Origin of the sequence: Sphingobacterium spiritivorum (assembly GCF_016724845.1) — a bacterium.
GTDB lineage: Bacteria > Bacteroidota > Bacteroidia > Sphingobacteriales > Sphingobacteriaceae > Sphingobacterium > Sphingobacterium spiritivorum_A.
This window is the reverse complement of the sequence record NZ_CP068082.1, coordinates 2,420,995-3,343,740: the sequence shown is the minus strand read 5'-3', so window position 1 is coordinate 3,343,740 and position 922,746 is coordinate 2,420,995. Positions and strand designations below refer to the sequence as shown.

The window sequence follows — 922,746 nt, the reverse complement described above, 5'->3', positions numbered from 1 at the left end:
AAAGAGATGTTCAAAACTGCAGGAGGTAAATATGTCGCTCCGCAGGTATTGGAAAACAAATTCATGGAATCTACGTTAATTGGACAGGTAATGGTGCTTGGAGAAAACCGTAAATTCCCGTCAGCACTGATTGTTCCGGCATTTGAAGAGCTGGAAAAATGGTGTAAACATAAAGGCATAGCCTACACCTCCAAAGATGAAATCATCAAAGATCCTAAAGTAATCGAAAAATATCAAAGTGAAATAGATCGGTTAAATGCGGGATTCGGACATTGGGAACAGGTTAAAAAATTCAAATTGCTCAATAAGGAATGGAGTATTGACAGCGGCGAACTCACACCAAAACTAAGTTTAAAACGTAAAATTATCCTTCAGAAATTCGAAGATACCATCAATGGTATTTATGAAGAAACAGGAAGTAAAAGCTAACAGTTTATGTCAAAAATTCCGTTTAAGGCCAGAGTAAAAGACTTTGGAGGACTCATGATGAATGTCATCAATGGTTTTCTGGATGACAAATGTATGAAAATGAGCGCCTCACTTGCCTATTACACTGTATTCTCCATAGGTCCGCTTATCATCATCATCATCTGGTGTATTGGATTTTTCTATGGTACACAGTTAGACGGCCCCACAGGTGCGCGTGATGAAGTGTTTAAGGAATTTTCAGAACTCTTTGGAAAAGATGTAGCTGTACAGGTACAGTCAACGATCCAAAAGATCAGCTTTGAAAACAGATCGAACATCGGAATTATTGTCGGAATCGTCACACTTATCATTACCTCAACGACCATTTTTGTAGATATACAGGATTCTATAAACACAATATGGAAGGTGAAGGCCAAAGCGAAAAAAGGATGGCTCAAACTGATTATCAACAGACTTATATCTTTTTCCATGGTATTGGGTCTTGGATTTCTACTGATTGCCTCACTGATGATCAACGGGATTATCGTGGCACTCACCAATTACTTTGGTCAGTATTTTGAAAATATAAGTCTGCCCATGCTGGACTGGATTAATACCGGAATTACATTTATGGTTATTACGGCTTTATTCGGCTTTATATTTTCCTTCCTTCCGGATGCCAAAGTCAGGTTCAGGGATATACTAGGAGGAGCTATATTTACCGCCTTATTATTTATGTTCGGAAGGTATGCTATCTCTTTGTACATCACCCAGTCGGCCACAGCAAGTGCATATGGGGCTGCAGGATCTATTATAGTCCTGTTAGGTTGGGTATATTACTCTTCAGCTATTCTCTACTTCGGAGCAGAGTTTACCAAAGAAATTGCTATACGTTACGGTAAAGGAATTCGGCCGACTTCATTTGCAGTTCTCGTTAAACAGACAGAATTGGAAATAGACGTAGAAACCGGACAACGCAAAATTTCAAAAAGTACTCCTGAAGTACCTATGAATGTATCTGAAATTGAAAAAGATTAAATCAGGTTCTTTCTTAAATCTATTTATTTACAGATTTAAGGGACTATAAAAAAACAAAGGCTTCCGATAGAGGAAGCCCTTGTTTTTTAGGATTGCGGTCTGCATTATTTGACTTGATATATCAATACTTTTCGACCTACATTACCTGTTTTATCCATTCCTTCGACAACGACTTTATAATTACCATTGCCATCTGCATTATAATATTCAAGTTCTATCTCACCCGTTTCGGTTACATTTACATTCGGATTCCAGTAGATTGTCGTACGCAGATCATTCGCAGCTTTACGTTGCGGTGTATCATACTTAGGCAGATAAAACTGTCTTTCTTTGATATATCCCAGCGGATACATATCAATAACATTTGTTTTTGGCAACATACTCTCAATCTGTGCAAGGGACATACGAGGTTGTTTCTTCTCTTTCTTAGTATAAATGGAGACAACACCATTATTTTGATACATTCTGCTCACTGTACCTAACTCATCCCGAAGGAAGATCTCGATCCCTTCAATATCGGGCACATTGATAGAATTAAGACTGGCTTCATCTATAGGCATACCATTTAAGAAGAATTGTACCGGAATACGTCCTCCTGCATTGTAGTCCCTGCTTACATAATATTTTAACGTCTGAGTATCAAATGTGATACCTGTCAAAACTGTTGTCAGACATTGAGTAAGAATATTACATCCGGAAAGTCTGGATGGATCTATTCTGTGTTCAGGCATCGATAATCCGGACAAAGATGGAAAATCTTTACTTGATACTACTTTTTTCACCACTCCGGTAACCGCGACTTCATCCAATAAGATAGATGTACGGTATTCCTTGCGGCTGTTATCCAGATAAGGTGCAATTGAACGATCTATATTGTCAATCCTGTTACTTTCGTAAGGATTGTTCTTATCAATACCCGGAAAATACGATTGATCCATATTGATAACCAGGCTTCTGTAATTATCATTACTTCTGGCATTTACCGTTACTTTTGAAGAATCCGGGAATACCACATTCTCAAATTTGAATTTACCGTTTACATCCGTGTACGCATCCTTGCTGACTCCTGCTGCCGGGATTTTCAAAAGCAGTCCTGCATTTTGAACAGTTCTACCCGTATTCATACGGAGTACTCCGGAAATAGTAATTCCTTGTTCCGGAAGGAAATTAATAGCTGGCAATTTATCAGTTATAATGTCTGTATAAGAAAACCTTCTGAACCCTTGCGTCATTAACAATGCGTCCAGAGCCTGTAATCTGTTTTCCACCTTTTCATCAAAGTAATAGTTTGGCTTCTCCACATAGCCTTTGATATCCGATGTTAGCAGGAAATTACTCACTATAGAAAGGTCTTCCTGATCATCATAAGGAACTTTCGTTTCGTCTACGACAGCGACCGAATAGCTACCCGGAAATTTTTGACCATTATTATCGATCGCCAGTTTCAGTTTGACCAGATCTTTTGGTTTGTAGGCTTGCTTATCAGCCGTTGCTTTTATGTCCAGCAATTTATCGGATTGAATATAGATCAATCGTTCACTGATGGGAGTTCCATCCGGCTTCATGAGTGTAATCTGAGCAATCCCGTTTGGAAAACGATTTTTTGGTATGGTCAGTAAAAATGATGGATTTTTCAGTGTAGCCTGTGCCGCATAACACAACTGTCCGTTGGATACGGCCAGAATATAGTAGGGTTGATTCTGAACTTTTTGAAAGTAGGTATCGCTGGTCACGATTCCCATTTGAATAGTGGTATCTGCTTCCTTATGGAATACCAGATTGACAGATTCGGTTTTTACATCCGGAAGTGTATAGGTGCGCTCCTGTCCATTTTCAAACTTGACGCTGGCTTTATACTTCTCCCCCGCAATAGGAAGCATAGAGAACATACCCATTCCTAACCCCAGATCTTTAAATTCTGTTATAGTGGCATTCTTTGAATCTACAATCCGGCCCGTCACTTTTTGTCCTTTTCCATCCGAACCCACGGCTTTAAACCCGACATTCTTTGCCAGTCCTGCAATGAGATCCCCACCTTCCGGAAAAAATTGAACATCTACATCCCATACGGCATTTTTTAGTAAAAAATTACCCACTAAAGGGGGTTGCCCTTTCTCTCCATCGACCTTGACCGTCAGCTCTCCGCTTTGCAGTATTTCACGATCCTTGGCAGAAATATTCATTGTGATACGTCCCATATCATCGGTTTCACCTTTTCCTTTACTGATGGTTTCCCATCCGGATATAGCTTCCCAATTGACTTTGGATCGACTTAATATCTTACCTGTCTTATCTTTAAACTGAACAATAGCCTGTGTTTTGGTACCGTTGTCATTTGGTTTGAATTCAATATTGGTAATGACCTTATTATTAATAGCATCTCCTATAGGTATAATCTTATTGAAGAAATATACTGGATCAAAATTGGCCATCCATTTGGTATAAGCTCTGAAACGGTAATTGTCTTTGACCATAAACTGAGGATCCAATACAAAATATCCGTTACCTACACCTTCTTTTAAAGGAATTTTGAAAGTCTGGATAAGAGAATCCCGGCTATTCAACACCTCAACATAGGTGATCTTCGAAGGATCGTATTCAAACAGATTGCGATTCAGATAAGTTTTAAACCAGAGTGTGTCTCCTACCGCATAATACGGTTTATCGAAGTGCACGTGAACCTTTTCGATCGGATAGACCTGAAAAAGCTTCTGTGCTTTTTCAACAACAGTATTAATCGGAATAGTGGGTTTATCTTGTGCCAGAGATTTGGCCTGAAAGGCAAATGTAGCAATCAGGAATACAATAAAAAAATTTAATGACTTCATGTATAGCGTCGTATTTTTCAGAATGCTAAATATATCCATTTTTAGCGAAACAAGCATAGGAAGCCCCGAAATTTAACATTCCTTAAAGCAATGGAGCCAGTAACCGGCAAAGCGAATCCACTCCTTTTTTCCATTTGGAACGATTTTTCCATATCTTCAATGTGAGCAAGTCCGAATTGGTTTTGTCCTTTTCAAATTGATTTTCCAGATTAACACATAGTTGCAGGTCACTAATAATAGCAGAAATCTCAAAATTGATGTAGAAACTGCGTATATCCAAATTAGTAGTCCCGATAAAGGCGACTTTGCCGTCAATACACAATGTCTTGGCATGGATAAATCCTTTAGTATACAGATACACTTTGACCCCTCTGTTTAAGAGAGACTTGAGAAATGAAAAACTGGCATGCTGCACAAAATAAGAATCCGATTGAGCCGGCATCATTAATTCAACTTCTACGCCTGAAGCGGCAGCGACCTGCAAAGCAGTAGATAACTCATCACTGGGAATATAATACGGTGTACATAGCTGTACTCTGTTCTTGGCCTCGCTGATAGCCAGTAAGATTGCTTCCATATTAAATGGTCCCACCGATCCCGGATCACTGGATGTGAAAGCCACTGCAGCCTGTTCGGGAAACTGAAAAGGTTTGCTGCACAGATACTCACGGGTAATCATAAATGGTTCGCCGTCAGTCTGATTCCAGGACATCCAAAAATTCACCTGCAACATATTTACAGCTTCACCCTCGATCATGACAGAGGTATCTCTCCAGAAAACGGCATTAGATTGTCCCGGATAATTGATATAGCGATCTGAAATATTAATTCCCCCAACAAAACCAATATGGCCATCTATCACTGCGATCTTACGGTGATTACGATAATTGGAATTGGCCAGAGAGGTAAAAGTCACAGGCAGAAAGGGTTGAAATTCTATTTTACTCTTTTTACTTGCAACCAGATATTTGACCAAGTCCGGCGATCCGAAACTATCTACTATCAAACGTACTTTGACCCCTTCGGCTGCCTTTTCTTCCAATGCATTTAACACTTCCAGTCCTATGTTATCCAGTTCAAAAATGTAATATTCTAAATGAATAGCATGTCTGGCTTCCCGGATTGCTTTTAGAAATGCAGGGAATTTTTCCTCACCGTTAGTAAGCAAAGTAACCCGGTTACGCAATGAAGGAGAAGATAGCCGTTCATTCTTGAGAAAGGTAAATACACGATGAGCTGAGCCTATCCATTCTTCTATCGTCTCCAGATCGCGTTCCATTTCGGGCTCCAGTTTATTCCATTCCCGCTCCAGCAGCTCAGCCTGTTGCTGGCTCATACGTTGAAATTTACGGATCTTCTGAAACTTCTGTCCAAACAGGTAATACAGAATAAGACCGATGACGGGAAGAAAAACGATTACCATTACCCATGATACAGTCTTGCTGGGATTTCGGTTTTCGATAAGAATAGTAGAAATAACCCCAATGTATAAGATAGAGAGTGGTATCCAGTACCATTGTACTAAAAACTCCCATACCATATTGACATGATGTGATTCGATAGCAAGCACTTCCATAGCATTTTCATTGGTCTGATTATAATAACAGCTGTTATATGCACAGCAATCAGAACAAAAATCTTTTATTTAAAGCAACCCCAAACAGGTTTGGAATAAATTTAGGCTATTTTCTTAGCATTAAGAAAAATAAAAGAAGAGAAGATACGGCTATGCACAATGTGCAGCTCCATTCATATGAATCAATGGACTAAGATAAGGAATATCAAGGTTAGCACCCCTCAGCATAAACCAAATGCCCATCAGAAGATAGAGTGCCGGCAGCCATTTGTTAAAATTGAACTTAAATATTTTATTTGGAAAGTGGCCTGCAAATGAAACTGCAAGTAGTAAAGGTAAAGTACCGGTACCAAAAAGTACCATAAACATAAAACTGCCTGAAACAGTAGCTGCATTCAAAGCAGCAGCCAGAGCCATATAAACCATACCGCAAGGTAGTAATCCATTTAATATACCAGCCACAAAACTTCCTCCCGGACGATACAGCCACCTTCCCATCAGTTTAGCGAAAGGCGTGATAAAGGTTGTCTGCCATTTGGCAAATTTGCTATTTTGTTTACCATAAAGATGGAAAAGACCAATTCCTATCAGAATAGATCCTGTCAACAAACTCATCCATTGCTGCCAGCCTTGTATAGAAGCCAAGTTACCAAACAGACCCAGGACAACACCCAAAAGCCCATATGTCAATATCCGGCCGGATTGATACAGGATTTTATTAAGCACTACAGTCCAGGACATCTGTTGACCTCCCTGAAAAGCCATCAGTAAAGGACCACACATCACTGCACAGTGCAGACTACCTAATAAACCCATAAAAAATGCCAGATAATGATAAGTCATATGCTACAGGAATATATGTTTTTCAAAAATATAAGGAACCGCATTACCCTCCCATTGTATTTCCAGACTCCAGCGTCCTTTCTGAAAAGACTGTATAGGCAAACGATATCCGGTCGAAGCCGTAGCAAACGGTAAGGAAATATCCAGATGACTGTCAGAAGGACGCTTGAATACCAGTTTACCTTTGTTTTGCGGATGCTGAAAATCAATATAAAGAGTATCATTCACTGCTTTTATAACGGGTTCCGCATGATCTCTGATCACGTTTGATTTTCTATTATAGGTATCATCGTAGTTTAATCCCTTTTCATAATAGTCCTCTTCCTCTAATGTATCCGCATTATGACTCACCATATATATTCCTGCACCTATAATACCTGACATAAATACGGCGAGACTGACTACTATTTTTTTACCCCAATTCATACTTCGTTGTTTTTTATACTACATTCCCGGAGGAGCAATAAATGTCGTTTTCAGGGTTTCTATCTTTTTCCCTTCGGACATAATATTTATTCTGACATTTGATTTATAATGCTCCACATCTTTATTATTGATAATCAGAAAAAAACTGAGTTTAGCACTGCCATCCTTATTCAGTTTATTAATTTTATTAACCAGTTGTAGTGTTAATTTGGGATCTTCGCTTTCCAGCGTAAAAGGCATTTCTTTACCACTCTTGTTGATCAGTTCCAGCGAATAAAGATTCGAAATGGTATGATCTTCTCTTAACTGATAAGTACTTCCTTTGGCTCTCAGCAGTGTAGCACCAACTTGTGTTCGGCTGAATATCATGTAACCAAATACTCCCATCAATACGGCTAATACAATGGAATACGCAATTGCTCTTACATTATTCTTTTTGAAATCATCCTTACGTTCAATTTCACCCATAGCGTAAAACCCGATAAGACGACTTGGTTTTCCTATTTTTTTCATGACACCGTCACAGGCATCTATACATGCGGTACAACTGACACATTCCATCTGTAATCCCTTACGGATATCTATACCTGTAGGACACACCTGTACACATAAATTGCAATCCACACAGTCTCCCTTTTCCTTATGATCATCCTTTCTTTGCTTACCCCGCGGTTCGCCTCTGAAATGATCATACGCTACGACTGTACTTTGATCATCCAGCAATACACTTTGCAGCCTTCCGTACGGACAAATCGCAATACAGACAATCTCGCGGATATAAGAAAATACAGCATAGAAAACCAAGGTAAAAACAGAAATGGAAATCAGCCCCGCAATGTGTGCATCAAAAGGATCCGTAATAATCTTAATGAGTGCATCAGTACCAATAATATAAGACAGAAAGATATTCGAAATAAAAAAAGATATAATCAGAAATATCGTATGCTTGAGTATCTTTTTCTTATTCTTCTCCAAAGAATTTTCTGCAGCATTTAATTTCTTCTGCTGTGTCCAGTCTCCTTCTATCCAGTATTCTATCTTGCGGAATATCAATTCCATAAAGATAGTTTGCGGACAGGCCCAACCGCACCAGACCCGTCCATAAACTACAGTAAACAACACAATACATACCATCGCGATCAGCATGCCGAACACGAAAATATGCAGATCTTGGGGATAAAATAAATTTCCGAAAATAGAGAATTTGCGCTCAATGATATTAAACATCAAAAAAGGTTCTCCTTTGATTTTAATAAACGGAGCTGCAAATAAAAACAGCAACAACGAATATCCAAACCACTGGCGATAGTTATAGAGCTTGCCGGAAGGTTTCTTGGCATAGATCCAATTTCTCTTTTTAGATTTCGGAGGATTGATATCCTGAATATTCGTTGTTACCTGCATAATTATATACCTATTGTACGGCTGTAGTATCTGTTTCGGCTTCGGCATCTTTCTCCGCAGATGCATACTCTACTTCTGCTCCCTGCGGTTCTTTAGGATTACCCGGTTTTGTATCCCGTATCGAAACGATGTAATTACTTACCTCTGCTATTTGTGCCGGAGACAATGTCTGTTCCCATGGCACCATACCTTTATCCGGCACACCATACTTTACTGTTTTAAAAACATCTTTAATCTCTCCGCCATGCAACCAGAACCGATCTGTAAGATTAGGTCCGATTCCCCCTTCTCCGGCCTGACCATGACATGCAGAACAGTTCGCTGCAAAGATGGCTTTACCTGCTGCAGCCATAGCCCCCGTCTCATCCACCGTAATAGATGTTTCATCGATAAGATCCGCTACCTGGGCGAGATACTCCTGTTTGGCCTTTTCAGCCTGAGCAACTTCCCTCACATATTCCTGATCCTGATTCAATCCCCATCCAAATACATGGTACACCAACAGGTAGATAATACCAAATGTAATAGTAGAATAGAATAAGGCATTAAACCAGATCGGAATCGGATTATCCAGCTCTTTTATACCATCATAACTGTGATCAATCACAATATCCTTTTCTTCTGAGATCGGTCTCAGTCCCATTATCTTTTTCCAGTTATTCGACCATTTGATTTTACGGGCCTGCTTTGCAGCAACTTTTGCCGCCTGTTCCTGCAAAAGCACTTCAGGCATAGTAATCTTCAAAATGGATTTTATCGCTTTACTAACGGAAAGCGCAGTAAAGAGCAGGACGATCAATACCACCACCAACAGAATGATAAGGATATCATTATATATATTGCCGGTACTCATGTTCCAACCTGAACTTACGGCAGTAGAATCTGCTACTAAAAATAATTTCATAATCTATTTTTATTCTGTTGTTTGACCATTTTGTTCGTCCTGACCATCGAGAGGCAATTCTTTCATATACTGAATATGATCTTTCTTCATCCAGAATAGCATCAATGCTACCGCAACGAAGAATACCAGGAATATCCACAGCGATGTGATCAGATAAATTTCATCGCCATTTAAGTTTGTTATTTGCTTGAACATCGTTTTACAGTTTAATTTTGACTATCCACATTACTTGCTGCCGCTGCTGCAGGTGCTGCTTTAATATCCGTTCCTAATCGTTGCAAATAAGCTATGATCGCTATAATCTCTCTGTCACTTCCAACCTTAACCTGATTTGCCGCCAGATCCTTGGCTATTGCTTCTGCCTGTTTAGCGATATCAGCATGTGCGTTTTCAATATCCTTATCTGAATAGGGTACACCTAATACACGCATTGCATTCATTTTCTCTTTAATGATACTATTATCCAGTTTCTGATCTATCAGCCATGGATAGGTCGGCATGATACTACCCGGCGAAGTAATGGTAGGATCAAGCAAATGATCAAAATGCCATTTGTTAGGATACTTCCCTCCTACGCGATGTAAATCAGGTCCGGTACGTTTGGATCCCCATAAGAATGGTCTGTCGTATACATATTCTCCGGATTTGCTGTACTCTCCGTATCTGGAAGTCTCCGAGCGGAATGGTCTTACCGTTTGAGTATGACAGTTTACACAACCTTCTTTAATATAGAGATCTCTTCCCTGTAACTCCAGTGCAGTATATGGCTTGACACTTGCTATAGTAGGAATATTAGATTGAATGGTGAAAGTAGGTACCATCTCCACAATTCCTCCTATCAGTATAGCGAGAAGGGCAAGCACCATGAATAACATAGGTTTACGCTCCAGACGGCGATGAGTCTCACGTTCATTCTTAGTCACAGGTTCAAGAGCAGGAGCTTCAGCCGGCTCATTAGCCATCAGTTTTCCTTTAGCCATTGTTTTGACCAGATTGAATGTCATCAGCAATGCTCCGGACAGGTACAATGCACCACCTACCGCACGCATCATATGCATGGGAAGAATTTCTAATGTAGTAGCCAGGAAATTCGGATATTTCAATACACCTTCAGGCGTAAATTCTTTCCACATTAACCCCTGTACAACAGCTGCCCAGTACATTGGAATAGCATAGAATAAAATACCTAATGTACCGATCCAGAAGTGCACATTGGCTAGCTTTTTAGAGTACAGCTCTGTTTTATAGATACGCGGTACCAACCAGCATAGTATCGCAAACGTCATAAAACCGTTCCATCCAAGTGCCCCGACGTGTACGTGAGCCACGATCCAATCGGTAAAATGGGCAATCGCATTTACCTGTTTTAAGGATAACATAGGGCCTTCAAATGTAGCCATACCGTAAGCCGTCAAAGCAACGACCATAAACTTCAAAGTAGGCTCTGTTCTAACCTTATCCCATGCGCCACGCAATGTCAACAGACCGTTGATCATCCCTCCCCAGCTAGGAGCAATCAACATGATGGAAAATACGACGCCCAATGATTGTACCCATGAAGGTAATGACGTATATAATAAATGGTGCGGTCCTGCCCAGATGTATATAAATATCAGTGACCAGAAATGCAGAATACTCAGTTTGTAAGAATATACAGGACGATTGGCCATCTTAGGCAAAAAGTAGTACATCATACCTAAGAAAGGAGTGGTAAGAAAGAAAGCAACAGCATTATGGCCATACCACCATTGGACTAATGCATCCTGTACTCCGGAATAGACATAGTAACTTTTCCAGAATGTGACAGGTAACTGGATAGAGTTGACGATATGAAGTACAGCTACTGTAACGAATGTTGCAATGTAAAACCATACAGCGACATACATATGCCTTTCTCTGCGTTTGATAATAGTACCGAACATATTTATACCGAATACCACCCAAATCAAAGTAATAGCCACGTCAATAGGCCATTCCATCTCCGCATATTCATGACTGGAAGTAAACCCCATCGGAAGCGTAATGGCGGATGCTATAATAATAAGTTGCCAACCCCAGAAATGGAGCTTACTTAGTACATCGCTGAACATCCTTGCTTTGAGGACCCGTTGCAGCGAATAATAAACGCCCATAAAAATAGCATTCCCTACGAATGCAAAAATGACGGCATTGGTGTGAACAGGACGAACACGACCAAAAGTCGTATACTGTATTCCGAAATTCATATCCGGCCATACCAGTTGCAATGCTACCAATAATCCCACGGACATTCCAACGATGCCCCATATAATGGTGGCTAACCCGAAATTTCTGACAATCTTATTGTCGTAATTAAACTGCTCTAACTGCATTACTTGTTGTGTTGATTTCTGTGGGTAAAATTATCTCTTAATTCATGACATTCTAATGATATATCACGGCTTAAAAAGTGATTTATGTTACTTTTCAGTCACAACAACAGTCTTTAGAGCCAAGCTATTAAACAAAAAAAACGGACTTAAATATTTAAGTCCGTTTCTACATTTTTTGATATGATGGATTACAGCATATTCTTTTCCCTTTCCTCATCAGCTACAGGTGCTTTCGCATATCTGGTATACCCATGTTTGGAAGGATTTTCAATAATCTCTTTGACAGAGACTAATTTATAAACATATGATGCTGTTTCATTATTGAGCTTCAGCTTATAATAATCGTCTTGTTTTTGACGACGAATGGCTCCTCTCAGGCTTCCTCCACCTACATTATAGGCAGCGGCGACCAATGTCCAATCTCCAAATTCACGATAGAGATATTTGAGGTAACGTGCAGCAGCATGTGTTGATTTTGTCAGATTAAGTCTTTCATCTACTTTACCGCTCACCTTCAATCCATAAAGACGTGCTGTTGCCGGCATAAACTGCCAATAGCCACCTGCACCTTTACTGGACACCACACGACTATCCATCCCGCTTTCAACAAGTGGTATGTATTTAAAATCTTCCGGAATACCATGTGATTTTAAGATTGCAGCAATCTGTGGTAGGTGTTTCTCTGCTTGCTTGTGTAAACTGTACGTCTGTTGCTTTCTAAAAGAAAAACGACTTAAGTACTGTGTGAGCTTCCTTTCGACCTGAGGCAGGTCCAGTGGAAGGCTTTCTTCTGCGAAGGTGATCGATATCAGATAATCATGTTCTCCTTCATTGTCCTTATCTCCATTATTGTCAGATAAAGCCGCTTTGTTTACTATTCTGTTTTTGATGTTCAGGGCCTTGGCATCGTCATATCTGACATTGGCTGCGACCGCATTTTCTTTAGTGCTTGAATACAATTTCGACAGTAACATCCCTGCCAAAATCAAGCCACAACATAATACTTTCTTTCTAATCATTCACTCCCTTACTGCTATCCTATCCACGATAATATCGATCAAAAAATAGCTTGGTACAAATTCAAGGTGGCAAAGATACGTACTATTATGCTAAAAAACAAATAGTTACAAATCCGACCAGATCTATAACGTTGAAATTCAGCTTTATTGTATACGATTTTCATAAAATATTTACATTATAATAGTTGTAGAATAAATATAATAGCTATCTTTGTAGTTCACATTTTTTTAAAGTAAAATATGCCATTCAGCAGAAATCGGAACAGTCGTGACGACAACTCCAAACGATCAAGAAGTAACTCAGAAAACTTCAAATCAAAAGGCAACAGCAGCCGATCAGAAAAGTCTTCTGGTTACAATGACAACAAATCTCCTAGAAAATCATTCTCAAAATCATCAGACTCTAATGATCGTCCTGATCGTTTCGAAAAAACTGAAGGTGGTAAAACCGGAGGCTATAAAAAGTCATTCGACGGAAAGAAATCATTCGGAGAAAAAAGATCCTTTGGAGAGAAGAAGGCATTTGGCGATAAAAAAGCGTACGGAGATAAAAAGCCTTTTGGAGAAAAAAGTGCTTTCGGAGAGAAGAAAGCCTTTGGAGACAGAAAACCATTTGGTGATAAAAAAGCATACGGAGATAGAAAACCAGGTTCCGATAAAAGATTTGGTGACCAAAAGTTCAGCAAAAGCGGACCTAGAGATAAAAACAGAGATTTCGGAGATAACCGTAAATTCGACAAACCATACAAAAAATCCTTCGAGAAAACCGAAGATGGTGAACAAAGAACATTTGCAAAACGCAGACCAAGCAGCAGAACGGTAAAACAAGCTACATCTGACTACGATGATAACGGAATGATTCGTCTTAACCGTTACATCTCTAATGCAGGTATATGCTCCCGTAGAAAAGCTGATGAGCTGATCACAGCAGGTGTTATATCTGTAAACGGAGAAGTAGTTACGGAATTAGGTAGTAAAGTAGATCCGGCTAAAGATGAAATAAAGTACAATGGAGAGCGTCTGAAAAGAGAGAAAATGGTATACGTACTTTTGAACAAACCAAAAGATTATATCACGACTACTGATGATCCTCAGGAACGCCGCACAGTAATGCAATTGGTCGCAAATGCTACTAAAGAACGCATCTATCCTGTAGGTCGCTTAGACAGAAACACAACTGGTCTGCTTCTGTTGACCAATGACGGTAATCTTGCAGAAAAATTATCACACCCCCGGAATAATATCAGCAAGATCTATAATGTGGAGTTGGATAAGAGTCTGAATCAAGGCGATTTCAACAAAATTGTTTTTGGACTTGAACTGGAAGATGGTTTTGTAAAACCTGACGATCTGAGCTATGTACAGGGCGGTAGTAAACGTGAAGTGGGAATTCAGATTCATAGCGGCAAAAATCGTATTGTAAGACGTATTTTCGAATCTTTAGGATACGATGTCGTAAAACTGGACCGTGTAGTATATGCTAATCTTACGAAAAAAGATCTGCCAAGAGGTCGTTGGAGATATCTGGAAGAAAAAGAGCTGATTCAATTGAAACATCTGATCTAGATCAACCCGATCATAAAATTTAAAGCAGCTTAACCGCTGCTTTTTATATTTTAGTGCAGTTATCTCTTCTTATTTTTTTAATTTTATCAAAAATATAAAATATCATGACAGATCCAAAAACACTGACTTCTGTAGCAGAATTTCATAAAACATTTCAACACCCTATACTAGATCAGCCTACTATTCCGGCTGAGAAAAGATGCGAACTACGCGTATCGCTTATTGCTGAGGAGTTAAAAGAATTGGAAGAAGCCATCCAAAACAAAGACCTGGTAGAAATAGCCGATGCACTTTGTGATATCCAATACGTATTATCCGGAGCAGTTCTGGAGTTTGGTTTAAAAGATAAATTCAATGCTCTTTTTGAAGAAGTGCAACGTTCTAATATGAGCAAAGCATGTAAATCCGTCAAAGAAGCGGAAGAAACGATGAAGTATTATAAAGAAGAAAAAGGTGTAGATAGTTATTTTAAGGAAGTTGACGGCCTGTTTCTGGTATTTAGAGAAGGAGACAACAAAACGTTGAAATCGATTTATTACTCCCCTGCAGATTTAAAATCTATTATTGAGCAATAAGTTCAATACACTGTAATAAACAGGGAGCAAATAATATTTGCTCCCTGTTTATTTTTATGCCAATATTTTATATCTGCTGCCTTGAATAGCATTTCGCTGCTCCAGGCCTTTATCAATATATGTTTGAATAGCTGATTTGCCAAGTCCCCAGTTAGGCGCTATTAACAACTCTTTATCAGCCAGACCGAACAATCGCTGAACGATAATATCAGGTCTTAATAAAGGAATAAATTCACACAAGAAGTCAGTGTATTCTTCTATTGAAAAGACATGAAAAGGCTCCCGTTTATATTGTACTCCCATAATAGAGCCTTCGACAATATGCAGGTGATGGAGTTTTATAAATTTAATCTGTGGATGCTTATTTATCTCATCAGCATAGCGCAACATCATCTCTCTTGTCTCCCATGGGAAACCAAAGATAGTATGCACACAAATTTCTAAAGGACTGTTTTGTACCAGAGCCAGTGCTTTTTGTAGTTCACCGTGTGAACATCCTCTGTTGATACGGGTAAGTGTTTCGTCATAGATAGATTCCATACCCATTTCCAGATCCACATCCAACCGGTCCGTATAACTCTCCAATAAGGCTATCTTTTCGAAATCAATACAATCCGGACGTGTACCTACCGAAAGTCCGACGGTATGTTCAGGACATACATTGATCGCCTCATCGTACATCATCTTCAATAGATGTGTAGGCGCATAAGTATTTGTATTAGGTTGAAAATAGATAATAAACTTCTCCGCATTATATCCGTTTCGCGCTCTTTCTATACCTGCTTCGACCTGCTCTTTAATAGTGGGCAGTTTACGTGCTGATTCAGGAGTGAAAGAATCCACATTACAATACGAACAACCACCGTAACCTTTACTACCATCCCGGTTAGGACAAGTAAAATTACCATCCACAATTACTTTAAACACACGCTGCCCGTCATACTTTTCTTTGAGATAAGAACCGTAATGATTATAAGGTTTCTGTCCAGTATCCAATAATGTACCCATAGCTGCAAAGATACAAAAGAGGATTCATAACCACCTGTATTTAACTATAAAAGGTAATAGAAGTATATCTTTGAAATAACCTCTCTCCCGATATACATCGGGATCTCTCCTTGAAAAGGTGAGAAGAACAGTTCGGTTAGCCGTTGTCATTTGTATGGAGCAATCTTTAGCGTAGCAATGCTTGTGCCTTATACTTTGTATAATGAAGTCTGGAATATCCGGATTTGGTTTAGCTTTAGCTTCAGGTTTCGGTTTGGTTCGGTTATCCCCTGGAATGAAAACAAAAAAGCCCTTATCTGTCTCCAGAAAGGGCTTTCGTTTAAAAAAAGGCACCGACCTACTCTCCCACCTGTTACGGCAATACCATCGGCTCTGGCGGGCTTGACTGCTCTGTTCGGAATGGGAAGAGGTAGACACCGCCGATATAGGCACCTGAATACTTTTTTGATATTATAAACTAACCAGTTGTATGTAGTCAGCACAACATCAATGACATTATATTGAAAGAAATAATTAAAGAGGAAGACAACAGTGTTATCTGCTTGAGAAAGCTTCGGGCTATTAGTATTGCTCGGCTATGGTATTTCTACCTTTACACCTACAACCTATCAACGTAGTCATCTTCTACGACCCTATAAGGAAGTCTCATCTCGTGGCTAGTTTCGCACTTAGATGCTTTCAGCGCTTATCTATTCCAGACGTAGCTACCCTGCCGTACACCTGGCGGCATAACAGGTTCACCAGCGGTCTGTCCAATCCGGTCCTCTCGTACTAAGATCAGATCCACTCAAACTTCCAACGCCCACAACAGATAGGGACCGAACTGTCTCGCGACGTTCTGAACCCAGCTCGCGTGCCACTTTAATGGGCGAACAGCCCAACCCTTGGGACCTTCTCCAGCCCCAGGATGTGACGAGCCGACATCGAGGTGCCAAACCTCCCCGTCGATATGAGCTCTTGGGGGAGATCAGCCTGTTATCCCCAGCGTACCTTTTATCCTTTGAGCGATGGCCCTTCCATACAGAACCACCGGATCACTATGTCCGTCTTTCGACCCTGTTCGACTTGTCGGTCTCACAGTCAAGCAAGCTTATGCCATTGCACTCCACGTACGGTTACCAAGCGTACTGAGCTTACCTTTGAAAGCCTCCGTTACCTTTTTGGAGGCGACCACCCCAGTCAAACTACCCACCAAACAATGTCCTCGACATAATCGAGTTAGAAACCGAATACAGAAAGGGCGGTATTTCAAGGTTGATTCCACGACTCCTGGCGAAGCCGCTTCAACATCTCCCGCCTATCCTACACATCCTGTACCCAATTCCAATGTTAAGCTATAGTGAAGGTGCATGGGGTCTTTCCGTCCCGTTGCGGGTAACCGGCGTCTTCACCGATACCACAATTTCACCGAGCTCATGGCTGAGACAGCGCCCAGATCGTTACACCATTCGTGCAGGTCGGAACTTACCCGACAAGGAATTTCGCTACCTTAGGACCGTTATAGTTACGGCCGCCGTTTACTGGGGCTTCGATTCAATGCTTCTCTTGCGATGACATCCCCTCTTAACCTTCCAGCACCGGGCAGGTGTCAGGCCTTATACCTCATCTTTCGATTTTGCAAAGCCATATGTTTTTGTTAAACAGTCGCCTGGGCCTTTTCACTGCGGCTTCTCACTCTCGTGAGGAAGCGCCCCTTCTCCCGAAGTTACAGGGCCATTTTGCCGAGTTCCTTAGCCATGATTCACTCGAGCACCTTAGGATTCTCTCCTCGACTACCTGTGTCGGTTTACGGTACGGGTTTTTATAACCTGAAGCTTAGCGGGTTTTCTTGGAAGTCTGCTTACCTGCTCTATCAGCGCCACCGAAGCTTTGCTGTACTATTGGGGTTCAGCTAGAAATGCGGATTTGCCTACATCTCTAATACCTACGCCTTTTAACGAACTATTCCGTCAGTTCGCGGCAGTGTCACTACTCCGTCACCACATCGCAGTTATAAAAAGTACTGGAATATTAACCAGTTGTCCATCGGTTGTCCCCGTTCGGGTGTACCTTAGGCCCCGACTAACCCTGATCCGATTAGCGTTGATCAGGAAACCTTAGTCTTTCGGTGGGCAGGTTTCCCACCTGCCTTATCGTTACTTATGCCTACATTTGCTTTTCTATAAAGTCCACGCCACATTACCATGACGATTCACCCCCTATAGAATGCTCCCCTACCAGTATATACTCATGTATATAATCCATAGCTTCGGTAATACACTTGATGCCCGTTTATTATCCACGCCCGGCCGCTCGACTAGTGAGCTGTTACGCACTCTTTAAATGAATGGCTGCTTCCAAGCCAACATCCTAGCTGTCTGGGCAACCGGACCTCGTTAGTTCAACTTAGTGTATATTTGGGGACCTTAGCTGATGGTCTGGGTTCTTTCCCTCTCGGCCTTGGACCTTAGCACCCAAAGCCTCACTGCAAGATATATTTGATAGCATTCGGAGTTCGTCTGGATTTGGTAGGATTTGACTCCCCCGCACCCAATCGGTAGCTCTACCTCTATCAAACTAAACTCTCACGCTGTTCCTAAAAACATTTCGGGGAGTACGAGCTATTTCCCAGTTTGATTAGCCTTTCACCCCTACCCTCAGGTCATCCGGAAACTTTTCAACGTTTATCGGTTCGGTCCTCCATTACATGTTACTGCAACTTCAACCTGCCCAAGGGTAGATCACAAGGTTTCGCGTCTACCTCATCTGACTATGCGCCCTATTAAGACTCGCTTTCGCTTCGGATACGTGGCTGAACCACTTAACCTTGCCAGACAAGAGTAACTCGTAGGCTCATTATGCAAAAGGCACGCTGTCACAGAATCTCTCTGCTCCAACCGCTTGTAAGCACACGGTTTCAGGTTCTTTTCACTCCCCTGTTCGGGGTTCTTTTCACCTTTCCCTCACGGTACTGGTTCACTATCGGTCTCTCAGGAGTATTTAGCCTTGGCGGATGGTGCCGCCGGATTCCCACAGGGCGTCTCCGACCCCGCGGTACTCAGGATACCACTATGCTGACCCTCTTTACGTATACGGGACTATCACCCTTATCGTGCAGCTTCCCATCTGCTTCTACTTCATACGGTCAATACAATCTCGTGGTCCTACAACCCCATAAATGCCGTAACATATATGGTTTGGGCTCTTTCCCGTTCGCTCGCCACTACTTGGGAAATCATTATTATTTTCTTCTCCTACGCCTACTTAGATGTTTCAGTTCAGCGCGTTCGCGTATTATACAACATACCTTCAGTATGTTAGGTTGCCCCATTCGGAAATCATCGGATCAATTCGCATTTGCCAATCCCCGATGCTTATCGCAGCTTATCACGTCCTTCTTCGCCTCTGAGAGCCTAGGCATCCCCCGTGTGCCCTTATTTACTTTCTTCTCAACCATAGCCCTTTTGCTACTATGGTGATGCTTGTATTGTGTCTTCCAAATTAATGGAAAACGTCTCTACTGTTGTCTTCTCTTGTAATTTTTTTCTTTCAATATGTCAAAGAACTCGTTAAGAAATTTATCGTGTTATCCTGCGATAACACTTTTCTATGGTGGAGAATAACGGAGTCGAACCGTTGACCCTCTGCGTGCAAGGCAGATGCTCTAGCCAGCTGAGCTAATTCCCCGGCTTGTGTGGTAGTCCCGAGCAGATTTGAACTGCTGACCCCTACATTATCAGTGTAGTGCTCTAACCAACTGAGCTACGGGACTAGCTTTTTCTTAATCTCTCTCGGTAACTCCATTCCTTTTATTGGGATGGGTACTTTCTTCTTAATGTCTTTTTTTAATCATGTGTATACGTAACGAGCACCAATTCAAGTACTCTAGAAAGGAGGTATTCCAGCCGCACCTTCCGGTACGGCTACCTTGTTACGACTTAGCCCCAATTATCGGTTTTGCCCTAACACGCTCCTTGCGGTTACATGCTTTAGGCACCCCCAACTTTCATGGCTTGACGGGCGGTGTGTACAAGGCCCGGGAACGTATTCACCGCGTCATTGCTGATACGCGATTACTAGCGAATCCAACTTCATGAGGTCGAGTTGCAGACCTCAATCCGAACTGTGATCGGCTTTCAGAGATTGGCATCACATTACTGTGTAGCTGCCCGCTGTACCGACCATTGTAGCACGTGTGTAGCCCCGGACGTAAGGGCCATGATGACTTGACGTCGTCCCCACCTTCCTCTCTGCTTGCGCAGGCAGTCTGTTTAGAGTCCCCATCATTACATGCTGGCAACTAAACATAGGGGTTGCGCTCGTTGCGGGACTTAACCCAACACCTCACGGCACGAGCTGACGACAGCCATGCAGCACCTAGTTTCGTGTCCCGAAGGACTGATCCGTCTCTGGATCATTCACTAACTTTCAAGCCCGGGTAAGGTTCCTCGCGTATCATCGAATTAAACCACATGCTCCTCCGCTTGTGCGGGCCCCCGTCAATTCCTTTGAGTTTCACCCTTGCGGGCGTACTCCCCAGGTGGATAACTTAACGCTTTCGCTGGGACGCTGACTGTCTATCGCCAACATCGAGTTATCATCGTTTAGGGCGTGGACTACCAGGGTATCTAATCCTGTTCGATCCCCACGCTTTCGTGCATCAGCGTCAATAACGGCTTGGAATGCTGCCTTCGCAATCGGGGTTCTGAGACATATCTATGCATTTCACCGCTACTTGTCTCATTCCGCATTCCTCAACCGCATTCAAGTTCTTCAGTATCAAAGGCACTGCGACAGTTAAGCTGCCGTCTTTCACCTCTGACTTAAAGAACCGCCTACGCACCCTTTAAACCCAATAAATCCGGATAACGCTTGGATCCTCCGTATTACCGCGGCTGCTGGCACGGAGTTAGCCGATCCTTATTCTTCGGGTACATTCAGCTACGTTCTCAAACGTAGGTTTATTCCCCGACAAAAGCAGTTTACAACCCATAGGGCAGTCATCCTGCACGCGGCATGGCTGGTTCAGAGTTCCCTCCATTGACCAATATTCCTTACTGCTGCCTCCCGTAGGAGTCTGGTCCGTGTCTCAGTACCAGTGTGGGGGATTCTCCTCTCAGAGCCCCTAGACATCGTTGCCTTGGTGAGCCGTTACCTCTCCAACTAGCTAATGTCACGCGAGCCCATCTCTGTCCTATAAATATTTGATTATAATGTGATGCCACATCAATAATGTCATGCGGTGTTAATCCGACTTTCGCCGGGCTATCCCCCTGACAGAGGTAGGTTGCTCACGCGTTACGCACCCGTGCGCCACTTTCATATCCAGCAAGCTGGATAATCTCGTTCGACTTGCATGTATTAGGCCTGCCGCTAGCGTTCATCCTGAGCCAGGATCAAACTCTCCATTGTAATAATGAATTGTTCGACACCTAACTATTTATCAATAAAAATAATTAGAATTGTCTTTGTTTATTTCTAACCTGAATTGACTTGGTTGATTGTTTGTTAACTTTCGTTGACTTATCAACTACTCGTTACGCTACATGATTATTTCTTTAAAGAACTTCGCGCTTCCACTCTCGTTTCAGCTTCTATTTCAACAAGGCATTGCGCCCCTTTTGATCTTGTTTTTTTCCTTCGTTTCTGAAGGGACTGCAAAGGTAGAAATCTTTTTTAAAACTCCAAAATATTTGTGAAAATATTTTCTGGCCTTTTTTTCTCTCCCTTTTTAACCTCCCCGATCCCCTTGCGGTATCGGACCCCAGTCTTCATCTTAAGCACTAAAGCTCTTTTTTCCGACCGGTAGGCTTGTCCCTCTGAAGGGACTGCAAAGGTAGAAATCTTTTTCGAAACACACAAATCTTTTTTGCAAAAAATCTGCGCTCCCGCATATTCTAAACCCCTTTTTTCAGTAGTCATCCCTTTCGAAACAACCGTCCCTCCCTTGCGGAGTGGTGCAAAGGTAGAACTTTATACTCATTACTTCCAAACCTTTTTTAACCTTATTTCTAAAACAAAACATAACTACCTGAAAATATACAAGATAAAATGAAACCGAAAAGTCTAAAACAGCCTGAACACGGCTTTTTACATGTTATAATAGAAATAAATAAGCAACAGTACTAACAACAGAACAATTACACCAATCAACAGGAAGTTCGGTTTACGGTGTCCTAGCACTTCTTCATTATAACTATGAAAGGGAGACGCTTTGATCACAGGCTCATCCTGAGCATAGAATTCTTCCATATCCATCAGCGTCTGATTGTCCGGCATCAGCCTCTTTACAGCCATCCATACCGGATGAGCAGGATTTACATTCTCATAGACTACGCCATCATTATCCTGATAGGTAACCTGAATCTTGCCATCCACATATTTTACAACAGCTTTCTCCCGGACAGTCTGCTCCACAACAGGAACTTTTACAGTCGCTACACCTTCCTCAATTTCCGTAACTACCATATGAGCATCTTTCAGGCTACATTGTGTACAATCTACTACATATTTAATGGCCGCCACCTTACCCTCTCCCAAAAGAACATTTCTGATGTCATCTCTTTCGACAGATACACCATTAATGCTTAAAAAATCGCTCATAAATTATTGTAATTAAGTAACTGAATTGAAACAGGAAAATGAATTTAGGAAATACATATTGTAAATACAACTTTAGCGACAATTTAATGCGATAGAAAGCCGCCAGAATATGCATAATCAACAAAAAACATTAAAATGGTGTATCGACAGGTCTTAAATATAGAAAAAGTCAGGCAAATTGCCTGACTCCTATACATATGGTATTTTCTTCAGAAATAATGATGACTTTAAAATCTACCTGCAAATGCTTTCGCAAAATCTTCTAATTTAACCTGTCCGGTTACAGGTGCCCCCACATTCTTAAAATCTGTCTGAATTTTCCCTGCACGAATCCCTGCTCCCATTTCTACATATAATCCGGCAATCTCTTCCGGTACACCTGCCTGCATCATGCCTTGAAAAGCTTCTTCATCTGTAAACTCTATCCAAGGCAATTCAGGTTGACCAATTTCATTCCCTAATACATCAGCTACATCACCGGCGGTACGAAAATCGCTGATAACATATTGCATATTCTTTCCTGTAAAAGGTTGTTCCAGTCTTTCCGCAGCAGCCATTGCAATATCAAACGGATGAACTAAAGGTATACTTGTGCTGGAAGGATAATTTGATCCTGTAATACCCGCCGTCTTTATTAAAGGGATATCATTATAAAAATTGGTAAAGAAATAACCTGCTCTCAGAAAAGTAACTGATACGCCTTCCAGTCCTGCATAAGCTTTTTCAATTTGATGCAAGGCTGCTATCGGTCCGTTTCCGTCCGGCAGATCAGCACCAATGCTGCTTAACATGACTACACGAGACACAGCGGACTCCTTTATAGCCTGTGCCATTGCTTTACCGGCCTCTACCGTATTGCTGATAATATGTGTACCTCCCATATTCGGTGGTGTCATTGCAAAAACAGCATCTGCATCTTTAAAAGCGTTTCGGAGAAAAACAACATCACTTATTGATCCTATAGCAGCGTCAGCACCCAGCCTTTCTATTTCTGGCTTACGGTCTTTACTATGGCTTACCACAGTTACATGATGTCCGGATTGAAGAAGTTTCTCCGTTAAAAATCTTCCTATGTTCCCCAAAGAACCTGTAATCGTAATTTTCATATATTTCGTTTTTTAAATTAAACAAAGTTATATTTGTACTTACTTATATACAAGTACTCACCCTTAAGTATGTATAAATGACAACAATTAAAGAAAGCTCAACTATACAAGAAAATAAGCGATATGCTTTATCTCAGTGTCCTGTAACCTATGTAATGGAAAAAATAGGCGGTTACTGGAAACCAATCATTATCTACCATTTACATACAGGAGACAAACGATACAGTGAACTTAAAAGAGCTATTCCTGCTATAACGGAAAAGGTACTGATTCAACATCTTAAACAACTGGAAGCGGATCAACTCATCATCAGAGAAGCGAAACCTGTAGTACCACCCTTTGTTACCTATAAATTGAGTGCTGCAGGCAAGGGGCTGTTTCCGGTAATTGATGCGATGGCAAACTGGGCTTTTCAGGATATGGAAAAAGTATTTGACAGGAAATAACATCCGGATCAATCCGTCCGGAAGAAAAAATAAGCTGTTGCTATATGCTGATGTTGTTACAATAGAAGTGATTTTCATATAGCATATCTGACGGATCACCTTCCGATCTGATGCAGGCGATCCAACAGTTGGAATACACCTGTTTATAAATTGTCTCCCTATTTAAGGTATTCACACCTTGTATTATATACATTCTGGATGAAAGAGACTTCTGTTTTGAGGTCTATCATTTGGGTATACACTATACAGGTTTGCCCCATGTTCATGAAAATTTGTTACTACTTAGTCCTTTTTTTATGTTATCATTGTAACTCGATCCGAAATACATAGTGATTGATATCAAACTAAAGCTAAATCTACAACACCATGTCATTTTTAGATCATGTACTACAACGTCCTTCTTATGGATGGAAAGACGATAATGGAAATCTTATCAAACCAACTAAAGGTCAGATTTTCAAAGAATTTTTCAGCAGACTCAATATTATAAAAGATAAGCATAACTGGCTACCTTTTTTCAGTTGGCTAAAAGTATTTTGTCTTATTCCGTTTTTCTTTATTTTTCTGACTAACTATTTAAGCTGGGGAACCCTTATCGCTGCCTTTGTATATAGCATGATCATAATGGGGACTCACGGTACAATATGGCACCACCGATATTGTACACATGGTGCTTACAAATTCAAGAATGGATTTTGGAGATTCTTTACTCAGAATCTTACCATAAATGTTATTCCGGAAGAAATCTATGTTATATCTCATCATGTTCATCATGCCAAGTCAGATCAGCCGGGTGATCCTTATAATGCACAGGCTGGATTTTTATACTGCTTCCTGGCAGATGTGAATCATCAGCCGATTGCTAAAGACCTAAGCGAATCGGACTATAACCGTGTTAAATTACTAATGAAACATACCGGCGTGCCAGCCAATAGTTACACTCAATACCAAAAATGGGGGTCGTATGTCAATCCCGGATATGCTGTTCTATCCTGGGTGCTGAACTGGTCATTCTGGTATCTTGCTTTTTACCTGATGGGAGGACATGCTCTGGCATGCAGCCTTTTTGGTGCTGCCGGTTTCTGGGCGGTCGGTGTACGTACATTTAATTATGAAGGACACGCTAAGGGAGAAGACAAACAACGTGAAGGAACGGACTTTAGTGAGCATGATAAATCTATCAATCAACTCTGGCCCGGAATAGTTGCCGGTGAATGGCACAATAACCACCACCTGTTTCCTAAAAGTGCAAGAAGCGGATTTCAACCGCATCAGGTGGATCTGGCCTGGTACTATATCAAATTATTACATCAGGTTGGGGCGGTAAGTTCATACCGGGATGATAAAAAAAGATTTTACGATCAGTATCACAATCCTTATCTGAAAATTAAGGCGGAACAAAAGGCGAATCTTTCCAGAATAAAGAAAGAACAACTTGTAGCAGCACCTGTCATCAAACTGGACTCAACAGTTAAACAAGATCTTACAAAATAAACGAACAATATTAAAAGGTTAATATTGAGCAGGCTCAGCTGAGAGGATATGGAAATTACAGTATTTTACAATTCCTGATCCTCCAGATAGCTCTGGTTTTCATATGATAATGCGGTTTCGATTTTAGGATACCATTGCAAGGCCTCCTGATAAAGCTGCCAGTCATAAAGAAATACTTTGACACGTTTATCCACGGCTGAGTAACGGTCTGAAGTCCTCCCTTCCTGACTGGAGGCATAGTATAATTCACAATATTGCGGATTCACAACTGCATCAGGACGAAAATAAAATGTGCGCAGATCAAATACCTCTCCTTTTATTTCCTGTGCCACATCTATACTGCCGACAAGTCCGCGAGCAGCATGCAGTCTCATAGTGAAGCAGTAATAATTATACCAGAAATAGCTCCTGTCTAAATCCCAGTAATCATTATATTTATGCTGTACAACAGGCAGATTCAAATATTGAAGCAGATTTTCAACCCTGACTGTTTCGCTGAATTTACTGTAAAAATATGCTCCACGCTCCGCTCTTACTAATAATTCTTTCCAAAGTAACTGTAGTTCTTCCGAATAGAACGAGTTCGTGGTCTGATCAAAAACATTCGAAAACGAATCATTGGAATCTTTACGATAAACAGCACTTAAAGAAATCTTATTTTCATTTTTACGGAATAATGTCTTTATTGACAAGGCAGGAGTTTCGTTCTCTTCGATACAGATAAAAAAGGTCAGACCCGAATCATGTGTAAACATGACATGTCCCTGCTCTTCGGAGGTATCACCATGTATTTGAACCTCATAACCCTTCCATTCATAATACTGATAATCATCTTCACTATGCATTTTGCTAATCTCCAGCAGTTTTTCAAAGTTCTGCAGTTGCGACCGGAATGATTCCTCATCATTAAAATGGCTTTCGCTGAATTTATGAGGAATCTCCTTTAAGATAAGTGCCTGTTTTTCCGCTTCAGAGACAATATGTATATCTTTTAACAGAATGGGTTGTTTCTTTTCCAGTAAACGAATAGCTGTGGAACGCGACATCCAGTCTTTCCAGGTGAAGAGATCATCTGTTTCCACATCATTTTCTGTATACAACATCGCTTTTTCAAAGATGGCGTAAGGTACAGAAGGATCAAATACATCATCTTCACGATCATGATCGCACAAAAAGAAGTCTGCCCTGATCCGAAGCTTATTATAATCATAATGATATTCTTCTGTAGCTACAAATACTCGTGCACAGGTATTACCGTTTACAAGGAGATCTCCGTGATTATAATGACCCCAAAAACAGTCTTTAATATTCAGGTTTCCCGACACATAAAATTCCTGTCCGCCGATCAGAATATTTTCTGCATCCACATTTCCCAGCACATACAATCCTGCAGAGCCGTCAGTCTCATAATTATAAATATTGCCGGCTCGCAGATTGCCATCCACCAGAATAGCAATACAGACTTCCTCATCTGACCCGGATTCGGACAAAAAGTTAAGAGAACGCAGCGGATCATCAAGATCCAGATTTTCGACTTCATAATCCCCTTCCAAAAATAACACCCCGTATTCGTCAAATTCGCCGTTGTTTTTTTCACCGCGACTATACATCCCACTGTCTTTGGGCATTCTATGTTTGACTTCCTTAAATTTTAAAAATTTCATTTTGGTATTCATTTCCGTAGAATATGTGCTATTGACCAGAGTTCCTATACTATTTTGGCAAAGTCTGCTATATGATCTTCTATGTATTTACGAAATCGACTGACCTCATCTTCCATCATCTCATAGAACAAATCATCAAAGGGTTCAAATTCTTTAAAATGCTTACAAAGAGCAGAAAATTCTCGCAGATCCCTCTCTTCCTCCAGATAATCTTTATGATTCAGATAGATCACATTCGCTTCTTTCAATAATTCGGCAGTGGCATTCAAACTCCATCTTTCCAGATCTTCAATAAACACCGGGTCAAAAACAAATGGTCCGTAACCATTATGTATCAGCTGCAGGAAACCACCATTTGTCACCTGTCCATACAGCGCATCATATATCAGCAAGGTATGCTGATCATCACATAATTGATTAAGAATTACATTTTCATCTTCGACTTCATCAATTGCATGCTGATAGGGATCGAGAATCGTATATATAAAATCCCAATCTTTATCTGACTGGCCTTTGAACTTTTCTTTCTCTATAATCGGTAAAAACTCCATTTTAAACGATCTTCTTATTTTATTCAAACTTAAGGTTCAAGATCCAGGCCATCAATCATCAGTGTACCACATTTGATACTCATATATGCAGAACTGTAATCATTTGTAAACTGGTCATTCAGGGCATCCAGAATGGCAGATGTAAACTCAATCTTACGGGATGGTAATTTCTTATAGGTATCTGTAAGTATTATATGTCCGTTAAGACCATTTTTATTTTTTACAAAAGCACTTAATAATTTAATGTTTTGTCTGTCAAGCGCTATCCCTATATCATAAAGTCTTAAATTTTCTTTGTTGGCTCCCTGTCTGGAAAGAGAATCTAAAACAAGACTCTCATTGAGACCCCTGTTAAAAGAAATTGTTGCAGAAGTCAGAGCCGCAATGATCTCTTCACTACCCTGCCTGACCGTCATTTCAATCTTCATACGTCTTTCGTCTATCTGTTGTGCCTGTGCTATACCGAGACATAAACAAAAAATTATCATCAGCCCGAATATTTTTTTTCTTTCCATAAGATCTAATATTAAATTAAGTATGTGGAACAAGATTAAAAATTGCTGAATTAATCAGCAAGCTCCAATTGGTAAATGGTGGCTTTTGATTTTTATTTGGCAGCTTATCTCCTGCATGCGAAAAACAGCTTCATTCAATACGCTTAAAAGGCTTACAACAAACCTCTTCTTTTATACAAAAACTTATTTCACATATTTTGCACGTCATTCTATAATTGGTACTTTAGTCATCCTTTTACTATGTTGATGAAGACTTATTTGAATATTTTTCAATCTTTTCAAAACTGGATTTATCCAGTTATTGCATCTTGTTTTACAGCAATTATACTCTTGCTTAGTCTGTCTGTGGAAGCACAAAAACTGTCTTCCGTCGAAAAAACAGCACGTGAAGGTTATGCTCTCCGCTTTACCGATTCACTATCCAGTCTGAATATCCAGATGAAAGCGCTGGAACTGGCAAAAAAAAATAATGATAAAGAAGATGAAGCGATATGTTATGCTTATCTGGCGTTGACGCACCGTCGTCTTTTACATCTCAGGGAATTTGCACACTATGCTGAACTTTCCTATGATGTCGCCGCCACAATCTCAGACAAAAGGGCTAAAGCGTATGCAGCGATGGCGATGGCAAGTCTCCGTTCCTATATTGATGACAAGTCTAATGCAATAGATTATTTTTTGCAGGCTTACGATCTCTTTATAAAAGTTCAGGATTATGACATGTCTGCACGTATCGGAGCAGATATATCTTACCTCTTTTCTTCGGGCTCTCAGATCAAAGTAAAAAAATATGCGGATGAAGCTCTGCGATATGCGATCAAATCCGGAAATCCCGAAAGCATATTACATGCACGTCTCGCTGTGGGCAGTTACCTTTCGGACGCTATAGTCTCCGGAAATTTGCCTCAATGGTCGGAAGTCGTTTCATTTTTCAATGAGACTATACTCCTGGCTGAGAAAGATGAAGAGAAGATTGTAAGTAAAAGTAATATAGGAATTGCTTATATCAATCTTGCTGTATTGTATATGAATGGTCCTCAGCCTGTAGATGAAGAAGCCTTTCTTTCTAATCTGGAAAAAGCCACATCTATAGCTAAGCAGTATGATCTTAAAAATATATACCGCAGCTCAATAGGTCTTAAGGGTCAATATTTTATGCAGAAGGGAGAATATCAATATGCCGAAAACCTGTTCAAAGAAGGTATTGATTACCAGCTGACACTTCCCTATAAAGACAATGATGTATTGGCGACATTCTACAGTTGTCTAAAAGATGTGTCTATATTACAAAATAATTATAAAGCCTATTATGAATATGATAAGCTCTTTGCAAGATATAATCGGCTGAAACACGATCATACAACACAACAGATGTTGCAAAATGCCGATGCCCGGTATGAATCTGAAAAGAAAATATCCCGTATACAACAATTGGAGCAGGAGAACAGATTACAGGAGAAAAACAAGTTGCTGGGCTATGCTATTGCCGCTGTATTACTCATCGGACTCATCTTTATGTATCGTTCCTATTACTACAGACAGCGCTATTACCAGAACCGGGAGGACAATCTGCAACAACAACAAGCTAATAATGAGCTCAAAGTGCAACTTATGGAAAAGGAAACACTGGAAAATCTTGCTGAGAAATTATCTTTAGAACGCAGATTGCTCCGCTCGCAGATGGATCCGCATTTCATCTTCAATGCATTAGGCAATATACAAAGTATGATCCTGCAGCATGATCCTACAATGGCCGTTAGCTATCTGGGTAAATTTGCGAAGTTAACCCGGCAGGTTTTGGAGCAGTCTCGTATGGAAACCATTACACTGGAAGATGAGATCCAGACATTACGCAATTATATGGAGTTGCAACAACTTAGGCTCAACAATAGCTTTGACTATGAGATCCATTGTAATGATGACTTAGACACCGATATTCTTTTACCTCCCCTATTGATCCAGCCGTTTATAGAGAATGCGGTAGAACATGGCCTGAAACCTTTACTTGATCGAAGAGGATTATTAACACTATCATTCTCTGTGAATGAAGAGGACAACATTCTTGTCTGTACAATTACGGATAACGGAATTGGCCTGAAAGAATCCCGAAAGCGGAGACCAAAAGATGCACATCGTTCGCTTTCTTCCCAAATCACAGACGAACGCCTCCGTCATATGCTTAAAGACAACCCCCATACTGAATTCCGTGTAGAGGAGTCGGATAAAACAGATAGCAGTCGGGGTTGTGTGGTAATTTTACATATCCCTATAAATTAATGCGAATGTACAGAACTATTATAATCGAAGATGAATACCATTTGAGAGAAGCTCTTTCCATCATGCTGGAGATTGCCGCTCCGGCAAAAGTGCAGGTTATAGGCTATGCCGAAAGTGCTGAGGAAGCGGTAAAGTTAATAGACAGACTCAGACCGGACCTGATCTTTATGGATATTATGTTAAAGAACGGAAGCGGATTTGATGTTCTCCAACAGGTAACATACCGGTCATTTCATCTTATTTTCACCACTGCTTATGAAGAACATGCCATCCGTGCTTTCAAATTCAGTGCAATAGATTACCTTCTAAAACCTATAGATCCGGAAGATCTGAAAACTGCTATAGAACGTATAGAACAGTTTAGGGGGAAATTTTTGGAAGAGAGCCAGGTGGCGGAGCTAACCCATAACCTCAGAAAGAATCCTGACAAAATTGTCCTGCCGACACAGGAAGCAATGCATGTTGTAAAAATAGATCAGATCATCCGTTGTGAGACATCAGGATCTTATACTACGTTCTTTCTAACCGGTTCCAAAAATATTATGGTTTCAAAATCCCTTAAGAATTATGAGGATATTCTCTTGCCGCCGCTGTTCTTCCGGGTACACCAGTCGCATTTGATCAACACCAATTATATCAAAAGTTTTTCCAGAGAAGGTCTGATTTATATGGATGATAAGACTATAGTACCTGTGTCCAGGGCCAGAAAGGAAGCTTTTTTCAGATTAATGAAGTCAGATTAATCATCTTCGCCATACACTTATATAGCCAAAGTGCACAAATACCAAGTCAAAGTGACCGAAGACAAATCGGACATAGGAGACCAGCCGAATGGTTTATACTTTTGGCTATATAAATAAAATAGTTATGGACAAAAAAACACTTTCTATCTTAAGTTACGTGACAATCATCGGATGGATTGTTGCTTATGTAAAAAACAAGGATTTACAACCAAAGAGTGATTTAGTAAACTATCATCTCAAACAGGGATTTGGATTTTTTATTTTATCAGTAATTATCAATGTAGCACTTTCTGTGATTGTGTTTATAGTACCGGCCTTAACCTTTTTGAGCTATATCGGTATTATCCTGTTTATCCTTTGGATATTCGGCCTGATCAATGCCGTGAATGAGCAAAAGAAACCTATTCCCGTTGTAGGAAAAATGTTTGAAGGCAAATTTGACTTTATTGATTAAACTACTATCTTTTCCGTTTTCAGGAGGTATCAAGAAAAATAATTCAGTGGTGCGTTTTAAATAGTGGATTTGCGTTTTCGATTTTTGCCGGATAAAATGTTGTACTTTTCTATCGTTGAAAAAGCGATACTTTATAAGACAGGTAAATCGCAGATACAGAGATGCCTCAGCAATTGCCGGGGCATCTTTGTTATACAACCATTTTAGTTTTTTTGATGAAGGTAAAGTCGAAGACGTTACTATAAGAACATCTTTTTACTTAGAAAGTTCCGTTTTCAGATATTTATACTGAGCGGTATTTCGGTTTGCTTGATAGACTTTTAAAGCTATTGTATGCTCATTAACCCAAGTCAATTCTTCAATTGACCATTTTCTGGAATAATATTTAAAAGCAGGTTTCACCCCTCTTATACCCATTCCATTAATTACATTGAAAACAAACATTTCCGCTCTATTTTCATAATAATCACTATAATCAGGACCATCATAAGAGGAGCATATAATCATTTGAGTACAGGAAGGGGAAAGTAAAATTGTCGATATTCCGGAATCAAAACCGGATGGTAGCCGCAACTTCCTGTCAGTATTTTTTTCACAAAGATATGTGTCACAGATTTCTTTACAGTCCTGTGCTATATACATGTTTGATCCTTGTATAAAATGGCTTGAATCTATAACACAGCTTGTGCTGTATTTATCTTTGTAAACGTGAAACTCTTCTTCCGATATTTCTGTAAAGTTTAGTTGCAGTTCAACATATAAAGAGTCGTGAAAAATTTCAACCGAATCCTCAATGCTTTGTTTTTTATCATTCCCGTTATTCTCTAGGTTCACATGAGTGCTCATAGATATCGAATCATACTTACAGAAAATAAGCAACAATAGTATTGTCAGTATGGGTATCAATATTTTCATGCAGGATTTAGAAATGTATCAAAACGACTATGGCTTGCATTCGGAATGACATTTTGAATGCACAACAATTTTATATTTCAATTTACTACTATCACATTTATTTATTATCGTTTCAGCTTTGTTGATCCGATCAATTTTATAATGTTCAAGAATTTCAATATAATTTACAATATCTTTTTCGCAAAAACTAATATTGACTTTAGCTATTTTATATCTGTAACTTCTTTACACCAGTCTCTTCATTTCAAATTGAGCGAGTTTAAAGGAAAGTCCAAGTTGTTTTATAAAGGACAAAGCTCCGTCTGAAGTATGATCTACATTATTAATAACGAGATCCTGCTGCCCAAGAGTCTTGGATATATAGTTCATGATATTCGTCGCAATTCCTTTCCTGCGATAATCCTGAGCTATTGCTATTTGCTGAATTCGTCGGGTTGCAGGATTAAACACCGCATAGCCTGCTAATATATCTCCATGGTATGCTCCAACAATACGACAATGATCTGCACTGTTTGCTAAAGTCTTCACGTCATTTTGCCAGGAAGGCTGTATATCCCAGAATGAAGTAAAAATCGGCCATTGAAATTCTTTAATTTCTCTTATCTCGATATCCGTATCCTTTCCTGCAGTCTCTACCTGACCACTAAAGCAGTCCAGTTTTCTATGAACTGTATAACCCAATTTTTCATATGCTCTTATAGCAGGCAGATTTCCTTCGATCACTTCTAAGATCATTTTCTTTACCCCAAGCTCATTTAATTTCGGCAACAATTTATCATACATCACACCAACGAGTTTTCTGCCTCTGTAATCCGGCACCACTCCTGTTGCAGCATTATAAGCGACAAGCTCATCCCCGATCTTATTAAGCCCATGCAACACAAAAGCAACTAACCGGCCTGACGAGTAAACGCCAAAAGATAAATCAAGACGTATTCCTTCTGTGAAAATCTTAAATTTAAGCTGATCCGGATCAAGATGAAAGGGTACAATATAATCCGAAAAGGCTACATTAATGACTTCCAGCAGTTCATCAAGATCTGTATTTTCTAAACTTTGTACATTCATTTTTTGATACACAATAAATAATTCACTTGTATAAAGCAATCTCCATAATTGAGACAACAGGATAAAACGACTTCCCTTATTGAGGCAGCCTAACAGTAAAGATCGAACCTTCACCTAATCTGCTTTTCACCGCAATATTCCCTTCATTCAAACGTACAAATTCCGCACATAACATCAAACCCAATCCATATCCTTTTTCACCTGCAGTTCCCTGAACGGAAGAATTTGAAGAAGTAAAAAGCCTGTTTATCCTGTTCTCATCCATACCTACACCTTCATCCTCAATGAATACTTCTATACTATTGTTTTTTTCTACAGCAACTATACGTATATGCCCTCCCCTGTGGCTAAACTTGCAGGCATTACTCAACAGATTTCTCATGACAACGGCAATCTGATCCCGATCCGCAGACAATATCAACTCTTTATCGATACACATCTCCACTTCAAGCTGCTTTTGTTTAATAATCAGATCAAAAAATTGAAATAATTCCTTTATAAGAGGATAAAGAAGAAACGATGTCTTGACTGTCTCCATGCCCTGCATACCTCTGGCACTCCAGTTCAGGAGATCATCCATTGTGGTGCCCAATTGTATAACCTGATCTTTCAGCAACTGAGTAGTTTTCATCTGTTCGGTACGCGTCAATAAGTTCTCATAAAATATCTGCAACAAGTTTTCGAGCGTTGCCATCGGACTTCGGATATCATGAGCAAGGATAGAGAACATACGTTGTTTGTCCCGGTTTAACTCAATTAGTGCCTGCCTCTGTTTTTCCACTTCCTGTTGATAACCATATTGAATACTTTTGAAAAAGGTTACTGTGCCAATAATCAATCCAATAGCCAACACCATATTTACAATAGCCTGCTCTTCCATAACAGGCACCCCCAGTAACGGAGGCTGAGGAAACAGAACCACACTTATACAGGCCAATATTATAAGCGAACACAGAAATGTTCTGATCCACCTGTTGTCAAAGATTATAATAGTGGTGATCAACAGCGTTAATAAAAAGTATTCTGCACCATTATGGAAATAAAGTCCGGAGATCGTATAGATTACAATCCTGCATCCAACCATTACCAGTCGGGCACTCAGATACATTCTCAACCTGTGCAATATCAATACAGCAGTCGCATCTACCATATTGAACATATTCAAAGCCGTCAGAAAATAACGTCCATTCGTTAAGTTCAGAATAGCATACCCCAGCATAAAACATAATCCTAGCCAGTTCAATACATTCAGCAGCTTGGTATATCGGGACTCTACATAAGGCATATCGGGATAAATCCCTACATGAATCAACTTATGTAAAAATTGCTTTAATGGCGTGAAAAAAGTATGGGTCATTAATTGGTAATTAGGCACAGTTATAAATACTCGGATGCTCTTTAACAGTATGCAATAATATAGCTCATCAAACCATAGTAAGCCTGGAAATCAAAATAAACTTTACGACAGATATTTTTAGAAATGATAAAGCGCTTTAGTGAGCATGACTTATCTGTAAATCTTCCTTCTGACACTTGTTTATCAAATTATTGAATGTGCCCCTTCATTGATCTGCATCACTCTTTGACGAGTAACTTCAAGTACATAAAAATCTTTCCGCTATGCTCCGCTTCGTGATAGTTAGCAGCTTGTAATGCTTCGATATGATTTTTCACATGAATTCCGATCGGTAAATCAAAGGGTTCATAGTTTATAAATAATCCGGATTCCAGATCCGACTCAAGGATATTAACTGTATCAATCAATAAGGGCTTCACCTCATTAGTATCGGGAGTAATTTGCCAGGAACCTGGAGACGATCCAATTTTGAAGGATTCCATAAATTCTTTAGAAATATGCATTGGTAATCCGCTACGCATATACATATGCCTCTGTTGAGAAGTAATACAATGACCAATTTGCCAAATTATATTATTGTTAAAACCTTCCGGAATTTTGAAGAGTATCTCGTAATCAACTGTTTCTATCAATTGCAATAACCTAGTCCTGCTAGCTCTTAAAATTTTACATTCGTAAAGTTCATTAATCATACAAGTTGATTTAATTCTTTAAAAATGGGAAATACTTTAAGACTCCACAAATTAACTTTTTCACACTAAAGCTCAAATGTTATATTTCATTCAGAAATCTAAGTGCAGGATTATACTAACTGAACTGATTTATTATATACTTAAAGAGTATCTCCCAAGAATTCCATATGATCCTCAGCCTTCTCATCCGGCCCGAAACAATAAAAGCCCTGACTTTCGTCAGAGCTTTTTTGTCGGGGTGGCAGGATTCGAACCGTTATCATATCTTACTTTTACTTTTCTTATTTTACTCTGATTATTAGGTATTTACAAATTTTATTACCTATCTTTACCTAACCTTACAAAGGTAAAATATGGTAATATTAAGCATTTCTGTCCGAAATATGTCCGAGAAATATGAAAGTGAATTTTTATTTAGATAAGCCCTATAATCCCGATATTTCGCCTGAAAAGGTCAAACAGGAATTGGCAAAGGTTGGAGGGAAAAAGAAGAACCTTGCACAAAAGTTCTGGAATCCATCGCCCACTGCACTGTATCTCTTCTTTTCACCGGATAAATCCTGTAGGATAAAATACAGGACAAACTATAAGATATTGCCCAAAAGTTGGGATTTTGAAAAGGAAAGGCTTAAACCAAGTGCCAGCGGAGCGTTGGAATTCAATGTTGAACTGAACAACCTTGCAAACTGCTGTACAAGGGAAGCAATGCGAAAAAAAGAAACAAACCAGTTTCTTTCCAAAGAGGATTATAAACAGATTGTACAGGACTGTATTGACAGGGACAATGCCGTCAATAGTGAAATATCCATTTCCCACCTGAAAACCCAGTTCCTTTCCTACAAATCCAATTTTGTCAAAGAGGGTACGTTAAAAGAATACCGGACAGTCTTTAAGGGATTGGAGGATTTTGAGAAGCATAAGGGAACAAAACTTATCCTTAGGGAAATGGACGGTAAATTTCTCGATCAGTTTGAGGTATTTCTAAGCAGGAAAAAGAACACGAACGATGGAGATAAAGAGGGCTTGCTGAATGACACCATCCACAAGTACATCTCCACGTTAAAGGTATTCCTAAAGTGGTGCAACGACAATGATTATTTGGTGCATCCCGATGTCTTCAAGACCCAGAAGACAAACTTTAAGAAGAAAGCCTACAATGAGATCATTGCCCTGTCAGAATCCGAAATACAGAAACTGATGAACCATGATCTTTCGGACAGACCCAGTCTGGAAAGGGTACGGGATCTGTTCTGTCTATTGTGCTACACAGGGCAAAGATTTGAGGATCTGATCAACTTTGACCCAAAGGACATAAAAAACAATGCTTGGGACTTCATTTCGGTAAAAGTCAAAAAAAGGGTGATCGTACCTTTTGAGGGGTATATTGCCCCAGCAAAGGATATCTTGGAGCGTATCGGTTACTCCGTGCCCAAGATATCCAACCAGAAGTTCAATGAATATATCAAAACTGTCGGCAAACTGGCAGGAATGGACGAAATCATAAAGATCACAAGGTATTCAGGTAAGCAAAAGCTGGTGATAGAAAAAAGGAAGTACGACTTCCTATCGAGCCATGTCGGCAGAAGATCAATGGTAACGAACCTATTGAGCAGGAACGTACCCATTACACTTGTGCAGAAACTGACCGCACATTCCGACATAAGGACTTTAATGAAATACGAATCGGCAAACACGGATTCGTTAATCGATGCACTGAACAAATTTTAAAATTATGAACAGTAAATATTTCAGAAGAAGAAAACCGTTTGACTTTGATCCGCATCCATTGGACGTGGGCGTCCCTTTTTCCAAGAACGATACGCATGCGGATGTACACTTTCTTATAAAAGTTCAGCGACTTCCAGAGAGTCAACTTGAAGATCTCTTTTTGCGCCACTTCAACTATTACAAAGCTGAATTCAACGATACTGACGGCAGAGAGTTTTTTAAAGAATTATGGCAGACTGTTAATTCCGAGCTAAAAAAGGAAAGAAGCAAATCACAGGAAAAGCTGTCGGCGACACAGAAAAGAAGAAACGACCTTAGAATACAGAAATTCCAGTATTTCATCGAGAATATCCTTCCCAAATATGACCGATGGAATTTCACGGTAAGTCTGTCAAAAAAATATGAGATAGTCAGCGAGCAACTATTGCAAGAAGTAAAGAGCAAAACTCAAATAGAATTCCAGCGGACACAGGAATTGATCGATTCGGCATTTACGAAACTTGCCAATTCATCCAATGCAAGTACAGAATCCAATATAAATACCATAAAAACTATTCTGGAGAACTATCTAGATTCGAACAAAGAGGAACAGGAAGAATTAAAAAAGCAATTCATCCAGAAACAAAATCTCGATCGTTTGCTAGCACAGTATAATACGACATTAAAAGAATTGGATGAATTTAAAGAACAGGTTAAAAAGCTCAAAAAAGAGAAATCCCGATTGAATTCCTTGGATCATCATAAAATCAATATACTGAACGGCGACAAACTTAATCTGATCGCGTTGTTTGATGAATTTATGAAAGCAAAGATAATAATCAACGGAAAAGCAGAAACATTCCTAGGGACTAACGCCCATATAACATGGGCAAAAATCATTTCCAATCATTTTTTGGAACATGATAAGCCAATTCCATTCGGAACAGTAGAGAACTATTTTTGTGACGGTAAACCCACCGACATTGACAATTCAGATCGCAAATTCAAAATTATTCCAATTGAATAGCCAGAAGATAAATCATACCACCCCCTTGCAGAGATGCCGTTCAAAATTCTGAACGGCATTTTTTGTGGTCTTGCTTGCCCAATTTTGTGTCAAGTTAATTAAACGAAGAAAGTGGCCATGACTTCGACATTCTTAAATTGATAAACATGAGCAAAGTATGATTACACTGGATCGAAATGCCCTTAGAGATTGTGTCAAGGATGCAGTTAGGGAAGAACTACAGGTTTTTATTTCAAAGGTTGGTAATATGGACGATCCTCCGCAAAAAAAGCAACCGACAAAACTAATGACCAAAAAGGAAATGGCAAACGAGCTTGATATTTCCCTTGTCAGCCTGACCGAATGGATGAAACAGGGGCGTATTCCCTATAAACGTATGGGAAAGCGCATTTACTTCAACAAAGAAGATGTTATGGCATCCATGACGAACTTCAACCATAACAAAGGAGGTAAATAATGATCTCGTTTAACCAGGACATAGCCACTGCATTGGATAGGGCTATAGTAAAAATAACAGATAAATTTTTAGAACCTCCGATCATGATAACAATCAGCAATTCCGATTCCGTTATCGGTACATTAGGAAATTTCAGCGCATCCACCGGAAAGGCCAAGAGTAGGAAAACATTCAATGTGATTTCATTGGTCGCTGCTGCATTGAGCGGAAAACAGATATTACAGTATAAGGTCAAAGTTCCCATAAACCGTCCATTGGTACTGTACTGCGATACGGAGCAGAGCAGATTCCATTGCCACAGGTTGATTTCAAGGGTTTACAAACTCATAAATTACCCGACAACGGAAGTCCATGAAAACCTAAAATTTATATCCCTGAGGGAATACCCCACTAAAGAGCGCATAAGTATCATCGAATATGCCCTGTCCAAATATGCGGGCAAAATATGTCTGGTCATCATAGACGGGATCAGGGATCTTGTTTACGACATCAATAATGCTACGGAAGCGACCGAAATTACCGGCAAGCTGATGAAATGGTCACAGGAGCTGAATATACACATCCATACCGTACTGCACCTAAACAAGGGTGATGACAACACCAGAGGGCATTTGGGGACAGAATTGAACAATAAGGCTGAATCCATATTACAGGTCACCAAAAGCGATCTGGATACAAACTACAGCACCGTGGCGCCAAAGTTCATCAGGGATATCGAGTTTGAGCCATTTACCTTTTTTATCGATGATGGTTTGCCCGTACTGGATGAGAACTTTGACCTGTCAGGTACAGTATCGAGAAAGGGATTCGACTATCAGGAGCTTTCCAAAGAGAACCATCGGGAAGTGTTACAGGAAATGTTCAACGGCAGTGAAATAACCTGCACATATGATGAATATGTTGGCAGATTACGGAATGCGTATCTGGCAAAGGGCTTCAATTTCGGCATCAATAAAGCCAAACAGCTGAAGACATTTCTGGAAAACAAACGGATGGTCATCAAAAACGATAAGACCTACCGGTTCAACCCTGAATTCTATTATTAAAAAACAGGTTTAGTTTAGTCCGCCCCTATATAGTAATAGACTAAACTAAACCTACTTTAAAATTAAGATTATGACATGTGATGAATTAAAGCGCATACCGCTCATATCCATATTAAATTATCTACAGATACCATGCGCAAGGATGAACAGCCGTGAAGCATGGTTTAAAAACCCATTCAATGGAGGAGACGAAAGAACGGCTTCGACAAAGTTGGATATCCATAGGAATATCTGGTACTCGCATTCGGAAGGATTCGGAGGAAATAACATTGACTTCCTGATGAAGTTTTTGGATACGGAAAACCTATCAACTGTTTTAGATTGGGCTGATGAAAGAAAAAATATCTTTTCTTTTCACCAGCAGACCGTATTGGATAAAGTACAGGTCATGCAACAAGAAAATGAACGCGCTTACACCATCCTTTCCGTTGAGCCTCTCGGAAACAAAGCTCTGACAGACTATCTGACCGACGTACGCAAAATAGATATTGAAATTGCCAGAGTATACTGTCAGGAAATCTATTACCGGACGGCAAAAGGACAGACGTACTTTGCCGCAAGTTTTAAGAATGATGCAGGTGGATACGAACTGCGCAACAGCTATGATAAACGCTCCCTATTGACAAAGGGGATCACCACGATCGATAACGGCAACAAAGATGTTGTTTTGTTTGAGGGCTTCACGGATCTGCTATCCTTTATGACGTTAAAAAAGAATGCAGGTAAGCCGTATCTAAATACGAACTTCTGTATCCTGAATACGACCGCCAATCTGCAAAAAGCATATCCATTCTTAGGGCGACATAACGGAATAACAAGCTATCTGGACACAGATAGCAGTGGTTTAAAATCGTACAACAGTTTGCGAAGCCATTTTGAAAAAACGCACACCGTAAAAAATGGAATGGAAGAATTGCAGAGGCAAGACAACAGGATCAAGGATGTCAATGACTATCTGATTTTCACATCATCCAAAGAACAGACCCAAAATATTCAATCGGGAAGAAAACTATCGAATAGGTAGGAAGCAAGGTTGTGTTTTGGTGACCCCAAAACCGATTGGCTCCCGATGGTCACAGCTAAAAAGAAACAAGATGAAAAATAACAAGAAAAAAGGCGGAAGACCCGCACTCGAAAATAAAAAACAGTTCAGGATCAATGTCCGTTTCGATGAAAGCGAACATAACAGAGTTTTGCATAATGCAAAAATTGCAGGTATGAGCAAATCGGAATGGGTACGCAAATCTGCGATCCTACGAAAAATTACACCTAGGTTTACCGAAGAACAATTGAAAGCTTTTAGGGCGATTACTGGGGCTTCGAACAATCTAAATCAGCTAACTAAAAAAGCACACCAGTCTGGACTGATTGAGGTGACACAGGAATGCAAAAATACGATCCATCACATTAACCATTGTATCAATAAACTACTGCACCATGATAGCGAAGATAATTGAGGGCCGATCTTTCGGCGGATGCGTTGGATACGCCCTGAAAAAAGATAGTGAGATTATCCATGTAAATGGATTACGGACGGATTCGGCAAAGACCATCACACAGGACTTTAATTTTCAGCGGATGCTGAATCCAAGATTGGGCAAGGCAGTCGGACACATTATTCTTTCGTGGAATACAGAAGATAAAAACAAGCTGAATAATGACATCATGCTATCCGCAGCTAAGCGTTATTTATCAAAATTAGATATTAGGGATACCCAATGCTTAATGGTGCGCCACCACGACCGCCAACATGATCATATCCATATTATTTTTAATCGGGTAAACGATCATGGCAAAACTATCTCCAATAGCAATCAGCGGTATAAGAGCTTTAAAGCTTGTAAAGAATTAAATGCATTATATGGCTTTAAGCAGTCCGAAGGAAAACGAAATGTCAACAGAGGTAGACTGAAAGGTAATGATCTAACGAAATACCAAATTTACGACACCGTCAAGGCAGGCATACGACACAGTAAAAACTGGAAGGAACTACAAAATTATATCCGTTACAGAGGTGTGGAAATGCAGTTTAAATATAGATTGGGGTCGGATGAGGTTCAAGGTATTTCGTTCATCAAAGATGAACAGACATTTCGGGGTTCTGCCATAGACCGCTCATTGAGCTTCGGACAGATCGACAAGGCTTTAAATAGCATAGATAATTCTATTGAACTAAATCAAATTACTGGAAGCTATGTTTCGAAGGATCATTCTATAGACAGAAATATCGGAGAAACACTTGGTCACATAACATCAGCTTTATTTTCGAACCCCGAAATTACACCAGAGCAAGATGATCCGTTGATCAAGAAAAGAAAAAAGAAAGAGAATTACGGACTAAAACGTTAATACCATGAACACAGAATTAGAAAATATACAGCAACAGGTAAGCGCATTGCAGGAAAACACAGACTTGATCACGCAGGATATTGTACGAATAATGCCTACAATTGTCTCCCTACTTTCTGAAAATGAAAAGAAAATGCAGGAATTTCATGAAATGCGAGCAAAGGATCAGGAACTACTACAACAGATCAAGCAATTTATTAAAAGAGAAAACGATGTACTATCTAAGATCATTAACGATTATGGGACACTTCAGGATGTAGCTAATGAAATCTCCACAATAACTAGACAGGAATTAGCTGTATTAACAATCAAAGAAAAAGACATTGTTTCAAAGATAGCTGAAATTCCTGATCAGGTCATTGTAAAACATCATTACGGCATTGATCTCAAATCAACACCTCTGATCATTGTTATGATAGCATTATCTACCATTATTTCGCTAGGTCTCGGTGTTCTATACGAGAAGAACAAACAATTAGACGATAGAAAATCGTATGAAATGCGTTACCGAATGATAGAATTGGAGCTACCGCATGTAACATCGCATATCGATTCTACTCATTCTCTTAACCCTAAGAAATTCCATAATTTGGTGATTAAAAGAGAGGAAGAAAATAAACTATTAAACAGTATAGACCAAAAACGTCAGGAGATCAAAAACTTAAACAGTCCTGAATAACGGCTCGGCGACTTGGCGAAGTAGCGAAGCTGTATCGAAGATACAAAAGCGGAGCTATTTAGCCAAGTCGCTTGTTGTAAGCAGTCCGCGAAGCGGCGGCTTACGGCAAGCGACGTAAGTCGCCGAGCCATTGTTAGCAAGGAGCGCAGCGGATTGCTAACAACGTTTTGCAGCTTGCCGCTGGGGCGGGAAAAGAAGCCAAAACTTCGATTTCAGAACCGACCCGAGCAAAAACCATTTTTAAGCTTTAAATTTAATCAAAAAGTTTAATAAATGGTTTTTGCGTACAAAGAAAACCGACCGTTGAATTTTAAACCATAACCGCCCTTGCGGCAAACTGTTTGTTAGCGGTTCGGGCTTTTATTTTGTTTAAACTTCAAATTCATAGACATTTAAAAATCGTCCTTTTATTTTACTCTCTTTTCTTTGGATTATTTTTCCACCCATTTTTCTATAAAAACCGTTAGAATTAGGTTCCGCATAAACTCTTATAATATTCGAGCTGCTTTCTTTAGCTGTTTCTTTGATGAAATCAAAAGTTTTTTTCCCATATTCCTTCCCAATATTTTCAGGTAAAAGCCAAAAGTGGTCTATTTCAATATGTTTTTCCTTATAGACAAGAGAGCAAAAACCTAAAAAATTTTTGCTATCGAATATTTTAAAAACTTTATTTCTTTTAATATAGGAATCTGTTATTGTCAATTCGTTTGTCCATAAATTCATCTGTTCATCTGAATAGTTCCAAATTTTCTTAGACTTAAATGCGGTTTCTGATAAAAGTTCTGAATCGTTTGGTTTGGCTCGTTTAAATTGTAATGTTTTCATTTTTCGGGGATGTTCTCTTGTTCTATATTATAAAGCTATTTTGGCCTGACCGCTAACGTGCCGCGTATTGGCGATGGGCGGGATTTTTAGCACTGAACTTTAATCGAAGAACAGAAGTTGAATTTTGCACTTCCGTTGATACGAAGCCGTTCAGCCCGCCTATTGCCAATACGATGTTGTACAACGTAGTTATGTTTTGGGTTTTAGTCCAGCTAAATATTTTCGTATGTCATTTTCTAATTTATCCGGGTATTTGTACTCTAATTTTTTTGACAATTCAGTTCCTATTTCTGAAACTAAATCAGTCATTGAAAATAGAGCAGTCCAATTTTCCTTTATATCGCTCCCTGAAAATGTTTGTTCTGTTTTAGCCCACATTTCCTGGTTAAGATACTTTTTGAAAAGCCGTCCATATTTATTGGTCGTTATGTTCCAATTGTGTTCACTTGCAATGTGCCATTCAATTAAAGGAATTAAATATTCTGTGCGAATAACGGTTTCCGACATAAATTTCGCATAGAATATTTCATCTCTCACAAGACACTTTGCCACGTAAGTTGTGTCCCACCAAAAATCGTTTATTAGATTTTGAAACTCTTTTTCAGACGGTTTTTTGATAATGGAAATTTGATAAGTTGGTTTCAGCATTTGCTTTGTAATACCATCTTTATCAATTAAAATTTTATAACCAATATCCCAATCTTCTGGTAATTCTTTCTCTTGCGTTTCCTTTATAAATTTTGATTTGCTGTAAAGTTTAAAATCTACTTTCACACCGTCTTCATAAAGTAGCATTTTCATTGCGTGTTTATGGTTAAAACAACTTTCGTCTTCTTCAATCATAGCAATTGGATTTCCGAATTTAAGCGTCCAGCTTTTGTCTGAAATGTAATTTGTATTATCCTCAAAAACAAATTCAATGTCTAAATCACTAAATTCGTCAACAAGTGCTAAAGGATTTACAAGTGAACTTGTCAGAAGAAGAACTCTTACATCTTCGTTTTTCTCCGACCATTCTATAATTGTTCTTAACTTTTCTTCTCTGACTTTCATTTTGTTTGGTTCGGTTTTACTATGTCGTACAATGGCTCGGCGACTTGGCGAAGTAGCGAAGCTGTATCGAAGATACAAAAGCGGAGCTATTTAGCCAAGTCGCTTGTTGTAAGCAGTCCGCGAAGCGGCGGCTTACGGCAAGCGACGTAAGTCGCCGAGCCATTGTTAGCAAGGAGCGCAGCGGATTGCTAACAACATCTGTTTTAACGAAACGAATATACGGAAAATTTCGCTTAACCAACCCTATACGTGTTTCGTTATTTGACTTTTCTTTCTACATAAGATATTGATATATTTGTATTTAAAAAATAAAACCGCACAAATAGCGAAACAAAATATTATAAAATACTATTTCCCTGATATGAATAGCGAAATCATACTTGAAACCTTCGAAAAGAGATTGCTGATGCAGAGATATGCTGGCAATACCATTAGATCGTACAAGGATTACGCTAGTATATTTCTTAAACATGTTAGCAAATATCCCTCCCTTGAAGAAATTCCACTGTCAGATATTGAGGCGTTTATAAACGAAAAAGTTCAAAATGGGAAAATTAGTGTTTCCTATCAAAAAGGATTAGTGGGCGCAATCAAGAAGATGTACGAACTGATATTGGACAAAAAAATCCAACTGGATTACTTATACCCGAAACGATCATTTTCTAAATTACCTAAATTCTTTTCAAAAGAAGAAGTAAGAAATATTCTCGATAACACTCAAAATCTAAAACACAAGGCTATTCTGATGACAATCTATAGTTGTGGACTACGTCTTAGCGAACTGTTGAATCTCAAAATCAAAGACATAAAATCTTCCGATGGAATTATCAGAATCCATCAAAGCAAAGGTAATAAAGATCGGATTGTATCATTACCAGACAAATTGCTGGCGACTTTGAGACATTATTATCAAGCATTCAAGCCAAAGGAGTACCTCTTCGAAGGTGAGAGGGGTGGCAAGTATAGCGAACGAAGTGTACAGTTGATTCTGAAAAAAGCATTGATCAAAGCAAATGTTCAGTCGGAAGGCTCTGTACATACATTGCGACATTCTTATGCCACACATTTAATCCAATCAGGTATCGATATCCGAATTGTAAAAGAGTTATTGGGTCATGAAAATATAAAAACGACTATGATCTACACTCATATCACTGACATAGACAAGCAAAAGACTCCTAGCCCTCTTGATTTTTTATAAGAATAAGATGAACTTTTCACGCTCTATAGAAACAAGCATTATGTTCCAATCATTCTTTAAGAAGGGTTATTCTTCTAGCTTAACTTAACTTTGCTTAGGTTATTGAATAATCAATATTCAGATATAATTTGTCCGAAATGTGTCCGAAAAAAGAAAAAGCCACTGATTATCAGTGGCTTTTGTCGGGGTGGCAGGATTCGAACCTACGACCTCCACATCCCAAATGTGGCGCGATACCGGGCTACGCTACACCCCGAAAAGGTATCACCTTTGTTTTGTGTGGCACAAATATACGGCGAAAAACCATTTTGTCAAATATTTTTTGACTTCTCTGCCAAATATATCTGTAACCCACTCATAACGAACTTTATTAAATATTATTTACATCTTATATAATACCCGCAAAATTGTGTACTTTTGCATCCGAAATACAAGAACTCAACTTTTTGAAAAAAGTATTTTTGAAATTGAAAAAAAAGCTGTAATATTGCATTCCGATTTTTACAGGACAAAATCGTTATTAATTACTCGAAATCATGGATTTAGTAAAATTTGTAGAAGAACAAGCGGTTACGAAAAACGAAATTCCCGCTTTCAAAGCAGGAGATACCATCAGCGTTCATTATAAAATTCGCGAAGGAAACAAAGAGCGTGTGCAAGTGTACCAAGGTGTGGTGATCCAATTAAACAGCGAAGGTACTAATGCAACTTTCACCGTACGTAAAATCTCTAACGGTATTGGTGTTGAGCGTATTTTCCCTGTAAATTCCCCTAACATTGACCAAATTGTAGTAAATAGCTACGGTAAAGTTCGTCGTGCGAAATTATTCTATTTACGCGATCGTACTGGTAAAGCTGCTCGTATCAAAACAAGACGAGTATAATTATTTACTCAACGAACATAAAAAAGGCTTTGAAAATACTTCAAAGCCTTTTTTATGTTTACTTTGCTACATCCGGATTAATATTCGGATACAAAAGGTCTGGTCTGCATAATATCGTCGATCTGCGTTAACACCTCCGGTGTCAGTAACGGCAATACCTCCAGTGCTTTCAGATTTTCCAGCAACTGACTCTCTTTGGTTGCACCTAAGATAGCTGTAGTTACATTCGGATTGCGTACACACCAGGCAATCGCCAGTGTAGGCAACGATACAGCCAGCTGCACCGCCAGTTTTCCCAGTTCCTCTACCCTGTTCAGTTTATCCTGCGCCAGTGCTCTGTCTTTAAGCCAGCCATATCCTTCCAGTGCCAGACGCGAATCTTCCGGTATACCGTTATTATACTTTCCGGTCAGCAGACCCGAAGCCAGCGGACTCCAGATCGTCGTACCCATACCCAGATTTTTAAAGATAGTCAGGTAATCCGCTTCCATCTTCTGGCGGTTAAACAAGTTATATTCCGGTTGTTCGACAGCAGGAGCCTCCAGTCCCAGTCTACCTGCTGCAGCATGCGCTTCCACTATCTCTGCTGCAGACCACTCACTCGTACCCCAATACAGAATCTTACCCTGCTGAATCAGCGTATTCATCGTACGCACCACCTCTTCAATCGGCACATTCTTATCCGGACGATGGCAATAATACAAATCCAGATACTCCACCTGCAGGCGTGTCAGCGCCTCATGGCAAGCCTCCGTAAGATGCTTGCGGCTCAAACCATGCTGATTAGGCTTTTTATCCGCACCCTTCCAGCCAAAAAAAGCCTTGCTGGATACCACATAAGAGGAGCGGTCCCAATCCTTCTGCTTCAGGATACGTCCCATCATCTCCTCCGACAAACCGTTGGAATAAACCTCTGCATTATCAAAAAAATTGATCCCCGCATCATAAGCCACAGACATAAGGCGATCGTTCTGCTGATCATCCGTCTGACGGGCAAAAGTCACCCAGGATCCGAAGGAAAGCACACTCAGCTGGAGCCCCGTCTTTCCCATTCTTCTATATTCCATAAAAACTATCTAATTTATATACGTACTAAAGGTATACTTTCAGACTGATATTTAAGAACAGGAATTCTAAAATTTCGTTGCAACATTTCTTTTACAGAATGGTCAGAATTTCGTTGCTAAAACAATTTACTTTAACTTCATCATTTATATTAGCCCTATACATGAAAAACATCCTGCTATCGACGATCTGTACACTGTTGCTGGTTTCCCCTTCCCCCGGTCAACAAAATATAGCCCAGTTCGAGGCCTTGCAAAGCATACCTCAGACCTACGCTGTAGTAAAGACCGGCAATCCGATAGAAATTGATGGGAAAGCCACTGAACAAGACTGGCAGAATACAGCCTGGACAAATCTCTTTGTCGATATACAGGGGAAGCAACTTCCCGATCCGGCATACAAGACACAGGTCAAGATGCTCTGGGATGACGAATACCTCTATGTATATGCACAGATGGAAGAGCCACATATATGGGGAAATCTGGAGAAGCATGACGACATTATTTACCACAATAATGACTTTGAGATTTTTATCAAACCGAATATACACCAAAGTGAATATTATGAGATAGAAGTAAATGTACTCAACACCATTTTTGACCTGTTGCTGTCCAAACCTTACCGTTTTGGCGGAAATGCACTCGTTCACTGGGATGTTAAAGGATTGCGTTCGGCTGTTCACAACGAAGGAACAGTCAATAATCCGGATGATACAGACAAGTACTGGGCTGTAGAAATGGCCATTCCGTTTGAATCTTTACGCGCTTACGGACCGGGAAATGCCCCTAAGCCAAAAGATTACTGGCAGATCAACTTCTCACGTGTACAGTGGCAGCATGAAATCCAGAATGGAAAATACAGCAGAAAATTAAAAAACAATAAACGCATAGAAGAAGACAACTGGGTATGGTCACCGATAGGAGTCATCAATATGCACTATCCGGAACGCTGGGGCTATATCCAGTTTGTCACCGAACAGCAGGATACCGTACCGGAACTACCTCCTTATTATACGATATCCAAACTGAGCTGGAACATCCATTATTTACAAAAACTGTATTTTGACAAGAATAAGGTCTATACAGCCAAACTAAGTCATCTGCCCTCCTATACGACACATATTCAGCCGTATCTGAAAGCCTATGACGCAGAACTGTTGACAAACTCGCAAAAAAACTATTATAGCCTGCTCCTGCGCAGCAAGTCCAATCCCAGACAGACTGCTATAGTAGACAGCAAGGGAAATTTTGATACTAATCCATAAACCTCATGAGTAACAGAAGAAATTTTTTAAAACTGGCTGCCGGAAGTGTTGCAGCGCTAAGTCTCAAACCTGCGGATGTGATAGCCGGAATATCTCCGCAGCATTCTTTCAGTTTTGACTACTGGTTTTGGGTGAGACCCAATGAAAAAGATAGCTCCGCAACGTTAAAAGAAAGATACAAATCGTGGAAAGATGCGGGAGTAGTCGGACTGCTTTTCGAGAATTATTCAGAAAAACATTTTGCAATAGCGAAAGAGCAGGGACTGCAGACCCATCGCTGGATGTGGACCATGAACAGAGGGGAGAAAGAATTACTGCAGGCTCATCCCGAGTGGTACGCAGTGTCCAGATCCGGAAAATCATGCGCTACCGATCCCGCCTATGTCAATTACTACCGCTTCCTCTGCCCCTCCCATCCGGATGTTCCCAAATATCTCGAAGACAAAGCCAGAGAGCAGCTGGAGAAAAAAGATGTAGACGGTCTGCACCTGGACTATATCCGCTATCCGGACGTGGTACTGCCGGTCAACCTCTGGCAAAACTACAAACTGGATCAAAGCAGCGAACTGCCGGACTATGACTTCTGTTACAGCAAATTCAGCAAAGATGCTTTCAGAAAAGAAACAGGAATCGACATCGATAAACTGGAATATCCGGCACAAAGCCTTTCCTGGCGCAGCTTTCGTTACCGACAGATCAATAATGTCGTAAACCGAATCGCTGAAGTCGCTAAGGAATACCATAAACCCCTGACTGCAGCCGTATTTCCTACGCCTGACCTGGCCAAACGCATCGTGCGTCAGGACTGGACCAACTGGAATCTGTCGGCCGTATTTCCGATGATCTATCACGGATTTTACCGGGAACCGGTATCCTGGATCGGGGAAGCCGTATCAGAAGGAGTGAATACACTGCATAAAAAGTTTCCGCTGTATGCAGGTCTCTATTTACCGGATTTCAAAGATGTACACGAACTGGAAACCGCTATTCAGCTGGCGAAAGAAAACGGTGCTGCAGGCGTATCCTTATTCGGTGAATCCGAAATTAATGCAGACGTTCTGAAAGCCATTAAAAAAATAAAATTCGGGTAATATATTCCCATCAAAGACCTGTAGGCTAATCTCATCGGTGGAAGGAGATATAGCCTACAGGTTTAATAGCCATTTTTCATTTTCCGGAGATTGCTGAAACATTTTACTTTTTCAGGCCGGAAAAAACACGACATCCAGAAAAAATTTCTATCTTTGTATCCCGTACATAAAGCTGATGAATGGGGACCAATCCCCCCATATTTTTTAGTTCGAAATCCAAAATTGCTATGACTAAATATATTTTTGTTACGGGCGGCGTTACTTCGTCGTTAGGGAAAGGCATTATTGCAGCTTCTCTTGCCAAGCTTCTCCAGGCACGTGGCTATAAGGTTACCATCCAGAAATTTGATCCTTACATTAACATCGATCCGGGAACATTGAATCCGTACGAACATGGTGAATGTTATGTTACCGAAGACGGTGCAGAAACAGATCTTGACCTCGGACACTACGAGCGTTTTCTGAATGTAGCAACTTCTCAGGCTAACAACGTCACGACTGGTAGAATATATCAGCATGTCATTCAAAAAGAACGTGAAGGCGCCTATCTGGGTAAAACTGTACAGGTAATCCCGCATATCACGGATGAGATCAAACGTCGTATGCAACTGCTGGGTGAAACCGGTGAATACGATATCGTGATCACAGAGCTGGGCGGAACAGTAGGTGATATCGAATCGCTGCCGTTTATTGAAGCTGTACGTCAGTTAAGATGGGAATTGGGCAATAATGATTCTCTGGTCATCCACCTGACACTGGTACCTTACCTTGCAGCAGCAGGTGAGCTCAAAACAAAACCAACACAACACTCGGTAAAAACATTGCTGGAATATGGGGTTCAACCCGACATTCTGGTATGCCGTACCGAACATACTCTTTCACAGGATATCCGTAAGAAACTGGCGCTGTTCTGTAATGTAAATATCAATGCCGTAGTCGAATCTATCGACGCATCTACAATCTATGATGTGCCGTTGTTGATGCTGAAAGAACAGCTGGACAAAACGGTATTGACGAAATTGAAACTTTCCACCAAAAATGAACCGGATTTGACGAACTGGAAAACATTCCTTGGTAAACTGAAAAATCCTACAAACGAAGTAAATATTGCACTGGTAGGTAAATATATCGAATTGCCGGACGCATACAAATCCATTTCGGAAGCCTTTATCCATGCCGGAGCAAGCAATGAATGTAAAGTAAAAGTACATTATATCGCTGCTGAAAGTGTTGCTCCTGAAAATGTGAAGGACAAACTAAAAGCTATGGATGGCGTATTAGTCGCTCCGGGATTCGGAGAACGCGGACTGGAAGGTAAGCTGACGACGATCCAGTATGTGAGAGAAAACAACATTCCTTTCTTCGGAATCTGTCTGGGTATGCAATGCTCAGTGATTGAATTCGGACGTAATGTATTGGGTCTGAAAGGAGCAAACAGCTTTGAAATGGACGAAAGCACGCCTTATCCGGTGATCAACCTGATGGAAGAACAGAAAAACATCAAAAACATGGGAGGAACCATGAGATTAGGTGCATATGACTGTGAAATCAAAAAAGGAACAAAAGCATTCGGTATCTACGGAAAAGCAAAAATATCTGAAAGACACCGTCACCGTTACGAATTCAATAATGCGTATCTGGAGCAATATGAAAAAGCCGGTATGATCGCTTCAGGCTTTAATCCGAAAACCGGTCTTGTAGAAATAGTCGAGCTGAAAAACCATCCTTTTTTCGTGGCCGGACAATTTCATCCAGAATTAAAGTCAACTGTTGCAAATCCTCACCCACTTTTTGTTAGCTTTGTAGCCGCTTCTCTGGCAGGCAAAAAAGCGAAAGCAACAAAATAAGAGGTTGCGGATAATATTGAATAGAAATTAATAATTAAAGATGGATAGAAATACCCTAATTGGTTTAATCCTGATCTTCGCCATCTTAGGTGGATCATTTTATTTAATGAAACCCTCAGAATCGGAGATTAAACAAGAACAAAGACTGCAAGACTCGCTGAAAAGAGTCAAAGAAGGCTTACCTCCGGTAGCTGACACAACAAAAACTCCGGCAAAAACTGCTGTTAATACCAATCAGGTAGATTCAGCCGAACTGAAAAAACCTTTCGGAGCTGCAAAATACGGTGAAGAAAAAATCATCACCCTGCAAAATGAAAAGATCATTGCAAAGATCACCTCTAAAGGTGGTCGTGTAAAATCTGTTGAGCTCAAAAACGAAAAGAACTTCGACGGATCTCCGTTAATCCTGTTTGACGGGAATAACAACAGATTTGGTCTGATGTTCAACGCTGCCGGTCAGAATATCTCTACCAACAATCTTAATTTCCAGACGACAGATGCAGATGTATCGATAAGCAAAGGAGATTCAAAGACAGTGAAGTTCAGACTGAGCTATAACGATGCGCAATATATCGAGTATACCTATACATTGAAAGGCGATGATTACAACCTGGGACTGGATATCAATGCCGTAGGTTTGCAGAACCTGATCCCTCAGGATCAAAAAACAATCCTTCTGGACTGGGGAGCTGTATTGTATCAGAAAGAGAAAAATGTAAAAGGAGAGCGTGATAAGTCCTCTATCTATTACAAAACTGCAGAAAATAATGTAGATCACTTAAAAGAATCCGGTGATGATGATGACCAGCTGGACAAACGATTAACATGGATCGCATTCAAGCAACATTATTTTTCAAGCATTCTGACCAGCAAGACAGGTTTTGCCTCTGCTGATCTGGATGTGAAAACCGCTGCTGAAGCAGATATCGTAAAATTATACAGTGCTAAAGCGAAACTTGATTTTTCAAACCAGAAAGACAACCAGTATTCTTTTAATTTCTTCTTTGGTCCGAACAAATACAATATCCTGAAAGCCCAGAATGACGGTTCAAACAGTATCATCAACATGGGCTGGGGCCCGATGCGCTGGATTAACCAGTGGATCACGGTTCCGGTGTTCAACTTTCTGGACGGATTCCACATGAGCTATGGTATTGTTATCCTGATTCTGACGATCCTGTTGAAAGGTGTCTTATTCCCGCTGACGTACAAGTCATACCAGTCTATGGCCAAAATGCGTGTATTGAAGCCTCAACTGGATGAAATAAAAGCCAAAGTAGGTGAAGATAATGCCGTATTGCTGCAACAGGAGCAGATGAAACTGTATAAACAGGCCGGTGTAAATCCATTGGGGGGATGTCTCCCGCTGGTACTGCAGATGCCATTTACCATTGCCTTTTTCTACTTCTTCCCGAATCTATTCGAATTAAGAGGAGAAAGCTTCCTGTGGGTAAAAGATTTGTCAACCTACGATTCGCCGATCACATTCCCGGCAATCTTCGGTATCGATCACGTCTCTTTAATGTGTGTGCTCATGACATTGACGACCCTACTGACTACCTGGTACAATAATGCAACATCCGGAGCGACCGGACAGATGAAATATATCGGATACTTTATGCCGCTGATCTTCTTCTTCGTCCTGAACAGCTTCCCGGCAGGTCTTAACTACTACTACTTCTTAGGTGCGGTATTTACATTCCTGACGCAATTATTGATTCGTTCATTCGTAGATGATGATAAAATTCTGGCGAAGATCGAAGAGAATAAAAAGAGACCGGAGTCTGAAAAGAAAAAATCATCTTTCCAATCTAAAATGGAAGAAATGATGAGACAACAACAGGCACAGAAAAATAAAAAATAGAACTTCGGTTCTCATCATAAAAAAAGTGGCGGCTTCTATATGGAAGCCGCCACTTTTTTTATAACAGATAATTCCTTTTATTCAGGCTTTTTGAATCCTTCTTTTTCCGCCTTTTTAGACATCGTCTCTACACGCTTAGGTGTATCCGGATGAGAAGACATCAGTTTCTGAGTAGCACTTTGTTTCTCACCACCTGACAGTTCATTCAGTTTTTCGAAAGCTTTAGCCATATACCACGGATTGGATTTCTGCTTTTTCAGAAACTCGTATCCATAGTCATCAGCAAGAGATTCCTGTTTACGGGAAAAGCTTGAGTTTGCGATCTGCTCACTTAAAGCTCCCAGTTGCGATTCAGAAAGCGCAGCTGCAGTCCCCCCCTGTGAAGATACACCATCCTTCAATGCCGAAGTCAGTAAAGCCGTACGGAAAGCATCTTTAGAATCTTCATTCTTCACGTGACCGATCTCATGACCAATTACACCCAATACTTCCTCATCGGTCATCACCTGCATCAATCCCGCGCATACCCTCACACTACCATCAGCACAGGCAAATGCATTCACATCACGTACCAGATATACTTTAAAATTAAGGTCAAGCCCATCGTAATTGTTCAATCCTGAAGTCAGTTTTTTCAAACGGATAGCCAGCTCATCATTATCCGGAGCCACCGGATTGTTCTCATCCATCCATTTGATATACTCTTTCGTATATTTTACAACATCTTCGTTGCTCAGGGTCACTGCTTTGACCGCTTTAGTCGCAGAACCTACTGTCTTCGAATTCAGCTTAAACTGTCCATAACTTACTGATGACAACAACGCCACAGCACAAGAGGTTAATAAAATCTTTTTGATCATAACTAATATAATAAAGTAACTATTCATTGAAATGCCGTAAAGCATTTCAGATTATCACTTTTTCGTTACAATTATCATGCTAAACAAATGCACTGAACCCCGTAATACTTCTTCCGACGATCAGAGAATTGATCTCTTTGGTACCTTCGTACGAATAAATAGCCTCAGCATCAGCCAGAAAACGGGCCACATTATATTCTAATAAAATACCATTTCCTCCCATTACTTCCCGGGCCTTGGAAACGATATCTCGTGTCCGGAGCGAACAGAAGACTTTTGCGAGAGAAGCATGTTCATCTTTTAGCTGTCCGGCATCCTGTAATTCAGACAACCGGAATACAAGTGTCTGCATCGCGGTAAGATTGGAAAGCATTTCCACCAGATGATTCTGAATAAGCTGAAATGCGGCAATAGGTTTACCAAACTGTTTGCGCTGACGCGTGTAGTCCAGCGCATTTTCATATGCACCACGCGCACAACCTACAGCCATCCAGGCCACACCGGCACGTGTCATCTGCAACACCTTAGCCGTATCTTTAAAAGAATTGGCATTCTGTAAACGGTCAGATTCTGCTACCACACAATTTGTCATCGTGATCAAGCCATTCTGTACAATACGCAACGCCATTTTCCCCTTTATCTTCTCTACTTCAAATCCGGGTGTATCCTTCCGTATAATAAACCCTTTGACTTCTCCGTCATCCAGATCACGGGCCCACACAATCGTAATATCCGAAAAGGTAGAATTACCGATCCACTTTTTCTGTCCGTTGAGTACCCAGCCCTGTTCTGTCTTCTGGCAGGTTGTAGTCAGACCGCCCGCAGCTCCCGACCCTACTTCCGGCTCCGTCAGGCCAAACGCACCAATCACTTCCATCTTCTGCATCTTCGGCAGCCATTCCTGTTTCTGTTCCTCTGAACCACAGATATAAATTGATCCCATAGCGAGACCACTCTGCACCCCGAAAAAAGTAGCAATAGAAGCATCTACGCGAGCGATCTCAGCAGCAACGACACCTTCCATAAGGGAAGTTCCTCCGGCACAGCCATATCCTTCATAGGTATATCCGGCGATATTCAGAGCGGCAAACTTGGGAATGATCTCAAAAGGAAATTCATCTCTTAACCAGTAATTGTTGACAATTGGCTTGATCTCTGTCTCCATAAAAGAACGCACTTTCAACTGAAGTGCACGATCCTCAGGACCTAATTTGGCATCAATATCATAGAAATCACCATTTATAGGCGGTAACTCCTTCTTCTTACCACCTCCGGTCAGCATTTTGGTTACAGCCTGCAATTGCTTATCATCCATTTTAGAGATCGCCTCCATAACCTGTTTCAGATCTATCTTCTTTGATATCTTTTCAATTTGTTCCAGATCGATAGACTTCATCAGGCCCATCATATTTTTTATTTTATCAAACATAACTGTATCGGTTTAAACCCCTTTAACAACAAAGGGCCTTATAATTTAGTTTTTATTATTGAAAAATAATAGGACTACTTTTCGCAGTCACCTGAGAAGTAGCTGCCATACAATAACAAGTACATCAGTTCACGTCCCTGCCAATTGTATAGCATAACTATCTTTTACTGACTAAGAAGAATAAGGTAAAGAGAAGAAGACGCGTCAATTGCTGTCCCCACCAATTCTTTTAAAACAAAGTAAATCAAGCAATTAAAAGGCGCATCAGTTCACGTCCCGGCCAACTTCATATCCTTTGATACAAAATATAAATTACTGATTATAAGTAAGTTAAAAAATATATCAAAAATAAACACATCAATTAGAATAAAAGTCTTGACAACGTCATATTAATATCCCATCTTTGCGCCATATTTAAACGATCATTTGTTTTTCAAGTCGCTTTAAAAATAAAAAATAACATTTTTTAAAATTTTAAAACACAGAAAAACAGCAGTTTAAATAAAAAATTAAAAAAAATAAAATATTCGGGGTTACCTTTTTAGGTTACGGGTATTAAAGGTAAATAAACAAATTTGTTTCAATTAAAATAGAAAATTAAAAATGAAAAACTTATTCAAATTCGGATTTTTAGGTTTAGCTTTAACTTTAGCTTTCGCTTCATGCGGTAACTCATCTACTAAAACTGCTGAAACTGCAGATTCATTAGGTGATTCAATCCAAGCTACTACTGACTCTATCGCTGATTCTTTGAACAACGTAGCTGATTCAGTAAAAGCTAAAGGTGATTCTATCGCTGATTCAGTTAAAGCTGCTCACTAATCTCCGATTGAGAGTATAAAAAACTCATTAAAGACCGGTACAAATTTGTACCGGTCTTTTTGTTTTTACCACTCTAAATTGGGAATACGTGCTCGTTTTGCTATTTTTGTCAAAATAAATGACAAACATGGCTTTATCTTCTCTAACAGCGGTGTCTCCTGTAGACGGCCGTTACTATAATGCGACCAACGAACTATCTGCATATTTTTCTGAATTTGCACTGATCAAATATCGTGTACTGGTAGAAATCGAATACTTTATTGCATTGACAGGATCCGGCATTCCACAGTTACAACACTTTGACGGATCATTAAATGAAAAATTAAGAGCGTTGTACCTAGACTTCACACCAGAAGATGCACAGTGGATCAAGGATAAAGAAAAAATCACCAACCATGATGTCAAAGCTGTAGAATACTTTATTAAAGACAAATTCGAGCAGTTCGGTCTGCATGATTCACTGGAATTTATACACTTTGGACTGACCTCTCAGGACATCAACAACACAGCCATTCCATATTCATGGAAAGAAGCAATCGAGAAAAGTTACACTCCTGCTATTCAGGAACTGGTAAATGAACTGACAGCCCTATCGAAAGAATGGACAGCTATTCCGATGCTGGCACGTACACACGGACAGCCGGCCTCTCCTACCAAACTGGGAAAAGAGATCAAAGTATTTGTAGAGCGTATAGAAAAACAACTTCAATTATTGAATGTGGTGCCGTATTCTGCTAAGTTCGGAGGAGCTACCGGTAATTTCAACGCACACCAGATCGCCTATCCTAACCAAAACTGGGTAGACTTCGGAAATAATTTTGTTAATAACATCTTAGGATTAGACCGTTCACAGACCACTACGCAGATCGAGCATTACGACAATTTTGCTGCAAGCTGCGATGCGCTGAAACGTATCAATAATATTATCATCGATCTGTGCAGAGATATCTGGACATATATTTCGATGGAATATTTCAAACAAAAGATTACCGCCGGACAGATTGGTTCTTCGGCTATGCCTCATAAAGTAAATCCTATTGACTTTGAAAATGCGGAAGGTAATCTGGGCATGGCTAATGCCATCTTTGAACATCTGGCAGCAAAACTCCCGATTTCACGTCTCCAACGCGATCTGACAGACTCAACGGTATTACGTAATATCGGAGTTCCGTTTGCACACACCCTTATCGCAATCAAATCTACATTGAGAGGTTTACGTAAACTGATCTTAAATGAGAAAGCGTTACAGGATGATCTCAACAACAACTGGGCTGTAGTAGCAGAAGCGATACAGACAGTACTTCGCCGCGAAGGATATCCGCAGCCGTACGAAGCACTGAAAGATCTCACACGTACAAATACACACGTAACACAAGACACCATTGCTGTATTTGTAGAGAACCTCAATGTCAGTGAAACTGTAAAAGCTGAGTTAAAAGCGATTTCGCCATCAAACTATACCGGAGTAGAACTGTAACCTTTGACGCTTCGATGACGGGCAGGCATAAGTAAAACACCTATATTTGTCATCATATAACTTAGAGAGAAAACTATGGCAACCATAAACGTATATACAGAAAGTACTCCTAACCCGGCAACCATGAAATTTCTGGTCAATAAATTATTGATCAACGGAAGTCTGGATTACCCGAATAAAGAGAAAGCTCAGGAATCACCATTTGCATTTGAACTCTTCAAGTTCAACTTTGTAACCGGTGTATTTTTCGCAAGTAACTTCGTGACCATCACCAAATCAGACGATGTGGAATGGAGTGATATTGAAGCTATCCTCAAAGATTTTGTAAAAGGAGCAGTAGAGTCCGAACTGGCTGTAAAAGAAGTTCATCACGATGAGGACACTAATTTTGAAGGAACAGAAGTAGAAGTCAAGATCCAGCAGGTATTGCACGACTATGTACGTCCTGCAGTTGAACAGGATGGCGGAGCTATTCACTACAAATCATTTGATAACGGCATCGTAACAGTAGAACTGCGCGGGTCCTGCAGTGGATGTCCGTCTTCTACCATTACGCTGAAATCAGGTATTGAAGGCCTTCTGAAAAGAATGGTACCTGAAGTAGAAGAAGTCGTTGCTGAAGCCATGTAATAAGACGTATATCGTAAACATATAAAACGGGAGTATAGATAACATACTCCCGTTTTTTTGTACTATCTTTAATTATAGCTTGACATTATGAAAAAACACCTGATCATTTTATTACTTCTGCTTACCGGATCATTACTACGGGCACAGGTGAGCCTTATCACGGTAAACAAAGACAATATCGACCGGAACAGAATCCCCTACAGCGGCACACGCATTATGATGGCAGACGCTGTAGAGACAAACGGACCTGCCCGCATGTATATCTTTTCAAAAAATGAAAAAGGAACGGATAAAGATTCCCTGTATGCAGAAGAATTCCTGAAAGAAAATGATAAATGGATCCTTCAAAGTAAAAAAGACTTTTGCTTTCCGGATGAAATTCTGATGACATGGTCCAACCGCAAAGCATTCTTTGACAGCGACAAGGATCATTATCCCGAAAGTCTGTTTATTTTCTCCAAAAATGCAGCCAGCAATATCGATCAGCAACATGCTGTCATTCTGTTACTGTTTCATAAAAAACAGTTCTATACAATAGAAGCAAAAGCTGCTGACAGCTATCAGAAGGATTATTTTTCAGCTAATTTTGAGCAGCTACCTGCACCGGTCAAAGATAAGGTACTGGCTTACTGGCAAAATCTGGATAAAGAAGACTGATTATACAGCTTATAACCTGACATCAAAGCCTATTCCCCGTACCGAGTTAATCTGTAATGCGGGATCATGGCTCAGATACTTGCGCAATCGGCTGATAAATACATCCATACTTCTCCCTGTAAAAAAATCGGTAGTTCCCCAGACCTGTTCCAGTATCTGCTCACGCGTCACCAATTGTCTGTTCTGACTCCATAGATACGAGAGCAGATTGACCTCGCGTTCGGTCAGCCGGAAAGTTTCCTGCGGATGGATCAACAGAAAATTAGACCGGTCAAATACATACGTTCCGATTTTGACTTCAGCTACAGGCAATACCGGCTGACTGCGACGGACAATATTCTGAATACGAAGAACGAGCTCTTCCGGATCACAAGGCTTTGTAATATAATCATCCGCTCCGATCTTGAGCCCCGTAAGCTTATCTATCTTCTGATCCTTAGCAGTCAGAAAGATAAATGGAAATCCCGGATACCGGGAAAGAATCTTTTGCGCCAGTGTAAAGCCACTCATATAGGGCATCATTACATCCAGAATAGCGAGGTGAAAGGTAAAATCCTGGTCCAGCAATGTCTCCACTTCCTGCGGATGGGCAATCAGCCTTACCTCCAGCCCCGAAAGTTCCAGATACTGCTTCAGCATAAAGCCAAAATCCTCATCGTCTTCGACTAATAAAATATTATACTTCATAAGGTAATGATATACGGAATGCCGCACCTTTGCTAAGTTCACTAAAAACAGTCACCTCTCCTTTATACTTACTCACAATCTGCTTGACAATATATAAGCCTAAGCCCAATCCTTTGGTATCATGAATATTGTCTTTCTGGATACGGTAAAACTTCTCAAAAATATAAGGCTGCTCTACTTTATCAATCCCAACTCCGTCATCTTTTACAATAATTTTGACCAGTCCTTCATTCAGCTCAAAAGATAAGGATACAGACTTCGCTCCATATTTTATACTGTTATTCAAAAGATTGGTCAGAATAGTTTCGATATCATATTTATCGAGTTGCAGATCCTGATCAAACAGCTGCTCCACCTGTAAATTGATCATCGGATGAGCCATCTGAAAATCACTCACAAAAGCCTTCACATCAGCAGTGGTCCAGTATGTCTGTTCTTCCCTTCTCTCCTGTTGCATAATCGGCTGCAACATATTTTCAAGACGATCGACCTGACGTCCGATGACCTGCACAACTTCCGGGTCGGTATTGTGCTCCAGTGTTTTTGATGCGATCTTGAGGGTGGCAATAGGTGTTTTGAGTTCATGTGAAATATTGTCCATCATATCATGAAGCACATCAATCTGCTTTCGCTGACGCAATAGATTTTTGTACGTCAGATAGAATAAAATCAATACCGCTGTCAGAATCAACAGCGATGTAATAATCAAAAACAACAAGTCTTTAAAAACCACCCATTTCAGATTATTGATCTCAAAATACGTCTTACGTAACAGATGATAGCTGTATTTTCTTTGGGAAGATACCTTAGCCTTTTTATTGTCCGTAGTCGTAGTCGAGTTATAACTGGTCTCCCATTTACCGGATGTCAGCAGATATTTCTTAGAAACCGGTGTACTGGTCTTGTATATCAGGAGAGGCTGTTGAATAAGAGGCTGATTAGTACTGCGTGAAATCACATTCACGAATTCTTTCATCACCCCGACCTTATATCCCTTCTCTGCAAAAGTACTATCCACATACCGCGTAAGCTTCGCTTCCACAGATTTAGCCTTGCGGGCATACAAGCTACGCAAATCATTTTCAGTCCATTGTTTTTTCTCCACTTTCCATACAGCCTCCTGTGCTTCATCATCCTTCAGCAGACTCTTGTCAAAGATATCCACATCATCCTCCAGAGAGGACAAACTCTGCTTCACGTCCTCAATAATCTCTCTGCGCTTGAGCTGATACGTATTGGAGATAAAATAGACCTGTATCCCGATCAGCACAATAAAAAGTGTTGAAAATGTAAGAATTAACCGTGAAAGCTTTCCATTCATAAAACAAATATAATCAGTAGATCCGATCTTAAACAGACCTTAACCCATCATTAACGCTTCATTAACCGAGTCTGTAAAACCTAATAAACACTTTTGCCCTATCAGATACGATCAGCAAACATGAAACACATTCTACTCCTCTTTCTTTTCCCCTCTCTTTTATGGGCACAGCAAAAACAGATGCAAGGTAAAGTAATCAATGATAAAAACGAAACACTGGCAAATGTAACAGTAGTCCTCATGGACAGCTTGTATCAGGCACTCCATGAAACACGGACAGACGCATCCGGAAAATTTACGCTCTCCCTGGACAACAACACCAATTATTATATCAGCGCCAGGGATCTTAATTATCAGAGCTACGAAGAATTTATTCAACCGGACACCCTACAAGGCCAGCTCCTGATCCGTCTTTTAGCCAAGTCAAATCAATTGGAAGAGGTACTCATAGAAGGCAAACGACCCCGGGTAACCCGAAAAGTAGATCGTCTTGAATTCAATGTACAAAACAGTAATATCTCTGCATTGAGCAGCTGGGAAATACTGAAACGTACACCACTGGTCAAAGTACTTGGCTCAGACATCAGTATCAAGGGAAGTCGCAATATACTGGTAATGATTAATGACAAACCGGTCACACTTACAGGAGAAGAATTGAAAAACCTGTTGGAGAACAGTTCGGGAACTGATGTACAGGCAGTGGAAGTCATCACCAATCCTCCGGCCAGATATGAGGCTTCCGGAACGGCTATTATTAATATCAAGATGAAACAGAATCAACTGTATGGTTACAGAGGGGTACTTCTGGCTAAGGCTGAACAAAGTAACTACGGCAAACAAATATTCGGACTTACCAACTATTTCAAAACAGAAAAATTCAATTTCAAAGGAATCTATAATTTCGGCAGAGGAACTTATGCACGCTACGGCACAGACTATGTACAGTACGCAAGTGATAATACGACCTGGATCAGCAAAATGGACCGTATAGATGACAATAAAAATCAACAAACCTATGTATTTACAGCAGACTATAATCCGGATAGTACACTGACGTTATCCTTTGGATGGAATGGTTTTTACAGCCCCAATTCCGAAGGAATATACCGTGTACCTACGCTTATCTATAATCAGCAGCAGCAGGTAGAGTCCAGCTATCTGACAACAAATGATCATTACAGAAGCACAAAAAACAATAATCTGTTTCTGCAACTGGTCAAAAAACTCTCTAAAACAAATACCTTAGACTGGGCCACTTATTACACCACCAATAACAGGGTTAATTATCAGGACATACTTACGGAGCTCAATTTTAAAGATCAGGATCCGTCCACCTCACATTTCACCAGTGACAATGACAATAAGACCAGACTATTCTCCTCACAGGTAGATTTCAGCCACAAAGGAAAGCGGCTGGAACTGGAATTTGGAGGAAAATACAGCTACGTAAGCACATTCAGTAAACTGATATTTGCAGACAATGAAAATGGTGAATTAGCTTTCAGACCAGAAAAAAGCAGTGATTTTGATTATCAGGAACATAATGTCGCCGGATACGGATCAGCATCCTATCAATGGAAAAAGTGGAGTCTGAAAGCCGGCCTGCGTGCTGAATACACAAACTTAACAGGAACCGTATCGCAACCGTCCGATATCAACAAGACCGATTACCTGACACTCTTCCCTACTTTCTATGCACAATATGAGACGAATGACAAGTCACAGATCGGATTTTCCTATGGTAAACGTATCAGCAGACCGTCTTACTCCTGGCTCAATCCGACCAAATCCTATTACAACCTCTTCTCCTATTTTCAGGGGGATGCCCGCCTGCGTGCAACTATAGTCCATAATCTGAACCTGACTTATACCCGAAATAACTGGAATATTGACTTATTCTACCGCTATGAGAAATGGCCTTCTATGGAAATCTCCTATCAGGATGATGCCACGCACAACCTGATCTATCACTACACCAATATAGAAAAGGGACAAGGCGCAGGAATAGATATAAGTAAGAATCTGGATATCAAACCCTGGTGGTCTGTAAATGGAATGCTTTCGGCCATGTACAATGAGAACTATTTTGAAGGAGTAGACAAACTGATTCATAAAAATGATGTGTACCAGCTTAATACCACACTAAGTACCAGTTTTATCCTTAACAAAAAAACTGACTGGAACATAGAAGTGGGCAATTCCTATTACTCCCCATCTATACAGGGACCGTTCAGAATTTCAGGATTTTCATCCACCTATTTAGTTATGAATCGCAAGTTCATACATAAAAAATTAGAACTGAGTCTCTATTTTCTGGATATTTTCAAATCAGAGAAAGTCAAAGTTGCAACCAATTATGCGAATCAGAACAATTATTTCCTGGATTATCAGGACACCCGTAAAATAAGTGCCAAATTACGCTTTAACTTTGGAAATCAGACCATCAGAAACAATAAAACTATAAGGAAAACAGATGAACAGAATCGTTTGTAAACATCTTATCAGTCAATAATTTAATTCAGACATTAAAATAACTTTTTATCTGCTACTCTATTAAAAATAACTAACTTTGCGGGAGTTGTGAAAACCAAATATTAAAATGAGTGCAGATATAAACAAACTAGAACAAATCGCATCGCAAGTAAGACGTGACATCGTACGTATGGTACATGCCTGTCAGTCAGGACACCCTGGAGGATCATTAGGTTGTACCGATTATTTTGTGGCGCTTTATTTCAACGCTATGAAACGCAATCCGTCATTCAACATGGACGGAATCGGAGAAGATCTTTTCTTCTTGTCAAATGGCCACATTTCTCCTGTTTTCTACAGTACACTGGCAAGAGCGGGTTATTTTGAAGTAAGCGAGTTAGCTACTTTCAGAAAAATCAATTCGCGTCTGCAGGGACACCCGACTACACACGAAGGTCTTCCGGGAATCCGTGTAGCTTCAGGATCTCTGGGTCAGGGATTATCAGTAGCGATCGGTGCTGCACAAGCAAAAAAACTAAACAAAGACAATAATCTGGTGTACGTCCTGATGGGTGACGGTGAGCTTCAGGAAGGACAAGTGTGGGAAGCAGCGATGTATGCACCTCATAACAAAATAGACAATCTGATCGCAACTGTTGACTACAACAAAGCGCAGATTGACGGTTCTACAGATCAGGTATTATCACTGGGAGATCTTCGCGCCAAATGGGAAGCTTTCGGATGGGATGTACTTGAAATTGCAAAAGGTAATGACATGACTGCTGTCGTGGCAGGTCTTGAAGAAGCAAAATCACGTACCGGAAAAGGAAAACCGGTGGTGATCCTGATGCATACCGAAATGGGTAATGGTGTTGACTTTATGATGGGATCTCACAAATGGCATGGTGTAGCACCGAATGATGACCAATTAACATCTGCATTAGGTCAGTTACAACAAACTTTAGGAGATTATTAATCAGATATTAGATTCTAGTACTTTGTATTTAGACAGCAAAAGAAAAATCTGAAGGCTAAATACCAACTACTCCATACTAAAAGAATGAAAAAATATACATACACAGAATCAAAAGATACACGTTCGGGTTTCGGAGCCGGATTACTGGAAGCTGGTAAGCAGGACGAAAATGTCGTGGCCTTATGTGCTGACTTGATCGGTTCATTGAAAATGAACGATTTCATAAAAGAATTTCCGGAGCGTTTTTTCCAGATTGGTATTGCTGAAGCAAACATGATGGGTATCGCAGCGGGTCTGACAATAGGCGGTAAAGTTCCCTTCACAGGTACATTTGCCAATTTCTCTACAGGTCGTGTTTATGACCAGATACGTCAGTCTATCGCCTATTCGGACAAAAATGTAAAGATTGCTGCTTCACATGCGGGTCTTACATTGGGAGAAGACGGTGCTACGCACCAGATCCTGGAAGATATCGGCCTGATGAAAATGTTACCAGGAATGACCGTGATCAACCCTTGTGATTTTAACCAGACCAAAGCAGCTACTATTGCTGTTGCCAAACATCATGGCCCTGTATACTTACGTTTCGGACGTCCTGTAGTACCTAACTTTACACCTGCGGATCAGGAATTTGTAATCGGTAAAGCTATCCTGTTGAATGAAGGTACTGATGTAACGATCATCGCTACAGGTCACCTGGTGTGGGAAGCTATTCAAGCGGGAGAAAAACTGGCAGAACTGGGTATCAGTGCAGAAGTCATCAATATCCACACGATTAAACCACTGGACGAAGAAGCTGTATTAAAATCTGTTGGTAAAACAAAATGTGTGGTAACTGCTGAAGAACACAACCGCCTTGGTGGTCTTGGCGACAGTGTTGCACAGGTTTTGGCGCAACATTTGCCTACTCCACAAGAGTATGTCGCTGTAAACGATAGTTTCGGCGAATCCGGAACTCCGGCTCAATTGATGGAGAAATACGGTTTGAATGCAGAAGCAATTGTTGCTGCAGCTCAGAAAGTAATCAAAAGAAAATAATAAGACCACAACGTCAATATATGGAAGATGCTTTAATAATTTCGAAATTTGCGGACGAAGCCACGCGCGAGGAAGCATTCGGATTATTGTTGAAGAAATATCAGCAAAAAATTTATTGGCATGTGAGAAGGATGGTAATCGATCATGACGATGCCGATGATGTGGTACAGGATATCTTTATTAAGGTATGGCGCAATCTGGGTAACTTCCGCGAGGACTCCCAATTGTACACCTGGCTATATCGTATCGCTACGAATGAATGTATTACCTTTCTGAATAAGAAAAAACAGAAGCAGAATGTGTCGTTAGATGACGACACCTCTGCCTATCTGGCCGACTCCCTGTCGGATGGCAGCTATTTTAACGGAGACAAAGCTCAGTTGAAATTGCAGCAGGCACTGTTGACACTACCGGAAAAGCAAAAACTGGTATTCAACATGAAATACTTCGATGATATGAAGTATGAAGAGATATCAGATGTATTGGGAACCAGTGTAGGGGCATTAAAAGCCTCTTATCATCTGGCTGTAAAAAAAATTGAGCACTTTTTTCACACGCACGATTAAACCTTTTATGCTTAGTGTATTCTATACTACTTACTATGAAGGAAAATAACACATATCATGATCATACCGAAGGTAATAATCTTCCGGAATCATTGCGTGTAAACCCTTTTGCCGTACCTAAAGATTATTTTGAAAATCTCGAATCCGGTCTTTGCTCACAGATCAGACTTTTGAATGCCGCTCCCTCCGAAAAAGATTCCTTTAGTATTCCAGAAAATTATTTCGACGATCTTCAATCCCGTATGATGACTGCGGTAAAGATGGATCAGCTGAAAACAGATACAGAGGAAAACGGATTTACAGTTCCTTCTAACTATTTTGATCAGCTCCAGCAACAGATCACCGCAAATATCACTGCAGACCGCTGGAAAGATCAGCTAAAAGACGAAGGTTTTGCCGTACCGGCAGACTACTTCAATACGTTAGAAGATTCCATTTTTGCAGGTATTGCTACAGATCGATTGAAAGCAGAAGTAAAAGAAGACGGATATACCGTTCCTTCCAATTACTTTGATCAGTTATCTGCAGATATACAGGCTAAAGCATTTGAAAAAGAACAACCAAAAATTGTCCCTATCGGAGGTCTGAAACGTCGCAACTGGATGCGTTATGCAGCTGCGGCCTCGGTTACACTGATACTGGGATTGGGTGCATATTTCGGTATTCAACAAGAAGAAACAGCTACAACTGATCTACATTCAGAACTGGCAAATGTATCTGATGCTGAAATTATAAACTATCTTGCTGCCACGAACAGTGGTGATAATATGGTGTATTTCACACAATATATTTATGAACCTGAGGAATCAACCGGCGTAGGAAGTCAGATTGATAACGAAGATATTGAAGAGTACTTAAAATATTCATTATAAGTGATGTTACAGTTGAAAAAGATATTAGCAGCATGTTGTTTTGTATTTCTATTGACTTTGTCTGCTCATGCACAGCGTGATAATGAGCGTTTCAAAGCTATAGAGAACGAGAAAATTGCCTATATTACCAAAGAGCTCAACCTGAGCAGTTCAGAGGCACAACAGTTCTTCCCGCTCTACAATGAGTATTCACAGGAAATGTGGGCTATACGGAACGAAAAAATTGGTCCCAAACAGAGTGCGCCAAGTAGAAGTAACGGCTTCAGACAAGGCGGATCACGGGATGTAATCGCATATGATGCCAAAGAACTGGAAATCAAGAAAGAATACCGCGCAAAATTCGCCCGTATCATAGGCAATTCACGGGCTTCACAATTTTTTGAGATCGAGCAGAATTTCATAGAACTTCTCTATAAAGAATGGCAAAGCCGAAAAAACGGTTCAGGCCGAAGATAATACAGGAAGAAGTCCAAAAGACTTCTTCTTTTTATTTAAATCAAAATCAACATGTTAAGTAATCGTGAATTATTCCTGATGAATACAGCCCAGACATCAAACTCTCCCCGTCTGGTAGAAGTAGAAAAAGCAGAAGGAATTTATTTATATGGTCCGCAGGGACAACAATATATGGATCTGGTATCCGGTTTTAATGTGAGCAATATAGGTCACAGACATCCTAAGGTACTGGAGGCAATACGGCAGCAACTGGATAAGTATCTCCATGTAACTGTATATGGTGAGTTTGTACAGGCGCCACAGGTACAGTTTGCAACAGATCTGCTGGCGGTCCTGCCCCCCTCTTTTGAATCAGTATACCTGACAAACAGCGGAGCAGAAGCTGTAGAAGGATCCATGAAAATCGCAAAACGTTTCACAGGAAGAAGACAGATCATAGCTGCAAAAAAAGCATACCACGGAAGCACGCAGGGTGCCTTGAGTCTCATCGGTAATGAAGAGTATCAAACAGCCTACGCACCCTTATTACCGGAGATAGACTTTATCACCTTTAACGATCTTTCGGATCTGTCTGCGATCACGGATAAGACCGCAGCCGTCATACTGGAAGCTATTCAGGGTGAAGCCGGCGTACGTGTTCCGGATGTGGCTTATATGCAGGCTGTGCGCAAACGCTGCGATGAAACCGGAACACTGTTAATCTTTGATGAAATACAAACCGGATTCGGACGTACCGGAAAACTCTTTGCTTTCGAACACTTTGGCATTGTCCCCGACATTCTTATGCTCGCAAAAGGTATAGGTGGAGGAATGCCTCTGGGCGCATTTGTTGCACCTAAACAGATTATGGATGTAATCAAAGACAATCCTATGCTGGGCCATATTACCACATTCGGCGGACATCCTGTAAGTTGTGCCGCAGCAAGAGCATCCTTACAAGTCATAAAAGATGAAAAACTGATTGAACAGGTAGAGGAGAAAGCATTGCTTTTCCGTCAGTTGCTCCAGCATCCTAAAATTAAAGAGATACGTGGATTAGGACTGATGATGTGTCTGCAACTGGAAAATTTTGATCAGGTCTACCAGGTTAGTAAGTATTGTGCTGAACACGGTGTGATGATAGACTGGTACCTGCACTGCGAGACAGCACTTAGGGTAGCACCTCCGCTGAACATCAGTACAGATCAGATCAGAGAAGCCTGTACTATTATTCTGGCAGGAGTAGAAAAATATACTTAGTATATACAAATAAGGGAACATATCAGATGTTCCCTTATTTATTTCATATTTTCTGACGGATATTTATTCGTAAAAATCCAGCTCTGCAATAGCTAATGACTACAGTTACAGACAATCTCTGCAAACCTTCCACTGAGAGTACACAAAAAAAGGACAAAAAAATGCAACCCTTTATTGTGATCTTATTACCAAATAAATCTCATTTTAAAACTATAATTATAATAATCAATGCTTATATTAGATAAGCATAAACCTCTATCATGAATACAAACAGAAGATCTTTTATCAGCAAAAGTCTGCTTACCGTAGGTGCAGCCGTGGCCGGCACCTCATTACTACAAGGTCGTGAAAACAATTTGTCCTTACCTGCAAAAGGTAATCAGATCAGCATTAGGAAAAATGATATCATACTTTTTCAGGGAGACTCCATTACAGATGCCGGTCGTCAGAAGGACAATCCTAATCCCAATGAAACTTCCGCATTCGGAAGCGGCTATGCCCTGTTAGCAGCAGGCAGTCTGTTGTCCGAACATGCATCCAAAAACATTAAGATCTTCAATAAAGGTATCAGCGGTAACCGGGTACCGGATCTGCAAAAACGCTGGCAAAGGGATACTTTTGATATCAAACCTACTATCCTGAGCATCCTGATCGGTGTTAACGACTTTTGGAGGACAATGGATAGCGGCGCCAGCAATACAGCACAACAGTATAAAGAGCAGTATCAGAAACTGCTGGACGACACCTTGAAACAGTTACCTAACGTACAGCTTATTATCGGTGAACCCTTTGGACTGAAAGGGGTAAAACATGTAACTGATGCATGGTATCCGGCTTTTGAAGGCTATCAACAGGCGGCACGTGATGTTGCGAAAGAATTTAAAGCGATCCTGATCCCTTATCAGACTATTTTTGACAAGGCACTCGCTGAGGCTCCGGGTAATTACTGGACTACAGATGGCGTACATACCAGTCTTGCAGGAGCAACATTAATGGCAGAATCCTGGTTAAATACCATTAAATAATCCTGTATACCGGAAATTTATACGTATCCGCCTTACCCATACTAAAAAGACCTCGTTAACAATAGCAGCTAACGAGGTCTTTTTACTTTTAAACCGGTTTATACATTACAGGAGATCAGAATTCGACTTCTCTGTATGTCGTTTTTTGCAGATCAGGAAGATAATAGGCCACAATACCGATCAATGGTAAGTACGAACAGATATGATAGATAAAGGTGATAGAAGTATGGTCTGCGTACCAGCCTAACAATGCAGATCCCAAGCCTCCCATACCAAAAGCAAACCCATAAAACAATCCTGACACCATTCCTAACTTACGGGGAAGCAGCTCCTGCGCATATACAATAATGGAAGGAAATGCAGAAGACAGGATCAATCCGATAATCACGATAAGAATACCAGTCGTCGTAAAGTCAACGTACGGAAGAGCTAATGAAAACGGTGCTACACCCAGTACAGAAAACCAGATCACATATTTACGGCCAAAACGGTCACCGAATATACCTCCCAACAACGTCCCTACTGCCACTGCTATCAGAAAGTAAAATAAGAATACCTGTGCCTGTACTTCAGAGATACCAAATTTCTCCATCGTGAAGAACTGAAAATAGTTGGTAATACTGGCAATATAAAAATATTTAGAAATGATCAGCAGCAGCAAGACTACGACGGACAAAGTGATTTTCTTGTTAGAAAGATCCGGTACGCTGATCGTCTTATTCTTGACGGTGGTACGGTGCTCTAATTTACGGCTGTACCATTTACCGATATACAGTGCAACTACCTTACCTAAAATAGGGACAATCGCAAACCAGACAATGGCTTGCTGCCCTTTGGGAAGAATAAAAAATGCAACCAGAATAGGTGCCAGCGCTGTTCCGGCATTACCACCGATCTGGAAGATAGACTGAGCAAGACTTCTTTTTCCTCCGGAAGCCATGTAGGCTACCCTGGACGACTCTGGATGAAAAATAGAAGATCCGACACCTACAAGAAACACAGCTATCAGAATAATCTCATAACTATGTGCATACGAAAACAGGATAAGTCCTACTAATGAAAATGCCATCCCGATAATCTGAGAATACGGCTGAGGTCGCTTATCTGTGAAAGACCCTACTACGGGTTGAAAGATAGATGCGGCCATCTGATACACAAAGGTGATCATCCCGATCTGGGAGAAGGTAAGATGATGCTCGTCCTTCAGTAAAGGATACACAGAAGGAATAATGCCCTGAACAAAGTCATTGAGCAGGTGAATAAAACTTACGGCAAAAAGAATTGAAAAAACAGGTTTGTTATCTTTAAAATTAGCAACCATAATAAAATATAAATTAAAAACAAAAAGGCTGTTCCTCTACAGCCTTCCAAAATATTGTTAAAGTATTCGTACCAATAAACCTTTGAGGTACTCCCCTTCGGGGAAGGAAGCCCGGACGGGATGATCTTCAGGTTGATGAAATTGTCTTATAAACTGAATTTCCTTACCTGCATCGAGTGCAGCCCAGGCAATGACCTGTTTGAATGTACTGATATCCATGGCTCCTGAACAGGAGAAAGTAGCAAGCAATCCGCCGCTTTCCAATAGCATCATGCCTCTTCTGTTAAGATCTTTATAGGCTCTGGATGCTTTTTCCAATGAAGATCTTGAAGGTGCGTATTTGGGCGGATCCAGGATCACGACATCAAATTTCGCTTCCTCTTCAATAAAAGTACGCAACTGCTTATTCACATCCGATAAGATAAACCGATGAGCGGAAGTCTCAAATCCGTTGACAACCATATTGCGTTCCAATGTTTCGATCGCCAGAGCCGAACTGTCCACAGCAGTAACCGCAGCCGCACCTTGCTGAATGCTATTCAAAGTAAAACCTCCTGAATAACAAAAGCAGTCCAGTACTCTTTTGTCTTTCACATATTGTGCAGTCAGATATCTGTTTTCACGCTGATCGCAATAGAAACCGGATTTTTGTCCATCTATAATATTCACCTTATAACGGATACCATTCTCTACGACATCGACAAACTCCGGAGGTAATTCTCCGGACAGGAGACCGTTAGTATTTGGAAGACCTTCGTACTCACGGGACTTCAGATCACTGCGTTCATATATTCCTTTGGGTTGAAGTAACCGGGTAAGTTCATCTATTATCACCGCTTTTACATTTTCCGTACCTGCAGCATGCACCTGAATAGAAATGTAATCGGCGTATTTGTCTGCAATAAGTCCGGGGATAAAATCTGCTTCTGCAAAAATCAGACGAACAGTATTGGTCTCAGTTGTCAAAAGATGCTGACGGGCTTCCACAGCCTTACGGATGCGATTGCGCCACCAATTTTCATCAATAGCCGCATCCGGATGCCATTCCAGCAAACGAACAGCAACACGCGATTGGTTATGGTAAATACCATAAGCAATAAATTCACGATCGCTGTTGAATACAGATACGACTTCTCCGTTTTCTACATTGCCGGAGACATTGTTTACTGCTCCGGAAAATACCCAGGGGTGCAGTTGCCAGGCAGCTTTATCCTTGCCCTTATTCAGAATGACTGATTTCATCGTCGCAAAGGTAAGCAAATATTAAAAAAAGGAGACAGCACTTCGTAACAAGTATATGATTTTCGTAAAACATTAAATGGCTTCTGAAAGAAGCCATTTAATGTTTATTTATTTTCTAACAAATAGGCTTTGAACAAGTCGTAATCAACCGGTAATTCTTTTGCCAGTTTTTCCTTTCCGGACAGCAACTCCGCTCCTTCCGGAAGTTTAACCTTTTCGAATACATCTGCATCGATAGCATCCGGAAATTTGCAGGGATGCGCAGTAGAAAGAAATACGGAAGCATACTGTCCCGGATGTTCGCCAAGATAAGCTTGTGAAGCTAACCAGGCAATAGCGGTATGCGGACAAGCGACATATTGATATTCCAGATAAAGCTGTTTCATAGCAGCCTTAGTCGCATCATCATCGTAAGTATAGGATGTAACAACCTTTTTCAAGGCTTCCGGATCCTGATCAAACAGATCCAGAATACGCACCCAATTACTCGGATCACCGACATCCATAGCATTGGCAAGTGTCTGTACAGAAGGCTTAGGCTGGTATTGTCCGGAAGACAAGAAACGCGGAACTGTATCATTGACATTGGTTGCGGCCACAAATTTTTCAACAGGAAGCCCCATCTTATAGGCCAGCAATCCGGCACCTATATTTCCAAAATTGCCGCTTGGCACACTGAAGACAACCTGATTGATTCCCTGTGCCTTCAATTGCGCATAGGCATAGAAATAATAAAAGGTTTGCGGAATAAGACGTGCAATATTAATAGAATTGGCGGATGTCAATCTTAATTCCCTATTCAATTCAGCATCATTAAATGCCTTCTTCACCAGCGCCTGGCAATCATCAAACGTACCGTCTACTTCCAGTGCCCGGATATTCTGCCCGTTGGTGGTAAGCTGCTGTTCCTGTACTTCGGAAACTTTTCCTTTTGGATACAGAATCGTTACTCTTGTCCCTTCTACACCTAAAAAGCCTAATGCTACAGCTCCTCCGGTATCACCTGATGTAGCCACCAGTACATCTAACAACTTATCATCAGATTGAGAGAAATAGCCCATAACACGGCTCATAAAGCGAGCTCCGAAATCTTTAAAAGCATAAGACGGACCGTGGAACAATTCCAATACCGCTGTATCTTTGCTCAGAAAGCGGACAGGAGCATCAAAATTAATGGCATCCTTAATGATCTTTTTAAGATCATCAGCCGGGATATCCTGCCCGATCAAAGCATGGGCAACCGTAAATGCAATCTCTTCTAAAGAGTATTGCTGAATGTTACGGATAAACATGGGATCCAGCTGAGGGATCACCTCGGGCATATAAAGTCCCTTGTCTGCAGGCAGTGAATTGAATACGGCATCTTTGAAGGATACACGCAGATCTTTATTCTGAGTACTGTATAATTTCATTTTCTGTTAGTTTAAAACTTTAGGTCCTTCTACATTGACGGATGATACATATCCGAAACTTTCTATTTCGGATTCATTCAGGTGATGCTGTATACGTGCTTTGATATTTTCAGCTATGGTTCTATCTCTTGTCACGGCTACTACAGACGGCCCTGAGCCCGATATACCAAAGCTCAATGCGCCTTCGTCCAGCGCTATTTGCTTCATTTCATAAAATTGCGGAATCAGAATAGCGCGTGTAGGTTCGATCAATACATCATGCATACTTCTTGCTATAAGGTCATAATCTTCCTTGAACAGGCCGGCTACGAGTCCCGCAATATTTCCCCATTGTGTGACAGCGTCTTTCAGTAATACTTTTTCTTTGATGAGTTGACGCGCATCTCTTGTCGGGACATCTACCTGCGGAAACACGACCGCTGCATATAACTCTTTCGGAGTCGGCAGGGATATAACATCCAGAGGTTCTGTGCTGCGAATCAGTGTAATGCCTCCAAAAAGAGCAGGAGCTACATTGTCTGCGTGACCTGTACCGCAGGCCAGTCGTTCTCCCTCTACGCAGTAAGGAAGAAGCTCTTCCTTAGAAAGCGGGCTTCCTAACAGCGCATTGATGGCAAAGAGACCTGCAACAGTGCTGGCAGCACTGGAACCTAGTCCGGAACCAATAGGCATATGTTTGTGTAATTTGATTTCGACACCTACTTCATGCTGCAATCCCAGATTATGCAGCAGAAATTGCACACATGCCGATACTGTATTTTTTTCAGGATCTAAAGGCAAACGGCCGTCGTCACCTGTTATCTCGGTAATCACTACCCCGGGTGTTGAGACCCTTTTCATGATGACTTCATCGCCCGGTTCGTCCAGTGCGAAACCCAGAATATCAAATCCGCAGATCATATTGGCAACCGTTGCCGGCGCAAAAACCCTTATTTCATCCAACATCTTTTCCAGATTGATATCTTTTTTCAGTTGCGATAGTTCCATTGTGTATGTATAGTAATTAATATTCAGTAATTGTATTTCAGTCATCAGGATTAAGCACCGACATTCACCAGATCCGCAAATACACCTGCAGCTGTTACCTCAGCACCTGCTCCCGGTCCTTTGACAACGAGAGGACGTTCCTTATAGCGTTCGGTTGTAAAGGAGATAATATTGTCGCTTCCCGAAAGTGAATAGAAAGGGTGCGTCTCATCCACTAATTGTACTGAAATAGCCACTTTCCCATTTTCAAGTTTACCGATATAACGGATTACTTTATTCTCAGCCTTAGCTTTTGCTTTTAATGCCTCGAAATACGCATCCTCTTTTTTCAGTTCTTCATAAAAAGAAGCCACACTATCTGCTTTCAGACAGGCTTCAGGCAGAATGGCGCCCAGATCTACATCTTCAGATTCAATGGCATGACCTGCATCACGCGCCAGAATCAGCATCTTACGCATGAAATCCACTCCTCCGAGGTCATCACGCGGATCAGGCTCTGTATACCCCAGTTCCTGTGCTTTCATAACCACGTCATAGAACGAAGCATTTTCTTTAAAGTTATTGAAAATATAGGATATTGTTCCGGACAGGATCGCTTCTATCTTGATAATACGGTCTCCGCTCATCATCAGATCTTTAAGAACCCGTACAATGGGCAGTCCTGCACCGACATTTGTTTCATAAAAGAAATCTACACCATATTTACGCGCAGTGTCATGCAGAGACTTATACTGCTCATATTTGCCCGAATTTGCAATCTTATTGCAGGTTACAATGGATATATTGGATCTGAAGATATCTTCATAATAGGAAGACGGGATTTTACTTGCTGTATTATCTATAAAAACACAGTTAGGCAGATTCATTGCTTTCATCTTCTCTACAAACAGTGGCAAGTCAGCATCTATACCATTTTCGTTCAGATCCTCTTCCCAGTTACCCAGATTGATCCCTGATTCACTGAAAACCATCTTCCGGCTATTCGATATCCCCACTACCTTGATATCAATATCATTTTTATCAGAAAGGAAATCATGCTGATTCTCCAATTGTTTGAACAATGTCGAACCAATATTCCCTGTCCCCAGATTAAAGACATGCAGCGTTTTCTTGAGTTCAGCAAAGAAAGCATCATGAACCGCATTCAGTGCCTTTGCAAGATCGATCTTGGAGATGATCACCGAGATATTAAATTCAGAAGATCCCTGGGCAATTGCACGTACATTGATACCGTTTCTTCCCAGTGCGGCGAATAGTTTGCCCGACATTCCCGGGGTTTTCTTCATATTCTCACCGACAATGGCAAGTACGGAAAGATCATTTTCAATTTCAGGCCGTACCAGTTTATTTGCTTCCAGTTCCAGCTCAAACTCTGCTTCTATAAGCTGAACAGCCTTGCGCGCATCATCCGGGTGCACGGCAAATGTAATACTGTGCTCGGAAGAAGACTGCGTAATCAATACGACATTGATCTGTTCGCGTGCAAGTAAGGTGAACAGACGACCGCTGAAACCGGATTTGCCGATCATACCTGAACCGCTCAGATTGATCACAGAGATATCGCTGATAGAAGAAATACCTTTTATCGGATAACTGGTCTTTCCGCTGTCAAACTGAATAACTGTTCCCTCAAATTCCGGCTGGAATGTATTACGGATAATAATCGGAATTTTCTTCAGGAATGCAGGAATCATGGTCGGCGGATAAATCACCTTCGCACCAAAATAGGAAAGCTCCATTGCTTCTGTATAAGAGAGAACTGGCAAAGAGAATGCTTTCTTCACGATACGCGGATCTGCAGTCAGCATACCGTTTACATCTGTCCATATCTCTATAGCCGAAGCATTCAGTACAGACCCGAATATAGCAGCTGTATAGTCTGATCCTCCCCGACCTAAAGTCGTAATACGTCCATTTTCGTTAGAACCGATAAATCCGGTTACAAACATCAGTTTGTCAGCATTAGTATTGGCCAGTGCACGGATCAGTTGATCGGTGATCTCATCATTGACACTGGCATGTCCAAAATTTGAATTTGTCTTGATATAATGTGAAGCGTCTACAAACAAGGATTCCTCCAGATGCTGTTCGGCTATTTTTGACACCAGAAAGGTAGAGCAGCGCTCCCCATAACTCACCACCAGATCCCGGCTTTGATTGCTCAGCTCTTTCAGTGCATAGATTCCCTGAAGCAGATCTTCTATTTCATTGAAGAACAACTTCAATTTGGTAAAAACAGGATTCTGGAATTTTACAGCGATCAGTTTCCGGACCACTTCAAAGTGTTTTTCTTCCAGAACTTTTATCCCGGACTCAAATGGTTTTCCTTCAGCAGCATCTTCCGCCATCTGCGTTAGCAGATTGGTAATGCCTGACATAGCGGATAATACGACTAAGGGTTTCTCTCCTGCCTGATAAGCGGCTGTTACAATGGCGAGCACTGAGCGGATGCTGTCTGCCGAGCCTACTGATGTACCACCGAATTTTAGAACTTTCATATTTAATTATACTGTTTAGTTGACTGATTAAAACAAAAAACGCCTTCCTCTTTGCGGAGGAAGGCGTTTTCATCAATATTATGTACACTTTTTAATACATAGAAACTACTTCCTCCGCGTATATGCCCCCGGTGGTAATAATAATCGATGTAGTAATGGTGTTAAAATTCATTTCTGTTTTTTGCTTGTGCTAAAGGTAGGATATTAATTTCGAAATATTCAAAAATATTTTATCTTTTTTATCAAATTCGCCTTTAAAGCTATATTTCGTTAACTTTTTAATGAAATACTGTCTTATACAGCTCAGAAAGCTTCGGTTTTGAATTGTTAAAAAAGGTTAAAGAATTGTTAAATCTGCGTCAAAAAGTTTGGATTGCTAGACAGAATGACTTAGTTTTGCGACAGTGCTGTAGAATAAAATATACAGTGCGCATGTAAAAGTTTAAAGTTGTATTAATAAAGCGATTGAATGAAAACAAAGAAAATAGTAGCTTTAGTGCTATTTATAGGCTTATGTCTAGTGTCGCAGGCACAATCAACCAAAACCCAATCCAAATCAGAATCAGCCGATCCTGATAACTTAGCAAAAGATTATTTCTCGCAAATCATGGGTGTAGCTGTTTCAGCAACTACAAATACCAAACTTTATCAATTTGTATACGACTGGATCGGTACTCCTTACCGTCTCGGAGGCGACTCCAAAAGAGGTATTGACTGCTCGAAGTTTGCATACGAACTATACGACAAAGTTTTTAACACTTCTATCGGTTACAATAGCCGTAATATCTACACACAGGTAGATCCTATCGGCAAAAGTGAACTAAAAGCGGGAGATCTGGTTTTCTTTAAAATCAGAAGCAAAAGCATCACACACATAGGGGTATACCTTGGAGATGACAAATTTGCACACGCTTCATCCAGTAAAGGTGTTATGATCAGTAATCTGAATGAGGCTTACTGGAAGCGCTACTACTACAACGGCGGACGTATGCCGATTGAGAATTCAGAAGAAATTGGAAGAGTATTGACTGCAGATCTTCTTAAAGAAAGAAAAGCAACTGTCAATTAATCAATAAAACAGTATTCAAAAGTCCGATTGTTCATGCAATCGGACTTTTTTGTTTAAAAGATTTCTTATTTTTACCTCAGTAAAATTTGAGCCGTATGTCTTCAAAAAAAACCCTTATTCTAAATAAAGAGCAAATCAAACAAAAGTCAATTCGTATTGCCTATCAGATACTTGAAGATAATTTTGAGGAAAAGGCAATCGTCATTGTAGGCATTGCAGACAGAGGCTATATCTTCGCTCAGCGTCTTCAGAAAATTCTTGTTACGTTAGCGCCCGAAAAAACAATCGAGCTGATCAAAGTAACGATCAACAAGACCAGCCGGAGCCTGGTGGGTTCTACAGACGTAGCAGCATCTACAGCGAAAGATAAAGTGGTGATCCTTGTCGATGATGTACTGAACAGCGGAAGAGCTTTAGCGTATGGCTTAGGAATCTTTCTGGACGTTCCGTTGAAAAAGATGAGAACAGCTGTACTGATTGACAGAAGTCATCACAAATTTCCTATTTTCAGCGATTATTATGGCCTGAAGCTTTCGACTATCCTGAAGGAACATGTGGAAGTGACTTTGGAAGAATACGATAAAACAGAAGATGCGGCCTGGTTAGTATAACCGGACCGCATCCTGTACATTCATATGAAAAACATTCGTTTTTCTATTTCTTGATTTTCAATTTCATTCCGGGTTTGAGTTTACTGCTGCTCAGTCCGTTGTCTGCCTTAATATTACTTACGGTAGCACCTTTATATTTGTTGGCGATATCCGACAACGTATCCCCTCTCTTTACTGTATAGCTCAGATAAGTGCTCGTAGATTTTTTGCTGGTGGTAGCAGCCTTACTCTTACTTACACGGCTCGCTAAGCGTTCATTGACTCCCGGACTGGATACGATCAGGGTACGACCTACCGGAGCACGACTTGAAGAGATATCATTCCATGCTTTCAGGTTTTGTACACTCACCCCGAATTTCCTGGAAATACTCTGCAATGTCTCTCCCTTTCTGACACGGTGTCTGGTCATCGCATTAGGAGATACGCGCAGATCATCATTAACGGCTTCAACAACTGCGCCCATAGTCTCTACAGGCGAATTAAGAGCAGTATAGAGCTTCTCTTCGTCCATGCCTGTCAGTTTAGGTATAACAAGCCTGCGTGGCATCTCTGCCGTTCCGTTAACTATTCCTTTCTTGTATCCCGGATTGAGCATTTTTAAAGCCTCTTCTGAGAGATTAAGCGCCTGAGCAATACTATTCAGATTAAGAGATTTGTCAACCATCATCATATCCGTAGCCAAATGATAATCTGTTGTTGCAGCTTCAATATTATTTTCAGCTGCATATCCCATCATATAAGTCATAGCAATAAAAGCCGGTACGTAATTGCGGGTTTCTTTCGGAAGATATGCAGATATCTCCCAGAAGTTGGGATTGGTTTTTCCTGATTTGGCTATTGCACGTTTGATGTTTCCTTTTCCGCAGTTATATGATGCAATAGCAACCAGCCAGTCGCCGAATTCCTGATAAGAATCCTGCATGTATCTGGCTGCAGCATAGCATGATGCATAAGGATCTTTCCGCTCATCCAGATAATTATCCATGATGAGGTTGTACGATTTGGCTGTTCCGTACATAAATTGCCATGGTCCCGTAGCGCCTACACGTGATACACTGTGCGGGTTGAGTGCTGATTCGACAATGGACAGGTATTTGATCTCATCCGGAACATTCATTTCTTTGAAGATCTTTTCATAGATCGGGAAGTAGTACTGACCCAGTCCAAGCATTTTACTCATATGTGGTTTATAATTCTTAGAACTGTATAGTTCTATATAATTACGTACCTGAGCATTGTAATTTAACGGCACTTCCCGCTGGAGGGAGAGTAATTTGCGTACTATTCCCACATCCTGAATATCAAAAACGACATTATCGACGTTTTTTTCTCCGGCGTTGACAAATTTAATACTGTCAAGTTCCTTTAAGATCTGTGTGTTTTCATCTGCCAGATTTTGCAGAAGTGTAGTTTGTAGATCATCTTTAAAAGATGAAGAGGATTGACCTTGAACATTAGCCTGTGCGATACACAAAAAGCCAAATAAAGACAGGGTCGTCACTTTCATTTTAACCATAAGATCAATTTAATGCATAAAATAAGGTTGAATCCCTATTCTATAATAGCCTTTGTTTATTCAAACATCAGCTGTACTTCCATGCATGTTTATAATTTCGGTCTTTTCAACTGCTGAATATCCCTTGTCAGCTTTTGAAAACGGTTGAAAAAACAAAAGATTCCTTTGAGATCTGATCACATTGGAATCTTTTGTTCTGGACGTCCATTAGTGGGCGTTATTTGAATTTTCTTTGTTATTCGTATTGTTGTTGCCGGACTCAGTAGGTTCTTCCCGCTGCCCATCCTTAAACTCTTTCACTCCACGTCCCAATCCACGCATTAATTCAGGAATCTTTTTACCCCCAAATAATAACAGAACCAAGATAACAATGATAATGATCTCTTGCGTTCCTATAAATAATAGCCCTGATGTTAACATAATCTATTTTTGTGTTTATTTTTTATGCCCTATTGCTTTAACTCACCCCCGGTGAAATCTTCCAAAGGTAAACATTTAATTTTTTATTTCTATTATCTTGCCAGCCAAGATTCCGGATTTAACTCCGTCATTCCTTGGAAGATAGAGAATTTAACAAGGGAAATACCTTCCTCTGTATCCTCTCCTGCTGTACCTATAGCCTGTCCTGCAGAGACTTTCTGACCTTTGGACACGGATAATCCTTTCATATCACTATATACGGTAAAATACTCTCCATGGTTTATAATAACATTACCAGAACCTGCAGATGTAAAGGCCTGCACAACTGTACCCGGGAATACCGCTTTTATCGTTGCATTCTCACCGGTACGGATAACGATATCCGGATTGTACACCGTTACATTTCTTCCGTAAGAGCCCATACCGAATTTACGGATGATATTACCCTGTCCCACCGGCCAAGGGAGTCTGCCCCTGTTGGATTTGAAATCTGCAGATAAACGGGCTGCCTCAGGCGTAGATTTCAACACATCTCCGTCTGATTTGCGTTTGGTATTTTTCTCTACTTCTGCTACTGTTTTACCTGTTTTACGGGCTTCAGCTTCGGCAAGACGCTTACGCTCAGCTTCTGCTCTTCTTCTTTCTTCAGCGATCTCACGTGCGATGGCTGCTTTAATCTGTGCTGCCAGTTTACGTTCCTGCTGTTGCTTTTTACTCAACTGCGATTTTACGTTACGCTCCTGAGAGGCCAGTTCATTTAATACTTTCGAATGCTCGGCTTTATCTTTAGCGATTACAGAACGTTCATTTTGCTGATCCTTCAGCAGGACATTCTTTTTATTCTTATCGGCCTGCAGTTGCGCAATTTTTTGTTTGATCTTGTTTTGAGTGGCCTCTATTTCGTCCGCTTTTATTTTTCGGGAATCATTAAACTGCTGAAGGTATTTTACACGACGGTAAGCCTGATTAAAATCTTTTGATGCAAAGATAAACATCATCTTACTGTACGCATTCTTATTACGAAAAGCAAACATGATCATTTTCTCATAATCCTTTCGTAGCTTTTCGAGCTCAGCCTTCAGTGCATCTACGGCCTTGTTATTACTGGAGATCTGATTATCGATCAATCGTACTTCGGCATTGATAGTAGATATCTTCTCCTCACGAAGATTCAATTGCTTACTCAGCGCATTGACCTCCTGTTGGGAAAGTTTTCTCTCCTTAGTGGTATTTTGTAATACTTTTTGCAGTTCGGCAATCTCTTTGGTCAATTGCTCTCTTTGCTTCTGTAATAAAGCACTACTCTGTGCCTTACTTGCAGTCACTACAAAAAACAGTGCTAATATGCTTAATAATACTTTTTTAAAACCCATGAACTGATTTTCATTACTCCCTCTACCTTCACGTGAAACACATAAAGATAAAGAACTACAGTTTGCGAAAGTAATAAAACTAACGCATTATATATTAATATTCACTAATTTATTACCTTATATTTTGAAGGTACATTAAATGGTAATTCCAGAATTTCATTAAAATTGACCTTATTAAAGACCAGATCTGCAGTCACCTTGGTATTCTCTCCTATCAGATTCAAACGTAATTTTTGCGGAAAATTGTATCCAGACACAACAGAATGTTGACCATAAATGGCTTCAAGCTTTTGATTACGTCCGTCTTCTGATAAGCGGAAGGTAACCGGACGGTTATCCGTATTGATAATATAATGAAATCTCATACCATCTTTAATACCGACCATCTGTGTATCCTGTGAACTGCTGGCCATCTGCAGATTGTCGGTATTGAGTAATTTGGAAGATACATTTCCTATCAGGATATCCTGAAGATTAGAAAATGTAACAGCCCGGTTGGTATACTGGTATATATAACTGAAAGGTTTGGAGATATACTCTCCCTGCAGTTTATTCAGGATCTTGACACTATCAGGTGTGATAAGGATGCGCGCGACTTCAATCGAAAGAAAAGAGGTAACCGATATCCATATCGCCTTATTCCGCTCTATCCGTACATTAGCAGTAGCATCATAGGACTTATCCCCCAGCGTAATTGTACTTTTTGCTTTTCCGGAGAAAGTATGAAAGTCCAGATTACTCAACTCAAATGTCTTGATTGCATCGGCAGTTGAATTTATAGGAGATACGACTTTCGGTTGTTCCTTAGTCGTTATACTCTTTTTACTCTTACAGGAATACAATGTCAGTGCCATCACCATCAATCCTATGCTCCATTTACTCCACATATTTTCTGTTTTTTATTTTAATCGCCAGTTTTTCTTTATCTATATCTTCAGAATCAGCCAGAACCAATGCTTTCTCCCATTGCTTTACAGCATCTTTCTCTCTTCCGACATGAAACAGAATGTCTCCGTAGTGATCCAGTAGTGTTGCGGAAGCCTGTGCCGAGTTCTTGATGGAACGTTCGATCCATACCAATGCTTCGCTATATTTTTCCTGTTGAAATAAGACCCATGCATACGTGTCCTGAAATGTTGCCGAGGCAGGATCCAGTTCATTTGACAGTTTAGAATAGGTAGCTGCCTTTTCCAGATCCTTTTTTCGCAGAGATAGATAGTAGGCCAGATTATTCATTGCCGTGACATTGGTACTGTCCAGCTTGATCGCCTCTTCGTAAGCGACATCAGATGCGGACTCCATTTTCAGCTGATGATAGACATCGCCTAATGCTGCATAAATATTAGACTGTACAAATTTGTTCTCATTCTCACTGTTATTCAGCGCCTGTTCTAATAGTTCGCGTGCATTATCCTTATCGTCTTTCATAAGATATGCCAGTCCGGTAAAATACAGCAATGTAGGATTGTTCGGATTGGCCCTCAACCCTTCCATACCATGTACAATAGCTACATCTACTTCCTGAAGTGCCATATCTGTATTAACAAGCATACGCCAGCCATCAATATTGGCCGGATTAATCCCGACTGCGACCAGAAATAAGGAACGGGCGCCCTGCGGATCTTTACGTCTCCACATCACATCTCCTTTGGCCATATGGCTTTCTGCCATACGGGGATGTTTCAAGACCAGCACATTAGTCAGATCCTGCAACTGATCCAGCGTAAAACCATTCTCCCTTATCAATAGCGCGTGTACAACACGGTTTTTTTCCTGAAAATCGATTTTGTCCGATTCGAATGCTTTTTTGAGATAAACATATGCCTGTTTCTGGTTTTTTGCTGCAGAATAGGCATCCGCCATATCCAGATACAGCAGATCATCATGCGTAATATTGATTCCCTTCTCGACAGTTGCTACCGCTTGTTTGGCATCCTTATCCCGTATATACAGATAGGATAAGGTACTGTAGACCTGACGAAGCGGACTATTTTTCTGTTCCCATGATTTGAGAATCTGTTTCGCTTCCTCATTTTTATTCTGACTCATCAAAATCTCGGCTTTCAGCAAATCCAGTGTATCAGATATCCCGAATTTTTTCTTTGTACTTTCATAGAAAGTCAATGCTTCGTCCGATCTTTTACGCATATGGAGCAACATAATCTTTTCCCGGTATGCCTGCGGAACATCCGGTTTTTCGGTGATCACCTGATCCAGCACACTTAGGGCATTATCATAATCCTGTCTGGACTTGTACAGATCGATCAGAAAATTATAATAACGAAGGTCTTTATTGAGTGCTATGGCTTGCTGAATATTTGACACTGCCGCATCGTAATTACGAAACTGGCCGTACAACAATGCTTTGCCATAATATACTTCATCAGCCTGGGGGTATTTAGCGGTGATCTCATCCATGATCCGGAATGCTTCCTGAAACTCGCCGTTTCTGAGTTTGGCCTCAATAAGTACCAATTGATCCTGATAAGGTTTTTTATCATTCTGTTGTGCTTCCGCAATGGAATAAAGTCCCGACTGAAGAAGTAGCATCACCACAACAAATAAGTATCGGCAAGCACGATTTGTTTTTATCACCATGTATTATAATGTTATTTTAAAGAATTACAGCTTTCATATGAATAATATACTAAAGTACTCAATAGCTAGTAAAAAGATGACAAATGAACACAAAAGTTTAATAGGGCAAGCGTTAATAAATGTGAAAGTTTGAGTTACAGCAAAATAAACAAGAAATAGCTTTTATATTAAAAAGATTTGACGTACCTTTGCAGACCTTTGTGATAAAGGAAAAGAAGATAATAACAATTTATTAATTAATTAATCAAAAGCAAGTGAATACGTTAAGTTACAAAACTGTCTCTGCCAACAAGAACACTGTCAACAAAGAGTGGATTGTTGTTGATGCTGAAGGCGAGATTTTGGGGCGCTTGGCAAGCGAGATTGCGAAAGTGATCCGTGGAAAACACAAGCCAACATTTACCCCTCACGTAGACTGTGGAGATAACGTTATTGTTATCAATGCAGACAAAATTAGATTGACAGGCGATAAATTAGGTGACAAAGTTTACGTTCGCTACACTGGATACCCAGGTGGTCAGCGTTTCATTACTCCTAAGGAATTATTGGCTAAACACCCGGAACGCATCATTGAGAAAGCTGTTCGTGGTATGCTTCCTAAAAACCGTTTAGGACGTCAATTGTTTAAAAACCTTTATGTTTATGCTGGTACTGAGCACAAACATGATGCGCAAAATCCAAAACCAGTTAAATTTTAAGGAGAATCGACATGTCAACAACTAACACTTCAGGAAGAAGAAAAACTGCTGTTGCCCGCATTTACTTAACTGCTGGTAGCGGAAACATTACCGTAAATGGTAAAGATTATAAAACATATTTCCCAACATTGCCATTGCAATACATCGTTACTCAGTCTACTGAAGTAGCGGGTGCTGCCGGAAATTATGATGTCAATGTTAACGTGAATGGTGGTGGTGTGAAAGGTCAGGCTGAGGCTGTGCGTCTTGCGATTGCAAAAGCACTTATTGAGCTTGATGCTACAGTAAAACCTGCATTACGTGCAAAAGGTTTAGTAACGCGTGATGACCGTATGGTTGAGCGTAAAAAACCAGGACGCCGTAAAGCACGTAGAAGATTCCAATTCAGTAAACGTTAATCAAAGGAGGATCAAAAAATGGCAAGAACAACTTATCAAGACTTATTGGATGCAGGTGTGCACTTTGGTCACCTTACACGTAAATGGGATCCGAAAATGGCTAAGTACATTTTCATGGAACGCAACGGTATCCACATCATTGACTTGAACAAAACTCTTACGAAATTAGAAGAAGCTGCTTCAGCTATCAAACAAATCGTAAAATCAGGTCGTAAAGTTTTATTCGTAGCTACGAAAAAACAAGCAAAAGAAATCATCGCACAACAAGCGAAAGAAGTAAATATGCCTTTCGTAACTGAAAGATGGTTAGGTGGTATGCTTACAAACTTCGCAACAGTACGTAAGTCCATCAAAAAAATGTCGAACATCGACAAAATGCAAAAAGATGGTACGTATGATGTATTGTCTAAAAAAGAGAAATTGATGATTCAACGTGAACGTATCAAGTTAGAAAGCCTTTTGGGCGGTATCGCTGACTTAAACCGTTTACCGGCTGCTTTATTCATCATCGATGTGAAAAAAGAACACATCGCTGTTTCTGAAGCAATCAAGTTGAACATCCCTACTTTTGCAATGGTCGATACAAACTCTGACCCTACTAACATCGACTTCCCTATCCCTGCAAATGATGATGCGACTAAATCCATCAGCCTTATCGCAGGTATTATCAGCAAGGCGATCCAGGAAGGATTAGACGAGCGTAAACGCGACAAAGAAGACGAAGCTGAAAAAGAAGCTGCAGCTGCTAAAGCGCAAGTGGACAACGGTGGTGAAGCTCAAGAAGCTAACGCTGGTGCTAAACGCCCTCGCAAAGCGAAAGACGGAGAATAATATTTTCTATATTAAACCGGATAGACCTGTGTTAGTTTGTGGAGATCATGATTTCCTAAGACGGCGCATATCTGTCCGGTTTTCTTGTTAAAACCCGGGAGTAAGGTTTAACAATTCACAATTGCTTAACACAAAAAAAGAAGTTGTGATCTTTTCAAAATGTAATTTTATAAAAAATAAAAAATAACATGTCAGTACAAATTTCTGCATCAGATGTAAACAAACTGCGTCAACAAACAGGCGCTGGTATGATGGACTGTAAAAAAGCATTAGTAGAAGCAAATGGTGATTTCGAAGCTGCTATCGATTACCTGCGTAAAAAAGGAGCTAAAGTAGCTGCCAGCCGTCAGGATCGTGAGTCTAACGAAGGAGTAATCATTGCAAAAGCTTCTGCCGATAAGAAAAGCGGTATTGTAGTTGAAGTAAACTGTGAAACTGACTTCGTAGCTAAAAATGCTGATTTCATAGCATTTGCTGAGTCAATCGCTGACGTTGCTATCGCTAACCAACCAGCTTCTCTGGAAGCACTTAAAGCTTTAGAAATTGACGGTCGCCCGATAGCTGAACTTTTGATTGAGCAAACTGGTAAAATCGGTGAGAAAATCGAAGTTTCTAAATACGAAGCTGTTCAGGCTGAAGAAGTGATCGCTTATATCCACGGTAACTACCGTCTGGGTGTATTAGTAGGTCTTTCTGCTGCTGGTGAAGGTGTAGAAGAAGCTGGTAAAGACGTAGCAATGCAAATCGCTGCGATGAACCCGGTTGCTATCGATAAAGATGGTGTGGATACTAAAACTATCGAACGCGAATTAGAAATCGCTAAAGAGCAAATCCGTGCAGAAGGAAAACCAGAAGAAATGGTAGAAAAAATTGCACAAGGTAAATTGAATAAATTCTACAAAGAGTCTACTTTATTGAACCAGGAGTTCGTAAAAGATTCTTCAAAAAATATCGCTCAATTCTTAGACTCAGTAGCTAAAGGATTGACTGTTTCCGCTTTCAAACGTGTTCAGTTAGGCGCATAATTTTTGACTGCTCAGCAGGAAATCATCCTCCTGCTATTCAAACAGTATACCCGTCAAGCCTGCCCTTTCTAAAAAGCAGGCTTGACTTTTATTCAAAATTTTAGTTGCATAAACAACATTAAATAGTTTAAATATTGTTATTTTGAGTGAATTATTAACTTAATGGCAATCTACTGAAATTTAATTTGAGCAAACCTTTTACTCGCTTGATTGTACTTTTAATTAGCGTATTTTGACGATGATAAAAATAACTACAACCACATTATTCTTAGTCTTTGCCCTTTCAGCTGCACATGCACAACATATCGTGGATGAGCAATTAAAAGAACCTATCCGCAGTGCCATCCGCACAAACAGAGAGCTGGCAGGAAAAGATATGGAAAATCAGAAGACCAGAATTGAAGGTGATATGGTGGGCAACAAACGGCTTCCCAGTGTCTCCGCAGCAGGTTTTTATTCCTACTTTAATTCAGGAGGTAAACTTGACCTGCCTGCTGTCCCCATTGGCAATACCCCTATCAGTCTCTTTGAAGGTGCGCAGGACTTTCGTTTGCAAGGTCAGGTAGGATTGGTAGGTGTGACCGCTACTCAGGTGATCTTTAGTGGTCTGCAGATCAGTAACGGACAAAAGGCTTTAAGAGAAAAGCTTCAGGCTCAGAATTATTTGCTGGAGGCTGATAAAGAGACGATTGCGAAAGAAATTATAAGCACATTTGATCAGTTGATGTTGCTGAAAGAAGTGGAAAAACTGATTATTGATTCTGAAAAACGCTTAAATAAAGAGCACCTGAAAGTAGTCAAGGCTATAGAAAACGGTATGGCTATCCCTTACGACCGGGATAAGATTAAACTGGCCATGCTCGAACTGGAGGCTAAAAAGGTAGAACTGGAAGGTTCAAAAGAATTACTTCTGCAGAAACTTGAGCAGGATACGCACCTGCCGGCAGATCAGTTACAGCATATTAATTACGAACTAAAAGGAATCGTGATTAATAAGGAGGAAAACAGCATAGAAAACCGCTATGAGCTCAAAGCACTGGATGCTTCACAACGTGCATATGAGTATGTATATAAAAAAGAAAAAGGATCCGGTCTTCCGCAGGTATTTGCGTTCGGATCTGCATCATACAGTAATGTATTTAAATCCAAGCTGACGATTCAGGATGTCAGCCTGCTGGGAGATATACATCTGCGCTCCGATCAATTGCAGCTCTTCCCTACTTTTATTGTGGGAGTAGGCGCCAAATGGGAAATTTTTAAAGGCGGAGAGCACAAAAACAAACTGAAACAGGCTAAGCTGGATCTGGATATCAACCAGAATAAAAAGGATGATATTTCAGAAAAACTGGGACTTCTACTTAAGAAAAACAAGGTAGAATACAATACGGCCAATCAAAAACTAAAGGTCAACGATCAGCAGGTACAAGTCGCTAAGAATAATCTTAATCTTTCATCCAAGCAATATCAGGAAGGATTAATAGATGTGACCGAACTGCTGGCTTCCGAAAATGATTATTACAAATCGAGCCTGGGCTACTATTCGCAGATTTTACAGCAACGTAAATCTGCTCTTGAAGTTTTACATACCACTGGTGATTTACTTAACAGCATATTAAAATAACATGAAAAGATATATTAGTTTTTTACCTTCCTTAGTATTGGTACTTGCTTTTGGAGCTTGTAAAAATGAAAACAAAAATTCGGATCATATCATTGAAGGCAAAATAGAACGCGATCAACTGAGTGTAGTGACGAAAGTGCCCGGCAAGATCGAAAAAATATTGGTAAGTGAGGGACAACACGTCCGGAAAGGTGACACACTGATTATGCTGGAAATACCGGAGGTCACTGCCAAAGAGGAACAAGCTAAAGGTGCACTGGATGCAGCTGAAGCGCAGTATGAGATGGCCAGAAAAGGAGCTACTGACGGACAGCTTAAACAATTGAATGCTAAGGTGGCGGGACTTAAGGAACAGCTGGACTTTGCCGAAAAATCATTGAACAGACTTTCTAATCTTTTACGGGACAGTCTGGTTCCTCAGCAAAAATATGATGAGGTCTACGCCAAATATCAGGGGGCAAAAAATCAATATATTGCTGCTGAAGCCGAACTTAGCGACGTTCGCAATGGTGCACGTGTAGAGCAGCAGCGCATGGCTTTAGGGCAGAAAGAACGTGCATTAGGTGCTGTCAATGAAGTAAACGTAGCTGCTAAGGAACGTTTTCTGATTGCTCCGCAGGATATGACGGTAGAAAGTATTAACCTGAAAGTAGGAGAGCTTGCGCTGGCCGGATACGCTATTGTAAACGGATATCTTGATGAGACTACTTATTTCCGTTTTACACTGACGGAAAAAAAGATGGCGGCATTACGCCAGGGTACAGAAGTAAATGTCCGTATTCCTTATAAAGACAATCAGGTAATCAAAGGATCTGTTTCGTATATCAAAGCATTAAATTCATATGCTAATATTGCTACTGCCTATCCGGATTTTGACCAACAGGAATCTCTGTTTGAAATCAAGGTAGTGCCGGCAGATAAGAATGCAACTCGTGAACTGCTGACCAAGAGCAATGCGACATTAGACATCAGCAGTGTAGCGACTAAGTAAAGGAGACGGGCATGAAAATGATATGGGAATTAATCAAGCGTGAGTTCAGGTTATTTAATAACAACAAAGTCCTACGCATTCTGTTTATCGGTGCTCCGATTCTCTACGGAGTGCTTATTGGCAATGTGTATAAGAAAGGGAAAGTAACCAACCTGCCTATCATTGTAGTAGATGAGGATCGTTCGCCTATGAGCAGCAAACTGATCGATATGTTCAATGAGAGTGAGGTTATCTATGTATCCGATATACTGAACGACAGTTTCAACTCCCGCCAACTCGCATTGGAACGTGAAGCGACTGTAGTTGTACAGATTCCGAAAGGGTTCATGGCTTCTGTCAGCCAGAACAGACAGACGGAGATCGCCGTATTTGTCGATGCGTCCAATACGCTGACGTCTAACTATGCTATGCTCGCAGTTAATGTATGTGCCGCCACAATGAAGGCGGGGATACAGATCGAAACCCAAAAGAAAAAAGGGGTGCCGGGTTATGTCGCCAGTCAGCAGTATGAACCGTTTAAGACTACGATCATCAAACAGAATATCAGAAGCGGTAACTACTTATATTTTATGCTTCCGGGGGTATTGATGACGGTATTCCAGCAGATATTGCTGTTAGGACTAGCCTTGTCTTTTGCTTCAGAATTTGAAAACAATACTTTTTCGCAATTGCTTTCCAAAACTTCAAATCCGTTTACATTAATATTTGTCAAGGTATTCCCCTACTTCCTGATGTCTATCGGAGTAATGGCTCTCTACTACGGATTCTCTGTTTTCTATAAAATGCCTATCCAGGTAGAGATCTGGCCATTTCTCTTATCCACAACGTTATTTATATTAGCGGCCAGCTTTATTGGCATTCTGGTCAGCATCGCTGTCCCCAATCAATTAAAAGCGACAGAGATCCTGATGGTGATTGCTACACCCAGCTTTATCCTCAGTGGTTTTACATGGCCGCTAAGTCAGATGCCGCATTGGGTACAGGTATTATCCGATGTCATTCCCCTGACCCATTACCTGCAGATTTTCAGGTTATTGTTTATAGAACAGGCTCCGGCTTATCTTATTCACAAACCTATGATCGCGTTAACCATCATTATGCTTATCTGTTTCTTATTATCTGTATTGCTCTTATATTTGAAAATAAGAAAGGTAAAAAAAGAAAAGCCTTCTCCTGCAACAGTCTGACAGGAGCATAAAACGAACGTCAACAAAAACGCTTACAGCATATATGAAAGTCATAGAAAATACTATCCCGGTTGATATATACAGACAGCTCAGAGTGGCTGCGGGATTATCACCGAAAACGCAGGAAGCCGCCAAAACAGGGCTTAGAAATTCTATACATTCGGTCATGATCCAACATGAGAATCAGATTATCGGAATGGGCAGAATCATTGGTGATGCAGGTTGTTTTTGTCAGGTGGTAGATATTGCAGTTCTTCCGGAATATCAGGGGCAGGGTGTCGGAAAAATGATCATCCGGAATCTGATGGATTTTATCAATACTAATCTTCCCTCCTCCTGTTATGTCAGTCTGATCGCTGACGGAGATGCCTCTTTTCTCTACGAAAAATTTGGTTTTAAAGACACACTACCCGCCTCCAGAGGGATGACTTATAAGGTTCAGTAAACAAATACAGCCTGCTCAGGAATCTAAGCAGGCTGCTTCATAATTTGAGGTTACATTTTGTTTATACTTCTGCTTTCTGAACAGCAACCTGAGGACCTCCTTTTAAAATATCTTCAGATACGCCGTATTTATTCATATTGCTTATGAACAGAGCCGCTAGTTTGGCTGCCTGAAGATCATAAGCTTCATCATTTTTCCAAAGTCTCTTCGCATTAAGGATATCATCCGGTATTCCATAGCAACTTACCGGGTAGCGTAAGCCAAATATCTCATGCTTATTGAAATCTGTATCCTGCAATTCGCCACTCATAGCCGCCCGGATCAGACTTCGGGTATAACTGAGTTTGATTCGGTGTCCTACCCCGTATGGTCCTTTTATCCAGCCGGTATTGACCAGCCATACCCGGATAGACGGATCGGATAGTAACTTATCTTTCAGAAGCGCTGCATATTGCTCGGGATGTAAGGGGAGAAAGGCCTGCCCGAAACAAGCAGAGAACGTAGCTGTAGGTTCTATAACTCCGACTTCTGTACCGGCTACTTTCGCTGTATATCCTGAAATAAAATGATACATCGCCTGCTCATTATTGAGCAGAGAGATCGGAGGAAGTACGCCGAATGCATCTGCTGTGAGGAAGAAAATATGTTTTGGTGTATTGCCTTTTCCGGACAGATCAGCTCCTTCCATATACGAAATAGGGTAAGAAACGCGGATATTTTCCGTAATTGAGATATTTTCATAATCAGGCGTGCGAGTGCCTGGCTCATAGACCACATTCTCCAGTAAAGCCCCGAATCGGATAGCATTAAAGATTTCCGGTTCTTTATCAGCCGTAAGACCTATACATTTGGCATAACAGCCTCCTTCAAAATTAAAGACTCCGTCTGCAGACCAGCCATGCTCATCATCCCCGATCAGGAGCCGATTTCTATCTGCAGATAATGTTGTTTTTCCAGTGCCGGACAAACCAAAGAACAGCGATGTCTCTCCTTCTTTGCTTTTGTTGGCCGAACAATGCATAGATAATACAGCATGTTCCAGAGGAAGAATAAAATTCAATATAGAAAAAATACTCTTCTTGATTTCTCCGGTATATCCTGTACCAGCGATCAGTACCATCTTACGGGTGAAATCAATAATGACAAAATTCTTGTTGCGGATCTCATATCCTTCAATGGACTCCATATCCAGAGAAGGCGCTGCAAGAATAGTCCATTGGGGAGCTACCGAAGCATCTGCCACTTCAGGACGGATAAACAGGTTGTTGGCAAAGATACTTTGATAAGCTGTTTCTGTAATCACACGTAGCGAAATAGCATATGCAGGATCTGCTCCGGCAATAGCATCACGGACATAGATTCGCCGTGCAGCACTCAAATGTTCAGCAACTTTGATGCGTAACTTTTCGAAGGCTTCTTCCGAAATAGACTGATTAACGTCACCCCACCAAACATGATTTGCTGTTTTCTGATCTTTCACGATATACCGGTCTTTGGGCGACCGGCCGGTGAATTTTCCTGTCCTTGCATTCAGCGCACCTGTATCAGACAAGGTACCTTCTGAATTTTTGATTGCATGTTCCACTAAAGTAGAGACATCCAGTTGATAATTTACCTCATTACTGTTGTCAATATCAAGGTATGCTAAATCAAGTTTGACTAATTTTTCTGTAGCCATAAAAGTTTTAAATTTGAGCGTAAAATTAGAACTTTATTACGCTAAAATGCAAACGATTGTACTTTTAACACATATCTAACACACTCATAATCAACGTAAAAAAATTTATTTTTTTTAGCATTACTTTGTGCAAAATATACGTTATTGAATAAATTAGCACTGCAACCAACTTTTAGGACACAAAAAAGGCCCTGATAAATCAGAGCCTCCTTCATACTTTATTATTTTACAGACCTTCTGTGACACTGCTGTTTTCCGTTTCCGGAGCCTTGTCAATCAACTCCATAAACTGATCCAGTTTAGGTGTGATAATGATCTGTGTTCTTCTGTTTTTCATTTTACCTGCAGCGGTACTGTTATCTGCGATAGGATTATACTGTCCGCGTCCGCCTGCAGTCAGACGTTTAGGATCTACTCCATAGGTATTTTGAAGTGCCTGTACAACTGAAGAAGCACGTAGTGTACTCAGATCCCAATTGTTGCGGATATTCGTTTTAGAAATAGGATCCGTATCCGTATTACCTTCGATCAACACTTCATAGTCTTTGTAATCCTGGATAATCTTCGCAATCTTACTCAATGTCTCGCCTGCCTTGTCTGAAATTTCATAGCTTCCTGATTTGTAAAGCATATTATCTGATAAAGATATATAGACTACCCCTTTCAATACCTGAACATCGACATCTTTCATTTCTTCTCTGCTCAGCGAACGGGTCAGATTATTGGTCAATACCATATTAAGTGAATCACTTTTGTTTTTTGTATTCACCAGATGCTGTATATACTTATTGGAAGCATTGATCTCATCCACCAGTTTGGAAATATTAACATTTCCCTGCGAATTCTGATTAATACTGTTATCCAATGTCTTCTGCAGATTAGCATATGCCTCTTTCAATTGAGCATTGTTTGCCTTTTCGTATGCTAACTGCTCCTCCAGACTTTTGATACGTGTACGACCTTCCGTCAGGTCAAGCTGGCCCTGCTGATACTTCTGTGCTAGATCGCGATGCTCTGTTTGCAGCTTATCGTAATCTGTCTGTAGGCTTTTGAACTTTCCACTGCTCACACAACTTGTTAAAAACAAACCTGACAGCAGTATTGATATGGGTAAAACCGATTGTTTCATCATTATCGATAGATTTAAGGTATTTCAATAAATATCTAATATAGGGATTATAACAAAAGAAATGCCTAAGTTTTATGGAGTTTAGAAATTCTATGACAATTTAATCGTATTGACAGGGCCGTTAAAAAGCAGGTATCAAACCATACATATCACTATAAAAAACGTTGTAACATGCTTTTGACAATAAAAATTTACAGATTCTTATCGATATATTTGATTTGGAATCAGAATATTGAAGACTACCGGAACACATAATGATTTAACATTTTTTAAGTAAAGATTACCTCAAACCCCTATAATCAATTCACTCACATAACACTGATCTAAAGTCAATATGAAAAAAAAGACGCTCATCTACCTTATACTGATTGTGGGTATCTGCTTGATCGCATATGCATTGTTTTTCAGAAAAGATAAGACCAATGCCAATTCTGCAAACGGAAATAAGCCTAAATCCACACTTCTTACTGCGGAGGGCCTAATCGTCAGTCCTACCGAATTTGACAATGTATTATCCTTATCGGGAACAATCGATGCCGATGAAAAACTGGAAGTCAGAAGTGAAGTCAGTGGCCGGGTAGATAAAATCTTTTTCAATGAAGGGCAACGTATAGCTCAGGGACAGGTTTTAGTTAAAATTGATGATATTGAACTGCAGGCACAACTCAAACAGACGCAGACAAACAATCAGTTAACTGCTGAAAATGAAAGAAGAGCAAAATTACTTTTGGCAAAAGGTGCTATCAGTCAGGAGGAATATGATATCGCGAGCGCGGCCTATAAAACTTCTCTCGCTCAGATTCAACTGATCCAGGCTCAGATTTCCAAAACAACAATACGGGCACCGTTCAGCGGTACTATTGGTTTGCGTAATATCTCTCCCGGAACTATTATTTCGCCGACGACACTGATCACGAATCTGGTAAAAGATAATCGGGTAAAGATCACCTTCTCGGTACCTGAAAAATATGCCAGTCAACTCAAGACAAATTCCAAAATAGAATTTACAGTATCTAATAATGCGCGTACATTTCAGGGTAATATCTATGCTATAGAGCCTGAAGTGGCACTGAACACCAGGACAATGACCGTGCGTGCTATGGCGCAGAATCCGGAAAGTAAACTGATAGTTGGGTCTTATGCGAATGTGCTGTTGCCGCTCAATGACAGCGTGACGGCTATCTCGATCCCTTCACAGGCGATTGTACCGGTACAGGATGGTAAGAAAGTATTTATCATGGAAAATGGAAAAGCAAAACAGGTGGAAGTACAGACAGGTAGCCGGACGGATAAGGATATCGTTGTATTATCCGGACTTAAAGCCGGAGATACTGTACTCACCACAGGTGTATTGACCTTGAAGGATGGTGCAGAAGTGAAAGTCACATTAAAGAAATAGAACAGATGAATCTTTCCGCGATATTTATTAAAAGACCGGTACTGACAATCGTAGTTAACGTGACGATCATCCTGTTTGGCTATATCGGGTATAGTTTTCTGGGTGTACGGGAATATCCCTCTATCGATCCCGCTATCGTATCTGTCCGTACAAATTATGCCGGGGCCAATCCCGATATTATCGAATCTCAGATCACCGAACCTTTAGAAAAATCCATCAACTCTATCGATGGTATTCGTAACATTACATCTTCCAGTAGCCAGGGTTCAAGTAATATTACTGTAGAATTTGAATTGGAAAAGAACCTGGAGGAAGCAGCGAACGATACACGGGATAAAGTGTCTCAGGCGCTGCGAAGTCTTCCACAGGATATAGACGCTCCTCCTGTAGTTTCCAAGGCCGATGCGGATTCTGAACCTATCATTACGCTGACCATGCAAAGTGATACCCGGGACAAATTGGAACTCAGTGATTATGCTGAGAATGTAATCGGTGAGCGTCTGCAAACAATACCCGGAGTAAGTAGTGTACAGATATGGGGACAGCAGCGTTATGCGATGAGGCTATGGTTTGATCCGGCTAAACTGGCAGCTTACAGCGTAACAGTAGATGATGTAAGGGCAGCTCTAAGTGCACAGAATGTCGAACTGCCGTCCGGAAAAATCGTGGGTGCCAATACCGAACTTACCGTCAAAACTGTCGGCAACCTATCGACTGAAAAAGAATTTGAAGATATTATCATTAAGTCAGATAGTGACAGGATTGTAAAGTTCAGTGATGTGGGCTATGCTAAATTACAGGCTGAAAATCTGGAAACAAAAATGGTAAGTAATGGGAAGCAACTGGTAGGGGTAGCGATTATTCCTCAACCGGGTACCAACTACATCGACATTGCCAATGATTTTTACAAATTACTCGACCAGCTGAAAGAGGATATCCCTGAAGATATTACCCTCAATGTTGCCGCTGATAATACCACATTTATCAAACAGTCTGTTATCGAAGTGGCGGAGACTTTACTGATTTCTATTGCTTTGGTAACGTTGATCATTTACTTTTTCTTCAGAGACTGGGGAATCGCACTCCGACCTTTACTTGATATTCCGGTATCGCTGATTGCGACTTTCTTTATCATGTATATCTTCGGCTTTTCCATCAATGTACTGACACTTCTGGCGATTGTCCTTGCCACTGGTCTGGTCGTGGATGACGGTATTGTCGTCACCGAAAATATATTTAAGAAAGTAGAGGCCGGTATGTCTCCTATTGAGGCTGCATTGAAGGGATCAAAAGAAATCTTCTTTGCTGTTATTTCGATATCGGTGACGTTAGCAGCTGTATTTCTTCCCGTAATCTTTCTGCAGGGATTTGTAGGCCGGCTCTTCAGGGAATTTGGGGTCGTCATAGCTTCTGCGGTGCTGGTATCGGCCTTCGTATCGCTGACATTGACCCCTATGCTGAATGCCTATCTCATCAAAGGAACTGGTCACGAAAAATCTAAATTCTATATCTGGACAGAACCGTTTTTTGAAAAAATGAATAGCGGATATGCGAAGATACTTGAGCATTTTATGAAAATAAAATGGATCAGTTTTCCGATTCTGATTCTTTGTTTTGTAGTGATCGGTATCATCTTCGGATCCATCAAGAAAGAAACAGCTCCATATGATGACCGCAGCAATGTGAATATCAACGTAACAGGCCCCGAAGGAGCGACTTTTGAATATATGGACAGGTATATGCAGGAATTTGATAAGTTGATTGCGGACTCTGTTCCTGAAAACAAAATCAGTCTTGTGATGACCTCTCCTACTTTTGGAACAGGGTCTGTCAATAACGGCCGGGTAAGGATGACACTTGTAGATCCCGGAGATCGCTCCCGTTCACAGGATCAGGTAGCTTCGGAATTGACGAAATGGACCAAGCAATACGACGGTGTACGAACCAATGTTTCGCAACGCCCGACCATATCTGTCAATCGCCGCGGAGGTCTGCCGGTTCAGTATATTATACAAGCTCAGAATTTTGATAAGTTGCGGGAAAAGATTCCGGTATTTATGGAAGAAATCAATAATGATCCCACCTTCTCCACTACAGATATCAATCTCAAATTTAATAAACCGGAGCTTCATGTATCTATTGACCGGGCCAAAGCCCAGACGATGGGAATTTCGGTATTGGATATTTCACAAACGCTGCAAATGTCCCTGAGTGGCCAGCGGTTTGGTTATTTTATGAAGGATGGCAAGCAGTATCAGGTGATAGGTCAGATTGAAGATGACAAAAGAGCAACGCCTCTGGATCTGAGTGCAATCTTTGTTAAGAATAATCTGGGGCAACTTGTACAACTGGATAATCTGGTACAGCTAAAAGAAGAAAGCAGTCCTCCCCAATTGTACCACAATAACCGGTATATGTCTGCTACAGTATCTGCAGGATTGGCTCCGGGTATGAGTATGAATGACGGTATTGCTGCGATGGATCGGGCAAAAGCTAAAGTACTGGATGAAACCTTCACGACAGATCTGAGCGGTGAATCCCGCGATTTCGTGGAGAGTAGTTCGAATACGATGTTTGCATTTGGTCTGGCTCTGCTATTGATTTACCTTATTCTGGCGGCTCAGTTTGAAAGTTTTCTGGATCCGTTTATTATTATCCTGACCGTGCCTATGGCCGTAGCAGGTGCATTGATCAGTCTCTGGTTGTTCGGACAGACATGGAATATCTTCAGTCAGATCGGAACGATTATGCTTATAGGACTGGTCACAAAGAATGGTATTCTGATTGTAGAATTTGCCAATCAGCTGAGGGAAGAAGGGATGCCAAAATTTGAAGCGATTATGCACTCTGCCGAATCCAGACTTCGTCCCATCCTGATGACCAGTCTGGCTATCGCTCTGGGTGCTTTGCCGATTGCGCTGTCTCTGGGTGCTGCCGCTACCAGTAGAATCGGGATGGGTGTCGTTATCGTAGGCGGTACTATATTCTCCCTCATACTGACACTGTTTGTGATTCCTGCTATTTATTACATGTGGTCCAGAGCAAAAAAACACAGACCTGAATTTGATAATATTGAAGTTTAAAAATAGACGATGAGACATACATTGACACTGCTTACTTTGCTTTGTAGCATCAGCTTCAGCACCTACGCACAGGAGCTGCTGACGATGGAAGATGCGCTGACAATTACGCTGGAAAACAACTTTGATATCAAAATAGCAAAAAACAATACACGTATTGATCAGCAAAATTTCAGCTTGGGAAATGCCGGGATCCTGCCACGGGTGACAGGCAATTTCACCCGAACCAATTCTATTCAGAATTCCAGACAGGTAAGGGCTGACGGACAGGTGCAGGAACTGAATAATGCCAAAAATGATAATATGAACTACGGTGTAACCTTGAACTGGACTGTTTTTGACGGATTCAGGATGTTTGCCAGATATGACCAGCTGCGTGAGATTCAGAAACAGGGTGAGACGGAAGTGAAATATGAAATACTAACGCAGGTAAGTGAAGTCATTGCGACGTATTACGATCTGGTGCAGCAACAGAAAATGTTAAAAGCGCTGGATACGGCTATAGATCTGTCAGAATATCGTCTGACTATGGCAAAAAACAGATTTGAGATCGGAAAAGCTGCAAAACTGGAAGTATTGAATGCTCAGGTGGATCTCAATACGGATAAAACAGCCTTATTGCAGCAAAAGGAATTGTATGCTAACACCAAGACTTATCTCAATCAGCTGATGACCCGTGATCTGAATACTCCTTTTAGGGTGATGGACAGCATTGCGATCAATGATCAGCTTAAACTGGGTGAACTGTTGCAGACCGCTGAAAATCAGAACCCGCAAATCCAGCTGGCACTCATTAATAAACGCATATCAGAATATAACCTTAAACAGATAAAAGGCGAACGCTATCCTGTCATTGCGCTCAACAGCGGTTATAATTTCAATGAATCGCACTCGTCTCTGGGATTCGCCACGGAAAACAAAGGCAAGGGATTCAACTATGGTGTAACGGCTTCTGTGAATATTTTCAATGGTTTTATCCAAAACAGAAATGAGAAAATTGCGAAGATCGAAATTGAGAATTCAGAACTGCAGATCGGACAACAGAAACAGACGATCAATGCACAGGTCACTACTCTTTTCCAGACTTATATAACTAATATCGGCCTGGTTGATCTGGAGAAGAAAAATGAAGAACTCGCTAAAGAGAATATGGATATTACGCTGGAGAAATTTAAAATAGGGACCATTACAACTCTGGAAGTGCGAACTGCGCAATTGAATTATATCAATGCGATGGCCAGAAGCTACACCGCTCAGTATCAGGCAAAATTATCGGAGATCAGATTAAAGGAACTTTCGGGCAATTCATTTTAGACGGAATGGCATAAAATGAACAGGCTGCTATTCTTCAAATTCTACCCACTTCCTTTCCAGATATACCGGAGCAAGTAAGATATCATCCCGGTAGAGGTTTGCTTTTACAAATGCTCCCGCATCAGCCAGATATTTAATGCTGATATCCGACATACTTGCAGAATCATAATACGATCCATACAAACACTTGTTGGGGTTATCTTTTACATCGTTGGTAAATACAGATATCAGAAACATCTTTTGGGAAGTTGTATCCGGTTTACTGTATCCAAAAACACGGTAATCTGCTCTTATATTGTTGTAGACATGGATCGTACTGTCTGTCTTGGATATCTCTGCTCTTTGCATGGATTCTTCATCTATTGGCTCGGGATACACTTCTCTTACCCGTTTTTCTTTTACTGTAGTATGCGCCGGTCTGCTATTCTGAATGCTGTCCGTCTCTTGATCTGTGTTGAGGTCATTAGCAGATGAGTTATTTTTATCGGGATTTCCACAACTCCATAAGGACAGCATCACTGTCATTATCAGAAATGTTTTCATGTTTTCGCGCGGAAAGATATATAATGCCATTTGAAACCAGGTTTTTATTTAGGAATAATCTTACAAAGATCATTCCTGATCCATTAGCTTCGAAAAAAATCCTGATATTTGAAAGTATCGTTTTAACAGGATTTTCTGATTCAATCACTTGAAAATCAAACTCAATATATAAACCAACTTTTATAATGAAAAAACTTGTCTGTCTGACTCCCGGAGAGTTTGTATATACAGAAGAATCTATTCCGGCTTTGCCTGCTGACTATACCCTGCTTCGGATGAAAAGACTGGGAATATGCGGAACGGATTACCATGCTTTTGAAGGAACACAGCCATTTTTCAGTTATCCGAGAATATTAGGACACGAAATTGCTGCAGAAGTAGTAGAGACACAGGAAAACAAAGACTTTAAAACAGGCGATCTGGTGACAATAAGTCCATATTTCTATTGCGGTAAATGTATAGCCTGCCGCAGAGGAAAGACAAACTGCTGTGTGAACATCAAGGTTTTCGGAGTCCATATTGATGGTGCTATGCAGGAATATATTGTAGTTCCTACTTCTTCTTTGCTCACAGGAAAAGGATTGACAGCAGAGGAACTGGCGACAGTAGAACCTCTTGCTATAGGTGCACACGGTGTACGTCTGGCACACATTGAACCGGGAGATAATGTTTTGATTTTAGGAGCGGGTCCTATCGGATTGGGGACTATTGCTTTTGCCAAAATTGCTGGAGGAAATGTAATGGTACTGGATGTAAATAACAACCGACTAAACTTTTGCAGGGAAAAACTGGACGTAGAGCATACTATCAACCCACTAAAGGTGGATGCATCAGAGCAGATAAAAACTATTACAAATGGTGATATGGCAACCGTAATTATAGATTGTACCGGTAATCTGAATGCGATCAATAATGGCTTTGAATACCTGGCTCATGGCGGAAAATTTATAATGATAGGACTACAAAAGGGTACGATAGAAGTTGTTCACCCCGAGTTTCACAAAAGAGAAGCGGTACTGATGAGTAGCCGAAATGCTCTTCCGTTGGATTTTGATTTTGTTATAAGCTGTATTCGTAATGGGCAGATTAAGCCGTTGGACTTTATTACGCACCGCGTCGCTTTCAATGAGGTCAAAGATAAATTCAGAACTTTATCTGACAAAGATGCAGATGTCATTAAAGCTCTGATTGTATTTGACTAAGAACAGTTCTGAATGCTAAGGCTGAAAAAGTTACTATTCCTGCTCATTCTGTAATGAGCAGGAATAGCATATTATTCAAATGATAAACTCATTTTACTAAATCCCAGACCTGTCAACAGTGGTTTGAATACCGTGACAGCATTTGTACGTGTCTGTTGCAGAATATCCGATTTACGCACTTCAGCAGCAACTTCCTGCTCGGCACTTTTGTACGCTTCGTCTACCAGATCGGCTTCTCTGAAAAAGGCCATCTTTGTATCGTATACACGGGAAGCTTTGTGGTCGATCTTGATATAGCATATCTCCGGTTGCGGAAGTTTTATAGATACCGAATCTCCTGTGACTGTGATATCTTCTGCCTTTAGTTTAGTAAGATCGATACAACCGACGGCATCAGCCTTAATAATCAACAACACACTGGCATCCGGCAAAAACGTGGATACATTCTTATGTTCTACTACATCGCTGAAACGGTATTTTACCAATTCCAGTTTACCCATTGCCTCTATGCGTTCTATCAATATCTGGTGTTTACTTTCTACCGTGGTCTTGGGACTAAATTTGTCAGCAACAAGCCAGCCTAAGAGCCCGACTACTGCAACTATCATTAAAATCTTTAATAATCTAATCATAATCAGATATAATCAATTTACAGACCAGTTTTTTATGCGCTTAATGGTTTACCTTCCGGAAGTCACAACAGCACAATCAAAATAAACACAAGTAATTGATTAACAAAACTTTAAATCAAATTAATTGTATTAAAAAAGATACAAATCAACTGTCCGGACCATGACAATATGTAAGCAAAAATGATGAAATGACGATGAAAATTGTTAAGCTAATTGAACCTGCCGGAATAGGATTTTATCCTGCCTGATGAATATCTCCTCACCGACCGCCACTCCCATGGCGCCACGGCATCGGGATCTTTCCAGAGGCCTGCCCTGTTCTTTCGGGCTTCTCTTTCGAGTCGGGCATACAATGGATCTTTGGAGTATCTTTTAAAGTGCCAGGCCATACCTTGTATGATCATTTGCTGATTGACGATCTGTTTATTGGTATTCACAACAAGAGCTATAGCCCTGCCGTAGCGGTCGTATTTTTCTATCTGCACTGTGACGTACTGCCCATAACACAAATCGGATAGGGCTTTTTTTGCGGCTTTACCATAGGGTTGTGATTTCTTCAACTCCGGACTGTCAATATGTGACAGCCGTATTTTGAGCGGTTGACCTTCATACAGCACTTCCATGCTGTCTCCGTCTATAATGCGGATCACTTTGGCGCTGAAGGTCTGCCCTTTCAGGTTTTTCTGCAACGGTTGCCGGATCTGCTTCTGTCCGTGTACCGGACAGAAGCAGGTCAGCAATGTGATCAGCAGGATCAGTCTTCCCAGCCACATAATGTCTTGCCGTTATTTTTTGCTTTTTCAATCGTAGTCTTGACGATCTTTGAGCCGCAGTTGCTCAAACCTCTGCAGTTTTCTTTGAAATGGTATCTTTTGGCGGTCTTACTACTGCAGATATAGACTTTATCTGAAGCTGATCCGGCACTCGTACCGGATGTACTTTTAGTATCTGCAAAGGCATTAACCGGAACATCTTTACTATTTTCAGTTCGTGGATTGGTACAGGTGATACTGTTAATGATCAGGAGGAATATGAGGTAGGTTTTCATGATTGATATTTTAGAAATATTACAAAAAAGTAGTTGTATGCTAATTAAATAAAGGGATTTCTATGGAAGGAACACAAAGATTTAATATCATAGTCAACAAGTCAGAAACAGATACAATTATCCCTAATAGTGCTATTCCTTTAATTAAAAAATAACTGTAATTGTTAGATGCCATCTGTGCTTCATCATTAGTTTCTCTAATTACGATCTTAATTAAAAAATGACTGATGAAGTACCAGAAAAAGAACCACAGAATTGCCAAACCTATCAATAACCCTGTTGCTTTACCAATATCCAAATAAACATCCGCCGTGTTTAATCTTAATAGAATATCGACCGATTCTGTAGTTTTAAAAAAGGTTTTCTCAAGAATTAATGTACAAGCAATAAAAAGTGTAGAGAACCAAATCCCAAAAGAAAGATTGATATTCCCTTCTTCATCATACTTTGCTTTAAACTTTCTCAATATTACATTTAACATCGTGAGAAAAAGCATAATTCCAATCAATATGATTAACGAGGCAATGATAAATTTTAAATTGTTCATTTTATTTTAGATTTTAGAGATATTTTCCAATAATTAAGATTTGATATTTTATTAGGAATTACACCCGCTTCTGCTTTGTATGTCGTTGTTTCCCAAAGACTATAGTTTGATTTTTTATATGGAAATCTAATTCCAGCATAAGGCAGATTTATACCGATTAAAGAATGTTTATAATGTGAACTACTCAACAGAATTACATCATATTTATAGTGGCTGAGCATGGTATAAAGTAATAGAGTACGCGTATCGCAATCACCTTTAAGATTTGATATAAATTCTACCGGGCTATTTATTCCGAACCTTTGGTTTCCTTCACAATAAGCATCAACTGAAGTCAAATATTTTGTCGTGAATTCATCCTGATAAAGAGAGGGATTACAATCCTTTGGCAATATAAGTGTATAAGGAATACTCTGAACAAATGAAACTATACTTTCAGCAAAAGCCTTTTGATCAAGCTTTTTTTCTGTTTTTATGGAATCAAACATACTATAAAGTCCTCCCATTTTATTTTGATCAAACTCTTTTAATGTATGAATAATACGGTTATAGTTTTGCTGATTGGTGGCTTCTATTGGAATATTAAGCTTGTTAAATGCGGAAGATCTCAAGTCAGCTGATTTTACGGTATATGTTCCTTCATATGTATTTTCTGAATAATCTTCCCATTTTACATGATTCACAATCATAGAATCTTTTACTATAATTTGTTGTTGCTTTGGTCGTATTTGTCTCTTTTGAACTAATGAATTCTGCGAATGACGCTGACTTTTAGTCTTTGCTTTATTTATCTCCGTAAAAAGACTAACAAATCCTAACAAATAAAGACAACCAAGGGCCATCCAGAAAAATCTTAAAATCCACTTTAAAATACTTGGTGGTAACAGTGCTAAAAGGAATAATATGGCAGGAAATAGTAGAAAAAAGATTAAAGCTGGAAAAATGAAAATAAATATAACAGTGATTATAAGCATGGTTAACCACCCCAAACTACCTCCCAAACACCCTGAAGGGTTTGTTGCTTTATATTGAGAATTATAATTCCATTTACCCCAATAAACATCTTTATAGTCACTCTTAAAATATTGATTTCGGTAATAATTACCTTTATTTTCTACTACTCCGGTTGGAACATAGGTCTCACGTGTCTCAATCCTAACCCATTCACCCCAATAAGTCGTACAATCCGCTGAGAAATACTCTTTTCTGTAATATTTGTGACCATCTTCTTCAAGTGTCTCTGTTCTACCAGTCTCCCCAAAACATTCAGTAACAATCTCCTCTTCTATTGTAGTTTTAAAAGACGAAATATAACCGTAGAAGATTCCGCTTAAAACACCATAACTTTCATTATCATATTTGGTAACCTTTTCTATTCGAGGCACAGGAATAGTAACTCTTTGTATATTGAGAGCATAATTAACAGACTTTTCACCATCAAATATTACGCTTTTTACAGGTAATTTAAGATCTAATTCTAATGGTTGAAATTTTTCAAAGACGGATTTAAATTCTCCTTCAACTTCATCGGTAATAGATATATCAGAAGATTGAATTTCTGCGTTCACTTCTAAGATTTCCATTCTATAAAATACTTCACTTAGAAAATTGACAGAACCTTCTTCTATATAGACTCCTTTATATTTAATCTGAAGTTTTCCTTTTATATAAATACGCGTTTCCTGAGTTATAGTCTTTTCTCTTACATACTGTCTTTTATTAGACTTGAGCGGATCAGTTTTACTATCCTTTTCTTTTATTTCTTTGTGTCTTTTCCTATAGTCATCGTAAATTGCCTTATCTTCCTCATTGCTGATAACTTCATAAGCTTCATTAATTTGACGTATTTTAACCTCATACTCCTCATTTCCAGGATGGAGATCGGGATGATACTTTTTAACCAATCGACGATATGAGCGTTTTACTTCTTCAATCGTCGCTCCTTCTTGAAGTTCAAGAATGGTATAATAATTTTTCTCAAAATCAATCATTGGGAAATTGTTTTAAAAAATCATCTTGAGAACGATAGTAGGGATTTTGCTTACGTATGGTATTAAATGGGGGGTCGATATATGGCTCATAAAAACTAACACCGAATAATCCATATTTCAAAACAAAAGTATTGGTGTAGTTTTCTTTAAAATTTTCATATTCACGGATAACTAGTTCTCTATCTTTTTCCTTTTTTAACTGATAATATCCGCGATTTCCTGAAATAGAATATATAAGTAATAGAGGCGCACAGAAAATTATTAATATCAATACATTAATCAACACACCTAAACGGTACCTACCAGCAATTTCTATTCTTTTAATAAAAAAATCGGAACGATTTATTTTCTCAAAAGCAGCAGTATTAGCTTGATCTATTCGATTGTTTATATCATTCAATTGCTCCTCAATTTTAGTAAGTTGATTTAGCATTGAAGTATTTTCTCCAAAAAGCATATAATGCTTCTTTTTAAGATTTAATTTATTAATTTCAGATATATACAGATTTTTATTTGTCAAACAGAAATTCTGATATAACTCCATTTTGTGTTTTCGTATATCTATTTTTAATTGATCTCTCAAAAAGAATATTTTGATTGGCTGTGCAATTAGAAAACCGATTAACAGCACAAACCCTACTCTTGAAATATTGGATAGATTGAAAAACTTTAATTTTGGACCAGGGAATACTTCTTTTGAAAATGTCTGGATGAGAAAAACATAGATATTACAAAACATTAAAGAGAAAAACAGGGAAAACAAGAGCTCTGCATACCACATCTTAAACATTAATTCAAATCCATAGAAAACGGAGAAAAAACTAATGAACAGAATCAAAATAATTAGAATTCCTGAAATGTAGAACTTGATTAAATTATGTTTGGATTTTTTTAAAAGGTAATAATCAATACCTATTAACGACACGATGGACTTCTCTTTTATTACATTAGGGTAATGTAGCTTTCCCATATCAATTTTCTTTCATATAGTCAGAAGGGTTTTCTTCTATATCATTAAGCTTTTGAATTTTCCAGGTGGCTATTGCTTTAGCACTCAGTTCGCTTTGCGCTTCCAGTAAACTAATTTTTTCTTTCAGTAATTTGATAACTTGATGATTCGTTATACTATCACGTTCATGTCCTTCTCTCCCGTCTTCTGCAGGAAAAAAATTGTACTGCACTTCAATACCTTTGTCTGCCTTTATGAGTTCTTTTATATTCTCTTCCATGTAATCATAAGGACTTTTTATCAACATGAGCTTAAAAAAAATAGGAGTCAACTCAATAGTCATGAAAAGTAACGTAACAAATAGAGAGATTACCCAGCCAGCTTGTTCATGTGCCAATTTGATCCTCTCCAATAATCCATCCAGACCCGCTGATACCTTATCTGACTCTTTAAGTTTTGTTGCCCGATCAATTTCTAACTGATCTAATTCTTTTTTGACCTTAATGTATTCGGGATCGCCTTTAATAGAAGTAATTTCAGCCTCATTGGCAGCTAGCTGGCTTTTAAACTCCATACACTTACTCTTACAATCACCATTAGAAGTTTCAAAAGCTATATCAGCTTTACGCTGTGTACTGATTTGTTCCAATTGAGCAATTTTTTCCAGTGTGGTTTTTATAGTTTGTTCCTTTTTTTCTATTTCAGAATTAAACACCTTATCAATATTAGCTTTATATGCTTGCTGCTGTTGTATCTGCTTATCATGCAGAGCTACATCTATTTCAGTTTTGAACATTCTAATCTCAACTGGTTTTGATATGGTTAGTGCTATAATAGCCCCCATAATAATTCTTGGTAGAGCACCTAATAATTCTTTTTTGGTGATAGCCTCAGTGCCATCTCCCTTACCAGTTGAGGTTACTATAAACCTATCAATATTAAAAATTATAGCCCCCCATATCATCCCAAACACGATAGACATTAATGCTGTCGGAATATGTGTTGGATCATAGTCACCAGCAACATTTCCAACCATTTTAAACGAATCTATAGCATTACCTTTAGGTGCAAATATGGTATAGAAAGCGTATCCTCCTGCGATAGCTGCCATTACACCAGTTGCTATAATAATACCTCCGAGACAAACATATTTGATCTGATCAGCGTAAGTACTACGTTCCAAAATAAAACGATCTGCACCAGCGGCTTTCCAAAAAAGGCGCATAAAACTACTAGATTTAGGGGATTGATAAAGTTCCTTGTCCATAAGATGTTAATTGGGATATGAAAGATTAATAACTTTTTGGATATACTTCTTATCCATAAGTTTGGCTTTAAATGAATTAATAGTGAATCTTGAAATTTTTGGTTGCGTTGTCATCAGATTGATCTCAGCAGAAAAAGAAGATCTCACATTTAAAATAAAATCCAGTGATGTATCTAAAGTAATGTGTTTAAGGGTTACTAGATACTTTCGGCTCCTCCAAGAACTGGATATAATCACTTCTAAATTTTCTACCTTTTCCAGAAGAGTTATGTATGTGGATCCAGCTACCAAAAAAGATTTAAAATTTGCAGACTTGATCTTTAAGCGGAAAGCATTTTCCATTTTCCAGGTAAAGACAAAATGATTTTTCTCTTCAGCAATGTAATCTACATAATCAAAAAGAACAAAAGATGGTTCGTCAAGATTGAAAGAATTTTTAATCCAAATCCAAATAAATCGAAAGTATCTCATTGTAATAAAGGCTAATAATTATCCACTGTGAGGTGTAACTCAGCCCTGTGATTATAGATTTCATCCAGATCGGTCAGCATTATCTTTTCTCCGGCATCTTTTCCGTTATGGAATAGCTCTAAGTATTTGTTAGAGGTGTTAAAATGAAATCTACAGATTGGCTTACGGTTATTGTTATCCAACAAGACTCCGAAATAAGACTGCGTATCTCGGTGTGCAATTCTTTCGGAAGATATTTTTTCACGAAGAATAGCTTTTACAATCTGGAAGGCTTCCATTTCTTCGTCAGTAGTAATGACCTTTTCAATGTCTTTATTTTCATCTATAGAAATCGGCTTACTGCTATCCTGTTTCTCGATTTTCTCATTGATATGCAAGGCAGACTTTAACCGGTCGCTGATGGATTCGTTGATTGAAACTGTCAAGGCTTTTTTAGTATACTCCTTAAATACCGTCATACGGCTTGCCGTTAACGATTTATCAAAAAAACGGTTCACTAACAGTTTGACCATTTCGTCCGAAGGATTCTCAATTTCTTTTTCAAATTCCTTTCGGATGGCTTTGATATATTTTAAGGCTTCTGCCGAATCGAGAATATTTTCCAGGTTATACTGATTCTTAGCAAAGCTTTCCAGAATTTTAATGGAGCTGTCTTTCAGATCTTCAATATCAATGGTTAGAAATGGTTTTTCATCCATTATATTCGGCTTCTCCAGATCGGTATAGAAATTGTATTTCAACCCATTGGTCAATACTCCAAACCGGGATTTGGAGACATGGTAATAGCGATGCAACTGTGAGTTGTGGGCATCAGCATTTTCTTTCCAGTGTTTGCACTCAATGATCAGAATGGGTTCATCATTATTTCTGATCACATAATCTACTTTTTCTCCTTTTTTGGTACCGATATCACAGATAAACTCGGGTATTACTTCTGTGGGATTAAAGATATCATACCCCAATAGCTGAATAAAGGGCAACACAAAAGCATTCTTTGTGGCTTCTTCGGTATTGATCTGATCTTTCAGACCATTTACACGTTGGTGTAATTGCTCCAGTTTAAGTTTAAGTTCCATATCCATCAGCTTAGATCGTTTCATCTATTATTTCAGCATCGGGTGCATTTGCTTTTACGGAAGCGATCCCATTATCCCGACCTGCACCGCTGGCATACATCTGACTGGTGCCAATAATCTCTCCGTTTCCGGCTTTGAGATTGAAGTAGTACGCACCGTTTCTGGCTTGTTTGCTATCGAAGCGATGATCCATAGGAGCATTAGTCTTTACTGATGCTATGCCGATATGACAGGATGCCTTTGTCTTATATCCTTCACTGGTGAGAATAACCTGTCCATTGGCCGCTTCGAGGTTAAACTGGTATTCACCGTTTGTTCTTTTTGTCAGTATAAATTTTCCCATTTTGATTTTTTTAATTGTTTAACTCCTCAAAAGTAGAAAGGCGGTGAGGGCTTTATTTACGGGAACCCGTAAAGCATAGAAGTATTTTTAAAATTTATGACGGAGAATTTTGTAAACTATAAAAAGGGGGCTATCCTTAAAAGGGAAGGGAATAGAAACTATTCCCTTATATCCACAAAACATCACAAAAAAAACAGTAGAAGACTGATCATAGAAACTTTACAGCCTATCAAAGAAGTTCAGTTAAAGCACCAGAAATCCTGCTATTCCTTTTATCCGGAACAGATCTGTACTTGAAAAATATAGTTATGATTTAGATCAGGAACTTATATAATCCCGATGTCTTTACAGAAAGCAATGAGTTGCTCATTCTTTGTAAAGTCGAGAGATTCTTTCATATGATTAAGACGTTTCTCTACGCTGCTTAGTCCGGAAGGTTTAATATTCCGCTGCTGCAGATGGAAGGGTATATCTTTTTGCAGAACTCCCTGAGAGAGCAGGGAAATAATTGTGATATCAAAATCAGCAAATTCGTAAGAATTTCGTTCTTTAACAATTGGCTTTAGATTAGGAGAACGGTATTTCCGATTCTGGTAGATGGTATTAATAGCTTCTTTCAGATACTGGGCATCATTACGCGCCTTCCTGACATAGGCATCGATACTCAACTCTTCAAAGAGCGTATCAATTACCTGTGACTTATCTTCTGCGGAAAATACAACGATTTTTATTGTTGGTTGTTCCAGTTTGACTGCTTTGATAAGATCATCGCCATTAGGAAGTCGCTGCCGATATTGATCTTCCTCAAAAGAAAGATCAGTTATGAGCAAATCATAAGGCTGATCTGCTTTCAAAGCTTTTTCTATACGTGTAAGAGCGTCATCACAGTAATACACATAGTCTGTATGTTGTATTCCGAGATCAGCCAGTGTTTTCCGTACTGAAATATTGGCACTCTCCTGGTCTTCTGCAATTAATACTTTTCTAAACATCCTTTGTCAATTTAAGATACAGGAAAGGAAAACTGTATTTTCAATCCTCTTTCCGTTTGAGTTTCAAAGGTAATTGCTCCCTGAATATTCTCAATACGGGTTCCCGTATTTTTCAAACCATTGTTAAATTGAAGGTTATCTTTGATGCCTATTCCATTATCCGAATAAGAGATCCGGATCCGATTATCATTCCTTTCGAATTTCACAGCAACATTACTGGCACCACTGTGTTTTTTCATATTCACCATGAATTCCTGGAGAATATGTTCTACCTCATACTTAACTTTTGCATCCACTTTCTTCCACAGTTCCCCGGTATTTCCGATCAATACAACCTTGACCTGGTCTGTCGCAAAAGATCTTAACAGAGCCGCTATTTTTTCATGGAAATTCTGGTGTTCAAATTCAATTTTTTCATAGGAGATATCTCTGGATTTTTCATACATATCTTCCAGTTTGTCCAGCACATTATCCCGGTTTAATTCCTCCTGATTCTCAATTTCGGTCATCACCCGATACAATCCGTTCGCAACTACATCATGTACCTTTTTTGAAGTTCGCAACTGATTCTCCCGGATAGCAGTTTCCGTTTTCAATTCCAGACGTTGCCGTCGTTTTCTATACAAGATTATGACTATAACTGAGCCCGATAAAACCAGAAACAGCAAACTGACAAGCATGAATCCTTTCTTTGTATTATCCTGTTGAAGTTTAAGGTTCTCTGCTTTATGTTTTTCTGTCTCATACCGTATCAACGCAAACTGATTTTTTGCTGCATTACGGGCTGTCTGTACACTATCATCAAGTGCCTGATAAATTTCAAAATAATGCTTTGATAAAGCCGCAGGACTAAGCTTAATCAGTTTTTGTAAGCCCTCCAATTGGTCATCCGCACTTTTTATCTCTTTAGCTACAGCATACATACGGTTTGCAAAGTATAATGCAGAATCGGGAATGCTTTTATGATAATAATCTGAAAGATGCGCATAGCTAGAATTCTGTCCCCAAAGATCTTTTTCTTGTGTTCGGATTGCTAATGCTTTAAAAAGCTCTGGACGAGCATCGTAATTGGGATTCTGAAGCCATTTTGTATAAGCGATATTAGTTAATGCACGTGCATATTCAACTTTATTCTTACTTGTTCCAACAAGAATATGCTGAAACAATTTTAATGACTCCGTGTAGTTTCCAATTTCCTGATAAATTTTTGCCATGTTATTTAGATAAACACGGGTATTCAAAGAGTCTTCTGAAAATTTAACAGCCAATTCATAAAACCTTAAAGAGTTATCATAGTCTCTTAGATTATATGTTGCAACTCCAAGATTATTATAATTGGAGCCTAGATAATAGTGGTGCTTTTTTATGTTTTCATTTAAATATTTGATCGCCTCTAAGGATGTTTCCTGCCCTCCAAAAAAGTCGCCTTGTTCTGTTAGCGTGATTGCATTATTTATTAAACATTTACCAGCTCCTAAACTATCATTTACTGACAGGAATAATTCTTTTGCCTTATCAAAATAGATAAAAGCACTGTCCAATTTATTTATTTCAACAAATTCGAATGCTTTATCAAAGTAAGGGTTAACAACCACTTTTTCCTGATGATCAGCTTCTTTGCTACAGGATAAAAAAGATATAAACAACAAGTATAAAAAAAGAGGTCTCAAGACAAGTATAATTTCCTCTAAATTACAAAAAAATAAACCAAAGAGTATATCCCTTTGGTTTATTTGTGTTGCATAAAGTATTCTTTTATAGCACACTCTTGTATTCAAAGTAATATCAGGAATTCTGATATTCTAAATCTAATTAAGAAAATATTCTAAAAGAAGTAGGGCGGTTAACCCTGCCCTACTTTTTTATTCTTATTTAGGACGAACCTGCCCTGTGTCTCCACCTGTATCTCCGTCATCTGGTGTATCCGGATCATTAGTATTGTTATAGGTTGTCGCTGTACCGTTATTGTTATGAGTTGTCGGTGTGCCTGAAGGAGATATAAGTCCTAATAATAAAGCAATAAAAAATGATAACATAAGTCAAAAATTTTAAAAGTGAAATACTCTGTAGTTCACCGCGAAACAGATCGCGGCGATTGCTACACGTTGTAAATCAGAAGGCCTTCTGAAATTTTTGGGAAGTGTGTGAGATTCAAACACGGAAGCGGGTAACTGCTTCCCAAACCGGCTACTAACCTCCGTGTTATCTTCTCTTTTTTGAAATCAGTTTTGTATCTTTATTCAGCTATTGAATCAAAGCTTGACCTGATTGCTGAAACAAAATTAATACGCATAACCAACTAATTACCAAACAATTCCGATGATTCCATCAATTCCGATGGAATTCCGGAAAACCGTAAAAGATTCCGGAAATTCCGGTGTATTTTTAATTCTAAATTTTTGAAATGATGTTTGATGATTATAAAAAGGAAGTACTAAATTCTTATCTAAATAAGAAAGAAAAGCATGAACTTTCTCAGAATTTGGAATGTCCTACTCCAGCTAAACTAAGAAGAGAATGCTTGACGGTACTTGAAAGAAGGTTTCTAAAAACAGACAGAGATATTATCAGGGAATTCTTCGAAATAGGAAATGATGTGACAGATTATGCTCAAAGTATTAGGAAATTTAAGGATGTTGATAAGTTCAAACCTCTTATAAATTATCTCAAACGTGAAACTAGAGATACAGAAGATAAAAACATAAAACTTCTAGCATGGCTTGTAGACTTTACCCCGAGACCATTTGAAGAATGGAGACTAGCAAATAAACCAGTTGAGCCTGAAATCACTTCCGATCCTCCTAAAGACTTACCACCAGGAGAAGAAGAAACAGAGCCAGGAGAAACTGTTTCCCCAGGCCCTAAAAAACCATGGTTCAAACGAAATATTAAGCAAACAGCTTTGAGTCTGATGGCAGCAACAACATTATGCGGAGGGACATATATGTTCGCATACAATGGAAGTCAGGGCTGCATGTACTGGACGGGTGACCGCTACAAATCTGTCCCCTGTCAGGAAAAGGTAGAAGGTGCAACAGTATTGGCATTAGACTCTGCAAAACTGTTCAACTTCAGAAAAATAAATGTTCCGGAGACCTTGACAATAAGTTCCATAAATAACCTCTGGTATACTAAAATAACCGTGGATAGTGCAGAATTCTATACTGGCAGCGGATTTCATCCGCTTTTCCCGGAGAAAAGACTGAAACCAGTAACTCCATATATTCTAAATAAATATGTGCTGAATAAGTAAACAGATACTGGTAAGAACAAAAAAAGGGAGCTATTAAAATAAGTTTTAATAGCTCCCTTTTTATCTTATTATAGCAACAGTTGCTTATTCTATACCAGTTGCAGTTTCATCATAATATCGGTTTGTTCTTCGTCACCCAATCTAAAAATATGTTTATCAAATTCCACAAAACCATTTTTCTTATAGAACCGGATGGCCCGCGGATTTTCTTCCCATACTCCTAACCATACATAAGAGGCGCCTTTTTCCTGTGCTACTTGTATTGCTTTATCATATAGCAACTGGCCGACTTGCTGACCATGGAATTCTTTCAACACATAGATACGCTCAATTTCGAGTGCTTTATCATCTTTAAGTTCTGTTTGAGATTGTCCCTGGTTCAGTTTCAGATAACCGATCACTTCACTGTTGAGCACAGCAAAATAGAATTCAGAATCCGGATGCTGAAGTTCGGCGGTCAGCTTATCTAATGCGAATCCTTCATCCAGATATTTAAGCATATTTTCTGCCGAATTCTCTGTGGAAAAAGTTTCCGAGAACGTCCGCTTACCAATCTGTTGCAATTGATCTACATCACTAAGCGTAACTTTATTTATGATGATATTTCCCATACTGTTTTGAGCTTTTACCGTACAAAGATACCGTATTATAAATTCTTCAGAGGATATCTGAATACCAATTAGTGTTTTAGTAATAAATCGACCATCGTACCGATAATCAGGATGGCTACAGAAAAAGAAACTGTACCCAACACATAGGCAAAGAAGGCCTTCAGGTAATTAACCGTTTTTTTGCCAAAGAAATTACCAATTCCCCATGTTGTATATATTAATACGATCACTGAAGCAACCGGTGCCAAAGGCAGATGGGTCACTCCTTCCAATAGTGCAAATAGCGCGCAAAACAACATTTCGATACCCATTACAAAAAATAAAAGGATGATTATTTCATAAAAATTGACATCATACTTTCTGAAGAATAATCTTACCCAGGCTGCTATGAAGATTCCCATTATTAAATTCGCATATCCATAGTGACCTTGTACCCATTGATTAAGATAGTTAACGGCAGATGCTTTCTTTGCATACGCAATATTTATATACCCTTCTTCAATATGAAAAAAATGTGCCGTCAACGAATAAATGAGTGAAGTGATAACAATAAAGATGATCGGCTTGACAAGTCTGTTTCTGTTTTCGGAAATAAATTCGCGAACACTTGCTCCCGGATGAAGCAGTAATGCCTTTATCGTATAAAGAATTCCCTTTTCAAAATGTAAGACATGTTCAATTTCATGTTTAATATAATGACCGTTTATCCTATCCAATTTCACTTTTTGCCCACAATCTGAACAATAATTACCGGTAATAAGTGCATTGCAGTTACGACAATTTTCAGCCATTTAGTTTTATATTTAGCATTAATAATGATTTCAATTCTTTTCAGCGCAAAGTTAATTATTGTGCTAATAAAAATATGAAATTCAAAAAGAAAATTGTCTAATGCTTCTAAAACCTTTAATGTTTTGGACCATTATGGTATTCTGCATCAGTTACCGGCTTTAGCCATACCGTTTCCCCTTTTTCACGGCCGGTTATGGCTACCTGTACAAATGCTGTATCCGCACTGGCTCCATGCCAATGCGGAACGTCCACCGGACATTTTACCACTTCACCTTTTCTTATGACCACTTTTTCCTTTCCCTCTTCCTGATAATAACCTACACCATCGAGTGCCAGAATAATCTGTCCGGCCGGATGGGAATGCCATTTTGTTCTTGCTCCGGGCTCAAAGGTTACACTTCCTACAGCATTCTGATTGATACTATCTGCTGTGACCAGATTATTCAGCCAGGCTGTTCCGGTAAAATTATCATTGGCTATTTTTTCGCCCTTTTCAAAGATCTGGTTATTCATTTCCGAGGTTTTATTTTCAACAGATTGAGTATTGCCTTCACATGCAACCAGCATGGAAGCGATTATCAAAGGAGAAATTACTTTTATGTATGTCATTGTGAATGGATATTAAGTATTAAAATGTGTAAGATGAACTTTATAGAATTTTTGAAGATGCTAACCGGCTAACCTTTGTTGCGATTACAGATAGTACAATATACGCATTACTAATCCCGGTATTGGGAAAGGTCATTTACGTCGTTATTTATTTCAGATATTCTTTAAAAAAACTATCCAGTTTATGAACTGCCTGCTTTACATATTCAGGCTTCCAATAGGTCTCAATATGACTGGCTCCGTCAATCAAAAATAACTCCTTGTTGCGTGCATTGATTGCTTTGGGGAATGCCTCATCAGTCATATACTTTGTATCGGCTTTGCTTCCGGCCATCATTAACAAAGGCTGATCTATCAATTCAATCTGATTAGTAGCATCCCAGGTCATTAAGTCAAGTAAACTACTAGTGGTATACAGGAAAGTTGAATTGGGATGTGCATGAGTCCTGTAATAATAAACAAATCCATCCTGATACAAGCCTGCCGGAGTTTTGGCTATTTCGTCGTCTGTTACACTTGCTACGCCTGAATAAAGGATCTCCCTACCTTCGGCTTCCTGTCTACGCGCATCCGATGCTTTTTGAAGACGCTCCTGGATCGTGTTTATCTGAGAGTTCTGGAAACCATTGCGTCTTACCTCTCCTGAATTAAACATACTTAGCGTAGCAATTGCTTTAAGTCTTTTGTCAGATTGAGCAGCTTTAAGGGTGTAACCACCCCCGCCACAGATACCTAAAGCACCTACACGACTCTCATCTACCCCTGCATACTGACTGATAAAATCAGCCATACCGTGAATATCTTCTGTACGGAATGCAGGATTGTCTGTATGACGAGGCTCTCCGCCACTTGCGCCCTGATAAGCTGCATCCGCAGCAAGGGTTATATAACCTGCTTCAGCCAGACGCTGGGCATACAGCCCGGCTGTCTGTTCCTTTATACCGCCATTAGGATGTGCGACCACGATGGCCGGGTATTTCTTTGCAGCATCGTAATCAGCAGGTGTATACACATTGGCAGCGATATCAATCCCATTTAATTTATATGTGACAGGATGGATATTTACTTTTCCTTTTTCATTTTTAATAATAGCTCCGTCATATACCAGAGTGTAAGGATTTTTATCCTGTTCTTTTTGTTTAGTTTGTGCATTCACATTAGCTGTTTCCGCTATTGACATCGCAAATGCGACTATTAATGATAATTTTTTCATCTTTTGAATATTGTTAGATTCTACTTCTTACTGTTCAATACCTCGTTCAGAACATGCTGTACTGCTTTTGCTTCTTTGCTGCCGACAGTGGATTTGATAACACCTACAAACTGCTGCAACTGATCAGGTGTTAATCCCACATTCAGACACAGATTAAAATGAGAACGTAACATGGGCTCGACTCCACCGATACCGCTAAGTACGGACACGGTTATCAGTTCCCGTTCTTTATACGTCAGCACATCCCGTTCAAAAATATCGGCAAAGAGATGTTCTTTCAGAAAGATCTCTATAGGAGGGGCAAATGCAGCATATCCGGTTTTTGGCCCGCTTTCAGTGATACCGCTCAGCTCTTCCAGTATAGCTTTTCCTCTATCGTACTTAGGCTGCTGATCTGCTATAGGTGATGCCTCAGTCCCTGATATATCTTCAATCCCTTTTGCCTTACGCTCATCCACCACCGCCATAAAGGTTTGTAAACCTCTGAGACTCCGGGGAAATCCGGCATAAGCATAGACGTGTATAAGTACTTCCCTGATCTGATTGACAGTCAATCCGGCATCAAGTCCTTTGTTTAACTGTGTTTTTAACTTTGAAAGCTCGCCTTTTCCTGCTAATGCTGCAATGCCAATATACGCCTGCTGCTGTGCATTCAGGTTTTGACTTTCTGACATTTGAGCATTCGCATCAGTTGTAAAAATTACGGTCACGACAAACAGTATTGATTTTATTTTCTTCAGCATAATTTTTGTATTTTTCAGCATATATTAAATCTGTATTTCTCTCTAAAAATCCTGACCCTACAAAGATCCTCATCAGATTATAGTTTTTGCGGATACGTATTACGGTTTTCCCTACCCATATTACTTATTCATCCTTTTCAGCATTCCGCTGATTGCTGTATATCAGTTCTTAGCAGGAGTAAGTAACTTCGTAAATGACAGCGAACCCAGTTTCCAGACTCCATCCTTTCTGATATATACTTCCGTTACCATAAATGGATTTATTACTTCATTTCCACCGACAATGGCCAGGAGATCGATTCTGTTTAATAATATGGCAGTTTCTTCAATTATTTTTACAGACACTTCATGTATATCTGCTTTTTTATACCAGATATTTCCGTTTTTGATTACATCGAGCTCTTGCTGCTTGCCCCATGATCCGCCCATATGCACAAACATTGATTTCCCGTCAAAGAGTTCGTCCAGCTTTTCCACATTTTTATCCGACATCCACTTCCATTTTTCTTTGGAAAGTGCAATGATTTCCTTATCCACATCAGACTGTTGTGCGGACAGGTATACTGTACCAAAAACGGTTAAAAATAACGTGAGGGTGAATGTTTTCATAGCAAAGAGTTTTTATTGATTTATAAATGAAGATTAATCGAAAGTCTGGCTATTCAGTCAGCCCTATTTTCCGTAGCCAGTTGTCCACTTCCACCTGTACCTGCTTTTCCTTGTCTCCTTCTATGGCCAGCAGTATCCCGTCTTTTTCCACGCCGCCCCTCGTAGAAAATCCTTCCAGAACTTTACTATCCGGACAGAATTGTTTGACCGTTTCAAAGGTACTTCCAATGCCGTAACCTCCGTTGGTGTTAAAAGGAATCACCGTCTTCCCCTGCAGTTTATAGGTATTCAAAAAGCTCTTCATTGGCGGAGGCAATTGCATACCCCAGGTTGGAAACCCGACAAAAATCACATCGTAATCAGCGATGTTTTCAAAGGTTGTTTTTAACGGAGGCAGGTAACCACGTGCATTTTCATCTGCTACCTGATTCACAGTTGTCTGATAATGCTCCGGATACGGCGTAACCAATTCCAAAGATACCAGATCACCGCCTGTTTTCTGATGGATCAATTCGGCAACAGCTTTCGTGTTTCTTGTTCGCGACAGATAGACAATTAATATCTTCGGATTTCCTGAGTTCTCACCTTTTTCAGTTTGTAGTTTTTCTTTTCCGGACTGCTCGGCAGAGCAGGATACTCCCGTAAATAAAACGATGCTGAATAACATCCAATACCTCATCAACTTTTTCATTGCCCTTCTCTTTATTTTAATCCAGTTTTTTCTCCTTTAACCATTTCGATAACTCGTCAGCTACCTGAATATTATTGAGATCTGAAAATGGAAAATGGGTGTTACCTTTGATCCCGACTTCAGGCAGATGGATCACTGTTGCATCCCCGCCATGCTTATTGACAGTCTCTGCCCATCGTCTTGCCATTTCTAAGCCGGAGCGCCAATGATCTTTATTCCAGATCGCACTGGGTTCTTTGGCTATATTATCGCCATAGTAAATGACAATCGGTATTTTGGTGAGCTTATTAAAATCCGACAATGCTATTTCCACGCCACTCAATGCACCGAAAAGTCCTGTCGAGTTTATCGGCTGAGGCAATTCACCTTTCGGAAACAGAAATGAACTGTACGGCTCATAGGCTACAACGGCTTTTACCTTATCATTCCTGATGGCTGTCATCCAACCCGGACCTCCTCCCTGTGAATGAGTAACCAGAATGCCTTCACCAGTCTTCTCAAATAATGCAGATACAGCATCTGAAATAACATTTGCATCAAAGGCTCCTGTATTTGGCGTCATCTGTCTGAAGAACTGCTCAAGAGAAGCCTTGTCTTTCGGAAACTGTACGTTGGGAAAATAGTCGGGATAATTTCCTATCCTGAATTGTGTAAACCAAAACTGTTCGTCCGCTGCTGGAGTTATTGTGGTCTCGACCATGCTCTTCCCCGCATCCCCACGCCTCGGCTGATCAAGCAGATAAACCGAAAATTGTCTGCGAAGGAAAATGTTCTGGAAACCTTCTCTCCCGTCTGCTGTCGTTTCCCAAGTTTTCTTAGACTGACCTGCACCATGCAGAAAAATCAGGGGATATTTACGAGCGTGAAGCGGTTTTTGATAGAATGCATAGGCATGATCGCCGTGATAAGTCTGTCCCTGAGGTTTCAATGCATTGTTCACATCAAAAGAACCCGGTTCAGTCCGTTTGGTGCCGCCAACAGCAAAACTACCCTGTTCTTCTATGGTCAGTACATTTTTCGCTGCTCCTCCTTTATAGGTGCTGCAACTTACTGAAAGACCTGCCAATACTAATATTATGTTGAATTTATTCATTGTTTTAACTTTAATATGTTTAGAGAACCATTTCATATCCGTCATACAGAACTCCTGATAGTACAAAGGTCTGATTTGATCTGCAATGAAATTGTATACAGATTACGGATTGTGGTACCAATATTACCTGTAAGAGTTTGTCAATTGGTATTCTTATTTTATAAAGTATACTTTTGTATAGATAAAAACGAAGGCCATGGGAGATATCATTAATTTTCGTAACATTCATGAATACAACGTATTCAATAACAATGAGACTTTACACCCGTTGGTAAGTATTGTTGATCTTGATAAAGCTGAACCGCGTCAGCTCAGAAGATTGCAGTATGATTTCTATACTGTATTCTTTAAAAAAATACATTGCGGGGATCTTCGTTATGGTCTGAATAATTATGATTACGAAGAAGGTACTTTGATCTTTCTGGCACCCGGTCAGGTTATAGGTGAAAACGGAGATACGTATTATCAACCTCAGGGCACGGCTCTGGTTTTTCACCCGGACTTACTATTAGGTACCTCTCTTGGAAAGAAGATACGGGACTATACCTTTTTTTCCTATGCAGTAAATGAGGCTTTGCATCTGTCCGAACAGGAAAGAAAGATTATACTGGATTGTTTTGACAAGATCCGATACGAACTGAAACATAGTATAGATAAGCATACCAAGCAGTTGATCGTCTCTAATATCGAACTGTTTTTGAATTACTGTGAAAGGTTCTATGACAGACAATTTATCACCAGAGATAATGTAAATAAAGGTGTATTAGAGAAATTTGAAGAATCACTGAACAGTTATTTCGCTTCTGAAAAACCTTACAGTGTAGGTTTACCTTCTGTAGCTTATTTTGCGGATGAACTGAATCTCTCCTCTAATTATTTTGGAGACCTTATAAAAAAAGAGACCGGTAAATCTGCTCAGGAATACATCCAGAATAAAATTATTGATATTGCGAAGGACAAGATCTTCGATAGTAATAAGACGATCAGTGAAATCGCATATGAATTAGGCTTCAGATATCCTCAACACTTTAGCAGATTGTTTAAGCAAAGGGTTGGCTATACGCCGAATGAATACAGAAGTCTAAATTAGGCAGATCATAAATAATTGTCTATTGTTATACCGTCACCGTAAGCATCTATTATAACAGCAAAATTAGAAGTTGAAACAGCCCGTAACCGGCCGTTGGAATACTCTAATTTGCAGAAAGGATTTGATGTGGTACTGTACAGAGACCATACTATTTTTCCGTCTATATCCAGTTTGGCTATAAAACCTTCATTTCCCATTTCCCCCTCTCCGCAAACAAAATTATATAGGTTGTCTATCGTAATCTGATCATTGATCTGGCAAACGGACCAGATGTCATTGTCATACTTTTCAATGATTTCGTTTAAGGAAGTCGTTCCTGAAATACTAAAATGGTATTCCTTTCCGAAAGTATTCTTTATTTCCTGATTTTCATTCGCGGAGATATCAATTAACTTCATACTCCCATCTGAAAAAACTATAGCATCTATTCCTACCAATTCGGACTGATGCCAATGTTCCTGCATTGTATTATACATTACCTTATCCTTCATAACTATTAAAATTAAAATATTCAGATGAAATTTGGCTCTTAAGATTCCGATTACATTAAAATGATTACGGGTAATCCATTGCAAAAGAGTCAAAACTGGTATATGCAAAACTTTGCAGATGAAAGAAAGTCTTATAATACCCCTGTCTCACAATACTCCTCCTCATAAACCAGACACTGTTAATGACTTCCTGAAAAGTAACAGGATGCGAAAGATTGCGGAAACGAATATTTCTCAGAAATCTGCAAAAATATACCAGTACCAGTCGAATATGTATCGCCCCAAAAGACCTTTCACTTAATAACTAATTTTAAAATGTGCAAACGTTGTGCACATCATTTACTAATCTTTAAAATTTTTTAAAAAATGAAAAAATTAAATGGAATGAAGAGCTTCTCTTCTTTAGAAAACAAAAAACTAGAAAGTGAAAACCTGGAAGGTGTAGCAGGAGGTCGTGCTCAGGAACGTTACTCCGAAGTCACTTCTAATTTCTTAAATGCTGACGGTGCGCGCGATTATGACATGTACGTTGGGGGCAGATTTGTAGGCCGCGGATGGGATACATCAGACTGTCCAATTACTCATTATTAATTAATCTTAACATGTACACACGGGCTGTACATTATTTACTAATCTCTAAATTTTAAAAAAAATGAAAAATTTAAATGGAATGAAGAGTTTCTCTTCATTAGAAAACAAAAAACTGGATTTGAACAGTTCTACAGCAGTATTAGGTAGTTTGGAAGGTGGTCCTAAGTACATCGCATCTAATTTTCTGGATGAAAACGGATGCAGAGATGTTGACTACTACCACGGTGGTAAATGGCGCGCAAGATTTTACGATTGTTCAGGTTGTTAATCTTCAAGTTTTAAAGAAATGAAAAAGTTAACAGGAATGAAGGACTTTTCTGCTTTGGAAAAGAAGAAAGTCGATTTGAATGTCATCGGTGGATTAGCGATGTCGATGAACCAGGGATTCTATGAAATCCAATCAAACTTCGTAGATGCACATGGTTGCCGCGATGTAGATGTGTATGATGGAAATGGCGGTGCATACTTATCAAGAGTATGGATCAAAGACGGACGATTCCCACACTTTGATTAAACCCCATCTCATTTTTCACACATTTTTAAAGCGTAGGCTGCTTGCAAAAGCAGCTTACGTTAAAAAAGTATAATCCTTAATATACCAAACTATTTAAAAGTATGATTTTAATCATCTCCAAAAACAATGAAATCACGACTACGACGGTCATAAAATGGCTTCGTGCATTGCATAAGCCCTTTATCCGCATTCATGAAGATGAAGTTTTTGAAATACATACTTCTAAAAAAAGAATCGTTTTAAAAAGTCAGCGGAATCAGTTTTTTCTGAATGAGATAAGCGCTGTATGGTATAGACGGGGAGGGATAGCATTTAATGAACTTAGATATCATAATCAAGCTATAGATCGCTATATGTTTGAGGTACAACATTGGTTAACGGATTATGTAATCCAGACTCTGGAAGGGAAAAAACATATTAACAAGCAAAGTAACAGCCATGTAAACAAACTGTTGGTTCTGGAAAAAGCAAAAGAAGCAGGATTGGATGTACCGGACTATTTTTTGGCTGAGGATATGGAAGATGTTATCGCCAATCAGACTATTGTAAAACCAATATCCGGAACACCGATAATAGATGATATTCAGGAAAACCAGAGCGGAATAATGTATACATCGCTGATTGAGCAAAAAAAAGAATCGGACTTCTTTATTTCTTTCTTTCAGGAAAAGATCGAAAAAGATTTTGAAGTAAGAAGCTTCTTTTTAAACGGGAAAATTTACTCAACAGCTATTATCTCTCAAAACGATGAAAAGACCCGAATAGATCACAGAAGATACAATACCCAAACTCCAAATAGAAATGTACGATATAAACTTCCGGCAGAAGTGGAACATAAAATTGATGTATTGATGCAATCCTTAGACTTAAACAGCGGCTCTCTGGATTTTATTAAGTCCGGTGATACGTTTTACTTTCTGGAAATCAACGCCATTGGCCAGTTCTTAGGCATGTCAAACACCTGCAACTATGGCTTGGAAAAAGAAATAGCAGCATACTTATAATATGGAAGACAAAGTAAAAGACCTGATACTACAGGAAAAGAACAAATTGCCACTGACCTTTGAATACATGGAGTTTTTTGGCAATAAACGTTCGGATAATCCGGATTCAACTTCATCGGATTACCTGAAATGTTCGACGTATCAGACAGATTATTTATTACGCACAAAACCATTCAAACCATTGACCAGACTACTATGAGATTCTTCAATTTGTACAGTGATATCTATATAACTAAAGGATATAATCGTATACTGATTTCGGATTTAGGAAGAAGTATTTCCAAATTATATCCCTTAGAATTATATGAACTTATAGAAGAATTAAAATCGGCTTCTATTGAATCCGTACTGGAAAATTATGATCCCGGATCCAAAATTATTATACAGGAATACATCGGTTATCTATTGGAAAGGGAATATGGTTTTATAACAGAAGGTGACTGGGATAAAAATTTTCTCCCCTTATCTTATGAGTACCACGATTATCAACAAATCTCTAATCTGTTTATAGAAGTTGAAAAATTAGAAATACCTGAATCGTTAGTACAATCCATAGCCAACCTGAGGATCAGACATCTGGTTGTCTTTTGCAGAAGCACAATTTCTTCGCAGGAACTAATAGATTTTGACAAAGTTTTTGACAATACAGCACTGGAAGGTCTGGAACTATATTCAGCTTATTCAACGGAGTTAAACGCAGATTTTTTTCAGAATATTCACGATTACACTCAGCGTATTTATCACCTTGTATTTTATCAATGTGAGGAGACTCCTCTAAGCCCGGATACGAATTACAGATTTACACTGGATTTCAAAAAAGATCCGCTATCGATCCATTCCTGTGGAAAAGTAAACGTTGATTATTTCAATACGAATATGCCTAAAGTTTTGGAAGCCATTAACCATAATTCCTGCCTTCACAAAAAGCTGGGAATTGATAGAAATGGCAATATTAAGAATTGCCCGGCAATGCCTCAATCTTTTGGCAACATAAACAAAATGACTTTAGAAGAAGTGCTGCAGCAAGGTGCTGTTCAGCAATACTGGAACATGACAAAAGACGAAATTACAGTTTGTAAAGATTGTGAATTTAGAAATGTGTGTACCGATTGCAGGGCTTTTACAGAACGCTCAGATTACAATGAATCAGGACTGGATGTCTCTAAACCCTTGAAATGCGGATATGACCCCTACAGTAATGAATGGTCAGAATGGTCATTAAATCCTTTAAAGGAACTGGCGATGACATATTATGGTTTTGAAAAATTAGCTCAAGAAAAATAGACATGGCCAAATTTCCGTTTTATAAACAACCCGACTCCAAAGATTGCGGACCTACCTGTCTCCGTATTATCAGTAAATATTACGGGAAAATATTATCGCTGCAGATGCTTCGCGATCTGTCCGAGACGACCCGCGAAGGCTCCAGTCTTTTGGGGCTGAGTAAAGCTGCCGAATCCATAGGATTTAAGACCCTTTCCGTAAAAATAGATTTTAAGACTCTTGTGGAGGAAGCACCTCTACCCTGTGTTGTATTCTGGATGAAACAACATTTTGTTGTTGTCTATAAGATCGAAAAAAATCGTCAGGGCTATCGCATACATATTTCGGATCCAAGCTACGGGTTGATCAGTTATTCAGAAGAGGAGTTTTTGCAACACTGGATCGGCAGAGGTGCGACTGATACAACAGAAGAAGGTATTGTACTCCTGCTGGAAACTACAGCACGTTTTGATCAACAACAGGATGTTACAGATAAATCTTTCTCTATTACAAACTATCTGAAACACTATTTTTTAAAATATAAATCCTTTATCATTCAATTGGCTCTGGGACTGATCGGAGGAAGTTTGCTCTCTCTGGTATTTCCATTTCTGACACAGAGTATAGTTGATATTGGGATTCAGAATCAGGACCTGAATTTTATATATCTGGTGCTGTTTGCACAGATTATGCTGTATATCGGACAAATGGGAATAGAAGTGATCAGAGGATGGATTCTGCTACATCTTTCTTCCCGGATCAATATTTCTATTGTATCTGATTTCTTCATTAAACTGATGCGCCTGCCTATCAGTTTTTTCGATTCACGGGTGACAGCAGATATTATGCAACGCATAGCTGATCACGGTCGGGTCGAACAATTACTGACCAATAACTCCTTACAGACGATATTTTCATTGATCAACTTTTTGATTTTTGGTGTTGTCCTTCTTCTATACAGCTATAAACTTTTTCTGATTTATCTGGTCGGCGCCATTCTTTACTTCTTCTGGATTGCATTCTTTTTGAAAAAACGAAGAGAGTTGGATTATAAACAATTCTCTCAGTTAGCCGAAGAGCAAGGTCAGGTCATGGAACTGATCAACGGCATGCAGGAAATCAAAATGAACAATGCCGAAACCAATAAACGCTGGCAATGGGAAGGCATTCAGATAAAGGTTTTCCGTATTAAAATCAAGGCGCTTAAGCTTGAACAGGTACAGACAATCGGCGGAAATATTATCAATCAACTCAAAGATGTATTCATCAGTTTTGTAGCAGCAAGCTTAGTCGTAGATGGCTCGTTGACTTTAGGTATGATGCTTTCTGTCCAATACATCATCGGACAACTGAATAGTCCGTTAGCCCAATTTATGAACTTTATCAGACAGTCTCAGGATGCCAAAATTGCATTGGAACGACTGAATGAAATTCATGGCAAGGAAGATGAAGAATCGATGGATAACAGTTATGTATCTGAGATTCCGGAGCAGCATATTTCCGTATCCAATCTGACATTTCGGTATAAAGGATCAACTACTGCTGTATTCGAACAGTTAAATCTGGTGATTCCGTATGAAAAAACTACTGCTATTGTGGGAGCAAGCGGATCCGGAAAAACGACACTGATGAAGCTTTTAACTAAATTTTACGATGCAGACGAAGGTGAAATCAAGATAGGTCATACCGATATACGTCATATAGCACCAAGCATGTGGCGTGCTTCCTGTGGGGTCGTGATGCAGGACGGTTATATTTTCAATGAAAGTATTGCGAATAATATTGCTATAGGAAATATTACTGTGGATAAGCAAAAACTAAAGCATGCTGTAGAAATCGCACATATTAAAGATTTCATTGAATCCCTGCCTCTGAGTTACAATACAAAAATAGGATACGAAGGATTAGGTGTGAGCGGAGGACAGCGTCAGCGAATGTTAATAGCGAGGGCGGTGTATAAATCACCTCAGTATGTATTTTTTGATGAAGCAACATCTGCATTGGATGCAAATACTGAAAAGGTAATCACAGATAATCTGAATCAGTTCCTGAAAGGGCGTACAGCTATTATTATAGCGCATCGGTTATCTACAGTAAAAAATGCAGATAAAATAATCGTACTAGATAAAGGTAAGGTAGTAGAGGAAGGTAATCATGAAGAACTTGTATCCTTAAAAGGAGAATATTATCGGTTAGTAAAAAATCAATTGGAACTTGGAAACTAAAGGCAACATATTAGAAAATATCAATCTGCGTTCAGAGCAGGTTCAGGAGGTATTGGAAACACCACCAAACTGGCTTATTCGTTGGGGAAGTCTGGTTATTCTGGGCATAATTCTCTTATTTTTTTCACTGGCCTGTGTCATTAAATATCCTGAATTTATCACGTCACCCATTATTATCTCCTCTCAGAATCCGCCGGAGAAAATCGAGATCAGGATAGATTCCAGGATTGAAAAGCTGATAGCAAAGGATCAGCAAACAGTGAAGAAAGGAGACTTGCTCATGGTATTAGAGTCATCAGCAGATGATAAAGATATACATCAATTGAAAGGAATTCTTGATTCCATTTCTACAAAGCACCTTTCCAGATTCCCGTTACATCTTGTATCAGGTTTCAGATTAGGAGAAGTCCAGGAAGATTACAATGCCTTTGCGAAGGCACTGGAAGAAGAAATATTGTTCAACAGCCTGCAACCTTATGCTGCAGAAGAAGTCACCGCAACAAAAGGTATCACAGATTATAAAGAACGTATCGCCAATCTGAAACAACAGCATATACTGGAATCAAGTAAATACCAGTTGACCGAAAAAAATTATAAGCGTTCTGAATCATTACATCGCGAAGGCGTAATATCTGCTCTGGAACTTGAAAATGAAAAATTAAAATTATTAGAAGCTCAGAAAAATTTCAAGAATACGGAAATCGCCATTGCTCAGCTGGAAGAAACCATTTTAAATTTCAGAAAACTGAAATCCGGTGCAGATGTGAATATTGTTAAAGAGAAAACATCCTATTCCTCTGCGTCTGTCCTGTTGCTTGAAAAACTAAAGAAATCTCTGCGTCAATGGGAAAGAAATTACCTGGTCTATGCTTCTATAGACGGAACATTAAGCTATCTGCAGTTTTTAGGAGAGAAACAGTTTGTAAAAGCCGGAACGACATTGCTAAGTGTACTCCCGAATAACAGACAGATAACAATAGGACAAATGCATATCGGCGCACAGAATCAGGGAAAGATAAAATCAGATCAGAAAGTATTGATCAAGCTTGATAACTACAAATATCAGGAATACGGAATAATAAAAGGGAAAATCAAATCTATCGCTATGGTTCAGGATAAAGACAGCAAATACTACGTCGAGGTAAGTTTGCCTGAAGGATTACAAACCTCTTATCATAAAACTCTCGCATTTGACAAAGAGCTGAGCGGAACGGCTGATATCGTCACAGAAGAGCTAACCCTGGCAGAAAGGATATTGAGTCAATTGAGAAGTTTACTTAGATACCAGGATAACTAATGTTTACATTTTTTCGATATATACTGCTGACCCTCACAGTCACATTGGTTTCTCACAAGATTTTGCCGGCACAGCAGACTTTTGACTTAAATCAATGTATTGCTATTGCTCTTGAAAAAAACATCGCTGTAGATAAAGCGATGTTGGCTCTGGACAACAAAACCCTGGACATAAAAAATTACAAAAATGAAAGGCTGCCCAATTTAAACGGATTTACAAATATGTTCAGCAATTTTGGACAATCACAGGATATTTTCGGGAATAATGCGAGAAATGATAATTTTAACAGCACACTTGGTCTGTCTTCATCCTATTCGATCCTGAATAATGGTAAACTGAAAAATTCCATTAAAAGATCAGAGAAAGAAATGGAAGCCAGCGGACAGGATCTGGCGTTATTGAAAAGAGAAATAACCCTGAAAACTATCGAGGGTTACCTGAATGTCTTGCTGCAAAAAGAAATCTGCAAAGCTGTCGATACAGCTTTGACATTTGCTGAGCAACAGTTCCAGAAAGTACAAAAGTCTACAGACCTTGGCGCCACTTCACTGACGATATTATATGAAGCAAAGGCGAATTATGAACGTGAAAACGAAAAGAAAAGACGGGCACACTATGCTGTAGATAAAGCAATACTGGAACTCAAACAGATCATGGCTGTGGAACAGAATCAAAATTTTGAGATTAATACAGAGCTTCAGGCTTTATCATCCCTACAGGAATCGAGTTATGACAGCGCAGCCTTATATGCCTCCTTTTTGCAGCAACATCCGGCTTTGAAAAAATATGCCTTATTGAATGAAGCACTGAAATTTGATCAAAAAGCTATAAAAGCGCAACTGTATCCCACCATAGATGCAAGTCTGACACTGGGAAGTTTCTATTTCAGTAATCTGTCCACCGGTTTTGGTAAACTTCCCTTATTCAATCAGCTTCAGAATAATTTTTCTCAGCAGATAGGTTTAACAATCAATATACCTGTATTCAATAAGAATGCAGTAAAAATAGCGGTTCAGAAAAATAAGATACAACAGGCTGAAAATGCGAAGCAACTGGAATTAGAGCAACTTACAATCAAACAGGACCTGGAAAAACAGTTACTGGATCTGGATAATTACCAAAGACAATATAAATTGGCAGCAAATGTTCTGGAAGTAACCAGAAAAGCATTTGAATTAAGCCTGAAAAGTTATGAAGCAGGAAGAATCAGTATATACGATCTGAGCACCTCAAGGTCAAATCTGCTCACATTGGAAAGTGAGCTTATCCAGACAAAATACAATGCTCTATTTACACAAATCATGGTTCGGTATCTGAGTACAGGCGAAATAAAACCTTAAACAAAAAGTAGTGCCACAGCTATATGGCACTACTGAAATAAATAAACCCCTTCCAAAACCGCCTAAAACAACAAAAGCAGACACTTTCGTATCTGCTTTCTAGTAGCGGGGAGCAGGATCGAACTGCCGACCTCAGGGTTATGAATCCTGCGCTCTAACCATCTGAGCTACCCCGCCGTTTTTGAGTATGCAAATATAGCAATATCAACTTACATTCAAAGTAATTTTAGCTATAATTTCTCCTTTTTTTCATCCTCACGCCTATCCATCCGCACAAATCCCTAAAAATGAAAAAAATACACAGAAAAAAGATTTTAAAAATTTATTTTAATAAAACTCTTATTCTATTTTTTTAAACAAAATAAATCTGTATACTTACAAAAAGAGAGTGATCTGCTGCTTTTAAAAGCACAATTACAGGCCTTCTTAACAAACAAGAATGGCACGGTTTTTAACAGTAGAGAGGCAAAAGTAAAACAACTAAACAAGTGCAAAATATCGTATGGAAGAAAAAGTAAAATTTCAACGCGAATATATCATCAACTCGTCTCCACGTATTCTTTTCCCATTTTTGGAAGAGGCAAATGCGTTGGCGCAATGGTTTGCTGACGAAGTTCACTTCCGTGACAACACCTATGAATTTATATGGGATAATGAAAGCCACAAGGCCAAACTTATCGCTTCCAAAGAAAACAAAAGTGTAAAGTTCAAATGGTTGGACGATGAACCCTATTTTTTCGAAATGGAAATCAATCAGGATGAGCTGACAAATGATGTTGCTTTATCCATCGTTGATTTTGCCAAAGAGGATAATCTGGAAGATCGAAAAAAAATCTGGGACAATCAGATAGAATATCTCCAAAGTGTTATTGGAGCATAAAAAATCTTTATCTTTGTAGCATAATAATATATTATGCTACAACTTATTCTAAATTAATAGTGATGGGTTGTACAGTGAGCTGACGAATGAAAAAAATTCACTTATTAATTCTTCAATCTTTCATAAAGCCGTTTATCGTCACATTTTGTATCGTGATGTTTGTGCTATTGATGCTTTTCCTTTTCAAATATATAGATGATTTGATTGGAAAAGGGTTTGAATGGTACGTCATCCTGCAGCTTATCGGCTATCAATGTGCCGTACAAATGCAGATGGCTCTCCCCCTCTCCATGTTGTTATCTTCGATCATGACATTTGGTAACCTGGGCGAAAGTTATGAACTGGTAGCCATTAAAGCTGCCGGAGTATCTCTTCGCAAAGCCATGACCCCCCTGTTTATTCTCGTCGCCCTATTCAGTGCAGGTTCTTTTTTGTTCTCCGATTATATATTACCGGTCGTAAATCTGAAGATGGGTTCCCTGCTCTATGATGTACGGAATAAGAAAGCAGATTTTCTGATCAAACCCGGAATATTTAACAATACCATTCCCGGATATGCTATCCGCGCAAAAAGTAAAAGTAAAGATGGTACTGTATTAAATGAATTGATGATCTACGATCATACATCTGGCAGCTCATCCAACAATGTACTCTTAGCCAAAGAAGGCTTTGTTCAAAACTCTCCGGACAACAACTATATGGTTTTGAGACTAAAAGACGGCATCCGGTACGAAGAGTCAAAAGGGAAAGACAGCAAGTCCTACGATCCCCGGAAGCAGTTTGTACGTTTTCAGTTTAAGGAGACTGAACAAAAATTTGATATGGGTGATTTTCAGATGAAACGTACAGACGAAAATCTGTTTAAATCACATCATGCCATGTTGAATCTTCGTCAGCTCAAGATGTATACGGACTCTAATCATCGTCAGATGGACAGCGTAGGGCGTATGGCTGAACATGATATCCGAAATTATTATAATTATTATTCCAACTACTTCCGTTCTCCGGGTATGAAAATTGTTCCGGCCAAAGTAAAACCGTTCAAGAATCTATTGGAAGATGTGGTTCCTGCCACAGAACGCAGACAGATCGTCGGATCAGCCATGACACAATCCCGTTATATCACAGAGACCTTAGGCAATAAAACACTGGAATACAAGGCGTTCAGAGATAAAGATATCCGCTACCGCTTAGAATTCCATCGCAAATTCACATTGGCAGTCTCCTGTTTACTCCTTTTTGGTATCGGGGCACCGCTTGGTGCAATCATCCGTAAAGGAGGATTAGGACTTCCGGTAGTAATGGCGATTATTTTCTTTCTGATCTATCACATCATATCCACGGTATCTGAAAAAGCAGCAAAAGATGCAAGCTTAGCCCCGATGACAGGGATGTGGATGGCTATAATAATACTTACACCACTGGCTATATTTTTGACCTATAAATCTACTACAGACTCTTCCCTATTCGATGTTGAGCAATATAAACTCAAGGCACAATCGATCTGGAAATGGATCAGAAGCCGGTTCACTAAGGATAAAAATATTCCCCAGCAGGGCACTTCAGTATAATTATGACAGGTTCATTATAAATACTTGTGTAAACAACTCTAACTTTGTAAAAACATATTTTCTTAAATTAAAATGGAAATAAAGCTTAATTCGATTGAAGAAGCAATCGCCGATATACAAGCCGGTAAAGTAATTATTGTAGTAGATGATGAAGATCGTGAAAATGAAGGCGATTTTGTTACCGCAGCGCGCAATGCGACTCCGGAAATCATCAATTTTATGGCTACTCATGGCCGTGGATTAGTATGTGCTCCTTTAACAAAAGAACGTTGTGATGAACTGGGTCTTGACCTTATGGTAGGACAGAACACAGCTGTGTATGAGACCAATTTTACCGTATCAGTAGACTTACAGGGATACGGATGCACAACTGGTATTTCCGCTTCAGATCGTTCAAAGACTATCAAAGCCTTAATAGATCCGAATATCCGTCCTGAAGAACTGGGACGTCCGGGACATATCTTCCCGCTCATTGCAAAAGATGGTGGTGTACTTCGCCGTACAGGCCACACGGAGGCAACTGTAGATCTGGCTCGTCTTGCCGGATTTGAACCTGCTGGTGTACTGGTCGAAATATTGAAGGAAGACGGAGAAATGGCACGTCTGCCGGAATTGATTGAAGTAGCGAAACGTTTTGACCTTAAGATTATCAGCATTGAAGATCTGATCGAATACCGTTTGAAACATGATTCATTGATTAATGAAGAAGTAACGGTGAATATGCCTACGGAATATGGTGATTTTCAATTGAAAGCCTATACACAAAAAGATACAGGCGCACAGCATTTAGCCCTGTACAAAGGAGAATGGAAAGAAGATGAGCCTATTTTAGTACGTGTACACAGCTCATGTATGACAGGAGACATCTTCGGATCATGCCGTTGCGACTGCGGGCCTCAGCTTCACAAAGCAATGGAAATGATTCAGCAAGAAGGTAAAGGAGTCATTGTATATATGAATCAGGAAGGCAGAGGAATCGGTCTTATCAACAAACTGCACGCTTATAAACTGCAGGAAGGTGGGGTTGACACAGTGGATGCCAATCTGCAGCTTGGCTTCAAAGCCGACTTAAGAGACTACGGTGTAGGTGCACAGATCCTCCGTAATCTTGGAGTCACTAAAATGCGCCTGATGTCTAACAATCCGACAAAACGTGCCGGACTGGTAGGATATGGTCTGGAAATTATTGAGAATGTACCTATCGAGATTCAGGCAAATCAATACAACGAAGAGTATCTGAAAACAAAACGTGACCGTATGGGGCATACGATCATGAAAAACTTGTAAGATCAATATAAAAAAGTGAGGGCTCATCAATGATGAGCCCTCACTTTTTTATGCGTATTCCTTTTTATAGGCCTGATAAAAGACTACAGGTAAGACAGCGAAAGATAGAATCAGACAGATAATCAATCCCCCGACAATCATAATAGCCAAAGGCTTCTGGATCTCAGAGCCCATGCCGCTGGAAAGTGCAGCAGGCAGCAATCCCATTGAACCCATCAATGCGATCATGACCACCGGACGGATCCGGCTTTTGACACCTTCATAGATTGCATCTTTCAGCTTCATTTTGTGTTTCAGATTTTCCTTCATCACACCTATAAGTACAATACCATCAATAGTGGCCACTCCGAAGAGAATGATAAACCCGATTCCGGCAGAAATACCAAAGATAGTCCCGGTGATCCAAAGCGACAGGAATCCGCCGATAAAGGCAAATGGCAACGTAATAGCAGATATCACAGTATCTTTGACATTTCCAAAGTTGGCATACAGCAGAATCAGGATCAGCACCAACGAAACCGGAACCACCATCATCAACTGTTTTGATGCACGTTCTTTACTTTCAAACTCCCCGGCCCAGACCATTTTATTCTCTTTCGGAAGTTTTACATCCTGTTTCACTTTCGCCTTAGCCTCCTGAATAGTGCTTCCCAGATCACGGCCTTCAATATTAAAGCCGACCCCTATGTATCTGGAATTTCCCTCCCGGTAAATAAATGCAGGACCTGTGTGGTAGTCAATCGTTGCAATCTCCCGAAGCGGAACTTTCTGGTCATTCATAGTAGGAATCAGGATATTACCGATCTTTTCGGGATTATCCCGGTAATCCTTTTGAAAACGTACCATTACATCAAACATACGTTCGTTCTCATAGAAAGTCGTTGCAGACTGCCCGCCTATAGTCATCTCGATAACAGATTGCACATCATTAGTAGACACGCCATATTTAGCCATTTTAGAATCGTGAAGCTGTATCCTCAATTCCGGCAATCCGATATTTTTAAATACATTAATATCTGTAATACCGTGTACCGATTTGATAGCATTAGCGACTTCAAAGGCTTTCTTTTCCAGCTCATATAGATCATCACCAAAAATCTTAATAACCAACGGACTCTTTACCCCGGCCACATATTCTTCCACATTATCCTGTATGGGCTGGCTGAATCCAAATGTAATTCCGGGATATTGCTGAAGCTTTTCCCGCATCTGGGCGATGAGCTCATCCTTGGAGATCTTTTGCTTCCATTTTTCTTTGGGCTTCAGTTCAATATTAAATTCAATATTAAAAAATCCTGTAGGGTCTGTTCCGTCATTTGGTCTTCCTGTCTGCGTCATAATGAAGTCTATCTCATCAAAGTCTGTTCTAAGCATCTCCTTCATTTCTTTCGTCAGTTTGACAGATTCATCGAGATTCACACTATTCGGCAGTGTAGCCCGTACATAAATAGCACCTTCATTCAGTTTGGGCAAAAATTCCGAACCATAAAAATGAAAGCGAACGGCACATCCGATTAAAATAAATAAAAAAACTCCGATTGTCCATTTCTTATGTTTAAAGGTGAACCTGAAAAAGTTAAACACATATTTCCTGAAAAACCTGGAAATAGCATTTTCCTTTTCGCTGATATTTTTATTGAGCAGATATTTACACATTGCCGGCACATAGGTCAGACTCAGGATCAGAGACCCCAGCAAAGCATATCCAAGTGTAAATGCCAACGGAGAAAACATCTTACCTTCCACTTTCTGGAAAGAAAAGATCGGCAATAAAGCTACGATCAGAATCAATAAAGCAAAGAAGATATAACTGGCTACTGAACCTGCACTTTTCTTAATAATACCCAGTTTTGAAATCTTGTTGAATCGTGCAGCTCCGAGGTGATGTGCCTCCCGCTCCAGCGCAACAAAGACGGTTTCAACAATAACCAGTGTTCCCTCCAGCAACAGACCAAAATCCAGAGAGCCCATAGAGATCAGATTAGCAGGAAGCCCCTGTATCCGCAGCATAATGATAGCAAAAAGAAAGGCCAGCGGAATAACTGAGGCTACGATAAAAGTAGTTTTCCAATTGTATAAAAAGATAAATACAATAAAAGATACCAACAATATACCTTCCACCAGATTTTTGGAAACCGTGTGTACGGTATTATCAACCAGTTTTGTCCGGTCTACAATGGGAACGATCTGCACATTCCTGGGCAATATGCGGGTATTCAGATCTTCAATCTTGGCTTTCAGCCGTACGATAACATCTGAAGGATTCTCTCCCCGCAACATCACCACGATCCCTTCCACGAGATCGTCCTCCTCATTATAGCCGACCTGTCCTAATCTTGGTTTGGCAGAGATAGATACTTCTGCCACATGTCTGATCAGAATAGGTGTAGACCCATTCACTTTGATCAGAATATTCTTAATATCATCTACTTTGTCCAGTAAGCCGACACCCCTGACGACATAGGCCTGATTACCCTGCTGGATCACATCCCCTCCCACATTAATATTTGATCGGGATACCGCTTCATATACATCCAGAGGTGACAAATTATAATTAGCCAGTTCAGTAGGATTGATCTTTATCTCATAGATCTTTTCTTCTCCACCAAAGCTCACGACATCAGCAACCCCCGGAACAGAGACTAATTCACGTTCTATGGTCCAATCCTGAATCGCTGAAACTTCTTTGATAGGCAGATCACTCTTGATGACATAGCGGAATATCTCTCCCGTAGCTCCATAGGGTGGTTCGATTTCACTCTTTGCACCCGATGGAAGTTCGACCCCGTTCATTCTGTTAGCCACATACTGTTGTGCATAGAAATCATCTACTTCGTCATCAAACTGTACGGTCACAACGGAAAGACCAAAAAGAGAAATGGAACGTACTTCCGACTTCTTGGGAATAGTATTCATCTCCTTTGAGATCGGCAGTGTTACAAATTTTTCTATTTCTTCCGCGCTCCGCCCGGACCACTGCGTAATAATACGTGCCCTGGTATTGGTCACATCCGGAAAGGCTTCAATAGGTGTATGGAGATAAGCATATACCCCGGAACACAACAGGACAACTGTTGCAAAAATAACAATAAGGGAATGCCTTAATGAGAAGGCTACTATATGTTGAACAAATTTCTTCATCTTATTTCATCAACTCTTCAAATACTATCAATTCGTTCTTAGTGATTACCTGGTCACCTTCTTTGTACCCTTCGCGTACATAGGTATATTCATTATTTTCGGCAACGGCCTTAATCGGCATGACCAACAGATCACAATCACCATTATACACGACAGCATATTTCTGATTATTGTTAAAGATGATCGCATGATTGGGAATAGCGATCAGGGACTCTCCTACCAAAGATGATTTATCTATAATCACATCCGCACTCATGCCGGGCTTCAGTCTCAAATCTGCATTATCCAGGAGTACTCTGGCTTTCAGGACACGTTCATCCTGATCAAACACATTAGAGATCTGCTGAATCTTACCTGTGAAAATTTCATCCGGATAGGCCAATGTCTTGACAGCAACTGTAGCTCCGTTTTTGACATACTGCAGGTTATTTGCGTAGATATTGACCATTACCCATATCTGTCTGAGATTGCTGAGCGCAAAGAGCTGATCCTCGTTATTAATATTAGCTCCCGGATTAAGGTTTTTTTCTACAATATAGCCATCTTTAGGAGCCTTGATCTCAAAAACACCTCTGTGAGAGGTCGCATTATACAGATTCATATTGGCATCGAGGCTCTGCAGAGCCGACTGCAGAGTGGCCAGTTCCATACGTACTTCTTCTACCTGACGGGCAGAAGCCAGACCATCCTGAAACATACTCTGCGTAGAGGAGACTTTCTGTCTGGCCAGTGCAATCTGATTTGTCAGACTTTGCCTTTCATTAGACATATCGTTCACCGACGTACTGCGTACAGTAGCCAGCACCTGCCCTCTCTTAACAAATTGTCCCAGATTGAACTGTACATTCTCGACTACACCTTCCAGCATACTCTTAAATTTGACCACATCATCCTCATTATAGCTGATACTTCCCGTCAGCGAGATTTGTTCTTTTACAGGCCGGTAAGCTAAAGGTTCGAGTGCTATTTTCTTTTTGAATTCTTCATTCAGACAAAATTTATCCTGTTTGTCTTCTTCGCCTTCTTTTGTTTGATCAGTCCCTTGTCCACAGGAAACAAAAGACAGCAGCAGCGCCATTAATACGGGAGTATAATATATCTTTTTCATCTTAAATATCTTTTCCGATAACATATTGCAGTTCTTCGATAGTTTTTAAATATTGTTCTTTACGGTCGATAAGGTTTTTCTTATTTTCAAGATAAGAGGACACGAAATCCACAAATTCCATTACGGAAATATTACGATTCTGAAAATTCCGGGTATATTTCTCAAGGGAAAGATCCAGTTGCTTGTCAAAAGCACCGCTCAGCTTTTCCAGAATCCGCTGCAACTGAACTAACCGTTGTACCGTTGCATCGATTTCATTTACGATCATCAGTTTATTTTGGGTAAGCTCTGTAGTACTTTTTTCGATTTCCAGTTGAGCAATACGGATATTCCCCTGATTACGGTTAAAAACAGGGAGTTCAATGCTCGCACCAAGACCGATGAAGTCCGGCATCACATTTCCTCCGCGATCGTATCCCAGACTCAATTGCACATTAGGCTTTCGCTCTGCTTTTTCTATTAACAATTGTTGTCTGCTGATGTCCAGCTGATTGCTCGCCATCCTGAAATCCGCTCTGTTCTCCAATGCAGTCTCTTTCCATCTCAATAAATCCGGAATAATGTACGTATTGATCTGCAAGGCATTGGCCAGCAAGATAGACTCCGGTCCTTTTACATTGGAATAGGTCTTTATCTTTTTGATCAGGTCAATCTTACTGGCTCTGATTTCCGCCAGTTCATTTTCAAAGGACAGCATTTCCGAATGGATACGTACATATTCCATTTCACTTACATTCCCCTGTTTCCATTGTTTCTCAAAAGCCTCAGACAGATTACGGAACAGTTCAAACTGGGATTGATACAGTGATTCCTGACCCTGCAACTTCTGTAATTCAATGACCGACTCCCGCAGGTCGAACTTCAGATTACGCAATGTTTCCTCAAATTCCAGTTCCTGATTCTTAAGGTTCAGTTGCTCCAGTCTTACTCTCTTCTTACGTTTCCCCGCCGTTTCGATAAGTTGTTCCAGTTCTAAGGCTACCTGTTGATTTCTTCCCCAGCTCCCTATCAATGGAGACATTGTCTCCACAGGATTATTTTTCCAGAGATTGACTTCCGAAATTGAAAATGTAGGATTGGGCCACAGTTTGGCCTGCAGGATGGCTGCTTTTGACTGTTCAATCTTATACTTGCCTGCCAGCAGTTCCAGATTGGAAGAAAGGAACTGTTGTTCGATCTGCTCTTTGGAACGAACCACAACGCTGTCCTGCTGCGCAAAACTCTGAAAAGAAACAGTAATGAATACGCTTATAGCTGCTAAATATTTCACACGATTTAATTTTGCAACAAAACTAATCGTGGCAGATTACACCCGGATTTGAGGAAGATTAGAATTTGGTTAGAACGGGTTAGAATTTGATTAGAGTATACTCGGAAACAGGAGCTGCACAGTTGTTCCCTGCGAATTTGATTCGATATGAAAATCAACTTTGTGTTGCTTGAAAATCACAGAAGCCAGTGAAAGTCCGATACCGCTGCCTTTGGTCGCTCCGATATTCTTCCCTCTGTAAAATGTCTGTATAATCAAAGGCAGATCATGAGCAGAGATACCTATCCCCTGATCGATAACAGAAAGGTTTAATCGCTCATTCACCTGCTCAAGCCGGATCAATACCGGTTTATTACCGGAATATTTAATGGCATTTTCTACAATATTCAGAATAGACAACTGGATCAGCACTTCATTGCCTTTCACATTCAGTACATCGGGATTTCTTACTTGCAGATCTACATCTATCTGTGCCAGATATTCCTCCTGACACTGACTCACAATGTCCCAAACCACTTCATCCAGACGAAATTGCTGAAAAAAATCTGTCGAATTTCGTGCTTCCGTCAGGATCAGCATATTATTGAGAATATCTTCCAAAGCATCTACATTTTCAAGTGCAATACGGGTAGCCCGCTGATATTCCTCCGGACTTCGTTCCTTCTGGGAAAAAACTTCCAGTGTTCCGGATATAGCGGTCAGTGGTGTTCTGAATTCGTGCGAAACATAACTGACAAAATTTTTCTGGATTGCAAAGGTCTCGGAAACTCTACTCAACAACGCATTGTAGGTGTCTACCAATTCCTGAAGCTCATCTCCCGAATCTATAGAAGAAATCGGCTGATGAATAGTAGCTATCTCTTTATTACGCACTTCTTCCACCACCCTTTTTATCGGCCTGTAAGCAATCTTACTCAGCACCTTAGCCAGTACGACTATACTTGTCCAGGCTGCCAGCAGTACCACTACCAAAATAGCCAGGAGTCTGTTGATCTGATTTTCAAACTCCGAATTCTGTTCTTTCACAAAGACATAAAAATCACCCTGATTGTCCGGATAATACATGCCATAGTAGAAATGATTAGTGGATTGGAAAGAAATCTTTTTGCTTTTTTTCAATTGATTCAGCCTGTCTGCTGATATGTTTTGATCATGCATAAGGTCTCCGAACCGGACTTTACCTGTAGCGTCATAAATGGCTACACGGGAGCGATGGATCAGGTTTTCAAACTGAATTTTAAACTCATTATGCTTTTCTCCTGACTGTTCATCTTTTTCCAGATAATAGATACCCGTGATAAGACAGGTTTTCTCCAGTTCCTTGAAGACGGAACGTTCAGATGATTTATAAAATGTCCAGTAAATAAGAATTGCAGCCACAGAGAAGATCACACCGAATATCAGTGAAGTAATAAATGCTAATCTGTTTCTTAAATTCATATTATCCCTGAAACATATATCCTGTACCTTTTACAGTCAGAATGAATTGATGTTTACTTTCATCTATTTTGTTGCGCAGATATGATATATATACATCTACCACATTGGTATTATTATCAAAATTGATTCCCCATACCGCATTTAAGACCATTGTGCGTGAAACTACTTTATCAGTATTCTCTGCCAGGTATAATAATAATTTGAACTCTTTTGGAGAAAGCTCAATTTTCTCACCATCCTGATATACCGCATATTTATCCCGATCGATCTTTAAATTCTGGATGACAAGACTGTTACTCAATACTTCCTGTTTTTGGTATTTCGTTCTTCGTGTCAATGCATTGATACGGGAAATAAGTTCTTTGAAATGAAAGGGTTTCACCAGAAAATCATCGGCTCCACTATCCAGAGCAGCAATCTTGTCTTCGGCTTCATTCAATGCACTCAACATCAGTATAGGCGTCAGATTCTTTTTATAACGGATCATTTTCGTAAGCTGGATACCATCAATACCGGGCAGCATTACATCCATAATAATAACATCAAAGCTATGTTCGAAAACGACTTCACGTGCCTCTTCAGCAGATACACACAGTTGTACATTAAATCCGTTCTCTTCCAGTCCTTTGACAATAAAATCACTGATCCGGGCATCATCTTCTACAAGTAATATCTGCATAATCTGTCTAATAGTCCAATACTTCAAATCTAGCCAAAAAAGATGTATTTCGGAGAGAAGAAGAGTTTATGTTTTGCAATTATAAGATTAGAAATAAGGATTACATGTTCTCTTTTTGACTTCAAAATGGCCTTATTAGATGTGATTATACGTACTTTTATAGGGTTAATAAAACAGTAATTTTGATGCTACATACTAAAAATATCGTTTTATTCGATGGCATCTGTAATGTCTGCAATGGCACGGTGAATTTTATTATGAAGCACGACAAGCAGCATAAATTTTATTTTTCATCGCTGCAATCCCCTCTTGGTCAGCAAGTGCAGCAACAAACCGGACATCAGCTGGACTCCATCCTCTACATCAGACAAAACAAAATTTGGAATAAAAGTAATGCTGTGCTTTATATCGCTAAGGATCTGGGATTTCCCTGGTCTCTTTGCTTTATTTTCAAGCCACTGCCAACTTCTTTACGCGATCGTTGTTATGACTTTATAGCACGCAACAGATACAAATGGTTCGGCAAAAGAGAACAGTGCAGGATTCCGACTGCTGAGGAACGTCAGCATTTTATCTGATAGCGTTGTTTTATTCAAACAGATATAAAATCCTGATGCATACATCTGCCTAAAATCAGTTGTAGCATCGCCCTTAATACAAATTATATACAGATGAAAAACTCATTATTGATTAACAAAGCATATATCAACGGTAAATTCGTTTCCGGTACAAAAACATTTGATGTCATTAATCCTGCAACCGGAAAGATTATCGACACGCTGCCTGATCTTTCGGTCAAAGAATGTACGAAAGCAATCGTTGCAGCAGAAAAAGCCTGGTTATCCTGGCGTGATGTACCTGCGGGAGAACGTTCTGCCCTGATCCGGAAGTGGTATGAGCTGATCCTCGAAAATAAAAAAGCTCTTGCTGAGATTATGACACTGGAGAGCGGAAAACCTTTACAGGAGTCTCTTACGGAAGTAGATTATGGCAACTCATTCGTCGAGTGGTTTGCTGAAGAAGCCAAACGCGCTTACGGAGAAACCATCCCCTCTTCAAAAAAAGGAATGCACCTGATGACCATCAAACAGGGAATAGGAGTTGTGGCTGCTATTACTCCATGGAATTTCCCTTTAGCAATGGTGACCCGTAAAGTAGCGCCCGCACTGGCTGCAGGTTGCACGGTCATATTAAAACCGGCATCTCAAACTCCTTTTACAGCAATCGCTATTGCAAAGCTGGCGGAAGAAGCGGGACTGCCTAAAGGCGTTATCAATGTCATCACCGGTAAGGATAGTGCAGGTATCGGTAAAGAACTGGCAACTCATAAAAGTATCCGGAAATTATCTTTCACGGGCTCTACCGAAGTCGGAAAAACGCTAATGGAACAATCCGCTTCGAATATCAAAAAACTTTCTATGGAATTAGGTGGTAACGCACCTTTCATAGTGTTTGATGATGCAGATATAGACGCTGCTGTACAGGGAGCGATCGCAGCAAAATTCAGAAATTCAGGTCAGACCTGTGTGTCTGTTAACAGGTTTTATATTCAGGATAGTGTGTATGATACTTTTTCAAAAAAACTCACGCAAGCTGTAAAGGGACTAAAAGTAGGAAACGGTTTGGACAAAGGGGTTCAGGTCGGTCCGCTAATCAATGCAAAAGGACTTGAAAAGGTAGAGCTACATGTAGCTGATGCAACAAAACGGGGAGCTAAAATTGCTGCCGGAGGAAAGCATATAGACGGATTATTCTTTGAACCTACAGTACTGACTCATGTCCCGACAGATGCACTGATCGCACATGAAGAAACATTTGGACCGGTATGTGCTCTTTTCAGATTTACGACAGAAGAAGAAGTTATCACATTGGCTAACGATACAGAATTCGGACTGGCTTCTTATTTTTACAGTCAGCAGTTGAATCGCTGTTTACGTGTCGCAGAAAGATTGGAGGCAGGTATGGTGGGTATTAATGTAGGATTGATATCCAATGCAGCAGCTCCTTTTGGCGGAGTCAAAGAATCCGGGGTAGGTCGCGAAGGTTCCAGATACGGATTGGATGAGTATATGGAAATCAAATATTTATGTTTTGGCGTGTAATGCACGTCAAAACATAAATACTCAGCTTATTTGGAAGAATTGATAAACGACATTAGCTTTTCTTTGCTATCTGAAAAGACAAGTTTGTCCAGTAATGTATGATAATTTCTACGGTCATAACAAGTAGCATAAGCTGCCCGGGCAAATGTCAGTTTACCATCATCAAACGAAAATAAATCCAGTACCTGACCGATCTGCTTTACGGTCATACTGTTTTTCTGTGCGATCATAGAGGCTACCTTGGCTTTGTCACTATCAAAGCCCTGCCGATTGACAACACGTATTGCATCCTTTAACTCGTCGGCTGTCATGACTCTTTGGCTATATTCTCCTTCTCCGGGATCAACAAAAACAGGATCATTAGGATAACCAAAATCATAGGTATCAAAACTACGCTGATCCGGCATTCTGAATTCTACAGGAAACATCGCAAACAACCTTAACTCCGGTCTTCCGACTCTGGAATAACGCACGAGGTACATTTTATCCATAAAATAACCGTCTTCATCTGTAGGTCTGAAATTGTAGGAGACGATACTCGCCAGTCTTCTGTTTTTGAATTCCAGACGTACATCGTAGGATCTCTTTTCTAATCGTTCAATACGTACTGCAGTGCTATACTGATCGTTGTAACGAACATTATTAAGATATAAAATAAAAGGCTCCCGCTCCGAAAAAACGCTGAATACACCATTCGTAGAATTAGGGGTCTGAGCGAAAGCACTTGTCAGGCAAAGAAATGCAATAAGGCTAAAAAAGAGTTTACGAATAATCATATAATAGGGTATTAATTTAATTCTATGACTACTATGTAAGGGAAAGGATTAAGAGGCTTTAAGATTTTCTATACTTCTTATACAGTTTGACAGCCATCATCAGTACAACAGACAATCCGACCAGTCCCACTACTCCAAAGATCCAGTTGATAGCAGACTTGAGTACAATCGTAAACACAATGGCAAAAAGAAAAAGAGTAGCCAGTTCATTCCATAAACGCAGATTGGTGGAAGACCATGTACAGGTTTCGGCAGCTAACTGACGCATAATCCTCTGACATATAAAATGGTAAACGACGAGCCCTGCTACAAACAGCAGTTTGACATGCATCCAGCCCATTTGCAGCCACGACGGACTGAGATAGAGCATGAGCGCACCAGCGGCGATAGTCAGGTACATGGCTGGTGTCGTGATGATCCACCACAACTTCGATTCCATAATAACAAACTGCTTGTGCAGTATCGTATATTCCTCGGCAGATTTACGCTTGGCTTCTATATGATAGATAAACAACCGGACGATATAAAACAATCCGGCCATCCAGCATACGACAAAAATAATATGAATCGCTTTAGCGTATAAATAAACCATGTAATAAATATTCTATTTTCAACAAAGATATAAAGAAGCTGTCTGAACAGATGCCTTTATGCCGCTTGCGAAACAAATGCAGTTCCACAAATCCAACCAAACTTATCCAGACAGCATCTTACAGATACTGCAATTATGTGGTATTAGTATCTGAATTCTTTAATTACATCCACAGCGTATTTGACATGATCAAAAGACATATCCGGCATAATACCATGTCCCAGATTGAACAAAAAGCCATCCTGTCCTCTCATACGTTCGAACAGTTCATGTATTTTTTTCCTGATTACAGGTTTATCTGCATACAGAATAATCGGATCAAAATTTCCCTGAACTGCAATTCCTTTTGGCAGATTATTTTTTACATTCAGAATATCCGCATTCCAGTCTAATGATATAACATCCGGTTTTGCTTCACTCATAATAGGATAGAAAACGGAACTACCGCGTGCGAATGAGATAACAGGAATACCTTCTCTGTTGATACGGGAAATAATCTGCTGTGTATAAGCATGACCAAATTCTATATAATCATTCCAGGTCAATGCCATAGCCCAGCTATCAAACAACTGAACGGCATTCACACCCGCAGCGATCTGCATATTAAGATAATCAACAGTAAGATCGGTGATCTTTTGTAAGATATAATGAGCCAGTTTAGGATCATTATTCAACAGTGTTTTAGTGAGCTTAAAATCTCTTGACGATTTACCTTCTACCAGATAACTCAGGATCGTAAAAGGAGCCCCGGCAAAACCTATCAACGGAATACTTCCATTCAACCGCTCCTGGATTACTTTGATCGCATCTGCTACATACTGCAATCTGTCTACACTTTGGGCATTCAGTTTTTCTGCATCTTCCCAACTTCTGACCGGATTGGAAAAACGAGGTCCTACCCCCTGCTCAAAAGATAAATCTCCACCCATCGCTTCCGGAGTCACCAGAATATCCGAAAATAAAATAGCAGCATCAATATCCAGCAGGTCTACCGGCAACATAGTTACATCTGCAGCTATTTCGGGAGTTTTGCACATCTCAAGAAAAGTATATTTATTCTTGATTTCCCAATACTCAGGCATGTAACGTCCTGCCTGACGCATCATCCAGACTGGCGGACGCTCGGTTTGATGTCCAAAAGCAGCTCTGATAAATAAATCGTTTTGTAAAGTTTTATTCACTATAAATGTTTTGATAATTCGTTTTCTATTTTTTCAACAATTGATTTCTGACGTTCTGTCAACTTCAATTTATTTGCCACATCCAGATAAGCTTTCACTCTGTCATATGCTTGCTTTCTGAGGTTGATATTGGCAAGATTGATCAGCACCATTCCCTTTTCATGTTCCCGTTTCCAGGGCAAGCGTGATGCAAGCTGAAAATGATATTCTGCTTCGTCGATACGATCTTCCTTGAGGGCAATATTTCCCATCATGAATTCATAAAAGTTACGTCTCCCTTTTCGCAAGGCATCAGGATTCGTCACTTCTGAAAGCAAAGTTTTGGTTTTTTCATAATCCTGTTTATGAAAAGCCTGCGTTGCTATAAATACAGATCCTTCTCTATACTGGCTCCACACTAAATAGCCTATACCACCTACGATATAGACACATGCGTAATAGTGCCTGGCATAGATGGCATAGAGAAGAAAGCATACAGCAATGGCAATGACTATATATCTAGTCTTTTTTGTCATTGGATATTATGGATTGTCTGTAAATTTATATCCAACACCTCGGATGGAATGAAAATAAATAGGGTGTTTCTGATCCGGCTCAAAATATTTACGGAATGTCAGAATAAAATTGTCGATAGTACGTGTCGATGGATACACATCATAATTCCATACCGTTTCCAGAATCTGTTCACGCGATACAGCCTCATTTCTACGCTCTATCAGTAATTTCAACAGCATAGTTTCTTTCTTCGTCAATGAGGTAATTGTACCATCTGCATGGTGCAGCTCATAGGAATTAAAATAAATGGTTTTATCGCCGATTGTATACGAATTCAGTTCTTTCAGGTCATCCCCCTTCATTCCTCTGCGAACCAGATTTCCTACACGCAGGATAAGTTCTTCCAGATTGAAAGGTTTGACAAGATAATCATCCGCTCCCTTTTTAAGTCCTGTGATACGGTCTTCACTGCTGTTTTTGGCCGTCAGGAACATAATAGGAACTTCACTGTTTTGCAGACGAATAGTTTCAGCCACCTGAAAGCCATCGATCTCAGGGATCATGACATCCAGAATAATCAGGTTGAACCTCTCTTCTTTAAAAACTTTTAGTGCTTTTTTACCGTCTGTAGCGGTAGTTACACGATATCCCTCTAGCTCGAGGTTTAATTTGATTGCTTCCAGCAGATGTTCTTCATCTTCTACTAAAAGTATGCGTTGTTTAGCCTGCATAGTTGTCAAATGTTACTTCAAAAATACTCCCTGAAGGAGTGTTATCTTTTACTTTAATACTGGCATTGTGTTTTTGCAAAACCGTTTTCACTATATATAACCCCAAACCCGTGCCTTTGGTTTTTCGTGTAGATTCATTCCCTACACGATAAAATTTATTAAATATATTCTTTTTTTCTTCATCCGGAATACCGATACCATGATCTGTTACCGAAAATATCATTTTGCCTGACTCTCTTTTCAATCGTACAGATACACTCGCACATGGCGGAGAATATTTGATCGCATTTTCAATCAGATTGGTCACGACATTTGTAATCGCAAATTTATCGGCCACCAAACGCACATCTGCATCAAGATCAGGTTTGATAATCTGCGATCTGCAGGAATTCTTCTGCAAACGGTCTACGATAGATTCGACCATCTCTGTCAGATTAAACTCCTCTTTTGGCAGATTATAACTGCGGTTCTCAAGTTTAGTTGTCAGTAATACATTCTCTACAAGATCATCAAGACGCTCAATATCCTTTAGCGAATTTTGTAAAAACATCTGCTGCTGCTCCTTATCCAGATCTCTTTTCAGAATAGTCTGAATATACAGTTTCACAGATGCCAGCGGAGATTTTAACTCATGCGTAATCGCCAACAAAAAATTTTGTTGTTGCTGATGTATTTTATGTTCTCTTTTGAAATTGTTCTTCAACCGTAATACCCCCCATAGAAATATCAGCAGAAAAAACATGCCCTCACCGATAATCATAGACTTGCGCTGAGGTTCGTATTTCACTAACATAATACCCCACCAGATTAGCTGGGAGATGGCATAAAACACTAAAAAATAAAACAGAAAAAGTGTCTTTCTCATACAGAAACTGAACAATGAAGGACAAAAATAGGTAATAGATCAGGTATTATAAAGTATCTACTGCATTATGACAATAATAGGAAAAACATTTATCACCTTTGCTACAGCCTGTGTTTACGGGAGTTTATTACACTCTCTTTCAGAGCATAAAATAATACGGACCTTCGTTCCCTGTAATAGATATACATTTTGGTTTTTAATTTCTAATTTTGACTTTACATATGTTCCATCATAAAAAAGATATATTTTTTGACCTCGATCACACGATCTGGGATTTTGATAAGAATGCTGAAGAAACCTTAGACGAACTGTTTTTTAAATATGACTTTGATAAACTGTTCAATCATAGCAGTGCGGATCTGTTCATCTCTACGTACACCTCGAACAATCATCGTTTATGGAATCTGTATCATCATGGAAAAATCGATAAACCTACCCTGAGAAAAGCACGGTTTGAAAGTACATTTACGGATCTGGGCGTAGATCCATCTTTGTTTCCAAAGGATTTTGAAGAAGAATATCTTTTTATCTGTCCGCAGAAAACGAATTTATTCCCAAATGCACATGAAACCTTAGCCTATCTGAAAGAGCGTTATAATCTTCATCTGATATCAAACGGATTTAAAGAAGCCTGTGAAGTAAAACTGGGGAAAAGCGATCTGAAGCAATATTTTCAGCATATTTTTATTTCTGAACTGGTGGGTGTGAACAAACCGGATCCACTTATTTTTCACCATGCGATGCAAACTTCAGGTACATCTGCCGCACATGCTGTAATGATCGGAGACAATCTGGATGCGGATGTCAGAGGCGCTCAGAACGTGGGAATGGATGCCATTTATTTCAATCCCAATCATATGAAATTACCAAAGGATGTATCATATTCGATTACTGATCTCAGTGAATTGAAACATATGTTTTAGTCTATCTGCAAAAAACCTGTCTACAATAGCCCCTGATTTAACTCAGATTATGCGACATTGCAAACTGAAATAAGCCGTTCTTTTTATCCACTTTAAGTTTATAGATCATATTCTTACGATGCGTATCGACAGTAAACATACTGATAAAGAGTTTTTCGGCGATCTGCTGTGAGGTAAAGTTTTGACCGATTAGCCTTAGTATCTCCAGTTCTCTGGAAGTAAGTTTGTATTTCTTTAAAAAGACATCACTGCTCAAAAATTTATTCTCTTCATTATTATTGGATACAGACCCGAAACAAGGTTTACCGTTACAGATCTCCCGGATAGTATCAAACAGCAGTTTTGTACTGGTATCCTTCGGAAGATAGCCATGAACTCCGATTTCTTTTAATTTTCGCCGAAGAGCAGGGCTACTGTACATCGACAGTACCAGAATTTTAATGCAGGGATATTGTTCATGAACTTTGACAGCTATGGTTTCGCCATCCATACCCGGCATATTGAGATCCAGTATCAAAAGATCAGGTTGCTGCTTATTCAAGACATGTAAGGTACCTTTGCCGTTTGTAGCCTTTGCAATAACGCTGAAATCCGGCTGACTGCGTAAGAGACCGCATAACCCTTCCATGAACAGCAGATGATCATCAGCGATCATAATAGTGATACTATGTTCCTGAACCTTATTCATAATGAGGTATAAATATACTAATGCTTGTCCCCTTTTCATTACTTTCCAGGTTAAGCGTCCCGTTAAGGTGATTTATTCTTAACCTTATATTACTGAGACCAATACCTGCAGGAGTAGATCCGGTATCGAATCCTGTACCATTATCCTCACACATCACGATGATATGTTCATCTGTAGAAATAATCTGCAGAGATGCTTTTGTTGCGGCAGAATGTCTGACCACATTATTTATCAGCTCTTTCATAATGCGATATAGCGTTAGTTCCGTCTCCGGCAATATGGCTCTTCCGATTTCATGTACAAACTCAAAAGTAATATGACCAGACTGATTAAGCTCAGTAAGCTGTTCTGACAGCGTATGTGTAAGGCCTTTCTCATCCAGTGTTTTGGGCATCAGGTTATGGGATATTTCTCTTAAACTCTCACATGCTGTTTCAATCATACGAATCGTCTGCTGATAAAATGCATGAATCTCATCCGGTGATTTTACAATATTAGCCTTGAAGGCCGTAACATTTAGTTTAATAGCTGATAATGTACCCCCAAGATCATCATGCAGATCTCTTGCCAGGCGGATACGCTCTTTCTCCTGAACGGCAAAAACATCATCGACAAGAGCAATCTCCAGTTTTGCCTTTTCCTGCTGCAGGATCCTGGTCTCCTTTTTCAGAAAATTATAGCGCTGAGTCAAAGCAAATGATAGAAAAACAATCTCCACAGTAAGACCTATTACCAGGCCCGTAGTATTGAACAAATAGAAGCTTGTAATCCCCAGAATATTGAACACATAATTTAAGATACCCAGTAACAGTATCAACATGGAAGCCAGATAATACCAGGCCAGTCTGTATCCGCTGATAATGCGTTCAATCGTATTCACAATCAGAATGAGTACAGTCAGCAGCGCAACAATATTGGCTGTATAAAAATTGAGCTTTTCCATCCACAGGCTGCTGTCAAAAAAAAGATAAGCCGGCAAAAGCATCAAAAGGGCACAAAACCACTTATAGCCATTGAGGATGGGGTACCACCTGCTGTTGTCTCTGGTCTGATGAATAAAAAGTAACATGATATGAACCAGCAAAGCCGAACTGGCATAAGCAATAAAACTACGCAGATAATCCTGCAAATAAGGCAGGTTACGATATAACCACTGAAATCCCAGACCTTCATCCTCCAGATTGAAGATCAGTACGCAAATGACATAAAGCGCATAATAGATATGAATACTGTCTCTGAGAGAAATATAGAGAAAAAGATTAAAGACGATTGCAAACAGGTAGATACCGACAAAGATCCCGAATGCAGTGTAAAAAGGAATTTCTTCCCTCATCAAACTTACATCCTTAGCCAGACCGAGAGGCATGGTCATATTCTGACCTCTTTTATCTGCCCACAGAAAAAATGTTGCCTTTTCATTAGCTTTTAGTTTTACGGGGAATAAATAATTGTGGTATTCTACCTGCCTGCTGCTAAATTTGAAATGATCTCCTGTCAAACCTGTTGCACTTACTCTTCCGGTACTGTCCACCTTGAATAGCTGAAGACGATTGATACTGTTACTCCGCTCATTAAAAAAAAGATGAACTGTTTCATTAAGAATATTATGAACATCAAATACAATCCACCAGTAACTTTCACTAAACCCTTTATTAAAGGTCTTATGAGGTGTAAGCGGATCCAGCCTGTGTTGATTCTTAAGGCGTATCAGGGTATCAATGGTCGCTGTAAGCATTCTGTCTTCATAAAAAAAACCGTGATTGCTGATATTAAAACGTTCTGCACTGTCGATCAATATAGGCCCTCTGCCTTGAGCAAGTCCAGACCATCCGCAAAGGATACATATCCAGAACAACAGAAAACTCTTCATGGCTGTTTATAAAAAAGGCTAATTAATATTGGTGTTATAAATATAGTACTAATATTAGATATATAAATATACCTACTACTCGGTATATAAAATTTCCTTACACAGCAGGTAAATTTGTTAAGTAGCTGAATATAAGGACAGCAACCTGATTATATCATAAACATATACTGTACTTTTTCATAACTACAAACGAGTACACCGAAAATCGGATATTGAACAGAGTAGGTCAGATAAATACTATACCACGATGAAAAAAAACATGATGATGCTATTGGCTTTAACATTAATCACGACTGTCCTAATGGGGTTCGTGGTACGTTCAGGCAAGAAGTATGGCGGAACAGCCAGCGCTAGCGGAAAAGTAACCTATGTAACAACCTATGAAAGCACACAAGGAAGAAAGGTTGGTGATATAGAAACTATTAATGTAGCCATAGACTGTATGTATGATGATAATGCAGAGGCAAAAAAGGCATTAAAAACAGAAATAGAAAATACGGCTATCGTAAAAAAAATAACATTGACAGGTGCGATCAATTATGATGTAACGACATGCAATAATTGATCTTAGGCATGCCGAATAGCTTGTTTCCGGTGAACCTGTCTCACAAACCAGGTTGCCGGAAAATTTCTATCCTCTGTAAGCCAGGTTTCTGCAACGGAACGCAATATGTCCGGCTAATAAGCAGGCATTATTAGCTTTCGTTGCGGATCAATAAACAAGTATAATTTTCGTTTTTCTCCAATTATAATCCGATTATTATGAAACGTATATTACTTATGTTTTTTTTGACTATGTCCGCATTAAGCTCACAGGCGCAGATAGTCGAATACTTTATTAATAAAGACTGTTCAAATTCATGGGACAATAGTATGAATGCCTGGAGCGGGTGGAGCGCCTGGACAGACAAAAATTCAGGTAACAACTGGTCATCAAGCACTTACAATATAAAAGTTTCAGCAAGTGCGATTCAGTATATTTATGATTATTACCGATGGTCCGAACAACAGCAAAAATCATATACAAGCAACATTATTACTACATTTACTTTTGTCAATGATATCACTGATAGCACTTATCCTTTTAATAAAAGTGTACGGATCACGCAGACTATCCGACAATCCGACAAAGATGATTACGACAAAATTATTACCAACACCTATAATGGTACAGGAAGTGTGTACAGTAAATTACCGTTGAACCAATTATTAGCAGGCAATGCGATCGGAGAAATCTATATGTACAGCGAGTATAGTCCAAGTGAAAAAGGCTACTATGCGGCCAGTATAAATAGAAAATCCACAGCAGTACTGGCACAGGAGAAGGAAGAGAGAGAACAGGCCGAACAGGACAGACAAGACGAAATTGAGGAAGCACAGGCTGAACAACAAAGAAAAAAACAGGCCATGTATGAGAATCTTGGAAAAGCAATCGGCACCCTATTGATTAAGAAAAAGTAGATAAGATACGCCTTCCCTCCAGCCAGGCAACTATCAAAGACAAAAATTGCATTACAATTTTTTTTCGCGGAGATTGGTGCGGATCATAACCATGCTAATGTTTTGATACAAAGTGAGCCTGTGTTGCTGGTTAAATGTATTGTTCAAGCGGTTAAAAGCATTGCAGCCAAAAAGTTTTTTCGTCTTCATCCTGAAGTTAAGCAACAGTTTCGGGGAGGAAATTTCTAGGCCGCTATCTAAATTATGCGATACGCAGCAAACATGCTTAATGATCTTTTATTTTAACCTGAAATTTATTTTAGTATAATTTATTAAAAATAAATGCATTTTTTCGTAAAAAAATAATTATTTTTAATAAAAAACAATGAAAGCAAAAAACAACAAAATATTATTACTCATGTTAATTCTTACAACTTGTTTAAGTTGTAAAAAAACGAAATAATAGTATCAGACATCGGAACAGATAAAATATTGAGTAGCGAAATTATTAAAAAATATAATTTGAAGTTAGCCTCCTCCTCACCTAATATAAAAGCTGATATCACAAAGGAATTCAACACTTCTTCAGAACTAATTTCTTATTTGGACCGCACAGACCAATTGTTGTCATCAGAAAATGCCCGCTTTGCATCAGTAGACTATTTTGATAAAAGTTATACAATAAAAATTATTGATGGTCGATATGACTTGAGCGGAAACAGAGGGGTCACCTATAATTACACAATAAGATCTAATTATTACAAAGAGCGTGGTTTTCCTAGTTTAGCTTTTATCGTTGTTTCATTTGATAGTGAGTATTCACAATCTCCAACCAGAAATGTCACTTCTTATCTTGAATATGAGGGAATTCAAGCTGGTGATATAAGGTATACTCAACTATCAGGAACAGCCAGTGGGAATGCTGATCCAGATTTCTCAATTAAAGGTTTTTATACACAGTCTATAAGCCTCAGCAGTGCGGCTAACTATTTTAGATCCTACAATGTGTCAATAAAAGGAAACAGTCGTGGAGCAACTATTTCGTATACAAATGTTAGATAAAGTATCATGAAACATATACTCATTAAACTTGTTTTGACATTTATCATAATAGACATAATATTGTTTATACTGCTGATGATTAATGGATTTTTCCATATTAACCTATACAAGGGCATTGTTGATTATCTTTTCACAATTGCTGGAGGAATTACTGTATTATTACTTTTAATCCTTGCTTTTAATATACTATTTTATAACAAGAAGAACGTTTAGGTAATCTTGTCGCAACTTCATACCAAAGCAAAAAAGCAACGTATCACCTACGTTGCTTTTTGCTTTATATAATATCTCTGGATTTACAGCACTTTTACCGTTACATTCTTAAGCCATACATCATTGCCGTGGTCCTGGAAACCAATCACACCGGATTTGGTCTTGCCACCGACCTTACTAAGTAATTCAAATGCAAGTGGCCATTTTTCACTGCTGAACTTACTTGCCTCTAGCAGTGCTATCCATTCAGGTGTCCACAGTGTGTATTCCACTACTTTTTCACCGTTCTGATAATGCGTTACTTTACCATTATTAACTACAATCTTTGCCAAATTCCACTGGCCGGCAGGTTTACCGTTTTGTGGTTTTGCAGGAATCATATCATAAAGTGATCCTGATTTACGATTTCCATCAACACCCATTTTTGCGTCAGGATGGTTTTCATTGTCCAGCAACTGATACTCCGGACTGGAAATATAGATAGGCTGGCCTTCTATTTCTTTGGCCAGAAAAAATGTTCCTGAATTTCCGGCTTCTGAAATTTTCCATTCAAATTCCAGTTCAAAGTTTTTGAAATCATGAGCAAAGATCAAATCACCACCTTCACCGGCAGTACTGCCTACAGGTTTGGCTGTAAATTTGATTGTACCATCTTCAATACCCCATTTTGTTGGCACATGATCCTTATTATATCCTCTCCATCCCTCTAAAGATTTACCGTCAAAAATGATGTAAGCACCCTTACTGTTTTTCGGGAATTTCTTAATATCTACTTTTGGAAGATCTAACAGCTTATAAGAAGTTGCCGCTGCTTTTTTTGTTTGTGCCTGAACGTGTTGAAATGCTCCGGAGCCTAACAAGAAAGTTAGCGCAGCCATTCCTGCATACAGGTAATTAAATGTTGATTTCATGGTATTGTTTTTTATAATCGATTCAAACTGATGATTAAATTTAATAAAAAAAATCGAATACTACGACATTGCTAATTCCTTTTATCATCTGTATTAGAATTGTTCGCCACCCTCCATATCGATAGAATTCTCAGGACGCTTTTTCTTTCCGAAATCCTGCGCTCCGAACCTGTAAGAGAATGACAACATAAACATACGCTTCATCCATCGGCGTTCAAATGATGAATTTACCTGAGCCGTATTGACATATCCTCCGAATTTACGGGTGTTGAATAAGTCCCTTACATTAAACATAATACTTCCCTTTTTGTTTAAGACTTCCTGCTTCAGACCAACATCTATTCCTGTCATAGCCTTTGTTTTACCTTGTGCAAGCAATCTTGGAGCATTATAATCCGCCCGAACCTGTCCGGACAAGGTAGAGAGTATCTTCACATTAGAGGTCAGGTTAGCATTCCAGTTGATTCCGTCACTCTCTTTGATTCCAAAGTCCGCATTACCATCTATACGGTTATAGAACATATTTCCGTTAATCGTGAAGTCCAGCCAATTCGTTGCATTTACTTTAGAGATAAGCTCCAGACCTGCTACACTGGAATTCGTCAGATTTTCCCAACGGCTTCTGGTCACACTGGAGAGTGTATCCACTTCATAAATGTAAGGTTGCATCACATCTTTCATACGACGGTAATATCCTGTAGCCAGAATATTCCATTTATCATAGAATTTAGCATAGCTCATTTCAAATGAATGGATATCCTCCGGCAATAAATTAGGGTTTCCCTGACGACGGTTCATATCGTCGGACACATCCTCAAAGGGATTTACCTGCCAGCCGCGTGGACGTTGTACACGACGTGAATAACTGAATTGAATTTTATCTCCCTTCTCTCCTATAGCGTAAGTAAGAAAAGCAGTAGGATACAGTCTGAAATAATCCTGTTTGGCAACTGTCTCTATCTCGTCTGCCGGTAGTGAAGGATCCTTCTTAAAGTACGTAGAAGTCAGATATGTCTGCTCTCCACGCAATCCGATCTGATACGAAATCTTATCCGTCAGCTTATTCTGATAATTTACGTACAGTGCATGCACAGAATTAGTCAGGTCAAAATCATTACTGATACCGTAATCAGGGAAATAATTACCGGATACGTTGTCCAGCGTATCGGAAAACTGGGTATCAAATGATTTTCGAATAATAGATTTATATCCTGTTTCTAATTTGCTGTCCTTTGAAAACGGAAGTACATAATCCACCTGAATATTCATGTTTTTTCCGTCTTCAGAAGTCTTATTCAATCTGCTGGTCGGAGGAAGTCCGGAAGAGAAAGTCTGATCAAAATCATTGGTTCCGTCTTCGGTATCTCTGCCGTACATAAAATTAGCCGTCAATTCCTCTCCTTCCCTGGCAAGTTTTCTGCTAAAATCCAGATTCAGATCATACCCAAGATCATCTTCTTTCTGACGTGATCCTCTAAAGCTTGTACCGGACAACTCCGGATGATTGAAATACATATAATTCAGATCATTACGACGATCATTATCCCGGATACTCAGATTCCCCGAAATTCCAATGGTCGTCTTTTCATTTGGTGAATACTCTACCCCTAGTTTCACCATATTATTGATTCCCTTTCTTTCGGAATCTTCCGTATTATTAATCTGGCTGTTATTATTAAGATAGGTATTATTGGTAAGGCCCCCGCCTACCATATTACGGCGATTGAAGTTATAACTTCCGCTATAATTGAATTTTTCATCTTTATAGTTGAGACTTGCTCCGGCCATATAGTTATTATAGGAACCTGCAGAAGCATTTACAGTACCGTTGAGTCCGGTTCTTACATTTTTTTTCAAAACAATATTGATGATTCCGGATTGACCTTCGGCATCGTATTTTGAAGATGGATTTGTGATGACCTCTACTTTTTCAATTGCATTTGCGGGCAGAGATTGCAACAGACTTGTAATATCGCTTCCTGCCATTGCAGATTCCTTCCCGTCGATCAGAATACGTACACTGCTGGATCCGCGTAAACTCACTGTCCCATCCATATCTACCTGCAGGGTCGGCACATTAGCCAGCAGATCTGTAGCTGTACCGCCAACGCTGACGAGACTTTGACCGACATTAAAGACCTTACGGTCTATCCCGATTTCCATAGCAGGTACTTTTCCTTCTACCAGTACTTCACCCAGCATCTTGCCGTCTTCCAGCATTGACAAAGTGCCGAGATCTACATTTTTATTTGCCTGTACTACGATATTTTCATGGATCAGGTTGGTATATCCCATATAGGAAATACGCAGTGTATACACACCTGCATCTACATCCTGGAAAAGAAGCTGACCTTTAATATCAGACTGCTGTCCTTTGACATATGCCTGAGAAGAATGTTTCAGAAGCGCAGCACTGGCACCTAGAATAGGCTCGTTAGACTTTTCATCAACAACGATAGCTTTGATCTGAACATTTTGTCCAAATGATAAAATGGGTAGTAGCGTAAATACAAAATAAAGTAAGATTTTCGGTGACATGCTGTATATGATTACAAATGGAAAAGCAAAAATGCTTCTTTTTACTTGTAATCGCTTATTCGTAACCGCATTATTACGAAGAATTCATAGTCACCTGAACAGACAAATTTATTCCACAGAAACGGTAAGTCCTTCAGATTTGAGTATCTTTCTGTACACTTCCATTTCTGTAAACGATCCTTCCAGAATAGCACATTTCCCTTCAGTATGTACTTTCCAGGCGATCTGTTCAGCTTGTTTTTCGGTATATTGAAGATGCTTCATCAAACATTCAATAACATGGTCAAAAGTATTGGTCTCATCATTCCACAGAATAAGTCTGTTAGAGCTTTTAGCTGCTGCCAAAATCTCCTCTAATGAATAGGTTTCCTCTTGTGTCTGTACACTCATAATACAAAAGTAAGTAATTTTCAAAAATTGTGTAATTTTGAAGTTCTTAAAATTGTAAGATAAAGAAATATGTTTCAATCCAAAATTGCCGGGATAGGCTATTACGTCCCAAAAAATGTGTATACCAATAATGATCTCACCCGTTTTATGGACACCAGTGACGAGTGGATCCAGGAACGTACCGGAATCAAGGAACGTCGTTATGCCGACCGGTTGGGGGAAACTACGACCACGATGGCTATCGAAGCTTCTAAAATCGCTATTGAACGCGCAAATACGACTGCCGGGGAAATTGATTTTGTGATCTTTGCGACACTGTCTCCGGATTATTACTTTCCGGGCTGTGGTGTACTGCTGCAACGCGAAATGGGAATGAAAGAAATAGGTGCACTTGATATTCGCAACCAATGTTCGGGTTTTATCTATGCTATATCGGTGGCTGACCAGTTTATCAAAACCGGCATGTACAAAAACATTCTCGTTGTCGGCTCCGAGAAGCAATCCTTTGCTATGGATTTTGCAACGAGAAGCCGTTCGGTATCTGTTATCTTCGGAGACGGAGCGGGAGCTGTGGTCTTACAACCCACAGAGGAAGCCGGCAAAGGCATCCTAAGCACTCATCTTCATTCTGACGGGGCCGATGCAGAGAAACTGGCGATGTATTATCCGGGAGCTTCTGCAGGTAAGTGGCTGGAGAATCCTCCGCAATGGCCGGATCAGGAACTCGGCGGACTCTACATGACTAAAGAAATGCTCGAAGATGGTTCGACTTCGGCATATATGGACGGACAGGCTGTATTCAAAAAAGCAGTGGTCAAATTTCCGGAAGTAATTGGAGAAGCACTCGCTAAAAATAACCTCACTGCCGCTGACATCGATATGCTCATCCCCCATCAGGCGAATCTGAGAATTTCTCAATATGTGCAAAAAACACTTGGACTAAGAGATGATCAGGTATTTAATAATATCCAGAAATATGGTAATACGACTGCCGCTTCAGTACCTATTGCCTTGTGTGAAGCCTGGGAAGAGGGAAAGATCAAAGAAGGAGATCTGGTTTGCCTTGCTGCATTCGGCGCGGGCTTTACCTGGGGATCAGCATTGATCAGATGGTAAGACGAAATCAGCATCTTTAATACAACAAAAAGGGGAAATCTATCGATTTCCCCTTTTTCCTTATATAAAAATTACGTTTATCCGTTAGATAGTGCAGCAGCACCTGAAACGATCTCAGTAAGTTCTGTTGTAATAGCAGCCTGACGTGCCTGGTTGTAAGACAATTTCAATGCTTTCAAAAGATCTCCTGCATTTTCTGTTGCTTTATCCATTGCCGTCATACGTGCACCGTGTTCAGAAGCATGAGAATCCAGGATCGCTTTATAGAGTTGTGTCTTGATTGCTTTAGGAATCAGTTCCTCAATAATCTTTTCTTTAGAAGGCTCGATAATATAATCGACTTCTTTAGGTTGCTTATCTTTTGGTTTACTGTCTTCGCTTGGTAATAAAGGCAGAATCTGTTCTGCAGTAAGTACTTGTACTGCAGCATTACGAAACTGATTGTATATAACTTCTACACGATCAAAGTTTCCTAATTTGAATTGCTCCATTACAAACTCAGTGATCTTTGACGTATTTTCAAAGTTTAAGTCAGTGAACAGATCACTGTGATTAGCGATCACATGATAAGCGTCGCGCTTAGCGTAAAAGTCATTTCCCTTTTTACCTATGGCGATAATACTTACATTACCTTTTCTTAGCTGTTCAGCATATTTTGAAGCAACGAGATTATTAGTTGCTTTAATCACATTCGCATTGAAAGCACCTGCAAGTCCTCTGTTAGATGATACGACAATCAAAAGCACTTTATTCGGCTCACGATCTTTTGTAAAAGGAGAATCATTTCCTTCTACACTCGCAGATACATCTGCCAGGATATCTCTTAGTTTGGTAGCATACGGACGTAGTTGCACAATAGCATTGGTAGCACGCTTTAATTTAGCGGCTGATACCATTTTCATGGCCTTTGTGATCTGCTGCGTCGATGATACCGATGTAATACGGTTTCTTACTTCTTTTAAATTTGCCATACTATAATTGAGATTTGAGCACTGAGTATTGCGTATTGAGTATAAGGCTCTATACTCAATACTCGTTACTCATATCTTATTAATATTGTGATGCTAATTCTTTAGCAACTTTTTCTAACACATCAGTCAATTCATCTGAGAATTTACCAGCTTTCAAAGCGGCTAATACTTCCGGATGACGTTGTTCCAATTGAGTCAAATAGTCTTCTTCAAAAGCACGAACCTTATTTACAGGTACGCTACGGAAAAGACCTTTTGTACCGGCATAGATAATCGCTACTTGTTTTTCAACAGGTACTGGAGAGAATTGACCTTGTTTCAAAATTTCAACGTTACGTACACCTTTATCAATTACTGCTTTAGTAGCTGCATCTAAATCTGAACCGAATTTAGCAAAAGCCTCTAACTCACGGTATTGAGCCTGATCTAATTTCAGGGTACCTGAAACTTTTTTCATCGATTTGATCTGTGCGTTACCACCTACACGTGATACAGAGATACCTACGTTGATGGCCGGGCGGATACCAGCGTTGAATAAGTTAGACTCCAGGAAGATCTGTCCGTCAGTGATCGAGATTACGTTTGTAGGGATGTATGCGGATACGTCACCAGCCTGAGTCTCGATAATAGGAAGAGCTGTAAGTGAACCACCACCTTTTACCAAATGCTTGATAGAAGCCGGAAGGTCATTCATATTACGTGCGATCTCATCTGAAGAGTTGATTTTTGCTGCACGCTCTAATAAACGGGAGTGAAGATAGAAAACGTCTCCAGGGTAAGCCTCACGGCCCGGTGGACGACGAAGTAATAAAGATACTTCACGGTAAGCTACCGCTTGTTTAGACAAATCATCATATACGATCAATGCAGGACGACCTGTATCACGGAAAAACTCTCCGATCGCAGCACCGGCCATTGGTGCGTAGAACTGCATTGGAGCAGGATCTGCAGCAGAAGCATTGACAATAACAGTATAAGCCATAGCGCCTCTTTCTTCCAGTACACGAACGATGTTCGCTACAGTAGAATTTTTCTGACCTACAGCAACATAGATACAAAATACAGGCTGACCTGCATCGTAAAATTCTTTTTGGTTAAGGATGGTATCGATACACACCGCAGTTTTACCTGTCTGACGGTCACCGATTACCAACTCACGCTGACCACGACCGATAGGAATCATTGCATCAATAGCTTTGATACCTGTCTGCAATGGCTCCGTTACAGGCTGACGGTAGATTACACCGGGAGCTTTACGCTCGATCGGCATTTCGTATGTCTCACCTACAACAGGTCCCTTACCATCAATAGGCTGACCTAACGTATTTACAACACGACCCAAAAGTCCTTCACCCACCTGAATGGATGCAATACGATCGGTACGTTTTACAGTATCTCCTTCTTTCACATCTTCCGAAGAGCCCAAAAGTACAACACCTACGTTGTCTTCTTCCAGGTTCATCACGATACCTTGTAATCCGTTATCAAACTCTACCAACTCTCCTGACTGTACTTTAGTTAAGCCGTAGATTCGAGCGATACCGTCACCTATTGTAAGGACTGTACCCACTTCTTCGAGTTCGGCTTCTGATTTAAAGCCTGACAATTGTTCTCTCAAGATTGCCGAAACTTCATCTGGTCTTACCTCTATCATTGTAATTTTTATAAGGGGTTTTTATTTTTGTTTTATTATCAAGTTCAATCGTTATACCGACTGAGCAGTTAAATATCTTTCTAAATCATCCAGTTTACGTGCGATGCTGGTATCGATCTGCTTATCACCTACTTTTACGATGAAACCTCCGATAAGGGAAGCATCGACTTTATTTGTCAGCAATACCTGCGCATGGAGCTCTTCTGTGATTACTTTTTTCAATGCATCCAGATTCTCTGCAGAAAGAGGTGCTGCCGAAATAACAGTAGCTTCTACAATACCTTTGATCACATTGTATTCACGTAAAAATTCCTGTGCTGTATTATAAAGGATCTCACCACGACCTTTGAAGATCATGATTCTGAAAAACGCCAGTACGGAAGCACCGAATTTATCCTTAAATATTTGTTCAAGGATGGCATATTTCTTTTCCCAGGTAATAATCGGATTTGCTAAGACAGCACGCAAGCTAGAATTTTCTTTCAACACAGATACAAATTGATCTATATTGGATTTCACTTCCTCCAGTTGACCCTGTTCCTGCGACAAGTCGATCAACGACTTTGCATATCTAGATGCTACTTTAAATACTGACATAGTTATAAATTATAATTTGAAAACCTGAATGAATGATTAGTTCAATTTAACATCCTTAAGCAAATCAGCAACTAATGCCTGCTGTTTACCCTGGTCTTCAAATTCTTTGCTTAACACTTTGCGAGCGATCTCAATAGACAGTTCAGAAACCTGTGCTTTCACTTCAGCCAAAGCTTTAGTCTTTTGCGTATCGATTTCCTGTTTAGCTTGAGCGATTAATCTCTTTCCTTCAGCATGCGCCTGGTCTCTGGCTTCAATAACGATCTTTTCTTTAAGCTCTTTTGCTTCCTTCAGGATCAGATCACGCTCAGCACGTGCTTCTTTTAATAACTGTTCGTTTTCATTTGTCAAACGAGTCATTTCCAGTTTTGCCTTCTCAGCTGCTGCTAATGCGTTAGAAATACCTGTCTCACGCTCATCCAGCGCATTAACAATAGGTTTCCAAGCAAATTTACCTAAGATAAAGATTACTATTAATAATATGATCAGTTGCCAAAAAAACAGACCATACGAAAACTGATTAATTAATGCTTCCATTGTATATATTATAAAATATTATTTCTTTTTAATTTTTCTTTTCTTTACCTGAAGAAGCACCGTTTGCAACCAACCGTTGCAAATGGTGCTTGTACTGTAACATTGGATTATCTACCTAAGATTAAAGCACCGAATGCTAAACCTTCTACTAGGGCACCAATGATGATCATTGCAGTTTGAATTTTTGATGCTGCTTCTGGCTGGCGAGCGATAGCTTCCATTGCGGAACCACCGATTTTACCTAGTCCTAGACCTGCACCGATAACGATTAAACCTGCACCTACTAAATTTGGAATCATAACAATTTAATTATATAAAAATTTAAAAAAAATTCTGATTAATGATGGTCATGGTGTTCCTCTACTGCCATACCTATGAACAGTGAAGACAACATGGTAAAAATAAACGCCTGAAGGAATGCAACTAATAACTCCAGAAGCATGAGTATAAGTGTCAGTAACATAGAGACACCAATACTACCTCCTACAGTCAGTTGGGTTTGAAACAAATAAACAATTGCAATCAATCCCATTATAACAGAGTGACCTGCAGTAATATTTGCAAATAAACGCAGCATCAGTGAGAATGGCTTGGTAAACATACCCAGTAACTCTATTGGTGCCAAAACTATTTTAAACGGAACAGGTACACCCGGCATCCAGAAAATATGTTTCCAGTAGTTTTTATTTGCTTTGAAAAGAATGATAAAAAAGGTAAACAGGGCCAGACACAACGTTATCGTGATGTTACCTGTCACATTGAAACCTAATGGTGTCAATCCTAATAAGTTCAACAAGAAAATCAGGAAGAAAACCGATAACAGGTAAGGCATAAACTCTTTATAACGTGAACCGATATTTGGCATCGCCATTTCATCACGCACATACAATACAAGCGGCTCTAACACACGACCTACTCCTTTTGGAAGTGTATTTGCTCCTTTTTTGTATGTTTTAGCAAGGCTCAAAAATCCCCAGAACAACAAGAGTGTAGCTAACAACAGACCCACAACATTTTTAGTAATCGAAAAATCCAAAGGCTTGGCATTGGTCGGATGATGTTTGTCATCCATAGTCAATGTCCCTGCAGCATCTGTTTTATAGATCTTGTTGTGGAAAAGTTTATAATACTGACCATCTTTTTCAACTACTGCATGACCGTGATCAAATGCAGCGGAAGAGAAAACTTTTAATCCGTTATCAATCAAGATAACAGGAAGTGGAAAACCATACACCTTATCTGCTTCTTTATCTGCGAATAAAGAAAAATAGTAATCATCCTGTAAATGGTGTTCACTGTATTCTTTGATCTCCTCAGATTGCGACTTTGGCTCATCTACTCCTTCACTAGCTCCCGCCAGGAAAGGGTTGAATGTGAATAATACTGCTGTAAAAATAAGAAGCGTTCTCCTTAGACTCTCCATGTTTTCTCGTTAATTTTTGCGCAAAAATACGATTTTATTTATCATCTTTTGCGATTAAATGAAACTTTTTTTAATTTATATAAATTACTGTTTATTCTCTTGATTCATAACTTTATACGCCATGAATACGTCATATACGATAAAAAGAAAAAAGACAGCCAAAAAATTATATTCAATAAAGTTTTCGGGCTGCTGATTTAAGCCTTTGTTCACGTACAGAAATGAAACAATCATCTTAAGGGTAAGTAACCCCAAAAACACAAACCCGACACTATTGGGCATCATATTATGGATGATAATAACCACTATCAGCATAACCAAAGACGAAATTCCACCGACAAGATAAAATCCCCATAGCTTATAATCATTCTGCTGCCATACATCCTGCAAGTCCAGTCCCTTCAATATAGCATAATGTACTCCATACAATACTAGCCCAATTACCAGTAACAGTATAAAATAGCGGATATTCTTAGTCATTCTTACTCAATCGATTTGCTTGTTTTATAAAATAATACATGGATACAATTACCCCTATAAATGTAGATACCTTCATGGCTACCTCATTCTCCCAGCCGTACTTTTTGTCCAGCCAGGTACCCAACATATAAAATAAGTAAACAGTGATCCCCATCTGAGAAGGCATAGCGATAAACATCATCCATTTATTGGGACCACTTTTCTTTTCCATAATTACGTGTTAGATCAGGAATATGCCTCAGATTCCGTCATATTACCCGGCAAATATAAGTGATAATTTTTGTTTAATCTACACTTAACACTTTTTGTCCGATACGGATATCCGGATAATCTACTGAAGGACCTAAAATACTCTTCAATTCGGAAGCCGAAGCGTCCGGATGTTTACGGATCACTTCAATGATTCTATCCAGTTTGTCCTGCTCGATAAGTTCATGTGCCTCCACTCCCTCACCAATAAAATGAATCAGATGACCATATATTGTTCCGGCAACCATGCCTCTTTTCTGGGCTATTTCCGCTATAGAATTACCATCCTGGTACATTTCCAGCGTGATCTGTTTGGTATCCAATTTGGTCAGGTCTTTTGTTTCTGTATCATCTGTAGCCGTCTTCACCTGATCATCTTTGGATTTTTCAAATTTCTCCATCTGCGTGACGGCTTCACCGATATTTCCGTCGCTCATGAGGGTCTCGGCAATCGTCAGACAGTGCAACAGCTGATCCAGTTTACGTTTATAATCCAGATGCAGGCCATTCAGCTCATCAATATACTTCTTTGTCCTTTTCTTGATCTTCCAGACGTTGATATGTTCAAACGTAGGTTTAATTAATTCATCTTCAATCTTAGACTGAAACCATTGCACAGCAGATTTTGTCCGCTCGCATATACGTGTATAATCCAGACTGGACTTGTCACTAAGTAACGTATAGAGCTGATTGATAAATGAATGCGCGACTTTCTCTTGTTTTCGAAGATCTGCTACAAGCTGAATAAAATACTGCTCTGCTCCGGCTTTATCATCTATATTCCGGTCAGCCAGAGACGTTTGTAATGCTACAGTCTCGTCAATCAGCGAAGTCCAGCGAAAGCTGTTAAGCAAGATCTGACCCAGGTAGTTTTTCTGGCACTGTTCCAGCACAGCCGGCAGTTCGGCCTCAGGAAGCATACGTTGCATAAACGATACCACCTGAAAATCTGTACGAATGGAATGTCCGGGGATGGGAGATTTCAGGATCAAACCCTCCAGACCGGTCAGCCTGCTGAGCGCAACATACACCTGCCCCGCAGCAAATGAAGTCCCTGCATCGATGATCGCTCTCTCAAATGTCAGTCCCTGACTCTTGTGAATCGTAATTGCCCATGCCAGACGTAAAGGGTATTGAGAAAATGTACCCAACACTTCGGAATTGATCTCATCCTGTCCTTTATCGTAATTATATCGTATATTTTCCCAGGTTTCTCTTTTGACCATGACGTCATCAGATCCATCCGGAAAGGAGACCAGCACGTATTGCTTATCCAGATTGATTTCTTTGACTGTCCCGATTTTTCCGTTAAAATATTTACGGTCATCACCTGTATCGTTCTTAATAAACATAACCTGTGCACCTACTTTCAGGGTCAGCGTCTCGTCTGTAGGATACGATCCCTGCTGAAATTCGTCCTTGATGACTGCTTTTATATTGAGCATCTTACCGGGTAAGCGCACCAGTTCTTCCTGATTGATCGTGTCAGCTAGTCGGTTGTGAGAAGTCAGCGTAATATATTGATCCGAAGAAACTGGCTCAAAATCGGCTTTATAATGTGCATTCAATTGTTCCAGATCATCTTTAGAGACCTGATTGTTTCGGATATTATTAAGCAGATTAATAAACGAATCATCCTTTTGTCTGTAGATATGATTGAGCTCCAGCATGACAGGTGGGTATTCCCGCATTACTTTGGCATCGAAAAAGAACGGACTGGAGTAAGTACCTCTCAGAACAGACCATTCAAAATCCCGGACCACCGGAGGCAACTGGTATAAATCGCCTATAAACAATACCTGAACTCCACCAAAAGGACGCTGATCACGTCTCACAGATTTCAATATGACATCTATCGCATCCAGGGTGTCACTACGTACCATCGACACTTCATCGATAACCAACAGTTCCAGCTCCTGCAGAATTGCTCTTCGCTGTTTGGTAAGCTTTATTGTACTGAACAGACGGCTTTTGTTATAGATATTATTATCCTCTGCGCTCCAGTTCATCTCATAATCCTCCAGAAAGACGCCAAACGGCAACCAGAATAGCGCATGCAGCGTAGTACCTCCGGCATTCATCGCAGCAACCCCCGTAGGAGCAGTGATAGCCATCTTCTTATACGAATGCTTATTGATATACCGTAGAAATGTCGTCTTTCCCGTACCAGCCTTCCCTGTCAGAAAAAGGTTTTGGTTCGTTTGGTTGACAAAAGCTACGGCCTGCATAAAGGCTGTATTTTGTTTATCTAAAGGCAATTCACTCATGAGAAAAAATAATCGGAATAATCATAAAAAATAAAAGATACCATATGACAGGGTATCTTTTACAAAAATAACAAATAAAAACTGTCTATCTCAGATCTGAGAGACCAATGGTAATAAACGGTCTTTAAGCAGTTCCTGAAGCGTTTGCAATTTTACCTTCGCCACCAGTACCGCATCTCTGTCATTGGACAGCGCCATACTGTAGGATTCGGGTAATGCATTTATTGCCTTTTTGGAGTCTTCTATAGACTTACGCAAAGTTTCATCCAATACTTTATCCTGGCGGTCTACCACAGCCGCTATTCCTGCTCCTTTGTGCAGATCCAACCTGCCTGTGTACAGATTTTCGATAGCAATAATATTATTCAGGATATCAGATTTTGTATTATCACTATAGGGCTCTTCTATCTGAACAGCGGATATAGGAGCATCAGGTTCTGTAATCTTAGTCTCCAAAATTTGTTGCGTCACTCCTATCATGCCGCCTACATAGTCTTTCATACGCTGCTGACAGATTTGAGAACGTTGTTCTTCATTTTTAGCTTTTAACTTTGCCTTTGTCCATGCTGTTTCTTTTGTAAACGCCAGCAATTGAGTCGTCTGCACAACCATACTATCTGAAATCGTCATTAAAGAAGCCAGATCAGTTTCTGTCAGATCAGCAGCCATACGCATACCATCAGAACCCCATAATATGTATTCAATCTGCTGAAATTCACCTTTATTGATCCGGTCAGGCTGCTGTTGGGATAAAGCATAGGTGCCTTCATCCATTCGCTGACGGATGCTGACGATCTTACTCTCTTCTATCGCATATCCTTCTGCCTGTTCCCACAATTCACGTGTCTCTAGCCAGGCGTCTCTTGCCTGCAAAAGGGAAATATCATTACCGATTTCTATACGTTGGATCGCTCCCTGCAAATCAATAACACGTTCACAAAGAAGCTGATGTGTGGGAATAATGATATGGGATTCAATATTGTCAATAATCTTAATCTGTGTGTTAATTTTATCCTGACCTGCGGAACAACTCACCAGGACCGGCAGTATCACCAAGCCCAAAAACCTGTTTTTCATAAATTGAGTTACTAAAAACGTCCGCAAAGGTAGATATTAATTTGTGAATTGAAAGTAACAATAGTTGATACATATTTTTAAAAAAAATCCTAACTTCACCCTTTTAAGTAAATCAATAAAAATGGAATACGTAGATAAAGCCGAATTATTCAGTGAAATAGAAAAAATCCTTACAGACAAAGGATTTGGCATCGAAAAACAAGATCAAACCCGTCCCTGGGGAGGTTTTTTTGTCATAAATGAAGATCAGGCACAGCAGTTTGCAGATGAATATTTTGAAGGTCTGAATGTACAGGATCTTAAGATTTCAGGCAAATTAAGTCCTAAAATTCTGATCGTTGCTCCTGAAAAACGTCTTTCATGGCAGTATCACCACCGCCGTGCAGAAATCTGGAGAGTAATCAAAGGTACTGTAGGTGTAGTGACAAGTGATACAGATGATGAGCAGGAACTTAAAAAACTTACAACAGGTGAAAGCATTAAACTCCGTCAGGGCGAACGTCACCGTCTGGTAGGATTATCCGAATATGGTGTATTGGCAGAAATCTGGCAACATACGGATATTGACAATCCTTCTGATGAGGATGATATTATCCGTGTACAGGATGACTTTGGAAGATAAAAGAAAAGAGGGGAATTTTTCCCCTCTTTCTCGTTAAGCCTCGCGCCAACATAAACATATAAAACAATTTCTTTTTTGTGTATTACAACTAGAATAATCTGATTATTTAGTTGGATTTTAACGCTCTGGCTTCTGCAGCTTTTCTAGCTTTTTCCGCTGTCTTTCTACCTTGTTCCTCCGCTTTACGTTCGATCTTTTCAATCTTTGCTTTGAACTCAGGGGAATTAATCCTCGCCTCTTCTGCCTTACGGGCACTTTCCTCCGCCTCACGTTCTATTTTGGCAATCTTTGCTTTAAACTCAGGCGAATTAATCCTTGCATCTTCAGCCTTACGGGCTCTTTCCTCCGCTTCGCGTTCTATTTTTTCAATCTTTGCTTTGAATTCAGGGGAATTATAATAAGCCTCGATTTTGGCTGCATTATCCTCTATTTTCTTGATATGTGCCTTAAATTCAGGAGAATTATATTTTGCCTCGATTTTAGCTGCATCATCCTCTATTTTCTTAATATTTGATTTAAACTTACGGGAATTATAATAAGCCTCGGTTTTAGCAGCGTCCTTTTCTATTTTCTTAATATGTGCTTTGAATTCAGGAGAATCGTAATATTCAGAGTCCTTTATTGCTTTATCTGTTAACTTCTGCAGATTAGCAGTAAACTCCTTTGATCCTACAGTCTCGCTGATCATTTTACTTAAACCTTCAACATCTACAATACCGTTTATAAACTCAGGGGAAGATAAATAAGCCAGATCTTTTGAAAGACCCAATGAGTCAAAGTTAAGATTCAGATTTACCGGCGTCTGTACATTTAACGGCGCAACAGGTTTTATCGCCAGTGGATCCAAAGCCTGCAGAGAATCCGCAATAGTATCTCTTTGTACAGCATTCTGAATGATAGTATCTGTACACACTTCATGGGATACTCCCGACATAAGATCAGTATTCGAAGAAGTATTATCTGCACCAGCAGGATTTTCTGCTTTTGCATATGTGCGTTCACTGAATATAGCAATTGTTGCCAGTAATATCAGTACGCTTAACAATTGAAATGCATGTGATCTCAAATGTGATGGTTTACGGGTAATCATAAGTAATCTCTTTTTAATTAATGAATGGTTAAACGGACTCACTAATGTGGTGATATGCTTCTGAGAAACAGTATTAATAAGTAATGACAAGTAGTTAAAATGGTTGCCTGTAGACACGACAGCTTCATCTGCTAAAAATTCATGATTTGTCTGAATAGCTTTTCTGTAAAAATACAAGGCCGGATTGAACCAGAAGAAAACCAGTAATGTCTCTATAAATATGACATCCCAGGTATGATTCTGCCTGATATGAGCCATTTCATGACGAAGAATATCTTTTTCCAGACCACTACGGTATTCATCTCTGTTTACAAAAAGAAATCTGAAAAAACTGAACGGAGATATAGGCTCATCTAACAGAACTATCGTTACCTCATCTTCTCTGATCTGCTCAGCATTAACAATCTTACGGTATAATCTCCTCAGATTTTTATTGAATCGAATGGCCATGACCACCGCCCCGACAAAATAAAGAACCATTACACCTATAATAATATCATAGATAACAGGTCTCGAATTCTCAACGGGAGGTACAGCCTGTACTTCAACTTGTTGAGCAGTCTCAACAAAATCATGTTGTGGCGCCAGCGGTGTCTCATCCTGTACTGCAGGTATCTCTTCTATCAAAGGTATCGCCATCGCAGGTTTCTCCACTTCAAATACAAAGAAAGGGATCATTAAAGCCAAAATCAGAGAAGATAATAAGTACCATCTGTTGATTTTAAAAGATTTTACATACTGCAGCAGTACAAAATACAACACAATAAATATTGTGGAGGTTGCCAGGAATTTCAGAACAAAATCAATCATCTTTTCTTTTTTTAAGTTCTTGGTCTACTATTTTTCTTAAGCCTTCCAGCTCTTTATCACTTAGGTTGGATGAAGTCGTAAAAAAAGAGGCAAACTGAAGTGCTGAATCATTGAAAAACTGCTTAATCATTCCGCTCATCTGATTTGAAAAATATGCGTCTTTTTTAATTAACGGAAAATATCTTCTCGAATTGCCAAACGTCTCATAATCAATCACCCCCTTATCCTGTAATCGCTTCAACAATGTCGCAATTGTTGTGGTAGCGGGTTTGGGATCAGGATAACATTCGATGATATCTTTCAGAAATGGTTTGCCCGATTGCCAGATATAATCCATCAACTCTTCTTCCTTTTTGGATAAACTCGTCTCTATGTTATTAGAATTCATTCTACAAATGTAGAGCATATTTTTAATTACACAATAGCTGAGGTAAAATAAAATCACAAAATACTGATTATGAATAAATTAAATTTAAAACTTAATCTACCATTATCTTTAAAAAGATATTACTGTAGCAAAAATCAAGTCGCCTGCGTTTAGATTATTGAAAAATGATTTGCCGGCAATCATCTAATTAATTTTAAACTTTTAACAAAAAAGAAATGAAAAAGATGAATTTCAAATCAGGTATTTTAGCAGCTCTTACAGTATTATTAAGTATTTCTTTATTGTATTCTTGTGATAAAGACGACAATAATGTATCGACATATCCCAAAAATGTGAAAATTGCTTACAGCATAACTTCCAAATCCAAGGATATTAAAATGGGTAAGTTGACTTTTACAGACAGTACAGGAAAAGACTCTGTACAAACAAATGGACAAGTTCCTTTCAATAAATCTGTTCCAAGATTAATCTCAAAACAAGGGGAGAAAGCAAAATTAGCTTTCGCTTCTGCCGGAAACGGAGAAATCACCTTAGAAATCAAAGTAGATGAAAAGGTCGTAAAAACAGAATCCTTCAAATCTGCAGCAGACAGTTTAAAAGGATCAATTGAATATATTTTCTAGCCATTTTCTATTTTTAATATATTTTAAAGAGCCAGTTCCAAAAGTGGAATTGGCTCTTTCACTATAGACAGTTGATAATATTTAAAAACGGATCTGTCAGTTGCAAGATATTTATTAATCTTTCTTAACACATCTGCATCTTGTAGCTCTGCTATTAATTTCTGATATTAGAAGTTGGCTATCCCAGGTAAAAAATGAAACTTTATGATTATAAAATGTGAACAAAAGGACCTTAATGAAATTTATGAAATCATTAACGATGCATCAATTGCATATAAAGGGGTAATTCCTGATGATAGATGGCATGAACCATATATGACCGAACTTGAATTAAAAAACCAAATTGCTGATGGTGTTGAATTCTGGGGGTACAAAGAAGGTAAAACACTTATTGGTGTAATGGGAATTCAATACAAAAGTGAAGTCACACTTATTCGTCATGCCTATGTTCGCACAAAGGAAAGAAGTAAAGGTATAGGAAGACAATTATTAGCGCATCTAAATTCAATGGCGACAACACCTGTACTTATTGGCACATGGACAGATGCAAAGTGGGCAATCAGTTTCTACCTTAAAAATGGATTCAGACTTTTAGAAAGATCAGAAATAAATATTTTATTACCCAGATACTGGACAATTCCCATCCGACAAATAGAAACATCTGTAGTGCTGGCAAGTTCAAATTGGACAAGTTCAATATAGAAAATAATAAAGAACGGGCTACTCTTAATTTGCATGCAGATTGACACCTAAATATCTGGACAAGAATATTTAAAACATTACAGCTATTAAAATGAGAACTATAATTACGCTTATTGCTTTAAACCTCTTGGCAGTTCAGTTGTACGCACAATCAACCTCAATTAAACCAGTTGAAAGCATGCTTAAGCAACTGGAAAAAATTGAAAGTATATCCTATAATCAGATAAGCTATGATAAAAATCCCTTTGGAAATGACACCGCTACAATCTACAGGGAGGTAACTGTTTTCTTTGACCCCAACTATAAATTACCATATGCAGACGTCAGTACGACAATAAAGGATAAAAATTATGCATCCAGAACGGTCTATGCTGATAAAAAAATATATGATTTTGAAAAAGATGGTACGTATACGACGAAAGATTATAAAGCCCTTAGGATAGGGAATGCGGATATATTCTCCGATGGAGAACTACAAAAAACGGTAAGTAAAATACAGCAAACTGCTCCTGATAAAATAAAACAACTCAATGATACCACAATTGACACACAGAACTATTTCTACTTTTTTGTCAATGCTTTCGATTCGGTTATTAACGAACAAAGAGCATTTATTGATATGTATTTTGCCGTGGATAAAACTACATTTCTACCCAAAAGCTATACTATTATTTCAAAATCAAACTATGCAGCAGACAATAACACGATTGAACTTTCGATGCACTCCAGATCTGTATTTTCGGATTTTAATATAAATTCCCGGAAAAATTATCTGTTAAACTTTCAGATTCCTCCGGGTTATAAACCTTATGAGAAAAAAGAGCTGTTAAAAAAAGGTACTCCAGCGCCGGAATGGACAGGTAAAGATATGTTAGAGAGCACGTATTCCTCAAAGTCTTTTGCAGGTAAGACACTACTATTATTCATGACGGACATCAGTTGTCTTGGTAATCAACTGTCAATAGGAATGATGAATAATCTGACAGATAAATATCAAAACAAAGAAGTAGTGGTTTTGAGCCTGTTTGGCAGCTCAAAAAAAGAACTTATGCAGTATACAGCAACTAATCAAATCAATTTTCCTGTCATTTATGATGCACAGCAGATTAAAGAGAAATATAACGCACCCGGAGCCCCGTTTTTCTATATTATTGACAAAAACGGGTATATATCTTATAGCGTATACGGATATACCGAGGAGCGTGAAACGACTTTAGGAGAAGAACTGGATAAGGCTTTGTCTGATAAACAATAAAAACAGGCGGGCAGAAATGTCTGCTTCTGCCCTTCCTGATTCCGGGATAATAAAGTATAGATTATACCGGTTTTTTAATTTATTAAAATAGAAAATTGTTAGATTTTTGGGGATATGGAATTCATCTAATGATGGGCTCCATGACTATTGTGGTCTCCGCCTTGCATCTCACCCTCAGAGGTCAGAACAGTAAAATCAGCTGTATGTACCTTTCCGTCTGTTTTGAACTGTACCCACATTCTGTATAAGCCGGATTTCCTGATATAGGTATGTGCATATATAGGAAAACGATGATCTGACATTGGATGAATGTGAAGAAAATCCTTATCTGCCTGGCTGATCATTACAATATGAGCATTTGCTCCAAGGTACTGCTCCATGTCTTTTTCATCCAGGTTTTTACCATTCTTTTCTATCGAAAATTGCAGGCTCTGTCCTGTATTTGTCTTTAGATCATTGCCATTAAGTAAAGTAACGGTATAACCATCAACAACTGAAACCAATTTTATATCCTGTTCTGGTATCTGACGAAGGCGTCGCCCCTGTACTCCAACAAGTTTCATACTTACATTTGCTGGAAGACCTACCGGCTTATAGTCAATAAAGAATAAATACTTTCCTGCTGATGGAAAAGTTTCCGAGACATAATAAGTCCCGTCTGCTTGCTTCTCGGGGTGAATATGATCAAACCATGTCAATTCTTCATTGACCACCAGAAGATGCATTTTCATAGTATGGACGACTTCCAAAGGAACATTCTTACCATCCTCCGTAACTGAAATAACAAAATAAGCTGGTTTATTTGCTTCTATTATCTGCGGCTCGAAAATCACTTTTACTTTCGGCGGGTCTGTATGCTCATGTGTATTCATATTTAATAATTTATATTTCTTAACATACAAAGCTCCATTATTAAGAATTTCTATTGTTACGATATTCCTGAATAGAGTTATAATATTTACGAATTATTACCACTCTTGATAACCCGTATGACCAGCACAGATGTAAGGATAAGTAATGGCAGTAATACCAGATTTAATCCTATCCACCCCCATAGATTAAACAAACTACCTGCAAAAAAACTTGAAATACTGATAATGGCAAAGACGGTAAAATCGTGGAAGGCCTGAGTTTTCTCTTTTTCTTCAGGTCTGTAAACTTTTGTAAGTGCTGAAGACCCTCCTATAAACAAGAAATTCCAACCTAGTCCAACAATAAATAATCCTATTATAAAATTGATAAAGTGGATCCCTGAAAGCGCAACAATTAAGTATGTAAACAGAATTAATACTCCTGTGAGAATGATGCGATGTACACCAAATCTCTGAATAAGAGCACCTGTAAAAAAAGATGGCAAAAACATACCCAATACATGCCATTGGATAACCATTGCCGTATCACTGGAGGAATGTCCGAAATCATGCATGGCTATAGGTGTAGCAGTCATAGACATCCCCATTACAGCAAAAGCAGTAGAAGAAGAAAACAAGGCCAGAACAGTATTTTTGTCTTTAATGATTTCCTTTAGTGAGCGACCGGATGATGTGGATTTACCCGTCTTCAAAACAACATTCTTATCAAGCCTCAGAAAGGCTACCACCCCCAAAGCAGCAATACTCAGCAGAATAGTTGAAAGATAAGAATACGCATAGGGTACAGCGCCTAAATCTTGTGTAAATCTCGCGAGATTAGGTCCCGCAAAAGCAGCAACAATACCACCACCTATTACCCAGGAGATAGCTTTACTCTTTGCATACTCCGGAACAGAATCTGCCGCTGCAAAACGATAGTATTGTGTAAAACCCTGATAGATACCCAACAACATATTTCCAATCGAAAATATCCAAAAGGACTGGTGGATAATACCATACCACGATACGACTCCGGATAAAGCACCAATGACTGTACCTATCATAAAAGCTTTCCTTTGGCCTGTTTTCTTCATAATCAAAGAAGCAGGTATCATCATGATTGCTGCGCCTATAGTAGTCATGGCCACAGGTAGTGTTGCCAGATTCTTATCAGGTGCCATTTGCATACCGATGATCCCTGACAATGTGATCACAAGTATGGAAACCGTCTGATAAAGCGCTTGTGAAACAAACAGGATATATACATTACTCCACCTAACATTTGCATTCATAATTCTCGTCTGTTTTAGAGCGCTAAAATGCAAAGTTATATTTATCAGAGTGTTACGTTATTTATTATTTATATTATAAAGTTTATAGGTTATACTCCTGAAACCTGGGCACAGAACCGAATTTTAGAAGAAAAACACAACAAAATTCAAACAACTTTAGAAAAATCTCTCAAAGAAATAATTTACATACTAAAGGATTTAAATATGATATGACAAAAATTGAAGGATATATATTGATTTGAAGGATCTCATAGAAATATAATATTACTTGTTCACCACCCTGTTATGCAACAAGTTAGAATTAGCCAACAGGCTCCGGTATCCCCAAAACAAAAAAGATAACAAGCTTAACTGTATACTAAAATATTTTGAGTAGATTCATAGTATTTATAATCACATTGGCTGTAAGGCTAAACTAACAGTAAAACACATACCAAGAACTAACAAAAATGAGTTTTCTAAAAAACATTTTCGGCAACAAGAAAGAAACAGTTAAAACCTATCAGGATTTTTGGGCATGGTTTCAAGCTAACGAACAAACATTTCATAACATCATCAAAAACGGCAAAAATCCCGAAAAAGACTTTTTTGACAAATTATCTCAAAAGCTGGGCGAAATTAAAGATGGCTTTTACTTTTTAGTGGGGATGCTCAACGATAATACCGCAGAGTTAGTCTTCACTCCAGACGGAATTATTCAGAACATCGTATTTGTTGAAGAACTTGTGAATGCCGCACCAACGCTACCTCATTGGAAATTTACAGCACTAAAACCTTCCGTTGATATTGAAAACCTGGGGATAAAAATGGGTAATTACGAATTTAACAGCAACAATCTTTCGTTTTATGCCATTGACCATGCAGGTTATCCTGATGAGGTTGACATTGTAATCATGCACAGCAATTATAATGAAGAGGACAAATCAACAATTATCAATGGAACATTCATTTTCCTTGACAATTATCTCGGAGAACTAAATGCGGTCACCACAATAGACAACGCCATAGTAATTTCCAGAGAGCAAGCAGAGAAAGAACCAATTCCTATTATCAAACTTAAAGACTACCTGATTTGGAGAGAAAAAGAATTTGTTGAAAAATATAGCGGAATTCGTTACAATACCGAAAACGACAGTTATGCCAGTCTGGAAGCTGAACTTAATAACGGCCTACCTTTGATAGCGATTGTCAATTCGACATTACGGCAGTGGAACAGCAAGGCATCACATCCATGGATTTTAACAATTGAAATCAATTACAAGGACAGCAACAATAACGGCATGCCTGATAAAAACACATATGAACTGCTCAACGAATTAGAAGACCAAGTAATGCTTAAACTAAAAGACATTGACGGCTATCTGAATATCGGCAGGCAAACGGCAGACAATTCAAGAGAAATTTACTTTGCCTGTCACGACTTCAGAAAACCGTCCAAAGTATTACACGAACTGTCAAAAAAATATTCAAATAAGTTAGACATAAAATATAACATATATAAAGACAAATACTGGCAATCCTTTGAACGATTTAGACCGCATTAGTAAAAATTTCTTTGCAAAAGTCTTCAACGCCTATTGTAAAATGGCATTGGTATAAAAAATGAATTTTTCAAGGACTTTTATTTCCAATATTAAAAAATCATATTTATCAGTAACAGCAATTCGCATAACTATAAAAACAATACTCAAAACAGCCTTTTGAATTATGAAAACATGGAAAGCAATCACCTCATATACAACATCATACAAAAACCCTATTCAATTATCTAAAGGAGAAATTGTAAAACTGGGTAATCTTGCCCCGGAAGAGAATTGGAAAGACTGGATCTGGGCTGAAAATGACAACCAGCTCGGAGGATGGATTCCTGTTCAGATCATTGAAAATTTAGAAGACGGAAAACAAGGACTCATCTTAGAAAACTATAGTGCCAAAGAATTAGACATAACCAAAGACGAATTGGTGATAAAGATAAAGTCTCTGAATGGCTGGAGCTGGGCACGAAAAATAAGCAATAACGATGAAGGCTGGCTTCCGGATGAAGTCTTAGAAATTGATATAAACATTTAGTGCCTGCTTCTTACCCTCATTTGCAAAAAACGGAAGCATCAATACTAATTTTTTATCAAACAATAGTTTTGTGATTTTTCAGAAATCAAAAATTTATATTTAATCAGCTTTTTCAGCAAATCCAAGAATATAACCATTCAGGTCTTTTACGTAAAATTCCTGCATGCCATACCATGTGGCTTGCAATTCGGTCATTATAAGATTTTCACCTTTCAGATTTTCATAAAACTCTTTTATGCCTTCTATTTCCATATAAAAAGAAACGGTTGCACCTATATTTTGTCCTTTTGAAAAAACAATATCATCCTTGAATGTATCTGAGCGTTGAAACATAAATTCTACACCGTCCCTTTGCACCATTGCATACACATATTCCTTGTTTTCTGCAAAAGCGGGGTCTATTCCGTCCTGCGTCTGGGGAACTGCCATAATGAGGTTGAAACCAAAATTTTCGGTATAAAAAGCAACCGTTTTTCTTACGTCAGTTACTTCAAAGTTTGGGGAGAGTTTGCTTATTTTCATTTTTTCCGGGTTTAAAATTATATCCCAAACTTACGTTTCCACTTCCTTTGATAATTGTAAAAATCGGTCGTTTTCGTTTTTGTTCAGTTCTTTTGGGGTTACACCCGTATGTCTCTTAATTTCTTTTATGAAATGGGGCTGGTCAAAATAATCGGAATTGGGATTTAGATTGCCATTTGAAATTTCGGGATAGGCAGCGTTGCAACGGACTATGTTTAAAAATTCTTTTAAAGAAATACCATACTTCGATTGGAAATACCTGTTTATCTGTCGGCTGCTCCATATAATTTCATCCGAAATTTCAGAAACCGTTTTCGTTTTTTGCTGATAAATAATCTCAAATAATTTCAGTTTCCGGCTGTCAATCCGGTGCACATGTTTAAGCGAAGTTTCTAAATGTCGGATAATGCCGGAAACAAAACCTTCAAATTCATCGTACTGATATTTATGGATGTTCCAGAACGAAAAAGGTAAATCTGCCTTTGTATCCAAAATAGATTTCAATTCTTTGCTGAAGAGATACTCTATTGCCGGAAGTTTGAATCTGATGGCGAAGAATGTTGTATTTCTGCAAATTCTTATGTCTTTCGGTTTTGTCCATATGCCTGTAAGTTTTACGGTGGTCAATTTTTCGTTTTCAAACTCTGCAATCAGGTCAAAATATCCATCCGGCAAAATGGTGTGCAGGACTTCCTTGCCGGCAGTTTCATAATACCAAAAACACTTTACAAAGTCGCTTAAAAATCCGTTTGGTTCAATTTCTCTATATTTCATTACAGTGTGGCTCTAAAAGATTGAAGACGTTATTCTACTTTTAATGGCAATATAAAAAGTGTATTGCAAGATATGCGCAGCAGGCATTTTAAAACGGAATTCTTATTGTTATTGGTTCGCTATTTAATCTTACGGTTTAAAATAAGTAAGGTTTTATTTTTAGTAGTTCTATCCACCATTGGATAAAATACGACAGCATAACTATTATCATCAGTTTTATTTAAACCTGAAATGACTAAATTTTCATGATCCATCTGTAAAACTTCGTTCGTCAATAAATTTTTATATCCTTTTTCACCCTTACTGTAAAATATTTCTAAAAGCTGGTCATTTCTGGTGGTGAACCATCCGTTGCCAAACTCGCCGTTAAATTTTGTAACAAAAGTGTTTTCTGATACTTTTACAGGTTGCCAGGTATTGAAGAACGGGTCTGTTATATCCATAAGCTCCACAGTGTTGCCCGCTCCGTTTTGATCAATCACCTCAACAATTATTTTCCCTTTTGTCTGGGTTAGCAAATAGGAGTTTCTGTCGAATGATAAGCTTAAAATCTCTCTGAAATACCTTTGTTTTGTTTCGATTCTTCGCTGCCTGATAACATTCCCTTTTTCATCAATCTGTCGGTGCAGCCATCTATCTCCATCTTTTGCCAACAAGTGGATTTCATTGTTTTCAATACATATTTTGTTATTTCTTGGCAAAGGCACTTTGATGTTGTGCTTCTTTTTTATCGCATTGTCTTTAAATTCGACGGCAAGCATTTTATCCGGTTTTGTATCTGACCAGATATCTACATCATAAAAAATCGAAAACTGAGCCGATACACCTATAAAATCTCCCTTAAAAGGCCTGTTTCCTTTTGGAAGTGCTGTATTTTCACGATTGAAAACAGGAATACTGATTTCCAATTCCTTATCCGGGTCGTAGGGTACTATGGAAACATAATTGTCCTCTTTCGGACTCAGAAACAGGGTTGGCAGTATTCCGTCGTCCTCTGCAAAACTTTCGGTAACTCCGTCTGTATTGATAATGGTATATATCAAATTGTAGGTTCCGTTTTCATTGTAAACATAATTTGTCATCAGTGTTTTTGCTCCAAACAGGATACTGTCTTTGGCCGAAACTTCTACATCTGCGACCAATCTGGTTATGACGCCGAAATCTGTTTCTTGAATAGTGGTTTTAAAGGCATTTATAGTATCAATATTCTTCATATAAATATTTATATCTGTTTTACAGAATAGCTTGACAGGTATACGAAATAGCAAGTGCAAATCGGTAACCCGATTGGTTTGTAGTGAAACAATATACAAAAATTATTTCTTGTAATTGGATTGAAATGCACTTCTTCTTTCACAAAGAAAACACAAATAACAAACAGACTTACAGAATTATAGAGGATTTAAAAATGATATCCAACTTCCAAAATTGCAGAAGTCTTTATAATAACAGATTAATATTATTGCTCCTTCATAATCTACAAATGCATACCTCCTGAAACTTCAATTCGCTGTCCATTTATCCAACGAGCTTCTTCGGTGCAAAGAAAGGCAATCACTCCACCAATATCGTCAGGAACTCCGGGTCTGCCTAAAGCTGTTAAATCCGAAACCATTTTATTTACCTTTTCATTGTCACGAACTGTCCCTCCATTGAAATCTGTCTGAATAGCTCCCGATGCAAGAGTATTTACCCTGATTTTTCTTGTTCCTAATTCTACTGCCAAAATTCTGCTCACTACTTCAATTGCACCTTTTACACTAGCATACATTGATGTATTTGGATGAGAAAACCTCGCTAATCCAGATGAAATATTGATAATGCTTCCCCTATTATTTAAGTATGGCAACAACTTTTGTGTAAGAAAATAAACACCTTTGAAATGAATATTCACCATTGAATCAAATTCTTCTTCAGTAGCGTCTGTAAATAAAGTATGTCTCCTGTTCCTGCATTGTTAATTAAAAAATCAAAATTAGGGTTCTGATATTCTTTGCTTAAGTAAACAGTTAGTTTTTCAATAAAAGCTGGAAATTCTTTCACATTGCTCGTGTCCAATTGAATTGCGACTGCTCTTCTCCCTATTTCGGTAATTTCAGCTACTACTTCCTCTGCTTTTCCTTGTTGTTGTGATAAGTAATCACAAGATGGATTCCATTTTTAGCAATTTTAAGAGCAGCGTTTCTTCCCAAACCACGACTTCCTCCTGTTACAATAGCAATTTTTGATGTATTCATTTCTGTAAATTTTAGTATAATTAGAATACAAAATTGCAATCAATTTTATATTGTTGATATGATTGTTTAAGAAATCCTTTAAAATGGCCTGTATTTTTAAAACGACGTCCGGTGGTGATGTAAAGTATTTTCTCTGGTACAAGCGGTAGTTTATTAACAAGGGTTAGTTCCAGATTTTTATGTTATATATTGCAGGTAATATTTTTTTATAACCGAATTCATAATGAATTTATTATATGAATATATCTGTGGATTAGATCCAGCTTTTACCTCTGTCGATTTTGAACTTCTGACAAAAGATTTCCGGACGAAGCATTTCAAAAAAGGTGACCACATCGTGCATGAAGGCGAGACACAACGCAATATATACTTTGTTGAGAAAGGCATCCAGATGTATAACTTTGATACGCTGGGTAAAAACAATATTCTGGGGTTTGCGTATCCTCCAAACCTGTGTGTTGTAATGGAATCGTTTATTTTTCAGAAACCATCAGCATACAACGTTACCTGCATTACAGACAGTACACTAAACTACCTGAATTATTCTACCTTACAGGAAATCTTTGATCAATCCCGGCAAGTAGAGCGGTTATTCAGAAAATTATCCGAAAATTTGTCCATAGGTCTTATCAACAGGCAGATAGAACTCCGCTCTACTACTATTGAAGAACGCTTTAAGATATTTTGCCAAAGAAGTCCGCACCTGTTACAGCAAGTGCCCCAAAAATATATAGCCGCTTATCTGGCAATAGACCCGACCAACTTTAGCAAACTGATGAATAGCGTGCGCTTCTGATGTTGGTGCAGACCAATATTTTTACCGGAAAAATAACTGTTCTTTGAAGCATTCATAAAACGGTAAAAATATAAGCTTATGACTTTTCAACATCTATTTTATATACCCACAATTTTTTTGCTGGGTCTTATTTTTGGAATACTTCTCGGCAATAACTCAAATACTGTATCCGCAGATGGAAAAGTAAGTGCAAAAAAGCTGGGGCTTGTCTTTCTGATTTTTATTATAGTATTTATCATTACACATTCATTTAATATTCCCGCAGGTTCCAAACAAGTAAGTATGTTATTAGGAGGACTGGAAATATTCGATAAAAAACCAATATTCGGGAGCGATGCAGTATATCACTACATACAATCATTTCCGGAGATAGGAATACAGGTGTATAAACGTTTTACCTACACTATTGATGTTATTTTTCCTTTATCTATGCTCTTATTTCTGCATACTTTTTCCAAATTCACACTGCAACGGGTAGCACTCACAAAATATTTCTTCAAAACAGTAGAGACACTCCCGTGGATATGGTTTGGATTTGATATGCTTGAGAATGCAACTGTATTTTATCTCCTTACGGAATTTCCTCAGCAACATCTGTTGGTAGCCGGTTCATTGGCATGGATTACCGTAGCAAAATTTTCTCTACTCTTCCTTTCACTTTTAGTACCTGTATCATTACTCTTATTTACAAGAAAGCTGAAGTATCGGTATTAACCTTCTATCAAATGGCAGTTTTTTTCTTAATTTGAAAACTCTTTAGTCAGATCGGCCAAATAATACAAAAGGAATAGAAATTTGATTGCTAACCAAAGCGAATTGTCTTATTTTAGCATTTCACAGTAATCCTAAAAATTAAAAATATGACACCTCTGCAAAAACGTTCTTTCATCCTTGTACTCGGTATAGGATTTCTCATCTGGCTACTTGCTACTATTGCTTTCAGAGTGGCAGGGCAATATTTTTTTATTACCGATTCACCTGTTGTACTCAGCATTTTGTACATCGTAGTGGTACCCGTATTGGGATTGGTGACTGTACTTACATGCAGAAAATTCAGATTAACAGGACTTGAAAATGTAGTTGCGGGTGTACTTTTAGTATTGCCGGGAATGTTGATAGATACTTTTGTTATTCAGTTTTTTGGTGCTCTATTCCCTAATATGCCGGCAAGCAATGCTGCTACGTTTGGCTCCTGGCTTATGTGGGCATACACGATTGTCTTAGTCACTTCAATAATTATAGGATTGGGCCGGGCTGCCAAACATAGTTGTTGATCTCCATTTCTTAGCAATCGGAATGTATGTTATAACTAAAACGCCTAAATTTCATATGTGAAAATGCCCTGTTTTTACTGTTCTTAAAAAATATTTAAAAAAATGTCCAAAACGGGAATGGTAAAATGTCTTTATTAAAATTCTAAAACAAATTGACCATGAAACAATTCTTATTACTACTTCACGAAGATGTTCAAAAGATCAGTGAATTATCATCAAAAGAAATGCAAGAATTAGCCCAGGCCCATATGAACTGGGCGACTAAACTGGCAGAAGCCGGACATTTAATTTCGGGTGACGGACTACATGAAAAAGGCATTCTTATCACCGGAAAGGATTGTGTAATCAAAGACGGACCTTATCTGGAATCTAAAGAAATTATTGGCGGTTATTACCTTTTACAGGCAACCGATTTGCAAACAATTGTAACATTGGCCAAAGAATGTCCGACACACCTGTATGGAGGCACTACCGAAATACGCCCTATCATGGAAATGGAAGATTATGAGCAATAAGGTGCTTCCAGAACAAGAAACGAATTACAGATCACTGCAAGGAAAGCTGTTCTCGGGATTATTATATCAATTTGGTACGGATTACGTTACGGAGATTGAAGATGCTATTCAAAATTCATTTTTAAAATCGTTGAAAACGTGGAAACACAACATTATTCCCGATAATAAAGAGAACTGGCTTTTCATTGTGGCCCGCAATGATGTATTGAACCAGATTAAAGAAAAACAGAAAAGAAAAAGTACTATTCCTGTAGCAAATAGTGATGAAGAGGCTATAACCGACAAAGATTTGCGACTTCAGACTATGCTTTTCATTGCTTCTCTGGAAAGTGTATCCAATCAGGCCAAAATACTTTTTATACTTAAAAATATTTTTGGTTTAAATGTCACTGAAATTAGAGACAGTACATTAATCAATGAGGAAGCTATTTACAAAAGTATTAACAGGACTAAAAACTCGCTACGTCTGGAGTTTCATAACAGGACTATTGACATAAACTCTGTTACGCCAGACCAACAGACTATTTCTATTATAGAAGAAATCCTTTATGCCGTTTTCAATATTGGTTTTGATTCTTTCAATGAAAAAACGGGCAATATTATCAATGAAGACCTGTGTATAGAAGCATTTTCATTACTCAAATTGTTGCTTAATCAGTATCAATACGATTCAACCAGCAACTTATTAGCCTTATTTTGCTTTCATATCGCACGAATCCCTGCCCGGATTGATAAAGGAAAACTCATTTCTTTTTTCAACCAGAACCGGGATAAATGGAACAAACAATTAATTGATGCAGGTTTTCATTACCTCAGAGAACCTAATGCTATTCACCGGTTTTATCTTGAAGCTATCATTATCAGCAAGTATATGTCGATACAACCGTTAACCATATCGGACTGGGAGGCTATTGTAAAACTATACGAAATAATGCTTGAGGTCTCGCAGTCACCTATAGTAAAACTAAATTATTGCTTTTGTCTGAGCCGTATCGGGAAAACGAAAGAAGCGCTGACACTCCTTAATGAAATTGAACAACAGTTACCCAGAGAACATATCTATTTTTCTTTAGTGAAAGTTAAACTACTGAAGGAAGCAGAGCCAAAGGCCTCCCACGATTTATTGATTTCGGTTATCCATAAAATAAACCAGAAAATCCGAAGAGAATACCTGCTAGAAAACAAACTCATTCCGTTATAAAATATGAAAACACCACTTAAATTGATCGTAATGATACTCTCTGCTTTTGTTTTTACAATGTGCAGCAACAAACAAAATGGAAGTTCAAAGACAGATAACTTTGACTGGCTTTTAGGAAATTGGCAGCGGACAAATGAAGAAAAGGGCAAAATGACTTTTGAGACATGGCAAAAAGTCGATGATTTCGCATACAAAGGTGTCGGATTTACCATGCAAAACAAAGACACCGTCAGTCAGGAACAGATGAAAATTGTTAAGACCTATGGAAAATGGAATTTATTAGTTAAAACCCGAGAAGAAAAAGACTTTATCAAGTTTGATGTATCGGATATGGAGAACGGGTCATTTACCTGCAAAAACGATTCACTGAACTTTCCAAAGACTATAAAATACTGGAAAAATGGAGATAAGCTAAATGCAAAAGTTACAGGTGATGACATAGAAATAGCATATGAATTTAAACAATTGAAATAAAAAAGCTCATTGCATTAGTATTCTTTCATCTTTAAATATAATTAAGCATGACAGAACCAGAGCTTAGCATAAAATCGTATTTAGGAGTTGTAAATACTAAAGAATTATCATCTATTGTCCCATTATTTCAACCAGAGCAGCAGCCTGTCTATGATTGCAGAAGAACGCTACTATTTTTTCTTTGCTAACAATAAAGAGCTATTTAATCAGGTACTACTGTAGTACATAGCGTCCATGCCTGCAATGAGAGCCGGATTAGAAAAAAGTAACTTTCTTAAATTCTTGATTTTTATCAAGCAGAACCTATTACACAAACCCGAACTTTGTGAAGTACAGTTAAATAACATTCACAATGAAACGTATATTTTTAGTATCGGCAATCCTCTTGATGAGTTTGACTCTTATGGCAAAAGAAATTAAAACAAAAATTGTTATTCAGGCAGCACCTGAAAAAATATGGAAAATACTTACCGATTTTGAAAACTATCCGCATTGGAACTCTTTTATAACTTCTATTACAGGCGAAGTTGAAAAAGGAAATAAAATTATAGTCAGCATCAAGCCTCCCAAAGGAAAAGGAATGACTTTTAAACCTACTATTTTGACCAAAACAGACAATAAAGAACTAAGCTGGCGGGGAAAACTCCTGTTTAAAGGACTATTTGATGGCACACACTTATTTGAGTTGATAGACAACGGTGACGGAACAACAACCTTTATACAAAGCGAGAAATTCAGCGGCATTTTTGTGTGGCTGTTTAACCTGCAAAAAACCAGAAATGGTTTTAACGAAATGAATAAGAAACTGAAGGAGCTTGCCGAAAGTGAATAAAGTTTTTAATTGGACAGGCATTAAAAAACCCCGCTGATACAGCGGGGTCAACAACTGATAATTAAACAGTAACTAAAAATCAGTCTATATAGAGGGCAAGTATTATTTCATGGTTCGTATGGAGACCGCAGCAATTACCGTTGCGACAATACAAATTATTCCGGCAGAGAAAAAGGCAGTCTGAAAACCTGAATTAAGAGCAGTGGCTTCGACTTCACCTGCCATTTTAAGTGTATTGGTTTTGGCTGCCGAAATCGCAACAATAATGGCCAGCCCCAAAGCTGATCCGACCTGGTAACTTGTATTCACCAATCCGGATGCAAGTCCCGTTTCTTCTGGTTTTGCACCCGACATAGAAGCCACAGTCCCGGGGATGTACGTAAGCGACATACCGACTGCTCCCAACAAAGAAGCAGGCAATACATTAGCTACAAATGTCCCGTCAGAAGGCACTAAGCTGAACAATATAAGTGATCCAGCAAGTGCTAGCAACCCTACAATCATATTGGACTTAAAACCAAACTTAGCGACCAGTTTCCCGGTAACGCCCACCATCAGAAACATAATAGCCAGTGTCATAGGCAATAGTGCAAGTCCACTATTGAAAGCCGAATAATGAAGTGTTTGTTGTAAATACAGATTAAGGAAAAACCATAATGGTATCCATGCGGCTGCCAGTAATGCCATTACGATATTACCCGCTGAAAGATTCGGCACTTTAAAAATAGACATAGGAACTAACGGTTCTCTTTTCTGTTTTTGAAGAATATAAAAGGCGATCAACAATGCGATTGATAGTATCAGGAGACCAATAGTATGTACCGAACCCCACCCTTCACTTTCGGATGAAACAATAGCATACACCATCAATATAAGAGAGGCTGTGGCCAGAATAGCACCTGCCATATCTACTTTTCCCTTTCTGGTTTCGCCGGTAAACAGAAGACTCTGACTACGAAGCAATACTATGATGCCAACAGGAATATTAATGAGGAATATCCAGTGCCAGGAAAGCCATTCGGTAATGGCTCCACCAAGAAAAACGCCGGCTGATCCTCCAGCAGCAGCAGATGCCCCCCAAAAACCGAGTGCTTTGTTAAGTTCTTTCGGATCTGTAAATTTGGATAAAACCAGTGTAAGGGCTGCCGGAGCAATAAATGCAGATCCTAAGCCTTGCAAAGCTCTTCCCATATTGAGCGCTGACTCAGACCATGCAACACCTGCAAGTAAAGAGGCTAATGTTAGAATTACAAAGCCCCACATAAATATTTTTCGTGCTCCAAACAGGTCTGACAACCGCCCTCCCAGTAATAAAAAACCTCCAAACAGAATAACATATGCATTGAAAATCCACTGTAATCCGGTTTGCGTATATCCTAAATCAGCTTTTATAGCGGGCAATGCAACCCCAATAATAGAAGTATCCATTATGACCAAAAACTCAGCAGTACATAATAAGAAGAGTGCCGCCCATCGTTTACTGTACGGTTTTGATTGTTCAGGTGGAGAAGTATTTTTCATATTTATTCTTTAGTAAGTATTTAGATTTGAATATTAATTTTTTCTCCTGCTCACATAATATGCGCAGAAAACAAATAATTTGATTGTCCCAACAAATATATAGACGACTGTATGTAAACACTTTACATAATTAAGGCTATATAGTGTAAAATTTATTTAAAGTGTACGCATGATAAAATGATATTAAAATAGAGTCAGGAATTCTGATTATCTTTCTCATTTAGATTGTCATTTCCTAAGTAGTAACTTTTGCTTCTCTGCAGACCCTACCTTTCATCCTCATCATTATTAATGAACAAAAGCCTTACCTGATATTCTGGTAAGGCTTGCATCAGACACATTGTAATCCTTATGCGATAGACTATCGTGTCTAATTAAATAATGACAAGATTGGAGCAGCTCATCAGAGTCAGATATTCCTCTGTTGGCAATTATCTTGTTTATACCTATACGGCAATATCTTTCTTCTATACCAAACAACAACTAATGCATTCGAATGATTCTTCTGATAAAGAATAACATATTCACCTCAGGTAGGGTTCGGCTTATAAGCATGCTCCATAGACCTTGTCATAATATTATTTATCTACTTTTGTAAAACAGGATCTTATTACAATTCCAGCAATCCCAAAGCATGTTGAAGCTCTGTATGCAGTATACGTAGATTGTACATAGCCTGCAGATAATTTATTTTAGCCTGTGTAAGGGCCAGTTCAGCATCCGTCAATTCCAGTCTGGAACCCAATCCGTTTTTGAACCGGTCTTCGGTCATCTGGTGATTTAGTTCTGCAGATTGTACGGTGGTTTCCTGTATTTTCAATTGAGAGGCAGCTTCTTTCCATTTGCTGATAATGCTAGCCAGTGTTGTTTTTATTTCATCTTTGAGATCTTTCATCTTTACCTGCTCCTGTTGTGCAATGATCCTTGCCTGGCTAATTCTGGATTTACTTTGTCCTCCGTTGAATATCGGTACGCTCACCTGCAACCCCAGGAAAGATGTTCTTGGCCATACATAATTATTAAACTTCAGGTTATCTGCCTGCGCTTGTACCTGATATTGACCAATTACAGCAATCTTAGGTAATAGTTCCGCTCTGGTAGCATATATCTTCTGTTCCCGCATAGCAATGACCAGTTCCTGTACATTCAGATCTTTTCGGTTGGATTCGGCAATTTCCAATGCTTCACTAACATTCAGAAAATCAGCCTTATACACCTTTACATCAGACTCTAACTCGTCTGTGAGCTCCAGTTCCTGCGCATCTTCAAGTCCTATCAGTCTTTTGAGTTCCATACCGGAAACTTCAATATTATTATTGAGATAAGAAACAGAAGATCTTAAATTTTCTACAGCAATAAAACTTCTTAGCGTATCCGACTTCAGTCCTCTTCCTTGTGCCAGCAAGGCGCGTGAATCTTTCAAAGCACGGACGTTGCGTTCGTGACTCTGTAACAAGAGGTTGAGTTGTCGCTTCATCATCAGTATACTGAGGTAGCGGGTAGAAACTCCAAGCGCTATGCGACTTTTCAAATCCTCAGTCTTTTCCGTTTGGATTTTTTCATTGATTCTGGAAGCCTTTGTGAGCCTGTGTGCACCTAAATCCATAACCGGCTGGTAAAGAGATATAAATCCGTTAAAAATATTTCGACCGCCTACAGCAATTTCCTGTACCGCCTTATTCGTTCCTGCAAAGGATCCGGGAAGGAAGATATTCTGCCGGTCAAAGTAATACGAATAGCCTACTCCTGCCGACAGATCGGGTAATAATTTACCTTTACTTTCCCGTGTCTGTTCTGTAGCATTCTTTTCTTCCAGTGTCTGCACCTGCAGGATTTTATTTCCCTGTCTTGCCATAATCAGAGCTTCCTGTAGTGAAAGCTCCTTTTTTTGGGCAAGTAATGGCCTGCTGCCCACAAGCAACAGAATCATTATGAGTATATATGATGCTTTTTTCATCGTAAAATATTTATAATCAAGATTAGCCGATTTTTTTGATTTTGTTTTCACGCCTATCCTCCTTCTCAGTTGGAGAAGTATCAACTGCGGGGAGATAGCCGGACTTATTTTATATCTGTCATTATTCATGGCTAGTTTCTATTTCACTATCTTCCATTTCTACGACTTCTTTTCTGCGCTTGCTACTGGACAGATAAGAGTACACGGCCGGTATGATAAACAGTGTGAGTATGCCTGAGAACACTAATCCTCCGGCGATAACTATACCCAGCGACTGACGGCTGTTGGCTGTCAGTGCAATAGGCAGTGCACCGAATATCATGGCTAGTGAGGTCATCAGAATAGGACGGAACCGCTGTTCTGCAGCCTGTATCGCAGCCTCGAATTTGGAGAGTCCGGTGTCTTTGAGATGATTGGCAAACTCTACGATCAGGATACCATTTTTCGTAATGAGCCCTACCAGTGTGATGATACCAATCTGGCTGAATACATTAAGGCTTTGACCGAACCAATGGAGGCTGAGGATAGCTCCTGTGACCGCCATCGGTACGGTAAGCATAATAGTCAGCGGGTCACGCAGACTCTCAAATTGTGCGGCCAGAATCATGTAGATAATCACCAGAGCGAGAATTAGTGTGAAAGCTATATTTCCCTGGCTTTCTCTGTAGTCACGAGACTGGCCGGCTAATGACGTTTTGAAATTCTCTCCCAGAACTTCAGTTTTAATGCGTTCTATTTCTTCAATTCCTTCTGCCAGGCTCACACCTGGTGCCGGTGCTGCTGATACGGTAGCAGAGGTGAACTGATCGTAACGGTATATGGCTGCAGGACTTACAGCCTCTTCTGTAGTAATCAGGTTGTTTAGTGGGATCAGTTGTCCGTTATTAGAGCGTACATATATAGAATTGAGATCGGTAATATCATTCCGCAGTTCGCGCTTCATCTGTCCGATGACTTCATATTGCCTGTCGTTACGCAGGAAATAAGCGTAGCGCAGTCCGGAGAGTGACAGTTGAAGTGTACGGGCAACTTCTTCTATGGAGACTCCCATAAGGGCGGCCTTTTGTCGATCAATATTTATTTTGATCTCAGGTTTATTGATTTTAAGATCAGCATCCGCAAACATCAGTTTTTTACTTTGGCGTACTGCATTCAGAAATTTTGGAAGTGCTGCAGTGAGAGTATCCAGATCCTGAGCCTGCAATACAAATTGTACGGGCATACCCCCTCCATAACGGGAACCAATGGTAGGTGGCAGGTAAGGGAATAAGAGAAATCCTCTGAAACTGGCCGAAGCCGCTCCATACTGATTATACAAATCCTGTATGCTGGCTTTTCTTTCTTTCGGATCTTTCAGATAGATACTTTGTACAGCAACATTAACAGGAGCCGGAGCCGGAATGAAGGATATAGCAACCATGGAATAGGTCTGATACAGTCCGTCTGTAGAATCATTGACATATTTACCGACATCTATCATATGTTTTTTCATATAATCGAAAGACACTCCTTCTGGTGCAATAGCAATAAGGCTCATATTGGATCTGTCTTCTATCGGCGCAAGCTCAGAAGGTAGTTTTTTACCCACAAAATAGATAAGTCCCGTAGTGACAATCAGGAAGATCCATGCCAGCCATCTGGCACGCATAAAGGCCTTGAGCAAATGAGCATACCCATTATTCATACGAACAAAAAATGGTTCAGTTACCCGGTAAAACCATCCCGGACCTTCTTTCTTTTTAAGGAAATAGGCACTGAGCATAGGGGTCAGCGTAAGAGCAACAAATGCGGATACTAATACGGATCCGGAGACCACTATAGCAAATTCTTTGAATAACTGGCCGCTGATACCACCCATAAACACAATGGGTAAGAATACAGCTGCCAATGTTATAGTCGTAGAGATAACGGCAAAATATATTTCTTTGGAACCTTTAAAGGCTGCCTGTATCGGCGGCATACCTTCTTCTATTTTTTTATAAATATTTTCGAGTACCACGATTGCATCATCCACCACCAGTCCTATCGCGAGTACCAGTCCAAGCAAAGTCAATACATTGATAGAGAAGCCTGAAATATACATAATGAAAAATGCCGACAAGATAGATACCGGAATAGCGATAACAGGGATAATGGTAGAACGCCAGTCTCTCAGAAACAGAAAGATAATAATAACGACCAGACCGAAGGCGATGAAGAGCGTCTCTTCTACTTCCTTGATGGATTCGCGTACGGATTGTGTAAAGTCGAAACCTACAATCAGACGGTATTCGGACGGAATGTCTTTGCGCAACTGATCAAGACGTTTGTAAAATTCATCTACTACCTGAATCGCATTGGCACCTCGCTGTATCTGTATGGCGACACCAATACCTACACGATTGAGGTTGCCGGTTTCATTGATGATAGCGGTACGTTCATTCATTTCTCCCAACTCTGCCGAGCCGACATCTTTGAGGCGGATAACTGAGTTTTCGGTCTGTTTGACGATCATTTCATTAAAATCGTTTTCCGTAGTCAGCCTGCCCAGTGTGCGTATACTAAGCTCGCTGTTGTTTCCTTCTACACGTCCGGACGGAACATCTATATTCTCCCGCAGCAAGGCCTGACGTATGTCTTCAGGAGTCAGTCTGTAGGCCGCAAGTTTTATCGGGTCAAAGCGCAGGCGCATCGCGTATTTATGCTCGCCTACGATAGCGACATTGTTGATACCGGGAATGGATTGCACACGATCTTTGATAACAGTAGAGGCGATATGGCTTACTTCTTTTATATCTTTGGTATCACTTTCTACTTCGAGAAAGGCGACCAGGTTATCGGGCGAAGAGGCTTTCTGTACAATGGGTGGATCTACGTCTGCCGGAAGCTGTTTACGTGCTTTAGAGACTTTATCTCTGACATCGTTCAGGGCATCTTCGATGTCCATTTCGCGGTTGAATTCTATCGAAATAACACTCACCTGCTCTCTTGATTCGGAGGAGATGGTACGTATTCCGTTTGCCTCGGCAATGGATTCTTCCATTGGCCGTGTAATCTTGGATGCGATTACATCGGGGCTTGCTCCCGGGTAAAAGGTAACGACGGAGATAACGGGCGGCTCGGTGAGCGGGAATTCCCGAATCCCCAGTTGTTTCCATCCAACCACGCCCAAGATGACTATAAGGAGGGAAAATACACCGGCTAAAACCGGCTTTTTTATGCTTAAAGATGATATACTCATAATGTTGCAAATTGAGGTGGATTATTTTTTGACAACAGCTTGTACCGGAGTACCATCCCCAACGCGCATCATGTTGGAAACAACAATGCTGTCTCCGGAAGTGATTCCGGAAGTGATAATGGCTTCTGTCTCCGTTCTGTTGCTTATCGTTACGGGTACGGGTTTGGCTATACCGCCTTTTATGATAAATGCATTATAGCCTTGCCCGCCGGGCATTAATGCTTCGGTAGGTACCATCACACCTGTAGTTCCTTTCTGTTCGGTACTGAAATATACTTTGACGGACTGTCCGGCACGAAATTTCCCACTACTGTTGTTAGTTACAGCCTGTACTTCCAGACTTCGACCCTTTGCATCAAGCCCCGGTTCGGTAGCGGTAATGCTGGCATTGTATTGCTCTTCTGAAGACCCGGTACTGAATTGAATCGGGGTACCGTTTTTTATTAAGGGCAGGTACCTTTCCGGTAACGTAAAATTAATTTTGATACTGCTTTGATCCTGCAGGTTTACCAAAGCTGTCCCAGGTGACACATAGGCTCCCAGATGGACTTTGGTAATCCCTACCCTACCTGAAAATGGTGCACGGATTACAGTCTTGGCGAGCTCTGTCTGCAGATAATCCTGCTGTGCCTCAAGGGAGCTGACACGTGTAAGTGCTTCATCATACTCCTGCTGTTGTACAGTTTCAGTCTTCAGGAGATTGGTCATCCGGTCTTTATTCAGCCGGGCCAGTTTCAACTCAGCCTGTACCTGTCTGAGCCGTGATCTGATGTCAGAGTCATTGAGCGTATATAATACAGCTCCCTGACTAACGTGGCTACCATCTGTGAAAGCCACTTTGGTTATCTTTTGTGCGGTTTCACTTACCACTGAGATTTCGCGAAGAGGTAACAGCGTACCGACAAAGATTTCCTGCTGATCGAGCTCCTGCTCCTGTGCAACAATTACGTCTACAGGTAATTTACCTGCAGCTGCCGGAGCAGCCGCTTCTTCTTTTTTAGGTTTGCTTTCACATGCTGTGAACAGGATGCTTAACAATGGAATCAGTATTCCTAATTTGTGTGTACGATATTTGTAAAACATTATCTTGTTTTTAAGTTATGAAACAAACAATTGATTCTATCACAAATGTATATCGCTTTACATTCTGTTTTTTTACACAATTACAGATATGTGTTCTAAAATTTATTTAAGAGAAAATCATTTCTATAAAAAAGTTAAGGGGGTATATGTGGGATAAAAAGGATCATTAGTTGAATAGAAAAAGTTTGAGACTACTGACATAGTGTTGTCAATACAACAGGCTACATTTGTGCAGTCATCAAAACAACAGGACAATGAAAAACCGCTACAGCATACTGATTTTAGTATTTATAATACTATCAGGCTCCGCTCAATCTCAAATTCAAACAAATATTTCTAAAACTATGGACGATCAAATTATTCAGCAATTTTACGTAATCGGTATTTCGACAAGAACGACGAATGCAAACGGACAGGCTGCTAAAGATATCGAAGCGTTGTGGGGCAGATTTTGGAACGAAGAGATCCAAAAACAGATTCCAAACAAAGTGGGCGACGAGTTTTATGCTGTTTACACAGATTACGAAACGGACTTTACCGGTCCTTACACCACAATTATAGGGTTACCGGTTAGCTCTTTGGAGTCCATTCCGGAGGGTTTCGTAGGCCTGACCATTGAAACAGCATCTTATAAAAAATTTGTATCAAAAGGTAAAATGCCTGAAGCGGTCTTCAATACCTGGCTGGAAATCTGGGGAGATCAAACACTTCATTCAAAACGGGCTTATAAAGCAGACTTCACGATCCACGGCAAAAAATACTTCGATGGTGATAATGCAGAGGTAGAGACTTTTATTTCCGTTAAGGAATGATTAATTGAAAGACTTTTATCCAGATGTTAAGATAGACTAAACTGATGTTAGTTAACCATTAGACGTGGCAACTCGTCTTCTCTGTTTTATTTATAGCTATACTGCCCTATATTCGATTTATTTTTTTATATTTTTGCTTTCAACATTTTCAAGACCTTATGACTACATATAACGAAGACAGCATACGATCCCTGGACTGGAAGGAACACATCCGTCTACGTCCCGGAATGTATATTGGTAAATTGGGAGATGGATCAGCGTATGATGATGGTATCTATGTACTACTCAAAGAGGTAGTGGACAATTCCATCGATGAATTTGTAATGGGAGCTGGTAAGATCATTGACATATCGGTCAATGAAAACAAGGTATCTGTGAGAGATTATGGTCGTGGTATTCCTATCGGATCAGTAGTAGACGTTGTATCAAAGATCAATACCGGAGGTAAATACGACAGTAAAGCTTTTCAGAAATCCGTAGGACTTAACGGAGTTGGTACTAAAGCCGTAAATGCACTATCAACACAATTTACAGTACAATCTTACCGCCAGGGTGAAACCCGGATAGCTCAATTCAGCAAAGGCGAGCTGGTCACTGATGAAAAGAAAGAGACTACTCAACGAAACGGTACGGCGGTCTCCTTCTATCCGGATGACAGTATTTTCAGAAACTACAAATACCGTATGGAATTTGTAGAAAATATGATCTGGAATTATGTATTCCTGAACTCAGGACTGGTTATCAATTTTAACGGTCAGAAATTTATCTCTGAAAATGGACTTAAGGATCTTTTAGAACGCAATATAGATACTGAATCTATGCGTTATCCTATTATACATCTAAAGGGAGAAGATATAGAAATAGCGCTGACCCATGGTCAGCAATATGGTGAGGAATATTATTCCTTTGTCAATGGTCAGCATACTACACAGGGAGGTACTCATCAGGCCGCATTCAGAGAAGCTTTGGTTAAAACCATCCGTGAATTTTACAAAAAAGATTTCGATGCAGCCGATGTTCGTTCCTCCATTATCGGAGCGATTGCGATAAAAGTTCAGGAGCCTGTTTTCGAATCACAGACAAAGACAAAATTAGGCTCTCAAAGCATAGGTCCTGATGGCCCCACAGTACGTACATTTATCAATGACTTCCTCAAAAAAGCGTTGGATGATTACTTACATCGCAATTCGGATACCGCAGATGCTTTATTAAAAAGAATCCTGCAATCCGAACGGGAGCGTAAAGATATTGCCGGAATCAAGAAGCTGGCAAATGAACGTGCAAAGAAAGCTTCCTTACACAACCGCAAACTCAGAGACTGTAAAGTACATTTTTCGGACAAAAACGAACGTAACCAGGAGACTACCCTTTTTATCACAGAGGGAGATTCGGCCAGCGGATCGATAACCAAATCACGCGATGTACAGACCCAGGCTGTATTCAGTCTGAAAGGTAAACCTTTAAATTCTTACGGCATGTCTAAAAAGATTGTCTATGAAAATGAAGAATTCAACCTCTTACAGCACGCACTCAATATCGAAGATGGTCTGGACGGCCTTCGTTACAACAACATTGTAATCGCAACAGATGCCGATGTCGATGGTATGCACATCCGTCTGCTCTTGCTGACCTTCTTTCTTCAGTTTTTCCCTGATCTTGTCAAAGCAGGGCATGTAGCTATTTTACAGACTCCTCTCTTCCGTGTACGGAATAAAAAAGAAACTATATATTGTTATTCGGATGAAGAGCGTCAACGGGCTATTGCAAAATTAGGTGCAAAACCTGAAATCACACGTTTCAAAGGGTTGGGAGAAATTTCACCGTCCGAATTTGGTTTATTTATAGGTAAGGATATCCGTCTGGATCCTGTTATTCTGACCAAAGACAATAAAATTCAGCAATTACTGGAATATTACATGGGAAAAAATACTCCGGACAGACAGAAACATATTGTCAACAATCTGCGTGTAGAAGTCGATCTGGAAGCAGAACTGACAAAACAAGCGGTATAGTTGAGTACTAATCGAACCTAACCTTAATGACTAAACCCATATTGATTCTAATCCAATGTCAGGACGACGTTGGATTAGTTGCAAAAATAGCTAATGCACTGGCACAGTACCGGCTGAATATCGTCACCATGCGTGAATTTGTAGATGAGGAAGCCGGTAAGTTTTTCGTTCGCGTAGTATGTACGGGAATACTCGAAAACACGGAAGAATTATTTTCTGCTTTAAAACAAAATCTTCCGGAAAATGCCAGCATAAAAATCAATCCGTCAGAGCGAAAAAAATTAATCATACTGGTCACCAAAGAGCATCACTGTCTGGCAGATATTCTAATTCGCCATCATTTCGAAACCTGGGATACGGATATTCAGGCTGTAATAGGTAATTATAGCGATCTGGAAGGATTCACCCGAAAATTTGACATCCCCTATCACTATGTTTCACATGAAAACCTTAGTAAGGACGAGTTTGAAGGCCTGTTGACAGCACAAATTGACCAATATGAGTTTGATTATATTATCCTGGCCAAATTTATGCGAATCCTTTCTCCGACATTTGTGCAGCAGTACCAGGGCCGGATTATCAATATCCATCACTCCTTTCTTCCCGCTTTCATAGGAGCTAATCCCTATCGGCAGGCACATACCCGCGGAGTGAAGATCATAGGTGCAACAGCACATTATGTAACAGACGATCTGGATGAAGGACCTATTATCGTACAGGATACCCGAAGAGTCAACCACACCTATACTGTACAGGATATGATGACTGCCGGTAAAGAAATCGAAAAAGCAGTACTTGCCAGAGCAATCCGTCTGTTACTGGAAGACAGAGTGATGCTGGACCGCAATAAAACAGTTGTTTTTGAATAGTGTTGAGTGAAATATGATCAACATCACTATTTACTAGTCTACCCAGTTACTTTTTACATGCATAATTATCGCTTATTTCGTATCGAAATAAGAACTGAATAATGACGCACTCCTTTCACATTCCTGTACTGGGATTGGCCTTTTCTATAGATTCCCCTCTCAAAGTTGCCAGGTACGGTATTTCATCTGTAATTTCTATTGTGGATGACGAACTTATAGAACGTATCCGGGCATACTACAGCAAACTAAATAATATAGACTTTCTTCCTATTACTAAAAAAGATCAGGATTTTAGAGCAAAACGTATTACGGCATACCTTAATCTGGTAAAGCAACTTGTCAAAGAACAAACAGCCGGCATGCGCGCCCAGCTTATGGAGGCAAACGCTGAAGCTGCACGTTACTTTAACCTTCTCCCGGATAATAATCCAATCAAGGCGCAATACGATCAGATGCTGAAAGAAACAGATGATAAGACCAGAAATCAACTGTCTCTACACTTGCATTCCTGTATTCAGCCTGGAGATATCGACGTCAATATCATGTCTAAAGTGGATAAAATTAATTATGCCGCCGATGGTGAGGCTTTAGACGAAAAATATGCCGATGCACTGGCTGCATTACGTGGTTTTGCCAATTCAGATCTGCATTCTTCCGTTGTATTATCAGCCGGTATGAACCCTCGGCTGTATAGCTACCTGTCTGAACTGGAAGTCTTCCAGCCAAAGGAAGATCAGGAATTTGAGAAAAAGATCACGCTCAAAGTAAGTGACTTTCGCTCTGCTATGATACAAGCCAGATTCTTGGCAAAAAAAGGATTGTGGGTATCTGAGTTCAGAGTAGAATCCGGATTAAACTGCGGAGGACATGCTTTTGCAACAGACGGTTATCTCATTGGTCCGATACTGGCTGAATTTAAAGACAAAAAGCAACAATTAAAAGAAGAGTTATTTGATACGTACCGCAAATACTGGGAAGCAAAGAATATCATTTGTAAACAAGCACCACACATCAGGTATACAGTACAGGGAGGCGTCGGCACTGCGGCCGAACATCAGTTTCTATTAAGTCATTACGATTTTGATGCTGTTGGCTGGGGATCGCCATTTCTATTGGTTCCTGACGCTACTACAGTAGATAATGATACATTACAGGCGTTGGTTGAATCCAAAGCGGATGATTTTTATATCAGCGGATCCTCACCCCTCGGTGTTCCGTTCAACAATTTCAGAAAAAGCTCTGCAGAGAAACTTAGGATTCAGCGGATTGAAAAAGGTCGTCCGGGCAGTCCATGTAAAAAGAAATATCTAGTCTCCAGTACAGCATACACAGCACAACCGATCTGTACAGCTTCCCGTGAATATCAACACATGAAATTAAAGGAGCTTGACCAGCAAGAATTGACAACCGAAGCATACGAACGGGCCTTCCGGGACATTACAGCAAAAACATGCCTGTGTGAAGGTCTGGCAACCCCGGCATATTTAAAGTATGATATCCTTAAGCCGAAAGAGTCTGCCGCTGTAGCTATCTGTCCCGGACCTAATACTTTTTGGTTCAAAGGTATATTTTCATTGGATCAGATGGTCAATCATATTTATGGACGTGACAATCTTATTCCGTCTGCCGAACGCCCTATTCTGTTTATCAATGAGCTTAGACTCTATGTGGAGCATATCCGCAAATACATAGACGTAAATAAGCTAGAGGTGGACGATAAAAAGATTAAGTATCTGGATAAATTCAAGACTCAGTTAAAGGAGGGTATTAACTATTACAGGACTTTAATAAAAGACTTGACAGGCTTCCAGGCTTCGGTATTGGCTACATTTCCTCAACAGCTTGATGAGATCGAAGAGGAGCTGGAAACCCTGTACCTGAGATAAAAATCGGCTTTGACTTTCAAAAATCAGGTATGGTATGCAGCGATTCATTACACTATCGCTGCATACCATAATAAATATTTAGTCTTTAGCAATCTTTCTGAATTTACCAAACACGCCTAATGGTAATTTAGGTCCTGCTGTAGCTTGCAGATAGAGCTCTCCGATTTCCAGATTTTCCACTTTCGGAAAAGCAGTTCTGATCAGATTTTCAACAATAACGGAAGAGAAGCCTAAAGAATAGGTATTCAAAATAAGGAAATGTTCTTTCGGATCCAGTAGCTGCACGACATCCTTCATCATTTCCATGATATGGTCTTCCAGTTTCCACTTCTCCCCTTTCGGACCGTGTCCGTAAGCTGGCGGATCCAGAATAATTCCATTATATGTATTTCCGCGTTTAAGTTCCCGCTTTACAAATTTAAGAGCATCTTCTACTACCCAACGGATATTATCTAGACCTGAAATTTCCTGATTCTCATTTGCCCAGGTCACAACCTGCTTGATAGAATCTACGTGCGTAGTGTCTGCACCCGCAGCTTTTGCGATCAATGAGGCTCCACCAGTATATGCGAACAGATTGAGGACTTTAGGTTTGTCCGTCTTAAAAGAGCGTACAGAGTCCGAGATATAATCCCAGTTAACAGCTTGTTCCGGAAAAATACCCACATGTTTGAAAGAAGTAAGTCCCAGTCTGAATTTAATTGCAGCATCTTTATTTTTATATTCGATATGCCAGCGATCCTGCGCTTTAGGATTTTTTTTCACCCAATCCCCCGAAGTTGCAGAACGACCTTTAAATCGAATATCATATCTTTTTGTCCACTCGGCATCAGAAAGTGTTTTAGGCCATACAGCCTGCGGTTCCGGACGAATCAGTACCAAATGACCAAAACGCTCCAGTTTTTCAAAATCACCACAATCGATGAGTTCATAATCCTTCCAATGCTGAGGAGTCAGTAATTGTATTTCAGTATTTTTCAAAATCAAAAATTTGCAGCAAAGATACAGTTAATCATTCAAACCTCATGAATCTACCTATACTTCGTAATAAGTATACTGATAAAATATACTTTTCATCAAACAAGAAGTTTTAATTATTTCAATTTATAATTTGTGAGTGAGTGATACTGGTAATATCTGGAAACAAAACAGAAAGCTGTTTATTAAATGGCTGACTAGTCGTAAAAATAGGTGTACTTATTTGATTTTATTCTTTTTCTTTATTTCAACAATATCAATAAGATCCTGCGGTCTTCCGCTAGCCTCCTTATTTTTTATAAAATCAAAGACACCTATATAAAAGATTTTTAAGTCTTCAACCTCAATGACCTGTCGATTTTCTTTAGCTTCAGAGAAGGTAATACCATCGATATCATTCAGGATGTCTATACGCAAGGGCGGATTTCCTATTTGAGTAATATATCCTGGTCTAAGAAAGTCCTCTTCCACCAATCCCAATGACCCCATCCCGAAATCATGGATAACATTAACCATTAATGCTGCATTATGTTCAGATACATCAATCCAAATATCAAGATCCCCGGTATATCTGGGTTGACCATGCATATCCACCGACAATCATGTAATCTACATGGTAGTCATTCAGTAAAGAAACGAAATCCTTAAAATCGTCAAAAAAATCCATTCTTCACCTTTTCCTTTTATTGACAATACTTTTATCCATCTTCTCCTGCTTTTTCAAGGATTGAGAGACCAAAAAGGTCACAGCCCTTAATCTAAATATCACTGGCTGTTTTAGCCAGTATTCCAGATCCTCAGCACTTTGATCTTGCAACCTTAGCGGAGCCTTGACTACAATTGGCGTTATATTTCTTTGTTTAATAACCACTGGTTTCATATACAACGATCATAAAAACTTAATACTATATACAGCTATTAACTGTCATGCTTCATCGTTTTGCGGGCAGCCTGCATCAGCGGACTTGCAAATACGAAATCATTCAACTCCTTGACGTCCGACTGAAGGATATCCTGATTGGTGCCTTCCCAGAATTTTTCACCTTTATATAAATACAGAATATATTCTCCGATACCCATTACCGAATTCATATCATGTGTCACCACTACGGTAGTACATTGGTACTCCTGAGTCAGATCCTGAATTAATTCATCAATCAGAATCGACGTTTCAGGATCAAGCCCTGAATTGGGTTCATCGCAGAAAAGATATTTAGGCCCCATGCTGATTGCTCGGGCAATCCCAACCCTTTTTTTCATACCTCCTGAGAGCTCGGCCGGAAACAGTTTATTGGTTCCCTTCAGATTGACTCTCTCCAGACAGAAATTTGCACGATCTATTTTTTCGCTTTTTGACATCTCTGTAAACATATCCAATGAAAACATCAGATTCTGTTCTACAGTCATCGAGTCAAAGAGAGCTGAATTCTGAAAAAGCATACCTATCTCCTTTCGGATAGGCACACGCTCTTCAAAACTCATCTTCGTAAATTCCTGTTTATCAAAAAACACACGTCCCTGTTCCGGATTATGTAATCCCACTATACACTTGAGTAAAGTACTTTTTCCGGAACCGGAACCACCAATAATCAAACTTACCTTTCCCGGTTCGAAAATAGCATCTATTCCTTTTAATACTTCTTTCTCACCAAATGCTTTATGAATATTCTGAATTTCAATCATCTTCCTTACAACATTAAAGCTGTGATCAAATAATCACTAGCCAGTATAGTAATACACCCAATCACTACGGCCTGCGTACCTGCCTCTCCTACTTCCAAAGCACCTCCGCTCACATAGAAACCTTTATAAGCAGGCACTGAGGTAATAATAAATCCAAAAACTACAGCCTTGACCATCGCAACGGATACTGTAAAGCCATTAAAACTACCCTGAATACCCTGTATATAATCGGCCGTACTAACTGCACCGGATAATGCACCTCCTAAAAGTCCGCCCAATATCGCACAGAAAATCGCCACAATAACTAAAGCCGGAATCATGGTAATACCAGCCAGTATCTTAGGCAGAATCAGATAACCTGGGGCATTGATCCCCATAATTTCCAATGCATCGATCTGCTCTGTGACACGCATAGAACCAATCTGTGAAGAAATAGACGAACCTACTTTACCCATTAAGACCAACGCTGAGATTGTAGGTCCCAATTCCAGAATATTGGAATCTCGGTTGATCTGTCCGATAATCGAATTCGGAATCAGATCGGACACCAGCTGAAAGGCGATCTGCATGGTCATTACCGCCCCGATAAAGGTCGAGATGATCACGATCAGACCCAACGAACCAAGTCCGATATCGGTCATCGCAAACATGGTTTCTTTCCAATAGATCTTTCCCTTTTCGGGTTTTTTAAAAACTGATTTTAAAAGTAAAATGTATTTTCCGATATGATAAATTAACATATATTTCCTTTAGTATATTATTTGCTATAAAACGCCTTCTTCTGAGGGATTCGTATGACCCATTCCCCTGCTATATCAAAATATAAACGAATATAGGTATAATCCCACAAAAACCTGTTACCTCGCAAGGGCATTGCTGCCATAGAACGGAATATTAATTTTTCACCGACAGATTTAATACATTTACCGAATAAATGCAGTAAATAACCTAATTGCATTGTTTTTTTTATCATCTTCACTTTAATTTTGATTCAGTTAAACAATTAGAATCGACAACATAACTATAAAACATAATGAACAATAAAAGAATTACCTCAGGACTTATCTTTCTTTTTGTGGGGATTATATTGCTTCTTGATGTCCTGGACATCATTGAGTTCAACTGGCTTGAAATTATTCGTTACTGGCCATTATTGATTATTCTGGGCGGTATTAATATGCTTATGCCTAATGGACAATCCGGACAGATCGCCAAATTAGGCTTTACCTGCCTGCTGTTAGGGTTTCTGGTATTTGTCGGCTTTACAACTCCGAATGAAAGCCTAATTTCCAGATTCTTCAAGGGATCTAATATTCATATAAGCACAGATGAAGTGGATGATTCAATTCCTTCCTCTTCAAGTAAGAGCCTTGCGATACAGCTCCCTAAAAATCTATCAGTAGCTAAAGCGAATTTCGATATCGGTACCACAAATCTCAAACTGTCCAGCCAACCGAGTAGCGTATTATTTGAGGCGGGAAATTCTTCAGACTCTTATTTTCTTAAACTCACATCAGACTCTGCCGAAGACGGTACAGCAACTATTGATTTAACGGGTAAAAAGAGAAAAAAAGGACGCAGCAAAAACAACACGACATTATTCAAACTGAATAAAGATGTAGTGTGGGATCTCAACTTTGACATCGGCGCTTCAGATGTACAGATGGACCTTTCTCCTTTTAAAATAAGAAACATTAACTTTGATACCGGAGCAAGCTCTGTAAATATGAAGCTTGGAAGACCTGTAGAAACATCTACGATCAATATAGATGCCGGAGCTTCTTCTGTCGAGATCCGAATCCCTAAAGATGTACCCTGCCAGGTAACTTCAGACAGCGGACTCTCATCTATAGAATTAGGCAGCGGTTTTGTGAGAAAAGGTGACGGCGTCAGTGAAACAGCGAATTATGCACAGGCTACTTCAAAATACAACATTGTTATTGACGCAGGGGTCACTTCTTTCAAGATCATTCAATATTAAATCTTACGAAATTATTACTTCAGAATCCATAACTTTGTGGTAGATATGGATACAAGTAATTTATTGAGCTTACCCGGAGGATATTGTAATTCTAAAACAGATTACAGCCGTTGGGTAACCAGGGAAGTGAATATCGGAGATATACCTATGGGAGGAAATAATCCCATACGTATCCAAAGTATGACCACTATAGATACCATGGATACTATGGGCTCTGTAGAGCAGACTATCCGCATGGTAGATGCTGGTTGTGAATATGTCCGTATCACTGCACCAAGTATAAAAGAAGCCGAAAATCTTGCAAATATTAAAAAAGAACTCCGTAACAGAGGCTATAATGTACCTCTTGTTGCGGATATTCATTTTACTCCGAATGCAGCTGAAGTTGCAGCAAGAATAGTAGAAAAAGTACGGATCAACCCCGGAAATTATGCGGACAAAAAAAAGTTCGATCAGCTTTCTTATTCTGCAAACGAATATCAGGCGGAATTAGACCGTATCTATAAAAAATTTGCTCCATTAGTCAGTATCTGTAAAGAATATGGCACTGCTATGCGCATAGGCACGAATCATGGTTCGCTGTCTGATCGTATCATGAGCCACTACGGGGATACACCGGAGGGAATGGTCGAATCAGCACTTGAATTTATACGCATTTGTGAAGATCTTAATTTTTACAACCTGACCATTTCGATGAAATCCAGTAATCCCCAGGTAATGGTACAGGCTTATCGTATGCTGGTCGAGAAGATGGTCATCGAAAATATGAACTATCCGCTCCACCTGGGTGTCACAGAGGCAGGAGATGGAGAAGACGGACGTATCAAATCGGCTGTTGGTATCGGCACATTGTTAGAAGATGGTCTGGGAGATACAGTACGTGTATCCCTAACAGAAGAACCGGAAAAAGAAGCACCTGTAGCCATAGCTCTCGTAAACCGCTACAGCAAACGTGCTAAAATGCTGCAGGAAGCAGCTATACAAAGCCGGGAAATAATACAGCTTAATCCTTCTTCCGAAACAGTAGCTTACGAATCCAAAGAAGTCAATACTTTTATTGGCGGTTCCCTCGTTCCCCGCGTCATTGTTGATATCTCGGCATCTAATCTGAAAGATCCGAATATCCTGACAGCAACAGGATATCGCTATGATATCCTCAATGACAAGTATCATATGGGAGAACAATCGGTAGATTTTGTATTTCTGGGAGATCAGCTACCTTCTTTCACCATGCCAGGCAATCTGAAGCAGCTTTATAATTACAATACCTGGTTAACGATTGCGAATCCAACCAATATACACCCTGTCTTTGATCTGGAACAGTTTAATGCAGCATCCCGCAAAGACCCTGTACTCAATCTGATATATATAAAAAATAATGATCTGGAATCCGAAATTTTCGGTAATTCAGCTATTGATAATACTGTTGTATTTGTATTGGAAACGGATCATATTCACGGGATGGCAGATCAGCGTCAGTTTTTCGCCAATCTTCAGGAAATAGGGCTCGACAATCCTGTTATTATAAAGAGATCCTATCCGTCAGAAGAATTTTCAGGTCCCGTGGGAGATATTATGAATCCGGAAGAACCGATTTCCAAGATTCAGCTGTATGCAGCAACAGACCTGGGCGCCTTACTGATTGACAAACTGGGCTCTGGCATATGGGTGGATTCACCTGCTACACCTATCGACAAACTGGTATCCTTATCTTTTGGAATCCTGCAGGCTACCCGATCGCGTATATCCAAAACAGAATATATCTCTTGTCCAAGCTGTGGACGGACTTTATTTGATTTACAAGATACCACCCAGATGATCCGTGCACGGACGAATCACCTTAAAGGGTTGAAGATCGCTATCATGGGTTGTATCGTCAACGGACCGGGTGAAATGGCAGATGCGGACTATGGCTATGTTGGTGCAGGGCCGGACAAAATAACGCTCTACCGAGGTAAAGAAGTGGTCAAGAAAAATGTAAGCTCAGCAAATGCTCTTGATGAACTTATCGATATCATCAAAGGCGACGGGCTTTGGATTGAAGAACAAGAAACTGCAGTATAAAAAAAGCGAGACTTCAAAATGAAGTCCCGCTTTTTTTATATCTTGATATAATTATCTTATCTGTAAAACCGACCGTTATCTGACGGATATACGTTTAATGACTGTTTCTGTTCCTGCTACAACTCTCACAAAGTAAAAGCCTGAAGACAACTTGCCATTTGTTTCAAACGCAAGATTCTGATTACCAGCATCAAGCGTATTATTCATAAGCCCTAAAACTTCATTACCCAACGCATCCATGACCTTTATGGAAACGGCATTCTGTTTACCCAATTTGAAGGATACAGTTACCTGTTCAGCAATAGGATTGTAGAATACTTTTACATTATTGATCAGTTTGTCTGATTCTGCTGCAGAAAAAATTTTAGCAGCTGACATACCAAAGTCGTATGAAGATTCGTTATTGAAATATTTAGCAGCCTTTGAGGCATTGGATGCCATATACATATGGCCCATTTTTTTTGATGAACTATCACTCGCCAATACCATATTGGAACCCCAAGCAAAGCTCAGACTTGCCATAAGCACAAGTGCGTTCGTAAGGGTTTTAATAATGTGTATCTTAGTAAAAAATTTCATCATATGTCTGAGACAGTTGTATTGTTAATTGGTTTAATCAAATATAAACCTTTTTCTCAATTATCTTCATACAAAAATAGATTTTTTTTTATCTGATCGTTAATTAATCGGACGATTTTTAATGGCTTTAACAATTTTTAACAACTCTTGACGTTGTCACAAAAAAAACCAAACTTTGGCAGTTCAATTCTGTTATCAAGAATACTGATTAACAGGCGAAAAATTGAAGATTTAGTCATTAAATTTATTTAGAATGTCAACAAAAAACGCGAGCGACGTTCAAAAGTTGAGCCTCGGCGGCTTACTGATTAGCTTAGGAATTATCTTTGGAGATATCGGAACTTCCCCTCTCTATGTATTCAAAGCTATTATTAACAAAGGAACTATCGAACCAGACCTCGTCCTCGGGGGATTATCCTGTGTCGTATGGACTATCACCCTTCAAACTACCGTTAAGTATGTATTGATTGCCCTGAACGCAGACAACAATGGTGAAGGAGGTATACTTTCCCTCTACTCACTGGTCAAGAGGCAGGCCAAGTGGCTTATTATCCCGGCCATCATCGGAGCTTCCACACTGTTGGCTGACGGTATGCTGACTCCGGCTATCACCATCTCTTCAGCAATAGAAGGTTTAGCAATCAACAATCCTACCATCCAGACAGTACCTATTGTAATTATTATTATCTCAGGATTGTTTCTGATCCAGCGCTTTGGGACTTCCATCGTAGGAAAAGTCTTCGGACCGCTTATGCTCACCTGGTTTTTGACCATAGGGATTCTGGGGGTAAGCTACATTGATGAAGCTCCTCAGGTATTAAAAGCAATCAACCCTTATTATGCTTTCAAACTAATCGTAAGCACGCCAAATGCGTTGTTTATTATTGGTGGTGTATTTCTATGTACGACAGGTGCAGAAGCACTCTACTCCGACATGGGACACTGTGGAAAAGCCAATATCAGAATAAGCTGGATACTTGTAAAAATATGCTTATTGCTTAATTACTTTGGACAGGGAGCCTGGTTACTGGCGCATTCTGGAACCCAGATCGGAGAGAAAAATCCGTTTTATGCCATTATGCCGGAATGGTTTCTGGGATATGGAGTTGTCATCGCAACCATTGCAGCTATTATTGCCAGCCAGGCGATGATATCAGGATCGTTTACACTGATTTCGGAAGCTGTACGCCTTAATATCTGGCCCAAAGTCACCATACGTTATCCAAGTGATCACAAAGGACAATTATATGTACCATCCATCAATCTGATACTATGGCTGGGATGTATGCTGATCATCGCTGTATTCAGAGAATCCAGCAATATGGAGGCTGCATATGGTCTGGCCATCAATGCGACGTTTATCACGACGACTATTCTAATGGGATTCTTCCTGAGATGGAAACGGGTGAACAAGTACCTGATTTTCTTATTTGTAGGTTTCTACTTCTTTATCGAGTTTGGATTCCTGGCAGGTAACTCTGTAAAAATTGCACACGGAGGTTGGTTGACCTTAGTCTTATCACTGGCGCTGATCGCGGTTATGTACGCCTGGTATAATGCCAGAAAAATCAAAAACCGCTTTGTCAAATTTGTTAATATCAGGGATTATAATGACATCATTTCAGAAATGAGTAAAGATCCTACTATTCCTACTTTCGCATCACAACTGGTCTATCTGACCAGTGCAAACAACAGGAATGAGATAGAATACAAGATCATCTACTCCATGATCAATAAAAAGCCTAAGAAAGCAGATGTGTACTGGCTGGTGCACGTAGATGTGATGGATAATCCACATACCCGAGAGTATACGGTAGAACAGATTATTCCGGGCAAATTAATCCGCATAGACTTTAAACTGGGATTCAGGGAAGAGCAACGCATCAGTTTACTGTTCCGGAAAGTAGTGGAAGATATGGTACAACGCAAGGAGATCGATATTGTAAGTCAGTATGATTCGTTGAAAAAATATAAAATACCCGGAGATTTCAGATTTGTTATCCTGGAAAAAGTGTTATCCAAGACTAATGATCTGAAATGGCATGAACGTATTATCTTCGAGATCTATAAAATTCTCAAGAAATTCAGTCTGTCCGAAGAAAAAGGATTTGGTCTGGATGCAAGTTTTGTGACTATAGAACGTGTGCCGCTGAGCATACCGAGGACACATGAAGTCGTTATCAATCGAATAAATTAAAAAACTAAGGGCCTCCGAATCGGAGGCCCTTAGTTTTTTTAATCAGCTATTGCTTTTGCTTCTTTATTTAATCGGGAATGTCGGTAACCATACATAAAGTAGATAACCAACCCGGCAACTAACCAAAGTATAAAAATAATCCAGTTACTGGCTCCCAGTTCAGTCATCAGATACAGGTTGATCAGAATACCTGTAGTCGGAAGTAAAGAGAAGTTCAACCGGAAAGCATAAAAACTCATACCGATCCAAACTAACCAGAAAATAATAACCAAAGATTTATGCTCTAGTATATAAAGCGCAGACATAGACTTCCATTCGGTAATAGTATCCTGTCCGTATACAAACAACAAAACCATGGCGATCAGGAAACCCAGCCCCACAAGGTATTTTCCGTTTACATAGGGAACTCTGAATTTTGATTTTTTGGAAAGCCCTGAATGATCCATATAAAGCACCCCTGCACATACCAGAATAAAGGCAAAGAAAGTCCCTACGCTGGTCAGATCCACAAAGAAGTCCATTTTAAAAAACAGAGAGGGAACAGCAACGACAATACCTGTCACAACTGTAGCATATGAAGGTGTTTTATATTTAGGGTGAATAGTAGCAAATTTCTTCCACAAAAGTCCGTCACGGCTCATCGTCATCCATATTCTCGGTTGTGCCAGCTGATATACCAAAAGAGCACTTGTAATGGCGATCACAGAAGTGACAGAGATAATACCGGCCATATGATCGAATCCTACATATTGGAATACATAAGCCAGCGGATCTTTTACATTCAGTTCAGTATAATTTACCATTCCGGTAAGGACTAAAGCAATAGCTACATAAAGTACCGTACAGATCAATAAACAGTATATCATTGCTCTCGGCAGATCCCGTTGCGGATTTTTACATTCTTCTGCTGTCGTTGAAATGGAGTCAAACCCGATAAACGCAAAGAAAACCGCAGCGACACTACTCATAACTCCTCCCAATCCATTAGGTGCAAACGGAGTCCAGTTTTCCGGTTTGACAAAAAATAATCCCCCAAAGATCACAGCCAGTATAATACCGACCTTGATCATGACCATGATATTGCTGGCTCGTTTAGACTCTTTAATCCCGACATAGACAAGTATGGTCACCAGAAAGGTGATAATACCTGCTGGGAGGTCAAAGATAATAGGCACATCTCCGATACGGGGTGCTGTTACATATGCTTCCAGTGCCAGCTTATCAATACCTGTCAGTTTATCAACCCCAACTTCCAGCATTTTCTGATTTGCTTCGACGGCATAAGCAGGTGCCATAGAGAGCCATCTGGGCACATGTAAACCAAAACCTTCCAGCATGGATACAAAATATTGGGACCACGATATGGCGACCACCATATTGGATACCGCATATTCGAGTACCAGAGCCCAGCCTATAATCCAGGCAAACAATTCACCAAAGGCAACATATGCATACGTATACGCACTTCCGGAGACCGGAACGGTACTTGCAAACTGTGCATACGAAAGTGCCGTAAAAACACAGGCAAAAGCCACAAAAACAAAAAGAAGCGAAACCGCAGGTCCGCCATTGAAACTGGCCAGTCCGATTGTACTGAAAATACCAGCCCCTACAATCGCTGCAATCCCCAAAGAAACAAGATCCCTGATACCAAGAATCTTGGATAATCCTGAACCCCCATGTTCAGAATCACTAATAATCTGATCTATGCTTTTCTTTCTGAAAAGTTGATTTCCCATACTGTCTGTAAATTTTAAGATTGCAACCTCAGGTTACTTTATAAGTTTATTAATTAGTATCATTCTGCTAAAGCAAGTCTGTCCTGAATTTCAAAATAGACACTTTTATAATCAGTAAGTTGTTTATCTGTATACATAATCAACTCTTCTGTAAGTCTGAGATGATGCCCGGCTTCCGGTTCAAAATCCCAGATTCGTTTTGCAATATTAAACAATGCATATGATATTCTGCTAATATCTGCATATTCATATGTGTACTTAGAGTTTACAAAACGCTCATAATACGACATAAATTTAGTCGTATCTTCTAATCCTATAATTTTCAGAAACTTAATAATCGTATCCGGATGTACCTTTTCCAGGTCCTCATAAAAGCGGTCTACATTAATTACCTGATGTTTTAACAACAGATGATCCAGAATCAGTTCAAGCGCGACATGTGCCAAAAATGAAGGACGAACAGGTAATCCACTCAGGCTATCCTGTATCTGAATCCGCAAACGATGGGTGTGATCAAAAAAAAACGGTGTGTTGTGAAAGATGCGGTCTACCTCCAGATGTCTGTTCCAACCTTCATAAATAGGCTTAAACTGTGGATGGTCCAGCAATATGGTCTCAAACCGGCTGGGATGAAACATATACTTCTTATCCGCATTCTTCAGCAGATCCGGCAGTATTCCGCCCAACACGCGTTCGGGCTGGGTAGCATACCTTTCGAAATAAAAATGCGAGAGAAAATTCATTCTGATCTTAATAAAATCACGCAAAAAGCGTAATATCTTAAATCTTGACGTAAGATACAGCTAATCTTACTATCTTTGCAACTTAATTAAAATTTTCTTATCCGTATTATTATGAACTTTGTAGAAGAATTACGTTGGAGAGGCATGTTACAAGACATCATGCCTGGAACTGAAGAGTTGTTAAACAAAGAAAAAGTATCCGGTTACATTGGTTTTGATCCTACAGGTGATTCGCTTCACGTCGGACATCTGACACAGATCATGACTCTTATTCATTTTCAAAACGCAGGTCATAAGCCTGTTGCACTGGTTGGCGGGGCTACCGGAATGATCGGTGATCCGTCATTCAAATCGGCCGAAAGGAATTTACTTGATGAGGAAACTTTAAATCACAATGTTGCAAGCCTTAAGCATCAGCTGAGCAAATTCTTAACATTTGGCGAAGGTGAACTGGATGCAAAGATGGTCAACAACTACGATTGGTTTAAGGATTTCAAATTCCTGGATTTTATCCGCGATATTGGTAAGTTGATTACAGTCAACTACATGATGGCCAAAGACTCTGTCAAAAAACGTCTTGAAGGTGAAAATGGACTATCGTTTACAGAATTTTCTTATCAGCTGATCCAGGGGTATGACTTCTATTATCTATGGAAACATCATAATTGTAAAATACAGATGGGCGGATCGGATCAGTGGGGAAATATCGTTACCGGTACCGAATTTATCCGTCGCCAGGATCAGGGAACTGCATTTGCGCTTACAACCCAACTGATCAAAAAATCAGATGGTCAGAAATTTGGAAAAACGGAATCAGGCGCTGTATGGTTAGATGCAAAGAAAACAACTCCCTATAAATATTATCAATTCTGGTTGAATGCAACAGATGATGATGCCAAAAACTGGATCCGAATCTTTACACTAAAACCAAAAGAAGAAATAGACGCAATCATTGCAGAACATGATGCTGCTCCTCATACCCGCACCGTGCAAAAAGCACTTGCAAAAGATATCACAATCCGTACACACTCGGAAAAAGATTATGAGACAGCACTCAAAACATCTGAATTCCTCTTCGGAAACGGTTCACTGGATTTCTTAGGCGATCTGGAGCATGAAGCTGTATTAGATGTGTTTGACGGAGTACCTCAATTTACAATCAGTAAGAGCGAACTTGCAGAAGGAATCAACATATTAGATCTGTTAGCGACAAAAACGCAGATCTTCCCTTCAAAAGGTGAAGCCAGAAAAATGACTGAAGGTGGTGGTGTGTCTGTAAATAAAGAAAAAGTATCCGGAACGGATGCAACCTTTACAACAGAAAATCTGATCAACAATAAATATATCATTGCTCAAAGAGGTAAGAAGAATTACTATCTTATCATAGCGGAGTAATCAAAGCTATAAAATAAAAGAAGGGCTCTCCAAATTTTTGGGAGCCCTTCTTCGTTTGTATTGAGTTGTATGTATAAAGTTTATTCTAAATGCTGGATAATCTTATATCCGAATTTAAATTTCTCATTTGCCGGAGTCGCATTGATCAAACCTTTTGCCCAAATGGTATAAATAGACTGATCTTTCGGTTCAAACTCAAAACTGACCAACTCTCTGTTTACATTTGATGTAATAAAGAGCTTATATTTTTTTCCCGTCTGCAGGGTCAGGTAGGCACTGGCTTCCTTGAAAGACTTATTTTTTACCAGCAGTGTATCCGAACCCTCAGATCCCAGATTAAGTGCAGGTGCATCCGGACTCAGATTGATAAAACGTACATTTGCGGTTCCTTTTGCCGGAACATCTGCTTTGTCTTCATAGCTGACTACATCCAGTTTCGTATCACCAACGACGAATAAAGAATAAATTTTACCCGGAGCAAAAGCCACCTGCTTAGAAACTAGTGCCCCCTTACCGATACTGTCCCGATCAAAGACCCTTACAAGGCGATTACCAGGAAAAGCATTACGATAAGGCAAATAATCTCCGAAATCAAAACTTTCATTAGAAAGATTGAGCTTATTCTGATCCAAACCAATATCTAATTTGATTGCCAGAGGCACAGCATTAACAGCGCCTGTGCCGGACAATTCACCATACCCGTAGTCGTCATTATCCAGACTACAGGATGTAAACAATAACAGACATAAAAGGAAACTACCTAAAAGAAATTTAACGCTATTCATAGTGCATTATCTATTCTAAAATCACATATTCACAACTAAAACGTATATTACAATAGAAATGCTACAGTACCAAAACAATTGGCTTTTTGGTCTGATTTTTTCTATATAAAATCGTTAAGTTTGTACTAAGAACATTATTATTGTTTTCATGCTAAATAAAGGAAATACATTTAAGAACTATGGTGGTGACAACTCATCAAAGAAAGCCCCTAAAAGTTCTTCAAAAAGCTATAATACAAAAAGTTACAAAGAGCCTTCGGAACCTGTACAATTAAGTGAAACCCAGGAAAAGATAATGAAAATATTAGGTGTATTTTTATTCATCCTGAGTTTTGCTTTCACCATAGCCTTTGTTTCTTACCTTTTCACCTGGGAAGAGGATCAGAGCTATATTTCAAAATCCAACGGAAGCTGGAGTACTTTGTTCAATACAGCTGAAGAAATTGACAGCGATGCCATTGACCTTCCGGTGGTACAGAATAAACTTGGAAAGTTCGGAGCCTTATTAGCCAATCAGTTTATTTATGAGTGGTTCGGTATTGCTTCCTTTATCTTTATCTTTATTCTTTTCGTAACAGGATACAGATTATTATACCGTAAAAATATACTTCCTGTAGGTAAGTCTCTCCTCTATTCTTCCATTGCTATTATCTATGTTTCGGTAACACTAGGCTTTTTGCAATCCTTCATTGCCAAGACACCCCATATTCTGGAAGGTAAATTCGGATTCTGGACCAACAGACTTTTGGAAGCACAGATCGGAAGCGCAGGTGTGGCCGGAATTGTTGTCTTTGCCTACCTGACTGTCCTTATTCTGATCTATAATCTGGATCTGAAATTCACATTCCAGTCCAAAAAGAAAATATATGATGAGGACCTAGCTTTTGATACCGATGATGCAGAAAGTAATCCTGTAAGCAGTCCTAAAAATACACGTATTCTCAAAGATGAAGAGTATGTTATCGACCCTATAGATCTGAATGATAAAGCTCCGGTACAGGAGTTCAACCAATTCAGAGAACCGGAAGAAACTTATAACAATAACGCTCGCAGGGAGGAACCGACCTTATCTATAGAAGAGGAACCGGAAGTACTTTCGAATTCTACACCTCATATCTCCTTCACTATTGATCATCCGGATACTGATGAAGAGGAGGTGGAAGAAGATATTCCGGCCAGTCCTGTATTACGGGTAGAAAAAGTAATAGAAGAAAAGCCTATAACGGCCAATGATCTGGTTGCTCAGTTTGGGGAATATGATCCGAAACTGGATCTGTCCGGCTATCAATATCCTCCATTGGAGCTTTTGAAAGATTACGGTAGTGGTAAGATTACCATTAATCAACAAGAACTCGAAGCTAATAAAAATAAGATTGTAGATACACTCCGTAACTACAGCATTGAAATCGAGCATATCAAAGCTACCATCGGACCAACGGTAACGCTTTACGAAATCATCCCTAAACCTGGTGTCCGGATTTCGAAAATAAAAAACCTGGAGGATGATATCGCACTAAGCCTTGCGGCATTGGGTATCCGTATCATTGCTCCGATGCCCGGCAAAGGAACGATTGGTATAGAGGTGCCTAACAGTACGCCTGAAATGGTGTCTATGCGTTCTGTACTGGCTACAGAAAAGTTTCAGAAGACCGATATGGATCTTCCAATTGCATTGGGTAAGACTATTTCAAATGAAGTATATATTGCAGACCTTGCAAAAATGCCTCACCTGTTGGTGGCAGGTGCCACCGGTCAGGGTAAATCTGTTGGTATCAATGCGATTCTAACCTCTCTGCTTTATAAAAAACACCCTGCTGAATTAAAGTTTGTACTAGTGGATCCAAAAAAGGTAGAGCTTTCTTTATTCAAAAAAATTGAACGTCATTTCTTAGCCAAACTTCCGGGAGAAGATGATGCGATCATTACGGATACCAAGAAGGTAATCAATACCTTAAACTCACTTTGTATCGAGATGGACCAGCGATATGACCTTCTTAAAAACGGTCAGGTCCGTAATTTAAAAGAATATAATGCAAAATTTGTCAATCGCAGATTAAACCCTGAGGAGGGTCATCGATTCTTACCATTTATAGTTCTTATAGTAGATGAGTTTGCCGACCTGATGATGACAGCGGGAAAAGAGGTAGAAACGCCGATAGCACGGCTAGCACAATTGGCACGTGCGGTAGGTATACACCTGGTTATTGCGACACAGCGTCCTTCGGTCAATATTATTACGGGTACGATCAAAGCCAATTTCCCGGCTCGATTAGCGTTCCGCGTTCTTTCCAAAGTCGATTCACGTACAATCCTGGATTCAGGAGGTGCTGATCAACTGATTGGTCGCGGAGATATGCTATTGTCAACGGGTAGTGATCTGATTCGTATTCAGTGTGCTTTTGTAGACACGCCTGAAGTAGATCAGATATCCGATTATATCGGTGGTCAGCGTGGTTACCCTTCAGCCTTCATGCTGCCGGAGTACGTTGATGAAAACGGAGAAGGTAGTGGACTGGCAGATTTTGATATGGATGACAGGGATCAGCTGTTTGAAGATGCTGCCCGCTTAATTGTCATGCATCAGCAAGGATCAACATCTTTAATCCAACGTAAATTAAAGTTGGGCTATAACAGAGCTGGACGAATCATCGATCAACTGGAAGCTGCAGGTATTGTAGGTCCGTTTGAAGGAAGTAAAGCACGCGAGGTGCTGTATCCGGATGAATACTCGTTAGAACAGTATTTGGAAACATTAAGAAAAGACAATTAAAGATGAAAACAACATTATGGTCATTTGTGGTAGCTGCGTTTATGCTATTCATAAGTAATCCGGTTTCAGCACAACAGGAAGCCTTTGCAAAAAAGCTACTGAATCAGGTATCTGCAAAATACGACGGTTACAAAACGATTAAAGCATCGTTCTCTTTCTCTGCCAAACAAGCAAACGGAGGAACGTATACAGATGCGGGAACGCTATATCTGGATAAGAAAGCGAATAAGTATCTGATCGAGATGAAATCTCAGGACCTTATCAGTGACGGAAAAAGTACATGGACCATTCTAAAAGAAGAAGACGAAGTACAGATAAATGATGCGGACCAGTCTAATGACAATATCAATCCGAGTAATATCTTTTCATTCTACAAAACGGGATTTAAGTATGTGAGTGCTGATGATGAGAAAGTGGGTGCAACAACCTTAAATGTAATCGAGCTCTCTCCTATTGATACGAAGAAGAATTATTTCAAGATAAAGCTGCGTATTAATAAAGCATCGAAATTAATTTATGATGCTACCATTTTTGACAAGTCGGGTTCCCGGTATACATACACTATAAAATCATTAAACGGTAATGCATCAATAGCAACGAGTACATTTACCTTTAATAAATCGAAATATCCGGGAATGGAAATTGTCGATCTCAGATAAAGTAACAAAAAAGGGAATACAACACCGATATTCCCTTTTCTTTTTAGCTTTTGTCAGATTTTCAGCTTAACTTTATTACTCACCTTTGAAACTTAAAACATGTCAAGCATTACTATTAAAGAGATTGCCAAAGCGCTGAATGTTTCCATTTCTACTGTTTCCAAGGCTTTGAATGACAGTCATGAAATTGGAGAGAAAACAAAAAAAAGAGTTTTAGAATACGCGGAAGCCCATCACTATAAACCAAACCTTCTGGCACAAAATCTGAAGACCGGTAAATCCAACACTATTGGGGTGATACTGACGTCTATCAACAATCCCTTTTGTTCTCAGATCATCGAGGGCATACAGCAGCATGCGCTTAAAGTAGGATTTGAGGTTATCTTTATGCAGAGCCGGGAAAATCCGGAAATTGAAAGATCATGCATAGAGACACTAATGCAACGCGGTGTAGACGGACTGCTGATTTCTCCGGTAGATGAGACATCTAATCAAAAATTGCTGGAAGATATCCATGACCACAATTTTCCGGTCGTTATTTTTGACCGGATACAGCACAATCTGGAAACTTTCAAGATCGGAGTGAACAATTTTCAGGGAGCTTACCTTGCGACCAAACATCTGATTGATTCGGGAAGAACTAAGATTGTAAATATCACAGCATCCAGATTTGGTCTTTCAGGTGAACGTTTTAAAGGATATCATCAGGCACTTACAGATGCAGGTATTGCTTTTGACGACCAGTTCCATATTCAGTGTAATATGCAAAATCAGGAAGTACTGGATGTAGAGTTGAAGAATGCGATCACCAGACTAATGAATGCGGAGAATAAGCCTGATGCCATATTAGGTTCTTCGGACACCATTACTGTTACGTTGCTGGGTGTGTTGGCAGAATTGGGCTATTCGGTACCGGATGAGTTAGCGGTAATCGGTTTTTCCAATATTGATTTTGCAAGATCGCTTAATCCTGCTCTATCTACTATCCGTCAGCCTGCACTGGAAATAGGTGATATGGCTATGGAAAAACTGATGAAATTTATAGCGAAGAAAAACTGGCATCAAGTTCAGATAGAAACTACAGAACTTGATACCATTCTTACATTCAGAAAATCTTCAATTCAAAGTTAGTCTACCTGAACGACTTTCATTTTCGGAACCAGTGCTTTCATAACACACCAAGCCACCAGATAAGCTAATGCACAGATAGAAAACATAATTGTGTAACCGGTCTCTATATGTCCCAAACCACCATAGTAATCAAACAGACCACCTCCTAGTTTGGACATAATCACTCCTCCGAAACCACCGGCCATACCGCCTATACCGGTTACGGAGCCAACGGCACTTTTGGGAAACATATCAGATACAGTTGTAAAAATATTGGCTGACCATGCCTGATGTGCAGAGGCACCTATTCCTATCAGCACTACCGGAATCCAGAAAGTATAGTGTCCCAGCGGCTGTGCAGCCAGTACCACTAAAGGGAATAAGGCGATGACAAACATAGCACGCATCCGACCGTCATATGCCGCATATCCCTTATTGATAAAGTACATCGGAAAAGCACCTCCACCAATAGATCCAAACATGGTCATACTATATAATACCGCTAAAGGAAGCATCATCTGTGTACTTTCCATTCCATATTGCGTTTTCAGGTAAGACGGCAGCCAGAATAAAAAGAACCACCATACTCCATCCGTCAGAAATTTGCCTAAGGTAAATGCCCAGGTTTGTTTATACCCAAGCAATTTGAACCAAGATATTTTAGGCTGAGGAGCATCAGAATCTCTGTTAGCAACTAGTACAGAATCACTTACTACATAATCATATTCTTCCTTAGATAGCTTTTTCTCCGGTCTGTCATATAGGATAAACCAAAATATCAGCCATATAAATCCTACTGCGCCTACAATAATAAATGCAGACTGCCACCCCCAGTTATGCGCCATCCACGGCACTGTCAACGGCGCCAGAATAGCACCAATATTAGATCCTGAATTAAATATTCCCGTTGCAAGAGCGCGTTCCTTTTTTGGGAAGAACTCCGCAGTAGCTTTTATAGCTGCCGGAAAGTTACCGGATTCTCCGAAGCCAAGTACAATCCGTGCGATTATAAAACCTAATACTGATGTCGAAATGGCTGTCATACCTAATACACGGGCAGATATCTCTCCCATCTCTACAGCATATGCATGAATTATAGCTCCTATAGACCATATAATAATAGCAATGGCAAATCCCATTTTTGTGCCTAACCTATCTATAAAACGTCCTGCGAATAACATAGATACGGCATATGCAAACTGAAAAGTTGCTGTGATATTGGCATAGTCGGTATTTGTCCAGCCAAATTCATCCTCCAGAATGGGATGCAACAGACTCAACACCTGACGATCCAGATAGTTAACTGTAGTAGCGAAAAATAATAAGGCGCAGATCGTCCAGCGATACTTTCCTATTTTTTGGTTCATAATAAGTAAGGTTTATAAAAGGCGTATTCCGGTTAAAAACCGAAATACTCTTTTGCATTAAAATAACAAATATCTGATATGATCTTACCGATCCATTCAGGATCATTCGGGATCAATCCTTTATGAATGTCTTCAGCAAAAATATTACACAACAGCCTTCTGAAGTACTCATGCCTCGAATAGGACAAAAAGCTTCTGGAATCCGTGAGCATTCCGATGAAACAGCTTATCAGTCCCATATTGGATAAAGCGTCCATTTGCTTTTTCATTCCGTCCAGCTGATCCAGAAACCACCAAGCTGAGCCAAACTGTATTTTACTTTTTATTCCCTCTCCCTGAAAATTCCCGGCCATGGATGCAAAAACAGCATTATCGGCAGGATTTAAATTGTAAATAATAGTTTTGGCCAATTGGTCTGTCCTGTCCAGATGGTTTAGGAAAGCGGACAAGGCTGCAGCATGTTGATAATCGCCGATAGAATCAAAACCTGTATCTGGTCCTAATAAAAGACGTTGCCTTTGATTGTTATTACGCAACGCACCGACGTGATACTGCTGTGCCCAGCCTTTTTCATGATATTTTCTGGATACAGCTGCTAAAATATAGAATGAAAAATTATCTTTTATCTCAACTGTGACACCTGTATCATCCCCATCCAATACAGCCTTAAATATATGATTTATTTTTTCAGTATCTGTATTTCCTTTCAGTGGAAAGCAGCTTAAGCCATGATCAGAGATACGACAGCCCAAAGCATGAAAAAATTCAATACGATTATGTAATGCTGCGATCAGGGAGTCTACATCTACGATCTGTACATTTGCTACCGCAGACAACCGGGTGAGGTAGGTCCTGTAATCATCTCCGCCGTCAAGTTGCAGTGATTTGTCCGGTCTGAATGAGGGTAATATTTTTGTTTTGAAATCAGATTTTGCGATAGCACTATGATCTGCCAGATCGTCTGCTGGATCATCTGTAGTGCCGACCATCTCTACATTAAAATGCTGCAATAATCCCTGAGTGGAGAACGCTGATGTTTGCAATTGTTGTTCAGTCTTATCAAAAACATCCTGCGCATTCTGTGCATTCAGCAATCCGGTGAATCCAAATGGATTTTTAAGCTCCATATGCGTCCAGTGAAACAGTGGATTCCTAATTGTAAACGGTACTGTCTCTGCCCATTTTTGAAATTTATCGCGGTCGCTGGCATCTCCTGTGATGTATTTTTCTTCTACACCAAAAGCACGCATTGCTCTCCATTTATAATGGTCTCCTGCCAGCCAGATATCAGTTATATTTTTATAATTCTTATTTTCCCTGATATCTAAAGGCGGTAAATGGGAATGATAATCAATAACAGGTAAACTGGCAGCATAATCCTGATAAAGCTTTTGTGCTAAAGGAGTTGACAACAGAAAATTGTCATTTAAAAACTGTTCTGTCTGCATCTTTAACTGCCTAAAATTCCAAGTTCCAATCCTCTCAATTCGGCCAAACCTCTTAATCTTCCGATGGCAGAATAACCCGGATTCGTCACTTTATTCAAATCGTCTAACATTTGATGCCCGTGGTCCGGGCGAAATGGAATCGCTTTTTCTCTTTTTTGATTTTCTGCAGTTAATACCTTCATGACTTGGTACATATCTACATCCCCGTCAAGATGATCTGCTTCATAAAAGTTTCCGAAAACATCTTTCTTCACATTCCGCAGATGTGCAAAATAGACACGTTCTTTGACTACATTAAAAATGTCTAAGACATTATTACTTACCCCTGCACCTAAAGATCCTGTACAGAAACAAACACCATTAAAAGCCTGATCGACTCCTTTAATAATAAATTCAAAATCATCTTTATCAGAAGCAATTCTTGGCAATCCTAATATAGGATAAGGCGGATCATCCGGATGGATGGTCATCCTTATCTGATTTTGCTCACAGGTCTCCGCAATCTGAGACAAGAACCATAGTAAGTTGTCCCGCAAACCATCTTTACCTATATGCTGATATACACGGATACTTTGTGTAAGGTCTTCGAGTGTTATCCCTTTTTCACTCGGAATTCCCATCAGTATATTTTCAGATAATTTATCAATATCAGCTTTGGTATACTGGTGAGATTTTGCCAATGCCTCTTCCAGTACAGCCCGTGGATAATCCTGCTCAGCTCCTGCTCTTTTGAGTATATACAGATCGAAGAAAGCCAGGTCAAACCAATTAAAGTACAGGGCCTTAGAACCGTCTGTCATGCCGTAATCCAGATGCGTACGTGTCCAGTCCAGTACGGGCATAAAATTGTAACAGACCGTATGTATTCCGCACTCCGCGAGATTACGCAGAGATTGTTTATAGTTTTCTATATATAGACCTGCATTTTCACTTTTAGTCTTTATCGCTTCGTGTACAGGTACGCTTTCTACTACAGACCATGTAAGACCTGCTGCTTCAATAATGGCTTTTCTCTCTTTTATATCTCCTAATGTCCATATTTCACCGTGAGGAATATGATGCAGAGCGCTGACAATACCTGTTGCGCCTGCCTGTTTAACATCTTGAAGAGATACCGGATCATTAGGACCGTACCACCTCCATGTCTGCTCTAATCTGTTCATTTTCTGATTTTTAACTTTAAATATTATACACCTGACCATGAGTTGAAACCTCCATCTACATAGAGCGTTTCCCCATTTATAAAACCTGAAGCCTGACTCAGCAGGAATATCAGTGCGCCTTCCAGTTCGGACGGATCTCCTAATCTCGAAAAAGGAGTCTTATTCAGAAAACGTTGCGCACGTGCGGTGAATGTACCATCTTCGTTGGTCAGTAATGTTCTGTTTTGTTCGGTTAAAAAGACACCCGGAGCAATTGCATTGACACGGACTTTATCTCCATATCGTAAGGAGAGTTCCGTTGCCATCCACTTTGTATATCCGATAATCCCGCATTTAGCGACATTATATCCCAATACACGGGTAATAGCACTGCTGGAAGCCAGAGAAGCGATATTAATTATCGATCCTTTTCCCTTTTCTGCCAGTACACGACCAAGTACCTGTGTCGGGATGATCGTTCCATTGAGATTGAGCTCTATAGCCTTTAATGTATCCTCTATTTTGGAGTCAAATAAATTCTGATCTGGTCCGATGGTCGCTCCGGGAATATTTCCACCCGCTGCATTTACCAGTCCATCTATTGTACCCCATTTTTCTATTATTTTGTCTCTTGCAGCAATCATTTCAGATTCACTAAGTACATCCCCAACGATTGCAAGTCCCTCCCCTCCTAACGTCTCTACTAACTTCACGCGCTCATCTGCACGTTCCTGATTACGCCCGATAATAACGACTTTGGCTCCAGCTTCAGCCAATGCTTTCACAAAAGATTTTCCTAAAATACCGGTACCGCCTGTTACGACAATAACCTGTCCTTTTAAGGAAAATTGTTCTAAAATATTCATAAGGATGCTTGTTTATAATCTTATAATCTATAAAAGTGCTAATTTCCAACTACATTGTAAAGTTTACACTTCTGTATTTTTACGATAACGATTTCGGAAATATTATAGTCCTCCAATCTTTAAATAACAAATAGTTAGTATTTTCGTTTTCAACAATAAAATAATCAATCTATGCCCAATAAGAAAGTGCTTTCCTTCGGTGAATTATTAATACGGATGCAGGCCACTTCAGAATACTTTTTTGAAACAAACCGGAATACTTTAAAAGTATACCCTGGCGGATCAGAAGCCAATGTAGCTGTTACATTAGCCCGATTAGGTATCCCGACTACCTATCTCAGTGCTGCTCCGGATAATGCCCTTACACAGGAAATTCTGTCCAAATTAGGAAACTATGGGATAGATACCTCCCAAATGAAAATTCAGGGCGATCGTCTGGGAAGTTATTTCTTGCTGTCAGCCAACGGATTGAGTAAAGGAGAAGTTATTTATGATCGTAAATATTCCTCCTTCAGTCAACTCTCGACAGATGATATAAACTGGGATATTATTTTTGATGGTATTGACTGGTTTCATTTTACAGCACTCACGCCTTCACTTAATCAAGAATTGGCGAATATCTGTAAACAAGCCTTACAAAGAGCGGCTGAAAGAGGCATTACTATTTCTGTAGATCTGAATTACAGAAACAGATTGTGGCAATACGGGAAGCTGCCAAATGAAATTATGCCTGAGCTGGTACAATATGCCGATGTGATTATGGGAAACATATGGGCTGCAAACAAGATGCTGAATAGTCCTATTGATGAAACATTAGACCGTGAGACTTCAAAAGAAACGTATGTAGCTTATTCTAAAAAGTCAGCTGCTAACATCTTCCAGGCTTATCCTAAATGTAAGCATGTCGCAAATACATTCAGGTTTATGGATAATGCCACCCATAATCTGTTTTATGGAGCATATCATAGCAGAGAAGCTGATGCCGTATCGGAGACATTGGAAACAAATAATGTGATTGACCGCATCGGAAGTGGTGATGCTTTTATGGGAGGTCTGATATACGCTGTAATACAGGAACAATCTCCGCAGGATATTATTAATACGGCTACTCAGGCCGGCTTTCAAAAATTATTTGTTGAAGGCGATTTTGGAAATGGAAAAATAAATTAGTGATATGAATGAAGTACTTAAATTAATTGGAGACAATCCGGTCATTCCGGTATATTATAATGATAACATTGATTCTTGTATAGATGTTCTTACCAAGAGCTACAAAGGAGGTATACGTATATTTGAATTTGTAAACAGAGGTGTCAATGCCAGGGAAAATTTCAAACAACTTCTGACCTTTAAGAATGAGCATTTTCCGGATTTGAAGTTAGGAATCGGAACGATTAAGACGGGAGAACAGGCAAAGGAATTTATTGCACTTGGAGCGGAATTCATCGTGAGTCCTATTATCAAGAAAAAAATAGCTGAAGTAACAGCAAAACATGGATTGCTATGGATCCCCGGCTGCATGACTCCTACAGAGATCGCAAAAGCCGAAGAATTAGGAGCTTCTCTTGTAAAGCTTTTTCCGGGCGATAGTCTTGGTCCTAACTTTTTGAAAGCCATAAAACCGTTGTTCCCAGAACTGAAATTTATGCCTACCGGTGGTGTAGATACTACAGAGGAAAACATCCGCACCTGGAAACAGGCTGGTGTATATGCTGTCGGACTTGGATCAAAGCTATTCAGCCCTCCTGCAGATGAAAACGGGGAAGACTGGTTGAGTGAACGCTGTCAGTTATTACTAAAATGGTCAAAAGCATAATTTAAAAAACATAAAAAAGGGGGTAACAATCAGATTGTTACCCCTTTTCTTATATCAGCAAGATTAATTAATCTTCTTCTTTCGATGCTAACAATTGATCGTATTCCTCACGAGAACCTACGATAATATTGCCATAATCACGTAAACCTGTACCTGAAGGAATCAGGTGACCTACGATTACGTTTTCTTTAAGACCTAATAAATCATCACGTTTACCTGCGATAGCTGCCTCATTCAACACTTTGGTTGTTTCCTGGAAGGATACTGCAGAGATAAATGATTTAGTACCTAATGAAGCTCTGGTAATACCTTGCAACAATGGACTTGAAGTCGCAGGAATAGCATCCCTTACTTCTACTAATTTCTGGTCACGACGTCTCAGGCTGGAGTTCTCTTCACGTAATTTACGTAATGTAACAATCTGACCAGGACGAAGGTCATTAGAGTCTCCTGCATCTACAACAACTTTTTTGTCGTACAATGAGTCGTTCTCTTGCATGAAATCCCATTTGTTTACAGCTTCTTTTTCTAAGAAACGAGTATCTCCCGGATCTTCAATATTCACTTTCTGCATCATTTGGTGAACGATTGTCTCGAAGTGTTTATCGTTGATTTTTACCCCCTGAAGACGGTAAACCTCTTGAATACCATTTACGATATAATGTTGTACTGCGGAAGGACCTTTGATCGATAAGATATCTGCAGGAGAGATCGAACCGTCTGATAAAGGCATACCTGCCTTAATAAAGTCATTATCCTGTACAAGAATGTGTTTAGAAAGTGGAACAAGATATTTTTTGATCTGGCCGTCACGAGATTCGATAGAAATCTCACGGTTACCACGTTTTACACCACCCAATGCTACAACACCGTCAATCTCTGTTACTACAGCAGGATTTGAAGGGTTACGAGCTTCGAATAATTCAGTTACACGTGGAAGACCACCTGTAATATCTCGGGTCTTACCTGTAGAACGAGGGATCTTAACTAAGATCGCACCTTCTTTGATTTTCTGACCGTCAGATACCGAAACGTGAGCTCCAACTGGAATATTGTATGAACGAACGACTTCACCTTTCAGATCAAGAACTTTGATCGTAGGGTTTTTCGTTTTATCACGCGTTTCAATAATAACTTTCTCTTTGTGACCAGTTTGTTCATCTGATTCTTCACGGAAGGTTACACCTTCGATGATCGCATCAAATTCAACTTTACCGCTGAACTCGGAGATGATCACGGCGTTATACGGATCCCATGATACCAAACGTGCACCTTTCTCAACTTTATCACCTGCATTCACGTAAAGTTGTGAACCGTAAGGGATATTTTGCTGATAAAGTACTTTCTTAGTTGTAGGCTCGATAACACGAAGCTCACCTGAACGGCCTAATACCACCTGGTGTGTACCATCTTCACCTTCCTGAGATACAGTACGTACGTTTTCGAATTCGATGACACCTTCATGTTTTGCTGAAATCTGAGACTCAGCAGCAATGTTAGATGCCGTACCACCCACGTGGAACGTACGAAGTGTTAACTGTGTACCCGGCTCACCGATAGATTGTGCTGCAATAACACCGACAGCTTCACCTAACTGAACACGTTTACCGGATGCAAGGTTACGTCCGTAACATGAAGCACATACTCCGCGTTTAGACTCACAAGTTAATACCGTACGGATTTCGATACCTTCGATACCTGCGTTTTCAATACGTTCTGCTATTTCTTCAGAAATATCCTGATTAGCAAATGCAATGATCTCGTTAGTTTCAGGATCTAATACATCGTACAGAGATACACGGCCTAAGATTCTGTCGTATAATGGTTCTACAATATCGTCATTGTCTTTCAAGGCTGTCGTGTAGATACCTCTCAGACCGTTACAATCCTGCTCAACTACGATCATATCTTGTGCAACGTCATGTAAACGACGAGTCAGGTAACCCGCATCGGCTGTTTTCAATGCCGTATCGGCAAGACCTTTACGCGCACCGTGAGTAGAGATAAAGTACTCAAGGACTGACAGACCTTCTTTAAAGTTAGAAAGAATCGGGTTTTCGATAATTTCACCACCTGAAGCACCTGATTTCTGAGGCTTAGCCATCAGACCACGCATACCACACAACTGACGAATCTGCTCTTTGGAACCACGGGCTCCGGAGTCAAGCATCATATACACCGAATTGAATCCCTGATTGTCGTTAGACAGGATGTCCATTACGTGTGCTGTCAACTTATTGTTGATACGTGTCCAGATATCGATGATCTGATTGTAACGCTCGTTGTTAGTAATGAAACCCATGTTATAGTTACCCATTACTTCTTCAACTTCGTTTGTAGCTTGCTGGATCAGATCAGCTTTTGCAGCCGGAATATTTAAATCCTGTAAGTTAAAGGAAAGACCACCTTTAAATGCTGTCTGGAATCCTAATTCTTTCATATCATCCAGGAATTTCGCTGCACGGGCCATACCCGTAGTTTTCACGATCTCACCGATGATATTACGAAGTGATTTTTTAGTCAGCAATTCGTTGATGAAACCCATCTCCTCAGGAACAATCTGGTTAAAGATTACACGACCTACAGTCGTTTCCAATAAGGTATCAACGATTTCACCGTCTTTATTTCTTACTTTAGTTTTTACTTTAATGAAAGCGTGTAAGTCAATTTTCTTCTCATTCAAAGCAATAATAACTTCTTCTGCAGAGTAGAATGACATTCCTTCCCCTTTTACAACTTTATCTTCAGCAGTTTTGCGGCCTTTAGTGATATAATAAAGACCGAGTACCATATCCTGAGAAGGTACTGTTACCGGAGAACCGTTTGCAGGGTTAAGGATATTGTGTGCAGCCAACATAAGAATCTGCGCTTCCAATACAGCTGCATTACCTAATGGTAAGTGAACAGCCATCTGGTCACCGTCAAAATCGGCGTTGAATGCAGTACACACTAACGGGTGCAACTGGATCGCTTTACCTTCTACCAATGTAGGTTGGAAAGCCTGAATACCCAGACGGTGAAGCGTAGGTGCACGGTTTAATAATACAGGGTGACCTTTCAATACATTCTCCAGGATATCCCATACTACAGGATCTTTACGATCCACGATTTTTTTTGCTGATTTTACAGTTTTTACAATACCTCTTTCAATCATCTTACGAATGATAAACGGTTTGTAAAGCTCTGCAGCCATATCCTTAGGAAGACCACATTCGTGTAATTTCAAATGAGGTCCAACGACGATTACCGAACGAGCCGAATAATCCACACGTTTACCTAATAAGTTTTGACGGAAACGACCTTGTTTACCTTTCAGAATATCAGAAAGTGATTTTAACGCACGGTTACCTTCTGTTTTCACAGCATTCACCTTACGTGAGTTATCAAACAGGGAATCCACAGCTTCCTGAAGCATACGTTTTTCGTTACGTAAGATAACTTCAGGTGCTTTGATTTCGATCAGACGTTTCAGACGGTTGTTACGGATAATAACACGACGGTATAAGTCATTTAAATCCGAAGTCGCAAAACGACCACCATCCAAAGGAACCAACGGACGCAATTCCGGTGGAATAATCGGAACGATTTTTACGATCATCCATTCCGGACGATTTTCAATACGCTCATTTGCTCCGCGGAAAGCCTCTACAACATGAAGACGTTTTAATGCCTCATTTTTACGTTGTTGAGAAGTCTCATTAGCAGCCTGGTGACGAAGATCATATGATAACTGATCCAGGTTAAGGCGTTTTAATAATTCTTCTAATGCTTCTGCTCCCATTTTGGCAACGAATTTCTGAGGATCGTTGTCATCAAGGTATTGGTTTTCTTTTGGTAATGTATCTAAGATATCCAGATATTCTTCCTCAGTAAGGAAGTCCATGTAGTTGATACCATCTTCTTCTTTAATACCAGCCTGGATTACGACATAACGTTCGTAATAGATAATCATATCCAGTTTCTTGGTTGGAAGACCTAATAAATAACCAATTTTGTTAGGAAGTGAACGGAAATACCAGATATGCGCTACAGGAACCACCAGATTGATGTGTCCCATACGCTCACGACGTACTTTTTTCTCTGTAACCTCTACACCACAACGGTCACATACGATACCTTTATAACGGATACGCTTGTATTTACCGCAGTGACATTCGTAATCCTTTACAGGACCGAAGATACGCTCACAGAATAAACCATCACGTTCTGGTTTGTAGGTACGATAGTTAATCGTTTCCGGCTTTACAACTTCACCACTGGAACGCTCTAAGATTGTTTCCGGTGACGCCAAGCTAATGGTGATTGACGTAAAGTTGCTTTTAATTTTATTATCTTTTTTGTAAGACATACTTTTATTCCAAAGTTAAAGCTGTATAAAGAAGCTTAAGAGGATTTTGAAGCCTCTTAAGCTCTATTGCTTAATTAATCTAATGTAATATCTAAACCTAAACCGCGTAACTCATGTACCAGTACGTTAAACGATTCCGGTACGGATGGAGTTGGCAGGTTGTTACCTTTTACGATAGCTTCGTAAGTTTTGGCACGACCTACAACATCATCTGATTTCACGGTCAAGATCTCCTGTAAGATGTTAGATGCTCCGAATGCCTCAAGTGCCCAAACCTCCATCTCACCAAAACGCTGACCACCGAACTGAGCTTTACCACCCAGAGGTTGTTGTGTAATTAATGAGTATGGTCCGATAGAACGTGCGTGCATTTTATCATCCACCATGTGGCCTAATTTCAACATATAGATCACCCCTACAGTTGTCGGCTGATCGAAACGGTCCCCGGTCAATCCGTTGTAAAGATAAGTTCTACCTGAAGCCGGTAATCCAGCTTTAGCGATCCATCCTTCTACTTCTGACGGCTCAGCACCATCGAAGATTGGCGTTGCAAATTTGACACCTAATTTCTGACCTGCCCAACCTAATACAGTTTCATAGATCTGTCCCAAGTTCATACGTGAAGGTACCCCAAGTGGGTTCAACACGATATCAACAGGAGTTCCATCTTCTAAGAATGGCATATCCTCATCACGTACGATACGTGCAACGATACCTTTGTTACCGTGACGTCCCGCCATTTTATCCCCAACTTTCAATTTACGTTTCTTAGCCACGTAAACTTTAGCCATCTGTACAATTCCGGAAGGAAGTTCATCCCCTACTGAGATTGCGAATTTCTCACGTTTGAATGCTCCAAGTTCTTCGTTCAACTTAATGTTGAAGAAGTGAAGAGCAGCTTTGATCAATTCGTTTTTATCATCATCTGTAGTCCAGCCTGTTGGATTGATGTTATCGTAATTCAGATCAGCAAGAATCTTTTGTGTGAATTTAGCACCTTTTGGCACCAATAATTCTTTGTACACATTATAGATACCCTGACTGGTCTTACCATTTACGATTGTAAATAATTTATCGACCAGACGATCTTTTAATACTTTCACATTTCTGTCGTGTGTAGTTTCTAATTTTTCAAGCGTTTTGCGCTCTACTTCTTTAGACATTTTTTTCGCACGAGAGAACAATTTGGTATCAATCACAACACCTTTAATTGACGGAGGAGTTTTCAAAGAGGCATCTTTTACATCTCCGGCTTTATCACCAAAGATTGCTCTCAATAATTTCTCTTCCGGTGAAGGATCTGACTCCCCCTTAGGTGTAATCTTACCGATTAGAATATCTCCTTCACCAACTTCTGCACCGATACGGATAATACCGTTCTCGTCCAGGTCTTTGGTTGCTTCTTCTGAAACGTTAGGAATATCTGCAGTAAGTTCCTCTTCACCACGTTTTGTATCACGAACCTCCAATTCAAATTCTTCAATGTGAAGAGAAGTGAAGATATCCTGACTTACCACGCGCTCAGAGATTACGATCGCATCCTCAAAGTTATATCCCTGCCAAGGCATGAAAGCTACTTTTAGGTTACGTCCTAATGCCAATTCACCATCTTCAGTAGCATAACCCTCACATAGTACCTGACCTTTTTCAACACGCTGTCCTTTTCTGACAATCGGTTTCAGGTTGATACATGTACTTTGGTTGGTTTTCTTGAATTTGATCAATTTATATGTTTTGATATCATCATCAAATGATACCAAACGATCGTCTTCCGTACGATCATAACGGATCTTGATTTCCTCAGCATCTACATATTCAACAACACCATTTCCTTCAGCGTTGATCAGGGTACGTGAATCACGCGCTACGCGACCTTCAAGACCTGTACCAACAATAGGCGCCTGCGGACGTAACAATGGCACCGCCTGGCGCTGCATGTTTGATCCCATCAGGGCACGGTTGGCATCATCATGCTCCAGGAAAGGAATCAATGATGCTGCAATCGAAGTAATCTGATTTGGAGAAACGTCCATAAGATCCAGTTTCTCAGGCTCGATAATCGGGAAGTCACCTTCATATCTTGCTTTTACTTTCGGATCTTCGAAATTTCCTTTTTCATCGTAGATGGCATTTGCCTGAGCAATTGTTTTCTCATCTTCATCTTCAGCAGACAGATAGATAACAGGCTCTTCTACTACTACACGACCAGCTTCTACTTTACGATATGGTGTTTCGATAAAACCAAGGTTATTGATTTTAGCGTGAACAGCCAAAGAAGAGATCAAACCGATGTTCGGTCCTTCCGGCGTCTCGATAGTACAAAGACGACCATAGTGTGTATAGTGAACGTCACGAACCTCAAATCCGGCTCTTTCACGGGAAAGACCACCTGGACCTAAAGCTGACAAACGACGTTTGTGCGTAATCTCCGCCAATGGATTTGTTTGGTCCATAAACTGAGATAACTGGTTTGTTCCGAAGAATGAATTAATAACGGACGATAATGTACGTGCGTTGATCAGGTCTGTAGGTGTGAATACTTCGTTATCACGAATATTCATACGCTCACGGATAGTACGGGCCATACGTGACAGACCTACTCCAAACTGCGCATATAACTGCTCTCCTACCGTACGAACACGACGGTTAGACAAGTGGTCAATATCATCGACCTCAGCTTTAGAGTTGATCAGATTAATAAGGTACTTCACAATCGCAATGATATCTTCACGAGTCAACACTTTCGTATCTGCCGGAGTATCTAATTGCAATTTGCGGTTGATACGGTAACGACCAACATCCCCCAGATCATAACGTTTGTCAGAGAAAAACAGACGATCGATGATACCACGAGCAGTTTCCTCATCAGGTGGTTCAGCGTTACGTAACTGACGATAGATATGCTCTACCGCTTCTTTTTCTGAGTTGGACGTATCTTTCTGAAGGGTATTATATATAATAGAATAGTCCGCATTGTTAGATGCATCATCTTTAGCCAGAATGACAGATTTCACTCCTGCATCGATGATAAAATCAATGTGGTCTTCTTCCAAAACAGTTTCACGTTCAAGGATAATTTCATTACGGTCGATAGATACAACTTCACCTGTATCTTCATCCACGAAATCTTCTACCCATTTTTTCAATACTCTGGCAGCCAGACGACGACCAACGTATTTCTTAAGACCAGACTTACTAACTTTCACTTCATCTGCAAGATCAAACAATTCTAAGATATCCTTGTCTGAATCGTACCCGATAGCACGTAATAAAGTTGTAACTGGGAATTTCTTTTTACGATCGATGTAAGCATACATGACGTTGTTTACGTCTGTTGCAAATTCGATCCAAGATCCTTTAAAAGGAATAACCCTTGCAGAATAAAGTTTAGTACCATTTGTGTGTCTACTCTGACCGAAGAATACGCCTGGTGAACGGTGTAATTGTGAAACGATCACACGCTCTGCACCATTTACAACGAAGGTACCTTTAGGAGTCATATAAGGGATAGTTCCCAAATATACATCCTGAACAATGGTTTCGAAATCTTCGTGTTCCTCATCATTACAAGATAACTTTAATTTTGCCTTTAAAGGAACGCTATAAGTAAGACCACGCTCGATACACTCTTGTATATCATAGCGGGGAGGATCAATAAAATAATCCAAAAACTCAAGCACAAAAATGTTTCTTGAATCAGAAATAGGGAAGTTTTCCGAAAATACTTTGAACAGCCCTTCCTGATGGCGGTTGTCAGAAGTAGTTTCTAATTGAAAAAACTCCTTGAAAGACTGTAATTGTACGTCCAAGAAATCAGGATAATCGATAACCTTCTTACTTGTCGCAAAATTTACTCTTTCTTTTTGAATATTATTGTTTGCCAAGGGAATAAGAATTTTAGTTTAAAAAAACTGAGCTAACTATATGCTGCTTAATTCACATTTACAATTATGCAACAGCACACATAACTGATAGTGGTGTGTTAAAATAGGAATAGACTCTGATGGATATACCGTCAGAGTCTAAACCTTTAAGGTGCTTAATATGTGAGATTACTTGATCTCAACAACAGCTCCAGCTTCTTCTAATTGTTTTTTCAAAGCTTCAGCTTCGTCTTTAGATACACCAGTTTTTAATTCTTTAGGTGCTCCGTCAACTAAATCTTTAGCTTCTTTTAAGCCTAGACCAGCTAAATCTTTAACCAATTTAACTACTGCTAATTTCTGACCACCAGCTTCTTTCAAGATAACGTCAAATGAAGTTTTCTCTTCAGCAGCAGCAGCGCCACCTTCAGCAGGAGCAGCAGCAACTGCAACAGCAGCAGCAGCAGGCTCGATACCATACTCATCTTTTAAGATATCAGCTAATTCTTTAACTTCTTTTACTGTTAAGTTCACTAACTGTTCAGCAAGTTGTTTTAAATCTGCCATTTTATTTTGATTTTTGAATTTACTTTTAAAAATTTTTGTTAATTAAATAATAACGAATGTTTCTGTTAGAGAGGATTCGTTAGCCTCTTTCTTCTAAAGCTTTTACTAAGCCCGAAATTGTATTTCCGCCTGACTGAAGAGCTGAAATAACATTCTTCGCAGGAGATTCAAGCAATGCGATAACATCAGCGATAAGTTCATTTTTAGACTTAAGATTCACTAATGCGTTCAATTGACCGTCTCCAACAAATGCTGCTGAATCGATATAAGCTGCTTTCAAAAGAGGTTTGTCACCTTCTTTGCGTAACTGCTTGATTAATTTAGCAGGAGCGTTACCAACTTCCGAGAACATTAATGTAGATGCACCTTTCAGTGTACCAAAGATCTCTTCCGAATCAACACCTGCTTCGATTAATGCTTTTTTAATTAAAGAGTTTTTTACTACTTTAATTTCAATACCGCTTTCAAAACATTTGCGACGAATGCCATTCACCTTCTCAACGCTTAAATCAGCAGTGTCAGCAATATAAAAATTACCGTATGATTTAATCTGCTCGGCCAAAGCTTGAACAATTTCTTGTTTTTCTTCTTTTCTCATGATTAAATTCCCGCTACTGATTTAGTCTCAACATGAATACCAGGACTCATTGTTGATGAAATGTGAATGCTCTTAAAGTATGTTCCTTTAGCTGCAGATGGTTTCAAACGAGAGATAGTTTGTAATACCTCTAATGCGTTATCATAAATCTTATCTGCATCGAACGACGCTTTACCAATCGAAGTGTGGATGATACCTGTTTTGTCAACTTTGAAATCGATTTTACCACCTTTAACATCTGTTACAGCTTTACCTACTTCTGTAGTTACTGTACCAGTTTTAGGGTTAGGCATTAAGTTTCTTGGACCTAAAATACGACCCAATTTACCTACTTTAGCCATAACACTAGGCATGGTAATAATGATATCAACGTCAGTCCAACCGCCTTCGATTTTACTGATATAGTCATCTAAACCTACGAAATCTGCGCCTGCTGCTTTAGCTTCTTCTTCCTTATCAGGAGTACATAAAACTAAAACGCGAACAGTCTTACCAGTTCCGTGAGGTAAAGTTGCAATACCACGAACCATTTGATTTGCCTTACGAGGATCTACGCCTAAACGAACGTCGATATCCACAGAAGCGTCAAACTTGGTTAATGATATCTCTTTTACCAAAGCCGAAGCTTCTTTCAAAGAGTATGCTTTACCAGCTTCAATTTTGGATAGTGCCGCTTTTTGATTTTTTGTTAATCTAGCCACTTTTCTTAAACTGATTTCGTTAATTAATTGTTCCAAGGAGCATTACCGGACACGGTAATACCCATACTACGTGCTGTCCCAGCTACCATACGCATAGCTGCTTCTACAGTAAATGCGTTTAAATCTACCAATTTATCCTCAGCGATTGTTTTCACCTGATCCCAAGTAACAGAAGCTACTTTCTTACGGTTAGGCTCTCCAGATCCGCTTTTCAACCCTGTAGCTTCCTTTAACTGGATTGCTACCGGAGGAGTTTTGATGATAAAATCAAAAGATTTGTCGCTGTAAACTGTAATGACAACAGGTAATACTTTGCCTGGTTTGTCTTGCGTACGAGCGTTAAATTGCTTACAGAAATCCATAATATTAACACCTTTAGCACCTAATGCAGGTCCTACCGGTGGCGATGGATTTGCAGCTCCGCCCTTAACTTGTAATTTTACTAACGCACTGACTTCTTTTGCCATTTTGTTCTGAATTTAATTATTAAATGTTTGTTAGTAAGTTGGAAGCATATAACGTAACATTTATTTATTCAATGATACCGGACCGAAATCAGGCACCAAATGAGGTGCAAAGATATACTATTTTTTGTGAAATACAAAAAAATAAATAAACAAAAGAAAAGAGGAAACTTTCATTCTCCTCTTTTCTTTTGTTTATTCTTTTTCTACTTGCATGTAGTTAAGTTCTAATGGGGTTTTTCTTCCGAAGACTTTCACCATCACGATCAGCTTTTTCTTGTCTTCGTGAACTTCTTCGATTTCTCCGGTAAATCCGTTAAACGGACCATCGTTTACTTTTACCGTTTCACCAACGTAATAAGGTACGTTGATTGTCTCGCCTTGCTCGGCCATCTCATCTACTTTACCTAAGATGCGGTTCACCTCGCTTGGACGCAACGGAATAGCATTTCCGGCCTTATCACCTAAGAAACCGATCACGCTGTTAATATTTTTGATTACGTGCTCTGTTTCCGCATCCAGAGATGCTTCGATCAACACATATCCAGGGTAGTAGTTACGTTCTTTTGCCACTTTCTTACCATCACGCATCTGGTAATACTTTTCCATTGGAATAAGTACCTGAGCTACCAGGTGTTGGATTCCTAAGCGACTAATCTCAGCATCAATATATTGCTTTACTTTCTTTTCCTTTCCACTTACAGCACGAACCACGTACCATTTTAAACTTTGATCTGCCATAAATTAAATACTGAAAAAATTATGAAGTAATACCGTACAACAACTCTAACACGTTGCTCGACGCTTTATCCATCACAAAAACTAGAAGAGCGATGATAAGAGAAGCAATAAGTACAATCACAGCTGAACTTTGCAACTGAGCCCAGGTAGGCCAAGTTACCTTCTGTGTGATCTCTTCATAAGAGTCTTTAAAAAAATCTAGTACTTTCGCCATTTTATAGTTTATCTATAGTTTGCACGGGCACAAGGATTCGAACCCTGATCAAAGGTTTTGGAGACCTCTATTCTACCATTGAACTATGCCCGTGGGTTTTGTTTTTTGACGTTGCAAATATAGCGTTTTCACGCCTCTGCAACAAATATATTTCACTTTTTTTTACTATTTCTTAATGCACTTTTGCATCAGAAAAAATAAGCTAATCAGCCTCAGCTGATTAGCTTATCTATATTTCTAATCTATTTCAGATTAAATGATTTCAGTTACCTGACCAGCACCTACTGTTCTACCACCTTCACGGATTGCAAAACGTAGACCTTTTTCCATTGCGATAGGACTGATCAACTTAACAGTGATTGTTACGTTGTCACCTGGCATTACCATTTCAGTACCTTCAGCTAAAGTGATTTCACCTGTAACGTCTGTTGTACGGAAATAGAATTGAGGACGGTATTTGTTAAAGAATGGAGTGTGACGTCCACCTTCTGCTTTTGATAATACGTAAACCTCAGCTTTGAAGTTATCGTGAGGAGTTACTGAACCTGGTTTACAGATAACCATACCACGACGGATATCAGTTTTCTCAATACCACGTAACAATAAACCTACGTTATCACCAGCCTCACCGTAATCCAAAATTTTACGGAACATCTCAACACCTGTTACTGTAGATTTCAAGTTCTCAGCACCCATACCTAAGATCTCAACTGGATCTCCTGAGTTGATCACACCTCTTTCGATACGACCTGTAGCTACTGTACCACGACCTGTGATCGAGAATACGTCCTCTACCGGCATCAAGAAAGGAAGTTCAGTCAAACGTGGAGGGATTGGGATGTAGTTATCAACAGCATCCATCAATTCCATGATTGAATCAACCCATTGTTGCTCACCGTTCAATGCACCTAAAGCAGAACCTTTGATTACTGGAATATCATCTCCTGGGTATTCGTAGAATGATAATAATTCACGAACTTCCATTTCAACTAAGTCTAATAATTCGCTGTCATCTACTAAGTCAACTTTGTTCAAGAAAACTACTAGTGCAGGAACACCTACCTGACGAGCCAATAGGATGTGCTCACGAGTTTGAGGCATAGGACCATCTGTAGCCGCAACTACGATGATAGCTCCATCCATCTGAGCAGCACCTGTTACCATGTTTTTTACATAATCGGCGTGACCTGGACAGTCAACGTGCGCATAGTGACGATTAGCTGTTTGGTATTCTACGTGTGCTGTATTAATTGTGATACCACGTTCTTTTTCTTCAGGAGCAGAGTCAATTGAATCAAATGAACGAGCTTCTGATAAACCTGCATCCGCTAATACTTTAGTGATAGCTGCAGTTGTAGTAGTTTTACCGTGGTCAACGTGACCGATTGTACCAATGTTTAAGTGTGGTTTACTGCGGTCAAATTTCTCTTTTGCCATGTTTATGCGAATTAGTAAATTAAAATTTTATTTTTTTTCTTCTAAAAAAGTTGTTATTACGAGCCAAAGATGGGATTTGAACCCACGACCTCTTCCTTACCAAGGAAGTGCTCTACCCCTGAGCTACTTCGGCTTTCAAAAGCCATTTATAGATAAACGCCTCCACCTGCAAGATATTATTATATCAAATGAGACAGAGACTTAAATCGTATAATAAAAAGAGAGCGGAAGACGAGGTTCGAACTCGCGACCTATAGCTTGGAAGGCTATCGCTCTACCAACTGAGCTACTTCCGCTTTTGCTTACAAATACCAAGCTTGAAAAACAAGCTCGGATTTGTAAACTGATTTGGTGTGGAGGGAGAAGGATTCGAACCTTCGAAGCCGAAGCAACGGATTTACAGTCCGTCCCATTTGACCGCTCTGGAACCCCTCCAGATACCTGCAATTTAAGATTGCAATTCTTGAGCCTCCTATCGGAATCGAACCAATGACCTACTGATTACAAGTCAGTTGCTCTACCAGCTGAGCTAAGGAGGCTTCTATATTTTAATATTTTTAAACTCTCTAAGAACGATGCTGTTTCGATCAGCGAGTGCAAAAATCAGATTAATTTTTGACTTCTGCAAGTTTTATTTAAAAATTATTATCAAACGACTTAAAGAACATTTCAAACGCTTTCGGGACGCTTACAGACCCTGTTTGTTTGAGTTGCAAAGATAGATACTCCGATGACATTACAAAAATATTTTTGCAAAAAAACTTACACATAATTACCATGTAGCTGATATGCAAGGAAATAATTTTCAGCCCGAGATTTCAATTTATTAAATCCGGCCAATATCCTATATTTGAAAATGCAAAAATTGATCTCCAAATCCATGCTTAGCGGTATTAGCATGGCTGTTTTTCTTTTAATTTTTCTTCCAAATTCATACGCTCAGGAGCAGAATCTTGTTCAAAAATTTAAAAATAAATTCCTTTCCAGTGAAAAAGATTCGACCAGATCGGCAAGTTTTATGGTTTTACCGGCAGCCGGATATGCACAAGAGTCAGGTTTCGAATACGGAATTGCCGGCACTTATAATTTTTATGTAGACAAATCTGACCCCACAAACCGCACATCAAGTCTGATTTTGATGGGAACAATGACCACTAAAAGTCAAAAAAATATAAAACTCAACAGTGATATCTGGACAAAAAATAACGACTACCATATTCTTTCTGAGTTCAGATACCGTGACTGGCCTTTCAATTTTTACGGATTGGGCAACGACACCTGGGAATCTGATGAAGATAAGATAGGCCAGAAATTGTTTCGCGCACGCATCGATGTCGAGAAAAAGATCACTTCTTCCTATTATGCAGGGATCAATATCAATTATGAACACTTTAAATACGAAGATCAGGAAACGGGAGGAATATACGATCAGCAGGATCTGATTGGTAAAACCGGCGGACAATTTCTGGCATTTGGAATTTCTCAACTCTTTGACACCCGGGATGTAACCACTTTTACGACTAAAGGATATTATGCCAGACTCCGGTATGCGTATGCTCCTGACTTCTGGGGTAAGGAAAATTTCAGAGGCAATCTGTTTGATATCGACCTCAGAGGTTTCTACCCTGTTTCAAAAACGCTGTCTGTAGCCATGCAGGGAATCTACAGATCTACTTTCGGAGAACGCATTCCTTTTTATCAATACCGGGATCTGGGCGGAGATAATATAATGCGCGGGTATTATCTGGGCAGATATAAAGACCGTAATTATGTTGCAGGTCAGGCTGAATTGCGTTACCGCTTTCACCCGCGTTTTGGAATAACGGGCTTTGGAGGGACAGGCAGTACATTTTCTAAAGAACATGACATCCGTCTTGTACCAAGCTATGGAGCAGGGATCCGCTATTTCTTTAGTCTTGAACATAGCAGTACGGTTCGTTTTGATTATTCTTTCGGAGAAAAAAGACCGGGAGAAAAAAGACAATCCGGATTTTACCTATCCATAAGTGAGGCTTTCTAATCAGAAACGGGGAAACCTCAGCTTAAAATTCTGTTTGCGCTGACCTTGTCTGAAGATGATCAGGCCAAAATAAAACAGATCTATTGTTAAGGTTACCCTTTCCTCCTGTTGAACTTGCTGCCAGGCGCTCTGCCGCTCTCTGTTGAAATAAGGTTCATCCCATATATATATAGTATGCCTTCCGGTGCGAAGAAACAGCCCCTGCTCCGGAAGCTCATTCTTACTGATCAGAATGGCTTGTTTGAAACAATCCTCCAGAGTCTCCACAACATTCTTCTCAGCCTCATTACCTCTGTTGTCTGACAGGGAATGAACGGTCTGTATTCCGAGATGATAAAGTATACGGGCTAACACAGCTTTTTTCTTTGCATTCCAACCGCTCGGATTGATTTCAACTCCTTTTGCTGATCGTTGATAAATAGCTTCATCAGCGAGTTTGTATACAAAAGGCGAATGTGTACCGTGACGGGTATTTGAAGTAAGGGCGTGTATAAATCCGGAGCGTCTGTATCTTAAGGAAACCATGCCACAAACATAATAAAAAGTTGATTTGTGCAGCATCATATCTGTAACAGTTACCTTCCCTCCTGCCGATAATTATTCCTGATAAACCAGGTCAAAAGGTTGTAATTTCTTTAATATGTTGACTTTTCCCTCTTTTAAATAAAAGAAATTTTAATTAAGTTTGAATATGAGCGATAATGAATTAAAGGCTTTAATCTCATTGTTAGATGATCCGGACACTACTATTTTTGAAGAGATCGAACAAAAACTGATTACGTGTGGTCCTGAGGTCATCCCCTCCCTTGAATCTTCCTGGGAAAGTTCTTTCGATGTATTGATGCAGACCCGGATTGAGAATATTATTCACAAAATCCAGTTTGATCAGATCAAAAACGAGCTGCAGGTATGGAAGATGAGTAATTCATTTGATTTGCTTAACGGTTTACTCATTATCAACAGATATCAGTATCCGGCAATGAATGTGGACCAGATTATGTTTCAGCTAGCCGAATTAAGAAGAGAAGTCTGGTATGAACTGATATATGATATGAGTCCTTATGAAAAGGTCAAACTCATCAATCATGTATTGTTTCAGGATTTCGGCTTGTCAGGTAATACAGCTAACTATCATGATCCGCAAAACTCATATTTGAATAAGGTGCTGGAAAGCAAGAAGGGCAATCCGATTACATTGGCCTGTATCTATTGCGTCATTGCGCAACGTCTGGATATCCCAATTTACGGAGTCAATCTGCCCAAACACTTTGTATTGGCTTATATGAATGAGGATAGCATGGATTCAAAGCCATTATTCTACATCAACGTATTTAATAAGGGGCAGGTGATGAAAATGGAAGATATCCTTTCCTTTTTAAAACAGCTCAATCTGGCTCCGTCTCCGGAATATGTATTGCCTTGCGATAACGTAGCTATTATAAAAAGAGTGCTAAGAAATCTGATCTCCTCCTATACCCAGATAGATAATATGGAGAAAAAAGAGGAAATCGAAATATTACTGGATCTGATGGAAAAAGATTAATCTCTTCCATCAAAGAATATCCCTTCCGGAATCATTTGCACAGCTATATTTGTTTCGGGAGTCCTATCCACTATCAGTCTGGCATCCGGCGCAACGTTACCATTATCTGTAATTTTGAATCTGGATATATATCTTGAAGATTTATCCACTACAAACATGAATGTGCCATTCGCCCGTTTATCAATAGAAACATCCACCGGCTCTAAAAGCCCTGTACTTGCCCCCTGAATAGTCCGGGTTGGTGTAATTTCGCCTGCCGGAAGTTTAGAGAAGTTTTCAATGATATATATTTTTCCTACTGCAGAAGGTCCTTCTCCCGTATAATCAGTCAACACCAGTATATCCTTCAAAAGGTGGTAAGAAATTCCTCTTACTTTTGAAGCTCCGGCAATTGTATGCATTTGTGTATTGGAATAATCAGCCAGCAACGTATCTAAGTTATTGACAACATTAGGCAATACCATGACCCCGCCGTTAGGCCCCGATATAGAAGCATACAAGGTTTTTCCGTTTATGGCCAATCCCCATGGTGCTCTCTCTTCACCCAGACCGGCTAAGGTAATTTTCTGTCCATACCTGACGTATCCGTTTGCAATAGCACTATTGAATTTATAGATTCCTACAGGTTGTACATCTCTATTATTACCTGTCCGGCTTGTTTTGGTAACATACAGGAATCTGGGTTCATTATTATTCTCCGGAATATTAATAGCCATACCTCTGACGCTCCCCATTACACTGTTTTGAATACTATTGGTACTGGCCGGAATTCCGTTGAGATTATAGCTCATATGTCTTAAAACCGTATCACTTAATCCATTCTCATTTTTAGGGGCCTGATAAATACGCTGTACAAAAGGATCAAAATAAAGAGTAGCACCACCTTTAACTCCTGAGGTAATGGATATATTGCGTAATTTGAAGATAGTGGACATATCTCCTCCGTTTGCCAGTACAGAATCTGCATTATCAATGATACCTATACTAGGGAAAGGAGTAGCTCCGTCACGGTAATTTGAAAAGGATATGTATAAACGTCCGATTTTTCCTTTCGTAACAGGTGGTTCATCATCTGAACGTTTACAGGATACTATCCCGGCGATCACACTTCCGACCATTAAAGATAAAATCAGGGCTTTAGAGAATTTCTTCATTTTACAATGCTAACTTAAATGCTGTTACAAATGTATAAAATAGTTATCTGAAAAGAGGACGTATTATGCAGCCTTCCTGCTACATTAACAGTCAATTGTTGCAAATATTGTGCAATTTCGTTAAAATTGCAACGCATTTAATCAGGACTGGTATGGACGGCAAAGAATTTAAGCGTGAAAAATTAAAACTCCCGAACGAAGGCAAAAAACTATTGCTTCATTCGTGCTGTGCCCCGTGCTCCGGGGAAGTAATGGAAGCATTGATTGCTTCGGATATTGATTTTACTATCTATTTTTACAATCCTAACATCCATCCACGCAAGGAATACGACTTGCGTAAAGATGAAAATATACGTTTTGCAGAAAAGCACAATATTCCTTTTATTGACGCAGACTATGACGTTGATCATTGGTTTGAACTTGCAAAAGGCATGGAGCAGGAGCCTGAACGAGGCATAAGATGTACGATGTGTTTTGATATGCGATTTGAAAAAACAGCAGAGTATGCTGCAAAAAACGGTTTTGATGTTATCTCCAGTTCATTAGGTATTTCCAGATGGAAAAACATGGAGCAGATCAATGACTGCGGACTTCGGGCGGCATCCCGTCATGAAGGGATGGAATACTGGACCTTCAACTGGAGAAAGAAAGGCGGATCGGCAAGAATGCTGGAGGTCTCCAAAAAAGAAAAATTCTATATGCAGGAATATTGCGGTTGTGCATATTCTCTTCGCGACACGAATCACTGGAGATTAAAAAACGGGCGTGACCGTATAGAATTAGGAAAAAATTACTACGAATAATAACTCCCCTGCATGCGTAATTCAGGAAGGTTTTTCAAGCCTTTTGAGGCTCTCAAATAAATTGAAAAAAATTTCCTTTCTATAAGATTTATAATTACCTTTGCAGGCTCAAATGCAGAATTGTGAAATATCTAAAACAATATAGGATACCCTTTTCCGGGCTGAATGCAGGGAAACACAGTTTTGATTTTGACATTGAAAAGAAGTTCTTTGATTGTTTTGAGCATTCCATTGTCAAAGATGGAAACTTAAAAGCCCAGGTTGACTTGCAGAAGCAAGAGAACATGTTGATTGTCCACTTTACTATTACCGGAACGATCAAACTGACTTGCGATGTATGTTTGTCCGAATTTGACTGTCCAATCGATGTAAAAGAACGGATCCTTGTCAAATTCACAGATGAAAACTGGGAAGAAGATACCGAAGAAGTAATTGTTTTATCTAAAAATGATTATGAATTTGACATTGCACATTTACTCTACGAGTATATCAATGTAGCGGTACCTTACTACACCAAGTGCAGCGAACAAGGTTTAAATCAATCATGCGACCCGGAGATGTTGGCGAAAGTCAATCAAATCGAGGAACAAGAGGAGAACAGTGCAGAAGAACACATTGACCCTAGATGGTCGGCATTAAGAAATATAAAAAATAACTAAAACGGAAATACGAGATGGCACATCCAAAGCGTAAAACTTCTAAATCAAGAAGAGACAAAAGAAGAACACATTATAAAGCAGAAAAACCTAGCTTAACAGTTTGTCAAGAAACTGGCGCGGTTCATTTACCTCACCGTGCTTACACAGTAGATGGAAATTTATACTACAACGGTAAATTAATCATCGAAAATACAGCTGTTGTCTAACAATCTTTCAAGACATTAAACATCCCAAAATAAGTGTAAAATTTATCTTTTATGCTTTACTTTGGGATGTTTTTGCGTATTATTGAATCGAAAAATAATAACGAATGAAGATTGGTTTAGATATTTTAGGAGGGGATTTTGCTCCGGAATCCACAATTTTAGGAGCTATTGAAGCTCAGAAAGTGTTACCAGCAGAACAACGTATTGTTCTTATCGGTGACGAACATGCTGCTAAGCAGCGTATCCAGGAATTAGGAGCGAGTATTGAGGATTTTGATTTTGTCCATGCTCCTGATAATATTGGAATGGGTGAACACCCGACCAAAGCAATTGCCAAAAAACCGGATTCCAGTATAGTAAGAGGTTTTGACCTTTTGAAAAACGGAGAGATTGACTCTTTTGCTTCAGCAGGTAATACCGGAGCTATGTTGGTCGGTGCTCTTTTCAGCGTGAAGGCAGTACCGGGAATTCTACGTCCGGCCATCGCCACTAACGTTCCCAAACTCAAAGGTGGTAGCGGACTGTTGTTAGACGTAGGAGCTAATGCAGATTGCAAACCCGAAATGCTAAATCAATTTGCTATCCTTGGAAGTCTTTACATTGAACATGTATTAGGCATACAATCTCCTAAAGTCGGATTAGTCAATATTGGCGAAGAAGAAGAAAAAGGAAATATCCTTACAACCACAACCTACCCACTGCTCAAAAACAATCCCCAATTAAATTTTATCGGTAACATTGAAGGAAGAGATCTTTTCACAGATCTGGCTGATGTAATGGTATGCGATGGATTTACGGGTAATGTTATTTTGAAAATGGCGGAGTCCTTTTATGTGGTGACCAAGAAAAAGAAAATAAATGATGAATTCTTTGATAGATTCAATTACGAACAGTACGGAGGTACACCTATTCTGGGAGTGAATGCTCCTGTTATTATAGGACATGGTATTTCTCCTCCGGAAGCTATCAAAAACATGGTTTTACAATCAAGAGCTATGATCCAATCGAATTTTATCGATAAGATCAGATCTGTTTTCAATTAACGTATTATGTCAAAAATTCATGCAGCTATTACAGCTGTTAATGGCTATGTTCCTGACTATGTGCTTACAAATAAGGAGCTTGAAACAATGGTTGACACCAATGACGAGTGGATTGTCTCTCGTACTGGTATCAAAGAAAGACGCATCCTGAAAGGGGAAGGTAAGGCTACTTCAGACCTGGCTGTACCTGCAGTATTGGGTCTTTTGAAAAAAAGAGGAATTACTGCGGAAGAGATCGATCTGATTGTTTTTTGTACGAGTACTCCTGACATGTTGTTTCCGGCAACTGCCAATATTCTGGCAGATAAGATCGGAGCAAAAAATGCCTGGGGATTTGATTTGCAGGCAGCTTGTTCGGGATTCTTATTTGGACTGAACACAGCCTCACAATTTATTATATCAGGTACCCACAAAAAAGTATTGGTTGTAGGTGCTGATAAAATGTCTTCAGTAGTCAATTACAAGGATCGCAACACTTGTATCCTCTTTGGTGATGGATGTGGTGCTGTATTGTTAGAACCTAATGAAGAAGGAATGGGTATTCAGGATGCTATCCTCAAAACGGACGGATCAGGCGGACAATACCTGAATATTAAAGGCGGAGGTTCCTTAAACCCTGCAACACATGAGACCGTGGACGCCGAAATGCACTACGCTTATCAGGAAGGCCGTACTGTATTCAAATTTGCAGTAACCAATATGGCTGATGTAGCAGCGGAAATAATGGATAAGAACAATCTGACATCTGCAGACATCAACTGGTTAGTACCTCACCAGGCCAATAAGCGTATCATCGATGCAACGGCTGAGCGTGTAGGTCTGCCCGAAGAAAAAGTAATGGTAAATATCCAGAAATACGGAAATACGACCAGCGCTACTATTCCAATGTGTCTTTGGGAATGGGAGAATCAATTGAAAAAAGGAGACAATCTAATCCTTGCTGCATTCGGCGGAGGATTTACATGGGGTTCTATTTATTTAAAGTGGGCTTATTAATACCCTATTTATTTATTACCTTTACAGGCTAATTTTTTTGAAACATTAAACATTTAAACATCTAAAACCTGCTAATATGAGTATGGATATTAAACAAATACAAGATCTGATCAAATTCGTTGCAAAATCTGGTGTAAATGAAGTTGCAATCGAAGAAAAAGATTTTAAAATCACAATAAAGACTAATCAGGAACCTACAATCGTTACAGCTACTGTACCTACTGCAGCTCCTGTTGCAACGGCTTTACCAGTTGCTCCTGTTGCTACTGCACCTGCTGCTCCTGTTGCAGCCGCTGCTGACAATAATGCAAACTACATCACTGTAAAATCTCCGATGATCGGAACATTCTACCGTGCTGCAGGCCCGGGTAAACCAAATTTTGCTAATGTTGGTGATGAGATCACTCCCGGAAAAGTTCTTTGTATCGTAGAAGCAATGAAACTTTTCAACGAAATTGAATCTGAAGTTTCAGGTAAAATCGTCAAAATCTTAATTGATGACGCTAAACCTGTTGAATACGATCAGCCATTATTCCTGGTAGATCCTAGCTAAGAATATACTTCTCTTATAAAGGAGTATTAGCATATTCAGCGAGAAATCGCCTAACAGAAACATCAATTAAGACTCATGTTTAAAAAAATATTAATTGCCAACAGAGGTGAAATCGCCTTACGCATCATTCGCACGTGTCGTGAAATGGGCATTAAGAGTGTTGCGGTTTATTCTACAGCAGACAGAGATAGTCTTCATGTCCGTTTTGCGGACGAAGCAGTCTGTATCGGACCTCCGCCAAGTAAAGATTCTTATTTAAATATCCCTAACATCATTTCTGCAGCAGAACTGACTAATGCAGATGCGATCCATCCGGGGTACGGATTTTTATCCGAAAACGCTCGTTTTTCTGCTATCTGTGCGGAGTATGGCATCAAATTTATCGGTGCTACTGCAGAACAGATCGAAAAAATGGGAGATAAATCTTCCGCTAAAGCAACTATGAAAGAGGCCGATGTCCCTACAGTACCGGGTTCTGAAGGCCTGTTAAGCACCTTCAAAGAAGGTATACAACTTGCCAATGAAATCGGATATCCGGTGATCATCAAAGCTACAGCAGGTGGCGGTGGTCGCGGAATGCGCATCATCTGGAAGGATGAAGATTTTGAAGCAGCATGGGATTCTGCACGTCAGGAATCTGCAGCAGCTTTCGGAAACGATGGTATATATCTTGAAAAATATGTTGAAGAACCGCGTCACATCGAAATTCAGGTTGTAGGTGACCAATATGGAACGGTATGTCACTTATCCGAACGTGATTGTTCGATTCAGCGTCGTCACCAAAAATTATTGGAAGAAGCTCCTTCTCCGTTTATTACACCTGAACTTCGCCAGAGAATGGGTGAAGCCGCTATTAAAGGTGCAAAAGCTGTTAATTACGAAGGTGCCGGAACAATTGAATTTCTGGTTGATAAACACCGTAATTTCTACTTTATGGAGATGAATACCCGTATTCAGGTAGAACATCCCGTAACAGAAGAAGTTATCAACTTTGACCTGATCAAAGAGCAGATCAAAGTTGCGGCAGGTATTCCTATCTCCGGTAAGAATTACGAACCGACTATGCATGCCATAGAATGTCGTATAAATGCTGAAGATCCGTTCCAAAACTTCCGCCCTTCACCAGGAAAGATTACTAACTTCCACTCTCCGGGTGGACATGGTGTCCGTGTAGATACACACGTATATTCCGGATATACTATTCCTCCGAATTATGACTCTATGATCGCTAAACTGATCACTGTAGCGCAGACCCGTGAAGAAGCTATATCGACAATGGAAAGAGCGTTAAGCGAATTCGTTATCGAAGGTATACATACAACTATCCCTCTGCATTTGAGAATCTTAAAGGATCCGAATTTCAGAGCAGGAAACTTCACTACTAAATTCATGGAGACTTTCGATCTGTCAAAGTATCCTGAAGAAGAGGAGAATACATAAAATTTCTTTTACAGAAGCAAAAAATACCATTCTTACCAATAAGAATGGTATTTTTGTTTTTCGCGATCATGTATTATGAGTAAAATGACTAAATCAAGCCTGGTTCAAGCTATTAAAGATAAAGGAAAGAATATTGAAGGAGAAATGTCCTTTTTTGACCATTTAGAGGTCTTAAGATGGCATATCATCCGCTCTGTATTAGCCGTAGCAGTATTTGCGACATTAGCTTTCACCTTCTATGACTATGTGTTCAATGAAATTATTATGGGCCCTAAAAAGCTTGATTTCTGGACATACAGAATGATGTGTAAAGTTGGTGAATTACTACATATTGATGGTTTTTGTGTGGAGAGGATCCCATTCAATATTATCAATACCGAGATGGCAGGCCAGTTTATGCTACAGATTAATTCTTGTCTGATTACAGCTGTTGCCTTAGGATTCCCATATCTTCTTTTTGAAGTATGGTTGTTCGTCAAACCGGCGCTGACGGATATAGAAAAGCGCTCAGCAAGAGGATTTGTCTTCTATGCGACTATCCTGTTTGCATTAGGAGTGCTCTTCGGATACTATATCGTTGTTCCGCTTTCGGTAAATTTTCTCTCTAACGTATCGTTAAGTGAAGAGATCACCAATCAGATTACCATTGACTCTTACCTGTCTACTATTGCGACCCTATCTTTAGGTTGTGGAATAGTATTTTTATTACCAATCCTGATTTTCATTTTATCCAAGATCGGATTGATGACACCCGAATTTATGCGGGCGAGCAGAAGATACGCTGTCGTTATCATTCTGGTAATTGCGGCCGTGATTACACCTAGTGCAGATGTCATTACTATGCTTACAGTGAGTGCGCCGATGTTTATTCTTTATGAGATCAGTATCATGGTATCCGCGAATGTAAAGAAGGCAAGAGCTGCGAAAGAAAAAGAATTTTATAGCAATAAATAGAGAATATGAGTTCAGTAAAAACCATCGCTATCGGAGGCGATCACGCAGGATTTGATTACAAAAAAGAACTGATCCCCTTTCTGCAGGAGCTGGGTTATGAAGTAAAAGATTTTGGAACATATTCTACAGATTCTGTAGATTATCCGGATTTTGCACATCCTGTAGCTTCCGCTGTGGAGAGCAAGGAGTTTGACAAAGGTATACTTATCTGTGGTAGTGCCAACGGTGTAGCGATCACAGCCAATAAGCATCAGGATATTCGTGCGGCAATATGCTGGCTCGAAGAAATTGCAGCATTAGCCCGTCAGCACAATGATGCGAATATTGTATGTATTCCTGCACGTTTCATTAGTCCGGATCTGGCAAAAGCAATCGTCAAAACATTTATGACTACAGATTTTGAAGGCGGCCGTCACGCTAACCGCGTCAATAAGATCTCTTGTTAATTATAACATTTCAGGGTAGCTCATCGCTACCCTATTTAGTAAACCTATTTTCTGATGAAAAAACTACTAATACTTCTGAGTGTTCTGCCTTGGTTATACAGCTGTGCTTTTGCACAGGAGCCTGTTCAGAAAAAATACGCTGAAATGCTGAATGAGGAGAGCGCAAAAAAACATCTTACTATTTTATCATCTAAAGAATACGAAGGTCGCGGTACCGGACAGAAAGGTGGCGAAAAAGCAGCTCAATACATTGCAGCTGAATTTAAAAGATTAGGACTGAAAGCTCCGCAATCCGGGTATTTCCAAAAAATAAATCTTAAAAACAGACGTTTTGAAGTCAATCAGTTTACTGTAGGAAGTAAGGATTTCAAAAACGGAAAAGACTTTTTTATTCTGGGGGATAATGAAAAGACGGTTATAAAGACTGAAGACATCGTATTTGTAGGTTATGGTATTGAAGATTCAAAATACAACGATTACGCAAATATAGATGTCAGCAATAAAGTAGTTTTACTGATTACAGACGATGAACCTACAGATAAAAATGGAAATTCCCTGATCACGGGTACTTCTAAGAAATCAGAGTGGAGTACTTCCAGAAATAAAAAGCTGCAACATCTGATGAAAAAGAATCCAAAGTTAATTCTGGCAGCTTCAGTCACAACCGAACTCATGCTGAAAAGAATGGCAGGAAGATTGACAGGAGGCTCTTATGAATTGCAAAAGGATAAGGAAGAAGCTGAAAAGCAGACTTCAGTAACCCCTGCAGTCGCTTTTATTACCCCTGCGATTGCAAATGATATTCTTCAGGTAAAGAACATATCTTTTCAAAAATTTAAAGAAAATAACAGCGTACAATCTACCCTGATTCCCGTAAAGTTTAATGCAGAATATGGGATCACAGAAGAGATGCTTAATGACGCAAATGTATTAGGACTACTGGAAGGTACAGATCTGAAAGAAGAAATAGTGGTCTTATCAGGTCACTATGATCATGACGGGATCGATGAGAACGGAACTATTTTTCCGGGTGCTGATGATAACGGATCCGGCACGACCGGAGTACTGGATCTTGCCCGCGCCTTTGCTCAGGCTAAGGCTGATGGTCATGGCCCACGCCGGAGTATCCTATTTATTGCTTTTGCAGCAGAAGAAAAAGGTCTCCTTGGATCTGAGTACTACTCGGAGAATCCTGTATATCCCCTATCCAATACTGTTGTCTGCCTGAATATGGATATGATAGGCCGTATTGATGATAAACACCTGAATGGAAATCACAATTATATACATGTTATCGGATCAGATAAATTAAGTTCCGAACTACATGCAATCAATAAGAAAGCTAATGATGATTTCACAAAGATGGAACTGGATTATATGTATGATGATCCAAAAGATCCTTTGCGCATCTATTACCGGTCGGATCAATATAATTTTGCCAAACACAAAATCCCGGTTATTTTCTATTTCTCAGGATTACATCCTCACTATCATACCCCAGAAGACACCATTGAAAAGATAGATTTTCCGATGATGGCCAAACGTGAAAAATTAGCCTTTTACACCGCCTGGGAAATTGCCAACCGGGATAAAAGACTTGTCGTAGACAGTAATAAAGAATAAAAAATTCTACTTCTTAACTAAGTTGTAAAAAGCCTTTTCCGGATTACGGAAAAGGCTTTTTTGCAGTGTGAATTGGCTTTAGGGAAACAAATATATCCTCCCAATTAGTTAATAATTGTTAATTAACATTTATTAATTATCCCGTTAAATATATTTTAATATTATTGTAGCATAATCAATAAACCCTTTATGAAATTAGTGCTACTCGGGCTTTTCATGCTTATGTATCAGTTTTCCTTTGCTCAATCTTCCGGATTAATTTCGGGTACTGTACACAATCCCGAAAACAAAGTTTTAGAAAAAGCCACTGTAAGTGTTCTTAACAAAAAAGATTCAACTGTAGTTTCTTATACACTGACTGATGAAAAGGGTAATTTCCGTCTCGTAAAGCTTCCCGTGGAAAGGGAGCTTCTACTCTATATTTCGCACATATCCGGACAACCTTTTCAGCAGACTTTATCTCTTAAGGATCATGAAACAAAAAATATGGGCGTTCTCAAACTATCTGAAAACATGCTGGAAGAAGTCAGTATCACAAGTGCCCCTCCTATCCGGATGTCAAAAGACACGCTGGAATATAACACAGCTTACTTTAAAACCAGACCCAATGCAAACGTGGAAGAATTACTGAAACAGCTGCCGGGACTTCAGGTCAATATGGATGGCACGATCTATTATCAGGGAAAAGAGGTATCTTCAGTCAAAGTGAATGGAAAAGATTTTTTTGCTACGGATTTAAAAATCGCTACCCGAAATCTGGATGCTTCTCTTATCAAAACGGTACAGGTATACAGAGATAAAGGAGAATCAAAGCGAATTGTTGAAAATGAAGAACACCTTCCTGTAACGATCAATCTTAAGTTTAAAAAAGATTTTCTGAAAGCAGATTTTGGAAAAGTTTATGGCAGTGGCGGTACCCGCAAGCGATATGAGGCCGGAGGCCTGTTTAATACCTTCAGAGATACCTTACAATTGAGTTTTATAGGATTCGGTAATAACATCAACAGACAAAGTTTTGACTATGGCGAACTCCAGCAGCATGCAGGACTTGGAAGAGCAGAGAACTACGGGTTTGATAATTTCGGGGGAAGGAATTACTGGGGGATCGGCAATGATGTTGCAGGTGGATTCAATCTCAATAATGACTGGGGAAAGAAAACCAAACTCAATCTCATGTATATGCTTTCCTACAACAATAATGACAGTGAAAACAGGAATAGCAGCACCTCGCTTTATGACGGAGAGAAGCAATTAGGCACATATTTCTCTGACGCCCAAAGCAAAGCATGGAAACACAATATCAAGACCTTGCTTCGGCATCGTTTTGACACAACGGCATATTTTGAGTTTACCCCTCGTCTGCAATTAGAAAACACTAAAAACAAGAATAGCAGTATCGGAGAAAACAGCACGGAATCTGCTATGCTCAACAGAAGTGAAAACAATAGTAACAGAGATCAGAAACAACTGACCTATGAACATGGATTTTTTATTGAAAAGCAAATAACACCAAATCATGTTGTTTCATTCAGAAATAATCTCAACATCAATAGTGGTCAAAATGATAATATCAATGAGCAAATCGCTCTTATATACAAACAGAATGATGGGTCTGCACGCAACATATGGCAGAATATGAATGCGAAAAAAAGATCTAATACCTTCGGAAACTCCTTTAATTATGGCAATAAGACTATAAAAAAGCTCAATTTTGAACTTTACTTCACCTTTAACACTTCCGGTAACCGCTCTATGGAATCACTGCTGCTCAATAAAGATAACACCGGTACGATACGGGCTACGGAACTGGAAAACAGTTACAGATACAGGGATCAGGATTATATTTCGGGAGTAAAGTTCTATTGGAAGCCTGTAGATAAGTTATCCGTTAATTTCGGGACAGCTTATCAGACCAAGAAGAATTATTTTGACTTCCTGGAAATAGCACCGGATATCAATAAAAAACAGAGCTATTGGTTGCCTAATATTTCTGTACGGTATAAAGAACTGGAACTATCATGGGCTAAAGATCTGGAAGGTCCGGAGACACAACAAATTGTCGTCCAGCGCAGGGATCAGGACCCGCTGTATACCGTGTTGCCTTCTCTTGATTTCGATAATATCGAACGCCAGGATTTCAGATTAAGCTACAATAAATATGCACAGAAGTATCAAATGGGAATCAATGGCGGATTTAACTTTAAGAACAGAAGCGTTGGGTACAAAAGCTGGAGAGAGAATGAAACTGGACACTATACCATGCAGGCATTTCAGTCCGGTAAAGTCAGCAGTGCCAATGCTTCTTTCTACCTGCGCTATAATATACTGACCGGCAAAAAATGGCAACTGTACTTTTCTCAAAACTCGAATAGTTACAGCTATCAGAATTACTCCACCATCAATGATATTGCTAATAAATCTACGACCTGGTCCAGTACCTTCACACAGGAATTATCTTTCATGTGGAACAATCTGATCGGCATATCCCCTAAATATACTTTCTCTACCAACCGAAATTTTAATACAGTCAAAGATAATCCGGATTTTATTGAAAGTCAGTACAAGACACATACTTTCGGAATGGGCTTAAATATTAATCCGATAAAAGGATTCTCTCTCGAATCCAGCTATTCTCTCGAAAACAGAGCCAGCGGTCTGAATGCAAGACAAAATTTTAATATTCTGAATGCTTCAGTTTTCTATAATATAAATAGCCAGTCCCAGATCAAATTATCGGGTTTTGACATACTCAATCAAAATAACAGTAATTATTGGGGTGTACAGGGGAATACAACCTATTATGTAAATTCAATTGTCTTACGTCAGTATTTTTTACTGGGATATGTACATAAATTTAATCTGATAAAGGTAAAAGATTAAACCTTTCTGTAAATTGTATGTTTTCAAATAAACACGTGATCTAAAGCAATATTTAAAATGGCATTTGTAGATTATTATAACATATTGGGGCTGGATAAGTCCGCTTCTCAGGATGATGTAAAAAAGGCTTACCGAAAACTTGCCCGGAAATATCATCCGGATCTCAATCCGAATGATGAAACAGCAAAACAAAAATTTCAGGAAATCAATGAAGCAAATGAGGTACTTACAGATCCCGAAAAACGTAAAAAATACGATCAGTACGGAGAAAACTGGAAACACGGGGAAGAGTATGAGCAGGCACAACAGCAATACAGACGAAACCCGGGAGGAGGGAACCCATTTGCAGGAGCAGGTACAGATCCAAATGCATACTCCGGAAATTTTGATGACAGTCAGTTCTCCGATTTTTTCGAGCAGATGTTTGGAAGCCGTCGTGGAGGAGGAAGACAAAGTACATTCAAAGGCCAGGATTTTAATGCGGAACTGCATCTCACCTTACAACAAGCTTATACTACGCATCAGCAGACTTTTACGGTCAACGGGCAGAATATCCGGATCACGATCCACGCTGGTGTAGAAGACGGGCAGAAGATAAAATTAAAAGGACACGGCAGCGAAGGAATAAACGGAGGACCTAAAGGAGACCTCTATATTACTTTTACTATTGATAAGGATCAACGGTTCAGAAGAGAAGGAAATGACCTGTATACTAATCTGGATATCGATCTTTATACCGCTGTTTTAGGCGGAGAAGCGACACTGGACACCTTTGGTGGTAAGGTTAAACTTAAAATCAAACCCGAAACGCAGAATGGAGCTAAGATGCGCTTAAAGGGAAAAGGATTTCCCATCTATAGAAAAGAGGATCAGTTCGGAGATCTGTATGTTACAATCAATGTACAAATCCCGACACAGCTCTCTGAAGAAGAGAAAGCATTATTCAAACAATTAGCTGAACTAAAAAAGTAAGTGATGGAAACTACAAAAATTAAAATAATAGACTTTTGTCATTCCAGAAAGGTGGAGGCATCTTTTATTCAGATACTGAGGGAAAGCGAATTGATCCATATCACTGTAGAGCAGAATGTGGAATATGTGGATGAGGATGAGTTGAGAAATCTGGAACGATTTGCGGCCTTATATTATGATCTGGATGTCAATCCGCAAGGAATAGAAGTCGCACACCATTTGTTGCAGAAGGTAGAACGTCTGCAGGAAGAATTACGTCTGCTACAGGCAAAAATGAGAAGTCTGGAACAGGGCTAACCTTCCGGCGACGTATAGATCTACAATACCCGATTCAGAAAGTGATCTATTTTTTCCAGCATTGGAGTAAACCAGGGCTCATAAAACCAAAAAGTATGGGGCGAAGGATCAAAAGTACAGACTTCCGTATCTGTCCCATACTTTTTCAGCTTCAGGATCATATCATCCCTTCCGGCATGAAACCGGGGAAATGAGCTGTTCAGGAATAAGACAGGAGCGGTTCTTTTACTGACCTGATACAGGGCTGAAGCCTGTTCCCAAATTTTAGGGACCTCTTCATATTTACCTCCCAGCCATAAGGCAGCGACTTCACCTTCCGCAGATTCGGGATGATGAAAGGCTAATATACCGTCTATATTTACAGTCGCCTGAACCTGCTTGCGTCTGTCTGAATAAGTATTGGTTCCCAGCAGGCTGGCAAGCTGACCGCCTGAAGACGTACCCAGTGTTACTATTTTTCGTTTATCAATCTGGTATTGATCTGCATGCTTCCGGGCCCATACAATCGCATCTTCCAAATCATGCACTGCTGCAGGATACTTTGCCTCCAGAGATAATCTGTACCCGACACTGAGCACCACATATCCCCGAAGAGAAAGGTTAGAAGCAAAGCCGGCCATCATATCCTTATCACCCGAACGCCAGCCTCCGCCGTGAATCATAATGACACAAGGATATTTCCGATCTTGTTTAGCAGGAGCATATATATCCAACAGAAGTTTTCTGTCTCCTATTTCTTTGTAAAGAATATTTTTTTGAGTCCGGATATCGTCTCCTTTATATTCGGTAACTGTTCGGATATCCGGAAATTTTTTCCGATCCTTCTGATAAGCGCTGTTAAGTGTAAAACTGGTATCACGCGGAAAATTAGATTGAGCTGATACAGCAGCTGTCAGCAGAATAAACAGAAGAATAAAGAAACTACGTATATACTTCATATCGAATAGCATTTCTTATTGATTTTTCAATGGATTCCAGTCCCCGAAAACTTTTTGGAGAGCATAATCCTTATTATTGTACTTCCTCCATTGCCGGCTCCATGTTACACGTCCCGTAAGATCTGCGGCGCCGGCACCATAATTAGCCACCTCGATGTAAGTGGCTGTCTTATGTTTGTCCGGAAACATTTTATCTCCGTCCCAGGGATCCCAGCCTTTAGCTGTTATATGCTCCCCCAGTTCACAACGGATAAACACTGTTTTGGCATAAGGTCGCCATGGTCTGCCCAGATACACTTTAGTTACCGCTTTATCTTTGGTTATCAGTTTACAATCTTGAAATATAAATCCAAATGCCGATTGTTGGGTCGTAGATGCAGCAGTGATATATGAATTGCTCCGGCTCTCGATAACGCAGTTTTTAAAAAAGGCAGTGGCAGCCCCAAAAATAAAATCGGTCGATCCGGAGATATAGCAGTCCTCTACATAATTTCGGGTACCATCTTTCGCCAGATAAAAAGTATCCTGCCAGCCTGATACATTGCAGTTTTTGACAACTACCCTATCCGCTTCCAGGTGTAAAGCCACAGCCTGACCTACAGGCCCCGCTGTATTTTCAACGGTCAGATTTTCCAGTCTCGTATCATTACCCTGTACCAGAACTGTATAAGACAGGTAAGTATTTATCTTATCAAGACCTTTTGTCTTATCAGGATTGTCCTTTCCTGAAAAGTCATCATACTGGATAATCGTTCCTTCTCTGCTCTCTCCCACGATATGGATATAACGCTTCCACGCCGGAATAATCAATTTCTCACGATAAATGCCGTTCCTTACTAATATCTGTACAGGTTGTTCAAAATGATCTCTTACTGCATAAACGGCTTCCTGTATAGTTCTGAAATCAGCCGTCCCCTGCTGTGCTACCGTGAGTTTCAGAGGTTGCTGCGCAAACACTGCTGTATACAACAGCAGGAACCATATTGTGATCTTAATCTTCATTATCTGATTTTTTCTATCCGCAGCCAATCTACATCTGCATATCCGCTGTCGTTGATCTGCTGATCCCGAATAGCGTACAGACCGAGGGTCGCTCCTATCCATCGCCCGGGTTTAGCCACAAACTTGTCTTCTACCGCTATAAATTTTTTTCCGTCCAGACTATATGACCAGTTACATACAGCCCCTTTCCGGACTTCTACCCGAAGATAAACATATTGTTCCTTCCCCACTTTAGCCAATAGCTTTTCCTGTTCGATTCCTGATTTCAGTCCGTTTGTACATTTTGCATAGTACAGCGCAGGTCCCTCAGCCGATTGCCGGATAAACAGGGTAGAATAATTTTCTCCCAATACTGTGAAACCTGCTCTTTCATTCTTTAACTTATCATTAGGAATAAGCTTTAGCTTCGTTGTAGCCATGAATTCATCTGCAGGCATTTTCTGTGTAAGGATATTTGGTACATCCAGTAAATTCTTATACGAAGAGGGTACGTTTACGGTATACAATTTAAGATGTCCGGCATCACTTGGCATCAGCCAGCTTCCGTCTGGATTTGCCTGCCATTGCCACTGTTTACCTAATAAAGTTGTTTCAAACTCATCGGATTCAGCAGGAGTTGCTACAGGATAAGTCTTCCCCACATTCGGTTTTTTAAACTTCATTACAGGCTCTCCTGTGCCTGTTCCCTTTTTATCGATACCAATCACAGGCCAGTCATTCACCCACTTCATAGGCTGTAAATGTACGACACGGCCATAGGCATCTTTATCCTGAAAATGTACAAACCAGTCTTCGCCGCTTTGTGTATCTATCCATGCGCCCTGATGAGGTCCGTTGACTGGCGTATTTCCCTGATGCATGACTACTTTACGCTCATATGGTCCATAAATATCCTTAGACCGGAGTACCAGCTGCCAGCCTGTAGAAACTCCGCCCGCGGGAGCAAACAGATAATAATACCCGTTACGCTTATATACTTTAGGTCCTTCAATTGTCGGATCCAGTTTATGTCCGTCATATACAATCACTCCCCTGTCCAATACCGCTGTCCCCGCTTCATTCATACGTGCTATTGCCAGGACACTTTTCAGTCCTGCACGACTGCCTGCATAAGCAAAAGCCAGATAATGCTGTCCGTCTTCATCCCGGAAAGGACAGGGATCGATAAGTCCTTTTCCCTCAAATACCAGAACCGGATCGGACCACGGGCCTGCCGCATCTTTTGCTTTCACCATATATATCCCATAGTCAGGATCGGGATAATAAATATAAAACTCATTATTATAATAACGGATAGCCGGAGCCCATACCCCATTTCCATGCTGCACTTTCTGAAATACATCATAAGGCTTCTGTTGCGGAAGGACATGCGTTAAGATAGTCCAGTTAACAAGATCCTTCGAATGCAATAAAGGAATCCCCGGAACATGATTGAAGCTGGAAGCTATCATATAAAAATCATCTCCTACACGAATCGCATCAGGATCGGAATAGTCTGCATTCAAAATCGGATTTTGGTAATAGCCATCTCCCAGATCAGCTACCCAGACACTGGAAGGTGAGCCCTGTGGTTGTTGGGCATACACAAAATGACTTAATGAACTAATACTATACAGCAGGAATGAAATTTTCAATGGTAGTCTCATAGGACAGAAATAAGGTTTACAATTTTTAATGGCTTCTATAAACCATCGGGCAATCGGTCAGTACAAGAATAGCCCATTTACATTAAAATAGCAATGTATTACTACGCAATCGTTGCCGGTATCGATTGCGGATTTATTCCCATGCAAACAGGACTTTTTTCATCTATTAATGAGTAATTTGGAATCACGCCAATCAAATTGTAAACAAAAAACAACCAATTTAAGAATCCATTGCGATGAGAAATTTAGTGCTTTTTACGGTTATGCTATTTACAGGTCTTCAATATGCTGTTGCCCGATCCTATGATTATATTGTTGCACAGGATGGCAGCGGGCAGTTCAAAACAGTACAGGAAGCCTTGAATGCTGTACCTGATTTTCGTAAAACAGTCACCACTATCTACATCAAAAACGGAATTTATAAAGAAAAACTTATTCTGGCCGGATCAAAACAGAATGTCAGACTGATCGGCGAGCAGGTAGAAAAAACCATATTGACATACGATGACTTTGCGCAACGTAAAAATACTTTTGGAGAAGAAAAAGGGACTTCAGGTTCTTCAAGTGTGTATCTCTACGGAGATGGATTTGTTGCCGAGAACCTTACTTTTCAAAATTCTGCAGGTCCGGTTGGTCAGGCTGTAGCAGTATGGGTGGCAAGTGACCGTGCAGTCTTTTCAAACTGTCGTTTTTTAGGTTTTCAGGATACACTCTACACCTACGGAAAAGGTAGCCGGCAGTATTACTATAACTGTTATATAGAAGGTACTGTAGATTATATATTCGGATCTTCGACAGCCTGGTTTGAAGAATGTGAACTGTACTGCAAAAACAGCGGATATATCACTGCTGCATCAACTCCTGATACCGTTGCCTATGGCTATGTTTTCAACAAATGCCGTGTTACGGGCGACAAGGATACCAAACGTTTTTATCTGGGACGTCCATGGAGACCTTATGCGAAAGTCATTTTTATGAATACTCAGTTGCCTTCCTTTATTGCAGCAGAAGGCTGGCACAACTGGGGTAAGGAAAGTAATGAACTAACAGTACTTTATGCAGAATATAATAATACAGGTGGAGGAAGTTTGTCACAAAATAGAGTCAAATGGTCACATCAACTCTCTGAAGATGAAGCCCAAAAAGTGACTTTAGAGGCTGTTTTCAAAGATTGGAACCCTTTATTATCTCTCCGGTAGACAACATTTACCGGTAACGATTGCATAGATTTCTCTTCAATTTTAATATGAAACAACGTACACTTGCTATGAACAAACCAATTATATATTTAGGATACCATATGATGACACAGATCAAAACAATAGTATTGGGTTTAAAGTTTGCGCTCTTTGGATGGTTTACACTATCTTCCTACAATCCGGCTCAAGCACAGACAGCCCCTTCTTTACCAAGCATTAAACAAGTCCATGTAAAAGCCGATACCATCAGCATCGTACGCTTTGGCGCTCAGGGCGATGGGATTTCCCTGAATACACAATCTATTAACAGGGCAATTGCTGAGACGAGTCAAAAAGGAGGTGGAGTCGTATTGATCCCTGCCGGTGTATGGGTGACAGGTCCGATAGAGCTGAAAAGTAATATCAACCTGCATATACAGCGGGATGCTATTCTGCTGTTCACGGATGATTTTGATCAGTATAAATTAGTGGAAGCAAATTGGGAAGGTCAGCCAGCATGGCGTAACCAAAGTCCTATCTCCGGAAGTAATCTTGAAAATATAGCAATCACAGGAACAGGTATCATCGATGGTAACGGTGGTGCATGGCGAATGGTCAAAAAAAGTAAAATGACTGCCTCCCAATGGAAAAAACTCATTGAATCCGGCGGTGTTCTGAATGATGAGAAAAATATCTGGTATCCTTCAGCAAGTTCGCTGAATGGTTCTAAAACCAAAAATCCAAGTGCTGTAGTCCCGGGAAAGACTGCTGCAGACTATGCCGATGTCAAAGATTTCTTCAGACCCAATTTGCTGGTTTTGAATAACTGTAAACAGATTCTTCTGGAAGGAGTTACTTTTCAGAATTCACCTGCATGGAATCTCCACCCCCTATTGTGTCAGGATCTGACAGTGCGCAATGTAATGGTCAGAAACCCATGGTATGCACAGAATGGGGACGGTATCGATATCGAGTCCTGCAAAAATGTATTAGTAGAAAACAGCACCTTCGATGTCGGCGATGATGGTATATGCATCAAGTCCGGGCGTGATGAAGCGGGTCGCCTGCGTGCTGTTCCTACAGAAAATGTTATTATCCGCAACAATGTAGTCTATCATGCGCACGGCGGTTTTGTAATCGGAAGTGAGATGAGTGGCGGAGCCCGCAACATCTGGGTATATGACTGTTCATTTATCGGTACAGACATTGGCTTGCGTTTCAAGACAACCCGTGGCCGTGGCGGTGTCGTGGAGAATATCTTTATAGATCGTATCAGCATGTTTGATATTCCGGGAGAAGCTATTCTGGTAGACATGTATTATGAAGCAAAAGATCCTATTCCGTTGATCGGAGACAAACAGGAAGCGGTCAAAGCAGTTACACTTCCGGTCACTGAAGCCACTCCTCAATTCCGCAATTTCAAAATCAAAGATGTCGTAGTGAACGGCGCCGATAAAGCCATTTTCTTCAGAGGTTTACCGGAAATGAACATCAAGGGTATGAGTCTGGAAAATATTTCCATCAAGTCCAAAAAAGGAATTGAGATCATCGAATCTACAGACATAGAACTGAAAAATGTAAAGGTTATTACACCTGAGACAAAACCGGTCGTGCATATTGACAATAGCCAGAATATAAAATTTTCGACATTCAGTTACCCTGCCGATTCAGAAACACTATTTCAGATCTCCGGAGAGAAAAGCAAGAATATCAATGTTTCCGGTACAGATGTGTCAAAAGCCAGACAGACAACCAATCTGAGCCCGGGAGTATCTAAAAATGCAATCAAAATAGCTAAATAGCAGACCAATAATGAAAAGATTATTCTTCTATATACAAGCCATATTAGTGCTTCATGTACCTTCAGCATTTGCACAGAAAGCTACTTCCGAGCAAATGGCTCTGACCGTCATTGACAAAATGTTTAAGGATGAAACCTTTGTCAATGAAAAGAAAGGTCCGAAATGGACCTACGATCTGGGAGTGACTCTCGAAGGGATGACCGAAGTCTGGCGTAACACCGGAGACGGAGTTTATTTTAATTACATTCAGAGCTGGATGGATCAATATGTAGACAATGAAGGTAACATCAAAAACTATAAACTTGCTGACCACAATATCGATAATGTAAAAAACGGCCGCACCTTGCTGATGCTGTATAAAGTAACGCGAAAAGATAAATATTTAAAAGCTGCATCTATACTGTTTGACCAGCTCAAAGAGCACCCGAGAACCAAACAGGGCGGATTCTGGCACAAGAAGATCTACCCCTACCAGATGTGGTTGGACGGACTTTACATGGGACAGCCTTTCTATACGGAATATGCCGTACTCATGAACAAACCTGAAGTATTCAATGATGTAGCAGATCAGTTTCGCTTCATGGAACAAAATGCCCGTGATCCGAAAACAGGATTGTTATATCATGGATGGGACGAATCCCGTCAGGAAAAATGGTCTGATCCCCAGACCGGCCTTTCCCCTCATGTATGGGCTCGCGGAATGGGCTGGTATACAATGGCACTGGTAGATGTACTGGATAATTTCCCGGCAGATCATCCGCGCAGACCGGAGCTGTTAGCGATCTTGAATCGTACTGCAAAAGCTATTATAGATTTTCAGGACAAAAAATCAGGAGTCTGGTATGACGTACTGAATGTGAACAGAAAGGAGAATTACTTTGAATCTTCAGCTTCAAGTATGTTTGTTTACGGCCTTGCCAAATCCGTGCGTAAAGGCTACATTTCTGAATCCTACCTTCCTGCAGTTCGCAAAGGATATCAGGGATTACTGAAAGAATTTGTTACGACGGCAGGACCAGATCGTGTAGACCTGAATAAGACTGTAGCTGTATCCGGATTAGGAGGTTCGAAGAATTACAGAGACGGATCATTCGAATACTATATGAGTGAGCCGGTTATTTCCAATGATCCTAAAGGTGTAGGACCTTTTATGCTGGCTGCTTTAGAGCTCGAATGGATCAATGCTCCGAAAAAAGGAAAAGGCAAGGTCGTCACTCTTGACAATTATTACAATAACGAATACAAAATAGAGCCATCCGGACTGAAAGAGCCTTACCACTACCTCTGGAATGGAGAAGATAACAATGGTTTTTCTTTTATGGGAAGAATCTTTAATCGTACAGGAGCCAACATCAATACCTTAAGAACAGCTCCTGATGCACAGCAATTAAAAGGCAGCAATATCTACATTATCGTTGATCCGGATACAGAGAAAGAAACTGAAAATCCTCATTTTATGAATGACAAAGAGGCTTCAGCTATAGAAAAATGGGTCAAATCAGGCGGTGTACTCGTGCTCTTATTAAATGATAGCGGTAATTGCGAAATTGCAAAATTCAACACACTGTCCAAAAAATTCGGAATCACCTTTAATGAAGACAGCCGTAACCGCGTACAAGGCAAAAACTTTGAACAGGGAGCAATCCTGATCCCGGAATCAAATCCAATTTTCAAGACAACATCGAAAATATACATCAAAGAAATTTCTACCCTACAGATCACAAAACCTGCTGTAGCCAATCTCACAGATCAGGGTGATATTATCATTGCTACCGCAAAATATGGTAAAGGTACCGTGTTTGCAGTAGGAGATCCCTGGTTTTATAATGAGTATATCGACGGACGCAAATTGCCGGCCGAATATCAAAACTGGAATGCCACTAATGATCTGGTAAACTGGTTAATCAGTCAATCAAAATAACAAAAGAGGACGTATGAAAAAGACTTTAGGAATACTGTTTATACTGATAAGCGCAGGCATTGCACATGCACAGACACAGATAGATACCCTGGCAGATAAAATGTTGCGTTATCAGTTGCCTGTAGGAGCATGGTCCAAACAACTCGCTGACAAATCCACAGTAGATTATTCGAAACCGATAGATAAGTCTCTGGCCGATAAGATCCGCAAAACTACGGATCAGTATGCAACTATAGATAATAAAGCTACATCACGTGAAATTGAATATCTGATACAGGCTTACCACAAAACTAAAAATCCTAATTATCTGAAAGCGGTAGAAAGAGGTATAGAGTATCTGTTGAAAATGCAGTATCCAAACGGTGGGTTTCCGCAGTATTATCCCAATGCCTCTATTTACAGGGGTGAAATCACCTACAACGATAATGCAATGATTAATGCACTGGATATTCTTTACAATGTATCGAACAAACTGGAAGGATATGAAGTGGTACGCTCCGGTCTTAGCAAACGGGCTCAAGATGCTGTAAAACGCGGATTAGACTGTATTCTGAAAACACAGGTCAGACAGAATGGAACTCTTACGATCTGGGCTGCACAATATGATCAGAATACGCTCCAACCGGCTAAAGCCCGCAATTTTGAACCGGCTTCCCTCAGCACTAGTGAATCTATGGGGGTCGTGAAATTTTTAATGCGCCTTGAACAACCTTCTGCAGAAGTAATACAGGCCGTCAAATCAGCCAAGAAGTGGTTTGAAACAAACGATATTGAGGGATACCGCTTTGATTTCAGCAAAGATCCGGAAACGAATAAACCTACACGTCAGCTTGTAAAAGATCCGGATGCTGTAGTATGGGCACGTTTTTATGACCTGAAGGATAATCGCCCCATCTTCGGAGACAGAGATAATTCCATCAAATATAACCTGTCTGAAGTAAGCGAAGAACGGCGTAACGGCTATGCATGGTATGGCGTGTGGCCGCTGAATTTTGTACAGAAAGATTATCAAAAGTGGATAAAGAAAAATAAGATAGAAGAATAAAAGTAAATACAATGATACTCAACCGAAAGAATTTAGAACATATACAGCATACCGGACTGGTCAAACCTGCGGCAGATCTTCTCGATCTTCCCGAAAAGATATTACAGTTCGGAACAGGCGTATTATTACGGGGATTGCCGGATTACTTTATTGACAAGGCCAATCGTCAGGGTATCTTCAACGGTAGGATACTTGTCGTCAAATCTACCAGTCAGGGTGGAGTTGATGCATTTTCTACACAGGATGGTCTGTATACAGTAGCTATACGGGGAATCGAAGAAGGTAAGAAAATACACGAGAATATTATTAACTCATCCATCAGCCGTGTACTCTCCGCAGCAAACGATTGGAAAGAAATTTTAAAAGCTGCACATCGTCCGGAGATGCAGGTCGTTTTCTCCAATACTACCGAAGTCGGGATAGTGATGAGTGAAGACAAAGTAACGGATATGCCTCCATCCTCATACCCGGGCAAGCTGCTTGCGTTTCTATACGAAAGATTCAGCGCTTTTGGCGGAACTCCGGAGAGCGGAATGGTGATCGTACCGGCCGAATTAATCAGTGATAACGCAACCAAACTTCAACAGATCGTATTTGACCTGGCCGAACAAAATAATCTGGACAAACAATTTATCACCTGGCTAAAAGAAAACAACCATTTCTGCAATACACTGGTAGACAGAATTGTACCCGGAAAACTTCCGCAGGACGAACAAAATATACTGGAACAGCAACTCGGATATACAGACGAGCTGACCATCATGGCAGAACCCTTCCGGCTCTGGGCTATAGAATCTGAAGATTCCCGGGTCGCCGAAATACTTTCCTTTGCACAAGCAGACAAAGGCATATTTATCGTTCCCTCCATCAGCAAATTCAAAGAACTGAAATTACGCTTACTGAATGGCACACATACCTTAAGCTGTGCGCTGGCCATATTAGCCGGTTTTGAAACCGTCAGAGAAGCGATGAAGAATGAAGCTTTTACAGCTTATGTCAAAGGTCTTATGGAAGACGAAATATCTGCGGCAATTCTCAGTGACAGCATTAGTCGTGAAGATACAGCTTCATTTGCCAATAGTGTAATTGACCGCTTTAGTAATCCTTCTCTCGAACATAAATGGCAGTCTATCGCGATGAACTATACATCAAAAATGGAGATGCGAAACCGGGAACTATTTGAAAAATGGTATCAAAAATTTGAACATGTCCCGCAGCATATGGCTTTAGGTTTTGCTGCTTACCTGCTGTTTATGAACAGTAAAAGCACAAGTGATGGCTACTGCAGCACTGTAGGAGAAAAGAAGTATATCCTTCAGGATGAACATGCTCCCCTGCTGGCAGGCTACTGGAACGATCCGGAAACACTGGTAGAAAAAGTACTCGCAGATCAAAGTCTATGGGGTACGGATCTGAACAGTTTACCGGGCTTTGCCACCAGTGTAAAGAAACAATTGAATACATTACAAAACAGCGGTGCAAAGTCGGCAATCGAATCTTTACAAGCTGAAAAAACAATTTAATAAACATGGTAACCAGAATTTTAAAAATCCATCCCAATGATAATGTATTAGTGGCTTTACAAAATTTAGTCAAAGGAGAGACCATTATTTATGATGGAGAAAATTACACTTTACTCGATGATATCCCTGCCAAACATAAATTCTTTATGCAGGACATGAATGCGGGAGATCCCATCATGATGTATGGTGTTTTGGTCGGAAAAGCTCAGCACCATATCGGCAAGGGCGGATTAATGGATACTGAAAATACCAAACACGCTTCCGAACCGTATGAATACCGCCCCTACCATTACGAATGGCATGCACCGGACATCTCTAAGTTTGAAGGTCGTACATTCAATGGTTATGTGCGTCCGGATGGTCGTGTCGGCACTGCAAATTATTGGTTATTCATCCCTACTGTATTCTGTGAAAATCGCAATCTGGATGTCATCCGTGAAGCATTGCACAATGAACTGGGCTATGCCGTTACAGATAAATATAAGACCTATACACGTCATCTGGTCGAAGCCTATAAAAATGGTGAAGATCTGTCTGCTGCAGACGAATTATCTTTAGCTGCCAGTCAAAGCAAGGCCGGGCGTCTCTTCAAAAACGTAGACGGAATCAAGTTTCTGAATCATCAGGGAGGATGTGGAGGTACACGTCAGGATGCAGCTGTACTCAGCAAATTATTAGCAGCATATGCGGACCACCCTAATGTAGCAGGTGTCACCATCCTCAGTCTTGGATGCCAGAATCTTCAGGTGAAGGACTTTTTAGAAGATCTCAAAAACCGTAACCCGCACTTTGACAAACCGATGTTCATCTTCGAACAGCAGCAATCTCAAAGTGAAGAACAACTGATCAAGGAAGCGATCCAAAAAACATTTGTCGGACTCACTGAAGTAAACGAAACAGAACGTCAGCCGGCACCAATAAGTAAATTGGTGTTAGGGGTTAAGTGTGGCGGCAGTGACGGGTTCAGTGGTATCAGTGCCAATCCAGCTGTAGGATATACCTCAGATCTACTGGTAACCCTTGGCGGAACAGTACTGCTTGCCGAATTCCCTGAGCTGTGTGGTGCAGAGCAGAATCTGATAGACAGAACTATTGATGAATCTGCCGCACGCAAATTTATACAGCTCATGACAGCCTATAGCAATGCGGCAGAAAACGCAGGTTCAGGATTTCATATGAACCCCTCACCGGGTAATATCAAAGATGGCCTTATAACAGATGCCATAAAAAGTACCGGGGCTGCTAAAAAAGGAGGTAACTCTCCTGTGGTGGATGTATTGGATTACACCGAACCGGCTACAAAACCGGGACTGAATCTGGTGTGCACACCAGGGAATGATGTAGAAGCTACTACAGGTAAAGCTGGCTCAGGAGCAACCTTAATTCTGTTTACCACAGGATTGGGTACACCTACCGGCAATCCGGTCTGCCCCGTTATAAAGGTCGCAACGAATAACGCACTTGCAAACCGAATGGGCGACATTATTGACATAAACACCGGACCTATTATAGAAGGCGAAAAAACAATAGCTCAAATGGGAGAAGATATTCTGGAATATTGTATCAGGGCTGCAAGTGGTGAAATCATTCCAAAAGCTGTGCTGCTCAATCAGGACGATTTTATTCCATGGAAAAGAGGAGTAAGCCTTTAAAATTAGCCGGATACAGAACAAAGAATATTAAAACACAAAAAGTACTACAACTTATTCAAAAATGAAAAGCTTTCTAGACCAAAACTTTCTTTTACATTCAAAGACCGCTCAAGACTTATATCATAATTTTGCTAAGAATCAACCCATCATTGATTATCATAATCACCTGATACCTGAACAGATTGCCAACAATGCATCTTTTGAAAATATCAGCCAGGTCTGGCTGAACGGAGACCACTACAAGTGGCGGGCTATGCGTACCAACGGGGTCAATGAAAAATATATAACCGGTAATGCATCTGATGAAGAGAAATTCAGAAAATGGGCAGAAACGGTTCCTTCGACCATGCGCAATCCGCTGTATCACTGGACTCATCTGGAATTGCAAAGATATTTTGGCATCACAGATTTGCTATCTGCAAAGACAGCAGATAAAATCTATGCAGAGACTGCAGCCAGATTACAGACAACAGAATACTCAGTAAGAGGATTACTGAAGAAAATGAATGTAGAAGTCGTCTGTACAACAGACGATCCGACTGACAGCTTAAACTATCACCAACAATTCGCCGGAGAAAAAGAGTCTTTCAAAATGTTACCTGCATTTCGTCCCGACAAAGCGATGAATAGTGATGACATAGAGGCGCTGAATGCATATATCAATAAACTGGAATCTGTATCTGACCGCTCCATATCCACTCTACAGGACTATCTGGATGCCTTAAAAAAACGTCATGATTTCTTCGCAGACAACGGATGTTCTGTTTCAGATCACGGATTGGAGCAGATCTATGCAGAAGACTATACAGAACAGGAAATCGCAGACATCTTCGCTAAGATCAGAGCCCGTCAGACTATCTCCTATCAGGAAAATCTGAAATTTAAATCGGCCATGCTGATCTATTTTGCAGAATGGGATCATGAAAAAGGCTGGGTACAGCAGTATCATCTGGGCGCGCTGCGTAATAATAACAGCCGTATGCTCAGCATACTCGGTCCGGATACCGGATGGGATTCTATCGGTGATTTCAGTCAGGCAAGAGCCCTGTCCAAATTCTTAAACAAACTGGATACGCAGGATAAATTAGCAAAGACAATTATCTATAACCTCAATCCTGCTGATAATGAGCTGATCGCTACTATGATCGGCAATTTCAATGACGGGTCTGTAGCCGGTAAGATCCAGTTTGGATCAGCCTGGTGGTTTCTGGATCAGAAAGACGGGATGACCAAACAAATGAATGCCCTATCCAATATGGGACTGTTGAGTCGCCTGGTAGGGATGTTGACAGATTCACGCAGCTTCCTTTCCTTTCCGCGTCATGAATATTTCAGAAGATTATTATGTGATCTTTTTGGACAGGATGTAGAAAACGGAGAATTGCCAAATGATATGGAAGAAATCGGAAAGATCATCGCTGATATTTCTTATTTCAATGCCAAAAACTACTTTAAGTTCTAATCCGGCATGATTGATCAAGATTTTCAGGGAGCAGGAAAAGGTAAAGTATTAAGTTTTGGCGAACTGCTGCTACGTATCTGTCCGGATGGAAATGGAATGTGGCTGGCCGAAAACAAACTTCCGTTTTACATCGGAGGTGCAGAACTGAACGTTGCTACAGCTTTAGCGTTGTGGGACGTTCCGTCTTCCTATCTGACAGCAGTTCCCGATCATGCAATAGCACATGATATTGTCAATTCTGTATCCGGTATAGGTGTCGATATGGATCCTGTATTATTTTCAGGAGACCGTTTTGGGATCTATTATCTTCCGAAAGGAAAAGACCTGAAAAATGCAAGTGTAATATATGACAGAGCCAATTCGTCTTACGCAGAATTAAAAACCGGTGACATTGACTGGAATAAAGCTTTTGAAGGCATTTCCTGGTTTCATTTCAGCGCTATCTGTCCGGCCATCAGTCAGGAAATCGCCGATATATGTCTTCAGGCAGTAAAGGCAGCCTCAGAAAAAGGAATTACAGTTTCGTTAGATCTGAATTACCGAAGCAAACTGTGGAAATATGGAAAAGAACCTCTGGAAATATTACCGGAGCTGGCACCCTATTGTACACTTATAATGGGAAACGTATGGGCTGCAAATAAAATGCTGGGTACAGCACTACATAATTCTCTGACTGAAAACAGTGAATACGAAAGAGACATATTACTGGAACAGGCAACCGAAACATCAAAAGAAATTATCGCTGCTTATCCCCATTGTAAAGCCGTAGCCAATACTTTCAGATTCGATTACGGACAAGGTATACGCTATTATACCACCCTCTTTACACAAGGAGAACTGACCGTTTCGCGCGAATATATCTCAACACAGATATTGGATAAAGTGGGAAGCGGGGACTGTTTTATGGCAGGCCTTATCTATGGATTTTACCATCAGCTACCAGCAAAAGAAACATTGGCTTTTGCGACTGCAGCAGCCTATGACAAACTTTTTATCCCAAGTGATGCGACTACCAGCAGTGTGGCAGATGTACTAAAAATGAAAACAGAAAATGAGTAATAAAAGACAAATAGTACTGGATGCTATTCTTCAGCAAGGTATGCTTCCCCTGTTTTATCAGGATAGCGAAGAAGGTACAATCGCATTGGTGCGTGTACTGTACAAAGCCGGAATACGTGTCTTTGAATATACCAACAGAGGAGAATTCGCCTTAAACAATTTCAAAAAACTGATCGCTGTACGTGATCAGGAACTTCCGGGGTTGTACATAGGAATAGGTACGATCACGAATGCCGGCCAGGCAGAAGATTTTGTGACTGCAGGAGCAGATTTCCTGGTAGCACCTACCATCAATCCGGATGTAGCAGCTGTCGCAAAGAAAAATGAGCTCTTATGGATTCCGGGCTGTATGACACCCACCGAGATTAGTCTTGCACAACAGCATCAGGCAGCACTTATCAAGATATTTCCGGCCAACATACTGGGTCCGGAATTTATTTCTTCTATCAGAGATCTCTTCCGGGGACAGCTATTTATGCCTACAGGAGGAGTCGAACTTCATATCGACAATCTTCGTAAATGGTTTAAGTCAGGGGTATGTGCCGTAGGCATGGGGAGCAAACTGATCAGCCAGCAAGTCATGGAAAAAGGATTGTACGACGAATTATATGATAATACGGTATTAGCACTGAAGCTTGTACAAGAAAGTAAATATTAAAACCAACTACCATTATGAACCAAATAAAAGCAGGCAAGTTTCGCTGGACAATATGTATCCTGTTGTTTTTTGCTACTACGATCAATTATTTAGACAGACAGGTACTGTCCCTGACCTGGAAAGACTTTATAGCTCCTGAATTTCACTGGACCAATAACGACTACGGTACTATTACCGCTTTATTTTCTATTTTCTATGCCGTGAGTATGCTGTTTGCAGGACGGTTTGTAGATTGGATGGATACAAAAAAAGGATTTTTATGGGCCATTGGGATATGGTCTTTCGGAGCCATACTGCATGCTTTTTGTGGTATTGCTACTTCAGGAATAGTGGCAGGAGAATGGCTTGTCGGATTTCACGGTGCAAAAGAAGCTATTTCGAAAATCAACGATGTCGGCCTGATCATTAATGTCAGTGTAACCCTGTTTATCTTTGCCCGGTTCTTACTTGCAGTAGGTGAAGCCGGCAATTTTCCCGCAGCCATTAAAGCGACTGCAGAATATTTTCCGAAAAAAGACAGAGCTTTATCCACCAGTATCTTTAATGCCGGAGCGACTATAGGAGCACTGGCAGCTCCGATTACGATACCTGTTATCGCTGCAAAATGGGGATGGGAAATGTCATTTATTATTATCGGGGCTTCAGGTTTTGTGTGGATGGGCTTCTGGACGTTTATTTATAAAAAACCCGAAGTACACCCTAAAGTCAATGCTGCGGAATTGGCCTATATACAACAAGATAGTCTTGCTGATACTGCAGCAGGTGTAGTAGAAGTAAAGAAAGTATCCTTTAAAGATTGCTTCAAACACAAGCAAACCTGGGCTTTTGCCTTTGGAAAATTTATGACTGACGGTGTATGGTGGTTTTATCTGTTCTGGATGCCAGCCTATCTCAGTGAAGTCTACCACATCAAATCCTCTGACGGAGAAGGGCAATTAGCGATCTTCGTGCTCTATGCTATTACATTATTATCCATCTATGGCGGATACCTGCCAACAATATTAGTAGAGAAAAAAGGCATGAACCCATACGAAGGGCGTATGAAAGCCATGCTCATTTTCGCTTTCTTCCCGCTACTGGTTTTATTTGCTCAGCCATTAGGACATTTCTCCTATTGGTTTCCCGTGATTCTTGTGGGGATTGGAGGTGCTGCACACCAATCCTGGTCGGCGAATATTTTTTCTACGGTAGGAGACATGTTTCCGAAAGCAGCTATTGCTACCATTACCGGAATAGGAGGACTCGCAGGAGGGGTAGGATCATTTTTTATCAACAAAATTTCAGGATGGCTATTTGATCATGCTGAACAAACACATATGCAATTCCTGGGTTTTCAGGGTGCTGAAGCAGGATATTTCATCATATTTTCTTTTTGTGCCATAGCCTATCTTATTGCATGGGTAGTGATGAAGGCTTTGGTTCCTAAAATGAAAATCGTAAATTTCTAGAAATAAAGATTATTTCACACCATGAATTTCCATATGACGAATACCCCATATAAATAAAAATATATTAATCAACCTTTAAATATTATGTCCTTAAACCTAGAAGACATATTCCTTCAGGAGGAAGATATTCCTGACGAGTATGCACTGCATGAGCAGATTGACCAACGTGAATATCTCTCCAACGGAGAGATGAAAGCCTGGAATGGCCCTGTCAACGAAGTCTTTTCACCCATCTGTGTCAAGACCAAAGATGGCTTGCAGCGAAAGCGTATTGGTAGTTTTCCGGTATGTACGGAAAAAGAATCTCAGGAAGCACTGGATGCTGCTGTAGCCGCATATGACAACGGCAGAGGTCAATGGCCGACAATGAGTGTTGCTGACCGGATCACCTGTGTAGAAAACTTTACACATAAGATGATCGAGCAGAAAGATATCGTCGTCAAACTGATCATGTGGGAAATCGGTAAATCGTATACCGATTCCGTAAAAGAATTTGACCGCACGGTAGAATATATCTATGCTACGATAGATGCGTTAAAAGATATAGATCGCCAGTCATCGGGCTTCACGATCGAACAGGGGATTATCGCACAGATACGTCGCTCACCACTGGGAGTGGTGCTTTGTATGGGGCCATTCAACTACCCGTTGAATGAAACCTTCACGACGCTGATTCCTGCACTTATCATGGGCAATACCTTACTCTTCAAACCACCTAAGCATGGTACACTTTTGCACTATCCTTTACTGGAAGCATTCCGTTCCAGTTTTCCGCAAGGAGTAGTCAATACCATCTATGGACGTGGTAATAATATTGTTCCGGGGTTAATGCAGTCCGGCAAGATCAATGTACTGACACTCATAGGATCCAGTCGTGTAGCGGATGAACTGAAAAAGCTGCACCCTAAAGTAAACCGTCTGCGAGCTATTCTGGGACTTGATGCTAAGAATGCGGCGATCATTACCAAAGATGCGGATCTCGATCTTGCTGTATCCGAGACTTTATTAGGCTCTCTGTCATTCAACGGACAGCGTTGTACAGCGATCAAGATCGTATATGTACATCGTAGCCTTGCCCAGGAGTTCCTCAAAAGACTCTCTGTAGAAGTAGCCAAATTAAAATACGGTATGCCTTGGGAAAAAGGGGTTGCCCTTACTCCTCTTCCGGAAGTTGGTAAACCGGCATATCTGGAAGCCTGTATCACAGATGCGATTGCCAATGGAGCCAAAGTTGTCAATGAGCACGGTGGGGAGACCCTGGAGTCATTTGTATATCCGGCGATTGTATATCCGGTAAACCATGCCATGAAGCTGTATCGTGAAGAACAGTTCGGTCCTATTATTCCTGTAGTCCCTTTCGATGATCTGGAAGAACCTATAGAATATCTGATCGGCTCACCTCATGGTCAGCAGGTATCTATATTCAGCAACAATGCTTCTGTGGTATCATCACTTATAGATCCATTGGTCAATCAGGTGAGCCGTGTCAATATCAACTGCCAGTGTCAGCGCGGACCGGACGTCTTTCCGTTCACAGGACGAAAAGACAGTGCCGAAGGAACACTGTCTGTAGTGGATGCACTTCGCTCCTTCTCTATCCGCTCATTAGTAGCCACCAAATTCACCGATAGCAACAAAAAGCTATTCAATGAAATTGTGAGTGAAAATGAATCTAATTTCCTAAGCACGAAGTATATCTTCTAATATTTAATTGTTTTAAAAATCAGAGCCTCGTTTACGATTGTAGACGAGGCTCATTTTTTGTTTATAACAGCAGAGATTTACTACCGAAGTGCAGTTGCAAGCGTAAGATTTAATTCCTGAATGCCATCAACTACCAGCTTCGCAAGTTGCTCTGCTCCTTTGGGTGATAAGTGCGTATTGTCCTGAATACCCTTTGGGTAATTCTCGTGTCCCGGAGGCAGATGATTGAATAAGGAAACAGATCCTTCCTCTCCTAAACGGGAAAGTAAGCTATTTGTTTTAATCTGCATATCAATTAAGGGTACATTTAACTGTTTTGCCACCTCACGAGTGATATCAGGGTAACCGCCATGCGTCTCAACCAGCTTGCCGTTTATCCAGTTTCGGCGTTCTATAGGAGTCAACAGCACAGGAATAGCCCCCTTCTGACGCGTTTCTTCCACATACTCTGTAAGGTTGGCCTTAAACTTTTCCAGAGAAGTACCTACAGTAGGTTTATGAATTTTTTCATCATTGTGCCCGAATTCGATAAATACATAATCTCCGGGTTTTATCTTTTCCAGTACCAGCCTCCAATGATTGACCACCGTATGGGATTTGGTATTGTAATCATGCTTAAAGGAAGCTGTGCTGCGACCATTCAAAGCCCTGTTGTCGACAATCACCGCATGCTCATTAAACAGCTCCTGAAGTTTCATCCCCCATCCGGTTTCAGGGTAAGTTTTAGCCGTCTTATTTGCAGCTGTAGAATCTCCGATAATGTAGAGTGTAACAGGTTCCTTATCAGTAAAAGCATACAAACCGATGATCACAGCGATCATAACAAGGAGCGATAATCCTCTTTTGAGTGTACAATAATTCATATTAACAGGTACTAAATCTTTTCTTTAAGCAATAAACAGATAAAGGAATATCCGATATGCTGAATACTCCTTTAAATTTAAAATATGGATAACTAACTAAATCTCTATCTGATCCAGCGCGGATCTCCTATCCCATTTCCCTTGAGTGTATTGTTACTGATTGTAAAATCACCATTTGCAGCATTTGCAAATCCCGGATCCAGGCTTGTACCATTAGCATCTACTTTAACAGTCCCGGATGCGGTAACCTGCAGACTCGTAGCATTGAAGTAGTTATTTCCACTCAATGTCGTAATATTAGTCTGCGATTGATTGGCTAATAAACCTACCGTACCCGTTACTATATTCTTAGTAAATGAAATACTGTGATTTGCTGCCGGAATACGTACATAGAAAAATCTCCTGCTGGATGCATTGGCCAGCCCGACCAAAGTATTGTTACTCACAGAAATACCAACTCCTCCGGCCGGATATACATTAGTACCCGCCGCATCTATACGAATAAACTCCCGGTCGGCAACCCCATAAACTGTATTATTCGTAAAAGAGATACTTAACGGAAAGCCTGTACGAAAATCAATAAACTCGCCACTGTTTCCATAATTACGGAAGATATTGTTATTGATCTTCAATGCTGCAACAGTACTGGATGAAGTTCCTGAGGTATTCATAATGATGACTCCTGCTTTATAATTCCGTATCTCGCTGCCTTCGACAATGATCTCCCCATACACTCCGTTTCCGACAGTGATTGCATTATTCAGATTATTACCTCCGTCAACAATTACATTTTGAAATTTCAACGCTGCCCCTGCGGACAACGTAAATCCGACATTATTCAATACAGGTTTTTCCGATACACGTGCAGCCACAATAGCTACAGGCTTGGATAATGCCAGTGATACACCCGTAGCTCCGACAAAATCATAGTTACCTCCCGTCAGCGCAAAAGTTTCTCCTCCTTTGGCAGATGCAATACCAGCTGTTAATTCTGCCACGGAAGTTACCAGAATAGCATCTCCTATATCTATCCCTGTTTTAAAGATCGCAGTACCTCTTGTTTTTGTTCCATTCAATAATATCGCACTATAGCTCGTCTCCGGGATCAGGCCTTCAATCAATGCCGAACCTTTCGCTATCTCATCAGCTGTAAGGCTCCGCTGAATGTTGCCGGGAGAAAGACTTATACTGGTAACCGCAGCAGCTGCAGGCCAGCTCAATACCACAGACTTAGCTGTAATAGTGGACAGGTCTACCGGATTAAAGATCTGCTCAGATGCAGTCTTTAAGGTTGTCATTACCCACTTTGAATCTTCCTTACCGGTCATAGTCCCCTTAACACGAATATAATATTCCGTATCTCCGGACAGACCCGAAATAGTGTATGGCAATTCGCTGATCTTAATATTTTCAATGGTCTTAAAAGGAGTTCCTTCGAAATTCGCACTTTCAGACAATTCAACCGTATAAGCCTCTACATTGATCGCTTTTGTCCACGTCAATACGATAGAAGTCTTACCATCCAGAATAGCCGTTAAACCTACAGGTGAAAAAGACTGATCCGTATTCAGTGTTTTGATCACATCCAGAGCCTCTTTGGAACAACCCGATAAAGAGAGGGAAATTCCTAACAGCCCGTATATAGCGTATTTTTTTAAATGTACTTTCATAATATCTAATCTTTAAAACAGTTAGAAATTGTAACCACTATTCGTCAGTTGTCCGTTACTGGCCTCAATAAAGAACTGCCATATAGGCCAGAACTGCTGCAGATTCGGATCCCGAAGGAACATCGCGTCCCAGTAAGCGACCTGATCATTATCAGCAGCCAGCTTCCATGTTTTAGATGTGCCGTATGTAGCTCCTATTGCATCAGTATCTCCGGCTTCCAGACCATAGATCCCGACAGATTCACCATCTGCCAATGTCTTATAGTATACATTCTTAGGATAGCCTGCATATCTGCCCTGACGGTTTTCCAGTAGTTGCAGCTTTTGCTTGGCTTCATTAAGCTTGGCAGAGAGCAGGTTCCAGCGAATCAGGTCTCCCTTTCTCAGCATCTCTCCTGTAAACTCTAAGGAGCGCTCGTCAACAATAGCATTAAAAAAAGCTTCTTTACTCACCGTTGCAGCAGACATATATGCCGTTACTTTTTCCGGATGTGTAGGGAAAGCACGATCCCGGATCATTTTGAGATATGTAGCAGCAGCCTGCGGACCATCCAGTTCATTTACAGCTTCTGCAGCCATGAGTACTACATCTGAATACCGCATATACATCCAGTTGAGTCCGTCATCATTGGTAGAAGTTACTACGCGCTTCATCCATTCATAACGGTACTTTCCAAAATACCACTTATTCAGATTGGTAGGTACCTGTTTACCATTGGTCCACTCGTAGGGCACCACAGATACAGCACGTCTAACATCATCCTTATCATACTCATACCACATAATCGGATTCGGACCATTGGTACCGCCTTTATTCTGCATAGTATATTTATCAGTAGTCGTATGTTTTACACCCAGATCAAACAATACACGCCCGCGACCTTCAGAGAACGGGATCTCCCACATAGACTCTTTACCCGCCAGATTCGTTTCCTGACATAGCGTTCTGAACACTTCCTCAAAACCTAAAAGTCTCAATGTGCCGCTATTGATCACATCCAGACATTCTTCTTTCGCTATCTGATACATCTTTGTGCGTTCCAGATCCGGATCACGGCTCAGGCGCACCCCGTCAGCATGCTGTGCATATCCACCGGCAGCCAGCGCTATACGTGCGCGCAATCCCTTTGCAAATGCCTTATTGACCTTCTCTACAGACTGTGTCTTTGTATTGCCGTTAGGCCATGGAAGATAATTTTCGGCCTCTTTGAGATCGGCCAGTATTTGTTTGTAAATAATATCCCTGTCACTTCTCGGAACATATGTATTGGCAGATGTTAAAGGCTCAAATCGTGCCGGTACATCTCCCCATCCCTTTACAAGATCGTTGTAAACCACAGCACGCAAGACCAGCACTTCCCCAAGAATCTGAGCCAATTGTGCATTATTTTCAATATTTCCGTATGCACGCAATCCCCGGATAGCCAGATTAGCACGTTCAATAGCTTCGTAAAATTTAGCCCAGGCATTATTATCTGTATTCATCTGGGTATTATTTGCATTCGTCTGATAATTGGCTAACAGACTTTTTTCATCAGTCGTATTTTTCAGTGAATTTCCCACTTCATTATCGGTATTGATACCGTAATAAACAAGGTAACGCCCACGATATGAATTTGTCTCTCCGAATGACTGCAGGATTCCTGCTACTGCACCTTCTGCCAGTACAGGTGAAGAAAAAATAACAGACTCATCCATCGCTGACTGTACAGGTGCATCCAGAAGTTTATTACAAGAGACCAGAGAAGTCCCCAATACTGCTGCAAATGCTATTTTATAAAATGTCTTTTTCATCTCTAAAATTTTTTGATCATTAATTGATATCAATCCTTAGAAGCTCAGATTTACCCCTACCACATACAAGCGACTCTTAGGATAAGCAGAGTAATCTACTCCCGGTGTAAGTGCCGATTGTCTTCTGGTAGATACTTCCGGATCAAAGCCACTGTAGTTTGTGATACGAAACAGATTATACCCTGTACCATATATACGCAGGTTCTTTACTTTGACCTTTTGTAGCAGTTCATTCGAAAATGTGTACCCCAATGTCAATGTACCCAGCCGCAGGAACGAACCATCTTCTACAGCCCAGTCACTGAAGATAAACTGTTTGGTAAGCGGCGACCACAGCGTTGTATTTGCATTCATGGCTGCCAGCTGAGCAGGATCGTTACTGATAGTTCCGTCAGGCAGCAGATTCGTCCAGCGCTGACCTTCTTCCATAATAGAGATCATATTACGGGAGTGATACTTACTGGTCTGGGTATATTCAATCTTATTGGCATTGTAGATATCATTCCCGAAGCTCCAGTTGAAGAGTGCTGTAAGATCAAAATTCTTATACCGTGTATTGATCGAGAAACCTCCGGTATGTTTAGGATTAGCATTACCAATGATCGTCTTATCATTTTCGTTTATTTTACCATCTCTATTCAGATCCTCCAGTTTCATAGATCCCGGACGAATTGTACCGATCACATCATTAGCGGTAGCAACTCCTTCTTTGAGTGTCCATATACCCTTTGCAGCATCGTATCCGGTAAAATCAAATACTTCATATCGGCCGGCTGACTTATAGCCATACATCTGGCCGACAGCAGCACCCGGCTGTACCCAGTAATCGGATCCGATCTCTGTAGAAGCCCATCTCGAAGGCCAGTTAATCGCATTCAGAAGTCCCAGAGAATTAACACGGTTTCTGTTGAAACTAATATTTGCCGATACATTGAGATCAAAATCTTTAGATTTAACAGCAGCCCAGTTTAAAGCAACTTCAACACCTTTATTCTGCGTCTCACCCATATTACGGTACTGGCTGTCATATCCTACCCCTGCGATCGGATAGTCAATCAGAAGATCTTTTGTTTTATTCAGATAAGCCTCTACTGTACCTGTCACACGGCTATTAAATAAACTAAAGTCTAATCCCAGGTTTCGGGTAATAGTTGTTTCCCACTTCAGGTCCGGATTGGACATGATCTTGGAAGTAGACCAGAAACTGCTGTATCCGTTAATCCAGGAAGTAGGTGTTACGGTAAACGTAGGATCGATCTGTCCTGTAGGGATATTGTTATTACCTGCAGTACCATAGCTCAGTCTTAGTTTCAGATCATTCAGCCAGGATTTTGAAGCATCCATAAATGCCTCATCAGAGATTCTCCATGCTCCGGAAACGGATGGGAAATATCCCCACTTATTACCCGGGCCAAATTTAGATGAACCATCGGCACGGAAGGTAGCACTTAACAGATACTTTCCGCGAAAATCATAGTTAGCACGACCGAAGAAGGATAATAAAATATCATTTGCATTGAAAAAATTCTCGGTAGAAAATGGCTTACCCTGAGCGGTTAGTTTTCGGCTTTGATCAAAGGTAAAGGTAGACGGAAATCCGTGAACCGTATTTGTCAATGCATTGGATTTAGTAAAAATATACTCCTGACCCAACAGAACATTCAGATTGTGATCCTTATTGAGCAGGCTTTTGAAGTCATAGTTCAGCGTATTCGCTGTTCGGATAGATTGTCTGGATATCTTCGACAAGATCACAGCCGGCAGATTTTGATTCTTATCCTCCGGTGTATTTCGCACATAATAGGTCGTTTTACCATAAAAACGATCATTAGAATTATTTCCGTCATCAAAGGTAAAATCTGTCTTGAATCGTAGATTATCCACTATTTCCCAACCTATACTACCATTTAAATTGTAACTGCGACGCTTCTGAAGCTGATCATTGTCAGCGATAAAAGTCAGCGGATCAAACAGATTAAAGCCCTCATCTGTCTCTTCCGAATCTGTTAAGCCCTGAACAGGGATACCCGGATATACCATTACAGCTTTCAAACGCGAATCTGCCGATGATTTTTCATTCTGCTCATTCGCACCTCCTCCTTCAATCTTCATATCCGAAAAACGGAAACCAAGATCCAGTGATACACGCTTATGTAGTTTATGGTTAAGCTTAAAATTGATATTCTGGCGATTGTATCCTGAAGACACCATAATAGCCTTATCCTTGATAAAATTATGACTAAAGCTGTACTTCGTCTTCTCACTACCTCCACTCAGACTCACATTCTGATTAAAAGTATTACCTGTACGGCCAAATACAATATCCTGCCAGTCATTCGTAGCCACTCCGTCATACAGGTCTATATCCTGAAAGTTTCCAAAATATTTGGTGTAGGTATCGATACTCCTGGTTAGTAAAGCACGCTCATACTGCCACCTGGCATAGTCCAGCGGCTGCAATACATCCAGCGTATTTGCAATGTTACGAACACCGCCAAAAGCATTGTAACTCACAGAAAATTTACCTGTTTTGCTGGTCTTGGTGGTCACAATAATAACCCCATTCGCACCTCTGGAACCATAGATAGCAGTAGAAGATGCATCCTTCAGGACATCAATAGATTCGATATCAGAAGGTGCGATATCAGCGATAGTCGTTACCGGGAATCCGTCCACAATGTAGAGTGGCGAGTTATCTCCTGTGATAGAACCTCCCCCACGTACACGTACTGTCATTTCGGCATCCGGAGATCCTTCCGTGCTGGAAATATTCACACCGGAAAGACGCCCCTGTATAGCTTCCAAAGCCGATGCGACCGGAGCTTTGGAAATGACATCCGCACTCACGGAAGCCACGGCTCCTGTCAGATCCTTTTTCTTGACGACGCCATACCCTACATTGACGGTCACTTCTTCCAGTGCATTCGTTACAGTCTGCAGAGAGATATTGAGGGTTGACTCGGTTTTGAAGGGTACAGATTGTGTCGTATACCCCACATAGGAAAATTGAAGTGTACCGCCCTGAGCCGGCACATTAATTTTAAAATTCCCCTTACTGTCAGAACTGGTACTGACATTGGTACCAAGAACTTTTATACTGACTCCGGATAACGTTTGCCCCGAGTCTGCAGCCTTGATTGTACCTTGCAATTGTCTGTTCTGGGCAAAAGAAACCCCTATCGACAGACAAAAAGCAGTTAATAGCATAAGCACTTTACTCATAAGTGATTAGTTTGAGTTAATAGATGTTATTATTTTTTAATAAGAAGAAGGCAATTAGTTACGGTTATCTGTCTAATTCTTATAATCGGTTATCATATCACAAAAATGCGAAGTAAATTCCAGTAGAAGCCGTTTTTGAGCCAAAAGTTATGCAATCGTTCCCGACATCGATTGCGGTCAGAAAATACGAAATCCCATTTTGCCGTAATCTTGCCAACATTGCTTATATTTGTTAGGAATGAAATTTGAAAACTATACGATCAAGGATATTGCTCAGGCACTTAATCTATCTACTTCTACAGTCTCCAGAGCACTAAGAGATAGCTATGAAATTAGTCCGGAAACTAAGAAAATCGTATTAGAGTATGCCGAAAAAGTAAACTACCGTGCCAACCCTATAGCCAGAAGTCTCAAAGAAAAAAGAAGCTATTCTATCGGGATTGTACTCAGTGAAATTGCAAACAATTTTTTCTCCCAGGTCATTAACGGCGTAGAGTCTGTTGCCTATCAGAAGAACTATAATGTAATGATCTCCCAGACCCATGAATCGGCTGAAAGAGAAAAACTCAATGTAGAATATCTGAGTTCCAGATCCGTAGATGGATTACTGATCGCTTTAGCTTCCGAGACAGAAGATATATCGTACCTAAGAAAACTCTATGAAAGAGGATTTCCTATTGTATTCTTTGACCGGGTGCCTGAGGATTTCGATACGTTCAAGGTCATTGTCAACAACTACAAAGGAGCATTTGCGGCTACAGAACAGTTGATCCTGTCTGGAAAAAGAAAAATTGCACATCTCAACAATGCCAAAAATCTTTCCATCACGCGGGAGCGGTTAAAAGGCTATCAGGATGCATTGAAAAAATACCACATCCCGTTTAATGAGGATCTGGTAAAACATTGTTTATACGGAGGTATGAACCTTCATGAACTGGAAAATGTTGTAGATGAACTCTTAGAGCAGAATTTCGATGCGATATTTATATCAGGTGATCGTCTGTCCACCGGTTTTTTGCTGGCTCTCAAAACCAAAAATCCGGAATTGGCCAATAAGATTGCGATATCAGGCTTTACCAATTCAAATGTCGTGAGTCTCTTCTCCCCAACCATGAATGTTGTCAGACAACCTGCAGTAGAGATGGGTAAAATAGCGACAGAGCTGCTTATCAAAATGATAGAATCCAATTACCCTATTGAGGAATTTGAAACTATTATACTACAGACCGAATTAATCAAGGCCAACTAACACTAAAAGCCAGTACCATAAAAAATCCCGATACAATTTGATTGTCGGGATTTTTTCAGCTAAGCACAAATTTAGTTCACTGTATTGAGTTGTATTGGCAGCGTATACATTACCCTGACCGGTCTCCCGTTTTGAACCCCGGGAGTCCATTTCTGATTGTATTTTTTTAACACAGCCAGTCCAGCTTCACCTGTTCCATATCCCAGGTCTTGTGCAATTTTGAAATCTGTCAGTGAACCATCTTTCTCCACGACAAAAGTGAGCAGTATTTTACCATTTACACCTGATTTAACGGCTTCACTTGGATACTGATAATTATTCCCGATAAACATCATAAATTTCTGAAAACCTTCTGTCGGCTCCGGACCTTTTTCAACTTTCGTTAAAACTATATACTCATCCGGAGGGCTAGGTACACCTGCTTTTGGAGAAATATCCCGCTGTTCTGTTTCGGTATTTTGTGCGGCGCTGGCAGCCGCTAATCTCAAAGGAATTGTATAAGCAACCCTTACCGCTTTACCATTATTTAATCCCGGCTTCCATTTCTCCGCCATTTTAAGTACTCGTATAACTTCCTCTCCTGCACCATAGCCAATATCTTTTGTAATCTTAAAATTTGACAAAGATCCATCTTTTTCCACGATAAAAGCTATCGTCACTATCCCATTTACTTTATTTTGTATTGCGGCATCAGGATATACATAATTTTGCCCTATAAATGTCATAAAGGCCTTCATACCTCCCGGAGGCTCAGGAAGAACTTCCGCAGTCTTTACGACCGGCTCTTGCTGTTGCGCAGGTTTCTTATCCTCTACATCTACTTCTTGCCTCTGAAAACTTGGTGCATCTGGTAGAGGAAGATGTACATCCATTACCTTAGATACCAGATCTGTCTTGACAACATCTAATGTTTTATTAAAGGCTAATGCTGTAACCCCTAAACCAACGGTTAAAGGAAGTAGCAACACATATTTTATCCTATTGATGGATTTTGATCTGTTCTGAAATAACATCATAATTCTTTTCTTTAAAAATGATTGATTAGAAAACTCATGAAATATAACATGAGGGGGCACGTTCATAGCATTCGCAATCAATACTTCCGCATAGGAACGCTTGTCCTGCCCGGAGCAAATCTGATCAGCTATACACTCGTGCTGAAATTTTAATTCTTTAATATAAAAGTATAGTACAGGGTTGAACCAGTTGAAAATACGGACAATCTCTACAAACAGGATATCGTAAGTATGTCGTTGTTTCACGTGGACATCTTCATGTGCATAGATCAGAGAAGCATTTGCGACTGCATCACCAACATAGATCTGTTGCAGAAACGAAAAAGAAATTTTCGGATTTTGCTTTTTGAATAATCTGAAAATACGCAGCAATCTGATTAGAAAATAAACAACGGCCACACCTACAGTTACCCAATATACCACAATCACACTGAATGTAAGAGGTTTAGGATTCAGCACAATGACGTCTCCCTGCACAGCGATCATATTCATTTTGATTACAGGAATAATATCGGCGGCATATACGCTATCGGAAAAATCCATAAACTGCAATGCTGGTACAATCAGGGAAACTAATAATGCTCCTATCAGATAAACTCTGTTCCACTGAAAAAAAGTAAGTTTTCTTAGCAGCAGGTAGTACAACATATACAATACAAGCATACTGCAATTGGCCATGATCAGGTAAGTCATCATAATACTTTTGTTTATAATAATGTAGATCCGCTTGGTTATTTTTTCTGTTTGGCGATTATCTCCAACAATTCATTTACATCTTTCAGATTCAGTTTATCTTCCTCTAGAAAGAAGGACAACATACTCTTCGCTGAATTATCGAAATAATTGTTCAGTAATTTACCCGTAATTACTTTCTTATACTCTTCTTTTGAAATCTTAGGCAGATATTGATGACTCTTGCCGTAAGATTTGTGCATCAGGAAACCCTTGGTTTCCAATATCCGCACGATAGTAGACACGGTATTATATGCTGGCTTCGGTTCCGGAAGGCGTTCGATAACGTCCTTTACAAATCCGCCATTTATCTCCCAAAGCTCATGCATAATTTGTTCCTCTGCTTTTGTAAGTTCTTTGATTTCGTCCATAACTCTATGAATAATAAGACAATATTGCCAGTAATCGATTATAAAACAAGTTTAAAACTAAAAATATAGTTTCACAACTAATTTTTTAGTTTTTAAATATAAATTCCTGATTTACAGCAAAATAAATTTAAATAAGAATTTTATTGTATCAACAATTACTCATCAAATTTCTTGCTTCTGGATTTCTTCAGTTCTGACTGTCTCTTCTTCCTGTCCAGACGGTCAACGACTTTAGAATAAGGGATTCTCGTTTTTTTTCTGGCTTTAACTGGTATTAGCGCCGTGTCTACAATGGTCAGAAACCGCTGAATTGCGATTTCTTTATTCTTCACCTGAGAGCGGTCATTATCACTTTCCAACTGCAATACTCCATCTTTATTAATGCGATTAGAGAGCGCATGAAAAAGAATAGCTTTTTGATCTTCAGAAAAAAATGTACTCCCGGCCACATCCCACTGCAGTAATACCTTGGAAGAGACCTTGTTGACATGCTGACCTCCGGCACCGCCGGATCTGGAAAATTTGAATACAAGTTCTGTAAGCAGAATCTCTTTATTAGCTATCATTACACAAAAATAGAAAGTTTAAGAGGCAGTTCCTACTTATTCAGTTTGCTTTCAAGTTTATCGATCTTTTCAATCAGATTTTTAATAACATCCACCTGAAACTGCTGCATTTCTACGAGTTCTTGTTCCTTATGGATAATCAGGTGATCGATCTTCTCATGCAGCGCACGGATTTCAAGTTCAGCTTTCAGGTTGACCATATAATCATTCTTAGCCCTTTCACGGTCCTTCTCTTCCTGCCTGTTCTGACTCATCATAATGACAGGAGCCTGCAGCGCTGCTATACAAGATAGAATCAGATTGAGTAAAATAAATGGATAAGGGTCAAAACCTTTGTTACTTAACCAGTATATATTCACCAAAATCCACAAGATCAGAAAAGCGATGAAAGAAAGAATAAATGTCCAGCTTCCTCCAAACTCAGCAACTTTGTCTGAGACTTTATCTCCAAAGTTCATTGTATCCTGGTCCTGATCCAAAGACGCAGATATAAGCTCATTATTCTTCAGACTATCCAGTACCATCTGATCAAGTTGCGTGAGCTCTCCGATTTCCTTTTTAAGAATAGAAGACAGATATTTTTCTTTATAATAATCCAATTCACCTGTAGACAAGCATTTATCCCGGTCAAATCCCTGATGATCTTCCTGAATCAGCTGCACTATTGCATTTCTCAGAGTAGAGCCAAGTACCTTATCTCGTATAGGATACGGATTGCCGGAAATATCGCTGACGAATGTTTTCATATATATAATTTACTTTTCAAGAGTTATCCGCCAGTCGGCGGTTACAGATTGTATGCATAAGTATCCGTGTATCTTCTCCTACACATATTTCATAAACAGATAAAATAATATCCCAATTTACATAATATATCCTGTTAGCAGGCTGATTTTACATTTACTATTTTACTTTACAAAGCAGATTTGCGATGCTGTCTCAAAAATTTTGCAGAATTATGGCAATTAAGTTATCCTCTCCTGTCCGAAATAATCTTTAATTTGCATCAGATAAATTTTGAACATGAAAATAGGAATAGTTTGTTACCCTACATTTGGAGGAAGTGGTGTTGTTGCTACAGAATTAGGCAAGGCCTTGGCAGCAAACGGTCATGAGATACACTTTATTACATACCGTCAACCTGCCCGTCTGGATTTTTTCTCTGAAAATCTGTTCTATCATGAAGTCGCCGTATCACAATATCCACTCTTTGATTTCTTACCATACGAATCTGCCCTTGCCAGTAAACTGGTAGATGTCGTCAGGTTCGAAAATCTCGATGTACTACACGTACACTATGCTATTCCACATGCTTCAGCAGCCTTTATGGCAAAGCAGATCCTGGCCACTTATGGTATTAATATACCTGTCATTACGACCCTGCATGGTACAGACATTACTCTGGTAGGTAAAGATAAAAGCTTCAGCCCTGTCGTGACCTTCTCTATCAACCAGTCTGATGGTGTAACTGCAGTATCTGAAAATCTAAAGTCACAAACACTGGAATACTTTGATATCAATAAGGATATTCAGGTCATTCCTAACTTTATTGATTTGGAAAGATTCAGCAATAAAGATCGTTCGCACTTCAAAAAAGCTATTGCTCCTTCTGATGAGCGTATCCTCATACACACATCCAATTTCCGTAAAGTAAAGAAGACAGATGATGTGATTCGTATCTTTCAGAAGGTTAATGAAAAAATACCAAGCAAACTGCTCATGGTAGGCGACGGACCGGAAAGAAGAAACGCGGAAGAATTATCCCGTCAGCTCAATGTATGTCAGGATGTACGTTTCTTAGGTAAGCAGGATGCTATTGAAGAAATACTTTCCGTTTCCGATCTGTTTTTGATGCCGTCCAGCTCCGAAAGTTTCGGACTGGCAGCCCTGGAAGCTATGGCCTGCAAAGTGCCTGTCATCTCGACCAATACCGGAGGTTTGCCGGAACTGAATGTCAATGGTGTGACCGGATATCTCAGTGATGTCGGTAATGTGGACGAAATGGCCGCAAATGCCATCAGCGTACTGGAAGACTGTGACAGACTTCTACAGTTTAAAGAGGCTGCACTCAACCGCGCTAAAGACTTCCAGCTGAGCAATATTATGCCCAAATATGAAAGTTACTACAATGAAGTAATTGAGAAGGTCAAAAAAGGTTGATTTTCTTCAAACAGGCAATAAAGGGATTAAAAAAATTATCATATCTTTGGCTTTTGGAAAACTTCCAAAAGAAAATCATGAAATATAAACGCATCCTACTCAAACTCAGCGGAGAAGCCTTAATGGGCGAACAAAATTACGGCATCGACATTCACCGTGTCAGACAATATGCCAATGACATCAAAGAAATCCATAGCCTGGGCATGGAAATCGCAATCGTTATTGGAGGAGGTAATATCTACAGAGGATTAAGTGCTGAAAAATCTGGTATGGATCGTGTTCAGGCAGATTACATGGGAATGCTGGCAACAGTGATCAACAGTATGGCTCTTCAGGATGCTCTTGAAAAAGTCGAGTTAAAAACACGTCTTCTTACAGCGATCAAGATGGAACAGATCTGTGAACCTTTTATTCGCAGAAGAGCAGTAAGACACCTGGAAAAAGGAAGAATTGTTATCTTCGGAGCTGGTACCGGAAATCCGTACTTCACAACAGATACAGCAGCTTCATTAAGAGCTATCGAAATCAATGCAGATGCAGTACTCAAAGGTACACGTGTAGACGGTATATACACCGCAGATCCTGAAAAAGATCCTTCAGCTACCCGTTTTGACGAGATTTCTTTCACCGAAGTTTACGAAAGAGGATTGAATGTGATGGATATGACAGCATTCACACTTTGTCAGGAAAACAACTTGCCTATCATAGTATTCGATATGAATAAAGAAGGCAACCTGAAAAAACTGGCTAACGGAGAACACGTAGGAACTGTTGTCCGCTAATAATACATAAGAAAATATAACAAACATAATATGAACGAACTGATTTCTCTTCAACTTGATGACTGTAAGGATTCAATGACTAAAGCAGTATCATTCGCGGAGTCTGAATTGACAAAAATCCGTGCAGGTAAAGCATCCCCGTCTATGTTAGATGGTATTTCTGTAGATTATTACGGAAGCCCTACCCCATTAGCACAAGTGAGTAATGTCAATACCACAGATGCACGCACAATTGTTATCCAACCTTGGGAAAAATCATTGATAAGTGCTATCGAAAAAGCAATTATTGATTCTAATCTTGGTCTTAATCCACAAAATGACGGTATAGTAATCCGTTTGGTAGTACCGGCATTGACTGAAGAAAGAAGACGTGACCTTGTAAAAAAAGCGAAAGAAGAAGCCGAAAAAGGACGTATAGCTATTCGTAACATCCGTAAGGATACAAACGAGTCTATCAAAAAACTTAAAAATGACGGCGCTTCAGAAGATGAAATTAAAGTTGGTGAAGCTGAAGTACAGAAACTAACAGATAGTTTCATCGTACAGGTAGATAAACTGGCCGAATTGAAAGAAAAAGATATTATGACTGTCTAAGTCCTGATATTTCAGATAATGAGAGCCCTTAAATTAAGGGCTCTTTTTATTTAGTTTTATATTGTGTAAATTGACATTGGATTATCTTAAAAAACAAACTATGAACAAATCTAGGAGAAAATTCTTAAAACAAGCTGGTGTCGGTGTTTCAGCAGCTTTTTTAAGTCCGTATCTTCTTTCCTGTGAATCCAAAAAGATCGCAGAAGGACCTTTCCAGCATATCGGAATCCAATTGTACACCCTAAGGGATGAATTGGCAAAAGATGCAAAGGGAACGATTGAGAAGATCGCAAAAATTGGTTACAAACACGTCGAGACATTTGGTGTAGATGTGGCCAAAGGAGAGTTTTTCGGATTACCGATCAAGGATTTTAAAAAGCTATTAGACGATAATAATCTGGAAACACACAGTGGACATTATGATCTGTCAAAATACCTGAGCAAAAATCATGAAGACAAAGAAAGTGTCGAACGCTATGTAGAGATTGCCAAAGAATTAGGCCAATCTTATGTCGTCGCTCCGGTAACGCCTATGTTTGACATTAATGCTTTAAAATCTGCAGATTATCAATATGCCGCAGAACAACTCAATAAAGCCGGAGAGATATCTAAAAAATCCGGTATTAAAATGGGTTATCACAACCATTTCTGGGAGTTCAGAGATCAGCCCAACGGAACAAAAGGATTAGATATCCTGATCGCATTTACGGAACCTGAACTGGTGGATTTTGAACTGGATCTTTACTGGATTGAAAAATCAGGATTGAGCCCACAATCTTACTTTGAAAAATATCCAAACCGCTTCTCTATGTGGCACGTGAAAGATATGGACAAAGCCTTTACCAAACCGATAGTAGGTGGCGAACAGGACAAACTCGGATTCGGGGATATTATAAAAGAAATCAAATATGCTGAAGTAGGTACCGGCAATATAGATTTTACGAACATTGTCAAATACGCTGACAAATCGGGTCTGAAGTATGCTTTCGTAGAGCAGGACGACATCTATATGGCTGACAAATTTGCCAGCATCCAAAAGAGTTACGATTACGTTGAGAACACCTTGACAAAGGTCAGATAAAAACAAAAAAGGGAAGTGTAGACTTCCCTTTTTTGTTTTCTTTAGAATTTCATTTTCTCGACTTCAAGGGCCGTTTTCTCAACCTTGTCTCCCAATTCCTTTTTGAAGCGGATAAGCTCCTGCGTCAGTTCCGGATCTGATGTACCCAGAATCTGAGCTGCAAGAATACCGGCATTCTTTGCCGCATTCAACGCTACTGTTGCTACAGGTATACCATTCGGCATCTGCAGAATAGATAGTACGGAATCCCAGCCATCAATAGAATTTGAAGATTTAACAGGCACTCCGATAACAGGCAAATGGGTAATAGATGCCACCATACCTGGCAAATGAGCAGCTCCGCCTGCACCTGCCACTATTACTTTGAGACCTCGCTCCGCAGCACTTGCAGCATAGTCAAACATACGCTGAGGCGTACGGTGTGCTGACACGATAGTCACTTCAAAAGATACACCCAATGTCTTAAGTACATCGACCGCATCCTGCATGACAGGAAGGTCTGATTTACTCCCCATTATTACACCCACTAAAGGCTTATTATCTGAACTCATTATTTTTATGCTTTTACTTTTAATATTTCCTGAACTTTGCGTGCATTACTGATCGCCAGTTCTCTGTTATCATTAACGATACATACATGCCCCATCTTTCGGAATGGCTTTGTATATTTTTTACCATACAAATGCAGATATACACCTTCCATATCCAGGATCTCTTCTATCCCTTCATATTTTGCCAGTCCTTCATACCCTTCTTCTCCCAGCAGATTGATCATCACTGCATTACTACGCGTACTGGTATTGCCTAAAGGCAAATTAAAAATAGCCCGCAAATGTTGCGCAAACTGAGAAGTATAGTTTCCTTCAATTGTCTGATGTCCGCTGTTATGAGGTCTTGGTGCAAGTTCGTTGACCAGAATCTCACCTTGCTTTGTCAAAAACATTTCCACTGCCAGTAACCCTACGATTTGCAGATCATTGGCGATCTTCCTGGCGATTTCCTCTGCCTGTTGCTGAATTTCAAAACTCAATGTCGATGGGGAGATCAGAAACTCGACCAGATTAGCTTGTGGGTTGAATTCCATTTCAACTAACGGAAATGCCGAAATGTCCCCCTTATCATTGCGGGCAACGATTACAGCAATCTCCTTTTCAAAGTCAATCCACTCCTCAATCATGCTTGGTTCTTCAAACGCATGTTCCAGATCCTCTTGTGAAGCAATCTTTTTCACACCTTTTCCATCATATCCGTCTTTTCTCAATTTTTGGATATAAGGAATATTAATATTCGCATTCAGCAGATTATCTTTTGTAGAGATCAGTTGAAAAGGTGCTGTAGGAATATCATTCTGTTTGAAGAATTGCTTCTGTAAGCCTTTATCCTGGATCAATCGGATAACGCGTGACTGCGGAAATACCTGCACACCCTCTTCCTCCAGTTTTTCCAGTGCATCCACATTTACCTTTTCAATCTCAATAGTAAGCATATCGAGATCTTTACCAAAATTATATACGGTATGAAAATCCCCTAATGATCCTACCTCAAACCGGTTACACAATTTGCGACATGGTGCATTCTTGTCCGGATCGAGGACGTGTATATTAACATTATAATTAATTGCTTCCTGGATGACCATGCGTCCCAATTGTCCGCCGCCCAAAATTCCTAATTGCAACTCACCATAAAAATCTTTTGCCATAAATAATTTTATCTTTTATACGTTAGCATGAAAAAAGGTTTCACCTAAAATACTTTCTTTTTCTATTTTCTTTTGTAATTCTAAAAATGCACCAATTAATGCTTCCGGACGTGGAGGACAGCCTTGTACATATACATCCACCGGAATGATCCTGTCCACTCCTTTTACCACATGATATCCATGTTGCCAGTAAGGACCTCCGCAATTAGAACATGAACCCATCGAAATTACATATTTAGGTTCAGGCATCTGCTCATAGAGCTTACGGATACGATCAGCCATTTTGAAAGTAACTGTACCTGCGATGATCATAACATCCGATTGACGCGGAGAAGGCCTTGGAAATACACCCAGTCTATCCAGATCGTACGTTGAGGCCATTGCCCCCATCATCTCAATTGCACAGCAGGCAATACCAAAACTGACAGGCCACATAGATGACAGTCTGGCCCAATTAAGCAGGTCATCCAGCTTCGCGACTACTACACCGTTATTCTGTAATTGATTTTCTATGCTCATGATGATGCTCCCGGTTTTTTAAATGCAGGTCTGAACCCGATTTTCGGTTTGCTTTCTACCTTAGGTTGATCGGATGTCTCATCTGCAGTTTCTGCTGTCGCTTTATAATCACGGACAGCGTACGTCTTATTATTTAATGCTTCATAAGCTCCCGCGGGAATATTCACCTGTACGGATGGTGTCACATGCGTGGGTTTCACCCAATCCAGATCTCCTTTACGCCAAACATATACTAATCCTAAAACTAAAATCCCAAGGAACATTGCCATTTCGACCATAGTAAACCATCCCCAACGCAGGTCAGCATTGATAAATTCACTCTGACCGAACACAGTGGCCCAGGGGAATACAAAGATCAATTCGACATCAAACAATAAAAATACTAAGGCGATAACATAAAAACGCGGATTAAACTGAATCCAGGCGGTTCCCTGAGATTCCTCACCACATTCGTATGTACTCAATTTTTCGGGATTAGGCTTTTTAGGGGAAATTAATTTCGCAAGAAATATGGTCGCACATACCAACAGGATTCCTACCAAAGCAATGATAAGGATCTTGCCGTATTCTGATAACTGCGCGGGATCATCCATAACACAAAATTAGCATTTTTTTATTACTAAAATAAGCAAAGTCTGACAGACTTTGCTTATTTCCTGTAATTTTATACTCTCGCTTTTTATGACGTTAAAAAACGTGTCCGTTGTTATATCAACTATCTGCCCGGCATTTTAGGCATATTACGCATCATTTTAGCAGCCATAGCCGGATTAGACATCTGCTTCATTACTTTACGCATATCCCCAAACTGTTTCATCAGTTTATTGACTTCATTAATGTCTGTTCCGGATCCTTTGGCAATACGAATACGACGTTTCTGATCAATAGCATCCGGATTTTCACGCTCAAACGGAGTCATAGAGTCAATAATCGCTTCAATAGGCTTGAATGCATTATCATCTACCTCTACATCTTTCAGCGCCTTACCTACTCCCGGAATCATGCCCATCAGATCTTTCATATTACCCATTTTCTTGATCTGTTGAATCTGGGATTTAAAGTCATTGAAATCAAATTTATTCTTACGAATCTTTTTCTGAAGTTCGGCTGCCTGTTTCTCATCAAATTGCTGTTGAGCACGTTCTACCAAAGATACAACGTCACCCATCCCCAGAATACGGGAAGCCATACGATCCGGATAAAAGACATCCAATGCTTCCATCTTCTCCCCTGTACCGATAAACTTGATAGGCTTATTGACAACAGATTTAATAGATAAAGCCGCACCACCGCGGGTATCACCGTCTAACTTAGTCAGCACCACACCTGTAAAATCCAGACGATCATTGAATGCCTTAGCCGTATTCACAGCGTCCTGTCCCGTCATCGAATCCACTACAAACAAGATCTCCTGAGGTTTGGTCGCTTCTTTTACAGCAGTAATTTCAACCATCAGTGCTTCATCAATAGCCAGACGTCCCGCCGTATCGATGATCACTACATTATGACCGTTACGTTTTGCCTCTTCCACACCGGCCTGAGCAATAGCAATAGGATCATTAGATTCACGATTCACAAATACAGGAACACCTACCTGACCACCCAACACTTCCAACTGGTCAATCGCTGCAGGACGATATACGTCACCTGCAACCAACAAAGGTTTTTTTCCTTTTTTATCTTTCAGATAATTGGCAAGCTTTCCTGAAAAGGTAGTTTTACCTGCCCCGTTAAGACCAGCAATAAGGATAACGGTCGGATTTTTTGATATATCCAATTCCGTAACTGCACCGCCCATAAGTTCGGTCAGCTCATCATTCATGATTTTGGTCAGCAACTGACCCGGAGAAATACTGGTCAGTACATTCTGACCAAGCGCTTTCTGTTTTACATCATCTGTAAAACTCTTAGCTGTTTTATAGTTAACATCCGCATCCAGTAAGGCCTTACGGATTTCCTTCATTGTCTCCGCGACGTTGATTTCTGTAATATTACCCTGACCTTTTAATACTTTAAAGGCTCTATCTAGTTTATCCTGAAGATTCTGAAACATGATAATTGAAAGTCTTTTTCTTGATAAGGGACAAAGTTACAAAATTGCCTTGAAATGAATAACATACTTTACACGTAAAGATTTGCCTCGGCCAGCTCTGTATCAATCAACCCTTGTCTGTTTTGAAAACAAAAAGGCAAATGATAGTAATTTGCCTTTTGAATATTAAACAACGATGAAGGAGTTTAGTCTCTTCGTCCCCCCATCAGAATGGACGCATAATAAAGTAACGTGACTAATGCAGATAATGCAGCAACTACGTAAGTCATTGCAGCCCACTTCAGTGCATCTTTTGCTCCGTCATGTTCTTCCCTGCTATGCGTAATACCAGCGGTATTCAACCAGACCAGTGCACGGTTAGAAGCATCAAACTCAACTGGAAGAGTGATAAAACTAAATACTGTCGTAATAGCCAAAGCACCTACACCAATTGCAAGCAACCAGTAGTTACCTCCCTTAGATATGGCAAACATAATAACACCCGCCATCAGAATCCAGGAAGTCAGTTTAGATGCAAATCCCACTACCGGCACCATCGCCGATCTGAACTGCAGCCATGAATAAGCCGTAGCATGCTGAACGGCGTGACCGCACTCATGGGCAGCAACAGCTGCCGCAGCCACACTTCTACCCTCGTACACTTCAGGGCTGAGGTTTACAGTTTTGTTCTGTGGATTATAATGGTCAGTCAGCTGTCCGTCCACAGATATCACCTGCACATCATAAATACCATTATCATTTAACATCTTTTGTGCTATCTCTTTTCCGGAAAGCCCGCTGGATAAAGGTGTCTCCGAATACTGCTTAAACTTATTCTTAAATCTCCACTGGACAACAAAACTTACAATCATGATGCCCACAAATAATATTATATACATATCTTTTCTGTTTTTCTGTTTATATCTAAATCTTATCAAATCATATTCCAATCCTTACAGATCGGAACTTTTGCAACCCCTAAGATACAAAAATGACAGAATGTCTCAAAAAGAACTCTTACTTGTGAGTTACACATGACGAATGTTCATCTTGTCCCATTCCGAAAATGATGAAAATAAAAGGATACGTAAAAAAATCGTCCGGCAGAATTATCAACCGGACGGACCTTGATCATTAAATATTTAATAATACTAATATCTGAAATACATTCTTATCCAGTCTGAAGAATCATATTATGTTCTTCAATCATTCGTCTGAGATTGCTCAATGCGTAGCGCATACGTCCTAAAGCCGTATTGATACTAACTTCAGTAATATCTGCAATCTCTTTAAAACTCATCTCACAGAAATGACGCATAATCAGCACCTCTTTCTGATCGTCAGGCAACAGTTGTATAATTTTACGCAAGTCGATATCACGTTGATTTTTCACCATCCTGGACTCTGCATTATCATCTGCAAACTGAAGCACTTCGAAAATATCGAAACCATCTGCATTTACAACAGAAGGAGCTCTCTTTTCGCGTCTGAAATGGTCGATTACCATATTGTGCGCAATACGCATAACCCAGGGTAAAAACTTACCCTCGTCATTATAGCGACCAGCCTTTAATGTATTGATTACCTTGATAAAGGTTTCCTGAAAGATATCTTCTGCAAGATGTTCATCCTTAACCTGAAGATAAATAGAAGTATAGATTTTTGATTTATAACGGTCCAGCAAAACTTCCAAACCCGATTCATCACCACCTATATAAGCATGAATTAACTCTTGATCACTCTTCTTTTTATTTAATAGTTTCATAACGTTTTCCCCAACATTTAACAGTTAGCATTCTATTAATAAGCACTGAATTTTAAGAGTAAATTTTCCCTATAGGCGATTTTATTTTAGTTTTTTGTTCTGTTTGATACTTCAAATCAAAAGAAAATAATTGGTTATTCAAATTTAAGAACTGTTTTTTAACATTTCTTCACATTTGCTTTACACTTGTATTTTAGCAAAAGAGGCATTGTAACGTATTACAATGCCTCTTTCATTCGTGTATCGCTATTTCTTATTTGTAAAGCGGAAATTCAGCCATCATTTCTCTCACTTTGCTGTGGATTTTATCCAGTTCAGCATCGTTCGCATGGTTGTTGATCGCGCTGTCGATCAATTCACCGATCTGAAGAATTTCTGTTTCCTTGATTCCCCGGGTAGTGATAGCAGCAGTACCAAAACGTACACCTGAAGTGACGAAAGGTGAACGAGTATCAAAAGGAACCATGTTTTTATTTGTTGTGATTCCGGCTTTACCTAATACAGCTTCAGCCTCTTTACCTGAAATATCTTTATTACGAAGATCAACCAACATTAAATGGTTGTCCGTACCACCTGAAATAATATTGTAATCTCTTTCTACGAAAAACTGAGCAAGGGCTGCAGCATTTTTCTTCACCTGCACGATGTAGTTCATATAATCATCAGATAATGCTTCTCCGTAAGCAATAGCTTTTGCAGCGATAGTATGCTCTAATGGTCCACCCTGTGTACCCGGGAATACAGCCAGATCTAATAATTGGGTAATCGTACGGATTTCTCCTTTCGGAGTCTTGATTCCCCAGGGATTTTCGAAATCTTTCCCTACCATAATCATTCCTCCACGTGGTCCGCGAAGTGTTTTGTGGGTAGTAGTAGTAACGATATGACAATGAGGAAGCGGATCATTTAACAAACCACGCGCGATCAATCCTGCAGGGTGAGAGATATCAGCAACAACCAGTGCTCCGATCTCATCCGCTACGCTACGAATACGTGCATAATCCCAGTCACGTGAATACGCTGAAGCACCACAGATAATTACTTTTGGTTTTTCGCGACGTGCTGTTTCTTCTAACTGTTTGTAATCGATAAGTCCTGTTTCTTTTTCTACACCGTAGAATACAGGCTCATACAATTTACCTGAAAAGTTTGCAGGAGAACCGTGAGTAAGGTGTCCGCCGTGAGAAAGATCAAAACCTAAAATCTTATCTCCCGGTTTCAAAATAGCAAGGAAAACCGCAGCATTCGCCTGTGCTCCAGAATGTGGTTGAACATTTACCCATTCAGCACCAAACAATTGCTTTGCGCGATCGATGGCAATCGTTTCAATTTCGTCAACGACTTCGCATCCGCCATAGTATCTTTTGCCCGGAAGGCCTTCTGCATACTTGTTGGTCAATACTGAACCTGCCGCTTCCATAACTTGCTTCGAAACAAAGTTTTCCGATGCAATTAATTCAATGCCCTCTTCCTGACGCTTCAACTCGTCGTTGATAAGATTAAATATGGCCTGATCTCTTTCCATTTTATTCTTTTAAATAGTGAATTATTATACTTTTAGATTGAAAATGCAAATATAGTACAATACTTAAAAATATTCAGTGTCAAGATTTTATTTATTTCAATCAATCCTCAAAATAATTTTGATTTTGGCATAAAATCATCTTTTAACGAATTTTCTCCAATAGCGGCAAGGCTCTGTTTTATTGGTTAGCTTCCTGCCTGAGAATCAATTGGGTAGTCTGGTAAGGATCAGGACGCAAAGTACTCAGAAATTTCAAGACCTCTTCCGCATATACTTCCTGAGTATCTGTATGATCTTTCATCGCATCATTCAACAGAATCACAGTATTTTCTTTCAGCAGTCTGACAGCTTCCCACGCATCTGCAGAAACATACAGCTGCTGTGTAAAATTATATTGAAATTCATTTTCCACTTCCTGGATCAATCGTAATTGCAAAGTTCGCACATGCTGATTATCCTCCAGATGACGGGCGATTAAGTTACGGGGTTCTATTCTGCTTGTAAACAACAGCAACCTTTCATATGCTCCGGCTTTTAACTGTTCTCTTTCTCCTCCTGTACTCCCCTTTTGCTCCGACATTTTCTTATCCAGCATTTTTGTTTTAATAATCAGAGCTTCTATCCTGGGCCACACAAGCCTGAATGCAAGGATTAATCCTGCGCAAACGCCAAAAGCAATTAAAAATAAATTCTTAAAAAATTCAATATAATCCATATTCCCTATAATGTTTACAAAGTGTCAAAAATTGTGTTCCATCACAAAACTGGCTAAAAATATGTATTTTTGTTTAGTTGACTTTAAAATAAATAACGATGAGTACAGAGAATATTGTTGAGAAAGCTCCGCTTACCCTGACAGAAGGTGCTGTTAAGGAATTAAAGAAGTTAAGAGACCAACAAGAGATTTCGGAAGACTTCGGTTTACGTGTTGGTGTCGAAGGCGGTGGATGCTCAGGCATGAGCTATATATTAGGTTTTGACCAAAAAAAAGAAGGAGATATTGAATACGAGATCGAGGGGATCCGTATTTTTATGAATAAAGCTCACGGCTTATATCTGGCTGGTATGGAAGTAGATTTCAGAAATGGTCTGGATGCAAGAGGATTTACGTTTAACAACCCCAATGCAACCAGTACCTGCGGATGTGGAAGTTCATTTTCTGCATAAAAAGTAATTTTACATAAAATAAACAGCGCCCTGAACTTTTAAATTCAGGGCGCTATTCGTTTATATCATCGCAGTCTATCAAAAAATAAAAGGATTTAAAACCCTGTTTATCAAGCAATATTATCAATTATCTGATTAGCTTAACGCAGCAAAACACCTTGTTTTTATTAATAATTTGTTTTTTCATGGATATTCATCTAAACTTAGCACCTTTCATTAAAAATGCGTAAATTTGCAACCTTAAAAACAGAAGACAAATTACTGATGTACAAGGAATATAAGCAGCTCAATTTGCCTGAGATCGGCAAAGAAATATTAGAACGATGGGAACGTGAAAATATCTTTGAAAAAAGTATTAGTAACCGTCCAGCGAGTAAACCATATACTTTTTATGAAGGACCTCCGTCTGCAAATGGTATGCCCGGAATTCACCATGCCATGGCTCGCTCTATCAAAGATATTTTCTGCCGCTATAAAACCCTGAAAGGTTATCAGGTCAAACGTAAGGGAGGATGGGATACCCATGGACTTCCTATAGAACTGGCTGTCGAAAAAACATTAGGTATCACAAAAGAAGATATTGGTAAAAAAATATCTGTAGAAGAATACAATGCGGCTTGTCGTAAAGAAGTCATGAAATACACTGATGTATGGAATGATCTTACGATTAAAATGGGATATTGGGTAGATCTTGAAAATCCATATATCACTTATGAAAATGAATACATTGAGACGCTGTGGTATCTGTTGAAGGAACTGTATAAAAAAGGACTTTTATATAAAGGATATACGATACAACCCTATTCACCTGCTGCAGGAACGGGACTTAGTTCTCACGAACTGAATCAGCCGGGAACATACAAAGATGTAAAAGACACCACAATCGTTGCTGAATTCAGACTGATCAAAGATCAGATCCACCCGGCAATGGAAAAACTGGTGGAAGATGCTGTAGAAGATGTGGCATTTATTGCCTGGACTACTACACCATGGACGTTGCCATCCAATACGGCTCTTGTAGTTGGCAAGAAAATCTCTTATGTCAAAATAAAAACGTTCAACCAATACACAGGAAGCCCGGTATCGGTAATTCTGGCCAAAGACCTGATTGCCAAACACTTTAAAGCTGAAGGTAAAGATGCCTCCTTTCAGGATTACAAATTAGGGGATAAAATCATTCCATGGGAAATTGCAGCAGAGTTTAACGGCGAAGAACTGGTAGGCTTACGCTATGAACAATTACTGCCTTACATCACAAGTGAAGAATTACAGGAAAAAGCTTTCCGTGTCATTCCGGGCGATTTTGTAACAACGGAAGACGGTACAGGTATCGTACACGCTGCTCCTACCTACGGTGCGGATGACTTTAGAGTCGCCAAAGAGAATGATGTACCCGGCATTCTGGTAAAAGATGAAAATGGCAAGGAAGTTCCTACAGTAGACAGAACAGGTCGTTTTGTAAAAGAGATCACTGACTTTGCAGGACGTTTTGTAAAAGAAGAATATTATTCGGATGCAGTACGTGCAGACAAAGACTTCAGACCTACAGATGTATTGATCGCCATCAAACTGAAAGAGGACAACAAGGCATTTGATGTAAAAAAATATGAGCACACCTATCCGCATTGCTGGCGTACAGACAAACCTGTTTTGTACTATCCACTGGATAGCTGGTTTATCCGTACTACTGCCGTAAAAGAAGATCTGGTATCATTAAATAAAACGATCAACTGGAAACCTGAAGCAACCGGATCAGGACGATTTGGTAACTGGCTGGAAAACCTGGTTGACTGGAATCTTTCCCGTTCACGTTACTGGGGTACACCTCTTCCGATCTGGAGATCTGAAGATGAGAACGAAGAAATCTGCATAGGTTCACTTCCGGAGTTAAGATCACTACTGGAAGCATCGTTGACTTCAGCAGTGCTATCGGAAGATGAAAAAGCAAAAAATAAAGCTTATCTGGATAAGTTCGGTACCGAAACGCTGGACTTACACCGTCCTTATGTAGATGATATCGTATTGGTATCTGATGGCGGTCAGAAGTTGTTCCGCGAACCCGATCTGATCGATGTATGGTTTGATTCCGGAGCAATGCCTTATGCACAATGGGGACTGGATCACGACAAGCTGGCTCGTGGTGAAGAATACCCGTTCAAAGAGGGCTTTGAATCCGCATTCCCTGCAGATTTCATTGCAGAGGGTGTTGATCAGACCCGTGGATGGTTTTTTACCCTTCATGCTATTTCTACAATGCTGCGTAAATCCGTGGCCTTCAGGAATGTAGTTTCTAATGGACTGGTACTGGACAAAAACGGCAATAAAATGTCCAAGCGTCTCGGTAACGGGGTAGATCCTTTTGCGACAATCGACCATTACAGTGCTGATGCTACGCGTTGGTATATGATCAGTAATGCCGCTCCGTGGGATAACCTTAAATTCAACACTGAAGGACTGGATGAAGTACGCCGTAAATTCTTCGGAACATTGTATAATACCTATGCGTTCTTCGCTTTGTATGCAAATATTGACAAATTTGCATACGCAGAACCAGATATTGCAATTGAAAACCGTCCCGAAATAGATCGCTGGATTATTTCACTGTTAAACAGCCTGACGAAAGAAGTAGACGAATATCTGGCGGACTACGAACCTACAAAGGCTGCCCGTGCAATTCAGAATTTTGTGGATGAGCACTTAAGCAACTGGTATGTACGTCTTTGTCGCAGACGCTTCTGGAAGGGTGAATATTCTGAAGACAAAATATCGGCTTATCAGACGCTGTACACCTGTCTGAATACGATAGCCAAACTGATGTCTCCGATCTCTCCGTTCTTCTCAGATCGTTTATTTCTGGATCTGAATGAAGTAACGAAAAAAGAAACCGTTGAGTCTGTACATCTGGCTAATTTCCCGGAATACCACGATCATTTGGTAGATCGGGATCTGGAAGAGAGAATGGCTCTTGCACAGGATATCTCATCATTGACCTTATCGTTAAGAAAGAAAACAGGTATTAATGTACGCCAGCCGCTGAATAAAATACTTGTTCCGGCACTGGATAATGCGTTTCAGGAAAAAGTCGAAAAAGTAAAGGATCTTATTCTTTCTGAGACGAATATAAAAGATATCGAGTTTATCACAGACACAACCGGTATTATTAAGAAAAAAATAAAACCCAATTTCAAAGCTCTTGGCTCGAAAGTTGGTAAGGATATGAAGTTAGTAACAACGGCAATTAATAATCTGACTCCCGAACTTATAAGTGCACTGGAAAAAGAAGGATCAATTGCATTAGCAGATACTCCTTATACCATTACGACGGAAGATGTGGAAATCATTGCCGAAGATGTGGAAGGATGGCAAGTGGCTAATCTGGGTAAATTAACTGTTGCATTGGATGTACATATCACGGAAGCATTGAAAAAAGAAGGGTTATCCCGTGAACTGATTAACAGACTTCAGAATCTGAGAAAAGACAAAGGACTGGAAGTGACAGACAGAATTAAAGTAACCTTAACTTCAGATGCGGAAATAACTGCTGCAGCCACAGAAAATTTATCGTATATTTGCGCTGAAATTCTGGCAGATACACTGGATTTTGAAGAAACTCTTACATCAGGAGACAAAATAGAAATTGACGAAAAAGAACTAACAGTATTAATCGTAAAAGTTTAAATTATGGCAGATAACACAGAAAAAACTCGCTACAGCGATGTAGAACTGCAAGAGTTCAAAAGCATTATTTTAGAAAAATTGCGTGTTGCTAAGGAAGAACTTTCTTCGTTAACAAAATCACTAAACAACAGCAACGCAAATGGTACTGATGATACGGCTGGTACGTATAAAACATTAGAAGATGGTTCTGCCACTTTAGAAAAAGAACAGACCAATCAGTTAGCGGCCAGACAGAAGAAATTTATTGACAATCTGGAAGCAGCATTGGTACGTATTGAAAACAAGACTTATGGTATATGCCGTGAAACAGGAAAATTGATTCAGAAAGAAAGACTGAAAGCTGTTCCTCATACCACGCTAAGTATTGAAGCAAAAAACAAACAATATTAATTAAAAAAACCCTAAGTGGATCCGGCGAATAGCCTGATCCACTTTTTGACATATATGAAAGGCTATACCAAACCCATTCTTCTTATTGTTATTATTCTGCTGATAGATCAGATCTCCAAGTTCTGGGTCAAGCTCAACATGACCATTGGTCAGAGTTACAAGATTCTGGGAGAATACTTTCAAATACATTTTATTGAAAACAATGGAATGGCCTATGGTATGGAATTCGGTGGTGAAGCAGGCAAGTTATTTCTGACACTGTTCAGAATCATAGCTGTAGCCGGTATCGGATACGGACTTCATTACATGATCAAGCACAAATACAACAGAGGGTTTATTATGAATGTGGCGCTGATACTGGCCGGAGCTACCGGTAATATCATCGATTCCACTTTCTACGGAATGATCTTTAGCGAAAGCTCCTGGTATAATACGGCAACATTATTCCCTGCAGGGGGCGGTTACGAAACCATCTTCCATGGAAAAGTTGTAGACATGCTTTATTTCCCGCTGATCAGCGGGCACTTCCCTACCTGGTTTCCGATATGGGGAGGAGAAGAATTCTTATTCTTCCGTCCTATCTTTAATATAGCTGACTCAGCTATATCAGTAGGTGTGGTGTTAATACTCTTGTTCCAGAAAAGATACTTCAAAGTAGAACACGAGGAAAAATCAAGTGTCCACAGCGAAATGCTGGAAGACTAAAATCCTCTGAAACATAATTCATGAATATTCAGGATAATTTGATACCCCTTAATTGTCCTGAATATTTATCCTTATCAGGTAAAAGAATTGCAACAGTTCTGTTAAAGCAATCCTTTATTCTCCTTCAATCCGCTAACATTCCTATCTTTGCGCTATGTTAAAACGTCATCTAACCCTAACGGCTGTTTTTATTTTTTTCCTGTTACAACTGGGAATGAAAACGGGCTATGCACAAGAAATCGATCAAAGTATATTGAAGAAACACATTTATTTTCTGGCTTCAGACAAAATGAAAGGACGAGGTACAGGGAGTAAAGAAGTGAAAAAGGCTGCTGATTATATTGAAAAACAATTCAGGAAGTACGGACTGACCCCGAAAGGAGAAAAAGGCTACCGCCAGACATTTACAGCAAAGGTACGCCGTGTAGTGGTGCCGGACAGTATCCGACAGGCAGACAATATCATTGGATTTATAGATAACGGAGCGCCATATACAGTAGTAATAGGCGCACATTATGACCATCTCGGTACCGGACATCAGGGAAGCTCAAAGGATTCTTTGGGCGTAGGAAAAATCCACAATGGTGCTGACGACAATGCCTCAGGTACAGCAGCTCTGCTGGAAATGGCTCGTCATTACAGCACAAATAATATAAAAGAAAATTACAACCTCCTGTTTATAGCTTTCGGGGCGGAAGAGTTAGGACTCGTCGGCTCCAGATATTTTACAGAAAACCCTACCCTGCCGTTAGATCAGATCACGGCTATGCTGAATATGGATATGATAGGGCGCTATAATCCGCAGCAGGGAGTGGCTGTAATCGGATATGGCACAAGCAAAAAATGGCCGGAAATATTTGAAGGAATCAAACCCGCTATCAAATATTATACAGGTCACGACGGCAATGGCGGATCAGATCAGACTTCTTTCTACAAAAAAGATATTCCGGTACTATTCTTTCACACCGGAGGACACCCTGACTATCATATGCCGACAGATGATGCTGACAAAATCGATTATCTGTCTTTAAAAGGTATTATCGAACTGGAACTTATGGTTATAGATAATATCATGAAACAGCAACAAAAATTAGATTTTCAGTTTACCAATTAATCCAGCAGATGAGCAAGAGCACAGTACTGATCACAGGATCGAACGGCTTTTTAGGACAAAAACTGACAGATCTCTTATCTGCAGATTCCCGGTATGAAGTCATTGCTACTTCTAAAGGAGAGAACCGAAATCCCAATCAAGCCGACTATACTTTTAGACAGCTGGACATTCTGGATACAGAATCGTTAAATAATATACTGCAACACTATAAGCCGGCATCTATCATCCACACAGCAGCATTAACAAGTGTAGAGGCCTGTGAAGAACAACCCGAATTATGCCAGCGCCTGAATATTGATGTTGTAGCACAACTGGGAAGGTATGCCGCACTGAACAATAGCTATCTGGTGCATCTGTCCACTGACTTCGTATTTGATGGAAAAAACGGTCCTTATAAAGAGGATGATCCGACGAATCCCTTAAGTGCGTACGGTAGAAGTAAGGTCGATTCGGAAAACGCTCTTGCGCTGACTCAATGTAAGTATGCTGTACTTCGTACTATTCTGGTATACGGGATTATTGCCGATGAGAAAAGATCTAATCTGGTATTATGGGCCAAAGATAAACTCAGTAAACAAGAAGCGATAAAGGTGGTCAATGACCAGTGGCGAATGCCTACATTTGTGGATGATCTGGCAAGAGCTTGCAAATCCGCTATCGAAAAGCAACAAACAGGTATCTTTCATATCTCCGGTGAAGAAATGATGAGCATTGCAGAGGCCGTATACACAATAGCTGATTTCTGGAATTTTGACCGTACATATATCAGCGAGATATCAGCCGCTACGATAGGACAAACAGAAAACAGACCCTGCAAAACCGGATTTGACCTGTCAAAAGCAAAGCGTCTTTTAGACTACCAGCCTACTCCTTTTAGAAAAAGTCTGCATCTGATTGACCAGCAATTCAAAACATTCAGACCATTGAATGGTTAAGTAAAAACATATGAAATCAAAAACTGCAAAGGAATCTTACATGGTGATGAACGAGCTTGTTCTGCCCAATGATACCAATACATTTAATAATCTGATGGGAGGGCGTCTGCTCTACTGGATGGATATCTGCTCTGCTATGGCAGCTCAGAAACATGCGAATAGCCCTGTGGTCACCGTGTCTGTGGACAATGTATCTTTCAAAAGATCTATCAAACTGGGAGAAGTATTAACAATAGAAGCTCAGGTGACACGCGCTTTTAATACGTCTCTGGAAGTGCGGATGGAAGTATTTGCGCAGAATCTGCCATTGGGTACAAAAGTAAAATCGAATGAGGCTTATTATACATTTGTTGCTGTCGACGAGAATACTCAACCTCAGCCTATACCTGAGCTGATTCCGGAAACAGAAAAAGAACAGAAACTATATGATGAAGCTTTGCAGCGTCGGGAACTCAGGCTTATACTTGCGGGAAAAATTAAACCCCAGCATGCTACAGGGATCAAGAAGCTGTTAAAGATGCTCGAACAGAAGGATTAAATCTTACTATAGATATGAGTATTCAATAATGATATATACTCATATCTATAGCTTATAAAAGTCAGAAGACCTGTGGGTGGAAATTTATATTAAGCGACAGAGAAGACAATCCTCCCATCATGCTACTAAATATCCTGATTACCAAGCTCTACTATTCTGTCAAATTCTTCCGGCTTCAACGGCATAACCGAAAGCCTTCCCTGACGTACTAATGCGACATCCTGAAGCAGTGTATCACTTTTAATCTGTTCCAGTGTCACGGGATTTTTAAACGTCTCCACCGGAGCAAGATCTACCACCACCCAACGTTCATCTTCTGTCGTAGGATCCTGATAAAATTCTTTTACTACTTTAGCGATACCGACTACTTCTTTACCTTCATTGCTATGATAGAAAAGTACCAGATCACCTTCCTTCATTGCTTTTATATTATTTCGGGCCTGATAATTACGCACTCCGTCCCAAAAGGTCTGCCCGTCTTTATTAAACTGCTCCCAGCTGTATTTGAAAGGCTCAGACTTTACTAAAAAGTAATTCATATACTAAATATCTAACTATTGTTGTTGTTCCAGAACTTCCATTTTCTCTGCAAAATGTGCGCAATAATCACGAAGATCACCAATCACTTTATCAGCCATAGGATCACCACCAGCCGAACGGATAAACGTATCGCCCAAAGTCTGCAATGTCTCATAAAAGAAACGTTTCATTTCGTCATATGGCATATCCTTGGTCCAAAGATCAATACGCATGGAGTTTTTATATTGCGCATCCCATAATGCCAAAAACATGGCCTTTGCAGGAAGTTCGTCTGAAGACTCGCCATCACTGGATGTCCAGTGAATAGTCTCAGGGACATTTTGCTCGTCTAATTCTATCTGTAATTTAATTTCTGCCTTTTTCATACTCTTTATATTCTTATCAATACGGTGACAATACCTACCACCAAAATAAATCCTATTTCAAACATCCACACACGTTTCAGATCCTTTATCCACACCCGGAATAAAAGGTCCACAACAGCCAATACTACCACCAGTACCCCTAACCAGGGAATGGAGATCATTGCTGTCTCCGGATGTCCCAGTTCACTAAAAAACCAAACCAGAATACAGGCCAGCGTGATATTTAACGGTGTAAGTTTCAGTCCCATTATTTACTAGGCTTGAAAGCCTTTCCTTTTTTCTTTTTTCCTGTTGCTGTCGTCTTCTTTGCTCCTGCTTTCTTGACAGGCTTAGGTTTTCCGCCACCATTGAGCATATATTTTTTCTCATGGAAAGCGCCTTTGAAATCAGGATCATCTTTTTTCTTCTGATTATCAATTTCACGAGCTATAGCCTGACGTTCTTCAAAACCTGTTTTTTCGACAAAAACTCCTTCCGGAATTTCAAGAACCGGAATCGATTGACGAATAAGTTTTTCGATCTTCCGAACATAATATTCTTCCGCAGGATTACTGAACGTAATAGCGTCTCCTTCATTAAATGCACGGCCTGTACGTCCTATGCGATGCACATAATCTTCAATAACTATAGGCACCTCAAAATTGATCACATGACTGACATTAGAAACATCCAGCCCACGTGCCGCTACATCCGTAGCAACCAGAATCCTGATATTACCTTCTTTGAATGCATTGATCGAATTGATACGCGTATTCTGTCCCTTGTTGGCATGAATCACTCTCACCTGCTCTGTACCATATTTTCGTTCCAGAAAGTGGAATACATTATCTGCTACAGTCTTTGTTTTACAGAATACAATAAGACGGTGAAAAGATTCATCATCCTTCAGAAGATGTTGTAAGAGATTGAGCTTTGTTTTTTGATTAGGCACCTTATAGACAGCCTGCTGTACTGTCTTAGCCGGAGTAGCCTGTTCTGTAACTTCAATTACTGTAGGAAAGGCCAGAAAATCTCCTGCAATTTTGCGGACAAGTTCACTCATAGTTGCTGAAAACAACAGATTTTGTCTTTTCCGGGGTACGACTTCCAATATACGGTGGATCTTGGAGATAAACCCCATATCCATCATTTTATCGGCCTCGTCCATGACCAGAAATTTCAGTGACTTGACATTGATATGCCCTTCCAGATAAAGATCTAAAAACCTTCCCGGTGTAGCCACAATAATATCTACCCCCTTTTCCAGGTTTTCAATTTGCGTTTTAGGTCCTAAGCCGCCGTAAAGCACGACTGTACGCAGATCAAGATATTTTGAAAACAACTGTATATGTTCTTCGATCTGCATCGCCAACTCCCGTGTAGGCGATAAGATAAGCGCACGCATATCCTTACCTTGCGCATATTTCAGCTTCATCAACATAGGCAAGACGAACGCGGCTGTTTTCCCCGTTCCCGTCTGCGCTATCCCCATGATATCCTGCCCTGCCAGGACAGGGGTAATGGCCTTCTGCTGTATCTCCGTCGGAACGGAATAACCAGCTTCTGAGATAGCATTGAGGATCTGTTTATTGAACTTGAAATCTTCAAAAGAGTTTTGCATCTGGCAAAGATAGCGAAAAGCATTTATATGAAAAGGTCACATTACCATCAGATTTGGCCGGAGGTACTGCACAATAAAGCACTGACGCAGGCTGCGGACAATGATTTGAGACGTACGATAAAACTCATCTTTTTCCGATTATGCAACCCTCAGATTTTGATTTACACCTATTTTAAAGCAACTTTGTCCTAGATATAAAAGAACTTAAAAGGTTGATATGAAAAAATTATGGATTTTCGTACTGCTATTTGCAGTAAGTCTAAGCTCATTTGCCGACGAGGGGATGTGGTTTTTAATGCACATCAAACGCCTGAATATGGCAGATATGCAGAAAAAAGGCTTAAAATTAACAGCTGAAGAAATTTACAGCATTAACAATTCCAGTCTTAAGGATGCGATCGTACAATTCAACGGAGGATGTACAGCAGAGATCGTGTCTAATCAAGGTCTGGTATTTACCAATCACCACTGTGGTTACGGTGCTATCGCGGAGCTGTCTACACCAGAAAATGATCACTTAACAAACGGATTCTGGGCTAAAACAAAAGCGGAAGAATTAAAGCCTAAATCTTTATTTGTACGCTTTTTCGTACGCATGGATGATGTATCAAAGCGTATTCTTGGTCTTGTAAATGATAAAATGACCGAAAAGGAACGTGAGAAAATTATTAATCAGGAAATTGCAAAAATCCAGACAGAAAACAGCGAAGGTGGTAAATATGTAGTATCTGTAAGATCTTTCTACAATGGAAATGAGTATTACTACTTCGTTTATCAGGATTATACAGATGTTCGTCTGGTAGGTACGCCTCCTAACAGCATAGGTAAATTCGGTGGTGATACAGATAACTGGGAATGGCCACGCCATACCGGGGATTTTTCTATCTTCCGTGTCTACGGAGACAAAGACGGTAACCCTGCACAGTATTCCAAAGAGAATGTTCCGTTGAAACCAAAACACTTTCTTCCTGTCAGTCTGAAAGGTTTTAAGGATAACGACTTTGCAATGATTCTGGGATATCCGGGCCGTACAAACAGATGGATGCCTTCAGCAGGTATTGAGCAAAATGTAAAATTTGCTTATCCGGCATGGGTGGAATCTTCAAAAACAGGTCTGGATGCCATGAAAAAATACATGGATCGGGATCAGGAAGTAAAAATCAACTATGCTTCCAAATACTCGGGTGTAGCCAACTACTGGAAAAACCGTCAGGGTATGATCGATGCACTGACCTTCCATAAGACAGCAGCTACAAAAGCAGTAGAAGAAGCTAAATTCAATAAATGGGCTAACAAAGCAGCTAATAAGGCTAAGTATGGGGATGTTATCAAAACCATCAACGATTATTACGCAGCTACTAATGAAAAAGCAAGACACGACAATTACCTTACCGGTATGATCCGTTCTTCAACTTTCGCTGCACTTCCGGCAAATCTGGGTGGAGGTCTTGCTCAATATGCAAAAGAAAATGAAGCAAAAAGAGCAGAGATGCTTCCTAAGCTAAATGCTTTCGTTCAGGACTCATATGAAAAACTGTATCAGCCTTTGGAGATAGAAGTATTGACACAAGAACTTAATCTGTATGCTAAGAAAGGTGGCGCTATTGCTCCTTACATTGCTACATTAGCAAGCAAAAATGGCGGAGATTTCAGTAAGGATATAGAACAGGCCTTTGCCACAAGCATCTTCGCTTCATCTGAAAAAGTAAATGCCTTTCTTGCCAACCCTGATGCTGCAGCCGTTGCACAAGATCCGTTGTTCCTTATTTCTTCAGCTTTAATGACCAAATACCGCGAAGTATTGCCAGGTCAGGAAGAAGCAGAAGGAAAATTCCAGGCCGCGCACCGTAAATACATCGCCGGAGTACTGGAATCAAACCCAAAAGGAAAATATTATCCTGATGCGAACAGTACTTTACGTTTAACATATGGTTCGATAATGGCACTCCCTCCAAATGCAAAAAATGATGCAGCGGAAAATTACTATACAACGTTAAAAGGAACGATTGCGAAGTACAAAAAAGGAGACGAAGAATTCGACCTTCCGCAGCGTCTGATTGATCTGTACAATACAAAAGACTTTGGTCGTTATGCAGACAAGAAAGGATACATGCCTGTTAATTTCCTGAGCAACAACGACATTACCGGAGGAAATTCAGGATCTCCTGTAATTAACGGCAACGGTGAATTAATTGGCCTGGCTTTTGATGGTAACATTGAAGCAATGGCCGGAGATGTGATCTTCGATCCAAAACTACAACGTACAATATCTGTAGATATCCGTTATGTATTATTTATCATTGATAAGTTTGCAGGAGCTACAAATATCATTGAAGAACTGAAAATTGTAGAATAACTGCTGTTAAATAACTTTTTCAGCAAAAAAAGATGAAAAAATATTTATGCTTTCATTGCTTTTTGTATATTTATAACATCGTTTGAGGATTAATTAAAGAAAACTATAATTATATTAATTAAAAATGGAAAACTACACTAAATTAAAAGAGCTGGTAGCTTCAATCGAAGCAGATGCGGACAAATTTTTCAACAACGGAAACGCTGCTGCAGGTACGCGTGTACGTAAAGGTTTACAAGAAATCAAAACTTTAGCACAAGACATCCGTAACGAAGTTACTGCTAAGAAAAACGACGGAAAATAATTTCAATTTTCGGAGATAGAAAATCCTTATCCTTTACGGGTAAGGATTTTTTATTTTAAACGAGTTTGTCTACTTTAATTCTATGGAACGTTCTACATTTGATGCGTCTCTGTTGCATCCTGTACCACCAGCAGATTTTTCAGTTCATCTTCAGTCGTTATGGTATGATGCTAAAGGGGATTGGCAGACCGCCCATGATCTTATAGATCAGTTACACGATACGGTATCCGCACATATACATGCTTATCTACACCGCAAAGAAGGAGATCAATGGAATGCCAATTACTGGTATAACAGAGCAAAACAACCTGTTTTTTCCTCATCTCTTTCAGCAGAATGGGAGCATTTGTTCGATCTGTACGGCGGCAGATAGCAAGCTCAGATTCTTCATTCCCTTCTCTTCCGGCAAACAAAAGCATAGCTTCATTCGTATATTAATGGATAACCAATAACTATACGTCATGAGAACTTTGCTTTTTACACTTATCATTGCGCTATGTAGCCTTTCTCCTGTTTCTGCTCAGCAACCATCGTTAGAAGGGGCTTATCTTTCAACAAAGGATGGCACTACGGAGCTCTGGTTATTTAAAGATCAGTATTGTACCTATACTCAATTCAGTGAAAATAATTTTGTTTACACATGGGGAGGGCCCATTCAGGCTGATAGCAAGGGAATACAAGTAGCGGTAGAATTTAATTCTCAGGATTCTGACAAAGTGGGTAGTAAGCAGCTATTCAAATCAAAAATGACCGGAAATACGTTGACGCTGAATGAGCAAACCTATACAAAAGCGGTCGGAAAACCCCAAAATCTGGATGGTTTATGGAGAATCACAGGCAGAAAAGAAGGAGAAAACATCAACAGCATTAAAAGAGGGGACCGCAAAACCATTAAAATATTGGTAGATGGTTATTTTCAGTGGATTGCTATCAATCCTGCTCAAAAAGGATTCTACGGTACCGGAGGTGGCAACTACTCTTTCCGGGATAACCAATACACAGAAAAACTCCTGTTCTTCTCAAGGGATAATAGACGCGTGGGGGCCACACTCAGCTTCCAGGGAGAAATAAAAGGTAATGACTGGCATCACAGCGGTAAAAGCTCAAAGGGTGATCCGATCTTTGAGATCTGGAGCAGAGAAACAGAATAAACCAAAAGCGCTGTTCGTTTACCGGACAGCGCTTTTTGATACAATATTATTTATTTTATCCGAACAAGTCAGAGCTCAGATACCGGTCTCCGCGATCACAGGCAATAAATACAATTACACCTTCCTCAAGTTCATTTGCAACCTTGAGTGCTGCAGCAAAAGCACCTCCTGTACTCATTCCCGCAAATATACCTTCCCTTTTCACGAGTTCACGGGACATCTGTGTAGATTCAGCCTGTGAAATATCAATGACCCTGTCCACACGGGAAGCATCAAATATTTTAGGCAGATACTCCTGAGGCCATCTGCGAATACCGGGAATAGAAGATTCCTCCGTAGGCTGACAACCGACAATCTGGATATCCACATTTTTCTCTTTCAGAAACATTGAGTTTCCCATAATAGTGCCCGTCGTTCCCATCGCACTCACAAAATGGGTAATCTTTCCTTCTGTATCTCGCCAGATCTCAGGTCCGGTTGTCTTGATATGTGCTTTATAATTATCCGGATTCGCAAATTGATTAAGAATAAAATATTCACCTGAAGCCGCTTTATCCTCCGCATAATCCCTGCAAATCTCCATAGATTCCAGAAGTGTCACTTTAGCTCCAAAAGCTTCCATTGTGAGTGTTCGTTCACGAGTAGAAGTACTCGGCATCACCAATTCCAGACTTAAGCCATACATACCTGCAATCATAGCCAATGCAATACCAGTATTACCACTTGTTGCTTCTATAAGCTTGGATTCCTTCGTAATCTCACCCCGTTCCAAAGCCGAGCGGATCATATTCAGCGCAGCCCTGTCTTTCACAGATCCGGCCGGATTATTTCCTTCCATTTTAGCATAGATTTTCACCTTTGGATTGTTATGAAACTTGGTAATCTCGACTAACGGTGTATTTCCTATGGTATCTATTATATTTCCCATAATTATGTAAGTGGTTTAGCGTCAACAAATTTAGAATTAGCCTGATGGTAGACGGTAGTGTATGGATCTATACTGGAAGTCAGCCACACATTGCCTCCGATGATGGAATGATGCCCGATAACGGTCTCACCACCCAGAATCGTTGCTCCGGAATATATGATCACATGATCTTCTATGGTCGGATGACGTTTCAGATTAGCCATATTTTTTTCCACACTTAAAGCGCCCAGAGTAACGCCTTGATACAGTTTGACATGATCTCCTATCACACTGGTCTCACCGATTACCAATCCCGTACCATGATCGATATACAGATACTGTCCGATCGTTGCACCCGGATGAATATCTATCCCAGTCTTGGAATGTGCATACTCCGTAAGAATCCGTGGGATCAGAGGCACCCCTTGCTTATGAAGCTGGTTGGCTAACCGGAATACACTGATCGCCATAAATCCGGGGTATGTACGTATCACCTCACGAATACTCTTCGCCGCAGGATCTCCGGCTACTATAGATCGTGCATCGGTCAGCATAATTTCATAGAGCCCGGGCAAACAGGTAAAAAACACACGTGAAATCTCCTGATTATCACATTGCGAACAAGCCTTTGTTCGGATCAAAAGGTCAAAAAGCTCGTTTTCGGATTGCTGAAAAGCAACTCTGATCTCTTCTACAGACTGGTAACTATTGGAGTTCCGCTCCGGAAAAAGCAGATGCAAAAGATTCATGGCCCATTGGGCTATTCGTTTATTAGAAGGCATATCCTGTACTTCCAGTTGCTTTGCATACAAATGGTCATAGAAGCTTTCCATATTTTTATCAGCAGACATATTTTATTTTTTTGAGCAAGTCAGCTATTTCCCATTACGAATGGTAGGTAGTTGAATTCCTGTCTCAGATTACTAGTTTTTCAAAAAGGTCCTGAAGTGTATCCGCAGGATTCTCAGTTAAGCCCGGATGTACAGGCGAGCACTGTATAAGTGTACTTCGTCGGGCGGTCAGCCAACGAAAACGTTCCGCCTGATCTAATTCAGCCAGTTTACCCCCATCGCTTGAACCATTACAGATCTGTTCAAATGAATGCAAATGCTGACGAATCATGGCAACATCCAAATCTCCGCACAATACACTGCATTTATCGTCATTCAATTGCCACAAAAATCCGGAATAGCGCATCTTCTTACAATACAATATCACACCGACATTAATAAACTCTTCTCTCTCCACTCTCGGTACGAGTCGCACTACAGCATATTCAAATACGTTCTTCACGTGCTTCTATAATTTGATTAACAAACAATCCCGAATGCACCAGTCTGTTACATAAAAACTGAATGTAGACTGATCGGGCATCCTCCGCACTCAATTCTCTTACTTCATCTTCCAGCCATTCATCCGGTACAACTGATAACACTTTCCGGATGATTTCCTCTGTAAACAGAGGTTTGTAGATCTCATCTGTCTTCTTTACCTCTGTGGCATATTGTAGCAATACATGATCTTTAATCTGCACAAAAGGTTTGACGGACTGCTCCTCCCAATTGTCCCAGCTATGATGAAAATACAGGGAGGCACCATGATCAATCAGCCACAACTCTTTGTGCCAGATCAACATATTCGTATTTTTTACTGTACGGTCTACATTCATCAGCAACGCATCAAGCCAAACGATTTTTGAGGCTTCTTCAGCACCAATATGATCCACATTCGCATCAAAAGTAATAGCTCCGTTCAGAAAATGTAAACCTAGATTCTTACCGACACTGAATTTAAGCAGATCCTGAATCTCTTCATCAGGCTCTGTACGTCCAAAAGAATCATCCAGCTCGGCAAAGACAATTTCAGGAACCCGAAGCCCCAGTACCCTTGCCAGTTCACCCCCTATCAATTCGGCAATCAGAGCCTTACGCCCCTGCCCCGCACCTCTGAACTTGATAACATAACTAAATCCGTCATCTGCATCTACAAGAGCCGGTAGAGATCCACCTTCCCGAAAAGGTTGCACATACCGGATAATATTCACTTCACGGATATCCAATTCTTTAATATTCATCTGCAATCACTTATGTCATTAACAGCCTGATATATGGGCTCATTTCCAATCGGAAATAAGTATAAAAGGCTTATTTTGTAAATATCATAAAAATAAAACATAAGCGTAGTAAGAATTCTGCAGATTTGTCCCTTATCCGTCTTCATCGATTGTAAAAATCCGTACTTTAGATGTAATAAACATATCTGTATGAAATCCTTAAATTATGTCTTTATCTTATTACTCTGCCTTTCCGGTACTGTGGTCAATGCTCAATCCAAAAAAGAACTGAAGAAAAAATATGAAAACAGCGACCTCCACAAAGAAACGGAGAAGAAAATGAGAAATACACACAACTACCCCGATAGTGTTATTCTCCCGCCTCTTCATTTTACTAATTCTTTTGTTCAGTTAGACAGCACTATAACGGATTTTCAGTCCTTCAGTATAGATGTAGATATCCTAAATGATATTCCGGACGAATATGCATTCTACATATCACCTTTCAATATTCAGCTAAACGGCATGCCTGTGTATGGAGGTATACAGACCCATTCGGATGGTTACAGCGTCAAAGATAATGTCTATCAGCAAATCGGACGCGGAGGAATATTCTCCCGCTGGTACGAACGCAGCAAAGAGGCAACAAATTCTGCCGGATATTACAACAGCAGTGACGGTGAGGGTGATTTTATAAGTGTGCGCAATAAACTAAACTGGAATAAAGGGAAGTACAGGTTAAAGCTGACAAAAACGAGCTACCTGAAAGGAAAAAGCGTAGCTCCAGATTTCACTCCAAAGGATTTATATTTTTCCTGGGGAGATGTAGAGCATTCATGGGTAACCTATACAGTCGAAAACTTACAAACTCACCGGACAGACACTATAGGTTCATTGGCCTTTCCCGGCAAAAAAATCCGTATGGATAAAACTATTGTTTATTTCACAGAGCAATACCATAAATACTTTGATTTCGGAACTCCTGACCGACATTTAGGAGACAACTTTATCTACTACAAGGACATTCCGGTCATTGACATGACCCTCAGCAATCTGACCATCAACGGAAAGGTATTTATTCCTAAAGAAATCAAAACATATCACAACCGCACTCACCATCCGGATCAGGATCAAATCAAAATGCCTATGCCTGTACTCTCAACAGACAAATACGATCCCGCAACAGGTGTATTGACCTATCGTATCGGAGAACTGGTCCGCTGGTAGTCAAAAATATTACTGTTTTCTTTTTATAGCATCATATTTTCAGGGAATATGATGCTATAATTACAAAGCCTGTTCCTGCTTTATCCGCAAATTTTACTTATTCTACTTATATTTGCTAATCAACAAATTATTAAGAGCATACAATCACCGTTCATGGATACGATTCAAGAATATAACAGTGTTATCGAGCATTGTCAAAACCTTTTTATCAGGAAAACAAAAGATTATGGTACAGCATGGCGCATCATGCGGCTATCATCTATTACAGACCAAATTTATATTAAGGCTCAACGAATCCGCACATTGGAGGTAAAACAAGTCTCCAAAGTCGGAGAAGGTATTGCCGAGGAGTATATCGGTATTATTAATTACTGCGTTATCGCCATGCTGCAGATCGAACTGGGAGAAGATGGAGAGGAAAATCTGGATCCGACATTTGTAAATCAAAAATATAACGAAAAAGTAGAACAAACCCGTGATCTGATGCTGGCCAAAAATCACGACTATGGAGAAGCCTGGCGCGATATGCGGATCTCGTCACTGACTGATCTTATTCTGATGAAAATACACCGTGTCAAACAGATCGAAGACAACGGCGGACAAACCATCGTTTCGGAAGGAATCAATGCCAACTATCAAGATATGTTAAACTATGCCGTATTCGCCTTAATCAAAATGGGTTTGGCAACACAAAAATAAACCAGATATGCAAAGTACTTACATTCAACCTGCCAAACAAAAGACAAACTATCTGTTAGGATTTTCAAGAATCATCACCGGACTGCTTTTTATCTTTTCAGGTCTGATAAAAGCCAATGACCCCACCGGATTCGGATATAAACTGGAAGAATATTTTCATGTGTTCAACATGAATTTCCTTAACGATTACAGCACCTATCTGGCTATCCTGATCTGCGGATTGGAAATTATTTTCGGTGCACTGTTATTATTAGGTTTCCATGGCCGCAAGGTTGCCTGGGGATTACTGATTCTTATTATTTTCTTCACATTCCTCACCTTCTATTCTGCCTTTTTTGAGGTAGTGACATCCTGCGGATGTTTTGGAGATGCTATTCCTTTGACGCCCTGGGAGTCCTTTTCCAAAGACCTCGTTTTACTGGCACTGATTCTGATCATCTTTATCTACCGCAAACAGATAAAACCTATTATTGCGGATCCTTTCACCAGTAACCTGCTGACAACAGCCATAGTCGTCATTTCCATGGGTATAGGTATATACACGACACATTACCTCCCATTTATTGATTTTCTTCCTTACAAAAAAGGCAATAATATCCCTTCCCTGATGGTCTTACCTGAAGGTAAAGAAGGAGATGTATACGAGACCATCTATACGATGAAAAATGTAAAAACCGGCGAGACAAAGGAAGTTACAGACAAAGTGTACATGTCCGAAAAAATATGGGAGGACAGTGATTGGGAAATTGTGGGAGATCCTAAAAGCAAACTTATCAAAAAAGGATACGCTATCCCGATCCCGGATCTGATGATTACAGATGTAGACGGAAATGATAAAACACAGGAAATTATCAGCAATCCGTACTACAACTTTGTGGTTGTCAGTAAAGATCTGACTAAAATGGGGAAAGGCGAACTGGAAGCATTGGGTAAGATCAATCAGACCGTCAAACAAATTGCAGAGGACTATAATCTTAGAGCCGTTTTGCTGACAGCGAGTTCTTCGACAGACGCTGATTACCTGAGTGAACATATGGATCTGATATTTGAGATTTTTTATGCCGATCAGGTTCCGCTTAAAAGCATGGTAAGATCTAATCCGGGAGTACTCCTTTTACAAAATGGGACAGTGATCAACAAATGGTCGCACAATAACTTTCCTTCAGTCGAAAAGTTAGAAAAAAAATATTTTAAGGAAGATAAATAATGAATGCGCCTGTTTTTTTAATCGGTTATATGGGAAGCGGTAAAACAACTATCGGTAAAAAGCTTGCCAGTAAAATGAATGTACCGTTTATCGACCTTGACGAAGAGATAGTGAAACATATTGGTATGCCGATTGCTCAGTATTTTGAAACACACAGTGAAGAAGCTTTCCGAAATCTGGAACGTGAGTTTCTCCAAAAACAGGAAGGAGTTAGCGGTATCATTTCTACAGGCGGAGGAACACCCTGTTTCCATGATAATATGGGTTGGATCAATGAGAGAGGAATTTCTCTCTATCTGAAAATGACTCCGAAAGCACTCTGGGACAGATTATCCAAATCAGATGTAAAAAAAAGGCCGATTCTGCTCGGGCTAAAGGGGGAAGAGCTTTATCAGTTCATTGAATCTAAACTTGAAGAACGGGAGCCGTTTTATAATCAGGCTCATATTATCTTCGAAAAACTGGATCGTGATCTGAATGAAATCATTCAACTGATACATACACACAATAAAGAAAATAGTCCTACTATATGAATAAAAGAATACTGATACTTCTACTTGGATTTATCCTGCTGACAACTGTCAGCAGTTGCATAGAAATGGCTTCATCGAATAAGCCATCCCTGACTCAGGGTACCGTTTTTAAATTCAAATCCGTAGATGATTTATATCAGTTTCTGACTTATGATGAAAAAAGATATCCTCTTGTCAGTGCTCATCGTGGCGGACCATATCCGGGATATCCTGAAAATGCGATTGAAACCTTCGATTACATCGCCAGTAAACAACCTTCCATTATTGAATGCGATGTAAGACTGACTAAAGATTCTGCATTGGTACTCATGCATGATGACAAACTGGATCGTACGACCAACGGCACAGGTAAGGTGAGTGATTATACTCTTGCTGAATTAAAAAAACTCAAACTCAAAGACAACAACGGAAAGCTGACCTTATATCGCATTCCAACTTTAGAAGAAGCACTGGCCTGGGGAATAGGAAAGGTAATTTACACCCTGGATGTAAAACAGGAAACACCCTATAGTCTGGTTATTAATGCGATCCGTAAGACCAGAGCTGAAGCATATGTCATTATCATTACTTATAATCCGAATCAGGCAGACCGTATATTCAGTCTGGCACCTGACCTTATGATTTCAGCCTCTATACGCAACTCAGGAGATCTCTTACGGCTTAATGACCGGGATATACCAGACAACAGATTAGTAGCCTTTGTAGGAACCAGAGAAGCTGACAAAGGTCTTGTAGATCTCCTGCATGGTCATGGCATCCCCATTATCCTTGGCACTATGGGTAACCTCGATAAACAGGCAAAAGCAAATGGTAATCAGGTCTATGCAGAATACGTGGATAGAGGAGCAGACATATTAAGCACAGACAGACCATTAGAGGCGGGAAAATCCCTGAAATATTACATCTTGAAAAGAGGAATAAAATCTCCGTTTATCAATTAAGAACCACACATGTCTATTGTACTCAGACAAATCACTAAAACGTACCACCAACAAAAGGCCTTGGACGAAGTTTCGTTCGATGTATCGCCCAATACTATAGTTGGTTTTCTGGGCCCTAACGGAGCAGGAAAGTCAACCACTATGAAAATCATGACTGGTCTGATCCCTGCAGATTCAGGCACTGTAGTCATCAATGGGCTTAATTTGGAAAATGCACACCGGGAAATCAAAAAATTGATTGGTTACCTTCCGGAGAATAACCCGCTGTATGGAGAAATGTACGTCCGGGAGATCCTTGCTTTTGAAGCAGGAGTACATCAGATCGCAAATAAATCCCAGCGCATAGAAGAGGTCATGCACCTTACCGGCCTGGAAAGCGAACAACATAAAAAGGTACAACAACTCTCCAAAGGTTACAGACAACGCGTGGGATTGGCAATGGCTATTATCCATGATCCTCAGGTGCTTATTCTGGACGAACCTACCACAGGATTAGATCCTAATCAGATTCTCGAAATCAGAAGTCTTATCAAAACACTTGGAAAAGAAAAAACCGTATTATTCTCTACCCATATCATGCAGGAAGTGGAAGCCATTTGTGATGCTGTCGTTATCCTTAAAAAAGGAAAAGTAATGGAAGATTTTGCATTAAACGAATCAGCCGCAAAATACCCTGGCTTAACAATGGAAGATATTTTTGTTCAAATAACTAAATAAAATTTTCAAAACTTTCTTTCTGTTCGACTGTTATTACTATATTGAATATCAATAAACACAGGAAAACATGAAAAAATTATTTTTACCTTTTATTCTTTTATTGGGAACAGTCGGTGTTACTCAAGCTCAAAAAATCGAAACTAAGCCTCAGACATCAGCAGATGTAGGTATGAGACCGATTCAGACAGGCAACTGGATGGTAGGTGGTTCTATCGGAAGCCTTGGCTATAGTTTTGAAGGCAAATCTTTCAATGCAGCACTTAATCCCCGTGCAGGATATTTTGTATCCGATGGTATTGCTATTGGAGCTGAAGGTATGTTGGGATTGACCACAATAAAAGATGGAGAAAACGATTGGAGATATGGTATTGCTCCATTCGTAAGATACTACTTCCCGGAGGGAGCTAGTTCTACAGGCCGTTTCTTTGGTCAGGGTTCTGTTGGTATTGCTGGAAGCTCATTAGGAGATGGTGCAACATTTACAGCAGGAGCAAACATAGGGTATGCACACTTTATTACACAAACAGTGGCGTTGGAAGCAACATTTGGATACAATTACTCCAAAGCAAATGTGAGCGGTGCAGATAAATCTACCGGTCTTGGTGTGGGTGTAGGTTTCCAGATCTATCTTCCGGGAAAAAGATAGTTTTAACTTAATCCATTAAGAAAGTACCGGCTGATCAGCCGGTACTTTCTTGTTTTACCGCCTTCTATTTGCTATTTTCGAAGCAAAAAACAAGACATTTTGCTTAGTATTTATAAAAAAGAGGTATCCTCGTATTTCAATGCACTTATCGGGTATCTTGCTATAGGCCTATTTCTCCTGATTACCGGTTTATTATTTTGGGTATTCCCGGAAACCAGCATTCTTGACAATGGCTATGCTACCCTGGAAGGTTTTTTTTCGCTTACACCTTACCTCTTTATATTTCTTATACCTGCCGTTACAATGCGGTCTATTGCCGGAGAAAAAGCGGATGGCACATATGACCTTCTTCTAAGTCGTCCGGTTACAGTAAAACAGATTGTTCTGGGTAAGTTTTTAGGTGGTATTACCATCACCACATTAGCAATTTTACCAACTATTATCTATGCTATTTCCGTTTACTTTTTAGCAAACCCTACTGGCAATATAGATATCGGTGCGACTGTTGGTTCATATATCGGATTAATACTATTAGGGATTGGATTTGTTGCTATAGGACTCTTTTGTTCCTCCCTTTCAAAAAATGCAATTGTTTCTTTTTTACTGGCTGTCTTTTGTAGTTTCATAGCGTTTTATGGTTTTGATGCCGTCAGCCAGTTAAGTGCCCTTAATTCTTATGAGACGTTTGTCAAAAACATCGGATTTCAGGAACATTATCTGGCTATCAGCCGCGGTGTACTTACAGTATCTGATTTTCTCTATTTTATTTCTGTACCCCTGTTCTTTTTAGTATTGACTGTAGGACATCTCCGTCGTCGATTCAATCCCAGAAAGAAGACCTTTACCTATTATGGAGCTACCATAGCTATTGTCATTCTTCTCAATTCAGGGCTTATGAATTCATGGTTTGACCGTATTGATTTCACAGCAGACAAGCGGTTTACCCTGACTGATACATCCAAAAACATTGTTCAGAAATTAGATAAAGACATATATATTACCATCTTTCTTGATGGAGAATTACCCAGTGGATTTGACCGTCTTAAAAAAGCAGCTATTGATATGGCATCAGACTTACGCTCTTATTCCAATGGCAGGATTAAATTCAATATATTAAATCCATTGACAGGTACACCTGCGGAACAACAGGAATTTACGCAGGCATTGGTCGGAAGAGGATTATACCCCACCAATCTCAGTGTAAAATCTGAATCCGGATTCAATCAAAAAATGATTTTCCCCGGTGCCATTATCTCTACTGAGGACCGGGAAATTGCTCTCAATCTCCTGCAGAACAGAAGCAGTGCAAGTCCGGAACAGATCCTGAATAATTCTATTCAAAATCTGGAATATGCCTTTATATCCGCTATTACTAAAGTTACAAAGAAGGATTTTCCATACATAGGATTTACAGAAGGACATGGGGAAGCTACAGACCTGCACTTGTATGATGCCATGCATTCGCTTATGAACGGGAATGAGGTTGGACGTATCCTTCTGGACTCCCTCGATTATGAAGGTCTGAAAAAGCTGGATATCATGGTCATTGCCAAACCGGTTAAAGCATTTTCAGAAAGTGACAAATACAAGATAGATTATTTTATAAGAAATGGTGGAAATGTCATATGGGCAATCGATCAGATAGATGCAAGTCTGGATCAACTTAGAGCAACAGGAGAACAGCCCATAATAGGACGACAACTCAATCTGGACGATCAGCTCTTCCTGTATGGCCTACGTTTTAATTATAACCTGATAGCAGATATGAACTGCGGACAGATTCCAATCAGTGTAGGCAATGTTGGCGGACAATCTCAAATAGAGCTCGCTCCCTGGTTATTTTATCCTATTCTTATGCCAGTATCCACGAATCCTATTGTTAAAAACCTGGACGGAATACGTACCGAATTCACAGGAACTATAGATACTATTGAAGCAAAAGGCATTAAAAAAGAGATCATACTCCAATCCTCTCCCTTTACACGTATACTCAGCACCCCGGCCACAATATCATTGCAAATGGTAGAAGAACAGCCAGATCCTGCACGCTTCAAAAGCAATCCGGCTACCGTAGCCGTGTTGCTACAGGGGAAATTTCCTTATATTTTTGAAAATCGCCCGGCTCCGGCAGGAATTCAAAATCCTGCAGACTTGTCTTCGGTATCTAAGCCCGCAAAAATGCTGGCTATTGCAGATGGAGACTGGCTGATCAATCAGGTCAATACATCCGATCAATCTCCTTTTCCATTGGGATGGGATCGCTATACCAATCAGCAGTTTGCAAATAAAACATTCCTGGAGAACGCTGTGGACTATTTATTAAATGATACTTCTCTGATATCACTCCGAAACAGAGAAATCAAACTGCGTATGCTCGATCAGGCGCTTGTTCGGAAAGATAAGCTGCAGTGGCAGTTTATAAATGTAGTATTACCCGTTGTTATTCTGTTTTTGGCAGGATTGCTGCAACAGCTGTTGCGAAAAAGAAAGTATACAAAAAAAGCCGCCCCTAGTATTTAGTGACGGCTCTATATTTAGTTCATTATTATTTCTTCATGGTACCAGTCTCGCTGAGACGGATATGCCAGCTGAAAGCCTCTTCCAGCAAGTGAGGAGTATGACCTCCTCTTTCCTTTGCGCGGTCAAAATACGACTGCAATTCTTCTCTGAAATCAGGATGTACACAATTGTCTATAATAACCTGTGCCCGTTCACGTGGAGCCAATCCTCTTAGATCTGCAAGACCTATATCGGTCACCAGTATATCCACATCATGTTCTGTATGATCCACATGCGATACCATTGGCAACACATGAGAAATAGCATTCTCTTTGGAGGATGCCTGCGTCACAAAAATACTTAGGAACGCATTACGTGCAAAATCTCCGGATCCGCCAATACCATTCATAATCTTTGTACCGCTGATATGTGTAGAGTTAACATTACCATAGATATCAAACTCTATTGCGGTATTGATTGCGATTACTCCGAGACGACGAATCAATCCGGGAGTATTTGAAATATTCTGCGGTCTCAGCACAATACGATCTCTGTATTTTTGCAGGTTATCAAATACCCTGCTGTAACATTCTTTGGAAACCGTGATAGAAGAAGCTGAAGCAAAGGATAATTTACCAGAATCAATAAGATCAAAGGCACTATCCTGCAATACTTCCGAAAACATAGTCAGATCGTAAAAATTGCTATCCTTAAAACCTGTTAATACAGCATTTGCCACTTTCCCGATACCAGCCTGCAAAGGAAGTAGACGATCTGTCAAATGACCTAACTTCACCTCATTTTCAAAGAATGCCATAATATGATTGGCAATAGCTGTAGTTTTGACATCTGGTTCAGCAATATCTGCCGGACTGTCTACAATATCTGTAAATACAATAGCTGCGATTTTGTCAGGATTAATCGGAATCGTCTTTCTTCCAATTTTATTCCAGGGAGCTACTATAGGAATAACATTACGATATGGATAGTCTTCTGCCTGATAGATGTCATGAATACCTAATACATCCAACGGAACAGCAGTATTGATTTCTAAAATAACTTTATTCGCCAAAGCAGCAAACGTAGCCGAATTACCTACCGATGTAGTAGGGACAAGACTTCCGTCACGATCGATATAAGCAACTTCAAGAACAGCAATGTCGACCGGAGGAAGATTTTTATTATGTAAAAGTTCTGCACTTTCGCTCAAATGCTGATCTATAAAAAGAACTTCACCATCATTTATCTTTTTACGCAACACACGATCTACCTGAAAAGGCATTCTTTTCTTCAGTGCCCCTGCTTCAGCCAGTTTGCCATCAGTATCATGACCAAGTGAAGCTCCGGTCATTAATGTAATCTTTATTTTCTCCTTCTGCGCCCGCTCAGCTAAAGCTGGCAATACCACTTTACTATCTCCGGCTTTTGTAAAACCACTGGAGCCTACAACCATATTATCTTCGAAGAGAAGAGCTGCCTCAGCAGCACTGACTACTTTATCTTTAAGACTTTCTAACCGAATTCTTTCCTCTGTCATATTTATAAATAAAAACTTATCAAACCTCATTTACAACCAGCTCATAAAGAGCACAGACAATATTAACCATTTATTTATTTGGCATTTTATTGCGTTTTGCCACAAAATTATCCAATAAAGACGATATATTTGTAAATATTTATGAATCAGTGATTAATATCATTTTATTAACTTCTTTTTTACCGGAATGAGACATTCTTATCTGTGTAAAATATTGATAGTATGACCGTTATAATCAGGAGGACAATCCTCAGAAATGAGTATCAACTAACTTTTGAGCAGTTTACAGGTAAGTACAAACTTACTTTTACACATTATAATTGTTAATCAAGGATTTAATCATTAAAATTTCGCGAAGATGGAAGCCAAATATGTAGATCGGTATTACATGACAGAAGTAGATGCATTTGAGGATAGCATCTATTGTCATCATAAAGTGATGGGTGAAAGCTTTATTGCTGAACATATGCATCAAAAAGGGCAGTTTCTATATACTGAAGGGGGAGTTGTATTTCTGAAGACACCGGATAAATCTTTTTTTCTTCCGGCACGTCATTACATCTGGATACCATCGGGTATGAAACACAGCATTCATCCGAGCAGTCCTGAAGTGATTATGCGAAATCTTTATTTTCCCAAATTTGAAACGGATACAGATTTTTTCGACAAGATTAACATCTATCCCGTAAACGATCTGCTGATTGAACTGATCATGTTTACTAACAGATGGAATGGTAATATCTTTCCCGTTGAAGAGCCTAAGTACTCTATTGCCAAAGCATTCAAACTAATTCTGCCGGAACTATCTCAGACAGAGCTTCCTCTGGCTTTGCCTTATCCCAGTCATACCAAATTAAAGGATATTATTACTTATCTGGATAGCAGAATTGAAGAAAACGTAAGTTTTAAAGACGTTGCCAAACAGTTTGATATCAGTGAACGCACACTGGCCAGACTTTTCCAAAAAGAGCTTAATATGTCTTTTATACAATACTATACCATTCTAAGGATGTTAAAGGCGTTGAAATTATTACTGGATGAAAAATTAACGGTCAATGAAGTGGCTCTCAAAGTCGGATACAGCAGCCTTCCTACTTTCAGCAACACCTTTAATAAAATAGTGGGAGTTCGTCCGAGTGAATATGTCAAGCACAAAAACCACTTGCTGTAAGCCTGGCCTCTGCTTCCTGTTATTTTTTCACTATCTTTAGCGCAAGACACAAACCATACTATGAAACTAAAGAATGCATTTGCAGCTCTAAGCATAGGAGTTTTATTATTCTCCTCTGCTCCCTTAGCTGCACAAACTGTAAAAACTCCAAAACCTATCCAGTTATTCAACGGAAAAGACATGAAAAACTGGATCATTAAGATCCGTCAACACGAAGTAGGCGATAATTATGCAAATACATTCAGAGTTGAAGACGGACTCCTAAAAGTAAGATATGACGGTTACAAATCCTTTGACAAACAATATGGTCATATTGCCTATGACAAACCATTCAGTGCTTACGTCCTACGGGTACAATACCGCTTCGTAGGAGAACAGGCACCGGAGGGTGAAGGTTGGGCATGGCGCAACAGCGGAGCAATGCTGCATGGTCAGGATCCGCGTACAATGTTAAAAAATCAGGACTTTCCGATATCTATTGAAGGACAATTGTTAGGTGGAGACGGAAAAAATGAACGTACCACAAGCAACCTGTGTACCCCGGGTACCAATGTCGTTATGAATGAGAAATTATTCACTCCCCACTGTATCAGTTCTAAATCCAAAACTTACCACGGAGATCAATGGGTAACAGCAGACTTTGTGGTATTAGGAGATTCTGTTATTCAGCATATTCTGGAAGGTCAGGTAGTACTGGAGTATAATAAACCTCAGATCGGAGGAGGAAGTGTATCTGACTATGATCCGGCTCAGAAAAAAGACGGGCAGTTGCTGAAGCAGGGATATATTTCTCTTCAGAGTGAAAGTCACCCTATAGATTTCAAAAAGGTCGAATTATATAATCTGGAGCCTTACATGAAAGATCCTAAAAAACTGGATAAGATCGTACAGCAAATCATTACACAGAAATAAGACAGAGGGCCTGATTAGCTATAATCAGGCCCTCTGTCTTATCGCAACGAGAAAAGGGATACATTATTCATGTATCCCTACTATATCGCTTTTAAACAGGTCTAACGAGGAATTAACCTAATTTGTTAACCAATTTAGTCAATTTCGATTTGTTGTTAGCAGCTTTTTTCTTGTGAATTACGTTTTTCTTAGCCAAACGATCCAACATAGAAATTACACGAGGTAATAAAGTTTTAGCTTCTTCTGCTGAAGTAGTGTTACGTAATTTTTTGATTGCGTTACGAGTCGTTTTTGCTTGGTAACGGTTTCTCAAACGCTTAGTTGCATTTGCTCTAATTCTTTTGATCGCTGATTTATGATTTGCCATTTCTATTAGCTAAATTTATTTCTTTACTTAAATTTCGGACTGCAAAAATAACCCATATTTTTCATATATCAAAATCTAAATTAAAGTTTTGCTTGCTTATCTTTGCATATGCAAAAATTATCCATGGACCAATTGCAGCGTCCTGATGTCGAAACGTTTAAAAAGCAATCTAAAATACCGGTTGTACTGGTATTGGATAATGTAAGAAGTATGCACAACGTAGGCTCAGCCTTTCGTACTTCAGATGCTTTCGCGGTCGAAAAAATTATTTTGGGAGGCATCACCGGTACTCCTCCTCATCGTGAAATAGAAAAAACAGCACTGGGTGCCACTTCATCTGTAGATTGGGAACATGCTCCTGATTTGATCAGCAGACTGAATGCATTAAAAGATGAAGGATATCAGATACTGGCAATCGAACAGGCTGAAGGCAGTGTGATGCTACATCAGTTTGAACCCTCATCAGATCAAAAATATGCCTTTGTCTTTGGCAATGAAGTACACGGTGTAGATGAAGAAATCATGAAGATCTCGGACGGATGTCTGGAGATTCCTCAATTCGGCACCAAGCATTCTTTTAATATTTCTGTCACAATCGGTATCGTCTTATGGGATTTTGTTGTAAAAAACAGATTTAATTGAAAAATAGTTCAGAAGTTCGCTATTTAAACTTTTAGATATCATCGCAAAACAGTAGATTTGTGATGCAAAAAACAAGACAAAAATGAGTGTACTAGTTAATAAAGATTCAAAAGTTATCGTACAAGGCTTTACAGGAACAGAAGGTACTTATCACGCAACTCAAATGATTGAGTATGGCACAAATGTCGTAGGTGGTGTAACCCCGGGCAAAGGTGGTCAGCAACATTTGGACCGTCCGGTATTCAATACTGTTCAGGATGCTGTAGACAAAACCGGTGCTAACGTATCTATCATCTTCGTACCACCGGCATTTGCTGCTGATGCGATTATGGAAGCTGCTGCTGCAGGTATCGAAGTAATCGTTTGTATTACTGAAGGTATTCCTACAAAAGATATGATTCAGGTTAAATCTTACCTGAGCGACAAAAACTCTCGTTTGATCGGTCCAAACTGTCCGGGTATTATTACTGCAGATGAAGCTAAAATTGGTATCATGCCAGGTTTTATTTTCAAAAAAGGTAATGTAGGTATCGTTTCAAAATCAGGAACCTTAACATACGAAGCAGTGGATCAGACTGTGAAAGCAGGATTAGGAATTACCACAGCTATTGGTATCGGTGGTGACCCTATTATTGGTACAACTACTAAAGAGGCTGTAGAATTGTTAATGAATGACCCTGAGACTAAAGGTATCATCATGATAGGTGAGATCGGTGGTGGTATGGAAGCTGAAGCTGCTCGTTGGATCAAAGAACACGGTACAAAACCTGTTGTTGGTTTTATCGCAGGTCAGACAGCGCCTCCGGGACGTCGTATGGGACACGCTGGTGCTATCGTAGGTGGTGCAGATGATACTGCTGCTGCTAAAATGAAAATCATGGCAGAATGTGGAATTCGTGTTGTAGAATCCCCTGCTGAAATCGGAAAAGCAATCGCTGAAGAATTAGCTAAATAAGCGTTCTTACTGAAATATTTAAAAGCCGGAGTAGATTTTACTCCGGCTTTTTTATTACCCCCTCTATACCACCCATTTGATCTCTAAAAGAGAGACTTATTATATCACTTCTATGACACAAGGATTAGCGTAGCGATGATTGTGCTTTATAGTATTCCGGGTGAGGACAGCAGCATAGAAGTGGAGTAGCTTAAAAAGTAACAGAACGGTATGCATTTTAGAATATCGGTCCTTAACCTCTCTCCCGATAAACGGAATCTCTCCTTGAAAAGGTGAGAAGAACAGTTCGGTTAACAGTTGTAGTTTGTATGGAGCAAGCTTTAGCATAGCGCTGCTAGTGCCTTTGTAGTATTACCGGTGTGGATAGCAGTAAACAACGTCCTTGATGCGTCTGTTGGTGTCCTCACCAACAGCATAGAAGTGGAGTAGCCTAAAAAGTAACAGAACGGTATGCATTTTAGAATATCGGTCTTTAATCTCTCTCCCGATAAACGGGATCTCTCCTTGAAAAGGTGAGAAGAACAGTTAGGTTAACCGTTGTCACTTTTATGGCGCAAGCTTTAGCGTAGCGCTGCTTGTGCCTTTGTAGTATTGCCGGTGGGACAACAGCATAGAAGTAAAGCAGTTAAAAGGTAACAGAACTGTACACCTGGAATATCGGTCTTTAACCTCTCTCCCGATACATCGGGATCTCTCCTTAAAATGGTGAGAAGAACAGTTCGGTTAGCCGTTGTCATTTGTATGGAGCAAGCTTTAGCGAAGCGCTGCTTGTGCCTGATACTTTGTATAATGAAGTCTGCAATATCCGGATTTGGTTTAACTTTAGCTTCAGGTTTCGGTTTGGTTCGGTTATCCCCTGGACTGAAAACAAAAAAGCCCTTATCTGTCTCCAGAAAGGGCTTTCGTTTAAAAAAAGGCACCGACCTACTCTCCCACCTGTTACGGCAATACCATCGGCTCTGGCGGGCTTGACTGCTCTGTTCGGAATGGGAAGAGGTAGACACCGCCGATATAGGCACCTGAATACTTTTTTGATATTATAAACTAACCAGTTGTATGTAGTCAGCACAACATCAATGACATTATATTGAAAGAAATAATTAAAGAGGAAGACAACAGTGTTATCTGCTTGAGAAAGCTTCGGGCTATTAGTATTGCTCGGCTATGGTATTTCTACCTTTACACCTACAACCTATCAACGTAGTCATCTTCTACGACCCTATAAGGAAGTCTCATCTCGTGGCTAGTTTCGCACTTAGATGCTTTCAGCGCTTATCTATTCCAGACGTAGCTACCCTGCCGTACACCTGGCGGCATAACAGGTTCACCAGCGGTCTGTCCAATCCGGTCCTCTCGTACTAAGATCAGATCCACTCAAACTTCCAACGCCCACAACAGATAGGGACCGAACTGTCTCGCGACGTTCTGAACCCAGCTCGCGTGCCACTTTAATGGGCGAACAGCCCAACCCTTGGGACCTTCTCCAGCCCCAGGATGTGACGAGCCGACATCGAGGTGCCAAACCTCCCCGTCGATATGAGCTCTTGGGGGAGATCAGCCTGTTATCCCCAGCGTACCTTTTATCCTTTGAGCGATGGCCCTTCCATACAGAACCACCGGATCACTATGTCCGTCTTTCGACCCTGTTCGACTTGTCGGTCTCACAGTCAAGCAAGCTTATGCCATTGCACTCCACGTACGGTTACCAAGCGTACTGAGCTTACCTTTGAAAGCCTCCGTTACCTTTTTGGAGGCGACCACCCCAGTCAAACTACCCACCAAACAATGTCCTCGACATAATCGAGTTAGAAACCGAATACAGAAAGGGCGGTATTTCAAGGTTGATTCCACGACTCCTGGCGAAGCCGCTTCAACATCTCCCGCCTATCCTACACATCCTGTACCCAATTCCAATGTTAAGCTATAGTGAAGGTGCATGGGGTCTTTCCGTCCCGTTGCGGGTAACCGGCGTCTTCACCGATACCACAATTTCACCGAGCTCATGGCTGAGACAGCGCCCAGATCGTTACACCATTCGTGCAGGTCGGAACTTACCCGACAAGGAATTTCGCTACCTTAGGACCGTTATAGTTACGGCCGCCGTTTACTGGGGCTTCGATTCAATGCTTCTCTTGCGATGACATCCCCTCTTAACCTTCCAGCACCGGGCAGGTGTCAGGCCTTATACCTCATCTTTCGATTTTGCAAAGCCATATGTTTTTGTTAAACAGTCGCCTGGGCCTTTTCACTGCGGCTTCTCACTCTCGTGAGGAAGCGCCCCTTCTCCCGAAGTTACAGGGCCATTTTGCCGAGTTCCTTAGCCATGATTCACTCGAGCACCTTAGGATTCTCTCCTCGACTACCTGTGTCGGTTTACGGTACGGGTTTTTATAACCTGAAGCTTAGCGGGTTTTCTTGGAAGTCTGCTTACCTGCTCTATCAGCGCCACCGAAGCTTTGCTGTACTATTGGGGTTCAGCTAGAAATGCGGATTTGCCTACATCTCTAATACCTACGCCTTTTAACGAACTATTCCGTCAGTTCGCGGCAGTGTCACTACTCCGTCACCACATCGCAGTTATAAAAAGTACTGGAATATTAACCAGTTGTCCATCGGTTGTCCCCGTTCGGGTGTACCTTAGGCCCCGACTAACCCTGATCCGATTAGCGTTGATCAGGAAACCTTAGTCTTTCGGTGGGCAGGTTTCCCACCTGCCTTATCGTTACTTATGCCTACATTTGCTTTTCTATAAAGTCCACGCCACATTACCATGACGATTCACCCCCTATAGAATGCTCCCCTACCAGTATATACTCATGTATATAATCCATAGCTTCGGTAATACACTTGATGCCCGTTTATTATCCACGCCCGGCCGCTCGACTAGTGAGCTGTTACGCACTCTTTAAATGAATGGCTGCTTCCAAGCCAACATCCTAGCTGTCTGGGCAACCGGACCTCGTTAGTTCAACTTAGTGTATATTTGGGGACCTTAGCTGATGGTCTGGGTTCTTTCCCTCTCGGCCTTGGACCTTAGCACCCAAAGCCTCACTGCAAGATATATTTGATAGCATTCGGAGTTCGTCTGGATTTGGTAGGATTTGACTCCCCCGCACCCAATCGGTAGCTCTACCTCTATCAAACTAAACTCTCACGCTGTTCCTAAAAACATTTCGGGGAGTACGAGCTATTTCCCAGTTTGATTAGCCTTTCACCCCTACCCTCAGGTCATCCGGAAACTTTTCAACGTTTATCGGTTCGGTCCTCCATTACATGTTACTGCAACTTCAACCTGCCCAAGGGTAGATCACAAGGTTTCGCGTCTACCTCATCTGACTATGCGCCCTATTAAGACTCGCTTTCGCTTCGGATACGTGGCTGAACCACTTAACCTTGCCAGACAAGAGTAACTCGTAGGCTCATTATGCAAAAGGCACGCTGTCACAGAATCTCTCTGCTCCAACCGCTTGTAAGCACACGGTTTCAGGTTCTTTTCACTCCCCTGTTCGGGGTTCTTTTCACCTTTCCCTCACGGTACTGGTTCACTATCGGTCTCTCAGGAGTATTTAGCCTTGGCGGATGGTGCCGCCGGATTCCCACAGGGCGTCTCCGACCCCGCGGTACTCAGGATACCACTATGCTGACCCTCTTTACGTATACGGGACTATCACCCTTATCGTGCAGCTTCCCATCTGCTTCTACTTCATACGGTCAATACAATCTCGTGGTCCTACAACCCCATAAATGCCGTAACATATATGGTTTGGGCTCTTTCCCGTTCGCTCGCCACTACTTGGGAAATCATTATTATTTTCTTCTCCTACGCCTACTTAGATGTTTCAGTTCAGCGCGTTCGCGTATTATACAACATACCTTCAGTATGTTAGGTTGCCCCATTCGGAAATCATCGGATCAATTCGCATTTGCCAATCCCCGATGCTTATCGCAGCTTATCACGTCCTTCTTCGCCTCTGAGAGCCTAGGCATCCCCCGTGTGCCCTTATTTACTTTCTTCTCAACCATAGCCCTTTTGCTACTATGGTGATGCTTGTATTGTGTCTTCCAAATTAATGGAAAACGTCTCTACTGTTGTCTTCTCTTGTAATTTTTTTCTTTCAATATGTCAAAGAACTCGTTAAGAAATTTATCGTGTTATCCTGCGATAACACTTTTCTATGGTGGAGAATAACGGAGTCGAACCGTTGACCCTCTGCGTGCAAGGCAGATGCTCTAGCCAGCTGAGCTAATTCCCCGGCTTGTGTGGTAGTCCCGAGCAGATTTGAACTGCTGACCCCTACATTATCAGTGTAGTGCTCTAACCAACTGAGCTACGGGACTAGCTTTTTCTTAATCTCTCTCGGTAACTCCATTCCTTTTATTGGGATGGGTACTTTCTTCTTAATGTCTTTTTTTAATCATGTGTATACGTAACGAGCACCAATTCAAGTACTCTAGAAAGGAGGTATTCCAGCCGCACCTTCCGGTACGGCTACCTTGTTACGACTTAGCCCCAATTATCGGTTTTGCCCTAACACGCTCCTTGCGGTTACATGCTTTAGGCACCCCCAACTTTCATGGCTTGACGGGCGGTGTGTACAAGGCCCGGGAACGTATTCACCGCGTCATTGCTGATACGCGATTACTAGCGAATCCAACTTCATGAGGTCGAGTTGCAGACCTCAATCCGAACTGTGATCGGCTTTCAGAGATTGGCATCACATTACTGTGTAGCTGCCCGCTGTACCGACCATTGTAGCACGTGTGTAGCCCCGGACGTAAGGGCCATGATGACTTGACGTCGTCCCCACCTTCCTCTCTGCTTGCGCAGGCAGTCTGTTTAGAGTCCCCATCATTACATGCTGGCAACTAAACATAGGGGTTGCGCTCGTTGCGGGACTTAACCCAACACCTCACGGCACGAGCTGACGACAGCCATGCAGCACCTAGTTTCGTGTCCCGAAGGACTGATCCGTCTCTGGATCATTCACTAACTTTCAAGCCCGGGTAAGGTTCCTCGCGTATCATCGAATTAAACCACATGCTCCTCCGCTTGTGCGGGCCCCCGTCAATTCCTTTGAGTTTCACCCTTGCGGGCGTACTCCCCAGGTGGATAACTTAACGCTTTCGCTGGGACGCTGACTGTCTATCGCCAACATCGAGTTATCATCGTTTAGGGCGTGGACTACCAGGGTATCTAATCCTGTTCGATCCCCACGCTTTCGTGCATCAGCGTCAATAACGGCTTGGAATGCTGCCTTCGCAATCGGGGTTCTGAGACATATCTATGCATTTCACCGCTACTTGTCTCATTCCGCATTCCTCAACCGCATTCAAGTTCTTCAGTATCAAAGGCACTGCGACAGTTAAGCTGCCGTCTTTCACCTCTGACTTAAAGAACCGCCTACGCACCCTTTAAACCCAATAAATCCGGATAACGCTTGGATCCTCCGTATTACCGCGGCTGCTGGCACGGAGTTAGCCGATCCTTATTCTTCGGGTACATTCAGCTACGTTCTCAAACGTAGGTTTATTCCCCGACAAAAGCAGTTTACAACCCATAGGGCAGTCATCCTGCACGCGGCATGGCTGGTTCAGAGTTCCCTCCATTGACCAATATTCCTTACTGCTGCCTCCCGTAGGAGTCTGGTCCGTGTCTCAGTACCAGTGTGGGGGATTCTCCTCTCAGAGCCCCTAGACATCGTTGCCTTGGTGAGCCGTTACCTCTCCAACTAGCTAATGTCACGCGAGCCCATCTCTGTCCTATAAATATTTGATTATAATGTGATGCCACATCAATAATGTCATGCGGTGTTAATCCGACTTTCGCCGGGCTATCCCCCTGACAGAGGTAGGTTGCTCACGCGTTACGCACCCGTGCGCCACTTTCATATCCAGCAAGCTGGATAATCTCGTTCGACTTGCATGTATTAGGCCTGCCGCTAGCGTTCATCCTGAGCCAGGATCAAACTCTCCATTGTAATAATGAATTGTTCGACACCTAACTATTTATCAATAAAAATAATTAGAATTGTCTTTGTTTATTTCTAACCTGAATTGACTTGGTTGATTGTTTGTTAACTTTCGTTGACTTATCAACTACTCGTTACGCTACATGATTATTTCTTTAAAGAACTTCGCGCTTCCACTCTCGTTTCAGCTTCTATTTCAACAAGGCATTGCGCCCCTTTTGATCTTGTTTTTTTCCTTCGTTTCTGAAGGGACTGCAAAGGTAGAAATCTTTTTTAAAACTCCAAAATATTTGTGAAAATATTTTCTGGCCTTTTTTCTCTCCCTTTTTAACCTCCCCGATTCCCTTGCGGTATCGGACCCCCAGTCTTCATCTTAAGCACTAAAGCTCTTCTTTCCGGCTGGTAGGCTTGCCCCTCTCAAGGGACTGCAAAGGTAGAAATCTTTTTCGAAACCCGCAAATCTTTTTTGCAAAAAATCTGCGCTCCCGTATATTCTAAACCCCTTTTTTCAGTAGTCATCCCTTTCGAAACAACCGTCCCTCCCTTGCGGAGTGGTGCAAAGGTAGAACTTTATACTCATTACTTCCAAACCTTTTTTAACCTTATTTCTAAAACAAAACATAACTACCTGAAAATATACAAGATAAAATACGTTATAACAAAGAAGAGCGGGACTATTCCCGCTCTTCTTTGTATTATTATGCCTTAATCCTATATTTATTTAAAAACCCAGAATCTTTGCAAAGGATAGTTAAATCCTAAAGAAACGATCAGCTCTACGGCCAATCTTCCAATCTTATAATCAATATGGAATAAATTAGAAACTAATGGGGTTCCTTCGGATTTAAGAAAGATACTACCTAATACAACCAGAACAAACTTCCATATCTGATTACCAACAGGACTGTCACTCTTTTTAAATGCCCAATACCGGTTTAAAGTAAAATTGACAACTGCGCCAAGGCTTCCGGATATACGAATTGCATTCTTAACATCAATACCAATTACTTCTTTACAAAAAACCATGACAGCATAGTCGAATGCTCCTCCGATAAAAGCTGATGCCTGCGCTTTAATAAACGCTCCTATTTTTTGTTTCATCTCCAGGGGAAGGGATTAATCTACCTTTTTCAATCGTTCCTGCTGTTCTTTGGCAGCTTTTTCTTCCATGTCTCTCACATCCCCCATCTTTAACAACAATCCGGTATCTCTGAAATTAATAAATACCAGAATAGCACAAATAGCTGCAACCAGGTAATTGATTACTCCCGGAAAAACAACTTCGAGTACCAGTACAAGGCTGATAATAACACGAATTTCTGTTGGGCCAACAAATCCGGCATCTATCGTATATTTATCGGTGACTTTATATCTCAACTGGGAAATAATCATACTCCAGCCATAACAGGCAACCAGAATATAGCCAATCACCTCAAATACACCGGTTGCATAAATAATATAACCGAATCCGATCATAACTGTACTGATCCAATCCATAATAATATCGAGAGAAAACCCATACCATCTGCGGGATTTGTTACGGTAAAATGCCAGACGTCCATCCAGTGAATCACCCAGCCAGTTGATCATAAACCCCAGTATTCCTAACAGTAAATATTCAACAGCAATATGTTTGGCTAAGATAAAGGCTAATAAGATGAGTGCTGATCCAAATGTCCCTATACCTGTCAGCATATCAGAAGAAATCCAGGAAGGTATTTTAGGCACTAGATAGGTAATCAACTTTTGTTCAGGATTGCTCAGAATATTTGTTCGCTTACGATCCTGAAACAATTTTTTATTTATTTTCAATTCACTCATACAACCTCAAATTATAACCACTTATGCTCTTTATACCAAAATAATGTTTCTTCCAATCCCTTTTTCAAATCGAATTGCGGATCAAATCCCAGCTCTCTTCTTGCTGCCGTAATATCACATGCCCAGTTTGCAGCCGTGAGTTCGTTCAATCGCTCCGGATATAAGACTGGTATTTTTGCGGAACGTTTATATGCCCACTCAAATAATCGTGCCACTAATCCAACTACCCCATTTGGAAGATGAATTCTAAAGGTTTTCTTTTGCAGTACATTATTAAAAATATTAGCCATTTCATAACGGTCATAGACCTGACCATCTGTTATGTTGTATATTTTAAACTGAGCATGTGTTGCAAAACAGGATTGAAGGATCGCTTGTACCAAATCCTTCACATAGATAAAGCTGAGTTGCTGAGGAGATCGTCCGATATAAGCATCTACTCCACTATTTAATGTCTTGAAAAGAACATATATATCTTTTTCCCGAGGCCCGTAAACTGCTGTAGGCCGGATAATGGTTAATGGTTTATCTCCAAATTGTTCTTTCACTGCCTTTTCAGATTCACGTTTACTGCGTCCATATGCAGTTACAGGGTGATACGGAGATTGTTCAGAAATGAGACCTTGCTCGATAGAAATAGGTCCGACCGCAGCCAGACTGCTTACAAAGGTAGCGCGCTTTAAAGGAATAGCGGCTTTGAAAACAGCAGAGAATAAGTTTAGCGTATATTGTTTATTGACCCGGACCAGGTCTTCTTCCTTTTTAGCTCTTGTCATTGCCGCGGCATGAATCACATACTGGTATTGATGTTCTTCCAACAAGGCTACTAATCCGTCTGTATCTTCATAATCCGGATAAACGAATTTGTCAACAGCATGCTCGATTTGGGAAACGGCACTGGATTTACGTACTGCCGCATGAACCTCAAGGCCGGCGGATTTGGCTGCTTCAACTAAGTGAAACCCGACAAATCCGCTAGCCCCGGTTATTAGGACTTTTTCTTTCATATCGCTTTCTCGTAAAAACGATAACGCTTATATAATTTACCATTGATTTGCTCAATGGCGTGATTCATCATGTAATTATGCTCTAACATCCAGGAACATTCCGCTCCTTTGATACCTGCAGGTGATGCATTTTTAATAATACGGCCATACAGACAAGCTTCAATACCCATTTTTCTGTAATCGTCTAAAACTCCTAACATCAGCACGCGAAGAGTTTTGAGCTTACCTTTTCCAAAAAGGAGTTTGAAAATACCCGTTGGAAGTAACCTTCCACGTTTGATCTTGATCTGAATTTCATTGATATTTGGAATTCCTACCGCAAAACCTACAAGTTCATCTCCTTTCTCAGCTACTAATGCAAATCTGGGATCAACAATCATTTTCAGATCTTTGGCCACATAATCAAATTCATCATCAGTCATAGGCACAAATCCCATATTCTGATCCCAGGCCTTGTTATAGACTTCTCTTATTTTACTTGATTCGTTTTTAAAATCCTTAAGATTAATCTGGCGTAGAATAATACCTGACCGTTTCAAACGTTCTTCCAATCTATCCAGCAAGAGTACCGACCGCTGATCTGCTTCTGCAGTATTAATGTAATACGCCAGAAGATCGACACGCTTGGAAAGTCCGGCTTTCTCAATCAGATCGATGTAATAGGAAGGATTGTATGGCATCATGGCCATCGGCGGAAGATCAAAGCCCTCAATTAACAGACCACAAACATCATTCGTGGAAGGATTAAATGGTCCGGCAATATGATCACCTCCTTTTTCTTTCACCCAGCTAATAACGGCAGCAAACAATTTATCAGCGACTTCCTGATCATTGATACAATCAAAAAAACCAAATGCACCTTCGTTTACTTTGTTAAACTCATTGTTACGTACATTCCAGATTGCAGCTATACGACCTACCAGCTTATTATCGCGATACGCTAAAAATGGTTGAACCTGTGAATGTTTGTAGAAAGGATGTTTGCCCGGGGTGAGTAAGTCCTCCTGACCTAAAAAGATCTCGGGGACATAATTTGGATCTTCCGCATGAAGATCATGCGGAAAATCAATAAAGATCCGTCTTTGTTTCTTTGTTTCAACGGGAATAATCTGAATCATAGGAGATTAGATTAAAGATTCAATTTCTGCTTGTTTAAAAACGCGAACCATTTTCTCTACGGCCTCATCGATCTGGTCGAAAGTATGTGTTGCCATCAGTGAGAACCGGATTAAAGATTCTTCTGAAGGAACTGCCGGAGATACTACAGGATTAACAAAAACGCCGTCGTCCTGCAACATTTTAGTCACCCAGAATGTTTTCTCATTGTTACGGATAAAGATTGGCAATATAGGGCTTTCAGTAGCTCCCAGATCAAAACCGCTCTCTAACAATAGTTGTTTTGCGTAATTTGTATTCTTCCAAAGATTTTCCATATGCTCCGGCTCGCTGATCATAATTTCCAACGCTTTTAACGTTGAAGCTACAGAAGCTGGAGTCATACTTGCACTGAACATTACGGAACGTGCATTGTGCTTTAAATAATCAATAACATCTGCATCACCGGCTACAAAACCACCAAGAGAAGCTAACGACTTACTAAACGTTCCCATAATCAGATCAACTTTATCCGTCAACCCGAAGTGAGAAGCAGTACCTGCACCATGTTCTCCGATTACACCCAGACTATGCGCATCATCTACCATCAAAGCTGCATCGTACTCATCAGCAATTTTGACCATTTCCGGCAGGTTGACAATGTCACCTTCCATACTGAAAATACCGTCAGTAACAATAAGTTTAGCACTTTCTGAAGGCAGACGTGATAATTTGGCACGAAGATCGTCCATATCATTATGACCGTATTTTATTACTTTGGAGAAAGACAGGCGGCTACCGTCAATGATAGATGCATGATCACGCTCATCCAGTAAAATATAATCATTACGTCCCATCAGACATGAGATCGGACCCAGGTTGGATTGAAATCCAGTACTGAAAAGGATGGAGGCTTCTTTACCCACTAATTGAGACAACTTGTGCTCTAATTCAATGTGAATATCCAGCGTTCCATTTAAAAAACGAGATCCGGCACAGCCTGTTCCATATTTTGAAAGAGCGTCTTGAGCCGCTTCAATAATACGCGGATCAATTGTCAATCCCAGATATGAATTGGAGCCAAACATCAGCACCCTTTTGCCGTCGATCATCACCTCTGTATCTTGTTTTGACTGGATAGGTCTAAAATAAGCGTACAGACCTTTCGACTTCAGCTCTTCGACAATATTAAAATGCGAAATTCTCTCGCTTAACTTTCCTTTGCTCATGCGAATAAAAGGCTTTTTCTATTTTAGTAAAATCAATATAATTCCTATTTTTTTCTTTGATAATTTACCATTTTGGACAAATGTTCAACAAATAAAACACTTTATTCGCAACAAAAACCTCAAAAAATAATGACATTTCCCTCTTCAAAACCCTCATTATCAATAAATTAAAAAGAACTAAGCTCCATAAAGGAACTCAAAAACTCGTGCAAACATACGAAACTAAATCCAGCATTCCTTGTTTGTAACTACAATTTTTTGACATGTAAATATCATAAATTTAATTTTATTTTAACACTACGTACATAAATAATCTCGTCAGGTCTCGAAACGGTTAGGCCGTAATTGATTACCTTTGTAAAGCAATTAATAAGCAATATACAAAATAAAATGACATTAGCAGCAAATATAAATATCAAAAATAAAAGAGCATCTTTCGAATATCACCTATTAGATAAATATGTCGCAGGACTTCAACTCTTGGGTACAGAAATTAAATCTATACGTGAAGGAAAAGCAAATATCAATGACAGTTTTTGTGCCTTTTTTGAAAAAGGATTATACATCCGCAATATGCACATTGCAGAATACTCCCATGGTTCATTCTATAATCATGAAGCAAAGCGTGATCGTCAACTGTTACTTACAAAGAAAGAACTGAAAAAGCTCAGAGCAAAAGGGGATGAAAAGGGATTCACTATAGTTCCTTTACGTATTTTCGTAAATGAAAGAGGATTTGCAAAAGTTGAAATCGCATTGGCACAGGGTAAAAAAGACTTCGATAAACGTGACACGATCAAAGACAGGGATGCCAAGCGCGAGCTTGACCGGGCTATGAAAAGATAAAAACTTACGACATCGTTAAAAAAACTCCCGGGGTGATACCCTCTTGTTTTTTAAACATACGTACAAAATAATTGATATTACTGAAGCCGCTTGCATAGCAGGCTTCTTTAATACTTTTTGAGCTTTGCAGCACCTTTTTAGCATTCTTTATACGCTCCCGGATGACATATTCCATAGGGCTTATACCTGTCTCCTCTTTAAAGGTTCGGTAAAAACTAGGCTTACTCATATTCGCTTTTTTACTCAGGTGTTCTACCGTAATATTTTCGTGAATATTGTTCTGAATAAATTCTGTCACTGCCTGAAGCCTGTTATTGGACGACAAAACGGGTCCGTCTACAACCAACAGATTCTGGGTCTGCATAATACGGATTAGTAGTTCTTTAAGTGTCAGATCGGCCAGTACATCTTTGTGTAATTCTTTACTTAAGGATATATCAAAGAGTTTATTAGTCAGATAAGCAAGTTCGGCATTATTATAAAAGTGATATTGGTCGTAATGAAATCTCCACTCCTGTTCACCGTACTGCCTTGGAAAATACTCATTCAGGTAGTTAATCGTTTCCTGTATTTTCTGATGCCCGACAGCGAGAGCTGTACATTGGGTAGGATCACTTTCCTTAGCCTCCGGAAAATCAATCTTCATAGACAGTGACGGGGGTACGACAATGGTTTCGCCAGGGAGATAATCAAAATGAGGACGATCAACAAGGTGCATGACCTTTTTACCTTTCAACATATTGATAATCACCAGATCATTAAATTTAAGAGGCACAAGCTTACTTTCCTGATACGTCTCGTATACATTCAACTCAAAATTATTTAAGGTGAATGCACGTCTGTTTTCTACCAGAGTAGTAATTTCTTTTTTATCTGTAAATGGCAGATGATTGAGAAGATGTTTCATGCCTGTAAGATTTATAATCCAAGAATAACAAGTTAATTAAAATAACGCTCAAAACCAAACTCTGGTATCCCGACCGAATGATTTTAAGATCAGCCTCCCTTCCCTCCTCTTTAATGAAAATTCTTCTGTTACACCATACATTTTTCCGGATGATAGCATAGTGCTAAAGAATGATAGCATAATGCTAAAACACTGAATATCATATTTATATATTTGAAAATAGCCAAATATAAGTATTTATTTAAAATCATAATCAATATGAGTGTAATAGAAAGACCTGCGTTCAAAGAGCGCTATGACAACTACATTAATGGAAAATTTACAGCTCCCGTTCAGAGCAAATATTTTGATGTCATCTCTCCCTTAGACGGTAAAGTTTTTACGCAAGCCGCCCATTCGACTAAAGATGATCTGGAGCTCGCTGTAAATGCCGCAGCAAAGGCATTCGAATCCTGGGGCAAAACTTCTTCTACCGAGCGAAGTATTATTCTTAACAAAATAGCGGATCGCATTGAAGAAAACCTGAATTACATTGCCGCTGTTGAAACAGTAGACAATGGTAAGGCTGTTCGTGAGACGCTAAATGCGGACATTCCTCTGGCTATTGATCATTTCAGATATTTTGCAGGAGTAATCCGTGCCGAAGAAGGTTCGTTATCGGAACTGGATGCAAACACTGTATCGCTGATTGTACACGAACCGATCGGTGTGGTTGCTCAGATTATTCCCTGGAATTTCCCGATTCTGATGGCTGTATGGAAACTGGCTCCAGCATTGGCAGCCGGCAACTGTGTGGTACTGAAACCTGCCGAAAGTACGCCTATCTCTATTCTGGTACTCTTAGAACTTATCGGAGATTTGTTGCCGGCCGGAGTTGTTAATATTGTAAATGGATTCGGGTCTGAACTGGGCCGTGCCCTTGTGACTAATCCAAAGGTTTCAAAAGCGGCTTTCACGGGATCCACAGCAACCGGACGTCTTGTTATGCAATACGCCACTGAAAACATTATTCCGGTTACATTAGAACTGGGTGGTAAATCACCTAATATTTTCTTCAGTTCGGTTATGGATGAAGATGATGCTTTTCTGGACAAAGCCATTGAAGGAGCTGTTCTGTTTGCACTCAATCAGGGCGAAATCTGTACCTGTCCTTCCCGTCTCCTTATTCAGGAAGATATTTATGACAGATTTATTGAAAAAGTAATTGACCGTGTGAATAAAATCAAAGTCGGAAATCCGCTTGATCCGACAGTAATGATGGGTGCACAGGCATCACAGATACAAAAAGATAAGATCGTATCGTATATCAAACTGGGTAAAGAAGAGGGTGCTGAAGTATTGACTGGAGGGGATGTAAACCATCTGGGCGGAGATCTTGAAAACGGTTATTATATCAAGCCTACACTATTCAAAGGTCATAATAAGATGCGTATTTTTCAGGAGGAAATCTTTGGCCCAGTACTGGCTGTCACCACCTTTAAAGATGAGGCCGAAGCGATTGCTATAGCAAACGATACGATATATGGACTGGGTGCGGGTGTATGGACACGTGATGCACATCAGCTCTACCAGATACCTAGAGCGATTCAGGCAGGACGGGTATGGGTCAATCAGTACCATAGTTATCCTGCAGGAGCTCCTTTCGGAGGCTACAAGCAATCTGGTGTAGGTCGTGAAAACCACAAAATGATGCTGGGACACTACAGACAGACAAAAAATATGTTAATCTCCTACAGCAAAGAGAAATTAGGATTTTTTTAAGAAGCTTGTTAAAATTAGGCTCTTTTTTATTTATCTGATAATAAAGAATTATGATTCCAAAAACTATGAAAGCGGCAGTGGCCAGAGGTTACGGCCAGCCATTAAGTATAGAAGAGGTTCCGGTCAAACAACCGGGGCGAAATCAGATATTGGTCAAAGTAGTGGCATGTGGTGTCTGTCATACAGATCTTCACGCCATCGAAGGTGACTGGCCTGTAAAATCAAAAATGCCACTGATCCCGGGGCATGAAGGAGTAGGATATGTGGTGGCTACGGGTCCGGATGTGCAGAATGTAAAAGAAGGAGATGCGGTAGGCGTGCCCTGGCTCTATAGTGCCTGCGGATGTTGCGACTTTTGCATTACGGGATGGGAAACCCTTTGTGAAGCTCAGCAAAACGGAGGATACAGTGTTGACGGAGGATTTGCAGAATATGTCATTGCGGATGCCCGATATGTAGGCCATTTAAAATCCAATGTCAACTTTTTAGAGATTGCTCCTATTTTGTGTGCCGGAGTGACGGTATATAAAGGACTCAAAGAAACGGAAACAAAACCCGGTGAATGGGTAGCGATATCCGGAATCGGCGGCCTGGGACATGTAGCTGTACAATACGCAAAAGCTATGGGTATGCGTGTAGCCGCAATAGATGTAGCCGACGACAAGCTGGATCTGGCGAAGAAACTCGGCGCTGATATTACAGTAAATGCAAAAACTACAGACCCGGGCCAATATATTCAGAAAGAAATAGGCGGAGTACACGGTGCGCTTATTACTGCTGTATCTCCTATCGCATTTAAGCAGGGGATAGATGTCTTACGACGCAAAGGTACGATTGCTCTCAACGGACTTCCTCCCGGTTCATTTGAGTTACCTATCTTTGAAACGGTACTGAAACGTATTACCGTCAGAGGATCTATTGTAGGTACCCGGAAAGATTTACAGGAGGCTTTGGATTTTGCAAATGAAGGTCTCGTTAAGGCGACTGTCACAGCTGCAAAATTAGAAGATATCAACAGTGTATTTGATCAGATGAAAGCCGGAAAAATAGACGGACGAATGGTATTGGATATTGCAGGTTAGACCTATGGAGAGGGATGTGACAATTTTCATCCCTCTTTTTTTACTTTACAAAACTCTTCAGCAATGACAAATCGAATAGATGTAACGGATACAGCAAAAGCATTGATCAAACAGCTTGCTGCTCAACATGGTGATCTGATGTTTTATCAGGCAGGAGGATGCTGTGAGGGAACACAGCCTCAGTGTTTTGAAAAAGGAGGATTCTTTCCCCGGATGAATGATGCGATGATCGGACTGGTGGAAGGATATGAATTCTGGATTGACCGGGACTTGTTTGAATACTGGCAATACTCACATTTCACTTTGGATGTACTGGATGGATTTGGTCCGGGTGGATTCTCACTCGAGACACCTTTAGGTAAGACATTCAAAGTTCATTACAGGCTTTTTACAGCAGAAGAGCTAGATAAACTAGCTCCTGTAATTCGAAATGAATAATGTAATATGGTATTGAGTATTAAGCCTCAATGGCGATACCTTGCAGGACAGGCACTGGTTTTTTAGCTTCATCCAGCGCTACAAATGTAAATAATCCGCTGATAGCCAATTCGCGTCCCTCTTTATACATATCTTCAAGGTAGATTTCTACCTTCACCTTTAGACTTGTTCTTCCTATACTATCGACACGCGCAATGGCTTCAATAATACTTCCGGAAGGAATAGCTTTTGTAAAATCGATTCTATCTGTGGAAACTGTCACTAAGGTTTTGCGACAAAAACGGGTAGCTGCCATAAAAGAAACTTCATCCATGATGGCCATCGCCTTTCCTCCAAAGAGGGTGTCATGATGATTGGTGAGAAATGGGAAAACAGTTGTACAAACACGGGTCTCTGCTAGATTTATACGTTCTTCTAAAGTCATGTATTAGTTATTGTGAATATTAAAATAAATTAGTTTTCGATCTCTACTCCTATGCCTTTCAGCAACATGGAGGCATTAAATACTTTACACTCTCCATCTTTCAGTTTGTAGTCGAATAGCATTTCTCCTTCCTTTACCTGGATATCAAAATGATAATTCCGGACTATACCGGGATACTCTGCTTCCAATGTAGATAATTGCAGATCATGTGTAGCGACCATACCTTTTCCATCCATGCTGATCAATTTTTTAATAATTGCACGTGATCCGAGATATTTATCTACAGAATTGGTTCCCCGAAGCATCTCGTCAATCAGAAAGAAACTGTCTTTATCCTGGTCAACTGTATCCAGGATATATTTCATACGGTCAAGTTCGGCCTTAAATGTGGAGGTACTTTCATTAAGATTATCTTTGATCCGCATATACGTAATCAACTTATAGATAGGAAGCCGAAGAGAAGTTGCACATACAGGAGCTCCGGCATATGCCAGTACAGCATTAATACCTACCGTCCGCAGGAACGTACTTTTGCCCGCCATATTAGAGCCTGTCACAAGGGCTATCCTGTGCTCATTTGCATCATAATTGTTGGCAACAGCATATGCTTCATTAATCAGGGGATGATTGATAGCCTCACCTGTAATTTTACTTTGCTTTGTATCTTCCAGAATCACCGGAAAAACCCAGTCCGGATAGTTACGCTTTAATGTCGCAAAACTCAGTAATGCTTCATATTCGGCTATAACATCAAAAGCTTCCAGAATATTCTCCTCATAACTAGATTTCCACTTGACAATAGCCATCACCTGTTTGAAATCCCACAACAGGAACATGTTAAGAACTGTTCCTACCAGAATATTATTGCGTGCATCCAGTTTATTAATTAATCCTCCCAATTCTTTAAATGCGGCAGATAATTTTCCTTTATTTCCTTGTACCGAGACTCTTTGCTGTAGTGAATTCGTAAGTGCGGATGACCACTGACGCTCTTCTACCAAACGTATTCCGTCAGCATACGCATTTAGTATTCCTCCTACTTTGTCGATCTTGCTTGAAAATAAGGAAACTCTGCCTGCCATAGCTAATGTCCAGAAGATATGTACTAATGCAAGAATAAAGACATAGCCCATAACTTTGACTCCTGATAAGGCAAGGATAATACCTGAAAGCATTACAAAAGGTACTATTGCCACATAGATCCGCATAAAGGCATTGCCAAAGGAGAAGTCTCCGCTTTGAAAATACTTACGAAGAAACGCTTTGACTTCAATTTGCTGATCCAGATTAAAGATAAGCGTAGTCTGCAGTTGCTGACACCAATAGAGTTCGGCAGACAGTTCTTTTACAGCATCCTGGCGTTGCTGTATGGTCTCTTTATTTGCAGGAGACGAGAGCCATTGCGCCAACTGTTGTATGCCCAGCTTTGTGGCTGCACGATTGACTAGTGTAAACAGTGAATACCGGCCAAATATATCCAGATCCGAAAGATAGGAATGTCTTCCGTCCTCAAATTCCTGACCTTCTGAGTAACAGTTTTTTCGTTGGTCACGCAGGAGAATTTCGTTCTCATTGACCCGCAGAAAAGCCTTGAGATTCTCCCTCTCTTTCTCCAGACGGCTTTGTCTTCGGATAAGAAAGGCAAATAATAAAATAATAAGAGCAAACAGCAGGGACACCAGCCAAATCTGCTTCTGCTGAAAACTCCAGAAAAGAAGCCCTCCTCCTCCCAGAATAACGGCCAGCCGGCCAAAACTATTACTATTAATCTTTTTATTTAAAATCTGTATTGCGACTTTTGTCTGCTCCACGGCATTTGCATACGTGGAGTAAATCGATGTATCCATAAGGCATCAAGTTATAAAAAAAGCCTGGAATTTACCAAGCCTGATCTCCTACTAAAGGAACAAATCTAAATGTATCTAATTCTATTCGTTCAAAATCATTTTCTCCTACCCGAAGGATGGTCACCATCTTCTGGGTTTTCTCATCTCCCACAGGAATCACAAAAACTCCTCCGATCTTCAGTTGCTTCAGCATAATCTCCGGTACGAAAGGCGCACCTGCAGTCACAATGATTTTATCATAGGGAGCACTTCCGGGAATACCTTTTGAACCATCTCCCAAAAAGAATTTTGGATTATATCCCATATAAGGCAGCACTTGTATTGTACGGTTGTAAAGACTTTCCTGGCGTTCTATTGTATAGACATCAGCGCCTAACTCCATCAGAATGCAGGTCTGGTAACCGGATCCTGTACCTATTTCCAATACTTTATCTCCTTTTTTCACGTGGAGCAATTCGGATTGATATGCGACAGTATAAGGTTGGGAAATTGTCTGACCATCACCTATAGGAAAAGCAATATCCCGGTAAGCCTGATTCCAAAATGTCTCATCAAAGAAAAAATGCCGGGGTACCTTACCTATTGCCTTTAATACCTGCTTATCCTCGATCCCTCGTTTTTCTAAATGCTTGACAAGTTGTTTCCTTGCTCCTCTCTCTCTGTAATTATCTACGAATTTGTACGCCATTGCTGTTCAAAAATACCGTTAAAAACGCATATTTAAGCTATTTAAATGCAAAATGTTTGCACTCAAAGGAATACCAAATCAGGAAGGATCCACATCAATCTGTATGCGAACTCCTGTATGAGATTTGTCCAGTTCAAAACTCAGAATAGCTTGTTGCATGAGTTCCTTCACTTTAGCTATACTGACATTATTACGTTCGATCTTTAACGTGATTGTCTGAATGAAATAATTACGCACCCGGCTTACAAGTGGTGGCTCCGGACCAATAACTCTGCTACCCAGTGTGGCTCTCAACCCTGAAGCAAGATCTCTTGCCGCATCAAAGCACTTTTGAATATCAGGATGTTTGACATCGATCTTGATCAGCCTGTAAAACGGAGGATATTGATAATTTTTACGTTCTGTCGCTTCTTCCAAAAACATAGCATCATAATCGTGTGCCACGACCTGCTCTATCACCCGGTGATTGGGTGTGTAGGTCTGTATAATTACTTTACCGACCGAATCTCTCCGGCCAGCTCTTCCAGACACCTGTGAGAACAACGAAAATGCACGTTCATATGCCCGGAAATCGGGAAAATTTATAATAGTGTCTGCATTGATAATTCCGATAAGACTTACTTTTCCGAAATCCAGTCCTTTTGCAATCATTTGGGTTCCTATCAGAATATCATATTCATGTTCATCAAAAGCCGTTATAATCTTATCAAATCCGTGCTTTCCTTTAGTTGAATCGAGATCCAGTCTTCCGATACGTGCATCAGGCATCAACAGTTCGAGCTCTTCTTCTATACGTTCGGTACCGAATCCACGACTTTCCATATGGGTAGTACCACAGGCAGGGCAGATTTGTGGAGGAGCTTCGTGATGTCCGCAATAGTGGCAATGCATCCTGTTTGTGGTCTTGTGATAGGTCAGACTGACATCACAGTTTACACATTTAGCTACATATCCGCATGTATTACACTGAATAATCGGTGTATGCCCTCTTCTGTTCTGAAACAGTATAACCTGTTCTTTGCGTGCTATAGTTTCTGTAATTTCTTTCAGCAGAATACCACTGAAATAAGAGTGCATATTATCTTTCCGCTTTTCTTCAGAGATATTCACAATTTTTATTTCCGGCAACTGTGCAGTACCATATCGTTTCAGGAGCTGAACCAATCCGTATTTTCCGGCTTTTGCATTGTAATAACTTTCGATAGACGGTGTAGCTGACCCGAGAAGTATTTTGGCCTGATGAATATAACCTAAGTATATCGCTGTATCACGGGCATGATATCGGGGAGCTGGATCATACTGTTTGTAAGAACTCTCATGCTCCTCATCTATAATTACTATTCCGAGCTCATGAAAGGGGAGAAATAAGGAAGAACGGGCACCAATAACAACTTTATATTCATTCTTCAATACTTTATGCCATACTTCAGCTCTTTCATTATCATTGAATTTGGAATGATAAACGCCAAGCTGATCGCCGAAATATAATTTAAGCCGCTCTGTTATCTGGGCTGTGAGCGCAATTTCGGGTAATAAATAAAGCGCACTCTTCCCTTCCGCAATAGCTTGTTCAATCATACGTATGTAGATCTGCGTTTTACCGGAAGCCGTCACTCCATGTAGGAGCACTACATCTTTATTATGAAATAACTTATTGATCTGATCAAAGGCCTCCTGTTGTCCTTCATTAAAGGTAAAAGAAGCTGTGAGTTCAATATCTTCTCCTTCAAAACGGCTGACGACTTTCTCCTTTACCAGAAAGATCCCTTTGTCAATAAGCGCAGTAATACTTGCTGGTCCGCAGCCTACAGCCTCCATAATAGCCTGACGTGTAATCTCAGAACTGGTTTTGGAAAGCTGAAGATAAGCCAACACCGCATCCTGCTGTTTCGGAGCTCTGTTCAGCGAATCCAGCAGTTCCCGCTTTCCTTCTGTATCTGTGTATTCTGCATTCAGAATAAGGTAGTTTTTTTTCTTTGGCTTATACCGCTCGGAGATTTCTTCGGAAATCATCAGGAAACCATTATCGAAAAGCTGCTTGAGGATAGGAAATACTGTTTTCTGCCCCAGCAATTTGACAATATCACTCACCCGTAGTTCTCCGGCAATCTCCAGCGCTTCCATGATCATATACTCCTTATCAGAAAGCTGACTTTTATCCAATCCTTCCTGATCCGAAGCTATGATTTTGGTTTCACTGGCCAGTTTCAAAGCTGCCGGAAGAGCCGCCTGCATCACTTCCCCCAGCGTACACATATAGTAGGATGCCATCCATTCCCAAAGCTTGAGCTGTGCGCCGTCCACAATAGGCTGCTGATCTAAAATATCCAATACATATTTTGCTTCATAGCGTTCAGGAGCCAGTTCAGTGACTTCCTTTACTATGGCAGAATATATTTTATTCTTTCCAAATTGCACAATGACACGCATACCTACAGCGATCTTGTCACTCCACTCATGCGGGATACGATAGGTATATGTCTTGGAAATAGCCAAAGGCAGGATAACATTCACAAAACACGTATTGCGTACAGCTGAAAATAAAGATGGGTCCATAGACATATTGCAAAAATACAAAAAAGCCCCCGAAAGGACATGCTTTCGAGGGCTTGATATTTTATTATCAAAAAGGTTCTATGATCTGTTTTTCAGAGCTGCTACAAAGAGTCCCACCCATCCTATCATATAACTGAGTCCTCCTAATGGTGTAATGGGACCTAATATCCGGGGATTTCCAAAACCTGTTATTTCACGTACACTCAATATATACAATGAGCCCGAAAAAAGTAAAATACCAATTGTAAATGCGAAGAAAGCAACACGTATAGATGTATTTTTAGCTCTGGAAAATGTGGAAAGGAATAAGAGCGCAAAGGTATGGTAGAAATGATATTGGTTTGCGGTTTTCCATGTACCGATATGATCTTCACTGATTTTCCCCTCTAATCCATGCGCACCAAAAGCCCCCAATGCCACAGCTAATAATCCAAAAAAGGACGCTGTGAGAATAATTTGTTTGTTCATGAGTTTAAGTCAATATTTTTATGCTCAGTATTACGTTTATAAAAGTATAAAATATAGTCCACAATGTTGATTTTTTTATGGAAATAAAAGGAAGAGAGCCCCGTAAACGCATAAAAGTTTCTATTTGGATGTTTTTTTAGTAGGTTTGTTTAGTCATGAGAAATACGATTATTGTTACTGTCTTGCTCTTCATTGCTGTGATCGGAGCGTCTATATATTACTTTTCAGATTTGAATCAGGATCATAAAGACGCCGTAAAACCGCTCAAATTTCTACCGAAGGAAACCTATCTGATCAGCTCTTTCAAAAATGATGAAACTACCGATAATATTTTCAAGGATTTCGAAATCTTTGATGCACTGTTGGGAAAGAAAGAAACCGATGAGATCCGCAAATTAAAGAACGTCTTATTAAGAAATGCAGCCATACAGCCTTATACCCTAAATGAGGAAATTTTTATTTCTCTGCATCCTGAAGATAAAGAAATCAAACCTGTCTTTATTATTCCTTTCTCCGCAGATCTCAAAAAAGAAGAATTATCCACAGTATTCAGCGGACTCAGCAAACAATTTCGTGTCAGTAAACAGGACAGCCTTGGCAAGACGATTTATGCTTTTGACGAAGGTAAGAAGGATACGGTATTGTATGTAGCCTATGATCATCAGATTGTATTTGCAAGCTATTCAAAAAAACTGATTGGGACGATATTGGATGATAAGGTCGTCAAAATGGATCAACACCAGATTGACTTTTTTATCAAACACAATTCTAAAAACTCGCCGATGAGTGTCTATTTTGATCACAGACAGATCAATCCTATCGCAAAACAACTGACGAATCGAAAACCGGGATTCTATGTCAATATGTTTGCCGACCTGAGAGGTGAATCTGCCTGGAATATCAATTATAAGAATGATGCCCTGATGCTGGTTGGAGAAAGTGAAATAACCAATGACTCAAGTTATCTTGCTGTATTCGCAAGCCAATCCAAAACAGACCAGACATTATACAACTATTTTCCGGCTAATACGGCGACGTATATCGAATATTCCATTAGTGATACGGCTTCCTTTGGCAATAAACTTATGAAGTTCTTTGAGAAGAAAGATGATGTAAAAAAATACAACAACCATATCCGCAATATAGAAAGCAACACGAAGCTGACCTACGCTAAGAATATCCGTAAGATATGGGGATCAGACTTTGCAACAGCAGAACTTGACAATGGGGATCTGCTGGGATTTGTTCAGATTGCAGATTCTGTATCTTTCAGCAAAACTATTTCTAAACTGAGCAAGGAATTGGGAGATTCTATCTATCAGTTAGATTTTTCCAACACGCTATATTTTGCTTTCGGAGACGCATTCAAACAGTTTCAGCGCCCATACTTTACCATTATTGATAAACGTACACTTGTCTTTGCAAATAACCAATCCAATCTGCAGGAATACCTGCGATCATGGAATGCACAACGCCTGCTTACGGGAACGCTGGGTTTCAAAAACTTTGAAAAGCTTCAGGGGAACAAAGCTAATGTTACCTTTTTTCTGCATAGCAAAAATGCCAGCGGTATTATCGCTAGTTCTCTAGCCTCCTCTTATTTAAAAAATTACAGAGAAAAAGAGAATTTTGGATTTCAGGATTTCTATTCCTGGTCCATACAGCTTGGTGGCAACAACGGAAGCTTTCTATCCAGCATCTATGGTATCTATAAAAGTAAAAATGCCCTTGGCGGAACACCAGACTGGACTTATCAATTTGATGGAAAGCTGATCGGTCAACCCTGGGTATTTGAACATTCGGATACCAGCAAGATGATTCTGGCACAGGAGCAAAATCATACTATACATGCTATTCATCCTAAAGGCACAAAATTATGGTCTGCAGTCTTATCCGGGCGTGTAATAGGTTCTCCTATTCAGCTTCCTGACCGGTCAGTTGTACTGGTAACGGACAACCGCAGGCTATACAGATTTGATACATCCGGCAAAGTACACAAAGGTTTTTCACTTGGCATACCTCAACAGGCAAATGACGGACCTTCAGTAGCAAGTTTTGATGATAATATGCTGCTTATTCCTGCAGGGAATACCATTCTGGCTTATGACCTGGAAGGAAAGAGCTTAGCAAACTGGAAAAATGTGGACCTTGACGGAGAATTATTGTTTGACATCAAAACTATACAATTCAAAAACACAGATTACCTCATTACTTCCACTAAAACAGGTTCGGTGTACTTCATAGGTAAAAATGGAGAAACTATTAAAAAGGTGCAGAATCCAACCGGATCTTCTTTCCGAAATCCTATACACGTCACCCCAAGTGCTGATGGTAATGATTTACTGGTAATGGCAACAGATGCGGGTGGTAATTTGGTGACATTCAGTCTGAACGGAGATGCTAAAAGCAGAAAAACAGGTGACTGGTCATCCGAATACTATGCCGATATAAGAAATATCACTGCGGATAGTAAAGCCGATGTTATTATCATTGATAAGAATAAGCTGGCGGTATACAGTACCACAGACACGACGATGTATTTTCAATACACATTCACCAGAGATATTGAGGAGAGACCATTATTTTTCCCTCTGGAAAAGGATAGATTTACATTGGGTATAGGCTCCCGGAATAACTATCTGATTGGTCTTTTTAATGAAAACGGAAATCTGATGGAAGGTTTTCCTTTAGAGGCTTTGCCAAACTTTTATTTCGGCAAGATTAACTATGCCGGTGGCAACTTTTTACTCTGTACAAAACGGGATCATAAGTTGTACGCTTTTCCTTTTTAATAATTTGATTTCCATTATTTTAAATTCATTTATTAAAAAAGGTTAAAATCAAATAAATCATTCAGAAAATAGTTCCAAATACTAATTTTTTGTAGTAGGTTTGCAATCTTAAATTGGCTATGCTGACACGAAACGAGAATAAAGAAATACTATCCAAATCAGATAAAATAATTATCACGACCCATCATAAACCAGACGGGGATGCATTAGGCTCTTCATTAGGATTATACCATTGGTTAAAAAACCAAAATCATGATGTCCATGTAATTGTATCATCTGACTTTCCTACATTTTTGGACTGGTTACCCGGCCGGGATGAGGTATTAATTTACCCTGATCAGACGGTATTGTGTCAATCTCTTATAGATGAGGCTTCTCTTATCTTTTGTCTGGATTACAATGCGCTTTCACGTACCAATGTTATGGAAGGTGTACTTCGTGCATCTACAGCAAAAAAATACATGATCGATCATCATTTAGATCCTGAAGGATTTGATGATTACCGGTTATGGGATCCTCAGGCTGCTGCGACAGCTCAATTAATCTATACTTTTATTGAAGGTTGTGTTGATGAAGTTTCCGAAATTACTCCTGAGATTGCAACCTGTCTTTATGCAGGGATCATGACAGATACCGGTTCTTTCCGATTCAGATCGACTACAGAACAGGTGCATGAGATCATTTCCAAACTGATCCGCTCAGGCGCCCGCAACTGGGAGATCCACGAACATATCTATAACAGTTCTACTGAAAACAGATTAAAATTTCTGGGACATTGTTTGCTGAACCGTTTAGAAGTCATTCATGAGTATAATACAGCTCTTTTTGCAGTTTCAAAGCAAGATCTTGAACAGTTTCAGGTGACCACTGGTGATACCGAAGGATTGGTTAATTATGCCCTTTCTGTAAAAGGAATTCGTTTAGCTGCATTAATTATTGACAGAACTGAATTAATAAAATTATCTTTGCGTTCAATCGGTGATGTACCTTGCAATGAGATCGCAAGAAAACACTTCAACGGAGGCGGTCACTTTAATGCGGCAGGCGGAAGTTCCGAGGGAGATTTGCAAAGTGTAGTCCATAAGTTTAAATCCATATTACCGGAATACAACGAAATATTAATAAAATAACTATAGTGAATAAACAGAAATGAAGAAATCAATTCTATTATTATCAGCAGTTGCATTATTATCAACTGCTTGCCAGAACTTTAAAAAAGGTGACGGTGGTCTTGAATACAAAATAGTAAAAGACAACGGTGGCGACAAAGCCAAAGCAGGTGATTTGTTATCTGTAGATATGGTCATTACTTCTGACAGAGACTCTGTATTAAACAGTACGTACGAATTAGGTTTACCGCAAATCGTAAATATTGCACCAGATAGTATCCCTGGACTTTACAAAGGAGATTACAACTCTATGTTCAAATTCTTAGGAGAAGGTGACAGTGCGGTATTCCGTCTGAATGTAGATACTATGGCAGCTAAAATGAGCCAGCCTAAAGTTGAATTTGCAGATAAATTTGTAACCTTTACAATCAAAGTCAGAAAGCATTTCAAAAAAGGTAACCTGACTGATTCTGCTCTTTACGCACAAATCAACAAATACTTTGAAGGTGAATTAGAAGGTTTGAAAAAATCTGAGGAAAGCAAAATTGCAGGATACATCAAATCTAACAAATTAGAGCCTAAGAAATCTGCTTCCGGTCTTCAGTACGTTATCAAAGATCAGGGTAAAGGTGTTAAACCTGCTATAGGTGATACTGTAGTTGTAAACTACACAGGATCCCTGACTTCAGGAAAAGTATTTGATACAAACAATGCTGAAGCGGCTAAAAAGAACAAACTTCACAACGCAATGCGTCAATACGAACCTATCCGTTTCCGTATTGGTCATGATCCTGTAATCCAGGGTTGGACAGAAGGATTGCAGTTATTAAACAAAGGTGGTAAAGCTACTTTCATCGTTCCTTCACAATTAGGATATGGCGAGCGTGGTGGTGGCGGTGCTATTCCTCCATATGCTCCTTTGATTTTTGAAGTAGAGCTAGTGGATGTTGTACCGGGACCTAAAACAGAACCGGCACCTGCACAGGCAGCTCCTGTAAATGTTGCTCCGACTGCACAGGCAGCTCCAAAAACAAAATAGAAATTTAAAATTTTATTAATAAAAACACGATTTGGTTAACCAAATCGTGTTTTTTCGTTTATAATTAGGTCGTCTGTTCACAAAATGCTAAATTTAGCCACGATTTAACAGCATCTTAACATGCCTACTCCTTATATTTTAACAGACACACATACCCATCTTTATTATCACATTGGAACTCCGCTAATGGAGGAACAAATGCAACGATGCTTTGACCGCGGTATTGAACGTATATTTTTACCGAATGTAAATACCGAATCTATTCCAAAAGTAATGGATACGGTGCATGCTTATCCTCAAAACTGTTTTCCAATGCTGGGTCTTCATCCCTGCGATGTAAAAGAAAACTACAGAGAAGAATTGTCCTCCATTGAAGAGGCTTTATCCACACATAAAGTATATGCTATAGGCGAAATCGGACTTGACCTGTATTGGGATAAAACGACACTGAATATTCAGAAAGAAGCATTCCGTATTCAGGTACAATGGGCCAAAGATTTGCGATTGCCTATAGATATACACTGCAGAGAAGCCTTTGATGAATTATTTGAATTACTCGATGAACTTAAAGATGATAAGCTCTTCGGTGTCTTGCATTGTTTCACAGGTACTTTAGATCAGGCCAAAAGGGCAATTGACCTTGGATTTGCATTAGGGATAGGTGGCGTAGTCACTTACAAAAAATCAGGTCTGGATGCTGTGGTAAAAGAAATCGATCTGGAACATATCGTCCTGGAAACTGACGCTCCATATCTGGCTCCGGTTCCGTTCAGGGGCAAACCCAATGAAAGCAGCTATTTACATTACATAGCAGAGAAAGTAGCCGATCTACATGAAGTCGGCATCGAAAAAGTAGCAGCTGTCACCACAGCAAATTCAAAACGCATATTCGGAATATAAAATAAGACATGCATAATATCTTTATTATCTATACAGGCGGTACTATCGGAATGGTCAAAGACGAACTGACCGGATCATTTGTACCTTTCGACTTCGAACTGATTGCCCGGAATCTGCCCGATCTGAGCAGACTGAATTACAAACTCACGGTACATTCCTTCACACCTATCATTGATTCTTCTAATATGAATCCAACAGTTTGGATTGAGATGGCCAATATTGTGAAGCAAAACTATGACCACTATGACGGGTTTGTGATTCTTCACGGATCAGATACAATGGCATTTTCTGCCTCTGTATTGAGTTTTATGCTGGAGGGATTACAAAAACCGGTTATCCTTTCAGGATCACAGCTTCCGATTGGCGAAATTCGTACAGATGCCCGTGAAAATCTCATGACGGCATTGGAAATTGCATCTGCTCAGGTGAACGGAACTTCCCTTATTCAGGAGGTATGTATCTTGTTTGACAACAAATTATTCAGAGGAAACCGTTCCTTCAAATACAATTCAGCCAAATTTGAAGCTTTTCGCTCTCCAAATTACCCTGTTCTTGTAGAAGCTGGTATACACCTGAAGTATAACAATGAAGCCCTATTAGATAATAGATATAAACAATTTATCCTGCATACGAAACTGGATGACAGAGTGGCTGTATTGAAACTCTTCCCGGGAATGAATGCCAATACTATCCGTACCATACTGAATTCGGATGTCCGGTCTATCGTCATGGAAACATTTGGATCCGGTAATACGACTACAGATGAATGGTTTCTCGACCTGTTAAAGGAAGCGATAGATAAGGGTAAAAATATTCTGAATATCTCCCAATGTAAAGTTGGATCTGTCGAACTGGGACGCTATGAAACAAGTCAGGGACTGAAATCAATCGGAGTGCTGAATGGCTATGATATGACCTTTGAAGCAGCAGTAACCAAACTTATGTACTTACAGGGAGAATTTGAAGATCAAAAAGATGTAGCGTACTGGATAGAAAAAGATATCCGGGGTGAGCTGACTGTAAATGATTAGGAAAATTTTACGATGATATCTTAAAAAGGAGTTGCTATTTGTGTAGCAACTCCTTTTCTTATGCTTTATTTTCAAGAGCAGTCAAAACCTCTGCCACCACAAAATTACTACCTCCTATAAAAACCAAATCCCCTGCCTGATAAGCCTGTTTTGCAGCAGTGAACGCCTGCATCACACTGGAGTAAGGTTTTCCCTGAAGACCATAACTTAAGGCCGCAGCAGACAGTTCTTCTGCAGGCATCGCTCTGGGCATATCGGGGCTGGAGAAATAATATATTGCTTCTTTCGGAAGTAAAGGCAGGATATGTTCAAGGTCTTTATCTTTCATTGCCCCCATTACAATATGAAGTACCTTGTAAGGCGTAAGTTGGAGATTTTTAAGAACTTCACGAATACCATCTTCATTATGTCCGGTGTCACAGATGGTCAACGGCTCTGTATAGATTGTCTGCCACCTTCCCTGCAATCCTGTATACTGCTGAACATGACTCAGACCTTCCCGGAGCCGGTCAGAAGGAATAGTAAAGTTTATATGGTTTAACTCTTCAACTGCCGTCAAAACTCCTATTAGATTCTTTAACTGATATGACCCCGTCAGATCAAGATCATATTGTTCTGTCAGAGAAGTTATTTTGTCAGTGACAGATACCTGCATACCAGAAAGATGGCGGGAAGTAATCGTTGCTTCCAATACATCCGATGCAAACCGGATCGGAGCCTTTTTTTCCTCAGCGATCTCTTCAAATACCTGTGCTGTACGCGGATCTCTTTCAGAAATAACAACCGGGGTATTTGCTTTGATAATGCCAGCTTTCTCCCCTGCTATTTCCTGCAAGGTATCTCCTAACAGATTCATATGATCCATACCGATGTTTGTAATAAGACATAGCTCCGGACGGATAATATTTGTACTGTCCAGGCGTCCGCCTAATCCTACTTCGATAATAGCGACATCTACCTGAGCTTTTGCAAAGTAATCAAATGCCATGGCGACTGTCACTTCAAAAAATGAAGGCTGTACCTTTTCTATAAGAGATTGCTGTGTTTCGACAAATTCTATAACATCCTGTTCGGGGATAACTTCTCCGTTGACCCGGATCCGCTCTCTGAAATCAACTAAATGCGGTGAGGTATAGAGACCGGTTTTATATCCTGCTGATGCCAGTACCGAAGCCAGCATATGGGAGGAAGATCCTTTGCCGTTTGTACCTGCAATATGTATAGATTTGAATTTGTCCTGAGGATTGCCTAACGCCTGGCAAAGTGCGATGGTATTATCAAGGTCTTTCTTATAGGCAGAAACACCTTCACGGGTAAACATAGGTAATCGAGTATACAGATACTCGATTACCTCTTTATATGCTTTCATAGCAAATGAAACTTATCTAACTCTGAAGTTGAATACAATAACTCCTGTCTGCGAATCCGGTGCTTTTTCCAATTCATTCAGTCGGGCACCACGCACGGCTCTTTCACATTTCTCCCATAACGAGCGGTCAGGTAAAGTAGTCCCTTTAACGCCTGCACGTGCATATGTAATCGTACCGTTAGGTGCTACACGTATTTCTACGGCAACTTTTCCAGACTGCTGACCTTTGTCATCAATATTGGGTCTTACAACGAAACGTCTGTTGGCAATCGATAACATCATATTGCCATCTCCGGAACCTCCTTCACCATAATTCGGTGCCAGAGGATCTCCTAACTTGCTCCCCTGATTACCCGGTGTAGTACCGGTACCATCACCGGAGCCCGTTCCGTTATTTTTCTTTCCTTTGTACAATGCATTGGGGTTGACAGCAGGTGTACTGTTTTTCTTCTCCGTCGTTGTCTCTGTCGCTTTTACTTTCACGGGTTTCTCTGTCTTTGTAATAGCCGGTGCATCATCAATATCCTGAGTCGCTACAGCATCATCAGAGACCTGTTGTGTAGGGGTTGGAGTAGGTGTTTCTGTCGGATCTATTTTATCCGGCTTTACATTATTGGCATTGGGATCCATTGAAGGTTCCTCTACGCTCATATAATCATCTCCCATCCCTTCTTCCGAAGTACCATAGTTGACTATGATACCTCCCATACCAATCTTTGGCAACTCCTTGTTGAACACAATGAAAAAACCTATAGCAACTAATATCCCCATGATTATGGAGGATATCCCTAATGCTTTAGGAAGGTTATTTTCTTCTTGAAGATGATATTGCATGATATAATCAAAATTAAAAAATCAAAATTAAACAGTCAAAAATCAGGCCTTTTGATCAGATAATAAGTAACAATACTATTTATCTTTCCTCGGCTCTGTTGCTAATACTAACTTAATTTTTAACCTGTTCGCTACATCCATGACAGAAATTACATTCTGGATAGGAACGCTACTGTCTGCATAAAGCATAATAGTCAATTCTTCTCCGGATGCCATTCTTGATTGTATTAAGGGTTCCAGACTCTCGTATGGAACTATCTGTTTATCTACGTGATACTGCAGATCACTTGTAATGGATACGGTCATGGTTTTCTTGGCCACAGACTGTTCTCCCGCACTTGATCTTGGTAAAAGTAATTTCACGACCTGAGGATTGGACACGGCAGAGGCCAACAGAAAGAATAACATCAGGAAAAACATGATATCATTCAATGCTGCAGTATGTACCTCGGCAGAAGGTCTGTTCCTTCTATTACGAATATTCATAATTAAATCCTTTCTAAAAGAGCCTTATAGCTTATGCTCCCGGTTCGTCTAATAAGTCAATAAATTCTACTGCATCCGTTTCCATTCTAAGGATCAAACGCTCTACCATCATGTTAAGTGCATGATATCCGATATACGCCAGGATACCAACAGTCAATCCGGATGCGGACGAAATCATTTTCACATAGAGACCTCCTGATACCGAACCGATATCAATACCACCTACAGCCTCCACATCACGGAAGATCTGGATTACCCCGAAGATCGTACCTACGAAACCAAGCATCGGTGCGATACCTGCAATAATCCCTAAAATATTAATATTTTTCTCCAGTTTAGAGACTTCGATCTTACCGATGTTCTCGATAGCTCCTTCTATATCTTTGATAGGGCGACCTACACGTAACAGTCCTTTCTGCAACATTCTCGATAAAGGTGTATTACTGGAACGGCACACTGCTACAGCGGCATCCAGTTTACCAGACATCACGTTACTTTTGATTTGTGACATCAATCCGTTATCAAACTTAGACGCTTTACGAATGGTAATATAACGTTCCAGAAAGATGACCAATCCTAAGAAAAACAAAAAGGCAATGGGCCACATAATCCATCCGCCTTTCATCAAAAGCTGGATCAGATTTGTTTCTTCCTGTGTCGCCATCTGTATAGGTTGCTGTGCTGCCTGACCTAACGAGTCTAATGCTAATGCTGTGTCTTGAATCAATGACATAATGCTATTTAAATATTTAATGTTCTAGTTTTCAGTTTAATTCTTTATCCGTTCGTAGAAGGCCTGAGGTTCAATTGTCTCCTGAACATGTTTCAGTTCCTTCTGTGCTTCTTCAAGTGTTGAAAATGATTTCCAGACTACTTTTTTCCATTTCTTGGACTTCTTGCTTTCATGGATATAGACTTGTGTATATCCTTTCTTATGCATGGCATCGACCTGTTCTTTTGCCATTGTCCATCCCGCATGTGATCCGATAACGATCTGGTATTCATGCCCGGCTTGTGGTTCCTTTGCTCCCGGATGTATTTCTACACTATCCTTTGCAGGCATCTCATGAACTGTTGTATCTAAGGGTACTAATCCTGCAACGGTATCTTTAGGAGTTGAGGGAATTGTATCTCTCAACGTATCCTGTTTTACAACAGGAGCCGGAGTCTGCGGCTTATTATAGTAAGTATCCCAATAGTACAGCCCTCCTATCAGACCAATTGCTATTACTGCTGAAATAATATACCAAATGGTATTACTCGATCTTCGCTCATCCTCAAATACAAACTCTTCTCTGATCGTATTTACAGGCTCCTGTACTACAGGTTTTGCTTGCTCTCTTTCTACAGGTACTTCCGGTACTGGTATTGCCGGAGGCAGTACTTTTGCCGGTATTGTCTCCTGCGACGGAATAATCTCCTTTTCTAAACTCCGGATCTTATCGTCTACGTCCTGTATGGGTTCAAAATGAAATCCGGTAAGGTCTAAAGGTTTAAATACATAAGTATTTCCATAGTTTACCAGATATCCAAGATCATCCAGTTTGGCCTGACCGGATTGCAACAACTCCTCTTTGATCTTGCTAACCTCCGTTTGAACAATGGACTCTGCCTGATTACGATCTACCTGTTGCTGACGCTGTACATATGTGACAAAGTCATAGCCGGTATCCGCCTGCGTATCCAGTTCCAGATAATTGATAGGCGGTAAAAAAGCATTGCGACTTTGATCAAAAGTCGCAGGAGTATGTTTTCGCTTAAAGACACCTATTCCATTTACCTTTACTTCGGTGTGTCTTTTCAGTACATGATTTATGCTTTTTCCTAAATTCATCCTTATCAATATCGTTGGGACGCAAAGTTACTATTTTAAATTAAAAGGAGTAATTAAGCCCTCCCAGTATATTAAATCCTAAACGAGGGTAGTACTGGTAGCGTTGGTATTCTTTATTGAATATATTATTTGCTTTCACAAAGATCCCTAAATGTTTAGTTGCACGGTACTCTGCTCCGGCATTCAGGTCAAAGAAAGATGGTAATGTCACTTTCTTATATCCTTGAGAAATATCTACTGTACTTCCATTGACGGTGTATGTATATTCACGGGCATAGGTATCTCCCTGGAACAGTGCCTCTGCATCGATATACAGTTTTTCAGAGATGTTAAAACGTGCATTTGCGGCCAGTTTCATTTTAGGCATATGCCATGCTTCTTCTTCCTGTTGCATAGTGTACTGATCAATATTCAGACGACCTCCCAAATTGACTACATCCGACAAACGAACATTAATCTCTCCCTGTAAACCGAAATATTTAGCAGCATCTTCTCCCAATCCGTCGTAAACAAGATCAAAACGGTAAGGTGTTTCTCTGTTATTGACAAATAAAGGAAGTCCTTCAATTTGTTTGTACATTACCTGTACCTTATAGCCAAATGTTGCTCCGGCATTTCCTTTTATACCTCCGAAGAAATTCAATCTTTCTATAGTATTGATCATACTCAGATCAGGACTCAGGTAAGGATTCTGATTGGTGAATGAGCGCAAAGATGCTTTCTTAACATTTCCGTTTACCCCCCCGAACAGATGAATATATTCCGGAACTAAGGAGAAGTCTACTTCTGCAGAAGGAAATACATTGAACCGGGAAGAATCTCCGAATTCTGAAACTAAATTAGCTCCTAATGTAATCACATAATTATCTCCTTTGAAGCTGATGTATGGATTGATACTGGCAACAGAGTTCTTGGTTTTGCCGTCTACATTGTCAGTACCGTTAATACTATTTACATCCACACTAAGGTTTGCTCCGATATTGAATGCACGCATTCTCTTGTTCAGGTAACCTGACAAGGCAATAGAGTTTTCCTTGGCCGCAAACTGGTCTTTGTATGTATAAGCATCCGCTTTTGCTGAGTAGCTCAGTGCATTTTCATTGTTTGGATCGTAGTTGCTGGTCAGCTCTCCGGTGAAATAGATATCATTGAAAGCTTGTTTCTCCGGATCCGGATTCAGTGATACACCATTTACATCCAACGGGTTTCCGTAGAAGCGGGTGGCATAGCGATTATATCCGACTAATCCATCAACGGTAAAGGCATCATAGACACGTCTGCCAAATACACCTACTTCTTGTTTTGAAAAACGTTGATTTTCGATATCACCCTTTTGGCTCAGATGCTTCACAAAACCACCGATTCTTACATTTTCATATTGATCGTAGGAGAAATATCCCTCTCCCAGGATAGTATTAAAATTACCGATACCTAATTTCACATAATTGCTGGTCTGATCATTAATCTGAGAAAAAGGAGTTTCCTTAACATCAAGCTTATAAAGACCGGTATTGATGTCCAATTTTTTATCTACTACATTACCATATGTCAATTTTGGCATGTAGCTTCTTTTGTTGGTCATGTCGGGACTACGACGGATTTTCACCGCATCCGCAAGAATAGGCTTATAATCACGCACAACATCAAACGAATCAATCGTTACTGGTTTTTTGTCTGTAGGCTCTTGCTGAGCAAATCCATTAAAACCTGCGCCTAATAACAAGGTTACCACGGCACATTTCTTAAACACAGTATTTTGCAACTTCATCATTATTTCCTATTTCTTTGTTGTATTTAATTTTTGTAATTTTTCTTTAGCTGTTTTCAGAATACCATCTTCCTTATTTTCATAGTTATCGATGATACTTTCTAAAGTTGATTTGGCCTGGAATGCATCTCCTTTACCGGTATATGCATCTGCCATCAAAATAAATCCTTTTGCTACCCAATAATCATACGAAGAAAATGAATCTGAAATATCAAAAGCTGATTTAATTGCTTTATCGTATTCTTTCGCTTTCAACTGTTGCTCAGCGACCAAGTATCTTGCTTCTGCTCCTGTTGCCGTTTTGCTTTTCAATGCCGCCAGATTCAGTTCTTTAGTTGCTTCAGCAGGCTTGCTTGTTGCCAGATATGCTTTAGCAGCGTAAAGGTGAGCTGTACCGATTTCTTCCTCTGAAGACTTTTCGTAGTTTTTGACTAACGCAGCATAATTCAATGTCTCTTTGTAATCTCCGATATTAAAATAACTGACCAAAAGATTGTTGATCGCATATGCATAATTAGACTTGTATTCTGAGGTCAATTCCAGTTTTTTCAATTGCTGAACGGCTTCATTATATTGTTTTTGTTTCAGATAAAGCTGCGAAACACTTACTAATGCCCGTTCTGTATAAGCACTGGTCCAGTCATTAAGAATAATATTGTAATCGTGTAATGCTTCCTGATTTTTACCTAAAGCAGCGTTACTTTCTGCACGGATAAATCGTGCGTATTTCTCCTGAATAGGTTTAGGGAATTTATCAAAATATGCATTTACGGCTTCTACTGCTCCCTGATAATTACCTCTGGAGAATAGTGTAGTCGCAGTAGAGAATGCACGCGAATCTTGTTCAGATGTTGAAAGGTCTCCGATATTAGTACCTGTTGCATAGCGGATATATCCTGTTGCATCTCCTTTATCCAGATAAATATTTTCAATCGAACGCATCGCTTGCTTAGCCTCGTCCGTAGTAGAATACTGATCTACCACACGTTGGAAAGTTTTTAAAGCGGCGTCGTTATTATCCTGATTATATTGTACCAGACCGATAGTCACCAAAGCACGTGGAACATAGCTGCTTCGAGGGTATTTTTCTACCATCGATTGTAATCCTGAAATCGCCTGATCATACTGTCCCAGTGTAAAGTATGTGTAAGGGATTTCAAAAGCCACATCATCTGCATAATTAGACTTCGGATACTTTTGTACTACAGACTGCAGGGTAGCGATCTTGCCACTGCTGTTTCCTTGTAATCCCTGAATAATTCCACGCTGGAATAAAGCATAATCCTGACTTTGTGCCTTGGAATTGATCAGCTTGTCGTACTCAGTCATTGCCCGACCGTAGTTTTTTAATGAAAAGTACGAATCTGCCAGACGTGCGATAGCATCATTACGGGTATTAAGTTCGATGCCCTCTTTGCCGCCCATGGAAAGAAAACGTTCAAAGTAGTTTGCCGATGTATTGTAGTTTTCATTTCTGAAAGCAGCATACGCTAAGGCATAATTTGCATAATTATAGACATCGGTATTTCTGGCTGCAGGAAGACTCAGAAACTTATTGAAGTTAGCGGTTGCCTCTTTATATTTTCTGACCTCATACATGGCTTCTGCTTTCCAGTAAATGGCCAGTGCATTGATCTCTTCATCATAACGGTTCGCTTCAGAACGCATAAACATGGATATCGCATTTTCAAAAGCACGCTCATTGTAATATTCCAGACCGCGGTAATATGTTACCTTCTGATAAGCTGCATTAGCTTCTTTACCTCTTTTCTTAACCGACTCCAATACATCCACCGCTGCTCTGTAATTTTTGGTACTCAACAGAATCTCGGCATACAATGTCTGTGCTTCTTCATTACGCACATTGTTAGGGTAGGTCTTTATATATTCCTGAATGGCATCCAAAGCAACCTGATGGAATTCCAGCTCATAAGACAACTTAGCATAATTGAAAAGCCCTTCTTCCTTCAGTTGCGGATCAAAGTCTAATTTTGATGCACGGAAAAAAGCATTACGGGCACTTTGTTTATTTCCTTTTTTCAGGAATGCATCTCCCAATGTGATCATCGCACTTTGGTAATAGGCATCCGGTTCGGTCATTTTTTCCAGTTCAGTGATTGCTTTGTCATAATCACCCAGCTTGTAATTTATATAACCGATCTGGTAACTGTCTTGATTATTCTGTGTTTTACCCTGATCCTGGGACTGGAATTTATCGTAATACTCTTTAGATTTTTTCAGATCACCCTTGATAAAATACGTTGCTGCGATAACACGGAACATATCTGTTTCGTTATCTTGTTTTGTTGTCTGCAGAATAGGTAATGCATAGTTCAGTACATCATCATATCGCTTGTCCAGGAAGTATAAAGCTGTGATGTAATACGGATAACTGCTTTCATAAGTTTTTGATCCCTGAAGGCGTTCAAATTCATTAAGTGCAGTTTTATATTCAGCATCCAGATAGCACAAGTATGCGTAGTAATAGATCGATGCTTCCTGATATTCACTTTTCTGGTCTTTCAGTGATTCGAATACGGGTTTTGCAGAAGTATAATCTTCTGTCATAAACCGGGAATACGCTAACTTAAAACGGTACTCTGTATTTTCGGCTCCGGCCAGATTTTTACCATCGATCTTCGTAAACCATTCAATGGCTTTTTTATAGTCTTTTTTTGCGTAATACGAACGACCGATCTGGAAGTATGCGGCTTTGGAATTAGGACTCGCCGGATAATCTTTGATGTACTTCAAAAATCTTCCCTCAGCATCTGAGTCACCAAGCTCTAAGGCACAGATCGCCTGATAGTAGCGTACATTCTCTTTCAGCAGAGTCAACTCCTCATTTTCGTCTAATTGCAAAGTAGATTTGGTCCTGATCTCTTCCACTTTATCAAACTGTTTGGCTGCTGAACTGAATTTTCCTCTTTCAAAAAGCTCCATACCGGACTTGAAGGCTTTATTCAGATCTTGCCAGGCCGTCTGCTGCGCAAAAACCGGCGTGGTCATTAAACTCAGAGCAATACCTACTTTGTAAATATTTTTATTCATAATAACGAAGTAATCTTTTTCTATTAAATCTTCTTTTTTGCGGGTGAAATACGGCTTTAAAAATATACTTTTCCCGAACACATACTTACTGGATACACCTATTTCAAAATACTAAATTAGAACTTCGTAAGCAAGTTTTCCTCAAAAGTTATTAACACCTGTTAGGAACTGATACTATAACGTACATTTAACAAAAAAAATATACCTTCTCAAAAAAAATCCGGCTGTATATTTCTTTTCGTTTCCAACTCCGTTATAGCCTTCTATACAAAGACAATTACAGTAGCAATTACCCTTTAAACATCGCATTAAGTATCTTATTAATAACGGAAAATTAAGATGATAAAATCTCTAAACATCTCTGTAAAATCAAACGCCACTGGCTTAAGGCCAATGGCGTTTGATCATATCGTTGATTTTAGTTTTACTACCCTCTTTTTCCGGCTAGTAAATAGAGTACAGCCATACGTACTGCAACTCCGTTTTCGACCTGATCAAGGATAATAGAGTGTTTACTATCTGCCACATCGGACGTAATCTCTACCCCGCGATTAATGGGACCGGGGTGCATAATGATAATTTCTTTATCCAGCGAATCCAGAATTTCTTTATTTAATCCGTAAAGCATGGAATATTCTCGCAGAGATGGAAAGTAGGCAATATCCTGACGTTCCAGCTGTATACGCAACATATTGGCTACATCGCACCAGTTGAGTGCTTTACGGAGATCATGTTCCACTTTTACGCCCAAAGACTGTATATATTTAGGAATCAATGTAGTCGGACCACATACCATTACCTCAGCCCCTTGTTTCTGAAGACAGAGGATATTAGATAAGGCCACTCTGGAATGCAGTACATCTCCGATAATCGCTACTTTACGTCCGGCAACGTCTCCGTAACGCTCACGAATCGAAAACGAATCTAACAATGCCTGTGTCGGGTGCTCATGTGCTCCGTCTCCGGCATTGACAATCTGTGCATCGACATGCTTACTCAGGAATACACCAGCCCCGGCATAAGGATGTCTCATAACAATCATATCGACCTTCATCGCCAAAATATTATTGACTGTATCGATCAGTGTTTCTCCCTTACTTACGGATGAAGATGAAGCTGCAAAATTGATCGTGTCTGCAGAAAGTCTTTTTTCCGCCAATTCAAACGACAGTCTTGTGCGCGTCGAATTTTCAAAAAACACATTGGCAATCGTAATATCTCTAAGAGAAGGCACCTTCTTAATAGGACGGTTGAGGACATCTTTGAAGTTCGCAGCGGTATCGAGAATCAAATTAATATCCTTTTCATTCAGATCTTTTATTCCTAAGAGGTGACGTGTACTTAGTTGTTCTGCTGAAGATGACATTTATATCAAGTTATAGAGTTGTAATATTTATTTTTTTTCTGTCAGTAACGTAATGCTATCCATACCGTCGACCTCTTCCCAGTTTACTGCAACTTTCTGCGAGTCAATGGAGTCGACCTGTATACCAATATAATCAGGTTCTATAGGGATCTGACGAGAAAAACGACGATCTACCAATACCAGTAATTCGATTCTTTTGGCTCTTCCGAATGCCTGAATAGCATCCATAGCGGATCGGATGGTACGGCCTGTCCAGAGTACATCATCTACAAAAACGACATTTTTGCCTTCCACAATGAAATCTATTTCGGTACTGTTGGCAAGGAGTGGGTTAGAACCTTCGCGTCTGAAATCATCACGGAAGAATGTTATATCCAGAATACCTGTCGGAACCGGATGGCCCAGCATAATTTCCAATTCTTTGGATAAACGTTTAGCTAAATACGTGCCCCTGGGTTGGATACCCACCAATGCTGCATTTGAAAAATCACCGTGATTTTCAATCAATTGTTGGCAAAGTCTCTTGATTGTTATTTGAAATTTGGGACCGTCTAATAAAATCGACTGTTTCATTAAAGGAATATTTAGGCAAACCTACTATTTTTTTTGGAAAAAGAGGAATCTGCTCTTGTTTTTTCCTGCATAAAATCAATCGCTGTAAAAAGGTTACACTTATCCGACATGTACCTTTTGGCGTCTGTTAATAAAATAATATACAGGTACACCGATTAATACCAGAATAAATCCCGGCCAGGTATATTGGGGTTTGAAAACAATCAGTAATATACAGAAAGCTGTTCCTATCAGTAAGTATAAAACAGGAGTCAGAGGATAAAGAAATGTACGGTAAGGTCTTTCCAAATCCGGTTTTTTCCATCTCAACCACATCACTCCAAATACGGTCAACATATAGAAAAGCACAATCACAAAAGATATCATATCCAACAGATCTCCATATTGTCCGCTCAGGCATAATAAGGAAGCCCATATACCTTGAATCCATAGTGATTTTTCAGGAACGCCCTGTTTATTATTGGAGATTGCTACACGTAGAAAAAGACCGTCTTTGGCCATGGTCTGAAATACGCGGGCACCGGAAAGAACGATACCGTTGACACAACCGAACGTAGAGATCATAACCAGAATCGCCATGATAATTGTTCCGCTATGGCCAAGTATCTTTTCAGCTGCTGCCACTGCAACCCTGTCATTCTCAGCAAAGGCTATTTCATCGCGTCCTAATGCAGCCAGATAGATAAAATTACAGAACAGATAAAGTACCATTACCAATGCAGTACCCATAACCATTGCACGGACGACATTGCGTTTGGGATTATCAATCTCTCCGGCCACAAATGTCACATTTTCCCAGGCCACACTACTGAATACCGCACCCACCATGGCTGCTGCCACTCCACCCATGACCATACTCCCTGATATCTCTTTCCAACCCTCTCCTTTCAGATTCTGAAAAGCCTGAAGACCCGATGCCAGATTTTCAGTAAAAAAATTCTGCCGGATCATAAAGAGACCACCAACAATCAGGACTACCAAAGCCAGTATCTTGGAACTCGTAAAGATGGATTGTACAATTTTTCCGCTTTGTACCCCCTTTGTGTTAATAAAGGTAAGCAGCAGGATAATGGAAATAGCTATAAGCTGAATCCAGGTAATCTTAATATCTCCATACTGGAATATTGGTGCAGCATTATTCAACTCAGGAATCAGGTAGGCTGTAAATTTACCAAAAGCCACAGCTACCGCGGCAATAGTACCTGTCTGGATAACGGTAAACAGGCTCCATCCGTACAGAAACCCGGTCATTTTACCGAAAACTTCTGTAAGGTAGGTATATTGTCCCCCGGCTTTCGGGAATAGTGCAGATAATTCTCCATAACAGATCGCTGCTGCAACAGTCATTACAGCTGTGATCAACCATACAATAATCATCCACCAACCAGACCCCAGTTGTCGCATAATATCAGAAGAGACAATAAAAATACCGCTACCGATCATTGATCCCATTACGATCATGACAGCATCCCAAAGCTTTAGTTGATTTTTCATTTTGTAGGTTTATGGAACTAAACTTACAAATATTCTGCAATTAATCTCCAACTTTAGTTTATTTTCCCATATCCCATATTCACCTCTCCTCTTTAAACTCCCTAAGTTGGCCGCTGTTATCACAAGTAGCGATATAATGTAAAACCTCTCATCAATCATACTCTTAGAAATGATAGAGAACTTAATAGCAAAAGACCCGAATTCTCAGTGAATTCGGGTCTTTCAATTTCAGTATTAAAATGTCAAAATATCATTCTGACAAGCTGACAATCTGTTATTGCTGTATATGATACTGCTGTGTCAACTGATTGATCAGTCCATCTACTTCTTTTGCCAACGGATTATTGCCTTGTGTCGCTAATATATCTTTATACCTCGATAACGCATAGAATCCGTATTGTATATTACGCCCTTCCAGATCTGGTTTTGTCTCTGCAATAGCCTGGTAGTAAGCAATATTTTCTTTAATGAATTTCAGGTTACGAGAAAGTATCTCATCGGCCTTTTGCTTCTCACCCGTTTTGTACAATGCTTCGATTACCGTCCAGTAGCTCAATGTCTCCGGCATACCGTAGACACGTTTAGGCATATTCTTGTATGCATCTAATGCCAGATTTTTGGCTTCAGCCATTTTTCCCTGTGCCTCCAGACGAGAGATTGCATCACCATAGATACTTCCGACATACAACGAAATATAGCGGTAAGAATCCGGATCGATATAAGATGCATTTGCAATATTACCCCACTTAAATTTATTCAGTACATTATTATATACTGCTGCCGGATCTATCAGCGCACGCCCTCCTCCTTCTTTTATTCCCATATCCACAGGCATAAGACGAAGGGCAAATCCTTCTGAAACCAAATAGCGATCTAATCCCATAAAGTTTTCATCAGGAACGGTAATAGTAAAGTAAACAGGTCTTTTCCAATTATTATTAGCAATTAGGGACATCATTGCCAGTTCAGCTCTGGAAACGATATTTTTATTATAGGTCCATACCAGTGAGTCAGTAATGGCTTCATTCCAGTCCTTAGGTACAACTTTATTAGCCAGTACTGCTTGTTTGTCTACTGGCAGGAACATTTTCTTTGTCGGAAGATAGTTGACCATCTCCCCACTCTGTAACTGCGCCTGATACTGAGGATCGTCAGACAACATAATTGTCAACAGGTCTTTAAGATTTACATATCCCGGAATACCAGCATCCTGATAGTAAATAATATCACGGACACCGTCTTTGATCTTTTCGGGATCAATATTCATAGGTAAAGCATCTGCATTATTTACCTTCTGCATCATCTGTTTCATGTACCAATCCGAGCTTAACAGACTCAGGTTGACCACTCTAATATCTGTACGGAATCCTTCTACCTCCTGTACATACCACAAGGGATACGTATCATTATCTCCGTAGGTAAATAAGATAGCATTAGGCGCACAAGACTCCAGATAATTGCGGGCCATATCACGGGCCAGATATTTTTCTGATCGATTATGATCATTCCAGTTTTGCGCAATAAGAATAACAGGACCACCTATGATACATACTGCTGTAGCAATATATCCGGCAAGTTTAGGATCTACTTTCTTTCTAAGGAAATCAGCTATAGCCACGACACCCAATCCTATCCATATACTAAATGCATAGAAAGATCCTGCATATGCATAATCACGTTCACGCGGTTGCAATGGAGATTGATTCAGGTAAAGTACAATAGCCAGTCCTGTAAAGAAAAACAAAAGTCCCACAATACCCGCGTCACGTTGTCTTCTGCCGAAATGCCAGAATGCACCGATCAGACCAATGATAAGTGGCAGGAAGAAATATTTATTGTAAGACGGATCGGTAATTACAGAGGTTGGCAAAGCTTTCTGACCACCTACATGCATCTGATCCACAGGCTGTTTGATACCTGAGATCCAGTTACCCTCCGTAAATGTCCCGTTACCCTGCTGATCATTCTGTCTGCCTGCAAAATTCCAAAGGAAATAGCGACCATACATATGACCTATCTGATAACCGAAGAAAAATTTAAGATTATCTCCGAATGTAGGTTGTTCATTTTCACCCAGATTAAGGTAATCACGATAATACATAGGGTGGCCACCTCGGTCACTGTATATGCGTGGAAAAATCGTCTCCCGATCATACTCATAATCCACTTTTTTCTTAGCCACTACATATTTATTTCCGTCTTTCCGGTATACATTACCTGTCTCTTTGGAACTGATGGGCTGCGCATCGAAATATTTACCTTTCATCAGCGGCTCATCCCCATATTGCTCCCTGTTGAGGTAACTCAGGAATGTAAACGCATTCTCCGGATCACTGTTGTTCAATGTAGGATTTGCCTTTGCACGCACCATGATCATCGCAAATGAACTATATCCGAAGATCACAAATGCCGTACATAGCAATGCTATATTTAATAAAGGTTTTACTTTTTTGACAGAATACCAGATTCCGAAGATCAGAGCTCCCATCAGTAATATCAGGAAGAATGTAACTCCTGAACCGAATCCAAGTCCTAATGTATTGACAAAGAACAGATCGAAGTAAGCTGCAAATTTGACAGAGAATTGTATAATTCCCCAAAGTATAAGGCCTAATATCACAACACCTAATAACAAGGCGGAGATTGCTCCTTTTGAGGTAGCTTTATTTGTCCTGCGAAAGTAGATCACTAATGCGATAGCCGGAATAGCCAATAAATTCAATAAGTGAACACCAATGGAAAGTCCCATTACGTAGGCAATAAATACCAGCCATTTATCTGCGCCCTTCTCATCTGCATGATGCTCCCATTTCAATATAGCCCAGAATACCACAGCAGTACATAGTGATGACATGGCATATACTTCAGATTCAACAGCTGAGAACCAAAATGTATCTGTAAATGCGTATGCTAATGCTCCTACTACACCAGCTCCCATAATCTGGATCAAAGCAACGGAAGAGATCTCTTCTCCTTGTGTGACCAGCACTTTACGGGCTAAAGCCGTTACTGTCCAGAATAAAAATAAAATAGTCAATCCACTGGATACTGCAGAACCGATATTCATCCAAAATGCAATCCGCATTGTATCTCCCATTGCGAGGTTAGAGAAGATATTTTGAAGCATCAGGAATAAAGGAGCCCCAGGTTGGTGAACGATCTGAAGTTTGTACGCAGAGGCAATAAACTCACCACAGTCCCACCAACTCACCGTTCTTTCGGCGGTCATCACATACACTACTGTAGCAATAATAGCGCACAGCCACCCAAGCAGGTTATTAATTTTAGTATAGTTCATAAATTTATGCTGGTATTTTGATAATACGCTCCGAAAATAAGGAATACAAACGGACTTAGGAACAATATTATGCTTTTTTAACACAAAATTTCAATTTCAGGAGCCTATATTAGTCACCGCACATGCCTGAATCAGGGCTTCACCAAAGAACGAAATAAATTATTTTACTGAAAATCAGACCCGATATAGAAATTCGTAAAAAAAGTTTTGGAGAAATAAAAAAGCCCCGTATATTTGCATCGTCAAAATGAAACACAACGTTTCAAGACGTGATTGTCCTATAGTATAAGGGTAGTACGACAGTTTTTGGTACTGTTTGTCTTGGTTCGAATCCAGGTGGGACAACTCAAAAAAGAGAGAATTGCAAATGCGGTTCTCTCTTTTTAATTTATCCCCTCTACAGCTCCGACAGACAGTTTTTTGATGTGGTTTAGTTTGGATTATTTAAAACATTTGCCTATCTTTGACACATATCAGCAAGCTATGCTGATAAGCTTGTCCCATAGTATAATGGTAGTACGACAGTTTTTGGTACTGTTTGTCTTGGTTCGAATCCAGGTGGGACAACAAAAAAAGAGAATCGCAAAAACGGTTCTCTTTTTTTGTTATTCGTTATCCCCTTTCCTCCTTCCTATTTTCACACGCTCAACAGTCACTGAAATTGATTTTTAAAGGATTTTTTGGAATACTTTAAATTTGCGTAATGTGATCTTTGCGATTATAAAACATTTACATAACTTTGCCCCAACATCAGCAAGCGCTTTTGCCACGATTGTCCTATAGTATAAGGGTAGTACGACAGTTTTTGGTACTGTTTGTCTTGGTTCGAATCCAGGTGGGACAACTTTAAGTACATTATAAAGAAATTTATTGAAGTAAATTCTATTCTAATCCTTATACAAAAACACTCACCATGCCTTTGCAATTTAACACCGTAAAATTATTTGCTGGTTCCGGTACACAGGAATTATCAGAAAAAATCGCAAAATCTTACGGAAAACCTCTTGGGGACAAAACATTATCAAAATTCAGCGACGGAGAGATCCAGCCATTCTACAATGAGTCTGTACGTGGTAGCGATGTTTTCCTTATCCAATCTACCAATCAGCCTACTGACAATCTTTTGGAGCTGTTGTTGATGATTGATGCTGCAAAAAGAGCTTCTGCTCACTACATTACTGCAGTAGTTCCTTATTTCGGATTTGCCCGTCAAGACCGCAAAGACAAACCACGTGTAGCTATCGGCGCCAAAATGATCGCCAATCTGATCACTGCATCAGGAGCACACCGTATTATGACAATGGATTTGCATGCTGCACAGATCCAGGGATTCTTTGATATTCCGGTAGATCACCTTGACGGATCTGTGATCTTTGTACCTTACATCAAATCACTGAATCTTCCTAATCTGACAATTGCATCACCAGACATGGGTGGTTCGTACCGAGCACGTACATTTGCTAAATTCTTCAATGCTGAAGTTATTATCTGTGACAAACGTCGTAAACGTGCTAATGAGATTGAATCTATGTCTATCATCGGAGATGTAACAGGACAGGATGTGGTACTGATCGATGACATCTGTGATACAGCAGGAACTTTATCTAAAGCAGCTGCTCTGATCATGGAAAACGGAGCCAAATCTGTTCGTGCGGTATGTACACATGCTGTACTTTCAGGAAAAGCTTACGAAACAATCGAAAACTCTGTTTTGACAGAAATGATTGTAACTGATACCATCAAACTGGATGCTGACAAGATGAGCACATGCAGCAAGATCAAAGTATTATCTACAGCAGATCTGTTTGCCAATGCAATCAAAAATGTAAATGAGCACAGCTCTATATCTGATCTTTTTCAGGTAGACTAAACATATCGTAGCAAAGATCAGGAAAGAAAATTATCAGCATTATCAGACCTTCAGATTCCTGCGACACACAGCAGGTCAGGGATTTTGATTTTTTAATTTTGACTTTTAATTTTTTAATCTCTATCTTTGCACCTCAAATTTTAATAAATTAAAACATGAAATCAATTGCTATTAGCGGTTCTGCAAGACAGAACGTAGGGAAAAGAGATGCAAAAGAATTGCGTTACGAAGGTCAGGTACCTGCAGTTCTTTACGGTAGTGGTACTCAGACACACCTATCTGTATCCGCAGCTGATTTGAAACCAGTGCTTTACACTCCGGAAGTTGTATTCGTAGAATTAGACATCAACGGAAAAAAATCTAAAGCAATCGTTCAAGACGCTCAATTCCACCCTTTGACAGACTTAGTTATTCACATTGACTTTTTAGAGTTGAGTGATGACAAAGAAGTTTCTGTAAATATCCCTGTAACATTGACTGGTACTTCTCCAGGTGTTAAAATGGGGGGTAAATTAGTTCAAAAACTGCGTACACTTCGCGTTAAAGCTACTCCTAACAACTTGCCTCAGTCTATCGAAGTTCCTATGGAATCTTTAGAAGTAGGTAAATCAGTACGTGTTGCTCAGGTTCAGTTGAAAGATGCTAAAATCTTAAACAACTCTGATGATACTATCGTTTCAGTTGTTATGTCACGTGCATTGCGTCAGGCAGAGCAGGAAGCAGCTAAGGCAGCTAAAGGTGGTAAAAAATAATCGTTAAACACGATTATCAACCATATTGCAAAAAGGCATCGGAAAATTCCGATGCCTTTTTCTTTACTGTCTGAATTCATCTTTATTCAACACGAATCCTATAGTTTATAGCAGAAAATCCACTTACAAAGTAGGATTTTATTATTTTTGCAGACAAAGTTTAAGAAAGAAATGAATTATTTAATTGTAGGGCTGGGAAATATCGGGCGCGAATATGAGGATACGCGTCACAATATTGGTTTTATGGTCGCAGATGAATTGGTCGCTCAGGCAGGGGGATCTTTTTCTACACTGAAGCATGCATATTATTCAGAGTATAAGCAGCGAGGCCATAATGTGTATGTTATCAAACCAACGACTTACATGAACTTAAGCGGTAAAGCAGTCAATTTCTGGATGCAGCAATTGAAAGTGCCTATCGCTAATCTTCTGGTTATAGTGGATGATCTGGCCCTGCCGTTTGGTACTATACGCCTCAAACCCAAAGGCAGCAGTGCAGGACATAACGGGCTAAAATCTATAGAAGCACTTTGCGGGGGACAGGCCTATCCAAGACTTCGCTTTGGAATCAGTGACAACTTTCCAAAGGGGCGTCAGGCAGATTATGTACTCGCTCCATTTGATAATGATGAGCAGAAGGAATTACCTGCTCTTATAGAACGCTCTGTACAGATGGTCAACAGTTTTATCAATATTGGTATAGAACTGACCATGACCAATATGAATAAATAAGAAAAGACCGGAAGTAATTTCCGGTCTTTTTATGTGATGGCAATAGCGGAGCAGTTTTACCCTACCCCTATTTTTTCTCCGTCTCTTCTTCTATTTGCTTCTTTTTGGTCGTAATCTTAATGACTCCATTCTCAGCTTTGCTACCATGCAATACAGTTGCTGCAGCATCTTTTAAAATCTCTATGGATTCTATGGAATTAGGGTCAAGATCCTTTAAACTCTTACTGCCTTCCTGAATTTCATTATCAATGATTACCATCGGGTCTTTACCCTCCTTCAACCCACGGATCTGTAATTGAGAAGCTCCTCCAGCCTGATTGTCACTTCTTTTTAAAATCGTGACACCTGTTACTTTTCCTCTAACGAACTTATCCACACTATCTTTCTTAAAAGTCGAAGCATTACCTGTATTAATAACCCCGGAATTGCCGTTTTTAAGTGTTATCATTATGACTCCGTTTTCACCTTTCGTTCCATAAAGAGATGTAGCAGAAGCATCTTTCAATACATTAATAGCTGTTATATCCTCCGGTCGGATATTATCTGCATCTTCCTTGGTAATTTCCTTACCATTCACCACATACATAGGTTGTTTACCTGCCGAAGCCGAGCGAATAATAATCTTATTGATGGTGGTATCCTTTTTATTAATGATGACTTTATCCCGGACAGTTTTATCCACATTGGCTTCTCCGACAACTTTTACCACTTTTACCGTGTCTTGCTTAAGTGCCGGAAGGCTAACGTCTAAAGCTGTCGCTTTTGTCACAGATACAATCTTTTCGATTCTGGCTTCTGCCTGATTAACAGTTAAAGCTGCGCCTGCAAAAATAAACACAGGTAATAAGAACGCATATTTGCTCAATTGCAATTTTGAAGAGCGTTTTTTATTCATCATCATAATTCTTCGCTTTAGTGTTTTGAAATTAAATTGATTACTGATGCCAATAGCAGCTCCCTGTTTGGTAACATGCAGCAAACTATATTGATAGGTCTTACGGTCAGCACCATTATTCAGGACCTGCTGATCGGTAAGAAATTCCAGATTCTGACGGATGGCTTTCCGCATCAACCAGACAAACGGATTATACCAGCACAAGATCAATGTCAGTTCGCTCAGTAAAATATCAAAACTGTGCTTTCCTTTGACATGAATCTCTTCATGATGGAAGATATCTGCCAGTTCTAAATCTTCATGGAGACTCTTATTGACATAGATTTTATTCAGGAATGAAAAAGGCACAATAGGTATCCACACATTCCGGAAGATAAATGTTCTCCACTGTGCAGGCCGGCTGTACATATGTATACGTAGAAGGCTTGCTAACTGCACAAGAAAACGTATCAGCAGCATGCTCGCTCCGGTCACTAAAACTGCAATAATGATATCATTCAGACTCAGCTCTTTTACAGCCGGCTCTGTCATCTGCGGGAGGATCGTGAGGTATTCACCTATTGCTATGATTGGCTTTGAAAACCATCTCTTGATATCCAGAAAGGGATAGCTAAAAGAAAAGATAATACCCGTCAAAAAATATACTCTGTTCAGGGCATAGAAAGTCAGATTTTTTAATAATCCGATGTAGCTTACATACACAATGATCAACAAGAGATTTATCTGTATACTATAATAAAGTAGATTTTCCATGGCTACGAGCTCTTATTATTCTTGATCATATCCATAATCTCTTCTAACTCGGAAGCGGATAACTTATCTTCTTTTACAAAGAAACTGACCATCTCTTTGTAAGAATTTTTAAAATAATCGCCTACAAATCCGCTCATGAATCGCTTCTTATATTCTTCTTCCGTGATCAATGGTTCATAACGTTTGGCATTGGCATATTTTACGGCCTTTACATAACCTTTGCGCTCCAGATTTTTGATTGTCGAAGCCAGTGTGGTATAAGGAACTACAGAACCTTTAATATTGTCCAGTACTTCTTTGATGAATCCCCCATTCAGCTGCCAGATAGATAGCATCGCCTCTTCTTCCTGAATCGTTAATTTTTCCATATCTGTGATTTTAGATTTAAACACAATACAATTTTACGAAATATTCGTAGATTAACGATAATTTTAGAATTATTTTTTAAATGAATGTGAAAATCAGTGTTATATAACATCATAGCTTGCTTTTAACTGAGATATAATTGTAACAAAGTATCTGTCCTCCCCATAATACTCTACTAAGCCTATTTATTATCTTTATTATAACAATATTATCGGGGTACTTAATTTTTTGATTATTTTTGATAGCTTTGCGTTCATTCATTTGGCTAAAGCTCACTCTGCATATATGGAATTTGATTATAGACTTAAAGTGTTTTACGTAGCTGCTAATACCTTGAATTTTACAAAAGCAGCAACAGAATTATTCATATCTCAACCTGCTGTAAGTAAAAATATTCAGGAAATAGAGAATGCAGTAGGCACTCCTCTTTTTGAACGGCTTGGTAACCGGCTGATACTGACCAAGGCAGGTTCTATACTGTATCATCATACTCAACTAATATTTGAACAGTATAATCAGGCTTCGTATGAAATCAACAAAATCATCGGAAAAGAAAATGGCAGTTTATTTATAGGTATCAGTACGACTATCTCCCAATACGTCATTCCAAAAATACTGGCGCAATTCGTTGCATCATGCCCGCAGAACGATATCAAGGTATATGAATATAATTCTAAAAGAGTTGAAGAACTCCTGCTCCGAAAAGAAATACATCTCGGAATCACGGAAGGACTTACAGACAACCGTTCCTTAAAATTCACACCTTTTCTTAAGGATGAGATCGTATTGGTCACCAACACCCAAAATCATTTATTAAACAAAAAAGAATTCAGGCTTAATGACCTTTATAATATCCCACTGGTAATTCGGGAGACAGGCTCCGGCACAAGGGATATTATCGAAGAAAGATTGCGTCAGAAAGGGATCGCTACTCACAAACTGAGGATCGAGATTACACTCTCTTCTACCGAAAGCATCAAAGAATACCTCAAATACAGTAAGGCTGCGGCTTTTGTTTCTATCCATGCGATCAGCAATGAACTCAATGCTAATCAGCTTCAGATCATAGAATTGACAGATCTGAATATTGAACGTTATTTCTACATCACACATTTGCATGGAGGATTGACAGGACTTCCTGAAACATTTTTAAAGTATATACAGAAGCATAAAAACCATATCTACTCATAACATTTAATTATACCATATAATAATATGATATTATAACTCCATTACTTGTTCCACTAGATTTGTACAAAATCTAATAATTATGGAGGAAGAATTAAGAATATCAGGAAGAATAATCCGTTATGTGATCGGTTTAAGCATCATACTGGTCTGCTTCATTGTGCTAAGTCTGTATTTCACTATTCATCCGCCCATATCTCAGGCAATGGCAACGGAACAGCCGGATAGTATATTGACCCATGTTGATCAGTACGAAGGAATCTCCTTTGGGGATAATACGGAAGGCAAACTGGCTGCTGAAGGTGAAAAACTGATTAAGGAAACCTACAATTACTTCTATAAGGATGGACAAAAGATCGGTAACCGGCTGGCTTGTACCAACTGTCATCTGAATGGCGGTACAAAAGCATTTGCGGCTCCTTACATAGGGTTGAGCGGAGTATTTCCAATGTATATCGGCAGGGAAGATAAGATTGAGTCACTGGAAGAACGTATCAACGGATGCTTTGAACGTAGTATGAACGGACAAGCTATCGATGTGAACAGTACGGAAATGCGCGCCATAGTAACCTACATCAAACAAATCAGTGCAAAAGCTCCTATAGGTAAGCGAATCGCCGGACAGGGTTTTGTGAAAATCGTCGTCCCTGAACGCGCTGCTAACCCAAAGATGGGAGCTGTCATCTTCCAGAAACAGTGTCAAAGTTGTCACGGAAACACTGGACAGGGTGTCAAATTAACAAATAATAAAGGATATCAATATCCGCCATTGTGGGGTGAGGATTCGTACAATGATGGTGCAGGAATGGCAAGATTGCTGACTGCAGCTAAATTTATCAAAGCTAATATGCCATTGGGCGCAACTTATGAAGCCCCTGTCTTATCGGATGAGGAAGCTTATGATGTAGCGGCGTATATCAACTCCTTTCCAAGACCTGTGAAGGCAAACAAAGAAAAGGATTATCCTAATCTGGAGAAGAAGCCGAAAGATTCGCCTTATCCTCCGTTCAATGATCAAATAAGTCAATTACAACATAAATATGGACCTTATAACTTTTAAAATGATGAACAAAAAACTAATGTTGATGATGCTTATACTGGTAAGTATAACGACTGTGTATGCCCAAAGTAAAGATCCTTTACAACACAACAAAGAATTTACGGGTGCGGAGGCGAAGCTTAAAAGCTATAAAGCTATCTATCAATTGGACAGCAATGATCCCAAGATTATTGAGAAAGCTATCCGCAACATCAATAATGCACTGGATGACCCTCGTTTGCAAGGCAAACTTCAGATTGAACTGATCACTTTTTCGGGGGGAACGGAAGCGTATCTGAAAAGCTCATCTAAATTTGAAGAACCGTTAAAAAAACTGATCCAACGTGGTGTTATTGTAGCTCAGTGTCTCAATTCTTTAAAAGAACGTAATCTCAGCAAAGATCAACTGTTCGATTTCGTTGCTTATGTACCTAGCGGAAACGGAGAACTGATTATTCGTTCTCTGCAAGGCTGGACAATTATTAAACCTTAATCTTATTTTTATGCACAAGTTAGTTATTTACATATTCGCATTTATCGCAATACTTTCTAATGCGCAGGCGCAGGATCACCGCTTTGATCCTCCGTGGAATACACCTCCTGAATCCGCAGTCAATTTCACTATTCCCGGAATAGACAATATTCCTGATCTGTACGGTGAGATAGAGAATCCGCAATTGGTGATTTTCTTTGCCGGCAATCAGTTTATGGTCATCGATGATCTGATCAAAGGATTTAAAAAAGAACATCCTCAATATGAACGCATTTTTGTAGAAACATTACCTCCCGGAATTCTTGCCAAACAAATACAGGGCGGTTCACTGACTATAGGCAATCTGAAACTCACGCATACAGCAGACATCTATACTGCCGGTCAAAGACGTATTACTGAAATGGCCGATTATTTTGATCAGACTATTGAATACGCCCGCAACAAACTCATCCTGATGGTTCCGGAAGGGAACCCCAAGAATATCCGGACGCTAGAAGATCTGCAACGCAAAGATGTACGGATAAGTATGCCCAATCCTGCCTGGGAAGGTGTAGGTGAACAGATCAAGACAGCATATAAAAAAGCAGGAGGAGATCAGCTGGTGTCTGCTGTAATGGATATAAAAACGAAGGATGAAAGTACATACCTGACCCGGATTCACCACAGGGAAAGTCCTTTGCGCATATTGGAAGGGAAAGCTGATGTTGCTCCGGTATGGTATTCAGAAGTTGTATTTCAGAAACTCATCAACCATCCGGTAGACGGTATAGAAATACCTGCAGAGCATAATATTACCGCTAAGTATATGGCCGGAAAGCTGAAAAAAGCAAAGAATCCGGAAGCTGCGGCAGCATTTATGAAATACCTTCAATCTCCTATAGCTAAAGCTATTTATAAGAAATACGGATTCGAAGTATAATCGCAGTGTTGAACACTTAAATACCCTGCTGACTTTTCATTTTTTATAAGTCAGCAGGGTATTTTAGATCAGATTTGTTGGATTCTGTTATTCTGGCAGTTGCAATACTTCCTTTGTCGATCCTGTATCAGCATTCATAACATAATAAACAGGTTTCCATGGATTGGGTTCTCCTGTATTCTGTCTTGAGACTTCCAAAAATTCCTGTTCTGAAACCTTTCTTCCCTGATATACAATAATAATCCATTGCTTGTCTTTGGTTTGATATTGAATATCATACTTTGGTGTTCCGTCTTCATTAAGCCTCCCTGAACCATCCTTAGTATTGATATAGCCTTTATTATCGAGAAAATTCAAAACCTGCTGATACTTTACTTTGCCAAACTTTTCATCCTCATTTACTGTGCGCTCCAGCTGCCCCTCTTGATTATAATATTCAGATTTCCCCACTTTTACAGTTTCGCTGAGCAAAAGCTCTTTAAGCTTCAAATTGCCGTTTGGATAAAATTCTTTATAGCAAACTAAGAAGGAAGGTTTTGGCAACAGTTCCTGCTGCGCCCCTATTTTTCTATTTTCCGGAGCAGTCATCGATAAGATGGTATTACCGTTGGCCAGAAGTAGCAAACCTGTACCTTGCTGGTATTTTTTATACAATTCGACATCAAATTTTTCAGGCATAGTGGTATCCTTTTGGTTATTTGTCTTCCCTGGCCGATTGTTACAGGCCAGGATCGAAAGAAAGAGTGGTATCCAAAAAAGTATCTTTTGCATCTGTATATATTTTAAAGGTAACAGACCATCCGGTAAATTTAGATAATAGGCCCGGCACCTGATGAATAACTTATTTCCATACGATTTGGCATTTAGAAGTTTTTACTTTCATTTCTACTTCTTCAAAATATACTACCACTCTTTTATGACCACAATGTATCGTTCATAAGCAAACCCTTTTCCAATAATTTAGTAATGTCTGTTTACTTTTACTGTCCGCTAATTAGTCATTAAAAAATGATGCTTTATGATCCTGACTGCTTCCATAATTTTCATACTGTCTGATATAATCACTGATTTTTCCAAACTCCTTCATACCACAATTGAATGCCAGGCTCTTCTTATTCATGAATGTAAAAACTAACATTTCATCCCTGTATTCAAGTCTGATATTCTTTATGCTATCCATCCCTTTATAAAAAATGTTCTTACCGTAAATATTAAAATTGATCTTTTCTGAAATAAAATCAACAGATCCACATTGCTGATTACCACTTTCTATATAACATCTAAGATACGCCTCTTCTATGACAGCACATGATTTTATTACAACTGTATTCCTAAAGAAAGAATTAACCATTTTGTTATTTATTATTAACAGATACCTGTTGATTCCCCGTATTTTTCCACACAAACTTCATCTGCTATTCCATAAAGAATCTGATCGCTAAAATCGTTAACATTATTTGGTGTTTCACCGGGATTGTTGAGGATATGAAAATAGAATGCTTTTCCATTACTTACAATCCAGTTTGCTATATCCTCAACTCCATCTTCAGATTCTTCCATATAATCTGTAAAAGGAGCTTCCTGTAATTCTACTGAAGCATCAATAAATTCTTCCTGAAATTTTATAAGATCATCTTTTGAAAAATTAGCTAAAAGCCCCCTAAGCGTATCCCTGTTCAAATTTGCATTTTTAATGAGGGACCAAAACCATTCTGATATTTCTGCATCTTTCATTCGTTCTGACTTTTACTTGTGAGTTACTATTTGTATACTTTAAATGATTTTATGGAGATTAATCCTATACCCTGTCAGTCTTTTACCTGCAAGATATCACCGAATATCTGCATCAAATAATTTATAAAATTCTCAGGCAATATGACATGCCCAATGTCGATAGTTATTTCACTCTCTTCTATACGTAATATCATGATCGTATTACTGATCGATAGATGTGTACAACAATTTATGCATTGGTCTCCGTTACATTCAATAAAAATGTCTCCTGATTCTTCCATATTATATGACTTCTGAAATAGAATGTACTTCTCATAGTCAAACTCATCTTCAGAAAGACCAACCATAAAATATTCCTCATCTTCCTCTTTGGAAGCATAGGCAAATTTTGCCTTAAATGTTACTTTATACATATATCCTGGAGTAATACACCCTACTTATAATGGTTTCTATTTTTTAAATCAATAATCTGTATGTCGGATTCTTTTATTTCTTCTGTGCATTTAGCCGAAATATTGCATCATATATTTACTATTTTCCGACCAATGCAATTACTGCACTTTTCAATTTATCTGCATTTTTGGTGCTGAAGTTTACAACAAATTTCAGATCCGGAACGTTGTTTTGAATTATTGGATTTTCTATCGTAAAGTGAATAGAAGTTTCTGCAAATTCGTACTTAAAATCACTTTTAAGTGCACTTATACAATTTGTCTGATCATTTATCTCTATCCCTATTTCATCTTCATATGCTAAAGAACTAAGGGAAAGATAATTCTCAGCATTAACAAATGTAATACTGACCAATTCATCCCAATTATCTTCCAGACTGTAAACGATCTGCTTACTTTCAAATATCATATGCATTTATTTATAAACTCCTGTTCAAACTATTTATTTTATTTAATGATAAGGTCATTTTGGTGTGGATACAATCCGCAATTTTGGTGCAAACCTCCGCTTATGCCATTAAAAGTTGCCGATGAGGACACCCGCAAACGCTACTGATGCGTCTGTTGTTATCTTTTAAAAGGAGAGAAAGCAACCTCGCTAAGATCCTTCATTTGGAAACTTTTCGCTGGCAAACAACTTGCCTGTGCCTTTGGCAATAACATTATCTTAATGATTCTTACTTTGGTACGGACACACAGCTTTGGGGCAAGCGTCCGCTTGTTCCTTCATGAGCACCTGCTCGTACCAGCCAAAGACTACTGCACAATTAATTTATGGAGAAATTAATCAACAAATTACTGCGCCACTCTCTAATAATCATCTATCAGAATAACATCCGGATTATAAAACTTCCTGTAATATTTCTCAATCACACCTACAACTCTTAATCTTTCCTTTTTACTCATCTTTTCATCAGAACTATCCCATTTTTTTACCGATCTGGTAAATATAGCACCATGTTCTGCATCTATCGTACAGATCAATCCCTTCTCATTTTCTATAAATAGCAAATTCTCACCCCGTCCTAAAACCCGGATACCATACAGGTTACCTGCTTCATCAGTAATCCGGTGTATATCTTCCCGCTGCATTAATTCTTCAAGGTAACTATCCATTACATTTAGCTTTAATTCCTTTAAATTTATCCTTGGAAAAACCGGAAATCAACCTAACAAAACTATCTCTTATTATGCCACTTAGTCCAAATACTGAATCTCTCTCTTTCGGACAAACTGCAATTTATCTTTGAAGTCTGTTATTTTATTATTCATTATTTCCTGCTTTTCGACCCAATTATTTTGACTATCATAGTGATATGTATTGATATGTATGGTTATCCAATCTCCTCCATTATAGGATTTATTATTGCTTTCCTTTCTCGTGAGATTGCCAAACGTATCATAGGTGTAAGTATCTCTTTTTATATAATTATCCTTTTCTAATTCTTCATCCGATGCAAATACTTTTTCATCTATCAGCTTATCATCCGTATCAAATGTACTTTGAGTAATATCGAAAAGCTGGTTAAATGAATGGTAGTGAGTAGTTCTTATTTTTTTTCCTGAGCGGTCAATGATTTCTTTACTATCCCACTGCTCATTATAAGGATCTTCATTTACGGCTTCATCGACTTCCAACTCAATACCATTTTCAAAATTTCTGATAACATTTCCATCATTATCGTAAATCTCTCTACAGGAAATACCTTGTCCGTAATCATACTGTTTTTCCAATAATGCCCCATCATCTCCGTAAATGTTTTGACTGAAATATTTACCATCGCTTTGTTTTAGCGTATCTTCTACCATGATCTGTTCCGCATTATATGTTTTGGTTAAGGTTTTCGTCAGTCGCCCATCGCTATGGTATACTTCCCACCTAACGATATTCCCAGCTTCATTAAAATGTGTTATCTCAAATCCTAACAGGACTAAATTTTCATTTTCAGGTTGAAACGTCAATTCTTTTATCCAGGCAATCTTCCCGGATATATTAGCACTTTTCAGATCGTTATTTCTCATATTTTGTCAAATGCGGGTAATTTATAATGCCTCTCCATAAAAGCTATATTCTATTTGGAATTTTGTTATCAGGTCCAGGGCACATTTTGAGAGAATCTGATTTTTACAAATCCTTCATCTGCTCTTTAGCCCTAGATATCAAACTTCATCTGAAATTTCTATTCCAAAAAATTCTTCCAAAAATTAATTGAATGTATTCCATTTTCGATCGTACTCACCATCGATAACTTTTCTAACATCTGCATCTTCAACCAGAATAACAGAGTCATTATCTGTATCGTAAAGCAAAAATGCGTAAGAAGTATCCTCCAGTAAAGAAATTAAGTTTTGAGGGACATTTTGCTTCACATGCATATTATAATTTACACCGGTTGGACTTTGATCCATCAGATCCCTCACCACATTAAACATAAAACCTTCAGAACAATTAAATTCTGTACCATAGGTCGTCGCAAAGTCCACAAATACCGAATTTTCTTTAAAACCATGCTGGTGAAGTACAGAATGGTATAAACTTCGATGTTCAGTTAACAATTTTGGCTCATCTTCTAAATACTTAACAATTTTTTCGTTTTGCATATCTGTATAAATTAGTTGTTGCCTAAAACTTCTTCTGCAAATCGCAAATCCTCCACATTATTAGCCACACATTTTAGCATATTACTTTCATTCTGGATATATAAAACCGATTTATGATCCTTTCCAAGCCATATTTTATTGGGATAGGAAAAAGGATTAAAAAACTGATTCCAATATTTTTTAACAGGCACATATATCCCGTATCCTGACAGTTGAAGTTCAAATTTATATTCTGCCTGCTCTGATAACCAATCTGTATATTCTGTAAGGAGTAAAGCAGACAGCGTAAATTCATAAGACTCCCATGCTCTCTTGCCTTTGATATAAGGGATCGGATCTTTATCACTTACCAGCTCATTCTTTCTCAACATAAACAGATCTGCATTCCGGCCGTATATACTAAATTCAATCCTGTCGATAGTATCTTCCAGATAGGCTAAAAAAGGATAACTATTCTCCGGTAAGGTTTTATTAAAAGAATGCAGTACATCAACATATGTTCCTGCCGTATCGCCATCTTCAGTCAGCCTGATACTAAACAATGTTTGACGAATAATTTGTAGGTTATCTTCAAATTCAGAAACTGTCATTTTTATACGATACTTTCATTTTTGAATATTTACTCCTATGCTTACAAACCGACAGGTGACGTTGGTTCATACGAATCTTTATACCGCAAGTAAATTTTCACGTTTTTCATCAAACACTTCCGCTACATCATTTTCGATTAACAGGTCAAAAAATTTGCTGTAACCATGCTGTATTTTATACTCCATTTCGTTCTTATATAATGGAAACAGACTGTAAAAATTTATTATTCTGTCTTCGCAGGTGATCTGCATAAAATCTTCCCCGAAAGTAGCGGAAGGCAATAATATACAGCCTGTAAAAAGTGTATGCTTATCGTATGGGTCAGCTATATCGTTCCATGCCTGCAAAGTGTGTCCTTCGGTCAAAAAGGTATCCTGATGATGCGGAAATCTCGCCATATCTTTCATCATACCTATTATCCAATCATTTTTATCATCGCTCGGATAGGTTTTATTAAATTTCATATCTTTAGGAATCAATAGCATTAGCTCGGCAAATGTATAATCCGCTCTATCCTGAATAGTCTCGGGAACATTCATCTCCAACAGACTCATACCGGAAGTGATCAGCAGGTTAAACTCCTTGTCTTTTGGTTGAATAAAATATACATCCAGATGAAAGTCCAGAGAAAGCATCTCGTGAAAAACAGTCATGTCCTCACTTTCGAAATACTCGTCCAGATGCTTTTGCAATGCTTCCACATGTTCGTAATAATGCTTTCTATCCTGTATTTTCCGGATTAGTTCTTTGTCCATATTTTTTTATTTCCATACGCTCAGTCGTGCAGTAAAACAAATTTTGTTCTGCGCAGATCTACTATTTAAATATAATGCTTTTCTTTTAAACTATCGATAAAAAAAGGAATCTGAGATCTCATGAAAACCTGCAAATAAGCAACTTACACATGTTTAAACACATTAAACAAATCTGTTTTGAGCTGATTTTGAATACAGAACAGGATTTCAAGTTTTTATTCCGTCAATTGTTTTTTTCCAAAAAAGTTGAATTTTCTGATTATTATGAATATTTTGGAAAGTATTGTTAACGCAACGCAAAATTAGTTTTAACCCTATATCAAATTGTCCCTATATGACTTAAATATGGCATTTTAATTCATTTTGACATATTGATTTACATTTCAATTTATTTACATTTGCATAATACAAGATATTCAAACTATGTCTGAAACAGTTAAACTTACTTTAAACGATTCATCATATGAGCTTCCTGTAATCACAGGAACTGAAAATGAAAAAGCTATTGACATCTCCAAACTAAGAGATCAAACCGAGTATATAACTTTAGATCCGGGATTTAAAAACACAGGAGCTACGAAAAGTGCCATTACTTTCTTAGATGGTGAAAAAGGTATTCTTCACTACAGAGGTTATCCTATTGAACAATTAGCCGAAAAATCTACATTTTTAGAAGTTGCTTATTTATTGATCTTTGGTGAATTACCTTCAGACGAGACTTTGAAAAAATTCAGACATGACATCAGCAAGCATACACTGATTCATGAGGATATGAAGAAATTCTTTGACGGATTTCCTTCAAAATCCCACCCAATGGGACAACTGTCCTGTTTGGTTGGAGCCCTTTCTGCTTTTTATCCTGAATCCCTGAATCCTAATGCTTCTGAAGAAGAAGATAACCTGACAATTGTAAAATTACTGGCAAAAATGCCGACAATTGTTTCATGGATTCACAAAAAATCATTGGGTCATCCGGTGATCTACCCTAAAAACAATCTTAACTATGTACACAATTTCCTAAGCATGACTTTCGGTCAGGTAACGGAAGATGTGACTATAGACCCGATTGTCATTGATGCGATGCACAAATTGCTGATCCTTCATGCTGATCACGAACAAAACTGTTCAACTTCTACAGTACGTATCGTAGGTTCATCCAATGCGAATCTTTATGCGTCTGTTTCCGCAGGAATCTCCGCTTTATGGGGTCCTCTTCACGGAGGAGCTAATCAGGCAGTTATCGAGATGCTTGAGGCGATCAAAAATGACGGTGGTGATGCAGATAAATATCTGGCTAAAGCTAAAGATAAAAATGATCCTTTCCGTTTAATGGGATTCGGTCACCGTGTATACAAAAACTTTGACCCGCGTGCTAAGATTATCAAAAAGACATGTGATGATATCTTAGAAAAACTGGGCATTAATGATCCTGTCCTGGAAATCGCAAAACGCCTTGAAGAAGCTGCATTAAGCGACCAGTACTTCATTGACAGAAAATTATATCCAAACGTAGATTTCTATTCCGGTATTATCTACCGTGCATTAGGTTTCGATTCGGAAATGTTTACCGTATTATTCGCTTTGGGTCGTCTTCCGGGATGGATTGCTCAGTGGAAAGAGATGCGCGAAAACAAAGAGCCTATCGGACGTCCGAGACAGGTCTATACGGGCTCACAAAAACGCGACTACGTAGAGCTGAAAAACAGAAAATAATTCATTTTGAATATAGAATTAAAAGGCACTCTCTACGGGTGCCTTTTTTAGTTCAAAAAAAATCTACTAAATAAGTATAACTTCACGGTTAGATGCTTAAATAATGGGGAGTTTTCCTTATGTTTGCAATCTAATTAAGAATTATTCTAAAAAACTTGACCGACCTGTTAATCGATATACTGGTACCTGTAGCAATTTTTAGTTTTATTGCTATTTTCACGCTGTTTGCGGTATATGCGGAGCGTAAAATTGCCGGTTTTGTACAGGATCGTCTCGGCCCCATGGAAACCGGAAAATTCGGAAGCCTGCAGACAATAGCAGATATTCTGAAGCTCCTCCAAAAAGAATTTATTACTCCCTCTGCCGCAGACAAAATATTGTTCGCCGCCGCTCCTGTTATTATCTTTATTGCTGTTTTTATTGGTTTCAGTGTAATGCCCTGGGCTCCGGGATTTATTCCTGCTGATACACATACCGGACTGTTTTTTATTATGGCGGTTGTTTCTATTGATGCAATAGGTATACTTATGGCTGGCTGGGGATCCAATAATAAGTACTCCTTATTAGGCTCTATCCGCGCCATAGCACAGATGGTATCGTACGAGATTCCGGTAGGATTGTCTCTGATTGCAGCTGTGATGATTACGCAGACGCTGAATCTCAATGAAATCGGTATAAACCAGGGAATCCTGTCTTCAGAAAACATTAAGTTTCTGGGATTCTGGGAAGTCAATACAGTCGGAGGAATATTTGCCTGGAACATCTTTCAGGCTCCGCATCTCTTAGTGGTTTATATTATCTTCTTTATAGCCACATTAGCAGAATGTAACAGAGCTCCGTTTGATATTCCGGAAGCAGAATCTGAACTCATCGGAGGTTTTCATACCGAATACGGGGGAATCAAATTTGCATTTGTCTTCCTTGCGGAATATGCCATGATGTTTTTAGTAGCCATGCTGGGGGTTGTTATTTTCCTTGGCGGATGGAATACACCTCTGCCCAATATCGGAGCCTTGAAATTGGCTACCTGGACCACCGGATTATGGTGGGGAATCTTCTGGACACTGGCCAAATCACTGCTTATCGTCGGTGTACAGATGTGGATCAGATGGACACTTCCACGACTCAGAGCAGATCAGTTGATGGCATTATGCTGGAAAATACTGATCCCTGCAGCGTTTGTCTGTATGGCGATCTCAGGAATATGGAGATTAATTGTTATGAATTAATATGATGTTGATAAAGACGACCATAAATGCATTACTCACGGCTGTCAAAGGACTTTCTTTGACTGTAAGGCACCTCATTGGTGCCCGTCGTGCACGTCATGAGCTCGACATCACAAAAGATCATTATTTTGACAAGCAGGACGGGGTAGCTACGGTACAGTTTCCTAAGCAGAAAATGCCTATTCCTGAAGTCGCCCGTTATCAGTTGGAGGTGGAGATAGACGATTGTATCGTATGTGATCTTTGTGCCAAAGCCTGCCCTGTGGATTGTATAGATATACTGTCTATCAAATCACCGGAAGCGATCGGAAAAACTTCAGACGGAAGTGTAAAACGTCTTTATGCGGAGAAATTCGACATCGATATGGCCAAATGTATGTATTGCGGTCTTTGTACTGTTGTATGTCCTACAGAATGCATCACCATGACCAATCAGTATGACCGCAGCACATCCAAACTGACGGACCTTATCTATGGGTTCTCGGATATGTCAGACACAGAAGTAGCACAACGTAAAGAAGAGTGGACCAAATTTCAGGCAGAGAAGGAGGCTGCAAAAAAACAATCATGACACTTGAAGAACTTTTGTTTTATGCCTTCGCAGCACTGGCTATCGGTTCGGCGCTGTTGGTGGTTAACCTAAAAAATACTGCAAGGGCACTTTTCTTGTTTTTCATTGTCTTGTTTGCTATGGCCGGACTTTACCTCTTTGCTCTTGCAGATTTTGTAGCGATCACTCAGATCATGGTATACGTAGGTGGTGTACTGATCCTGATGATCTTTGCATTTATGTTGTCCAACAAGGAATTGCTCAAAGATCTGCAACATGCTTCCGGTAAGTTTCTGACTTTGCCTAACTGGCAGTCTTTGATTCTTAGTTCGGTTTTTTTGATTATTATGATCACAGCTGTAGTAGAATGGCAGTCCGAGGTGCCTGCATGGATCGAGCAGGCACGAATTAACAACACCTTGATCCATCCATCGGACAATAATATTCAACAACTTGGATTCAAGTTTATGACACAATATATTCTTCCTTTTGAGCTCATTGGTATCTTCCTTATGATGACATTGATCGGTGCTGCTCACTTATCCAGAAAGGAGGATAAATTTTGATTACTTTAACTCATTTCCTGGTCGTGAGTGCGTGTATATTCTGTATTGGTCTGTATGCAGTCCTGTCGAAAAAAAATGCGATTATGATTCTGGTGGGTATTGAACTGATGATCAATGCGGCGATTCTTAATTTTGTAGCATTCGGTCGTTATGATAAAATCAATTACGGCGGACAGGTTTTCGCATTATTTGCTATCGTACTCGCAGCTGCAGCGGTAGCTGTAGGTCTGGCGATTATTCTGAATGTCTATCGCCATTATAACACAATCAATCCGGATCAGGTACAGGAATTAAAAGATTAGTATTGAATTACTTTGCTGACATATCGCCCGTTACTACTGCACTGCTTACTTTAGCACTGCCTTTTGCGGCTTTTCTCTATCAGGCACTTTTAGGAAAACGAGCACAGTCCGGTATTATTCCGGCTATTGCAATAGCCTTAAGCGCTCTTTTTGGTCTTCTGACATTTGTTGAAATCTGGAACTACCGTACAGTCCACATTCAGACCGATTGGTTTACGATAGGCAATAAAACATTTACAGTAGGCATTTTGCTCAACAATCTCACCGCACTGATGCTGCTGATTGTACCTGTTATAGCACTTCCGGTACATTTATACTCCAGATCATATATGCACGGGGATAAAGGTATTCATCGCTACTGGATGTATCTGAGCTTATTTTGTTTTGCCATGTTGGGTCTGGTGATGATGAATAACCTGTTGCTGATGTACATTTTCTGGGAGCTGGTCGGGTTTGCCTCGTATCTGCTTATTGGATTTTGGTTTACAAAAGAGTCAGCAGCGCAGGCAAACAAAAAGGCATTTATTATTAACCGTATTGGTGATCTGGGATTTTTAACCGGTATTGCTATTGTATATAGTCAGTTTGGCACATTAAATCTCGTGGAATTATTTGGTTCCGATGGTTTGGCATATCAGGCCATATTAAGTGATGGCCAATGGATATCTCCAATGAATAATACTATGCCTGCAGGTTGGTTGACAGCAGCCGGGATAGCTTTCTTTATCGGAGCTATGGCTAAATCTGCTCAATTTCCCTTACACGTATGGCTTCCGGATGCGATGGAAGGTCCTACCTCTGTATCGTCTCTTATTCATGCTGCTACTATGGTAGCAGCCGGTGTATTTTTAATGGCGACACTGTTTCCATTATTTAATGAAACCGTATTACTTGTCATTGCTGTAATTGGAACCCTGACAGCAGCAAGTGCGGCATATTTTGCATTGGCACAATATGATATCAAACGAATTCTGGCCTTTTCTACTATATCTCAGCTGGGATATATGATGGTGGGTATAGGTATAGGCGCATGGGATGCAGCAATTTTCCATCTGGCGACACACGCATTTTTTAAATGTCTGCTATTCTTATGTGCCGGAGCTGTAATCCATGAGATGGTGCATCTTAAAGAAAAGAGCCAGCAGGATTTTGATGCGCAGGACCTTCGAAATATGGGAGGACTCCGCAAGTATATGCCTAAGACATTTGCACTGATGGCACTCTCCTCGCTAGCTTTATCAGGATTCCCGCTGACATCGGGCTATCTGTCCAAAGACAGCATTGTTATTTCAGCATTCGAATGGAGCAGTACACATGGAGCAGTCTATCATATTATTCCTGTAGTATTGATCGTAGTCAGTATCCTGACAGCATTCTATATTGGGAGATTAATTTTTAAAGCTTTCTTCGGACAGCTACGTGTGCCTTCATCGCTGACAGCACCTATGCATGAAGCACCAAAGATGATGCTTATTCCCATGTTTTTTCTGGCACTATGGTGTTTCTTCCCAATTTTCTCCTTCAATCCGCTGTCTTACCATCATGCCTGGATTGTGGACGGGTTGCTGGATCAATATCCTTATGCTACCAACCCATTAGCACACCTTGTTATTCCGGTTATCCTTACGCTTGGCGCTTTGGGAAGCTGGTGGGTCGGTTATAAGTGGTATGTCAAAAATGAATATCCGTTCAATCCTCAACACCGATTAATACAAGCTTCTTTAAAACAAGGGTATTTAAATGAACTGTATACATTTGTTTTCGTGAATGGTACCGTAAAGTTGGCAAAAATTTGTTATTGGATTGACCGAAATATCGTGGATGGTATTGTTCACCTGATTTCTATTGTTATATTACGTTTCTCAGCTGTCATTAACTGGATTGACCGGGTACTTGTGGACGGCTTTGTCAATTTGGTGGCTAAAACAGCCTATTGGCTTGGAAATGTGTTTCGTCACATACAGAATGGCCGTCTGCAGTATTATCTGTTTTCGGTGTTTTTCGTGGTTTTGATTGGTTTAGTTTATTTGATCATAAAATAAAATGGGATTACTTACGCTCATCATATTTCTTCCTTTAATCGCAACAGCCTTCATACTGCTGCTTCCGACAAAATGGAACAACTCATACAAATACCTTGCTCTGGCATTTACAGTTGTGCAGTTACTCATAGCAGGCTATCTGTATATTCATTTTGATGCTACACGAACAGGGATTAATACAGTAGAAGGCTATCAGTTTGTCGAACAGCTTTCCTGGATCCGTCTTGATCTTGGCACTATTGGCAAGTTAGAAATAGATTATTTCCTGGGGCTTGACGGTGTTTCTTTACCGCTGGTATTGCTAAGCGCTTTTGTGATGCTCATGGCTATAGGCGCTTCCTGGAATATACAGAAGAGTCCTAAAGGATACTTTGCCCTACTGATGGTACTCAATATGGCAGTAATGGGCATTTTCTGTGCACTGGATTTTTTCCTTTTTTATGTATTCTATGAAGTGATGCTCCTTCCGTTGTATTTTCTTATCGGAATATGGGGCGGAACACGAAGAGAATATGCAGCAATCAAATTTTTCATCTATACGCTGTTTGGTTCGGTATTCATGCTACTTGTCATTGTGGGTCTTTATTTTTCGGTTACCAATCCGGTGACAGGTGCATACACCTTCAATATGTTGTCTATGATGAATCCGGACAATTATGTAGAAGGAGGATTCTTTTCCCCTGACAGCCTTTCCACTATCTTTGGATGGTCTACAAGGCTTGTAGGATTTATTGTATTGTTTTTTGCATTTGGGATCAAGGTACCTATTGTGCCTTTACACACCTGGTTGCCGGATGCACACGTAGAAGCTCCTACTCCGATCTCCATCATCCTTGCCGGAATATTGCTGAAGATCGGTGGCTATGGAATAATCCGTATCTGCTATGGCATTTTCCCGGACATTGCAGTACAGACCAATTGGTGGATCGGACTTATAGGCGTGATATCCATTTTATACGGTGCAATGAATGCTTTGGCACAGAAAGATCTGAAGCGCATGATCGCTTATTCATCGGTATCGCACATGGGATTTGTATTATTAGGTATCGCTTCGCTGACAACAGAAGGAATTTCGGGTGCTATGTTTCAGATGATAAGTCACGGATTCCTGTCCGCAGCTCTGTTTTTTCTGGTGGGTGTGGTGTATGACCGTGTGCATGACCGTTATATCTATCATTTCAGAGGGTTGGCGACCATTATGCCGAAATATACAGCTTTTGTGGCTATAGCTTTCTTTGCCTCTCTTGGTCTGCCCGGATTTTCGGCTTTTATCGGAGAAGCATTTGTGATCATCGGGACATTCAATGCAGCCAGTATAGGATCGGCTCTACCGAGATGGATGGCTATCGCAGGTTCTATAGGAATTCTGTTAAGTGCAGCCTACTTCCTGTGGACATTACAACGGATGTTTTTTGGACAAACCCGCCTGAAGGGTGGTGAATCCTGGGTCTCAAAATTAACAGACATTAACCTCAGAGAACAGATCATCTTGTTTCCGACTATCGCACTGGCATTGGTCCTCGGAATTTTTCCGTTTCTAATTTTTGATAAGATGAATACCTCTGTTCTTCATTTTGTATCCATTCTTCACCAATATATCGGTTAATATGGAAAGTAACAATCTGAGCAATATTCTGGATCATGTCATTGGCAGTGTCTCTGTATTAGGGCCTGAGATTGCACTTATTCTGACTTTTGTACTCAGTATCTGTGCGTCCTTATTTACAGACCGGATATGGAGACAGTCTTCTTTTGCGATCAGCGTTGCCGGAATAGCCTGTGCAATCTATGCTCTGTGTCAACAGAGCGGACAGGAATTACCACCTGCATTTTTTGAAATGATCAGCATCGATCAGTTCTCCGTCTATGCACGCCTGCTCATTGCAGTAGCTTCTCTTGTTCTTCTGCTCTTTATCCAACAATATTTCAGCTATTATTCTTATCGGAAAAGATCTGCCGATATATATCCTGTACTGATTGCCAGTATAATCGGAATGAATGTACTGACAATGACCAACAACTGGCTTTTAGTCTTTATCAGTATAGAAATACTATCTATTGCATCCTATGTGATGGTCGGCTTTCTCTCTCAGAAGCGGAAAGAGTCTGAAGCAGCAATGAAATATGTATTGTTCGGATCAGTATGTGCCGCCGTCATGTTATATGGATTGTCGTTACTTTATGGTTTTTCAGGAAGCCTGACCTTCAATTCTACTGATCATATCAAAGGTTTGATTGATGCGCCTGAAACCATAGTTAGTATAGCTCTGCTGTTTATCTTTACAGGGATTGGCTTCAAACTCAGTTTCGTACCTTTTCATATCTGGAGTCCCGATGTGTATCAAGGCGCTCCTACCCCTGTAACCGCTTTTCTGGCAACAGTTCCTAAAATTGCAGTCGTTGTATTCCTGACACGTATTTACACCACCTGGTCGGATACTCCTTTTTATTTTTCGGACTTCTTCTATTACATCCTGATTATTGCAGCAATAGCAACCATGCTGATTGGTAATTTAGCAGCCTTAAGACAGACGGACATCAAACGTATGATGGCCTATTCTTCTATTGGCCACACGGGTATTCTGCTGATGATGGTACTGGTCTATACTTCACATCAGCCTCAGGTACTGATGTATTACCTTATCGTATATACGCTGATGAATCTGGCGTCCTTTATCTTTATCGACCAGCTGGAACGCATCAAAGGTAATACGGAAATTACTTCCTATGCCGGTCTCGGCAAAGTGTATCCCGTATTATTCGTGAGTTTCACTATCGTACTTATATCACTGATAGGGCTTCCTCCGACTGCCGGATTTATCGGGAAGCTATTGATATTCTCCAGTGTTTTTGAAGTCTATCAACAGGACAACTATGCCTTGTTGATGATCCTTTTGATAGTGGGTGCACTGACGGCTGTTATTTCCTTATTTTTCTATTTCAAAATTCCATTGCAGGGATTTTTAAGAACAGCTGAACAGGAAGTAACTAAGCCGTTGAAATGGTCTACACTACTGGTTATTGCTGTAATATGTACATTTCTGATCCTGATTTTAGGGATATTCCCGGATATGTTATTAGATCGTTTGCTGTAATCTGACCCTCCAATCTATTCTTTAATATCTTATATTTGCATCATGATAAGTGCAATTGCAAATCCGATTTTTCAACGTGCGATCGAAGATTATCACGTAAATGATGCCATAGATCATCCTATTGAGAATCCTTATGATAAAACATCTTTGGAACATTTATTATATCTCAAATGCTGGATTGATACTGTACAATGGCATATGGAAGACGTGGTCCGTAATCCTGAAATCGATCCGAAGGATGCTTTGTACTGGAAACGCCGCATCGACCAATCAAACCAATATCGTACGGACACTGTTGAATATATAGACAGCTACTATCTTCAGAAATACGCAGATATACAACCGCTGGCTGATGCAAAGGTAAATACAGAAAGTCCTGCATGGGCCATTGACCGCTTATCTATTCTGGCCTTGAAAATATACCATATGGAACAGGAAACTTTGCGTGCAGATGCAACTGCTGAGCATATTGAAGCATGTCAGCAAAAGCTCAACATTCTTTTGGAACAACGTAAAGATCTTTCCGTGAGCATTGATGAACTATTAAATGATATAGAGCAAGGCCATAAATACATGAAAGTTTATAAGCAGATGAAGATGTATAACGATCCTGCTCTTAACCCCGTGCTGTATACTGCAGGAAAATAATATGATGCATCTGCCCTCCAAAATAATTGTAACCCGCTTTTCAGCAATGGGTGATGTCGCTATGGTTGCTTCTGTACTGAAGGAATTCTGCGTGCAATATCCCGAAGTGCAATTAATTATGGTCAGCAGACCTTTTTTCCGGGCTTTTTTTGAGGAGATCCCCCAAATTACATTTCACCCTTTCGATCCGAAAGGTAAGCATAAAGGAATTTTGGGAATACGACAACTAAAAAAAGAACTGGATCAGTATCAGGCTACAGCTGTAGCAGACCTTCATTACAACCTGAGATCCCGGATACTTGGTTTTTTATTTCGGTTGTCAGGTACCCGCGTAGTTGGATTGGATAAGGGCCGGAAAGAAAAAAAACAACTTACAAGGACGGTTGATAAAGTATTAAAGCCACTAAGACAGACAACAGAGCGTTATGCAGATGTCTTTAGAAAGTTAGGCTTTACCATACACCTTTCTCATACAAGGATTACCCGAAAAGAGCAGCTTCCACAAATGGCCAGAGCTATGTTTGCTGATGAAGGAACTGCTAAAATCGGAATTGCCCCGTTTGCACAACATCCTTACAAGGTATTTCCGTTAGCTAAGATGGGTAAAGTTATTCAAACCCTCTCAGAAAAAGGCTACGAGACTTTTATATTCGGGGGCGGCAACGAGGAGAAGAAGATAGCAACCCAATGGGAAAGTCAATTTAGAAATGTACATAATACCATAGGATTATTTACTTTAAAGGAAGAATTAGCGATTATTTCTAACCTCAATCTGATGATCAGTATGGATTCGTCGGGTATGCATATGGCATCTCTGATGGGTATCAGATGCTTGTCCATATGGGGAGCAACACATCCGTTTGCAGGTTTTTTAGGTTACGGACAGGTATTGGAGGATTGTATTCAGGTCGATCACCCCAATCGTCCAGGTTCAGTATATGGTAATAAACCTTGTGACTGTGACGGCATAGAAGCAATAGATTTGGTAACACCTGAAATGGTTATTGATAAAATAGGGATATCCGGGATATGAGAATAGGTTTTGATGCTAAAAGATATTTTCATAATAACACGGGCTTAGGAAACTATAGTCGTGATCTGATACGTATTCTTTCAGAAAACTTTCCTGAAAACGATTATCTTTTATATACACCCAAGCTTTCTTCCAAATATTCCGCATTGGAGAAATTATCTGACTTCAGATTGCCTTCCGGAATATTTCACAGCATTCTGCCCAATCTATGGCGTACCAAAGGTATTATCAAAGATTTAGTCAGAGACAATATAGATATCTACCACGGACTATCCGGCGAATTGCCGATCGGGCTAAAAAATACAGGTATTAAATCGGTAGTAACTATTCATGACCTGATCTTTATCCGTTATCCGGAATTGTATCGCTTCTTAGACAGGAAAATCTACACCAAAAAATTCGAATATGCGTGTACAAATACGGACAAGATCGTAGCTATAAGCAAACAGACTAAACTTGATCTTATGGAATTTTTCAAAATTCCGGAAGAGAGAGTAGATGTTATTTATCAGGGTTGTCATCCGGAATTTAAAATAAAGAAGAGTAAGTCTGAACAAAAGCAGCTTACAGACAGACTGCAACTTCCGGCTGAGTTTATCCTTAACGTAGGAACTATTGAACCGAGAAAAAATGCGCTGTCTATTATCAAAGCGATAAAGGATGTAGATTGTCCTTTAGTCATTGTAGGCAGACAAACAGCATATCAGCAGGAAATTAACAACTACATCACAAAGCATAAGATGGAGAAAAGAGTCTTCTTCCTGGAAGGATTATCTATGAGAGACTTATCCATACTTTACACCGCAGCAAAGGCTTTTGTATATCCTTCCATATTTGAAGGTTTCGGCATCCCTATTATTGAAGCATTGTATTCAGAAACTCCGGTTATCACCAATGGTACAGGAGTATTCCCAGAAGCAGGCGGTCCATTTTCTTATTACATCAATGTAAATGATGCCGAACAGATGAGCTATGCTATTCAATCAGTACTTGGTTCTGAGAAAATGCAGGAGGAAATGAAAACAAAAGGATTGGCATACGCACAGCAATTTAATGATGAGGTCTTAGCTCAAAAATGGATCAAATCTTATAGTCAACTTTAATCTTTTGGCTTTACTACAGGAATTCGTTTCTGAAGCTTTTTCCAATGATTTGACCGGTCTCTGTAAATCAGGATTTTTCCAAATTTATACTTAAATTTCATAATACCCTTATAGTCATCTTCAACTATTCTACGGGCAGTGTCCGGAAATTCCTGTAGTATCTCTAATATAGCTTTGGTATACACAGTGGGACCGGTCATAGCGTGAACATCATGCGGAAAAGCATTTGTTTCTATATTATGTACTATAAGATCGATTGTACGTTTTAGAAAAGGGTGGCCTTTATCATAGATCAGTGCCCATTGCGCATACAAATGTCGACCATTTTCTTTGGTAATAACGGCCACATCGTCTTCCAGTAAGAACTTATCCAGATCGGCAATAAGATCACTATCCAGATCCAGATATATACCTCCATGTATATATAATACCGCATAACGGAAAAAATCAGCCTTTGCTGCCCCTATCTGAAGAAGATTATAGGCATCAGAAGTTCGCTTGTCAAAATTCTTTTCTATAAACCGGGAAATTTCAGTATCATCATAAAATTTATAACTGAATGATTTATTTTTTCGCATAAATCTCCAGATATAAAACCTGGTTAGTAAGGGAATTTTATCTGTTTTAAACGTCTGATATATTATTTTGGGAATGGCCATCCTTCTTCTATTTTAACATGTTGTATGATGAGAAGAATATATTTCTTACTCCATTCCAACTGTAACCCTCTCTAATTAAGCACAATTTACCTGCTAAGATAACATTTAATCCGACTACTCAGAATGGCTTATTATCATATTTTTGTTGTTACAAAATATCATAAATAAAAACCTCATTTTGAAAGTCTTTCTTTAAGAGAATCCTATCGTATTGTATATACAGGTAACTTTATCTAAGTTTGTACATGATATGTGCGCGTGTAAGACCTGTTTTTTCCTGGCGAGACAGAAGGTCATTGCAGAGGTAAAGTCGCAACTTATTCTAATGACAATAATTAATGGGAAAAATTGGTTTAATAACAGTACGATACGGATTAGAAATCAATGGCGGAGCTGAATTCCACTGTAGAATGTTAGCTGAAAGATTAGCTCCACAAAATGAAATAGATGTATTGACGACCACTATCCGAAATTATGTCAGCTTTGAAAATCCATTTCCCACGGGTGAAGAAGTAATAAATCAAATAAAGGTTCTGCGTTTCAGCAATACGGAATATGATCATCAACGCTTTCGGCAGGCAGAGAAAAAAGCAAAATGGAGCAGAAAAATAAGACGGCTGATTTTCAGATTTAAGCTCAGTTCAGTTATTTTTAAACTGTTTCCTGTTTGGAACTTTAAGATCACGGAAGAGTATGAGTTGATGAGACTACATAAGTTTTATTCTAAAGATCTCATCGATTACATAAAAGCCAGACATCACGAATATGATGCGCTTATATTCTTTTCGTATGAAAATCCACTTACTCAACTGGGAATAATGGTGGCTCCGCAGAAATCTATACTCATGCCTGCAGCACATTTGGAAGGAATGCTGTTCAGAAGCATCAACAGCCATTCCTTTACAAAAGCTGCTTTCATAGCCTTCAATACGGACACAGAACGCCAGATGTGCCATCAGCTGTTTCAGCATAAAATGTCTCCAAACAGTGTCGTTGCAGTAGGCACTACGCTGTCAGAACCTGAAAATGCAGAAAATATAAAAAAGAACTATCCGGTACCTGAACACTATATTTTATATTCGGGACGTGTAACATCTGAAAAGTTAAATTCTCTAATAAATGACTTTTTGCAATACAAGCAACAGAATCCCGGAGACTTGCGTCTTGTGCTGACAGGAGACATTATGATGGAAAAAACTGTCTCGGATGAAATTGTATATATGGGATTTGTTCCCGAGCCTGTAAAAACATATTTGATGATGCATGCCATGGCTATTATCAACCCTTCGACAGTAGAAAGTCTTTCCCTTTTAACATTGGAAGCCTTGTCGTTAGGGAAATTTATTATTGCAAACAAGAAATGTAATGTAATGAGAGAGCATGAGCGCAAAAGTAACGGAGCCGTACAGTGCTATAGCTCATTTGTCAGTTTCACAACAATCTTAAACATGGTTGTGAACTATCCGGAAAAGCTCATAGAAATACGCAAAAATGCAGAGAAATACGTGGAAGACAATTACAATTGGGATAAAGTGATCAGACAATACCAACAGGTTTTCGATAACATAAAAGAATCCGAACGGAATTAAGAAATAGGATTTTCATCTTTATCCAGGAAGCGGTTAAGTCCATTCGCACACCAGGTGGTCTTATTGGCAATCGCTTCATTCAGAATATGATCATTTTGAGGTAAGGAAGCCCGCGATTCTTCCTTATGATACAAATGATATCCAAGAGCTGAAAATTTAATATTAATACGTTTAATACCTGCATTGAATAACCGTTCTACAAATTCACTATCTTCTCTTCCCCACCCTACAAAATCATTGTTAAAACCATTTACTTTCAACACATCTTCATAATAAAAAGACATATTGCAGGATCTTATAGCATGATGACTATATGTGATTTTTCGTTTAATTAAGCCTGCTAACAGAGCGTTTCTGAAAGCGAAAAATCTTTTTTCAAATCGGTATTCAATATCCGGATCGCCCCATCTGGCGACAAATGGTCTTTGGGGTTGACTAAGAATTTCTTTCGTTTTCTTCTCTGTCAGCAAAAAACGCCCACCTTGCAGGAAACACCCTTTTTCTGCATGATGTAAATGATCTTTCACAAAAAAAGGATCCAGAATAATATCTCCATCTATTATAATAACATAAGGAGACTTAACAAGTGCCAGAGCTTTATTACGGATCTCGGCAGCTCTGAAACCGTTATCAGGTTGCCAGGCATGTAATAGCGGAATAGGGAGTATGGATTGATACTTATCGATAACAGCTGCAGTAGCCTCTCCTGAGCCATCATCCGCAATAATTACCTGCTGAGGTTTGATATGCAATCCACAAACCGAAACCAGTACTGCTTCCAGTGCATCCGGTCTGTTGTAGGTGGTTATAATCAGTGAAACTTCCAATACAAGATGTTTTTTCGCAAAGATATTCTTTCTAATCCATAAATGGAGCTTAATTTAGGGGCAGCTTATATATATTTATCAATACCGTTATTGCAATAGGTAAGTTTCTTTTGTTTGGTTAGCTCAAAGAGCTCTTCATTTTTTAGCAACCTCTCTCTAGTATTTATCTTATGCCAAAGATGAAATACAATTCCTCCGAATTTCAGAAATCTTTTATTTACCCCACTGTTCATAAGGCGGGCAATGAATTCTTTATCCTCAGGACCCCAACCGACAAAATCTTCGTTATAGCCATTCACCTTAATTGCATCCTTTTTCCAAAAGGCCATATTACATCCGTGTATTTCCCATTTTTCATTTCCTTTGACTTTATAGTTTGTTTCAAAGAAGCTCCAAAACGGACGGAACCGGAAAGCACTGAAGAAATTAGACACACCTTTAGAAAAAGGATTAACGTTTACAGACATCTCGCTGATCTTTTTTGTAGAGTATTCTTGGTCCATATAAACTCTACTTGCTCTGACAAATGAATTGGGTTTAGCAAACTTAATATGATCTTCAACAAAACAGGAGTGTAGTAACACATCTCCATCAATCTGTACAATATAGTCACCTGAGCAGCGAACCAGAGTTTTGTTCCATATTTTCGTCTTCTGAAAACCCTCGTCAGGCTGCCAGACATGTATAACAGGAAAAGGAAAGATCTGTTGATACCTCTTAATTACCTCCGCAGTTTCTTCTCCTGAGCCATCATCTGCGATCAAAATCTCATCCGGGAAAGTGGATTGTGTAAGAATACTTTTCAGGCATAATGACAATGCAACAGGCCAATTATATGTAGATATAATTAATGATACTTTCATATGTTCGCTAATCCTGTAGTTTTCATAAATCTTATTCCTTCTTAATTATTCAACATAATTCGATCCAAAATTTCCACCTCACGCTTACGACTATGATTATTTCTAAAATAGTTATCCCCCTCATCGGATATTTTTTCATAATATTGGTGATCTGTTAGCAGTTGTATAATACGACTTGCAAATTCGGCAGGATCCTGAGCAACAAGACATCCGTTTTGACTTTTATTAATAAGACCGTCTATCCCCCTCCTGTTTGTGACGACTGGCAATCCGTAAGAAAGTGCTTCTAAAACCTTAATCTTTATTCCGGTACCACTTAACATAGGGCAAATGCAGATTTTAGCATTTTGATAGACTTTCTCTAAGTCGTCAACCATACCTAACTTTACAATATTATCTGCATCTTTAACGACACGTCCTATTTTCCCAACAATTCCTATTTTGAATTGCCCGATTAAAGGCAGGACTGATTCCTGAAACCATTCCATACTTCGGATATTATGAAAATTATCACTAGCCACATAAAGTATGTCGTATACTCTGTCTTTTAATACAATATTACTTTTATTACTATCAAAGGAGATTGGCAACAAGCTGACTTTCTTTTTCGTAAACTGCTCATAAATAAACTGTTCTTCCACAGAATACGTCCAGATCTCATCAAATTTCTTTAATATCTTCATTTCGGATTCTAATCTGCTTCCCATTTTTGAAGATTTGCTTTTGCTCTCTTTTGCTATATGTTGTAATGTAATAAAATCATGAGTATCTATGATTGAATATGCTTTTATATCTTTATCGATCACATTTCCATACTCCGCATAACTAATAATCACCGTATCATAACGTTCTTCAGCTATGATTCGCTTCAATTGTCTTTTGAAATAAGGAGAAACCCTATCTATATCACTGTCTTTCAGCATATTATTAATTTCCTTCTGAAGCTTATCATTTAAAAAATACTGAATAATATTACCTTTCTTCATTTTAAAAGGTACTATTCTTAATTTTATATTAGGATAATGATTTTTAAATTTAATTATACTCTCCTCATTCCAGTTTATAAATGAAATAAAATCAACTTGCATTTTCTCTTTTCTCTGTTCAAAATAGCTGAGGATTTGACGACATCTCGTCAAATTACCAGCTTCTGAGGAAAAAGGATTCTCAGGCATGAAATATAAAATCTTCTTATGGAACATTTATTTACAGCGTTAATTTAACTAATTTTGCAATATTGCAAATATGAACAAAAATCAGATATTAGAAGAATTAGCAATAATTATTCTGAACTATAATTCAAGTATGGATGTCCGTCGTCAGGTCAATACTCTTCTGGATGAAGGTATAGAAAAGACGTGTTTTTATATCATTGATAATGATTCATCTGACGGTCAGAACCTTGCCGGATTTTGCAGGGATACTAACCTTTTTTTTCATGAGATGGGGAGTAACTTAGGTTATGCTCACGCCAATAACTGGGCAATAAAAAAAGCAAAAAGTGATGGCAAAAATTTCTTTTTGATCCTCAATCCGGATATATATATTGATGCCAACTGTATATCGGAATTATGTAACAACCTTGCTCAGGATCCAGATCTGGCAGTAGTGGGACCACGAATCATGTTTAAAGATAAAGAAAACATGATTTTTTCAGACGGAGGAATATTAAGACCGAAAAGGGGATTTGAAGGGGGACATGTTAACTGCTTACTGGAACTGCAGGATGTATCTATAACAGGATTAAACTATAATCTGGAGTATGTAACAGGTAGTGCCATGCTCTTCCGATGGGAAGTACTTGAAGATATGGGCTTTATGTACGAGCACCTTTTTATGTATTACGAAGAATCTGAATGGTGTTATCGTATCAAACAGTCTAAAAGATGGAAAATTGCTATCAATACGGATGTCAAAGCATATCAGACAGATAGCTCCCGTGGAGAAACCTATGAGTACTATATGACCCGAAACAGAATCTGGTTATGTAGAAAATATGGAGGTAATATTTACAAAGCGATCAAAAACAGATGGCGATTAATGAAAGCTGTTTACAGGAGAAAAGACCTAAGTTCTTCGGAAAAAAAATCGTTCATAAAAAAAGTGCTCTCAGGCATATGGGATGGTTTCAAATTAGACCTTCAACAAAGCCACTAGAAACCTTTAACATTATAATCAGTACACAGAACTTAAAAAATGGGACTACGTAGATACTTCAGACCTTATATTCATAAAAGACGGCATATTAATTATTTAAAAAAGGAATATCGATATATTGATTCGAACTACTTTTCTATTGCCGGAAATGAAATAAGCTTTCCTGTATTTGAAGAACCGCTAGTGTCCATTATTATCCCTTTATTCCATCAGGATCAATATACCCGGAAGTGTCTGGCGTCCATTGCTGCGCACCTACCCGGAGTATCATTTGAACTTATTCTTATTGACAATACAAAAACAACTGCTTTTCAGGATATACCTAATTTAAAATTAATTGATGCCACAGAAAAAACTAGTTTTATCAGTAGCCTTAATAAAGGTATTAATCATGCAAAAGGAGATTATGTATATATATTAGACAATCGTACTGTAGTCTTGGATGGCTTTTTAGATGAATTGCTACATGTATTTGACAATAATAATAATGTAGGTGCAGTAACGTCTATGCTTATTAATCCGGATGGAACCTTACAAGGAGCTGGAGGTGTATTTCTGGCAGACAGTCAATCTGAGGAAGTTAATAATCCCGCCATCTATCATCCGGTTGTGAATTATGTCCGTAAAATTGATTATGCTCCAAACTGCAGTTTACTGTTCAAAAGATTAACAGACAATGGAGAAGTTAACCTTTTGGATGAGCAACTCGAGATGCCGGGTACTGAAGGCTCCGAAATATGTTTCAATCTTAAATACCTTCAAAATAAAGATATATATTACACACCTTTTTCAAAGGTTATACATTTTGATAAATCCAGAATTAAAAAGAAATCCGGTCAAACAGACAAAAAGCCGGATACTTTAAAAACCAATTGGACTGAAACACGGAGCAATATAAAAGCAGTATCATCCCAACAGCGTGTTCTGGAATTATATAACAATAAAAATATTGTTTTCTTTCACGATCGTATACCTCAGTTCGACAATAACTCCGGAGACCTAAGGCTTACGGAGATTATTGCTGCTTTTCATAAATTAGGATATCACATTACTTTGGTCGTCAGACATAATAGAATAGATAATAGCTACTGTCAATATTTTCGCAGATCAGGTGTTTGTGTAATCTATGATTACCGTTTGTTCAACGAACTGCCGGATTTCTTGAAAAGCCTGAATTTCAGCTCACCTTTGTGTTGGTTTTCTACTTCTACCTGTTTTATGAGGTATTACAAACCTGCAAAAGAACAATGGCCTAACGCCAAAACCATATTTGACATGGTGGACATCCACCATCTCCGATATAAAAGAGCGTTAGAACATGAACCTGAGAATAAAGACTTCATTCAGAATTATGCAAAATATCTTAAGGAAGAGCAGAAAGCAGCCCAACTGGCGGATATTATTGTTCCTATTTCTGATCAGGAGGCCCAGTATATGAGAGAATTCTCCGGTAGAGATGAAATGGTAGTTATATCCAACATTCATTATACAAAAGCTACGATTGCAGATATTCCGGACTTTGAAGAAAGAGATGGAATATTCTTCATTGGCTCGCAGCATCATCCTAATATAGATGCAGTTAGATTTCTGGCGCACGAAATTATGCCTTTAATCTGGTCCACACATCCGGAAATACACTTACATATTGTAGGGAATCTTAATCTCGTGATGGAAGAAATTAAACATCCGCAGATTCATTTTTATGGTTACGTGCCTGATGTGAATGAACATTACAGAAAACACCGCCTTATGGTAGCTCCGCTTCGGTCAGGAGCAGGAGTGAAAGGAAAAATAGGTCAGGCTTTTGAATATTTTATGCCGGTGGTAACCAGTAAGATCGGCGCTGAAGGAATGAATCTGCAAGATAATGTAAATGCATTATTGGCAGAAGATGCACAGGAATTTGCGGCTAAGATCATACAACTTTATACGAACAAAGAAATATGGCACTATATTCAATCTAATTCAGAAAACAGCCTTACTCCCTTTTCAAAAGAAAACTTATATAAAAAGATTCAGGAAATTGAACAGAAATACTGATCTCTGCTAGTTTTTCTTCAGACCTAAAATCATGTTCTTCCAGGCTTCCAATATACTGTCTGGATCATATTCTTTCATTGCTTCATGTGCCTGTTGCCCTATAGATGCTCTTAACTCTGCACTTTGAATCAACTGTTCCAGCTGCTGTTTCATGTGAAGACTATTCTCTGCTAAAAAGCCAGTCTTTCCATTATCTATAAGTTCATTTACACCGGAACAGCTTCGAAAGGCCAGACTAGGGAGACCGGCAGACATTGCTTCGCCCAAAGCAAGTCCGAATCCTTCATATTTACTTGGAAAAATAAAAATATCAGCGTTCTTCATTTTCTCAACAGGTGCCTCAGTAAATCCTTTCAGAAAAATACGGTCTTCTAATTTATGCTGTTCAATTCTATCTTTTAGTTTTTGTTCATCAGCCCCCAAACCCCACAATTCCAAATTCCAGTTTGAATAACTGCAAGCTAACTCACTGAAAATATCTATTGCAACACTTTGTTGCTTACAATCATCATCTAATCTGCCGACATGAATAATACAATATGTATCTTTTGACTTTGAATGATCTACCAGTTCACTTTCTAACGTTTGAGGAACCGGATTGGAGATTATGCAACACTTTCCTCTAAATGCTTTTGGCAAAAATTCCCGATAACTATCAAACATAATCTGAATGGCAGAAAGTTCTTTGAAAGAATCTTCCAGAAGCTTCATTTCAATGGGACTTCTGTATCCGAGAATATCGCTGTAATCATAATCCGGCCTGCCGTTCACGGAGTTAACAATAGGAATTTGAATAGTATTCTGATAGGTGATTTCCAATACAGAGCTGATCGACATTGTAATGATCAGATTGGGTTGCAGTCCATCCAGATACGATTTCCATTGCCGGGAGCGGTGTAGCAGGTTGTATTTGTAAATCCCTTCATCTCCGCCGAATTTTTTCCGGAGCAGACTGTTATACAATTTTGAAGACTTCTTTTTAATCTTACTGATCAACCATAGAACCGGATTTTTACCCTTATAGTTATACAATGTTTTTAAATTCTGTTGGGGTACTGTAGCATCATAAATATTGGTGACTATTATATTTTTTTCTAATGCAAACATTGGCTTACCATCACTATGTTGATTAGTAGCGATAATCACCTCATGTCCGGAATTAGCGAACCCGTTTGCTAAAAAGGAGCAAATTTTTTCTGTTCCGCCAGACCCGTTCAGGAAATATAGATGTTGTACAAATAAGATCTTCATATGCTCAATACTTTTCACGAATACGCTGTCTCCAATTTCTTCTCAATCCGGAAACAGGCATTAGCTTTACCAGAAACAAAAGCAGTTTCTTTTTATTTGCCCGTCTTTTTAGATAGCGCTGATAATATCTGTCAAACTGAACATGATCTTTTGCGTTTAGAAAATATTGAAAGACTTCGCTGAATTCACTTTTATGTACTTCTGAAAGATAGGGGTTGACATGATCTGCCATGAATTTACGGATCAATTCAAATAAAAAATATTTTTGTTGAGTATCTAAAGGCAATCCTAAATACCTTAATCCAAAAGGTTCGTGCTCTACAAATAGCGCTAAATGCTGACTATGAGAAGTAAAGAACTTATTGGTATTATAGAAGTTTTCCAATATCAAAAACCAGGTTGGTATCTGCCGCAGAACAGCCCAACAATTATCATGAATTCGATGATGATTTTGATTTTCATGCGACCTGTAATTATATATGGCATCAGGATTAGCCGCAATTCGTGTAGTCAATGCCAGGAGTTGGTGTGAGAATAATCCATCTTCACAGGGTTGCAGACCTTCAGGAAACCGGATTTCAGGGTGATCAAGAAGGAATTCCATTCTCAACATCTGTCCGCAGGTCGGCAAAGCCATAATATCCGGAAGCTGGTTTGTATAAAATTCACCCAAAACAACTATATCTGCACGTTCCATCTTACCCGTATTATAAGATGATTTTATAAATTCAGGATCAATGGTATCATCAGAATCCATAAAAAACACATACTCGCCTTTTGCCTGAAGCAAACCATTATTACGGGCGATAGATACTCCGGAGTTTTTTTGATCTATAAATTGAATACGTTTGTCTTTACTTAGATATTCCTGGCAAATCAATGCTGATTCATCGGTACTGCCGTCATTTACAAGTATCAGCTCAAACTCCTGCAGACTTTGTGTTAAGATACTCTGTATGGTTTCTTCCAAAAATGGAGCTACATTGTAAACAGGTACAATAATCGAAACGGCAATATGATTGGTGGAGCCTGTCATTTATAAAATATATGTTCTGAGATTACACCAAAAATACAAACTTAAAACTTTAAACAGGATCTATTTTAAAGCACTTTCCAGTTTCTGCTTATTAAGCTTGAACTCCCGATACTTAAATTCACCAGACTTAAATCCTATTACAGCACCGAAATCAATGGTCTCATTATTGCTTTTCATCGGAAATATGGCTGAACGGTATACATTCCTTTCTACCATGGGTTTAGCTAAAACAACAAAATTAATTCCGTCTTTAGAATAAGCCAGATACAAGGCATCAGCAGTATATTTCTTAACATTACCCACTGCCAGACATAAAAAGTAATAGCCATCTACATAAGCAGCCTGAATATGCCATGGAGCATAATTTTCATCTACCTTTTTCCAGGGCATATTCACAAAATTCACGATCTTACTCTGCTTAAACAGACTAAAATTAAGGCCGTCAGCAGAAATCCTTTGAATAATATAAGACAGTTCTTTCCCCTTAAAGTTTTTATCTCCTGTATTCAACTCTACCTCATAACTAACAAACCGGCTTCCGTTATGAATCATCGTTGGCGAGAGCACATGATTATTCTTAGGTGAAAAAGGAGCATTACTTGTATAGGCAATTTCCAGAGGAGTCCAGCGAATACCATCTACAGAAGTCTGTTGCACAATTGTTCTGTGTGCATTCGTTTTTAATTTATCTGTGTTATTTTTACTTTTTACACATTTATTTTTAAAAGTCTGCGCTGTAATAAAGCTTCCTCTGTAATACAGATAGAATTTATTATTGACATATACCCAGTCTACATCAGACCAGAATCCCTGTCTTGGATCTTGTTTATTTTCCAGGAAACTTTCTCTTGCTGAAGGTGTACGCATCAGAGGACTCATAATTCCCAGCGGACTGACCCAATTTAATCCGTCATTGGAAACTACGACTGTTGGATTCTCATATCGCTTGGATTCCTGAGTCGTTCCGACATACCCGAAATATGGCGTAAATACCATCCAATACTTATATCCGTTAAATCCATTCGGAAAGTATTGCACGTCCGGATGACAGTAACTGTTGTTTGTTCCTGATATATCTTTGAAAAATGCAGACTCAAAACTTCCTGCATAATTTCCATTTGCTGTAACCTGTATATTGATTTTTCCGATATCCAGCAGAAAGTCAGGGGTATCTACTTTTGGGACAATAGCCTTTAGAGGAGGCACATCCTCCGCATAAAATGAGTCTTCAGATTTGGCACATGCGAAAAGCAGTGCACAACACAACAGGGCCAAGAAATTATTTCTCCACATGTTTTGACAATGGCTAATAAAATTTTATTATTTCAAATGATCATTTCTATATCTTTAACATAGAAATCAGGCATTCTATTTTTTTGTCGAAAATAGAATAAATCCCTGATATCTGATATTCTTTTTTATAATTTGACAAAACTGTAAAATGCAACTTAAAAACCTCTTTATCATACGTCATGCAAAGGCAGAAGAGCATTCTTTTGCCAAACAAGATTTCGATCGTAATCTTATCGAAAAGGGCGAAGAACGTGCACATCGTATTGCACAAGAATTGAGATATCTTGTAAAGATAGATGAGCATACATTGTTCATATCTTCTACGGCTAATCGTGCCTGGCAGACAGCCCAGATTTTTGCGGATGTATTGGGATATCGCAGAGATCTGATCCAATTGGAAGACTCCATCTATGAATCTCATCACTTTAATATCTTAGAGGTCATTAATAAGGTACCGGCAACAATACATACCGTTTTACTATTTGGTCACAATCCGGGATTATCAAATGCTGTGGATTACATAACGGATAATCCAGTCATGTTAAAAACTTCAAATGTTGCACAGATCACATTGCCGGAAGGCTTTGATTTTAACAATCTAAGTGTGAATACAGGTACACTTACCCGGATTCTGGATTAATTCTTTTTTGTACCTTTAGCTTGCTATGTCAAATCAACTGCAATTTGAGCACTCTCCTTATTTAAAACAACACGCCCATAATCCGGTACACTGGATGCCGTGGGGAGAAGAAGCCCTCACAAAAGCGAAAACAGAAAATAAACTTATTATTATCAGTATAGGTTATTCAGCCTGCCACTGGTGTCATGTCATGGAACGTGAAAGTTTCGAAAACGATGCTATTGCACAGACCATGAATAAGTTTTACGTGCCTGTTAAAATAGATCGGGAAGAACGTCCTGATATTGACCAGATTTATATGACTGCGGTACAGCTGATGACCAATGCCGGTGGATGGCCGCTAAATTGTATCTGCCTTCCGGATGGGAGACCCATCTATGGCGGAACCTATTTTAAGCCTCATGACTGGCAGAATATTCTGCTTCAGATTGCGCAGATGTGGGAAGAACAACCGCAGGTTGCTATAGAATATGCGACTAAATTAACCAACGGAATCCAGCAAAGTGAGCGGTTGCCTATAAATCCGATTCCGGATCAGTACGACAGCAGCGACTTATCCGCTATCATTACGCCCTGGGTAGCATTGTTTGATACAAAAGACGGAGGGTACAACCGTGCTCCAAAATTTCCGTTACCCAATAACTGGATCTTTCTTTTACGCTACGGGGTACTAGCAGGGGATGAAAAGATCATCGATCATGTGCATTTCACCTTACAGAAAATGGCTTCAGGAGGTATTTATGATCAGATTGGCGGAGGCTTTGCACGCTATTCTGTTGATCCATACTGGCATATACCTCATTTCGAAAAAATGCTGTATGACAATGGACAACTGCTATCGTTGTTTTCAGAGGCCTATCAACAGCGACCGTCGCCCTTTTATAAACGTATAGTACAGGAAACTATACAATGGGCTAACCGGGAGATGCTGGCCCCTAATAATGGTTTTTACTGCGCATTGGATGCAGATAGTGAGGGAGTAGAAGGAAAATATTATTCCTTTTCTAAAAGTGAAATAGAGGATATATTGGGTGAAGATGCTCCATTGTTCATCTCCTACTTTAATATAACAGAGGAAGGAAACTGGGCTGAGGAATCAACCAATATTCCCATTCTTGATCCCGATGCTGATCAGATGGCTTTGGACGCCGGATATTCAGCCGAAGAATGGGAGACCTGTTTAGCTGAAGCCAAAGAAAAGCTATACAGTTACAGAGAGACCAGAATAAGACCCGGACTCGACCACAAGCAACTTGCCACGTGGAACGCTTTAATGTTAAAAGGATTAACAGATGCTTACCGTATCTTTGATAATTCCTCCTATCTGGATACTGCAATAAAAAATGCTCATTTTATTATTGATGAATTAATAAAAAGTGATGGCCGTATACTCCATCAGCCAAAGGACGCCAATCGGGAAATATTCGGCTTTCTGGATGATTATGCCTTTACGACAGAAGCTTTCATTGCACTTTATGAAGCTACATTTGATGAAAAATGGCTCGATCTGGCCAGGCAATTAGCTGACAAAGCATTAGAGTTGTTCTATGACAGCAATCAAAAAACCTTTTATTATACAGCAGACTCTTCCGGAGAACTCATCGCCCGGAAAAGTGAGATTATGGATAATGTGATACCGGCATCAACATCGACCATCGTCCTTCAGCTCAAAAAATTAGGTTTGTTATTTGATAAAGAAGACTATACTGCTGTAGCTGATCAGCTTTTCGCAAATGTATTTCCACAGCTCAAAACATATGGATCAGCTTATTCCAACTGGAGCATTTACCTTCTTGAAGAAATATATGGTAATAACGAAATTGCGCTTGTTGGGGAAAATGCAACTGTCTGGAGAAAGGAATTAGATCAGCACTATATTCCAAATAAAATTACATTAGGCGGAACAAAAAGTAAACTTCCTTTGTTATTAAATAGACAAGGTATTGGATCAAAAGCATACCTTTGTAAAAATAAAACCTGCAGTCTTCCACAGGATTCGATTGCATCAATACTGAATTTACTCAATGATAACGGGAATGATTAGTTTCCCATAATTTAATTCTAATGGCAATAGCAACAAACAACGTTGTAACATTAACTTACACACTTCACACAGTTAAAAACGGTGAAAAAACTTTCGTAGAACAAACCAGCAATGAAAATCCTTTGGATTTCTTATATGGTGTTGGCATGATGCTTCCAAAATTTGAAGAAAATATTGCAGGTCTGAATGTTGGTGATAAAATTGATTTTGAACTTGCTCCGGAAGACGCTTATGGCGAAAAAGACGAGCGTGCAGTCGCACAATTACCAGCTGACATGTTCAAAGAAACAGGTTTGCCTCCGGTAGGTGAAGTTCTTCCTTTGCAGGACAACCAGGGTAACCAATTCCGTGCTGTAGTAGTAGAAGTTACTCCGGAAGCTGTAGTAGCAGATTTGAATCACCCGATGGCAGGTCAAACTTTGCATTTTGAAATTGAAATCCTTTCTGTTCGTCCTGCAACAGAAGAAGAATTGTCTCACGGTCATTCACATGGTCCGGATGGCACACACAGCCACTAATTCTTCGGAATAAAACATAACGGGTCTGAATTACTTCAGACCCGTTTTTTCTTTACAGAAATTATGACAGCACATCTAATACTTTATCGCTCTCAACATCTCTCTTTTCCCGGGAGCACCCGGAGCTTTTTCAATCTTAAACCCTAAAGCTTTCATACTTCGCTTCAGATTACCGGTAATGGCATAGGTTACAAATACACCTCCCGGTTTTATATACTTGGCTATATATCCCAAAGCCTCATCAGACCACATTTCAGGTTGATGAACAGCCGCAAAAGCATCAAAATAGACAATATCAAATTGTTTTTCAGAAGTAAAATCCATTAATAGAGTATGGGCAATATGCAGATTCATCTTCTCCGTTACGGGTAGACTACTGCCAAAACACTGCACATAGTTATCTGTAAAAGAGTCCCAGATCAAGGGATTAACGTAAGCATCGTATCCCGTATCCTTAATGACTTCAAGAGGCAGTGGATATCCTTCTATTCCTGCATAGTCTACATTAATACCTGAGGCAAAAACATACTCAGCTGTCTGCAGAAAATTCAATCCTGTACCAAATCCGATCTCCAGAACAGACACTTTTTGCAATCCGGTATGTTTCACATAGAAATCCAGCCCCATTTTTATAAATACATGCTTACTTTCCTGCAGAGCTCCATGCTTAGAGTGATAACACTCCCCTATTTCTGCATTAAATAATGTTTTCGAACCATCTCCTGTTATAACAAAATCCATTTCCCTAAAATTTTAACAAAACTAAAACAAAAAAAACCTATTTTTATTCCAAACACTAATGGAAAACGCAAATAAATCATTTATAGAAAATTATGGCAGCATTCTTTTGCTGCTGTTAGGCATTATAATCGGTTGCCTCATTGGCATCTTTGCTAAAGACATTGTCCCCTATATCAAACCCTTAGGAGACATTTTTCTGAATTTGCTGTTCGTGTCCATTATACCTTTGATTTTTTTTGCTATCTCTTCCTCTGTCGCCAATATCGAAGGCAACCAGAGACTGGGACGTATTATGGGAGTCATGGCTGCAGTATTTCTGATAACCATCATTCTTGCAGCGATCAGTATGATTATTGTGCTGAAACTCTTTCCTATCGAACAAGTTGTAAGTTCGGATCCCACAGCCACATCTCCATTGATGGACAATAAAGAATCCTGGGGAGATCGTATTGTACGCTTCCTCACAGTAGGAGAATTTTCGAATCTGTTGTCCCGCCAGAGTATGCTTGCTTTCGTGATTTTCTCATTTATGGTGGGAATAGCGGCAAGAAAAGCAGACGAAAAAGCCAAATCCTTTATCGCATTCCTCAATGCAGGTAATGAAGTAATGAAGAATTTATTGATTATGATTATGAAATTAGCGCCTGTCGGCCTGGGGGCTTATTTTGCATTTCAGGTTTATGATCTGGGGCCCAAATTATTCGATATCTATGCCAAACCTATGGGTATATACTATGGATACGGTATTATCTATTTCTTCCTGTTTTTCACTATTTACACTTTTATTGCCAATGGCAGAAAAGGAGTAAGCTCTTACTGGAAAAACAATATACTGCCGACTTTTACAGCCTTATCTACCTGTAGTAGCCTGGCGACGATGCCTGTCAACCTGAGTGCTTCCCCAAAAATGGGAATTCCGCCTTCCGTCGCAAACGTTGTGATTCCATTAGGGACTACATTACATAAACATGGCTCCGCCCTATCCTCCATTCTGAAGATATATGTAGCCTTCGTGCTGATGGGATGGAATTTTTTCGATCCTGCGACCTTGATTACAGCAGTAGGGATCACCGTATTAGTAAGTATTGTAGCAGGTGGCATACCTAACGGCGGATATATCGGAGAAATGCTGATGATATCGGTCTACGGATTACCTACGGAAGCTATTCCGGCGGTAATGATTATCGGAACATTAGTAGACCCGCTGGCAACAGTTCTGAATGCTACAGGAGATACTATGGCAGCAATGCTTGTTGCCCGCTTTTCAGGAGAAAAATTTACAAATCAGGAGCTGCAATAGATAAATGTAGAACTGGTTTGCAGATCTTCATGTCGAAATACCGACTAGAACCGGAGTCCTAACCGTATCGTCCCATACTGATGGTTAGAATACATTTTCTTTCCTTCTTTTGTATTAAATACAAACCCCGCATCTACATAGATCTTTCTGTTAGACCATGCACCTCCGACATAGTGTTTCATAATATACGGTTCAATCTCATAAAATTTTTGCTTATCCCGGGCAAAGGGACCTCCCTGAATAGTTGCATTATATAGTTGATAGGTATAAGATGGTGTATAGAAAAAGTAATACTCATTTTCTGTATTTAAGAATCCGCCAGTTTTTGTAAAATGCGAAGTATAATAATCCGCCAGCTTTCCAAAGCGTAAGGTGACCTGAGCTGAGGCATGTGAAAATGCCATCCCGGCACGTAATGTACCGCCTCCTGACAGCTCAAGCTTATTTGAAGTACTTCTCCATATCTTTTTGGACAGCTTACTCTCCACATCCGCCCCTACAGAAGTATTCAATTCAGATGCCCAGCTTTCCACCTCATACATGGACAACAATCGGTGGACATACTTCTGAACCTCCTTGCCCTTGGCACCTTTGCCTATAACATTTACTTCTGCTTTCGCCGTCCAGACCCATTCATCTCCGTAAATGCGCTGAAACTCACCGTTCAGAAATAAATAGGCTGTAGAAGGTCTGTCCCAGTATAAAGAGTTTGCGGCCTGCACCTCAATGCCGTTGTATAATTGATGCCCCAGCTGAAAGGAAAGGATATCCGTCCGTCGGTTACCTTTCTGTTGTAACGGAACGGAGTAAGTAACAATCAATCCATTGGTATAATACCTGTCCTGTCCATTCATCAGATACACATCATTATCACTCTGAAATTCCAGCAAATGTGGAAGACGTTCCTGCGAAAATACAGATGACAGAAACATGGTGAACACAGCAAACCCGATAGAAAAGCGACAAATAAATCTATTAATCTTAAAAAGCATTGTAATATTTCGGATATAGGTCCGCTAATAAGGCAAGTTAAATATTTTATCTAAATTAGAATATCACCTAAGTGTTAAAAAAGAGCATATTATTCAATTTGTTTAAAATAATTCTAAATAAGGTCCAGAATTTGGTTTTTTACTTACTTCCATTCGTATTTCGTAATTTTGCAGTTGATTTAGTGCATTTTAAAAATGAAAAAGAGTTCGATCATATTAATTATCATCATTGCAATCGCAATAGCCATGATCTTAGTGATTTACACAGATTCCAGTACATATTCTACGTTTACACAAGCGAAAGAGAAAAAGACAGAACTGTATGTTGTCGGTGTGTTGAATAAGGAGAAACAACTCCACTACGAGCCGACTAAAGATGCAAATCACTTTTCGTTCTACATGTATGACAATGACAGCACCGAATGTCAGGTTGTATTTAACGGAGCAAAACCACAGGATATCGAACGTTCAGAACAAATTGTATTAACCGGAAAAATGGAAGGGAATATCTTTCATGCGAGTAAAATACTCATGAAATGTCCGTCTAAATACAATCAGGATCAGATAGAAGTAACCGAATCTGCGGCTACTCCGAAAACAGCATCTATACAATAATTAGCAGTATCATTTATCTTACACAATGGACGTAAATTACGTTGGTGAACACCTACTACCAGGCAAAATAGGACAATTTTTTATTATCCTCGCTTTTGGTTCGGCACTTTTATCATTTATCAGTTACTATTTTTCTACCCGCAATCCTGAAGACACTTCCTGGAAAAGAATAGCACGAATAGGAGTCTGGGTAAATGCCACATCTGTTGTCGCTATCGGAGCGATGTTGTTTTATATTATTTACAATCATCTCTTTGAATACCACTATGCCTGGTCGCATTCGTCCAAAGCACTTCCCACACATTACATTATTTCCAGTTTCTGGGAAGGTCAGGAAGGAAGTTTCTGGCTATGGACGTTCTGGCAAGTTGTTCTTTCCAGCATACTCTTGTTTAAAGCAAAGACATGGGAAAGTCCGGTTATGACTTTTGTCATGCTTTGTCAGGCATTTCTGGCCTCTATGCTATTAGGTATAGAATTGTTTGGCTACAGAGTAGGAAGTTCCCCATTCATCCTGCTGAGGAATGCACTTGAAGCGCCTATCTTTAGCGACCCGAACTATCTATCGATGATAGCTGACGGGAATGGATTGAATCCGCTTTTGCAAAACTATTGGATGGTTATTCACCCTCCGACCCTATTTCTGGGCTTTGCGTCTATGATCGTTCCGTTTGCTTATGCAGCAGCAGGACTTTGGACCAAACGCTATAAAGAATGGATCACACCCGGACTGCCATGGGGTATGTTTGCGGTAATGATTCTTGGAGTAGGTATTATCATGGGTTCATTCTGGGCGTATGAAGCCCTTAATTTCGGAGGTTTCTGGGCCTGGGATCCGGTAGAAAATGCATCTATTATTCCATGGTTTACCCTTATAGCAGCCGTACACGTTATGGTTGCTTATAAAAACTCCGGGCATTCTTACTTTACAGCTACTTTTTTAGCTTTGGTGAGTTTTGTACTCGTGATCTACGCATCTTACCTCACCAGAAGTGGTATTTTGGGCGAAACATCTGTACACTCCTTTACCAGTCTAGGAATGTCCAGTCAACTTATAGTATTCAATGTGGCATTCTTAGCTATCATGGTCATATTACTGGTAGTGCGTAAAAAAGAAATGCCGAGTTCACAAAAAGAAGAAGATATTTATTCCCGCGAATTCTGGTTATTTATAGGAGCATTAGTGCTAACTGTAGCTTGTGTACAGATTATTTCCACTACCTCCATACCGGTATACAATGCGATATTCAAGACTGACGTAGCACCTCCGATTGATCCTATACCTCACTACAACAAGTGGCAGGGAGCTTTTGCAGTAGTCGTACTGATCCTTACGGCATTCACACAGTTTCTTAAATACAAACGTACAGATTCCAGAAAATTTTTCGCAGCAACTATTGCCTCTCTGATCGTTGCATTATTGCTCACAGCAGGCATAGTCTATGTAACCAAAATATACAGCAATTTCATGTATATCCTGATTGCATTCGCCAGCATATTCAGCGTACTTGCCAATCTGCGCATTCTGGGAGATGCCTTCAAAGGAAAATGGAGATTAGCCGGATCGGCAGTCGCACATATAGGTTTTGCACTACTTGTATTAGGAGCATTGGTGGCAGCTGCTACCAATCAGGTTATTTCGGTAAACAACAGTGGCTATATAGCTGTTGCCGGATTTGACAAAGTTGAAAAACCCGGAGAAAATCTTTTCCTTACGGAAGGCGAGCCTGTGCAGATGGGAGAATACCGGCTGACGTATGTCGGAGATAGTGTGGCCAGTCCCAATGTTTTTTATAAGATCAAATACGAAAAACTGGATGAAGAGACAGGAAAAGTAAAAGAAGAATTTGTACTGATGCCGTTTGCACAGAACAACCCGAAAATGGGAGGTCTGATCGGTACACCTTCGACCAAGCACTATATCACGCATGATATTTATACGCTGATCACAGCTGCACAGGCTGATACCCAATCTCAGGCGGCCAGCAAAAATAAGGAAGAAAAATCCAGCTTCGATGATTACGAAGAACCTGCAACTTACCAGGTCAATATCGGCGATACACTCCGCTACCGGAATGGTTATTTCGTCATCGAAGGGGTTAATAAGAATGCAACATTAAATAAGATTCCAAAGGCTCCGGATGATGTACTGGTAGGGCTTAAAATTAAGGTGGTATCCAAAAACGACAAAAAATATGAAGCCGAACCGATCTTCCTGATCAAAGGCGGAAATACATTTGACTTCAATAAAGATATCGAAGAAGAAGGATTAAGATTCCGGTTCACCAATATTATTCCTCAACAGGATAAATTGGAAATCATGGTCTATCAGAAACCTCTGCCTGAGAAAAAATGGATTGTCTTCAAAGCGATCAAGTTTCCGTATATCAACTTTTTCTGGTGCGGAACGATTGTCATGACCATTGGTTTCATTATGTCAATTTATCGTAGAATCAAAGACGAAAAAGTAAAAAAACAACTTGCTAAAGCATGAAAATCGTAATCCTCGGAAGCGGCAATGTGGCTAATCATTTTGCCCTTCGCTTTGAGCAGTTAGGATATCAGATCGTACAGGTATATAGTCGTCATAAAGCCAATGCTCAAGCATTGGCTTTACGCTTTAATGCAATTGCTACAGATGATCTGAATACCGTTGATCCGCTTGCAGATCTTTATGTGATTGCTGTAAGTGACGAAGCCATTCCTGAGGTGGCAGCACATTTGTCCACTGATATCAACGGAATCGTAGTTCACACATCCGGAGCTACGGACTTAAGCATTTTACAGGCATTTATGCACTCAGGAGTGTTGTATCCTGTACAGAGCATTTCTAAAAATATAGAAACAGATTTCACACAGATTCCGATTGGAGTAGAAGCCAGCAGCCCCAGTACTATGGAGAGCTTGTGGAAAATTGCGAAAGCCTTATCGCCTCGGGTATTCGAATGCAATAGTAAACAACGCATGGCCCTGCATGTATCAGCGGTAATCGTAAATAACTTCTCAAACATTCTTTATCAACTCTCCTATGAAATAATGCAGGATAATAATTTATCTTTTGAACTTCTGCTTCCGATTATACAGGAGACTGCTAAAAAAGTACAAAATATGCCGCCAATTGACGGGCAAACCGGTCCGGCAATACGAAATGACAATATTACGATAAATAAGCATTTAAACTTTCTCAGAGAGAATCCTTCCCTGCAAACAATCTATCAACAATTGACATTGGAAATTGCCAAAAGAAGAGACAAGTAATCGTTTCATTGCAAATCAAACAAATCTTTTCAGAACTGTTCAAATATTTCTTTTTGAACAGTATACTTTCTAATTTTGTTGCTTTATTCATTGAAGGAATGGCAACTTATGAAGTTGCTATTTTAGCATTCAATTTTAAAAAATTTATGCTTTTACCAACATTTATAATTCTACACCACCACTTGCTAGCGTAAATCTTAGCACCCTATTTGCTATAACAATAACAAACTTTATAACATCATAGATTATGCCTGTTAGAAATCTAATCATCGGAACCATTGCTTTAGTTAATTTCATTATCATTTCCTTTGGACTGATTTTCACCTCCAACTGGTTTTGGTTATTAATTATTCCATTTCCAATGTTACTGATCGCTGTGTACCACACGATCCAAACTAAACATGCTATTTTGAAAAACTATCCATTAGTTGGATATTTCAGATTTTTCTTCGAATCTATTCGTCCCGAAATGAGACAATATTTTTGGGAATCAGATACCGATGGTCGTCCTTTCAGCAGACGTCAGCGTTCTATCGTGTATCAACGTGCAAAGAATGAACGGGAGACGGTAGCCTTCGGAATGCAGAGTGATCCCAATGCTATTGGCAATGAATGGGTAGCACACTCCGTATTCCCATGCCACATCAATAATCACGACCTGCGCACTACAGTTGGTAACTCACAATGTAAACAACCTTACAGTCTTAGTGTATTTAATATCTCTGCCATGAGTTACGGTGCATTAAGTAAAACAGCCATTACTGCACTGAATAAAGGAGCCGGGTTACAAAACTTTGCACATAATACAGGTGAGGGAGGTATCAGCGAGTATCACGTAAATGGCGGAGATCTGATCTGGCAGGTCGGAACAGGTTATTTCGGATGCCGTAATGAGGACGGTAAATTTGATGATAAGCTTTTTGAAGAGAAATCAAACCGTCCTTATGTCAAAATGATTGAGTTAAAACTATCTCAGGGAGCTAAACCAGGTCACGGTGGTATCCTGCCCGCAGCCAAAAACACACCTGAGATCGCAGCGATCCGTCATGTCATACCGGGTACCGATGTAATGTCGCCTCCCGCACACAGTGCATTTTCTACACCGGAAGAAATGATGTTGTTCATTCAGCACATGCGCGATCTTTCAAATGGTAAACCAATCGGTTTTAAAATATGTATAGGTGACAAGCAAGAGTTCATTGATATCTGTCACGCTATGCAGATTACTCAGATTGTACCGGACTTTATCTCTATAGACGGATCCGAAGGTGGTACAGGTGCAGCACCTCTGGAATTCACCGATAATCTTGGTATGCCTTTATATGACGCACTCACATTTGTCACTAAGACATTAATTGCATTCGGTCTGAAGAAACATATCAAAATTTTGGTCTCGAGCCGTATTGTAACAGGTTTTGACTTACTCAAAGCTATTGCTCTGGGAGCAGATGCATGTTACAGCGCCAGAGGAATGATGTTTGCCCTGGGCTGTATACAAGCATTGAAATGTAACGAAGATGTGTGTCCGGTAGGAGTTGCAACACAAAAACCGAATCTTTACAAAGGATTGGATGTAGAAAATAAATATGTACGTGTAGCGCAGTTCCATCGCAATACATTACGCGCAACTGTTGAAATTATGGAGGCCTGTGGTTTCAAAACATTAAACGATGTTTCAGCAGACAAGTTTTTCCGTAAAGTGGATAACAGAACCACAATGAGTTTTGAAGAGATCTATTTTGGATCGGAAGGAAAACTAATCAACAGTCATACTGATTTTGCTCCTAAAGTGTTCAACTAAATAAAACAAAAGCCCAATTCATATGAATTGGGCTTTTGTTTTACTTGAGGTTGACGTATACCTTGGAAAGTGTATCGTGAGCGCTGTGAATCGCTTCCGGCGACACCCCCGTCAATGCTTCAGAAATCGTCTTTGAAGCCTGCTCCAGACCCTTATGCTTTATTTGACGACCGGATTTAGTCAGGTAGATTAAGTTAGATCTTCGATCTCCCCTGTCATTCACTCTGATCACTAAATTCAGTTTTTCCAGATTGTTGATCAACCTGGTCACACTGGGCTTATCCCGAAAGGTGCGGTTTGCCAGTTCTTGCTGTGTCAGGCCCTCTTCCTGCCACAGGTTGTAAAGAATGCTCCATTGTTCTGCGGTGATATTAATCCCCGATTCTTTCAGGTTTTGCTGCAATCTTCTGGTAAGGGCGGTTGTCGCCTTACCCGTCAGAAAATTAAAAAAATCTTCTGTGTAAATAGCCTCATTGGTAATCATGGTTTTGGTTTGGTTTAAGTTGTTTATGCAAATAAAACAAATCAGTTTTACAATAGCAATTAAAAACATTACTTTTATTACATCTAATATTCTTATCTTTAAAGATATATGGAGCAATTATTTCCCTTACTGATTGGTTTAGCTGTTTTTGCCTATAAAATTTATGAGAATTTTAACAAGCAAAAAAAAGAAGCCGAGCAACGTATGCGTCAGCAAAAAAGACCTGTACAGCAGCAGCATAAGCCACAACCTGTTCCTGTGACACCACCTCCTCCGCCCGTTGTAAAAAAAGAAAAATACAGCACCATGAGCCACCAGAAGGTTGTACGGGAGAGTAATGAGATTCCTGCTGAAGTATTGAAGTTAAGAGAAGAAAGGGAACGTCTGAAATCGGATAAAAAGATACAGGTACCAATTCCTGTATCAGCATCAAAGGAAGAAAAAGTAGTTTTTGACCTCAGACAGGCCGTAATCCAGCAAGCTATACTGGAAAGACCTTATCATTAATCACTGAAATCAGTTTATTTAAGTAAGAAATCATCTCCGTCTTTCAGAAACGGAAATTCAGCTCTTGCTGTAATGAGATCTTTAGGGTTTAGTGTGAATGTATACAGATCCTCATCTTCAGGTTTGTAATAGACCACATCTCCCATTGGTGAAATACACATAGAACCGCCGGAATAATAGATTTCATTTCCATCATAACCAACCCGGTTGACACCGATCACAAAAGCCTGATTTTCAATAGCTCTCGCCGGGATCAGACTTCTCCAATGTCCCGAACGCTTATCCGGCCAGCTGGCTATATATACCAATAAATCGTATGCTTCATTCTGATTGCGTGACCATACCGGGAAGCGAAGGTCATAACAGATCATCGGACAGATCTTCCAACCCTTTAGCTGCAAAATAACACGCTGATTGCCAGGCTCAAAATACTGATCTTCACCAGCCATACCGAAAAGATGTCTTTTATCGTATTTGACAAAACTTCCGTTCGGAGACATCCATACAAACCGGTTATAATACTTTCCTTCTTCCTGTATAATAAGAGATCCTGCAACTACACAATCAAATTTCTTAGACATTTCATAAAGCCAATGCATAGTAGGGCCATCCATGGTTTCCGCACATTTTTCCACATTATTTGTAAATCCTGTGTTGAACATTTCCGGCAATAAGATCAAATCCGTCTTCTCACGTAGTGAAGATAACCTAAGTTCCAGGTTGTTCAGGTTCTTCTCTACATTCTCCCAAAATAAATATGCTTGAAAAATAGTAATCTTTATTGTCTCCATGTATGCCTTTCGATGCGCGCTTTATTAACTATTTGATTGTTTTACAATATGGTAAAAATAGCCGATTTATCATAATTAAAAATTATGTTATTGAATTCGGTTCAATAGATTCTCTGCTAATTTGATCAACTCTGCCTTTCTTTCTGAAGGTACATTGATTTTTGCTAATGTATCAAAAGCGAGCGTTGTAAAATATTCTTTCTTTCTATTAGCTAACGTTGAAATATCGTATTTAGCGTAAAATTGTTTCATTAATTGCACCTTGTCCGGTTCCTGTTCAAGATCTGCAGTCAAAAGATTCTGAATATGAGCAAGATCTGTGTCGGAAGCATGTTCCAGTAACTTAATCAGCAAAAATGTCTTTTTATTTGCGATGATATCTCCCCCGACTTGTTTACCAAATGTTTCGGGATCTCCATACACATCCAGAATATCATCCTGAAGCTGAAATGCAATACCTACATTTACTCCGAAGTCATAAATAAATTCCTGCTGCTCAAGCGAAGCCTGTGCAATGATTGCTCCCATACGGAGTGCCCCTCCGAGTAATACCGAAGTTTTGAGTCTGATCATATGCAGATATTCGTCCTCCGTCACCTGATCCAAAGATTCAAAATCCATATCCAGTTGCTGTCCTTCACAAACTTCAGTGGCTACTTTATTGAAGGTTGTAAGCAGATCCAACAGATTCTCTTTAGGACATTTGGCTACTTGTTCATAAGCCTTGACCAATAAGCCGTCTCCCGAAAGAATCGCGACACTATCATTCCATTTTTCATGTACGGTCAGCTGTCCTCTTCTCAGCGGAGCCTTATCCATAATATCATCATGGATGAGTGAAAAATTATGAAAATACTCTATGGCTAAAGCAGCAGGCACTACCTTTTCCATATCTTCTTCACCGAATAGCTGAGCCCCCATCAATGTAAGTACAGGTCGTACCTGTTTACCTTTTAAAGTCAGGATATAGCGGATAGGATCGTACATATTAGCGGGTTCCTGCGGAAAAACCGCAGAGGTAAGTGCTTCTTGAACGTAACGGGAAAGAGTTAAAGTTGTATTCATAGTTTTTCGTTGTCCTTGCGAAGATAATAATTAGTCAGCAGTATTAAGTAGCCGGCAGCACATAGACTATGCTGCCATTTACAGAATTATTATAGCAAACACCTGTAGTCCGGTTTTTAATTTCTAATTTTAACTTTTGATTCTATCGTTTTGCGTATTCTAATTATTCATAATCATTATCAGGATCTTGGAGGAGAAGACACGGTCTTCCATCAGGAAGCGTTGGCGATGCAGGAAACCGATGATGTATTCACATTGACCTTTACTAATAAAAAAGGTATAAAAGGATTATTTCAATTTCTGCTGAGCCCCTGGAATATTTTTGCAGCACAAAAAGTAAAGAGGAAAATAAAAGAAGTAAATCCGGATATTATCCACTTTCACAATACACAATATGCCTGTGGTCCGCTAGCCATACGCTATGCAAAAAAAAGTGGAAAAGCCTTGGTGATGTCTTTGCATAACTTCAGATTGCTATGCCCCTCAGCTACTCTTTTTTACAGAAACAGATTATTCACGGATAGTATCAATCAGCATTTTCCATGGATCGCAGTCCGGAATAAAGTGTTGGATCATTCCCTCTTGAAGACATTCTGGACAGCATTCAGCTATTGGCTTCATCGCAAGACGGGGACCTGGAATTTGGTAGACCGGTATATGGTATTGGCCGAATTCTCAAGAAAACTGTTTATCAGCAGTACCTTACCCGTGGATCATAACAAGTTTGTAGTGAAACCAAACTTCTTTGATCCGCTAACGCTTACACAGCCAGCAAACAGAGAGGACCACTTTCTTTATATCGGTCGTCTGTCTTCTGAAAAGGGCATCATCAATCTGCTTCAGGCACTTTCCGGAACCCCCGTGAAATTAAAAATTGCAGGTACAGGTCCGCAGTTACCTGAGGTGCAGGAACTCGTAGCTCATCATCCCAATCTGACTTATCTGGGCTTACTCAGTAAGTCCGAAATAGCACATGAACTGGCGACATGCCGGGCATTGCTGGTTCCTTCGGTATGCTATGAAGGAGGTGTTCCGATTACCATATTGGAGGCCATGAGCTATTATACTCCTGTATTGGCAAGTAATATTGGCGCTATTCCGGATATCATAAAACCAGGAGAAACAGGCTTTTTATTCGATCCGCAGACAGCAGAATCGATACTGGAAAGCATAGCTCAGCTTAATCTATTATCAGCAGAGCAGCACAAAGATCTGGTGCAACAGGCCTATGAGATATATGAAAGACATTTCACTCGTGACATTGTGATTAGAAAACTGCGCTCAGAATATCAAAACCTTATAGCATTTAAGTCGTAACTTTGCAGTATGAGTATCATTTTTTTAGACAGATTAAATCTGGGTCCGGAGATTCAGAAGGTACTGGAGACCATTTATGATCCGGAATTGAAACCAGCCAACATTGTAGATCTGGGATTGATCTATGAAGTTATCACAAAAGAGGACGGTACCGCTAAGATCGTCATGACACTGACAGCTCCGGGTTGTCCTGTGGCAGGAGAAATTATGGATGAGGTTCAACGCAAAGTGGCCGGAATAGAAGGTGTAAAAGAAGCGTTGGTAGAATTGACCTTTGATCCGCCATGGACTAAAGACATGATGACTGAAGAAGCAAAACTGGAACTGGGGTTTCTATAGCAGTGCATAAGACAAATTGTCTTATGCCTCCTGATTCCCTTCCAGATCGCTTAATTTCTTGACTGGCTTAGCCTGTATCTGATCCTTACCAAATAATTTGTTCCATATATTTCTGGATTCCTTTGTAAATAAAGGAGAAACAATGGATAAGATCAGTACATAAACAACAACAAAAGACTGCAGAACAGGGAGCAATCCCCCTGCTTTACCAATATTCGCCATTATAATAGAGAATTCACCTCTTGCAGATAATGTAAAACCAATATCAAACGAAACACGTGGTTTCATTCCTGAAAATTTAGAAGCAAAATATCCGGAGACTAAGTTGCCCGCTATCGTAACAACTGCTGCTATTGCGGCCCACATCACTGCTCCTCCCAGCGACATCATATCTATTGACAGTCCAAAACTAAAGAAGAACATCGCACCAAAGAAATCTTTATAAGGCAGCACCATGGCTTCGATTTTTTTGATGTATTGCGAATCTGCCAGTACCAATCCGGCCATTAATGCTCCGATAGCCTCTGCAACGTGGATTGTTTCTGAAAATCCCGCAACCAGAAACAGTAATGCAAAGATCAGCAGGATAAATAATTCAGAGGATTTTACCTGCAACAACTTATCAATTGCAGGTACAAGCTTACGCCCTACGATGAGGAACACCAGAATAAAACCCAGTGCCAGCAGGGAAGTACCAGCTACAGTCCAGAATGAACTGCTTCCTGTCAAAATCAATCCCGAAAGAAACGAGATATGCATGGCTATAAACAGATCATCAAACATGATCATACCCATAATTACCTCCGTCTCCGGATTGGCGGTACGCTTCAGATCAGTCAATACTTTTGCTACAATGGCAGTAGAAGAACTGGTCATAATCCCGCAAAGAACCATTGTTTCTTTGAAAGGCATATCCATCAGCCATCCTATAAGCAATCCGGATATAAAATTAAGCAGTACATATACTGTCCCTCCGGTAACAATGGATTTGCCCGACTTGATCAATCTCCCGACCGAAAATTCCAAACCCAGATAAAACAAGAGAAACAGCACACCGAGACGCCCCATAAAATCAATGAAAGGCTTACTCTCGGTAAATGTCAGATCCACTATTCCAAACTGGGGGGCATGCTGCCCTAATACCATCCCTATCAATATAAAAAAAGGTATAACCGAGAACTTCAGCTTGTTTGCAATAAAACCAACAATTGCAACAAGACCAACAGCGATACCGATTTCTAAAATAAGGGTAGTAGATAGCATAGAGTGAATTTAGTGATTAATGTAATATTTCTTTAAGGGCTTTGATATTACTTCGTTTTCCGGCAATAACCAAAGTGGTACCCGGACTGATCTCATAATCGGGTCCCGGATTAATAACAGTATCTGTATCTCTGATACCTGCAATAATACTGGCTCCTGTATTTTTACGGACAGCCAGTTCTCCGATTGTTTTATTACAGCTCACATCTGTCCCTACGACTTTGTACCATTCTATAATCAAGTCATCTAATGCGACTTCAATAGTCTCCAAAGCCTTAGGCTTGTAGGATAATCCTCCGATAATACCTGCAACCTGTCTTGACTCTTCATCGGTAAGGGTCATCACACAGCGAGACTCATTCTCTTCCACATCATAACGATAGAGTTCTCTTCGACCATCATCATGAATAACTACAACCATACTGTCTCCAGCATCCGTTTCTATTTGATACTTTTTACCGATACCAATAAGATCAGATTCTCTTACAATTGACATAATGTAAATGATTAGGGATAAAAAAAAGTAATAAAACGGCATTTACTTAAGACCCGTTTATTACAAATATAACCAAAAAATGCTTAAAATTAAAGATAAATAGCGCTGGATCACCCCGAAAAACATCAAAATGACCCTGTTATGGATAAAATCGCTTATCTGGCTTCTACCAGTTTGTAGGAACCGTCTTCTTTCTGCTGGCTTCTTCCGACAGCGATACTCTTGGAGTGATAAAACAGAAATACCCAGTCATTCGGAGCACCTTCTTCCCAATATTCCTGACGTAAGTCTTTTGCTTTCCTTCCGTCATAATCATACTTTGCAATATAATTATGAAAAATTTCCTCAGGTTCAGGAAGCACGTCACCACCAAAGAAATAATGCTCACCACCTGTTTCAATATGAAACACCTGATGATGAGGTGTATGCCCTCCGTTACGCTCATAACTGATCTCATTATTCACAATCCCGTCTCCTTCCACCAACACCAGATTTCCACTCCGTTGAATTACATCAAAGATATCCGTTTTGTAAGAGGAAGAATTACCGCTAAAGGCATCTTCCCACTCTCCGCGTTGTACAATATATTCGGCTTCAGGAAATGCAATCCTGCCAACGCCATCCCTGAATTCAACCATACCGCCTGTGTGATCTTTATGGAGATGAGACATCAGCACAAATTTGACATCGGAAGGTTCAAAACCAAGTCTGCGTATATTATTATGAATGATCAGATTTCCGGCATTGTCTGTCTGTCCCAATCCTGCATCACACAGAATCAAGCCTGCTGAAGACTCGATCAGAAAGGGATGAACATGGACAAACATAGATCCCGGTCTGTCTTTGGGATCGTCCTTATTTTTATCAAACGGAATAAATTTTTTAGAGGAATCAACTGAAAAAGAGCCTTCAAAAAGCGAATTTGCCTGTATCATATTTATATACTTGGAAATATGGGAGTTATGATTTTAACATTTTGAGTTACTGTCCAAAGATTAGGTAAGTAGCATTTCAAAACGTATATTTACACGTTAAATCAAGGCAAAGATATGCAAAAAAGGTGGGTACTGAAGTCTAAATCTGAACATAACAAAGTCATAAAACTGAGTGATGAATTAGGTATCAGTACTGTACTTTCCGAATTGCTTATCGCCCGTGAAATCGAAACGTTTGATCAGGCACGTACCTTTTTCAGACCATCTTTAGAAGAGCTCCATGACCCTTTCCTGATGAAAGACATGGATATTGCAATCTCCAGAATTGAAAAAGCTATCGGCAATAATGAAAAGATTCTTATCTACGGAGATTATGATGTAGACGGCACAACTGCAGTAGCGGTAGTTTATAATTTTTTCAGAGAATTTCATTCCCGTATTGAGTTTTATATCCCGGATCGGTATGCTGAGGGATATGGGATTTCCATGCAGGGCGTTGACTATGCTGCCGAAAACGGATTTTCTTTAATTATTGCTTTGGATTGTGGTATCAAAGCCAATGATAAAATCGATTATGCGAATGCAAGAAATGTTGATTTTATTATCGGAGATCACCATTTACCAGGCGATGTGCTACCGAATGCCATAGCAGTACTGGATCCCAAACGTGAGGATTGCCCTTATCCTTACAAGGAACTTTCCGGATGTGGGATAGGATTTAAGATCATCCAGGCCTTTATCCAAAAAAACGGAATGGATATTCAGCAGTGTTATCAGTTTCTGGATTTGGTAGCCGTCAGTATTGCTTCAGATATTGTACCTATCACCGGTGAAAACAGGATATTGACTCATTTCGGATTGCAGAAACTCAACACCAATCCTTGCTGTGGCTTACAGGCACTGATAAATCTGTCTTCAAATAAAACCGGGACTTTTACAGTCAATGATATTGTTTTTCAAATCGGTCCGCGCATCAATGCCGCCGGAAGAATAGATCACGCCAAAGATGCGGTCAAACTACTCATCTCCAAATCCTTACAGGAAGCAAAAGATTTCTCCGAAAGCATTGACGATCAAAACAATGTCCGAAAGGATTTTGATCTCAGGATCACGGAAGAAGCATTGGCCCTGATCGATGAAAGTGAGAATCTAAAAGCCCGCAAATCGACGGTACTGTTCAAATCAGACTGGCACAAAGGCGTTATAGGGATCGTAGCTTCCCGTCTTACAGAAAAATACTACAGACCTACTATTATTCTGACACAGACCAACGGACATGTAGCCGGATCTGCGAGATCGGTCATCGGATTTGACCTTTATGAGGCCCTGAGCGAATGCAGTGACCTGCTGGATCAGTTTGGAGGACATAAATACGCTGCCGGGCTGACCATGAAACTGGAAAACGTCACTTCATTTCAGCAAAAATTTGAAGATGTCGTCAATACGCTTATCAAACCCGAAATGCTGCAACAGGAAGTTCTGATCGAACTTACTATTCCATTAACGGAAATAACATCCCGATTCTTCAAAATTTTAAAGCAATTTGAACCTTTCGGGCCCCAAAATGACGCTCCTATCTTTCTGACTAAAAAAGTAGTTGTTATCGGAAATGCGTATCTTGTAGGCACCAATCATATCAAAATGACCATTCGTCAGGAAGATTCCGCAGCCTTTGAGTGTATAGGTTTTGGATTAGCCGAGCATATTGCGCATATCAATAGCGGAAAACCGTTTGATATCTGCTACGTCATTGAAGAGAACAACTGGAGAGGCAAGAAGAATTTGCAATTAAATATAAAAGCAATACGATATTAAATATATTTGTAAAGCATCAGTTTTGAAATACGTACATTCATGATCTTAAAAGCAGAACATCTTATCAAGAAGTATAAGCAACGTGTCGTTGTGAATGATGTTTCTTTTCATGTGGAACAAGGCGAAATCGTTGGTTTATTAGGTCCCAATGGTGCCGGAAAGACAACCTCCTTTTATATGATTGTAGGGCTGATAAAACCCAACGAAGGTCATGTATTTCTGGATGATCAGGAAATCACAAGCGATGCCATGTATCAGCGTGCGCAAAAAGGAATAGGCTATCTGGCTCAGGAAGCTTCTGTATTCCGAAAGTTGTCTGTAGAAAATAATATTCTTGCTGTCCTCGAGATCCATTATCCTAACAAGGAAGAGCGTCTGGCAAAACTGGAAGAACTTCTTTCGGAGTTCAGCCTGCACCGTGTCCGCAAAAACAGAGGAGATCTGCTTTCCGGGGGAGAGCGCCGACGGACAGAGATTGCCCGTGCTTTGGCTGCTAATCCTTCGTTTATCCTGTTGGATGAGCCTTTTGCAGGGGTAGATCCTATTGCGGTAGAAGAGATCCAAACGATTGTCTCCAAACTGAAAACCCGAAATATCGGAATCCTGATCACTGACCACAATGTTCAGGAGACGTTATCCATTACAGACAGAGCTTATCTCCTGACGGAAGGCAAGATTATGCTGACAGGTACACCGGAAGAAATCGCTGATAATGAACTGGCCCGTAAATTCTATCTCGGCCGTCATTTCGAGCTCAGAAGAAAAAAACTATAATATTCTAAATCGTTGATATAGACTATGGCATTACTAAATTCACTCTTCACCTGGTTTTTAAAGAAAAGGATGCATCAGATAGACCTTTTCATCAAATACCCGCATGAAGTACAGGAAGAGTGGTTTCAAAGCTTGGTCTCAACTGCCGAAGCAACCGAATGGGGCAAGAAATATGATTATAAAAGTATTCTTACACCCGAGGAATTTAAGGAGAGAGTTCCTATCCAGGATTATGATTCGATCAAAGGATATGTAGACCGAATGATCAAAGGAGAGCAAAATATCCTTTGGCCATCCGATATAAAGTGGTTTGCAAAATCTTCAGGCACTACAGCCGATAAAAGCAAATTTATCCCGGTCAGTGAAGAAGCTCTGGAAGAATGTCACTATCAGGGAGGAAAGGATATGCTTTCTATCTATTGTCACAACAGACCCGAAAACAAACTCTTCACAGGTAAATCCGTTGTATTGGGCGGCAGTTCTCAGATTAACAGCTTCAATTCGGATTCTTACTACGGGGATCTGTCCTCTATTCTGATTCGAAATCTTCCATTCTGGGCCGAATTTAAGCGTACACCAAATACCGAGGTGACTCTTAATCCCAATTTTGAAGAAAAAATTGAAAATATCGCCAATATTACAATTAAGGAAAATGTAACAAGTCTGGCCGGAGTTCCGACCTGGAATGTGGTCATGGCCAAAAGAATACTGGAAATCACCGGAAAGAGCAATTTGCTGGAAGTCTGGCCTAATCTGGAATTCTACAGCCATGGTGGAGTCAGCTTTAAACCTTATCGTGAACAGTTCAAAAAACTGATACCTTCAGAAAACATGTATTATCTGGAGAATTACAATGCTTCTGAGGGCTATTTTGCTCTTCAGGATCGCTCTGACTCAGATGATTTGTTACTTATGCTTGATTACGGGGTTTATTATGAATTTCTGCCTATTGAGAATCTTCATGATGAACATCCTAAGACATTAAGTCTGGATCAGGTAGAAATCGGCAAAAATTATGCGCTTATTATTTCTACTAATGCTGGATTGTGGAGGTATATGATCGGAGACACAATCAAGTTTACGGATTTATCTCCATATCGAATACAGGTATCGGGCAGGACCAAACAATATATCAATACCTTCGGAGAAGAAGTCATCGTTGATAATGCAGAAATGGCTGTCAACAAAGCCTGTGAACGGACACACGCTATTGTAAAGGATTACACCGCCGGACCGGTGTATTTCAAAGACGGAGAAGCAGGTGCACATGAGTGGATCATCGAATTCGAACAGCAACCGGATAACTTCGAGCACTTCTGTCAGATACTGGATGATACACTAAAGTCTGTCAACTCAGATTATGAAGCGAAACGATTCAAAAACATGGCCTTATCTTTCCCGGTTATCCATAATGCGCCTCAAAACACCTTTTTCGGGTGGATGAAATCAAGAGATAAACTTGGTGGCCAGAATAAGGTGCCCAGACTATCTAATAACAGAGAATATCTGGAGCCTATACTGAAGTTAATGGGAAAATAACCTCAGGCTCGTCTGAAAATGACCGCAACCAGATAAGTTAAAAAACCATATATAAATTTCAGTATCAGAACCGTGCTTCTGATAGGCGAATCTCTAAAGGAAAGCTCTATATCACGAGCGTCCCTCTGACTATTTTCCCGATTTACCATATTAGCTATCAATAGGTTACAATCAAAAATAAACATTTAATCTTTTATACAAGATTAATTTTCATTTCTTTAAAGGTAGTTGTATAAGAAATATTTAATTTCTGCTCTGCCAGTCCGGGGATACTGACACAGCTAATTAAGGTTTAATAGCTACCCGATAGAGGTAGACAAAAAAGCCTAAAATAAACCGGATCATCCCGACCTGCTCTATTTTATTATCTGTATTGTTTTTCATAGATGAATTATTTGGCATTAATAATTGATGTTATAATTGTGATCCTTTAGACAGATCTTCTATAAAACAAACGGATTCTGATAAATCAGAACCTGCTATGCTGAAATGTAACAACGGAGATTCTGTTTTGTTTTAAAAAATAATATTTTTTGTGTCTGAACATTAAATCCAAAGGGTATAGTTCTTTGCATTCTCAAAAATTTTCAGGGCCATAACTTTCATCCTGTGTTTCTTTTCCTTACATTAGCCTAAGAAATAAATTTTAAAGATGAGCGCGACAGAAACACATTCCATTCGCGTAGAGCCAACACAACAATCAAGACTCTCGCAGGTAGACTTTAACAATCTAAAATTTGGAAAATATTTTTCAGACCACATGTTGGTGGCTGAATATGAAAACGGAGAATGGACAGATGTGAGTGTCGTTCCATTCGGTGACCTTACCATTAGCCCTTCAATGTCTGCATTACACTACGGACAAGCTATTTTTGAAGGAATCAAAGCGTATAAATTTGAAGACGGAACTGTCAGTATTTTCCGTCCTGAAAAGAACTGGGAACGCTTCAATAAATCAGCTGCCAGACTGGAGATGCCGGAGGTACCGGAAGAAATCTTTATAGGTGGATTAAAAAAACTATTACAAGTAGACAAAAACTGGGTGCCGAATGTAGAAGGAACTTCCCTTTACATCAGACCTTTTATGTTTGCTACGGAAGCAGCATTAGGTGTTCACCCGTCTGCTACATATAAATTCATTATTATTACTTGCCCTGTAGGAGCATATTATAATAAGCCTCTGAAATTAAAGGTAGAGACTCATTATACCCGTGCAGCACAAGGCGGTGTGGGATTTTCAAAAAATGCAGGTAACTATGCCTTATCTCTTTATCCTACCCGATTGGCGAATGATGAAGGTTTTGATCAGTTAATCTGGACAGATGCCAAAGAACATAAATATATCGAAGAAGCTGGTACAGCAAATCTGGTATTCCGTATAGGTGACACCATTATTACCCCTCATGATGACACCATCTTACATGGAGTAACAAGACGTACCATTATTGAACTGGCTCAGCACTGGGGATATAAAGCAGAACAGCGCCATGTCTCTGTACAGGAGTTGATTGACGGAATCAAAGAAGGAATCGTTACAGATGCATTCGCTGCAGGAACAGCGGCTACATTAACACCTATATCTACTATCGGATTCAACGGTGAATTGTATGAACTGCCTGCAGTCGAAAATCGTGAATTTTCAAACAAGGTACTGAGCTATCTGAATGATCTTCGTTATGGAAAAATTGAAGATCCGTTTGGATGGAATCTGATTGTTTAATCAGAAGACTACAATTAAAAAGGAAAGGGAGAAATCAATGATTTCTCCCTTTCCTTTTTAATTCAGATTCGTATCAACCTTTTACTGAGGCAATAGAGAATCTGTATAACTGAGGATTCCTTCCTGATCATCCGGCTCAAACCATCTTGTGTCTGTATCCTTCTTAAACCAGGTAATCTGACGTTTGGCGTATCTGCGTGAATTCTGTTTTATCTTATCGACCGCTTCCTCCAATGAAATCTTACAGGCAAGATAATCGAATATTTCGGTGTAGCCTACTGTTAACAAAGCTGGTTTATCTCTATAAGGCATCAATCCTTTCACTTCCTCTACCAATCCTGCCCGCATCATCAGGTCTACACGTTTATTGATCCGGTCATACAACTGTGTACGATCGGTATTCAGAGCAACCGTAATAATGCTAAAGGGACGCTCCGCAACAGTGTGCTGTCGATAGAAAGAAAATGGTTTCCCTGTACTTTCATATACTTCCAATGCACGGATAACACGTTGTGAATTATCAATATCGACTTCAGAAAAATATACGGGATCTACCTCTTGAAGATAATGCTGCAGGATTCCGATACCTTCGGTCTCCAACCGCTCATTCAGTGCTTCCCGAATGCCGGGCAAAGGTTTAGGAAGATTATCGAGACCTTCGCATACGGCTCTTACAAACAGTCCAGAACCTCCTACCATTACAACTACTTCATGATGTGTGAACAGTTCCTCCAGTTTGACGAGCGCATCTCTTTCAAAATCTCCTGCAGTATATTCTTCATCTACGGAATGAGAGTCCACAAAATGATGGGGTACACTTGCAAGCTCTTCTTTTGAAGGCTTAGCTGTACCGATACACATTTCCTTATAAAACTGCCGGGAGTCTGCGGAGATAATTTCCGTCTTGTAATATTGTGCAATCTGTATAGCCATAGCTGTCTTTCCGACTGCGGTAGGACCTACTATGGCTATTAATGTCTTTTGCTTCACTTAGTATTCGTCTTCGACTCCTGTTGAGCCTTTTTCTTCTCCGCCTTCTTCACTTTCTTCATCATCGAACATGTCGTAGTCGTCTTCTTCATCTACTCCATATTGTGTCTCTTCTTCATAATCTGCGGTATCATCATCCTCATCCAACGGAGTTGTCGGAGCTGCAAAAGTACCCAATGGTTTAGGAGCTACTCCTACAGTCTTGAATACAACCGGATATTCTTTCCCGTCTTCTTCTTTCAGTATCTTGATTAACTCTACATGAAAGTCGTACGGACGGTCAAAATTATAGACGTAATAAAATTTTTGATGAGGATCATCTATAAATTTACTCAGGCGGATATTCTCCATCAACAATACGTCGGTACTGATCTTTCTTTCTGAAGGAAGAAGGGCGATTTCGGTTCCCTTTTTCCATTGATCATTACTGACATAAAATGAAGACGAAACCTCTGTTTCGTAATTTGTAGTTTTGTGTATTGCATCATGTAAATCCAGAAAACTCTGCTTGGAAAGCATATCAATCTCACGATAAACATCTTCGTAGTCTTCAAATGTAACTCTAAATCTGTATATGGCCATTGCTGTAACTGTATGAAATCTTTAATTTGTATTATATTAAATTGCAGTCTAAAATTACAATTTTATTTCTCTGAATAAAAATGAGATTATAGTACTAGCTTATGCTTAGCTTCCAAACCCATTTGTTTTGCCTGCTCTAACATAAAATAATAGGCCTGCTCTTTCGAATTCGTAATATCACCTTCTAATATAGCTTCGCGGATTGCATTCTTTATTTTCCCGACCTCTCTTCCCGGTCCCAGATTGAATACTGTCATAATATCTTCTCCTGTAATAGGCGGCTGCCAATTGCGGATCTGATCACGTTCTTCTACATCTTTTAGTTTTTGCTTGACTAGTTCAAAGTTTTCTCTGTACTTTTTCTTCTTGTACTCATTCTTTGTTGTTACATCTGCATGGCATAAGAGCATGAGAGCATCGATATCATTCCCGGCTTCGAACAGTAGGCGTCTGACAGCTGAATCCGTAACAATATCTTTGGCCAAAACAATAGGACGCAAATGCAAAAGCACCAGTTTCTGCACAAATTTCATTTTATCATGCAATGGTAATTTGAGTTCTGCAAATAATTTTGGAACCATTCGGGCACCTTTATCTTCATGACCATGAAAGGTCCAGCCTAACTTTTTATCAAATCGCTTAGTAGCAGGTTTTGCAATATCGTGCATAATCGCTGCCCATCTCAGCCACAGATCATCGCTGTATTCAGCAACATTATCCAGGACTTCAAGTGTATGGTAGAAATTGTCCTTATGTCCTTTCCCTTCTACGATATCAACTCCATGTAGCTGGTACATGGCCGGAAATATAAGCTCCAGAAGTCCCGTATCAAACAGGTATTTGAAACCAACGGAAGGTTTTTCTGACAGAATAATTTTATTCAACTCATCCGTAATACGCTCTTTTGAAATAATACTGATTCGTTCGCGGGTACTATATATAGCTTCTATTGTATGAATATCAATCTTGAATCCTAACTGTGATGCAAAACGAATAGCACGCATCATCCTTAAGGGATCGTCAGAAAACGTTTCCTGAGGGGCCAACGGTGTACGGATAACTCGCTGTTCGATATCTTCTATTCCATTGAAAGGATCCAATAAAGCTCCATAGTTATGCGCATTCAAGGAATATGCCATGGCATTGATCGTAAAATCGCGGCGATTCTGATCGTCTTCCAGCGTTCCGTTTTCTACGATTGGTTTTCTGGAATCTGAACGATAAGACTCTTTACGCGCGCCTACAAATTCAATGTTCAATCCGTCATATACCAACATGGCTGTACCAAAACTTTTGTATACGGTAACTTTAGTATTCAACCTCTCCCCTAGTTTATCGGCAAACTCAATTCCGCTTCCTATCACAACAATGTCCACATCATTCTTGAATGGCCTCCCCATTATTCGGTCGCGTACATACCCTCCAATGACATAACATTCGGTACTTGTTTGTTGTGCTAAATCTTTGATAAGGGAGAAAATCGGATGTTGTAAGTTGTCACTCATAGCTTGCCACGGTTCTCAAAAACCATTAAGTCTGCAAAAGTAAGGAATTTTATTATAAATCAGCACGCCTGGCAAACAAGACTGTTTACGAAGCGTATTGATAAAGTCAGTGTCAAAAAAATATTAGTCGCGGTCCTTGCTCAGCTTACGGAAGGCCAGCGGATTAGCCGTTAGCTCAGCCTGCTCGCGGCGACGTTGTACAATATGGGTAGCTGTAAAAAGTGCTTCCATAAAGGAATCATGGGAGGCTACATTCTTACCTGCAATATCATATCCTGTGCCGTGATCAGGAGAAGTCCGCACAATCGGCAAACCTGCCGTGAAATTAACTCCGGTTCTTGACGCAATATGTTTGAACGGAATAAGTCCCTGATCATGGTACATAGCCAGCACAGCATCAAATTTGGTATAGGTATCACTTGCAAAAAAGCCATCTGCCGGATAAGGTCCGAAACAGAAAATTCCTTCTTCATTTGCCTTTTCTACTGCAGGACGGATAATATCACGATCCTCTGTACCTATCAATCCGTTATCACCGGCATGAGGATTAAGTCCTAAGACGGCAATTTTGGGTTTTTGAATCCAAAAGTCTGTTTTCAGACTCTCATTCATCATCCTCAATTTATGCAGGATCGCATCTTCTTTAATAGCAGCAGAAACTTCATGAACCGGAATATGCCCTGTCACTACTCCTACTCTCAGCTCTTCACTGATCATAAACATCAATACGTCATCTGCATTTGTCCTTGCCTGCAGGTATTCGGTATGTCCGGGAAAGTGAAATCCTTCCTGTTGAATATTATGCTTGTTAATCGGGGCAGTCACTAAAGCATCTATTTTGCCTGCATTCAGATCTTCAACAGCTTTTTCCAACGATAAAAAAGCATATTTACCTCCTGTTTCATTTTCTTCTCCCAGCGTAATCTTTACATCTTCCTGCCAGCAGTTGATCATATTTGCACGTTTTGGATTCGCCTGATCGGGTTCATTGATCACATTAAAACTAAAGTCATTTATTCCGATAGCTTTACGATGAAAAGAAGCGACTTTAGTATTTCCATAAACAATCGGAGTGAAGAATTCTAAAACCCGATTATCCATCAACGACTTGATAATTACTTCAAGGCCAATTCCGTTAACATCACCAATAGAAATCCCAATCTTTAGTTTCTCACGCATAATTATTTACTTTAATGCTTCAAAAATAACGAAAAAACATCAGCATATGTTGTCAAATCATCAGAAAAACATTTGCGAAAAAATATTTCACTTTTTTTTGTAAATATTTTTATTTTAGAAACAACCGTTGTATATTAGTAATGAGATTCACCCAATTATTTAACCTAAAGCTACAGAGGTATGAAAAAATTAATCTCAAAAACATATTACTTCAGTCTTTTTGTTGTGAGTATTTTTATTTTTAAATCCGCAAAGGCAGATTGTAAAACCGGAGACACTATGACCGATGCTTGGGATTGCCGTACATTTTACATATGCGCAAAAGGTACATGGTATATACAGCGTTGTCCATATAAAAAGGGATTTGATAGTGGACAATGCAGACCTATACAGGATTTACCTTCATGGCATCCATGTCGTACATCACTGGGCGGAAACGCTAGCACAAGTCTTATAAATCCTCCCAACAGCTCTAGCTCATGGCGATTTAATGGTGGACAAAGCATTTCAATTGCTATTTCCAACTTCAATATACTTCCTGTTACGTATTCAATAAGTAGAATTTCACTGTTATCAGGAGGTGTAATATTTCCAGGAATGACTATAAATAAAAGTGACTCCATATTCGGAACTCCTCCCTTAGTATATAACTACAGTATAAGCACAGGATCATCGGCCGCTTTTATATCATTTGTGGCTACGTGGTAGCCGTATTCATAAATTTTTTAATTTCAACATTATGAACCGTCCATTTTCATTACTACTATCTCTTCTTTTTGCTATATTCTCTTGTAAAGAAGCAAAAGACGATACTAACCCGGCATTTGGTTTAATTCCAATCGATATGACCGCGAATAAAGCCACTTCTATAGATCCGGAATTAGAAAAACTGGCAAAAGGAAATGCTTTTATAAATATTGACGTTAACTATTTCAAACAAAATACGTCTCTCCAGAATCCTAAGATTTCACCTGAAGAAAGAAAAAAATTAAAGGCCGTTGCTTACAGACTTTATTCCAATATCGTCACTAACAACAACAAAATGACATTAAAGGCTAAAAGTGGAGCTGAAATCGGGATTTCCGAAGAAATCTACACTATATTTAACTCCAGTATAGAAGAAGCTAACCGATATACTGAACAATATAGTAAAGATCCTAACTATCATGTTCCATCTATCAGTGAGAATTATTTGGAATCACTTCTGAAATAAACTGTTCTAATCTCTTCGGTTATCAAATTCGTATTAATGAATGAAACTGAGGAATTAATTTGGATAATCGACAAAAAATTCTAACATTTGGGCTTTCCATCGGGGGTTTAGCTCATTTGGCTAGAGCGCTTGCCTGGCAGGCAAGAGGTGACCGGTTCGAATCCGGTAATCTCCACCACTTAATTTAAAAAGCCTTTGGTTATCCGCCAAAGGCTTTTTCTTTATAAATCCACTACACTATGCCTATTAATAAAAACGTTTTTTGCCCTATCACATCCCTAAGATGATTATCTTTGCCACAAAGAGATCAATATGAGTACGGTAAGAGCAAAAAAACATTTAGGACAACATTTTTTAAACGACAAAAACGCAGCACAGAAGATTGTGGATGCTTTAGATCCTAAATTGGGCTTTTCACATGTGCTTGAAGTAGGCCCCGGAATGGGTGTACTCTCTGATTTTCTTCTTCAAAAACCGGAATATCAGACTTATTTGATCGATGTAGATGACGAATCTATCGAATTTCTTGCGGATAAGTATCCGGAATTAGGCGATCGCCTGATCCACGGTGACTTTTTAGCATTGGATTTTTCAAAATATTTCGGCCCAAAAATGGCTGTAATCGGAAATTTTCCCTACAACATTTCCTCTCAGATTCTTTTTAAGATCCTGGACGAGCGGCAGCGTGTAGTCCAAATGACTGGCATGTTTCAAAAAGAAGTAGCTGAACGCTGTACCGCCAAAGCGGGTAGTAAAGAATATGGTATTCTGAGTGTGTTTCTGCAAGCCTATTACCATGTAGAATACCTCTTTACAGTGAAGGCAGGAGCCTTTACTCCTCCTCCCAAAGTTCTTTCCGGTGTAATCCGCATGACACGCAATGAGAGAGAAGAGCTGGATTGTGATGAAAAACTATTCTGGCGGGTAGTCAAAGCAGGGTTTAACCAACGACGCAAGACCTTGCGCAATTCTCTTTCAGGAGTCGTTCCAAAAGATAAAATGTCCGACAATCCGTTATATGAATTACGGGCTGAACGCTTATCTGTAGAAGATTTTGTCCAATTGACTAATGAAATTTCAGCTGTGAATTAAAAAACTGGTCTATGAAGCACTTTACAATTATTGGCGGAGGTGTAGCCGGATTGACCGCAGCCATTGGTCTGCAGCAAATTGGTATACAGGCTGATGTTTATGAAGGTGCCCCAGTACTCAAGGGAATCGGTGCCGGATTTGGTCTTGCAGCCAATGCTATGCAAGCACTGGAATATCTCGGACTCAAGTCTGAGGTAATGTTACTGGGACACCTGCTTCCCGATTATAATATTCTTGATGAAAAAGGACAGATACTGGTTGCTCCGGATACGTCCTCCATTTCGCAACGCTACAAGCAGGACAATTTTGCTATCCATCGTGCCGACCTTCATCAATACTTGCTTTCGAAAATAAGTTCTTCATCGTTACACCTCGGTTATAGAGCAATACAAGTGCAACAATATGAGGAAAAGATTATCGTTACTTTTGATAACGGACACACTATCGAGACGGACTATCTGCTGATCGCTGATGGTGTCAAATCGGCATTAAGGCAGCAACTGATTCCTTCTTCTGCACCACGATACTCCGGTTACACCTGCTGGCGTGCTACAATAGACAATTCAACCATACAACTGGACAAGGGATCTGAAACCTGGGGAGCTAAAGGCAGATTCGGTATGACCCCACTGGTGGGAAATAAAATTTACTGGTATGCCTGTATCAACACGACAGCCAATAATCCGCTTTACCGCAACTGGAATATAGAAAACCTTCGAAAACATTTTGCTTCTTATCACCACCCTATCCCTCAGATATTAAATGAAACGGAAGATAACCAGCTTATATGGAACGATATTATTGATATTAAACCATTGAATCAGCTAGCTTTCGGAAATATACTGTTAATGGGAGATGCCGGACATGCAACCACTCCGAATATGGGGCAAGGTGCCTGCCAGGCTATAGAGGATGTTGCTGTACTTATAGACGAACTGAAGAAAGACAAAAGTATAGCACAGGCTTTTGTAGATTTCGAAAAAAGAAGATTATCCAGAACACGATATATTACAGAAACGTCCTGGACTATCGGAAAAATAGCACAATGGCAAAACCCGGTTCTGATAGCTGTGCGTAATTTTTTAATGAAAATTCTTCCGGAGAATCTTCAACAATACAAACTGAACAAGCTATTGAATGTTGATTTCATGGAAATAAATAATAAAAGATGAGTACGAAAGTTTTAATCGTCGATGACGTACATGAAGTTTTACTGGAAAAACTACAGGAAGCCGGAATTGAATATGATTACCAACCGGAGATCACAAGAATTGAGGCTGAAAAACAAATCAGCGAATACTCGGGACTTGTGATCCGTTCAAAATTTCAGGTGGATAGCGCTTTTATGGATCTTGTACCCGGACTTTCTTTTATTGCACGGGCAGGAGCTGGCATGGACAATATTGATGAAGCTTACGCTGCTTCACGTAACATTACACTGATCAATGCACCCGAAGGGAACCGTGATGCTGTAGGTGAACATATGACCGGCATGCTGCTTAGTCTTATGAACCATCTTAATCGCAGCCATCAGCAGATAAAGAACAAACAATGGCTGCGTGAAGAAAATCGCGGTTATGAACTGAAGGGGAGAACGGTAGCATTGATAGGATATGGTAATAACGGACAGGCAATGGCAAAAAAACTATCTGGATTTGACGTCAATGTAATTGCTTACGACAAATATAAAACCGGGTTTTCAGATGAATACGCCAGAGAGGTCTCCATGGAGGAGGTTGTTAAATATGCAGATGTTCTGAGTTTCCATATTCCATTAACCAGAGAAACCAAAGGTATGGTTGATCAGGAATATTTATTCCACTTCAGAAAGCCTATTTTCTTTTTGATGGGTGCCAGAGGTGGTATTGTTGATATTCCGGCGGTATTGAAAAATCTTGACAGCGGTCGGATCATTGCTGCTGCATTTGATGTTCTTCCTGTAGAGAAGTTCCCTTCCCTAGGCGAACAGCCCTGGTTTGAGGATCTGATGAGTCGGGAAAATGTACTGGTAAGTCCGCATGTAGCCGGCTGGACTTTTGATAGTTATTACAAACTGTCTGCAGTCGTTGCGGAAAAGGTAGTTACATTCTTAAAATAAGTATTAGAGCAAGTTAACCGTCAAAAATACCAGCACAAACTGTAGTATCAGGCTAAGATCCAACAGATACGCATAGTGATAATGGCCTTCCTTGCGGAAAACAAAAAACTTTAAAAAAGCAGCAATGAGTATATCCGTCAGCAACAAGCCCAGTACAATTCCGGGGTTATATCCTGTAACTGCTATCAAGGTAATATGGATAAGAAGTAAGGCATAACATAATCTTTTTGCTTTTTTCTCTCCCAACATGTTAGGTAATGTTTTGAGATGATAATACGAATCCTGTGCAATATCCCGAATATCGAAAGGCAGCGTACAGATAATTAATAAAAGAAATTTTAATACGGCTAATGCTCCCAACAATCGTGTATCGATTATAATCCCCTCGCTAAACAATTCAATATAGGGAAGGATGACACTACTGCAGACCCACACCAGTGCGATATGAAAAATCTTTGCTCCTGGCAATTGTCTTAATCCTACCCTGCGCCCCTGATATCGAAATACCGGAAAACCGTATAATACACTCAGCAAACCAATGACACCCAGAAATAAGAAGGAATTGAAGTGTATCTGAAAAAGGCAGTACAGCAATATTCCGGCAGCTATAATGGTGTTGAGCCACAATACCCATTCATTTCCAAAGACCCATCTGGTACGTGCAAATCTGGATTCTTGCGGATTTTTAGGTCTGGACCATAACAAACTAAAATTGTAAAGCATTAAGGTGGCTGCCCCTTCTACCAGAATAATGGCATAGTTCATCGGCTGACTGAAGACATAATACGTCAGTGCACACTGTGCCATCGCTGCCAATGCAATAAGCAGGTTGGTGTAGATAGATATATAAAACAGCTGTCTGATAAATTTCATAAGGCTCTGCCTGTTTCTTAATGAACCTCTAACAATCGTGTTATAGGGACACATAAATTTCGGTATAAGGGTTTTAAAAATTGATATTTCGTTGCAAAAAAAGTAAATTAGTGCTTCATTTATCCAAAATGGACAATTTGAATAAATATTTGTCTGATTCCGATAAGTGACAAATATAATTAAGTATAAACCAAAAAATAATATGAGTCTACAAATTAAATCATTTGAAGAATATCAGGATGTCTACAAACAAAGTGTAGAAAATCCGGAAGATTTCTGGGCGGGGGTTGCCGAAAATTTCTTCTGGAAACGTAAATGGACAAATGTACTGGACTGGAATTTTAAGGAGCCAAAGATTAAGTGGTTTGAGGGAGGAAAGGTAAATATCACAGAAAACTGCCTGGACCGTCATATTTATAACCTGGGAGACAAACCTGCTATTATCTGGGAACCAAATGATCCGAATGAAGCACACCGAATCCTTTCATACAAGCAATTGCTTGCTAAAGTAGAGCAATTTGCGAATGTCCTTAAGAATAACAATGTCAGCAAAGGCGACCGTGTTTGTATCTATCTGCCTATGGTTCCTGAATTGGTTATTGCGGTATTAGCCTGTGCCCGTATAGGTGCCATTCACTCTGTTGTATTTGGAGGATTTTCGGCTCAGTCTATTGCAGATCGTATTACGGATGCACAGTGTAAACTGGTCGTTACCTCTGATGGCAGTTTCCGTGGAAATAAAACCATCGAACTGAAAAGTATTGTGGATGACGCACTGATGCAGTGCAAGTCTGTAGAAAAAGTAATCGTACTGACCAGAACCCGCACACCGGTATCTATGATCAAAGGGCGTGACGTATGGTGGGAAGATGAAATCAAAAAAGTAGAAACACAGGGAAACCCTGCTTGCCCTGCTGAAGAAATGGATGCAGAGGATACCTTATTTATCTTATATACCTCCGGATCTACAGGAAAGCCTAAAGGTGTCGTCCATACGACAGGTGGCTATATGGTATATGCAGGATATACTTTTGCGAATACGTTCCAGTACCAACCGGGAGAAGTATATTTCTGTACAGCAGATATCGGTTGGATCACAGGGCATACTTACATCGTCTACGGACCCTTATCTCAGGGAGCTACTTCTCTGATGTTCGAAGGTGTGCCTACATACCCTGATGCCGGCAGATACTGGGATATTGTGGACAAATTCAAAGTAAACATCTTATACACTGCTCCTACAGCAATCCGTTCGCTGATGGCATTCGGAGATCAGTTTGTTGACAACAAAGACCTTTCTTCTATTAAAAAACTGGGATCAGTAGGTGAGCCGATCAATGAAGAGGCCTGGCACTGGTTTCACGATAAAATCGGAAAAGGGAAAGCTCCTATCGCAGATACATGGTGGCAGACGGAAAACGGGGGACACCTTATTGCTCCTATTGCCGGCATCTCTCCTGCAATACCGGGATATGCCATGTTACCCTTACCGGGTGTACAGCCGGTGCTGGTAGACGAAAACGGAAATGAGATAGAAGGAAATGATGTTTCCGGAAATTTGTGTATCAAATTTCCTTGGCCGGGTATGCTGCGTACAACGTGGGGTGACCATGAAAGATGTCGCCAAACGTATTTCTCTACTTATGAAAACATGTATTTCACAGGAGACGGATGTTACCGTAGTCCTGAAGGGTATTACAAAATCACAGGTCGTGTCGATGATGTATTGAATGTGTCAGGACACCGCATCGGTACAGCAGAAGTAGAGAATGCCATCAATATGCACTCTGATGTAGTCGAGTCAGCGATTGTGGGATACCCGCACCCGGTAAAAGGACAGGGTATTTATGCATTCGTTATCGCAAATCATCATATTGACGAGAACAGTACGCGTCAGGATATTCTGCAGACCATTACACGTATCATCGGAGCAATTGCCAAACCGGATATTATTCAGTTTGTACCTGAACTTCCGAAAACAAGATCAGGAAAGATTATGAGACGTATCCTTCGCAAAATTGCAGAAGGTGAAGTATCCAATCTCGGAGATATCTCTACATTACAGGATCCCAACATTGTCCAGACAATTGTAGAAGGAGCTGAAAAACTTAAGAAATAGTACAAAAATTAGCGAGACAACAAATATTGTCTCGCTTTTTTGTAAAAAACCCAATAAAAGCCTGATTTTTCGACAAAAATTTAGTATTTTGTTTCCCTAGTAATACTTTAAAACAAAGACTAAATGCTATTTGCCGTTCTATCAGGACTAATAACATCGAGCCTTATTGTTCCGTTTGGGAGATTTCTGAAATCCAAATGGGGTTTTATTCTCGCTTTTTTGCCTTGCATCTTATTTCTATATTTTCTCCAATATACAGCAGCTATAGTTGACGGAAATATTATTCATCAGCACATTTCATGGGTACCATCCCTTGGAGTTGACTTTCAGTTTCGGCTGGATGGGTTATCCCTGCTGTTTACATTTCTGATTACAGGGATCGGTACAGCCATTTTTCTGTATGCCCGCTCCTATCTTAAAGGCTATCCCAATTTTGACAGGTTTTTCGGCTTTCTCTGTCTCTTCATGGCAGCCATGCTCGGGGTGGTGCTTTCTGACAATATTTTCCTGTTGTTTATCTTTTGGGAACTGACGAGTATCAGCTCTTTTTTTCTGATCGGCTTCAATAATGAGCAGAGTGATTCCCGGAAAAGTGCGCTGACGGCACTAAGCATTACCGGACTGGGCGGATTCTTTCTACTGGCCGGACTGACCTTACTTGGAAATATTGCAGATACTTATACTATCTCTGAATTAGTCGATAAGCGATCTTTAATTATAGAGCATTCCTTATATCCCCTTATACTGGGTCTTATATTTATTGGTGCTTTTACCAAATCGGCGCAATTCCCTTTTCATTTTTGGCTACCCGGAGCCATGAAGGCTCCAACTCCGGTTTCAGCTTACCTGCACTCTGCAACTATGGTAAAGGCCGGTATTTATTTGCTGGCACGCTTCTTCCCTATTCTGGGTGGTACGGAGTACTGGACTTATCCCCTTCTCATAGTCGGTGGGATTACCATGTTGTACGGTGCGATACATTCGCTCTTCAGAATCGATATGAAAGGTGTACTGGCCTATTCCACCATCTCGGCATTAGGCATATTGACTTTTCTGTTGGGTATGGGTACAAAAGAAGCGATTATAGCTGCTGCAGTGTTTCTGCTGGTACACGCTTTGTACAAAGCGACGTTATTCCTCATTACAGGTATTATCGATCACGAAACCGGCACACGTGATCTCAGTAAGTTACAGGGATTAAGAAAAGTATTATTTCCGGTAGCTGTTGCAGGGCTCTTAGCTTCTCTTTCCAGTGCCGGAATGCCGCTTACTTTAGGTTTTATCGGCAAAGATCTTATTTATGATGCTACGTTGAAATTCGATACCCAATTAGCTCTTTTTGTAACGATAGCTGCGGTAGTCACGAATATTGGCTTAGTTGCAGCTGGATTTATGGCGGGAATCAAACCTTTTGCAGGAAAACTTCCGGATCAATTTAAAGATCTGCATTTACCTTACAAATCGATGTGGATACCTCCGCTGATATTAGCCGTTTTAGGGTTACTGTTGGGTATCTATCCAAAATGGATTGGAGATATACTTACACAACAGACTGCATCCAGTATATTCGGAAGTAATGTGGAAGTTCATCTGAAACTATGGCACGGCTTTAATACTGTTCTTATTCTGAGTCTGCTGACTTTAGCATTGGGTACGATTCTCTACCTGATCAATAAACCCAGCAGCAGTAAGTTATTAAAAGTTGAAAAACTAAATGTACTGGCACCACAGACCCTATTCACCCGTTTTGGAAACGGTTTTGTGGTCTTTTCAAATCGCTATACGCAGACGCTGCATAATGGTTTTTTGCGCTCCTATCATCTAAAGATCATTTTGTTTGCAGAGGCTTTACTCGCTTATAAACTGTATCTGAGCGGGCCGATTTATATAGACTACAGCAAGTTGTCCGCTATAAGTATATACGAAGTCTCGATCGTGCTTATCCTGATCGGTGCACTTTACCTCGTAGTAAGCACTTCATCCCGTTTAACAGCTGTTGTCTCTATGAGTGTTATCGGGTATTGTATCTGTCTTCTGTTTGTGATCTATAGTGCTCCGGATCTCGCAATGACCCAGTTTACGATCGATACGTTATCTACCGTATTGTTTGTTCTGGTTCTCTATAAGCTACCCGTATTTATGAATTATATGGGACCCAAAGTACTTATCCGCGATGCTATAGTGGCCCTTTCTTTTGGCGCGTTACTTTCTATGATTGCGCTCAAAGTACTCCAGGAGCCGGTGGATACTGTCGTAAGTGATTTTTATGGGGCAAATGCCTATCTGATGGCAAAGGGTAAGAATGTTGTCAATGTGATTCTGGTGGACTACAGAGGTATCGATACTATGTTTGAAACGATAGTATTGGCCATTGCAGCTCTTGGTGTATACAGTTTATTGAAATTAAGGTTAAAATCTTCAGAAAAAGAATAGATATGAAAAGTATAATTTTACAGACAGCATCCAAATACCTGCTTCCTATCTTATTGTTGTTTTCTGTTTTTCTTTTATTGAGAGGTCATTATTTTCCCGGAGGAGGCTTTGTTGGCGGTCTGGTGGCTTCGATAGCTTTTGTCCTGCATAGCTTTGCTTACGGTACAGAGCAAACCATGAAGATCCTTCGTTACAAGCCACTTTCTCTGATTCCAATCGGCCTGGGGATCTCCAGTCTAAGTATGGTAGCGCCTCTGCTCTTTGGAAAACCTCCTATGACGGGCCTTTGGATTGAGCAGAAGATTCCCGTTATCGGGATGATCGGATCAGCTCTATTTTTTGACATTGGAGTCTATCTGGTCGTCATCGGCGTAGTATTGACTATTTTGTTTACCATAGCCTTAAATACAGATTGATATGGAGCTGATACTTGTTGTACTGATCGGCCTGCTGTACGCAGCAGGAGTATATATGATCCTCAGAAGAAGCATGGTCAAATTATTATTAGGGATCATGCTGTTAGGCAATGGCACTAATATTCTGATTTTCCTATTGGGAAACATCACGAAAGGAAAGCCTCCGGTGATTGATCCGGATCTGAGTATATTCAATGATATCTATGCAGATCCCATACCACAGGCTTTGATCCTGACTGCTATCGTTATCAGTTTTGGTCTTACAGCCTTTGCCATTGTATTGCTCAAAAGAGTATACGCCCTGATAAACAGTGATGATTTAGATGATTTAAATACTCCAGAAGAAGACGATATATGATTGACAATTACATACTAGCACCTGTTTTTATTCATTTGTTTACCGCCATAGCGCAGCTTATATTCTGGCGAAAGACAGTGACACAGCGTGTATTAAGTATTTTGGGCAGCACCCTGGGACTGTCTGCCGCTATCAAGCTTTTCGCAAGAGTCTATGATGGCCCTATCTTAACAATGAGTGCAGGAAACTGGGATGCACCCTTCGGAATAGTGTTTGTAGCCGATACTCTGAGCACGACATTAGTACTTCTGACCTCTATAGCTTGTTTGGCAGTATCCATATTCTCTGCGACTGGTATCAGTCGCCAACGTATACGCTATGGTTATTTCCCGATCTTTCATTTTCTGATACTGGGCCTTAACGGAGCTTTTCTGACAGGGGACATCTTCAATTTATATGTTTATTTTGAAGTGATTATTATCTCTTCTTTTGTGTTGATGACTTTGGGCGGACGAAAGGCTCAGCTGGAGGGTGCCGTAAAGTATATGGCGATGAATATTCTGGCTTCGACTTTTTTCCTGACAGGGATTGGCATTTTATATGGCATCACAGGCTCTCTGAATATGGCTGATCTGGCGCTAAAAATCCCGAATGTCAAAGATCAGACACTTGTAGGTATTACATCTTCATTTTTCATTATAGGATTCGGAATCAAATCAGCTGTATTTCCTTTGTATTTCTGGCTTCCTTCCTCCTACCATACTCCTCCGTCTGCTGTTGCAGCAACATTTGGCGGATTATTAACTAAAGTCGGTATCTATGCCATGTTCCGCATTTACAGTCTGATATTTATACCCAGTCCCTTTATGAAGAATCTGCTTCTTACATTGGCGATTCTGACTATCGTAACGGGCGCTTTAGGGGCGATGACAAAAACCAATATCCGAAGGTTATTTTCATACCTGATTGTATGTCATATCGGATTTATGGTGGGAGGACTGGCGATGTTCAGCAAACTCGCTCTGATGGGTGCTGTATTCTATCTGATCCACGATATTATGGTCAAGACTAATCTGTTTCTGATTGCTGGACTGATAAGGCAATTAAGGGGATCGATGGATATGAAAAAGATCGGTGGTCTGTATGCGGAATATCCAAAGATATCCTTGCTGATCGGCATTGTACTTTTCTCTCTGGTTGGTATTCCTCCGCTTTCTGGTTTCTGGCCTAAGATTTATCTTATTCAGGATGCTTTCCGTCTGCAAAACTATGCTTTTATTGCCGCCATCATTTTAGGAAGTTTTATTACGCTGTACGTCATCGCTAAGATGTGGTCCGAGGTCTTCTGGAAGAAGCCGGATGATGAAGCAGAGATGGAGGATAAATTTGAACCTTTACCTTTATACAAAAAGATATTACTAGTCGCTCCGATAGCGATTCTGGCAGGAGTATCTTTATACATTGGCCTCAATGCTGAAGCTATTATAAAGGTTTCGGATAAGATTGCTACTGAAATGTTAGACACGCGTCCGTACATACAGGCTGTACTGGGCAAATAAAAGATAATTGATATGATAAAACAATTTTTAATGAACCTGCTGCTTTGCTTTATATGGATAGCACTGACAGGTTCGATGTATTATTCAAATTTTCTTTTTGGTTTTCTGCTGGGATTCTTTATCCTGTGGATCATGAATCTCAATGAAACGGATCAAAGATATTTCTACCGTGTACCCAAAACGGCAGGATTTGTACTGTACTTTCTGTATGAGATGATTGTCGCCAATATCCAGGTTGCTTATGATGTAATTACCCCTAAATATTTTTTTAAACCGGGTATAATCCGATATCCGCTAAATGCGAGAACAGATTTTGAGATAAACTTGCTGGCTACGATTATTTCCCTTACACCGGGAACACTGATTCTGGATATCAGCAACGATAAATCGGCTTTATATATTCATGTGATGTACCTCAAGGATAAAGATAAATTTATCGCTCAGCTTAAGAATGGATTTGAAAGACGATTATTAGAGATTATCAGATGATGCTAAATACTTATTTCGATTATGTAATCCTCCCAATTTTAACTATTTCGGTCATCTTAACGTTTATTCGTTTGTTTAAGGGACCTGATGTAGTAGATAGGGTCATTGCCTTAGATCTGATCATCACCATTGGAATCGGGATCATTACAGTTTACAGTATACGTACACAACAGGAGGTGCTGTTGGATGTCGCTATTATACTTGCTCTGATTGCTTTTTTGGGAACAGTAGCATTTTCATATTACCTAGAAAAAAAAGATCATCATGACTGATATATTTTTAGCCATATTCAGCACTATAGGTGCATTAGCTATTTTATTTGCTTCTATCGGCATTCTGCGTATGCCGGATTTCTATTTACGTCTCTCCGTTACCGTAAAGGCGGCCACGTTGGGTGTAGGTTTTTTCCTGCTTTGTGCAGCGATTATCTTTCCGGATGTATCCGTCACAACCAAGGCTATCGCTATCACCTTTTTCCTGATATTAACAGCTCCTGTGGCTGCACATATGATAGGCAGAGCAGCCTACATTACCGGGGCAAAGCTATGGAAAGGCACAATTATAGATGACCTTGAAGGAAAATACGATGAGGAAACCCATCAGTTGAAAGGGGAAGAGGAAGATTAGGCTTAATCAATTTAAACCCCTCACGAATAATCGATTAACACTTATAAAGTTTAACCAATTCTAAAATATACCAACCTAATTATTCAATAAGGAAATTTGGCTCCCTTGTAAGTTTATAAATAAAGGATGGATTAAAATCTCCAATTATTACATCGTTTATTTTTAAAATACAACCTAGAGTTGTAGTAAAAATAATTCATATGCTATAACTTTGTGTAATAATATTTGAAAATCTTAATAATATAAAATTTAAGCTGTAAAAGCAACTTCTTAAACAAATTATTAGTTAAGTTTATCTATATTTCAGAACCATTAGTGTTCAAATCTTGATTTTACAATTATCCTAAATAAATATTGTTATCCAATTAACAACTTAAAGCTAATCATTATGAAAATTAAAGCCTCAAATCTTATTATCCTACTAATTATCACTTTTTTCTCATGTAAAAGAGAAGTAATAATACCTTTAAATGAACCTAAAATATCTACAAAAGAAGAAATTAAAAAATTAGCGTCCATGCATAGTGGAGGTCTTAAATATATCAAAAATTTTAGCGCAAAAACTAAAATAAGAGTTGAATCCCAAGCATCCCATTACTCTAATATACAATCTAATGAAACTCCAAATTTACAACAGGCTGATATTTCAGCAATATATTGGGGGTTTCATGATTATGTCTCTGAAAATAACCTTCAGCAATATGCTTTTTTAGGAAGTTCTACTCCAGGCTTTAATTTTGATAATGTTAGTAAAATAAGTTTAAGCGCTAATAACTCTGCTTACAGTGCGAACTTTTATATATTAGCAAATCAAATATCCAATATTGAAGGGAACTCTTTGTCAGAAATTGAAACACAAATCAATTCTATAGAGAGTTCTACAACTTTTCAAAACTTAAATCAAATTGAAAAAACCATTTTGTTAACTTCGTCGGAAGTTTTTATAGATTCATATATCCATTGGAGTAATGAACCTCAATTAAATCAAATTCCGCAAAATATTGCTGCTAGAGGATGGTTTGGTAAATTTTTTAAAATAGTAAAAAGTGATTTCTTAGGTGCGGTTGGAGGTGGTCTTGCCGGCGCAGCTTTTGGAGGCCAGGTTGGGGCAGGTATTGGAGCAGTTCTGGGAGCTATTAATTGTTCTGCTATAGCAGCTCTAGCAGCAGAAAATCCCTTTATTATTACTATACCAGAGGAATTTGTCGTTGTTAACGGTATAACAATCCCTAAACAGTGGGATGAAATAGTTGTTCCCAACAACAATCCAATTGAAACTCCTATCGGTTTGAATTTTCCTGAAAATTATACTGGTGTATATACTTATGCTACAGATTTAGCTTCCCTTTCAGATTCAATGGTTGATCCTGTTACTAATGTATATAAAGGAGCAAACGGATTATATTATTACAATTCAAACTTGACATGTTTGCTTCCCGATGGATTTTATAGAAATGAAGGAACATATTATAAAGTCTTTATGGGAAAAGTTATAGAAACTGGCACCCCTCTTCCTCAATGCCTAACATGTCCAGGCCCTAGTCAACCTGTTTTTTATCCATTCGTAGAATGTGAATAATTAAAGTTACTTAATAGAGATTTAAGACCAATAAATGATTCTGAATCTCTATTAATTCTTTGTGGTAATATTAATTACACATATATTAATCCTCAGATTAGCTATCTGAAGAACTAATCGTATAATTATTAATGAGAGCAAACGTCAATAGTAAAATTTAATCACTGAAAAGAGTTACTTGATTCTTTTGTAAACAGTAAGATTAACAGAATCTTTAATTCTATTGATGAGAAAGTTCATTAAACACTAAATCACAAAATAATCTCTGAAAAATATTAGAGCTATACTGAAAATATTATACAGCACATTAAAATACCAGCGGTAATAGTATTGCTTTTTAAATATAATATAGTAACCCGAGATTCCCAAAAGGACAAAACATCCAAGAATTGCAGGAATTCGGACCAACTGATCTGCTATGCTGTGCAATACAATGATCCATTCCGGCAAATATAAAAGTGATCCGTAAACGAATACTGTACTTGCAAAAAAGATCAATATAGCTACAGAACCCCAGAAAACCAGTTTTGATTTCCGGATATCTCTTTCTTTCAGATATGTCTGATTTTCCATAATTATCAGTAATTGGTCAGTATTAAAATGTAATGAATATTTGTTAAAAAAGCCCTCCCGGATAAATCCGGGAGGGCCATTATTAATAAACATATAAAACTTCCCTGCCGACTCAAAACAACAGGAAAGCTTTAATTTTAACTTTGCGGAACTAGCTTAATAGTTCCCGCATCATTAGTAAAATACCCTTTTGAATAAGTTCCGGTAGGCTCAACATACTTCAGTTCTTTAAAGCGAACTCCCTTCAGTTCGTATTCCTGATAGAATTCCAAACCTGTAGGCGTATACCGATACGAATACATTACTCCTGCCACTGATAACGCTCTCTTAGTCGTTGCATTTCCAAAACTTGCCGGAAGAGATTCAGTACCCACCTCAAATTTGTAGTTTGAAAACGGCTGGAATTTAGCCGCTGCAGCTCTGTAAGATGCCGCAATAGTAGCCGCTTCCGTGCTTTTAATAGGAATCATAACAATTTTATTGTATGTTTTTCTTCCTTCCATAACAATTGAATCAGCACTGGTTTTGGTTACTAAAAACTCAAAATCCCCTTTCATACCTGATTCATTAGCACCGATCCCAGTATACTGTCCGCCTGGTAGACAGAAGTAATGGATAACTGCATTATAGGTATCAAAAGTTAAGATTGGTCCGGCACCCGGATAAACTGTATACATACTGGTTGCAACAGTAGTATTTCTGTCACCTTCTATAGTTACATCCGTTGCAGAGGTAAATTTTGCGAACAATGTATATCCACCAAATTCTTTATTTGCACTTGGAAAGTACTTAATTAACCAACCATCTTTATTGGCTTGTAGCTCTCCGTATGCACTAGCGACACTGGCATTCAGACGTTCAGTAGGACTTTTTTCAAAAATACGGTCCATCTTCTTTTCACAGCCAGTTGCCAATGATAAAACCGCTATACCTATTATAAATAATTTCAATTTCATAATTCTCAATTTAATGTAGTTTGATCAAAGGTTCCCAACTTAGAATATCTGTTCAAAATCTCCGCTCTTAAGACATCCATATCGATGTTCCATGAAGATTTCATGTAGTTCTTAACGATCGCCAATTTAGAGAGTACGATGGCTTTTCCAGCTGCAGATGCATTTGGAGTATTCAGGATAGCATCAAAATCTGCCTGTGAACGTGTTACATAAAAAGAAAACAGCTCAGCAAAATCCTCTCCATGACTCTTTGACGAATACTGAGAGATAAACCCTGCTGATATAGCTGCTGCTAATCCTGCAGTATTTCCTGGATATGTTGTACTCCACTCGTCTTCAACATAACCTCCTCCTGTAATTTCAGCAAAATTACTTGGATAAGGCTTATTTTGATTCAATATGTGCTGAAATTCATGATGGATTGTTTTAAAGAACCAATAGTTCAAAAATGTTGGATTTTTTCCATTAGTTTCGTTCATTTCCAACAAATTATATAAAGATACTTTTGTACCCGACTCTGCTGTACCCAAAATGATTGTACCATTATTGTTAACGGGCACAGATCCGGTATATGTAAGTAGCTTAGGAAAATTACCTCTTATAAACTGCGTACTACCTGTTACCTGATCGTATGCACCAATCACAGAATATAACATCAATTTAGTAAGCCGAATGGAACCGTCATATGGTGCAGGCACCAAATTATAAGCCATGTCAGATTCTTTATCAACGAATTTATACAAAATTGCCACATTATATGGTTTCGTATAATTGTTATAGATGTAGTTATCCAATGCATTCTTAGGTACTTCGGAATCAACAAACACACTGTTAGGATTCAGCTTATCTTCTTTTGAACATGCTGATAACATGATCAGACATGATAACGTCAATATATTTCTTATTTTCATAATTATCTAGGATTTGGGGTTAAACCTGCACTAATTACATCCTGAGGTAATTGAATAGCACGACGATTGTCCCTTACCACCAGGTTGTTATCTAATAGTTTAAAAGTCAATGCACTGGTATTTGTTCCTGAGGCTTCACGTCTCGCGATCTCAATTCCATATCGTTTTACATCAAACCATCTGAAACCTGTATGTAGATTTTCGAATCGTCTTAATGACAGTATTGCATGTATCATATTTTCCTGAGTACCCGGTTCAACAACAAAATCCGGATTTAACTTTTTCTTAGGCGTTGGAGCAGTTGGTGTAAAATATGCAAAACTATTCGCCCAGGTGTTAATAGATGCCTCCGAAATTGTCAAAGGACTAACCAGGGTATTGTTATTAATATAGATCTGCATATCCGAGATTGCATCTGAATATTTTTTAAGATGAATATTTGCCTCCGCTCTGGTTAACAATGCTTCTTCAGATGTAATAGGACTTAATACTGCTCTTGCAAAACCCGTTCCGGCAACTGGATCAGTATATTCAAACATATATACAACACGAGGAACAAATACTTTATTGATAGTAGCCGCTACATATCCAAAAGCTCTCATTCTATACGCTGTAGAGCTTCCGGTAGTACCATAGATATTTCTGGTAAAAAGCGTCTCCGTTCTTGCTATTGGCCATCCATGATTAATTCTATTATTTGTAGTGTATCCTCCTGATCCAAAAGTTGTACCTATAGCCGAATAAGCTGTAGCAACAAGAAAATTAGCTTTAATAGAACTTGCATTATACTCTCGTCCCATATTTAATGCACTTGCACTGAAACTGGCAATTGTATTATAATCTCTCAAAGTTTCACTCGGATTATTATTTAAAGCTCTGGATGCATATTCCGCAGCCTTTGCCCAATCCTCCATAAATAAAGCAACACGTGCAGCAAAAGTATAGGCCGCTCTTTGGTTAAAGTGATACTTAGCGACACTACTGTTAGGATATGCATTATCACTAATCAATGGTAATCCTTCTTCCAAATCTTTTACAATAAAATCATAAACCTCTTTTACTGTATTTCTCTGGTATTTAGGATTTAAAGTTGTTTCACCTTTCGTCATGTAGGTAATACCTAAATCAGTAGCTGAATATTTTTGCGAATAATTTTGAGCAAACATATTCACCAAAATCCAGTGATTGTACGCTCTGGCTACCAACGCTTCTCCCCTTTGTGCAGAAAGACTACTTGGGTTTCCAGCTTCATCAATTGCCTGTAATGCTGCATTGGCACTTGCAATAGCACCATATCCTGCACTCCAGATAAAATCGATACCATCATTATTAGGTTCGGTAATATCTTCCCATCTGAAAACCTGCTCTACAAACCGGCTATAATTTGTCATGGTTGGTCCAAAATCATCCACATTATCAGATGACATCTCCGCTACCAATGCATACGAAGTTTCGGGGTAAGCTGAAGTCAATAGTTTTGCAATCTTCTCTGTATTATTTAGTTCAGCTCTGTTATCTGGCAAAGGATCCAAAAACTTCTTACAGGAAGAAAGTCCTGCAGACAATAGTCCTGCAGACAACAATAGATAAAATATTTTCTTTTTCATAGTATTAAAATCCCATTTTTAAGGTTAATGTATATTGTCTAGCAATCGGTAAAGCTACACCTCCGGAATTAACAAACTCCGGATCTTGTCCATTTAACCGTTTATCTGCATAGATCAACCATGGATTAATCACATTCAATCGTACTCCCAGATTAGACATCTTTAGAGATCTTACTAAATCTTTAGGTAATTCATAAGCTAATGAAACATCTTTCAGACGGATAAAATCTCCTTTAGCAAGTGTTTCTGTTGAGTAGTTGTACGCATTATAAGCATAACTATATTGACTGTTGTTACGGATAAAACGGTTATCCAGTATTACAGGAATATTAGTTAAGTTTTCATCACCTGGAACGGTCCAGGCATCCCAGAATTCACGTGGCATTGCATTAAGATCTGAATAACCTGTAGCATATGCCGGATCTCTACGTATAACATTACCAAATGAATACGTAAGGAAGACATTCAACCTAAAGTTTTTGTACGTGAAAATATTACCAAAACTACCCATGTCTGTAGGATCTGTTGGTCCTTCATATTTCAGATAATCGAAGTTTTCTCTGCTTTGAAAATTGATACCTGTAGTAGTTTGCGTACCGTTAATATAATTGAAAACAGGTAAACCGCTGCTTGTCAAATGTGAAAATGGAATCGAGAATAATGAACGAACAGGATATCCTTCAAGCGCAAATCCATTTCCAACGATCAGATCACCAACACGACTATTGTTCTCTAATGATGTTACTTTATTTTTCGCTTTGCTATATATGAAGCTGGAACTCCATGAAAAGTTATCATTTTTTAGAATTGTTGCAGATAAACTGAACTCTACCCCGTGAGATTCCATGTCTGCGACGTTACCATATTTCGAAATTTCCCCTCCTAATCCTTGTGTATTAACAATACCAATTAGATCAAAGTTCTTTCTCTTGTAGTAGTCAAAGTCTAAAGCTATACGATTTTGGAATAAGCCTATAGACGTTCCGAAGTTAAACTCATGTTTCTTTTCATACGTTAATTCTGAGTTTTCAAGAGTAGAAATGTTTAATCCTGTCTCTTTATCTGAAACGTTTGGTCTCCATGGATTAAAGCTTCGGATAATTACTTTAGAATTTGTTACAAAAGCTGGGCCCCTATCTGCTGTTAAGCTATAAGATGCTTTAAGAGATAGATTTGATATTGGTGACTCTAATGCCTTAAAGAAACTCTCTTCCGTTACATTCCACATACCAGACACGTTCCATGTCGGCATCCAGCGGGCAGAAGTTGTTCTTCCTAAGCGATTTGTACCTTCATAACGTAATGTTCCATTGATGGTATAACGATTATCAAACGTATAGTTTGCCGTTCCGTAAAATGCAACTTGTCTGCTTCGGGTATTACTTATCGTGTAATACTGCGAATTTTCTTCCGCTCCTTTTTTGAATACTTTGTAATCAACAAACGGAATCTCACCTAAATCATATTGCATACCCCAGCCTCTGAACCAGTTGTTATTTCTGTCTACAGAGTTAGATTCCGCTCCCGCAAAAACATACAATTTATGAATATCATTGAATGTCTGATCATATGCTGCTGTGAAACGAAAATCTTTTGTCCACATTTTGTAGTCTGTACGGTTGTAGATACCACCATTTGGTAATACTGTTTCAGGCACTGCATAAGGATTATCCGGATTCGTGTACAGGAATGGATTCGCATCACGAATAAACGTTGTTGGCATCCATCTGTAAGCTAAAGCCTGATTTGACTGATCCTTAATATAGTGTTGTTGAGAGGTTTGCTGATATCTCGTTGCAGCTAATAATCCCAATTCCAAAGGCTTGATTACTTTCCATTTTAATTCACCCTGAAACTTAACATCTGCGGCATTAATGTCCATGTAGTTGTTCTCCAATTCATGAAGAATATTAAACGGAGCATAATTTCGAGCGTAAAATTCATTTGGATCTAAAGTACGAGATGAATTTAATGCATATGAGTATGGATTAATATCAAAATCACGTCTTACATCCATAGTTACCAAGTTGACAGATTGTCCCAAAGTACCCGGAGCACGTTGATCACGATATGATCCGTTAGATCTCAAATCTAATTTTAAGTTATCGTAAAGATTATAAGTAGCATTGAATAATGCTGTGTAACGTTTTACATCACTTTTCTTAGTCCAGCCGTTATCAAATACTCCACTTAATGAGGTATAGTATTGCGCTTTTTCTGTTCCGGATGTTAAACTGACAGAATGGTTTTGCATAACAGTACGGCTAAACAGTTGCTTAAACCAGTCTGTATTTCTGTACTCTGCCTCTCTCAAGTAAGCATTTTTACTTTCTGTTGTATTTTCCAGTTGACCAGACTTAATCAACTCATACATTTTACCATAAACACCTGACACAGACCTACTTGCCACATTAGCCATATTTAACCAGCCACGCTGCTCTAACATCTGATAAAATGACATTTGCTCCTGCGAGTTCATGATATCAAAATTATTATAAGAAGGGATATCACGAGAAGTAAATTCGCCTACATAACTTGCTGAATTTCTACCAGCAGTTCCTCTTTTAGTCGTTACAACGATAACCCCACCCATTGCACGGGCACCATAAATAGATGTTGCAGAACCATCTTTCAACACTGTAAACGATTCAATATCGTTTGCATTAAGGCCTGCTACAGCAGAACTGATTAACGTTAATGCATCTCCGGAGGAAAGATCATCAGATGAAACATCGGCTACATCCTCAATGATAATACCATCTACAACCCATAACGGTTTAGAGCTTCCATAAATAGAAGTCGCACCGCGGACACGGATTTTAGGAGCTGTACCAAATGTTCCTGTAGTATTTTGCACACTCACACCGGCAACTCTTCCTTCCAGCGCTCTGGATGGATCAGGCAAACCTCCTAATTCAATATCTTTCATATTTACTTTAGCAGTTGCTCCGGTAAAGGTACGTTTATCAATCTTTGCTCCAAGACCGGTAATAACGACTTCTTCTAAAGCTTTATCTTCATTAGATAATTGTATTTCAATAGAAGAGCGTCCTGACACACTGATTTCTCTTGGATTGAATCCGACAAATCGTACAACTAAAGTTGCATTAGATGCGGCATTGATAGAAAAATATCCCTGATCATTAGTACTTGTCGAAGTCGAAGACCCTTTTACAGAAACTGTTGCTCCTGCAAGTGGTCTGCCGTTCTCATCTTTGATGGTTCCGGTAACAGGTCTTTGAATATCAAGATTACGACTTGCTACTGATGTAATTTTATTTACAGTAATTGTTCCTGCAATTATTTTAAAGGAATAGTCTGTACTATTCAAAACGTTAGAAAGTGCACTCTCTACAGAAGCACCTTTCAATTCTACATTTACAGGTTTAGCATTTCTAATCACCTCATCTTCATACAAAAACCTGTATTTGGTTTGTTTAGAGATGGATGAAAATACTTCCTCCAATTTTGCGTTTTTCAATGACAGGGATACTTTCTGAGCCACACTATCAGCATGTACACAAGTCATAAAAACCAATGATAGTATAACCGTAATTTTCATGGTTAGTAATAATTGGCGCAAACGAGCTTTTTCCTGACGCGAATCAAGCTGTTTGCGAAATAATAAGTTTTTCATACATTTGAGTAATTGGGTAATTTGGGTTAGTTCACTTAAATTTCAGTTCCTAATTAATTCATGGACAGGGGTGCTGCAACATCCCTGTTTTTTTGTAATCTAGAGCGTATCATTTTTCCATAGTTTTTCTGTTTATATGTTTGTTAATAATTGTAAGTTTCTTTCCATCGACGTCAAAGTCAAGATGACTGACGTAACGAAGCATTTCTAAGACCTGACTCAGGTTAACATTTCTTTCTATACTTCCTGAATATCCTTTATCAAATTCTATCTGACCGATAAACGAAACATCCAAATCATACCACCGGGATAATTCGGCTGCTATTGATGCTATATTATCTCCTTTAAAATAGAACTCATTGTTTTTCCAGGCAAGCTCTTTTCTAAAATCAGATCTCGACTTTTTAACAGATTGATCTGTTGATAATGCGGATTCTCCCGGCAATAATAAAGCACTCATCTCACCATTAGAAACCTCTACTTTTCCTTCTACCAGAGTTGTTTTGACGGCTTTGGAGTAAGAATTCACATTAAAATGTGTACCCAGTACTTTTATCGAATTTCCACCGGCCTCTACAACAAAAGGTCTTGATGCATCTTTGGCAACTTCAAAATAGGCCTCTCCTTCCAAGTATACTCTCCGCTCATTACCGGAAAACTGTACCGGAAATTTCAACTTCGAAACAGCATTGACCCAAACCTTAGTACCATCCGAAAGTTCGATTTTAAAAAAACTGGCTTTGGGTACAACAAGGGTATTATAAACAAGGGCTTTTGTCGCTCCCTGATCTACATACCGTATTCCGTCTTTACTTCCCTCTACTTTTGCGTCTTTAGAAATTGTCTTTGTATCCGACACATCCACATGACTTCCGTCTGCCAGAATAAGATGTGCTCCGCTCGTGCCGGGAAGAACATCATTTTTATATTTTCCTGAAGTATCAGCAACAATTGATTTATGCGCGACTGTATCAGACTGTTGATTTAACCAGATCCATGTCAAAGAGAAACACATAGCCACAAGTGCCGCTACAGCGGTATACTTGTAATAGTTTGGTTTACGCTTTTTTCCCTGTTTAACATTTACTTTATCCCACGCGGCGTCTACATCAACATCATGCATAAAATTAAGATCTTCTTCTATTGCATTGGCATTTTTAAAGTTCTCCACGAGATCTTTATTCTTATGATCGGAAGCCAGCCAGTCTCTGAAATCAATAGCTTCCTGCTCAGAAAGCTGGTTTCTGAGGTACTTTTTGACTAATTGGCTGGTGTAAAAATGGTTTCTTTTCATAACATTGTATATATATAGAAACATTCAGGTCATAAAAGGGTGACAAGAAGTTAAAATAATTTTAATTTTTTGTTAGGTGTATGTAAACAAGAATACTATTTCCGGAATATAATCAGGAGAAACAGGACTTAATCAATTAAATAAAGGATTATTTAATACTGAACAAAATAACAAAAACCGCCAAAAGCTCAGGATCCAGTTTGGCTAATAGTGTTTTCATTCCTCTTTGTTTTTGAGTTTTTACAGTATTGATACTAATATCAAGTTTTTCGGCTATTTCCAGATTGGAAAGGCCTTCCAGGTAGCCCATACGGAAAACATGCTGACAAGATTTTGGCATCTCGGCAACAACACGATATACATCTGCAATTACTTCCGAAAAAATAAGGGAATGCTCCACCTGACTTTCTTCTTCTTCTTTTATCGGATTGAGCATCCAGTAACGTTCCTGAATTTTTTCTCTCCGGTGAATATTGTAACAGGAAAAGCGTACAGCTGTGTATAAAAAGTTTTTTACAGCATTCTCTTCACCGGACACATTTTCCTGCTGATCAAAGTAAGTGCAGAAGGCATCCTGTACCACATCTTCGGCCTGAGATTTGACTCCAAGCAGCTTCCACGCAAAATGACAAAGGCGGGGATAATATTTTTTGAATATATATTCGTTAGGCTCTCTTTTCATAATCCCTCTTCAAAAATATTCAGGTTGTTAACAATTGTTAAAGCAAGCTAGCAAATATCAATCAAAAAACAATACAGACGGGAGAAAAAATATTTATATCGGACTCTAATTTTTGTAACGAACCTGTGGCAATATCACGTTTAAATAGCGTTATATTATCTGTATACTGGTTTCCGACTAGAATTGACTGGCCGTCAGGTGAAAAATTAAAATTACGCGGTCCCCTGCCTCCCACATTATATGTATCAACAACTATTAGCTTTCTATCTTTTAAAACTTTGAAAGCAGTGATTATATTTGCATCTCCTCTATTGGAAGCATACACAAATTTTCCGTCAGGAGACAGTTTTATTTCCGCTGCACCGTTTCCTCCGCTAAATCCGGCTCTATTGATATCTATTTCTTGTATAAGTTCCCATTTACCTTTCTTCTTTGCATATGCAACAACTTTTGCAGTCATCTCCGTGACCAGATAAAAAGACTTTCCATCTTTAGCAATAGCGATATGACGTGGTCCTCCTCCTGCCGGAGTATGGATGATGGATGGGGTGCCTACTCCATAGATGCCATTTGTTTGTTTTACCGGATAAATACTAATCTTATCCGTGCCTAAATCCTGGACAAAGATTGTCTTAAAATCCGGTGCGAAAAATGCAGAATGTACATGTGGTTTGTCCTGACGGGAAGCATCTATACCTTTGCCACTGTGCTGCACAAGAGTATCTCTGGCAGCAATACTACCATCGGTATTCAGGCTGAAAACTGCAAAAGAGCCACCGGAATAATTCGAAACGACAGCGATAGGGTCCGTATTGCTCAGGGAAACATGGCAAGGATCCGCTCCCCCGACATTTACTTCATTTAAAAACGTTAATTGTTTTCCATCAAAATGATAAGCTGCAAGGTTTTCTGTACCGTCATTCTTTTCACTCACCGCATAAAGTGTCTTTCCATCTTTACTTTTAGCTAAAAACGACGGATTGTTACAAGAGGTTGTGTTCAGCAGGTTAGCTTGCCTGCTCTTTTGATTAAAATCGTATATGTATATTCCTTTACTTTTTCCGGGCTGCGTATATGTCCCTACAAAAAGCGGAACATTTGTCTGGGCGATTCCCACAGAAGGCATTAATAGCGTACACAAAAAGATCATTGGTATCAGACAGGTTCTTAAAGTATTCATAAGTTATGATTTGTTAAAATTGGTTAAATGTCAATGACTCATCCTAACCAAATATGTAATTTAGCCTTTTGTAAAAACTAACGTTGGATAAAGATAACTTTCCTCGATGTTATATGGCAATTATTTTTGTCCAAAACATCAAAAAGTTAATTTAATCTGATATTTTTGCGTTAGTTTAGATGAGTATAAGATTTTGATAGTCAAATATCATATTCACAACGTAATTCAATTTCACTAAGAATGATCAAACAGTTATGTGTGTTACTATTTTGTGTGTTGGGAAGTATAAATTTCACTTTCGCACAGGGCAAAATAGTAGACAGAGTGGTGGCTACAGTGGGAGCTAATATCATATTGCAATCAGATATTGATATGCAGTATTCTCAAAACTTAGCTCAGGGCATGAGTCCTAACGAAGATTTCAAATGCTATATTCTTCAGCAGTTATTAACGCAAAAGCTTCTTGCCCAACAGGCAGTACTGGATTCGATTGAAGTATCCGAATCTGAAGTAGATGATAATCTCAACAACCGCCTCAATGTGATGACCCGTCAGGCAGGAGGAAAAGAAAGGTTGGAAAGTTTTCTGAACAGATCGCTGTTACAGTATAAGGAAGAAATGCGCACAAGTGTGGCAGAGCAATTGAAAGCCCAGAAAATGCAGCAGAATATTGTTCAGAAAATAGATGTAACTCCTTTGGAGGTCAAAAGATATTTTGAAGGTCTGAACAAAGACAGTCTGCCTTATTTTGATACGGAAGTTGAAATCGGAGAAATCGTGATGTACCCGGTACTCACTAAAGAAGAAAAAGAAGCATCCCGCAAGCGGGCTGAAGATCTTCGCAAACAAATTGTGGACGGTTCGGATTTCGGAACAATAGCAAGACTTTATTCTGAGGATAAGGGATCTGCTGTTGCAGGTGGAGATCTTGGTTTTTCGACACGTGATAATTACGTAAAAGAATTTTCAGCTGTTGCCTTTAAACTTAAACCGGGAGAGATTTCTCAGGTATTCGAGACAGAATACGGTTTTCATTTCCTGCAGGTGCTGGAGAGAAGAGGGGAAGAGGTTCGTGCAAGACATATTCTGGTTTCTATCAAACCGACTAATGCAAGTCTGGAGCGCACAAAAGTAAAAATGGACAGCTTGTACCAAAAGCTGATCAATAAGAAAATAGACTTTTATAATGCGGCTACACAATATTCAGACAATAAGGAAACCAAGTTTAACGGTGGTATGGTGACCGATCAGAACAGATCTACGCTAATCCCGGTTAATAAACTGGAGGCAAGCGTATTTACGGCCATCGACCCTTTAAAAGCAGGAGAATACTCTCAACCTACTCTTTTTCAGGAAGAAGGTCCAGCAGGGAAGAGCGGTTACCGCATCAGTTTTCTGAAGACAAGAATACCTCCACATAAGGCCAACCTTGATCAGGATTTTTCAAAAATAAAAGAGGCGGCTTCGGAAGATAAAACAAGAAGAAAGTTAAGCGAATGGTTCGAGAGCAGAAGAACCAATACATTTATCGCTATCAATGACGATTTTCATAAGTGCGATGATCTTAAAATCTGGATCAAGCCGATAGAAAATGCTTCAGCAAATATTGCGAAATAAGTACTTATCCATATAAAGGAAATCGGGCTTCAACAGATGATGTTGAAGCCCGATTTATGTTTTATACCGTTTGGTATCCGACTAGTATAAACGCTGTTTGTTAACGCTCAAACATCATCTCAATCATCACTTTCCACTGATAGTCATCTTTCAGCTGCCAGATACGGATATAGTTATATTTAACGGTTTTATCTTTAGTGATTACATCTGCCGTACCATACGTATAAGCATATTCACCACTGTATGCACGACCTACGTTTGTCGGGTTAGTATGAATCTCTACACGTTGTTTTTTCAGGAACGCCATTACATCTTTCTTTCCTTCCATAGGATCCTGCCATGGATACAAAAACTTAACATCGTCTGTCAGGAACTCTCCGTATGCTGTCGGGTTATTTGCTTTTAAAACTGTTGAAAACAGCTTATCACTCTGCATTACTACATCTTCACGCTGCCCCAGTCTTACTTTCGAACGGTGTTTGAGGTACCAGTTGTCATCCGGCTCATAATAAATCAGATCTGAGGCTTTCTGTTTACCGTAGTTCTCCACTTCAGCTCTTAAATTAACCTTCCATATCCCTTTCTTATTTCTCTTCCAGACGGTCAGATATTGCCCGTAACGCTTTATTGCACCAACTTTCTGAAACTCCATAGCTCCGCTGGTCACGCCCCAATCCTGACTACGGGATACTAATACAAAATTAGGATCCCAACTCATAACATCTGCAATATTGGGCCTGTTATTGAGGTAATTGAAGGCATTCACTGCCGATGGTGTAAAAAAGACAGATTCTTTATCTACAATCGATAAGAAAGCCTGATGAGGGCTGCTGGATTGTGATAATTTAGCGGCATCACGATCTACCGTAATCAGACTTCCAACTTTATCCGGCAATTGAGCCTGACTGCTATAGGTTTGAAAAGTTAAAGCTGTGGCTACTACAGCTACTGTTGTCCAAAATTTCATTAATTATATTTTTACAACGGTCTAATATCAAATCTTATTCCAAAGTGTTCCGTCTTTGCTGTCTTTCAATTGTATACCTATAGAGGACAACTCTTCACGGATACGATCTGATGTTGCAAAATCCTTATTCTGTTTGGCTGAATTACGGATATTAATAATCACATTCATCAGTTCATCCATATTATCCGTCCCTGCATTGCTATCATCATTCAATCCCAGAATATCTTCAACAAAGTCTTTCATAAAGGCTTTGAGTTCATCCAATCCTTTTTGATTAATGGTAGCTTTACCATCATAAATCGAATTAATGACACGCACAACTTCAAAAAGTTCTGCAATCAGTATAGGACTGTTGAAATCATCATCCATCGCTGCATAACAGTTTTTACGTATATCTTCCAGATTAAATCCGGATGTAGCTTTAGAAGGCGTGATCTTATTCAATAGTGCGATAGCATTCATCAATCGCTTAAATCCTTTATCTGCAGCATCCAGGGCTTCATTTGAGAAGTCTAATGTACTTCTGTAATGTGCCTGCAGCATGAAGAAACGAACCGCCATCGGAGAATAACCTCTTTCGAGAAGCGGATGATTTCCCGTAAACAGCTCCTGAGGCAGAAATCCGTTACCGGAGGATTTGGACATACGGGCCCCGTTTACGGTCAGCATATTGGTATGCATCCAGTAACGCGCCGGACTGGTGTGATTGCAGGCTTCTGATTGAGCGATCTCATTGGTATGATGAGTAGCTGCCAGATCCATTCCACCACCATGTATATCAAACTGTGCTCCCAGATATTTATTGCTCATCGCCGAACATTCGATATGCCATCCCGGAAAGCCTGTACTCCATGGTGCCGGCCAGCGCATAATATGTTCAGGTTTTGCCTTTATCCAAAGAGCGAAATCCAAACGCCCCTTTTTCTCATCCTGTCCGCCCAATTCGCGTGTATTATTTAACAAATCTTCCAGCTTACGGTTGGTCAGAACGGTATAATCATATTTTTGAACATATTTCTCTACGTCAAAATAAACAGTACCGTTCACTTCATAAGCATATCCGTTATCAATGATCTGCTTGATCATCTCAATCTGCTCTGAAATATGTCCTGTAGCTGTAGGCTCAATACTTGGAGGGAGCGTATTAAACAAGCGAAGGACATCATGAAAGCCTATAGTGTACTTTTGTACGATTTCCATAGGTTCCAGTTGCTCTAGCTTGGCTTTTTTTGCAAATTTATCATCCCCTTCATCTCTGTCTCCTTCCAGATGTCCCGCATCGGTAATATTACGTACATAACGTACTTTATAGCCCAGGTGCAACAGGTAACGGAATATCAGATCGAATGATACAAATGTGCGGCAGTTTCCTAAATGTACATCACTGTACACTGTGGGTCCACACACATACATCCCTACCATGGAAGGGTGAATAGGATTAAATTTCTCTTTCTTTCTGCTTATTGTATTATAAAGAACCAGATTATTTTCCATAAAATTATAAGAATGGGAATCTATTTTTGTCTGAAATATAACTGAATCGGAACTCCCTCAAAATCAAAATTCTCACGCAACTTATTCTCTACATATCTTTTGTAAGGATCCTTGATGTACTGAGGAAGATTACAGAAGAACGCAAACATCGGGGATCTTCCCGGAATCTGGGTCACATATTTGACTTTGATATATTTCCCCTTAATTGCAGGAGGAGGATAGTTTTCGATCACCTGCAACATCACTTCATTCAACTTAGAAGTAGGGATTTTCTTGGTTTTATTCTGATATACTTTCGCAGCCACCTCCAGTGTTTTATGGATACGTTGTTTCTCCGTTACAGATGTAAATACAATAGGAACATCTGTAAAAGGGGCGATTTTTTCACGGATACGGGCTTCGAATTCTTTCATGGTCTTATTATCCTTCTCGATCAAATCCCACTTATTGACCACGATCATGACACCCTTTTTATTTTTCTCCGCTAAATGAAAGATATTAATATCCTGCGCTTCAATACCATCCTGAGCATCCAGCATCAGAATAACAACATCGGAATCTTCCAATGCCTTGATCGTACGCATAACGGAATAAAACTCAATATCTTCATTTACTTTTGATTTCCTGCGCATACCTGCCGTATCAATCAATAGGAATTCATGACCAAACTGATTATAGTGGATACGGATAGAATCACGTGTCGTACCTGCAACAGGTGTTACGATATTACGTTCTTTCCCTAATAATGCATTCGTCAATGAGGATTTACCTACATTCGGACGACCCACAATAGTATATTTGGGAAGCGTGGATTCTTCTTCTTCTTCAACTTCAAAAGTAGAAACAACAGCATCTAACAATTCTCCTGTTCCGGAACCTGTAGCTGAAGAAATATTATAAATTTCACCCAGACCAAAAGCATAGAATTCAGCAGAATCATGGTGCAGTTTAGCGTGGTCTACTTTATTGGCCGCAACATATACGGGCTTCGTACTTCTTCTAAGAATGTCGGCTATCTCATCATCCAGATCTGTGATACCGGTAGTCACATCTACCATAAAAATAATAACGGAAGCCTCTTCAATAGCGATGTACACCTGATCACGAATAGCCTCTTCAAACACATCGTCTGATCCGTGTACAAAACCTCCGGTATCGATAACAGTAAATTTTTTCCCTATCCACTCGGCAGATTCGTAGTGACGATCGCGAGTTACCCCGCTAAAGTCATCCACAATAGCCTTTCTACTTTCCGTAAGACGATTAAAAAGAGTTGATTTTCCAACATTTGGACGACCTACGATTGCAACAATATTTGCCATATTTGTTATTTTGAATCGGTTCATTTATGATGAACCGCACATTTATTCTAAATTATTAAGGGAACAAAGATACGGAATAAGGAATGATTATCCTTTATTAATATACTAAATTTGACTGAGAATCAATTATAGTTTTCGTATTTATAGCGACGAATCTACGAAGAACATTTTTTTCGGCCTTCAATTGAGTTCATCTCATTTAATATCCGATGCTAAAGTTAAAAACAGATAAGGTCACTCCATGGAGTGACCTTATTATAATCGGATTGAAATTTTTAATAATTTGGATTTTGACTTAACGTCCCTTTACTGTTGTCAATTACCACCTGTGGAATAGGCCATAATTCATTTTTCCCTTTAGTGAAGATCCTGTTCTCCACGAAAAAACGATCTGTAAGGTTAGTAAATGTCACTTCTCCGGTTTGAGAATTTACACTGCCCTTTGATAAGCTGCCATAAACAGCTCCGTTCATGACAACATCTGCAATACCCCAACGGATAATATCGAATCTACGTCTTCCTTCTCCAGCAAATTCTACACGAAATTCCCGACGAACCAATTCTCTGAGTTTTGTCTGATTACTATAAACAGCTTCATTTACTTTAGGCATTCCTGCGCGTACACGTACCGCATTTAAATGTTCGTACACACTGTTATCAATTTTATTTGACTCGATCTTAGCTTCGGCATTCAGCAGCAGCATTTCAGCATAACGCATCACAATAATGTTAACGCCTACATTCCATACATTGCTGTATGAAGACGGATTTTGCAAATATTTCTTATAGTTATATCCTGTACTGGATGCATTATCGGCTGCTGCAGGATGATCTTTTGAACTTGGATTCAAGGGATCAAAATATCTGCCACTATATAATGCTCCCGGATAGACTACAGTAGCCGAAAGTCTCGGATCACGATTCGTGTATGGCTGAGAAGCACTGTAAGTTACAGATTCACTGATAGGTTCTCCATCTTTTGTTTCATAAGCATCTATCAGATTCTGTGTAGGAACAATCGAACTCCAGCCGCCTGACAGATTTGGCATCATAATTCCTAAATCTGTGTACCCCTGAATATTCGCCACGTACTGAATATCCATCATCACTTCACTGTTATTCTCATTTGCTTCTTCAAACAGATTTGCATAATCACCAAACAACTGATATGTGCCGGAAGTAATTATCTGCTCCGTAGTACTGATAACTTCTTCGTGTTTATTCTGAAAAGCATAACAACGAGCCAGCAACCCAAGAGCCGCTCCTTTAGTCATACGTCCTACATTACTGGCGTCGTATTTTGCAGGTAATATAGCTGCTGCATCTTTTAATTCTGTCTCCACAAACTGCAGAACTTCTTTTTGCGTATTAGCTGGCGCATATGCTTCTTCAATAGAGACCGTTTTTGTCAAAATTGGCACTGCACCAAACAATGTGGCCATATCCAGATAACGATAAGCACGAATAACTCTGACTTCGGCTTTCAACCGGTTTTTCAACGTTTCAGAAACAGGAGATTTATCTATATTCTCCAAAATCCAGTTTGCTCTTCGGATCAACTCATAACTATATCGTGTTGAAGCATTTCCGGCATCCGTAGGAGTTGCATTCCCGTTACCCAAAGCCTGAAATCCTTCCCAGGGAAAATCACTGTTAGAATTATCTGATGTACAATCCATATAGAAGATCTGACTACCATCTTCCCAGGATGAACCGGCGACTAATTTACCGTCTGTTCCCCTTCTACCGCTATATAAACCTGTAACAGCGTACAATGTTTCTTTTTCCGTATTCCAGAAGTTACTTTCACTTATTGCATCCAAAGGATCCTGATCCAGCTTTTGGCAGGAAAACAAAACAGATGTAAGTCCTAATGCAACTGCTATATATGTATTAAATTTCATAACTTTTCTAATTAAAAATTCACATTCAACCCAAAAACATTTGTTTTTACCTGTGGATAGAAGTTACCTCTTGAATCCGCAGGTGTTTCCGGATCAAAGCCTTTGGCAAAACCTGTAAAAGTCAACAAATTCTGTCCGCTATAATATATTTTGGCTCCTTTGATTCCTATTTTATCTACAAAACGCTTAGGAATAGTATAACCTACTGTGATGTTTTTCAGCCTTAAGTAACTTGCATTTTGAATCCAGAAATCTGAAGGTGTACTTAATGGACTGTTTTGCGTCCAGCTTGTCAGTGCTCTCGGCATTGATCCGTTCGGATTTGTATTTGCATTGAATCTGTCGGCATAAATATCAGTCGGCTTATCTGATCCTGAAATACTTCCGATTGCTTCACCCCACAGATATCCCTGCACTTTAGCCGCACCCTGGAAAAACAGACTCAGATCAAAATTTTTATAGCTTAGATTTGATGTCAGACCAAAGATATATTTAGGATCAGGAGAACCCAGGTATACGCGGTCATTCCCGTCAATTTTACCATCTCCGTTCTGATCTTTATAAATAAGGTCTCCTGCACCCACATTATTGTTTACTCCTTTGACACCGCTGTTTTTATATTCTTCATCCGTACGGTAAATACCTAATGTCTCATAACCATAGAATGAACGGATAGGTGATCCCTGCTGATAGACATAAAATGTACCGTTGGGTTCAGCTGCTGTATTTTTCCATTGTTTGATCTGGTTATTTATGTATGAACCGTTTACTGCGAAACTATACTTTAACTCTCCTGCTCTTCCCTGATAGTTTAACTGAACTTCAATACCGTTATTTTGAACTTTTCCTGCATTTTGTGTAGGAGCAGGCAGACCATACAAGGAAGATACAGGTAACTGTAATAATACTCCATCCGTTATACGATCAAAATAGTCCACCACAATACCCAGATTATTTTTGAAATTCAAATCAAAACCAATATTGGTACTTTGAGTAGATTCCCAGGCCAGAACCGGATTTGCGGAATTAACAATTGCTCCTCCGGGATTTGTAACACCGCCAAAAGGATAATTATATCCCGGACTTATTACGAAAACACCCGGGTAATAGGAGTCATCTGTAGGATAATTATTGTCTGTCGTGGCGGCAAGCTGTTGATTACCCAGTTTTCCCCATCCCCCTCTTAATTTAAATTCAGATATTGAATTGGCTAAACCTGAATTGGCAAAAAACTCTTCTTGGGAAATTCTCCATCCCGCTGAGAAAGAAGGAAAAGTACTCCATCTGTGAGTACCTAAAAACCGGGAAGTACCGTCATGCCGCACATTCGCTTCAAGCAAATATTTATCTGCAAATACATAATTCACACGACCAAACCAGGATCTTAATATTAACTTTTTAGCCCCGCCTTCTGCCCTTTGGCCATCGACATCTCCTAAATTTATTTCGGACAGATCATTATTTAAAAAATTCTGCCTGTAGGAGCTGGAATAATCTGCTTTAAATGTCTCATCCATAAATCCTCCCAAAACATTCAACTGATGCTGTCCAATCTTTTTATCATAAGTCAGTAAGGACTGAAATGTTAAGCGCTCGGACTGAAAGTTATAGACAGTTAAATTATTTGGCCCTTGTTTGCTGGTTGGGTTTCCGGTTGTATTATCATAGTATTGAATATCTTTTACAAATTTTGAAGAAAGATTATCAATCGGCTGAAACCCCACGACTTGTTTGAATTTTAACCCATCCATGATCTTGAATTCTCCTGAGAAATTCACTTGAGTGTGTTTGTTGATCATCTTATCGACAGATCCCATATCTAACCACGCAATTGGATTTCCATCCCCATAATAACCATAGTAGCCATTTGAATATTTATAAGGAATAAAAGAAGGAATACGGTTTGATTGTCTGAATATCTGTGCCATGTCTCCTGTGTAGGGATTTACAGGTTCATCAATCCGTTGATAATTATATGCCAACCCTAAATCCAGATTCAATCGCTCTGAAACTTTAGCGCCAATATTGGTCCGCAGATTATAGCGATCTGATGCGGCAATTTTGATTACACCTTTTTGTCCCAGATAACCTGCTGACGCCATATACTTGACATCATCTGTCCCACCTGTAACCTGTAAGTTATGAGACTGCTGAAATCCTGAACCCTGATATAATAAATCAAGCCAATCCGTATTAGGGTATTTATCAGGATCTGATCCGCTTTTAAATCCCTGAAGATCGGCTTCTGAAAAACGAATCGCTTTACCTTCATTAGTCAAAGCCTCATTCAAGATAACGGCATGATCATATGAATCCATATAATTGGGCAACCTTGTCGGGTCCTGTATACCCGCATATCCAGTATAATTCAGTTGAGGCTTGCCATTTCCTCCTTTTTTTGTTGTGATCAAAATAACTCCGTTAGCCGCTTTTGAACCATAAATAGCGGCACTCGGACCATCTTTTAGCACCGATATATTTTCTATATCATTGGGATTGATATTATTCATAGAACTCTCAATTCCGTCTACGATTACCAAAGGATTCGCATTATTAATGGTTCCCAGACCTCTGATCCGGATTGTTCCGTTATCTTTTCCAGGTTGTCCTGAATTCTGACTAATTGTTACACCTGCAAATTTCCCCTGAATAGCTGAGGAAACATTCGTTACCGGACGATCTTCCAGATCTTTGGAAGATATGGCCTGCACAGCACCAGTCAGATTCACTTTCTTCTGTCTTGCAAAACCTACGACTACAACCTCCTCCAATGCTTCATTATCTGATATCAACTGAACGGAAACAGTCGCTCCGACAACCTTAACCTCCTGAGGCTCATACCCAACACTTGAAAATGTCAGAACATCGCCAACTTTAGCATCAATACTAAAATTTCCGGAGGCATCAGTAGATGTAGCTTTAGCACTTCCTTTGACAATTACGGTAACTCCACTTAGCGGATTAGTACCATCTGTCACTTTTCCCCTAATTCCCTGTTGCAAATGTCTTGCATAGGAATAATCAATCTTACCCATACTTCCGGCCTTTACAATAAGAGCCGAAGAACCAGTTCCGGTTAGAAGTAAAGAAAGAAAAATCGGTTTGAAAGGAGCTTTAATTGAAAACTTCTTGATCATATTTTTTTAGTTTATTCTCATATCCATGAAACTTATAAGTTTAGAATATGTGGTATGTACGTTTAGTTCCACAATAATAGGTCAATTGAAACTGTTAAGAAAGTGTTAACTAAACGAAAACGTTTGCGTAACTTTTACACTAAGTATTTTTTTAGCAAAAACTGCTCAATATTATTTGCTAAAAAAACCAAAAAACACTAGATGCCAACGTTTTATAAAAGATATACAAAAATATTATTCTGTAACAACTATGTTTTAATCAAAAAAATAAACAGATAAATTGAAAATTCTATATTTCACAAAATATTATATGGAAATATCTTCAAAAACAAGAAAAACTAAACCCTTTTAACTGCTCTTATCGTAAACATAGAAATCAATACTACTTAAAACAAAAAAAGCCTCAGTCCGTAAACTGAAGCTTCAATGAGTAGCGGGGACCAGACTCGAACTGATGTCCGCCAGCTGGCGGATATGAGCACGACAAGACTACCCTTTCAGTAAGCTCCGGATAAACAATCTCCCCTGATAACTTTTCAATTCCTGTTCCCGCTTCAGTGCTTCTGATTTAGTGGCATATTCTTCTGTATAAAGCAACTCCCACGGCCGATAACGGATTGTCCAACCCTTAGTCCCTAATTCATTATGAGAAAGCAGACGAGATGGCAAATCTGAAGTCATACCGATATAAATCTTATCATAAACACCGGAATACAGAACATAAACCGTAAACATAGAAATCAATACTACTTAAAACAAAAAAAGCCTCAGTCCGTAAACTGAAGCTTCAATGAGTAGCGGGGACCAGACTCGAACTGATGTCCGCCAGCTGGCGGATATGAGCACGACAAGACTACCCTTTCAGTAAGCTCCGGATAAACAATCTCCCCTGATAACTTTTCAATGCCTGTTCCCGCTTCAGTGCTTCTGATTTAGTGGCATATTCTTCTGTATAAAGCAACTCCCACGGCCGGTAACGGATTGTCCAACCCTTAGTCCCTAATTCATTATGAGAAAGCAGACGAGATGGCAAATCTGAAGTCATACCGATATAAATCTTATCATAAACACCGGAATACAGAACATAAACCGTAAACATAGAAATCAATACTACTTAAACAAAAAAAGCCTCAGTCCGTAAACTGAAGCTTCAATGAGTAGCGGGGACCAGACTCGAACTGATGTCCGCCAGCTGGCGGATATGAGCACGACAAGACTACCCTTTCAGTAAGCTCCGGATAAACAATCTCCCCTGATAACTTTTCAATTCCTGTTCCCGCTTCAGTGCTTCTGATTTAGTGGCATATTCTTCTGTATAAAGCAACTCCCACGGCCGGTAACGGATTGTCCAACCCTTAGTCCCTAATTCATTATGAGAAAGCAGACGAGATGGCAAATCTGAAGTCATACCGATATAAATCTTATCATAAACACCGGAATACAGAACATAAACCGTAAACATAGAAATCAATACTACTTAAACAAAAAAAGCCTCAGTCCGTAAACTGAAGCTTCAATGAGTAGCGGGGACCAGACTCGAACTGATGTCCGCCAGCTGGCGGATATGAGCACGACAAGACTACCCTTTCAGTAAGCTCCGGATAAACAATCTCCCCTGATAACTTTTCAATTCCTGTTCCCGCTTCAGTGCTTCTGATTTAGTGGCATATTCTTCTGTATAAAGCAACTCCCACGGCCGGTAACGGATTGTCCAACCCTTAGTCCCTAATTCATTATGAGAAAGCAGACGAGATGGCAAATCTGAAGTCATACCGATATAAATCTTATCATAAACACCGGAATACAGAACATAAACCGTAAACATAGAAATCAATACTACTTAAACAAAAAAAGCCTCAGTCCGTAAACTGAAGCTTCAATGAGTAGCGGGGACCAGACTCGAACTGATGTCCGCCAGCTGGCGGATATGAGCACGACAAGACTACCCTTTCAGTAAGCTCCGGATAAACAATCTCCCCTGATAACTTTTCAATGCCTGTTCCCGCTTCAGTGCTTCTGATTTAGTGGCATATTCTTCTGTATAAAGCAACTCCCACGGCCGGTAACGGATTGTCCAACCCTTAGTCCCTAATTCATTATGAGAAAGCAGACGAGATGGCAAATCTGAAGTCATACCGATATAAATCTTATCATAAACACCGGAATACAGAACATAAACCGTAAACATAGAAATCAATACTACTTAAACAAAAAAAGCCTCAGTCCGTAAACTGAAGCTTCAATGAGTAGCGGGGACCAGACTCGAACTGATGTCCGCCAGCTGGCGGATATGAGCACGACAAGACTACCCTTTCAGTAAGCTCCGGATAAACAATCTCCCCTGATAACTTTTCAATTCCTGTTCCCGCTTCAGTGCTTCTGATTTAGTGGCATATTCTTCTGTATAAAGCAACTCCCACGGCCGGTAACGGATTGTCCAACCCTTAGTCCCTAATTCATTATGAGAAAGCAGACGAGATGGCAAATCTGAAGTCATACCGATATAAATCTTATCATAAACACCGGAATACAGAACATAAACCGTAAACATAGAAATCAATACTACTTAAACAAAAAAAGCCTCAGTCCGTAAACTGAAGCTTCAATGAGTAGCGGGGACCAGACTCGAACTGATGACCTTCGGGTTATGAGCCCGACGAGCTACCACTGCTCCACCCCGCAATATATCTTATTTCAAATTTAGTTAGCCTTTAGCTAACTCTTTAGGTGAATATCAGACTCAACTGATGTCCGCCAACTGGCGGATATGAACCCTATGTTCTGAAGAACACTTCACCCCGCAATATGCGATTAATATTTTTGGGTTAGCCTTGCGCTAACCCTTTTTAGTAGCGGGAACCAGACTCGAACTGATGACCTTCGGGTTATGAGCCCGACGAGCTACCACTGCTCCATCCCGCAATATATTTTATTTCAAAATTGGGTTCTTATATTCAGAAACCAATATAACGTCCTTTTCTAATTGGAGTACAAAGATATATTTTGTTTCTTTGTATTCCTAATATAATTTAAAAAAAAATGTCGCACAAAGCAGGTTTCGTAAGTATCATTGGTAAGCCCAACGCAGGTAAGTCTACGCTAATGAACGCTTTAGTAGGTGAAAAGATGTCAATCATCACACCAAAAGCTCAAACAACAAGACACCGGATAATTGGTATTGTCAACGATGAAAACCATCAAATTGTCTTTTCGGACACTCCCGGAGTCATCAAACCCAACTATTCTTTACAAGAATCTATGATGAATTTTGTCCAGGGATCACTAATTGATGCGGATATTATTCTTTTTGTTACGGACATCAACGAAAAATATGATGAAAATGATGTTATCGAAAAATTAAGAAAAACTTCTTCTCCTGTTGCGGTTCTGATTAACAAAATAGATAAATCTACAGAGGAAGATGTAAAAGCAAAAATCGAGTTCTGGAAAGAAAAGTTAAATCCGGACACCATATTTGCTATTTCAGCCTTGCTCCAGCACAATGTGGTGGCTATTATGGAATACATCAAAGAGAAGCTTCCGGAGCATGCTCCATACTATGAAAAGGACGAGCTAACGGACAAATCTATGCGTTTTTTCGTTTCTGAGATGATTCGTGAAAAAGTCTTCAAACTATATGACAAGGAGATTCCTTACAGTACTGAGGTCATTATTACTTCTTACAAAGAAGAACCAAAAATCACCAGAATCGCAGCTGAAATTATTGTTGAACGCGATTCTCAAAAGAACATCCTGATCGGAAAAGCCGGAGAAATGATCAAAAAAGTAGGTACATATGCCCGTCAGGACATAGAAGAATTTATAGGAGGCAAGGTCTTTCTGGAAATCTTTGTCAAAGTCATCCCGGATTGGAGAAGTAAGAAAAACTACCTGAAAAGATTCGGATATGATGACTAATCAGGGGTATCGTCCTGAAAATATTCACGAAGTGCTTTTACCTGTTTCAGGTTAAGCACTTTTTTTAGTTCCTCGTCACTCGCCTCTTTGACTTTTCTGACCGATTTAAATGTTTTCAGTAACTTGTCAACAGAAGTCTTGCCTACTCCCGGGATATTCTCCAATTCGGAGACAAAAGTCTTCCGGCTTCTCTGATTCCGGTGAAAAGTAATCCCAAAGCGATGCGCTTCGTCACGGAGATGTTGGATAATTTTGAGTGTTTCTGATTTTTTATCCAGATAAAGCGGATACTGATCTCCGGGATAATACAGTTCCTCGAGACGTTTAGCTATACCAATGACTGTCACCTGCTTCTCAATCCCCAGCAACCTCAGGCTTTTCAATGCTGCACCTAACTGTCCTTTACCCCCGTCAATAATAATCAACTGTGGCAATGGCTGATCTTCATCCAATAATCTTCTGTACCGTCTGAAAACAGCTTCCTCCATTGTCGCAAAATCATTGGGACCAACGACAGTCTTCACATTAAAATGTCTGTAATCTTTCTTGGAAGGTTTCGCATCTTTAAACACCACGATCGCAGACACGGGGAAATTACCCTGTATATTGGAGTTATCAAAACATTCGATATGCTGAGGAAGAACATTCATCCGAAGATCCTTTTGCATCTGGGTCAGAATACGCTCTGTTTTGAGATCCGGATTTAATCTTTCATAATGCAATAAGCGTTCTTTTTTGAAATAAGCGACATTCTTAAGAGACAAGTCCAGCAATTTGCGTTTTTCACCTAATTTGGGCACCGTAAACTTAATATTATCATCTCCTTCGATATCCATATCAAAAGGCACGATAATCTCTCTGGAGGCGCTCTTAAAACGATTTCTAATTTCCGGAATTGCCAGCGCCAGTAGTTCGACATCGGTTTCATCCAGACGACGCTTCATTTCTAAGGTCTGCGTCTGGATAATCACGCCGTTCATTACTTTCAGAAAGTTGACAAATGCATAACTCTGATCCGAAGCAATACTGAACACATCCACATTTGTAATAGAAGAATTGACGACTGTAGATTTACTTTGGTAATAATCCAGCTTATCCAATTTGGACTTGAGCGCATGAGCCAGTTCAAAGTTCAATGCTCCAACCGCTGTATCGATCTGTTGTTTAAGACGATTAGTGACCACGGCAATCTTACCATTCAGAATATCTTTGATATCATCCAGATTCTGATCATAATCCTCTTCTGACTGATAACCTTCACATGGCCCTTTACAGTTGCCAATCTGATATTCCAGACAGACTTTGAATTTACCTGTGCGAATATTATCGTCCGTCAATGACAGATTGCAGGTACGCAGCGGAAACAATTCTCTGATCACATCGAGTACCGTGTGCATCATACCGACTGAGGCATATGGCCCAAAATAACGGGAACCATCCTTGATATATTTTCTTGTCCAGAATACTCTGGGAAAACGTTCCTGCTTGATGACAATCCAGGGATAAGTCTTATCATCCTTGAGCATCACATTATACTTAGGCTTATGCTTTTTTATCAGATTGTTCTCCAATAACCAGGCATCGATCTCCGTATCTACAATAGTAAAAGCAATACGATTAATTTTTCGTACAAGTACCCGCGTTTTACCACTTAGCTGATTATCATTGACAAAGTAAGATCCGACTCGATTACGCAGATCTTTTGCTTTACCGATATAGATCAGCTCATCCTGCTTATCAAAATATTGATAAACACCCGGTTTGTGCGGAATACGCTTTAATTCTTCTTTATAGTCAAATGAGCTCATTCAAAAAAATATGCCAACTATCAAATTTCGGAAAAATCTGACAGTTGGCATCGTATCTTATTTTAAATAATTAAAAACCTAACCGATCATCATCCAGATTTTCATCTGTAGCAGGTCCTGTACCATTAAACGGAGCATATTTACCGCAATCCAGTTCACGGGTCAATCCTCCTGCCGGAAGCGGAAAATCTTCTTTCGTATATTTCAGTTTACTGTCTCCGTAGACTTTTTGCATATAGTAAGCAAACACAGGCATCGCTGCACGCGCGCCTTGCCCTTCGTTGGTACTGTAGAAACTGATACCTCTGTCTTCTGCTCCTGTCCATACACCGGTCACCAATTGAGGAGTCACTCCGATAAACCAGGCATCTGAGTTATCATTTGTCGTACCTGTTTTACCTCCTATTGGATAGTTAAGTTTATAGAACCATTTGATACGGGTAGCGGTACCGCCGTCTACAACTCCTTTTAACATATCCACCATGATATAAGCCGTTTCGCTGTTCAGTGCTTTAACAACTTTAGGAGCCTTTTCATATATCGTTGTCCCACTCTTATCTTCTATGCGCATGATCATAGTAGGCTCTACCCATGTACCGCTATTTACAAATGCGGAATATGCACCTACCATATCAAATACAGAAGCTTCATAAGCTCCCAGTGCAATAGACGGATAAGAAGGTACTTTAGAGGTAATTCCCATTTTCTGAGTCAGATTCGCTACAGCACTTGCCCCTACTTCATTGATCAGATATGCCGTAGCATAGTTCTGTGAATAAGCCAGTGCTTTCTTAAGTGTAATGGGATTGCCGCCCTGCACTGTTCCTCTTGGCGTCCAGTTGCCATACGTCTGTTGAAAATTAGGGACGCTGTAACATGGAGAATAGCCATTATCTACAGCGACTGCATAGGTAAACGGTTTTGCGGTGGAACCGACCTGACGTGTACCCAACTTAACCTGATCATATTTAAAGTGTTCAAAATTAATTCCACCTACCCATGCTTTTATGTAGCCGGTTTGCGGTTCCATAGACATCATGGCATTTCGGAGAAACAACTTGTTATACTTGATAGAATCCATAGGTGTCATGACCGTATCCACACTTCCTCTCCAGGTAAAGACATTCATTGGAACCTTGGTATTGAATGCTTTTTTAATTTCTTCTTCAGAAGCACCCAGATCTTTCATCATACGGTAGCGATCTGAACGTTTCATCCCCGAAATCAACAGTTGCGCATTCTTCCCTGAGAAAGGTGTTCTTCCTTTCCATTGACGATCAAAAGCTCCCTGCAACTCCTTCATTGCTCTTTTCTGTGCTTCTTCCGCATATTGCTGCATGGTATAGTTGATCGTCGAATATATTTTCAGTCCATCTCTGTCCAGATCGTATGGTGTACCATCCGATTTGGTAATAGACAGACGGGCAAACTCTTTTTTGATCTCCTCTTTTAGTACGGCTCTGAAATATGGCGCCAGTCCTTCTCCGTAATTGGAGATCTTCAACTGCAGTCCAAGTGGCTTGGCTGCACTTTCGGTTTCTTCAGCTTTTGTAATAAAACTTTCATTGTACATATTATTCAGGACAACGTTACGACGTCCCAAAGCATTCTCCGGATATCTTACCGGTGAATATACCCCCGGTCCCTTTAGCATACCTACCAGCAATGCAGCCTGCTCGGCAGTCAGTTTGTCCGGAGTGGTATTAAAATATGTACGTGCAGCGGATTTGATACCAAAAGTATTGTAAGCACCAAAATCTACGGTATTAAAATACATCGTAATGATTTCTTCTTTGGTATAATTACGCTCTAACCGAACTGCTGTAACCCATTCTTGAAACTTCTGAAAAATACGTTTGGAAAAGCTTTTTGCTCTACCATCTGAAAACAGATTCAAAGCCAGCTGCTGGGTAATTGTACTCCCCCCCTGCTTATTTCCCGTCATCGTATGAAAGATCACTGTCATCGTACGCCAATAATCAATACCGGCATGTTTGTAGAAGCGTTTATCTTCTGTAGCGATCAGTGCTTGTACAAGATAAGGAGACAACTCACTATACTTTACGTTAGACCTGTTCTGAACATAATACGTCCCCAATACTTTATTGTCCTCGGTCAACACCTCGGAAGCAAGATTACTTTTGGGATTCTCCAAATCCTGAAAAGAAGGCAATTTTCCAAATACACCTAACCTTACACTCAGGATAAACAAAAATCCAAAAGCTACACAAGCAATAATAATCGTCCAAAAATTGCGTGTATACTTCTTAATATCCTCTTCAGTGAGTTTACTGTTTTTTGATACTCTTCTCATACTAATATTTCCAATAGCAGATCCTATTGTTCCGAATAAACTTTTTGATAATTTTTAATTTGAATACCATCAGTTAACGTGCCAATCGTCTCTTTTGTCGCTACAAAAGTATTATAAATTTCGAAAGGTATCTTCATAATATCCGGAATCAAAGGTGAAATTCTTGTTTCATAAGCTTTTACTTCCTCATAAGAATTGAACGGACCAACGAAAATCAATTGATTTTCACCATTGATATTTCTCAGAATATGTTCTATACGAGCCTGATTATATCTTGTCCTGTTAAACTGACCTATACCATATCGGCTTGGCGCCAGATTGACTGTTGCATTCTCCACGTTAATCACATAAAAGTAAACGCCTTTATCCGGTAACAATTGTTTGTCACGGTAATCATTTGGTCCCAGATCAATCTTTGCCTGTCCGGGTTTGACATCCAGTCCCTTTAATTCCACATTGGTATTAATCTCGCCGTTGACTCCCACCTTAGTTTTCACCTCCCCGGAGTTAAGTTCGGTGACAGCTACTTTCTCCTCCGGTTTTGGCTCTTCTACCTTAGGTACTTCCACAGGTTTCTTCTCTTCCGCCTTTACAACAGGCTCCTCTTTCTTTTCAGGAATCTTTTTCTCTTCTACTTTGGCAACAACCTTTTCTTTGGGTTTTTCTTTCTCCGGCAATTTTTTGATCGGTAAGGCTACCCCCGTACGGTAATCGCCATCAATAGAAAGTGCAGGCCACTGGGTCATGGAAGGTTCATCCACAAAAGCTATACGATCGCTTTTTATGTCCTGCAAGGCATTGACACGCGTATAGAACATATCCGGATTCTTATTCACAAACGAAATATTCTCTTTTGCCAAAGGAGTAACCAGACTGTCGTTTGGAAAGTCTGTTACAATTTTTGACAAGGACTTCACAAAATCGTCCACACGTCCTACCCGTCCGACAGCAAGGGACTGCAAGTAACGGAGCTGGGCAACAATACTCTGTTTATCTTCTGTATTCTGCAGTTCCTGATCTACCTGACTGATAACGGCTACATGGTCTCCGTTTGCGTACAGATCAAAGATACGGGCGTATGCTTTATCGAGCGTCTCCTTATCGCGTTTTACCTTATCCAGGTAATACGGATCCTGTGCAACATGGGCATGTATGGTATTCGGGAATAAAGTGATGAGTTTATTTTTATAAGCCAAAGATTTCGTTTTATCTATTCCTTCATACATACGGTATAAGGAGAAATACACTTCAGCAGCAGCCGGAGTATTCGGATAGCGGTCGAGGAAGTTTTCATAGGCTTTAATAGCTTCTGTCGGATCTTTGGTGTAATCCCGGTAAATATTACCTATTTTGATCAGGTCATCATGAACAATCTGATGAATAGAATCGTAAGTTACCTGATTTTTAGGAATAGCCTTCTCATATCTGTTTTTTACATTATTCACCCAGGTCTCTCGATCAAATTCGGGTTCTTTCTTATCTTTTTTACGCTCCGACAACATGGTATCCACTTCTGCTTTCTGCGCTCTGCTTGCCAGATCTAATGCCGAAGACTGGCTGTATCTCCAGTTATCCGAAAGCGGACGGCTGCCCCAACGTCTTTTAAACTCGGAACTACCTAATAGCATGGCATCCTGATTATTAAAATAGAACTTACCATCTGAGTAAGAATCTTTATTTACCTGATAGTCGTTCAGATTTGTCCTTCTATATTGACTTTCTCCACCTTTTTTTCCCTTTTTAGCTTCCTTCTTTTGCAACTCCAGTTCCAAAAGTTTATCATTTAAGCTTTTCGATGCGTATTCATCCAGCTTTTGTTGCAGATCAGCATCGTTCAGAGCTGCCAGTCCGAGAAGGGTATCCTGCCAGGCGACTTCCTCATATACCTGAGTCAGATCTTTCATATAGATCAGCTTTCTTCTTAACTGATCTATATTGGTATAGTCATTGGGCAACACTGTAGCGACACTATCGTAATAGTTTTGCGCTATCCGGTATTGCTTTTTGTCAAAAGCCTGATCTGCCATAGTCAGATAGGTTTCAGTTGTCTGATATTGACTTGGGTGAAGCTGACGCAAGGATAATTTGTAATATGCTAAAGCCTCATCTTCTTTTCCTTCTGCGTAGTACATATTACCGATCTCATAATAGATCTGATCTTTATAATCTTCGTTTTTACCATCTTTCAACATTCGCTTCAATGGTTTCACACGATCTTCAAACTTCATTCCCTTTTCGCCTTGTAAAAAAGCAGCCTGAAGATCTGCCTCAAAGGCCATATCATAAGAGACATTACTTCGGGCGATCTTGGAAAAATACTGAAAAGCCTTCTCTTTTTCGCCTTTTTGTTTGTACAGCTGAGCTAATAGAAATTTCCACCTCAGCCGGTCTACTTTACTTTTCGCAGATTCTGAGGCCAATTCCAGATAAGGGATTGCTTCTATAGATTTACCGGTTCTGACCAGTAAATTGGCTTTGGCCGCATTGACCAGGGACAGGGTAGATTCATTGTCATCTAAAAACATAAAGGCAGAATCCACAGCAGCTATAGCTTGTTCTACTTTTCCTATCTGAAGCAGGGATCTGGATTTCCAGGCATAAGCAACAGGTCTGTATTCCGGTTGTTTTGCTGAGTTCTTTTTGAGATACTCAAAATATTCATTAGCGGTATAATACGACCCTTTCATATAGTTCGCCCGGCCAACGATCAGATAGGCCTCATTGACATATTTACTTTCCTGCTTTGAATTGATGATTTTATAGGCCTTCTGAACCAAAGAATCCATTAATTGATGCGGATCTCCCTGTGCGGTCGGTTCATCAAAAACGGTAAGATTGATCTGGTAGTTTTCCTTTTTAAGCCGTGCGATAGCCTTCTGTTCATCCGCCATCATACGTTTGGCATTATACAGAATGTTATATTTAGAAGTAAAATTCTCAACTTTATTATATTGAGGTTCTTCCACGTCTTTTACATTCCGGTTATTTCTTCTTTGTCCAGACTTACAGGCATAGAATAAAACACTGCACAACAGTACGGCAAAAACTGGTCGAACGTAGGATTTCAAAATGAAGCTTTTTTTGTTGATTATCATTTAGCTACCTAAAAAATATGGTTACTTTAATTACAGAAAACACACGGATGCTATATTTAGCAAAAATATCAATATTTCCTCACTTTAAGCTCTTTACTTTTTGATAAATCTAAAAATTAAATTTTTAGTAGAAATATTAAGGACATCAGGGAAACAAATCTTCATATACTTTCCCTCGGAAAGAAATCATCTCTGTTTATAATTTCTGGTCTTCTACTAATGATTCCGGAAGGAAGTTAACAGTCTTTTATCCTAAGGCAGCGAACATTAAAATTGATTTTGTTAGTCTGATAAAAATACTACCTTTATTCTGATAATCATATGCAGGAACAAAAAAAATCAGGTCTTCTTTTTATATTCATTACCGTAGCTATTGACGTTATAGGTCTTGGAATTATTATTCCGGTATTACCTACCCTTATCAAAGAACTGACAGGGGGCACATTGAGTGAAGCATCAGAATATGGTGGCTGGCTTATGTTTAGTTATGCTATTACTCAATTTGTATTTGCCTCTGTCCTTGGAAATTTAAGTGACCGCTTCGGGAGGCGTCCTGTTCTGTTGTTATCACTTCTGGGATTCTGTATAAATTATTTGCTGATGGGATTCGCCACTTCTATTTTATGGCTTTTTATCGGCCGTTTTGTGGCAGGGATTACCGGCGCAAGCATGACCGTAGCAGCAGCATATACAGCAGATATCAGCACTCCTGACAAGAAAGCTCAGAATTTCGGGTTATTAAGTGCTGCCTTTGGTATTGGGTTTATCATTGGTCCGGTATTAGGAGGTTTACTGGGACACTACGGCCCGAGAGTTCCTTTCTTTGCCGCCGGAGCCATTAGTTTTATGAATTTTGTATACGGGTACTTTATGGTTCCGGAATCTTTAAAATCCGAAAACAGAAGACCTTTTCAGTGGAAAAATGCAAACCCTGTGGGTGCATTTCGTTATATCGCCAAGTATCCGCAGATCAAGCCTCTGATTATCTGTATATTTCTGATCAATGTCGCAGCCCATGCCGTACAGAGCACATGGTCCTATTACACCATGGAAAGATATGCCTGGAATGAGCGTATGGTCGGCATTTCGATGGGTTTTATTGGTGTACTTCTTGCGATTGTACAAGCAGGATTATTACGGATTATTATTCCCAAACTCGGTCTTCCTAAAAGTATTGTTATCGGATTAAGCCTGTATGTCATCTCCTTTCCTCTGATGGCTTTTTCATATGAGCCATGGATGTTGTTTGCGGCCAGTGTTCCTTTCGTATTTGCAGGTATCGCCGGACCTGCGATGCAAAGTTTTATCTCTAACCATACTCCAAATAATGAACAAGGGCAGATTCAGGGTGGGATTACCAGTATTGTCAGCCTTACGGCCATCTTTGGGCCGCCGTTGATGAGCAATATATTTGCATTTTTCACAAATCATAAGCATAATGCTTATTTTCCGGGAGCACCCTTTATGATGGCTTCCGTACTTTCCTTAATAGCAGTAAGCATTGCGGCTCTTTATTTTAATAAAAAAGAAGAGCCGGCAACAGAATCGTAAAACAGAGATTCTATTGCCGGCTTTTTATATTTTAAGAGACAGATTCGTATTCCTTATTTTTGAATCAGACATACGGCATAGGCCACTACACCTTCCTGCCTGCCGACAAAACCCATCGTCTCGTTGGTCGTCGCTTTGATGGAAATATCTTCTTCATCTATCCCTGCAGCTTCAGCTATCTTTTGCTTCATTGCGGGAATATAAGGTTTGATCTTGGGCGCTTCCAGACACAACATCGCATCGATATTGCCCAGTGTCCACCCTTTCTCCTTAATAAGCACAATACATTGCTGAAGTAAGACAAGACTGGATATACCTTTCCACCGATCATCCGTATTAGGAAAATGATATCCAATATCTTCCAGATTTGCAGCACCTAATATTGCATCACAAATTGCATGTACCAGTACATCTGCATCAGAGTGTCCGAATGCTCCCGCATGATGTTCTAATGTGACACCTCCCATAACAAAAGGGTGCCCTTCTTTTAATTGGTGTACATCAAAACCAAAACCAACTTTCATTTTCATATCTTGACGAAAATACAAGAAGCTTCGCGAATTAGGAAACCTATTTCTGAATATTTATTACAAAGAACAACTGCTACTAAAACAGTATATTAGGTGTAAAATCTCCTATGGTAGTTAAAAAGCTACGAATCAATCTATTTGTCTATAACTTTTAAAAAAAATATTTACTACTTTTGACAGACATATATATGAACACATATACCTTAATAATGAACGTTTCAAATTTTAGTCTGTCAAAACTTTTATTTATAATGGCCGGAGTAGTGCTGATCTCCTCCTGCAGTTCAAATAAAGGTAAGAAAGACGTCTCTTCCAAAACTGGTGTTGCGTACAACGATCCATATAACGGAGGGCTTCATATCAACCGAAAGGTACAGGAATCTCCCGGTCCGGGATTAGTGGCGATTGAGGGTGGTACATTTGTTATGGGAGGCAGTCTGAATGAAGATCTGGCCTACTCTCATGACAACTTGAAAAGGCGTGTTACAGTTGCATCTTTTTACATGGATGAGACGGAAGTATCTAATGCTGACTGGCTTGAATATCTGCACTGGATTGCACAGAGTTTTCCTGAAGACGGCGAAATGTATTACAATGCGTTGCCAGACTCTTTGGTCTGGAGAAATCCGCTTTCCTATAATGAACCTTATGTCAATCTTTACCTCAGACACCCGGCATTTCAGGACTATCCTGTAGTGGGTGTTTCCTGGGATCAGGCAAATGATTATTGTACCTGGAGAACGGATCGTGTAAATGAAAACATTTTACGTCAGGGAGGTATATTGGTAGATTATCAGAAAAATTCCCAAAATCAGAATGCGGGAGGAAAATTCAATACCGATATGTACCTTAATGGCCAGCTTAAAGGAGAAGGTTATGACGGACAGAATATGCCTACTGATGCCCGTCCGGGTGCTGCTGCAGGAGCGAAACGCACGGTACGTATGGAAGACGGTATTTTGAAACAACCTTATCGTCTGCCTACAGAAGCAGAATGGGAATATGCGGCATTAGGTCTTATCGGAAATACAGAAGAAGGAAATATCAATACAAGTAAAATATATCCCTGGAACGGACTTGGTGTACGCTCGGATAAACGAAAAAATCAAGGACAAATGCTTGCCAACTTCAAGATCACAGGAGGTAACAATATGGGGGTAGCCGGCAATCTGAATGATGGCGGTGATATTACCGTACCTGTTACAAGCTATGCACCAAACGATTTCGGCCTTTACAATATGGCAGGTAATGTCAATGAGTGGGTAGGCGATGTGTACAGACAATTATCTTTTGAAGATTTTGAGGATTTCAATCCTTTCCGCGGAAATGTATTTACGGATAAAAAATACGATGATGCTGAACAACGCATCCTTGCAAAAGATAAATACGGACGTCCTGTAAAAGTACCGGCAAAAGCTCCGAGAAAACAAACCTGGGCAGAACTACAAGCCGCTAAAAACAGCGGAGACAGCTCAGCAACTACCGGTATCTCTTCTTATAACAACGATGCCCGTGGTTTTGATGACGAAATCGATCCTAAACTTTATGGTAATACAACGCTTGTCAATAATAACTCCCGCGTATACAAAGGCGGATCATGGAATGACAGAGCGTATTGGTTGAATCCGGCTACAAGACGTTTTATGCAACAAGATCAGTCGAATGCGATGACCGGATTCAGATGTGCGATGACCATGGTCGGCAACGTGTTTGGACCGGCAGCCAATCAACGTGTTAAAGCAGGAAAAGCGCCAAAGGCAGGTAAATCCAGCCGCCCGAAAGCCAGTTCAAGACCATAAGGAAATTTATAAAACAACAAAAAAGGCTTCTATACGTTTGTATAGAAGCCTTTTTTGTGCACAACGCGCAGCGTTCATACAGCTCTCTACAGAAAGAATAAGCCTCCCCCATTCCAGAAAAAGAAGAAAGATTAGCCTGGCACTAACAGTTAAATTTATTTCAAGAGGTTAAATAATATATCTTTTTCATACTTTCGTAATACACTTACTAAAACAATACCCATTATATCCTATATTCGCACTGTGTAACATTTATGTTAAACTTGAAAATAACCAGTCTTGATAATGAACATACTTTATTAGTCGCTATTAGTAATGGGGATCATAAAAGCTTTGAAACCTTATTTCTGCACTACTATAAGCCTTTTGGTAATTATGTTTTTAAATTGTTAGAGGATATTTCTCTGACCGAAGACGTATTGCAGGAAGTATTTTTGAGAATATGGACAGATCGGGAGAATCTGCATACGATTACTAATTTTAAAGATTATCTCTTTATCATCACACGCAACAGGGTCTACAATCTGCTGAATGAAAAATCCAGAAAGAATGTACTATTTGAATCTCTGAACGAAAAGGCAAACTTTAAACAGATCCCACAAGAAGAAGAAGAACATAAAGCCGATCTGGAACTTTACTATACACTTCTTGAACAGGAAATTGATAATCTTCCTCTGCAGCAACAGAAAATATTCCGTCTAAGCAAACTGAAAAAAATGAAATATGAGGAGATCGCCCGGATGCTCGATATTTCAGTAGAAACGGTCCGTAAGCATATGTATCTGGCCAATCAGACCTTGAAAAACAGATTAAAAGGTAAAGAAGGAGGAATCCTGCTCGTCATTCTGTCTGCAGTATATCAAAGATTTTAAAAAAATATTTTTTTTCATTACCACTTTTTTAAGGTTATATGTCTTTATAGCATATAACCAGTTTTACCTTTTATTATAGACCAATGACAGACGAGCAGATACATGACTTATTCCGTAAGTATTACGATAAAACAGCGTCAGAAAAAGAGCGTCAGCAACTATTTCACTGGTTTGCAAATCAAGGCAATAGAAAGAAGGCTGAAGAACTGCTGTTGTTACATTACTACGATGAATTTGAAGCTCCGGATAACAGTCTGCCACAAATCGACCCTCATGCAGTAATACAATCCATACTTGCCACAAAACCTGTTTCTGTATCCACATCTAAAGAAATAAGATGGATCAAACCGCTGTCCATCGCTGCGAGTATACTGATTGTTTTAGGTATCTATTTTTTCTCCCAGAATCATACATCACAACCTCTTATCACTGATGCGACTACTTACGATATTCCCGCAGGAGGCAACAAGGCTATACTTACCTTATCAGACGGGAACAAAGTGATATTGGATTCTTTATCTGAGGGCGCTGCTATAGAAGAAGGAAATATACGGATAACGAAATCCAATGATGGACAGATAACATACAGTGTCCGCTCTGCCTCAACTTCCAGGCTTTCATTTAATACAATCGAAACACCTGTAGGAGGATTTTATCAGATATTACTGCCTGATGGAACCCGTGTATGGCTGAATGCACTTTCTTCTCTGAAATTTCCGACTTCATTCACCTCCGGCAGCAGGAAAGTACAACTAAAGGGTGAAGCTTATTTTGAAGTTGCAAAAGATAAATCCAAACCATTTATTGTAGATGTCAATGATATGCAAGTCACTGTATTGGGGACGCATTTCAATATCAACTCCTATACTCCTCAGTCCGCAATCTATACAACAGTATTAGAAGGTGCGGTGGCTGTAAGCAAGTCGAATCTTAAAAAAACTGTTTTACCGGGGCAACAATTGCAATATAGCGGAGATAATATGATGCAACTTGAAAACAATGTCGATCTGGATCAGATCATGGCATGGAAAGACGGGTACTTCACTAAAAAATCAATTTCATTAAATGCGCTGATGGCTGAAGTAGCCAGATGGTACGGTGTCGACATTGTTTATTCCGAGCCGATAAAGGCTGAATTTGTAATGAAATTACCAAAAGACATCAGCTTAAAAGAACTTATTACAGTAATTGAACTAACCGAAGAAGTAAAATTTGATTTAAACCTTAAAACATTAAAAGTTATGAAGACAAAAAAATAAACACACACATAGCTATAAAAAAACCGGTTTGTCCGCCAACAAACCGGCAAAGTGAATAGCTTTTCCATCGAGCGTAAACAAGATTTTAAACCTAATCCATCTAATTTATGATTTTTTTCAATATTGAAAAAAGTAATATTTATTTATTTCAAAATAGTATTAAAACAAAGGCCTTCCTCATTATGAAGTTATCCTTATTGTTGTTATTGTCATTTGTGACATTGAGTTTTAGTCGGGGCTATTCGCAAAACATCTCTTTAAACCTAAAGAATGCCAGACTTGAGGATGCTTTTGAACATATAGAAAAGCAATCGGAATACACGTTTGTATATGAGAAAAATGTACTCAGAGACACCAAAAAACTAAATATTTCTTTGAACGGAAAGCCTGTGAAAGAAGCTCTACAGGCATTGCTTAAAAACCAGCCTCTGGATTACAAGATTCATCAGAAATACATTATCATCAGCCAGAAGAAAGACAAGACTCCCGAAGCTGAAACAATAAAAACAAGTGTAACGATCCAGACCAGACTATCGGGTACCATTGTGGATTCGCTGGGACAGGCTATTTCAGGTGTATCTATTCTGAACAATGCAAATCAGAAACGTACCTCTACAGATCAAAGCGGAGCATTTAATCTGGATGGCAAGCCCGGAGATGTATTGACGATTACTTACATCGGTTATCATACCCAGCGTCATGAAGTGAAATCATCTTCTGCCATACGAATAGTACTTATGCCTCAGGAGCAGGAGATTGAAACGGTTGTTATTACAGCCTTAGGTATTAAGCGTTCAGAAAAGACATTGAGTTATCAGGTTCAGAAAGTAGGAAACGAAGATCTGACCACTGTAAAAAATTCAAACTTTGTCAATTCGCTGGTCGGTAAAGTCGCCGGTGCACAGATTAACAGCAGCTCTGCAGGTCCCGGAGGAGCAGTAAAAGTAGTCATGAGGGGTAACAAATCTATTTCACTTAACAATAATGTGCTGTATGTAATAGACGGAGTTCCCATGAATAATTTTATCTCCGGTGGCGGGGACGGTCAAATGACAGCCCAACCCGGAACAGAGAGTATTGCGGATATAAATCCGGATGATATCGAAAACATTTCAGTCATGACTGGTCCTTCTGCAGCAGCGTTATATGGCTTTGAGGGTGCGAACGGAGTGATCCTGATCACCACCAAAAAAGGGTCGGCAGACAGAACCACGCTTTCGCTGAGTCACAGTACCACTTTCTCAGATCCCTTATTATTGCCCAAATTCCAGAATACATATGGCAACGTGGCCGGATCCGTTATGAGCTGGGGAGAAGAAACCGATATGCGCTATGACCCTTCAAATTTTTTCAATACCGGATCAAATGTCAACAATGTAGTCGCACTATCTACCGGTAATGCAAAAAGCCAGAATTACTTTTCAGCAGGTGCAAATAATGCACATGGTATCATGCCGAATAACAGATATAACAGATACAATTTTCTTTACCGGAACACCACTACATTTCTGGACAATAAGTTGGTATTGGATGCAAGTGTCAACTACATCATCCAAAACAACAGAAATATGGTAGCACAGGGACAATATTTTAACCCTTTACCTGCACTGTATCTGTTTCCAAGGAACGAAGATTTTTCAAATATTCAGTTGTTTGAACGTTTTGACCCTGTAACAGAGGTAAACAAACAATACTGGATCTACGGTGACCAGGGATTATCTATCCAGAATCCCTATTGGACGATGTACCGCATGAACAGAAATGCCGATCGCAGAAGATACATGCTGACCTCTTCCCTGAAGTACAACTTCTCTAACGATCTGAATATCACAGGACGGGTCAATGTAGACAATATGAACCTGCAGAGTACAGATAACCGATATGCCAGCACTTTGGGAGCACTTGCGGGTCCTAAAGGCAGGCATAACCTCACAACACGTGAAGAGAGACAGGTATATGCGGATCTGATTGCTACTTATACAAAGAATTTTGATCCCTTTAATATTAATATCAACGCAGGAGCATCTATTAAAGACAAACGGATGAATGCCTATACTATTGAAGGCGATCTGCAGCAGATCATAAATTATTTCAGTATAGAGAATATGAACAGAGCTGTAGGTACGTTTAAGGTCGATCAGGACGGACTCAAGAGACAGACACAATCCGTTTTTGCGAATGCCGAGATCGGGTACAAAAACTACCTCTTCCTGACACTGATCGGAAGAAACGATTGGGATTCGGCCTTAGCCTGGTCACAATCTCCGGAACGCTCGTTCTTCTATCCATCTATAGGACTTTCTACAGTTGTGAGTGAGGCATTTACACTTCCAACCTGGTTTTCTTATCTTAAAGCCCGAGGTACCTACACCAAAGTTGGTAATTCATACGGCCCATATCTGACCACAGAGCAATATATCTATGATGGCCAGACGAATACGTACGCCTTAGGTAAGATCCGTCCTAATTTTTTCTTAAAGCCCGAACTGACCACCTCTTATGAATTCGGTCTGGACATGAAATTTCTGAAAAACAGCTTATCCCTCAACGCTACATATTACAGTTCCGATACGAAAAATCAGACACACACAATTCTCGAAAGTGGTACGGAATATACAGGCAGAATCATCCAAACAGGAAATGTCCGGAATAATGGTATTGAATTGTTACTTGGTTACCAGAATACCTGGAACAAATTCGCATGGAGCAGTAATCTGACCTTTTCTTTCAATAAAAACAAGATTGTAAGTCTTTATGGAGCTGATGTATTAAGAGATAATCCCACACTGCAGAACTATGTAGATAAAGCAACATTAGGAAGTATCGGTTCGCCGGTAGTACGCCTCAGAGAGGGCGGATCTATGGGTGATATCTATTCTACATCCGATTTTAAACGGGATAACAACGGTTATATTTACTTAAATCCTTCAACCCTGTTACCGTCAATGGAAACGCTGAATACGAACGATTACAGAAAATTAGGATCCCTGTTACCGAAGTCACAAATGGGCTGGAGAAACTCCTTTACGTATAAGGATTTACGACTGAATGTTGTACTAAGTGGTCGCTTTGGCGGATTAGTAGTTTCCAATACACAAGCTATTCTGGACAGATACGGTGTATCTGAATATAGTGCCAACTTACGCCGTCAGGGGAATATTAATATTCTCGGACATGAAATCTCAGCACAGGATTATATGAATGTGGTAGCTGAAGGAACAGGCAAGTCTGATTTGTATGTTTATAAAGCTGACAATGTGAGACTACAGGAATTGAGCATAGAATATACAATCAACAAAAGGCTATTGGGAAACATAGCAAATGCGACCATCGGAATTGTAGGGAATAACCTGGCATTGCTCTATAACAAAGCTCCGTTTGATCCGGAATCAGTACCATCAGCATCGAGCACCTATTATACCGGAGTTGATTTTTTTATGCAACCCAGCCTCAGAAATATAGGCTTTAACCTTAAGCTACAATTCTAATTCGAAAAATTATGAAAAAACTAACATTTCAATATATATACAGTGTAGGTATAGTAGCGAGTATGATCTTTGCGATCTCCTGTACCAAAAATTTTGAGAGTCTCAATACGCATCCTACAAATCCTACGGAACAGGATCTGACCAACTCGGAAAAACTGGGTACGTTATTTCCGTCCCTTATTGCCACCATGCACTATGCACAGGAGAATAAGAGTCAGCATATAGAACAGATGGTAGGAGGGCAGTACGGAGGATACTTTGCGACCACAAATAACTGGCAGGGAACAAACTTTGGCACCTTTAATCCAGCATTGGATTGGGTGGAAGTTCCTTTCAAAGATATTATGGTCGACTTCAATTCCAACTTTATCAAGATCAAAAGAGTAACGGAAAGTAAGGGCTATATCTATGCCTGGGCAAGTATTATCCGGGTGGCAGCTATGTTGCGTGTAACTGATATGTATGGCCCCATCCCTTATTCCAAAATCGGAGAATCAAACGATGACAATGTGGCTTTCGATGATGTAAAAACTATTTATCATCTGATGTTTGATGAATTAAACAGCAGCATCAACACGTTAAACAATTTTATTCAGGAGAGTAATAATTCAAAAAGCCATCCTATGGCTACCTATGATATTGTTTACAACGGAGATTTCTCAAAATGGATCAGATTTGCCAATTCCTTAAAAATGCGTATGGCCATGCGAATCTCTTCAGTGGATACAGATTATGCAAAAGGCATGTTTCTGCAGGCTATGCAGGCCGGAGCCATAGAGACAAATGCAGATAATGCCTGGATTCCGACAGACGACAATCCTTATTACAAAGCATCCGTGAATTGGGGTGATTTAGCGATTAGTGCAACCTTATCTTCCTATATGAATGGTTTTGGAGATCCCAGAAGACCAAAATATATGACTCTTGCTTCATTCAGATCAGAATACAGGGGCGTTAGAACGGGTATCCAGAATATCAATAAGACGATATATAGTAATGTCACTTATTTTTCAAAACCTGCATTTTCCCCCAACACTCCGTTACTGGTTTTTTGTGCTGCCGAAATTTCCTTTTTAAAAGCTGAAGCTGCTCTCAAAGGATGGATTTCAGGCGGAGATGCACTGGCAAAAAACTTCTATGAAACTGGCATACAAACCTCTATGAGCCAGCACGCTGTTGCAACAGGAGCTTATCTGACTGGAAAAAAGGTTCCTCAGGCATATACAAATCCTTTTATTATTGGACAAACAGTAACGGTAGCTAATCCTATCACCGTAAACTGGGATGATGTTGCGGGCACACAGAATTCCAAACTGGAAAAAATTATTACGCAAAAGTGGCTTGCGAACTTTCCATATGGTATGGAAGCATGGGCTGATTACAGACGTACCGGATTTCCACAGCTTTTTCCTGCACAAAATAATCTGAGCTCCAGCAACTTTATAGGTAGTGTTATCAATTCATCCGGCCGTCTGGTAAGGCGCCTGCCCTATCCACAAGCACAGTACAGAAGCAACGGGGCAAATGTGACACAGGCAATATCCCTGTTAGGTGGCGATGATGTGGCCTCTACAGATTTGTGGTGGGCAAAGAAAAACTAAACTTTATTCTTTATGAACAACATTATGAAAAATATACATATTATACTGATAACTGCATTATATGTCCTGACCTTCCAATCCTGTAAAGAATGGACGGAAGTCGGGTCGATAAATAATAATTCAACAGATCTGAATGCAACAACCAAAACCGACGCATATTATGCCGCCCTACGAGAATGGAAGAAAACTCCCGGATTGCCGCAGACCTTTGTCTGGTTTGACAACTGGACAGGTGTAGCACCCACCGGTGAAAATAGCCTGAGAGGATTACCAGACTCCATTACAATCGCATCCAACTGGGGAGGGCATCCCAAGTTTGACCTGAGCGCGGAGCGAAAAGCAGACATGGAATATGTACAAAAAGTGAAAGGTACAAAAGTAGTTGTCACGCTGTTTTCATCTAAAGTAGGTGACGATATGCCTCCTGATCCAATTTACAATATAGGCAACAGTTCGGATCTAGCTGTTATACGGCCTGCAATACGAAAATATGCAGAAGCAATATATGATGGTGTTATCAAAGCAGGCTATGACGGATTTGACTGGGATTATGAGCCTACAGTCTGTGGTTGTACCGGTGAGTACCTTTGGCAAAACCGGGTACAGCGCAAAATCTTTGTAGAAGAATTAGGGTATTGGTTTGGACCGGGCTCTCAACGTACTGAACGTGATGGTAGAAAACCGGCCAAACCCGGACTTTTACTTATTATAGATGGTGAAATCGGAACAGCGGGACGAATAGATAAAGACTGGGAATCCCAATATTTTGATTATTTCGTTCTGCAGGCATACGGAGCTTCTCCAGCCTCTCAGATTACAAGAGTGAGAGGTGTTATCGAGGATATGAGCGTGCATATAGCTGCGGGAAGAATCACAGCAGATGAAGTAGTAAGAAGAACTATCCTAACCGAAAACTTCGAATCGTATGCCAATACAGGTGGAAACTTTTTATCAATGTCTCAATTTATCTATAAACAGAATGGTATGGATCAGCAGATCGGTGGTGCAGGACTATACCGTTCCGGATTTGATTATATACCTAGAAATCAAAATGGCGATTACGATGGTTCTCCTGAATATTTCTTCCTGAGAAAAGGCATTACCAATCTGTACCGGATATTCAATGAGCGAAAAGCCAAAAAATAAATGTAACATAAACACATGAAAATGAAAACCTTGAAATATATCATATTAAGTCTGAGCTGCCTGATTCTTTCCTGTAAAAATGCTGAATATCAGATTATAGATAACAGTATCTATATCAGCAGTGCCGCAAATAGTTCTGAAAAAGCGGAGACTATTACCATGAATAATGGAGCGGATATTAACATACTTGTGCGTCTTGCTAAAAAAGTTGCTGAAGATGTAGAAGTAGAAATAAAGCTTACCCCTTCTATGTTAGATAATTATAACAAAGAGACCAGCTCTGAATATTTGCCTGTACCCAACTTTTCCTTACCGGCAAATGCAAAGGTGATAATTCCTGCCGGAGAAATAAGTGCCATTTATACGATACGGGTAGAAGACTTTGAAACAAATGGGAACAGGTATGCATTGGGAGTGGAATTAGGGAACGTATTGAAAGGCAATATTGCGAATTCCAATTCACAATCCCGCTTTATATACCTGCTGGCAAAGCCATTGCGGGTATCTGTACCTGAAATGTCCGGAGTTAATAATAGTCGTGTAGCAGCTCTTCCGACAGATAAGTGGGGGATCCGTACCAAGCAATGGAGTCTTGAATTCTGGACTAAAATGTCTGCCTACAGCATTAATAATCAGGCTATATTTGACTCTGATGACATCTATATCCGATTTGGAGATGCTAACAGTCCTTATAATTACCTGCAGATCAAGACACTAGGCGGACAGGTTCAGACCGCATCTAATCTGGAAACTAATAAATGGTACCACTGGGCACTTGTATACGATGGTAACACATTAACCATCTATCGTAACGGAGAATCGGATGTCAAGTTTCAGCCACCAGCACCTGAAGGCGGAACAGTTAAGTTTGATTATCTTCATATGATTGCCAGTGGCTTCTACTTTATGGACAATTGCCAGATGGCTCAGGTCCGGTTATGGAAAAAAGCGATTACGCAGAATCAGATCAAAAATAACATGTATTTTGCGATCAATGCCAAAAATCCGGACTTAATCGGTTATTGGCCTATGGATGAAGGATCGGGTAATACTTTTAAAGACATCACCGGTAACGGACATGATGCTGTAGCCGGAGACGGAATAGTAAACAGCTGGATACCGAATGTAGATTTTAAGAATTAACAGATGCTGATTAACACTGCTTTGAATTCATGGGTAGTATATAGTATCAAATTGTGGAGAATCTACGTGTAGATTCTCCACAATTTGATACTCCGGGCGTTTTTAATAAAGCACCCTTATATCTTCCAGAGATAAGTGCAGTGCAAAAAAAATCTCTGTCAGTTCGACTGACAGAGATTTATATTATACGTTTAAAAGTGATTAAACCGGTATTAATTCCGACTTAAACCGTTGTTTCCTCTTCTACAGGAGCAAACTGATCGAACAGATCATTGAAAGCTTCATAGTCTTCGTCTCCGTGCGGTTCGAAGATCTGAATATCTCTGCTCTTTGCAAAATCAATAATCTCTTGCGAAACACCCTGATCAGCGATAACAGCTACATCTGTAAAAGCCAACGCACCTTTGTATACATCAACATAACTTCCGCTACCGTAATTTGCAGCATCTTCTGCTGTCATACTTCCTTCAGGAGCTATTTCAGCATATTTTGCATGCAATGAAGAACTTCCAAAGTCATCTTCGTTGTATAAAGAATACATGACTTTAGCACCTTTAAATGCCGGATCATCTTTGTAAGTTGTTTTCAGGTACGCCGGTACCAGTGCAGAGAACCATCCATGGCAATGTACCACATCAGGAGACCATCCTAATTTTTTGACCGTTTCCAAAACCCCCTTACAGAAGAAGACAGAGCGTTCATTATTATCATCGAAAAATTCTCCGCTTTCATTTTTGAAAACCTTTTTACGCTGAAAATAATCTTCGTTGTCCAAAAAGTACACCTGCATTCGTGCTGCAGGTAAGGATGCCACCTTGATAATCAATGGATTGTCGTTATTATCCACCACAATATTCATTCCTGACAATCGAATCACTTCATGAAGACGATTTCTACGCTCATTGATATTACCAAAGCGAGGCATCAGGATTCTGATTTCAAAACCCTTTTCTTGCATTGCTTGAGGTAGTTGGCGTGTAATTTCAGAAATTTTACTTAATTCGAGGAAAGGCGACATCTCGTGGGTTACAAACAATATCTTCGTTTTAGCCATCTCCAGTTATTTAGTTATTTAATAGAACAGTAAAATCGGTCCACAAAGATACAGATAATTTATGACTTTCGCAATTCACTACAGATCATCGCTTTAGAATCACAAAATAATTCCCCATTTTTGCCCCTCAGAAAAGTTTTAAAAAGTGAAGATATTTAAAACCAAAAAAGAGCTGCAGAACTATCTGTCTGCCGCTCGTGAGGCTAAACAGAAAGTAGCACTTATACCAACAATGGGGGCATTGCATGAAGGACATATTTCCCTGATCGAATACGCCAAACCCATTGCCGATATACGGGTATGCAGCATCTTTGTCAATCCGACTCAGTTTAACGATCCGAAAGATCTGGAGAAATACCCCCGCCCTATTGAGCATGATATCCGGATGCTGGAATCTGCAAATTGCGACATCTTATTTATGCCTTCTACAGCAGAAATGTACAGTACAAATGAAGAATGGCATATTGATCTGGGCGACCTGGACAGCATATGGGAAGGAGAACACCGTCCCGGACACTTTCAGGGTGTGACACAGATTGTGTATAAGCTTTTTACATTAGTACAGCCTGACATTGCCTGCTTTGGTCAAAAGGATTTTCAGCAAGTGATGGTCATCAATAAAATGATAAAGGATAAGCATCTTCCTATACAGCTCGCTATCTGTCCTATTATCAGAGATAAAGATGGTCTGGCGCTGAGCTCCAGAAATGCACGCCTCTCCCAAGCAGGTAAGAAAACAGCTCTGGCACTCTCAAAAGCGTTGCGCTATGTGCGTGATCAATTCACGCAGACTTCTCCTGATCGGTTAAAGGAAGAAGCTATTGCCATTCTTGAACAGACAGCAGGTGTAAAAGTGGAATATTTTGCTATATGTGAGACAACGACTCTGCATGAAGCACATACGATAGAAGCAGATAAAAAATACGTAGCTCTGGTAACGGCATGGGTAGAAGGAGTGAGACTTATTGATAATATGATTTTGAATTAATTGTCATAAAAATAACCCCGTAGCTGTTTTTTTTATTTAAAAATCTAACTTTGCATTATGATAATTGAGGTAATGAAATCCAAAATTCATCGCGTTCGTGTGACTCAGGCCGAATTAAACTATGTCGGTAGTATCACGATCGATGAAGACTTAATGGATGCGGCAAATATTATTGCCAACGAAAAAGTACAGATCGTTAACAACAATAACGGAGCAAGACTTGAAACATACGTCATTCCTGGTCAAAGAGGTTCCGGAACAATTTGTCTTAATGGAGCAGCAGCGCGATTGGTGCAGGTAGGAGATATCGTCATTATCATCTCATATGCTCAAATGGAAATGGAAGAAGCCAGAAAACATATCCCGACCCTGGTGTTCCCGGACGATAACAATAAATTGATAAAATAATAATGTAACCCTCTCTGTTACATTAAAAACTTTTTTATATTTTTGCAACGTTATTGCATTTGCAGTAACGTTTTTTTTGTTATAACTTTATCAACGTGCATTTTACCTGTTCATATCGTCGCATAATCGCCTCCTTACTTGCTGTATGGATGTGCATGATTATCATCAGCGGTGTGATTTTTATGCACAAAGAAGTCACCTCTACTGGTGAGATTGTGACACACATCCACCCTTACGACTTCACGAAAAATAAATCCAAACAAAAACACCACGAATCTGACGATGAAATCCAATTCTTAAATGTAGTCTATCAAGGTACATTTATCGATTCGGATATGATCGTATTTACCTCTGCGATTCTGTGCAGCCTGACGATCAGCGAGTATACCCCCCTCATCGTAAATGAAGTTTCTATCGTCACAGACCACAATTTCCTGCGGGGACCTCCATATCTGGCGTAATCCTTTACTTCTTATTCTAATTTATTTTTTCCCGCAATAAAATGCCGGGAAAAGCTTTAGTGCAGGTGTTTCCTTATTGCAAACATTCTACACTAACGCTATTACGCCATTTAACATTATTGATCTATATGTATTTACGTTACATTACTGCTTGTATATTATTATTAGTCTCTATTGATACCTATGCCCAAAAGGCACTGAAAGGAGTTATTCAGGATGCACAGGGTGCACCTGTATCCCATGCGACCATTCAGGTAGACAAATCCAAACAAGCTACCGCATCTGACGACAACGGACAGTTTACACTACTGAATCCTCCAACTCAGGCTTTCACTCTTCAGATCCGGGCAGTGGGATATCAACCTCTCAAAAAGAACATTCTCCCTTCGTCCACCGATTCTGTGCTCATCCTGACCTTGCAGGAAGATCATCTGAACCTGAATGAAGTGGTGGTGAGTGCTTCCCGTTATGGAATGAACAGAAAGGAAGCGCCGGTGATTGTCAGTGTACTGAGCCCGAAACTCTTTAATGCTACACAGTCCGTGGCGATGTCTGAGACCCTGAACTATCAACCGGGGGTACGCGTGGAAAACAATTGTCAGAATTGTGGCTTTTCGCAGGTCAGACTCAATGGTATGGAAGGTGCTTATTCGCAGATTCTGATCAACAGCCGCGCGGTATTCAGTGCATTAAACAGTGTTTACGGGCTGGATCAGATTCCTACCAGTATGATAGACCGCATTGAAGTAGTGAGAAGTGGCGGATCTGCATTATTCGGATCCAACGCGATTGCCGGAACGATCAATATCATCACTAAAGATCCTGTTGAAAATGACTGGCAGATTAAAAGTACAAACTCGCTTATTGATGGCAAAAAATGGGACAACACGGTTGATTTCAACACCTCTTTTGTAGATAATGAGCTGATGTCGGGGGTAACTTTTTACGGAATGAACCGCAACAGACAGGCTTTTGATGCCAATGGAGATGGTTTTTCGGAAATGACCAAACTTAGAAACACGACATTTGGTGCCAAGGCTTTTCTGAAACCCTCTGAATTCAATAAAATAACACTGGATTTCAGCACCCTACACGAATTCAGACGAGGGGGAGATCAGCTTGACATTGCCCCGCACTTTACGGATATTACAGAACAGCTGCAGACAAATTCTTTTATTGGAGGTCTCACTTATGACCACTATTCAAAAGATTTTAAGCGTAAATGGTCTGCCTATTTTTCAGCCCAGAAAAGCAACCGGGATAGTTTCTATGGCGGACTTGGAGGCAACAGAACAGCTGCAGACAGCCTTGTTGCTGCCAATGCTTACGGAAAGACAACAGATCTTTCAATGGTCGGTGGTACGCAATATGTACATAATTTTGAACGGGATGTGTTCACTGTGGGTGCCGAGTATCAAAGCAATGAGACCAAGGATGATATCCCCGGCTACAATAGGCGTATTGATCAGAAAACACAGAATATAGGCTCTTATGTTCAATACGAGTGGAAGCCTGTTGACCGTTTCAAAACATTGGCCGGTGTCCGGTACGATTACAGTATTGTAGACGGAACGTATCAGCTGAAAAATATTGACCGGAAATCCGATGTAAGTTTTGGAACATTCAGCCCCAGACTTACTCTATTGTATGATCTGATGGACAATCTTCAATTCAGAGGAGGTTATGCACGTGGATTCCGTGCTCCTCAGGCCTTTAATGAAGATATGCACGTAACCTCTATAGGCGGACAACAGGTATTTGTATTGCTTTCGGAAAATCTCAAAAATGAATACTCCAATGCTTATACCGCTTCCCTGAATTATTCCCCAAGTCTGGGTAATGTTCAGGCCAATGTATTGGTAGAGGGTTTCTATACAGATTTACAAAATCCTTTTACCAATGTACTTTCCAGCGAAACAGATGGTGTACTGATCGAAGAGATGATCAATGGTGAAGGAGCAAAAGTATACGGCAGTAATATTGAAATTAACGTGGCTCCTTCTCCGTTTCTGACCATCCAGACAGGTGGTACCATTCAACGATCACGCTACAAGAAATCCCAGCTTTTATTTCAGAATGACCAGTCTGAAATCTACATCACCGATTTTGTACGGGCTCCAAGGGTATACGGATACCTCAATACCAATATTAAAGCTTCAAAAGCATTTGCTGTAGATGTGACCGGAGTATATACCGGAAAAATGGATATTCCGCATCTGATAGACGGAGAATATATGATCATGACTAAAAGTCCGGATTTTATGGAAATCAATCTCCGACTTGGCTATACATTCAGCCTGAAAAAAGACCTGAATCTGGAATTGAGCGGTGGTGTACAGAATATATTTAATGCTTATCAAAAAGATTTTGACCGCGGAGCGCTACGGGATTCCGAATATATTTATGGTCCTTCAAGACCCCGTACATTTACGATAGGTGTCAAAATAGGTCATTTTCATTAAGCCCGGAAAATTTAAATTTCAAAATCATCCTTACGAAGGACATGAAAGCATTACTTCTAAATATTTTATTCCTTTCTTGTTTGGTCAGCGCGCAGGCGCAGACCGAACAAGAAATTAACTGGCTTACTTTTGAACAACTTTCCGATTCCTTGGATGCTCAACCCAAAGAAACTTTGTTATTTTTCTACACGGATTGGTGTTCCTACTGCCATAAAATGATGAAAGAAGGATTTCAGAATCCTGACATTGTCCGTTACATTAATACACATTACTATGCTGTCAGATTTGACGCAGAAAGCACCAACTCTGTAAATTTCGACGACCAAATGCTTAATAATACTTCCAAACATAAAGTCCCCGGACATTTCCATGAAGTGGCTTTACTCTTCACTCCTCCCGGTAAAAAACTCATTTTTCCTCAGCTAATTCTTTTAAAAAATGATTTTTCCATCAAAAAAAACACAAACAAATACCTCAGCAGCAAAGAGTTATTAAAATATGTTAAATAATTTTAACATTTAATGTAGCAATAATTCGGTATCTTACGTCTAATTAATCGATAAGGCTTCGACTGACTTATTATACTTAAAAAAATGACTGCGAAAAGTTTAGGAAAATTACTGATCATGGGACTGGCTACAATAAGCCTGTTTGCGTCCTGTATCAAAGATGATGATGTCTTTAATGACTACGAACAATATCAAAAAGAATCAGTTGATATCCAGAATTATATAAGAACCAATTTCCCTACAGCTAAGAAAGATACAACCGGCATCTGGTTTGAATTGATTGAAGAGGGTGAAGGAGAAAATTTCCAGTATAAGACGGAAACTGTCTCGGACCCGAATACAGGCCAATCCGTCGTACGGGCACTTGCACCTACTGTTACCGTGAAATTTACCGGCAAACTATTGAGCGGGTCTGTGGTACAAAACAACCAGACAGAAACGGGTATTGCCGTTTCTCTTGCACAACAGCCTGCATCATGGCAATTGGCGTTTCTACCTTATGAAATAAGCGGAGTGACTACACAGATCAGGGGATTGACCCGCAACGGACTGAAAACCGGAAGCATTATCCGGTTTGTAACCCCATCTTATTATGCCTATGGTAACATGACCGTGGGTCAGGTACCGGCAAACTCACCTCTTGATTACACTATAGAAGTTATAAAAATGGAATATAAAGACAGTAAATAAGCAAAACACACATTTAGTACAATATATACACAACACAACACACACAATGAAAAATGTATTTAGAATTATCGCTATTGGATTAGTGGGGACCTTTATTTTTGCATCTTGTAACAAGAGTGATGATACAGATTGGAACAAATTAATTGAAGAGCAGAGAATCAAAGATTCTATTGAAAATGCAAGAATTAAAGGAATAATTGCAAATCAGGCACCTCAGCTAAAATCATATGCTGAAACAAATTTCACAAATGCTAAATTAGATACAGCGACAGGAATCTGGTACCAAGTCATTACAGAAGGCGAAGCAAGTTCTTATACGTATAGATTTAACTCCATGGGGAATGGAATTGTTGCACCCGAAGTAACTGTTAAATTTAAAGAGAAATTAATCAATGGTACTGTAACAGATCAGACTGAAACGGACAAAACGACTACATATCTGTTATCTAACCGTCCATATGCGTGGCATACAGCCTTCTTACCAAAAACACTTTCCTACAACAATCAGGATGTAAAAATTGGTGGATTAACAGCTAATGGATTAAAGAAAAACTCTCAAATCCGCTTTATCTCCCCTTCACCTTGGGTTTATGATACTAAAGAAGTAAAAGATAAAGATGGTAACGTAAAGATTGCCGCAAACTCTCCGATTGTATATGAAATCGAAGTCGTAGATATCAAATAAGTTCCATCCATGAGAAGAATAGGGTACAGTATCCTGTTAATGGTGATTTCCATTATCGGATTTACGTCCTGTATGGATGACGGTGATTTCTTTGATCCTAAAAAACGTTTTGAAGAAGAAAAACCTATTATCAAAGCGTATGTGACTGAAAAGTTTCCGGAAGCTGTCTATGACAGTGTAACAGGCATCTGGTATAAGGTACTGGAAAGCGGAACCGCAGGAAGTTATACCTATAAAGTCAAGGACACCGCAAATTCAAAACTTATACAGGCAAATGTCAGGGTGAAATATTCAGCACGTCTTACAAACGGTGTAGAGATCGATAAATCGGTAGCTGATACAGGTACGAATATGCTCGTAGGAGCCAATCTGAATACAGGCGCCAAGTCCGTTATCAATGCCTGGTTGTATGCTTTTTTCCCTAAGAAAATAGGAGAATATAACCTGAATGGTCTTACTGTAAACGGATTGCAAAAGGGGGCTAAAATTCGTCTTGTAACACCATCCTTATGGGCTTACGGACATCAGACTGTCGGAAAAGTTCCTGAAGATGCTCCGCTTGATTTTACAATAGAAGTATTGGATATAAAAGATTAAGATCTTTATCCGCTTTGAAATAAACAAGGAAGCCACATTTTAATGTGGCTTCCTTGTTTACTTCTTCCCTTTGTACTTTGACTCATCCAGAATCAGCTGAGCATCTTTGATAGCAAACAGTTTTTTGAGGTCCGATTCGGGATGTTTGTCCATATATTTACGGACAATCTGCCATCCGATATAGCTACCGAGTTTTGGTGCAGATTCATTGTTTTCACCTAGCTCCGGAGTAAAAGGAGCTTCTGCAAAATACTTTTGGATACGCAGATAATCGGTATTATACAGCAGATTTTCCTGAATAAACCAGGCCCAGATTTCCTTTTCATAAGCCTCTGCCCATTTCATCTGTTGTGCGCTATACCCGATTTTGAGGCTGTCTGCGACATCAGGCATTACCTGGTCCATTGCATACAGGATTTTACCCTGATAGATCATATGCTGCAGTGTATTTACATCTCCCTCTTGCTGGGGATACAGTTCCTCCCGAATAAAACTCTCTGTCACGCGTGGAACAATATTTTCAGGGGTAAATCTTTTAGAAATATACAAAGGAATAGTCGATACCAGAGCCGGATAGAATTCGGAGTTACTTCCCAGAAACATATCCAATCCAATTCCGATATAATCTTCCCCGATGGGGGTCTGTACCTCAAATCCGGAATAGAAAGAGATAAAGCGAGGGATATGTAATTCGGGAAAGAAGTATTTCATTCTTTTAAAAGCCTCTGTCAATCCTTCTTCCTGTTTTTTCAGATCCGGAAATACCTTTGCAACGGAAGCGCTCAGTGCTTTAAAATCAGGTTGCCGGGAAATCGTTCGCAAATTACGCTGCACAGATAGAGAATCTGAAGGATTGCCTGCATGCAACATCAACTGAATATAATCTGCGTAAAACTGACCGTATTTTTTCTGCCATCCGGCATTTTGCTGCAGTACCCGGGTAGAATCCAGCTGACTAAAATCCTGATCAAATCGTTCAATTTTAATATTTATGTCAATTTTAGACGTATCAATATCATTACGCCCCCCTTCTTTACAGGAAAGAAAAGTAAGTATGAAAAAAAAGAGATAGATTTGTGTAGAATGAGGGAATTTCAGCATTATTCTCTAATTTTTAGTTTTTTTCAAAATAAAGCATAAATAATTACAAAACCGACTCCGTATTGAATATGACACTTACATTCCGTTACTTATTGATCAGTTTATTCGTTCTATGCAGCTCCGGAGCATTTGCTCAGGGGTATGGGGATAGAAATATCTCATTAGGTCTTACTGTAAATCCCAATATGGGTCTGTTCCGGTTTGATGAAGACAGCAATGTAGACGGAAAATCCAAAGCCGGATTTTCTTATGGACTTATTGCTGATATCGGCTTCGCCCGCAATTACTATTTCTCAACAGGATTACAGATCAATACCATCAAAGGCCGGTTGGAATACCCGCAGAATTCATCTTTTCCAAACAAGGATGTCCGTTTACAATATGCAGAAATTCCTCTGACCTTAAAGATGAAGACTTCTGATATAAACAGTCGTCGGTTTTACGGACAATTTGGTTTTACTACCGGTATAAAAGTATCCAGTAAAGAGTCTCTTGACGGAACGGATAAAACTACCGGAATAGATGGTTCCAGCTTATTGAGATTGGGGTTACTGATCGGAGGAGGTTTGGAATGGAGATTTGACAACAACCTTTCCATTATTACCGGGCTGTCTTATAACAATGGCTTTACTAAAGCTTTTAATGAGGGAAAACCCAAGGCTTCATATTTGGGATTAAACCTCGGCTTACTTTTTTAGATCTTTCAATTTTATGAAAATAGCGTTAGCTCAACTGAATTATCACATCGGGAATTTCGAAAAAAACAATTCTGCGATTATACATACCATTACCCGGGCAAAAGAACAACAGGCAGATCTTATCATTTTTGCGGAGCTGGCTATCGGAGGATACCCGGCCAAGGATTTGCTCCGCAATGCCGTATTTATCCAAAACTGTGCTGATGCGATCGACCTGATCGCTGCAAATTGTCATGATATTGCCTGCATTATAGGTGCACCGATCCGCAATACCGATCCTGAGGGAAAATCCCTTTACAATGGTGCCGTATTTATACAAGATGGTAAAGTATCACATATCAGTAAAAAAGGTTTATTACCTGACTATGATGTATTTGATGAATATCGCTATTTCGAACCTTCCCGTCATTTTAACTGCTTCAAATTTAAGGGAGAAACTATAGCGCTCACGGTCTGCGAAGATCTGTGGGATGATGACAGTTCTAATTCTTACGTTGGTGATCCTATGGAAGAATTGCTTCTTGAAAAGCCCAGCCTGATCGTCAATATAGCTGCTTCTCCGTTTTCGTATACACACTTTGAGAATCGCTTAACGGTATTGCGTAAGCAGGTGGCAAGGGCCAATTGTCCGCTACTCTATGTCAATCAGGTCGGCGCCCACATGGATATTATCTTTGACGGACGCTCTCTGGCACTGAATAAGGGTGGTGAAATTGTACGTGAACTTGGAAAGTTTGAAGAAGATTTGCAGGTTGTAACATTTGAAAATGGCGATTTAGTATCTACCAACAGCTCCATCACAAGCGGACATACAGAAATTGCATTGATCCATGAAGCGCTGATCCTCGGATTGCGTGATTACTTCCTGAAATCCGGATTTAAAAAAGCAACGCTGGGCCTTTCGGGCGGGTTGGATTCTGCAGTTGTTGCTGCTCTGGCCTGCGAAGCCATCGGAGCAGAAAATGTGCTGGCTATACTGATGCCATCCGTCTACTCTTCAAATCATTCGCTCAAAGATGCTTTGGATCTTGTCAAAAATGCAGGCTGTACGCATCATATTATTCCGATCAAGGACGTTGCTCAGGCTTTTGAAGGTACACTTAGCAAAGCTTTTGAAGGATTGCAGCCGGATACGACCGAAGAAAATATACAGGCCCGTACAAGAGGAACGTTGCTGATGGCTATTTCAAATAAACTGGGACATATCGTACTTAACACGTCCAATAAGAGTGAAGCGGCTGTTGGTTACGGAACCTTATACGGAGATATGGCAGGCTCTATCAGTGTAATCGGGGATGTGTACAAGACTCAGGCTTACGATCTGGCAAAATATATCAATAGAGAGCGGGAGATTATTCCACAGAATACTATAATCAAACCACCATCAGCAGAATTGCGCCCTGATCAGAAAGATTCGGATTCATTACCGCCATACGATATATTGGATGCTGTTTTATATCAGCTGATCGAACTGGAAAAATCTGGTTCTGAAGTAGTCAAAACAGGGTTTGATGAGGCTTTGGTGCTTCGGATAAGCAAACTGGTCAACAATGCCGAATTCAAAAGATTTCAGGCACCTCCTATTTTAAGGGTGAGTCCGAAAGCATTCGGAAGCGGAAGATCGATGCCTCTTGTCGCAAAATATTCTTTTTAATCGTTTATAATTAAACCTTTTAAGACTAAGATTGTCTTACAGATACTTGAGTGTTATTATTATGAAAAAGCTATTATATTTCCTCGCTTTAGGATTCATTATTGTGTTTGCATCCTGTTCATCGTATAAGTACAATACGACGCGAGTACAAGACTTAGATTTCAGTCAATACAAAACGTACGGATGGTTGCCTCCGATCGATTCTCTTTCCAAGAATTACTATAATAATGATATTGCAAAGAGCAATATTATGAGTACTGCGAATAAAGAGATCGAAGCAAGAGGTCTTACCTACAGCAAAGAGAATCCGGACATTTTATTTCGTTATGTAACCATTGTCAACAATAAAAGCCGTCTGGTATACGGAAGCTCTTATTGGGGAATGGGCTGGGGATGGGGATGGGGTGGTCCCTGGGGATTCTACAGACCATGGGGACTTTATGGCGGATATTCTTATCCTGTTGGAAAAGAACGCTACCGTTACAGTCACCTGATTATCGAAGCGATAGACAGAAAAACAAATACTGTTGTATGGCAGGCAAGAGGTTCTAACGAAATTGATAATCCGGAAACAGCTATCAATAAACTTCCAAAAGTTGTATCAGGTATTATGAAACAATATCCTCTTCAACTTAAAAAATAAGGTCTATACAAAGTATTGACGAAAAGGAAGGGTGATAATCAATGATTATCACCCTTCCTTTTTTTATTTGTTCAATGCTACGCAGCCCATGATAAAGGGTCCGTTGGCTTTAGCATCATTATCCCGGATACGCTCCTTAATATAATAGGAGTAACTACCATCCCGGTAAGGATTCCCGCCCAAACCTGCCACGGCACAGCATTTGGTCAGCGTAAGATTGCCATTAGACTCTGTAACGATTAACTGCTCCATCAGGCCTTTATAAGCTTTTTCAGCGACAGCTTTATAACGTGAATTAATATATCCTTTATTGACTCCTTTAGCATAAGCATACATGAACATAGAAGACACTGATGATTCCTGATAATTTCCCTCTTGCTTACTTTTGTCAATGACCTGGTACCAAAGTCCCTGTGTATCCTGATATTTAACCAGTGTAGCAGATAATTGGTCTGTTATTTTTAATAATTCCGCTCTTTTAGGGTGATCGGCAGGCACGTAATCCAGCACATCCACCAGTGCCATAAACCACCAGCCTATACTTCTTCCCCAGAAACTGGGCGACTGGCCTGTTTCTTTATTTGCCCATCGTTGTTGTTTACTCTCATCCCAACCATGATAGTATAATCCTGTAGCCGGATCGTAGGTATGTCTGGCACAGATCAGAAATTGATTTATAGCGTCATCGATCAGTTCAGGTCTGTTAAATTCTTTTCCGTACTGCGCTAAAAAAGGGGAAGCCATATACAAGCCGTCTAACCAGATCTGATGTTGGTAGGTCAGTTTGTGCCAGAATGCGCCTTCCAATGTACGGGGATGGACCTCCAGTTGATGAACCAACCGATCCATTGCTAACTTATACTTCTCTTTACCCGTTTGCTTATACAGTTCAAAAAGAATCTTTCCCGGGTTGATATAGTCCAGGTTATAGGTTTCGACTTTATACAGGTGGATCTCTCCCTTATCGTTGATAATTGTATCCGCCCATTTTTCTACATAATCCAGGTACTTTTTATCCCTGGTCGCAGTCCAGACCTCTAACATCGCCAGACAGGCAAGCCCCTGACCATATCCGAAGTAAAGGCGTTTGCCATGATCCAGTTGCCAGGCCTCGGGAAATCGTTTTATCTCGGAGTCAGCAAACTTCTGATATGTTTTTTTTTGAGCTGATACGAAAGAACCTGCCAGCAATAATACGATCAGCAGATGCATACCTATTCTATTCATAAGCTTGTTTTTTATTAATTGTCTGTACGAAACGGACTTGCCGGTAATCCTTCTGCATTGTAAAGATTTCCGGGTTTATATTTTCCCCAGGCGTATCGGACGTATAGCGGTTGTTTTACCTGTTTACTGCTTACCCATAACTGAGTTCCCTGAACAGTAGCAGTGGCAGGATAATAATGCTGATCTGCCCCAGCAATTTCAAAACCTTTTATTGCTTTGCCATCTGATAAGAATCCCTTGCTGACATAATCAAAGGAAAGAATGACCTTATCCTTCTGTATTTTCTTTTTCCTGTACAATGGTCCTGAATACGCTACCGAAATCTTATACTCTTTAGCTAAAGCCCAGTTTGCCAATCTTTCCCCAGGCACCTGTTTATTGCGGGGGTGTATATCTGTAGAATCTCCTACATCGGTAATGACGACCATACCTGTATGTTGCACAGACTGCCAGGTCTTCAGTTGTGCTTCTCTGATCTCCGGAGGCTGTTTGTAGTGCGGAGCGATCTGCACAAAATAGAAAGGCATATCTTTTTGTTTCCATGCTGTCCGCCAGCTCTGAATCATATTGCTGAAAACCTGCTGATAGTCCTGATATCTGACCGAATTGGATTCTCCCTGATACCAGATGACTCCTTTTATAGTATATGGGACAAGCGGATTGACCATTCCATTCCATAATGTAGCCAGTGCCTTATTGTGGTATATTCCCAAAGGTTCTTTTGGTTTTTTGGGTAGTTGCTGTCCCTTGCTTCTTGCCTCCTCATAGTCCTTAAGTGCCTTCTGGTAGATCAGGCTGTCCTGTGGATAGCTTTCTTCGGCTTTATTTTGTTCTTCGATCAGTGTAGTGTAAAGCGGGTTGTGCTGCATGACCGGCATTGGTGTCCACGACTCGGCATGTGTCCCTCCCCAGGTCGTCTGTATCAGTCCTACGGGTAATTTGGTCTGTCTGTATATTTTGCGACCGAAGAAAAAAGCTACAGCTGAAAACTCTTTTAAATTATCCGGATTACAAATCATCCACTCCCCTTCGCAGTCTTCTAAAGGTACTTTAGGAGATAATGTCTGCCGGACATGAAATAAACGGATTTCCGGAAAATCTGCTTCTTTCATATGTTGCTCTTCATCCAGAATACCGGTTCTCCAGCCTGTTGATTTTGCTACCGGAAAATCCATATTGGACTGTCCCGAACAGAGCCATACCTCCCCTACCAGAATGTTACGAATACGAATCTCATTTTTTCCGTTAAACAGCAATTCATATGTTTTATCAGATGCCTTTGGAGTCTCTAATGTCAGCATCCATTTTCCGGAATGATCTGCAGTCGTTATTATGTTGTCTGCAGTCCATGAAGCCTTTACAGTTACCTGTTCACCGGGATCCGCACTTCCCCAAAGTCTGACTTTGGTATTTTGCTGTAAAAGCATATTGTCAGACAGAAGTGCGGGAAGCCTGATATCTGCCTTGCAAATATCCAACAGGACAAATGCAAGGCAGCTCAGCGCATATTTTAATACAGTGGTTTTCATGTTAAGCATTAGTAAAGCGGATGTTGCTGTCCGCGCAATCCCGGATTATCGTCGATAGTCTTGGTACTCAACGGGAAAAGTTCTACTTTATTTTTTTCTAATCCTCTGTAGAGGTTTGACACCCATGTCGCTGTTGGTGTAAGCGCATTGGCAAAGAATGCTGCAACATTGCTGTGCATCTCCAGGATCGTATATCCTTCATTTTGTAACTGAGTTCTTTCTGTGGCAGTAGGTGCCGTTTTGAAAGAAATATAGGTACACGCCACCAACGGATCATTGAATGTGGTAGCAGGAGTCTTTTTATAGGCTCTGTACAGATCTACATTTGCAAAACGACCTTTTTTACCGGCAAGATCGAGTACCTGCTGTTTGGTTTCTGTTAGTTTTTCAAATAAAATACCCCATCGGATCAGATCTGTTCTTCTCCATCCTTCAAAACCCAGTTCCAGTTTTCTTTCTTCAATAATAGCATTCTTAAATTCCTGATAAGAGCCGGGAGTTGTTCCGATCTTGCCTGCATCACCTTTAAAAGCTCTTAATCTGACTTTTTCCAACATTTGTTTCGCTGTAGCTGTCGGCGCCTGATTCAGTTCATTTTCGGCTTCAGCATACATCAGTAATATATCCGAATAACGCAGTTCTATCCAGTTGATATCTCTCTTATTAACGGCAGGTCCCTTTTCGGATTTCCAGTTTACTCTGAATTTACCAATAGTATTACTGGCATATGTATTCATCTGATGCAGATTGTCTGCTGTAATTGCATAATTACTGATCGCAACATCCCTGCGGCTATCTCCTTCTTTGAAATCAAAATAATAAGTCGGAAGAACGGCCATTGCCGGTTGTGCTTTGCCATAGAATGAATTCTGATGTGCAAAGATTCCATTGGTGTACCCTACCTGTGCCTCATTGCGGTCTAGGCCTAGCTGACCGTATTCTAACATGGATTCTCTGTTGTAACGGCCATTAATCAGATCCCGGAACACCGTTTCGTAATCTATGAGATCATTTTCTCCTCTTTTAACGACTTCTTCACATGCATCGCGTGCAATCTGATAGAGTTGTTGAATACGTTGGGTATCTGCTCTTCGGGCCAGTTGTACACTTCCTGGTGAATAGGAATTCAGGTCCCATCTTAACGAATACCCGGCTGCATATAAGGCTGTACGTGCCAAAAGACCATAAGCTACATTTTTGGTGATACGCTCAGGGCTAACTCCTGATTCGCTTTTCCATGGCAGCAGTGTTATGGCTTTCTGCAGATCTTCGATACATCCCTCCATAATAGTATCTCTGCTCACACGTGAAGATGAATAACTATCGGCTTCTATCACCGGAACCTTAGGATAGGGTACATCTCCAAAATAGCGTACTACATTCAGCATGTTTTTTGCACGGATGGCATAAGCCTCTCCCAGTAGCATATTCAGTTTCGTTTTTTCAGATTCGGCAACGTTTGTCATCAACGGGATATTACGAATGATGACATTGACCTGCTCAACTCCCGAAAACATAGCCGTATACGTTGAAGAGGGGCTTGTTGCCGGGTTATACACATAGTTGGAAACCTGATTTTTGGAGTTTGTCTCCCCTTCTGTAGAGAAACACTCGTCGGTGCCCATTCCAAACTGATAATACAATTCGTTATTAAATGTACTTGTATATGCTCCCAATACAGCCATTTCGACGCGGGGTACATTTTCAAATATATTGGAACTATCAAAATCACTTTGCGAAGGCAAGTCTAACCAATCCTTACATGAAGTGGAGAATAATGCCGCGGAAATACTGATTATATAGACTAATTTTTTCATGACGCTAAATCTTAAAATGTTAAATTAACTCCTGCTACCACACTTTTTGCTCTCGGATAAGCTGAATTATCCACCCCTCTTGTCAGGATAGAAGAACTTGCGGATACTTCAGGATCATATCCGGAATATTTGGTAAACGTATGGATGTTATTCAATGTCAGGTAAACCCGCATCTTATTGATAAATGCTTTTTTGGAAATCGTAGCCGGTAAAGTGTAACCGAACGTAATATTGTTAATCCGTAAGAATGAAGCATCTTCAAGATAATAATCCAGGGCATCGCTAATGGCTATATTATTACCTGAGTTGAGACTCCAGACCTGATCTTTACTGTGCTGATCCGGATTTAATGCTGCCAGACGGCTCAGGTCTTTGGTTTCTAACCCTGTTGCCGGATCTATAAGTGTAAAGCGGGAAGCCATCGTTGACAGCGAATTCTGATTAGGCAGGTACGGCCCCATAAAGCGTTGTGTATTCATATTGAATGCCTGATTGCCATAGGCAAAATTGACGAATACACTCAGATCAAAGTTCTTGTAAGAGAAAGCATTGTTCATACCTCCGAAGTATTTTGGCTCAGGATTACCGATAACTGTTCTGTCATTAGTAGACCAGACCGGGTTGCCGTTGGCATCTGTCTCTCCTGCTGTTGGCAAATATTTAACATCTCCCGGTTTGATATTTGCGCGGTTTTTACCTTTCAGTGAAGCGACTCCGTTTTTTAAACTGTATGATCCGTCCGGATTCTGATTGAAATCATCCGTTGTATATACACCATCGTATTTATATCCGTAGAATTTACCTACAGACTCTCCTACCTCCGTCATAAAGTCTACTCTTGAACTCAGATTTGTAATGAGGTAATCATTGCCACTGGTTCCGAATAAAGCTTTCGTTTTTGACTTGTTGAATGTAATATTAAAACTGGTCTGCCATTGGAAATCTGCTTTCTTGATATTAACGGTATTCAGTGTTACTTCTACTCCTCTGTTTCTCAGTGCAGCTATATTCTGAAACTGATACGAGTAACCTGTTGATGTAGGAATATTGGCCCGAACCAACAGATTTTTGGACTCGTTATTATAGAAGTCTGTTGTCAGATTGACTCTATTATCGAGGAATGACATATCCAATGCGATATTACTGGTCTGTGTTTTCTCCCATACCAGATCCGGATTTCCTAATGTTGTCCCTGGTTTGAGACCGATAACCTGTGTATTATTTACAGCTACAACTGTAGATCCGTAAAGTGTGGCATAGCTGGTATTACTGATCTTATCATTTCCGGTAGATCCATATCCCGCACGAAGCTTTAACTGATTAAAGAAACTTCCATCTTTCATAAAGCTTTCATTATGAATATTCCAGGCGGCAGATACCGAAGGAAATGTACCCCACTGATTTCCTTTTCTGAACCGGGATACACCATCTGCGCGAATTGTTCCGGTTACTAAATAGCGGTCATCAAAATTGTATATGGCACGTGCAAAACCTGAAACCAGACCGTATCGTCCTTCATCTGTATCTGCTCTGTCGATGCGTGATGCTAAAGAGACATCATTCAAACCAAAATTACTGGAAGGGAATCCGTAATAGGTATGTCCTACGCTCAGATCTTTGGAATACAGAATCTCATGTCCTGCCAACAGATTAAGGTTGTGCTTTCCAAATGTTTTGATCCAGGACAAGGTATTTGTCAACTGCCACTGATAACCTTCTGCATTGGCCCGGCTTCCGTATGGCCCTCCGTTGTTACGCGCAGTGACGGTACGCCCGTCATCCCAATAATCTGTACGGGTTTGATTCCACTGATATGCGCCGGAACTTCTAAAGGTAAAGTTATCCAGAAAGTTGACGGTAAGCCCTACATTCAGATTAGCCAGACGAGCTACTTTATTACGGGTGATGGCATCGTTCGTAATAATCGGATTGTAAATATCGTATTGTGAATCCAGCGCCTGAAGATCTTCAGCAATATCCGAATTAATTAATTGCTCATTTGTGAAACGGATTCCACCGGTTGCAGGCTGAAGAATAGACATTTTTAACATTCCTCCCAGAGATCCGTCACCATCGGTATTGGCATCCTGAAACAAGGAGTTAAAGTCAAGATTGACTCCTTTTAACAATTCGTGATTTACTTTTGCACGAACACTATTTCTGCGAAATCCGGATTTTGCCAGAATACCATCCTGACTGGTATTATTAAAGGTCAGCATGAGTTTTGTCTTTTCATTACCTCCGTTGATATTCAGATTATGATTCTGTAAAATCGCCTGTCCTCCGAAGACCTCATCCTGCCAGTCGATACCCGGTCTGCTGCCATAATCACGCTGAATTCTGGCATAAGCGCCTGAAGCAAAGTCCGCAGCATTGACATCTCCTCCGAACATATTGGCAAATTGTTGTTGTTTGCCTCCCAATGTTTGAAATTCATACTGGTATTTCACATAATCTTCGATATTCAGTAAGTCCAGTTTTTTGCTGAGCTTTTCAAAACTTGCATATCCGTTATAATCAATATTGGTACGTCCGGCTTTTCCGGATTTGGTAGAGATCAGGATAACACCATTAGCCCCACGTGAACCGTAGATTGCGGAGGCTGATGCATCCTTGAGGATGTCAATACTTTCGATATCATTTACATCGATCTTCATCAGGGCATCTTCCATGACAAAACCATCGACAATATAAAGTGGCGTGGTCGAGCCTGTAATAGAGGTTCCTCCTCTCACGGTAATATTGATCGCAGCTCCGGGAGCGCCACTTTGGGTCACCACATTGACACCTGCGACTTTACCGGTAATAGCCTGTGCCGCTGTAGTTACGGGGACATTACGGATATCACTGTTTTTTACTGTACCGACTGCTCCTGTAAGATCCCGTTTACGGGCGGTACCGTAGCCGATGACTACAATTTCATCGAGTTCATTATTGGCAGATTGCAATACAATTTCCATAGGACTCTGTGAATTGGCTACAGCATCTTTTGTTTCAAATCCTACGTATGTAAATCGGAGATTGGCATTTTGCTTTACCTGAATGGAAAACTTGCCGTCCCTGCCGGTCGTGACAGCTACATTGGTGCCTACTACGGCAACAGTAGCTCCTCCGATGGGTTGATTCTTCTCATCGACAATCCTTCCGGTAACAATATCTGAAGTTTGTGCAACACTTATTCCTGTCATTACAAACGCAAGCAAGGCACATAAGATCGCTCTTAAAAAAAGCATATTTTTCATAAGCTGGTATTCGGTTTCTATTTTTCTGTAGGAGCTAAAATATAGCTCTTTTATTTTACGCTATTCTAATTTATTGCATACATCCTGATAAGGCACTAGCTGTCAGCACAATGAAAAATCAACATTGGCTGCTGTCTCATTGTTGTATTTCAATAATAAGAAAATGGGAAAGGGTGCTGACGGCAATAATTATCAGCATACACGACCTCACTCCGGTTTATACTTGTTGGTTCCATTACGAAATTATAGATTGGTTAATCCAAACTTAGTAAAACCAAAAAGCACAACTATCCTGACCTATCCTGAAACGTATTCAAAACAGGCAGAAACCGGAAGGGCTAAACAGAAGAAATATAGATAAGAATATCTACAGACAGGTATTTAAATATACCGCTAATAATTGATTTTAAATGCTTTAACAACCGAAAGAGAGACCCCATGAACACTTAGTGTGTTCTTTCTTTCCTAGCAGGTCTCTCTTTGGTTGTATTGTTTTCAGGTTAAAGAATCAGAATAAATATTGTTTATACGCTGTTTAATGTGTGTATATGTTGTTACAACGGATAGTTGACAAACCAGTTGACAGGATTCATCAGATGCTGTTTAAAGGTTTGCTGATATGCTCCGGTGTATTTTGCGCTCACTCTGTTGGCTAACATACCCGGGTCATTCCAACGTGAAGCGATACGTATCATTGCAAAATATGCTTTTGCTTCTCCTGCACTCTCCATTAATGTTTCTTCAATGATCAGATCATCTACTGCTTTCTTATATGCTTCTATCTTCTCAGGTGTATTCAGGTTATCCTTTGAAAGCCCCGCAGGATATACAGGAGACAGATTGACCCGGCGCCGGATTCCCCAATTCTTGGCTAAAGCCACATTCCATACAGCATTATTCAGCGGATATTGGAGGTTATTTGCATTACGGGACAGGTATAATTCTATACCATCATTGAGAAAAGCTTCTGCTTCTTTGAATTTTCCCAGATTATTGAGGGCCTCGACCATAAAGAAATGAACATCAGCGTCTCTGTAAAGGACAATATGAACGTTGTTTTTGTAGATCTCTGAAGCACTTTCTCTATCTCTGGAAAACTTACGGATTACCCATTCACCATTTTGCATATAGTAGGTATAGTTTTCTCCGCGATACAGGTCTCCTAATGTATTACCATCATAGCGCAATTGCTTTTTATAACGGTTCATCGCAGCTTCTGTGGGTTTCAGATAATATACAGAGGGCTGGGTATTGGAGAAATAAGAGATTAACTTATTGGTCTGATTACGTTCAAAATCATAGGGTACCACATTGATCAGTCCTCTGGTTTTTGTAACGGGACTGCGGGTAAAAAACTGAATCCATTCTCCGTTATAATCATCGTTACCTATTTTGTAACGACCACCACCGTTATCATAGATAAAAGGCATGCCGACCTCTACCACTTTGCTGTAATTCTTATTCCACAGATACAGCTCCATCAACAGCGGTTCGGGCGAAGGGCAAATCATGTTCCACACGAGATCCTGTTCGGACGCATTTACTCCCGGAAAGAGTACGTCTCCCCATACGAGTACATTTTTGCCGTTGACTCCTTCTACACCTGACTCCATGAGGTCAATCAGTTTGGGAATCAGCTGATCTAATGTCAGTACCGGAATTTCTCCGACCTTATTAATATCTAAATTTTTATCATCAAAGTAAGCGGCCTTACCATAGAGTTTACCGATCATCAGATATGACCATACCTTGAATCGTATCGCTCCGGATATAATGGAGTTGTAATGCGCTTCTTCTATTGCTTTCGGATTTTTCTTTCGGTACTCTATGACCTTTGCGAGGTAATTATTTGCATTGATAATAATATCATAGAATCCTTTTGGATTTGCAAATTCATTACCTTGTTTTTCACGATAGTAATAGAGATCCCAGAGATCCTGAGGCGCATTTTTAGTAGGTTCCAGCAGATCTGTACGCAGGTCTGCCAGAAAAACAGCCTGATCAGCTACTTTCTGTACTTTCGCAGCTATTCCCATATAACCGGAATAGAGTTCGTTGGCATTACCTACGTAATCTTCGTCTTTCAGGATATCATTGGTATCTACTTCAAAGTATTTTGAACAGCCTGTAAAAAATAAGACTGCACAGGCTGCTGCTATTTTCAAATAATTTTTCTTCATCTCTTCAACGATTAGAGTTTCAGGTTAACACCTAATTTAAATGTACGTGGTAAAGGAATTTTACCATAATCGGCTCCTAACAGACTGACATCATAGCTATAAGCGGTCACCGGATCGAGGCCCAGATATTTGGTCCAGGTGTATATATTTTCCCCGGAAATGTAGATTTCGGTATTATTGAGCAATTTGAATTTCTGAGTTCCAAAATTGTATTTCAGAACTACATTACTCAGGCGCAGATAAGAAGCGTCTTCAATCCAGCGATCTGAAAAACGGCTGTTACCCATCGGATCAGCATAAGTTGCTTTGGGAATTGCTGTAAACTGTCCCTCTTCCTGCCACCTGTTGAGGATAGCGGTAGACTGATTCTTATAGCTACTCATATCTTCCAAGCTCCGGCGAACGGCATTGTACATCTTGTTGCCTTTAGAGAAGGTGACATATCCGCGTAATGTCAGTTTTTTGAATCTGACATCTATAAATCCGGATCCATAAAATTTAGGTAATGCATTCCCCAAACTCTTACGATCATCTTTATCGATGATTCCGTCTTTATTGATATCTTCAAAGATAGCATCTCCGGCTTCGAAAGGGAGGTTTTTGAAGTCTGTCAGATTAAGACGTGAAGCCTCTGCTGAATTACTGATTACACCATTGAACTGATGTCCGTAAAAATCATATGGTGAACCTCCGACCTGTGTGATCAGTGTCATGCCATACGGAGCTGTGGTTATCTTCTGGTCTATACTATTCAGGCTTTTCACTTCATTTTTCAAGGTACTCAGATTTCCTCCGATTGTAAATCCGAAATCTTTTTTCTCTATAAGGGTCAGGTTGGCATCAAACTCAAACCCTGTATTGAGCAGTGTAGCTCCGTTGACATACATATTTTCGATACCGGCAATCGGTGTGACCGGCACAGCCTGTACAACATCTTTAGCTGTTGTATGATAGTAAGAGGCACTTAAGTTCAATCTTTTTTTCCATAAACTGGCGATCAGACTGACATCCCAGTTTCTGACATCTTCTCTGTTTAAAGATGTATTTGGAATATTGCCAACTACAATACCTGCTAACTGACGATAAATCTGGCTGCTGTAATAAGCCTGACTGAGTTTGGATGAATACCTGCTATTTGCTGTTTTGGAATATCCGGCATTCAATGTCAGCAGGTCCAGACTGCTAATGTCTTTGAATACGCTTGTATTTGACAACACAAATGACAGGTCAACTCCGGGATAGAATCCGAAACGGCTCACATCTACTCCTGTAGAGGATGCGCCATCGGAGGAGAGATAAGTAGATGCTTTTACTAAATTGCGCCAGTCATACTGTACAAAACCATAAAAGCTCATCCAGTTCCAGGATTCGTTATAGCCTTCAAAAGCACGTCCTGCAGCATTTACATAATTGAGGGTACGATAGAAATCCGAGCTGGTATTGCGTCCGAATCCGGCATCATATTCTCTATCGGTGATCATTCCCTGAAATCCTGCACCTGCCTGAATATTGGATTCATCCAGCTGCTTTGTGTAATCTGCATTTATCTTGTAATAGATATTGGAGTTTTTACCTGATCCGGAGCGCGCTGAGTTGAGTGCTATGCCATTTTCCAGAGGCAGAATAGTACGGCTGGACAGTCCGGGAATAAAGGTAGATTGTCTGTTATAACTGGAGAATAGTCCGAATGTACCGTACACATTTATATCCCGGGTAGCTTTGTACTTAACACCTGCATTGACAAAGACATCATATATATCCGAATTGATGGTAGTTGTATTGAGTAAGGCCAGTGGATTAGACACATTGAATTGTCTCACGATATCGTAATCCGGCAATATGTTATTCTGATCATCTTTGCGGTAAGGACTGAGTATCGGCGCCTGATACAAGGAAGCTAGCATAGGGTTGGTTGCCTGAAGCATTCCCTGCTCATGCAGTTTATTTGTCGCATATGTCAATGCTACACTGGCTGAGAGGTCAAATTTCTTTCCTAATGTAAGGGTTGAATTAAGACGGGTACTGTAGCGTGTAGATTTACTATTTTCCAATGTTCCGTTCTGATCCATCACACCCAGAGAGAGGTCATATTTGGCAATGGCATCTCCTCCTTTGATACGAAGGTGATTATCTGTAACGAATGCCGGTGTATAGATCTCATTTTGCCAGTCTGTATGATTATTGTACAGAAAATTGTAATAGTAATTCGGATCATCTCTTAAAAACGGAAAATAGCTGATCATATCGTTCATATCCGCAAACTGGGACATTCCCACATCTCCGATAAAGTTTTTGAAATCGCTTCCCTGCAATACCGGGATACGTTTGTTATTGTATCCTATGCCATAGTTTCCTTTGAATTCAATTACTGTTTCCAGATCATCTGCAGAAGAGGTCTCGATGATGAGTACGCCATTGGAGGCTAATGATCCGTATACAGCAGCTTCAGGACCTTTCAGCAATCTGATACTCTTGACATCCTGCGGATTGATGGCATTAAATACACTTCTGGAATATCCGCCGATAATAGTTGAGGTCTCATTGTCCGGAAAGTATGGCATTCCATTGAGAATAATGAGAGGCGAATTATCTGCAGTTAAAGTTCTTATTCCACGAAAGTTGAGCACGCTTCCCTCGGTTGGCATTCCGCTTTTATTGATCACATTCAGTCCTGAAAATTCGCCGGCCAGCACATCTTCAATGTTATAGACTCCTTCCTTGAAATCCTGATTGTATAAAACTGAGGTCCCTTTATTTGCAAAAATACCTTCTTTGACTTCGTCAAATCTGAATCGTGTATCGGGAACCAACGTCACAACCAGAGAATCCCGTTTGAGTGTACTGACCTGCAGTTCGTGAAATCCGGGACTCCATACAGTAATAAGGGCGGAAGTACCGACGTCGTCGACCTTCAATGAAAAATCTCCGTTTTTATTGGTCTGCGCTGATGCGGCACTGTTTTTTATGGAAACAATTGCATTTGCTACTGCAGCATTATTATAGGAGCTCAGTACCTTCCCTTTTATTATCCGCTGTGCAAAGGCCTGCTCCACGCTGCACAAACCTATAACCGAGCTTACAAGCAAAATTTTATATAATATATTCACCCTTTTTATCATAACTGTTCAATAAGCATTCTTTAAAAACATTATAAAACTGCTTTACTCTTTTTAATAATTGTTTTGTGTGGGAATCAACGCCCAATGATATAATTCTATTTGTTCAACCGTTCCTTTACCTAATCCGGCAAATTCTACTTTTATTTTAAATCGTCTCACCTGATTACCATCTATAATGACCGGACCAACCAATCCTCCCCAACCGTTATATTTGGTGCTGCCAACTGTATTTGTTGAACGGTCATAGTTCCATGGTGTGGACGGTTCTACATTGAGTGCGCTTTTGATCAGTTTGCCATCGATATAGATGTTTACAAAAGGATGGGTAGATGACCGGAATCCCATATACAGATTATATTCTCCGGGAGGTACTTCTACCACTTTATAACCTGTAGACCCGTCGCTGTTGCGAACAGTCAGTACTGGTGTAAAGTCTATAGAGAGCGGAGCTCCTGCGATTTTTGCGCCTCTGAGTACCAGTGTGCGGTATTTGTATTCCAGCCCCAGCGTTGGGAAACTTGCATTATCGCGATCTGTCGGTACGACACTTGTTGCATTCAGTACGGTAAACAGGTTTCCTTTTTCATTATCCGGTACGTATTCCCAATAGTGAAAAAACTGCTTGATCATATCGATATGTACGTTATTCGGTACTTTCAACTTTGAGATTTCAAATATTCTGCCGTTACTCATCCGTTTATAAGCCGGATTTACCTGCTGCACACTTGTTTTCCAAAGTTTGTTGAAAGCCGAATAGATATTTTCTTCACTGCCGTAATTATCGACCAGTGTATTATAGAAGATGGCTTCCTTGATCCAGGACATGGCTTTGAGATAATCATCCTGTTCAAATGTTTTTCCAAATTGAGCATAAAGGCTTCTCAAATCATTAAAACAATTGTTCAGTACCTGATTGCTTGGTAAAAACATACTGACCTGCACAAATTCTGAACGGATATTCGCCTTTTCGAAAATCGGGTTCTTAATCACATAAGCTGAATCGTAAACGGTGTTTCCGGTAGGATCCACACCAATAGGGACACTGTTTGCCAGATCAAAAATAGTATCATTGAGTCGCAGAATGGTATCCCGGATAATGGAATAATCTGATCCCAGCCCTTCCAGGTATTCATAGATACTTACATCCGGTTTCATGAGTTCATTAATCTCGTGGACGACTCCGTTTTTGCATAATTGATTACCATTTACGATCGCCGCATCTCCTATCTGATATTTACCAGAAGCATCCTCATTAATGGACAGATACTTTCCATTCAATGTCTTCAGGCGTAATCCTTTTTTGAGTTTAGAGACATCATATGTAAGATTGTTGATATGATAGCCCATCACATATTTTTCATCCAGATTTAATTGTGCAAGACGATCCATCTGTTCGTTACTGACAGCCCACACAGTGAGATACTGGTCTCTTTGCAGCTCTTGTGCCAGTCCTGTTTCCTCTAGTTTTGCGACAAATTTGCTATACTCTGGTTTTGATTTCAGATAGTCCAACAGATTTAATGGAGATACGGTAGTGGTACCATCTGTCGTTCCATAGTGGCTCTCCCAGGCTTTTTTACAGCTCGAAAAGCAGATCACTGCTGCCAATAGAGCAAAAATTAATCTTTTCATAATCGTAGTATTTAGTCTATAGGATCAAATCGTATATAATCCAGCGTAATCAGCTTTCCATCTAAAGAAAGTATACGCAGTTTGTGAGATGTTGTCTCTTCAAAAGTGACATTGCCAAGCGCCTGTTCCAGTTGTCTGTCTGTCCGGGTGTTGCTGATGGTATGTTTATCCCGCATCAATACGCCATCCAGAATAAATGAACAGATACCTGTAGACGTTGCCTGAATAGGACTCGGCCAGAAGAAGGTCACTTTATATTTCCCCTTGACGATTACCGGACTATTCATTTCTATCCAGCCTGACTCACCCAACGTAACCCGAAGATGATCGTGATTCAGCACATCGCTGTAATAGATACCGTCTGCCGGCCGGCTGTTACGGTATATCAGCACATTGCTGCGCGTCTCCGGGCGAGCACTCCAGATAATACTTTTGAGATCTCCGGTAACAAATGTTTTGTTATACTGTGCACTCAGGTTTGCTTTCTTAAACTGCGTCACATTAGCTTCTACATCCGGATAATCGGACAACTCCCAGATCACGGATACCCGCTCCGGTGTAAATACCGGCATCCAGTTATTCACTTCATGCAAAACCCCATTTTTACAAAGGACATTGAATTCTACAAATTTGATTCCTGTGGTATTGGCCGCATTACTGTTTAATAATAATTCTCCCTGTCCTTCCGACATTTTGATCAGCTGCTTATCTGCCAGAGTATTGATATTCATCTTACGCTGTCCTGAAGGGAACTGCCCCAGACTGGCATAATCTCTCAACTGTCCCAGAAGATGATAAGCGACATACTGATTCAGAGGATTCTTGACATCTGTATAAGGCAGACCATTATTAGCAGATAATTTCGTGACCAGGTCTGTGATACTGCTGATATTATCGGCAGCAAAAGTCTGATTGGCTACTGCAAATGCGGTATACCGATACCGTATTTCTATAGGGTTACCCTGTTCATCTGTAGAAGGTGTATACACCGTTTTCAGACGTTCTTCATAACCGGCCATTTTCACAGCTTCATAGAAAATGCTGAATTTCTCCTGTTGAAGACGATCGGTAATCGTTTCGGTCAACGGAACCAGTACATCTTCGATAATGTGAATAATTCCGTTGGTAGCTTTAACATCAAATTTTTTGAATCGGGAAAGTCCGTTGAGATATACGGCCTCAAGTCCTCCTCCTCTAAACTCTATACTCAGGTTGTCATCTGTTTCGTTAAGTTCGTCAATGGCTCCGCTTTGAAACTGCCCCAGATCAATAACTGTTCCTGCGATCAGATGATAGCGGACCAGATAAGCGGCATCTTCTTTGGACATATCCTGCACACTTGTATATCCTTTGGCCTTTAAATAGCGGTCAACGCCTTCATTAACCGGCACAAAGTGGGTATAATTTGCATTCAGATTAAGAGTATTATACAGATCCGCCTGCTTCAATACTTCTACCCAACGGGAGAATTGATCCGGATGCTGATTGAGGTATACTGAAATCGGAAATTCATCATAAGCCGTGAAAGTTTTATCTTCGAAGCTATCTTTACAGCTATTGACCAGCAACAGCGGAAACAACAGCAATAACGCCTGTATCGTTCGGTGTAAGTTGTAAATTCGTTTCATAAGTTGGTTAGTTTAAGCTATCGTAATAGGGATTCTGCACCAATAGGCGATTTGATTTCAACTCGTCAATATGAATCGGCAGGTAGTGCGAATTGTTATTTAATAATTTGGACCGTATTATCGGAGATGAACCTCCCGCAGTACCCAACAGCACCTGTTCGATGAGGTAATCTTTATATTCGTAATTGTTTCTTTTACCGACACGAAGCAGGTCGTACCATCTTTTTCCCTCGCCTATAAATTCAAGAGCTTTTTCATTTAATACGATGTTCAGCATCTCCAACTGATTAGATGCAATAGAGAGGGGCTGTGTGATTCCGGCACGTGCGCGCACAGCTGAAACCAGATCCAGCGCTTCCTGGTAATGACTGGCTCCTTTCATAACATATGCTTCTGCTTTCATCAGGTAGATATCAGCCATACGGTAGAGTATCCAGTTCTGGTCACTATTCTGACGTGGAATAGTAGTTCCGCCTTCAGAACCCAGATATTTCCAGACCTTGAAATCAACACCTGAATAAGATGCTCCAAGACCACGTATATCATCCGGATTCTGCTGAAATCTGGCAACCATCAGCGGGGAGATAATCCAGTTGTAAGAAGATCCAAACCAACTAACAAGGCTATTAGTCTGATTTTTTGTAAAGTCAAACTGTATTTCAAAAATTCCTTCATTCGAATTGCCCGGACTGAAGATGGTAAACCAATTATTTTTGGTATTTACTTTTCCCTGTATCAGTCCTACACGTCCGGAGTTTAATACTTTATCGCAGGCTTCGATAGCCAGATCATACTGTTCTGTCCATAGGTATACATCGGCTAATGTGGCATACACTGCCCATTTGGTTACCCGTCCTTTGGATTCCCATACTGTAGGCCAAAATTCTTTGCTGCTACCGATGGATTGTTGCAGATCGGAAATAATCTGTGTAAAGATCTGAGCGGAGGTCGAGGTTGCGATTTCAAAAGAAGTCTGATCATCCATATAAGGTTCCAGGATCAGTGGAGCATCCTTAAAATTACGTACGATGTAGAAATAGGCTAATGCTCTGAGATAATAAGCTTCTGACAGGTAAGACCGCATAGTTGCTTCATTAAACGAAGGATCTTTTGCCACTACTTCCGGTGCATAGCGGATAACCATATTGGCGTAATTGATAATACTATAGAAGTTAGACCATTTCACAAACGAATTGGAAGGGATAACGTCGAATGATTTGAAACGCTGCAGATCGTTATTAATAAAACCGCCTAATGACAAGCCGTTTCCACGGGCTTCTCCCCAGACCAGCATCAATTGTACAGACTGCTGCATCTTTACATATGCAGCTCCCAGTACGGCCTCTACTTCTTCCTTATTAGACCAGTAGGAGTCGCTGATCTGCTCGTTTTCGGGCTTTACATCTAACCATTTATTGCACGAACTGCTGAATGTTATTATAAAGGCAAAAAGAATAAAAATGATCCTTTTCATATGATATCTACATTAAAAGTTTAATAATATACCCATCGCAAATCTGCGCGGACGTGGTGTACTCGCATTGTCCTGACTCAACATATAGATGTTACTGGACAACGAAACCTCCGGATCCTGTCCTGAATATTTGGTCCAGGTAAACAGATCCTGTACTGTAGCAAAGACATCAAATCTGCTCAGACCGTATCGTTTGACCAACGTTTTGGGAAGCGAATAACGAAGCGACACTGTTTTCAGACGGACATAGGAAGCATCTTCCACAAACCGGTCTGATCCCAGATAATTGTATCCTTCACCATAGAGTGCGCGGGGGATATCCGTGTTATCTCCTTCATGTCTCCAGCGTCTCAGCACAGCGGTACTTTGATTGCCTGTGCCTCTCATATTTTCAGTATCCATACGGGTGCTGTTGACGACTTTCTGACCAAAACGACCATGGAAAAAGGTGGTCAGTAAGAAATTCTTATATCCGACATTGAATCCTGCTCCTGAGGTAAAGAGTGGCATTGCGTTGCCCAGATATACAATATCATACTGATTGATAACTCCGTTTCCGTCTATATCCTGGTATTTTGCATCTCCGGCATATACTTTACGAGGTCCGTTCTGTATGACGACAGGTTCTCCATTCAGGTTATACATAATATTACCACTCAGATCCCGAGCAAAGGTTTCATCCTGATTTTGATAAACTCCGAGATAGCGGTATCCGTAAAATGAGCCAATAGGATTGCCTTCAATGATCTTATGTGCATATTTTCCATTTCCAAATTCATAATTTTCGAACTGCATGTTTTCAGGAAGTTCGACCACCTCATTTCTGTTTTTTGAAAAATTGATATTAAAGGAAAGTTGGAAGCCTTCTTTCCGGATAGCATCATAATTAAACATGATTTCCCACCCCTTGTTGGTCAGCTCTCCTGAATTGAAATAACTGATTTGTGAAAATCCTGTCGATGAAGGTAACTCCACATCTTTTTGCAACAGGTCCGTCGTACGGCGGTGATACCATTCCGCCGTAATGTTCAGTTTGTTTTTGAACAGGGAGAAGTCAACCCCTATATCTGTACTGGTGATGGTTTCCCATTTCAGATTTTCCAGTTGTATGGAAGAAGGTGAAATCGCAGTCATATCCATATATCCCGGAGTGATCGGTTTGAATACGCCTAAATATGGCCATGCTCCTGAAGGTGCATTACCGCTTTGCCCCCAGCTCACTCTGAATTTGGCGGTTTGAAAAACATTCAGATCCTGAATAAACTTCTCATCTCCGGCCTGCCAGGCGACCCCGATCGAAGGGAATCCTGCCCAACGCTGATTCTTACCTAAGCTGGAATTAGATTCCCAACGATATCCTCCGCTGATGATATACTTTCCTTTGTAGGTGTAGTGTCCGTTGGAGATCACACCGAGACTACGTGTCAGGGTATTACCTGATCCCATTGATAATACAGATGCTCCTGCAGTGGGATCACTCAACGAAGAAGATGCATTACCGGAAGTCTCACTTGCATAACTGAAACGACGGGCTTCATTGGTCTGAAGCAGTCCGCTCAGAATGACCTGATGGTCTTTTGCAAATGTGCGGTTGTAGATAAATTTGTTTTCCGTATTGAGGTATAAGTCATCTGAAATCATATCCGACCCTCTGTTAAAGTATGGGTCTGTCCAGATCACTCCGGTGACGGACTGCGGCAGAAATTTTTTGTTTTTAGTAGAGCGGGTATCAAAACCTACTGTACCGGTATACTGAAGTCCGTTTAATATATCATATGTCAATCTGAAAACTACACGGGCCTGTTCACCCTTGGTATTATTCACAGATTCATTGACCATGGCTACAGGGTTATAACTTTTGTCGGTTATATAGCTCCCTTGAAAGTTTTGTCTTGGTGTAAAGTACTGATCCGTTGGCAATCCGTTTTCGCCGATAACCCAGGGGCTCATATTAGGCATTTTGGTCATTGCCATTCCTCTAGGTGTTGCCAACTTACTTTCTGTCCAGAAACTATTGCGGTCGCTTAAGGAATAAGACATATCCGCATTTACATTCAGCTTATTTGAAAATTTATAGTTTACACTTACCAGGGAATTGTAACGGTTGAATTTTGTTCCTTTCGTAGTACCGATATCATTCAGATAACCTAAAGAAACCCGGTAAGTCGCTTTATCTCCTCCTCCACTCACGGAAAGTGAATTATCTTCAAAATGACCAACCTGAGATACTTCTTTTACCCAATCTGTATTCTGATTGTACTCATCAAAATACACCCATGAAGGATCAAATTTGATCTCATTGGTATTGAATAATAAGTTGAGATAGGCCGTTGAATTCTGGTATCCGAGGTCATTGACGGTATTCCATACCCCATCCTGTATGAGACTGACGTATTGTGAACCGTTTAGCATCGGAATAGTAGAAGCCTCTTTCTTGACATCTATTTTACTGGAGAAAGCAAACTGTGTTTTTCCTGATCTTCCTTTTTTAGTTTTAAAGAGAAGTACACCATTTGCTCCTTTGGATCCCCAGATAGCAGTAGCTGCAGCATCCTTCAGTACTTCTATAGATTCGATATCGTTTGGTGAGATATTGACCAGGGCGCCAAAATCTTCATCATTAGCTGTAGAGAAATTGAAATCATCCGATATCTGTGTAGGATAAGGTACTCCGTCCACGACGATAAGAGGCTCAGAGTTTCCATTCAGGGAAGATGTACCACGGATACGAATAGAACTTTTTGCTCCCGGATCTGCACTGGCAATGATATCGACATTGGCTAGTCGTCCCTGCAAACCTGATTCTATAGAAGCAAAGGGCATCATTTCCAGTTCTTTCATATCAAAGCGTTCAGTGGCTGATACCTGATTGCGGTAACTGATGCCCATTGCATTTTTATCTGCCGGTTTTTCTTTGCTGATGATGACCTCATCGAGGGAATTTTCATCATCTGTGAGACTCATATTGAGGATTTTCTGCTTTCGATAGGCTACACGCTGGGTTTTATATCCTATACTTGAAAATACAATAGTCAGATTGTCCTGATCCGGTATTTCCAGACGGTAGAAACCATTTGCATCTGATGAGGATCCTTTTAGATTTCTTTTTTCCTGATTCTCGACAAATACGGTTGCTCCTAAAACAGCTTTTCCAAACTGATCTTTTACATTCCCCGTCAATACCAGACTTTTTTGGGCAGATGAATGCAGATAACAGCTTATCAAACAGAGGAAAAGTAAATATTTAATTTTCATAAAATTCGTTCTTAATCGGTAGGTTTAATTGATATTGTTGAATCCCGTCTCCTATTATTTGGTAAATACTTTATTGATCCTGTACACGGCTCCGTCACTGAAGATCTTTGGAAATTCACTGGTGACCGTTGCAGTTTCGCCATTATAAGCTGTCAGATTGAGGGCTGTGCCGCTATCTTTTATGGTCAGCGTCCTGAAGGTCTGTCCATTGCGCTTCGCAGTTATCCAGGATCCTTCAACATGGAATCCCGGAAACGGATAATCACTGAGCGAATTATCGGGAACTGAAACAAAGTAATATTTGAGGTATTCGGCCAGATCGGCTTTTACCGTTGGTATTTTACCGCTGCTGATCCCTGCAAGTACTGCAGCATTGTCCGGAGCGAACAGGACAAAATTGTTTCCGAACATAAAGGACAACTGACTTCCGGTTTCCATCAAACCTGCCTGTACCAGAAGCTTGGAAAATTCAGAAAACTCATTTAATGTATTGCCTGCTGCTGTAGCTCCTGATAAGGTAAACTTGATCGTTCCGGTTTCTTTCAATAAGGCTGTTTCAACCTCGTAAGCAGATCCGTTAAACCATGATCCGGCTATTTTCGTTGCCTTAATATTTGTATTCATATTATAGGCATTAGAAGAAGATACGCCTTCATTCTTGACATATACATAGCTGAATGGATTGCGGGTACGGAACACTTGTTTACCTGCTATCTGGGTGATATTGTTACTCACAATATGATTAGAGATAAACAATTCCTGAGCCTGTCTGCTCATGGCGACTTTTACACCTTCCGTATTTTCTACCTCTACGACTTCATCACCAAAGACCAGTGGATTTCCTTCATTCCAGAAAATGTAACTATCTCCGTAAAGGGTATTGAGGATCACTTCATCGGATGGTATAAACAGGGTATAATTCAGATCGCGGCTCATCAATGTAGTGATCAGGCCGGTATTGACCAGCATCTGAAGAAATATCTTGTATTTGGGGTTCTGCAGTGCCGGCCCGGTAACACTGTAAAACATATCCGGAACGATAACTTTATTCAATCCATAATAGACTCCGTTAGAAGCAATTCCTTTAGAAACTACATCCTGATTAGGATCAAATTTGATGACTGAGCCAAACGTACTTTTCAATTGTTTGCTGCCGGTGATTTCCTGGGGGAAAACAATATTTTCCTGATAGACATGATTAGCCATCAACAGAGCTAAAGGCATGAAGTTTACAGATTTGAGATCTGTATAATAGTTACGCCAATAGCTATTGAAAAAGCTCTGTAAAGCATCATTTTTGGGTGCAAACACATTGAATGCGGTGTAAGCCAATTCTCCGAGATTGGCATAATCTGCGATTCCTCCTTCCCCGTTATAGGACCATTCGGAAGAAATATGCGGCAGTGTTCCATGCTTTACAATAAAAAGGGAATCGCCCGCTGCCGCATAATTTTTGGTTGCCTCAGCATCATACCACAGGGTTCTGAAACGGTCATAGGTATGCAGGAAATCTGCATAATCTGTTTGTTTTTCAAGTACAGTATGCAGGGTCTCTAAGGGTTCGATAACATCATCAAGAATATAGACATATCCGTTATCTGTAGGTATAGCATATTCCTGTACACGTGCATTGGACATATTGAATCCTCCGTCATTCCATGTACTTTCCGGATAGAAATATGCATAGTTTGATTTAGCATCTATACCTTTTGTACTGAAATGCATATTGGAAAACACGGGTAAAAAGCGGTCTTTATGAAATATTTTACGGGTTGCTCCCGTTACCGGATCAGGCAGTGTAGAGATTTCATCTTTACTTCTTGTGCGGTGTTTGTAATACAGTCCGGCACGCAAAGGCTCTACTTTGTCTACTCCCTGCGGCTGATAATTTGTAAACTTCAGCTTATCAAAGGCATAGTAGACAATATGATAGTTGACCACTTTTTTGAGTTCATTCAAAGGAACCTGATCAAGTCCTGCATAACCTTTTTTATTGAGGTAATTGCGGAAAGCATCATCAGTGGGAGCCAAAACAGTCGAAATTCCGTTTCCTATAAGCACTCCCTTCATATCCGTTTTTTCCACAGCAGATAAAAAGAGCTGCTGATCAGGGCGGGAGGAAAGCAATTCCCACGCATTACCTTTTAACCAGTCAGGGCGTTCATAGTGCGACACCAGTTCACTTTTTCTACAGCCGTAAAAGAACATGATCAGAAACATGCTGCATACAAAAGGGTATACTTTTTTCATAGCGGATTGCATAGGTTTAATATTAGTTTGTCTGGTCGACAACACTTCCTCATAAGATAAATTCCGTTAAGCAATCGGTTGCACTGAAGGTCCGAATAGTTTGCTTCTATACAAGAATATCTCCTGATTAATTTGTTTGTCTAATTGGTTATTATTTAAGTTTAATGTTCTGGTTCTGTAAAAATAGGCAGCCCATATAATACAACCATCCTGCCCTATCCTGACTATAATTTGGGCATAAAAAAAGAGGTAATTCCTATTAGCAAGGCTTTAAACGCAGTTATTCTGTTTTGTGGTCAAATACCGGCAAAAACTGAAAAAAGCAGAAAAAGAAAAAAAACAGCGGGGAACGAAGTGTTCCGCAGGCTGTGTTTCCGGGAAAAACAGGTTATAGAGAATTTCGCATCTTCAGATAAAAAGGAACTTCGATCTTAGCTGTAGATTTGTTAAGGATTACTTTTGCAGCCAGTTTACCCATTTCCTTAAAGTCGGTAGAAATGGTTGTAATGCCACTCAGGATGAATTTTTTGAGGGGTGTCTCATTGTAGGATATCACTCCTACATCTTTTCCTATTTCCAGATCCAGCGAGAGCACTTTGTCCAGAAGACGAACAAGATCTTCTTCGATAAGATTGATATATACTTCTCCTGCACTGATCTGCTCCTTTTGAATATTGCTGACCAGAAGATGTTCAAATTTGAATTCCTGACAGAATTTATAGAATCCTTTGATAATTCCTTTGGGAAAATAACTATTGTCCGGAAAGATAAGTTTGAGCGTTTTATATTTGGCCAGACTTTTATTAGCCTGTTTAAGGGCATTATAGATATCCTTTTCAAAGTTTTCGTATACACATGCATACTCTCCCTGCAGTTCGGGTAATTCTTTTCCCAGCACGATCAGTTTATCCTTCGGAATCTCGCGGATAATATCTATTTCCTGATCCTTTCCTTTGATAAAATGAGGGATCACAACTATATGCTGATAATCTTTGTTAAGGTTTTTAAGAAGGGATTTGAAGTAATTGATGTCATTGTTATATACAAAAAGATCAATGCCGTAGTCTTCGCCCATTGTCTTGACAAAGGAATCATACACGATCTTTTTATGCGCACTCAATTTATTGAAAAACAAAGCTATATAACCTTTTTTATCCAGATCCGTATGTGCAATAAAATAGCCTTTTCCGGGTACGGATAGGATAATCCCGTTTTTCTTGAGATAGCGATATCCCTTTTCTATAGTATCACGTGACAAATCCAGTATAGCACTCAGTTCATTGATGGAAGGCAAAAGATCATTTTTGGATAAATCCCCCACACGGATAGCTTTCATAATCGCATTGGCCAGCTGAAGATACTTCGGCGCAGCAGACGTCTTATCAAGTTGTAATACGGCATGTAGGTGATTAGATCGCATATATAGTGTAGATAAAAGGTCTAACAAATATATTGATTCAAAATCAATTATCGGGTTTACATTCCTGTTTTTTTAGTCATATATTTTGATAATGACACGTCCTGCGAGTCCTGAAGGCATGACTGACCAGGTATCAGCACGGAATGGTTCATAGTCTATATTGACAAATTTAGTGTCATAATAGTCCTGTCTCTTCTGCCCGTTCCGGTCCATTTGACGAATACGGTTTGCCATTAGATTAGCGACTTCTATCTCGATTGTATTCGTTCCCTTTTTTAATATATTACCTAATGGCAGACTATAGGGCAAACTCCATATTTGTCCTGCATCCTGCCCGTTGATCCTGATCTTCGCAGATTCGTACAGGGTATCTAACTGTAGCACATAGTGTTTGTCCGCAAGTACTTCCGTCATTTCAAACTGACTGCTGTACACTGCTTTTCCGGAAAAGTTATCTGCTATAGAATCCGAAAGAGAAGTCCATGGCTGTAATTTGTAGAGTTGCTTTGATTGCGGAATAACAGGTCCTCCTTCTGCAAATTGCAGGGACCAGTTATTATTCAGCTGTACTTCACCTTTTTGATGATCCAGATAGCTCCAGTCCGCAAGGGCAGGCTGAACAGCCTTATCTGCTACAAAGAACAGTGCTTCACCAGATCTGATTTTCACTCGGACCTGACTTGGTTTTGCGTTATCAAACTGAGCTTTGCCTACCTGTCCACTCAACGGATCCATTATTTTCCATGATGCTGCTTTTGTCTGAAAGATAATTTGCTCATCGATGGTATGATCCGAATGATTGACGACATAATAGTAGGTTTGATCTCCTTTTTTGCGTTTTATAAATTTCAACCCTTTCTGAATAAGAGATTCTCCTCTTATATTCATCTCAGACAGACTGTTTACGATATCATTACCAATCACAATCTCCCCTTTCCCGATAACTATCCGGCGCTTATCTTTCAAGGGACCTAGTATCTTATTAAAGATCAGACGTCGCTTATCCAGATCTTTAAATCCGGGAACATCTGCCGGTAACTGATGAAATATTACTTTCCCTCCCTGTTCTGCGATTTCTATTATTTTCTCCAATGTCTCTACCGGCATGTATTCGACCTTGGGTACGATCAGTACTTTATAGGATAAATCCGTATTGCTGTTCTTTAACTTCCACTGGTCTCCGTCTGCAATCATGCCTTTCAGGAGCTCATCCGAAACAAAATCGAAGGAATAACCGCTCGTTTGCAGATGTACTGCTTCCTTATAAAAATCAGAGGGATGCAGCCACTTATCAATATTATGTATGGTCAAGGATTTAAGGGTTCCCTTATCATCGTTCCATATATCATGTGCAGGCCAGTACAGTAATACCTCATTATCATTAGCTGTAGATTGCAGTATGGACTGTGTACGGGTTACATAAGAATTCAGTCCGTCCAGATGTGACCACAGACTATTCGTCGGAACGAAATTGACAGATGCGTAGAACAGCCATCCCGGCCACTGCTGATCTGCCGGAGAGTAGGTCGTACCGTGATAGAACACATGATTGATACCGGACAGAAAAAGTTGTTCGACTTCAGGTTTACATTGTGCCCATGATGTTTTGAAGTGTTCGGTCAGCCAGGTAAATGTCTCAGCCGAGACAAGTGTTTTTCCCAATACATGTGCTCCTGAGGATGCAAATTTCAGCATCATCGGATCCGGATCCACTTTGCGGACATCGGCACTATCCCTTCTTAATCCCTGAATCGGGAAATAACTGGATCCGAATGTTTCTGTTTCGGGTATATCTACGGCAGCATACAGGTCCAACAGATTACCCGGTGATCCGTGTGCCTGATTTTTGGTTACAGATCCCATTTCATGAGACCACGAAGTCCAGCTTTTGGTAAAGTTCTCCAATAACAGCTGTGATACGATATCCCGGTAATCCGCTTTGATTCTGTCCCGATTCGGATGTTTTACATCTCCGAATACTTCTCCGATGTACTGACGAAGGTCATATCCTTTTATCCTTTGGAAATAATCAAAAAGCTCTGCTGTCCAGTTTGCCCCGTATACTTCGTAGCTATCATTGTAGTATGCTCTGGGATGACGAGGTTGTGTTTTTAATGCTTCCTGATAAGGTTTTAAATAGGCATGCAGTGCTTTCCCCGAAAAATGATCTAAGGTATAGCCCTCTCCTCCGGGAGCTGCACGTTTTACTTTTTGACGCGTCTTACCCAAAAATCCGGCATATATTGTCCATCCGGCTGCAGGAGCCGTCCAGTTCAATTGTTTTCCTCCTTTGACCTGTTTCAGAAGATCGATCTTTTGATTTTCAGGACCGTAAGCAAGCAGCGAAATTAACGGCGGATCTTTTTGTTTCGGATCTTTACAGCTAATCTCCAGATTGTTCCGGCCTTTGCTTACACTAAATGTGTTGACAATGATATTGCTGGCGGCATATTCTTCTGTTACCTGAGGACCTCCGAATGGCCAGCCGGTACCGTTTGTCAGATCTACGCCCATACCGATTTCATCAGCAGTAGCTAAGGTATGTTGAAGACGATCTACCCATGTCGATGAAAGATGTGGAATAAATGCGGACTCGGCTCCTTTGGGACCATAGATAGGTGCGATCTCCACTCCTCCTAATCCTGCATCATGATACTGTCGGAGTAATGCCGATATTTCTGTATCAGAGACTGCACTTCCCATCCACCACCATCTTACCCAAGGCTTCATACTGTTTTGCAATGCCGGCCAGTCTGATCGCTGTGCCTGAGCCAGAGAAAACGTCCCCAGCATGATTGCTGCAGTAATTATCTTCTTAAAAATCATAACTCACCTACTGATAAAATCATCTAATTCCCTATCAGGAACTCATAAACAATCTATTTATTAACTAACTTATATATTTCGGTTCCGGCCAATAAAAAGCATCCCAATCCATAGTCTTCAAAGTCCGGCACACTGGTATAAGTGACAGGCTGACCGTCTTTTGGTTCCTTTCCGGTTGCCTGCAGATAGCCTAAGAATCCATTTTTGTGTAGGGATTCTTTGCGCAGTGCGGTCCAGGCTTTCTGTACTACCGGCAGATATATTTTCTTATCCAGAATACCATTATTGATTCCCCAGGCCATACCATAGACAAATAAAGCTGTACCTGAAGCTTCTTTCCCTCCGAAATGATCAGGGTCATGCAAACTTACATTCCAGAATCCATCTTTTCGTTGTAAAGGAACGAGAGCAGCCAAAAGATTTTTCAGATCCGTTTCGTATTCCTGATAGTGTGGATCCGTTTTTGGAAGTTCTTCCAGTACACGCACCAGTGCAGCTGCTATCCAGCCATTACCTCTCGACCAGTAACAATCTTCTCCGTTTGGTTCTTTATATGGAGGAACAAAATCCTTATCTCTCCACCACAACTGATCTTCCGGATTATAAAGTCCGTGCTGTGCTTCTTTGTATTTGATATGATGATAGAATTTGTACATGGCATCAAAGTAGGACGGATCATTATAGGTCACTCCCAGTTTGACAAAAATGGGCATTGCCATTTGTATAGCATCTATCCAGGTCCAGTCATTGACACGACCACTGCGGATCACAGAATCTATATTTTCCTTAATTCCGGCTATACGGACAGGTTGAGGATCAATTCTGTAGAGATCAATATAGGATTGTCCGCAATTCTGATTATCTGCATGACGTGTGTATCGCTCTCCTCTTACGGGCAGCCATTTATGAAAGTCTGCCCACTCTACAGCATAATCATAATAGCGTTTTTGCGGGTCAATGCCATAGAATGCCAGCAATCCTTCATAGTACACTCCTCTTGTCCAGATATTAGAAGTACGTTCTTTATTGGTAATAATATTTTTTGTAGGATCAGGCCATTTTTTCATAAAATAATCATTGGCCAGTCGCAGATCTTTAACAACTTGTTTTTTGCTTGTAAAATTTTGTCCGCTGACCTGAACAGTCAGAAAAAAAACGGATAAAATAGTAAATAGGCTCTTCAACGAATTCGTCTTCATATGTTTAGTTCTTCTGTTTTACTTTTTGTGTTTTTAAGGCAGGAGATAATTCCTCAATTCTGTTTGTTTTAATTCTTTTATTGCCTGTACTACGGTTTGTGCATTTTTTTGAGCACCTTCATAACTGGTATGGGTATGATCTGCAGCAGTAAAATAAGCTGCAACTTTTTCTTTGCCGATTCTGTCATACTCATCAGCGATCAGGTTATGCAGATCAATGAAGGGAACCTTATTGTTTTGTGCCACCTGCTCAGCCCATGCGGGATAACTTCCTTCAGCCCGCTCTACTTTATGATCTTTCCATCTGTCTCGTGGTATAGGTGAACAGATAATGACATGTGCACCTTTCTGCTTTGCCTCCTGTATCATCTTTGTCAGATACCAGCCATATGTATGAACGGCCTCTTCCTGCCTGAGTAAAGGATTATAAATGGTCTTTACCTCATCTCCGATTCCTTTGATCGTTCCTCTTGCTCTTGCTGTATCATCTAAAGGTCCACCGTCATTGTGTCCAAACTGTACCACTAAAAAATCATCTTTATTAAGCTGGTCGAGCACATTTTTCCATAATCCCTTACTGATAAATGTACGCGTGCTTGTGCCTCCTAATGCCCGGTTTTGAATATCGATCCGGGTGGTATCAAAATATTGTTCCAAAACACTTCCCCAGCCCCATTGTCCTGCGCCACCTTTTCCTTTACCATTTTTCACGGTAGAGTCTCCGATCAGAAAGATTACCGATCTGCGTTGCGGAGCTGTAAAAGATACAGCCATGAGGAAGACTGCTAACAAGCAGATATTAAGGCCTGATCGTTTCATCTTTCGGTTGTACAGGTTTTACAATTTTAATATTCGGCTGCCGGATAGGCGCCATATCTTTACCAACAAAATAACTGGTATGGGGTGGCTGATTATAGCCTACATTCTGCCAGGCTATACTGAGTCTATACTGCGGATCATGCATCAAAGTATATAACCTGTGAGGGGTAGGATGTGGTGTTGCATATATGCGCAGTTCGGTTTGATCTTCGCTGGCAAAAATAACTTCTTCTCTCCAATCTCCGAACAGGTCAGCGCTTAAAACCGGCGTTGATTTAGTTCCGTTGTTCGATACACAGCCTTGTGCTCTGAAAATTTCTCCTTTTCCATATTTGGAAACTGTAGTACCGTTTAGCAGTTCTCTTTCCAGATCGCCATCCCACCAGATCAGAAAATTGGCAGAATTAGGCGCCCGGCCGATCCGCTTGCCGGCACTGTTATATAAATTTCTGTCTCCTGAAAACCACATTTCTGCTCCCGGATTCGAGTCGTCAATATTATCCGCTACACCACGTCCTACATCTACACCATAAGCTTTTGCCCACAACACTTTGCCATCAGAAGCTCTTCTTAGTACTGCACCCGGTTTATCTTCTTTCGGATGTTCGTGAATCGTAAAGATCTCCAGACCCGGACTGTCCGGATCCAAGTCTCCGACGTGATTCGCATCACCATGTCCAAATCCGCTGCTGTATAAAGCTTTGCCATCATCATCTATAGTCATTGAGCCATATACAATCTCGTCCCGACCATCATTATCTACATCAGCAACACTAAGATTATGAAATCCTTGTCCTGAATAGGGACTGTCACCATTCTGTGAATCAAATTTCCAGCGTGGGCGGAGTTTACCATCTACAAAATCCCAGGTTACAATTGCTGAACGGCCATAATATCCTCTGCACATCAATACACTTGGATGTTCACCATCCAGATAGGCTACCGCAGCCAAAAAACGATCAGCACGATTTCCCTTACTATCATTATGGCTACCGATTCCCCATCCGTCTACCGGATAACGGTCCGGGATATAACCTACAGTATGCCGCTCTGCACCTGTAAGACCATCGAATACAGTGAGGTACTCCGGTCCGTCTAATATTCGACCTACTTCATTGCGCCAGTCTTTTTTTTCATCTCCAATTATCTTACCCTTTGCATCTTTTGTTCCGTCAGCTGTCTTGCAAACAAGTTCAGCCCGTCCGTCTCCGTCAAGATCATATACCATAAATTGGGTGTAATGCGCTCCTTCGCGGATATTGATCCCCAGATCGATCCGCCATAGAAAAGTACCATTCAGTTTATAAGCTTCCAGTACAGGACGATCTGTCAATCCTTCCTGCGAGTTATCCTTACTCCTTCCAGTACGATGCAGAATCAATTCGTAAATTCCGTCTCCATCCAGATCGGCTGCACTGGCATCATTCACCCGATAACCCTCCAGAGGCTGAAGGGCTATACTGGTATAATTCTTTCGGTCATCAGGATGGAAAGTAATCGTTCCGGAGTACTCATTAGCACTATTTTCCCTTAATGTTTCGACATAGAAAGTGGCAGGATCTGCTGCGACAGGTACAAGTAAATTAGTACTGTTTGTGATCGGTGTCGGATTGATGAGTATATCTTTGCCGTTTGTTTGTTTTTGAAACACATTGAATCCGGTATTCGGATGATCAGTACCCAGCAATCTCCAACTCAGCAATACATGCTGAGGATCTACATTGGTGAGGGACAATCCGCGATCCAGATATTCCATAGCGCGTTGTGCCATCACATATCCGCTATGTATGAGTAGTAACGACAATAAGGCAGCTTTATAACCTTTCATAACACTTTTTTCTGATCGTTGCTTGACTGATTAAGGCATCTTATGAAAACCTTCTTTCTTAATTTTCCATGTACCGTCTTTCGGAAATCCGGGTAATTCACCGGTACTGGCATCCCATCCTTCGGCCATCATCGCCACAGTCGTCAGTACCCCACCATTTCCAGGCAGATAAATACGCAGTCTTCCATCCTGAAAATTATGTCCGTTACGCAAATACGTATTGGTACGTATCGGCATAAATAAAGCCTCAAGAGCCTTTTCCGGCAGATTTAACCGGGCAGCATTCATAGCTGTCATCGGAAAATCCCAACCCCAGGTATCTGACCATGACCATACTTTCCAAACCGTATCCAGGGTATTTTTCATAATTACCTTATTCAACTTTGCCGATTCGGGAACCATTCCCAGTCCGCCCAGTACGGCAGGATGGTCGGTCAGCCAACGCGGATTGGTATACGAATCGGTTGCACTTTCATTTGCGAGATATACATCGCCCTGTACCGGCAGAGGTGCCAGTTTTTGGATAACTGTATCCCATTTCGGATCTCTGGGTTGCCCAAGTCTTACTTTCCATTCCTGTGCAATCCGCAGTGCCCAGTCCCAATAGGCTAATTCATAGGTCGGATTCTGTGTGTCTGCTGCCCGGAATACTTCCTGTGCCGGAATCACTCCTTTTCCAAGATTATATTGATCCTTCTGCTTATCGTAGGTCGGATAAGAAGCCATAAACTCTGCTGTTTCAAAAACCAGATTTTTATATTTTTCAAGGATTTCCGGATTCTTTTTATCCCGGTAAGCCAGTTCAGCCATATAGATAATATGGGGTTGCTGCCAGATAAGGAAAGCAGCTACGGATGAAGGGCTTTCATTTCCTTCGTTATCAGACATTTTTTGCCATCTTACTCCTTCATATCCTTGTCTTCTGGCTATTTCACGTGCTTTTTCCAATGTATTCTGGTAATATCCAAAACTCTTTTCCATAAGATCCACACGTCCCCACAGGGCAAAATGAACCGCATGCCACCAATGCATTTCCGTATGCGGTTTACCATACCAACTATTGAATGTCAGTCCGGTTTCCTGAGGCGGATAGTTGCCTGCACACTGTACTTTGGTCAGGTACTGGGACAACACTACTCTTCTTTCTAATTCAAAGGCACGCTTGTCCGTGCTACCTTCAAAATCTATTGCTGCACCGCTTTTCCAAAAGGCATTCCATCCTTTTACACTGCTTTCTTCTGTAGCCTTATATAACGGGACATGCTTAATCGTTTGCGGCGCAAATGCTGCACTAAATTCAAAAGTGCTGTTCGTTTTCACTGGTTCATATACAAAGTAATGTGCTTGTTTACCTTTTTTAACGATTCCTTTAGAATAGGCTAATACGGTCTGGTATACTGTTCCCTGAAGCTGGTGACGAATCTCTCCGCCGGTATTATTGCTATGGGTAATGCTGGTCTGGTGCTGGTCTTCCTGTCCATAGTATGCGCCTTCATCCAGAAATTTGGCTGTCGGATACGGATAGCGGATGAATACTTTCAACCGGCCTTGTCTAACGAGGTCGGAACTGACTTTCACAGCGATCTGATCCAGATCCTGATGCGCAGCAGTGGATACTTTCACAGGCTCTCCTTCTACCTCAAAAGAACTGGAAACAATACCAGTCCACATATCCAGCTCCTGACGGATCGATGTGATATCTGATGCTTGCACTGGTTGTCCGTTTTTCTTTGTAATCTCTAATCCGACATTCCCCAGTTGCAGACGATGCTGATTTTCCCGAAAATAATTAGTGGCTTCACTGTTTCTTCCGCCATCTTTCCATTGGATACTATAGAGTGCCTGTCTGCCTTCATTATTAAAGTCATAGGCTTTTAGCGTTTCTTCAAATTTATAATTGCCCGTATTCGGAAAAGTATCCCATCCCCATTCTGACTGCGTCCCTAATGACACACCTCCTTTATACAATTCGGGAAAAGTCTGTAATCCTGTAGCATCTACAGTAAAGGCAAATTTACCGTTACCAATAGTAAGAGAAGATAAAGTATCTAACTGTGTATTCTGAACATTGTGGCGCATAACCACTTTCTTACGATCAATTTTGGTATCCTTTTGCTGTGCATCGGTATGTTGTACAGCAAAAGGTACCGTCATCAAAACGACTGCTGTAGTCAGTCTTGACAGCATTATCCCCAAATTGATTTTCATAGCTTTTATCTTTAACATTTTTTAGTTTTATATTTTGTCTCCTGCTGCGGAGCTGATGGTTTAGCGCAACAGACTTACCCCCATCAATCCTACAACGACATCATTGGCAATCGTTTTAAGTTTGAGACTTTTGAGTTCTTTTCTAGCATCCAGGGGCAGATCCAGTACAGTTGCGGCTCCTCCGTCAATGCCCCGTTTTGTAAATCCTTTTATTTCTACATATTTCGCTTCTCCTCCTTTGACTACTTTTCCCGTTTTCAGATGTACCCTGAGCGGACGATCCTGTTTCAATACGAACGCATAGGGATCCTCTGAAAAATCCTGTTCTACGGGCCACCAGTTTTCAGGATTACGCAAGGCAAGTTCTGCCGTCGTTCCATCTCTATACTGTATCTGTATGATGGCGTTGACCAGCTGACTTTGCATAGGGTTGGTCGAACCGGCCATCAGGAAGTAGGCATGTTTAGCTTTGCCTGACAGCGGAATTGCTTTTTCTGTCGGGAAATTATCCCACTGTGAAGTGAAAAGGATATTATTTCCTTTAGCAGCTGAGATGCCGAAAGACAATCCATTTGGCAGGTTGAAAACTCCGTTAACAGACGCAGCACGTAATCCGGCATCATCAATAGTTGCTGTCGTATTCGGATAGCACCAGTTTCCGATACCCTGAACAGGTAGCTGCAATGTAGGAGAGGCGGGACGCGGACTCCAGTATTTATTCTGGAAAAGCTGCGTAACAGCATCGTTAAAATAGGGTTTCAGATCGACAACCTCGACTTTAGCTGCTAAGGGCAACGTCCAATTGCTATACTGAACGGATCCGAGTGTATCCATTTTTTCCATGAGCTGAAGGGTATTTGTCCCTGATTGGAATACGGTCATCGGCAACACTACATTGCGGGTTTCCTTTTGAGCCAGTTGAACAGACTGTACTTGTTTCTGATCTATAAACAAAATTCCCTCAACCGCTTTTCCGGATTGATTTGTCATCGTCAGCGTTACGGATGTTTGATCCGGATCTTCTTTTACGGTGAGCGCCAGCGGTTCAGCAATACGCACATCCACAGGTTGCCACCAGCTGAAATCCTGTTGTTTCACCTTTACAAAGAAAGTTCCCCGGTTGCGCTTTGCTTTAAACTGAAATGTGCCTTTACTTATATCCTGACTTTCGAGCAGTCCCTGCGGATCATTTATCTCCATAATTTGGGCTTTACCGGATTGTAAAGACAGATGTGTATCTGCTAAAGAGGTCTGCGAATAACTGATATTTTCGAATGCCTGATCTGCCCATCGGATCTGAACATCGTAATGATCCGCTTTTGCCGGAACAATTTCTATTTTGGCTGCTCCTACAGCATTTTCAACCATTTTCCATGGCGTTGCTATTCCGTTAACAGATAGCGACAGGATGCCGGCTTTTCTGGCTTTCAGGACCAGTTTTAGGTTCATCTTCTGCTGAAATTTAGGCCTGATCGTATAGTGTTCCACATTGTTATGGAGTTTAAAGTCAAAATCAATATTCGGACTTTCTAATGTACTGTACTCCCAGCATCCAGGCAAGCCCGGCTGTATAGTCAGCGTATCTGCTAATGCATCCGGTAAAATCCCGTACAAGCCTTCAAAAAGAGTTCTGGAAGCTACTCCGATGGGATCTGCAAAATCCCGGTACAATTCACCCCGTTCTCCATCATAGAACGAAAGCTGCTGAAAATTACCCGGACTGGCTCCGTAGAACATGCTTTCTACAAGATTACTTTTCCAGAGTTCAAAAGCTTTCCCTTCTCTACCGGCCTGCCAATAGGCCAGTGCTGTCTGCAGATTCTCTGCCAAAGCCACATTGTTGACTGACCAGGTATAGGGTTGCCAGTTTGTTGTGGATAAGGTATACAAGCCCTGATCTTTCACATCAGCCACACGAACAGGAATATGAGGAATATAATCATCTATATAACGTAATGCCTGATAGGCCTGAAACGAATCCATAAACCGTCCATCCAATGCATGGTAGATCGTCCATACTCCGGGCTGATCATGTAGCAACTGTTCGCCTAGTAAATCCTTAAATTCTGCAAAATAACCTTTGTCCCTGATCCAAAGCTTCGCCAGTAAAGCCTTCCTGATCTTCTCCGCTTCCCGAGCATACGGAGCAGGGTCTTCCCCCATCACTTTTGCTAATCGGGCAGCCATCATATTGCCCCGGTAATTGTAAGCTGAAGTATGAGTAACTCCTCCTCCTGAATATTGCAAACCATCACTGGCCCAAATAGCACAGTAGGCATCGTATAATCCATCTCCGTCCATATCAAAATTCCGCTTTTCCCAGGCGAGATGTCTCTTGATAGCCGGCCAGACTTCTTTCAGGAAGGTCCGGTCTCCGGTATACTGAAAATGTGTAAACAGCTGATCGAAGAAGACCAGATTCATATCATAATGATGCGGTACCGTATTGTTATTCGGATTACGGGAGATATAGCCACTTGAGAACATGGCCGTACCCATTTTTTCCAGATGCCGGGCAATATTAAGTGCGGTGTCTGCTATAACTTTTCCTACTGCGGGTTCTGTAACCTGTGAATTGACATAACTTCTGAAATGGGCTTCTGCACGGTCATTCCATCCCAAGGGATTGGCCACATATGCACCTCTCCAGGCATTCAGCCGCATCCGCCAGGCGACAGCACCATGCAAATAGGTAGGCGATTCCCATATTCCGTCTGCAGCAAGCACAAGCGCACTTCCGACCGTATTGATATGCTCATCCGGTGTATGTAACCGTATACGTCCGGCTAAGGTCTGTACTTTATTTTTACTTTGATCAAACAGTTTCTGGAGAGAGAGCTGAGGTGCTTTTGCTCCTTTGCCTTGTCCTCGTTGAATAGCAACATAGGCAGTTGCAGTTTGATTCAGTTTATATTTTGCGGCTATCGCCGGAGTTGTTGAAGCCTTACTGGTCCACAACTGATCCACATCTTTCAACGCAGAGGCATTAATCAGTCTGACCTCCGGTTTTCCGGAAAATGATCCGGCCAGATATTGCAGTTCTCCCTTTTTATTGGGGTAGGATACCTGAAAGTTATTTTTATTGATCTGATAGGTATTATGTTCACAGTACTCCGGCAACAGATAAAAACTCGATTCCGGGTCTGCTCCTATATCTCCGGCACGACTGAATGTTTTTCCACTTGCACCTCCGTAAACAGCGATCAATGCTATTCCGTCAGGCACATTTTTGGAGTTCACCTCTACGATCATCCCCTCTTCATCTGCCTGAGCCAATACGGTGATCTGCAATTGTCCTCCGCCCAAAACGTTGTCATTGATCGTATAGACCATACTTCCGGAAGCATAACGTACATCTGCCAGTGTAAGGTCATCAAACCGGATCATTTTGTCACCCGATTGGAGCACAAACTGCAGATTGCCGCCCATACCGGGCATATACAAGGCAAATTCGGGACGATCTCCTGCTTCTACGCGAAAGGCCGTATTCGTACCATACAAAGCACGATTAAACTTACGTGTACCTTTTACCAGTACGATATCCTGACCGTCAGGACGGTAATGTAAGGTCCGCTCTTTTCCATGCCAGTAATCTGCTGTTTGACTAAAGGCAACAGGAACCCACAAGGAAGCCCCCGTCACCAATAATCCAACAATATGTATCTTTCTGAATCTCATCTCTACTTTCCTGCAGGAGCCTCTGTTTTTATGCCGTTAATAATTACATTTTCAAATATGATATTGTCCAGATAATCCACTTTATACGGTTCTTTCACACCATTGATCTCACAATTGACCATACGGAAATTTTTAATGGGTGAACTTTCGTATGCCGCCGACATCAATGCATATTTACCCCCTTTCTTAACGTGCATATTCTCTACCCATACATTGCGGATAGTAGGGATATGATCACCTGGTTTTTCGTAAAACATATTGAATTTGACAGCAGCTTCCTTATATGTTCCTACTTCTACATCTTTCATAAAGACATTTTCGATAATACCTCCGCGACTGGAGCTTGTTTTCAACCGAAGGATACGGTCCAGATTAGGACTATCCATCTTATTATTCAGCGCATAAATATTACGGGCTCCGCCAGCGATTTCGCTACCGATAACGACACCTCCGTGTCCGTCTTTCATAATACAATTTTCAATGATGTGATTCTCAGCAGGACGACCGATATTGCGTCCGTCCTCATCTCTTCCGGATTTGATCGCAATACAATCATCTCCGGTATCGAAATAACAGTCTTTTATAAGTACATTTTTACAGGCTTCCGGATCACAACCGTCATTATTTGGCCCATGACTAATCACTTTAACGCGTTCTATAGTTACGTTTTCACACAATACAGGATTCAGATTCCACATCGGCGAATTGATCATCTTAATATCTTCGATCAGGATATTTTTACAGTTGTAAGGCTGTACAAAATTGGGTCTTAGGTACTGTCCGTCTCCGAATACCCGCTGTTTAGCATCGACTTCCTGATGCATCATCGTATGCAGTCTGGCTCTGGCAGGTTTTTGTTCTCCGCTTCTGGATTCGTTCCATCCATATTTACGGGCTCCGCACCACCACCACCAATTATCATTATCCGAGTTTCCGTCTAATGTTCCCTTACCTGTGATCGCAATATTTTCTTCCCCATATGCATAGATAAAGGAAGAATAGTTCATACATTCCATCCCTTCCCAACGCGTAAATACAATAGGATAATCCGAACTGTCGCGACTAAACAAAATAGTAGTACCATCTGTGAGATGCAGATTGACATTGCTTTTGAGGTAAATAGCACCTGTCAGAAAAACGCCGTGAGGAACCACAACTCTGCCTCCGCCTTCAGCATGACATTTTTCTATAGCCAGCCGGAAAGCTTCTGTATTCTTGGTCACACCATCCCCTTTCGCTCCGAAGTCAGCAATATTGTAATCCTTATTTTTAAATGTAGGTCTGACAATGATTTTTCGCAATGCTTCGATTTCCTGTAAAGGCTGCGAAACATCGGTCCAGACTTTTTCCTGTGCAGATGCAGCGTGCATGATCAGCATGCAGACAGCAACGGCTATGATATTGAGGTTAAATATATTCTTCATGTTAGTTTACGGGCTTATAGGTTAATATTCTCTGTATCTTCAAGTACGACCTTCGTTCCATCCTGAGCAGTTACTTTTACATTGTTCAGCTGCCAGTTTTTGGCATGACGGATTACGCCTGCTGTCTTTGCAGTAATAGCTACATTTTCAAGGCTGAATTTTTGTAAAGGATTTTCCTGTAAACCATCCACATTGATAGCACGTTGTGCAAATTTCACAAAGACATTTTTGATCTGTATGTTCTGAAATGTTGGAATTCCTTTGCTGGCAGGCTCTACAGGAGTCACCATCTTTTTCCAATGCTCCGGTACTTTATTGATGTCATATCCGGCCGGAAGTTTGGAATAGCTGTAAGAAGGATTCCAGTTTGGAGTAACTTCAAATGCAGTTCTGACACTGTCCATCTGTATATTTTCGAGCAGAATATCTTCCACGACCCCACCCCGGTTTCGCGCTGATTTGAGACGGATTCCAACTTTAGTACCATGTGCTTTGAGATTACGTGCAATAATGTGGCGCATACCACCGGAAGTCTCACTTCCGAAGGTAATCAGACCATCTCCCTTACGGGATATACAATCAGTGATAAGGACATACTCGGTCGGTCTGTTGACCCGCAGGCCATCCCAGTCACGACCGGATTTAATACAGAAATTATCATCATTGCAATCTATGTCTGCATTTTGTATACGGATCCATTTGGAGGAATCAATATCAATACCGTCTGTACTCGGACCGATACCATTAATATTATTCTTAATAATAATCCCGTCCACGGTGACATATGAAGAGTAAAGCAAATGAACCGTCCAGAAACCAGCTTGTTTCAATGTCACGTCTCTGATGATGATATCCTCACTTCCGTCTACAATCACAGTGCGCGGACGCTGTGCATCATAATCCACAATCCATCTCAATCCTTTCTTATCATATTCAGATCTCAGCTTCCAGTACGCATCCCAGAATGGCTTTCCCTGTCCGTTGATAATTCCCTTTCCGGATATTCCGGCTTTTTGCTGCCCGTTGATATTCACAAGAGCCGCTGGCCAGACCATTTCTATACCTGCCACACGGGTATTGATTTGAGGATAATCTTCCAAAGACTGGCTACCTAAGAGCTCTACTCCTTCATCTACATGCAGAAATACACCGGATTTAATAAAAATAGAACCCGTCAGGTATTTGCCCGGACGGAATTGTACCTTACCTCCGCCTTTTTTTGCACAGGCATCTATAGCCTGCTGAATAGCTTTTGTGCTTATGGTCATTCCATCTTCCCTGGCTCCAAAGTCGTTGGCATATACAACAGCCTTCCCGACTTTAAAATTTCTTGCGCCTACTTTGTCCACCCAGCTCGGGTCTGACGTAGCAAAAGCTGTGAATGAAACAAATACCAAAAGGATGCCCATCAGCATGGCTTTGGGAGCAAGGTCTCTCGGATTACATTTGAATACGTTCATGATATAATTGTTTTAATAGGTTACGATTTGAAAAAATTACCAGATTTGGTTTGATGTACAACGGAAAACCATTGCGGAAGAAGTATTATATTTTCCTCCCTGAGACGCTCCGAACAGCCACTCGGGCTTGTTTTCTTTATTTAACAGCAGCATGGGACGTTCCAGCCGGCCCACACGTTTGAGAAATGCCGGATAAGGCCCTTCTTTGGTATAAGCGGTTACAGCTTTAAAAGCCAGATCAGGTTCGGACCACTTTTTACCGTCAGCAGATCGCATCAATAATCCGTCTTCATGACTCTGAACACCCATATCCCGGGCAATCATATAAAATACTCCCTTTTCGATCCAGACAAAAGCATCTTCAAACTGCGCATTCCCTCCTTTTGCAGAGAAATCAATAACAGGATTATGCGCATACTTTTTAAAAGGTCCCTCCGGGGAAGAAGCAACAGCTAATCCATATTTACGGTTGCCGCGTATTGCTCCTTTACCTGCCAGATAATCGGCTGTATTCCAGGATTTGTAAAAAAGGTAGTAATCCTTCTCCGCTCTCTGTATCACTGTAGGATTAGTCGTACAATGGTCATCCCAGCTACCTTCTTCACCTGCTTCTAAAATCGGCTGATCTGTACGCTTCCAGGGTCCGTCCAATGATTCAGCGGTGGCCAGACCTATTCTTTTGGTATTGGTCTTACCGTTAGAATTGCCCATATAATAGAGGTAATACGTATTATTGAACTGGCTTATTGAAGGATTATGACAAGTAGTAGCGTCCCAGTAACCGGCTCCGCGCGGAGCAAGTATTGTTTCTTTTACAACAAAAGGCTGATCCGGTGCAGAGGCTGTCGCATGTACAATCTCTGATCCTTTGAGCCAGCCGCCCATTCCCAATTCCTGTTTCCATCTGGAAAAGAATATATGCACCTGACCATCGTTAGCATAGATCGGTGAACTGCACCACACATAGTAGCCTTCCAGTTCCAATGCACGGCCAATATATTTCAATCCTTTTGAAAAGGCTGATTCCCGTAATTTTAAAACAGAGATTTGTCCAAGCACTGTCGAATGACAAGCGATCAGCCCAAGTGTCTGTGCAAAAAGTGTTAAAAATTTCTTTCTGTTGTAAATCATTAGAAATCCGGTTTACCAGTTGTTAGCAAAAAACAATGTTTCCATTTTTCATTTGCTGTATCAATTTTTTGATTGGTTATTTACCGCAAGATAACCCACCTTGCATAAAACAGCATCCTGCACCATCCTGAATTTCGATCTACGTCACATTACTTTTACAGAAGGGAGATAACCCACTAAAAAAGGCTGATTCAAATGATGAATCAGCCTTTTTATATTTTGTAATATGTTTACAACTATTTGATCAGGGAATGTGGAAAATCTACTATTTTTTCACAAGAGATCTGTTCCATCACCTGCTTAAGCTGCGCTTTAAACATGGCAATAGTATGATCGCCTCCTTTTGTTCCTAAAGCTCCCACACCATACATAAATGGCCTTCCCATAAAAGCAAATTCAGCGCCACTTGCCAGAGCACGGCCAATATCCGGTCCTGAACGAAGTCCGCCATCCATCATGATAGTGATCTTATTTGTAAATTCCGGATCCTTCGCTAATCGCTGTAGTGATGCAATCGATGATTCTCCGGCATCAACCTGACGTCCGCCATGATTCGAAACGATAACTCCGTCTACACCCATCTCTATACAGGCTCTCATATCTTCTTCCGTGACAACTCCTTTCAACACAAGTTTACCTTTCCACATATCACGTATTGCTTTGATCTTTTCAATATCTACACGTCCTGTGAACGTACGGTTCATAAACTGTCCCAGCTGACTCATATTAAGCCCCTTTTCCATATACGGCTTTAATGTTGCGAAACTCGGAATACCGTTTCTCAGCGTTTCAATACCCCACACGGGACGGATAGATGCCTGAAATATATTGCTGATATTCATTTTAGGCGGCATCGAAAGACCACTCTTGATCTCTCTGTAACGCAAACCGAAAGAAGGTACATCAATAAGAACAACCAACACAGGGCATTCTACATCCTGTAATCTTTTGATAATATCGTCACGTAATCTGTTTTCGGTCGGATGGTACAACTGGAACCAGGCTTTACCACCCGATACTTCCGCAATACGTTCTATACTACTTGTCGAAACGGTGCTAAGAATGTAAGGTACATTGTGTCTGGCTGCAGCCTTCGCCAGAATTTCCGGAGCATTAGGCCACATCAGTCCTTGCAGACCGATTGGAGAAATACCGAAAGGAGCATCATACTTATGTCCGAAAATCGTGGTAGACATATCGATTCCGTTATACTTCTGCAGATAGCTTGGCTTCAACAGAATATCCTCAAAGTCACGTTCGTTTCTTCTCAGATTGACTTCTTCGTTACATCCTCCCTCCAGATAATCAAAGGCGAATTTAGGAATACGTTGTTTTGCCCTTTTCTTTAAATCGGCAACTGAAGGATATCTAGGATCGTATTTTAGTAAATTAGGACTTTCCATGGATTAGCTGACAGTTTTAAAGTTATTCTTTGCATAAAATTTCAGTTCTATCAGATCATTAGGAATAGGGTTGCTATTCCAGTGGCGATGAATGGACAATGCCGTACCGATAGCTGTGGCTTGTGCCATAGAAGCTGCAAACACCTCCTGGTGTTCAAACTTTTCAGATAAAAGGCTCATATATATGGGGTTTTTACTGAAACCGCCATCTACAAATATCCGATGAATATTTGTCTCATCCATTACTCTCTTTGTGGCGATATACTGAACCTCGACAATATCCATGATCAACTGATGATAAGCAGTTTCATAGTCCTCAAAGATACTCAAATCTCGTTCAGAAAAAGTCTTAATTGAAAAACTTTTAACAGCATCCACAGACTTCAACTGCTTTATGGTCTTCCAGTTGGTTGTCACCGTTCTGAATTTAGCTGTAGAAACCTGAAAATGGGTTGCAATCCTTTTGCTTTGCAATTCATGTTCATACCCGGCAAACAGACGGGATGCTTTCACCGGAGTTCCTTTATAACTCAGATAGAAAAGACAATCTGCCCGTAGCTCTTCCAACGTCAGTTCGCTGTGGTTAAACGGATTGAAAGAAATACTCCAGGTTCCGGTAGAAATCAGAATAAAAGGATCCTGAAAATTGAAGAGATAAGGGATCAGAGCGGCAGAACTATCATGCAGTCCTGTCCCGATCACATACGGACTACCCGGAAATGCAGATTTGAAGACCTCATCAGAGTTACAAATAGGTGCCATCTTATCGATGACACCATCTCTACTAACCCATCTATGATAACCGTTATCTTTAAAGTTCCACAACGTCGTGTGGCAACCTATACTTGTTCTGTCTGCGTAATATTGTCCGGACAACAAAAAACTCAGGTACTGCGGTAAATGCAGGGCATACTTAATCTTCTTAAAAATATCGGGCTTCTCTTCCTTTATACGGTAGAGTTGCAATCCCGAATTCAAACTTCCTAATGCAGGAGAAGCGGTTTCTTTAGAAAACGTTTCTTCGCCTCCATATTGGTCATATATCTTTTGTGCTAATGCGTCCGGATAATTCTTTAAGTAATTATATAAAGGTGTCAACGGCCGGCCATCTTCATCCAGGTATACAAAACTTGCCCCGTAGGATGAAAAATTAATAGCTTTTACCTCAAACTGAGGTTTACGGAATACTTCGTGCAACGAATCGAAAACAGCAAGTCTGAGGCTTTCCAGATTTTCACAGGGATCACCGTCTTCATCTTCAGTTTCCAAAAACCGGGCAGACCGTTCAAATACTATTCTGTAATTCTCATCGAATAAGAACAGTTTTTTGTTTGTCTTACCCACATCAAATACGGCTATAACGGGTATGGGTTTCATACGGTTGAGTTTATGAAATTACTGTTCTTACAATCCTGTAGCGACACTGGCAGTACCACGCTCTTGTGTCAGGATATCACGAACACCCAATTGACGATATAATTCGACCGGATTCAATGCTCCACCTTCACGGAGTCTGGATTCAGCAACAATACTTCTGACATCTGTACGGAATGCATCCTGCAGAATCTCCTGAGCCTTTACAACATCATTCTGCTGCTGTGCTTCTTTCAGCGCCGCACGATCTACTAACAAGGCCTGAGCGTATGCAATCTTAATCGCCTCTACAGACTGCAGCAAATCCACCAGCGGATCTTTTTGATTATGTGATGCATCGATCATCCAGCCTAAACCTGTGGCATGATCCATACCTCTCGCATCCATACCTTCGACCAGTTCATTGAAAATCAGAAACAGCTGATAGGGTTTTATACTTCCGGCTGTCAGATCATCATCTGCATATTTGGAATCGTTGAAATGGAAACCGCCCAATTTACCTTCCATTAACAGCAGGGATACGATCTGCTCGATATTAGCATTCGGCAGATGATGTCCGAGATCTACTAATGTATAGGCCTGATCACCCAACTTATTGGCCAATAGCAGAGATTGTCCCCAGTCTGCGATAGTTGTAGAATAGAAAAACGGTTCGAAACATTTGTATTCGACAAATAGCTTCCAGTCTGCCGGAAGATGCTTGTAGATTTCTTTCAATGAAGAAAGTGTATTTTGAAATGCTTCTCTAAAGTTCAACTGTCCCGGAAATGATGATCCATCGGCCAGCCACACAGTCAGTGCTTTCGATCCTAAAGCAATACCATGACGGATCACTTCCACATTATGATCAATAGCCTGCTGCCGTACATGGGGATCTACATGATGAAGGGAACCAAATTTGTAACTGTATTTCTGGTCTTTCTGATCCTGAAACGTATTGGAATTAACTGCATCAAACACCAGTCCGTGATAACTTGCCAGCTGTTTGATCGCTTCTGCATCCTGCGGAATATCCCATGGAATATGTAAAGAAATCGCTCCGCTCGAACGATTCAGTTTATGCAATAATCCCACATCTTCGATTTTCTGTTCCAGTGTCCCGGGCTCTCCCTGTCCGGAGAAACGCCCAAAACGGGTACCACCTGTGCCTAAAGCCCAGCTTGGAATAGCGATCTGAAAGACGCCTAATTTTTGTATTATTTCTTCCGTATTCGAAAGGGTCTCGGCTAAAAATGTAAACCTGCGTTTATGTGCATCCAGATGCAGGTTATTATACTCCTCTATTAAACTATCTTTAATTAACATGGTTCGGTTTGTTTGTTTATAATCAGTAATTCTTGCAAAATCAAATATATTAAAGGATTCTCATATCTCTCCCCCAAATCCTTTAATATCATACTTATCTTACAAATGCCATAGCGACTCCCCCGTCGACATTAAGCACATTACCGGTAGATTTGTTCAGTAAGCCTCCTGCAAAAGCAAAACAGGCATTGGCAATATCCTCCGGAAGAATAATTTCTTTTAACAAGGTACGGTTTGCATAGTATGCCGGCAATTCAGCCACCGTAATCCCGTATGCCTTCGCGCGGCCTTCTGCCCAACCGTTCGCCCAGATATTACTATCTGAAATAACGGCATCCGGATTGACCACATTGACACGGATACCATCCGGCCCAAGTTCAGCTGCATTTAAGCGGCTCAGGTGAAGCTGCGCTGATTTGGCACTTCCATATCCCGCATTATTCGGTCCGCTTACCAAAGCATTTTTACTTACAATATTGATAATATCACCACCAATAGCCTGCTTTTTCATTGTTTTTACAGCTTCCCGGGTTACAAAAAACTGTCCTTTGACCAATACATTATACAACAGATCCCAATCTTTCTCTGTATGGTCTTCTATAGTTTTGGAAATAGATAAACCTGCATTATTCACAACAATATCTACACCTCCGAATGCCAGTGCACACTGACTCAAGGCCTGTTCAATCTGATCTTCACGCGTCACATCCAGGACAACTGTCGCAAAAGCATCTTTTCCATAGGTAGATTGGAATTCTTCTGCAACAGCCGCCAAACGCTCTGCATTCATATCATTAAGGACGACAACAGCGCCTTCATTGACAAATTTCTTAGCTATAGCTTTGCCTATTCCACCGGCACTGCCAGTCACCAAAGCGATCTTACCCGATAGCGCTTTAGGCTTCGGCATACGTTGTAATTTCGCCTCTTCCAGCAACCAGTATTCGATATTGAATGCTTCCTGACGAGGCAGAGAAGTATACGATGAAATTGCCTCCGCTCCCTTCATCACATTGATCGCATTGATGTAAAACTCAGCGGCCACACGTGCAGTCTGCTTATCCTTTGAGAATGAAAACATACCTACGCCCGGATAAAGTATAATTACCGGATTCTCATCCCGTATGGCAGGACTATTTGGATGTTTACAGGACTCATAATAAGCAGTATACATTGCTCTGTAAGCTTCAAAAGCCGGAGCAAGCCGTGCTTTGAGAGCCTCTGTATCGGACAGATCTTCATCTTTCCCAAGATCCAGTACCAGAGGTGAAATTTTAGTGCGTAAAAAATGATCTGGACAGCTTGTACCTAGCGGCGCAAGACGTTTCAGATCATTGGAGTTTATAAATTCGAGTACACGGTCATCATCTGTAAAATGGCCTATCATATGACGTTTACTTGAACAGAATCCTCTTAATACAGGCGCCAGTTTTGCAGCTTGTTTCACACGTTCGTCCGCAGCCAGACTTTCTATTTGCTGACCTCCGAATACAGGTCCTTTTTTACCAAAATTATCTTCTAAATAAGCCGCACAACGCTCAATAACATCTAAGGTATTGACATAACTTTCATAGGCTGTATCTCCCCAGGTAAATAAACCGTGAGAACCTAACATAATACCACGTATTGAAGGATTCTTATCCAGACATTCTTTAAGCTGAAGGCCCAGATCAAATCCCGGTTTTTGCCAGTCCACCCAGCCAATCGTTCCGTCAAACAATTCCTGTGTGATCTTTTCGCCATCTTTGGCTGCAGCTATAGCAATAGCTGCATCAGGATGTAAGTGATCGATATGTTTGAACGGAAGAAATCCATGCAACGGTGTATCGATAGAAGGCGCTTTAGAAGCCAGATCATAAATACAGTGATTGAACAGCTCTACCATCTCATCCTCATGCTCTATACCGCGGTATACACTCTTCAGCCCTCTCAGTCGTTCTACATATAAGGCAGCAAGACCGCTTTTAGTCAACGTGCCAATATCACCTCCTGAACCTTTGATCCACATGACCTCTGTCGCAGATCCTGTCAACGGATCATTCACGACGACTTTACATGAGGTATTCCCTCCCCCATAGTTGGTAATTCTAAGATCGGATCCTAATAAATTGGAACGATACAGTAATAATCCAACTTCATCTCCTTCCAAAGATTTAGCCTTTTCATCATCCCACAAGTAATTAACGTGCTTATATGTTTTCACCTTTTATATATTTTTTATAGTTATTATTCTAAAGTTTTAGCAAATCCAACGATACAGATCGACAGGATTATGGTCGCAATACCTGCAATAATAGCGCGGTAAGTAGGTTTACTGACACCTTTCCATTCTTTCAGAATAACGCCCCAGGCATTAGAAATAAGAATGATAAATGCCATGTGCAGTATCCAGGAACTGGCTCCGTTACCCAATCTGCTTTCTCCCATTCCATAGAAGAAAAACTGCAGATACCAGGTTGTACCGGCCAGTGCACACAACAGCAGATTTTTGCCAAGCGGCGCTGAAGATTTCGTATAATCAGAAAATGTTTTATTCTTGGCCAACAGATACAGACACCATATAAAATTGGTGGTAAAACCGCCCCATAGAATAACGATATACGTCACATTATTCTGGTACAGGAATTCTCCCTGGCCGGGATTTGCAGCTTTCCAAAGTTGATTGGCCACATCGGCCATAGGTTTACCCGCTTCGATTCCAAAGTTGAAACATGCACTCAGGATACCTGAAACAATAGCGACAGTAATTCCTAATCCGAATTTATATTCAGACTGTGCAGCACCTGACAGATTCATCAGCCCTTTTTCTTTCAATACTCCTGCCCTGCCACAGAGATAAATACCCACGATACAGATCAAAAGTCCGACCATTACACAAATTCCTGAATTGGTAGTAAAAAAGAAATCGATACCATGTTTACCCGGAACAGAATTAAAAAAATAATAGATCGAAGGCATCAGCGCTCCGAATACCATACTCAGACCCAATATAATACTGCTTCCCAGAGATACGCCCAGATAGCGTACGCCAAGACCGTAGGTCAGTCCGCCAATTCCCCACAGCAAACCAAACAAATAGGTATATCCGATAATCGATGAAGACGTATCTGTAATAATCTGAAAAAAATCAGGAATCGTCAGATAAGCGGCTACAGGTGGTACAAGTACCCAGGAGAATATTCCTCCAAGGATCCACATCGCCTCCCAGGACCATCCTTTGACCCGCTTATAGGGTACATAAAAACTCCCGGACGCAAATCCGCCAATAAAATGAAAAAAAACACCGGCTATCCAGCTCATACAATTTATAGGGTTATATTGATACTATTAGATACCGCAAATTATAACTTTTTACTTCGCGAACTGTTATGCGCTGTCATGTATGCTCTACAGATATAAATACACAATACTGCCGAGAAAAAGGTATATCGGAAAAAGCAAAATAATGCTTCTCTTGATTTTAAATTAAGGTTTATTGTTTTATTTGTATATTAGTGGCACTCGCAACTAAATATAGGCGTCATCTTTACCAAATATGAATATGAAACTTATCTATAACACAACAGATTGTATGAATTTCAAAAAACTATTTTGTTATATTTCGGCAACTCTACTTTTTGCCATTCTATCTTTCCCGTCGGGGAGTACTGCTCAGACTTCTACTTTTAAATACAGTAATGACGGATTAAAAAAAGGAACGATAGAAAGTCAGTTTCAACACCTCAATTATATTTCCCGTACCCAAGACCCTTACAAACTGATAAGGAAAGAAAATCTGGATATCATCAAGAAAAATGTACAGGATAGTATTGCCCGCCTGTCGCAGGAAATCAACACCCTAAAGTCTTCTTCTACCAATTTTGCTTCCAATACCAAAGCCCTCCAGGACTCTGTAAAAAATGTATCACAGGAACTGGAAAAAGAAAGATCAAAAACAGATAGCATATCTTTTATCGGAATCCCTTTTTCAAAAACCACATATCATACTATGGTGTGGGCAATTATAATTGTATTGGCTTTGTTATTCCTGATCACGCTGGCTTCATTCAGAAAAGCAAAAGTAGATACGGTAGACCACAAAAAGACTACAGATCAATTGCAGGATGAATTGCAGACACTGCGTAAAAAATCAATGGAAAATGAACAGAAATTACGCCGTCAGCTACAGGACGAGATAAATAAAAGAGTATAAAAAAAGCGGGTTCACCCGCTTTTTTTATACTCTTTTTATCCTTTATATTATCGGTTAATAGCCGGGATTTTGTGTAAGCCCTGTTCCCAAAGCGATCTGAGCGGAAGGAATCGGATACAAAAGGTATCTTTCATCAGTCAGCGTATCATATTTTTTAAGAGCCAGCTTGGTCCGGCTATAGTCAAACCAGGTTTCACCTTCAAACATAAGCTCCTTTTCCTTTTCTTCCTGCACAGCTGTAATAAATGCTTCCAGATTGCTATAAGTGCTAATGGGCACAGTGACACCTGCACGATCCTGTACAGCTTTTAGCGAATTGTATGCAGTCGTACTGACGCTATTATCTACCCTTGCCTGCGCCTCTGCATGGATTAAGTAAATTTCAGCCAAACGAATCACCGTCAGATTCTGGCTTGCCGGAGAGAAATTCGGAAACTTTCCCATAAAATAATTATTCTTGCTTCCCTTTTTTACAGTGAAAGCTCTCCGCTTGTCCTGCGGGCTGTACAGATCCTGAATGGTCGAATCTTTAGCAAAAAACAACACACTGGCATTATCGTTGGCCACTGCAGCAAGCGGGTTTGTGGCCTGATCATCAAATTGAATCTCAAAAATGGCCTCATTCGTATTTTGTGTTGTCCAGATCGTGCTGAAATCTGTGACTAAACCAAATCCTGCTGTTGTGATGATTTCATTAGCCAGATCTGCAGATTTCTTATAGTCATTCGTAATAGCGGCCTGATATAAATATACCTTTGCCAGTAAAGCTTTCGCTGCCCAATAAGAAGCTCTTCCTTTGGCAGCATCACCGGTGTTAGGATTAGCCTGAGGAAGCGCAGCAACAGCCTCTGTTAGATCGTTAATAATCTGTGTATAGATTGCCTCTTTTCCGGATTCGGGAATATCAAAATTATCACCTTCTTTGGTATAGGTCAGCTTTAGAGGCACCTTATTAAAAGCCCGAACCAGAAAAAAATAATTCAATGCCCTGATAAATTTTGCTTCACCAATAAATATATTTTTCTTTTCCTCGGTTATCATCGTAGGAGTCATGTCCGGAACTTCTTCAATAATTTGGTTAGCTGCATTTATAGTCGCATAGATCGCCTGCCACATATTGGCCGTCCAGGGATTTATAGCCTGTATCTTATGTTCTGCAAAGTTCTGATATTCAGGAAAACTCGCTGAATGTCTGACATGCCCCGCCGAAAATTCCGGAACAATTACGATCGACTGACCAAATGAAAAGGAATTCATCATTGTACGGTAAGTACCTAACACGGCGGCATTTGCATTGGTTTCCGAATTAAAGAACTGATCCTGTGCGATCTGCCCCATCGGGTCCCGATCTAAAAATTTATTACACGATGTACTCAAAGTGACTATCATCGTAACCAAACAGATTAATATTATTTTATTTTTCATCATTATACTTTTTAGTCAAAATCTATCGCAGTCATATTTTCGGCACTCCGCCCGGATCGTTTCCGGTTTTGAACTGCGATGATTTCAGATTTACAGCTTTCGAAATTAAAAAGTCATGTTAATACCAGTAGTGAATATACGCGGCTGCGGATAACTACCGTAGTCATATCCATAGATCAGACCGGTATTAGCTCCTCCGTGACTTGAACTTACCTCCGGATCATAACCTCTGTATTTGGTAAATACATATGCATTTTGTACAGTGACATACCATCTAAGTTTTTTCATTTTGATCTTCTCTGCTACTGTAGGCGACAATGTGTAACCCAACGTGATATTCCGAAGTCTGAAGAAAGAACCATCCTCCACAAATCTGGAAGATACGGCTCCGTTACTCAGATCACCCGGAGCTGGTCTTGGAACATCCGTAATATCGCCCGGAGCACGCCATCTGTCCACAAAGTCAACAAACTGATTTGAACTCGGATTAAAGCCTTCCAATCCGGAAGCCAGATTATAATTGAAGATATCATTTCCGTAAGTAAACTGTCCCTGGATACTTAAGTCAAAGTTTTTGTAGGCGAAATTATTGGTAATACCTCCGAAAAATGAAGGGTTGGGATCGCCAATCATCCTGTGATCTTTATAATCTGTAGGAGAGACAGCAGAACCATCTTGTCCCAGATAATCGATCATACCTGTCTGCGGATTTACACCATTGGCCTGCCATCCATAAAATACACCAAGAGGTTGTCCGACAATGGCACGATTCAGATCACCAACACCACCTCTCATTTCATTCAGTCCCTCAGGTAGTGCCAATACTTTATTTCTGTTAAAGGTCATATTCAGAGATGTCGTCCACTTAAATTCGCCAACCAGATTTTTGGTTGTCAACTCAAACTCAAAACCTTTATTTTCTATATCTCCCGAATTTGTAAACCTATTAATGTAACCGGAACTGGTCAGAATTGGTAATCCAATTAACAAATCGGAAGTTTTCTTGTAATAATAGTCAGCTAACAACGATATCCTGTTATTTAAGAAGCCCGCATCAATACCCACATTCCATTGACGGGTAGTTTCCCATTTCAGATCACGGTCTCCCAGTATGTTGGGAATAAATCCAGCCATACCCAGATAATTGCTGTTTCCGGAATACAGAGAACGACTGGCATAATTACCAATATTTTGATTTCCGGTAATTCCCCAGCTTGCGCGGAGCTTCAGGTCATTCAGTATTTTGGAATCTTTCAAAAACTCTTCTTCCGAAAGTCTCCAGGCTCCCGCAAAGGAAGGAAATATAGCCCAACGATTGTCAGCACCAAATCGGGATGATCCATCCGAACGAACATTTGCATTCAGGATATATTTGTCCTTATAGATATAAGTTGCACGGGCAAACCCCGAGGCGATCGCCCATTCTTCAGGATAAGAATTTGCACCTGTAACAACACCTCCTGCAGTAATATAAGGAATATCATTATTCGGAAAATTGGAACGTTGTCCATGCACAAACTCAAGTCTGGACTCCTGAACCGAGAAACCGGCCAATGCATTGAGGGCATGATCACCAAACACTTTATCATAGGTCAGCGTCGTCTCATTGATCCAAAGCTGATCCCGGGTATTGCGACGGGCACCTATACCACCCTGACTGGCATACGAACGAAGTCCCACCGGCGGCATAAAAAATGTCTCATCAATAAAACTAATATCCGTCCCAAAACTGGTTTTCAGTAATAACTCAGGAATGATATTATATTCTGCACCAACGTTTGCCAATACACGGAAAGTTTGAGCTTCATTGGTAGGAAGGGTCAACATAGCTACAGGATTCTCACGGGTTAAGCGTACCTGGTCATATGCAAAATTACCGGAAGCGTCATATACCGTTAAGTTTGGTGGAGAAAAGATTCCGCTTTTGGTCGCTCCTTCTTTCGAGTTTTCTTCCTGAACACGTTTGTTAACTGCTCTTGTCAGATTGATAGCCGTAGAAAATCTAAGTTTATCATTGTGCTGATGATTTAGATTTATACGACCACTTAGGCGATTGAAGTCTGAACCTAGCAACACTCCTCCCTGTTTCATATAGCCAACTGAGGTATAATATTGTGTCTTCTCGCTTCCTCCTCTTGCAGAAAGTTCGTAACTACGGGTACCTGCATTTCTGAAAATAGCATCCTGCCAGTCCGTGTTAACATTGGAATTGGAAAATATCTGATCCGGAATAGTTGCATTCGGATCCTTTTCCTGCAGGATTTTGTAATAGTCTTTCATATAATCCTGATACTGTTCCGTATTCATAAAATCATAATAACGTTCACGTGGTACTTGTGAAAATCCTTCATACATATTGAAGTTAAATTCACTTTGTCCGGCTACACCTTTTTTGGTCGTAATCAGTACAACACCGTTAGCGGCTCGCGAACCGTAGATAGAGGAGGATGCCGCATCCTTTAATATTTCAATAGACTGAACATCGGAAGGATTGATTGATGAAAGCACATTTATACCCTGAGTACCTCCCCCAAAATCAAAGGTAGAACCACCAGTAAAATTTGTTGTGCTGTTAACCGGAATCCCGTCTACCACATAAAGCGGATCCGAACTCGCATTAATGGATGTCGTACCCCTTACGCGGATACTGATACCGCCTCCGGGCGAACCAGACTTCTGCGTGACTTGAACACCTCCCGCTTTACCCTGAATAGCCTGAGTAATACTCGGCAACACTTCATCTTTGATTTCATTGGCGCCGATACTCGATACCGCACTTGGTAAGGTAGCACGATTCATCGTCCCATACCCTACTGCTACCACCTGGACAGAGTCAAGCACATTAGTTTCACTACTCAGTACAACCTGTATGTCCTTTCTGTTGCCAACTGTCTGCGTCAGGGCTTTATAACCAATCGATGAGAACTTTATTTTATTCTTAGGACCGGCAGCGATCTGGAATTTACCGCTTTCGTCTGTATTCGTAGCCTGATTAGTTCCGACTACAGTAACCGTCACGCCCGGCAAAGGTCCTTTCGGGCCATTGACAATTCCGGATACTGAAGCTTGTTTACCAGATACAACCTGGCTACTGCTATACTGTTTAACAGCACTGCTATCCGTCACGGCAGGCTTGACTGTACCCGCAGAGTCGGGAGTCTGTACGACCGTTGCAGAATCCTGGCGGGTCACTACAGAATCCGCATCTGTCTCTGTTTCGGCCTCGGCCTTGCCACTGGATAAAGAGATTTCTACAAGCCTCTGATTGTTGACATGGACTTCTTTATTTTTAAATCCGGATTTGATAACAACCAGAATTCCGTTAGGATCTGCTGCAATTTTAAATTCGCCGTTTTGATCTGTTAATCCGCTGTTTGATGTCCCCTTTTCAGTAACGACAACTCCTTCAATGGCCATTCCGGCGGAGTCAGTGACCTTACCGCGGATCTCGATAGAGTCAGATGCAAAGTACGAATGCGAGAGAGAATAAGAGCTGTGGTACTTGTTTTCAATAAGGTCTGCGCGTCCTGTTTGACAAAAAAAAAGAAGACCACATGTCAAAAAGAGCGCGTGATAGAGGTAGTGAATCATTACTTTAAATATTTTTATAAGAATCTGAAATGAAATAATACGTTAAAAAGCAAAATGGGAATACCTGTATAACGTTGATGTCAGAGGAAGGTGTAACTGGGAGGTTTAGAACTTGTTACAAGACCCAACCTCAGCAGATGTCTGCCTGTACGGGCAGGAGTTGCAAAAGCAGAAGTCATAATCGTCGGAGAGTGGGAATACCTCCTGTTTGGATTGTTTTTCTTAGAAATCATAAATAGCATAGTATAAATACAAAAAGTGTAAATCAGCATCAGGTTTCAAGGCTCCGTCCGGAACCAGACCAACCCATATATAACAGATTTATTACACGTTTTAGTATAAATTGTAACAAAATAATAGACAAAGGAAAACAAAACAGGCTTTTTGACAGCTCCAACATACTTTTAACACAAGCAGCGATATGTACATATTGCTGTTGTAATGAAGGTATCACATATCTGAAAGGCGGAGAATATATAACAGGAAAACAGCTTTTGCATAACCTATTCAGTCATAATCATATTCAAATCTACCAACTGCGAAAAAAAAGTGAATTTTATTAGCGTAACGTTTTGCTTTTAAGCAGATATAGTTTATTTTTGCAGTCCAAAATAGGACTCATTTAGAGTTTTGTAATTGATTATTAAATATTTAGTCCCTATAATATGCCCCAAATTGGTAAAATAGCGCAGATTATCGGCCCAGTTGTTGACGTCAACTTCGCCGGCAATGAAAATCTTCCTAAAATCTATGATGCATTGTACATCGAGAAAGAGAATGGACAACGTATCGTTTTAGAGGTACAACAACACTTAGGTGAGGATTGTGTTCGTACTATTGCCATGGACGCTACCGAAGGATTGGTGCGTGGAATGAAAGTTGTAGACACAGGAGCTCCTATCAAAATGCCGATTGGAGAAGAAATCAAAGGACGTGTATTTAACGTTGTTGGTGACGCCATTGACGGGATCGAAAATCTAGACAAAACAAATGGTCGTCCTATTCACAATGTACCTCCTAAATTTGAAGATCTGTCAACAGAATCAGAAGTTCTTTTCACAGGTATCAAAGTAATCGATTTATTAGAGCCTTACGCTAAAGGTGGTAAGATCGGATTATTCGGTGGTGCCGGCGTAGGTAAAACAGTATTGATCCAGGAACTGATCAACAACATCGCTAAAGGTCACGGTGGTCTTTCGGTATTTGCTGGTGTAGGTGAGCGTACCCGTGAAGGTAATGACTTACTTCGCGAGATGTTGGAATCAGGTATTATCAAATATGGTGATCACTTCATGGAAGGCATGGAAAAAGGCGAATGGCCTTTGGAAACTGTTGATCAGGAATTGATGAAAGAATCAAAATGTACGTTTGTATTCGGTCAGATGAATGAGCCTCCGGGTGCACGTGCCCGTGTAGCATTATCAGGACTGACTGTTGCAGAATACTTCCGTGATGGTGAAGGTGACGGACAGGGAAAAGACGTACTTTTCTTTATTGATAACATCTTCCGTTTTACACAGGCAGGATCTGAAGTATCAGCGTTATTAGGGCGTATGCCTTCAGCGGTAGGTTACCAACCAACTCTTGCAACAGAGATGGGTCTGATGCAAGAGCGTATCACCTCAACTAAAAACGGATCAATCACTTCCGTACAGGCTGTATATGTACCTGCCGATGACTTGACTGACCCTGCTCCGGCGACAACTTTTGCTCACCTGGATGCAACAACAGTATTATCCCGTAAAATTGCAGAATTAGGTATCTATCCGGCGGTGGATCCATTGGATTCTACTTCACGTATCCTTTCTCCGGCAGTATTAGGAGATGAGCACTACAATACAGCTCAGCGCGTAAAAGAAATTTTACAACGTTATAAAGAACTTCAGGATATCATTGCTATCTTAGGTATGGATGAATTATCAGAAGAAGATAAGCAGACCGTTCACCGCGCACGTCGTGTACAACGTTTCTTATCTCAGCCATTCCACGTAGCAGAGCAGTTTACAGGTTTGAAAGGTGTATTAGTAGACATCAAAGATACTATCAAAGGATTTAACATGATCATTGACGGTGAAGTAGATGAATACCCTGAAGCAGCTTTCAACTTAGTAGGTAGCATAGAAGAAGCTATTGAAAAAGGTAAAAAATTATTAGCAGAAGCAGTATAAATAAGTAGTTAGTATTTAGTAATTAGTAGTCAGACAACCGACAAAAAGTCAATTGCTGCTAATTACTATGTAAAAAAGTCTAAATACGTAATACTTACTACTAAATACTATTAAAATAAATGAAACTCACAATTATTACTCCAGACAAGTTGGCTTATGAAGGCGACGTTACAGCAGTAACAGTCCCTGGATCTGCCGGCTCATTTCAAATATTAAAAAACCACGCACCTATCGTCTCTACATTAGAGGATGGTCCGGTTATTATTAAGGCTGGAAACAATGAAGAGGTCCTTAACATTAAAGGTGGAGTAATTGAAGTAAAAAACAATGTCATTATTGTCCTGGCAGAGGGCATTATACAAGAATAGTAATTAAGATTTTTTAATCACTTCATAAGCCCTTAAAACAAGTCGTTTTAAGGGCTTATTTTTTTGAACTTTATTCAGCAAAATGATGATTTCAGGAAGAAAATCGACCGAAATCAAAATTTCAATAAAAAACCAAAAGTATACCGATTTTAATTTTGGTCTACTTTAGATATTAAATAATACCGAATAATTCAATTTAAATAAAATTATATTTTGCAAAAATAAAAATAACAAAATAAAAAACTATTTTAAAATAATGAGTTACCCTATTGGTTAGTATTTTTATTCGTCCTATCTTACAATTATCAAATTGAGGGGATCTTCTGTACCTTCCTTTGACAGGTAAAAATGAGGAATAAATCCATAGGTATTTTAATTCAACACAACAGCAAATCATAAGGTATGCAATATTACAATAACAATACACTTATCTACCTAGATGGGGACTTTGTAAAAGCGTCCCAGGCAGGTGTTGACTTTTATGGTCAGGCATTACATTATGGATATGGTGCATTCGAAGGTTTGCGCGCATATAACACACACAACGGAACCCGTATCTTCAAAGCTGAGCAGCACTTTGAAAGATTACAGCAATCCTGTGAAGCCATCAATATTCCGTACAAATGGAATAACCGTGAACTGGTAGAGAAAACCTACGAACTGCTGGCGCTGAATAATCTGCGCGAAGCTTATGTACGTCCTTTGGTTCTTTCGGGATCCAATATGCACCTTACCTCAGCTACAGATTCTAAAATCCTTATTGCAGCATGGGAATGGGGTCCTTATCTGGGACAAAACTTATTGAAAGTATGTATTTCCAATATTCAACGTCCCAACCCAAAGGCCTTCCCTGTCAATTCAAAGATCAGTGGTCAATATATCAACTCGATCCTGGCCAGCAGCGAAGCCATTAAGAAAGGATTTGATGAAGCATTATTACTGGATCAGAATGGTTTCGTAGTACAGGCATCAAGTGAAAATCTGTTTATTGAAAAAGATTTCAGGATCTATACAGCACCTCAACAGGATGCCTTCCCGGGAATAACCCGTCAGACAGTCATTAATATCTGTAGAAATCTGAATTTCGAAATCATTGAAAAGCCACTGACAGTAGAAGAAGTATATGCTGCAGACAGCGCCTTTCTCTGCGGTACTGCTGCCGAGATCATAGGCATCAGACAAGTGGATCACATAGAATATAAAGAAGATTGGGAGCATACAATCGGAGCTTCCATACAAAGAAGATATAAAAACCTAGTATTAGAGAACGAAAACTATGAAGTCATCATCTAACGGCGAGAATCAAATGAATAAATACAGCCGTACGTTTACACAAGACGAAACACAACCCGCAGCCAAAGCCATGCTATACGGAATCGGTCTTACCGATGCAGATATGGATAAGGCTCAGGTCGGTATTGCAAGCATGGGATATGATGGGAATACATGTAATATGCACCTGAATGATCTGGCACAAGTGGTCAAAAAAGGTGTGTGGGAAAGCGAATTGGTAGGCTTGACTTTTGGAACAATAGGTGTGAGTGACGGAATGAGTAATGGTACAGAAGGTATGCGCTACTCGTTGGTAAGTCGTGATGTCATAGCCGACAGCATAGAAACAATCTGTGGCGGACAGTACTATGACGGATTGATTGCCATCCCGGGTTGCGACAAGAACATGCCGGGCGCTGTCATCGCTATGGGTCGCCTGAATCGTCCTTCTATAATGGTATACGGAGGTACAATAGCGCCGGGACATTATAAAGGAGAAGAACTGAATATTGTATCGGCTTTTGAAGCATTAGGACAAAAAATCTGTGGTAACCTGTCCGATGAAGACTACGAAGGAATCATCAAGCATACCTGTCCGGGAGCAGGAGCCTGCGGTGGCATGTACACTGCAAATACAATGGCATCTGCGATTGAGGCCTTAGGGATGAGCCTACCTTATTCATCTTCTAATCCGGCAGTATCTTCAGATAAAAAAGACGAATGTCTTCAGGCAGGTAAATACATTCGTACACTGTTGGAAAAAGATATCAAGCCGTCAGATATCATGACACGTAAAGCCTTTGAAAATGCCCTTAGAGCAATTGTAATTTTAGGCGGCAGCACAAATGCGGTATTACACTTTATCGCAATCGGAAAAGCTGTAGGAGTCGATATCACACAGGATGACTTTCAACGCATGAGTGATGAAACTCCTGTACTGGCGGATTTCAAACCGTCAGGAAAATATCTGATGCAGGATCTGCATCAATATGGAGGTACGCCTGCAGTATTGAAATATTTACTGGATGAGGGGTTATTACACGGAGATTGTCTGACTGTTACTGGGAAAACATTAGCAGAGAATCTTGCAGACGTAAAATCCATCATGGACTATGATCAAAAGATCATTCAGCCATTGAGCAATCCGATCAAACCAAGCGGTCACCTTCAGATTCTATACGGCAATCTGGCAGAAAAAGGTTCTGTAGCCAAGATTTCAGGTAAAGAAGGTGAGAAATTCACCGGTCCTGCCCGCGTTTTTGACGGAGAGCAGAACCTGATCCGCGGAATTCAGGATGGTACTGTAAAAAAAGGTGATGTAGTCGTTATCATCAACGAAGGTCCCGTAGGAGCTCCGGGTATGCCGGAAATGTTAAAGCCTACATCCGCTATTATCGGAGCAGGACTCGGAAAATCAGTAGCCCTGATTACAGACGGCCGCTTCTCCGGAGGTACACACGGATTTGTAGTCGGACACATTACTCCGGAAGCCTATCAGGGTGGTCTGATCGGATTAGTAGAAAATGACGATATCATTGAGATCGATGCGGTCAATAATACCATCAATCTGAAAGTAGACGATGCCACAATAGCCAAGCGTAGAGAAAAATGGGTACAGCCGTCATTGAAAGTATCTAAAGGTGTTCTTTACAAATACGCAAAAACAGTTTCGGATGCGTCCGAAGGTTGTGTTACAGATCAGTAATACAACAGGAAGATCGAATAATCAACAACTAAAAACTTTTAAACTAATCGAATAAGTAATGAGTACACTTGAAAAAACAGAGAATAAAGCTCCTGCTGCAACACCAAAAGAATCGGTACAGATATCAGGTTCTCAGGCGGTGCTGGAAGCTTTATTATGTGAAGGTGTTGACACCGTATTCGGATATCCGGGAGGGGCAATTATGCCAATTTATGATGCACTATACGATTATAATGATCGTTTGAAGCACATTTTGGTACGCCACGAACAAGGAGGTATTCACGCCGCTCAAGGTTTTGCACGTACTTCAGGTCGTACAGGTGTGGTATTTGCTACAAGCGGGCCGGGTGCAACCAATTTAGTAACAGGTCTGGCTGACGCCATGATTGACAGTAATCCTGTCGTCTGTATTACAGGTCAGGTATTCGCGTCACTACTGGGAACGGACGCATTCCAGGAAACAGATGTCATTAACATTACTGCTCCAGTCACTAAGTGGAATTATCAGGTAACAGATGCGACTGAGATTCCTCACGCACTGGCTAAAGCTTTTTATATTGCCAGTACCGGCCGTCCGGGTCCAGTATTGATTGATATTACCAAAAATGCTCAGTTACAATTATTCGATTATGAAGGATATGAAAAATGTAATCATGTCCGCAGCTACCGTCCTGCACCGGAAGTCAGAAACGAATACATCGAAAAAGCTGCGGATCTAATAAACAGCGCAGAGAAACCTTTCGTATTATTCGGACAGGGAGTGATTCTGGGAAGAGCAGAACAGGAATTTAAAGCGTTCATCGAAAAAGCAGGTATTCCTTCCGCAGCTACTGTGATGGGATTAAGTGCGCTGGAAACAGACCACCCGCTGCACGTAGGAATGCTGGGAATGCATGGTAATTATGCTCCCAACGTGATGACAAATGAGTGTGATGTCCTGATTGCTATAGGCATGCGCTTTGATGACCGCGTAACCGGACGTCTGGATAAATACGCAAAACAGGCCAAAGTGGTCCATCTGGATATTGATCCTGCCGAAATCGACAAAAACGTACAAACCACTGTGCCGGTATGGGGAGACTGTAAAGTCAGCCTGCCTTTATTAACAGCAAAGATTCAGGAAACAAAACGTCACGCGGAATGGTTGCAAAAATTCAGACAACTGGAACAGGAAGAAATAAAAGAAGTCATTCAAAATGAATTACATCCGACAACAGATGTAATGACAATGGGTGAAGTAATAAATATCCTTAACGAATTGACCGGAGGTGATGCCATCATAACAACAGATGTAGGCCAGCACCAGATGGTAGCCTGCCGATATGCCAAATTCAACAATTCAAAATCGAGTGTGACATCCGGCGGATTAGGAACAATGGGATTCGGACTGCCTGCAGCCATAGGCGCATGGTATGGCGCACCTGAAAAGACTGTAGTAGCCATTATAGGAGACGGAGGTTTCCAGATGACTCTACAGGAATTGGGTACCATCATGCAATTCGGAGCCAAAGTGAAGATCATGATCTTGAATAATGAGTTCCTGGGAATGGTAAGACAGTGGCAACAGCTGTTTCACGATAAACGCTACTCTTTTGTTAACATTACAAGCCCTGATTTCGTGGCAGTAGCAAAAGGATACTATATTGAAGGACAAAAGATTTCCGAACGAAAAGATCTGCGTCAGGCTCTTGAAACAATGCTTAATCATGATGGAGCGTATCTATTAGAAGTAATGGTGGGAAAAGAAAACAACGTATTCCCAATGGTTGCACAAGGAACATCTGTTTCCGAAATTCGATTGAAATAAAATGGAAAAACAAGAATTTACCATCACCTTATATACAGAAAATTCTATCGGGCTTATCGGTAGAATTTCGACTATCTTTTCGAGAAGAAAAATCAATATCGAAAGTCTTAATACTTCTCCTTCAGAAGTAGAAGGTATTCACCGGTTTACAATCGTCATTACAGAGACAGAAGAAGTATTACGCAAATTATGCCGTCAGCTGGAAAAACAGGTAGACGTCTTAAAAGCCTATTACAATACCAATGATGAAGTGATCTGGCAGGAACAGGCGCTGTATAAAGTACCGACAGATATCGTTGCGGAAAAAGCACCTGTAGAAAGACTGCTGAGACAGTACGGTGCTTCCGCAGTAGTAATCCGCAATGATTATACAGTATTCGAGACAGCAGGTCATCGTGAGGAAATCGACAAATTAACGGAAGAACTTACCAAATACGGTTTGATTGAATTTGTACGCGGAGCCCGCATCGCGATTATTAAAGATAGCGCAGGATTCCACTCCAAATTATTACAATTCGAAAAGAAACAGCCTTCCGAAGAAATCGTGGAGAACGAATATCTGGATCAGCGAGACAACGTATTTACTATGTAATCATGATAGCACATACTTTTCATTATATCATTCAGACCCGTAAGCTATTTTTAGCCCTTATTGATTCACTGACTACCGAAGAATTAAATGCTATTCCTCAGGGATTCAATAATAATATCATCTGGAACTTTGGTCATATCGTAGTCAGTACACAATCACTATGTTATGTCAGAACCGGGATACTGGCAGATGCTTCTTCGATCGCATACAATGAGGATTACAAAAAAGACACAAAACCTACACGTCCTGTATCCAAAGAAGAAATTGACGAATTAAAATTGTATGCTGTGGAAACTATTTCCAAACTGGAAAAAGATTACCATAACGGAGTATTTTCCAGTATACAACCTTTCTCGACAAGTACATATGGCACCGAAATGAGTACAATAGAAGAAGTACTGACGGTGACACTGGCACATGACAATCTTCATTGGGGATATGCAATGGCTCAACGCCGGATGATCAAAAATAAATAAACAACCTAATAACAAAATATTAAAGAATTAAAACAATGGCAAATTATTTCAACACATTACCACTTAGAGAACAATTGAACCAATTGGGCGTAGCCGAATTCATGGACAGCACCGAATTCACTGATGGTGTAGAAGCTTTAAAAGGTAAAAAATTGGTAATTGTGGGATGTGGTGCTCAAGGTTTAAACCAAGGGCTGAATCTGAGAGACAGTGGTTTAGATGTTTCTTACACCTTACGTAAAGAAGCAATTGAGCAAAAAAGAGACTCCTGGAAAAATGCGACGGACAATAACTTCACAGTAGGTACTTACGAAGAACTGATCCCTACAGCAGACGTTGTCATTAACCTTACACCAGACAAGCAACATACTTCTGTTATCAAGGCTGTAATGCCATTGATGAAACAAGGAGCAACATTATCTTATTCCCACGGTTTTAACATCGTAGAAGAAGGAACACAGATCCGTAAAGACATCACTGTTATCATGGTCGCTCCTAAATGCCCAGGATCAGAAGTACGTGCAGAATACCTGAGAGGATTTGGTGTTCCTACATTAATCGCCGTTCACCCGGAAAATGATCCACAGGGAAAAGGTCTTGCTGAAGCAAAAGCATACTGTGTAGGTACAGGAGGTCACCGTGCCGGAGTATTACGTTCTTCATTTGTTGCAGAAGTAAAATCTGACCTTATGGGTGAACAAACGATTCTTTGTGGTTTGCTACAAACAGGTTCTATCCTTTCATTCGACAAAATGATCGAAAAAGGCATTGATGCAGGATACGCATCCAAACTGGTACAATATGGAGTAGAAGTCATCACAGAAGCCTTAAAACAAGGAGGTGTTACAGCGATGATGGACAGATTGAGCAATGTGGCTAAAATCAAAGCATTTGATATTGCTGAAGAGTTAAAAACAATCATGCGCCCGCTGTTCCAGAAACATCAGGATGATATTATGTCCGGAGAATTCAGCCGTGTCATGATGGAAGACTGGGCTAACAATGATAAAAATCTATTAGGATGGAGAGCAGCCACAGGTGAAACTGCATTCGAAAAAACACCTGCAGGAGATGTCAAAATCGGAGAGCAGGAGTACTTTGATAATGCTGTATTTATGGTAGCATACATCAAAGCCGGTGTTGAACTGGCATTCGAAACAATGGTAGAAGCCGGAATCAAACCTGAATCTGCATACTACGAGTCTTTACACGAGACTCCTTTGATCGCTAATACTATTGCGCGTAAAAAATTATTCGAAATGAACAGAGTAATCTCTGATACAGCAGAATATGGTTGTTATTTATTCGATCATGCTTGTAAACCATTATTAGCTGATTTCATGAAAACAGTAAATACAGACATTATTGGCAAAAATTACAACGAAGGTAAAGACGGTGCGGTAGACAACAGAGAACTGATAGCTGTGAACGAGGCGATCCGTACGCACCCTGTAGAAATCGTCGGTGCAGTGCTAAGAAAAGCAATGACTGCGATGAAAACAATTAAAACTGTTTAAATTTTTGTAATTTAGACTATTAAATAAGGGGTGAAATTACAAAATTCGGATTTCACCCCTTATTAAATTGATAAAATTAAAGAGAGAACGAGAAATGTCAAAAACATTAGTAGAAAAGATTTGGGACGCACATGTCGTCAAGCGTGAAGAAGGATTTCCGGATATTCTATATATAGATACCCATTTGATCCATGAGGTTACCTCTCCTCAGGCTTTTGACGGCTTGCGCAAAAGAGGTATTCCCGTCTTTAGGCCACAACAAACGGTAGCTACTGCCGACCACAATGTCCCAACACTCAATCAACATCTGCCTATACAGGAAGAATTATCCCGCTATCAGGTGGATATGTTATCCAAAAATTGTGCAGAATTTGGAATACAGCTTTACGGACTGGGACACCCTTTCCAGGGAATCGTCCATGTAATCGGCCCCGAACTGGGTATTACACTTCCAGGCAAGACAATGGTTTGTGGAGATAGTCACACCTCCACGCATGGAGCTTTCGGAGCTATTGCATTTGGTATAGGTACTTCTCAGGTCGAGCAGGTATTTGCAACACAGTGTCTGTTACAGCAAAAACCAAAAACGATGAAAATCGAGGTGAACGGAACCTTGCAAAACGGTGTTGGTGCAAAAGATATCATCCTCTACATCATTTCTAAAATCTCTGCTGCAGGTGGAACAGGTTACTTTATCGAGTATGCCGGTTCTGCAATCCGTGCATTAAGCATGGAAGCACGCATGACCATCTGTAACATGAGTATAGAAATGGGAGCACGTGGCGGACTTATAGCGCCGGACCAGACTACTTTTGATTATATAAAAGGTCGTGAATTTGCGCCTAAAGGAGAAGAATGGGACAAATCATTAGCCTACTGGCAGACCTTATACAGCGATGAAGATGCACAGTTCGACAGCGTGTTGACCTTCAAAGCAGAAGATATTGCCCCTATGATTACCTACGGTACAAATCCGGGTATGGGTATGGGTATCCGCGAAAGCATTCCTCCTACTACAGCACAGCCGGAGACAGAACAGCCTTCGTACAAAAAAGCGCTGGAATATATGGGATTTGCAGATGATGCTCCGGTATTAGGCAAACCTGTAGACTATGTATTTATCGGAAGCTGTACCAATTCCCGTATAGAAGACTTGCGCGAAGTAGCGTCATTTGTAAAAGGAAAACAAAAAGCGCAAGGTGTGGAAGTATGGATTGTACCAGGCTCAAAACAAGTAGAAAAACAAGCCATCGAAGAAGGTTTGGATAAAATTTTTGAAGCTGCAGGTTTCCAGTTACGTGAACCGGGATGCAGTGCCTGTCTGGGAATGAATGAAGATAAAATTCCTGCCGGAAAATACTGCGTATCTACCTCCAACCGTAATTTCGAAGGTCGTCAGGGACCGAATGCCCGTACTATGCTCGTATCCCCTCTTACAGCAGCAGCAGCAGCAGTAACAGGAAAAATAAGTGATGTCCGGGAATTAATTTAAGGCTGGAAAATAAAAAACAGATGAAAAAATTTGAAAAACTAAATTCAACGGTAGTTCCTCTACCTATTGAAAATATCGATACAGACCAGATCATCCCTGCCCGCTTTTTGAAAGCAACAACCAGAGAAGGTTTTGGAAATAACTTATTCCGCGACTGGAGATTCGACAGCGATAATCAGCCAAAAGCAGATTTTGTGATGAACAATCCGACTTATAAAGGAAAAATTCTGGTTGCTGGTAAAAACTTCGGTTGCGGTTCCAGCCGTGAACACGCAGCATGGGCTATACAAGATTATGGATTTGATGTTGTCATCAGTTCATTCTTTGCCGATATCTTCAAGGGAAATGCACTGAACAATGGAGTACTGCCGATTCAGGTATCCGATGAGTTTCTGGAAACGATTTTTGAAACAGTAACCAAAAATCCGGATACAGAAGTCATTGTAGATCTTGAAAATCAGACCGTCACATTAGTAGAAAACGGAGCACAGACTTCTTTTGAAATTAATCCTTACAAAAAATCCTGCCTGATCAACGGTTACGATGATATTGACTTTATTCTTAACCAAAAAGAGTTGATCGAAAAATACGAATTATCAAAATAATGATGTCAAATCCTGTCGTCCATATTGCCAATTTAACTGTCCAATACCCTAATCAATCGGTATTGCAGAGTTTGAATTGGCAAATTGAACAGGGCGAAAATTGGTTAATAGGAGGTAAAAGCGGATCCGGTAAGACAACCTTAGCATTAGCTATTGCTGATCAGGTCCAATTCAGCGGAAATGTCGACATTCATTTTGACAGCACCAGCCCCCTGCCCGCAAAGACACTTTACGTCTCTAACTGGTATCAGTTTACCAATCTAGAAGGAGACCGTAATTTTTATTATCAGCAACGATATAACAAACATCAGGGCAACGATACACTGACCGTATATGCCGAATTTATGCATTATGGAAAACAGGAAAATCTGAATCCTGAAAATCTGGAGGTTTACCTCCGCAAATTTGGTTTTCAAAACCAGAAACACACACAATTAATCGAATTATCGAGCGGAGAACACAAAAAACTCCAATTGATAAAAGCACTGTGGCTGCAACCGCAGATATTGATCATAGATCAGCCTTATACTGGTCTGGACAAACAGTCCCGCCATGAACTGAATAATGTATTCAATCAGCTGGCTTCTAAGGGAGTCACACTGATCCTGATCTCCAACGATGAAGAACATCCGGACTGTATCCATCGTTTCGCCGAAATACAAGAAGGACAGCTAGAGATTCGAAGCAGCGCTTCAGAAATCTCCAGAGAGGCCGAACGTATCAGCAAACCTCTACCAGGGTTTCTGCAACAACCTCCTAAAGTCACATCAGACATCATGGTAAGCATGCGTAATGTGACTATCCGGTACGATGAAAAAGAAGTTCTCAAAAATATAGATTGGGAAGTCCGCACCGGAGAAAAATGGCTGTTGCAGGGACATAACGGTTCCGGAAAATCAACACTACTCAGTCTGATCAATGGTGACCATCCGCAGGCCTATGCCAATGATATCACCCTCTTTGGTAAAAAAAGAGGTTCAGGTGAAAGCATCTGGGAAATTAAAGAACACTTAGGAATTATCTCTCCAGAGATGCACTGGTACTTTGACGCTACTGCAAAAGTATGGCAGAGCATCGCATCCGGATTTTTCGATAGCGTAGGGTTATTTCGGGATCTGAGCTTTGAAAAACAAAGAAAAGTAGATGAGATATTGGCATTTTTTGATTTAAAAGAATACAAAAATCAGCTGCTGTCTACACTCCCTTTAGGCAAACAACGGTTAGTGCTGCTGGCACGAACCATTATCAAGAATCCCGAATTACTGATTCTGGATGAACCTTGTCAGGGCCTGGATTACGAACAGACCAAGCAATTCAATGCAATTGTAGATGAACTCTGTTCACACGGCAATACACTGATCTATGTCGGGCATTTTGAGACACAACTGCCTTCCTGTATTGACAACAGAATAATTTTAGAAAACGGAAAAGTAAAAGCTGTAGAAACAGCATTAGAAAACGCATAACATGAAAAAAAATATATTGATTATCCCTGGAGACGGGATTGGTCAGGAGGTTACGACCTGGGGTAAGAAAGCATTAGAGAAAGTTGCGACAAAGTATGGACACGATTTCATCTTTGATGAAGCCATTATGGGGCATACAGCAATTGAAGCGACAGGCAATCCGCTTCCTGCAGAAACACTGGAAAAAGCAAAATCCAGTGATGCTATTCTTTTCGGAGCCATCGGTCATGCTAAATACGATAATGATCCTTCCGCAAAAGTACGTCCGGAACAGGGCCTTTTAAAGATCAGAAAAGAATTAGGTCTATATGCCAATCTACGCCCTATCCTTCTGTTTGACGAATTGTTAGATGCTTCCAGTCTGAAACCTGAAGTATTACGCGGAACAGATATTCTGTTTTTCAGAGAATTGACAGGAGATGTGTATTTCGGAGAGAAAAAAAGAAATGAAGACAACACATTCGCTTCCGATCTGATGAATTACCATCGCTACGAAGTAGAACGTATAGCACGCAAAGCTTACGAAGCAGCGCGTACCCGTAGCAAAAAATTGTGTTCAGTAGATAAAGCCAACGTATTGGAAACCTCCCGTCTGTGGAGAGAAGTCGTACAGGAGCTTGCAAAAGAATATTCGGACGTAGAGACCGAACATATGTTTATCGATAATGCAGCCATGCAACTTGTCAAAAACCCGAAAAAATTTGATGTTGTACTTACAGCTAATCTTTTCGGAGATATTCTGACAGATGAAGCGTCCCAGATTGCAGGATCAATGGGCATGCTGGCATCTGCATCTGTTGGAGACGGCACTGGCTTCTTCGAACCTATACACGGATCGGCACATGACATCGCCGGACAAAACAAAGCGAATCCGCTCGCTTCTATTCTTTCCGCTGCACTCATGTTAGACATCAGTTTTGGTCTTCAGACAGAAGCGAAAGAACTGACACAGGCTGTAGCTGACACTCTGAAAGCGGGATGGAGAACAGGAGACATTGCAAATGCTTCCACACCTGCAGAACAGCTGTTAGGCACAAAAGAAATGGGTATCAAGGTATTAGAGTTTATTAAATAGAATTAATCAAGGTCAAACATAAAAACTTAAAAGTATGTTACACGATCCAAATCACTTATACATTTTCGATACGACTCTTCGCGATGGCGAACAGGTACCGGGATGTCAGTTAACGACACCTGAAAAGATTGAAATTGCCAAAGATTTGGAAAAATTAGGCGTCGATGTTATCGAAGCCGGTTTTCCAGTATCCAGCCCCGGTGATTTTCAATCCGTAGTCGAATTGTCAAAAGCGGTAAACGATGTCATTATATGTGCACTGACCCGTGCCAATAAAAATGATATCGATGTGGCTGCTGAAGCACTGAAATTTGCAAAAAGACCCCGTATTCATACCGGTATCGGTTCATCAGATCTGCATATCCAATATAAATTCAACAGCACACGTGAAGAAATTCTGGAACGTGCTGTGTCCGCAGTCAAACATGCCAAATCCTACGTAGAAGACGTAGAATTCTATGCGGAAGATGCAGGACGTGCAGACCTGGAATACTTAGCAAAAATGGTAGAAGCCGTCATCGCTGCAGGTGCTACAGTAGTCAATATTCCGGATACAAACGGATATTGCCTGCCCGATCAATATGGAGCCAAAATCAAATTCTTAAAAGAAAATGTAAAAAACATTGATCAGGCTATTATTTCTGCACATTGTCACAACGATTTAGGGCTCGCTACAGCTAATTCTATCGCTGCTGTACAAAACGGTGCCCGTCAGGTAGAATGTACCATCAACGGTATAGGTGAACGTGCCGGAAATACTTCTCTGGAAGAGGTAGCCATGATACTGAAAGTACACAATCAGGTGTTTGGAGGCCTGACTTCCAACATCAATAGCCAGATGTTTACCTACATCAGCAGAAAGGTCAGCGAAATGATGAACATGCCAGTGCAGCCGAATAAAGCTATCGTAGGGCGTAATGCATTTGCACACAGTTCAGGTATTCACCAGGACGGGTTCCTCAAACATAGAGAAACATATGAGATTATCCGTCCGGAAGATGTAGGCTTGTTAGAAGCAGACATTATCCTCACGGCACGTTCAGGTCGTCACGCCCTGAAACACCACTTGGAACGCCTGGGCTATCAACTGGAAAAAGAAGAATTAGCACTTACTTACCAACGTTTCTTAGTACTGGCCGATGCAAAAAAAGACATTTGTGACGAAGATTTAGTCACCTTAGTCACTTCCAGACAAGGTTAAAAAGAGCATAATCGTCATTGTGCATCAAATCCGGTAATCCATTAAAGAACGAAAACCGGACAGTATGCACAATGACGGTAATTTTACAGCCCTCAACCTTGACTTTTATTTTTCACTTTTCACCTACAAAATGAGTTTCGATCTATCAACCCTAAACATAAACTCAGAACAGACGTTAGAACAGATAAAAGATGTGGTTAACAGAACCCCATTGCAATACAATCAACATCTTTCTGATAAATACCAAGCCGAAGTCTATTTAAAACGTGAAGATCTCCAGATCGTCCGTTCCTACAAATTGCGTGGTGCTTACAATAAGATCGTCAACCTTTCGGAAGACGAAAGAAACCGCGGTGTCGTATGTGCAAGTGCCGGCAATCATGCACAAGGCGTCGCTTTCTCCTGTCGAAAACTCAATATCAAAGGTGTAATATTCATGCCCGGCCCTACTCCCAAGCAGAAAATATCACAAACTGAAATGTGGGGAAATGGCAATGTAGAGATCGTATTGACGGGAGATACATTTGATGATTGTCAAAAATCAGCATTGACCTATGCAGAGGAACATGGCATGACCTTTATTCCGCCTTTTGATGATCTCAAGGTAATAGAAGGACAAGGTACAGTAGCAGTAGAAGTACTCCAGGATCTTCCGGATCTGGATGTTGTATTTATTCCCATAGGTGGCGGCGGGCTTGCAGCAGGTGTGAGCCACTACCTCAAAGGAAAAAACAACGCCATCAAATGCTTTGGGGTAGAACCGGAAGGAGCACCTTCCATGCAGGCAGCATTAAGTGCGGGAGAGCCGGTGGAACTGGGGCAGATCAATAAATTCGTCGATGGAGCCGCAGTCAAAAAAATTGGAGCTACAACCTTCGAAATAGCCCGTCAGCTACTTGACCATACCCGCTCTATACCGGAAGGAAAAATCTGTACATGTATACTTGAACTTTACAATAAAGACGCCATTGTAGTAGAACCTGCAGGAGCTCTTTCCGTGGCAGCACTAGAATTTCATAAAGAAGAAATAAAAGGCAAAAAAGTAGTCTGCATTATCTCAGGAGGGAATAATGATATTGACAGGATGAGTGAAATCAAAGAACTATCCCTGCTCTATGAAGGATATAAACACTACTTTATCGTCAGATTTCCACAGCGCCCGGGAGCATTGAAACTCTTCGTATCTGAAGTTTTAGGTCCGAAAGATGATATTACCCGTTTTGAGTTTATTAAAAAAACCGAACGCGAAAGGGGGCCTGCTCTGGTAGGTATAGAACTCAACAAGCCCGAAGATTATCAATCGCTTATTGACCGGATGAAAGAATATAAGTTTGATGTTATAGAAGTCAATAAAGACCAGACATTATTCGAATATCTGGTCTGATCAACTACAGACATTCCGCTATTCAATACAGAAGCCCAGCCATATGCAGGGCTTCTTTGTTTTATTTAACTTGCTATTTTTTGCACATTATCACATACTGATACGCTGATTGAACAAAACTAAATATTACAAGAATACGCCTTTCCCTGTACACAAAAACTTAATGATCTGATCTTAAAAATATTTTCTTAACTTCAACCTATCAAACTGTATATTAGAACACTATGAAAACACAAGCAATCTTATTATTCTTCGTATTACTCAGTGCGACAGCATTCGGGCAGACAGACAAGAGCAAACGTCCGAGTCCTCCGGACAGTGTCAGAATCACGACAGACGACGGCGTTACAATAGCTGTTAATTACAGTCGGCCTTCGCTGAAAGGTCGTCAGATCGGTGTTGATGTAGCACCCATAGGCAAAGTATGGCGTACAGGAGCCAATGAAGCCACCACATTCGAAATCAATAAAGATGTATCCATAGAAGGTCAGGAACTTCCTGCCGGAAAATACAGCCTTTACAGCATTCCTGGTGAACAACAGATCACACTGATCTTTAACAAAACCTGGAATCAGTGGGGTACTAAATATGAACAGAGCGAAGATGCACTGCGCGTAGATGTGACGCCTACTGCAGCAGACACCGCACAGGAACAGTTTAAGATCAGCGCAGATAAATCCGGCAAAGTACAGTTAATCTGGGGCGAACATGCAGTTCCGTTTACAGTAAAAGCCGTCAAATAATCTGACTTGCCTCATAAAAGTAACAGACAAAAAATCTTAATGGAATTTTTGTCTGTTACTCCTTTTCTTCTCTTCCGTACTTTTATTTCGCACTCGTCAGGAAACTTTCCAGATCATCGGTAAAAATTATCAAAAAAGTACTTTTCTGAATAAAAGTATTGCAAATCTCATCTTAAATTTAGTATTCAAAAAAAAGAGCAAAAAACCGAATTCTAACTGCGTTTTTTTGTCTATATTTTGTCATCAATTTTTACAAGTTTTAGCTGTAGAAATTACTCCACAAAATTAATTTTAAAGTTATCCACATTCTCTATATACACTGAAAAACAAACGGTTACTACAAAAAACAAACACAGGAACGCAGTTTATGCAGTTTGTTTTGATCTAGTGTGGAAAAGTATCATTACCCCTCCTATTTAAAATAGTTGATATTTGTTCAGGTCAAGAGGAAATACCCTCCTGACTATACGTTTTCATCATCTTCAGACACTAACTTATCACCTGAAGTGAATGTCTGGCTTTTAACTTTAATATCATGGCAAGAATCATCAAATTTGAAAAAAATGACTGTGCACCATGTGCACAAGTATCGGCATACCTCGATCAGAAAGGTATTCAGTACGAGACTATCAATCCTTTTGATCAGCCTGAGTTAGCGGTCAAGTTTAAAGTTCGTACTGTTCCTACCGTCATCGTATTGGAAGACGAAGAGATCAAAAGCCGTATCATTGGATTTAAGCCGGAAGAATTAGCGTCTATTGCACAGTAAATAGCAGGTATCATCTAAACCACATACTGCTATGGTACACATCTACTACGACTCTAAAACCGGCAACGTGCAACGTTTTATGGACAAGCTCACCCAGATCACCGGTTGGCAGGGACATAAGATCACAGAAGATCTGGAAGTAACAGAACCCGGTCATCTGGTCACGTTTACCACCAATTTCGGACAAGTCCCGGAGCAGACGCTGTTATTTATGAAAAGAGCATCTGCAATGATCAGCTCCGTTACATCTAGCGGAAACCGCAATTGGGGTAGAAATTTCGGTCTGGCAGCAGACAAAATAGCTGCAGACTTTGACATCCCTCTGGCATTCAAATTTGAATTGTCAGGAACGATGGAAGATATTAATCAATTTATTGACATCATAAAGAATCATAACTATGATAGCGAACGAGGTAGCAAAAAGCTGGATATTGCTTAATAATGAAATCATGATCAAACATGATGACGAGTATAGCTTACACAAAGACAAAGAAGCTGTACGCGCCTATTTCTTGGAATATGTAAACAAGAATACGGTATTCTTCTATACATTGAAAGAGAAGATTGATTATCTGATTGAACAGAATTATTACATCAACTTTTACGAATGGTTCACATTCGAACAAATGGAAGAGGTGTTTAATTTTGTGTACGCTAAGAAATTCCGCTTTCAGTCCTTCATGAGTGCATTCAAATTCTTTCAGAGTTATGCACTGCGTGATGATTCAGGTGAAAAATTCCTGGAGCGTTACGAAGACCGCGTAGTGGCGGTGGCGCTGTTCTTAGCACGTGAGGAAGGTGTCGCTAAAGCAATCGAATATGCCGAGATATTTATCAATCAGGAATACCAACCTGCTACCCCGACTTTCCTGAATGCCGGTAAAAAACGTTCCGGAGAGCTGGTATCCTGTTTCCTTGATGAAATCGGTGACAACCTTAACGGTATCGGTTATGCTGTAGATTCTGCAATGAAATTATCATCAATCGGTGGTGGTGTCTCTTTCAATATTTCCAAAATCCGGGCTCGTGGTGAAGCGATCAAAGGTGTGGAAGGAAGAGCAGGAGGTGTACTTCCGATCATGAAGATCATGGAAGACACGTTCTCATACGCTAACCAGTTAGGACAACGTCCTGGTGCCGGAGCCGTATACCTGAATATCTTCCACTCAGATATTGAAGAGTTCCTGGATTGTAAAAAGATCAACGTTGACGAAAAAGTCCGTATCAAATCGCTGTCTATCGGTATCATTGTTCCTGATAAATTTATGGAGTTGGCTGAAAAAGACGAAGCAGCTTACCTGATCTATCCGCATACCGTAATGCAGGAGTATGGTCAGTATCTGGACGAATTAGATATGGATCTGATGTACGAGGAATTGATTACCAATCCGAACATCAAGAAGAAAAAAATCAATGCACGCCACTTACTGGTGAAGATTGCACAAACACAAAAAGAATCAGGATACCCATATATCTTCTTCAAAGAAAATGCCAATCGTGAGCATGCCCTGAACGGACTAGGTAAAGTTAAATTCTCTAACCTGTGTACAGAGATCATGCAGGTATCAGAAGTTTCAGATATTAACATCTACGGTAAAGAAGATACCATTCGTTATGGTATTTCATGTAACCTGGGATCGTTGAACGTGGCAACCGTAATGGACAACAAACGCATCAAAGAAACAGTTAAGACAGCCATGCGCGCCCTTACAGTAGTATCTGATGTAACAGATATCGAAATGGTTCCATCCATCGCTAAAGCAAACCGCGAGCTACATTCCGTAGGTCTGGGAGCAATGAATCTGCACGGATTCCTGGCAAAAAGCTTTATCATGTACGAATCAGACGAAGCATTAGATTTTGCCAACACGTTCTTTATGATGATGAACTACTACTCTTTGGAAGCTTCTATGGAAATTGCCAAAGAACGTCAGAGAACATTTGTAGGATGTGAAAAATCAGCATATGCAGACGGTACTTATTTCGATAAATACCTGAGCAGAGATTATATGCCTAAGTCGGACAAAGTCAAAGAACTATTCGAAGGTATGCATATCCCGACTATTGAAGATTGGGCACAACTGAAAGAACAGGTCAAAGAACATGGTGTATACCACGCTTACCGTCTGGCAATCGCACCGAATCAGTCTACATCATATATTATGAACGCAACTGCATCAGTAATGCCGATTGTAGATATTATTGAAGTACGTGAATACGGAGACAGTACAACCTACTATCCGATGCCATACCTGACAAACGATAACTATTTCTATTTCAAATCGGCATACGATATGGACCAGATGAAAGTATTGCGTCTGATCTCAGTTATCCAGCGTCACATTGATCAGGGAGTATCTACTATCCTTCACACGAACTCGAAAGATTCGACACGTGATCTGGCAAAATATTATATCTATGCACATAAATTAGGGTTGAAATCCCTTTATTATACACGTACACGCAAATCTACTATCGATGAGTGTGTATCTTGTTCAGCATAAAAGTTTAAAAAGTACTTAACTCATACAGAAGCTGAATATCAACGACACCAGTCGTTAGTATTCGGCTTCTTTTAACGAATACCACCATGAACAGAAAAATTAGAGCGGTAAACTGGAATACCCCGGACAATGATTATGCATTAATGTTCTGGGAGCAGAATATAAAACAGTTCTGGATCGATACCGAATACATTCCTTCAAAAGATATTGACAGCTGGAAAGGTCTGAGCTGGGATATGAAAGAATGTTACAAAAAAGCATTAGGCGGACTGACATTGTTAGATACACTACAAAGTCACACCGGAATGCCTAAGATCATTGATCATATCGATTCTCTGCAGAATAAAGCTGTATTGTCTTATATGTGTATGATGGAAGCGATTCACGCCAAATCATATTCTACTATTTTCACGACCGTATCTACGACCAATGAGATCAATGATGTATTCGGATGGGTAGAGCAGAATAAGCACCTGCAGTTTAAAGCGCAGACGATCGACAAATACTACCGTTCTATTGATAAAGAAGATCCTACGGACGAAGAATTGTTCATGGCCCTGGGAGCGTCCGTATTACTGGAATCATTCCTGTTCTATTCCGGTTTCTTCCTGCCACTTTGGTTATGTGGACAAGGTCAGATGGTGGCTTCAGCAGATATTATCAAGAAAATCATTGCAGATGAATCTATCCACGGTGTATTCGTTGGATTAATTGCCCAGGATATTTTCAGACGTATTCCAAATAAAGAAGAAGTTAAAGCCCGTTTCCTTACCTTATTGAATGAGCTTTATGAAAACGAATTGAAATACACAGAAGAGATCTACACTGTTGTAGGATTAACAGCAGAAGTGAAAGAATATGTACGTTACAACGGCAACAAAGCGTTGATGAACTTAGGTTTCGATCCGATTTTTGAGGTAAAACAAGTCAACCCGATCGTGCTTAATGGTTTGAATACAGAAACAACACAACATGACTTCTTCTCTAAAAAATCAACGAACTACGAGAAAGCAACTGAAATCGTACACTTGATGAATGAAGATTTCCAGATGGATGCAACAGTAAATGTATAACCATTTTACATAACAGTATAATAGAAAAAGCCACTACATGTAGTGGCTTTTTCTATTATACTAACTTCCTTTTTGCTTACCCCGATACAGATTTAAAAATCAGATCAGCTGCCAGTTTCGCCGTCCTGTTATCCACATCAAATACAGGATTTAGTTCAGCAATATCATAGGATCTTAATTTTCCGCTGTTCAGAATAGTATGTAACAGCTTAAAAAAATGCTGATCCGGTAAAACTCCACAAAAAGCAGTAGCACTTACTCCAGGAGCATATGCTGCCGCAAACACATCCAGATCAATCGTCATATAAATACAGTCTACTTTTGCAATAAACTGTTCCAACTGAACAAGTATATGTTCCTGCCGGAGCGAGTTACCCATCTCTTCCGCAGTAATATAAGTTGCGCCAAAATCATGTGCTGTATCAAACAAAACCTTTGTATTGCTGATTTTCTGTATACCAAGTGCCAGATAGTGCAGCTGTTTACCTTGTTTATGTAAATCTTCAGCTATCTGAAAGAAGCCCGTACCTGAAGTAGCTACCCCATCTACAGGTTTACGCAAATCAAAATGTGCATCAAAGTTAATAATACCAATTTTCTGCAATTCTCCGACAGATTGATAAACAGCCTGAAAATGTCCGTATGTGACTTCATGTCCGCCTCCCAGGACAATCGGAAAACCACCAAGTTCCAAAACCTGCAGGATCGCTAAACTGAGCTGTCGCTGAGCCTTCTCCAGACGACCCTCTGTACACAGAATATCTCCCCCATCGTACAAGATCACATCTGCATCATGATGTACAGGAAGATTGCGCAGCACTTCCCGGATAGATTTTGGTCCCTGCACAGCACCCACCCGGCCTGAATTACGTCTTACCCCTTCATCACTACAAAATCCCAGCAAGACATAACTTCCTGAAGACAGCTTCACTTCACCCGAAAGATCAATACATTGAACAACCTGATACCAACGCAGATAAGCATCATCAGTGCCATCAGTCCTCCCCTGCCACAAAAGGGCATTCCCCGGTACGTAATCTTCAATGTGTAAATGTCCCATACTACCTGACCTTTAGAATAAGTGATCAATAACAGCATCATCAACCAATGAAGCTCGTGTAACCTGCAGCTGTCTGGAACGTTGCAATTCACGTTCTATAGCCGATATTGCTTCCGGATTGCGAGCCCAGGCACGTCTGGCGATACCATTATTAACATCAAAAAACAACATCTGTACTAATTTTTCATCAGCCTCAGAAGTTCCGTCAAGAACCATTCCGAATCCGCCGTTGATCACTTCTCCCCAGCCAACACCTCCGCCATTGTGAATAGAAACCCAGCTTGCGCCACGGAAACTGTCACCAATCACATTATGTATAGCCATATCGGCGGTAAATTTACTGCCATCATAGATATTGCTCGTCTCTCTGTAAGGAGAATCCGTACCACTCACATCATGATGATCCCGACCCAGAACTACCGGAGCAGACAACCGTCCGGTTCTCACCGCTTCATTAAATTTCTGAGCAATCCGGATCCTTCCTTCCGCATCTGCGTACAATATGCGGGCCTGAGAACCTACAACAAGCTTATTAGCCTGTGCGGCCTTAATCCACTGAATATTATCTTCCAGCTGCTGCACGATCTCCTGAGGAGCATCGGCCTGCAATTCAAGCATCACTTCGAGTGCCAGTTGATCCGTCAATTGAAGATCAGCTTCAAGCCCCGAGGTACACACCCATCTGAATGGCCCGAAGCCATAATCAAAACACATAGGCCCCAAAATATCCTGTACATACGAAGAATACCTGAAATCCGTACCATTCGCGGCAAACACATCTGCACCTGCCCGACCGGATTCCAGAAGAAAGGCATTTCCATAATCAAAGAAATACGTTCCTCTGGCCGTATGCTTATTAATCGCTTCCACATGTCTCACCAGTGTCTCTTTTACCTTTTGGACAAAGAGTTCCGGTTCTTCTGCAAGCATGCGATTAGCCTCTTCAAAACGCAGCCCTACCGGATAATAACCTCCAGACCAGGGATTATGCAGAGAAGTCTGATCGCTGCCCACCGTCACAAAAATCTCTTCTTCATAAAATCGTTCCCAAAGATCCACCACATTACCAATGTAGGCCAGTGAAACGACTTCCTGTTGGGCTATTGCCGACTTTAATCGTAAGACAAGTGTATCAATATCCTCGAATAATTCATCCACCCAACCCTGTTTATGTCGCTTATGAGCAGCATCCGGATTGACCTCTGCACATACTGTAATACAGCGTGCAATATTTCCGGCCTTTGGCTGTGCGCCGCTCATTCCTCCCAAACCAGATGTCAGAAAAACTTTTCCTTTCGTGTCTTCGCCTGCTTTCAGCTTTTTACGCAATGCATTCATTACCGTAATCGTCGTACCGTGTACAATACCCTGCGGACCGATATACATATAAGATCCTGCAGTCATCTGTCCGTATTGCGTTACTCCTAAAGCATTATAACGTTCCCAATCGTCCGGTTTAGAATAATTCGGTATCATCATACCATTTGTCACGATGACACGCGGAGCAAAAGCGGAGGAAGGGAAAAGACCCATCGGATGTCCGCTATACATATGCAAGGTCTGCGTATCTTCCATATTTGCCAGATACTGCATAGTAAGTCTGTATTGTGCCCAGTTCTGAAACACAGCACCATTGCCCCCGTACGTAATCAGTTCCTCCGGATGCTGCGCCACGGCAGGATCCAGATTATTCTGAATCATCAGCATAATAGCTGCCGCATGACGGCTTTTAGCAGGATATTCCGTTACAGGCCTTGCATAAAGGTCATATGAAGGCATAAAACGATACATATAAATACGTCCGTACTGTTCAAGTTCTTCCAAAAACTCCTTCCCCAGTACAGCGTGCCATTCTTTTGGAAAATAGCGCAATGCATTCCGCAAAGCGAGTTTCTTCTCTTCCCTATTCAATATATCCTTACGCTTTGGCGCATGGCTCACTTTATGATCTCGACTTCTTTCTACCGGCAATTCCGCTGGAATACCTTGTAAGATCTCTTCCTGAAATGTCATCTCTCTGGTTTTTATTTATGATCAAAAACAACTGCTCCGTCAATCCACACCTGTATAGGTTCCAACCGACCCTGATGGTACGTAATCTCTTTAATGCTATCCGTAGGGAACAACACAAAATCCGCCTTAGCACCTTTGGACAAAATGCCCCGATCGGACAATCCCAAAGCTGCAGCAGCTCTGTATGTTACTCCGGCAAACACCTCTGCATTGCTAAGTTTCTCAAAACAAGCCAGTACAGATGCCTGCGTCAGCAAATGTCCCATTGGAGCTGAGCCGGGATTCCAGTCTGTGGCAATAGCCAGACTTGTACCTGCATCCAGCAATCTTCTTGCCGGTGTAAAGGCACATCCTATACCCATAGATGCTCCCGGTAAAGCAACAGGAATAACATCTGAAGCAGCCAGCAACTCTATTTCGGCAGTTCCCGAACTCTCCAGATGATCGGCACTTCTGGCAGCAAATGCAACGGCGACTTCACTTCCTGAAGTACTGAACTGATCCGCATGTACCGTGATATCAAAACCTAAAGCCTTGGCAGCCTCAAAATACGGCTTAATCTGCTCCTTAGAGAAAGCACTTTTCTCGACAAATGCATCAATCCGGTTGCTTAGTTGCTCTTCCTTAAGGACAGGGAATAACTCTTTTACAAGTATCTCTAAATATGCTTCATGACTCCCTTCAAAGTCCTTTGGTAAAGTATGTGCAGCCAGACAGGTAGGAATCAGTTGCGCTTTGGAGGTTTTAGCAGCCTGTTTGATGGCACGCAAAATCTTAAGCTCTTCTTCGACATTCAGACCATATCCGCTCTTCACTTCAATGGTCGTTATACCCTGAAGAATCAGTGCTGCTGCCCGTTCCAGAATAAGATGTACTAAATCATCAGTTGTAGCAGCACGGGTATCCTTGACCGTACTCCAGATACCCCCTCCGCTCTCTGCAATTTCCAGATAAGAACTTCCTGCATTACGCAGGGCGAAATCGTTGGCCCGGGTACCGGCAAATGCAATATGTGTATGCACATCAATCATTCCGGGGATCACGACAGTATCTTCTTCTACAAGCGTAAGCTGCAGATCCGGATATGACGATTCGGACCGTAACAATTCAAAATCAGCAATACGTTCTATCCGGTCTCCTTTGATAAGAATACCGGCATTTTTCTCAATATGAAGTTGCTGATCCTGCAGAGCGCCCTTTAATGGCAGATCAGTCATTGTCAGCACTTCCCTGAAAGGCCCTATAAGGCGATATTGATTTTCGTTGTTCATATCCTTAAAATTCATCAAATAAATTACCTCCCATACCCGGATAAGGTTTATTTTCCTGTTTCGCAGCTGCTCTTGCTACAGCTATAAGTTCACCGGAGTACGTCAATGCCTGTGCTGTTTCCATAATATCAGACATAGCCTGATCTTCTTCCAGATGAGGAATTGCCAATCGTACATGTGCATGTACCGCTGCCACAACAGGTGTAGGTTTCAGCGGATGATGGAAATCCAGAGCTTGTGCAGCACACAATAGTTCTATACTCTGTATCTTTTGTACATTATCCAGCACCTGCAGCAATTTTCTTCCTCCTATAGACCCCATACTCACATGATCCTCCTGTCCCAGAGATGTTGGAATACTATCAGCGCTTGACGGAAAACAAAGTCCTTTATTTTCACTCGCAAGAGCAGCTGTCGTGTATTGCAAAATCATGAAACCGGAGTTCAGTCCCGTAGAACGTAACAGGAGCTTTGGAACATTAGGCGTATCTCCTTCCAATGATAAATATACTCTTCTGTCTGCAATATTTCCGATTTCGGAGGCTGCAAGACAGGCATAGTCTAAGACCATTGCCAAAGGCTGCCCATGAAAATTTCCACCGCTGATTGTCAGATCTTCATTAATCAGAACAGGATTGTCCGTCACAGCATTAATTTCTGTTTCCACCAGTTCTTTCAGATGCAGCCAGGCTGTACGTGAAGCACCATGAACCTGAGGAATACAGCGTAAGGAATAAGGATCCTGTACACGTGAACAATTGGCATGAGAGGTGACAATCTCAGATCCTTCCAGTAAATGATAAATAGTATCTGCGACAAATTGATTCCCCGCATATGCTCTGAGTTCGTGTAGCTCCTTGAAAAATGGTTTTATAGATGCATTCATTCCTTCCAGCATCAAAGCCGCTATCAAATCCGCCTGCATCAGTACCTGATGAAACGTTTCTACTCCTTTGACTGCATGAGCAGCAATAAATTGTGTTCCGTTGATCAGTGCAAGACCCTCTTTTGCTGCCAGATGTAAAGGTTCTAAACCGAATATGGCAAGTACCTCCCCTGTCGAACGTATTTCACCTTTATAATGCACCTTCCCAAACCCGATCAGAGGCAGGAACAAATGTGACAAAGGAGCCAGGTCCCCTGAAGCGCCTACAGATCCCTGCTTAGGTACCACCGGAATCACATCCTGTTCGATATGCCAGATAATACGATCAATCGTACTTTCCTGTATTCCCGAAAATCCTTTGGCCAAAGCATGCGCTTTCAGGATCAGCATCAGTTTGGATAATTCGGCATTAATAGGCTCACCAACTCCCACAGCATGACTCTTAAGAATATTTTCCTGCAGCAAACGGGTATCTTCACGGCTGATCAGTGTGGTGCAAAGAGGCCCGAAGCCGGTGTTGATACCGTAAACAATACGATCAGACGATACTATCTTTTCTACCAACCCCGCACTCTTCCTGATGCGCTCACGACTTTCTTCAGTAAGTATACCTGTATATTGTCCATTGCCTATCGCTAAGGCTGTGGAGACCTTTAGATGATCTTCTCCGTAATGAAATAGTGGCTTAATCATATCGTTATGTATTTTTTTATACTAGATTATAGGCATACAGCATAATAAATATGCATACCATAAATTGTCCTTTATCAAATTTACCTGCTATATTTGATAATTAGAAATACCAATATTATCAACAATTGATAACCATGAGTAATCAAATAGAACTAAGACACCTTATTTATTTCCGTACACTTGCGGAAGAATTACATTTCCGGAAAGCAGCTGAACGCTTATTTATTTCCCAACCTGGGCTGACCCGGCAGATCAAACAGATGGAAGAAATATATGGTGCCGTTTTATTTGAAAGAGGAAAACGATCGGTACAACTGACAAATGCAGGTCAATATCTCAAGTCAGAGGTTGATATTCTGCTCAATCAACTGGATAATATCAAAACCCAGATCAAAAAAAGAGCTGAAGGCAAGATCACAGAACTATCCATTGGTTTTATCGGATCAGCCGCCCAGAGTATTATGCCTGATTTGCTTTATCAGCTGGATCAGGAACACCCTTTGATTGAAGTTGCCATGAATGAGCTCCCCAATAATACACAGGTTGAATACCTGCTGCATAATAAACTTGATTTTGGTTTTGTTCGGATGGACACTCCCAGCAGCGGACTAGTGCTCAAAAAAATCACAGAGGAACCTTTTTCACTGGTTATTCCCAAAAACTATCCTATTCAGCAAGACAACTTCCACTCCCTGCAGCAGTTCCGAAACGAAGCTTTCATTTTATTTTCGAGAGATTACAGCAATGCCTATTATGAATTGGTAATGAGCATATTCGGAGATCATGGATTCGTGCCCAATGTGCATCACAAAACAGTTAATGCACTTAGTATATTCAAATTAGTTGAAAAAGGTATGGGGGTAGCCATAGTCCCCAGCTCTCTAAGGATTGGCTACGATGTATCTGTCAATTTTATTGATCTGCAGGATATTCCGCAACGTAGTCAACTGTCGTTAATATGGAATCCAAAAAACAGAAATCCGGGTATTCCGGCGCTACTGTCCGTATTGGAACACTACTTTTTATAGAAGGCTACCCTCTCCGTATACTTTTCTTCAGGAGGATAAAATAGTGCAATCGATTGATCAGCAACAGACTGCATAAATTGAAAACAGATTAGATATATTTGGTTTTCAAAGTTCCAAAACCTATTATGAGAAGACTACTTATTACTTGCCTTTCCCTGATCAGTATCGCTTATGCACAGAACAGAACAGCAGATCTTTTCAAAGATGCTTCTTTGACCACTCTCAAAAAGAATATCAGCGAAAAACAGATCGATCTGATTCAGAATCCTACACTTAAAAATGTAGCTACCCAATTGTATAATAAAAACTATCCTCTGGATAAACGCTACCGTGAATATAGCAATTACGAATCTCCCCAGACATTAGCAAAGAAACTTAAAACGAGTCCCTACTCCCAATATGAAAATCCGACAGGCATATATTTTTCGGAAGGAGATTCAGCCATTTTATGGGTCGAAAAAACAAATGCCACACAGCTTTCATTGCGTGTAACCAACTGGGATGATGATGAATTTAAACAAAAAGATTACCCCTTAACGCAAGGGTATAATGCCTTTAAAATAGAAAATAAGGGGAATTCCTATATTCAATATTTTACTCCTGACAAGGCCGGCAACAACAAGGTGAAAATACATATCCTTTCCGGAAAAGTGAATGGCGTCTTTGATATCAGCAAACACACGAATAAAGACTGGGACAACTTGCTGGCAAATGCAACAGCCCCTGTACTGGACATCGTCGGTAAACAGGTGCAACTGGCTTATGCCGTTCAATCCCTGCAAACCAGTGCTGCTCATCAGGGTGTTGAACTGGTTAAGCTATATGACTCCATTATCGGTATACAACATGAGCTGATGGGACTTAAGCAAACAAACCGTATTCCGAAAAACAGAATGTTTGGCCGTGTTATATGGAAAGGATTTATGCACGCAGATGGTATTGGGGCAGCTTTTCATAACAATACCATGAAAGATGTGGCCAGTGTGGCAGGGCTCAGAAAAAATTCATGGGGTGTAGCACATGAATTTGGACACGTAAACCAGGTTCGGCCAAATATGAAATGGGTAGGAACGACTGAGGTTACAAACAACATTTATTCGGTCTGGACACAATATATCTATAACCAGAAGCAACCCAAACTGGAACGGGAGAAGTTAAAAGATTATGATGAGCCAAAGATTGGAGGCCGTATTACAGCTTATATGGAGTCCGCATTTATCCATCGCCAACCCTGGCTGACACAGGCCGGTCCGGACCGCTGGGACAGAGAGCGTCCGCGTGATTGGGGTGGAGATCATTTCGTTAAATTAGTACCGCTATGGCAATTACAATTGTACTTCAATGTTGCAGGAGAAGGAAATGCATGGAAAAACAAAAACTTCTACGGTGATATTTTCACCAAGGCTATTAACACAACAAAGGTAAAGGATAAACCGGACGCCTATTATCAGCTTGAATTTATTAAAAATGCCTGTGATGCTGCAAAACTTGATCTGACTGACTTTTTCGAACAATCAGGACTATTGATCCCGATAGATCTGTGGGTAGATGATTATACCTGTGCGCAAATGACCATTACGCCAAATGATATTCAACAGGTCAAAACCTACGCTGCCAAATATCCGAAGCCGAACACGCCCGTACTTCACTATATTACAGCCAACAGTGTACAGGCCTATAAAAATAAATTAGCTGTTTCCGGTACCAAAGGCTCCGGGTATACAAAAGAAAATAAAAAAATCATTGTTGATAACAACAAATGGCAGAATGCTGTTGCCTTTGAAACTTTTGCAGGAGACAAATTAGTTAAAATCGCTTTTGTAGGCGCCGGATCAGCAGATGCAACACAGACGATTGTACATATGCCTGAGGGAACAACTGCAGTCAAGGCTGTCAGCTGGGATGGGAAACGTACAGATGTATTATAAGAATAGAAAAATCCGGTAACAGAAGGCTTGAACCGGATTTGGTTATGTCTTTCCGTTTTTATGGAAAGACATAACTAAATTTAGCTGAGCTTACTGTCAATAGTTGACAGATAAGCATAATCCTCAAAAGCAAAACTCGAAGTTTGTGACATCACATAATTCAATATTTGCTTCGCTTTAGTCAGCAGATTCTTTTGTTGTTCTGTATCTGCAGTATGAAGACCATCGTTCATCAGAATAAGAGCCAGCGGGCGAAGTTGTTCTACTTCCAGTTCCTGCTGAAAATAAGCCTGCAAAGATTCAGAAGTCTGATTCAGAAAAAAAGCTCTGTCTTTTCCGAAAAATGTACTGTATCCATTATCAAAAAAATCCGGATCTTCCGGTTCGTCAAAGGCGGTAAACTTATCTGTGATTAATCGAAGGTACTTACCGATCTCGTTCATCCAATTCATCAACGAGTCTTTCTCAAATCTAATTCCCATTTATTTTTTTAAAACTTATCTGATCTGTCCGTCTCCGGTTACAAACCATTTTTCCGTAACCAATTTTTCCAATGCAAAAGGACCTCTGGCGTGAAGTTTCTGCGTAGAGATACCGATCTCTGCTCCAAGTCCGAATTCTCCGCCATCGGTAAATCGTGTAGACGCATTTGCATACACAGCCGCAGCATCGACACTATTCATAAACCGTTCAATTTTTTCTGCATCATTCGAGATAATACATTCTGAATGCCGGGAAGAATACAAAGCAATATGATCCAATGCCTCTTCTGTGTTATCCAATACTTTGATTGAACATTTCAAATCTAAAAATTCCCGACCGAAATCCGACTCTTCTGCATGCTTTAAAAACGGATAATTTTCCTTTTTTAACACTTCGTAAGCAGTATTGTCACCAAAAACTTCTACTTCCGCTTTTGAAAAAGCATCTACCAGCTTAGGTAAGAACGTATTTGCAATCTCCCGATCCACCAATACCGTATCCAGAGCATTACAGACAGAAGGACGACTAATCTTCGCATTTGCGACGATAGCTGCAGCTTTATCTAGGTCTGCTGTTGTCTCCACATACGTATGGCACACACCTGCACCGGTTTCGATAACAGGGACTTTGGCATGATTACGCACAAAATCAATAAGTGATTGTGAACCTCTGGGAATAATAATATCAACATATTTTGTAGCTTCCAGCAATTCAGTTACGAACTTGCGGTCTGTAGGCAGGAGCTGTACGACCGCCGGATCAACAGACATATCAGCCAGTACCTTCCGGATAAGATTGACCAGCACCGTATTGGTATGCCAGGCATCACTACCGCCACGTAGCAGGCACACATTACCTGACCGGATACAAAGAGCCGCCACATCGATAGATACATTAGGTCTGGACTCATAGATTACTGCGACGACACCTAAGGCTACTGTCTTCTTCTCAACTAATAGTCCGTTTTCCAGTTTTTTTGAAGAAAGCATCTTACCCGTAGGATCTTCCAGTATAGCTATTTCACGTAAGCTGGAACATAGTCCGTCGATGCGCTCTGCATTCAGCAGCAATCGGTCATACTTCGGATCTTCTTTATCCATGGCATCCAGATCCGTTTGATTGGCCTCTAAAATTTCAGGGACATGCTGTTCCAGCACATCTGCCAGTTGAATAAGTACCTGCGCTCTTTTCTCAGCAGGAATATGTTGAATAGCCTGGGTTGCCGCACGGGCAGCCAACAGCTGTGAGGTAATATTTTCCACGTTATAAGAGTACGATATCATTGGCATGCGCCAGTTCTACATTCTTTTTCTGATCCAGCTTTGTAAGAGCGGATGCATCTATCCGGGCTTTTGCAACAGCGATTTTCAATCCGGTTTCATCCGAGATATGAAAAACTTCTCCTGCCTCAAACCCCTGAATAATATCCTTAACCCCTACCGCCAGTAAACTTTTACGTTTCTGAAGAGCTTCCACAGCACCACTGTCAACACGTACCTCGCCTTTGATCAGACTGCCACTGGCAATCCACTTATTACGTGAAGAAACCCGCTTAGACTGCGGAAGGCAGACCGTCCCTGTTTCTCCTTTTACAGCTTTCAGCAGTCCATTTTCTGTCTGCATGCTGAAAATGACGGCACGGATTCCCATCTGACTTGCTAAACGCGCAAAATTGAGCTTAGAAGTCATTCCTCCGAGTCCTACAGAAGATTTATCTTTTCGGGCAAGAGATAATGCTTCCTTATCGACAACCTTAATCTCCGCTATTACTTTTCCACCAGCATCCATGACTCCAGGCACTGAAGTACTGAATAATATCTGTTCTGCCCCAAATCCCACAGCAATCAATGTAGCCAGTTCATCATTGTCAGAAAACTTCAGCTCCTTATTGCTGACGACATCATTTTCATTGGCAATCGGAATAATATTGTTTTTCCAGAGTTCTTCGTACGTACTTTTCAACTGTAAAAACTGATCCCGGTTCGCAAAATGCTGCCTTTCACAAAGGCTTTGGGCCAATGCAATTTTGTAGGGACGGAAATAAGTACTGTATGTACGGATCAGTAATGGATTTCCGATAGCCGCTGCAGCTTTACGCTCGGAAAGTGTACCGGAATATTTGGGTAAAAATCGCTTACCGGCAGCTACAGCACCTGAAGATACCAGTACAATATTATATTTCTGTTGTAACTCTGCACATTGCCGCGCTATCTCCAGCACAATCCGTTCATCTATTTCACCGTCTTTAGATGTGATTGCCGCTGAACCAAACTTGACAACCAGTATAGGTTTTTTCATTTTATTACTCCGCTCTTTTATCTCTGCCTGACATTAATCCCTAAAATTAAAAAGTTAAAGACACAAAACAAGCAAAATATGTAAAAGAATGGATAAAATAAATCACACCCCTGCTGTTGACAAGAATGCCATCAGCAGGGATGTGAAGTTCAGTTAATATAAAGTTTTCTGAAGAATTACAGCTTAAAGGAATAGATCTCCGTACCATCCGAAAAATGGATTTCCGTATCAAAATCAGTTCCATGAGTTGTTTTATAGCTTTTAACCAAGGTCTTCAACGTCTCGACATCCCCCTGGTAAGTCAACGCAAATGGTTTTGCTAAATTATATCCGCTTAGATCCATAATCACTTTGCCTGTATTATCCACTTCAAACATGGTATACTTTCCAGAAGGTAATTGCACAGCAGCAGCACCTTTATTCTGCAAGTCAGTCAAAAACTGATCAACAATCGCAGCTTTCTCCTTTGTAGATCTGGCAAAACCAAAAATAATATGTGCAGGAACACGATTCAGTTTAGGATAAAGCACTTTTACCATCTGCTGTTCCGGAAGAGTTAATGTATAATCATTAGCCGTCACTTCCAGTTTCCCCTTAATCTGCTCTCCGCCTAAGTTTACCTCTACAGGATAGCTTTTATTCTCCAGATTCACCAGATCAAACTGAGAAATCGCCGGCCCCAGACTTGTCAGGCAGACATCCGGAGACTTGACATCATAATAATTTAAAACAATTGTTCCGTTCTGGAGTTTAAAATCGCTGTTCAGGTAATAATTACCACAATTAAAGATCTTAACCGTTTTATTAATTAAATGGAGAGTTTTAGCAGAGCCATCAGCACGTTCCATAAGCGAAATGGTAACAGGCTCTGCGGAGGACTGTTTCTCTTCACTTTTTTCACAGGATAATAACAGCAAGAACAGACAAGCAACAAATAGGTTTTGAATTATTTTCATATTAGTAGGTTTTTTTACATAAAACGTACAACATATACCAAATGCTACACAGCTCCGATGTATTTGTCCAAAACCCAGCCTCAAAATTTTTGTTCCACATCTTTTCCCCATTCCTCATTAAGCTGAATCGCGAAGTTAGCATTAGATGAAAAACCTTCCAGCAACATTCCTTTGAAAGTCAGTTTCATATTATGCTTTAATGTAGAGGAAACTGAAAATTCCCGTATAATCTTATTCTCCTTATTATATACTTTCAGGGCATATCCTATGTCCCTTACGACCGGGAGATAACCCAGAAACTGATTGAATTGCAGTACAGGTTCTGTTTTACCAAATTCGGGATAGAATATAATAGCTGATCCATCGGACAAATCCGGAAATCTGGTCTCACTAAAAGGCACATAATAGGGCAGTTCGTGTTCCTGTGTAATTTCTATTTTTCCGACTTCGGAAAGATCAGCTTTATCTGTAAATTCAAATTTCACCTGAGAATAATAACGCTGTAATACCAGAGGAACTTTCAGATCTTCCCCCACTTCCAGGCTCATGATCCTTTCACCGAAAACCTCATTGTCAGAATTATCAAAAGTATTATACAGATAATAATCATCCGCTGTTTTGATCGTACGCGGAAGAGTCAGCGTTTTAACTGCCTGACTCAGAACAAAAGATATATCATAACTTCCGGATGCCAGTGTCAGAGGCAGGTTCATTTCCAATGAATTTCTTTCAAGCTCTATCCTACCTTCTGTTACAAGTTTTCGATCCTGACTATTGAAGATATGATAGTATAAATGACGTAAAACAGGATTTACCGTTACAATCTTTCCGTCATAAGATCCTGAAAGCCGCATATTATCTATTCGCAAAGTTCCCGTTTTTTCATTGAATTGCCCATTGTTACCCCGTTTTAAAACAAGTCTGAAGATTATCTTCTGGATTTCTTCAGTTCGTTGCAATTTGGTCAGGTCTGCCGTAATATCTCCCCAGGCTGTTCCCTTTATACTGCTCATATCATAGTCAGAAAGCAAAGCTACAAACGTAAGTCCGTTATCAATGGAATATAAGATATCCAATGCTTTAGGGCCTGTATCTGATCCTGAGACATTAAAAGCTAACTGATTTAAAGATTTCACATCTTTCAAAGGTATAGCGATTTCTATCTGTGTGACACCTCTGAAAGATGCTGCACGTCCGGCATTGTATTCTGCATAGGCCTTTCCCGCTACAAAATCTACATTATTGGGTGTGACGGTCCATTGTACTCCATCTTCATCTAATGCAAGATCAGGTCTCAAGGTACCGTTGTTAAAAGACCAGAAGTATAGCGGTTGCTCACCGGATATTATATTGTTTCCGGAATTAGCCACAAGTTTCAGCCCGTTATCCAGAGAAGAAACAGAGGCCGTAAAACCGGACAAAACAAAGTCTACACGATAAGATTCCCTTTCTTCGGGAACAGAAACAGACTTGCTGCACGAAAATAATACATGCCATGCGAGAAATAGTCCTAAATAAAGTTTTGCTCTTCTTTTCATAATTTACAACAAGCTAAAAAGTAAAATAATGGAGTATACAGGTATGCTGTTATCTGATGAACATTAGATAACAGCATTTTTTTGCTTAAAAAGTCCTGGCTTAAATGGGGAAACCCCTTGTGAATAACGGCAGTTATTCAGGAATATAACGGCAACAATAATCTGAATATACTAAATATTTATCTTTACTTCAAATTATTTCGCAATTAAAAATTAAATATCAACAAACAACTATTAGGAAGTAAAGCGATCTTCATATGCTTTTTCCAGCGAGAACATCTCATCTCTCAGTTTTGCAGCTTCAAGAAAATCCATTTCTTTCGCCGCTTTTTCCATACGTTTCTTGGTCGTCTCGATAGCCTTCTTAAGATCTTTCTCACTCAGATACTGCATCACCGGATCAGCAGCCACAGCTACCGTAGGATCCGGCTCCACATATATTTTAGGTTCCATACCGTTAAAATCAGCAACTGAAGTCTGTTCCATAATTTCTTCTCTTGTCTTACCTACTGTCCGTGGAGTAATATGATGCTCTTCATTGTATTTCATCTGCTTTTCACGACGTCTGTTTGTCTCGTCTATCGTGATCCGCATACTGTCCGTCATCTTATCAGCATACATAATCACACGTCCTTTATCGTTACGTGCAGCACGCCCTATAGTCTGTATAAGAGAACGCTCCGACCTCAAAAATCCTTCTTTATCTGCATCCAGAATAGCAACCAGAGTCACTTCCGGCAGATCCAGTCCTTCACGAAGCAAATTGACACCTACTAATACATCAAACTCGCCAAGCCGGAGGCCACGCAGAATCTCCACGCGTTCTAAGGTTTTCACCTCAGAGTGGATATAGCGTACCTTAATATTCAGGCGTGTCATATATTTGGTCAGTTCCTCCGCCATACGCTTGGTCAAAGTAGTAGCCAGTACACGGCCACCTTCTTTAATTGTTTTATCCACCTGTTCCAGAAAATCATCCACCTGGTTAATAGCCGGACGCACTTCAATAACAGGATCTAACAATCCGGTAGGTCTGATCACTTGCTCTACAACAACTCCTTCGGTTTGCTGTAACTCATAATCACCGGGTGTAGCAGAGACATATATGGTCTGATTGGTCAACGACTCAAATTCCGGAAAATTAAGCGGTCTGTTATCTAACGCTGCAGGCAGACGGAAACCATATTCTACTAAAGAAACCTTACGCGAACGGTCACCTCCGTACATAGCGCGAAGTTGAGGAATAGTAACATGGCTCTCATCAATAACTAATAAATAATCATCCGGGAAATAATCCAGTAACGTAAAGGGGCGCATTCCGGGCTGACGCCCGTCAAAGAAACGGGAATAATTTTCAATACCCGAACAATACCCCAGTTCACGCATCATTTCCAGATCATAGTTCACACGTTCTTCCAGACGCTTTGCTTCGAGCATTTTTCCCTCATCTTCCAGTTGGGTTTTACGCTGCATCAATTCATCCTGAATAGCCCAGATCGATTGGGTAAATTTTTCTTTCGGGGTAACAAACAGATTGGCCGGAAACAAGGCAAGATCTTCCATTTTATTGATTGTCTTGGCAGAGACCGGATCGATCGCACTCAATTCATCAATCTCATCGCCAAAAAAGGACACCCGAATAGCATAATCCAGATAGGCCGGATATACATCTACAGTATCTCCTTTTACACGGAAAGTACCTCTTTTAAACTCGGCAGTTGTACGCGAATATAATATCTCCACCAATTTGTGGAGAAAAGCATTTCTGCTGATAGTTGTTCCTACTGCAAAACGGAAAATAGAACGGGAAAAATCTTCGGGGTTTCCCATACCATAAATACAGGATACAGACGATACGACTACAATATCCCTTCGGCCTGACATCAAGGAAGATGTAGTTGCTAACCGCAGCTTCTCTATTTCTTCATTTATGGCCAGATCTTTTTCAATGTAAGTATTGGAAGAAGCAATAAACGCTTCAGGTTGATAATAATCATAGTACGAGACAAAGTAATTAACTGAGTTTTCCGGAAAAAACTGTTTAAACTCTCCATACAATTGGGCGGCCAGTGTCTTATTATGACTGAGAATCAATGCCGGCTTTTGTGTTTCCTGGATTACATTCGCTATGGTAAACGTCTTTCCGGAACCCGTAACACCGAGAAGAGTCTGATATGTTTCACCTTCGTTTACACCTGCGACTAACTCTTTAATAGCCTGAGGCTGATCCCCGGTGGGTTGGTACTCGGAAGTTAATTTGAATTTCATTTGCCGTACATCTATAAAACATAAAAATACGCAATTTTCTCAACTTATCGAAGTATCAAATCCCGACAAAGGCAAACAATAATCCGTTTTTTTGTGTATATTGAGTAACAAACAACACAACTATTATGGTGACGATTCTTACAAAGCAAAACAGCATTGCCAACCAGTATATTGCAGAACTCAGAGATGTAAAAATACAACAGGACAGAATGCGCTTCAGACGCAATCTTGAACGCATAGGTGAAGTCATGGCATACGAGATCAGCAAGACATTGGAATACCGTCAGCATTTTGTAGACACTCCTTTAGGTGTTGCTGACACACATGTCCCTTCGGATTACCCGGTATTGGGTACGATTATACGTGCCGGTCTTCCTTTTCACCAGGGATTCCTGAATGTATTTGATCAGGCTGATAATGCATTTATTGCAGCATACCGGCACACCAAGAAAAGCGGAGAGTTTGAGATCCATAAAAAATATACCAATACCCCTAATCTGGATGATCGTGTGGTGATTATTGCAGATCCTATGCTGGCCACAGGTCGCAGTCTGGTCCTCTGTTGTAAAGACCTTCTTGCGGATTATAATATCAAAGAGTTACATATAGCAGTGGTCATTGCATCCGAAGAAGGTGTCCAGCACGTCAGAGCTTTTCTTCCGGAAGCACAACTATGGATCGGAGCGGTAGATAATGAACTTACAAGCAAAGCATATATCGTACCCGGATTAGGAGATGCAGGTGATCTGGCCTACGGAAATAAAGAGTAAGAAACAGCAACTACTGATCATAACAAGAGCGTGAAGTTTACGTTAAGCACGAAATTAATTAACAATTATTTAGCAGTTAAAATGTTAAAAATCAAGACACAACACTTACATTTATATTATTATATCATTCGTTCTTTTTCACCACTAAAATTTATATTTTATGAATTGGCAAAAATACAATGGCGAATACATTCGCATTCCTATTACCGATGCCGTTGAAGAAATCATTGCCCGGGAAACAAGGCTCGGCAACAAACTCAAGGTTTACATCGGCACCGACTCTCAGGTCAAACGGGGGACCATCGACTTCGCGACAGTCATCGTCTTCCTCCGAGAGCACAAAGGCGGATTCATGTTCATCCATAAAGACAAGCGAACCCACCTCATGAGCATTAAAGAGCGGATGCTTCTTGAAGTTCAGAAATCCATAGAAATCGCCTACCACCTCTGCCCCCTCCTCGATCAATACCATGTGGATCTCGAAGTCCACGCCGACATCAACACCAATCCAAATTTCCAATCCAACGTTGCGCTCAAAGAAGCCATGGGTTATATTATGGGAATGGGATTTGTGTTCAAAGCAAAACCGGAATCCTTCGCCAGTACAAATTGTGCCAATAAACTGGTACAGTAACGTATTAAAGTAGGATTTCTAACTTTACTTTGTATCTTTATTCGCGATAAGCAATAGAGGTATGCAAGACTTTTTTCAACAAATTGCCCGGCAGTTTGTCCAGACTTCTTTACTCGAATGGATAGGCACAATTACCGGATTTCTCTGCGTCTATCTTGCAGCCAGACAACATATCCTCAACTGGCCTGTCAGCATAATCAGTGTAACCATCTACGCCTATCTTTTTTACCATAGCAAACTCTACGGAGATGCAGTATTACAGATTTATTTTCTCGGAACTGCGGTATACGGCTGGTTTTACTGGATCAAAAGAAAAAAAGAAGCCGACAAACCTATTGTAAGCTTTACAAACCGTCAGATGTTATGGACCATAGGTATCATTTTGCTTCTGACAGCAGCTCTCGGAACTTTTCTTGATCATCAGACTAACTCGGATGTACCCTACATTGATGGCTTCTGTACGGCTGTAAGCTTCGTGGCTCAATTCCTGATGACCCGAAAAGTATTACAAAACTGGCTGTTATGGGTATTTGTAGACATCTGTTATATCCCGCTTTACTATCATAAGGATTTATTACTGACAGCAGTCCTGTATCTTGCATTTGCAGTCATTGCCTGGAATGGATATAAAGACTGGAAAAAGACATATTTAATGTCCTGAATAAGATAATATAACTGTTTTCACCCGCTGCGCTTCCGCTAAAGAAGGAGGTTGAAAGAGCAGTTATTCTTTTATCTTTGCTTTTATTAAGAGAAATATAAAGAATGGCGAATCAGATTTTAAAGAAAATAGCAGTGGTAGGTCCGGAATCTACAGGAAAATCGACCATTGCACAAGCCATAGCCAGACATTTCAATACAGTATGTGTACCGGAATATGCACGTGAATATTGCAAAAATCTAAAAAATGAATATACTCTGCAGGATGAAGTCAATATGTATTATGGACAGATTGCTCTGGAGGACAGCCTTATTCCACTTTCTCAACATCAAGTCCTGATCTGCGACACGACGATTCTAACCGTCAAGGTATGGTGTGATTATCTGTTTGGAGATACTCCGGAAGAAGTTAAAAATGAGATCAGACGCAGAGATTATGACCTGTACCTGCTGATGGATATCGACCTGCCCTGGGAAGATGATCCTCTTCGTGATTTTCCGAATGAACGGGAGCATTTCCTGGCAGTCTGGAAAAAAGAATTAGACAGCTTAGAAGCCAGATATAGTCTTATTTCAGGATTAGGAGAAGAGAGATTGAAGAATGCCCTGAAAGCTATAGAAGAATACGGATAAACAAAAAAGAGCTTCATCTGAAAATTAAGATGAAGCTCTTTTTGTTTATGAGGATAATCTCCTAGTACCGGTAAGCATCCGCTTTATAAGGACCGTCAACCGTAACCCCGATATAAGCAGCCTGATCTTCCGTTAAAGTATCTAATTCCACGCCGATTTTTGCCAGGTGAAGACGCGCAACTTTCTCATCCAGATGTTTTGGTAAAGTATACACCTTATTTTCATAAGCAGCTGTGTTAGTCCACAGTTCCAATTGAGCCAGCGTCTGATTAGTAAACGAGTTGGACATCACGAAAGAAGGGTGTCCTGTAGCACATCCCAGATTGACTAAACGACCTTCTGCCAATAAAATAACGTCATTACCATCGATGGTGTATTTATCAACCTGCGGTTTGATCTCAATCTTGGTATTACCGTAGTTTGTATTTAACCAGGCCACATCAATTTCATTATCAAAGTGTCCGATGTTACATACTACAGTTTTATCTTTCATTGTTTTGAAGTGCTCAGCACGAACGATATCTTTATTTCCGGTGGTAGTCACCACGATATTAGCTTCTTTTACTGCATCAGCAAATTTCTTAACCTCAAATCCTTCCATAGCTGCCTGAAGCGCACAGATCGGGTCAATTTCTGTTACAATAACACGTACTCCGGCTGAACGCAGAGATTCAGCAGAACCTTTACCCACATCTCCGTAACCTGCTACTACCGCGACTTTACCCGCCAGCATCAGATCTGTTGCACGACGAATCGCATCTACCAATGATTCACGACAACCGTATTTATTGTCAAATTTAGATTTCGTAACCGAATCATTCACATTGATTGCAGGCAGGTGTAATGTTCCGTTTTTCATACGCTCATACAGACGGTGAACACCTGTAGTCGTTTCTTCGGATAATCCTTTTATACCGCTGATAAGTTCAGGATATTTATCAAAAACCATATTTGTCAGGTCACCACCATCATCCAGGATCATATTCAAGGGCTGGCGATCTTCTCCAAAATATAAGGTTTGTTCGATACACCAGTCAAATTCTTCCGCATTCATTCCTTTCCATGCATACACAGGGATACCCGCTGCTGCAATAGCCGCCGCCGCATGATCCTGAGTAGAAAAGATGTTACATGATGACCAGGTCACATCGGCTCCCAACTCGACCAAAGTTTCTATTAATACCGCTGTCTGAATAGTCATATGCAGACATCCCGCAATACGAGCTCCTTTAAGAGGTTTGGCAGCGCCAAATTCCTCTCGCAAACTCATCAATCCCGGCATTTCAGCTTCTGCCAGTTCAATTTCTTTACGGCCCCACTCTGCAAGGCTGATATCTTTAACTTTGTACGGTATGTACGTGCTTTCTATTGATGACATAATTATTTTCTCTTTTAAAATTTAGAATACAAAAATACCATTAACGACAGTCAATTCAAAACATTAGCTTTTTGGCATTTACAAATCTGACATTCATTTGAGAGTATAAACTTGACGGGGGAGTATAAGTGCCTTATATTTGTAGATATTTAATTAAAAAAGAGAAGAAATGTATCCAGAATATTTAGTTGAACCCATGCGTAAGGAGCTTACGGATGCAGGTTTCCAGGAGTTAAAAACCATTGCAGAGGTAGATTCGGCAATTCCTTCTGAAGGAACTGTTTTTGTAGTTGTAAACTCGGTATGTGGTTGTGCTGCAGCAAATGCAAGACCTGCGGCTAAAGCGGCTGTAAAAAATGAAAAACATCCTGACAAACTTGTTACTGTATTTGCAGGTATGGAAAAAGATGCTGTAGATAAAGCACGTGAATACATGTTGCCTTACCCTCCGTCATCACCCGCAATGGCTCTTTTCAAAGACGGTAAATTGGTACACATGATTGAAAGACATATGATCGAAGGTCGCCCGGCACAAATGATAGCAGACAATCTGGTTGCTGCATTTGACGAGTACTGCTAGATCATCTATTTTGATTTTTGAAACAAAAAAGCTGTTCCACAATTGTAGAACAGCTTTTTTTACTGCATCTGTTTCGGTCAGAATAAGTAAGGGCTCATACTGCCGGTATAATATTTTGCAGGAACCATCAATTTATTTTTCGGTAATACGACACCATTGAAATCAAAATAAGCAGCGACCTTTCCCCCCTCTTTATAGTAACGGATAGAAAGCAATGGAGATTTGTTCTGATAGGCCCAGGTAAACTGTGCATCATCCTGAGAGATCAGTTCAGTGAAGGTATTATCCTTGTTTATATGTCCGAAGTAGTGGATTTCGCGGTATGCCCCGCCTGATACTTCCTTAGTAAGCTGTCTGATTGCAAATTCATCATTTAATTCTTCCCCCTGATTACCTCCCATTCCGGCCTTTATAATACCTGAACCAACAGAAACTTCCCCCGGAATATTACGGGACAGTCTTACTTTTACCCCAAAAAGCGAAGTTAACGCAGAATCAGTGGTCAGGCTCTCTCCTTTACGGACTAATTGATTATCATAGATAACAGCTTTCCAGTTTTCATCCGGATATGTCGAATTGTACATTTCCGGTGGTTTAATTGCTTCAGGTGGTTCCAGCCTGTTTGACTTCCTGGACTTACCCTTTCCGGCAGTCTTAACAGAGGTAGCTGGAGCTTTCTTAGGAGCGGGTTCATCTACAGCAAAGGCCACAGGAAAAGTATAACGCGAATATCCTTCATCAAGCGTAGCGCTGATAAGCTCTAATTTTTTAAACGGAGGAATGGTGCCAACCTTTCGGAATTGGTCTGCTACTGAAATAATCGCCCCTGTTCTATCTGTATCATATACAGCAAGGTACTGTGCCTTATTTTTTCTTGTTGAATCATAAATGCTAAAAGATTCTACCTTGGAATAAATCTTATCCAGTGTGAAACTTTGATAGTTTACCGGAGAAGCGATTACAGTCTTATTATCCTTTTCAAAATGGTAATAAGCAATGTCACCGACAATTATTAACGGACTGCTATCTTTGAGAGTACCCATATTAATAGGTTTGCCTGTCTGCGTATCCATAAGCCAATAGATATAGTTGTCTTTTGCATCTTTATCCATAATGACATAATATGAAAAATCACCATATACTTTAACAGACAAACAAAAACCCGGTGCTTTAACCTCATTTCCCAATGTATCCATTAACCCATATTCTCCGTTAACCTGAAAAGGGACAAGCAACGGACGTTTTACAGGTAATGTCTGTTGAGCAGACACCTGTACCGTCAAACTCATCACTAAAAGAATCGAAGAGAAAATAAATCTGATCATAATTTAATATTATTTCTCCTCATCAAGCAAACATTATGCCTTCATTACACCGATAGACTTTCCATCCCAATCGGGGAATAATATTTTATCATCATTTAATCTCAGATGTCTGTCAGCGACTTCTGAAAAAATAGCCCGGAAATCGGTTGTCACTTTAAGATCACGCCCGTCTTCCAGATTTTCTTTTGCCAGTTCGTCCATATGTCCGTGCACTTTCCCGCCATTCACCTGATTTCCAAGAATAAAATTGCAGGATCCGCGTCCGTGATCTGTACCACCTGTACCATTCTGATGTACAGTCCGGCCAAATTCTGTCATAGTCATGACGGTGACATCATCCTGATACGCTTCAATATCTTTCCAGAAAGCCATTATTGAATTGGAAAGATCAGCAACATTGCGCGCAAAAATTCCGGTATCCTTTCCTTGATTAAAATGTGTATCCCAGCCATTACTCTCTGTAAACGCAACTTCCAGCCCCACATCCATTTTGATCAATTGTGCGATTTGCTTCAGAGACTTACCCAGACTACTTCCCGGATACGTTACATTATTGGCCGGCTCATAATTTTTAACGGCATTACTCTGCAACATTTTCATCGCTTCAAAGCTTTCCTTACCGGTATCACGTAAGACTTCATTCACTGTATTATCATACAGATCTTCAAAGCTCTTTGCATTCTGATTAAAAGTCACCCCTTTGCCCTGTATCTTAAAATTCTTAATATCACTGATTGCCAGAGCTTCATGCTGACCATATAGTGATCGGGGTAGCGCTGCCGTGATACTGACTGCTGAAAAAGGAGTCAGACTATCATGTCCCAATAATCCGACTGCACGATTCAACCACCCGCTGCTGGTATTTTTTTCAAAAGGCGTACCTGACTCCATATAATCCTGCGCATCAAAATGAGAACGTGTGGTATTAGGAGATCCCATTCCGTGAACGATGGCTAGCCGGTTTTCACGAAAGACTTCCTCAAATGCTTTCATCCCCGGATGCAGCCCGTATTTTCCGTCCAGATCAATCAGTGCAGATGCTCCTTCCGATTTTGCCGCCGATAAAAATAAATCCGGACGCGCAGCCTGCAAATGGGTATCCAGAAATGGCGTTACAGCCATCAATCCGTCCATAGCACCCCGTTGAAAAATACAGACCATGACCTTACGCTTGCTGTAGGGGCTTAGTAGTTTTTCTCTGGCAACTGCTTCAGCTAAAAAAGCAGGAATACCCCCCATCAGACCTATTCCGAATAGGCCCAATCCTGAATTTTTTAAAAATGCCCGTCTGTTTAACATCTTCTTTTATCTTATTACCGCCGCTGAAACTCCGGAGAACCTATAATAAGTCCTACAATCTGTGCCAGCATAGCATTGGTCTGATTCTTATTCTTTGTACTTATCTTCTGTACCTGTGCAGGATCATCCTGCATCATGCCTTTATCTCTGTTTTTCTGCGAGGCTGCTGATACTTTCTCCTGCAGATCCTGCTGTGTCAGTAAAGGTGTCAGTCTCTTTTTCAGCGCATCCATATCTGCATCCGGCAAAAGCTTCCGGCCAAATACTTCCAGTGCCTGTTCGGCACTTTCAGGTTCTCTACCTTCTGTGACCCGCATCAGATCAACTTCTACTCCCGAATTATTTTCTGAAGTAAAAGATAGTCCGAAATTCATCCTGTTCAATAAAGACCCTGTATTGATCCAATAGTCCGATTTGTCCGGAAAACCTGTAGGAGCGATATAATGATACTTCTGCTCCCCCATCCGGGTTACCCAGTTATTAAGTTTGATAGGATTGTTCACATCTGCATCCAGGCCTCTGACCGCACTGATTGCTAACTCAAAAGGTGTTTTTATTTTTTGATCAATCGTTTTCTTATCCCAAAATTCGGGAGAATACACCATCATCGTCAATACAGCTGAAATATCGCCGTTATTTTTCAGAAAAGCATCCTTCATACGGTTTACCAATACCGGAGAAGGATTATCGGATACAAACCGAACAGCAAGTTTATGAACGATAAATTCTGCTGTCTGTGGTTTTGACGCCAGCATTTTTAATAATTCCACTCCTTCTTCATACCCCTTATTGCTAAAGGTATGGGCTAATACGGTTTTTGTTCCTTTATCGTGGCGGTTAGCCAAAAACAAAAAATCACCCTCCGTTACATTATTCTTATTGTTAGCGATATTCTCCTTCTGTACATTTCCATAGCCTTGCATCGGATAGATTGTCCAGCCTGTGAGAACACGAGCCGCTTCTGTCACATCTTTTTGCGTATATCCTCCGTCTACACCCAATGTATGCAGTTCCATCAGTTCACGTGCATAATTTTCATTTAGTCCCTTTTTTCCCTTGCTTTTGGGGTTATCGGCAACACTTGAAAAATTGTCCAGATACATCAGCATAGCCGGGGCTTTAGCTGTTGCCAGAAGCAGATCCTGAAAATCTCCTAAGGCATTGGGTCTGATGACATAAGCCTCATAATTGGGTATAAACGGAGCCGCCTGCCCTTTAGTAAAAGATACATTAAAGTGATTAAACCAGAAATCGGTCATTACTTCACGAAGCTGATTCTGACTATATACAGCTCGTACTATTTTAGAAGCCAGAAACTGACGATTTAATTCGTTTTCAGGTCTGTAACCTTTTACTTCCATAAATTTTCGAATCGCCTCTTTATAATACTGCTTGCTGTTATCAATGGAATCCTTTGAAATAAAACCTTCCTTGACAGCTTGTCTTCGGACGCGGGCTGAGCGCGGATAGAGGGAATCAATCGCACGATTGCTTAATAATACATCTGCATAATTATCCATTAGATTATTCAGCCGATCGTCCTTTATATTGCCCTCAAGCTGTTGTCTAAACCATTTTTCCAATCCCTGCTTTTCTACTTTTTCGATCTGTTGCTGATCAAAACCATAGGTAAAACGGCTAAGCAGATGTACAATGGCCTCCTTTTCAGTGAGTCCTTTTTGTTTATACGGAAAACTGCCTTTGACTTTCACTTCCTGACTGTAACTTCCGGGAAGAAAAGAAAGAGAAATAAACAGAACTACAGCAATTCTTATCATAACTTTCATAGGAGGCATTTTTAACTGTATAAATTTACAACTTGATCCTTGCATTTATATATTAAGAAATCATTAAAGGCCAACCGGTTATACAGACACCGGTGCTTATCATAGACAACGTTTTTTCGAAAAGGTTTAGTGTGCTTTGATAGTATATCTTTAAAAAGAAAACACTTTTAATTGAAATAAAACAAAATTCACATCGTATTGTATCCCAATGATTTGTATTTTAGTGTGATCAATCCTTATGATATGCGGAGCATTTACCTTTATTGTGTCTTTAGTTTATTCCTTCTATTCGCTTGCAAACCGACCAAACAGGTCGATCTGATTGTATACAATGCCCGAGTCTACACCGTGGATTCAGCATTTACGGTTGCAGAAGCTTTTGCCGTAAAAGACGGCAAGTTTGTGTCAATAGGATCAGGTACAGCTATCCGGCAGCAGTATACGACAAAAGAAGAGATTAATGCAAACGGCAAAGCCATTTATCCCGGATTTTACGATGCACATGCTCACTTTTTCCTACTCGGTGAATTATTGGATCAGGTAGATCTGATGGGTAGTAAATCATTTGAGGAAGTAATAACCCGTCTACAGGCTTATCATAAAGCACGCCCCGAAAAAAAATGGATTATCGGAGGAGGATGGGATCAAAATCTTTGGAAGGATAAGAAATTTCCAACGAAAGAACTGTTAGATAAAGCGTTTCCAGATATCCCGGTATACCTTTCCCGCGTAGATTATCATGCTGCTGTAGTTAACTCTCAGGCACTTCGTATTGCAAAAGTCAACGATGTACGTACTATCGAAGGAGGACTTATAGGCGGAGAAAACGGAATTCCGAATGGTATACTAGTCGACAATGCCATGGACCTGGTCAGTCATCAGATTCCGGAAGCGGAAGAATCTGCTATTCTTCGAACACTGAAGGTCGCTCAGGATTCACTCCTGTCTGTAGGGCTGACTACTATTGTCGATGCCGGGCTCTCGCATATCCAATTAGAAATGCTGAAGAATTTCTACAAGAGGGATGAATTAAAAATCAGAGACTATGCTATGGTAGCCACCAATCCGGAGAATGTAAGTCACTATCTGAAAGAAGGCATATATGATGCAGATAGGCTCACAATCCGTTCTTTTAAGCTATTGGCAGACGGAGCGTTAGGATCCAGAGGAGCCTGTCTTCTGGCACATTACCATGACGCTCCGACAAAAGGATTTCTGCTACATAGTCCTTCGGCATTTGATACCGTGATCCGGCAATTGGCAAACAGTCCTTTTCAGGTCAATACACATGCTATCGGAGATTCGGCTAACCGGATTATATTAGATACTTACGGAAAATATTTAAAAGACAATATCAACCGCCGCTGGCGCATAGAGCATGCACAGATCATTGCACCTGGTGATTTTCACAAATTCAGACAATTCCATATTATTCCATCGGTACAGCCCACTCATGCTACCTCAGATATGTACTGGGCCAAGGATCGTTTAGGAGAGGAAAGGCTCAAAGGAGCATACGCTTACAAAAATCTCTTGGAAGAGTACGGCATGCTGGCTTTGGGAAGTGATTTCCCTGTTGAACATTTTAATCCGCTTTATGGATTTCATGCTGCTGTAGCACGAGTGGATGCTCAAGGATTTCCGCAGGGAGGATTTCAAATGGAAAATGCCATCAGCCGTGAACAGGCCTTACGTGGTATGACCATATGGGCTGCTTATTCCTGCTTTCAGGAAAAACAACGGGGAAGTATAGAAAAAGGAAAAGATGCTGATTTTGTTATTCTGGATAAAGATATTATGCAGATTCCTAATCAGGAACTCAGAGGCACAAAGATTATACGGACTGTGATTGCAGGCGAGAGCGTATTCATGCGGAAATAGCTATTCATAAAAAAATACGGCATCATCAGATGCCGTATTTTCCAATATTATATCAGCCTATTTTTGGCTGATATATGTTTTGTTTCCATTACTATTGATGTAGTATTTACCTCCTTTAGGACCTACATACACCTGATGACCATTATATTTTTCACCGCTCAATTTATCTGTTGAGGAAGCTGTTTCCTTTTTAGCGGCTGCTACTTCTTTTTTAGCTTTTGTGGTAGCCTTCTTCGTTGTAGACTCTTCCGCTTTTACGGCCTTCGTCTTTTCTTTTGCCGGTTCTTTCTTTGCTGTTTCGGTCACCTTTTTTGCGGCTTCCTTTTCCTTTGTTGCTGTCTGTTTTGTTTTTTCTTTTGATTTATCTGAAGCAGATTTTATCTTTTGCTCAGATTTTTTTACCGCTTTCTCAGGGGTAGTCTGTTGTGCCTGACTTGCTGCAATTCCAAACACTGAAACCATAGCAGCAACGGCTGCCATTTTTTTGAAATAATTTGAGAGATTCATAACTCTAATTTTTAAGAATTAAACTGAAATAATCCGGTCAAAACAAATGCCACACACAGATCCCCGACCTCTGAAAAACAGGCAATTAACTAAACTTTAACATTAGATTCTTTGTATTGCCTTTTTGGAATAAAAGAAAAAATAAAAAGTAGTAAAACAGCGACACAAAGCACAATGCTGGCACCAAACAGAAGGAAAGGATAATAAGGAACCAATGGCCAGCCCATATAGATACATACGCCCTGCAAAAGCAATAATATTTCTGTCAAAAGGAAGCCAATAATAAGCAGATAGCTTGAAAAGCTGACAACAAATGAAGAAACATTAATCCAGCCAGATCTCATTGCAAATAGCAGCAGACTTCCGCTGATAGTTCCCAGCATCAACAGGTGTATAAAAGCGATAACCAGATGTCTTATATAATGTACAGCCTCCATCATAGAGGGATACAACAGTACAAAAGGGATCAGTATTTTTATTAACAGAGTCAATAGACTGTACATAAACAGAATACGCTCTGTCCTTGAATATATTTTAAAGACGCCACGCACCTGCGAATGTACCGAACGATAAAGCATTACAGAAGCAGCGAGTTGGGCTAACAATCCAACGACATGCAGCACATACAATAGCGGATTTTTGAGATACCAGCTCAGTGGCAAAGCAAAGGTGAGCACGACAGACAGGAGTAGCAGTATATAAAAAACACGCCAATCCTTTGCTGAAAACTGTATCCTGAAGAAGTAAAAAGCAATGGCCAGTATTGCGATCACAAACCATCCGTTAAATTGAAAGTGTAGAAAAAACTGTATTGCGATATGGAAGAATGCTGAAGTATTTCCCATTAATCCAACAGCTGGTCCCAGACACCATACCCCGATGGTAGAGATCAGCATAAAACCCAGTGCCGTCTTCAACAAAGCAGATCCGGTATTACGTTCTTTTTTCCGAAATTTCCAGATCAGGTACACAAATATATAACTGCAAAGCAAGTGTAAAGTAGAAAAAATGATAGAACAGGCAGCATATCCCTGGATAGGAAAGAATATAAACATCCCGATAACCGCAATCTGAGATACAATGAACAGTATATTGAAGTATTTTTCAGACTGTTTGCTTTGTTCAGCAAAACAATCATAAATCAATGCAGCCAATGCAATATAAATCCACCCCAGCATAGCACCATGAGAATGTCCATGTAAAAGAAACTTAAAATTGATATTGCCAATCGGATAGAGCCCGGCATAACGCAACAGCAGGCCCATACATGCGGCAATTGCAAAATTAAAAAGACTAATCTGAAACCATTTTCCGGGCATGGACACAGGTAAATACTTTAGCGACTAATAAATTCATTATAACTGTTATTCGATTACAGTAAGGGAAAATGTAACTTTATCTACAGGCAAATCGGCAGAAGAGGTTTTTGCCTTACTGATCTTCATAATCACATCCAGACCTTCATATATTTCACCAAATACTGTATAATCATGATCGAGTCTCGGCTGTCCACCATTTTTGAGGTATTCTTCCCGTTGTTCTTTGCTATATACAATCCCCTTTTTCTTCTCCAATGCATCAAGATCCTGAACAGTTACTTTTTTGCCCACAACAAAATAGAGCTGATTCAGAAAAGAAGATTTGGTAGGATTATTGTCCCGGCCTGCTCCCAATGCACCTATTTTATGAAATGCACGTGTATCAAATTCAGGAGCAAGACGAACAGGTGGTTTTGAAGGAGATTTAGCTTCTTCTGAAAGAATATCTTCGTCAAGCTCTCCGCCCTGCACAACAAAATCTGAAATTACACGATTAAACTGTGCGTTTGTATAGACTCCGCTTTGTATAGCATCAAGGAGAAGTTGCTGGTGATGTGCTGTATAATCATATAACAATACCTTAAAATCTCCGTAGTTTGTATGCACCAATATCTTTTTGGACTGTGCCTGACTGATGGTGAAGAAACAAAGAGATATAAATAGAGCAAAGCTTATTTTAAATTTTATCATGGAGCTTGTTTATTAATTCATTCAAATATATCCAACATCTGCAGACTATCCAATAGCAACCCAATGCTTACTCCTACAGATACTTCCTGAACAACAAAAAGAAGAAATTCAAAATAATTTCTTAATTACGATAATTTCGTATATTTACGATATAAATGTAATATTATGAAAAAATCATATTTATTTTTGATCGGGTTATTCCTATTAAGCTCTGCCCATGCACAGCAGACAGAACCTGCGCTAGCAAAAGCGCATTATCTTTTTAAATACGTCAATGACACCAGCAACCGGGAACAATTTCGGCGGGATGAAATGGTATTATATCTGGGCAAGAATTCGAGTTACTTTACCTCTTATTCTTCAAACCGGGCACAGGAAGATATAAAAAAACAAATGGACAATCCTGCATTTGACGGTAATCTGAAAATTGTAAGGAATACCTCTCCGACACAGGAATCTTACTATTGCCGTCCTCATGAGCACAAGCTCACAGAGCTTAAGGATGTCGCCGGTGACAAATTTCTGGTGGATACACAATGGCCCGAACTGGATTGGAATATAGGGGAAGAAACACGGGAGATAGGCGGTTACAAGACTCAGAAAGCGCATACTAATTACAAAGGCAGAAACTATACAGCCTGGTTCACAACGGAATTACCATTTCCATTCGGACCCTGGAAATTACAGGGATTGCCCGGGCTTATTCTGGAAGCTTATGACGATAAAAAGGAAGTCATATTTGAATATTCAGGCTTTGACAAACTGGACAACGGTCTCTTAAATGTAGAGTTACCGGCAAATGCTGTTAAATCAAATCTCAAAGAAATTAAGAAAATTCAGGACGCCTTTCACGCTAATCCACAAGCTTATATACAGGCCAAACAGGCACAAAGACAAAATGCTGCAGGTGTAAGTGTATCAGGCAACAGTATTACGGTGTCGTCCACTAGCGCCAAAGCATCCGGAGAAATGGACATGTCAAAAATAAAAAGTGTAAATGTGCAGCAGGACGATAATTATAAACCTTCTAAAATCACAAACAATCCTATCGAATTGATTCCGTAAATGAAAAAACTCATTCTTTTACTATTTCTATGGTTACTTCGTACAGGATGTTCGGCGCAGCAATATAAGGTGTCGGGAACAGTTACAGATGCAAACAGCAAACAAAAAATCCCGTATGCAAGCGTCAATCTGCTATCTGGAGAAAATAAGATAATCGCTTTTAAATCAACAAATGCAGAAGGCAATTTTACGATCATAACGACCCGGCCTACGGAAGAGTTAATCATGGAAATAAATCACCTGGGTTATGAAAAGTTCAGACAGCAGCTCCATAAAGGAGCTGCTGACCTAATCGTTACCCTTATTCCCAAAATACATTTACTGGAAGATGTGGAAGTCAGGAGCCGGCCACAAATCAGAAAATTAGGAGATACACTTTCCTATAATGTAGAATCTTTTGCGAAAGAAGAGGACCGGTCTATCGGAGATGTAATCAAACGAATACCGGGAATGGAAGTCAGTGAATCGGGGCAGATCAAATATCAGGGAAAGGCCATCTCCAACTTTTACATAGATGGCGATGATCTGCTGGATGACAGATATGCAATCGGGACACGCACCATTCCTTATAAAATGGTACAGGATATTCAGGTTCTCAATAATCATGAGCATCTGAAAGTATTAAAAAACAAACGGTTTACAGATCAGGTTGCCATAAATCTGTTGATAAAGGATGACGCCAGACTCAAACTAACCGGACAGGCTAAACTTGGGGGAGGATTTCCCAAACAGTACGATTCCGAGTTGAACAGTATTCTGTTTAATAAGAAATATAAAATGCTGAATGTACTCAACGGTAATAATACCGGAAAAGATCTTACAGGAGATCTGGTCGGGTATAATCAGGCATCCATATTTTCAAAACTCGGAAATTCCAGTGTCAACAATTTATTGTCTCTTGGCACAATAGGTCCTCCACCGATATCCAAACAGCAGTATTACTTTAATAATACCGGAGCATTAAATACCAATAATCTGTTTAATCTGAAAAATGATCTGCAGCTCAAATCAAACATTCAGGCTTTATATGATAAAGAAAGAAGATCTTTCAGAGGGCAGACTGTATATTATTCAGAAACCGGGACAGCATCTTTTGATGAGTCACAACATACAGAGACCGAAAAATTTATGAGTGCTATACGGCTTACACTCAGTAAAAATATAGAGAAAAAGTATATCAACAATACCCTGTCCTTTGAATATGAAAAACAGAATGGTATTGCTGCATTACTAAGTAATGCACAATCTATAGATCAGAAGCGGCAGCATACTATACGGGGAATTTCCAATCAGCTGAGTTTTGTTCCGGAATTTAAAAATAAGCATATAATAGAGCTCAACTGGTCGTTTAGTTATGGTAATAAACCGCAGTTTCTGAATATACAACCGGGAATATTTCCGGATATATTAAATTCAGATCAAAGTTACAGTGCTACTCACCAAAAAGTCGAAGTCCCAACACTCTATAATACATTATCAGCAGGCTATCGGATCTCTAAATCTAAGATCCGGCAACTTTATGAAGCCGGAATTTCCAATGACAGGCAACACCTTCGTTCTGATCTTTTGCTCCGCCAAACAGAAACTGATGCCCTGCAATCCGGAGGACAGCCGGGCAATGATATGACATGGCTTCGCAACAAATTTTATGTCAATGCCCAATATGAATGGAAACAAAATCGATTTGAAACCATGCTTTCTCTCCCCCTTGCCTATCAGATCACCTCTTTTTCTGATCCGGGATTTGATCTTAAGAAAAACAGAAACGATGTGTTATTTAATCCTGTTTTTAAATTCAAAATGAAAGTAATGCAGGAAGATGAGATCAGCCTAAATTACAACTTCAGCAATTCTTTTGGCGGGATTACAAATGTATATCGGGGTTTGCTGGTCCGGAATTACCGGATGCTGAGTCAGAATCAATCCGAAATCAATGAAAGTCAGGGGCATAATATCGGATTGAATTACAACTTTAACAGGATTACAAAAATACTGTTTGTCAATGCCGGACTTAATTATAGTCAATCGGTATCCAATACCATTATTTCCTCAAGGGTCAGTAATAATATTACGGAAGAAATACTGGTACCTATGGACAATAAAATCCTTGCATACTCGGGTTATGTTGGATTTGATAAATACTTATTTCGCTTAGCAAGTACCGTCAAGCTCAAAGTATCATGGAATCTTTCTGATTATAATCAGCTTTTTAATGATGCACTTTTACCATTCCGGAATACCAGTTATGTGATTCAGCCTGGATTCGAAGCTAAGATATGGAAGAATTACAACCTGTCTTACTCCGGTACGATTAACTGGAATATCAGCAGACAAAGAGAGGCAGAAGATGGTTTCGACAGACAGGTTACCGGAATTACACAAGTGATAGGATTTCCTGTTCACCCTTTTAAAAATACCTACTTACGATTCAGTATGCGACACTATTACACTCATCAACCTTTGATGAGAGACATCAATTATACATTTGTAGATTTCTTTGCACGTTACCGCATTCAAAAATGGAAAACAGACCTGGAATTGGATATGAGTAATCTGGCTAACATCAAAACGTTTCAAACCTATACGGTATCATCCAATATGTTATCCGATAACAGGTATGATCTGCGCGGTCGTATGGCGATAGTCAAAGTATTGTTCAATCTGTAGGAAGACTTTTATGGTCTTGTATTAAAAATAAAATACCCTCTCGGATTAAGGAGAGGGTATATTCTTATATTTACAGATCAGGATCTTATTGCATATCAAATAAATGCTTTTCAGCATGGTATGATGAACGCACTAATGGTCCAGATTCTACGTATTTGAATCCCATTTTCAATCCGATCTCTTTGTATTTATCAAATTGTGCCGGAGTAATCCAATCGATAACCGGGTGATGTGCTTTTGTAGGTTGCAGGTATTGCCCCAGAGTAAGGATGTGAACACCTACATCATACAGATCCTGCATAGCTTCGATTACATCTTCTTCAGTCTCTCCCAGTCCCAGCATGATACCTGATTTAGTCCGTAGACCTGCCTCAGAGATTCGTCTCAGACATTCCAGCGAACGATCATATTTAGCCTGTATACGCACTTCTCTTGTCAGCCTGCGTACAGTTTCCAGATTATGAGAGACAACCTCAGGACGTACAGCAAGTACACGGTCCAGATTGTCCCACTGTCCTTTGAAATCAGGAATTAAAGTTTCAAGTGTTGTTTCAGGACTTTCTCTGCGAATCGCATTGATTGTTTCAGCCCAGATTGTTGAACCTCCATCTTTCAGATCATCACGGTCTACAGAAGTAATAACACAATGTTTTACCTGCATAAGCTTTACCGAATCTGCTACACGATTAGGTTCATCCAGATCTGCCGGCAACGGTCGGCCCGTAGCCACAGCACAGAAAGAACATGATCGGGTACAGATGTTTCCCAAAATCATAAAGGTCGCCGTACCGGCTCCCCAACATTCACCCATATTAGGACAGTTACCACTTTCGCAGATCGTATGTAGTTTATGCTCATCAACAAGACTTCGTACATGTCTGTATTCTTTGCCTACAGGCAATTTTACACGTAACCAATCTGGTCTTCTCTGCGTCGGGGTTACCGGAATAACTGGAAGTTCAATCATAGCACAAAGTTAAGGAATATTCGGATAAATCAGAGATTTCAAATTGTTTGAATAATATCATAAAACAATTAGTCCCTTTTACAGTTAATTATTTATGCGCAAAGTCGCTTTTTAGAACCTAATTTAAGATATTTGTAACAAAAAACGCTATCACTGACATGTTTCGAATTATCCTTAATACACTTCTTTTATTCTTTTTATTGCCCCTGACAGGTTTAGCTCAAAACAAAACGCTGAACATTATTCCCAAACCCAATCGAATTACATATCATGTAGGCAGCTATACTATTCCGGAGCAACCTATTATATATGTATCTCCTGAATTTGAGGAAGTCGCAGGTTTATTAACCGAGCATCCTTCAATAAAAGGATTTACCATAGAAAAAATCAAAAAAATTAAGAAAACTCCTGAAAACGGAATCAGACTGATTCCCGGATTCAGTACAGATCAGATCGGGGACAACAGTTATCACATCGATATTGATAACAATGGAATTGTTCTGAAGGCCAAGACTCCTGCGATGATGATAAATGCCATCTACACCCTGATTCAAATGTCCTACCTTCAGGATCAACCCGAAATATTACCTGCCGTAGAGATCGAAGATAGTCCGCGGTTTGGATACAGAGGAATAATGCTTGATGTTTCACGTCATTTTATGCCGTTTGCATCTTTGAAGAAATTTGTAGATGTGATGGCCATTTATAAATTTAACCGCCTCCACTGGCATCTTACAGATGGAGCAGGCTGGAGATTAGAGATTCATAAGTATCCTGAATTGACACAAAAAGCGGCCTGGCGTACTCATTCCAGCTGGAAAGAATGGTGGAATAACGGCCGTCAGTATGTAGAACAAGGGACGCCTAATGCCAGCGGAGGGTATTATACACAGGATCAGGCTCGTGAACTGGTAGCTTATGCTGCCCGTAAAGGCATTACTATTATTCCGGAAATCGAAATGCCGGGGCACTCAGAAGAGGTTCTGGCGGTATTCCCGCAACTTTCATGTTCCGGCAAGCCATACACACAAGGAGAATTCTGTATAGGAAACGAAGAAACATTCACCTTCCTCAAAAATGTACTCGACGAAGTTATACAGATATTTCCGTCGACCTATATACACATCGGTGGTGATGAAGCGGCTAAAGAGCATTGGAAAAACTGCCCGAAAGATCAGGCACTCATGAAAAAAGAGGGATTAAAGAATGAGGAAGAACTTCAAAGTTATGCCATCAGACAGATGGATCAGTATCTGCAGTCGAAAGGCCGAAAGCTATTAGGATGGGATGAGATTCTGGAAGGAGGATTGAGCGAAGGGGCAACAGTAATGAGCTGGCGTGGAGAGGACGGAGGTATAAAAGCAGCAAATGCCGGTCATGATGTCATCATGACTCCGGGCGGTTACCTGTACTTCGACAGTTATCAGACAGACCCACGTACACAGCCTGAAGCGATTGGTGGTTACCTGCCCATAGAAAAAGTCTACTCCTATGACCCGGTCCCCACAACGATCAGCAGCGATAAAGCAAAACATGTATTAGGTGCGCAAGCCAATCTGTGGGCGGAGTACATGCCTACTTATCAGCATGTAGAATATATGGCATTTCCAAGAGCGCTGGCTCTTTCGGAAATTGTCTGGTCCAAAAAAGAAGATAAAAACTGGGAAGACTTCAAAGCAAGACTACAAAATCATTATAAAATTCTGCAACAACTGGAAGTAAACTATTATCGTCCTTCCTACAATGTGAGGTTTGATGTACAATTTAACGACAAAAGGTACAGTAATCTGATCAGCATCAATACCGAACAGACCAATCCGGACATACATTATACGATCGACGGTTCGGTACCTACTGCCCATTCTACAACGTATACCCAGCCGATAGATCTTACGATACCAACAACACTCACAGCAGCCATGTTTATCGATTCTGTTCGAGTAGGGCCTGTACAGAGTATAGAGGTAGATGTACATAAAGCAATTGGAAAAACCGTTATTTATCAAAATAGCTGGGATGGCTATCCGGCTCAGAAAGAACTCACACTAACCAACGGTAGAAAAGGAGGATTAAGCTATGGCGACGGAGAGTGGCAGGGTTTTACAAAAGATCTGGACATTACCGTAGATTTTGAACGAAGAGAGGAAATCAAAAGCGTAGCCATGAATTTTATGCAGGTTCCGGGACCGGGTGTCTATTTCCCTGGAGAATTTACGGTACTTATTTCTGATAACGGAAAAACTTTCCGGGAGATTGGAACCGTCAAAAATGATGTGGGAACGGATGATCCGAAGCTGAAATTTAAAAAATTTGAATTGAAATTGCCCAAAAGCCAGGCGGCCAGATTTGTCCGGATAAAAGCCACTAACAGTATGAAAGGCTATCTTTTTACAGACGAAGTACTTATATATTAGATACAAAAAAGGATGGAAATAAATTTCCATCCTTTTTTGTATTTTGTATCAGGGAGTTAAACTTGAAAATAAATGAACTTTTTTAAAATATAAAATGTAACTTTGCACTCCGACAAAGCAGTCGGAATACTCCCTCTCTTCAGATAGCATTTTGATTGTTTTGCTCAAGATCGTTTTAGAAAATAATTTTTTTGAACTACAAAAATGCCAAGAAACACTTCCATCAAATCGGTTTTAATTATTGGATCAGGTCCTATCGTTATCGGTCAGGCTTGTGAGTTTGACTACTCAGGATCTCAAGCTGCTTTATCTTTGAAAGAAGAAGGTATTGAAGTCTCCATTATTAACTCCAATCCTGCTACAATCATGACAGACAAAGTCGTAGCAGACAATGTGTACTTGCTTCCTTTGACCTGCGAAAGCATCGAAGAAGTCCTTCAGAAACACAACATCGACGCTGTATTGCCGACAATGGGCGGACAGACAGCATTAAACCTATGTATCGAAGCTTCCGAGCGCGGTATCTGGGAAAAGTACGATATCAAAGTCATCGGTGTCGATGTTGCAGCAATTGAAAAAACTGAAAATCGTGAAGCTTTCCGTCAGTTGATGGTTGATATCGGTGTAGGTGTTGCCACATCCAAAATTGCAAACTCATTCTTAGAAGGAAAAGAAGCAGCACAAGAAATTGGCTACCCGCTGGTTATCAGACCTTCTTACACACTTGCCGGTACCGGAGGTGGATTTGTTCACAAAAAAGAAGATTTTGATGCTGCCCTTAACAGAGGTCTTCATGCTTCTCCTACACACGAAGTATTGGTAGAACAAGCCGTATTAGGATGGAAAGAATTCGAATTAGAGTTACTTCGTGATGCGAACGATAATGTAATCATTATCTGTACAATCGAAAACTTTGATCCGATGGGTATTCACACAGGAGACTCTATCACGGTAGCTCCGGCTATGACACTTAGTGACCGTTGTTATCAGGATATGCGTAATCAGGCGATCAAAATGATGCGCTCCATCGGTAACTTCGCAGGAGGATGTAACGTACAGTTCTCTGTAAATCCTGAAAACGAAGAAATCATAGCGATTGAAATCAATCCACGTGTATCCCGCTCTTCTGCTCTGGCTTCTAAAGCTACAGGATATCCTATTGCAAAGATTGCTGCTAAACTAGCGATCGGGTATAACCTGGATGAGTTACAAAATCAAATTACACAAACAACTTCAGCGTACTTTGAACCTACATTAGATTATGTAATCGTTAAAGTACCTCGTTTCAACTTTGATAAATTCAAAGGAGCAAATAAAGAACTTGGTCTGCAAATGAAAGCAGTAGGTGAAGTAATGGCGATAGGCCGTACCTTTATCGAAGCTCTTCAAAAAGCAGCGCAGTCCCTTGAAACAAACCGAGCAGGACTTGGTGCAGATGGCAGACAAAGCCGCAATCTCGAAGAGATTATGGACAGTCTGGAACATCCGAGCGCAGACCGGTTGTTCCATATCAAAGATGCATTCGAATTAGGTGTGCCTTTAGAATCTATCCGCAAAGCAACCTTGATTGACAAATGGTTCCTTGTTCAGATTCAGGAGTTAGTACAACTGGAAGGTGAACTTCGCCGCTACCAGTTAAATAATATCCCTAAAGATTTCTTCATGACCCTGAAACAAAAAGGGTATTCTGATATTCAGATCTCCTGGTTATTAGGAAATGTTACAGAAGATGAAGTATATGCGCGTCGTAAAGAATTAGGCATTAACAGGGTATATAAAATGGTAGATACCTGTGCTGCAGAATTTCCGGCACAGACTCCATACTACTACTCTACTTTCGAAGAAGAGAACGAATCCATTATTTCAGATAAGAAAAAAATTGTTGTATTAGGTTCAGGTCCTAACCGTATCGGTCAGGGTATAGAATTTGATTACTCTTGTGTACATGGATTATTAGCAGCTAAAGAATCTGGTTATGAAGCAATCATGGTTAACTGTAACCCTGAAACAGTTTCTACAGACTTCAATATGGCTGATAAATTATATTTCGAGCCTGTTTTCTGGGAACACGTGCGTGAAATCATTGAATTGGAAAAACCTGAAGGGGTAATCGTACAGTTAGGTGGTCAGACGGCATTGAAAATGGCAGAAAAATTAGAAGCTATCGGTGTTAAGATTATCGGAACTTCATTCCAGGATATGGATCTTGCAGAAGATCGTGGCCGTTTCTCAGACCTGTTAAAATCATTGGATATTCCTTACCCGAAATACGGAGTTGCTGAATCAGCAGAAGAAGCTATTGTCGTAGCAAATCAGGTAGGTTATCCTGTACTGGTACGTCCGTCTTATGTATTGGGAGGACAAGGAATGAGCATCGTTATCAATGATGAAGATCTTGAAAAAGCAGTCGTTAATCTGCTGAAAAACTTACCTGGAAACCGTGTATTGATTGACCACTTCCTGGATCGTGCAGAAGAAGCAGAATCAGATTCAATCTGTGACGGAGAAGAGGTGCACATTATCGGTATGATGGAACATATCGAACCTGCCGGAATTCACTCAGGAGACTCTTCTGCAGTATTGCCTCCATTCAGTTTATCCCAGAATGTACAGGATAAAATGGAAGAATACTCTAAGAAATTAGCAAAAGCATTGAATGTAAAAGGTTTATTAAACATACAGTTTGCTGTAAAAGACGAAAATGTATTTGTCATCGAAGCAAACCCGCGTGCATCACGTACAGTACCGTTTATCGCAAAAGCTTACGATGTACCGTATATCAATATTGCAACAAAAGTTATGCTTGGTGTAAACAAATTAAAAGACTTTACCATCACACGCAAACTGGAAGGATATGCAATTAAAGAGCCGGTATTCTCTTTCTCTAAATTCCCTGAGGTAGATAAGCAATTAGGTCCTGAGATGAAATCTACAGGTGAAGCAATCCGTTTCATAAAAGACCTGAATGATGCATACTTCAGAGAACTTTATGCTAAAAAATCAATGTTCTTAAGCAAATAAGAACAGGTATATATACAAAACAGGGTAGCTTGCATGAGCTACCCTGTTTTTTTATGCTTTAACTTCTTGAAAACTACTGTATATCTTTTACTAGTCTGAATCCTACATTATTAGTAGGACTATTGACCTCTCCCTTACCTCTGCTGCCTGCTTTATACCGCTCACAATACATATCGTTACATAAAAAAGAACCGCCACGTTGTACACGTTTTACAGCTCCCGGTTCCTGAGGATCATAGGAATCCCTGGGGCCGGTCGGATTACTCTCTGCACTGTTCTTATAATAATCCGGACGATAAAAATCAGAGCACCATTCCCAGACATTTCCCTCCATATCATACAGCCCTGAAGTATTAGCCGGATATGATTTTACAGGAGCAACGCCTACATATCCGTCTTCACCGGTATCCTTTAGCGGAAATTCTCCCTGATAGATATTTGCAGCCCATTTCCCATTCTCCGTTTTTTCGGTACCCCAATAATATTTCTCATTATTATAATTGGCTGTTTTTGCAGCGTACTCCCATTCTGCTTCTGTGGGAAGACGTTTGCCGGCCCATTTAGCATAAGCTTCAGCGTCCTGATAAGCGATATGTACCACAGGATAGTTCTCCTTTCCCTTAATATTACTTTCAGGTCCCTCCGGATGCTTCCAATTCGCCCCTACGACATAAGACCACCATTGCAAAGGATCATTCAATCCACGGATTTCTTTAGGCGCATGGAATACCGCAGAACCCGGTTTCAGCATCTCAGGATCTACGCCGGGAAAATCACGGGCATCCAGCGGTCGTTCGGCCACGGTTAGGTATCCGGTAGCTTTTACAAATTTGGCAAACTGAGCATTGGTGACTTCATGCTCATCCATCCAGAAAGATTTAACATTTACCTTATGGACTGGCTTTGCATCTTCAAAATCAGCGGATCCCATGTCATAGCTTCCTCCTTCTATTTTAACCATTTTTGCGTTGTCTGCTCCCATAATACTAATTATCTCAGCAGCCGTATCACTTACAGCTGAAAATCTGGAAGGAATACCAACAATACAATGTGGAGCATTATTTTCAAAGGAAAGCTTGTCTACAGGTTTGGACTTACCTGTACAGGAGTAAACAAGCGGGCTTGCTATTAAAAAGATCAGTTGAATTCCGGCAGATAATTTCATTACTACAAAATACAGAATTATTTATGGAGATAACAGTAATATGCTCCCAAATTACTGAAAAAATAAAGGGATCCCGAAGAATCCCTTTAAAATCACCTATTTTAAAACAAACTAAACAGTCAAATTATGAACGAATTTCCGAAAACATGGAAGGTTATGTTTATAATGGTTCTTCGTGTGTCATTTGCTTAATGACAATACAATTATACGTGACGGAAAATGAATTAAAAACAAAAAAATGAATGCAATCGTTTGACTAATTAGCACAATCGTTTGCATTAATTTCTATTCTATGTTTTACTTTACATTATATTCCATAACTCAGAAGGAGTGTTAAGCTAAAAGGTAATAAAAGGATACACTTGTAATATCGGTCCTTAACCTCTCTCTCCATACATCGGATCTCTTCTTGAAAAGGCGAGAAGAACAGTTCGGTTAACAGTTGTAGTTTGTATGGCGCAAGCATTAGCATAGCGCTGCTTGTGCCTTTGTAGTATTACCGGTGTGGACACCGTCAAACGCTCCTTCTGCGTCTGTTGCTGTCCTCACCAACAGCATAGAAGTAAAGCAGTTAAAAGGTAACAGAACTGTACACTTGGAATATCGGTCCTTAATCTCTCTCTCCATACATCGGGGTCTCTCCTTGAAAAGGTGAGAAGAATAGTTCGGTTAACCGTTGTCATTTGTATGGAGCAAGCTTTAGCGTAGCGATGCTTGTGCCTGATACTTTGTATAATGAAGTCTGCAATATCCGGATTTGGTTTAGCTTTAGCTTTCGGTTTCGGTTTGGTTCGGTTATCCCCTGGACTGAAAACAAAAAAGCCCTTATCTGTCTCCAGAAAGGGCTTTCGTTTAAAAAAAGGCACCGACCTACTCTCCCACCTGTTACGGCAATACCATCGGCTCTGGCGGGCTTGACTGCTCTGTTCGGAATGGGAAGAGGTAGACACCGCCGATATAGGCACCTGAATACTTTTTTGATATTATAAACTAACCAGTTGTATGTAGTCAGCACAACATCAATGACATTATATTGAAAGAAATAATTAAAGAGGAAGACAACAGTGTTATCTGCTTGAGAAAGCTTCGGGCTATTAGTATTGCTCGGCTATGGTATTTCTACCTTTACACCTACAACCTATCAACGTAGTCATCTTCTACGACCCTATAAGGAAGTCTCATCTCGTGGCTAGTTTCGCACTTAGATGCTTTCAGCGCTTATCTATTCCAGACGTAGCTACCCTGCCGTACACCTGGCGGCATAACAGGTTCACCAGCGGTCTGTCCAATCCGGTCCTCTCGTACTAAGATCAGATCCACTCAAACTTCCAACGCCCACAACAGATAGGGACCGAACTGTCTCGCGACGTTCTGAACCCAGCTCGCGTGCCACTTTAATGGGCGAACAGCCCAACCCTTGGGACCTTCTCCAGCCCCAGGATGTGACGAGCCGACATCGAGGTGCCAAACCTCCCCGTCGATATGAGCTCTTGGGGGAGATCAGCCTGTTATCCCCAGCGTACCTTTTATCCTTTGAGCGATGGCCCTTCCATACAGAACCACCGGATCACTATGTCCGTCTTTCGACCCTGTTCGACTTGTCGGTCTCACAGTCAAGCAAGCTTATGCCATTGCACTCCACGTACGGTTACCAAGCGTACTGAGCTTACCTTTGAAAGCCTCCGTTACCTTTTTGGAGGCGACCACCCCAGTCAAACTACCCACCAAACAATGTCCTCGACATAATCGAGTTAGAAACCGAATACAGAAAGGGCGGTATTTCAAGGTTGATTCCACGACTCCTGGCGAAGCCGCTTCAACATCTCCCGCCTATCCTACACATCCTGTACCCAATTCCAATGTTAAGCTATAGTGAAGGTGCATGGGGTCTTTCCGTCCCGTTGCGGGTAACCGGCGTCTTCACCGATACCACAATTTCACCGAGCTCATGGCTGAGACAGCGCCCAGATCGTTACACCATTCGTGCAGGTCGGAACTTACCCGACAAGGAATTTCGCTACCTTAGGACCGTTATAGTTACGGCCGCCGTTTACTGGGGCTTCGATTCAATGCTTCTCTTGCGATGACATCCCCTCTTAACCTTCCAGCACCGGGCAGGTGTCAGGCCTTATACCTCATCTTTCGATTTTGCAAAGCCATATGTTTTTGTTAAACAGTCGCCTGGGCCTTTTCACTGCGGCTTCTCACTCTCGTGAGGAAGCGCCCCTTCTCCCGAAGTTACAGGGCCATTTTGCCGAGTTCCTTAGCCATGATTCACTCGAGCACCTTAGGATTCTCTCCTCGACTACCTGTGTCGGTTTACGGTACGGGTTTTTATAACCTGAAGCTTAGCGGGTTTTCTTGGAAGTCTGCTTACCTGCTCTATCAGCGCCACCGAAGCTTTGCTGTACTATTGGGGTTCAGCTAGAAATGCGGATTTGCCTACATCTCTAATACCTACGCCTTTTAACGAACTATTCCGTCAGTTCGCGGCAGTGTCACTACTCCGTCACCACATCGCAGTTATAAAAAGTACTGGAATATTAACCAGTTGTCCATCGGTTGTCCCCGTTCGGGTGTACCTTAGGCCCCGACTAACCCTGATCCGATTAGCGTTGATCAGGAAACCTTAGTCTTTCGGTGGGCAGGTTTCCCACCTGCCTTATCGTTACTTATGCCTACATTTGCTTTTCTATAAAGTCCACGCCACATTACCATGACGATTCACCCCCTATAGAATGCTCCCCTACCAGTATATACTCATGTATATAATCCATAGCTTCGGTAATACACTTGATGCCCGTTTATTATCCACGCCCGGCCGCTCGACTAGTGAGCTGTTACGCACTCTTTAAATGAATGGCTGCTTCCAAGCCAACATCCTAGCTGTCTGGGCAACCGGACCTCGTTAGTTCAACTTAGTGTATATTTGGGGACCTTAGCTGATGGTCTGGGTTCTTTCCCTCTCGGCCTTGGACCTTAGCACCCAAAGCCTCACTGCAAGATATATTTGATAGCATTCGGAGTTCGTCTGGATTTGGTAGGATTTGACTCCCCCGCACCCAATCGGTAGCTCTACCTCTATCAAACTAAACTCTCACGCTGTTCCTAAAAACATTTCGGGGAGTACGAGCTATTTCCCAGTTTGATTAGCCTTTCACCCCTACCCTCAGGTCATCCGGAAACTTTTCAACGTTTATCGGTTCGGTCCTCCATTACATGTTACTGCAACTTCAACCTGCCCAAGGGTAGATCACAAGGTTTCGCGTCTACCTCATCTGACTATGCGCCCTATTAAGACTCGCTTTCGCTTCGGATACGTGGCTGAACCACTTAACCTTGCCAGACAAGAGTAACTCGTAGGCTCATTATGCAAAAGGCACGCTGTCACAGAATCTCTCTGCTCCAACCGCTTGTAAGCACACGGTTTCAGGTTCTTTTCACTCCCCTGTTCGGGGTTCTTTTCACCTTTCCCTCACGGTACTGGTTCACTATCGGTCTCTCAGGAGTATTTAGCCTTGGCGGATGGTGCCGCCGGATTCCCACAGGGCGTCTCCGACCCCGCGGTACTCAGGATACCACTATGCTGACCCTCTTTACGTATACGGGACTATCACCCTTATCGTGCAGCTTCCCATCTGCTTCTACTTCATACGGTCAATACAATCTCGTGGTCCTACAACCCCATAAATGCCGTAACATATATGGTTTGGGCTCTTTCCCGTTCGCTCGCCACTACTTGGGAAATCATTATTATTTTCTTCTCCTACGCCTACTTAGATGTTTCAGTTCAGCGCGTTCGCGTATTATACAACATACCTTCAGTATGTTAGGTTGCCCCATTCGGAAATCATCGGATCAATTCGCATTTGCCAATCCCCGATGCTTATCGCAGCTTATCACGTCCTTCTTCGCCTCTGAGAGCCTAGGCATCCCCCGTGTGCCCTTATTTACTTTCTTCTCAACCATAGCCCTTTTGCTACTATGGTGATGCTTGTATTGTGTCTTCCAAATTAATGGAAAACGTCTCTACTGTTGTCTTCTCTTGTAATTTTTTTCTTTCAATATGTCAAAGAACTCGTTAAGAAATTTATCGTGTTATCCTGCGATAACACTTTTCTATGGTGGAGAATAACGGAGTCGAACCGTTGACCCTCTGCGTGCAAGGCAGATGCTCTAGCCAGCTGAGCTAATTCCCCGGCTTGTGTGGTAGTCCCGAGCAGATTTGAACTGCTGACCCCTACATTATCAGTGTAGTGCTCTAACCAACTGAGCTACGGGACTAGCTTTTTCTTAATCTCTCTCGGTAACTCCATTCCTTTTATTGGGATGGGTACTTTCTTCTTAATGTCTTTTTTTAATCATGTGTATACGTAACGAGCACCAATTCAAGTACTCTAGAAAGGAGGTATTCCAGCCGCACCTTCCGGTACGGCTACCTTGTTACGACTTAGCCCCAATTATCGGTTTTGCCCTAACACGCTCCTTGCGGTTACATGCTTTAGGCACCCCCAACTTTCATGGCTTGACGGGCGGTGTGTACAAGGCCCGGGAACGTATTCACCGCGTCATTGCTGATACGCGATTACTAGCGAATCCAACTTCATGAGGTCGAGTTGCAGACCTCAATCCGAACTGTGATCGGCTTTCAGAGATTGGCATCACATTACTGTGTAGCTGCCCGCTGTACCGACCATTGTAGCACGTGTGTAGCCCCGGACGTAAGGGCCATGATGACTTGACGTCGTCCCCACCTTCCTCTCTGCTTGCGCAGGCAGTCTGTTTAGAGTCCCCATCATTACATGCTGGCAACTAAACATAGGGGTTGCGCTCGTTGCGGGACTTAACCCAACACCTCACGGCACGAGCTGACGACAGCCATGCAGCACCTAGTTTCGTGTCCCGAAGGACTGATCCGTCTCTGGATCATTCACTAACTTTCAAGCCCGGGTAAGGTTCCTCGCGTATCATCGAATTAAACCACATGCTCCTCCGCTTGTGCGGGCCCCCGTCAATTCCTTTGAGTTTCACCCTTGCGGGCGTACTCCCCAGGTGGATAACTTAACGCTTTCGCTGGGACGCTGACTGTCTATCGCCAACATCGAGTTATCATCGTTTAGGGCGTGGACTACCAGGGTATCTAATCCTGTTCGATCCCCACGCTTTCGTGCATCAGCGTCAATAACGGCTTGGAATGCTGCCTTCGCAATCGGGGTTCTGAGACATATCTATGCATTTCACCGCTACTTGTCTCATTCCGCATTCCTCAACCGCATTCAAGTTCTTCAGTATCAAAGGCACTGCGACAGTTAAGCTGCCGTCTTTCACCTCTGACTTAAAGAACCGCCTACGCACCCTTTAAACCCAATAAATCCGGATAACGCTTGGATCCTCCGTATTACCGCGGCTGCTGGCACGGAGTTAGCCGATCCTTATTCTTCGGGTACATTCAGCTACGTTCTCAAACGTAGGTTTATTCCCCGACAAAAGCAGTTTACAACCCATAGGGCAGTCATCCTGCACGCGGCATGGCTGGTTCAGAGTTCCCTCCATTGACCAATATTCCTTACTGCTGCCTCCCGTAGGAGTCTGGTCCGTGTCTCAGTACCAGTGTGGGGGATTCTCCTCTCAGAGCCCCTAGACATCGTTGCCTTGGTGAGCCGTTACCTCTCCAACTAGCTAATGTCACGCGAGCCCATCTCTGTCCTATAAATATTTGATTATAATGTGATGCCACATCAATAATGTCATGCGGTGTTAATCCGACTTTCGCCGGGCTATCCCCCTGACAGAGGTAGGTTGCTCACGCGTTACGCACCCGTGCGCCACTTTCATATCCAGCAAGCTGGATAATCTCGTTCGACTTGCATGTATTAGGCCTGCCGCTAGCGTTCATCCTGAGCCAGGATCAAACTCTCCATTGTAATAATGAATTGTTCGACACCTAACTATTTATCAATAAAAATAATTAGAATTGTCTTTGTTTATTTCTAACCTGAATTGACTTGGTTGATTGTTTGTTAACTTTCGTTGACTTATCAACTACTCGTTACGCTACATGATTATTTCTTTAAAGAACTTCGCGCTTCCACTCTCGTTTCAGCTTCTATTTCAACAAGGCATTGCGCCCCTTTTGATCTTGTTTTTTTTCCTTCGTTTCTGAAGGGACTGCAAAGGTAGAAATCTTTTTTAAAACTCCAAAATATTTGTGAAAATATTTTCTGGCCTTTTTTTCTCTCCCTTTTTAACCTCCCCGATCCCCTTGCGGTATCGGACCCCAGTCTTCATCTTAAGCACTAAAGCTCTTCTTTCCGGCCGGTAGGCTTATCCCTCTGAAGGGAATGCAAAGGTAGGAATCTTTTTCGAAACACACAAATCTTTTTTGCAAAAAATCTGCGCTCCCGTATATTCTAAACCCCTTTTTTCAGTAGTCATCCCTTTCAGAACAACCGTCCCTCCCTTGCGGAGTGGTGCAAAGGTAGAACTTTATACTCATTACTTCCAAATGTAATGGAGAAGTTTTTCTTTACCTGAACTTAACACTCTGATAACATGAGCTATAAAATTAAAGAATCCGCTTCTGAACAATGAATACAGCCTATATAATGCCGTAGCAAACCTTTATACATGTGTAATATCCTGCTAATGCCTGTACTGAGAAGAAAGATCCTTTATACGGATATTTCTGAAATCTACCGGCTGTCCTTCACTTTGAAGTGCGATAAAGCCACTCTTCAACAGTTGTCCGTCAATTTTGATTCTGGGATCATAGCGATTGGCGACTCCTCCTCCGATCTGTGGTTTGGAATATTGCAATACGGTATCACCTTCAATAATATGTGTAATCAGTGAATCCCCTAATACAATCAGCTCTGCACTCACCCATTGATCTCCGTCATAAGTTTTAGAAGTAGAATTGAGACAATGCGAATCAGCTATCTTCCCTTTATAGACTACATGGGTTCCGGGTGAACACATATTACCGGTAGGTCTCGGTTTTCCATCTCCCAGCCCTCCCAGAAACTGCATCTCTACGGAGATCGGCCAGTCCTGCTCCCTGGGCATAGTCGCCGGATCCTGTGAATGAAACATCACACCACTATTACGTAATGTATAATCAGGCGCTCCGGAATGAAGCTCCCCTACGAATCGGTATTCAAGTTTAAGATGGTAATAGGAATAGGGTGTTTTATAATAGAGGTGACCATATTGTTCATTGAAATCTCCATATTCATCGTAACGGACCTGAATCGTACCGTCCTCCACTCTAAAAGTATGTCCATAATTGACTCCAAAATCATGATGGTGAATCTTAACATTCCAGTCATTGATATCTTTACCATTGAAGAGGGACTTCCATTCCTGTGTCGTTGTATCAGTATTTTCTTTTGTTTTTTTTACAGAACAACCTACGGTCGTTAACAATGTAATGCAAATATATAGGAATAGATTTCTTCTCATCAGGTCTTAATTTTTCGGGTCGGCCTAAAAATACAAAAAAACCGGATGTATCCTCCATAAAATAAGGGACTGATTATTTTTTCAGTCCCTTGCTTATACATCATCACAGCATTTATACTATATAAATGTGTTTAAAACCGATCCCGCTTTATTAAACGGGACCAGTCCCTAGTCCTATTTTTTTCTTATTCGCTTTTCAGTGCGTCTATTATTTTGTCATACGTAATGTCCTCGCTAGGTCTTGGAGCATCATTATCAACGATTTTTCCATCGCGACCAATGATTACATAACGTGGTATACCTGAAATATTGAAAGCCTTCGCGACTACACTTTTTATTCCTCCTTTTGACAACAAATGCACACCTTCTATCTGATCCTCTTTAATGGCCTGGCGCCATTTGTCCTCGCTATCATCAATGCTGACATATAAAAATATAACATCTTTGTTGTCTGCAAATCTGGCGTGTAATTTAGGACTGCCATTTTTCATTTCGTATCTGCATGGGGAACACCAGCTCGCCCAGAAATCGATATAGATTACCTTACCGGCAAAATCTTTCAAAGAAACCTGCTTTCCGTTCAGATCATTCAGTGTAAATGGAGGAGGCTCAGCGCCTGCAGTAAGTTTCAAGGCCTGATCATATACACTTTGCAGTTCGGCAACCTGTTCTTGACTTCCCCCGTCAGCAGCAAACTGTTGTATATAGGATTTGTACTGATTTACATCCTTAGCCGTTAGCAATATATTGTTTACGATACCGAACAGAGCGAGAGCACGTGTTTTACCGCTCAGATGTTCTTTTACCTGTTCGTATTCTATTTTACGTTTTTCTGCTTCTGTTAGAGTAGAAGCACTGTCTAATCTTCCCAATTGATTCAGGTGGCGAAACCGCAAAAAAACAGGCAAAGCCCCTCTTACAAATCTGCTATAGGCATCATTGGTTAACAAGGCATCGGACAAATTTACTTTTTTCATAAGATCCATATACCCAGGAGGCAATGCTTCACTAAATTTTTTATTCAGTCCCTGACTCAGTAAGTAGGGCATTATTATGTCCATTCCCAACGCCTCGTAATAGAATTTGGTTCGCTGATGGTCATAAAAGTTTTTGGATACTTTGGATTTGTTATTATCCAGAAAATCCAGATTTGCCTTATTCATCTGCTCGTTTTGCTCATAAAGAACATTTAATGGCATCTTTGTTGCATCCAGTTTATTATAATTTGTCAGATAAAGATCCATCAGCTCCTTCAATATTGCGGCATTTTCTTCTCCTTTTCCCGAAAAGCTGGTATTATCTTTAAAATCTGTTCTGATCAGCAGATCATCCCCCGGCTCCAGATACAACGGTATTGACCCTTTTACAGGGTTGTCGATTGATATGCGTCCATCTGTACCACGCTCTACAAATGTCGAAAACTCAAACAGACCAGTTGCATCCGGTTTTAATGTTTTTGGCTCTGTTTTCCCGTCTTCCAGTGAGATCCACATAGAATCGACTTTCAAATGATTCACATCTATACGTATCCGGGTTTTCTTTCCCTGACCCCATACTATACTTACGTATACGAACAGGAAAATTAGTGTTGCTATTTTTTTCATTTTTATCTGTTTTTATTTTGCTGAGTGCATTTATTTAGCCAAAGCTTCATTGATCTTATCCTGTGTGATATCCTGGCTAGGTCTTGGTGCATCGTTATCAATGATCCTGCCATCCCGGCCAATGATTACATAGCGCGGAATCCCCGAAATATTAAAAGCCTTAGCTACCGGCGTATTTAAACCTGATGTAGCCTGTGAGAGTAGATGGATACCTTCTATCTTATCTTCATCTATTGCTTTTTTCCATGCATCTGTACTACTGTCGAGACTTATGTACAGAAACACTACATCCGGGTTATCCTTGAATTTTGCATGAAGCTTAGGTGCACCATTCTTCATTTCGCCTCTACAGGGCCCGCACCAGCTTGCCCAGAAATCAATGTACAATACCCTGCCCCGGAAATCACTGAGCGATATATCTTTACCATCCAGGTTTTTCAGTATGAAGTCAGGAGCCATTTTGCCCGGGGACAGCTTATTGTAATCTTCATACATTTTCATTACTGACTTTTGATCTTCCACACTACAATATTTTACCATATAATAGTCCATTAAAGGTTTAACTGTATTTACATCTTTTGCTCTTTCTATAGCAAGCATCAGTGAAGAGGACACAGCCATACTCCTGAGTTTACCCTTATACAGTTTTTCAATCTCACCTAACGTAATCTTTGTATTTGCCTCGGTAGAAAGGGTACTGTCCAGTAAGCCTTGCCCGGCTCTAAATTTGTAATTCAGAAAAATAGGATAAATTACTTTAATAAAACTTTCGTAGTCAGAGTTATCTAACAACTTCTCATCCAGTCTGACCTGCTGTTGGATATCCCAGTAGTGATCGGGGATACACTCTGAAGCTTTTTTATTAAACCACACTTGATACAGATAAGGAATAGGAGCCATAGGCATAAATGCTAAACTAAGTTTATCATAATGCAATGATACAGACTGGTATTGGTAAAAGGATGGAGTTACTTTTTGTTTGTTATTTTCCAGAATGTCGATCGAATGTTGTCCCAATTCGAGCAACTTATTAAACAGCTCACTTGCTGTCAGTTTATTTGTTTCAATCTTTAAGTAGCTTTCTTCTAAATCCCGTTTAATAGTAAAAAACACTTCTGCATTTGCGGAACCCTTTCCTTTAAATGTAGCTGTTTTATCGAAATCAGAAGTCATCTGCAAGTTATCACCTTGTTCCAGAAATAAAGTTGTATTCCGTTTTTCAGGAAAATCAAATCCTATCCTGACTTTCAAGGGCTTATCGTGCTTAAAATGAAGTGTATACCTATTGTATTTGTCTGGTTTAGCATAAAATACATCTCCATAATCGGCTACCCAGACAGAATCCGGCTTTATGCCGGTAAGTTCAATAACGACTCTGCTTTCGGCTTGTTGCGCAAATGCCAGGCCTGTATACAGACTTAACACAAATAGTATAATTATTCTTTTCATCAGTTTGTTCATTAAAATGATTTTATTATTTGTAACTGAATTATGGATTTTGTGGCATACCTTGGTTCGCATTCATAATGTATTGCGGATAACGGAAAGTCAGTCTCTCTGGCTTTAGTGGAAAGGATTCTACAATCTTACCTGTAGCATCGTATACATTATGCACCATACCTACAGTAGATTTATAGGTCTCATCCACTGATAAGCGGCGCATATCCCACCAGCGTTCGCCGGATGTGGCATATTCTCTGATCCTTTCTTCCAATATGTATTTGGTAAGTGCCACCTTGTCCCCTGTCACATTTGCCGGGATATCGGCAGCACCTGTTACTGTACTTTTCATTCTTTTCTTTCGGAAAGCAACCAGATCATTAACGGCATTAGGAAGATCTCCTGCGCGCGACTCGCATTCTGCCTTTAGCAATATCATGTCCGGTACACTTATACCCATATTATTTAATTTGCCAAAACAGCGCATCATATTAAGCGGATAGGTCGCTCCGGAGGGAGGGAAAGGCGATTTTGTAAAAAAAGTGAGTCGAAGATCTGCCGGACTATACAATGCAGCTGTCTGCGGATTGATAGGAGCGGCAGAATAGTAATAATTAAAGAAATTTATATTATACTTGAGATATAGCACTTCTTCATCTGTGTCAATCTGAAGCCTATTGGGCCCGAAAACTGGATTAACAGGATAAAAGGCTCCTCCGGGGTTAAAAACAGTATTAAAATCATACAAGCGAACCGGAATATCAGCATTGGATAACTTCGAAATAGCCGAAGCAAATAAAGGGAGTGCTTTATCAAACTGCTGCATATTCATATATACCTTCCCAAGTATGGCCTCCCCTGCGGACTGCGACATACGGTGTCGGCTGAAGATGCGGGCAGAGAGATTAGGGATAGCTTCTGTCAGATCTGCTATGATCAGATCATAGGCAGCCTGTACAGATAGCCGTGTAAAGACTGTCTGCGTGACATCTGCCACTGTGAACAGAGGAATACCTGGATCTGAAGCTGCGGTAGCCGCATTATAGGGCTTCCCGTAATAATTAACCAGCATAAAATGTACCCAGGCTCTCCCGGCCAGTGCCTCTGCACGAAGTGCTTTTTTTTGCTGCTCATTACCCTCCCGGGAAGTCATCACTTCATTGATCACTTTATTATAGGTATATATTTGTCCTACTAGACTCATTTCCGACTCATTTTCGGAAGGAAGATATATATCATCCTGATATTCAAATGCTTTCCGATAATTGATTGCTCCGAATCCAAATCCTGAGTTATATACAGGCTGATAACCACCCAGCTCATCAGACATTACCACCTGGGAAGCAATGCTCACCATACTAAGACTAAAGCTATTCAGTAACTGTTCATAATCGGATGTTTTGGTGGCAATGGCAACACCCTTTGGCATCACCTCGAGAAAATCTTTGCGGCATGAGCTAAAGCAGGCTATTAATACCAGAGCGGCTATTTTAAATATATTTTTAGTGTAAAACATGACTTTGTAATTTAAAAAGTTAAATGAACACCTAAGTTAAACGCATTTTGACCCATACGAAGGGATCTTCTGCCAAACTTTGCATTCTGAAATTCAGGATCTATACCATATGTATTGGCCTTCCAGAGCATAATATTGGACATGCCTGCCCGCATACTCAGGCCTTCGACTTTCCATCTATCGGTAACCGATCGCGGAAATGCATAGCTAAATGTCAGGTCTCTTATTTTTATATAGGAAGCAGACAGCACATTTTGCTTTCCATAGATGTAATAATCGACATTTCTGTCTGCATCAACTTTAATATTCTTGAATGCCGGTATATCGGTTAGATTTTCATCTCCTGGCTTTTTCCAGCGGTTGGCAAACTCGGCATTCAGGTTTCCATATTGAAAATTTTGATTTACCAAAAAGCCCCGGCCTGTACTGTTTTCAGAAAACTCCCACGCATTGTTCACATCCCTGAACATGACATGCCCCAGATTGTAGATCACATTAATATTAAGTGAAAAGCCTTTATATCCAAAAGTATTGGATAACCCTCCGTTCCAGACCGGCTGAAATACCCCCATCAGTACCACATCATTTGCCTTGGGTACACCGGCATCATCCCTACCTAAGGAGGTAGTACCATCAGCAAGTCTGACCAACGGATTTCCATCGGCATTTAGTCCCGCATAATCATAGGCAAATGCAGAGAAGGCTGCATAGCCTGCCAGATATTGCTCCATTATTTGGTCACGTCCCGTACTAACAGGGGTCAATAGATTTATTTTGGTCACTTTATTTTTATTGTACGAAAGAGTAAAGGAGCTGGTCCACTGAAAATCAGTGTTTCGGATATTCACCGAATTAACCGAAGCCTCTATACCTTTATTGGTCATATTTCCGACATTGCCGACGATAGTTGTAAAACCAGTAAGCGGATTTACTTCGAGCTGCCCAATCAGATCCGTTGATTTGCGTTGATAATAGTCCAAAGAGGCGTTCAACCTGCGATTAAGAATTGAAAGATCAAGGCCAATATTAAGAGTACTGGTCTGCTCCCAGGTTAGCCTTTTATTACCGGGCGTAGCTACACTATAACTTTGTCCGCCAGGCACATATGGATTTGGGAACGGTCGCAAAACGTCCTGACTGGCACTTTTGCCAGGTACAGGAGAGTTTCCGCCGATACCATAGGTAATGCGGGCAGACAGTTCATTAATAAAACTTACATCCTGCATAATTGCTTCATTGCTTAATAGCCATTTCCCTCCGATACTCCAGGCCGGCTTGCGTTGTGCAGATTTCTCTATGCCAAACAAATTACTTTTATCTTGCCTCCAGCTCGTATTTAGGGTGTATCTTTTCCCATAAGTATAACCCATGTTAGCATAATAAGACCGGAAGCGAAGCATACTCTCTTGCTGTGAAAAAGGAGCTTCTTCAAAGATGGCATTCCCTCTTAATGTAGGTAAAATTCCTCCTGCCACACCTGTTGTTCTCAGCATATCATAATCCAATGCGGTAAAGGATTGTGCATTTTCATCATACCCGTATACTGTGCTACCTGTGATGATATTTTTTTGTTCCTGTTGCTCATAACCCGCCAGTACATTCAATTGATGAAGCTGATTTTCTGAAGTATAATCGTACACCAACTGGTTTCTGATGGTCCAGTTCTCATCTGTTATACTTGATGTCCCGTACTTACCTCCGATATTTGGCAGATTATATTTAATTGTTCCATTATTATTTTGGGCAAACCTCAGCAACTGTATATTCTGATTGTAATTGGTATTGTCATCATAACTTGTACTGCGGTTTGTTCCGCGTACGTAACCAAGCACAGCTTCATAGCGCAGCCCCTTGTACAGACTGACCGTCAGTCCGGCTGTAAGGCGTGCCATTAAGCCATTGCTGTTGCTGGTACCCGTAAGAGCATTACTGAGCGGATTGTAACGCAGACTGCGTCCTGTTAGTTTTTCAACCGGATCAATGGCTTCAGAAGGCAGATAACCAAGATAGGACATATCCAGATTATTGCCCTCTCCATCTCTGAACAACTGATAGGGTAAAAAGCGATTGTCAGGCGAGACTGCACGGTTTGAGGATGTACGCTGATTGGTCAGATCCGCAATAAAGAATGCCTTCATCCATTTGTTAAAGGTATAATCGTTGCGGGTATTCAGCTTGAAGGTATTGTTTTTGTTCCCGGGCGTATAGCTTTGGTCGCCGGTGTAAGCCAGAGAAGTATAATTACTATATTTTTCTGTACCGCCTGCAAGAGACAAGGTGTGGTTAGTCAGGATCTGAGGGCGATAAAAGATATCCCGTATCTGACTGAGATTGCTTATCTCTGCGAGACTGTCCAGTCTGGCGTCCCGCTGCGCAGCCGAAATTAATCCCCGGGCAAAATCCCACTGGATCTGCCTGTCAGGGGAGTATCCGCCATCTCCTAAAGCAGGATTATAAACAGGAGTATACGTAGTGGAGACCGGGTCAAAAGTCTCTCTGGAGGCCTGTATATACTGACGGCTATTCAATACCGGAAAATAATCAATGTCCGGTTTGCCCTGAAAACTGGCAAAGGCATCATATGTAATTCGTAGTTTCTGATTATTGCCTCCTTTTTTTGTTGTAATTACAATTACTCCGTTAGAAGCCCGTGCTCCCCATATGGAAGCAGCTGTCGCATCTTTAAGTACACTTACATCCTGTACATCCTGTGGGTTGATACTGGAAACATCAGGCACCGCAATACCGTCTACCACAAATAGCGGAGACGCATTGGTATAACCTTCCGTAGTAGCCAAGGTACTTAGTCCACGAATCAGAAACTGCTGTTTGCCATTAGTCGGCGAATTATTGATCACCAACCCCGGTACCAAACCATCCAGACGCTGAATGATATTGGTGCTGGTCGCTCTGTTGGCCAATACTCCCATATCCGGTTTGGAAAAAGAACCTGCACTGCGTTCCTTTGAAATATTCTGGTACCCTGTATTTACGACTACTTCCTGCAGACGTCCGGCTGGTTTCAGACGTATGATCCCCAGATTTGCAGCGACTTTTATGGTATAAACTTCATATCCGACATAGGAAACAGATAAATATGCTTCTTTGCTGATATTACTCAATGCAAATTCTCCGTTGCCGTCTGTAACAGCAGCAATCTTACGTCCCTTTATGGTCATCGAGAAATCTCCGGTCTCTTTGTTTTCAGATGAAGTCTGGATAACTACGGCTATAGTAGCTCCCTTTAAGGGGTTACCAAGAGAATCTACCACACGTCCTCGTACATCTGTCTGCTGTATAGATTCAGAACTTTTGCCGGAGAGGGCGACCTGTCGTTTTCTGATCAACACAAATTTATCTTCAACGGTATAGGTCAGAGACGTATTTGTAAACAGGGTTTTCATGGTCTCATCAAGACTGGCATTCCTGATAGATATATTCACAGGTCCCATATCTTTTGCAAGATGTCTGTCAAACAGAAAATCGTATCCGGTCTGCTGCCTGATTTTATATAACACATCTTTGAAAGAACTGTTCTTTTCATTCAGGTTTACCCGTTGTCCGTATGTTGCAGCATAGACCTGCATAAAGGACAGGAAAATTATGGCGGTGGTCAGGCGCATAAAAATCAGTTTTAAGGTGTAAATTTTATACATTTGTTTCAGGTATTGGTTAGTTATAGTCAAAACGCTTACAGGTTCGAAGCTTAAGTGTTTTGAAGGTTATAATTGATTGTACATTACGGTCGGGGTGTTTCCAGCACTTCCGGCCTGTTTTTTTGTTTATATACCTTTTGTATTTATTTTGTCAGTATAACCCTCCTTCCTTTTATTTCAAATTTTATATTTCCGGCCAGTTCTATTTTGCGAAGAACATCTGCCAGCCGGCTGCTTCTTGCAATCCAGCCATCGAGTCTGATATCTTTTATATCGGATTCCTTATATACAAACTCAATATCGTACCAGCGCTCTATCTTACGCATGGATTCCTCAAAATCATCTGTTCCAAACACAAAGTCCCCATTTTTCCATGCCAGTATTTCGCTAATATCGGCTTGCAGTATTTGTGTATTGCCCCCTCCGACAATAGCCTGCTGACACGGTTTTAGTACTATGGATTCTTGAGAAGAAAGATTGCTTACTTTTACAGACCCTTCCATCAGCGTGGTTTTTACTTGTTTTTCATCTGCATAACTGCTGATATTAAAATGAGTTCCTAATACCGTAACTTTCTGCCGGTCGGTAGTAACTATAAAAGGTCTCTTTTTGTCTTTAGTGACTTCAAAGTAAGCTTCTCCTGTCAGGGTCACTTCTCTTGAATCCGGATGATTAAAAGCGGGTGAAAATGTAATAGAAGATGCCGCATTGAGCCACACTTTGGTTCTGTCCGGCAATGTCATCATATACATTTCCCCTTTGGCTGTACTTAGGGTATTCTCAGCAGTGGAAGGTTGACCAGCGGACTGTTCATCATACAAAAGCCGGCCATCTGCACTCTTTGAAATACGTGTCCCATACTCGGTGGCCAGTTCTCCCACAGCAGCATCTGACAGTTGTATTTTCCTGCCATTGGCTAAGGTCAGAGTCGCTCCGCTCTTTCCGGGGGTTATACTATCCTGATGTACAAGCTGATGGGAATGTTGTTTTTCGGTTGTGCTGTATCTATACACATAGAAACTTACTCCCAGTAAGAGGAGTACAGCTGCGGCAACACTGATACGTGTCCACAATGAATAAATGCGTGTTTTATGGATACGGCTGTTGATCCCATTCAGTATTCTGTCCTGTAACTGCCCCTCTGTTTGCGCAAAAGATTCCGGAATCTCCATTATTCCATCCGGATCACTTTCGTACCAGGCATTGAATACCTGAAGTTCTTCTTCGGTAATCGTTTTATCCAACCATTTAGAGGCCAGCTGTTGGTATTTTTCTTGGTCTTCAGGACTGTGCATATTCAGGCTTATTTACTAGTATGTACCTTCAGAAATACAAATCCCTTAGTCCGGCTTAAAATTATTTTAACTTTTTCCTTACATTGGCGAAATATACTTTAGGTTTCCAAAAAAATGAGACGGAATCAGGTTTAAGATTTTTTATACTTATATTCAAAATATTATGGAGATTCGCATATCGATTTATTCTTCCATTATTGAAATAGATCATATAAGATCATGACCAATTATACAGCTTATACGGATTCTGAACTGATCAATGCTCTCCGCGAGGGCAATGATGCTGCTTTTACAGAAATCTACAGAAGATATTGGAAACGTCTTTTTTATATTGCCGCAAAGAAATTGCATGACCCTGAAGAGGCAGAGGAAATCGTGCAACAAATTTTTGTATCGTTGTGGAACCGCAGGGAAGAACTGGAAATCAGCACCACACTACATGCTTATCTGGCTGTTTCCGTAAAATACAGAATTATCAAGGTACTGGATAAGCATTACCATCAGCAGAAGTATGCGGAAAGTATGACTTCCCGGTTTCTCGATGACTCCACTCAGGAGTGGCTGGCCTTTCTGGACCTGAAGGATATTCTTGAGAAAAGTATTTCCGATCTGCCGGAAAAATGCCAGCTTGTTTTTCGCATGAGCAGGGAAGAACATATGTCTCAAAAAGAGATTGCCGTCGCTCTGGACATCTCAGAAAAGACTGTAGAAGCACACCTCGGGAAGGCGATAAAGACTTTAAGACAGAAATTAAGTCGTTTTCTGATGCTATTGCTGTAACTTCTAATCGCATCACTAACAGTTGGCGGGGACGCCAACTGACGCGGTGGCAACTGAAGTGAGAACAGCAACATAAGCAGGTATAAATAAGCTTTATAACTTTATAGCCTTATCAACTCTATAAACCTTATCAACTATAGAACTCTTAACAACTCTCAAAAAGCACTGATTCCTGTTATATCCTGTCCTGTGATTAACAGATGGATATCATGCGTACCCTCATAGGTAATAACCGACTCCAGATTCATCATATGTCGCATGATCGGGAATTCACCGACGATTCCCATTGCTCCCAGCATCTGCCGGGATTCTCTGGCGATTTGCAGTGCCATATTCACATTATTACGTTTGGCCATAGATATTTGTTGCGGGGTCGCTTTTCCTTCATTCTTAAGTACACCCAATCTCCAGCTCAGCAACTGTGCTTTTGTAATTTCAGTTAAGAATTCGGCCAGTTTCTTTTGTTGCAACTGATAAGATGCAACAGGCTTTCCGAATTGTTGTCGCTCCAGACTGTAGCGAAGGGCAGTCTGATAGCAATCTACTGCTGCTCCTATGACTCCCCATGATATACCGTAGCGGGCTGAATTGAGACAGGACAAAGGCCCTTTCATAGAACTGACATCGGGAAGTATGTTCTCTTGCGGTATACGTACATCTTCAAATATAAGCTCTCCTGTCTTCGAAGCCCGCAGCGACCACTTATTATGCGTCTCGGGAGTTGTAAAACCCTTCATCTCCCTCTCCACAATAATTCCCCTTACCTTCCCTTCCTCATCCCGCGCCCATACGACTGCCAGATCACACACGGGAGCATTGGTGATCCACATCTTTGCTCCGTTGAGTATATATCCGTCCCTGTCTTTGGACAGGCGGGTTTCCATTGCTGTCGGATCAGAGCCGTGATTGGGTTCTGTAAGTCCAAAACTTCCTATCAGTTCTCCGGTGGCAAGTTTTGGCAGAAATTTACGCTTCTGTTCCTCACTTCCATAGGTGTAGATCGGAAACATGACCAGAGAAGACTGTACAGACGCAGCAGAGCGGACAGCTGAATCTCCGGCTTCCAGCTCCTGCATAATCAGTCCGTAAGAAAGCTGATCCAGTCCGGCTCCTCCGTACTCCTGCGGAATATAGGGTCCGAGCGCACCTATTGCGCCCAGTTTTTGCATCAGACCGGGTATATCCTTGTGCTGTTGTGCGGCCTCATCTATGACCGGGCGGATCTCCTTGTTCACGAATTCGCGAACGGTATTCCGTATCATAAGCTGTTCTTCTGTCAGTAACTCGTCTATCTGAAAATAATCGACCTCTTTCATATGTCTATAATTTGATTTTCAATGGCCATATGGAATATCCAAACTATATTCATTGGTGTTTGTGCAGCCTGTAGTACATAGATATTTCATGGTTTGAAAAATGAATATAAAACTAAAGATAGGAAATATTAGGACTTCTTTAGAAACAAATATTATTCATGAAATCATTATAAATTCAGAAAATAATTCCCTAATTTTAAAAAACAAACGAATAACAATTATATCCATGATCAAAAAAGAATTAGACCTGTTAGGCATTAAATCTGAAAATCCGGGCACTTCTACCGGGACGAAATGGTTTGCCAAAGGCGATAAAATCACATCATTCTCTCCGGTAGACGGTAAAGAGATCGCTGCAGTAATTTCAACAACACGCAAAGAATACGATAAAGTTATTGAAACGGCACAGAAAGCAGCATTGGCCTGGAAAGATATCCCGGCACCAAAGCGTGGGGAGATTGTACGTCAGTTGGGTGAGCAGTTACGTATTTTAAAACCTACTTTGGGCAAGCTCGTTTCCTACGAAATGGGAAAATCATATCAGGAAGGTATGGGAGAAGTACAGGAGATGATCGATATATGTGACTTTGCAGTTGGACTGTCCCGTCAGCTCTATGGCAATACGATTCATTCCGAACGTCCCGGACACCGCATGTATGATCAATATCATCCCTTAGGTATCGTCGGAATAATTACGGCCTTCAATTTTCCGGTAGCAGTATGGGCATGGAATGCGGCTTTGGCTCTGGTATGCGGAGATGTGGTGCTGTGGAAACCGAGTGAAAAAACACCGATATGTGCTATTGCCTGTCAGCATATCATTGCGGATATTCTGAAAAAGAATAATCTTCCGGAGGGTATTTCATCTGTAGTGAGCGGAGATGCTGAAATCGGTAAATGGATCAGTGCAGACAAACGTGTGGCACTGGTATCGGCAACAGGATCTACCCGTATGGGTAAAGCTGTAGCGGTAACAGTAGCAGAGCGTCTTGGAAAATCTTTACTGGAACTGGGAGGTAATAATGCGATTATCGTAACGCCGAATGCGGATCTGAAGATGACTATCATAGGCGCGGTATTCGGAGCTGTAGGAACTGCAGGCCAACGCTGTACCAGCACAAGAAGGCTTATTATCCATGAAGATATCTACAAAAAAGTAAAAGATGCCCTGATTGCAGCCTATAAACAAATCAAAATCGGAGATCCGCTGGATGTGAAGAATCATATGGGGCCATTGATCGATACGCAAGCTGTAGATATGTATACAGAGGCTATTGCTAAAGTAAAAGAAGAGGGAGGTAAAATATTGGTAGAGGGTGCCGTACTTTCGGGCAAAGGATATGAAAGTGGCTGCTATGTAAAACCTGTCATCGCAGAGGTAGAAAATCACTTCGATATTGTACAATCCGAAACATTTGCTCCTATACTTTATCTTATCAAATATAGCGGCGATGTAGAAAATGCTATAGGGCTTCAAAATGATGTTGCACAGGGTCTTTCTTCAGCGATCATGACGTCCAACTTGCGCGAAGCAGAATTATTCCTGAGTAACAAAGGATCAGACTGTGGTATTGCGAATGTCAATATCGGGACTTCGGGAGCAGAAATCGGGGGTGCATTCGGAGGTGAAAAAGAAACAGGAGGAGGACGTGAGTCCGGCTCGGACGCCTGGAAACTTTACATGAGAAGACAGACAAATACGATTAATTATACAACTGAACTACCGCTGGCACAAGGCATAAAGTTCGATCTATAAACGAATAACCCTATTTTAAATACTGATTATGATAAAAGAAGCGACAGTACACGAGAGATTAGCAAAACATATATTGGCTGACGGACTACCGTTAGTGATAGATCTGGAGAAGTCACATGACTCCTATATTGTAGATATCGATGGAAATGAATATCTGGATATGTTCAGCATGTTTGCTTCTTCGCCTATCGGCTATAACCATCCGCATATTGTTAAGAATAGTAATTTATTAAAAAAAGTTGCTATCAATAAGCTGGCACTTTCGGATATCTATCCCACAGAATTTGCGGATTTTGTAGATACGTTCGAGCGTGTGGCCATTCCTGCGGAATTAAGTTATTGCTTTTTCATTGACGGAGGTGCGCTTGCTGTTGAAAATGCACTGAAGGCTGCTTTTGACTGGAAGACCAGATTGAATATTTCGCGTGGTATACAACAGGAAGCCAGCCAGGTTATACATTTCAAACAGGCTTTCCATGGACGTACGGGATATACACTATCTCTGACCAATACGAAAGACCCAAGGAAATACATGTATTTTCCGAAATTTGACTGGCCGAGGATTACAAATCCTAAGCTTCACTTTCCTTTAACAGAAGAAAGTATTGCTGAAACAACAAAAGCAGAGCAACAGGCTATTCAGGAAATAGAAGCAGCTATCGCCAAAAATCCGGATGCCATAGCATGCCTGATTCTGGAACCTATACAGGCTGAAGGTGGTGACAACCATTTCCGGACGGAGTTTTTTCAGGAATTGAGACGCATATGTGATGAACATGATATTTTATTGATTCTGGACGAAGTACAGACAGGACTGGCATTGACGGGTAAAATGTGGGCATATGAGCATTACGGAATTATCCCGGATCTGATCTCCTTTGGAAAAAAATCTCAGGTTTGTGGCGTATTGGCACATCGTGAGAAATTTGACCGTGTCGAAAAACATGTGTTTAAAGAATCCAGTCGCATTAATTCCACCTTCGGAGGAAATTTAGTGGACATGATGCGCTTCAAATTAATACTGGAAGTCATCGAACAGGAAAATCTTGTTCAACAGGCCGAAAGTCTGGGTGAATATTTACTGGAAAAACTGGAACAGCTTGCAAAGAGCCACAGCCAGCTCTCCAATGTAAGAGGAAAAGGACTTCTGGCGTCATTTGATTTCCAGACCGAGCAGCAAAGAGATGAATTCGTTAAGCGTGCTATGAACAATAAGCTTCTTATTCTGGGTTGTGGTGACAAAAGTATACGCTTCCGCCCGCATCTGACGGTTACGGTAGAACAATTGGATAAAGCATTAGCTCTTGTGGAGAAAAGCTTGTAAGAAAATTACTATTTATGTCCACATCGTATTCCAGGTGAGGAAAGCAGCAAATGCTATATAAATTAAAATCGGGTACCCGCATCACTCCGCAGGTACCCGATCTTTTTTAATAAATAGCCGGTCTTATCTAATATCCCGGATTTTGTTGCAGATTAGGATTAATAGCCAGTTGTGCCTGGGGTACAGGATACAACTCCCTGTTGGCATCGTTTACAGGTTTATGATCCCACCAGGTAGCCGTGGTATATTTACCAAAGCGTATCAGATCTGTACGTCTTTTTCCCTCGAAGATAAATTCTCTTCCGCGCTCAGCCAGCAATTCATCCAATGTAAGGGTAGCGACAGAATACTGAGCTGCAGGCCAATCCGCAGCCGAAAAGGCTCTTTTCTTCGAATCATTGATTAACGATACAGCTTCTGTTGTAGCCGTTCCGTTATTTTTGCGCATCAAGGCTTCCGCCTTATTAAAATAAATCTCGGTAAGACGATACAGAATATAATCGTTCTCCTGATAGTTGACATCGCTCAGACGGCCACTTTTGTATTTATTAAAGCGTGCTCCGGAATTCTCTTCCCCTTTAGCCATTCCTCCATCACTGGTCAGATCTCCTTCACTTTCTCTACGAATAGAATTAACAAATGATAATGGTTTACCGGAATACTCCTCTGTCCCCAACACAGGTGTAGTTGTTCCATACTTATACTGCGGTCCATACAGAAACCAGTCTTTCCTGCGGATATCATTAGCGGCATAGGCATCGAATGCGGTAGGAATTACCACAAATGCATTCCAGCCGCCATAGCCCACATCTAATGCTTCTTTCATATAATCATATCCCATAAAGAACCCACCCCAGTCAAACGTAAATCCGGCCTTACGGCTATACTGAAACTGGAATAAAGATTCCGGATTAGCGCTGTTTGTATTTGCAAACAGTGTATTAATATCCGGAGACAACTTCGGAGCACCTCCGATACCGCCCGCCTGTCCGGAGATAATCTTATCGCACGCGGCAATACATTCATCCCACATAGGGGTACCATTCCATTTCTCCGCATTCAGATACAGTTCGGCCATCATAGCATATCCGGCAGCCATAGATACCTGTCCGATATTCTGTCCGGAAGTAAGCGGCAGTTTGGGTACATTTTCTTCCAGCTCTTTCTTTATAAAATCAAAGACCTCTTTACGCGGTTTAGTCGCCAGATTGGAAGGAGTTTGTGAAACTTCAAGAGCAATAGGAACATTTCCCCACATATCCATAATTTTCATATAATGGAATGCACGAAGTACTTTTAATTGCGCCAGTACAAAATTCATCTCCTCCTGTGTCATCCCTACTTTCTGTATATCCAGAGCAGAGATATCACTCAGCGCATTATTGACGTAACCTACTCCTCCCCACAACAGCTCCCATGCACTTAACAGTCTGTTTTCAGTAATAGTCCAGGTGTGATAATGCTGTCGAAAATGATCTCCACCATCGTAGCCGTGCCGTCCCTTCTGTGGCCAGGCCAGTTGGTCAGAACTCAGTTCGGAGTGATAATAATAACCACTTCCTCCTGTTGGAGCCAACCAGGCCTGCATATGTGTAAACGGGCGTAAAGCGGCCTGCATTACTTCCAATTTATTTTTATAGAAACTCTCTTCTTTCAAGGTACTGTACAGATTTTCGTCCAGATTGGTACAGCTCTGTAATCCGAATAGTGCGACTCCTACCCCAAAAGCAGACGCCAGATATTTATTTTTTAGTAATTTCATGATTATTCTCTATTAAAATCCAACATTAAGTCCTACTGACCATGATTTAGTACGCGGATAGAAACCTCTTGAATCTATTCCTGAAGCAAATCCTGTGTCCTGTAATTCCGGATCAAGACCGCTATAACTGGTAATCGTAGCAATATTGCGACCTGTCACATATACATACAGGTTGCGGATATAATCGGTCTTCAATTTAAAATTGTACCCCAATGTGATATTATCCAGTTTCACGAAACTTCCATTCTCTAAATAGTAATCGGAATATTGCGGATCGTCTTTGATATTTGCGTGTTTTGTAAAAGCACTTTCCAGTACGTTATTCGGCAGCCATTTCTGATTTCCGAAAAACATATCTGCTGTATTCAGAATATCATATTTGAACTTTCCTCTGAAAAATACGGTGAGGTCAAATCCTTTATACGAAAAGCGGTTGCTTAAAGACGCATTGAATTTAGGCACACCATTCCCGATATAGGTCAGGTCATCATTGGTAATCTCTCCGGCTGTACCTGTACTTCCGTCGGCTTTGTAAAACAGCCATTTCCCGTCGTCTGTCAGGCCTGCATATCGTTTACCATAAAAAGAACCGACTTCGCCCCCTTCTTCCAGACGTATGGCATTACCCAGATTTCCAGGGGAAGGAAGCCCTCCGAATTCCAGCCAGTTACTTTGGAAAATCTCACTCGACAACTTCGCCAGCTTATTCTTCTGGTAATTACCGGTAAAATCTATATTCCAGGAGAAGTTTTCCTTCTTGACAGCAGTCGCTGACAATTGCAGTTCTATACCTTTGTTGTCTACCTGTCCGACATTATACCATATTTTGGACTGTACATATGCCGGCTGCTGTGCCCGGTATTCATCGATAAGATCTTTTGTTTTTCTGTTGTATACATCTATGGAACCTGTGATACGGTTATTCAGAAATCCGAAGTCTACCCCGATATTTGTTTCTGCTTTTTGTTCCCATTTCAGATCCGGATTTGGATTAGCGGCAGGACCATAGGTTTGATAATAGATACCATCCTGCGGATATACTCCTCCTGTGCCCAGTCTCAGTATGGACTGATAATTAGGTATTCCCTGATTTCCAGTTACTCCGTAACCAACCCTTAATTTCAGGTCATTGATCACTCCTTTATTGCCGAAGAAACTTTCATTTGAGATTGTCCATCCTCCTGATATTGCAGGAAAATTACCCCACTTATGATTCGCTCCGAATCGTGAAGAACCTTCTCTGCGCAAAATGGCACTTACGAAATAGCGATCTGCATAGTTATAATTGACACGTCCAAAGAAAGCCACCAGAGTATTATCTTCCTTAAAGGATCCCATTGTGGGTCTCGGAAGCTGTGCATTGGTAAGGGCCGTTCCGGAGTTCATATCCCAATCCAGAAAACCATCGGTTGTAAATCCGTTGTTAGACATTTCAAAACGCTCATATCCTGTATATTGATAACTATAGCCCAATAATCCGGTAATAGTGTGTTTTTCATTAAAGGTCTGGTTGTAGTCAATGGTAGATTCAATGGTTCTGGTCCAGTTCAGCTCATTCTTTTTATAGGCATATGCGGTACCTCTGTAGTCGGTATTGAGACGTTGATCCCAATCCAGTGTAGAACGGTAACGCCTGTCATTCCAGTTGTCCCGGACATAGGATCCGAATACCGATACGCTTAAAGGATCAATAATCTTCAGCTTCAATTTTGCATCTCCTGAAAAAGTTTGCTGATTGCGTTCATCTATACGATGAGCCAGCCGACTCATAGGATTATAGTTGTTGTATTCCTGCGTCTGATAGAATGTTCCGTCCGGATTATAGATCGGTGCAGTAGGATTACGCTGAATGGCCTGTTCGAAGTCCGGTACATTTTCACTGTCATCAGCCTTTTTACCTCCCAACATATTAGCCTTATTAAAATTGGCGGCTATATTTCCGGAAAAAGTAAGGCGGTCTTTCAGTCCTGTCTGAGAAAAATTGATTCTTCCTCCAAACTGCTTTCTGCCATTCTGTTTTGCAATACCATTGGCATCTTCATAGTTGATCGAAGCTCTGTAGTTGGATTTGTCTCCGCCACCACTCGCTATAAAATTATGGAAATGAGAGAAATTATTCTTGTCAATCAGTTCGTCAAACAGATCTGTGCTGGCTCCAAGATCAGATTGCGGACGGTTAAGACCTTTGACTACATACTCTCTGAACTGATCCGCAGACAGCATAGTAGGTTTACTGTCTACAAACTCTTTTTGTCCGTACGTAAAATATTCAAACTGGGGAGTTCCGGATTTACCCTTTTTGGTGGTAACCAATACGACCCCGCCGTTACCGCGAGTACCGTAGATCGCTGCTGCCGAACCGTCCTTTAACACACTTATGGATTCGATGTCTCCTTGCTTGACCAAATCCAGACTACCTCCGGGAATACCATCAATAACGATCAGAGGTGAATTGGAACCCTTCAGGGATGCCATACCCCTCAACTGTATAGAAGTTCCCGAGTTTGGATTACTCCCCTGTGCTCTGGTGATGTTAAGGCCGGCCACTTTTCCCTGCACCAGTTCCATAGGATTACGCATTCCTCCCTGATTGAAATCTTTTTCCTGTACCGTCTGTACAGCCGAAGTCACTTCACTCTTTTTCTGTGTACCATACCCTACTACTACGACTTCCTCTAATGATTCGCTCTCTGGCTTCAGTTTGACAGCGATACCGGAAGTACTCGTGACAGGTACTTCTACGGGCGAAAAGCCGATATAGGAAACGATCAACGTACTCCCGACTTTGGCTTCCAGACTGAAATTACCATCCTGATCAGTTTGTGTTCCGACAGCCGAACCTTTCAGTTTGACCGTAACCCCCGCCAGCGGAGTACCGGTCTCTGCATCGGTTACTTTTCCGGTTACTGTTTCCTGTTCAGATTTGTTTAAATAGGTTTCTTTGTCATGAACAAATCGGCTTTCTGCTGTACCGTTTGTTGCATTAGCATAATTTAATGCGAGCAGGGATAGCGGGACTACCCACCATTTCGCTCGACGACCCGCAGGTCGTAAAGGTTTACTGTAATGATTCATGTTTAGTTAGTATATGTTTGAAAAAATTGACAATTAGTTAAAATTTACTAAAACGTTTTATCAAATAGGCGCAATAAAAGGAGACAGCAGTATCTCCATATGCTTTCTATTTTTCAATAGGTAATTTTTACAATTTATAAGGTGATTTCTCTTTTTCACTAAAACGTTTTACTTCATGGTGCAAAAAAAAACCAGCATTCACGTATACAAGAAAAAATTAAAATCGGTTTATTTTCATATGGCTATTCTAAAGTTAAGATTTAAATCTTAAAAACCGCTGATCTTTTTTCAGTTTTTAATATAACATATAACCTATGCTACAAGTACTTATTAAAATTTCAGAAGTAAAAACAACAAAAAAAACCCGTCTTAATATATATTAAAACGGGGTTTGTATGGGTCTAGAAGCATCTGTATCAGTCCCTGGAAACAGGAAGCGTTTTCAGGCAGGAGCCCTATCTGATTCTGTCACAACAGGCTTCACTTTATTTTAAATATTTCCTTTCTTCATTTCCTGCAGCGCATAGTCAACAGCTCTTGCAGAGAAAGCCATATAAGTAAGGGAGGGATTTTGGGTAGAAGTAGAAGTCATGGCTGCTCCATCTGTCACAAATACATTCGGAACGCTGTGTATTTGGTTCCATTTGTTGAGGACAGAAGTCTTGGGATCATTTCCCATACGCGCTCCTCCCATTTCATGGATATCCAGTCCGGGAGCCTGACCGTGGTCATCTTGCTTGATATTGGTAAATCCGGCTTCCTCAAACATTGCTGTCATCTGCTCCAGGTAGTCTTTTTTCATTTTTGCATCATTGTCGTCATATTCAACTGCAATTTTCAGCAACGGAACTCCCCAGGCATCTTTTTGAGAACTATCCAGTGTAACCTGACCGGACTCTTTCGGAATAGTCTCACCCATCATATGTGATCCTACGCCCCATAATCCATACTTTGGATTCAGGAGATTATTTTTGAAAGATTCACCGTATCCGGACTGATCTGCACTCTTTGAACGGTAAGCACCAAATCCTGCTGCATATCCTCTCAGAAAATCTGTTTCTTGTTTATGTAAATTGCGGAATCTAGGAATATACCCTCCTCCGGCAGGATTACGACCATCGGTAGTATAATCCATAAAGCCTTCGTATTCGGCATATATACGTGCGCTGTAATTGTGAAAAGCAACATATTTACCTAACACACCACTGTCATTGCCCAAACCGTTTTCGAAGCGTTTGGATTTGGAATTCAGCAAAATCAGATTCGTATTTAATGCCGCAGCATTCACAAAGATCACCTTTGCAAAGAAATCCATCTCCTCTTTAGTCTCTGTATCAATGACTTTGACACCTACCGCTTTTCCCTTCGTATCATCATACAGAATAGAATGTACCACTGAGAAAGGTCTTAGTGTCATATTTCCGGTCTTCGCTGCCCACGGAATAGTGGATGCATTAGAACTAAAATAGCCTCCGAAAGGGCAGCCTCGCTGGCAAAGTGTACGATTCTGACATTGTACACGTCCCTGATCGAGGTGAATTTTATTAGGTTTGGATAAATGTGCACAACGCGCAGAGATCACTTTCCGCTCCGGATACTTGTTCTTCATGGTTTGCTGAAAATACTTTTCCACTACATTCAGCGGATATCCCGGAAGAAACTCACCATCCGGAAGCTCCGGAAGACCGTCTTTATCTCCTGCAATTCCGGCAAAACGCTCAACATAATCGTACCAGGGCTTCAGATCTGCATAGCGGATAGGCCAGTCAACGGCAAATCCATCGCGTGCAGGTCCTTCAAAATCAAAGTCTGACCAACGCTGTGTCTGTCTGGCCCAAAGCAGAGATTTTCCACCAACCTGATAGCCACGGATCCAATCGAATGGTTTTTCCTGTACATAAGGATGCTCCTGATCTTTTACGAAAAAGTGAGCCGCATCTTCATGAAATGCATAACAACGGTTAACAATAGGATTTTCCTGCTGCACCTTATACGGCATCTCTCCGCGGTGCTCAAATTCCCAGGGATAAAGGTTGGTGGTAGGATAATCCTTGACATGCTTTACATCACGGCCTCTTTCCAGTACCAATGTCTTTAATCCTTTTTCACAAAGTTCCTTTGCAGCCCAACCACCACTTATTCCCGAACCAATGACGATAGCATCGTATGTTCTGTTCTTTACGCTGTCCGTATTTATATTTGCCATTTTCCTTGATTCTTTATTATGCGTTGATTTTCATTGCACCATTGTACCTGCCCGGAACTAATTCATAAATTAGTTTATTCTTCATGACATATTCCGAATTGAGATATCCCTGAGTGGCTCTTTTTTTGAATATCTTATAAAAAGCACTCTTTTCCTTTGCTTCTTCTTCCGACTTGAAATATGCTCCGATCTTATCTGTCGCAGCACCATCCAGATCAGATCTGTTTTTCTCCAGGCCTTCCAGGAAAGCTTTTTGATCTTCAGGTGAATGACAATCATCTACCATTTTCATTACAAAAAGGTGAAGATTTAACTTTTTACCTCCAGGAGAATCTGTCTCAGGAATAAGTATATCTACCAGATTAGCCAGAAATTCTTCATCCTTAGCAGATAACCTGATGGTGTGCAGATCTATAGACGTTCCACCCTGCTCCCGCAGGCAGGAAGGCAACAACGCAAGCCCTCCAGCAATAATAAAAAGTTGTTTTACCGCAGTCCTTCGGTTCATAACATGATGTTTATAATTTGTAATATTAGAAATATTCTAACAAAAATCAAAAAGCTAAATCGATTAAAGCCAGTAATAATTTCAAGACATTCTAGATTATTTTATGAGATGTTATTTTTAAGGTAATTCCAGACCTCCTGTAAATCCGTGAACAATTGATCAGCAATAATTAGTTTTTCCCGCTCTACTGGTTGTTTGGTAACTCCTATACAATACAAACCGGCAGCCTTAGCCGCTTTCGTTCCTGTAATAGTATCTTCAATGGCTACACAATCTTTCGGGTTTAATCCGGATTGCTTAGCGGCAAGAAGATAGGGTTCAGGATCAGGCTTGGGAGACTGTACATGGTCTCTCGTCACAATCAGCGAAAAGTAAGAGAGCAGATCATGCTGTCCCAGTACCGTATCGACAGTAGTCTGATAACTTGAAGTAACTAATCCGATTTTGACCTGATGTTCTTTCAGATGTTCCAGTATTTCCTTTGCATACGGCATTAATGCAATAGTCCGCATATCTGATTGTGCATAAGCCGCTCTGGTACGTTTCCACATATATTCATCTGTGGTATCTACATTCCAGACTCTTTTCATTGTCTCAATATTGACCGCTAAAGTGTGACCGGCAAAATGTACAATCCAGTCTTCAAAATTAATATGGATAGCAAAATCCTCCGCCAGAATGGGTTGCCAGTTTTGGAAATAAAAATACTCCGAATCTATAAGTGTCCCGTCCAGATCAAAAAATACAGCTTTGAATTTGTTCATGATATTCATTAAAATATTCAGATTCTCTATTACAGCATATATTAAATAAAAAAATCCACTTCGAGTGGATTTTTTTATTTAATTCTTCTTTCTATTTTTTACTCGATGTTTTCCGAGGCGTACTATAAGTTGTTTTGGGACTTTTAGTTGCTTCCTTCTTTGTCACATACCGCCCTGTTTCGGCACTTTTATACTGTTTACTAGGCTTTTGTTGGGCAAATGCAGCAAATGAAAACATCAATACCACCGCTATTAATCCTTTCTTCATAATTGTTTTATTTTAGTTTATTTAAATATACATAACAAAACTAATACTTGTGAAAAAAAGCAAGTTTGGGTAAGTTTGTTGAGTATACGCACATTAACACTTTAGCACTATACCTCAATTGATATGAAGATAATAGCCGTAGGTCGCAATTACATTGACCATGCCAAAGAACTCAATAATCCTGTCCCGAAAACTCCTGTTATCTTTATGAAACCGGATACAGCGCTGTTAAAGGACAACAAAGATTTTTATTATCCCGAGTTTTCCAAAGATATTCATTACGAAGTCGAGGTTGTACTTCGTATATGCAAAGAAGGCAAACATGTATCTCCAAAATTTGCGCATACATATTATGATGCAATAGGTCTTGGTATTGACTTTACTGCACGGGATATACAGCAGCAGCATAAAGAAAAGGGGCTACCCTGGGAACTGGCCAAATCCTTTGATGGTTCGGCAGTCATAAGTCCTTTTATCCCGAAGGACATGTTTCCAAACCCTGCTCAACTCAGCTTCAGCCTGCAGAAAAACAACGAAACAGTGCAATCCGGACATACAAAAGATATGATCTTTTCCTATGACCAGCTGATCGTCTTTATTTCACAATACATTACTTTACGTAAAGGAGATTTTATCTATACAGGAACACCTGCAGGAGTAGGGCTGGTCTCCATCGGAGATCGACTCGAAGGATTTATGGAAGAAAAAAGCATGTTTACCTGTCAGATTAAATAATTTAAATGAAGAAACTATATATATATCTGGGGATACTGGCATTGACAGCAACGTCTGTATCTGCTCAAAATATTATCAAATCCCGAACATATCCTCAAAATTATTTTAGACAGCCTATGGATATTACTCCACAGGCTTCGGGAGGATTCGGAGAACTAAGAGGAACCCATTTTCACGCCGGAAACGATTACAGGACACAACAGCGAATCGGAATCCCGATCTATAGTGCCGCTGAAGGCTACGTATCGAGAGTCCGTGTACAGATCGGCGGAGGCGGCAACTCGGTCTATGTTGATCATCCGAACGGGTATACTTCTGTATATCTGCATATGGACAGCTTCAATGATCAGCTCAGTGAAATTGTTAAAGCCGAACAGTATAAAAAGAAAAGCTTTGATGTGGATATAGACCTGCCCCGCAATAAGGTTGTCATGAAAAAGGGACAGCTTCTGGGTAAATCCGGCAATACCGGAGGATCAGGCGGACCTCATCTTCATTTTGAAATAAGAGATACTAAAACCCAAAACCCGCTTAACTCACAACTCTTTGGCTTATACTTTGAAGATAATGTGTCTCCCGTAATCCGTGGAATTACAGTGTACGATATAGGAAATGATGTATTTGATGAAAATACTCCGCGCAGGCATCAGGGTATCAAAACGATCGGCAGCGGCACTTATGGTTTAGCCGGAGGTACTCCCATACCGGTGAATGGAAAATTCGGATTGGGCATCAATACAATTGACAGACACTCAGGAACAAATTTTAGTTTTGGCGTGTATTCCATTGAACTCTTGCTGGATGATGCTCCGGTAAGTACGATCGTCTTTGAGGAATTATCGTTTGCAACTTCCCGGGCGCTCAATTCCTATATAGATTACCCCTATTTTATAAAGACACAGGCAAAAATTCAAAAAAGCTTTAAGGATCCGAATAATACCGCGCCGATCTACAAGCAGTTGAATAATCTGGGCTTTATCGAACTAAAGGATAACAATGTGCATAAAGTTGATTATATAGTCAAAGATGTACATGGTAATACCAGCAGAATCAGTTTTAATGTACAGCAAAACCCTACGTTCAATATCAGCCGAAAACCGCAGAACGGGACAGCTGTATTCAGATACGGTCAGGAAAACAATTATGCAGCGGACAATGTCCGGATAACTGTCCCTAAGGGAGTGCTCTATAATGATCTTTATCTGAACTATTCTCAGGGAGCAAAGCCAAGAGGAGGATATTCTACCCTGCAACGTGTACACAACGATATGGTACCGTTGCTGGACAACTACAAATTGAGTATCAAACCGGATGCTACTCTACCGGCTTCATTACAGAGTAAAGCTATCATTGTTGATGAAAGAGGCCGATCCAAAGGGGGGCGCTATGAAAATGGCTGGGTTGTAACCTCACTTCGTGATATGGGAAGTTTCTATATTGCTGTAGATACGGTAGCTCCGGTCATCACGGCACGAAATCTGACCAACGGTAAAAATCTCGCAAATCAATCTAAGATAGATTTTACCATATCAGATAATCTGTCCGGTATACAGACCTTTAACGCCTATATTGACGACAAATGGGTACTGATGGAATATGATCCTAAAAATCGTCATGTATGGCACACATTTGAACCTTCGCTGTCTAAAGGCAAACATAACTTTAGACTCGAGGTAAAAGACATGAAGGATAACACAAAAACATACGAAGCGACTTTCACGAAATAAGCAAAGAGAAAAGATTTCTATATCCCGGAATAACGAGCATATTATTCCAGCATTATTCGTGGATCAGCATTATATTATTTACATTTAACTCTTAAATTTTTCACATATGTCAACACTTGAAGCAGGAAACAAAGCACCGGATTTCAGTGCCAGGAACCAAAACGGAGAAACAATTCATCTTTCGGATTTCAAAGGGAAGAAAGTCATTTTATATTTCTACCCCAAAGACAATACTCCGGGTTGTACAACAGAAGCCTGCAACTTCAGGGATAATTATCAGTCACTGAAAAAAGAGGGTTTTGAAATCCTCGGTGTCAGTATTGATACGGAGTCTTCACACCAGAAATTTACAGCTAAACATGAGCTTCCTTTTCAGTTGTTGGTAGATGAGGATAAGAGCCTGGTAGAGAAGTACGGTGTATGGGTAGAGAAAAACATGTATGGTAAAAAATATATGGGAACAGCCCGTACAACCTTTATTATTGATGAAAAAGGAAATATCGAGCATATCATCAAAAAGGTAGATAACAAAAATGCTTCGCAACAGATCCGGGATCTTTACGCCAAATAATAAAGATACAGGGGGGGGCAACACAGATGCTTATATCCTGCAGGAGGAATAACATCTTAAGTCTAACTCTTATTATCTAAATACTAAGTATCAAATATTTCTTATATTCGCCTCTTATGAGCAAACAGACTGACGATTTTTTTAAAAGTGTAGTATCACACGCGAAGGAATACGGTTTTGTATTCCAATCAAGCGAAATATATGATGGCCTTAGCGCTGTATACGATTACGGCCAGTTAGGGTCTGAATTAAAGAATAACCTTAAGACGTACTGGTGGAAATCTATGGTACAGTTGAATGAAAATATTGTCGGTATTGATGCCGCCATTTTCATGCACCCGACCACATGGAAAGCTTCCGGTCACGTAGATGGATTTAATGATCCTATGATCGACAATAAGGATTCGAAAAAGCGTTACCGCGCGGATCAGTTGATCGAGGATAAAATAGCACGTTACGAAGCTGACGGAAAGACGGATAAAGCGGCTGCTTTATTAGCGGATCTGAACAAAGCGTTGAATGCTGATGATCTGGCAGGACTGAAAACCATCATCGAAGAACATAATATTGTATGTCCGGTATCCGGAACCAAAAACTGGACAGAAGTACGTCAGTTCAACCTGATGTTTGCGACTCAGATGGGCGCTATGGCCGACGGTGCCGAGCAGGTATACCTGCGTCCTGAGACTGCTCAGGGTATCTTTGTGAACTTCCTGAATGTACAAAAAACAGGCCGTATGAAGATTCCTTTCGGTATTGCTCAGATTGGTAAAGCTTTTCGTAATGAAGTGATCGCCCGTCAGTTTATCATGCGTATGCGTGAATTTGAACAAATGGAGATGCAGTTTTTCTGCAGACCTGGAACTGAAATGGAATGGTACAACAAATGGAAAGAAACACGTCTGAAGTGGCATTTAGCACTTGGTTTTAATCCGGACAACTACCGCTACCATGACCACGATAAATTAGCACATTATGCAAATGCTGCTGTAGATATTGAGTTTAATTTCCCGTTTGGCTTTAAAGAGGTAGAAGGTATCCATTCCCGTACAGATTTTGACCTGAAACAACATCAGGAATTTTCTAAAAAGAAAATGCAATATTTTGATACGGAGATCAATCAAAACTATATTCCGTATGTAGTCGAGACCTCTATAGGACTTGACCGCTTATTCCTTACTGTATTATGTAACTCACTGGTACAGGAAGATCTTTCTACAGATGAAAAGCAGGATTCCCGTGTAGTGCTGAAATTCCCTCCTGCTCTTGCTCCGGTTAAAGCAGCTATTTTACCGTTGACCAAAAAAGATGGTCTTCCGGAAAAAGCACGTGAGATCATGGCAGCTTTAAAACTGGATTACAATGTCCAGTATGATGAAAAAGATGCTATCGGTAAACGTTACCGTCGTCAGGATGCTATCGGTACACCTTTCTGTATCACTGTAGATCATCAGTCTCTGGAAGATAATACCGTGACGATCCGTGACCGCGATACCATGAAGCAGGAGCGTGTAGCCATTGCTGATCTGGAAAGAATCGTAAGTGAATTGGTAGGCTGGAATACATTATTAAAAAAGTTAATATAAGCCTGTAATATAAAAAAAGAGCAGTCAATGACTGCTCTTTTCTTTGTTATCTGACCACTATCTGCACCCGCTCACTTACACAGGTTGTCTCTTTATCTACCTTTTGAACAAATATACGCAACGGCTTATGAGGCTGTGTGATGGTCAGTGTATTATTCTTTCCTGTAGGTCTTACAAATTCACCGCCTAACTCATCAAATTCATATAAGGGTTTCCCGTCTTCGTAACTCCAGATATAGTTATATCTTTCATCATCTTTTTCATCTACGAGGAGCAATACCTTACCCGACTCTTTTATTTTTTTAATAACCACTTTCTCTGGGGGATCAATTGCAGGCAGTATTCGCACAGTCACAGCAGTACGTGCAGATACCTGCTCCTTCCATGCACTCTCCACATAATACGTTTTACTTTCTTTTGAACGCGGAACAACAAAATTCGCTGCAGATCGCAAAAGTTCTCCGCCGGAAGGCAATTCATACCACTGATAGGTAATCCCGGATTGAGGATTTTTGACCGAAAGTGACTGATAGCCATTGAAGCAGGTTTCCAGTGTATCTCCCCAGGTAGATACAGGTGCTGTCAGCACAGTTTCTTTTTCTGCCTGTATACTCCAGACCGCAGTGTATATATGTTTGGCATGTTCTTCTGTTCTCACCAATTTCGTATTGTCATACACGATAGCTTTGAGTTCATTCGTACCGGCATGAAACATTCCCCTATTGATATGGATCGCTTCCTTATCCGCATCTATCTGCTCTCCGTTTAATATCCATTTCACATCAAGTGTATTAGGAGAAGGCCTGATCAGACTTAGTGAAAATTTATTGACAGTATCCGCAGACAGTACCTGCGTAGTTCGGGGAGAAGTATTTTTGATAGGATTAGTGAGTTTATGAATGGTTTCGACAAATGCCTCCTGACAAACATTACAAAATGGCGCTACAAGATATTGCATCTTACAAAATTCATGTGGTCTGAACCATGTTGAGGGCGAAGCTTTAGATCCGTATGCATACACCCCAATTCCATTTGTACCGATCCAGTTTTTCCATCTTACTTTAGTAGGATTCCCTTCCTGAGAACGATTCGGGCTTTCTATAGCGTATTGGTTTCCGGCCCAGTATTCATCTGCCAGCACAGCAAAGGAATGGCCTATCTCATGTACGGCAATATCATTACTGGCAGCATTGACTGTAGCAGTTGCATATTTTCCTCCCGAACCTCCGTAATAAGGTGAATTTACCAGAATCACAACCTGAGAGTAATTTGGAATATGGTCTTTCAATACTTTTTGAATAGCCTCCTCATGATGAGGTATGACCAAACGATGTAATCCCATATTATCAAAACTGCTTCCAAAGATTGTTTTAGGATTGGAGGTAGGGACATTTGTGTTTCTCGTATACTTATTGAAACGATCCGTAATATTTACATGTCCGTGGTCTTCTTTCGGGCAATCATTGCTCACTCCCTTGTGAATAGCTCCCGATTCTTCCGAAGGTGTACGGATCGCAAATACATTAAAGTAACTGGTATATTGACGAAAAGGTTCTGTATTGAAAAAATAGTTATTAAATCTCCTGGCATCCTCCACAAAATAATCCAGCTCAGCTGCAGTATAACCATCTGCCAGAATAACCATGTTCACAATATGCTTATTAGTCCCCTGATATTGTAACGTATCGATCCTGTATTGCTGAGCAGAGGAGAGGTTAACAATTGACAGGATAGCCAATAATAAGAAGGCTCTTAATATATACATGTTACTTAGTTGTTTATAATCCTTTGGCTTTATAGGTAGTCAGATAGTCACTTGGCGACAATTTGGTTACTTTCTTAAATACTCTGTTGAAATTTACAACATTATTAAATCCGGTACGGAAAGCGATATCGGCCACATTCTCGGACAGACCGTTGATCAGTAATTTACAGGCTTGCTCTATGCGGATTTCATTTAGAAAGGTTACATATGTCTTACGTGTATGTTTTTTGAAATACTTACAAAAAGCATGTGGTGTCATATGTGCGATAGAGGAAATTTGTTCCAGTGAGATCTTCTCTGCAAAATGCTTAAAGGTATACTGAAAGATATCATTGATACGTATTCCTTCCGCATCCGAATATTTTTTCTGTGGAATTCCGGTGTAGAGTGAGGTCCACAGCTCTATCTTTTTGCTCAGATAATCCACAAGATCCAAAAATTGTAAAAGCCTCGAGGTACCCTCCGCAGCATTGATATCCAGAAATCTGGATTTCAGATGGACAGCATAGTCAGCCGTTAGTTTTTTACTGCCCTGTATATGTTCCAGAAATGACTTTACACTATCAAATTCGGAAAGATTCAGAAAACTTGTAAAATTATGGTAATCAAAAAAGATATGAATCGCATGAATGCCGTTCTCATTGGCCTGTTCGGACACCATATCGGCTTTCTTGAACATATGGGGTTCATCAGCATCTACAATAAAGATCTCATCCTGCTGAAAATAATGGGAGAAATTCCCGATCAGAAAGGTGCCTTTACCTTTCAGAATATAGGTTAGCTGGATTTCTTTGTGTCTATGATAATTCCCATAAAATTCAGGCAGAATATCTTCCTGAACACAAACAGAACCCTGATCCGGAACCGGAACTGTAAACTGGACAATTCTCATTTTTCACCTACAATAAAACTAATATTGCTCATTTGTCCAAATATAAGGTTTTTTTTAAGCAAAAAATGTAAAGCTAATAGCTTTACATTTTTTGCAGTTCCTTTTTCAGTGTTGTCATAAATTCCGGGGTAGCCGGATCCGCTCCCCTTATGTTCACCACTTTCAAAGTTGCAGGATTTACCCATAGATATGCTGGAAATTGGGTTATATTATAATTATTAATGATAAAATCTTTATCTGTTACATTCAACAGATAATTATTCAGCCCCATTCCTAAAGTCTTACTTCCCTTTTGCCATTCTTCAAATTGCTTTTCTACAGACAGATAGATAACAGGTACAGCAAGTGCTTTCAACTGAGATTCTTTGCGCAGCAATTCCGGAATATCCATCTTCGAGAACCTGTCTTTACTGGACCATATCGCTACAATCAGTAATTTATCTTTATTAAAGCGGGATAAATGCAGAGAATCACCTTGTACATTACGTGGTGTAATATCAGGGAAGGCCGGCATATTTTCATAGAAATCCTTTACACGGTCTACTTTTTCCCGGGCAGCCAGCGTCAGCGGATGCTGCTGGATAACGGGTTCCAGACTATCCAGGACTGCAGCATATTTTGCATAATTATCCTCTCTGATTGTTATAAACCGAAAAAGATAAGGTGTCATTAAAGAGGCGCGATGTGCCGGATTGACTACAAAAGAAGCACTGGCCTCGATTTTAGGATCCAGTGCAGCTAATGTCCTGCTTTCGGCCTGCGCTGCATGCATACGGTCTACTGCACGCCCATACGCCGCATCTTGTCCTGGCCCCAGAGTCAGCAATAATTCGTTCAATTGATTTCTTTCATTCGAAAGACTATTAATTTTTTGCTTTAATTCAGCTTGTTTTCCTTCTACAGCCTTATTAAATGCAAAAAGATCATTTGATGCCTGCGAAGTTGTCTTTATTGCTGCTTCCTGAATGATATTTTTGTCCTTATAACGGATCACTTCAAAATCATACGTACAATCATTCTCTAAAAATACAGGTAAAACATATTTGAATGGCTTGATTCCTTCTCCCTTATCTGCACGGACTATCAGCTCATAAATACCATCACTGGCCAATTCTCCCTCCAGCTCAAATATTCCGTTTTGAATAGTTGTCTTCTGAAATTGTTGCAACTGATTTTCATGATTCTGCAGATATACCTGCTGTCCTTCATTAAAATCGACCTTTCCTGTGATTTTATATTTGATAACACCCCCCGTTTTAGGCTTATCTTTAGGTTTGGACGTACAGGATAACAATCCCGTTATAAGAAGAATACAGAAAAGATATTTTTTCATATTTGGTTATAAATTTATGCTATTGCAAGTCAGCAATTAAGCCTGTAGTGTTACTAAATATACAAAATTAACAGGAATTCAGCAGTCCGTCATACTCTTTGCTTTTTACCGACAGCAATACCGGCAAAACGCAAATCGGCCCTCGTCCTTTTATTAATCCAGTTTGTGCTGCACGACCACATCATTGACCAATACAAGTGCATATCCTGTTCCTCCCGTGATTTTATATTCCAGGACGCGTCCGTCTTTCCAGATCATATCTATAGTATGACCGCCTCTTGCTTTGAGACCTTTCACCTGTCCGCTTTTCCATGCGGAAGGCAAAGCCGGCAATAAATGAATAAATCCGGAATGGCTCTGGATCAACATTTCTGCAATTCCTGCCGATCCTCCGAAATTACCATCGATCTGAAAAGGCGGATGTGCGCAAAAAAGGTTGGGATAGGTTCCGCCACCTGCACGGTAATCCGTGTCATCACGATAAGCTGGTTTCAACAATTGTCTGAGGATCTCCAGGGAATGGTTTCCGTCCTGCAATCTTGCCCAGAACAAAATCTTCCATGCTCTCGACCATCCTGTCCCCTCGTCTCCTCTTACAGTAAGTGTCTTTTTAGCTGCATCCACATATTGAGGAGTGATCTGCGGTGATATAAAATTGGCCGGATACAACCCATATAAATGCGAAACATGTCTATGTTGCGGCTCTACTTCTTCATAATCTTCCAGCCATTCCTGTACTCTGCCACTCTTACTAATCAATACGGGCGGTGCAAGTTGCTGAATCTGTATCCGCAGCGTATCTGTGAAAGCATTATGCTGACCTAAAATACTATCTGCATCTATCAGATTCCTGTATAGTTCTCTGACTATCTGATTGTCTATAGCCGGCCCCATCACTACTGCAGCAGTTTTTCCATTCTTCATCCGGAAAGCATTTTCAGGAGATACGGAAGGTGAGGTTACGAGCCATCCGGTTTTGGGATCTGTCACCATGGTATGTGCATAAAAACGGGCCGCTCCCTGCATAACAGGATATACCTCTTTGAGATATACACTGTCTTTGGTAAACTGATAATGCTCCCACAAGTGATTGCATAACCAGCCGGAGGCTGTACTTGCTCCCCAGGAAGCTTGTTCTCCGGGAGCAGAATATCCCCATACATTTGTCATCATATACACTACCCAGCCCGGCGCATTATAATAGGCCCTGGCTGTTTTCTCTCCTGTTTTTGCGATTTTTTTGATCAGTTCTATAAAGGGAATATGATACTCTGAAAGATTATTGACTTCCACCCCCCAGTGATTCATCTGTGCATTAATGTTGAGGTGATAATCTCCATTCCATGGGGTCTGTATCTGATGTGCCCACAATCCCTGCAAATTGGGAGGAAGTGCTCCTTTTACATCCGGTGCAGTACTTGAAATATTAAGATATCTTCCAAACTGGTAATACAGGGCTGCCAGTCCGTTATCCTGTGCAGGATTATCATAAAAAGCTCTCAGACGTTTATCTGTGGTTATGCCTGACTTATCGGCATCATCCTCCAGTTGTAAATCTACCCGGTTAAAAACCGATTCATAACGGGAAAGATGTTGCTTGAAGAGCTGCGGGTAAGGAGTATCATTCGCCTGCTTCAGTTGCTCATCTACGTATTGTAGAGGGTCAGCATGAAAATAACTTGTTGCCGCCGCAAAGAATATCAACACTTCTGAAGCTTTAGATACGGTAAGTGCGGTATCGGAAGCCACAACTTTTCCTCCTCTGTGGAATACCTTGATTTTAGATGAAAAAGAAATTCCATCCCCCCCTTTTCCATCCGGCAATATTCCTGACATGGAGAATTCATTACCTTTTGAGCTATACTGTACACCCTCCTCTCTGCTTAATGATGCAGAAAAATTTAATGCTCCCTTTTTACTTGACTTGAGGCGTACTACACCTACATTCTGATCGAAAGATGTAAAATATTCACGGGTATATTTTACGCCGTTGATCGTAAAATTAGTACGGGCTACAGCATCTTTAAGATCCAGAGATCTTTCATAATCTGTGGATTGGGCAGCCTCCTTAAATTGCAGATTTAAAAACCCAAGATTCTGATAACATCCAAACGGCACATTTGCCCCATTCCCGTGTCCGCTTCCTTTGCCACTGGTTACAAAATTCTTATTGACGAGCTGTTCAGCCTCATCATTTTTGCCCTCGACCAACAATTTCTGAATTTCGCCCACACTTTTGTATGCTGCGTAATTGTTGGGATCTTCTTCACTCCCGGACCACATGGATATCTCATTGAGTACAATCTTTTCCTTTTGCACTCCGCCATCTGGCATCATACCAATCAATCCGTTTCCTAATGGCAAAGTTTCTTCCCATCTCTTTGCTGGCTTATCATACCATAGTCGCAAGGAACCCGATTGTGCTACAACAGTTGTAAGACCGGTCAGAAATGTAGAGGCCAGAATAAGGATTTTTTTTCTCATGAGCATATAATAGTTATCAAATACCCTTGCTGATTGCTGAAGGTGAGCAATCGGCAAGGGTATCATTTTTTTGTTGTAAGTATACTACCTGTACAACTTATGGGGTATACAATTCAAATCCTGCTGCTGAAAATGTATTACCTATCGTTTCTTTAGGCATGAATTTAAGATATTTCGTGTTTACCGGTTTATCAAAAAAGATCTTCTGCAAAATCGGATTTGCCTTGATATTAGCAAACTCTCCGCTTAGGATCAGTTTCCAGTCTTTTTTATTATCACTTGCATAGACCTCATATTTAGTCGGTAATCCTTCTGTACTGGCATCCTGTCTCGGAAGATATCCTAATCCGGATAAGGTAGCATTTACTTCAAATATTATTCCTTTATCAGCATCTTTAGTTACGCTAAATGTGTGCGGATTACCATCAAAAGCTTTTTCCAGTCCTGCCTTCGGTTCCACTGAATACTGAGTAGCGGAAAGCGTTTTGACAGCATCCGCTGATAATGTAAACGGTTCATCAAATTCTTTGAACAATCCAAAATCACTCAATGCAGGAGCGACAGGAGCATACAGATGTAATCTGAGTTTGCCGGCTTTGACCGGCTTGTCTAATTTGATTAGCCGGGTAGACCCGATACTGGTTGCTCTGGCGAGTGGTGTCCATTTATTTTGTGTCCATACTTCAATAAATACACTGTCCAGTCGCTGTCCCAATTTAATATTTTCACGCAGACGAATCAGATTAAACTCCTTTTCGCCTTGCAATTCGATCTCCAGAGTTGGATTATGCACATTGTCCTCTGTTGCCCAATAGCTGTAACGGTCATTATCCAGTACATTCTCTGGTTTAAACAACTTAGCTTTTCCTCTTATGTTGGATGCCTTTAGTTTTGCTCCCTGCGTCAGGTTCTGACGAAACGTTTCTGTTATCTTCTTTCCGAAGGCTGCCAATGAACGTACATCATTTTCATGAAGCTGTCCGGATGGCATCGGAGCCAGCCCCAAATTCATATTTGCTCCGCGCCCTACACTTTTCAGATAAATCTCAAAAAGCTGATTAGGCGTCTTGACTCTGTCATTCTGATCGGCATGATAAAACCATCCCGGTCGCTGAGGCACATCGCATTCCGCCGGAATCCAGTACTTACCGTCACGATCTCCGGTAGGCAGATTGCTATCATCAACTACTCCGGGTACAGGTTTTTTCCCGTCCAGACTTTTAGGCGTAATAGTCGCCCAACTTGTTTCTGCTGCAAATCCATGTTCATTGCCCACCCATCTCATATCCGGACCTACATCACTGAATATCATAGCCATAGGCTGCAGCTTGCGTACGATAGGCCATGTTTTTTCTTCCCAGGCATAATAGGTAGTACGATCGACTACTCTTTTCTCATTCCTGCCACCATAATAACCATCGCCACCATTTGCCCCATCATGCCATGAGGTAAACAGTTCACCATAATTGGACATCAATTCACGGAGTTGATCCCGATAGGCATCAGCATACGCAGGAGTACCATAGCGGGTATCGTTACGATCCCAGGCAGACAGATATACTCCAAATTTCATTCCTGCACGATGTGTCGCATTCATAAATTCTTTGACCATATCTCCTTTCCCGTTCTTCCAGGGTGTAGAAGCTATACTATATGTTGTCGTGGCAGTAGGCCATAGACAGAAACCATCATGATGCTTGGCCACACTGATGAGTCCTTTGAATCCGGCACTGGCAGCGGCCTGAGCGATCTGATCGGCACTGAAATCTGAAGGATTAAACAGAGAAGTGGGTGCATCTCCATATCCCCATTCCTTATTCTGGAAAGTGGTAGGCGTAAAATGTATCAAACTGTACATCTCCATTTCATGCCATTTCAATTGTCTCTCTGAAGGGATTGCGCCATATGGCTTTGGCTCTTGTTGTGCAATTAAACATGCGGGCAACAACAATGCCCCTATTAGGTTGGTAAACTTCATCTGGTAGTAAGTAAAACAAAACCGTAAAATACAGTTTTTTTGGAGAAAAAATATATAAATATAATATATATACTTCGATTATTTATATAGAATTTATTTATAACACATTATTTTTTAGAATGTGTTATATCTAATAGATGTTCCTACTTTTGAAGAGTAAACTAAAGAGAGAAATGTATAATAATTAAGGTTATGGAAGAAAATAAAAAGAAAATTACAACTGCATCCGGTGCTCCTGTAGTAAATTATGAAGACACGATGACAGCCGGCCCCCGGGGTCCTGTTTTATTGCAGGATTACTTTCTGCATGAGAAATTGGCGCATTTTAACAGAGAGCGCATACCAGAAAGAATTGTGCACGCCAAAGGTTCGGGTGCTTATGGAACATTTACCGTGACCAATGATATTACGCAATATACACGTGCAAAATTTTTGAATGAGGTCGGTAAACAGACGAGATTATTTATTCGCTTTTCTACAGTTGGGGGCGAGAAAGGATCTGCTGATTCTGAACGTGATCCCCGTGGGTTTGCGGTTAAATTCTATACAGAAGACGGAAATTATGATTTAGTAGGTAACAATACTCCTGTATTCTTTGTAAAGGATGCAAAAAAATTCCCTGACTTTATCCATACACAAAAACGTGATCCATATACCAACTGTAAATCTCCGACAATGATGTGGGATTTTTGGTCCTTAAATCCGGAATCTTTACATCAGGTTACTATTTTGATGTCAGATAGAGGAACACCTTACGGATACCGTCATATGCACGGGTTTGGAAGTCACACTTTCTCAATGATCAATGCTAATAATGAATTGGTTTATGTAAAATATCATTTCCGTACGGAGCAAGGTATCAAGAATCTCACCGATGCTGAAGCCGCTGACATGAGACGTGAAGATCCAGACTATGCACAGCGCGATCTGGTGGAAGCGATAGACAGCGGTAACTTCCCAAAATGGAAATTATATATACAGGTCATGACTGTAGAGCAAACCAAAACATTCCGATGGAATCCTTTTGATCTGACAAAAGTATGGTCTCAGAAAGAATATCCGCTTATAGAAGTCGGTGTAATGGAATTAAATGAAAATCCTGACAACTATTTTGCTCATGTGGAACAAGCTGCTTTTGCTCCGGCACATGTGGTTGACGGTATCAGCTTTTCGCCGGATAAAATGCTTCAGGGACGAATCCTGTCCTATCCGGATGCTCAACGTTATCGCCTGGGAGGAAACTACGAACAAATTCCGGTAAACAGATGTCCTTTTATGGTGACAAACTATCAAAGAGATGGTCTTATGACTGTCAATGGAAACAGTGGATCAGACCCGAATTATTACCCGAATAGTTTTGACGGTCACTATGAAGATCAAAGCTATAAAGAACCTGCAATCCAGTTAGACAGTACTATAGGTGATCATTATGATCGTAATGCTCCTGGTGAAGACGATCATTATACACAACCGGGAGATCTTTACAGACTGTTAGATGCTGAACAGAAACAGCATCTGATCAATAATATTGTGGGTGCAATGTCAGGTATTGACGGACCTAAAAAGATGGAAATCATCAACCGTCAATTGTGTCATTGGTTCAGAGCAGATATCAATCTGGGTATAGGAGTCGCACAGGGATTGGGCTTAGATATGGCCGAATTGAGTAAACATATGCTACAGAAATAACAGCAGCAAATCTCAATAGCATGCAATTGAAAAAGGCCCGGATTTCTTTGAAATCCGGGCCTTTTGTTTTATATTAATCGGATTGCTTACCGTAGCTTTCCTCATGTCGGTCTGCGGCAGACCCGTCTTCCGTCTGCCCTGCTTTCCAGTAGGAATACGCATACAGTTCATCTTTGGTCCATTCCAGTTCTTTTCGGAAATAATTACGCAGCTCTTTTACGGTACGATATTCCGTTGCAACATAAGCGAATTTGCGCACATCCTGCGGTATTTCAATATTTCTTGCAAAGGAGGCCAGCTCACTGCTCTTTTCGGGATTTTTATTGTGTAGCCATTGGATACGGTATGAGGCATTAGTCTCCGGTTCGATTTCATCTTCTTTGCCATGTACTTCCAGGAGTACTTCCGCATGTGCGTTAGCAGGCAGGTCTTCCAGAATAGCAGATATAACCGGAATAGCCGTTGCGTCTCCGATCAGAAAATACCAGTCTGCCTCTGCGTAAAGAACAGAAGGATCCATGTGCATCATAATACCCATCAAATCCCCCTCTTTGGCGTGAATAGCCCATCTGGACGCGGGACCGCTTTCTCCATGTGCTACAAAATCGATCATCAGTTGTTTCTTTTCCACATCAATTGCCCGGTGGGTATACGTTCGTACAACCGGAGCTACTTCAGGAGCGGGATACAACCACTTTCCGGCCTCAAAATCAAATGTCGGAAAATGGATCTCATCGACTCCTACAGGAGGAATTAAGATTTTGTTATTAACGCCTATTGTCGCATCTGCATATAAAGGAACATCTTCTGATGTTAAAATAATCCGGATCAGATGTGGAGTCAAATAGATCTTTTCGACTACTCTGGCTTCAAACTGACCTGATTTACTTTTTGTCTTAGCTGCCATAAATTTATTGTTTTAATCAAAAGTAGCACATTATTTATAATTATTCTAAATAAGATTATTTTTATTTTCAATCGGTTTCAATCTTTTTACAAACGAGCGCTATTCCGACCAATCCCCTCAGCATCAGGAGTAATGTCCTGTGGTGCTAAAAAAATAATAAATCTACCATTCAAGTAGAATATAAAAAAAACAATTATGTACATTTGAAGCATCATGAATAAAGATCAATCTAAAATCATACGCGAACAAGCCGATCGTTCAGCACAACGTGAGCATTCGGTTCCTTTATACTTAACCTCAAGTTTCATTTTTGATAGTGCAGAGCAAGGCAGAGCTATCTTTGCAGAGGAAGAACAAGGAATGGTGTATTCCAGATATGCCAATCCTAATACTACCGAACTGATCAATAAAGTCTGCATTATGGAACAGGCTGAAGCAGGTCTGGCTTTTTCCTCCGGAATGGCTGCCGTCTTTGCTTCCTTTGCAGGCATTATAGAAAGCGGAGATCATATTGTTTCGTCCCGTGCGATATTCGGTTCTACACATCAATTATTTACCCAACTGTTTCCGAAATGGGGAGTAACGACCACATACGTTGATGCTGCTCATCCGGAAGAATGGGAAAAAGCAATACAACCTAACACCAAGATTCTCTTTCTGGAATCTCCTTCCAATCCGGGTCTGGAATTGGTTGATCTGGAATGGTTGGGCAAATTCAAGGAAAAATATCCGAATATCATTTTGTCAATAGACAACTGTTTTGCAACACCTTATCTTCAAAAGCCAATTTTATACGGTTTCGATCTGGTCATTCACTCTGCAACCAAATATATGGACGGTCAGGGGCGTGTTCTTGGAGGAATTGTGGTCGGTAAGCAGGAACTGATTGATAAATTGATGTTCTTCATTCGTCATACCGGCCCTGCATTATCACCATTTAATGCATGGGTCATTTCCAAAAGTCTGGATACCCTTGGACTACGTATGGACAGACACAGCAGCAATGCACTGGCATTGGCAGAAGCTCTGGAGCATCATGCGGAAATAGAAGATGTAAAATATCCTTTTCTTCCTTCTCATCCACAATATGAACTGGCGAAGAAACAGATGAAAGCCGGAGGTGGGATTGTGACATTTGTCGTAAAAGGCGGCTTCGAAAGAGCAAAAGCTTTTGTGGATCAGCTGGAAATGATTTTGTACACTTCCAATCTTGGAGATTCACGTTCTATTGCTACACATCCGGCGTCAACGACGCATTCCAAACTAACGGAAGAAGAAAGACTCAATCTTGGAATCCGGCCGGGAAGCATACGCCTGTCGGTAGGTCTTGAAGACAAAGAGGATATCATCGGAGATATCCTGCAGGCATTAGATAAAACCAAATAATATAAGAAAGACCGTATTTGCGGCCTTTCTTATATTATAGGATCTGTTTATTTTAATGTTGCCAAAGCAGCATCATAATCAGGTTCGTTTACAATTTCGGAAACTTGCTCTTCATACACGACCTTCCCTTCTTCATCCAGTACAATCACCACACGGCTCAATAATCCTACTAAAGGTCCGTCCGTAAGTCTCAACTGATAAGCATCAGAAAACGAAGAATCTTTGTATTCCGAAAGCGTCAGAACATTACTGATTCCTTCTGCAGCACAGAAACGCCCCTGTGCAAAAGGTAAATCTCTGGAGATACACAATACGGTCGTATTATCCAGATCCGCTGCCGCTTTATTAAAAGCACGGACTGAAGCAGCACAGGTACCAGTATCAATGCTTGGAAAGATGTTTAACACAACTCTTTTTCCTTTAAAATCAGTCAGTGACTTATCAGAAAGATCTCCTGCGGTCAATTTAAAATCAGGAGCTTGTGAGCCTACTTTCGGAAGGTCACCTTGTGTATGCACATCACTTCCTTTGAATGTAATTGTAGCCATAAATTATTGTCTTAGTATATTATTTGATACGCTTTATTTAATAGTACTAAAGATACAACCAATAAAAATATTACACAAGATTTATTATTTTTCGCCAAAAATTTATTATGTTAGCATTGTATTTTTACTATGCAAGGAAAAGTACTAACCAAATTATACAGGTATGAAGAAATTATTATTCGCTTTGCTCTGTGCTTCCCCTTCCTTACTATGGGCACAGGGATCTCAGGTAAACCTACAAAGTCCAAAATCTGTCGGTATGGGTGGAGCTGGTTCGGCTTATTTTATTGATGAAGCCTCCATCTTTTACAGTCCTGGAGCATTGGCTAAAATGGATCATAATGCAGTAATGGTAGCCGGAAATGCGGTCATGTATAAATCTGCTTTCCGCGAATCCGGGAGTTCGGTTGTCAATCACACCAAGTCTCAGATATCACCTCCTTTTTCGCTTTTTGCAGCATTCGGTCCTAAAAACTCATGGTGGAAAGCCGGTATCGGTGTATATACTCCCTACGGAGGTGGTGTAGACTGGGGTACAGAATGGGCGGGAAGATTCAGTCTTGTCAGCCTTTCATTAAGAGCAATTTATATACAGCCTACTTTAAGTTTTAAACTGACCGACAACTTCAGTATCGGAGGGGGATTTGTATACAACATCGGAAGTGTGGATTTGGAAAACTCCGTTCCTGTATTCTTTCCTGACGGAAGACCGGGATTAGCTACCCTGAAAGGGACAGGCTCAGGCACAGGATATAATGTAGGTGTACATTACAACCTTGAAGATGATTTTGCGATCTCTCTGAGTTACCGCTCTAAAGTCGTTACCAAATTAAAAGACGGAGACGCGCTGTTTGATGTACCTGAATCTGTAAGAAGTTCATTCCCTGCAGGCAATACGTTTACTTCTGAACTACCGCTTCCTTCAACTTTTGCGCTGGGTATAGCATTCCCGTTGTCTGAAAAAGTCAAAGTGGCTGTAGACGGTACATTAATTGGTTATTCGATCTACAAAGAGCTTAATTTCGATTATAAAGAGAATACTGCTGCTTTGCAGGATACCCGTTCAGCCAAAAATTATGTAAATGCAGGTTCTGTCAAAGCAGGACTTGAGTATCTGGCATCTGAAAAATTGCAGTTACGTGTAGGTGGTGGTTATATGGCGACCCCTGTACAGGCAAATTATGTATATCCGGAGACACCTGACAACACCCGCTACCTGATCTCAGGAGGATTCACATTTCATCCCTCTAAGAAATTTGATGTAACAGGTTCTTTTGCTTATCAACGTATTATGCCGAGAGAAGCAAATAATTTGGAGAGTCATTTATCCGGAACCTATAAAACTAACATTTTCGCTCCCGGGGTTTCCGTAAGCTATAAATGGTAATTTTTTCAAACGCTAAAAAGAATAGGTCATGAAAAGAAATAAACTATATGTAGGGTTAGCATTATTGGTTCTGGGAGTAGCTTCCTGTAAACCGGAGATCAAAGACTTTACACCTGCCGCAGGCGGCACAGCAAACTTTAGTAAATACATTGCCGTTGGTAATTCACTGACATCTGGTTTTGCAGATGGCGGACTATACCGGGAAGGCCAGCAAGTGGCATTTACCAATCTGATGGCTCAACAATTTAAACAAGTGGGTGGAGGGGAATTTACTACACCCTTATTCAGTGAAGCACAAGCCAACGGATCCGGTTATATTCAGTTAGAGTCGCTTGTAAACGGTCAACCTGTGATGAAACAGATCACGGAAAATCTGGCTTATCGTTCTGCAAGCCCTAAGTTATTAACCAAGTATACAGATCCTATTCAGAATCTTGGTGTACCGGGTATGCGTCTGGATCTTGCTTTCGTACCACAATTCAGTTCGCTGAACATGTATTTCGAGCGCTTATTACCAGATGATCAGGTTGGCAAAAAAACATACTTTACCTATGCTACAGAGCATGATCATACGTTCTTCAGCTTCTGGCTGGGAAATAATGATGCACTTGGATATGCAACAAACGGTGCAGTATATAACCCGCTTGACCCAACAACAAAACTAACGGATCTGGCGACGTTCACTGGTGCATACCAGAATTTTATAAATGGATTGACAGCTAAAGGTTCTCAGGGTGTCGTAGCTACTATCCCGGATGTAACTGCTGTCCCTTTCTTTACAACAGTTACCAGAGCGGCTCTTTTAGCGGCAGCGAATGCTGCAGCTAAAGCGGCAAATCCCAATGCACCGGAAATTAAGGATATCTATATCGCAACCAAAACAACTCCAAGAGCGGCTACAGATAAGGATTACTTTGTTCTTCCTTTCTCTTCTGCAGGATTATTAGGTAAGCCAAACGGTGCTAATATTCCATATGGCCTCCATCCGGCAAATCCTGTTGCAGACAATTTTGTACTGGATGAAGCAGAAGCAGCACAGGTTGTAACCCGTATCAATGAGTTTAATGCAGCTATCAAGTCTATCGCAGCAGCAAAAGGTTTGGCTGTGGCTGATGTAAATGCGTTTTTAACTTCAGTAAAAAATGGCATCCGCATCAACGGCCTGGCTGTAAGCAATAAGTTTATTACAGGAAATGCTTTTTCACTGGATGGTATTCACCTGACTCCTATCGGAAATGCAATTGTAGCCAATGTATTTATCGATGCTATCAACAGCAAATACGGATCATCTGTCTCTAAAGTGGATGTATCACAATTCAGAGGAGTTAAACTTCCTGAAAAATAGATCTTAAAACGAATCTTTACAAAGCCGTCCCGAAATTCGGGACGGCTTTTTTATATCCATAAAGTTTAGCTAAATTTGTATACAAGGAGAAAAAAGATGAAAGTATCATTAAATCGGGTAAATAAAGCTGTTCACTTTGAAGCAAACAGTGAACTCTCAGACGTAAAAGTTCACATTGACGGGTCTAAGGAAATCGGTGGTGAAGGCAAGGGTGTAAGGCCAATGGAATTAGTACTGATGGCCTTAGGGTCCTGCAGTGTATTTGACCTGGTGAGTATTCTGAATAAACAACGTCAGGAAGTCGAGGATATACATGTAGATGTGGAAGGTAAACGCCGTGAACAGATCCCCAATATTTTTACGGATATTCATATCAGCTTTACACTGAAAGGTAATATTGATGAAGTAAAGGCTCAAAAAGCAGCTGAACTGGCCGTCAAAAAATACTGTTCAGTCCATGATATGTTAGCAGCAGGAGGTGTGAATATCACCTATAGCATTAAGATCAATTAAGGTCGGTCTCCGATTTTTGAGAAAACCACAGAGAGATATAAGGTGTGATAAAAACGATAGTTTTTAAACCCTCTCAATGAAATAGCACTACTACATATTTCCTCTCCTTTTTAAGGAGAACCTGTTCCGATGAGTCGGAAGGGTTAGGGTGAGGTTTCTTCAATTCAACTGTACCAGCCGAAAAGTTGGTACTAAGACAAAACCAACAGCTTCAACCTCTCTCCCGATAAACGGGATTTCTCCTTGTTGATGTCAACAGTAAGATGTATTCAATTTTAGGTTAATCAGGCGTATTAATCAATTGTTTCAATACATCTTTTGTACTTTTTAAGTCTTTCTCTTCCCCGAAATAAACATTATCTATTCTCCAGGTCTCCTTCTTAATCAGTACAACTTCATCTTTCCAGCTTTCCTTATAACCCGTATTTGCAAACTGTACTACTACAAATGCACTGTCACCTTTGACCTTTATTGTGTCAATCTGAAACGTATCCTGTCCTTCATACAGGCTTGTAAAAATATCTCCTTCTATCATCAAGGGTTTATCGCCTGGATGATCACTCTTGGCCACTTTCTCTGCATCATCTTTCTCGCGGGATATCGCTTTGTCAATCAATAAAGCGAGATCGGGACTAATCAATTGACGATCAACAGCTCCATAATGAACCTTGTTGCTAAAAAAATCCGTTACAGTCTTCCGGATTTCAGCGTCTTCATTTTTGCTACAGCTTATTAAAAAGACAGCACACAGACATATTCCCAATGTAAAGACGGATTTTTTCATGACTTAACTTTATTACGTGAATACTATTTCCCATTCTCCCGTTTTTTCCAGATGCGTTCGGCCCAGCGACCAACAAACCAAAAGGATACAGCCAGAATCAAAAAGAAAATAGTACGATTAATATTATCCCACAAATACTCCACAAACCGGGTATATAGATTGAGGATGAAAAATACAAAACCAATTTCTCTGGTCACATTATCTTTGGTCTTCAGTCCGTAAACTACCAGACCTGCTGATACTAATGTGGATAACAGTCCCCAATAAAAAATATGGAACTGTCTTACACGTGTCCAGGCTTCAAAGTCACTGTAGTTTCCAAAGATGGAAAGACACCAGAGAGCAATCATGGTATACAACAACCCGATCACATAAGAAGTCGATTGAAATTCGAGCAGTTTCTTGAAACGAGGCTGTACAAAAATTGCAAATGCCGTGACCAGCACTCCAAAAATAGTAAACCGCAATGGGTAATTCATCCCCCAGAATTTGAATCCCCAGTCACTATGATAGGCAGTTTCTGTGGCAAACCATATACCCAGACTGATCAGTGTAAATGTCCAGATCAATTTGGAATCCAATTTGACTGCCAGAATACCGTAAATAGCTACCGATAATAAAAAAAGCAAAGAGAAATGCAGTTCGTTTCTATCCAGGACCTGACCCAGAAATCCTATACTGGTAGCTGTTGAAAAGGCTCCGGCCAGCATTAATGTCTCGTTGGAAAATGTTTTTTCAGGGAACTTTTCTTTATTCCTGAATCCGAGAAAATAAAACAAGACTGCAAGTGCGGCAAAGAATATAAAAAACACAATATTAGGAGCTTCGTAAAAGCGTTTTACAAAGTCAAGAAAAGTATCATCTACAAATAAAGAAAGAACAGAAAACACCAAAGAAGCCAGTGCAATCCAGAAAGCATATTTGGCCAGCATTCCCCACTCAAAATTCTTAACTTCCATCGAATTCCGAAGCTCTTCTGCCACCTGTTCATTTACATATCCATGCTTTTGCCAATGCTCAATAGCAGAATCCAACGTCTCCTTTTCCTGCTTGCTTACGTCAATTTTTTCCAATAGAGTAGTTTTTTAAAGAAACAAAATACAAAGATTAATCCAACTTATCAAAAGCATCATTTTAAAATCAAATTTCACGACTTCTTTACCATCAGGCCAATCATAATCTTTTAAAATTCTGTACCTTTGCACTTTGCTGTTTTCTGAACGGCTTAAAGCTAACTCTTGCAGGTTCATGACAAAAAAAACAACTCCGGATTTGGGCGAGCAACACGAAGTAGAAGTCTTTGGGGCACGTGTTCATAATCTTAAAAATATTGATGTTACATTTCCAAGAAATGAACTTGTTGTCATCACAGGTCTAAGCGGGAGTGGAAAATCTTCCCTGGCATTTGACACCATCTATGCCGAAGGGCAGCGCCGGTATATGGAAACATTCAGTGCGTACAGCCGTCAGTTTCTGGGAGGAATGGAGCGTCCGGATGTAGATAAAATTTCGGGCTTAAGTCCTGTTATTTCCATTGAACAAAAGACAACCAGCAAAAACCCTCGTTCTACTGTAGGTACGATCACAGAAGTATACGATTTTTTGCGCCTTCTCTACGCCCGCGCTGGTGAAGCTTTCTCTTATGTGACCGGCAAACGTATGGAACGTATGTCCGAAGATCAGATTGTAGACCGCATCCTCGATGAATTCAACGGAGAGGCAGTTAACATTCTCGCTCCGATTGTCAAGGGACGTAAAGGTCATTACCGTGAGCTTTTCGAACAAATCCGCAAACAGGGATATACTAAAGTTCGTGTGGACGGAGAAATTGTAGATCTTACGCCTAAAATGCAGGTGGACAGATATAAGATACACGATATTGAAACTGTCATTGACAGGCTTACTGTAAAAGCTGAAGACAGAAAAAGGTTATATACCTCTGTCATGCAGGCAATGAAAGCAGCAAAAGGAATTATCAAGATTACAAACAAAGAGAATAAAGAACAGTTTTTCAGCCGTTATCTGATGGATGCCGAATCGGGTATCTCTTACGATGAGCCTCAACCGAATACTTTTTCGTTCAACTCTCCTTATGGTGCTTGTCCGAAATGTGACGGTCTGGGTTATGTATTCGAAATAGATAAAAAGGCCGTTATTCCGGACCGTAAGCTGAGTATTCAGAAAGGTGCTATTGTACCGTTGGGCCCTGCCCGTGAATCCTGGAACTTTCAGGTGTTGAAAGCTGTAGCCAAGAAGCTTGAATTTTCGCTCACCACTCCTGTAGAAAAACTTACGGAAGAGCAGATTGACACCTTACTGTTTGGTGCAGAAGAACCGATTCCTATTACGGTAGAATATAGCAGCTATAGTGTACGTGAACACAAAGTTACCTTCCAGGGTATCTTTGCAATGCTGGAAGAACAGATGGGACGCCAGCAGGATGATATCACATCATTGGAAGATTTTCGCACTAAAGTAACCTGCCCGGTATGTCATGGCTCCCGGCTGAAAAAGGAGTCACTGCATTTCAAAATAGATCAAAAGAATATCAGTGAACTTGCAGCGATGGATATCACTTCTCTTATGGAGTGGTTTACCGATCTGGAGTCCAGACTGGATGAGCGTCAACAGGTAATTGCAACCGAAATTCTGAAAGAAATCCGGGCACGCCTTGGATTTTTGCTGGATGTGGGACTAACGTACCTGACACTGGATCGCACATCGAAAACACTTTCCGGCGGAGAAGCACAGCGGATCAGACTTGCTACACAGATCGGATCGCAACTGGTCAATGTCCTATATATTCTGGATGAGCCCAGCATAGGACTACACCAACGGGATAATGAAAGGCTTATCAAATCTTTGAAAAACCTGCGTGATATCGGCAATTCAGTATTGGTTGTTGAACATGATAAAGATATGATCCTCAATGCGGATCATGTGATCGATATGGGGCCCGCTGCTGGTCTTCATGGCGGGCAAGTCGTGGCCGAAGGATCACCGGAAGAAATTCTGAAGGCAGATTCGCTCACAGCAGCTTATCTCAATGGCCGTAAGGAAGTCGTTATTCCTGAAACCCGCAGAGCGGGGAATGGTCAGTCACTGATCCTCAAAGGAGCCACAGGTAACAACCTGAAAAATGTAACGGCAGAATTCCCGTTGGGAAAACTTATCCTCGTTACTGGTGTGTCGGGCTCAGGCAAGTCAAGCTTAATCACAGGAACACTATACCCTATACTCAACAAACATTTCTTCCGGGCGAAGGCTGTACCTCTTCCTTATGAAAGCATCGAGGGACTCGAGCATATTGACAAGATTATTGAAATCGATCAAAGTCCGATTGGTCGTACTCCCCGTTCCAACCCGTCTACCTACACGGGTGTATTTTCGGATATCAGAACATTGTTTGTACAGCTTCCGGAGGCTAAAATACGCGGGTATAAGCCCGGCAGATTCTCCTTCAATGTCAAAGGCGGAAGATGTGAGACCTGTCAGGGTGCTGGAATGAAGATCATCGAAATGAACTTCCTTCCGGATGTACAGGTTCCTTGTGAAACATGTCACGGAAAACGCTATAACAGAGAAACTTTAGAAGTACGCTATCGCGGAAAATCTATATCGGACGTATTGGATATGAGTGTGGATGAAGGAGTTGCATTCTTTGAAAATATTCCTTCAATCTACAGAAAAATAAAAACGCTGCAGGATGTAGGCTTGGGTTACATTACTTTGGGACAATCTTCAACTACACTTTCGGGTGGTGAGGCTCAACGTATCAAACTGGCAACTGAACTTTCTAAAAAAGATACCGGAAAAACATTCTATATCCTGGATGAACCGACAACAGGACTTCACTTCGAAGATGTCAATGTACTGCTAGGGGTGATCAACCGTTTGGTAGATCGTGGGAATTCCGTATTGATTATTGAACACAATCTGGATGTGGTAAAAACTGCTGACTGGGTAATCGATATGGGACCTGAAGGTGGCCGCAGCGGCGGACAGCTATTATTTGCGGGGACACCGGAGGAACTGATCAAGAATAAGAAAAGTGAAACTGCACGATTCTTAAAACTGGAAATGAAATAAACAGAAATTAAGGAGCAGTATTATCACCTGAAAATATTGCTCCTTATATCCTTCATTGCCTTATTCTTTTTCCGTATTACAATCTGAGAAGGCACATCATAACAATATTATCCGCATTCACCGGCTAAATGCTTTAATAACAAACATCTTGTAAAATATTTAACAAAGATGTACTGCCATTCTTTCTTCACTTTAATCTACACTAAAATTTCGGATCAATTTTTCGTAACTTCGCATAGATTATGTCAGATATTATTCAATTGTTGCCAGATGCTGTTGCGAATCAAATTGCGGCAGGAGAAGTCGTGCAACGACCTGCTTCTGCGGTAAAGGAATTGATTGAAAATGCGATTGATGCCGGAGCAGACAAAATAAAACTTATCGTAAAAGATGCTGGTAAATCAATGATACAGGTCATTGATAACGGATGTGGTATGAGTGTGACGGATGCCAGATTATGTTTTGAAAGGCATGCTACCTCTAAAATACGTAAAGCGGAGGATCTTTTCTCCATCCGCACGATGGGATTCCGTGGTGAAGCTATGGCTTCTATCGCGGCCATTGCGCACATAGAACTGAAAACCAGACGTGTAGAGGATGAACTCGGAACAGTTATCGAAATCGAAGGTTCCAAAATCACAGATCAGCACCCCGAAGCCTTGTCTCCGGGAACCAGTATATCCGTAAAGAATCTTTTTTTCAACATTCCGGCGAGACGCAATTTTCTGAAGAGTAACTCCGTAGAGATGCGTCATATTATTGATGAATTCCAACGTGTGGCTTTAGCTCACCCTGAAATTTTCTTTAGTCTGCACAGTGACGGGAATGAAGTATATCATCTTCCGGCTGAAACATTGAAGCAACGGATTGTCCACTTACTGGGTAACAATTATAACCAGCGCCTGGTACCTGTGGAAGAAGAGACCTCCATAATTACTATCAATGGTTTTATCGGAAAACCTGAGTTTGCCAAAAAGACGCGCGGAGAACAGTTTTTCTTTGTCAACAAACGATTTATAAAGGATCCTTATCTCAATCATGCCGTTCTCAATGCATACGAAGAGATACTGTCAGCAGATAGTTACCCGCTGTATGTGCTCTTTATTGATATAGATCCGGCAAAGATTGATATCAACGTTCATCCTACGAAAACGGAGATCAAATACGAGGACGACAAAGCGATCTATGCTATTCTGAGATCTGCCATAAAGCGATCATTGGGACGTTATAATATTGCTCCGACGCTGGACTTTAATCAGGAGACGGGTTTTTCAAATATGATCAGTCAAAAGCCTCTGGAGGAAATTCAGGCGCCTACGATTAATTTTAATCCCGACTTCAATCCTTTTGAACCGGGCTATAAAGAGTCAGCTTCCAAATCGAGATCAGATAATTATACATCCGGATTTGAGAAAAAAGCCGGAATACCGCAAAACTGGGATACGCTTTATCAGATTACTGAAAACGAGGCGACCTCCTCCGCTCAGCTTCCCCTACTTCCTGCAGAACCGGAAGAAGAAGATATTGATATCAACGTACCGGAAGTCAGCGTACAGCAAAGCAAACAATTCTTTCAGTTGCATAACCGGTTTATCGTATCACAGATCCACTCCGGTTTTATGATAATCGATCAGCAGGCGGCCCATGAACGTATATTATTCGAACAGTTTCAGACTCATCTGGAACAGAATCAGGGCATCAGTCAACAAAGCCTGTTTCCGCAAACAATAGATCTGAACAGTGCTGATCATGCTTTGATGGAGGAAATATTACCCGAAATTCAAAGCCTTGGTTTTCAATTACGTCCTTTTGGAAAAACAACGTATATTGTAGATGGAATTCCTGCTGATCTGGGGAGTAATGTCAATGAAGTGGCAATTATAGAACGGCTTTTGGAAGACTTTAAACATAACAAATCCGAATTGAAACTAAATAAACGGGAAAATCTGGCCCGTAGTCTTGCTAAAAGTGCAGCGATTAAACCCGGGACTCTCCTGGATAATCAAGCAATGGCAGAACTGATTGACAGACTGTTTGCCTGCGAATCACCGAATATTTCGCTGTACGGCAAACCTATAATTATTACATTTACATTGTCTGAACTTCTGGAAAAGTTTGGCAAAAATTAATTAGTAAACGAGAATTACATATGTTTCCAAATTTATCACCGGTTGTAAAGAATCTATTGATCATCAATATTATCTTTTTTATTGGATCAAGCCTGGTCTCACAATCTTATCAATACTTAGCCGCCTTCTATCCGGACTCACCTTATTTTAAAGTCTGGCAGATCATCACCTATATGTTTATGCATGGCGGATTTTCACATATTTTCTTTAATATGTTTTCTCTGCTGATGTTTGGTCCGATGATCGAACAAGTTCTGGGATCGAAACGTTTTCTTAATTTTTACCTTTTCACTGGTTTGGGTGCTTTGGTATTACAATACGGTATTCAGGCGATCGAACTTTACCAGTTAGTCGGCACGAGTTTTCCCGCAAGACAAGGTATAGACATGAATGCATTATCTTTTGAACAAATTGCCTTTATAAAAGAAATCAATTATACCCCATTAGTGGGTGCTTCCGGAGCTATATACGGGATTCTCCTTGCATTTGCTTATTTATTTCCGAACATTCCGCTACAATTGATATTTATCCCTATACCAATCAAAGCAAAGTACTTTATCGGCGGATTAATCGTTATAGAAATTTACCTGAGTCTCTCACGGCCGGGAGATTCTATCGCACATCTGGCACACGTAGGCGGTGCACTGTTTGCGTTTATATTGCTGAAAATGTGGGGTATTAGAAAAGGTATATATTAGTTAAATTTGTGAAGATGGCACAAAAAGAGTTTAAATCCTTTTGGAGAGAAACTTTTAAATCAGGATCTCCGGTTCCCATTGTTATTGTGGGACAAGTAGCTCTTTTTGTAATTATTCATCTTTTTGATCTGCTTGCAGAATTAAAAGTAATCCAGTATCCGCTCTACGATAAGACCCTTCAATATCTTAGTCTGCCGGTCAGTTTTGAACATTTCCTGAAACAACCCTGGTCTATTTTCTCCTACTCATTGGTGTATACAGGTTTGTTTCGCATTCTGTTTGACAGCTTATGGTTATACTGGATGGGCAATCTGTTTCTGAATTTTCTCAACAGAAGACAGCTTTGGTATATCTATCTGTCGTCTTTATGTCTAGGAGGCGTATTCTACTTAGCTCTGGGACAAATTCCTTATCTGGCAAATAGCCCGCAGACCTTACTCAATACAGCTTCCCTTCCTATCGCAGGGGTCATTACAGCAACGGCATCTCTGGTACCTTACACAGAAATGCGCCTTTTATTTCTGGGAAACATCAAGTTAAAAACAGTTGCTTATGTATACCTCGGGCTGGAAGTTATATTCTATGCATTGATTAATAAAACTGCAGCAGCTGCGTATCTGTGTATTATACTTTGGAGCTTTATGTTTATTCGCTCACTACAGAACGGAAAGGACTGGAGCAAAGTGTTCGCCGCCAAAAGAAAACGTATCAGCAGACTACAGGTGGTACATCAGAAGGTCGAATACGCTAAATATTCTCATTCCACGATCAATGACCTCCCCAATCAGGAAGAAATTGATCAGATCTTAGATAAAATTTCTTTGTCTGGCTATGAAAGTTTAACTTCACGGGAAAAGGAAGTATTATTCAAAGCGAGTAAGCAAGATTAGAGGGAATGGCAAAAGTGCACCTGTTAAAAAAAAAGCTGGGTTTTCTGAGCAAGACTGTCTTCATAGCCAATTTGATGGCTGTGGTAGCTTTGCTGCTGAGCTATTCCGCATCTTTTATTAATCCTAAGACCTTTTGGCCACTGGCTTTTTTCGGATTGGGCTATCTTCCGATTTTACTGATCAACATTGGCTTTGTAGGCTACTGGCTTATGCGCAAGCCAAAGCATGCGCTGATCTCATTTATAACGATTCTGATCGGCTGGAATCTTCTTACCAAACACTGGAATTTCAGCGGAGACCATACACAGGAGATCACGGCTGCAGATAGCAGCATCCGTGTACTAAGTTTCAATGTACATCTCTTCAAAACAGCAAAAAAAGGAGAAGAAAAGGACTTCAAACGGGAAGTATTGGGAATTATTGACAGTATCAAACCGGACGTCATCTGCTTTCAGGAATACTACAGCAAGATTAAAGGCAAGCATGTCTATGCAAAGGAACTGCGTGAAAATTTCGGCTATAAATACTGGTATTTCGAACCTGCATCTGTCAATGATTACGAGGCCTACGGGCAAGCTATTTTTTCCAAATATCCTGTTATCCATTCGGGCACTATTGTCAAGAATGAATATGGGATAAATCGTATTATCTATGCAGATATAGAGAAAGGCAAAAAAAGCATGCGGATTTATAATGTTCATCTTCGCTCCTTTGCCCTGCAAAATGAGGACAAGGATTTTATTCAGAACCCTTCAGGAGAAAGCAACAAAACCGCTACCCGACGGGTTGGCCGCAAATTAAAGCAGGCTTTTGCTTCACGAAGCGAACAGGCTGAAGCTTTAAAGGAACATATAGAAACGGCTAAGATTCCCTATATGGTAATGGGAGACTTTAATGATACACCAATGTCCTATAGTGTCAATCTGATTGGTAAAGGCATGCAGAATGCGTTTCAGAAAAAAGGTTCGGGCTGGGGTGTTACCCACTATGAAATGCTTCCTATATTTCAGATCGATTATATCTTTACAAGCAATGATTTCAACATTCTGAATTATCAGATTGTCAAACGAAAACTTTCAGATCACTACCCGATATGGGCAGATGTGCAGCTGAAGGATTAATTTAATATCGGAGCCAATACATTGACCGCTCTTTCTACAAATACATCGTGCCTGTTGCGGACTTTGAAATAAGCATCTCTTCCAAAATAAAATCTTCCTACCAGAGATTCAATATCAGTCTGTATCAGTTGATGCAGGTCATTTTCCTGCTTCTTACTTAAAACAATTCCTTTATTTTTCAGAAAAGTCATAAAGTCCGCATACTCTTTATCCGGCAGGTGATAGCCCTGAATAAAGTTTTCAATAGAATATGCCGGAGACTTTTTGGTGAAACGCTCATACACAAACTGCTCTGTAAGACTGGATGAGTTAATTTCCTGATATTTAAGACTCAGTGCATTTGAATCAATAGGCAGGACTACATCCGGATAGATTCCACCGCCATTATAAACCTGATTCCCGCCTTTAGTGACAAAAGCCTGCTCATGCACATAAGTGGTATCCATCAGCCATAAGGGTTCCGGACTGGCCGGACTTACGAATGCATTAAGTGTATATTTTTTTTGAATATCTCTGCCCAAAGGGGTGTAGTAACGGGCTACACTCAGATTGATCGTTGATCCGTCCGGTAATTCAAACCGCTCCTGTACCAACCCCTTACCATATGAACGTCTTCCGACAATGGTACCCCGGTCCAGATCTTGTATCGCTCCTGCGAAGATCTCACTTGCTGAAGCTGAATTCTCATTGATCAGAACTGCAACCTTGCCATCAGGAAATACCCCGTCAGCCGAAGAGAAGTAATCTTTTCTCAGCTCATTATATCCTTTGGTATATACAATAAGCTTTTTATCCTTAAAAAACTCGCTTGCCAACTGTATAGCGGCATGCAGATAACCGCCGCCATTCTCACGAAGGTCTACTATGATACTTCGGGCGCCTCTCTTTTCCAGTTCCTTGAGTGCTTTTTTGAATTCCTCAGCAGTCTTCAATCCGAATCTACGGATTTTGATATAGGCAACTGTAGGCTGGATCAGATAAGCGGCATCCAGAGAACTCACATTGACCTGATCACGGATTACCTTTATGGGCTTGCCCAACATATATCCTTCCCGTTTTACCAGTACCTGTAGAGCACTACCCCGTTTACCGCGGATCATTTTGTCTACCTCACTCAATGGCATACCAACGCCGGCGATAGTCTTTGTGTCAATCTGCAGAAGCTGATCTCCGACTCTGAAACCCGCCTTATCCGCGGGGCCGTTCGGAATGATACTTACGACAAGGAGCGTATCATTTAAATTAAAATATTCAAGACCTATGCCCTCAAATGTACCTTCTAATGTTTCATTCAGATTTTGGGCTTCGGCAGCCTGCAGATATGCGGAATAAGGATCCAGACGTGACAAAATATGCGAGATGGCATCATCTTGTATGACGTCCATATTGATGCTGTCTACATAGCTGCTCGATATCAGATCCATCATTCCCTGAATTTTATACGAGTTGTCCACCCCCAGCGGATCTAATACTCCACCGGCAGCCGTTCGCTGTTCATTTGAATAATATTGACCTAAAATGAGACCCAGCATCAGCACACCACCATAAGTCGCCGCCACAAAAATATTCCGCTTTGTATTTTTTTGCATGTCTAGATTTTCCGACACAAAATTAACGAGTTTTTTAAACTTTTGAGTTAATATGTAAGAGATATTATAGTAACAAATCTATCTTTATTTAGTTTTTAATCAGGATTTTTTACCAATTTTGACACCAAAACGATAATCGAATTCAATTAACAGAATAACATGCACGAAATCGAGCCTTTTTATAATTGGAGAGACTATTATATCGCCTCCGAAGATGAACTGTCACCTTTTTACGGAACGATCTATAGCGAGTTTGAATACGACAAACAGATTTATAATTTTTTACTTCATCCGCAGTGGGATCACTTTGGCTCTTCGACGCTTTATCTAAAGGTTTTGTATGTAGATTATGACAAGGGATATACTATTATTGAATTTATCGGAGAATGGAATGATGCCATCTATAATGACATTATGCTGCTGAAAAGAGAATTAATAGACCTGATGATCGATGAAGGCATTAACAAATTCATTTTAATCGGAGAAAATGTGCTCAATTTCCATGCTTCCGATGATCTTTATTATGAAGAATGGTTTCAAAATATAGAGGACGGATGGATTGCAGGGCTCAATTTCAGGTCACATGTCATCGAAGAATTTAAGTCTCATAATATAGACTATTACATCAATTTCGGTGGAATATTCGATCAGATGCCTTGGCGCACCCTGAAACCCAAACAGCTATTTCATCATGTGAATGAACAGCTGACGAGAAGGCTGGGCTATTAACAACTGTATCTGCCGGTACCCGAACCATCCTGTAAAAAACAGCATACACAAAATGATCTGCTGATGATAAGCCGGCCTTACAATCTGACAGATATCATTTTCGGTTTAAGGTTTAGTTCATTAACTTTGTGAGATAACAATAAAATATAAATACTATGTCATTTAGAATCGAAAAAGATACTATGGGCGAAGTACAGGTCCCTGCAGATAAATACTGGGGGGCACAAACGGAGCGCTCACGCAATAATTTCAAAATCGGACCTTCTGCATCTATGCCTCATGAGATTGTAGCAGGCTTTGCTTACCTAAAAAAAGCTGCTGCTTATGCTAATCATGAATTAGGTGTATTATCTGTTGAAAAACGTGATGCGATCGGAGCTGTATGTGATGAAATCCTTGCAGGTAAACTGGATGACCAGTTTCCGTTGGTCATCTGGCAAACCGGCTCAGGTACACAGTCTAATATGAATGTGAACGAAGTCGTAGCTAACCGTGCTCAGGTACTTGCCGGTTTTAAGATCGGTGAAGGCGAACCTGTCCTGAAAGCAAATGATGATGTCAACAAATCTCAATCTTCTAATGACACCTTCCCTACCGGAATGCACATTGCAGCTTATAAAGCTGTAGCAGAAGTAACCATCCCTGGTGTAGAAAAACTTCGTGACACGTTGGCGAAAAAAGCAGAAGCATTTAAAAATGTTGTAAAAATAGGCCGTACACACTTAATGGATGCTACTCCGTTGACATTAGGTCAGGAATTATCCGGATATGTAGCACAGTTAAACCATGGTTTGAAAGCGCTGAGAAATACATTATCTCACTTATCCGAATTGGCTTTAGGCGGTACTGCAGTAGGTACCGGATTAAATACTCCTGACGGATACGACGTCGTTGTAGCTAAATATATTGCCGAATTCACAGGCCTTCCGTTTGTAACGGCAGAAAACAAATTTGAAGCTTTAGCCGCTCATGATGCTATTGTAGAAACACACGGAGCATTAAAGCAACTTGCTGTTTCATTAAATAAAATTGCGAACGACATCCGTATGCTGGCTTCAGGTCCTCGTTCAGGAATCGGAGAAATCCTTATTCCGGAGAACGAACCGGGATCATCTATTATGCCGGGAAAAGTAAACCCTACACAATGTGAGGCTTTGACTATGGTTGCGGCGCAGGTAATGGGTAATGACGTTGCCATCACTATCGGTGGTACGCAAGGTCACTATGAACTTAACGTATTCAAGCCTCTGATGGCGGCGAACTTCCTTCAATCTGCACGTTTACTGGGTGACGCATGCGTATCCTTTGACGAACATTGTGCAAGCGGAATCGAGCCAAACTACAAACGTATCAAAGAACTTGTAGACAACTCCCTGATGTTGGTAACGGCTTTAAACACTAAAATCGGTTATTACAAATCAGCAGAAATTGCACAGACAGCACATAGAAACGGTACTACTCTGAAAGAAGAAGCCGTTCGCCTGGGCTATGTAACTGCTGAAGATTTTGATGCATGGGTGAAACCAGAAGACATGGTGGGAAGCCTGAAATAATATGCTGAAGATTAAAAAATCAAATTCTTCACTTTTAAAAGCATACCTGCTGCCTTTAGCAGGTATGCTTTTGATTTTTGGCAGCTGCCAGCGGCGCTCTGACATCCAGGGAAAGGGTGCGGAATATCTGCAGGGTGTCTGGGAACAAGATAGTATACCACATCAGGATCAGATGCTGTCCTATACTTTGCATTCCTTCAAGATAACATGCGACTCTGTTTACACTACCATGGATGTGCATTCAACGGTACAACGCATGTCAGATAGCTGCTATCAAAACGGCAACTGGAAAGAATATGCCAAAGCTGTCTATGTAGTCAGAGGAGACAGTATGATCGTAGAGGGAGTTTATACGAAGGAAAATGGAAAACAGAAATTATCCGGCTGTTACAAGCAGGGACAATATCTGCCGAGATTCAAAATTGCAAAATACAGCAAAGATTCTCTGATCCTGGAAAATCGCTTTGATCAGCGTCCAATAGTACTCCATAAAAAACAAGACATCACCTGTGTTCCGAAAAAACGCTGGGAGTTGTAAATTAAATTATCCACACCTTTTATCACAGGCAATGGCTACCCGCGCTATTTATATCAGCAATATCCGCATCCTGGCTACCATAGGTGTAATCCTTATCCATGCCACTACCGGATATCTACAAAGTGCAGCCGTAGGATCTTTTAACTGGGATTATGCGAACTGGATAAACGGGCTGACCCGTAGTGCAGTACCTTTGTTTGTAATGATATCAGGTGCATTGCTTTTGCAGAAGGATGAAAGCACCGTAGATTTTTACAAAAACAGGCTATTAAAAATTGTCCCGCCATTTTTGTTCTGGACTATTGTTTACATCATCTATTATTTCTCCCGTTACACTTCGTTTGATCAGCTGTCGTTTCAGCAAATTGTCACTATAGCCTGGCAAAAAATGAGAACAGGTGCTAATGCTCACCTCTGGTATCTGTATATGATATTAGGGCTTTACCTTACAGTTCCCTTTTTAAGAAAGATGATCAGATCAGCCTCTTTAAGGGAAATAGAAATTTTTCTTCTGATCTGGTTTGCTTCTTTGTACGTCAGTAATAAAAGATGGGAGGAATATTTCCTGAAGATAGATCTCACCTTCTTCTCCGGATACATTGGTTATTTTGTACTTGGCTATTATCTTTCGGTCAAAGACTTCAGCCGGCAAAAGATTCTTTCTTTGCTCATCTTTACTGCAGCCTGTGTTTTTACGATTTATATAACTCATCACCTCAGCATAGCACAACAAAAGTATGATCCCTCTTTCTATGGTTATGTCCTCCCTAATACAGCACTCGCTGCTGCAGGAATTTTCACTTTTCTGAAAGGGGTTTCTTTTACCCAAAATATCCCGGGATGGATGGATGCTATAGACAAATATAGTTTTGGGATTTACTTAGCTCACATTCTGATATTGAACTATGTACATCCCCGGTTACCGGATGAGATCTGGATCAAAGTTCCTATGGCCACTATCGCTACGCTGTTGGGAAGTATGCTATTGATTTATCTGATACGCAAAATACCTTACGGGAAGTATGTTTCCGGATAAAAATAAGAAAGGCAACAATGATCATTGTTGCCCTTGCTATATATTTTAATTGCTGATCAGATTAGAAAGGCAAATCGTCATCATCTGAACCTGAAGAAGAAATATCAATCGGTGCAGGCATATCTGCATATCCGGGAGCCGGAGCCGCAGCTGAAGAACCAGCTAATTTTGTTACTCTCCATGCTACCAAAGAATTGAAGTATGTAGTGATACCTTCTTTATTTGTCCAGGGACGACCTCTCAGGTTAAATGAAATTTCAATTTCTTCACCAATTGTAAGGTTATCGAAAATGGACGTTCTATCCTGTGTAGCTTCAAAACGAATATATTCTACAAATTGCGGGTTTTCTGCATAAGCAACGATGATATCACGTTTTTTGAATGATTCTGTTACCTGCTGAGTTGCCCCAACTTCATGTACTTTTCCTCTAATTTCCATAATGTTAAATATTAAACCGTAAAAATAAGCAATTTTTGAGTACAAGATTAACTAACTTTGTCAAAATTACTATGGAAGTTTTCAACACCCCCAATAAAATCATTATAACTTGCAATAAGAGACTTTCTCCTTATCTGCAAGAAGAAGTTCAGGCCTTAGGCTTTGAGATCAAACGCACGTTCAACACAGGTGTAGAGCTATACAACTCTGTAAACGAATCTATTAAACTCAATCTCAATCTGCGTACGGCCTCACAGATCTTGTATTCTTTAAAGGAATTCAAGGCCTCTAATCCGGAAGAATTATACAACGAACTGGTCAAAATCGAATGGGAAAATCTGATCCCGTTTGACAGTTATTTTTCTGTAACATCCAATGTGAGTAATGAGACAATTACGACACCACTTTTTGCGAATGTAAAAGTGAAGGATGCGATAGTGGACCGGATCAAAGAGAAAAAGGGTATCCGCCCGAATACAGGACCGGAGCTTAATAAGGCTGTGATTCACCTTTACTGGAAGGATGACCGTGCCGAAATCTTTCTGGATACATCGGGAGAAACACTTGCAAAACACGGCTATCGTAAGCATCCGGGAAAAGCTCCTATGCTGGAAGCACTGGCAGCAAGTACCATATTTGCAACAAAATGGGATGATAAATCACCTTTTGTCAATCCGATGTGCGGATCGGGTACTTTAGCCATAGAGGCAGCACTTATAGCGACAAACCGTAGACCGGGACTATATCGCATGAATTACTCATTTATGCATTTTATCGGGTATAATGAAGAGGTCTTTTTTCAGGAAAGAAGAAACCTGAAAGAACAGGTTAACAAAAAAAATACACCAACTATAATTGCCTCTGACATTTCGGAAGAAGCTATAGAGATTGCAAAAATGAATGCACGTACTGCCGGCGTGGATCAGTTGATCCATTTTGAAGTATGTGATTTTGCAGAAACATCTGTCCCTGACGAAAAAGGAGTTGTTGTATTCAACCCGGAATATGGAGAGCGATTGGGTACGCATACCAAACTGGAAATTACCTACAAGCGTATTGGTGACTTCATGAAGCAGAACTGTAAAGGTTACAAAGGCTATATTTTTACAGGAAATCCTGATCTGGCTAAAAAAATCGGACTTAGGGCTTCCAGAAGAACAGAGTTTTATAATGGTAAATTAGACTGTAGATTGCTGGAATATGATCTGTATGAAGGCACACGCGATAAGACAAAAGTAATTTATGAATAATATCATCGAAAAAACGGTAGCATTTGTTAAAAAAAGTCTTGAGCAGGCCGAATCCGGTCATGACTGGTGGCATATACAACGGGTATGGAATAACACCCGTATGATCCTGCAACATGAAGAGGCGGATGAGCTCATTTGTGAATTGACAGCACTTTTGCACGATATTGCAGACAGTAAATTCCATAATGGCGATGAAACAATCGGCCCGCGTATAGCCGGAGAATTTCTAAGCAGTGAAGGTGTAGATCCTACGGTTGTAGAACAGGTACAGGCGATTATCCTAAACATGTCATTCAAAGCGAGTCTGGGAGAGCGCAATTTTCATTCGAAAGAACTGGAGATCGTTCAGGACGCAGACCGCCTGGATGCAATAGGAGCAATAGGAATTGCAAGAGCTTTCACTTATGGTGGTTTTAAAAACAGGGAGATCCATAATCCAAACATTCCTGTAATGGAAAATATGGATAAAGAAGCGTATAAGAAAACAACTGCACCCACCATCAATCACTTTTACGAAAAGCTGTTGTTACTGAAAGATAAGATGAATACACCTACTGCTAAAAAAATGGCGGAAGGAAGACATCAGTATATGGAGCAATTTCTGGAACAGTTTTATGCAGAATGGGAAGGAGTAAAATAACAGTTACTTAACCGTTATTTTATTCTAAATAGGTAAATTAGTAGTCACAAACTAATTTCCTATGAATCGTTTTGCGTATGCAATAGTTCTTTTATTCACATGTATATTCCAGTTTTCTTTTGCGCAGGAAAGCGATTCTTTACTTGTATCAAATAAGCAATGGAAAGAAAAACAGCTTAAACCCGGTATTGTATGGAAACAGGGTCATTTTGATAATCTCTTCAAAGCTGAGCAGGAGATCAACTTCATTGAAATTGATCTTCAGAAAATAAAACAACCTATCCGGCTTGCAGGCCTGCAAACCGGATTTAAAAATACAACTACATTCGCAGCGGAAGCCAACGCAACCGCAGCCATCAACGGAGCTTTTTTCAACACGAAAACTGGTGGCGGAACCACGCTTGTCAGAATCAACAAACAACTCATCAATGAAACCGTACTGAAAGAAGGCAAATCCGATAAAAGAAGCTTTCGAAGTAATGGAGCGTTGGCATTTAACGCTAAAAAAATTGTTATTCTAAAAGGTGATGACAGTGACAGCACATGGGATAAAAAAATAAAAATGCCTAATGTGATGACCTGTGGTCCGCTGTTATTACATCAATCACATCGCACAGATCTTGACAGTAACGCCTTTAACAATAATCGTCACCCACGCACCGCAATAGCATTGACAACAGACCACAAACTGATTCTGATGACTATTGATGGCCGCAATGCAAAAGCCTATGGTATGTCCCTTATTGAGCTTTCGAATGTGTTGAAATGGCTAAAAGGAAAGGATGCACTTAATCTGGACGGTGGCGGCTCTACAACATTATATATAAAAGATGAAGGTAAAAATGGGATAGTCAATTATCCCACAGATAACAAGCTCTTTGATCATGAAGGAGAAAGAGCTGTAGCAAATGCCATTTTAGTTTTATAAGCAATCAACAACAAATTAAACATATATGAAAAACCTTGTTTTAAGTCTGCTCATTTTAGGAGCAAGTATTTCTGCTGTATCTGCCCAAAAGAATCCTATTATCGCTCATCGTGGTGCATGGAAGAACACAAACTTACCTCAGAATTCTCTCGCTTCTCTTGATGCGGCAATTACAGAAGGTGTATTTGGTTCTGAGTTTGATGTTCATCTTACAAAGGATAATGTACTGGTCGTGAACCATGATAATGACTTTTATGGTTTGGATATTGCCACATCTACATACGATGAATTGTTAAAGAAGAAACACCCGAACGGAGAATCTATCCCTACTGCAGAAGAATATCTGAAAGAAGGTCTGAAACAGAAAAAAACAAAATTGATCTATGAACTCAAAACAAACAAACTGGGTCTGGATCGCACCTTATTAGCAGCCCAGAAATCTGTAGAGCTTGTCAAAAAGTTAAAAGGAGAAAAGATGGTAGAATATATCGCTTTTGATTATAATGCATGCAAGAAATTTGTAGAGCTCAATCCAAAAGCAAAAGTTCACTATCTGATGGGAGATAAAAGTCCTCAGGAATTGAAAAACGATAAAATGGCAGGTGCAGACTATCATTTCTCGGTTTATAAGAAAAATCCAACCTGGATAAAAGAACTACAGGATCTGGGTCTTAAAGTAAACGCATGGACTGTAAATACAGAAGAAGAAATGCAGATTTTGCTGGATCAGAAGGTAGATTATCTGACTACAGATAATCCTGAGTTGTTAGCTGAACTTCTAAAAAGTAAAAAATGAGAAAAACAATTATAGCCACTGTGTTTGTTGCGCTTGTCAGTACGATGACATATGCACAACAGTTCCGTATCGCAACTTACAATATTCGTCAGAAAAACACGCACGATATAGGTAACATGTGGGATGAACGAAAAGAAGCATTAACGAATCTGATCAAATTTCATGAGTTTGAAATATTCGGAACACAGGAGGGATTCAATGACCAGCTGGTCGATATGGAACGTTTATTGCCCGGATTTAAATACATTGGTGTAGGGCGTGATGATGGTGCTGAAAAAGGGGAATATTCCGCAATTTTCTATGATACCAAGCGATTTGAAGTATCAAAGAGCGGAACATTCTGGCTCTCGGCCACAGATATCAGCAAACCAAATAAAGGATGGGATGCCGCTTTGCCAAGGATCTGCACCTGGGGAATATTCAAGGATAAAAAAACAAAAAAACAATTTATCCTTATGAATACTCACTTTGATCATGTCGGTGTCACCGCTCGTAAGGAAAGTGCAAAACTGATGATGGCCAAAGCCAAAGAATTTGCAGGAAACTTACCGCTCATTATTACCGGTGACTTCAATGTTTCGGAAACAGATGAAGCCTATTTTACATTAGCAAACAGTGGTATTGTCGCTGATAGTTACAGCAAAATTGACAGCAGATATGCTCCAAACTCTACCTTCAATGGTTTTGGCAAGAGCATTAAACCAACAGAACGAATAGACCATATATTTATCACTCCTCAGTTTTCTGTTAAAAAATATGGAATTCTGACGGATACGTATGTTGGAAAATACCCTTCAGATCACTTCCCTGTCATGGTAGATCTGGTACAGAATTAAGGTCTATTCTTTTACACAGAACAAATTTACTGATTACTGACTCTGATTCCAGGAGTCAGTAATTTCTACTTCCCAATGACAGCTTGCTCTTTTAGCCGAAGACCTGTCCTTCTAATATTTTTACTACTTTTTCAACGGTAGATTAAACGCTACACGATTTTCGCAATCATACTGTTATCTTTGTAACAGATTTTACGACATGAAAAAACACATTTACCTTACTCTCGCTATATCATTATTAGCTGGATCACTGACACAAGAGACTCATGCTCAAATTCTTAAAAAAGTAACTCAAAAGCTAAATCAGCAACAACCAAAAGATACTTCTGCAAGTAAGACAACAGTGAGCAGTACTGAAATGAATTCCGGAATCAAACAGGCGCTGAGCAATGGGCTGACATCCAGTATAAATTCACTGTCCGCAAAAAACGGTTTTCTTGGTGATGCTGCTGTGAAAATTTTAATGCCACCTGAAGCACAGAAAATCGAAAAAACACTCCGAAGTGTAGGCATGGGAAAATTGTGTGATCAATTTATTTCCAGTCTGAATGGTGCTGCCGAAACAGCGGTCAAAGAAGCTGCTCCGGTATTTGCCAATTCTTTATCCAAAATGACCATTACGGATGCTTATAATATTCTTCTGAGTGGAAAACAGGATGCCGCTACTACATTTTTCAAAACAACAACAACTCCGGAGTTAACCTCCAAATTCAGCCCTATAGTCGAAGGAGCATTAGGAAAAAATAATGTGAGTACCTACTGGACGCAATTGACATCAGCCTATAATTCTCTTCCTTTATCGTTATCAAAAGTAAATACAGATCTGAATGCCTATGTCACACAAAAAGCAATTGACGGTCTTTTTATTAAAGTAGCAGATCAGGAACTAAAAATCAGAAATAATCTGGGCGGTGCACGCACAACTCCGCTGTTGCAGAAGGTTTTCGGATGGGCTGACGCTCAAAAATAAAAATCTTATCATACATACTGCTTTGTACAGCCTCAAAGCAGTATGTCTTTATAATTGTATGGACTTGATACCCCTCAGGTAAGCCTGATACATCTCTGTCAGTTCCTGATATTTGAAGATAATAACCACACCTATTCCCATTAGAAGTCCCTTTACAGCCAGACTCAGCATAAAATAATCTGTGATCATAATATGCGTAGCCAACAGATAAGCACCGCTCATGATGAAAAATAATCCACAGATAATAATATACAGTTTAAAAAGAATCTGTATATTTTTCCGGCCTCTTTTGAGCAAAAGACTCCATATTGGAATCAGCAGGTAACTCAGCAATATCGCTAAGCCTGTTCTAAAGCAAATTTCATTATCACTAAAAATCAGGAAAGCCTGCACCAGTAGTAATAGAACAAATGTGGTCTTGTAAAACGGAAGCGCTTTGTTTTTCAAAATTTAAGATTTTACATAAAAGTAACTTAAAATAAGGCAATTACCAAATAAAAAGAGGAATGACAGTTAAAATTCGTCAATACCTTTATAGTTTCGTAATTTTGTGCTTATCATTTTTTTAAAGCGTAAATTTTCACCATGAGTACATTTGATATCAATAGCATAACAGATTTTTCGGTTTCCGAAAGATTTCAGCGCTATGTACAGATCGACACCCAATCAGACTCCGAATCACCTAGCTGCCCTTCCACTGAAAAACAAAAAAACCTTGGCAATCTACTTGTAGAAGAGTTGCTGGGCCTTGGTATTACAGATGCGGCAATAGATGAAAATGGCTATGTATATGCTACTATTCCTTCAAACACAGATAAGAATGTTCCTAAGATCTGTTTTTGCTCACACATGGACACTTCTCCTGACTCATCAGGTAAAGATGTAAAGCCTTTGGTACACAGCAATTATCAGGGGCAGGATCTGGTATTACCGGATGATACAACTATTGTCATCAAATTTGATCAGCATCCGGATCTTGCCAATCAAATCGGCAATGATGTGATCACCGCAAGCGGAACAACTTTGTTGGGAGCAGACGATAAAGCCGGAATAGCTGAGATCATGGATGCTGCCCGACTCTTCATGAATCATCCTGAAATCAAACACGGAGATATCAAGATCTTATTTACACCGGACGAAGAGATTGGCCGGGGGGTAGATAAAGCAGATCTCAAAAGACTGGGTGCAGACTTTGCTTATACTATGGATGGAGAGCGTGCCGGAACAATTGAAGATGAAACATTCTCTGCAGACGGCGCTACAATAACAATTCAGGGCGTATCTGTACATCCGGGATTTGCCAAAGGCAAAATGCAGAACGCTGTCAAAATTGCCGGAGCTATTATCGATGCACTTCCAAAGGACAGACTTTCACCTGAAAGCACCAGTAAAAAGGAAGGTTTTATACATCCTGCAAGTGTATCCGGAACTGTTGAAAAAGCGGTTATTCATTTTATCGTTCGCGACCATATCACTTCCAATCTCAAAAAACACGAAGATGAACTGGAAGCAATTGCGGAATCTGTTATCGCACAATATCCCGGAACTACTTTTACAATAGAAGTAAAAGAACAGTACCGTAATATGAAAGAGGTGCTTGACCAGTATCCGCAGATTATGGAAATCGGGATGGAAGCTATTAAACGAGGAGGCATGACTCCTGAAAGAAGAAGTATCCGCGGAGGTACTGACGGATCCCGTCTATCGTTTATGGGCCTTCCCTGTCCCAACATCTTTGCCGGAGGACATGCTTTTCATGGCAAACAGGAATGGGTATCTGTACAGGATATGCAGAAAGCGGTCATCACTATTCTGCATATTGCAGCATTATGGGAAGAGAAAGCATAAATTCTAAAATATAATTTTTGACTATATACAATATGAGCAATAAGAACGAAGTAATCGAGGCAATACAAACACGCAGAGCAGTTTTTCAAGCCAATTTCACAGATCAGGAAGTCAGCCGTGAAGATATTCTGACGATATTGGAAGCTGCGAACGCTGCACCTACACATAAAAGAACACAACCATGGCGTTTTGTAATCTTCCGCAAAGAAGGATTACAACGTCTGGGAACAGAGCTTTCCCGTATTTATAAAACGGTTACACCTGCAGAGAAATATCAGGAAAAAACAGAGATCACGATGGGCGAAAAAGCAACATTTTCCAATGTCGCTATAGCTCTTATTGTAAATTATACAGGCGAGCTACCTGAATGGGAAGAGTTAGCAGCAACATCATGTGCTATAGAAAACCTTTGGTTAGCAGCACATTCTCTTGGGTTGGGCGGTTACTGGGCCAGTCCTGGATTAATCAATCATCTGGGGGGATTCCTGAATCTGGAAGAGAATCAAAAATGTATCGGTATCTTTTACCTGGGTCATCATCAGGCAGAGAGCAGAGAGCCGATCCGTACACCAATAACAGAAAAGATACGTTGGGAAGAATAATAAACAAGAAAGGATGAATCTCTGATTCATCCTTTCTTGTTTATCTTGACGGGTACACTATCCGAAGGGTAGCAGATTTGCCTTCCCATTTAGGCCCCTTTTCCAGTAATGTCTTTGAGTTGTTTGCGATCTGGTCATTATCCGCTTGTTCTATGCGGATATTATAAGGTTTGCCCTTCTCATCTATCTCAAAAGAAACCGTTACACTTCCCCCTACCTCTAAACCGGGATTATTTTTATGTATATAATTATCCAGTTTTTTCCAGCCTCCTGCCGGCACCGCTTCTCCTCCGTTCATAATAGGCTCAACCTGAATACTGTATTCTCCCGCACTTAATTCTACATCCACTGTCCGTGACTGCTTTTGAACCATATAATTTTTCATCCACAAGAACACCAGTGATACCACGAATAATACAGCTGCTGCTGAGGCAATGGAAAGTCTTTGCCACCCGAAAAAGCGAACTCCTTTTTCCTGATGCTGCTCCGTTACCCGCTTATTCAGTCGTTGTTGTAGCAAACTCAGTTTTCCGATATCCACCTTATTCTGCATCCGGTATCCATCGATCGCATCCTGCAGGAACGGGTCTTCCAGCGCCTCACGTTCCAGCTGAAACATCTCATCCTTACTCATCAATCCATTGATGTAGTTGTGAATACGTGATAATTGATAATTATTTTCCATTTTACTTCTTCTCCATACATATTTTAAGGTTGCGCTTACCATTCTGAATGTAGCTTTTCACCTTATTCATATCATACCCAGTTTCTTCTACTATATCCTTATAACACTTTTGTTCCAGATAAAATAACCGCACACAGCGCTCCTGCTCCGGATTAAGGGTTAACATACAGGTTTCCAGTTTTTCGAAATGTGCTTCATCCCATAACTGGTCAGAGCTGTTATCTAACAAATGTTCACTCTCTGCGAGATGATCCTCAATGTCCACCTGCTGCACACGTTTATCTTTACGAAGTTGCATCAGGCAATAGTTACGCGAAAACGTGTACAACCAGCTTTTGAAGTTGTCCACCTGATGAATTCTCAATTTGTCGATCAGTTCTTCAAATATTTGCATTACTGCATCCTGACTACGATCTGCATCATTCAGGTATTTAAAGCATACACCATACAAAAGCGACATATAAGGAGCATATAACTTGCCCAATACATCCAGTTCGCCGCTGGCACGATATTGTTGTAAAAGTTCCCTTTCTGTCATAAATAAATTATTCCTTCATTGGTATTGATGCTTTAAGATACATTTTTCCATATAAAAAAATGGAAAAATAACCGGTAGCTGATCCTGCTCTACCGGAATAATACTAGCGCAATTAGCAGCGTCACTATGATATTAAAAGTCTGTGCAATCAGAAATGCGTAAAGCGGTTTTTTATTATCCTGTTTAAAAAGATCTTTAAAGTTGGTTTCTAAACCTATAGAGGTAAAAGCCAGAGCAAACCACAATCCCTGAAGACTTTTTAAACTTCCTTTCACAGTATCCACTTTTTCAGGAGAGATGACAAAAGAGAAAAGTAAGGATGCAAAAATAAAACCGATTACAAATTTGGGGAATCTCTCCCAGATAACTTTTAATGTAGGTTTCTCCTGCTTTGTTTCTTCATTGACGGATTTGGAATAGCTCCAGTAAATACTGATTGCGAAAGCTGCAATCCCTAACAATACATTCTGCGAAAACTTAACGATGGTACTTATTTTCAAAGCCTCCTCTCCGACCAGCGATCCGGATGCAACCACAGCACCCGTCGTGTCAATACTTCCCCCAAGCCATGCTCCGGTTACTTCCTGTGAAAGCCCCATCCAGCTGGCCATATAAGGCATAAAAATCATCATCGGTATAGCTGTGATCAATACTAATGAGATGACATAAGATAGCTTCTTACTGTCTCCTTTAATGGCTCCGGATGTAGCAATCGCTGCAGAAACTCCACAAATTGAAACAGCACTGGAAATCATCAGAGACATTTCATTATCTATCTTTAACTTTTTACACAGCCAAAATGCAAAGTACCACACCGAAAGAACGACAACAAGGGCTTGTATTAATCCCAAAGAACCGGCTTTAAGGATATCACCAAAGATGACAGTAGTTCCCAGCAATACCAAACCTATCTTGACATACAATTCTGTGCTTAATGCCTCTTTAAACCACTGCGGTAATTTAAAGAAGTTGCTGATCACAAGACCTATCACTAAACTAAAAATCACGGCTTCCAGATTATAATCCTTGACAACGGCATTGCCAGCAGCAATTAGCGCTAATACAGTCAACACAAAGACTACCGGAAATACAATTAACAATGCTTTTAAAGGTTTGGACAGCAATATGGCTCCAACAATTGCCGTTCCGTAAACTGCTGCAAACTGAAAAAATATGGTCGTAATATTCTCGGAACTCAGGACATCATGCTGCAGAGACGAGAGATCTGACCAGGAAAATCTTGGGGTTGGAATAATGATTCCCGATAAAGCTAAAGCAATAATTCCCAGACCTAAAATGACCACTACCCAGTCTTCTGAAAATTGAATTTTTTGATTGTTCATAATTTTGTGGTTGATTTATTTGTGAATAGCAGTTATGTATATATCCTGCCAAATCCAAAAATAAGGAATCACAAAAGTAATCTTTTTTACGGTAGACGCAAACCCGAGGCTACCCTCTTTCGCTTTTATTAAAGCATGTAAACAGGAAGTTACAATTCATTTTAAACCTATATAAACACTTCTTAAGTCAGGAATTGCTTTAGCACTTAAATGCTGACAAAAAGATAGCCGGTACAAAAATATGTACCGGCTATAAATTACTGAATGAAAAATTGGCTTTCTAATACTATAACAATGCTTTATAGCGCATAAGTGCCTCTACATAATAATAATCAGCATAAGTCAGGGGTACATCTATTTCGAAATTAGCAGGAATATGGCCTACGGAATGCTCTAATATAAAACCTCCATTGGTACCTTTTTTCGCTTTGTAATTTTTTGACCCCAGACTTTTCAACATTTTTTCCGCAGCTAGCAGATACTTTTCCTGCTGTTCTTTGTTGACATAAGACTGTAACTCGAGCAAAGCTGAGGCAATGATAGCTGCTGCAGAAGCATCTCGTTTAGCCTGCGTAATATTATCAGCATTGAAATCCCAGTAAGGAATGCCGTCTTTGGGCAGATTGGGATGATTTAATATAAACTCTGCGATGTGAATGGCCTGATTAAGATAAATTACATCTTTGGTATCCCTATACATCATAGTATAACCGTACAATCCCCATGTCTGTCCACGCGCCCATGCGGACTCATGTCTGGCACCCTGAGCTGTATGCCTGTTTCTGACTTCACCTGAGATGGAATCATAATCTACAACATGATAAGAGCTGTAATCGTCCCTGAAATGATGTTTCAATGTTGTATTTGCGTGAGTTTTAGAAATATTGATATATTTCTGATCACCACTTTCACGAGAGGCCCAATTAAGGAATTCGAGATTCATCATGTTATCAATAATTACCGGAAATTGCCATTTACTATTGACAAGATCCCAGGACTTGATACAGCCGACTTTGCTATTGAAACGTGAGATCAGTGATTCAGCACCTGTCAACAATACTTGCTTATAATGTGCACTTGGCTGCAGGCGATTCGCATTGCCGAAGCTACAATAGAGCATAAAGCCCAGATCATGGGTAGTTTTATCATCCTTTTCTTTTTCAAGTATCCGGAGCATCTTATCTGCTTCTGCTTTGAGGACAGGATCTCCGGCATATTCATAAAGATAAAGTAATGTCCCCGGATAGAAGCCGGATGTCCACCATTCCGGGCTACTCGTTTCCAGAGAATCCTTATTTGCATAATACGTTTTAGGAAGACGACCTGGTTCATTCAGTCTTGTGGCCATATACTTATATTGTTCCACCGCATCCTTAAGCTGTGTATCTATATATGCCGCAGATAAGTGCAACTTTCCTTGATTCTGCCCTGTTTTGGTTTGTGCGGTGAGTATTACCAATACACACATCAGCCCTATAATTGAAATTAATCCCTTCATTATATATTTTTTTGTTACGGATATAATTTTAGTAACCCGGGTTTTGAGGCAACAGATTAGCATTGCGACCAATTTCCTCCTGAGGTATAGGAAGCAATGCATGAAAAGACTTGACATTTGGTTGACTTTCATAAGCTGTTGCCCCATTAAATGCTTCTACAATTACTCCCCATCGCTTGAGATCATACCAACGTTTCCATTCAAAAGCTAATTCTACTCTACGTTCTTCACGTACAGCCTGACGGAAAGCATCCTGACTCATCCCGGATTGTAAATCTGCAGGATAAGAGCGACTTCCTTCCGGGGTATAGCGAGCTCTTGCACGAACAGCATTGATATAGCTATATGCCGCAGAGGTCGGGCCTCCGTTTGCTTCATTTATTGCTTCTGCAGCCATAAGTAGAACCTCGGCATAACGAAAGATTACATATTTATTATCTGAATCCGAACCTTCCGCACTGGCATTTTTCCCTGGATAAAGACACCACTTAGCCATATGGATTCTCGGCCATTTCCATTTCTGATAAGGGGTCATAACGCCTTTAACTGGTGTCTGGGTAAGAAAACTTACTTTTTTCCGATAGTCTTCATCAGAGACACTACTATACATTCCTGTTGAAGGTACAATTACGCTCCATCCCAGCATATCGGCATCTCTCACACCAGTCATTGGTGCTGTATAGTCAACATTTGCATTATTTTCTCCCGTTATCTTACCTGCAAAATCTACAACCCATATATGTTCGGACTGGTAGCCGAGATCCGCTTTCCACAGATTTTGATAGTCCTGTACAAGACCATACTGATAAGTCGACGCATTTTTAATAACAATTTCAGCCTGTTCAGCAGCTTCCGGCCAACGTTTTAATATCATATATACAGAGGCAAGTAATGTATGCGCTGAACCTTTTGTTGGTCTCGCTTTCACAGACCCTGAATATGTGTCCGGGAGATTTTTGATAGCGAAATCGCAATCAGCTATAATATTCTCATAGACTTTTTCAGCAGGTGTTTTATTAATATTCGTTACTTTGGAAGGATCGCTGACATATTCACCTATATAAGGAATGTCCCCGAAGAGTTGTACCAGATGATAATAGTATAAAGCTCTTAAAAGACGTGCCTCAGCTATCAATGCGGCTTTTTTTGTTTCATTCATGGTTACAGCCGGAATACCGTCTATTGCTGCATTTGCGGCTCCGATACCCAGATATGCGGTACGCCAGACAGCAAGAATATCCTGATTGCTGGAGTCATGTCTAAAGCTGTTCAATTGGATACGGCTGGATTGTGTACCAATATCACCAATATCGCAGTCATCTCCCAACAACTGAAGTACCATCACCAAGCGACGGCCATAACTATCTGCATTTGCCAATAAACTATAAATTCCCATTACAGATGCATCTGCATCGGCTTCTGTTTTAAAATATTGTTCCGGTGTCAGGATGCTGACAGCTTTTTCGTCAAGCTTTGTACAGGAAAAACTACTAACGAGAAGTGTCGTTAATATTAAAATTCTGAATAATGTGTTCTTGTTCATAATATTTCAAGATTAAAATCCGGCATTAAATCCAAAAGTGAATGATTTGATATTCGGATAGCTCATGTAATCCAGGCCTATATTTTGATTGGAGTCCTGGAAACTTACTTCCGGATCATATCCGGAATATTTTGTCCATGTCCATATATTCTGAGCACTGAAAAATACACGTAAACGTTTTACACCGATCTTCTGAAGAGATTTTTCAGTGAAATTATAACCCAGGGCAAGATTTTTCAGGCGGAGATAAGATCCGTCTTCAATCCAGCGTGAGGACACTTCAGGATTGTTTGCCGAATTCGCACGGGGAATGTCCGTATTGGTATTTTGAGGAGTCCATCTTCGCAAGGCATTCTTTGTTGCATTTCCTTTTCCTGCCATCCAGTCGAGCTCCATACGGGTTATATTCAGCATATCATTACCATATGATCCCTGCATAAAAATGTTCATATCAAAATTTTTGTATTTCAAGTCATTATTAAATCCAAATGTGAAATCCGGATGCGGATTTCCGATAACCTTACGATCATCAGCGTTGACTACACCATTTGGCCCTTCAGTCAGATTATTAGAAGCATCGCGACCGTAAATATCCTTATACCGGACATCTCCCGGTTTCTTGCCGGGCTGTGCACTAAAGTCGTCCCCCTGTTGGTAAAGCCCGTCAAACACCCATCCGAAGAAGGCTCCGACAACTTCTCCCTCGCGAAGAATCTGTGATTCGGTAGATAACATATGAGCCGGAATACTATTATATCGGATATCACCCTTAGGAAGTTGAAGGATTTTGTTACGATTGAATGTAATGTTAAAATCAGTACTCCATTTTACCTTATCATTAAGATTAACCGTTTGCAATCCGAATTCCCATCCTTTGTTTTGTACACTTCCTACGTTTTGAAGAGAATTGGTAAATCCTGAATAAATAGGTAAGGGAACCTGATACAGCAGGTCAACAGTCTTTTTATAATAATAATCTACTGTCAGGTTTATTCTGTTATCTAAGAACCCTATATCCAATCCTGCATCAGTTTGTTTTGTAGTTTCCCAGGTAAGATTCGGATTGGCAACATTTGTGGGGCGAACAGCATTTACCGGGATTCCTCCTATTGTAGTCAAGGTCGGAGAAAAACGAGCCAGTGACTGGTATGATCCTATTTCGGAATTTCCGGTTTCACCATAGCTTGTTCTGATCTTCAAGTTGCTAATGGTCTCAACAGATTGCATAAACGGTTCCTGTTTAACATTCCATGCAAATGCTCCTGATGGAAAAAATGCCCATTTATTATTTTTCCCAAATCGCGATGATCCGTCATAACGACCTGTGACTGTAAACAGATACCGGCTTTTAAAATTATAGTTGACACGTCCATAAAAAGAAGACATCAGCCAATCTTCCAGATTCGAAAATGCATTCTGATAACTCGATCCGGCCCCTAAGTTCCAAAAAGAAAAGCTATCTGAGATAAAATTACGATTATTGGCCTGCCAGGCTTCGTTCCTTGAGCTTTGATAAGAGTACCCTGCCATCACAGTAAGGTTATGAATATCATTGAATGTCTGATTGTAAGTCAGAAAATTTTCACTTATAAGATTGGTATTCTTATTTGCGTAGATAGATCCTATACCTCCGACATTCCGTCCTTCAACAAGTGCTTTAGAGGCGTAATTACCTGTACGCTCATTACTTATCTGTATACCTAACGTACTTCGGAATATCAGATTTTTCAACAATCCCAGCTATGTATGTATTTCCCTGAAAGAGATCTGTAGTTACCTTATTTTGACGTTCCGTAGCTACTGCCACTGCATTATCATGCGGATCACCCACCTGTTTCAATGTGTAATTACCATTTGCATCGTACACACCCTGAGTAGGCTCAAAGCGCAAGGCAGCAGCGATTACCCCAGCCGTGGTAGTGCCACTACCGGCTTCCTGTGTACGGACACCACTTAAGTAGTTTCTGTTAAACATTAGTCGTGTTCCCATTTTTATCCGATCAGAAAAAGTAATATCCAGATTTGATGTTCCGGATAGCCTTCTGAAATTAGAGTTAATAATTACTCCTTTCTGCCCGTAATGATTTAATGCTGTGTAATAACGAATATTATCCGAGCCTCCCGAAACAGCGAGTTGATTATTAAGCAGATTTCCTGTACGAAAGATCAGATCCTGCCAGTCTGTACCTGTTCCATAACTATCGGGATTGGGATATGGAATATTATTATTTCCAGAGTTGATATAGGTATCATTAATATAAGATGCAAATTCTGATGCATTCAGCAATTCGAGTCTTTTACCGACTTTATGTGTCGCCAGAGAATTATTAAATTCTATAGCAGGTTTACCTACTTTCCCTTTTTTAGTTGTAATCATTATTACACCGTTTGCTCCTCTGGATCCATAAATAGCGGTCGCGGAAGCATCTTTTAACACTTCTACAGATTCTACATCTTCAGGAGATGGCGGAGTACTTCCTGGAAATCCGTCAACGACATATAAAGGATCACTACTGGCATTTATAGAGGTACCTCCCCGAATACGAACACGGGGAGTTTTTCCCGGTTCGCCATTGGTACTGGATACAGCTACACCCGGTGCCCGCCCCTGCAGAGCCTGTGCTGTACCGGCCAACGGAAAAGCACTGATCTGCGCTTTATTTATTGAAGCTACTGACCCGGTCAGATCACTTTTGCGCTGTGTACCGTAGCCTACCACCACTACCTCTTCAATATCTGTACTCTTGCGATTCAGTCTGACGTTAAGGACAGATCCGCCCTGTACTGCTATCGTTTGTGTTTCATAACCGACCATACTAATAATCAGTGCAGCCTTGGAACCTGGTATCTGTATTTTAAACTGTCCCTGTTCATTTGTTGTTGTTCCCTGACCTGATACACCTTTGACAGAAACAGTTGCACCTGCAACAGGACCGACAGAATCTGTCACAGTACCACTTATTGAGGTCTGTACGGCTTCATTTTGCTTGGGAGGGATCGCCTTATCTTTAGAGGAATTGTGCAAATTTTCCTGTACAACAATAGTCTTCTTATTAATTGTATATACTACAGGCTGATTAATAAAACACTGTTTCAAGGCCTCTTCCAGTGATACATTCTTCAGATTAACTGATACAAGGTTACTGCTTAGCAGCATCAGTGGATTATAGAGCAAATGGTGGCCACTTTGTTCACTGATCTCAAGCAACGCTTTTTCAAGTGTTGACTTTTTGAGGGACAAAGTTACCTTTTGGGCATGCACAGCGGCATTCGCAGACATCGCCCCAAGCACCATAAAAAATGCTAATAGTTTCATGATTCTCCAGATTGTTGTGCCTCTAGAAAGACCATATAGTCTTGTCTGCACATCATAATTTTTGTACATTTGGTTTACGGGTTTAATGTAATTAAATAGGTTTTAATTGTATTGGCTTTAATACCGGGAGCGCTGCAATCGCTTCCGGTTATCTGATTTTAATAGAATTTATCCCATAACGTATATCCTCCTTCCTTCTATTCTAAACTTTACTGAGCCTGTAAGAGCCAGCATATCAAGCACATCCTGCACTTCCCCGAAGCGTGAAATGGTTCCCGAAAATATTTTATCTTTCATATTACCCTGGTAGACAATTTCCACATCATACCATCGTGCGATCTTGCGCATGATACTTTCTATTTCTTCTGCATCGAAGAAGAAGTTACCGCTTTGCCAGGCCAGTACCTCTTTTGGATTAAAGGTCTCCGTATCTACACGCTTACTCCCTTTATCATAAGTCGTACGTTGTCCTGGATGGAGATTATACCTTTTGCTATTTACATCCAAAAAAACCTTTCCCTCAATAAGAGAGGTTTGTACTGAAGGTTCTTCTGCATAGGCATTCACATTAAACCGTGTACCAAGCACTGTTATTTTCTGATCGGCAGTCTTCACAATAAATGATTTTCCGCTTTGTTTCTGTACATCGAAGAAAACCTCTCCTGCAATTTCAACGACGCGTTCGTCACCGGTAAAATAAGTCGGGAAACGTATAGACGATTCTGCATTTAACCATACTTTTGTTCCATCCGATAAGTCGACCTGATATTGTCCCCCTTTTGGTGTCCGTATTTTATGATAGCTGATCTTTGCTGCGGATAGGTTAGTCTGATCATATGCCAACTGCCCTTCCGTATTCTTACTGGCTAACACCTGCCCATCTAATGATAAATCACCAATTTTTAGAGAATTAAGATCCAGTTCCGCACCATTATCCAGTGTAAGAATTGCTTTATTCCCCCCCGGAAGTATTTTTTTATGGACGACCATAGCCCGATTATTACCGGCATCATCTTTCAGGTTCCATAACCAATAAGCTCCGAAACATACAATTAATACGGCCGCAGCAGTCTGGATACTCCTGAACAATAATTTATACTTTCGGGAAGCTGAAATTGTGATATGATCTTTTATTTTTCTATGGATTCGCCTTTTCACTTTTTCCTTTTCTCCCATACGCATTTCATTCCAGTTTGCATCCTGCAACTCAAAACCGTCCTCATAGGATTCCAGCATGAGATATTCTTCTTCTGTACAAAGTCCCTGTTGATGTTTTTCGTATAACCTGATGTATTCTTCTTTGGTTAGCATACTGTCCTCTATTTAGATTTCTATTTCTATAGAGTGTATTTCTGAAGTGTAACACACCTGCAAAAATATTTTTTGTTTCTATTTTATTTTTTATAATTGTATATGGTAATGGCTAGACATAATCATTACTCATCCATTAAAAAAACCAACTATAAATTAGATACCATCACGCTTATAAAGCAGATTCGATGCCTTTACGTAATAAGCAATATTATCAGAATACATTGCTGACAGATCAGCAATTATGGGTGACCGTTCAAATTGAGGATTGTCAGATAGCTTTTGCTACATTGTATGATCGGTTCTGGTCTCTTATTTACACAACAACATTTTCCTATCTGAATGATCGTGAGAAAAGTGAAGAGATAACGCTTGATATATTTTTGAATCTATGGAACAGGCGTCAATATCTCCAGATTCGTTCATTTTCTGCATACCTGCGGACATGTGCCAGATATCATGTTTATAAAGCGCTGAAGGACTTAAAAGAAAATCAGATTGCATTCAGTCAATATCAGGAGCATACAACCGAAACAAGTGTTTCAAATTTAGTACTTGAAAAGATGGAACAGGAAGATATAAAATCTTCGGTTGATGATGTTCTGAAGGAATTACCGCCTCGTTGTCAGGAAATTTTTCAACTAAGTCGTTTTGAACATTTAAGCAATGATGAGATTGCAATAAAGCTCGGAATTTCAAAACGTTCTGTCGAGAATCAGATAACAAAAGCATTAAAACATTTACGGATAGCATTCCGGATATTGTCAGGTACAGTCATTTTACTAACACAATGGCTCAAATTGTAAACAGCATTTGAAATTCTTCAGGCAAAACCTTTTCATAATCTCAACTTTTCTTTCCATTTAATTAGCGCAGGGTACAAACTAGTTATGATCCGGAATTCCCACGACTTTAATGAAGCTAATTAAGTCCGAAGATTATCCCCCTTTACCGGAGCAGGATAGTTCAGGTCAGTCATATCACAATTAATGGTAAAATTTGTAAAAGGGTCTCCTTCCTGTGGGATAATCCTGAAAATTAACCAATTGTAAAACTCAAACATCTGATATGAAAAGAAAGTATGTTCTTTGCATGTTGTTCTGTCTGTTATTTTCGCTCGAAAATCTTCAGAACAGTTTAGCACAAACATTAGCATTTCCCGGGGCAGAAGGTTTCGGCCGGTATGCTACCGGAGCGCGGGGCTACAGTTCCCGATCGGTATATTTTGTAACGAATCTGAGCGACAGCGGTCCCGGTTCATTCCGAGATGCCGTAAGTCAGCCCGGAAGATTTATCATCTTCAAAGTCAGCGGCATTATCACGCTCAGCAGTAAAATTCAGGTGGCCGCTAACACTACCATTGCAGGTCAGACTGCTCCAGGTGACGGAATTGTTCTTTACGGACGCGGAGTTTCGTTTAGCGGAGCATCCAATACGATTAGCCGTCATCTTCGTATACGACTGGGAGTCAACGGAGGTGCCGGAAAAAATGATGACGCTTCCGGTATTGCCAACGGAACGAATATCATCCTTGATCATATGTCTTTTTCCTGGGGGCTGGATGAAGTATTTTCTATCAACTGGGATAATAAAGGCAGTGAGCCGGATAACATTACCATACAGAACTCTATTATCGGACAGGGATTGCACCGGCACAATCACTCTGCAGGCGGACTGATTCAGACAGGTGGAAAAATCAGTATTCTGAAATCGCTCTACATGAGCAATAAGACCAGAAACCCCAAAGTAAAAGGTATAAATGAGTTTGTCAATAATGTCGTTTACAATTTTGGTAATGCAAACACAACTTATGCCGATCACAGTATTTCGGCAGATGCTTATATTCTGGGAGGAGAATCTTCCGGAGAATCAAATGTGACCTTATTAAATAATTACTTTATTGCCGGTCCGGCAACTCCTCAATCTAAATCAACACCATTTTCCAGAGGAAACGGTAATTTCAACCTCTATCAGCGTGGCAACTACTATGACCGCAATTATGATGGGGTACTGAATGGAATGGAGATACAAGCCAACAGTACCTGGTATCCGGGAATTGAACCTGAAAATTTTAAAAATGCAGGGGATTATTCCAGCTATCCAACGATAGCCCCTGGCATGTCTGCCTCCGAAGCGTACCAATGGATCGTATCTAACGTGGGAGCAACTTTTCCCAATCGCGATCAGGTAGATGCAGGTATGATCGCTGATCTGATGAGTATTGGCAAATCAGGACAATACATGTACCGTGAAACGGATAACGGACTAAGCAACGGAGGTCTGGGAGACTTCTATCCGGCACAACTTCCTGCGGACACTGACAATGACGGTATTCCGGATGAATGGGAAGAACGGTTAGGACTCAATAAAAATGATCCATCAGACGCCTTAAAGGAAAGCAATGCTCATGCTCCGTATCTTAATATTGAGGTATATATCAATATGCTCGCAGATGAGCAACCCACTGACTTCGTCAGGCCTCCAAAAAACATCAAAGCAACCAGTCTCTCGTATGATGAGACACCTGCCCGAAGTGTCGTTACCTTGTCCTGGGAAAATAATTCGCCTGATGTCAAAACCCGTATTGAAAGATCCGCTGATGCTATACAATGGACTCCGGTAACCACTACAGAGATCAATAAAACAACTTTTACCGACGATAACCTCAAACCTAACACCCTTTACTATTACCGGTTGAAGTCGATTCACGATCAGGAAGAATCGGTATTCAGCACTGCTTTATCTCACCGTACAACAGCCATACCGACTGCTCCTGTTCCTGCTGCGCAACCTTCTCCGGTTCATTTATATAACCATGTTATTCTGAATGAAGGTGCTATAGACCTTTCCTGGACTGGTAGCAGCAACACCAAAACCTATGCGATATATTTCGGGAAAGACGCCGATAATCTTATTTTGAAACAGGAAGTCGCTTACAGTGCAACACCCGGCATTGTGATATCCGATTTAGAAAATAACACTTCCTATTACTGGCGGGTAGACGCCAGTAATGACAAAGGAACCACAACCGGTGAAGTCTGGACATTCAGGACGGAACAGCTCTTTCCAAAAATGCTTGTCGGACACTGGAATTTTGACGAGACAACAGAGGAACTGGAAACAACCTTACTCGATCAGTCAGCTTTTGCCAATCACGGTGAGCTGTCCCGCACTTCAGATCTGGGGATTTCACTCCGCACGGAAGGCGTGCATAACGGAGCGCTGGATCTGAAGAAAGCCGACCCCTCCACCTATTCCGCCAGTATACCGCATAAGGCTCATTTATACCTCAACAACTCTTCTTTCACCATTACATTTTGGATGAAAGCCGCTCAGGAGGATCGTCCGACTTCTACAAATAGCTCCTATATATTATGCAAAGGATCAATTACCAAAAATACGACCACAGGCGCTACCGGCAACCGCTTTAATATAGAAGTAAAAGAAGAAAATTTTCGGTTTGCAATCGATAACGACAACCTGGGAAAGGATGAGATCACTGCAAAAACTTCAGATTTCTACACCGGACAATGGACACATGTAACCGTAATCCGCGATACAGAAAACAAAAAAATCAAGCTTTACCGCAACGGGAAACTGAATGTGGAGGCCACGATCAGTAAAGCAACCAGTGGCATAGGTGAATTATCAGATCTGATTATCGGAAATATAGGAGAACTGGAATTTTTAAAACAGAACAATCTGAATTCTGCGCCTTATTTCGGCAAACTCGATGAGCTGAAAATCTACAATTATGCATTAGCAGACTCGGCCATTCAAAGAGATTATTTAGAGCATGTCGGACTATTGGCTGCACATACTCCATTTCCTAAAGATAAAGGTATTTCTTCAAGAGGAGATCAGACAACTGTCAGTTGGTCAGGTGGAGAAAATACAACTTCTTTTGATATTTACTTTGGCACGTCTGCAGATCAGCTTCATAAAGCAGCATCCTTACCCGCAACCGAAAAAAACTTTACCTTCCGATTACTTGATCCCGGCACCATTTATTACTGGAAAGTCATCGTACAAAACAACGGGGTCAGTAAGGAAAGTCCAGTATGGAGTTTTACAGCTAATCCGAATAAGCGTGAATTAGTAGGTTATTATTCTTTTGATGATCAACAGGCAGTCGGATACGATTACAGCAAATATGCAAATCACGGAACAACACGCTCCTTTAGTACATCGCCTTTTGTGGCCTTGGGAAAAAGTAACGGTGCTGTTGAATTTAAAACAGCCAACGGTACAACTGCAACTAAAGCAATAGTTATACCGGCGAGAGAGCAAAACAAATTTGACTACAACTCCTTCAGCATATCCCTCTGGATGAAAGGCAGCAGCAATACCTACACGACCTCCGCAACAAATGCCTACCTGATACAAAAGGGTACTTTTTCGGGTGTAGGAAGATGGTATGGTATTCAATTAAATAATAACGGAAATCTTGTTTTTGCCATTGATGATGATTCCAGTGTCAGTGGACGTGGTAAAAACGAAGTGACCACGGGTATAGCGGCCAACAATTTATTTAATAATCAATGGCATCATATTGTTGCCGTGCGGGACGTGGAAAATGCCAAAATATCCCTTTACATTGACGGAAAATTTATCAAAACAGCCTCTGCGCTCGCACAAAACATAGGACAGGATAATGTAGACCTGCTTATCGGTAATTCTGCCGAAAATAAAATATACAGAGACCAACTGGACGAAGTAAAGCTTTACAACTATGCTTTGTCTGACGAAGATATTTCTCAATTGTATGCGACCGGTATTCCTGTTGCCCCTCCGGTATTGATTACTCCTGCACAAGATGCTGTTTCGCAAAATGCGCTTAACCCTGTCTTTAAATGGAGAAGTGATGAAGAAACCTACAGTGTTTTTCTGGGTAAATCAACTGATGAATGGATCAAAATTGCGGACCACATCAGACCGGATACATTTACCGTTCCTGAGGAACTGGAATACATACAGAGTTATTACTGGAAAGTAGAAGCATTCCGGGATACAGAAAAAGCTTCCAGCTCTATTGCTAAGTTTACTACTGAAGAGCTACCCAGACCCGTTGTACAGGTCGTTCCGATAACTGTAAATGAAGGAAGTGCCAAAGGAAATATCCTGACCAGATTGCAGGCTACGAATCCGTTGAATGGTCCTTTAAAAAACTGGAAACTCCTTAAAACCGATGATCCCAATCAGAATGGTATTCCGGCAATCGAACTGGATACAAACTCGGGCGAGGTACGCATCCTCGATCCTGCAGATTTCAGCTATGGCCTGATACAAAGTATTAAATTCACCACTACTGTAGACAATGATCGCAAAACCAGTGAAGAAACGGAACTGACTATAAACATCAATTTTGTCAATCAGGCCCCAACTTTTCAAAGCATCGCTGACCTGACATATTGCAACAGCGGGCAAGAATATGAAGTGATGATAAACGGAATTTCTCCGGGAAAAGAATCCAGTCAGCAGACGACGCTATCCATTCAGGCAGATCATGCAGATCTCTTTGATGAGCTGCAGATACTTCAACCTACATCTTCTACCGGAACCATCAGAATTATATTAAAAGAGACATATGCAGGGACAACCCGTATCAACGTTACCGTAAAAGATAACGGAGGGACAAATAACGGTGGAATAGATTCTTATAGCCAAAGTTTCAATATTACAGCCACCTCCCCCCCTGAATTAAAGATCGCATATGATAACAGCAGACCTCTGTTAGAGAACAAACCTGTAACGCTCAATGTGGTAAATCCGTCTGCTGATTACAGTTACGAATGGTTTGCAAACGAAAGTTCCATAGGTTCAGGCAACAGTATAACCCTAAATGCCGGCAGAGAAATCAGCTACAAAGTAACTGGTAAATCTTCAGATGGTTGTATTTCCACGGCATCATTACAGTTGGATCTGATCGAATCGGCTTATCAGCTGAAGATCAATAATATCATTACACCGAATAATGACGGTATCAATGATTACTGGCTAATCAAAAATATCGAAGCTGATCCTGAAAATGAAGTATATGTATATAGTCAAAACGGGAGATTAGTGTTTTCTGCACGGGATTATAAAAATGACTGGCCCGGAATATCCAATTCGAGCCCTCTGCCGAATGGCACCTATATGTATAAGGTCATTTTCAATAAAAAAGAATATGCAGGCTACTTAGATATCGTAAACCCTCAATAACCTTTATTATGAACTCATATCAAATCAACAGGTATATTATTTCCTGTTATTTAACCTTTATCATACTGTTATCTTCATCTGTAGGATTTGCACAACAAGTGCCTTTAGCCTCGGGATTTTTTACGGACAAATACCTCCAAAATTCGGCAAAGTATGGCATTTCTGCTGAAAACTCGCTGCTACTTGGCATCCGTAATAATGTGGCGAACAATCATGCAAACCAGAATGAGCAATTACTAAATTTAAACCTGAACCTTAATACACATGGTTTTGGTGCAGGAATACATAATATAAATTCAGGATCGTTCAAACACACCAGTTTACAGGCTTCCTATGCCCACCATTTACTGTTTGATAACCCGGGGAATATGCTGAGTCTGGGGACTTCACTAAGTTATACAAGTGAAAACATCGATCTCAAAAAGATTGAGGGAGAGACCAATGACCCGACATTACTGGATTTCAACAGAAGAACCAATAAACTGGATCTTGATCTGGGTGTTGCATACAGCGTTTCGGATGTTGATATACAGCTCTCTGTCAATAATATTCTGGCAAAGAAGACCACTTATTTTCTGGTCAATAAAAGCAGGATCTTCAGCAGCGTCAGCTATACAATAGAAACAGTAAGCCGTCTTCGGTTTTCTCCTCAGGTATCTTTCCGGAAATTATTGAATGACAATGATGTCTTGGATCTGGGCGGAGCTGTTGCCTTCAACCGAAACTTTCAACTGTTTGCACTCTATCACAGCAATCAAAACATAACGACAGGAATGAATCTGAATATTAAGAAGTTTAAGTTTAATTTTGCTTATCTGAAAGGCACATCGGGAATTCAGAGAAATACCGCGGAATGTCTGGAATTTGCCCTAGGTTACCGATGGTAATATCCATCAATACTGAATCATAAAAAAGCCAGCGTGTATAAACACGCTGGCTTAACAACCTAAAACAATAAAAGATTAAAAACAATATTTATTCTCCTCAATCAGCTTTTTGGCAATACGCTGACGGGCATCTTTAATATTAAATGGTTCTGCCTTTGTAAATCTGCGCAGACCTACCAGCATCATTTTTAATTCATCTCCTTCTCCAAATGAATAAAGTGCCTCTTTACCTACAGCATTTATTTTATCAATCGCTGTATACAGATATACTTTAGCAATATCGGTAGCATAAGCTGCTGCATCTGCTCCTTGTGTATGGAAGATCTTCTCGGCACGTAACAGGACAGATTCGGATACATATACGTAACCGATTATGTCTGCAATATTCATGAGGATTTCCTGTTCTTTGGACAGGGACATCATCAGTTTCTGAACGGCTGCACCTGCAATCAGCAACCCTGCTTTTTTGAGATTAGCCAATATTTTTTTCTCTGCTGCAAATGGCGTTTCATCTTCATCTCCGAAATCAGGAATAGACATCAGTTCTCCTGCGACAGCTGTTGCCGGTCCCATCAGATCCAATTCCCCTTTCATCGCGCGCTTCAATAACATATCCACTACCAAAAGACGGTTTACCTCATTTGTTCCTTCAAAAATGCGGTTGATACGAGAGTCACGATAAGCTCTTTCCATTGGTGCATCTGCCGAATAGCCCATACCTCCGTATATCTGTACTCCCTCATCTACAACATAATCCAGCATCTCTGATCCCCAGACTTTGATAATAGCACATTCGATAGCAAACTGCTCCACAGATTTTAGTTTTGCTTTCGCCTCATCCATTCCTCCTGCAACCAAAGCATCATAGGCATCATCAATATTTTGTCCGGCACGGTATGTAGCTGATTCTACTGCAAACAAACGAATGGCGGCTTCTGCGATTTTATAACGGATAGCTCCAAACTTAGAAATAGGCAGATTAAACTGTACACGTTCGTTTGCATATTTTATAGCTTGCGTCAATACACCTCTTGACGATCCGATAGTCGCTGCACCCAGTTTGATACGTCCGATATTCAGAATATTAACTGCAATTTTGAATCCGTTTTCACGGTCTGAAAGCATATTTTCTACAGGAACGGCGCAATCATTAAAAAAGATCTGACGCGTAGACGAACCTTTGATACCTAACTTATGTTCTTCAGGATTCATGGTAATACCTCCAAAATCTTTCTCCACAATAAATGCTGTCAGATTTTTATCATCATCAATCTTAGCAAATACGATAAAGATATCGGCAAAACCACCATTGGTAATCCACATCTTCTGACCATTGATAATATAATGAGTACCTTCTGCATTCAGTTTAGCCGATGTACGCCCTGAGTTCGCATCCGATCCGGAGTTAGGCTCTGTCAGACAGTATGAAGCCTTCCATTCTCCGGAAGCCAGTTTAGGAATATACTTTGCTTTCTGCTCTGCATTTCCATAATAAAGAATCGGTAAAGTACCAATTCCGGTATGTGCGGACAAAGCTACAGCAAATGAATAACCCGAACCGACGGCATCTGCGACTAACATGGACGTATTAAAATTCTTACCGAACCCACCATATTCTTCAGGTATTGAAACGCCTAATAAACCAAGTTCTCCGGCCTTATCCATCAGACTTGGCATTAAGCCTTCTTCCTGTGCATCTATACGTTCCAGTTTATTGAGAACTTCAGTATCCAGAAAGTCCAGACAAGTCTGACGAATCATTCTTGCTTCTTCATCGAATTCCTCCGGAATAAAAATATCTGTATACGGTGTTTCTCTAATCACAAATTCACCGCCTTTGATTGCTTTGCTCATAATATTCAGATTTTAGTAGTGTATATTGCGATCGTTTTCTCCGTCCGGACATACATCCTACAACTTTTATAATTCTTATTTTATACTATAATAACTCAAATATTCCTGCTGCTCCCTGTCCTGTACCCACACACATGGTAACCATACCATATTTTTTGTTGCGGCGCTTCAGTTCATTCAGTACCTGTACGGTTAGCTTTGCACCGGTACAACCCAGCGGATGTCCTAATGCAATAGCTCCACCATTTACATTTACTTTTTCTTCATCCAGTCCCAATTCACGTATGATCGCCAGAGATTGTGAAGCAAATGCTTCATTCAGCTCAATCAGATCAATATCCTGGAGCTTTAATCCTGCTTGCTTCAAAGCTTTTGGAATAGCGTAAATCGGACCTATTCCCATAATCCGGGGAGGCACTCCAGCGACAGCATAACTCACTAAACGTGCGATAGGCTGCAGGTTTAATTCCTTCATCTTTTGCTCCGAAACAACCAGGACAAAGGCTGCTCCGTCAGATGTCTGTGAAGAGTTCCCGGCTGTCACGCAGCCGTCTGCCGCAAATACAGGTTTTAATTTGGATAATACTTCCAGTGTAGAATCCGCACGAGGACCTTCATCCGTATCTACGACATATTCTCGTGTTGCTATCTTACCATCTTTCAGGTAGTTTTCTTTAACAGTAATAGGAACGACCCCATCTTTCAGATGGCCGTTTTTGATTGCTTCGACAGCGCGCTGATGTGATCGTAAAGAAAATTTATCCTGATCTTCACGGTTCACATTATATTCTTTAGCGACAGCTTCTGCTGTAAGTCCCATCCCCCAATACCAGTCCGGGTTTTCTTTTGCAACTTCCGGATTAGGCACAATCTTCCAGCCTCCGAACGGCATGCCCGACATCACTTCCACTCCCCCGGCAATAATACAATCTGCCATTCCGGATTTGATCTTTGCCACAGCCGTTGCAATAGTTTCTAATCCTGATGCACAGTAACGGTTAACGGTGACACCCGGAACTTTATCTGTCTGCAAACCCATTAACGAGATCAGGCGGGCTACGTTCAGTCCCTGCTCCGCTTCAGGCATTGCATTACCGACGATTACATCGTCTATTTCTTCTTTATTGAGATTGGGCACTGAGGCTACCAAATGCTTGATAACATCTGCCGCTAAATCATCTGCCCGTGTAAATCGAAATCCTCCTCTCGGAGCCTTCCCGACTGCGGTACGATATCCTGCTACAATGTAAGCTTCCATATTCTTATAGTAGTTAGTAATGAGTAATTCGTATCGCGTCTTGCGAGACTATCCTCACCAATCCTTTTATTTAATTATTTTTTTCTTTAAAAAAGCATTGATGTTTATCACACATTTTTGTATTTCATCAATACCTTTTTTGAGCATACTAATTTCGTAATGCCTTGCCTTTGGTCAGCATAAACTGAATTCGTTCCAGTGTCTTGCGCTCAGCACACAATTCCAAAAATGCTTTTCTTTCCAGATCAAGGAGATATTGCTCTGACACCTCCGTCGGAGCAGACAAATCTCCGCCACACATCACCCAGCCTAATTTTTCTGAAATTTTCTTATCATGATCTGAGATATAATTACCGGCACGCATCGAGCTTGCTCCTACATATACGATACCTAATCCCTGTTTACCAAGAACTTTAATATCATTGCGGGGAGCAGGTTGTACATATCCGGCATCTGCCAGTTCCAATGCTTTTTCTTTTGCATCTGCCAGCAAACGTGCACGGTTCATCGTGATCGCATATTTACCTTCCTGAAGATACCCCAGCTCAAATGCTTCGACGGCAGAAGTAGAAACTTTTGCCTGACCGACTGTAAGGAAACGATCTTTCAATGTATTCTGAACGATCTGATCATCTTTATATTCATCAGAAGCCCGCAATGCAAATTCTTTGGAACCTCCTCCTCCCGGAATCACGCCGACACCAAATTCGACCAGTCCCATGTAAGTCTCAGCATGGAGCTGAACGAAATCCGCATGCATAGAAAATTCACATCCTCCACCGAGAGCAAGCTGAAACGGAGCGGCCACGACCGGAATCGAAGAATAACGGATACGCATAGAAGTATTCTGAAAAGCACGCACAGCCATATTCAGTTCATCATAATCCTGCTCCACAGCCATCATAAAGATCATCCCGATATTGGCACCTGCTGAGAAGTTCTTTCCGTCATTGGAGATTACCAATCCACGATATTCTTTTTCGGCCAGATCAATGGCTTTATTCAGTCCCTGAATAACATCACCACCAATGGTATTCATCTTCGTATGGAATTCACAATTGATGATACCATCTCCAAGATCTATAATCGAGACTCCTGAATTTTTCCAGATTGTTTTTATTTCACGGATATGATCCAGTACAATCAGGTCTTCGGCACCCGGGATCGCTTTATAAGATTTGGAAGCAATATCATAATAATGTCTTACACCATTTTCAACTTTATAGAAAGATTCGTGTCCGGCATCCAGCATATCATGAACCCATGCTGCAACTTCACCGGTCTGTCCCGGAAGACGTTTTTCTTCAGCTTTGATTTTCTCAATTGTCTCTCTTACTCCCAGAGCGTCCCATACTTCAAAAGGACCTATTTCCCAGCCAAAGCCGGCACGCATTGCATCATCGATGCGGAAAAAATCATCAGTAATCTCAGGAACTCTGTTAGACACATATTCAAACAATGGATAGTGCATTGCTCTGAACAACTCCGCTGCTTTATCTTTACCCTGTTCATAGACTTTCATCCGTTTGCGGATATCTTCTACCTGCTTTGTCGCCTCCAGTGTCTGCGATTTCACTTTTTGCTGAGATCCGAATTCGAGCGTTTTGAGGTTTAAGGAAAGTATTTCAGAATTGCCTTTGGCATCTTTTACTTTTTCATAAAAACCCTTTTTGGTTTTCTCTCCAAGCCATTTGTTTTCAACCATTTTAGTGATGAAAGCCGGTAATTGAAATACTCCTTTAGCTTCATCTTCCGGCGCATTCTGCGCTAAACCATTGGCAACATTCACCAAAGTATCCAGTCCTACCACATCTGCCGTTCGGAAAGTGGCTGATTTGGGATGCCCCATTGCAGGGCCTGTGTATTTATCAACTTCCTCAACAGTGAGACCTAATGGTTCTACCAGATGGGTCAGTGCCAACATGGAATACACGCCTATTCTATTTCCGATAAAGGCAGGTGTATCTTTACATAAAACCACAGTTTTACCCAAAAATTTATCACCATATTCCATCAGGAAGTTTACGACCTCTTTTTTGGTATGAGGCGTAGGAATAATTTCTAACAATTGCAGATAACGTGGCGGATTGAAAAAGTGTGTTCCGCAGAAATGATCTTTAAAATCTTCACTTCTTCCTTCCGTCATCAAATGAATAGGAATACCGGATGTATTGGAAGTGATTAACGTCCCCTTTTTACGGAATTGCTCTACCTTTTCAAATACGGATTTTTTGATATCCAGACGTTCAACAACAACTTCAATCACCCAGTCTGCATGTGCGATCTCCTTCATGTCATCGTCAAAATTTCCGGTCTTGATCCTTTTGACAAATGACTTACTGTAAATAGGTGACGGATTGGATTTAATTGCAGTCTCCAACGAGAGGTTGACGATGCGGTTGCGTACCAGTTTGCTGTCCAGAGTAAGGCCTTTCGCCTCTTCTGCCGGCAGCAATTCCTTTGGCGCAATATCCAAAAGCAAAACTTCCAGTCCGATATTGGCAAAATGACAGGCGATTCTTGACCCCATCACTCCAGAACCTAAAACGGCTACTTTTTTAATACTTCTGTTATTCATCCTTTTATATTTTATGTTGCGGCAATATTATCCGCAGCGTTTGATTGTAGTTCTCCCTGATAGTCCTTTGCCAGTTCATTTATTTTGATGAGTGTCTTGATCAGTTGAGCACGCTCTCTGGCACTGATATTTGCTTCCAGATATTGATTAAAGCTACGCACCACATCCTTAGCAATTTTTCGCTTCTCTTTACCCAACTCTGTCAGATAGACTTTGACAGACCGCTTATCCACGTCACTCGCTTCTCTGTAAATAAAACCTAAGGTCTCCAGATTATTTAACACTCTGGACAAGCTCGTTGTTTTTACACCTGTCAAATTTGCAATTTGTGAAACAGGAGTGCCTTCTTTGTGTATATTTATCAAGATATACCCGGCAGCCTGCGTAAAACCGTACTGCGATGCGATCGTATTGTATTTATTGGCTACAGTCTGCCAACCGGTTTTCATGAAATAATCAATTGTATTATCCTGACTCATAATTTATTTTTAGCTATTTTGCTATGCAAGCATAACAAATTTAATTTATTTATTCGGACATTCCAAATCACTTCTGTTAATTTTTCGATAAATCTTTGTCTGATTCTGATACTTCAAAAAATAGAATAAAGAAGCTCAGGCCATATTTTATTCATTTTTACTATCAATTGTAATGTTTTTACCTTTTTCAAGACTAACAGATAAAGTAATTTAGAGAAGACATCCAACTATAACATGGACATCGAGAAAGAATTTATCGGATTAATAACTTCCAATCAGGCCATTATCCATCGTATATGCTGCATGTATGTGGACAACAGAACGGACAGAGAAGATCTGTTTCAGGAAATAGTACTGCAGAGCTGGAAGTCTTTCAAAAGCTTCAGAGGCGACTCCAGATTCCAGACCTGGCTATATCGTGTCGGGCTGAACACGGCAATCACCTACATTAAACGCGATCGTAAACATATGCATGCCGAGCTGCAGTTTACACAGGAAAGCTATTGCGAAATTATCTACCAGGAGAATGAAGAGATTCTGGCTATGTATCGGGCGATTGGTCAGCTATCAAAAATCGAAAAGGCACTGGTAGCCCTCTATCTCGAGGACTACAGTTATAAGGACATCGCACACACGATGGGTATGACGGCCAATCACGTGGCTGTGAAAATATCCCGGATCAAAGAAAAATTAAAGGACCTCAGTAAAAAACAGCTATCATTATGAAATTAGAAGATCTTAAATATAACAACAGACAGAATAGTCCAACTACTCCATCTGCCCTATTGTTTCTTCCGGAAGAAGCAATTGAAAAATTAACAACACAGAAACCGACTAATCTGCTCGACACAATAGATGAAAACCTGAAGAAAAATATCCGCTACCGGTCTCTGTTCATTCTTGTAGCCATCGGCATTCTGTTGTATAATTATGACAACACTTTCTGGAGCTGGTATTTTATTCTGGGATCACTGGTAGAAGCCGGAATGACCTATATCGCCTATAAACTGCGAAAAAAAATTCATGAAAGCTTTGAAACCGATCTTCAGATAACGGATCGATTCATTCAGATACAGGAATTGATTCAAAATTATCTGAAATTCAACAAAATAGCTCGAGGAAGTATTCTTGTAATATTAGTAATAGCTGTATCCTTAAAAAACACACAGTCCTTTGATTTATCATCCCTGTTTTCGGGTGATGTAATTTTAAGATTCTTCATTCTTGGACTGATTTTCTATTTCATACATACTTATAGTTTTAAAAAATTCGCAAAACCACATCAGGATATGCTGGTGGATTTACACTATTACCTTAAGGAATTAGGAGAACTGCCACAGGAAGGCATTCAAACCCAGACACAGAAGAATGTCGGAGAATAAGCCGGCATATTAAAAATGTGGAAAACTTTTTTGTTTTACAAATCAAGCAGTTAAGATTAAAATACCTACACTTATTCACACGGGTGTTAGAAAATTCAAAATTAATTCAATTACCTTTGTTCGTACAAAAACAGAAATAGTATGGCATTAGTTAACATACCTAGATTAGATTTACTGAATTACACTTCAGGTTCTAAAGAACAACGCGAACAATTTATTCAGGATATTGGTAAAGCTTTTAATGAAACCGGATTTGTGACGATCGCCAATCATGGTCTTTCCAAAGCGTTGATTGATGAATTGTATCAGGTGGTTCCTGCATTTTTTGCTCTTCCGGATGACATCAAATATCAATATGAGTTTCCTGAATTGGCAGGACAACGTGGCTACACTACAAAGGGCCGTGAAAAGGCTAAAGACTCTAAAACTCCGGATCTGAAAGAATTCTGGCAAAGAGGCCAAACGATTGTAGGGGAAGAATATTCAAAAACAGACTTTCCGGATAATCCTGAAGTCAAAGAGTTACCTCGTTTCAATACGATCACTGCAGAAGTATATAAAAAACTGGAAGATACAGGACGTGAGTTATTGAAAGCTATCGCTACTTATCTTGATCTGGAAGAAAATTATTTCGAGCAGTATGTTATCAATGGAAATTCTATCCTGAGAGCGATTCACTATTTTCCGATATTACATCCCGAAGAACTTGCCCCTGATGCTGTACGTGCAGGAGCACATGAAGATATCAACCTTATCACGCTTTTGATAGGAGCCAGTGCAGATGGTTTGGAAGTATTGACTAAAGATGGCGAATGGTATCCGATTAAAGCTAAAGGAGAAGATATTGTGATTAATGTAGGGGATATGTTGCAAAGGTTGACAAATAACAAACTAAAATCCACGACACACAGAGTTGTCAATCCTCCTTTGGAAAAAATGGGAACTTCAAGATTTTCAATTCCGTTTTTCTTACACCCTAAATCCTCCATGAGTCTTGCTTGTCTTTCGTCTTGTATTGATGAAAAACATCCTAAAGCATACCCGGATTATACTGCCGGAGAGTATTTAGATGAGCGATTAAGAGAAATTGGCTTAAAGATGTAATCTCAGCCCGATAAAAGTAACTTTTGAAGGAGGAAATGTAGAATTTCCTCCTTTTTTATTTTGTTTTAAAGCAATCAATCGATTGCACAACCTACTCACAATCTTATTATTATACAGCAAAAGAAATAACTTTGATGCTGACATCATAACCAATCACTAAACATGATATTAAAATTTTTTCGGATCAGCCCGCTGTTGCTGTTCATATTCCTTTGTGAGACATTAAATGCACAGGAAAAAACATTTATCATTCCCGCAAACAAAGCCTATGCGGTTCCTTACACTCCTGATGAAAAGGAAACAGGGGTATCAGTACCGGTAGGTTACCCGGAAGACAAAGGCAGTATTTCGAACTGGACAAACAAAAACCGCAGTATTGTCTGGTATCTTTATCAGACTGCAGGGGCTTATCATCTGGACTTCGACAATACCACTGCAAAAGGTAAAAATCTGAAGTTTAATTTAAAAATGAGCCCTTGCTATGCTCCTTTGCAAATCTCACCGTCTCAAACACAAATTGTCTTTAAAGGGGGAGGAAAACAAACCCGTACATCAGCAGGAAGTATCCTGATAAATCAAACCGGCTATTATAAATATGAGCTTTCTCCTCAATCCGAGCCCTCAAATGCTATAGTCATTCATAACCTGATCTTCAAAAGTACAACCGACAATGCACATGTCAATCAGACCGACTATCAATCCACACCTTCCGTCCATATCAACTTTAGCTCAACAGCGGCCACAACGAAGTCATACAACTGGCTTTATGAAGAAGTAAATGTACCACAAGGCGCAGATCCGCTGCATACCTTCTATATGGCTATTGGTTTCTACAGAGGTTATCTCGGCATGCAGACCAATAGCAAAACAGAAAGAAGAGTGTTGTTTTCAGTATGGGACAGCAAAGATGCGGAACACGATGCGACAACTACCCAACAGGATTATGTATCTCTGGTGGACCGGTCAGAAGCTACTACAGTCAATTCATTCGGTGGCGAAGGGACAGGAGGACAATCTTACGTCAAATCTGCAAACTGGAAAACCGGGGAAACTGTAGCCTTTCTAATGAATGTACTGCCTCAGGAAAACAACTCTGTGATCTTATCCGCATGGTATAAACTTGCTTCTCAGCAGAAATGGAATTATATCGCCTCCTGGCGTGCTCCAAAAGAAAACAGATATTTTAACGGCTTTCATTCCTTTTTAGAAAATTATGGATATCCGAATGGTCAGTTTCGCCGTGAAGCAGATTACTTCAATGCCTGGGGCAAGGAGAATGAATCAGGTAAGTGGATCAATTTTAATAAAGTCCGTTTCAGTAATACGGATGGTAAGGAAGGTCAAAGGGTCGATTACGAACAGGGAGTATCTCCGCGTAATCCCAATTATTTCTATATGTCGAGCGGAGGATATACCCCGACAGTCAAGACTGCAAATGAAATTCCTTTAGCTACCCAACCTCCGCTTACGGATTTTTCCGCTTTTGAGAATCGCGTAAAAGAAGCCCTGAATAATGAAGCTCTGCATAAAAACAGCGTGAAGGGTAAAACTTTGAAAAAGAAATAATAAAAATCCCCATGCGCCACTTCATAAAATTTGCAGGCGCATGGGGAATACTTAATACCGTACCCGATCTATAGTTTAATTCCTACACCAGCATTCAGGAAAATATTATGCAGACCGAAACTTATACTTTCGAATCCTGTCTTCATAATATTATTAAATCCATAGTCAAATTGTGCCAGTGCAAAATAGCGTCTGGAAAAATTATAGTGTGAACCCAGACTCATTCCTACATCCAGTGTACGAACACTTTTATTAAAGTCATAATCTGCCTTGTCCACATTAATTTTATCCCCTGTAGGATCATCCTTACGCATATACCCATTAGTCGCTGTACCGATGAATTTCTTTTTTACTGCAAATGCGAAATAAGGTCCTGCCTGAAAATCCCATTTACGAGATAGCCTGAAAGTTGCCTGTACAGGTACGGAGAGATAAAGATTTTGTACATCCGTGGCAATATCACCTGTAAAATATCCTTTGATATTCTCTTCCGGATCTTCATTGGCATTGAATGAGGTTTTATATCCCTTTACTGTCGATTCCGTATTCATGCCCTTTCCTTCAAATGTTACCCCAAGACTTACACCCCATTTATTATCTATGTTATACAACGCTTTTACTCCTACAAAAAACGGTAATGCAGGAGCATAGCTTCTGATCTTGCGGATTTCTGCCGGCAAGGATAGGGGCGCAGAACCGCCTATCTTCGTTCCGAGATCCACAGAAAATCTAAATTTGCCGGATACGCTATCCGCAGGAAGATGATTTTCTGCCTTTGCTGTTATTGAAAGAATAACAAACAAGATTGTTAATATATAGTATATCGGTTTCATTATTTTGTAATTATTTGTACATCATCAACAATTAAAGTGCTTCCTATTGCTCCTTGAAAGATATCTCCACCCTTACTCGCAGACATCACTATTGCAATACCGTATTTCAGTTTCTTTACATCAGCTATATTAACATCCTTTGTATATTTAAACGGGATACTGAACTTAGCAAATCCCTCACCTGTAGTAGCTTTACCATTTTCTAATTTCGCTGTTGCCACTACACTTTTACTTGTCCAGATATTCTCTCCACTGAGATAGCTTTTTTGAGTTTCCTTCATCAAATCATCTATATTGTAAAAGACTGCATAGATGGTACACTCATCTTCACCTTCCACGGGTTTGGACGCACTGTTGATCAGCTGTTTGCCAGGGATATATCTGTAATAACCTTCGAACGTCTTTGGCACCTCATTATACGGCAACCCGAAACGAGTAGCTTTTAGTGGAGAAGCCAACGCCATTGTCACATCAAAGGCTCCTATAAATAGATTTCCTGCAGCAATTGGCTTTCCAAACATTGCTCCAAAAGGTCCTGTAGATTTAGTTTCCAAAAGAGCTGCAGACTTTCCGCTTCTGCTCTTGTCTGTGGCTCTTGTGGGATACATTTCCGGATTTTTATCTCCGAACAGAGAAATTGCAAAACCTGGATTCCCGGATGACCAGTTATCAAACGAATTGTTATTTACGATATCAAAGAATTTATGGTACTTATTGGTTTCATCTGTTCTGAAGTTTTCAAAATCAAATTTAGAAGGAACAAAGCCATCCGTTACCTCAATAATACTAACCATATATTTTTTCTGAAACTGTTTATTCTGCGAAGTTACTGTATAGGACAGCGAATTAGCAGAATTTTGAGAGGGATCAACATTTGCTGCTATTGTTGCTCCTGACGTAAGATCAAACTTTAACTTATAATCGGGATCGCTTACCCCTTTCGGTTTGACATAAATAGTTATCGTATTGTTTGTAACAAGCGGCTCAGTAATCAGATTCCCATTCTCCAAATAGACGGCGGTTATATCCGCTTCCATATTTAATGGCTCATCTTTTATACAGCTACTTAGCAGAAACATGACAAAAGCTACACTTACAATTAAAATTTTTCTATGCATCATTTTTATTTTTCATCAAACATATCACAAAATACACAATAACAACAATTTTCAATATAATTATATAACAAATAATTATATTTATACAAAAATTACCAATGGAACAGTCGCAACTTCACCAAAAAACCAAAACATTAACACTAAAGAAATTTCAAGCTTTTAAAACCAAATAATTGCTGATGTTGATAAGCAGTCACCTTTTTTTTGTAGAACCAAACCGCTTACCTTAATTAAACAGACTTCTGTTTTTACAAAGAGAGCGTCTCTCTGATCTTCAGAGGAAGGGCTTTTACAATGAGGTCGTAGCTATGATCTATCAGTGCAAATAATTCTTTGTCCGAAAGAGCTTGATTGGCATAGACCGTATTCCAATGTTTTTTGTTCATATGGTAACCAGGCAAGACTGTAGATTCGTATTTTTCACGCAGTTCTACAGCGTATTCGGGATCACATTTGACATTGAATGACAACTTACCAATCTGATCCAGTCCGACCAGCAGAAAAACTTTACCTGCGACTTTGAAAACCAAGGTATCCGGGCCAAAAGGCAGCTCTTCAGTGGCTCCCTTTTTACAAATACAATATTCCCGTAGTTGTTCGATGTTCATTACCTGTATAAATTGAATGCTAAAATTAACTATTAAATCTGAAACTTATAGCCAGAATATGATTATAATGGTTTTGTAACTCATTATGGAAGAATCTCTTCTAACCGTCTGCTACTGTTACTAATAAAATTCACAAGTTTATCTTCGCTTTTCACAATAACGGGAGCTGAGAGAAAGATAATTTTGCAGAACACTAATACAAATGATTATGAGATCTTTAAAAAACTTAGGACTAATTGTGCTGACTCTTGTAAGTACAACTTTATTATTCAGCTGCAGTGATGACGACAAAGAAGTCACTCCAGTACTCACACCAAGCGAAATATTAGCAAGTACAGCCTGGGAAACGACAGGAGCAAAAAACAACAAAGGAGAGAATGTAGTTCTGACAGATGCTAATGTTGCAGGAGCTGTTGGTTATGCTTATTATGACATTAAGGGTACTTTTGTTATCTATGATCTGAAAGATGTATTCCGGATTCAGGGAGACTGGTCTGTTTCAGCAGACGGTAAAACCAGAACACTGGTGGCCAAAAACCCCGAAACACAAGCCGTACTGTTTACAAGAGTTGTTGATATTTTAGTATTGACAACAAAGGAATTCACCTACCGCTTATATCCAAACAGCACTGATCGTACTGTGTATTACGATATCATACACAAGCCTACGACTCATGCTAAACCAGGCAAATAACAGCCGGTATTAAAACGGCCGGTCTCCTTATTTTCCACCGGCCATTTTTTTTACCCGATTAAGCAGAATATTTTGTAATTTCCACGGATGGTAACAAAGGAGATCTTTGCAACGCTGGAACTGAAAGAGTTTCAATTTGATTCAAGATCAGATTACAGTTTGCTTTATCATGGTTCTCACGGAAAAAATAAAATTGAGAAAGCACATAAACATGACTTTTTTCTTTTGTTTCTGATTGAGAAAGGCAGCGGTATACATAGCATAGATTTTGTAGATTATCCTGTATCGGATTTTCAGATCCATATCCTATTTCCGGATCAGATTCACAAGTGGGATCTCGGAGAAGAAACTTCAGGGTATCAATTGATGATCAGCAAGCGTGTGTTTGAAACGTTCTCCACATCCATGCAGTTTTCTTTTCTGCTATATCAGAGACACCCCACCATTAACCTTTCACAGCCTCTTTTTCACGATCTTTTATTTGAATTTGAAAATCTGAAAAGAGAGCTTGCGCTACATCCTGTTTACTGGGATATCGTGTATTCCAGAAGTAAACTCATAACCCAGCTGGTAAACCGGGAGGTTGAACGCAAATTTGATGACATCTCCTTATACCGGACAAACCCCATTCTGCTTCGATACCACTCTTTAATAGATTATTATTTCAAAGAAGAGAAAACAGTCACCTTCTATGCCGATAAACTAAACATTTCGGCCAATTACCTCAATATCCTGTGCAAAAACAATCTTCAGGTAACAGCCTTGTATCTGATACAGACACGTACAACACTTGAAGCTAAAAGACTACTTCAAAGTTCTCAGAAAACTATTAAGGAGATTACATTTGAGCTGGGATTTAATGATATTCCCTACTTTTCCAATTTTTTTAAAGGGCAGACCGGGGTTTCTCCACGTCAATTTCGGGAGCAGTTATAATTTTCACAAGTTCTGGAATAAATCTCTCATTAATTCGGCTTCGAAGGTTCTTAACTTTGTTAAACACATCTCAAGTCGTCCTATGCATTCAATATCAAGAAAAGATTTTATAAAGAGTTCGTCTCTGCTTCTGGCAGGAGGAAGCGTCTTAATGGGAGAAGCTTCTCCTGCAAACCAAGTTATTCAGATGGAAACTACCAGCAAACACAAAAATTCAGCATTAGTTCTCAAAAACGTCCGACTGGAAACAGGTTTTGAACACGAAAATGAGGAAATAGTTGGAACCAAAACAGACTTGTTTACTTTGGAATTCGAAAATGGAAAAATAAAAGCTATACTTCCTAACAAGCCTGATACTGAAACTGTAGATGCAAAGGGATTATTAATGCTGCCTGCAATGAAGGATATGCATATTCACCTGGACAAAACTTATTACGGAGGACATTGGAAAGCCAGATCTAAGAAAAACAGATCAGTCAAAGATATGATAGTCTTTGAACAGAAGCTGATGCCTCAACTCTTGCCATCATCGACCTACCGCGCAGAAAAGCTGATCGAACTCTTACAGTCTCATGGTGTGAATTTTGCCAGAAGTCATGTTAATATAGAGCCTGCGTCCAAACTTAATTCCTTAAAAAATCTGCAGGTTGCTATTGAGAACAAAAAAGATTCTTTTGGTACAGAATTGGTCGCCTTTCCGCAACATGGGATATTCTATTCGCACTCGGAACAATTAATGAAAGATGTCGCTGCTATGGATATAGATTTTATCGGTGGATTAGACCCGTTCTCTATTGACGGAAGCATCGAGAAAAGTATTGATTTTATTGTACAACTGGCTTTGGACAATAATAAAGGTATAGATATACATCTTCACGAAGGAGGAGAGTCAGGTCTCAAAACGGTAGAATATCTTATTCAAAAGGTTATGGAAAATCCGGTCCTACAGCATAAAACATTCTTAAGTCATTGTTTTGTGCTGGCTAAATTAGAGAATCAGAAACTACAGGAGACTGCCGAAAAATTAGCAAATGCTCATGTCGGCATTATATCTACTGTTCCGTTTGGAGGTATTATTATGCCTATCCCTACACTTTACAAATATGGAGTAGATGTACGTACAGGTAATGACAGTATCATCGATCATTGGAATACATTCGGATCGGGCAGCATCCTTCAGAAGTCCAATCTGATGGCTCAGTTATATGGATACTCAACAGAATTTGAGTTGTCAAGATGCTTAAAGATTGCAACTCATAATATTCTTCCACTTGATGATCAGGGCAACAGACAATGGCCTCAGGTCAACGATCAGGCAGATGTTATTCTGGTAGACGCAAGTTGCTCCGCAGAAGCTGTAGCGCGGATATCGCCTGTCAAATCATTAATTCATCAGGGTAATATTATTTATTAATCTCATTATGAATCATTTTTTATTGATTTTTTCCATCATTTTTCTAAACGCTTGCGAGGCAGATATGAAAACCGAAACGTCATCAAAACTTCAGACTTCTATTGTAGAAGCTGTTAAAGCAAATCAACTGGCAGAAGTAGAATCCCTTCTTAAAAACGGAGCAAATGTAAATTCAAAAGATAAAAATGCTAAATCTTTGTTATTAATTGCCACCCAATCCCGATACATAGAGATGGCGAGATTACTGGTTAACAACGACGCTGATGTCAATATGCAGGATGATATTTTTGACAGCCCGTTTCTTTATGCCGGAGCTGCAGGATATACGGAATTAGTACAGCTTTTTCTTGAACACGGAGCGCGTTTCGATGTATACAACCGCTACCATGGCACTGCTTTGATTCCTGCATGCGAAAGAGGACATCTGGATGTTGTAAAATTACTGTCCGGAACTCCGAAATTTCCCATTAATCATATTAACAGACTTGGATGGACAGCTTTAATGGAAGCCGTAGTCCTCGGAAATGGCAGTGAAGTTTATGTCGAAATCGTGAATACATTGGTAAAAGCAGGTTGCGATATCAATATTCCGGACAAAGATAATGTAACGGCTCTGGAACATGCCAAAGCAAGAGGATATACCGCTATTGCGCAGGTTCTGGAGAATGCTGGTAAAAGATAGACTTCAAAATATTCAACCTACCTGTTGAAAAACAAAAACGTCAGGCAAAATTGCCGGACGTTTTTGTTTTATATAATGTACCGTTAAACAAATCAACTTAACAGTTTGATCAGTTCACCTTGAATCTCTTCCCCCTTATCCTGATTGTACCATTTTTGGATTTCCTCTTTGATTTCTTCAAACTCAGCTCCTTTTGCTTTCATTTGCATAAATACAGCTGTACATCCATCAGGTCTCGGACCCCATACTGCCAGATCTTCACCGGCTTCATTACGAATAACCAGCTTAGGAACAGATTTTCCTCCGTTGGTCAGATACTGTTCAATTAAAAAAGGAGCTGTATCTCTCAACTGTATATCTAATTCAATATTAGGATTATCTTTGACCATCTTATAGATCATCGGAACAGAGTGTGCTGCATCTCCACACCAGGGTTCAGTAATCAGAATCCAATGTTGCTTTGTCGTAATGGTTCCGAAAAAAGCCTTTGCTTCTGCTGAAGGTTCAAACTTTTTCAACCAACGGCTCATTCTGCTCCAGTTCATTTTGGTATAGTGAAAATATTCTTCATCCTGATATGCTGCATGCGCTGCAGGATTATGGAGAATGTCTTCGAAATACGCTAAGTATGCTTCAAATTTCATGATCTGCCTTCTATAATGTTTTTGAGAGTGCAAATGTGACAAAATAAATAAACCAAAGCAATAAAGACAGTGCATTAAAACAATGATATGACAGTTTGTCACTCAAAATATGGTATAAGGCCATATTTATACGATTTTGAACTAAAGTTGCCAATTGGCATAAGGGTTGATAATAGTATTGCGAAACATTAAAAATAAATAAAATACAAGATATGTCTAAAATTATAGGAATTGACTTAGGTACTACGAACTCATGCGTTGCTGTAATGGAAGGTAACGAGCCAGTAGTTATAGCCAACAACGAAGGTAAACGTACAACACCTTCTATCGTTGCATTTGTTGATGGAGGAGAGCGCAAGGTAGGTGATCCTGCAAAACGTCAAGCAATTACAAATCCCCACAAAACGGTTTATTCTATCAAACGTTTTATGGGTACATCTTACGATGAATCTGTTAAAGAAGCAGAACATGTACCATATAATGTCGTAAAAGGTGACAATAATACACCTCGTGTAGAAATTGACGACCGCAAGTATACTCCTCAGGAGATTTCAGCTATGATTCTTCAGAAAATGAAGAAAACTGCTGAAGATTTCTTGGGTCAGGAAGTTACAGAAGCAGTTATCACTGTACCTGCATACTTTAATGACGCACAGCGTCAGGCGACAAAAGAAGCAGGAGAGATCGCAGGTCTGACTGTTAAACGGATTATCAATGAACCTACTGCTGCTGCGTTGGCATATGGTCTGGATAAAGCGCATAAAGACATGAAAATCGTTGTCTTTGACTGTGGTGGTGGTACACATGACGTTTCAGTCTTAGAATTAGGTGATGGTGTATTTGAAGTAAAATCTACTGACGGTGATACACACTTAGGTGGTGACGACTTTGACAATGTGATCATCAACTGGTTGAACGACGAATTCAAAAATGAAAACAATGGCTTTGATCTGAAAAAAGATCCTATGGCATTGCAACGTCTTAAAGAAGCTGCTGAAAAAGCAAAAATTGAGTTATCAAGCACAACTTCTACAGAAATCAATCTGCCATATATTACAGCTGATGCTACAGGTCCGAAACACCTGGTGCGTACATTATCACGTGCTAAATTCGAATCTTTGGCTGCAGATCTGATCCAACGTACTATCAAACCTTGTGAATCTGCATTGAAAAATGCTGGATACAGCAAATCTGACATCGATGAAATTATCCTTGTAGGTGGTTCGACTCGTATCCCTGCAATCGTGGATGCTGTTAAAAACTTCTTTGGAAAAGAACCTTCAAAAGGTGTTAATCCGGATGAAGTAGTAGCATTAGGTGCTGCAATTCAGGGTGGTGTATTGACAGGTGAAGTAAAAGATGTATTGTTATTAGATGTTACACCTCTTTCATTGGGTATTGAAACAATGGGTGGTGTAATGACTAAATTGATCGAAGCGAATACAACTATTCCTACGAAAAAATCTGAAACATTCTCTACAGCATCTGACAACCAGCCTTCTGTAGAAATTCATATCCTTCAGGGAGAGCGCCCAATGGCTTCTCAAAACCGTACAATCGGTCGTTTCCACCTGAATGATATCCCTGCAGCTCCTCGTGGAGTGCCTCAGATCGAAGTAACATTTGATATTGATGCCAACGGTATCATCAAGGTTTCGGCAAAAGATAAAGCAACCGGAAAAGAGCAAAATATCCGTATTGAAGCATCTTCAGGTTTGTCTGATGAAGAAATCCAAAAAATGAAACAGGAAGCTGAAGCAAATGCGGATGCGGATAAGAAAATCAAAGAAGAAGCTGATAAAATCAATGCAGCAGATGCTTTAGTATTTTCTACTGAAAAACAATTAAAAGAATACGGAGATAAGATCTCTGCAGACAAAAAAGCAACTATCGAAGCTGGTTTAGAGAAATTGAAAACTGCGTATGCTGCTAAAAACTTTGCAGATATCGATACTGCTTCAGCAGAATTACAAGCTGCATGGAATGCTGCTTCTGAAGAAATGTATGCAGCATCTAACAATGGCGCACAGCCTCAGGGTGATGCCGGACAAGGCCAGCCAGGTGGAAATCAGGGCGGTGCAGATGATGTAACTGACGTTGATTACGAAGAGGTAAAATAACACCCTCCATTTTACATAACAAAGCCCGAAGGTAATACCTTCGGGCTTTTGTTTTTATGTTCTAATCGCCCTCTTCCAGTTCAAATAATTCTTCAACAGACTTATCCAAAGCCTGCGATATCTTTAGAGAAAGCATTGTTGAAGGAACATACTTACCTGCTTCTAAGGCATTAATGGTTTGTCTGCTTACATTCACCAAAATGGCTAATTGCTCCTGAGAATATCCCTTTATAACCCTGTTTATTTTAATATTATTCTTCAACTGCAGTTTTCCTGTTTAATTTAAAAATACTAATATGAAAAATGATAATATAAAATAACAGCAGTTCCTGAGGAAATAAAGATATGATCCTCACAAACGTAGTACCATAAACAAAAACAGTAGCTATAAAACAAAAAATCAAGGCATAAATAATAGCCCAGGACCACGAAAACAACCGGACAGAATTAATCATCTCATCCTCAACTTTATTCCTTGAAAAAGCGATGGCAGCCAAACCAAAAAGAGTTAAACTAAGAAACAAAGTCAATGTAATTTCAACTTCCATAAACTTCAAAAATCCTTTTTCACCCATAAAAGGATCATTGATAAGAACAAAAGATTTAGTATAAATACCTTCTCCTCCTCTTTTTATGCAATCAATTACATAAAGAACAAGGGTCAGTGTAAATAAAACCACGCCTATCCAACGGAAATACCGGGGTAATAAAGGAATTTTTTTCATAATAATTTTAAGGTTTACATTTGTTAATAAACAAATGTAAAACAAACTTTACATTATGACAAATAAACTTTACTTTTTATAATGGCTTAATATTCCTTTATCCAGTGTTGCCCATATACCGGCGGGCATATTTGCTCTTTTTAATCCCTGATTGGTCCAGGTATTACAGGAATAGAACATACTATAAGCTCCTTTAGCCTCATAGAAGGCGTCTGAATTTGTATACTGGGCTTTTGTCTGTATCACAATAGGATTTCCCTGACTATCATAATCCAGTGCTTCCTTAACATGATCTATAAGCGCATGATATTGTACTGTATCGATCATCCATTTATAACAGAGTTCATCTTCCACTATCCGCTTGTAGTAGGTTACATGCAATGCCGTTTCTCCCAGACCTGTTGCTGCCACAAAAGCTGTAGAAGCTTTAAGATCTTTCCATTCCGGTGTATTCAGATAAAATCCCTTATCTCCCCAGCCTATACTCACATAACTATAGACTGTATCTTTACTTATATTATTCCTGTAAGGGAAGATAGTTGCCCAGTCCATGTTATCCTGCTTTACAGGAAGTACAAGATCTGTATGTACGCCATTAGACATAATGTATACCGTGATGGGCTTTGGTGCATCTGATGTGGTCGCACGGGCGGGTATCCGGGATAGAATACGTTCTGCCAACCAGTAAACTAATACAATGGCGATGATAGAACCAAAAATTATCATCAGGATTTTAAACATTTTTCTGAGCACAGGCTTATCGTGTTAGAGATTGTTAACTTATTATCAAACATAAAAAAATCCCGTAACATATTGTCACGGGATTTCTATTAATCGTATCTATCGCTTAAAACAGTTTTTCCGGATAAGCTCCGTCCGCTACAAGCTTAGAGATGCTTTCCTGAACGATCTCTTTATCTTCTTTATAAGTTACTCCAAACCATTTGGAGGAAGTCGGGATTACTTTAAAGTCTGTCTGTCCTGTCTGTACCAGCGCATCTGCTACAGAAGGGATAAAGAATTCTGATTTAGGATCATCAGCATTTTCTTCCACAAATGTGTGGAACATTTTTTCTGCCTGCTCAAATACCAATGGTGTAAAACCCCAGAAGTTCATAGAAACACGGCTATTCGGATCCAGCTCTGTCTCTACTCCGTTTTCTTCAAAAACGATTTTCTTTTCTCCATCGATCTCTTTATAGTAGATCTTTGTACGCTCTGTCACACTCTTCATATGACCAGAGTCCGAGACTTCGCAGACACCTCTGGATACATATCCGTGATCGGACAAAGTGTTATCTACACGGAACCCCATGAGAGCCATTTGCTTATCTGTCACTTCTGTTGTCAGAAATTCTGCCATCTTCACAAAGGAATCTGTTCCGTAGAAATCATCCGCATTGATAACACAAAAAGGCTCATTGATCTGATTCTTTGCACTTAATACAGCATGCGCTGTACCCCATGGCTTAGAGCGCTCTATCTCTCTATCTATTCCAAATTTCTTTAAATCGAAATCCTGAAAGGCATAATCAACTTCAATCTTACCGCTCAACTTAGCGTCAAAGACTTCTCTCATTTTATCGACAAATTCTTCTCTGATTATAAATACGACTTTTCCGAATCCGGCATTGATAGCATCATATATAGAATAATCAATAATAGTCTCGCCGTGAGGCCCAAAACTATCAATTTGTTTTAAAGAACCATAGCGACTAGCCATTCCCGCAGCTAATATCAATAAAGTTGGTTTACCCATATTTTTTATTATAGTTTACAAGTTGAAAATAACAGTGTTACTGAAAGTTGCAAAGATACAATTTCTATTATTTTTTCTTTAGAAAAGCTGTTAAAAGTCCGTTAGCCAGTTTACTTAGTAACTTTACTCCTTCTCTGGCTAATGTAGTGGTGGCTGTTTTTTGTGCTGCCTCCAGTGGTGTCTGTCTTCTGGAAGCGGGACGCCCCGGTGCTGACTGCGCTTTGGCAGCCTCCTGCTGAACCTTGGCACGCTGTGCTTCTTCCATTTTTTCTTCAATAATTTCTTCAGCACTCCGGTTATTGACAGACTCTTTATATTTCTGCAGTAAAGGCGAATTATTGATAATATCCGTGTACGTTTGCGGATCCACAGGTCCCATTACAGAACGCGGACCTATCATATGTGTAGCGACTACTTCCGTAGGAATACCTTTATCATTCAACACGGTGATCATGGCTTGTCCTGTACCCAGAGAAGTAAGAATTTTATCTATCTCATAAAATTCAGAATGCGGATATGTTTTCACGGTCTTCCGCAGTGCTTCGGCATCATTAGGCGTAAATGCCCGCAATGCATGCTGCACACGGTTACCCAATTGTCCGAGAACCGTTTCCGGCACATCCGTAGCAGCCTGCGTACAGAAGAATACGCCTACTCCTTTTGACCGGATCAGGCGTATAATCTGCTCGACCTGAGACAAGAACGCTTTAGAAGCACCGTTAAATAACAAATGAGCTTCGTCAAAGAAAAATACAAGTTTTGGTCTGTCCAGATCACCTACTTCCGGAAGATTTTTGAAAAGCTGTGCAAGGAGACTTAATAAAAATGTGGAAAATAACAAAGGCTGATCCTGTACATCAGAAATATTCAGAAGGCTGATAACACCCTTACCGTCTATTTTCTCAAACAGATCCTGAATTTCAAATTCCTTCTCTCCGAAAATATGTGCCAATCCTTGCTGCTCGATGGCAACTATCTTTCTCAATATCGTACCTGAGGTAGCAGAACTGATACGTCCGTAATCATTGCTGATCTCCTCCGCTCCGGGACCATCAGAAAGATAGGAAAGTAGTTTCTTCAAATCAACAAGATCTATTAACGGCATCTGCTTATCGCCGGCATATTTGAATATGGCTGCTAATACACCCGATTGTGTTTCATTCAAATCCAGAATACGGGATAAAAGTACCGGTCCGAAGTCTTCTATTGTGATCCGCATCGGAATGCCTTTATTGCCACTGAGCGAATACAGCTCTACGGGGAAATTTTGCGGTTGAAAGGGATAGGCAATCGCCTGCCCTCTTTCCTCCAGTGCAGGATTAGATTTTCCTTCCTGAGCAAAGCCTGATAAATCTCCTTTCACATCCAGCATAAATACCGGAACCTGTTCATTGGAAAGTTGCTCGGCAATGAGTTGTAAGGTCCTCGTCTTACCGGTACCTGTAGCACCTGCAATCAGACCATGTCTGTTCATCATCTTCAGCGCAAGGTTTACTTTTGCTTCTGCGACGATCTCCCCATTGAAAATTCCTGCCCCCAGGAAAATAAAAGCTCCCTTTGGTTGATAAGAGGCTGTAATCTTTTCAATAAATTGTTCCTTTGTTGCCATAAAAAATTCTATTCTTCTATCTCCGGTTATTATGTGAAGATAAGATAGTTTACGGACTATATCAAAGATCGTGCAAAAAGCTTCCAATAGAATTTTGTATCTAAAAAGTCATCTTTTGCAAAATTTATGTTATAAAAAGTGATTTATTTAGTCTTTAATTTTGTTTTTTATTTTTTTCGCCTATTTTTGTGTTGTTAGTATAAAGTAACACGAACCAGAATGTTTAGCAGAAAGCACAGAAAAGTATCAGCATTAATTTGCTTTTTCATCTTCTTCACGAAGATGGTGATTTCTGCTACACCTATCTTTTCTTCTTCTGTTGACAAAGATCACATCCTGCAAGTTGTACTACAGATTGAGATTGAGAATAACGCAAAAGCGCCTTCTCAGGCAGAAGATCATCAGGATAGTGGTTCCAAGTATTTCAGTGGAACTGCCGACATTACTACATTCTCCTGTCCGGAGACAGTCGTCAAGAATAATGAATTCCACTTGTGGGATGAAAAACACATCTGTGCCTTTCACCCGTCTGTACCCACCCCTCCGCCTAACTGTTAATCAACTATCGCATTAGTTGAGCTGAGTACCTGTATCCGGGTCTTAGGCTATTATCATTAGATTTTTTAACAGTAAAACACCATTTTTATGTTTGGTACACGTATGTCTGCTTTTCTAAAACTATCGAAAAGAGACTTAAAATATGATTTCCCTTCAAGTATTGTCGTATTTTTAGTGGCTTTGCCATTATGTCTTGGTATCGCCATGGCATCGGGGGCACCTCTTTTTGCAGGCATCTTGACGGGAATAATCGGAGGTATTGTAGTAGCCTCTATCAGTAAATCACCTCTTAGTGTCAGTGGTCCGGCCGCAGGTCTGACTGTGATTGTACTTGGTGCAATCCAGCAACTGGGCGCTTATGAGACATTCTTATTAGCCGTAGTAATCGCCGGAATTATACAATTGATTCTGGGTATCGTGAAGGCAGGTATGATCGGAAATTATTTTCCTTCCTCTGTCATTATCGGTATGCTTGCTGCAATTGGTATCACTATTATCCTCAAGCAAATTCCATTAGCGATGGGACTAACGGAAAAACATGCTTTTGAAATGGATAACGGCGGAGGTGTTGCTGCTTTTGCAGATACATTACTGGATTCAATTAGTTATGGCGCATTGATCATCTGTCTGCTTTCATTAGCGATTCTGATCTACTGGCCTAAACTTCCGAAGGTAAGCAAAATTCCGGCACCTCTGTTAGTTGTAGCAGTGGGGCTTGGTTTAGCGATGGCATTTCAGGGTACTTCATTCCAGTTGAGTCAGGCACAACTTGTGACTGTACCTGTGGTAGGATCGTTTTCAGAATTTACTGGCCTATTTACGCTGCCGGATTTCTCTCAGATCTTAAATAAAGAAGTATGGATAGTAGCTTTTACAATTGCTATCATTGCCAGTCTGGAGACACTTCTTAGCATAGAGGCTGTAGATAAAATAGATCCGTTCAAACGCAATACACCGACTAACAGAGAGTTGATTGCGCAAGGTGTAGGTAATATGGCCAGCGGTATGCTGGGTGGTCTTCCTATGACTTCGGTAATCGTACGTTCTTCTGCCAATGTAAATGCCGGTGGACGCACACGTCAGTCTGCGATGTTACACGGTTTATGGTTATTTATAGCCTTATTAGCTATACCTACTGTATTGAACATGATTCCGCTATCCTGTCTTGCCGCTATCCTGCTGCATACCGGTTATAAGTTAGCAAAGCCTGCTCTCTTCAAAGAGATGTATGTTAAGGGTTGGGATCAGTTTATTCCTTTCTTCATGACAATCGCTGTAGTGGTATTTACAGATTTGCTGACAGGAGTAGGTGTAGGTATCGTAGTCGCAACGTTTTATATCCTGAAAGCAAATATGAAAAATGCATTCAAATTTGATATTATCAAACAGGATGACAACGAGAAGGCTGTAATTACACTTGCCGAAGAGGTTACGTTTCTGAATAAAGTGCCGATTCAGCAAAAATTGTACAGCCTGCCAAAGAACATCGATAAAATCGAAATTAATGGGTCACAGAGTAAATTCATTGACAAAGACGTCATTGAGGTCATTAAAGACTTCCAGCAAAATGCGATAAGTAAAGGGCGGGATATTCAATTAACAGATATAGTTTATAAAAAATAAAACATTTAATTACCGAGATTTGTATATATCAAAGCGGTAAATTTTCACGAAGTAATTTCAAATATTAACAATGGAAAATAAAGATTTAAAGTTAGGATTCGACAAAATTTTAGATGGCAACAAGGAATGGATGGACTTTGTTAAAAATGACACCTCCGGCCGATTTCAGCAACTGGCAAAAGGACAAAATCCGGAAATCCTCTGGATAGGCTGTGCAGATAGCCGTGTTCCTGCAAATGAGCTTACCGGCACAAAACCGGGAGAAGTATTTGTACACCGTAACATCGCCAACGTATGTGTACACTCTGACATGAATATGCTGAGTGTATTAGACTATGCAGTCAATGTTCTTAAAGTAAAACATGTAATCGTTGCAGGTCACTATGGATGTGGTGGTGTGGCAGCATCTCTGAGCCGCAAACAATTTGGTGTCATAGATAACTGGTTATGCCATATCAAGGATGTATATCGTTTACATGCCGCTGAAATTGATGCAATCCAGGATCCTGAACAAAAAACGAATCGTCTGGTTGAACTCAATGTTATAGAACAGGTATTCAATCTTTGTACGACATCTATTGTACAGAATGCCTGGAAAGAGCGTGATGACTTAGCCGTACACGGTATGGTAATCAATATTGGCTCCGGAGAGCTGATCGATCTTGACACCACATTCACAAATAATGAATCTTTAGGAAAAGTGTTTGCCTACTCTTAACTAAATCAAAAGGAGATCCGAATCGGATCTCCTTTTTTACTACCTGATTATTTTACCGGACTGGTCTGTTCGTACCACAAAAGGTTTACAGTATTTATCTACAATAACAGCAAACTGATATTTGCTTACGGTTTTATTACCGTCATACTCTCCTTCAAATTTTAATTTTTTATGCCAGTCCTGTATGATCTGTTTATCCAACTCATCCCCCCGCTGACTGACATACTTAATCAGACTTAGAAGGTCTTTCCATTTTATAATATCTCCGCCATTATCCAAAAACCAGATCTGACTTCGGGAATATAACTGATTAAATACAGGTTTGATTTCTTCAAACCGTACACTATCTTCCCGGTTTAGCAGGTATCGCCCTTCTTTGAATTCACCTTTTAAGATCCCTGCAAGACCAAATTTCTGTAAACCTAGAGCATGCACATCGTCCACCGGAATATCCCCATAAGGAATGATCTTGGCTCCATACTGTAGTAATTCATCCTGCAACTTCCGGATATCTATTTGACCTGCATCCGTTTTGAAAAATGCACAATATGCTGCCATAGCACCTAGCGTCTGCCCGACAGCACTTCTGAACGGGATATCATCTGCAGATGCGGGCTTAAGTTTGTTGATTAACGGATTTTGAAAGTAATTATCCTTTTGGCTTTGCAAAAATACTTTCATAGGAACAGACACAGTCTCTTCAGACAGACGTCCGCTAGCCAGAATCGTCCGTTGATGCTGAAGAGTATATGCATCCAGAGACAACCATTCTGTAGTACTTGCGAAAGAGAGTCCGGCTAATGCTGCCAGCTCATTTCCTGCAGAAAGATCCACTACAGACAACACTTCATATTTAGCTTTATCAGCTAATATGACATCCCACCGTTTACCGGCTCGTTTTAAGGATATAATCTTTTGATTTTTAGTCACCAGGAGATTAGGTTCGCTGCTGATCATTCGTTCAATACCATTCTTAAAAAGCTGAGGATTAGTATCGGTCTGTAATAACAGGGCTGATGAATCATTTTTAGGAAGAGAGGGATTGGTAGCAAACAGCAGAGATCTCCATAATCCGGCATCCAGATTATGCTGACTGGCCAACGTAATACTTTTCTCGGTAAGAGAAGGAACTAATGTCTGCTGATCAACGACCCACAAAGTAGCGACTCCCGACTTTGCACTTTGCAGGGCCGAAGAAAAGGCTTCAATGTCATTTCCATAAACTAACAATGTCGGTTTCTTGGTTTTTTGAGCAAAAGATAAAACGGGAAGAAGCAATGCGAGCAAAATGCCTGAAAATCTGATCATAATCAATACTTGTCAATTAAGGAATTAAAGATAGGAAAACCTTTGAAATACGCGTCTTATGTGCTGTGATTAGCATATAAAAATATCATGCTTAATAGCTAACTTTGTAACATGGAAAATGAAGTAAAATCATTAAATTTTATTGAAGAGATCGTTGAGGAGGATCTTCGTACAGGCAAGCACGATGGTCGTGTATTGACCCGATTCCCTCCTGAGCCGAATGGTTACCTTCATATCGGACATGCTAAATCCATCTGTCTGAATTTCGGATTGGCAAAGAAGTATAATGGAAAAACAAACCTTCGCTTTGACGACACTAACCCTGTGACTGAAGACACAGAGTATGTAGAAAGTATTAAAAAAGACATCCAATGGCTTGGTTTTCAATGGAACCAGGAACTATATACCTCCGATTACTTCCAGCAACTTTATGATTTTGCACTCGAGCTGATCAGAAAAGGATTGGCTTATGTAGATGACAGCACTGCTGAAGAAATAGCTGCAGCAAAAGGCACACCTACCGAGCCCGGAGTACCTACCCCTTATCGGGATCGTACGGTAGAGGAAAACATCACACTCTTTGAAGAGATGAGAGCCGGAAAATATAAAGAAGGTGAAAAAGTATTACGTGCGAAGATTGATCTTGCCAGCCCGAATATGCATATGCGTGATCCGCTTCTGTATCGTATCAAATTTGCAGATCATCACCGTACAGGCAATACATGGCCGATCTATCCCATGTATGACTTTGCACACGGACAAAGTGATGCGATCGAAAAGATTACACACTCACTATGTACACTGGAGTTTATTCCTCACCGTCCTTTGTATGACTGGTGTATAGACAAATTGGAGATTTATCCTTCAAAACAGTATGAATTTGCACGACTGAACCTGAATTACACGGTTATGAGTAAGCGTAAATTACTTCAACTGGTAAATGAAAAGCATGTTGAAGGATGGGACGATCCGCGTATGCCGACGATCAGCGGTCTGCGTCGTCGCGGCTATACACCTGCTAGTATTGTAGATTTCTGTGAGCGAATCGGTATTGCTAAACGCGAGAATATTATCGATGTAAGTCTGTTGGAATTCTGTATCCGTGAAGATCTGAATAAGACAGCATGGCGCCGAATGGCAGTTTTAGATCCTGTCAAAATGATTATCACCAACTATCCTGATGGACAGGTAGAAGAACTGGAAGGAGAAAATAATCCGGAAGCAGAAGGCGGGGAGGGTTCACGTAAAATTCCGTTCAGCAAAGAGCTGTGGATAGAACGTGAGGATTTTATGGAAAATGCTCCAAAGAAATTCTTCCGTTTAGGACCGGGATTATCTGTACGCCTTAAACATGCTTATATCGTGGAATGCCATGATTTTGTGAAGGATGAAAATGGTCATATAACAGAAATTCACTGTAACTATATTCCAAACTCAAAATCCGGAGAAGATACAAGTGGCCTTAAAGTAAAAGGAACGATTCATTGGGTATCTGTACCACATGCAAAAGAAGCTGAGGTAAGACTATACGACCGTCTGTTTAATGTAGAAAATCCTGCTGCAGAAGAGGACTTCAAATCTACCATCAATACAGACAGCCTTAAAATTATTCCTAAAGCTTACTTAGAGCCTGATATGGCAAATGCAGAATTAGGCAAAGGCTATCAGTTTATCCGATTGGGATATTATACATTAGATACCCGTTCCACTAAGGATCAGCTGGTATTTAACCGTACCGTTACCCTCAAAGACTCCTGGGCAAAAGAAGTCAAAAAAGGATAACCATATCTTCACATTTTTTAAAAAAAAGTCCTGTTCTGCGAAAGAAGAACAGGACTTTTTCATGCTACCTATCTGCATTATTCTCTTCCCTTTTCCAAAATACAAAATTGTCTCTGCACTTATTTTAATTCCTGATTCCGATCATATTTTTAAGCTCCTGTGCTACTTAGATTTGAAGTAGTTAAACAAATATTATATGCTATGAAAAAGTTATTATTCTCAATTATTGCAATGTTACTAATCGGTAACACAGCTGTTCAGGCTCAGGGATTCAAAGGAAAATGGTTTATCATGGGTGAAGCAGGTTATTCTACTCAATCGGATGGTAATATCCAGCATTATAGTGTACTTCCGGTTGTGGGTACATTCGTTGCACCTACGACTGCAATTGGTCTGGGGGTAGGATATTTAGGGCAGAAAGATAAAACTGTCCCTGATGTTGTCGGCAAAGAAGAGGCATTCATTGTACAACCATTGGCCCGGAAATATTGGGGTATCACGGACAACTTTTTAATTTTTGGTCAGGCAGCAGTTCCTCTGACCTTCGGCAAAAATAGCATTGACGCAAATGGAGTCAAAACAGACATCAAATTCACCGGATACGGTGTACAGTTATCTCCCGGGATAGATTATTTTATGAGCAGTCACTTTTCAATAGAAGCATCCTTCGGACTGGTTGGCTGGTCAGCGGTGAAACCTAAGGATGGAGAAACAGCAAATGACTTTAACATCGGTGTGAATTCAGGATTTCAAAACGGAGTCAAATTCGGACTCAAATATATCTTTTAACCCCCAGCACCCTATTTAACGAGCAAGGCCTGTATATTCATATTATGCAGGCCTTCTCATTTGTTGATTTAAAACGCATTTAAAACAATTGTTCTACAATCTTTTTGGTAGGCCCAGGATTACTCATCGTATAGAAGTGAAGCACCGGAGCTCCGAATTCGATCAGTTCCTTACATTGTTGCACCAGCCATTCCTGTCCTACCTGCCTTACATCGGCATTAGTATGACAATCAGCTATGGCATCACTAAGTTCTTCAGGAATATCCAGATGAAAGACACGCGGTAACGTCACCAGCTGTTTCTTGGAAGTAATAGGTTTCAAACCCGGAATAATAGGGACATTAATATCATGCTCCCGACATTTGATAACAAAATCTTTGTATTTCTGAACGTTAAAAAACATTTGGGTTACAATAAACTCGGCACCCATCTCTATCTTTTTCTTTAGAAATTTGAAATCCGTATTAAAGTTGGGGCTTTCAAAATGTTTCTCCGGATACCCGGCAACACCTATACAGAAATTGGTCTTCTCTGAAGTTTCGATATCCTCATGCAGATATCTGCCCTGATTCATATTAGCCACCTGCTCCAGCAAATCTGTCGCAAAAGAGTGTCCTCCTTCTGTCGGGATAAAATCTGCATCTCCCCGCCGTGCATCTCCGCGGAGCACCAGCACATTATCAATGCCCAGAAAATTGAGATCAATCAATGCATTTTCAGTTTCCTCTTTCGTAAATCCGCCACAAATAAGGTGAGGAACAGCATCTACCTTATATTTATTCATAATAGCAGCACAGATCGCTACTGTTCCCGGACGCTTACGGTAAGATACTCTTTCCAGCAGTCCGTTTGCATGTTCTTTATACAGGTAATCTTCGCGATGGTAGGTGACATCTATAAACGGAGGTTTGAATTCCATCAACTCGTCCATGGTTTTATATATACTCTGTATGCTCTGTCCTTTTGCAGGGGGCAGTAACTCAAAGGAAAACAAGGTTTTACCTTTAGCGTTTTGAATATGGTCAATAATTTTCATTTAGCCAGCCAAACTTCAACATGTTCATTCATGTTGACACTTTTTTAATTTCAATAATAAAATAATGTATGAAGGCTCGTAGAGAAAGACACCAGGTATTCAGTGTTTCCGCTTATCTTTCCCTTTTGTTAGTTGGGGTAGAATGTAGCACCTTGTCTCCAAGACAGGTTGCCAAGGCTTCATTGGGTCTAGTCCCTCTGCCTTTCTCTATAAGCGTAGCTAATATCGATATTCAAAGTGAAAAGTCAAAATTAAAAAAGTAAAACCTGCCACTTATCTCTATTTATTGTTTGTCACTTAGGGCATTCCGGAGATCTTTCAGGTAATAGAAAACCACCAGAAGACCCGATCTTTTATATCGGTTGGCCTCCGTATTCTTAAATGTTTCATACATCATCTCATAAGCTCTGTATGCATCAGACTCATCATAAAAGATATCTTTCCAGCTCTGCGGTACATTATCCCATTCGCGGAGTACAATACCATTTTCGAGATAACGCAACGGAGTGGGGATTCCGTCCATTTTGTATCCGTGATAAACGCCTGAATTAAGTACATGCTGAACATATGCACAGACGTAATCCAGGTTATTCAATAATCTTTTCTTGATTTCAGCATCAGATTCGCTGTCCATCGGAGCTATTCTCCATGTATTGACTTCGTATGTAAATTTACTATCCGTCTCAACGGATTGGGTACTATCTAAAGTAAAATTAAAATACAGACGTTCATTTGCTGATATTGCGCGGCTGCTAATCTCATCAAAAACACCCAAAAGCTGAATACAATCCGGTTGCTGCTCCTTGATCTCCAAAATTAATTCTGATCCATCTCTATCTTTCAGCTTAACTTTATTCTTTACCAATTCATAATTCCCGTGCATAAGTACATCCTCGATGGCCAGTACGAAAGTTTTATCCTTATTGAGCGCAAGAAAAGAACGATGATAAATTTCATGATCACAGGCAACGTTACAACCTACACTTCCCCTATCTGTCTTTTTCATAGCCTTATAGACAGACTCTTTATATCCGCATGTCATTTGATAATTCCCCGGCTGGAGCTGGATTGTTTCGGTACACGATCCGATAAAGAAAGGTAAAAGCAATAAAAGGATATACTTCATAATACAGGATTGCAGTAAATTCAGTTTTGGCTCCCGAATATAAATAGAGAAAGCTACTCTGAAAAGAGCAGCTTTTTCTTATTCGCTATATAGTTCGACCAAGCCTTCGGGCAGATCTACTTCAATAATCTCTTCTTCAGGATCAATCCCCAGTATCAGATCATCATTTAACGGAAACATCAGCTCTTTTCCGTTAAAATCAACCCTTGCGATAAATTGCTGAGGCAATTCCTGAACTTCCACGATCTCTCCCAGTTCACCATGTACTTCGTCAATAACCAGAAAGCCTTTGAGATCAGTCAGCCTGAAATCATCAGGATCACGCTCAGGCATCTTATCATTAGGAAGGTACAGTTTTTTATGTACCAGAGGCTGTGCTTTATCAATATGATCTACATCTTCAAGATTGAGATAGGCTGTACTATTGGATTGTAACTTGATATTTTCTACAAAGTAGGGTACAAGCTTCTTATTGATCTCCACAAAAAGTACATCAATATCCAGATCCTGATAATCTTCAAATTCAAAAAACAGCTGCAGCTCTCCCTTCAGTCCTCTTGTCTTGCTGATGTATCCAATATAAAAACTCTGATCTATGGTCATGATGTAAGGTAAAATATAAAAATAAAGATTCAGACGGACTATCCGATTCCATCTTTTACAAAAAAGCCGTCCCGAAAACCGGGACGGCTTAATTTTTTACTTCGTGATATGTGATTATCCTTCAGTTTCTTCAGTGTTTTCAGCGCCTTCAGTAGCTTCTGGTGCTTCCACTTCTTCAGCAGATTCTTCTACTGCAGGAGTGTTTTTTGCAGCGATAGCAGCTGCTTTGTCAGCTTTTTTCTTAGCTTCAGCGGCTAATGCAGCTTTCTTAGCTTCTTCTTTAGAAGAAGTCAGGCTATCTTTTTTACCATCGATTTTAGCAGTTTTTTCTTTAGACCATTCTGCGAATAGTTCTTCAGCTTTTGCTTCATCGAAAGCACCTTTTTTCACACCACCTTCTAAGTGTTTTTTGTACAATACACCTTTGTAAGAAAGGATAGCGCGAGCAGTATCAGTAGGTTGAGCACCTTTGTTCATCCAATCTAACGCTTTTTCGAAATCCAAAACGATTGTTGCAGGATTTGTGTTAGGGTTGTAAGAACCAAGACGTTCGATGAATTTACCATCACGTGGTGCACGTGAATCTGCTACTACTACGTGGTAAAAAGGTTTTCCTTTTTTACCATGTCTTTGCAATCTGATTTTAGTTGCCATGTTTTAATTTTGTTTTATGTATTCAACATATCCCCCGTACTGTATGTAAGAGGGGACGCAAAGATAAAAAGATTATTCCGGATTGTCAACTCTTATCTAATCAAGGGATTAAATTCAACTGTCTTCAGACTATAGAATCTTCATAAACGAATTGCGGTCTTACTTTTTGATTAGGAGAAGGGCTCTTGCCAAATAATATGTAACTTCATCCTTTGTAAAACATATGCATTTTATTTATGTCAGGGATCTTACCTCTAAAAATACTTAAAGCTTCAGCAGGATCAGGTAAAACATTCAGCCTTGCAGTGCACTATCTGACGCTGTTATTTCATCACGAATATAAATATCGCGAAATATTAGCTGTAACCTTTACGAACAAAGCAACGGAGGAGATGAAAACCCGGATTCTGGATGTATTAAAAGGACTGGCAAACAATGACCCATCTCCCGGAACTGACAACTACAGACAGCTGCTTTTAAAAGCCTATCCGCAGTATTCCAATATAGAATTACAGGATCGGGCACAGAAAATATACCGACGTATCCTGCATGACTATAGCCATTTTTCCGTCAGCACTATTGATGGTTTCGTGCAAAAGGTAATTCGTGGATTTGCATTTGAGCTGGGACTTGATGCCGCTTATAGTCTTGAAATGAATCTGGACAAAGTACAGGATCAATTGGTCAACAGGCTGGATCTGGAATTAGATGATAAACCGGAGCTGGTAGAATGGATTGTCGATCTTGCAAAAGAACGTATTGATAATGACAAAAGCTGGAATTATAAGGGAGAACTGCTGAGCCTTACGCGCGAGATATTCAAAGAACGCTTTGCTGATTTTGAGACAGGGCTTAATGAAATTGGCTATTCAAATATAGAAAAGGAATTTTCGAAATATGTACAATTAACCAAACAGCAGATCAGGTCTGTCGAAGAGGCATTGGTTTCAAAAGCGCAGTCGGTTTTGCAGGCATTCCGGGACAGTAATCTCTCAACGGATGACCTCAAAGGTAAATCCCGCAATCCCCTGTTGAAATTGACAAGGATCACAGAAAAAGACTTTGGTCAGATTTCCTCCCTTCATAAACTGATTGACACACCGGAAGAATGGTTCCAGAAAAATACTGACAACAGTCCTTTCTATTCCATCAATCCGTTATTAAAAGATCTGTGCACTTATTTTCAACATGAAGAAGGATCCTATATTCTGGCCACTCAATTCCAGAACAATGTGTACTACCTCCGTCTCATGCAGGAACTTGCGCTCTTACTGCGGGCATATCGGGAGGAAAGTGGCAACTTGTTAATCAGCGATGCGCAGCATTTATTAACCGGAATCACGGAAGATGCCGGAGATAATCCTTCTTTTATATGGGAAAAAATAGGCAATCGCTACCGCAATTTTCTGTTTGATGAGTTTCAGGACACTTCCGTTTCACAATGGAAGAGTTTCAGATCCTTAGTGCAGAATGCAATCTCTGCACCCAGCGAAGAATTTACAGATCATCTTATCGTGGGCGATACAAAGCAGTCTATTTATCGCTGGCGCAATGGCGACTGGAGCATACTCGAAAGCGGAGCCAAAGCAGATTTGGGAAGTCATCATATTGTAGATGACAATCTGGAGGATAACCATAGAAGCAGCACGGCTATTATTGAATTTAATAACTTCCTGTACGCTTCCTTTCCCCGTCTTCTGCAGGATAAACTCAATTTATTAGTTGCAGAAACCGAAAAGACCGAACTTCTGGACTGGTGGGTCGCCAAAGGATATCACGATATTATCAATTCAATATTTGAAAATGTAAGGCAGAATACAACTCCCAGAACTCCCGAAGGAGGAATTATCAAAATCAGCAAATTCAGTAAACAGGAAGAAGAAGAACGCATGTTCAGTGATTCCGTATTCAGAGAATATGCACTGAAGGATACCATTGAAGAGATCCGACGTATACAGCAGGATTTCCATTATACCTACAGTGAGATGTGTGTACTGGTGAGAACCAATGGAGAGGCAGAGTCCGTTGTCAACGAGCTGATGGCTGCAGGTATTCCCGTTGTATCAGGAGATGCGCTGATGATAGCAAACAGCACAGCTATAAAACTGATCATCAACACCCTGTATATTCTGGTAGGATATGATGAAAATACATCTTTGTATAAGGCCAATTGTATTTCGCTTTATCATAAGATCCGGGACATTGCAATTGACCCTGATATATTCCTGACCATCAAAGGAAAGAGCTTATCACAGCTTTCAGGGATACTTCCCCCACGCTTATGCGAAGAAGCTAATAACTGGATGCAACTGCCTCTGCCGGAACTGGTGGAACGTATCATCCATGCATATGGTCTGGACCAGAAACCGGAATACCTGGCCTACCTCCTTTCATTTCGGGATATTACCGCAAATGCAACAAAACAGGGAGAAAAAGGGGTATTAAGTTTTCTGAATTGGTGGGAAGAAGATGGTGTACGAAAAACATTGCCATCTCCTGATGCGGCAAATGCTGTACAGGTCATGACTATCCACAAGTCCAAAGGGCTCGCTTTCCGTGCCGTATTTATTCCATTCTGTAACCTGGATCTGGGTGGAAAGACAAATGGAATATTCTGGGTTCCCGCAGTTAACACGTCCTATGAGGCACTGAAAAGTATACCACTGAAGTACAAGGATGAATTAGCAAAGTCCAGTGTAGCAAACTATTACTTTGAAGAGAACCTGTACAGCCACATCGATGCACTTAACATGATCTATGTGGCGACCACACGTGCAAAAGATTATCTGTATATCGGCATCAAGGAAAAGAAAGATTTGAAAAAGCTAAGCAATACCGGCGATCTTTTCCAGCTTGTTTTAGCAGAGCATTTTGAATCTGAAGACGTGTATAATGTTGAAAAACCTGTCCGTACAGATAGAAAACAGGATTCTCCGCAAACGATCGGCTTGCATGCCTACCCTACTTCTGACAGATTATCGGATATCTATATTCCTCATGAGGAAAAAAATGCAGCTCACGTTCTTCATATTGGACAGGCCGGAAGACAAGGAAGTATACTTCATACCATACTCGCTGATATAAAGTCTTTGGCCGAGCTTCCATCCTATCTGGACAGCCTCCTGCTGGAAGGAACAATTATGGAGGAAGAAAAAATCCTGTTCCAACAGGAAGCAACACGTGTATTACAACATGAACAGCTAAATGAGTTATTGAGTAAAGCAGAGCAGCATTTTTCGGAAAGATCTATTGTGAGTGCTGACGGGCATGTCTATCGTCCTGACAAAATACTGATTCAGGATAATTTTGTAGCCGTCATCGATTATAAATTTACATTTCAGGAGCATCCGGAACATTTGGATCAGGTCCGTATCTATATGGATCTTCTAGGTAAAATAGGCTATAAAGATGTGGAAGGATATTTATTCTATGCCACCACCAATACACTTAAACCTGTTATTTAATTGCGCAGTATGAAACCATTTTTAAAAGAAGTAGCGGAAGATTTAGTAGCCAAATTTGGAGATCACCTTCAGGATTGTGCTATTATTTTTAATAACAAAAGACCGGCAACCTATCTCAATCAATATTTATCAGAAATATATCAAAAGCCTTTCTGGAGCCCTTCCGTATTCACTATACAGGAATTCTTTGCACAATCCACCCATCTGAACGTTGCTGATTTCTACACCCAGTTCTTCACGCTTTTCAATCTGTATAATGAATTGCTAATCAAAGAATCAGGCAAACAGATAGAGATGGACAAGTTCTTTCCGGTTGCCAAAACGATTCTTAGTGATTTTGGACAGATTGACATGGACAATGTGGAGGCTGACCGTTTGTTTAAGGAGCTGGAAGATATCGCTGTTATTAATCAACAATTTGACTTCCTCACTGAAGAGCAGCATCAGTTTCTGTCCAGATTCTGGACATCTTATACAGAAGGGAAACACAAAAGACAACAGGAGAATTTCATTCGCATGTGGCGCAGAATGCCTCTTTTATACCGGTTATTTCATGATGCACTAACAGCGAAAGGTCTGACCACTATGGGGCAGATCTACCGGCAACTTGCTCACCAGACCTGCTCCAATCCACAATTTGTCAACAACTTTGACAAGGGCAGGATTATTTTGGTCGGATTTAATGCCTTAAGCCAAACAGAAGCTATTGTTTTCAAAAGGTGGCAGGATCAGGGAAAAACACTCTTCTATTTTGATACCGACAGCTACTACCTAAACGATCCGCTCCATGAAGCAGGATTATTTTTAAGAAAGAACATCGATCTGTACGGCTTAAAAAATGAGTTGAACAATCAATGCAGTTTGATCGATGAGCTGACGACACCGACTACTGTATATAAAGTACAGGGGCAGACGACACAGGCTAAAATTCTCAATCAGGTTTTGTCTGAAGATTATGAGCAACTAAAACAAGATCCATCTTATGGTCAGACTGTGATTGTATTGGCTGATGAGAGTTTATTATTACCTACCCTACAGACTATCCCTTCGGATGAACAAAGTATACAGGTCAATCTGAATGTGACTATGGGACTGGGTTACACATCTTCCTCCTTATTTGGATTGGCGGATTTGTGGTTGTCTCATCAGGTAGACATGATGAGTCCCCGCTCTGCTGAAGAACTGAATGTTCCTTATAAAACTGTAGAAAAGTTTTTGACACATCCGCTTATTGCTGTCGATGAGAAAAAACGCACACAGGTACTGGCTGCCTTTGTAAAAGAGCAATTGGTGGTCATTCCATTAGAACGGTTAGTTCAGCAAAAAGGCATATTTCAATTCTTTTTCCAAAAAGTGAGAGATGCATTAAGTCTGACCAAGGAACTAAAATCTTTGTTGGAATATCTTGCAAAACGGCATTTAGAACAACAAAATTTACGGCAACTGGATGCAGAACTATTTGTTAAAACGATCCAGGAGTTAAACAGAATGCACGACACTCTGGCGCAACACATACAGACCTCTGGCAACAACTTTGCACCCAGATTTGCGGCAGCACTGATCCGAAAAGCATTGGAAGCCATATCCGTACCGCTAAGTGGTGACCCTCTGAGTGGCCTGCAGGTGATGGGGCTTCTGGAAACACGTAACCTTAATTTTGATCATGTGGTGATCTTAGGTCTTAATGATGGTATCATTCCGCAGAATAGTGTCGGAAACAGCTTCATACCGGATAGTTTAAGGCGGGCGTATGGTTTGCCGGTACTCGAAAATCAGGATGCTATATCGGCCTATATCTTTTACAGGCTGGTACAACGTGCACAAAAATTAAGCTTTGTATACAACAGTCTGACAGACGAAAGTAATACCGGAGAACCCAGCAGATTTTTGAAACAGTTAGAGTTTGAAAGCAATTTTGAATTCCGTTATCAGGATCAACATCTGCAAATCAAAGTAGAAGATCAGCAGGAACTGGTAATACCAAAGACAACAGTAATAATGGATAAATTAGGATTATACTTATCCGGAAACCGGACATTATCTGCTTCTGCACTTACTACTTATATTGCCAACCCTATTGACTTCTTTTACAAGTATGTTGCAGAAATCAGTGAACCCGAAGAAGTCAACGAAGTCGTAGAAGCCAATAATCTCGGAACAATATTACATGGGGCAATGGAAGATTTTTATAACCAGCTGAAAGCCGAAAGTAATTTCATCAGTCCGGAACGTATTGCACAAAAACGAAAAGATCTCACTAAACTGATTGAGCATAATTTTATCAAAGAATTTTATCCTGAAAATACCAAAAAAATACATTTTACAGGTATACAACGCGTCATAATGGCTATTGTTAAAGAGTATATCCATATTATTCTGGATCATGATGAGCGCTCTGCTCCCTTCACGATTCTACAGATGGAAGAAGAGATGATTGTTCCGTTTGAATTTAATGATAGCTATGGCCGGAAACAGATCATTCATATGAAGGGAATTATCGATCGTGTCGATATCGGTCAGGACGGTGTAACACGTATAGTAGATTATAAAACCGGAAGTGACGAACTGGATTATAAAAGTCTGGAAGAGGCATTCAATACTGATGGCAAAAAGCTCAATAAGGCTTTAGTACAGACATTATTCTATACGTATGTATTTGAAAAAGCGAAAAACATCAGAAATGTCGAACCTAATCTTTATGTGGTCAGGAAAATGAAAAACGGTGGAACGTTATTTCAGACTAAAGTAGAATTTACAGACGACAAGAATAAAGTGAAAAAAGCAGACCAGGATCTCTCCGGAGATTTTCTGGCTGAAGAAAAAGAACGGTTTGTTGAATTGCTGGCCAGTAAGCTTCAGGAATTGTTTGATCCACAAGTACCATTCAGAGTGAGCCAGCACAGTGAAAATTACATATTCTCCCCATATAAGTCATTAATGACGACATAAAATACGGGTTAATTTAACTGTGTCATTGTATAACAGTAGGTGAAGACAGCAACTGACGGAATAGTATAACTTTTTGACAACCCGAGCGCTTCATGCCATCCCCGCCAGCAGGAAATTGCATAAGTAAACAGTAGGCTATGGAAAGGGTATAATATAAAAAGGCTTAATCATATGCAGAACATGATTAAGCCTTTTACGATAAGAAGCATCCGAATACTTCTTACTTGTATCTTTTCATCGCACGGTTTGCACGAACTTTGGCTGTTTGAATCTTATAATCAAACCATTTATCTTTAAATATTTTACGCATTGTATCATCAAAATAACGCGTAATAAACAGATTTCTGGCACCTTTAAGTTTCTCACTGAATGATGAAGGTAATGCTCTTACTGAAATAGAATATCCTTCAGTAGCATACTGAATATAGTGCCACCAACCTGCCGGCATATATAATGTATCTCCGGGATGGATTTCGGCTTCATAACCGTTTAATAATCTAAGTGCCGGATACTCTTCCAGACTGCTGAATTTCGGATTTGCAATACTATGGAAGTTATAAGGCAGCTTATACATCAGGTCTGACTGGTTATTCGGAAACAACCATATTTTTTTCACACCCTGAAACTGGGATATAAATACATGTGACATATCTATATCAAAGTGATTACGGGTAGAAGAACCTTCGCCTCCGAAGAACATGTAAGGAAGCCATTGCAATACCTTACCTCCGGTTACATCATTATAGATAACATCTTTTTTTAACTCCGGTCTGAGTTTTAACAAATCAAACAGGAATAAACGTAGTTCTGTGGGTTCTTTAGTAATCAGGTTTAAATACTCCGCAAAAGTCATTTTACCTACAGGTGCGCTTGCCGCACGATCCCGTGACTCTTCTTCCTTCCCATATACAGAAATCATTTCGTCTCCGGCTATTTCCTTGAAATAGTCATAGCTCCATTTCTTCCAACATGTACTTTCAGGACTTATAAAGTCCTTTATAATGACAGGTTGACCCTTTTTCAAGTAATCTCTGATAAAATCACTTGGAGCTATTCCTGAGATACTATTGACTGGTTTTAATTTCACAAGATTGACTGTATAATTTATCTTCTAAATACAAACTTAAAAAAAAATATTCCTATTAAGTGCTCTGCCTAGTGATATAATATTTCCTTTTATTAAGACCACTAACTGAGGAGACAAGTTAATAAGAATATTTCTAAATAAGGGTGACAGAGGTCACATTTTTATCTTAATATGACCACAGATCCTGCTCGTAGTCCATTAATGTTTTCTTAATTCGCTCAGACTCATACAATCTGTCTACACCGTCCGCCATGTAATCTTTAATCCTCAGATCTTCCGGATTAGATTGCTTTACAATATAGCTGGAGAACATTCTCTTGATAAATACATCATCATAACTAAGCCCTGTGGCATCATTATGTCTGTTTACTACTTCTTTGTTTACAAATACATGTCTTGCTTCCGGGAAATAGATCCAAAAAGCAGGAGTAGCATCTACCTGGGGTGTAAAGGTATTCTCCTGTACTGGCAATGCTGCTGATGCAGGTGTTTCTGCGGATGGTGTTTCAGGCTGTACTGCAAACGGGTCAAAAGGATTACCGCCTGTTGCTGCAGTAGAGTTACCCGGAAGAACAGGTGTAGTCGCCAGACCTTCTATATTCGGAGTGATCAATGGCGCAATACCAACAATACGAGGCTCAAATACAGAACGTTGTTTATCAAAGATCCAGTCTTCCTTTATTCTGAATTTGACAACATTCTCACCACTGAATTTCCTTGCTTCGTAATGGGATTTGACAACCTCATTATTCTCATTATACTCTTCTACCAAAGTACTGTCTCCTCCAAAACGGGACATTACCTGATCCACAGGAAGTACATTCTTGAAGCTGTCACCGTTTGGATCATTTTCCGTAGGAGTAGGATCATATGCCGTTAACTCGCCTTTCATCACAGCATCGACGATAATATCAATCAATCTGGATTTAGGCGATGCAAATGCTTTATTCATCTTCTCGCGCAAATCTATTTCTCTCCATACCCGTTTACTATATGCAATATCAGTCTGTCTGACATTTGCATATGGGATTACTTTTCTTTCTGCAATATCGGATTTTACAGCATATCCGTCCACAGGAGGTTCCTCCACCTGAATAGGCTTTGTACTATTCGAGAGGTTCTCCTGTTGTGCAAACACAAATGGGGTATAAGCAGAAGCCAACAGCAATAAAACACCTAACTTTTTCATCCGTATATAATTTTTTTTAAACGGCTATTTCGCTATCCGATTTCCGATCCTCATGTGGATTTTGAAAAATCGTAATGGCTTCCTAACCCTGTATTAATTTGTAACCTGGAATGAAATAGGATCCAGGTTTTGTGCTACTCCGTCAGGACCAACACCGACAATATTGTAAATCGCAACTAACGTACCAGGAGTAATCGCCCCCAGTCCTGTTTTCATCTGTGCCGAGAAGCTCGAACCAGAAGATTGATAAGGACCTATAGGATCTACCCTTGGTTTCAGGATATACATATTGAATTTAGTTATACTGAACTTAGCGTCAAACTCAAAATTATCCAATGCTGCTGAAACTACATTCTGACCTCTAAGTTGTGCTGCCGAAATAGCCCCACCCGTTTTTCCTGCCACTCTTGCCGCAGGTTTTGGTATGCGTTTTACACGAAACTCAGTCGTTCCCAGTTGCTGTACTTTACCGTCAATCTTAGCAGAGACACTTACCGTTGCTTTTCCCGGTGTAGTCACTTTAGCAGAGTATTTACCGCCGGATCCGGAGATCGTTACTCCGTTTCCTGCCACCTGAATACTACTCATCGGAATACCGGGAGCAGATACTGAAATTGGATTTGAAACTCCAATGTACAATACGTTCATAGCATCCGGAGATACTACTGCAGATGGTTTGGCTACCTGATAAGTCATCGGCTCTGTCAGATATTCCTTCATTGTTCCGTCGGTCTGTTTTACAAGGATTTTACCCTGCCATTTAAACTCGCCTACGGAAGAGGTATTGACCGAATAAAGTCCCTGACCATCTTTTACATTCAGTGCACCACCGTTTACTGAAATACTTGGATTGGATTTGGAATCATAAGCAGTCAAAAATACTTTAGCGGTATAAGGTTGTCCCTGTATCAGATATGAAGTAGGAGCAACTGCAACAGCAGAGAATCTGTCCAGATTGACAACTGCCTGATCCATTTTACCGAAAATATGTTTTACAACAGCTGATTCTGTATTCTTAGCATCAGCTTTGATTTTTTCTAATGCGGTGATCGCTGCAGTCAGTGGAATACCATCACCAAAGTTAGAATCTTCCCAGGTCTTTTTGATTCCTGCACGTGGCACCGGATCCTGAGCAAACAAACTGAAACTTACTTCCTTATTGGTCAATTTCTCTAATTCATCTTTTGTTGAATTGATCATATCCCGCAATTGCTTTCCACGTTTTTCAGTGATCATCAGGCGGTAAGCGATATCTGTATTATTCCTTTTGATCAGATCTCCCGTTTCACTATCTTCTCCTCCACCTTCCTGTGCCAAAAGCGTCTTCAGCTCATCAACATAAGCTGTCAATTTTGCTGTTAACTGTTGTGCCTTCTCTGCTTTTTCTAAAATAGGTCTGGCACGCTCCGGGTTTTCTTTCATTTTTGTCTCCCGAAAAGACAAAAACATATTATCAATCCCAGCCTGCGTATTCTGGGTTGATGTACTTAAGCTGTTTGCTAAGTTTTTGAACGCATCTAAAATGGAATCACTTACATTCAGGGCTACTAATCCTAGTAGAACCAAATATAGGATCCCAATCATCTTCTGTCTGGGTGTTTCTCTATGACCTGCCATAATGTAATTTTTTAATTAATAAACTTCGATTATTAAAAGATTACTTATGATTTGTTTGGATTCATAGCCGAAAGCATATTTCCATAGATCGCATTTAGAGAAGCTAAGTTTTTGTTGAATGTACTCACCTGCTCTTTGAATTGTTGCATATCAGTAGAAGATTCATTAAATGTTTTCAAATCCGCAGCGGCACGGTCAAATGCTGAGCTCAGATTTGCAGCACCTGCTGATGCGGCATTCAGTTTATCTGCAAACAGATTCGTTGCAGTAGCGGTATCTGCTACCTTAGAGATCGAAGCTACCTTGTCGCTGAATGTGCGTAGTCCGTCTCCTAAATTACCAATAAGGTTTTCATCTATTTTAGCATCCTGCAATAATTTGTCTAATGCTGCAGTATTGCCTGTTGCCGCAGGAGCTGCTGCGATAGCCGGGCGTGCACCCGCCTTTGGCAACTCTCCGTTATAATCTTCGTCCAACTCAGGATATACCCTTGTCCAGTCTACTTCTGATTCGCTTGCCAAAAAACCCATTATGAAGAACAAAAGTGCTTCAACAGCCAATCCAATACCTATCATCCACTCACCACCTTTAAAATGGAGAATTTTAAACATCAATCCAATGATTACGACAGTAGCACCCCAGTTGATCAAGGTGTTAATACCAAATTTAAACTTACGTTTTGTTGCCATTTTCTTAAAAATAATTTATGTCTTTCTTAAAATTAGTAGTTCACTATTATTTGGTCACCCCTGTATATCGCGTCACAGATCTGAATCCGATATAGGATTTTGCGGTGTCCTGATATTCATACTGACGGGTAGAGTTTTGCAGGAAATAACCGATATCTTTCCATGATCCGCCACGTACGACTTTACGTTTCATTGCATTCTGATCACTCGCCTTAGCGCTGTGAGCATAAGTTGGGTTCATATCATGAACGAAAGAATATGCGGATTCATCATAGCTTGATTGTGTCCATTCGGCCACGTTACCTGCCATATTATATAATCCGAAATCATTTGGCCAGTAGGAATATACCGGAGCAGTATAAGCTGCGCCATCATCAATATAGTTACCTCTTCCCGGTTTGAAATTGGCCATCAGACAACCTCTTGCATTTCTGGCCGAAGGTCCTCCCCATGGATATTGCATACCGTTTTTCCCGGCTCTTGCGGCATATTCCCATTCTGCTTCGGAAGGAAGCTGATATGGCATGCGTTCTACTTCTCTGTTTTTAGCCGCAGCATTATTAAACAGACGGGTTCTCCAGGTATTGAATGCCTGCGCCTGTTTCCAGGTTACACCTACTACCGGGTATTCATCAAACGAAGGGTGAGAAAAATATCCTTCCACCATAGGCTCATTTTGTGCATAACTAAAATCGCTTACCCAAACTGTTGTATCCGGATATACGAGGATAGTATCTCTCATTATAAATTCTGATCTGCTGCGGGAAGGATCATTCTTCGCTGCGATTGCTCTGCGGAGATCATACCATTCATAATGGTATTTAAGCAATCTTACGTCGATTTCATTTTTTCCGAAGATACGGTCCTCACCCTGATAATACATGCTGTTCACACGCTCACGTTGCGTCTGATCCTTTGTTTTCCATGGAGATTTACTCTGGACTTTATTCCAGTCAATATGGCGTTCTCCGGAAGTAGGAGTTGTACCCTGATTCTGAATAAAATAGGAATCATCACCAAGAAAATTGGTGATAAGAATGGAATCACGTACCCAGTTCACAAATTGGCGGTACTCACTATTGGATATCTCTGTATCATCCATATAGAAAGGTGCAATAGTCACCTGTCTGTTTTGAGATACCTGTGAAAAGGTAATATCTTCATCGGACTGTCCCATAATAAACGTACCTCCGGGAATAAGTACCATTCCATAAGGTGTTTTATTGGCTTTCAGTTTATCTAATCTCACCCCCAGTAACTCTCCGTTATTACCGGGACCTTTGCAGCTACTGATAAGCAGGGAGCCCATAACAGCAAGAGTAAGAACTTTAAATAAATTATAATTCATTGTTAATTATGCAATTGAACAAATAAGCAGATCAAAATTCAGGACCCTCAATAACAACATTTTATCGACGGTCAATGTGTAAAAATACAACGTTTAATCAATATTCAGCGTTTTCCTCTTTAATTTTTTTTTTATTGTCAGTATAGCCCTACATAATTAACATAGAATTCGGCTTTCTGTACTTCTCCGAAAACAAAAAAAGGTGTCAATAGACACCCTTTCCTATTAAGATTTTTTTTATTCTATTTATTTACCAGCTTGATGTATTGCTCAACAGCCATTGTCATACTCGGAGCAACAGGAGTAGGTGCCGGAATATCCAGAATCAATCCGTGATCCAGCAACGCTTGTTGTGTAGTGGCTCCGAAAGCAGCAATACGGGTGTTGTTCTGCTTAAAGTCCGGAAAGTTTTCATACAGAGACTGCACACTGGAAGGACTGAAGAAAACAATGATATCGTAAAATACATCCTTCAGATCCGAAAGATCGCTGATTACCGTACGAAACAAAACTGCAGGAGTAAAATTATATCCGTTGACCTGCAGCCAGTTTTGTGTTTCTTCATTTGCCACATCCGAGCATGGGAACAGGAATTTCTCTTTACTGTGCTTTTTCAACACATCTTCCAGATCCTTTGCCGTCTGTTTGCCGAAGAAAATCTTACGTTTACGATATTGAATGTATTTTTGAAGGTAAAGTGCAATGGCTTCTGTAATACAGAAATACTTCATCTCCGCCGAAACTTCGAATCTCATTTCATCACAAACACGGAAAAAATGATCGACAGCGTTTTTACTGGTAAAGATTACTGCAGTATGCTCAGAGAGATTTATTTTGTCTTTTCTTACATCTTTTGCAGGCACCCCTTCCACATGAATAAAGCCTCTGAAATCTAACTTTAAGTTATATTTTTCAGCTAAATTAAAATAAGGAGACTTATCATTATCTGGTTTTGGAATAGTAACTAGAATACTCTTTACTTTCTTGGCTCTTTCTACATCAGAAGTTTGCATATTGTTCATTTATTTGCTCAACGTTCTCACTAATATCAATATCGGTGCGATTTCTAGGCAGCAAAGGTACAAAATTAAATAAAAAAGAGAAAACCTAAGATTGCCGAACAGATGAAAAGCAGTGCGTAAATACCTGTAAATAAACAAAATAAAAACTAAAATTATTGAAAAGGATATTACTAATGTAAAATAAGCAGACGGCAATAAACTCAAAACCAAGACTGTCGGCATCAGAATTAACATGCTGTTAAAATAAACTAAATATAGAACCGCAATGTATTCCCTTACCAGTTTATCCAATTCGAACACAAAAGAAATGAATCTTATGAACAGAATTTTGAGAATAAACAGCACTCCTACAATCAGCGAAATTTTGAGAAAATTATTTAACGTCAACGAATAGCCATTGCCTGACATATAAGCATCATACATCAGTAAGAACAGGCCCAGGGTGAAACTGAAGATGATATACAGAAAGATATAAGACCAGGAAGTCGCCATATTATCTTCTTTGCTGACCTGTTGTAACAACCGGTCTTTAAAATACGCTTCAATAATGACATTGAAATCCAATGGAAAAAACAAGCGTACCAAAGCCACAGCAAATACGAGTATCATAATAATACTAATAATCCATACCGGACGATTTTCTCTGGCATCTCCGGATCTGATAGCATCCGGACGATCCTTCTTTAGTGTATCCGCAAACTTCATCCATTTGATAAAGTCTCCGTTTGTAACAATCACCTTATCCTTGATCTCTTCGGGAATGCTAACTCCGCGATCAGGATCCGGCATAATAAGCGGATACATCTTTTGAAGAGAAGAGACTGTATCTGCATACAAGGAGTCAGTTTGTATACTTATATTTGCTACCGACCGATGCGGCAACAAAAGCCCCATTACGATTATCAAACATAAAATAACGAATTGCTTCGCAGACATAGTTCTTTTTTTTGAGATGTAAAGTTAAAATAAAAAATCAGAAGACCACTTAAACATAATCAATATGCCAAAATCAATTGTCAGATGTTCCTGGTGCGGAACAGACGAACTATACAGCCAGTACCATGACAAAGAATGGGGTAAACAGGTAAAGGATGAAAAAACACTGTTTGAGTTTTTGGTACTGGAATCTGCACAGGCAGGTTTGAGCTGGATCACAATCTTGAGAAAACGGGAGAATTACCGTCGTCTATTTGCCAACTTTGAATATAAGAAAGTGGCTGAGTTTACGGAAAAGGATGTAGAGGAATTAATGCAGGATGCGGGCATCATCCGCAACAGACTGAAAATAAAGAGTACAATCGAGAATGCAAAAATCTTTATGAAAGTTCAGCAGGAATTCGGCAGTTTTTACAATTACCTGTATTCCTTCCTGCCAGACAATGCCCCGATCATCAATGAAGTAAAATCTATGAGCGATGTACCTGTGAGTACACCGGAGTCAGATGCAATAGCAAAAGATTTAAAGAAAAGAGGGGTAAAATTCTTTGGCACGACAATCTGTTATGCATATATGCAGGCCGTAGGTATGGTAAATGATCATATCGTCACTTGTTCCTTCAGAGATCGTTAAGATCTCGAAGGAATATGCTGGTAAATATCGGGAAGATTACGGCATTGCCCGTTATAATCGAGCCCGTATCCAATGACAAACTCTTTCTCTATCTCAAAACCTATATACATAATGTTATCAAACTGCACCTGCAGATTGGCCGGTTTCATTAACAATGCGCAAACTGAAATACTGGCCACGCCCAGTTTTTCTAAAGCATCCATTGTATGCTTCAGCGAGTGACCGGAATCAATAATATCTTCCACTATAATGACATCTCTGCCTGTGAGATCCATTCCTACTCCTATCAGTTCCGCAATGTCTTCCTGCTCCACACCTTTGTAGGAAGCCAGTTTAACAAAGGAAAGCTCGGAGGGAATGACAACCTGTTTCATCAGATCTGACATAAACATAAAACACCCGTTTAACACCCCTATAAATACAGGGTGCTTATTTTCAAAGCGCATATTCAGATCGATACCTATCAGACGTATACGTTTTTGTATCTGATCATGATCAATCATAATCTCAAATTCCAGATTATCTACTGTAAGGTATTTCATACTATTTATTCTCCTCTTCGTCTGTTTTTTTTCTTCCCAATATCTTATCAAAGAGGCTTCTTTTTTCCTTCTCTTCGTTTTCCAGTTCCTTGATCATTTCTTCCTGCTCATCGTCCATATTCATATTCTGCAAGGAATCTACAGGCATTCCGGCAGGTCTTGATGGTCTGAGGTGTGGCTGGAGTACGACGGTATAAAATCCGTAGTTAGCCACAGTAGTATCTCTGGACAGTTGCCCTGTCTTGACCATGATATTGCCATAGGTATTAAAGTAGCGCGACATCTGCGGTTTCAGATGCCCCGTATAATCAAAGGCGTACAATCCTTTTTTGGGACGCGGAACAATACTTGACAAAAACAAACTTTCACCAAGTGTGATTTCTGAAGGTTTTTTACCAAAATAATAGTTTGCAGCTTCTGTGATGCCGTACACATTATTCCCCCATTCGATTACATTCAGATAGACCTCATACAATCGTTCTTTGCTCACCTGATGAGAAGATTCCATGAGCCAGACGAGTACAATCTCTTCCAGTTTACGGACCAAAGTCTTATTTCTGTTCAGAAAAACATTTTTCACTAACTGCATGGAGATGGTACTTGCTCCCCGTTTAAATTTTCTTTCTTTTATGTTTGTAACAATAGAGAGCTTGAAAGCCTCTTCCTGAAATCCGTTATGTTTGAAAAAGAAAGGATCTTCCGTATTCAGTAATGTGGTACGCATGTACCTGGAAATACTTTCGTACGGAGCAAATTTGGGGTTTTGAGGACCCACCACGATTTCCCGCATAACTTTTTCATCTTCATAAGCAGTATATACAAACGGAGAATTGAGTTTATTGATGTCCGCTTTTCCCCATTTGACGATCTTAAGGTCTTTATCATCAATTCGGGAAGAAAACTTAAGCTGATCCGGTTTTTTGAGATTGACCTCGAAGTCCAGATCATACTGGATCTGTCCTGTAACCTGTATACCTTCTACAGATTCGAAAAGTCCGTTTGGAATAGCATCAAAGAACTTTTGTGCTTCAAATTTACCGGTATGCACAGCAAGCGCAACGATCTGCTGAGGTTTATGAATATACTTTGCTTTCGGACTAAATTCAAAATCCCTGACTTTGACTTTACTCCCATCTATCAACTCTATAGACTGTGCACCAATATTTACCCCTCCCTCCAGAGTGGCCTCGGGCAGATTAATATCCTGATCGGACAATCTCCAGTGATGTACCTTTAAATTTTTAAAATGCCAGTCTCCGCGCAGGGTCAACATCTCTTTACCCTTTCGGTCTACTTTATTCAAATCAAATTCGATTTCATCAAAACTTAGCCGCACACCAAATTTGCTCTTTAAAAAAGGGAATTCCGTATCCTTCTGTTCGGATGACAGTTTGAGATTCAATTCCTGCCGGTCAGGGTTTACATATCCTGCCACATTCCATTGTGCATCGTTATCATTTAAGAACAGAGCTGCATCAATATCACCGCCACTGATCTCTGCTCGCGGTATTCGTAAACGCTGATAAGTACTGTCATCTCTGAAAGACACTTCAAAATCCTGAACATCCATATTTCTGGGGATTTTAAAGAAAACCTGTTTCAGAATCCCATCTGCTAAGGCCGCCAGATTCTTTTCTGCTTTAGGGTTATCAGTAGAGTCTTTATTTTTCCTTTTAAACAGGAAATCATAATTGCTAATACTATCCTTTTTGATCAGGGTAAAGTTGGCTTTATTCATTTCGATCTGTCCGATCTTCACATCTCCGAATAGCAAAGGCCATATACGCACAGATACCGCAAAATCATCTATATGTGCAAGCTGATCTTTTCCTTTAGGGGTAACATATACATTTTTGAAAACAACTGTTGCCAATCCCTTGAAGCCGTAATATTGGATTTTGAGATCAACCCCGTATTTTTTATCCATTTTCTCTTTGGCAGAAGCGATTGCCCTTTGTAAAATGGCATCCCGTTTACTCAGCCCATAGGAAACACCGACAACCAGCAACAATATAATGCCGGATAGTATCCCGATGATCCATCGCTTCTGTGTAGGAGTAATTTTATTAAAAAACTTTTTGAGCATAATAAATGAACGAAAAAAAGCCTGTTTTCTTATCTGTTATACAGTACAAGTATAGGCAAATTAAGGCATTCTTTGAGCAGGAAAATAAACTAGTTTCTTTGATTTTAATCCATTTCAGAACTCCGGCAAATCATTCTGTTTAACATTCATCTGTATCGACACGCCACAAAAGAATGAGGTAAGATCAAATTTGCACTTTAAAAACATCCAAATGACAGGATTATGTTTTGCAATAGTTAGTTTTGTAGTTTGATACCATAGATATGATCACAAAAGAACAGATATTAAATGCCCTGAGTCATGTAGAAGAACCGGATTTAAAAAAGGATCTCGTAACACTTCATATGATTCAACATATCGAGATATTTCCGGATAAGATAAAATTTGATGTTGTATTGACGACACCTGCCTGTCCGCTTAAAGGGCATATTGAGCATGCCTGCCGCAATGCGATAGCCTTGTTTGTGGATAAAAATATAGCTGTAGACATCAATATGACCTCCAATGTGACGAGTCGTGAAGGTAATCAGCTTTCAGGTATCAAAAATATTATTCTGGTCGCATCCGGAAAGGGTGGCGTAGGAAAATCTACTGTTGCTGCAAACCTGGCTCTTGCTTTAGCTGAAAAAGGAGCAAAAACAGGACTTCTGGATGCCGATATTTATGGTCCTTCTGTGCCTATAATGTTTGGACTGGAAGGAGCCAAGCCTCAATCTGTACAAACAGCAGATGGTAAAACAAAAATTTTACCGATTGAGAAGTTTGATCTTAAATTATTATCCATTGGTTTTTTCACAGATCCAAATCAACCCATTCCCTGGAGAGGTCCTATGGCCACATCAGCTATTAAACAATTATTCAATGACGCTGACTGGGGGGAACTGGATTACCTGATTGTAGATATGCCTCCCGGAACAGGCGATATTCATATTACCGTTGCACAGACGTATCCTATATCCGGAGCAGTCATTGTGACTACCCCTCAACAGGTTGCGCTAGCAGATACGATAAAAGGTATAGGCATGTTTATGATGGAAGGTATTAATATTCCGATATTGGGAATAGTCGAAAATATGGCTTATTTCACACCTGCCGAATTACCGGATAATAAGTACTATATCTTCGGAAAAGATGGAGGAAAGAGATTAGCCCAGGAAAATAATGTTCCTTTTCTCGGAGAAATACCTCTGGTAAAGGGAATCTCGGATGCCGGTGATAATGGATTTCCTATATTACTGGATAAAGATGATCCCGTAAGCGCAGCTTTCCTGGATATTGCAGGACGTACTGCACAGCAGCTATCGATTGAACTGGCCCGACATTAAGCCCGGCTTAATGCTTAACAATCCGCACCTATCCTATTATCACCAGACACAGGCGCTTTTATCAGGCCGGTAAGTTTGGTGATAATAAAATATTTTGTTAACTTTAGTATACATCTGACTTCCCTATTCTAGTTGCTGAAAATTCTATGGAAAGAATCAATATCATATATGATGTATATCAAAGAGCTATTGGCAATTATACGGTTTCCATCCGGTCATTCTATTCTGCTGAAACGAAGTTAGGTATCGGCTTATTTGTAAATGAAATAGAAACGCCTCTTTTTTATTATAAAACGGACAAAAGCAATAGTATCCCCTATCTGGGCTTCAATCACAGTCAGATAAAGGTGTTTATGGAATCCGACAATTACGAGAATAAAAATGTAGAATCCCGTTTTATTAATTTCACCTCTCTGATTAAAATGTTTGAATTCTATGCTTATGCACACTTTGACGCCAAGCCACAGGAATTTATTACTGAAAATCAGGTATACATTGCCTACATAACCGCATTCGAAAAGAAAATGAGTCTATTGAAATAGATCTGTGATTTTCGTAAGCAAGCTATTCAAATGATGAAGTTACAGTTGTTGTTGGCTGTTTATCATTAGCCGGGCTTCCTCCCAGTACGGACTGATTTGCTCCGCTTTTATCGCCACTTGTCGCCACATCATTACGGCGCATATATATTTCAGGAATATTCAGCTGACTTACGCCTTTTATTGTCATTACTCTGGAAACATAGAATTTTTGAGTTGTAGTCTTTGTTTCTACCTTATTATTGACCTTATCCACGATTGCAAATGTGAGGTAACTCTCCATGTTCATCGGCGTAGCATCTACGGAAAAGGAATCAAAACGTGCAGGCATCAGGTTTCCGTCTATAGTCGTAATATTCACTTTTTGAGATAAGGGTTTGTTATAAAGTGACCCAAACTGACGTCTTAAAGACAGGAAGTTATTTTCAACGTAGGAATGGGGCGGAACGAAGAGCATACTTTTAGGTAATGTTGCACTTCCATTGACATTTCCGCTTATTGAAGAATAATCTACGCTGTGGCCGTTACCAAGATCATAACCACTTGTCCAGGAACCTGCGTTAAGACGTGCATTCAATTTAACATCATTTCCTAAATAACTGATGGCCTGACCATTTACCACTAATGCAGAACTTCCAAGATCCACAGCAATAGGCACACCCAACTTATTAGCGATACGGGTGTGTACACTGGTGTTCTGCCCATTAAATCCATACTCTATTTTAATCGTGTCATTCTCAAACACAAATTTCCCTGATTTTTCATCTTTGGAAAGAGATTGACTATCAATGGTTGTTAAATAGGTAGTAGAACAACTGTTTAATATAAACAAAGTGCACAGCGCAGCTGAAAAATACTTTAATGCCTTCATATCCAAACTTTACTTAATTTCAAGGTAAGTTAAATAAAAAATATAATACTTATTATATGACGACTCTTGTTTTAATATTAAGCTTTTGTAAACTATTTTTCAGTTAACATTGGACGGTATTACCTAGACTTATTAAAGACTCAAAAAAGAAGACCTTCCGGAAAACTCCGAAAGGCCTTAAAATTAACCTTATCTGTCAATAGATTACTCTAAAGCACCGTTATAATCTGACTCACGAAGGGGAATTCTCCATGTCCATTTGTTATTTTTTTCCGGTGTGATAACTTTTGCCAGGTCGGTTATAAAGTTTCCTCCGTTTGCATATATTTTGCGATCAATTGAATCTCCCCATCTCTTCATGTCAAACCAATCGAAACCTTCTCCCCATAATTCGATTGCTCTATACTTTTTAATCTCTTTCAGCAAATCTTCTCCTGTGGCAGTTGCATTGTACTGCGCATCTCTTCCGGACTTAGCAGTCAGATTATTCAACACTGTCTGTACTTCTGAAGCGGGTTTATTCTGGAAGTATTTAGCTTCTGCTTCGATCAGATACATCTCAGATGAACGGAAATGATTCAAATTACCTACACCCGGCATATCTGTTGCTTTAAGTTTAAACTGCATATAAGCATAAGTTGTAGCATTTGATTGCAAAGCCGGGAACAGTTGAAAAGCTCTTGCTTTCAAAGCAGCTCCTGCAACACCTGTACTTGTTGTATAAGCATCTGTTTTAGGATCTAAAAACAAACCTTTTCTGATATCCGTAGCAGGAATTTTATTGAACAACTCTCTACTGATACATTTTGGTGTATTCCTTACTGCACCTGCACTCGAATTATATCCGATATAAGAGAAAAATGAATAAAAATGTAAATTCTCATCCAACGCGCCATAGCTGCTCCAGATCCACTCTGCATTTGGTGTGCTGAATCCTGCTTTGTAGTCATTTACAGACATCAACGGATAATCCTGAACGGCTAATTTTGCATATTTCTCAGCGTTAATATAATCCTGTTTGTTTAAGGCTGCACGTGCATAGATAGCATACGCAACATCCTTGTTGACTTCAAAGTTTTTAGTTCTTTTCAATCCGGACTGTTCATATAATGCTAATGCAGTATTAAGATCATCATATATTTGCGCATAGGATTCTCCTAAAGTAGATAATGCTTTGTCTCCTGTTGACATATCTGTACGCAAAATCAATCCCGAAGTACTTCCGTTATTAGAATCACTCCATCTGTATCCGTAAATCTGCGCAAGCATCATAAAGCTGTAGGCTCTGTATGTCAGTGCCTGTGCTTTAAGAAATTGTTTTTCGCTTTCCGGACCTGTAGCAGCATCCACAGAGTGAATAATGATGTTGGCATTACCAATGATTTTGTAGTAGTAATACCATGGATAATACAAGTAAATACTTGTTACATTCTCATTATATCCGGCATTGATAATAGCTGCCCAACCGCCTAAGTTGACAAAGAAATGGTTTCCCGGATAATTACCATAATACATCTTTATAGTTCCTTCACCATTAAAACCTTGTGACTCCAGGTATTGTGAAGTCATCATTTTTGCCAGACCGTTTACGGCAAGCTTTACATTGGCCGTTGTCTCAAATACGGTGGGTGTACCTATTTTCTCTGTAGGTACGGTATCTAAATAATCCTTATTACAAGAAGCCAGGAACAAAGCTCCTAAAGCTAATATTTTTATAAAACCTGTGTTTTTCATGTTCGTTTGTATTATAATCCTACTTTCACTCCTACTGATACTGTTCTTGGAGTCACCCAAGCATTGGTACTGATTCCGTTCCATTGTTGTTGCGGATTCATTCCTTTTAACTTTGTAAAAGTAGCCAGATTCTCGATTCCGGCATTTACCGAAACAGAAGATAAATCAAATCTGTTAACAAATGTTTTTGGAAGAGAATAGCTAACTGCTATATTTTTGATAACCAGATAAGACGCATCCTTCAGGAATCGAGTGGACGTGAAGTTATTAAAATTACTTTGTGAGAAGTTAATTCCCGGAATTCCGTTAGGGTCAATTCTGTTTGCTGATGTAGCAGTCATTCCTTCAGGAGTACCATTCCATGAGTTTAACAGATCGGCATGCAACGAGCTTGGTGTACCTGACATACTCATCAATATTCTGTATGATTCATCAAAAGTTTTACCACCGATGGCGTAGGTAAATAATCCGGATAAACTAAAATTCTTGTAGGTAAACAGCGTATTAAAACTACCGTTCATTTTAGGAATAACACTTCCTGACCAGTCTCTCTTACCATAAGAAGATGGGTTCGTAACATAGTACTTACCATTGATCTCAATCAGATCAGCAGCCGGAATAGGATCTTTTCCAGGGGCAGATCCATTGACATTGAAACGCTCAGTATCTGCAAGATACAGGGACTGACCAGTCATCTGATCAACACCGGCAAATTGCCATAACCAGTAATCGTACCGGCCATGTCCTTCCATCCACTTGAAGTTTCCGGTTACGATACCATTCTTTCTGTTTTCCTCAGGTAAGGCCAATACTTTATTTTTCAACCAGGTCGCATTCGCTCCGACATTCCATCTGAAATCCTGATTTTTGATTACATCCACATCGAAAGTAACTTCAATTCCCCGATTAGACATCGAACCAATATTTTTGGTGATAGTAGAAACTGCATTTGTATTGGACGTTGCTCCTGCAGAAAGCGGAAGATTAAGATCAAAAATCAAATTTTGTGATTGCTTATCAAAATACTCCACCATGAAGTTCACTCTATTGAAAAGTCTACCTTCTAAAGCCGCTGAGAAAGAACTCGACGTTTCCCAGATCAAATCTTTGGCGGCATTCTGAGAAAGGTATAAAGCCGCTACATTTGCATTTTGTGCAATGCTATACAATGCAAGGTGTGCATAATAATCGGCACTCTCATCATTTCCAACTTCACCATAAGAAGCTCTTAATTTCAAATTGTTTACCGTGTTAAGAGCATCTTTGAAGAAGTCCTCCTTAGAGATAGACCAGCTACCTCCTAATGACCAGAAGCTACCCCAACGGTTTTCAGGAGAAAAGCGGGAAGATCCGTCTCTTCTGAATGACGCTTCCGCAAAATACTTATTATCGTAGTTATAACGTGCTCTTGAAAGGAAACTCTCCGTTCTGTATTCTTGCTGATAATCGTATAAGTTGGTAATATTTGTAAAATTATTAAGATCCGGCTTACCCGCAAATGTTTCTGTAGTCTTAAATCCATACAGATAAGTACGGTTATACCAATAATTTTCATGACCAGCCAACACATCTATATGATGCTTTCCGTAATCCTTATCCCACGACAATAACTGTTGAGTAGTATAATTTTTATAACGATAGATTCTTCTTACTCCTCTACCTTTATTCCCCATACCATCACCAATAATAGCATTATAATAATTACGGTCTTCTGAGTTTCTTAAATTTAAGTCCCCGTTTACGGAGAATTTAAAATCTTTTAGAAAATAAAAGTCTAAGTAGACACGACCATTCAGGGTGCTGCGTATAGTATTATAGCTGTTCAGTTCATTCTCCCAAATGTTATGACGCCCCATATATTGCATTCGGGTATCTGAACCTTCATCATATTGTCTGTTACCGGCAGCATCCAGTGCATATGAACCATCGGCTTTATGCAAATGAATAGGATAAATCGGAGCTATACTTCTGGCATAATTAAATGGATTTGAATAGGAACTTTCATCATCATTTGTCGCTGGGATCAGATTTGAATTTTGATGAGAACCGGATAGGTTCATTCCATATTTAAACCATTCCTTAGCTTTCAGATCGGCGTTGACACGCCCTGTAAAACGGGAGAAATCTGACCCTTTTATATAGCCTTTCTCTTTCAGATATCCGGTAGAAAAATAAATATTGCTTTTTTCTGTAGCATTGCTTCCGTCAATGTTGTAATTCTGACGGTGGCCTAAACGATCTACAGCACCCATCCAATCTAAATCTTCCTGATAGCCTGGTAATATCTGTGCATCACTTACCATTTTACCATTGCTGTCAAATAACTGATCACTCGGCTTATTGTAAATATTCAATTTTAAATAATCGCTGATCAGAGCCTTAGTAGCCTGTGCTCCGGCTAATTCTTTTGTCGGATAATCCTTTGGATTACTTGTCAAAAGGTTATTTCTGAAACCCTGCCACATGGCTTCCATAAACTGATTTGGATTCAATCTGTCATACTCGGCTATACCTCTGGAATAAAACCCCTGGTCTGTACCCACATTTATCTGAGAGCGTCCAAGTTTTCCTTTCTTGGTCGTGATAATAATTACACCATTTGAGGCACGGCTACCATATAAGGCAGATGAAGAAGCATCTTTCAATACGGATACACTTTCGATATCATTAGGGTTAATATCGGATACATTTCCTCCGAAAGGCACACCATCTACAACATACAGAGGGTCATTAGATCCGTTCAGAGATGAAAATCCACGGATTCTGATCGTGGGTTCGGAACCGGGCTGACCGGAAGTATTATTAATCTGTATACCTGCAGCAGATCCTTCCAAAGCACCCAAAGCATTTGTAATAGGTCTTTTTTCAAGGTCTTTAGAAGTGATGGAAGAAATAGAACCCGTCAAAGATTCCTTCTTAGCTGAACCATAGGCTACCACTACAACTTCTTCAAGCGCATGCTCATCGTTATTCATGACGACATTTAGTTGCATCGCGCGCGTGACTTTGATAGTCTGACTTGCAAATCCGACGAATCTGAAAACCAGAGATGAATTGGCAGTTGCAGAAATACTGTAGTTACCATCAGCATCAGTTTGTGTAGCCTTATTAGTCCCCTGTACTATTACGGATACTCCACTGATAGCCGAGCCATCGGAGGAAGAGGTGACCTTCCCTTTTACTGTAAAATCCTGTGCGTGTGAAACTCCGATAAAAAGAGTAAACACAAGAATAAAACTGAGTAATTTTTGTTTCATATGTTTATGTTTATTAAAAAAATGTCCACAACGGGACGGTAGTTAAGCAACGAATGTTGGCTCCTTTTGAGAATTTATATTCAAAAAATATCGAAAAAGAGTAGTTAATGAGGTCGTCGTCAGCAACTGTTAAAAAATGTTAAGCGCAAAAATATAGCTAAAATCGAGAAAAACAAATAATTGCATAAAAAACTATTATAGCCTATACTTCATCTATTTATAAGCTATTGATTATAAATAAATAACAAAAAAACAATTTAGCAAAATATATAAAAAATAATTGTTTGTATTACTACCGTTGTGACATGCAAGTATAGAAACCGTTTTTATACAATTAAAGTTGTGTAAATCAGAATGATATTTACGTCAAAAGATTCTCACCACGATCCCATTCTAGCCTTCCTTCAATTAATTGAAATTCTCCTGAAGACCAATAATCATAACGTACATATAACATAGATATACTGTCTTTTAATCGATTAAATAATTATTTTTTAAAATAAAACTACAACATTTTGATAATGTCGTTTATATTAAATAAATTTATTTAAAATACATTTAAGCAAATTAATTACACCTAAACGTATAGTATATGAAAAAAAATAAAATTGCAGAAAAACTTCTATTACTATTAGCAGCAATTATGCTATTCAACTCCTGTAGAAGAGATATTGACACAGCTCCGAAAGACCAAACGCAGATAGATACAACTTCTTTTCAAAAACTGATGATCAATGGCAATGAAGTCCTTATTAAACAGGAAAATGGAAAATACTATATCTCAGATGATGAAGTACTAAGTGAGAGACAGTTGAATATACTTAAAGATCTTGCTCGTAAAAATACGGGTACAGCCAAAAGAAGCGCTATCCTAGATGATGTGGTAAAGAAATGGCCGAATGGTATCTGGTACTACAAAATCGTATCTTCCCGAAGAACAGAAATTTTGCAGGCGATGTCCTGGATAGCTGCCAATTCCAGTGTTAAATTTGTGGAAAGAACAAACCAAGCTAATTATGTAACCATTTATGATACCAACGCAGGGGCATCGGAATCGAATCATGTTGGCATGGAATCCTATAGTAAAGAAATTTATATTTCCGCATCCCATGCTGTCGGAACTATAGCACATGAAATATTACATTCTCTCGGATTCTTTCATGAACAAAACAGACCTGACAGAGATCAATACATCAATGTGTATCTGGACAGAATCCCTTACAACGATAAAAACACCCGATACCAATATCAGATCAATCCGTTAGCTAAAGGTGTCGGAATCTTTGACTTTAATTCTATTATGATGTATTCATCAAATGGAATTATGGAAAAGAAAAACGGACAAGAATGGCAAAGGCAACGGGATTCACTATCCTTAGGTGATATAGAAGGACTGGCACATTTATACGGTCCGCCATCTTCGATCTGCAATTCCGGAATTTATACAGTCACCAGTGGAACTTCAGTAACTCTTCAATATGCTACAAATATTGCCAATGTGACTTCATTGGGAAATAACCAGTATAGAATTACCAGAATTGGTAATGCAAATGGAACAGTTACATTGAAATCTTTACTCAATGGAAATGCTTATAGTAAGGAGATTTATATTGGTGGATCGAGGATCTCTGAAATCACCGGACCAACGACTGTTTACTCTAATCAGGAATACCAATATCAATTAAATTTTGGCGGTGTTCCTACTGGTCAAGTTACTCGTCTCAAGGCCAGTGGAACATTTTTACAAGATTATAGTGTTGAAGGTAATTATATAAAAATACAGACTAAACCAATGTTAAATAATATGAAACCTAAACAAATATTAATAGAAGCTGTATATCAAAATGAATGTGGATTAGTAGAAGGAAAGAATCTATACATAACGGTTTATCCTTAATACTTTTAGAAATTGTAAGATTACATGCATCTATTTAGCACCTAATCTTGAAGAGTCGATAACAATTACAATAAAAACAAAACCGGATGTATTTAGAAAATACATCCGGTTTATAATCTCAATTTATTTTAAGTTTAGCAATCTGTAAAATTTTATCACACACATTTTAGCCACCTTAAATAACATGCAAAAGAAGTGAACAAATCTTCTTAAAACATCATTGAAGTTTGCGTAGAATCTAATATTCTTACTTATCCTTTATTTGGACAATTATATAAGCAACAATATGAACAAAATTAAAATTATTGCAGCGTCTCTATTATTAGTGACAGCAATCATATCATTCAACTCCTGCAGAAGAGACATTAACGCTGCTCCAGACAACCAAACGCAGATAGATACAACTTCTTTTCAAAAACTGATGATCAATGGCAATGAAGTCCTTATTAAACAGGAAAATGGAAAATACTATATCTCAGATGATGAAGTACTAAGTGAGAGACAATTGAATATACTTAAAGATCTTGCTCGTAAAAATACGGGTACAGCCAAAAGAAGCGCTATCCTAGATGATGTGGTAAAGAAATGGCCGAATGGTATCTGGTACTACAAAATCGTATCTTCCAGAAGAACAGAAATTTTGCAGGCGATGTCCTGGATAGCTGCCAATTCCAGTGTTAAATTTGTGGAAAGAACAAACCAAGCTAATTATGTAACCATTTATGATACCAACGCAGGGACATCGGAATCGAATCATGTTGGCATGGAATCCTATAGTAAAGAAATTTATATTTTAGCATCCCATGCTGTCGGAACTATAGCACATGAAATATTACATTCTCTCGGATTCTTTCATGAACAAAACAGACCTGACAGAGATCAATACATCAATGTGTATCTGGACAGAATCCCTTACAACGATAAAAACACCCGATACCAATATCAGATCAATCCGTTAGCTAAAGGTGTCGGAATCTTTGACTTTAATTCTATTATGATGTATTCATCAAATGGAATTATGGAAAAGAAAAACGGACAAGAATGGCAAAGGCAACGGGATTCACTATCCTTAGGTGATATAAAAGGACTGGCACATTTATACGGTCCGCCATCTTCGATCTGCAATTCCGGAATTTATACAGTCACCAGTGGAACTTCAGTAACTCTTCAATATGCTACAAATATTGCCAATGTGACTTCATTGGGAAATAACCAGTATAGAATTACCAGAATTGGTAATGCAAATGGAACAGTTACATTGAAATCTTTACTCAATGGAAATGCTTATACCAAAGATATAGTTATTGGAATTCCCATATCTCCAACTTCTTACATAATCGGACAAGCAAGTATAAATTCTCCGTCTCAGGGATACTCACTTTACCCCTATCAGGTAGATGCTGTACCAGGAAATACATACCAATGGAATGTCTCAGGAATGCCCGGTGTACTAATTACAGAGCAAAGCAATAATAGCATAGTCTTAGCAATTCCCAGAATCATTGGCAACAGCAGTAAAAATATAAGTCTTTCTGTAAAAGCCTCCAATCAATGTGGAGAATCACTCTTTTCTTTTAATAAGACTATCACAGTCACCCCTAATAATGGAGGTGGAATAAACGGCTTCTAAGATAGTCTAAATGAATTGAACAAAGTAATGGATAGTATAGGGTTTTTCAAACTGAATCTGAAAATGAGCACTTATATTGAAAATTGTATTTAATAGTAATACTTATTTAGTAAGGAAATTATATTGTAGATAAAGGGTATCAAAATCACTAGACCAATGAATACTTACTCTGAACGGGAATATACATTGAAATTTGAGGCCATGTTTAACGGTCCAGCGACTTGGTTCAAGAGGAGAAAGAATCTGTATATAATGATTCATACTTAAATAATTTCACAAAAACACTTATCAAACTGTTAAAATAGAAAAGAGTGGCAATTAAAATCGCCACTCTTCCATTATTTAATTTAAATATTGAATTACTTTGTTAATAAATAAACTACTTTGTAATCCAGACCTGACTCTGAACAGGAATTATTTCCTGTCCATTGTCTAAAGTAACCAAATACATAAACGCAATTTGCAAAGTAGTTGCTGTTGCACTATTTATAAAATCCTGTACCAACTTATTATTAGCAGCACTTTTTGATCTAAAATCTGCAATAGTTGTAGAGAAAACTACGGTAGTACCATTTCCCGCTATCGGTTGACTAATATACGTACCTGTTCTTACACCACCAGCATTTATAGAAGTTGCCCCTCCTAATACTTTACTTATTTCCTTGATACTTCTACCAGAAGAAGAAGGAATGCTTAATGTAAAAGAAATCTTTCCATCACTAAGAGGAACTGAAATATATGGATTAAAACCATGGGTCGTTGCTCCCGGAAATGTTACCGGTATCTCGGGACGATTATCTTTATAAAATTCGGTGTAATCCTTCTCACATGAGACTAATATTACCGAAACAAAAAGCAGAATTATTTTTATAATATTTTTCATATCTATAGTTCTTATTAATTTACATCCCACCAAACCTTAACATTTGATTGTGGTACATTACTTCCTTGTGGAAAATTAGGATTTCTTTGCAGTTCACTGTTTAAGTATATAGCTCTTACAGGTGGTTGTCCGTCAACACCTCCAGCATTCTGGTGAAGTGCCAATTGTGGATAACCTGTTCTTCTCCAATCATTCCACTGCTCTAATCCATTAGAAAATAGAGAAATATATTTCTGTGTTATTATTTTTTCAATCTTCTGTTCTGTCGAACCAGTTAATGAAACAATAGTTGGATTTGAAGTAAAATACAGGTCAATATCTGTTGCAGAAATACCTGCGTCACTCATAGAAGCACGAATTCCTTGTTGATATAATGCTTGCGGATCTCCTGCTGTTCCCAATCTTAATGCTGATTCAGCCAAAATAAATGACGTTTGAGCATATGTCAGCAATCGTGTAGGACCTTCCCCATTTGCTCCAGTTACATATTTATTATATTTTGAGCGACTTTCGAATGGAGGGAATGTACCGCCAAAACCATTATCTGCAGTTACATAACTTCCTGTAGGACGAGTTACAAAAAGTGGTAATCTCGGATCATTTAGAGATTGTAATAACGTTACAAAACGTGTACTAATCAGTATTTCATTTTGAAACAACGAGTTAAATGAAAGAGTCCAGATTGGAGCCTGGCTTCCTACTTGTCCACCAAAATTTACAGCAATGTTTTGCGTATTAGCATTTATATACTGATTTTTTGTAATTACTTCGTCAATTACAGATTTTGCTTTCGCCGGTTCTACTAGACTAATCTGAATAGCCAGCTTCAGTAATAAAGAATTTCCAGCTCTTTTCCATTTTGCAATATCCCCTTGGAATACGATATCATCGACACCAGGTTTCAATGGACTAGTTTGCTCCAAATCTGCCAATCCTTCTTTTGTTAAGTCAAACAGACTCTTAATTCCTGCCGCAGAATTACCAAGATATATATCCTTCTGAGTATCCAGTTTCGGAGTAGTTACCTGAGCTTCTCCTAATAATGCTTCAGAATACGGAATATCACCCCAAATATCGGTAGTCATAGCAAATGTTAATGCTTGCATAATTTTACCAATTCCTGCATATGCTGGTCCATTAGTTTGATTTGCCTTGTCAATTAACTTTTTGTAGTTAATCAATGCCCCTCCATATAACTCTGAACTCCACTGATTCGCAAAATCATCCCCATCGATAATGTAACGATCATAACTTTGAGGACTTCCTCCTGCACCAGTTGTAACACTCATAATTGTAGAAGCGAACCGATTTAATTCATTTGAATTAGCAAAGGCTGTACCTGCTAAACCAGTAGGTAACAAAGTCGCTGCCGGAACATCCAATGGGTTATTAGGTGTATCGTTAACATCTAAAAACTTATTACAAGATGCGGCAGACAACAGTACTACTAATGAAGTAGTATATAGTATATTCTTTTTTATCTTAATTTTTTTCATCTCTATTTCTCAATTAAAATGTCGCACGTAAGTTAATACCATAATTTCTAGTTGTAGGAATACCGTTTAGATCCAGGCCTTGTACATTTCCTGCTCCCTGCGTATTTGTTTCAGGGTCTCCAGGGAATCCAGGAGCAAACATCCAAAGATTTCTACCACTAACACCTATTGATAACTGACCAAAAGGAGTTTTGTTTAGGATACTCTTAGGTAAACTGTAGTTTAATGATACTTCTCTTAATCTATAGGCTGTTGCATCAAAAACAGCTGCTTCTGAAGCGATACCACCTAAATTTTGCCAATATGACTGTGCAGATATCTGAATATCATTTGGACGGTAACTACCATCACTATTCTGAATTACCCCAGGTAAAATTCTTGGTTGATCTCTATCCACACCTGTTTCCTCGATCATACCGCCTGAACGCATATCCACTTGTCCCATTGAGAAAATTTGTCCTCCTTTTGCAATATCAAAAAGAGCACTTAAGCTTATTCCTTTATACGTAAATGTATTTGAAATACCTAAAGTATAATCTTTTTGAGGATTTGCTAATATTTGGTTACCCACTGTTGGTGCAAATAATCCGGTTGTAGGATTGATCAATAATTGACCTTCTTCATTTCTTGCATATTTTGCACCTACAATTACACCATAAGGATATCCTTCAGCTATTGAAGGAGTAATTCCACCAAAGTAATTTACATCTGGAATAACAGTACTTGTTAATTGATCACCACCGACTGGTTTGTCTCCAAAAATTGCGATTACTTTATTTCTGATACGGGTAAAATTCAGATTCACATTCCAGGAAAAGTTATTATTGCGGATTGGATAACCATTTAACATTACCTCAATACCTTTATTAGTCATTTCACCAATATTTGACGTTCTGGTATCGTAACCCGATGAATTCGATACGGCGACATCAAATATCTGGCTTGTACTTCTAGTACTGAAATATGTTACATCTACATCAATTCTGTTGTTCCAAAGACCAAATTGAGTTCCGAATTCGTAAGAATTTACAAATTCAGGTTTCAACTGGTCAAACCCAATTCTTGAACCAATTTGAAAACCTGTTATACTTGAAGTACCAACAGCAATCGGGAAAGTAATGCTTGCAGTGTTATTTCCGTAAGTAGAGGATAAGAATACTGTTTTAAGTAAATAAGGATCTGCATCTCTACCCACTCGTGCAACGTTCGCTTTTAACTTCCAGAAAGAAAGCAGGTCAGATTTTATATCCCACGCATCAGTAGGGACAAAACTTAAGGAAGCTGAAGGGTAAAAATAGGTGTTATTGCCACTCGGTAAAGTAGAAGACTTATCAGCTCTTCCTGTCAATTCTAAAAACAGGTAAGAGTTATAATCTAATGATAATTGAGCATAATGTCCAATTAGTCTACGTCTCTCTTTATTTGAATAAGAACCTGTAAATACTGATGCATTACTTACGTTATCAAATCCGGGAATACTTAATGCACTAGACACAACTCCTGAAGATCTATAGTCTCTTTGATTAATATTCTGTCCTAACAAAAGGCTTGCATTTAATCCTTCTGTCAGAATATTATCTTTTTTAGCTCTGATCATCAAGTCTCCGTTAAGCTCGGAACGGAATCTATTATCTGCATCAATTGCACCTTGTGGAGCTCTTGCCGAACCATTTCTTAGTACTTGAGATCTTATGTCATTATATGTATCTCCTGTAACACGATAAGATACGTTTAACCAATCTGTAAAATCATAACCTATACTTAGATTTCCAAATACACGATCTACATTTGACGTGAAAAACTCATTTTCAACACTCCACAGTGGACTATTTTGAGTTCCTAAGAAATATTGACGCTGACCAGCAGCATTAAGAATTGGGGTACCAATCAGGTCATAACTGACAGGTATACGTGATATCTGTCCAAAGGCACTACCACCATTTCCCATTGTTGATCCGCGTTGACTGGTTTTACCATAAGTGATGGATCCGCCAACTTTAATACCATTCTTTAGTTTTGTATTTCCACCAACGTTAACCGTATGACGGTTATAGTTACTTTCGCGAACAACTCCATTTTGAATTGTACTGGACAGGCCCGCTGTGAAGTTACTATTTTCATCACCTCCGGCTAAATTAGCAGAGTTTTGATAAAATGCTCCTGTTTTATAAAAATCAGTAATATTATTTGGATACGCTTTATAAGGAACTTTTAATCCTGTTCCTCCTTGGATTACAGAATCCATAGTTCCAAATTTTGGCCCCCATGATAATGTACTTTGATTATTATAAATATTTTGGGAACCTTGACCGTATGAGGTTTGGAAATCTGGCAAATAACCTATTTTCTGAAAATTTGCTGAAGAGTTTACGGTAACCTCAGTTTTGCCCCCCATACCTTTTCCACTTTTCGTAGTAATCATCAAAACACCTGCAGATGCTCTAGAACCGTATAGCGCTGAAGCTGCCGGACCTTTCAAAACGTTGATAGATTCGATGTTATCTGGTGGAATATCATTCAAACGGTTTGATGGTTGCGAACCAAACAATGTATTCTGACTATTATCAGTATCGTTACTGAAAATAATTCCATCTACTACAATCAAAGGTTGATTATTTCCACCAAAAGAAGTTATACCACGGATATTGATATTAGTAGAAGATCCAGGTTGGCCAGATGAACTTGTAATGTTAACACCTGCTACTTTACCTTGAAGTGAATTTAAAACATTTGTTTCGGATTTTTGTGTCAGGTTATTTCCTGTTACTGTTTGAGTAGAATATCCTAATGATTTGTTACTTCTTGTAATACCTTGAGCGGTAACAACAACTTCTTCTAAAGATGTCTCATCATTAGACAATTGAACATTGATTGTAGAACGATTACCTACGGAAATAGCCTGACGTTGGTAACCAATGTAGGAAAAGACTAAAGTTACATCTCCAGCTACATTAATGGAATAATTTCCTGAACCATCTGTCTGGGTCGCAGTAGATGTTCCTTGTACCACAATTGACACTCCTTGCACAGGAGTACCATCTGAAGCAGAAGTAACTTTACCACTCACCTGACGATTCTGTGCATAAACAACTCCTACCAGAAGTGTACACACAAGAAAAACTTTGAGTAATTTTTGTTTCATATGTTTGTGTTTATTAATAAATATCTCCGAAGAGACGTTAGTTAAGCAGAAAATATTTGTCTTCTAAGATAGAGATACATCATAGCTAGAAAACGGGTTAGTAACGCACTTAAAACATTTTGTTAAAAAATGTTAAAACAAAAATAATTTTTAAAATCATAAAAACAAACGATTGCATAAAAAACTAATTTAGAACAATCACAAAAAAGTACATAACTAATTGATTATAAGTTATTAAAAATACAATGCAGACATAACAATTTATTAATAAACATGTTGAATCAACGATAATTATGTAACAAAAAAAGCGGTCGTAAAAATTTACGACCGCTTTGCTTGCGTTTCTATAGGTATCCTGAGATATTATTATTTAACGTCCCACCACACCGGATTAGAAACGCTGATGGTACCCGGATATTTGACATTTGTAGTTGCCTCGCTATTAGGATATACCATTCTTATCGGGAATAAACCAGCTCCGATAATAGATTCTTTTGAAACAGTGAAGAATGTAGGATATCCGGTTCTTCTCCATTCATTCCACGCCTCGAATCCCTGAAAACCACACATGGAATAATATTTCTGTGTAATAATAGCTTTCAGTTGCGCTTCTTCACCTGTTCCAAGCTGTGCATCAGGAGCTGAAGTTAAATATGCCGTAGCTTCCGACGAAAGTCCCAAAGCTTCAAAACCTGCGCGTACACCGGATTCATACAGCGCTTGTACTGTACCGGCTCCCCAGCCCTTTAAAGCCGCCTCTGCCTGCAGGAAGTAGCTCTCTGCTTTAGAAATAAGTTTGACTGGTGCCAAGGCTGAGCTTGGAATATTGGCATTTGCTCCTACAACCGCTGCTGGAGGAGATACCAGCTTCCGATTCATTCCTCTGTAGCCACCCTGAGCAATCCAGGCAATCGTATCCTGACCTTCAATCTTTTCAAAGAGCGCAAATTGTCTCGGATCATTGTTTGCTTTGAAAGCATTGATTATTGTACCACTGGCAACGACATTCTGCACGCGTCCCAAAGCTACCATTTCATTATACATCGGATTTTCATTTCCACCTGTAGTGGTATATGCAATGGAAACATCTTTAGAAACAAAAGAAGGATTGGTTGCATATAATGCTTTGATACCTGCTTCTGCTTTCGCAGGATCAACATTGGATATTCTCAGATATGCACGCAATTTCAACGTATTTGCAAAAGCAATCCATTGCTGCGCATCCCCTTTGAATAACATATCCTGCTCTCCCGGATTATTGGCAATAGATGTATTTAACGACTTTAATTCACTTACACCTTTATCAATATAGTTAAAGATACTATCGTATACCACTTGTTGCTTTTCATAAGCCGGATTCAGATTATCTCCTGCTTTCAGCGCTTCAGATAAAGGAACATCCCCGAATGCATCTGTCGCCAGCTGAAAAGCATATGCTTTCAGAATGTACGCTGTAGCACGATATTGTGCATGTGCAGGTCCCTGCGTATTAATAATGATCTCCGCATTGTTTAACGCTCCGCGATACAGATTAAGCCATGCCTGATCTGAATTTGTACCCCTCATATTGTATTGATCGATAGTCTGATACTGAGAGGATGAAGGATTTTGTGTCCAATACTGCGACCACATATTTCCATAGGTCTGGAATTGATTTCCTACAACCTGACTTAATGCAGCCTCTACTGTAGGTAACAGAAGGCTTGGATCAGATTTTTCAGGATTATTAGGATTTTCATTAATATCCAGATATTTATTACAGCTCACTAATGCCACAGATCCCATTATTCCGGCAAGAAGCAGTGTTTTAATATTTTTTCTCATTATGTTCTTTTTATTAGAATGAAACTTTAACATTTATTCCATAGTTTCTCAGCGACGGTTGAGCTGTGTAGTCAAAACCTTGTGCATTACCAGCACCTGCAGAGTTTACTTCAGGATCTGCGTATTTATTTTCACTCGGTGTCCAGATAAACAGGTTATTTCCAAATAATCCTACTGATGCACTGCCAAACGGCGTGTTTTTCAGTTGATTTTTCGTGAATTTATACGAGATAGCCAAACTACGCAATTTGACATAGGAAGCATCCACCACATTTAATCCTGCTTCTCTGGTCGGGAAGTAATCTACTTTATCATATTTTACAGAAGTATTCTCTATACTGTTTCCTGCATCATCCAGATATACGGAGTTAGGGAAAATCTGTCCAAACCGATCCCCTCCGGTTTCAGCAGAAGTACCTGTGAAAGCCATTATATCTCTTGTTCTTGAATAGAACACTCCACCATGTTTCATATCAAATAAAGCATTCAATGACCAGTTTTTGTAGTTTACATTGGTTCCCAATGAAGCCTGGAACTTGGGATTGTAGCTCCCCAGATACTGAGGCTCTCTGGTGATTACCGGTAAACCTGTTTCAGCATCCACAATAGTTCTTCCCTGTGCATCTGTAGCATTTGTTACCGCATAGAATTCACCGTAAGGTTTTCCTTTAGCCGCAACGATAGACATTCCGCTAAATCCACCCAACCTGACCTGATCCACACCTTCCATCAACTCGACAACTTTACTGTTATTTTTAGTGAATGTACCCATCAGTTCCCATGAGAAATCTGCTGTTTTAACAGGAGTCCCTCTTAAAGACAATTCGATACCTGAGTTCTCCACTTTTCCGGCATTGATAACGCTGAATCCGTATCCTGTAGAGTTAGGGATAGGAATACTTAAGATCTGGTCTTTCGAACTGTTTTTATAATAAGAGAAGTCTACAGATAATCTGTTAGCAAAAAATCCTAATTCTGTACCCACCTCATATGAAGTCGTGATCTCCGGCTTCAATAGCGCATTACCGATTGTGGAGCTCGACATTAAAGCTGATACATTACCAAAAGGGAATGTTGTCGTACCAAATCCGCCATTAATCTCTCCTCTGGAGAATGTTGTGATCAACTGATAAGGATCTGTATCATTACCTACTTTTGCAATATTGGCTCTTAATTTACCATAACTTAAGATTTGTCTTGCTTCAGGTGACATCAGTTCAGAGAACACAAATGAACCGCTTACACTCGGATAGAAGAATGAATTGTTAGCTTTTGGCAGTGTTGAAGACCAGTCATTACGAGCTGTTGCCTGTAAGAATAAGTAGTTTTTATAAGATAGATTTAAGTCGGCATATACCCCTACTAATCTTCTTTTACTCCATGAATCCTCGATAAGATCCAATGGTCCGTTACTGTTGGCCAGGTTATACCATCCCGGCATTACTAATCCGGCACTTGCATTTGTTGCTGTGCTGTTATTGGTAGTCTGACGTTGACGGATATTATTTCCTAACATTAAAGATGCCTCAAAATCATCGTTAAACTTATGATTAGCTGTAACCATGAAGTCATGAATGATTTCCGTTACATTAAACTGATCTATGCGATACTGACCTACTTCAGTCTGCTTGTTTGCGGATTGCGAGTAGTTGTCGGTTGTATTATCAGCCGGCGAATACGTAAACTTAGGAGATTCGGATCTGCGTCTGTCAGAGTAATGATCTACACCAATACGCTCTTTGATATCCAACCATTCAAATGGTTTGTACCCGACATTTACATTACCCATAATGCGGTTTACATCATTAAAGTTGTTGTAATTATCCAACACCCAGTATGGGTTCATAGCATATGCACCGTAATAACCGTATAAATCTTCTCTCAGGTTGCCGGCAGCATCTCTTACCTGACCATATCCGTTGTATGGATTAGTAAGATCGCTCATATCCGATACAGGAATATCTCTGGGAGTCTGTAACAAATTATTGTAAACAGATCCGCCACCTTGTCCTCCGCCTATATTGTTACTATTGATTTTATTGTAGTTAGCTGAGATTCCGGCATAGAATTTATTAGAAAATTCTGCCGTTCCATTGAAACGAACCCCGTATCTGTTGTATGTATCTTTTTTACCCGGATACACACCATTCGAATTCAGAGAGTTCAGACCTAAGTAAAAAGTTGTCTTTTCACCACCTCCGGATAAGCTCAGATTGTTATCAGAAGCTACTCCCAGATCGAAGAAGTCTCGTACATTATTCTTTACAGCTGAGTATGGTTTCGTTTGACGGACTCCGTTAATAGCCTGTCCCCATTCTTGTGTCTCTCCCGTAAAAGGAGCTCCCCATGACCAGTTTTCTTTCGGATCATTTTCGAATAATACGTTACCTGCATTATCATAGTAAGAGTATCCTTGTCCATATTGGTTTTGAAAATCAGGAAGTTTCAGGATAGAAGACAGTGTGTTGGTACTGTTGAAAGTGATCTCCGTTTTATCGGCTCCTTGTTTTCCACTTTTCGTTGTAATGATCAATGCACCGTTAGATGCACGTGATCCGTAAAGAGCAGCTGCAGCAGGGCCTTTCAAGACTGTCATGGATGCGATGTCATCCGGATTGATATCATTTCCTCTGTTACCAAAATCGACACTGCTTAAAGAAGAGGCTCCACCAATTACACTTGAGTTGTCAATTGGCACACCATCAATAACGATCAATGCCTGATTATTTCCGGCAATAGAAGATCCTCCTCTTAAAACAACTCTTGAAGAGCTTCCAGGTGAATTGGATGTAGACGTGATATTGACACCTGCTACTTTACCTGCTAATGAATTGATTGCACTTGCATTTTTTCCGGATGTCAGCTCTTCATTGTTTAATGTAGGAGCAGAGTATCCTAATGTTCTTTTTTCTCTCTTAATTGCATTTGCTGTTACTACGACTTCTGCCAGTGCATTGTCCTGATCTTCTAATGACACATTAAATGAGGTTGCTGAAGGCGATACAACAATAGTTTTTTCGTTAAATCCAAGTGAACGAAATACCAGTGTCTTTCCTGCAGGAACATTTAGCGTGTAATTACCATTTGCATCTGTCTGTGTAGCAAGGGTTGTACCTTGTACAACAACAGTAACACCTGGTAAAGCCTGTCCTGTAGCGGAAGTTACTTTACCACTAATTTTCTTCTCCTGGCCAAATGCTACTGAAGTCAGTATCATTGTACCAACGAGAAAACTGAGTAATTTTTGTTTCATCTGTTGTGTTTTAATTAATTATATGATGTATAAAAATGCATCCAACTTATTATAATAATGGTCATCAGATGAGTGAGAACCATATACACCAACGAAAGTCATTTGAAATCGATTCTATCAGATCCGCTAAAGCGAATAAATGGTAGAGAATATAATTGAGACTATCCTGATTGGGGAGAGCAAATATATAAACGCACTGTTGTTATTGCAAGTATTTTAACATTATGCGTTTTCTATTTCATTATTTTCAGAATATGAAGACAAAATTTATTTTTTTGAAAAAAGAATATAGTTTGGAATATATAATAAAAAACAGAACATAAGACACAATTAACACTTATTAACAAAATTTTTAACACAAATTTAACAAGTCGTATTTTACATTTTGGAATGTAAAAAAATCGTAACAAAAGCAATTATTGTATAAGCAATATATGTTTTCACTTATAAATATCAAAAAAGTTACAAAAACAAAAAAAAGTCCGCTGGTACCAGCGGACTTCTTCAACGATTCATAAATAGGTAGTTACTAATACTCTAGCACCTTTATTTCCGTGCGACGATTGGCCTGATGCTCAGCGTCTGAACATTTGACACCATCTGCACACTTATTGACAAGTTTACTCTCTCCATATCCTTTCGCAACAATCCGGTCACGTGCTATACCTCTGCTTACAATATAATCTACAGCGGCCTGTGCCCGGTTCTGCGAAAGCTTCATATTATATTTCGCTGTAGCACGACTGTCTGTATGACTGGAAAGCTCAATCTTAAGCGTAGGATTGTCACGCATCGTTCTTACCAGTTGATTCAGAATCGGCTTAGCATCCTCCCGGATATTGTATTTATCCAGATCGTAGTAGATATTCTCCAGCACAAAGCTTGTTCCTTTTTCTATTACGGGCTGTAAACGAAGGGTAAGTCTGATCGTGGTATCTTTCTGCGGGTACAATGCCGGTACAGCAACAGAATCTCCATGAAATTTTATCTTCTCCGCTACTACGCGGTAATTGGTACGGGCATCCACAGGAAATGTAAACGCTCCCTTTGCATCACTCAATCTTCTTAAAACAACCTGTCCTTTATCATCCAGCAATGTAAGTTGTACATCTTCTATCTGATCTGAAGTCACTTTGTTAAGTGTCTGGCCTTCCAGGCGGATACGTATCTTTGGTTTATCGTACGAAAAGGAGTAAATATCGTCCAGCCCTTTACCTCCGCTGCGGTCTGAAGAAACATATCCGTAAAAGGACTCGGGACTGTCACTCACCATTACATAGCAAAAATCATCAGAAGCTGAATTGACAGGGAAACGCAGGTTATGTCTGTTATGAAATGTATGCTGTTGTCCTTCTGCTACAAATATATCCAGCCCGCCCATTCCGGCAAAACCATTACTGGAATAGTACAGCTTACTACCGAAAACGGAAGGGAACATTTCGTCACCTGCAGAGTTGATCTCTTCGCCGGCATTGACCGGAGTGCCCCAGCTTCCATCAGCCTGACGTATACAATACCAGATATCTACGCCCCCTTTACCTCCCGGCATATCCGAAGCAAAATAAAGTGTTTGCTCATCGTCACTCAAGGCTGCATGTCCTACTGAATAGCTCTTTACATTATTATAAGGGAATGCAACTTCGGTCCAGCTATCTCCGGATCGTGTATAGATCAACAGTTCCAGATTGTGTTTCTTGAACCTATAGTTACCTGAACGTTGTTTCTCCGCATCTTCCCCCGGGTGAGTACGGGTTACGAATAGTATATTTTCTTCTTTATTAGCTGCTACAGGACCTACGTGATAAGGTGCATTATTAAATACGTCCGGTAAGATGCTTGGATATTTTAACGTAATACCATCATTTTCTTTGCTGGATGAATAAATGCGCAGATATGGCCGTCCTGTCATCCCTGATGTTTTCCCATCCCATCCACTCGGTTCTCCGACATATAACACACTGTTGTACAAAGGTGTCGTACCGAACTCTGAATAACGGGTATTGATTGTCTCTTCATTCTTCAGTTTATGAAGTGTTGGATTTGCCATCCATACCACAGCAGAATCCGCTCCCTGTATGGCAAGAGATACTTCTGCAGTCTTCCCCGTACGTGTACCATATTGTGTAAACTGCTCTTTTGCGGCTGCATAATTTCCGTTCTTCTTAAGCGTTTCAGCATAGTTCAGCTGAGACTGATCTGAAAACTTACCACCATCTATCACACGGGCATACCAGTTTTGAGCTAATGTATAATCATTAATCCGGTAATAGCATTCTGCAAGACGCTCCATATCCTGTACACGAGGTTTCTTTGTGTCTACCAGTTTCTCATAAATCCGTGAAGCATTATAATATTCGTACTGATAATACAGTTTATCTGCTGTAGAACGCAGACTAAGCTGTTCCTGACCTTCTACAGAAGTTAGCCCGCCTATCATCAATATGGCGATAACGAGCAACCTATATATATTCTTTACCTTCATTGTATTTGTATGTTATTCTGCGATATGGTGATATAGCAATACCATACGCTATTAACTCTATAACCTTATAACCCTTTACTAAAAGAAACGCGGACTCAGATACTGGCTTGCTCCTCTGCGACCAAACGTAAGTCCAAGTGTGATCTCATGTGATCCATTCTGCAATCCGCTCATTCTGTTGATCATCGCATCATAGGAATAGCCGATACGAAGACGCTCTGTTGCATAGAACTGCGCAATACCTGTAATCGCATTCATAGCACTTAATTTGTCTACGGTACGATCCTGATAGGTGCGGTTGAAGATCTTAGCACGGGTACGATATCCCGCTCCGATCCAGAATTTACTGTTGAATACGAACATGGCGTTTACATCCAGTGAAGTAGGCCCTTTAAAATCTTCTTTGATCAACATACTCGGTCTCAGGTGTACCCCCTGGCTTAGTTCGAACAGAGCTCCTGCAATCAGGTAACCACTGATTGTACGATACAAACTCTCTGAGGTATTCTGGTTGAACCGGTAATCTGAGCCTGAATTTGTTCCGTTAAACAGATCCTGAACTGAAACTCCTGCATACCAGCGCGGATTGTAATAATATACCCCTAAACGAATATCCGGTGCCCAGTCTGAGATCTTACCTGTCGGAATCGTCGGGTCTCCGGGTTGATTCGGATCAAGTTTATTTCCATCGAGACTATATTGAGTAACACCCCCTGCGATACCGAGACTTAATCGCTGTGTATCTTCATCATCCAGTTGCAGACGGAAAGCATAATTGCCATATATAGATGTTGCAGCCTGTGCGCCAAGTTTATCAGCAGTAATATTGAGACCAACACCATGACGTTTGGATACAGGATCTATCACCCCATCTATAGATACCGTACCAGTCTTCGGAGCTCCTTCCCAACCGGTCCACTGACTGCGAAGACCAACCTGAGCAAACCACTCCTCTTTGTATCCGGCATAAGCGGGATTGACACTCATCGAATTGAAGATATATTGCGTAAACTGGATACTCTGCTGCGCTTCAACACTACGCAGTCCCAGTATACCCACAATCATCAGTATATATTTTCCGTATTTCATCTCAACTATATTTTGATGTTGATTCTTTTATTTCTTTATTCTAATTGCGTTTGATCAGTACATCCCCTTTAAATATACGGCTTTTACCGTCTTTCACCGCTTCGATGATATAGAAATAGGTGCCTGAATTAAGACCGCTACCTTCCCATCTGTTATCATAACTGTTATTGCGGTATACTTCATTTCCCCATCGGTTCACGATTGTCACTCCGATACGATCATAATATTCATAACCGATAATCTCAAAGTAGTCATTGATCCCGTCTCCGTTAGGTGTAAATACATTCGGAATATGCAGATCACGTGCGTTTACATTAATTGTCACTTTAGCTGTATCAGACAATCCGTTTTCATCTGTAATACTGTATTCAAACTCATCCACCCCTACGAACCCCGGATCAGGAATATAAGTTACTGTTCCGTCTACATTCACCGTAATCTTACCATGTGAAGGAGGGATTACTATCGTTACAGAGGATACTACAATGGGACTTGTTCCGGCATCATCATTCTGCAGGATATGGAATACATTCTCATTTTTTGTGTATTCATCCGCATAAGGCAGATCGAAGGTGTCGTCGTTTGCAACAGGTCCTTTAAAGCTCAGCTTCGTCATCCATGTTCCGGAAATAGTACGTGCAGCATACGTTTGAAGAGCTTGCCGGGTGTGTACACCTGTAGATTCCAGTTTGGTCACATCTCCAACCCAGTTGCCATTGCCGGTATACTGCATGATTTCAGCTGTTTTGTCAACATACATTTTACCGTTAGTGATGGACTGATGGATCAGTGTATAATCTGAAAGCAGGTTTTTATCAGCGAACACATGCCATACTCTGTCCATACCGATTTCTTTATCTTTAAGCTCTATATTTGCACCGGCAGCCTCATAATCTACTACTCCGACATAAAGTCTGCTCTCTCCCTGAGGAGTCAGGATTGCAGGTGTATAACTACTCTCATCAATACCTATCGGGAACAGGAATTTCTCCCCAGCTTTGAAACTTTTAATCAAAAGACTCTTCGTGATATTGCCTGTAACCACATATCCGTTTATATTCTGATTAGGACTGTTAATACTACCTGCGTTCAGCAACTGTGCTTCGGCTCCCAGTACAAGCTCGTAACCATTCAGCAGGATATCTCCGCCCTTAACATTGAAATCTATATTTGAAGCAACTTTCAGCGCAGCAATATTATCTGTCTTCTCCTTCAGATTGTATCCCGGGTCGGTTATATCAGCTAGTTTAATATTTGAAGGATTATCGATGATGATATTCACAGCAATAAATTCTCCGTCATTTCCATCAATGACTGTTGCCTGATTACCCCAACCTGCATAGTATGGATTAGTTCCAGGATCTTTCAGAATCAGTTTACCAGCACCACGAATCCTGGCAGTAGGTGCTATCCAGATCTGTTTACTATACACATACAGGTCTCCATTGATCTGCCAGTCCGCATCAGGACCAATATACAGACTCTCCGAATACACAACATCTGAAGTTCCTTCGGCTACAACCATACGCCCGTTGTCTGAAAACAAACTTTTTTTACCATCCTGTGCAAATCCTTTCAGCCCGAACGGCAAAATCAGAATTAACAAAAATATTTTTATCTTATTGATCATATCAGTTCTTGTTTGAATGATTCTTTCCTTCTTATTTCTTGCCTTTATTCGGCAACATCGGATTTGTGATTGCACTACCCTGTATGAATATTTTATGATCCTCTACTTCTCCTCCGACAGCACTTCCCGTAGGCAGTTGAAGTTCATTAAGATTATAGCCGTACCGTAATCTAACGTATGTGCTACGTATCACACGATTTGCCGGAACGGTCCATGTCAGATTTACAGAGGTACCGGAAGCCGTAGCCGTAGCAACAGCTCTTTCTGAAGCTTCGAATACACCATTTTGGTTAAAATCAATCCATCCGGCAATATAACCGTCTCTATAGGCTTTATAAGGAATCGCTACCGTTATAGTTTGATTTGGGTTATAATAAAGTTTATAAGAGAAGCTTTTGTATTGTGCAGGCCATGCATCTTCTTCATTGACTCCGGCTATTCCGTCATTATTATCTCCCATCGCATCTTTACTGTATAGTGGTTTGTTATCCGCATCAGGACCGGTTGTTCCGAGAAAACCTGAAACAGGTGCTTCCAGACCACCTACCTGATAAGAAGTTGTATTTAAATTTACAACCGTATTTACAGGAATATTATCGTATTTCACATTCAGCGCATCAATCATATGAAGTGGAGTTCCATAGCTTTCTGGTGCATCACCGCCATCTATAGCCGGAGGTAAAAGCCCTAAAGAAATTGCAGTCAGACCACCTCCTTTTAGCGTTACATCAAAAGATACGCTAAGATCAGTTCCCTGAAAGGCTTGCTCATTAAAGGTAAGGAATGCGACTGCGCCGGTATTGTTGTCATTTCCTCGTAGAAAGGATAATTTCTGTTTATTTCCTGTCAGATTATCTTTTCTTACTTCATAAGCTCCTGTTACAGATGTATTCTTCTTCAAATCCACTATAGACCATGTTCCGGAAGCTGTAGCTGTAAAGTTTTCACCAGCTGCCAGTGACTCTGCATCTCCAAGTACCATTCCGTTAAGTCGCACCGGTACTCCATCAATCGTAGCTTTGCATGTCAATGTAAAACTAACACTTGCGGCATCAGTAGTATTCCGGATACCGCTTACCAATTTGTTATTGGTTCCTGTTCCACCGATATTATACATATCATCCATCGAGTCTCCACTATAATTTCCGGGAGCATAACTATTAATCAGTCCCACCAAATTAGAAATAGTGGCCTGAATACATAAATAACGTCCTCCACCCATATTAATAGAAGCGTATGAAGATGACCCATTAGCAAGTGTCTGATTATGTTTTCCATATGTATCAGTCGCAGCCTGCGCACCCCAGGTCAACCAGAGTACATTATTTTTATATATACTGCTTCCACCAGTAGCAAAGGCCGCCGTAGCGAATTTACCAGCAGGAAGCGTACACTGCCCGGAAGCATTTTGCTGAACAAAAAAGCCAAAAATCAGAATAAATAATAAAATCTTTCTCATACACTTATTGCCTGCGGGCCTTATTGATCAATATCGGATTAGTAATTACTTTACAGTTTTTCACCCGGATAGTTATGACATTTGTAAATCCGGATTCACAGGTATGTCCAGAGGACAAAGATACTGTGATTCTACGGAACTGCGTGGTTTTATTTAATTTACCAGGTTGTAATGTTGAGGAAGTTCCGGCAACATTATTCCATGTGGAGCCTCCGTCTATGGATTGTTCCCAACGATACGTAAGTGTTGTATTTCCTGCTATTGTACCATTCTGAACAGAAGTAATTAATTGAGGCACTGAATTTTCACAGATAGTCTGATCTATACCAATACTACCGGCAGTAGGCACGGGCTGAACAATCACCTGAATAGGTGTCATTGGTCCTTCACAATTCCCGTTTGTCTGTGACACATAGTATGTAAATGTGCCTGCAGTAGTGGTTGAAGGAGTTGGCGCATTTGCCAAAGGAACACCTGTAGTCTGTGTATACCATCTGAGGGTATTCGATCCGCTGGCTGTTGCCGTAAGAGGTACCGCCGTTTCACCGATACAGTAATATACAGGTGTGTTCGCAACAGGTGCTACAGGAGGAGCAACCATATTTATGATGAGACTATTATTGCCTCTGTTTGCTACCGGCTCCAGTTCTGTTGTACTCGTAGATGTTCCTGACAAATATTTAACAGAAGTCTGATCGGTATATGTAGTTACTCCGCTATTGGGTTTAAGGTTATATTTGATTGGGTTAGCAGCCACTATTCCTGACCCCAGACCTAATGTAGCTGTATAGGTATAAGTAGATCCTGATACGGATCGAGTCCATCCGCTATAATCAGATGCACTTTGTGTAAATGTCACATTTGACGGGATCACTTTTGTTACCACAATTCTGTTCGCTGTTGTTGTTGCCTGATTACCTTTATTCACAACTTTGATTTCAAAATTATTTCCTGCTCCCGGATCTATACACGCATCAGGCACATTACTCAAAAGGGTAAGATCCACATTTTCCGCTATGACCGGTGTATTGACGACAGAGGTATTGTTTTCAAGATCCTGATCGGTAATATCTGTAGGCATCACGTTAGTCGTATTCGTAAGAATATTTCCAGCTGGAATTTTATTTAATGTACCGGTAACCGTTATTCTTCCGGTAGTCTTTTTTGCTAAGTTTAGCGATCCTGTAAATTCATTCGTTGCCGAAGTAGAGGGAAGCGTGGTTCCAGCTAAAAATCCGGAATAAGAAATACTGTTAATTGTAAACATATCCGGAGTAACCAGATTTCCGTCTCCGTCTGTTATCTTATCCTTAAAATCAATTTTTGTCAGGTCAGCATCTGTATCGTTAACAACCTCTATGGTATAAGTTACCTTATTTTCACTTCCGCTTCCTGCGATACTTCTTAACACGTCTTTATCCGCCCTTTTCACCACCCGCAGGTTTCCGGGAGTTGTTACTAACAAATTACGCAACTCATGGAAGTTAACAGCCCATCCTGTAGATGCTGCAAAACCTAGTTTCAAAATTGCCGGCGGAGCTTCTGTTGTTGTATATGTTATCAGTTCCTCAAAATCAGTCTGACCTTCGCGTTTCCATCTCAGTGTAATATTATATTTATTTCCTGCAACTGGAATCACCTCTAATTGTACTCTCCTGTAGAATACCCCATCCGTAGGTCTGGATGTAGGGTATGCCCCTGCACTTGTACCCGAACTTTTGTTATAATCAATATGGTTTTGCCAACCGTTACCAAGTGTTCCTGTATAATTAGCGGGAACGTCCGTTTTTGTTCCGGTACCCGTTCCGGAGATATTCACACTTTTCAGAAACGGATTTGATGTGGCATTATCGGCAGTACCGGTACTCCCCCTTAATGTGATGGAGTTTGGTACAGCCTGATTGGCTCCGGTAAATTTATCTGGAGCAAATTTATTTGTAAAGTTACCAAAAGCATCAAAACCGATACCGATGTAACCATTCTTTAGTCCGTTATTATTATTGGGGTTATCTTTATTTCGGGCATAACCTAATGAACCTCCGTATCCGCCAAGAGCAAATTGAGATGCTGTAGTCGTTCCGTCAAAAAGAAAAATTGAAAATCCGTCACCACCATCATTTAATCCACCGCGGCCATCCTTGGTTCTCCAGATTTTATATTCGAAATCTGCAATAATACCTAATGATGAGGGAAAAGTTTTATTTATAAAAGCGTATCCTTTCTTATTCTGATCGTCCGGAGTCAACCTCAACCAGCCTGCCCCTACAGGATCTTCCTGACCGGATGTAAGTTTGGAGTCATCTCCCAGAATAATATCCGGACTTACCGCGCCTTTGAAATTCTCTGTTATTGTAAATTGTGCATCCGCAGTTTTTTGCATAAAAAAGAATGCAATAGCCAGGACTGTCATTTTTAAGACAGTCCTGAATGTAATGTTGTGCGTATTCAAATTTACTTGTGTCATTTTTACTATGGTTTTACGGCAAACACAATATTCATGAATGATCCGATTGTTACGTCAGCATTTGCTTTCACTGTATAAGTCAGTATACCTGTATTGCTTACCGACACACTTGCAAATACATTTGTATCGTACCATGTAATGTAGTAGTCTAATTCTCCTGAAGGTAAAACAGGTAAAGCGGTTGTCACTGCAGCATTCTGAGCCATTGGTGTTCCGAATTGTTTTTTATAACGATCGTAAAGATTGATTGTTCCAAATGACTCTCCTGATACACCTGTTTCCGCTACAAACTGATCTGCTGCTGTAGGAACGATAATAGACGGCATATAGAAGAATTTCGGCATTGTCGCTTTGACTTGTTTCAAGACTCCGCTTGCATCGGCTACGACTACCCTATCTGTACTTACTCCATTTGTACCGTTATAAGCTGCTGCTGCTGTATTTTGCAATCCTGCCACAGCAAGCGTGTTCGTTGCCGTTGCGGTTATAGTTGTAGCTTTTGTTAAGCTACCGCCAAGCTGTACATTATTTCCTGTTTTTGTCAAACCATTATCTGCAGTCGTATTATCTGTCAATGTAGACTGTGCTACCCATTGTGCATTTGCACCTGTAGCATCTGTCACTAACACCTGATTCGCTGGACCCGGTGCAATCTTACCTGCAGTAACATTTTTGTCCGCTAATTTAATGGTAGTAATTCCGGCATCCGCAACTTTAACATTTGCATCCACTAAGGTTGCGCCTGCTCCTGCACCTACAACTATTGATCCGTCTCCTGCTGAAAGGGTTTTACCTATGCCGCTTGTACCTGTATTCACACTTAATGTTCCGTTTGCATCAACAGATAAACCTGTTCCTGGTTTTACAACCCCTAATGTATTCGCTGCTGCAGTAGAAACATTAACAGTGTATGCTGTATTTCCTGTTGCATTTGGTGTTGCCGGTGTAACAGACACATTGCTTCCTGCAACTACTGTAGTTGTTTTCTGAGCAGATTGAATTGCATCTTTCAAATCAACAGAAGCAGAAGCAACTCCATTTACAGTAGTTACAAGTCCTGTTCCTGTGATCGTATTGTTTACACCATTTACAACTGGTGCTGTAGCAACCTTACCGTTTACTGTAGAAGTAAGTGTATTAGTACCATTATTAACTAATGTATTTGTTGTTTCAGGAGAGATCGTAGTTTTATCAACCCATGTTCCTTTTCCATCTGCACCTACAGTCATTACCTGTCCTGAAGTTCCGCCTGCAACCTGGTTCGCATTTAATGCCCCGCCAATATTTTGTAATCTTAGATTAGACTCTTTTACATCTAACGTGGTATTTTTAAGGACAGTTCCTGTACCATCCGTAACAACGATTCTGTCTCCTGTTGCTGCAGTAAGGTTTTTCGCATCAGATAAGTTCGTAGCAGAAATAGCCTGGTAAGTAACCGTTCCATCAGCATTTGCTGTCGCTACTTTACCCGCATCAGCTGCCGTAGCACCTAATTTACTTGCAGTTACTGCTTTTGCTTTGATATTGGCTGTAACATCTTTTAATAATGCTGTTCCAGCATTCGTTGACAGATCCAGATCTGTAGAAGTTAACGCTTTACCTCCTGTTACTCCTGTAACATCTACTGAAGGTACTTTGGGAATCCAGTTTGTACCATCAAATGTTAGTACCTGATTTGCTGTTGGCTTAGTTGCACTAACAGGTGTTCCCTGAATTTTCTCAACTTTAGTTGCATTAGCAGCTCCGGTAACATCTCCTGATAAAGTAAGAGTAGCCGGGTTTGCAGACACTGTATATGTAGTTGTATTTGTTCCCTGAGCAGGAGTAACTGTAATACCTGATCCTTCAGCAACTATAGTTTTATGTTGACCTGCCTGAATTGCATCTTTCAAATCAACAGAAGGAGAAGCAACTCCATTTACAGTAGTTACAAGTCCTGTTCCTGTGATCGCATTGCTAACGCCATTTACAACTGACGCTGTCGCAACCTTACCGTTTACTGTAGAAGTAAGTGTATTAGTACCATTATTAACTAATGTATTTGTTGTTTCAGGAGAGATGGTAGTTTTATCAACCCATTTTGTGGTTGTACCTTCTGTTATTAATACCTGACCATCTGTACCCGCTGTGATTTGATTATTTGTTACTTTACCACCTATATTTTGTAAACTCAATTTTGATTCATCTACATCTACAGAGAAAGCTTTCAAAGCCGCACCTGTTGGCGTGCCACCTAAAACAACTTTATTGCTTGCTGCTGTAACATTTTGTCCGGATACAGATGTACTAGGTATAGCATCTGAATAGGTTACATTACCATCTTTATCAGCAATTGCAATACGTCCTTCAGTTCCTGCACCAGCAGTTAATTTATCTGAAGTAACACTTTTTCCAGCTATTTTAGCTGTAGTAATTCCTGCATCAGCAACTTTAACATTTGCATTAACTAATGTTGCTCCGGTTCCGTTACCCACTACAACTGATGCGTCTGCTGCTGTCAGATCTCCTTTTGTTCCTTGAATAGTTTTTATAGTCGCAAGTAATTCATCGATCGCACCTTGAACATCTTTAGAAGTAAGTCCTGATGTCGTGTTATTATATGTAATATGATCTGCATTTGTATTGATTGTAGTCAATACATTTCCCTCCGCATCTTTAAAAGTATAAACTCCGTTTGCAAAAGATACATTAACCATACTAGGATCCAGAGTTACCTCTTGTTGTTTTTCATTCTTATACGTATACGTTCCGTTAGCATTCTTTACTAAGGTCGTAACGGTCTCGTTGGCTTTTACAATGTTTGAGATGTTGATCGTCTGCGTTGTACCGTTCTCATCTAAATACGTGAAGTTAGAACCGTCGTAGTATACATTACCGCCTACATTCTTGATCAGGTTAGTGATCGCATTGGTAACATTTGTATCGCCTAAGATATTGTTGAAGTTGTTGATAACATCTGCAGGTACATTGATGGTAGTCGTAGTACCATTCTCTGAGGTATACGTGTAGGTACCGTTACCGTTATTGACTAAGGTCGTAACGGTCTCGTTGGCTTTTACAATGTTTGAAATGTTGATCGTCTGCGTTGTACCGTTCTCATCTAAATACGTGAAGTTAGAACCGTCGTAGTATACATTACCACCTACATTCTTGATCAGGTTAGTGATCGCATTGGTAACATTTGTATCGCCTAAGATATTGTTGAAGTTGTTGATAACATCCGCAGGTACATTGATGGTAGTCGTCGTACCGTTCTCTGAGGTATACGTGTAGGTACCGTTACCGTTATTGACTAAGGTAGTAACGGTCTCGTTGGCTTTTACAATGTTTGAAATGTTGATCGTCTGCGTTGTACCATTCTCATCCAGGTATGTGAAGTTAGAACCGTCGTAGTATACATTACCGCCTACATTCTTGATCAGGTTAGTGATCGCATTGGTAACATTTGTATCGCCTAAGATATTGTTGAAGTTGTTGATAACATCTGCAGGTACATTGATGGTAGTCGTAGTACCATTCTCTGAGGTATACGTGTAGGTACCGTTACCGTTATTGACTAAGGTAGTAACGGTCTCGTTGGCTTTTACAATGTTTGAAATGTTGATCGTCTGCGTTGTACCGTTCTCATCTAAATACGTGAAGTTAGAACCGTCGTAGTATACATTACCACCTACATTCTTGATCAGGTTAGTGATCGCATTGGTAACATTTGTATCGCCTAAGATATTGTTGAAGTTGTTGATAACATCTGCAGGTACATTGATGGTAGTCGTAGTACCATTCTCTGAGGTATACGTGTAGGTACCGTTACCGTTATTGACTAAGGTCGTAACGGTCTCGTTGGCTTTTACAATGTTCGAAATGTTGATCGTCTGCGTTGTACCGTTCTCATCTAAATACGTGAAGTTAGAACCGTCGTAGTATACATTACCCCCTACATTCTTGATCAGGTTAGTGATCGCATTAGTAACATTTGTATCGCCTAAGATATTGTTGAAGTTGTTGATAACATCTGCAGGTACATTGATGGTAGTCGTAGTACCGTTCTCTGAGGTATACGTGTAGGTACCGTTACCGTTATTGACTAAGGTCGTAACGGTCTCGTTGGCTTTTACAATGTTCGAGATGTTGATCGTCTGCGTTGTACCGTTCTCATCTAAATACGTGAAGTTAGAACCGTCGTAGTATACATTACCACCTACATTCTTGATCAGGTTAGTGATCGCATTGGTAACATTTGTATCGCCTAAGATATTGTTGAAGTTGTTGATAACATCCGCAGGTACATTGATGGTAGTCGTCGTACCGTTCTCTGAGGTATACGTGTAGGTACCGTTACCGTTATTGACTAAGGTCGTAACGGTCTCGTTGGCTTTTACAATGTTCGAGATGTTGATCGTCTGCGTTGTACCGTTCTCATCTAAATACGTGAAGTTAGAACCGTCGTAGTATACATTACCACCTACATTCTTGATCAGGTTAGTGATCGCATTGGTAACATTTGTATCGCCTAAGATATTGTTGAAGTTGTTGATAACATCTGCAGGTACATTGATGGTAGTCGTAGTACCATTCTCTGAGGTATACGTGTAGGTACCGTTACCGTTATTGACTAAGGTCGTAACGGTCTCGTTGGCTTTTACAATGTTCGAGATGTTGATCGTCTGCGTTGTACCGTTCTCATCTAAATACGTGAAGTTAGAACCGTCGTAGTATACATTACCACCTACATTCTTGATCAGGTTAGTGATCGCATTGGTAACATTTGTATCGCCTAAGATATTGTTGAAGTTGTTGATAACATCTGCAGGTACATTGATGGTAGTCGTCGTACCATTCTCTGAGGTATACGTGTAGGTACCGTTACCGTTATTGACTAAGGTCGTAACGGTCTCGTTGGCTTTTACAATGTTCGAGATGTTGATCGTCTGCGTTGTACCGTTCTCATCTAAATACGTGAAGTTAGAACCGTCGTAGTATACATTACCACCTACATTCTTGATCAGGTTAGTGATCGCATTGGTAACATTTGTATCGCCTAAGATATTGTTGAAGTTGTTGATAACATCTGCAGGTACATTGATGGTAGTCGTAGTACCGTTCTCTGAGGTATACGTGTAGGTACCGTTACCGTTATTGACTAAAGTAGTAACGGTCTCGTTGGCTTTTACAATGTTCGAGATGTTGATCGTCTGCGTTGTACCGTTCTCATCTAAATATGTGAAGTTAGAACCGTCGTAGTATACATTACCACCTACATTCTTGATCAGGTTAGTGATCGCATTGGTAACATTTGTATCGCCTAAGATATTGTTGAAGTTGTTGATAACATCCGCAGGTACATTGATGGTAGTCGTAGTACCATTCTCTGAGGTATACGTGTAGGTACCGTTACCGTTATTGACTAAGGTCGTAACGGTCTCGTTGGCTTTTACAATGTTCGAGATGTTGATCGTCTGCGTTGTACCGTTCTCATCTAAATACGTGAAGTTAGAACCGTCGTAGTATACATTACCCCCTACATTCTTGATCAGGTTAGTGATCGCATTGGTAACATTTGTATCGCCTAAGATATTGTTGAAGTTGTTGATAACATCTGCAGGTACATTGATGGTAGTCGTAGTACCGTTCTCTGAGGTATACGTGTAGGTACCGTTACCATTGTTGACTAAGGTCGTAACGGTCTCGTTGGCTTTTACAATGTTCGAAATGTTGATCGTCTGCGTTGTACCGTTCTCATCTAAATACGTGAAGTTAGAACCGTCGTAGTATACATTACCACCTACATTCTTGATCAGGTTAGTGATCGCATTGGTAACATTTGTATCGCCTAAGATATTGTTGAAGTTGTTGATAACATCTGCAGGTACATTGATGGTAGTCGTAGTACCATTCTCTGAGGTATACGTGTAGGTACCGTTACCGTTATTGACTAAGGTCGTAACGGTCTCGTTGGCTTTTACAATGTTCGAGATGTTGATCGTCTGCGTTGTACCGTTCTCATCTAAATACGTGAAGTTAGAACCGTCGTAGTATACATTACCCCCTACATTCTTGATCAGGTTAGTGATCGCATTGGTAACATTTGTATCGCCTAAGATATTGTTGAAGTTGTTGATAACATCCGCAGGTACATTGATGGTAGTCGTAGTACCGTTCTCTGAGGTATACGTGTAGGTACCGTTACCATTGTTGACTAAGGTAGTAACGGTCTCGTTGGCTTTTACAATGTTCGAGATGTTGATCGTCTGCGTTGTACCGTTCTCATCTAAATACGTGAAGTTAGAACCGTCGTAGTATACATTACCGCCTACATTCTTGATCAGGTTAGTGATCGCATTGGTAACATTTGTATCGCCTAAGATATTGTTGAAGTTGTTGATAACATCTGCAGGTACATTGATGGTAGTCGTAGTACCGTTCTCTGAGGTATACGTGTAGGTACCGTTACCGTTATTGACTAAGGTCGTAACGGTCTCGTTGGCTTTTACAATGTTCGAAATGTTGATCGTCTGCGTTGTACCGTTCTCATCTAAATACGTGAAGTTAGAACCGTCGTAGTATACATTACCACCTACATTCTTGATCAGGTTAGTGATCGCATTGGTAACATTTGTATCGCCTAAGATATTGTTGAAGTTGTTGATAACATCCGCAGGTACATTGATGGTAGTCGTGGTACCGTTCTCTGAGGTATACGTGTAGGTACCGTTACCATTGTTGACTAAGGTCGTAACGGTCTCGTTGGCTTTTACAATGTTTGAAATATTGATCGTCTGCGTTGTACCATTTGCATCTACATATGTAAAGTTAGAGCCATCATAGTACACATTACCTCCGATGTTTTTGATCAGGTTAGTGATTGCATTCGTAACATTCGTATTGCCGATAATATCGTTAAAGTTGTTGATAACATCCGCAGGTACATTGATGGTAGTCGTGGTACCGTTCTCTGAGGTATACGTGTAGGTACCGTTACCATTGTTGACTAAGGTAGTTAGCGTTTCATTCTTCTTAACTACCTCAGCCAGATTTATAATTACAGAATTACCATTTGCATCTATATAAGAAATCTCGTAAGTAGAGGGATTGTAGGTAATGTTCGTTGCTCCTGTTGAACTGCCCGCAGCCACCCATTTACTCCCGTCATTATAGTAGATGCCAGGTCTCACATCATTGGTTGACACGGTATTATATACCATCATACCTGCAACATGCTTATTTCCCTGTAACGGCGCCGGATTCGTTGTTGACGTCAACTCTACACGAGAAAAAAGGAGCCCCTTGAACTTACTTTCCAGTTCTAGCATAGCATCTTTATTCGGAAGAGCAGATTCTCCGGTAGTAGAGCCATCACTGATTTTCTGCTGAGCATACACAGATCCTACTGATACAACGAAAAATAGGAGAAAGAGAGCCAGACGATTTTTCATATTATGTAAATTATATTTTGCATTTCAGTTATTTTCAAATCAACTTTTTCGGTTCAACAGATATAAAAAGTCAATCTGATCACAGTATAAACTACTCGTGGCTGCAAAACTAATAAAGCTACAATAGGCTACTTTTTTTTATTTCTACGATGTAGACATCACGCTACAAAACACTTGTATTTACATATATTCCTTAAAATTTTATAGACAATCAACTACATTTAACTGTTAATTCTTTCATAAATAATGACGCTGAGGCAATAGATCCGGAAGGTATACGTTGATAAAATTCCTGAATAGAAAACATCCAATGATTTTCAATAATTAAGAAGTTTGTACAAGAAGAAAAGAGTGAATATGTAGCTAAAAATCGATAATTTCTTAATTAATTTTTCTATAATTAGACATATTATGAAAACCCACTAAAAAACATGTATTTTCGTTTAGTTTTGACTGAAGATCAGGTCCAGAAATGACAAAATCAAAAAAAGCTCATAAGAAGTCTATCCAGAAAAATGACAACAGAATAGCCGCGGATGTCACCACATCATTACCTCGTAAAGAATTCGACGCAAGTGCTTATGTTTATCTTATTTTCATCGCACTTTATCTTATTGTTGATATTATACCGCGTGGGGATATTATTGATACAGCAGGTCAGCAAAGAATACAACTGGATATCATTAATATTTCGGCGATTATCTATATACTAAGGAAGTTTTCACAGGGTTATGGTTTTAAAGTGTCCTTATTTTTTAAACAAATCATACCTATACTATTTATTTCCTTTTTTGTACTATCAGGTATCTCCATATTTGCAGGGCTCAACAAAGTTGAAGGTCTACTGGAGTATGCCGCCTATACAACTACATTAATCTCATTCCTTAATATCTTCACATTAATATTTCTGGCAAAAGATAATATTAAGGTCATCTCCATTATAGTTACCTGTATTGTTCTATATCAATCCGGCGCTGAACTGTATAAATTCATACGTGAGGTTAATACACTTCCGTTATGGGAAGCAATATTGAATATCAAATGGACCACTGGCAATAAAAATATTTTTGGCGCGACATTGATTGTTAAACTTTGTTTTGTAGTCTATACCTTTTTACGCACGAAAGGTATATTCAGATATATTGCCCTGTTAACCTATTTTATCGCTCTGCTGACTTTGTTTTTCATTAGCGCCAGAGCTATTTACATTAGTTCGACACTGATTATTTTATTCATAACTTTAGGTACAACTATTCTGTATTGGAAATCTGAGAAAAGAAACAGTACACTGCTCCATAATGCAGTACTCATTTCTTTATTTATCATCAGTTTTCTGATCGTTGACAAGACCCTTACAAAATATTCAAAAGACGGATCTGATAAACAAATTAATACTGAACAATCCCAAAGCAGTTCTTTTATTGAAGAACGTGCACAGACAATTACAGATTTTGACAACTCCGGAACAAACATTCGCCTTTTCATGTGGAAAGCCTCATTAGAAGGCATAAAAGAACGCCCTTTATTAGGGTATGGTCTAGGGAATTACAAAATAGAATCGTCAAGAATTACAGGTAAATATTATACATCTAATGTTTTCAATCGGTATAATCACAATGACTTTCTGCAGGTCGCTTTCGAAAGTGGTATAATCACAGGACTTCTGTATTTTGGTCTTTTTGTTTTTGCCTTTATTTACACATTAAAAATTCTTTTCAAAAAGGAATATAACCAGGAAAGAAAATTTGCAGCCATATTGATTTTCAGTGGAATAATCGGGTACTTTATTGACTCTGTCTTTAACTTTCCTCTGGCACGCCCCAATATGAATATTATGTTCGTATTACTATTAGCAATGACTATTGCTAATTATGTGAGTGTAAAAGTAAAAGCCGGTACAACAAGTTATAAACCCGTTTACAAGTACATCTATTACTTTACCTTTATTCTGGGAACAGCCACGTTTTTCATTAATTACATAAATTATAAATCATACAAAGCCCAATATCTGATAGATACAGATTCAGACAAGGTAGACTATTCGAATCCACACCCAAAATATACATATCAGCAAGTCGAACAAATGCTATCCGGATCTGTTCCTAATCTTGGTGTTGACAGCGAACCCTTACTTCTGAAAAAAGCGAAATACCTATACTTTGAAAAGAGATATCAGGAAATGCTTGACATCTTAAAGGATTATGACAAAGTAAGCCCATACACAGTATACGATGACAACATGAAAATGCTGATGTATGCCAATCTTGGAAAAGTAGACTCTGCATACAAGTATAGTCAGGTTATGTTTAATGAAAGACCATATAGCTATAGTGATTATAAGATGAATATCGAGCTAGCTGGCAGCAATAAAGATGTAAACGGCGTTAAGAAGTCTTTCCATGACTTTAATAAATACACCCAAAGTCAGGAGGCCTATGAATATTATCTTAAAAACTTACTCAAATCAGAGTACGATTTTAAATCTGACACAACTATCCTGGCCGAGGGGATGAGATTGTATCCTGAAAGTGAGACTGTGAAATCCTTAAAGAAATATGTTGATTTCTTAAAATCCTCTGATCTAACTCCAGAACAACTCAAGCTGATACTCACCCGCAATAAACAATAAGGACATAAAATTGACATCCATGGAAAGGGATTCTGATAGCAACAACTAGGATACCTCTAACTAATCTAGCCTAATTATTCGACTATTACAGTAACCCCTTTATAAAATGGTTACTAATGACGGGTTTTTTCTATCTTCTTTAACAACACACACATCCTTCTCTTCTGAACTAACTAAAACACGCCTTATTCGCTGATTTCTACCACCACAGGGCAATGATCAGAGTGTACAGCATCATTAAGTAAATAGGATTTTTCGATCTGACTGGCCAATGGAGCTGATACCATGTTATAATCAATCCGCCAGCCCAGGTTTCTAGCTCTGGCACCGGCTCTGTAGCTCCACCATGAATACTGATGAGGCTCAGGGTTCAGATGACGGAAAGAATCTACGTAACCGGAATTAATAAAATTCTCCATCCATTCCCGTTCTTCCGGCAAAAATCCGGAAGTATTCGCATTAGACTTAGGATTATGTATATCTATTGCGCGATGACAGATATTATAATCCCCGCATACAATAAGGTTAGGAATATCCTTAAGGAGACGATCGCTGTATTGCTGAAAATCATCTAAAAACTGATATTTGAAAGTCTGCCGTGCTTCACCTGTTGTTCCGGAAGGAAAATAGGTACTCATAACTGAAAATTTTTCAAAATCAGCGCGGATTATTCTTCCTTCAAAATCATACAACTCGTGTCCGCATCCATATTCTACACGCTTTGGAGAGACCTTTGTAAAGATGGCGGTTCCGCTATATCCCTTCTTCTGTGCAGGGTACCAGTAATGCTCAAACCCCAATTGCTCCAATAAAGCTATTTCAGGAATCAGATCCGGTGTAGCCTTTATTTCCTGAAGACAGATCACATCTGCATTCGTACTTTTTAGCCAGTCCAGCCAACCTTTTTTAAGAGCAGCACGCAGGCCGTTAACATTATAAGTAATGATTTTCACGAGAAAAAAAATAAAAGGTAAATCCTTAATTAAAATACAGATTCAGACAGATTAATTCTGCCTCAGGCACTAATAATCCTTTCCTGAAAACATATCGAAAAACCGGGTTAGAAAGCCTGTTTTAGGTTTCTCTCCTTTGAGTTCCAGTTCGAGGTTTAATGCTTCTCTTCTGGTTAACACTTTCATAGACATCCTTATATCATCTAACGGCCTGTCCAGAGCATCAGTTTTCACTTTAGCGATTGTCTCCACAACTTCTACCCCATTCAAAAGCTCCCCAAAAACAGTATAATTACCATCCAGATGAGGAGTTCCTCCGACAGTAGTATAAATTTTGCGTTGTGCATCCGTAAACTTACGGCCCTTTAATTTAAACTGTTCCAGACTATCCAGCCCTGCATTTGTAAATACGCGGCCTTCAACCAGGTAAAACTGAGATCCGGAAGATGCTTTTGCAGGATTATTATCTCTTGCAGCACCTATTGTCCCTTTTTTATGAAATAAGGTGTCCCGGATTTCTGCATTGATCGTATATTTCGGACCACCCTCTCCCAATGCCTGTCCCTTTGCAGCCTGTCGTGAATCCGGATCTCCTCCCTGAATCATAAAATGATTAATCACCCGGTGAAACAGCAGACTATCGTAATATCCTTCACGTACCAGTTTCACAAAATTGTCCCGATGTAGCGGAGTAGCGTTGTACAATTTCAACAAACATGTGCCTTTGTCCGTACTGATGCTAACATACTTAAATTCAGGTTTAGCAGCCCAGACATACAGGCTGCATGTCATTACAAAAAACAGTAAGATTATTTTTCTCATCATAAAAGAATAAGCAGAAGCTACATCATTTCCATTTCCTGGAAATAATCGACTATTAAAGATTTTATAATTAGTTCTTGTTCTAATAATGTATAATTCGGAATAGGTTTGACTAATTCCCAGTGTGGCCAACCTTCCTGATCAACGCCCTGTAATTCATAAAATCCCATAGCGCTGAAAAGCTTACAGGTAGCGATATGCATCAGCTCCTCCTTTTCTCTTTTAGAGAATGTCTGAGGTCCTTTACCTAATTCCTGTACTCCTATCAGAAAAAGCATGACTTTGATATCCGGTATATCCATATCAAAACTTTCCGCCATCTTCCCCTGTAGCACAGACCAACTCTTATTCACTTGACTAGCATTCATATCTATAAACTCAAAAGTAAAAATTAAAAAGGTAAAAACCTTTTACAATAAACGGCACTTATTTTTCTAACAGCTTGTCGATGAATAACAGCTCTTTACCTGAGCTCATTAATCAGTTCTACACAACGTTTCTCAATCATTTTGTAGACAGGGTCGAACATTTTAGCATCAAAATAGGGGTCAGGAACAGCATTGTCCGGAATGAATAATTTTACTTTCTCGCGCTCAGTCACAGAAGTTGTCTGTGCTATTACATCTTTATAATTTTGATTATCCATCACCAGGATATAATCATATTTATCAAATAGAGTAGGATTAAAATGTTGCGCTTTTTGCTTACTGATATCGATTCCATATTTTGCTGCCACAGCAATAGACCGATGATCGGGAGCCTGTCCGATATGCCAGTCGCCCGTACCGGCAGAGTCAATCTCCCAGCCTAAACCGCGTTCATCTACTAAATGTTGTAACACGCCATGTGCTAAAGGAGATCTGCAAATATTCCCCAAACAAACCATTAGAATTTTCATGCTCCTAAATTACGATTAAATATTGCAATCAAAAAAGGGTTGCCAGATGTATGGCAACCCTTTGATCTTATCATGACAGTTGTTGTTTAATATTCCACCGGAACATTCAACATAACGGTACTGCCTCTTTCCGGCACACCTTTGATACGGATAATATTCCGATCGGTATCTCCTAATGCAGACTCTATATCATCTACATTATTTACTGGTTTACCATTTATTTCAGTAATGACCAGACCCCTTTCTACTCCGAAGTATTCAAACAGGCCGCCACGATTTACTTGTGCTACCACAACTCCCGAATTGACACCCAATTCTTTTTTGCGTGCAGCTGAAGCCGGCACAAAGCTGGCGCCTAATTTATTGTAAATTTCGGTAGCGCTCTTACTTGAGCCTGAAGCCGTTTTCTTAGCGTCTTCTTCCGCTTTCAGTGTAACGGTTACATTTCTTTCTTTACCACCTGATTTGATAGTAAGATTGACTTTGTCACCAGGACGAAGACGCGCTACACGTTCCTGAAGATCTGATGATGAGTAAATGACTTTGTCTTCTATCTTGGTAATCAGGTCTCCCGGCTTGATGCCCGCAGCTTTAGCAGCCCCATTAGCGACCACATCCTGTACATACAGCCCATTCAACTCATCAAGACCTTTTTGTTTAGCCAGTTCAGGCGACATCTCTGTAAATGTCACACCGATCAAACCTCTTTTTACGGATCCGAACTTCACAAAGTCATCCATGATCTTTTTCATCAGATTCACCGGAATAGCAAAGCCATATCCTGCATATACTCCTGTAGGTGATGCAATAGCAGAGTTAATACCGATCAGCTCTCCACGGGCATTTACTAAGGCTCCTCCACTATTTCCTTTGTTGATCACTGCATCTGTCTGGATGAAAGATTCAATAGCGGTATTGATAATAGGCTCTTCTGATTGCTGTCCGTAACCTCTTGGATATCCTTGCTGATTTTGAGAATCACCAAGAATACCGATCTGACGACCTTTAGCACTCACAATACCTGCTGTCACTGTAGACTGCAGACTCAGCGGATACCCTACTGCCAATACCCACTCACCGATCTGTACATCGTCCGAATTACCTAATTTAACGATAGGTAGCTTTGTCGCACTAACTTTCAATAGTGCCAGATCCGTATTTGGATCGCGTCCGATGACTTTAGCTTCAAAAGTACGCTTGTCCGTCAACTGCACTTCTATTTTATCAGCGTCTTCAACAACGTGATTATTCGTTACGATATAACCGTCATCGGAGATAATCACTCCCGAACCCGAAGCTTGTTGCGGAGCACGGGGCTGTGATCTGCGGCCCTGAGGCATTCCAAAAAATTCTTCAAACATATCAAACGGTGATCCGGACTCTCCTCCTCTTGAACCTTTATTTGAATACGTGGTCCGGATATGTACTACACCCGGAGATACCGCAGCAGCTGCCTGCGTAAAATCAGGGTTGCCTGTTGAAGCCATTACTTCACCAGAAGGATTATTTGCATAGTAAACTTTTTGTCTTTCTTCGAAAGACATGTTGTCATAACGTTGATTTTCGAAGAGTTTATACCCTCCGATGGCAATCGCCCCACCAAAGGCTGCTGTCATCAATGTTAAAGTGATTTTTTTCATATTATCTTTCATCTTGTGTCTGTTATTAATTTACCAAAAAAACGTTAACACTCATTATTTATAAATCTTATATTCAAATGTAATACCATTTGGCAGCTGTTGTCAAGTCATGTCAGTTAAAAAGTGTTAACAATAAAGCATATTCAGAAGATTTTAACAAGATTTAACGATTGGCCAAATTATTGTAACAAGAATATTAAATTTGTAGCATATTTCAGCAAAAATGACAGATCAAATCAAATTTTATAAATATCAGGGAGCCGGTAATGATTTTATCCTGATCGATAATCGAAAAGCGGTATTTGAGCGTTCAAATGAAGCCTTTGTTAAACAATTATGCGACCGTAGATTTGGAGTCGGTGCTGATGGATTGATGCTCCTTCAAGATACGAAAAATTTTGATTTTGAAATGGTCTATTATAATGCCGATGGCAGAGAAGGAAGTATGTGTGGTAATGGCGGACGTTGCATCGTAGCGTTTGCACGGGACCTTAATATCATCGGGGAGGACGCTGCCTTTTTGGCAGTTGACGGTCCTCACCAGGCACAAATACATGACAATCAGGTCAATCTACAGATGATCGATGTAGACCAGATTTCGAAAGATGAATCAGCATATGTCCTTAATACGGGATCTCCGCACTTTATCAAAATAGTAAGCGATCTCAAAAATATGGATGTATATCAGGAAGGATATACCATTCGTAATAATGCTACCTATAAAAAAGAAGGTATCAATGTCAACTTCGTTGAAAAAGAAGAAAACGGATACTTTGTGCGCACCTTTGAAAGAGGAGTGGAAGATGAAACATTTGCCTGCGGTACAGGCGCTACAGCTGCAGCCATGGCAATAGCCATTGAAGAAAATATGGAAGGACAGATCGAAATTCCTATCCGTGTACTGGGCGGACAGCTCTACATTAGCTTCCTCAAAAACGGACATACATTCAGGGAAGTTTATCTCAAAGGTCCTGCAAACTATGTCTTTGAAGGAAATATTTAAAACAGAACACAAAATTTATCTACATAAAAGGTAGATTATCTCACAAACCACCAAAAAAACCATAATAATCACTATATTAGAAACCTTTTTTAGTGATTTTAGCTTTTAAATGCAGCAGACAAAAGATAATCTGAGTTACAAACTTGTTTATTCCTTAGGGGAACATCCTTACCTGGGGTACCTGATCGAACCGCACATTGTATTTCTAAATGCAAATGGCAGTTACTCGCTCAAGTACAAACGGGTGTTCAGCAATACAGTCGATGAATTTGCAGACAAACTTGATGAAACGGACTATAAGCTCATCAAACTGTTAGACGAAACAGAGCAGACCCATGTCATCAAACGCTATCACAAAAAAGCTGTCCGGCCGATAGATTTCTTTGCCAAAATATTTGACAAGAAACTTTACGATTATATCCGTCCTAAATTAGACAACAAACTGCTGAAGGTACTGGATCTTATCGGAGATAAGCCTTTATTTTTAATGAGTAAGGATGGATATCCGGCGGAGCAGCAGTTACACATTGCCCCTCTTCCGGCATCCGTATTATTCCATTTTCGTCGCAGTGAAGAGGAGACACGCTATTTTCCCACGATCAAGTATGATGATAACCGGATTGAGTTTATGTTTAAAGATGCTCAGGTTATCATCAATGAACAAGCCTGGCTGCTATTAGGAAATACACTTTATCATTTTGATCAGGCTGTAGAGGGAAAAAAACTAAGTCCTTTTCTCAATAAAAGATATATTTCAGTTCCCAGGGGAACGGAGAAAAAGTATTTTGAAACATTCGTATGCGGACTTATTGAAAAATACCATGTCTACGCAGAAGGATTTGATATCAAAACCTATCAGCACGAAGCCACCCCTATCATCAAACTGGTACATCTTAATACCGGATCACAATTACAGTTGTTATTTCAGTATGGTCCTTACCTCTTTGAGTCAGGAGGCGAACATCGCATCACAGTAAGAATGACCTATGATGAATCTGAAGATCTCTACACTTTTCATCGAATAAAACGTTCTCTTATTTGGGAAGACAAGCAATTTGCCCTCTTAGAAAAACTTGGACTGGAGAAAATTGACAAATTATTCAGCAATCTTATTCCAAACGAGCACAACGGGGGAGAAACAAATACACTGGAATGGCTTTCCAGACATCAGGAACATTTGCTTGAATCCGGATTCCAGGTTATTCAGGAGGAATCAGCAAAGCGATACTTTATCGGGAAAACAGTTCTCGACATTGCCGTTGAAGAAGATAATGACTGGTTTGATGTAAAAGCAGTAGCCCGGTTCGGCCCATATGAAATCCCTTTTATACAATTGAGGAATAATATCCTGAATAATATACGGGAATTTGTGCTTCCCAACGGAGAGATTGCGATCATTCCTGAAGAATGGTTCGCGCAATACCAGCACCTGTTTCATTTTTCTTCCACAAAAAATGAGCTTAAGCTTAATAAGGTCCACGTTGGGGTACTCAATGACATCAGTGAACATACCGCACTTACATTCACCCGAAAATTAGAAAAACTTGCTGATTTTGAAGAAATAAGTGATGTTGCTGAACCTAAAAATTTCAAAGGTCAGCTACGTCCTTATCAAAAGGCAGGATATAACTGGTTCCATTTTCTGCAGCATTATAAATTCGGAGGAGTTCTGGCGGATGACATGGGGCTTGGGAAGACAATTCAAACACTGGCTTTACTACAAAAACAGAAAGAAGATGCAGGCGAGGACGGGCAACCTCATACTTCCCTTCTGATTCTGCCGACATCACTGATCTATAACTGGCAAAAGGAGGCATCCAAGTTTGCACCCAAGCTAAGAATCTTACTACACACCGGAACAAACAGGATCAAGGACAATTTCTCTCTTTCACATTTCGATCTGGTGATCACCACGTATGGTATTGTACGAAGTGACGAGCAAATGCTGGAAAAGTTTTACTTCAACTATATTATTCTGGATGAAAGTCAGAATATCAAAAACCCTGCATCCAAATCATTTAAGGCTATCAAAAGTCTAAAGAGCAGACATAAGCTGGCCTTAAGCGGAACCCCGGTTGAAAACTCAGTATCGGATCTTTGGGCTCAGATGCACTTTACCAATCCGGGATTACTAGGTACATTTACCTATTTTCAAAAGGAATTTGTGCAACCTATAGAGAAAAAGAAAGATGAAGAGCGGGCAAAGAAACTACAGTCTATTGTCAAACCTTTTATCCTCCGAAGAACAAAAGATCAGGTAGCTACAGAATTGCCTCCGAAAACAGAACAGATCATCTACTGTGAAATGACAGAAGATCAATCTGAGACTTATGAAAAAGTAAAATCCGAATACCGCAATGCTTTGTTAAATGTTAATACAGAAGATAAAGCAAAAACTTCACAGATAACATTGCTGCAGGGATTGACAAAATTACGCCAACTGGCCAATCATCCAAAAATGATTGATGATGATTTTGAAGGAAACTCCGGCAAATTTGATTTGGTACTGGAGACTTTAGAATCCGTGCTTCATGTCGGAAATAAAGTGCTTATCTTTTCTCAGTTCGTCAAACAGCTAAGTATTTTCAGAACTTATTTTGAAGAGAAAGGCATTCAGTATGCCTACCTGGACGGAGCCACAAAAAACCGATCTGAAGCAGTAGCTGAATTTCAAAAGAATAAGAATACCAAACTGTTTCTGATATCGATCAAAGCGGGTGGTGTAGGACTAAATCTTATCGAAGCGGATTACGTATTTATTCTTGATCCGTGGTGGAACCCTGCTGTCGAACAGCAGGCAGTGGATCGGTCACATCGCATCGGGCAGACCCGCAGTGTATTTATCTACAAATTCATTACGAAAGATACCGTAGAAGAGAAAATACTGGCGATGCAAAACCGAAAAAGAGGAATTGCCAAGAGTCTCATCACTACCGAAGAAAGCTTCATTAAGTCGCTGTCACAGGAAGATCTGAAAGAACTCTTAGGATAAATAAAAAAAGCCTTCTGTATATGATCTCATAATGCAGAAGGCTTTTTACAAGGGATTACAATTGTTTTCTAAAGTTAGCTACGCTCTCTTTCACATCCTCTTTATTGTTCTCCCAGTTGTATTCATATTCTGCAGAGATCATCCCTGAAAATTTCTGCCTTTTCAGTTCATTGATGATATCCTTCATACCGATAATACCTGTTCCCCAATGTACATCATGTGCTTTTTTGTCTCCAAACACATTCAAATCTTTAAAATGCACATGAAAAACACGTCCTTCCAGTTTTTTCAACGATTCTACCGGATTAAGTCCCGATCGTGCCCAGTGTCCCACATCCGCACAAGCGCCCATTCTTGCACTCTTACCTTTCAATAGAGTCAGGATTTTATCCGGATTCCAATAGAAAGAAGGGTCAGGATGATTATGTATAGCTGCTTTGATATCATATTTATCACATAATTGAGATACGGTCTCCAGATCTGCTTCCTTTGGTTCACAATTAATAACCGGAATATCCATTGATTTTGCGAAAGCAAATATTTTCTCCCATTCCGCAGCATTCTTTCCGGATACCACTCCATATGCCTGAAGGGAAATATTTTTCTTCTTCAACAGAGCTTTCACAGCTTTCTTACCTTCTTCGGAAAGATTATAGTCCATTTTCCCTTCGATTCCTCCGCCGATATCTTGCCCCGGAAAGGCTTCTACATACCGCAGGTCACAACTGTCAATCTTATCTAAAGCCTGAGCAAAGGTAAACAGTCTGAACGTATAAGCCTGTGATCCCAGCTTCCAGTTTAATTTCTTCTCCGGATATGCTGCTGCTTTTTTCTGAGCGTGGACCGATACTGTCGTTAGTGCGATCAGTGCACAAATAAGGAATTTTATATTTCTCATATTAGTAGTTTTTACATCCGCAACAGGGATGGTTGATCTTTCAAATGTACCTATTTGAGATCCATTCATAAAACGATTAATCTATCATTTCTGTTATAAAAAAAGCCCGTCCGGAAATATCTACATTCCGGACGGGCCCATTCCTTTAGTACTAAGATTATTCTCTAGTTAAATAAAGGCAATGCTTTGCCAATACGACGAATAACCTCTTCCTTACCCAAAAGTTCTGTTATCTGAAACACATCGGGGCCAAACTTTCCGCCTACCAGCATAATACGGTATGGCATCATCAGTTCACCCATCTTCAGACCTGAACTTGTTATTTTTTCTTTGAACAACGGTTCTAATACTGCTGCAGTCCAGTCAGACTGCTGCTCAAAATCGTTTATTATTTCCTGAAAAAATGCAGTCTTCTGTTCATTCCATTTCGGTTTTACAGCTTCCACATCATATTGTTCAGGAGTTACAAAAAAGAAAGATGCCTGTGTCCAGAAATCTTCAACATAGGTGAGGCGCTCTTTGACAGCTCCCAATACATTCAACATATACGCTTCCGATTGTTTAGAAGTATCCACTCCATGTTGCTCTATATTTTCTATTATTTTAGGTAACAGAGTTGCATCATCGGTACGTTTGATCCACTCATGATTGAACCATTTTGCTTTTTCAAAATCAAACTTGGCTCCGGCTTTGCTGACACGTGATACGGAGAATTTTTCAATCAGTTCTGCTAACGAAAACAATTCCTGCTCAGTACCATCATTCCAACCCAATACTCCCAGCATATTAACAAATGCTTCCGGTAAAAAACCTAATTCTCTAAATCCTTTAGTCAGATCTCCGGTCTTAGGATCGGTCCAGTTCATGGCATACACCGGAAATCCAAGACGGTCTCCATCACGCTTGCTCAGCTTACCATTTCCATCCGGTTTCAGGATTAACGGCAGATGCGCCCATTGAGGCATTTCAGCAGCCCAGCCCAGATATTCCCAAAGCAATATATGTACAGGCGCAGACGGCAGCCACTCTTCACCTCTGAAGATATGACTGATCTCCATTGCTTTATCGTCGACTACTACGGCCAGATGGTAAGTAGGCATACCATCAGCTTTCAATAATACCTTATCATCTACGAGCCCCGTTTCAAAGCTAACTCTTCCGCGAATCATATCCTCAAAAGAAACAGTCTCGTCCTGAGGCATTTTGATACGAATAGTATGTGAATGGCCTTCAGTCAGCAATTGTTGCGTTACTTCCGCAGGAAGACTCAACGAGTTGCGAAGATTCATGCGGTTTTCATGACTGTATCTGAAGTTAGGCTGAATCTTTCTTTGTTCATCCAATTCCTCTGCTGTATCAAACGCATAATAGGCAAATCCCTTTTCTACCAGCTGTTCCGCATACTGACGGTAAGAAGGTTTACGCTCACTCTGTCTGTATGGTCCGTAGGCTCCTTCTTTGGAAGGACTTTCGTCCGGAACTATTCCGCACCAGGCGAGACATTCGTTTATATATTCTTCAGCTCCCGGGACAAATCTTGTCTGATCGGTATCCTCAATACGAAGGATAAATTCACCTTGATGCTGACGTGCAAACAAATAGTTAAATAAGGCTGTACGTACACCACCTAAGTGCAGACCGCCGGTAGGACTGGGGGCAAAACGCACCCTAACTCTTTTTTGAGAACTCATACTGCAAAATTACCATAAAATTTTTTATTTGCGACAACTGTTATCTTCTGTTAAAGTTTGACCATATTTATCACAACTCATCTATTTTCCCTATTTTGCGGCATCATTTTGCAAAGTCGGCGCATGAATCCTTATCAATACAACAAACAACGCTGGAAATTTTTATTACTGATTTTTGCAGCGATCATCGCTGGAGCTTCTCTCTTCTATACCAATAATCTGGTCAAAAATCTGTCTGCATCCGAGCGGACAAAGGCGCAGGTATGGGCCATGAGTACCAAAAGCATTATTACCATGCCCGATGTGGATGACGAATTTATCACCTTCATCTATGCTGTAAGAGACAGTCTGGCGTTACCGGCGATTATCACAGATCAGAAAGATAACATAATATTCTGGAGGGATCTGGATTCGACCAAAACCAATATCAGGCACAGCGAACAAGATTCTGTTGCAGCCAACAGCCCTGTTTATGATCCCGGATACTTTCAGAAAGAACTGAAAGAGATGAAGCGCAGCCACCCGCCTATTACCATTAACCTGGACAATGGAGATCAATGGCAGGTATTCTATAAGGATTCCAACGAACTGATACAACTCCGGATATTTCCCTATGTACAACTTTCCGTTATTGCGATTTTTCTTATAATAGCTTATACTGTATTTAATTCGATTAAGAAGTCAGAGCAAAATCTGGTATGGGTAGGTATGGCCAAAGAAGCTGCACATCAGCTCGGCACGCCTATTTCTTCCTTAATGGGGTGGCTGGAACTTGTCAGAATGAGGTTTGATGCTGAGGATGATAATATTCTGAACGAAATGGAAAGAGATGTCAAACGGCTGGAGATCGTCGCCGACCGGTTTTCCAAGATTGGTTCCATACCTTCTTTATCCAACTACAATGTCTACACGATAGTAAATGATTTTATCAATTATTTCAGAATACGGACGAGTGATAAAATTACATTCACCCTGACAGGTGACACCCATATAGAAGCGAAGCTGAATGCGCCTCTGTTTGACTGGATACTTGAAAACTTACTCAAAAATGCAGTAAACGCTATTGAATCGGAGGGGCTGGTGAGTGTTAACATTTCAGAAAACATTGCAAAAGAAGAAATTTTTATAGACATTAGTGATACGGGCAAAGGAATTCCAAAATCAAATTTTGAGACAGTCTTCCAACCTGGCTTTACCACACGTAAAAGAGGATGGGGGCTCGGGCTGAGCCTCACCAAGCGTATGGTAGACTATCATAAAGGACAGATTTTTGTCAAAGAATCCGAGATAGGAAAAGGAACAACATTTAGAATAGTATTAAAGAGCAATTTAAGATATGAACCCACTCAAATCGGATGAATACCCGGCAATCTACGCTGACTACATAGAGACTATTGTCGGAGACGTAATGGAAGTCCTTGAAGATCAACTCAACACCTTCCCTGCTTTTATATCATCTATCCCCAAAGATAAAGAGCTGTACAAATACGCAGAGGATAAATGGACTATCAAAGAGGTATTGTGCCATATTCTGGATGCAGAACGTGTCATGTCTTACCGAGCATTGCGCTTTGCAAGAAATGATATGACTTCATTACCTGCTTTTGAACAGGAAGAATTTGTGCAAAACGGACGACACAACGAACGTACACTGGAAAGTATAATCGAAGAATTCAATTATCTGAGACGATCAAATCTGTCTTTGTTTCATACCTTTAATGAAACAGAACTGAGTCGTAAAGGGATGGCTTCTGACCGTCTGATCAGTGTCCGCGCCTTTGTCTATATCGTAGCCGGCCACTTGAATCACCACAAATTTATCATACAAGAACGTTACCTTAATCCTGACAATGAGTAGTATCTGGTTTAAAGAATACAATCTGGATGAACTAAACGTCATATTTGCAAAAAATATGACCGGTTTTCTAGGTATTAAAGCAACTGAACTGACAGAGAACAGTATTACGGCAACCATGCCTGTCAACGAAAAAACCAAACAGCCATTCGGACTGTTGCATGGAGGAGCATCTGTAGTATTGGCCGAATCTGTAGGAAGTATTGCTTCCAACATGGTTGTCAACGATGAAAAATATATGGGTGTAGGGCTGGAGATCAATGCTAATCATATACGATCAGCAACAGATAAAGAGGTAACAGCCATATGCAGCCCCTTACATATAGGTGCAACTACGCATGTGTGGGATATCCGGATTAATAATCATCGCGGGCAATTGCTTTGCATATCGAGACTTACGGTTGCCATAGTTCCAAAAAGATAATTTGTTACAAAACTTTTTTAAAAATACATTGTCTAATACCTATAGAAACCATTTTCTTGGTTTTGTGATACGGTTTAGGTTTTGAGAGCGATTCCACCCCCTGGATTCGCTCTTCTTTTTGTAATATCCTTACTATAATTAATATAAAACTGATGATTTTTTATTAATATTATAGGATTTTTTAACCTGGCTATCGATTTAACAAACGTTTGCATAAACATTTGCACATAAAAAGTGAAATTATTTCAGTAGCCTTGTAATAAAGATTTTTTCAACAATAAAATAATCTATAATCCTAAACATGGAACCACAAAAAACCACTCAACAATCTACTTTCGGGCCGATGATAATCTGCTGTGCCCTCTTTTTTATCTTAGGTTTTATTACCTGGGCCAACGGTACATTAATCCCCTTTCTGAAAATAGCATGTAACTTGGAAACTGACTTACAAGCCTTCTTTGTTGCTTTTGCTTCATATATCGCTTATTTCTTTTTGGCTTTACCAAGTTCATGGATACTGAAAAAGATCGGTTTCAAAAACGGACTTATCGTCAGTTTAGTAATTCTTGGATTAGGTTCATTAATTTTTATTCCGGCAGCGGATAGCCGCAGCTACGGATTGTTCCTTACCGGAATCTTTGTACAGGGAGCGGCAATGGCTTTATTGCAAACTGCTGTCAATCCTTATTTAAGTATCATCGGCCCCATTGAAAGTGCGGCACAACGTATATCAATAGCCGGATTATTTAATAAAGGAGCAGGGATCACAGTTCCTATTATCTTCGGAACACTGTTTCTGAAAGATGCTCATCAAGTTACAGAAAAACTAGCCGCTACAACAGATGAACTCGTAAAAAATCAGATTCTGGATGATTTACTACAAAGAGTACATGCACCTTATATTGCATTGGCGGTTATTTTTGTGGTGTTTGCCATTGTGATCAGATTCGCACATCTTCCGGATGTAGAAGTAGACAAAGAAGAAAGTAGCGAACTGAATGCTTCAGATACTCAGCAGAAACAAAGTGTATTTCAGTTTCCTCACCTGTTTCTGGGATCATTAGCTATATTCTTCTGTGTTGCTGTAGAAGTTATGGCCGGAGATATTATCGGTGTATATGGCCGGGAATTGAAAATTGATAGCTTTTTTGTTACCTATGCGACCACATTTACACTTTCCTGTATGCTGGTTGGATATGTTATCGGTATCATTGCTATCCCTAAATATGTAACCCAGCAGATGGCTCTACGTGTATGTACTATTGTTGGTATTATTTTTACCCTTATTTCAGTATTAACTACCGGCACTACATCTTTCATCTTCGTTGCTCTTCTGGGTATTGCAAACTCATTAATGTGGCCTGCAATCTTCCCTCTTGGCATCAAAGGTCTAGGTAGATTTACGAAAATCGGATCTGCTATTATGATCATGGGTATTGCGGGAGGTGCTATCTGGCCTTTGGTATACGGATATTTAAAAGATCATTTACATATAGATTTCCAACACGCATTCTTATATGCCATGGTTCCTGCCTACCTGTACATTCTGTTCTTTGCAGTCAAAGGACATAAAGTCGGTAAAGCATAAATTCAATCTTTGACATTTAAATTTTTTAAAAAGCAATTATAACCCTGTATTATAATTGCTTTTTTAGCATAATTACAACTTAATACTATGAGCATTAAACCCTTTTTAACAGGTCTAACCCTGTTTTGTTCCACCTTGTTGTTCGGGCAGATCGGACATGAGTCTGCTGATCCGAAGCCCGGTAGTTCTGCTAATTGGAAAACCGTTAGCCCCGACATTAATCTTTCCTTTTCATCTACCAATTTTAGTCATTCCAAAACCACTCCTCCTCTGCAGCAGGTATTGAAGACATCCTGGTCTCAGAAAGCCTGGAAAGGTGAAAAAGTCGGAATACAAGCTGTGTTATGGTCTTCAAAAGATTTTCAGGATATCGAACTTTCTGCAACAGACCTTACATCTGATCCTAAAAACACTATAAACGCAGATCATATCTCCATCAGTTATGTGAGCTATGTGATGTCGGATCTTATCGGAAATCTCAAATCAGGTTGTGGTATCAGCGGAAAACTGGATTCTATCTTAGTGGCTGACCGTATTGAAAATGAACAGCACTTCCGGTATGATAAAAACACAACCCGACCGATATGGATATCTCTGGATATTCCGCAGCATACCAAAGCTGGCATCTATAAAGGTAAGGTGATCGCAAAAAGTGGTAATAAAGCTCAGGAAATCAATTACAGTATAGAGGTTCTGGATCATACACTACCCACCAGTGACCAGTGGCAGTTTCATCTTGATCTCTGGCAGAATCCGTTCTCTACCGCACGTTATTACAACGTAGAGCCTTTTTCGGATAAACACCTGGAGATATTAAAGCCCTACATGCAGAAGTTAGCCAGTGCCGGACAAAAGAGTATTACCGCCAGTATTATTCATGATCCCTGGAACGGTCAGACGTATGATAAATATCAGACGATGATCAAATGGATTAAAACGAAAGATGGCAACTGGAAATACGACTACAGCAACTTTGATAAATGGGTCAGATTCATGACCGATCTGGGCATGGGTAAGTTCATTAATTGCTACAGCATGATTCCCTGGGATCCAAAATTCTACTATGAAGATGAGGCTACGGGAAAGACTACTTTCTTAAAGGCAGCCCCCACATCTGAAGAGTATAAAAAACACTGGCTTCCTATGCTGAAGGATTTTGCACGCCATTTAAAAGAGACCGGTAATTTTGATCGTACTACTATTGCGATGGACGAAAGGCCTATGGATCAGATGCAAAGTGCCATTGCCATTATTAAAGAAGCTGATCCTTCTTTCAAAATCTCGCTGGCGGGAACATACCATAAAGAATTGTCAGACGATCTGGCAGATTATTGTATTACGCTGAAGGAAGACATGGATAAAGAAGTATTGGAAAGCAGAAAAGCAAAAGGGCTTACTACTACTTACTACACCTGCTGTACCGAACCCTTCCCAAATACATTTACCAGTTCAGGCTACAGTGAAGCCACCTGGCTACCCTGGAATAGTGTACAGCGCGGATTTGACGGATATCTCCGTTGGGCCTTTGACTGTTGGAACAAAAATCCTAACTTAGATACGCGTTTCGGGACCTGGCTGGCAGGCGATGCATGGTTTATCTATCCGGATGTAAAGACTTCAATCCGTTTTGAAAAACTCATTGAAGGAGTACAGGATGCAGAGAAAATCAGAATTATCCGAGAAAAGCTTAAAAAAGAAGGCAAGACTGCCGAACTTAACAAGTTAGAGTCTGTTATTCAGGAATTCAACAATAAAAATATCCATCAGAATACGATTCATGATCAGGTAATAAAAGCACGTGAATACCTGAATAGCTTATAATATTTAAGAATATACTAAACAGATATGAAAAAGTCAATTTTAACATTATTAGTTGCTTCAGCTTTAGCCTTCGGAGCTCAGGCGCAACTGAAAATACCTCAGCCTAGCAGCGCTACTGAAGTAACACAGGCGATCGGGATTCACAATGTAGTATTGAAATATAGCCGACCTAATACAAACGGACGTACTATTTTCGGTGATCTTGTACCTTACGGACAAGTGTGGCGTACCGGTGCCAATACCGTGTCAACACTGACATTTGAAGAAGAAGTCACTGTTCAGGGAACAAAAGTTCCTGCCGGTACTTATGGGATTTTCACTATCCCTAACAAAAATGAATGGACAATTATTCTGAGCAAGAACAGCAAGCAATGGGGAGCGTATACGTATAAACAAGAAGAGGATCTTGTGCGTTTCAATGTAAAACCAACTACATTAGCGAATAAAGTAGAAACGTTCACCATCAGTTTTGATCAGGTAACGACGACATCCGGTGTCGTGAGCATCGCATGGGATAAAGTCTCGGTACAATTCAACATCAAGGTAGACCAGTCAAAAGAAATTTTAGCTTCTATTGATCAGGCTATGCAAGGTGAGAAGAAACCTTATTTTCAAGCAGCATTATACTATTTCAACAACAATCTGGATATCAAAAAAGCTGTTGAATGGGTAAATATTGCAGATCAGGGAAACACAGAAGCTCCATGGATTAAATACTGGAAGTCACAGATTCTGTTAAAATCCGGAGATAAAAAGGGTGCTGCAGAGACTGCTCAACAAGGTATTGACATGGCTAAAGCGGGTAAAAATGATGAATATATCAAATTAAACACGCAGGCTTTGAATAACGCCAAAAAATAATATTTGCGCACACCAGCGCAAATAATAATGCCCGGAAATCCGGGCATTATTTATTTAATAAGGCATCGTACAGTATCTCGACAGGATGCATCGCTTTTACACCTGTACCATCCTGAATCTGATGGCGACAACTTGTGCCAGGAGCAGCAATAAGCTGCTGTGCAGCTTTATTTCTCACCTCCGGAAACAGGACAAGTTCACCAATCTGCATAGACACATCGTAATGTTCTTCTTCGTATCCGAATGAGCCAGCCATCCCGCAGCAGCCTGAAGCGATCAATTCGACATCATAATGCGCCGGAAAACTCAGTATCTTCTCAGAGGTTGCCTGAAGTTTCCAGGCCTTTTGCTGACAGTGTCCGTGAAGCTTGATGGAACGTTGTTCCTGCGAAAATTCCGAACTGGAGATTTTACCTGATGAAATTTCTCTCAACAGAAATTCATCAATCAGCAAGGCATTAGCGGCTACCTTTTGCGCATCTTTCAAGAGGTATTCATCTACAAGATCGACATACTCATCTCTGAAAGTCAATATTGCAGACGGTTCCACCCCTATCAGAGGAGTTTCGGCTGTAATCCTCGATTTAAAAATATTGATCTGCTGCTCGGCTATTTTCTTTGCTTCACGCAGAAAACCTTTAGACATTAGTGCTCTTCCGCTCTGCGGATGAGGAATCATGAGTACCTCATAGTGCAAGCCTTCCAGAAGCTGAATGGTTTTCTTGCCTAACTCTACATCATTATAGTTTGTAAATTCATCACAAAAGAAATAGACAGTACCCCTGATTTCTTTCGTATAAAGAGGTTTTTCCCTTGACAGAAACCATTTCCTGAGACTAACAGAGCCAATAGTCGGAAGAGAGCGTTTCGGAGCTATGCCCACAGCCTTTTTGATCAGCTTACTCACCCAGGCATTTGATACAGACCAATTATAAAGCCCAGGTAAGAAAGAGCCCAATCTGGATACCTGATCTATATTGGCGATCATACGTGTGCGCAACGGCACTCCGTTGGCATCGTGATAAGCCTGCAGAAAGTCTGCTTTCAATTTAGCCATGTCGACACTTGACGGGCACTCACTCTTGCACCCTTTACAACTCAGGCAGAGATCCATGACCGATTTGATCTCTTCATGATCAAAAGGATTTTCCTTTGTCGAATGGGTAAGCATTTCCCGAAGCATATTGGCTCTGGCACGTGTAGTATCCTGCTCATTCCGGGTTGCCATATAAGACGGACACATAGTACCGCCTGAAATATGTAATTTACGGCAATCTCCGGAACCATTACACTGCTCCACATGCTGCAGAATATTCTGTCCCGGATATCTGAATACCGATTTTATAGTTGCCACAGGTGCATCCGGCTCATAGCGAAGCATGGTATTCATAGCCAGAGTATCTACAATCTTACCCGGATTAAAAATATTATCAGGATCCCACGTCTTCTTTATTTCCTTAAGCAGATTGTAATTATGTTCACCGATCATGTAAGCAATAAACTCTCCCCTCAGTCTTCCGTCACCATGCTCTCCGCTTAATGATCCCTTATATTTTTTTACCAATATGGCTATCTCCTGTGCTACGGTCCTGAACAGTTTATTTCCCTCTTTCGTTTTCAGATTCAGGATCGGCCGCAGATGCAATTCACCCGTAGCCGCATGGGCATAGTGTACGGAGTAGAGTCCGTACCTGGCCAGTATAGTATTGAACTCCTGAATATACTCAGGCAGATCAGCAACATCTACAGCCGTATCCTCGATAACGGCGACAGCTTTCTCATCGCCGGGGAGGTTACTCAGCAGCCCCAAACCTGCTTTTCGAAGCGCCCAGATCCGTTGCATATCTTTTCCGAAAATAACGGGAAAGTGATACCCCAGACCTTGCGACCGCATCTCATCCTCTACTAGCTTCACTTTTTGCAGAATGGCCTCTTCATCATCTCCATCATACTCCACAACCAGAATTGCTTCCGGATCTCCTTCTATAAAAAAACGATTCTCACGTTGTTCCAGATTATTTTTGGTACATTCCAGGATATAATGATCAATAAGTTCACAACTGCGTGGATGATACTTCAAGGCGATCAGGTTTGCTCTTAATGCATCCTGCAAAGTCTTAAAATGAATGCCGGCCAAACCTGTTTTTTTCGTATGCAGCGGATCTACATGCAATTTGATCTCCGTAATAAAAACGAGGGTTCCCTCTGAACCGGCAATCAGTTTGCAGAAGTTGAATGGTTCAGTACCTGCTGTAAAAGGATCCGTTTCCAGCAACAGATCCAGGGCATAGCCCGTATTACGGCGAGGTATACTCTTCCGGGGAAACTCTCTTCGTATCTCCTCCTGATTATGATAATCGCCAAGCATGGTTTTCATCTGCTGATAAAGCTTGCCTTCCAGCGTATCCAATTCACTTTTGGCGATGAACTGATCAAATGTCAGCGGTTCGAATTCAACTTCCGAGCCATCACTCAGCAGTCCTTTAATTGCAATGCTGTGTTCTCTTGCACTTCCGTAGATCAGCGAATTGGAGCCACAGGAGTTATTACCAACCATACCGCCGATCATGGCACGATTAGCCGTTGATGTCTCCGGCCCAAAGTAAAGCCCGTGAGGCTTCAGATACATATTCAGTTCATCACGTATCACTCCGGGCTGTACACGTACCCATGACTCTTCTTTATTGACCTCTACTACTTTTGTCCAATATTTTGATACATCTACAACAATTCCATTCCCCACAACCTGTCCGGCCAGAGAAGTGCCTGCAGTACGGGGAATCAATGCACTTTTTTCTGCGCGGGCAAATGCAATTAACTCCTGCAGATCTTTCACATTCCTGGGATAGGCCACAGCAGTCGGCATTTCCCGATATGCAGAGGCATCTGTTGCATAGAGAATCTTTGTCTGGTTATCCCACAGCAACTCTCCTTCGAGTACTTCACTTAATCTCCGAAGTTTTTCTTCCATATGCTAATCTGTTATACCGAAAGAGATATTACTTGTTTTTTATTTGAGTAGTATAGGTACTTTCAAAGATTTTATCCGCATTATTCGTTTCGAATCCATCTCTGCGTTGTGCAGCAGTTATCTGGTCCTTGGGCGTATCTTTAAATTCAGGCAATACACTTCGTTCCGCAAATTCAACATAACTTCCGGCAATCTGTAATATGACGCCATCCGAAAATTTTGCATCATAAAGTGCTGAAACTGTACTGGACTGTCTCAGTAAACCGTCTTCACTTGTCTTAATCTTACCACCGGATGTATTTAGCTTGATTCCCAATCCTTCTACAAAATTGTTAAATTCTTCCAATGTATTATATCCTTCTTTAAGTTCATGGATACTGATGGTATAATGATTCAGATAATATCGGTTGAAAATAACCCAGGCTGCATATTCACTCTCTTCGAGCAGACGTGTATAATCTGAAGACGAAGGGAGCTTCCACAAAGGTTTCTGAAGAAAATCAGCCGCTTCCTGACCGTTTTCCAGATTCAGCGCATCAACAGGATCTGCTGTAATTCCATCTGTATACTTATGAATGATAGTCTGAGCCTCTTCACTCAATTGAGATACGATAAGTTCTGAAACAAATATTCGCGGATAATCCGTACTCGGAGGTTTGAACCAGTACGCATCCAGTTTTTTCCCTTCAAAATAATAGTGATCCATTTTCTTATACCCATAGGCCAGAAAGATCTTCTCGAATGAGGCTATACCCAAATGAGGAACCCCCAGGGTACGGAAAGCAATATGATCATTTACAATATCTTCCTGGGAGGATACCACACCTTTCTGCAATAAAGCATCTGTAATCTGCCCTACTGCAGTTACATTCTTTCTGTAATGCTCGAATAAATCGTTAAGAACGATATCTAAAGGTTTATTTTCTTCAAATTTCATGTTATTGCTCTTTTAGTACTACCATTTGATCAAATTTACCTATTTTCACCATAAGTAATGATTAATAAAACTTAAATAATGATAAGCAAAACTAATCAGATAGAATTACGTCAGCTTCGCTATTTCAGGGCTTTGGCGGAGGAATTACATTATCATAAAGCAGCAGATAAATTACACATCTCACAGTCGGCACTGAGCCAGCAGATCAAATTACTGGAACAACAACTGGGAGTATCTTTATTCGACAGACTGAATAAAAAAATATCATTAAGCGATCCGGGTGAGTTATTTTACGCGGAAGCGGTTCGTATTTTACAACAGGTGGAGCGTAGTATGGAACGTCTGGATCAGTTCCATACAGGATCAGCAGGCACACTGAAGATCGGGTTTGTGGCATCTGCTATGTCTTCTTTTCTCCCGGAAGCGATTAAAAAATTTCATACAGCCTATCCGGCAATACATCTTCGATTTGAAGAAATGAACAATTTTGAACAATTACCTGCACTGGAAAACGGAGACATTGACATTGGTTTTATGCGTTCCAATCAGGTTAGAGACCAGATGCACATTCTACGGGTGTTTGAAGAAACATTCACACTTATTCTTCCCCGGAATCACCGATTCGGAAACTACCATTTTAAAGATCTGAGTATATTAAAGGACGAAGACTTTATTTTATTTCCGAATGCTAAAAGTGAATTTTATTTTCAGCAGATCATAAATCTTTGCAGTGACAGCGGATTTTATCCCCGAATCACTCACCAGGCCATTCATGGTCCAACCATATTTTCACTGGTCGGGTGCGGCATGGGGATCTCTATTATCCCTACTTCTTTGGCCCAGCTTCATACCGAAGATGTAATAGCAATCGAACTTAAAGCTATTCCACAGCGTACCCAGATCTTTGCGGTATGGGATAAAAGCAATCAGAATCCGCAGATACAACGATTTATGAAATCTATCTAAGTGTATTCCTATAATTCAGAAATGGCGTTCTGATACTTTTCCTCATCGAATTCTTTTTCGCTTTTTGCGATGACGACTGTAGCAACACCATTTCCGATCAGATTAGTGATAGCCCTTGCTTCACTCATGAAGCGGTCCACACCAAGCAATATTGCCATTCCTTCTACAGGAATAACTTTGAGTGCTGTCAATGTACCGGCCAGAACAATAAAACCACCCCCTGTAACGGCAGCAGCACCTTTACTGGTTACTAACAGTATCCCGATAATGGTTAACAGTTGCGCAAAGCTCAGATCCACATGGAAAACCTGCGCTAAAAATATGGTAGCCATGGACAGATAAATAGTCGTTCCGTCCAGATTGAAGGAATAACCTGTCGGAATTACCAATCCAACCACAGAACGGGAACATCCAAAATCCTCCATCTTTTGCATAATATTGGGTAACACAGACTCCGAAGACGAGGTCCCCAGTACGATCAGGATTTCTTCCTTTATAAACTTGAGGTATTTCCACAGGCTGAATTTATACATACGGCAGATAATATTCAGACATACGAAGATGAATAGAATCATGGTGGCATATACCGAAAGCATAAGCCTCCCCATAGGCGCCAGTGCTTCTATTCCGTGTGTACCTATTGTATAAGCCATTCCTCCGAATGCACCTAAGGGAGCTAACCTCATAATCATCTTCATAATATTGAAGAGTACTTTTGAAAACCGGTCGAAGCTCCGCAGCAAAGGCTGTCTCTGTTCACCAAGTTTTGTCAGTCCAAGTCCGAATAATATAGAAAAGAATAAAACCTGCAGGATATTTCCATCCGTGAATGCTTTGAACACATTGGAAGGAACAATATGGGTAAAAAATTCTATCCAGTTGATTTCTGCAGCCTCATTCTTATACTTCTGAATATCAGCAACACCTTCATGGTTAAAGTTGACTCCTCTTCCCGGCTCAGTATAGTGAGCAACAAAAAGGCCTATAATAAGTGCAAATGTGGTTACTATTTCAAAATAAAGAAGTGCTTTACCGCCTACACGTCCGACCTTTTTCATATCTCCCATACTGGCTATGCCCAGCACTATGGTTAAAAAGATAATAGGAGCAATGACCATTTTGATCATATTGATAAAGGTCTCACTGATGATTCTTGCCGTATCAGCAAAACCAGGAAAATAGATGCCTGCAAGGACACCTAAAATAATAGCAGTAAGAACTTGAAAGGTTAGGTTCTTAAATATGTTATGCATTGGTTAGGTTATAATTCCGCTTTCAGAAGCTCTTCCAGCTCTTCGTGTGTAATATTCATATTCACATTCCCGTCCTTGGCAAAAGAGATCTCACCGGTCTCTTCTGACACGACTACGGCGATGGCATCACTGATCTCCGTCACCCCGATCGCTGCCCGGTGGCGCAATCCAAATTGCAGGGGCAGATCCTCACTATCTGAAAGCGGTAATACACAACTTGCAGACATAATTTTGTTGTCTACAATCACCACCGCCCCATCATGTAAAGGACTTAGTTTATTAAATATACTTTCAATCAGTCGCTTGGAGATATGCGCATCAATAAGCTCTCCGCTACTCTGGTAATATTCTTCATCAAAATATTTGGCGAAAACCAGTAAAGCTCCGGTGCGGGATTTGGACATACTGCGACATGCGTCGATAATCGGTCTCAGAAATTCGGTGTTCTCACTGGCGACTGCTTTTTTGTTACCCAGAAATGACCACAGGTATTTCTTCCGTTTCATGGATATATTCTTGCCTACATGAAGCAAAAAACGCCTGATTTCCTGTTGGAATACCACAATCAGTGCTATGGATCCAACTGAAATAAAACCGCCGAAGATTTCTGTCAGCAAACGCATCTCCATCTGCTTGACAATAAGATATATACCGTAAAACAGCGCTACACCGATGAGAATGTTGACGGCAATGGTCCCTCTTATCAGGCTGTAGACATAATAAATAATAATGGCCACCAGCAAGATGTCCACAATATCTAACAGTCTAAAACCACTTAAGAAACTCGAATCCATTTAAAATTGATATATCCCGCAAGTTAAAAAAAATCGACTAAAGATGTGTGTTAATAATTGACAAAAACGCACAGAAGTCTCTCTTTATATTTATGTTTGTATACGCATACTCTAATTACATCTCATTATGACTAGATTATCTGTAAATATCAATAAGATCGCCACTCTCCGTAATTCCAGAGGAGGAAATAACCCAAGCGTATTAGCCGCAGCTTTAGCCTGTGAAAGATTTGGCGCTCAGGGCATCACCGTACATCCCCGACCAGACGAACGCCATATCCGCTACACAGATGTATATGATCTGAAAGAAAATATTACGACAGAATTTAATATTGAAGGCAATTGCAGGGAACAGAAATTTGTTGATCTTGTATTGGCCAATAAGCCGGCTCAGGTGACTCTTGTTCCGGACGAAGAAGGACAGATTACGTCCAATCATGGCTGGGACACCATTAAGCATCAGGCTTATCTAAAGGAAATGTGTAAGCTTTTTAAAGACCATGGTATCCGGGTATCTATATTTGTAGATCCCGATCCTGAAATGGTAGAAGCCGCTGCCGAAACGGGTACTGACCGTATAGAGTTATATACAGAAGCATATGCAACTGCATTTCTGGACGAACGCGAAGCGGCAATACAACCTTATTTTAAGGCTGCCCAAAAAGCAAACGAAGTAGGTCTGGGCATCAATGCAGGTCATGATCTGGATCTGAATAATCTGACTTATTTTAATCAGCATATCCCTGGTTTACTGGAAGTAAGCATAGGACATGCCCTGATAGCAGATGCACTGTATCTGGGGCTAGAGGAAACCATAAAACGATATTTGGCAGCTTTAAAGTAACCTTTAACAAAGAAGGAATAAGACTTTATAATACCAAAAAAATCCTCCCCTGAATAACATTCGGAGGAGGATTTTTAGTATCCGTAAAGATGTTTATTTTATTCCTTTAAATATTCTGTTCCACCTTATTTTTGACAGGAAACTACCGTCCTTATCCCAGCTCAGCCATACAAATAGGGCTTTGCCTACAATGTGGTCTTCCGGTACAAATCCCCATCCTCTGGAGTCTTCAGAGTTGTCGCGGTTATCGCCCATCATCCAGTAATAATTCATTTGAAAAGTATAGCTTGTTGCTCTAGCTCCATTGATATAAATACCATCCTTTTTTTCTTCCACTGTATTTCCTTCATACACCCGGATAGCACGCTCATAAAGGGGCATAGTCATGCTGTCAAGCTGAACCGTCCAGCCTTTTGATGGCACGACAACGGGTCCAAAGTTATCAAATGTCCAGTCCCATTTATCGATATGCGGAAATGCTGAGTTCTGATTCTGAAACGAAATAACCTGTTCCACGTGCACCCATTTCTTAACATCTTCTGATTCTTCAGGAGTAATATGCAGAAGATAGGGTTCAATAAAACTGTCGGTAGACTCATACCGTTTACGAATCAATTGCTTCTGATCCAAACCCGAACCGTCTGTAAAAACGAGATATCCGTGCTGCATATCTTCATTCGTGAAAGCTGGCTCTCCATTGATCAACAATCTCTTGTTTTTCATTGTAACCTTATCTCCGGGCATTCCGACCAATCGTTTAATATAATTTTCTCTTTTATCTATGGGCCGGTTATAAGGGGCGTCTGCTTCCATCGGATAATTAAAAACAACTACATCGTTGCGTTTGATATCCTGAAATCCGGGGAGCCGTTTATAAGGAACCTGAATCCATTCGGAATAAGCTTTGCCACCGGTTACCGGCATGGTATGGTGTGCAAAGGGAAAAGCCAAAGGAGTAATAGGAATACGGGGACCGTAATTCAACTTGCTTACAAATAAAAAATCGCCCACTAACAGACTCCTTTCCATTGACCCGGTAGGAATCATATAGGCTTCAATCAAAAATCCACGGATCAATGAGGCAGCAATAACAGCAAATACAATAGCATCCGCCCATTCTCTTGTGAAGGATTTGGTATAGGGATATTGTTTCTTAAACTCATCTGTATTATATGCACCGAGATATTTTACCTGGTCATCGTGTCCCCACACCGGCAGAATGATAAAGGGAACTAATACAACCGCTGCATGCTCCCAAAACCGTCTCTTACCGAAAGATTTGATAAAGTCGAACCATATTCCGTAGAACACGAATATATTAACGATAGGCACAAGGAGAAGTAACACAGTCCATGTCGGTCTGGCGGTACATTGCGCCATCACATATTCTCTGTAAAATGGAATAATAGCCTTCCACCCTTGTTCTCCTGCCTTTTCAAACAATCTCCATAACCCATATATTGACAGGAGAGCTGTTATTCCAAATATAATATACCACATGAAGTTGTGTCCTTCGCTTCTTTAATCGTTTATGCTTTTAAATACTCTATTCCATCTGAAACTCGAGAATCCTGAGCCATCTTTATCTTTACTGTACAATACAAACAGAGGTTTTCCTACGATATGATCTTCAGGAACTAATCCCCATACGCGGGCATCTCTGGAGTTGTGACGGTTATCACCCATCATCCAGTAATAATTCATTTTGAAAGTATAGCTTGATGCTTTAGCCCCATTGATATAAATACCATCTGCTTTGGTCTCGACTTCGTTTCCTTCATATACACGAATCGCACGCTCATAAAGTGGCATAGTCATGCTATCAAGCTGCACCGTCCATCCCTTTTTAGGGATTTGCAACGGTCCGAAGTTATCTACATTCCAATGGTACTTGGGATTATGTGGGAATATGCCCTCTCCCTGATCTATATCGGTAGGTTTGGCAATATTGGGAATGATCTGCTTGATATTCGGCCAGGTTTTCATATCGGCCAATTCTGCTTTAGTCAAAAATACCTGATAAGGCTCCTGACCTGCGGAATAGAACTCAATACGTTTTTCCAACATACGATCAGGATTCAGCCCTGTTCCGTCAGTAAAAACAAAATAGTCCATCATTCCTTCCGACGGATCAAAGCCGGGTTTATTATTGACGAATAGTACAGACTCTTTAAGCGTGATAATATCGCCAGGAAGTCCCACACAACGTTTGATCAGATTTTCGCGTTTGTCGATAGGCCGGCTTAACGGCGGATCAGCTTCTTCAGGGAGATTGAAAACGAATATATCATTCCGTTTGATCTCCTGTAATCCAGGTAAGCGGCGGTACGGCCACTGGATTATAGTGGAATAGGCTTTTGTCCCCAAAAGCGGCATGGTATGATGTGCTAAAGGAAAGGCTATTGGTGTAATAGGCAGACGAACACCGTAGTGAAATTTACTAACAACGATACAATCTCCGGTCATTAAACTTTTTTCCATTGACCCGGACGGGATGAAATATAATTCTATCACAAAGCTCCGGATAAAATAAGCGGCAACGATCGCAAAGACAATCGCATCTGCCCATTCTCTTCCGACAGATTTCTTGTACGGATATTTCTTTTTGAATTCTTCTGTAGCAGACAATCCCAGATATTTTACCTTCGGATCTTTGGCCCACATAGGCAATACGATAAAAGGAACTAATATTGCAGCAGCATGTTCCCAAAATCTAAACTTACCAAAGGATTTGATAAAGTCCAGGTAAAGACCATAGAAAATAAAGATATTAACGATCGGAATCAGTAATAGAAATACCTGCCAGGTTGGCTTTCCCGTCAATTGTGCGAATACATATTCCCGATAAAAAGGTACGATGGATTCCCATCCTTGTTTTCCTGCTTTGACAAAGAGCTGCCAAAGTCCGAATAATGCAACAATAGTTAATACTATAAATACAATAATACTGATCATATGATTTACTTATTAAAGTCAAACATTTCGGTTACCTGATAGAACCCTTTTTTACCTTTAAGCCACTCTGCTGCAATAACAGCTCCAAGCGCAAAACCTTCCCGGTTATGTGCAGTGTGCTTAAATTCGATCTGATCTACTTCTGAACTATAGAGTACGGTATGTGTACCCGGAACTTCTTCAATACGCAGACTTTCGATCAGCAATTCATTCGGTTTAGGAATGATACCATCTCCGTCATCTACCAGTTCATTTACCCATTGCTGTTTGGTATCACTATTATTCAGAATACCTTCTGCAATAGTAATAGCTGTCCCGCTAGGTGCATCCAGCTTATGTACGTGGTGAATTTCTTCTACCTGCACATCATATTGATGATAGGGTTGAATAGCCTTTGCCAGCATTTTATTGATATGGAAGAAAATATTTACTCCAATACTGAAATTAGAACCGTATAATAAGGACTGACCTGTCTCCAGACAAATATCTTTTACCTCATCCAGATGATCGTACCATCCGGTCGTACCCACAACGAGTGGTACAGATGCTTCAAAACACAGACTGATATTTTCCAGAGCTCCTGATGGCACACTGAAATCGATGGCTACATCAGCATCCTGTATATCTTGAGCGGTCAATGTTTCTCTATTATGCTGGTCAACAACAAGTATCACCTCATGACCTCGCTTTTGTGCGAATTTCTCAATAAGCTGACCCATTTTGCCGTATCCTAAAAGGACTATTTTCATATGGATATAATTTGTTTTTTAACTGCAATATGGAATATCTGAATAATATCCACTCCCGTTAGTGCGGTCTGTGGCTCAGGTATATTTCATATTATCAGGATTTTTTCTTCAAGTCAAAATATTTACCACGCTAATTTAATGACTTAAATGGATTTATAAAGAGGTTTGCGTGTATTATTTGAATTGCATAGTCATTTTTAGACCAACAGTCGGCCGAATCGGTCCGCTTTGGAAAGCATAACTGTTATTAGATATGATTGTAGGAGAAAATCGGATATTTACATTTTTGGCATCTCCTATATTCCATCGGTTCTTGAGCATAGAATCGACATAGGCTTCTACAATGTTTAATCCGTACCAACCCAGTGTACCTAATATAGCCAAATCACGGTTTCTTCTGAAATTGTCTTTGGCCTGAATCAGTCCTGTGGTGGACATGCCTCTTAGTTCAGGATCTTTTCGCTCTGTATCTCCTGTGGAAATACGAAAATCCAGTTCTTTAAGTACCTGGCTGTAATAGCGTTGGTTAAATTCTATAATAAGACCTGTAGACACAAAACCTCCGTATATTACCGGAACTTTGATCCACCATACACCTCCGTTGTAATGCTGTCCCCATCCGGGAAGGATAAGAGATCTTTTCCAGGCAACTTTGGACTTGTGTTCTATTGCCAGGCGGGCAGAGTCTTTAAATACTTCTTCCGCCTTTTCCTTCGCTTCTTTCTCAGCCTTTTCTCTTTTTCTTCTTTCTTTTCGGGATTCTTCTTTCTTGACCGTATCCTGAGTCACGATTTTCTCTGCTTCCAGTTTTGTATTCCTGGCAGGAATAGTCTTTACGGTATCTGTTTTTTGAGCAAAACAGACTACTGTAGTGGAAATCAGAACAAAAAGAGTGAACAGGTACTTTATCATCATTCTACAAATTACCAATCCAATAACTCCAGGATCCGGCTCAGATCATCTTCTGACTCGAAAGGAATTTCAATAGCTCCCTTTCCTTTTGTAGATGATTTAACGTTTAGTTTTACCCTTGAAGCAAATTTACTTGCCAGGTCATCTTCTATTTTTTGAAATTGAAAAGTAAGTGCCGTTTTTTTATCTGAAGGAGATTTCTTGCGGGCAGCAGCTTGTTGTACCTCACGTACCAATTGCTCTGCTTTACGTACAGAAAGTCCCTTTTCAATGATTTCTTTAAAGATATACAACTGCTTATCGACTTCTCCTACATTGATGAGTGCGCGTGCATGTCCCATAGAAAGCTGTCCGTCACGAATGGCAGCCTGTATGACAGGAGGTAATTTCAAAAGGCGCAGATAGTTCGTCACTGTAGAACGGTTTTTGCTCACCCGATCCCCCAGTTCTTCCTGTTTAAGGTTACATTCTTCTATCATGCGCTGAAAACTCAGCGCCACTTCGATGGCATTCAGGTTTTCACGTTGAATATTTTCAATAAGTGCCATTTCCAGCATCTGCTGGTCATTGGCTGTACGTACATATGCCGGAATGGAGGTAATACCTGCCAGTTTGGAAGCACGCAGACGACGCTCTCCACTGATCAGTTGATAAGCATTGTCTCCTACCTGACGAACAGTAATCGGCTGTATTAATCCCTGAAGCTGTATAGATTCGGATAATTCCTGAAGAGCCTGCTCGTCAAAATCTGTACGAGGCTGGAAAGGATTGACGGTGATCTCTTCTACTTTGATAAAATTAATGCTTCCGGAAGTTTTACCTTTTTCCATTACATCAGACTCCGATACACTTGATGATCTGGATACTTCAATATTTTCATTCTGGAGCAATGCCCCAAGTCCTTTACCTAACCCTGTTTTACGTTGTTGTGCAGCCATATTATGCAGTTACCGTTTGCTTTTCCTCTTTAACCATTCCATTTTTTTCCAGAATCTCTCTCGCCAGGTTCAGGTAATTAATCGCTCCTTTACAGGAAGCATCATGCATAATTACGGAGATACCAAAACTCGGAGCTTCGCTCAAACGCGTATTACGTTGAATAATAGTACTAAATACCAAGTCATTAAAATGTGTACGCACTTCTTCTACCACCTGGTTTGACAGACGAAGACGTACGTCATACATGGTGAGTAAGATCCCTTCGATTTCCAGATTTGTATTTAATCTGTTTTGAACGATCTTGATTGTATTCAATAATTTACCAAGTCCTTCCAGAGCAAAGTACTCACACTGTACCGGTATAATAACCGAATCCGAACCGGTAAGGGCATTGATCGTGATCAGTCCTAAAGATGGGGAGCAGTCAATGATGATGAAATCGTAATCGTCTTTGATTTCATCCAGAATCTTCTTCATCTTATACTCACGCTCGTGCATATTGATCATCTCGATCTCAGCTCCGACCAGATCAATATGTGCCGGAAGCAGATCCAGATTTGGAGTTTCGGTGGCTTGAATAGCTTCGCGGGCGCTCAGGTCATTGACCAGACACTCATATACACTTGCTTTGATGCCTCTTGGATCAAAACCGATACCAGACGTGGAATTCGCCTGAGGATCAGCATCAACCAGAAGTGTTTTATATTCTAACACGGCCAAACTCGCAGCCAGGTTAATAGAAGTAGTGGTTTTCCCTACTCCTCCCTTTTGATTTGCGATAGCTATAATTTTACCCATTGAATGATAATCTAAAACGTTATATGCCTCTTAATTCAAGTAAACCATCAAAAAACCTGCTTTTGTTCTGCTTAAACGACAAATTTACTGACGATTTATGAATAAAATGCTTAAATGATGTTAAATTCGTACTTTTGATAGCAGTTTAGTCCACTAAACCACAGACCGCTAAGATACAAAAAATCAATGATATCGTAACTCCTGCACGGAGCGGTTTTTGTAAGTAACAAGACGACAATGAATTTAATTATATCGGGAACAAACAGAGTGGGTAGTCACTCCCTAAAGGTGGCATTATATTATCAACAGGAACTTAGCCGTAAAGGAGAAGAATGGGGTTTATTATCCTTAGGAGATCTTCCCGAAAACATCATCGTATCAGACCTCTACAACAACCGGAGCGAAGCATTCAGCGTCATTCAGGAGCAGGTATCCGCCGCCAAAAAGTTTATTTTTATTATCCCGGAATACAATGGCAGCTATCCCGGAGTGCTCAAAGTATTTATCGATGCCTGTACCTTCCCGGTGAGTTTTTTAAATAAAAAGATTAATTAAGCCCAAAGTGGCTAATAAAGAGTAGTTTACAAGAGTGGAAAATCCAATCGGTAATGATTTAGTAATGGTGCTTACTGCACTCGCTTTCATCTGATTACCTTGTAAATCAATATTGCAAATATAGAAAAATAAAGGGTAAAGCAACAATGTACTTTACCCTTTATTGCACCCCTCCCATACAAAAATTATCAAAAAAATCCCCCCACTGTGGGGAACCTGTGATATTTAACTCATTATATTTTCCAAATTTTGGGTTATCAATAATAGATGTATTCCAAGAAAGATAGTGATAATTATAAAACGATTGTGCTATGGAAATTCTGTTGAGTAAAATATTATCGCAAATCAGGCATCAGGAAAATAAACTGACCTCCGAACTAACGCCAACTGCGGAAGAGGCATACCAAATGACCTTATTCCTAAATGAGATGATGCAAAATGTAAAAGGCAAAGTGTTAAAAGACGGATTTAAAAATGAAGGACAGGAAATTGACTTTTTCAAAAACATCAAACCACAAATCTTAGGAAAGCTCATTTACTATAACAAAGTTTTCCGCATCGAAACAACGTGCCCTGTCAATATAGGAGAAATATATCAGAGCTTTGTCGAGAATGAGTTAAAATCTCTCAAATCAGAATATAAAGAGAGTATTTGCAACACTTATTTTTACAGGTATTACCGTGCTGGAAGAACTGACCGTGACCACAGCTACTTTATGCTCGGGAAAATTAATTACCACGATGGTTTGAATAGCGGAGTTTTTGAAATAGACCTTAGTTTTTCCACTTATTACGATAACAAAATAGCCCATATTATTGCCAATGAACTACTCTATACTTATTTACTAAACAAAATAAATCCCGAAGAAAACCCAGACCTGGTTCTATTAAATCTGAATGAGGAAATCAGTAAGGACATTTCGTGGACAAATTCACAAAACGCACTTATCGAACTGATATATGCCCTGTATGCTTCCAGTTCTGTTTCTAATGGAAATATAGGCATACGAAAACTGGCTTTGATTTTCCAAATCCTGTTTCGAACTCCTGTAAACGATATACACCACGCTTTCCACAGAATGAAAACCCGTGCTGGCTCCCGAACAGCGTTTTTAGACCAACTCAAAATTTCATTGGAAGAATATATGGATAAAGACCTTTGACTATCAAAAGCCATTTTTTCAAAGCAGTACATTTCCGTGTACTACTTTTTTTTGCCCATCTCTGCCCATTGGCAAATTGGAGCAAAATGCTGTAATAAATAATTCAAAAGCCTCAAAACCCTTACTGAATAAGGGTTTTATGCAATTGCAAAAATTTTCAAAAAACCGCCAAACCAATTGGCAGACATTGGCAGACAAACTCTCCCACCCTTAGCAATTTTGCATTGTGAACATTAATAGCAATGCAATGAAAATAATCACTATCGAAGAAGAAGCGTGGCAACAGCTTAACAGCCGTATCAATACGATTGCCGATTATCTCAAAAGGCTGAATGATACAGGCTACGATGACCTGTGGCTGAACAACCACGAGGTATGCCAATACCTGCACATTAGCGAAAAGACTTTGTGGCGTATGCGTACCAAAGGCGAAATAGCTTATTCAAAACTCTACGGGCAATACTTCTATACGATTGGAGCAATCAAGGATCTGCTCAATGCCAATGCCATACAAAGCAGCGATGAATTTGTACAAGAGCTTATGGCTAAGGGAAAAAGCTATATCGAAAAAGGCAGGAAGCTAAAGGCAGATAAAAAATAGGTTGAACCCTCAAAAGCATATTTCTATGAATATTGACAGAATGGAATTTTTGGCGTGGATGGAACGCTTAATGGAACGCCTCGATATGCTGGGCGACAATATAGACAGCTTACAAAAGAAGCGTAACAGCATTGACGGAGAGGAATTGCTCGACAATCAGGATTTACTGCAAATGCTGAAAATCAGCAATCGTTCCCTGCAACGCTACCGCTCCATCGGCAAGTTGCCGTATTACACGATAAGCGGAAAGCTGTATTACAAACTATCAGACGTGCATCAGTTCATCAGGGAAAGTTTTAATCCGCCTCTGCCCAAACTGAACGCCAATGGATGACAAACACTGCCTTTGACTGCCACATCGGGCAAGCGAGCGAACGCTACCTATACATTCGGTATTTGAACTTTAAAATATTCAAATTATGAGCGAAGAAACAGAAAATAAACAAGTAATCCCCGAACAGCTATCGGATATATTGCTGGTATTGGATAAGCAAAAGAACAAAATCCAGGCTGTTACTGGCATTGATGAAAACGGCAACTTAAAGACTTCCGACCCCACAAAGGAAAATGAAAGCCAGTTTATGCGTGTGGACAAGCACGGCGATTTGTTCTCCAACTTCTTCTCCAATTTTTGGAGGCAGATAAAAAATCCCACCAATTTTTCATTCTTCAAAGTATCGGCTGATGAAGCCTTAGACAAGGCACAGGAAATGCAAAAGCAGATAGATAATCCTACGCCCGAAGGTGCAAAAGAAATGAAAAAGAACGAGGTAAAAGCCGAACCGCAAAATGAACAAAATGAACAAAAACAAGAAAATAAAAATGATATGGCAACAACACTGACAACTACGGACAACAGCGAATATCGCTTTAAACCGGAGCAGATTGATTGGGAAACAATGAACAATCTGGGAATAGGTAAAGAACGCCTCGAAAAATTGAACCTTTTAGACCCATTGCTAAGAGGTTATAAAACCAATGACCTTGTACCTGTAAGCGTAAATCTCGGCGGTGCTATTGTACGCACGGATGCCCGCTTATCCTTACAGAACGCACCGGACGGAACAGTTGTGGCAGCGATACACGGCATCAGGAAAGAGCCAAACTTGAACTTTGAGTTTTTCGGACACAAATTTACCGATGAGGACAAGAAAAACCTGCTCGAAACAGGCAATATGGGGCGTGTGGTAAATTTGGTAAATTCCAAAACAGGAGAACTGATGCCGTCCATCATCAGTGTGGACAGGCTGACCAATGAGCTGATAGCCCTAAAGACAGAATTTATCAAAATCCCCGATGAGATTAAGGGCGTGAAATTGAACGATGAGCAAAAGCAAACCTTATTGGATGGCAAGCCGCTTTATTTGGAGGGGATGATTTCTAAAAAGGGTGATGAGTTTAGTGCCAATGTTCAGTTCAATGCGGACAAAAGATATGTTGAGTTCCTGTTTGACAGAACCAACAACAATCAGCAGGCGCAAACGAACCAACAGAACAATCAGCAAAGCAGTGAACAAAGCCAACCGCAGGAAGCGCCTAAAACCTTTAGAGGTAAGGAACTTGATGATGAGCAGTACAACAAGTTCAAAGCTGGACAAACTATTTATGTTGAACTGAAAGATAAAAAAGACCAGCCATATAAGGGTTATATCACTTTTGATAAAGATACCGGAAAAACCAATTTTGAGTTTCCTGGTCAGTATAAAGCACGGGTAGAAACTGCCGAAAGCCACAAAACGCAGACTGCCGTCAATTCGGAGGGCAAAACCAACGAAGCGACCAAAAATGTCAACGAGCCTTTGAAATCGGGACAACAAAGACCAAAAAATGAAAAACAGCAGGATCAACAGAACAAACCCAAAGCCCCTGCAAAATCTAAAGGCAGAAAAGTGTAAATCAATATGAAAACAATAATCGCAGAAAAACCAAGCGTAGCAAGGGAAATAGCCGGATTTGTGGGTGCATACGATAAAAAGGACGGCTACCTTACGGGTAACGGCTATTTTGTTACGTGGGCATTCGGACATCTGATAGGATTGGGAATGCCCGAAGATTACGGTATTTCAGGGTTTGACAAGGCATCTTTGCCGATACTTCCAAACCCTTTTATGCTGACCGTCCGAAAAGTGAAAAAGGACAAAGGCTATCAAACCGATGCAGGCGCACTGAAACAACTAAAAGTTATTGAAAAGCTGTTTAACCAAAGTGAAAGCCTTATTGTGGCAACGGATGCTGGTCGGGAGGGCGAACTCATCTTTCGGTACATTTACAGCCACCTCAAATGCAACAAACCTTTCCAACGATTATGGATAAGCTCGCTTACAGAAAAAGCCATTAAACAATGCTTTGCCAGTCTGAAAGACGGAAAGGAATTTGACGGCTTGTATCAGGCAGCACAAGGCAGAAGCCGTGCCGATTGGCTCGTAGGCATCAATGCTACACAGGCATTGAGCATAGCCGCAGGCAACGGCATTTATTCGCTCGGCAGGGTGCAAACACCTACATTGGCTTTGATTTGTAAACGCTACCTCGACAACAAAAATTTCTCCGTTCAGAAATACTGGCAGATACAGCTCTTGCACAACAAAGAGCAAATTGATTTTAAAAGCATTTCCACAACCAAATGGCAGGATAAAAAGTTGGCAGATGATACATTAAGTTCTATTGAAAGGAACGGCAATACTGTAACTGTTACCTCCGTAGAAAGTAAAAATGTAACCGAGCAACCGCCCCTGCTTTTTGACCTCACAGGCTTGCAAAAGGAAGCCAACAAAAAGCTGAACCTCTCTGCCGAAAAAACGCTGAATATTGCCCAAAGCCTTTACGAAAAGAAGTTTATTACCTATCCACGTACGGGAAGCAAATACATTCCTGAAGATATGTGGGCTGAAATTCCTAACCTCGTAAGGGCATTACAAAACAGGGAAACCTGCAAAGTTTCTTTATCCAAAATAAAATGGGGGCGTTTCAATAAACGTATCGTAAACGATTTGCGTGTTACCGACCACCACGGATTATTGATTACAGATAAAATCCCGTCCGTATTGAGTGCGGACGAAAATGCGCTGTATGATATGATTGCCTTTCGATTGCTCGAAGCCATTTCGCAAGCCTGTATCAAAGAAATAACCGTTGTTTCCTTACAGGCAATACACTATGAATTTACGGCAAAAGGCTGTAAAATTTTGGAAGCTGGCTGGCGTATGATTAAAGGTAATTTTTCGGAAGACTATGCCGAACCCATACAGGATTTGCCCGAATTGAAAAAGGGCGATGAACTCAAAGTAAAAGAGGCTACCGTTCTCGAAAAGAAAACCAAACCGCCCCTGCTTTATACCGAAGCGGGGCTTTTGTCGGCTATGGAAACCGCAGGGAAAGAAATCGAAAATGAAGAGGAAAGGAAAGCCCTGCAAAATATCGGCATCGGTACGCCTGCCACAAGAGCAGCGATTATTGAAACCCTATTTACCCGTAACTATATCCAAAGGGAAAAGAAATCTTTGATACCTACCGAAAAAGGATTGCAGGTGTACGAATTGGTTAAAGACCAAAAAATTGCTGATGTGGCAATGACCGCCGAATGGGAATTAGCATTGCAGAAAATCGAAAACAGCGAAGCGGATGCAGGTGCATTCCAAAAAGAAATGGAAACTTTTGCGAAATCCATTACTGATGAACTGCTGCAAACTTCCATTGCTCAAAACAATCTGCCGAAATTGGTTTGCCCGAAATGCAAAAACCAGCAACTCATTATCCGTGATAAGATTGTCAAATGCCCTGATGAAAATTGTAATTGGGTACAGTTCCGCAATGTGTGTGAAGTGCAAATCAGCGTAGCTGATATTGAAAGCCTTGTGAATAAAGGAAAAACCAATCTTATCAAAGGAATGAAAAGCAAAGCAGGAAAAAAGTTTGATGCTTACATCGTATTAGATAAAGATTACAAAACCTCTTTTGAATTTGCCAAAAACAAAAGCTACAAGAAGTAATGGAAAATAAGCCAACTATCATACCCAAAGAAATCAGGAACCTGATTTATACCATTCGTGGTAAACAGGTAATGCTGGACAGCAACCTTGCCACACTTTATGAAGTAGAAACTAAAATACTGAACAAAGCGGTAAAACGGAATTTAGACAGGTTTCCCGAAAAGTTCTGTTTCCAACTGACTGATGAGGAAAGCGATTTTTTGAGGTTCCAAATTGGAACCTCAAACGTAGGGCGAGGCGGAAGACGTTACCTGCCCTACGTTTTTTGCGAACAGGGAATTGCGATGCTGTCTGCGGTGCTTCGTTCGGATGTTGCCGTAAAAGTCAGTATTGAGATTATGGATGCTTTTGTAGAAATGCGGCGTATGCTTATCAGCAACGCCTCACTGTTTCATCGTTTGGACAATATCGAATTGAAGCAATTACAAGCCGACCAAAAAATTGAGCAAATCTTTAAGGCTTTGGAAAGCGACAAGCTCCACAGCGAAAAAGGCATCTTTTACAACGGTCAGGTTTTCGATGCCTACGCCTTTGTGTCGGATATTGTACGAAGTGCCAGCAGCTCCATTATCCTGCTGGATAACTACGTGGATGATACGGTACTTACTTTGTTGGGAAAGCGTAAAGACAATGTAACGGCGACAATCTATACCAAAACTATCAGCAATCAGTTACGGCTGGATGTACAACGGTACAACAGCCAATATGCCCCGATTGAGGTTAAGACTTTCTCCGATGCCCACGACCGATTTATGATAATAGACCAAACAGAACTTTACCATATCGGGGCATCGCTCAAAGACCTGGGCAAAAAATGGTTTGCCTTTTCACGGATGGATATTGAAGTCGGCAGGATGCTCCAAATATTAAACACACAATAAATAAAAACCTCTGAAATCCGGAGGGCTTCTTTCTATTTTGACACTTAAAATACCTTAACGTTCTAAAATTAGCTTTAATAGTATTTCTTCTTTAGCCATAAACTTGCTCTTACTAATAATATCAGTACAGGAACTTCTACCAACGGTCCTATAACGCCTACAAACGCCTGTGGAGATTGAATACCAAAAACCGCTATTGCTACGGCTATTGCCAATTCAAAATTGTTTCCTGTGGCTGTAAAGGCTATTGAGGCATTTTTGTCGTAAGGAACGTTTAAAGATTTATTGATAAAGAAGCTCACGAAAAACATCAGTACAAAATAGATTACTAACGGTATGGCAACTTTTACCACATCCATTGGTAACTCTACTATTTTATCGCCTTTTAAGCTAAACATCAGCACGATAGTAAATAACAAAGCATATAAAGTAATAGGCGAAATAGCAGGGACAAATTTCCTATTGTACCATTCTATGCCTTTTGATTTTACCAATGCGTAACGGCTTATGAAACCTGACAAGAAAGGAATGCCTAAATATATCAATACGCTTTCTGTTACATCTTTCATTGATACGCTTACATTGAAATTGGCTAAGCCTAATTTGCTTGGTAATACGTTGATGAATAACCAAACTAAGAAGCTGTAAGAAAGTACCTGAAAGATACTGTTTAACGCAACTAACATCGCTGTATATTCTCTATTGGCTTTTGCTAAATCACTCCATACGATTACCATTGCGATACATCTTGCCAAACCTATCAGTATCAAGCCTGCCATATAATCGGTTTCGTTGCGTAAAAACAAAACGGCTAATCCGAACATCAACACTGTACCGATAACCCAATTGAGCAATAAGGATATGCCAATTACATTTTTATCCTTAAACGCTTGGGGCAATAATGAATAATCCACTTTCGCCAATGGCGGGTACATCATCAGTATCAGACCTATTGCCAAAGGAATATTTGTAGTGCCTGCGGATAGGCTGTCCGTAATTTTTGAGATACCCGGAAAGAAATGTCCCAATCCTATACCTGCTGCCATTGCAAGGAATATCCATAAGGTTAGGTAACGGTCAAGAAATTTTAGTTTTGGTTGCATTGGTTATTAACTGATTTTTGAAAAGACATAAAACATTTCGGTTGCTATCTGCAAACTTCTCTCTGCATATACCTTTGATTGCTCCGGTGTATTGTCCGATATTTTAGGGTCTTCAAATGTGATAGGTATTCTTTTTTCTGCACCTGCAATAAAAGGACAGCCACCATCTGCCTGTGAACAGGTCATAATGGCTACGAATGCTGATACAGGATTGAAAGGGCTATCGTATTTTTTTGAAAAGCCGATAACAGGCAAAGCATTATCGCTGTATTTTATAGCATATACAGGATTATTATTGTCTGCAATTTTGAAAATCTTAAATCCCTTATTGGTCAATGTTTCTGCGACTTTCGGGAACAGTGCCGTTTCTTCCGTACCACCCGAATAACAGTGTACATTGGGGATATTAAAATGTGCTGATGCTACCTGTGCCCAAACCTGTGATAAATGGCTTCTTCGGGAATTGTGGGTACAAATGAAATTGATATTCACATCCTGCCTGTTGTTTACTTTTTGCTGTACAAAATCCATCAACGGCTGTAATATGGCTTTGCGTTCTTCGCTGATGCTGTGAACGTCTATTTTGTTGCTAATGGTTTCGATTAGTTTTTGATACATCGTATTTTCTTTTTAGTGTTTAGCAACATCCCGAATTTGGTGTACAACAGGCATTGTTCAGCTCTGATAATTTTACTTTCTGTTTTTCGGCAGGAATACCACAGGCATCACTTGCCAGACAAGCGGTTTGTTTGTTCTTCAGAACAAATTGGTTTCCGTTAAAATCCAAATCGTATTTGCCAACTGTTTCGCTTTGATATTCTACTTCTATTTCGGCATCCTCAATACCTAATTTTTCTTCGGATAGTTTGATGATGTTTAATAGTTTGGTGGGCTTTAATCGGTGTTCAAAGTTGTTTGCATTCCATAATTGGAAATTGACAACTTTTTCGTTTCTAATTGTTCCGCCACAATCAATAAAGTGTTTTGTAATTACGCCTATTTCTGTAACGTGAAAATGTTCGGGAACAAATGTTCCATTCTCTAACTGAAATTCAACATTATCTAATGTTGGTAAGATTTCTTTGATGTTTGATAGTTTCATTGTTTTTTATTTAATTGTTATATTGCTTTATTACGATTAACATATTCAAAAAAAATGCTTAACAGCATTTATCAACTCCTACATTATTTATAAAGAAATTATTGATTTCCTTTTTAATCTGCTGCCAAACATTTTCATCAATACAATAGCACACACTTGTTCCCTCTATATTGCCTTTAATGACACCAATGTTTTTAAGCTCTTTTAAATGTTGTGAAATCGTAGCCTGTGCCAACCCTAATTCCTCAACTAAGTCATTACAAATGCAAGCATTCTGTTTAATGATGTATTGCAGGATAGCTATACGGGCAGGATGAGCCAATGCCTTTAAAGAGGTTGCTAAGCTGTTTTGCTGTTCTGTAAATATTTCTGTTTTTGTTAAGCCCATCTTACATCTAATTTCATCGCAATATTACGATAAATTATTTAAACCACAAAATAGTTTTACGAAAATTTATATTCCGATACTTAATTCTTTACACATCTTCATTTCAGTTATCCATCACAAATAGCAAAACACTACCTCTCAAAGCCAAACCCTGCCACATTTCCAAACCCGCTTATCTACCGCTATAATTTTAGGCTTTACGTAAAATTCTAAACAAAATTATAGTATGGATACACAGCAAAAAGACTTGTCGTATTACAGATTACGACTGCAAGAACACCTTAATTCCGGCTTCCCCGAAAAAGCAGGCGACCAGAAATTTATAGACCAGCGTTCTTCGTGGGCTGCCAACGCTTACGAGGGTGCTTTCAGTTCGGGAAATGCTATTGAACAGTGCAACGAGATAGCCAATTACATACTGTTTGAGGGCTTGCACTTTTCCCGTTTCGATACCATTTTTCAAGTGGTCTGCAATGAGTTTGATACCCTGATGGCAGACGAAGAACTGCGACCATTTGCCCTGAAAATGTTCCGTCTGTGCGAACCTGTTTTTGCCCAATATGAACTAACCGATGATTTCGCTTATACCACAGAGTTTGACCAGCTCTATACCGAGATAACCGGAGCAATCGCAATATGGATAGCCGAAAATGGGCTTCAGTAAACGCCAACATCTCCAAGAGAATATTGATGCCCTGCGGATTGCTTTTAAACTGGAAAAGGAGAACCGACAAGCCTCCGCAGGCGAAAGACTGCTAATGATGCAATACAGCGGATTTGGCGGTCTTAAATTCGTTCTGAACCCCGTAGAGAATGAAATTGACATCAATAATTGGAGAAAAACCGAACACGGCCTTTTCCCCATTACACAGGAACTGCATCAGGTCTTAAAAGAGAACGCCACAGACGAAAAGCAATACAAACGCTATGTGGACAGTATGCGCAGCTCCGTACTCACGGCATTCTATACACCACCGCAGATTATAGATGCCGTTTCTTCCGCATTGCGTGATAGCGGTTTGAAGATTGATAAATTCCTCGAACCGTCCGCAGGTATCGGCTCGTTTATACAATCCTTTTCTGAAAACCAACAGGTAAAAGTTACAGCCTATGAAAAGGATCTGCTGACAGGTAAAATCTTAAAGCAACTTTATCCCGAAAGCAATATCCGCATAAGCGGTTTTGAGGAAATACCCGAAAAGGAACAAAACAGCTACGATGTCGTTGCCAGTAACATCCCTTTTGGCGATACTTCGGTTTTCGACCTTTCTTATTCCCGTAGCAGGAACCCTGCAAAAGAGCAAGCTGCCCGAAGCATTCATAACTATTTCTTTTTGAAAGGTAATGATATGCTCCGTGAGGGCGGTTTACAGGTTTTCATTACCTCACAAGGCATTTTAAACAGTCCAAAGAATGAGCCGATACGCAGGGCATTAATGCAGGATAACAATTTGGTTTCAGCCGTCCGCTTACCTAATAACCTGTTCACGGATTATGCAGGTACAGAAGTCGGAAGCGACCTGATTATCCTGCAAAAGAATACGGCAAAGCAAGGATTGACCGATACGGAAGAATTGTTTTGCATAAGCAACCGAACCGAGCAAGATACACCTAACAATGCTTTATTTCAGGATAGTACAAGAATTGTACATACCGATTGGAAATTAGATACCGACCCATACGGGCAACCTGCATTAATCTTTATACACAAAGACGGCGTTGAGGGCATTGCCGATGACCTCAAAAAAATGCTTTCAGATGATTTTGGCAAGTATCTGAATGTATCTTTATACAGGAGCGAACAGAATGATGAACCTTTGATACAAATTCCAACGCCAGTAATTCCGCCTCCCGTTGTTGAGCGTGAAATCATCCAGCCCGAACCACCGATTTTTGCAACACACACCGTAATACAGGAAAGTCCACAGGAATTAAAGCAGTTAAGCATTTTCGACCTGTTTGAAAATGCGGACGAACCTGTAGCCGTTCTTGCTCCGCCAAAGAAAGCAACGCAAACCAAAAGGCAGACTACCCGAAGAACACGAATGCCTATCGGTCGCCAGCCCGACCTGTTCAGTTCTGCAATGCAACAACCTTATGTGCCTCCTGTTTCTAACAATTCTGCCAACGGTAATACATCATCCAACGGAAAAAAACAGGAAATAATCGGCGATTTATTTTCGCAACAAGACGAGAATGGCCAAGCTGATAAGCCAGCCATTCCTAACACCATTATTAATGCCATTCCCGAACCTGCGCCGTTTAGTGGCGAGTTGCAATCGTTCCATAGAAACGATTGCCTTGTGGTGGACAATGGCTGGGTGGGCTATCTGCAAAGTGTAGATACCGCAGACAGTACGGCTATTTTCCACCCGTTGCAATTACCCACTTTACAAAAAGCAAGAGCCGAAGCGTATATCGGGGTACGTGATGTTTACCAACAGCTTTACACCAAAGAAGCCCAGCAACAAACTGAACATAAGGAAGAAAGGGAAAACCTTAACCGATTGTACGATGCCTTTGTCAAAAGATACGGCAATCTGAACAATGCCGAGAATATCAAGCTCATTAAGACAGATAATGCAGGTAAGGAAATGCCCTATTTGGAGCGTGTTGTGGGCGGCGTGATACACAAGGCGGATATATTCAGCCGTCCGGTAAGTTTTTCTACAGCAACGATAGCAACAGACAATCCCGATGAGGCGTTAGCGGCTTCGCTGAACAAATACGGAAGCGTGGATTTGGACTATATGTCCGAAATCAGCAGTATGCCTGCCGATACGCTGAAAGAAGCATTGCACGGCAGGATCTTCTTCAACCCGTTGGAGCAGGAATATGAAATAACGGAACGCTGGGTTGCAGGCAACGTGGTTGAAAAAGCGGCGGAAGTAAGAAGCTACCTCGAAAACAATCCCGATGATGCCGAAGCCAAAGAAAGCCTTAGCGTTTTGGAAGAAGCCCGACCGGCACGAATTGAATTTGAAGAACTCGATTTTAATTTAGGCGAACGCTGGATACCCACGGGTATTTATGCACGGTTTGCATCACACCTTTTCGATGCAGAAGTCCGGGTGCATTATTCGGATAGTGCCGATGATTTTTCCGTAACCTGCAAGCAGAAGAACGTACATATTTGGGACAAATATGCGGTCAAAGCCCAAAATCGGACTTATGACGGAATTGCCCTGCTCAAACACGCCCTCGTCAATACCACACCTGATATATCAAAAACCGTAGAGGTAGATGGCAAGGATGTCAAGGTGCGAGATATGGAAGCCATACAAATGGCGAACACCAAGATTGACGAAATCCGAACTGCCTTTACCGACTGGCTTCACGCCCAGAATGATGAGTTCAAAACAAGGCTGACCGACCAATACAACGACACATTTAACTGTTTTGTCCGACCGAATTATGACGGCACACATCAGGAGTTTCCGGGATTAGACCGCAGGGGATTAAAGATTGACGACCTGTATTCAAGCCAAAAGGATGCAGTCTGGATGATAAAGATGAACAACGGCGCTATCTGCGATCACGAAGTGGGTGCAGGAAAGACGTTGATAATGTGTACAGGCGCACAGGAAATGAAGCGTTTGGGTTTAGCCCACAAGCCGATGATTATCGGGCTGAAAGCGAATATACCTGAAATAGCCGAAGCCTACCGCACCGCCTATCCCCACGCCAAAATTCTCTATCCCGGTATTGATGACTTTACGCCCGAAAAACGCAAGCGGATTTTCGGCGATATTAAAAACAACGAGTGGGACTGCGTGATATTGACACACGACCAGTTCGGAATGATACCCCAATCGCCCGAAATACAAAAGGAAATTCTGCAAGTAGAATTGGACAGTGTAGAGGAAAACCTCGATGTATTACGAAGCCAGGGCGATGATGTAACCAAATGGATGCTTACCGGAGCAGAAAAACAAAAAGAAAACCTCGAAGTAAAGCTCAAAACCCTGCAACACGATATTGAAAACCGCAAAGATGATATAGTTGATTTCAAGATGATGGGCATCGACCATTTGTTTGTGGACGAAAGCCACCAATTCAAAAACCTGATGTTCAATACAAGGCATTCACGGGTAGCGGGATTGGGCAACCCACAAGGCAGTCAAAAGGCAATGAACCTGCTCTTTGCCGTTCGTACCATACAGGAGCGTATTGATGCGGATATGGGTGCAACCTTTCTTTCGGGAACAACCATCAGCAATTCGCTTACCGAATTATACCTGCTTTTCAAATACCTGCGACCACGGGCGTTGGCAAAACAGGGTATCAAATCCTTTGATGCGTGGGCGGCAATCTATGCGAAGAAAACAACCGATTATGAATTTTCGGTAGCTAACAATATCGTAGCAAAAGAGCGTTTCCGCTATTTTATCAAAGTGCCTGAACTGGCTCAATTCTATTCCGAAATCACGGATTATCGGACAGCCGAAATGATTGGCATAGACCGCCCCGAAAAGAACGAGATATTCTATAACATACCGCCTACGCCTGACCAGGAGAAGTTTATCGAAAAGCTGATGGAGTTTGCCAAAACTGGCAAAGGCGAATTGCTCGGCAGAGAACCGCTATCTAAAAAAGAAGAAAAAGCCAAGATGCTCATCGCTACGGATTACGCCCGTAAGATGTCGCTCGATATGCGGATGGTAAGCCCGCATTACAAAGACCACCCTGATAACAAGGCTTCGCACTGCGCAGCAAACATCGCCAAGTATTACAACAAGTTTAATGTACAGAAAGGTACGCAGTTCGTTTTCTCGGATTTGGGAACATACAAGCCGAACGAATGGAATGTGTACTCCGAAATTAAGCGCAAGCTCGTGGAAGACCACGGCATACCTGCACACGAAATCCGGTTTATACAGGAAGCAAAAAATGACAAGCAACGCAAGGAGCTTATCAATGGAATGAACAGCGGTAAAATCCGTGTGCTGTTCGGCTCAACGAGTATGCTCGGTACAGGTGTAAACGCACAGAAAAGAGCCGTTGCCGTACATCATCTGGATACGCCGTGGCGACCGAGCGACCTTGCCCAAAGGGACGGTCGGGCTATCCGGAAAGGCAATGAAATCGCTAAACATTTTAATAATAACAAAGTGGACGTAATTATCTATGCAGTAGAAAAATCGTTGGACAGCTATAAGTTCAACCTACTGTACAACAAACAGCTATTCATAAACCAATTAAAATCCAACAATCTCGGCAAACGGACGATTGACGAGGGCAGTATGGACGAAAAATCGGGTATGAACTTTTCGGAGTACGTAGCTATCCTTATGGGGAATACAGACCTTTTGGAAAAAGCCAAAATAGAAAAACAGATTGCCGGGCTGGAAAGCGAAAGGCAATCGTTCAACCGTTCTAAGTATAGTGCCAAATACAAGTTGGACGATTATACGGCAGAATTGGACAAAGCCCAATCCCGCTTCGACCGGATGAGCCTCGATTGGAATAACCTGGAAGGGCGCATCCAAAAACTGCCTGACGGTACTGTTGCAAACCTTATTAAGCTGGACGGCTTACCGTCCAATGCAGATATAAAACAGATCGGTGCAAAGCTCAACCAGCTTTCGGACAAATCGCGTACAGGTGGAGATTATGAGGAAATCGGCAGTCTTTATGGTTTTCAGCTTTTGGTAAAAACGGAAATGTCACAAAAAGAGGGCGTGGATATTCGGGTAAACCGTTTTCTGATACAGGGCGAGGGCAATATCAAATACACGTATAACAACGGGATCATCGCTAAAGATGAAAAGCTGGCATCTGCTAATTTCCTTAATGCTTTGGAGAAGCTACCCGCCTACATTGAACAGGAGCAAAAGAAAATAGCCGAAATACAAAAGGATTTACCTGTTCTTCAGGAAGTGCTGAACGGTACATGGAGTAAAGAGAGCCGATTGAGCGAACTCAAAACGGAGCTGGCTTCTGTTGAACGTAAAATACACTTATCCATAAAACCCGAAACGCAAGAAGAACCTGCGGAACAAGCCGAAAAAAAGCAAGAAAATCAAAAGGTTTCTGAAAGTATTGTACGGACGAAAGGTGTTCATCTGCCACGAGGGGTACTGTAATTGTAATGGGAGCAAACAAAAAAGTGAACGAGGATCTGCAAGTCCTCGTTTTCTTTCTTATCAAATTTTTATTGCTAGTCTTCTTGCTGCTCGTCCATCCGTTTTAGCAGTGCATCCCGCAAACTGTCAATGAATTTGGTGCGGTTTATCTTTCGTGCTTTCAATTCCATAAATGTATGGTAGAAGTCGCCCAAATCAATATTAAAGGTGGTTTCAAATGTTTTGGCGATTATTTTAATATCGGCATTTCCATTGTCAAACACGCCTTGTGCATACAAAGCGTATATCAGTTCCGTTAATGCGGTTTTGCTTGCCGTCCAGTTTAATGGTGATTTTTCCGATGTCTTTTTCTTACTGCTATAATTAAGCTGGTCTTCCAAATAGACTTGTATCAGATCATTTGCTATTATTTTAGCGACTTTATAATCGTGGGATGTGGTAAAGTTATGGTCTGTTTCAAAGTAATAAGTATCTAAGCTCAATTTTATATCATACTTGCCCCTGATAAAATATTTTTCATCAAGGTAGGTGTTGTTGGTTCTGTAATACTTATAAAAGTCGAGATTGTTATCGAAAAACCTTTTCAGCTTTGCAAGCTCATTGCCTATATATTTCTTTATGGCTTTGCCATTACCATAAGGCTTTTTAGTTTCTATTTTATAGATGGCATTGTAATAAATAAGTTTTGAGAGGAAAACAGGTTTTATATGTTTGAAGAAATATATCTCTTCGTCTGAATTTTTAAAACCATTTTCCATTACATAAGATTTTAGTTCAGCCATACAGCCTAATAGGAGTTCTATTAACTGATGGGCTAAGACAATCGGGTTCTCCGTTTCGGCTGTCAGTTCTTCAATCTTATGGTCTAACTTTTGTACGCAATGTTCATATTGTTTTTCCATAGCATTAGGCTTAATGTTAAAATAATTATGAGTAAAACCCCGTATTCTCACAGGTTCATTCTCCCGAAAAATTGGTATTTGCACCAACGTTACTTTCGTTCAAGTAAGTAATTAGGGCTTGTATGGTAGTTACTTCTAAATCTATTCTGTTACTACCGTATTTATCCGAAACACCTTGTTGGGTAATGTAGGCAACCTTATAGGTGCTTTGCTTATTAAGATGTATGCCCTCAAACAAGATTTCTTCTATTCGGTAGCCACAGGGATTTTCGATATGGAACTTAATTTGCAACCCAATATGCCTTTTGCAATATCCGCCCATTTGCTGCATAGGATTGGCTGAAAAAGTACGCTCAAAGTTTTCTTCAAGCATATCAATTATCTCTTGCCCTGTCATATCCACAGTAGTTATAACCGGGTTCATCGGAACCATATTGTACAAATCCCACACGGTAATATCTCCCTTATCAATAGGCGCACCATATCGCCAACCGTTTGAAAAAGCAATCTTCACATCTGCCGCATTGCTGATTGCTTTTAGCAGCAAATCATCCATTGACGATGAAAATGTTGAATATCGGTGTAAGATTGTTTCCGTTTTTCCGACAAGCTGCTTTTGCAGGCTTCTGTACGAAACCATAATATCATTTACCATCTGTTCCATAGATTTATCGCTGGCAACTTGCTCATTCACTTCTATAAGTTCATATTCGTGGTGTGTGATTTTATGGTCTGAAACAGATAGCTTTAAGTGTCCCACAAAAGAACCGTGGCAGCCGCATTGGATTATAAGAGTGTCATTCACTTTTACAGGTTCATACAGCCTGTTGTGCGTATGTGCACTAAGGCAAATATCAATACCGTTGGTGTGTTTCAGCGATTCAATATCCTGCGGAAAGCCGTTGTGGGATAAAAGTATAACCAAGTCAGCTCCCTGATCTCTCACTTCCTCCACGTAGCCGTTTATTTCCTGCATCGCATCGGTTACATAGATCCCTTTGCTAAATTTATCGGGCATTGTTTTATCTATGATGTTGGCGCAAATTCCTATCACAGCTACTTTGATATTGCCAACCTCGATAAATGAATACGGCTTTAGGAACAGTGTGCCGTCCCCGTTAAAAACATTAATCGCCAGTACAGGGTAATTAAGCTGTTCTGCCAACGTAACAAGATGCTCGGGTGTGTAAGCGAAATCCCAATGCCCAACCATTCCGCTAAGACCGAGCTGGTTTAAAATGGGTATAAGTGCTTCGCCCTTTGAAGATACCACGGGCAAAGTGCCGTGAAAGGTGTCGCCCCCATCGAAAAATAAGACATGTTCATTTTCGCTTTTTATCTTCTCGAAAATGGTTGCAATCCTTGCATATCCGCCTGCTGTTTTTACATATTCTCCATTCTTGTTGTAAAACAGTTCGGGGTGCGGTTCGAGATAGCCGTGTACATCGTTTATAAATCCTATTGATAATTCCATAATATTGAATTTTGGGTTTGAAACATTTTTTGATTAAGGATGAACAATCGCCCACCCCTCATATTGCCTTAATATGATTTCCCCGTTACCGCTCGGAACGTAATTCACGAAATCAAACAGTTCTTTTTTTTCAATTTTTCGTTCCTCCATCGTTTTTGAACATTGAGCGAATACAACGCCCTTGTCTTTTAGCGCAATCAATATTTCCTGATAGCTATTAGCTTTTTTATACATTTCCACGCCGTCAGAAAATGCAACAACTTCAATGTGCAGCTTGCCTTTCAGTCGTGGGTCATTCAGTACATTATTTATATTGCGAAGCATTCCTCTAATTTTTTTATCTTCTGCTTCGTTCAAAATGTATAGGGCATTGTAATGCTTTTTATATGCTTTTGCAGGTTCAAAAACGGTATCGGTTTTTTGTTGTGCAAAAGCGCTTACAGATGTAAAACACAATATCCCTATAAACAAGGCTTGTAATCTTTTCATTTTAAAATTCCTTTTGTTTCGTTATTCATTTATTAACTCTTCTATCTGTCTTACGAACTTGTCTGATGCGTAATTCGCAAATCCTGCGTGGTGCAATCTGACTTTTCCGTTCTTATCCAATACAACGGTAGTAGGCAATGCACCGGAGTAAATCTCTGCCGGAACATTGCCATTTGACTGATACATCGGGACTGAAAATTTTTCTTTTTCAAGGTATGCCTTACCAGTTGCAGGGTCGCTGTCCTCGTTGATTGTCAGAAAGAATATATCAGGGTTATCCTTGAATTGGGTATAAAGCGTTTCGATAGAGGGAAATTCAGCCCTGCAAGGCGGACACCACGAAGCCCAAAAGTTTATAAATACAACTTTGCCACGTAGTGATGCGGTATTTTGAATATTTCCTTTTTCATCAGCAAAATCAAAATCTGTGTTCGCCTGGCTTACCGTGCCATCGCCCTTTTTATCTATACTCGCATTAAAAAGCCCTGTTGCCATTAACTGACGAAGCACGAATGATTTTGCATCGGGGTTTACCAGTATAATAACGGCGATTACCAATACGATATATTGAGCATTTTTTCTGATGAAGAGTGAAAACTTATTTCCAGATGGCTTTTTTTCTTCTGAAACTTCTTTATTTTTCAACATAGTTCCTGTTTTTATCTGTTAGTTGCTTTCGACCAATTCATTCAGCGCTTTGGTAATTTCGGGGCTTGTATAATCCCTGCCACCCTCCATACGGGCTATCATATCGCCACTTTTATCCAGTATAACCGTAGTCGGGATAGCACTGCCTAAATAATCAGGTGGAATATTGTCCACAGGAACATACACAGGCAGATCATACTTGTTGTCTTTCATAAAAGCAGCGGATTTTTCCATATTGTTATCCACGTCCACCATCAGGAACACAATATCCTTGTCTTTATAAGTCTGCTTTAGCTTGTTGATGGACGGCATTTCATGGATGCAGGGCGGACACCACGTAGCCCAAAAGTTGATGAATACAACTTTACCTTTTAATGAGTTTAAGGCTACGGTTTTTCCGCTTTCATCCTTAAAGGAAATATCCGAAGTTGTCGAAACCGGAGCTTCCGCTTCCGCTACTTCCTCCATTGGAGCGTTCCCTCTATCTGATGCGTTTTCTTTGCCCTTATCCGTATTTCCACAAGCTGCCAGCGAAATGGCTGTGATGATGAAAATCCCGGAACGAACTACCAAATTTTTAAATTGCATTTTCATATTGAATAATTTTACTGTTGTCTAATTCTTTTAATTCTTACTCTTGTATCGGTCTATTGCCGATTGGAGAAAGCTGTGATAGCTTTTCGGGTCATAGTCTGCTCCGATAGGGTTTACCAAAATTTCTTCGTTGGCGGGGTTTAAAAGCACATAAAAGGGTTGCGAATTGGCGTTGTATCTACTCGCCTGAAAATCGCTCCATTTATTGCCTATGGTACGGATATTTTTGCCACTGAACGATGATACAGATTGCTCTGCCTGTGGCAAGGCGGTCTTGTCGTCCACATAAAGCTGTATTATAACCAACTCTTCATTCAATAGCCGGAGTACATCTTTATCAGACCATACCGATGCTTCCATTTTACGGCAGTTTACGCAGGCGTGCCCTGTAAAATCGAGCATCACTGGCTTACCCGCTTTTTTCGCATATTCCATTCCCTCGTCATAATCAAAAAATACGTTCAGGTTTAACGGAGCGTGGAATATGTCTGAATATTTATGAGCTTTACTGCCCGTTGAATGGCTTGCCTGTGTTCCACTCAATGAGGGCGTGTACAGGTCAAAATCCTGCGTTGCCTGTGGCGGTAAAAATGCCGAAATGGATTTTAAGGGTGCGCCCCACAATCCCGGAACCATATACAGGGTAAAGGCAAGCACCACCATTGAAAGCACCATTCTTGGCAGGCTTATATTTACAGCAGGGCTGTCGCCGGGAAACCGGAGCTTGCCCAATAAATAAAAGCCCAAATACCCGAAAATAATAATCCAGAGTGCCAAAAAGACTTCCCTGTCAAACCAGTTCCAATGATAGGCAAGGTCAACATTGCTCAAAAATTTCAAAGCAAGTGCCAGCTCCAAAAAGCCGAGCGTAATCTTTACACTGTTTAGCCAGCCACCCGAAGACGGAAGACTTTTTAAAAGGCTTGGGAACATTGCGAAAAGTGTAAACGGTATTGCCAAAGCCAACGCAAAGCCCAGCATCCCGATAGCGGGACCTAAAAGCTCGCCCATTGTGGCAGCCTGTACCAGTAACGTTCCGATAATCGGACCTGTGCAGGAAAACGATACGACCGCCAATGTTGCTGCCATAAAGAAAAGCCCCAACAAACCACCACGGTCTGCCTTACGGTCTAATTTATTTGCAAGCGAAGCAGGGAGCGAAAGCTCGAACGCCCCGAAAAAGGAAAAAGCGAATACGACCAAAAGGGCAAAGAATGCGAAATTAAAAATCCCGTTTGTGGAAAGGCTGTTAAGCGCATCAGCACCGAATATTACGGTAATGAGAATGCCCAATAGCACATAAATGAGTATAATGGATAAGCCATATATCATTGCCTGCGTTACCGCCCTGCCTTTGGTGTGTCCGCTCTTGGTAAAGAAACTTACGGTTAAGGGCAACATCGGGAAGATGCAGGGCATCAGCAATGCCGCAAAGCCACCAATGAAGCCCGCAATAAAGATTGCCCATAATGAACCTGTATCTGTTGTGGTTTCATTCTTTTGTAATGTAGCTTCTTTTCCCTCGCTTACCGAAGTCTTCGGATCTGCGGATGGTGCGATACTGTCCTGCTGAACGGTTTGCTGTCCCGTTATTTCCGTAAACTCCACCTCATCATACGAAACAAGGCTGTCCGTCTGCGCATTTGCAGTAACAGACATCAGCCCGCTGATGAACAGTATCGTTATTATTTTCGCTATTAATTTCATAAGATATACTTTATTTCACAGCAATGCTGAACGTCAATTCTTCAGGCGGTAAGCATTGCTTGTCGTTACAAACCATATAGGTAAGTGTCCCTTTTACCGTAGGCGCATTGCCCGTTAATTTTATCTTTTGCTGGAACACCACAGATTTTTTGTAGTAGCCCACTTCCATATCAAAAGTAGGGTCGTGTTTGACAATAGGTTTAGCTGCTATTACCTTTCCGCTCAATTGGTAGGCTTTCGACGATTGGAACGAAAAACTTGTCGGTTGCGGACCATTTTTAGGAACTGTCTGCGAATAGATATGCCAGCCGTCATCTATGGTTGCCTTTAAAAGCAGCACCGCCTCTTTGTCGTTGATTTTCTTTGAAGCATAAGACCATTTTACAGGCTTTAGTATTTGTCCGAATGATGCGGCACTTATAAATAAGAGTGCCACAAAAAATATTGTCTTTTTCATTGTATTACCATTTAATTGTTACTGAATATTTTTCTTATCTATTGCCAACTATTTTTCGTTTAAAAGTTTTGTCAATAGGTTAATGACTTCTTTTGAAGAATAGTCAGCACCGCCCACCTGCCTACCGATGATGTTGTTTTGCTTATCTACTATAATGGTGGTTGGGATAGAACCTGCAAATAGTTCACGAGGTATTTCACTATCGGGAACGTGTACAGGGAGGTCAAATTTTTTCTTCTTCATCCACTCTTTTGACTTTTCTATATTCCCGTCCACATCGACCATCAGGAATACCAAATCCTTATTGTCCTTAAAGGTCTTCCGCAGTTCATTGATGGAGGGCATTTCGTGGATGCAGGGCGGACACCAAGTTGCCCAAAGATTGATAAAGACAACCTTTCCTTTTAACGAGTGTAACGAAACGGTTTTACCGTTTTCGTCCTTGAACTTCAAATCAGGTGTTTGCTGTTCATCGGACACTAATTGGCGTTCGCCATTAGTGCCTTGATTTACGGTCATCTTTCCGTCAATGCCGTTTCCGTTCATTGATGCGTATGCCCATCCCGTAATGACCATTAGCGGGAGCAAGGCAATTCTTTTGATGTATGCGCTCATAATCCTATTTATTTATTTTACCCTCTTTGATTTCTTCCGAAGGTTTGATAATGATTTTGTCTTCTGGAGAAAGGTTGCCGAAAACCTCTGTCAGCGTATCTAAACGGATGCCCTCATTTACGGCTACCCGTTTTACTTCGTCGTTGTTCATCGTTAAAACATACATACCCGACTGTGTATTCAGGACGGACTTACTCTTAACCCAATAGGACGGGGCTTTACGCTGTAATTTGAGCTTAACCTGGGCGTAATCGCCACCCTGCAATTCGCCAGACGGATTGTTCACGTCAAACTCCAATGTAAGCGAGCGGTCTTGCTGGTCAAGCAATCCCGATGTACGGGAAAGTTTGGCATCGAATGTTTTGCCCGGCTGCGAGCTAACGGTAAACGTTGCGGTCATACCCTGTTTTACGGATGCTGCGTGTTTTTCCGGTAGGGATAATGTTAGGCGTAGCTTATTGCCCTGCGCCATCATAAACAAAGGCGTATTGCTTCCTGTACCCGCCAAAGCACCAACGGAAACATTTCTTTGTGTAATAATCCCGTCGAAAGGTGCTGTAATGCGTAAATACTGCTGCAACTGCGAAGAATGCGCTGTACCTGCTCTCGAAGCATCATAAGCGGATTTGGCACTTTCCATCGCACTTTTAGCCCTGTCGAGTTCAATATCCGCTACGGCTCCCGTTGTTTTGGAAGCCGTAACCAATCGGTCATAAGCCTGTTTAGCATACAGATAATCACTATGTACTTTTTGCTCCGATGATTTGCTCGAAAGATATTGCTGCTGCATTTCGGGAGCTTCCAAAACTGCCAAAAGCTGCCCTTTACGAACCCTGTCGCCACGGTCAACGTACATTTTTTGCACAAAGCCCGTAACCTTTGCGAATACGGCTACCTGCTCGTAGGGTTTCAGTTCTGCCGGAACCGAAATTTCGTATTCGGGATTGATGAACTGTACAGGAGCCGTCTTATAACTCACTGCTTTGGGCTGTTCGGTTTTAGCCTGCTCTTTTTCCTTTTCTTTTTGGGAACAAGCGGAAAGCAGCAATACCAGCGAGGTAGCCAATGCCAATACTACTGTTGATTTTCTATTTATTGAAATGCTGTGATACATTGTAATGATTGTTTTAAAGTTTATTATATCGTTTGTTTACCGGATTGTTCTGCATAATACCTGCTCTCGCAATCGTCAGGGTCTAATGACGGGCTTATGACTTTCGTCCTTGACATCATAGATGAAAAGAAATGCGGAACCAATAACAGGATGGTTACAGTAGAGGCAATCAAGCCACCAATAACAGCCCTGCCCAATGGTGCTACCTGCTCTGCACCATCGCCTAAGCCCAATGCCATTGGCAACATCCCGGCAAGCATCGCTGCGGCGGTCATTAATACAGGTCTTAACCTTGACGAAGCTGCCAGCCTTGCGGCATTAACAGGTCTTAGCGCCATTTTTGTACGGTAATATTCTGCCTGATTGACCAATAACACCGCATTGGAAACCGATACCCCAAGCGACATAATAATACCCATATAGGATTGCAGGTTAAGTGTACTGCCTGTCAGGAATAAAATGATAAGGCTGCCCGCAATCACGGCAGGCAATACTGAAAGGATAATCAAAGGCACTTTGAACGACTGGTAATAAGCCGAAAGCATCAGGAATATGGCAATAATAGCTACTCCTAAACCTGCCAAAAGACTGCCCAATGTATCATCCAATAACTGTAATGTTCCCTCTGTCCATACCACAGTACCACGAGGTGCTTCGCCCGCATCTTTAATCGCCTGCTTTACTGCCCTTGATGCCGTACCCAAATCCTTGTCATACAGATTGGCAACAATGGTAACATAACGGTTCGGTCCCTTACGGTTTACCTGTGCAGGAGCCGTAACCCTGCGTATGGTTGCCACATCTTCCAATACGGGGCGAAGACTTCCGGCTTTCAACGGAAGCGAGCGCAATATTTCCTCCGACATAATACCCTCCGGTATCTGTACCTGAGTTTGGAATACCAATCCCGATTTCGGGTCAATCCAAAGGTTTTTATCTGTAAAACGGGTGGATGAAGTAGCCGTAATAAGGCTGCGGGTAATATCCTGCATCGTCAAACCGAACTGCCCGGCAAGGTCACGGTTTACTTCAATCTCCATACTTGGGTAAGCAACAGGTTCGGCAATGCGTACATCACGCAGATACGGAACATTTTTCAGGTTTGCCTCAATCTTTGATGCGTGGGCATAAGCTCCTTTTACCTGACCTGCTCCGACTTTAACCTCGATAGGTGTCATCGCACCCTGACCCATAATCTTTTCGGTCAGTTCCATCGGTTCAAAATTGAATGCGACTTCGGGATGCTTTTCTATAATCTTTTTACGGACTTTCTCTTTAAAATCTTCCATCGAACCGCCGTACACTTCCTTATTGACGGATATTTGCAACACCGCTTCGTTTGATGAATTACTGAAAAGGAATATCGGGTTGATAGGCGAACCTGCGGGGTGCATCCCCACAAATGCGGAAGTAATATTCAATCCGTTTTCGGGAAGTTCTGCTTTAATATCATTGGTAATATCTTTGACAATCTGCTCGGTCTTTTCGAGCCTGCTTCCTGACGGAGCATCTATGCGTATCTGAAAATCGCCGTTATTGGAAACGGGCATTACATCCGTACCTACAACAGTCAATAATAAGCCTGAAATAGCACCTGCAACCAATACATAAACCACAAAAAGCGGTATGGCTTTAGTTGACCATTTGCGCATCTTGAATGAATAGTTTACACGGAACTTATCGAAGAAAGCCCGCTTTCTCGGTGTGTTGGCTTCCGTGTTGTGCTTATTCTTCATCATCCAGTTTGCCAGTATAGGCACAAAGGTCTGCGAAGCCAAAAAGGAAGCTATCATCGCAAAGGCAACTGCCATTGACAAAGGCATAAACATATCTTTTGGAATGCCTGTCATAATAAAGGCAGGTGTCAATACCGCAAGAATACACAGCAAAATCAGCAATTTGGGGATAGAGATTTCAAGCAGGGCATCTATAATCGCCCGCTGTTTGGGCTTGCCCATTTCCATATGCTGGTGTATGTTCTCTATCGTTACCGTGGCTTCATCGACGAGAATACCAATGGACAAAGCCAGCCCGCTCAATGTCATAATATTAATGGTCTGTCCGAAAAGGTACAATGTGGTAACTGCTGCAAGAATGGCAATCGGAATGGTCAGTACCACAATGATTGCTCCACGGGTATCGCCCAGGAACAATAATATCATCAATCCTGTAAATACCGCTCCCAAAATACCCTCGTGTATCAGGTTGGAAAGAGAACGCTCTATATAATTCGATTGGTCAAATTCATAGCTGACCTTTACATCTTCCGGCAATTGGTCTTTCAGCATCGGAATGGCTGCCTTTAGGTTCTCCACGGCATCCAATGTGGAAGCATCTGCTTTCTTGATAATAGGCAGGTAAACCGAACGTTTGCCGTTAACCAAAGCGTAGCCTACGGTCTGGTCTGCGCCGTCTTCTACACGGGCAACATCGCCAACATATACTGTACGGTTATCGCTTGTTTTTACAGGGGTTTTCAACAATTCTTGAGGTCCTTTGGCAATAGAATTAATCGGAGCCATCAGGTTTTCATCGCCAATGCGGATATTTCCAGCAGGCGACGGAAGACTGTTTTTGGTAATGGCTACCGTAATATCTTCGGGGCTTAACCCGTTCGCCTGCATTGCTTCGGGGTCAATGTTAATGACAATGGAACGGATGTTACCGCCAAAAGGCGCAGGAGAAGTGATGCCCGGAATTTGTACGAACATCGGGCGTATTTTGGTCAATGCCAATGTCTGTATTTCATTTACGGAACGCTGGTCGCTTTCAAACACAAGGTTTCCTACCGGAAGCGAACTACCGTCAAAGCGTACCACCATCGGCGGGACGGCTCCGGGCGGCAGGAAGCCCATTGCCCGTGAAACGGAAGTAGATACCTCTCCGGCAGCCTGCGACATATCGGTTCCGGGATAAAAGGTCAGCTTCATCAGGGTCAAACCCTGTACACTTTTAAAATCAATGTTCTTTACACCACTGACAAACAGGAGTACCTTTTGGAACTCGTTTGCCATAAACCCGTCCATATAGGCGGGGGACAAACCACCGTAAGGCATAGCCACATACATCGCAGGTAATTCCACTTCGGGGAATATATCTACGTTTATTTTTTTAATGGTATTGTAGGAAAAGAAAGCTATCGCCAGTACGACAACCATAATCGCAATAGGTTTCCTTAACGCAAATCTTATAATGTTCATATACGATTATTTAAAGGTTGTTAAACAAAAAGTCGAAATCGGCAGTCAGCTCCGCTTCATAAGCCAGCAATACCCAATACTCACGGGAAGCCTCGATGTGGGCGTTCTCTGCCTGTTCCAGCAAAATGCGTATCTGTAACAGTTCGCTTAACGTGATCAAACCGCTTTTATACCTTGCGAGGTACATATTGTAAGCATCCTGCGACTGCTGTACGGCAAGTTTCGTTTTCTGAAGCTGCTGGTACTGCTGAACGATTTTTGCCTGCGAAGCGGACAAATCTGCCTGCATTGCCTGCTCGTATTGCGAATGGAGTAATTTGGTACTTTCGGCTTCTTTAAAAAGTTGCTCGCCTTTCATCCGGTTGGTATGCAGGCTCGTCAAATTCCACGTGATGCCGATACCCGCCAAAAAATTATTGGTGGTATTCCTGAACCCGTCTTTCCACGCTCCCGATACCTTTCCGTTGGGACTGATGCCCGTACCCCGGTAGGCATAACCGCCCAACAGATTGATAGAGGGCAAAGAAGACCTTTTTTGTGCCTCGCCGCTCAACGTGTAATACTCGGACTGTTTATCCAAAGCATCTAAAATGGGGTGCGAGGGATTGATGGTGTTTACCTTGTTCAAGCTATTTTCGGCGGGATTGTCGAAACGGTTAGCGGATGCTGTATAATTAACGGTATCATCGCCGTACAGTTCTAACAGCTTGATGTAAGCGGCATTTTTAAAGCCATTCCATTTATCGTATTCGCCCATTGCCTGTACATAAGACGATGAAGCAAGCAGGCTGTCTGCAGCAGGTCTAAGACCTGATGCTGATAAACCGGAAGTGATTTTGCGAATATCGTTCAGGCGTTCGGCGTTGTTCTTTGTCCACTGCAACTTGGCATTGTTGTACAAAAGGGTAATGTATCTTTCAGATAATATCTTTTTAAGGTTGAGGACATACGCATCTTTATCACTCACTGATTTATCATACAACGCTCCGGCAGCCTCGTTTTGCTTACGGAGCTTTCCGAAAGAGAACAATTCCCAATTGACAATGGCGGAGCCAAAGGTATTAGCTGCGGTGGTACTGCCGTCTAACGGCACTGAACCATTTACATTGAAAAAGCCGGGCTGTGGGAAAAATCCGCCTGCGCTTCCCTCGTAAGTACCGTAGGTATTCTGTGCCTGTGCGTTTACCTGCGGCAGCATATTGCCTTTTACCGCCCGTTGGTTATACTTTGCAGCATCAATCGCCGACATTTTGGCTCCAACTCCGGGATAATTTTCTTCGACTTTAGACCACAAGCTGCCTAAAGTATATTCCTGTTGTTGCTGCGCATATAGTGGAAGCGCAGCAACAATGGCTAACCATAATAATGTGGTTGCCATAATATGTTTTATCATATTACGATACAATTTTGGAGAGGTCGGTTAAAACGACCTAAGATTATTTTAAAATGAAAACAATAGAAAGCCTATTGAAACCGCATCGCAGTCAATAGGAAAAGAGAATTAGCGGGCAAAGTGGATGATGAGCTTCCGGTATTCCAAAAAGATAGGAATAGAACTTCGGATTTTGTTGCTACCGCTATAAAGTGGATGTTTGTTTTCTTTGTTTAATGGGCAGAAGCCGATAAGGAAAAGAAAGGAAGCCGTAAAAAGAAGAACGGGTAGAAAATCGTTCGCCTTAAAATTAAAGTTTTGGACAATCTGGTTGTCGGCAGTTTCAATCTTGCTACATTTTTCCAGAGAGCTTGTCGGGAAACTCTGATGAGTTTTAGGAAAACCACTTTCTGTCTGTGTTGGCAGACCTGCAAAAATTTTAATGCTGCTTTTGATCGAGCAGGATGTAAGCAATACCAACAAGAACGTGGCGAATACTAAAAAGTATCGCTTGCAATTCGTTAAAATATTTGGTATAGTCCTGTTCATCAATTTACAAAAATAGTTTTATTTGATTAAGGTCGCAAACAATTACGCCTGTTTTATGCTTTTTTAACACGAAAAACAGTGAAATACGATGCAGTTTGCTTATATATGCTTTTACTATCGTTAGGAAAAGAAGTGTTGCCACGCACCCCTTGTATGATTTAACACTATCTGAAGAAACCCTTATTTCACTAACTCGTTTTTTTGTTCCGTCCATTCGTTGATACCTCCCGAATACATTTTAAGATTTTTCACGCCGTTCCTTTTCAGTATGGAATATGCCATTGCTGCCCGTACCCCGCTTTGACAATGCACGATAACAGGTTTGTCTTTGCTGATTTTGTCCATGTTGTTTTCCAATGAGGTCAGCACCATATTTTCCACGCCTTTGATGTGTCCGTTATGGTATTCGCTCTCGGTTCGCACATCTATGATTTGAACGTCTTTTTTATCCAGGTGCTTTTTCAGTTCCCCGATACTAACGAGGTCGGATTTTTCCAGTGCCACATTCATCTTATCCAAGTCGGTCACAAAACCGTAGATATTATCCATCCCGATACGCATCAGCTTACGGGTCAGGTCTTCCGTGTGGCTTTCATCGGTTATCAATACGATTTGAGGTTGATAATCTACCAAAGAACCTACCCAAGTGGAAAATGATTTTCCGTTTTCGATATGCAGGCTGCCCGGAATGTGACCTTTGACAACCTCGTTTTTGCTGCGGGTATCAATAACCAGCAATTTGTTGTCAATGGCTTTTTGAAATGCTGGCTGGTTGAGTTTTGGATGAACAGGAACTTGAATAAGCAACGGACGTTCCACCTTGTTGAGTTGCTTCATCACGGCAAAATAGTTGGGCGGGGTCGGCTGTCCGTCCAAAATGTATTTTACAAAACCTTTTTCATCATTTTTAAATTGAAAGGCTTTGCTGTTCTGCTTTTCTTCTTTTAAGGTAGAATGTGGAATGGTGCTTAGGCTCTTGCCACAGAATGAACCTGCTCCGTGTCCTGCCCATATCTCCAAATCGTCAGGCAATCGGGAAAACTTTTGAATAGAAGCATAAAGCTTTTTTGCTCCAAGCTCCTGTGAGCCGACCTGCCCGGCTGCTTTTTCCAGCAGGTCAGGACGACCAACATCGCCCACGAAAATAAAATCTCCCGTAATGGCTCTTTGTGGTGTGGCTGGAACTTTCGTATCTCTTACCAAAAAAGTGATGCTTTCGGGCGTGTGTCCGGGCGTGTGCATTACTTTCAGTTCCACCTGCCCGATAGAGATGATACTGCCGTCTTTCAGCCCGGTGTGTAGAAACTGATATTGCCAATCCGCTCCGCCCTCATCGGACAGTAGCAACTCCGCATTGGTAACGGCTGCCAGTTCACGGGAACCGCTTAAAAAATCGGCGTGGATATGTGTTTCGGCTACTTTGGTTATATTGAGGTGGTTAGCTTTGGCAATTTCCAAGTAAGTATCCATATCCCGCTTCGGGTCTATAACAATAGCTTCTTTGGTTTTTAAATCGCCTATCACAAAACTTGCCTGCGCCAATGTTTCATCATATACCCGCTCGAAAAAATAGCTTTGGGCTTGTAATTGATTTCCTTGTAAGAACAAGATTATAAATAAAGCTATAGTAGTGGTAAACTTTGCTTTGGTCAGCATAATCATCTTTTTGAAATTCGTAACCCACAAATTTAGACTATCTGTCCTCCCTGTACTGTAACTTTTGTTACATAAGGTAAATGATGTTGTGGTGGTGTTATTTGTTATTTTTCAGTTGATAGGTCAAATTAAGGAACATATTGTTTTCGTATAACCTGATATTGCCGGATGCCGACGGGACAGAAAACCGGATAAGGTATATGTAGCCGACATCAAATTTCAGATTGGGCAACACGCTGTATTCAATGTTCAGCCCTGTCCTGTTATGGTCGGGAAACTGTGCTGAAGAAGTTCCCGTTACGTTGATAAAGAACTCGTCAAATAGGGTAAGTTTAAGTTGTTCGGTCAATTCATACCGACCACCGAAACGTGTACGGAACCTTATAACGTTGGGTTGTTGGTTATTGATAATACGGTATTCCAAAGCATTCCTGTTCACAAGGTAAATACGCTTGTATATTTTGTGCTGTAATTCTTCTGCTACTGAAAACCGTACCTCACTATTAGGTGCAGCTTCTTTATCTGGCTTATCCTGAATAATGCGGTAATGGGAAAAATAGGCAAACGGCGAAACGGAAAACTTTAGGTTGGGGTTATGCTGGTAGTGTACCCAATTCCTGAATGTAAACATCAGGTTGTTATCCAGCATATTCCCGTTTTGAAATCCGCTCTGTCGCCTGTGCTGAAACTCATTATCTACTTTGAATTTTTCGCCGACAGGAACGCTTAACGTACTGCGAAACCAAGCGTTGTAATGTTTTTGTGCCTGTAAAGTTTGGGCAATAAAAACCCACATTGCTGTTGCCAGCAATCGTTTAAACCGATACATAAACGGTATTAATGAGGCAGTTTTTCCCTTAGCAAGCCATACACCCAAGTACCTGTAATGGCACTCAACAGGGTAACGGCAATAACGGTAGCCCCCGTTCCGATTTGTGCAAACAAGGGACCCGGACAGGCTCCGGTTATTGCCCAGCCCAAACCAAAAATCAGAGCGCCATAGATTTGCCCTTTATTGAATGTTTTAGGAGCAATTTTAATAGGTTCGCCGTAAATGGTTTTGATATTGAATTTCTTTATCAGGAAAACGGAGATCATACCCGTTAAGACCGCACTCCCGATAATGCCGTACATATGGAACGATTGCAGTCGGAACATTTCCTGTATGCGGAACCAGCTTACGACTTCCGATTTTACGAATACGATACCGAACAGTATGCCGATTATCAGGTATTTGATGTTATGATACCATTTGTGTTCCAAACGGCTTTCGTTGACACACATCGCATCCAGTTCACGAAGTTGTAAATCTTTTTCTATATCTCTGTTTTGTTGCATTTCTTGTCAGGGTTATAATGAAAGTATAAACGGTAAAATGAGGTTCGCCATAATGAAACCGCCAATCATAAAACAGATGGTGGCAATCAGCGAGGGCAACTGTAAATTAGACAATCCCATAATGGCGTGTCCGCTGGTACAGCCACCCGCATAACGTGTGCCGAAGCCTACTAAAAATCCTCCTACTACCATCAGGATAAAACCCTTTAGGGTCAGTAAGGATTGCCAGTTGATAATATCTTCAGGGATTAGATTGTTATAGTTGGTAATGCCGTAGCCCGCTAATTCCTGTGCCAGTTTTGGATTGACCTCAACGGGAGCCGGATTTGATAACAGGCTAACGGCAATAGCTCCGCCCAAAAATATCCCGAACACAAAAAACAGGTTCCACACTTCTTTTTTCCAATCGTATTTAAAGAACGGGATACCCGCAGGCATACAGGATGCACATATATGCCGTAGCGAGGAACTGATGCCAAATGATTTGTTGCCAATAAATAATAGCAAGGGTACGGTTAACCCGACTAATGGACCTGCAACGTACCAAGCCCAGGGCTGTTTCAAGAATTCTAACATTTATGATTTTATCTGTTTTCGTTAATTAATCTTTCCAGTTCATTCGCCGGGAAAATACCGGACTGCCGCCAGCGTATTTCTCCCTTTTTAAATATAATGAGGGTAGGCACACCCCGCACCTGATAAGCTGCTGCCACCTGGGGGTTCTTGTCCACATCAATTTTGATAATGCTGGCATCATCGCCTACACGCTGCTTTAATTCTTCCAGAATGGGCGACATCATTTTACAGGGTCCGCACCATTCGGCAAAGAAATCTACCAATATGGGCTTATCGCTGTTTATTATCTCCTGAAACGTCATACTCTTTTTTGTTTTTTTTAAATGTTGATGACAGTAGCCCGCCCATAGCTGCGCCGTAAAGGGTACTGTTGACCGGGTTGGAAGTAATGGCGCAACTTCCCGTACTGCAACCGATAAATCTCCAATAGAAATAACCTGCGACTGCCCCGATAGCCATACCGATTAGGGTAAACAAATGTTTTTTAGCGAACTTCTTCATACGTTGTATCTTCTATTTTTTTACTGCTTCGCCGTGAAACGGGTGTATTGCAGCCCGAAGCACCGCAACAGCCTATGTTGAACAAGGGCATTAATGAAAACAGTGCGCCCAATGCAACGAGCAGCCACTCATTTGCCTGAAAGCCCTGCACCATAACGAGGAGGCCCAATGCCAAGCGCACTATACGCATCAAATTCCAACCGTTTAAAATGCTTTGCTTCATCTTTTCTTCTTTTTAAAAGTGTTTATACCAAACGGGAAGTAAAGGGGGCAAAAGCTGATAAACGATGTAAGTATAAAGGCGATTGCCAAAATGCCCAATAGGATTGCCCACGTTCCCGAAATAACGTTGGTGAAATACAATACCGCAATAACAACGGCTATCCCGATGCGGATGGTTTTGTCCGCTGTTCCCATATTCTTTTTCATCTTTTCTGTTTTTTTATCAGGTTGATAAACACTTCCGATTTGGTTCTTGACGGAATACTGTTGTAACAGCCATCCATTGTCTTAATGGTAAAATGTGGCTCAAAGATGGGTTTGTATTCGCAAGGGCAACCTCCAAACGGTGGAAACGATTGGTTAAATTGTTTGTCGAACAGTACGCCTATTATTTTGCCATTTTCGTTTAGCAGGGAAGCCGTTTTCTCTGCATACTCCTTTCGCCTGCCCGGCGGGATGGCACAAAAAAATGTTTGCTCGATGATTAAATCGTAATTGCCCTCATGACCAAAAAAATCCCCGCACAGCACCTTTACCTGTGGCGTACCGGAAAATTTTTCTTTCAACGTTTCAACGGCTTTGGGTGCAATATCAATCAATGTAATATTCATAAATCCTTTTACAAGCAAGTATTCTGCTTCATAGGCATTGCCACAACCCGGAATGAGAATAGCCGCATTTTTGTTGGGGTATTGTTCCATATATTTGGTAATGGCAGGTGAAGCCTGTCCCATATCCCAACCTGTTTCATTCTTCAGCCAACGCTCGTCCCAATAGTTTTGGTCAAGTGGATTTTCGCACTGCGTTAGGCAACATTGTACGTCTTTTTCTTTTTTACTCATTGACCAGCTGATTTACGTTCTGCCAGGTTCCGCCGTTGATGACATTATGAAAGCCATTCTGCTCCAAAATGCTTTTTGCCTGTCCACTTCTGTTTCCGCTCCTACAAAACACAACGATATTTTCCTTTCCCTTGAATTTTGATAATTCTGTTGGTATTTTATCCAACGGAATGTTTACGGCTCCTTTTACGCTTCCCTCCGCAAACTCGGCAGGTGTACGTACATCTACCAGGAAAGCCCCGTCTTTTATGGCTTCGGTAAGCCGGTTGTTATCCGTGTTGCCGAATAAGGCTGAAAAAAATCCCATAGTTTTTTATTTTAAGCGTTCGTACACGATGCTTCTTTGCACCCGACTGTTTTACCCTCTACTGCTAACCATTCTTTCATACCGCCGGAAAAATTCTTTACGTTTTCAAAGCCGTTTTTAGCCAGTATGGAATAAGCGATTGCCGAACGGTCGCCCGCCTGACAATGGATGACCACCTGTTTGTCTTTACTGATTTTATCGAGGTTGTCCGGCAGGGTTCCGACAAAAACATTATCCGCACCGTCTATGTGTCCTGCCTCATATTCGGTTGCTCCCCGAACATCGACTATCTGCACATTATCCTGCCCGATGTAGGTCTTAAATTCGTCCAAAGCAATCACGTCTGCGCTCTGGAGTGCAATGTCCATATCGTTTACATCCGAAATGTAACCGTAGATGTTGTCCAAACCGATACGCATCAGCTTACGGGTCAAATCTTCCATCTGGCTGTCATCAGCTACCAAAATAAACTGCTCCTGATAGTTCAGCAACCAACCGCACCACGTAGAAAAAGAGTTATTTCCCTGAATGTTCAGGCTACCGGGAATAAAGCCTTTAGCGAAATCTGCCTTATTGCGGGTATCTATTACCCTGATGCCTTTTTCATAGGCAGAAACAAATTGTTCTTTGGATAGCTTCGGGTGTTTCGGAACTTCTATCAAGAGTGGACGATAAACTTTGTTCAAATGCTTCATCATTGCAAAATACTTCGGCGGCTCCGGCTGGTCGGCTAACAGGTATTCGGTAAATCCGTTTTCATCTTCGCTATACTGGAACGCCCAATTGCGGATTTTTTCGTACCCTACGGTAGAGCTATGCACCGCTCCCAAAGACTTACCACAAGCGGAGCCTGCCCCGTGTGCCGACCATACCTGAACGTATTCGGGAAGCGCAGCAAACTTTTTCAACGATTGGAACATCTGTTTGGCTCCGGCTTCTTTTGTTCCGATAAGTCCTGCGGCTTTCTCTAACAAATCAGGACGACCAATATCGCCGACAAATACAAAATCGCCTGTGAATACCATAACGGGCTTGTCCGTTGCCGGATGGTCGGTCAGTAAAAAGCTGATGCTTTCGGGCGTGTGACCAGGTGTGTGCATTACCTCCAATGTGAGGTTGCCCACTCTAATCATATTGCCGTCTTTCAGCCCTTTGTGCGGGAATTGATATTGCCAGTTTTCGCCTCCCTCGTCCGAAAGGTACATCGTTGCCCCGGTTACTGCCGCCAGTTCCCTTGAACCGCAAAGAAAGTCTGCGTGTATGTGGGTTTCGGCAATGTGCGTGATGCGGATATTATTCTGCTTTGCGATTTCGAGATATACATCAATATCCCTTTGGGCATCTATTACGATTGCCTCGCCCGTAGCCTGACAGCCTATTACATAACTGCCCTGTGCCAAACTTTTATCATAAACGTGTTGAAAAAACATACTGATTTATTTTTATCGTTATCATTCTTTTTACTACTGCAAATTTCCGTTACTTATTTTTCCTGTACAGCTACTTTAGTTACATAAGGACAGGAAGACTACATTTTCCCTTTCATCATTTTATTCCAGTACATATAGGGGAGCATATATTTCTTTAGCAGCCACAACCGCCAATGCTCTTTGTAGCTGTTGAACACCAGCATAAATTTCAGCATAGGGTCGGGTGTAAACTCATTCTTATAATTAAACTCTGCGAGTGTCATTTTGCCGTACCCTGTAACCAATGGGCAGGACGAATACCCGTCATAAGATTTATTGTCTGCGGGCTTATGGGCAAGTAGTTTCAGGATATTATCCACCACTACGGGAGCCTGCTTGCGAATGGCTGCACCTGTTTTCGCCGTTGGCAATGCCGCTACGTCGCCCAATCCGAAAATGTTAGGGTATGTCTTGTGTTGCAGGCTGTTTATATCCACATTCAGCCATCCTGCCTCATTGCACAAACCTGATTTTATCAGAAATCCGGGAGCAACCTGCGGGGGAGCCAGATGCAGGAAATCAAACGGTATTTCAATGACGGACTGCCCCTGTACCCGTTCTCCTAAAACATTGCCCTCGTTGACCACACACTTGTTTTCATCGGGTGCGATGTTCTGGAAATAGGCAATTTTCTTGTCGGGGTCAATCTTTACCGGGGCATAGAATGGTTTGAAATGAACGTTATACCGATGGATAACTTTCATGAGTGTTTCGGCAATAACCTTTACGCCGAAAATGACTGAACCCGGCGTGGCAAACACCACATTTGTTTTTTTTATCCAGTCCTTTCCTTTTGAAATAATCTGCCGCCAGATACATAATCTTCTGTGGTGCGCCACCACATTTAATGGGTGTGGTGGGCTGTGTAAAAATGGCGTTGCCTCCTTTGAAGCCCTGCAAGCATTTCCACGTATATTCAGGGTCTATGTAGTTGCTGCAAACTACGCCTTTGGCAAGGGCTTCTTCCAAGCCAGCTATCAATGAAAGGTCGTACACAAGCCCCGCAGCTACGATTAAGTAATCATAACCGATGCTGCCGCATTTTTCTGTTTCCACCTTGTTTTCTTCGGGGCGGAGTATCGTTGCCTTGTCTTTAATCCATTCCACGCCGGAGGGAATGAGCGATGCTTCTTCCCTGATGGTCTTCTCCATTTTGTAAGTGCCTGCACCTACCAATGTAAAAGCGGGCTGATAGTAGTGCTTTTCGGACGGTTCAATAATGGCAATGGATAAACCGGGTTGCTTGTTCTTTAATTGAGCAGCAACCATAATACCTCCCGTACCTCCGCCAATAATGAGTATTTGAAAATGCTTTTCCATATGACAATGATTTTAGTGTAACAATGTTTCCTTAACGATGATGTAGATGCCCATTACCAGCACAAACCATCCGAAAGCGGGCTTCAACTTGGAAGCCTTTATTTTTGTAGAAAGGTAACTGCCTATCAGTATGCCGATGATGGCAATGGAAGCGATGCTTAATAGAAAGCCCCATTGTACGGAAGTATGGGGCAGGGAAAAGAGGAAGCCCATTAAAGAGTTGATGGAAATAATGACCAATGATGTGCCTACGGCTGTTTTCATCGGCAATTTCAGCAGGTTTACCAAAGCAGGGATTATCAGGAAGCCACCGCCTGCGCCAATCAGTCCGGTTATCACGCCGATAAAAATTCCCTGTAATAGAATTTGCAGATAATTAATTTGTTGCTTTTGTAATGCTTCATCATCTTCCTTTCTGATTTTTTTTATCATACTGTAAGATGCTGCAATCATCAGTATGGCAAAGAGCAGCATCAACAGCATATTCTTGGTTATGGTGTAGTTCCCGATAGTGAAGACCTCTTGCGGGATAGCCGGAAGTACATATTCCCTTGTCAAAAAAATAGATGCAATGGACGGAATACCGAAAACAAGTGCTGTTTTGATACTGACCAATCCTTTTTTGAAATAAGAGAATGAACCGACAACGCTCGTTGAGCCAACGATGAAAAGGGAGTAAGCGGTAGCCAATACTGCATCAAGGCTAAACAGGTAAACCAGTACAGGAACAGTCAGAATACTGCCACCGCCACCGATTAGCCCTAAAGAAATACCAATAAAAATTGATGCCGAATACCCTGCTATATCCATAGATTTCTGAATTGATACTACAAATTTGCACCAATCCAAAAACCTGTACAGTTACATTTGTTACATAAGGGTGATTTTGTTCCTGCCCAATCGAACCGTCCCCATTTCTTCCAACTGTTTCAGCAGCCTCGACACGACTACACGGGCAGTACCCAATTCATTGGCTAATTGTTCGTGGGTAATGTTCAGGATATTATTTCCGGTAAGTTCCTGCTTCTTGCGCAGCAGAGCCAATAAGCGTTCATCTATCTTTTTAAAAGTGATGGCATTGACTATTTCTAAAAGTTCCTCGAAACGCTTGTGGTACAAACGGAAGATATAGTCCAGCCATTGGGGGTACTCTTTGATGAACAAGGCTACTTTATCCATTGGCAAAAAAAGGATTTCTGCATCCTCTTCCACTTCGGCTTTGACCTTGCTTGTTTCATTGTGCATCCCACCCAAAAATGACATAATGCAGCTTTCTCCGGCTTTGATGTAATACAGCAAAATCTCCCTGCCGTCTTCTTCTGTTCGGATAACTTTAAGGGTTCCTTTAGTAACAATAGGAATAGAACGAATGGATGAATTTTCATTCAGAATAACGCTTCCTGCTTCATATTCTTTTCGTATGCTGTTTTCATAGAGTTTCCCCACCAATTCAGGAGAGGATTTAAATTCTGTTATCTGTTCCAATGGTTCCATCTGCAAATTTTTAAGGCTTACTTATTCATAATACGGTTATATATCTGCTAATTACCATATTGAAATACGCAACCTGCAAATTTACACAATCTGCTTGCTATATACAGTAACTTTTGTTACAAAATGAATGATTTTATCCCTCTTGCACCAAATGCTGCAAGTTCGGGTCGTTCTTGATGCGTTCCATTTCACTTACAACAATAGTCAGGATGTCTGATTTTATCTGTTTGTAATTGCTTTCAATTTGCTGTTTCATTTTATCCTCGCCCTGTTCATCTACAAAAGATAGGATTTGTGGTATTTGCTGATAGGCTTTAGTTTCGGCAGCTACCTTTTCATTATCCACTACAATTTCGGCGTGGAAAATCTTTTGCTCAATGCGTTCCTCAAAGTTATCTGATACAGAACCTACAAACATACCCTGCGTTAAGGTTGAAATTTTGGAAGCCGGAATAAGGCTGTCTAACTGTGTAGAAATAGAGGTGGATTTATCATTACGGTTGATCGTCATACTCTGCCTTTTCTGCAATACTTTTCCAAAGCGTTCAGATAGGCTCTTTGCAGTTTCGCCCACAACCTGCCCGCTAAAAATATTACCGACCGTGTTCTGAATAACCTTAGCTTCTTTATCGCCATAATCCCGTATTAATTGACTAAAATCCTGAAAGCCCAAACATACAGCCACCTTATTACTTCTCGCCGTTGCGATAAGATTGTCCAGTCCCCTGAAATAAATCGTGGGCAATTCGTCTATGATAACGGAACTCTTTAATTGCCCTTTTTTATTAATGAGCTTTACAATTCTTGAATTGTACAAACCCAATGCTGCTGAGTAAATGTTTTGGCGGTCGGGATTATTACCCACGCACAAAATTTTAGGCGCTGCCGGGTTATTGATGTCTAATGAAAAATCATCGCCTGTCATAACCCAATACAATTGTGGGCTAATCATTCTTGATAACGGAATTTTTGCCGATGCAATCTGTCCCTGTAATTGGTCTTGTGCGCCGCCCTGCCACGCATCCATAAAGGGCGATAAATAATTTTCCAGTTCAGGATATGATGTCAATATTGTAAATACGTCTGCGTATTTTTTATTCAGCAATTCAATAGCGTGAGGGAAAGTGCAATGCTTGCCATTATCATAAATTTTCAAAAACCAAATAATGGCAGCAAGCAGGATAATCGGGCTTTCCACGAAAAAATCGCCTTGCTTCTGTATCCACGACCTGTTGAGGTTCAGCATTATGGTATAAGCCGCTTCGTAGGCATCGGATATATCCGTCATAAAATCGGGATTGAGTGGATTGCAACGGTGGCTCTTGCGTGGGTCGTCAAAATTTATCACGTAAAATTTTGGCTGAACTTTGTATTTATCCCTGTGCTTCAGCAAATGATTGTAAGCGATGGTAGAAAGGTCGTCGAATTTGAAATCGTAGATGTACATACTAAAGCCTTTCTCAATCTGCTGCTTGATATAGTTGTTTACGATGGCATACGATTTACCGGAACCCGGAGTACCCAACACGATGGATGCCCTGAAAGGATTTACAATGTTTATCCAACCGTTGTTCCATTTGCCTTTGTAGTAAAATTTGGTGGGCAGGTTGACGGAATATTCATTTTCCATCAATTTGGTTTCCTGCTGGAAGCTCTCGTTTTCATTATTGAAAACGTCGTCCATCAGGTTAGTGCGCAGCAATCGGCTCATCCATACACCAGCCATCAGTAAGGCGATATAGCCTGACGATATAGTCAGCATATACAGGAATGTGCCTGTTGCCGGGGATAGTTTTAGCAATGGCGTGTTGAGAAAGAACAATAAAAAACCAATCCCCAAAGCCACATAGATTTTGCTCCACGTAATTTTTTCATCTTTAACGCCCTTAGTTCCCAAACAGCTCAACGCCAGCAATACTAATGCAAAGGCTTTGGTATAAAGGGTATGCGAAAACAGCCCTGCTGTTCGCTGAAAATTGCCCAATATTTTGTTGATTAATTCTAATGTCCAGCCACGTTCTATAAAGAACCCGTAACAGAACCAATACAAGTGCATCAACACTATGATGATACTTACTGCACGCATAAAAGCCATTATTTTGGCTAAGCCTCTTAAATCGTCTTCTCCCTGCATTTTTATAAAATTTTAAATGTTCGGGCGTGAATTTATGGGCTGTATAGTGCGGTTATAAGAATGTGGCAGTCAGTGGCATTAAATGGCAGTGTTTGGCTGTAAGTGGCTCTAATCCTTTGCAGATAATTCAATCATTTTTTTTAAATTTATAGTTGTGAAAATCAGTTTGCTTTTCTCATTAGTTGGAACAAGCAAGATTTAAAAGAGGAATGCGATGAATTGGAACAATCCAGATGCGTATCCCGGAGAAACTGAAGACGAATATGAAATTCGGAAAAGCAAAGAAAGTCAAGCTGCTACCGGATTAATGTCGGGAATAATAAAGTTTTTTTTTTCGTTCTAAAAATCGGGGCGATTTTCGGTGTGTTCTTTTATGCCGGATTTTTACTGTCACAAAAACTAAGGGGCAAAGAAACTGATAACTTTAAAGTTTGGGGGTTCTCCATCTTATTTGCCTACTTTATTTTCTGCATCGTTTATTTTTTGAAAGGAACCATTATCGGGTTACGGCGAAAGAACCGGAAGCTATGGGTATTGCCCTGGGCAATCTGTGTGCTACTATGCTGTATAGTTTCTGCATTTATCATAAAATCAATAGTAGCCGGAATGTTCAGTATTACTGAACGGGAAAGTATCTTGTGTATCGGGCTAAGCTGGGGAGCGTTCGTACTTTCTGCATTATACATCTACGGTATTTATCAGTTCAAAACACCCACTGCACCTAAGATTTTGCAGTGGAGTTATGCTTTGGGGCTAAGAGTTGCTACATAATAAGCACATAAAAATCTATTAATGCCCTCGCTTGCGTTTACGTTTCTTCTTCATTCGGTTGGCAAAATCCTGTTCCTCGTAATCTTCGCCCTGGGCTTCGGGAATAAGCAAACCGCCCAACGCTTCAACTAATCCGTCTTCATTTTTATCGGTATTAATAAAATCAAATAAATGGTGCGGTTCTTCCGTAGGAAGATCTGCATAATTTGTTCTTGTTGTTTTTGGTTTTAACTCATCAGGCTCTTTGATGTTGGGCTTAATGTTGTTGTTCCAATAATCATTAAATACGTTGGCAGAAAGTTCTTTTGCCAGCCGTGATCCGTTCCATACCTTTTTTGAATTGTGGTCGATGAATGTCATACCGTAGATCCGTCCTGTATCGTTTCTGCGTACCACTACATTAATGCCCTGTTCGCCCAACTGCTTTTTAAAAGCCTGCTCATCGCTCGTGGTTTGCAGGGCAATGGTAACGGCTGATTTTAAGGTCTGCTTAGTCGGGTGGTCTTTCAAAGCCGTTTTGCATTTCGCAAAATGCAATTCCAAACCTGCCAGTCCTGCACTTTTTCCAAACAAAGAAGCCTTGAACGGATGTCCGGCTCTTTCTCCTTTTTCATTCAATGGAATGTACAACAAACCCTGCTGTGCCTTGCCGTGTAACTCTCCCTCCACTTTTTCAGTAGTAATATTAAACAGGGAAAGCAAGGCATTGTATTCGCCCAAAGTTTGGAATTGATAATAGTTTGGCAGGTGGCGCACTACTGAAGCTATTTGGCTTTTGACATCGCCAGCTTTGTAATTTACGGGGCGGAAAACCTTGTCGTTCTGCTGGCGCTCCTTGTCCGTGGCTGGTATTAAATGGTGCTGTTTTTCCAATTCTCGGCATACATTCATAGATCGCATTTTCTCGAACTTGTCCGAAATCTTTTTGCCGTTTTCGTCCACGCAAACCGAAACAATATGAATGTGGCTACGGTCAATATCGGTATGTTTGAATACGATAAAAGGCTGTTCGCCGTAGCCCATTTCACGCATATACTGCTGTGCCATTTCCCTAAATTTATCATCACTAACGGTATCATTCGGGTCGGGATTGAGCGAAATATGCAGCGTATGTTTTTCCGTATTGCGGTTTGCCAGCAGATACGGAGCGAAAGATTGGGCTAATTGTGCGACGGTATATTGTCCGTTTGCGGTTTCAATAATCTTATTAGCGAACAAAATTTGCCCGTTTTCCTTTTCGATTTTCAGGTTGTTATACGCCAACGCACCGTATAAATTTTCACTTCTTCCGATTTTAGCTATCATTTCTACGGCTGTTTTTTGAGGTGTTTGGCTTCAAACTCTTCGGTTATCTGAATGATTTTTTGACACAACATTGCCATTTCAGCCGTCTGTTTTTCCAGTTTGTAAAGAAATGCTGCGGCTTTTTTCTCCGAAAAATGGCGGTACAGCAGCTTTACAATCTGGTTATAGTTTACACCTATTGCCCGGAACTGACTGTGAAACGAAGTCAGCCGCATATAAAAATCAACCGTTCCTTTATCAATTTTAACCGACTTCATTTCCTTTCCGAACAACTGTGAAATGATAAACTTGGCTTTATTGGGCATTCCTGATGCTTCAAAAAGCGATAAAAGTTTGGCATTTTCCTTATCTGTCAATCGGAATACGTGGCGGTGTGTGCTGGGGTCGAGCTTCGGCTTGCGCCCGCCTTTGTTCTGTTTACTGTTATTGTTCTCGTTCATCACTAATCCATTTATAATCTACACGAAAAGCCGACTTCGGAGGTTTTTTCTGCCCCCTGCAAAGGGCAAGTTGTTTTGAGGCACTAAACTCGGTTTAGAGTGCCTCAAAACACAACTTGCCGTGTTCCGGTGAACACAAAAATCCGCCCTGCGGGACGGATTGGATGTAACAGGGAAAAACGGCTTGTTGCCGTTCCCGTTACCTCCCAATATGTCAAAAGTCATTTGCATAAATCCGTTAATAAAAATCACAATACAAAGTAAAGCCCTGTTCCCGATAGCGTTGCACTGTGCCACAGTGCCAAACAGTGCAACACACCGCCAAACAATGCCACAGGCGTACAATCGAATGAAATTGATTGGTTCTTTGCTCTTGAATGATGGCAGGAAGACAGGCAGCCCGTGCTTCAGGAATAGCAGACAGCACGCATTCAGGAACGTAGGCAAACCTGCCTCCCTGATTGCAGGAATGCAAGAAAGCAAGAAAGCAAGATTGCACGACTGCCCGAAAGCGTGAACACTTGCTATCCAACTATACGGCTCGCCTGAATGATTGGTTGATTGACGGAATGAAAGAATGACGGCAAGCCTGCCTGATAAGCTACCGGAATGATTGCAAGGCTACTGTACTGCAAGGAAGCAGGCAACCCTGATAGCTTTCCTGAATGAAAGTGTGAAATCAGAACGGCTTTCCGGAACGCCTGCAAGCCTGAAAACAGGAATTTGAAAACTTTAAATTTTAAAAATATGGACACAAAAAAGAAACCTCTGTTTGTCGCCTTTTCTTCTCAAAAAGGCGGCGTTGGCAAAAGCACATTCACTACGCTTGTCGCCAGTACGATGCACTATCGCTTGGGCTACAACGTAGCCGTATTTGATGCGGATTTTCCGCAGCATAGCCTGATGAAAATGAAAACCCGTGATTTGGCAATGGTAATGGAAAACGAGGCGTTGAAAAAACTGGCATATAAGCAATTTACCACCATCAACAAAAAAGCCTATTCCATTATGCAGCACAAAGCGGATAGCGTACTGGATGCGGCGCACGAATTTGTAAACACTTATCCCATCCCGCTTGATGTGCTGTTCTTCGACCTGCCGGGAACAGTGAACACGCCCGGCATCCTGAAAGCATTAGCAGGTATGCACCACATTTTTACACCCATCACGGCAGACCGTGTAGTAATGGAAAGTACGCTCATCTTCACACAGCTTTTACAGGACGTGATTATGAAAAAAGGCGAAACTTCCATACAGACCATTAACCTGTTTTGGAACCAGGTGGATGGCAGGGAAAGCACGCCATTATATGGCGTGTACAACCAGCTTATAGCTCAACTGGGGTTAAGCCTGATGCAAAGCCAAGTGAAGAACAGTACCCGTTTTCGAAAAGAAAGTGAAGCGGGTAGCAAAGTGGTTTTCCGTTCTACTGTAATGCCTCCCGATGAACGCTTGATGAAAGCCTGCCAATTGGATTTGTTCATCAATGAATTTTTAAAAATCGTTCAATTATAGCCTTATGGAAAAAGATAATAAAAGGAAAGCCACGCCAGACATCAACGAAGAGTTGATGATGAACCTGATGGTAGACGGCATTAAAAAAGACGGCATACAGCTTCCTCCCGAACCATCTGAAGAACCGAAAAAGGAAACTGTAAAAGAAGAAGCAAAACAGGAAGAATTACTTCGAAGCAAGCCAGTACAAAGGGAACGGAACCGCACCAAGAAAAACCTTGACGGGAGCTACGGCGAACACTTTTTGAAAACCCACACAATGACAAAACGGGGCGATAAAAGCATTTATATCCGGCAGGAATACCACGAACGGCTATCCCGTATTGTACAGGTTATTGGTAAGGATGCCATACCCCTGTATGCTTACCTTGACAATATACTGGAACATCATTTTGAAATGTTTGAGAAAGCAATCACAGATGATTTCAACGAAAAGTTTAAACCTATTTTTTAAAGCACCTGGTTATGGAAATAGTAATTGTGATTTGTCTGCTCATCGTCATTGCCCTGCTTTTGCAAGACAAGATTGTCATTAAAAAAAGTTCGGAGGAAAAGCCTGTGCAGGAAAAGGTTAACCCGAACCTCCCCGATATTATGGGACAGCCTAAGCCAATAAAGAGCCAATTAGTGCCAAAAACTGCCAATGAACGTCAAATAATGGAACCGGAGATAAACTCTGATAATTTAGACATCGAATACGACGAGAACGAAAACGTCAGTATTCAAGTTCCGCAGGAAGAACTGGACGAAGTTTTCAGCAATATACCTGATTTGGACGAAGAGGAAGAAGAATGGAACAGCTACGGAATATCCGGTGGCGATAACAGTCTTGCCCAAGGGGTTACCTACGATGAACTAAGCTCCATGGGAACATTGCTCCAAAAAGAAAATTTGGAACAATCCCAAAAGGAAACAGCGGTTGCCATAGTTCAGAAATTACAAGGAACTGAATTATTCAGCTTACTGGAAAATTCCATAGAGGGTGCTTCCCGAAAAATTGCCGAGCTTTTAGATAGCACCCTTTTTGATGAAACGGAGGACGGTTCTTCCACTTTGCGGAAAAATGACTTGAGTGATTTTGACATTGGGGAGTTTGTGTAGGCAAACTCCCTTTTGCGTTGATTAGGGTTTAGATGCGTCAAATGTAACTAACATTCACCTATTTACATCAATCTCTTAAGTCTTAATATGGAAACTGTTTCGTTATTTTGGAAATTTATCATTAATAAACGGAAATAACATTTGAATATTGGAAATTTATTTCTATATTTGCTTTCGTAAACAAGAAATAAACAAAGTAAATGCTCAAATACTTCAGTATAATACAAGCTTTAAGCAGATCCGCACTAGCAACACCAAACGAAGCTATCATGCATCAAATCAGAAGACTGAAAGAAAGTCTTGAAAAAGATGGCTTTACCAAAGAGGCAAAATCATTGCAGGCATTGTTAGTTGCTTCCGAATCAGCACTCGACATGGCTCCTAGTAAGATTCAAAGATCTTTTGTGGTATTAAAAGGCGAAGAATTGACTACTAAAACTTCTATCCCTGTAGACAAGGAAACATCAACACCATTAGCAGAGATTTTTTTTCCTGATAATCTTCCAGAAACAGCTCCGATGTTCGATGATAACATTCAACTTGCAATTCAATCAATTGTAAATGAATGGAGGAAATTTGATCAACTAATGGAAATCAATGCAACACCAGCAAGTTCTTGTTTAATTTATGGAGCACCTGGGACTGGAAAAACTCATTTAGCCAAATGGATTGCTAAACAAATTGGATTACCTGTAGTTCTTGCAAGGTTGGAAGGTTTGATGTCTTCCTATCTTGGTACGACTTCTCGTAACATTGGAAATTTATTTGCATTTGCCAATAGATATAAGTGCATTTTACTCCTTGATGAGTTTGATGCAATAGCTAAGCTTCGCAATGACCCGCAAGAGGTTGGTGAAGTCAAAAGAGTAGTTAATACACTATTACAAAGTCTTGATTCCCGCCACGAAAAAGGTTTTACCATCGGGGTAACTAATCATGAAAGTCTTTTAGATCCTGCTATTTGGAGACGGTTTGATATTCAGGTTGAAATCCCCAAGCCTTCTCCTGAAGTTATGATTCAATTGCTTAACAGTTTTATTAAACCATTAGAATTCAATGAAAGCGAAATAAAGTTTTTAGCATGGTGCCTGGATGGTTCATCCGGTGCGGATGCTGAAATGCTTTCTAAATGGCTGAAAAGAGCTTTTGTGCTTGAAAAAAAAAGCAATATCGTAGAGGTCATGAAACAATTTGCCTTACTCAATTCTGGGAGAGTTGACACCAAAAAGAGAAACATAATGCTTCATAGTGATGAAGATTTTATCAATATGTTATTAAATGACAAAGTTTACTTTTTTAAACAGAAAGATATTGCCTCTCTGTTCGGGATGACACCATCAACTTTAAGTAAGCAGTTGTCAAAATTCAAAGATTCTGAAAAAATATAAGTTATGGCAAATAGTCCTGTTCAAATCGTATTAAATAGCGACGCTTTTATTGAGGCTTTAGAAAACAATGGCGGAGGCGGCTCAAAAGACTTTTTTGCCGGAAATGATAATGAATTTATTGAGCATCGAGATAATATTCAAAATCAACTCAACGAGATTAAAAGCATGCAATTGGTAAGTAGCTTTTCCAGAGTTTCTTATGCAAAAGTTACGTTAAAGCAATCCGCATTAGCCAAAAGTCATCGACCAACTTCACAAGTTTTTAAAAGAGATATTGCACCAGTAATTGGAGCAGGTGATTTAGGAGAGTTATTTGTAGAGCTAACTCCTGAAAGTATAGACAAAATAAATAATAAAGTTGGACAGGCTGAAACCGAAACTAGATATAAAGAAAAGAACGGCAAGAATGAGCCTAATCCTTCAAGATTGAGGAGCGAAATCGGTGCAATTGAAGAAATAGCACCTTACACTGCGAGTGATAAAAGAAGCTTTTCTGTTAAAGAAGCTGTAAACTGGCTATCTAACCCTCAAACTGGTGGAGCATATATGGTGGAATTATTTGAAGCTCCGCCAGTGAGACAAGATTGGGATTTGCTGAGTAAATACAAATTTGAATTATTTGATAGTTTTTTTGGAGGTATTGCAAATTTAGGGACAGGCATATTTGTCTCAAGAATTACGACTGGTCAGGGTTCAGCGGTTGTGTTCGGCATTAAATTAGAAAATAGTGATTCAACACCCGTAATACAGCTCTACTCATCATCAACAGCTGGCAAATCGGGAGAGAGAAAATCAATTGACTTAAATTTGGAAAGACATAACCAATTGTTGGAATATTTGGGAAATCATCCATTGGTAAAAAAGGTTACTCTTCCCCCAATCATTACACAAAGCCTAACTGTCAAGTCTCAGTTGAAAGGTGAAAACTTTACTATTTCAGCCCCTGACCATAAAGGTTCATATCCTAAAGTATGTATTGTAGATGGAGGTGTTTCAGATATTTATGGCGACTGGATTGAGGACCGTTGGGGATTAATCAGCAATGCTGACAAAGATGAAAATCACGGTACTTTTATAGCAGGATTAGCAATATTTGGGCAACAATTAAATGGAAATGCTATTTGCAGGGAAATTGATGGTTGTAAAATTATAGATCTTGATATTTTACCTCGTGTAGATAGATATAGCTCATACTATTCAAAACCCTTAGAATTTTTCAATGAGCTTGAAACTGCTGTTCAAGAATTAAAAGCTAGAACAGGAGTTAGAATATTTAACTTTAGCTTGAATATAGAAGAACACGCATCAACAACTGGATATAGTGTCCCAGCCCAAATTCTAGATAAAATTGCCGAAGAAAATGATGTTGTTTTTGTTATTTCGGCAGGTAATACTCATCCAAGGGATATAAGAAAGGAATGGCCTTCTGATCATTTTGATGCATTGAAAATATTAGCATCTTCTAGAAATGACGCTATTAAAAAACCAGCTGAAAGCTGTCGTAACATTAGCGTTTCAGCATTAAACCCGCCACATTTGGATGGCGTAGTTCCATATGCTTTAAGCAACTATAGTTGTCGTGGTCCCGGCTTACGAGTTGGCCTTAAACCTGATTTTGCACATATAGGTGGGTCAGGAACTATTCATCCGTCATTGGGACACGGCCTTCTATCTTTAGATCCTACGAGTAAAATTGTCGATGGTTGTGGAACCAGTTATGCTGCACCTAATGTGGCAAAGACCTTAGCTAGTCTTGACTATTCGATCGAAGGTGTCGTTTCAAGGGAAACATTAATAGCTCTTGGTATTCATCATGCGGTATTACCTGAATCCCTTAATGATAAGAACTTAAGAAATGTTACCAAACATTTGGTTGGATTTGGCATGCCTGATGGTTCAGAAGATATTTTGAATGGAAATCCGTCCGCAATAACATTAGTATTTGCAAACCGTGCTATAAGTGGACATAAAATGAGTTTCAAATTTTCTTGGCCTTCAAGTTTGGTGAGAGACGGTAAATGTTTTGGACATGCTAAACTCACGATAGTAAGCACACCGAGATTTGATTATAGATTTGGCTCTGAGTTTGTCAGAATAAATATTGACGCAGCCTTAAGACAGTTGCAAAAGGACGGTAATTATAAAGGAAGATTAAATGCTATTTATACGCCAGAAGATGGTGATGGTAGTTTGTATGAAAAGGATCAGATTGAACATTCGTTCAAATGGAGTCCTGTGAAAGTTTATGAGAAAACATTCCCCCGTGGAGTTGGACCATCTACAGAATGGAAGCTAGATGTCGAGTACTTATCAAGAGATGGTGTAACTATACCTGCTGCAGGAGTACCATTTACAGCGATATTAACCATTTCAGATCCTAATAGTGAAAAACCGGTATTTAATGACATGCGACAAATGTTGCAATCACTCGGAGTTCAAGCTGTTGATATTAAAACTGCCGCTCGAATTGTACCAAGAGTTTAATTTACGAAAACTAAAAATATTATTATGGCAAATTATCATGTAACACAGAAGAAAGGACAAGAAGGTTGGAATGTCCAAAAAGAGGGTGGCAAAAAGGCTTCGGCCATTGTTAGCACTCAAAAGCAAGCGGAACAACTTGCAAAACAGTTTTCATCAAATAATGGTGGCGGAGAAGTTAGGATACACCGACCAAATGGTGGACCTATACGAGATAGCGACACTGTAAAGCCAGGAAATGATCCAAAGTCAATTAAAGACACTAAGTTCTAATGAAAAAAAGATTAAGAAAATAAAAAACCAGGCTTAAATCACCTGGCTTCAAATTCCTTTAAAGGAAACAAAAGCCCTTGCAAGGCTCTTGGTGGTATTGTTTTCGCACTTCAAAACTACCTCCTTTATTTGAAATAAACAAGCTTTTCGTGATTTTAAACCTTCTACCCGTACAATTCAGGTAGTTGGGCTTGGTATTAATAGAATAAAATTTCAATTGCATCAGAATTAAACTATCGTAGGGTACGCTCTATTTATTGTCGAAATGATAGGCAATAAGCAATTAAATATTAATTAATATCAAATTAAAATTCAAGATGAATTCAAATAATCATCAAGGGGAATCGCATTCCCAAAATTCAAAAGTACCTCTAACTTTTGTAATAGAAGGCAAAGAGTATGAAACATTTGATCAGTACAAAACAGGGGCAGAATTAAAACAACTAGCTGGGATACCTTTAGATACCGAGTTGTTTTTGTCAATTAGCAAACCATATCAGGATGAGCTTATTGAAAATGAGAAACAAGTTAACTTGGCTCGACCTGAAACCGAGTATTTCTTCGTAAAGAAAAAGCTTCAGTTCTTCATTAATAACAAACCCTTTACTTGGTATAAGCAATACATAAGAGGTGTTCAAATCAGAGAACTGGGCAATATATCTGCTGAAGATGATATCTTCCTTGACATCAAGGAAGGTTGGCAAGACGATCAAATATTAGATGATGAAGTCGTTGATTTAGCTCGTCCGGGTAAAGAGAAGTTTTTCTCTAAACCAAGACCTACTGAGTTTACAATTATTGTCAATGCTCGTCCACATATTTGGAAAGAAGCAAACATCTCTTTTGAGCAGTTGGTTGTGTTAGCTTTCGGATCATACGATAATAACCCAAACAAGGGTTATACGGTTACTTATAGCAGAGGCTGGGAACCTAAACCAGAAGGCACTATGGTTAAAGGTTCAGTTGTTCGTGTCAAAAATAAAATGATCTTCGATGTCACAGCAACTGATAAATCATAGTCCAGACCTTAAGCGTCTAAGAGACGAAGGTTATGAGATCGAGGTACGTGGTGGATATTTACTTATCCACCATATACCCTATGTCGATCAAAACAGGCAGATACTATACGGAGTGTTAGTAAGTACACTCACGTTAAGCAATAATAACAAGACAGCAACTCCGGATAATCATGTTATACATTTTATCGGGGATAATCCCTGTGGTTCTGACGGTACAATTATCACTGCCATTCAACATAGTAATTCTAATTCTGTACTGAACCATCAGATTACGGTAAACAGATCTTTTTCAAATAAGCCTCCTGCCGGATATCCGAACTACTATGAAAAGGTCAAGAGGTATGCAGACATCATTTCGGCACCGGCTAAATATCTGGATTCTTCAGTAACGGAAAAGACTTTTAAGGTGATAGTAGACAGTGCTAATGAAACAGTATTCCAGTACATTGATACCAATTCGAGTCGAGCTAACATAGAAGTAATTAATGCAAAATTAGAAGGACAGAAAATTGCAATTGTTGGTTTAGGAGGAACTGGAGCATATATTTTAGATATGGTTGCTAAAACACCGGTGAAGGAAATCCATCTTTTTGATGGGGATAGCTTTGACCAACACAATGCATTCCGTTCGCCAGGTGCTGCATCAATGAGTGACCTTAATGAAAATTCGAGAAAGGCTGCATATTATCAAAAGTTGTATTCTAACATGCACAAGTACATTTATATCCATGACTACTATGTGAAAAAAGAGAATCTATTAGAATTAGATAAAATGGATTATGTATTTGTATGTGTTGATAAAAATGCAGCTAGGAAAATGATAACAGATTACTTGGCTAGTATCGGTATTCCGTTCTCTGATGTAGGTTTAGGTGTGAATGTCGTTGATGACAAGCTTACGGGTGCTGTAAGAGTTACTTCTGCCACCCGTGACAAGAATGACCATTTACCTCTTCGGATTTTTTCAGAAGACTCCGATAATAACGAATATGCTACTAATATTCAGATTGCGGAATTAAATGCATTGAATGCAATTTTTGCTATCCTGAGATGGAAGAAGCTATCTGGAATTTATGTTGATTTGGAAAATGAGCATCATAGCTCATATGCTATTAGTACATCTAAAATTTTTAATGAAGATGTCGTTACAGCATAAGTTCGTTGAATTCATTCCTGAGAAGGTTGAGGAGGGCATTTTATACGTCTCAATCGAATACTGCACTGCAATACATAAATGTGTATGTGGCTGTGGTAATGAAGTAGTGACTCCATTATCTCCGACAGATTGGAGGTTGACATTTAATGGCAAATCAATTACGCTTCATCCGTCTATAGGCAATTGGAATTTTGAATGTCAGTCTCATTATTGGATAAGGAACAATAAGATTGAGTTTGCCAGTCATTGGACAGAAAAGGAAATCCGTCTAGGTAGAGAAAATGACTTAGAACGTAAGACGGAGTATTTTGAAATGCCGGAGATTCCAAAAGAAGAACCAGTTATTCAAGAAAGTCAAAAATCCACTATTTGGCAGAAAATCTCCAAATTCTTTCGATTTTAGAACTTTGATTTTTATTTCTATAAAGCCGAAGGTAATTCTTCGGCTTTATTCATTTATTATCTTTTGCTTATCTAATACTAATTAAGGTTATTTTCCTGCAATAATTTCGCATAGTTCCCCAAATTTCATTACCTCTTCATAACTATCTATTGCGTGTAGAAAGGCAGGATTTTTCTGATCTGATTTATTAATAATATCAATAAATAGCTTCATGTTTTCTAATTGTAGCGCTGAGAAAGAGTCGAGATCTGCTTTAATCTCATCCATACTGTGAGTATTCCTGTAATTGGTATATTTACCCATGAAACCGACGAAAATATCCGATAGTTGTGTCAATTGGCTATCCTGAGAATCGACAAACGAATAGTTTTTAAACTCCACTCCTTTATCTAGCATTCTGTAGCCATTCAAAGCTTCTCGGATGGAATCTTCATTATCAAATATATGAGTTGAATTTTTGAAAGTATAAATAGGTCTAAGGTAAAAATGTGTTAGATCTGCTAGCAGAATATAATCTTTTTCATCCATAACAAAAGCTAGCTCACCTTTCTTTTTAGCCTCTTTCAATATCTGCCGCAAAGATTCTAACCCAAAATGAAATTCTGGTATCGTAAGATATGGTTCAAAAAGATTGCTCAGTGCTTCTATGAAATTACCAATATTCTCAGGTTTAACATTAGGATATTCGAAACCATAAAAAAGCTGAATAACGGCATCTATTTCAAGACGACAGAGTTTGTACAGGTCATTCTTTAGTCGATTGTCAAATCCATGCCCCAATTGCATAGCCTGGTCAGAATTCATTATAGCAGAGTCTACGATATCAACTACTGACCAGTAAAGAATATTTAAGCTAGAATAATGGACATAAAGATCGCTATCCTTTAGAAAGCCAAAGAAGAGATTCAATTTCTGGGATTTTAGACAATCAAGAAAATCTCCAAATGCGATATGTTTGAATTTCACTTCCTCGGCTGTTTTCTGCAATTTAAAACTATCTATCAATGGCTGTACATCGGGTACTGCTCCTTGATGTAGAAGTCCTCCCAAAACGAAGTTTGCCGTAAATGTATAATTGAAATCATTTTCTCTTACATAGAATGTTTTGATATTATTGGTTTCATCATAATAGAATGTATATGGTGTTGTAAAATCTACCCTTGGATTTAGCAATCGGGCAAATTGATTAGCTGCCTCAATTTCGGCTATTTCAAAATCAATCATAGTGTTAGCTAATTAAAATAAATATGTGGCTAAGTTATAAAAATGCCTCCTAATACTGCCACTCACCGCCAAACACTTCCTCTGACTGCCACTTTCTTATAACGCCTCTTTTTCCACAAGACATTTGTCCCGAAGGCTCGCAAGGTGCGGGATAAACAGTAACAAATTAATGTGTTTCAATTATGGAAAAAAAGAGAAAAAAAGTTTTGCTGGCAGCCGTGGCAATGCTGTCAGGAATTGGTGCGTTCGCACAGGGAAACGGCTCGGCGGGTATCAACGAGGCTACCCAAATGGTAACAAGTTATTTCGACCCCGCAACGCAATTAATCTACGCCATCGGTGCGGTAGTTGGGTTAATCGGGGGCGTTAAGGTGTATAACAAGTTCAGTTCCGGCGACCCTGATACGAGCAAGACCGCAGCTTCGTGGTTTGGTGCGTGTATCTTCTTGATTGTTGCGGCTACCATCCTGCGCTCATTCTTCCTTTAATCCCTTGCCTTATGAATTACAATATCAACAAAGGCATAGGAAGGACAGTGGAATTTAAAGGGTTGAAAGCGCAATACCTGTTCATTTTCGCAGGCGGGTTGCTCGGTACGCTTATCCTCGTGATGATACTGTATATGGCAGGCGTAAACTCTTACATCTGCCTGTTCCTCGGAGCAGGCGGTGCTTCGCTCATTGTATGGCAGACCTTTTCGCTGAACCGCAAGTACGGTGAACACGGGCTGATGAAGATAGCAGCCAATAAGAGGCACCCCCGCTACATCATCTGTCGCAAGCCGGTACACCGCTACATAAAGTTCACCCGTAAATCGAATGCCGTATGAGAAATGTAGCAAAGACCACAACACTGGAGAGCAAGTTTCCGCTACTGGCAGTAGAAAACAATTGCATCCTTTCCAAAGATGCGGACATCACCGCCTGCTTTGAAGTGCGTTTACCGGAGCTGTTTACTGTAGCCTCAGCAGAATACGAAGCAATTCATTCTGCCTGGCACAAGGCCATTAAGACTTTGCCGGATTTTACGGTTATCCACAAACAGGATTGGTACATCAAAGAAAGCTACGCACCTGATATGGCGAAGGAAGACCAAAGCTTTCTCGCAAAGTCTTATCAACGCCATTTCAATGAACGACCGTTCCTTAACCACTATTGCTACCTGTTCCTGACTAAAACTACCAAAGAGCGTATGCGTATGCAGAGTAATTTCTCATCTCTATGCAAAGGTGTATTGATACCAAAGGAAATCAGGGATAAGGAAGCCATTCACCGTTTTATGGAAGCTGTTGCTCAGTTTGAGCGCATCGTAAACGATAGCGGTTTTATCAAGTTGCAAAGCCTTACGGAAGAGGACATAATCGGTGCGGATGGGAACCAGGGATTGCTGGAACAGTACCTAACACTGTCAAGAGATGCCGGAACTCCAATGCAGGACATCGCATTGGGAGGTGAAGAAGTGCGTATCGGCAACAAAAGGTTGTGCCTGCACACGCTTTCCGATACGGACGACCTGCCCGGAACGGTATCGGCAGATACCCGTTTTGAAAAGCTATCTACCGACCGTAGCGACTGCCGTTTATCATTCGCTGCGCCTGTGGGCTTGTTGTTAAGCTGCAACCACATCTACAACCAGTATTTGTTTTTGGATAACAGCGAAGACAACCTGCAAAAGTTTGAGAAGTCCGCACGGAATATGCACTCGCTGGCGAGGTACAGCCGTGCCAACCAAATCAACAAAGAGTGGATAGAAAAGTACCTGAACGAAGCCCACAGCTTCGGGCTGTCTTCTATCCGTGCGCACTTCAACATTATGGCGTGGTCGGAAGACCCTGCGGAACTGAAGCAGCTAAAGAACGATTGCGGTAGTGCATTGGCACTGATGGAGTGTAAGCCACGCCACAACACAACGGACGTGGCTACCTCGTATTGGGCTGGTATGCCGGGCAATGCGGGCGACTTTCCTAGTGAGGAAAGTTTTTACACTTTTATCGAACCTGCGCTGTGCTTCTTCACGGAAGAAACCAACTACCACAATTCGCCCTCGCCGTTCGGTATCAAGATGGCTGACAGGCTTACAGGAAAACCTATCCATTTGGATATTTCCGACCTGCCTATGAAGCGGGGTATCATCACGAACCGGAACAAGTTCATACTTGGTCCGTCGGGTTCGGGTAAGTCGTTCTTCACTAACCATATGGTACGGCAGTATTACGAACAGGGCGCACACGTACTGTTGGTAGATACGGGAACTCTTATCAGGGCTTATGCGAACTCATCAAAGGAAAGACCAAAGGCGAAGACGGTGTTTACTTCACTTACACCGAAGATAACCCGATTGCCTTTAACCCTTTTTATACCGATGATGGTGTGTTCGACATTGAAAAGAGGGAAAGTATCAAGACTTTGATACTCACGCTTTGGAAACGTGATGATGAGCCGCCAACCCGTTCTGAAGAAGTTGCCCTTTCCAATGCGGTAAGCGGTTATATCGAGCGTATCAAGACGGCAGATGTGTACCCGTCATTCAACGGTTTCTATGAGTATGTAAAAGGCGACTACCGCAAGGTACTGGAAGAAAAGCAGGTCAGGGAAAAAGACTTTGACATTGCCAACTTTCTGAACGTACTCGAACCCTATTACAAGGGTGGCGAATACGATTACCTGCTGAACTCCAACAAGCAGTTAGACCTGCTTTCCAAACGCTTTATCGTGTTTGAAATTGATGCGATTAAAGACCACAAAATCCTTTTTCCCATTGTGACCATCATCATTATGGAGGTGTTCATCAACAAGATGCGCCGACTGAAAGGTATTCGCAAGCTCATCCTGATTGAAGAGGCTTGGAAAGCGATAGCCAAAGAGGGAATGGCAGAATACATCAAGTACCTGTTTAAGACCGTCCGCAAATTCTTCGGAGAAGCGATTGTCGTTACGCAGGAAGTTGACGACATCATCCAATCGCCCATAGTGAAAGAAAGTATCATCAACAACTCCGACTGTAAAATCCTGCTTGACCAACGCAAGTATATGAACAAGTTTGATGACATACAGGCGATGTTGGGGCTTACGGACAAAGAGAAAGGGCAGGTACTTTCCATCAATATGAACAACGATGCAAGCCGACTTTACAAAGAGGTTTGGATTGGCTTAGGTGGTACGCACTCGGCAGTCTATGCCACCGAAGTTAGTTTGGAGGAATACCTCGCCTATACGACCGAAGAAACCGAAAAAATGGAAGTGATGCAGCTTGCTTCCGAACTGGACGGCAATGTAGAACTCGCCATTAAGCATATCGCAATGCAAAGGAGGGACAATTCAAATCAATAGTCATTAACAATTTAAAAATTCAGAAACAATGAAAAAAGTATTGTATCTGGTGTGTACGGCACTGATGCTCGCCGTAGCACCGTCAGCAAAAGCCCAATGGGTTGTAACCGACCCCGCAAATTTGGCTTCGGGCATTATCAACTCTGCAAACGAAATCGTACAGACTTCTTCCACCGTGAGCAACGTGGTAAAAAACTTCAACGAAGTGAAGAAAGTGTACGAGCAGGGCAAGGAATATTACGACAAGCTGAAAGCCATCAATAACCTTGTGAAAGATGCCCGTAAGGTGCAGCAAACGGTTTTGTTGGTAGGCGATGTTTCCGAAATGTACGTGCAGAATTTCGGTAAAATGATGAACGACCCAAATTTCACACCGCAGGAATTGACCGCTATCGGCAACGGTTATTCGGCACTGCTCAATGAAAGTACCGAACTGCTTAAGGAGCTGAAGCAGATTATAACCGCCACAGACCTATCACTAAATGACAAGGAACGTATGGATGTGATTGACCGTGTGTACAAAGAGGTAAAGGATTACCACAGCCTTGTACGCTACTACACCAACAAAAACATTTCTGTAAGCTACCTAAGAGCGAAAAAGAAAAACGATGCCCAAAGAGTGCTTGAACTCTACGGAACTGCTAACCAAAAATACTGGTAAACTATGGAATGGGATAATCTTCACGAACTCCTGCGGTCGCTTTATGATGATATGATGCCGCTTGCAGGCGATATGGCGGCAGTCGCTAAGGGTTTGGCGGGATTGGGAGCATTGTTCTATGTGGCATTAAAGGTTTGGCAGGCTTTAAGCCGTGCCGAACCTATTGATATGTTCCCTTTGCTGCGCCCATTCGCTTTAGGGCTTTGTATTATGTTCTTCCCGACCATCGTACTGGGAACCATCAATGCGGTACTTAGCCCGGTGGTGGTAGGAACCCACCAAATACTCGAAGACCAGGTGCTTGACCTGAACGAACTGCAACAGCAGAAAGACCAGTTGGAATATGAGGCAATGGTCAGGAACCCCGAAACCGCCTATATGGTATCAGACGAAGAGTTTGATAAGAAACTGGACGAACTGGGTTGGTCGCCCTCCGACATTGGAACAATGGCGGGAATGTATATGGACAGGCAAGCCTACAAGATAGAGAAAGCCATAAAGGACTGGTTTCGCAATCTACTGGAAATACTCTTTCAGGCGGCGGCTTTGGTCATTGATACCATACGAACTTTTTTTCTGATAGTCCTCTCCATACTCGGACCAATAGCCTTTGCTATTTCCGTATGGGACGGCTTTCAGTCCACGCTCACGCAATGGCTCACGAGGTACGTCAGCGTTTACCTGTGGCTTCCCGTTTCGGATTTGTTCAGCTCAATGTTGGCAAGAATACAATCCCTCATTTTAGAACGGGATATAGCAATGCTTGCCGACCCCACCTATATACCTGATACGAGCAATACCGTGTACATCATCTTTATGATAATCGGCATCATCGGGTACTTCACTATCCCGACGGTAACAGGTTGGGTAATCCAAGCCGGAGGCGCTGGAAACTTTACCCGCAATGTAAACTCCACAGCAATGAAAGCCGGAAACATCGCCGGAGCAGGCGCAGGTTCCACAGTTGGAAACATCGGCGGTAAACTGATGAATAAATAATCATTAATCATTCTAAAAAATGGAATTTAAAACGCTAAGAAATATCGAAAACAGCTTTAGGCAGATAAGACTATATGCCATTGTGTTTGCGGTTCTCTGCATTGGCGTGGTAGGTTACGCCGTATGGCGTTCCTACCGCTTTGCAGAAGAACAACGCCAAAAAATCTATGTACTGGATAATGGAAAATCCCTGATGCTTGCCTTGTCGCAGGATGCGAGCATCAACCGCCCGGTTGAGGCAAGGGAACACGTCAGGAGATTTCACGAACTGTTCTTTACGCTTGCCCCCGACAAGAACGCTATCGAAAGCAATATGAGCAGGGCATTCAACCTTGCCGACAAAAGTGCTTTCGATTATTACAAGGACTTATCAGAAAAGGGCTATTACAGCCGTATCATTTCGGGGAACGTGCAGCAGCGTATAGAGGTAGATAGTGTGGTGTGCAACTTCGACAACTACCCGTATGCGGTGCATACCTACGCCAAACAATTCATCATCCGTTCGAGCAACGTAACCAGGCGTAACCTGATTACTTCCTGCTATCTCGTCAACTCCGTTCGTTCCGACAATAATCCGCAGGGCTTCAATATTGAAAAATTTGCAGTCGTGGAAAATAAGGATATAGAGGTCATCGAACGCTAAAAAAACAATCTTATGGAAGCATTATCAGATTTAAGCACTTTCGCAAAAATCCTTACCGACAAAGGATATAACGGGTATTTCCATACGCAGGGTGCGTATGCCGGAAAGCTGAAAGACAGCATCAGCGATTACCTCGAAAGCTGCCAAAAAGGTGCAGATACTTTGCCTAAGCAGGACTTGTTGCTGACAGGCTACCTGCAATGGTCGGGCGACGACAAGCCCCGTGTAGAATGCAGTATGTGGGTAAAGTACCTGAACGGCAAGTTCTCATTGAACCGTATGGAAATAGCCAAGAAAGACGGCTTTGGGCAACTGCTCAAAAAATCGGAACTGGCAAACCTGTCAGTAATGTCCGCACCCCAATTAAAGGAAGCGGTCGCACTGGTCAACGGTGAGCCGAAGCAAAAGGCGGGTAAAAGTCCTAAGCGTTTCAAGCTATAACACAGAAATAGTAAGACTATGAAAAAATTAAGAGCAAATATGGACAGGTACTTTGACAAGCTGGACGACTGTTGGCGGGCGTTGCCTTTACGCAAGCAGCACCAATATACGCTGTACTTCTTTGTGGGTTACCTGCTGCTTACCATAGCGGTCATTTGCAAAGTGATGTACGACACCTCAAAGTCCGGTAGCGGTATGGTCATAGAGCATATCGAAAACCCTGTCCTCAAAAGTAAAAACCCTGCAAGGTTGCAAGACAGTGTATCAACAATTTTAAAAAATCAGATTTATGAAAGAAAATGAGAACAAAAAATCGGTTGTTCGGGTAACAGAGGGGAACCCGAATGAAACCGCTGATGTGCTGCAAGACGGCACACAGAACAAAGCCGACAAGCTCAAAAAGCCAATCATATTCCTTTTGATGGGCGTGGTATTTCTCGGCTGTATGTACCTGATATTTAAACCGTCGAAAGATAAAAAGGCAGTCGAAAATATCGGGCTGAACGATGCCGTGCCGCAGGCTACCGGAGCAGGAATGCCCGATGATAAAAGCAAGGCGTATGAGCAGGAAATGCTCGAACGCAAGGATCAGGAAAAACGTAATGCACTTACAACACTTTCCGACTACTGGAATACAGAAGACAAGGACGTGCCGACCAATGAACAGCTTCCTGAAGAAGAGGAAAGCGACGGCTTTGGCGGTGGTGGCAGAAATTCGGGACGAAACGGAAATTCGGCATTGAACAGCTATCGCAATGCGCAAAGTACATTGGGTTCATTCTATCAGGACAACAATTCTGAAACAATGGAACTGCGTAAGCAGGTGGACGAACTGAAAGCGAAGTTGTCGGAAAAAGATGTGCCACCTGTGGCCACCGTTGACGACCAACTCAAATTAATGGAGAAATCCTATGAAATGGCTGCAAAGTATCTGCCGCAAAATGCCAATACCGGAAATGCTGCTCCTGCAAACGGTGCAACTACGGGAGCTGCGGGTGCTAACCAAAAAGAGCAATTCGTATCGTTTACACCCACAAGAAAGAACATTGTATCAGCCCTGTACCGTGAACCGTCGGACAGTGCCTTTGCAGCCGATTGGAGCCAAACAAAAAACCGTGGGTTTTATACCGCAGGTTCTACTGAAGAGGTAGTACAACCCAAAAACAGTATCAAAGCCTGTGTACACGAAGCCCAAACGGTAGTTGGCGAAACGGGTGTGCGCTTACGCTTGTTAGAGCCTGCTAAAACCCCGCAACGTACCATCCCCAAAGGAACGATTGTAACGGCTAATGCCAAATTTCAGAATGGCAGGCTGCAATTAAAAGTTACCTCCGTAGAACTGGAGGGCAACATCATCCCGGTTGATATTACCATTTATGATTTGGACGGACAGCAGGGCTTGTACGCGCCTTATTCGCCGGAAATGAACGCCCTTACCGAAATGGCGGGCAATATGAGCCAGACCGGGGGAACAAGCGTAATGCTCACGCAGAATGCCGGACAGCAGGTAGCCGCTGACCTAAGCCGTGGCGTGGTACAGGGTATTTCGGGCTATTTCGCCAAGAAAGTAAGAACGCCAAAGGTTACACTGAAAGCGGGCTATCAGGTCTTCCTCGTATCGAAAAAATAATGTTGAACTCAAATAAATAAAACAATGAAAAATCATTTAAAAACCTTTTGGGCTTTTGCCCTGATACTCGGCTTTGCCGTAACAACCTATGCACAGGACAGTGCAACAGCAAAAACACCGCTTGCATTGGGAAAGATAGAACCGTACCGTATGGAAGTTACCTACGATAAAACGTCGCACCTGATTTTCCCGACCGCCATTCGCTACGTGGATTTGGGCAGCGAATACCTGATTGCAGGGAAAGCTGAAGATGCAGAAAACGTGTTGCGTGTAAAAGCATCAGTTAGGGACTTTGAGCCGGAAACGAATTTTTCCGTTATCACGAATGACGGGCGTTTTTACAGCTTCAACGTGTATTACAGTTCCTACCCGGAGGTATTGAGCTACGACCTGCTCACAATGCAAAAGGCGGTGGATAAAGCCAACGGTAACGATGTGCTTTTTGAAGAATTGGGCAACAATTCGCCCTCACTGGCAGGCTTGCTACTGGAAACCATTTACAAAAAAGATAAGCGTATTGTAAAGCATATCGGGGCTAAGAGCTTCGGCATCCAGTTTATCCTCAAAGGCATTTACATACACAACGGCAAATACTATTTCCATACGGAATTGAGAAACCGTACCAATGTGCCGTTTCAGATTGATTTTATCAATTTCAAAGTGGTGGATAAAAAGGTAGCCAAACGCACCGTAGTCCAGGAACGTCCTTTAACACCTTTGAGAACTTACAAGCCATTGGACGGCATTGCCGGACAATCGACCGAACAAAACGTATTCCTGTTAGACCAGTTTACCATTGCCGATGACAAGGTGCTGCTGATTGAGATTTTTGAGAAAAACGGTGGCAGACATCAAACATTGCAAGTCGAAAATTCCGATTTAATCAAAGCCCGTTTGATTAACGATATGCACCTGAAATTTTAATAACCCTATAAAGCAATAATATGAAAAAGTATATCTACACCGTGTTGATTGTCCTGATAGGCATCACGGCTGCACAGGCGCAAAGAATGCTGCCGAAGCAGAAAGGAATGGAAATAAGTGCAGGTGTGTTGTCCGATGATAAGATTGGCAATGATTACTACATCAGCGCAGCAATGACAGTAAACGGTAAGAATGGCAACTACCAACTTTGGGCGTTGGAATATACCCACCAGTACCACGGGTACAAAGACCTCCGCATACCGCAGGAAACCTATTCCGCAGAGGGCGGTTACAGTTTCTTCTTGTTGGGCGATGCCCGAAAGAATATCACGCTGAATTTCGCCGTAACAGGCGTGGTCGGCTACGAAAGCATCAACCGGGGAGAAGCGATGTTGTACGACGGTGCGAAGATATTGAGCGAAGATAATTTTATCTACGGAGCAGGCGGTCGCCTCACTTTTGAAACGTACCTGTCCGACCGTTTTGTATTAGTCCTGCATGGGCGTACTAAAGTTCTGTGGGGGACGGATTTGGAACAGTTCCGTCCATCCGCCGGTGTGGGTTTAAGGTTTAACTTTTAAAACGTAAAAACGATGATAGCAATATTCAATAAATTCAGAACAGGGCTACTGCCATTATATGTATTCCTGGCAATCCTCACAGCTTCGGTTACGCTGGTATCTTGCAGCAAAGATGATGAACTTGAAATACAGAACAATTTTCCTTTTGAGGTCAGTGTAATGCCAGTGCCTAAAGACGTTGCCAACGGGCAGACGGTAGAAATACGCATTACCATACAGCGTACGGGCAATTACAGCAGCACGCAGTATTTCCTCCGCTATTTCCAGTTTGACGGGCAGGGAACGCTGCAATACTACGATGAACCGCCGTATCAGCCCAATGACCTGTACCAGCTACCAACGGAGCAGTTTCGTCTATACTACACTTCAACGTCTTCCGTATCGCAATCATTTGATGTTTGGATTTCGGATAGCTTCGGAAATGAAAAGCAAGTGAGCTTTCAGTTTAACAGCAGCGATTAAGAGCAGTATTTCAATTCATTAAAAACGGCTTATCCGATGGGTAAGCCGTTTCCGCGTTAAGTACAAATCGTTTATAGGTTGAAAAAATATTTTTCTTAAATTCAAATAGTGGAAATAAAGTGTTTTTGTTATGGTCGCATCACTAGTTATAGGTATCATATTTTTGGTTGCAGGCTTGGGTCTTCGTTATTGGATTAACCGGAGAAAGTTTTACAGGCGCAGCCCTATGGGGGCAGAGGGTTTTTCATCTTATGAAAGTTCGGTTTTCATTAAATTGATTGAAAGGGTTGGTAAATGGATAGCATACGCCCTGATTATATTCGGCCTATTATCGCTGTGGGTTTACTCTCGTGAGAAAAAAGATAAAGAAAAGCAGAGTGTAGAGATACAAAAAATAAGATAAGAAGTTTAAAAGAGAGAATTATAAAATGACAAAATCCTTTGATGACATTACCCTACGAAATATATCAGATATTATTTCAAATATGCTAACACATACGAAAATTACAGAACATTTATCTGGTGCTGGCATTTCTCAATCTCAATTTGGTACAAACAAAACAGATAGACTATTTTATGCTTTAAAAGAAAGACAAGTTCAAGATATGTGTGGAAATAATGTTTTAGCGTTCGTTGTCAGACTATTAAACCCAAAAAGATACAATTCAGAAGATGAATTTGAAAAGGATAGAACCACTATCAATGAGAAACTGGTTTATGAAGGAATAGAAATTGATAAAACTGGACAACCACGACAAGTTGACAGGGCTAAAACCATTTCAGAAGCTAAAAGCAGATCACTTAAAATCAAAGAAAAAGTACACGGCATTGGGGTTCACTCAGAAATTTTGCCTTACTGCGAAGCTGAATGGTTAAAGGAAAACTATTTTCACGCTATACTTGAAATTACAAAAAGTGTCGCAGAAAGGCTTAGGCAAAAAAGTGGCTATACTTCAGACGGAGCAGATTTAGTTGATGATTGTTTTGCGTTGGGAAAAGACAAAAGACCTATGCTTGCTTTTAATACTCTAACTAATCCGAGCGAAGAAAGTGAACATAAAGGCTTTGGAAACTTCTGTAAAGGATTTTTTTCTATGTACAGAAATCCAAAGGCACACAATCCAAAGATATTGGAGGATACCCAACTCTCACAAATGACAGAAGTTTTGGTTATAGCAACAATAATTCACAACAAACTTGATAACACTTATAAAACAGGACTTAAATAATAAATCGGATAGCTTAGTAACTATCCGATTTTTTGTTTTTACAGGATAGTAAACCGCCAAACACTACTTCTCAAAGCCAAACTCTGCAACATTCCCCAATGCAGTATTAAGTCTTTATAAATTCGACTTCCATAGCAAAATTGAGCAAACAATGGAAGTAATCGCAATACAAAAATCCGCATTGGATGGAATGAAAAATGAACTGAAGGCACTTTTGGAATTGACCGAAAATGCCACACAGAAATACACATCTATATTTAATGAAGAACAATGGCTCGATAACCAGGAAGTGTGTCTGATGATGAACATTACCAAGCGGACTTTACAGACGTACAAGGACAAAGGGTTATTGCCTTATTCCAGATTGAACCGTAAGAACTACTATAAACTCTCGGATGTACAGGCTTTGCTTGAAGTCGGACAGCCGTACAATACTGCCGAAAATGGATTTACTGACGAATGAAGCCGAAGAAATCATCACACAACAGAAGATGATAAAACGGTTGCGAAGCCGTATCGAAGAAATACTGAAAAACTACCACCCTGTAATGAACGGGGAAATATATCTGTCTGGAGAAGAAGTGTGCAAGCTACTCCATATCAGCAAACGGACTTTACAGCAATATCGTGATGATAGCATACTGCCGTATGTACAAATAGCCGGTAAGATTATTTATAAGGAAAGCGATATTCTGACCATACTGGAGCGAAATTACGTTTCCGCTAAACCAAAATGATTGCAACCTTTTTTTGCCATACATGCTATCGAAAAGGAACGAGTTTAGTATCTTTACCGTTGAAAATATAGAAATACTTAAAGTGTTTTTGCTTTAAGTCCCACATTGAAAACTGGTAATTTTTAGACAACGGGACAGATAAGTAGGAACGCTCACGCTATAGGCGTGGGCGCTCGCTTATTCGTTGTCGGGTATACCAGTACCTCAATGTGCGGTAAGTGTAGTTGCCTGCGCTTTCTTTTTGTGCAGGGCTACATCAACACAAAAAAGGTATGATATGGAAACTGGTACTGCACAAAAAACAATCTCTCTGTCTTTTATTAATGATAAAAGCCCGATAACCGATAGCATCTGTAAAGATCTCGCTGCATCCGAAATGAAAATCCTATGTCGGTCAGAAAATATTGAGGATGGACTATCTCAATTGTCTTCATTGAATAAACTTCCCAAAATCTGTATTATTGATTTGGATTTTTACGACCAAAATGTGCTGGTGCAGCTTCACAAATTAAAAACAGAATATCCTGTGATCAAACTGATTGCTCATAGTGATATAGATGATGAGAAAGTTGGGAAATCTCTTTTGGATATTGGTTTTTCAAGTTATCTGCTGTTTGGTAGTGATGTGGATGATTTTAAAAGAGCCATTGACCAAGCTGTCTATGGCTGATAGAAGTTTTAATATTTTTATTTTATCTTTAACTGCTGTAATATATCCCTAGTGAGTTTCGATAAGGGACGTCTTTCATGTTCTGCATTTTCAAGATAATTTCCCCAAATAAACCGATCAATATCGGCCTCTTGTTTTCCGAGCCCCTTGTAGGAATCGATTAGTGAAGTATAATAACTATGATTATAAGCTTGTGCTTTGTCTATTATTTCTTTCACATAATCAATATGTTCATTATATAGTTCCTTTAGAGCAAATGCTCCAATATTTAGATTAGTGTCTGAAAAATCAATTTCAATGTTTTCCTCTAAGGCCCAATCCAATGATTCTTCTTCGCCAGTTTTGGTTTTAACTCTAAACTTAAAGTTATCTTCAAATCCCTCGTTATAAGGACTTGTATCTATTAAATCATCAAGTTTTGTATGATTACAAATAGAACAAGAAGGGATTAAATTGTAAAATGAAAGAGCTAAATAAGGAAATTCTGATTTTGAATGAAAATGATCAAACTCAGGACGAATAGTTTTAGTTCCTTTTTCTATTGTAAAAGTGTATTGTCGATTGCAGTATGGACAAGTTTTTATATCAAGTTGTTTAGATAACCATTTACCTATTTTTTGATTATAAAATATCTCTTCATATTGTCCTATCATATATTTTTTAAAGTCATCGAAACCATCTTGATTTAAAGCTTGAAATTCTTGAATAATACTATTTAAATCATTTGATTTGATGATTCTATCTTTGTTGTTTACCCAGAAATTTTGTAGAACATTATTCTTCTTTTTATTGAACCTTTTCTTTTTCAATTCTTTTAAATAATTGCCTGCTATAATTGCTAAATTACTACGATTGATTTTTATCATTGGTTGCTATTCTTTAATTCATTCAGTTCAGCACGAAGTTTTCGAAGTTCATCTTTTAAATCTGAATATTCTACTGGTTTTAATTCATTATACTTTTTCAATAATTGACTTTTTATAAATGGTTCACCTACCAACAGTATTTCATTAAATAATTCATCCGAACATTCTCCCTTATGAAGCCTTGCAAACATTTGGTTGATTTTCTGTTTAGCAAAATCACCGATTGGAACACCATTTAGAAAAAAACCATGCTGTAAAAGAGTGTGAATGTTTGCTCCAAAAGTATCTTCTTGCATCTCATCAACAATGTTGCTTCCATATTCCAAAAACAAGACATTCTTTTTTGGAATGTCAGACAAAATAAATGGAGAATGTGTTGCCATTTGAATATTTATGCTAGCAATATGAAACTCCATATTTTGGATGTTAAGTATAAGATTATTAACAAATTGCCTTTGAAACTCAGGATGAAAATATAGCTCTATTTCGTCTAAAATAATGTTTATATGATTGTATTTAACCCTACGCAAATTACCTTCAATTGAATTGAGATTTCTTATATGATACAGGATAGAGCTAGTAGTATACACTAACTGTTTTTCCCCTGAACTAAGTTTAGAAAAAGAGTAAGCCATCTTGTTACTATTTTTTTCTTTCAATTGTATATCGGTTTCAAAACAATGAGGGGGGATAAGATCGATATATCTCCATTTTCTAAGATTGTGTATGCCATCAATAGATTTGGCAAATTCATCAATAGAATAATTCTTTGCTGAAATATGTCTTAATTCAAGGAAAGCTAATACTTGTTTTATTCTGAAAGTTAGGTGACTTTTATCTTTATCAATTTCTTCAATTAAATTTTTAAGTTCCTCATCTGTTTTTTTAGTCCAATCTTCTGAATACAAGGGGGATAATGGAGCGAAATTATCGAATGCATCGTATTGTGATACCTTAATAGTCTTGTATACAAGATAAAGTAAAGCCGCATCATATTCTTCATCTTCTTTTTTTGTTGTTTTAAATTGATATTTGTGCTTCCATAGATTAATAATTTTATCCCTCAATCCATCAAAAAAATCATTTTCTATCCTATTGCCAGCTTTTTTCCAATTGTCTATAATTTTGCCCCATTTTTCATCTATTTTTTTTCTTTCTAGAGTAATAGTAATTGACTCGACAGAATTTTTCTCGTTAATTTCTGTAAATAGTGCATTACGCTGTTTTTTTTCATTGAAAAGCAGGGAAATTAATCTGTCATTAGCTAAAGCATTTTCTCTGGAAATGTTGATATTACCATTTGTACGCATTGGATTTAAAACAACTGGCGTTTGGTAGCCGTCATTTTTATGAAAAATTCCACGAAGCCAACAGTCTTTTTTTACTTTATCCCATTCTTCTTTGTATTCCAGTGTGTTGAAAGCATGTAACGAGTAGTTCATTACAATTGTATAGAAAAAGTGTTCCCCCAAGACTTTTTTAGCATCCCTCACATTGTTCCATTTTCCTGAAGAGAAGTGATATAAAATAATACTTTCACCTTGCTGTTGCAGTAGGTAATATTGATCTCCAATTGAGAAATACAATTGAGCAAAAACCCCCTCAACAAACATAAGATCGGCATCTACTTTATCAGAAAGTATTTTGTAGGATATATTATTTATTAGTCTTAGAACTATATCAATCAATGCGCTTTTTCCACTGCCATTTTTACCAACAATCGCACTAATACTTATTGCTGGTGCTTTTGATTTGTTAATATTGAAAAAATCATAATTTAATTTTTCATTTTCTTTTTTTACAATTTGTAACTTCTCTGATTTTTCAATTTTCACCAACTCATAATCGTTATAGAATGGGTAAGGATTATTTGTTTTTAAATTCTTTTTAATATGATCTACACATTCTTCAAGAATGTTTACTGCAATAATTTTTAGCTGATTTTTCATTTAACTCTTATCAATGATGTAGTTGAACATCAAATTTAAAAAATTAAGCGTGTCCTTCGACAAATGATTTTTATCAAGCAAGCGGCGTTCTTTTGCTTCTTTTCTTAGGTCGCCAATGTGGTAAGAAAAGAAGCTCCCTAAAACAACGAAAGGGATAATGAATATCCCTCAAATAATGCCGCAACCTGTTTGGTAAAATGTGTCGGAAGGAATGGTGCGTGGGTATCCTATTTTGGCAAAGGGGTTGCACCGCTTTGATGCAAAAAGACTGCCCCGACCATCGGGAGGGAGTGTCTTTTTGCCGCCCGATTTTCCAATCAGGCGACTTTTATAGGGTGGGTACGGAAATCCTTCAGGTTGTGAAAAAATCCCCTGTATGGTGTCAATCCGTTACGGAACAAACCCCATAACAGGGAGCAACCCATCTGCACCAAAGATGAATTGATAAACAAATCCTGCTTTTCCAACGCTTCAGCAAGGGAACAGCTTGGCGTATCATCTTCCAGTTCGGATTGTTTGAGCAACTCGCCAAATTCATCCGTAATCATTGGCAGGCTTGCCACCGTTTCGTATTTCTCGGACTTGGGTTGCTGTATCGTTCCTATTGTAGATAATATAACCTGTCCTGTATGTTGGCTGTTGCCAAAGTCCAGCCAATAGCGTGGGCGGTTGGAATAAGCTTTGCCGTTGTTCAATCCGTTTAATATGTCCGCAATCTCAAACCTTGCTTTTACGCTGTCCACACAAGAAATATAAATACTTGCTCCTGTGTTTTCGGGCAACCTTTCCTTACTGTCTTTTTCAAATTTCCTTGCTTCGGCTTTCCAGTTCGTACCTGCCCAACGATTGATGCGGTTGATAATGGCAACGGACTTGTACAACCCGACCTCACATTCAGCGAAACGCTGTCTGCCTAAATTGGCTTGGGTAATAATATCGTCGTCCCAAAGACGTACAAATAATCCTGCGTGTCCT

769 protein-coding genes, 17 tRNA genes, 9 rRNA genes, 1 pseudogene and 1 riboswitch (2 of these 797 cut by a window edge) are annotated in these 922,746 nt (G+C 40.2%); of the genes and pseudogenes, 365 read left to right on the top strand and 431 right to left on the bottom strand.

Annotated features, from left to right (window positions below; translation table 11 throughout):
- On the top strand, window positions 1–429 hold the final stretch of the coding sequence (locus I6J03_RS14165) for an AMP-dependent synthetase/ligase (RefSeq protein WP_003005345.1). Its footprint begins 1,347 nt before the window's first position; only the last 429 of its 1,776 coding nucleotides appear in the window; its start codon lies off the left edge, out of view; it ends in the stop codon at window positions 427–429.
- 6 nt (window positions 430–435) lie between these two features.
- On the top strand, window positions 436–1,446 hold the full coding sequence (locus tag I6J03_RS14160) for a YihY/virulence factor BrkB family protein (RefSeq protein ID WP_003005348.1): 1,011 nt from the start codon (window positions 436–438) through the stop codon (window positions 1,444–1,446).
- A gap of 104 nt (window positions 1,447–1,550) precedes the next feature.
- On the opposite strand, the gene I6J03_RS14155 is transcribed toward I6J03_RS14160, so the two are convergent.
- The 9 genes from I6J03_RS14155 to I6J03_RS14115 form a co-directional block, all read right to left on the bottom strand.
- On the bottom strand, window positions 1,551–4,274 hold the full coding sequence (locus tag I6J03_RS14155) for a carboxypeptidase-like regulatory domain-containing protein (protein ID WP_232279655.1): 2,724 nt from the start codon (window positions 4,272–4,274) through the stop codon (window positions 1,551–1,553).
- Window positions 4,275–4,356: 82 nt separating this feature from the next.
- The gene (gene cls / locus I6J03_RS14150; protein WP_003005353.1) at window positions 4,357–5,850 is read right to left on the bottom strand and encodes a cardiolipin synthase; all 1,494 of its coding nucleotides are present in this window, start codon (window positions 5,848–5,850) and stop codon (window positions 4,357–4,359) included.
- A 150-nt stretch (window positions 5,851–6,000) separates the two neighbouring features.
- Window positions 6,001–6,693 (bottom strand): sulfite exporter TauE/SafE family protein, encoded by a 693-nt coding sequence (locus I6J03_RS14145; protein ID WP_003005359.1) that lies wholly within the window; start codon window positions 6,691–6,693, stop codon window positions 6,001–6,003.
- Between the two features lie 3 nt (window positions 6,694–6,696).
- Window positions 6,697–7,119 (bottom strand): FixH family protein, encoded by a 423-nt coding sequence (locus I6J03_RS14140; protein WP_003005361.1) that lies wholly within the window; start codon window positions 7,117–7,119, stop codon window positions 6,697–6,699.
- Between the two features lie 18 nt (window positions 7,120–7,137).
- Window positions 7,138–8,523 (bottom strand): cytochrome c oxidase accessory protein CcoG, encoded by a 1,386-nt coding sequence (ccoG, locus tag I6J03_RS14135; protein WP_003005363.1) that lies wholly within the window; start codon window positions 8,521–8,523, stop codon window positions 7,138–7,140.
- Window positions 8,524–8,533: 10 nt separating this feature from the next.
- Window positions 8,534–9,427, bottom strand: coding sequence for a cbb3-type cytochrome c oxidase N-terminal domain-containing protein (locus I6J03_RS14130; RefSeq protein ID WP_201693749.1), 894 nt, complete (start codon window positions 9,425–9,427; stop codon window positions 8,534–8,536).
- A 9-nt stretch (window positions 9,428–9,436) separates the two neighbouring features.
- Window positions 9,437–9,622 carry a hypothetical protein gene (locus I6J03_RS14125; protein WP_002999524.1) on the bottom strand — a complete coding sequence of 62 codons (186 nt, stop codon included), beginning with the start codon at window positions 9,620–9,622 and terminating at the stop codon, window positions 9,437–9,439.
- An 11-nt stretch (window positions 9,623–9,633) separates the two neighbouring features.
- Window positions 9,634–11,778: a cytochrome-c oxidase, cbb3-type subunit I gene (gene ccoN, locus I6J03_RS14120; RefSeq protein WP_003005370.1), complete on the bottom strand. Its 2,145-nt coding sequence runs from the start codon at window positions 11,776–11,778 to the stop codon at window positions 9,634–9,636.
- Window positions 11,779–11,966: 188 nt separating this feature from the next.
- Window positions 11,967–12,752: a lytic transglycosylase domain-containing protein gene (locus I6J03_RS14115; RefSeq protein ID WP_232279656.1), complete on the bottom strand. Its 786-nt coding sequence runs from the start codon at window positions 12,750–12,752 to the stop codon at window positions 11,967–11,969.
- A 285-nt stretch (window positions 12,753–13,037) separates the two neighbouring features.
- On the opposite strand from I6J03_RS14115, the gene I6J03_RS14110 reads away from it, so the two are divergent.
- Window positions 13,038–14,363, top strand: a complete 1,326-nt coding sequence (locus I6J03_RS14110; RefSeq protein WP_003005379.1) for a pseudouridine synthase — start codon at window positions 13,038–13,040, stop codon at window positions 14,361–14,363.
- Between the two features lie 104 nt (window positions 14,364–14,467).
- On the top strand, window positions 14,468–14,938 hold the full coding sequence (locus I6J03_RS14105) for a pyrophosphohydrolase domain-containing protein (protein ID WP_003005380.1): 471 nt from the start codon (window positions 14,468–14,470) through the stop codon (window positions 14,936–14,938).
- A 54-nt stretch (window positions 14,939–14,992) separates the two neighbouring features.
- On the opposite strand, the gene I6J03_RS14100 is transcribed toward I6J03_RS14105, so the two are convergent.
- The 8 genes from I6J03_RS14100 to I6J03_RS14065 all read right to left on the bottom strand — a co-directional run bounded on the left by I6J03_RS14100 (window position 14,993) and on the right by I6J03_RS14065 (window position 23,634).
- Window positions 14,993–15,946: a TIGR01212 family radical SAM protein gene (locus I6J03_RS14100; protein WP_003005384.1), complete on the bottom strand. Its 954-nt coding sequence runs from the start codon at window positions 15,944–15,946 to the stop codon at window positions 14,993–14,995.
- 324 nt (window positions 15,947–16,270) lie between these two features.
- Window positions 16,271–16,382, bottom strand: a 5S ribosomal RNA gene (rrf, locus tag I6J03_RS14095).
- A gap of 106 nt (window positions 16,383–16,488) precedes the next feature.
- Window positions 16,489–19,373, bottom strand: a 23S ribosomal RNA gene (locus I6J03_RS14090).
- Window positions 19,374–19,535: 162 nt separating this feature from the next.
- Window positions 19,536–19,612, bottom strand: a tRNA-Ala gene (locus tag I6J03_RS14085).
- Window positions 19,613–19,620: 8 nt separating this feature from the next.
- Window positions 19,621–19,697, bottom strand: a tRNA-Ile gene (locus I6J03_RS14080).
- Between the two features lie 117 nt (window positions 19,698–19,814).
- Window positions 19,815–21,337: ribosomal RNA gene (locus I6J03_RS14075) — 16S ribosomal RNA — on the bottom strand.
- The 16S, 23S and 5S rRNA genes sit together here with 2 tRNA genes alongside, the layout of an rRNA operon.
- A 678-nt stretch (window positions 21,338–22,015) precedes the next feature.
- Complete coding sequence (locus tag I6J03_RS14070; RefSeq protein WP_003013220.1) at window positions 22,016–22,528, bottom strand: hypothetical protein; 513 nt, start codon at window positions 22,526–22,528, stop codon at window positions 22,016–22,018.
- A gap of 227 nt (window positions 22,529–22,755) precedes the next feature.
- Window positions 22,756–23,634, bottom strand: a complete 879-nt coding sequence (locus I6J03_RS14065) for an NmrA family NAD(P)-binding protein (protein ID WP_003013222.1) — start codon at window positions 23,632–23,634, stop codon at window positions 22,756–22,758.
- Window positions 23,635–23,711: 77 nt separating this feature from the next.
- Between I6J03_RS14065 and I6J03_RS14060 the strand changes: the two genes are divergently transcribed.
- Window positions 23,712–24,080, top strand: coding sequence for a winged helix-turn-helix transcriptional regulator (locus tag I6J03_RS14060; protein WP_003013224.1), 369 nt, complete (start codon window positions 23,712–23,714; stop codon window positions 24,078–24,080).
- Window positions 24,081–24,446: 366 nt separating this feature from the next.
- Window positions 24,447–25,574 (top strand): fatty acid desaturase, encoded by a 1,128-nt coding sequence (locus I6J03_RS14055; RefSeq protein WP_003013226.1) that lies wholly within the window; start codon window positions 24,447–24,449, stop codon window positions 25,572–25,574.
- Window positions 25,575–25,639: 65 nt separating this feature from the next.
- Here the strand turns inward: I6J03_RS14055 and I6J03_RS14050 are convergent, their stop codons facing one another.
- From I6J03_RS14050 to I6J03_RS14040, 3 genes are read right to left on the bottom strand one after another with little or no spacing between them, the layout of a single operon-like run.
- Entirely contained in the window at window positions 25,640–27,238 is a 1,599-nt protein-coding gene (locus I6J03_RS14050) for a hypothetical protein (protein ID WP_232279880.1), read from the bottom strand.
- A 44-nt stretch (window positions 27,239–27,282) separates the two neighbouring features.
- The gene (locus I6J03_RS14045) at window positions 27,283–27,789 is read right to left on the bottom strand and encodes a DMP19 family protein (RefSeq protein ID WP_003013230.1); all 507 of its coding nucleotides are present in this window, start codon (window positions 27,787–27,789) and stop codon (window positions 27,283–27,285) included.
- A 29-nt stretch (window positions 27,790–27,818) separates the two neighbouring features.
- The gene (locus I6J03_RS14040; protein ID WP_003013232.1) at window positions 27,819–28,304 is read right to left on the bottom strand and encodes a hypothetical protein; all 486 of its coding nucleotides are present in this window, start codon (window positions 28,302–28,304) and stop codon (window positions 27,819–27,821) included.
- A 345-nt stretch (window positions 28,305–28,649) separates the two neighbouring features.
- Between I6J03_RS14040 and I6J03_RS14035 the strand changes: the two genes are divergently transcribed.
- The 3 genes from I6J03_RS14035 to I6J03_RS14025 all read left to right on the top strand — a co-directional run bounded on the left by I6J03_RS14035 (window position 28,650) and on the right by I6J03_RS14025 (window position 31,778).
- The gene (locus tag I6J03_RS14035) at window positions 28,650–30,581 is read left to right on the top strand and encodes a sensor histidine kinase (protein ID WP_236586190.1); all 1,932 of its coding nucleotides are present in this window, start codon (window positions 28,650–28,652) and stop codon (window positions 30,579–30,581) included.
- Between the two features lie 5 nt (window positions 30,582–30,586).
- A complete protein-coding gene (locus tag I6J03_RS14030) occupies window positions 30,587–31,324 on the top strand; it encodes a LytR/AlgR family response regulator transcription factor (protein WP_232279881.1) in 738 nt (245 codons plus the stop codon).
- A 124-nt stretch (window positions 31,325–31,448) separates the two neighbouring features.
- On the top strand, window positions 31,449–31,778 hold the full coding sequence (locus I6J03_RS14025) for a DUF4870 domain-containing protein (protein WP_232279882.1): 330 nt from the start codon (window positions 31,449–31,451) through the stop codon (window positions 31,776–31,778).
- Between the two features lie 255 nt (window positions 31,779–32,033).
- Here I6J03_RS14025 and I6J03_RS14020 read toward each other — a convergent pair whose 3' ends face one another.
- The 4 genes from I6J03_RS14020 to I6J03_RS14005 form a co-directional block, all read right to left on the bottom strand.
- A complete protein-coding gene (locus tag I6J03_RS14020; RefSeq protein ID WP_232279883.1) occupies window positions 32,034–32,624 on the bottom strand; it encodes a hypothetical protein in 591 nt (196 codons plus the stop codon).
- Window positions 32,625–32,918: 294 nt separating this feature from the next.
- Entirely contained in the window at window positions 32,919–33,761 is an 843-nt protein-coding gene (locus I6J03_RS14015; RefSeq protein WP_003013246.1) for a GNAT family N-acetyltransferase, read from the bottom strand.
- Window positions 33,762–33,837: 76 nt separating this feature from the next.
- Window positions 33,838–35,118, bottom strand: a complete 1,281-nt coding sequence (locus tag I6J03_RS14010) for a sensor histidine kinase (RefSeq protein ID WP_003013248.1) — start codon at window positions 35,116–35,118, stop codon at window positions 33,838–33,840.
- 218 nt (window positions 35,119–35,336) lie between these two features.
- Window positions 35,337–35,810 carry a DinB family protein gene (locus I6J03_RS14005; protein ID WP_201693745.1) on the bottom strand — a complete coding sequence of 158 codons (474 nt, stop codon included), beginning with the start codon at window positions 35,808–35,810 and terminating at the stop codon, window positions 35,337–35,339.
- Between the two features lie 396 nt (window positions 35,811–36,206).
- Here I6J03_RS14005 and I6J03_RS14000 point away from each other — a divergent pair, with 396 nt between their 5' ends.
- The 8 genes from I6J03_RS14000 (at window position 36,207) to I6J03_RS13965 (ending at window position 43,075) form a co-directional block, all read left to right on the top strand.
- Window positions 36,207–37,538, top strand: coding sequence for a site-specific integrase (locus tag I6J03_RS14000; RefSeq protein ID WP_003013274.1), 1,332 nt, complete (start codon window positions 36,207–36,209; stop codon window positions 37,536–37,538).
- Between the two features lie 4 nt (window positions 37,539–37,542).
- Window positions 37,543–38,544, top strand: coding sequence for a coiled-coil domain-containing protein (locus I6J03_RS13995; RefSeq protein ID WP_003013276.1), 1,002 nt, complete (start codon window positions 37,543–37,545; stop codon window positions 38,542–38,544).
- Window positions 38,545–38,701: 157 nt separating this feature from the next.
- Window positions 38,702–39,001: a helix-turn-helix domain-containing protein gene (locus tag I6J03_RS13990; protein ID WP_003013280.1), complete on the top strand. Its 300-nt coding sequence runs from the start codon at window positions 38,702–38,704 to the stop codon at window positions 38,999–39,001.
- Between the two features lie 83 nt (window positions 39,002–39,084).
- On the top strand, window positions 39,085–40,047 hold the full coding sequence (locus I6J03_RS13985) for an AAA family ATPase (RefSeq protein WP_224200403.1): 963 nt from the start codon (window positions 39,085–39,087) through the stop codon (window positions 40,045–40,047).
- Between the two features lie 142 nt (window positions 40,048–40,189).
- Entirely contained in the window at window positions 40,190–41,071 is an 882-nt protein-coding gene (locus I6J03_RS13980) for a toprim domain-containing protein (protein ID WP_003013284.1), read from the top strand.
- 70 nt (window positions 41,072–41,141) lie between these two features.
- Entirely contained in the window at window positions 41,142–41,504 is a 363-nt protein-coding gene (locus I6J03_RS13975) for a plasmid mobilization protein (RefSeq protein ID WP_003013287.1), read from the top strand.
- Window positions 41,485–42,396 (top strand): relaxase/mobilization nuclease domain-containing protein, encoded by a 912-nt coding sequence (locus I6J03_RS13970; protein ID WP_003013289.1) that lies wholly within the window; start codon window positions 41,485–41,487, stop codon window positions 42,394–42,396. Before I6J03_RS13975 ends, I6J03_RS13970 begins: the two co-directional genes overlap by 20 nt.
- Window positions 42,397–42,400: 4 nt before the next feature.
- Entirely contained in the window at window positions 42,401–43,075 is a 675-nt protein-coding gene (locus I6J03_RS13965) for a hypothetical protein (protein ID WP_003013290.1), read from the top strand.
- Between the two features lie 369 nt (window positions 43,076–43,444).
- Here I6J03_RS13965 and I6J03_RS13960 read toward each other — a convergent pair whose 3' ends face one another.
- Together I6J03_RS13960 and I6J03_RS13955 are read right to left on the bottom strand one after the other, a co-directional pair.
- A complete protein-coding gene (locus I6J03_RS13960) occupies window positions 43,445–43,900 on the bottom strand; it encodes a GNAT family N-acetyltransferase (RefSeq protein WP_003013292.1) in 456 nt (151 codons plus the stop codon).
- Window positions 43,901–44,089: 189 nt separating this feature from the next.
- Window positions 44,090–44,953: an aminoglycoside 6-adenylyltransferase AadS gene (locus tag I6J03_RS13955; protein WP_003013318.1), complete on the bottom strand. Its 864-nt coding sequence runs from the start codon at window positions 44,951–44,953 to the stop codon at window positions 44,090–44,092.
- Window positions 44,954–45,314: 361 nt separating this feature from the next.
- On the opposite strand from I6J03_RS13955, the gene I6J03_RS13950 reads away from it, so the two are divergent.
- Window positions 45,315–46,154: a tyrosine-type recombinase/integrase gene (locus I6J03_RS13950; RefSeq protein ID WP_039990626.1), complete on the top strand. Its 840-nt coding sequence runs from the start codon at window positions 45,315–45,317 to the stop codon at window positions 46,152–46,154.
- Window positions 46,155–46,336: 182 nt separating this feature from the next.
- On the opposite strand, the gene I6J03_RS13945 is transcribed toward I6J03_RS13950, so the two are convergent.
- Window positions 46,337–46,410: transfer RNA gene (locus I6J03_RS13945), tRNA-Pro, on the bottom strand.
- A 280-nt stretch (window positions 46,411–46,690) separates the two neighbouring features.
- Between I6J03_RS13945 and rplS the strand changes: the two genes are divergently transcribed.
- Window positions 46,691–47,038: a 50S ribosomal protein L19 gene (gene rplS / locus I6J03_RS13940; protein ID WP_002993135.1), complete on the top strand. Its 348-nt coding sequence runs from the start codon at window positions 46,691–46,693 to the stop codon at window positions 47,036–47,038.
- Between the two features lie 77 nt (window positions 47,039–47,115).
- Here the strand turns inward: rplS and I6J03_RS13935 are convergent, their stop codons facing one another.
- Window positions 47,116–48,105 carry a potassium channel beta subunit family protein gene (locus I6J03_RS13935; protein WP_004336656.1) on the bottom strand — a complete coding sequence of 330 codons (990 nt, stop codon included), beginning with the start codon at window positions 48,103–48,105 and terminating at the stop codon, window positions 47,116–47,118.
- A gap of 161 nt (window positions 48,106–48,266) precedes the next feature.
- Here I6J03_RS13935 and I6J03_RS13930 point away from each other — a divergent pair, with 161 nt between their 5' ends.
- The 4 genes from I6J03_RS13930 to yidC all read left to right on the top strand — a co-directional run bounded on the left by I6J03_RS13930 (window position 48,267) and on the right by yidC (window position 54,169).
- Window positions 48,267–49,367 (top strand): carbohydrate-binding family 9-like protein, encoded by a 1,101-nt coding sequence (locus tag I6J03_RS13930; protein WP_236586189.1) that lies wholly within the window; start codon window positions 48,267–48,269, stop codon window positions 49,365–49,367.
- A gap of 5 nt (window positions 49,368–49,372) precedes the next feature.
- Window positions 49,373–50,458: a family 10 glycosylhydrolase gene (locus I6J03_RS13925; RefSeq protein ID WP_004336652.1), complete on the top strand. Its 1,086-nt coding sequence runs from the start codon at window positions 49,373–49,375 to the stop codon at window positions 50,456–50,458.
- A gap of 227 nt (window positions 50,459–50,685) precedes the next feature.
- On the top strand, window positions 50,686–52,305 hold the full coding sequence (locus I6J03_RS13920) for a CTP synthase (RefSeq protein ID WP_037459839.1): 1,620 nt from the start codon (window positions 50,686–50,688) through the stop codon (window positions 52,303–52,305).
- A 40-nt stretch (window positions 52,306–52,345) separates the two neighbouring features.
- Window positions 52,346–54,169 carry a membrane protein insertase YidC gene (yidC, locus tag I6J03_RS13915; RefSeq protein WP_201693741.1) on the top strand — a complete coding sequence of 608 codons (1,824 nt, stop codon included), beginning with the start codon at window positions 52,346–52,348 and terminating at the stop codon, window positions 54,167–54,169.
- Window positions 54,170–54,246: 77 nt separating this feature from the next.
- Here the strand turns inward: yidC and I6J03_RS13910 are convergent, their stop codons facing one another.
- Entirely contained in the window at window positions 54,247–55,029 is a 783-nt protein-coding gene (locus I6J03_RS13910; RefSeq protein ID WP_115170665.1) for a M48 family metallopeptidase, read from the bottom strand.
- A 79-nt stretch (window positions 55,030–55,108) separates the two neighbouring features.
- The gene (locus I6J03_RS13905; RefSeq protein ID WP_004336642.1) at window positions 55,109–56,458 is read right to left on the bottom strand and encodes an acyl-CoA dehydrogenase family protein; all 1,350 of its coding nucleotides are present in this window, start codon (window positions 56,456–56,458) and stop codon (window positions 55,109–55,111) included.
- Between the two features lie 603 nt (window positions 56,459–57,061).
- On the opposite strand from I6J03_RS13905, the gene I6J03_RS13900 reads away from it, so the two are divergent.
- The 4 genes from I6J03_RS13900 (at window position 57,062) to I6J03_RS13885 (ending at window position 60,044) form a co-directional block, all read left to right on the top strand.
- Window positions 57,062–57,280: a hypothetical protein gene (locus I6J03_RS13900; protein WP_002993125.1), complete on the top strand. Its 219-nt coding sequence runs from the start codon at window positions 57,062–57,064 to the stop codon at window positions 57,278–57,280.
- 127 nt (window positions 57,281–57,407) lie between these two features.
- Complete coding sequence (purB, locus tag I6J03_RS13895) at window positions 57,408–58,757, top strand: adenylosuccinate lyase (protein ID WP_039990525.1); 1,350 nt, start codon at window positions 57,408–57,410, stop codon at window positions 58,755–58,757.
- A gap of 75 nt (window positions 58,758–58,832) precedes the next feature.
- Window positions 58,833–59,387 carry a NifU family protein gene (locus I6J03_RS13890; protein ID WP_002993121.1) on the top strand — a complete coding sequence of 185 codons (555 nt, stop codon included), beginning with the start codon at window positions 58,833–58,835 and terminating at the stop codon, window positions 59,385–59,387.
- A gap of 87 nt (window positions 59,388–59,474) precedes the next feature.
- Window positions 59,475–60,044 (top strand): hypothetical protein, encoded by a 570-nt coding sequence (locus tag I6J03_RS13885; protein WP_004336635.1) that lies wholly within the window; start codon window positions 59,475–59,477, stop codon window positions 60,042–60,044.
- A 9-nt stretch (window positions 60,045–60,053) separates the two neighbouring features.
- On the opposite strand, the gene I6J03_RS13880 is transcribed toward I6J03_RS13885, so the two are convergent.
- Together I6J03_RS13880 and I6J03_RS13875 are read right to left on the bottom strand one after the other, a co-directional pair.
- Entirely contained in the window at window positions 60,054–60,731 is a 678-nt protein-coding gene (locus tag I6J03_RS13880) for a response regulator transcription factor (protein ID WP_004336632.1), read from the bottom strand.
- Window positions 60,721–62,052, bottom strand: coding sequence for a sensor histidine kinase (locus I6J03_RS13875; RefSeq protein ID WP_004336629.1), 1,332 nt, complete (start codon window positions 62,050–62,052; stop codon window positions 60,721–60,723). The genes I6J03_RS13880 and I6J03_RS13875 overlap by 11 nt, the downstream gene beginning before the upstream one ends.
- Before the next feature lie 120 nt (window positions 62,053–62,172).
- Between I6J03_RS13875 and I6J03_RS13870 the strand changes: the two genes are divergently transcribed.
- From I6J03_RS13870 to I6J03_RS13835, 8 genes are all read left to right on the top strand, one after another.
- Window positions 62,173–64,545, top strand: a complete 2,373-nt coding sequence (locus I6J03_RS13870) for an outer membrane beta-barrel family protein (RefSeq protein WP_004336626.1) — start codon at window positions 62,173–62,175, stop codon at window positions 64,543–64,545.
- Window positions 64,546–64,651: 106 nt separating this feature from the next.
- Window positions 64,652–65,500 carry a transketolase gene (locus I6J03_RS13865; RefSeq protein ID WP_004336624.1) on the top strand — a complete coding sequence of 283 codons (849 nt, stop codon included), beginning with the start codon at window positions 64,652–64,654 and terminating at the stop codon, window positions 65,498–65,500.
- Window positions 65,501–65,584: 84 nt separating this feature from the next.
- Entirely contained in the window at window positions 65,585–66,538 is a 954-nt protein-coding gene (locus tag I6J03_RS13860; protein WP_004336620.1) for a transketolase family protein, read from the top strand.
- 20 nt (window positions 66,539–66,558) lie between these two features.
- Entirely contained in the window at window positions 66,559–67,104 is a 546-nt protein-coding gene (locus I6J03_RS13855) for an RNA polymerase sigma factor (RefSeq protein ID WP_004336617.1), read from the top strand.
- Between the two features lie 35 nt (window positions 67,105–67,139).
- The gene (locus I6J03_RS13850) at window positions 67,140–67,976 is read left to right on the top strand and encodes a hypothetical protein (protein ID WP_004336613.1); all 837 of its coding nucleotides are present in this window, start codon (window positions 67,140–67,142) and stop codon (window positions 67,974–67,976) included.
- 3 nt (window positions 67,977–67,979) lie between these two features.
- Complete coding sequence (locus tag I6J03_RS13845; RefSeq protein WP_232279852.1) at window positions 67,980–68,432, top strand: hypothetical protein; 453 nt, start codon at window positions 67,980–67,982, stop codon at window positions 68,430–68,432.
- A gap of 51 nt (window positions 68,433–68,483) precedes the next feature.
- Entirely contained in the window at window positions 68,484–69,671 is a 1,188-nt protein-coding gene (locus I6J03_RS13840; RefSeq protein WP_201693739.1) for an aspartate aminotransferase family protein, read from the top strand.
- 260 nt (window positions 69,672–69,931) lie between these two features.
- Window positions 69,932–70,696: an SGNH/GDSL hydrolase family protein gene (locus I6J03_RS13835; protein ID WP_004336599.1), complete on the top strand. Its 765-nt coding sequence runs from the start codon at window positions 69,932–69,934 to the stop codon at window positions 70,694–70,696.
- Between the two features lie 115 nt (window positions 70,697–70,811).
- Here the strand turns inward: I6J03_RS13835 and I6J03_RS13830 are convergent, their stop codons facing one another.
- The 5 genes from I6J03_RS13830 to thrA all read right to left on the bottom strand — a co-directional run bounded on the left by I6J03_RS13830 (window position 70,812) and on the right by thrA (window position 78,156).
- Window positions 70,812–72,017, bottom strand: a complete 1,206-nt coding sequence (locus tag I6J03_RS13830; RefSeq protein WP_004336596.1) for an MFS transporter — start codon at window positions 72,015–72,017, stop codon at window positions 70,812–70,814.
- A gap of 57 nt (window positions 72,018–72,074) precedes the next feature.
- On the bottom strand, window positions 72,075–73,259 hold the full coding sequence (locus I6J03_RS13825) for a class I SAM-dependent rRNA methyltransferase (RefSeq protein ID WP_004336593.1): 1,185 nt from the start codon (window positions 73,257–73,259) through the stop codon (window positions 72,075–72,077).
- A 104-nt stretch (window positions 73,260–73,363) separates the two neighbouring features.
- Window positions 73,364–74,671, bottom strand: coding sequence for a threonine synthase (thrC, locus tag I6J03_RS13820; protein ID WP_004336591.1), 1,308 nt, complete (start codon window positions 74,669–74,671; stop codon window positions 73,364–73,366).
- 6 nt (window positions 74,672–74,677) lie between these two features.
- Window positions 74,678–75,658 (bottom strand): homoserine kinase, encoded by a 981-nt coding sequence (locus I6J03_RS13815; protein ID WP_050767827.1) that lies wholly within the window; start codon window positions 75,656–75,658, stop codon window positions 74,678–74,680.
- Between the two features lie 50 nt (window positions 75,659–75,708).
- The gene (gene thrA / locus I6J03_RS13810; RefSeq protein ID WP_004336582.1) at window positions 75,709–78,156 is read right to left on the bottom strand and encodes a bifunctional aspartate kinase/homoserine dehydrogenase I; all 2,448 of its coding nucleotides are present in this window, start codon (window positions 78,154–78,156) and stop codon (window positions 75,709–75,711) included.
- A gap of 469 nt (window positions 78,157–78,625) precedes the next feature.
- Here thrA and I6J03_RS13805 point away from each other — a divergent pair, with 469 nt between their 5' ends.
- Complete coding sequence (locus tag I6J03_RS13805) at window positions 78,626–79,225, top strand: C40 family peptidase (RefSeq protein WP_003011978.1); 600 nt, start codon at window positions 78,626–78,628, stop codon at window positions 79,223–79,225.
- Between the two features lie 95 nt (window positions 79,226–79,320).
- Window positions 79,321–79,836: a phosphoribosyltransferase family protein gene (locus I6J03_RS13800; RefSeq protein ID WP_002993096.1), complete on the top strand. Its 516-nt coding sequence runs from the start codon at window positions 79,321–79,323 to the stop codon at window positions 79,834–79,836.
- Window positions 79,837–79,879: 43 nt separating this feature from the next.
- On the opposite strand, the gene I6J03_RS13795 is transcribed toward I6J03_RS13800, so the two are convergent.
- The 5 genes from I6J03_RS13795 to I6J03_RS13775 form a co-directional block, all read right to left on the bottom strand.
- Window positions 79,880–81,352 (bottom strand): lytic transglycosylase domain-containing protein, encoded by a 1,473-nt coding sequence (locus I6J03_RS13795; protein ID WP_003011976.1) that lies wholly within the window; start codon window positions 81,350–81,352, stop codon window positions 79,880–79,882.
- Between the two features lie 207 nt (window positions 81,353–81,559).
- Window positions 81,560–81,772 carry a twin-arginine translocase TatA/TatE family subunit gene (locus I6J03_RS13790; protein WP_003011975.1) on the bottom strand — a complete coding sequence of 71 codons (213 nt, stop codon included), beginning with the start codon at window positions 81,770–81,772 and terminating at the stop codon, window positions 81,560–81,562.
- Between the two features lie 92 nt (window positions 81,773–81,864).
- Window positions 81,865–83,145, bottom strand: coding sequence for a murein hydrolase activator EnvC family protein (locus I6J03_RS13785; RefSeq protein ID WP_002993093.1), 1,281 nt, complete (start codon window positions 83,143–83,145; stop codon window positions 81,865–81,867).
- A 104-nt stretch (window positions 83,146–83,249) separates the two neighbouring features.
- Window positions 83,250–84,032, bottom strand: a complete 783-nt coding sequence (locus I6J03_RS13780) for a DUF4292 domain-containing protein (protein ID WP_003011973.1) — start codon at window positions 84,030–84,032, stop codon at window positions 83,250–83,252.
- A complete protein-coding gene (locus tag I6J03_RS13775; RefSeq protein ID WP_003011971.1) occupies window positions 84,022–85,743 on the bottom strand; it encodes a tetratricopeptide repeat protein in 1,722 nt (573 codons plus the stop codon). The genes I6J03_RS13780 and I6J03_RS13775 overlap by 11 nt, the downstream gene beginning before the upstream one ends.
- A gap of 254 nt (window positions 85,744–85,997) precedes the next feature.
- On the opposite strand from I6J03_RS13775, the gene rplM reads away from it, so the two are divergent.
- From rplM to I6J03_RS13735, 8 genes are all read left to right on the top strand, one after another.
- Window positions 85,998–86,441, top strand: a complete 444-nt coding sequence (rplM, locus tag I6J03_RS13770) for a 50S ribosomal protein L13 (RefSeq protein ID WP_002993090.1) — start codon at window positions 85,998–86,000, stop codon at window positions 86,439–86,441.
- Between the two features lie 11 nt (window positions 86,442–86,452).
- Entirely contained in the window at window positions 86,453–86,839 is a 387-nt protein-coding gene (gene rpsI, locus I6J03_RS13765; protein WP_002993089.1) for a 30S ribosomal protein S9, read from the top strand.
- 18 nt (window positions 86,840–86,857) lie between these two features.
- Window positions 86,858–87,670, top strand: coding sequence for a 30S ribosomal protein S2 (rpsB, locus tag I6J03_RS13760; RefSeq protein ID WP_002993088.1), 813 nt, complete (start codon window positions 86,858–86,860; stop codon window positions 87,668–87,670).
- Between the two features lie 188 nt (window positions 87,671–87,858).
- A complete protein-coding gene (tsf, locus tag I6J03_RS13755; protein ID WP_003011966.1) occupies window positions 87,859–88,695 on the top strand; it encodes a translation elongation factor Ts in 837 nt (278 codons plus the stop codon).
- 238 nt (window positions 88,696–88,933) lie between these two features.
- Window positions 88,934–90,316, top strand: a complete 1,383-nt coding sequence (locus I6J03_RS13750) for a TolC family protein (protein ID WP_201693737.1) — start codon at window positions 88,934–88,936, stop codon at window positions 90,314–90,316.
- Window position 90,317: 1 nt separating this feature from the next.
- The gene (locus tag I6J03_RS13745) at window positions 90,318–91,307 is read left to right on the top strand and encodes an HlyD family secretion protein (RefSeq protein WP_003011960.1); all 990 of its coding nucleotides are present in this window, start codon (window positions 90,318–90,320) and stop codon (window positions 91,305–91,307) included.
- An 11-nt stretch (window positions 91,308–91,318) separates the two neighbouring features.
- Entirely contained in the window at window positions 91,319–92,494 is a 1,176-nt protein-coding gene (locus tag I6J03_RS13740; protein WP_003011958.1) for an ABC transporter permease, read from the top strand.
- 43 nt (window positions 92,495–92,537) lie between these two features.
- The gene (locus I6J03_RS13735; protein WP_003011956.1) at window positions 92,538–92,939 is read left to right on the top strand and encodes a GNAT family N-acetyltransferase; all 402 of its coding nucleotides are present in this window, start codon (window positions 92,538–92,540) and stop codon (window positions 92,937–92,939) included.
- Between the two features lie 61 nt (window positions 92,940–93,000).
- On the opposite strand, the gene pckA is transcribed toward I6J03_RS13735, so the two are convergent.
- A complete protein-coding gene (gene pckA / locus I6J03_RS13730; RefSeq protein WP_003011954.1) occupies window positions 93,001–94,617 on the bottom strand; it encodes a phosphoenolpyruvate carboxykinase (ATP) in 1,617 nt (538 codons plus the stop codon).
- 226 nt (window positions 94,618–94,843) lie between these two features.
- Complete coding sequence (locus I6J03_RS13725; protein WP_003011950.1) at window positions 94,844–95,749, bottom strand: OmpA family protein; 906 nt, start codon at window positions 95,747–95,749, stop codon at window positions 94,844–94,846.
- Window positions 95,750–96,080: 331 nt separating this feature from the next.
- On the opposite strand from I6J03_RS13725, the gene I6J03_RS13720 reads away from it, so the two are divergent.
- The 3 genes from I6J03_RS13720 to I6J03_RS13710 are packed head-to-tail and all read left to right on the top strand — an operon-like array spanning window position 96,081 to window position 101,539.
- Entirely contained in the window at window positions 96,081–97,145 is a 1,065-nt protein-coding gene (locus I6J03_RS13720) for an efflux RND transporter periplasmic adaptor subunit (protein ID WP_003011948.1), read from the top strand.
- A gap of 5 nt (window positions 97,146–97,150) precedes the next feature.
- Window positions 97,151–100,228 carry an efflux RND transporter permease subunit gene (locus I6J03_RS13715; protein WP_003011947.1) on the top strand — a complete coding sequence of 1,026 codons (3,078 nt, stop codon included), beginning with the start codon at window positions 97,151–97,153 and terminating at the stop codon, window positions 100,226–100,228.
- A 9-nt stretch (window positions 100,229–100,237) separates the two neighbouring features.
- Window positions 100,238–101,539 carry a TolC family protein gene (locus I6J03_RS13710; RefSeq protein ID WP_003011945.1) on the top strand — a complete coding sequence of 434 codons (1,302 nt, stop codon included), beginning with the start codon at window positions 100,238–100,240 and terminating at the stop codon, window positions 101,537–101,539.
- Window positions 101,540–101,566: 27 nt separating this feature from the next.
- Here the strand turns inward: I6J03_RS13710 and I6J03_RS13705 are convergent, their stop codons facing one another.
- Window positions 101,567–102,112 (bottom strand): hypothetical protein, encoded by a 546-nt coding sequence (locus I6J03_RS13705; RefSeq protein ID WP_003011943.1) that lies wholly within the window; start codon window positions 102,110–102,112, stop codon window positions 101,567–101,569.
- Window positions 102,113–102,267: 155 nt separating this feature from the next.
- Between I6J03_RS13705 and I6J03_RS13700 the strand changes: the two genes are divergently transcribed.
- A complete protein-coding gene (locus tag I6J03_RS13700; RefSeq protein WP_003011941.1) occupies window positions 102,268–103,284 on the top strand; it encodes a zinc-binding alcohol dehydrogenase family protein in 1,017 nt (338 codons plus the stop codon).
- 71 nt (window positions 103,285–103,355) lie between these two features.
- Here I6J03_RS13700 and I6J03_RS13695 read toward each other — a convergent pair whose 3' ends face one another.
- From I6J03_RS13695 to I6J03_RS13635, 13 genes are all read right to left on the bottom strand, one after another.
- Window positions 103,356–103,916, bottom strand: a complete 561-nt coding sequence (locus I6J03_RS13695) for a DUF4230 domain-containing protein (RefSeq protein WP_003011940.1) — start codon at window positions 103,914–103,916, stop codon at window positions 103,356–103,358.
- Window positions 103,917–104,125: 209 nt separating this feature from the next.
- On the bottom strand, window positions 104,126–104,689 hold the full coding sequence (locus tag I6J03_RS13690) for a thermonuclease family protein (RefSeq protein WP_003011938.1): 564 nt from the start codon (window positions 104,687–104,689) through the stop codon (window positions 104,126–104,128).
- Window positions 104,671–104,964 (bottom strand): hypothetical protein, encoded by a 294-nt coding sequence (locus tag I6J03_RS13685; RefSeq protein ID WP_003011936.1) that lies wholly within the window; start codon window positions 104,962–104,964, stop codon window positions 104,671–104,673. Before I6J03_RS13685 ends, I6J03_RS13690 begins: the two co-directional genes overlap by 19 nt.
- Window positions 104,965–105,004: 40 nt before the next feature.
- Window positions 105,005–105,511 (bottom strand): hypothetical protein, encoded by a 507-nt coding sequence (locus I6J03_RS13680; RefSeq protein WP_003011935.1) that lies wholly within the window; start codon window positions 105,509–105,511, stop codon window positions 105,005–105,007.
- Complete coding sequence (locus I6J03_RS13675; RefSeq protein ID WP_003011933.1) at window positions 105,508–107,502, bottom strand: J domain-containing protein; 1,995 nt, start codon at window positions 107,500–107,502, stop codon at window positions 105,508–105,510. Before I6J03_RS13675 ends, I6J03_RS13680 begins: the two co-directional genes overlap by 4 nt.
- Window positions 107,495–108,472 (bottom strand): DUF4407 domain-containing protein, encoded by a 978-nt coding sequence (locus I6J03_RS13670; protein WP_003011931.1) that lies wholly within the window; start codon window positions 108,470–108,472, stop codon window positions 107,495–107,497. Before I6J03_RS13670 ends, I6J03_RS13675 begins: the two co-directional genes overlap by 8 nt.
- Before the next feature lies 1 nt (window position 108,473).
- A complete protein-coding gene (locus I6J03_RS13665; RefSeq protein WP_003011928.1) occupies window positions 108,474–109,718 on the bottom strand; it encodes a DUF4407 domain-containing protein in 1,245 nt (414 codons plus the stop codon).
- 6 nt (window positions 109,719–109,724) lie between these two features.
- Window positions 109,725–110,189: a hypothetical protein gene (locus I6J03_RS13660; protein ID WP_003011926.1), complete on the bottom strand. Its 465-nt coding sequence runs from the start codon at window positions 110,187–110,189 to the stop codon at window positions 109,725–109,727.
- 11 nt (window positions 110,190–110,200) lie between these two features.
- Window positions 110,201–111,289 carry a type I restriction endonuclease gene (locus I6J03_RS13655; protein ID WP_003011924.1) on the bottom strand — a complete coding sequence of 363 codons (1,089 nt, stop codon included), beginning with the start codon at window positions 111,287–111,289 and terminating at the stop codon, window positions 110,201–110,203.
- On the bottom strand, window positions 111,276–111,608 hold the full coding sequence (locus I6J03_RS13650; protein ID WP_003011922.1) for a YegP family protein: 333 nt from the start codon (window positions 111,606–111,608) through the stop codon (window positions 111,276–111,278). Before I6J03_RS13650 ends, I6J03_RS13655 begins: the two co-directional genes overlap by 14 nt.
- 326 nt (window positions 111,609–111,934) lie before the next feature.
- The gene (locus I6J03_RS13645) at window positions 111,935–112,600 is read right to left on the bottom strand and encodes a response regulator (protein ID WP_003011917.1); all 666 of its coding nucleotides are present in this window, start codon (window positions 112,598–112,600) and stop codon (window positions 111,935–111,937) included.
- 11 nt (window positions 112,601–112,611) lie between these two features.
- A complete protein-coding gene (locus I6J03_RS13640) occupies window positions 112,612–114,195 on the bottom strand; it encodes a tetratricopeptide repeat-containing sensor histidine kinase (RefSeq protein WP_236586227.1) in 1,584 nt (527 codons plus the stop codon).
- A 273-nt stretch (window positions 114,196–114,468) separates the two neighbouring features.
- A complete protein-coding gene (locus tag I6J03_RS13635; protein ID WP_003011910.1) occupies window positions 114,469–114,636 on the bottom strand; it encodes a hypothetical protein in 168 nt (55 codons plus the stop codon).
- Between the two features lie 368 nt (window positions 114,637–115,004).
- Between I6J03_RS13635 and I6J03_RS13630 the strand changes: the two genes are divergently transcribed.
- Window positions 115,005–115,853, top strand: a complete 849-nt coding sequence (locus I6J03_RS13630; RefSeq protein ID WP_003011908.1) for a hypothetical protein — start codon at window positions 115,005–115,007, stop codon at window positions 115,851–115,853.
- Window positions 115,854–115,942: 89 nt separating this feature from the next.
- Here I6J03_RS13630 and I6J03_RS13625 read toward each other — a convergent pair whose 3' ends face one another.
- The 8 genes from I6J03_RS13625 to I6J03_RS13590 form a co-directional block, all read right to left on the bottom strand.
- Window positions 115,943–116,464 (bottom strand): GNAT family N-acetyltransferase, encoded by a 522-nt coding sequence (locus tag I6J03_RS13625; protein WP_003011906.1) that lies wholly within the window; start codon window positions 116,462–116,464, stop codon window positions 115,943–115,945.
- A 68-nt stretch (window positions 116,465–116,532) separates the two neighbouring features.
- Window positions 116,533–117,255, bottom strand: a complete 723-nt coding sequence (locus tag I6J03_RS13620; protein WP_003011904.1) for a DUF3667 domain-containing protein — start codon at window positions 117,253–117,255, stop codon at window positions 116,533–116,535.
- A gap of 115 nt (window positions 117,256–117,370) precedes the next feature.
- Complete coding sequence (locus I6J03_RS13615; RefSeq protein WP_003011902.1) at window positions 117,371–117,865, bottom strand: cupin domain-containing protein; 495 nt, start codon at window positions 117,863–117,865, stop codon at window positions 117,371–117,373.
- A 148-nt stretch (window positions 117,866–118,013) separates the two neighbouring features.
- Complete coding sequence (locus I6J03_RS13610) at window positions 118,014–119,078, bottom strand: alpha/beta hydrolase (RefSeq protein WP_003011900.1); 1,065 nt, start codon at window positions 119,076–119,078, stop codon at window positions 118,014–118,016.
- Between the two features lie 20 nt (window positions 119,079–119,098).
- Window positions 119,099–119,821 carry a carboxymuconolactone decarboxylase family protein gene (locus I6J03_RS13605; RefSeq protein ID WP_198137143.1) on the bottom strand — a complete coding sequence of 241 codons (723 nt, stop codon included), beginning with the start codon at window positions 119,819–119,821 and terminating at the stop codon, window positions 119,099–119,101.
- Between the two features lie 162 nt (window positions 119,822–119,983).
- Window positions 119,984–120,430, bottom strand: coding sequence for a nuclear transport factor 2 family protein (locus tag I6J03_RS13600; protein WP_003011896.1), 447 nt, complete (start codon window positions 120,428–120,430; stop codon window positions 119,984–119,986).
- A 49-nt stretch (window positions 120,431–120,479) separates the two neighbouring features.
- Complete coding sequence (locus I6J03_RS13595) at window positions 120,480–121,121, bottom strand: flavodoxin (RefSeq protein ID WP_003011894.1); 642 nt, start codon at window positions 121,119–121,121, stop codon at window positions 120,480–120,482.
- Window positions 121,122–121,137: 16 nt separating this feature from the next.
- On the bottom strand, window positions 121,138–122,214 hold the full coding sequence (locus tag I6J03_RS13590) for an alpha/beta hydrolase (protein ID WP_039990538.1): 1,077 nt from the start codon (window positions 122,212–122,214) through the stop codon (window positions 121,138–121,140).
- Between the two features lie 196 nt (window positions 122,215–122,410).
- Here I6J03_RS13590 and I6J03_RS13585 point away from each other — a divergent pair, with 196 nt between their 5' ends.
- Window positions 122,411–123,304 carry a helix-turn-helix domain-containing protein gene (locus tag I6J03_RS13585; RefSeq protein WP_003011890.1) on the top strand — a complete coding sequence of 298 codons (894 nt, stop codon included), beginning with the start codon at window positions 122,411–122,413 and terminating at the stop codon, window positions 123,302–123,304.
- A 5-nt stretch (window positions 123,305–123,309) separates the two neighbouring features.
- Here I6J03_RS13585 and I6J03_RS13580 read toward each other — a convergent pair whose 3' ends face one another.
- Window positions 123,310–123,795, bottom strand: coding sequence for a hypothetical protein (locus I6J03_RS13580; RefSeq protein WP_003011888.1), 486 nt, complete (start codon window positions 123,793–123,795; stop codon window positions 123,310–123,312).
- Window positions 123,796–124,161: 366 nt separating this feature from the next.
- On the opposite strand from I6J03_RS13580, the gene I6J03_RS13575 reads away from it, so the two are divergent.
- The 9 genes from I6J03_RS13575 (at window position 124,162) to I6J03_RS13535 (ending at window position 132,029) form a co-directional block, all read left to right on the top strand.
- On the top strand, window positions 124,162–124,386 hold the full coding sequence (locus tag I6J03_RS13575) for a TIGR04139 family peptide modification target (RefSeq protein WP_003011885.1): 225 nt from the start codon (window positions 124,162–124,164) through the stop codon (window positions 124,384–124,386).
- A gap of 61 nt (window positions 124,387–124,447) precedes the next feature.
- Window positions 124,448–124,654 (top strand): TIGR04139 family peptide modification target, encoded by a 207-nt coding sequence (locus I6J03_RS13570; RefSeq protein ID WP_003011883.1) that lies wholly within the window; start codon window positions 124,448–124,450, stop codon window positions 124,652–124,654.
- 18 nt (window positions 124,655–124,672) lie between these two features.
- Window positions 124,673–124,900, top strand: a complete 228-nt coding sequence (locus tag I6J03_RS13565) for a TIGR04139 family peptide modification target (protein ID WP_003011881.1) — start codon at window positions 124,673–124,675, stop codon at window positions 124,898–124,900.
- Between the two features lie 101 nt (window positions 124,901–125,001).
- Entirely contained in the window at window positions 125,002–125,904 is a 903-nt protein-coding gene (gene gwsG, locus I6J03_RS13560; RefSeq protein WP_003011879.1) for a grasp-with-spasm system ATP-grasp peptide maturase, read from the top strand.
- 1 nt (window position 125,905) lies between these two features.
- Window positions 125,906–126,103: a hypothetical protein gene (locus tag I6J03_RS13555; RefSeq protein WP_198137142.1), complete on the top strand. Its 198-nt coding sequence runs from the start codon at window positions 125,906–125,908 to the stop codon at window positions 126,101–126,103.
- The gene (gene gwsS, locus I6J03_RS13550) at window positions 126,100–127,188 is read left to right on the top strand and encodes a grasp-with-spasm system SPASM domain peptide maturase (protein WP_232279849.1); all 1,089 of its coding nucleotides are present in this window, start codon (window positions 126,100–126,102) and stop codon (window positions 127,186–127,188) included. The genes I6J03_RS13555 and gwsS overlap by 4 nt, the downstream gene beginning before the upstream one ends.
- Before the next feature lie 2 nt (window positions 127,189–127,190).
- The gene (locus I6J03_RS13545; protein WP_003011875.1) at window positions 127,191–129,392 is read left to right on the top strand and encodes a peptidase domain-containing ABC transporter; all 2,202 of its coding nucleotides are present in this window, start codon (window positions 127,191–127,193) and stop codon (window positions 129,390–129,392) included.
- The gene (locus I6J03_RS13540; RefSeq protein ID WP_201693735.1) at window positions 129,382–130,689 is read left to right on the top strand and encodes an HlyD family secretion protein; all 1,308 of its coding nucleotides are present in this window, start codon (window positions 129,382–129,384) and stop codon (window positions 130,687–130,689) included. Before I6J03_RS13545 ends, I6J03_RS13540 begins: the two co-directional genes overlap by 11 nt.
- Complete coding sequence (locus tag I6J03_RS13535) at window positions 130,689–132,029, top strand: TolC family protein (protein ID WP_201693733.1); 1,341 nt, start codon at window positions 130,689–130,691, stop codon at window positions 132,027–132,029. Before I6J03_RS13540 ends, I6J03_RS13535 begins: the two co-directional genes overlap by 1 nt.
- A gap of 103 nt (window positions 132,030–132,132) precedes the next feature.
- Here the strand turns inward: I6J03_RS13535 and I6J03_RS13530 are convergent.
- Window positions 132,133–132,206: transfer RNA gene (locus I6J03_RS13530), tRNA-Met, on the bottom strand.
- A 325-nt stretch (window positions 132,207–132,531) separates the two neighbouring features.
- Here I6J03_RS13530 and I6J03_RS13525 point away from each other — a divergent pair.
- From I6J03_RS13525 to I6J03_RS13515, 3 genes are all read left to right on the top strand, one after another.
- Entirely contained in the window at window positions 132,532–132,909 is a 378-nt protein-coding gene (locus tag I6J03_RS13525) for an START-like domain-containing protein (protein ID WP_003011865.1), read from the top strand.
- Between the two features lie 86 nt (window positions 132,910–132,995).
- Window positions 132,996–134,480: an LptF/LptG family permease gene (locus I6J03_RS13520; RefSeq protein WP_003011863.1), complete on the top strand. Its 1,485-nt coding sequence runs from the start codon at window positions 132,996–132,998 to the stop codon at window positions 134,478–134,480.
- 72 nt (window positions 134,481–134,552) lie between these two features.
- On the top strand, window positions 134,553–135,767 hold the full coding sequence (locus I6J03_RS13515) for a bifunctional 3,4-dihydroxy-2-butanone-4-phosphate synthase/GTP cyclohydrolase II (RefSeq protein ID WP_003011860.1): 1,215 nt from the start codon (window positions 134,553–134,555) through the stop codon (window positions 135,765–135,767).
- Window positions 135,768–135,815: 48 nt separating this feature from the next.
- Here the strand turns inward: I6J03_RS13515 and I6J03_RS13510 are convergent, their stop codons facing one another.
- The 5 genes from I6J03_RS13510 to I6J03_RS13490 all read right to left on the bottom strand — a co-directional run bounded on the left by I6J03_RS13510 (window position 135,816) and on the right by I6J03_RS13490 (window position 143,405).
- Window positions 135,816–138,908, bottom strand: a complete 3,093-nt coding sequence (locus I6J03_RS13510) for an efflux RND transporter permease subunit (RefSeq protein WP_201693731.1) — start codon at window positions 138,906–138,908, stop codon at window positions 135,816–135,818.
- A 1-nt stretch (window position 138,909) separates the two neighbouring features.
- On the bottom strand, window positions 138,910–140,016 hold the full coding sequence (locus I6J03_RS13505) for an efflux RND transporter periplasmic adaptor subunit (RefSeq protein WP_232279848.1): 1,107 nt from the start codon (window positions 140,014–140,016) through the stop codon (window positions 138,910–138,912).
- A 1-nt stretch (window position 140,017) separates the two neighbouring features.
- Entirely contained in the window at window positions 140,018–141,286 is a 1,269-nt protein-coding gene (locus tag I6J03_RS13500; protein WP_003011851.1) for a TolC family protein, read from the bottom strand.
- A gap of 90 nt (window positions 141,287–141,376) precedes the next feature.
- The gene (locus tag I6J03_RS13495; RefSeq protein ID WP_003011849.1) at window positions 141,377–142,726 is read right to left on the bottom strand and encodes a sensor histidine kinase; all 1,350 of its coding nucleotides are present in this window, start codon (window positions 142,724–142,726) and stop codon (window positions 141,377–141,379) included.
- 1 nt (window position 142,727) lies between these two features.
- Window positions 142,728–143,405, bottom strand: a complete 678-nt coding sequence (locus I6J03_RS13490; RefSeq protein ID WP_002992907.1) for a response regulator transcription factor — start codon at window positions 143,403–143,405, stop codon at window positions 142,728–142,730.
- 185 nt (window positions 143,406–143,590) lie between these two features.
- Here I6J03_RS13490 and I6J03_RS13485 point away from each other — a divergent pair, with 185 nt between their 5' ends.
- Together I6J03_RS13485 and I6J03_RS13480 are read left to right on the top strand one after the other, a co-directional pair.
- Window positions 143,591–143,983 carry a thiol-disulfide oxidoreductase DCC family protein gene (locus I6J03_RS13485; protein ID WP_003011847.1) on the top strand — a complete coding sequence of 131 codons (393 nt, stop codon included), beginning with the start codon at window positions 143,591–143,593 and terminating at the stop codon, window positions 143,981–143,983.
- A 93-nt stretch (window positions 143,984–144,076) separates the two neighbouring features.
- Complete coding sequence (locus I6J03_RS13480; protein ID WP_003011845.1) at window positions 144,077–145,507, top strand: NAD-dependent succinate-semialdehyde dehydrogenase; 1,431 nt, start codon at window positions 144,077–144,079, stop codon at window positions 145,505–145,507.
- Window positions 145,508–145,533: 26 nt separating this feature from the next.
- Here I6J03_RS13480 and I6J03_RS13475 read toward each other — a convergent pair whose 3' ends face one another.
- From I6J03_RS13475 to I6J03_RS13450, 6 genes are all read right to left on the bottom strand, one after another.
- Complete coding sequence (locus I6J03_RS13475; protein ID WP_003011843.1) at window positions 145,534–146,283, bottom strand: DUF4476 domain-containing protein; 750 nt, start codon at window positions 146,281–146,283, stop codon at window positions 145,534–145,536.
- 58 nt (window positions 146,284–146,341) lie between these two features.
- Window positions 146,342–146,875, bottom strand: coding sequence for a CopD family protein (locus I6J03_RS13470; RefSeq protein ID WP_003011840.1), 534 nt, complete (start codon window positions 146,873–146,875; stop codon window positions 146,342–146,344).
- A 143-nt stretch (window positions 146,876–147,018) separates the two neighbouring features.
- Window positions 147,019–148,056, bottom strand: coding sequence for a uroporphyrinogen decarboxylase (gene hemE / locus I6J03_RS13465; RefSeq protein ID WP_201693729.1), 1,038 nt, complete (start codon window positions 148,054–148,056; stop codon window positions 147,019–147,021).
- A complete protein-coding gene (locus tag I6J03_RS13460) occupies window positions 148,056–148,571 on the bottom strand; it encodes a hypothetical protein (RefSeq protein ID WP_003011837.1) in 516 nt (171 codons plus the stop codon). The genes hemE and I6J03_RS13460 overlap by 1 nt, the downstream gene beginning before the upstream one ends.
- Window positions 148,572–148,577: 6 nt before the next feature.
- Entirely contained in the window at window positions 148,578–149,282 is a 705-nt protein-coding gene (locus tag I6J03_RS13455) for a response regulator transcription factor (protein ID WP_002992899.1), read from the bottom strand.
- The gene (locus I6J03_RS13450) at window positions 149,272–150,147 is read right to left on the bottom strand and encodes a sensor histidine kinase (RefSeq protein WP_003011835.1); all 876 of its coding nucleotides are present in this window, start codon (window positions 150,145–150,147) and stop codon (window positions 149,272–149,274) included. Before I6J03_RS13450 ends, I6J03_RS13455 begins: the two co-directional genes overlap by 11 nt.
- A gap of 221 nt (window positions 150,148–150,368) precedes the next feature.
- Between I6J03_RS13450 and I6J03_RS13445 the strand changes: the two genes are divergently transcribed.
- Complete coding sequence (locus tag I6J03_RS13445; RefSeq protein WP_003011833.1) at window positions 150,369–151,070, top strand: YjjG family noncanonical pyrimidine nucleotidase; 702 nt, start codon at window positions 150,369–150,371, stop codon at window positions 151,068–151,070.
- Between the two features lie 37 nt (window positions 151,071–151,107).
- Here the strand turns inward: I6J03_RS13445 and I6J03_RS13440 are convergent, their stop codons facing one another.
- Together I6J03_RS13440 and I6J03_RS13435 are read right to left on the bottom strand one after the other, a co-directional pair.
- Window positions 151,108–151,758, bottom strand: coding sequence for a response regulator transcription factor (locus I6J03_RS13440; RefSeq protein ID WP_003011831.1), 651 nt, complete (start codon window positions 151,756–151,758; stop codon window positions 151,108–151,110).
- Window positions 151,751–153,628, bottom strand: coding sequence for a sensor histidine kinase (locus I6J03_RS13435; protein ID WP_003011828.1), 1,878 nt, complete (start codon window positions 153,626–153,628; stop codon window positions 151,751–151,753). The genes I6J03_RS13440 and I6J03_RS13435 overlap by 8 nt, the downstream gene beginning before the upstream one ends.
- A 247-nt stretch (window positions 153,629–153,875) precedes the next feature.
- On the opposite strand from I6J03_RS13435, the gene I6J03_RS13430 reads away from it, so the two are divergent.
- The 4 genes from I6J03_RS13430 to I6J03_RS13415 all read left to right on the top strand — a co-directional run bounded on the left by I6J03_RS13430 (window position 153,876) and on the right by I6J03_RS13415 (window position 156,130).
- Window positions 153,876–154,193, top strand: coding sequence for a hypothetical protein (locus I6J03_RS13430; RefSeq protein WP_201693728.1), 318 nt, complete (start codon window positions 153,876–153,878; stop codon window positions 154,191–154,193).
- Window positions 154,194–154,390: 197 nt separating this feature from the next.
- Window positions 154,391–155,089: a hypothetical protein gene (locus I6J03_RS13425; RefSeq protein WP_003011824.1), complete on the top strand. Its 699-nt coding sequence runs from the start codon at window positions 154,391–154,393 to the stop codon at window positions 155,087–155,089.
- A 102-nt stretch (window positions 155,090–155,191) separates the two neighbouring features.
- Window positions 155,192–155,317, top strand: coding sequence for a hypothetical protein (locus I6J03_RS22925; RefSeq protein ID WP_394370149.1), 126 nt, complete (start codon window positions 155,192–155,194; stop codon window positions 155,315–155,317).
- A gap of 243 nt (window positions 155,318–155,560) precedes the next feature.
- Complete coding sequence (locus I6J03_RS13415; protein WP_003011822.1) at window positions 155,561–156,130, top strand: hypothetical protein; 570 nt, start codon at window positions 155,561–155,563, stop codon at window positions 156,128–156,130.
- A gap of 296 nt (window positions 156,131–156,426) precedes the next feature.
- Here the strand turns inward: I6J03_RS13415 and I6J03_RS13410 are convergent, their stop codons facing one another.
- From I6J03_RS13410 to I6J03_RS13400, 3 genes are all read right to left on the bottom strand, one after another.
- Entirely contained in the window at window positions 156,427–157,254 is an 828-nt protein-coding gene (locus I6J03_RS13410; protein ID WP_003011818.1) for a 3-keto-disaccharide hydrolase, read from the bottom strand.
- Window positions 157,255–157,347: 93 nt separating this feature from the next.
- On the bottom strand, window positions 157,348–159,792 hold the full coding sequence (locus tag I6J03_RS13405; protein WP_003011816.1) for an outer membrane beta-barrel family protein: 2,445 nt from the start codon (window positions 159,790–159,792) through the stop codon (window positions 157,348–157,350).
- Window positions 159,793–159,900: 108 nt separating this feature from the next.
- Complete coding sequence (locus tag I6J03_RS13400) at window positions 159,901–160,182, bottom strand: ATP-dependent Clp protease adaptor ClpS (protein ID WP_003011815.1); 282 nt, start codon at window positions 160,180–160,182, stop codon at window positions 159,901–159,903.
- A 69-nt stretch (window positions 160,183–160,251) separates the two neighbouring features.
- Between I6J03_RS13400 and I6J03_RS13395 the strand changes: the two genes are divergently transcribed.
- Window positions 160,252–161,298 (top strand): 3-oxoacyl-ACP synthase III family protein, encoded by a 1,047-nt coding sequence (locus tag I6J03_RS13395; RefSeq protein WP_201693727.1) that lies wholly within the window; start codon window positions 160,252–160,254, stop codon window positions 161,296–161,298.
- Window positions 161,299–161,375: 77 nt separating this feature from the next.
- Here the strand turns inward: I6J03_RS13395 and atpG are convergent, their stop codons facing one another.
- From atpG to I6J03_RS13345, 10 genes are all read right to left on the bottom strand, one after another.
- Window positions 161,376–162,269: an ATP synthase F1 subunit gamma gene (atpG, locus tag I6J03_RS13390; RefSeq protein WP_003011811.1), complete on the bottom strand. Its 894-nt coding sequence runs from the start codon at window positions 162,267–162,269 to the stop codon at window positions 161,376–161,378.
- Window positions 162,270–162,348: 79 nt separating this feature from the next.
- On the bottom strand, window positions 162,349–163,923 hold the full coding sequence (gene atpA, locus I6J03_RS13385; RefSeq protein WP_003011810.1) for a F0F1 ATP synthase subunit alpha: 1,575 nt from the start codon (window positions 163,921–163,923) through the stop codon (window positions 162,349–162,351).
- 51 nt (window positions 163,924–163,974) lie between these two features.
- Entirely contained in the window at window positions 163,975–164,520 is a 546-nt protein-coding gene (gene atpH / locus I6J03_RS13380) for an ATP synthase F1 subunit delta (protein ID WP_003011808.1), read from the bottom strand.
- A gap of 36 nt (window positions 164,521–164,556) precedes the next feature.
- Window positions 164,557–165,057: a F0F1 ATP synthase subunit B gene (locus I6J03_RS13375; RefSeq protein ID WP_002992878.1), complete on the bottom strand. Its 501-nt coding sequence runs from the start codon at window positions 165,055–165,057 to the stop codon at window positions 164,557–164,559.
- 107 nt (window positions 165,058–165,164) lie between these two features.
- On the bottom strand, window positions 165,165–165,356 hold the full coding sequence (atpE, locus tag I6J03_RS13370) for an ATP synthase F0 subunit C (RefSeq protein WP_002992877.1): 192 nt from the start codon (window positions 165,354–165,356) through the stop codon (window positions 165,165–165,167).
- A 38-nt stretch (window positions 165,357–165,394) separates the two neighbouring features.
- Window positions 165,395–166,480 (bottom strand): F0F1 ATP synthase subunit A, encoded by a 1,086-nt coding sequence (atpB, locus tag I6J03_RS13365; protein ID WP_003011806.1) that lies wholly within the window; start codon window positions 166,478–166,480, stop codon window positions 165,395–165,397.
- An 84-nt stretch (window positions 166,481–166,564) separates the two neighbouring features.
- On the bottom strand, window positions 166,565–166,960 hold the full coding sequence (locus I6J03_RS13360) for a hypothetical protein (protein WP_003011802.1): 396 nt from the start codon (window positions 166,958–166,960) through the stop codon (window positions 166,565–166,567).
- Entirely contained in the window at window positions 166,953–167,171 is a 219-nt protein-coding gene (locus tag I6J03_RS13355) for an AtpZ/AtpI family protein (protein WP_003011799.1), read from the bottom strand. Before I6J03_RS13355 ends, I6J03_RS13360 begins: the two co-directional genes overlap by 8 nt.
- 73 nt (window positions 167,172–167,244) lie before the next feature.
- Window positions 167,245–169,476: a helix-turn-helix domain-containing protein gene (locus tag I6J03_RS13350; RefSeq protein WP_201693726.1), complete on the bottom strand. Its 2,232-nt coding sequence runs from the start codon at window positions 169,474–169,476 to the stop codon at window positions 167,245–167,247.
- Between the two features lie 90 nt (window positions 169,477–169,566).
- Window positions 169,567–170,553, bottom strand: a complete 987-nt coding sequence (locus I6J03_RS13345; RefSeq protein WP_003011793.1) for an imelysin family protein — start codon at window positions 170,551–170,553, stop codon at window positions 169,567–169,569.
- Window positions 170,554–170,674: 121 nt separating this feature from the next.
- Here I6J03_RS13345 and I6J03_RS13340 point away from each other — a divergent pair, with 121 nt between their 5' ends.
- Window positions 170,675–171,175, top strand: coding sequence for a cupin domain-containing protein (locus I6J03_RS13340; protein WP_003011791.1), 501 nt, complete (start codon window positions 170,675–170,677; stop codon window positions 171,173–171,175).
- A gap of 106 nt (window positions 171,176–171,281) precedes the next feature.
- On the opposite strand, the gene I6J03_RS13335 is transcribed toward I6J03_RS13340, so the two are convergent.
- Both I6J03_RS13335 and I6J03_RS13330 read right to left on the bottom strand, forming a co-directional pair.
- Complete coding sequence (locus I6J03_RS13335) at window positions 171,282–173,075, bottom strand: M56 family metallopeptidase (protein WP_003011789.1); 1,794 nt, start codon at window positions 173,073–173,075, stop codon at window positions 171,282–171,284.
- The gene (locus tag I6J03_RS13330; protein WP_003011787.1) at window positions 173,068–173,463 is read right to left on the bottom strand and encodes a BlaI/MecI/CopY family transcriptional regulator; all 396 of its coding nucleotides are present in this window, start codon (window positions 173,461–173,463) and stop codon (window positions 173,068–173,070) included. Before I6J03_RS13330 ends, I6J03_RS13335 begins: the two co-directional genes overlap by 8 nt.
- A gap of 215 nt (window positions 173,464–173,678) precedes the next feature.
- Between I6J03_RS13330 and I6J03_RS13325 the strand changes: the two genes are divergently transcribed.
- From I6J03_RS13325 to I6J03_RS13315, 3 genes are all read left to right on the top strand, one after another.
- Window positions 173,679–174,086 carry a hypothetical protein gene (locus I6J03_RS13325; protein ID WP_003011785.1) on the top strand — a complete coding sequence of 136 codons (408 nt, stop codon included), beginning with the start codon at window positions 173,679–173,681 and terminating at the stop codon, window positions 174,084–174,086.
- Between the two features lie 204 nt (window positions 174,087–174,290).
- The gene (locus I6J03_RS13320; protein WP_003011783.1) at window positions 174,291–174,788 is read left to right on the top strand and encodes a GNAT family N-acetyltransferase; all 498 of its coding nucleotides are present in this window, start codon (window positions 174,291–174,293) and stop codon (window positions 174,786–174,788) included.
- A gap of 91 nt (window positions 174,789–174,879) precedes the next feature.
- A complete protein-coding gene (locus I6J03_RS13315; protein ID WP_003011781.1) occupies window positions 174,880–176,043 on the top strand; it encodes a peroxiredoxin family protein in 1,164 nt (387 codons plus the stop codon).
- 125 nt (window positions 176,044–176,168) lie between these two features.
- Here I6J03_RS13315 and I6J03_RS13310 read toward each other — a convergent pair whose 3' ends face one another.
- Entirely contained in the window at window positions 176,169–176,915 is a 747-nt protein-coding gene (locus tag I6J03_RS13310; RefSeq protein ID WP_003011778.1) for a hypothetical protein, read from the bottom strand.
- An 86-nt stretch (window positions 176,916–177,001) separates the two neighbouring features.
- The gene (locus tag I6J03_RS13305; protein WP_003011777.1) at window positions 177,002–178,186 is read right to left on the bottom strand and encodes an MFS transporter; all 1,185 of its coding nucleotides are present in this window, start codon (window positions 178,184–178,186) and stop codon (window positions 177,002–177,004) included.
- Between the two features lie 449 nt (window positions 178,187–178,635).
- On the opposite strand from I6J03_RS13305, the gene I6J03_RS13300 reads away from it, so the two are divergent.
- Both I6J03_RS13300 and I6J03_RS13295 read left to right on the top strand, forming a co-directional pair.
- Window positions 178,636–179,730, top strand: coding sequence for a DUF695 domain-containing protein (locus tag I6J03_RS13300; RefSeq protein WP_003011773.1), 1,095 nt, complete (start codon window positions 178,636–178,638; stop codon window positions 179,728–179,730).
- Window positions 179,731–179,893: 163 nt separating this feature from the next.
- Window positions 179,894–180,256, top strand: a complete 363-nt coding sequence (locus tag I6J03_RS13295) for an SH3 domain-containing protein (protein WP_003011771.1) — start codon at window positions 179,894–179,896, stop codon at window positions 180,254–180,256.
- A 99-nt stretch (window positions 180,257–180,355) separates the two neighbouring features.
- Here the strand turns inward: I6J03_RS13295 and I6J03_RS13290 are convergent, their stop codons facing one another.
- The 5 genes from I6J03_RS13290 to I6J03_RS22845 all read right to left on the bottom strand — a co-directional run bounded on the left by I6J03_RS13290 (window position 180,356) and on the right by I6J03_RS22845 (window position 183,789).
- Entirely contained in the window at window positions 180,356–180,778 is a 423-nt protein-coding gene (locus tag I6J03_RS13290; protein WP_003011769.1) for a VOC family protein, read from the bottom strand.
- A 30-nt stretch (window positions 180,779–180,808) separates the two neighbouring features.
- Complete coding sequence (locus I6J03_RS13285; protein WP_003011767.1) at window positions 180,809–181,552, bottom strand: DUF6597 domain-containing transcriptional factor; 744 nt, start codon at window positions 181,550–181,552, stop codon at window positions 180,809–180,811.
- 119 nt (window positions 181,553–181,671) lie between these two features.
- Window positions 181,672–182,766 (bottom strand): hypothetical protein, encoded by a 1,095-nt coding sequence (locus tag I6J03_RS13280; RefSeq protein WP_003011765.1) that lies wholly within the window; start codon window positions 182,764–182,766, stop codon window positions 181,672–181,674.
- Window positions 182,767–183,029: 263 nt separating this feature from the next.
- On the bottom strand, window positions 183,030–183,449 hold the full coding sequence (locus I6J03_RS22850) for an SDR family NAD(P)-dependent oxidoreductase (protein ID WP_003011762.1): 420 nt from the start codon (window positions 183,447–183,449) through the stop codon (window positions 183,030–183,032).
- 205 nt (window positions 183,450–183,654) lie between these two features.
- Window positions 183,655–183,789: an SDR family NAD(P)-dependent oxidoreductase gene (locus I6J03_RS22845; protein WP_003011756.1), complete on the bottom strand. Its 135-nt coding sequence runs from the start codon at window positions 183,787–183,789 to the stop codon at window positions 183,655–183,657.
- 223 nt (window positions 183,790–184,012) lie between these two features.
- On the opposite strand from I6J03_RS22845, the gene I6J03_RS13270 reads away from it, so the two are divergent.
- The 7 genes from I6J03_RS13270 (at window position 184,013) to I6J03_RS13240 (ending at window position 188,881) form a co-directional block, all read left to right on the top strand.
- A complete protein-coding gene (locus tag I6J03_RS13270; protein ID WP_003011754.1) occupies window positions 184,013–184,585 on the top strand; it encodes a Crp/Fnr family transcriptional regulator in 573 nt (190 codons plus the stop codon).
- Window positions 184,586–184,663: 78 nt separating this feature from the next.
- Entirely contained in the window at window positions 184,664–185,299 is a 636-nt protein-coding gene (locus I6J03_RS13265; RefSeq protein ID WP_003011753.1) for a hypothetical protein, read from the top strand.
- A gap of 146 nt (window positions 185,300–185,445) precedes the next feature.
- Window positions 185,446–185,859, top strand: a complete 414-nt coding sequence (locus I6J03_RS13260) for a DUF5367 family protein (protein ID WP_003011751.1) — start codon at window positions 185,446–185,448, stop codon at window positions 185,857–185,859.
- A 158-nt stretch (window positions 185,860–186,017) separates the two neighbouring features.
- Window positions 186,018–186,374, top strand: coding sequence for a YciI family protein (locus I6J03_RS13255; RefSeq protein WP_003011749.1), 357 nt, complete (start codon window positions 186,018–186,020; stop codon window positions 186,372–186,374).
- Complete coding sequence (locus I6J03_RS13250; RefSeq protein WP_201693725.1) at window positions 186,319–187,575, top strand: DUF6596 domain-containing protein; 1,257 nt, start codon at window positions 186,319–186,321, stop codon at window positions 187,573–187,575. Before I6J03_RS13255 ends, I6J03_RS13250 begins: the two co-directional genes overlap by 56 nt.
- A 3-nt stretch (window positions 187,576–187,578) precedes the next feature.
- Window positions 187,579–188,049, top strand: a complete 471-nt coding sequence (locus tag I6J03_RS13245; RefSeq protein WP_003011746.1) for a DUF6265 family protein — start codon at window positions 187,579–187,581, stop codon at window positions 188,047–188,049.
- 352 nt (window positions 188,050–188,401) lie between these two features.
- Window positions 188,402–188,881 carry an SRPBCC domain-containing protein gene (locus tag I6J03_RS13240; RefSeq protein WP_081445170.1) on the top strand — a complete coding sequence of 160 codons (480 nt, stop codon included), beginning with the start codon at window positions 188,402–188,404 and terminating at the stop codon, window positions 188,879–188,881.
- 102 nt (window positions 188,882–188,983) lie between these two features.
- Here the strand turns inward: I6J03_RS13240 and I6J03_RS13235 are convergent, their stop codons facing one another.
- From I6J03_RS13235 to I6J03_RS13220, 4 genes are all read right to left on the bottom strand, one after another.
- Complete coding sequence (locus I6J03_RS13235) at window positions 188,984–190,402, bottom strand: MFS transporter (RefSeq protein ID WP_003011740.1); 1,419 nt, start codon at window positions 190,400–190,402, stop codon at window positions 188,984–188,986.
- A gap of 610 nt (window positions 190,403–191,012) precedes the next feature.
- Window positions 191,013–192,359 (bottom strand): TolC family protein, encoded by a 1,347-nt coding sequence (locus I6J03_RS13230; protein WP_039990534.1) that lies wholly within the window; start codon window positions 192,357–192,359, stop codon window positions 191,013–191,015.
- Between the two features lie 121 nt (window positions 192,360–192,480).
- Complete coding sequence (locus tag I6J03_RS13225; protein ID WP_003011734.1) at window positions 192,481–195,579, bottom strand: efflux RND transporter permease subunit; 3,099 nt, start codon at window positions 195,577–195,579, stop codon at window positions 192,481–192,483.
- 21 nt (window positions 195,580–195,600) lie between these two features.
- On the bottom strand, window positions 195,601–196,662 hold the full coding sequence (locus I6J03_RS13220; protein WP_003011731.1) for an efflux RND transporter periplasmic adaptor subunit: 1,062 nt from the start codon (window positions 196,660–196,662) through the stop codon (window positions 195,601–195,603).
- A gap of 344 nt (window positions 196,663–197,006) precedes the next feature.
- Here I6J03_RS13220 and I6J03_RS13215 point away from each other — a divergent pair, with 344 nt between their 5' ends.
- The 4 genes from I6J03_RS13215 (at window position 197,007) to I6J03_RS13200 (ending at window position 202,241) form a co-directional block, all read left to right on the top strand.
- Window positions 197,007–197,474, top strand: a complete 468-nt coding sequence (locus I6J03_RS13215; RefSeq protein WP_039990533.1) for a GyrI-like domain-containing protein — start codon at window positions 197,007–197,009, stop codon at window positions 197,472–197,474.
- A 158-nt stretch (window positions 197,475–197,632) separates the two neighbouring features.
- Entirely contained in the window at window positions 197,633–199,486 is a 1,854-nt protein-coding gene (locus I6J03_RS13210) for a DNA topoisomerase IV subunit B (RefSeq protein WP_003011728.1), read from the top strand.
- 26 nt (window positions 199,487–199,512) lie between these two features.
- On the top strand, window positions 199,513–200,355 hold the full coding sequence (gene purU, locus I6J03_RS13205; protein WP_003011726.1) for a formyltetrahydrofolate deformylase: 843 nt from the start codon (window positions 199,513–199,515) through the stop codon (window positions 200,353–200,355).
- A gap of 101 nt (window positions 200,356–200,456) precedes the next feature.
- On the top strand, window positions 200,457–202,241 hold the full coding sequence (locus I6J03_RS13200; protein WP_003011724.1) for a hypothetical protein: 1,785 nt from the start codon (window positions 200,457–200,459) through the stop codon (window positions 202,239–202,241).
- Between the two features lie 78 nt (window positions 202,242–202,319).
- Here the strand turns inward: I6J03_RS13200 and I6J03_RS13195 are convergent, their stop codons facing one another.
- The 4 genes from I6J03_RS13195 to I6J03_RS13180 all read right to left on the bottom strand — a co-directional run bounded on the left by I6J03_RS13195 (window position 202,320) and on the right by I6J03_RS13180 (window position 205,642).
- Window positions 202,320–203,228, bottom strand: coding sequence for a class I SAM-dependent methyltransferase (locus tag I6J03_RS13195; protein ID WP_003011722.1), 909 nt, complete (start codon window positions 203,226–203,228; stop codon window positions 202,320–202,322).
- A 210-nt stretch (window positions 203,229–203,438) separates the two neighbouring features.
- Complete coding sequence (locus I6J03_RS13190; RefSeq protein ID WP_003011720.1) at window positions 203,439–203,807, bottom strand: hypothetical protein; 369 nt, start codon at window positions 203,805–203,807, stop codon at window positions 203,439–203,441.
- 330 nt (window positions 203,808–204,137) lie between these two features.
- Complete coding sequence (locus I6J03_RS13185; protein WP_003011716.1) at window positions 204,138–204,902, bottom strand: ABC transporter ATP-binding protein; 765 nt, start codon at window positions 204,900–204,902, stop codon at window positions 204,138–204,140.
- A gap of 5 nt (window positions 204,903–204,907) precedes the next feature.
- Complete coding sequence (locus tag I6J03_RS13180) at window positions 204,908–205,642, bottom strand: MlaE family ABC transporter permease (RefSeq protein ID WP_002992825.1); 735 nt, start codon at window positions 205,640–205,642, stop codon at window positions 204,908–204,910.
- A 293-nt stretch (window positions 205,643–205,935) separates the two neighbouring features.
- Between I6J03_RS13180 and I6J03_RS13175 the strand changes: the two genes are divergently transcribed.
- Both I6J03_RS13175 and ispG read left to right on the top strand, forming a co-directional pair.
- Window positions 205,936–206,883, top strand: a complete 948-nt coding sequence (locus I6J03_RS13175) for a LiaI-LiaF-like domain-containing protein (protein WP_003011711.1) — start codon at window positions 205,936–205,938, stop codon at window positions 206,881–206,883.
- A gap of 45 nt (window positions 206,884–206,928) precedes the next feature.
- The gene (gene ispG, locus I6J03_RS13170; protein WP_198137141.1) at window positions 206,929–208,947 is read left to right on the top strand and encodes a (E)-4-hydroxy-3-methylbut-2-enyl-diphosphate synthase; all 2,019 of its coding nucleotides are present in this window, start codon (window positions 206,929–206,931) and stop codon (window positions 208,945–208,947) included.
- Window positions 208,948–209,022: 75 nt separating this feature from the next.
- On the opposite strand, the gene I6J03_RS13165 is transcribed toward ispG, so the two are convergent.
- A complete protein-coding gene (locus I6J03_RS13165; protein ID WP_115170481.1) occupies window positions 209,023–209,529 on the bottom strand; it encodes a T9SS type A sorting domain-containing protein in 507 nt (168 codons plus the stop codon).
- Window positions 209,530–209,779: 250 nt separating this feature from the next.
- Here I6J03_RS13165 and I6J03_RS13160 point away from each other — a divergent pair, with 250 nt between their 5' ends.
- Window positions 209,780–211,723, top strand: a complete 1,944-nt coding sequence (locus tag I6J03_RS13160) for a KUP/HAK/KT family potassium transporter (protein WP_003011705.1) — start codon at window positions 209,780–209,782, stop codon at window positions 211,721–211,723.
- A 38-nt stretch (window positions 211,724–211,761) separates the two neighbouring features.
- Here I6J03_RS13160 and I6J03_RS13155 read toward each other — a convergent pair whose 3' ends face one another.
- The gene (locus tag I6J03_RS13155; protein WP_003011703.1) at window positions 211,762–213,462 is read right to left on the bottom strand and encodes an amino acid permease; all 1,701 of its coding nucleotides are present in this window, start codon (window positions 213,460–213,462) and stop codon (window positions 211,762–211,764) included.
- Between the two features lie 59 nt (window positions 213,463–213,521).
- Entirely contained in the window at window positions 213,522–214,205 is a 684-nt protein-coding gene (locus tag I6J03_RS13150; RefSeq protein ID WP_201693724.1) for a hypothetical protein, read from the bottom strand.
- A 111-nt stretch (window positions 214,206–214,316) separates the two neighbouring features.
- Between I6J03_RS13150 and tyrS the strand changes: the two genes are divergently transcribed.
- The gene (gene tyrS, locus I6J03_RS13145; RefSeq protein ID WP_003011696.1) at window positions 214,317–215,600 is read left to right on the top strand and encodes a tyrosine--tRNA ligase; all 1,284 of its coding nucleotides are present in this window, start codon (window positions 214,317–214,319) and stop codon (window positions 215,598–215,600) included.
- A gap of 80 nt (window positions 215,601–215,680) precedes the next feature.
- Here tyrS and I6J03_RS13140 read toward each other — a convergent pair whose 3' ends face one another.
- Window positions 215,681–216,385, bottom strand: coding sequence for a DUF4397 domain-containing protein (locus I6J03_RS13140; RefSeq protein ID WP_003011694.1), 705 nt, complete (start codon window positions 216,383–216,385; stop codon window positions 215,681–215,683).
- A 148-nt stretch (window positions 216,386–216,533) separates the two neighbouring features.
- Between I6J03_RS13140 and I6J03_RS13135 the strand changes: the two genes are divergently transcribed.
- The 3 genes from I6J03_RS13135 to I6J03_RS13125 all read left to right on the top strand — a co-directional run bounded on the left by I6J03_RS13135 (window position 216,534) and on the right by I6J03_RS13125 (window position 220,945).
- Entirely contained in the window at window positions 216,534–219,155 is a 2,622-nt protein-coding gene (locus tag I6J03_RS13135) for an FtsK/SpoIIIE family DNA translocase (protein ID WP_003011691.1), read from the top strand.
- 2 nt (window positions 219,156–219,157) lie between these two features.
- Window positions 219,158–219,814, top strand: coding sequence for a LolA family protein (locus I6J03_RS13130; RefSeq protein ID WP_003011688.1), 657 nt, complete (start codon window positions 219,158–219,160; stop codon window positions 219,812–219,814).
- Between the two features lie 99 nt (window positions 219,815–219,913).
- Entirely contained in the window at window positions 219,914–220,945 is a 1,032-nt protein-coding gene (locus tag I6J03_RS13125) for a LacI family DNA-binding transcriptional regulator (protein WP_003011685.1), read from the top strand.
- On the opposite strand, the gene I6J03_RS13120 is transcribed toward I6J03_RS13125, so the two are convergent.
- The 4 genes from I6J03_RS13120 to I6J03_RS13105 are packed head-to-tail and all read right to left on the bottom strand — an operon-like array spanning window position 220,942 to window position 225,747.
- Window positions 220,942–222,291, bottom strand: a complete 1,350-nt coding sequence (locus I6J03_RS13120; protein ID WP_003011683.1) for an MFS transporter — start codon at window positions 222,289–222,291, stop codon at window positions 220,942–220,944. The two genes, I6J03_RS13125 and I6J03_RS13120, sit on opposite strands and share 4 nt — an antisense overlap.
- Before the next feature lie 32 nt (window positions 222,292–222,323).
- Window positions 222,324–223,739 carry a glucuronate isomerase gene (uxaC, locus tag I6J03_RS13115; RefSeq protein ID WP_003011682.1) on the bottom strand — a complete coding sequence of 472 codons (1,416 nt, stop codon included), beginning with the start codon at window positions 223,737–223,739 and terminating at the stop codon, window positions 222,324–222,326.
- 2 nt (window positions 223,740–223,741) lie between these two features.
- The gene (uxuA, locus tag I6J03_RS13110; protein WP_039990529.1) at window positions 223,742–224,902 is read right to left on the bottom strand and encodes a mannonate dehydratase; all 1,161 of its coding nucleotides are present in this window, start codon (window positions 224,900–224,902) and stop codon (window positions 223,742–223,744) included.
- A gap of 23 nt (window positions 224,903–224,925) precedes the next feature.
- Window positions 224,926–225,747 carry an SDR family oxidoreductase gene (locus I6J03_RS13105; RefSeq protein WP_201693723.1) on the bottom strand — a complete coding sequence of 274 codons (822 nt, stop codon included), beginning with the start codon at window positions 225,745–225,747 and terminating at the stop codon, window positions 224,926–224,928.
- Window positions 225,748–225,918: 171 nt separating this feature from the next.
- On the opposite strand from I6J03_RS13105, the gene I6J03_RS13100 reads away from it, so the two are divergent.
- Both I6J03_RS13100 and I6J03_RS13095 read left to right on the top strand, forming a co-directional pair.
- Window positions 225,919–226,917, top strand: coding sequence for a sugar kinase (locus I6J03_RS13100; RefSeq protein WP_003011676.1), 999 nt, complete (start codon window positions 225,919–225,921; stop codon window positions 226,915–226,917).
- Window positions 226,918–226,921: 4 nt separating this feature from the next.
- Window positions 226,922–227,563, top strand: coding sequence for a bifunctional 4-hydroxy-2-oxoglutarate aldolase/2-dehydro-3-deoxy-phosphogluconate aldolase (locus I6J03_RS13095; RefSeq protein ID WP_003011674.1), 642 nt, complete (start codon window positions 226,922–226,924; stop codon window positions 227,561–227,563).
- 67 nt (window positions 227,564–227,630) lie between these two features.
- Here the strand turns inward: I6J03_RS13095 and rpoC are convergent, their stop codons facing one another.
- The 14 genes from rpoC to I6J03_RS13025 form a co-directional block, all read right to left on the bottom strand.
- Complete coding sequence (gene rpoC / locus I6J03_RS13090; RefSeq protein WP_003011671.1) at window positions 227,631–231,911, bottom strand: DNA-directed RNA polymerase subunit beta'; 4,281 nt, start codon at window positions 231,909–231,911, stop codon at window positions 227,631–227,633.
- Between the two features lie 74 nt (window positions 231,912–231,985).
- A complete protein-coding gene (gene rpoB / locus I6J03_RS13085) occupies window positions 231,986–235,795 on the bottom strand; it encodes a DNA-directed RNA polymerase subunit beta (protein ID WP_002992790.1) in 3,810 nt (1,269 codons plus the stop codon).
- 168 nt (window positions 235,796–235,963) lie between these two features.
- Window positions 235,964–236,341, bottom strand: a complete 378-nt coding sequence (gene rplL, locus I6J03_RS13080; protein WP_003011668.1) for a 50S ribosomal protein L7/L12 — start codon at window positions 236,339–236,341, stop codon at window positions 235,964–235,966.
- A 79-nt stretch (window positions 236,342–236,420) separates the two neighbouring features.
- Window positions 236,421–236,939 (bottom strand): 50S ribosomal protein L10, encoded by a 519-nt coding sequence (gene rplJ / locus I6J03_RS13075; protein WP_003011666.1) that lies wholly within the window; start codon window positions 236,937–236,939, stop codon window positions 236,421–236,423.
- Between the two features lie 2 nt (window positions 236,940–236,941).
- Window positions 236,942–237,640 carry a 50S ribosomal protein L1 gene (gene rplA, locus I6J03_RS13070; protein ID WP_037459808.1) on the bottom strand — a complete coding sequence of 233 codons (699 nt, stop codon included), beginning with the start codon at window positions 237,638–237,640 and terminating at the stop codon, window positions 236,942–236,944.
- 23 nt (window positions 237,641–237,663) lie between these two features.
- Window positions 237,664–238,107 (bottom strand): 50S ribosomal protein L11, encoded by a 444-nt coding sequence (gene rplK / locus I6J03_RS13065; RefSeq protein WP_002992779.1) that lies wholly within the window; start codon window positions 238,105–238,107, stop codon window positions 237,664–237,666.
- A 192-nt stretch (window positions 238,108–238,299) separates the two neighbouring features.
- Complete coding sequence (gene nusG, locus I6J03_RS13060) at window positions 238,300–238,845, bottom strand: transcription termination/antitermination protein NusG (RefSeq protein WP_002992777.1); 546 nt, start codon at window positions 238,843–238,845, stop codon at window positions 238,300–238,302.
- Window positions 238,846–238,864: 19 nt separating this feature from the next.
- Window positions 238,865–239,059 carry a preprotein translocase subunit SecE gene (gene secE, locus I6J03_RS13055; RefSeq protein WP_002992776.1) on the bottom strand — a complete coding sequence of 65 codons (195 nt, stop codon included), beginning with the start codon at window positions 239,057–239,059 and terminating at the stop codon, window positions 238,865–238,867.
- Between the two features lie 22 nt (window positions 239,060–239,081).
- Window positions 239,082–239,152 (bottom strand) — tRNA-Trp (locus I6J03_RS13050).
- A 159-nt stretch (window positions 239,153–239,311) separates the two neighbouring features.
- Window positions 239,312–240,496 (bottom strand): elongation factor Tu, encoded by a 1,185-nt coding sequence (gene tuf / locus I6J03_RS13045; RefSeq protein ID WP_002992774.1) that lies wholly within the window; start codon window positions 240,494–240,496, stop codon window positions 239,312–239,314.
- Between the two features lie 61 nt (window positions 240,497–240,557).
- Window positions 240,558–240,629 (bottom strand) — tRNA-Thr (locus I6J03_RS13040).
- Between the two features lie 90 nt (window positions 240,630–240,719).
- Window positions 240,720–240,792: transfer RNA gene (locus I6J03_RS13035), tRNA-Gly, on the bottom strand.
- A 58-nt stretch (window positions 240,793–240,850) separates the two neighbouring features.
- A tRNA-Tyr gene (locus I6J03_RS13030) sits at window positions 240,851–240,931 on the bottom strand.
- A gap of 31 nt (window positions 240,932–240,962) precedes the next feature.
- Window positions 240,963–241,035 (bottom strand) — tRNA-Thr (locus I6J03_RS13025).
- Window positions 241,036–241,352: 317 nt separating this feature from the next.
- Between I6J03_RS13025 and I6J03_RS13020 the strand changes: the two genes are divergently transcribed.
- On the top strand, window positions 241,353–242,516 hold the full coding sequence (locus I6J03_RS13020) for a BamA/TamA family outer membrane protein (RefSeq protein ID WP_003011663.1): 1,164 nt from the start codon (window positions 241,353–241,355) through the stop codon (window positions 242,514–242,516).
- Here I6J03_RS13020 and I6J03_RS13015 read toward each other — a convergent pair whose 3' ends face one another.
- Window positions 242,517–243,041 (bottom strand): hypothetical protein, encoded by a 525-nt coding sequence (locus tag I6J03_RS13015; RefSeq protein ID WP_003011661.1) that lies wholly within the window; start codon window positions 243,039–243,041, stop codon window positions 242,517–242,519. It abuts the gene before it with no gap.
- 166 nt (window positions 243,042–243,207) lie between these two features.
- On the opposite strand from I6J03_RS13015, the gene I6J03_RS13010 reads away from it, so the two are divergent.
- Window positions 243,208–244,059 carry a transglutaminase-like domain-containing protein gene (locus I6J03_RS13010; RefSeq protein WP_003011659.1) on the top strand — a complete coding sequence of 284 codons (852 nt, stop codon included), beginning with the start codon at window positions 243,208–243,210 and terminating at the stop codon, window positions 244,057–244,059.
- On the opposite strand, the gene I6J03_RS13005 is transcribed toward I6J03_RS13010, so the two are convergent.
- Window positions 244,056–245,213 (bottom strand): hypothetical protein, encoded by a 1,158-nt coding sequence (locus I6J03_RS13005; RefSeq protein ID WP_003011656.1) that lies wholly within the window; start codon window positions 245,211–245,213, stop codon window positions 244,056–244,058. The genes I6J03_RS13010 and I6J03_RS13005 overlap by 4 nt on opposite strands.
- A gap of 152 nt (window positions 245,214–245,365) precedes the next feature.
- On the opposite strand from I6J03_RS13005, the gene I6J03_RS13000 reads away from it, so the two are divergent.
- From I6J03_RS13000 to I6J03_RS12940, 13 genes are all read left to right on the top strand, one after another.
- Window positions 245,366–246,016: an epoxyqueuosine reductase QueH gene (locus tag I6J03_RS13000; RefSeq protein ID WP_003011655.1), complete on the top strand. Its 651-nt coding sequence runs from the start codon at window positions 245,366–245,368 to the stop codon at window positions 246,014–246,016.
- 122 nt (window positions 246,017–246,138) lie between these two features.
- On the top strand, window positions 246,139–246,675 hold the full coding sequence (locus I6J03_RS12995; RefSeq protein WP_003011653.1) for a YceD family protein: 537 nt from the start codon (window positions 246,139–246,141) through the stop codon (window positions 246,673–246,675).
- Between the two features lie 14 nt (window positions 246,676–246,689).
- Window positions 246,690–246,881, top strand: coding sequence for a 50S ribosomal protein L32 (rpmF, locus tag I6J03_RS12990; RefSeq protein WP_002992760.1), 192 nt, complete (start codon window positions 246,690–246,692; stop codon window positions 246,879–246,881).
- A gap of 104 nt (window positions 246,882–246,985) precedes the next feature.
- A complete protein-coding gene (gene plsX / locus I6J03_RS12985) occupies window positions 246,986–247,924 on the top strand; it encodes a phosphate acyltransferase PlsX (protein ID WP_003011650.1) in 939 nt (312 codons plus the stop codon).
- A gap of 6 nt (window positions 247,925–247,930) precedes the next feature.
- Window positions 247,931–248,920: a beta-ketoacyl-ACP synthase III gene (locus I6J03_RS12980; RefSeq protein WP_002992758.1), complete on the top strand. Its 990-nt coding sequence runs from the start codon at window positions 247,931–247,933 to the stop codon at window positions 248,918–248,920.
- Between the two features lie 76 nt (window positions 248,921–248,996).
- Complete coding sequence (gene accB / locus I6J03_RS12975) at window positions 248,997–249,473, top strand: acetyl-CoA carboxylase biotin carboxyl carrier protein (protein WP_003011648.1); 477 nt, start codon at window positions 248,997–248,999, stop codon at window positions 249,471–249,473.
- Between the two features lie 75 nt (window positions 249,474–249,548).
- A complete protein-coding gene (gene accC, locus I6J03_RS12970; RefSeq protein ID WP_003011646.1) occupies window positions 249,549–250,913 on the top strand; it encodes an acetyl-CoA carboxylase biotin carboxylase subunit in 1,365 nt (454 codons plus the stop codon).
- Between the two features lie 75 nt (window positions 250,914–250,988).
- Window positions 250,989–251,867 (top strand): twin-arginine translocase subunit TatC, encoded by an 879-nt coding sequence (gene tatC / locus I6J03_RS12965; protein WP_002992755.1) that lies wholly within the window; start codon window positions 250,989–250,991, stop codon window positions 251,865–251,867.
- 5 nt (window positions 251,868–251,872) lie between these two features.
- A complete protein-coding gene (gene rpiB / locus I6J03_RS12960; RefSeq protein WP_003011644.1) occupies window positions 251,873–252,313 on the top strand; it encodes a ribose 5-phosphate isomerase B in 441 nt (146 codons plus the stop codon).
- Window positions 252,314–252,367: 54 nt separating this feature from the next.
- Window positions 252,368–253,936, top strand: coding sequence for a M28 family peptidase (locus tag I6J03_RS12955; RefSeq protein ID WP_003011642.1), 1,569 nt, complete (start codon window positions 252,368–252,370; stop codon window positions 253,934–253,936).
- Between the two features lie 189 nt (window positions 253,937–254,125).
- Window positions 254,126–256,816, top strand: coding sequence for a carboxypeptidase regulatory-like domain-containing protein (locus I6J03_RS12950; protein WP_003011640.1), 2,691 nt, complete (start codon window positions 254,126–254,128; stop codon window positions 256,814–256,816).
- A gap of 57 nt (window positions 256,817–256,873) precedes the next feature.
- Window positions 256,874–257,788: a DnaJ C-terminal domain-containing protein gene (locus I6J03_RS12945; protein ID WP_003011637.1), complete on the top strand. Its 915-nt coding sequence runs from the start codon at window positions 256,874–256,876 to the stop codon at window positions 257,786–257,788.
- A 3-nt stretch (window positions 257,789–257,791) separates the two neighbouring features.
- Entirely contained in the window at window positions 257,792–258,085 is a 294-nt protein-coding gene (locus tag I6J03_RS12940; RefSeq protein ID WP_232279847.1) for a chaperone modulator CbpM, read from the top strand.
- 20 nt (window positions 258,086–258,105) lie between these two features.
- Here the strand turns inward: I6J03_RS12940 and I6J03_RS12935 are convergent, their stop codons facing one another.
- The 3 genes from I6J03_RS12935 to I6J03_RS12925 are packed head-to-tail and all read right to left on the bottom strand — an operon-like array spanning window position 258,106 to window position 261,671.
- Complete coding sequence (locus tag I6J03_RS12935; RefSeq protein ID WP_232279846.1) at window positions 258,106–259,023, bottom strand: alpha/beta hydrolase; 918 nt, start codon at window positions 259,021–259,023, stop codon at window positions 258,106–258,108.
- Between the two features lie 15 nt (window positions 259,024–259,038).
- Window positions 259,039–260,025: a pectinesterase family protein gene (locus I6J03_RS12930; RefSeq protein ID WP_003011632.1), complete on the bottom strand. Its 987-nt coding sequence runs from the start codon at window positions 260,023–260,025 to the stop codon at window positions 259,039–259,041.
- The gene (locus I6J03_RS12925) at window positions 260,025–261,671 is read right to left on the bottom strand and encodes a glycoside hydrolase family 43 protein (RefSeq protein ID WP_050767825.1); all 1,647 of its coding nucleotides are present in this window, start codon (window positions 261,669–261,671) and stop codon (window positions 260,025–260,027) included. Before I6J03_RS12925 ends, I6J03_RS12930 begins: the two co-directional genes overlap by 1 nt.
- Window positions 261,672–261,907: 236 nt before the next feature.
- On the opposite strand from I6J03_RS12925, the gene I6J03_RS12920 reads away from it, so the two are divergent.
- The 11 genes from I6J03_RS12920 (at window position 261,908) to I6J03_RS12870 (ending at window position 277,123) form a co-directional block, all read left to right on the top strand.
- Window positions 261,908–262,870, top strand: a complete 963-nt coding sequence (locus I6J03_RS12920) for a pectinesterase family protein (RefSeq protein WP_003011629.1) — start codon at window positions 261,908–261,910, stop codon at window positions 262,868–262,870.
- A gap of 47 nt (window positions 262,871–262,917) precedes the next feature.
- Window positions 262,918–264,651 (top strand): glycoside hydrolase family 28 protein, encoded by a 1,734-nt coding sequence (locus tag I6J03_RS12915; protein ID WP_003011627.1) that lies wholly within the window; start codon window positions 262,918–262,920, stop codon window positions 264,649–264,651.
- A gap of 10 nt (window positions 264,652–264,661) precedes the next feature.
- Window positions 264,662–266,572 (top strand): glycoside hydrolase family 88 protein, encoded by a 1,911-nt coding sequence (locus I6J03_RS12910; RefSeq protein WP_003011625.1) that lies wholly within the window; start codon window positions 264,662–264,664, stop codon window positions 266,570–266,572.
- A gap of 13 nt (window positions 266,573–266,585) precedes the next feature.
- Window positions 266,586–267,617 (top strand): pectate lyase, encoded by a 1,032-nt coding sequence (pelA, locus tag I6J03_RS12905; protein WP_003011623.1) that lies wholly within the window; start codon window positions 266,586–266,588, stop codon window positions 267,615–267,617.
- An 11-nt stretch (window positions 267,618–267,628) separates the two neighbouring features.
- On the top strand, window positions 267,629–269,140 hold the full coding sequence (locus I6J03_RS12900) for a tagaturonate reductase (RefSeq protein WP_003011621.1): 1,512 nt from the start codon (window positions 267,629–267,631) through the stop codon (window positions 269,138–269,140).
- Between the two features lie 5 nt (window positions 269,141–269,145).
- A complete protein-coding gene (locus I6J03_RS12895) occupies window positions 269,146–270,792 on the top strand; it encodes a UxaA family hydrolase (protein WP_003011618.1) in 1,647 nt (548 codons plus the stop codon).
- Window positions 270,793–270,853: 61 nt separating this feature from the next.
- On the top strand, window positions 270,854–272,254 hold the full coding sequence (gene uxaC, locus I6J03_RS12890) for a glucuronate isomerase (protein WP_003011616.1): 1,401 nt from the start codon (window positions 270,854–270,856) through the stop codon (window positions 272,252–272,254).
- Window positions 272,255–272,260: 6 nt separating this feature from the next.
- Window positions 272,261–273,313: a sugar kinase gene (locus tag I6J03_RS12885; protein WP_003011615.1), complete on the top strand. Its 1,053-nt coding sequence runs from the start codon at window positions 272,261–272,263 to the stop codon at window positions 273,311–273,313.
- A complete protein-coding gene (locus tag I6J03_RS12880; RefSeq protein ID WP_003011612.1) occupies window positions 273,306–273,971 on the top strand; it encodes a beta/alpha barrel domain-containing protein in 666 nt (221 codons plus the stop codon). Before I6J03_RS12885 ends, I6J03_RS12880 begins: the two co-directional genes overlap by 8 nt.
- A gap of 14 nt (window positions 273,972–273,985) precedes the next feature.
- A complete protein-coding gene (locus tag I6J03_RS12875) occupies window positions 273,986–275,419 on the top strand; it encodes an MFS transporter (RefSeq protein WP_003011609.1) in 1,434 nt (477 codons plus the stop codon).
- An 84-nt stretch (window positions 275,420–275,503) separates the two neighbouring features.
- Window positions 275,504–277,123, top strand: a complete 1,620-nt coding sequence (locus tag I6J03_RS12870; RefSeq protein ID WP_003011607.1) for an NADP-dependent glyceraldehyde-3-phosphate dehydrogenase — start codon at window positions 275,504–275,506, stop codon at window positions 277,121–277,123.
- Window positions 277,124–277,203: 80 nt separating this feature from the next.
- Here I6J03_RS12870 and I6J03_RS12865 read toward each other — a convergent pair whose 3' ends face one another.
- The 4 genes from I6J03_RS12865 to I6J03_RS12850 all read right to left on the bottom strand — a co-directional run bounded on the left by I6J03_RS12865 (window position 277,204) and on the right by I6J03_RS12850 (window position 284,672).
- Window positions 277,204–277,986 carry a rhamnogalacturonan acetylesterase gene (locus I6J03_RS12865; protein WP_003011605.1) on the bottom strand — a complete coding sequence of 261 codons (783 nt, stop codon included), beginning with the start codon at window positions 277,984–277,986 and terminating at the stop codon, window positions 277,204–277,206.
- Window positions 277,987–278,090: 104 nt separating this feature from the next.
- Window positions 278,091–279,656 carry a DUF5123 domain-containing protein gene (locus I6J03_RS12860; RefSeq protein WP_003011603.1) on the bottom strand — a complete coding sequence of 522 codons (1,566 nt, stop codon included), beginning with the start codon at window positions 279,654–279,656 and terminating at the stop codon, window positions 278,091–278,093.
- A 21-nt stretch (window positions 279,657–279,677) separates the two neighbouring features.
- Window positions 279,678–281,450 carry a RagB/SusD family nutrient uptake outer membrane protein gene (locus tag I6J03_RS12855; RefSeq protein WP_003011601.1) on the bottom strand — a complete coding sequence of 591 codons (1,773 nt, stop codon included), beginning with the start codon at window positions 281,448–281,450 and terminating at the stop codon, window positions 279,678–279,680.
- A 36-nt stretch (window positions 281,451–281,486) separates the two neighbouring features.
- Window positions 281,487–284,672 (bottom strand): SusC/RagA family TonB-linked outer membrane protein, encoded by a 3,186-nt coding sequence (locus I6J03_RS12850; protein ID WP_003011600.1) that lies wholly within the window; start codon window positions 284,670–284,672, stop codon window positions 281,487–281,489.
- Window positions 284,673–284,910: 238 nt separating this feature from the next.
- Between I6J03_RS12850 and I6J03_RS12845 the strand changes: the two genes are divergently transcribed.
- On the top strand, window positions 284,911–285,921 hold the full coding sequence (locus I6J03_RS12845) for a LacI family DNA-binding transcriptional regulator (protein WP_039990501.1): 1,011 nt from the start codon (window positions 284,911–284,913) through the stop codon (window positions 285,919–285,921).
- Between the two features lie 71 nt (window positions 285,922–285,992).
- Here I6J03_RS12845 and I6J03_RS12840 read toward each other — a convergent pair whose 3' ends face one another.
- The 4 genes from I6J03_RS12840 to I6J03_RS12825 form a co-directional block, all read right to left on the bottom strand.
- Window positions 285,993–287,633, bottom strand: a complete 1,641-nt coding sequence (locus I6J03_RS12840) for a M56 family metallopeptidase (protein WP_003011596.1) — start codon at window positions 287,631–287,633, stop codon at window positions 285,993–285,995.
- A 35-nt stretch (window positions 287,634–287,668) separates the two neighbouring features.
- The gene (locus tag I6J03_RS12835) at window positions 287,669–288,040 is read right to left on the bottom strand and encodes a BlaI/MecI/CopY family transcriptional regulator (protein ID WP_003011593.1); all 372 of its coding nucleotides are present in this window, start codon (window positions 288,038–288,040) and stop codon (window positions 287,669–287,671) included.
- Window positions 288,041–288,195: 155 nt separating this feature from the next.
- Window positions 288,196–288,606, bottom strand: a complete 411-nt coding sequence (gene arfB, locus I6J03_RS12830; protein ID WP_201693721.1) for an alternative ribosome rescue aminoacyl-tRNA hydrolase ArfB — start codon at window positions 288,604–288,606, stop codon at window positions 288,196–288,198.
- A gap of 32 nt (window positions 288,607–288,638) precedes the next feature.
- Window positions 288,639–289,352, bottom strand: coding sequence for a DUF1003 domain-containing protein (locus tag I6J03_RS12825; RefSeq protein ID WP_003011588.1), 714 nt, complete (start codon window positions 289,350–289,352; stop codon window positions 288,639–288,641).
- Window positions 289,353–289,629: 277 nt separating this feature from the next.
- Here I6J03_RS12825 and bshA point away from each other — a divergent pair, with 277 nt between their 5' ends.
- The 4 genes from bshA (at window position 289,630) to I6J03_RS12805 (ending at window position 293,223) form a co-directional block, all read left to right on the top strand.
- Window positions 289,630–290,766 (top strand): N-acetyl-alpha-D-glucosaminyl L-malate synthase BshA, encoded by a 1,137-nt coding sequence (gene bshA, locus I6J03_RS12820; protein ID WP_002992708.1) that lies wholly within the window; start codon window positions 289,630–289,632, stop codon window positions 290,764–290,766.
- Window positions 290,767–290,843: 77 nt separating this feature from the next.
- The gene (gene pyrH, locus I6J03_RS12815) at window positions 290,844–291,548 is read left to right on the top strand and encodes a UMP kinase (RefSeq protein WP_037459803.1); all 705 of its coding nucleotides are present in this window, start codon (window positions 290,844–290,846) and stop codon (window positions 291,546–291,548) included.
- 30 nt (window positions 291,549–291,578) lie between these two features.
- A complete protein-coding gene (frr, locus tag I6J03_RS12810; RefSeq protein WP_002992704.1) occupies window positions 291,579–292,142 on the top strand; it encodes a ribosome recycling factor in 564 nt (187 codons plus the stop codon).
- Between the two features lie 100 nt (window positions 292,143–292,242).
- Complete coding sequence (locus I6J03_RS12805) at window positions 292,243–293,223, top strand: sugar phosphate isomerase/epimerase family protein (protein ID WP_003011587.1); 981 nt, start codon at window positions 292,243–292,245, stop codon at window positions 293,221–293,223.
- A 41-nt stretch (window positions 293,224–293,264) separates the two neighbouring features.
- On the opposite strand, the gene purE is transcribed toward I6J03_RS12805, so the two are convergent.
- From purE to I6J03_RS12760, 9 genes are all read right to left on the bottom strand, one after another.
- The gene (gene purE, locus I6J03_RS12800; protein WP_003011585.1) at window positions 293,265–293,774 is read right to left on the bottom strand and encodes a 5-(carboxyamino)imidazole ribonucleotide mutase; all 510 of its coding nucleotides are present in this window, start codon (window positions 293,772–293,774) and stop codon (window positions 293,265–293,267) included.
- A 5-nt stretch (window positions 293,775–293,779) separates the two neighbouring features.
- Complete coding sequence (locus I6J03_RS12795) at window positions 293,780–294,922, bottom strand: 5-(carboxyamino)imidazole ribonucleotide synthase (RefSeq protein WP_003011584.1); 1,143 nt, start codon at window positions 294,920–294,922, stop codon at window positions 293,780–293,782.
- Window positions 294,923–294,937: 15 nt separating this feature from the next.
- Window positions 294,938–295,441: an NADH-quinone oxidoreductase subunit B gene (locus I6J03_RS12790; RefSeq protein ID WP_003011582.1), complete on the bottom strand. Its 504-nt coding sequence runs from the start codon at window positions 295,439–295,441 to the stop codon at window positions 294,938–294,940.
- A complete protein-coding gene (locus tag I6J03_RS12785) occupies window positions 295,438–296,034 on the bottom strand; it encodes an NADH-quinone oxidoreductase subunit A (protein WP_002992696.1) in 597 nt (198 codons plus the stop codon). The genes I6J03_RS12790 and I6J03_RS12785 overlap by 4 nt, the downstream gene beginning before the upstream one ends.
- A 122-nt stretch (window positions 296,035–296,156) precedes the next feature.
- Window positions 296,157–297,494, bottom strand: a complete 1,338-nt coding sequence (gene ffh, locus I6J03_RS12780) for a signal recognition particle protein (protein ID WP_003011580.1) — start codon at window positions 297,492–297,494, stop codon at window positions 296,157–296,159.
- Window positions 297,495–297,679: 185 nt separating this feature from the next.
- Entirely contained in the window at window positions 297,680–298,372 is a 693-nt protein-coding gene (locus I6J03_RS12775; protein WP_039990526.1) for a zinc metallopeptidase, read from the bottom strand.
- 272 nt (window positions 298,373–298,644) lie between these two features.
- Window positions 298,645–299,238, bottom strand: a complete 594-nt coding sequence (locus I6J03_RS12770) for an RNA polymerase sigma factor (RefSeq protein ID WP_002992691.1) — start codon at window positions 299,236–299,238, stop codon at window positions 298,645–298,647.
- A gap of 253 nt (window positions 299,239–299,491) precedes the next feature.
- The gene (glyA, locus tag I6J03_RS12765) at window positions 299,492–300,763 is read right to left on the bottom strand and encodes a serine hydroxymethyltransferase (protein ID WP_003011577.1); all 1,272 of its coding nucleotides are present in this window, start codon (window positions 300,761–300,763) and stop codon (window positions 299,492–299,494) included.
- A gap of 178 nt (window positions 300,764–300,941) precedes the next feature.
- Window positions 300,942–301,478, bottom strand: a complete 537-nt coding sequence (locus tag I6J03_RS12760) for a DUF7935 family protein (protein ID WP_201693720.1) — start codon at window positions 301,476–301,478, stop codon at window positions 300,942–300,944.
- Between the two features lie 98 nt (window positions 301,479–301,576).
- On the opposite strand from I6J03_RS12760, the gene I6J03_RS12755 reads away from it, so the two are divergent.
- The 7 genes from I6J03_RS12755 (at window position 301,577) to I6J03_RS12725 (ending at window position 309,290) form a co-directional block, all read left to right on the top strand.
- The gene (locus tag I6J03_RS12755) at window positions 301,577–301,930 is read left to right on the top strand and encodes a HesB/IscA family protein (protein ID WP_003011572.1); all 354 of its coding nucleotides are present in this window, start codon (window positions 301,577–301,579) and stop codon (window positions 301,928–301,930) included.
- 222 nt (window positions 301,931–302,152) lie between these two features.
- The gene (gene ileS, locus I6J03_RS12750) at window positions 302,153–305,608 is read left to right on the top strand and encodes an isoleucine--tRNA ligase (RefSeq protein WP_003011570.1); all 3,456 of its coding nucleotides are present in this window, start codon (window positions 302,153–302,155) and stop codon (window positions 305,606–305,608) included.
- A 3-nt stretch (window positions 305,609–305,611) separates the two neighbouring features.
- Window positions 305,612–305,998 carry a TraR/DksA family transcriptional regulator gene (locus I6J03_RS12745; RefSeq protein WP_002992681.1) on the top strand — a complete coding sequence of 129 codons (387 nt, stop codon included), beginning with the start codon at window positions 305,612–305,614 and terminating at the stop codon, window positions 305,996–305,998.
- 54 nt (window positions 305,999–306,052) lie between these two features.
- Window positions 306,053–306,703 carry a lipoprotein signal peptidase gene (locus tag I6J03_RS12740; protein WP_039990497.1) on the top strand — a complete coding sequence of 217 codons (651 nt, stop codon included), beginning with the start codon at window positions 306,053–306,055 and terminating at the stop codon, window positions 306,701–306,703.
- A gap of 154 nt (window positions 306,704–306,857) precedes the next feature.
- The gene (locus I6J03_RS12735; RefSeq protein ID WP_003011563.1) at window positions 306,858–307,817 is read left to right on the top strand and encodes a M20/M25/M40 family metallo-hydrolase; all 960 of its coding nucleotides are present in this window, start codon (window positions 306,858–306,860) and stop codon (window positions 307,815–307,817) included.
- An 8-nt stretch (window positions 307,818–307,825) separates the two neighbouring features.
- A complete protein-coding gene (locus tag I6J03_RS12730; protein WP_003011562.1) occupies window positions 307,826–308,752 on the top strand; it encodes an SDR family oxidoreductase in 927 nt (308 codons plus the stop codon).
- 10 nt (window positions 308,753–308,762) lie between these two features.
- Window positions 308,763–309,290 carry an acyl-CoA thioesterase gene (locus I6J03_RS12725; protein WP_003011560.1) on the top strand — a complete coding sequence of 176 codons (528 nt, stop codon included), beginning with the start codon at window positions 308,763–308,765 and terminating at the stop codon, window positions 309,288–309,290.
- Window positions 309,291–309,415: 125 nt separating this feature from the next.
- On the opposite strand, the gene I6J03_RS12720 is transcribed toward I6J03_RS12725, so the two are convergent.
- From I6J03_RS12720 to I6J03_RS12705, 4 genes are read right to left on the bottom strand one after another with little or no spacing between them, the layout of a single operon-like run.
- Window positions 309,416–309,829, bottom strand: coding sequence for an EVE domain-containing protein (locus tag I6J03_RS12720; RefSeq protein ID WP_003011559.1), 414 nt, complete (start codon window positions 309,827–309,829; stop codon window positions 309,416–309,418).
- A gap of 15 nt (window positions 309,830–309,844) precedes the next feature.
- On the bottom strand, window positions 309,845–310,195 hold the full coding sequence (gldC, locus tag I6J03_RS12715) for a gliding motility protein GldC (protein WP_002992666.1): 351 nt from the start codon (window positions 310,193–310,195) through the stop codon (window positions 309,845–309,847).
- A gap of 5 nt (window positions 310,196–310,200) precedes the next feature.
- Complete coding sequence (locus I6J03_RS12710) at window positions 310,201–310,443, bottom strand: hypothetical protein (RefSeq protein WP_002992664.1); 243 nt, start codon at window positions 310,441–310,443, stop codon at window positions 310,201–310,203.
- A complete protein-coding gene (locus I6J03_RS12705; protein WP_003011557.1) occupies window positions 310,443–311,795 on the bottom strand; it encodes a DEAD/DEAH box helicase in 1,353 nt (450 codons plus the stop codon). The genes I6J03_RS12710 and I6J03_RS12705 overlap by 1 nt, the downstream gene beginning before the upstream one ends.
- Window positions 311,796–312,012: 217 nt before the next feature.
- Between I6J03_RS12705 and I6J03_RS12700 the strand changes: the two genes are divergently transcribed.
- From I6J03_RS12700 to I6J03_RS12685, 4 genes are all read left to right on the top strand, one after another.
- Window positions 312,013–314,151: a S46 family peptidase gene (locus tag I6J03_RS12700; RefSeq protein WP_003011553.1), complete on the top strand. Its 2,139-nt coding sequence runs from the start codon at window positions 312,013–312,015 to the stop codon at window positions 314,149–314,151.
- A 124-nt stretch (window positions 314,152–314,275) separates the two neighbouring features.
- Window positions 314,276–314,455: a hypothetical protein gene (locus tag I6J03_RS12695; protein ID WP_002992655.1), complete on the top strand. Its 180-nt coding sequence runs from the start codon at window positions 314,276–314,278 to the stop codon at window positions 314,453–314,455.
- 82 nt (window positions 314,456–314,537) lie between these two features.
- Window positions 314,538–314,828 carry a hypothetical protein gene (locus I6J03_RS12690; RefSeq protein ID WP_003011551.1) on the top strand — a complete coding sequence of 97 codons (291 nt, stop codon included), beginning with the start codon at window positions 314,538–314,540 and terminating at the stop codon, window positions 314,826–314,828.
- 88 nt (window positions 314,829–314,916) lie between these two features.
- Window positions 314,917–315,606 carry a hypothetical protein gene (locus I6J03_RS12685; RefSeq protein WP_003011549.1) on the top strand — a complete coding sequence of 230 codons (690 nt, stop codon included), beginning with the start codon at window positions 314,917–314,919 and terminating at the stop codon, window positions 315,604–315,606.
- Window positions 315,607–315,661: 55 nt separating this feature from the next.
- On the opposite strand, the gene cysM is transcribed toward I6J03_RS12685, so the two are convergent.
- The 4 genes from cysM to I6J03_RS12665 form a co-directional block, all read right to left on the bottom strand.
- Entirely contained in the window at window positions 315,662–316,534 is an 873-nt protein-coding gene (gene cysM / locus I6J03_RS12680; protein WP_003011547.1) for a cysteine synthase CysM, read from the bottom strand.
- A 2-nt stretch (window positions 316,535–316,536) separates the two neighbouring features.
- The gene (locus I6J03_RS12675) at window positions 316,537–317,364 is read right to left on the bottom strand and encodes a serine O-acetyltransferase (RefSeq protein ID WP_003011546.1); all 828 of its coding nucleotides are present in this window, start codon (window positions 317,362–317,364) and stop codon (window positions 316,537–316,539) included.
- A 64-nt stretch (window positions 317,365–317,428) separates the two neighbouring features.
- On the bottom strand, window positions 317,429–317,806 hold the full coding sequence (locus tag I6J03_RS12670) for a DUF3037 domain-containing protein (protein ID WP_003011544.1): 378 nt from the start codon (window positions 317,804–317,806) through the stop codon (window positions 317,429–317,431).
- Window positions 317,790–318,587 (bottom strand): HipA family kinase, encoded by a 798-nt coding sequence (locus tag I6J03_RS12665; protein ID WP_003011543.1) that lies wholly within the window; start codon window positions 318,585–318,587, stop codon window positions 317,790–317,792. Before I6J03_RS12665 ends, I6J03_RS12670 begins: the two co-directional genes overlap by 17 nt.
- A gap of 189 nt (window positions 318,588–318,776) precedes the next feature.
- On the opposite strand from I6J03_RS12665, the gene I6J03_RS12660 reads away from it, so the two are divergent.
- The 8 genes from I6J03_RS12660 (at window position 318,777) to gldG (ending at window position 327,056) form a co-directional block, all read left to right on the top strand.
- Window positions 318,777–319,793: a hypothetical protein gene (locus I6J03_RS12660; protein ID WP_003011541.1), complete on the top strand. Its 1,017-nt coding sequence runs from the start codon at window positions 318,777–318,779 to the stop codon at window positions 319,791–319,793.
- Window positions 319,794–319,946: 153 nt separating this feature from the next.
- Window positions 319,947–320,492 (top strand): DUF1599 domain-containing protein, encoded by a 546-nt coding sequence (locus tag I6J03_RS12655; protein ID WP_003011540.1) that lies wholly within the window; start codon window positions 319,947–319,949, stop codon window positions 320,490–320,492.
- Between the two features lie 7 nt (window positions 320,493–320,499).
- Window positions 320,500–321,699, top strand: a complete 1,200-nt coding sequence (locus I6J03_RS12650; protein WP_003011539.1) for a BT_3928 family protein — start codon at window positions 320,500–320,502, stop codon at window positions 321,697–321,699.
- Complete coding sequence (locus tag I6J03_RS12645; protein ID WP_003011538.1) at window positions 321,699–322,232, top strand: shikimate kinase; 534 nt, start codon at window positions 321,699–321,701, stop codon at window positions 322,230–322,232. The genes I6J03_RS12650 and I6J03_RS12645 overlap by 1 nt, the downstream gene beginning before the upstream one ends.
- On the top strand, window positions 322,229–323,173 hold the full coding sequence (locus tag I6J03_RS12640) for a glycerophosphodiester phosphodiesterase family protein (protein ID WP_003011537.1): 945 nt from the start codon (window positions 322,229–322,231) through the stop codon (window positions 323,171–323,173). The genes I6J03_RS12645 and I6J03_RS12640 overlap by 4 nt, the downstream gene beginning before the upstream one ends.
- Window positions 323,174–323,182: 9 nt before the next feature.
- Window positions 323,183–323,890, top strand: a complete 708-nt coding sequence (locus tag I6J03_RS12635) for an ATP-binding cassette domain-containing protein (protein WP_003011536.1) — start codon at window positions 323,183–323,185, stop codon at window positions 323,888–323,890.
- Window positions 323,891–323,957: 67 nt separating this feature from the next.
- Entirely contained in the window at window positions 323,958–324,536 is a 579-nt protein-coding gene (locus I6J03_RS12630; protein ID WP_003011535.1) for a hypothetical protein, read from the top strand.
- Between the two features lie 99 nt (window positions 324,537–324,635).
- On the top strand, window positions 324,636–327,056 hold the full coding sequence (gene gldG / locus I6J03_RS12625; RefSeq protein ID WP_003011534.1) for a gliding motility-associated ABC transporter substrate-binding protein GldG: 2,421 nt from the start codon (window positions 324,636–324,638) through the stop codon (window positions 327,054–327,056).
- 25 nt (window positions 327,057–327,081) lie between these two features.
- On the opposite strand, the gene I6J03_RS12620 is transcribed toward gldG, so the two are convergent.
- Window positions 327,082–328,572, bottom strand: coding sequence for a succinate CoA transferase (locus I6J03_RS12620; RefSeq protein WP_039990492.1), 1,491 nt, complete (start codon window positions 328,570–328,572; stop codon window positions 327,082–327,084).
- Window positions 328,573–328,930: 358 nt separating this feature from the next.
- On the opposite strand from I6J03_RS12620, the gene I6J03_RS12615 reads away from it, so the two are divergent.
- The gene (locus I6J03_RS12615) at window positions 328,931–329,743 is read left to right on the top strand and encodes a helix-turn-helix transcriptional regulator (RefSeq protein WP_003011532.1); all 813 of its coding nucleotides are present in this window, start codon (window positions 328,931–328,933) and stop codon (window positions 329,741–329,743) included.
- A gap of 60 nt (window positions 329,744–329,803) precedes the next feature.
- The gene (locus tag I6J03_RS12610) at window positions 329,804–330,655 is read left to right on the top strand and encodes a 3-keto-disaccharide hydrolase (RefSeq protein ID WP_003011531.1); all 852 of its coding nucleotides are present in this window, start codon (window positions 329,804–329,806) and stop codon (window positions 330,653–330,655) included.
- A gap of 112 nt (window positions 330,656–330,767) precedes the next feature.
- Here I6J03_RS12610 and rpsT read toward each other — a convergent pair whose 3' ends face one another.
- On the bottom strand, window positions 330,768–331,022 hold the full coding sequence (gene rpsT, locus I6J03_RS12605; RefSeq protein WP_002992614.1) for a 30S ribosomal protein S20: 255 nt from the start codon (window positions 331,020–331,022) through the stop codon (window positions 330,768–330,770).
- Window positions 331,023–331,130: 108 nt separating this feature from the next.
- On the opposite strand from rpsT, the gene I6J03_RS12600 reads away from it, so the two are divergent.
- Window positions 331,131–331,664, top strand: coding sequence for an RNA methyltransferase (locus I6J03_RS12600; protein WP_003011530.1), 534 nt, complete (start codon window positions 331,131–331,133; stop codon window positions 331,662–331,664).
- 82 nt (window positions 331,665–331,746) lie between these two features.
- Window positions 331,747–332,619, top strand: a complete 873-nt coding sequence (sucD, locus tag I6J03_RS12595; RefSeq protein WP_002992612.1) for a succinate--CoA ligase subunit alpha — start codon at window positions 331,747–331,749, stop codon at window positions 332,617–332,619.
- A 911-nt stretch (window positions 332,620–333,530) separates the two neighbouring features.
- Here sucD and rrf (I6J03_RS12590) read toward each other — a convergent pair.
- The 10 genes from rrf (I6J03_RS12590) to spt form a co-directional block, all read right to left on the bottom strand.
- Window positions 333,531–333,642, bottom strand: a 5S ribosomal RNA gene (gene rrf / locus I6J03_RS12590).
- 106 nt (window positions 333,643–333,748) lie between these two features.
- Window positions 333,749–336,633, bottom strand: a 23S ribosomal RNA gene (locus tag I6J03_RS12585).
- 162 nt (window positions 336,634–336,795) lie between these two features.
- Window positions 336,796–336,872, bottom strand: a tRNA-Ala gene (locus tag I6J03_RS12580).
- 8 nt (window positions 336,873–336,880) lie between these two features.
- Window positions 336,881–336,957 (bottom strand) — tRNA-Ile (locus I6J03_RS12575).
- Window positions 336,958–337,074: 117 nt separating this feature from the next.
- A 16S ribosomal RNA gene (locus I6J03_RS12570) occupies window positions 337,075–338,597 on the bottom strand.
- 708 nt (window positions 338,598–339,305) lie between these two features.
- Window positions 339,306–339,689, bottom strand: coding sequence for a GtrA family protein (locus tag I6J03_RS12565; RefSeq protein WP_003011012.1), 384 nt, complete (start codon window positions 339,687–339,689; stop codon window positions 339,306–339,308).
- Between the two features lie 15 nt (window positions 339,690–339,704).
- On the bottom strand, window positions 339,705–340,409 hold the full coding sequence (locus I6J03_RS12560) for a CDP-alcohol phosphatidyltransferase family protein (protein WP_003011014.1): 705 nt from the start codon (window positions 340,407–340,409) through the stop codon (window positions 339,705–339,707).
- Between the two features lie 11 nt (window positions 340,410–340,420).
- Complete coding sequence (locus tag I6J03_RS12555; protein WP_003011017.1) at window positions 340,421–341,416, bottom strand: NAD-dependent epimerase/dehydratase family protein; 996 nt, start codon at window positions 341,414–341,416, stop codon at window positions 340,421–340,423.
- Window positions 341,413–342,534 (bottom strand): hypothetical protein, encoded by a 1,122-nt coding sequence (locus tag I6J03_RS12550; RefSeq protein ID WP_201693719.1) that lies wholly within the window; start codon window positions 342,532–342,534, stop codon window positions 341,413–341,415. Before I6J03_RS12550 ends, I6J03_RS12555 begins: the two co-directional genes overlap by 4 nt.
- A gap of 6 nt (window positions 342,535–342,540) precedes the next feature.
- Entirely contained in the window at window positions 342,541–343,740 is a 1,200-nt protein-coding gene (spt, locus tag I6J03_RS12545; RefSeq protein ID WP_003011027.1) for a serine palmitoyltransferase, read from the bottom strand.
- A 390-nt stretch (window positions 343,741–344,130) separates the two neighbouring features.
- Between spt and smpB the strand changes: the two genes are divergently transcribed.
- A complete protein-coding gene (smpB, locus tag I6J03_RS12540; protein ID WP_003011032.1) occupies window positions 344,131–344,586 on the top strand; it encodes an SsrA-binding protein SmpB in 456 nt (151 codons plus the stop codon).
- A gap of 4 nt (window positions 344,587–344,590) precedes the next feature.
- Here the strand turns inward: smpB and I6J03_RS12535 are convergent, their stop codons facing one another.
- Window positions 344,591–345,493, bottom strand: a complete 903-nt coding sequence (locus tag I6J03_RS12535) for a helix-turn-helix domain-containing protein (protein WP_003011034.1) — start codon at window positions 345,491–345,493, stop codon at window positions 344,591–344,593.
- A gap of 258 nt (window positions 345,494–345,751) precedes the next feature.
- Here I6J03_RS12535 and I6J03_RS12530 point away from each other — a divergent pair, with 258 nt between their 5' ends.
- The 3 genes from I6J03_RS12530 (at window position 345,752) to I6J03_RS12520 (ending at window position 348,774) form a co-directional block, all read left to right on the top strand.
- Window positions 345,752–347,254, top strand: a complete 1,503-nt coding sequence (locus tag I6J03_RS12530) for an aldehyde dehydrogenase family protein (protein ID WP_003011037.1) — start codon at window positions 345,752–345,754, stop codon at window positions 347,252–347,254.
- Window positions 347,255–347,319: 65 nt separating this feature from the next.
- Complete coding sequence (gene adhP / locus I6J03_RS12525; protein WP_236586188.1) at window positions 347,320–348,336, top strand: alcohol dehydrogenase AdhP; 1,017 nt, start codon at window positions 347,320–347,322, stop codon at window positions 348,334–348,336.
- Between the two features lie 63 nt (window positions 348,337–348,399).
- Window positions 348,400–348,774, top strand: coding sequence for a DUF779 domain-containing protein (locus I6J03_RS12520; RefSeq protein WP_003011044.1), 375 nt, complete (start codon window positions 348,400–348,402; stop codon window positions 348,772–348,774).
- A 19-nt stretch (window positions 348,775–348,793) separates the two neighbouring features.
- Here the strand turns inward: I6J03_RS12520 and I6J03_RS12515 are convergent, their stop codons facing one another.
- The 5 genes from I6J03_RS12515 to I6J03_RS12495 form a co-directional block, all read right to left on the bottom strand.
- Window positions 348,794–349,198 (bottom strand): acyl-CoA thioesterase, encoded by a 405-nt coding sequence (locus tag I6J03_RS12515; RefSeq protein WP_003011046.1) that lies wholly within the window; start codon window positions 349,196–349,198, stop codon window positions 348,794–348,796.
- 29 nt (window positions 349,199–349,227) lie between these two features.
- A complete protein-coding gene (locus I6J03_RS12510; protein ID WP_003011049.1) occupies window positions 349,228–351,045 on the bottom strand; it encodes a MutS-related protein in 1,818 nt (605 codons plus the stop codon).
- A 31-nt stretch (window positions 351,046–351,076) separates the two neighbouring features.
- Window positions 351,077–351,733, bottom strand: a complete 657-nt coding sequence (locus tag I6J03_RS12505; protein WP_003011052.1) for a protein-L-isoaspartate(D-aspartate) O-methyltransferase — start codon at window positions 351,731–351,733, stop codon at window positions 351,077–351,079.
- 78 nt (window positions 351,734–351,811) lie between these two features.
- The gene (gene priA / locus I6J03_RS12500; protein WP_201693718.1) at window positions 351,812–354,289 is read right to left on the bottom strand and encodes a replication restart helicase PriA; all 2,478 of its coding nucleotides are present in this window, start codon (window positions 354,287–354,289) and stop codon (window positions 351,812–351,814) included.
- A 78-nt stretch (window positions 354,290–354,367) separates the two neighbouring features.
- Window positions 354,368–354,757: a DUF423 domain-containing protein gene (locus I6J03_RS12495; RefSeq protein WP_003011062.1), complete on the bottom strand. Its 390-nt coding sequence runs from the start codon at window positions 354,755–354,757 to the stop codon at window positions 354,368–354,370.
- 155 nt (window positions 354,758–354,912) lie between these two features.
- Here I6J03_RS12495 and I6J03_RS12490 point away from each other — a divergent pair, with 155 nt between their 5' ends.
- The 5 genes from I6J03_RS12490 (at window position 354,913) to I6J03_RS12470 (ending at window position 361,628) form a co-directional block, all read left to right on the top strand.
- Entirely contained in the window at window positions 354,913–357,549 is a 2,637-nt protein-coding gene (locus I6J03_RS12490; RefSeq protein ID WP_003011064.1) for a PQQ-binding-like beta-propeller repeat protein, read from the top strand.
- Window positions 357,550–357,668: 119 nt separating this feature from the next.
- The gene (locus tag I6J03_RS12485; RefSeq protein ID WP_003011066.1) at window positions 357,669–358,679 is read left to right on the top strand and encodes a DHH family phosphoesterase; all 1,011 of its coding nucleotides are present in this window, start codon (window positions 357,669–357,671) and stop codon (window positions 358,677–358,679) included.
- 19 nt (window positions 358,680–358,698) lie between these two features.
- Window positions 358,699–359,697 (top strand): FKBP-type peptidyl-prolyl cis-trans isomerase, encoded by a 999-nt coding sequence (locus I6J03_RS12480; protein WP_201693716.1) that lies wholly within the window; start codon window positions 358,699–358,701, stop codon window positions 359,695–359,697.
- 120 nt (window positions 359,698–359,817) lie between these two features.
- Window positions 359,818–360,597, top strand: coding sequence for a TatD family hydrolase (locus I6J03_RS12475; protein ID WP_003011069.1), 780 nt, complete (start codon window positions 359,818–359,820; stop codon window positions 360,595–360,597).
- Between the two features lie 8 nt (window positions 360,598–360,605).
- On the top strand, window positions 360,606–361,628 hold the full coding sequence (locus I6J03_RS12470; protein ID WP_003011070.1) for an asparaginase: 1,023 nt from the start codon (window positions 360,606–360,608) through the stop codon (window positions 361,626–361,628).
- 58 nt (window positions 361,629–361,686) lie between these two features.
- Here the strand turns inward: I6J03_RS12470 and I6J03_RS12465 are convergent, their stop codons facing one another.
- The 11 genes from I6J03_RS12465 to I6J03_RS12415 all read right to left on the bottom strand — a co-directional run bounded on the left by I6J03_RS12465 (window position 361,687) and on the right by I6J03_RS12415 (window position 377,701).
- Window positions 361,687–362,997 (bottom strand): bifunctional folylpolyglutamate synthase/dihydrofolate synthase, encoded by a 1,311-nt coding sequence (locus I6J03_RS12465; RefSeq protein WP_201693714.1) that lies wholly within the window; start codon window positions 362,995–362,997, stop codon window positions 361,687–361,689.
- A 12-nt stretch (window positions 362,998–363,009) separates the two neighbouring features.
- Entirely contained in the window at window positions 363,010–363,831 is an 822-nt protein-coding gene (locus tag I6J03_RS12460; RefSeq protein WP_003011075.1) for a hypothetical protein, read from the bottom strand.
- 75 nt (window positions 363,832–363,906) lie between these two features.
- On the bottom strand, window positions 363,907–364,317 hold the full coding sequence (locus tag I6J03_RS12455; protein WP_003000420.1) for an ExbD/TolR family protein: 411 nt from the start codon (window positions 364,315–364,317) through the stop codon (window positions 363,907–363,909).
- 31 nt (window positions 364,318–364,348) lie between these two features.
- Entirely contained in the window at window positions 364,349–365,050 is a 702-nt protein-coding gene (locus I6J03_RS12450) for a MotA/TolQ/ExbB proton channel family protein (protein WP_003000423.1), read from the bottom strand.
- A 36-nt stretch (window positions 365,051–365,086) separates the two neighbouring features.
- On the bottom strand, window positions 365,087–366,151 hold the full coding sequence (locus tag I6J03_RS12445) for a hypothetical protein (RefSeq protein WP_003011077.1): 1,065 nt from the start codon (window positions 366,149–366,151) through the stop codon (window positions 365,087–365,089).
- A 40-nt stretch (window positions 366,152–366,191) separates the two neighbouring features.
- A complete protein-coding gene (locus tag I6J03_RS12440) occupies window positions 366,192–367,922 on the bottom strand; it encodes a TonB-dependent receptor (RefSeq protein WP_003000429.1) in 1,731 nt (576 codons plus the stop codon).
- 6 nt (window positions 367,923–367,928) lie between these two features.
- The gene (locus tag I6J03_RS12435) at window positions 367,929–370,970 is read right to left on the bottom strand and encodes a tetratricopeptide repeat protein (protein WP_039990470.1); all 3,042 of its coding nucleotides are present in this window, start codon (window positions 370,968–370,970) and stop codon (window positions 367,929–367,931) included.
- 427 nt (window positions 370,971–371,397) lie between these two features.
- Window positions 371,398–372,336: an aspartate carbamoyltransferase catalytic subunit gene (locus I6J03_RS12430; RefSeq protein ID WP_003011081.1), complete on the bottom strand. Its 939-nt coding sequence runs from the start codon at window positions 372,334–372,336 to the stop codon at window positions 371,398–371,400.
- A 27-nt stretch (window positions 372,337–372,363) separates the two neighbouring features.
- On the bottom strand, window positions 372,364–372,909 hold the full coding sequence (pyrR, locus tag I6J03_RS12425) for a bifunctional pyr operon transcriptional regulator/uracil phosphoribosyltransferase PyrR (RefSeq protein ID WP_003011082.1): 546 nt from the start codon (window positions 372,907–372,909) through the stop codon (window positions 372,364–372,366).
- Window positions 372,910–373,008: 99 nt separating this feature from the next.
- Complete coding sequence (locus I6J03_RS12420) at window positions 373,009–374,403, bottom strand: APC family permease (RefSeq protein WP_003011084.1); 1,395 nt, start codon at window positions 374,401–374,403, stop codon at window positions 373,009–373,011.
- 274 nt (window positions 374,404–374,677) lie between these two features.
- Entirely contained in the window at window positions 374,678–377,701 is a 3,024-nt protein-coding gene (locus tag I6J03_RS12415) for a glycosyltransferase family 117 protein (RefSeq protein WP_003011085.1), read from the bottom strand.
- 496 nt (window positions 377,702–378,197) lie between these two features.
- On the opposite strand from I6J03_RS12415, the gene I6J03_RS12410 reads away from it, so the two are divergent.
- The 4 genes from I6J03_RS12410 to pth all read left to right on the top strand — a co-directional run bounded on the left by I6J03_RS12410 (window position 378,198) and on the right by pth (window position 381,055).
- Window positions 378,198–378,268: transfer RNA gene (locus I6J03_RS12410), tRNA-Gln, on the top strand.
- Between the two features lie 346 nt (window positions 378,269–378,614).
- Window positions 378,615–379,571 (top strand): ribose-phosphate pyrophosphokinase, encoded by a 957-nt coding sequence (locus I6J03_RS12405; protein ID WP_003011088.1) that lies wholly within the window; start codon window positions 378,615–378,617, stop codon window positions 379,569–379,571.
- Between the two features lie 155 nt (window positions 379,572–379,726).
- Window positions 379,727–380,323, top strand: coding sequence for a 50S ribosomal protein L25/general stress protein Ctc (locus I6J03_RS12400; RefSeq protein WP_003011089.1), 597 nt, complete (start codon window positions 379,727–379,729; stop codon window positions 380,321–380,323).
- A 171-nt stretch (window positions 380,324–380,494) separates the two neighbouring features.
- Entirely contained in the window at window positions 380,495–381,055 is a 561-nt protein-coding gene (pth, locus tag I6J03_RS12395; protein ID WP_039990419.1) for an aminoacyl-tRNA hydrolase, read from the top strand.
- Between the two features lie 67 nt (window positions 381,056–381,122).
- Here pth and I6J03_RS12390 read toward each other — a convergent pair whose 3' ends face one another.
- A complete protein-coding gene (locus I6J03_RS12390; protein WP_201693712.1) occupies window positions 381,123–382,703 on the bottom strand; it encodes a M56 family metallopeptidase in 1,581 nt (526 codons plus the stop codon).
- A 2-nt stretch (window positions 382,704–382,705) separates the two neighbouring features.
- On the bottom strand, window positions 382,706–383,071 hold the full coding sequence (locus I6J03_RS12385; protein ID WP_003011095.1) for a BlaI/MecI/CopY family transcriptional regulator: 366 nt from the start codon (window positions 383,069–383,071) through the stop codon (window positions 382,706–382,708).
- Between the two features lie 283 nt (window positions 383,072–383,354).
- Here I6J03_RS12385 and I6J03_RS12380 point away from each other — a divergent pair, with 283 nt between their 5' ends.
- From I6J03_RS12380 to I6J03_RS12365, 4 genes are all read left to right on the top strand, one after another.
- Window positions 383,355–384,260: a LysR family transcriptional regulator gene (locus tag I6J03_RS12380; protein ID WP_003011098.1), complete on the top strand. Its 906-nt coding sequence runs from the start codon at window positions 383,355–383,357 to the stop codon at window positions 384,258–384,260.
- Window positions 384,261–384,339: 79 nt separating this feature from the next.
- Window positions 384,340–385,317, top strand: coding sequence for a c-type cytochrome (locus tag I6J03_RS12375; protein WP_003011100.1), 978 nt, complete (start codon window positions 384,340–384,342; stop codon window positions 385,315–385,317).
- Between the two features lie 4 nt (window positions 385,318–385,321).
- Window positions 385,322–385,789 carry a DsrE family protein gene (locus I6J03_RS12370; RefSeq protein WP_232279824.1) on the top strand — a complete coding sequence of 156 codons (468 nt, stop codon included), beginning with the start codon at window positions 385,322–385,324 and terminating at the stop codon, window positions 385,787–385,789.
- Between the two features lie 10 nt (window positions 385,790–385,799).
- Complete coding sequence (locus I6J03_RS12365) at window positions 385,800–386,708, top strand: molybdate ABC transporter substrate-binding protein (protein WP_003011104.1); 909 nt, start codon at window positions 385,800–385,802, stop codon at window positions 386,706–386,708.
- Between the two features lie 87 nt (window positions 386,709–386,795).
- Here I6J03_RS12365 and I6J03_RS12360 read toward each other — a convergent pair whose 3' ends face one another.
- The 10 genes from I6J03_RS12360 to I6J03_RS12315 form a co-directional block, all read right to left on the bottom strand.
- Complete coding sequence (locus I6J03_RS12360) at window positions 386,796–387,479, bottom strand: hypothetical protein (RefSeq protein ID WP_003011106.1); 684 nt, start codon at window positions 387,477–387,479, stop codon at window positions 386,796–386,798.
- 223 nt (window positions 387,480–387,702) lie between these two features.
- Complete coding sequence (locus I6J03_RS22795) at window positions 387,703–387,828, bottom strand: hypothetical protein (protein ID WP_262506186.1); 126 nt, start codon at window positions 387,826–387,828, stop codon at window positions 387,703–387,705.
- A gap of 245 nt (window positions 387,829–388,073) precedes the next feature.
- The gene (locus I6J03_RS12350; RefSeq protein WP_003011110.1) at window positions 388,074–388,442 is read right to left on the bottom strand and encodes a DUF4240 domain-containing protein; all 369 of its coding nucleotides are present in this window, start codon (window positions 388,440–388,442) and stop codon (window positions 388,074–388,076) included.
- 74 nt (window positions 388,443–388,516) lie between these two features.
- A complete protein-coding gene (locus I6J03_RS12345) occupies window positions 388,517–388,855 on the bottom strand; it encodes an Imm10 family immunity protein (protein ID WP_003011112.1) in 339 nt (112 codons plus the stop codon).
- A 118-nt stretch (window positions 388,856–388,973) separates the two neighbouring features.
- The gene (locus I6J03_RS12340; protein WP_232279825.1) at window positions 388,974–389,303 is read right to left on the bottom strand and encodes a hypothetical protein; all 330 of its coding nucleotides are present in this window, start codon (window positions 389,301–389,303) and stop codon (window positions 388,974–388,976) included.
- A gap of 401 nt (window positions 389,304–389,704) precedes the next feature.
- The gene (locus I6J03_RS12335) at window positions 389,705–390,010 is read right to left on the bottom strand and encodes a hypothetical protein (protein WP_003011116.1); all 306 of its coding nucleotides are present in this window, start codon (window positions 390,008–390,010) and stop codon (window positions 389,705–389,707) included.
- A gap of 81 nt (window positions 390,011–390,091) precedes the next feature.
- Window positions 390,092–390,916, bottom strand: a complete 825-nt coding sequence (locus I6J03_RS12330; protein ID WP_003011118.1) for a hypothetical protein — start codon at window positions 390,914–390,916, stop codon at window positions 390,092–390,094.
- Between the two features lie 183 nt (window positions 390,917–391,099).
- Window positions 391,100–391,495: a hypothetical protein gene (locus tag I6J03_RS12325; protein WP_003011120.1), complete on the bottom strand. Its 396-nt coding sequence runs from the start codon at window positions 391,493–391,495 to the stop codon at window positions 391,100–391,102.
- Between the two features lie 11 nt (window positions 391,496–391,506).
- Entirely contained in the window at window positions 391,507–392,085 is a 579-nt protein-coding gene (locus I6J03_RS12320) for a hypothetical protein (protein ID WP_003011122.1), read from the bottom strand.
- Window positions 392,086–392,163: 78 nt separating this feature from the next.
- The gene (locus I6J03_RS12315; RefSeq protein WP_003011124.1) at window positions 392,164–392,841 is read right to left on the bottom strand and encodes a suppressor of fused domain protein; all 678 of its coding nucleotides are present in this window, start codon (window positions 392,839–392,841) and stop codon (window positions 392,164–392,166) included.
- Between the two features lie 423 nt (window positions 392,842–393,264).
- Here I6J03_RS12315 and I6J03_RS12310 point away from each other — a divergent pair, with 423 nt between their 5' ends.
- The 11 genes from I6J03_RS12310 (at window position 393,265) to I6J03_RS12260 (ending at window position 405,122) form a co-directional block, all read left to right on the top strand.
- A complete protein-coding gene (locus I6J03_RS12310) occupies window positions 393,265–394,554 on the top strand; it encodes a citrate synthase (protein WP_003000502.1) in 1,290 nt (429 codons plus the stop codon).
- A gap of 155 nt (window positions 394,555–394,709) precedes the next feature.
- On the top strand, window positions 394,710–395,783 hold the full coding sequence (gene nuoH, locus I6J03_RS12305) for an NADH-quinone oxidoreductase subunit NuoH (protein WP_003011127.1): 1,074 nt from the start codon (window positions 394,710–394,712) through the stop codon (window positions 395,781–395,783).
- 1 nt (window position 395,784) lies between these two features.
- A complete protein-coding gene (locus I6J03_RS12300) occupies window positions 395,785–396,354 on the top strand; it encodes a 4Fe-4S binding protein (RefSeq protein WP_003011129.1) in 570 nt (189 codons plus the stop codon).
- Window positions 396,351–396,899 carry an NADH-quinone oxidoreductase subunit J family protein gene (locus I6J03_RS12295; protein ID WP_003011131.1) on the top strand — a complete coding sequence of 183 codons (549 nt, stop codon included), beginning with the start codon at window positions 396,351–396,353 and terminating at the stop codon, window positions 396,897–396,899. Before I6J03_RS12300 ends, I6J03_RS12295 begins: the two co-directional genes overlap by 4 nt.
- Window positions 396,896–397,201 carry an NADH-quinone oxidoreductase subunit NuoK gene (gene nuoK, locus I6J03_RS12290; RefSeq protein ID WP_003011133.1) on the top strand — a complete coding sequence of 102 codons (306 nt, stop codon included), beginning with the start codon at window positions 396,896–396,898 and terminating at the stop codon, window positions 397,199–397,201. The genes I6J03_RS12295 and nuoK overlap by 4 nt, the downstream gene beginning before the upstream one ends.
- A gap of 2 nt (window positions 397,202–397,203) precedes the next feature.
- Window positions 397,204–399,243 carry an NADH-quinone oxidoreductase subunit L gene (nuoL, locus tag I6J03_RS12285; RefSeq protein ID WP_201693710.1) on the top strand — a complete coding sequence of 680 codons (2,040 nt, stop codon included), beginning with the start codon at window positions 397,204–397,206 and terminating at the stop codon, window positions 399,241–399,243.
- A gap of 1 nt (window position 399,244) precedes the next feature.
- Window positions 399,245–400,849 carry a complex I subunit 4 family protein gene (locus I6J03_RS12280; protein ID WP_201693708.1) on the top strand — a complete coding sequence of 535 codons (1,605 nt, stop codon included), beginning with the start codon at window positions 399,245–399,247 and terminating at the stop codon, window positions 400,847–400,849.
- Between the two features lies 1 nt (window position 400,850).
- The gene (locus tag I6J03_RS12275) at window positions 400,851–402,338 is read left to right on the top strand and encodes an NADH-quinone oxidoreductase subunit N (protein WP_003011141.1); all 1,488 of its coding nucleotides are present in this window, start codon (window positions 400,851–400,853) and stop codon (window positions 402,336–402,338) included.
- A gap of 42 nt (window positions 402,339–402,380) precedes the next feature.
- Window positions 402,381–402,986, top strand: coding sequence for a DUF4254 domain-containing protein (locus I6J03_RS12270; protein WP_003011143.1), 606 nt, complete (start codon window positions 402,381–402,383; stop codon window positions 402,984–402,986).
- Window position 402,987: 1 nt separating this feature from the next.
- On the top strand, window positions 402,988–404,019 hold the full coding sequence (locus I6J03_RS12265; RefSeq protein ID WP_003011146.1) for a glycosyltransferase family 9 protein: 1,032 nt from the start codon (window positions 402,988–402,990) through the stop codon (window positions 404,017–404,019).
- Window positions 404,016–405,122, top strand: a complete 1,107-nt coding sequence (locus I6J03_RS12260) for a glycosyltransferase family 4 protein (protein WP_003011147.1) — start codon at window positions 404,016–404,018, stop codon at window positions 405,120–405,122. Before I6J03_RS12265 ends, I6J03_RS12260 begins: the two co-directional genes overlap by 4 nt.
- Here the strand turns inward: I6J03_RS12260 and I6J03_RS12255 are convergent.
- On the bottom strand, window positions 405,119–405,700 hold the full coding sequence (locus tag I6J03_RS12255) for a glycosyltransferase family 32 protein (protein ID WP_198137135.1): 582 nt from the start codon (window positions 405,698–405,700) through the stop codon (window positions 405,119–405,121). The genes I6J03_RS12260 and I6J03_RS12255 overlap by 4 nt on opposite strands.
- Before the next feature lie 419 nt (window positions 405,701–406,119).
- On the opposite strand from I6J03_RS12255, the gene I6J03_RS12250 reads away from it, so the two are divergent.
- Window positions 406,120–407,370, top strand: coding sequence for a glycosyltransferase family 4 protein (locus I6J03_RS12250; RefSeq protein WP_003011151.1), 1,251 nt, complete (start codon window positions 406,120–406,122; stop codon window positions 407,368–407,370).
- Here the strand turns inward: I6J03_RS12250 and I6J03_RS12245 are convergent.
- From I6J03_RS12245 to I6J03_RS12235, 3 genes are all read right to left on the bottom strand, one after another.
- Window positions 407,367–408,197 (bottom strand): glycosyltransferase family 2 protein, encoded by an 831-nt coding sequence (locus I6J03_RS12245; protein WP_003011153.1) that lies wholly within the window; start codon window positions 408,195–408,197, stop codon window positions 407,367–407,369. The genes I6J03_RS12250 and I6J03_RS12245 overlap by 4 nt on opposite strands.
- Before the next feature lie 65 nt (window positions 408,198–408,262).
- Window positions 408,263–409,060: a glycosyltransferase family 2 protein gene (locus I6J03_RS12240; RefSeq protein ID WP_003011156.1), complete on the bottom strand. Its 798-nt coding sequence runs from the start codon at window positions 409,058–409,060 to the stop codon at window positions 408,263–408,265.
- Between the two features lie 41 nt (window positions 409,061–409,101).
- Window positions 409,102–410,235, bottom strand: a complete 1,134-nt coding sequence (locus tag I6J03_RS12235; protein WP_157600586.1) for a glycosyltransferase — start codon at window positions 410,233–410,235, stop codon at window positions 409,102–409,104.
- A 70-nt stretch (window positions 410,236–410,305) separates the two neighbouring features.
- Between I6J03_RS12235 and I6J03_RS12230 the strand changes: the two genes are divergently transcribed.
- Entirely contained in the window at window positions 410,306–411,217 is a 912-nt protein-coding gene (locus I6J03_RS12230) for a glycosyltransferase (RefSeq protein ID WP_201693706.1), read from the top strand.
- Window positions 411,218–411,256: 39 nt separating this feature from the next.
- Entirely contained in the window at window positions 411,257–413,257 is a 2,001-nt protein-coding gene (locus tag I6J03_RS12225) for a glycosyltransferase (protein ID WP_003011166.1), read from the top strand.
- Window positions 413,258–413,263: 6 nt separating this feature from the next.
- Here I6J03_RS12225 and I6J03_RS12220 read toward each other — a convergent pair whose 3' ends face one another.
- Genes I6J03_RS12220 through I6J03_RS12210 form a run of 3 tightly spaced genes read right to left on the bottom strand, consistent with a single transcriptional unit; the run spans window position 413,264 to window position 416,837 of the window.
- The gene (locus I6J03_RS12220) at window positions 413,264–414,508 is read right to left on the bottom strand and encodes a glycosyltransferase (RefSeq protein ID WP_201693705.1); all 1,245 of its coding nucleotides are present in this window, start codon (window positions 414,506–414,508) and stop codon (window positions 413,264–413,266) included.
- Window positions 414,509–414,512: 4 nt separating this feature from the next.
- Entirely contained in the window at window positions 414,513–415,544 is a 1,032-nt protein-coding gene (locus tag I6J03_RS12215) for a glycosyltransferase family 2 protein (RefSeq protein ID WP_003011174.1), read from the bottom strand.
- Window positions 415,545–415,604: 60 nt separating this feature from the next.
- On the bottom strand, window positions 415,605–416,837 hold the full coding sequence (locus I6J03_RS12210) for a hypothetical protein (RefSeq protein WP_003011177.1): 1,233 nt from the start codon (window positions 416,835–416,837) through the stop codon (window positions 415,605–415,607).
- Window positions 416,838–416,985: 148 nt separating this feature from the next.
- Between I6J03_RS12210 and I6J03_RS12205 the strand changes: the two genes are divergently transcribed.
- From I6J03_RS12205 to I6J03_RS12195, 3 genes are read left to right on the top strand one after another with little or no spacing between them, the layout of a single operon-like run.
- A complete protein-coding gene (locus I6J03_RS12205) occupies window positions 416,986–417,477 on the top strand; it encodes a SixA phosphatase family protein (RefSeq protein ID WP_003011182.1) in 492 nt (163 codons plus the stop codon).
- 25 nt (window positions 417,478–417,502) lie between these two features.
- A complete protein-coding gene (locus tag I6J03_RS12200) occupies window positions 417,503–419,521 on the top strand; it encodes a thioredoxin domain-containing protein (protein ID WP_003011185.1) in 2,019 nt (672 codons plus the stop codon).
- 20 nt (window positions 419,522–419,541) lie between these two features.
- Window positions 419,542–420,039, top strand: coding sequence for an FKBP-type peptidyl-prolyl cis-trans isomerase (locus tag I6J03_RS12195; protein WP_003011188.1), 498 nt, complete (start codon window positions 419,542–419,544; stop codon window positions 420,037–420,039).
- 75 nt (window positions 420,040–420,114) lie between these two features.
- Here the strand turns inward: I6J03_RS12195 and mnmD are convergent, their stop codons facing one another.
- The gene (mnmD, locus tag I6J03_RS12190; protein WP_003011191.1) at window positions 420,115–420,780 is read right to left on the bottom strand and encodes a tRNA (5-methylaminomethyl-2-thiouridine)(34)-methyltransferase MnmD; all 666 of its coding nucleotides are present in this window, start codon (window positions 420,778–420,780) and stop codon (window positions 420,115–420,117) included.
- A gap of 58 nt (window positions 420,781–420,838) precedes the next feature.
- Between mnmD and I6J03_RS12185 the strand changes: the two genes are divergently transcribed.
- On the top strand, window positions 420,839–422,080 hold the full coding sequence (locus I6J03_RS12185; protein WP_003011193.1) for a dicarboxylate/amino acid:cation symporter: 1,242 nt from the start codon (window positions 420,839–420,841) through the stop codon (window positions 422,078–422,080).
- Between the two features lie 44 nt (window positions 422,081–422,124).
- On the opposite strand, the gene I6J03_RS12180 is transcribed toward I6J03_RS12185, so the two are convergent.
- A complete protein-coding gene (locus I6J03_RS12180) occupies window positions 422,125–423,012 on the bottom strand; it encodes a lipid A-modifier LpxR family protein (RefSeq protein WP_232279826.1) in 888 nt (295 codons plus the stop codon).
- 255 nt (window positions 423,013–423,267) lie between these two features.
- On the opposite strand from I6J03_RS12180, the gene I6J03_RS12175 reads away from it, so the two are divergent.
- From I6J03_RS12175 to I6J03_RS12160, 4 genes are all read left to right on the top strand, one after another.
- Window positions 423,268–423,687, top strand: a complete 420-nt coding sequence (locus I6J03_RS12175; RefSeq protein WP_003011198.1) for a cytochrome c maturation protein CcmE domain-containing protein — start codon at window positions 423,268–423,270, stop codon at window positions 423,685–423,687.
- Between the two features lie 25 nt (window positions 423,688–423,712).
- Window positions 423,713–426,181, top strand: coding sequence for a heme lyase CcmF/NrfE family subunit (locus tag I6J03_RS12170; protein ID WP_003011201.1), 2,469 nt, complete (start codon window positions 423,713–423,715; stop codon window positions 426,179–426,181).
- Entirely contained in the window at window positions 426,178–426,945 is a 768-nt protein-coding gene (locus I6J03_RS12165) for a Rossmann-like and DUF2520 domain-containing protein (protein WP_003011204.1), read from the top strand. Before I6J03_RS12170 ends, I6J03_RS12165 begins: the two co-directional genes overlap by 4 nt.
- 247 nt (window positions 426,946–427,192) lie before the next feature.
- Window positions 427,193–428,746 carry an FMN-binding glutamate synthase family protein gene (locus I6J03_RS12160; RefSeq protein WP_039990432.1) on the top strand — a complete coding sequence of 518 codons (1,554 nt, stop codon included), beginning with the start codon at window positions 427,193–427,195 and terminating at the stop codon, window positions 428,744–428,746.
- 40 nt (window positions 428,747–428,786) lie between these two features.
- On the opposite strand, the gene I6J03_RS12155 is transcribed toward I6J03_RS12160, so the two are convergent.
- Window positions 428,787–429,230 carry a MarR family winged helix-turn-helix transcriptional regulator gene (locus tag I6J03_RS12155; protein WP_232279827.1) on the bottom strand — a complete coding sequence of 148 codons (444 nt, stop codon included), beginning with the start codon at window positions 429,228–429,230 and terminating at the stop codon, window positions 428,787–428,789.
- 108 nt (window positions 429,231–429,338) lie between these two features.
- On the opposite strand from I6J03_RS12155, the gene I6J03_RS12150 reads away from it, so the two are divergent.
- Complete coding sequence (locus I6J03_RS12150; RefSeq protein ID WP_003011218.1) at window positions 429,339–429,737, top strand: hypothetical protein; 399 nt, start codon at window positions 429,339–429,341, stop codon at window positions 429,735–429,737.
- A gap of 14 nt (window positions 429,738–429,751) precedes the next feature.
- Here I6J03_RS12150 and I6J03_RS12145 read toward each other — a convergent pair whose 3' ends face one another.
- On the bottom strand, window positions 429,752–430,528 hold the full coding sequence (locus I6J03_RS12145; protein WP_003000590.1) for an amidohydrolase: 777 nt from the start codon (window positions 430,526–430,528) through the stop codon (window positions 429,752–429,754).
- Between the two features lie 87 nt (window positions 430,529–430,615).
- Window positions 430,616–431,593: a polyprenyl synthetase family protein gene (locus tag I6J03_RS12140; RefSeq protein WP_003011222.1), complete on the bottom strand. Its 978-nt coding sequence runs from the start codon at window positions 431,591–431,593 to the stop codon at window positions 430,616–430,618.
- 150 nt (window positions 431,594–431,743) lie between these two features.
- On the opposite strand from I6J03_RS12140, the gene I6J03_RS12135 reads away from it, so the two are divergent.
- Together I6J03_RS12135 and I6J03_RS12130 are read left to right on the top strand one after the other, a co-directional pair.
- Complete coding sequence (locus tag I6J03_RS12135) at window positions 431,744–432,910, top strand: glycosyltransferase family 4 protein (protein ID WP_003011224.1); 1,167 nt, start codon at window positions 431,744–431,746, stop codon at window positions 432,908–432,910.
- 9 nt (window positions 432,911–432,919) lie between these two features.
- Window positions 432,920–433,249 carry a metal-sulfur cluster assembly factor gene (locus I6J03_RS12130; protein ID WP_003000593.1) on the top strand — a complete coding sequence of 110 codons (330 nt, stop codon included), beginning with the start codon at window positions 432,920–432,922 and terminating at the stop codon, window positions 433,247–433,249.
- 21 nt (window positions 433,250–433,270) lie between these two features.
- On the opposite strand, the gene I6J03_RS12125 is transcribed toward I6J03_RS12130, so the two are convergent.
- The 3 genes from I6J03_RS12125 to I6J03_RS12115 form a co-directional block, all read right to left on the bottom strand.
- Window positions 433,271–434,512 (bottom strand): cation:proton antiporter, encoded by a 1,242-nt coding sequence (locus I6J03_RS12125; protein ID WP_003011227.1) that lies wholly within the window; start codon window positions 434,510–434,512, stop codon window positions 433,271–433,273.
- Between the two features lie 16 nt (window positions 434,513–434,528).
- Complete coding sequence (locus tag I6J03_RS12120) at window positions 434,529–435,008, bottom strand: cation:proton antiporter regulatory subunit (RefSeq protein ID WP_003011229.1); 480 nt, start codon at window positions 435,006–435,008, stop codon at window positions 434,529–434,531.
- Between the two features lie 155 nt (window positions 435,009–435,163).
- Window positions 435,164–435,943, bottom strand: a complete 780-nt coding sequence (locus tag I6J03_RS12115; RefSeq protein ID WP_003011232.1) for an MBL fold metallo-hydrolase — start codon at window positions 435,941–435,943, stop codon at window positions 435,164–435,166.
- Window positions 435,944–436,057: 114 nt separating this feature from the next.
- Between I6J03_RS12115 and recJ the strand changes: the two genes are divergently transcribed.
- From recJ to I6J03_RS12095, 4 genes are all read left to right on the top strand, one after another.
- The gene (recJ, locus tag I6J03_RS12110) at window positions 436,058–437,758 is read left to right on the top strand and encodes a single-stranded-DNA-specific exonuclease RecJ (protein ID WP_003011235.1); all 1,701 of its coding nucleotides are present in this window, start codon (window positions 436,058–436,060) and stop codon (window positions 437,756–437,758) included.
- A 39-nt stretch (window positions 437,759–437,797) separates the two neighbouring features.
- Window positions 437,798–438,532 (top strand): LPS export ABC transporter ATP-binding protein, encoded by a 735-nt coding sequence (gene lptB, locus I6J03_RS12105; protein ID WP_003000598.1) that lies wholly within the window; start codon window positions 437,798–437,800, stop codon window positions 438,530–438,532.
- Window positions 438,533–438,556: 24 nt separating this feature from the next.
- Window positions 438,557–440,071, top strand: coding sequence for a GH3 auxin-responsive promoter family protein (locus tag I6J03_RS12100; RefSeq protein WP_003011238.1), 1,515 nt, complete (start codon window positions 438,557–438,559; stop codon window positions 440,069–440,071).
- A gap of 652 nt (window positions 440,072–440,723) precedes the next feature.
- A complete protein-coding gene (locus tag I6J03_RS12095) occupies window positions 440,724–441,791 on the top strand; it encodes a branched-chain amino acid aminotransferase (RefSeq protein WP_003011241.1) in 1,068 nt (355 codons plus the stop codon).
- 81 nt (window positions 441,792–441,872) lie between these two features.
- Here I6J03_RS12095 and miaA read toward each other — a convergent pair whose 3' ends face one another.
- The 4 genes from miaA to pdxA all read right to left on the bottom strand — a co-directional run bounded on the left by miaA (window position 441,873) and on the right by pdxA (window position 446,047).
- Window positions 441,873–442,781, bottom strand: coding sequence for a tRNA (adenosine(37)-N6)-dimethylallyltransferase MiaA (gene miaA, locus I6J03_RS12090; protein ID WP_003011244.1), 909 nt, complete (start codon window positions 442,779–442,781; stop codon window positions 441,873–441,875).
- Window positions 442,782–443,363, bottom strand: a complete 582-nt coding sequence (locus tag I6J03_RS12085) for an IS1096 element passenger TnpR family protein (RefSeq protein ID WP_003011247.1) — start codon at window positions 443,361–443,363, stop codon at window positions 442,782–442,784.
- 86 nt (window positions 443,364–443,449) lie between these two features.
- On the bottom strand, window positions 443,450–444,868 hold the full coding sequence (locus I6J03_RS12080; RefSeq protein ID WP_003011249.1) for a CCA tRNA nucleotidyltransferase: 1,419 nt from the start codon (window positions 444,866–444,868) through the stop codon (window positions 443,450–443,452).
- Between the two features lie 123 nt (window positions 444,869–444,991).
- A complete protein-coding gene (pdxA, locus tag I6J03_RS12075; RefSeq protein WP_003011252.1) occupies window positions 444,992–446,047 on the bottom strand; it encodes a 4-hydroxythreonine-4-phosphate dehydrogenase PdxA in 1,056 nt (351 codons plus the stop codon).
- Between the two features lie 180 nt (window positions 446,048–446,227).
- Between pdxA and I6J03_RS22920 the strand changes: the two genes are divergently transcribed.
- The 6 genes from I6J03_RS22920 to I6J03_RS12045 all read left to right on the top strand — a co-directional run bounded on the left by I6J03_RS22920 (window position 446,228) and on the right by I6J03_RS12045 (window position 450,450).
- Window positions 446,228–446,755 carry a chitin binding peritrophin-A domain-containing protein gene (locus tag I6J03_RS22920; protein ID WP_198137137.1) on the top strand — a complete coding sequence of 176 codons (528 nt, stop codon included), beginning with the start codon at window positions 446,228–446,230 and terminating at the stop codon, window positions 446,753–446,755.
- Between the two features lie 31 nt (window positions 446,756–446,786).
- Window positions 446,787–447,260, top strand: coding sequence for a hypothetical protein (locus tag I6J03_RS12065; RefSeq protein WP_003011256.1), 474 nt, complete (start codon window positions 446,787–446,789; stop codon window positions 447,258–447,260).
- 101 nt (window positions 447,261–447,361) lie between these two features.
- Window positions 447,362–447,438: transfer RNA gene (locus tag I6J03_RS12060), tRNA-Ala, on the top strand.
- A gap of 134 nt (window positions 447,439–447,572) precedes the next feature.
- Window positions 447,573–448,352, top strand: a complete 780-nt coding sequence (rsmA, locus tag I6J03_RS12055) for a 16S rRNA (adenine(1518)-N(6)/adenine(1519)-N(6))-dimethyltransferase RsmA (protein ID WP_003011259.1) — start codon at window positions 447,573–447,575, stop codon at window positions 448,350–448,352.
- Window positions 448,353–448,363: 11 nt separating this feature from the next.
- Window positions 448,364–449,524, top strand: coding sequence for an FAD-dependent monooxygenase (locus I6J03_RS12050; RefSeq protein WP_003011262.1), 1,161 nt, complete (start codon window positions 448,364–448,366; stop codon window positions 449,522–449,524).
- On the top strand, window positions 449,521–450,450 hold the full coding sequence (locus I6J03_RS12045) for an NAD(P)-dependent oxidoreductase (RefSeq protein WP_201693702.1): 930 nt from the start codon (window positions 449,521–449,523) through the stop codon (window positions 450,448–450,450). The genes I6J03_RS12050 and I6J03_RS12045 overlap by 4 nt, the downstream gene beginning before the upstream one ends.
- Window positions 450,451–450,453: 3 nt before the next feature.
- Here I6J03_RS12045 and I6J03_RS12040 read toward each other — a convergent pair whose 3' ends face one another.
- Window positions 450,454–451,323, bottom strand: a complete 870-nt coding sequence (locus I6J03_RS12040; protein WP_003011270.1) for a UbiA prenyltransferase family protein — start codon at window positions 451,321–451,323, stop codon at window positions 450,454–450,456.
- 202 nt (window positions 451,324–451,525) lie between these two features.
- On the opposite strand from I6J03_RS12040, the gene acs reads away from it, so the two are divergent.
- From acs to I6J03_RS11995, 9 genes are all read left to right on the top strand, one after another.
- Window positions 451,526–453,442 carry an acetate--CoA ligase gene (acs, locus tag I6J03_RS12035; protein WP_232279828.1) on the top strand — a complete coding sequence of 639 codons (1,917 nt, stop codon included), beginning with the start codon at window positions 451,526–451,528 and terminating at the stop codon, window positions 453,440–453,442.
- A gap of 123 nt (window positions 453,443–453,565) precedes the next feature.
- Complete coding sequence (locus tag I6J03_RS12030) at window positions 453,566–455,875, top strand: putative monovalent cation/H+ antiporter subunit A (protein ID WP_003011276.1); 2,310 nt, start codon at window positions 453,566–453,568, stop codon at window positions 455,873–455,875.
- 2 nt (window positions 455,876–455,877) lie between these two features.
- Window positions 455,878–456,291 (top strand): Na+/H+ antiporter subunit B, encoded by a 414-nt coding sequence (locus tag I6J03_RS12025; RefSeq protein ID WP_003000617.1) that lies wholly within the window; start codon window positions 455,878–455,880, stop codon window positions 456,289–456,291.
- Window position 456,292: 1 nt separating this feature from the next.
- Window positions 456,293–456,649 carry a Na+/H+ antiporter subunit C gene (locus tag I6J03_RS12020; protein ID WP_003000619.1) on the top strand — a complete coding sequence of 119 codons (357 nt, stop codon included), beginning with the start codon at window positions 456,293–456,295 and terminating at the stop codon, window positions 456,647–456,649.
- The gene (locus tag I6J03_RS12015; RefSeq protein ID WP_003011279.1) at window positions 456,646–458,148 is read left to right on the top strand and encodes a proton-conducting transporter transmembrane domain-containing protein; all 1,503 of its coding nucleotides are present in this window, start codon (window positions 456,646–456,648) and stop codon (window positions 458,146–458,148) included. Before I6J03_RS12020 ends, I6J03_RS12015 begins: the two co-directional genes overlap by 4 nt.
- A 12-nt stretch (window positions 458,149–458,160) precedes the next feature.
- Window positions 458,161–458,637 (top strand): Na+/H+ antiporter subunit E, encoded by a 477-nt coding sequence (locus I6J03_RS12010; protein WP_201693701.1) that lies wholly within the window; start codon window positions 458,161–458,163, stop codon window positions 458,635–458,637.
- Window positions 458,634–458,909 carry a monovalent cation/H+ antiporter complex subunit F gene (locus I6J03_RS12005; protein WP_003000626.1) on the top strand — a complete coding sequence of 92 codons (276 nt, stop codon included), beginning with the start codon at window positions 458,634–458,636 and terminating at the stop codon, window positions 458,907–458,909. The genes I6J03_RS12010 and I6J03_RS12005 overlap by 4 nt, the downstream gene beginning before the upstream one ends.
- Window positions 458,902–459,264, top strand: coding sequence for a monovalent cation/H(+) antiporter subunit G (mnhG, locus tag I6J03_RS12000; RefSeq protein ID WP_003011286.1), 363 nt, complete (start codon window positions 458,902–458,904; stop codon window positions 459,262–459,264). The genes I6J03_RS12005 and mnhG overlap by 8 nt, the downstream gene beginning before the upstream one ends.
- A gap of 388 nt (window positions 459,265–459,652) precedes the next feature.
- Window positions 459,653–460,843, top strand: a complete 1,191-nt coding sequence (locus I6J03_RS11995) for a hypothetical protein (RefSeq protein WP_003011288.1) — start codon at window positions 459,653–459,655, stop codon at window positions 460,841–460,843.
- A gap of 246 nt (window positions 460,844–461,089) precedes the next feature.
- Here I6J03_RS11995 and I6J03_RS11990 read toward each other — a convergent pair whose 3' ends face one another.
- The 8 genes from I6J03_RS11990 to I6J03_RS11955 form a co-directional block, all read right to left on the bottom strand.
- Window positions 461,090–461,416, bottom strand: coding sequence for a hypothetical protein (locus tag I6J03_RS11990; protein WP_232279829.1), 327 nt, complete (start codon window positions 461,414–461,416; stop codon window positions 461,090–461,092).
- 137 nt (window positions 461,417–461,553) lie between these two features.
- Entirely contained in the window at window positions 461,554–462,372 is an 819-nt protein-coding gene (locus I6J03_RS11985; RefSeq protein ID WP_003011291.1) for a DUF4302 domain-containing protein, read from the bottom strand.
- 5 nt (window positions 462,373–462,377) lie between these two features.
- On the bottom strand, window positions 462,378–463,283 hold the full coding sequence (locus I6J03_RS11980) for a zinc-binding metallopeptidase (RefSeq protein WP_039990438.1): 906 nt from the start codon (window positions 463,281–463,283) through the stop codon (window positions 462,378–462,380).
- A 2-nt stretch (window positions 463,284–463,285) separates the two neighbouring features.
- Complete coding sequence (locus tag I6J03_RS11975) at window positions 463,286–464,890, bottom strand: RagB/SusD family nutrient uptake outer membrane protein (RefSeq protein ID WP_003011295.1); 1,605 nt, start codon at window positions 464,888–464,890, stop codon at window positions 463,286–463,288.
- A gap of 4 nt (window positions 464,891–464,894) precedes the next feature.
- Entirely contained in the window at window positions 464,895–468,527 is a 3,633-nt protein-coding gene (locus I6J03_RS11970; RefSeq protein ID WP_003011297.1) for a SusC/RagA family TonB-linked outer membrane protein, read from the bottom strand.
- Between the two features lie 109 nt (window positions 468,528–468,636).
- Window positions 468,637–469,821, bottom strand: a complete 1,185-nt coding sequence (locus tag I6J03_RS11965) for a FecR family protein (protein ID WP_232279830.1) — start codon at window positions 469,819–469,821, stop codon at window positions 468,637–468,639.
- A gap of 148 nt (window positions 469,822–469,969) precedes the next feature.
- The gene (locus tag I6J03_RS11960; RefSeq protein WP_003011301.1) at window positions 469,970–470,503 is read right to left on the bottom strand and encodes an RNA polymerase sigma-70 factor; all 534 of its coding nucleotides are present in this window, start codon (window positions 470,501–470,503) and stop codon (window positions 469,970–469,972) included.
- Between the two features lie 61 nt (window positions 470,504–470,564).
- Entirely contained in the window at window positions 470,565–471,683 is a 1,119-nt protein-coding gene (locus I6J03_RS11955) for a lactonase family protein (RefSeq protein WP_050767819.1), read from the bottom strand.
- Window positions 471,684–471,923: 240 nt separating this feature from the next.
- On the opposite strand from I6J03_RS11955, the gene I6J03_RS11950 reads away from it, so the two are divergent.
- Window positions 471,924–473,300 (top strand): peptidylprolyl isomerase, encoded by a 1,377-nt coding sequence (locus I6J03_RS11950; protein ID WP_003011305.1) that lies wholly within the window; start codon window positions 471,924–471,926, stop codon window positions 473,298–473,300.
- A gap of 100 nt (window positions 473,301–473,400) precedes the next feature.
- Here the strand turns inward: I6J03_RS11950 and I6J03_RS11945 are convergent, their stop codons facing one another.
- The 13 genes from I6J03_RS11945 to I6J03_RS11885 form a co-directional block, all read right to left on the bottom strand.
- A complete protein-coding gene (locus tag I6J03_RS11945; RefSeq protein WP_003011307.1) occupies window positions 473,401–474,267 on the bottom strand; it encodes a DUF4440 domain-containing protein in 867 nt (288 codons plus the stop codon).
- 27 nt (window positions 474,268–474,294) lie between these two features.
- On the bottom strand, window positions 474,295–475,761 hold the full coding sequence (cysS, locus tag I6J03_RS11940) for a cysteine--tRNA ligase (RefSeq protein ID WP_201693700.1): 1,467 nt from the start codon (window positions 475,759–475,761) through the stop codon (window positions 474,295–474,297).
- Between the two features lie 20 nt (window positions 475,762–475,781).
- Window positions 475,782–477,083, bottom strand: a complete 1,302-nt coding sequence (der, locus tag I6J03_RS11935) for a ribosome biogenesis GTPase Der (protein WP_039990476.1) — start codon at window positions 477,081–477,083, stop codon at window positions 475,782–475,784.
- 275 nt (window positions 477,084–477,358) lie between these two features.
- Window positions 477,359–478,987 (bottom strand): RagB/SusD family nutrient uptake outer membrane protein, encoded by a 1,629-nt coding sequence (locus tag I6J03_RS11930; RefSeq protein ID WP_201693699.1) that lies wholly within the window; start codon window positions 478,985–478,987, stop codon window positions 477,359–477,361.
- Window positions 478,988–478,998: 11 nt separating this feature from the next.
- Entirely contained in the window at window positions 478,999–482,124 is a 3,126-nt protein-coding gene (locus I6J03_RS11925) for a SusC/RagA family TonB-linked outer membrane protein (RefSeq protein ID WP_003011320.1), read from the bottom strand.
- A gap of 489 nt (window positions 482,125–482,613) precedes the next feature.
- Window positions 482,614–482,859, bottom strand: coding sequence for a GIY-YIG nuclease family protein (locus I6J03_RS11920; RefSeq protein ID WP_201693697.1), 246 nt, complete (start codon window positions 482,857–482,859; stop codon window positions 482,614–482,616).
- A 118-nt stretch (window positions 482,860–482,977) separates the two neighbouring features.
- Window positions 482,978–483,223, bottom strand: a complete 246-nt coding sequence (locus I6J03_RS11915; protein WP_201693698.1) for a GIY-YIG nuclease family protein — start codon at window positions 483,221–483,223, stop codon at window positions 482,978–482,980.
- A 117-nt stretch (window positions 483,224–483,340) separates the two neighbouring features.
- Window positions 483,341–483,586, bottom strand: coding sequence for a GIY-YIG nuclease family protein (locus I6J03_RS11910; RefSeq protein WP_201693697.1), 246 nt, complete (start codon window positions 483,584–483,586; stop codon window positions 483,341–483,343).
- A gap of 117 nt (window positions 483,587–483,703) precedes the next feature.
- On the bottom strand, window positions 483,704–483,949 hold the full coding sequence (locus I6J03_RS11905; RefSeq protein WP_201693697.1) for a GIY-YIG nuclease family protein: 246 nt from the start codon (window positions 483,947–483,949) through the stop codon (window positions 483,704–483,706).
- A 117-nt stretch (window positions 483,950–484,066) separates the two neighbouring features.
- On the bottom strand, window positions 484,067–484,312 hold the full coding sequence (locus tag I6J03_RS11900) for a GIY-YIG nuclease family protein (protein ID WP_201693698.1): 246 nt from the start codon (window positions 484,310–484,312) through the stop codon (window positions 484,067–484,069).
- 117 nt (window positions 484,313–484,429) lie between these two features.
- Window positions 484,430–484,675, bottom strand: coding sequence for a GIY-YIG nuclease family protein (locus I6J03_RS11895; RefSeq protein ID WP_201693697.1), 246 nt, complete (start codon window positions 484,673–484,675; stop codon window positions 484,430–484,432).
- A 59-nt stretch (window positions 484,676–484,734) separates the two neighbouring features.
- Window positions 484,735–484,806 (bottom strand) — tRNA-Met (locus tag I6J03_RS11890).
- A gap of 168 nt (window positions 484,807–484,974) precedes the next feature.
- Window positions 484,975–485,046: transfer RNA gene (locus I6J03_RS11885), tRNA-Met, on the bottom strand.
- 117 nt (window positions 485,047–485,163) lie between these two features.
- Between I6J03_RS11885 and era the strand changes: the two genes are divergently transcribed.
- On the top strand, window positions 485,164–486,042 hold the full coding sequence (gene era / locus I6J03_RS11880; protein WP_003011322.1) for a GTPase Era: 879 nt from the start codon (window positions 485,164–485,166) through the stop codon (window positions 486,040–486,042).
- Here era and uvrC read toward each other — a convergent pair.
- The 3 genes from uvrC to porW form a co-directional block, all read right to left on the bottom strand.
- On the bottom strand, window positions 486,039–487,850 hold the full coding sequence (gene uvrC / locus I6J03_RS11875) for an excinuclease ABC subunit UvrC (protein WP_003011323.1): 1,812 nt from the start codon (window positions 487,848–487,850) through the stop codon (window positions 486,039–486,041). The genes era and uvrC overlap by 4 nt on opposite strands.
- Before the next feature lie 70 nt (window positions 487,851–487,920).
- Complete coding sequence (locus I6J03_RS11870; RefSeq protein ID WP_003011325.1) at window positions 487,921–490,164, bottom strand: penicillin-binding protein 1A; 2,244 nt, start codon at window positions 490,162–490,164, stop codon at window positions 487,921–487,923.
- A gap of 23 nt (window positions 490,165–490,187) precedes the next feature.
- Window positions 490,188–493,232 carry a type IX secretion system periplasmic lipoprotein PorW/SprE gene (porW, locus tag I6J03_RS11865; protein WP_232279831.1) on the bottom strand — a complete coding sequence of 1,015 codons (3,045 nt, stop codon included), beginning with the start codon at window positions 493,230–493,232 and terminating at the stop codon, window positions 490,188–490,190.
- A gap of 348 nt (window positions 493,233–493,580) precedes the next feature.
- Here porW and I6J03_RS11860 point away from each other — a divergent pair, with 348 nt between their 5' ends.
- Window positions 493,581–494,810, top strand: coding sequence for a TCR/Tet family MFS transporter (locus I6J03_RS11860; RefSeq protein ID WP_003011329.1), 1,230 nt, complete (start codon window positions 493,581–493,583; stop codon window positions 494,808–494,810).
- A gap of 53 nt (window positions 494,811–494,863) precedes the next feature.
- Here I6J03_RS11860 and ispF read toward each other — a convergent pair whose 3' ends face one another.
- Complete coding sequence (ispF, locus tag I6J03_RS11855; RefSeq protein WP_003011331.1) at window positions 494,864–495,340, bottom strand: 2-C-methyl-D-erythritol 2,4-cyclodiphosphate synthase; 477 nt, start codon at window positions 495,338–495,340, stop codon at window positions 494,864–494,866.
- Window positions 495,341–495,528: 188 nt separating this feature from the next.
- Here ispF and I6J03_RS11850 point away from each other — a divergent pair, with 188 nt between their 5' ends.
- The 7 genes from I6J03_RS11850 (at window position 495,529) to I6J03_RS11820 (ending at window position 506,648) form a co-directional block, all read left to right on the top strand.
- The gene (locus I6J03_RS11850) at window positions 495,529–497,139 is read left to right on the top strand and encodes an SUMF1/EgtB/PvdO family nonheme iron enzyme (protein WP_201693696.1); all 1,611 of its coding nucleotides are present in this window, start codon (window positions 495,529–495,531) and stop codon (window positions 497,137–497,139) included.
- Window positions 497,140–497,393: 254 nt separating this feature from the next.
- On the top strand, window positions 497,394–498,011 hold the full coding sequence (locus I6J03_RS11845; protein WP_003011334.1) for an RNA polymerase sigma factor: 618 nt from the start codon (window positions 497,394–497,396) through the stop codon (window positions 498,009–498,011).
- An 83-nt stretch (window positions 498,012–498,094) separates the two neighbouring features.
- Window positions 498,095–499,270, top strand: coding sequence for a FecR family protein (locus tag I6J03_RS11840; protein WP_003011336.1), 1,176 nt, complete (start codon window positions 498,095–498,097; stop codon window positions 499,268–499,270).
- 182 nt (window positions 499,271–499,452) lie between these two features.
- A complete protein-coding gene (locus I6J03_RS11835; RefSeq protein ID WP_232279832.1) occupies window positions 499,453–502,758 on the top strand; it encodes a SusC/RagA family TonB-linked outer membrane protein in 3,306 nt (1,101 codons plus the stop codon).
- A gap of 11 nt (window positions 502,759–502,769) precedes the next feature.
- The gene (locus I6J03_RS11830; RefSeq protein ID WP_003011338.1) at window positions 502,770–504,359 is read left to right on the top strand and encodes a SusD/RagB family nutrient-binding outer membrane lipoprotein; all 1,590 of its coding nucleotides are present in this window, start codon (window positions 502,770–502,772) and stop codon (window positions 504,357–504,359) included.
- A 12-nt stretch (window positions 504,360–504,371) separates the two neighbouring features.
- Window positions 504,372–505,505, top strand: a complete 1,134-nt coding sequence (locus tag I6J03_RS11825) for a glycoside hydrolase family 18 (protein WP_003011339.1) — start codon at window positions 504,372–504,374, stop codon at window positions 505,503–505,505.
- A gap of 21 nt (window positions 505,506–505,526) precedes the next feature.
- Window positions 505,527–506,648 carry a DUF1735 and LamG domain-containing protein gene (locus tag I6J03_RS11820; protein ID WP_232279834.1) on the top strand — a complete coding sequence of 374 codons (1,122 nt, stop codon included), beginning with the start codon at window positions 505,527–505,529 and terminating at the stop codon, window positions 506,646–506,648.
- A 223-nt stretch (window positions 506,649–506,871) separates the two neighbouring features.
- Here I6J03_RS11820 and I6J03_RS11815 read toward each other — a convergent pair whose 3' ends face one another.
- The gene (locus tag I6J03_RS11815) at window positions 506,872–507,702 is read right to left on the bottom strand and encodes a glycogen/starch synthase (protein ID WP_003011344.1); all 831 of its coding nucleotides are present in this window, start codon (window positions 507,700–507,702) and stop codon (window positions 506,872–506,874) included.
- Between the two features lie 145 nt (window positions 507,703–507,847).
- Between I6J03_RS11815 and panC the strand changes: the two genes are divergently transcribed.
- The 8 genes from panC (at window position 507,848) to I6J03_RS11775 (ending at window position 514,502) form a co-directional block, all read left to right on the top strand.
- Window positions 507,848–508,690 (top strand): pantoate--beta-alanine ligase, encoded by an 843-nt coding sequence (gene panC, locus I6J03_RS11810; protein WP_003011346.1) that lies wholly within the window; start codon window positions 507,848–507,850, stop codon window positions 508,688–508,690.
- A 57-nt stretch (window positions 508,691–508,747) separates the two neighbouring features.
- Window positions 508,748–509,098, top strand: a complete 351-nt coding sequence (panD, locus tag I6J03_RS11805; RefSeq protein ID WP_003000684.1) for an aspartate 1-decarboxylase — start codon at window positions 508,748–508,750, stop codon at window positions 509,096–509,098.
- 155 nt (window positions 509,099–509,253) lie between these two features.
- Window positions 509,254–509,559, top strand: coding sequence for a hypothetical protein (locus tag I6J03_RS11800; protein WP_003011348.1), 306 nt, complete (start codon window positions 509,254–509,256; stop codon window positions 509,557–509,559).
- A 128-nt stretch (window positions 509,560–509,687) separates the two neighbouring features.
- Window positions 509,688–512,021, top strand: a complete 2,334-nt coding sequence (locus I6J03_RS11795; RefSeq protein WP_003011350.1) for a TonB-dependent receptor — start codon at window positions 509,688–509,690, stop codon at window positions 512,019–512,021.
- A 41-nt stretch (window positions 512,022–512,062) separates the two neighbouring features.
- Window positions 512,063–512,530, top strand: a complete 468-nt coding sequence (locus I6J03_RS11790) for a thioredoxin family protein (protein WP_003011352.1) — start codon at window positions 512,063–512,065, stop codon at window positions 512,528–512,530.
- Between the two features lie 84 nt (window positions 512,531–512,614).
- Window positions 512,615–513,220 carry an FKBP-type peptidyl-prolyl cis-trans isomerase gene (locus tag I6J03_RS11785; RefSeq protein WP_003011354.1) on the top strand — a complete coding sequence of 202 codons (606 nt, stop codon included), beginning with the start codon at window positions 512,615–512,617 and terminating at the stop codon, window positions 513,218–513,220.
- A gap of 46 nt (window positions 513,221–513,266) precedes the next feature.
- Window positions 513,267–513,905, top strand: coding sequence for an FKBP-type peptidyl-prolyl cis-trans isomerase (locus I6J03_RS11780; RefSeq protein WP_003011357.1), 639 nt, complete (start codon window positions 513,267–513,269; stop codon window positions 513,903–513,905).
- Between the two features lie 9 nt (window positions 513,906–513,914).
- A complete protein-coding gene (locus I6J03_RS11775) occupies window positions 513,915–514,502 on the top strand; it encodes an FKBP-type peptidyl-prolyl cis-trans isomerase (protein WP_232279835.1) in 588 nt (195 codons plus the stop codon).
- Between the two features lie 57 nt (window positions 514,503–514,559).
- On the opposite strand, the gene gldB is transcribed toward I6J03_RS11775, so the two are convergent.
- Window positions 514,560–515,603 (bottom strand): gliding motility lipoprotein GldB, encoded by a 1,044-nt coding sequence (gene gldB, locus I6J03_RS11770; protein ID WP_003011361.1) that lies wholly within the window; start codon window positions 515,601–515,603, stop codon window positions 514,560–514,562.
- Window positions 515,604–515,671: 68 nt separating this feature from the next.
- Here gldB and I6J03_RS11765 point away from each other — a divergent pair, with 68 nt between their 5' ends.
- The 3 genes from I6J03_RS11765 (at window position 515,672) to I6J03_RS11755 (ending at window position 518,598) form a co-directional block, all read left to right on the top strand.
- Entirely contained in the window at window positions 515,672–516,301 is a 630-nt protein-coding gene (locus I6J03_RS11765; RefSeq protein ID WP_003011362.1) for a porin family protein, read from the top strand.
- A gap of 13 nt (window positions 516,302–516,314) precedes the next feature.
- The gene (locus I6J03_RS11760) at window positions 516,315–517,955 is read left to right on the top strand and encodes an NAD+ synthase (protein WP_003011364.1); all 1,641 of its coding nucleotides are present in this window, start codon (window positions 516,315–516,317) and stop codon (window positions 517,953–517,955) included.
- Window positions 517,956–518,016: 61 nt separating this feature from the next.
- Complete coding sequence (locus I6J03_RS11755) at window positions 518,017–518,598, top strand: DUF4136 domain-containing protein (protein WP_003000704.1); 582 nt, start codon at window positions 518,017–518,019, stop codon at window positions 518,596–518,598.
- A gap of 63 nt (window positions 518,599–518,661) precedes the next feature.
- On the opposite strand, the gene I6J03_RS11750 is transcribed toward I6J03_RS11755, so the two are convergent.
- The 26 genes from I6J03_RS11750 to rhaT all read right to left on the bottom strand — a co-directional run bounded on the left by I6J03_RS11750 (window position 518,662) and on the right by rhaT (window position 567,326).
- Window positions 518,662–519,825, bottom strand: a complete 1,164-nt coding sequence (locus I6J03_RS11750; protein ID WP_003011368.1) for a glycoside hydrolase family 88/105 protein — start codon at window positions 519,823–519,825, stop codon at window positions 518,662–518,664.
- A gap of 14 nt (window positions 519,826–519,839) precedes the next feature.
- The gene (locus tag I6J03_RS11745) at window positions 519,840–521,354 is read right to left on the bottom strand and encodes a sialate O-acetylesterase (protein ID WP_232279836.1); all 1,515 of its coding nucleotides are present in this window, start codon (window positions 521,352–521,354) and stop codon (window positions 519,840–519,842) included.
- An 8-nt stretch (window positions 521,355–521,362) separates the two neighbouring features.
- Window positions 521,363–523,171, bottom strand: a complete 1,809-nt coding sequence (locus I6J03_RS11740) for a RagB/SusD family nutrient uptake outer membrane protein (protein WP_003011372.1) — start codon at window positions 523,169–523,171, stop codon at window positions 521,363–521,365.
- Between the two features lie 11 nt (window positions 523,172–523,182).
- Window positions 523,183–526,413 (bottom strand): SusC/RagA family TonB-linked outer membrane protein, encoded by a 3,231-nt coding sequence (locus tag I6J03_RS11735; RefSeq protein ID WP_003011374.1) that lies wholly within the window; start codon window positions 526,411–526,413, stop codon window positions 523,183–523,185.
- 554 nt (window positions 526,414–526,967) lie between these two features.
- Window positions 526,968–528,593 carry a RagB/SusD family nutrient uptake outer membrane protein gene (locus I6J03_RS11730; RefSeq protein ID WP_003011376.1) on the bottom strand — a complete coding sequence of 542 codons (1,626 nt, stop codon included), beginning with the start codon at window positions 528,591–528,593 and terminating at the stop codon, window positions 526,968–526,970.
- An 11-nt stretch (window positions 528,594–528,604) separates the two neighbouring features.
- Entirely contained in the window at window positions 528,605–531,700 is a 3,096-nt protein-coding gene (locus tag I6J03_RS11725) for a SusC/RagA family TonB-linked outer membrane protein (RefSeq protein WP_232279837.1), read from the bottom strand.
- Between the two features lie 63 nt (window positions 531,701–531,763).
- Entirely contained in the window at window positions 531,764–533,344 is a 1,581-nt protein-coding gene (locus I6J03_RS11720; protein WP_003011379.1) for a fasciclin domain-containing protein, read from the bottom strand.
- An 11-nt stretch (window positions 533,345–533,355) separates the two neighbouring features.
- Entirely contained in the window at window positions 533,356–534,972 is a 1,617-nt protein-coding gene (locus I6J03_RS11715) for a fasciclin domain-containing protein (protein ID WP_003011381.1), read from the bottom strand.
- Between the two features lie 7 nt (window positions 534,973–534,979).
- Window positions 534,980–536,446, bottom strand: a complete 1,467-nt coding sequence (locus tag I6J03_RS11710) for a RagB/SusD family nutrient uptake outer membrane protein (RefSeq protein WP_003011383.1) — start codon at window positions 536,444–536,446, stop codon at window positions 534,980–534,982.
- Window positions 536,447–536,458: 12 nt separating this feature from the next.
- On the bottom strand, window positions 536,459–539,701 hold the full coding sequence (locus tag I6J03_RS11705; RefSeq protein ID WP_201693691.1) for a SusC/RagA family TonB-linked outer membrane protein: 3,243 nt from the start codon (window positions 539,699–539,701) through the stop codon (window positions 536,459–536,461).
- 54 nt (window positions 539,702–539,755) lie between these two features.
- Window positions 539,756–541,951 (bottom strand): fasciclin domain-containing protein, encoded by a 2,196-nt coding sequence (locus I6J03_RS11700; RefSeq protein ID WP_232279838.1) that lies wholly within the window; start codon window positions 541,949–541,951, stop codon window positions 539,756–539,758.
- 388 nt (window positions 541,952–542,339) lie between these two features.
- Window positions 542,340–543,371 carry a GntR family transcriptional regulator gene (locus tag I6J03_RS11695; RefSeq protein WP_003011390.1) on the bottom strand — a complete coding sequence of 344 codons (1,032 nt, stop codon included), beginning with the start codon at window positions 543,369–543,371 and terminating at the stop codon, window positions 542,340–542,342.
- A 72-nt stretch (window positions 543,372–543,443) separates the two neighbouring features.
- Window positions 543,444–546,197, bottom strand: coding sequence for a glycosyl hydrolase (locus I6J03_RS11690; RefSeq protein WP_201693690.1), 2,754 nt, complete (start codon window positions 546,195–546,197; stop codon window positions 543,444–543,446).
- A 53-nt stretch (window positions 546,198–546,250) separates the two neighbouring features.
- Window positions 546,251–547,396 (bottom strand): glycoside hydrolase family 88/105 protein, encoded by a 1,146-nt coding sequence (locus I6J03_RS11685; protein WP_003011397.1) that lies wholly within the window; start codon window positions 547,394–547,396, stop codon window positions 546,251–546,253.
- Between the two features lie 33 nt (window positions 547,397–547,429).
- Window positions 547,430–548,170: a rhamnogalacturonan acetylesterase gene (locus tag I6J03_RS11680; RefSeq protein ID WP_201693689.1), complete on the bottom strand. Its 741-nt coding sequence runs from the start codon at window positions 548,168–548,170 to the stop codon at window positions 547,430–547,432.
- Window positions 548,171–548,195: 25 nt separating this feature from the next.
- Window positions 548,196–550,043 (bottom strand): rhamnogalacturonan lyase, encoded by a 1,848-nt coding sequence (locus I6J03_RS11675; protein WP_201693687.1) that lies wholly within the window; start codon window positions 550,041–550,043, stop codon window positions 548,196–548,198.
- A 30-nt stretch (window positions 550,044–550,073) separates the two neighbouring features.
- Window positions 550,074–552,251, bottom strand: a complete 2,178-nt coding sequence (locus I6J03_RS11670) for a hypothetical protein (RefSeq protein WP_232279839.1) — start codon at window positions 552,249–552,251, stop codon at window positions 550,074–550,076.
- A 60-nt stretch (window positions 552,252–552,311) separates the two neighbouring features.
- Window positions 552,312–555,929: a DUF4450 domain-containing protein gene (locus I6J03_RS11665; protein WP_003011407.1), complete on the bottom strand. Its 3,618-nt coding sequence runs from the start codon at window positions 555,927–555,929 to the stop codon at window positions 552,312–552,314.
- A gap of 2 nt (window positions 555,930–555,931) precedes the next feature.
- On the bottom strand, window positions 555,932–557,353 hold the full coding sequence (locus tag I6J03_RS11660; protein WP_003011409.1) for a glycoside hydrolase family 28 protein: 1,422 nt from the start codon (window positions 557,351–557,353) through the stop codon (window positions 555,932–555,934).
- 14 nt (window positions 557,354–557,367) lie between these two features.
- Window positions 557,368–558,813 (bottom strand): glycoside hydrolase family 28 protein, encoded by a 1,446-nt coding sequence (locus tag I6J03_RS11655; RefSeq protein WP_201693685.1) that lies wholly within the window; start codon window positions 558,811–558,813, stop codon window positions 557,368–557,370.
- A 36-nt stretch (window positions 558,814–558,849) separates the two neighbouring features.
- Window positions 558,850–559,944: a glycoside hydrolase family protein gene (locus I6J03_RS11650; protein ID WP_003011417.1), complete on the bottom strand. Its 1,095-nt coding sequence runs from the start codon at window positions 559,942–559,944 to the stop codon at window positions 558,850–558,852.
- Between the two features lie 236 nt (window positions 559,945–560,180).
- Window positions 560,181–561,347: an alpha-hydroxy acid oxidase gene (locus I6J03_RS11645; RefSeq protein WP_003011419.1), complete on the bottom strand. Its 1,167-nt coding sequence runs from the start codon at window positions 561,345–561,347 to the stop codon at window positions 560,181–560,183.
- Window positions 561,348–561,350: 3 nt separating this feature from the next.
- On the bottom strand, window positions 561,351–562,724 hold the full coding sequence (locus tag I6J03_RS11640; protein WP_003011422.1) for an FGGY-family carbohydrate kinase: 1,374 nt from the start codon (window positions 562,722–562,724) through the stop codon (window positions 561,351–561,353).
- A 27-nt stretch (window positions 562,725–562,751) separates the two neighbouring features.
- The gene (locus I6J03_RS11635) at window positions 562,752–564,026 is read right to left on the bottom strand and encodes a TIM barrel protein (RefSeq protein WP_003011424.1); all 1,275 of its coding nucleotides are present in this window, start codon (window positions 564,024–564,026) and stop codon (window positions 562,752–562,754) included.
- A gap of 94 nt (window positions 564,027–564,120) precedes the next feature.
- The gene (locus tag I6J03_RS11630; protein ID WP_003011426.1) at window positions 564,121–566,229 is read right to left on the bottom strand and encodes a bifunctional rhamnulose-1-phosphate aldolase/short-chain dehydrogenase; all 2,109 of its coding nucleotides are present in this window, start codon (window positions 566,227–566,229) and stop codon (window positions 564,121–564,123) included.
- Window positions 566,230–566,252: 23 nt separating this feature from the next.
- Window positions 566,253–567,326 carry an L-rhamnose/proton symporter RhaT gene (rhaT, locus tag I6J03_RS11625; protein ID WP_201693683.1) on the bottom strand — a complete coding sequence of 358 codons (1,074 nt, stop codon included), beginning with the start codon at window positions 567,324–567,326 and terminating at the stop codon, window positions 566,253–566,255.
- Between the two features lie 271 nt (window positions 567,327–567,597).
- On the opposite strand from rhaT, the gene I6J03_RS11620 reads away from it, so the two are divergent.
- Window positions 567,598–568,218, top strand: coding sequence for a hypothetical protein (locus I6J03_RS11620; protein WP_198137138.1), 621 nt, complete (start codon window positions 567,598–567,600; stop codon window positions 568,216–568,218).
- Window positions 568,219–568,272: 54 nt separating this feature from the next.
- Here I6J03_RS11620 and I6J03_RS11615 read toward each other — a convergent pair whose 3' ends face one another.
- Entirely contained in the window at window positions 568,273–569,643 is a 1,371-nt protein-coding gene (locus I6J03_RS11615; protein WP_236586187.1) for a RagB/SusD family nutrient uptake outer membrane protein, read from the bottom strand.
- Window positions 569,644–569,748: 105 nt separating this feature from the next.
- Window positions 569,749–573,234 (bottom strand): SusC/RagA family TonB-linked outer membrane protein, encoded by a 3,486-nt coding sequence (locus I6J03_RS11610; protein WP_039990465.1) that lies wholly within the window; start codon window positions 573,232–573,234, stop codon window positions 569,749–569,751.
- Between the two features lie 665 nt (window positions 573,235–573,899).
- Here I6J03_RS11610 and atpD point away from each other — a divergent pair.
- The 19 genes from atpD to nrdF all read left to right on the top strand — a co-directional run bounded on the left by atpD (window position 573,900) and on the right by nrdF (window position 595,451).
- Window positions 573,900–575,402: a F0F1 ATP synthase subunit beta gene (gene atpD, locus I6J03_RS11605; protein WP_003011438.1), complete on the top strand. Its 1,503-nt coding sequence runs from the start codon at window positions 573,900–573,902 to the stop codon at window positions 575,400–575,402.
- A gap of 119 nt (window positions 575,403–575,521) precedes the next feature.
- Entirely contained in the window at window positions 575,522–575,770 is a 249-nt protein-coding gene (gene atpC / locus I6J03_RS11600) for an ATP synthase F1 subunit epsilon (protein ID WP_003011440.1), read from the top strand.
- 402 nt (window positions 575,771–576,172) lie between these two features.
- Window positions 576,173–577,063, top strand: a complete 891-nt coding sequence (locus I6J03_RS11595) for a branched-chain amino acid transaminase (protein WP_003011442.1) — start codon at window positions 576,173–576,175, stop codon at window positions 577,061–577,063.
- Complete coding sequence (gene ilvD / locus I6J03_RS11590; protein WP_003011445.1) at window positions 577,047–578,747, top strand: dihydroxy-acid dehydratase; 1,701 nt, start codon at window positions 577,047–577,049, stop codon at window positions 578,745–578,747. The genes I6J03_RS11595 and ilvD overlap by 17 nt, the downstream gene beginning before the upstream one ends.
- 58 nt (window positions 578,748–578,805) lie before the next feature.
- Complete coding sequence (gene ilvB, locus I6J03_RS11585; protein WP_201693682.1) at window positions 578,806–580,554, top strand: biosynthetic-type acetolactate synthase large subunit; 1,749 nt, start codon at window positions 578,806–578,808, stop codon at window positions 580,552–580,554.
- 1 nt (window position 580,555) lies between these two features.
- Window positions 580,556–581,146, top strand: coding sequence for an acetolactate synthase small subunit (ilvN, locus tag I6J03_RS11580; protein ID WP_003000779.1), 591 nt, complete (start codon window positions 580,556–580,558; stop codon window positions 581,144–581,146).
- A 2-nt stretch (window positions 581,147–581,148) separates the two neighbouring features.
- A complete protein-coding gene (locus tag I6J03_RS11575) occupies window positions 581,149–581,622 on the top strand; it encodes a DinB family protein (RefSeq protein WP_003011450.1) in 474 nt (157 codons plus the stop codon).
- Between the two features lie 35 nt (window positions 581,623–581,657).
- The gene (gene ilvC, locus I6J03_RS11570) at window positions 581,658–583,139 is read left to right on the top strand and encodes a ketol-acid reductoisomerase (RefSeq protein WP_003011453.1); all 1,482 of its coding nucleotides are present in this window, start codon (window positions 581,658–581,660) and stop codon (window positions 583,137–583,139) included.
- Between the two features lie 94 nt (window positions 583,140–583,233).
- Window positions 583,234–584,631, top strand: coding sequence for a 3-isopropylmalate dehydratase large subunit (gene leuC, locus I6J03_RS11565; protein WP_003000789.1), 1,398 nt, complete (start codon window positions 583,234–583,236; stop codon window positions 584,629–584,631).
- A 20-nt stretch (window positions 584,632–584,651) separates the two neighbouring features.
- Window positions 584,652–585,236, top strand: a complete 585-nt coding sequence (gene leuD / locus I6J03_RS11560; RefSeq protein WP_003011456.1) for a 3-isopropylmalate dehydratase small subunit — start codon at window positions 584,652–584,654, stop codon at window positions 585,234–585,236.
- Window positions 585,236–586,702, top strand: coding sequence for an ATP-binding cassette domain-containing protein (locus I6J03_RS11555; protein WP_003011457.1), 1,467 nt, complete (start codon window positions 585,236–585,238; stop codon window positions 586,700–586,702). The genes leuD and I6J03_RS11555 overlap by 1 nt, the downstream gene beginning before the upstream one ends.
- A 1-nt stretch (window position 586,703) precedes the next feature.
- Entirely contained in the window at window positions 586,704–587,777 is a 1,074-nt protein-coding gene (leuB, locus tag I6J03_RS11550; RefSeq protein WP_003011460.1) for a 3-isopropylmalate dehydrogenase, read from the top strand.
- Between the two features lie 34 nt (window positions 587,778–587,811).
- Window positions 587,812–588,978 (top strand): 2-isopropylmalate synthase, encoded by a 1,167-nt coding sequence (locus I6J03_RS11545; RefSeq protein ID WP_003000802.1) that lies wholly within the window; start codon window positions 587,812–587,814, stop codon window positions 588,976–588,978.
- Between the two features lie 64 nt (window positions 588,979–589,042).
- Entirely contained in the window at window positions 589,043–590,362 is a 1,320-nt protein-coding gene (gene ilvA / locus I6J03_RS11540) for a threonine ammonia-lyase IlvA (RefSeq protein ID WP_003011464.1), read from the top strand.
- A gap of 224 nt (window positions 590,363–590,586) precedes the next feature.
- Window positions 590,587–591,105: a DUF2911 domain-containing protein gene (locus tag I6J03_RS11535; RefSeq protein ID WP_003000810.1), complete on the top strand. Its 519-nt coding sequence runs from the start codon at window positions 590,587–590,589 to the stop codon at window positions 591,103–591,105.
- A 535-nt stretch (window positions 591,106–591,640) separates the two neighbouring features.
- Window positions 591,641–591,874, top strand: a complete 234-nt coding sequence (locus I6J03_RS11530; RefSeq protein ID WP_003000813.1) for a glutaredoxin family protein — start codon at window positions 591,641–591,643, stop codon at window positions 591,872–591,874.
- 31 nt (window positions 591,875–591,905) lie between these two features.
- Window positions 591,906–592,313, top strand: a complete 408-nt coding sequence (nrdI, locus tag I6J03_RS11525) for a class Ib ribonucleoside-diphosphate reductase assembly flavoprotein NrdI (protein ID WP_003011466.1) — start codon at window positions 591,906–591,908, stop codon at window positions 592,311–592,313.
- Window positions 592,273–594,378 (top strand): class 1b ribonucleoside-diphosphate reductase subunit alpha, encoded by a 2,106-nt coding sequence (gene nrdE, locus I6J03_RS11520; RefSeq protein WP_003011469.1) that lies wholly within the window; start codon window positions 592,273–592,275, stop codon window positions 594,376–594,378. Before nrdI ends, nrdE begins: the two co-directional genes overlap by 41 nt.
- 86 nt (window positions 594,379–594,464) lie before the next feature.
- The gene (nrdF, locus tag I6J03_RS11515; protein WP_003000821.1) at window positions 594,465–595,451 is read left to right on the top strand and encodes a class 1b ribonucleoside-diphosphate reductase subunit beta; all 987 of its coding nucleotides are present in this window, start codon (window positions 594,465–594,467) and stop codon (window positions 595,449–595,451) included.
- Between the two features lie 76 nt (window positions 595,452–595,527).
- On the opposite strand, the gene hutG is transcribed toward nrdF, so the two are convergent.
- Genes hutG through hutH form a run of 4 tightly spaced genes read right to left on the bottom strand, consistent with a single transcriptional unit; the run spans window position 595,528 to window position 601,374 of the window.
- Window positions 595,528–596,511, bottom strand: coding sequence for a formimidoylglutamase (gene hutG, locus I6J03_RS11510; protein ID WP_003011472.1), 984 nt, complete (start codon window positions 596,509–596,511; stop codon window positions 595,528–595,530).
- A gap of 12 nt (window positions 596,512–596,523) precedes the next feature.
- Window positions 596,524–598,524 carry a urocanate hydratase gene (locus I6J03_RS11505; RefSeq protein WP_003011474.1) on the bottom strand — a complete coding sequence of 667 codons (2,001 nt, stop codon included), beginning with the start codon at window positions 598,522–598,524 and terminating at the stop codon, window positions 596,524–596,526.
- Between the two features lie 11 nt (window positions 598,525–598,535).
- Window positions 598,536–599,795, bottom strand: a complete 1,260-nt coding sequence (gene hutI / locus I6J03_RS11500; RefSeq protein WP_039990486.1) for an imidazolonepropionase — start codon at window positions 599,793–599,795, stop codon at window positions 598,536–598,538.
- A 4-nt stretch (window positions 599,796–599,799) separates the two neighbouring features.
- Window positions 599,800–601,374, bottom strand: coding sequence for a histidine ammonia-lyase (hutH, locus tag I6J03_RS11495; protein WP_003011478.1), 1,575 nt, complete (start codon window positions 601,372–601,374; stop codon window positions 599,800–599,802).
- Window positions 601,375–601,508: 134 nt separating this feature from the next.
- Between hutH and I6J03_RS11490 the strand changes: the two genes are divergently transcribed.
- The gene (locus I6J03_RS11490; RefSeq protein WP_003011479.1) at window positions 601,509–602,402 is read left to right on the top strand and encodes a LysR family transcriptional regulator; all 894 of its coding nucleotides are present in this window, start codon (window positions 601,509–601,511) and stop codon (window positions 602,400–602,402) included.
- A gap of 125 nt (window positions 602,403–602,527) precedes the next feature.
- Window positions 602,528–604,330: a M60 family metallopeptidase gene (locus I6J03_RS11485; protein ID WP_003011481.1), complete on the top strand. Its 1,803-nt coding sequence runs from the start codon at window positions 602,528–602,530 to the stop codon at window positions 604,328–604,330.
- 80 nt (window positions 604,331–604,410) lie between these two features.
- On the opposite strand, the gene I6J03_RS11480 is transcribed toward I6J03_RS11485, so the two are convergent.
- From I6J03_RS11480 to uvrB, 6 genes are all read right to left on the bottom strand, one after another.
- On the bottom strand, window positions 604,411–604,812 hold the full coding sequence (locus I6J03_RS11480; RefSeq protein WP_003011483.1) for a hypothetical protein: 402 nt from the start codon (window positions 604,810–604,812) through the stop codon (window positions 604,411–604,413).
- Window positions 604,813–604,827: 15 nt separating this feature from the next.
- A complete protein-coding gene (locus tag I6J03_RS11475; RefSeq protein WP_003011485.1) occupies window positions 604,828–606,096 on the bottom strand; it encodes a glutamate-5-semialdehyde dehydrogenase in 1,269 nt (422 codons plus the stop codon).
- A complete protein-coding gene (gene proB / locus I6J03_RS11470) occupies window positions 606,077–607,111 on the bottom strand; it encodes a glutamate 5-kinase (RefSeq protein WP_003011487.1) in 1,035 nt (344 codons plus the stop codon). Before proB ends, I6J03_RS11475 begins: the two co-directional genes overlap by 20 nt.
- Before the next feature lie 176 nt (window positions 607,112–607,287).
- Window positions 607,288–608,067 (bottom strand): hypothetical protein, encoded by a 780-nt coding sequence (locus tag I6J03_RS11465; protein WP_232279841.1) that lies wholly within the window; start codon window positions 608,065–608,067, stop codon window positions 607,288–607,290.
- An 80-nt stretch (window positions 608,068–608,147) separates the two neighbouring features.
- Window positions 608,148–609,605: a hypothetical protein gene (locus I6J03_RS11460; protein ID WP_003011491.1), complete on the bottom strand. Its 1,458-nt coding sequence runs from the start codon at window positions 609,603–609,605 to the stop codon at window positions 608,148–608,150.
- Between the two features lie 234 nt (window positions 609,606–609,839).
- Entirely contained in the window at window positions 609,840–611,873 is a 2,034-nt protein-coding gene (gene uvrB, locus I6J03_RS11455) for an excinuclease ABC subunit UvrB (protein ID WP_003011493.1), read from the bottom strand.
- Window positions 611,874–611,998: 125 nt separating this feature from the next.
- Here uvrB and upp point away from each other — a divergent pair, with 125 nt between their 5' ends.
- The 4 genes from upp (at window position 611,999) to I6J03_RS11435 (ending at window position 614,570) form a co-directional block, all read left to right on the top strand.
- Window positions 611,999–612,643: a uracil phosphoribosyltransferase gene (upp, locus tag I6J03_RS11450; RefSeq protein WP_003011495.1), complete on the top strand. Its 645-nt coding sequence runs from the start codon at window positions 611,999–612,001 to the stop codon at window positions 612,641–612,643.
- Between the two features lie 160 nt (window positions 612,644–612,803).
- Window positions 612,804–613,277, top strand: coding sequence for a ribonuclease H-like YkuK family protein (locus I6J03_RS11445; protein ID WP_003000862.1), 474 nt, complete (start codon window positions 612,804–612,806; stop codon window positions 613,275–613,277).
- A 61-nt stretch (window positions 613,278–613,338) separates the two neighbouring features.
- Window positions 613,339–613,938, top strand: a complete 600-nt coding sequence (pnuC, locus tag I6J03_RS11440; RefSeq protein ID WP_003011498.1) for a nicotinamide riboside transporter PnuC — start codon at window positions 613,339–613,341, stop codon at window positions 613,936–613,938.
- Window positions 613,939–614,042: 104 nt separating this feature from the next.
- Window positions 614,043–614,570: an AAA family ATPase gene (locus I6J03_RS11435; RefSeq protein WP_003011500.1), complete on the top strand. Its 528-nt coding sequence runs from the start codon at window positions 614,043–614,045 to the stop codon at window positions 614,568–614,570.
- A gap of 61 nt (window positions 614,571–614,631) precedes the next feature.
- On the opposite strand, the gene ahcY is transcribed toward I6J03_RS11435, so the two are convergent.
- Window positions 614,632–615,948, bottom strand: coding sequence for an adenosylhomocysteinase (ahcY, locus tag I6J03_RS11430; protein ID WP_003011502.1), 1,317 nt, complete (start codon window positions 615,946–615,948; stop codon window positions 614,632–614,634).
- Between the two features lie 169 nt (window positions 615,949–616,117).
- Between ahcY and I6J03_RS11425 the strand changes: the two genes are divergently transcribed.
- Window positions 616,118–616,528, top strand: a complete 411-nt coding sequence (locus tag I6J03_RS11425; protein WP_003000873.1) for a BrxA/BrxB family bacilliredoxin — start codon at window positions 616,118–616,120, stop codon at window positions 616,526–616,528.
- 77 nt (window positions 616,529–616,605) lie between these two features.
- On the opposite strand, the gene I6J03_RS11420 is transcribed toward I6J03_RS11425, so the two are convergent.
- From I6J03_RS11420 to I6J03_RS11410, 3 genes are read right to left on the bottom strand one after another with little or no spacing between them, the layout of a single operon-like run.
- On the bottom strand, window positions 616,606–617,853 hold the full coding sequence (locus I6J03_RS11420; RefSeq protein WP_232279842.1) for a hypothetical protein: 1,248 nt from the start codon (window positions 617,851–617,853) through the stop codon (window positions 616,606–616,608).
- 33 nt (window positions 617,854–617,886) lie between these two features.
- Window positions 617,887–619,152, bottom strand: coding sequence for a DUF1501 domain-containing protein (locus I6J03_RS11415; RefSeq protein WP_003011506.1), 1,266 nt, complete (start codon window positions 619,150–619,152; stop codon window positions 617,887–617,889).
- A 14-nt stretch (window positions 619,153–619,166) separates the two neighbouring features.
- Window positions 619,167–620,939: a DUF1800 domain-containing protein gene (locus I6J03_RS11410; RefSeq protein WP_232279843.1), complete on the bottom strand. Its 1,773-nt coding sequence runs from the start codon at window positions 620,937–620,939 to the stop codon at window positions 619,167–619,169.
- A gap of 348 nt (window positions 620,940–621,287) precedes the next feature.
- On the opposite strand from I6J03_RS11410, the gene I6J03_RS11405 reads away from it, so the two are divergent.
- Window positions 621,288–622,820, top strand: a complete 1,533-nt coding sequence (locus tag I6J03_RS11405; protein WP_236586186.1) for an amidohydrolase — start codon at window positions 621,288–621,290, stop codon at window positions 622,818–622,820.
- A gap of 57 nt (window positions 622,821–622,877) precedes the next feature.
- Here the strand turns inward: I6J03_RS11405 and I6J03_RS11400 are convergent, their stop codons facing one another.
- The 3 genes from I6J03_RS11400 to I6J03_RS11390 all read right to left on the bottom strand — a co-directional run bounded on the left by I6J03_RS11400 (window position 622,878) and on the right by I6J03_RS11390 (window position 625,336).
- Complete coding sequence (locus I6J03_RS11400) at window positions 622,878–623,327, bottom strand: hypothetical protein (protein WP_003011511.1); 450 nt, start codon at window positions 623,325–623,327, stop codon at window positions 622,878–622,880.
- A gap of 89 nt (window positions 623,328–623,416) precedes the next feature.
- Entirely contained in the window at window positions 623,417–624,646 is a 1,230-nt protein-coding gene (locus tag I6J03_RS11395) for a hypothetical protein (RefSeq protein ID WP_003011512.1), read from the bottom strand.
- Between the two features lie 45 nt (window positions 624,647–624,691).
- A complete protein-coding gene (locus I6J03_RS11390) occupies window positions 624,692–625,336 on the bottom strand; it encodes a peptidylprolyl isomerase (RefSeq protein WP_003011513.1) in 645 nt (214 codons plus the stop codon).
- A 165-nt stretch (window positions 625,337–625,501) separates the two neighbouring features.
- On the opposite strand from I6J03_RS11390, the gene I6J03_RS11385 reads away from it, so the two are divergent.
- Window positions 625,502–626,401 carry a GLPGLI family protein gene (locus tag I6J03_RS11385; protein WP_201693680.1) on the top strand — a complete coding sequence of 300 codons (900 nt, stop codon included), beginning with the start codon at window positions 625,502–625,504 and terminating at the stop codon, window positions 626,399–626,401.
- Window positions 626,402–629,068 carry a peptidase associated/transthyretin-like domain-containing protein gene (locus I6J03_RS11380; protein ID WP_003011515.1) on the top strand — a complete coding sequence of 889 codons (2,667 nt, stop codon included), beginning with the start codon at window positions 626,402–626,404 and terminating at the stop codon, window positions 629,066–629,068.
- Window positions 629,069–629,153: 85 nt separating this feature from the next.
- Here I6J03_RS11380 and lipA read toward each other — a convergent pair whose 3' ends face one another.
- Window positions 629,154–630,035 (bottom strand): lipoyl synthase, encoded by an 882-nt coding sequence (lipA, locus tag I6J03_RS11375; protein ID WP_003000906.1) that lies wholly within the window; start codon window positions 630,033–630,035, stop codon window positions 629,154–629,156.
- Window positions 630,036–630,193: 158 nt separating this feature from the next.
- Between lipA and I6J03_RS11370 the strand changes: the two genes are divergently transcribed.
- Entirely contained in the window at window positions 630,194–632,449 is a 2,256-nt protein-coding gene (locus I6J03_RS11370; protein WP_201693679.1) for a glycoside hydrolase family 20 protein, read from the top strand.
- Window positions 632,450–632,653: 204 nt separating this feature from the next.
- Window positions 632,654–635,470 (top strand): carbamoyl-phosphate synthase large subunit, encoded by a 2,817-nt coding sequence (gene carB, locus I6J03_RS11365; RefSeq protein WP_003011518.1) that lies wholly within the window; start codon window positions 632,654–632,656, stop codon window positions 635,468–635,470.
- Between the two features lie 73 nt (window positions 635,471–635,543).
- Here the strand turns inward: carB and I6J03_RS11360 are convergent, their stop codons facing one another.
- The 12 genes from I6J03_RS11360 to I6J03_RS11305 all read right to left on the bottom strand — a co-directional run bounded on the left by I6J03_RS11360 (window position 635,544) and on the right by I6J03_RS11305 (window position 653,607).
- A complete protein-coding gene (locus tag I6J03_RS11360) occupies window positions 635,544–636,635 on the bottom strand; it encodes a formylglycine-generating enzyme family protein (protein WP_003011519.1) in 1,092 nt (363 codons plus the stop codon).
- Between the two features lie 857 nt (window positions 636,636–637,492).
- A 5S ribosomal RNA gene (gene rrf / locus I6J03_RS11355) occupies window positions 637,493–637,604 on the bottom strand.
- 106 nt (window positions 637,605–637,710) lie between these two features.
- Window positions 637,711–640,595, bottom strand: a 23S ribosomal RNA gene (locus tag I6J03_RS11350).
- Window positions 640,596–640,757: 162 nt separating this feature from the next.
- A tRNA-Ala gene (locus I6J03_RS11345) sits at window positions 640,758–640,834 on the bottom strand.
- A gap of 8 nt (window positions 640,835–640,842) precedes the next feature.
- A tRNA-Ile gene (locus I6J03_RS11340) sits at window positions 640,843–640,919 on the bottom strand.
- A gap of 117 nt (window positions 640,920–641,036) precedes the next feature.
- Window positions 641,037–642,559, bottom strand: a 16S ribosomal RNA gene (locus I6J03_RS11335).
- Between the two features lie 718 nt (window positions 642,560–643,277).
- Window positions 643,278–644,096, bottom strand: coding sequence for a 3-keto-disaccharide hydrolase (locus tag I6J03_RS11330; protein ID WP_003012250.1), 819 nt, complete (start codon window positions 644,094–644,096; stop codon window positions 643,278–643,280).
- A 185-nt stretch (window positions 644,097–644,281) separates the two neighbouring features.
- On the bottom strand, window positions 644,282–645,700 hold the full coding sequence (locus tag I6J03_RS11325) for a TlpA family protein disulfide reductase (RefSeq protein ID WP_003012246.1): 1,419 nt from the start codon (window positions 645,698–645,700) through the stop codon (window positions 644,282–644,284).
- Window positions 645,701–645,730: 30 nt separating this feature from the next.
- Window positions 645,731–647,149, bottom strand: a complete 1,419-nt coding sequence (locus tag I6J03_RS11320; RefSeq protein ID WP_039990568.1) for a TlpA family protein disulfide reductase — start codon at window positions 647,147–647,149, stop codon at window positions 645,731–645,733.
- A gap of 40 nt (window positions 647,150–647,189) precedes the next feature.
- Entirely contained in the window at window positions 647,190–648,656 is a 1,467-nt protein-coding gene (locus I6J03_RS11315; RefSeq protein ID WP_003012240.1) for a RagB/SusD family nutrient uptake outer membrane protein, read from the bottom strand.
- An 11-nt stretch (window positions 648,657–648,667) separates the two neighbouring features.
- Window positions 648,668–652,312 (bottom strand): SusC/RagA family TonB-linked outer membrane protein, encoded by a 3,645-nt coding sequence (locus tag I6J03_RS11310; RefSeq protein WP_201693678.1) that lies wholly within the window; start codon window positions 652,310–652,312, stop codon window positions 648,668–648,670.
- Window positions 652,313–652,455: 143 nt separating this feature from the next.
- Window positions 652,456–653,607 (bottom strand): FecR family protein, encoded by a 1,152-nt coding sequence (locus tag I6J03_RS11305; RefSeq protein ID WP_003012234.1) that lies wholly within the window; start codon window positions 653,605–653,607, stop codon window positions 652,456–652,458.
- A 219-nt stretch (window positions 653,608–653,826) separates the two neighbouring features.
- On the opposite strand from I6J03_RS11305, the gene I6J03_RS11300 reads away from it, so the two are divergent.
- The gene (locus I6J03_RS11300) at window positions 653,827–654,387 is read left to right on the top strand and encodes an RNA polymerase sigma-70 factor (protein WP_002999576.1); all 561 of its coding nucleotides are present in this window, start codon (window positions 653,827–653,829) and stop codon (window positions 654,385–654,387) included.
- A gap of 155 nt (window positions 654,388–654,542) precedes the next feature.
- Here the strand turns inward: I6J03_RS11300 and I6J03_RS11295 are convergent, their stop codons facing one another.
- Entirely contained in the window at window positions 654,543–655,703 is a 1,161-nt protein-coding gene (locus I6J03_RS11295) for an acyl-CoA dehydrogenase family protein (protein ID WP_003012232.1), read from the bottom strand.
- 226 nt (window positions 655,704–655,929) lie between these two features.
- Between I6J03_RS11295 and amaB the strand changes: the two genes are divergently transcribed.
- Entirely contained in the window at window positions 655,930–657,459 is a 1,530-nt protein-coding gene (gene amaB / locus I6J03_RS11290) for an L-piperidine-6-carboxylate dehydrogenase (RefSeq protein WP_039990567.1), read from the top strand.
- A gap of 28 nt (window positions 657,460–657,487) precedes the next feature.
- Window positions 657,488–658,783, top strand: coding sequence for an L-lysine 6-transaminase (gene lat / locus I6J03_RS11285; RefSeq protein ID WP_003012229.1), 1,296 nt, complete (start codon window positions 657,488–657,490; stop codon window positions 658,781–658,783).
- A gap of 127 nt (window positions 658,784–658,910) precedes the next feature.
- Here lat and I6J03_RS11280 read toward each other — a convergent pair whose 3' ends face one another.
- The 6 genes from I6J03_RS11280 to I6J03_RS11255 all read right to left on the bottom strand — a co-directional run bounded on the left by I6J03_RS11280 (window position 658,911) and on the right by I6J03_RS11255 (window position 667,366).
- Window positions 658,911–660,545, bottom strand: coding sequence for a RagB/SusD family nutrient uptake outer membrane protein (locus I6J03_RS11280; RefSeq protein ID WP_003012228.1), 1,635 nt, complete (start codon window positions 660,543–660,545; stop codon window positions 658,911–658,913).
- Window positions 660,546–660,557: 12 nt separating this feature from the next.
- Complete coding sequence (locus I6J03_RS11275) at window positions 660,558–663,620, bottom strand: SusC/RagA family TonB-linked outer membrane protein (protein WP_003012226.1); 3,063 nt, start codon at window positions 663,618–663,620, stop codon at window positions 660,558–660,560.
- 490 nt (window positions 663,621–664,110) lie between these two features.
- Window positions 664,111–665,826: a GMC oxidoreductase gene (locus I6J03_RS11270; protein ID WP_003012224.1), complete on the bottom strand. Its 1,716-nt coding sequence runs from the start codon at window positions 665,824–665,826 to the stop codon at window positions 664,111–664,113.
- A 16-nt stretch (window positions 665,827–665,842) separates the two neighbouring features.
- Window positions 665,843–666,334 carry a gluconate 2-dehydrogenase subunit 3 family protein gene (locus tag I6J03_RS11265; protein ID WP_003012223.1) on the bottom strand — a complete coding sequence of 164 codons (492 nt, stop codon included), beginning with the start codon at window positions 666,332–666,334 and terminating at the stop codon, window positions 665,843–665,845.
- A gap of 101 nt (window positions 666,335–666,435) precedes the next feature.
- On the bottom strand, window positions 666,436–667,098 hold the full coding sequence (locus I6J03_RS11260; RefSeq protein WP_157600606.1) for an HAD family hydrolase: 663 nt from the start codon (window positions 667,096–667,098) through the stop codon (window positions 666,436–666,438).
- A 91-nt stretch (window positions 667,099–667,189) separates the two neighbouring features.
- Window positions 667,190–667,366, bottom strand: coding sequence for a hypothetical protein (locus I6J03_RS11255; protein ID WP_003012219.1), 177 nt, complete (start codon window positions 667,364–667,366; stop codon window positions 667,190–667,192).
- Window positions 667,367–667,489: 123 nt separating this feature from the next.
- Here I6J03_RS11255 and I6J03_RS11250 point away from each other — a divergent pair, with 123 nt between their 5' ends.
- The 4 genes from I6J03_RS11250 to I6J03_RS11235 all read left to right on the top strand — a co-directional run bounded on the left by I6J03_RS11250 (window position 667,490) and on the right by I6J03_RS11235 (window position 671,985).
- Window positions 667,490–668,101: a fumarylacetoacetate hydrolase family protein gene (locus I6J03_RS11250; RefSeq protein WP_003012218.1), complete on the top strand. Its 612-nt coding sequence runs from the start codon at window positions 667,490–667,492 to the stop codon at window positions 668,099–668,101.
- A gap of 5 nt (window positions 668,102–668,106) precedes the next feature.
- On the top strand, window positions 668,107–669,828 hold the full coding sequence (locus I6J03_RS11245; RefSeq protein WP_003012216.1) for a M23 family metallopeptidase: 1,722 nt from the start codon (window positions 668,107–668,109) through the stop codon (window positions 669,826–669,828).
- A gap of 106 nt (window positions 669,829–669,934) precedes the next feature.
- Window positions 669,935–670,399: a thioredoxin-dependent thiol peroxidase gene (gene bcp, locus I6J03_RS11240; RefSeq protein WP_003012214.1), complete on the top strand. Its 465-nt coding sequence runs from the start codon at window positions 669,935–669,937 to the stop codon at window positions 670,397–670,399.
- A gap of 116 nt (window positions 670,400–670,515) precedes the next feature.
- On the top strand, window positions 670,516–671,985 hold the full coding sequence (locus I6J03_RS11235) for a glycine--tRNA ligase (RefSeq protein WP_003012212.1): 1,470 nt from the start codon (window positions 670,516–670,518) through the stop codon (window positions 671,983–671,985).
- A gap of 46 nt (window positions 671,986–672,031) precedes the next feature.
- Here I6J03_RS11235 and I6J03_RS11230 read toward each other — a convergent pair whose 3' ends face one another.
- From I6J03_RS11230 to I6J03_RS11210, 5 genes are all read right to left on the bottom strand, one after another.
- Complete coding sequence (locus I6J03_RS11230) at window positions 672,032–673,750, bottom strand: M64 family metallopeptidase (RefSeq protein ID WP_003012210.1); 1,719 nt, start codon at window positions 673,748–673,750, stop codon at window positions 672,032–672,034.
- Window positions 673,751–673,763: 13 nt separating this feature from the next.
- Window positions 673,764–674,642 carry an AraC family transcriptional regulator gene (locus I6J03_RS11225; protein WP_003012208.1) on the bottom strand — a complete coding sequence of 293 codons (879 nt, stop codon included), beginning with the start codon at window positions 674,640–674,642 and terminating at the stop codon, window positions 673,764–673,766.
- 82 nt (window positions 674,643–674,724) lie between these two features.
- Window positions 674,725–675,975: a DUF4369 domain-containing protein gene (locus tag I6J03_RS11220; RefSeq protein ID WP_003012206.1), complete on the bottom strand. Its 1,251-nt coding sequence runs from the start codon at window positions 675,973–675,975 to the stop codon at window positions 674,725–674,727.
- Window positions 675,976–676,128: 153 nt separating this feature from the next.
- The gene (locus I6J03_RS11215) at window positions 676,129–678,459 is read right to left on the bottom strand and encodes a glycoside hydrolase family 95 protein (protein WP_232279861.1); all 2,331 of its coding nucleotides are present in this window, start codon (window positions 678,457–678,459) and stop codon (window positions 676,129–676,131) included.
- Window positions 678,460–678,556: 97 nt separating this feature from the next.
- Window positions 678,557–680,437, bottom strand: a complete 1,881-nt coding sequence (locus I6J03_RS11210; protein ID WP_201693676.1) for an alpha-L-fucosidase — start codon at window positions 680,435–680,437, stop codon at window positions 678,557–678,559.
- A gap of 192 nt (window positions 680,438–680,629) precedes the next feature.
- Here I6J03_RS11210 and I6J03_RS11205 point away from each other — a divergent pair, with 192 nt between their 5' ends.
- Window positions 680,630–682,126, top strand: coding sequence for a catalase (locus I6J03_RS11205; protein WP_003012199.1), 1,497 nt, complete (start codon window positions 680,630–680,632; stop codon window positions 682,124–682,126).
- A 73-nt stretch (window positions 682,127–682,199) separates the two neighbouring features.
- Here the strand turns inward: I6J03_RS11205 and I6J03_RS11200 are convergent, their stop codons facing one another.
- The gene (locus I6J03_RS11200) at window positions 682,200–683,033 is read right to left on the bottom strand and encodes a siderophore-interacting protein (RefSeq protein ID WP_003012197.1); all 834 of its coding nucleotides are present in this window, start codon (window positions 683,031–683,033) and stop codon (window positions 682,200–682,202) included.
- A gap of 213 nt (window positions 683,034–683,246) precedes the next feature.
- Here I6J03_RS11200 and I6J03_RS11195 point away from each other — a divergent pair, with 213 nt between their 5' ends.
- On the top strand, window positions 683,247–684,419 hold the full coding sequence (locus tag I6J03_RS11195) for a trans-sulfuration enzyme family protein (RefSeq protein ID WP_003012193.1): 1,173 nt from the start codon (window positions 683,247–683,249) through the stop codon (window positions 684,417–684,419).
- Window positions 684,420–684,466: 47 nt separating this feature from the next.
- Here the strand turns inward: I6J03_RS11195 and tpx are convergent, their stop codons facing one another.
- Window positions 684,467–684,967, bottom strand: a complete 501-nt coding sequence (tpx, locus tag I6J03_RS11190) for a thiol peroxidase (protein ID WP_003012191.1) — start codon at window positions 684,965–684,967, stop codon at window positions 684,467–684,469.
- 163 nt (window positions 684,968–685,130) lie between these two features.
- Here tpx and I6J03_RS11185 point away from each other — a divergent pair, with 163 nt between their 5' ends.
- From I6J03_RS11185 to I6J03_RS11175, 3 genes are all read left to right on the top strand, one after another.
- Window positions 685,131–686,354: an OmpP1/FadL family transporter gene (locus I6J03_RS11185; protein ID WP_003012189.1), complete on the top strand. Its 1,224-nt coding sequence runs from the start codon at window positions 685,131–685,133 to the stop codon at window positions 686,352–686,354.
- A gap of 28 nt (window positions 686,355–686,382) precedes the next feature.
- A complete protein-coding gene (locus I6J03_RS11180; protein WP_003012188.1) occupies window positions 686,383–687,699 on the top strand; it encodes a hypothetical protein in 1,317 nt (438 codons plus the stop codon).
- Between the two features lie 96 nt (window positions 687,700–687,795).
- Window positions 687,796–688,212, top strand: coding sequence for an OsmC family protein (locus I6J03_RS11175; protein ID WP_003012186.1), 417 nt, complete (start codon window positions 687,796–687,798; stop codon window positions 688,210–688,212).
- A gap of 280 nt (window positions 688,213–688,492) precedes the next feature.
- On the opposite strand, the gene I6J03_RS11170 is transcribed toward I6J03_RS11175, so the two are convergent.
- Entirely contained in the window at window positions 688,493–688,996 is a 504-nt protein-coding gene (locus tag I6J03_RS11170) for a hypothetical protein (RefSeq protein ID WP_003012184.1), read from the bottom strand.
- A 23-nt stretch (window positions 688,997–689,019) separates the two neighbouring features.
- Complete coding sequence (locus tag I6J03_RS11165; protein ID WP_003012182.1) at window positions 689,020–690,069, bottom strand: hypothetical protein; 1,050 nt, start codon at window positions 690,067–690,069, stop codon at window positions 689,020–689,022.
- 175 nt (window positions 690,070–690,244) lie between these two features.
- Between I6J03_RS11165 and uvrA the strand changes: the two genes are divergently transcribed.
- From uvrA to I6J03_RS11140, 5 genes are all read left to right on the top strand, one after another.
- Window positions 690,245–693,085: an excinuclease ABC subunit UvrA gene (gene uvrA / locus I6J03_RS11160; RefSeq protein WP_201693675.1), complete on the top strand. Its 2,841-nt coding sequence runs from the start codon at window positions 690,245–690,247 to the stop codon at window positions 693,083–693,085.
- Window positions 693,086–693,327: 242 nt separating this feature from the next.
- The gene (gene mutL / locus I6J03_RS11155; protein ID WP_003012176.1) at window positions 693,328–695,214 is read left to right on the top strand and encodes a DNA mismatch repair endonuclease MutL; all 1,887 of its coding nucleotides are present in this window, start codon (window positions 693,328–693,330) and stop codon (window positions 695,212–695,214) included.
- Window positions 695,215–695,234: 20 nt separating this feature from the next.
- Window positions 695,235–695,912, top strand: a complete 678-nt coding sequence (locus I6J03_RS11150) for a rhomboid family intramembrane serine protease (protein WP_003012175.1) — start codon at window positions 695,235–695,237, stop codon at window positions 695,910–695,912.
- 14 nt (window positions 695,913–695,926) lie between these two features.
- Window positions 695,927–696,802: a rhomboid family intramembrane serine protease gene (locus I6J03_RS11145; RefSeq protein WP_003012173.1), complete on the top strand. Its 876-nt coding sequence runs from the start codon at window positions 695,927–695,929 to the stop codon at window positions 696,800–696,802.
- 5 nt (window positions 696,803–696,807) lie between these two features.
- Entirely contained in the window at window positions 696,808–697,923 is a 1,116-nt protein-coding gene (locus tag I6J03_RS11140) for an endonuclease/exonuclease/phosphatase family protein (protein WP_003012171.1), read from the top strand.
- Here I6J03_RS11140 and I6J03_RS11135 read toward each other — a convergent pair.
- Window positions 697,920–699,512 (bottom strand): S41 family peptidase, encoded by a 1,593-nt coding sequence (locus I6J03_RS11135; RefSeq protein WP_003012170.1) that lies wholly within the window; start codon window positions 699,510–699,512, stop codon window positions 697,920–697,922. The two genes, I6J03_RS11140 and I6J03_RS11135, sit on opposite strands and share 4 nt — an antisense overlap.
- Window positions 699,513–699,671: 159 nt before the next feature.
- Between I6J03_RS11135 and I6J03_RS11130 the strand changes: the two genes are divergently transcribed.
- The 4 genes from I6J03_RS11130 (at window position 699,672) to I6J03_RS11115 (ending at window position 703,368) form a co-directional block, all read left to right on the top strand.
- Window positions 699,672–700,241: a hypothetical protein gene (locus I6J03_RS11130; RefSeq protein ID WP_003012169.1), complete on the top strand. Its 570-nt coding sequence runs from the start codon at window positions 699,672–699,674 to the stop codon at window positions 700,239–700,241.
- Window positions 700,242–700,396: 155 nt separating this feature from the next.
- Window positions 700,397–701,794, top strand: a complete 1,398-nt coding sequence (gene fumC / locus I6J03_RS11125) for a class II fumarate hydratase (protein ID WP_201693674.1) — start codon at window positions 700,397–700,399, stop codon at window positions 701,792–701,794.
- 1 nt (window position 701,795) lies between these two features.
- Window positions 701,796–702,332, top strand: coding sequence for a hypothetical protein (locus tag I6J03_RS11120; RefSeq protein WP_003012164.1), 537 nt, complete (start codon window positions 701,796–701,798; stop codon window positions 702,330–702,332).
- Between the two features lie 31 nt (window positions 702,333–702,363).
- The gene (locus I6J03_RS11115) at window positions 702,364–703,368 is read left to right on the top strand and encodes an acyltransferase (protein ID WP_003012162.1); all 1,005 of its coding nucleotides are present in this window, start codon (window positions 702,364–702,366) and stop codon (window positions 703,366–703,368) included.
- A gap of 61 nt (window positions 703,369–703,429) precedes the next feature.
- Here I6J03_RS11115 and I6J03_RS11110 read toward each other — a convergent pair whose 3' ends face one another.
- Window positions 703,430–703,807, bottom strand: a complete 378-nt coding sequence (locus I6J03_RS11110) for a DUF3127 domain-containing protein (protein ID WP_003012161.1) — start codon at window positions 703,805–703,807, stop codon at window positions 703,430–703,432.
- A 71-nt stretch (window positions 703,808–703,878) separates the two neighbouring features.
- Between I6J03_RS11110 and I6J03_RS11105 the strand changes: the two genes are divergently transcribed.
- The 6 genes from I6J03_RS11105 to I6J03_RS11080 all read left to right on the top strand — a co-directional run bounded on the left by I6J03_RS11105 (window position 703,879) and on the right by I6J03_RS11080 (window position 709,227).
- The gene (locus tag I6J03_RS11105) at window positions 703,879–705,057 is read left to right on the top strand and encodes a THUMP domain-containing class I SAM-dependent RNA methyltransferase (RefSeq protein WP_003012159.1); all 1,179 of its coding nucleotides are present in this window, start codon (window positions 703,879–703,881) and stop codon (window positions 705,055–705,057) included.
- Window positions 705,050–705,697, top strand: a complete 648-nt coding sequence (locus I6J03_RS11100) for an HD domain-containing protein (RefSeq protein WP_003012156.1) — start codon at window positions 705,050–705,052, stop codon at window positions 705,695–705,697. Before I6J03_RS11105 ends, I6J03_RS11100 begins: the two co-directional genes overlap by 8 nt.
- A gap of 61 nt (window positions 705,698–705,758) precedes the next feature.
- Window positions 705,759–706,625: a phosphodiester glycosidase family protein gene (locus tag I6J03_RS11095; RefSeq protein ID WP_003012155.1), complete on the top strand. Its 867-nt coding sequence runs from the start codon at window positions 705,759–705,761 to the stop codon at window positions 706,623–706,625.
- 25 nt (window positions 706,626–706,650) lie between these two features.
- Window positions 706,651–707,421, top strand: a complete 771-nt coding sequence (locus tag I6J03_RS11090) for a glycerophosphodiester phosphodiesterase (RefSeq protein WP_003012153.1) — start codon at window positions 706,651–706,653, stop codon at window positions 707,419–707,421.
- The gene (locus tag I6J03_RS11085; RefSeq protein WP_003012152.1) at window positions 707,418–708,257 is read left to right on the top strand and encodes an endonuclease/exonuclease/phosphatase family protein; all 840 of its coding nucleotides are present in this window, start codon (window positions 707,418–707,420) and stop codon (window positions 708,255–708,257) included. Before I6J03_RS11090 ends, I6J03_RS11085 begins: the two co-directional genes overlap by 4 nt.
- Window positions 708,258–708,456: 199 nt before the next feature.
- Window positions 708,457–709,227 (top strand): DUF4197 domain-containing protein, encoded by a 771-nt coding sequence (locus I6J03_RS11080; RefSeq protein ID WP_003012150.1) that lies wholly within the window; start codon window positions 708,457–708,459, stop codon window positions 709,225–709,227.
- A 48-nt stretch (window positions 709,228–709,275) separates the two neighbouring features.
- Here I6J03_RS11080 and I6J03_RS11075 read toward each other — a convergent pair whose 3' ends face one another.
- Window positions 709,276–709,674 carry a hypothetical protein gene (locus I6J03_RS11075; RefSeq protein WP_003012148.1) on the bottom strand — a complete coding sequence of 133 codons (399 nt, stop codon included), beginning with the start codon at window positions 709,672–709,674 and terminating at the stop codon, window positions 709,276–709,278.
- 138 nt (window positions 709,675–709,812) lie between these two features.
- Between I6J03_RS11075 and pepT the strand changes: the two genes are divergently transcribed.
- Complete coding sequence (pepT, locus tag I6J03_RS11070) at window positions 709,813–711,075, top strand: peptidase T (RefSeq protein WP_003012146.1); 1,263 nt, start codon at window positions 709,813–709,815, stop codon at window positions 711,073–711,075.
- A 32-nt stretch (window positions 711,076–711,107) separates the two neighbouring features.
- Window positions 711,108–711,677 carry a nitroreductase family protein gene (locus tag I6J03_RS11065; protein WP_003012144.1) on the top strand — a complete coding sequence of 190 codons (570 nt, stop codon included), beginning with the start codon at window positions 711,108–711,110 and terminating at the stop codon, window positions 711,675–711,677.
- A 40-nt stretch (window positions 711,678–711,717) separates the two neighbouring features.
- On the opposite strand, the gene I6J03_RS11060 is transcribed toward I6J03_RS11065, so the two are convergent.
- The 8 genes from I6J03_RS11060 to I6J03_RS11030 form a co-directional block, all read right to left on the bottom strand.
- Complete coding sequence (locus tag I6J03_RS11060) at window positions 711,718–712,404, bottom strand: hypothetical protein (RefSeq protein ID WP_236586225.1); 687 nt, start codon at window positions 712,402–712,404, stop codon at window positions 711,718–711,720.
- Window positions 712,364–712,900, bottom strand: coding sequence for an RNA polymerase sigma factor (locus tag I6J03_RS11055; protein ID WP_003012140.1), 537 nt, complete (start codon window positions 712,898–712,900; stop codon window positions 712,364–712,366). Before I6J03_RS11055 ends, I6J03_RS11060 begins: the two co-directional genes overlap by 41 nt.
- Before the next feature lie 89 nt (window positions 712,901–712,989).
- The gene (locus tag I6J03_RS11050) at window positions 712,990–714,243 is read right to left on the bottom strand and encodes a YeiH family protein (RefSeq protein ID WP_003012138.1); all 1,254 of its coding nucleotides are present in this window, start codon (window positions 714,241–714,243) and stop codon (window positions 712,990–712,992) included.
- A gap of 286 nt (window positions 714,244–714,529) precedes the next feature.
- Window positions 714,530–715,741 carry a glycoside hydrolase family 88 protein gene (locus tag I6J03_RS11045; RefSeq protein ID WP_201694366.1) on the bottom strand — a complete coding sequence of 404 codons (1,212 nt, stop codon included), beginning with the start codon at window positions 715,739–715,741 and terminating at the stop codon, window positions 714,530–714,532.
- Window positions 715,742–715,769: 28 nt separating this feature from the next.
- Entirely contained in the window at window positions 715,770–717,284 is a 1,515-nt protein-coding gene (locus tag I6J03_RS11040) for a RagB/SusD family nutrient uptake outer membrane protein (RefSeq protein WP_003012133.1), read from the bottom strand.
- A gap of 12 nt (window positions 717,285–717,296) precedes the next feature.
- The gene (locus tag I6J03_RS22760) at window positions 717,297–719,015 is read right to left on the bottom strand and encodes a SusC/RagA family TonB-linked outer membrane protein (RefSeq protein WP_003012130.1); all 1,719 of its coding nucleotides are present in this window, start codon (window positions 719,013–719,015) and stop codon (window positions 717,297–717,299) included.
- Window positions 718,969–720,600, bottom strand: coding sequence for a SusC/RagA family TonB-linked outer membrane protein (locus I6J03_RS22755; RefSeq protein WP_232279859.1), 1,632 nt, complete (start codon window positions 720,598–720,600; stop codon window positions 718,969–718,971). Before I6J03_RS22755 ends, I6J03_RS22760 begins: the two co-directional genes overlap by 47 nt.
- A gap of 168 nt (window positions 720,601–720,768) precedes the next feature.
- A complete protein-coding gene (locus I6J03_RS11030; RefSeq protein ID WP_003012127.1) occupies window positions 720,769–721,911 on the bottom strand; it encodes a FecR family protein in 1,143 nt (380 codons plus the stop codon).
- 188 nt (window positions 721,912–722,099) lie between these two features.
- Between I6J03_RS11030 and I6J03_RS11025 the strand changes: the two genes are divergently transcribed.
- From I6J03_RS11025 to I6J03_RS11015, 3 genes are all read left to right on the top strand, one after another.
- Window positions 722,100–722,717 (top strand): RNA polymerase sigma-70 factor, encoded by a 618-nt coding sequence (locus tag I6J03_RS11025; RefSeq protein WP_003012125.1) that lies wholly within the window; start codon window positions 722,100–722,102, stop codon window positions 722,715–722,717.
- 262 nt (window positions 722,718–722,979) lie between these two features.
- A complete protein-coding gene (locus I6J03_RS11020) occupies window positions 722,980–728,115 on the top strand; it encodes a LamG-like jellyroll fold domain-containing protein (RefSeq protein WP_003012122.1) in 5,136 nt (1,711 codons plus the stop codon).
- Window positions 728,116–728,123: 8 nt separating this feature from the next.
- Entirely contained in the window at window positions 728,124–729,002 is an 879-nt protein-coding gene (locus tag I6J03_RS11015) for a PorP/SprF family type IX secretion system membrane protein (protein ID WP_081445172.1), read from the top strand.
- 75 nt (window positions 729,003–729,077) lie between these two features.
- On the opposite strand, the gene I6J03_RS11010 is transcribed toward I6J03_RS11015, so the two are convergent.
- The 4 genes from I6J03_RS11010 to I6J03_RS10995 all read right to left on the bottom strand — a co-directional run bounded on the left by I6J03_RS11010 (window position 729,078) and on the right by I6J03_RS10995 (window position 735,171).
- The gene (locus I6J03_RS11010) at window positions 729,078–730,856 is read right to left on the bottom strand and encodes an acyl-CoA dehydrogenase family protein (protein ID WP_003012118.1); all 1,779 of its coding nucleotides are present in this window, start codon (window positions 730,854–730,856) and stop codon (window positions 729,078–729,080) included.
- Window positions 730,857–730,941: 85 nt separating this feature from the next.
- Complete coding sequence (locus I6J03_RS11005; protein WP_003012116.1) at window positions 730,942–732,114, bottom strand: acetyl-CoA C-acyltransferase; 1,173 nt, start codon at window positions 732,112–732,114, stop codon at window positions 730,942–730,944.
- Window positions 732,115–732,262: 148 nt separating this feature from the next.
- Window positions 732,263–734,692 (bottom strand): 3-hydroxyacyl-CoA dehydrogenase/enoyl-CoA hydratase family protein, encoded by a 2,430-nt coding sequence (locus I6J03_RS11000; RefSeq protein ID WP_003012114.1) that lies wholly within the window; start codon window positions 734,690–734,692, stop codon window positions 732,263–732,265.
- An 11-nt stretch (window positions 734,693–734,703) separates the two neighbouring features.
- Complete coding sequence (locus I6J03_RS10995) at window positions 734,704–735,171, bottom strand: MarR family winged helix-turn-helix transcriptional regulator (RefSeq protein ID WP_003012112.1); 468 nt, start codon at window positions 735,169–735,171, stop codon at window positions 734,704–734,706.
- Between the two features lie 234 nt (window positions 735,172–735,405).
- Here I6J03_RS10995 and I6J03_RS10990 point away from each other — a divergent pair, with 234 nt between their 5' ends.
- From I6J03_RS10990 to I6J03_RS10975, 4 genes are all read left to right on the top strand, one after another.
- Window positions 735,406–735,897 (top strand): RNA polymerase sigma factor, encoded by a 492-nt coding sequence (locus I6J03_RS10990; protein ID WP_003012109.1) that lies wholly within the window; start codon window positions 735,406–735,408, stop codon window positions 735,895–735,897.
- Entirely contained in the window at window positions 735,894–736,553 is a 660-nt protein-coding gene (locus I6J03_RS10985) for a hypothetical protein (RefSeq protein WP_003012093.1), read from the top strand. The genes I6J03_RS10990 and I6J03_RS10985 overlap by 4 nt, the downstream gene beginning before the upstream one ends.
- 141 nt (window positions 736,554–736,694) lie before the next feature.
- Window positions 736,695–737,657, top strand: coding sequence for an isopenicillin N synthase family dioxygenase (locus I6J03_RS10980; protein ID WP_003012092.1), 963 nt, complete (start codon window positions 736,695–736,697; stop codon window positions 737,655–737,657).
- 162 nt (window positions 737,658–737,819) lie between these two features.
- Window positions 737,820–739,223 (top strand): DUF3472 domain-containing protein, encoded by a 1,404-nt coding sequence (locus tag I6J03_RS10975; protein ID WP_003012091.1) that lies wholly within the window; start codon window positions 737,820–737,822, stop codon window positions 739,221–739,223.
- Window positions 739,224–739,291: 68 nt separating this feature from the next.
- On the opposite strand, the gene I6J03_RS10970 is transcribed toward I6J03_RS10975, so the two are convergent.
- The 3 genes from I6J03_RS10970 to I6J03_RS10960 all read right to left on the bottom strand — a co-directional run bounded on the left by I6J03_RS10970 (window position 739,292) and on the right by I6J03_RS10960 (window position 741,782).
- Entirely contained in the window at window positions 739,292–740,056 is a 765-nt protein-coding gene (locus I6J03_RS10970; protein WP_003012090.1) for a porin family protein, read from the bottom strand.
- Window positions 740,056–741,177 carry a PCMD domain-containing protein gene (locus I6J03_RS10965; RefSeq protein WP_003012088.1) on the bottom strand — a complete coding sequence of 374 codons (1,122 nt, stop codon included), beginning with the start codon at window positions 741,175–741,177 and terminating at the stop codon, window positions 740,056–740,058. Before I6J03_RS10965 ends, I6J03_RS10970 begins: the two co-directional genes overlap by 1 nt.
- 245 nt (window positions 741,178–741,422) lie before the next feature.
- A complete protein-coding gene (locus I6J03_RS10960) occupies window positions 741,423–741,782 on the bottom strand; it encodes an MmcQ/YjbR family DNA-binding protein (protein WP_003012086.1) in 360 nt (119 codons plus the stop codon).
- Between the two features lie 208 nt (window positions 741,783–741,990).
- On the opposite strand from I6J03_RS10960, the gene I6J03_RS10955 reads away from it, so the two are divergent.
- From I6J03_RS10955 to I6J03_RS10940, 4 genes are all read left to right on the top strand, one after another.
- Entirely contained in the window at window positions 741,991–742,476 is a 486-nt protein-coding gene (locus I6J03_RS10955; RefSeq protein ID WP_039990557.1) for a DUF4822 domain-containing protein, read from the top strand.
- An 87-nt stretch (window positions 742,477–742,563) separates the two neighbouring features.
- Entirely contained in the window at window positions 742,564–743,412 is an 849-nt protein-coding gene (locus I6J03_RS10950; RefSeq protein ID WP_003012081.1) for an AraC family transcriptional regulator, read from the top strand.
- Window positions 743,413–743,494: 82 nt separating this feature from the next.
- The gene (locus I6J03_RS10945) at window positions 743,495–744,826 is read left to right on the top strand and encodes an amidohydrolase (protein ID WP_003012079.1); all 1,332 of its coding nucleotides are present in this window, start codon (window positions 743,495–743,497) and stop codon (window positions 744,824–744,826) included.
- Between the two features lie 64 nt (window positions 744,827–744,890).
- A complete protein-coding gene (locus I6J03_RS10940) occupies window positions 744,891–745,508 on the top strand; it encodes an ankyrin repeat domain-containing protein (RefSeq protein WP_232279858.1) in 618 nt (205 codons plus the stop codon).
- A gap of 92 nt (window positions 745,509–745,600) precedes the next feature.
- Here I6J03_RS10940 and I6J03_RS10935 read toward each other — a convergent pair whose 3' ends face one another.
- A complete protein-coding gene (locus tag I6J03_RS10935; RefSeq protein ID WP_003012075.1) occupies window positions 745,601–746,152 on the bottom strand; it encodes a thioredoxin family protein in 552 nt (183 codons plus the stop codon).
- A gap of 212 nt (window positions 746,153–746,364) precedes the next feature.
- Between I6J03_RS10935 and dnaK the strand changes: the two genes are divergently transcribed.
- Window positions 746,365–748,272, top strand: coding sequence for a molecular chaperone DnaK (gene dnaK, locus I6J03_RS10930; RefSeq protein ID WP_003012073.1), 1,908 nt, complete (start codon window positions 746,365–746,367; stop codon window positions 748,270–748,272).
- A 61-nt stretch (window positions 748,273–748,333) separates the two neighbouring features.
- Here dnaK and I6J03_RS10925 read toward each other — a convergent pair whose 3' ends face one another.
- From I6J03_RS10925 to I6J03_RS10905, 5 genes are all read right to left on the bottom strand, one after another.
- Window positions 748,334–748,534 (bottom strand): helix-turn-helix transcriptional regulator, encoded by a 201-nt coding sequence (locus I6J03_RS10925; protein ID WP_003012072.1) that lies wholly within the window; start codon window positions 748,532–748,534, stop codon window positions 748,334–748,336.
- A complete protein-coding gene (locus I6J03_RS10920; protein ID WP_003012070.1) occupies window positions 748,524–748,997 on the bottom strand; it encodes a hypothetical protein in 474 nt (157 codons plus the stop codon). The genes I6J03_RS10925 and I6J03_RS10920 overlap by 11 nt, the downstream gene beginning before the upstream one ends.
- 69 nt (window positions 748,998–749,066) lie before the next feature.
- Window positions 749,067–749,723, bottom strand: a complete 657-nt coding sequence (locus tag I6J03_RS10915) for a TIGR02117 family protein (protein ID WP_232279857.1) — start codon at window positions 749,721–749,723, stop codon at window positions 749,067–749,069.
- A gap of 121 nt (window positions 749,724–749,844) precedes the next feature.
- Window positions 749,845–750,756, bottom strand: a complete 912-nt coding sequence (locus tag I6J03_RS10910; RefSeq protein WP_003012066.1) for a nucleotidyltransferase family protein — start codon at window positions 750,754–750,756, stop codon at window positions 749,845–749,847.
- A gap of 67 nt (window positions 750,757–750,823) precedes the next feature.
- Window positions 750,824–752,365, bottom strand: coding sequence for a helicase HerA-like domain-containing protein (locus I6J03_RS10905; protein ID WP_003012064.1), 1,542 nt, complete (start codon window positions 752,363–752,365; stop codon window positions 750,824–750,826).
- Window positions 752,366–752,584: 219 nt separating this feature from the next.
- Here I6J03_RS10905 and I6J03_RS10900 point away from each other — a divergent pair, with 219 nt between their 5' ends.
- From I6J03_RS10900 to I6J03_RS10890, 3 genes are all read left to right on the top strand, one after another.
- Window positions 752,585–752,923 carry a hypothetical protein gene (locus I6J03_RS10900; protein WP_232279856.1) on the top strand — a complete coding sequence of 113 codons (339 nt, stop codon included), beginning with the start codon at window positions 752,585–752,587 and terminating at the stop codon, window positions 752,921–752,923.
- A gap of 87 nt (window positions 752,924–753,010) precedes the next feature.
- Window positions 753,011–754,546, top strand: coding sequence for a SulP family inorganic anion transporter (locus tag I6J03_RS10895; RefSeq protein ID WP_003012060.1), 1,536 nt, complete (start codon window positions 753,011–753,013; stop codon window positions 754,544–754,546).
- A 70-nt stretch (window positions 754,547–754,616) separates the two neighbouring features.
- Window positions 754,617–755,264 (top strand): carbonic anhydrase, encoded by a 648-nt coding sequence (locus tag I6J03_RS10890; protein ID WP_003012059.1) that lies wholly within the window; start codon window positions 754,617–754,619, stop codon window positions 755,262–755,264.
- 39 nt (window positions 755,265–755,303) lie between these two features.
- On the opposite strand, the gene I6J03_RS10885 is transcribed toward I6J03_RS10890, so the two are convergent.
- Window positions 755,304–756,572 (bottom strand): hypothetical protein, encoded by a 1,269-nt coding sequence (locus tag I6J03_RS10885; RefSeq protein ID WP_003012057.1) that lies wholly within the window; start codon window positions 756,570–756,572, stop codon window positions 755,304–755,306.
- A 111-nt stretch (window positions 756,573–756,683) separates the two neighbouring features.
- Between I6J03_RS10885 and I6J03_RS10880 the strand changes: the two genes are divergently transcribed.
- Both I6J03_RS10880 and I6J03_RS10875 read left to right on the top strand, forming a co-directional pair.
- Window positions 756,684–758,354 carry a glutamine--tRNA ligase/YqeY domain fusion protein gene (locus tag I6J03_RS10880; RefSeq protein ID WP_003012055.1) on the top strand — a complete coding sequence of 557 codons (1,671 nt, stop codon included), beginning with the start codon at window positions 756,684–756,686 and terminating at the stop codon, window positions 758,352–758,354.
- A 201-nt stretch (window positions 758,355–758,555) separates the two neighbouring features.
- Window positions 758,556–759,143 carry a porin family protein gene (locus I6J03_RS10875; RefSeq protein WP_232279855.1) on the top strand — a complete coding sequence of 196 codons (588 nt, stop codon included), beginning with the start codon at window positions 758,556–758,558 and terminating at the stop codon, window positions 759,141–759,143.
- Between the two features lie 79 nt (window positions 759,144–759,222).
- Here I6J03_RS10875 and I6J03_RS10870 read toward each other — a convergent pair whose 3' ends face one another.
- The 4 genes from I6J03_RS10870 to I6J03_RS10855 form a co-directional block, all read right to left on the bottom strand.
- Window positions 759,223–760,179 (bottom strand): methylenetetrahydrofolate reductase, encoded by a 957-nt coding sequence (locus I6J03_RS10870; RefSeq protein WP_003012051.1) that lies wholly within the window; start codon window positions 760,177–760,179, stop codon window positions 759,223–759,225.
- A gap of 109 nt (window positions 760,180–760,288) precedes the next feature.
- Window positions 760,289–760,395: riboswitch (SAM riboswitch) on the bottom strand.
- A 67-nt stretch (window positions 760,396–760,462) separates the two neighbouring features.
- The gene (locus I6J03_RS10865; protein WP_232279854.1) at window positions 760,463–761,185 is read right to left on the bottom strand and encodes a hypothetical protein; all 723 of its coding nucleotides are present in this window, start codon (window positions 761,183–761,185) and stop codon (window positions 760,463–760,465) included.
- Between the two features lie 198 nt (window positions 761,186–761,383).
- Window positions 761,384–761,908, bottom strand: coding sequence for a ribosome maturation factor RimM (rimM, locus tag I6J03_RS10860; protein WP_002999806.1), 525 nt, complete (start codon window positions 761,906–761,908; stop codon window positions 761,384–761,386).
- A gap of 114 nt (window positions 761,909–762,022) precedes the next feature.
- Window positions 762,023–762,562: a 30S ribosomal protein S16 gene (locus I6J03_RS10855; protein ID WP_003012047.1), complete on the bottom strand. Its 540-nt coding sequence runs from the start codon at window positions 762,560–762,562 to the stop codon at window positions 762,023–762,025.
- A gap of 236 nt (window positions 762,563–762,798) precedes the next feature.
- On the opposite strand from I6J03_RS10855, the gene I6J03_RS10850 reads away from it, so the two are divergent.
- Window positions 762,799–766,026 (top strand): UvrD-helicase domain-containing protein, encoded by a 3,228-nt coding sequence (locus I6J03_RS10850; protein WP_003012045.1) that lies wholly within the window; start codon window positions 762,799–762,801, stop codon window positions 766,024–766,026.
- Between the two features lie 9 nt (window positions 766,027–766,035).
- A complete protein-coding gene (locus I6J03_RS10845; RefSeq protein ID WP_003012043.1) occupies window positions 766,036–768,975 on the top strand; it encodes a PD-(D/E)XK nuclease family protein in 2,940 nt (979 codons plus the stop codon).
- 220 nt (window positions 768,976–769,195) lie between these two features.
- Here the strand turns inward: I6J03_RS10845 and I6J03_RS10840 are convergent, their stop codons facing one another.
- The 7 genes from I6J03_RS10840 to I6J03_RS10810 all read right to left on the bottom strand — a co-directional run bounded on the left by I6J03_RS10840 (window position 769,196) and on the right by I6J03_RS10810 (window position 776,863).
- Window positions 769,196–770,062 carry a cupin-like domain-containing protein gene (locus tag I6J03_RS10840; RefSeq protein ID WP_003012041.1) on the bottom strand — a complete coding sequence of 289 codons (867 nt, stop codon included), beginning with the start codon at window positions 770,060–770,062 and terminating at the stop codon, window positions 769,196–769,198.
- A 166-nt stretch (window positions 770,063–770,228) separates the two neighbouring features.
- Window positions 770,229–771,251, bottom strand: a complete 1,023-nt coding sequence (locus I6J03_RS10835; RefSeq protein ID WP_003012039.1) for a hypothetical protein — start codon at window positions 771,249–771,251, stop codon at window positions 770,229–770,231.
- A gap of 93 nt (window positions 771,252–771,344) precedes the next feature.
- The gene (gene porM, locus I6J03_RS10830) at window positions 771,345–772,868 is read right to left on the bottom strand and encodes a type IX secretion system motor protein PorM/GldM (protein WP_003012037.1); all 1,524 of its coding nucleotides are present in this window, start codon (window positions 772,866–772,868) and stop codon (window positions 771,345–771,347) included.
- 44 nt (window positions 772,869–772,912) lie between these two features.
- On the bottom strand, window positions 772,913–773,557 hold the full coding sequence (gene porL / locus I6J03_RS10825) for a type IX secretion system motor protein PorL/GldL (RefSeq protein ID WP_002999827.1): 645 nt from the start codon (window positions 773,555–773,557) through the stop codon (window positions 772,913–772,915).
- Between the two features lie 46 nt (window positions 773,558–773,603).
- Window positions 773,604–774,905: a gliding motility-associated lipoprotein gene (locus I6J03_RS10820; RefSeq protein ID WP_002999830.1), complete on the bottom strand. Its 1,302-nt coding sequence runs from the start codon at window positions 774,903–774,905 to the stop codon at window positions 773,604–773,606.
- A 242-nt stretch (window positions 774,906–775,147) separates the two neighbouring features.
- A complete protein-coding gene (locus I6J03_RS10815) occupies window positions 775,148–775,927 on the bottom strand; it encodes a uroporphyrinogen-III synthase (protein WP_003012034.1) in 780 nt (259 codons plus the stop codon).
- Window positions 775,928–776,863, bottom strand: coding sequence for a DUF4271 domain-containing protein (locus tag I6J03_RS10810; RefSeq protein WP_003012032.1), 936 nt, complete (start codon window positions 776,861–776,863; stop codon window positions 775,928–775,930). It abuts the gene before it with no gap.
- A gap of 64 nt (window positions 776,864–776,927) precedes the next feature.
- Between I6J03_RS10810 and I6J03_RS10805 the strand changes: the two genes are divergently transcribed.
- Window positions 776,928–777,497 carry a DNA-3-methyladenine glycosylase I gene (locus I6J03_RS10805; RefSeq protein WP_003012030.1) on the top strand — a complete coding sequence of 190 codons (570 nt, stop codon included), beginning with the start codon at window positions 776,928–776,930 and terminating at the stop codon, window positions 777,495–777,497.
- On the opposite strand, the gene I6J03_RS10800 is transcribed toward I6J03_RS10805, so the two are convergent.
- The gene (locus tag I6J03_RS10800; protein ID WP_003012028.1) at window positions 777,494–778,039 is read right to left on the bottom strand and encodes a phosphoribosyltransferase; all 546 of its coding nucleotides are present in this window, start codon (window positions 778,037–778,039) and stop codon (window positions 777,494–777,496) included. The genes I6J03_RS10805 and I6J03_RS10800 overlap by 4 nt on opposite strands.
- A gap of 1 nt (window position 778,040) precedes the next feature.
- Window positions 778,041–780,125 carry a transglycosylase domain-containing protein gene (locus I6J03_RS10795; RefSeq protein ID WP_003012026.1) on the bottom strand — a complete coding sequence of 695 codons (2,085 nt, stop codon included), beginning with the start codon at window positions 780,123–780,125 and terminating at the stop codon, window positions 778,041–778,043.
- A gap of 263 nt (window positions 780,126–780,388) precedes the next feature.
- Between I6J03_RS10795 and I6J03_RS10790 the strand changes: the two genes are divergently transcribed.
- Window positions 780,389–781,450, top strand: coding sequence for an Mrp/NBP35 family ATP-binding protein (locus I6J03_RS10790; protein ID WP_003012024.1), 1,062 nt, complete (start codon window positions 780,389–780,391; stop codon window positions 781,448–781,450).
- A 146-nt stretch (window positions 781,451–781,596) separates the two neighbouring features.
- Window positions 781,597–781,992 carry a hypothetical protein gene (locus I6J03_RS10785; RefSeq protein WP_002999855.1) on the top strand — a complete coding sequence of 132 codons (396 nt, stop codon included), beginning with the start codon at window positions 781,597–781,599 and terminating at the stop codon, window positions 781,990–781,992.
- A gap of 22 nt (window positions 781,993–782,014) precedes the next feature.
- Here the strand turns inward: I6J03_RS10785 and I6J03_RS10780 are convergent, their stop codons facing one another.
- From I6J03_RS10780 to I6J03_RS10770, 3 genes are all read right to left on the bottom strand, one after another.
- On the bottom strand, window positions 782,015–782,860 hold the full coding sequence (locus I6J03_RS10780; RefSeq protein WP_003012022.1) for a hypothetical protein: 846 nt from the start codon (window positions 782,858–782,860) through the stop codon (window positions 782,015–782,017).
- 204 nt (window positions 782,861–783,064) lie between these two features.
- Window positions 783,065–784,594 (bottom strand): RagB/SusD family nutrient uptake outer membrane protein, encoded by a 1,530-nt coding sequence (locus I6J03_RS10775; protein ID WP_003012020.1) that lies wholly within the window; start codon window positions 784,592–784,594, stop codon window positions 783,065–783,067.
- A gap of 11 nt (window positions 784,595–784,605) precedes the next feature.
- Window positions 784,606–787,851 carry a SusC/RagA family TonB-linked outer membrane protein gene (locus I6J03_RS10770; RefSeq protein ID WP_003012019.1) on the bottom strand — a complete coding sequence of 1,082 codons (3,246 nt, stop codon included), beginning with the start codon at window positions 787,849–787,851 and terminating at the stop codon, window positions 784,606–784,608.
- A 592-nt stretch (window positions 787,852–788,443) separates the two neighbouring features.
- Between I6J03_RS10770 and I6J03_RS10765 the strand changes: the two genes are divergently transcribed.
- Together I6J03_RS10765 and I6J03_RS10760 are read left to right on the top strand one after the other, a co-directional pair.
- A complete protein-coding gene (locus I6J03_RS10765) occupies window positions 788,444–789,748 on the top strand; it encodes a M12 family metallopeptidase (protein ID WP_201694364.1) in 1,305 nt (434 codons plus the stop codon).
- A 286-nt stretch (window positions 789,749–790,034) separates the two neighbouring features.
- Window positions 790,035–791,378 carry a M12 family metallopeptidase gene (locus I6J03_RS10760; protein ID WP_201694362.1) on the top strand — a complete coding sequence of 448 codons (1,344 nt, stop codon included), beginning with the start codon at window positions 790,035–790,037 and terminating at the stop codon, window positions 791,376–791,378.
- Window positions 791,379–791,757: 379 nt separating this feature from the next.
- Here I6J03_RS10760 and I6J03_RS10755 read toward each other — a convergent pair whose 3' ends face one another.
- The 11 genes from I6J03_RS10755 to I6J03_RS10705 all read right to left on the bottom strand — a co-directional run bounded on the left by I6J03_RS10755 (window position 791,758) and on the right by I6J03_RS10705 (window position 818,533).
- Window positions 791,758–792,261: a hypothetical protein gene (locus tag I6J03_RS10755; RefSeq protein WP_003012009.1), complete on the bottom strand. Its 504-nt coding sequence runs from the start codon at window positions 792,259–792,261 to the stop codon at window positions 791,758–791,760.
- Between the two features lie 14 nt (window positions 792,262–792,275).
- The gene (locus I6J03_RS10750; RefSeq protein ID WP_003012007.1) at window positions 792,276–793,757 is read right to left on the bottom strand and encodes a SusD/RagB family nutrient-binding outer membrane lipoprotein; all 1,482 of its coding nucleotides are present in this window, start codon (window positions 793,755–793,757) and stop codon (window positions 792,276–792,278) included.
- Between the two features lie 13 nt (window positions 793,758–793,770).
- Complete coding sequence (locus tag I6J03_RS10745) at window positions 793,771–796,899, bottom strand: SusC/RagA family TonB-linked outer membrane protein (RefSeq protein WP_003012005.1); 3,129 nt, start codon at window positions 796,897–796,899, stop codon at window positions 793,771–793,773.
- 366 nt (window positions 796,900–797,265) lie between these two features.
- Complete coding sequence (locus tag I6J03_RS10740; RefSeq protein ID WP_232279853.1) at window positions 797,266–798,723, bottom strand: SusD/RagB family nutrient-binding outer membrane lipoprotein; 1,458 nt, start codon at window positions 798,721–798,723, stop codon at window positions 797,266–797,268.
- A gap of 13 nt (window positions 798,724–798,736) precedes the next feature.
- On the bottom strand, window positions 798,737–801,976 hold the full coding sequence (locus tag I6J03_RS10735) for a SusC/RagA family TonB-linked outer membrane protein (protein WP_003012001.1): 3,240 nt from the start codon (window positions 801,974–801,976) through the stop codon (window positions 798,737–798,739).
- 529 nt (window positions 801,977–802,505) lie between these two features.
- Window positions 802,506–804,458, bottom strand: a complete 1,953-nt coding sequence (locus I6J03_RS10730) for an OmpA family protein (protein ID WP_003011999.1) — start codon at window positions 804,456–804,458, stop codon at window positions 802,506–802,508.
- Between the two features lie 78 nt (window positions 804,459–804,536).
- Window positions 804,537–805,547 carry a PorP/SprF family type IX secretion system membrane protein gene (locus tag I6J03_RS10725; RefSeq protein WP_003011997.1) on the bottom strand — a complete coding sequence of 337 codons (1,011 nt, stop codon included), beginning with the start codon at window positions 805,545–805,547 and terminating at the stop codon, window positions 804,537–804,539.
- Between the two features lie 40 nt (window positions 805,548–805,587).
- Window positions 805,588–807,177: a T9SS type B sorting domain-containing protein gene (locus tag I6J03_RS10720; RefSeq protein WP_003011995.1), complete on the bottom strand. Its 1,590-nt coding sequence runs from the start codon at window positions 807,175–807,177 to the stop codon at window positions 805,588–805,590.
- Window positions 807,178–807,208: 31 nt separating this feature from the next.
- Window positions 807,209–808,636, bottom strand: coding sequence for a CshA/CshB family fibrillar adhesin-related protein (locus I6J03_RS10715; RefSeq protein ID WP_003011993.1), 1,428 nt, complete (start codon window positions 808,634–808,636; stop codon window positions 807,209–807,211).
- A 4-nt stretch (window positions 808,637–808,640) separates the two neighbouring features.
- Entirely contained in the window at window positions 808,641–811,100 is a 2,460-nt protein-coding gene (locus I6J03_RS10710; RefSeq protein WP_003011991.1) for an Ig-like domain-containing protein, read from the bottom strand.
- 5 nt (window positions 811,101–811,105) lie between these two features.
- The gene (locus I6J03_RS10705; RefSeq protein ID WP_201694360.1) at window positions 811,106–818,533 is read right to left on the bottom strand and encodes an S-layer family protein; all 7,428 of its coding nucleotides are present in this window, start codon (window positions 818,531–818,533) and stop codon (window positions 811,106–811,108) included.
- Window positions 818,534–819,005: 472 nt separating this feature from the next.
- Here I6J03_RS10705 and I6J03_RS10700 point away from each other — a divergent pair, with 472 nt between their 5' ends.
- The gene (locus tag I6J03_RS10700; RefSeq protein WP_003012584.1) at window positions 819,006–821,162 is read left to right on the top strand and encodes an O-antigen ligase family protein; all 2,157 of its coding nucleotides are present in this window, start codon (window positions 819,006–819,008) and stop codon (window positions 821,160–821,162) included.
- 185 nt (window positions 821,163–821,347) lie between these two features.
- On the opposite strand, the gene I6J03_RS10695 is transcribed toward I6J03_RS10700, so the two are convergent.
- The 5 genes from I6J03_RS10695 to I6J03_RS10675 form a co-directional block, all read right to left on the bottom strand.
- The gene (locus I6J03_RS10695; protein WP_003012586.1) at window positions 821,348–822,115 is read right to left on the bottom strand and encodes an exodeoxyribonuclease III; all 768 of its coding nucleotides are present in this window, start codon (window positions 822,113–822,115) and stop codon (window positions 821,348–821,350) included.
- 69 nt (window positions 822,116–822,184) lie between these two features.
- Entirely contained in the window at window positions 822,185–822,940 is a 756-nt protein-coding gene (locus tag I6J03_RS10690; protein ID WP_003012588.1) for a peptidylprolyl isomerase, read from the bottom strand.
- 17 nt (window positions 822,941–822,957) lie between these two features.
- Window positions 822,958–823,305 (bottom strand): hypothetical protein, encoded by a 348-nt coding sequence (locus tag I6J03_RS10685; RefSeq protein ID WP_003012590.1) that lies wholly within the window; start codon window positions 823,303–823,305, stop codon window positions 822,958–822,960.
- 95 nt (window positions 823,306–823,400) lie between these two features.
- A complete protein-coding gene (locus I6J03_RS10680) occupies window positions 823,401–823,835 on the bottom strand; it encodes a low molecular weight protein-tyrosine-phosphatase (RefSeq protein ID WP_003012592.1) in 435 nt (144 codons plus the stop codon).
- 86 nt (window positions 823,836–823,921) lie between these two features.
- On the bottom strand, window positions 823,922–825,487 hold the full coding sequence (locus I6J03_RS10675; RefSeq protein WP_003012594.1) for a Do family serine endopeptidase: 1,566 nt from the start codon (window positions 825,485–825,487) through the stop codon (window positions 823,922–823,924).
- A 211-nt stretch (window positions 825,488–825,698) separates the two neighbouring features.
- Between I6J03_RS10675 and dapF the strand changes: the two genes are divergently transcribed.
- Together dapF and I6J03_RS10665 are read left to right on the top strand one after the other, a co-directional pair.
- Complete coding sequence (gene dapF, locus I6J03_RS10670) at window positions 825,699–826,478, top strand: diaminopimelate epimerase (protein WP_003012595.1); 780 nt, start codon at window positions 825,699–825,701, stop codon at window positions 826,476–826,478.
- A 109-nt stretch (window positions 826,479–826,587) separates the two neighbouring features.
- The gene (locus I6J03_RS10665) at window positions 826,588–829,470 is read left to right on the top strand and encodes a DEAD/DEAH box helicase (protein WP_003012597.1); all 2,883 of its coding nucleotides are present in this window, start codon (window positions 826,588–826,590) and stop codon (window positions 829,468–829,470) included.
- A 55-nt stretch (window positions 829,471–829,525) separates the two neighbouring features.
- Here the strand turns inward: I6J03_RS10665 and I6J03_RS10660 are convergent, their stop codons facing one another.
- Both I6J03_RS10660 and gltX read right to left on the bottom strand, forming a co-directional pair.
- Window positions 829,526–830,368 (bottom strand): sugar phosphate isomerase/epimerase family protein, encoded by an 843-nt coding sequence (locus tag I6J03_RS10660; RefSeq protein ID WP_039990605.1) that lies wholly within the window; start codon window positions 830,366–830,368, stop codon window positions 829,526–829,528.
- 164 nt (window positions 830,369–830,532) lie between these two features.
- A complete protein-coding gene (gene gltX, locus I6J03_RS10655) occupies window positions 830,533–832,059 on the bottom strand; it encodes a glutamate--tRNA ligase (protein WP_003012600.1) in 1,527 nt (508 codons plus the stop codon).
- A gap of 123 nt (window positions 832,060–832,182) precedes the next feature.
- Here gltX and I6J03_RS10650 point away from each other — a divergent pair, with 123 nt between their 5' ends.
- The 6 genes from I6J03_RS10650 (at window position 832,183) to I6J03_RS10625 (ending at window position 838,608) form a co-directional block, all read left to right on the top strand.
- The gene (locus I6J03_RS10650; RefSeq protein WP_003012603.1) at window positions 832,183–833,418 is read left to right on the top strand and encodes a sensor histidine kinase; all 1,236 of its coding nucleotides are present in this window, start codon (window positions 832,183–832,185) and stop codon (window positions 833,416–833,418) included.
- Window positions 833,396–833,917 (top strand): DinB family protein, encoded by a 522-nt coding sequence (locus tag I6J03_RS10645; RefSeq protein WP_003012606.1) that lies wholly within the window; start codon window positions 833,396–833,398, stop codon window positions 833,915–833,917. Before I6J03_RS10650 ends, I6J03_RS10645 begins: the two co-directional genes overlap by 23 nt.
- Window positions 833,910–834,338: a hotdog fold thioesterase gene (locus I6J03_RS10640; protein WP_003012607.1), complete on the top strand. Its 429-nt coding sequence runs from the start codon at window positions 833,910–833,912 to the stop codon at window positions 834,336–834,338. Before I6J03_RS10645 ends, I6J03_RS10640 begins: the two co-directional genes overlap by 8 nt.
- A 301-nt stretch (window positions 834,339–834,639) precedes the next feature.
- Window positions 834,640–835,926 (top strand): sugar MFS transporter, encoded by a 1,287-nt coding sequence (locus I6J03_RS10635; RefSeq protein ID WP_003012611.1) that lies wholly within the window; start codon window positions 834,640–834,642, stop codon window positions 835,924–835,926.
- Window positions 835,927–836,013: 87 nt separating this feature from the next.
- Window positions 836,014–837,747: a DUF4091 domain-containing protein gene (locus I6J03_RS10630; RefSeq protein WP_003012613.1), complete on the top strand. Its 1,734-nt coding sequence runs from the start codon at window positions 836,014–836,016 to the stop codon at window positions 837,745–837,747.
- A 24-nt stretch (window positions 837,748–837,771) separates the two neighbouring features.
- A complete protein-coding gene (locus tag I6J03_RS10625; protein ID WP_003012615.1) occupies window positions 837,772–838,608 on the top strand; it encodes a DUF2911 domain-containing protein in 837 nt (278 codons plus the stop codon).
- Window positions 838,609–838,654: 46 nt separating this feature from the next.
- On the opposite strand, the gene I6J03_RS10620 is transcribed toward I6J03_RS10625, so the two are convergent.
- Window positions 838,655–841,579 carry an FAD-binding and (Fe-S)-binding domain-containing protein gene (locus I6J03_RS10620; RefSeq protein WP_003012616.1) on the bottom strand — a complete coding sequence of 975 codons (2,925 nt, stop codon included), beginning with the start codon at window positions 841,577–841,579 and terminating at the stop codon, window positions 838,655–838,657.
- A 28-nt stretch (window positions 841,580–841,607) separates the two neighbouring features.
- The gene (locus I6J03_RS10615) at window positions 841,608–842,516 is read right to left on the bottom strand and encodes a DUF1338 domain-containing protein (protein ID WP_003012618.1); all 909 of its coding nucleotides are present in this window, start codon (window positions 842,514–842,516) and stop codon (window positions 841,608–841,610) included.
- Between the two features lie 78 nt (window positions 842,517–842,594).
- On the opposite strand from I6J03_RS10615, the gene I6J03_RS10610 reads away from it, so the two are divergent.
- Entirely contained in the window at window positions 842,595–843,482 is an 888-nt protein-coding gene (locus I6J03_RS10610; RefSeq protein WP_003012620.1) for a LysR family transcriptional regulator, read from the top strand.
- An 8-nt stretch (window positions 843,483–843,490) separates the two neighbouring features.
- Here I6J03_RS10610 and I6J03_RS10605 read toward each other — a convergent pair whose 3' ends face one another.
- Window positions 843,491–844,735: a dicarboxylate/amino acid:cation symporter gene (locus I6J03_RS10605; RefSeq protein ID WP_003012621.1), complete on the bottom strand. Its 1,245-nt coding sequence runs from the start codon at window positions 844,733–844,735 to the stop codon at window positions 843,491–843,493.
- Window positions 844,736–844,743: 8 nt separating this feature from the next.
- On the bottom strand, window positions 844,744–845,529 hold the full coding sequence (cdaA, locus tag I6J03_RS10600; RefSeq protein WP_002999975.1) for a diadenylate cyclase CdaA: 786 nt from the start codon (window positions 845,527–845,529) through the stop codon (window positions 844,744–844,746).
- A 127-nt stretch (window positions 845,530–845,656) separates the two neighbouring features.
- Here cdaA and I6J03_RS10595 point away from each other — a divergent pair, with 127 nt between their 5' ends.
- Window positions 845,657–846,373, top strand: a complete 717-nt coding sequence (locus I6J03_RS10595; RefSeq protein ID WP_003012623.1) for a pyridoxine 5'-phosphate synthase — start codon at window positions 845,657–845,659, stop codon at window positions 846,371–846,373.
- A gap of 93 nt (window positions 846,374–846,466) precedes the next feature.
- On the opposite strand, the gene lepB (I6J03_RS10590) is transcribed toward I6J03_RS10595, so the two are convergent.
- The 6 genes from lepB (I6J03_RS10590) to I6J03_RS10565 all read right to left on the bottom strand — a co-directional run bounded on the left by lepB (I6J03_RS10590) (window position 846,467) and on the right by I6J03_RS10565 (window position 852,726).
- Window positions 846,467–847,873, bottom strand: coding sequence for a signal peptidase I (lepB, locus tag I6J03_RS10590; protein WP_003012625.1), 1,407 nt, complete (start codon window positions 847,871–847,873; stop codon window positions 846,467–846,469).
- A gap of 21 nt (window positions 847,874–847,894) precedes the next feature.
- Entirely contained in the window at window positions 847,895–849,328 is a 1,434-nt protein-coding gene (gene lepB, locus I6J03_RS10585) for a signal peptidase I (RefSeq protein WP_003012626.1), read from the bottom strand.
- 5 nt (window positions 849,329–849,333) lie between these two features.
- On the bottom strand, window positions 849,334–850,077 hold the full coding sequence (dapB, locus tag I6J03_RS10580) for a 4-hydroxy-tetrahydrodipicolinate reductase (protein ID WP_003012628.1): 744 nt from the start codon (window positions 850,075–850,077) through the stop codon (window positions 849,334–849,336).
- Window positions 850,078–850,251: 174 nt separating this feature from the next.
- A complete protein-coding gene (locus I6J03_RS10575; RefSeq protein WP_003012630.1) occupies window positions 850,252–850,992 on the bottom strand; it encodes a DUF5683 domain-containing protein in 741 nt (246 codons plus the stop codon).
- Between the two features lie 8 nt (window positions 850,993–851,000).
- Window positions 851,001–851,927 (bottom strand): ParB/RepB/Spo0J family partition protein, encoded by a 927-nt coding sequence (locus tag I6J03_RS10570; RefSeq protein ID WP_003012631.1) that lies wholly within the window; start codon window positions 851,925–851,927, stop codon window positions 851,001–851,003.
- Window position 851,928: 1 nt separating this feature from the next.
- Window positions 851,929–852,726 (bottom strand): ParA family protein, encoded by a 798-nt coding sequence (locus I6J03_RS10565; RefSeq protein WP_003012633.1) that lies wholly within the window; start codon window positions 852,724–852,726, stop codon window positions 851,929–851,931.
- Window positions 852,727–852,963: 237 nt separating this feature from the next.
- Here I6J03_RS10565 and I6J03_RS10560 point away from each other — a divergent pair, with 237 nt between their 5' ends.
- The 7 genes from I6J03_RS10560 (at window position 852,964) to I6J03_RS10530 (ending at window position 859,915) form a co-directional block, all read left to right on the top strand.
- Complete coding sequence (locus I6J03_RS10560; RefSeq protein WP_003012635.1) at window positions 852,964–853,281, top strand: NADPH-dependent FMN reductase; 318 nt, start codon at window positions 852,964–852,966, stop codon at window positions 853,279–853,281.
- 311 nt (window positions 853,282–853,592) lie between these two features.
- A complete protein-coding gene (locus I6J03_RS10555; RefSeq protein WP_003012636.1) occupies window positions 853,593–854,444 on the top strand; it encodes an RteC domain-containing protein in 852 nt (283 codons plus the stop codon).
- A gap of 247 nt (window positions 854,445–854,691) precedes the next feature.
- Window positions 854,692–855,045 carry a helix-turn-helix domain-containing protein gene (locus tag I6J03_RS10550; protein ID WP_003012640.1) on the top strand — a complete coding sequence of 118 codons (354 nt, stop codon included), beginning with the start codon at window positions 854,692–854,694 and terminating at the stop codon, window positions 855,043–855,045.
- Between the two features lie 25 nt (window positions 855,046–855,070).
- Window positions 855,071–855,379 carry a helix-turn-helix domain-containing protein gene (locus I6J03_RS10545; RefSeq protein WP_002996071.1) on the top strand — a complete coding sequence of 103 codons (309 nt, stop codon included), beginning with the start codon at window positions 855,071–855,073 and terminating at the stop codon, window positions 855,377–855,379.
- Window positions 855,380–855,464: 85 nt separating this feature from the next.
- Window positions 855,465–856,940, top strand: a complete 1,476-nt coding sequence (locus I6J03_RS10540; RefSeq protein ID WP_003012642.1) for a DUF3945 domain-containing protein — start codon at window positions 855,465–855,467, stop codon at window positions 856,938–856,940.
- Window positions 856,941–856,946: 6 nt separating this feature from the next.
- Window positions 856,947–859,034, top strand: a complete 2,088-nt coding sequence (locus I6J03_RS10535; RefSeq protein ID WP_003012643.1) for a type IA DNA topoisomerase — start codon at window positions 856,947–856,949, stop codon at window positions 859,032–859,034.
- On the top strand, window positions 859,034–859,915 hold the full coding sequence (locus I6J03_RS10530; protein ID WP_003012645.1) for an ORF6N domain-containing protein: 882 nt from the start codon (window positions 859,034–859,036) through the stop codon (window positions 859,913–859,915). The genes I6J03_RS10535 and I6J03_RS10530 overlap by 1 nt, the downstream gene beginning before the upstream one ends.
- Before the next feature lie 74 nt (window positions 859,916–859,989).
- On the opposite strand, the gene arsB is transcribed toward I6J03_RS10530, so the two are convergent.
- Genes arsB through I6J03_RS10510 form a run of 4 tightly spaced genes read right to left on the bottom strand, consistent with a single transcriptional unit; the run spans window position 859,990 to window position 862,508 of the window.
- On the bottom strand, window positions 859,990–861,018 hold the full coding sequence (gene arsB / locus I6J03_RS10525) for an ACR3 family arsenite efflux transporter (RefSeq protein WP_003012647.1): 1,029 nt from the start codon (window positions 861,016–861,018) through the stop codon (window positions 859,990–859,992).
- Between the two features lie 6 nt (window positions 861,019–861,024).
- On the bottom strand, window positions 861,025–861,636 hold the full coding sequence (locus I6J03_RS10520) for an arsenate-mycothiol transferase ArsC (protein ID WP_003012649.1): 612 nt from the start codon (window positions 861,634–861,636) through the stop codon (window positions 861,025–861,027).
- A gap of 19 nt (window positions 861,637–861,655) precedes the next feature.
- A complete protein-coding gene (locus I6J03_RS10515) occupies window positions 861,656–862,120 on the bottom strand; it encodes a DUF6428 family protein (RefSeq protein ID WP_003012652.1) in 465 nt (154 codons plus the stop codon).
- Between the two features lie 58 nt (window positions 862,121–862,178).
- Window positions 862,179–862,508, bottom strand: coding sequence for an ArsR/SmtB family transcription factor (locus I6J03_RS10510; protein ID WP_003012655.1), 330 nt, complete (start codon window positions 862,506–862,508; stop codon window positions 862,179–862,181).
- 226 nt (window positions 862,509–862,734) lie between these two features.
- Here I6J03_RS10510 and I6J03_RS10505 point away from each other — a divergent pair, with 226 nt between their 5' ends.
- Window positions 862,735–863,172 (top strand): DUF1896 domain-containing protein, encoded by a 438-nt coding sequence (locus tag I6J03_RS10505; RefSeq protein ID WP_003012658.1) that lies wholly within the window; start codon window positions 862,735–862,737, stop codon window positions 863,170–863,172.
- A complete protein-coding gene (locus tag I6J03_RS10500; RefSeq protein ID WP_003012661.1) occupies window positions 863,159–868,594 on the top strand; it encodes an N-6 DNA methylase in 5,436 nt (1,811 codons plus the stop codon). The genes I6J03_RS10505 and I6J03_RS10500 overlap by 14 nt, the downstream gene beginning before the upstream one ends.
- A 74-nt stretch (window positions 868,595–868,668) precedes the next feature.
- Here I6J03_RS10500 and I6J03_RS10495 read toward each other — a convergent pair whose 3' ends face one another.
- The 27 genes from I6J03_RS10495 to mobC all read right to left on the bottom strand — a co-directional run bounded on the left by I6J03_RS10495 (window position 868,669) and on the right by mobC (window position 893,574).
- Window positions 868,669–869,496: an RteC domain-containing protein gene (locus I6J03_RS10495; RefSeq protein WP_039990588.1), complete on the bottom strand. Its 828-nt coding sequence runs from the start codon at window positions 869,494–869,496 to the stop codon at window positions 868,669–868,671.
- Between the two features lie 55 nt (window positions 869,497–869,551).
- The gene (locus I6J03_RS10490; RefSeq protein WP_003012665.1) at window positions 869,552–870,970 is read right to left on the bottom strand and encodes a bifunctional metallophosphatase/5'-nucleotidase; all 1,419 of its coding nucleotides are present in this window, start codon (window positions 870,968–870,970) and stop codon (window positions 869,552–869,554) included.
- 33 nt (window positions 870,971–871,003) lie between these two features.
- Window positions 871,004–871,459: a DsrE family protein gene (locus tag I6J03_RS10485; protein WP_003012668.1), complete on the bottom strand. Its 456-nt coding sequence runs from the start codon at window positions 871,457–871,459 to the stop codon at window positions 871,004–871,006.
- A 21-nt stretch (window positions 871,460–871,480) separates the two neighbouring features.
- Complete coding sequence (locus I6J03_RS10480) at window positions 871,481–872,107, bottom strand: TlpA family protein disulfide reductase (RefSeq protein ID WP_003012672.1); 627 nt, start codon at window positions 872,105–872,107, stop codon at window positions 871,481–871,483.
- A gap of 18 nt (window positions 872,108–872,125) precedes the next feature.
- Entirely contained in the window at window positions 872,126–872,701 is a 576-nt protein-coding gene (locus tag I6J03_RS10475; protein ID WP_003012674.1) for a TlpA family protein disulfide reductase, read from the bottom strand.
- A gap of 30 nt (window positions 872,702–872,731) precedes the next feature.
- Window positions 872,732–874,408 carry a protein-disulfide reductase DsbD family protein gene (locus I6J03_RS10470; protein WP_003012676.1) on the bottom strand — a complete coding sequence of 559 codons (1,677 nt, stop codon included), beginning with the start codon at window positions 874,406–874,408 and terminating at the stop codon, window positions 872,732–872,734.
- 10 nt (window positions 874,409–874,418) lie between these two features.
- The gene (locus tag I6J03_RS10465) at window positions 874,419–874,865 is read right to left on the bottom strand and encodes a protein-disulfide reductase DsbD N-terminal domain-containing protein (protein ID WP_003012678.1); all 447 of its coding nucleotides are present in this window, start codon (window positions 874,863–874,865) and stop codon (window positions 874,419–874,421) included.
- 48 nt (window positions 874,866–874,913) lie between these two features.
- Window positions 874,914–875,453, bottom strand: coding sequence for a TlpA family protein disulfide reductase (locus tag I6J03_RS10460; protein ID WP_232279866.1), 540 nt, complete (start codon window positions 875,451–875,453; stop codon window positions 874,914–874,916).
- A 31-nt stretch (window positions 875,454–875,484) separates the two neighbouring features.
- Window positions 875,485–876,594 (bottom strand): efflux RND transporter periplasmic adaptor subunit, encoded by a 1,110-nt coding sequence (locus I6J03_RS10455; RefSeq protein ID WP_003012682.1) that lies wholly within the window; start codon window positions 876,592–876,594, stop codon window positions 875,485–875,487.
- 23 nt (window positions 876,595–876,617) lie between these two features.
- A complete protein-coding gene (locus tag I6J03_RS10450) occupies window positions 876,618–879,794 on the bottom strand; it encodes an efflux RND transporter permease subunit (RefSeq protein ID WP_003012684.1) in 3,177 nt (1,058 codons plus the stop codon).
- A gap of 10 nt (window positions 879,795–879,804) precedes the next feature.
- Window positions 879,805–881,172: a TolC family protein gene (locus tag I6J03_RS10445; protein ID WP_232279867.1), complete on the bottom strand. Its 1,368-nt coding sequence runs from the start codon at window positions 881,170–881,172 to the stop codon at window positions 879,805–879,807.
- A 723-nt stretch (window positions 881,173–881,895) separates the two neighbouring features.
- Window positions 881,896–883,371, bottom strand: a complete 1,476-nt coding sequence (locus I6J03_RS10440) for an MBL fold metallo-hydrolase (RefSeq protein ID WP_157600622.1) — start codon at window positions 883,369–883,371, stop codon at window positions 881,896–881,898.
- 97 nt (window positions 883,372–883,468) lie between these two features.
- Window positions 883,469–884,200 carry a DUF2490 domain-containing protein gene (locus I6J03_RS10435; RefSeq protein WP_003012694.1) on the bottom strand — a complete coding sequence of 244 codons (732 nt, stop codon included), beginning with the start codon at window positions 884,198–884,200 and terminating at the stop codon, window positions 883,469–883,471.
- An 8-nt stretch (window positions 884,201–884,208) separates the two neighbouring features.
- On the bottom strand, window positions 884,209–884,709 hold the full coding sequence (locus I6J03_RS10430; protein WP_003012696.1) for a DUF6691 family protein: 501 nt from the start codon (window positions 884,707–884,709) through the stop codon (window positions 884,209–884,211).
- Between the two features lie 12 nt (window positions 884,710–884,721).
- Complete coding sequence (locus I6J03_RS10425) at window positions 884,722–885,285, bottom strand: YeeE/YedE family protein (RefSeq protein ID WP_003012699.1); 564 nt, start codon at window positions 885,283–885,285, stop codon at window positions 884,722–884,724.
- Between the two features lie 8 nt (window positions 885,286–885,293).
- Window positions 885,294–885,587 carry a thioredoxin gene (gene trxA / locus I6J03_RS10420; protein WP_003012703.1) on the bottom strand — a complete coding sequence of 98 codons (294 nt, stop codon included), beginning with the start codon at window positions 885,585–885,587 and terminating at the stop codon, window positions 885,294–885,296.
- Window positions 885,556–885,786, bottom strand: coding sequence for a DUF6132 family protein (locus I6J03_RS10415; protein WP_003012707.1), 231 nt, complete (start codon window positions 885,784–885,786; stop codon window positions 885,556–885,558). Before I6J03_RS10415 ends, trxA begins: the two co-directional genes overlap by 32 nt.
- Window positions 885,770–886,009: a hypothetical protein gene (locus tag I6J03_RS10410; protein ID WP_003012708.1), complete on the bottom strand. Its 240-nt coding sequence runs from the start codon at window positions 886,007–886,009 to the stop codon at window positions 885,770–885,772. The genes I6J03_RS10415 and I6J03_RS10410 overlap by 17 nt, the downstream gene beginning before the upstream one ends.
- Window positions 886,006–886,215, bottom strand: a complete 210-nt coding sequence (locus I6J03_RS10405) for a YgaP family membrane protein (RefSeq protein ID WP_003012710.1) — start codon at window positions 886,213–886,215, stop codon at window positions 886,006–886,008. Before I6J03_RS10405 ends, I6J03_RS10410 begins: the two co-directional genes overlap by 4 nt.
- Window positions 886,212–886,850 (bottom strand): methyltransferase domain-containing protein, encoded by a 639-nt coding sequence (locus tag I6J03_RS10400; RefSeq protein ID WP_003012711.1) that lies wholly within the window; start codon window positions 886,848–886,850, stop codon window positions 886,212–886,214. Before I6J03_RS10400 ends, I6J03_RS10405 begins: the two co-directional genes overlap by 4 nt.
- Window positions 886,843–887,157, bottom strand: coding sequence for a rhodanese-like domain-containing protein (locus I6J03_RS10395; RefSeq protein WP_003012713.1), 315 nt, complete (start codon window positions 887,155–887,157; stop codon window positions 886,843–886,845). The genes I6J03_RS10400 and I6J03_RS10395 overlap by 8 nt, the downstream gene beginning before the upstream one ends.
- Window positions 887,158–887,168: 11 nt before the next feature.
- Window positions 887,169–888,587, bottom strand: coding sequence for an MBL fold metallo-hydrolase (locus I6J03_RS10390; protein WP_003012715.1), 1,419 nt, complete (start codon window positions 888,585–888,587; stop codon window positions 887,169–887,171).
- A gap of 98 nt (window positions 888,588–888,685) precedes the next feature.
- Complete coding sequence (locus I6J03_RS10385; RefSeq protein WP_003012718.1) at window positions 888,686–889,330, bottom strand: NAD(P)/FAD-dependent oxidoreductase; 645 nt, start codon at window positions 889,328–889,330, stop codon at window positions 888,686–888,688.
- Window positions 889,308–889,946, bottom strand: coding sequence for an FAD-dependent oxidoreductase (locus I6J03_RS10380; protein ID WP_003012720.1), 639 nt, complete (start codon window positions 889,944–889,946; stop codon window positions 889,308–889,310). The genes I6J03_RS10385 and I6J03_RS10380 overlap by 23 nt, the downstream gene beginning before the upstream one ends.
- A gap of 12 nt (window positions 889,947–889,958) precedes the next feature.
- On the bottom strand, window positions 889,959–890,756 hold the full coding sequence (locus tag I6J03_RS10375) for a sulfite exporter TauE/SafE family protein (protein ID WP_201694358.1): 798 nt from the start codon (window positions 890,754–890,756) through the stop codon (window positions 889,959–889,961).
- Window positions 890,757–890,816: 60 nt separating this feature from the next.
- A complete protein-coding gene (locus I6J03_RS10370; RefSeq protein WP_003012728.1) occupies window positions 890,817–891,440 on the bottom strand; it encodes a Crp/Fnr family transcriptional regulator in 624 nt (207 codons plus the stop codon).
- Window positions 891,441–891,573: 133 nt separating this feature from the next.
- Window positions 891,574–893,574: a conjugal transfer protein MobC gene (mobC, locus tag I6J03_RS10365; RefSeq protein WP_003012731.1), complete on the bottom strand. Its 2,001-nt coding sequence runs from the start codon at window positions 893,572–893,574 to the stop codon at window positions 891,574–891,576.
- A 606-nt stretch (window positions 893,575–894,180) separates the two neighbouring features.
- On the opposite strand from mobC, the gene I6J03_RS10360 reads away from it, so the two are divergent.
- On the top strand, window positions 894,181–894,345 hold the full coding sequence (locus I6J03_RS10360) for a hypothetical protein (RefSeq protein WP_003012737.1): 165 nt from the start codon (window positions 894,181–894,183) through the stop codon (window positions 894,343–894,345).
- Window positions 894,346–894,363: 18 nt separating this feature from the next.
- Here the strand turns inward: I6J03_RS10360 and mobB are convergent, their stop codons facing one another.
- Both mobB and mobA read right to left on the bottom strand, forming a co-directional pair.
- Window positions 894,364–895,650 carry a conjugal transfer protein MobB gene (gene mobB / locus I6J03_RS10355; protein WP_003012738.1) on the bottom strand — a complete coding sequence of 429 codons (1,287 nt, stop codon included), beginning with the start codon at window positions 895,648–895,650 and terminating at the stop codon, window positions 894,364–894,366.
- Between the two features lie 2 nt (window positions 895,651–895,652).
- On the bottom strand, window positions 895,653–896,090 hold the full coding sequence (gene mobA / locus I6J03_RS10350; protein ID WP_003012739.1) for a conjugal transfer protein MobA: 438 nt from the start codon (window positions 896,088–896,090) through the stop codon (window positions 895,653–895,655).
- A gap of 747 nt (window positions 896,091–896,837) precedes the next feature.
- Between mobA and I6J03_RS10345 the strand changes: the two genes are divergently transcribed.
- The 9 genes from I6J03_RS10345 to I6J03_RS10305 all read left to right on the top strand — a co-directional run bounded on the left by I6J03_RS10345 (window position 896,838) and on the right by I6J03_RS10305 (window position 905,426).
- Complete coding sequence (locus I6J03_RS10345; RefSeq protein WP_003012747.1) at window positions 896,838–897,605, top strand: ParA family protein; 768 nt, start codon at window positions 896,838–896,840, stop codon at window positions 897,603–897,605.
- Between the two features lie 4 nt (window positions 897,606–897,609).
- Complete coding sequence (locus I6J03_RS10340; RefSeq protein ID WP_201694357.1) at window positions 897,610–898,059, top strand: DUF3408 domain-containing protein; 450 nt, start codon at window positions 897,610–897,612, stop codon at window positions 898,057–898,059.
- Window positions 898,060–898,070: 11 nt separating this feature from the next.
- Window positions 898,071–898,706, top strand: a complete 636-nt coding sequence (locus I6J03_RS10335) for a hypothetical protein (protein ID WP_003012752.1) — start codon at window positions 898,071–898,073, stop codon at window positions 898,704–898,706.
- A gap of 269 nt (window positions 898,707–898,975) precedes the next feature.
- Window positions 898,976–900,094, top strand: coding sequence for an AAA family ATPase (locus I6J03_RS10330; protein WP_157600624.1), 1,119 nt, complete (start codon window positions 898,976–898,978; stop codon window positions 900,092–900,094).
- 3 nt (window positions 900,095–900,097) lie between these two features.
- The gene (locus I6J03_RS10325; RefSeq protein WP_003012758.1) at window positions 900,098–902,578 is read left to right on the top strand and encodes a S8 family peptidase; all 2,481 of its coding nucleotides are present in this window, start codon (window positions 900,098–900,100) and stop codon (window positions 902,576–902,578) included.
- A gap of 24 nt (window positions 902,579–902,602) precedes the next feature.
- Complete coding sequence (locus tag I6J03_RS10320; RefSeq protein WP_003012762.1) at window positions 902,603–902,848, top strand: DUF2188 domain-containing protein; 246 nt, start codon at window positions 902,603–902,605, stop codon at window positions 902,846–902,848.
- 317 nt (window positions 902,849–903,165) lie between these two features.
- A complete protein-coding gene (locus I6J03_RS10315) occupies window positions 903,166–903,867 on the top strand; it encodes a multiubiquitin domain-containing protein (protein WP_003012765.1) in 702 nt (233 codons plus the stop codon).
- Window positions 903,842–905,023 carry a ThiF family adenylyltransferase gene (locus I6J03_RS10310; RefSeq protein ID WP_003012767.1) on the top strand — a complete coding sequence of 394 codons (1,182 nt, stop codon included), beginning with the start codon at window positions 903,842–903,844 and terminating at the stop codon, window positions 905,021–905,023. The genes I6J03_RS10315 and I6J03_RS10310 overlap by 26 nt, the downstream gene beginning before the upstream one ends.
- A complete protein-coding gene (locus tag I6J03_RS10305; RefSeq protein ID WP_198137150.1) occupies window positions 905,007–905,426 on the top strand; it encodes a DUF6527 family protein in 420 nt (139 codons plus the stop codon). Before I6J03_RS10310 ends, I6J03_RS10305 begins: the two co-directional genes overlap by 17 nt.
- Before the next feature lie 87 nt (window positions 905,427–905,513).
- On the opposite strand, the gene I6J03_RS10300 is transcribed toward I6J03_RS10305, so the two are convergent.
- Window positions 905,514–906,650 (bottom strand): DUF3800 domain-containing protein, encoded by a 1,137-nt coding sequence (locus I6J03_RS10300; protein WP_003012773.1) that lies wholly within the window; start codon window positions 906,648–906,650, stop codon window positions 905,514–905,516.
- Between the two features lie 182 nt (window positions 906,651–906,832).
- Between I6J03_RS10300 and I6J03_RS10295 the strand changes: the two genes are divergently transcribed.
- The 17 genes and pseudogenes from I6J03_RS10295 (at window position 906,833) to I6J03_RS10215 (ending at window position 918,956) form a co-directional block, all read left to right on the top strand.
- On the top strand, window positions 906,833–907,138 hold the full coding sequence (locus I6J03_RS10295; protein ID WP_003012776.1) for a DUF4134 domain-containing protein: 306 nt from the start codon (window positions 906,833–906,835) through the stop codon (window positions 907,136–907,138).
- 11 nt (window positions 907,139–907,149) lie between these two features.
- Window positions 907,150–907,479, top strand: a complete 330-nt coding sequence (locus tag I6J03_RS10290) for a DUF4133 domain-containing protein (protein WP_003012779.1) — start codon at window positions 907,150–907,152, stop codon at window positions 907,477–907,479.
- Window positions 907,476–909,979: pseudogene (locus I6J03_RS10285) on the top strand (TraG family conjugative transposon ATPase). Before I6J03_RS10290 ends, I6J03_RS10285 begins: the two are co-directional and overlap by 4 nt.
- 28 nt (window positions 909,980–910,007) lie before the next feature.
- Window positions 910,008–910,640, top strand: coding sequence for a DUF4141 domain-containing protein (locus I6J03_RS10280; protein WP_003012786.1), 633 nt, complete (start codon window positions 910,008–910,010; stop codon window positions 910,638–910,640).
- A 3-nt stretch (window positions 910,641–910,643) separates the two neighbouring features.
- A complete protein-coding gene (traJ, locus tag I6J03_RS10275) occupies window positions 910,644–911,639 on the top strand; it encodes a conjugative transposon protein TraJ (protein ID WP_003012787.1) in 996 nt (331 codons plus the stop codon).
- A 19-nt stretch (window positions 911,640–911,658) separates the two neighbouring features.
- Window positions 911,659–912,282 (top strand): conjugative transposon protein TraK, encoded by a 624-nt coding sequence (gene traK / locus I6J03_RS10270; RefSeq protein ID WP_003012789.1) that lies wholly within the window; start codon window positions 911,659–911,661, stop codon window positions 912,280–912,282.
- A 12-nt stretch (window positions 912,283–912,294) separates the two neighbouring features.
- On the top strand, window positions 912,295–912,723 hold the full coding sequence (locus I6J03_RS10265) for a hypothetical protein (RefSeq protein ID WP_003012791.1): 429 nt from the start codon (window positions 912,295–912,297) through the stop codon (window positions 912,721–912,723).
- Between the two features lie 18 nt (window positions 912,724–912,741).
- Window positions 912,742–913,026: a hypothetical protein gene (locus I6J03_RS10260; protein ID WP_003012792.1), complete on the top strand. Its 285-nt coding sequence runs from the start codon at window positions 912,742–912,744 to the stop codon at window positions 913,024–913,026.
- Window positions 913,013–914,353 carry a conjugative transposon protein TraM gene (gene traM, locus I6J03_RS10255; protein WP_003012794.1) on the top strand — a complete coding sequence of 447 codons (1,341 nt, stop codon included), beginning with the start codon at window positions 913,013–913,015 and terminating at the stop codon, window positions 914,351–914,353. Before I6J03_RS10260 ends, traM begins: the two co-directional genes overlap by 14 nt.
- 24 nt (window positions 914,354–914,377) lie before the next feature.
- Window positions 914,378–915,277 (top strand): conjugative transposon protein TraN, encoded by a 900-nt coding sequence (traN, locus tag I6J03_RS10250; protein WP_003012796.1) that lies wholly within the window; start codon window positions 914,378–914,380, stop codon window positions 915,275–915,277.
- A 20-nt stretch (window positions 915,278–915,297) separates the two neighbouring features.
- Complete coding sequence (locus I6J03_RS10245) at window positions 915,298–915,858, top strand: conjugal transfer protein TraO (protein WP_003012799.1); 561 nt, start codon at window positions 915,298–915,300, stop codon at window positions 915,856–915,858.
- Window positions 915,859–915,870: 12 nt separating this feature from the next.
- On the top strand, window positions 915,871–916,320 hold the full coding sequence (locus tag I6J03_RS10240; protein WP_003012801.1) for a DUF3872 domain-containing protein: 450 nt from the start codon (window positions 915,871–915,873) through the stop codon (window positions 916,318–916,320).
- Between the two features lie 130 nt (window positions 916,321–916,450).
- Window positions 916,451–916,723, top strand: a complete 273-nt coding sequence (locus I6J03_RS10235) for a hypothetical protein (protein ID WP_003012802.1) — start codon at window positions 916,451–916,453, stop codon at window positions 916,721–916,723.
- Between the two features lie 25 nt (window positions 916,724–916,748).
- A complete protein-coding gene (locus I6J03_RS10230; protein ID WP_003012803.1) occupies window positions 916,749–917,549 on the top strand; it encodes a TIGR02391 family protein in 801 nt (266 codons plus the stop codon).
- Between the two features lie 151 nt (window positions 917,550–917,700).
- Window positions 917,701–918,012, top strand: a complete 312-nt coding sequence (locus I6J03_RS10225) for a helix-turn-helix domain-containing protein (RefSeq protein ID WP_003012805.1) — start codon at window positions 917,701–917,703, stop codon at window positions 918,010–918,012.
- Window positions 917,993–918,286, top strand: coding sequence for a helix-turn-helix domain-containing protein (locus I6J03_RS10220; RefSeq protein WP_003012807.1), 294 nt, complete (start codon window positions 917,993–917,995; stop codon window positions 918,284–918,286). Before I6J03_RS10225 ends, I6J03_RS10220 begins: the two co-directional genes overlap by 20 nt.
- A 277-nt stretch (window positions 918,287–918,563) precedes the next feature.
- On the top strand, window positions 918,564–918,956 hold the full coding sequence (locus I6J03_RS10215; protein ID WP_003012809.1) for a response regulator transcription factor: 393 nt from the start codon (window positions 918,564–918,566) through the stop codon (window positions 918,954–918,956).
- 17 nt (window positions 918,957–918,973) lie between these two features.
- On the opposite strand, the gene I6J03_RS10210 is transcribed toward I6J03_RS10215, so the two are convergent.
- The 3 genes from I6J03_RS10210 to I6J03_RS10200 all read right to left on the bottom strand — a co-directional run.
- The gene (locus I6J03_RS10210) at window positions 918,974–919,822 is read right to left on the bottom strand and encodes an HNH endonuclease (protein WP_003012811.1); all 849 of its coding nucleotides are present in this window, start codon (window positions 919,820–919,822) and stop codon (window positions 918,974–918,976) included.
- Window positions 919,819–921,771 (bottom strand): AAA family ATPase, encoded by a 1,953-nt coding sequence (locus I6J03_RS10205; protein WP_003012813.1) that lies wholly within the window; start codon window positions 921,769–921,771, stop codon window positions 919,819–919,821. The genes I6J03_RS10210 and I6J03_RS10205 overlap by 4 nt, the downstream gene beginning before the upstream one ends.
- 317 nt (window positions 921,772–922,088) lie before the next feature.
- Window positions 922,089–922,746 carry the 3' portion of a PRTRC system ThiF family protein gene (locus I6J03_RS10200; RefSeq protein ID WP_003012815.1) on the bottom strand. 149 nt of this gene lie beyond the right edge of the window, so only the last 658 of its 807 coding nucleotides appear in the window; the start codon falls outside the window, past its right edge — the gene reads right to left on this strand; it ends in the stop codon at window positions 922,089–922,091.

What these genes read in the sequence shown, in the direction of transcription:
- I6J03_RS14160 (WP_003005348.1), top strand. Translation starts at nt 436, where the DNA reads ATGTCAAAAATTCCGTTTAAGGCCAGAGTAAAAGACTTTGGAGGACTC.
- I6J03_RS14155 (WP_232279655.1), bottom strand. Translation starts at nt 4,274, where the DNA reads ATGAAGTCATTAAATTTTTTTATTGTATTCCTGATTGCTACATTTGCC.
- cls (WP_003005353.1), bottom strand. Translation starts at nt 5,850, where the DNA reads ATGGAAGTGCTTGCTATCGAATCACATCATGTCAATATGGTATGGGAG.
- I6J03_RS14145 (WP_003005359.1), bottom strand. Translation starts at nt 6,693, where the DNA reads ATGACTTATCATTATCTGGCATTTTTTATGGGTTTATTAGGTAGTCTG.
- I6J03_RS14140 (WP_003005361.1), bottom strand. Translation starts at nt 7,119, where the DNA reads ATGAATTGGGGTAAAAAAATAGTAGTCAGTCTCGCCGTATTTATGTCA.
- ccoG (WP_003005363.1), bottom strand. Translation starts at nt 8,523, where the DNA reads ATGCAGGTAACAACGAATATTCAGGATATCAATCCTCCGAAATCTAAA.
- I6J03_RS14130 (WP_201693749.1), bottom strand. Translation starts at nt 9,427, where the DNA reads ATGAAATTATTTTTAGTAGCAGATTCTACTGCCGTAAGTTCAGGTTGG.
- I6J03_RS14125 (WP_002999524.1), bottom strand. Translation starts at nt 9,622, where the DNA reads ATGTTCAAGCAAATAACAAACTTAAATGGCGATGAAATTTATCTGATC.
- ccoN (WP_003005370.1), bottom strand. Translation starts at nt 11,778, where the DNA reads ATGCAGTTAGAGCAGTTTAATTACGACAATAAGATTGTCAGAAATTTC.
- I6J03_RS14115 (WP_232279656.1), bottom strand. Translation starts at nt 12,752, where the DNA reads ATGTTACTGTCGAAATTGTATTCAAGCACTAAAGAAAATGCGGTCGCA.
- I6J03_RS14110 (WP_003005379.1), top strand. Translation starts at nt 13,038, where the DNA reads ATGCCATTCAGCAGAAATCGGAACAGTCGTGACGACAACTCCAAACGA.
- I6J03_RS14105 (WP_003005380.1), top strand. Translation starts at nt 14,468, where the DNA reads ATGACAGATCCAAAAACACTGACTTCTGTAGCAGAATTTCATAAAACA.
- I6J03_RS14100 (WP_003005384.1), bottom strand. Translation starts at nt 15,946, where the DNA reads ATGGGTACATTATTGGATACTGGACAGAAACCTTATAATCATTACGGT.
- I6J03_RS14070 (WP_003013220.1), bottom strand. Translation starts at nt 22,528, where the DNA reads ATGAGCGATTTTTTAAGCATTAATGGTGTATCTGTCGAAAGAGATGAC.
- I6J03_RS14065 (WP_003013222.1), bottom strand. Translation starts at nt 23,634, where the DNA reads ATGAAAATTACGATTACAGGTTCTTTGGGGAACATAGGAAGATTTTTA.
- I6J03_RS14060 (WP_003013224.1), top strand. Translation starts at nt 23,712, where the DNA reads ATGACAACAATTAAAGAAAGCTCAACTATACAAGAAAATAAGCGATAT.
- I6J03_RS14055 (WP_003013226.1), top strand. Translation starts at nt 24,447, where the DNA reads ATGTCATTTTTAGATCATGTACTACAACGTCCTTCTTATGGATGGAAA.
- I6J03_RS14050 (WP_232279880.1), bottom strand. Translation starts at nt 27,238, where the DNA reads ATGAAATTTTTAAAATTTAAGGAAGTCAAACATAGAATGCCCAAAGAC.
- I6J03_RS14045 (WP_003013230.1), bottom strand. Translation starts at nt 27,789, where the DNA reads ATGGAGTTTTTACCGATTATAGAGAAAGAAAAGTTCAAAGGCCAGTCA.
- I6J03_RS14040 (WP_003013232.1), bottom strand. Translation starts at nt 28,304, where the DNA reads ATGGAAAGAAAAAAAATATTCGGGCTGATGATAATTTTTTGTTTATGT.
- I6J03_RS14030 (WP_232279881.1), top strand. Translation starts at nt 30,587, where the DNA reads ATGTACAGAACTATTATAATCGAAGATGAATACCATTTGAGAGAAGCT.
- I6J03_RS14025 (WP_232279882.1), top strand. Translation starts at nt 31,449, where the DNA reads ATGGACAAAAAAACACTTTCTATCTTAAGTTACGTGACAATCATCGGA.
- I6J03_RS14020 (WP_232279883.1), bottom strand. Translation starts at nt 32,624, where the DNA reads ATGAGCACTCATGTGAACCTAGAGAATAACGGGAATGATAAAAAACAA.
- I6J03_RS14015 (WP_003013246.1), bottom strand. Translation starts at nt 33,761, where the DNA reads ATGAATGTACAAAGTTTAGAAAATACAGATCTTGATGAACTGCTGGAA.
- I6J03_RS14010 (WP_003013248.1), bottom strand. Translation starts at nt 35,118, where the DNA reads ATGACCCATACTTTTTTCACGCCATTAAAGCAATTTTTACATAAGTTG.
- I6J03_RS14005 (WP_201693745.1), bottom strand. Translation starts at nt 35,810, where the DNA reads ATGATTAATGAACTTTACGAATGTAAAATTTTAAGAGCTAGCAGGACT.
- I6J03_RS14000 (WP_003013274.1), top strand. Translation starts at nt 36,207, where the DNA reads ATGAAAGTGAATTTTTATTTAGATAAGCCCTATAATCCCGATATTTCG.
- I6J03_RS13995 (WP_003013276.1), top strand. Translation starts at nt 37,543, where the DNA reads ATGAACAGTAAATATTTCAGAAGAAGAAAACCGTTTGACTTTGATCCG.
- I6J03_RS13990 (WP_003013280.1), top strand. Translation starts at nt 38,702, where the DNA reads ATGATTACACTGGATCGAAATGCCCTTAGAGATTGTGTCAAGGATGCA.
- I6J03_RS13985 (WP_224200403.1), top strand. Translation starts at nt 39,085, where the DNA reads ATGATAACAATCAGCAATTCCGATTCCGTTATCGGTACATTAGGAAAT.
- I6J03_RS13980 (WP_003013284.1), top strand. Translation starts at nt 40,190, where the DNA reads ATGAACAGCCGTGAAGCATGGTTTAAAAACCCATTCAATGGAGGAGAC.
- I6J03_RS13975 (WP_003013287.1), top strand. Translation starts at nt 41,142, where the DNA reads ATGAAAAATAACAAGAAAAAAGGCGGAAGACCCGCACTCGAAAATAAA.
- I6J03_RS13970 (WP_003013289.1), top strand. Translation starts at nt 41,485, where the DNA reads ATGATAGCGAAGATAATTGAGGGCCGATCTTTCGGCGGATGCGTTGGA.
- I6J03_RS13965 (WP_003013290.1), top strand. Translation starts at nt 42,401, where the DNA reads ATGAACACAGAATTAGAAAATATACAGCAACAGGTAAGCGCATTGCAG.
- I6J03_RS13960 (WP_003013292.1), bottom strand. Translation starts at nt 43,900, where the DNA reads ATGAAAACATTACAATTTAAACGAGCCAAACCAAACGATTCAGAACTT.
- I6J03_RS13955 (WP_003013318.1), bottom strand. Translation starts at nt 44,953, where the DNA reads ATGAAAGTCAGAGAAGAAAAGTTAAGAACAATTATAGAATGGTCGGAG.
- I6J03_RS13950 (WP_039990626.1), top strand. Translation starts at nt 45,315, where the DNA reads ATGAATAGCGAAATCATACTTGAAACCTTCGAAAAGAGATTGCTGATG.
- rplS (WP_002993135.1), top strand. Translation starts at nt 46,691, where the DNA reads ATGGATTTAGTAAAATTTGTAGAAGAACAAGCGGTTACGAAAAACGAA.
- I6J03_RS13935 (WP_004336656.1), bottom strand. Translation starts at nt 48,105, where the DNA reads ATGGAATATAGAAGAATGGGAAAGACGGGGCTCCAGCTGAGTGTGCTT.
- I6J03_RS13930 (WP_236586189.1), top strand. Translation starts at nt 48,267, where the DNA reads ATGAAAAACATCCTGCTATCGACGATCTGTACACTGTTGCTGGTTTCC.
- I6J03_RS13925 (WP_004336652.1), top strand. Translation starts at nt 49,373, where the DNA reads ATGAGTAACAGAAGAAATTTTTTAAAACTGGCTGCCGGAAGTGTTGCA.
- I6J03_RS13920 (WP_037459839.1), top strand. Translation starts at nt 50,686, where the DNA reads ATGACTAAATATATTTTTGTTACGGGCGGCGTTACTTCGTCGTTAGGG.
- yidC (WP_201693741.1), top strand. Translation starts at nt 52,346, where the DNA reads ATGGATAGAAATACCCTAATTGGTTTAATCCTGATCTTCGCCATCTTA.
- I6J03_RS13910 (WP_115170665.1), bottom strand. Translation starts at nt 55,029, where the DNA reads ATGATCAAAAAGATTTTATTAACCTCTTGTGCTGTGGCGTTGTTGTCA.
- I6J03_RS13905 (WP_004336642.1), bottom strand. Translation starts at nt 56,458, where the DNA reads ATGTTTGATAAAATAAAAAATATGATGGGCCTGATGAAGTCTATCGAT.
- I6J03_RS13900 (WP_002993125.1), top strand. Translation starts at nt 57,062, where the DNA reads ATGAAAAACTTATTCAAATTCGGATTTTTAGGTTTAGCTTTAACTTTA.
- purB (WP_039990525.1), top strand. Translation starts at nt 57,408, where the DNA reads ATGGCTTTATCTTCTCTAACAGCGGTGTCTCCTGTAGACGGCCGTTAC.
- I6J03_RS13890 (WP_002993121.1), top strand. Translation starts at nt 58,833, where the DNA reads ATGGCAACCATAAACGTATATACAGAAAGTACTCCTAACCCGGCAACC.
- I6J03_RS13885 (WP_004336635.1), top strand. Translation starts at nt 59,475, where the DNA reads ATGAAAAAACACCTGATCATTTTATTACTTCTGCTTACCGGATCATTA.
- I6J03_RS13880 (WP_004336632.1), bottom strand. Translation starts at nt 60,731, where the DNA reads ATGAAGTATAATATTTTATTAGTCGAAGACGATGAGGATTTTGGCTTT.
- I6J03_RS13875 (WP_004336629.1), bottom strand. Translation starts at nt 62,052, where the DNA reads ATGAATGGAAAGCTTTCACGGTTAATTCTTACATTTTCAACACTTTTT.
- I6J03_RS13870 (WP_004336626.1), top strand. Translation starts at nt 62,173, where the DNA reads ATGAAACACATTCTACTCCTCTTTCTTTTCCCCTCTCTTTTATGGGCA.
- I6J03_RS13865 (WP_004336624.1), top strand. Translation starts at nt 64,652, where the DNA reads ATGAGTGCAGATATAAACAAACTAGAACAAATCGCATCGCAAGTAAGA.
- I6J03_RS13860 (WP_004336620.1), top strand. Translation starts at nt 65,585, where the DNA reads ATGAAAAAATATACATACACAGAATCAAAAGATACACGTTCGGGTTTC.
- I6J03_RS13855 (WP_004336617.1), top strand. Translation starts at nt 66,559, where the DNA reads ATGGAAGATGCTTTAATAATTTCGAAATTTGCGGACGAAGCCACGCGC.
- I6J03_RS13850 (WP_004336613.1), top strand. Translation starts at nt 67,140, where the DNA reads ATGAAGGAAAATAACACATATCATGATCATACCGAAGGTAATAATCTT.
- I6J03_RS13845 (WP_232279852.1), top strand. Translation starts at nt 67,980, where the DNA reads ATGTTACAGTTGAAAAAGATATTAGCAGCATGTTGTTTTGTATTTCTA.
- I6J03_RS13840 (WP_201693739.1), top strand. Translation starts at nt 68,484, where the DNA reads ATGTTAAGTAATCGTGAATTATTCCTGATGAATACAGCCCAGACATCA.
- I6J03_RS13835 (WP_004336599.1), top strand. Translation starts at nt 69,932, where the DNA reads ATGAATACAAACAGAAGATCTTTTATCAGCAAAAGTCTGCTTACCGTA.
- I6J03_RS13830 (WP_004336596.1), bottom strand. Translation starts at nt 72,017, where the DNA reads ATGGTTGCTAATTTTAAAGATAACAAACCTGTTTTTTCAATTCTTTTT.
- I6J03_RS13825 (WP_004336593.1), bottom strand. Translation starts at nt 73,259, where the DNA reads ATGAAATCAGTCATTCTGAATAAGGGCAAGGATAAAGCTGCCTGGCAA.
- thrC (WP_004336591.1), bottom strand. Translation starts at nt 74,671, where the DNA reads ATGAAATTATACAGTACTCAGAATAAAGATCTGCGTGTATCCTTCAAA.
- I6J03_RS13815 (WP_050767827.1), bottom strand. Translation starts at nt 75,658, where the DNA reads ATGGAACTATCGCAACTGAAAAAAGATATCAATCTGGAAAAGATGTTG.
- thrA (WP_004336582.1), bottom strand. Translation starts at nt 78,156, where the DNA reads ATGAAAGTTCTAAAATTCGGTGGTACATCAGTAGGCTCGGCAGACAGC.
- I6J03_RS13805 (WP_003011978.1), top strand. Translation starts at nt 78,626, where the DNA reads ATGAAAACAAAGAAAATAGTAGCTTTAGTGCTATTTATAGGCTTATGT.
- I6J03_RS13800 (WP_002993096.1), top strand. Translation starts at nt 79,321, where the DNA reads ATGTCTTCAAAAAAAACCCTTATTCTAAATAAAGAGCAAATCAAACAA.
- I6J03_RS13795 (WP_003011976.1), bottom strand. Translation starts at nt 81,352, where the DNA reads ATGGTTAAAATGAAAGTGACGACCCTGTCTTTATTTGGCTTTTTGTGT.
- I6J03_RS13790 (WP_003011975.1), bottom strand. Translation starts at nt 81,772, where the DNA reads ATGTTAACATCAGGGCTATTATTTATAGGAACGCAAGAGATCATTATC.
- I6J03_RS13785 (WP_002993093.1), bottom strand. Translation starts at nt 83,145, where the DNA reads ATGGGTTTTAAAAAAGTATTATTAAGCATATTAGCACTGTTTTTTGTA.
- I6J03_RS13780 (WP_003011973.1), bottom strand. Translation starts at nt 84,032, where the DNA reads ATGTGGAGTAAATGGAGCATAGGATTGATGGTGATGGCACTGACATTG.
- I6J03_RS13775 (WP_003011971.1), bottom strand. Translation starts at nt 85,743, where the DNA reads ATGGTGATAAAAACAAATCGTGCTTGCCGATACTTATTTGTTGTGGTG.
- rpsI (WP_002993089.1), top strand. Translation starts at nt 86,453, where the DNA reads ATGTCAACAACTAACACTTCAGGAAGAAGAAAAACTGCTGTTGCCCGC.
- rpsB (WP_002993088.1), top strand. Translation starts at nt 86,858, where the DNA reads ATGGCAAGAACAACTTATCAAGACTTATTGGATGCAGGTGTGCACTTT.
- tsf (WP_003011966.1), top strand. Translation starts at nt 87,859, where the DNA reads ATGTCAGTACAAATTTCTGCATCAGATGTAAACAAACTGCGTCAACAA.
- I6J03_RS13750 (WP_201693737.1), top strand. Translation starts at nt 88,934, where the DNA reads ATGATAAAAATAACTACAACCACATTATTCTTAGTCTTTGCCCTTTCA.
- I6J03_RS13745 (WP_003011960.1), top strand. Translation starts at nt 90,318, where the DNA reads ATGAAAAGATATATTAGTTTTTTACCTTCCTTAGTATTGGTACTTGCT.
- I6J03_RS13740 (WP_003011958.1), top strand. Translation starts at nt 91,319, where the DNA reads ATGAAAATGATATGGGAATTAATCAAGCGTGAGTTCAGGTTATTTAAT.
- I6J03_RS13735 (WP_003011956.1), top strand. Translation starts at nt 92,538, where the DNA reads ATGAAAGTCATAGAAAATACTATCCCGGTTGATATATACAGACAGCTC.
- pckA (WP_003011954.1), bottom strand. Translation starts at nt 94,617, where the DNA reads ATGGCTACAGAAAAATTAGTCAAACTTGATTTAGCATACCTTGATATT.
- I6J03_RS13725 (WP_003011950.1), bottom strand. Translation starts at nt 95,749, where the DNA reads ATGATGAAACAATCGGTTTTACCCATATCAATACTGCTGTCAGGTTTG.
- I6J03_RS13720 (WP_003011948.1), top strand. Translation starts at nt 96,081, where the DNA reads ATGAAAAAAAAGACGCTCATCTACCTTATACTGATTGTGGGTATCTGC.
- I6J03_RS13715 (WP_003011947.1), top strand. Translation starts at nt 97,151, where the DNA reads ATGAATCTTTCCGCGATATTTATTAAAAGACCGGTACTGACAATCGTA.
- I6J03_RS13710 (WP_003011945.1), top strand. Translation starts at nt 100,238, where the DNA reads ATGAGACATACATTGACACTGCTTACTTTGCTTTGTAGCATCAGCTTC.
- I6J03_RS13705 (WP_003011943.1), bottom strand. Translation starts at nt 102,112, where the DNA reads ATGGCATTATATATCTTTCCGCGCGAAAACATGAAAACATTTCTGATA.
- I6J03_RS13700 (WP_003011941.1), top strand. Translation starts at nt 102,268, where the DNA reads ATGAAAAAACTTGTCTGTCTGACTCCCGGAGAGTTTGTATATACAGAA.
- I6J03_RS13695 (WP_003011940.1), bottom strand. Translation starts at nt 103,916, where the DNA reads ATGATTAGATTATTAAAGATTTTAATGATAGTTGCAGTAGTCGGGCTC.
- I6J03_RS13690 (WP_003011938.1), bottom strand. Translation starts at nt 104,689, where the DNA reads ATGTGGCTGGGAAGACTGATCCTGCTGATCACATTGCTGACCTGCTTC.
- I6J03_RS13685 (WP_003011936.1), bottom strand. Translation starts at nt 104,964, where the DNA reads ATGAAAACCTACCTCATATTCCTCCTGATCATTAACAGTATCACCTGT.
- I6J03_RS13680 (WP_003011935.1), bottom strand. Translation starts at nt 105,511, where the DNA reads ATGAACAATTTAAAATTTATCATTGCCTCGTTAATCATATTGATTGGA.
- I6J03_RS13675 (WP_003011933.1), bottom strand. Translation starts at nt 107,502, where the DNA reads ATGATTGATTTTGAGAAAAATTATTATACCATTCTTGAACTTCAAGAA.
- I6J03_RS13670 (WP_003011931.1), bottom strand. Translation starts at nt 108,472, where the DNA reads ATGGGAAAGCTACATTACCCTAATGTAATAAAAGAGAAGTCCATCGTG.
- I6J03_RS13665 (WP_003011928.1), bottom strand. Translation starts at nt 109,718, where the DNA reads ATGGACAAGGAACTTTATCAATCCCCTAAATCTAGTAGTTTTATGCGC.
- I6J03_RS13660 (WP_003011926.1), bottom strand. Translation starts at nt 110,189, where the DNA reads ATGAGATACTTTCGATTTATTTGGATTTGGATTAAAAATTCTTTCAAT.
- I6J03_RS13655 (WP_003011924.1), bottom strand. Translation starts at nt 111,289, where the DNA reads ATGAAACGATCTAAGCTGATGGATATGGAACTTAAACTTAAACTGGAG.
- I6J03_RS13650 (WP_003011922.1), bottom strand. Translation starts at nt 111,608, where the DNA reads ATGGGAAAATTTATACTGACAAAAAGAACAAACGGTGAATACCAGTTT.
- I6J03_RS13645 (WP_003011917.1), bottom strand. Translation starts at nt 112,600, where the DNA reads ATGTTTAGAAAAGTATTAATTGCAGAAGACCAGGAGAGTGCCAATATT.
- I6J03_RS13635 (WP_003011910.1), bottom strand. Translation starts at nt 114,636, where the DNA reads ATGTTATCATTTTTTATTGCTTTATTATTAGGACTTATATCTCCTTCA.
- I6J03_RS13630 (WP_003011908.1), top strand. Translation starts at nt 115,005, where the DNA reads ATGATGTTTGATGATTATAAAAAGGAAGTACTAAATTCTTATCTAAAT.
- I6J03_RS13625 (WP_003011906.1), bottom strand. Translation starts at nt 116,464, where the DNA reads ATGGGAAATATCATCATAAATAAAGTTACGCTTAGTGATGTAGATCAA.
- I6J03_RS13620 (WP_003011904.1), bottom strand. Translation starts at nt 117,255, where the DNA reads ATGGCTGAAAATTGTCGTAACTGCAATGCACTTATTACCGGTAATTAT.
- I6J03_RS13615 (WP_003011902.1), bottom strand. Translation starts at nt 117,865, where the DNA reads ATGACATACATAAAAGTAATTTCTCCTTTGATAATCGCTTCCATGCTG.
- I6J03_RS13610 (WP_003011900.1), bottom strand. Translation starts at nt 119,078, where the DNA reads ATGAAAAAATTATCATTAATAGTCGCATTTGCGATGTCAATAGCGGAA.
- I6J03_RS13605 (WP_198137143.1), bottom strand. Translation starts at nt 119,821, where the DNA reads ATGCTGAAGAAAATAAAATCAATACTGTTTGTCGTGACCGTAATTTTT.
- I6J03_RS13600 (WP_003011896.1), bottom strand. Translation starts at nt 120,430, where the DNA reads ATGAAAACATTCACCCTCACGTTATTTTTAACCGTTTTTGGTACAGTA.
- I6J03_RS13595 (WP_003011894.1), bottom strand. Translation starts at nt 121,121, where the DNA reads ATGAAAAAGTTGATGAGGTATTGGATGTTATTCAGCATCGTTTTATTT.
- I6J03_RS13590 (WP_039990538.1), bottom strand. Translation starts at nt 122,214, where the DNA reads ATGAATAAATTCAACATAATATTAGTATTGGCAGGTCTTTCAGTAAGT.
- I6J03_RS13585 (WP_003011890.1), top strand. Translation starts at nt 122,411, where the DNA reads ATGGGAGATATCATTAATTTTCGTAACATTCATGAATACAACGTATTC.
- I6J03_RS13580 (WP_003011888.1), bottom strand. Translation starts at nt 123,795, where the DNA reads ATGAAGGATAAGGTAATGTATAATACAATGCAGGAACATTGGCATCAG.
- I6J03_RS13575 (WP_003011885.1), top strand. Translation starts at nt 124,162, where the DNA reads ATGAAAAAATTAAATGGAATGAAGAGCTTCTCTTCTTTAGAAAACAAA.
- I6J03_RS13570 (WP_003011883.1), top strand. Translation starts at nt 124,448, where the DNA reads ATGAAAAATTTAAATGGAATGAAGAGTTTCTCTTCATTAGAAAACAAA.
- I6J03_RS13565 (WP_003011881.1), top strand. Translation starts at nt 124,673, where the DNA reads ATGAAAAAGTTAACAGGAATGAAGGACTTTTCTGCTTTGGAAAAGAAG.
- gwsG (WP_003011879.1), top strand. Translation starts at nt 125,002, where the DNA reads ATGATTTTAATCATCTCCAAAAACAATGAAATCACGACTACGACGGTC.
- I6J03_RS13555 (WP_198137142.1), top strand. Translation starts at nt 125,906, where the DNA reads ATGGAAGACAAAGTAAAAGACCTGATACTACAGGAAAAGAACAAATTG.
- gwsS (WP_232279849.1), top strand. Translation starts at nt 126,100, where the DNA reads ATGAGATTCTTCAATTTGTACAGTGATATCTATATAACTAAAGGATAT.
- I6J03_RS13545 (WP_003011875.1), top strand. Translation starts at nt 127,191, where the DNA reads ATGGCCAAATTTCCGTTTTATAAACAACCCGACTCCAAAGATTGCGGA.
- I6J03_RS13535 (WP_201693733.1), top strand. Translation starts at nt 130,689, where the DNA reads ATGTTTACATTTTTTCGATATATACTGCTGACCCTCACAGTCACATTG.
- I6J03_RS13525 (WP_003011865.1), top strand. Translation starts at nt 132,532, where the DNA reads ATGGAAGAAAAAGTAAAATTTCAACGCGAATATATCATCAACTCGTCT.
- I6J03_RS13520 (WP_003011863.1), top strand. Translation starts at nt 132,996, where the DNA reads ATGAAAAAAATTCACTTATTAATTCTTCAATCTTTCATAAAGCCGTTT.
- I6J03_RS13515 (WP_003011860.1), top strand. Translation starts at nt 134,553, where the DNA reads ATGGAAATAAAGCTTAATTCGATTGAAGAAGCAATCGCCGATATACAA.
- I6J03_RS13510 (WP_201693731.1), bottom strand. Translation starts at nt 138,908, where the DNA reads ATGAAGAAATTTGTTCAACATATAGTAGCCTTCTCATTAAGGCATTCC.
- I6J03_RS13505 (WP_232279848.1), bottom strand. Translation starts at nt 140,016, where the DNA reads ATGAAAAAGATATATTATACTCCCGTATTAATGGCGCTGCTGCTGTCT.
- I6J03_RS13495 (WP_003011849.1), bottom strand. Translation starts at nt 142,726, where the DNA reads ATGAATTTAAGAAACAGATTAGCATTTATTACTTCACTGATATTCGGT.
- I6J03_RS13490 (WP_002992907.1), bottom strand. Translation starts at nt 143,405, where the DNA reads ATGCAGATATTACTTGTAGAAGATGATGCCCGGATCAGTGATTTTATT.
- I6J03_RS13485 (WP_003011847.1), top strand. Translation starts at nt 143,591, where the DNA reads ATGCTACATACTAAAAATATCGTTTTATTCGATGGCATCTGTAATGTC.
- I6J03_RS13480 (WP_003011845.1), top strand. Translation starts at nt 144,077, where the DNA reads ATGAAAAACTCATTATTGATTAACAAAGCATATATCAACGGTAAATTC.
- I6J03_RS13475 (WP_003011843.1), bottom strand. Translation starts at nt 146,283, where the DNA reads ATGATTATTCGTAAACTCTTTTTTAGCCTTATTGCATTTCTTTGCCTG.
- I6J03_RS13470 (WP_003011840.1), bottom strand. Translation starts at nt 146,875, where the DNA reads ATGGTTTATTTATACGCTAAAGCGATTCATATTATTTTTGTCGTATGC.
- I6J03_RS13460 (WP_003011837.1), bottom strand. Translation starts at nt 148,571, where the DNA reads ATGACAAAAAAGACTAGATATATAGTCATTGCCATTGCTGTATGCTTT.
- I6J03_RS13455 (WP_002992899.1), bottom strand. Translation starts at nt 149,282, where the DNA reads ATGCAGGCTAAACAACGCATACTTTTAGTAGAAGATGAAGAACATCTG.
- I6J03_RS13450 (WP_003011835.1), bottom strand. Translation starts at nt 150,147, where the DNA reads ATGAGAAAGACACTTTTTCTGTTTTATTTTTTAGTGTTTTATGCCATC.
- I6J03_RS13445 (WP_003011833.1), top strand. Translation starts at nt 150,369, where the DNA reads ATGTTCCATCATAAAAAAGATATATTTTTTGACCTCGATCACACGATC.
- I6J03_RS13440 (WP_003011831.1), bottom strand. Translation starts at nt 151,758, where the DNA reads ATGAATAAGGTTCAGGAACATAGTATCACTATTATGATCGCTGATGAT.
- I6J03_RS13435 (WP_003011828.1), bottom strand. Translation starts at nt 153,628, where the DNA reads ATGAAGAGTTTTCTGTTGTTCTGGATATGTATCCTTTGCGGATGGTCT.
- I6J03_RS13430 (WP_201693728.1), top strand. Translation starts at nt 153,876, where the DNA reads ATGAAAAAAAACATGATGATGCTATTGGCTTTAACATTAATCACGACT.
- I6J03_RS13425 (WP_003011824.1), top strand. Translation starts at nt 154,391, where the DNA reads ATGAAACGTATATTACTTATGTTTTTTTTGACTATGTCCGCATTAAGC.
- I6J03_RS13410 (WP_003011818.1), bottom strand. Translation starts at nt 157,254, where the DNA reads ATGAAATCAACATTTAATTACCTGTATGCAGGAATGGCTGCGCTAACT.
- I6J03_RS13405 (WP_003011816.1), bottom strand. Translation starts at nt 159,792, where the DNA reads ATGTCACCGAAAATCTTACTTTATTTTGTATTTACGCTACTACCCATT.
- I6J03_RS13400 (WP_003011815.1), bottom strand. Translation starts at nt 160,182, where the DNA reads ATGAGTGTACAGACACAAGAGGAAACCTATTCATTAGAGGAGATTTTG.
- I6J03_RS13395 (WP_201693727.1), top strand. Translation starts at nt 160,252, where the DNA reads ATGTTTCAATCCAAAATTGCCGGGATAGGCTATTACGTCCCAAAAAAT.
- atpG (WP_003011811.1), bottom strand. Translation starts at nt 162,269, where the DNA reads ATGGCAAATTTAAAAGAAGTAAGAAACCGTATTACATCGGTATCATCG.
- atpA (WP_003011810.1), bottom strand. Translation starts at nt 163,923, where the DNA reads ATGATAGAGGTAAGACCAGATGAAGTTTCGGCAATCTTGAGAGAACAA.
- atpH (WP_003011808.1), bottom strand. Translation starts at nt 164,520, where the DNA reads ATGTCAGTATTTAAAGTAGCATCTAGATATGCAAAGTCGTTGATCGAC.
- I6J03_RS13375 (WP_002992878.1), bottom strand. Translation starts at nt 165,057, where the DNA reads ATGGAAGCATTAATTAATCAGTTTTCGTATGGTCTGTTTTTTTGGCAA.
- atpE (WP_002992877.1), bottom strand. Translation starts at nt 165,356, where the DNA reads ATGATTCCAAATTTAGTAGGTGCAGGTTTAATCGTTATCGGTGCAGGT.
- atpB (WP_003011806.1), bottom strand. Translation starts at nt 166,480, where the DNA reads ATGGAGAGTCTAAGGAGAACGCTTCTTATTTTTACAGCAGTATTATTC.
- I6J03_RS13360 (WP_003011802.1), bottom strand. Translation starts at nt 166,960, where the DNA reads ATGACTAAGAATATCCGCTATTTTATACTGTTACTGGTAATTGGGCTA.
- I6J03_RS13355 (WP_003011799.1), bottom strand. Translation starts at nt 167,171, where the DNA reads ATGGAAAAGAAAAGTGGTCCCAATAAATGGATGATGTTTATCGCTATG.
- I6J03_RS13350 (WP_201693726.1), bottom strand. Translation starts at nt 169,476, where the DNA reads ATGAGTGAATTGCCTTTAGATAAACAAAATACAGCCTTTATGCAGGCC.
- I6J03_RS13345 (WP_003011793.1), bottom strand. Translation starts at nt 170,553, where the DNA reads ATGAAAAACAGGTTTTTGGGCTTGGTGATACTGCCGGTCCTGGTGAGT.
- I6J03_RS13340 (WP_003011791.1), top strand. Translation starts at nt 170,675, where the DNA reads ATGGAATACGTAGATAAAGCCGAATTATTCAGTGAAATAGAAAAAATC.
- I6J03_RS13335 (WP_003011789.1), bottom strand. Translation starts at nt 173,075, where the DNA reads ATGATTGATTTTGTTCTGAAATTCCTGGCAACCTCCACAATATTTATT.
- I6J03_RS13330 (WP_003011787.1), bottom strand. Translation starts at nt 173,463, where the DNA reads ATGAATTCTAATAACATAGAGACGAGTTTATCCAAAAAGGAAGAAGAG.
- I6J03_RS13325 (WP_003011785.1), top strand. Translation starts at nt 173,679, where the DNA reads ATGAAAAAGATGAATTTCAAATCAGGTATTTTAGCAGCTCTTACAGTA.
- I6J03_RS13320 (WP_003011783.1), top strand. Translation starts at nt 174,291, where the DNA reads ATGATTATAAAATGTGAACAAAAGGACCTTAATGAAATTTATGAAATC.
- I6J03_RS13315 (WP_003011781.1), top strand. Translation starts at nt 174,880, where the DNA reads ATGAGAACTATAATTACGCTTATTGCTTTAAACCTCTTGGCAGTTCAG.
- I6J03_RS13310 (WP_003011778.1), bottom strand. Translation starts at nt 176,915, where the DNA reads ATGAATACACATGAGCATACAGACCCGCCGAAAGTAAAAGTGATTTTC.
- I6J03_RS13305 (WP_003011777.1), bottom strand. Translation starts at nt 178,186, where the DNA reads ATGAATGCAAATGTTAGGTGGAGTAATGTATATATCCTGTTTGTTTCA.
- I6J03_RS13300 (WP_003011773.1), top strand. Translation starts at nt 178,636, where the DNA reads ATGAGTTTTCTAAAAAACATTTTCGGCAACAAGAAAGAAACAGTTAAA.
- I6J03_RS13295 (WP_003011771.1), top strand. Translation starts at nt 179,894, where the DNA reads ATGAAAACATGGAAAGCAATCACCTCATATACAACATCATACAAAAAC.
- I6J03_RS13290 (WP_003011769.1), bottom strand. Translation starts at nt 180,778, where the DNA reads ATGAAAATAAGCAAACTCTCCCCAAACTTTGAAGTAACTGACGTAAGA.
- I6J03_RS13285 (WP_003011767.1), bottom strand. Translation starts at nt 181,552, where the DNA reads ATGAAATATAGAGAAATTGAACCAAACGGATTTTTAAGCGACTTTGTA.
- I6J03_RS13280 (WP_003011765.1), bottom strand. Translation starts at nt 182,766, where the DNA reads ATGAAGAATATTGATACTATAAATGCCTTTAAAACCACTATTCAAGAA.
- I6J03_RS22850 (WP_003011762.1), bottom strand. Translation starts at nt 183,449, where the DNA reads ATGGTGAATATTCATTTCAAAGGTGTTTATTTTCTTACACAAAAGTTG.
- I6J03_RS22845 (WP_003011756.1), bottom strand. Translation starts at nt 183,789, where the DNA reads ATGAATACATCAAAAATTGCTATTGTAACAGGAGGAAGTCGTGGTTTG.
- I6J03_RS13270 (WP_003011754.1), top strand. Translation starts at nt 184,013, where the DNA reads ATGAATTTATTATATGAATATATCTGTGGATTAGATCCAGCTTTTACC.
- I6J03_RS13265 (WP_003011753.1), top strand. Translation starts at nt 184,664, where the DNA reads ATGACTTTTCAACATCTATTTTATATACCCACAATTTTTTTGCTGGGT.
- I6J03_RS13260 (WP_003011751.1), top strand. Translation starts at nt 185,446, where the DNA reads ATGACACCTCTGCAAAAACGTTCTTTCATCCTTGTACTCGGTATAGGA.
- I6J03_RS13255 (WP_003011749.1), top strand. Translation starts at nt 186,018, where the DNA reads ATGAAACAATTCTTATTACTACTTCACGAAGATGTTCAAAAGATCAGT.
- I6J03_RS13250 (WP_201693725.1), top strand. Translation starts at nt 186,319, where the DNA reads ATGGAGGCACTACCGAAATACGCCCTATCATGGAAATGGAAGATTATG.
- I6J03_RS13245 (WP_003011746.1), top strand. Translation starts at nt 187,579, where the DNA reads ATGAAAACACCACTTAAATTGATCGTAATGATACTCTCTGCTTTTGTT.
- I6J03_RS13240 (WP_081445170.1), top strand. Translation starts at nt 188,402, where the DNA reads ATGAAACGTATATTTTTAGTATCGGCAATCCTCTTGATGAGTTTGACT.
- I6J03_RS13235 (WP_003011740.1), bottom strand. Translation starts at nt 190,402, where the DNA reads ATGAAAAATACTTCTCCACCTGAACAATCAAAACCGTACAGTAAACGA.
- I6J03_RS13230 (WP_039990534.1), bottom strand. Translation starts at nt 192,359, where the DNA reads ATGAAAAAAGCATCATATATACTCATAATGATTCTGTTGCTTGTGGGC.
- I6J03_RS13225 (WP_003011734.1), bottom strand. Translation starts at nt 195,579, where the DNA reads ATGAGTATATCATCTTTAAGCATAAAAAAGCCGGTTTTAGCCGGTGTA.
- I6J03_RS13220 (WP_003011731.1), bottom strand. Translation starts at nt 196,662, where the DNA reads ATGTTTTACAAATATCGTACACACAAATTAGGAATACTGATTCCATTG.
- I6J03_RS13215 (WP_039990533.1), top strand. Translation starts at nt 197,007, where the DNA reads ATGGACGATCAAATTATTCAGCAATTTTACGTAATCGGTATTTCGACA.
- I6J03_RS13210 (WP_003011728.1), top strand. Translation starts at nt 197,633, where the DNA reads ATGACTACATATAACGAAGACAGCATACGATCCCTGGACTGGAAGGAA.
- purU (WP_003011726.1), top strand. Translation starts at nt 199,513, where the DNA reads ATGACTAAACCCATATTGATTCTAATCCAATGTCAGGACGACGTTGGA.
- I6J03_RS13200 (WP_003011724.1), top strand. Translation starts at nt 200,457, where the DNA reads ATGACGCACTCCTTTCACATTCCTGTACTGGGATTGGCCTTTTCTATA.
- I6J03_RS13190 (WP_003011720.1), bottom strand. Translation starts at nt 203,807, where the DNA reads ATGCATGGTCAACCCAGATATACCGGGGATCTTGATATTTGGATTGAT.
- I6J03_RS13185 (WP_003011716.1), bottom strand. Translation starts at nt 204,902, where the DNA reads ATGATTGAAATTCAGAATATTCATAAAGCATTTGGTGAGAAAGAAGTA.
- I6J03_RS13180 (WP_002992825.1), bottom strand. Translation starts at nt 205,642, where the DNA reads ATGTTAATTTATCATATCGGAAAATACATTTTACTTTTAAAATCAGTT.
- I6J03_RS13175 (WP_003011711.1), top strand. Translation starts at nt 205,936, where the DNA reads ATGAACAATAAAAGAATTACCTCAGGACTTATCTTTCTTTTTGTGGGG.
- ispG (WP_198137141.1), top strand. Translation starts at nt 206,929, where the DNA reads ATGGATACAAGTAATTTATTGAGCTTACCCGGAGGATATTGTAATTCT.
- I6J03_RS13165 (WP_115170481.1), bottom strand. Translation starts at nt 209,529, where the DNA reads ATGATGAAATTTTTTACTAAGATACACATTATTAAAACCCTTACGAAC.
- I6J03_RS13160 (WP_003011705.1), top strand. Translation starts at nt 209,780, where the DNA reads ATGTCAACAAAAAACGCGAGCGACGTTCAAAAGTTGAGCCTCGGCGGC.
- I6J03_RS13155 (WP_003011703.1), bottom strand. Translation starts at nt 213,462, where the DNA reads ATGGGAAATCAACTTTTCAGAAAGAAAAGCATAGATCAGATTATTAGT.
- I6J03_RS13150 (WP_201693724.1), bottom strand. Translation starts at nt 214,205, where the DNA reads ATGAATTTTCTCTCGCATTTTTATTTCGAAAGGTATGCTACCCAGCCC.
- tyrS (WP_003011696.1), top strand. Translation starts at nt 214,317, where the DNA reads ATGAACTTTGTAGAAGAATTACGTTGGAGAGGCATGTTACAAGACATC.
- I6J03_RS13140 (WP_003011694.1), bottom strand. Translation starts at nt 216,385, where the DNA reads ATGAATAGCGTTAAATTTCTTTTAGGTAGTTTCCTTTTATGTCTGTTA.
- I6J03_RS13135 (WP_003011691.1), top strand. Translation starts at nt 216,534, where the DNA reads ATGCTAAATAAAGGAAATACATTTAAGAACTATGGTGGTGACAACTCA.
- I6J03_RS13130 (WP_003011688.1), top strand. Translation starts at nt 219,158, where the DNA reads ATGAAAACAACATTATGGTCATTTGTGGTAGCTGCGTTTATGCTATTC.
- I6J03_RS13125 (WP_003011685.1), top strand. Translation starts at nt 219,914, where the DNA reads ATGTCAAGCATTACTATTAAAGAGATTGCCAAAGCGCTGAATGTTTCC.
- I6J03_RS13120 (WP_003011683.1), bottom strand. Translation starts at nt 222,291, where the DNA reads ATGAACCAAAAAATAGGAAAGTATCGCTGGACGATCTGCGCCTTATTA.
- uxaC (WP_003011682.1), bottom strand. Translation starts at nt 223,739, where the DNA reads ATGCAGACAGAACAGTTTTTAAATGACAATTTTCTGTTGTCAACTCCT.
- uxuA (WP_039990529.1), bottom strand. Translation starts at nt 224,902, where the DNA reads ATGAACAGATTAGAGCAGACATGGAGGTGGTACGGTCCTAATGATCCG.
- I6J03_RS13105 (WP_201693723.1), bottom strand. Translation starts at nt 225,747, where the DNA reads ATGAATATTTTAGAACAATTTTCCTTAAAAGGACAGGTTATTGTCGTA.
- I6J03_RS13100 (WP_003011676.1), top strand. Translation starts at nt 225,919, where the DNA reads ATGCCCAATAAGAAAGTGCTTTCCTTCGGTGAATTATTAATACGGATG.
- I6J03_RS13095 (WP_003011674.1), top strand. Translation starts at nt 226,922, where the DNA reads ATGAATGAAGTACTTAAATTAATTGGAGACAATCCGGTCATTCCGGTA.
- rpoC (WP_003011671.1), bottom strand. Translation starts at nt 231,911, where the DNA reads ATGTCTTACAAAAAAGATAATAAAATTAAAAGCAACTTTACGTCAATC.
- rplL (WP_003011668.1), bottom strand. Translation starts at nt 236,341, where the DNA reads ATGGCAGATTTAAAACAACTTGCTGAACAGTTAGTGAACTTAACAGTA.
- rplJ (WP_003011666.1), bottom strand. Translation starts at nt 236,939, where the DNA reads ATGAGAAAAGAAGAAAAACAAGAAATTGTTCAAGCTTTGGCCGAGCAG.
- rplK (WP_002992779.1), bottom strand. Translation starts at nt 238,107, where the DNA reads ATGGCAAAAGAAGTCAGTGCGTTAGTAAAATTACAAGTTAAGGGCGGA.
- nusG (WP_002992777.1), bottom strand. Translation starts at nt 238,845, where the DNA reads ATGGCAGATCAAAGTTTAAAATGGTACGTGGTTCGTGCTGTAAGTGGA.
- secE (WP_002992776.1), bottom strand. Translation starts at nt 239,059, where the DNA reads ATGGCGAAAGTACTAGATTTTTTTAAAGACTCTTATGAAGAGATCACA.
- tuf (WP_002992774.1), bottom strand. Translation starts at nt 240,496, where the DNA reads ATGGCAAAAGAGAAATTTGACCGCAGTAAACCACACTTAAACATTGGT.
- I6J03_RS13020 (WP_003011663.1), top strand. Translation starts at nt 241,353, where the DNA reads ATGCAAAAATTGATCTCCAAATCCATGCTTAGCGGTATTAGCATGGCT.
- I6J03_RS13015 (WP_003011661.1), bottom strand. Translation starts at nt 243,041, where the DNA reads ATGGTTTCCTTAAGATACAGACGCTCCGGATTTATACACGCCCTTACT.
- I6J03_RS13010 (WP_003011659.1), top strand. Translation starts at nt 243,208, where the DNA reads ATGAGCGATAATGAATTAAAGGCTTTAATCTCATTGTTAGATGATCCG.
- I6J03_RS13005 (WP_003011656.1), bottom strand. Translation starts at nt 245,213, where the DNA reads ATGAAGAAATTCTCTAAAGCCCTGATTTTATCTTTAATGGTCGGAAGT.
- I6J03_RS13000 (WP_003011655.1), top strand. Translation starts at nt 245,366, where the DNA reads ATGGACGGCAAAGAATTTAAGCGTGAAAAATTAAAACTCCCGAACGAA.
- rpmF (WP_002992760.1), top strand. Translation starts at nt 246,690, where the DNA reads ATGGCACATCCAAAGCGTAAAACTTCTAAATCAAGAAGAGACAAAAGA.
- plsX (WP_003011650.1), top strand. Translation starts at nt 246,986, where the DNA reads ATGAAGATTGGTTTAGATATTTTAGGAGGGGATTTTGCTCCGGAATCC.
- I6J03_RS12980 (WP_002992758.1), top strand. Translation starts at nt 247,931, where the DNA reads ATGTCAAAAATTCATGCAGCTATTACAGCTGTTAATGGCTATGTTCCT.
- accB (WP_003011648.1), top strand. Translation starts at nt 248,997, where the DNA reads ATGAGTATGGATATTAAACAAATACAAGATCTGATCAAATTCGTTGCA.
- accC (WP_003011646.1), top strand. Translation starts at nt 249,549, where the DNA reads ATGTTTAAAAAAATATTAATTGCCAACAGAGGTGAAATCGCCTTACGC.
- tatC (WP_002992755.1), top strand. Translation starts at nt 250,989, where the DNA reads ATGAGTAAAATGACTAAATCAAGCCTGGTTCAAGCTATTAAAGATAAA.
- rpiB (WP_003011644.1), top strand. Translation starts at nt 251,873, where the DNA reads ATGAGTTCAGTAAAAACCATCGCTATCGGAGGCGATCACGCAGGATTT.
- I6J03_RS12955 (WP_003011642.1), top strand. Translation starts at nt 252,368, where the DNA reads ATGAAAAAACTACTAATACTTCTGAGTGTTCTGCCTTGGTTATACAGC.
- I6J03_RS12950 (WP_003011640.1), top strand. Translation starts at nt 254,126, where the DNA reads ATGAAATTAGTGCTACTCGGGCTTTTCATGCTTATGTATCAGTTTTCC.
- I6J03_RS12945 (WP_003011637.1), top strand. Translation starts at nt 256,874, where the DNA reads ATGGCATTTGTAGATTATTATAACATATTGGGGCTGGATAAGTCCGCT.
- I6J03_RS12940 (WP_232279847.1), top strand. Translation starts at nt 257,792, where the DNA reads ATGGAAACTACAAAAATTAAAATAATAGACTTTTGTCATTCCAGAAAG.
- I6J03_RS12935 (WP_232279846.1), bottom strand. Translation starts at nt 259,023, where the DNA reads ATGAAGTATATACGTAGTTTCTTTATTCTTCTGTTTATTCTGCTGACA.
- I6J03_RS12930 (WP_003011632.1), bottom strand. Translation starts at nt 260,025, where the DNA reads ATGAAGATTAAGATCACAATATGGTTCCTGCTGTTGTATACAGCAGTG.
- I6J03_RS12925 (WP_050767825.1), bottom strand. Translation starts at nt 261,671, where the DNA reads ATGAGACTACCATTGAAAATTTCATTCCTGCTGTATAGTATTAGTTCA.
- I6J03_RS12920 (WP_003011629.1), top strand. Translation starts at nt 261,908, where the DNA reads ATGAGAAATTTAGTGCTTTTTACGGTTATGCTATTTACAGGTCTTCAA.
- I6J03_RS12915 (WP_003011627.1), top strand. Translation starts at nt 262,918, where the DNA reads ATGAAACAACGTACACTTGCTATGAACAAACCAATTATATATTTAGGA.
- I6J03_RS12910 (WP_003011625.1), top strand. Translation starts at nt 264,662, where the DNA reads ATGAAAAGATTATTCTTCTATATACAAGCCATATTAGTGCTTCATGTA.
- pelA (WP_003011623.1), top strand. Translation starts at nt 266,586, where the DNA reads ATGAAAAAGACTTTAGGAATACTGTTTATACTGATAAGCGCAGGCATT.
- I6J03_RS12900 (WP_003011621.1), top strand. Translation starts at nt 267,629, where the DNA reads ATGATACTCAACCGAAAGAATTTAGAACATATACAGCATACCGGACTG.
- I6J03_RS12895 (WP_003011618.1), top strand. Translation starts at nt 269,146, where the DNA reads ATGGTAACCAGAATTTTAAAAATCCATCCCAATGATAATGTATTAGTG.
- uxaC (WP_003011616.1), top strand. Translation starts at nt 270,854, where the DNA reads ATGAAAAGCTTTCTAGACCAAAACTTTCTTTTACATTCAAAGACCGCT.
- I6J03_RS12885 (WP_003011615.1), top strand. Translation starts at nt 272,261, where the DNA reads ATGATTGATCAAGATTTTCAGGGAGCAGGAAAAGGTAAAGTATTAAGT.
- I6J03_RS12880 (WP_003011612.1), top strand. Translation starts at nt 273,306, where the DNA reads ATGAGTAATAAAAGACAAATAGTACTGGATGCTATTCTTCAGCAAGGT.
- I6J03_RS12875 (WP_003011609.1), top strand. Translation starts at nt 273,986, where the DNA reads ATGAACCAAATAAAAGCAGGCAAGTTTCGCTGGACAATATGTATCCTG.
- I6J03_RS12870 (WP_003011607.1), top strand. Translation starts at nt 275,504, where the DNA reads ATGTCCTTAAACCTAGAAGACATATTCCTTCAGGAGGAAGATATTCCT.
- I6J03_RS12865 (WP_003011605.1), bottom strand. Translation starts at nt 277,986, where the DNA reads ATGAATTATTGTACACTCAAAAGAGGATTATCGCTCCTTGTTATGATC.
- I6J03_RS12860 (WP_003011603.1), bottom strand. Translation starts at nt 279,656, where the DNA reads ATGAAAGTACATTTAAAAAAATACGCTATATACGGGCTGTTAGGAATT.
- I6J03_RS12855 (WP_003011601.1), bottom strand. Translation starts at nt 281,450, where the DNA reads ATGAAAAAGACATTTTATAAAATAGCATTTGCAGCAGTATTGGGGACT.
- I6J03_RS12850 (WP_003011600.1), bottom strand. Translation starts at nt 284,672, where the DNA reads ATGAGTAAAGTGCTTATGCTATTAACTGCTTTTTGTCTGTCGATAGGG.
- I6J03_RS12845 (WP_039990501.1), top strand. Translation starts at nt 284,911, where the DNA reads ATGAAATTTGAAAACTATACGATCAAGGATATTGCTCAGGCACTTAAT.
- I6J03_RS12840 (WP_003011596.1), bottom strand. Translation starts at nt 287,633, where the DNA reads ATGATGACTTACCTGATCATGGCCAATTGCAGTATGCTTGTATTGTAT.
- I6J03_RS12835 (WP_003011593.1), bottom strand. Translation starts at nt 288,040, where the DNA reads ATGGACGAAATCAAAGAACTTACAAAAGCAGAGGAACAAATTATGCAT.
- arfB (WP_201693721.1), bottom strand. Translation starts at nt 288,606, where the DNA reads ATGATAGCTAATAAAGAGATTCTGCTTACAGAACTTGTATTCAAATTT.
- I6J03_RS12825 (WP_003011588.1), bottom strand. Translation starts at nt 289,352, where the DNA reads ATGAAAACATTCGTCAGCGATATTTCCGGCAATCCGTATCCTATACGA.
- bshA (WP_002992708.1), top strand. Translation starts at nt 289,630, where the DNA reads ATGAAAATAGGAATAGTTTGTTACCCTACATTTGGAGGAAGTGGTGTT.
- pyrH (WP_037459803.1), top strand. Translation starts at nt 290,844, where the DNA reads ATGAAATATAAACGCATCCTACTCAAACTCAGCGGAGAAGCCTTAATG.
- frr (WP_002992704.1), top strand. Translation starts at nt 291,579, where the DNA reads ATGAACGAACTGATTTCTCTTCAACTTGATGACTGTAAGGATTCAATG.
- I6J03_RS12805 (WP_003011587.1), top strand. Translation starts at nt 292,243, where the DNA reads ATGAACAAATCTAGGAGAAAATTCTTAAAACAAGCTGGTGTCGGTGTT.
- purE (WP_003011585.1), bottom strand. Translation starts at nt 293,774, where the DNA reads ATGAGTTCAGATAATAAGCCTTTAGTGGGTGTAATAATGGGGAGTAAA.
- I6J03_RS12795 (WP_003011584.1), bottom strand. Translation starts at nt 294,922, where the DNA reads ATGGCAAAAGATTTTTATGGTGAGTTGCAATTAGGAATTTTGGGCGGC.
- I6J03_RS12790 (WP_003011582.1), bottom strand. Translation starts at nt 295,441, where the DNA reads ATGAGCATAGAAAATCAATTACAGAATAACGGTGTAGTAGTCGCGAAG.
- I6J03_RS12785 (WP_002992696.1), bottom strand. Translation starts at nt 296,034, where the DNA reads ATGGATGATCCCGCGCAGTTATCAGAATACGGCAAGATCCTTATCATT.
- ffh (WP_003011580.1), bottom strand. Translation starts at nt 297,494, where the DNA reads ATGTTTCAGAATCTTCAGGATAAACTAGATAGAGCCTTTAAAGTATTA.
- I6J03_RS12775 (WP_039990526.1), bottom strand. Translation starts at nt 298,372, where the DNA reads ATGTATATAATATTATTTGTGGGCATCATGATTGTAAGTTTTGTTGTC.
- I6J03_RS12770 (WP_002992691.1), bottom strand. Translation starts at nt 299,238, where the DNA reads ATGAAACTATTAAATAAAAAGAAGAGTGATCAAGAGTTAATTCATGCT.
- glyA (WP_003011577.1), bottom strand. Translation starts at nt 300,763, where the DNA reads ATGGAAAGAGATCAGGCCATATTTAATCTTATCAACGACGAGTTGAAG.
- I6J03_RS12760 (WP_201693720.1), bottom strand. Translation starts at nt 301,478, where the DNA reads ATGGATTATATTGAATTTTTTAAGAATTTATTTTTAATTGCTTTTGGC.
- I6J03_RS12755 (WP_003011572.1), top strand. Translation starts at nt 301,577, where the DNA reads ATGAGTACAGAGAATATTGTTGAGAAAGCTCCGCTTACCCTGACAGAA.
- ileS (WP_003011570.1), top strand. Translation starts at nt 302,153, where the DNA reads ATGCGTAAATTTGCAACCTTAAAAACAGAAGACAAATTACTGATGTAC.
- I6J03_RS12745 (WP_002992681.1), top strand. Translation starts at nt 305,612, where the DNA reads ATGGCAGATAACACAGAAAAAACTCGCTACAGCGATGTAGAACTGCAA.
- I6J03_RS12740 (WP_039990497.1), top strand. Translation starts at nt 306,053, where the DNA reads ATGAAAGGCTATACCAAACCCATTCTTCTTATTGTTATTATTCTGCTG.
- I6J03_RS12735 (WP_003011563.1), top strand. Translation starts at nt 306,858, where the DNA reads ATGTTAAAACGTCATCTAACCCTAACGGCTGTTTTTATTTTTTTCCTG.
- I6J03_RS12730 (WP_003011562.1), top strand. Translation starts at nt 307,826, where the DNA reads ATGAGCAAGAGCACAGTACTGATCACAGGATCGAACGGCTTTTTAGGA.
- I6J03_RS12725 (WP_003011560.1), top strand. Translation starts at nt 308,763, where the DNA reads ATGAAATCAAAAACTGCAAAGGAATCTTACATGGTGATGAACGAGCTT.
- I6J03_RS12720 (WP_003011559.1), bottom strand. Translation starts at nt 309,829, where the DNA reads ATGAATTACTTTTTAGTAAAGTCTGAGCCTTTCAAATACAGCTGGGAG.
- gldC (WP_002992666.1), bottom strand. Translation starts at nt 310,195, where the DNA reads ATGAAAAAGGCAGAAATTAAATTACAGATAGAATTAGACGAGCAAAAT.
- I6J03_RS12710 (WP_002992664.1), bottom strand. Translation starts at nt 310,443, where the DNA reads ATGGGACTGAAACTTACACCGTTAAATATCACGCTGGCCTGTATTCTG.
- I6J03_RS12705 (WP_003011557.1), bottom strand. Translation starts at nt 311,795, where the DNA reads ATGCAAAACTCTTTTGAAGATTTCAAGTTCAATAAACAGATCCTCAAT.
- I6J03_RS12700 (WP_003011553.1), top strand. Translation starts at nt 312,013, where the DNA reads ATGAAAAAATTATGGATTTTCGTACTGCTATTTGCAGTAAGTCTAAGC.
- I6J03_RS12695 (WP_002992655.1), top strand. Translation starts at nt 314,276, where the DNA reads ATGGAAAACTACACTAAATTAAAAGAGCTGGTAGCTTCAATCGAAGCA.
- I6J03_RS12690 (WP_003011551.1), top strand. Translation starts at nt 314,538, where the DNA reads ATGGAACGTTCTACATTTGATGCGTCTCTGTTGCATCCTGTACCACCA.
- I6J03_RS12685 (WP_003011549.1), top strand. Translation starts at nt 314,917, where the DNA reads ATGAGAACTTTGCTTTTTACACTTATCATTGCGCTATGTAGCCTTTCT.
- cysM (WP_003011547.1), bottom strand. Translation starts at nt 316,534, where the DNA reads ATGGGAAATATAATAGATACCATAGGAAATACACCGTTAGTCGAGATT.
- I6J03_RS12675 (WP_003011546.1), bottom strand. Translation starts at nt 317,364, where the DNA reads ATGTCTGCTGATAAAAATATGGAAAGCTTCTATGACCATTTGTATGCA.
- I6J03_RS12665 (WP_003011543.1), bottom strand. Translation starts at nt 318,587, where the DNA reads ATGAATATTAAAGAATTGGATATCCGTGAAGTGAATATTATCCGGTAT.
- I6J03_RS12660 (WP_003011541.1), top strand. Translation starts at nt 318,777, where the DNA reads ATGAAATCCTTAAATTATGTCTTTATCTTATTACTCTGCCTTTCCGGT.
- I6J03_RS12655 (WP_003011540.1), top strand. Translation starts at nt 319,947, where the DNA reads ATGGATACGATTCAAGAATATAACAGTGTTATCGAGCATTGTCAAAAC.
- I6J03_RS12650 (WP_003011539.1), top strand. Translation starts at nt 320,500, where the DNA reads ATGCAAAGTACTTACATTCAACCTGCCAAACAAAAGACAAACTATCTG.
- I6J03_RS12645 (WP_003011538.1), top strand. Translation starts at nt 321,699, where the DNA reads ATGAATGCGCCTGTTTTTTTAATCGGTTATATGGGAAGCGGTAAAACA.
- I6J03_RS12640 (WP_003011537.1), top strand. Translation starts at nt 322,229, where the DNA reads ATGAATAAAAGAATACTGATACTTCTACTTGGATTTATCCTGCTGACA.
- I6J03_RS12635 (WP_003011536.1), top strand. Translation starts at nt 323,183, where the DNA reads ATGTCTATTGTACTCAGACAAATCACTAAAACGTACCACCAACAAAAG.
- I6J03_RS12630 (WP_003011535.1), top strand. Translation starts at nt 323,958, where the DNA reads ATGAAAAAATTATTTTTACCTTTTATTCTTTTATTGGGAACAGTCGGT.
- I6J03_RS12620 (WP_039990492.1), bottom strand. Translation starts at nt 328,572, where the DNA reads ATGACAGAGGAAAGAATTCGGTTAGAAAGTCTTAAAGATAAAGTAGTC.
- I6J03_RS12615 (WP_003011532.1), top strand. Translation starts at nt 328,931, where the DNA reads ATGGAAGCCAAATATGTAGATCGGTATTACATGACAGAAGTAGATGCA.
- I6J03_RS12610 (WP_003011531.1), top strand. Translation starts at nt 329,804, where the DNA reads ATGAAACTAAAGAATGCATTTGCAGCTCTAAGCATAGGAGTTTTATTA.
- rpsT (WP_002992614.1), bottom strand. Translation starts at nt 331,022, where the DNA reads ATGGCAAATCATAAATCAGCGATCAAAAGAATTAGAGCAAATGCAACT.
- I6J03_RS12600 (WP_003011530.1), top strand. Translation starts at nt 331,131, where the DNA reads ATGCAAAAATTATCCATGGACCAATTGCAGCGTCCTGATGTCGAAACG.
- sucD (WP_002992612.1), top strand. Translation starts at nt 331,747, where the DNA reads ATGAGTGTACTAGTTAATAAAGATTCAAAAGTTATCGTACAAGGCTTT.
- I6J03_RS12565 (WP_003011012.1), bottom strand. Translation starts at nt 339,689, where the DNA reads ATGAAACAAAAAATAGGAGCGTTTATTAAAGCGCAGGCATCAGCTTTT.
- I6J03_RS12560 (WP_003011014.1), bottom strand. Translation starts at nt 340,409, where the DNA reads ATGAGTGAATTGAAAATAAATAAAAAATTGTTTCAGGATCGTAAGCGA.
- I6J03_RS12555 (WP_003011017.1), bottom strand. Translation starts at nt 341,416, where the DNA reads ATGAAAGAAAAAGTCCTAATAACCGGGGCTAGCGGATTTGTCGGGTTT.
- I6J03_RS12550 (WP_201693719.1), bottom strand. Translation starts at nt 342,534, where the DNA reads ATGATTCAGATTATTCCCGTTGAAACAAAGAAACAAAGACGGATCTTT.
- spt (WP_003011027.1), bottom strand. Translation starts at nt 343,740, where the DNA reads ATGAGCAAAGGAAAGTTAAGCGAGAGAATTTCGCATTTTAATATTGTC.
- smpB (WP_003011032.1), top strand. Translation starts at nt 344,131, where the DNA reads ATGACATTAGCAGCAAATATAAATATCAAAAATAAAAGAGCATCTTTC.
- I6J03_RS12535 (WP_003011034.1), bottom strand. Translation starts at nt 345,493, where the DNA reads ATGAAACATCTTCTCAATCATCTGCCATTTACAGATAAAAAAGAAATT.
- I6J03_RS12530 (WP_003011037.1), top strand. Translation starts at nt 345,752, where the DNA reads ATGAGTGTAATAGAAAGACCTGCGTTCAAAGAGCGCTATGACAACTAC.
- adhP (WP_236586188.1), top strand. Translation starts at nt 347,320, where the DNA reads ATGAAAGCGGCAGTGGCCAGAGGTTACGGCCAGCCATTAAGTATAGAA.
- I6J03_RS12520 (WP_003011044.1), top strand. Translation starts at nt 348,400, where the DNA reads ATGACAAATCGAATAGATGTAACGGATACAGCAAAAGCATTGATCAAA.
- I6J03_RS12515 (WP_003011046.1), bottom strand. Translation starts at nt 349,198, where the DNA reads ATGACTTTAGAAGAACGTATAAATCTAGCAGAGACCCGTGTTTGTACA.
- I6J03_RS12510 (WP_003011049.1), bottom strand. Translation starts at nt 351,045, where the DNA reads ATGGATACATCGATTTACTCCACGTATGCAAATGCCGTGGAGCAGACA.
- I6J03_RS12505 (WP_003011052.1), bottom strand. Translation starts at nt 351,733, where the DNA reads ATGGCGTACAAATTCGTAGATAATTACAGAGAGAGAGGAGCAAGGAAA.
- priA (WP_201693718.1), bottom strand. Translation starts at nt 354,289, where the DNA reads ATGGACCCATCTTTATTTTCAGCTGTACGCAATACGTGTTTTGTGAAT.
- I6J03_RS12495 (WP_003011062.1), bottom strand. Translation starts at nt 354,757, where the DNA reads ATGAACAAACAAATTATTCTCACAGCGTCCTTTTTTGGATTATTAGCT.
- I6J03_RS12490 (WP_003011064.1), top strand. Translation starts at nt 354,913, where the DNA reads ATGAGAAATACGATTATTGTTACTGTCTTGCTCTTCATTGCTGTGATC.
- I6J03_RS12485 (WP_003011066.1), top strand. Translation starts at nt 357,669, where the DNA reads ATGCTGACACGAAACGAGAATAAAGAAATACTATCCAAATCAGATAAA.
- I6J03_RS12480 (WP_201693716.1), top strand. Translation starts at nt 358,699, where the DNA reads ATGAAGAAATCAATTCTATTATTATCAGCAGTTGCATTATTATCAACT.
- I6J03_RS12475 (WP_003011069.1), top strand. Translation starts at nt 359,818, where the DNA reads ATGCCTACTCCTTATATTTTAACAGACACACATACCCATCTTTATTAT.
- I6J03_RS12470 (WP_003011070.1), top strand. Translation starts at nt 360,606, where the DNA reads ATGCATAATATCTTTATTATCTATACAGGCGGTACTATCGGAATGGTC.
- I6J03_RS12465 (WP_201693714.1), bottom strand. Translation starts at nt 362,997, where the DNA reads ATGAAAGCATATAAAGAGGTAATCGAGTATCTGTATACTCGATTACCT.
- I6J03_RS12460 (WP_003011075.1), bottom strand. Translation starts at nt 363,831, where the DNA reads ATGCAATATCATCTTCAAGAAGAAAATAACCTTCCTAAAGCATTAGGG.
- I6J03_RS12455 (WP_003000420.1), bottom strand. Translation starts at nt 364,317, where the DNA reads ATGAATATTCGTAATAGAAGGAACAGACCTTCTGCCGAGGTACATACT.
- I6J03_RS12450 (WP_003000423.1), bottom strand. Translation starts at nt 365,050, where the DNA reads ATGTCATTGATTCAAGACACAGCATTAGCATTAGACTCGTTAGGTCAG.
- I6J03_RS12445 (WP_003011077.1), bottom strand. Translation starts at nt 366,151, where the DNA reads ATGAATTTAGGAAAAAGCATAAATCATGTACTGAAAAGACACACCGAA.
- I6J03_RS12440 (WP_003000429.1), bottom strand. Translation starts at nt 367,922, where the DNA reads ATGATGAAGTTGCAAAATACTGTGTTTAAGAAATGTGCCGTGGTAACC.
- I6J03_RS12435 (WP_039990470.1), bottom strand. Translation starts at nt 370,970, where the DNA reads ATGAATAAAAATATTTACAAAGTAGGTATTGCTCTGAGTTTAATGACC.
- I6J03_RS12430 (WP_003011081.1), bottom strand. Translation starts at nt 372,336, where the DNA reads ATGTCATCTTCAGCAGAACAACTAAGTACACGTCACCTCTTAGGAATA.
- pyrR (WP_003011082.1), bottom strand. Translation starts at nt 372,909, where the DNA reads ATGAAACAGTCGATTTTATTAGACGGTCCCAAATTTCAAATAACAATC.
- I6J03_RS12420 (WP_003011084.1), bottom strand. Translation starts at nt 374,403, where the DNA reads ATGAAAAATCAACTAAAGCTTTGGGATGCTGTCATGATCGTAATGGGA.
- I6J03_RS12415 (WP_003011085.1), bottom strand. Translation starts at nt 377,701, where the DNA reads ATGAACTATACTAAAATTAATAACCTGCTTGGGTGGCTGTGCGCTATT.
- I6J03_RS12405 (WP_003011088.1), top strand. Translation starts at nt 378,615, where the DNA reads ATGCCTTTGCAATTTAACACCGTAAAATTATTTGCTGGTTCCGGTACA.
- I6J03_RS12400 (WP_003011089.1), top strand. Translation starts at nt 379,727, where the DNA reads ATGAAATCAATTGCTATTAGCGGTTCTGCAAGACAGAACGTAGGGAAA.
- pth (WP_039990419.1), top strand. Translation starts at nt 380,495, where the DNA reads ATGAATTATTTAATTGTAGGGCTGGGAAATATCGGGCGCGAATATGAG.
- I6J03_RS12390 (WP_201693712.1), bottom strand. Translation starts at nt 382,703, where the DNA reads ATGGAAAATCTACTTTATTATAGTATACAGATAAATCTCTTGTTGATC.
- I6J03_RS12385 (WP_003011095.1), bottom strand. Translation starts at nt 383,071, where the DNA reads ATGGAAAAATTAACGATTCAGGAAGAAGAGGCGATGCTATCTATCTGG.
- I6J03_RS12380 (WP_003011098.1), top strand. Translation starts at nt 383,355, where the DNA reads ATGGAATTTGATTATAGACTTAAAGTGTTTTACGTAGCTGCTAATACC.
- I6J03_RS12375 (WP_003011100.1), top strand. Translation starts at nt 384,340, where the DNA reads ATGGAGGAAGAATTAAGAATATCAGGAAGAATAATCCGTTATGTGATC.
- I6J03_RS12370 (WP_232279824.1), top strand. Translation starts at nt 385,322, where the DNA reads ATGAACAAAAAACTAATGTTGATGATGCTTATACTGGTAAGTATAACG.
- I6J03_RS12365 (WP_003011104.1), top strand. Translation starts at nt 385,800, where the DNA reads ATGCACAAGTTAGTTATTTACATATTCGCATTTATCGCAATACTTTCT.
- I6J03_RS12360 (WP_003011106.1), bottom strand. Translation starts at nt 387,479, where the DNA reads ATGCAAAAGATACTTTTTTGGATACCACTCTTTCTTTCGATCCTGGCC.
- I6J03_RS22795 (WP_262506186.1), bottom strand. Translation starts at nt 387,828, where the DNA reads ATGAATAAGAAGAGCCTGGCATTCAATTGTGGTATGAAGGAGTTTGGA.
- I6J03_RS12350 (WP_003011110.1), bottom strand. Translation starts at nt 388,442, where the DNA reads ATGAAAGATGCAGAAATATCAGAATGGTTTTGGTCCCTCATTAAAAAT.
- I6J03_RS12345 (WP_003011112.1), bottom strand. Translation starts at nt 388,855, where the DNA reads ATGTATAAAGTAACATTTAAGGCAAAATTTGCCTATGCTTCCAAAGAG.
- I6J03_RS12340 (WP_232279825.1), bottom strand. Translation starts at nt 389,303, where the DNA reads ATGATATTTGAAAGTAAGCAGATCGTTTACAGTCTGGAAGATAATTGG.
- I6J03_RS12335 (WP_003011116.1), bottom strand. Translation starts at nt 390,010, where the DNA reads ATGGATAGTTACCTTGAAGAATTAATGCAGCGGGAAGATATACACCGG.
- I6J03_RS12330 (WP_003011118.1), bottom strand. Translation starts at nt 390,916, where the DNA reads ATGAGAAATAACGATCTGAAAAGTGCTAATATATCCGGGAAGATTGCC.
- I6J03_RS12325 (WP_003011120.1), bottom strand. Translation starts at nt 391,495, where the DNA reads ATGCAAAACGAAAAAATTGTTAAGTATTTAGAAGATGAGCCAAAATTG.
- I6J03_RS12320 (WP_003011122.1), bottom strand. Translation starts at nt 392,085, where the DNA reads ATGACAGTTTCTGAATTTGAAGATAACCTACAAATTATTCGTCAAACA.
- I6J03_RS12315 (WP_003011124.1), bottom strand. Translation starts at nt 392,841, where the DNA reads ATGGACAAAGAACTAATCCGGAAAATACAGGATAGAAAGCATTATTAC.
- I6J03_RS12310 (WP_003000502.1), top strand. Translation starts at nt 393,265, where the DNA reads ATGTCTGAAACAGTTAAACTTACTTTAAACGATTCATCATATGAGCTT.
- I6J03_RS12300 (WP_003011129.1), top strand. Translation starts at nt 395,785, where the DNA reads ATGATGTTGATAAAGACGACCATAAATGCATTACTCACGGCTGTCAAA.
- I6J03_RS12295 (WP_003011131.1), top strand. Translation starts at nt 396,351, where the DNA reads ATGACACTTGAAGAACTTTTGTTTTATGCCTTCGCAGCACTGGCTATC.
- I6J03_RS12280 (WP_201693708.1), top strand. Translation starts at nt 399,245, where the DNA reads ATGGGATTACTTACGCTCATCATATTTCTTCCTTTAATCGCAACAGCC.
- I6J03_RS12275 (WP_003011141.1), top strand. Translation starts at nt 400,851, where the DNA reads ATGGAAAGTAACAATCTGAGCAATATTCTGGATCATGTCATTGGCAGT.
- I6J03_RS12270 (WP_003011143.1), top strand. Translation starts at nt 402,381, where the DNA reads ATGATAAGTGCAATTGCAAATCCGATTTTTCAACGTGCGATCGAAGAT.
- I6J03_RS12265 (WP_003011146.1), top strand. Translation starts at nt 402,988, where the DNA reads ATGATGCATCTGCCCTCCAAAATAATTGTAACCCGCTTTTCAGCAATG.
- I6J03_RS12260 (WP_003011147.1), top strand. Translation starts at nt 404,016, where the DNA reads ATGAGAATAGGTTTTGATGCTAAAAGATATTTTCATAATAACACGGGC.
- I6J03_RS12255 (WP_198137135.1), bottom strand. Translation starts at nt 405,700, where the DNA reads ATGCGAAAAAATAAATCATTCAGTTATAAATTTTATGATGATACTGAA.
- I6J03_RS12250 (WP_003011151.1), top strand. Translation starts at nt 406,120, where the DNA reads ATGGGAAAAATTGGTTTAATAACAGTACGATACGGATTAGAAATCAAT.
- I6J03_RS12240 (WP_003011156.1), bottom strand. Translation starts at nt 409,060, where the DNA reads ATGAAAGTATCATTAATTATATCTACATATAATTGGCCTGTTGCATTG.
- I6J03_RS12235 (WP_157600586.1), bottom strand. Translation starts at nt 410,235, where the DNA reads ATGCCTGAGAATCCTTTTTCCTCAGAAGCTGGTAATTTGACGAGATGT.
- I6J03_RS12230 (WP_201693706.1), top strand. Translation starts at nt 410,306, where the DNA reads ATGAACAAAAATCAGATATTAGAAGAATTAGCAATAATTATTCTGAAC.
- I6J03_RS12225 (WP_003011166.1), top strand. Translation starts at nt 411,257, where the DNA reads ATGGGACTACGTAGATACTTCAGACCTTATATTCATAAAAGACGGCAT.
- I6J03_RS12220 (WP_201693705.1), bottom strand. Translation starts at nt 414,508, where the DNA reads ATGAAGATCTTATTTGTACAACATCTATATTTCCTGAACGGGTCTGGC.
- I6J03_RS12215 (WP_003011174.1), bottom strand. Translation starts at nt 415,544, where the DNA reads ATGACAGGCTCCACCAATCATATTGCCGTTTCGATTATTGTACCTGTT.
- I6J03_RS12210 (WP_003011177.1), bottom strand. Translation starts at nt 416,837, where the DNA reads ATGTGGAGAAATAATTTCTTGGCCCTGTTGTGTTGTGCACTGCTTTTC.
- I6J03_RS12205 (WP_003011182.1), top strand. Translation starts at nt 416,986, where the DNA reads ATGCAACTTAAAAACCTCTTTATCATACGTCATGCAAAGGCAGAAGAG.
- I6J03_RS12200 (WP_003011185.1), top strand. Translation starts at nt 417,503, where the DNA reads ATGTCAAATCAACTGCAATTTGAGCACTCTCCTTATTTAAAACAACAC.
- I6J03_RS12195 (WP_003011188.1), top strand. Translation starts at nt 419,542, where the DNA reads ATGGCAATAGCAACAAACAACGTTGTAACATTAACTTACACACTTCAC.
- mnmD (WP_003011191.1), bottom strand. Translation starts at nt 420,780, where the DNA reads ATGGATTTTGTTATAACAGGAGATGGTTCGAAAACATTATTTAATGCA.
- I6J03_RS12185 (WP_003011193.1), top strand. Translation starts at nt 420,839, where the DNA reads ATGGAAAACGCAAATAAATCATTTATAGAAAATTATGGCAGCATTCTT.
- I6J03_RS12180 (WP_232279826.1), bottom strand. Translation starts at nt 423,012, where the DNA reads ATGTTTCTGTCATCTGTATTTTCGCAGGAACGTCTTCCACATTTGCTG.
- I6J03_RS12175 (WP_003011198.1), top strand. Translation starts at nt 423,268, where the DNA reads ATGAAAAAGAGTTCGATCATATTAATTATCATCATTGCAATCGCAATA.
- I6J03_RS12170 (WP_003011201.1), top strand. Translation starts at nt 423,713, where the DNA reads ATGGACGTAAATTACGTTGGTGAACACCTACTACCAGGCAAAATAGGA.
- I6J03_RS12165 (WP_003011204.1), top strand. Translation starts at nt 426,178, where the DNA reads ATGAAAATCGTAATCCTCGGAAGCGGCAATGTGGCTAATCATTTTGCC.
- I6J03_RS12160 (WP_039990432.1), top strand. Translation starts at nt 427,193, where the DNA reads ATGCCTGTTAGAAATCTAATCATCGGAACCATTGCTTTAGTTAATTTC.
- I6J03_RS12155 (WP_232279827.1), bottom strand. Translation starts at nt 429,230, where the DNA reads ATGATTACCAATGAGGCTATTTACACAGAAGATTTTTTTAATTTTCTG.
- I6J03_RS12150 (WP_003011218.1), top strand. Translation starts at nt 429,339, where the DNA reads ATGGAGCAATTATTTCCCTTACTGATTGGTTTAGCTGTTTTTGCCTAT.
- I6J03_RS12145 (WP_003000590.1), bottom strand. Translation starts at nt 430,528, where the DNA reads ATGGAGACAATAAAGATTACTATTTTTCAAGCATATTTATTTTGGGAG.
- I6J03_RS12140 (WP_003011222.1), bottom strand. Translation starts at nt 431,593, where the DNA reads ATGAATACAACTTTAACTCTTTCCCGTTACGTTCAAGAAGCACTTACC.
- I6J03_RS12130 (WP_003000593.1), top strand. Translation starts at nt 432,920, where the DNA reads ATGAGTATCATTTTTTTAGACAGATTAAATCTGGGTCCGGAGATTCAG.
- I6J03_RS12125 (WP_003011227.1), bottom strand. Translation starts at nt 434,512, where the DNA reads ATGCTATCTACTACCCTTATTTTAGAAATCGGTATCGCTGTTGGTCTT.
- I6J03_RS12120 (WP_003011229.1), bottom strand. Translation starts at nt 435,008, where the DNA reads ATGTCAATTGTAAGAGAATCTGATCTTATTGGTATCGGTAAAAAGTAT.
- I6J03_RS12115 (WP_003011232.1), bottom strand. Translation starts at nt 435,943, where the DNA reads ATGATACAGGCAAATTCGCTTTTTGAAGGCTCTTTTTCAGTTGATTCC.
- recJ (WP_003011235.1), top strand. Translation starts at nt 436,058, where the DNA reads ATGCAAAAAAGGTGGGTACTGAAGTCTAAATCTGAACATAACAAAGTC.
- lptB (WP_003000598.1), top strand. Translation starts at nt 437,798, where the DNA reads ATGATCTTAAAAGCAGAACATCTTATCAAGAAGTATAAGCAACGTGTC.
- I6J03_RS12100 (WP_003011238.1), top strand. Translation starts at nt 438,557, where the DNA reads ATGGCATTACTAAATTCACTCTTCACCTGGTTTTTAAAGAAAAGGATG.
- I6J03_RS12095 (WP_003011241.1), top strand. Translation starts at nt 440,724, where the DNA reads ATGAGCGCGACAGAAACACATTCCATTCGCGTAGAGCCAACACAACAA.
- I6J03_RS12085 (WP_003011247.1), bottom strand. Translation starts at nt 443,363, where the DNA reads ATGGCCATATACAGATTTAGAGTTACATTTGAAGACTACGAAGATGTT.
- I6J03_RS12080 (WP_003011249.1), bottom strand. Translation starts at nt 444,868, where the DNA reads ATGAGTGACAACTTACAACATCCGATTTTCTCCCTTATCAAAGATTTA.
- pdxA (WP_003011252.1), bottom strand. Translation starts at nt 446,047, where the DNA reads ATGCGTGAGAAACTAAAGATTGGGATTTCTATTGGTGATGTTAACGGA.
- I6J03_RS22920 (WP_198137137.1), top strand. Translation starts at nt 446,228, where the DNA reads ATGAAAAAATTAATCTCAAAAACATATTACTTCAGTCTTTTTGTTGTG.
- I6J03_RS12065 (WP_003011256.1), top strand. Translation starts at nt 446,787, where the DNA reads ATGAACCGTCCATTTTCATTACTACTATCTCTTCTTTTTGCTATATTC.
- rsmA (WP_003011259.1), top strand. Translation starts at nt 447,573, where the DNA reads ATGAGTACGGTAAGAGCAAAAAAACATTTAGGACAACATTTTTTAAAC.
- I6J03_RS12050 (WP_003011262.1), top strand. Translation starts at nt 448,364, where the DNA reads ATGAAGCACTTTACAATTATTGGCGGAGGTGTAGCCGGATTGACCGCA.
- I6J03_RS12045 (WP_201693702.1), top strand. Translation starts at nt 449,521, where the DNA reads ATGAGTACGAAAGTTTTAATCGTCGATGACGTACATGAAGTTTTACTG.
- I6J03_RS12040 (WP_003011270.1), bottom strand. Translation starts at nt 451,323, where the DNA reads ATGAAATTTATCAGACAGCTGTTTTATATATCTATCTACACCAACCTG.
- acs (WP_232279828.1), top strand. Translation starts at nt 451,526, where the DNA reads ATGAGTCTACAAATTAAATCATTTGAAGAATATCAGGATGTCTACAAA.
- I6J03_RS12030 (WP_003011276.1), top strand. Translation starts at nt 453,566, where the DNA reads ATGCTATTTGCCGTTCTATCAGGACTAATAACATCGAGCCTTATTGTT.
- I6J03_RS12025 (WP_003000617.1), top strand. Translation starts at nt 455,878, where the DNA reads ATGAAAAGTATAATTTTACAGACAGCATCCAAATACCTGCTTCCTATC.
- I6J03_RS12020 (WP_003000619.1), top strand. Translation starts at nt 456,293, where the DNA reads ATGGAGCTGATACTTGTTGTACTGATCGGCCTGCTGTACGCAGCAGGA.
- I6J03_RS12015 (WP_003011279.1), top strand. Translation starts at nt 456,646, where the DNA reads ATGATTGACAATTACATACTAGCACCTGTTTTTATTCATTTGTTTACC.
- I6J03_RS12010 (WP_201693701.1), top strand. Translation starts at nt 458,161, where the DNA reads ATGATAAAACAATTTTTAATGAACCTGCTGCTTTGCTTTATATGGATA.
- I6J03_RS12005 (WP_003000626.1), top strand. Translation starts at nt 458,634, where the DNA reads ATGATGCTAAATACTTATTTCGATTATGTAATCCTCCCAATTTTAACT.
- mnhG (WP_003011286.1), top strand. Translation starts at nt 458,902, where the DNA reads ATGACTGATATATTTTTAGCCATATTCAGCACTATAGGTGCATTAGCT.
- I6J03_RS11995 (WP_003011288.1), top strand. Translation starts at nt 459,653, where the DNA reads ATGAAAATTAAAGCCTCAAATCTTATTATCCTACTAATTATCACTTTT.
- I6J03_RS11990 (WP_232279829.1), bottom strand. Translation starts at nt 461,416, where the DNA reads ATGGAAAATCAGACATATCTGAAAGAAAGAGATATCCGGAAATCAAAA.
- I6J03_RS11985 (WP_003011291.1), bottom strand. Translation starts at nt 462,372, where the DNA reads ATGAAATTGAAATTATTTATAATAGGTATAGCGGTTTTATCATTGGCA.
- I6J03_RS11980 (WP_039990438.1), bottom strand. Translation starts at nt 463,283, where the DNA reads ATGAAAATAAGAAATATATTGACGTTATCATGTCTGATCATGTTATCA.
- I6J03_RS11975 (WP_003011295.1), bottom strand. Translation starts at nt 464,890, where the DNA reads ATGAAAAAGAAAATATTTTATCTATTGTTGTCTGCAGGACTATTGTCT.
- I6J03_RS11970 (WP_003011297.1), bottom strand. Translation starts at nt 468,527, where the DNA reads ATGAAAAACTTATTATTTCGCAAACAGCTTGATTCGCGTCAGGAAAAA.
- I6J03_RS11965 (WP_232279830.1), bottom strand. Translation starts at nt 469,821, where the DNA reads ATGAAAAGAAACCATTTTTACACCAGCCAATTAGTCAAAAAGTACCTC.
- I6J03_RS11960 (WP_003011301.1), bottom strand. Translation starts at nt 470,503, where the DNA reads ATGAAAAGAGAGCCTAACGAATATATATTCAAAAAATATTATCCCCGC.
- I6J03_RS11955 (WP_050767819.1), bottom strand. Translation starts at nt 471,683, where the DNA reads ATGAATACTTTAAGAACCTGTCTGATACCAATGATCTTTTTGTGTACG.
- I6J03_RS11950 (WP_003011305.1), top strand. Translation starts at nt 471,924, where the DNA reads ATGATCAAACAGTTATGTGTGTTACTATTTTGTGTGTTGGGAAGTATA.
- I6J03_RS11945 (WP_003011307.1), bottom strand. Translation starts at nt 474,267, where the DNA reads ATGAAATTTTGGACAACAGTAGCTGTAGTAGCCACAGCTTTAACTTTT.
- cysS (WP_201693700.1), bottom strand. Translation starts at nt 475,761, where the DNA reads ATGGAAAATAATCTGGTTCTTTATAATACAATAAGCAGAAAGAAAGAG.
- der (WP_039990476.1), bottom strand. Translation starts at nt 477,083, where the DNA reads ATGGCAAATATTGTTGCAATCGTAGGTCGTCCAAATGTTGGAAAATCA.
- I6J03_RS11930 (WP_201693699.1), bottom strand. Translation starts at nt 478,987, where the DNA reads ATGAAATTTAATACATATATAGCAGTTGCATTAGGACTTACATCTGTT.
- I6J03_RS11925 (WP_003011320.1), bottom strand. Translation starts at nt 482,124, where the DNA reads ATGATCAAGAAGTTTTCAATTAAAGCTCCTTTCAAACCGATTTTTCTT.
- I6J03_RS11920 (WP_201693697.1), bottom strand. Translation starts at nt 482,859, where the DNA reads ATGTTTACGGTTTATGTTCTGTATTCCGGTGTTTATGATAAGATTTAT.
- I6J03_RS11915 (WP_201693698.1), bottom strand. Translation starts at nt 483,223, where the DNA reads ATGTTTACGGTTTATGTTCTGTATTCCGGTGTTTATGATAAGATTTAT.
- I6J03_RS11910 (WP_201693697.1), bottom strand. Translation starts at nt 483,586, where the DNA reads ATGTTTACGGTTTATGTTCTGTATTCCGGTGTTTATGATAAGATTTAT.
- I6J03_RS11905 (WP_201693697.1), bottom strand. Translation starts at nt 483,949, where the DNA reads ATGTTTACGGTTTATGTTCTGTATTCCGGTGTTTATGATAAGATTTAT.
- I6J03_RS11900 (WP_201693698.1), bottom strand. Translation starts at nt 484,312, where the DNA reads ATGTTTACGGTTTATGTTCTGTATTCCGGTGTTTATGATAAGATTTAT.
- I6J03_RS11895 (WP_201693697.1), bottom strand. Translation starts at nt 484,675, where the DNA reads ATGTTTACGGTTTATGTTCTGTATTCCGGTGTTTATGATAAGATTTAT.
- era (WP_003011322.1), top strand. Translation starts at nt 485,164, where the DNA reads ATGTCGCACAAAGCAGGTTTCGTAAGTATCATTGGTAAGCCCAACGCA.
- uvrC (WP_003011323.1), bottom strand. Translation starts at nt 487,850, where the DNA reads ATGAGCTCATTTGACTATAAAGAAGAATTAAAGCGTATTCCGCACAAA.
- I6J03_RS11870 (WP_003011325.1), bottom strand. Translation starts at nt 490,164, where the DNA reads ATGAGAAGAGTATCAAAAAACAGTAAACTCACTGAAGAGGATATTAAG.
- I6J03_RS11860 (WP_003011329.1), top strand. Translation starts at nt 493,581, where the DNA reads ATGCAGGAACAAAAAAAATCAGGTCTTCTTTTTATATTCATTACCGTA.
- ispF (WP_003011331.1), bottom strand. Translation starts at nt 495,340, where the DNA reads ATGAAAATGAAAGTTGGTTTTGGTTTTGATGTACACCAATTAAAAGAA.
- I6J03_RS11850 (WP_201693696.1), top strand. Translation starts at nt 495,529, where the DNA reads ATGAACACATATACCTTAATAATGAACGTTTCAAATTTTAGTCTGTCA.
- I6J03_RS11845 (WP_003011334.1), top strand. Translation starts at nt 497,394, where the DNA reads ATGTTAAACTTGAAAATAACCAGTCTTGATAATGAACATACTTTATTA.
- I6J03_RS11840 (WP_003011336.1), top strand. Translation starts at nt 498,095, where the DNA reads ATGACAGACGAGCAGATACATGACTTATTCCGTAAGTATTACGATAAA.
- I6J03_RS11835 (WP_232279832.1), top strand. Translation starts at nt 499,453, where the DNA reads ATGAAGTTATCCTTATTGTTGTTATTGTCATTTGTGACATTGAGTTTT.
- I6J03_RS11830 (WP_003011338.1), top strand. Translation starts at nt 502,770, where the DNA reads ATGAAAAAACTAACATTTCAATATATATACAGTGTAGGTATAGTAGCG.
- I6J03_RS11825 (WP_003011339.1), top strand. Translation starts at nt 504,372, where the DNA reads ATGAACAACATTATGAAAAATATACATATTATACTGATAACTGCATTA.
- I6J03_RS11820 (WP_232279834.1), top strand. Translation starts at nt 505,527, where the DNA reads ATGAAAACCTTGAAATATATCATATTAAGTCTGAGCTGCCTGATTCTT.
- I6J03_RS11815 (WP_003011344.1), bottom strand. Translation starts at nt 507,702, where the DNA reads ATGGCTAAAACGAAGATATTGTTTGTAACCCACGAGATGTCGCCTTTC.
- panD (WP_003000684.1), top strand. Translation starts at nt 508,748, where the DNA reads ATGATAATTGAGGTAATGAAATCCAAAATTCATCGCGTTCGTGTGACT.
- I6J03_RS11800 (WP_003011348.1), top strand. Translation starts at nt 509,254, where the DNA reads ATGATTATCATCAGCGGTGTGATTTTTATGCACAAAGAAGTCACCTCT.
- I6J03_RS11795 (WP_003011350.1), top strand. Translation starts at nt 509,688, where the DNA reads ATGTATTTACGTTACATTACTGCTTGTATATTATTATTAGTCTCTATT.
- I6J03_RS11790 (WP_003011352.1), top strand. Translation starts at nt 512,063, where the DNA reads ATGAAAGCATTACTTCTAAATATTTTATTCCTTTCTTGTTTGGTCAGC.
- I6J03_RS11785 (WP_003011354.1), top strand. Translation starts at nt 512,615, where the DNA reads ATGACTGCGAAAAGTTTAGGAAAATTACTGATCATGGGACTGGCTACA.
- I6J03_RS11780 (WP_003011357.1), top strand. Translation starts at nt 513,267, where the DNA reads ATGAAAAATGTATTTAGAATTATCGCTATTGGATTAGTGGGGACCTTT.
- I6J03_RS11775 (WP_232279835.1), top strand. Translation starts at nt 513,915, where the DNA reads ATGAGAAGAATAGGGTACAGTATCCTGTTAATGGTGATTTCCATTATC.
- gldB (WP_003011361.1), bottom strand. Translation starts at nt 515,603, where the DNA reads ATGCTGAAATTCCCTCATTCTACACAAATCTATCTCTTTTTTTTCATA.
- I6J03_RS11765 (WP_003011362.1), top strand. Translation starts at nt 515,672, where the DNA reads ATGACACTTACATTCCGTTACTTATTGATCAGTTTATTCGTTCTATGC.
- I6J03_RS11760 (WP_003011364.1), top strand. Translation starts at nt 516,315, where the DNA reads ATGAAAATAGCGTTAGCTCAACTGAATTATCACATCGGGAATTTCGAA.
- I6J03_RS11755 (WP_003000704.1), top strand. Translation starts at nt 518,017, where the DNA reads ATGAAAAAGCTATTATATTTCCTCGCTTTAGGATTCATTATTGTGTTT.
- I6J03_RS11750 (WP_003011368.1), bottom strand. Translation starts at nt 519,825, where the DNA reads ATGAATAGAATAGGTATGCATCTGCTGATCGTATTATTGCTGGCAGGT.
- I6J03_RS11745 (WP_232279836.1), bottom strand. Translation starts at nt 521,354, where the DNA reads ATGAAAACCACTGTATTAAAATATGCGCTGAGCTGCCTTGCATTTGTC.
- I6J03_RS11740 (WP_003011372.1), bottom strand. Translation starts at nt 523,171, where the DNA reads ATGAAAAAATTAGTCTATATAATCAGTATTTCCGCGGCATTATTCTCC.
- I6J03_RS11735 (WP_003011374.1), bottom strand. Translation starts at nt 526,413, where the DNA reads ATGAAAAATATGCTTTTTTTAAGAGCGATCTTATGTGCCTTGCTTGCG.
- I6J03_RS11730 (WP_003011376.1), bottom strand. Translation starts at nt 528,593, where the DNA reads ATGAAGAAAAATTATTTGAAAATAGCAGCAGCCTGTGCAGTCTTATTT.
- I6J03_RS11720 (WP_003011379.1), bottom strand. Translation starts at nt 533,344, where the DNA reads ATGAAAAGATTAATTTTTGCTCTATTGGCAGCAGTGATCTGCTTTTCG.
- I6J03_RS11715 (WP_003011381.1), bottom strand. Translation starts at nt 534,972, where the DNA reads ATGAAACGAATTTACAACTTACACCGAACGATACAGGCGTTATTGCTG.
- I6J03_RS11710 (WP_003011383.1), bottom strand. Translation starts at nt 536,446, where the DNA reads ATGAAAAGGATCATTTTTATTCTTTTTGCCTTTATAATAACATTCAGC.
- I6J03_RS11705 (WP_201693691.1), bottom strand. Translation starts at nt 539,701, where the DNA reads ATGAAAATTAAATATTTACTTTTCCTCTGTTTGATAAGCTGTTATCTG.
- I6J03_RS11700 (WP_232279838.1), bottom strand. Translation starts at nt 541,951, where the DNA reads ATGAAAAAAGTATACCCTTTTGTATGCAGCATGTTTCTGATCATGTTC.
- I6J03_RS11695 (WP_003011390.1), bottom strand. Translation starts at nt 543,371, where the DNA reads ATGCGATCTAATCACCTACATGCCGTATTACAACTTGATAAGACGTCT.
- I6J03_RS11690 (WP_201693690.1), bottom strand. Translation starts at nt 546,197, where the DNA reads ATGATTTTTAAGAAGATAATTACTGCAGCAATCATGCTGGGGACGTTT.
- I6J03_RS11685 (WP_003011397.1), bottom strand. Translation starts at nt 547,396, where the DNA reads ATGAAGACGAATTCGTTGAAGAGCCTATTTACTATTTTATCCGTTTTT.
- I6J03_RS11680 (WP_201693689.1), bottom strand. Translation starts at nt 548,170, where the DNA reads ATGGCTGTATCTTTTACAGCTCCGCAACGCAGATCGGTAATCTTTCTG.
- I6J03_RS11675 (WP_201693687.1), bottom strand. Translation starts at nt 550,043, where the DNA reads ATGAAAGGTTATAAAGCTGCCTTATTGTCGTTACTACTCATACATAGC.
- I6J03_RS11670 (WP_232279839.1), bottom strand. Translation starts at nt 552,251, where the DNA reads ATGAAAATCAATTTGGGGATAATGCTGTCAAGACTGACTACAGCAGTC.
- I6J03_RS11665 (WP_003011407.1), bottom strand. Translation starts at nt 555,929, where the DNA reads ATGAGATTCAGAAAGATACATATTGTTGGATTATTGGTGACGGGGGCT.
- I6J03_RS11660 (WP_003011409.1), bottom strand. Translation starts at nt 557,353, where the DNA reads ATGAAGAATATATTTAACCTCAATATCATAGCCGTTGCTGTCTGCATG.
- I6J03_RS11655 (WP_201693685.1), bottom strand. Translation starts at nt 558,813, where the DNA reads ATGAACGTATTCAAATGTAATCCGAGAGACCTTGCTCCCAAAGCCATG.
- I6J03_RS11650 (WP_003011417.1), bottom strand. Translation starts at nt 559,944, where the DNA reads ATGATTTACAACAGAAAGAAATTTTTAACACTTTTTGCACAGACACTT.
- I6J03_RS11645 (WP_003011419.1), bottom strand. Translation starts at nt 561,347, where the DNA reads ATGGAAAGTCCTAATTTACTAAAATACGATCCTAGATATCCTTCAGTT.
- I6J03_RS11640 (WP_003011422.1), bottom strand. Translation starts at nt 562,724, where the DNA reads ATGAAACCCATACCCGTTATAGCCGTATTTGATGTGGGTAAGACAAAC.
- I6J03_RS11635 (WP_003011424.1), bottom strand. Translation starts at nt 564,026, where the DNA reads ATGTTAATTAAAGATAGTTTAATAGAGGAGTATAATAACCTGCATCTG.
- rhaT (WP_201693683.1), bottom strand. Translation starts at nt 567,326, where the DNA reads ATGAGCTGGATAGCCGGTGTTTTTTTTCATTTTATTGGCGGATTTGCG.
- I6J03_RS11620 (WP_198137138.1), top strand. Translation starts at nt 567,598, where the DNA reads ATGAATTTCAAAAAACTATTTTGTTATATTTCGGCAACTCTACTTTTT.
- I6J03_RS11615 (WP_236586187.1), bottom strand. Translation starts at nt 569,643, where the DNA reads ATGAAAAATAAAATAATATTAATCTGTTTGGTTACGATGATAGTCACT.
- I6J03_RS11610 (WP_039990465.1), bottom strand. Translation starts at nt 573,234, where the DNA reads ATGATTCACTACCTCTATCACGCGCTCTTTTTGACATGTGGTCTTCTT.
- atpD (WP_003011438.1), top strand. Translation starts at nt 573,900, where the DNA reads ATGCCCCAAATTGGTAAAATAGCGCAGATTATCGGCCCAGTTGTTGAC.
- atpC (WP_003011440.1), top strand. Translation starts at nt 575,522, where the DNA reads ATGAAACTCACAATTATTACTCCAGACAAGTTGGCTTATGAAGGCGAC.
- I6J03_RS11595 (WP_003011442.1), top strand. Translation starts at nt 576,173, where the DNA reads ATGCAATATTACAATAACAATACACTTATCTACCTAGATGGGGACTTT.
- ilvD (WP_003011445.1), top strand. Translation starts at nt 577,047, where the DNA reads ATGAAGTCATCATCTAACGGCGAGAATCAAATGAATAAATACAGCCGT.
- ilvB (WP_201693682.1), top strand. Translation starts at nt 578,806, where the DNA reads ATGAGTACACTTGAAAAAACAGAGAATAAAGCTCCTGCTGCAACACCA.
- ilvN (WP_003000779.1), top strand. Translation starts at nt 580,556, where the DNA reads ATGGAAAAACAAGAATTTACCATCACCTTATATACAGAAAATTCTATC.
- I6J03_RS11575 (WP_003011450.1), top strand. Translation starts at nt 581,149, where the DNA reads ATGATAGCACATACTTTTCATTATATCATTCAGACCCGTAAGCTATTT.
- ilvC (WP_003011453.1), top strand. Translation starts at nt 581,658, where the DNA reads ATGGCAAATTATTTCAACACATTACCACTTAGAGAACAATTGAACCAA.
- leuC (WP_003000789.1), top strand. Translation starts at nt 583,234, where the DNA reads ATGTCAAAAACATTAGTAGAAAAGATTTGGGACGCACATGTCGTCAAG.
- leuD (WP_003011456.1), top strand. Translation starts at nt 584,652, where the DNA reads ATGAAAAAATTTGAAAAACTAAATTCAACGGTAGTTCCTCTACCTATT.
- I6J03_RS11555 (WP_003011457.1), top strand. Translation starts at nt 585,236, where the DNA reads ATGATGTCAAATCCTGTCGTCCATATTGCCAATTTAACTGTCCAATAC.
- leuB (WP_003011460.1), top strand. Translation starts at nt 586,704, where the DNA reads ATGAAAAAAAATATATTGATTATCCCTGGAGACGGGATTGGTCAGGAG.
- I6J03_RS11545 (WP_003000802.1), top strand. Translation starts at nt 587,812, where the DNA reads ATGTTACACGATCCAAATCACTTATACATTTTCGATACGACTCTTCGC.
- ilvA (WP_003011464.1), top strand. Translation starts at nt 589,043, where the DNA reads ATGCACAATGACGGTAATTTTACAGCCCTCAACCTTGACTTTTATTTT.
- I6J03_RS11535 (WP_003000810.1), top strand. Translation starts at nt 590,587, where the DNA reads ATGAAAACACAAGCAATCTTATTATTCTTCGTATTACTCAGTGCGACA.
- I6J03_RS11530 (WP_003000813.1), top strand. Translation starts at nt 591,641, where the DNA reads ATGGCAAGAATCATCAAATTTGAAAAAAATGACTGTGCACCATGTGCA.
- nrdI (WP_003011466.1), top strand. Translation starts at nt 591,906, where the DNA reads ATGGTACACATCTACTACGACTCTAAAACCGGCAACGTGCAACGTTTT.
- nrdE (WP_003011469.1), top strand. Translation starts at nt 592,273, where the DNA reads ATGATAGCGAACGAGGTAGCAAAAAGCTGGATATTGCTTAATAATGAA.
- nrdF (WP_003000821.1), top strand. Translation starts at nt 594,465, where the DNA reads ATGAACAGAAAAATTAGAGCGGTAAACTGGAATACCCCGGACAATGAT.
- hutG (WP_003011472.1), bottom strand. Translation starts at nt 596,511, where the DNA reads ATGGGACATTTACACATTGAAGATTACGTACCGGGGAATGCCCTTTTG.
- I6J03_RS11505 (WP_003011474.1), bottom strand. Translation starts at nt 598,524, where the DNA reads ATGACATTTCAGGAAGAGATCTTACAAGGTATTCCAGCGGAATTGCCG.
- hutI (WP_039990486.1), bottom strand. Translation starts at nt 599,795, where the DNA reads ATGAACAACGAAAATCAATATCGCCTTATAGGGCCTTTCAGGGAAGTG.
- hutH (WP_003011478.1), bottom strand. Translation starts at nt 601,374, where the DNA reads ATGATTAAGCCACTATTTCATTACGGAGAAGATCATCTAAAGGTCTCC.
- I6J03_RS11490 (WP_003011479.1), top strand. Translation starts at nt 601,509, where the DNA reads ATGAGTAATCAAATAGAACTAAGACACCTTATTTATTTCCGTACACTT.
- I6J03_RS11485 (WP_003011481.1), top strand. Translation starts at nt 602,528, where the DNA reads ATGAGAAGACTACTTATTACTTGCCTTTCCCTGATCAGTATCGCTTAT.
- I6J03_RS11480 (WP_003011483.1), bottom strand. Translation starts at nt 604,812, where the DNA reads ATGGGAATTAGATTTGAGAAAGACTCGTTGATGAATTGGATGAACGAG.
- I6J03_RS11475 (WP_003011485.1), bottom strand. Translation starts at nt 606,096, where the DNA reads ATGATATCGTACTCTTATAACGTGGAAAATATTACCTCACAGCTGTTG.
- proB (WP_003011487.1), bottom strand. Translation starts at nt 607,111, where the DNA reads ATGAAAAAACCTATACTGGTTGTCAAGTTTGGTTCAGCGGCAATCACA.
- I6J03_RS11465 (WP_232279841.1), bottom strand. Translation starts at nt 608,067, where the DNA reads ATGAAAATAATTCAAAACCTATTTGTTGCTTGTCTGTTCTTGCTGTTA.
- I6J03_RS11460 (WP_003011491.1), bottom strand. Translation starts at nt 609,605, where the DNA reads ATGAAAAGAAGAGCAAAACTTTATTTAGGACTATTTCTCGCATGGCAT.
- uvrB (WP_003011493.1), bottom strand. Translation starts at nt 611,873, where the DNA reads ATGAAATTCAAATTAACTTCCGAGTACCAACCCACCGGGGATCAGCCT.
- upp (WP_003011495.1), top strand. Translation starts at nt 611,999, where the DNA reads ATGGTGACGATTCTTACAAAGCAAAACAGCATTGCCAACCAGTATATT.
- I6J03_RS11445 (WP_003000862.1), top strand. Translation starts at nt 612,804, where the DNA reads ATGAATTGGCAAAAATACAATGGCGAATACATTCGCATTCCTATTACC.
- pnuC (WP_003011498.1), top strand. Translation starts at nt 613,339, where the DNA reads ATGCAAGACTTTTTTCAACAAATTGCCCGGCAGTTTGTCCAGACTTCT.
- I6J03_RS11435 (WP_003011500.1), top strand. Translation starts at nt 614,043, where the DNA reads ATGGCGAATCAGATTTTAAAGAAAATAGCAGTGGTAGGTCCGGAATCT.
- ahcY (WP_003011502.1), bottom strand. Translation starts at nt 615,948, where the DNA reads ATGTCATCAATAGAAAGCACGTACATACCGTACAAAGTTAAAGATATC.
- I6J03_RS11425 (WP_003000873.1), top strand. Translation starts at nt 616,118, where the DNA reads ATGTATCCAGAATATTTAGTTGAACCCATGCGTAAGGAGCTTACGGAT.
- I6J03_RS11420 (WP_232279842.1), bottom strand. Translation starts at nt 617,853, where the DNA reads ATGATCAGATTTATTTTCTCTTCGATTCTTTTAGTGATGAGTTTGACG.
- I6J03_RS11415 (WP_003011506.1), bottom strand. Translation starts at nt 619,152, where the DNA reads ATGTTAAACAGACGGGCATTTTTAAAAAATTCAGGATTGGGCCTATTC.
- I6J03_RS11410 (WP_232279843.1), bottom strand. Translation starts at nt 620,939, where the DNA reads ATGAAAGTTATGATAAGAATTGCTGTAGTTCTGTTTATTTCTCTTTCT.
- I6J03_RS11400 (WP_003011511.1), bottom strand. Translation starts at nt 623,327, where the DNA reads ATGAATCTCTCAAATTATTTCAAAAAAATGGCAGCCGTTGCTGCTATG.
- I6J03_RS11395 (WP_003011512.1), bottom strand. Translation starts at nt 624,646, where the DNA reads ATGCCCGGAAAATGGTTTCAGATTAGTCTTTTTAATTTTGCAATTGCC.
- I6J03_RS11390 (WP_003011513.1), bottom strand. Translation starts at nt 625,336, where the DNA reads ATGATAAAATTTAAAATAAGCTTTGCTCTATTTATATCTCTTTGTTTC.
- I6J03_RS11385 (WP_201693680.1), top strand. Translation starts at nt 625,502, where the DNA reads ATGAAAAAATCATATTTATTTTTGATCGGGTTATTCCTATTAAGCTCT.
- I6J03_RS11380 (WP_003011515.1), top strand. Translation starts at nt 626,402, where the DNA reads ATGAAAAAACTCATTCTTTTACTATTTCTATGGTTACTTCGTACAGGA.
- lipA (WP_003000906.1), bottom strand. Translation starts at nt 630,035, where the DNA reads ATGATTGAACTTCCAGTTATTCCGGTAACCCCGACGCAGAGAAGACCA.
- I6J03_RS11370 (WP_201693679.1), top strand. Translation starts at nt 630,194, where the DNA reads ATGTTTCGAATTATCCTTAATACACTTCTTTTATTCTTTTTATTGCCC.
- carB (WP_003011518.1), top strand. Translation starts at nt 632,654, where the DNA reads ATGCCAAGAAACACTTCCATCAAATCGGTTTTAATTATTGGATCAGGT.
- I6J03_RS11360 (WP_003011519.1), bottom strand. Translation starts at nt 636,635, where the DNA reads ATGAAATTATCTGCCGGAATTCAACTGATCTTTTTAATAGCAAGCCCG.
- I6J03_RS11330 (WP_003012250.1), bottom strand. Translation starts at nt 644,096, where the DNA reads ATGAGAAGAAATCTATTCCTATATATTTGCATTACATTGTTAACGACC.
- I6J03_RS11325 (WP_003012246.1), bottom strand. Translation starts at nt 645,700, where the DNA reads ATGAAAAAAATAGCAACACTAATTTTCCTGTTCGTATACGTAAGTATA.
- I6J03_RS11320 (WP_039990568.1), bottom strand. Translation starts at nt 647,149, where the DNA reads ATGAAAAGAATAATTATACTATTTGTGTTAAGTCTGTATACAGGCCTG.
- I6J03_RS11315 (WP_003012240.1), bottom strand. Translation starts at nt 648,656, where the DNA reads ATGTTTTACACTAAAAATATATTTAAAATAGCCGCTCTGGTATTAATA.
- I6J03_RS11310 (WP_201693678.1), bottom strand. Translation starts at nt 652,312, where the DNA reads ATGTATAAAATTTACACCTTAAAACTGATTTTTATGCGCCTGACCACC.
- I6J03_RS11305 (WP_003012234.1), bottom strand. Translation starts at nt 653,607, where the DNA reads ATGCACAGTCCTGAAGACCAAGAAAAATACCAACAGCTGGCCTCTAAA.
- I6J03_RS11300 (WP_002999576.1), top strand. Translation starts at nt 653,827, where the DNA reads ATGACCAATTATACAGCTTATACGGATTCTGAACTGATCAATGCTCTC.
- I6J03_RS11295 (WP_003012232.1), bottom strand. Translation starts at nt 655,703, where the DNA reads ATGAAAGAGGTCGATTATTTTCAGATAGACGAGTTACTGACAGAAGAA.
- amaB (WP_039990567.1), top strand. Translation starts at nt 655,930, where the DNA reads ATGATCAAAAAAGAATTAGACCTGTTAGGCATTAAATCTGAAAATCCG.
- lat (WP_003012229.1), top strand. Translation starts at nt 657,488, where the DNA reads ATGATAAAAGAAGCGACAGTACACGAGAGATTAGCAAAACATATATTG.
- I6J03_RS11280 (WP_003012228.1), bottom strand. Translation starts at nt 660,545, where the DNA reads ATGAAATTACTAAAAAATAAATATCTGGCGTCTGCTTTTGGGGTAGGA.
- I6J03_RS11275 (WP_003012226.1), bottom strand. Translation starts at nt 663,620, where the DNA reads ATGAATCATTACAGTAAACCTTTACGACCTGCGGGTCGTCGAGCGAAA.
- I6J03_RS11270 (WP_003012224.1), bottom strand. Translation starts at nt 665,826, where the DNA reads ATGGCAAATATAAATACGGACAGCGTAAAGAACAGAACATACGATGCT.
- I6J03_RS11265 (WP_003012223.1), bottom strand. Translation starts at nt 666,334, where the DNA reads ATGAACCGAAGGACTGCGGTAAAACAACTTTTTATTATTGCTGGAGGG.
- I6J03_RS11260 (WP_157600606.1), bottom strand. Translation starts at nt 667,098, where the DNA reads ATGAACAAATTCAAAGCTGTATTTTTTGATCTGGACGGGACACTTATA.
- I6J03_RS11255 (WP_003012219.1), bottom strand. Translation starts at nt 667,366, where the DNA reads ATGAAGAAAGGATTAATAGCGGTGGTATTGATGTTTTCATTTGCTGCA.
- I6J03_RS11250 (WP_003012218.1), top strand. Translation starts at nt 667,490, where the DNA reads ATGAAGATAATAGCCGTAGGTCGCAATTACATTGACCATGCCAAAGAA.
- I6J03_RS11245 (WP_003012216.1), top strand. Translation starts at nt 668,107, where the DNA reads ATGAAGAAACTATATATATATCTGGGGATACTGGCATTGACAGCAACG.
- bcp (WP_003012214.1), top strand. Translation starts at nt 669,935, where the DNA reads ATGTCAACACTTGAAGCAGGAAACAAAGCACCGGATTTCAGTGCCAGG.
- I6J03_RS11235 (WP_003012212.1), top strand. Translation starts at nt 670,516, where the DNA reads ATGAGCAAACAGACTGACGATTTTTTTAAAAGTGTAGTATCACACGCG.
- I6J03_RS11230 (WP_003012210.1), bottom strand. Translation starts at nt 673,750, where the DNA reads ATGTATATATTAAGAGCCTTCTTATTATTGGCTATCCTGTCAATTGTT.
- I6J03_RS11225 (WP_003012208.1), bottom strand. Translation starts at nt 674,642, where the DNA reads ATGAGAATTGTCCAGTTTACAGTTCCGGTTCCGGATCAGGGTTCTGTT.
- I6J03_RS11220 (WP_003012206.1), bottom strand. Translation starts at nt 675,975, where the DNA reads ATGAAAAAATATCTTTTCTGTATTCTTCTTATAACGGGATTGTTATCC.
- I6J03_RS11215 (WP_232279861.1), bottom strand. Translation starts at nt 678,459, where the DNA reads ATGAGAAAAAAAATCCTTATTCTGGCCTCTACATTTCTGACCGGTCTT.
- I6J03_RS11210 (WP_201693676.1), bottom strand. Translation starts at nt 680,437, where the DNA reads ATGAAGTTTACCAACCTAATAGGGGCATTGTTGTTGCCCGCATGTTTA.
- I6J03_RS11205 (WP_003012199.1), top strand. Translation starts at nt 680,630, where the DNA reads ATGGAAGAAAATAAAAAGAAAATTACAACTGCATCCGGTGCTCCTGTA.
- I6J03_RS11200 (WP_003012197.1), bottom strand. Translation starts at nt 683,033, where the DNA reads ATGGCAGCTAAGACAAAAAGTAAATCAGGTCAGTTTGAAGCCAGAGTA.
- I6J03_RS11195 (WP_003012193.1), top strand. Translation starts at nt 683,247, where the DNA reads ATGAATAAAGATCAATCTAAAATCATACGCGAACAAGCCGATCGTTCA.
- tpx (WP_003012191.1), bottom strand. Translation starts at nt 684,967, where the DNA reads ATGGCTACAATTACATTCAAAGGAAGTGATGTGCATACACAAGGTGAC.
- I6J03_RS11185 (WP_003012189.1), top strand. Translation starts at nt 685,131, where the DNA reads ATGAAGAAATTATTATTCGCTTTGCTCTGTGCTTCCCCTTCCTTACTA.
- I6J03_RS11180 (WP_003012188.1), top strand. Translation starts at nt 686,383, where the DNA reads ATGAAAAGAAATAAACTATATGTAGGGTTAGCATTATTGGTTCTGGGA.
- I6J03_RS11175 (WP_003012186.1), top strand. Translation starts at nt 687,796, where the DNA reads ATGAAAGTATCATTAAATCGGGTAAATAAAGCTGTTCACTTTGAAGCA.
- I6J03_RS11170 (WP_003012184.1), bottom strand. Translation starts at nt 688,996, where the DNA reads ATGAAAAAATCCGTCTTTACATTGGGAATATGTCTGTGTGCTGTCTTT.
- uvrA (WP_201693675.1), top strand. Translation starts at nt 690,245, where the DNA reads ATGACAAAAAAAACAACTCCGGATTTGGGCGAGCAACACGAAGTAGAA.
- mutL (WP_003012176.1), top strand. Translation starts at nt 693,328, where the DNA reads ATGTCAGATATTATTCAATTGTTGCCAGATGCTGTTGCGAATCAAATT.
- I6J03_RS11150 (WP_003012175.1), top strand. Translation starts at nt 695,235, where the DNA reads ATGTTTCCAAATTTATCACCGGTTGTAAAGAATCTATTGATCATCAAT.
- I6J03_RS11145 (WP_003012173.1), top strand. Translation starts at nt 695,927, where the DNA reads ATGGCACAAAAAGAGTTTAAATCCTTTTGGAGAGAAACTTTTAAATCA.
- I6J03_RS11140 (WP_003012171.1), top strand. Translation starts at nt 696,808, where the DNA reads ATGGCAAAAGTGCACCTGTTAAAAAAAAAGCTGGGTTTTCTGAGCAAG.
- I6J03_RS11135 (WP_003012170.1), bottom strand. Translation starts at nt 699,512, where the DNA reads ATGCAAAAAAATACAAAGCGGAATATTTTTGTGGCGGCGACTTATGGT.
- I6J03_RS11130 (WP_003012169.1), top strand. Translation starts at nt 699,672, where the DNA reads ATGCACGAAATCGAGCCTTTTTATAATTGGAGAGACTATTATATCGCC.
- fumC (WP_201693674.1), top strand. Translation starts at nt 700,397, where the DNA reads ATGTCATTTAGAATCGAAAAAGATACTATGGGCGAAGTACAGGTCCCT.
- I6J03_RS11120 (WP_003012164.1), top strand. Translation starts at nt 701,796, where the DNA reads ATGCTGAAGATTAAAAAATCAAATTCTTCACTTTTAAAAGCATACCTG.
- I6J03_RS11115 (WP_003012162.1), top strand. Translation starts at nt 702,364, where the DNA reads ATGGCTACCCGCGCTATTTATATCAGCAATATCCGCATCCTGGCTACC.
- I6J03_RS11110 (WP_003012161.1), bottom strand. Translation starts at nt 703,807, where the DNA reads ATGGAAATTAGAGGAAAAGTACATGAAGTTGGGGCAACTCAGCAGGTA.
- I6J03_RS11105 (WP_003012159.1), top strand. Translation starts at nt 703,879, where the DNA reads ATGGAAGTTTTCAACACCCCCAATAAAATCATTATAACTTGCAATAAG.
- I6J03_RS11100 (WP_003012156.1), top strand. Translation starts at nt 705,050, where the DNA reads ATGAATAATATCATCGAAAAAACGGTAGCATTTGTTAAAAAAAGTCTT.
- I6J03_RS11095 (WP_003012155.1), top strand. Translation starts at nt 705,759, where the DNA reads ATGAATCGTTTTGCGTATGCAATAGTTCTTTTATTCACATGTATATTC.
- I6J03_RS11090 (WP_003012153.1), top strand. Translation starts at nt 706,651, where the DNA reads ATGAAAAACCTTGTTTTAAGTCTGCTCATTTTAGGAGCAAGTATTTCT.
- I6J03_RS11085 (WP_003012152.1), top strand. Translation starts at nt 707,418, where the DNA reads ATGAGAAAAACAATTATAGCCACTGTGTTTGTTGCGCTTGTCAGTACG.
- I6J03_RS11080 (WP_003012150.1), top strand. Translation starts at nt 708,457, where the DNA reads ATGAAAAAACACATTTACCTTACTCTCGCTATATCATTATTAGCTGGA.
- pepT (WP_003012146.1), top strand. Translation starts at nt 709,813, where the DNA reads ATGAGTACATTTGATATCAATAGCATAACAGATTTTTCGGTTTCCGAA.
- I6J03_RS11065 (WP_003012144.1), top strand. Translation starts at nt 711,108, where the DNA reads ATGAGCAATAAGAACGAAGTAATCGAGGCAATACAAACACGCAGAGCA.
- I6J03_RS11060 (WP_236586225.1), bottom strand. Translation starts at nt 712,404, where the DNA reads ATGGTAAGCGCAACCTTAAAATATGTATGGAGAAGAAGTAAAATGGAA.
- I6J03_RS11055 (WP_003012140.1), bottom strand. Translation starts at nt 712,900, where the DNA reads ATGACAGAAAGGGAACTTTTACAACAATATCGTGCCAGCGGCGAACTG.
- I6J03_RS11050 (WP_003012138.1), bottom strand. Translation starts at nt 714,243, where the DNA reads ATGAACAATCAAAAAATTCAATTTTCAGAAGACTGGGTAGTGGTCATT.
- I6J03_RS11045 (WP_201694366.1), bottom strand. Translation starts at nt 715,741, where the DNA reads ATGAAGGGATTAATTTCAATTATAGGGCTGATGTGTGTATTGGTAATA.
- I6J03_RS11040 (WP_003012133.1), bottom strand. Translation starts at nt 717,284, where the DNA reads ATGAACAAGAACACATTATTCAGAATTTTAATATTAACGACACTTCTC.
- I6J03_RS22755 (WP_232279859.1), bottom strand. Translation starts at nt 720,600, where the DNA reads ATGAAACTATTAGCATTTTTTATGGTGCTTGGGGCGATGTCTGCGAAT.
- I6J03_RS11030 (WP_003012127.1), bottom strand. Translation starts at nt 721,911, where the DNA reads ATGCTAACCAAAGAAGAATACATCAGGTTATACGAAAAACATCAACAG.
- I6J03_RS11025 (WP_003012125.1), top strand. Translation starts at nt 722,100, where the DNA reads ATGCCTTTACGTAATAAGCAATATTATCAGAATACATTGCTGACAGAT.
- I6J03_RS11020 (WP_003012122.1), top strand. Translation starts at nt 722,980, where the DNA reads ATGAAAAGAAAGTATGTTCTTTGCATGTTGTTCTGTCTGTTATTTTCG.
- I6J03_RS11015 (WP_081445172.1), top strand. Translation starts at nt 728,124, where the DNA reads ATGAACTCATATCAAATCAACAGGTATATTATTTCCTGTTATTTAACC.
- I6J03_RS11010 (WP_003012118.1), bottom strand. Translation starts at nt 730,856, where the DNA reads ATGAGCAAAGCAATCAAAGGCGGTGAATTTGTGATTAGAGAAACACCG.
- I6J03_RS11005 (WP_003012116.1), bottom strand. Translation starts at nt 732,114, where the DNA reads ATGGAAGCTTACATTGTAGCAGGATATCGTACCGCAGTCGGGAAGGCT.
- I6J03_RS11000 (WP_003012114.1), bottom strand. Translation starts at nt 734,692, where the DNA reads ATGAATAACAGAAGTATTAAAAAAGTAGCCGTTTTAGGTTCTGGAGTG.
- I6J03_RS10995 (WP_003012112.1), bottom strand. Translation starts at nt 735,171, where the DNA reads ATGAGTCAGGATAATACAATTGATTATTTCATGAAAACCGGTTGGCAG.
- I6J03_RS10990 (WP_003012109.1), top strand. Translation starts at nt 735,406, where the DNA reads ATGGACATCGAGAAAGAATTTATCGGATTAATAACTTCCAATCAGGCC.
- I6J03_RS10985 (WP_003012093.1), top strand. Translation starts at nt 735,894, where the DNA reads ATGAAATTAGAAGATCTTAAATATAACAACAGACAGAATAGTCCAACT.
- I6J03_RS10980 (WP_003012092.1), top strand. Translation starts at nt 736,695, where the DNA reads ATGGCATTAGTTAACATACCTAGATTAGATTTACTGAATTACACTTCA.
- I6J03_RS10975 (WP_003012091.1), top strand. Translation starts at nt 737,820, where the DNA reads ATGATATTAAAATTTTTTCGGATCAGCCCGCTGTTGCTGTTCATATTC.
- I6J03_RS10970 (WP_003012090.1), bottom strand. Translation starts at nt 740,056, where the DNA reads ATGAAACCGATATACTATATATTAACAATCTTGTTTGTTATTCTTTCA.
- I6J03_RS10965 (WP_003012088.1), bottom strand. Translation starts at nt 741,177, where the DNA reads ATGATGCATAGAAAAATTTTAATTGTAAGTGTAGCTTTTGTCATGTTT.
- I6J03_RS10960 (WP_003012086.1), bottom strand. Translation starts at nt 741,782, where the DNA reads ATGAACATCGAACAACTACGGGAATATTGTATTTGTAAAAAGGGAGCC.
- I6J03_RS10955 (WP_039990557.1), top strand. Translation starts at nt 741,991, where the DNA reads ATGAGATCTTTAAAAAACTTAGGACTAATTGTGCTGACTCTTGTAAGT.
- I6J03_RS10950 (WP_003012081.1), top strand. Translation starts at nt 742,564, where the DNA reads ATGGTAACAAAGGAGATCTTTGCAACGCTGGAACTGAAAGAGTTTCAA.
- I6J03_RS10945 (WP_003012079.1), top strand. Translation starts at nt 743,495, where the DNA reads ATGCATTCAATATCAAGAAAAGATTTTATAAAGAGTTCGTCTCTGCTT.
- I6J03_RS10940 (WP_232279858.1), top strand. Translation starts at nt 744,891, where the DNA reads ATGAAAACCGAAACGTCATCAAAACTTCAGACTTCTATTGTAGAAGCT.
- I6J03_RS10935 (WP_003012075.1), bottom strand. Translation starts at nt 746,152, where the DNA reads ATGAAATTTGAAGCATACTTAGCGTATTTCGAAGACATTCTCCATAAT.
- dnaK (WP_003012073.1), top strand. Translation starts at nt 746,365, where the DNA reads ATGTCTAAAATTATAGGAATTGACTTAGGTACTACGAACTCATGCGTT.
- I6J03_RS10920 (WP_003012070.1), bottom strand. Translation starts at nt 748,997, where the DNA reads ATGAAAAAAATTCCTTTATTACCCCGGTATTTCCGTTGGATAGGCGTG.
- I6J03_RS10915 (WP_232279857.1), bottom strand. Translation starts at nt 749,723, where the DNA reads ATGATAATTTTTGGTTCTATCATCGCCATTGTATTAGTTTACTGGTTG.
- I6J03_RS10910 (WP_003012066.1), bottom strand. Translation starts at nt 750,756, where the DNA reads ATGGGTAAACCAACTTTATTGATATTAGCTGCGGGAATGGCTAGTCGC.
- I6J03_RS10905 (WP_003012064.1), bottom strand. Translation starts at nt 752,365, where the DNA reads ATGGCAACAAAGGAACAATTTATTGAAAAGATTACAGCCTCTTATCAA.
- I6J03_RS10900 (WP_232279856.1), top strand. Translation starts at nt 752,585, where the DNA reads ATGTTTAGCAGAAAGCACAGAAAAGTATCAGCATTAATTTGCTTTTTC.
- I6J03_RS10895 (WP_003012060.1), top strand. Translation starts at nt 753,011, where the DNA reads ATGTTTGGTACACGTATGTCTGCTTTTCTAAAACTATCGAAAAGAGAC.
- I6J03_RS10890 (WP_003012059.1), top strand. Translation starts at nt 754,617, where the DNA reads ATGGAAAATAAAGATTTAAAGTTAGGATTCGACAAAATTTTAGATGGC.
- I6J03_RS10885 (WP_003012057.1), bottom strand. Translation starts at nt 756,572, where the DNA reads ATGATCAGATTTTCAGGCATTTTGCTCGCATTGCTTCTTCCCGTTTTA.
- I6J03_RS10880 (WP_003012055.1), top strand. Translation starts at nt 756,684, where the DNA reads ATGGAAAATGAAGTAAAATCATTAAATTTTATTGAAGAGATCGTTGAG.
- I6J03_RS10875 (WP_232279855.1), top strand. Translation starts at nt 758,556, where the DNA reads ATGAAAAAGTTATTATTCTCAATTATTGCAATGTTACTAATCGGTAAC.
- I6J03_RS10870 (WP_003012051.1), bottom strand. Translation starts at nt 760,179, where the DNA reads ATGAAAATTATTGACCATATTCAAAACGCTAAAGGTAAAACCTTGTTT.
- I6J03_RS10865 (WP_232279854.1), bottom strand. Translation starts at nt 761,185, where the DNA reads ATGAAAAAGACAGATAGGGGAAGTGTAGGTTGTAACGTTGCCTGTGAT.
- rimM (WP_002999806.1), bottom strand. Translation starts at nt 761,908, where the DNA reads ATGACCATAGATCAGAGTTTTTATATTGGATACATCAGCAAGACAAGA.
- I6J03_RS10855 (WP_003012047.1), bottom strand. Translation starts at nt 762,562, where the DNA reads ATGGCAACTAAAATCAGATTGCAAAGACATGGTAAAAAAGGAAAACCT.
- I6J03_RS10850 (WP_003012045.1), top strand. Translation starts at nt 762,799, where the DNA reads ATGTCAGGGATCTTACCTCTAAAAATACTTAAAGCTTCAGCAGGATCA.
- I6J03_RS10845 (WP_003012043.1), top strand. Translation starts at nt 766,036, where the DNA reads ATGAAACCATTTTTAAAAGAAGTAGCGGAAGATTTAGTAGCCAAATTT.
- I6J03_RS10835 (WP_003012039.1), bottom strand. Translation starts at nt 771,251, where the DNA reads ATGAAAAAGTTAGGTGTTTTATTGCTGTTGGCTTCTGCTTATACCCCA.
- porM (WP_003012037.1), bottom strand. Translation starts at nt 772,868, where the DNA reads ATGGCAGGTCATAGAGAAACACCCAGACAGAAGATGATTGGGATCCTA.
- porL (WP_002999827.1), bottom strand. Translation starts at nt 773,557, where the DNA reads ATGGCAACAAAACGTAAGTTTAAATTTGGTATTAACACCTTGATCAAC.
- I6J03_RS10820 (WP_002999830.1), bottom strand. Translation starts at nt 774,905, where the DNA reads ATGAATTATAATTTATTTAAAGTTCTTACTCTTGCTGTTATGGGCTCC.
- I6J03_RS10815 (WP_003012034.1), bottom strand. Translation starts at nt 775,927, where the DNA reads ATGAACAATATGCAAACTTCTGATGTAGAAAGAGCCAAGAAAGTAAAG.
- I6J03_RS10810 (WP_003012032.1), bottom strand. Translation starts at nt 776,863, where the DNA reads ATGTCTGCGAAGCAATTCGTTATTTTATGTTTGATAATCGTAATGGGG.
- I6J03_RS10805 (WP_003012030.1), top strand. Translation starts at nt 776,928, where the DNA reads ATGCCAAAATCAATTGTCAGATGTTCCTGGTGCGGAACAGACGAACTA.
- I6J03_RS10800 (WP_003012028.1), bottom strand. Translation starts at nt 778,039, where the DNA reads ATGAAATACCTTACAGTAGATAATCTGGAATTTGAGATTATGATTGAT.
- I6J03_RS10795 (WP_003012026.1), bottom strand. Translation starts at nt 780,125, where the DNA reads ATGCTCAAAAAGTTTTTTAATAAAATTACTCCTACACAGAAGCGATGG.
- I6J03_RS10790 (WP_003012024.1), top strand. Translation starts at nt 780,389, where the DNA reads ATGATCACAAAAGAACAGATATTAAATGCCCTGAGTCATGTAGAAGAA.
- I6J03_RS10785 (WP_002999855.1), top strand. Translation starts at nt 781,597, where the DNA reads ATGGAAAGAATCAATATCATATATGATGTATATCAAAGAGCTATTGGC.
- I6J03_RS10780 (WP_003012022.1), bottom strand. Translation starts at nt 782,860, where the DNA reads ATGAAGGCATTAAAGTATTTTTCAGCTGCGCTGTGCACTTTGTTTATA.
- I6J03_RS10775 (WP_003012020.1), bottom strand. Translation starts at nt 784,594, where the DNA reads ATGAAAAACACAGGTTTTATAAAAATATTAGCTTTAGGAGCTTTGTTC.
- I6J03_RS10770 (WP_003012019.1), bottom strand. Translation starts at nt 787,851, where the DNA reads ATGAAACAAAAATTACTCAGTTTTATTCTTGTGTTTACTCTTTTTATC.
- I6J03_RS10765 (WP_201694364.1), top strand. Translation starts at nt 788,444, where the DNA reads ATGAAAAAAAATAAAATTGCAGAAAAACTTCTATTACTATTAGCAGCA.
- I6J03_RS10760 (WP_201694362.1), top strand. Translation starts at nt 790,035, where the DNA reads ATGAACAAAATTAAAATTATTGCAGCGTCTCTATTATTAGTGACAGCA.
- I6J03_RS10755 (WP_003012009.1), bottom strand. Translation starts at nt 792,261, where the DNA reads ATGAAAAATATTATAAAAATAATTCTGCTTTTTGTTTCGGTAATATTA.
- I6J03_RS10750 (WP_003012007.1), bottom strand. Translation starts at nt 793,757, where the DNA reads ATGAAAAAAATTAAGATAAAAAAGAATATACTATATACTACTTCATTA.
- I6J03_RS10745 (WP_003012005.1), bottom strand. Translation starts at nt 796,899, where the DNA reads ATGAAACAAAAATTACTCAAAGTTTTTCTTGTGTGTACACTTCTGGTA.
- I6J03_RS10740 (WP_232279853.1), bottom strand. Translation starts at nt 798,723, where the DNA reads ATGAGAAAAAATATTAAAACACTGCTTCTTGCCGGAATAATGGGATCT.
- I6J03_RS10735 (WP_003012001.1), bottom strand. Translation starts at nt 801,976, where the DNA reads ATGAAACAAAAATTACTCAGTTTTCTCGTTGGTACAATGATACTGACT.
- I6J03_RS10730 (WP_003011999.1), bottom strand. Translation starts at nt 804,458, where the DNA reads ATGAAGGTAAAGAATATATATAGGTTGCTCGTTATCGCCATATTGATG.
- I6J03_RS10725 (WP_003011997.1), bottom strand. Translation starts at nt 805,547, where the DNA reads ATGAAATACGGAAAATATATACTGATGATTGTGGGTATACTGGGACTG.
- I6J03_RS10720 (WP_003011995.1), bottom strand. Translation starts at nt 807,177, where the DNA reads ATGATCAATAAGATAAAAATATTTTTGTTAATTCTGATTTTGCCGTTC.
- I6J03_RS10715 (WP_003011993.1), bottom strand. Translation starts at nt 808,636, where the DNA reads ATGAGAAAGATTTTATTATTTATTCTGATTTTTGGCTTTTTTGTTCAG.
- I6J03_RS10710 (WP_003011991.1), bottom strand. Translation starts at nt 811,100, where the DNA reads ATGACACAAGTAAATTTGAATACGCACAACATTACATTCAGGACTGTC.
- I6J03_RS10705 (WP_201694360.1), bottom strand. Translation starts at nt 818,533, where the DNA reads ATGAAAAATCGTCTGGCTCTCTTTCTCCTATTTTTCGTTGTATCAGTA.
- I6J03_RS10700 (WP_003012584.1), top strand. Translation starts at nt 819,006, where the DNA reads ATGACAAAATCAAAAAAAGCTCATAAGAAGTCTATCCAGAAAAATGAC.
- I6J03_RS10690 (WP_003012588.1), bottom strand. Translation starts at nt 822,940, where the DNA reads ATGATGAGAAAAATAATCTTACTGTTTTTTGTAATGACATGCAGCCTG.
- I6J03_RS10685 (WP_003012590.1), bottom strand. Translation starts at nt 823,305, where the DNA reads ATGAATGCTAGTCAAGTGAATAAGAGTTGGTCTGTGCTACAGGGGAAG.
- I6J03_RS10680 (WP_003012592.1), bottom strand. Translation starts at nt 823,835, where the DNA reads ATGAAAATTCTAATGGTTTGTTTGGGGAATATTTGCAGATCTCCTTTA.
- I6J03_RS10675 (WP_003012594.1), bottom strand. Translation starts at nt 825,487, where the DNA reads ATGAAAGATAATATGAAAAAAATCACTTTAACATTGATGACAGCAGCC.
- dapF (WP_003012595.1), top strand. Translation starts at nt 825,699, where the DNA reads ATGACAGATCAAATCAAATTTTATAAATATCAGGGAGCCGGTAATGAT.
- I6J03_RS10665 (WP_003012597.1), top strand. Translation starts at nt 826,588, where the DNA reads ATGCAGCAGACAAAAGATAATCTGAGTTACAAACTTGTTTATTCCTTA.
- I6J03_RS10660 (WP_039990605.1), bottom strand. Translation starts at nt 830,368, where the DNA reads ATGAGAAATATAAAATTCCTTATTTGTGCACTGATCGCACTAACGACA.
- gltX (WP_003012600.1), bottom strand. Translation starts at nt 832,059, where the DNA reads ATGAGTTCTCAAAAAAGAGTTAGGGTGCGTTTTGCCCCCAGTCCTACC.
- I6J03_RS10650 (WP_003012603.1), top strand. Translation starts at nt 832,183, where the DNA reads ATGAATCCTTATCAATACAACAAACAACGCTGGAAATTTTTATTACTG.
- I6J03_RS10645 (WP_003012606.1), top strand. Translation starts at nt 833,396, where the DNA reads ATGAACCCACTCAAATCGGATGAATACCCGGCAATCTACGCTGACTAC.
- I6J03_RS10640 (WP_003012607.1), top strand. Translation starts at nt 833,910, where the DNA reads ATGAGTAGTATCTGGTTTAAAGAATACAATCTGGATGAACTAAACGTC.
- I6J03_RS10635 (WP_003012611.1), top strand. Translation starts at nt 834,640, where the DNA reads ATGGAACCACAAAAAACCACTCAACAATCTACTTTCGGGCCGATGATA.
- I6J03_RS10630 (WP_003012613.1), top strand. Translation starts at nt 836,014, where the DNA reads ATGAGCATTAAACCCTTTTTAACAGGTCTAACCCTGTTTTGTTCCACC.
- I6J03_RS10625 (WP_003012615.1), top strand. Translation starts at nt 837,772, where the DNA reads ATGAAAAAGTCAATTTTAACATTATTAGTTGCTTCAGCTTTAGCCTTC.
- I6J03_RS10620 (WP_003012616.1), bottom strand. Translation starts at nt 841,579, where the DNA reads ATGGAAGAAAAACTTCGGAGATTAAGTGAAGTACTCGAAGGAGAGTTG.
- I6J03_RS10615 (WP_003012618.1), bottom strand. Translation starts at nt 842,516, where the DNA reads ATGAAATTTGAAGAAAATAAACCTTTAGATATCGTTCTTAACGATTTA.
- I6J03_RS10610 (WP_003012620.1), top strand. Translation starts at nt 842,595, where the DNA reads ATGATAAGCAAAACTAATCAGATAGAATTACGTCAGCTTCGCTATTTC.
- I6J03_RS10605 (WP_003012621.1), bottom strand. Translation starts at nt 844,735, where the DNA reads ATGCATAACATATTTAAGAACCTAACCTTTCAAGTTCTTACTGCTATT.
- cdaA (WP_002999975.1), bottom strand. Translation starts at nt 845,529, where the DNA reads ATGGATTCGAGTTTCTTAAGTGGTTTTAGACTGTTAGATATTGTGGAC.
- I6J03_RS10595 (WP_003012623.1), top strand. Translation starts at nt 845,657, where the DNA reads ATGACTAGATTATCTGTAAATATCAATAAGATCGCCACTCTCCGTAAT.
- lepB (WP_003012625.1), bottom strand. Translation starts at nt 847,873, where the DNA reads ATGTGGTATATTATATTTGGAATAACAGCTCTCCTGTCAATATATGGG.
- lepB (WP_003012626.1), bottom strand. Translation starts at nt 849,328, where the DNA reads ATGATCAGTATTATTGTATTTATAGTATTAACTATTGTTGCATTATTC.
- dapB (WP_003012628.1), bottom strand. Translation starts at nt 850,077, where the DNA reads ATGAAAATAGTCCTTTTAGGATACGGCAAAATGGGTCAGCTTATTGAG.
- I6J03_RS10575 (WP_003012630.1), bottom strand. Translation starts at nt 850,992, where the DNA reads ATGATGATAAAGTACCTGTTCACTCTTTTTGTTCTGATTTCCACTACA.
- I6J03_RS10570 (WP_003012631.1), bottom strand. Translation starts at nt 851,927, where the DNA reads ATGGCTGCACAACAACGTAAAACAGGGTTAGGTAAAGGACTTGGGGCA.
- I6J03_RS10565 (WP_003012633.1), bottom strand. Translation starts at nt 852,726, where the DNA reads ATGGGTAAAATTATAGCTATCGCAAATCAAAAGGGAGGAGTAGGGAAA.
- I6J03_RS10560 (WP_003012635.1), top strand. Translation starts at nt 852,964, where the DNA reads ATGAATTTAATTATATCGGGAACAAACAGAGTGGGTAGTCACTCCCTA.
- I6J03_RS10555 (WP_003012636.1), top strand. Translation starts at nt 853,593, where the DNA reads ATGGAAATTCTGTTGAGTAAAATATTATCGCAAATCAGGCATCAGGAA.
- I6J03_RS10550 (WP_003012640.1), top strand. Translation starts at nt 854,692, where the DNA reads ATGAAAATAATCACTATCGAAGAAGAAGCGTGGCAACAGCTTAACAGC.
- I6J03_RS10545 (WP_002996071.1), top strand. Translation starts at nt 855,071, where the DNA reads ATGAATATTGACAGAATGGAATTTTTGGCGTGGATGGAACGCTTAATG.
- I6J03_RS10540 (WP_003012642.1), top strand. Translation starts at nt 855,465, where the DNA reads ATGAGCGAAGAAACAGAAAATAAACAAGTAATCCCCGAACAGCTATCG.
- I6J03_RS10535 (WP_003012643.1), top strand. Translation starts at nt 856,947, where the DNA reads ATGAAAACAATAATCGCAGAAAAACCAAGCGTAGCAAGGGAAATAGCC.
- I6J03_RS10530 (WP_003012645.1), top strand. Translation starts at nt 859,034, where the DNA reads ATGGAAAATAAGCCAACTATCATACCCAAAGAAATCAGGAACCTGATT.
- arsB (WP_003012647.1), bottom strand. Translation starts at nt 861,018, where the DNA reads ATGCAACCAAAACTAAAATTTCTTGACCGTTACCTAACCTTATGGATA.
- I6J03_RS10520 (WP_003012649.1), bottom strand. Translation starts at nt 861,636, where the DNA reads ATGTATCAAAAACTAATCGAAACCATTAGCAACAAAATAGACGTTCAC.
- I6J03_RS10515 (WP_003012652.1), bottom strand. Translation starts at nt 862,120, where the DNA reads ATGAAACTATCAAACATCAAAGAAATCTTACCAACATTAGATAATGTT.
- I6J03_RS10510 (WP_003012655.1), bottom strand. Translation starts at nt 862,508, where the DNA reads ATGGGCTTAACAAAAACAGAAATATTTACAGAACAGCAAAACAGCTTA.
- I6J03_RS10505 (WP_003012658.1), top strand. Translation starts at nt 862,735, where the DNA reads ATGGATACACAGCAAAAAGACTTGTCGTATTACAGATTACGACTGCAA.
- I6J03_RS10500 (WP_003012661.1), top strand. Translation starts at nt 863,159, where the DNA reads ATGGGCTTCAGTAAACGCCAACATCTCCAAGAGAATATTGATGCCCTG.
- I6J03_RS10495 (WP_039990588.1), bottom strand. Translation starts at nt 869,496, where the DNA reads ATGGAAAAACAATATGAACATTGCGTACAAAAGTTAGACCATAAGATT.
- I6J03_RS10490 (WP_003012665.1), bottom strand. Translation starts at nt 870,970, where the DNA reads ATGGAATTATCAATAGGATTTATAAACGATGTACACGGCTATCTCGAA.
- I6J03_RS10485 (WP_003012668.1), bottom strand. Translation starts at nt 871,459, where the DNA reads ATGAAAAGATTACAAGCCTTGTTTATAGGGATATTGTGTTTTACATCT.
- I6J03_RS10480 (WP_003012672.1), bottom strand. Translation starts at nt 872,107, where the DNA reads ATGTTGAAAAATAAAGAAGTTTCAGAAGAAAAAAAGCCATCTGGAAAT.
- I6J03_RS10475 (WP_003012674.1), bottom strand. Translation starts at nt 872,701, where the DNA reads ATGAAAATGCAATTTAAAAATTTGGTAGTTCGTTCCGGGATTTTCATC.
- I6J03_RS10470 (WP_003012676.1), bottom strand. Translation starts at nt 874,408, where the DNA reads ATGAAATTAATAGCGAAAATAATAACGATACTGTTCATCAGCGGGCTG.
- I6J03_RS10465 (WP_003012678.1), bottom strand. Translation starts at nt 874,865, where the DNA reads ATGAAAAAGACAATATTTTTTGTGGCACTCTTATTTATAAGTGCCGCA.
- I6J03_RS10455 (WP_003012682.1), bottom strand. Translation starts at nt 876,594, where the DNA reads ATGTATCACAGCATTTCAATAAATAGAAAATCAACAGTAGTATTGGCA.
- I6J03_RS10450 (WP_003012684.1), bottom strand. Translation starts at nt 879,794, where the DNA reads ATGAACATTATAAGATTTGCGTTAAGGAAACCTATTGCGATTATGGTT.
- I6J03_RS10445 (WP_232279867.1), bottom strand. Translation starts at nt 881,172, where the DNA reads ATGGCAACCACATTATTATGGTTAGCCATTGTTGCTGCGCTTCCACTA.
- I6J03_RS10440 (WP_157600622.1), bottom strand. Translation starts at nt 883,371, where the DNA reads ATGCTGACCAAAGCAAAGTTTACCACTACTATAGCTTTATTTATAATC.
- I6J03_RS10435 (WP_003012694.1), bottom strand. Translation starts at nt 884,200, where the DNA reads ATGTATCGGTTTAAACGATTGCTGGCAACAGCAATGTGGGTTTTTATT.
- I6J03_RS10430 (WP_003012696.1), bottom strand. Translation starts at nt 884,709, where the DNA reads ATGCAACAAAACAGAGATATAGAAAAAGATTTACAACTTCGTGAACTG.
- I6J03_RS10425 (WP_003012699.1), bottom strand. Translation starts at nt 885,285, where the DNA reads ATGTTAGAATTCTTGAAACAGCCCTGGGCTTGGTACGTTGCAGGTCCA.
- trxA (WP_003012703.1), bottom strand. Translation starts at nt 885,587, where the DNA reads ATGACGTTTCAGGAGATAATAAACAGCGATAAGCCCATATTGGTAGAT.
- I6J03_RS10415 (WP_003012707.1), bottom strand. Translation starts at nt 885,786, where the DNA reads ATGAAGAAGTTCGCTAAAAAACATTTGTTTACCCTAATCGGTATGGCT.
- I6J03_RS10410 (WP_003012708.1), bottom strand. Translation starts at nt 886,009, where the DNA reads ATGAAGCAAAGCATTTTAAACGGTTGGAATTTGATGCGTATAGTGCGC.
- I6J03_RS10405 (WP_003012710.1), bottom strand. Translation starts at nt 886,215, where the DNA reads ATGAAAAAGAATATGGGAACAGCGGACAAAACCATCCGCATCGGGATA.
- I6J03_RS10400 (WP_003012711.1), bottom strand. Translation starts at nt 886,850, where the DNA reads ATGAGTAAAAAAGAAAAAGACGTACAATGTTGCCTAACGCAGTGCGAA.
- I6J03_RS10395 (WP_003012713.1), bottom strand. Translation starts at nt 887,157, where the DNA reads ATGGGATTTTTTTCAGCCTTATTCGGCAACACGGATAACAACCGGCTT.
- I6J03_RS10390 (WP_003012715.1), bottom strand. Translation starts at nt 888,587, where the DNA reads ATGTTTTTTCAACACGTTTATGATAAAAGTTTGGCACAGGGCAGTTAT.
- I6J03_RS10385 (WP_003012718.1), bottom strand. Translation starts at nt 889,330, where the DNA reads ATGAAAGTTATCCATCGGTATAACGTTCATTTCAAACCATTCTATGCC.
- I6J03_RS10380 (WP_003012720.1), bottom strand. Translation starts at nt 889,946, where the DNA reads ATGGAAAAGCATTTTCAAATACTCATTATTGGCGGAGGTACGGGAGGT.
- I6J03_RS10375 (WP_201694358.1), bottom strand. Translation starts at nt 890,756, where the DNA reads ATGGATATAGCAGGGTATTCGGCATCAATTTTTATTGGTATTTCTTTA.
- I6J03_RS10370 (WP_003012728.1), bottom strand. Translation starts at nt 891,440, where the DNA reads ATGGAACCATTGGAACAGATAACAGAATTTAAATCCTCTCCTGAATTG.
- mobC (WP_003012731.1), bottom strand. Translation starts at nt 893,574, where the DNA reads ATGCAGGGAGAAGACGATTTAAGAGGCTTAGCCAAAATAATGGCTTTT.
- I6J03_RS10360 (WP_003012737.1), top strand. Translation starts at nt 894,181, where the DNA reads ATGTTCAGTATTACTGAACGGGAAAGTATCTTGTGTATCGGGCTAAGC.
- mobB (WP_003012738.1), bottom strand. Translation starts at nt 895,650, where the DNA reads ATGATAGCTAAAATCGGAAGAAGTGAAAATTTATACGGTGCGTTGGCG.
- mobA (WP_003012739.1), bottom strand. Translation starts at nt 896,090, where the DNA reads ATGAACGAGAACAATAACAGTAAACAGAACAAAGGCGGGCGCAAGCCG.
- I6J03_RS10345 (WP_003012747.1), top strand. Translation starts at nt 896,838, where the DNA reads ATGGACACAAAAAAGAAACCTCTGTTTGTCGCCTTTTCTTCTCAAAAA.
- I6J03_RS10340 (WP_201694357.1), top strand. Translation starts at nt 897,610, where the DNA reads ATGGAAAAAGATAATAAAAGGAAAGCCACGCCAGACATCAACGAAGAG.
- I6J03_RS10335 (WP_003012752.1), top strand. Translation starts at nt 898,071, where the DNA reads ATGGAAATAGTAATTGTGATTTGTCTGCTCATCGTCATTGCCCTGCTT.
- I6J03_RS10330 (WP_157600624.1), top strand. Translation starts at nt 898,976, where the DNA reads ATGCATCAAATCAGAAGACTGAAAGAAAGTCTTGAAAAAGATGGCTTT.
- I6J03_RS10325 (WP_003012758.1), top strand. Translation starts at nt 900,098, where the DNA reads ATGGCAAATAGTCCTGTTCAAATCGTATTAAATAGCGACGCTTTTATT.
- I6J03_RS10320 (WP_003012762.1), top strand. Translation starts at nt 902,603, where the DNA reads ATGGCAAATTATCATGTAACACAGAAGAAAGGACAAGAAGGTTGGAAT.
- I6J03_RS10315 (WP_003012765.1), top strand. Translation starts at nt 903,166, where the DNA reads ATGAATTCAAATAATCATCAAGGGGAATCGCATTCCCAAAATTCAAAA.
- I6J03_RS10310 (WP_003012767.1), top strand. Translation starts at nt 903,842, where the DNA reads ATGTCACAGCAACTGATAAATCATAGTCCAGACCTTAAGCGTCTAAGA.
- I6J03_RS10305 (WP_198137150.1), top strand. Translation starts at nt 905,007, where the DNA reads ATGTCGTTACAGCATAAGTTCGTTGAATTCATTCCTGAGAAGGTTGAG.
- I6J03_RS10300 (WP_003012773.1), bottom strand. Translation starts at nt 906,650, where the DNA reads ATGATTGATTTTGAAATAGCCGAAATTGAGGCAGCTAATCAATTTGCC.
- I6J03_RS10295 (WP_003012776.1), top strand. Translation starts at nt 906,833, where the DNA reads ATGGAAAAAAAGAGAAAAAAAGTTTTGCTGGCAGCCGTGGCAATGCTG.
- I6J03_RS10290 (WP_003012779.1), top strand. Translation starts at nt 907,150, where the DNA reads ATGAATTACAATATCAACAAAGGCATAGGAAGGACAGTGGAATTTAAA.
- I6J03_RS10280 (WP_003012786.1), top strand. Translation starts at nt 910,008, where the DNA reads ATGAAAAAAGTATTGTATCTGGTGTGTACGGCACTGATGCTCGCCGTA.
- traJ (WP_003012787.1), top strand. Translation starts at nt 910,644, where the DNA reads ATGGAATGGGATAATCTTCACGAACTCCTGCGGTCGCTTTATGATGAT.
- traK (WP_003012789.1), top strand. Translation starts at nt 911,659, where the DNA reads ATGGAATTTAAAACGCTAAGAAATATCGAAAACAGCTTTAGGCAGATA.
- I6J03_RS10265 (WP_003012791.1), top strand. Translation starts at nt 912,295, where the DNA reads ATGGAAGCATTATCAGATTTAAGCACTTTCGCAAAAATCCTTACCGAC.
- I6J03_RS10260 (WP_003012792.1), top strand. Translation starts at nt 912,742, where the DNA reads ATGAAAAAATTAAGAGCAAATATGGACAGGTACTTTGACAAGCTGGAC.
- traM (WP_003012794.1), top strand. Translation starts at nt 913,013, where the DNA reads ATGAAAGAAAATGAGAACAAAAAATCGGTTGTTCGGGTAACAGAGGGG.
- traN (WP_003012796.1), top strand. Translation starts at nt 914,378, where the DNA reads ATGAAAAATCATTTAAAAACCTTTTGGGCTTTTGCCCTGATACTCGGC.
- I6J03_RS10245 (WP_003012799.1), top strand. Translation starts at nt 915,298, where the DNA reads ATGAAAAAGTATATCTACACCGTGTTGATTGTCCTGATAGGCATCACG.
- I6J03_RS10240 (WP_003012801.1), top strand. Translation starts at nt 915,871, where the DNA reads ATGATAGCAATATTCAATAAATTCAGAACAGGGCTACTGCCATTATAT.
- I6J03_RS10235 (WP_003012802.1), top strand. Translation starts at nt 916,451, where the DNA reads ATGGTCGCATCACTAGTTATAGGTATCATATTTTTGGTTGCAGGCTTG.
- I6J03_RS10230 (WP_003012803.1), top strand. Translation starts at nt 916,749, where the DNA reads ATGACAAAATCCTTTGATGACATTACCCTACGAAATATATCAGATATT.
- I6J03_RS10225 (WP_003012805.1), top strand. Translation starts at nt 917,701, where the DNA reads ATGGAAGTAATCGCAATACAAAAATCCGCATTGGATGGAATGAAAAAT.
- I6J03_RS10220 (WP_003012807.1), top strand. Translation starts at nt 917,993, where the DNA reads ATGGATTTACTGACGAATGAAGCCGAAGAAATCATCACACAACAGAAG.
- I6J03_RS10215 (WP_003012809.1), top strand. Translation starts at nt 918,564, where the DNA reads ATGGAAACTGGTACTGCACAAAAAACAATCTCTCTGTCTTTTATTAAT.
- I6J03_RS10210 (WP_003012811.1), bottom strand. Translation starts at nt 919,822, where the DNA reads ATGATAAAAATCAATCGTAGTAATTTAGCAATTATAGCAGGCAATTAT.
- I6J03_RS10205 (WP_003012813.1), bottom strand. Translation starts at nt 921,771, where the DNA reads ATGAAAAATCAGCTAAAAATTATTGCAGTAAACATTCTTGAAGAATGT.